This is a genomic window from Aestuariirhabdus litorea, from assembly GCF_003864255.1.
Lineage (GTDB): Bacteria > Pseudomonadota > Gammaproteobacteria > Pseudomonadales > Aestuariirhabdaceae > Aestuariirhabdus > Aestuariirhabdus litorea.
Window position 1 is genome coordinate 959,855 of sequence record NZ_QWEZ01000001.1, and the last position, 922,746, is coordinate 1,882,600.

General features: G+C 58.2%; 808 protein-coding genes, 25 tRNA genes, 1 other RNA gene, 2 pseudogenes and 2 riboswitches (2 of these 838 only partly in view). Of the genes and pseudogenes, 363 read left to right on the forward strand and 473 right to left on the reverse strand.

Features of this window, described 5'->3' with window-relative positions:
- Together D0544_RS04560 and D0544_RS04565 are read right to left on the reverse strand one after the other, a co-directional pair.
- A protein-coding gene (locus tag D0544_RS04560) for a M14 family metallopeptidase (RefSeq protein ID WP_125014815.1) crosses the window boundary here: on the reverse strand, nt 1-650 show its 5' portion. The gene continues 475 nt to the left of window position 1, outside the view; 650 of the gene's 1,125 nt are visible here — the first part of the coding sequence; its start codon is at nt 648-650; its stop codon lies off the left edge, out of view.
- A 46-nt stretch (nt 651-696) separates the two neighbouring features.
- Nucleotides 697-1,641, reverse strand: a complete 945-nt coding sequence (locus tag D0544_RS04565) for a DMT family transporter (protein ID WP_125014816.1) — start codon at nt 1,639-1,641, stop codon at nt 697-699.
- A gap of 151 nt (nt 1,642-1,792) precedes the next feature.
- On the opposite strand from D0544_RS04565, the gene D0544_RS04570 reads away from it, so the two are divergent.
- The 3 genes from D0544_RS04570 to D0544_RS04580 all read left to right on the forward strand — a co-directional run bounded on the left by D0544_RS04570 (nt 1,793) and on the right by D0544_RS04580 (nt 3,688).
- Nucleotides 1,793-2,389 (forward strand): DUF938 domain-containing protein, encoded by a 597-nt coding sequence (locus D0544_RS04570; protein ID WP_125014817.1) that lies wholly within the window; start codon nt 1,793-1,795, stop codon nt 2,387-2,389.
- 83 nt (nt 2,390-2,472) lie between these two features.
- Nucleotides 2,473-2,961 carry an FKBP-type peptidyl-prolyl cis-trans isomerase gene (locus D0544_RS04575; protein WP_125014818.1) on the forward strand — a complete coding sequence of 163 codons (489 nt, stop codon included), beginning with the start codon at nt 2,473-2,475 and terminating at the stop codon, nt 2,959-2,961.
- A gap of 274 nt (nt 2,962-3,235) precedes the next feature.
- On the forward strand, nt 3,236-3,688 hold the full coding sequence (locus D0544_RS04580; RefSeq protein WP_125014819.1) for a hypothetical protein: 453 nt from the start codon (nt 3,236-3,238) through the stop codon (nt 3,686-3,688).
- 21 nt (nt 3,689-3,709) lie between these two features.
- On the opposite strand, the gene D0544_RS04585 is transcribed toward D0544_RS04580, so the two are convergent.
- The 7 genes from D0544_RS04585 to D0544_RS04615 form a co-directional block, all read right to left on the reverse strand.
- On the reverse strand, nt 3,710-4,885 hold the full coding sequence (locus tag D0544_RS04585) for a type III PLP-dependent enzyme (protein ID WP_125014820.1): 1,176 nt from the start codon (nt 4,883-4,885) through the stop codon (nt 3,710-3,712).
- Nucleotides 4,886-5,475: 590 nt separating this feature from the next.
- On the reverse strand, nt 5,476-6,918 hold the full coding sequence (locus D0544_RS04590) for a DEAD/DEAH box helicase (RefSeq protein ID WP_125014821.1): 1,443 nt from the start codon (nt 6,916-6,918) through the stop codon (nt 5,476-5,478).
- Nucleotides 6,919-6,990: 72 nt separating this feature from the next.
- A complete protein-coding gene (locus D0544_RS04595) occupies nt 6,991-7,395 on the reverse strand; it encodes a hypothetical protein (RefSeq protein ID WP_125014822.1) in 405 nt (134 codons plus the stop codon).
- 110 nt (nt 7,396-7,505) lie between these two features.
- Nucleotides 7,506-8,297, reverse strand: a complete 792-nt coding sequence (locus D0544_RS04600; protein ID WP_125014823.1) for a 2-keto-4-pentenoate hydratase — start codon at nt 8,295-8,297, stop codon at nt 7,506-7,508.
- A gap of 78 nt (nt 8,298-8,375) precedes the next feature.
- Nucleotides 8,376-9,914: a GMC family oxidoreductase N-terminal domain-containing protein gene (locus D0544_RS04605; protein ID WP_125014824.1), complete on the reverse strand. Its 1,539-nt coding sequence runs from the start codon at nt 9,912-9,914 to the stop codon at nt 8,376-8,378.
- Between the two features lies 1 nt (nt 9,915).
- Nucleotides 9,916-10,476 (reverse strand): gluconate 2-dehydrogenase subunit 3 family protein, encoded by a 561-nt coding sequence (locus tag D0544_RS04610; protein WP_125014825.1) that lies wholly within the window; start codon nt 10,474-10,476, stop codon nt 9,916-9,918.
- A 221-nt stretch (nt 10,477-10,697) separates the two neighbouring features.
- Nucleotides 10,698-11,723 (reverse strand): AraC family transcriptional regulator, encoded by a 1,026-nt coding sequence (locus D0544_RS04615; protein ID WP_125014826.1) that lies wholly within the window; start codon nt 11,721-11,723, stop codon nt 10,698-10,700.
- 218 nt (nt 11,724-11,941) lie between these two features.
- Between D0544_RS04615 and D0544_RS04620 the strand changes: the two genes are divergently transcribed.
- Both D0544_RS04620 and D0544_RS04625 read left to right on the forward strand, forming a co-directional pair.
- Nucleotides 11,942-13,378 (forward strand): coniferyl aldehyde dehydrogenase, encoded by a 1,437-nt coding sequence (locus D0544_RS04620; protein WP_125014827.1) that lies wholly within the window; start codon nt 11,942-11,944, stop codon nt 13,376-13,378.
- A gap of 72 nt (nt 13,379-13,450) precedes the next feature.
- Nucleotides 13,451-14,650, forward strand: a complete 1,200-nt coding sequence (locus tag D0544_RS04625) for a glycerol dehydrogenase (protein ID WP_125014828.1) — start codon at nt 13,451-13,453, stop codon at nt 14,648-14,650.
- Nucleotides 14,651-14,954: 304 nt separating this feature from the next.
- On the opposite strand, the gene D0544_RS04630 is transcribed toward D0544_RS04625, so the two are convergent.
- The 6 genes from D0544_RS04630 to D0544_RS04655 form a co-directional block, all read right to left on the reverse strand.
- A complete protein-coding gene (locus D0544_RS04630) occupies nt 14,955-15,923 on the reverse strand; it encodes a HupE/UreJ family protein (protein WP_125014829.1) in 969 nt (322 codons plus the stop codon).
- Nucleotides 15,904-16,776 carry a peptidyl-prolyl cis-trans isomerase gene (locus D0544_RS04635; RefSeq protein ID WP_125014830.1) on the reverse strand — a complete coding sequence of 291 codons (873 nt, stop codon included), beginning with the start codon at nt 16,774-16,776 and terminating at the stop codon, nt 15,904-15,906. The genes D0544_RS04630 and D0544_RS04635 overlap by 20 nt, the downstream gene beginning before the upstream one ends.
- A 15-nt stretch (nt 16,777-16,791) precedes the next feature.
- Nucleotides 16,792-18,594, reverse strand: a complete 1,803-nt coding sequence (locus tag D0544_RS04640) for a DUF3604 domain-containing protein (RefSeq protein WP_125014831.1) — start codon at nt 18,592-18,594, stop codon at nt 16,792-16,794.
- Between the two features lie 149 nt (nt 18,595-18,743).
- A complete protein-coding gene (locus D0544_RS04645; protein ID WP_125014832.1) occupies nt 18,744-19,928 on the reverse strand; it encodes a BaiN/RdsA family NAD(P)/FAD-dependent oxidoreductase in 1,185 nt (394 codons plus the stop codon).
- A 97-nt stretch (nt 19,929-20,025) separates the two neighbouring features.
- Complete coding sequence (locus D0544_RS04650; protein WP_125014833.1) at nt 20,026-20,382, reverse strand: FHA domain-containing protein; 357 nt, start codon at nt 20,380-20,382, stop codon at nt 20,026-20,028.
- Nucleotides 20,383-20,396: 14 nt separating this feature from the next.
- Entirely contained in the window at nt 20,397-22,724 is a 2,328-nt protein-coding gene (locus tag D0544_RS04655) for a serine/threonine-protein kinase (RefSeq protein ID WP_125014834.1), read from the reverse strand.
- Nucleotides 22,725-22,986: 262 nt separating this feature from the next.
- On the opposite strand from D0544_RS04655, the gene D0544_RS04660 reads away from it, so the two are divergent.
- Nucleotides 22,987-23,433, forward strand: coding sequence for a rhodanese-like domain-containing protein (locus D0544_RS04660; protein WP_125014835.1), 447 nt, complete (start codon nt 22,987-22,989; stop codon nt 23,431-23,433).
- Between the two features lie 44 nt (nt 23,434-23,477).
- Here D0544_RS04660 and D0544_RS04665 read toward each other — a convergent pair whose 3' ends face one another.
- Entirely contained in the window at nt 23,478-23,777 is a 300-nt protein-coding gene (locus tag D0544_RS04665; RefSeq protein ID WP_125014836.1) for an EscU/YscU/HrcU family type III secretion system export apparatus switch protein, read from the reverse strand.
- Between the two features lie 142 nt (nt 23,778-23,919).
- Between D0544_RS04665 and D0544_RS04670 the strand changes: the two genes are divergently transcribed.
- Nucleotides 23,920-25,023 carry a c-type cytochrome gene (locus D0544_RS04670; protein ID WP_164880835.1) on the forward strand — a complete coding sequence of 368 codons (1,104 nt, stop codon included), beginning with the start codon at nt 23,920-23,922 and terminating at the stop codon, nt 25,021-25,023.
- A 20-nt stretch (nt 25,024-25,043) separates the two neighbouring features.
- Here the strand turns inward: D0544_RS04670 and fliK are convergent, their stop codons facing one another.
- Nucleotides 25,044-26,423, reverse strand: coding sequence for a flagellar hook-length control protein FliK (gene fliK / locus D0544_RS04675; protein WP_164880836.1), 1,380 nt, complete (start codon nt 26,421-26,423; stop codon nt 25,044-25,046).
- 256 nt (nt 26,424-26,679) lie between these two features.
- Between fliK and ccmA the strand changes: the two genes are divergently transcribed.
- The 13 genes from ccmA (at nt 26,680) to D0544_RS04740 (ending at nt 40,903) form a co-directional block, all read left to right on the forward strand.
- Nucleotides 26,680-27,312: a cytochrome c biogenesis heme-transporting ATPase CcmA gene (ccmA, locus tag D0544_RS04680; protein ID WP_125014839.1), complete on the forward strand. Its 633-nt coding sequence runs from the start codon at nt 26,680-26,682 to the stop codon at nt 27,310-27,312.
- Between the two features lie 4 nt (nt 27,313-27,316).
- Nucleotides 27,317-28,012, forward strand: coding sequence for a heme exporter protein CcmB (gene ccmB / locus D0544_RS04685; RefSeq protein WP_125014840.1), 696 nt, complete (start codon nt 27,317-27,319; stop codon nt 28,010-28,012).
- Between the two features lie 97 nt (nt 28,013-28,109).
- The gene (locus tag D0544_RS04690) at nt 28,110-28,853 is read left to right on the forward strand and encodes a heme ABC transporter permease (RefSeq protein WP_125014841.1); all 744 of its coding nucleotides are present in this window, start codon (nt 28,110-28,112) and stop codon (nt 28,851-28,853) included.
- A gap of 12 nt (nt 28,854-28,865) precedes the next feature.
- Nucleotides 28,866-29,045: a heme exporter protein CcmD gene (gene ccmD, locus D0544_RS04695; protein WP_125014842.1), complete on the forward strand. Its 180-nt coding sequence runs from the start codon at nt 28,866-28,868 to the stop codon at nt 29,043-29,045.
- Nucleotides 29,042-29,491, forward strand: coding sequence for a cytochrome c maturation protein CcmE (gene ccmE, locus D0544_RS04700; protein ID WP_125014843.1), 450 nt, complete (start codon nt 29,042-29,044; stop codon nt 29,489-29,491). Before ccmD ends, ccmE begins: the two co-directional genes overlap by 4 nt.
- A gap of 69 nt (nt 29,492-29,560) precedes the next feature.
- Nucleotides 29,561-31,552, forward strand: coding sequence for a heme lyase CcmF/NrfE family subunit (locus tag D0544_RS04705; RefSeq protein ID WP_125015869.1), 1,992 nt, complete (start codon nt 29,561-29,563; stop codon nt 31,550-31,552).
- A gap of 13 nt (nt 31,553-31,565) precedes the next feature.
- Entirely contained in the window at nt 31,566-32,105 is a 540-nt protein-coding gene (locus tag D0544_RS04710) for a DsbE family thiol:disulfide interchange protein (RefSeq protein ID WP_125014844.1), read from the forward strand.
- Entirely contained in the window at nt 32,105-32,593 is a 489-nt protein-coding gene (locus D0544_RS04715) for a cytochrome c-type biogenesis protein (protein ID WP_125014845.1), read from the forward strand. Before D0544_RS04710 ends, D0544_RS04715 begins: the two co-directional genes overlap by 1 nt.
- 170 nt (nt 32,594-32,763) lie before the next feature.
- Nucleotides 32,764-36,267, forward strand: coding sequence for a chromosome segregation protein SMC (gene smc, locus D0544_RS04720; RefSeq protein WP_125014846.1), 3,504 nt, complete (start codon nt 32,764-32,766; stop codon nt 36,265-36,267).
- Between the two features lie 228 nt (nt 36,268-36,495).
- Nucleotides 36,496-37,677, forward strand: coding sequence for a cell division protein ZipA (gene zipA / locus D0544_RS04725; RefSeq protein ID WP_125014847.1), 1,182 nt, complete (start codon nt 36,496-36,498; stop codon nt 37,675-37,677).
- Between the two features lie 36 nt (nt 37,678-37,713).
- On the forward strand, nt 37,714-39,744 hold the full coding sequence (gene ligA / locus D0544_RS04730) for an NAD-dependent DNA ligase LigA (protein ID WP_125014848.1): 2,031 nt from the start codon (nt 37,714-37,716) through the stop codon (nt 39,742-39,744).
- Entirely contained in the window at nt 39,741-40,349 is a 609-nt protein-coding gene (locus D0544_RS04735) for a transglycosylase SLT domain-containing protein (RefSeq protein WP_125014849.1), read from the forward strand. The genes ligA and D0544_RS04735 overlap by 4 nt, the downstream gene beginning before the upstream one ends.
- 110 nt (nt 40,350-40,459) lie before the next feature.
- On the forward strand, nt 40,460-40,903 hold the full coding sequence (locus D0544_RS04740) for a hypothetical protein (protein ID WP_125014850.1): 444 nt from the start codon (nt 40,460-40,462) through the stop codon (nt 40,901-40,903).
- Here D0544_RS04740 and D0544_RS04745 read toward each other — a convergent pair.
- Entirely contained in the window at nt 40,900-41,121 is a 222-nt protein-coding gene (locus tag D0544_RS04745) for a YheU family protein (protein WP_125014851.1), read from the reverse strand. The genes D0544_RS04740 and D0544_RS04745 overlap by 4 nt on opposite strands.
- A 181-nt stretch (nt 41,122-41,302) precedes the next feature.
- Here D0544_RS04745 and D0544_RS04750 point away from each other — a divergent pair, with 181 nt between their 5' ends.
- Nucleotides 41,303-42,307, forward strand: coding sequence for an aminoglycoside phosphotransferase family protein (locus D0544_RS04750; protein ID WP_125014852.1), 1,005 nt, complete (start codon nt 41,303-41,305; stop codon nt 42,305-42,307).
- The gene (locus D0544_RS04755) at nt 42,304-43,080 is read left to right on the forward strand and encodes a sulfite exporter TauE/SafE family protein (RefSeq protein WP_125014853.1); all 777 of its coding nucleotides are present in this window, start codon (nt 42,304-42,306) and stop codon (nt 43,078-43,080) included. Before D0544_RS04750 ends, D0544_RS04755 begins: the two co-directional genes overlap by 4 nt.
- Nucleotides 43,081-43,098: 18 nt before the next feature.
- Here D0544_RS04755 and D0544_RS04760 read toward each other — a convergent pair whose 3' ends face one another.
- Complete coding sequence (locus tag D0544_RS04760) at nt 43,099-44,391, reverse strand: NAD(P)/FAD-dependent oxidoreductase (RefSeq protein ID WP_125014854.1); 1,293 nt, start codon at nt 44,389-44,391, stop codon at nt 43,099-43,101.
- 103 nt (nt 44,392-44,494) lie between these two features.
- Complete coding sequence (gene mnmC, locus D0544_RS04765) at nt 44,495-46,498, reverse strand: bifunctional tRNA (5-methylaminomethyl-2-thiouridine)(34)-methyltransferase MnmC2/FAD-dependent 5-carboxymethylaminomethyl-2-thiouridine(34) oxidoreductase MnmC1 (protein ID WP_207905757.1); 2,004 nt, start codon at nt 46,496-46,498, stop codon at nt 44,495-44,497.
- Between the two features lie 129 nt (nt 46,499-46,627).
- Here mnmC and D0544_RS04770 point away from each other — a divergent pair, with 129 nt between their 5' ends.
- Both D0544_RS04770 and D0544_RS04775 read left to right on the forward strand, forming a co-directional pair.
- The gene (locus tag D0544_RS04770) at nt 46,628-49,819 is read left to right on the forward strand and encodes a sensor domain-containing protein (RefSeq protein WP_164880837.1); all 3,192 of its coding nucleotides are present in this window, start codon (nt 46,628-46,630) and stop codon (nt 49,817-49,819) included.
- 244 nt (nt 49,820-50,063) lie between these two features.
- A complete protein-coding gene (locus D0544_RS04775) occupies nt 50,064-50,729 on the forward strand; it encodes a class I SAM-dependent methyltransferase (protein ID WP_125014857.1) in 666 nt (221 codons plus the stop codon).
- Here the strand turns inward: D0544_RS04775 and D0544_RS17215 are convergent, their stop codons facing one another.
- Nucleotides 50,730-51,041, reverse strand: a complete 312-nt coding sequence (locus D0544_RS17215) for a DUF1223 domain-containing protein (protein ID WP_207905758.1) — start codon at nt 51,039-51,041, stop codon at nt 50,730-50,732.
- A gap of 113 nt (nt 51,042-51,154) precedes the next feature.
- On the opposite strand from D0544_RS17215, the gene D0544_RS04785 reads away from it, so the two are divergent.
- Nucleotides 51,155-51,754, forward strand: a complete 600-nt coding sequence (locus D0544_RS04785) for a DUF924 family protein (RefSeq protein ID WP_125014858.1) — start codon at nt 51,155-51,157, stop codon at nt 51,752-51,754.
- Here the strand turns inward: D0544_RS04785 and D0544_RS04790 are convergent.
- The 3 genes from D0544_RS04790 to rarD form a co-directional block, all read right to left on the reverse strand.
- The gene (locus tag D0544_RS04790) at nt 51,751-52,068 is read right to left on the reverse strand and encodes an AzlD domain-containing protein (RefSeq protein WP_125014859.1); all 318 of its coding nucleotides are present in this window, start codon (nt 52,066-52,068) and stop codon (nt 51,751-51,753) included. The two genes, D0544_RS04785 and D0544_RS04790, sit on opposite strands and share 4 nt — an antisense overlap.
- Nucleotides 52,065-52,814, reverse strand: coding sequence for an AzlC family ABC transporter permease (locus D0544_RS04795; protein ID WP_243647245.1), 750 nt, complete (start codon nt 52,812-52,814; stop codon nt 52,065-52,067). The genes D0544_RS04790 and D0544_RS04795 overlap by 4 nt, the downstream gene beginning before the upstream one ends.
- An 89-nt stretch (nt 52,815-52,903) precedes the next feature.
- Nucleotides 52,904-53,797: an EamA family transporter RarD gene (gene rarD, locus D0544_RS04800; RefSeq protein ID WP_207905759.1), complete on the reverse strand. Its 894-nt coding sequence runs from the start codon at nt 53,795-53,797 to the stop codon at nt 52,904-52,906.
- Between the two features lie 239 nt (nt 53,798-54,036).
- Here rarD and D0544_RS04805 point away from each other — a divergent pair, with 239 nt between their 5' ends.
- Entirely contained in the window at nt 54,037-54,690 is a 654-nt protein-coding gene (locus D0544_RS04805) for a MarC family protein (protein WP_207905760.1), read from the forward strand.
- 42 nt (nt 54,691-54,732) lie between these two features.
- On the opposite strand, the gene D0544_RS04810 is transcribed toward D0544_RS04805, so the two are convergent.
- Entirely contained in the window at nt 54,733-55,083 is a 351-nt protein-coding gene (locus D0544_RS04810; RefSeq protein ID WP_125014861.1) for a hypothetical protein, read from the reverse strand.
- Nucleotides 55,084-55,124: 41 nt separating this feature from the next.
- Nucleotides 55,125-55,227: riboswitch (SAM-I-IV-variant riboswitch) on the reverse strand.
- Between the two features lie 240 nt (nt 55,228-55,467).
- Here D0544_RS04810 and D0544_RS04815 point away from each other — a divergent pair.
- Nucleotides 55,468-56,676, forward strand: a complete 1,209-nt coding sequence (locus tag D0544_RS04815; protein WP_125014862.1) for an acetyl-CoA C-acetyltransferase — start codon at nt 55,468-55,470, stop codon at nt 56,674-56,676.
- Between the two features lie 11 nt (nt 56,677-56,687).
- On the forward strand, nt 56,688-58,826 hold the full coding sequence (locus D0544_RS04820; protein ID WP_125014863.1) for a 3-hydroxyacyl-CoA dehydrogenase NAD-binding domain-containing protein: 2,139 nt from the start codon (nt 56,688-56,690) through the stop codon (nt 58,824-58,826).
- A gap of 3 nt (nt 58,827-58,829) precedes the next feature.
- On the opposite strand, the gene D0544_RS04825 is transcribed toward D0544_RS04820, so the two are convergent.
- Nucleotides 58,830-61,040, reverse strand: a complete 2,211-nt coding sequence (locus D0544_RS04825; RefSeq protein WP_125014864.1) for a cation:dicarboxylate symporter family transporter — start codon at nt 61,038-61,040, stop codon at nt 58,830-58,832.
- Nucleotides 61,041-61,459: 419 nt separating this feature from the next.
- Between D0544_RS04825 and D0544_RS04830 the strand changes: the two genes are divergently transcribed.
- From D0544_RS04830 to D0544_RS04845, 4 genes are all read left to right on the forward strand, one after another.
- The gene (locus D0544_RS04830; protein ID WP_125014865.1) at nt 61,460-62,137 is read left to right on the forward strand and encodes a transglutaminase-like domain-containing protein; all 678 of its coding nucleotides are present in this window, start codon (nt 61,460-61,462) and stop codon (nt 62,135-62,137) included.
- 15 nt (nt 62,138-62,152) lie between these two features.
- A complete protein-coding gene (locus D0544_RS04835; RefSeq protein ID WP_207905761.1) occupies nt 62,153-63,373 on the forward strand; it encodes an MFS transporter in 1,221 nt (406 codons plus the stop codon).
- A 75-nt stretch (nt 63,374-63,448) separates the two neighbouring features.
- The gene (locus D0544_RS04840) at nt 63,449-63,676 is read left to right on the forward strand and encodes a MerR family transcriptional regulator (RefSeq protein ID WP_243647246.1); all 228 of its coding nucleotides are present in this window, start codon (nt 63,449-63,451) and stop codon (nt 63,674-63,676) included.
- Nucleotides 63,677-63,678: 2 nt separating this feature from the next.
- Entirely contained in the window at nt 63,679-64,224 is a 546-nt protein-coding gene (locus tag D0544_RS04845) for a MerR family DNA-binding transcriptional regulator (RefSeq protein ID WP_125014866.1), read from the forward strand.
- 5 nt (nt 64,225-64,229) lie between these two features.
- On the opposite strand, the gene D0544_RS04850 is transcribed toward D0544_RS04845, so the two are convergent.
- Entirely contained in the window at nt 64,230-64,799 is a 570-nt protein-coding gene (locus D0544_RS04850) for a peptidylprolyl isomerase (protein WP_125014867.1), read from the reverse strand.
- Between the two features lie 63 nt (nt 64,800-64,862).
- Nucleotides 64,863-65,870 carry an AraC family transcriptional regulator gene (locus D0544_RS04855; RefSeq protein WP_125014868.1) on the reverse strand — a complete coding sequence of 336 codons (1,008 nt, stop codon included), beginning with the start codon at nt 65,868-65,870 and terminating at the stop codon, nt 64,863-64,865.
- A gap of 224 nt (nt 65,871-66,094) precedes the next feature.
- Between D0544_RS04855 and D0544_RS04860 the strand changes: the two genes are divergently transcribed.
- From D0544_RS04860 to D0544_RS04870, 3 genes are all read left to right on the forward strand, one after another.
- Entirely contained in the window at nt 66,095-67,939 is a 1,845-nt protein-coding gene (locus D0544_RS04860) for an asparagine synthase-related protein (protein ID WP_125014869.1), read from the forward strand.
- Nucleotides 67,940-68,029: 90 nt separating this feature from the next.
- On the forward strand, nt 68,030-69,724 hold the full coding sequence (locus tag D0544_RS04865; protein ID WP_125014870.1) for an AMP-binding protein: 1,695 nt from the start codon (nt 68,030-68,032) through the stop codon (nt 69,722-69,724).
- A gap of 3 nt (nt 69,725-69,727) precedes the next feature.
- Nucleotides 69,728-70,909, forward strand: a complete 1,182-nt coding sequence (locus D0544_RS04870; RefSeq protein WP_125014871.1) for a CaiB/BaiF CoA transferase family protein — start codon at nt 69,728-69,730, stop codon at nt 70,907-70,909.
- 55 nt (nt 70,910-70,964) lie between these two features.
- On the opposite strand, the gene D0544_RS04875 is transcribed toward D0544_RS04870, so the two are convergent.
- Both D0544_RS04875 and D0544_RS04880 read right to left on the reverse strand, forming a co-directional pair.
- Nucleotides 70,965-71,564, reverse strand: coding sequence for a hypothetical protein (locus tag D0544_RS04875; RefSeq protein WP_125014872.1), 600 nt, complete (start codon nt 71,562-71,564; stop codon nt 70,965-70,967).
- A 251-nt stretch (nt 71,565-71,815) separates the two neighbouring features.
- On the reverse strand, nt 71,816-72,460 hold the full coding sequence (locus tag D0544_RS04880) for a YecA/YgfB family protein (RefSeq protein WP_164880838.1): 645 nt from the start codon (nt 72,458-72,460) through the stop codon (nt 71,816-71,818).
- A 138-nt stretch (nt 72,461-72,598) separates the two neighbouring features.
- On the opposite strand from D0544_RS04880, the gene D0544_RS04885 reads away from it, so the two are divergent.
- On the forward strand, nt 72,599-73,441 hold the full coding sequence (locus D0544_RS04885) for a glucosaminidase domain-containing protein (protein WP_125014874.1): 843 nt from the start codon (nt 72,599-72,601) through the stop codon (nt 73,439-73,441).
- Nucleotides 73,442-73,501: 60 nt separating this feature from the next.
- Here D0544_RS04885 and ttcA read toward each other — a convergent pair whose 3' ends face one another.
- A complete protein-coding gene (ttcA, locus tag D0544_RS04890) occupies nt 73,502-74,449 on the reverse strand; it encodes a tRNA 2-thiocytidine(32) synthetase TtcA (protein ID WP_125014875.1) in 948 nt (315 codons plus the stop codon).
- 104 nt (nt 74,450-74,553) lie between these two features.
- On the opposite strand from ttcA, the gene D0544_RS04895 reads away from it, so the two are divergent.
- From D0544_RS04895 to D0544_RS04905, 3 genes are all read left to right on the forward strand, one after another.
- Nucleotides 74,554-75,228: a DNA-3-methyladenine glycosylase I gene (locus D0544_RS04895; protein WP_125014876.1), complete on the forward strand. Its 675-nt coding sequence runs from the start codon at nt 74,554-74,556 to the stop codon at nt 75,226-75,228.
- A gap of 135 nt (nt 75,229-75,363) precedes the next feature.
- On the forward strand, nt 75,364-75,690 hold the full coding sequence (locus D0544_RS04900) for a TraR/DksA family transcriptional regulator (RefSeq protein ID WP_125014877.1): 327 nt from the start codon (nt 75,364-75,366) through the stop codon (nt 75,688-75,690).
- A 17-nt stretch (nt 75,691-75,707) separates the two neighbouring features.
- Entirely contained in the window at nt 75,708-76,202 is a 495-nt protein-coding gene (locus tag D0544_RS04905; protein WP_125014878.1) for a hypothetical protein, read from the forward strand.
- A 7-nt stretch (nt 76,203-76,209) separates the two neighbouring features.
- Here D0544_RS04905 and D0544_RS04910 read toward each other — a convergent pair whose 3' ends face one another.
- The 16 genes from D0544_RS04910 to D0544_RS04985 all read right to left on the reverse strand — a co-directional run bounded on the left by D0544_RS04910 (nt 76,210) and on the right by D0544_RS04985 (nt 91,411).
- Nucleotides 76,210-77,361, reverse strand: a complete 1,152-nt coding sequence (locus tag D0544_RS04910) for a glycerate kinase (RefSeq protein WP_125014879.1) — start codon at nt 77,359-77,361, stop codon at nt 76,210-76,212.
- 69 nt (nt 77,362-77,430) lie between these two features.
- Nucleotides 77,431-77,907 (reverse strand): hypothetical protein, encoded by a 477-nt coding sequence (locus tag D0544_RS04915; RefSeq protein WP_125014880.1) that lies wholly within the window; start codon nt 77,905-77,907, stop codon nt 77,431-77,433.
- Nucleotides 77,908-78,137: 230 nt separating this feature from the next.
- Nucleotides 78,138-78,671 carry an adenine phosphoribosyltransferase gene (locus tag D0544_RS04920; protein WP_125014881.1) on the reverse strand — a complete coding sequence of 178 codons (534 nt, stop codon included), beginning with the start codon at nt 78,669-78,671 and terminating at the stop codon, nt 78,138-78,140.
- A 19-nt stretch (nt 78,672-78,690) separates the two neighbouring features.
- Complete coding sequence (fnr, locus tag D0544_RS04925) at nt 78,691-79,452, reverse strand: fumarate/nitrate reduction transcriptional regulator Fnr (protein WP_125014882.1); 762 nt, start codon at nt 79,450-79,452, stop codon at nt 78,691-78,693.
- Between the two features lie 161 nt (nt 79,453-79,613).
- Complete coding sequence (hemN, locus tag D0544_RS04930) at nt 79,614-80,999, reverse strand: oxygen-independent coproporphyrinogen III oxidase (protein ID WP_125014883.1); 1,386 nt, start codon at nt 80,997-80,999, stop codon at nt 79,614-79,616.
- A 111-nt stretch (nt 81,000-81,110) separates the two neighbouring features.
- A complete protein-coding gene (locus tag D0544_RS04935) occupies nt 81,111-81,818 on the reverse strand; it encodes a sulfite exporter TauE/SafE family protein (protein ID WP_125014884.1) in 708 nt (235 codons plus the stop codon).
- The gene (ccoS, locus tag D0544_RS04940) at nt 81,811-82,044 is read right to left on the reverse strand and encodes a cbb3-type cytochrome oxidase assembly protein CcoS (protein ID WP_125014885.1); all 234 of its coding nucleotides are present in this window, start codon (nt 82,042-82,044) and stop codon (nt 81,811-81,813) included. The genes D0544_RS04935 and ccoS overlap by 8 nt, the downstream gene beginning before the upstream one ends.
- A 12-nt stretch (nt 82,045-82,056) precedes the next feature.
- The gene (locus tag D0544_RS04945) at nt 82,057-84,468 is read right to left on the reverse strand and encodes a heavy metal translocating P-type ATPase (RefSeq protein WP_125014886.1); all 2,412 of its coding nucleotides are present in this window, start codon (nt 84,466-84,468) and stop codon (nt 82,057-82,059) included.
- A 74-nt stretch (nt 84,469-84,542) separates the two neighbouring features.
- Nucleotides 84,543-85,097, reverse strand: a complete 555-nt coding sequence (locus D0544_RS04950) for a FixH family protein (protein ID WP_125014887.1) — start codon at nt 85,095-85,097, stop codon at nt 84,543-84,545.
- A gap of 67 nt (nt 85,098-85,164) precedes the next feature.
- On the reverse strand, nt 85,165-86,583 hold the full coding sequence (gene ccoG / locus D0544_RS04955) for a cytochrome c oxidase accessory protein CcoG (protein WP_125014888.1): 1,419 nt from the start codon (nt 86,581-86,583) through the stop codon (nt 85,165-85,167).
- A 173-nt stretch (nt 86,584-86,756) separates the two neighbouring features.
- Nucleotides 86,757-87,641, reverse strand: coding sequence for a cytochrome-c oxidase, cbb3-type subunit III (ccoP, locus tag D0544_RS04960; protein WP_125014889.1), 885 nt, complete (start codon nt 87,639-87,641; stop codon nt 86,757-86,759).
- The gene (locus tag D0544_RS04965) at nt 87,638-87,814 is read right to left on the reverse strand and encodes a cbb3-type cytochrome oxidase subunit 3 (RefSeq protein ID WP_125014890.1); all 177 of its coding nucleotides are present in this window, start codon (nt 87,812-87,814) and stop codon (nt 87,638-87,640) included. Before D0544_RS04965 ends, ccoP begins: the two co-directional genes overlap by 4 nt.
- Before the next feature lie 5 nt (nt 87,815-87,819).
- Complete coding sequence (gene ccoO, locus D0544_RS04970) at nt 87,820-88,428, reverse strand: cytochrome-c oxidase, cbb3-type subunit II (RefSeq protein ID WP_125014891.1); 609 nt, start codon at nt 88,426-88,428, stop codon at nt 87,820-87,822.
- A gap of 13 nt (nt 88,429-88,441) precedes the next feature.
- The gene (gene ccoN / locus D0544_RS04975) at nt 88,442-89,866 is read right to left on the reverse strand and encodes a cytochrome-c oxidase, cbb3-type subunit I (RefSeq protein WP_125014892.1); all 1,425 of its coding nucleotides are present in this window, start codon (nt 89,864-89,866) and stop codon (nt 88,442-88,444) included.
- A gap of 329 nt (nt 89,867-90,195) precedes the next feature.
- Complete coding sequence (locus D0544_RS04980; protein ID WP_125014893.1) at nt 90,196-90,984, reverse strand: helix-turn-helix domain-containing protein; 789 nt, start codon at nt 90,982-90,984, stop codon at nt 90,196-90,198.
- Between the two features lie 145 nt (nt 90,985-91,129).
- Complete coding sequence (locus D0544_RS04985; RefSeq protein WP_125014894.1) at nt 91,130-91,411, reverse strand: antibiotic biosynthesis monooxygenase family protein; 282 nt, start codon at nt 91,409-91,411, stop codon at nt 91,130-91,132.
- A 224-nt stretch (nt 91,412-91,635) separates the two neighbouring features.
- On the opposite strand from D0544_RS04985, the gene tusA reads away from it, so the two are divergent.
- Nucleotides 91,636-91,869, forward strand: a complete 234-nt coding sequence (gene tusA / locus D0544_RS04990) for a sulfurtransferase TusA (protein ID WP_125014895.1) — start codon at nt 91,636-91,638, stop codon at nt 91,867-91,869.
- Here tusA and D0544_RS04995 read toward each other — a convergent pair.
- The gene (locus tag D0544_RS04995) at nt 91,851-93,227 is read right to left on the reverse strand and encodes an MATE family efflux transporter (RefSeq protein ID WP_125014896.1); all 1,377 of its coding nucleotides are present in this window, start codon (nt 93,225-93,227) and stop codon (nt 91,851-91,853) included. The two genes, tusA and D0544_RS04995, sit on opposite strands and share 19 nt — an antisense overlap.
- Nucleotides 93,228-93,378: 151 nt before the next feature.
- On the opposite strand from D0544_RS04995, the gene pdxB reads away from it, so the two are divergent.
- Nucleotides 93,379-94,542, forward strand: coding sequence for a 4-phosphoerythronate dehydrogenase PdxB (pdxB, locus tag D0544_RS05000; protein ID WP_125014897.1), 1,164 nt, complete (start codon nt 93,379-93,381; stop codon nt 94,540-94,542).
- Entirely contained in the window at nt 94,539-95,681 is a 1,143-nt protein-coding gene (locus D0544_RS05005) for an ATP-NAD kinase family protein (protein ID WP_125014898.1), read from the forward strand. The genes pdxB and D0544_RS05005 overlap by 4 nt, the downstream gene beginning before the upstream one ends.
- A 164-nt stretch (nt 95,682-95,845) precedes the next feature.
- Here D0544_RS05005 and htpX read toward each other — a convergent pair whose 3' ends face one another.
- The 3 genes from htpX to D0544_RS05020 all read right to left on the reverse strand — a co-directional run bounded on the left by htpX (nt 95,846) and on the right by D0544_RS05020 (nt 98,635).
- Nucleotides 95,846-96,709: a protease HtpX gene (gene htpX, locus D0544_RS05010; protein WP_125014899.1), complete on the reverse strand. Its 864-nt coding sequence runs from the start codon at nt 96,707-96,709 to the stop codon at nt 95,846-95,848.
- Nucleotides 96,710-96,935: 226 nt separating this feature from the next.
- Nucleotides 96,936-97,379 (reverse strand): hypothetical protein, encoded by a 444-nt coding sequence (locus tag D0544_RS05015; protein WP_125014900.1) that lies wholly within the window; start codon nt 97,377-97,379, stop codon nt 96,936-96,938.
- A gap of 41 nt (nt 97,380-97,420) precedes the next feature.
- Complete coding sequence (locus D0544_RS05020; protein WP_125014901.1) at nt 97,421-98,635, reverse strand: pyridoxal phosphate-dependent aminotransferase; 1,215 nt, start codon at nt 98,633-98,635, stop codon at nt 97,421-97,423.
- A 219-nt stretch (nt 98,636-98,854) separates the two neighbouring features.
- Between D0544_RS05020 and D0544_RS05025 the strand changes: the two genes are divergently transcribed.
- Together D0544_RS05025 and D0544_RS05030 are read left to right on the forward strand one after the other, a co-directional pair.
- On the forward strand, nt 98,855-99,343 hold the full coding sequence (locus D0544_RS05025) for a glutathione peroxidase (protein ID WP_125014902.1): 489 nt from the start codon (nt 98,855-98,857) through the stop codon (nt 99,341-99,343).
- Nucleotides 99,344-99,375: 32 nt separating this feature from the next.
- A complete protein-coding gene (locus D0544_RS05030) occupies nt 99,376-99,822 on the forward strand; it encodes a MarR family winged helix-turn-helix transcriptional regulator (protein WP_125014903.1) in 447 nt (148 codons plus the stop codon).
- Between the two features lie 4 nt (nt 99,823-99,826).
- Here D0544_RS05030 and D0544_RS05035 read toward each other — a convergent pair whose 3' ends face one another.
- The 5 genes from D0544_RS05035 to arcA all read right to left on the reverse strand — a co-directional run bounded on the left by D0544_RS05035 (nt 99,827) and on the right by arcA (nt 106,649).
- Nucleotides 99,827-102,214, reverse strand: coding sequence for a response regulator (locus D0544_RS05035; RefSeq protein WP_125014904.1), 2,388 nt, complete (start codon nt 102,212-102,214; stop codon nt 99,827-99,829).
- Nucleotides 102,215-102,235: 21 nt separating this feature from the next.
- Nucleotides 102,236-103,024 carry a hypothetical protein gene (locus tag D0544_RS05040; protein ID WP_125014905.1) on the reverse strand — a complete coding sequence of 263 codons (789 nt, stop codon included), beginning with the start codon at nt 103,022-103,024 and terminating at the stop codon, nt 102,236-102,238.
- Nucleotides 103,025-103,287: 263 nt separating this feature from the next.
- Entirely contained in the window at nt 103,288-104,217 is a 930-nt protein-coding gene (gene arcC, locus D0544_RS05045; RefSeq protein WP_125014906.1) for a carbamate kinase, read from the reverse strand.
- A gap of 94 nt (nt 104,218-104,311) precedes the next feature.
- Nucleotides 104,312-105,313 carry an ornithine carbamoyltransferase gene (gene argF, locus D0544_RS05050; RefSeq protein WP_125014907.1) on the reverse strand — a complete coding sequence of 334 codons (1,002 nt, stop codon included), beginning with the start codon at nt 105,311-105,313 and terminating at the stop codon, nt 104,312-104,314.
- 109 nt (nt 105,314-105,422) lie between these two features.
- Entirely contained in the window at nt 105,423-106,649 is a 1,227-nt protein-coding gene (gene arcA, locus D0544_RS05055) for an arginine deiminase (RefSeq protein ID WP_125014908.1), read from the reverse strand.
- A 1,162-nt stretch (nt 106,650-107,811) separates the two neighbouring features.
- Between arcA and D0544_RS05060 the strand changes: the two genes are divergently transcribed.
- The 32 genes from D0544_RS05060 to D0544_RS17290 all read left to right on the forward strand — a co-directional run bounded on the left by D0544_RS05060 (nt 107,812) and on the right by D0544_RS17290 (nt 150,825).
- Nucleotides 107,812-109,218 carry a YfcC family protein gene (locus D0544_RS05060; protein WP_125014909.1) on the forward strand — a complete coding sequence of 469 codons (1,407 nt, stop codon included), beginning with the start codon at nt 107,812-107,814 and terminating at the stop codon, nt 109,216-109,218.
- Between the two features lie 497 nt (nt 109,219-109,715).
- Nucleotides 109,716-111,107, forward strand: a complete 1,392-nt coding sequence (locus D0544_RS05065) for an MBL fold metallo-hydrolase (RefSeq protein WP_243647299.1) — start codon at nt 109,716-109,718, stop codon at nt 111,105-111,107.
- Nucleotides 111,108-111,495: 388 nt separating this feature from the next.
- Nucleotides 111,496-111,981: a transcription termination/antitermination protein NusG gene (gene nusG / locus D0544_RS05070; RefSeq protein ID WP_164880839.1), complete on the forward strand. Its 486-nt coding sequence runs from the start codon at nt 111,496-111,498 to the stop codon at nt 111,979-111,981.
- Nucleotides 111,982-112,135: 154 nt separating this feature from the next.
- Nucleotides 112,136-112,486: a four helix bundle protein gene (locus tag D0544_RS05075; protein ID WP_125014911.1), complete on the forward strand. Its 351-nt coding sequence runs from the start codon at nt 112,136-112,138 to the stop codon at nt 112,484-112,486.
- Between the two features lie 69 nt (nt 112,487-112,555).
- Nucleotides 112,556-113,902, forward strand: a complete 1,347-nt coding sequence (locus D0544_RS05080) for a phosphohexomutase domain-containing protein (protein ID WP_125014912.1) — start codon at nt 112,556-112,558, stop codon at nt 113,900-113,902.
- An 8-nt stretch (nt 113,903-113,910) separates the two neighbouring features.
- Nucleotides 113,911-115,497, forward strand: a complete 1,587-nt coding sequence (gene pgi, locus D0544_RS05085; RefSeq protein WP_125014913.1) for a glucose-6-phosphate isomerase — start codon at nt 113,911-113,913, stop codon at nt 115,495-115,497.
- A gap of 149 nt (nt 115,498-115,646) precedes the next feature.
- A complete protein-coding gene (locus tag D0544_RS05090) occupies nt 115,647-116,723 on the forward strand; it encodes an LPS O-antigen chain length determinant protein WzzB (RefSeq protein WP_164880840.1) in 1,077 nt (358 codons plus the stop codon).
- Nucleotides 116,724-116,912: 189 nt separating this feature from the next.
- On the forward strand, nt 116,913-118,907 hold the full coding sequence (locus D0544_RS05095; protein WP_125014915.1) for a nucleoside-diphosphate sugar epimerase/dehydratase: 1,995 nt from the start codon (nt 116,913-116,915) through the stop codon (nt 118,905-118,907).
- Between the two features lie 56 nt (nt 118,908-118,963).
- Nucleotides 118,964-120,034, forward strand: a complete 1,071-nt coding sequence (rfbB, locus tag D0544_RS05100) for a dTDP-glucose 4,6-dehydratase (protein WP_125014916.1) — start codon at nt 118,964-118,966, stop codon at nt 120,032-120,034.
- Nucleotides 120,035-120,052: 18 nt separating this feature from the next.
- A complete protein-coding gene (rfbA, locus tag D0544_RS05105; protein WP_207905764.1) occupies nt 120,053-120,925 on the forward strand; it encodes a glucose-1-phosphate thymidylyltransferase RfbA in 873 nt (290 codons plus the stop codon).
- Nucleotides 120,922-121,314 carry a sugar 3,4-ketoisomerase gene (locus D0544_RS05110; protein ID WP_125014918.1) on the forward strand — a complete coding sequence of 131 codons (393 nt, stop codon included), beginning with the start codon at nt 120,922-120,924 and terminating at the stop codon, nt 121,312-121,314. Before rfbA ends, D0544_RS05110 begins: the two co-directional genes overlap by 4 nt.
- Entirely contained in the window at nt 121,311-121,775 is a 465-nt protein-coding gene (locus D0544_RS05115) for an acyltransferase (RefSeq protein WP_125014919.1), read from the forward strand. Before D0544_RS05110 ends, D0544_RS05115 begins: the two co-directional genes overlap by 4 nt.
- Nucleotides 121,772-122,893 (forward strand): DegT/DnrJ/EryC1/StrS family aminotransferase, encoded by a 1,122-nt coding sequence (locus D0544_RS05120; RefSeq protein WP_125014920.1) that lies wholly within the window; start codon nt 121,772-121,774, stop codon nt 122,891-122,893. The genes D0544_RS05115 and D0544_RS05120 overlap by 4 nt, the downstream gene beginning before the upstream one ends.
- 3 nt (nt 122,894-122,896) lie before the next feature.
- Complete coding sequence (locus tag D0544_RS05125; protein ID WP_125014921.1) at nt 122,897-124,147, forward strand: O-antigen translocase; 1,251 nt, start codon at nt 122,897-122,899, stop codon at nt 124,145-124,147.
- A 612-nt stretch (nt 124,148-124,759) separates the two neighbouring features.
- Nucleotides 124,760-125,269 (forward strand): hypothetical protein, encoded by a 510-nt coding sequence (locus tag D0544_RS05130; RefSeq protein ID WP_125014922.1) that lies wholly within the window; start codon nt 124,760-124,762, stop codon nt 125,267-125,269.
- A gap of 92 nt (nt 125,270-125,361) precedes the next feature.
- Nucleotides 125,362-126,276, forward strand: a complete 915-nt coding sequence (locus tag D0544_RS05135; protein WP_125014923.1) for a glycosyltransferase — start codon at nt 125,362-125,364, stop codon at nt 126,274-126,276.
- 5 nt (nt 126,277-126,281) lie between these two features.
- Nucleotides 126,282-127,472 (forward strand): hypothetical protein, encoded by a 1,191-nt coding sequence (locus D0544_RS05140; RefSeq protein ID WP_125014924.1) that lies wholly within the window; start codon nt 126,282-126,284, stop codon nt 127,470-127,472.
- A gap of 42 nt (nt 127,473-127,514) precedes the next feature.
- Nucleotides 127,515-128,585 carry a glycosyltransferase family 4 protein gene (locus D0544_RS05145; RefSeq protein WP_125014925.1) on the forward strand — a complete coding sequence of 357 codons (1,071 nt, stop codon included), beginning with the start codon at nt 127,515-127,517 and terminating at the stop codon, nt 128,583-128,585.
- Between the two features lie 21 nt (nt 128,586-128,606).
- Nucleotides 128,607-129,899: a Vi polysaccharide biosynthesis UDP-N-acetylglucosamine C-6 dehydrogenase TviB gene (gene tviB, locus D0544_RS05150; protein WP_125014926.1), complete on the forward strand. Its 1,293-nt coding sequence runs from the start codon at nt 128,607-128,609 to the stop codon at nt 129,897-129,899.
- Nucleotides 129,900-129,959: 60 nt separating this feature from the next.
- On the forward strand, nt 129,960-130,985 hold the full coding sequence (locus D0544_RS05155) for an NAD-dependent epimerase/dehydratase family protein (protein ID WP_279387262.1): 1,026 nt from the start codon (nt 129,960-129,962) through the stop codon (nt 130,983-130,985).
- A 7-nt stretch (nt 130,986-130,992) separates the two neighbouring features.
- The gene (locus D0544_RS05160; RefSeq protein WP_207905765.1) at nt 130,993-132,129 is read left to right on the forward strand and encodes a glycosyltransferase family 4 protein; all 1,137 of its coding nucleotides are present in this window, start codon (nt 130,993-130,995) and stop codon (nt 132,127-132,129) included.
- On the forward strand, nt 132,126-133,100 hold the full coding sequence (locus D0544_RS05165; RefSeq protein ID WP_125014928.1) for a UDP-glucose 4-epimerase family protein: 975 nt from the start codon (nt 132,126-132,128) through the stop codon (nt 133,098-133,100). Before D0544_RS05160 ends, D0544_RS05165 begins: the two co-directional genes overlap by 4 nt.
- Nucleotides 133,100-133,651, forward strand: coding sequence for a sugar transferase (locus D0544_RS05170; RefSeq protein WP_125014929.1), 552 nt, complete (start codon nt 133,100-133,102; stop codon nt 133,649-133,651). The genes D0544_RS05165 and D0544_RS05170 overlap by 1 nt, the downstream gene beginning before the upstream one ends.
- Before the next feature lie 26 nt (nt 133,652-133,677).
- The gene (gene glmM, locus D0544_RS05175) at nt 133,678-135,033 is read left to right on the forward strand and encodes a phosphoglucosamine mutase (protein WP_125014930.1); all 1,356 of its coding nucleotides are present in this window, start codon (nt 133,678-133,680) and stop codon (nt 135,031-135,033) included.
- Nucleotides 135,034-135,212: 179 nt separating this feature from the next.
- Nucleotides 135,213-135,620 carry an H-NS histone family protein gene (locus D0544_RS05180; RefSeq protein ID WP_125014931.1) on the forward strand — a complete coding sequence of 136 codons (408 nt, stop codon included), beginning with the start codon at nt 135,213-135,215 and terminating at the stop codon, nt 135,618-135,620.
- A gap of 148 nt (nt 135,621-135,768) precedes the next feature.
- Nucleotides 135,769-136,359 carry an adenylyl-sulfate kinase gene (gene cysC / locus D0544_RS05185; protein WP_125014932.1) on the forward strand — a complete coding sequence of 197 codons (591 nt, stop codon included), beginning with the start codon at nt 135,769-135,771 and terminating at the stop codon, nt 136,357-136,359.
- A 96-nt stretch (nt 136,360-136,455) separates the two neighbouring features.
- Nucleotides 136,456-138,192 (forward strand): SLC13 family permease, encoded by a 1,737-nt coding sequence (locus D0544_RS05190; protein ID WP_125014933.1) that lies wholly within the window; start codon nt 136,456-136,458, stop codon nt 138,190-138,192.
- A 161-nt stretch (nt 138,193-138,353) separates the two neighbouring features.
- Nucleotides 138,354-140,486 (forward strand): type I secretion system permease/ATPase, encoded by a 2,133-nt coding sequence (locus D0544_RS05195; protein ID WP_125014934.1) that lies wholly within the window; start codon nt 138,354-138,356, stop codon nt 140,484-140,486.
- A complete protein-coding gene (locus tag D0544_RS05200) occupies nt 140,483-141,859 on the forward strand; it encodes an HlyD family type I secretion periplasmic adaptor subunit (RefSeq protein WP_125014935.1) in 1,377 nt (458 codons plus the stop codon). The genes D0544_RS05195 and D0544_RS05200 overlap by 4 nt, the downstream gene beginning before the upstream one ends.
- A gap of 35 nt (nt 141,860-141,894) precedes the next feature.
- A complete protein-coding gene (locus D0544_RS05205) occupies nt 141,895-142,107 on the forward strand; it encodes a hypothetical protein (RefSeq protein WP_125014936.1) in 213 nt (70 codons plus the stop codon).
- Between the two features lie 73 nt (nt 142,108-142,180).
- Nucleotides 142,181-143,581, forward strand: coding sequence for a hypothetical protein (locus D0544_RS05210; protein WP_125014937.1), 1,401 nt, complete (start codon nt 142,181-142,183; stop codon nt 143,579-143,581).
- Nucleotides 143,582-143,622: 41 nt separating this feature from the next.
- Nucleotides 143,623-150,825 (forward strand): Tle-like phospholipase domain-containing protein, encoded by a 7,203-nt coding sequence (locus D0544_RS17290; protein WP_125014938.1) that lies wholly within the window; start codon nt 143,623-143,625, stop codon nt 150,823-150,825.
- Here the strand turns inward: D0544_RS17290 and D0544_RS05220 are convergent.
- Nucleotides 150,822-151,712 carry a DMT family transporter gene (locus D0544_RS05220; RefSeq protein ID WP_125014939.1) on the reverse strand — a complete coding sequence of 297 codons (891 nt, stop codon included), beginning with the start codon at nt 151,710-151,712 and terminating at the stop codon, nt 150,822-150,824. The genes D0544_RS17290 and D0544_RS05220 overlap by 4 nt on opposite strands.
- Nucleotides 151,713-151,959: 247 nt before the next feature.
- Nucleotides 151,960-152,667, reverse strand: coding sequence for an OmpA family protein (locus D0544_RS05225; RefSeq protein ID WP_125014940.1), 708 nt, complete (start codon nt 152,665-152,667; stop codon nt 151,960-151,962).
- Nucleotides 152,668-152,854: 187 nt separating this feature from the next.
- Between D0544_RS05225 and D0544_RS05230 the strand changes: the two genes are divergently transcribed.
- Nucleotides 152,855-153,355: a DUF2244 domain-containing protein gene (locus D0544_RS05230; protein ID WP_125014941.1), complete on the forward strand. Its 501-nt coding sequence runs from the start codon at nt 152,855-152,857 to the stop codon at nt 153,353-153,355.
- 4 nt (nt 153,356-153,359) lie between these two features.
- Here D0544_RS05230 and cobN read toward each other — a convergent pair whose 3' ends face one another.
- The 11 genes from cobN to D0544_RS05285 form a co-directional block, all read right to left on the reverse strand.
- Entirely contained in the window at nt 153,360-157,223 is a 3,864-nt protein-coding gene (cobN, locus tag D0544_RS05235; protein ID WP_125014942.1) for a cobaltochelatase subunit CobN, read from the reverse strand.
- 1 nt (nt 157,224) lies between these two features.
- On the reverse strand, nt 157,225-158,316 hold the full coding sequence (gene cobW / locus D0544_RS05240; RefSeq protein ID WP_125014943.1) for a cobalamin biosynthesis protein CobW: 1,092 nt from the start codon (nt 158,314-158,316) through the stop codon (nt 157,225-157,227).
- 6 nt (nt 158,317-158,322) lie between these two features.
- Entirely contained in the window at nt 158,323-159,147 is an 825-nt protein-coding gene (gene cobM, locus D0544_RS05245) for a precorrin-4 C(11)-methyltransferase (RefSeq protein WP_125014944.1), read from the reverse strand.
- Nucleotides 159,144-160,007 (reverse strand): precorrin-3B C(17)-methyltransferase, encoded by an 864-nt coding sequence (cobJ, locus tag D0544_RS05250; protein ID WP_125014945.1) that lies wholly within the window; start codon nt 160,005-160,007, stop codon nt 159,144-159,146. Before cobJ ends, cobM begins: the two co-directional genes overlap by 4 nt.
- Nucleotides 160,008-160,082: 75 nt before the next feature.
- Entirely contained in the window at nt 160,083-160,853 is a 771-nt protein-coding gene (locus tag D0544_RS05255; RefSeq protein WP_125014946.1) for a cobalamin biosynthesis protein, read from the reverse strand.
- On the reverse strand, nt 160,850-161,581 hold the full coding sequence (cobI, locus tag D0544_RS05260; RefSeq protein ID WP_125014947.1) for a precorrin-2 C(20)-methyltransferase: 732 nt from the start codon (nt 161,579-161,581) through the stop codon (nt 160,850-160,852). Before cobI ends, D0544_RS05255 begins: the two co-directional genes overlap by 4 nt.
- The gene (gene cbiE / locus D0544_RS05265) at nt 161,568-162,896 is read right to left on the reverse strand and encodes a precorrin-6y C5,15-methyltransferase (decarboxylating) subunit CbiE (RefSeq protein WP_125014948.1); all 1,329 of its coding nucleotides are present in this window, start codon (nt 162,894-162,896) and stop codon (nt 161,568-161,570) included. The genes cobI and cbiE overlap by 14 nt, the downstream gene beginning before the upstream one ends.
- Nucleotides 162,896-163,534: a precorrin-8X methylmutase gene (locus D0544_RS05270; RefSeq protein ID WP_125014949.1), complete on the reverse strand. Its 639-nt coding sequence runs from the start codon at nt 163,532-163,534 to the stop codon at nt 162,896-162,898. The genes cbiE and D0544_RS05270 overlap by 1 nt, the downstream gene beginning before the upstream one ends.
- Nucleotides 163,535-163,594: 60 nt before the next feature.
- Complete coding sequence (locus D0544_RS05275) at nt 163,595-164,623, reverse strand: sirohydrochlorin chelatase (RefSeq protein ID WP_125014950.1); 1,029 nt, start codon at nt 164,621-164,623, stop codon at nt 163,595-163,597.
- Between the two features lie 216 nt (nt 164,624-164,839).
- Nucleotides 164,840-165,601: a precorrin-6A/cobalt-precorrin-6A reductase gene (locus D0544_RS05280; RefSeq protein WP_125014951.1), complete on the reverse strand. Its 762-nt coding sequence runs from the start codon at nt 165,599-165,601 to the stop codon at nt 164,840-164,842.
- Nucleotides 165,602-166,693, reverse strand: coding sequence for a cobalt-precorrin-5B (C(1))-methyltransferase (locus tag D0544_RS05285; protein WP_125014952.1), 1,092 nt, complete (start codon nt 166,691-166,693; stop codon nt 165,602-165,604). It abuts the gene before it with no gap.
- Between the two features lie 228 nt (nt 166,694-166,921).
- Between D0544_RS05285 and D0544_RS05290 the strand changes: the two genes are divergently transcribed.
- The gene (locus D0544_RS05290; protein WP_125014953.1) at nt 166,922-168,214 is read left to right on the forward strand and encodes a cobyrinic acid a,c-diamide synthase CobB; all 1,293 of its coding nucleotides are present in this window, start codon (nt 166,922-166,924) and stop codon (nt 168,212-168,214) included.
- Nucleotides 168,215-168,248: 34 nt separating this feature from the next.
- Here the strand turns inward: D0544_RS05290 and cobO are convergent, their stop codons facing one another.
- The 6 genes from cobO to D0544_RS05320 form a co-directional block, all read right to left on the reverse strand.
- Nucleotides 168,249-168,851: a cob(I)yrinic acid a,c-diamide adenosyltransferase gene (gene cobO, locus D0544_RS05295; RefSeq protein WP_125014954.1), complete on the reverse strand. Its 603-nt coding sequence runs from the start codon at nt 168,849-168,851 to the stop codon at nt 168,249-168,251.
- Nucleotides 168,848-169,504: a vWA domain-containing protein gene (locus tag D0544_RS05300; protein ID WP_164880841.1), complete on the reverse strand. Its 657-nt coding sequence runs from the start codon at nt 169,502-169,504 to the stop codon at nt 168,848-168,850. Before D0544_RS05300 ends, cobO begins: the two co-directional genes overlap by 4 nt.
- A 35-nt stretch (nt 169,505-169,539) precedes the next feature.
- Nucleotides 169,540-170,580 carry a magnesium chelatase ATPase subunit I gene (locus D0544_RS05305; RefSeq protein ID WP_125014956.1) on the reverse strand — a complete coding sequence of 347 codons (1,041 nt, stop codon included), beginning with the start codon at nt 170,578-170,580 and terminating at the stop codon, nt 169,540-169,542.
- On the reverse strand, nt 170,577-171,341 hold the full coding sequence (locus D0544_RS05310) for a CbtA family protein (RefSeq protein ID WP_125014957.1): 765 nt from the start codon (nt 171,339-171,341) through the stop codon (nt 170,577-170,579). The genes D0544_RS05305 and D0544_RS05310 overlap by 4 nt, the downstream gene beginning before the upstream one ends.
- Before the next feature lie 11 nt (nt 171,342-171,352).
- A complete protein-coding gene (locus tag D0544_RS05315) occupies nt 171,353-171,544 on the reverse strand; it encodes a CbtB domain-containing protein (protein WP_125014958.1) in 192 nt (63 codons plus the stop codon).
- Between the two features lie 43 nt (nt 171,545-171,587).
- Nucleotides 171,588-171,802: riboswitch (cobalamin riboswitch) on the reverse strand.
- An 84-nt stretch (nt 171,803-171,886) separates the two neighbouring features.
- The gene (locus tag D0544_RS05320; protein WP_125014959.1) at nt 171,887-172,870 is read right to left on the reverse strand and encodes a GlxA family transcriptional regulator; all 984 of its coding nucleotides are present in this window, start codon (nt 172,868-172,870) and stop codon (nt 171,887-171,889) included.
- Between the two features lie 158 nt (nt 172,871-173,028).
- On the opposite strand from D0544_RS05320, the gene D0544_RS05325 reads away from it, so the two are divergent.
- On the forward strand, nt 173,029-174,861 hold the full coding sequence (locus D0544_RS05325) for a beta-ketoacyl synthase (protein ID WP_125014960.1): 1,833 nt from the start codon (nt 173,029-173,031) through the stop codon (nt 174,859-174,861).
- A gap of 79 nt (nt 174,862-174,940) precedes the next feature.
- Here the strand turns inward: D0544_RS05325 and D0544_RS05330 are convergent, their stop codons facing one another.
- From D0544_RS05330 to D0544_RS05340, 3 genes are all read right to left on the reverse strand, one after another.
- Entirely contained in the window at nt 174,941-175,360 is a 420-nt protein-coding gene (locus tag D0544_RS05330) for a CBS domain-containing protein (RefSeq protein ID WP_125014961.1), read from the reverse strand.
- A 120-nt stretch (nt 175,361-175,480) separates the two neighbouring features.
- Nucleotides 175,481-176,929: a dihydrolipoyl dehydrogenase gene (locus D0544_RS05335; RefSeq protein WP_125014962.1), complete on the reverse strand. Its 1,449-nt coding sequence runs from the start codon at nt 176,927-176,929 to the stop codon at nt 175,481-175,483.
- Nucleotides 176,930-176,980: 51 nt separating this feature from the next.
- Entirely contained in the window at nt 176,981-177,709 is a 729-nt protein-coding gene (locus D0544_RS05340; protein ID WP_125014963.1) for a glutathione peroxidase, read from the reverse strand.
- A gap of 202 nt (nt 177,710-177,911) precedes the next feature.
- On the opposite strand from D0544_RS05340, the gene D0544_RS05345 reads away from it, so the two are divergent.
- From D0544_RS05345 to D0544_RS05375, 7 genes and pseudogenes are all read left to right on the forward strand, one after another.
- Entirely contained in the window at nt 177,912-179,189 is a 1,278-nt protein-coding gene (locus tag D0544_RS05345) for an efflux RND transporter periplasmic adaptor subunit (RefSeq protein ID WP_125014964.1), read from the forward strand.
- The gene (locus D0544_RS05350) at nt 179,186-182,353 is read left to right on the forward strand and encodes an efflux RND transporter permease subunit (RefSeq protein WP_125014965.1); all 3,168 of its coding nucleotides are present in this window, start codon (nt 179,186-179,188) and stop codon (nt 182,351-182,353) included. The genes D0544_RS05345 and D0544_RS05350 overlap by 4 nt, the downstream gene beginning before the upstream one ends.
- Entirely contained in the window at nt 182,340-183,044 is a 705-nt protein-coding gene (cobB, locus tag D0544_RS05355; RefSeq protein ID WP_125014966.1) for a Sir2 family NAD+-dependent deacetylase, read from the forward strand. The genes D0544_RS05350 and cobB overlap by 14 nt, the downstream gene beginning before the upstream one ends.
- A gap of 146 nt (nt 183,045-183,190) precedes the next feature.
- Nucleotides 183,191-183,278 (forward strand) — tRNA-Ser (locus tag D0544_RS05360).
- Nucleotides 183,279-183,855: 577 nt separating this feature from the next.
- The gene (locus D0544_RS05365) at nt 183,856-184,119 is read left to right on the forward strand and encodes a hypothetical protein (protein ID WP_125014967.1); all 264 of its coding nucleotides are present in this window, start codon (nt 183,856-183,858) and stop codon (nt 184,117-184,119) included.
- Nucleotides 184,062-184,406 (forward strand): annotated as a pseudogene (locus D0544_RS05370) (transposase); the annotation flags it as partial. The gene D0544_RS05365 and the pseudogene D0544_RS05370, both read left to right, overlap by 58 nt.
- A 480-nt stretch (nt 184,407-184,886) precedes the next feature.
- Nucleotides 184,887-185,852 carry a sulfotransferase family protein gene (locus D0544_RS05375; RefSeq protein ID WP_125014968.1) on the forward strand — a complete coding sequence of 322 codons (966 nt, stop codon included), beginning with the start codon at nt 184,887-184,889 and terminating at the stop codon, nt 185,850-185,852.
- A 178-nt stretch (nt 185,853-186,030) separates the two neighbouring features.
- Here D0544_RS05375 and D0544_RS05380 read toward each other — a convergent pair.
- Nucleotides 186,031-186,985, reverse strand: a pseudogene (locus D0544_RS05380) (IS5 family transposase).
- Nucleotides 186,986-187,203: 218 nt separating this feature from the next.
- On the opposite strand from D0544_RS05380, the gene D0544_RS05385 reads away from it, so the two are divergent.
- The 5 genes from D0544_RS05385 (at nt 187,204) to ydiJ (ending at nt 196,137) form a co-directional block, all read left to right on the forward strand.
- The gene (locus tag D0544_RS05385) at nt 187,204-188,388 is read left to right on the forward strand and encodes a thiamine pyrophosphate-dependent dehydrogenase E1 component subunit alpha (protein WP_125014969.1); all 1,185 of its coding nucleotides are present in this window, start codon (nt 187,204-187,206) and stop codon (nt 188,386-188,388) included.
- Nucleotides 188,381-189,358, forward strand: coding sequence for an alpha-ketoacid dehydrogenase subunit beta (locus tag D0544_RS05390; RefSeq protein WP_125014970.1), 978 nt, complete (start codon nt 188,381-188,383; stop codon nt 189,356-189,358). Before D0544_RS05385 ends, D0544_RS05390 begins: the two co-directional genes overlap by 8 nt.
- 12 nt (nt 189,359-189,370) lie before the next feature.
- Nucleotides 189,371-190,969, forward strand: coding sequence for a dihydrolipoyllysine-residue acetyltransferase (locus D0544_RS05395; protein ID WP_125014971.1), 1,599 nt, complete (start codon nt 189,371-189,373; stop codon nt 190,967-190,969).
- 31 nt (nt 190,970-191,000) lie between these two features.
- Nucleotides 191,001-192,836, forward strand: a complete 1,836-nt coding sequence (locus tag D0544_RS05400) for a protein kinase domain-containing protein (RefSeq protein WP_125014972.1) — start codon at nt 191,001-191,003, stop codon at nt 192,834-192,836.
- 253 nt (nt 192,837-193,089) lie between these two features.
- The gene (ydiJ, locus tag D0544_RS05405) at nt 193,090-196,137 is read left to right on the forward strand and encodes a D-2-hydroxyglutarate dehydrogenase YdiJ (protein ID WP_125014973.1); all 3,048 of its coding nucleotides are present in this window, start codon (nt 193,090-193,092) and stop codon (nt 196,135-196,137) included.
- A gap of 3 nt (nt 196,138-196,140) precedes the next feature.
- Here the strand turns inward: ydiJ and D0544_RS05410 are convergent, their stop codons facing one another.
- From D0544_RS05410 to D0544_RS05420, 3 genes are all read right to left on the reverse strand, one after another.
- On the reverse strand, nt 196,141-197,004 hold the full coding sequence (locus tag D0544_RS05410; RefSeq protein ID WP_125014974.1) for a patatin-like phospholipase family protein: 864 nt from the start codon (nt 197,002-197,004) through the stop codon (nt 196,141-196,143).
- Nucleotides 197,005-197,087: 83 nt separating this feature from the next.
- The gene (locus tag D0544_RS05415) at nt 197,088-199,310 is read right to left on the reverse strand and encodes a GGDEF/EAL domain-containing response regulator (RefSeq protein ID WP_125014975.1); all 2,223 of its coding nucleotides are present in this window, start codon (nt 199,308-199,310) and stop codon (nt 197,088-197,090) included.
- Complete coding sequence (locus tag D0544_RS05420; RefSeq protein ID WP_125014976.1) at nt 199,307-201,589, reverse strand: PAS domain-containing sensor histidine kinase; 2,283 nt, start codon at nt 201,587-201,589, stop codon at nt 199,307-199,309. Before D0544_RS05420 ends, D0544_RS05415 begins: the two co-directional genes overlap by 4 nt.
- A gap of 150 nt (nt 201,590-201,739) precedes the next feature.
- On the opposite strand from D0544_RS05420, the gene ffs reads away from it, so the two are divergent.
- The 5 genes from ffs to D0544_RS05445 all read left to right on the forward strand — a co-directional run bounded on the left by ffs (nt 201,740) and on the right by D0544_RS05445 (nt 206,247).
- Nucleotides 201,740-201,836: signal recognition particle sRNA small type (gene ffs, locus D0544_RS05425), an RNA gene on the forward strand.
- Between the two features lie 133 nt (nt 201,837-201,969).
- Nucleotides 201,970-203,991 (forward strand): DNA polymerase III subunit gamma/tau, encoded by a 2,022-nt coding sequence (gene dnaX / locus D0544_RS05430; RefSeq protein WP_125014977.1) that lies wholly within the window; start codon nt 201,970-201,972, stop codon nt 203,989-203,991.
- A gap of 26 nt (nt 203,992-204,017) precedes the next feature.
- Nucleotides 204,018-204,344: a YbaB/EbfC family nucleoid-associated protein gene (locus tag D0544_RS05435; RefSeq protein ID WP_125014978.1), complete on the forward strand. Its 327-nt coding sequence runs from the start codon at nt 204,018-204,020 to the stop codon at nt 204,342-204,344.
- An 18-nt stretch (nt 204,345-204,362) separates the two neighbouring features.
- Complete coding sequence (gene recR / locus D0544_RS05440) at nt 204,363-204,965, forward strand: recombination mediator RecR (RefSeq protein ID WP_125014979.1); 603 nt, start codon at nt 204,363-204,365, stop codon at nt 204,963-204,965.
- Nucleotides 204,966-205,101: 136 nt separating this feature from the next.
- On the forward strand, nt 205,102-206,247 hold the full coding sequence (locus D0544_RS05445) for an acyl-CoA dehydrogenase family protein (protein ID WP_125014980.1): 1,146 nt from the start codon (nt 205,102-205,104) through the stop codon (nt 206,245-206,247).
- Nucleotides 206,248-206,271: 24 nt separating this feature from the next.
- Here the strand turns inward: D0544_RS05445 and D0544_RS05450 are convergent, their stop codons facing one another.
- A complete protein-coding gene (locus D0544_RS05450; protein WP_125014981.1) occupies nt 206,272-207,342 on the reverse strand; it encodes an SMP-30/gluconolactonase/LRE family protein in 1,071 nt (356 codons plus the stop codon).
- A 146-nt stretch (nt 207,343-207,488) separates the two neighbouring features.
- On the opposite strand from D0544_RS05450, the gene rnd reads away from it, so the two are divergent.
- From rnd to D0544_RS05465, 3 genes are read left to right on the forward strand one after another with little or no spacing between them, the layout of a single operon-like run.
- A complete protein-coding gene (gene rnd / locus D0544_RS05455) occupies nt 207,489-208,619 on the forward strand; it encodes a ribonuclease D (protein ID WP_164880842.1) in 1,131 nt (376 codons plus the stop codon).
- Nucleotides 208,620-208,916 (forward strand): YcgL domain-containing protein, encoded by a 297-nt coding sequence (locus D0544_RS05460; RefSeq protein ID WP_243647247.1) that lies wholly within the window; start codon nt 208,620-208,622, stop codon nt 208,914-208,916.
- A gap of 8 nt (nt 208,917-208,924) precedes the next feature.
- Nucleotides 208,925-209,374 carry a YcgN family cysteine cluster protein gene (locus D0544_RS05465; protein WP_125014983.1) on the forward strand — a complete coding sequence of 150 codons (450 nt, stop codon included), beginning with the start codon at nt 208,925-208,927 and terminating at the stop codon, nt 209,372-209,374.
- Here D0544_RS05465 and D0544_RS05470 read toward each other — a convergent pair.
- Nucleotides 209,366-209,926, reverse strand: coding sequence for a hypothetical protein (locus D0544_RS05470; RefSeq protein ID WP_125014984.1), 561 nt, complete (start codon nt 209,924-209,926; stop codon nt 209,366-209,368). The two genes, D0544_RS05465 and D0544_RS05470, sit on opposite strands and share 9 nt — an antisense overlap.
- Nucleotides 209,927-210,032: 106 nt before the next feature.
- Nucleotides 210,033-212,078, reverse strand: a complete 2,046-nt coding sequence (locus tag D0544_RS05475; RefSeq protein ID WP_125014985.1) for a S9 family peptidase — start codon at nt 212,076-212,078, stop codon at nt 210,033-210,035.
- A 66-nt stretch (nt 212,079-212,144) separates the two neighbouring features.
- Here D0544_RS05475 and D0544_RS05480 point away from each other — a divergent pair, with 66 nt between their 5' ends.
- The 4 genes from D0544_RS05480 (at nt 212,145) to D0544_RS05495 (ending at nt 216,236) form a co-directional block, all read left to right on the forward strand.
- Nucleotides 212,145-212,498 (forward strand): hypothetical protein, encoded by a 354-nt coding sequence (locus D0544_RS05480; protein ID WP_125014986.1) that lies wholly within the window; start codon nt 212,145-212,147, stop codon nt 212,496-212,498.
- 191 nt (nt 212,499-212,689) lie between these two features.
- On the forward strand, nt 212,690-213,361 hold the full coding sequence (locus D0544_RS05485) for a YEATS-associated helix-containing protein (RefSeq protein ID WP_125014987.1): 672 nt from the start codon (nt 212,690-212,692) through the stop codon (nt 213,359-213,361).
- A gap of 90 nt (nt 213,362-213,451) precedes the next feature.
- Nucleotides 213,452-215,440 carry a VWA domain-containing protein gene (locus D0544_RS05490; protein ID WP_164880843.1) on the forward strand — a complete coding sequence of 663 codons (1,989 nt, stop codon included), beginning with the start codon at nt 213,452-213,454 and terminating at the stop codon, nt 215,438-215,440.
- A gap of 28 nt (nt 215,441-215,468) precedes the next feature.
- Nucleotides 215,469-216,236: a class II glutamine amidotransferase gene (locus tag D0544_RS05495; protein WP_125014989.1), complete on the forward strand. Its 768-nt coding sequence runs from the start codon at nt 215,469-215,471 to the stop codon at nt 216,234-216,236.
- A 56-nt stretch (nt 216,237-216,292) separates the two neighbouring features.
- Here the strand turns inward: D0544_RS05495 and cysK are convergent, their stop codons facing one another.
- Nucleotides 216,293-217,264 carry a cysteine synthase A gene (cysK, locus tag D0544_RS05500; RefSeq protein WP_125014990.1) on the reverse strand — a complete coding sequence of 324 codons (972 nt, stop codon included), beginning with the start codon at nt 217,262-217,264 and terminating at the stop codon, nt 216,293-216,295.
- 225 nt (nt 217,265-217,489) lie between these two features.
- Here cysK and D0544_RS05505 point away from each other — a divergent pair, with 225 nt between their 5' ends.
- Together D0544_RS05505 and D0544_RS05510 are read left to right on the forward strand one after the other, a co-directional pair.
- Entirely contained in the window at nt 217,490-218,341 is an 852-nt protein-coding gene (locus D0544_RS05505; protein WP_125014991.1) for an AAA family ATPase, read from the forward strand.
- A 3-nt stretch (nt 218,342-218,344) separates the two neighbouring features.
- A complete protein-coding gene (locus D0544_RS05510) occupies nt 218,345-219,523 on the forward strand; it encodes a vWA domain-containing protein (protein ID WP_125014992.1) in 1,179 nt (392 codons plus the stop codon).
- A 7-nt stretch (nt 219,524-219,530) separates the two neighbouring features.
- Here the strand turns inward: D0544_RS05510 and D0544_RS05515 are convergent, their stop codons facing one another.
- Entirely contained in the window at nt 219,531-222,434 is a 2,904-nt protein-coding gene (locus D0544_RS05515) for an HD domain-containing phosphohydrolase (protein WP_125014993.1), read from the reverse strand.
- A 148-nt stretch (nt 222,435-222,582) separates the two neighbouring features.
- Here D0544_RS05515 and D0544_RS05520 point away from each other — a divergent pair, with 148 nt between their 5' ends.
- From D0544_RS05520 to D0544_RS05530, 3 genes are all read left to right on the forward strand, one after another.
- Nucleotides 222,583-223,482, forward strand: coding sequence for a TIGR01777 family oxidoreductase (locus D0544_RS05520; protein ID WP_125014994.1), 900 nt, complete (start codon nt 222,583-222,585; stop codon nt 223,480-223,482).
- A 150-nt stretch (nt 223,483-223,632) separates the two neighbouring features.
- Nucleotides 223,633-224,676, forward strand: a complete 1,044-nt coding sequence (locus tag D0544_RS05525; protein WP_207905767.1) for an efflux RND transporter periplasmic adaptor subunit — start codon at nt 223,633-223,635, stop codon at nt 224,674-224,676.
- Between the two features lie 5 nt (nt 224,677-224,681).
- A complete protein-coding gene (locus tag D0544_RS05530; RefSeq protein ID WP_125014996.1) occupies nt 224,682-227,807 on the forward strand; it encodes an efflux RND transporter permease subunit in 3,126 nt (1,041 codons plus the stop codon).
- Here D0544_RS05530 and D0544_RS05535 read toward each other — a convergent pair.
- A complete protein-coding gene (locus D0544_RS05535; protein ID WP_125014997.1) occupies nt 227,804-228,253 on the reverse strand; it encodes a PA2817 family protein in 450 nt (149 codons plus the stop codon). The two genes, D0544_RS05530 and D0544_RS05535, sit on opposite strands and share 4 nt — an antisense overlap.
- Before the next feature lie 158 nt (nt 228,254-228,411).
- Between D0544_RS05535 and D0544_RS05540 the strand changes: the two genes are divergently transcribed.
- The 3 genes from D0544_RS05540 to queF are packed head-to-tail and all read left to right on the forward strand — an operon-like array spanning nt 228,412 to nt 230,948.
- On the forward strand, nt 228,412-229,341 hold the full coding sequence (locus tag D0544_RS05540) for an ABC transporter ATP-binding protein (protein WP_125014998.1): 930 nt from the start codon (nt 228,412-228,414) through the stop codon (nt 229,339-229,341).
- Nucleotides 229,338-230,114: an ABC transporter permease gene (locus tag D0544_RS05545; RefSeq protein WP_125014999.1), complete on the forward strand. Its 777-nt coding sequence runs from the start codon at nt 229,338-229,340 to the stop codon at nt 230,112-230,114. The genes D0544_RS05540 and D0544_RS05545 overlap by 4 nt, the downstream gene beginning before the upstream one ends.
- Before the next feature lie 12 nt (nt 230,115-230,126).
- Nucleotides 230,127-230,948: an NADPH-dependent 7-cyano-7-deazaguanine reductase QueF gene (queF, locus tag D0544_RS05550; RefSeq protein WP_125015000.1), complete on the forward strand. Its 822-nt coding sequence runs from the start codon at nt 230,127-230,129 to the stop codon at nt 230,946-230,948.
- A 38-nt stretch (nt 230,949-230,986) separates the two neighbouring features.
- On the opposite strand, the gene D0544_RS05555 is transcribed toward queF, so the two are convergent.
- Both D0544_RS05555 and D0544_RS05560 read right to left on the reverse strand, forming a co-directional pair.
- On the reverse strand, nt 230,987-232,360 hold the full coding sequence (locus tag D0544_RS05555) for an adenylate/guanylate cyclase domain-containing protein (protein WP_125015001.1): 1,374 nt from the start codon (nt 232,358-232,360) through the stop codon (nt 230,987-230,989).
- Between the two features lie 86 nt (nt 232,361-232,446).
- Nucleotides 232,447-233,148 (reverse strand): endonuclease V, encoded by a 702-nt coding sequence (locus D0544_RS05560; protein WP_125015002.1) that lies wholly within the window; start codon nt 233,146-233,148, stop codon nt 232,447-232,449.
- A gap of 337 nt (nt 233,149-233,485) precedes the next feature.
- Here D0544_RS05560 and prsK point away from each other — a divergent pair, with 337 nt between their 5' ends.
- The 5 genes from prsK (at nt 233,486) to D0544_RS05585 (ending at nt 242,729) form a co-directional block, all read left to right on the forward strand.
- Nucleotides 233,486-235,558, forward strand: a complete 2,073-nt coding sequence (gene prsK, locus D0544_RS05565; protein WP_125015003.1) for an XrtA/PEP-CTERM system histidine kinase PrsK — start codon at nt 233,486-233,488, stop codon at nt 235,556-235,558.
- The gene (gene prsR / locus D0544_RS05570; protein WP_125015004.1) at nt 235,555-236,931 is read left to right on the forward strand and encodes a PEP-CTERM-box response regulator transcription factor; all 1,377 of its coding nucleotides are present in this window, start codon (nt 235,555-235,557) and stop codon (nt 236,929-236,931) included. Before prsK ends, prsR begins: the two co-directional genes overlap by 4 nt.
- On the forward strand, nt 236,931-239,597 hold the full coding sequence (gene prsT, locus D0544_RS05575; protein ID WP_125015005.1) for an XrtA/PEP-CTERM system TPR-repeat protein PrsT: 2,667 nt from the start codon (nt 236,931-236,933) through the stop codon (nt 239,595-239,597). The genes prsR and prsT overlap by 1 nt, the downstream gene beginning before the upstream one ends.
- 26 nt (nt 239,598-239,623) lie before the next feature.
- Nucleotides 239,624-240,577, forward strand: coding sequence for a sulfotransferase family protein (locus D0544_RS05580; protein ID WP_125015006.1), 954 nt, complete (start codon nt 239,624-239,626; stop codon nt 240,575-240,577).
- Between the two features lie 1,141 nt (nt 240,578-241,718).
- Nucleotides 241,719-242,729 (forward strand): glycosyltransferase family 2 protein, encoded by a 1,011-nt coding sequence (locus D0544_RS05585; protein WP_125015007.1) that lies wholly within the window; start codon nt 241,719-241,721, stop codon nt 242,727-242,729.
- A 140-nt stretch (nt 242,730-242,869) separates the two neighbouring features.
- Here the strand turns inward: D0544_RS05585 and D0544_RS05590 are convergent, their stop codons facing one another.
- Nucleotides 242,870-243,766 carry a THxN family PEP-CTERM protein gene (locus D0544_RS05590; RefSeq protein WP_207905768.1) on the reverse strand — a complete coding sequence of 299 codons (897 nt, stop codon included), beginning with the start codon at nt 243,764-243,766 and terminating at the stop codon, nt 242,870-242,872.
- Nucleotides 243,767-244,832: 1,066 nt separating this feature from the next.
- Here D0544_RS05590 and D0544_RS05595 point away from each other — a divergent pair.
- Nucleotides 244,833-245,087: a hypothetical protein gene (locus tag D0544_RS05595; RefSeq protein ID WP_164880845.1), complete on the forward strand. Its 255-nt coding sequence runs from the start codon at nt 244,833-244,835 to the stop codon at nt 245,085-245,087.
- 25 nt (nt 245,088-245,112) lie between these two features.
- On the opposite strand, the gene D0544_RS05600 is transcribed toward D0544_RS05595, so the two are convergent.
- Nucleotides 245,113-245,973, reverse strand: a complete 861-nt coding sequence (locus D0544_RS05600) for a ThiF family adenylyltransferase (RefSeq protein ID WP_125015010.1) — start codon at nt 245,971-245,973, stop codon at nt 245,113-245,115.
- A gap of 14 nt (nt 245,974-245,987) precedes the next feature.
- Nucleotides 245,988-246,767 (reverse strand): PEP-CTERM/exosortase system-associated acyltransferase, encoded by a 780-nt coding sequence (locus D0544_RS05605; protein WP_125015011.1) that lies wholly within the window; start codon nt 246,765-246,767, stop codon nt 245,988-245,990.
- Between the two features lie 188 nt (nt 246,768-246,955).
- Between D0544_RS05605 and D0544_RS05610 the strand changes: the two genes are divergently transcribed.
- From D0544_RS05610 to D0544_RS05690, 17 genes are all read left to right on the forward strand, one after another.
- On the forward strand, nt 246,956-247,609 hold the full coding sequence (locus tag D0544_RS05610; protein ID WP_125015012.1) for a GNAT family N-acyltransferase: 654 nt from the start codon (nt 246,956-246,958) through the stop codon (nt 247,607-247,609).
- Between the two features lie 167 nt (nt 247,610-247,776).
- Complete coding sequence (locus tag D0544_RS05615; protein WP_125015013.1) at nt 247,777-248,409, forward strand: XrtA/PEP-CTERM system exopolysaccharide export protein; 633 nt, start codon at nt 247,777-247,779, stop codon at nt 248,407-248,409.
- A gap of 21 nt (nt 248,410-248,430) precedes the next feature.
- A complete protein-coding gene (locus tag D0544_RS05620) occupies nt 248,431-249,978 on the forward strand; it encodes an XrtA system polysaccharide chain length determinant (protein ID WP_125015014.1) in 1,548 nt (515 codons plus the stop codon).
- A 20-nt stretch (nt 249,979-249,998) separates the two neighbouring features.
- Complete coding sequence (locus D0544_RS05625; protein ID WP_125015015.1) at nt 249,999-250,967, forward strand: XrtA-associated tyrosine autokinase; 969 nt, start codon at nt 249,999-250,001, stop codon at nt 250,965-250,967.
- Complete coding sequence (locus D0544_RS05630) at nt 250,954-252,504, forward strand: TIGR03016 family PEP-CTERM system-associated outer membrane protein (RefSeq protein WP_125015016.1); 1,551 nt, start codon at nt 250,954-250,956, stop codon at nt 252,502-252,504. Before D0544_RS05625 ends, D0544_RS05630 begins: the two co-directional genes overlap by 14 nt.
- A gap of 11 nt (nt 252,505-252,515) precedes the next feature.
- Complete coding sequence (locus D0544_RS05635) at nt 252,516-253,523, forward strand: XrtA/PEP-CTERM system-associated ATPase (protein ID WP_125015017.1); 1,008 nt, start codon at nt 252,516-252,518, stop codon at nt 253,521-253,523.
- Nucleotide 253,524: 1 nt separating this feature from the next.
- On the forward strand, nt 253,525-254,631 hold the full coding sequence (gene wecB / locus D0544_RS05640) for a non-hydrolyzing UDP-N-acetylglucosamine 2-epimerase (protein ID WP_125015018.1): 1,107 nt from the start codon (nt 253,525-253,527) through the stop codon (nt 254,629-254,631).
- Nucleotides 254,624-255,442: an XrtA system polysaccharide deacetylase gene (locus D0544_RS05645; protein WP_207905769.1), complete on the forward strand. Its 819-nt coding sequence runs from the start codon at nt 254,624-254,626 to the stop codon at nt 255,440-255,442. Before wecB ends, D0544_RS05645 begins: the two co-directional genes overlap by 8 nt.
- A gap of 12 nt (nt 255,443-255,454) precedes the next feature.
- Nucleotides 255,455-256,486 carry a FemAB family XrtA/PEP-CTERM system-associated protein gene (locus tag D0544_RS05650; protein ID WP_125015020.1) on the forward strand — a complete coding sequence of 344 codons (1,032 nt, stop codon included), beginning with the start codon at nt 255,455-255,457 and terminating at the stop codon, nt 256,484-256,486.
- A 3-nt stretch (nt 256,487-256,489) separates the two neighbouring features.
- On the forward strand, nt 256,490-257,701 hold the full coding sequence (locus D0544_RS05655; RefSeq protein WP_125015021.1) for a TIGR03087 family PEP-CTERM/XrtA system glycosyltransferase: 1,212 nt from the start codon (nt 256,490-256,492) through the stop codon (nt 257,699-257,701).
- A 5-nt stretch (nt 257,702-257,706) separates the two neighbouring features.
- Entirely contained in the window at nt 257,707-259,170 is a 1,464-nt protein-coding gene (gene xrtA, locus D0544_RS05660) for an exosortase A (protein WP_164880846.1), read from the forward strand.
- Nucleotides 259,160-260,287, forward strand: a complete 1,128-nt coding sequence (locus D0544_RS05665; protein WP_164880847.1) for a glycosyltransferase — start codon at nt 259,160-259,162, stop codon at nt 260,285-260,287. Before xrtA ends, D0544_RS05665 begins: the two co-directional genes overlap by 11 nt.
- A complete protein-coding gene (locus D0544_RS05670; protein ID WP_125015024.1) occupies nt 260,287-262,191 on the forward strand; it encodes an XrtA/PEP-CTERM system amidotransferase in 1,905 nt (634 codons plus the stop codon). The genes D0544_RS05665 and D0544_RS05670 overlap by 1 nt, the downstream gene beginning before the upstream one ends.
- Nucleotides 262,188-263,411 carry a TIGR04063 family PEP-CTERM/XrtA system glycosyltransferase gene (locus D0544_RS05675; protein ID WP_125015025.1) on the forward strand — a complete coding sequence of 408 codons (1,224 nt, stop codon included), beginning with the start codon at nt 262,188-262,190 and terminating at the stop codon, nt 263,409-263,411. The genes D0544_RS05670 and D0544_RS05675 overlap by 4 nt, the downstream gene beginning before the upstream one ends.
- 187 nt (nt 263,412-263,598) lie before the next feature.
- Complete coding sequence (locus tag D0544_RS05680; RefSeq protein ID WP_243647300.1) at nt 263,599-264,633, forward strand: glycosyltransferase; 1,035 nt, start codon at nt 263,599-263,601, stop codon at nt 264,631-264,633.
- Nucleotides 264,626-265,882, forward strand: a complete 1,257-nt coding sequence (locus D0544_RS05685) for a putative O-glycosylation ligase, exosortase A system-associated (RefSeq protein WP_125015027.1) — start codon at nt 264,626-264,628, stop codon at nt 265,880-265,882. The genes D0544_RS05680 and D0544_RS05685 overlap by 8 nt, the downstream gene beginning before the upstream one ends.
- Nucleotides 265,879-266,694: a sulfotransferase family protein gene (locus tag D0544_RS05690; protein WP_125015028.1), complete on the forward strand. Its 816-nt coding sequence runs from the start codon at nt 265,879-265,881 to the stop codon at nt 266,692-266,694. The genes D0544_RS05685 and D0544_RS05690 overlap by 4 nt, the downstream gene beginning before the upstream one ends.
- On the opposite strand, the gene D0544_RS05695 is transcribed toward D0544_RS05690, so the two are convergent.
- The 6 genes from D0544_RS05695 to D0544_RS05720 all read right to left on the reverse strand — a co-directional run bounded on the left by D0544_RS05695 (nt 266,673) and on the right by D0544_RS05720 (nt 274,213).
- Complete coding sequence (locus D0544_RS05695; RefSeq protein WP_207905770.1) at nt 266,673-268,223, reverse strand: sulfatase family protein; 1,551 nt, start codon at nt 268,221-268,223, stop codon at nt 266,673-266,675. The two genes, D0544_RS05690 and D0544_RS05695, sit on opposite strands and share 22 nt — an antisense overlap.
- Nucleotides 268,224-268,707: 484 nt before the next feature.
- Nucleotides 268,708-269,646 carry a glycosyltransferase family 2 protein gene (locus D0544_RS05700; RefSeq protein ID WP_125015030.1) on the reverse strand — a complete coding sequence of 313 codons (939 nt, stop codon included), beginning with the start codon at nt 269,644-269,646 and terminating at the stop codon, nt 268,708-268,710.
- On the reverse strand, nt 269,637-270,584 hold the full coding sequence (locus D0544_RS05705; protein ID WP_125015031.1) for a glycosyltransferase family 2 protein: 948 nt from the start codon (nt 270,582-270,584) through the stop codon (nt 269,637-269,639). The genes D0544_RS05700 and D0544_RS05705 overlap by 10 nt, the downstream gene beginning before the upstream one ends.
- Entirely contained in the window at nt 270,581-271,381 is an 801-nt protein-coding gene (locus D0544_RS05710; RefSeq protein WP_125015032.1) for a polysaccharide deacetylase family protein, read from the reverse strand. Before D0544_RS05710 ends, D0544_RS05705 begins: the two co-directional genes overlap by 4 nt.
- A gap of 40 nt (nt 271,382-271,421) precedes the next feature.
- Entirely contained in the window at nt 271,422-272,624 is a 1,203-nt protein-coding gene (locus tag D0544_RS05715) for a glycosyltransferase family 4 protein (protein ID WP_125015033.1), read from the reverse strand.
- A complete protein-coding gene (locus D0544_RS05720; protein WP_164880850.1) occupies nt 272,621-274,213 on the reverse strand; it encodes an asparagine synthetase B family protein in 1,593 nt (530 codons plus the stop codon). The genes D0544_RS05715 and D0544_RS05720 overlap by 4 nt, the downstream gene beginning before the upstream one ends.
- A 587-nt stretch (nt 274,214-274,800) precedes the next feature.
- Between D0544_RS05720 and D0544_RS05725 the strand changes: the two genes are divergently transcribed.
- A complete protein-coding gene (locus D0544_RS05725; protein WP_125015035.1) occupies nt 274,801-275,247 on the forward strand; it encodes a tetratricopeptide repeat protein in 447 nt (148 codons plus the stop codon).
- Here D0544_RS05725 and D0544_RS05730 read toward each other — a convergent pair.
- From D0544_RS05730 to D0544_RS05750, 5 genes are all read right to left on the reverse strand, one after another.
- Complete coding sequence (locus D0544_RS05730) at nt 275,244-276,149, reverse strand: glycosyltransferase (protein ID WP_125015036.1); 906 nt, start codon at nt 276,147-276,149, stop codon at nt 275,244-275,246. The two genes, D0544_RS05725 and D0544_RS05730, sit on opposite strands and share 4 nt — an antisense overlap.
- A gap of 68 nt (nt 276,150-276,217) precedes the next feature.
- Nucleotides 276,218-279,472, reverse strand: coding sequence for a hypothetical protein (locus tag D0544_RS05735; RefSeq protein WP_125015037.1), 3,255 nt, complete (start codon nt 279,470-279,472; stop codon nt 276,218-276,220).
- Between the two features lie 4 nt (nt 279,473-279,476).
- Nucleotides 279,477-280,778 carry a hypothetical protein gene (locus D0544_RS05740; protein ID WP_125015038.1) on the reverse strand — a complete coding sequence of 434 codons (1,302 nt, stop codon included), beginning with the start codon at nt 280,776-280,778 and terminating at the stop codon, nt 279,477-279,479.
- Complete coding sequence (locus D0544_RS05745; RefSeq protein ID WP_125015039.1) at nt 280,775-281,977, reverse strand: NHL repeat-containing protein; 1,203 nt, start codon at nt 281,975-281,977, stop codon at nt 280,775-280,777. The genes D0544_RS05740 and D0544_RS05745 overlap by 4 nt, the downstream gene beginning before the upstream one ends.
- The gene (locus tag D0544_RS05750) at nt 281,974-283,146 is read right to left on the reverse strand and encodes a Kelch repeat-containing protein (RefSeq protein ID WP_125015040.1); all 1,173 of its coding nucleotides are present in this window, start codon (nt 283,144-283,146) and stop codon (nt 281,974-281,976) included. The genes D0544_RS05745 and D0544_RS05750 overlap by 4 nt, the downstream gene beginning before the upstream one ends.
- A 175-nt stretch (nt 283,147-283,321) precedes the next feature.
- On the opposite strand from D0544_RS05750, the gene D0544_RS05755 reads away from it, so the two are divergent.
- Nucleotides 283,322-284,062 carry a S1 family peptidase gene (locus D0544_RS05755; protein ID WP_207905771.1) on the forward strand — a complete coding sequence of 247 codons (741 nt, stop codon included), beginning with the start codon at nt 283,322-283,324 and terminating at the stop codon, nt 284,060-284,062.
- A 7-nt stretch (nt 284,063-284,069) separates the two neighbouring features.
- Here D0544_RS05755 and D0544_RS05760 read toward each other — a convergent pair whose 3' ends face one another.
- Nucleotides 284,070-284,339 carry a hypothetical protein gene (locus tag D0544_RS05760; RefSeq protein WP_125015041.1) on the reverse strand — a complete coding sequence of 90 codons (270 nt, stop codon included), beginning with the start codon at nt 284,337-284,339 and terminating at the stop codon, nt 284,070-284,072.
- A gap of 210 nt (nt 284,340-284,549) precedes the next feature.
- Between D0544_RS05760 and D0544_RS05765 the strand changes: the two genes are divergently transcribed.
- Nucleotides 284,550-284,888 carry a hypothetical protein gene (locus D0544_RS05765; protein ID WP_125015042.1) on the forward strand — a complete coding sequence of 113 codons (339 nt, stop codon included), beginning with the start codon at nt 284,550-284,552 and terminating at the stop codon, nt 284,886-284,888.
- A gap of 2 nt (nt 284,889-284,890) precedes the next feature.
- On the opposite strand, the gene D0544_RS05770 is transcribed toward D0544_RS05765, so the two are convergent.
- Both D0544_RS05770 and D0544_RS05775 read right to left on the reverse strand, forming a co-directional pair.
- Entirely contained in the window at nt 284,891-286,366 is a 1,476-nt protein-coding gene (locus tag D0544_RS05770) for a lipopolysaccharide biosynthesis protein (RefSeq protein WP_125015043.1), read from the reverse strand.
- Nucleotides 286,367-286,405: 39 nt separating this feature from the next.
- Nucleotides 286,406-287,812 (reverse strand): TIGR03013 family XrtA/PEP-CTERM system glycosyltransferase, encoded by a 1,407-nt coding sequence (locus D0544_RS05775; RefSeq protein WP_164880851.1) that lies wholly within the window; start codon nt 287,810-287,812, stop codon nt 286,406-286,408.
- Between the two features lie 254 nt (nt 287,813-288,066).
- Here D0544_RS05775 and D0544_RS05780 point away from each other — a divergent pair, with 254 nt between their 5' ends.
- Complete coding sequence (locus tag D0544_RS05780) at nt 288,067-289,722, forward strand: hypothetical protein (protein ID WP_125015045.1); 1,656 nt, start codon at nt 288,067-288,069, stop codon at nt 289,720-289,722.
- Here D0544_RS05780 and D0544_RS05785 read toward each other — a convergent pair.
- The 8 genes from D0544_RS05785 to D0544_RS05820 form a co-directional block, all read right to left on the reverse strand.
- Nucleotides 289,648-290,535: a DMT family transporter gene (locus D0544_RS05785; protein WP_125015046.1), complete on the reverse strand. Its 888-nt coding sequence runs from the start codon at nt 290,533-290,535 to the stop codon at nt 289,648-289,650. The two genes, D0544_RS05780 and D0544_RS05785, sit on opposite strands and share 75 nt — an antisense overlap.
- A gap of 80 nt (nt 290,536-290,615) precedes the next feature.
- Nucleotides 290,616-291,440 (reverse strand): SDR family oxidoreductase, encoded by an 825-nt coding sequence (locus tag D0544_RS05790; RefSeq protein WP_125015047.1) that lies wholly within the window; start codon nt 291,438-291,440, stop codon nt 290,616-290,618.
- Nucleotides 291,441-291,468: 28 nt separating this feature from the next.
- Entirely contained in the window at nt 291,469-293,466 is a 1,998-nt protein-coding gene (locus tag D0544_RS05795; protein WP_125015048.1) for an acetyl/propionyl/methylcrotonyl-CoA carboxylase subunit alpha, read from the reverse strand.
- Between the two features lie 33 nt (nt 293,467-293,499).
- On the reverse strand, nt 293,500-294,312 hold the full coding sequence (locus tag D0544_RS05800; protein WP_125015049.1) for an enoyl-CoA hydratase/isomerase family protein: 813 nt from the start codon (nt 294,310-294,312) through the stop codon (nt 293,500-293,502).
- A 2-nt stretch (nt 294,313-294,314) separates the two neighbouring features.
- Nucleotides 294,315-295,475, reverse strand: coding sequence for an acyl-CoA dehydrogenase family protein (locus D0544_RS05805; protein WP_125015050.1), 1,161 nt, complete (start codon nt 295,473-295,475; stop codon nt 294,315-294,317).
- 32 nt (nt 295,476-295,507) lie between these two features.
- Entirely contained in the window at nt 295,508-297,124 is a 1,617-nt protein-coding gene (locus D0544_RS05810) for an acyl-CoA carboxylase subunit beta (RefSeq protein WP_125015051.1), read from the reverse strand.
- 19 nt (nt 297,125-297,143) lie between these two features.
- On the reverse strand, nt 297,144-298,010 hold the full coding sequence (locus tag D0544_RS05815) for an SDR family oxidoreductase (protein ID WP_125015052.1): 867 nt from the start codon (nt 298,008-298,010) through the stop codon (nt 297,144-297,146).
- Entirely contained in the window at nt 298,007-299,827 is a 1,821-nt protein-coding gene (locus tag D0544_RS05820) for an acyclic terpene utilization AtuA family protein (protein ID WP_125015053.1), read from the reverse strand. Before D0544_RS05820 ends, D0544_RS05815 begins: the two co-directional genes overlap by 4 nt.
- 110 nt (nt 299,828-299,937) lie before the next feature.
- Here D0544_RS05820 and D0544_RS05825 point away from each other — a divergent pair, with 110 nt between their 5' ends.
- The 3 genes from D0544_RS05825 (at nt 299,938) to D0544_RS05835 (ending at nt 300,816) form a co-directional block, all read left to right on the forward strand.
- A complete protein-coding gene (locus tag D0544_RS05825; RefSeq protein WP_279387263.1) occupies nt 299,938-300,585 on the forward strand; it encodes a TetR/AcrR family transcriptional regulator in 648 nt (215 codons plus the stop codon).
- A gap of 74 nt (nt 300,586-300,659) precedes the next feature.
- Nucleotides 300,660-300,735: transfer RNA gene (locus tag D0544_RS05830), tRNA-Val, on the forward strand.
- A gap of 4 nt (nt 300,736-300,739) precedes the next feature.
- Nucleotides 300,740-300,816 (forward strand) — tRNA-Asp (locus D0544_RS05835).
- Nucleotides 300,817-301,069: 253 nt separating this feature from the next.
- On the opposite strand, the gene D0544_RS05840 is transcribed toward D0544_RS05835, so the two are convergent.
- Nucleotides 301,070-302,083 (reverse strand): AraC family transcriptional regulator, encoded by a 1,014-nt coding sequence (locus tag D0544_RS05840; RefSeq protein WP_125015054.1) that lies wholly within the window; start codon nt 302,081-302,083, stop codon nt 301,070-301,072.
- Nucleotides 302,084-302,232: 149 nt separating this feature from the next.
- Here D0544_RS05840 and D0544_RS05845 point away from each other — a divergent pair, with 149 nt between their 5' ends.
- From D0544_RS05845 to pepN, 8 genes are all read left to right on the forward strand, one after another.
- Nucleotides 302,233-304,272 carry an NADPH-dependent 2,4-dienoyl-CoA reductase gene (locus tag D0544_RS05845; protein ID WP_125015055.1) on the forward strand — a complete coding sequence of 680 codons (2,040 nt, stop codon included), beginning with the start codon at nt 302,233-302,235 and terminating at the stop codon, nt 304,270-304,272.
- Between the two features lie 305 nt (nt 304,273-304,577).
- Nucleotides 304,578-306,014: a chromosome partitioning protein ParA gene (locus D0544_RS05850; RefSeq protein ID WP_125015056.1), complete on the forward strand. Its 1,437-nt coding sequence runs from the start codon at nt 304,578-304,580 to the stop codon at nt 306,012-306,014.
- Between the two features lie 75 nt (nt 306,015-306,089).
- Entirely contained in the window at nt 306,090-306,971 is an 882-nt protein-coding gene (locus D0544_RS05855) for an NAD(+) kinase (RefSeq protein ID WP_125015057.1), read from the forward strand.
- Nucleotides 306,972-306,974: 3 nt separating this feature from the next.
- Nucleotides 306,975-307,985 carry a metallophosphoesterase gene (locus D0544_RS05860; RefSeq protein WP_125015058.1) on the forward strand — a complete coding sequence of 337 codons (1,011 nt, stop codon included), beginning with the start codon at nt 306,975-306,977 and terminating at the stop codon, nt 307,983-307,985.
- A complete protein-coding gene (locus D0544_RS05865) occupies nt 307,978-308,859 on the forward strand; it encodes a rhomboid family intramembrane serine protease (protein ID WP_164880852.1) in 882 nt (293 codons plus the stop codon). Before D0544_RS05860 ends, D0544_RS05865 begins: the two co-directional genes overlap by 8 nt.
- Nucleotides 308,856-309,131 carry a YeaC family protein gene (locus D0544_RS05870; RefSeq protein WP_125015060.1) on the forward strand — a complete coding sequence of 92 codons (276 nt, stop codon included), beginning with the start codon at nt 308,856-308,858 and terminating at the stop codon, nt 309,129-309,131. The genes D0544_RS05865 and D0544_RS05870 overlap by 4 nt, the downstream gene beginning before the upstream one ends.
- Nucleotides 309,131-309,964, forward strand: coding sequence for a DUF2797 domain-containing protein (locus D0544_RS05875; protein ID WP_207905772.1), 834 nt, complete (start codon nt 309,131-309,133; stop codon nt 309,962-309,964). The genes D0544_RS05870 and D0544_RS05875 overlap by 1 nt, the downstream gene beginning before the upstream one ends.
- 12 nt (nt 309,965-309,976) lie before the next feature.
- The gene (gene pepN, locus D0544_RS05880) at nt 309,977-312,610 is read left to right on the forward strand and encodes an aminopeptidase N (RefSeq protein WP_125015061.1); all 2,634 of its coding nucleotides are present in this window, start codon (nt 309,977-309,979) and stop codon (nt 312,608-312,610) included.
- 3 nt (nt 312,611-312,613) lie between these two features.
- Here the strand turns inward: pepN and D0544_RS05885 are convergent, their stop codons facing one another.
- Nucleotides 312,614-314,158, reverse strand: a complete 1,545-nt coding sequence (locus D0544_RS05885) for a J domain-containing protein (RefSeq protein WP_125015062.1) — start codon at nt 314,156-314,158, stop codon at nt 312,614-312,616.
- Between the two features lie 136 nt (nt 314,159-314,294).
- Between D0544_RS05885 and D0544_RS05890 the strand changes: the two genes are divergently transcribed.
- From D0544_RS05890 to D0544_RS05915, 6 genes are all read left to right on the forward strand, one after another.
- The gene (locus tag D0544_RS05890; RefSeq protein ID WP_125015063.1) at nt 314,295-315,443 is read left to right on the forward strand and encodes a DUF5610 domain-containing protein; all 1,149 of its coding nucleotides are present in this window, start codon (nt 314,295-314,297) and stop codon (nt 315,441-315,443) included.
- 91 nt (nt 315,444-315,534) lie between these two features.
- On the forward strand, nt 315,535-315,798 hold the full coding sequence (locus tag D0544_RS05895) for a glutaredoxin family protein (RefSeq protein ID WP_125015064.1): 264 nt from the start codon (nt 315,535-315,537) through the stop codon (nt 315,796-315,798).
- Nucleotides 315,791-316,306, forward strand: coding sequence for a bifunctional adenosylcobinamide kinase/adenosylcobinamide-phosphate guanylyltransferase (gene cobU / locus D0544_RS05900; RefSeq protein ID WP_125015065.1), 516 nt, complete (start codon nt 315,791-315,793; stop codon nt 316,304-316,306). Before D0544_RS05895 ends, cobU begins: the two co-directional genes overlap by 8 nt.
- A 19-nt stretch (nt 316,307-316,325) precedes the next feature.
- Nucleotides 316,326-317,387, forward strand: coding sequence for a nicotinate-nucleotide--dimethylbenzimidazole phosphoribosyltransferase (gene cobT, locus D0544_RS05905; protein WP_125015066.1), 1,062 nt, complete (start codon nt 316,326-316,328; stop codon nt 317,385-317,387).
- Nucleotides 317,380-318,000 carry a histidine phosphatase family protein gene (locus D0544_RS05910; protein WP_164880853.1) on the forward strand — a complete coding sequence of 207 codons (621 nt, stop codon included), beginning with the start codon at nt 317,380-317,382 and terminating at the stop codon, nt 317,998-318,000. Before cobT ends, D0544_RS05910 begins: the two co-directional genes overlap by 8 nt.
- Before the next feature lie 2 nt (nt 318,001-318,002).
- Nucleotides 318,003-318,770 (forward strand): adenosylcobinamide-GDP ribazoletransferase, encoded by a 768-nt coding sequence (locus tag D0544_RS05915; RefSeq protein WP_125015068.1) that lies wholly within the window; start codon nt 318,003-318,005, stop codon nt 318,768-318,770.
- Here D0544_RS05915 and D0544_RS05920 read toward each other — a convergent pair.
- Complete coding sequence (locus D0544_RS05920) at nt 318,751-320,220, reverse strand: cobyric acid synthase (protein WP_207905773.1); 1,470 nt, start codon at nt 320,218-320,220, stop codon at nt 318,751-318,753. The two genes, D0544_RS05915 and D0544_RS05920, sit on opposite strands and share 20 nt — an antisense overlap.
- Nucleotides 320,221-320,434: 214 nt before the next feature.
- Here D0544_RS05920 and D0544_RS05925 point away from each other — a divergent pair, with 214 nt between their 5' ends.
- Entirely contained in the window at nt 320,435-321,274 is an 840-nt protein-coding gene (locus D0544_RS05925; protein ID WP_243647249.1) for a cation diffusion facilitator family transporter, read from the forward strand.
- On the opposite strand, the gene D0544_RS05930 is transcribed toward D0544_RS05925, so the two are convergent.
- Nucleotides 321,222-322,286, reverse strand: a complete 1,065-nt coding sequence (locus tag D0544_RS05930) for an AraC family transcriptional regulator (RefSeq protein ID WP_125015070.1) — start codon at nt 322,284-322,286, stop codon at nt 321,222-321,224. The two genes, D0544_RS05925 and D0544_RS05930, sit on opposite strands and share 53 nt — an antisense overlap.
- 125 nt (nt 322,287-322,411) lie before the next feature.
- Here D0544_RS05930 and D0544_RS05935 point away from each other — a divergent pair, with 125 nt between their 5' ends.
- From D0544_RS05935 to D0544_RS05945, 3 genes are read left to right on the forward strand one after another with little or no spacing between them, the layout of a single operon-like run.
- Nucleotides 322,412-324,034: an FAD-binding oxidoreductase gene (locus D0544_RS05935; protein WP_125015071.1), complete on the forward strand. Its 1,623-nt coding sequence runs from the start codon at nt 322,412-322,414 to the stop codon at nt 324,032-324,034.
- A gap of 26 nt (nt 324,035-324,060) precedes the next feature.
- Nucleotides 324,061-325,662, forward strand: a complete 1,602-nt coding sequence (locus D0544_RS05940) for a glycerol-3-phosphate dehydrogenase/oxidase (RefSeq protein ID WP_125015072.1) — start codon at nt 324,061-324,063, stop codon at nt 325,660-325,662.
- On the forward strand, nt 325,655-327,208 hold the full coding sequence (locus tag D0544_RS05945) for an FGGY-family carbohydrate kinase (RefSeq protein ID WP_125015073.1): 1,554 nt from the start codon (nt 325,655-325,657) through the stop codon (nt 327,206-327,208). Before D0544_RS05940 ends, D0544_RS05945 begins: the two co-directional genes overlap by 8 nt.
- Before the next feature lies 1 nt (nt 327,209).
- On the opposite strand, the gene D0544_RS05950 is transcribed toward D0544_RS05945, so the two are convergent.
- The 3 genes from D0544_RS05950 to D0544_RS05960 form a co-directional block, all read right to left on the reverse strand.
- A complete protein-coding gene (locus tag D0544_RS05950; protein ID WP_125015074.1) occupies nt 327,210-328,436 on the reverse strand; it encodes an EAL and HDOD domain-containing protein in 1,227 nt (408 codons plus the stop codon).
- A gap of 109 nt (nt 328,437-328,545) precedes the next feature.
- The gene (locus tag D0544_RS05955) at nt 328,546-331,581 is read right to left on the reverse strand and encodes a MexW/MexI family multidrug efflux RND transporter permease subunit (protein WP_125015075.1); all 3,036 of its coding nucleotides are present in this window, start codon (nt 331,579-331,581) and stop codon (nt 328,546-328,548) included.
- A gap of 3 nt (nt 331,582-331,584) precedes the next feature.
- Nucleotides 331,585-332,673, reverse strand: coding sequence for an efflux RND transporter periplasmic adaptor subunit (locus D0544_RS05960; RefSeq protein WP_125015076.1), 1,089 nt, complete (start codon nt 332,671-332,673; stop codon nt 331,585-331,587).
- Between the two features lie 210 nt (nt 332,674-332,883).
- Between D0544_RS05960 and D0544_RS05965 the strand changes: the two genes are divergently transcribed.
- Nucleotides 332,884-333,675, forward strand: coding sequence for an MOSC domain-containing protein (locus D0544_RS05965; RefSeq protein ID WP_125015077.1), 792 nt, complete (start codon nt 332,884-332,886; stop codon nt 333,673-333,675).
- Here D0544_RS05965 and D0544_RS05970 read toward each other — a convergent pair.
- The gene (locus D0544_RS05970; RefSeq protein WP_125015078.1) at nt 333,668-335,620 is read right to left on the reverse strand and encodes a transglycosylase SLT domain-containing protein; all 1,953 of its coding nucleotides are present in this window, start codon (nt 335,618-335,620) and stop codon (nt 333,668-333,670) included. The two genes, D0544_RS05965 and D0544_RS05970, sit on opposite strands and share 8 nt — an antisense overlap.
- A 260-nt stretch (nt 335,621-335,880) precedes the next feature.
- Between D0544_RS05970 and D0544_RS05975 the strand changes: the two genes are divergently transcribed.
- Both D0544_RS05975 and D0544_RS05980 read left to right on the forward strand, forming a co-directional pair.
- Nucleotides 335,881-337,827 (forward strand): ATP-binding cassette domain-containing protein, encoded by a 1,947-nt coding sequence (locus D0544_RS05975; RefSeq protein WP_125015079.1) that lies wholly within the window; start codon nt 335,881-335,883, stop codon nt 337,825-337,827.
- A complete protein-coding gene (locus D0544_RS05980) occupies nt 337,820-338,509 on the forward strand; it encodes a DUF6901 family protein (RefSeq protein WP_243647250.1) in 690 nt (229 codons plus the stop codon). The genes D0544_RS05975 and D0544_RS05980 overlap by 8 nt, the downstream gene beginning before the upstream one ends.
- 118 nt (nt 338,510-338,627) lie before the next feature.
- On the opposite strand, the gene D0544_RS05985 is transcribed toward D0544_RS05980, so the two are convergent.
- Complete coding sequence (locus D0544_RS05985; RefSeq protein WP_125015080.1) at nt 338,628-339,062, reverse strand: universal stress protein; 435 nt, start codon at nt 339,060-339,062, stop codon at nt 338,628-338,630.
- A gap of 57 nt (nt 339,063-339,119) precedes the next feature.
- Here D0544_RS05985 and D0544_RS05990 point away from each other — a divergent pair, with 57 nt between their 5' ends.
- From D0544_RS05990 to D0544_RS06020, 7 genes are all read left to right on the forward strand, one after another.
- Complete coding sequence (locus tag D0544_RS05990) at nt 339,120-339,611, forward strand: hypothetical protein (RefSeq protein WP_125015081.1); 492 nt, start codon at nt 339,120-339,122, stop codon at nt 339,609-339,611.
- 356 nt (nt 339,612-339,967) lie between these two features.
- Nucleotides 339,968-342,118: a fatty acid oxidation complex subunit alpha FadB gene (fadB, locus tag D0544_RS05995; protein ID WP_125015082.1), complete on the forward strand. Its 2,151-nt coding sequence runs from the start codon at nt 339,968-339,970 to the stop codon at nt 342,116-342,118.
- Nucleotides 342,119-342,149: 31 nt separating this feature from the next.
- Nucleotides 342,150-343,325 (forward strand): acetyl-CoA C-acyltransferase FadA, encoded by a 1,176-nt coding sequence (fadA, locus tag D0544_RS06000; protein WP_125015083.1) that lies wholly within the window; start codon nt 342,150-342,152, stop codon nt 343,323-343,325.
- 58 nt (nt 343,326-343,383) lie between these two features.
- Nucleotides 343,384-343,605, forward strand: coding sequence for a DUF1653 domain-containing protein (locus D0544_RS06005; protein WP_125015084.1), 222 nt, complete (start codon nt 343,384-343,386; stop codon nt 343,603-343,605).
- Between the two features lie 143 nt (nt 343,606-343,748).
- Nucleotides 343,749-346,391, forward strand: coding sequence for a type I DNA topoisomerase (topA, locus tag D0544_RS06010; protein WP_125015085.1), 2,643 nt, complete (start codon nt 343,749-343,751; stop codon nt 346,389-346,391).
- A complete protein-coding gene (locus tag D0544_RS06015; RefSeq protein ID WP_125015086.1) occupies nt 346,388-346,846 on the forward strand; it encodes a DUF6586 family protein in 459 nt (152 codons plus the stop codon). The genes topA and D0544_RS06015 overlap by 4 nt, the downstream gene beginning before the upstream one ends.
- A 66-nt stretch (nt 346,847-346,912) precedes the next feature.
- A complete protein-coding gene (locus tag D0544_RS06020; protein WP_125015087.1) occupies nt 346,913-347,143 on the forward strand; it encodes a hypothetical protein in 231 nt (76 codons plus the stop codon).
- Between the two features lie 77 nt (nt 347,144-347,220).
- Here the strand turns inward: D0544_RS06020 and lexA are convergent, their stop codons facing one another.
- Nucleotides 347,221-347,820 carry a transcriptional repressor LexA gene (lexA, locus tag D0544_RS06025; protein ID WP_125015088.1) on the reverse strand — a complete coding sequence of 200 codons (600 nt, stop codon included), beginning with the start codon at nt 347,818-347,820 and terminating at the stop codon, nt 347,221-347,223.
- A 184-nt stretch (nt 347,821-348,004) separates the two neighbouring features.
- Here lexA and D0544_RS06030 point away from each other — a divergent pair, with 184 nt between their 5' ends.
- From D0544_RS06030 to D0544_RS06050, 5 genes are all read left to right on the forward strand, one after another.
- Nucleotides 348,005-348,634, forward strand: a complete 630-nt coding sequence (locus tag D0544_RS06030) for a TetR/AcrR family transcriptional regulator (RefSeq protein WP_125015089.1) — start codon at nt 348,005-348,007, stop codon at nt 348,632-348,634.
- A gap of 63 nt (nt 348,635-348,697) precedes the next feature.
- Nucleotides 348,698-349,177 (forward strand): L,D-transpeptidase, encoded by a 480-nt coding sequence (locus D0544_RS06035; RefSeq protein WP_125015090.1) that lies wholly within the window; start codon nt 348,698-348,700, stop codon nt 349,175-349,177.
- A 42-nt stretch (nt 349,178-349,219) separates the two neighbouring features.
- Nucleotides 349,220-350,218, forward strand: a complete 999-nt coding sequence (gene nagZ, locus D0544_RS06040) for a beta-N-acetylhexosaminidase (RefSeq protein ID WP_125015091.1) — start codon at nt 349,220-349,222, stop codon at nt 350,216-350,218.
- Nucleotides 350,211-351,320 carry a mechanosensitive ion channel family protein gene (locus D0544_RS06045; RefSeq protein WP_125015092.1) on the forward strand — a complete coding sequence of 370 codons (1,110 nt, stop codon included), beginning with the start codon at nt 350,211-350,213 and terminating at the stop codon, nt 351,318-351,320. Before nagZ ends, D0544_RS06045 begins: the two co-directional genes overlap by 8 nt.
- Nucleotides 351,321-351,322: 2 nt before the next feature.
- Nucleotides 351,323-352,066: an S-methyl-5'-thioinosine phosphorylase gene (locus D0544_RS06050; RefSeq protein WP_125015093.1), complete on the forward strand. Its 744-nt coding sequence runs from the start codon at nt 351,323-351,325 to the stop codon at nt 352,064-352,066.
- A gap of 17 nt (nt 352,067-352,083) precedes the next feature.
- Here D0544_RS06050 and D0544_RS06055 read toward each other — a convergent pair whose 3' ends face one another.
- Nucleotides 352,084-353,019: a CsiV family protein gene (locus D0544_RS06055; protein ID WP_125015094.1), complete on the reverse strand. Its 936-nt coding sequence runs from the start codon at nt 353,017-353,019 to the stop codon at nt 352,084-352,086.
- Entirely contained in the window at nt 353,016-356,474 is a 3,459-nt protein-coding gene (gene mfd, locus D0544_RS06060; RefSeq protein WP_125015095.1) for a transcription-repair coupling factor, read from the reverse strand. The genes D0544_RS06055 and mfd overlap by 4 nt, the downstream gene beginning before the upstream one ends.
- A gap of 227 nt (nt 356,475-356,701) precedes the next feature.
- Here mfd and D0544_RS06065 point away from each other — a divergent pair, with 227 nt between their 5' ends.
- The 10 genes from D0544_RS06065 (at nt 356,702) to sthA (ending at nt 367,318) form a co-directional block, all read left to right on the forward strand.
- Nucleotides 356,702-358,156, forward strand: a complete 1,455-nt coding sequence (locus D0544_RS06065) for a glyceraldehyde-3-phosphate dehydrogenase (protein WP_243647251.1) — start codon at nt 356,702-356,704, stop codon at nt 358,154-358,156.
- Nucleotides 358,157-358,652: 496 nt separating this feature from the next.
- Nucleotides 358,653-359,984, forward strand: coding sequence for a Na(+)-translocating NADH-quinone reductase subunit A (locus D0544_RS06070; RefSeq protein ID WP_125015097.1), 1,332 nt, complete (start codon nt 358,653-358,655; stop codon nt 359,982-359,984).
- Nucleotides 359,985-359,987: 3 nt separating this feature from the next.
- Nucleotides 359,988-361,199, forward strand: a complete 1,212-nt coding sequence (locus D0544_RS06075; protein WP_125015098.1) for an NADH:ubiquinone reductase (Na(+)-transporting) subunit B — start codon at nt 359,988-359,990, stop codon at nt 361,197-361,199.
- On the forward strand, nt 361,189-361,965 hold the full coding sequence (locus D0544_RS06080) for a Na(+)-translocating NADH-quinone reductase subunit C (protein WP_125015099.1): 777 nt from the start codon (nt 361,189-361,191) through the stop codon (nt 361,963-361,965). The genes D0544_RS06075 and D0544_RS06080 overlap by 11 nt, the downstream gene beginning before the upstream one ends.
- Nucleotide 361,966: 1 nt before the next feature.
- Nucleotides 361,967-362,635 (forward strand): NADH:ubiquinone reductase (Na(+)-transporting) subunit D, encoded by a 669-nt coding sequence (locus D0544_RS06085; protein ID WP_125015100.1) that lies wholly within the window; start codon nt 361,967-361,969, stop codon nt 362,633-362,635.
- Nucleotides 362,636-362,637: 2 nt separating this feature from the next.
- Nucleotides 362,638-363,249, forward strand: a complete 612-nt coding sequence (gene nqrE, locus D0544_RS06090) for an NADH:ubiquinone reductase (Na(+)-transporting) subunit E (RefSeq protein WP_207905775.1) — start codon at nt 362,638-362,640, stop codon at nt 363,247-363,249.
- 15 nt (nt 363,250-363,264) lie between these two features.
- Nucleotides 363,265-364,497, forward strand: a complete 1,233-nt coding sequence (gene nqrF / locus D0544_RS06095) for an NADH:ubiquinone reductase (Na(+)-transporting) subunit F (protein WP_207905776.1) — start codon at nt 363,265-363,267, stop codon at nt 364,495-364,497.
- Between the two features lie 91 nt (nt 364,498-364,588).
- A complete protein-coding gene (locus D0544_RS06100) occupies nt 364,589-365,590 on the forward strand; it encodes an FAD:protein FMN transferase (protein WP_207905777.1) in 1,002 nt (333 codons plus the stop codon).
- 11 nt (nt 365,591-365,601) lie between these two features.
- A complete protein-coding gene (gene nqrM, locus D0544_RS06105; RefSeq protein ID WP_125015102.1) occupies nt 365,602-365,838 on the forward strand; it encodes a (Na+)-NQR maturation NqrM in 237 nt (78 codons plus the stop codon).
- An 85-nt stretch (nt 365,839-365,923) separates the two neighbouring features.
- A complete protein-coding gene (gene sthA / locus D0544_RS06110; protein ID WP_125015103.1) occupies nt 365,924-367,318 on the forward strand; it encodes a Si-specific NAD(P)(+) transhydrogenase in 1,395 nt (464 codons plus the stop codon).
- Between the two features lie 55 nt (nt 367,319-367,373).
- Here sthA and D0544_RS06115 read toward each other — a convergent pair whose 3' ends face one another.
- Both D0544_RS06115 and D0544_RS06120 read right to left on the reverse strand, forming a co-directional pair.
- Nucleotides 367,374-367,661 (reverse strand): hypothetical protein, encoded by a 288-nt coding sequence (locus tag D0544_RS06115; protein WP_125015104.1) that lies wholly within the window; start codon nt 367,659-367,661, stop codon nt 367,374-367,376.
- The gene (locus D0544_RS06120; RefSeq protein WP_125015105.1) at nt 367,658-368,242 is read right to left on the reverse strand and encodes a PilZ domain-containing protein; all 585 of its coding nucleotides are present in this window, start codon (nt 368,240-368,242) and stop codon (nt 367,658-367,660) included. The genes D0544_RS06115 and D0544_RS06120 overlap by 4 nt, the downstream gene beginning before the upstream one ends.
- A gap of 92 nt (nt 368,243-368,334) precedes the next feature.
- Between D0544_RS06120 and D0544_RS06125 the strand changes: the two genes are divergently transcribed.
- Together D0544_RS06125 and lolD are read left to right on the forward strand one after the other, a co-directional pair.
- A complete protein-coding gene (locus D0544_RS06125) occupies nt 368,335-369,579 on the forward strand; it encodes a lipoprotein-releasing ABC transporter permease subunit (RefSeq protein ID WP_125015106.1) in 1,245 nt (414 codons plus the stop codon).
- On the forward strand, nt 369,572-370,261 hold the full coding sequence (gene lolD / locus D0544_RS06130; protein WP_125015107.1) for a lipoprotein-releasing ABC transporter ATP-binding protein LolD: 690 nt from the start codon (nt 369,572-369,574) through the stop codon (nt 370,259-370,261). The genes D0544_RS06125 and lolD overlap by 8 nt, the downstream gene beginning before the upstream one ends.
- Before the next feature lie 52 nt (nt 370,262-370,313).
- Here the strand turns inward: lolD and D0544_RS06135 are convergent, their stop codons facing one another.
- Both D0544_RS06135 and D0544_RS06140 read right to left on the reverse strand, forming a co-directional pair.
- Nucleotides 370,314-370,601 carry a hypothetical protein gene (locus tag D0544_RS06135; protein ID WP_125015108.1) on the reverse strand — a complete coding sequence of 96 codons (288 nt, stop codon included), beginning with the start codon at nt 370,599-370,601 and terminating at the stop codon, nt 370,314-370,316.
- An 8-nt stretch (nt 370,602-370,609) separates the two neighbouring features.
- A complete protein-coding gene (locus D0544_RS06140; RefSeq protein WP_125015109.1) occupies nt 370,610-371,146 on the reverse strand; it encodes a DUF2062 domain-containing protein in 537 nt (178 codons plus the stop codon).
- Nucleotides 371,147-371,239: 93 nt separating this feature from the next.
- Between D0544_RS06140 and D0544_RS06145 the strand changes: the two genes are divergently transcribed.
- From D0544_RS06145 to D0544_RS06185, 9 genes are all read left to right on the forward strand, one after another.
- A complete protein-coding gene (locus D0544_RS06145) occupies nt 371,240-373,522 on the forward strand; it encodes a DNA internalization-related competence protein ComEC/Rec2 (protein ID WP_164880854.1) in 2,283 nt (760 codons plus the stop codon).
- Nucleotides 373,523-373,585: 63 nt separating this feature from the next.
- Nucleotides 373,586-374,221, forward strand: coding sequence for a MotA/TolQ/ExbB proton channel family protein (locus D0544_RS06150; RefSeq protein ID WP_125015111.1), 636 nt, complete (start codon nt 373,586-373,588; stop codon nt 374,219-374,221).
- Nucleotides 374,218-374,637: an ExbD/TolR family protein gene (locus D0544_RS06155; RefSeq protein ID WP_125015112.1), complete on the forward strand. Its 420-nt coding sequence runs from the start codon at nt 374,218-374,220 to the stop codon at nt 374,635-374,637. Before D0544_RS06150 ends, D0544_RS06155 begins: the two co-directional genes overlap by 4 nt.
- Complete coding sequence (gene lpxK / locus D0544_RS06160) at nt 374,634-375,647, forward strand: tetraacyldisaccharide 4'-kinase (RefSeq protein WP_125015113.1); 1,014 nt, start codon at nt 374,634-374,636, stop codon at nt 375,645-375,647. Before D0544_RS06155 ends, lpxK begins: the two co-directional genes overlap by 4 nt.
- Nucleotides 375,640-375,822, forward strand: coding sequence for a Trm112 family protein (locus D0544_RS06165; protein ID WP_125015114.1), 183 nt, complete (start codon nt 375,640-375,642; stop codon nt 375,820-375,822). Before lpxK ends, D0544_RS06165 begins: the two co-directional genes overlap by 8 nt.
- Entirely contained in the window at nt 375,819-376,580 is a 762-nt protein-coding gene (gene kdsB / locus D0544_RS06170) for a 3-deoxy-manno-octulosonate cytidylyltransferase (RefSeq protein ID WP_125015115.1), read from the forward strand. Before D0544_RS06165 ends, kdsB begins: the two co-directional genes overlap by 4 nt.
- 2 nt (nt 376,581-376,582) lie before the next feature.
- Nucleotides 376,583-377,050 carry a low molecular weight protein-tyrosine-phosphatase gene (locus tag D0544_RS06175; protein WP_125015116.1) on the forward strand — a complete coding sequence of 156 codons (468 nt, stop codon included), beginning with the start codon at nt 376,583-376,585 and terminating at the stop codon, nt 377,048-377,050.
- Nucleotides 377,047-378,075, forward strand: coding sequence for a UDP-N-acetylmuramate dehydrogenase (gene murB, locus D0544_RS06180; protein WP_125015117.1), 1,029 nt, complete (start codon nt 377,047-377,049; stop codon nt 378,073-378,075). The genes D0544_RS06175 and murB overlap by 4 nt, the downstream gene beginning before the upstream one ends.
- A 58-nt stretch (nt 378,076-378,133) precedes the next feature.
- On the forward strand, nt 378,134-378,802 hold the full coding sequence (locus D0544_RS06185) for a haloacid dehalogenase type II (RefSeq protein ID WP_125015118.1): 669 nt from the start codon (nt 378,134-378,136) through the stop codon (nt 378,800-378,802).
- A gap of 15 nt (nt 378,803-378,817) precedes the next feature.
- Here the strand turns inward: D0544_RS06185 and D0544_RS06190 are convergent, their stop codons facing one another.
- The 6 genes from D0544_RS06190 to rne form a co-directional block, all read right to left on the reverse strand.
- Nucleotides 378,818-379,675 (reverse strand): ABC transporter permease, encoded by an 858-nt coding sequence (locus tag D0544_RS06190; protein WP_125015119.1) that lies wholly within the window; start codon nt 379,673-379,675, stop codon nt 378,818-378,820.
- A 7-nt stretch (nt 379,676-379,682) separates the two neighbouring features.
- On the reverse strand, nt 379,683-380,543 hold the full coding sequence (locus tag D0544_RS06195; RefSeq protein ID WP_207905778.1) for an ABC transporter permease: 861 nt from the start codon (nt 380,541-380,543) through the stop codon (nt 379,683-379,685).
- Nucleotides 380,530-381,636, reverse strand: coding sequence for an ABC transporter ATP-binding protein (locus tag D0544_RS06200; RefSeq protein ID WP_125015121.1), 1,107 nt, complete (start codon nt 381,634-381,636; stop codon nt 380,530-380,532). Before D0544_RS06200 ends, D0544_RS06195 begins: the two co-directional genes overlap by 14 nt.
- 63 nt (nt 381,637-381,699) lie before the next feature.
- Nucleotides 381,700-382,773, reverse strand: a complete 1,074-nt coding sequence (locus D0544_RS06205) for an extracellular solute-binding protein (RefSeq protein ID WP_125015122.1) — start codon at nt 382,771-382,773, stop codon at nt 381,700-381,702.
- A gap of 148 nt (nt 382,774-382,921) precedes the next feature.
- Nucleotides 382,922-383,776 (reverse strand): glycerophosphodiester phosphodiesterase family protein, encoded by an 855-nt coding sequence (locus D0544_RS06210; RefSeq protein ID WP_125015123.1) that lies wholly within the window; start codon nt 383,774-383,776, stop codon nt 382,922-382,924.
- Nucleotides 383,777-383,805: 29 nt separating this feature from the next.
- Nucleotides 383,806-386,907 carry a ribonuclease E gene (gene rne / locus D0544_RS06215; protein ID WP_125015124.1) on the reverse strand — a complete coding sequence of 1,034 codons (3,102 nt, stop codon included), beginning with the start codon at nt 386,905-386,907 and terminating at the stop codon, nt 383,806-383,808.
- A 518-nt stretch (nt 386,908-387,425) separates the two neighbouring features.
- Between rne and rluC the strand changes: the two genes are divergently transcribed.
- The 3 genes from rluC to sppA all read left to right on the forward strand — a co-directional run bounded on the left by rluC (nt 387,426) and on the right by sppA (nt 390,133).
- Nucleotides 387,426-388,400 carry a 23S rRNA pseudouridine(955/2504/2580) synthase RluC gene (gene rluC / locus D0544_RS06220; RefSeq protein ID WP_125015125.1) on the forward strand — a complete coding sequence of 325 codons (975 nt, stop codon included), beginning with the start codon at nt 387,426-387,428 and terminating at the stop codon, nt 388,398-388,400.
- Entirely contained in the window at nt 388,393-389,061 is a 669-nt protein-coding gene (locus D0544_RS06225) for an HAD family hydrolase (protein WP_125015126.1), read from the forward strand. The genes rluC and D0544_RS06225 overlap by 8 nt, the downstream gene beginning before the upstream one ends.
- Before the next feature lie 67 nt (nt 389,062-389,128).
- Entirely contained in the window at nt 389,129-390,133 is a 1,005-nt protein-coding gene (sppA, locus tag D0544_RS06230; RefSeq protein ID WP_125015127.1) for a signal peptide peptidase SppA, read from the forward strand.
- A gap of 12 nt (nt 390,134-390,145) precedes the next feature.
- Here sppA and D0544_RS06235 read toward each other — a convergent pair whose 3' ends face one another.
- Nucleotides 390,146-390,751 (reverse strand): Maf family protein, encoded by a 606-nt coding sequence (locus D0544_RS06235; RefSeq protein WP_125015128.1) that lies wholly within the window; start codon nt 390,749-390,751, stop codon nt 390,146-390,148.
- A 189-nt stretch (nt 390,752-390,940) separates the two neighbouring features.
- Between D0544_RS06235 and D0544_RS06240 the strand changes: the two genes are divergently transcribed.
- The 12 genes from D0544_RS06240 to D0544_RS06295 all read left to right on the forward strand — a co-directional run bounded on the left by D0544_RS06240 (nt 390,941) and on the right by D0544_RS06295 (nt 400,157).
- Entirely contained in the window at nt 390,941-391,405 is a 465-nt protein-coding gene (locus D0544_RS06240) for a YceD family protein (protein ID WP_164880855.1), read from the forward strand.
- 20 nt (nt 391,406-391,425) lie between these two features.
- Complete coding sequence (gene rpmF / locus D0544_RS06245) at nt 391,426-391,608, forward strand: 50S ribosomal protein L32 (protein WP_125015130.1); 183 nt, start codon at nt 391,426-391,428, stop codon at nt 391,606-391,608.
- A 7-nt stretch (nt 391,609-391,615) separates the two neighbouring features.
- On the forward strand, nt 391,616-392,626 hold the full coding sequence (gene plsX / locus D0544_RS06250; RefSeq protein ID WP_125015131.1) for a phosphate acyltransferase PlsX: 1,011 nt from the start codon (nt 391,616-391,618) through the stop codon (nt 392,624-392,626).
- Nucleotides 392,627-392,780: 154 nt separating this feature from the next.
- Nucleotides 392,781-393,722 (forward strand): ACP S-malonyltransferase, encoded by a 942-nt coding sequence (gene fabD, locus D0544_RS06255; protein WP_125015132.1) that lies wholly within the window; start codon nt 392,781-392,783, stop codon nt 393,720-393,722.
- Nucleotides 393,723-393,745: 23 nt separating this feature from the next.
- Entirely contained in the window at nt 393,746-394,489 is a 744-nt protein-coding gene (gene fabG / locus D0544_RS06260; protein WP_125015133.1) for a 3-oxoacyl-ACP reductase FabG, read from the forward strand.
- A 164-nt stretch (nt 394,490-394,653) separates the two neighbouring features.
- The gene (gene acpP / locus D0544_RS06265; protein ID WP_125015134.1) at nt 394,654-394,887 is read left to right on the forward strand and encodes an acyl carrier protein; all 234 of its coding nucleotides are present in this window, start codon (nt 394,654-394,656) and stop codon (nt 394,885-394,887) included.
- A gap of 106 nt (nt 394,888-394,993) precedes the next feature.
- Complete coding sequence (fabF, locus tag D0544_RS06270; protein WP_125015135.1) at nt 394,994-396,238, forward strand: beta-ketoacyl-ACP synthase II; 1,245 nt, start codon at nt 394,994-394,996, stop codon at nt 396,236-396,238.
- Complete coding sequence (pabC, locus tag D0544_RS06275; RefSeq protein WP_125015136.1) at nt 396,238-397,062, forward strand: aminodeoxychorismate lyase; 825 nt, start codon at nt 396,238-396,240, stop codon at nt 397,060-397,062. Before fabF ends, pabC begins: the two co-directional genes overlap by 1 nt.
- The gene (gene mltG / locus D0544_RS06280) at nt 397,059-398,108 is read left to right on the forward strand and encodes an endolytic transglycosylase MltG (protein ID WP_125015137.1); all 1,050 of its coding nucleotides are present in this window, start codon (nt 397,059-397,061) and stop codon (nt 398,106-398,108) included. Before pabC ends, mltG begins: the two co-directional genes overlap by 4 nt.
- Nucleotides 398,101-398,733 (forward strand): dTMP kinase, encoded by a 633-nt coding sequence (tmk, locus tag D0544_RS06285; protein ID WP_125015138.1) that lies wholly within the window; start codon nt 398,101-398,103, stop codon nt 398,731-398,733. The genes mltG and tmk overlap by 8 nt, the downstream gene beginning before the upstream one ends.
- 1 nt (nt 398,734) lies before the next feature.
- On the forward strand, nt 398,735-399,748 hold the full coding sequence (locus tag D0544_RS06290) for a DNA polymerase III subunit delta' (protein WP_125015139.1): 1,014 nt from the start codon (nt 398,735-398,737) through the stop codon (nt 399,746-399,748).
- Between the two features lie 55 nt (nt 399,749-399,803).
- Nucleotides 399,804-400,157, forward strand: a complete 354-nt coding sequence (locus D0544_RS06295; protein ID WP_125015140.1) for a PilZ domain-containing protein — start codon at nt 399,804-399,806, stop codon at nt 400,155-400,157.
- Between the two features lie 54 nt (nt 400,158-400,211).
- Here the strand turns inward: D0544_RS06295 and D0544_RS06300 are convergent, their stop codons facing one another.
- From D0544_RS06300 to xthA, 3 genes are all read right to left on the reverse strand, one after another.
- Nucleotides 400,212-402,185 carry an acetoacetate--CoA ligase gene (locus D0544_RS06300; RefSeq protein ID WP_125015141.1) on the reverse strand — a complete coding sequence of 658 codons (1,974 nt, stop codon included), beginning with the start codon at nt 402,183-402,185 and terminating at the stop codon, nt 400,212-400,214.
- 122 nt (nt 402,186-402,307) lie between these two features.
- Nucleotides 402,308-403,231 carry a LysR family transcriptional regulator gene (locus D0544_RS06305; protein WP_125015142.1) on the reverse strand — a complete coding sequence of 308 codons (924 nt, stop codon included), beginning with the start codon at nt 403,229-403,231 and terminating at the stop codon, nt 402,308-402,310.
- 14 nt (nt 403,232-403,245) lie between these two features.
- Nucleotides 403,246-404,061, reverse strand: coding sequence for an exodeoxyribonuclease III (xthA, locus tag D0544_RS06310; protein WP_125015143.1), 816 nt, complete (start codon nt 404,059-404,061; stop codon nt 403,246-403,248).
- A gap of 182 nt (nt 404,062-404,243) precedes the next feature.
- Between xthA and D0544_RS06315 the strand changes: the two genes are divergently transcribed.
- The gene (locus D0544_RS06315) at nt 404,244-404,894 is read left to right on the forward strand and encodes a hypothetical protein (RefSeq protein ID WP_125015144.1); all 651 of its coding nucleotides are present in this window, start codon (nt 404,244-404,246) and stop codon (nt 404,892-404,894) included.
- 248 nt (nt 404,895-405,142) lie between these two features.
- Here D0544_RS06315 and D0544_RS06320 read toward each other — a convergent pair whose 3' ends face one another.
- From D0544_RS06320 to D0544_RS06330, 3 genes are read right to left on the reverse strand one after another with little or no spacing between them, the layout of a single operon-like run.
- Complete coding sequence (locus D0544_RS06320; protein ID WP_125015145.1) at nt 405,143-406,213, reverse strand: efflux RND transporter periplasmic adaptor subunit; 1,071 nt, start codon at nt 406,211-406,213, stop codon at nt 405,143-405,145.
- A gap of 4 nt (nt 406,214-406,217) precedes the next feature.
- Nucleotides 406,218-409,589, reverse strand: a complete 3,372-nt coding sequence (locus D0544_RS06325) for an efflux RND transporter permease subunit (RefSeq protein WP_125015146.1) — start codon at nt 409,587-409,589, stop codon at nt 406,218-406,220.
- A gap of 5 nt (nt 409,590-409,594) precedes the next feature.
- Entirely contained in the window at nt 409,595-409,897 is a 303-nt protein-coding gene (locus D0544_RS06330) for an ArsR/SmtB family transcription factor (RefSeq protein ID WP_207905779.1), read from the reverse strand.
- 95 nt (nt 409,898-409,992) lie between these two features.
- On the opposite strand from D0544_RS06330, the gene D0544_RS06335 reads away from it, so the two are divergent.
- The gene (locus tag D0544_RS06335) at nt 409,993-410,181 is read left to right on the forward strand and encodes a YgaP family membrane protein (RefSeq protein WP_125015147.1); all 189 of its coding nucleotides are present in this window, start codon (nt 409,993-409,995) and stop codon (nt 410,179-410,181) included.
- 463 nt (nt 410,182-410,644) lie between these two features.
- Here the strand turns inward: D0544_RS06335 and D0544_RS06340 are convergent, their stop codons facing one another.
- Nucleotides 410,645-410,851: a hypothetical protein gene (locus tag D0544_RS06340; RefSeq protein WP_125015148.1), complete on the reverse strand. Its 207-nt coding sequence runs from the start codon at nt 410,849-410,851 to the stop codon at nt 410,645-410,647.
- A gap of 91 nt (nt 410,852-410,942) precedes the next feature.
- Nucleotides 410,943-411,053, reverse strand: coding sequence for a hypothetical protein (locus D0544_RS17295; RefSeq protein WP_243647253.1), 111 nt, complete (start codon nt 411,051-411,053; stop codon nt 410,943-410,945).
- 19 nt (nt 411,054-411,072) lie between these two features.
- Between D0544_RS17295 and D0544_RS17145 the strand changes: the two genes are divergently transcribed.
- A complete protein-coding gene (locus D0544_RS17145; RefSeq protein WP_164880769.1) occupies nt 411,073-411,282 on the forward strand; it encodes a c-type cytochrome in 210 nt (69 codons plus the stop codon).
- Between the two features lie 235 nt (nt 411,283-411,517).
- Here the strand turns inward: D0544_RS17145 and D0544_RS06350 are convergent, their stop codons facing one another.
- Nucleotides 411,518-412,453, reverse strand: coding sequence for a LysR family transcriptional regulator (locus tag D0544_RS06350; RefSeq protein WP_125015150.1), 936 nt, complete (start codon nt 412,451-412,453; stop codon nt 411,518-411,520).
- 120 nt (nt 412,454-412,573) lie between these two features.
- On the opposite strand from D0544_RS06350, the gene D0544_RS06355 reads away from it, so the two are divergent.
- Genes D0544_RS06355 through D0544_RS06370 form a run of 4 tightly spaced genes read left to right on the forward strand, consistent with a single transcriptional unit; the run spans nt 412,574 to nt 415,336 of the window.
- Nucleotides 412,574-412,759 (forward strand): hypothetical protein, encoded by a 186-nt coding sequence (locus D0544_RS06355; protein WP_125015151.1) that lies wholly within the window; start codon nt 412,574-412,576, stop codon nt 412,757-412,759.
- 9 nt (nt 412,760-412,768) lie between these two features.
- On the forward strand, nt 412,769-413,701 hold the full coding sequence (locus tag D0544_RS06360) for a sodium-dependent bicarbonate transport family permease (RefSeq protein WP_125015152.1): 933 nt from the start codon (nt 412,769-412,771) through the stop codon (nt 413,699-413,701).
- Nucleotides 413,702-413,726: 25 nt separating this feature from the next.
- Entirely contained in the window at nt 413,727-414,209 is a 483-nt protein-coding gene (gene purE, locus D0544_RS06365) for a 5-(carboxyamino)imidazole ribonucleotide mutase (RefSeq protein WP_125015153.1), read from the forward strand.
- Nucleotides 414,206-415,336 (forward strand): 5-(carboxyamino)imidazole ribonucleotide synthase, encoded by a 1,131-nt coding sequence (locus D0544_RS06370; RefSeq protein WP_125015154.1) that lies wholly within the window; start codon nt 414,206-414,208, stop codon nt 415,334-415,336. The genes purE and D0544_RS06370 overlap by 4 nt, the downstream gene beginning before the upstream one ends.
- Nucleotides 415,337-415,409: 73 nt before the next feature.
- Here the strand turns inward: D0544_RS06370 and D0544_RS06375 are convergent, their stop codons facing one another.
- Entirely contained in the window at nt 415,410-416,594 is a 1,185-nt protein-coding gene (locus D0544_RS06375; protein ID WP_125015155.1) for an acetyl-CoA C-acyltransferase, read from the reverse strand.
- A gap of 20 nt (nt 416,595-416,614) precedes the next feature.
- A complete protein-coding gene (locus D0544_RS06380) occupies nt 416,615-417,541 on the reverse strand; it encodes an SDR family NAD(P)-dependent oxidoreductase (RefSeq protein WP_125015156.1) in 927 nt (308 codons plus the stop codon).
- A 608-nt stretch (nt 417,542-418,149) separates the two neighbouring features.
- Between D0544_RS06380 and D0544_RS06385 the strand changes: the two genes are divergently transcribed.
- On the forward strand, nt 418,150-418,578 hold the full coding sequence (locus D0544_RS06385) for a MerR family transcriptional regulator (protein WP_125015157.1): 429 nt from the start codon (nt 418,150-418,152) through the stop codon (nt 418,576-418,578).
- Nucleotides 418,575-421,424 carry a heavy metal translocating P-type ATPase gene (locus tag D0544_RS06390; protein WP_125015158.1) on the forward strand — a complete coding sequence of 950 codons (2,850 nt, stop codon included), beginning with the start codon at nt 418,575-418,577 and terminating at the stop codon, nt 421,422-421,424. The genes D0544_RS06385 and D0544_RS06390 overlap by 4 nt, the downstream gene beginning before the upstream one ends.
- Before the next feature lie 123 nt (nt 421,425-421,547).
- Here D0544_RS06390 and arsJ read toward each other — a convergent pair whose 3' ends face one another.
- The 15 genes from arsJ to D0544_RS06465 form a co-directional block, all read right to left on the reverse strand.
- A complete protein-coding gene (gene arsJ, locus D0544_RS06395; RefSeq protein WP_243647254.1) occupies nt 421,548-422,813 on the reverse strand; it encodes an organoarsenical effux MFS transporter ArsJ in 1,266 nt (421 codons plus the stop codon).
- A gap of 8 nt (nt 422,814-422,821) precedes the next feature.
- On the reverse strand, nt 422,822-423,829 hold the full coding sequence (locus D0544_RS06400; RefSeq protein WP_125015159.1) for an ArsJ-associated glyceraldehyde-3-phosphate dehydrogenase: 1,008 nt from the start codon (nt 423,827-423,829) through the stop codon (nt 422,822-422,824).
- A 29-nt stretch (nt 423,830-423,858) separates the two neighbouring features.
- Nucleotides 423,859-424,092 carry a thioredoxin family protein gene (locus D0544_RS06405; protein WP_341538846.1) on the reverse strand — a complete coding sequence of 78 codons (234 nt, stop codon included), beginning with the start codon at nt 424,090-424,092 and terminating at the stop codon, nt 423,859-423,861.
- Nucleotides 424,093-424,128: 36 nt separating this feature from the next.
- Nucleotides 424,129-425,112 (reverse strand): permease, encoded by a 984-nt coding sequence (locus D0544_RS06410; RefSeq protein ID WP_125015161.1) that lies wholly within the window; start codon nt 425,110-425,112, stop codon nt 424,129-424,131.
- 151 nt (nt 425,113-425,263) lie between these two features.
- Nucleotides 425,264-426,484 (reverse strand): adenylate/guanylate cyclase domain-containing protein, encoded by a 1,221-nt coding sequence (locus tag D0544_RS06415; protein ID WP_125015162.1) that lies wholly within the window; start codon nt 426,482-426,484, stop codon nt 425,264-425,266.
- Nucleotides 426,485-426,761: 277 nt separating this feature from the next.
- On the reverse strand, nt 426,762-427,589 hold the full coding sequence (galU, locus tag D0544_RS06420) for a UTP--glucose-1-phosphate uridylyltransferase GalU (RefSeq protein WP_125015163.1): 828 nt from the start codon (nt 427,587-427,589) through the stop codon (nt 426,762-426,764).
- Entirely contained in the window at nt 427,586-429,031 is a 1,446-nt protein-coding gene (locus tag D0544_RS06425; RefSeq protein ID WP_125015164.1) for a mannose-1-phosphate guanylyltransferase/mannose-6-phosphate isomerase, read from the reverse strand. Before D0544_RS06425 ends, galU begins: the two co-directional genes overlap by 4 nt.
- A gap of 89 nt (nt 429,032-429,120) precedes the next feature.
- Nucleotides 429,121-429,207 (reverse strand) — tRNA-Leu (locus D0544_RS06430).
- 176 nt (nt 429,208-429,383) lie between these two features.
- A tRNA-Cys gene (locus D0544_RS06435) sits at nt 429,384-429,457 on the reverse strand.
- A gap of 50 nt (nt 429,458-429,507) precedes the next feature.
- Nucleotides 429,508-429,583, reverse strand: a tRNA-Gly gene (locus D0544_RS06440).
- Nucleotides 429,584-429,700: 117 nt separating this feature from the next.
- Nucleotides 429,701-430,264 carry a CDP-diacylglycerol--glycerol-3-phosphate 3-phosphatidyltransferase gene (gene pgsA / locus D0544_RS06445; RefSeq protein ID WP_125015165.1) on the reverse strand — a complete coding sequence of 188 codons (564 nt, stop codon included), beginning with the start codon at nt 430,262-430,264 and terminating at the stop codon, nt 429,701-429,703.
- Between the two features lie 47 nt (nt 430,265-430,311).
- Entirely contained in the window at nt 430,312-432,144 is a 1,833-nt protein-coding gene (gene uvrC, locus D0544_RS06450; protein ID WP_125015166.1) for an excinuclease ABC subunit UvrC, read from the reverse strand.
- Nucleotides 432,145-432,185: 41 nt separating this feature from the next.
- Nucleotides 432,186-432,839, reverse strand: a complete 654-nt coding sequence (uvrY, locus tag D0544_RS06455; RefSeq protein ID WP_207905780.1) for a UvrY/SirA/GacA family response regulator transcription factor — start codon at nt 432,837-432,839, stop codon at nt 432,186-432,188.
- A 178-nt stretch (nt 432,840-433,017) separates the two neighbouring features.
- Nucleotides 433,018-433,947: an electron transfer flavoprotein subunit alpha/FixB family protein gene (locus D0544_RS06460; protein ID WP_125015168.1), complete on the reverse strand. Its 930-nt coding sequence runs from the start codon at nt 433,945-433,947 to the stop codon at nt 433,018-433,020.
- Nucleotides 433,947-434,696 carry an electron transfer flavoprotein subunit beta/FixA family protein gene (locus D0544_RS06465; RefSeq protein WP_125015169.1) on the reverse strand — a complete coding sequence of 250 codons (750 nt, stop codon included), beginning with the start codon at nt 434,694-434,696 and terminating at the stop codon, nt 433,947-433,949. Before D0544_RS06465 ends, D0544_RS06460 begins: the two co-directional genes overlap by 1 nt.
- A 371-nt stretch (nt 434,697-435,067) precedes the next feature.
- On the opposite strand from D0544_RS06465, the gene D0544_RS06470 reads away from it, so the two are divergent.
- The 3 genes from D0544_RS06470 to D0544_RS06480 all read left to right on the forward strand — a co-directional run bounded on the left by D0544_RS06470 (nt 435,068) and on the right by D0544_RS06480 (nt 437,944).
- On the forward strand, nt 435,068-436,720 hold the full coding sequence (locus D0544_RS06470) for an electron transfer flavoprotein-ubiquinone oxidoreductase (RefSeq protein ID WP_125015170.1): 1,653 nt from the start codon (nt 435,068-435,070) through the stop codon (nt 436,718-436,720).
- A 132-nt stretch (nt 436,721-436,852) separates the two neighbouring features.
- Nucleotides 436,853-437,317 carry a cyclic nucleotide-binding domain-containing protein gene (locus D0544_RS06475; protein ID WP_125015171.1) on the forward strand — a complete coding sequence of 155 codons (465 nt, stop codon included), beginning with the start codon at nt 436,853-436,855 and terminating at the stop codon, nt 437,315-437,317.
- Nucleotides 437,318-437,323: 6 nt separating this feature from the next.
- The gene (locus D0544_RS06480; protein WP_125015172.1) at nt 437,324-437,944 is read left to right on the forward strand and encodes an HD domain-containing protein; all 621 of its coding nucleotides are present in this window, start codon (nt 437,324-437,326) and stop codon (nt 437,942-437,944) included.
- Here the strand turns inward: D0544_RS06480 and D0544_RS06485 are convergent.
- Nucleotides 437,941-439,251: an adenylate/guanylate cyclase domain-containing protein gene (locus D0544_RS06485; RefSeq protein ID WP_125015173.1), complete on the reverse strand. Its 1,311-nt coding sequence runs from the start codon at nt 439,249-439,251 to the stop codon at nt 437,941-437,943. The two genes, D0544_RS06480 and D0544_RS06485, sit on opposite strands and share 4 nt — an antisense overlap.
- A gap of 252 nt (nt 439,252-439,503) precedes the next feature.
- Here D0544_RS06485 and D0544_RS06490 point away from each other — a divergent pair, with 252 nt between their 5' ends.
- The 3 genes from D0544_RS06490 (at nt 439,504) to D0544_RS06500 (ending at nt 442,639) form a co-directional block, all read left to right on the forward strand.
- Nucleotides 439,504-440,724 (forward strand): glycosyltransferase family protein, encoded by a 1,221-nt coding sequence (locus D0544_RS06490; RefSeq protein WP_125015174.1) that lies wholly within the window; start codon nt 439,504-439,506, stop codon nt 440,722-440,724.
- 101 nt (nt 440,725-440,825) lie between these two features.
- A complete protein-coding gene (locus tag D0544_RS06495) occupies nt 440,826-441,878 on the forward strand; it encodes a glycosyltransferase family protein (RefSeq protein WP_164880856.1) in 1,053 nt (350 codons plus the stop codon).
- Complete coding sequence (locus tag D0544_RS06500) at nt 441,875-442,639, forward strand: polysaccharide deacetylase family protein (RefSeq protein ID WP_125015176.1); 765 nt, start codon at nt 441,875-441,877, stop codon at nt 442,637-442,639. The genes D0544_RS06495 and D0544_RS06500 overlap by 4 nt, the downstream gene beginning before the upstream one ends.
- Here the strand turns inward: D0544_RS06500 and D0544_RS06505 are convergent.
- The 3 genes from D0544_RS06505 to D0544_RS06515 are packed head-to-tail and all read right to left on the reverse strand — an operon-like array spanning nt 442,636 to nt 445,581.
- A complete protein-coding gene (locus D0544_RS06505) occupies nt 442,636-443,220 on the reverse strand; it encodes a histidine phosphatase family protein (protein WP_125015177.1) in 585 nt (194 codons plus the stop codon). The two genes, D0544_RS06500 and D0544_RS06505, sit on opposite strands and share 4 nt — an antisense overlap.
- On the reverse strand, nt 443,213-444,337 hold the full coding sequence (locus D0544_RS06510) for a glycosyltransferase family 4 protein (protein WP_125015178.1): 1,125 nt from the start codon (nt 444,335-444,337) through the stop codon (nt 443,213-443,215). Before D0544_RS06510 ends, D0544_RS06505 begins: the two co-directional genes overlap by 8 nt.
- On the reverse strand, nt 444,334-445,581 hold the full coding sequence (locus tag D0544_RS06515) for a glycosyltransferase (protein WP_125015179.1): 1,248 nt from the start codon (nt 445,579-445,581) through the stop codon (nt 444,334-444,336). Before D0544_RS06515 ends, D0544_RS06510 begins: the two co-directional genes overlap by 4 nt.
- 117 nt (nt 445,582-445,698) lie before the next feature.
- On the opposite strand from D0544_RS06515, the gene D0544_RS06520 reads away from it, so the two are divergent.
- On the forward strand, nt 445,699-448,236 hold the full coding sequence (locus D0544_RS06520) for an ABC transporter ATP-binding protein/permease (RefSeq protein ID WP_125015180.1): 2,538 nt from the start codon (nt 445,699-445,701) through the stop codon (nt 448,234-448,236).
- 9 nt (nt 448,237-448,245) lie between these two features.
- Here the strand turns inward: D0544_RS06520 and D0544_RS06525 are convergent, their stop codons facing one another.
- The 15 genes from D0544_RS06525 to D0544_RS06595 all read right to left on the reverse strand — a co-directional run bounded on the left by D0544_RS06525 (nt 448,246) and on the right by D0544_RS06595 (nt 463,345).
- Complete coding sequence (locus D0544_RS06525; RefSeq protein ID WP_125015181.1) at nt 448,246-449,406, reverse strand: ABC transporter permease; 1,161 nt, start codon at nt 449,404-449,406, stop codon at nt 448,246-448,248.
- On the reverse strand, nt 449,403-450,401 hold the full coding sequence (locus D0544_RS06530) for an ABC transporter permease (RefSeq protein WP_125015182.1): 999 nt from the start codon (nt 450,399-450,401) through the stop codon (nt 449,403-449,405). Before D0544_RS06530 ends, D0544_RS06525 begins: the two co-directional genes overlap by 4 nt.
- Nucleotides 450,402-452,255, reverse strand: coding sequence for an ABC transporter substrate-binding protein (locus D0544_RS06535; protein ID WP_125015183.1), 1,854 nt, complete (start codon nt 452,253-452,255; stop codon nt 450,402-450,404). It lies immediately after the preceding gene.
- The gene (locus tag D0544_RS06540) at nt 452,245-454,104 is read right to left on the reverse strand and encodes an ABC transporter ATP-binding protein (RefSeq protein WP_243647255.1); all 1,860 of its coding nucleotides are present in this window, start codon (nt 454,102-454,104) and stop codon (nt 452,245-452,247) included. The genes D0544_RS06535 and D0544_RS06540 overlap by 11 nt, the downstream gene beginning before the upstream one ends.
- 66 nt (nt 454,105-454,170) lie before the next feature.
- Nucleotides 454,171-454,737, reverse strand: a complete 567-nt coding sequence (locus D0544_RS06545) for a DUF1285 domain-containing protein (RefSeq protein ID WP_125015184.1) — start codon at nt 454,735-454,737, stop codon at nt 454,171-454,173.
- 21 nt (nt 454,738-454,758) lie between these two features.
- Nucleotides 454,759-455,364, reverse strand: a complete 606-nt coding sequence (locus D0544_RS06550; protein WP_164880857.1) for a DUF4823 domain-containing protein — start codon at nt 455,362-455,364, stop codon at nt 454,759-454,761.
- 8 nt (nt 455,365-455,372) lie between these two features.
- Nucleotides 455,373-456,266, reverse strand: a complete 894-nt coding sequence (locus tag D0544_RS06555) for a radical SAM protein (protein WP_125015186.1) — start codon at nt 456,264-456,266, stop codon at nt 455,373-455,375.
- Complete coding sequence (locus D0544_RS06560; protein WP_243647256.1) at nt 456,263-456,952, reverse strand: TetR/AcrR family transcriptional regulator; 690 nt, start codon at nt 456,950-456,952, stop codon at nt 456,263-456,265. The genes D0544_RS06555 and D0544_RS06560 overlap by 4 nt, the downstream gene beginning before the upstream one ends.
- Nucleotides 456,953-457,488: 536 nt before the next feature.
- The gene (locus D0544_RS06565) at nt 457,489-457,836 is read right to left on the reverse strand and encodes a hypothetical protein (protein WP_125015187.1); all 348 of its coding nucleotides are present in this window, start codon (nt 457,834-457,836) and stop codon (nt 457,489-457,491) included.
- Nucleotides 457,833-458,546 (reverse strand): DnaJ domain-containing protein, encoded by a 714-nt coding sequence (locus D0544_RS06570; RefSeq protein ID WP_125015188.1) that lies wholly within the window; start codon nt 458,544-458,546, stop codon nt 457,833-457,835. The genes D0544_RS06565 and D0544_RS06570 overlap by 4 nt, the downstream gene beginning before the upstream one ends.
- Nucleotides 458,547-458,549: 3 nt before the next feature.
- Complete coding sequence (locus D0544_RS06575; protein ID WP_125015189.1) at nt 458,550-459,257, reverse strand: vWA domain-containing protein; 708 nt, start codon at nt 459,255-459,257, stop codon at nt 458,550-458,552.
- Nucleotides 459,258-459,335: 78 nt separating this feature from the next.
- Entirely contained in the window at nt 459,336-459,767 is a 432-nt protein-coding gene (locus D0544_RS06580; protein WP_125015190.1) for a hypothetical protein, read from the reverse strand.
- Between the two features lie 78 nt (nt 459,768-459,845).
- Nucleotides 459,846-460,223 (reverse strand): hypothetical protein, encoded by a 378-nt coding sequence (locus D0544_RS06585; RefSeq protein WP_125015191.1) that lies wholly within the window; start codon nt 460,221-460,223, stop codon nt 459,846-459,848.
- Nucleotides 460,224-460,451: 228 nt separating this feature from the next.
- Nucleotides 460,452-461,825, reverse strand: coding sequence for an L-serine ammonia-lyase (locus D0544_RS06590; protein ID WP_125015192.1), 1,374 nt, complete (start codon nt 461,823-461,825; stop codon nt 460,452-460,454).
- A gap of 65 nt (nt 461,826-461,890) precedes the next feature.
- Complete coding sequence (locus D0544_RS06595) at nt 461,891-463,345, reverse strand: aminoacyl-histidine dipeptidase (RefSeq protein ID WP_125015193.1); 1,455 nt, start codon at nt 463,343-463,345, stop codon at nt 461,891-461,893.
- 287 nt (nt 463,346-463,632) lie between these two features.
- Here D0544_RS06595 and D0544_RS06600 point away from each other — a divergent pair, with 287 nt between their 5' ends.
- Together D0544_RS06600 and D0544_RS06605 are read left to right on the forward strand one after the other, a co-directional pair.
- On the forward strand, nt 463,633-464,076 hold the full coding sequence (locus tag D0544_RS06600; RefSeq protein WP_125015194.1) for a hypothetical protein: 444 nt from the start codon (nt 463,633-463,635) through the stop codon (nt 464,074-464,076).
- A 190-nt stretch (nt 464,077-464,266) separates the two neighbouring features.
- Nucleotides 464,267-464,578 (forward strand): DUF167 family protein, encoded by a 312-nt coding sequence (locus tag D0544_RS06605; protein ID WP_125015195.1) that lies wholly within the window; start codon nt 464,267-464,269, stop codon nt 464,576-464,578.
- A 69-nt stretch (nt 464,579-464,647) separates the two neighbouring features.
- Here the strand turns inward: D0544_RS06605 and asnS are convergent, their stop codons facing one another.
- A complete protein-coding gene (gene asnS / locus D0544_RS06610) occupies nt 464,648-466,045 on the reverse strand; it encodes an asparagine--tRNA ligase (RefSeq protein WP_125015196.1) in 1,398 nt (465 codons plus the stop codon).
- Between the two features lie 203 nt (nt 466,046-466,248).
- Here asnS and D0544_RS06615 point away from each other — a divergent pair, with 203 nt between their 5' ends.
- Nucleotides 466,249-467,934, forward strand: a complete 1,686-nt coding sequence (locus D0544_RS06615) for a SufS family cysteine desulfurase (protein ID WP_125015197.1) — start codon at nt 466,249-466,251, stop codon at nt 467,932-467,934.
- Here D0544_RS06615 and tcdA read toward each other — a convergent pair.
- Nucleotides 467,897-468,721, reverse strand: coding sequence for a tRNA cyclic N6-threonylcarbamoyladenosine(37) synthase TcdA (tcdA, locus tag D0544_RS06620; protein WP_125015198.1), 825 nt, complete (start codon nt 468,719-468,721; stop codon nt 467,897-467,899). The two genes, D0544_RS06615 and tcdA, sit on opposite strands and share 38 nt — an antisense overlap.
- Nucleotides 468,722-468,867: 146 nt before the next feature.
- Here tcdA and D0544_RS06625 point away from each other — a divergent pair, with 146 nt between their 5' ends.
- Both D0544_RS06625 and D0544_RS06630 read left to right on the forward strand, forming a co-directional pair.
- Nucleotides 468,868-469,893: a response regulator gene (locus D0544_RS06625; protein WP_125015199.1), complete on the forward strand. Its 1,026-nt coding sequence runs from the start codon at nt 468,868-468,870 to the stop codon at nt 469,891-469,893.
- A gap of 2 nt (nt 469,894-469,895) precedes the next feature.
- Nucleotides 469,896-470,354, forward strand: a complete 459-nt coding sequence (locus tag D0544_RS06630) for a PAS domain-containing protein (protein WP_125015200.1) — start codon at nt 469,896-469,898, stop codon at nt 470,352-470,354.
- On the opposite strand, the gene D0544_RS06635 is transcribed toward D0544_RS06630, so the two are convergent.
- Complete coding sequence (locus D0544_RS06635) at nt 470,348-470,998, reverse strand: MBL fold metallo-hydrolase (RefSeq protein WP_125015201.1); 651 nt, start codon at nt 470,996-470,998, stop codon at nt 470,348-470,350. The genes D0544_RS06630 and D0544_RS06635 overlap by 7 nt on opposite strands.
- 247 nt (nt 470,999-471,245) lie before the next feature.
- On the opposite strand from D0544_RS06635, the gene ald reads away from it, so the two are divergent.
- Nucleotides 471,246-472,361, forward strand: coding sequence for an alanine dehydrogenase (ald, locus tag D0544_RS06640; RefSeq protein WP_125015202.1), 1,116 nt, complete (start codon nt 471,246-471,248; stop codon nt 472,359-472,361).
- Nucleotides 472,362-472,715: 354 nt separating this feature from the next.
- Here ald and D0544_RS06645 read toward each other — a convergent pair whose 3' ends face one another.
- From D0544_RS06645 to D0544_RS06670, 6 genes are all read right to left on the reverse strand, one after another.
- The gene (locus D0544_RS06645; protein WP_125015203.1) at nt 472,716-473,024 is read right to left on the reverse strand and encodes a hypothetical protein; all 309 of its coding nucleotides are present in this window, start codon (nt 473,022-473,024) and stop codon (nt 472,716-472,718) included.
- On the reverse strand, nt 473,024-473,275 hold the full coding sequence (gene thiS, locus D0544_RS06650; RefSeq protein ID WP_125015204.1) for a sulfur carrier protein ThiS: 252 nt from the start codon (nt 473,273-473,275) through the stop codon (nt 473,024-473,026). The genes D0544_RS06645 and thiS overlap by 1 nt, the downstream gene beginning before the upstream one ends.
- Before the next feature lie 6 nt (nt 473,276-473,281).
- Nucleotides 473,282-474,544: an NAD(P)/FAD-dependent oxidoreductase gene (locus D0544_RS06655; RefSeq protein WP_125015205.1), complete on the reverse strand. Its 1,263-nt coding sequence runs from the start codon at nt 474,542-474,544 to the stop codon at nt 473,282-473,284.
- Nucleotides 474,545-474,629: 85 nt separating this feature from the next.
- Entirely contained in the window at nt 474,630-476,480 is a 1,851-nt protein-coding gene (locus D0544_RS06660; protein WP_125015206.1) for an aldehyde ferredoxin oxidoreductase family protein, read from the reverse strand.
- Nucleotides 476,481-476,496: 16 nt separating this feature from the next.
- Nucleotides 476,497-476,976, reverse strand: a complete 480-nt coding sequence (locus tag D0544_RS06665) for a 4Fe-4S dicluster domain-containing protein (protein WP_125015207.1) — start codon at nt 476,974-476,976, stop codon at nt 476,497-476,499.
- Between the two features lie 264 nt (nt 476,977-477,240).
- Nucleotides 477,241-477,331: transfer RNA gene (locus tag D0544_RS06670), tRNA-Ser, on the reverse strand.
- 249 nt (nt 477,332-477,580) lie between these two features.
- Here D0544_RS06670 and D0544_RS06675 point away from each other — a divergent pair.
- The 6 genes from D0544_RS06675 to D0544_RS06700 all read left to right on the forward strand — a co-directional run bounded on the left by D0544_RS06675 (nt 477,581) and on the right by D0544_RS06700 (nt 480,751).
- Entirely contained in the window at nt 477,581-478,249 is a 669-nt protein-coding gene (locus tag D0544_RS06675) for a Bax inhibitor-1/YccA family protein (protein ID WP_125015208.1), read from the forward strand.
- An 88-nt stretch (nt 478,250-478,337) separates the two neighbouring features.
- Nucleotides 478,338-478,730: a sulfurtransferase complex subunit TusD gene (gene tusD, locus D0544_RS06680; RefSeq protein WP_125015209.1), complete on the forward strand. Its 393-nt coding sequence runs from the start codon at nt 478,338-478,340 to the stop codon at nt 478,728-478,730.
- A gap of 3 nt (nt 478,731-478,733) precedes the next feature.
- Nucleotides 478,734-479,093 (forward strand): sulfurtransferase complex subunit TusC, encoded by a 360-nt coding sequence (gene tusC / locus D0544_RS06685; protein WP_125015210.1) that lies wholly within the window; start codon nt 478,734-478,736, stop codon nt 479,091-479,093.
- Between the two features lie 7 nt (nt 479,094-479,100).
- Nucleotides 479,101-479,400: a sulfurtransferase complex subunit TusB gene (gene tusB, locus D0544_RS06690; RefSeq protein ID WP_125015211.1), complete on the forward strand. Its 300-nt coding sequence runs from the start codon at nt 479,101-479,103 to the stop codon at nt 479,398-479,400.
- A 1-nt stretch (nt 479,401) separates the two neighbouring features.
- Nucleotides 479,402-479,737 (forward strand): TusE/DsrC/DsvC family sulfur relay protein, encoded by a 336-nt coding sequence (locus D0544_RS06695; RefSeq protein ID WP_125015212.1) that lies wholly within the window; start codon nt 479,402-479,404, stop codon nt 479,735-479,737.
- Between the two features lie 3 nt (nt 479,738-479,740).
- Nucleotides 479,741-480,751 carry a glycosyl transferase family protein gene (locus tag D0544_RS06700; protein WP_125015213.1) on the forward strand — a complete coding sequence of 337 codons (1,011 nt, stop codon included), beginning with the start codon at nt 479,741-479,743 and terminating at the stop codon, nt 480,749-480,751.
- Here D0544_RS06700 and cysG read toward each other — a convergent pair.
- From cysG to D0544_RS06730, 6 genes are all read right to left on the reverse strand, one after another.
- Nucleotides 480,748-482,160 (reverse strand): siroheme synthase CysG, encoded by a 1,413-nt coding sequence (gene cysG / locus D0544_RS06705; RefSeq protein ID WP_125015214.1) that lies wholly within the window; start codon nt 482,158-482,160, stop codon nt 480,748-480,750. The genes D0544_RS06700 and cysG overlap by 4 nt on opposite strands.
- A gap of 71 nt (nt 482,161-482,231) precedes the next feature.
- Entirely contained in the window at nt 482,232-483,509 is a 1,278-nt protein-coding gene (gene serS, locus D0544_RS06710) for a serine--tRNA ligase (RefSeq protein WP_125015215.1), read from the reverse strand.
- 18 nt (nt 483,510-483,527) lie between these two features.
- Nucleotides 483,528-483,947: a fluoride efflux transporter FluC gene (locus D0544_RS06715; protein WP_243647257.1), complete on the reverse strand. Its 420-nt coding sequence runs from the start codon at nt 483,945-483,947 to the stop codon at nt 483,528-483,530.
- Entirely contained in the window at nt 483,913-485,244 is a 1,332-nt protein-coding gene (locus tag D0544_RS06720) for a replication-associated recombination protein A (RefSeq protein ID WP_125015216.1), read from the reverse strand. The genes D0544_RS06715 and D0544_RS06720 overlap by 35 nt, the downstream gene beginning before the upstream one ends.
- Nucleotides 485,244-485,861: an outer membrane lipoprotein periplasmic chaperone LolA gene (gene lolA, locus D0544_RS06725; protein ID WP_243647303.1), complete on the reverse strand. Its 618-nt coding sequence runs from the start codon at nt 485,859-485,861 to the stop codon at nt 485,244-485,246. The genes D0544_RS06720 and lolA overlap by 1 nt, the downstream gene beginning before the upstream one ends.
- A gap of 18 nt (nt 485,862-485,879) precedes the next feature.
- Nucleotides 485,880-488,201, reverse strand: coding sequence for a DNA translocase FtsK (locus tag D0544_RS06730; RefSeq protein WP_125015218.1), 2,322 nt, complete (start codon nt 488,199-488,201; stop codon nt 485,880-485,882).
- 230 nt (nt 488,202-488,431) lie between these two features.
- Here D0544_RS06730 and trxB point away from each other — a divergent pair, with 230 nt between their 5' ends.
- The 4 genes from trxB to infA all read left to right on the forward strand — a co-directional run bounded on the left by trxB (nt 488,432) and on the right by infA (nt 491,175).
- Complete coding sequence (gene trxB, locus D0544_RS06735) at nt 488,432-489,382, forward strand: thioredoxin-disulfide reductase (RefSeq protein ID WP_125015219.1); 951 nt, start codon at nt 488,432-488,434, stop codon at nt 489,380-489,382.
- 11 nt (nt 489,383-489,393) lie between these two features.
- A complete protein-coding gene (gene aat, locus D0544_RS06740) occupies nt 489,394-490,119 on the forward strand; it encodes a leucyl/phenylalanyl-tRNA--protein transferase (protein WP_125015220.1) in 726 nt (241 codons plus the stop codon).
- 4 nt (nt 490,120-490,123) lie between these two features.
- Nucleotides 490,124-490,831 carry an arginyltransferase gene (locus tag D0544_RS06745; RefSeq protein WP_125015221.1) on the forward strand — a complete coding sequence of 236 codons (708 nt, stop codon included), beginning with the start codon at nt 490,124-490,126 and terminating at the stop codon, nt 490,829-490,831.
- 125 nt (nt 490,832-490,956) lie between these two features.
- A complete protein-coding gene (gene infA, locus D0544_RS06750; RefSeq protein ID WP_125015222.1) occupies nt 490,957-491,175 on the forward strand; it encodes a translation initiation factor IF-1 in 219 nt (72 codons plus the stop codon).
- A gap of 18 nt (nt 491,176-491,193) precedes the next feature.
- On the opposite strand, the gene clpA is transcribed toward infA, so the two are convergent.
- Both clpA and clpS read right to left on the reverse strand, forming a co-directional pair.
- Nucleotides 491,194-493,455 (reverse strand): ATP-dependent Clp protease ATP-binding subunit ClpA, encoded by a 2,262-nt coding sequence (clpA, locus tag D0544_RS06755; protein ID WP_125015223.1) that lies wholly within the window; start codon nt 493,453-493,455, stop codon nt 491,194-491,196.
- 20 nt (nt 493,456-493,475) lie between these two features.
- Complete coding sequence (clpS, locus tag D0544_RS06760) at nt 493,476-493,826, reverse strand: ATP-dependent Clp protease adapter ClpS (protein ID WP_125015224.1); 351 nt, start codon at nt 493,824-493,826, stop codon at nt 493,476-493,478.
- A gap of 230 nt (nt 493,827-494,056) precedes the next feature.
- Between clpS and cspD the strand changes: the two genes are divergently transcribed.
- Nucleotides 494,057-494,335: a cold shock domain-containing protein CspD gene (gene cspD / locus D0544_RS06765; RefSeq protein WP_125015225.1), complete on the forward strand. Its 279-nt coding sequence runs from the start codon at nt 494,057-494,059 to the stop codon at nt 494,333-494,335.
- Between the two features lie 52 nt (nt 494,336-494,387).
- Here cspD and moaE read toward each other — a convergent pair whose 3' ends face one another.
- Together moaE and moaC are read right to left on the reverse strand one after the other, a co-directional pair.
- A complete protein-coding gene (gene moaE, locus D0544_RS06770) occupies nt 494,388-494,855 on the reverse strand; it encodes a molybdopterin synthase catalytic subunit MoaE (protein ID WP_125015226.1) in 468 nt (155 codons plus the stop codon).
- On the reverse strand, nt 494,852-495,346 hold the full coding sequence (gene moaC, locus D0544_RS06775) for a cyclic pyranopterin monophosphate synthase MoaC (RefSeq protein WP_125015227.1): 495 nt from the start codon (nt 495,344-495,346) through the stop codon (nt 494,852-494,854). Before moaC ends, moaE begins: the two co-directional genes overlap by 4 nt.
- Nucleotides 495,347-495,489: 143 nt before the next feature.
- Between moaC and D0544_RS06780 the strand changes: the two genes are divergently transcribed.
- From D0544_RS06780 to D0544_RS06805, 6 genes are all read left to right on the forward strand, one after another.
- Entirely contained in the window at nt 495,490-495,936 is a 447-nt protein-coding gene (locus tag D0544_RS06780) for an NUDIX hydrolase (RefSeq protein ID WP_125015228.1), read from the forward strand.
- Nucleotides 495,937-495,975: 39 nt separating this feature from the next.
- Complete coding sequence (gene mnmA / locus D0544_RS06785) at nt 495,976-497,100, forward strand: tRNA 2-thiouridine(34) synthase MnmA (protein WP_125015229.1); 1,125 nt, start codon at nt 495,976-495,978, stop codon at nt 497,098-497,100.
- A gap of 15 nt (nt 497,101-497,115) precedes the next feature.
- Nucleotides 497,116-497,736, forward strand: a complete 621-nt coding sequence (gene hflD / locus D0544_RS06790; RefSeq protein WP_125015230.1) for a high frequency lysogenization protein HflD — start codon at nt 497,116-497,118, stop codon at nt 497,734-497,736.
- Between the two features lie 59 nt (nt 497,737-497,795).
- Entirely contained in the window at nt 497,796-499,163 is a 1,368-nt protein-coding gene (purB, locus tag D0544_RS06795) for an adenylosuccinate lyase (protein ID WP_125015231.1), read from the forward strand.
- A gap of 193 nt (nt 499,164-499,356) precedes the next feature.
- Nucleotides 499,357-500,352, forward strand: coding sequence for a GNAT family N-acetyltransferase (locus D0544_RS06800; protein ID WP_164880858.1), 996 nt, complete (start codon nt 499,357-499,359; stop codon nt 500,350-500,352).
- On the forward strand, nt 500,349-501,158 hold the full coding sequence (locus D0544_RS06805; RefSeq protein ID WP_164880859.1) for a secretin N-terminal domain-containing protein: 810 nt from the start codon (nt 500,349-500,351) through the stop codon (nt 501,156-501,158). Before D0544_RS06800 ends, D0544_RS06805 begins: the two co-directional genes overlap by 4 nt.
- Before the next feature lie 8 nt (nt 501,159-501,166).
- Here D0544_RS06805 and D0544_RS06810 read toward each other — a convergent pair whose 3' ends face one another.
- Complete coding sequence (locus D0544_RS06810; RefSeq protein WP_125015234.1) at nt 501,167-502,129, reverse strand: LysR family transcriptional regulator; 963 nt, start codon at nt 502,127-502,129, stop codon at nt 501,167-501,169.
- Nucleotides 502,130-502,271: 142 nt separating this feature from the next.
- Here D0544_RS06810 and mqo point away from each other — a divergent pair, with 142 nt between their 5' ends.
- Nucleotides 502,272-503,897: a malate dehydrogenase (quinone) gene (mqo, locus tag D0544_RS06815; protein ID WP_125015235.1), complete on the forward strand. Its 1,626-nt coding sequence runs from the start codon at nt 502,272-502,274 to the stop codon at nt 503,895-503,897.
- Nucleotides 503,898-503,966: 69 nt separating this feature from the next.
- Here mqo and D0544_RS06820 read toward each other — a convergent pair whose 3' ends face one another.
- Nucleotides 503,967-506,147: a malate synthase G gene (locus tag D0544_RS06820; protein ID WP_125015236.1), complete on the reverse strand. Its 2,181-nt coding sequence runs from the start codon at nt 506,145-506,147 to the stop codon at nt 503,967-503,969.
- A 578-nt stretch (nt 506,148-506,725) separates the two neighbouring features.
- On the opposite strand from D0544_RS06820, the gene D0544_RS06825 reads away from it, so the two are divergent.
- Nucleotides 506,726-508,321 carry an isocitrate lyase gene (locus D0544_RS06825; protein WP_125015237.1) on the forward strand — a complete coding sequence of 532 codons (1,596 nt, stop codon included), beginning with the start codon at nt 506,726-506,728 and terminating at the stop codon, nt 508,319-508,321.
- Between the two features lie 320 nt (nt 508,322-508,641).
- Here the strand turns inward: D0544_RS06825 and D0544_RS06830 are convergent, their stop codons facing one another.
- From D0544_RS06830 to D0544_RS06905, 16 genes are all read right to left on the reverse strand, one after another.
- On the reverse strand, nt 508,642-509,589 hold the full coding sequence (locus tag D0544_RS06830; RefSeq protein ID WP_125015238.1) for a LysR family transcriptional regulator: 948 nt from the start codon (nt 509,587-509,589) through the stop codon (nt 508,642-508,644).
- A gap of 85 nt (nt 509,590-509,674) precedes the next feature.
- Entirely contained in the window at nt 509,675-511,141 is a 1,467-nt protein-coding gene (locus D0544_RS06835) for a M20 family peptidase (RefSeq protein WP_125015239.1), read from the reverse strand.
- A gap of 127 nt (nt 511,142-511,268) precedes the next feature.
- Nucleotides 511,269-511,344 (reverse strand) — tRNA-Glu (locus D0544_RS06840).
- A 22-nt stretch (nt 511,345-511,366) separates the two neighbouring features.
- Nucleotides 511,367-511,442 (reverse strand) — tRNA-Ala (locus tag D0544_RS06845).
- A 5-nt stretch (nt 511,443-511,447) separates the two neighbouring features.
- Nucleotides 511,448-511,523 (reverse strand) — tRNA-Gly (locus D0544_RS06850).
- A 50-nt stretch (nt 511,524-511,573) separates the two neighbouring features.
- A tRNA-Glu gene (locus D0544_RS06855) sits at nt 511,574-511,649 on the reverse strand.
- A gap of 36 nt (nt 511,650-511,685) precedes the next feature.
- A tRNA-Gly gene (locus D0544_RS06860) sits at nt 511,686-511,761 on the reverse strand.
- Nucleotides 511,762-511,788: 27 nt separating this feature from the next.
- Nucleotides 511,789-511,869 (reverse strand) — tRNA-Gly (locus D0544_RS06865).
- A gap of 50 nt (nt 511,870-511,919) precedes the next feature.
- Nucleotides 511,920-511,995: transfer RNA gene (locus tag D0544_RS06870), tRNA-Glu, on the reverse strand.
- A gap of 28 nt (nt 511,996-512,023) precedes the next feature.
- A tRNA-Ala gene (locus D0544_RS06875) sits at nt 512,024-512,099 on the reverse strand.
- 159 nt (nt 512,100-512,258) lie between these two features.
- Nucleotides 512,259-513,743, reverse strand: a complete 1,485-nt coding sequence (gene gltX, locus D0544_RS06880) for a glutamate--tRNA ligase (protein WP_207905782.1) — start codon at nt 513,741-513,743, stop codon at nt 512,259-512,261.
- A gap of 115 nt (nt 513,744-513,858) precedes the next feature.
- The gene (locus D0544_RS06885; RefSeq protein WP_125015241.1) at nt 513,859-514,641 is read right to left on the reverse strand and encodes a sulfite exporter TauE/SafE family protein; all 783 of its coding nucleotides are present in this window, start codon (nt 514,639-514,641) and stop codon (nt 513,859-513,861) included.
- A 6-nt stretch (nt 514,642-514,647) separates the two neighbouring features.
- On the reverse strand, nt 514,648-516,339 hold the full coding sequence (locus D0544_RS06890) for an aminotransferase class V-fold PLP-dependent enzyme (protein ID WP_125015242.1): 1,692 nt from the start codon (nt 516,337-516,339) through the stop codon (nt 514,648-514,650).
- A gap of 43 nt (nt 516,340-516,382) precedes the next feature.
- Nucleotides 516,383-516,823 (reverse strand): Lrp/AsnC family transcriptional regulator, encoded by a 441-nt coding sequence (locus D0544_RS06895; RefSeq protein WP_424220780.1) that lies wholly within the window; start codon nt 516,821-516,823, stop codon nt 516,383-516,385.
- A 248-nt stretch (nt 516,824-517,071) separates the two neighbouring features.
- Complete coding sequence (locus D0544_RS06900) at nt 517,072-518,970, reverse strand: propionyl-CoA synthetase (RefSeq protein WP_125015244.1); 1,899 nt, start codon at nt 518,968-518,970, stop codon at nt 517,072-517,074.
- 154 nt (nt 518,971-519,124) lie between these two features.
- Nucleotides 519,125-520,447, reverse strand: coding sequence for a DUF3422 family protein (locus tag D0544_RS06905; protein ID WP_125015245.1), 1,323 nt, complete (start codon nt 520,445-520,447; stop codon nt 519,125-519,127).
- Nucleotides 520,448-520,662: 215 nt separating this feature from the next.
- On the opposite strand from D0544_RS06905, the gene fusA reads away from it, so the two are divergent.
- From fusA to ggt, 4 genes are all read left to right on the forward strand, one after another.
- Nucleotides 520,663-522,711 (forward strand): elongation factor G, encoded by a 2,049-nt coding sequence (fusA, locus tag D0544_RS06910; protein ID WP_125015246.1) that lies wholly within the window; start codon nt 520,663-520,665, stop codon nt 522,709-522,711.
- A gap of 100 nt (nt 522,712-522,811) precedes the next feature.
- A complete protein-coding gene (locus D0544_RS06915) occupies nt 522,812-523,627 on the forward strand; it encodes a substrate-binding periplasmic protein (RefSeq protein ID WP_125015247.1) in 816 nt (271 codons plus the stop codon).
- Between the two features lie 104 nt (nt 523,628-523,731).
- A complete protein-coding gene (locus D0544_RS06920; RefSeq protein WP_125015248.1) occupies nt 523,732-523,971 on the forward strand; it encodes a GrxA family glutaredoxin in 240 nt (79 codons plus the stop codon).
- Between the two features lie 67 nt (nt 523,972-524,038).
- The gene (gene ggt / locus D0544_RS06925; RefSeq protein ID WP_125015249.1) at nt 524,039-525,796 is read left to right on the forward strand and encodes a gamma-glutamyltransferase; all 1,758 of its coding nucleotides are present in this window, start codon (nt 524,039-524,041) and stop codon (nt 525,794-525,796) included.
- A 10-nt stretch (nt 525,797-525,806) separates the two neighbouring features.
- On the opposite strand, the gene D0544_RS06930 is transcribed toward ggt, so the two are convergent.
- On the reverse strand, nt 525,807-526,409 hold the full coding sequence (locus D0544_RS06930) for a nucleoside deaminase (protein WP_125015250.1): 603 nt from the start codon (nt 526,407-526,409) through the stop codon (nt 525,807-525,809).
- Nucleotides 526,410-526,479: 70 nt separating this feature from the next.
- On the opposite strand from D0544_RS06930, the gene D0544_RS06935 reads away from it, so the two are divergent.
- Nucleotides 526,480-526,857 (forward strand): SirB2 family protein, encoded by a 378-nt coding sequence (locus D0544_RS06935; RefSeq protein WP_125015251.1) that lies wholly within the window; start codon nt 526,480-526,482, stop codon nt 526,855-526,857.
- 65 nt (nt 526,858-526,922) lie between these two features.
- Here the strand turns inward: D0544_RS06935 and D0544_RS06940 are convergent, their stop codons facing one another.
- Nucleotides 526,923-527,117 carry a hypothetical protein gene (locus D0544_RS06940; protein ID WP_125015252.1) on the reverse strand — a complete coding sequence of 65 codons (195 nt, stop codon included), beginning with the start codon at nt 527,115-527,117 and terminating at the stop codon, nt 526,923-526,925.
- 291 nt (nt 527,118-527,408) lie between these two features.
- Here D0544_RS06940 and D0544_RS06945 point away from each other — a divergent pair, with 291 nt between their 5' ends.
- Complete coding sequence (locus tag D0544_RS06945) at nt 527,409-529,409, forward strand: LTA synthase family protein (protein ID WP_243647258.1); 2,001 nt, start codon at nt 527,409-527,411, stop codon at nt 529,407-529,409.
- A gap of 53 nt (nt 529,410-529,462) precedes the next feature.
- Here the strand turns inward: D0544_RS06945 and D0544_RS06950 are convergent, their stop codons facing one another.
- A complete protein-coding gene (locus tag D0544_RS06950; protein ID WP_125015254.1) occupies nt 529,463-530,059 on the reverse strand; it encodes a hypothetical protein in 597 nt (198 codons plus the stop codon).
- Nucleotides 530,059-531,336 (reverse strand): exo-alpha-sialidase, encoded by a 1,278-nt coding sequence (locus tag D0544_RS06955; RefSeq protein WP_125015255.1) that lies wholly within the window; start codon nt 531,334-531,336, stop codon nt 530,059-530,061. Before D0544_RS06955 ends, D0544_RS06950 begins: the two co-directional genes overlap by 1 nt.
- A gap of 118 nt (nt 531,337-531,454) precedes the next feature.
- Here D0544_RS06955 and D0544_RS06960 point away from each other — a divergent pair, with 118 nt between their 5' ends.
- The gene (locus tag D0544_RS06960; RefSeq protein WP_125015256.1) at nt 531,455-531,748 is read left to right on the forward strand and encodes a hypothetical protein; all 294 of its coding nucleotides are present in this window, start codon (nt 531,455-531,457) and stop codon (nt 531,746-531,748) included.
- Here D0544_RS06960 and D0544_RS06965 read toward each other — a convergent pair.
- The 3 genes from D0544_RS06965 to D0544_RS06975 all read right to left on the reverse strand — a co-directional run bounded on the left by D0544_RS06965 (nt 531,745) and on the right by D0544_RS06975 (nt 534,429).
- The gene (locus D0544_RS06965) at nt 531,745-532,116 is read right to left on the reverse strand and encodes a hypothetical protein (protein ID WP_125015257.1); all 372 of its coding nucleotides are present in this window, start codon (nt 532,114-532,116) and stop codon (nt 531,745-531,747) included. The two genes, D0544_RS06960 and D0544_RS06965, sit on opposite strands and share 4 nt — an antisense overlap.
- A gap of 67 nt (nt 532,117-532,183) precedes the next feature.
- On the reverse strand, nt 532,184-532,810 hold the full coding sequence (locus D0544_RS06970) for a dUTP diphosphatase (protein WP_125015258.1): 627 nt from the start codon (nt 532,808-532,810) through the stop codon (nt 532,184-532,186).
- Between the two features lie 38 nt (nt 532,811-532,848).
- Entirely contained in the window at nt 532,849-534,429 is a 1,581-nt protein-coding gene (locus D0544_RS06975; protein ID WP_243647259.1) for a DNA recombination protein RmuC, read from the reverse strand.
- A 156-nt stretch (nt 534,430-534,585) separates the two neighbouring features.
- Between D0544_RS06975 and D0544_RS06980 the strand changes: the two genes are divergently transcribed.
- Nucleotides 534,586-534,987 carry a globin gene (locus D0544_RS06980; protein WP_125015259.1) on the forward strand — a complete coding sequence of 134 codons (402 nt, stop codon included), beginning with the start codon at nt 534,586-534,588 and terminating at the stop codon, nt 534,985-534,987.
- A 42-nt stretch (nt 534,988-535,029) separates the two neighbouring features.
- Here the strand turns inward: D0544_RS06980 and D0544_RS06985 are convergent, their stop codons facing one another.
- Nucleotides 535,030-536,097, reverse strand: coding sequence for a zinc-dependent alcohol dehydrogenase family protein (locus D0544_RS06985; protein ID WP_125015260.1), 1,068 nt, complete (start codon nt 536,095-536,097; stop codon nt 535,030-535,032).
- A gap of 108 nt (nt 536,098-536,205) precedes the next feature.
- Here D0544_RS06985 and D0544_RS06990 point away from each other — a divergent pair, with 108 nt between their 5' ends.
- On the forward strand, nt 536,206-536,580 hold the full coding sequence (locus D0544_RS06990) for a hypothetical protein (protein WP_125015261.1): 375 nt from the start codon (nt 536,206-536,208) through the stop codon (nt 536,578-536,580).
- Here D0544_RS06990 and D0544_RS06995 read toward each other — a convergent pair.
- Complete coding sequence (locus tag D0544_RS06995) at nt 536,542-537,069, reverse strand: Lrp/AsnC family transcriptional regulator (protein WP_125015262.1); 528 nt, start codon at nt 537,067-537,069, stop codon at nt 536,542-536,544. The two genes, D0544_RS06990 and D0544_RS06995, sit on opposite strands and share 39 nt — an antisense overlap.
- A gap of 158 nt (nt 537,070-537,227) precedes the next feature.
- On the opposite strand from D0544_RS06995, the gene ipdC reads away from it, so the two are divergent.
- The 4 genes from ipdC to D0544_RS07015 all read left to right on the forward strand — a co-directional run bounded on the left by ipdC (nt 537,228) and on the right by D0544_RS07015 (nt 541,417).
- Entirely contained in the window at nt 537,228-538,856 is a 1,629-nt protein-coding gene (gene ipdC / locus D0544_RS07000; protein ID WP_125015263.1) for an indolepyruvate/phenylpyruvate decarboxylase, read from the forward strand.
- A gap of 95 nt (nt 538,857-538,951) precedes the next feature.
- Nucleotides 538,952-539,932, forward strand: coding sequence for a tRNA dihydrouridine(20/20a) synthase DusA (gene dusA / locus D0544_RS07005; RefSeq protein WP_279387264.1), 981 nt, complete (start codon nt 538,952-538,954; stop codon nt 539,930-539,932).
- Between the two features lie 63 nt (nt 539,933-539,995).
- Nucleotides 539,996-540,958, forward strand: a complete 963-nt coding sequence (gene tal, locus D0544_RS07010; RefSeq protein ID WP_125015264.1) for a transaldolase — start codon at nt 539,996-539,998, stop codon at nt 540,956-540,958.
- Between the two features lie 6 nt (nt 540,959-540,964).
- Entirely contained in the window at nt 540,965-541,417 is a 453-nt protein-coding gene (locus D0544_RS07015; protein ID WP_125015265.1) for a tellurite resistance TerB family protein, read from the forward strand.
- A gap of 18 nt (nt 541,418-541,435) precedes the next feature.
- Here the strand turns inward: D0544_RS07015 and D0544_RS07020 are convergent, their stop codons facing one another.
- A complete protein-coding gene (locus D0544_RS07020) occupies nt 541,436-541,918 on the reverse strand; it encodes an STAS domain-containing protein (protein ID WP_125015266.1) in 483 nt (160 codons plus the stop codon).
- Nucleotides 541,918-543,096 carry a SpoIIE family protein phosphatase gene (locus D0544_RS07025; RefSeq protein ID WP_125015267.1) on the reverse strand — a complete coding sequence of 393 codons (1,179 nt, stop codon included), beginning with the start codon at nt 543,094-543,096 and terminating at the stop codon, nt 541,918-541,920. The genes D0544_RS07020 and D0544_RS07025 overlap by 1 nt, the downstream gene beginning before the upstream one ends.
- Nucleotides 543,097-543,403: 307 nt before the next feature.
- Here D0544_RS07025 and D0544_RS07030 point away from each other — a divergent pair, with 307 nt between their 5' ends.
- A complete protein-coding gene (locus D0544_RS07030; RefSeq protein ID WP_125015268.1) occupies nt 543,404-543,706 on the forward strand; it encodes a PilZ domain-containing protein in 303 nt (100 codons plus the stop codon).
- 65 nt (nt 543,707-543,771) lie between these two features.
- On the opposite strand, the gene D0544_RS07035 is transcribed toward D0544_RS07030, so the two are convergent.
- From D0544_RS07035 to D0544_RS07050, 4 genes are all read right to left on the reverse strand, one after another.
- Complete coding sequence (locus D0544_RS07035; protein ID WP_125015269.1) at nt 543,772-544,431, reverse strand: MlaA family lipoprotein; 660 nt, start codon at nt 544,429-544,431, stop codon at nt 543,772-543,774.
- A gap of 131 nt (nt 544,432-544,562) precedes the next feature.
- Nucleotides 544,563-545,684 (reverse strand): beta-ketoacyl-ACP synthase III, encoded by a 1,122-nt coding sequence (locus tag D0544_RS07040; protein ID WP_125015270.1) that lies wholly within the window; start codon nt 545,682-545,684, stop codon nt 544,563-544,565.
- A 162-nt stretch (nt 545,685-545,846) separates the two neighbouring features.
- Nucleotides 545,847-549,728 carry an ATP-dependent RNA helicase HrpA gene (gene hrpA / locus D0544_RS07045; protein ID WP_341538847.1) on the reverse strand — a complete coding sequence of 1,294 codons (3,882 nt, stop codon included), beginning with the start codon at nt 549,726-549,728 and terminating at the stop codon, nt 545,847-545,849.
- An 85-nt stretch (nt 549,729-549,813) separates the two neighbouring features.
- Nucleotides 549,814-551,499, reverse strand: coding sequence for an AMP-binding protein (locus tag D0544_RS07050; RefSeq protein WP_125015272.1), 1,686 nt, complete (start codon nt 551,497-551,499; stop codon nt 549,814-549,816).
- 280 nt (nt 551,500-551,779) lie between these two features.
- Here D0544_RS07050 and D0544_RS07055 point away from each other — a divergent pair, with 280 nt between their 5' ends.
- Nucleotides 551,780-552,706 carry an alpha/beta hydrolase gene (locus D0544_RS07055; RefSeq protein ID WP_125015273.1) on the forward strand — a complete coding sequence of 309 codons (927 nt, stop codon included), beginning with the start codon at nt 551,780-551,782 and terminating at the stop codon, nt 552,704-552,706.
- A 22-nt stretch (nt 552,707-552,728) separates the two neighbouring features.
- Nucleotides 552,729-553,202 (forward strand): MaoC/PaaZ C-terminal domain-containing protein, encoded by a 474-nt coding sequence (locus tag D0544_RS07060; protein ID WP_164880862.1) that lies wholly within the window; start codon nt 552,729-552,731, stop codon nt 553,200-553,202.
- A gap of 34 nt (nt 553,203-553,236) precedes the next feature.
- On the opposite strand, the gene rraA is transcribed toward D0544_RS07060, so the two are convergent.
- Together rraA and ppsA are read right to left on the reverse strand one after the other, a co-directional pair.
- The gene (gene rraA, locus D0544_RS07065) at nt 553,237-553,728 is read right to left on the reverse strand and encodes a ribonuclease E activity regulator RraA (protein WP_125015275.1); all 492 of its coding nucleotides are present in this window, start codon (nt 553,726-553,728) and stop codon (nt 553,237-553,239) included.
- Between the two features lie 94 nt (nt 553,729-553,822).
- A complete protein-coding gene (gene ppsA / locus D0544_RS07070; protein WP_125015276.1) occupies nt 553,823-556,195 on the reverse strand; it encodes a phosphoenolpyruvate synthase in 2,373 nt (790 codons plus the stop codon).
- 209 nt (nt 556,196-556,404) lie between these two features.
- Between ppsA and ppsR the strand changes: the two genes are divergently transcribed.
- On the forward strand, nt 556,405-557,223 hold the full coding sequence (gene ppsR, locus D0544_RS07075; RefSeq protein ID WP_125015277.1) for a posphoenolpyruvate synthetase regulatory kinase/phosphorylase PpsR: 819 nt from the start codon (nt 556,405-556,407) through the stop codon (nt 557,221-557,223).
- Nucleotides 557,224-557,247: 24 nt separating this feature from the next.
- Here the strand turns inward: ppsR and rlmKL are convergent, their stop codons facing one another.
- Complete coding sequence (gene rlmKL / locus D0544_RS07080; RefSeq protein WP_125015278.1) at nt 557,248-559,455, reverse strand: bifunctional 23S rRNA (guanine(2069)-N(7))-methyltransferase RlmK/23S rRNA (guanine(2445)-N(2))-methyltransferase RlmL; 2,208 nt, start codon at nt 559,453-559,455, stop codon at nt 557,248-557,250.
- A 230-nt stretch (nt 559,456-559,685) separates the two neighbouring features.
- On the opposite strand from rlmKL, the gene D0544_RS07085 reads away from it, so the two are divergent.
- Together D0544_RS07085 and rmf are read left to right on the forward strand one after the other, a co-directional pair.
- Nucleotides 559,686-559,973, forward strand: a complete 288-nt coding sequence (locus D0544_RS07085) for a hypothetical protein (RefSeq protein ID WP_125015279.1) — start codon at nt 559,686-559,688, stop codon at nt 559,971-559,973.
- A gap of 328 nt (nt 559,974-560,301) precedes the next feature.
- On the forward strand, nt 560,302-560,508 hold the full coding sequence (gene rmf, locus D0544_RS07090) for a ribosome modulation factor (protein ID WP_125015891.1): 207 nt from the start codon (nt 560,302-560,304) through the stop codon (nt 560,506-560,508).
- A 93-nt stretch (nt 560,509-560,601) separates the two neighbouring features.
- Here the strand turns inward: rmf and D0544_RS07095 are convergent, their stop codons facing one another.
- The 3 genes from D0544_RS07095 to D0544_RS07105 form a co-directional block, all read right to left on the reverse strand.
- A complete protein-coding gene (locus D0544_RS07095) occupies nt 560,602-561,624 on the reverse strand; it encodes a quinone-dependent dihydroorotate dehydrogenase (protein ID WP_125015280.1) in 1,023 nt (340 codons plus the stop codon).
- Between the two features lie 65 nt (nt 561,625-561,689).
- Nucleotides 561,690-561,908 carry a DUF2835 domain-containing protein gene (locus D0544_RS07100; protein ID WP_125015281.1) on the reverse strand — a complete coding sequence of 73 codons (219 nt, stop codon included), beginning with the start codon at nt 561,906-561,908 and terminating at the stop codon, nt 561,690-561,692.
- 109 nt (nt 561,909-562,017) lie between these two features.
- Nucleotides 562,018-566,832 carry an NAD-glutamate dehydrogenase gene (locus D0544_RS07105; RefSeq protein WP_125015282.1) on the reverse strand — a complete coding sequence of 1,605 codons (4,815 nt, stop codon included), beginning with the start codon at nt 566,830-566,832 and terminating at the stop codon, nt 562,018-562,020.
- A gap of 202 nt (nt 566,833-567,034) precedes the next feature.
- Here D0544_RS07105 and D0544_RS07110 point away from each other — a divergent pair, with 202 nt between their 5' ends.
- From D0544_RS07110 to D0544_RS07135, 6 genes are read left to right on the forward strand one after another with little or no spacing between them, the layout of a single operon-like run.
- Nucleotides 567,035-567,997 (forward strand): AAA family ATPase, encoded by a 963-nt coding sequence (locus tag D0544_RS07110; RefSeq protein WP_125015283.1) that lies wholly within the window; start codon nt 567,035-567,037, stop codon nt 567,995-567,997.
- A gap of 7 nt (nt 567,998-568,004) precedes the next feature.
- Nucleotides 568,005-568,934, forward strand: a complete 930-nt coding sequence (locus D0544_RS07115) for a DUF58 domain-containing protein (RefSeq protein ID WP_125015284.1) — start codon at nt 568,005-568,007, stop codon at nt 568,932-568,934.
- On the forward strand, nt 568,927-569,409 hold the full coding sequence (locus D0544_RS07120) for a DUF4381 domain-containing protein (protein ID WP_164880863.1): 483 nt from the start codon (nt 568,927-568,929) through the stop codon (nt 569,407-569,409). Before D0544_RS07115 ends, D0544_RS07120 begins: the two co-directional genes overlap by 8 nt.
- Nucleotides 569,399-570,427: a vWA domain-containing protein gene (locus D0544_RS07125; protein ID WP_125015286.1), complete on the forward strand. Its 1,029-nt coding sequence runs from the start codon at nt 569,399-569,401 to the stop codon at nt 570,425-570,427. Before D0544_RS07120 ends, D0544_RS07125 begins: the two co-directional genes overlap by 11 nt.
- Nucleotides 570,424-572,346, forward strand: a complete 1,923-nt coding sequence (locus D0544_RS07130; RefSeq protein ID WP_125015287.1) for a VWA domain-containing protein — start codon at nt 570,424-570,426, stop codon at nt 572,344-572,346. The genes D0544_RS07125 and D0544_RS07130 overlap by 4 nt, the downstream gene beginning before the upstream one ends.
- On the forward strand, nt 572,340-574,091 hold the full coding sequence (locus D0544_RS07135; RefSeq protein ID WP_125015288.1) for a BatD family protein: 1,752 nt from the start codon (nt 572,340-572,342) through the stop codon (nt 574,089-574,091). The genes D0544_RS07130 and D0544_RS07135 overlap by 7 nt, the downstream gene beginning before the upstream one ends.
- A 443-nt stretch (nt 574,092-574,534) precedes the next feature.
- Here the strand turns inward: D0544_RS07135 and D0544_RS07140 are convergent, their stop codons facing one another.
- The 11 genes from D0544_RS07140 to D0544_RS07195 all read right to left on the reverse strand — a co-directional run bounded on the left by D0544_RS07140 (nt 574,535) and on the right by D0544_RS07195 (nt 591,835).
- Nucleotides 574,535-575,176: a hypothetical protein gene (locus D0544_RS07140; RefSeq protein WP_207905784.1), complete on the reverse strand. Its 642-nt coding sequence runs from the start codon at nt 575,174-575,176 to the stop codon at nt 574,535-574,537.
- 774 nt (nt 575,177-575,950) lie between these two features.
- Nucleotides 575,951-578,293, reverse strand: a complete 2,343-nt coding sequence (locus D0544_RS07150) for an efflux RND transporter permease subunit (protein WP_125015289.1) — start codon at nt 578,291-578,293, stop codon at nt 575,951-575,953.
- 14 nt (nt 578,294-578,307) lie between these two features.
- The gene (locus D0544_RS07155) at nt 578,308-579,213 is read right to left on the reverse strand and encodes a WD40/YVTN/BNR-like repeat-containing protein (protein ID WP_207905785.1); all 906 of its coding nucleotides are present in this window, start codon (nt 579,211-579,213) and stop codon (nt 578,308-578,310) included.
- Nucleotides 579,214-579,587: 374 nt separating this feature from the next.
- Nucleotides 579,588-580,919 carry a DUF1329 domain-containing protein gene (locus D0544_RS07160; protein ID WP_243647260.1) on the reverse strand — a complete coding sequence of 444 codons (1,332 nt, stop codon included), beginning with the start codon at nt 580,917-580,919 and terminating at the stop codon, nt 579,588-579,590.
- Nucleotides 580,920-581,045: 126 nt separating this feature from the next.
- Nucleotides 581,046-583,025, reverse strand: a complete 1,980-nt coding sequence (locus D0544_RS07165) for a DUF1302 domain-containing protein (RefSeq protein WP_125015291.1) — start codon at nt 583,023-583,025, stop codon at nt 581,046-581,048.
- A gap of 584 nt (nt 583,026-583,609) precedes the next feature.
- A complete protein-coding gene (locus D0544_RS07170; protein ID WP_125015292.1) occupies nt 583,610-584,809 on the reverse strand; it encodes an MFS transporter in 1,200 nt (399 codons plus the stop codon).
- A gap of 145 nt (nt 584,810-584,954) precedes the next feature.
- On the reverse strand, nt 584,955-586,133 hold the full coding sequence (prpF, locus tag D0544_RS07175; protein WP_125015293.1) for a 2-methylaconitate cis-trans isomerase PrpF: 1,179 nt from the start codon (nt 586,131-586,133) through the stop codon (nt 584,955-584,957).
- Between the two features lie 168 nt (nt 586,134-586,301).
- The gene (acnD, locus tag D0544_RS07180; protein WP_125015294.1) at nt 586,302-588,911 is read right to left on the reverse strand and encodes a Fe/S-dependent 2-methylisocitrate dehydratase AcnD; all 2,610 of its coding nucleotides are present in this window, start codon (nt 588,909-588,911) and stop codon (nt 586,302-586,304) included.
- A 96-nt stretch (nt 588,912-589,007) separates the two neighbouring features.
- On the reverse strand, nt 589,008-590,135 hold the full coding sequence (gene prpC / locus D0544_RS07185) for a bifunctional 2-methylcitrate synthase/citrate synthase (protein ID WP_207905786.1): 1,128 nt from the start codon (nt 590,133-590,135) through the stop codon (nt 589,008-589,010).
- A 67-nt stretch (nt 590,136-590,202) separates the two neighbouring features.
- The gene (gene prpB, locus D0544_RS07190; protein ID WP_125015296.1) at nt 590,203-591,093 is read right to left on the reverse strand and encodes a methylisocitrate lyase; all 891 of its coding nucleotides are present in this window, start codon (nt 591,091-591,093) and stop codon (nt 590,203-590,205) included.
- A gap of 46 nt (nt 591,094-591,139) precedes the next feature.
- A complete protein-coding gene (locus D0544_RS07195; RefSeq protein WP_125015297.1) occupies nt 591,140-591,835 on the reverse strand; it encodes a GntR family transcriptional regulator in 696 nt (231 codons plus the stop codon).
- A 201-nt stretch (nt 591,836-592,036) separates the two neighbouring features.
- Between D0544_RS07195 and pabB the strand changes: the two genes are divergently transcribed.
- Entirely contained in the window at nt 592,037-593,455 is a 1,419-nt protein-coding gene (gene pabB, locus D0544_RS07200; protein ID WP_125015298.1) for an aminodeoxychorismate synthase component I, read from the forward strand.
- Between the two features lie 33 nt (nt 593,456-593,488).
- On the opposite strand, the gene thrH is transcribed toward pabB, so the two are convergent.
- Nucleotides 593,489-594,106 (reverse strand): bifunctional phosphoserine phosphatase/homoserine phosphotransferase ThrH, encoded by a 618-nt coding sequence (gene thrH / locus D0544_RS07205; RefSeq protein ID WP_164880864.1) that lies wholly within the window; start codon nt 594,104-594,106, stop codon nt 593,489-593,491.
- A 227-nt stretch (nt 594,107-594,333) separates the two neighbouring features.
- Between thrH and D0544_RS07210 the strand changes: the two genes are divergently transcribed.
- On the forward strand, nt 594,334-595,062 hold the full coding sequence (locus tag D0544_RS07210) for a phosphoadenylyl-sulfate reductase (RefSeq protein WP_125015300.1): 729 nt from the start codon (nt 594,334-594,336) through the stop codon (nt 595,060-595,062).
- A gap of 90 nt (nt 595,063-595,152) precedes the next feature.
- Here the strand turns inward: D0544_RS07210 and cysB are convergent, their stop codons facing one another.
- A complete protein-coding gene (gene cysB, locus D0544_RS07215; RefSeq protein WP_125015301.1) occupies nt 595,153-596,127 on the reverse strand; it encodes an HTH-type transcriptional regulator CysB in 975 nt (324 codons plus the stop codon).
- A gap of 157 nt (nt 596,128-596,284) precedes the next feature.
- On the opposite strand from cysB, the gene D0544_RS07220 reads away from it, so the two are divergent.
- Nucleotides 596,285-597,064, forward strand: coding sequence for a sulfite exporter TauE/SafE family protein (locus D0544_RS07220; RefSeq protein ID WP_125015302.1), 780 nt, complete (start codon nt 596,285-596,287; stop codon nt 597,062-597,064).
- Here the strand turns inward: D0544_RS07220 and D0544_RS07225 are convergent.
- Nucleotides 597,061-597,975 carry a 5'-nucleotidase gene (locus tag D0544_RS07225; protein ID WP_125015303.1) on the reverse strand — a complete coding sequence of 305 codons (915 nt, stop codon included), beginning with the start codon at nt 597,973-597,975 and terminating at the stop codon, nt 597,061-597,063. The two genes, D0544_RS07220 and D0544_RS07225, sit on opposite strands and share 4 nt — an antisense overlap.
- Before the next feature lie 162 nt (nt 597,976-598,137).
- Between D0544_RS07225 and D0544_RS07230 the strand changes: the two genes are divergently transcribed.
- On the forward strand, nt 598,138-599,205 hold the full coding sequence (locus D0544_RS07230) for a 3-deoxy-7-phosphoheptulonate synthase (RefSeq protein ID WP_125015304.1): 1,068 nt from the start codon (nt 598,138-598,140) through the stop codon (nt 599,203-599,205).
- A gap of 491 nt (nt 599,206-599,696) precedes the next feature.
- Nucleotides 599,697-600,218 carry a transcription elongation factor GreB gene (gene greB, locus D0544_RS07235; RefSeq protein ID WP_125015305.1) on the forward strand — a complete coding sequence of 174 codons (522 nt, stop codon included), beginning with the start codon at nt 599,697-599,699 and terminating at the stop codon, nt 600,216-600,218.
- A gap of 38 nt (nt 600,219-600,256) precedes the next feature.
- Here greB and nfuA read toward each other — a convergent pair whose 3' ends face one another.
- Nucleotides 600,257-600,838, reverse strand: a complete 582-nt coding sequence (gene nfuA, locus D0544_RS07240) for a Fe-S biogenesis protein NfuA (protein WP_125015306.1) — start codon at nt 600,836-600,838, stop codon at nt 600,257-600,259.
- A 202-nt stretch (nt 600,839-601,040) separates the two neighbouring features.
- Here nfuA and metH point away from each other — a divergent pair, with 202 nt between their 5' ends.
- From metH to D0544_RS07270, 6 genes are all read left to right on the forward strand, one after another.
- Nucleotides 601,041-604,748, forward strand: coding sequence for a methionine synthase (gene metH, locus D0544_RS07245; protein ID WP_125015307.1), 3,708 nt, complete (start codon nt 601,041-601,043; stop codon nt 604,746-604,748).
- Nucleotides 604,749-604,763: 15 nt separating this feature from the next.
- Complete coding sequence (locus tag D0544_RS07250) at nt 604,764-606,086, forward strand: MATE family efflux transporter (protein ID WP_125015308.1); 1,323 nt, start codon at nt 604,764-604,766, stop codon at nt 606,084-606,086.
- Nucleotides 606,087-606,100: 14 nt separating this feature from the next.
- The gene (locus D0544_RS07255; protein ID WP_164880865.1) at nt 606,101-607,141 is read left to right on the forward strand and encodes an aminopeptidase; all 1,041 of its coding nucleotides are present in this window, start codon (nt 606,101-606,103) and stop codon (nt 607,139-607,141) included.
- A 127-nt stretch (nt 607,142-607,268) separates the two neighbouring features.
- The gene (locus tag D0544_RS07260) at nt 607,269-608,924 is read left to right on the forward strand and encodes a nitrite/sulfite reductase (RefSeq protein ID WP_125015310.1); all 1,656 of its coding nucleotides are present in this window, start codon (nt 607,269-607,271) and stop codon (nt 608,922-608,924) included.
- Nucleotides 608,908-609,393 (forward strand): DUF934 domain-containing protein, encoded by a 486-nt coding sequence (locus D0544_RS07265; protein WP_125015311.1) that lies wholly within the window; start codon nt 608,908-608,910, stop codon nt 609,391-609,393. The genes D0544_RS07260 and D0544_RS07265 overlap by 17 nt, the downstream gene beginning before the upstream one ends.
- Nucleotides 609,394-609,518: 125 nt before the next feature.
- The gene (locus D0544_RS07270; protein WP_125015312.1) at nt 609,519-610,685 is read left to right on the forward strand and encodes a cation:proton antiporter; all 1,167 of its coding nucleotides are present in this window, start codon (nt 609,519-609,521) and stop codon (nt 610,683-610,685) included.
- A gap of 53 nt (nt 610,686-610,738) precedes the next feature.
- Here the strand turns inward: D0544_RS07270 and D0544_RS07275 are convergent, their stop codons facing one another.
- Both D0544_RS07275 and sohB read right to left on the reverse strand, forming a co-directional pair.
- Nucleotides 610,739-611,734 (reverse strand): YhdH/YhfP family quinone oxidoreductase, encoded by a 996-nt coding sequence (locus D0544_RS07275; RefSeq protein ID WP_125015313.1) that lies wholly within the window; start codon nt 611,732-611,734, stop codon nt 610,739-610,741.
- Between the two features lie 22 nt (nt 611,735-611,756).
- Complete coding sequence (gene sohB, locus D0544_RS07280; protein WP_125015314.1) at nt 611,757-612,845, reverse strand: protease SohB; 1,089 nt, start codon at nt 612,843-612,845, stop codon at nt 611,757-611,759.
- Nucleotides 612,846-613,174: 329 nt separating this feature from the next.
- Here sohB and D0544_RS07285 point away from each other — a divergent pair, with 329 nt between their 5' ends.
- Nucleotides 613,175-613,492, forward strand: a complete 318-nt coding sequence (locus D0544_RS07285; RefSeq protein ID WP_125015315.1) for an SCP2 sterol-binding domain-containing protein — start codon at nt 613,175-613,177, stop codon at nt 613,490-613,492.
- 91 nt (nt 613,493-613,583) lie between these two features.
- Here the strand turns inward: D0544_RS07285 and D0544_RS07290 are convergent, their stop codons facing one another.
- A complete protein-coding gene (locus D0544_RS07290) occupies nt 613,584-614,231 on the reverse strand; it encodes a hypothetical protein (RefSeq protein WP_125015316.1) in 648 nt (215 codons plus the stop codon).
- 103 nt (nt 614,232-614,334) lie between these two features.
- Here D0544_RS07290 and D0544_RS07295 point away from each other — a divergent pair, with 103 nt between their 5' ends.
- Nucleotides 614,335-615,117: a TSUP family transporter gene (locus D0544_RS07295; RefSeq protein ID WP_125015317.1), complete on the forward strand. Its 783-nt coding sequence runs from the start codon at nt 614,335-614,337 to the stop codon at nt 615,115-615,117.
- Here D0544_RS07295 and D0544_RS07300 read toward each other — a convergent pair whose 3' ends face one another.
- Entirely contained in the window at nt 615,118-616,770 is a 1,653-nt protein-coding gene (locus D0544_RS07300; RefSeq protein ID WP_125015318.1) for a FimL-related protein, read from the reverse strand. It abuts the gene before it with no gap.
- A gap of 57 nt (nt 616,771-616,827) precedes the next feature.
- Nucleotides 616,828-617,640, reverse strand: coding sequence for a crotonase/enoyl-CoA hydratase family protein (locus D0544_RS07305; RefSeq protein ID WP_125015319.1), 813 nt, complete (start codon nt 617,638-617,640; stop codon nt 616,828-616,830).
- 332 nt (nt 617,641-617,972) lie between these two features.
- Between D0544_RS07305 and nhaB the strand changes: the two genes are divergently transcribed.
- Entirely contained in the window at nt 617,973-619,478 is a 1,506-nt protein-coding gene (gene nhaB, locus D0544_RS07310; RefSeq protein WP_125015320.1) for a sodium/proton antiporter NhaB, read from the forward strand.
- Between the two features lie 113 nt (nt 619,479-619,591).
- Here the strand turns inward: nhaB and acuI are convergent, their stop codons facing one another.
- The 5 genes from acuI to D0544_RS07335 form a co-directional block, all read right to left on the reverse strand.
- Nucleotides 619,592-620,575 carry an acrylyl-CoA reductase (NADPH) gene (gene acuI, locus D0544_RS07315; RefSeq protein ID WP_125015321.1) on the reverse strand — a complete coding sequence of 328 codons (984 nt, stop codon included), beginning with the start codon at nt 620,573-620,575 and terminating at the stop codon, nt 619,592-619,594.
- 20 nt (nt 620,576-620,595) lie between these two features.
- Complete coding sequence (gene acuR, locus D0544_RS07320; RefSeq protein ID WP_243647261.1) at nt 620,596-621,282, reverse strand: acrylate utilization transcriptional regulator AcuR; 687 nt, start codon at nt 621,280-621,282, stop codon at nt 620,596-620,598.
- 587 nt (nt 621,283-621,869) lie between these two features.
- Nucleotides 621,870-622,574 (reverse strand): DNA polymerase III subunit epsilon, encoded by a 705-nt coding sequence (gene dnaQ / locus D0544_RS07325; protein ID WP_125015322.1) that lies wholly within the window; start codon nt 622,572-622,574, stop codon nt 621,870-621,872.
- A gap of 2 nt (nt 622,575-622,576) precedes the next feature.
- Nucleotides 622,577-623,023, reverse strand: coding sequence for a ribonuclease HI (gene rnhA, locus D0544_RS07330; protein ID WP_125015323.1), 447 nt, complete (start codon nt 623,021-623,023; stop codon nt 622,577-622,579).
- Entirely contained in the window at nt 623,024-623,800 is a 777-nt protein-coding gene (locus tag D0544_RS07335; RefSeq protein WP_125015324.1) for a methyltransferase domain-containing protein, read from the reverse strand.
- Nucleotides 623,801-623,893: 93 nt separating this feature from the next.
- On the opposite strand from D0544_RS07335, the gene gloB reads away from it, so the two are divergent.
- Nucleotides 623,894-624,670 (forward strand): hydroxyacylglutathione hydrolase, encoded by a 777-nt coding sequence (gloB, locus tag D0544_RS07340; RefSeq protein WP_207905787.1) that lies wholly within the window; start codon nt 623,894-623,896, stop codon nt 624,668-624,670.
- A gap of 66 nt (nt 624,671-624,736) precedes the next feature.
- A complete protein-coding gene (locus D0544_RS07345) occupies nt 624,737-626,392 on the forward strand; it encodes a lytic transglycosylase (RefSeq protein WP_125015325.1) in 1,656 nt (551 codons plus the stop codon).
- A 58-nt stretch (nt 626,393-626,450) separates the two neighbouring features.
- Here the strand turns inward: D0544_RS07345 and D0544_RS07350 are convergent, their stop codons facing one another.
- Entirely contained in the window at nt 626,451-627,869 is a 1,419-nt protein-coding gene (locus tag D0544_RS07350) for an HDOD domain-containing protein (protein ID WP_125015326.1), read from the reverse strand.
- A gap of 178 nt (nt 627,870-628,047) precedes the next feature.
- Here D0544_RS07350 and D0544_RS07355 point away from each other — a divergent pair, with 178 nt between their 5' ends.
- The 6 genes from D0544_RS07355 (at nt 628,048) to fabI (ending at nt 636,428) form a co-directional block, all read left to right on the forward strand.
- Nucleotides 628,048-629,889 carry an extracellular solute-binding protein gene (locus tag D0544_RS07355; RefSeq protein WP_207905788.1) on the forward strand — a complete coding sequence of 614 codons (1,842 nt, stop codon included), beginning with the start codon at nt 628,048-628,050 and terminating at the stop codon, nt 629,887-629,889.
- Nucleotides 629,890-629,916: 27 nt separating this feature from the next.
- Nucleotides 629,917-631,788, forward strand: a complete 1,872-nt coding sequence (locus D0544_RS07360) for an extracellular solute-binding protein (RefSeq protein WP_125015327.1) — start codon at nt 629,917-629,919, stop codon at nt 631,786-631,788.
- 8 nt (nt 631,789-631,796) lie between these two features.
- A complete protein-coding gene (locus tag D0544_RS07365; protein ID WP_125015328.1) occupies nt 631,797-632,873 on the forward strand; it encodes a microcin C ABC transporter permease YejB in 1,077 nt (358 codons plus the stop codon).
- A gap of 8 nt (nt 632,874-632,881) precedes the next feature.
- The gene (locus tag D0544_RS07370) at nt 632,882-633,907 is read left to right on the forward strand and encodes an ABC transporter permease (protein WP_125015897.1); all 1,026 of its coding nucleotides are present in this window, start codon (nt 632,882-632,884) and stop codon (nt 633,905-633,907) included.
- Nucleotides 633,904-635,493, forward strand: a complete 1,590-nt coding sequence (locus D0544_RS07375; RefSeq protein ID WP_125015329.1) for an ABC transporter ATP-binding protein — start codon at nt 633,904-633,906, stop codon at nt 635,491-635,493. Before D0544_RS07370 ends, D0544_RS07375 begins: the two co-directional genes overlap by 4 nt.
- Before the next feature lie 128 nt (nt 635,494-635,621).
- Nucleotides 635,622-636,428, forward strand: coding sequence for an enoyl-ACP reductase FabI (fabI, locus tag D0544_RS07380; protein ID WP_125015330.1), 807 nt, complete (start codon nt 635,622-635,624; stop codon nt 636,426-636,428).
- 69 nt (nt 636,429-636,497) lie between these two features.
- Here fabI and D0544_RS07385 read toward each other — a convergent pair whose 3' ends face one another.
- The 10 genes from D0544_RS07385 to D0544_RS07430 all read right to left on the reverse strand — a co-directional run bounded on the left by D0544_RS07385 (nt 636,498) and on the right by D0544_RS07430 (nt 645,644).
- Complete coding sequence (locus D0544_RS07385; RefSeq protein ID WP_125015331.1) at nt 636,498-638,387, reverse strand: SurA N-terminal domain-containing protein; 1,890 nt, start codon at nt 638,385-638,387, stop codon at nt 636,498-636,500.
- A 93-nt stretch (nt 638,388-638,480) separates the two neighbouring features.
- Nucleotides 638,481-638,557 (reverse strand) — tRNA-Asp (locus D0544_RS07390).
- A gap of 54 nt (nt 638,558-638,611) precedes the next feature.
- Entirely contained in the window at nt 638,612-638,884 is a 273-nt protein-coding gene (gene hupB, locus D0544_RS07395; protein WP_125015332.1) for a nucleoid-associated protein HU-beta, read from the reverse strand.
- A 207-nt stretch (nt 638,885-639,091) separates the two neighbouring features.
- Nucleotides 639,092-641,509, reverse strand: coding sequence for an endopeptidase La (lon, locus tag D0544_RS07400; protein WP_125015333.1), 2,418 nt, complete (start codon nt 641,507-641,509; stop codon nt 639,092-639,094).
- 158 nt (nt 641,510-641,667) lie between these two features.
- Nucleotides 641,668-642,951, reverse strand: coding sequence for an ATP-dependent Clp protease ATP-binding subunit ClpX (clpX, locus tag D0544_RS07405; protein ID WP_125015334.1), 1,284 nt, complete (start codon nt 642,949-642,951; stop codon nt 641,668-641,670).
- Between the two features lie 132 nt (nt 642,952-643,083).
- Nucleotides 643,084-643,725 carry an ATP-dependent Clp endopeptidase proteolytic subunit ClpP gene (gene clpP / locus D0544_RS07410; protein WP_125015335.1) on the reverse strand — a complete coding sequence of 214 codons (642 nt, stop codon included), beginning with the start codon at nt 643,723-643,725 and terminating at the stop codon, nt 643,084-643,086.
- Nucleotides 643,726-643,805: 80 nt separating this feature from the next.
- Nucleotides 643,806-645,143, reverse strand: coding sequence for a trigger factor (gene tig, locus D0544_RS07415; RefSeq protein ID WP_125015336.1), 1,338 nt, complete (start codon nt 645,141-645,143; stop codon nt 643,806-643,808).
- Nucleotides 645,144-645,278: 135 nt separating this feature from the next.
- Nucleotides 645,279-645,363 (reverse strand) — tRNA-Leu (locus D0544_RS07420).
- 98 nt (nt 645,364-645,461) lie between these two features.
- Nucleotides 645,462-645,537: transfer RNA gene (locus D0544_RS07425), tRNA-His, on the reverse strand.
- Nucleotides 645,538-645,567: 30 nt separating this feature from the next.
- Nucleotides 645,568-645,644, reverse strand: a tRNA-Arg gene (locus D0544_RS07430).
- A gap of 236 nt (nt 645,645-645,880) precedes the next feature.
- Between D0544_RS07430 and folD the strand changes: the two genes are divergently transcribed.
- Entirely contained in the window at nt 645,881-646,735 is an 855-nt protein-coding gene (folD, locus tag D0544_RS07435; protein ID WP_125015337.1) for a bifunctional methylenetetrahydrofolate dehydrogenase/methenyltetrahydrofolate cyclohydrolase FolD, read from the forward strand.
- An 81-nt stretch (nt 646,736-646,816) separates the two neighbouring features.
- Here folD and cysS read toward each other — a convergent pair whose 3' ends face one another.
- Nucleotides 646,817-648,229 (reverse strand): cysteine--tRNA ligase, encoded by a 1,413-nt coding sequence (cysS, locus tag D0544_RS07440; RefSeq protein ID WP_125015338.1) that lies wholly within the window; start codon nt 648,227-648,229, stop codon nt 646,817-646,819.
- Nucleotides 648,229-649,920, reverse strand: coding sequence for a glutamine--tRNA ligase/YqeY domain fusion protein (locus D0544_RS07445; RefSeq protein WP_125015339.1), 1,692 nt, complete (start codon nt 649,918-649,920; stop codon nt 648,229-648,231). The genes cysS and D0544_RS07445 overlap by 1 nt, the downstream gene beginning before the upstream one ends.
- Nucleotides 649,921-650,160: 240 nt before the next feature.
- Between D0544_RS07445 and D0544_RS07450 the strand changes: the two genes are divergently transcribed.
- From D0544_RS07450 to acnB, 4 genes are all read left to right on the forward strand, one after another.
- Nucleotides 650,161-650,658, forward strand: a complete 498-nt coding sequence (locus D0544_RS07450) for a peptidylprolyl isomerase (RefSeq protein WP_125015340.1) — start codon at nt 650,161-650,163, stop codon at nt 650,656-650,658.
- Nucleotides 650,659-650,660: 2 nt separating this feature from the next.
- The gene (locus tag D0544_RS07455) at nt 650,661-651,392 is read left to right on the forward strand and encodes a UDP-2,3-diacylglucosamine diphosphatase (protein WP_125015341.1); all 732 of its coding nucleotides are present in this window, start codon (nt 650,661-650,663) and stop codon (nt 651,390-651,392) included.
- A gap of 304 nt (nt 651,393-651,696) precedes the next feature.
- Nucleotides 651,697-652,566, forward strand: a complete 870-nt coding sequence (locus D0544_RS07460; RefSeq protein WP_125015342.1) for a universal stress protein — start codon at nt 651,697-651,699, stop codon at nt 652,564-652,566.
- Between the two features lie 218 nt (nt 652,567-652,784).
- Entirely contained in the window at nt 652,785-655,388 is a 2,604-nt protein-coding gene (gene acnB / locus D0544_RS07465) for a bifunctional aconitate hydratase 2/2-methylisocitrate dehydratase (RefSeq protein WP_125015343.1), read from the forward strand.
- A 68-nt stretch (nt 655,389-655,456) separates the two neighbouring features.
- On the opposite strand, the gene D0544_RS07470 is transcribed toward acnB, so the two are convergent.
- The 18 genes from D0544_RS07470 to leuC form a co-directional block, all read right to left on the reverse strand.
- Nucleotides 655,457-657,475 carry a transglutaminase TgpA family protein gene (locus D0544_RS07470; protein WP_125015344.1) on the reverse strand — a complete coding sequence of 673 codons (2,019 nt, stop codon included), beginning with the start codon at nt 657,473-657,475 and terminating at the stop codon, nt 655,457-655,459.
- Nucleotides 657,463-658,416: a DUF58 domain-containing protein gene (locus D0544_RS07475; protein ID WP_125015345.1), complete on the reverse strand. Its 954-nt coding sequence runs from the start codon at nt 658,414-658,416 to the stop codon at nt 657,463-657,465. The genes D0544_RS07470 and D0544_RS07475 overlap by 13 nt, the downstream gene beginning before the upstream one ends.
- 2 nt (nt 658,417-658,418) lie before the next feature.
- A complete protein-coding gene (locus D0544_RS07480) occupies nt 658,419-659,339 on the reverse strand; it encodes an AAA family ATPase (protein WP_125015898.1) in 921 nt (306 codons plus the stop codon).
- Nucleotides 659,340-659,438: 99 nt separating this feature from the next.
- Nucleotides 659,439-660,647, reverse strand: coding sequence for an O-succinylhomoserine sulfhydrylase (locus tag D0544_RS07485; RefSeq protein WP_125015346.1), 1,209 nt, complete (start codon nt 660,645-660,647; stop codon nt 659,439-659,441).
- A gap of 16 nt (nt 660,648-660,663) precedes the next feature.
- A complete protein-coding gene (gene purF / locus D0544_RS07490; protein ID WP_125015347.1) occupies nt 660,664-662,181 on the reverse strand; it encodes an amidophosphoribosyltransferase in 1,518 nt (505 codons plus the stop codon).
- A gap of 49 nt (nt 662,182-662,230) precedes the next feature.
- Nucleotides 662,231-662,731 carry a CvpA family protein gene (locus D0544_RS07495; protein ID WP_125015348.1) on the reverse strand — a complete coding sequence of 167 codons (501 nt, stop codon included), beginning with the start codon at nt 662,729-662,731 and terminating at the stop codon, nt 662,231-662,233.
- Nucleotides 662,732-662,820: 89 nt separating this feature from the next.
- Nucleotides 662,821-663,345, reverse strand: coding sequence for an SPOR domain-containing protein (locus D0544_RS07500; protein WP_125015349.1), 525 nt, complete (start codon nt 663,343-663,345; stop codon nt 662,821-662,823).
- Between the two features lie 23 nt (nt 663,346-663,368).
- Entirely contained in the window at nt 663,369-664,664 is a 1,296-nt protein-coding gene (folC, locus tag D0544_RS07505) for a bifunctional tetrahydrofolate synthase/dihydrofolate synthase (protein ID WP_125015350.1), read from the reverse strand.
- Nucleotides 664,654-665,589: an acetyl-CoA carboxylase, carboxyltransferase subunit beta gene (gene accD, locus D0544_RS07510; protein ID WP_125015351.1), complete on the reverse strand. Its 936-nt coding sequence runs from the start codon at nt 665,587-665,589 to the stop codon at nt 664,654-664,656. The genes folC and accD overlap by 11 nt, the downstream gene beginning before the upstream one ends.
- Before the next feature lie 20 nt (nt 665,590-665,609).
- Entirely contained in the window at nt 665,610-666,422 is an 813-nt protein-coding gene (gene trpA / locus D0544_RS07515; RefSeq protein WP_125015352.1) for a tryptophan synthase subunit alpha, read from the reverse strand.
- Nucleotides 666,423-666,439: 17 nt separating this feature from the next.
- On the reverse strand, nt 666,440-667,654 hold the full coding sequence (gene trpB / locus D0544_RS07520) for a tryptophan synthase subunit beta (protein ID WP_125015353.1): 1,215 nt from the start codon (nt 667,652-667,654) through the stop codon (nt 666,440-666,442).
- A 1-nt stretch (nt 667,655) separates the two neighbouring features.
- Complete coding sequence (locus D0544_RS07525; protein ID WP_125015354.1) at nt 667,656-668,279, reverse strand: phosphoribosylanthranilate isomerase; 624 nt, start codon at nt 668,277-668,279, stop codon at nt 667,656-667,658.
- 56 nt (nt 668,280-668,335) lie between these two features.
- Entirely contained in the window at nt 668,336-669,184 is an 849-nt protein-coding gene (gene truA, locus D0544_RS07530) for a tRNA pseudouridine(38-40) synthase TruA (protein ID WP_125015355.1), read from the reverse strand.
- A gap of 2 nt (nt 669,185-669,186) precedes the next feature.
- A complete protein-coding gene (locus tag D0544_RS07535) occupies nt 669,187-672,483 on the reverse strand; it encodes a FimV/HubP family polar landmark protein (protein WP_125015356.1) in 3,297 nt (1,098 codons plus the stop codon).
- Nucleotides 672,484-672,889: 406 nt separating this feature from the next.
- Nucleotides 672,890-674,002 (reverse strand): aspartate-semialdehyde dehydrogenase, encoded by a 1,113-nt coding sequence (gene asd / locus D0544_RS07540; protein ID WP_125015357.1) that lies wholly within the window; start codon nt 674,000-674,002, stop codon nt 672,890-672,892.
- Nucleotides 674,003-674,030: 28 nt separating this feature from the next.
- The gene (gene leuB, locus D0544_RS07545; protein ID WP_125015358.1) at nt 674,031-675,107 is read right to left on the reverse strand and encodes a 3-isopropylmalate dehydrogenase; all 1,077 of its coding nucleotides are present in this window, start codon (nt 675,105-675,107) and stop codon (nt 674,031-674,033) included.
- 24 nt (nt 675,108-675,131) lie between these two features.
- Complete coding sequence (gene leuD, locus D0544_RS07550; RefSeq protein WP_125015359.1) at nt 675,132-675,779, reverse strand: 3-isopropylmalate dehydratase small subunit; 648 nt, start codon at nt 675,777-675,779, stop codon at nt 675,132-675,134.
- A gap of 30 nt (nt 675,780-675,809) precedes the next feature.
- Complete coding sequence (gene leuC, locus D0544_RS07555; RefSeq protein WP_125015360.1) at nt 675,810-677,231, reverse strand: 3-isopropylmalate dehydratase large subunit; 1,422 nt, start codon at nt 677,229-677,231, stop codon at nt 675,810-675,812.
- A gap of 184 nt (nt 677,232-677,415) precedes the next feature.
- Between leuC and D0544_RS07560 the strand changes: the two genes are divergently transcribed.
- Together D0544_RS07560 and D0544_RS07565 are read left to right on the forward strand one after the other, a co-directional pair.
- Nucleotides 677,416-678,300, forward strand: coding sequence for a LysR family transcriptional regulator (locus D0544_RS07560; RefSeq protein WP_125015361.1), 885 nt, complete (start codon nt 677,416-677,418; stop codon nt 678,298-678,300).
- Nucleotides 678,301-678,816, forward strand: coding sequence for a SixA phosphatase family protein (locus D0544_RS07565; protein WP_125015362.1), 516 nt, complete (start codon nt 678,301-678,303; stop codon nt 678,814-678,816). It begins immediately after the preceding gene.
- On the opposite strand, the gene D0544_RS07570 is transcribed toward D0544_RS07565, so the two are convergent.
- The 3 genes from D0544_RS07570 to prmB form a co-directional block, all read right to left on the reverse strand.
- A complete protein-coding gene (locus D0544_RS07570; protein WP_125015363.1) occupies nt 678,783-679,964 on the reverse strand; it encodes an MFS transporter in 1,182 nt (393 codons plus the stop codon). The two genes, D0544_RS07565 and D0544_RS07570, sit on opposite strands and share 34 nt — an antisense overlap.
- Nucleotides 679,965-679,967: 3 nt before the next feature.
- Nucleotides 679,968-681,071, reverse strand: a complete 1,104-nt coding sequence (gene aroC, locus D0544_RS07575; RefSeq protein ID WP_125015364.1) for a chorismate synthase — start codon at nt 681,069-681,071, stop codon at nt 679,968-679,970.
- 104 nt (nt 681,072-681,175) lie between these two features.
- Complete coding sequence (gene prmB, locus D0544_RS07580) at nt 681,176-682,123, reverse strand: 50S ribosomal protein L3 N(5)-glutamine methyltransferase (protein WP_243647262.1); 948 nt, start codon at nt 682,121-682,123, stop codon at nt 681,176-681,178.
- Nucleotides 682,124-682,289: 166 nt separating this feature from the next.
- Here prmB and folE point away from each other — a divergent pair, with 166 nt between their 5' ends.
- Nucleotides 682,290-682,832 carry a GTP cyclohydrolase I FolE gene (gene folE, locus D0544_RS07585; RefSeq protein ID WP_125015365.1) on the forward strand — a complete coding sequence of 181 codons (543 nt, stop codon included), beginning with the start codon at nt 682,290-682,292 and terminating at the stop codon, nt 682,830-682,832.
- 5 nt (nt 682,833-682,837) lie between these two features.
- Here the strand turns inward: folE and D0544_RS07590 are convergent, their stop codons facing one another.
- Nucleotides 682,838-683,791 (reverse strand): patatin-like phospholipase family protein, encoded by a 954-nt coding sequence (locus tag D0544_RS07590; protein ID WP_125015366.1) that lies wholly within the window; start codon nt 683,789-683,791, stop codon nt 682,838-682,840.
- A 21-nt stretch (nt 683,792-683,812) separates the two neighbouring features.
- Nucleotides 683,813-684,676 (reverse strand): DUF4892 domain-containing protein, encoded by an 864-nt coding sequence (locus D0544_RS07595; RefSeq protein WP_125015367.1) that lies wholly within the window; start codon nt 684,674-684,676, stop codon nt 683,813-683,815.
- A 123-nt stretch (nt 684,677-684,799) separates the two neighbouring features.
- Here D0544_RS07595 and D0544_RS07600 point away from each other — a divergent pair, with 123 nt between their 5' ends.
- On the forward strand, nt 684,800-687,055 hold the full coding sequence (locus D0544_RS07600; protein ID WP_125015368.1) for a putative bifunctional diguanylate cyclase/phosphodiesterase: 2,256 nt from the start codon (nt 684,800-684,802) through the stop codon (nt 687,053-687,055).
- Here the strand turns inward: D0544_RS07600 and D0544_RS07605 are convergent.
- Genes D0544_RS07605 through D0544_RS07615 form a run of 3 tightly spaced genes read right to left on the reverse strand, consistent with a single transcriptional unit; the run spans nt 687,031 to nt 689,112 of the window.
- The gene (locus D0544_RS07605; protein ID WP_125015369.1) at nt 687,031-687,438 is read right to left on the reverse strand and encodes a DUF7793 family protein; all 408 of its coding nucleotides are present in this window, start codon (nt 687,436-687,438) and stop codon (nt 687,031-687,033) included. The two genes, D0544_RS07600 and D0544_RS07605, sit on opposite strands and share 25 nt — an antisense overlap.
- Nucleotides 687,439-688,305 carry an alpha/beta fold hydrolase gene (locus D0544_RS07610; RefSeq protein ID WP_125015370.1) on the reverse strand — a complete coding sequence of 289 codons (867 nt, stop codon included), beginning with the start codon at nt 688,303-688,305 and terminating at the stop codon, nt 687,439-687,441.
- 3 nt (nt 688,306-688,308) lie between these two features.
- Nucleotides 688,309-689,112, reverse strand: a complete 804-nt coding sequence (locus D0544_RS07615) for an alpha/beta fold hydrolase (RefSeq protein WP_125015371.1) — start codon at nt 689,110-689,112, stop codon at nt 688,309-688,311.
- A 160-nt stretch (nt 689,113-689,272) separates the two neighbouring features.
- Here D0544_RS07615 and D0544_RS07620 point away from each other — a divergent pair, with 160 nt between their 5' ends.
- Nucleotides 689,273-689,995, forward strand: a complete 723-nt coding sequence (locus D0544_RS07620) for a patatin-like phospholipase family protein (RefSeq protein WP_279387269.1) — start codon at nt 689,273-689,275, stop codon at nt 689,993-689,995.
- Nucleotides 689,996-690,029: 34 nt separating this feature from the next.
- Here D0544_RS07620 and D0544_RS07625 read toward each other — a convergent pair whose 3' ends face one another.
- From D0544_RS07625 to D0544_RS07635, 3 genes are read right to left on the reverse strand one after another with little or no spacing between them, the layout of a single operon-like run.
- Nucleotides 690,030-690,494, reverse strand: a complete 465-nt coding sequence (locus D0544_RS07625; protein ID WP_125015373.1) for a SixA phosphatase family protein — start codon at nt 690,492-690,494, stop codon at nt 690,030-690,032.
- Nucleotides 690,495-690,497: 3 nt separating this feature from the next.
- The gene (locus D0544_RS07630; protein ID WP_207905790.1) at nt 690,498-690,773 is read right to left on the reverse strand and encodes a DUF4389 domain-containing protein; all 276 of its coding nucleotides are present in this window, start codon (nt 690,771-690,773) and stop codon (nt 690,498-690,500) included.
- Nucleotides 690,774-690,776: 3 nt separating this feature from the next.
- A complete protein-coding gene (locus tag D0544_RS07635; RefSeq protein WP_125015374.1) occupies nt 690,777-691,808 on the reverse strand; it encodes an NAD(P)H-dependent glycerol-3-phosphate dehydrogenase in 1,032 nt (343 codons plus the stop codon).
- Between the two features lie 274 nt (nt 691,809-692,082).
- Between D0544_RS07635 and fabA the strand changes: the two genes are divergently transcribed.
- Both fabA and fabB read left to right on the forward strand, forming a co-directional pair.
- Nucleotides 692,083-692,598, forward strand: coding sequence for a 3-hydroxyacyl-[acyl-carrier-protein] dehydratase FabA (gene fabA, locus D0544_RS07640; RefSeq protein WP_125015375.1), 516 nt, complete (start codon nt 692,083-692,085; stop codon nt 692,596-692,598).
- A 24-nt stretch (nt 692,599-692,622) separates the two neighbouring features.
- A complete protein-coding gene (gene fabB, locus D0544_RS07645; protein ID WP_125015376.1) occupies nt 692,623-693,840 on the forward strand; it encodes a beta-ketoacyl-ACP synthase I in 1,218 nt (405 codons plus the stop codon).
- A gap of 137 nt (nt 693,841-693,977) precedes the next feature.
- On the opposite strand, the gene htpG is transcribed toward fabB, so the two are convergent.
- The 12 genes from htpG to sdhC all read right to left on the reverse strand — a co-directional run bounded on the left by htpG (nt 693,978) and on the right by sdhC (nt 708,967).
- Nucleotides 693,978-695,879 carry a molecular chaperone HtpG gene (gene htpG / locus D0544_RS07650; protein WP_125015377.1) on the reverse strand — a complete coding sequence of 634 codons (1,902 nt, stop codon included), beginning with the start codon at nt 695,877-695,879 and terminating at the stop codon, nt 693,978-693,980.
- Between the two features lie 124 nt (nt 695,880-696,003).
- Entirely contained in the window at nt 696,004-696,699 is a 696-nt protein-coding gene (locus D0544_RS07655; protein ID WP_125015378.1) for a DUF599 domain-containing protein, read from the reverse strand.
- Between the two features lie 27 nt (nt 696,700-696,726).
- Nucleotides 696,727-697,608, reverse strand: a complete 882-nt coding sequence (locus D0544_RS07660; protein WP_125015379.1) for a prenyltransferase — start codon at nt 697,606-697,608, stop codon at nt 696,727-696,729.
- 95 nt (nt 697,609-697,703) lie between these two features.
- Nucleotides 697,704-698,585 carry a succinate--CoA ligase subunit alpha gene (gene sucD, locus D0544_RS07665; RefSeq protein WP_125015380.1) on the reverse strand — a complete coding sequence of 294 codons (882 nt, stop codon included), beginning with the start codon at nt 698,583-698,585 and terminating at the stop codon, nt 697,704-697,706.
- Nucleotides 698,585-699,751, reverse strand: a complete 1,167-nt coding sequence (sucC, locus tag D0544_RS07670; RefSeq protein WP_125015381.1) for an ADP-forming succinate--CoA ligase subunit beta — start codon at nt 699,749-699,751, stop codon at nt 698,585-698,587. Before sucC ends, sucD begins: the two co-directional genes overlap by 1 nt.
- A 171-nt stretch (nt 699,752-699,922) precedes the next feature.
- Nucleotides 699,923-701,365: a dihydrolipoyl dehydrogenase gene (gene lpdA, locus D0544_RS07675; protein ID WP_125015382.1), complete on the reverse strand. Its 1,443-nt coding sequence runs from the start codon at nt 701,363-701,365 to the stop codon at nt 699,923-699,925.
- 57 nt (nt 701,366-701,422) lie between these two features.
- Nucleotides 701,423-702,634 carry a 2-oxoglutarate dehydrogenase complex dihydrolipoyllysine-residue succinyltransferase gene (gene odhB / locus D0544_RS07680; protein ID WP_125015383.1) on the reverse strand — a complete coding sequence of 404 codons (1,212 nt, stop codon included), beginning with the start codon at nt 702,632-702,634 and terminating at the stop codon, nt 701,423-701,425.
- Between the two features lie 45 nt (nt 702,635-702,679).
- The gene (locus D0544_RS07685; RefSeq protein ID WP_125015901.1) at nt 702,680-705,520 is read right to left on the reverse strand and encodes a 2-oxoglutarate dehydrogenase E1 component; all 2,841 of its coding nucleotides are present in this window, start codon (nt 705,518-705,520) and stop codon (nt 702,680-702,682) included.
- 217 nt (nt 705,521-705,737) lie between these two features.
- Nucleotides 705,738-706,442: a succinate dehydrogenase iron-sulfur subunit gene (locus D0544_RS07690; RefSeq protein ID WP_125015384.1), complete on the reverse strand. Its 705-nt coding sequence runs from the start codon at nt 706,440-706,442 to the stop codon at nt 705,738-705,740.
- A gap of 15 nt (nt 706,443-706,457) precedes the next feature.
- On the reverse strand, nt 706,458-708,227 hold the full coding sequence (gene sdhA, locus D0544_RS07695) for a succinate dehydrogenase flavoprotein subunit (RefSeq protein WP_125015385.1): 1,770 nt from the start codon (nt 708,225-708,227) through the stop codon (nt 706,458-706,460).
- 3 nt (nt 708,228-708,230) lie between these two features.
- A complete protein-coding gene (gene sdhD / locus D0544_RS07700) occupies nt 708,231-708,599 on the reverse strand; it encodes a succinate dehydrogenase, hydrophobic membrane anchor protein (protein ID WP_125015386.1) in 369 nt (122 codons plus the stop codon).
- Complete coding sequence (sdhC, locus tag D0544_RS07705) at nt 708,593-708,967, reverse strand: succinate dehydrogenase, cytochrome b556 subunit (protein WP_125015387.1); 375 nt, start codon at nt 708,965-708,967, stop codon at nt 708,593-708,595. Before sdhC ends, sdhD begins: the two co-directional genes overlap by 7 nt.
- A gap of 441 nt (nt 708,968-709,408) precedes the next feature.
- Between sdhC and gltA the strand changes: the two genes are divergently transcribed.
- Nucleotides 709,409-710,692, forward strand: coding sequence for a citrate synthase (gltA, locus tag D0544_RS07710; protein ID WP_125015388.1), 1,284 nt, complete (start codon nt 709,409-709,411; stop codon nt 710,690-710,692).
- Between the two features lie 58 nt (nt 710,693-710,750).
- Here gltA and D0544_RS07715 read toward each other — a convergent pair whose 3' ends face one another.
- Nucleotides 710,751-711,023, reverse strand: coding sequence for a YkgJ family cysteine cluster protein (locus D0544_RS07715; RefSeq protein WP_424220782.1), 273 nt, complete (start codon nt 711,021-711,023; stop codon nt 710,751-710,753).
- Between the two features lie 109 nt (nt 711,024-711,132).
- Between D0544_RS07715 and D0544_RS07720 the strand changes: the two genes are divergently transcribed.
- Nucleotides 711,133-711,537, forward strand: a complete 405-nt coding sequence (locus tag D0544_RS07720; RefSeq protein WP_125015389.1) for a 3-phosphoglycerate kinase — start codon at nt 711,133-711,135, stop codon at nt 711,535-711,537.
- Here D0544_RS07720 and D0544_RS07725 read toward each other — a convergent pair.
- Nucleotides 711,534-711,989, reverse strand: coding sequence for an acyl-CoA thioesterase (locus D0544_RS07725; protein WP_125015390.1), 456 nt, complete (start codon nt 711,987-711,989; stop codon nt 711,534-711,536). The genes D0544_RS07720 and D0544_RS07725 overlap by 4 nt on opposite strands.
- 172 nt (nt 711,990-712,161) lie before the next feature.
- Between D0544_RS07725 and D0544_RS07730 the strand changes: the two genes are divergently transcribed.
- Nucleotides 712,162-713,508 carry an MATE family efflux transporter gene (locus D0544_RS07730; protein WP_125015391.1) on the forward strand — a complete coding sequence of 449 codons (1,347 nt, stop codon included), beginning with the start codon at nt 712,162-712,164 and terminating at the stop codon, nt 713,506-713,508.
- A gap of 213 nt (nt 713,509-713,721) precedes the next feature.
- On the forward strand, nt 713,722-714,984 hold the full coding sequence (locus D0544_RS07735) for a valine--pyruvate transaminase (RefSeq protein WP_125015392.1): 1,263 nt from the start codon (nt 713,722-713,724) through the stop codon (nt 714,982-714,984).
- A gap of 3 nt (nt 714,985-714,987) precedes the next feature.
- Here D0544_RS07735 and D0544_RS07740 read toward each other — a convergent pair whose 3' ends face one another.
- Entirely contained in the window at nt 714,988-715,986 is a 999-nt protein-coding gene (locus D0544_RS07740; RefSeq protein ID WP_125015393.1) for a GlxA family transcriptional regulator, read from the reverse strand.
- A gap of 258 nt (nt 715,987-716,244) precedes the next feature.
- Between D0544_RS07740 and D0544_RS07745 the strand changes: the two genes are divergently transcribed.
- The 6 genes from D0544_RS07745 to D0544_RS07770 all read left to right on the forward strand — a co-directional run bounded on the left by D0544_RS07745 (nt 716,245) and on the right by D0544_RS07770 (nt 729,157).
- Nucleotides 716,245-721,059, forward strand: coding sequence for an NAD-glutamate dehydrogenase (locus D0544_RS07745; protein WP_125015394.1), 4,815 nt, complete (start codon nt 716,245-716,247; stop codon nt 721,057-721,059).
- A gap of 38 nt (nt 721,060-721,097) precedes the next feature.
- Complete coding sequence (locus D0544_RS07750; protein ID WP_125015395.1) at nt 721,098-722,324, forward strand: aspartate aminotransferase family protein; 1,227 nt, start codon at nt 721,098-721,100, stop codon at nt 722,322-722,324.
- Between the two features lie 271 nt (nt 722,325-722,595).
- Nucleotides 722,596-723,633 carry an arginine N-succinyltransferase gene (locus D0544_RS07755; protein WP_125015396.1) on the forward strand — a complete coding sequence of 346 codons (1,038 nt, stop codon included), beginning with the start codon at nt 722,596-722,598 and terminating at the stop codon, nt 723,631-723,633.
- Between the two features lie 127 nt (nt 723,634-723,760).
- A complete protein-coding gene (gene astA / locus D0544_RS07760; RefSeq protein ID WP_125015397.1) occupies nt 723,761-724,792 on the forward strand; it encodes an arginine N-succinyltransferase in 1,032 nt (343 codons plus the stop codon).
- A gap of 2 nt (nt 724,793-724,794) precedes the next feature.
- On the forward strand, nt 724,795-726,261 hold the full coding sequence (gene astD / locus D0544_RS07765; RefSeq protein ID WP_125015398.1) for a succinylglutamate-semialdehyde dehydrogenase: 1,467 nt from the start codon (nt 724,795-724,797) through the stop codon (nt 726,259-726,261).
- 106 nt (nt 726,262-726,367) lie between these two features.
- On the forward strand, nt 726,368-729,157 hold the full coding sequence (locus D0544_RS07770; RefSeq protein WP_125015399.1) for a diguanylate cyclase domain-containing protein: 2,790 nt from the start codon (nt 726,368-726,370) through the stop codon (nt 729,155-729,157).
- Here the strand turns inward: D0544_RS07770 and D0544_RS07775 are convergent, their stop codons facing one another.
- From D0544_RS07775 to D0544_RS08030, 52 genes are all read right to left on the reverse strand, one after another.
- Nucleotides 729,158-729,559 carry a DUF2802 domain-containing protein gene (locus D0544_RS07775; RefSeq protein ID WP_164880866.1) on the reverse strand — a complete coding sequence of 134 codons (402 nt, stop codon included), beginning with the start codon at nt 729,557-729,559 and terminating at the stop codon, nt 729,158-729,160. It lies immediately after the preceding gene.
- 245 nt (nt 729,560-729,804) lie between these two features.
- A complete protein-coding gene (locus D0544_RS07780; protein ID WP_125015401.1) occupies nt 729,805-730,287 on the reverse strand; it encodes a chemotaxis protein CheW in 483 nt (160 codons plus the stop codon).
- Nucleotides 730,288-730,374: 87 nt separating this feature from the next.
- The gene (locus tag D0544_RS07785) at nt 730,375-731,085 is read right to left on the reverse strand and encodes a CheW domain-containing protein (RefSeq protein WP_125015402.1); all 711 of its coding nucleotides are present in this window, start codon (nt 731,083-731,085) and stop codon (nt 730,375-730,377) included.
- A gap of 133 nt (nt 731,086-731,218) precedes the next feature.
- Nucleotides 731,219-732,016 (reverse strand): ParA family protein, encoded by a 798-nt coding sequence (locus D0544_RS07790; protein ID WP_125015403.1) that lies wholly within the window; start codon nt 732,014-732,016, stop codon nt 731,219-731,221.
- A 179-nt stretch (nt 732,017-732,195) separates the two neighbouring features.
- Nucleotides 732,196-733,071: a flagellar motor protein MotD gene (gene motD, locus D0544_RS07795; RefSeq protein WP_125015404.1), complete on the reverse strand. Its 876-nt coding sequence runs from the start codon at nt 733,069-733,071 to the stop codon at nt 732,196-732,198.
- A gap of 8 nt (nt 733,072-733,079) precedes the next feature.
- On the reverse strand, nt 733,080-733,820 hold the full coding sequence (locus D0544_RS07800) for a flagellar motor protein (RefSeq protein ID WP_125015405.1): 741 nt from the start codon (nt 733,818-733,820) through the stop codon (nt 733,080-733,082).
- 2 nt (nt 733,821-733,822) lie between these two features.
- Entirely contained in the window at nt 733,823-734,914 is a 1,092-nt protein-coding gene (locus tag D0544_RS07805; protein WP_125015406.1) for a protein-glutamate methylesterase/protein-glutamine glutaminase, read from the reverse strand.
- 61 nt (nt 734,915-734,975) lie between these two features.
- Nucleotides 734,976-737,210, reverse strand: coding sequence for a chemotaxis protein CheA (locus D0544_RS07810; protein WP_125015407.1), 2,235 nt, complete (start codon nt 737,208-737,210; stop codon nt 734,976-734,978).
- Between the two features lie 10 nt (nt 737,211-737,220).
- Nucleotides 737,221-737,940 carry a protein phosphatase CheZ gene (locus D0544_RS07815; RefSeq protein ID WP_243647265.1) on the reverse strand — a complete coding sequence of 240 codons (720 nt, stop codon included), beginning with the start codon at nt 737,938-737,940 and terminating at the stop codon, nt 737,221-737,223.
- Between the two features lie 81 nt (nt 737,941-738,021).
- A complete protein-coding gene (locus tag D0544_RS07820; protein ID WP_207905791.1) occupies nt 738,022-738,402 on the reverse strand; it encodes a chemotaxis response regulator CheY in 381 nt (126 codons plus the stop codon).
- Nucleotides 738,403-738,491: 89 nt separating this feature from the next.
- Nucleotides 738,492-739,217, reverse strand: a complete 726-nt coding sequence (locus D0544_RS07825) for an RNA polymerase sigma factor FliA (protein WP_125015410.1) — start codon at nt 739,215-739,217, stop codon at nt 738,492-738,494.
- 29 nt (nt 739,218-739,246) lie between these two features.
- Nucleotides 739,247-740,071: a MinD/ParA family protein gene (locus tag D0544_RS07830; protein ID WP_125015411.1), complete on the reverse strand. Its 825-nt coding sequence runs from the start codon at nt 740,069-740,071 to the stop codon at nt 739,247-739,249.
- Between the two features lie 97 nt (nt 740,072-740,168).
- Complete coding sequence (gene flhF / locus D0544_RS07835; RefSeq protein ID WP_125015412.1) at nt 740,169-741,521, reverse strand: flagellar biosynthesis GTPase FlhF; 1,353 nt, start codon at nt 741,519-741,521, stop codon at nt 740,169-740,171.
- Between the two features lie 56 nt (nt 741,522-741,577).
- Complete coding sequence (gene flhA, locus D0544_RS07840; protein ID WP_207905792.1) at nt 741,578-743,680, reverse strand: flagellar biosynthesis protein FlhA; 2,103 nt, start codon at nt 743,678-743,680, stop codon at nt 741,578-741,580.
- Between the two features lie 157 nt (nt 743,681-743,837).
- On the reverse strand, nt 743,838-745,007 hold the full coding sequence (gene flhB, locus D0544_RS07845) for a flagellar biosynthesis protein FlhB (RefSeq protein ID WP_125015414.1): 1,170 nt from the start codon (nt 745,005-745,007) through the stop codon (nt 743,838-743,840).
- A 30-nt stretch (nt 745,008-745,037) separates the two neighbouring features.
- Nucleotides 745,038-745,814, reverse strand: a complete 777-nt coding sequence (gene fliR, locus D0544_RS07850) for a flagellar biosynthetic protein FliR (RefSeq protein ID WP_125015415.1) — start codon at nt 745,812-745,814, stop codon at nt 745,038-745,040.
- 4 nt (nt 745,815-745,818) lie between these two features.
- Complete coding sequence (fliQ, locus tag D0544_RS07855) at nt 745,819-746,088, reverse strand: flagellar biosynthesis protein FliQ (RefSeq protein ID WP_125015416.1); 270 nt, start codon at nt 746,086-746,088, stop codon at nt 745,819-745,821.
- A 2-nt stretch (nt 746,089-746,090) separates the two neighbouring features.
- Nucleotides 746,091-746,831, reverse strand: coding sequence for a flagellar type III secretion system pore protein FliP (gene fliP / locus D0544_RS07860; protein ID WP_424220783.1), 741 nt, complete (start codon nt 746,829-746,831; stop codon nt 746,091-746,093).
- A 5-nt stretch (nt 746,832-746,836) separates the two neighbouring features.
- Nucleotides 746,837-747,259: a flagellar biosynthetic protein FliO gene (gene fliO, locus D0544_RS07865; protein WP_125015904.1), complete on the reverse strand. Its 423-nt coding sequence runs from the start codon at nt 747,257-747,259 to the stop codon at nt 746,837-746,839.
- Nucleotides 747,259-747,726: a flagellar motor switch protein FliN gene (gene fliN / locus D0544_RS07870; RefSeq protein WP_125015417.1), complete on the reverse strand. Its 468-nt coding sequence runs from the start codon at nt 747,724-747,726 to the stop codon at nt 747,259-747,261. Before fliN ends, fliO begins: the two co-directional genes overlap by 1 nt.
- A 78-nt stretch (nt 747,727-747,804) precedes the next feature.
- A complete protein-coding gene (gene fliM, locus D0544_RS07875) occupies nt 747,805-748,770 on the reverse strand; it encodes a flagellar motor switch protein FliM (RefSeq protein WP_125015418.1) in 966 nt (321 codons plus the stop codon).
- Between the two features lie 32 nt (nt 748,771-748,802).
- Entirely contained in the window at nt 748,803-749,327 is a 525-nt protein-coding gene (locus D0544_RS07880) for a flagellar basal body-associated FliL family protein (protein ID WP_164880867.1), read from the reverse strand.
- A gap of 313 nt (nt 749,328-749,640) precedes the next feature.
- The gene (locus D0544_RS07885; protein WP_207905794.1) at nt 749,641-750,681 is read right to left on the reverse strand and encodes a flagellar hook-length control protein FliK; all 1,041 of its coding nucleotides are present in this window, start codon (nt 750,679-750,681) and stop codon (nt 749,641-749,643) included.
- 295 nt (nt 750,682-750,976) lie between these two features.
- On the reverse strand, nt 750,977-751,420 hold the full coding sequence (gene fliJ, locus D0544_RS07890) for a flagellar export protein FliJ (protein ID WP_125015421.1): 444 nt from the start codon (nt 751,418-751,420) through the stop codon (nt 750,977-750,979).
- Between the two features lie 67 nt (nt 751,421-751,487).
- Nucleotides 751,488-752,819: a flagellar protein export ATPase FliI gene (gene fliI, locus D0544_RS07895; RefSeq protein WP_125015422.1), complete on the reverse strand. Its 1,332-nt coding sequence runs from the start codon at nt 752,817-752,819 to the stop codon at nt 751,488-751,490.
- On the reverse strand, nt 752,816-753,766 hold the full coding sequence (locus D0544_RS07900; RefSeq protein WP_125015423.1) for a flagellar assembly protein FliH: 951 nt from the start codon (nt 753,764-753,766) through the stop codon (nt 752,816-752,818). The genes fliI and D0544_RS07900 overlap by 4 nt, the downstream gene beginning before the upstream one ends.
- A gap of 85 nt (nt 753,767-753,851) precedes the next feature.
- Nucleotides 753,852-754,841 (reverse strand): flagellar motor switch protein FliG, encoded by a 990-nt coding sequence (gene fliG, locus D0544_RS07905; RefSeq protein WP_243647306.1) that lies wholly within the window; start codon nt 754,839-754,841, stop codon nt 753,852-753,854.
- 61 nt (nt 754,842-754,902) lie between these two features.
- Entirely contained in the window at nt 754,903-756,609 is a 1,707-nt protein-coding gene (gene fliF, locus D0544_RS07910) for a flagellar basal-body MS-ring/collar protein FliF (RefSeq protein ID WP_125015424.1), read from the reverse strand.
- A 23-nt stretch (nt 756,610-756,632) separates the two neighbouring features.
- Nucleotides 756,633-756,986, reverse strand: a complete 354-nt coding sequence (fliE, locus tag D0544_RS07915; RefSeq protein ID WP_125015425.1) for a flagellar hook-basal body complex protein FliE — start codon at nt 756,984-756,986, stop codon at nt 756,633-756,635.
- Nucleotides 756,987-757,297: 311 nt separating this feature from the next.
- Nucleotides 757,298-758,740, reverse strand: a complete 1,443-nt coding sequence (locus tag D0544_RS07920) for a sigma-54-dependent transcriptional regulator (protein ID WP_125015426.1) — start codon at nt 758,738-758,740, stop codon at nt 757,298-757,300.
- Entirely contained in the window at nt 758,737-760,017 is a 1,281-nt protein-coding gene (locus D0544_RS07925) for a sensor histidine kinase (protein ID WP_165870553.1), read from the reverse strand. Before D0544_RS07925 ends, D0544_RS07920 begins: the two co-directional genes overlap by 4 nt.
- A 366-nt stretch (nt 760,018-760,383) precedes the next feature.
- On the reverse strand, nt 760,384-761,838 hold the full coding sequence (locus D0544_RS07930) for a sigma-54-dependent transcriptional regulator (RefSeq protein ID WP_125015427.1): 1,455 nt from the start codon (nt 761,836-761,838) through the stop codon (nt 760,384-760,386).
- Nucleotides 761,839-762,072: 234 nt separating this feature from the next.
- Nucleotides 762,073-762,381, reverse strand: a complete 309-nt coding sequence (locus D0544_RS07935; RefSeq protein ID WP_125015428.1) for a flagellar protein FliT — start codon at nt 762,379-762,381, stop codon at nt 762,073-762,075.
- Between the two features lie 93 nt (nt 762,382-762,474).
- Nucleotides 762,475-762,864: a flagellar export chaperone FliS gene (gene fliS, locus D0544_RS07940; protein ID WP_125015429.1), complete on the reverse strand. Its 390-nt coding sequence runs from the start codon at nt 762,862-762,864 to the stop codon at nt 762,475-762,477.
- 258 nt (nt 762,865-763,122) lie between these two features.
- Nucleotides 763,123-763,506, reverse strand: coding sequence for a flagellar export chaperone FliS (fliS, locus tag D0544_RS07945; RefSeq protein ID WP_125015430.1), 384 nt, complete (start codon nt 763,504-763,506; stop codon nt 763,123-763,125).
- 74 nt (nt 763,507-763,580) lie between these two features.
- Nucleotides 763,581-765,035, reverse strand: a complete 1,455-nt coding sequence (gene fliD / locus D0544_RS07950; protein ID WP_125015431.1) for a flagellar filament capping protein FliD — start codon at nt 765,033-765,035, stop codon at nt 763,581-763,583.
- 176 nt (nt 765,036-765,211) lie between these two features.
- Nucleotides 765,212-765,601 (reverse strand): flagellar protein FlaG, encoded by a 390-nt coding sequence (locus tag D0544_RS07955; protein WP_207905795.1) that lies wholly within the window; start codon nt 765,599-765,601, stop codon nt 765,212-765,214.
- 80 nt (nt 765,602-765,681) lie between these two features.
- Nucleotides 765,682-767,169 carry a flagellin gene (locus tag D0544_RS17390; protein WP_125015432.1) on the reverse strand — a complete coding sequence of 496 codons (1,488 nt, stop codon included), beginning with the start codon at nt 767,167-767,169 and terminating at the stop codon, nt 765,682-765,684.
- Nucleotides 767,170-767,754: 585 nt separating this feature from the next.
- Nucleotides 767,755-769,245, reverse strand: coding sequence for a flagellin (locus D0544_RS17395; protein ID WP_125015433.1), 1,491 nt, complete (start codon nt 769,243-769,245; stop codon nt 767,755-767,757).
- Nucleotides 769,246-769,475: 230 nt separating this feature from the next.
- Nucleotides 769,476-770,747 (reverse strand): flagellar hook-associated protein FlgL, encoded by a 1,272-nt coding sequence (gene flgL / locus D0544_RS07970; RefSeq protein ID WP_125015434.1) that lies wholly within the window; start codon nt 770,745-770,747, stop codon nt 769,476-769,478.
- 32 nt (nt 770,748-770,779) lie between these two features.
- Nucleotides 770,780-772,762, reverse strand: a complete 1,983-nt coding sequence (gene flgK, locus D0544_RS07975; protein WP_125015435.1) for a flagellar hook-associated protein FlgK — start codon at nt 772,760-772,762, stop codon at nt 770,780-770,782.
- Nucleotides 772,763-772,875: 113 nt separating this feature from the next.
- Nucleotides 772,876-773,883: a flagellar assembly peptidoglycan hydrolase FlgJ gene (flgJ, locus tag D0544_RS07980; protein WP_125015436.1), complete on the reverse strand. Its 1,008-nt coding sequence runs from the start codon at nt 773,881-773,883 to the stop codon at nt 772,876-772,878.
- Between the two features lies 1 nt (nt 773,884).
- On the reverse strand, nt 773,885-774,991 hold the full coding sequence (locus tag D0544_RS07985; RefSeq protein ID WP_125015437.1) for a flagellar basal body P-ring protein FlgI: 1,107 nt from the start codon (nt 774,989-774,991) through the stop codon (nt 773,885-773,887).
- A gap of 15 nt (nt 774,992-775,006) precedes the next feature.
- Entirely contained in the window at nt 775,007-775,681 is a 675-nt protein-coding gene (flgH, locus tag D0544_RS07990; RefSeq protein ID WP_243647266.1) for a flagellar basal body L-ring protein FlgH, read from the reverse strand.
- A 25-nt stretch (nt 775,682-775,706) separates the two neighbouring features.
- Nucleotides 775,707-776,492, reverse strand: a complete 786-nt coding sequence (gene flgG / locus D0544_RS07995; protein ID WP_125015439.1) for a flagellar basal-body rod protein FlgG — start codon at nt 776,490-776,492, stop codon at nt 775,707-775,709.
- A gap of 102 nt (nt 776,493-776,594) precedes the next feature.
- A complete protein-coding gene (locus tag D0544_RS08000; protein WP_125015440.1) occupies nt 776,595-777,332 on the reverse strand; it encodes a flagellar basal body rod protein FlgF in 738 nt (245 codons plus the stop codon).
- A 316-nt stretch (nt 777,333-777,648) separates the two neighbouring features.
- Complete coding sequence (gene flgE, locus D0544_RS08005; RefSeq protein ID WP_125015441.1) at nt 777,649-778,944, reverse strand: flagellar hook protein FlgE; 1,296 nt, start codon at nt 778,942-778,944, stop codon at nt 777,649-777,651.
- Nucleotides 778,945-778,975: 31 nt separating this feature from the next.
- Nucleotides 778,976-779,662, reverse strand: a complete 687-nt coding sequence (locus D0544_RS08010; RefSeq protein WP_125015442.1) for a flagellar hook assembly protein FlgD — start codon at nt 779,660-779,662, stop codon at nt 778,976-778,978.
- A gap of 10 nt (nt 779,663-779,672) precedes the next feature.
- On the reverse strand, nt 779,673-780,113 hold the full coding sequence (flgC, locus tag D0544_RS08015) for a flagellar basal body rod protein FlgC (protein WP_125015443.1): 441 nt from the start codon (nt 780,111-780,113) through the stop codon (nt 779,673-779,675).
- Between the two features lie 2 nt (nt 780,114-780,115).
- Nucleotides 780,116-780,526 (reverse strand): flagellar basal body rod protein FlgB, encoded by a 411-nt coding sequence (gene flgB, locus D0544_RS08020; RefSeq protein WP_125015444.1) that lies wholly within the window; start codon nt 780,524-780,526, stop codon nt 780,116-780,118.
- A gap of 343 nt (nt 780,527-780,869) precedes the next feature.
- Nucleotides 780,870-781,730 carry a CheR family methyltransferase gene (locus D0544_RS08025; protein ID WP_341538848.1) on the reverse strand — a complete coding sequence of 287 codons (861 nt, stop codon included), beginning with the start codon at nt 781,728-781,730 and terminating at the stop codon, nt 780,870-780,872.
- Between the two features lie 30 nt (nt 781,731-781,760).
- Nucleotides 781,761-782,690 carry a chemotaxis protein CheV gene (locus D0544_RS08030; RefSeq protein WP_125015445.1) on the reverse strand — a complete coding sequence of 310 codons (930 nt, stop codon included), beginning with the start codon at nt 782,688-782,690 and terminating at the stop codon, nt 781,761-781,763.
- A gap of 280 nt (nt 782,691-782,970) precedes the next feature.
- On the opposite strand from D0544_RS08030, the gene flgA reads away from it, so the two are divergent.
- The 4 genes from flgA to D0544_RS08050 all read left to right on the forward strand — a co-directional run bounded on the left by flgA (nt 782,971) and on the right by D0544_RS08050 (nt 785,470).
- Nucleotides 782,971-783,702: a flagellar basal body P-ring formation chaperone FlgA gene (gene flgA, locus D0544_RS08035; protein ID WP_125015446.1), complete on the forward strand. Its 732-nt coding sequence runs from the start codon at nt 782,971-782,973 to the stop codon at nt 783,700-783,702.
- Between the two features lie 166 nt (nt 783,703-783,868).
- Nucleotides 783,869-784,201 (forward strand): flagellar biosynthesis anti-sigma factor FlgM, encoded by a 333-nt coding sequence (gene flgM / locus D0544_RS08040; RefSeq protein ID WP_125015447.1) that lies wholly within the window; start codon nt 783,869-783,871, stop codon nt 784,199-784,201.
- Nucleotides 784,202-784,211: 10 nt separating this feature from the next.
- Nucleotides 784,212-784,691, forward strand: coding sequence for a flagella synthesis protein FlgN (locus D0544_RS08045; RefSeq protein ID WP_164880868.1), 480 nt, complete (start codon nt 784,212-784,214; stop codon nt 784,689-784,691).
- 50 nt (nt 784,692-784,741) lie between these two features.
- A complete protein-coding gene (locus D0544_RS08050; protein WP_125015449.1) occupies nt 784,742-785,470 on the forward strand; it encodes a flagellar brake protein in 729 nt (242 codons plus the stop codon).
- Nucleotides 785,471-785,504: 34 nt separating this feature from the next.
- Here the strand turns inward: D0544_RS08050 and D0544_RS08055 are convergent, their stop codons facing one another.
- From D0544_RS08055 to D0544_RS08065, 3 genes are all read right to left on the reverse strand, one after another.
- Complete coding sequence (locus tag D0544_RS08055) at nt 785,505-786,107, reverse strand: TIGR04282 family arsenosugar biosynthesis glycosyltransferase (RefSeq protein ID WP_125015450.1); 603 nt, start codon at nt 786,105-786,107, stop codon at nt 785,505-785,507.
- A gap of 6 nt (nt 786,108-786,113) precedes the next feature.
- On the reverse strand, nt 786,114-786,791 hold the full coding sequence (locus D0544_RS08060; protein ID WP_125015451.1) for a TIGR04283 family arsenosugar biosynthesis glycosyltransferase: 678 nt from the start codon (nt 786,789-786,791) through the stop codon (nt 786,114-786,116).
- 78 nt (nt 786,792-786,869) lie between these two features.
- Nucleotides 786,870-786,945: transfer RNA gene (locus tag D0544_RS08065), tRNA-Arg, on the reverse strand.
- A 111-nt stretch (nt 786,946-787,056) separates the two neighbouring features.
- Here D0544_RS08065 and D0544_RS08070 point away from each other — a divergent pair.
- Nucleotides 787,057-787,947: a DMT family transporter gene (locus D0544_RS08070; protein ID WP_125015452.1), complete on the forward strand. Its 891-nt coding sequence runs from the start codon at nt 787,057-787,059 to the stop codon at nt 787,945-787,947.
- Here D0544_RS08070 and D0544_RS08075 read toward each other — a convergent pair.
- Nucleotides 787,926-788,762 (reverse strand): M23 family metallopeptidase, encoded by an 837-nt coding sequence (locus D0544_RS08075; protein ID WP_125015453.1) that lies wholly within the window; start codon nt 788,760-788,762, stop codon nt 787,926-787,928. The two genes, D0544_RS08070 and D0544_RS08075, sit on opposite strands and share 22 nt — an antisense overlap.
- 122 nt (nt 788,763-788,884) lie before the next feature.
- Between D0544_RS08075 and D0544_RS08080 the strand changes: the two genes are divergently transcribed.
- Genes D0544_RS08080 through D0544_RS08090 form a run of 3 tightly spaced genes read left to right on the forward strand, consistent with a single transcriptional unit; the run spans nt 788,885 to nt 793,202 of the window.
- Nucleotides 788,885-789,538, forward strand: a complete 654-nt coding sequence (locus D0544_RS08080) for an ABC transporter ATP-binding protein (protein ID WP_125015454.1) — start codon at nt 788,885-788,887, stop codon at nt 789,536-789,538.
- The gene (locus D0544_RS08085) at nt 789,535-792,042 is read left to right on the forward strand and encodes an ABC transporter permease (protein ID WP_125015455.1); all 2,508 of its coding nucleotides are present in this window, start codon (nt 789,535-789,537) and stop codon (nt 792,040-792,042) included. Before D0544_RS08080 ends, D0544_RS08085 begins: the two co-directional genes overlap by 4 nt.
- Nucleotides 792,039-793,202: a lipocalin-like domain-containing protein gene (locus D0544_RS08090; protein WP_125015456.1), complete on the forward strand. Its 1,164-nt coding sequence runs from the start codon at nt 792,039-792,041 to the stop codon at nt 793,200-793,202. Before D0544_RS08085 ends, D0544_RS08090 begins: the two co-directional genes overlap by 4 nt.
- 13 nt (nt 793,203-793,215) lie before the next feature.
- Here the strand turns inward: D0544_RS08090 and D0544_RS08095 are convergent, their stop codons facing one another.
- From D0544_RS08095 to D0544_RS08105, 3 genes are read right to left on the reverse strand one after another with little or no spacing between them, the layout of a single operon-like run.
- Nucleotides 793,216-794,001, reverse strand: coding sequence for a substrate-binding periplasmic protein (locus tag D0544_RS08095; RefSeq protein WP_164880869.1), 786 nt, complete (start codon nt 793,999-794,001; stop codon nt 793,216-793,218).
- A gap of 11 nt (nt 794,002-794,012) precedes the next feature.
- Entirely contained in the window at nt 794,013-794,282 is a 270-nt protein-coding gene (yidD, locus tag D0544_RS08100; protein ID WP_481147840.1) for a membrane protein insertion efficiency factor YidD, read from the reverse strand.
- A 38-nt stretch (nt 794,283-794,320) separates the two neighbouring features.
- Nucleotides 794,321-795,064: an OmpA family protein gene (locus D0544_RS08105; protein ID WP_164880870.1), complete on the reverse strand. Its 744-nt coding sequence runs from the start codon at nt 795,062-795,064 to the stop codon at nt 794,321-794,323.
- Between the two features lie 236 nt (nt 795,065-795,300).
- Between D0544_RS08105 and D0544_RS08110 the strand changes: the two genes are divergently transcribed.
- A complete protein-coding gene (locus tag D0544_RS08110) occupies nt 795,301-795,618 on the forward strand; it encodes a hypothetical protein (RefSeq protein ID WP_125015460.1) in 318 nt (105 codons plus the stop codon).
- A gap of 12 nt (nt 795,619-795,630) precedes the next feature.
- Here the strand turns inward: D0544_RS08110 and D0544_RS08115 are convergent, their stop codons facing one another.
- The 9 genes from D0544_RS08115 to D0544_RS17150 all read right to left on the reverse strand — a co-directional run bounded on the left by D0544_RS08115 (nt 795,631) and on the right by D0544_RS17150 (nt 808,179).
- Nucleotides 795,631-797,466 carry a hypothetical protein gene (locus D0544_RS08115; RefSeq protein ID WP_125015461.1) on the reverse strand — a complete coding sequence of 612 codons (1,836 nt, stop codon included), beginning with the start codon at nt 797,464-797,466 and terminating at the stop codon, nt 795,631-795,633.
- A gap of 65 nt (nt 797,467-797,531) precedes the next feature.
- Complete coding sequence (locus D0544_RS08120; RefSeq protein WP_125015462.1) at nt 797,532-800,228, reverse strand: molybdopterin-dependent oxidoreductase; 2,697 nt, start codon at nt 800,226-800,228, stop codon at nt 797,532-797,534.
- Nucleotides 800,229-800,236: 8 nt separating this feature from the next.
- The gene (locus D0544_RS08125) at nt 800,237-800,800 is read right to left on the reverse strand and encodes an arsenate reductase (azurin) small subunit (RefSeq protein WP_125015463.1); all 564 of its coding nucleotides are present in this window, start codon (nt 800,798-800,800) and stop codon (nt 800,237-800,239) included.
- Nucleotides 800,800-801,978, reverse strand: coding sequence for a cytochrome-c peroxidase (locus D0544_RS08130; protein ID WP_125015464.1), 1,179 nt, complete (start codon nt 801,976-801,978; stop codon nt 800,800-800,802). Before D0544_RS08130 ends, D0544_RS08125 begins: the two co-directional genes overlap by 1 nt.
- A gap of 12 nt (nt 801,979-801,990) precedes the next feature.
- Nucleotides 801,991-803,103, reverse strand: coding sequence for a cytochrome-c peroxidase (locus D0544_RS08135; protein WP_243647267.1), 1,113 nt, complete (start codon nt 803,101-803,103; stop codon nt 801,991-801,993).
- A gap of 133 nt (nt 803,104-803,236) precedes the next feature.
- On the reverse strand, nt 803,237-805,627 hold the full coding sequence (locus tag D0544_RS08140; RefSeq protein ID WP_164880871.1) for a c-type cytochrome: 2,391 nt from the start codon (nt 805,625-805,627) through the stop codon (nt 803,237-803,239).
- A gap of 16 nt (nt 805,628-805,643) precedes the next feature.
- A complete protein-coding gene (locus tag D0544_RS08145) occupies nt 805,644-806,177 on the reverse strand; it encodes a hypothetical protein (protein ID WP_125015466.1) in 534 nt (177 codons plus the stop codon).
- Nucleotides 806,178-806,180: 3 nt separating this feature from the next.
- Nucleotides 806,181-808,028, reverse strand: a complete 1,848-nt coding sequence (locus D0544_RS08150) for a cytochrome ubiquinol oxidase subunit I (protein ID WP_125015467.1) — start codon at nt 808,026-808,028, stop codon at nt 806,181-806,183.
- 10 nt (nt 808,029-808,038) lie between these two features.
- Nucleotides 808,039-808,179, reverse strand: a complete 141-nt coding sequence (locus D0544_RS17150) for a hypothetical protein (protein ID WP_164880872.1) — start codon at nt 808,177-808,179, stop codon at nt 808,039-808,041.
- 417 nt (nt 808,180-808,596) lie between these two features.
- Here D0544_RS17150 and D0544_RS08155 point away from each other — a divergent pair, with 417 nt between their 5' ends.
- The 5 genes from D0544_RS08155 (at nt 808,597) to D0544_RS08175 (ending at nt 814,540) form a co-directional block, all read left to right on the forward strand.
- Nucleotides 808,597-809,334, forward strand: coding sequence for a hypothetical protein (locus tag D0544_RS08155; protein WP_125015468.1), 738 nt, complete (start codon nt 808,597-808,599; stop codon nt 809,332-809,334).
- Between the two features lie 217 nt (nt 809,335-809,551).
- Nucleotides 809,552-811,513, forward strand: a complete 1,962-nt coding sequence (locus D0544_RS08160; protein ID WP_164880873.1) for a universal stress protein — start codon at nt 809,552-809,554, stop codon at nt 811,511-811,513.
- 8 nt (nt 811,514-811,521) lie between these two features.
- The gene (locus D0544_RS08165) at nt 811,522-812,772 is read left to right on the forward strand and encodes a radical SAM/SPASM domain-containing protein (RefSeq protein ID WP_125015470.1); all 1,251 of its coding nucleotides are present in this window, start codon (nt 811,522-811,524) and stop codon (nt 812,770-812,772) included.
- A complete protein-coding gene (hemG, locus tag D0544_RS08170; protein WP_125015471.1) occupies nt 812,772-814,190 on the forward strand; it encodes a protoporphyrinogen oxidase in 1,419 nt (472 codons plus the stop codon). Before D0544_RS08165 ends, hemG begins: the two co-directional genes overlap by 1 nt.
- A 2-nt stretch (nt 814,191-814,192) precedes the next feature.
- A complete protein-coding gene (locus tag D0544_RS08175) occupies nt 814,193-814,540 on the forward strand; it encodes a hypothetical protein (RefSeq protein WP_125015472.1) in 348 nt (115 codons plus the stop codon).
- A gap of 1 nt (nt 814,541) precedes the next feature.
- On the opposite strand, the gene D0544_RS08180 is transcribed toward D0544_RS08175, so the two are convergent.
- Nucleotides 814,542-815,105, reverse strand: coding sequence for a DNA-3-methyladenine glycosylase I (locus D0544_RS08180; protein ID WP_125015473.1), 564 nt, complete (start codon nt 815,103-815,105; stop codon nt 814,542-814,544).
- A 144-nt stretch (nt 815,106-815,249) separates the two neighbouring features.
- Between D0544_RS08180 and D0544_RS08185 the strand changes: the two genes are divergently transcribed.
- From D0544_RS08185 to D0544_RS08195, 3 genes are all read left to right on the forward strand, one after another.
- Nucleotides 815,250-816,215, forward strand: coding sequence for an NADPH:quinone reductase (locus D0544_RS08185; protein WP_125015474.1), 966 nt, complete (start codon nt 815,250-815,252; stop codon nt 816,213-816,215).
- Between the two features lie 87 nt (nt 816,216-816,302).
- Nucleotides 816,303-816,671 (forward strand): hypothetical protein, encoded by a 369-nt coding sequence (locus D0544_RS08190; protein ID WP_125015475.1) that lies wholly within the window; start codon nt 816,303-816,305, stop codon nt 816,669-816,671.
- Between the two features lie 75 nt (nt 816,672-816,746).
- The gene (locus D0544_RS08195; RefSeq protein ID WP_125015476.1) at nt 816,747-817,199 is read left to right on the forward strand and encodes a hypothetical protein; all 453 of its coding nucleotides are present in this window, start codon (nt 816,747-816,749) and stop codon (nt 817,197-817,199) included.
- A gap of 32 nt (nt 817,200-817,231) precedes the next feature.
- On the opposite strand, the gene D0544_RS08200 is transcribed toward D0544_RS08195, so the two are convergent.
- Both D0544_RS08200 and D0544_RS08205 read right to left on the reverse strand, forming a co-directional pair.
- On the reverse strand, nt 817,232-818,281 hold the full coding sequence (locus tag D0544_RS08200; RefSeq protein WP_125015477.1) for an MBL fold metallo-hydrolase: 1,050 nt from the start codon (nt 818,279-818,281) through the stop codon (nt 817,232-817,234).
- A gap of 100 nt (nt 818,282-818,381) precedes the next feature.
- The gene (locus D0544_RS08205) at nt 818,382-818,567 is read right to left on the reverse strand and encodes a hypothetical protein (RefSeq protein ID WP_125015478.1); all 186 of its coding nucleotides are present in this window, start codon (nt 818,565-818,567) and stop codon (nt 818,382-818,384) included.
- A gap of 311 nt (nt 818,568-818,878) precedes the next feature.
- On the opposite strand from D0544_RS08205, the gene D0544_RS08210 reads away from it, so the two are divergent.
- Nucleotides 818,879-819,214: a hypothetical protein gene (locus D0544_RS08210; RefSeq protein ID WP_125015479.1), complete on the forward strand. Its 336-nt coding sequence runs from the start codon at nt 818,879-818,881 to the stop codon at nt 819,212-819,214.
- A 27-nt stretch (nt 819,215-819,241) separates the two neighbouring features.
- Here the strand turns inward: D0544_RS08210 and D0544_RS08215 are convergent, their stop codons facing one another.
- The 6 genes from D0544_RS08215 to D0544_RS08240 all read right to left on the reverse strand — a co-directional run bounded on the left by D0544_RS08215 (nt 819,242) and on the right by D0544_RS08240 (nt 825,390).
- Nucleotides 819,242-819,886 (reverse strand): hypothetical protein, encoded by a 645-nt coding sequence (locus D0544_RS08215; RefSeq protein ID WP_125015480.1) that lies wholly within the window; start codon nt 819,884-819,886, stop codon nt 819,242-819,244.
- Nucleotides 819,883-820,617 (reverse strand): OmpA/MotB family protein, encoded by a 735-nt coding sequence (locus D0544_RS08220; protein ID WP_243647268.1) that lies wholly within the window; start codon nt 820,615-820,617, stop codon nt 819,883-819,885. The genes D0544_RS08215 and D0544_RS08220 overlap by 4 nt, the downstream gene beginning before the upstream one ends.
- Nucleotides 820,614-821,831 carry a hypothetical protein gene (locus D0544_RS08225; protein ID WP_125015481.1) on the reverse strand — a complete coding sequence of 406 codons (1,218 nt, stop codon included), beginning with the start codon at nt 821,829-821,831 and terminating at the stop codon, nt 820,614-820,616. The genes D0544_RS08220 and D0544_RS08225 overlap by 4 nt, the downstream gene beginning before the upstream one ends.
- A 139-nt stretch (nt 821,832-821,970) precedes the next feature.
- The gene (locus D0544_RS08230) at nt 821,971-823,275 is read right to left on the reverse strand and encodes a sodium ion-translocating decarboxylase subunit beta (protein ID WP_125015482.1); all 1,305 of its coding nucleotides are present in this window, start codon (nt 823,273-823,275) and stop codon (nt 821,971-821,973) included.
- 12 nt (nt 823,276-823,287) lie between these two features.
- Nucleotides 823,288-825,072: a sodium-extruding oxaloacetate decarboxylase subunit alpha gene (oadA, locus tag D0544_RS08235; RefSeq protein ID WP_125015483.1), complete on the reverse strand. Its 1,785-nt coding sequence runs from the start codon at nt 825,070-825,072 to the stop codon at nt 823,288-823,290.
- Nucleotides 825,073-825,138: 66 nt separating this feature from the next.
- The gene (locus D0544_RS08240) at nt 825,139-825,390 is read right to left on the reverse strand and encodes an OadG family protein (protein WP_125015484.1); all 252 of its coding nucleotides are present in this window, start codon (nt 825,388-825,390) and stop codon (nt 825,139-825,141) included.
- 359 nt (nt 825,391-825,749) lie between these two features.
- Here D0544_RS08240 and D0544_RS08245 point away from each other — a divergent pair, with 359 nt between their 5' ends.
- The gene (locus tag D0544_RS08245; protein WP_243647269.1) at nt 825,750-826,688 is read left to right on the forward strand and encodes a tRNA dihydrouridine synthase; all 939 of its coding nucleotides are present in this window, start codon (nt 825,750-825,752) and stop codon (nt 826,686-826,688) included.
- 16 nt (nt 826,689-826,704) lie between these two features.
- Here the strand turns inward: D0544_RS08245 and D0544_RS08250 are convergent, their stop codons facing one another.
- From D0544_RS08250 to D0544_RS08265, 4 genes are all read right to left on the reverse strand, one after another.
- Complete coding sequence (locus D0544_RS08250) at nt 826,705-827,454, reverse strand: substrate-binding periplasmic protein (protein WP_125015485.1); 750 nt, start codon at nt 827,452-827,454, stop codon at nt 826,705-826,707.
- Between the two features lie 33 nt (nt 827,455-827,487).
- Nucleotides 827,488-828,102: a riboflavin synthase subunit alpha gene (locus D0544_RS08255; RefSeq protein WP_125015486.1), complete on the reverse strand. Its 615-nt coding sequence runs from the start codon at nt 828,100-828,102 to the stop codon at nt 827,488-827,490.
- A gap of 25 nt (nt 828,103-828,127) precedes the next feature.
- Nucleotides 828,128-828,646: an NUDIX hydrolase YfcD gene (yfcD, locus tag D0544_RS08260; protein ID WP_125015487.1), complete on the reverse strand. Its 519-nt coding sequence runs from the start codon at nt 828,644-828,646 to the stop codon at nt 828,128-828,130.
- A 151-nt stretch (nt 828,647-828,797) separates the two neighbouring features.
- Nucleotides 828,798-829,250 carry a cyclic nucleotide-binding domain-containing protein gene (locus tag D0544_RS08265; RefSeq protein WP_125015488.1) on the reverse strand — a complete coding sequence of 151 codons (453 nt, stop codon included), beginning with the start codon at nt 829,248-829,250 and terminating at the stop codon, nt 828,798-828,800.
- A 396-nt stretch (nt 829,251-829,646) separates the two neighbouring features.
- On the opposite strand from D0544_RS08265, the gene D0544_RS08270 reads away from it, so the two are divergent.
- A complete protein-coding gene (locus D0544_RS08270; protein WP_125015489.1) occupies nt 829,647-829,955 on the forward strand; it encodes a hypothetical protein in 309 nt (102 codons plus the stop codon).
- 200 nt (nt 829,956-830,155) lie between these two features.
- On the opposite strand, the gene D0544_RS08275 is transcribed toward D0544_RS08270, so the two are convergent.
- The 11 genes from D0544_RS08275 to D0544_RS08325 form a co-directional block, all read right to left on the reverse strand.
- Nucleotides 830,156-830,641, reverse strand: coding sequence for a hypothetical protein (locus D0544_RS08275; RefSeq protein WP_125015490.1), 486 nt, complete (start codon nt 830,639-830,641; stop codon nt 830,156-830,158).
- Nucleotides 830,642-830,818: 177 nt separating this feature from the next.
- The gene (locus tag D0544_RS08280) at nt 830,819-831,073 is read right to left on the reverse strand and encodes a DUF4124 domain-containing protein (protein WP_164880874.1); all 255 of its coding nucleotides are present in this window, start codon (nt 831,071-831,073) and stop codon (nt 830,819-830,821) included.
- Nucleotide 831,074: 1 nt separating this feature from the next.
- The gene (locus tag D0544_RS08285; RefSeq protein ID WP_125015912.1) at nt 831,075-831,875 is read right to left on the reverse strand and encodes a mechanosensitive ion channel family protein; all 801 of its coding nucleotides are present in this window, start codon (nt 831,873-831,875) and stop codon (nt 831,075-831,077) included.
- 130 nt (nt 831,876-832,005) lie between these two features.
- Entirely contained in the window at nt 832,006-832,959 is a 954-nt protein-coding gene (gene corA / locus D0544_RS08290; protein ID WP_125015492.1) for a magnesium/cobalt transporter CorA, read from the reverse strand.
- Between the two features lie 153 nt (nt 832,960-833,112).
- Nucleotides 833,113-833,688, reverse strand: a complete 576-nt coding sequence (gene smrA / locus D0544_RS08295; RefSeq protein ID WP_125015493.1) for a DNA endonuclease SmrA — start codon at nt 833,686-833,688, stop codon at nt 833,113-833,115.
- A 40-nt stretch (nt 833,689-833,728) separates the two neighbouring features.
- Nucleotides 833,729-834,448, reverse strand: a complete 720-nt coding sequence (locus D0544_RS08300) for a sulfite exporter TauE/SafE family protein (RefSeq protein ID WP_125015494.1) — start codon at nt 834,446-834,448, stop codon at nt 833,729-833,731.
- A 92-nt stretch (nt 834,449-834,540) separates the two neighbouring features.
- Nucleotides 834,541-835,605, reverse strand: a complete 1,065-nt coding sequence (locus D0544_RS08305; RefSeq protein WP_125015495.1) for a M48 family metallopeptidase — start codon at nt 835,603-835,605, stop codon at nt 834,541-834,543.
- Entirely contained in the window at nt 835,602-837,149 is a 1,548-nt protein-coding gene (locus tag D0544_RS08310; RefSeq protein ID WP_125015496.1) for a YjgN family protein, read from the reverse strand. The genes D0544_RS08305 and D0544_RS08310 overlap by 4 nt, the downstream gene beginning before the upstream one ends.
- Nucleotides 837,150-837,263: 114 nt before the next feature.
- Nucleotides 837,264-838,118 (reverse strand): hypothetical protein, encoded by an 855-nt coding sequence (locus tag D0544_RS08315; protein WP_125015497.1) that lies wholly within the window; start codon nt 838,116-838,118, stop codon nt 837,264-837,266.
- Between the two features lie 344 nt (nt 838,119-838,462).
- Nucleotides 838,463-838,539: transfer RNA gene (locus tag D0544_RS08320), tRNA-Arg, on the reverse strand.
- A gap of 26 nt (nt 838,540-838,565) precedes the next feature.
- Nucleotides 838,566-840,479, reverse strand: coding sequence for a glutathionylspermidine synthase family protein (locus tag D0544_RS08325; RefSeq protein WP_125015498.1), 1,914 nt, complete (start codon nt 840,477-840,479; stop codon nt 838,566-838,568).
- Nucleotides 840,480-840,684: 205 nt separating this feature from the next.
- Here D0544_RS08325 and D0544_RS08330 point away from each other — a divergent pair, with 205 nt between their 5' ends.
- Nucleotides 840,685-841,842, forward strand: a complete 1,158-nt coding sequence (locus D0544_RS08330; protein WP_125015499.1) for an acyl-CoA dehydrogenase family protein — start codon at nt 840,685-840,687, stop codon at nt 841,840-841,842.
- 195 nt (nt 841,843-842,037) lie between these two features.
- Here D0544_RS08330 and D0544_RS08335 read toward each other — a convergent pair.
- A tRNA-Arg gene (locus D0544_RS08335) sits at nt 842,038-842,114 on the reverse strand.
- A 197-nt stretch (nt 842,115-842,311) separates the two neighbouring features.
- Here D0544_RS08335 and D0544_RS08340 point away from each other — a divergent pair.
- Nucleotides 842,312-842,893, forward strand: coding sequence for a sulfotransferase (locus tag D0544_RS08340; protein WP_125015500.1), 582 nt, complete (start codon nt 842,312-842,314; stop codon nt 842,891-842,893).
- A gap of 470 nt (nt 842,894-843,363) precedes the next feature.
- Here the strand turns inward: D0544_RS08340 and D0544_RS08345 are convergent.
- The 14 genes from D0544_RS08345 to D0544_RS08410 form a co-directional block, all read right to left on the reverse strand.
- Nucleotides 843,364-843,440, reverse strand: a tRNA-Arg gene (locus tag D0544_RS08345).
- Between the two features lie 23 nt (nt 843,441-843,463).
- Nucleotides 843,464-843,540 (reverse strand) — tRNA-Arg (locus tag D0544_RS08350).
- A 221-nt stretch (nt 843,541-843,761) separates the two neighbouring features.
- A tRNA-Ser gene (locus D0544_RS08355) sits at nt 843,762-843,851 on the reverse strand.
- 70 nt (nt 843,852-843,921) lie between these two features.
- On the reverse strand, nt 843,922-844,098 hold the full coding sequence (csrA, locus tag D0544_RS08360; protein ID WP_125015501.1) for a carbon storage regulator CsrA: 177 nt from the start codon (nt 844,096-844,098) through the stop codon (nt 843,922-843,924).
- 216 nt (nt 844,099-844,314) lie between these two features.
- Nucleotides 844,315-845,550 (reverse strand): aspartate kinase, encoded by a 1,236-nt coding sequence (locus D0544_RS08365; protein ID WP_125015502.1) that lies wholly within the window; start codon nt 845,548-845,550, stop codon nt 844,315-844,317.
- Nucleotides 845,551-845,666: 116 nt separating this feature from the next.
- A complete protein-coding gene (gene alaS / locus D0544_RS08370; protein ID WP_125015503.1) occupies nt 845,667-848,297 on the reverse strand; it encodes an alanine--tRNA ligase in 2,631 nt (876 codons plus the stop codon).
- Nucleotides 848,298-848,450: 153 nt separating this feature from the next.
- Nucleotides 848,451-849,368: an NAD(P)-dependent oxidoreductase gene (locus D0544_RS08375; RefSeq protein WP_279387265.1), complete on the reverse strand. Its 918-nt coding sequence runs from the start codon at nt 849,366-849,368 to the stop codon at nt 848,451-848,453.
- Nucleotides 849,369-849,550: 182 nt separating this feature from the next.
- Nucleotides 849,551-849,925 (reverse strand): PilZ domain-containing protein, encoded by a 375-nt coding sequence (locus tag D0544_RS08380; protein ID WP_125015505.1) that lies wholly within the window; start codon nt 849,923-849,925, stop codon nt 849,551-849,553.
- A 65-nt stretch (nt 849,926-849,990) separates the two neighbouring features.
- On the reverse strand, nt 849,991-850,668 hold the full coding sequence (locus D0544_RS08385) for a tRNA-uridine aminocarboxypropyltransferase (protein ID WP_125015506.1): 678 nt from the start codon (nt 850,666-850,668) through the stop codon (nt 849,991-849,993).
- A 62-nt stretch (nt 850,669-850,730) separates the two neighbouring features.
- Nucleotides 850,731-852,101: a glutamine synthetase family protein gene (locus tag D0544_RS08390; RefSeq protein ID WP_207905796.1), complete on the reverse strand. Its 1,371-nt coding sequence runs from the start codon at nt 852,099-852,101 to the stop codon at nt 850,731-850,733.
- Nucleotides 852,102-852,159: 58 nt separating this feature from the next.
- Entirely contained in the window at nt 852,160-853,551 is a 1,392-nt protein-coding gene (locus tag D0544_RS08395; protein ID WP_125015507.1) for an aspartate aminotransferase family protein, read from the reverse strand.
- A 97-nt stretch (nt 853,552-853,648) separates the two neighbouring features.
- Nucleotides 853,649-854,524 (reverse strand): fumarylacetoacetate hydrolase family protein, encoded by an 876-nt coding sequence (locus D0544_RS08400; protein WP_125015508.1) that lies wholly within the window; start codon nt 854,522-854,524, stop codon nt 853,649-853,651.
- Nucleotides 854,525-854,611: 87 nt separating this feature from the next.
- Entirely contained in the window at nt 854,612-855,547 is a 936-nt protein-coding gene (locus D0544_RS08405) for a 2-hydroxyacid dehydrogenase (protein ID WP_125015509.1), read from the reverse strand.
- A 52-nt stretch (nt 855,548-855,599) separates the two neighbouring features.
- Nucleotides 855,600-856,466, reverse strand: coding sequence for an alpha/beta fold hydrolase (locus tag D0544_RS08410; protein ID WP_125015510.1), 867 nt, complete (start codon nt 856,464-856,466; stop codon nt 855,600-855,602).
- A gap of 306 nt (nt 856,467-856,772) precedes the next feature.
- On the opposite strand from D0544_RS08410, the gene D0544_RS17400 reads away from it, so the two are divergent.
- The gene (locus D0544_RS17400) at nt 856,773-857,558 is read left to right on the forward strand and encodes a DUF5602 domain-containing protein (RefSeq protein WP_125015914.1); all 786 of its coding nucleotides are present in this window, start codon (nt 856,773-856,775) and stop codon (nt 857,556-857,558) included.
- A 40-nt stretch (nt 857,559-857,598) separates the two neighbouring features.
- Here the strand turns inward: D0544_RS17400 and D0544_RS08420 are convergent, their stop codons facing one another.
- The 3 genes from D0544_RS08420 to D0544_RS08430 all read right to left on the reverse strand — a co-directional run bounded on the left by D0544_RS08420 (nt 857,599) and on the right by D0544_RS08430 (nt 859,735).
- A complete protein-coding gene (locus D0544_RS08420) occupies nt 857,599-858,033 on the reverse strand; it encodes a regulatory protein RecX (RefSeq protein ID WP_125015511.1) in 435 nt (144 codons plus the stop codon).
- A 7-nt stretch (nt 858,034-858,040) separates the two neighbouring features.
- Nucleotides 858,041-859,072, reverse strand: a complete 1,032-nt coding sequence (gene recA / locus D0544_RS08425) for a recombinase RecA (protein ID WP_125015512.1) — start codon at nt 859,070-859,072, stop codon at nt 858,041-858,043.
- Between the two features lie 165 nt (nt 859,073-859,237).
- Entirely contained in the window at nt 859,238-859,735 is a 498-nt protein-coding gene (locus D0544_RS08430; protein WP_125015513.1) for a CinA family protein, read from the reverse strand.
- Nucleotides 859,736-859,848: 113 nt separating this feature from the next.
- Between D0544_RS08430 and mutS the strand changes: the two genes are divergently transcribed.
- Together mutS and fdxA are read left to right on the forward strand one after the other, a co-directional pair.
- Nucleotides 859,849-862,428 carry a DNA mismatch repair protein MutS gene (gene mutS / locus D0544_RS08435; protein WP_207905798.1) on the forward strand — a complete coding sequence of 860 codons (2,580 nt, stop codon included), beginning with the start codon at nt 859,849-859,851 and terminating at the stop codon, nt 862,426-862,428.
- 125 nt (nt 862,429-862,553) lie between these two features.
- Nucleotides 862,554-862,877: a ferredoxin FdxA gene (gene fdxA, locus D0544_RS08440; protein WP_125015514.1), complete on the forward strand. Its 324-nt coding sequence runs from the start codon at nt 862,554-862,556 to the stop codon at nt 862,875-862,877.
- 74 nt (nt 862,878-862,951) lie between these two features.
- On the opposite strand, the gene rpoS is transcribed toward fdxA, so the two are convergent.
- From rpoS to dnaE, 15 genes are all read right to left on the reverse strand, one after another.
- A complete protein-coding gene (rpoS, locus tag D0544_RS08445) occupies nt 862,952-863,959 on the reverse strand; it encodes an RNA polymerase sigma factor RpoS (RefSeq protein ID WP_125015515.1) in 1,008 nt (335 codons plus the stop codon).
- A 74-nt stretch (nt 863,960-864,033) separates the two neighbouring features.
- Nucleotides 864,034-864,864 carry a peptidoglycan DD-metalloendopeptidase family protein gene (locus D0544_RS08450; protein WP_243647271.1) on the reverse strand — a complete coding sequence of 277 codons (831 nt, stop codon included), beginning with the start codon at nt 864,862-864,864 and terminating at the stop codon, nt 864,034-864,036.
- 173 nt (nt 864,865-865,037) lie between these two features.
- A complete protein-coding gene (locus D0544_RS08455) occupies nt 865,038-865,979 on the reverse strand; it encodes a polyprenyl-phosphate transporter (RefSeq protein WP_243647272.1) in 942 nt (313 codons plus the stop codon).
- Between the two features lie 17 nt (nt 865,980-865,996).
- Nucleotides 865,997-866,659, reverse strand: coding sequence for a protein-L-isoaspartate(D-aspartate) O-methyltransferase (locus tag D0544_RS08460; protein ID WP_125015516.1), 663 nt, complete (start codon nt 866,657-866,659; stop codon nt 865,997-865,999).
- Entirely contained in the window at nt 866,656-867,405 is a 750-nt protein-coding gene (surE, locus tag D0544_RS08465) for a 5'/3'-nucleotidase SurE (RefSeq protein WP_125015517.1), read from the reverse strand. Before surE ends, D0544_RS08460 begins: the two co-directional genes overlap by 4 nt.
- 9 nt (nt 867,406-867,414) lie before the next feature.
- On the reverse strand, nt 867,415-868,467 hold the full coding sequence (gene truD / locus D0544_RS08470; protein ID WP_125015518.1) for a tRNA pseudouridine(13) synthase TruD: 1,053 nt from the start codon (nt 868,465-868,467) through the stop codon (nt 867,415-867,417).
- The gene (ispF, locus tag D0544_RS08475) at nt 868,464-868,946 is read right to left on the reverse strand and encodes a 2-C-methyl-D-erythritol 2,4-cyclodiphosphate synthase (RefSeq protein WP_125015519.1); all 483 of its coding nucleotides are present in this window, start codon (nt 868,944-868,946) and stop codon (nt 868,464-868,466) included. The genes truD and ispF overlap by 4 nt, the downstream gene beginning before the upstream one ends.
- Before the next feature lie 6 nt (nt 868,947-868,952).
- The gene (ispD, locus tag D0544_RS08480; RefSeq protein WP_207905799.1) at nt 868,953-869,696 is read right to left on the reverse strand and encodes a 2-C-methyl-D-erythritol 4-phosphate cytidylyltransferase; all 744 of its coding nucleotides are present in this window, start codon (nt 869,694-869,696) and stop codon (nt 868,953-868,955) included.
- Nucleotides 869,697-869,713: 17 nt separating this feature from the next.
- On the reverse strand, nt 869,714-869,998 hold the full coding sequence (gene ftsB / locus D0544_RS08485; RefSeq protein ID WP_341538849.1) for a cell division protein FtsB: 285 nt from the start codon (nt 869,996-869,998) through the stop codon (nt 869,714-869,716).
- Between the two features lie 147 nt (nt 869,999-870,145).
- Nucleotides 870,146-871,435, reverse strand: a complete 1,290-nt coding sequence (gene eno / locus D0544_RS08490; protein ID WP_125015521.1) for a phosphopyruvate hydratase — start codon at nt 871,433-871,435, stop codon at nt 870,146-870,148.
- 33 nt (nt 871,436-871,468) lie between these two features.
- Nucleotides 871,469-872,314, reverse strand: coding sequence for a 3-deoxy-8-phosphooctulonate synthase (gene kdsA / locus D0544_RS08495; RefSeq protein WP_125015919.1), 846 nt, complete (start codon nt 872,312-872,314; stop codon nt 871,469-871,471).
- An 8-nt stretch (nt 872,315-872,322) separates the two neighbouring features.
- On the reverse strand, nt 872,323-873,957 hold the full coding sequence (locus tag D0544_RS08500) for a CTP synthase (protein WP_125015522.1): 1,635 nt from the start codon (nt 873,955-873,957) through the stop codon (nt 872,323-872,325).
- A 107-nt stretch (nt 873,958-874,064) separates the two neighbouring features.
- The gene (gene tilS / locus D0544_RS08505) at nt 874,065-875,453 is read right to left on the reverse strand and encodes a tRNA lysidine(34) synthetase TilS (protein ID WP_125015523.1); all 1,389 of its coding nucleotides are present in this window, start codon (nt 875,451-875,453) and stop codon (nt 874,065-874,067) included.
- 144 nt (nt 875,454-875,597) lie between these two features.
- A complete protein-coding gene (locus D0544_RS08510) occupies nt 875,598-876,548 on the reverse strand; it encodes an acetyl-CoA carboxylase carboxyltransferase subunit alpha (protein WP_125015524.1) in 951 nt (316 codons plus the stop codon).
- Between the two features lie 151 nt (nt 876,549-876,699).
- Complete coding sequence (gene dnaE, locus D0544_RS08515) at nt 876,700-880,203, reverse strand: DNA polymerase III subunit alpha (RefSeq protein ID WP_125015525.1); 3,504 nt, start codon at nt 880,201-880,203, stop codon at nt 876,700-876,702.
- Between the two features lie 139 nt (nt 880,204-880,342).
- Here dnaE and D0544_RS08520 point away from each other — a divergent pair, with 139 nt between their 5' ends.
- Nucleotides 880,343-881,200 carry a substrate-binding periplasmic protein gene (locus D0544_RS08520; protein WP_125015526.1) on the forward strand — a complete coding sequence of 286 codons (858 nt, stop codon included), beginning with the start codon at nt 880,343-880,345 and terminating at the stop codon, nt 881,198-881,200.
- On the opposite strand, the gene rnhB is transcribed toward D0544_RS08520, so the two are convergent.
- The 15 genes from rnhB to rpsB form a co-directional block, all read right to left on the reverse strand.
- Nucleotides 881,201-881,815 (reverse strand): ribonuclease HII, encoded by a 615-nt coding sequence (gene rnhB / locus D0544_RS08525; protein WP_125015527.1) that lies wholly within the window; start codon nt 881,813-881,815, stop codon nt 881,201-881,203. It lies immediately after the preceding gene.
- Between the two features lie 2 nt (nt 881,816-881,817).
- A complete protein-coding gene (lpxB, locus tag D0544_RS08530) occupies nt 881,818-882,990 on the reverse strand; it encodes a lipid-A-disaccharide synthase (protein ID WP_125015528.1) in 1,173 nt (390 codons plus the stop codon).
- A 58-nt stretch (nt 882,991-883,048) separates the two neighbouring features.
- On the reverse strand, nt 883,049-883,855 hold the full coding sequence (lpxA, locus tag D0544_RS08535) for an acyl-ACP--UDP-N-acetylglucosamine O-acyltransferase (RefSeq protein WP_243647273.1): 807 nt from the start codon (nt 883,853-883,855) through the stop codon (nt 883,049-883,051).
- Nucleotides 883,852-884,298: a 3-hydroxyacyl-ACP dehydratase FabZ gene (gene fabZ / locus D0544_RS08540; protein WP_125015529.1), complete on the reverse strand. Its 447-nt coding sequence runs from the start codon at nt 884,296-884,298 to the stop codon at nt 883,852-883,854. Before fabZ ends, lpxA begins: the two co-directional genes overlap by 4 nt.
- A 52-nt stretch (nt 884,299-884,350) precedes the next feature.
- Nucleotides 884,351-885,379, reverse strand: coding sequence for a UDP-3-O-(3-hydroxymyristoyl)glucosamine N-acyltransferase (lpxD, locus tag D0544_RS08545; protein WP_125015530.1), 1,029 nt, complete (start codon nt 885,377-885,379; stop codon nt 884,351-884,353).
- Between the two features lie 114 nt (nt 885,380-885,493).
- Complete coding sequence (locus tag D0544_RS08550) at nt 885,494-886,000, reverse strand: OmpH/Skp family outer membrane protein (RefSeq protein ID WP_125015531.1); 507 nt, start codon at nt 885,998-886,000, stop codon at nt 885,494-885,496.
- 61 nt (nt 886,001-886,061) lie between these two features.
- Nucleotides 886,062-888,383, reverse strand: coding sequence for an outer membrane protein assembly factor BamA (gene bamA / locus D0544_RS08555; RefSeq protein WP_125015532.1), 2,322 nt, complete (start codon nt 888,381-888,383; stop codon nt 886,062-886,064).
- Between the two features lie 68 nt (nt 888,384-888,451).
- Entirely contained in the window at nt 888,452-889,819 is a 1,368-nt protein-coding gene (rseP, locus tag D0544_RS08560) for a sigma E protease regulator RseP (protein WP_125015533.1), read from the reverse strand.
- Nucleotides 889,819-891,009, reverse strand: coding sequence for a 1-deoxy-D-xylulose-5-phosphate reductoisomerase (gene ispC, locus D0544_RS08565; RefSeq protein ID WP_243647308.1), 1,191 nt, complete (start codon nt 891,007-891,009; stop codon nt 889,819-889,821). Before ispC ends, rseP begins: the two co-directional genes overlap by 1 nt.
- A 62-nt stretch (nt 891,010-891,071) precedes the next feature.
- Complete coding sequence (locus tag D0544_RS08570; protein WP_125015535.1) at nt 891,072-891,866, reverse strand: phosphatidate cytidylyltransferase; 795 nt, start codon at nt 891,864-891,866, stop codon at nt 891,072-891,074.
- Nucleotides 891,867-891,869: 3 nt separating this feature from the next.
- A complete protein-coding gene (uppS, locus tag D0544_RS08575; protein WP_243647274.1) occupies nt 891,870-892,622 on the reverse strand; it encodes a polyprenyl diphosphate synthase in 753 nt (250 codons plus the stop codon).
- A gap of 137 nt (nt 892,623-892,759) precedes the next feature.
- Nucleotides 892,760-893,317, reverse strand: coding sequence for a ribosome recycling factor (gene frr, locus D0544_RS08580; protein WP_125015536.1), 558 nt, complete (start codon nt 893,315-893,317; stop codon nt 892,760-892,762).
- Entirely contained in the window at nt 893,317-894,051 is a 735-nt protein-coding gene (pyrH, locus tag D0544_RS08585) for a UMP kinase (protein WP_125015537.1), read from the reverse strand. The genes frr and pyrH overlap by 1 nt, the downstream gene beginning before the upstream one ends.
- Nucleotides 894,052-894,159: 108 nt before the next feature.
- Nucleotides 894,160-895,020, reverse strand: coding sequence for a translation elongation factor Ts (gene tsf / locus D0544_RS08590; protein ID WP_125015538.1), 861 nt, complete (start codon nt 895,018-895,020; stop codon nt 894,160-894,162).
- A 141-nt stretch (nt 895,021-895,161) separates the two neighbouring features.
- A complete protein-coding gene (gene rpsB, locus D0544_RS08595) occupies nt 895,162-895,926 on the reverse strand; it encodes a 30S ribosomal protein S2 (RefSeq protein WP_125015539.1) in 765 nt (254 codons plus the stop codon).
- Nucleotides 895,927-896,266: 340 nt separating this feature from the next.
- Between rpsB and map the strand changes: the two genes are divergently transcribed.
- The 5 genes from map to dapD all read left to right on the forward strand — a co-directional run bounded on the left by map (nt 896,267) and on the right by dapD (nt 902,522).
- Nucleotides 896,267-897,052, forward strand: a complete 786-nt coding sequence (gene map, locus D0544_RS08600) for a type I methionyl aminopeptidase (protein WP_125015540.1) — start codon at nt 896,267-896,269, stop codon at nt 897,050-897,052.
- Between the two features lie 78 nt (nt 897,053-897,130).
- Nucleotides 897,131-899,857, forward strand: coding sequence for a [protein-PII] uridylyltransferase (locus tag D0544_RS08605; protein ID WP_125015541.1), 2,727 nt, complete (start codon nt 897,131-897,133; stop codon nt 899,855-899,857).
- A 10-nt stretch (nt 899,858-899,867) separates the two neighbouring features.
- Nucleotides 899,868-901,073 carry a succinyldiaminopimelate transaminase gene (gene dapC / locus D0544_RS08610; RefSeq protein WP_125015542.1) on the forward strand — a complete coding sequence of 402 codons (1,206 nt, stop codon included), beginning with the start codon at nt 899,868-899,870 and terminating at the stop codon, nt 901,071-901,073.
- 2 nt (nt 901,074-901,075) lie between these two features.
- Nucleotides 901,076-901,429 carry an ArsC family reductase gene (locus D0544_RS08615; protein WP_125015543.1) on the forward strand — a complete coding sequence of 118 codons (354 nt, stop codon included), beginning with the start codon at nt 901,076-901,078 and terminating at the stop codon, nt 901,427-901,429.
- A 52-nt stretch (nt 901,430-901,481) separates the two neighbouring features.
- Complete coding sequence (gene dapD / locus D0544_RS08620) at nt 901,482-902,522, forward strand: 2,3,4,5-tetrahydropyridine-2,6-dicarboxylate N-succinyltransferase (RefSeq protein WP_125015544.1); 1,041 nt, start codon at nt 901,482-901,484, stop codon at nt 902,520-902,522.
- Nucleotides 902,523-902,611: 89 nt separating this feature from the next.
- Here the strand turns inward: dapD and D0544_RS08625 are convergent, their stop codons facing one another.
- The 9 genes from D0544_RS08625 to D0544_RS08665 all read right to left on the reverse strand — a co-directional run bounded on the left by D0544_RS08625 (nt 902,612) and on the right by D0544_RS08665 (nt 910,289).
- Nucleotides 902,612-903,280, reverse strand: coding sequence for an anaerobic ribonucleoside-triphosphate reductase activating protein (locus tag D0544_RS08625; protein WP_279387270.1), 669 nt, complete (start codon nt 903,278-903,280; stop codon nt 902,612-902,614).
- 53 nt (nt 903,281-903,333) lie between these two features.
- Nucleotides 903,334-903,492: an anaerobic ribonucleoside-triphosphate reductase gene (nrdD, locus tag D0544_RS17500; protein ID WP_125015546.1), complete on the reverse strand. Its 159-nt coding sequence runs from the start codon at nt 903,490-903,492 to the stop codon at nt 903,334-903,336.
- 18 nt (nt 903,493-903,510) lie between these two features.
- Nucleotides 903,511-905,559 carry a ribonucleoside triphosphate reductase gene (locus D0544_RS08635; protein ID WP_125015547.1) on the reverse strand — a complete coding sequence of 683 codons (2,049 nt, stop codon included), beginning with the start codon at nt 905,557-905,559 and terminating at the stop codon, nt 903,511-903,513.
- A gap of 754 nt (nt 905,560-906,313) precedes the next feature.
- Nucleotides 906,314-906,811, reverse strand: a complete 498-nt coding sequence (locus D0544_RS08640; protein WP_164880876.1) for a CBS domain-containing protein — start codon at nt 906,809-906,811, stop codon at nt 906,314-906,316.
- Between the two features lie 175 nt (nt 906,812-906,986).
- Entirely contained in the window at nt 906,987-907,436 is a 450-nt protein-coding gene (locus D0544_RS08645) for a YqaA family protein (protein WP_243647275.1), read from the reverse strand.
- 8 nt (nt 907,437-907,444) lie between these two features.
- A complete protein-coding gene (dcd, locus tag D0544_RS08650; RefSeq protein ID WP_125015549.1) occupies nt 907,445-908,032 on the reverse strand; it encodes a dCTP deaminase in 588 nt (195 codons plus the stop codon).
- A 10-nt stretch (nt 908,033-908,042) separates the two neighbouring features.
- Nucleotides 908,043-909,137 carry an iron-sulfur cluster carrier protein ApbC gene (gene apbC, locus D0544_RS08655; protein WP_125015550.1) on the reverse strand — a complete coding sequence of 365 codons (1,095 nt, stop codon included), beginning with the start codon at nt 909,135-909,137 and terminating at the stop codon, nt 908,043-908,045.
- Between the two features lie 44 nt (nt 909,138-909,181).
- Nucleotides 909,182-909,784: a replication protein P gene (locus D0544_RS08660; RefSeq protein WP_125015551.1), complete on the reverse strand. Its 603-nt coding sequence runs from the start codon at nt 909,782-909,784 to the stop codon at nt 909,182-909,184.
- Between the two features lie 76 nt (nt 909,785-909,860).
- Nucleotides 909,861-910,289, reverse strand: coding sequence for a DnaT-like ssDNA-binding domain-containing protein (locus D0544_RS08665; RefSeq protein WP_125015552.1), 429 nt, complete (start codon nt 910,287-910,289; stop codon nt 909,861-909,863).
- A 353-nt stretch (nt 910,290-910,642) separates the two neighbouring features.
- Between D0544_RS08665 and metG the strand changes: the two genes are divergently transcribed.
- The 8 genes from metG to nth all read left to right on the forward strand — a co-directional run bounded on the left by metG (nt 910,643) and on the right by nth (nt 919,499).
- The gene (metG, locus tag D0544_RS08670) at nt 910,643-912,679 is read left to right on the forward strand and encodes a methionine--tRNA ligase (protein WP_125015553.1); all 2,037 of its coding nucleotides are present in this window, start codon (nt 910,643-910,645) and stop codon (nt 912,677-912,679) included.
- Nucleotides 912,680-912,873: 194 nt separating this feature from the next.
- The gene (gene rsxA / locus D0544_RS08675; protein WP_125015554.1) at nt 912,874-913,470 is read left to right on the forward strand and encodes an electron transport complex subunit RsxA; all 597 of its coding nucleotides are present in this window, start codon (nt 912,874-912,876) and stop codon (nt 913,468-913,470) included.
- A 22-nt stretch (nt 913,471-913,492) separates the two neighbouring features.
- Nucleotides 913,493-914,077, forward strand: coding sequence for an electron transport complex subunit RsxB (rsxB, locus tag D0544_RS08680; protein WP_125015555.1), 585 nt, complete (start codon nt 913,493-913,495; stop codon nt 914,075-914,077).
- Nucleotides 914,074-916,428, forward strand: coding sequence for an electron transport complex subunit RsxC (gene rsxC / locus D0544_RS08685; protein WP_125015556.1), 2,355 nt, complete (start codon nt 914,074-914,076; stop codon nt 916,426-916,428). The genes rsxB and rsxC overlap by 4 nt, the downstream gene beginning before the upstream one ends.
- 6 nt (nt 916,429-916,434) lie before the next feature.
- Nucleotides 916,435-917,496, forward strand: a complete 1,062-nt coding sequence (gene rsxD / locus D0544_RS08690; protein ID WP_125015557.1) for an electron transport complex subunit RsxD — start codon at nt 916,435-916,437, stop codon at nt 917,494-917,496.
- 4 nt (nt 917,497-917,500) lie between these two features.
- Complete coding sequence (gene rsxG, locus D0544_RS08695; RefSeq protein ID WP_125015558.1) at nt 917,501-918,163, forward strand: electron transport complex subunit RsxG; 663 nt, start codon at nt 917,501-917,503, stop codon at nt 918,161-918,163.
- Complete coding sequence (locus tag D0544_RS08700) at nt 918,163-918,864, forward strand: electron transport complex subunit E (RefSeq protein WP_125015923.1); 702 nt, start codon at nt 918,163-918,165, stop codon at nt 918,862-918,864. The genes rsxG and D0544_RS08700 overlap by 1 nt, the downstream gene beginning before the upstream one ends.
- Nucleotides 918,861-919,499 (forward strand): endonuclease III, encoded by a 639-nt coding sequence (gene nth, locus D0544_RS08705; RefSeq protein WP_125015559.1) that lies wholly within the window; start codon nt 918,861-918,863, stop codon nt 919,497-919,499. Before D0544_RS08700 ends, nth begins: the two co-directional genes overlap by 4 nt.
- 69 nt (nt 919,500-919,568) lie before the next feature.
- Here nth and D0544_RS08710 read toward each other — a convergent pair whose 3' ends face one another.
- Nucleotides 919,569-919,976: a PilZ domain-containing protein gene (locus D0544_RS08710; protein ID WP_125015560.1), complete on the reverse strand. Its 408-nt coding sequence runs from the start codon at nt 919,974-919,976 to the stop codon at nt 919,569-919,571.
- Nucleotides 919,977-920,108: 132 nt separating this feature from the next.
- On the opposite strand from D0544_RS08710, the gene dapE reads away from it, so the two are divergent.
- The 4 genes in view from dapE to D0544_RS08730 are tightly spaced (at most 14 nt apart) and all read left to right on the forward strand, a layout consistent with a single transcriptional unit that may run on beyond the window.
- Nucleotides 920,109-921,254, forward strand: a complete 1,146-nt coding sequence (gene dapE / locus D0544_RS08715; RefSeq protein WP_125015561.1) for a succinyl-diaminopimelate desuccinylase — start codon at nt 920,109-920,111, stop codon at nt 921,252-921,254.
- Nucleotides 921,254-922,123, forward strand: a complete 870-nt coding sequence (locus D0544_RS08720) for a putative RNA methyltransferase (RefSeq protein ID WP_125015562.1) — start codon at nt 921,254-921,256, stop codon at nt 922,121-922,123. The genes dapE and D0544_RS08720 overlap by 1 nt, the downstream gene beginning before the upstream one ends.
- A gap of 14 nt (nt 922,124-922,137) precedes the next feature.
- Nucleotides 922,138-922,404: a hypothetical protein gene (locus tag D0544_RS08725; RefSeq protein WP_125015563.1), complete on the forward strand. Its 267-nt coding sequence runs from the start codon at nt 922,138-922,140 to the stop codon at nt 922,402-922,404.
- A 2-nt stretch (nt 922,405-922,406) separates the two neighbouring features.
- Nucleotides 922,407-922,746, forward strand: the 5' portion of a protein-coding gene (locus tag D0544_RS08730; RefSeq protein ID WP_125015564.1) for a hypothetical protein. It continues 47 nt past the right edge of the window; only the first 340 of its 387 coding nucleotides appear in the window; it begins with the start codon at nt 922,407-922,409; the stop codon falls past the right edge of the window.

Consider the following 922,746-nt stretch of genomic DNA (forward strand, 5'->3'; position numbering starts at 1 on the left):
CGTAGATGGCCGCGGCGGCTGCCGTCGGGGTTCATGTTGGGCATCACGTAAAACACCGCCTTGTCGAGCAGGGCGCGGGCGATGGCATCGTTACCGTCGATCAGGCGGGGCAGGAAGCCCTCCATCCACCAGGAGGCCATGGTCTCGCCGGGGTGCTGGCGGGCCTGGATCCAGATCTTTTTCTTGCCGCTGTCCGCCTGGCCGATCACCAGCTGGTCCAGGGGCTGGCCATCGAGGGTCTGGCCCAGCATGCGATGCTCCACTTTGGGGTGGGCCTGCAGTTTGGCAATAAAGTCGGCCAGGCGCTCCATGGAGTAGGGGGCGAAGTAGGCGTAGTAGACCAGGTCGTGGACCGGCTCGTGCTTGATGTGAAGCACCCCGTCGCGGTAGCTGGTGGGGACCCGGAACCAGCTTTGGCGGTCGTAGGAGGCGACCGCCTGGTAGTTCTGCCAGCCGCCGGGGTAAGCGGCGCCCTCGGCGTTGAGGATCTTCATGTGGCAGGCCTGGCTGCGTACACCGCTGAGGCGGTAGTAGAACCATTGGTAGAAGGAGCTGTTGTGATCAGCGCGGATCCTCAGTTGGATGTCGTCGGCCGCCTCGGCGCTGACCACTTCAATGTTGCCGCCGTCAAAGGCTGCTGTTATCTGCATGGGATCCCTCCACCGGTGATCGCTTGTTGACCTCGATAGGCTGCGATTATTGCAGGTTCGTGGGAGGGCGCAAGGGCGCGCCCTCATTATTCACCGCCACTGGGGGCGACCCGCTCCGCAGGGGGCGCCCGGGCCAGCGCAGCCCCAGCATCAGGGCGTTGCCCGCCAGCACCAGCACCAGGCCGGCGATGCTGGCCAGGCGCCAGTGGTAATCCTCGAACCAGGTGGAGAGGGTCAGCGCCACCACAGGGAACAGCACCGTGGCGTAGGCGGCCTTGTTGGCACCGATGCGCGCCACCAGCGAGAGGTAGGCGGTAAAGCCAACGATGGTGCCTATAATCGCCAGATAGAGCAGGCTGCCGAGGTAGAGGGGGCGTTCATCCCAGCGCAGCGGGGTGCCGCTCAGCGCCATCAGGGCGGCGAGGAATAGGGCGCCGTAGAGCATGGCGTAGGCGTTACTGGTCAGCGGCCGCAGGCCTCTCTTGCTGTGGCGCAGGGAGATCATATTACCCAGCGAGAACAGGTAGGTGCCGAGAGCCGCCATCAGCACCCCTCTGAGGTCGGCGCTGCCGTGGTTCAGTTCCGGCCAGAACATCAGGCAGAGGCCACCGATGCCGAGCAGGCTTGCCACATACACCACCGGTGCCGGCCGCTCACCCCAGAAAAGGCGGCTGTTGAGGGCATTGAACAGGCTGGCAGCGGAAAAGATCACCGCCAGCAGGCCGCTGGTGATGGTCTGGGCGGCGCTGTACATGGTGACAAAGTTCATGGAGAAGAGGCTGATGCCCTGCAGTACCATAAAGGCGTGGTCGCGGCCGTTGGTGGGTTGCATGCGTCCGCTGAGCAGCAGCAACGGCAGCAGCAGTCCGCCGGCGATGGCGAAGCGATAGAACACCGAGGCCAGCACCGGGACCTCCCCCAGCTGCCAGTGGATGGCGATCCAGGTGGTGCCCCAGATGAGGACGGTGGACAGGTAGAGGGTGGCGTTCATGGTGTCTCCTTAAGGCGGCCAGTGTGCCGCGAAACGGGCGCCAACGGTACCGATTTTTTCGGTATGGTGCCGTCTCCGGGTTATTGCCGAGGGCGCGACACCGGTGGCAGCCTCGGTGATACACTGATGTGCACAACCCCTGGGAGTCGCTATGGAAAAACCGGTCAACGAAGCCTGCCTGCGTAACCAGCAGGCGATCTACGAAGCGCTGCGGCTGCACTTTGCCGGCTCCCGCTCGGTGCTGGAGATCGGCAGCGGCACCGGCCAGCATGCGGTCTATATGGCCGAGCACATGCCCTGGCTCGAGTGGCAGCCGAGTGAGCTGGCGCCGGCGCTTCCCGGCATCGAACTCTGGCGCCGGGAGGCGGGGCTCGACAATCTGCGTTCGCCGCTGGAGCTGGATGTGCGCTGCCACCCCTGGCCCCTCGACAGCCTGTTTGATGCCGCCTTTAGCGCCAATACGGTGCACTATGTCGGCTGGCCGCTGGTGGAAGCGATGGTGGAGGGGCTGGCACAGGCGCTCGAACAGGGCGCTTGCTTCTGCCTCTACGGGCCCTTTAACCGCGAGGGGCGCTTCACCAGCGAGGGCAACCGTGCGCTGGATAGCTGGCTGCGTGAGCGCGATCCGGACAGCGGCATCAAGGACCTGGCCCAGATGGTAGAGCGGCTGGAGGAGGCCGGTTTTGATTATAGGGGTGAGCAGGCGATGCCCGCCAACAACCTGCTGCTGCGCTTTACTCGCCGCTGACTCAAAGCGGCCCTGCAATGGTTGCCAAGGGCTCGGGGTCGCCGGATAATGTGCGCCCGAATTTCTCTTTGGAGTATCAGCAGATGAAGGTTGAAGCCGATAAGGTGGTGCAGTTCCATTACCGTTTGAACGACAGCGAAGGCAATGAGCTGGAGACCTCCTACGACGGCGAGCCCATGGCCTACCTGCATGGCCACGACAACATGATCCCCGGGCTGGAGATGGCCATGAACGGCCGCGCGGTGGGTGACACGTTCAGCACCGTCGTGGTGGCCAAAGATGGCTACGGTGAGCGGGTTGAGGATAGCCAGCAGCGCATCCCCATCAAGCACCTGCTGGTCAAGAAGAAGGCCCTGCTGCTGCCGGGCTCGGTGGTGAGCGTCAATACCGAGCAGGGCCCGCGCCACGTCACCATCATCAAGGCGGGTCGCTTCAATGTGGACGTGGATACCAACCACCCGCTGGCGGGGATGGACCTGCACTACGAGGTAGAGGTGGTGGACGTACGTGACGCCAGCGACGAGGAGATTGCCCACGGGCACGCCCACGGCGTGGGTGGCCATCACCACTGATTCCTGCCCCAGGCTGCACCAGGGCGCGGCTCCCGGCGGGCGGCGCCCTTTTTTGTGGCTGTGTTTTTTTCAGTGCCTGCCCAGTGCGAGTACCCCCCGCAGCTTGGGTGCAGATCACCTACAACCTGCTCCTCCATCCCCCACAATCTGGCGCCACCATTCCCTACAACGGGGAGCGGGTTGGGCGGCTTCTGCTGGCCCGGCCAGGACACTATGATCGAGTGCAGAATCATCAGGATGATGATTCTTCATATTGCTCAGGGAGGAGCCAGGGATGAATCAAGTAGGAAAGGGGTGGGCGCTGGCGCTTGGGATCAGTGCACTGATTTGGGGAGCGGGGGCCGATGCCAACAATGGAGAGGATCGGGCGCTTGAGGGCGCACCACCGAGTCAACTGGAGCGGTTGGCCCTGGAGCTGGGTCTGCAATGGGTGCAGCGGGATCTGGGACTATGGAGTGCCCGTGTGGAGGGGTTTGCCGAGGCGGACGGCTCGGTGGATGAGCGGGTGCGTGCGGCCCTGCTGCTGTCGGTGGCCTGTCATGCGGACAACAAGGCGCTGGCGGAGGGGGCCGATGGCTGGTACCTGGGGTTGCTGGACCCACCCGGCAAGGGGGTGGATCCAGCGAGTTTCCTGCTGCTGTTGGTGGACCGGGCGGAGCCGCCGCCGGCCACCGGGCGCTGGGGAATGCGCCACCTCAGCGGAGCGTTGCAGGGCGATTGCGGTTAGCGCACGCCCTGGCCTGATCCCCTAGGCGGTGATGGAGGTGACCGTGTCGATCGCCCACTGATCGTCATCCATCACCACAACATGAGCACGATCGAAGAGGTTGAAGTCACTGGCCGAGGCCATGGTGTAGGCCCCCATCATATGGCCGACGACAATATCACCGATCTGCAGCGGCGGGATCACGATCGATTCGGCGATCATGTCGATGCTGTCGCAGGTGGGGCCGGTGAGGGCCGCCGTTTCACGCTCCTCCAGATCGGAAAATACCTCCAGCGGGTAGTGGGTGTGGTCGTAGATCTGGCCACTGAAGCTACCGTAGACGCCATCGTTCAGGTAGTACCAGGTGGTGTCGCCACGGCGCGCCTTGCCCATCACCTGGGTGATGGCGGTGCCGGCAGGCGCCGAGAGGAAACGGCCCGGCTCGGCCAGTACGCGGAAGTGGGCGGGCAGCTCGGCCAGGGCCTCGCGGATGGGGGCGCAGAACGCCTCAATGCCGAGGGTGTTGTCGCCATAGTTCACCGGGAAGCCACCGCCGATATCGATGGTCTCCACGTTCTCGTCGAACTCGGCATTGTGCTCCTGCATGATGCGAGAGGCGGCACGGATGGCGGCGGCGTGGATCTCACCGTTTTTGGACTGGGAGCCGACGTGGAAGCTCAGCCCCTTGACGCGGATACCCAGCTGCTCGGCGCGCTGCAGCAGGAAGGGAGCCTCCTCGACGGTGCAGCCGAACTTGCGGGAGAGGTCGACGCGGGCCTCGGGGTTGCGGTAGCTGATGCGCAGCAGCAGCTCCACCCGGCCGGCGAAGGGGATAAACTTCTCCAGTTCCCAGATGTTGTCCACCACGAAGGTGGTGACCCCGAAGTTCAGTGCCGCACGGATATCCTGGGGCCGCTTGATGGGGTGGGTATGGATGGTCTTGTTGGTATCCACGGGCAGGTCGCGGATCATCTCGATCTCGCCGGCGGTGGCGATATCGAGGCCGCAGCCGAGGCTCAGCAGGTGTTCAACCACCGCCGGGTGGGGCAGCGACTTGATGGCGTAATAGGGCTCGACGCCGGGCAGTGCGTTGCACAGGGCACGGTACTGCTCGGTTACTTTGCTGAGGTTCAATAACAGCACGGCAGACCCTTCTGCGTGCAGCAGCGAACGGTAACGGTCACCCAGGTGGGCGGGAGAGATACGGCAAATGCTCATGTAATTAGTTCTCGAATGGACGAACAGAGGGTAGGGTCTGCGCAAAGCTTCCCCGGTGGGCTGTCGGATGGATACAAAGGGTTGTCAGCTCGCGGTAGCCAGGGCATAGCGCGAGGAGGGCGTGGACGCGGGGATCGCGCACAGCGCCGCGGCTGTTGGCCACAGGGACAACAGACGGGGTTACGCCGGTGGGCGTAATTCGGGGTTCACCCAGGCGCAGGGCCGGGTGGCAAATCGGTTGGGAGGGGGCGGCCACCGGTCCAATACCCTTAAGGGGGGGACGGTGGCCTTTGGCCTCGGTGATATCGGGCTCGGGTGCGAGCTCCCTGGTTGCGTTATTCATCCACAGGTTGTCCTTAAGCTAGTGTTGCGCCAGCCCTCGGAGTCTCTGCTCGCTGTTGGCTAACGCTGATTGGGAATCGACATAAAATCCATTGGGTAACTTAAAACGCGTTGAGTGTATGAGAATTTAGGCGGCTCGCAAGAAAAAATGTTGGCGAGCCCTAAAAATGTTTCGAACGTTGGTGCCAATTGAGAAAATGGCAGGTACTGGAATGATAAGGGGCGGGTGGCTACCCGCCCCTGAAGGGCTATTTGCGGCGCTTGGGGGGCTCGAAACCGCTATCCGAGCCCCAGGGGCTGGCGGCGGCCGGTTTGCCAGTGGCGCGGGGTTTAGCTGCGCCGCCGGGCTTGCGCCGCAGCGGTGCATCACCATCGACCGGGGTAGCGGGACGGTTCTCGCGTTGCTCGCTCGCGGTTTTTTTGCCGGCGCCTGCCACCGGGCTGGCGGGTCGCTTGCCGCTGGCTTTGGCGCCCGTCTTCAGCTTGGCTTTGGTGGCGGGCTTGCGTTTTTTGGTGCTCGCGGCCTTACCGGAGCTCTTCAGTTTTTTGGGCCCCTTGTAGCTGGCGATCAGCCCCTCGACCTGTCGCTTGCGCAGGCCGGTGTTGATATAGCGTTCGATACCGGCCTTGAGGTTCCAGTCGTAGGCGCAGACCAGGCTGATCGCGACACCGCTGGCATCGGCCCGGCCGGTCCGGCCGATACGGTGGATGTAATCGTCTCCGTTACGGGGCATGTCGAAGTTGATCACCAGGTCGACCCCCTTGACGTCGAGGCCGCGGGCGGCGAGGTCGGTGGCGACCAGTACCTTGAAGTGGCCGTCACGGAACAGCTGCATCCCCTGGTTGCGTTCGGGCTGGGTCATCTCGCCGTGCAGTACCCCCACCGGTAACCCCTGGCCCCGCAGCTGGCCGCACAGGCGGTCGGCCAGTTCCCGGGTGTTGGTGAACACCAGCGCCTTGTCGAAGGGGTCATGCTCCAGCAGGTGGGCCAGCAGTTTCACCTTGTGCCCGGTGTCGTCGGCCAGGATCATCTGCTGGTCGATGTCGCCGCTTTGCTTACGCGGGGTGTCCAGGATCAGGGATTCGGGGTTATCGAGGGCACTGGCGATGATCTCACTGAGCCCGCGACGCTTGAGGGTGGCGGAGTAGAGCAGGGTCTGGCGCTTATCGGCGCAGGCGTTGCAGATCTTCTCCAGGTCCTCGCTGAAGCCCATCTCCAGCATGCGGTCCGCTTCGTCGAGTACCAGCGTCTCGATATCGTTGAGGTGCAGCGATTCGGCCTCCAGGTGTTCCACCAGTCGACCCGGGGTGGCGATCAGGATCTCGGGATTTTTGCGCAACATGGCGCGCTGCTCCTTGAAGCCCTCACCGCCGATGATCATGTCGGCCTTGATAAAGGTGAAGCGTCCCAGCTGCTCGCAGGCTTTCATCACCTGGCGCGCCAGCTCGCGGGTGGGCACCAGGATGAGTGCCCTGGCCTGGGCGTCGGGGCGCTCACTCAGTTGCAGGCGATGCAGGATCGGCAACACGAAGGCGGCGGTCTTGCCACTGCCGGTGCGGGCGCAGACCAACAGGTCCCTGCCCTCCAGCGCGGGGGGGATCGACCGCTTCTGCACCTCGGTGGGTTCGGTAAAACCGAGGTTGTCGAGGGCTTTCAGCAGGCGCTCATTCAGGGCGAGTTGGTTGAACACGTTGGCGGCCTCATGGGCTGGGAAAAGGGGGGCATTGTAAACCGCAGGCGGTAGCGAACAAAGCCCAAGTGGTTAAAGATCCGATCCCAGAGTATAACCGTGCAGGGTCAGGAAGGTCTCCGCCTCCCGGGGACTGGACACCACCCGGGAGCGATTGTCGCCTTCGTAGATGAGTAACTGCTCCATTAACTGCTGGTTGAGCAGCCCCTCGCCGGGATAGATCAGGGTGTATTGCACGCCGTTGGCGACCGCCCAGGCCACCGACTCGCGCAGATAGGGGATGGCTTCCGGGTTGGCCAGTTGCCACTGGGAGACATCCACGTAGTGGGACCAGCGCGTGAGGCCAGCCTGCTCGACACAGTGGCGCAGGTCCTGCAGCCACTGGCGGGCGGTGACCTCATTCCAGCCACCATAGCCACGGCAGATCACCAACTGGTGATCTACCTTGATGCGGTAGCTGCCGTGGGCTCGTTTCATGGTGACTCTATCGAAAATAGGGGCGCGTACTATACATCTTAGTATCAACAGGGATAGGCGTGGGCGCACCGGGGGCGGCGCCGGTGATCGGCGCCGGGGGGAGGGAGGGGTCAGTCGAACTGCAGGCTGACGTCACCGAGTCCGCTGTCGAAGCGGGCAATGACGCTGTCCCCGGCCTGCACAGGGATCGCGCGCACGAAAGAGCCGGAAAAGGCCACATCACCAGCCTCAAAGGCGATGCCAAACTCGGAAAGCTTGTTGGCCAACCAGGCTACCGCGGTGAGGGGGTTACCCAGCACCGCGGCCGCCGCGCCACTCTCCTGCACGGAACCGTTGATGATCAGGTCGCCGCGGATGGCGCCCAGCTCCACCTCATCGAGGCGTTTGGGCTGGCTGCCCAGAGAGACGCAGCCCACCGCAGCCAGGTCGGCAATGGTATCGCGCACATCCATACCGGGGGCGCGGGCGACGCGGAAGTCGACGAGTTCAATGGAGGGCAGGATATAGTCGGTGGCCGCCGCCACGTCAGCCTCGGTGATGCCGGGGCCCTTGAGGGTCTGCTTCATGACGAAGGCGATCTCGATCTCGATCAGGGGGTCGGAAAAGTCGTCGCACTTGAGGCACGAGCCCGACTCCACAAACATGTGGTCCAGTACCGAGCTGTAATCGGGTTCGGTGGTCCCTGCCATCTGCTGCATTACCTCGGAGGTGAGGCCGATCTTGTACCCCTTTACCTGTCGCCCATCGGCCTGGAACCGGCTAATCACCTGCTCCTGGATGCGGTAGGCGTCCTCCACCTCGATCTCGGGGTGGCTCTGGGTCAACAGCGGAATCTGGCGCCTGTGGGTGAAGCAATCGAAAATCTGCTGCGCAATGGTGCTGCGGGTTTCTTGGTTAAGCATAGGAAATCCTTGGGGGCAGGGGAGGGAGCGCGAACCCACGGGGGGCTCGCGGCCGTTATGGGCGGTTACGGCCCTCCCTTAGGGGTTAAGCATTTTGTGCATGGCGCGATCGCTCATCACCATAATCGGGATCATGGTGTGGGTTGAGCTGGTGGTGGGCATCACCGAACCGTCGACCACGTAGATGTTATCCAGGTTATGCAGTTTGAGGTCCTGGTTGACAACGCCGGTGCTGGCGTCCAGGCCGATGCGGCAACTGCCCTGTACGTGGGCGGAGGTCAACTGCACCATTCCCGGCTCCACCGGCAGTTCATCGATCCGCGAGAGCTGGTCTGGGCTGGTGAGCGAGGGATAGACCGCGCTGTTGTAGTTGACCTGTCTGGCGCCCGCCTCGAAGAGAAACTCGGTGGCGGTTTTCATGCCGGTCTTGAGGCGCTGAACCCATTCGGCCGTTGGGCGGTAGTGGATTTTGGGTTTGACTTTACCGTCCGCCCCCCACTCCCAGTCCATGGTGCCGGTGGGCTGGTCGGGCACCAGCAGCGCCGAATAGTGGGTATGGGGATAGGCCTGCATCATCCGCTTATGCTCCTGGCCGATGGCGGAGGAGAAGGCTCCCAGTACACCGGGCAGTCCACCCACCCCCTCCATGCGGAAACCGCCCAGGCCGTGGTCGGCGCGGTTGTCATCGAACTCGCTCATGTAGACCGACTGGGGGGCGCCGCGCCAGGAGATCATTTTGTCGGAGGCGTCGAACTGCGCGGAGATGCCGAGCTGCGGCTGCAGGGAGATGTTGCGCCCCAGCTGGGGGAGCCCCTTGTCCAGGCCCGAACGCTTGAGAATGGCGGGGGTGTGGACGGTACCGGCCGCGAGGATGATGCGCTCGGCGTCGATGGTGATCGGCAGCCGGAGGGCGCGGGTGCCTCGCTCCAGCACACTGGCGTGAATGCGATAGGTGCCACCGAACAGCGGCTCGATGCGGTCAACCCGCACATCGGTGTAGATCGAGGCCCCCAACGCCGAGGCACGGGGCAGGTAGGTGAGGTTGGTGCCCTGCTTGGCGTCGTAGGAGCAGCCGGAGAAGCAGTACCCGCTGCCGATGCAGCCCTTGCGGTTGGAGTTAAACACGCCCGCCTTGTAGCCGAGGCGATCGGCGGTCTCCAGTAACACGTTGTTGTTGCGGTTGAGGATTCGATCCTCCAGCCGGTGGACGTTGAGATCCTTGTAGACCCGCTCGTAGGAGGCGGTCAGGCTCTCCTCGGTCAGCTCGGTGAGGCCGAATTTCTGCTGCCAGTGGTGCAGCACCTCGGCTTCGATGGGGGTGGCGTCGGCGGTGTTAATGACGGTGGAGCCGCCGAAGCAGGAGCCCTGCCAGACGTAGATCATGCCATCGGTGGTGGTCTGTTGCCCCCCGGAACGATACAGGGCCGGCATCATATCCTCTTCGCGCTGGTTGAAATCCCGGGCCTGGAAGTACCCCCCCTCTTCGAGGACGAGGGTGTCGACCCCGGCAGCGGCGAGGTGATAGGCGGCCACGCCGCCACCCGCGCCTGAGCCGATCACCACAGAGTGGGTTTTGAGTTTGAGGTGAGAGTGAATCTCATGACCTTGAATAATCATATCAACCACCGTTTTTGGGGTTAGGGGCGCTTTGCGCAATCAGGGGACCGTCGTAGCCGATATGGGGCCAGCTGTGCTCATCGGTATAGAAGTAGAAGAGGCACAGACCCCGCAGGGCGGCAAACACGCTGACCGCAACCGGTCCTGCCTCCTTGAGGGCCAGCAGGCAGCGCTCCCGCTCGCTGGCGGACAGCGCCGAGAAGGGGGATGGGGCACCGATCAACTCGGGGGACTTGTGTTCGACAAACAGCAGGGCGCCGCGCAGGCCGGTCAGCAGGTCGTTGTCGGTGGGGTCCAGGTAGTGGTCGATACGCAGGGCCAGGTCAATATCCCGGGCCCCGGTATCGAAGGCGCCGCCTTGGGGGATGAGGGTGTCGGCGACCACCGCCAGGATTCGGTCCTCATCCGCTGAGAGTACCCGCAGCCTGCGGGGGCCCAGGTTCACGGCGGCGTTCTCCATGGCCAGCAGTTGTGACGGTGCCACCAGAGCGGCCAGTGCCAGCATCGACTGTTGCAGGAACAGGCGGCGGGTCGCGGAGGGCAGAGATCGATGATTACCCATTGTTATTCACCTTACTTGGGGCCAACGGTTTTATTATTGGAGGCGTCCTCACAGGTGCTGAGGGTGGGGAGTTCAGCGGTGGTGGGATGCCTGCACTCCACTTCATGCTAGATCCCGCTAGCGGTCGTCGCTTGACAGATAGCGCCGACAAGTTGACCAAACACGACAACTGCTCTCCGCTGTCCCGCAAGGGCGGGCCCCCGACCTGTGGATGCGGGACCCTAGGGGTTACCCGTTTGCTGGGCGCGTTGGCGCCACTGCAAAGGGGATAGACCGGACCAGCGTTTGAAGGCCCGCGAGAAGGCGCTCAACTCCGAGTAGCCCAGGTTGAGGGCGATGTCGGTGATCGGGGTGTCCGCCGCCAGGGACTCGCGGGCGATCTCAAAACGCACCTGGTCCAGCAGGGTGCGGAACTCCGTGCCGATCAGCTTCAGCTCGCGTTGCAGGGTGCGGATATTGAGCCCCAGCATGGGAGCGATGGTGGTGAGGGTGGCCTCACCGGTCGGGATCAGTTCGTAGATCAGCCGCGACACCTTATGGGGCAGCGGCTGCTCGCGCCCCTGGGATTCCTGCTCCAGAAACGATTCCAGGTAGCGTTTGAGGGCATCTGAGGCGGGGCGTGGGGGCTGCCGGAGCAGGCGGGGAGGGAAGACGATGGCGTCTTTGCTCTGGCCAAAGCGTATCTCGGCATCGATGTACTGGCGATACGCCTCGGGGGGCACCAGTGGTGAATGCCGGAAGTGGATGCGTGCACCCCGCATGGTGTCGGGGGCCATCTCCCGGAGGACGTTGTAACCGAGACCGAGGCTGACCTCGACCACCTGCTCCAGGCCGATCGAGGGGTCGAGATCAAACTCGATCGCCAGTTGCGCCTCCCTCTCCAGCAGGGTGGTGGTCAAGCTGACCCCCAGCGCGTGAAAGTGGAAAAACTTCTTGATCACTTCAAGGCTGTCGGCCACCGTCGCCGCCTGGGAGGCAAGCAGCCCCAGGGGGCCAAAGGTTTTTAGCCCCTGGTAGGTGGAGAGCGCGAGCCCAAAAAGAGGGAAATCGGCACTGTCGGCCCCCCGGTTTAACAGGTGGGCAAAGCTGTTGTAGTCGATCATCAGGTCGTTGGAGCGTAACACGGTGCTCGACAGCCCCTCGGCGGCCAACAGGCTGACGGGGTTGATCTGCAGGCGTCGGCAGAGGGGGTTAAACCCCATCAAGGCGCTGCTTTTCACCTTGAGCCTATTGCTGGCCTGGGACACGGGTGCTCCTTTTATTGTTATGGGCGGCAATCGCGGTGCTGTCGTTAATGATCAATAGGCTGGCGCCAACTGTCAATCATTCGGGCAAGATGTCGCCTTATGTCAATGTTGGGGCGCTAATTGTCAAGCTGGTGCGGGAGGGGGGTGGGTAGTCTGGTCGCTGTGAGTCCCCTGATTGAATCGCCGAACGATTGGCACAAGCCTGATAAGAGGTCGTGATGAGTAACACCGCATTGAAAGTCGCTAATGAACCGAGTCGCATCGATTTCCTGTTTGACAAGCAACGGCAGGCATCTCGCTCCCAGGCGGGCGCCTACCCCAGTCTGCAGGAGCGCCTTGCGCACCTGGACACCCTGGAGCAGTTGCTGGAGAGCAACCAGGATGCGATCTGCGAGGCGATCAACCGGGATTTTGGCAATCGCTGTGCCCAGGAGACCAAGCTCGCTGAGATCTCGATGCTACTGGGCAACATCGCCTACGTTAAAAAGCATCTCAAGGGCTGGGTGAAACCGCAGAAGCGCCACGTGGGGCTGGGATTTTTGGGGGCCAAAAACCAGGTTATTCCCCAGCCCAAAGGGGTGATCGGGGTGGTTGCTCCCTGGAACTATCCCCTGCAGCTGACCGTGGGCCCGGCCATCTTTGCCCTGGCGGCGGGTAACCGGGTGATCATCAAGATGGCGGCTAACTCACAGAACCTGTGCCGCCTGATGGATGAACTTACCGCCAAGGTGTTCGACGAATCGGTGCTGGCCTTCGTGCCCGGCGTTTCTGCCGGCGAGTTTACCGCCCGCCCTTGGGACCACCTGGTGTTTACCGGCTCGCCGGAGACCGGCAAGACAGTGATGGAGACCGCCGCCCGCTACCTGACCCCCGTGACCCTGGAACTGGGGGGCAAGTCCCCCACCATCGTGGCGCCCGATTTTGACCTGCGCACAGCCGCCGAGCGCATGCTGTTCGGTAAGTTGCTGAACGCCGGCCAGACCTGCACCGCCCCTGACTACCTGTTCCTGCCAAGGGGTTCGGTGGATGAGTTTATTGGTCATGCCAAGGCGATCGTGGCCGAACGCTACGGCCGTGCCGACTCCGGCGACTACACCTCCATCATTGACGGTAAGGCGTTCAGCCGTCTCTGCTCAACCCTGGAGGATGCCACCGCCAAGGGGGCCAAGACGGTGCCTCTGACCCAGGGTGACACCCCCAACCCCGAGACCCGCAAGTTGCCGCCCCAGATCGTTCTCGATGTGACTGCGGAGATGGTGATCATGCAGGACGAGATCTTCGGCCCCCTGCTGCCCATCAAGCCTTACGACAGCATCGACGAGGTGATCGACTACATCAACGCCAACGAACGTCCGCTGGCCCTCTACCTGTTCAGCAACAACAAGGCGCTGCAGGAGAAGGTGGTCTACAACACTGTGTCCGGCGGTGTCTCTGTAAACGATACCCTGCTGCACGTGGCGCAGCACGACATGCCCTTTGGAGGTATCGGCAACAGCGGCATGGGCCACTACCACGGCAAGGAGGGCTTTATCGAGTTCTCCAAGCTGCGCCCGGTGTTCAAGCAGGCACGCAACTCCGGCATTCTGATGCTGGCTCCCCCCTACGGCCCGCGCTTCGAGAAGCTGATGAAGCTGATGATCCGCTTCCGTCTGTAATTCGCCGAGATCCTTCTGGCCAGCTGTGCTGGCCGGGTGGATACCCGAGACCCTAATTGAGTGAGAGAGCCCATGTCTGAAGCCAACCCGTCCAGCACTGAAATCCGGCAGCCAGCCCCCCAGGGCGCCACCCGTATCTTTGGGTCGCCGGGTCGCTACGTGCAGGCCGCCGGTTTAATCGACCGCGCCGCCGAGGTGATCAGCACCCTCAAGGTGGCGCGCTGCGCCATCCTCTGCAGCGCACGCAGCCAGCGCAACGAAGCGCTGCGTTTGCAGGCCAGCCTGCATGGCGCGGGAATCGAGACCCGCATCGCCACCTTCGGCGGCGAGTGTTCCCTGCGGGAGATTGAACAGCAGGTGGCCTTCCTGCGCGACGACACCCAGCCAGTGGATGCCTTGATCGCCCTGGGGGGCGGCAAGACCATCGACGCCGGCAAGTCGATCGCCTATCGGTTGCAGGTGCCGAGTATTGTGATGCCAACCCTGGCCTCCAACGACGCCCCCTGCTCGGCGATCTCGGTGATCTACACCCCGGAAGGGGTGACCGAAAGCTTCGAGGTATTTGAGCAGAGCCCGGCGTTGGTATTGGTGGATACCGCCATCATCGCCGAGGCGCCGGCCCGTTTCCTGGTGGCCGGTATCGGTGATGCCATGGCCACCTGGTATGAGGCGCGCGCCTGCCAGCGCAATCCCGCCGGCATTACCCCCTTCGGTGTCCGCCCCACCCTGGCCGGTACCGCACTGGCCGAGGTGAGTGCGAGGGCGCTGTTCGATTACAGCACCCTCGCGGTGCAGGCGGTCGAGTCCCGCCGGGTAAACGAGGCCCTGGAACATATCGTGGAAGCCAACACCCTGCTCAGCGGACTGGGCTTCGAGAGTGGCGGTATTGCCGCTGCCCACGCGGTCGCCCAGGCCTTTACCCTGCTGGAAGAGGTCGATCACAACTACCTGCACGGTGAGATGGTGGCCTACGGTGTACTGACCCAGCTGTTGCTGGAGGGTGACCAGACTGAGGCCGAGCGGGTAGGGCGCCTGTTTGCCGCAGTGGGGCTGCCGGTCAATCTGGCCCAGCTGGGTCTGGAGGCCACGGACAGCCAGTCGCTTGCCACGGTGGTTGAAGCCACCCTGGGCTTCCCCTTTATCGGCAATATGCCGCTGGAGATCACGGCCGAGCAGGTGCAGCAGTCCCTGCTGGCAGTAGACCAGCTGGGCACCCGCCTGATGACAGAACTGGGGGATCTCCCCTACGCACGATTGCATGGAGCCGAGTAACGGCGCGGCTCTCCTTTCCCCGTAAGGGGATTTGCCCCCTGTCCCTACCGGGCAGGGGGTTTTTTTATGCCCAGGGAAGGGCGGTAGATCGCGAGAGGCAGGATGCCGGTAGCGATCAAAAGGGATGTACGGTATGCCGCGGGGCCATGGATGGCCAGGAGCGGCTTATGTCAGGATGTACGGGCCGGCAGCTCTGCTCCTGCAGCTCCTTATCGTCATCCAGGCACTCCTCACTACCCTGTGGGTCGTGATCAAAGGGAAGGGCGGAGTGCCTGCTCAATCGGCAGCGCCTTCGACGGTGGGCCTAGAAACCGGCGATCCGCTGCAGGGTCCAGAAGGCGGCCAGGCTGCCGACGCCGTAGATCAGCAATTGCTGCGCCCGTGCCAAAGGGAAGGCGCGCCAGCGGCGAAGGCCGGCAAAAAGCGCCATTACCAGGGCGACAAAGAGCAGCTGTCCCAGCTCGACCCCGAGGTTAAAAAAGAGCAGGGCGGTACCGATCTCCCGTTGGGGTAACCCCACTTCGCCCAGTACGGAGGCGAAACCGAAGCCGTGGATCAGGCCGAACAACAGCGATACCACCACCGGGTGGCGCCAGGCGAGTGTATCGCGGCGGTCGCGGCTGATTTCGGCGGCCAGGAAGAGAATACTGAGGGCAATGACCGCCTCAACCGGCGGGATCGGGATACGCAGCAGCCCCAGGGTGGTCAGCGCCAGCGTGAGCGAGTGGGCCAGGGTAAACCCGGAGACGGTGACCAGGGTGCGTTTGAGGGTGCCGGCGATCAACAGCAGGCAGAGCAGAAACAGCAGGTGGTCCCACCCCTCCAGAATATGGACAACCCCGAGATAGGCGTACTTCCCCATAAGGTCGCCGGAGGTACGCTGGGCCGGTAGCTGCCAGTGGGTTTCGCCCGGTGCCAGCAGCGTCTGGTGGCGCTCCCCCGAAGCCAGGCTGACCCGGATCAGGGTGGCGATGGAGGGGTTGAAGCGGGGGTAGTCGACGATCAGGGTCTGCCCCGTCAGGGGCTGGCTGCAGAGGGCGAGGGCCTGCGCCCCGGGACCGTCGCGCCGACAGTGCTCGGGCAGGCGCAGAAACGGGGTATTGGCTGCCTCTACCGAAGGGGGAATCTTCAGTTGAAGGTGGTAACGGTAGCTACCCGTCGCCGCGGGCAGTTCCTCAACCTGCAGGTAGAGGGGGCGGCTCTCGTGGGCCAGTAGGGGGGTGGCCCCCAACAGCAACAGGGCGAGCAGGAGCCTAAAGCTGGTTTTCAACATGGTACTGATCCACGATCTTCTGGATGGCCAGGGCCTGCTGTGTTTGCTGTTGCCATTGGCGGTAATCCTGCTCGACACGGGGTCGGATCTCCTCCAGCGCTGGTAGGCGGCCGGCTTGATGCTCGCGGATCAGCACCAGGTGTTCCCCCTGGTCGGAGGCGATGGGTCCCTGCCAGCGGGGGCCGGGGGAGAGGGTGTCCAGTCGCTGCCCGAACCCTGCGCCAAAATGGCTGGCGATAAAGTCGGGGGTGCGCTCTACGTAGTTGCGGTGGTAGAGGTAGCGGTCGCCGTAGCGGGGAGCATCGGCGAAGGCCACCCCCTCGCGGTTGAGCTCGGCGAGCAGGGCCACGGCCGCCGTCCGCGCGGCTTCGCGCCCACGCTTGTCGGCGTTGAAGTAGACGTGGGTGAAGGTCAGGGAGGGGGCTTCGTAGTAGTCCTGGTGGCGACTCTCGAAGAAGTCGGCCAGCGCCCGGGGCTCCACCTCGACCGCGTTGGCCGCCAGCCCCTGGGCGATAAACTCCAGCTTTTGCACCGAACGGCGGCGCACGATGTAGTCGTTGTCGATCATGCCCAGTGCCCGGGCTTCGCGGTAAAGTGCCTCCTCCTTGATGAAGTCCCGCACCAGGGCCTCCCGGTCGCCGGGTGTCAGGGCGTCCAGCCGGCGCTCGGCCAGCTGGGGCTCAAACGCTTTGGAACGGTACTGGATAAAGGTCAGCAGGGCGTTACGATCCACCACGATGGTGTTGGCATCCAGCCGGCTGTTTGCCGGCTTTATCCACTGGTAGCCGGCGAACACCAGAGCGCCCAGGAGCAGGAAATGCAGCAGAGGGTCACGCATTAAACGCACAATCATGGCCGCGCTCCGGTATCAGGGGGTGTACCAGATCGGAGAGGAGTACCCCCGCTCCTGGATCACCGCCGGGTAGTTCAGCTCCTCCTGGGAGCGACCCAGTGCCACCGCGTCCAGCATGGTGTGGCGGGGCGTTGGGATCTGCAGCACGCGCAGGTAGTAGAAGGCGCGTTGGTCCGGATCGAAGGAGGGGTCCTGCCAGACAGTGACCAGCTCGGTGGCGCCGATGCTGTTGCTGTAATAACCGGTTTTGAGGTCGACGGTATTGCCCACCGGCTGGGTATCGGCACCGCGATCTTCCCGCTCGTCGGAGAGGGCCACGTTAAAGACCTGCTCCTGGCTATTACCCTCCTTGTCCAGCCAGCCCTTGACCACCTGTACCCGGTCCAGGTTGGCTCCTTGCGGGTCCTTGACCGCTTGAATCAGGAAGGAGGGGGCTTTGCCTTTCGGCGCCCTGACCAAGTCGCCGCCCATGGGAACCCCCTTGCGATAACCGATTTCGGCCAGGTCATTGGCGGTGGCATCGCTGGCTGTGAAATCAAAGCCGCCAAACAGGCGTACCTGCATGCGCGGCCCGGTGGTGGCGTACACCTCCTTGCGCTTGAAGGCGGCGAACAGGGATTCACGGGTGTTCTGTTCGGCCCACACTGCGACCATCCCCGCGGCGGACATGCTCCAGCCATCGGCGTGGGGGGTGGTCTCCTTGTCCTTGTTTTCGGGGATGGAATCCAGCCCGAATTTGCCCCAGAAGTTGGGCTCGCTGGCGGTGCTGAGGCCAGTATGGGAGTCGGTGGAACCGATCATGCCGAACTTGAAGGGGTTGGCCCCGGTTTTGGCTTCGATCTCCAGTCCCCGCTTAAGGCCGCTTCGGGCGAAGTTGCTCACCTGGTCCACTTCGGTCTGTTGGTCGGCACCGAAGGTCATCACGTGATCAAAGGTTTCGAAGTCGGCGAAGGGGTCCTTGGGTGATACGCTGGGATGGGTTTCGGAGTCGCCCTTGACCTGGGTGATTTCGGCCACCGGTTCCCAGCGCATGCGGGTTCGCGCGTAGCTGGCGCTGATGGGGTGACCGTCGCTATCGAGGTCATTAAACATCAGCCCGTTGCTGATGTTGGAGTTATGGGTGATGGCGACAAAGTCTGCGCCTGTGGCGGTGGAGGTCTTGTCGAGCCAGCTCCAGAAGTCCTCCGGTCGATTACTGTCCATAGAGGAATAGGGCAGAAACTGCCTGGCTGCCTCGCCCCCCTTGTTGGTAAAGACGATACGGTGCAGGTTGGCACCGCCGGGCATGGAGGACCACTCCCAGCCGATAAAGGAGGTAAATTTGCCCGGTTCGTTGTTGCTTTCGGCGGCCTCGATAATGCGGTTCCAGATCGGCTCTCGCACCTGGGAAGTCAACAGTTCGGGGTAGGGCTTGCCTTTGACGACGGTCCCGGCCAGGTCGTAATAGACGCCCTTGCCACCTTTGTCGGCCATTAACTGCAGCAATCTCTGGCCGGTTTCAGTGTCGGTGAGCAGTGCGCTGTTCTCCTCGATCAGCTGCATCACCCCCATGTACTCAGCGTGGTCAGCGACCACCAGGAAATCCAGTGGGCGCTTGAGCTGTACCCGTACCCGGTTAAAAGGGTGGATCACCGGCTGCCCCTTGGCAAAGCGGTAGGCGGTGTCGGGGTCGGCACTCTCATTACCCATCCCGTACGCATCACCAGAGTAGGAGGTGTGCAGGTGGGTGTCACCCCAGAAGAGTTGGGTGGGGGCAGCGAGTGAGGGGTGGGCGCTGAGTCCGGCCAGGGTGACCAGGCCAAGGGCTATTTTTTTCATGAGGGGGCTCCTGACGGGCGCTTGGTTACGCCGCGAATTGTTATTGCCGCCATCATAGAAAAAGCGCCCCAGGATGTGTTGACACTATGCGCAACCGGCTTGATCTTTTGCGACACTGGTCCTGCTTGCTAGCCGCGAGGGGAGCCGGGTTACACCACCTCACCCGCCGCGTGACCCGAGGCCCAGGCCCACTGGAAGTTGTAGCCGCCCAGCCAGCCGGTTACATCCACCACCTCGCCAATGAAGTAGAGGCCGGGCTGGCGCTGGCTCTCCATGGTTTTGGAGGAGAGCTCGTTGCTGTTGACCCCCCCCAGGGTCACCTCGGCGGTGCGGTAGCCCTCGGTGCCAGAGGGCTTCAGTGACCAGCCGTTGAGTTGCTCGCCAATCTGCTGCAGGCGGCGGTCGGGAATCTGGGCCATGGGAGTTTCCCCCAACTCGCTCCACCAGAGCCCTTCCAGCTCGGCGACCAGCGCCTTGGGGAGGTGACGGGCGAGCAGGGTGCGCAGCAGGCTCTTGGGGTGCTCCTGCTTCAGCCCCCGCAGCAATGCGGGGGCCTCCTCCGATGGCAGCAGGTCCAGGGTGACCCTTTGCCCCGGTTGCCAGTAGTTGGAGATCTGCAATACGGCGGGTCCACTCATGCCGCGGTGGGTAAAAAGCAGGGCCTCGGTGAAGCGTGCCTGGCCGCAGGTGAGGGTCGCTGGAATGGCAGTGCCGGAGAGGCGCTCGCACAGCCCCTTGAGCTGGTCGCTGAAGGTAAAGGGGACCAGCCCCGCACGGGTGTCCGTGACCTGGTGGCCAAACTGGCGGGCGATCTCGTAGCCGAAACCGCTCGCCCCCATGGTGGGGAAGGAGAGGCCGCCGGTGGCGACCACCAGTGAGGAGGCGCTGAATGAACCCTGGCTGGTGGTGAGCTGGAACGGCTGCTGATGGCTTATCTGTTCTATAGAGCAGCCAGTGCGGATCTCCACCCCCGCGCTGCGGCACTCCTCCAGCAGCATGGCCAGAATCGCCTTGGCGCTGTCGTCGCAAAACAGCTGGCCGTGGTCTCGTTCGTGCCAGGGGATGCCGTGGCTTGCGACCATGGAGATAAAGTCCCACTGGGTAAAGCGGCTGAGGGCGGACTTGCAGAAGTGCGGGTTGTCACCCAGGTAGTTGTTGGCGCTGACATCCAGGTTGGTGAAGTTGCAGCGCCCGCCGCCGGAGAGCAGGATCTTCTTGCCCGCCTTGTTGCTCTTGTCGAGCACCAGCACGCGCCGACCACGGGCGCCGGCAACCCGGGCACACATCAGGCCGGAGGCACCGGCTCCGATGATAATGACGTCGTATGGCTTCACGCTGGGGTCCTGCAGGCTGGGGGCGGGGGCTGCGTATTGTAGCGGCGTGCCCCCGACCTGTCAGCCTGTCGATGCCAATGGCCAGGCCGGTCATGATTTACTCGGTGTCGATGCTGAAGACCGTCTGCTCGAGGGTGCTTTCGGCATCGTCGATAAACTTGAAGTGGTTCCAGGCAATACGGATCAGGTCGTTGTTGTGCAGCTTGCAACGGCCATCGACCCGCTGGTTATTGACGAAGGTGCCGTTGGTGCTGCCCAGATCCTCGATATAGACATCCATCACCGTGTTGATGGCGGCGTTGGGCTCGCGCAGCAGCCTCGCGTGGCGGCTGCTGACGGTTGCTTCGCTGATCTCGATATCGTTGTCCGGGTGGCGCCCGAGGGTGGTCAGGGGTTGGTCGATCTCGACGCGGTTAACGACAACGTCATCGATCAGCTGGGCCAGTGTTGCCATGGTAATCTCCAGTGTCAGGCGGGTTCGCGGACGAACTCTTTGGTGAGGGATTTGCGCAGGGCCTCGGCCATCTCGGCCGCGTCCTGGTAACGCTTGCCGGCCTCTTTCTGCAGCGCCTTATTGACGATGCGGGTCGCACTCGCCGGTAGGTCGCTGCGGTGGCTGCGCACGCTTTTGTACTTGCTGTTGATGATCTGGTGGGTGAGGTTGACGAGGTTGTCGCCGTTGAAGGGCACCTCACCGGTCAGCAGTTGGTAGAAGGTGACCCCCAGGCTGTAGATGTCGGCAGTGCCGCTGACCTTGGCCCCCTTGATCTGTTCGGGGGACATGTAGAGCGGGCTGCCGAGGATGCTGCCGGTTTTGGTCTGGGAGTCGTCGCTGATGCGGGCGATTCCGAAGTCGGTCACTTTCACCTCGCCGCTGTCGGCGTCGAACATGATGTTGCCGGGCTTGATGTCGCGATGCACGATCTGGTGCCGGTGGGCATAGCTGAGGGCGTCGGCCACCTCGGCCACGATGCGGTAGACCGTGCGCACCGGCAGCAGGCTACCCCCCTTGCAGTGGCGGTTAAGGGGTTCCCCCTTGGCGTAGTCCATGGCGATGAAGGCGAGGTTCTGCTCCTCCCCCATGTCAAAGATGGTGACGATGCTGGGGTGGTTAAGACGCCCGGCGGCCTCCGCCTCACGGAAAAAGCGGGACTTCATCTCCTTGATGCGCGAGCTTTCAAACTGGTCGTAGGTGAGGGTCTTGATCGCCACCGTACGGGCGATACGGGGGTCCCGCCCCAGGTAGACCACCCCCATGGCACCGCGGCCGATCTCGCGGATCACCTCATAGCGCCCCAGGTGCGGGGTGCGACCGCTCTGCTCGGGCAGCATCAGGGTCTGGGTGGTGGCCAGGGGGATCTCAACCTGGGTCTCCCCCAGCTTGCCGCTCAGCTGGTCGATGCGCTGGCCGACATCCTTGAACTGGCGCCTGTGCTGCTGGATGCGGCGGTAGTTGCCGAGGGCACCCAACAGGTCGCGGGTTTTCTCCTGCTGCAGGGCGATGTCGTAGGTGAGTCCCAGCAGTTCGTCGTTGGTACGGCAGCCCGCGATCGCGGTGGCGGCCTCCTCCAGCTTTCCCTGGTGGTAGAGGGTGCTGCCGAGCTGCAGGCTGTTGTGTTCATGGCGCGCCTGCAACCGCTGGTAATCCTGCTGGTAGCGCAGCTGAATCATCATCAATGCCGACCCGCCCAGCAGCAGCAGCAGGGGCTCGGCGATGGGAATCCAGAATCCGTAGAGTGGTTGCAGTGCCAGTTGGCTGCCAGCCAGCAGTGTGCCCAGCAGCAGGCTGGCCAGGGCGCCTTTCGCCGGGGACAGCAGGGGCATCAGCAGTAGCAGGTAGGCGAGAATTAACACTAACACCCCGGCCGATACTCCCGCTCCCCAGGGGGCGCTGCGCAGGTAGTGCTGCTGCTGGAGTGAGAGTAGCGCGCGGGCCAGCGCCTCCCCCTCAGCGGATTCGGTGGCATCAATGATCAGCAGTGTGCGGGGGGTGGCCGCAAGCGCGGCCTGCTCCAGGTCGGTACCCGTAAAGGGGAGGGCCTGACGTGGAAAGATACGTCCATCGCCCGCGCCAGGGGGGAACAGGCTGGTAGCGGAAAGCCCCTGCAAGGGGTCCAGGTTAAGTCCCCTGGCCAGCACCAGCAGCACACTGGGGTAGTCGTGTCCCTGGTTCTGGTAGAGCAGTGGGTAGCCGTAATCCCCTGGCGCTGCCGTAGGCCAGATCCTCAGGTGCGAGGGCCGACTGTTGTCGAGTCTGAGCGGGGGCAGGGGTGTGGACAGGAGGCGGCTAAGCCGCGCCATAAGCGGTTCATCCGGGGATGGGGTGGGGGCGACGGCTGTTGCCTGAGGCGGAGCGGCGGGGAGGCCTTCGGGGGGGGTGCCGATGATCAGCTGCGAGGCTTTTTGCCAGCTCTGGATCTGCTGTAGGCGCGCCATCAGTGGCGCCCCGGCTCCCAGCGACTGCAGAAGATCGGGAGCGAACAGGGGGGGGGCGGGAAGCAGCAAAGCGGCTCGCCCTCCGCGCTCTATATGCTGTTGCAACAGGGCGAAGCTGTCGCTGGCCAGAAGCGGATGCGCCTGCAGACGATCGCGCTCGGCCTTGTGCGGGGTTACCCACAACAAGGGGTGGCGGGTTGGGGTCTCGGCGGCCGGGAACAGGGCGCTGCTCCATTCGAGCCATTGCTGGTTCATCCGCTCCAGCGGGAGCAGGGAGCTGGCCACGGCGCCGGCCAGCAGGCAGACCAGAAAACGGGTGCTAAAAAGGGCCAGCAGCCAATGGGTTATCAGCGTTTTCACGAAGGGTGATCGGGCCTTGTGTTGAAGAGAGAGTGGGCCTGGGGGCTTCGGCCATGGTCAGGCATTATCACAGCTTACCGGAGAGTCTATCCAAAAGCGTGGTTTGCAATTGTGTACCAGGTCTCAGCTTGGTTTTGGCAGACGGGGTTTGGCCGGTATAGATAGCAACCGAGTAAAAAGCTCAGTTTTAGTGACCATTGGTTCCGTTAGCGAGGGGAGTGGCTCGCTAAACTGGGGGAAAGCAGTCATGGAGGAGTAGGGCATGAGCAGATTGATCCACCTGATGGCGCTGCTGGCCAGCGTGCTTGCCTTCAATGCGGTAGCGCTGGAGTCCCCCTTCAAGGTGATCGGGGCAACCACCATCAACGTCCACCAGGCCAGGCAGTTGTTCGATGCGGGGGCGGTTTTCGTTGATGTGCGCAGCGATCGCCAGTGGCGCTGGGGGCATATCAAAGGGGCCCGCCATCTGGAGCTGCGGCGAGATTTCGGTAAATTGTTTTATCCCGGCTACCTGAACCGGGACACCCCTTTAGTGATCTACTGTAATGATCTCGACTGCAAACGCAGTGCCTTTGCCAGTTATCTGGCGGCCCGCTGGGGGTACACCCAGGTGTACTATTTCCGCGACGGCTATTACTCATGGCTGGCTTGGGATATGCCGATCCAGACCCAGCGCAGCGATGAGCGTTTCGACTGGGCCGAGCGATAGTTGCACACCCTTGGTCCCTGCTTAGGGGGCAGGAGTGTGTGGGGTCAGGATGCTGCGGGCTCTGTCCAACCGGGGGGGACCTTACCTTGAACGCGATAGGCAAACGCAATCAGCTGGGCGATGCACAGGTAGAGGTTGTGTGGAATCTCCTCCCCCAGGTCCAGCTGGGCCAGCAACCTTACCAGCTCGGGGTTTTCGTAGAGAGGTATCTTGTGTTCACGCGCAATGGCGATGATCTGCTCGGCCAGGTCGCCCTCACCTTTGGCCGACAGGTGGGGGGCATGCTCGCCGTCGTACTGGAGGGCGACGGCACGGGCGGGGGGCTGTTCGGGAGGTTGCTTCATACGCCCATGCTACGCCAATTTCGGAGCACTGTAATCTCTCGCTTTATTGCGCTGGCTCATTGTGATGGAAGTTGCTTTCAGGTCAGATGGCGGGCTATGTCCAGTGTGCGCTTACAGGGATTGTGGCGGTGAAGGGGAAAGTATGGGGTTACGCACAGTAATCGGAGTGAAGGGTTGGTTGATCTTGCTGGCCTGTCTGTTGCCGCTGGCCACCTCCGTAGAAGGAGCAACGGAGGCGGCGGTCGAAACCACCTACCTTAAACTCATGCGCATGGCTGAGCTGGGCGATGCCCAGGCGCAAAACCTGGTGGGGGTGATGCTCCTTTATGGTGAGGGGGTTGATCGTGACTACGAACGCAGCCATGCCTGGTTTCACGAGTCCGCCGAGCAGGGTCACTTCGTGGCAGCACGAAACCTGGGTATTTTCCACAGTGGCATTTTACCGGGGCTCCCGGAAATTTTCGTTGACACCCAGGAGAGCAATCTCTGGTTCAGCCTGGCGGCGGCCAGTCTTGCCAACCCGGAGCGAGCCGAGTTAACCGGTGACGTCTATGAGCTTATTCTTCAGGAAAAGATGACGCCCCAGGCCCAGGATGAAACCGACTATCAATTTGGTGAGCGTATCTATCTGGGGCTTTGCGCGGGCTGTCATGGGTTTAATGGGTGGGGGGTCCATGAAGGGGTGCCCTCCTTTGCCCAGCACGATCGCCTTAATAAAGACGACTCCGAGTTGGTGCGTTCGGTCCTCTATGGGTTGGGCAATATGCCGGCCTGGGAGGATAGCTTTTCCGTCTGGGAAAGCTATAAGGTAGTGGCCTATATCCGTGAACGCTTCATTCTCCGCGGCGATACCATTCCACCCCGTCCGGGAGTGGCCACTGTGGATAACCCTGGCGAGCTCCAGAAGGGGGAGCGCGCCTATTTCACCTTCTGTGCCGGTTGCCACGGATTTAGCGGTATCGCCTACTACCGTAACTCACCCTCGTTTGCGCTGGGTGACCGAATGGATAAACCCGACTGGGAGTTAATCCGGAGTATCTCCAATGGTAAAGGACAGATGCCGGGTTGGGAGGGGAAACTTGAGGATTCCACCCTGGAATCGTTGATGAAGTATATCCGTACCCTGAAACCCAAATTTGACTCCGGTCTGGTGAACCACCTGCGGGAGTCTCCTGCCTACTATTTTCGCTTTCGTCCGCGGGGCGAAGAGGGGAGCGGGGAGGACTGGGGTTGGATGAGGCGCTAGGCGGCTGAGTTCGGTTGTGGCTAGGTATGAATATCCACCAGGGATCGCTCCAGGCGGGTCTCCCTGGGAGGAGGCAACCCCCGCTTGCAGCGTAGCTCCTCCACCTCCAGTCCAGCGCTGGTTAACGCGCTTCTTAACTCGCCCAGGTGGGCCCCCAGGAGCTGTAGGGTTTGCGGTGCATCTGCCCATAGGGTGATGGCGGCACGGTTGTCGACCAGGCTTAGCAGGGCCTGAAAGGGCGCCAGTGGGGCGACTTCAAAGGCCAGGTTGATCTGCCAGCGGAGCTCCTTGTCGGCGCGCTCTTTTTTCTTGTCACGCTGGGCATACTGCTCAATCAGCAGCTGAATACTGTCCAGCTGCTGCCCGTTACGGATGGGCAGCTCGTAGAACCAGGTGTTGATGGGTGCGTTAGGATCCGCCGAGGGTGCCTGTTGCTGGATCAGGCTCTGGATCTGCTGGGTCTGGATGCGGGCCGCGGCCGAAGCCAGCTGCAGGGCGAGGCTCGTGACCGAGAGTTCAGCGCTGGTGGCCGGTGCATCGGAACGGATACCCGAGATCGATGCGAACTGGGGAAAGGGCGGAAGCGTGCTGGCCCGGGGAGCACTGTCGTAGGGGGTGGCGGTGCCGGCCCTGGCGGCCGGCGATAGTTGTTGTAGCCACTGCAACAGGGTGCGCCCCCCCTCGCTGGTGCCGGCCGCTGAGCTGCCCAGTGCCTGTAAGGCATTGAGCAGAAGTCCTTTGAGGTCGCCACTGATGTTGGTGGTGGTATTGGAGGGAGGCGCAGCCGGGGTGGTGGCGGTATTGGCTATACTGAGCAGCGCCATGCGCGACTCCAGTTGCAGGCCACTGTTGGCCAGCTGGCTGCGCACCGCTTCGGGTGAGCTTAGGCGGGCAGGGGTGGGTAGCTGGTTGAGCAGTCGTTCCACCGCCTGCTGCGCCGTTTGGCTCAGGGGGGAGGATTGCCGGGCCTGGAGTTGTGGGTACTGTTCAAGCAGTTGCCCGATAGAGCTGAGTAAAGGCCGCTGGATAAAGGGCGCCAGTTGCTGAAGCTGCTGGTGCAGCGGGCTCTGGCGGATGGCGGCGGGCGGGTTGGGCTGCAGCTCCAGGCTCAGCTTGCCGTCGCGAATCACCAGTACCAGCGGCTGGTTGGGGGGCGGCAGCTGACGGGTAGCCAGCAGCAGCTCCTTGCCCGCCACCAGGGCGCGAATCAGCAGGCTCGGATCCCGGGTCAGTTCGATCACCGGCTCTTTGCCGGGCAGGTAGCTTTGGATCGATTTGACGATCACGGCCAGTTGCGGTGGCGAGCGCTCCCGGATCGCCTCCAGCAGGCGTGCAACCGGGTCATTAGAGGGGCGTGGCGGGGTGTCGGTTTTGTGGTGGTTGGCGGGAGGGGTAGGCAAACCTGGGCTTGCTGCGGGCGGCAGGCGGGGTATTGAAGGTTTTGGGGGATCAACCGACATGAGCAGAAGAGGTGCCGATGGTGTCTCAATGTGGCACTATTATTGACTAGGCTCATCGGTTTTGGAAACTTTTTGTATATAATGCCAGACGCTTAAGGGACGCGCCCGCGGTTGTCCTAAGATGAAAACGGCTCGATTTCAACCCCGCGTTTTTGCCGTTAGCCGTGGTTAACCTGACAGATAGACGGAGTAACGTTTGAACCCCTTTCTACAAGTGCGCCAGCTGGGATGTGAGCGAGACGAGCGGGTATTGTTCAGCGCTCTGGATTTCGACCTCAGCGCGGGCGATATCCTGCAGATCGAAGGCCCCAATGGCAGCGGGAAAACCACCATGCTGCGAGCGCTCTGTGGCCTGTCCGCCGATTTCGAGGGTGAGATCAGCTGGCGTGGAACCTCCATTAAGGATGACCGTGAAAGCTATTTCAGCGAGCTGCTTTACGCCGGCCACAGTGTTGGGGTGAAGGCCCAGCTGACCCCGCAGGAGAACCTTGCCTGGTACTGCGGTCTGCATGTGAGTGTGACCGACGAGGAGGTCAATGAGGCCCTCGAAAAGGTGGGGCTCTTCGGGTTTGAAGATGTGCCCTGTCACAGTCTCTCGGCCGGCCAGCAGCGACGGGTCGCCCTGGCGCGCCTGCATCTGGCCAGACAGCCCCTGTGGATTCTCGATGAGCCCTTTACCGCCATTGATAAAGCGGGGGTGGCGGCCCTGGAGCAGTTGCTGGTCCGGCACGCCGAAAAGGGCGGTGCCATCATCCTCACCACCCACCACGACCTGGCCATGGTCTACCCAGATCTCAGGCGCATCAGCCTTGCCACTCGGGAGCAGTAGTTAGATGGAAATAAACTCCAAGCCCAGTTTATGGCAGTCCTGTGTCATGGTGCTCAAGCGTGATCTGCGCCTGGCGTTACGCAACCAGAGCGACCTGGTTAACCCGCTGATCTTTTTTGTGATGGTCGCGACCCTGTTTCCCCTGGGGGTGACGCCGGATAAAGAGTTCCTGTCCCAGATCGCGACCGGAATTATCTGGGTGGCGGCCCTGCTGGCTACCCTATTATCGCTGGATGCGATGTTTCGTTCCGATTATGATGACGGCTCGCTGGAACAGCTGTTGCTGAGTCCCTATCCGTTGTACCTGCTGGTACTGGCCAAGGTGACCAGCCACTGGATTGTCAGCGGGCTACTGTTGACGTTGTTGTTCCCCCTGCTCGCCATCGTGCTGTTTCTGCCCTGGGAGGGGTATCCTGCCATGTTGGCGAGCCTGTTGCTGGGTACGCCGCTGTTGAGCCTGATTGGGGCGATCGGGGCGGCCCTGACCGTGGGGCTGAAGAAAGGAGGGGTGTTGCTCTCCCTGCTGATTTTGCCGCTCTATATCCCGGTGCTTATTTTTGGCACCGGTGCCGTAGGGGCGGCGATCAATGGTACCCCCTATATTGGGCACCTGTTGTGGTTGGGGGTGTTTCTGGTGATGGCGATAACACTGGCCCCCTTTGCAATAGCGGCGGCGCTGCGGGTGAGCATCGCCGGATAGGGCCCTCGCATGCCCCCTCGGGGGCTAGCCCTGATTTGGTCATTGCGGAGGATCGACCGCAGTGGCATAGGTTTTAGATAAACGGGACGCGGAAACGATGAACTGGACTTGGTTTCACAAAATGGGCTCGCCCAAGTGGTTTTACGACATCACCGACAAGTGGATGTTCTGGCTGGGGCTGGCCAGTGCGGTGCTGCTGGCGGTAGCGATGGTGTGGGGGCTGGCCTTTGCCCCCGCCGACTACCAGCAGGGAAATAGCTACCGGATCATCTTTGTCCATGTCCCCTCCGCCTTCCTGGCTCAGGCCTGCTACATCATGATGGCGGTCGCCGGTGCCATTGGCCTGATCTGGAAGATGAAACTGGCCGATATGGCCGCCAAGGTGAGCGCCCCCATCGGTGCCTCCTTTACCATTCTGGCGCTGCTGACCGGTGCCATCTGGGGCAAGCCCACCTGGGGTACCTGGTGGGTGTGGGATGCACGCCTGACCTCCATGTTGCTGCTGCTGTTTCTCTACTTCGGTTATATGGCGCTGCAGTCGGCTTTCGATAACGAGGCGACTGCCTCCAAGGCCAGCTCTATCCTGGCGTTGGTGGGGCTGGTCAATATCCCCATCATCAAGTACTCGGTGGAGTGGTGGAACACCCTGCACCAGCCAGCGACCCTGACCCTGACCGAACGGCCCGCGATGGCAACGGAGATGCTGATCCCCCTGTTGTTGTCGATTGCCGCCTTTTACTGCTTTTTTACCCTGGTATTCCTCATGCGACTGCGTACCGAGGTGCTGATTCGTGAAAATCGCACCAACTGGGTGAAGAAAATTGTTCAACCTGATGTCTGATTGAGGTAGCCGATGTATTTTGACAGCTTCGCGAGCTTTATCGAGATGGGTGGACATGGCCCCTATGTGTGGGTCTGCTATGCCATCACGGCGCTGGTGGTGATCTTCAACGTCTGGAGTCCGCTGCGCATTCGCAAGAGTTTTATCGCTGATATGAAGCGCCGTATGCGCAGAGAGGCCAAACAATCATGAATCCTATCCGTAAAAAACGCCTGATAATCGTTCTGTTCCTGGTTTTTGGGGTGGCAGCCGCCGTGGGGCTGGCTCTGGTGGCGCTGCAACAGAACATTAATCTGTTTTTTTCTCCAACGCAGATCGCCGAGGGCGAGGCCCCGGTCGGTCAGCGCATTCGTGGTGGCGGCCTGGTGGTAGCCGGTAGCGTTAACCGTGACACCCAGAGCCTGAAGGTGCATTTCGAGATTACCGACGGTGCCAAGAGTGTGCCGGTCGAGTATGTAGGTATCCTCCCCGACCTGTTTCGTGAGGGACAGGGCATCGTTGCCCAGGGCGCGATGCGTGAAGACGGAGTCTTCGAGGCGGTAGAGGTGCTGGCCAAGCACGATGAAAACTATATGCCGCCCGAGGTGCAGGAAGCCATCGATAAGGCAGGTCACCCGACCAAATCCACCGAAAGCTAGGGGCTTGAAAAAGCAGAGCGAACAACCTGAAACGCCGGAGGCGTGTGGAATATGAATGAAATTGGAACTCTGATTCCAGAGTTTGGGCAATTGGCCCTGATTCTGGCGCTGATGTTTGCGGTGCTGCTGGCCTCGGTGCCTCTGGCCGGAAGTTACACCGGTAATCGTCAATGGATGGCGCTGGCTCGCCCCCTCAGCTGGGGAATGTTCAGCTTCTTGATGTTTGCCCTGGTGTGCCTGGGGATCTCCTTCGCCCGCGACGATTTCTCGGTTCGCTACGTGGCGCAGAACTCCAACAGTATGCTCCCCATGCAGTACAAGATCAGCGCTGTCTGGGGCGGGCACGAGGGCTCGCTGCTGTTGTGGATTGTGATTTTAGGGGGCTGGTCCTACGCGGTGTCGATCTTCAGCAAGGGTCTGTCCCGCGAGATGATGGCCCGTGTGCTCTCTGTGATGGGAATGATTGCCATTGGCTTCCTCCTGTTTATGATCATCACCTCCAACCCCTTTGATCGCCTGCTGCCCAACCATCCCGTCGATGGTAACGACCTCAACCCGTTGTTGCAGGATGTGGGGCTGATCGTTCACCCGCCGCTGCTGTATATGGGGTATGTGGGCTTTTCGGTCGCCTTCGCCTTTGCGATTGCCGCCCTGTTGGGCGGTCACCTGGATGCCGCCTGGGCCCGTTGGTCCCGCCCCTGGACCAATGTGGCCTGGGCGTTTCTGACCCTGGGTATCGCACTGGGTAGCTGGTGGGCCTACTACGAGCTGGGTTGGGGCGGCTGGTGGTTCTGGGACCCGGTTGAAAACGCCTCCTTTATGCCCTGGCTGGTGGGAACGGCGCTGATGCACTCCCTGGCCGTGACTGAGAAACGGGGAGTCTTCAAGAGCTGGACCGTACTGCTGGCGATCTTTGCGTTCTCCCTCAGCCTGCTGGGCACCTTCCTGGTGCGTTCGGGTGTGCTGACTTCGGTTCACGCTTTTGCCACTGACCCGGCCCGGGGTGTGTTCATTTTGCTGTTCCTGCTGTTTGTGGTGGGTGGCTCCCTGACCCTTTATGCCTTCAAGGCACCCGAGGTGCGGAGCAAGATCACCTTTGCCTGGAGCTCCCGTGAGGCGTTCCTGCTGATCAACAATATCCTGCTGACGGTGGCCGCTTCCATGGTGCTGCTGGGTACACTGTTCCCGCTGCTGCTGGATGCGGTGGGTGGAGGTAAGATCTCGGTCGGCCCTCCCTATTTCAACGCTCTCTTTACTCCGCTGGTGGCGCTGATGGCGGCCACGCTGGGGGTAGGGATGATCTCCCGCTGGAAAGAGACGCCGCTGAGCTATATCTGGAACCAGCTCAAGCGCGCCCTGCTGCTGACCGTGGTGCTCGGCGTGCTGTTCAGCCTTTTCTACGGTGATGATTTCTACTTCTCCGTGCTGCTGGGTATGACCCTGGTGTTCTGGGTGGTGTTGGCAACCCTGCAGGATATTTTGAATCGGACCCGTAACAAGCGCGGTATCCTGGCACGTCTTGGCTCTCTCAAGCCGGTCTACTGGGGCATGGTAATGGGTCATCTGGGGTTGGCGTTCGCCATTGTGGGTGCCGTCCTCACCAGTCATTACACGGAAGAGCGTGACCTACGCATGGTGCCCGGCGACACCCATGAACTGGGGGGCTATACCTTCAAGTTTATGGGCGCCCGCCACCTGATCGGCCCCAACTACGAGGGGGATGAGGGTGTGTTTGAGGTCTACCGTGGAGACAAGCTCTATCGCACCATGACGCCGGAGAAACGGATCTATAACGTTTCCCAGATGCCGATGACCGAAGCGGCCATCGACCCGGGCCTGAGTCGCGATCTCTACCTGGCGATGGGGGAACCCCTGGGCGAAGGGGCCTGGGCGGTCCGTATCCAGTACAAGGCGTTTGTGCGCTGGCTGTGGCTGGGTGGCCTGATGATGGCCATCGGTGGCCTGCTGGCAGCATCGGATCGTCGTTATCGCCTGCGGGAGCGGGTGGCGCAATCGGATGCGGCCGGCGCTGCATCAACATCTACCCTGGTGGCCAGATAGTTAAGGAAGTCGGATGAAACGTTTAAAGCTGTTTATCCCCCTGATCATCTTCGTGGTGATCTCGGGGTTCCTTTACAAGGGACTGTTTCTGGAGAAGGAGATTCTGCCTTCTGCGCTGATCGATAAGCCGTTTCCGGAGTTTTCGCTGCCGACGGTGAAGGATCCGTCCCGCAGGATTACCCGCAACGACCTGCTTGGCGAGGTGTCGTTGGTCAATGTATGGGCGACCTGGTGTCCCTCGTGTCGCGTAGAGCATCCCTACCTGGTGAAGCTGGCCCGTGAAGAGGGCATTCGCATTGTCGGTATCGATTACAAGGACGAGCGCGACCAGGCTCTGCGTTGGTTGAAGGAGCTGCATGACCCTTACGTGTTCAGTATTGAAGATGCGGATGGACGCCTCGGGATCGACCTGGGTGTCTACGGTGCCCCCGAGACCTACCTTGTGGACGCTAAGGGCATCATCCGCTATAAGCACGTGGGGGTGGTGGACGAGGTGCTGTGGAACAACACCCTCAAACCCCTGGTTGAGCAGTTTCGCAGGGAGGAGGGGTGATGGTTAGAGCCTTGATGCTGATGATCGCGCTATTGGTGCCCCAGGCACAGGCGGCGATCGATACCTACGAGTTCAGTACCCCTGATCGTCAGGACCGTTTTGCAGTGCTGACCGAAGTGCTGCGCTGCCCCAAGTGTCAAAACCAGAATATCGCCGACTCCAACTCACCCATTGCCAACGACCTGCGGCATGAAATCTATCGCATGCTCGAAGAGGGCAAGAACGATGATGAGATTGTCAACTTCTTGGTGGAACGCTACGGAGAGTTCGTGCTTTATGACCCGCCTTTTAGCACCAAGACCCTGGTACTCTGGGGTGGGCCGGTATTGCTGCTGCTGATTGGCCTGTTCGTTCTTGTCGGCCTGTTGCGTAAAAACAGCCGTCAGCAGCGGGATTTTGCTCCCAGCGAGGCAGGAGGCGAGGAGGCTTCCGAGGCCCTCTCCGAGGAAGAGGCGCAACGTCTCAACCGTCTCCTGCAGGGTAAATAGCCGCCGCTTTTTGTGCCCGGGCCGGTGTCAAACCGGCCCCTTTCTCCCGCCAATTGCTCGTTTCCCTTGGCCCGGGTGGCGTGTAAACTGATCCCTCAATAAGAACCCCTGCGGCACCGCCCTGTGGTCGCTGTAAACGGGGCTTTCCAGATTCAGGACCATTAGAAAGCATGCGACTCAAGTGTATTAAACTCGCCGGATTCAAATCCTTTGTGGATCCGACTACGGTACAGTTTCCCAGCAATATGTGTGCGGTGGTGGGCCCTAACGGTTGCGGCAAGTCCAACATCATCGACGCAGTGCGTTGGGTGATGGGGGAGAGCTCAGCGAAAAACCTGCGGGGAGAGTCGATGACCGACGTCATCTTTAACGGCTCCAACGCCCGCAAGCCGGTGGGACAGGCCTCGGTGGAGCTGGTGTTCGACAACAGCGATGGCACCATTCGGGGCGAGTATGCCGCTTTTGCAGAGATCTCCGTGCGTCGCAAGGTAACCCGTGACGCCAAGAACAACTACTACCTCAATGGCACCAAGTGCCGCCGCCGAGACATCACGGATATCTTTCTGGGTACGGGTCTCGGCCCTCGCAGCTACTCCATTATCAGCCAGGGGATCATCTCCAACCTGATCGAATCGAAGCCGGAAGAGCTGCGTGTCTTTATCGAAGAGGCCGCGGGCATCTCCAAATACAAGGAGCGCCGCCGTGACACCGAAAACCGTATCCGCCGCACCAATGAAAACCTTGAGCGACTCACCGACCTGAGGGATGAGCTTGAGCGCCAGCTGCATCACCTGCACAGTCAGGCCCAGGCGACCGAGAAGTACAAAGAGTACAAGGCCGATGAGCGCCTGAAGAAAGCGCAACTGAGTGCCCTGCGCTGGCGCGGAATCGACTCTGAAGTCAGTGACAAGGAGGCGATCATCCGCGACCTCGAGGTGCGCATGGAATCCTTCGTGGCGGACCAGCGCTCAATGGATGCGGCCATCGAGAAGAAGCGCGATCATCATACCCAGCTGACCGACCGCTTCAACGAGGTGCAGGGGCGCTTCTACAGTGTGGGCGGCGAGATCGCCCGCATCGAACAGACCATCCAGCACACCCGAGAGCGTTCGCGCCAACTGCTCGAGGACCTGCAGCAGGTCGAGCACAACTGGGATGAGAGCAACCGGCACCTTGAGGCCGACCGGGAGCTGGTTGAGCGCTTGCAGCTTGAACTGGAGGAGCTGGAGCCGGAGCTTGAGCTGGTGCGCGAGACCGAAGAGGAGGCCACCCTGACCCTGGAAAGCGCCGAGGAGGCGATGCAGGAGTGGCAACAACAGTGGGACAGTTTCAACCAGAAGGCCTCGGAGCCGCGCCAGCGGGCTGAGGTCGAGCAGTCTCGCATCCAGCATATAGAGCAGGTGGTTGCGCGCCTCGGTGAACGCATCCGCAAGCTACAGGATGAACGCGCCGAGTTGAGCGTTGGCGAGGCCGAAGAGGAGTTGGAGCTGCTCTCGGAGCAACTGTCCGAGCTGGAGATGGCGGGTGATGACCAGCAGATGAGCCATGAGGGTTTGCAGGAAACCATCGAACAGCGGCGCGAAGCGATTCAGCAGACCAGTGCCCAGCTGGACGCGCTTCGCACCCGCTTACAGAGTCAGCAGGGTCGGCGTGCCTCGCTGGAGGCATTGCAGCAGGCCGCCCTCGGTCAACAGGGCAGCCTTGGCCAGTGGCTGGAGCAGCAGGCGCTGGCGGACCGCCCCCGGTTGGCGGAAAACCTGCAGGTGGAAGAGGGATGGGAGCAGGCACTGGAGACCGTGCTCGGTGACACCCTGCAGGCGGTCTGCGTGGAGGGGCTGGACCCGGTGGTTGAGCTGCTGGAGGGGTTGGATGCGGGCACCCTGACCCTGTTTGAGTCGAACTCCCCTGGGGGAGCGTCTGGCACCGCGCCCAATACCCTGCTGTCGAAGATACGCTCGGATAGCGATCTTAGCGGTTTGCTCGAGGGGGTGCTGGTCGCGGATGAACTCAGCGATGCCCTCGCACAACGGGGAGCATTGAAGGGGCAGCAGTCGATCATTACCCGTGATGGCGTCTGGGTAGGGCGCAACTGGTTGCGGGTCGCCCGCGACGAGGACCAGCAAGCCGGCGTGCTGCAGCGCCAACAAGAGTTGGAGGAGCTGGTCGCTGCCATCGGCAACGACCAGATGCAGGTTGAGTCAATGGCGGAGCAGCTGGAGAAGGAGCGTGAGGCGCTGAAAACCGCCGAAGCCGAGCGCGAGTCCCTGCAGAAGGCGATCGCCGAGCAGGGGCGTCGCCAGAGCGAGGTGCGGGCTGAACTGAGTGGTCGGCGTGTTCGCATTGAACAGGTGGCCGCTCGTCGTGACAGCATCGACACGGAGCTCGAGGAGCTTCGGGAGCAGCAGGGACTCGAGCAGGAGAAGCTGGGGGAGGCCCGCCTGGTACTGCAGGAGTCCCTCGACCGCATGGAGAACGATGCGGGGCAGCGTGAGCAGCTGCTGCGCCAGCGCGACGACAACCGGGCACGTTTGGATACGGCCCGCCAGCGCTCCAGGCACGATAAGGACCGCAGTCACCAGCTGCAGTTGCGCTACCAGTCGATACGGACACAGCTGGACGCCACCCTCGGGGGGCAGCAGCGTCTCAAGGCTCAGATCGAGCAGCTGGCCGAACGCAAGCAACAGTTACAGCTGGGGCTTAGCCAGACCGATGAACCGGCCTTGGAGCACAAGCTGGTGCTTGAAGAGCTACTGGAGCAGCGGGTATTGGTTGAGGAGGAGCTGGCGGAATCCCGGCGCCAGGTGGAGGCACTCGACCACCAGATGCGAGAGCATGAGAAGCAGCGTTCCGAGGCGGAGCAGCAGGCCAATACCCTGCGTGGCCAGCTGGAGCATATTCGTATGGCCTGGCAGGCGCTGCAGGTGCACCGTGAGAAGTTGCAGGAGCAGCTGCTGGAGGAGCAGTTTGACCTGCCCACCGTGCTGGATAACCTGCCCCCTGACGCCACCGAGAGTGAATGGGAGGATCAGCTGCGCCGTCTCGATAACCGCATCCAGCGCCTCGGGGCGATCAACCTTGCGGCAATTGATGAGTACAAGGCCCAGGCCGAACGCAAGGAGTACCTGGACGCGCAGAATAATGACCTGGTGGAGGCCCTCACCACCCTGGAGAACGCGATTCGCCGTATCGACCGGGAGACCCGCAGCCGCTTCAAGGAGACCTTCGAGAAGGTCAACAGCGGGCTGCAGCTGCTGTTCCCCAAGGTGTTTGGTGGCGGGCACGCCTACCTGGAGCTGACTGGCGATGATCTGCTGGATACCGGTGTGACCATTATGGCGCGCCCCCCCGGCAAGAAGAACAGCACCATCCACCTGTTGTCGGGCGGCGAGAAAGCGCTGACGGCCATCGCCCTGGTGTTCTCGATCTTCCAGCTCAATCCGGCTCCCTTTTGTATGCTGGATGAGGTGGACGCGCCCCTGGATGATGCCAACGTGGGACGCTACGCCCGCATGGTGGAGGAGATGTCGTCATCGGTGCAGTTTATCTACATCACCCACAACAAGATCGCCATGGAAGCAGGCAACCAGCTGATGGGGGTCACCATGCATGAGCCCGGTGTCTCCCGCATGGTGTCGGTGGATATCGAGGAGGCCGCCGCCCTGGCTGCCGTCTAGCCATTGGTGGCCCTGTTTGTGGTTGGCATGGCGCGGTGACCTTTTGAGTTTTGGGCGGCGCTGTCCGATAATAGGCACCATATACAAGGGTGCGAGGGCAGCCGATCGCGCAGGGCATCAGGCCGGATATCGGTAGGCGGTGAAGGGTGTTTTGTGGCGCAATCGGAGTGTTAGTCTGTGCAGGTAGATGTCATCCGGTGATGACGGAACAGGGGTAACAAAAGCAAGATGGATATGGGTGTGCGTGAGTGGCTGGTCGTCGTGGCCGTGCTGTTGATAGTGGGTATTTTGGCGGACGGATACCGGCGTATGCGGGCGGCCCGCCAACGTTCCCAGGAGCTCGACTTCTCCTTCAAGGGACGCTCGGAGGAGTTTAACGACGAGCTGCCCAACGGTGGTGCGCGGGTTATTCTGCGTTCTCAAGCCGCGGATGCCGATGCCGGCCAGCCCGAAGAGGATGATGAGCAGGACCCGCTCTTTATGCCTCCCCCCCGTAACACCTCGCGCCCAGTCATTCCGCCAGCGGAGGATCAGGATCTGGAGTCAGGTGAAGCCTTTGGCTCAGCCCTTGATGAGGCCCTCGCCTTCGACGCTGACCCCGAGCCCTTTAGCGCGGATGTCGGGTCGGACACCCCCGCGCAGGAGGAGCCCCTCTTCGATCCGGCGCCCGAGCCGATCAGTGCCACGCCCCGTGAAGCGGCTTCCCGGCCAGCGCAACCTCCCAAGACCAAGGACGCCCAGGCCGAGAAACCCGCTGCACCCGCTCGCCCGGTCAAAGCGGCGCCCGAAGAGGCGGAGATGCCCTTCGCCCAGGTGCCACTGAACCTGGATGAGCCGGTGCCGGTGCTGATGGAGGTGGATGGTAAATCCCCCGACGCGGTATCGCCCCGCGCCAGCGAACGCAAACGTAAGCCGCGGGTTGAGCCCAGGCCCTCGCAGGATGAGAGTCCCCGGGAGAGCGAAAAGCGCCCGGCCGCCGAGGAGATCATTGTCATCAATGTGGTCTCCCGTCCGGGCCAGGTATTCTCTGGCGAGGCCCTGCTGCAGCAGTTGCTGGCGCAGGGTCTGAAGTATGGGGAGATGAGCATTTTTCATCGTCACGAGCAGTTTAATGGCCAGGGACCAGTCCAGTTCAGCCTTGCCAATGGGGTCGAGCCTGGCAGCTTTGATCTCGACCACATGGATCAGTTACAGACCCCGTTGGTGACCCTCTTTATGGGGCTGCCGGGCCCGCGAGAGCCCCTCAAGGCCTTCGAGATGATGGCGACCGCGGCCCAGACCCTGGCGCGGGAACTGGGAGGCGAGCTCAAGGATGAGAGTCGCAGTGTGATGACCCAACAGACCCTGGCCCACTGCAAGCAGCGGATTACCGACTTCGAGCGGCGCCAACTCACCCGTAGCCGACACTAAGAGCCCCGGGTTGTTGTTGATTTCAAGAGATAACCGATGAACCAGACCCTGTCGGCCGCGCAGGAGATTGCGCAGCTGCGTGAGCAGCTTAACGAATACAACTACCGCTACTACGTGCTCGACGACCCCACGGTGCCCGATGCCGAGTACGATCGCCTGATGCGTCGCCTGCAGGGGCTGGAGGCTTCGCACCCCGAGCTGATGAGTGCGGACTCCCCGACCCAACGGGTTGGCGGCGAAGCGCTGGCGGCCTTTGACCAGGTCACCCACGAAGTGCCGATGCTGTCGCTGGACAACGCGTTCAGTGTGGACGAGCTGAAGGCCTTCGAGAAACGCTTGCAGGACCGCCTCGGGCGTCTGGACCAGCTTGAGTTCGCCTGCGAGCCGAAGCTTGACGGTATTGCCGTCAGCCTGCTCTACGTCGAGGGGACGCTGGTGCGTGGTGCCACCCGTGGCGACGGCACGACCGGTGAGGATATCACCGCCAATGTGCGTACCATCGACTCGATCCCGCTGCGGCTGCGGGGACCCTCGGTGCCGCCCTTGCTGGAGGTGCGTGGCGAGATCTATATGCCCAAGGCGGGCTTCGAGTCTCTTAATGCGGCGGCCCGTGAGCGGGGTGACAAGCCCTTTGTGAACCCCCGTAACGCCGCCGCCGGCAGCCTGCGCCAGCTGGACCCCCGTATCACCGCCACCCGCCCTCTGCAGATGTGCTGCTACAGCCTGGGGCGGGTAGAGGGGATGGAGCTGCCCCTCAACCACAGCGAAGTGTTGCAACAGTTAAACGCCTGGGGCTTACGCATCAACCGTGAAATGCAGGTGGTTGAGGGAGCCGAGGCCTGCCAGTCCTACTACGAGCAGATGGCGCTGAAGCGGGTTCAGCTCCCCTACGAGATCGATGGCATCGTCTTCAAGGTGAACTCCCTTGAGCTGCAGCGACGGCTCGGATTTGTCTCCCGCGCACCGCGCTGGGCGATCGCCTACAAGTTTCCGGCGCAGGAGGAGATGACCCGCTTGCTGGATGTGGAGTTCCAGGTGGGACGCACCGGCGCGGTCACGCCGGTGGCGCGGCTGGAGCCGGTGTTTGTGGGCGGAGTGACGGTTAGCAACGCCACCCTGCACAACATGGATGAGGTGACGCGGCTCGATATTCGGATCGGGGATACGGTCATTATCCGCCGTGCCGGCGATGTGATTCCCCAGGTGGTGAAGGTGGTGCTGGAGCGACGGCCGGCGGATACGCGCCCCGTCCTGCTGCCTGCACGCTGTCCTGTGTGCGATTCCGAGGTGGAGCGCGAAGAGGGGGAGGCGGCCGCGCGTTGCAGCGGGGGGCTCTACTGCCGAGCCCAGCGCAAGCAGGCGATCAAACACTTTGCTTCACGCAAGGCGCTGGATATCGACGGGCTGGGTGACAAACTGGTGGAGCAGCTGGTCGATGAGCAGCTGATACAAACCCCCGCCGACCTCTTTACCCTCGCACTTGAGCCGCTGGCGGCACTGGAGAGGATGGGGGAGAAATCGGCCCGTAACCTGCTGGCGGCGCTGGAGAAAAGCCGCACCACCACTTTGCCCCGTTTCCTTTACGCGCTGGGGATTCGCGAAGTGGGGGAGGCCACCGCGCTCAACTTGGCGCGACATTTTAAAACCCTGGACGCTTTGCTCACCGCGGACGAAGCGGCCCTGCTGGAGGTGGAGGATGTGGGGCCTGTGGTGGCCCACCACATCCAGCTTTTTTTCCGTCAGCCCCACAACCTTGAGGTGCTGGAAGCATTGCAGGAGCGTGGTGTTCACTGGCCCGATATGGTGGTGGATGCTGGCGCCCGCCCCCTTGAGGGGCAGACCTGGGTGCTGACCGGAACCCTAACCAGCATGGGGCGTAGCGAGGGCAAAAGTCGTTTGCAGGCCCTCGGGGCCAAGGTCGCCGGCTCGGTATCGGCCAACACCAGTGTGCTGGTCGCCGGTGACAAGGCGGGCTCCAAGCTGGCCAAGGCGGAGCAGCTGCAGGTGCCGGTGCTGGACGAGGTCGCCTTCGTCGCCCGCCTGGCGGAGCTGGAGGGGCGTGCATGAGCCGCTGGCGTGGCCTTCTGGTGCCGGTGATGGCATTGCTGCTGACCGGCTGTGTCACCTCGCCGCCGCGCAACCCCGACAACCTGTGCTCCATCTTTCGCGAGCAGGACGACTGGTACGAGGCGGCCAGCGACGCCAATGAGCGCTGGGGTACGCCGATCCAGGTGATGATGGCGATCATGCACCAGGAGTCGCGCTTTGTCGCCGATGCCCAGCCACCCCGTACCTGGTACCTCGGGTTTATTCCGGGGCCGCGTCCCTCATCGGCCTATGGCTATGCCCAGGCGCAGACCCCCGCCTGGGACGACTACCTCAAGGAGGCGGGCAGCTGGGGAGCGGACCGTGATGATTTTGCCGATGCGGTGGACTTTATCGGCTGGTTTACCTGGAAAACCCATCAGGTCAACGGCGTCTCCAAATGGCACGCCGACAAGCAATACCTGAACTACCACGAAGGCTGGGGGGGCTATCGCCGCGGCACCTACAAGAGCAAGCCCTGGCTTGTGAAAGTGGCGGCCAAGGTGAAGAGGCGGGCCAGCGATTACGGCGCCCAGCTGCGCAGCTGCCAGTCGAGCCTGGAGGGCGGTTTTTTTAACTGGTTCTGAGTTTTTCCTTCCCGGCCCGATTCCCCTCGGCGGGGGATTTGGGTATCGTTGATCGGAGTGGTGCCCGCGGGTGCCGGTCAACAGGGTTAGCTTTTCAAGGAGAGGATTGGGTGGATCACGAGTCGATCGTCTATGGCTGTATCAAGGACCTGCCGTTCGGTGATGACCGCGAAATGATGGTGCGCCGCAAGCACAACCTGAGGGCGATCAAGTCGCTGCCGGGTATGGATGACTGGCCCTTCCTCTCGCGGGAGATGTTTGCCGCCACGGCAGGGCTGCCTACCGAAGTCAGTACCTACCAGACCCAGGTGATCCACTTTGGCGCCTCCTACCGGGCGATCGAATATGAGTGGGAGCAGTGGATTGCCAAGTTCGAGCAGTTGCTGCAGTCGATGTACTGGGTGTCGGTGGCGGTTCACCTGGAGACCGAACTCTCCGGTACCCACACCTTCACCTGGGATTCCGATACCAGCTTCCACCAGCCCGGCTCCGGTGATATCCGGGTACGCTGCGAGTGGCAGCACGAGGGGAGCCTGGGGGGCTCGCGCTTCTAGCTCTCCTCCGGCAGGTCACGGCGCAGGACGATATTCACGCTCTCGGTCAGCTGAGTATAGAGAATCACCGCCTCACCCCGATCGAGCAGGCGGCGAACCGCGCTGACCCGCTGCTCCAGGCTGTCATCGTAGCCGTTGTCGGTCCCCTCCCGGGAGACAAACTCTTCTATCAGGTTGGTCAGGGTTGCCGCTTCCAGGTCGCGGTGGGGGATAATCATGGATCGGGCTCGTCATCTGCGGGCTAAGGGGTGCCTATGGTAGCCGACAATCCCCGTTCGCGGATAGCCTCGGCGCCAGGTTGGCGTGGCTGGAAATGTGTGCCTGGCGTGGTAGAGTACGCCCCATTATCGCAACAGATCCATGGCTGAGAACGCCCCGGCATTGAGGACGAAACGGAGTATGGTCGAAGATAACCGCCAACAGGCGCGGCAGGAGTTCATGACCCGGGAGGGCTGGGGGGCGGCTGAGGTGGAGCCGCTGGCGGCCGATGCCTCCTTCCGCCGTTATTTCCGTCTCCGGCGCGCCGGCGAGAGCTGCCTGCTGATGGACGCGCCACCGCCCCAGGAGCAGATACTTCCCTTTATCTCCATCGCCCAGCACCTGGTCAGCTTAGGCCTTCGGGCGCCCCGGGTGCTTGCCAGCGAGCTCGATGCGGGCTTCGCGCTATTGGAGGATTTCGGTGACGACACCTTCACTCGCCTGCTGGCCCGGGGCGAAGCGGAGGCTTCCCTTTACCGGATGGCGGTTGATGTGTTGATCCAGCTGCACCGCCACCCGGCGGCTACGGAGCTGGAGCTGCCCCCCTACGACGAGCAGGCACTGCTGCGCGAGGCGCTGCTGCTGGTTGACTGGTACTACCCGGCGTTGAACGGCGTTGACTGTCCCGCTGAGGCGGTGGAAAGTTACCGGGCTGCCTGGGTCACTGCCCTGGCGCCGCTCAGGGCAGAGCCGGCCACCCTGGTGCTGCGGGATTTCCATGTCGATAACCTGATGCGGGTGGGGGACGGCTCCAGCGTTGCCCACTGCGGTCTGCTGGACTTCCAGGACGCCCTGATCGGCAGTCCCGCCTACGACCTGATGTCGCTGCTCGAGGATGCCCGCCGCGATGTCACACCGGCCCTGCAGCAGGCGCTGATCGACCATTACCTGACGACCCGAACTGAGCTGGATGCCGGTCAGTTTATGAGAGCCTATCGTATTTTGGCGGCCCAGCGTCATGCCAAGGTAGCCGGAATCTTCGTGCGCCTGATGGTGCGTGACGGCAAGCCGATCTACCTGCAGCACCTTCCCCGTGTAGTGGCGCTGCTGACCCGTAACCTTGAGGCACCGGAGCTGGCACCGGTTCGGGAGTGGGTGGCGCGCTGGATGCCCAACCTGGGAGTCCCCCTGGTGCTGGCGCCGTGATCACCGATCCTTTTTTTTACCTCTGCGCCATTCCGGCGGTGTTGCTGTTTGGCATGGCCAAGGGGGGATTTGGCGGTACCGTAGCGGTGGTCAGTGTACCGCTGATGGCGCTGGCGGTTCCCCCGTTGCAGGCGGCGGCCATACTGCTGCCGATCCTGGTGGTGATGGATGCGGTCGCGCTCTGGAGTTTTCGCGGCCAGTATGATCGGGTCAATCTTAGAATCCTGCTCCCTGCGGCGGTGGCCGGGGTGGTGGTGGGGGCCTTTTTCTTCCGTTACCTCTCCGACGATGCGATCCGCATCCTGATAGGCCTGATCGCGGTGGTCTTCTGCCTCAACTACTGGCTCAGTCCGGGCTATCGGAGCAAAACCGAACCCAACTGGGTCAAGGGCTCCTTCTGGGGGATGATGGCCGGCTTCACCAGCTTTGGTATTCACGCCGGCGCGCCACCGGTCAGCGTCTACATGTTGCCGCAGCAGCTGGAGAAGAAGTTATTGATGGGGACTTTTGCGGTCTTTTTCGCGGCGGTCAACTTTGTGAAGCTGTTTCCCTACGCATGGCTGGGCAGCTTCGACAGCGCCAACCTCCTGACCTCGCTGGTGCTGATTCCCCTGGCGCCCATCGGGGTGCGGCTGGGCTTTTACCTGCTGCACAAGGTGAAGGAGCAGACCATCTATCGACTGGCCTATTTCTTCCTCTGTGTGATGGGGGTGAAGTTGCTCCACGAGGGTGTTCTGGGCCTGATCGCCGCCCAGCCGCTGGGGGCGATCTAGTGGCCTGCACGTGCAGACCTAGAACAGGTCCATAAAGCGGTAGTAGAGCATGCCGGCGGCCAGCAACGGGCTACGCAGGTGCTTGCCGCCGGGGAAGGTCATGTGCTTGATGCGGGCAAACACATCGAAGCGCTCGGCCTGGCCGCTGATCATATCCGCAATCAGGCGCCCCATCATATGGGTGGCGTTCACGCCGTGGCCGGAATAGGCCTGGGCATAGATCACGTTGTCACTGAGGCGACCCAGCTGTGGCATGCGGTTGGCGCCGATACCGATGTTGCCACCCCACTCGTAGTCGATGCGGACGTCGGCCAGCTCAGGGAACACCTTCAGCATCTTGGGCTGCATCGCGGCCTTGATGCTCGCGGGTTCACGGCCGGAGTAGTTGCACATCCCCCCAAACAGCAGGCGTTTGTCGGCGCTGAGGCGGTAGTAGTCGAGGGCGACCCGCTGGTCGCAGATCGCCATGTTCTGTGGGATCAGGCGGCGGTGGACCGCTTCGGGAAGGGGCTCGGTGGCGATCACGTAGCTGCCGGCCGGCAGCACTTTACCGGCAATTCTGGGTTCCAGGTCGCCAATGTAGGCGTTACCGCCCAGTACCACAAAGTCGGCACTGACGCTGCCGTGCTCGGTATGCACCACCGGCTTGCTGCCATGCTCGATACGGATCGCCGGTGAGTACTCGAAAAACTGTGCCCCCATCTGCTCGGCAGCTGCCGCTTCCCCCAGGCAGAGGTTGAGGGGATGAACATGGCCACTGCCCATATCGATCATGCCGCCGATGTACATGTCGGAGCCCACCACCGAGGGGATCTCGCTCCGGTCCAGCATGCGAATCTCGTGGGCGTACTGGTAACGGCTGAGCTCGTCGAAGCTCTCCTGCAGCTCTTTCATATGACGGGGACGGGTAGCCGCGTCAAAGTAACCCCAGGTGAGGTCACAGTCGATATCGTATTTGGCCACGGTGTGACGCACGATCTCGACCGCCTCCAGCCCCATGCGAAAGATCGCCTCGACCCCCTCGCTGCCAATCTCGTTACGGAACTGCTCGGCGCCATGGCCGATGCCCCGAATCAACTGTCCACCGTTGCGACCGGTTGCTCCCCAGCTCAGCTTGCGGGCCTCCAGCAGGATCACGCGATAGCCCCGTTCCGCCAGGTTAAGGGCGGTGCTGACGCCGGTGAAGCCGCCCCCCACCACACAGACATCGGCGCTGAGGCTACCCTCCAGGCGCGGATACTCGGTGTGCCGATTGGCGCTGGCCAGGTAGTAGGAGGGGGCGTGCTGGTCGGTGTGTACGGGTGCGTTCATCTGTTTAATATTCTAATTGACTTTGTAAATTAAAATTTACATGAGCATACCCCGCGCCTTTGCCCTATGGCAAGGAGAGATTCCCGCCAGTGGCAGTGCCGGCTTAGAGGCGGTTGCGGATCAGCTGCCTGACCAGGAAGCGGCTGGGGTTGATGGCACGCCATATACGTTGGCTGACCGGCAGGGGGTCATTGCAGATCATACTGGCCAGGATCTCCCCGCCCAGCGGGCAGGTGACCAGCCCCCGGGAGCCATGGGCCGTGCTCAGGTAGAGGCCTGGCAGGTAGGGGCAGTGTCCCTCGAACGGGGTGTTGGCATCCTTGCGCAGGCGTCCATAGCGCTGGATAAACTCTGTTGCATCCACCAGCGGGCCGATCAGCGGCAGGTAGTCGGGACTGGTGGTACGAAAATGGGCGCGCCCCCCCTGCACTCGCGAGAGGGAGGCGTCGAGGGCCTGGTGCAGCAGGGGGCTGATCTGGTGAAGCAGCTGCAGATTGTGCAGGTGATCCTCGTCGCGGCACTCGGTTGAGTCGCTGTCAAAGTTGAAGGTCGCCCCCAGGGTGAGCTGACCCTCACGGGGAGGGGCGATATAGCCCTCTGCGCACACTACCGCGCGAGGTGAGACTTTATCACTCGATGGCAGGTAGCTGATCTGGCCGCGGATCCGTTTGAGGGGCAGGTATTGGCTCTGGGGGAGTTGGTTACAATCCTGTCCAGTGGTAAGGATCAGCTGGCTGGTGTCGATTGTCTCACCTTGCTGATTGGTTAGCCGCCAGCCTGCACCGGCGACCAGCGGCTCTAGGCGGGTTAACTCCCAACGGTTGATCAGCTCGATATTGGGGTGCTCCAGCAGCGCCCGGCACAGGCCCGGAGGGTTTACCCAACCGCTGTCGGGAAACAGCAGGCCATCGCAGTTAAGCGCAAGACCACTGGTTTCGCTGAGCTCGGCGGCACTGGCCCGGGTCATGAAAGTGGGGTGGAAAAGGCCGCACTCAATCAGTTGCTGCTGACGTTGCTGCTCACGCGGGTTATGGGCCAACTGGATGACCCCGCAGGGTGACCAGACAGAGGGATGCTGATCGGGGGGCAGCAGTTCATGCAACAGCGCCAGGCTGAACTGGGTGCCCTGGTGCACCAGCTCCGACAGCTCGGTTCCCTGGGCTGAGAGTTTGCTGTAGAGCACCCCCTGGGGGTTGCCCGAGGCTCCGAGGGCGGGGGATTCCTTGCGTTCGAGTACCCTTACTTTCCAGCCCCGGCGGGCCATAGCGAAGGCTGCGCTGCAGCCCGCCAACCCGGCGCCCACGACGACAATCTCCCGTGAGGCTGTGCTGCTGGGGTAGCGCTGCCAGGGGGGGGCGGGTGTGCGATCAGGGGCGGAAGTGGTATGCGCGAAGGTGCCTCGAAGCATATCCCGCTTGGTGCCAAATCCCGCTACCTTTTCCACCCTGAAACCCACCGCCTGCAGGCCCCGGCGAACCAGGCCGGCGGCGGTGAAGGTTGAAAAAGTGGCGCTCGGGCTGCTGAGTTGCGCCATCCGCTGGAACAGCGCTTCCTGCCACATCTGTGGATTCTTGGCGGGGGCAAAGCCATCAAGGAACCAGCAGTCGATCTCGGCTTCAAGTGCCTGCAGTGACTCGGTAGCATCACCCAGGCAGAATGTGAGGCTGACTCTCCCTTCGTCAAACAGCAGGCGGTGCATGCCACTCAGGGCTTTGGGTAAACGTTGCAATAACCGGGCAGAAAAGGGTTCAAGCTCGGGCCACAGCGCCAGGGCGCGCGCCTGCTCCTCGATAGCGAGCGGGTATTTTTCGGTGGTAATAAAGTGGAGTCGGGCACTGGCCGGGGCCTTCTCCCGCCACAGTTTCCAGCAGCAGAGAAAATTGAGGCCGGTACCAAAACCGGTTTCAGCGATGGAAAAACAGCCCCCTGGCGACAGCGCCTGGAAACGCTCGCTAAGTCTGTTGCTGCGCAGAAACACATGGTCTGATTCAAGCAGGCCGTTATGGACGGAAAAATAGATGTCGTTAAAGCGTGGGCAGAGTGGCTGTCCCTGCTCATCCCAACTCAGGCCGTTGGAGTGATGATCGTTGGAAGTGGGAGGGGACAAGTGCGCCACCATAAGGTAAATTGGAAATAACTCGAACTATTCTACTAATAAGATGATCGTGACCCAATCCCTTGCGGAGCTAAGGCACCGCTATGCCCGACATCACCTTCGCCGATGGAGGGACTTGCCTTGAGCTTGACGGCACTGCAGCTCGTAGCGGCAGTTATTCTCGGTGGCATGGCTTGCCTCTTTGTGGGGCTGCGCAACTACATCGGGTTGGTGCCCTGTTATGTGTTGCTGGGCGGTATCAACCTGATCCACTTCTCCCCCGCGGTGTCGCTGGAAAGCTTCAGGGCCTGGGAGGCGATTACCCCGCCGATATCGCTGCTGGCCCTGCTGCTGATTGCGCTTTACCGTGGCGCTTCTGCGGCGCGCATCGCGGTCGCCATTGTCGCCTGCACCTCCGTTGGCCTGCCACTGCTTGAGATTGTAGCCGGCTCCTTTATGGGCGGGTCCCTGTTTTTCGATTCGGTGGTGGCGATTCCCTTCGAGCAGGCGCTGTTCAAAATGGCGACCCTGGTGGTGCTTATGATCTTCACCCTGGCGGCTTACGAGCAGGTGCGGGGGCGGATAGGCGGTATCCGGTTTTGGGCGCTGTCGACGGTGCTGTTCGGCAGTGTCTTCATGGATGCGCTGTTGACCATGCTGGTGATGGGCGGCAGTCAGTGGTTTGTGCAAAAGCTGGTGGTGGCCGCGATTGTGCTGGTTCCTGCAGGAGCGCTGTTGCTGTTTGCCGCCAGTCCCCGAACGGCTGAGCTGCATGGGCTTGGGTTCTGGTTCGGTGGCCGCAGCGCCCTCGGGGACAAGCCGGGCCGTTCGGGTACCCAGCGCCATTACCACAGTGACCAGCAGGCCCACGGGCAGTTGGATAATATATTGGAGACTCAACTGGTCTACGCCTATGCCGTGGACCTGGACCTGCGCTACACCCTGTTTAACAAAGCCCACGCCGACCTTGTGCGGCGGGTAAACGGTACCGAGTTGCGTCTGGGCATGGAGCTTTTCTCCGGTGTCTCTCACAAGGATTGGGTGGAGGAGATCCGCATTGCCATCAACCAGGCGCTGCGAGGAGAGAATTACCGGCTCGAACGCCAGATCGAGACCCGTGATGGTGAACATCTGGTGCTGGATACCCGTTACGGTCCGGTGCTGGATGAGCTGGGCCACATCGCCGGTGTCGGGGTCTGTGCAATCGATGTCTCCGATGTACGTCGAACCGGCGATGCCCTGAAGGCCTCCGAACAGCGCTGGCAACTGGCTCTGGAGGGGAGCCAGGAGGGGTTGTGGGACTGGAATATTGAGGAGGAAACCCTGTTTCTCTCCAAACGCTGGTATGAGATCACCGGCTACGATATCGATGAAGGGATCGATGTGAGTTGCTGGAAAGGGCTGCTGCACCCGGATGATCGTCTCAAGGTGGGGCGAGAGGCCGTGGCTCACCTCAGGGGCTCGGACCCCTACTATCACAGCGAACACCGAATCCGGGTGGCGGGCGGCCAATACCGTTGGGTATCCGAGCGGGGGATTGCCACCTTCGATGCCCAGGGTAAGCCCCTGCGTATGATCGGTACCATGACCGATATTGACGATGCCAAGTGTGCCGACGAACGCATTCGCCAGAGTGAGGAGCTGCTCAGCTACGCCTTTGAAGTGGCTGACGAGGGGATTTGGGATGCCCATATCCCTTCAGGCCGGGTGTTTTACAGTCCCCGCTTCCTGGCGATGCTGGGGTACAGTCTGGAGGAGTTCGGCGACAACCTGGCCTTTTGGCCCCGCTTTATCCACCCGGATGACCGGGCGCGGGTGGCGGCCATGTTGCAGCTGCCTCAGAGTGGCGGCGGGCGTTTCGAGGAGCGCTTTCGGATGTACCGCCAGGACGGCGAGATTATTCATATCCTCTCCCGCGGGCGTGTTGTCAGCTGGCGTGATGACGGCCAGCCCCTGAGGGTGGTGGGCATCCACAAGGATATTACCCAGGATGTGGAACGCCTCGAACAGATCGAGAGCCTGGCGTTTTATGACTCCCTCACCAACTTGCCCAACCGACGCCTGCTGACGGAGCGTGCCGAGCAGAGTCTGGCGTTGGCGCGGCGGAACAAGGGTTCACTGGCGGTGCTGGTGATTGACCTCGACAAGTTCAAGGATGTGAATGACACCCTGGGCCACGATGTGGGGGATCTCCTGCTGGTTGAGGTGAGCCAGGCGATCAGGGGGTGCCTGAGGGATGTGGACACCCTGTGCCGGCAGGGGGGGGATGAGTTCACCATCATTCTTCCCGACTGTTCGGGGATCTCGGCGCTGGAGGTGGCCGAGCGCATTGCCGACGCGGTGGAGAAACCACTGCAGCTAAAAACCCACCGCGTCCAGGTAGAAGCGAGTATCGGGGTTGCCTGTTACCCGGAGGACGGTGAAGACCTGACCAGCCTGCTGAAGCATGCAGATATCGCCATGTACCAGGCCAAGCAGCGAGGGATTGCGGTCTCCCTGTTCCACCTGGACCAGGCGAAGGTTCTGGAACGGCGGGTGATGATAGAAAAGGAGCTGCATGAGGGGATGGAGACCGAGCAGGTGTACCTTGAGTACCAGCCCAAGATCGACCTGCTCAGCGGGCAGATCGAGGGGGTAGAGGCGCTGGCCCGATGGAACCATCCAGAGCTGGGGATGGTTAGCCCGGCCGAGTTTGTTACCATCGCTGAGCAGTCGGCCCAGATTCACCGGCTGGGTAGGCGTGTTCTCGACCTGGCCTGCCGGCAGCTGATGCAATGGCGGGGGGAGGGGATTAATCTCAGCATGGCGGTGAACCTGTCGGCTCAGGAGCTGCAAAACGAGCAGCTCCCCGATTACATCGCCAGCCTGCTTAGCCGCTATCAGATCGGCCCCCGGCAGCTGGAGATCGAGCTGACAGAAACGGCCATCATGGGCAATGTCGACCGCTCGATCGCTTTGCTGGAGCGGATACGTGCATTGGGTATACGGGTGGCGGTTGATGACTTCGGCACCGGCTACTCCTCCTTCAGCTATCTTAACCAGCTGCCCATTGCCAGTATCAAAATCGACCGTACCTTCGTCAGCCAGCTGGGTCGCACCACCTCGCAGAGGGGGGATGCGGAAACCATTATCCGGGCCATCGTGGGGTTGGCGCACAACCTGGACCTGCAGGTAGTGGCCGAGGGGGTGGAGACCCCGCTGCAACAATCCTATCTCCAGCGCCTGCGGTGCGATCAAGGGCAGGGCTACCTGTTCTGCAGGCCTACCTCGGCCGGCGAGGTCACCCGCCTTATCCGGGAGCAGGGCAGTCTGCTGGCCCAGGAGGCAGGTTGACCTGATGGCAGCAGGTTAACCCTGTCCTGGCGGCGGGAAGAAGAGAGGCCGTTGTTAGTGCAAACTGTTCTCAAGGCTGTCTGGACTTGCCCTGGCACGGAGGTTATAACTGTAATGGCTCACCAAGAGTGTCCAGGGAGGTATAACCACCTCCCACCGCGTGACTACTGGGGCCGGCCAATCCAAAGAGAGTGGCCGGCCCTGTACGTATCTGGAAACGGCCTTTCTGCCCCCTGACCCTGAAATGACCTGCGAGCTCGACCGTTTTTTGCAGCAGCGGATCCCCGGTGCTGCTGTCTGCCCCCAGCGCTTACCCGGTTGTGGAGCGCTTCAGCTCTACCTGATCGACCCCCGGAGTGTTCAACGGCATTACAGCACCGAGCAGATGCTGGCCATTATGCAGCAGCCCGCCTACTGGAGCCTCTGTTGGGGTAGTGGACTGGCGCTGGCGCGTTATCTGTTGAACCAGCCCCAGCGGGTGGCGGGTAAGCGGGTGCTGGACTTTGGGGCCGGTTCAGGCGTGGTGGCGGTTGCCGCCGCCCTGGCGGGAGCCCGTCAGGTGATCGCCTGCGACATCGATCCCCAGGCCCTTGCCGCCACCTCCGCCAACGCCCGCCTGAACGGGGTGGAGGTGGAGCTGCTCGACGACTTCGCAGGGCTTGAGGCTCCGGTGGACCTGCTGGTTGCCGCCGATGTGCTCTATGATCGTGCTAACCTGCCGCTGCTGGAGCAGTTTTGTCGGTGCGCCGACTCGGTGTTGGTCGGGGATTCTCGTATTCGCAATTTCCAGGTCGCCCCCTACCGGCGTATTGCCCGGATGTCCTGTGGTACCTTTCCTGATCTGGATGAGTTTGAGGAGTTTTCCCAGGTCAGTCTCTATGAGACCCAGCCTGAGGCTGGCTCCCCCTGATCAGGGGGTCCACCAGCCTCCCACCGCCTGCAGCGGTTGCAGGCGGTCGCCGCGACCGACCCAGGCCGATATCGCCAGGGGAACCCCCTGGGGGGCGATGGGGTCCGGTAGCGGCAGCCGCCACTGTAGCCCCTGCCAGAGTTGGGGGTGATGCTTAAGGGAGCTGAACCTCCGGTCCGCCGGCGGGCAGCTACTGCAGCCTTGTGAGGTGTAAAGCTCCAGCAGGGGCGTGTGACGGCTACCACTGTTGATTTGCCAACCCCAGCTGGGCAGCGATAGCATGAGCAGTAGCAGAATCGAGCTTCGGGCCATCTTCGTCTCCGTGATCCGCCTTATAGGTGCCAGGGGCCATTCCCAATAGACCCGCCAGCGCCGGGAATGATTTCACCGGATTCTGCAAACCCATCCACCGGGACGGAGTATTCATGAATGAGACACCTGAGATAACCGCCGTTCTCGACTTTTGGTTCGCTGATCGAGCCGGCTTTCCTCCGGGTGGAAAAGCACTCTGGTGGGGGAAAAGTGAAGCGGTCGACCGCTATGTCCGCGACCAGTTTGGCGAGTTGCTGGGGCGTCTATCCCGCAAGAGGCCACCCCTGTTGGAGGACAGCCCAAGGGGGCGCCTGGCCAGCATTCTTTGCCTGGATCAGTTTCCCCGCCACCTCTACCGGGGGCGGGAGCGGGCCTTTGCCTGGGACCGACGTGCCCGAGCCCTGGTGCGGGGTGGATTGGCGCAGGGGCAGGATCAATCCCTGGCGCCGATGGAGCGGGTGTTTTTCTACCTGCCATTGGTGCACAGCGAAGCGCTGGAGGACCAGGATCAAGCGATTCTGCTGCTGGAAGCGCTGCGCCAAGAGGTCACTGAAGCGGACGGTAAGGATGTCGATGGCAGTCTGCAATCGGCTCGCCGACATCGGCAGATTATTGCCCGTTTCGGCCGATTCCCCCACCGCAACCGGGCGCTTGGGCGGCAGAGTAGCGAGGAGGAGCGGGTGTTTCTTACCCAACCCGGTTCCTCCTTCTAGAGGATCAGGTGTTTGAGCAGCAGGAAGACGCACATGCCGACGACGATGGTCAGCAGCAGGTGGCGGCTGAACCAGGCCACCGCCACGGCGATCAGGGCGCCCAGCAGGTAGGGGTTATCCAGTGTCAGCCAGGTCTCTCCCGAGGGCATCAGCACCGCCGGTACGATAATGGCGGTTAGCACCGCCGGCGGAACGTAGCGCAGTGCGTCGGCCACAGCGGGCGGAAACTGGAAACGGCCGGCGAGGGCGAAGAGGGTATAACGCACCGGAAAGGTAGCGGCCACCATACCGAGAATCAACAGCAGGTCTTTCATTTTTTGTGCTCCCGAGAACCCTTTAGCCGCTCGCAGATAACGCCGGCCAGTACGCCGCTCAGGGCCGCCAGGATCAGCCCGAGGTTGTGTGGCAGGGGGTGGGCAGCCCAGGCCATGGCGCCGGAGGTGAGCACCGCAGCCAGCATCGGCCAGTTGCGCACATAGGGGACCACCAGCCCAATAAAGGTGACCGACATGGCAAAGTCCAGCCCCCAGCTGCTCATGTCGGGAATCAGGGTGCCAAGGGTGATACCGATCAGGGTACAGAGCTGCCAGTTACCCCACATGGCCAGGTTCGAACCCAAAAAGAACCAGTGGTTGTTGGGGCGAGGTGCTTCGTTGAGGTAGCGTGAGGCCACCACCGCATAACTCTCATCCGTCAGGCCGAACGCCAGTAGTACCCGCCAGCGTTGAGGCAGGTGGCGGACATAGGGGACCAGGGATGCGGCGTAGAGAAGGTGACGAAGGTTCACCACGAAGGTGGTGAGGACAATGATTGCCGGACTGCTCCCGAGTGCAAGCAGCCCGACCGCAATAAACTGGGAGGAGCCGGCAAACACAAACAGCGACATCGCCATTGCGGTCCAGGCCGAGAGGCCATTGGTGACCGCCAGGGTGCCAAAGATAATGCCAAAGGGGATGGCGCCGACAATCAGGGGGATGGTATTGCGAGCCCCCGACAGCAACTCCTCCCCAATAGAGGGAAGCGGAGAGGTTAAATGGGTGTAATCGGAGGTTGTTGGCACGGTTACTCCCTGTCCCTGTGCGCGAAAAGAAAAATTGCCGGACTCTGAAATAGCCCGGCCTCTGCTGAATATGGGGGGTGGCTGCTGTTTTACAAGCGGCGTTTTCGCTGTTGATGCCAGGCGTCGAGGCTGAACACCAACAGCGCCGTCCAGATAATACCGAACACCACCAGTTTGTCATGGCTGAAGGGCTCATGGTAGACGGTGATCGCTATGGTAAAGGCGATGGAGGGGGCCAGGTACTGGATAAAGCCGACGGTGGCCAGCGAGAGGCGGGTAGCGGCGGCGTTAAACCAGACCAGGGGGACGGTGGTAATCACTCCGGCCAGAATCAACAGTGCAGCGGTGTCGGGCAGTTGCAGGCTGAAGCTGGAGCGCTGCTGAACCACCAGGTAACCGAGGTAGGCCAGGCAGAGAGGGAGCAGGAGCAGGGTCTCAATGGCCAGCCCGGGAACCGCCGCTACTGCCACCTTTTTGCGTACCAGTCCGTAGAAGCCGAAGCTGAAGGCCAGGATCAGTGCCACCATCGGGATGCTCCCCAGCACCAGCAGCTGGTAGCCCACGGCGCTGAGCGCCAGCAGCACGGCGATGGTCTGCCCCCGGTTGAGACGCTCGCCCAGAAACAGCATGCCCAGCAATACATTGACCAGGGGGTTGATGAAATACCCCAGGCTGGTTTCCAGAATGCGCTCGTTGGCCACGGCCCAGATAAAGGTCAACCAGTTGGCCGCTACCAGCAGCGCCGAGAGGAGAAGGAGCTTTAGTTTGCGGGGATCGCGCAGAAGATCCCGGGTCAGGGTCCATTGGCGGGCGATGGTGATCAGCCCCATCAGCAGTAGCACTGACCACAGGATGCGGTGTGCCAGCACCTCCAACGGCGGGACATCAGCGACCGCCTTGAAGTAGATCGGGGCGATACCCCAGAAGGTGAAGGCGGCGAGGGCAAAGAGTATGCCCTTGGTCGATTCGGATCGCTGTTGCACGAAGGGGTTCCCGAACAGGTGAGTTATCCTCAGGGTACTGGTTATCCTGAAGGCAAAGTGGTCCGGTGCGCTTGGGGCCGGCGCGACCGGGGCCGGCTATTATGGCGGGATTTGCCGCGCTTGCCACTCCCTTGCTGATGAAAAGATCGCTGCAGGGGGTGGGTGGGCGTCTATAGTGAACGAAGCGGGTAGGCAAAACGGTGCCCGTTCGCAACCACTAGAGGGATGGGGACGCGGGTATGATGCACAATATGGTGGAGTTTTTTTTGCTCTGCGTAACCTCCCTGTTTACGGTCGTGAACCCCCTGAGCGTCACCCCCATATTCACCTCCATGACCTCGCAGCTGGATCGCAAGATCACACGGCGGGTGGCGGGCAAAGCGACCCTCACAGCGGCCATCATTCTTGTGCTCTTCGCCATTACCGGTGAGTTTGTGTTTCGTGTCTTCTCCATCACCGTTGACAGCCTGCGCATCGTCGGTGGGGTGATCTTCTTCATTATGGGGTACGAGATGATCCAGGCGCGGCTCAGCAGGATCCGCTTCGACAAGGACAACCTTCACGAGATGGAGTCCTATACCCAGGATATCGCCATCACCCCGATTGCCATTCCTCTGATTGCCGGGCCCGGAGCCATCGCATCGGTCATCATCCTGATGAGCACCCACGGGGGGGTGGAGTACCACCTGGTGCTTTTTGTCTCGATTGCGCTGGTGTCCCTGGTGACCTACCTGTTCCTGCTGTTTGCCACGCCGATCATGGATCGGCTGGGGGAGAGCGGTAACAAGGTCCTGTTGCGGATCATGGGGCTGATCGTGATGGTGATCGGGGTCGAGTTTTTTATAAGCGGCCTGACCCCCATCCTGCGGCGCATCCTGATGATTGAAGCCTAGCGCCATCGACTGCGGCACGGCCAGGGCCAGCGACTGGAAGTGTCAGGCGGCGGTTGCGGCCGGGTCCGGGGCAGGGCCCGTAATGGGTTGCTGGCGGGTGCGCAGACCGCTGATCTGTGGCAGAACCACCGTTGAAGCCTGTTGCCCGAGAAACTGTTGTGCCTGCTCAATGGAGGCAAAGCGCCACTGGCGATAACGGCTGGCGCGGGTAGCATCGCGGTATTCGATGTAGAGAAACACCACCGCCTCGCCCTCGCGATAGCGCGCGCTGGAGAGCCAGCAGTAGAGCGGGCAGTGATAGTGGAGGTGCTCAATCACCTGGGCGGGCGCCTCCCTTGACGGTTGCCGGGGCTGGCAAGCGGGGAGCTCTGCCACAATGGGTCTGATAGACATACTGTTCTCCAATAAACAGAGAACTGACGTTAAGGTACGGGGAAATCCTAGATGGTTGCCGCGGGGGCCACATCTCCGTTACCGGAATCCACCTTGCCTAGGGGCAGGTTGGAGAGGACGTCAGTCCTTCTCTTGATGCATGAATGAATCAGCAGCCATTGTACCGTCCGGCTTGACGCGCTGGCAAGCGGGGACCCTGGCTGTCCTATTCGGTCACTGGGATTGACCATTGCGGCCATCGTCAATGCCAATGGCGATCCAGTAGGGTGTGAGACAGAGCTGAAACCGGGCTTGCTTGCGGGCCGGTCCCGGTAACGGCAGCGCCTCCCAACACACATAACAACGAGCCGTTCCACGCGAGTGGTCAGGGCCAATGAGGAACCTATGAGCACAGAAGCCTTTATCTTTGATGCCATCCGAACCCCCAGGGGTAAGGGGAAGAAGGATGGATCCCTTCATACCGTCAAGCCGGTGGATCTGGTGGCGGGGTTGTTAACCGAGTTGCAGCAGCGCCATGACCTGGATACCTCCCAGGTGGATGATATTGTACTGGGCTGCGTGACCCCGGTGGGTGACCAGGGGGCGGATATCGCCAAGACCGCGGCCAGCGTGGCTGATTGGGATATATCGGTGGCGGGTGTCCAGATCAACCGTTTTTGTGCCTCGGCGCTGGAGGCCCTGAATATGGGGGCCATGAAGGTGGCCTCTGGTTGGGAAGACCTGGTGGTTTGTGGCGGCGTCGAATCGATGTCGCGGGTGCCCATGGGCTCCGACGGCGGAGCCTGGGTCGCGGATCCGGCCACCAATATTCACACCGATTTTGTACCCCAGGGGATCGGCGCCGACCTGATCGCCACTATCGAGGGGTTCAGCCGTGAGGAGGTTGACCGCTTTGCACTGGGGTCCCAGCAAAAAGCCGCTGCCGCCCGTGACAGCGGGCGCTTTGATCGCTCGGTGGTGCCGGTCACTGACCAGAATGGCATTGTGCTGCTGGCCAGGGATGAGTTCATCAAACCCCAGAGCACCATGGAGGGGTTGGCCCAGCTGCGACCCTCCTTCGAGGCGATGGGGGCCATGGGTTTCGACGACACCGCCCTGCGGGTCTACTCCCACATCGAGCGTATCAACCATGTTCATACCCCCGGCAACTCTTCCGGCATTGTCGACGGCGCCACCACGGTGCTGATCGGCAGCGAGCGCAAGGGGCGTGAGCTGGGTCTGACCCCGCGGGCACGCATTGTGGCCACCGCCGTCACCAGTACCGACCCCACCATCATGCTGACCGGTCCTGCACCCGCCGCGCGCAAGGCCCTGGCCCGGGCGGGCATGAGTGTGGATGAGATCGACCTGTTTGAGGTCAATGAGGCCTTTGCCTCGGTGGTGTTGAAGTTCATCAAGGATATGGGGGTCGATCCGGCCAGTGTGAATGTCAACGGAGGCTCCATCGCCATGGGCCACCCCCTGGGCGCTACGGGAGCGATGATTGTGGGCACCCTCATCGACGAGCTGGAGGCACGTGGACAGCGCTATGGCCTGGCTACCCTCTGTGTCGGTGGTGGTATGGGTATCGCAACAATCGTGGAACGGGTATAGGGGATAGAAACATGAGTGCAATTCGATTTGAAAAAGATGCCGACAACATCGTCACCCTGGTGCTCGACAACCCGGGCCAGTCGGCCAATACCATGAACGCCGATTTCCGCGCCGCCTTCGAGGAGGTCGTGGTGCGGATTGAGGCCGAGCAGGCGGATATCAGCGGCATTGTGCTGACCAGCGCCAAGAGTACTTTTTTTGCCGGCGGTGACCTCAATGAGTTGATCTCGGTGGCGGAGGCGGCCCCTTTCTATGAGATGGTAAACCGCCTCAAGGCGGGTATGCGTCGGCTTGAAACCCTCGGTAAGCCGATGGTGGCGGCGATTAATGGCGCTGCACTGGGTGGCGGCTGGGAGCTGGCCCTGGCCTGTCACCACCGCATCTGTCTTGACAGCCCCAAGGTGAGCATCGGACTGCCGGAGGTCACCCTGGGACTGCTGCCCGGTGGCGGGGGGGTGGTGCGGATGGTCCGTCTATTGGGATTGGAGAAGGCGCTGCCCTACCTGATGGAGGGCAAGCAGGTTAAACCCGAGGCAGCACTTAAGGCGGGCCTGGTGCACGAGCTGGTTGCTTCCCCGGAGGAGCTGGTCAGCCGCGCGAAGGAGTGGGTCAAGGCCAACCCTAAGGCGCAGCAGCCCTGGGATGAGAAGGGCTATCGCCTGCCGGGGGGCACTCCCTCTTCCCCCCATGTGTTCCAGATGCTCTCCATCGCACCCTCCATGCTGCGGCAGAAAACCAAGGGTTGTTTCCCTGCTCCGGAGAAGATCCTGGCGGCGGCGGTTGAGGGGGCCCAGGTCGATTTCGATAACGCCTGCCTCATCGAGAGCCGCTACTTCACCGAGCTGGTGATGTCGCCGGTGGCCAAGAACATGATCAATACCTTCTGGTTCCAGCTTAATCATATCAAGGCCGGTGGTTCCCGCCCGGACGGCTTTGCGCCCAGCCAGACCCACAAGGTGGGGGTGATCGGAGCTGGCATGATGGGAGCCGGCATCGCCTACCAATGCGCCATCAGCGGTATCGATGTGGTCCTCAAGGATGTCGCCCTTGAGAGCGCCACCAAGGGCAAGAGCTATAGCGAAGGGTTGCTGGCCAAGCGGGTTGCCCGCGGCAGCATGACCCAGCAGAAGATGGATGAGGTGCTGGCGCGTATCCAGGCCACCGACAACAGTGGTGACTTTGCCGGTTGCGACCTTATTATCGAAGCGGTGTTCGAGGATCGAGCACTCAAGGCACAAGTGACCCGTGAGGCAGAGTCGATCTGTAACCCCGATGCCCTGATCGCTTCCAACACCTCGACCCTGCCGATCACCGGCCTCGCCGAGGCGGTGCCGGACCCCAGCCGCTTTATCGGTCTGCACTTCTTCTCGCCGGTGGACAAGATGCCGCTGGTGGAGATCATCTGTGGAGAAAAGACCTCCGACGAAGTGCTGGCCAAGGCCTTCGACTTTGTACTGCAGATTCGCAAAACCCCTATCGTGGTGAATGATAGCCGAGGATTTTTCACTTCTCGCGTATTCGGTACCTTCACTAACGAAGGGATTGCCATGCTGGGGGAGGGGGTCGAACCCGCCCTGATCGAGAAGGAAGCGGTCAAGGCGGGTATGCCGGTTGGGCCGTTGGCGATCTCCGACGAGGTCAGCATGAGCCTGATGAAGCATATCCGTGCACAGACTGAGTCCGACCTGGCCGCCGAGGGCAAAGTTATGCCCGCTCACCCTGCTATCGCAGTGATCGACACCATGGTCGATCAGCTCAAACGTCCCGGTCGGGCGGCGGGCGCAGGCTTTTATGACTACCCCGAGGGCGGTAAAAAACGGCTGTGGAGTGGTTTAAAGGAGCAGTTCGTCCGTAGTGAGCAGCAGATCAGTCGGCAGGATGTGCGTGATCGCCTGCTCTTTATCCAGGCGATCGAAACGGTTCGTTGCCTGGAGGAGAAGGTGCTGCGTTCGGTGCCCGATGCCAACATCGGCAGCATCTTCGGCATCGGCTTTGCGGCCTGGAGCGGTGGTGCACTGCAGTTCATCAACCAGTATGGGCTGGCCTCCTTTGTCGATCGGGCGCGCTACCTGAGCGAGCAGTACGGGGAGCGCTTTGAACCGCCGGCACTCCTCCAGGAGATGGCAGCCAGCGGCCATCGATTCGAGTAGGGCTTACTCCCCCCGGGAGTTTCCCGGGGGGAGCATGCGCCCACTCTCCGGTTGCTGGGAGGGGGTGTCGCCCAACAGCGATTGCCACAGGGACCATCGGGGCGGCCGGGTTGCCCCGGTTTCCCCCTTGATCCAGTAGTTGAAAAACCGGTCGAGTGTGCCATCCACGGTACGCAGTTCCAGCCAGCTACGTACATAGAGCTCAAATGCCATATCGTTCCGTGCCAGGGGGAAGGCGAGGGGGACGAACAGCCGCTCCGGCTGCGGCAGGCTGATGCTGTAGTCCGGGTTGATCATGCCCCAGCCCGCAGCGGCCGTTACCCCAAACAGCAGGGCATCGTACTTGGCCATCTCCTCGCTGTCACGAAAGAACATGCGGGGGGTGGATATCTCCCAGAGCGTGGCTGTGGGCAGGATTTTTTCGAGATCAACGGCATCGGTGAAACCATCGGGTATACCGATCACCAGGCTCTCCTTTTCTCGTAGCTCACCCCAACTGCGGAATTCCCGACGCCTCTCGTAGGGTACCATAAGGGACATCAGCTCCAGGGTATAGGCCGGGGACAGGGTAAAGCGCTTGAGGTGGTTGGGGCTGGAGGCGACCCCGGAGGCGATATCCAGGTAGCCATTATTCAATAAGTGCTCGACCTCATTGCGATAGATATTCACAAACTCAATCTCTACCCCGAGATCGCGGGCCATCTGTTGGAAAATTTCGATGTCGTAGCCGACCAGATCGCCGTTCACATTATGGAAGGCATAGGGTAGCCAGTCCCGGTAGTAACCCACCCGCAGAAATCCACGCTCGCGGATTCGCTTGAGGACGGGCTGGGTGGAGATGCGAGGGGCGTTCAGCACGGTGTCGGGCACTGAGCGGACCACCTGGTGGGGGACGGGGGGGGCCATCAGCTTACGTTCGATAAACAGCTGGTAGCCGTTGTATTGGTAGTCGATAGAGGAGAAGGTGGCGTAGAGCAGGCCGATCAGGGCTGCCATTAAGGCGGCGGTAAACAGAAAGGCGTAGCTCACCCGGCGCCAGCTGACCCGCAGCATACGGGTAGCGCCGGCACCTACAATCAGGGCCATTCCAACGATAAACATCACCCCCACCAGCGCCGCGAAACGGTTGAAGAGAATCTGGTCGGTCAGCAGATAGAGTTTGAAGGTGTCCGGGTTGATATGGAATTGCTGCAGTAGCTCGGGGATGGAGAGGATCATGGGGCTGAAGAAGCTGCTGATCCCCAGCAGAGCCAGCGTCGGGTAGTCGGCCAGAGCCAGGTCCTTGCCGCTGAACCAGCCGGCAAAGATCACGAAGATATAGCCCAGCATCTTGCCGGCCGTGGGCAGACTGTAGCTGATGGGGACGATCACATCGATGATCGACAGTCGTCGCTTGCGTGCGGTGGCATGCTGCCTGGCCAGCTGCTGGGTGCGGTAGCTGATCATCGGCAGCACCACAAACAGGTTACCGGTCGCAAAGGCAGTGACCAGGGCATCCCGGCTGCAGGCCATGACCTCGGTGTAGCGGAAGGGGGTCAGGTTTTTGATCAGGTGGGGAAAGGCCCAGAACACCAGGAACAGCGACATTACCGACAGCAAAGTGACAAACACATAGATGCCCTTGAGCTCCTCCAGGTTGAGACTGCCTGCGGCGGCGGCGGTGATGGCAAACACCCCGTAGGGGGTGAACCGAACCACCAGCACCGACAGGCTACTGATCAGGTCACGGGCCAGTTCGAGACCCTCGAGGATGCGTTTCTTGTTATCCATGCCGATGATGGCGATCCCCATAGCGACACTGAACAGCACCACCGCCGGCACCGACTGCTGGGTAAGGGACTGGAAGGGGTTGGCGGGGATGAAACTATCCAGCGCCAGGGTTGTGGTGTCGGGCTCCAGCCAGGAGAGGCTGAAGAAGCTGGCACTGACCCGGGTGGGCAGGGCGAAGCCCGCCTGCAGCAGCAGTACGATGGTGGTAGCCCACATCAGCAGCAATGCAAGGCCACCGTATTTGGCGATGGGCAGTATCTCATGGCGTTTAAGGGAGCCGACCCCGAACATCACCGAAGTGAGGATGTAGGGCAATACCGTCATCTGCAGCAGCATCAGGAAGATCTTGCCGACCCACTCCAACGGAGCGGTCAGCTCACCCAGTAACAGGCCGCAGGCGATACCCGCAAGCAGCCCCAGCAATACTTTGGTTGCCAGACTCATGATGTGTAGTGGCCTCACCCGGTGAGCACCGCGAAGGGGCGCCCGTTGTGTAGGAAGTTTGAGTATAGAGAGCGGCCAGAGGCGCAATCAGCGACTGTCAGTGTCTTTAACAGTAGCGCAGTCTGATCCCCATGGCTTCCTCTAATCGATTGATCAATAAAGAATAATTATAAAAGGCATTGGGTTTGCAGTGGTGCGGCACAGGTCTTGTTCTGCCGGTTTTTCTATAGGGGCGGCCCGTTTTATGAAGGCTTAGTGAAGGGATTCTCATTGGCCGACCCCTTTTTTCCTGTACAGCCTTGATGCTTTTTGCCAATTCAGGGGCCGCTCTCGGCCATTGCATCGTCCCGCCGGCTGGCGGACACTCAGGTGAACCATCGCGCCATGCGCCCTTTTCCTGACCTCCTGGTGAGCCCCTTATGACTCTGGATACCTACCTGACCCCCACCCCGGCCATCGACAGCGACCACCCTCAAGTGCGCCGTTTCACCCAGGTTTCTGTGGAGGGCATAGAGGGTGTTCGGGAACAGGCGGTAGCGATCTACTACGCGGTTCGTGATGGCATCCGTTACGACCCCTATCGAATCGCTACCCGTCTGGAAAGTGCGCGTGCCAGCGCCACCCTGGCCAACGGCTATGGTTACTGCGTCTCCAAAGCGGTGCTGATGGCCGCCATGGGGCGGGTGCTGAACATCCCCACCCGGCTGGGATTCGCCGATGTACGCAATCACCTGACCTCCGATAAGCTACGGGAAGTGATGGGAAGTGACCTGTTTGCCTGGCACGGTTATGTGGAGCTTTGGATCGAGGGGCGTTGGGTGAAAGCCACCCCGGCCTTTAACCTTTCCCTCTGTGAAAAGACCGGGGTCAAGCCGTTGGAGTTTGATGGCCGTACCGATTCGATTTTTCACCCCTTCGATGCCAGTGGCCAGCGCCATATGGAGTACGTCACCGATCATGGCCAGTACGCCGATCTGCCGCTGGCACTGTTGTTGAAGGAGTACGAGCGCCACTATCCGGGTATTATGCCGGAATTGGAGCGCACAGGAGGCATCGAGGGTGATTTTGAAGCGGAGGCAAGGGCGGATATCAGCTGAGAGGAGCCGGTAGCGGTGAGCGAAACGTCCCCGCCCTCGACGGCACCGCCATCGACCCGCCAGACCCTGCTGCTGGCGGTGGCAGCCGGTTTTGCCATTCTGGCAATCAATATGGGGGTGCGGCAGTCGATGGGGCTGCTGTTGCCGGATATGGCCCAGCAGTTGCGCTGGCCCCTCGGCGATCTATCCCTCGCCTTTGGCGTACAGAACCTGGTGTGGGGCGCGGTGGCCCCCTTTGCGGGGCTGGCGGCCGAGCGTTACGGCACTCAACGGGTGTTGCTGGTCGGCGGCCTGATTTACGTATTCGGCCTGGTGTTGTTGGCGCTGAGCGAGAGCTACTGGCTCTACCAGCTCAGTAACGGCCTGCTGGTGGGGGTAGGGGTGGGGGCGACCACCTTCCCGGTGGTGCTGGCGGCGGTGGGTCGGCTGGTCGATGAACACCGGCGCTCCTTCGCTCTCGGTATTGTCAGTGCCGGCGGCTCCAGTGGCCAGTTCCTTTTCGCACTGCTCACCCAATGGGCCACCGAACACTACGGTTGGTCGTTGGCGCTGCTGTTGCTGGCGGCTTGTACCCTTATTATCCTCCTGTTCTCACCCTGGTTGAGGTCGCCCCGGGAGGCGGGGGCCGTCGCCAGTCCCCCTCTCAGTCTGCCGGCCAGCTATCGCGATGCGCGGTTGTGGCTGCTGGCTACCGGTTTTTTTGTGTGCGGGTTTCATGTGGCCTTTATCTCGGTGCACCTGCCGAACCTGGTGGCGATCTGCGGTCTGCAGCCCGAGGTGGCGGGTAACGCCCTGGCGTTGATCGGCCTGGTGAATGTGGGGGGGGTGATCCTCGCCGGCTGGCTGGGGGGGCGCCACCACAAACCCTATCTGCTTTCGCTCATCTACCTGATGCGGGCGCTGCTGGTGGTCGTTTTTATGCTGGCCCCCAAAACCGCCCTCAGCTTCTATCTGTTCGCCGCGGTAATGGGCATGCTCTGGCTCTCCACTGTCCCCCTGACCAGTGGCAGCCTGGCGCAGTATTTTGGCATCCAGAGACTGGCCAGCCTGTTCGGCTGGGTGATGTTCAGCCACCAGGTGGGGGCCTTTGTGGGGGCCTGGTTGGCCGGCTGGGTCTTCGATACCACGGGCAACTATGACCTGATCTGGATCCTCAGCGCCGCACTGGGCGTGGTGGCGGCCCTGGTGCACCTGCCGATTCGCCCCCCCCTCCGGTTGGCCTCCAGCGAAGCCTGAACCGGCGGGATTTGACCTGTCTACGGCTTCATGGTTGAGACTGCCCTCAAACCCATCAACAACAGGAGAACACCCATGAATCAGCCCATGAACCCACCCCAGGGGGGGATCAGCAAGGAGCAGTGGGTAGAGCTGTTTGAGGCCACGGGCCTGAACGAGGCGACTATGCAACGCTGGCACCAGCTGTTTGAAGCGCGCTACCCCGAGGGGCATGCCAGCTTTTTAACCTGGCTGGGGGAGAGTGCGCAGGAGGTGGAACGGATTCGCCGCTGGTCCCGTGAGTCGGCAACGGGTCAGGAGTAGGGATGCCGGACTCCGCTATTACCATCGGTGAGATGAGCCGCCGGTTTGGACTTTCGCGCAGCGCATTGCTCTATTACGACCGTATCGGCCTGCTTTCCCCCTCGCTTCGCTCTGCCGCCAACTACCGTCTATATGGGTCTGGGGATCAGCGCCGTATGGCGTCGATCCAGCGCTACCGGGAGGCGGGGATCGCTTTGGACCGGATTGCCGCGCTGCTCGATGGCGACGGGGGAGAGATGCAGGCGCTGCTCGAGCAGCGCCTGCAGACCATTAATCGGGAGATCCAGGCGCTACGGGACCAGCAACGGCTGTTGGTGAGCCTGTTGCAGGATCGCTCTAGGTTGCAGGAGTGCCGCACCCTCGACAAACAGGGCTGGGTCAGGCTACTGGCCGCGGCGGGGATGAGTGAGGCCGATATGCGCCGCTGGCACGTTGAGTTCGAGCGCCAGGCGACGGAGGCCCACGAGGATTTTCTGCAGGGGTTGGGCATCGAGACGCAGGAGATCGGGCAGATTCGCCGGTGGTCCCGCGAGGCCACCGACGAATAAAGGGCTTATTCGATGCGGCTGGTGCCAATGATCAGGATATCTTCGCGGGGAACATTCTGGAACGGACCGCGGTTACCTGTAGGGCTCATGACGATACGATCCACCACCTCCATCCCTTCGACCACCCGGCCGAATACCGCGTAGCCCCACCCGCTCTGGCTTTCGCTACTGAAATTTAGGTAAGGGTTGTCGGCCACGTTAATGAAAAACTGGGACGTGGCGGAGTGGGGGTCCCCGGTGCGCGCCATCGCCAGGGTGCCGCGGGTGTTTTTGAGCCCGTTATTGGCTTCGTTCTTTATCGTCTCTCGGGTTTGGCGACGCAGCATGCCCGGCTCGAACCCTCCCCCCTGGGCCATAAAGTTGGGAATCACCCGGTGAAAAATCAGGCCGTTGTAAAAACCTGCGTCCACATACTGTAAAAAGTTGGCGCTGCTCAGGGGGGCTTCATCGGCAAACAGCTCAATCGTAAAGCTTCCCGCGCTGGTCTCCATTTTGACTCTGGGGTTATCCGCCTGGGTGATGGATGAAAACCCCAGTAACAGGGTCATTAACAGGGTACTAAGGCGACGGTTCATGGGGGTACTCCTTGGGTAGTAATCAATACGAGGGTTAAGGGGTTAAAGCCGGTAGTTGCAATATTATGAGTTCTCATCACTATCGCGGTAGGCGCCCGGCGTTACACCGGTCCACTTTTTGAATGCACGGTGAAAGGTGCTGGGTTCTGAAAAACCCACTTCATGGGCGATCTGGTTGATCGACAACTGGTTGCGCTCAAGGTGGTAGATGGCCGCATCACGACGGAGGTTGTCCTTGATCTCCTGGTAGGAGGTCCCCTCATCCCGCAGGCGACGCCTGAGGGTTTGTGGGGTCAGGTATAGACTCTGTGAAATCTGTTCAAAGTCGGGGAAAGGGCGGCTGAAATCCTTGCCCAGGCGGCTGCGGATAATACCGGTAATACTGTTGCCATAATCGGGCTTTGCCAGCAGTTGGGCGGGCGAGGTTTGGAGAAACTGTTTGAGGGTGCGCTCATCCTGCAGGATGGGAAGCTGCAGAAAAGAGGCCGGAAAAATCAATCGCGTAGCCTTGCGGCCAAAGTAGTGTGGGCAGGAGAACAGCTGCCGGTAGTCGGCGGCGTGGGCAGGCGCCTCATAGCCGAGCTCCACCGCCTCCAGCGGTATGCGTCGCCCGATCAGCCAGCTACTGAAACGGGACCAGATCACCAGCAGCGACTCGGACAAATAATGCAGGGGATCGGTCCGGGACTCTATATCCAGCTCAAGAACCGCTTGCTCCCCTTCGCGACCAAGCTGGAAGGTCGGGGCGCCGGGGAACAGCCCGTAGAAGCGACTGGCCCGACGCAGTGCTTGCTCAAGGGTGGTACAGTGGATGATCGCCAGGCTCATCATGGCAAAGGTGCCCTGCCGGCTGGGATGGGGGCCGAAGCCGCCAAATTCGTCATCCAGCTCCTGCCACAGGGTACGGACCAGGCGAGCATACTGGCTAGCGGTCACCCGTATCCCCCTCTCTGCCAGTAGTTCGGTAGGGAGCTGCGCCTTCTGCACAATACTCGCTGCCGATCGTCCTCGCCGCTCAGCCCCCGCCAGTAAAGCCATTACGAAATGGTGGGGGATGGTGTGATTTTGCATGCCCGATAAAGCCGTTGGTTGTTCTTGTCGATGGGCAGTGTGTACGCTTTCTGGAAGCTTGGCAACCGCGCCACCGGCCAGCGGTCGGGTTGAACTGCTCTGGCGTTTCCTGCTGAAGCGGGGAGCCCTTCGGCTGCTCGGCTATACTGAGCGCAAAACCTCAGTCAGGAAGATGGAATGTTGGTACAGGGGAAAGGGGTGGCAGGAGCGCTTGAGGTGCCCTGGTGAGCTGGCAGATAGCGGCGGCGGTGGCGCCAGGGCTGCCGCTGGGTGCGGGCGTACGCACTGAGCTGGAGGCGGCAGTCAATGCCTCGGGTACGAACTTGTGTGCGGTCCTGGAAGGATTTTTTGGATGCATAGCCTTGAGTTGGAGTCGCTGGAGAGCGGAGCCATTTGCCCGCCGCGATCGCCTGACCCTGGTGCTGATCGGGGATTGCTATGGCGAACAGGCGCTGACCGCCGACCAGCTATTGGAGCGTTATCTTATACAGGGCTCCGGGGCGTTGGAGGGATTGAATGGCCGTTATATGGTGTGGGTACTGGATGAACAGCACCAGCGGCTCGAGTTGATCGGTGACCCGCTTGGGTTGCGTAAACTCTATGTCACCGATCTAAAGGATTGCCGGCTGTTTTGCAGCCATCTGAGCGCCCTGCGCCATGTGAGGGCTTTTCATCCCCGGCTCGATCCCTACGGGGCGGCCCAGCTATTGATCACCAGCCATTTGTGTGACGAACACAGCCTGCTGGAGGGCGTACGCCTTATTGCCCCGGCAGCCCATCTGAGTTGGGGGCCCGAGGGCTATACCCAGCGCTGCTACTGGGCACCCTCCATCGACCCCACCCGTGGTGACCTGGAGGGGGGGGCTGAGGCATTACAGCCACTGCTGGAACACGCGCTACAGCGTCAGGTCGGGGAGAGTGACGAGCTGACACTGCCCCTTTCCGGTGGGTTGGATTCCCGTCTGCTGGCCGGGCTGTTGCCGGCGGCGCTGCGACCCATGACCCATAGTTTCAGTTACGGCCACGCCCACAGTTACGATCGGCGCATCGGCCGACGGGTGGCGAAAACGCTGGGGATTCGACACCAGCGGCTGGACCTGCCCGCGCGGCTTTACCAGCGTTATCAGGCGCAGGCATTAACCCTCGCTGATGGCGAAATCTCTATTGAGGCTTTCCCCCTGTTCCGCCTGCTGGAGGCGGGGGTTGAAGGAAGTACCCTGGTCAGTGGTTATGCGGGTGACTGGATCTCCTCCAAGAAACGACTTCACCCGCAGGAGGGCCGTGACCGCTCCCTGCAGTACCTGTGGCAAAAGCTTTACGTCAGAAAGGGGTTCAGCGCCCGGGATCTCGAGGCGGTGGTGGTTCACCCGCAGGTGCGAGAGGGTTATGAGCGCTTGCAACAGACCATGCTGGAGGCCTTTGACAGTGCCTGTGCCGACACCTTTGCCGACAAGGCGCAGCTGCTCGAGTTCTGGCACCGACAGCGGCGCTACGTCAGTTACCAGTTAAATGTGTTGGAAACTCGTTTTCGTGTCTGTGCTCCCCTGTGTGATTATGAGCTGGTGCGCAACTGGCTCAATATGCCCGCCCATTGGAAGGAGCAGCAACGGGCGTACCGCTCCCTGATCGAGCGTATCTCCCCAACCCTCGCGGCCCTGCCAGTGGCGGGGAGTAGCCGGCTGCAACCACTGCAGGCCGGCTCGGGTGGGGCACGGCTGGACCTGATCGGTGGCCTGCGCCAGCGGGTGCTCCAAAGCAATCTCTCCGAGGGGGCACGTTGGCGCCTGAACCTTCTGCTCAGGGGGGGGGGGCGCGGGCTGGTGGCGGCCAGCGGAGGCTGGCTGGGACCGCACAACCGGGGTCTGCTGGTGCACCATGACGAGGACATTCGCCAGGACACCGAGTGGTTTTTCAAGCGCCTGATGGACCCGCAAATGGCTGAGGGGATCTACAATCTGGATGCCCTGCGGCGTATGTGGGAGGAGCACCTGAGCGGCCGGCAGGACCACTCGGTCCGTTTCAACAACCTTATTGTACTCTCCGCTTTTCGTCGGTTTTGGTCGCTGTAACCCGCAACAGAAGGCTCTCTTCTTGCCAACCAAGCACTTGCTTGGTAAGTTGGCCTTCGCTGTTACACAAAAAAAATAAACGGAGGCAGCATGAGTCAGGCCGTTGTGGAGACCGGTGAGGGGCAGTCGGAGCCGTTACAGAGTTACAAGACCCCACTGGAGATGTTCTATCACTGGGAGCGCAGTTGTCCCGACCGGGTTTACCTGCGCCAGTCCACGGGTGAGGGCTTCCGTGAGCTGAGTTGGAAGGAGGTGGGCCAGCAGGCCCGAACCATGGCCAGTGCCCTTAAGGATAAAGGGTTTGAGCCGGGCGCCCGGATCGCGCTGCTGTCGAAAAACTGCGCCGAATGGCTGATTGCCGACCTCGCGATCATGCTGGCTGGTTACGTCAGTGTACCGCTTTACCCCTCCCAGCATGCCGATACCATCGCCTATACCCTGCACCATTGCGATGCCCGGGCGATCTTTGTCGGTCGCCTCGATGACTGGGATTCCATGGAGGCGGGGATACCCGGTACCCTGATTCGAATTGCCCTGCCTTACGAGACGATGCCGGCAGACCATCAATGGGACGACCTGCTGCGGCTCTATGAGCCGATGGAGGCATCCCCCTTACCCGACAGTGATGAGCTGATGACTATCGTCTACACCTCGGGTACCACCGGCAACCCCAAAGGGGTGATGCACAGTTTCGGTAACTTTGGCTTCGCCTGTACCCACGCGGTCAGCTTTTTACCCCTCAAGCAGAGCGATCACTTCTTCTCCTTCCTGCCGCTGTCTCACATTGCGGAGCGCTTTTTTGTGGAGGGCAATAGCCTCTACGCCGGTGCCCAGGTCTCCTTTCCCGCCTCACTGGAGAGCTTTGCCCAGGACCTGGTAGCGGTGCAGCCAACCATCTTCTTTGCGGTGCCCAGGTTATGGACCAAATTCCAGTTGGGCGTACTACAAAAGCTGCCACAGGCGCGCTTGAACCGCTTGCTGAGGATACCGATTCTGGGGTCTCTGGTTGCGCGTAAAATACGTACCCAGCTGGGGTTGTCGCGGGCACGGGTGGTGGTTTCAGGGGCTGCGCCCATCGCCATGGCATTGCTCGACTGGTACCAGCGCATCGGCATTCGCATCAGCGAGGGCTATGGCATGACCGAGAACATGGCCTACGGGGTGATCAACCTGCCTAAGCGTTACCGTCGTGGTACCCTCGGGCATATTCAGGTCATGCCCCACAACGAGGTGAAGATATCCGCTCAGGGGGAGATCCTGTTTCGCAGTCGCGCGTTGATGCTGGGCTACTACCTTGACCGGGAGAAAACCGATGAGGTGTTGCAGGGTGGGTTTTACCATACTGGCGACCAGGGTGAGATTGATGCCGATGGATTTTTGCGCATCACCGGCCGTATCAAGGACAGCTTTAAAACCTCGAAAGGGAAGTTTGTCTCGCCGGCGCCTATCGAGAGCCTGATCAGTGAAAACGAGTTGGTGGAACAGGTCTGCCTGGTCGGGCGCAGCCTGGCGCAGCCGGTGGCGGTGGTTGAGCTGTCGGAGATGGGTAATCAACAGCCCCGGGCGACGGTCGAGGCGCAGCTGGAAAAAACCCGCCAGGCGGTAAATCGACGGGTGGAGCATCATGAGCAGACCGATGCCCTGCTGATTGCCGCCGACCCCTGGACCATCGAAAATGGGATGATGACACCGACCCTGAAGATCAAACGTAACCGGGTGGAGGAGGTCTACCAGAGCTGGATCGAATCACCCCGTACCGGAACCGTAGAATGGGAGTCGCCGTAAACAATGAATGGAGCGTTAAAGGGCCTCAAGGTCCTCGATTTTTCAACCCTGTTACCCGGACCCTATGCCACCATGATGTTGGCCGACATGGGGGCCGATGTCTTGCGCATCGAGTCGCCGACCCGTCCCGACCTGGTGAAGCTGTTACCGCCGATGGATGCCGGAACCTCCACCGCTCATGCCTACCTTAACCGGGGTAAAGCCTCCCTGGCGCTGGACCTGAAACAGCCCGAGGCCGTTGAGGTCGTGAAGCGACTGGTGCTGGAGTACGATATTTTGGTGGAACAGTTCCGTCCCGGCGTTATGGCTCGCCTGGGGCTCGACTACGAAACCCTGCGCGCGATCAATCCGCGCCTCATCTACTGCTCGGTGACCGGCTACGGCCAGACCGGGCCCTATCGTGACCGTGCCGGTCATGACATCAATTACCTGGCTACCGCCGGGGTCAGCAGCTATACCGGCCGACGCGACACCGGACCTTGCCCGATCGGGGTCCAGGTAGCGGATGTCGGTGGCGGTAGTTTCCACGCGGTGATGGGGATTCTGGCGGCGGTGATCGAGCGTCAGGGCAGTGGTGAGGGGCAGTCCATCGATATCAGTATGACCGATGCCAGCTTTGCCATGAACGCCATGGCGGGGGCCGCTTGGCTGGGTGGCGGCGTCGAGGCGGAGCTGGAGAGCACCGCCCTCAATGGCGGTAGTTTCTACGACTACTACCGCACCCGCGATGGGCGCTATTTTGCGGTGGGTAGCCTGGAGCCGCAGTTTATGGCCCAGCTCTGCCAGGCGCTGGGATGCGAGGAGTTCGCCAGCCAGGGACTCTCACCCGACCCAAGGGTGCAGCAGCAGATCAAACAGCGCCTCTCGGAGGCCTTTGCCGACCAGGATTTCGCCTACTGGTGCGAGCGCTTTGCCGCCCTGGATGCCTGTGTAGAGCCGGTGTTGTCACTGGCGGAGGCGAGTCAGCATCCACAGCTGGTTGCCCGGGAGATGGTGGTGGAGGTCCCCCGGGAGGATGGTAGCCTGCAACCCCAGCCCGCCAGCCCACTGCGTTTTTCCCGCAGCCATTCCCGTCCCACGCGGGTAGGGGGGGCATTGGGAAGTGACGGTGGCCGGGTGCTGCGCTCGCTGGGCTATAGCGAGGCGGAGGTAGATGCGATGAAGGCGGCCCGTATCACCCTTTAACCGCCGGCTGGTGGTGCGGCAAAAAAAACGGCGCTGGCGCCGTTTTTTTTGGGGTTTATTCCTCCAGTCGGAGGTGACTGGTATCCGGGGGAGGGGGATCGTTGCGGGGTTCCGGGTCGACCAGGTTACCCTTCATCGGACGCAGTGAGAGGTGGCTGGTGTCGGGGGCTTCCGGGTCGTTGTGCTCGTAACTGTCCTGCATGTCAGCCCCGGTCGGAGCGATATCCCAACCAGGGGTCGCCACCTCCACCTGGGCGCTGGCCGTCCCCACCAAAGCCTGTGCCGGACGTGCTGCGGCTGATTCGGCGCGGGTGCCAAAGTCGGCGCGAGCAGGGGTAGGCTGTGGTCGTGTTTCGTTTGCAGAGACTGGGGGTTCGTCCACCGGCGCAGCGGCCAGGGGGTCTATCCACTCGCGACCGGTTGCCATATCAAACAGGTGACCCTTAACGCCCGCCTTGTTAAAGGCCTGCAGGTATTTTCGTCCCGCAGGGAGCTCCAGGTTGTTCTTGATGATCACCCGCTGGCCGGAAAAGAGACGATCCAACTGGGCCGCATTGGCCTTGAAGAGTTTTCCGAGATTCTCCCTTGCCTGGGCCGGATCGGCGCCGGCCACCAGTTCGCCACTAAAAGAGAGTTCGTACAGCATGGTTGACATGGTGGTGCGGAGTCCTTGGCTACCTGATCTCCTAAATTTACCCTATGTGGTTTCTCCCTGCCATTTCAATTTCCCCGCTTTCGCCTCTGCCGGTAAGGGGGTGTGACTGTCATCAAAACCTTGCCAATCGGAGATGGTTTCTTGGCAGGGTACCGGGATCGGGGTTGTAAGGTGTCGAGGATGATTCAATGGGGAGCGGGACGCTGTCTCCTGCAGCAGGGCAGGGGCGACCCCCGCCCCGGCCCTCATCACTAGCCGTTGCGGCGTTTGCCAGCGCTCTTTTTCCCGTTACGGGGGCTTCCTTTACTGGCTCCCCGAGCGGACTTGTCGAAACCTGGCTTCTCCTCCGGGGCCTGGTAAAGCAGATAAAGTTCGGTCAGCACCTGGGGCAGTTGTTGTGCCATATCTTCCACCAGCCCACGGTCGGCGGCCATCTCTGCAAACTCCTCGCTCTCCTCTTCGAGCAGTCCGGAGAGCACCAGCAAGGGCAGCAGCAGCTCACTGGCCAGTTGCTCATCGCGTTCATACCAGCGCTCCTCGTCCAGCAGGTGAGCCGCTACAAAGCCAATGCACCAGCTACGGAGGTCGGAGTCGTCAAGCGCCTCGTCGGCCTCCAGTGTGCAGGGCAGTAGCAGGTCGCTATCGGAGTATAGCGTGCGGTGAATGGCGGCTTTCAGGTTGACCAGCTCGTTACAGGCCTCGGAGCCCTCTGCAGAGTCCGGGATAGCGCCTCCAAACAGCTCGGCGAGCCATTGGGGGGGCTCCATCGCCTGGGGTCCGATGTTGAGAGCGGTGAGGAAGCCATGGGCTTCCATCAGGTCCAGCGCGTCTTCGGGAAGTTGCTCGGAGCCAAAAAAGGTTTCCAGCGCGGGGCTGAAGGGGCTGTCCTGGGTCATGCTCGGGTCCATTGCAGAAAAGCTGCATTGTAGTCGCTGGACCGCTGATGGGAAAGCGCTGCCCCTCACCAGCAAGACTTGATTAAGCTGTGCCGCGGTACCATATTGGGCTCTGTAAGGGAACGCACAGGGTGCTTGATGCAACAAGGTCTACGGGTATGTGTGATTGCGGTGGGTTGCTGGTGGGCGGCGACCACCTACTACGGTGCGCCGGAGGGGGTCTCTGGTGAGGGGGCGGTGTCCTCTTCGGCGTTGCTGGGGAAGCCGTTACCGGACTTCAACCAGATTGCCGATGTTGGTGAGAAGAAACGCCGATTTTTCGATTTTCTGTACCCCTTTATTGTCGAGCAGAACCGCCAGATAGCAGAGACACGCTCCAGGCTGTTGGCGTTGCGAGAGAAAGAGCCCAACGATCGGGAGCTGAGGTGGCTGAGCGACCTGGCCCGGAAGTACAGGGTGAACTGGGAGGTGGAAGAGGCGTCTGCTGTTCCGCCGCAGGTGATGGATGAGCTCTTGATGCGAGTCGACCAGATTCCACCCTCACTGGTGATGGCTCAGGCCGCCAACGAATCCGCCTGGGGAACCTCCCGTTTCGCACGTCAGGGTAACAATCTTTTTGGCCAGTGGTGCTTCAAGCCGGGGTGCGGAATCGTTCCTGCCTCCCGGCCCGAGGGTAAGTCCTACGAGGTGAGGCGTTTTAAATCGGTAGCGGGATCGGTGGCGGGCTACTTCCACAATATCAATAGCCAACCCAGTTATCATGAGCTGCGCGAGCTGCGGCGCGGTTTTCGGCGGGTGGGGCGAGGTCACGAAGCGAGCGAGTGGTTGGCGGAGGGGCTGCTCGCCTACTCCTCACGCGGGGAGGATTACGTGCGAGAGATCCAGGCGATGATCCGCACTAATCAGCTGGCCGAGTATGACTACGGTGTTCTGGGGAGCACCGGGGTGGCCCGCAAAGACGCCGACAGCAAAGAGGGGTAGAGCCTACCCCCGCTTTGGGGCGCCTGCCTGCTGCCGTTGGGGAGACTGCCCCATGGGCCCCTATACGTTAACGATTTTGACCATGGCTGCCGGATCCCGCTGCTCGGAGGACTCTGCGCTGCCCATGAACTGAGCGGGGAGCTCTGGCGCGTCGAAAGCGGTGTCGCCGTCGGCGAAGGCACCCTCCTGGGTCTGCAGGCTCGCAAAATCAAACAGCCCGGTATCGGCCATATGGGAGGGCACAATGTTCTGCATGGCCGTAAACATGCTTTCAATGCGCCCGGGGAAACGTCGGTCCCAGTCGTTGAGCATCTGCTTGATTGCCTGGCGCTGCAGGTTCTCCTGGGAGCCGCAGAGATTGCAGGGAATGATAGGGAAGTTCTTGAGCTGCGCGTAGCGAATCAGGTCCTTCTCCGGGCAATAGGCCAGGGGTCGAATCACCATCTGCTGGCCATCGTCGCTCACCAGTTTGGGAGGCATGCCTTTCATCTTGCCGCCGTAGAACATGTTGAGTAGCAGGGTTTCCAGAATATCGTCGCGGTGGTGACCGAGGGCAATCTTGGTCGCTCCCAGCTCGGTGGCCGTGCGGTAGAGAATGCCGCGGCGTAAGCGTGAGCAGAGGGCACAGGTGGTTTTCCCCTCCGGTACCTTCTCCTTGACGATGCTGTAGGTGTCCTCTTCGACAATCCGGTACTCAACGCCCAGCGACTCGAGGTAGTTGGGTAGCACCTCGGCGGGAAATCCCGGTTGCTTCTGGTCCAGGTTGACCGCCACAATGTCGAAGTTGACCGGCGCGTATTGCTGCAGGTTACGCAGGATGTCGAGCATCACGAAGCTGTCCTTGCCTCCCGACAGGCAGCACATAACGCGGTCGCCGTCGGCGATCATATTAAAGTCTGCGATGGCACGGCCGACGTAACGGCGAAGGCGCTTGTGCAGCTTGTTCTGGTTGACGCTCTTGGCGCTCTCTTCGCTGGGAACAGGGGAACTGGAGGGGGCGATGGACATAGTGAAGTTAGGGGCCTGCAGGCCGGTCTGCTCAAAAGGGCGGCTATTATAGCGGAAGCCCCCTGTACTGGTAAGGGCGCGTAGCGGCGTTTGGAGGGAAGTGTATGGAGCGGTTTGAGCGAATTCGAGAGCGGGCCCTTGAGCGCTGGGGGGAGGGAGAGCTGGTGCAGCGACTTCCTCGGGTGTCGACCGATGACGAGCTGGTCTCGCTCAGCGACAGCGATTACCTCTCGGCCATCACCCGGCGCATCTTCCGCGCCGGGCTGAAGCACTCATTGGTTGACAGCAAATGGCCGGCCTTTGAGGAGGCATTATGGGGCTTCAAGCCGGAAGCGCTGGCGCTGCTGAGTGAGGAGCAGATTGACCAGTTGATGCAGAACCGCGACCTTATTCGCCATAGGGGCAAGCTGCGGACTGTTCCCGTTAATGCCCAGATGGTGCTGGATATTGCCGCGGAGCACGGCAGCGTAGGACGATTTCTGGCCCAGTGGCCCTGCAACGATATTACCGGGCTGTGGCGCTGGCTGGCCAAGCGGGGGGCTCACCTGGGGGGCAGCTCGGGCGCGGCTTTTCTGCGCATGGTGGGCAAGGATACCTTTATGCTCTCGAATGATGTGGTGACGGCCCTTAAAGCCCAGGGTGTGGTCGACAAGGCGCCCACTAGCCAGCGTGACCTGGCGCTGGTGCAGCAGGCATTTAATGGCTGGCAGGCCCAGTGTGGGCGCCCCCTGAGCGAGATCAGTATGACACTCGCCTGCAGTGTGGCGTCGCCCCGTTGATCTGTATCAAGCGTTGCGGGTGACAGGGAAACTACACTGGTGGACTGTGGTCCAATGTTATATCTATGCTGCTCAGCTGGTATAAAAGTCTCTGGGTGACCGCAGCAAAAACCCCTTTAATGATCAGGAGAGTCCATGAAGTACTCACAGGTGCGTGAAGATCTGCTCAAAAAACAGCGGGAGCTGGAGGATCGCCTCGGGCGCATTGACCAGCACCTGACCAAACCTGGCAACCAGGATTGGTCAGAGCAGGCACAGGAACGGGAAAATGATGAGGTGTTGGAGGCGATTGGCCAGGAGGCGGCCCTCGAGTTGCGCAGCATCAAGCTGGCGTTGCGTCGTATGGATGAGGATGAATATGAGCTGTGCGACAGCTGCGGTGAAACCATCCCTGAAGCACGATTGAAGGCGATGCCCTTTACGCGCCATTGCATCCGCTGTGCGGAGCGCCTACAGGGCTAACGGCCGGGAGGTACCCCATGAATGCCCGTTTTCTCCTGCTGCTGGTGACCCTGTGCTGGAGTGGGTGGAGCCTGGCTGCGGACAGCTATGTGATCGACTTCGTCCTCAGTTACGATGGCAAGCAGGAGACCTATCAGTACCGTAACCGCTTCAATCAGCCCTACAGAGCCTTTTCGGGACGCGAGGTCAGTTACGTCAAGAGTGCTGAAAGCGGGGTCAGTAATGGCACCCTGATCACCAATTTGACCTCCGACAGCCTGGATGACGGGTTCCGGGTCAGTTTTACGCTGAGTAACCCTGCCTTTGATATGCGCCAGTTGGCCAACCTGGAGTACCAGGTGGCCCGCTCGCAGCTCATTGCCCTCGATACCCAGCCGAGCGGTATCCAGGTACCTGAAACCCGGGTGATGGCGGCGCAGGGCATCATCAATATCAAGCCCGGGGAGATGACCCTGATCCATGAGGACCTGAATGCCGGGTTCCGGATCGAGGCCCGCTTTACACCCCAGTAAGCCGGGATTAGCTCTCCTTAGCCAGGCGCCAGAGGCGGATCAGCTGCCCGACACAGCGTTCCAGCAGCTGCGGTGCCTGTGACATGGCCGCTTCCAGAGAGCAGGCTCCGGGGACGATGCTGTGGATGCTACCGATCCCTTCGCTGTGGGTGCGCTCGGCCCCTTCGCCTATGTTTCCCACCACGGCAATCACCGGTATTTCGCGCACCGCGGCCAGGCGGGCAACGCCCACGGGCAGCTTTCCCTCCAGGGTTTGGCTGTTGATCTCTCCTTCACCGGTGATGATCAGGTCATACCGCTCCCGCTCAAGACGCTCCTCCAGCCCCAGTGCATCGGCGATGATCGGGAAGCCCGGCTTTAGCGTCGCGCCCAGGGCCGCGGTGAGTCCTGCGCCCAGGCCTCCGGCTGCCCCGCAGCCGGGCTGATCAAAGAGGGCCGCAGGAAGGTGGCAGTCACGGCAGGCCACGGTGACAAAGCGCTCGAGCGCCGATTCCAGTTCCGCCATCTGCTCCGGGCCGGCCCCTTTCTGGGGGGCATAGACCGCAGTGGCGCCATTGCGACCGAGCAGGGGGTTGGCCACATCGCAGGCGATCTCAAGGCGAGCCCCCTGCAGGCGAGGGTCCAGCCCTTTGAGGTCGATCTGGTTAAGGGTCAGCAGGCCTTTGGCCCCCGCGCCGATGGGCTTGCCTTCGGCATCGAGCAGGAGCGCCCCCAGGGCACTGAGGGCGCCGGCACCGGCATCGTGGGTAGCACTGCCGCCGATTCCCAGAATCAGGTGGGTGCAGCCCCTCGACAGGGCATCTCGCATCAGTTCGCCGGTGCCAAAAGTGGTCGTGAGCATGGGGTCGCGCCGTTTGGGTGGCACCAGCGGAAGCCCCGAGGCGCTGGCCATCTCGATAACTGCGGTGGTGCCATCCCCGAGGATGCCGTAGCTGGCCTCAACCGGGTCACCCAGGGGGCCGGTTACCTCGAGCCTGATGCGCTCTCCCTGGGTGTTGGCAATCAGGGCATCGACGGTGCCCTCGCCCCCATCGGCCAGGGGGCAGCTGTGAACGATCGCCGAGGGTAATTGAGCCAGTATCGCCCGTCGGGCGATGGTACAAAACTCAGCGGCGCTAAGGGAGCCTTTGAAGGAGTCGGGGGCAAGCAGGATTTTCATAAAACGGGGCCTTGGGAGTCAGACCCCTTTTTATCAGTATCCGGCGCCTAAGGCTACGGTGCTGACCCGTTACGCGGCTCGTGTTAAGGGGTAGTGCTTTACAAAGCGAGCCCCGTCGGGGTCGGTTGGGTGGTAGTAGTGCCACCAGATATCGGCCAGGGCCTGGGTGTTGGATGCCTCAACCCCCGTCAGGTCGGCACCGCAACGCAGGTAGTTAAACCAGGCGATCGCCGTGGCGTAGGTGAGGTTAAAAACCAGCTCCTGGTGGGGCTGTTGCAAAAAGTGACGCTGGCTTGCGAGCCCCCGGGTGCGGCTGGCGAGGTCTGGATAGTGCACCAGGTAATCGTCCCATACCTGTTGGTGCACCTGCGGTGAAATGCGGTAGAGACCCAGTCCGCCCTCTTTGCCGTAGAGCTGCTCCCCCAGGTTGCTCTCGGCGGCGGCAGTGCCCAGTAACAGCCGCTGGGCCGCAGCGGTGTAATAACCACACTCGGTCAAAGTGGGTTGAATAATATGCAGGCCGAGCTGCTCGGCATCAATTCCCATCGGTTCACCCCCCAGTGTCCCTATGAAGCCTGCCGTCGATGATTGATTGCCAAAGTTAGCAGGTAAATTTGATTCTAGACACAAAACATCCGCCTAACAGCCTGTTTTTGATTGTTTTTTCTTTTTTTTTGGAATCTTTGGCTATGGGTGTTGCAGGGGCTTAGCTGATTTGACTATTTACAGGCTAAAGGGGGAAAGGGTGCCCCGCTGCAGAGGGGCGCCCTCAGGAATTAGAATGCGCAGAGGGTGTAGGTGGGTATGCCAAGGTCCTGCAGGCGCTGGCTACCGCCGAGATCGGGCAGATCGATAATCGCGGCCGCTTCGTAGATGGTCGCTTGCAGCGCCTTCACCAGGGAGGCGGCGGCGCACAGAGTGCCGCCGGTGGCGATCAGGTCATCCAGCAACAGTACGCTGGCGCCTGCCGGGATGGCGTCCTTATGAACTTCCAGTACCGCCTGTCCATACTCGATATCGTATGCCTGCTGCAGGGTATCGGAGGGGAGTTTGCCCTGTTTGCGAAACAGTACCAGGGGCTTGTTCAACTCGTAGGCCAGCACTGAGCCCAGCAGGAAGCCCCGCGCATCGAGGGCGCCGATGTGGGTGATCTCGGTTTCGACGTAGCGCTGGATCAGGCTATCGGCCACCATACGCTGGGCCTTGGGGGAGAGGTAAACAGGGGTGATGTCGCGAAAGGTGACCCCCGGTTTAGGCCAGTCCTGAATGGGGCGAACCAGGGATTTAATATAGTATTCATCAAAGATCATTGCGGGTCCTTGAGGGCTATCAGTGCGACTGAGCGGTGTCCTTGGGCTTATCGACCAGGCGACCGCCGGCCAGGGCGCACAAGCGCTCCGAGTCGAGGATGTTGATATCCTTGCCGTTGGCTTCGATCAGGCCGCTGCGCTGAAAACGGGTAAAGACGCGGCTAACGGTTTCTACCGCAAGCCCCAGGTAGTTACCCATCTCGTTGCGGGACATCGACAGCCGGAACGCATGGGAGGAGTAACCGCGGCGACGGAAGCGTGCCGACAGGTTGACCAGGAAGGTGGCGATGCGTTCGTCCGCGTTTTTCTTGCTGAGCAGCAGCATCATCTGCTGGTCGTCACGGATGCGACGGCTCATCAGTAGCATCAGTTGCTTCTGCAACTGGGGCAGCTTGTCCGACAGCTCGTCAAGCTTCTCGAACGGGATCTCGCACACCATGGTGGTTTCCATGGCCTGGGAGGAGACAGGGTATGTGTCTCCGTCCATACCGCTCAGGCCCAAAATTTCACTGGGCAACTGGAAACCGGTGATCTGCTCCTCTCCCTCATTGGTTGAGGTATAGGTTTTGAGGGCGCCGGACCGAACGGCGTAGATGGAGGTAAAAGGGTCTCCCTCAAGAAACAGGTGTTCCCCTTTCTTCAGGGGGCGTCCCCGCTTGATGATGTCATCCAACTGGTCGATTTCGTCGATGGCCAGGGCAATGGGCAGGCAGAGCGAGCTCAGGCTGCATTCCTTGCAGGCCACGGAATTTACGTGCTTAACGGTGAGTTTTGAGCTCATGGATGGCAACAAGCCCCTTCATTGTGTCAGGTTGGCAGTCATTGTAGGGGAAATCAGGCATAAAACAAAACCCTACTGCAGAGACAGGCTGCAGAAGAGCGGGAGTGGGCGGGAAGGGGGAGTGTTCGTACCTCCGCCACAGAGGTACGAACATGAAGGGGTTAGATCACCTTGGAGAAGCGCCCCTTATTGCTCTCCTGTCCCAGATAGTGATCGAACTGCATACAGATATTGCGGATCAGAAGGCGGCCGCGGCCGGTCACTTCGATGCCGTTCTGGTCCAGTGCGACCAGCCCATCCTCCGCCATCGGCTGCAACTGCTGAAGCTCCTTGGCAAAGTAGTCGGCAAAGTTGATGTTCCAGCGCGCTTCGATGCTTGAGAAGTCGAGCTCAAAGTGGCAGATCAGCTGTGAGATGACGGCCTGGCGAATAAAATCGTCCTGATTCATCTCTAGGCCACGCTTGATGGCGAACTCACCGTTTTCGATGCGGTTCATGTACATCTTGATGTCGGCGTGGTTCTGGCTGTAGGCGCCATTGACCTGGCTGATAGAGGAAACCCCCATGCCGACGAGGTCGCAATGGGCGTGGGTGGTGTAGCCCTGGAAGTTACGGTGCAGGGTGCCCGACTCCTGGGCAATCGCCAGCTCGTCATCGGGACGGGCGAAATGATCCATGCCGATGTAGACATAGCCCGCCTCGAGCAGCCGCTCGGTGGTGTTTTGCATGATCGCCAGCTTCTCAGCGGACGAGGGCAGGTCTTCGGCATTGATCCGCCGCTGGGGCATAAAGCGCTCGGGAAGGTGGGCATAGTTAAACACCGACAGCCGGTCGGGAGCGATCTCGATGACCCGCTCCAGTGTCTTCATGAAGCTGGCTTCGGTCTGGAAGGGCAGGCCGTAGATGAGGTCGATATTGATCGACTGGAACTGCAGGGTACGGGCTGCGTCGATGATCGCCATGGTGGCCTCTTCGGACTGCTCCCGATTGACTGCTTTCTGCACTTTGCGGTCAAGGTCCTGCACCCCGAGGCTGCAGCGGTTAAAGCCCATCTCGCGCAGGGCATTCATGGTGGACCAGTCAGCCTCACGGGGGTCGATCTCGATGGAGAAATCCCCCTCGCTCTCATCCACCAGGTTGAAGTGCTGGCGGGTTTTGGCCATCAAAGCCTGCATCTGCTCGATGCTGAGGAAGGTGGGGGTGCCGCCGCCCCAATGCAGCTGTTCGACGATCTGCTGGTTGCTGAACAGCTCCGCCTGCATCTCGATTTCGCGGTGCAGCAACTCCAGGTAGGGGATCGCCTTGGTGCGATCCTTGGTGATCACTTTGTTGCAACCGCAGTAGTAGCAAACGTGGGTGCAGAAGGGCAGGTGAAAGTAGAGTGACAGGGGGGTGTTTTTCTCGACACTCTTGGCCGCCGCGGCACGGTATTCGTTAATGCTGAACAGTTCGTGGAACTGGACGGCCGTGGGGTATGAGGTGTAACGGGGACCGGCGCCTTCGTAGCGCTTGATCAGGTCAAGGTCCCAAACCAGCTTGTTGCTCATTGAATATCCACTTTCAGTCGTTAGTGTCACAGGGTCTACGACGAGCCATATCGCCGCTTTGGATCAGACGTAAAGTCTAATCAGGGGTTCCGTCGAATGCGTTGACTCTCATCAAGTGCCGGCGGCCAGAGGCTGAAACAGCTGCATCAACCACTGTTGATGGCCCCCCGGAAGGGTCCATAACCCGAATAGTATCACCAGCATACCAGCCAGTCCCCGCGTTGTCCGGTTCCGCATCACATCGCCGAGGCGCGAGGAGAGGATTCCCGCGCCCAGCATCAGGGGCAGGGTTCCGCTGCCAAAGGCCAGCATCAACTGGGCGGCATCGAGGGCACTGCCCTGGGTCGCGGCCCAGATCAGGGTACTGTAGACCAGGCCGCAGGGTAACCACCCCCACAGCAGGCCGAGCAGCAGGGCGGGCCCTGCGCTCTGCACCGGCAGCAGGCGGCTGGCATAGGGTTGCAGGGGTTTCCACAGCAGGGCTCCTGCGCGCTCAACCATCACCAGTCCCCGCCACCAGTTGGCGAGGTAGAGCCCCATGGCAATCAACATCACCCCGGCCAGGGTACGCATGCCGGTCACCACCAGGCTGCCCTGTTGCTGCAGTGCCCAGCCGAGGCTTCCCATCAGGGCGCCGGCCAGGCTGTAACTGAGGATACGGCCGAGGTTGTAGCTGAGCAGGAGGGGCAGCAGTCGGCCCTTGCCCGGTGCCATTCCCGAGCTGAGGGCGGCCATGATCCCGCCACACATCCCAACGCAGTGGGCGCCGCCAAACAGTCCCAGGGTAAAAGCCGTTAACAGCAGGTAGAGGTCAGTCACCGTGCTTGGGGCTCTCTGTGGTGGGATTCTCTGACGTAGGGTTCTTTTGCTCCTGGGACTGGTCGCCGCTGGATGGCTTTTGCGGGAGTTCCTCGTCGAAGAGGATGCTGTGGGCGGGCCCTTCAAGGTCGTCGAACTGCCCGTTGTCTACGGCCCAGAAAAAGATCCATACGCCGAGGGCAACAAACAGCAGGGCGATCGGGATCAGCAGGTAGATCGATTCCACGGGGGGACTCCCTTAACGATTGGATGGGATGGCTCGCCCCAGGCGCAGGGCGTTACCCACCACCACCAGTGAGCTGGTCGCCATGCCGATGGCTGCCATCCAGGGGGCAAGCAGGCCGCTGGCCGCCAGCGGCAGGGCTAACAGATTATACCCCAGTGCCCAGGCGATGTTCTGGCGAATGATGGCGCGGGTTTTCGCTGCAATATGCAGGGCATCGGTAAGCTGGTTGAGGTCGCCGGACATCAGCACCATGTCGGCATTGGTCTTGGCCAGGTCGGAGGCTCCCCCCATGGCAATTGAGATATCGGCGGCCGCCAGCACCGGTACGTCATTGATACCGTCGCCTACCATCAATACACGGGCACCCGCTTTTTGCAGTGCCTGTAGGTGGTCGAGCTTGATATCCGGGGTTGCAGCCGCCAGGGAAAGGTCGGTGTTAAGCTGGCTGGCCATCGCATCCACCACCGGCGCGGCGTCTCCGCTGACCAGCTCTACCCGGTAGCCCTGCTGTTGCAGGCGGGCGACGGTGTCAGCCGCTTCGGGGCGCAGCTGGTCGTTGAGACGAAACCAGCACAGGGGAGCTTCGTTATGGGCCAGTAGCAGCCACTGTCCCTCCGCCTTTGGGGTTGCAAGGGGGGCGCCGGGCAGGGCAAAGCCGGGTTTGCCCAGGCGGTAGCGCTGGCCGTTGATGACGCCCTCGACCCCCTCTCCGGTAAGATGCCGCAGCTGCTCCGCTGCCGGGAGCTCGGGACGCTGAAACACCCGCGCGATGGGATGTTCCGACTGTGCCTCCAGGCGCGCGGCCAGGGCCAGGCACTGTTCGGGATCCCGCTCTCCCAGCAGGACGACCTCCTCCAGAGTCAGTTTGCCCCGGGTCAGGGTGCCGGTTTTGTCGAACAGGATGTGGGTAATGCTGTTCAGGGACTCCAGCACATGGCCACGGGTGACCAGCAGCCCACGGCCGTGGAGAAACCCGGTAGCGGCTGTCAGGGCGGTGGGGGTTGCCAGCGAGAGGGCACAGGGACAGGTCACCACCAGAACCGACAGGGTGATCCAGAATGCATCGCTGGGGGCGTGTTGGTACCAGAAGCCAAACACCAGGGCGGCCGTCACCAGTACTGCCGCCACAAACCAGCTGGCGACCCGGTCGGCGATACGGGCGGCCCTGGGTTTCTCCTGCTGAGCCCGGTCGAGCAGGCGCACAATGGCGGACAGGCGGGTCTCGGTACCAATGTTGCTGACCTCGATCAGCAGGCTGTTCTCGGCATTGGCGCTACCGGCGATGACCCGGTCTCCAGCCTCCTTGCGGATCGGCATATACTCGCCGGTTAGCGCCGACTCATCGACACTGCTGCACCCCTCCAGCACAAGACCATCGGCGGGAATGTTCTGGCCCGGTCCCACCCGAACCCGATCACCCACCTCCAGTTCGCCGATGGCAATGCGTTCCTCGCTACCGTCGCTCACCCGCACCGCGCTGGCCGGAAGCAGGCTGAGCAGGGCGTTGCCGCTGCGGTTGGTGCGGTGGCGCGCGCGCATCTCCAGGAAACGACCCAGCAGCAGCAGGAAGGTAAACATACAGACCGAGTCGAAGTAGACCTCCCCGCCGCCGAACAGCATGGCCCAGCTGCTGGCCAGGTAAGCGCCGCCAATGGCGATCGAGACCGGCACATCCATGCTCAGGTGGCGGGTCTTCATGTCGCGCCAGGTGGCCTCAAAAAAGGGGCGGGCAGCGTAGAGCACCACCGGGGTGGCAACGACGAAACTGACCCAGCGCAAAAAGTCTCGGTGCACCGTCTCCATCCCCTGCATAGCGCCGGCATAGAGGGCAATGGCGTACATCATCACCTGCATCATGCCGATGCCGCTGACCGCGAGGCGACGAATGGCAAGCCGGTTTTCGCGACGTACGATGGTGTCCTGCTGGTTCGGCAGGTAGGGGTGGGGGCGGTAACCAATGCTGGCGATCCGCTCCAGGAGCTGGCTCAGTTTTAGTTGGTCGGGATGCCAGCGTATGTTGGCCTGGTGGGTACTGAGATTGACCGATGCCGACTCCACCGCATCGAACTGTTTCAGCTGCTGTTCCAGCAGCCACACACAGGCCGCGCAGGTAATCCCCTCAATGATGAGTGTCGCCTGCAGGGTGCCATCGGCGTGGTGGTGCACAAAGCCCCTTTGCAATGAGGGTTGATCGTAGAGTTGCAGCTCTTCGCGGTAGCTGTCGGCGACCGGCTCGGGGGTGACTGCCAGCTTGGAGCGGTAGCGGTAGTAGTTGCCCAGCCCCCCCTGGTCAATCGCCTCAGCCACGACTTTGCAGCCGATGCAGCACATCGGCTTGATCTCGCCCGCCAGAGTGGCCTCGAAGCGGGGGCCACTGCGGATAGCCTCGCCGCAGTGGTAACAGTGAGTTGTGCCCTCGGCCATGGTCAAAAGGCACCTTTATGCATAAGGGTTAAACATGATCGAGCCACCTGCGATCGACGCTGGCGCCACCTGCCTCAGGAGCCCGCGTGGCCCATGATAAAGCGGCTGCCCGCTTCGATCTGCTGTTGGGACTCGATCAGCCACCCCTCTTCGGAGGGCTTAAAGGAGTCCTGCGCCTCAATGGTCTCAAGGTGGAGGTAACGACGCCCGCTGATCTGGCTCTCAAGCTGGCCGATATAGCGGCCGGGCGCGATCTGCTTCATATCCAGGATCTGGTCCTGACTGGCCAGGGTGGGGGAGAGGAAGCTCAGGCGCAGGGTCTCAGGCATCTGCTGCTCCCGGCTGCTCAGTTGCAGTGCCACCTCGCCGGTGAGCTCGTCGATGCTGATCGCGGCGGCGACCTCCAGCTCCTCGGCGCGCAGGTTGCGGGCCAGTACTTCGTTGATCGCTTTGCCATCGCGATAGTACTCATCCTTCACCAGGCTGTCCTGGTGGGTGAATGCCACGATGACCATGGTGGTGCCCAGGCAGATGGAGGCCAGCGGGATACCAAATACGAACCAGAACCAGCCCTGGCGATACCAGGGGGCAACGGTTTCATCGGTGGGGTGTGGGATCGTCTTGCTCATTGGGTACGGCTCGTTAGGGGTAGCCCTGGGGAAGGGCTACCGGTTTGTAGTGGGGTGGGCTGGAGGCTCACAGCTGGGTAGGGCCGATAAAGCGGCTCTCCTGAATGCCTCCGACCCTTTCATCATCGACGGAGCGCACCTCAAACTGGATATTGGTGGTGCGGGTTTTGATCTGCCGGGGATCGGCCTGCAGGCGAACGGGAACCGAGGCGACATCACCGGAATGGACCAGCACGACCTCCTCACCCTCATAACTGAGCCCCTCAAGGCCGCTGGCGGTGATCTGGAAGTGGTGATCCCGGCCATCCATGTTGGCGATCTTCAGGGTGTAGACGTTCTCGATCATACCCTGGTTGGTTTCGCTGAAGAGGCTGTTGCGGTCACGCAGCACCTCCATCGACAGCGGAATCCGGGTATTGAGGGTGTAGACCACCATGCCGATCATGATCAGCAGCACCGCCAGGTAGCCGAGCAGGCGGGGGCGAAGGATCTTGGTTTTGCCCCCCTCGAGATTGTGCTCAGTGGTGTAGCTGATCAGGCCCCGGGGGTAACCCATCTTATCCATAATCTCGTCGCAGCCATCGATACAGGCGGCGCAGCCGATGCACTCGTATTGCAGTCCGTCACGAATGTCGATACCCACCGGGCATACGTGGACACAGACCTTACAGTCGATACAGTCGCCCAGCCCTTCGGCCTTGTAATCGGCCTCTTTGCGGCGGGGGCCTCGGGTTTCACCCCGGGCGGGATCGTAGGAGACGATCAGGGTGTCCTGGTCAAACATCACCGACTGGAAGCGGGCGTAGGGGCACATGTAGATGCACACCTGCTCGCGCAGGAAGCCGGCATTGACGTAGGTACAAACCGTGAAGAACAGAATCCAGAAGGTCGCCCAGGCGCCGACCTCAAGGCTCAGCAGGTTGGGCACCAGTTCGCGAATCGGGGTGAAATAACCGACAAAGGTGACCCCGGTGGCGAAAGCGATGAACAACCAGATGGCGTGCTTGGCACTTTTGCGTAGCAGTTTGCCGGCGCTCACCGGCTCCTGGTCGAGCTTGATGCGGCGGTTGCGCTCGCCTTCAGTGACCCGCTCGGCCCACATGTAGATCCAGGTGTAGACGCTTTGGGGGCAGGTGTAGCCACACCAGATACGGCCGGCCAGCACCGTGATAAAGAAGAGGCCAAAGGCGCAAATAATCAGCAGCCAGGAGAGCAGCATAAAGTCCTGGGGCCAGAAGGTAGTGCCGAACAGGTGAAACTTGCGGGCGGGCAGGTCCCACAGAATAATCTGCTGTCCCTCCCAGTTGACCCAGGCGAAGCCAAAATAGAGCAGAAACAGGAACCAGCCACCGGCAAGGCGCAGGTTACGGTAAATCCCTTTGAATGAGCGTGTGTAGATCTGCTCCCTTTTTTGGTAAAGATCCACTACCTCAATGGTTTCGACGGGATTATTACCAGGTTCCTTGGGGTCTACAGGTGTGTTCATCAGAACTCCAGACGATAAGGATCAATCGGTCAACGCCCGAAGGGGCCTTCGAGCGAGGAGAGTGTACGGTTTTCCATAGCGTTGTGCATGCTCATTACGCCATTATCGATCCCGGGGTGACGGATAACAACGCTATGGAAAACCGGCTGCCCGTGAAGGGCAGCCGAAAGGGTTTACTTATTCGACAGGCTGTAGACGTAGGCCGTTACCAGGTGGACCTTGTCCTCGCCCAGAATATCGTTCCAGGCAGGCATTACACCGTTACGGCCGTTACGGATGGTGTAGGCAACACGGGCCGCTGAAGAGCCATAAAGCCAGTTGTTATCCGCCAGGTTGGGGGCGCCCAGGGCCTGGTTGCCCTCGCCGTTCGCACCGTGGCAAGCCGCACAGGTGGCGTCGAAGATCTTCTTGCCAGAGGCCAGCTGGGTCGCATCCGCTGTCTGCTCAATGCCGCTCAGGGCGCGCACATAGGCGGTGACATCGGTAACCCCTTTGTCGCCAATGACAGCACCCCAGGCGGGCATCTGCCCTTTACGACCGTTGGCGACAGAGGCCTTGATCGCAGCGGCAGTACCGCCGTAGAGCCAGGTGCCGTCGGTCAGGTTGGGGAAGCCGAAGGCGCCGCGGGCATCGGAGCCGTGGCACAGGGCACAGTTATTGGCGAAGATACGCTGTCCCATCTGTACCGCCTGCTCATCCTTGGCGACCTCTTCGATCGGCATGGCGCTGAACTTGGCGTAGATAGGGCCGTACAGTTGCTCCGCCTCTTGCATCTCCTCCTCATACTGACCGACCTGGGTCCAGCCGCCAATACCGGGGAAGCTGCCCATGCCGGGGTAGTAGATCAAGTAGCCAGCGCCGAACAGCAGGGTGGCAACAAACATCTGGAACCACCAGCCGGGCAGGGGGTTGTCATACTCTTCGATGCCATCGTAGCTGTGACCGGTAGTCTTTCCACTACCCAGAGTCGAGGTACGGTTGGCAAACAGGACCCAGGTGACCAACGCGATGCACGCGGTGGTCAGCAGGATGATCCACCAACTCCAGAAACTAGTCATGATTTCTTCTCCTGATCAGAGTTATCCAGTGCGTCTGGATCGTCTTCGAAGGGCAGGTTAGCCGCCTCATCAAAGTCCTTTTTCTTGCCGGAACTGTAGGCCCAGAGGACAACGCCAATGAACGCAACCAGCGCGAAAACAGTAGCCAGACCACGTAATGTATTGATATCCACAATGTTTACCGCTTCTGAGTGATCACAGTGCCCAGGTTCTGCAGGTAGGCAACCAGTGCGTCAAGCTCGGTCTTGCCACGAACGGCATCGGCGGCACCGGCGATATCTTCATCGCTGTAGGGCACACCGACGGTACGTAGCGCTTCCATCTTCGCAGCCGTGTACTTTCCGCTGAGCTTGCTCTCGGCAAGGAACGCGTACGACGGCATGATGGAGGCCGGAACCACATCGCGGGGGTTGATCAGGTGAGCGCGGTGCCAGTCATCGGAGTAACGTTGGCCGACACGGGCAAGGTCCGGACCGGTTCGCTTGGAGCCCCACAGGAAGGGGTGCTCGTACACGCTTTCTCCGGCTACGGAGTAGTGACCATAGCGCTCGGTTTCAGCACGGAAGGGGCGGATCATCTGTGAATGGCAGCCAAGGCAGCCTTCACGGATATAGATGTCGCGACCTTCCAGTTGCAGCGCGTTGTGGGGTTTCAGTCCCGCAACGGGCTTGGTGGTTTCTTCCTGGAAGAACAGAGGTACGATCTCTACCAGGGCACCAAAGCTGATGGCGACAATCAGGCCGACCATCATCAAGCCGATATTTTTTTCGACGATTTCGTGATTCATAGTTCTGTTCCCCCTACGCCATCTGAGCCGCGGCGTTCGCTTTAGCCGGATCGGCGTTGCGAACGGTGACCCAGGTGTTGTAAGCCATCAGGAGCATGCCCAGCAGGAAGAAGGCCCCGCCGATGGCACGCACAACGTATCCAAACTCACTGGCCTGCACCGATTCGATAAAGCTGTAGGTGAGGGTGCCGTCGTTGTTGACTGCACGCCACATCAGACCCTGGGTAATGCCGTTCACCCACATGGAAGCGATGTAGAGCACGGTGCCGATGGTGGCCAGCCAGAAGTGAGTGTTGATGAGGGAGATGCTGGCCATCTGATCCTTGCCCCAGAGGCGTGGGATCAGGTGGTAAAGACAGCCGATCGATACCATGGCAACCCAGCCCAGGGCACCGGCGTGTACGTGACCAATGGTCCAGTCGGTGTAGTGGGAGAGTGCGTTAACGGTCTTGATCGCCATCATCGGACCTTCGAAGGTCGACATGCCGTAGAAGGAGAGCGATACCACCAGGAAGCGCAGTACCGGGTCGGTACGCAGTTTGTGCCAGGCGCCGCTCAGGGTCATCATGCCGTTGATCATACCGCCCCAGGAGGGAGCGAGCAGAATCAGGGACATCACCATACCCAGGCTCTGGGCCCAGTCGGGCAGGGCGGTGTAGTGCAAGTGGTGTGGGCCGGCCCAGATATAGATCGCAACCAGGGCCCAGAAGTGGACGATGGAGAGGCGATAGGAGTAGACCGGGCGGCCTGCCTGCTTGGGTACGAAGTAGTACATCATGCCAAGGAAACCGGCAGTCAGGAAGAAGCCAACGGCGTTGTGGCCATACCACCACTGGATCATGGCATCCTGCGCGCCTGCGTAGACGGAGTAGGATTTCCACAGGTTAACCGGAATCACAATGTTGTTAACGATATGAAGTATGGCAACCGTGAGGATAAAACCGCCGAAGAACCAGTTGGCGACATAGATATGCTTGCTTTTGCGCTTCATGATGGTGCCGAAGAACACGATTGCATAGCACACCCAGACCACTGCGATCAAAATGGCGATAGGCCACTCCAGCTCAGCGTACTCCTTGGCCTGGGTGATGCCCAGGGGCAGGGTAATAGCGGCCAATACGATGACCAGTTGCCAACCCCAGAAGGTAAATGCCGCCAGGCTATCGGAGATCAGGCGCGCCTGACAGGTGCGCTGAACCACGTAGTAGGAGGTGGCGAACAGGGCGCTACCACCAAAGGCGAAGATCACTGCGTTGGTGTGAAGCGGACGCAGGCGGCCAAAGGTCAGGTAAGGCTCGAGGTTTAAATCGGGGAAAACCAGCTGGGTCGCGATTAAGACTCCAACTGCCATTCCAACGATCCCCCAAACGACCGTCATAATGGCAAACTGGCGTACGACCTTATAATTGTAGGACGAAGTATTGGTTACCGTACTCATCTTTCAGGTTCCATCAGTTGCACGTGCTGTTTTGTCATAGCCCCTGGCCGAACGCACTGCAGGCGTTGCTGCGTGCCCATTATTGATTTTGGTGTGCGGGTATTGTTCGTTGAGGCTGTGACTGTTTGATAAGCAGTCAAGATCGAAAAGCATCCCGGCTACTTGGCTCCCTTAATAAGCCAACATCGATCACTATAGGCTACCGATGTCGGCTGCGGAGAATAAATGTTGCGCATGATATATGTCAACAAACCCCGCAGGGCCTTTGTATCAAACCGCCTCTGTGGGCTAGTTGATCTGGATCAAAGTTTGATGGCCTGAGGCGGGGTTCAGGGGAAAAGGGTTGACGCCTGCTCAGAATCGCGACCGGGCAGCCCGGCGGTGTTGAGAAGTTGCTGGTAATCGACTAGCACCAGCTTGCGACCGTCGAGTTCGATCAGCCCCTGCTGCTGGAACTTGCTGAGCGCGCGGCTGAGGGTCTCTTTGGGAAGCCCGAGGAAATTGGCGATATCGTCGCGGCGCATGCTCAGGGTCAGGGTAGGGTTGTTGAAACCTCGACGACGGGTCCGCTGCTCGAGGTTAACCAGGAAGGAGGAGACCCGCTGGTCGACATTTTTGCGCCCCATCATCATGGTAAAGCTCAGGTGGCTGTGGAAGCTCTCCATGCTGAGCATGGTAAAGAGGTTGTTGCGGATCTCCGGTACCTTCTCGGCATAATCCATGAGCCGCTGATAGGGGATTTCGCACACATAGCTTTGCTCCATGGCCGTCGCTGTATAAGGGTAGCGTCCCACTGCCATGCCACTGTAGCCGACCAGCTCGCCGCTGAAGCTGAAGCCGCAGACCTTTTCGTTGCCCTGCTCATCGGGAAGCGTCAACTTGAAGGCGCCGGCACTGATGGCGTAAATCGCCCCGAAGCTGTCCCCTTCGCTGAATAGCGGCTCTCCGGGGGCGATGGGGACGCGTCGTTGAAGCAGGCCTTCGATCAGGTTGAACTGTCCATCGCTCACATCGACCGGGTCACAGAGCGGGAACAGGGCGCAACGTTCGCACTGAACGTACTTCTCTTCATCCTGAGGGCGGGAGTGGTTAGCGCAGGGGGGCTGAGGTTGGCTCATGGGTTGTCAATGTATCAGCGGAAATCGTGAATGGTATGACAATCAGTATGCAGGGGTTTTGATAAATATCAAAGGGAGGCGACTCAGCGGTTTCGGGTACCGCCGTTCTTGTTGTGATTATGCAGTCGCCATCGCGCCAGGGGCGCTAGTGTGACAGGACGGTGATTTTTTCCTCGCCCTCCAGCATGGGCTGGATCGCTTCGAGCAGCTGTCGGCGCTGAGCCGAGCCTTCCCACATTTGCCAGGACTGGACGTTCGCCCAGTTGATGATCACGAGGCGGTGGTTGGCGTTGGCGATATCTTTCAGTGACTCACTGGAGATGAAGCCGGGAGCCTGTACCACACCGGAGATCGTTTTTTTGATGGCATCTTCGTAATGGGGGCCTAGTCCTTCTGCAATATTTCTTTCGATTACTACTTTAATCATTGGGTTACCCTTACCGGTGTTTGCAGTTAAAAAACTCTCTACAGATACTGATCTTTATAACCCAACTGCCGTCCAACGCAAGTCTTAACCTTGGGTTTGAGGGCCAATACTCGACCAATGGCGGATAGCCTGGCCCGGTCGTGGTGCAGGCGCCCGTGCCTATTTTTTTGCCTCGGGTGGGCGCTCTGGTAAAGTAGCCTCAGATTTTATGCGGGGACCCTTCCATGTCGTTCAACCCAACCCATGTTCTGGATGCCAGCGGACTCTTTTGTCCTGAGCCGGTTATGCTTTTGCACAATAAAGTGCGGGAGATGGAGGCGGGGGAGGTGCTGGAGGTGATCGCGACAGACCCCTCCACCACCCGTGATATTCCCAAATTCTGTGCGTTTCTCGATCATGAGCTGCTGGCGCAGGAGCAGCGGGACCAGAAATTCTTCTATTACATCCGTAAGGGGTGACCCCGGTAGCGGCGAAATACCCGCTGCAGGCGCCAGCCCAGCAGCAGAGCTGCTGTACTCAACCCGGTTAGCAGGCCAATCCAGAACCCGGCTGGCCCCATGGCCTCCGTAATGCGGTCGGTGAGACCCAGTGTGTAGCCGAGGGGCAGGGCGATCACCCAGTAGGAGATCAGTACGATCAGCATGGGTACGCGGGTATCCTTGTACCCCCGCAGGCTGCTGGCGGCCGCCACTTGCAGGGCGTCGGGAAGCTGGTAGGCAGCGGCGAACAGCAGCAGGTAGGCGGCCACCTCAAGTACGGCGCTATTGTCGCTGTAGAGGGAGACAATCTGCAGCGAGAACAGCATCAGCAGCACGGCGGACAGGCTCGATAGCAGGGTGTTCAGCCCGATACCGGTGAGGGCCGCCCGCCGAGCCTGCTGGAAATCACCGCTGCCCGCCGCCTGGCCCACCCGAACCGTCATGGCCAGCCCGATACTCAGGGGAACCATGTAGGTGATGGCGGAGACGTTGAGGGCAATCTGGTGACCGGCGATCAGCTCGGTGGGCAGGCGCCCGATCAGCAGGGCAATGACCGAGAAGATACTCGCCTCGACAAAAATAGAGATACCGATCGGAATACCCAGCCGTACCAGCGGTGCGATTAACGCCAGCTGGGGGCGGCTGAGTCGTGCCAGAATGCCGAGGCTCCGGTGTCCGTTGTCCAGCGCTATATAGAGCCCCATACAGACCAGCATCAACCAGGCCGAGAGGGCGGTGGCGTAGCCGCAGCCCGCCGCGCCCAGCTCGGGGAAACCCCAGCCGCCATAGATGAGGGCGTAGTTGGCCGGGATATTAAGGAGGAAGCCCGCAAAGGCGAACACCATGCCGGGCTTGGTTTGGGAGCGACCCTCGCAATAGCAGCTGAGCGCCAGGTACAACGCCATGGCGGGAAAACTCCAGCTGAAGGCGTCCAGGTAGCGGCTGGCCTCCAGGGCGACCGCCGGAGTCACTTCAAGCCAAAGGAAGGCGATCTCGGCATGGCGAACCAGGATCAGGGCCCCGAAGCCGGCGACCACGGCAATCCAGAGGGATTGCTGTACTGTGGACGCCAGTAGCCCCGTTTTGCCTGCCCCCACCAGATGTGCAACGGAGGGCACAATAGCCATCATCAGCCCGCGCATAAAGAGGAAGATGGGCAGCCAGATACTGTTGCCTACGGCGACAGCCGCGAGGGTGGTGGCGTTGTAGTTGCCGGCCATCAGCGTGTCGACAAGCCCCATGCCACTGGTGGCTATCTGCGCAGCGATAATCGGGGTGGCAAGAGCGCTCAGTTGCTTGAGTTCGGCCAGGACTCGGTGGCGCCGGATGGGCTGCATAGATCAATCCGCAAGAGGGTGGGGCGCTATAGTAACGTGACATCCTTTGCGGTGATATGGTTAAGGTGCTCATAGGCGCAGTTGCGACCCGGGGCGCGCTGGCATAAGCTGCTGCGCCTCACACCCGTTAAACCTCCCAGGAATGCCTTCGATGAAGATAGTTGCCGATGAAAACATGCCGCTGGTCAGGGAGTTTTTCTCCGCCTGGGGCGAGGTGGTACCGGTGGCAGGGCGGGAGATTACAGCGGACCAGGTAGCCGATGCTGACCTGTTGCTGGTGCGCTCCATCACCCGGGTTGATAAGGCGTTGCTGGGGCAGAGTGCGGTGCGCTTTGTGGGGTCGGCCACCATCGGTACCGACCATGTCGACCGCCAGTGGCTGCAGCAGCAGGGCATTGGCTTTAGCGCTGCCCCCGGCTGCAATGCCGCGGCGGTGGTGCAGTATGTGCTTTCGGTATTGGCCACGTTGTGCGACTGGCGTCAATGCACCCTCGCGAGTTTGAGCGTTGGCATCGTGGGGGCGGGTAATGTCGGTGGGCGTCTTTATCGCCAGCTCTCCGCACTGGGGGTTGAATGCCGCATCAATGACCCCTTTCTGGAGGATCCGAACCTGCCCTTGTGTTCGCTCGACGAGGTGCTTGAGCGGTCGGATGTGGTCAGTTTGCATACCCCCCTGACCCGCAGCGGCCCCTTCCCGACCTGGCACCTCATCGGCGAGAGCCAGCTTGAGCGCCTGTCGACGGGGGCCTTGCTGATCAACAGCGGGAGGGGTGCGGTTGTCGAGCAGGCGGCGCTGCTCAAGGTGCTCAACCGGCGTCCTGATCTGCGGGTGGCGCTGGATGTGTGGGAAACCGAGCCCGATGTGGACCTGACGCTGCTTGAGCGGGTCGATCTAGCTACCCCCCATATTGCCGGCTATAGCCTGGAGGGGCGCCTGAGGGGAACCGAGATGGTCTATCAGGCCGCCTGTGCCTTCTTTGACCGGCCCCAGTCCTGCACGCTGCAGCAGCTGATGCCCCGGCCCCTTTTACAGGCGCTGCAGCTGTCTTGTGACACCTCTCCGCCCGAGAGTGATGATGCCCTGGGGCGTCGACTGGGACGCTTGCTCTACGATGTCAGGGAGGATGACCTGAGGATGCGGCAACAGCTGGGGGCCAGCGACCAGGTAGCGCTCACCTTTGACCGGCTGCGTAAAAACTACCCCATGCGTCGTGAAAACAGCAGCCTGAGCCTGAGTGGCGCCGGGAGCGCACTGTCAGCCGGGTTGCAGGCACTGGGGTTCACCATCAATCCGGATAAGGAGGAGAGCCTGTGACGGGATCGACACGAGTATTTCGACTGGGGCTGATCATCAACCCGCTGGCGGGCATTGGCGGTGCCGTTGGCCTCAAGGGCAGTGATGGAGAGGCGATTGTCGATAAGGCGCTGGCCATGGGGGCGGTCCCCCACGCCGCCGATCGTACCCGTCACGCGTTGTCGGCGATTCTGCCCCTCAAGGCACAGGTTAAGCTCCTCACTTATCCTCGTGAGATGGGCGAGTCGCTGGCGCGGGAGATGGGCTTCGAGGTTGAGGTGCTGGGGCAGATTGAGTCGGGGCACACCACCGCGGCCGATACCGAACGTGCTGCGCGTGAGCTCCAGCAGGTCGGGGTAGATCTGATCCTGTTTGCCGGCGGGGACGGGACGGCCCGTAACATCTGCCACTCAGTGGGGGAGATGCAACCGGTGTTGGGGGTGCCCGCAGGGGTCAAGATCCATTCGGGTGTCTATGCCGTGACCCCGCTGGCCGCCGGGGAGGTGGTGCGCCAGCTGATCGCCGGGGATCTGGTGACCATCGCCGAGGCGGAGGTCCGGGATATCGACGAAGAGGCGTTTCGCGAAGGACGCGTGCGCGCCCGCTACTATGGCGACCTTCTGGTTCCCCGTGCCCACCAGTACCTGCAGCGGGTCAAGCAGGGGGGGCGCGAGGTGGAGGAGCTGGTGCTGCAGGATATTGCCGCCGGCCTGATCGAGGAGATGGAGCCGGATGCCTTTTATGTGGTTGGTCCGGGCACCACCACCCGCGGTCTTATGGAGGAGATGGGGCTTGATAACACACTGCTGGGCGTCGACCTGGTCAGGGATCAGCTGCTGCTGGCGGCCGATGCCACTGCCGAACAGCTTCTCGAGCTAACCGAGGGGGGAGAACTCTATATCGTTGTGACCGCCATCGGCGGGCAGGGGCATATCTTCGGGCGCGGCAACCACCAGATCTCACCGGAGCTGATTCGTCGGGCCGGTATCGATCACATTCGGGTCATTGCCACCAAATCCAAGCTGGCCGAACTAGGGGGGGCTCCCCTGCAGGTGGACACCGGTGAGCCGGATCTGGATGCCGCGTTATCGGGGCATATCCGGGTCATTACCGGTTACAAGGATGCCGTGCTCTACCCGGTAGGGTTGGGAAAAGGGTAGCTCGGTCTTCAGTCCGACATATCTATCCCGGCACAGGCATGTCGGGCGAAAGCCCGACTCACAGGGTGCAGCATAGGAGGCGGGCGTAGGTTGGCCTTTAGGCCAGCAAGTTGGCCTTTAGGCCAGCAAGTTGGCCGGTACGGGAAGTACCGGCCAGGGGAGGGTTACTGAACGCTACGCAGGGCCGCGATGCGCTTTTCCAGCGGCGGGTGGCTCATAAAGAACTCCGCCATGCTTTTCTTGCCGTTGATGCCGAAGGCGACCAGTGACCCCTCCAGGTGGGGCTCGCTGTTGTTGCGCAGGCGCTCGAGGGCGGCGATCATCTTTTCACGTCCGGCCAGCTGGGCGCCGCCGATGTCGGCGCGGAATTCGCGCTGGCGAGAGAAGAAGGCCACCACGATGCTGGCGAGGATGCCAAACAGCATCTCCAGCACGAAGACCACGCCCATATAGGCAAACATGCCCAGTCCTTCACCCTCTTCATTATTCTGGCTGACAACGCTGCTGATGATGTTGGCGATGATGCGGGCGATAAAGATCACGAAGGTGTTCACCACCCCCTGGATCAGGGCCAGGGTCACCATGTCGCCATTGGCGATGTGGCTTACCTCGTGTCCCAGCACCGCTTCCGCCTCGTCCTGGCTCATGTTGTTCAGCAGGCCGGTACTGACGGCGACCAGCGCATCGTCACGCTTCATACCGGTGGCAAAAGCATTGATATCCTCAGCGGGGTAGATCGCCACCTGCGGCATGCCGATGCCGGCGGCTTTTGCCTGACGGCTAACGGTCTCCAACAACCAGCGCTCAGTGCTGTTTGCGGGGGTTTCAATCACCTTGGCGCCGGTGGAGCGCAGGGCCATGGTTTTGGAGAGTGCCAGTGAGATCAGGGATCCACCAAAACCAAAGGCGGCGGCGATCATCAGCAGGCCCGTGGTACTGCGACCATCGACACCGAACAGGCTCATGACGATGCTCAGAACGAGCAGCACGGCGAGGTTGGTTATCAGAAAAAGTCCAATACGCATCATGGGTAGGGTTTCCTTGTGAGGATGAAAATTCAGTTAGCTAAAATATGCGGACAGGTGGACCTATTTCAATCCCCGCAATGTAAAGAGAATGAAAAGGCCAGTGCGCCCGCAGCTCGGCGCTAAAGCGCCCCCCAGGTCCCGCTCCACAGCCGGGGTGGGGCTGGGTAGGTCGGGCTTTATTTAACCCGGCATTTAACCCGGCAGGGTGGGGCAGCAGGGCGGAGGACTAACTTCCGGGGCGTTTGCGGTGAAACAGCTCCAGCAACAGGCGCCTGACCAGTAACGCATCCTGTTGGTTAAGGGCGGTGCGTAGCTGGTGGGCGAGGGTGCCCTGCTGGGTGGCCACGGTGGCGGGCAGGTCGTCCAGGGGCTCCAGGGGGAGGTCAACCGGGGAGGTCAGCGCCAAAAAGGCGCGCTCGGCCAGTACCGCTTGCCCCAGGCCATCCTGGCGGGACTGGTCGTGGTAACGAAGGTATTGCTCATCGGCGAGCCAGAGCATGCTACTGAAGCAGGCCAGGTGGCGGGCGCTGGGGATGCCGAACTCGTCGAGCTCAAACTCGCCGATGATCTCGTCGACGTAGATATCCCCCTTGCGGGGGAAGTAGCTGTAAAGTTTTAGCAGGATGCGAGCACAATCCTGGTAAAAATCATCAATGTGGATATCGGCCATTGCAGCTCCTCTGCGGTTGTCCAGAGTCCATCTCGCCTCGACTACTGGCGGTAGGTCTTAAGGAAGTGTCCCAGGCGTTCGATCGCCATTTCCAGTACATCGACCCGGGGCAGGGTAACGATGCGGAAATGGTCTGTCGCCGGCCAGTTGAAGGCACTGCCTTGTACCAGCAGGATCTTCTCCTGTCGCAGCAGATCGAGCACCATCCGCTGATCGTCGATAATGGGATAGCGCTTGGGGTCCAGGCGTGGGAACAGGTAGAGCGCCCCTTTGGGTTTGACGCAGCTGACCCCCGGAATCTCATTAAGCATCTCCCAGGCGCGATCTCGCTGCTCGAGCAGGCGGCCGCCGGGAAGCACCAGGTCGTTGATGCTCTGGTAGCCCCCCAAAGCGGTCTGGATGGCAAACTGGGTGGGCACATTGGCACAGAGTCGCATATTGGCGAGAATGTCGAGCCCTTCGATATAGCTGGCCGCGGGCAGGCGGTGGCCGCTGATCACCATCCAGCCGGAGCGGAAGCCTGCGGCGCGGTAGGATTTTGAGAGGCCGTTGAAGGTGATGATCAGCAGGTCGTCGGCCAATGCCGCCAGCGAGGTATGCTGGGTGCCGTCGTAGAGAATCCGGTCGTAGATCTCATCGGCATAGATGATCAGCGAGTGCTCGCGGGCAATCTGCAGCAGCTCCTGCAGCAGCTCCGGCGGGTAAACGGCCCCGGTGGGGTTGTTGGGGTTGATGATCACTATGCCGCGGGTCTTGTCGGTGATTTTGCGGCGAATATCCTCAGGGTCGGGATACCAGTCTGCCTGTTCGTCGCACAGGTAATGGATCGGTTTGCCGCCCGCCAGGCTGACAGCAGCGGTCCATAAGGGGTAGTCGGGGGCGGGGATCAACATTTCGTCGCCGTTGTTGAGCAGTGCCTGCATCGCCATCACGATCAGCTCACTGACACCGTTGCCGATGTAGATATCCTCAATGCCGACATCCATTACCCCCTTTTTCTGGAAGTCCTGCATGACCGCTTTGCGGGCGCTGAACAGCCCTTTTGAGTCACAGTAGCCCTGTGACTGGGGCAGGTTGTGGATCACATCCTGGATGATCTCTTCCGGGGCGTCGAAACCAAAAGGGGCGGGATTGCCGATGTTCAGCTTCAGGACCCGGTGACCCTCCTCTTCGAGCCGCTTGGCCTCCTGCAGCACAGGACCACGGATGTCGTAACAGACGTTAGCCAACTTCCCAGACTTTCTGATCTCCTTCATACCCTTCCCGCTTGGCTCCAACTTGGTTTTTGTCGTGTATCGGTGTGTGCCTGTGGCTGATAAGACCCGCTACCGAGGCAGGTTATCATACGGTTTGCCGGAGCAGGTTGCATCACCCAAATTCCCGAAGCCCCTGTCGTCATCGACATTCGCCAGGTCTGCGCTTGCTTATATAGATTGCTCACAATATAATTTTGCAAACAGTAAAAGGAGAGCGTAATGAGCACTGACCTGTACAGCCTGAAGTGTCGAACCATCAATGGCGAGGAGACGAGCCTGGAAGCCTTCAAAGACAAGGTGATGCTGATCGTCAATACGGCCAGCCGTTGTGGCTTTACCCCGCAGTACAAGGGTCTTGAGGCGTTGCACCAAAAATACAAGGATGAGGGGTTGGTGGTTCTGGGGTTTCCCTGTAACCAGTTTCGTGATCAGGAGCCGGGGGACGAGGGCGAGATCGCCAGTTTTTGTGAAATGAATTTTGGCGTCAGCTTTCCCCTGTTTGCCAAAATTGACGTCAATGGAGACAATGCCCATCCCCTGTTCAAGCAGCTCAAGCAAGCCGCGCCCGGCCTGCTGGGCTCGCAAGGGGTTAAATGGAACTTCACCAAGTTCCTGGTTGCACCCGGTGGACAACGGGTCAAACGTTTTGCCCCGCTGACCAAACCGGCCAGGCTGGAGCAGGAGGTCGAGGCGATGCTGAGAAGCTGACCCTCACGCCCGGCCAGCAGGAAAGGAGACCCATGAGCGCTGCGGACCAATTAAAGCTCGATAACCAGCTCTGCTTTGCCCTCTACGCAGGCTCCAGAGCCATCACCCGCCTTTACCGGCCCTTGCTGGAGCCTCTGGGCTTGACCTACCCGCAGTACCTCGTGTTACTGGTGCTGTGGGAAAGGCGCCCCCAGGCGATCAATGTCAAGGAGCTGGGGGAGAAGCTTTCCCTGGACAGTGGCACCCTGACCCCCCTGCTTAAGCGGATGGAGCAGTCGACATTGATTGTTCGCAAGCGCAGCAAACAGGATGAGCGGGCCCGCGAGATATCCTTAACCGCGAAGGGGACCGCTTTGCGGGTTCAGGCGAGCTGCATCCCGGCCAGGTTGATGCAAAGTGCAGGGGTCTCGGCAGAGCAGGTTGCTGAGGTGCGAGGGGTGTTGCGAGCGTTGCTGGCCCAAGTGGAGGCTGGCGAATAATCGCCTAGGCCGGGCTACTCGCGGTTGCAGTCTCGCTGGGCTGCCTGGCCCACTTGTCGATGGTCCGGGCCAGCTCCTCTTTCCTGAAGGGTTTGGAGATATAGTCGCTCATCCCGGCATCCAGGCACTTTTGCCGGTCTTCACTGAGTGCGTTGGCGGTCAGGGCGATGATCGGCAGGTTGCGGACGCCGTTGATCTGTCGCATGCGCCGGGTGGTTTCATAGCCATCCATGATAGGCATATTACAATCCATCAGAATCAGGTCGAAGGCGCGAACGCGACTCAGCTCAAGGGCTCGCTTGCCGTTTCCGCAGAGGGTCACCCGATGTCCCAGATGCTCAAGCATTGCCTCGGCCACCCGCTGGTTGGTTTCGTTATCCTCAACCAAAAGCACCTCCAGGGACTGGGTGTTCCTTTCAATTCCAACGGACTCGATAGGGGCTTCACTGATGCGGTACCCCATCAGGTCAGCGAGCAGCTGAAACAGCTCGTTACGTTGCAGGGGGAGCGTAAGCTGGGCATCGTAGCCCAGGGGCTTGAGCTCGGATTCAGCCACCAGGTCCCTTTGCAAGGCGGCCCGCACGATGCGGATACCGGGCTCTTGCGCGCGGATCAGTGCCGCACTTTCATCGGACTCGACAATGGCCAGCGGATAGCGCTGTTTGCCCATGACCGTGGATCGAGTAGCGCCTTCTCCACCTAGGGAGAGGTGGGGGATATTCCAGTGGCTGAGGTGTTTTTCCAGCGAGTCCATCAGCCCGTGATGGCACAGGCAGAGGATGGGCTCAACCGCAATATCATCCGGAAACGCGGGCGGGGCGACCACCGGCTGGCTCAGTTTGAGGGGCAGCACGACTCGGAAGGTGCTGCCCTGGCCCGGGGTGGAATCAATCTCCAGCGTGCCCTCCATGGCATCGGTCAGACGTTGGCAGAGTGAGAGCCCGAGTCCGGTTCCGCCGTATTTTCGGGTCGTTGCGGTATCGGCCTGGGTGAAGGGTTTAAGAATATCGCTGAGAACGCTGTGATCGATACCGATACCCGTGTCATTGACCTCAAGGGTTACTCGTATCCTGTCCGCTGCCGCGTAGGTAAAGCCTGCGCAAACCTGGACCTCCCCCTGTTCGGTAAATTTGATCGCATTGGAAAGCAGGTTGCTGGCCAGCTGATGGACCCGCACGGGGTCTCCCACCAGCCTTTCCGGCAGTGCGGGGTCAATATCAATCGACAGGTAGAGCGACTTTTGGGCGGCGTTTTCACTCAGCAGTCGCGTGCTTTGCTCCAAACAGGCGCGCAGGTCAAAGTCGATCTCCTCCAGTACCATGTTTCCAGAGTCAAACTTGGTGAGGTCGAGAATATCATTGAGCAGCTGGGTGAGGATGGTGGCGGAGCTGTAGGCGGTTTCCAGTTGCAGGCGCTGCTTGTCAGGAAGGTCTCCCTCAAGCGCAAGGCTGATCATGCCCAGCACCCCGTTGATCGGAGTGCGGATTTCGTGGCTCATATTGGCCAGGAAGACGGAGCGGGCATGGGCCATCGACTCGGCTTCACTGCGGGCCTTGTCGAGCTGGGCGTTACTCGAGACCAGCTGGCGGTTGGCGCGGCTGAGGTCGGCGGTGCGCTGCTCCACCACGGTTTCCAGCTTGCTAAGGTGCTCCTGCAGCTGTTCCTCGGCGGCCAGACGCCGTTTAAGATTGGCCCTGATGCTGCTGACGTGCTCGTTAGTCGCGGCCACCAGCACCCCTATTTCGTCCGCTTCGTGGCCAGTGGGGCAGGGTATAGGGCTGGGGCCGTCCCGTTCCGGGTTGCGGCGGCTGATGGACTCGATCAGTTTCACCAGCGGCTTTGTGAGCATAAAGTAGAACAGCACCAGCAGGATGATGGAGAGCACCAGGGTGCGTACAAAACCACTGAACAGGGTGAAGCCCGCGCGACGCAAAAAGGCGGAGCCGATTGCAAAGGTGTCGACCTCAAGGTGCAGGTAACCGAGCTCTTCCTCAGGATCATGGAGCACCTGTAAATGCTCGCGATACTCCCGGCTGCGCCCGAACAGCAGGTCACTGATTTCACGATAACTTGAATCGGTCTTCTCTCGCTGGGCAAAAGCGAGGGTAGTTCGGGTATTGTCAACGATCTCGGCGCTGATGATGATGGGGGACTCAAGAAGCCCTGTAACCAGTTCCTGGGCCAGCTCCGAGTCTATGTTGTAGGCGATACGTGAGGCAGGGTTGTGGGTTATGTCGATAATCGCCTTGACCTGGCTATCGATCGATTGCTTTTCGTTGAGGTAATCGATCGATATCTGGGCAATACTGAGGGTCATACCCAGAAGGAATGCAAGTATGACCGTGTTTCGGGCCTGCTTGTAGGAGAGGCGATCGCTAAAACGTATGTTCATGGCTGCAGCGATCGGTGGTGATTAGTCATACACGTTCTTTTTCTTCCACTCATCCTCGGGCGATGTGATTTCATCGAGTTTTTGGCTCAGCTGGTTGTCCGTCTCCGCTGCTGGTTGGGCCTTGCCTTTATTGCGTGATCGCTCCTCTTCCTCCTGCAGGTGTTTTATGAGCGTACGCAGCTTCTGGATCTGCTCCGTATACTGATTGTTGTCGTTGTTCTTGGTGAGGTCGGCAGAGGCGCGCATGTAGTGGTGAAGCGCGAGTTTGATTTTGCCTTCCCGGCGGGCCTGGGTCGCCATGTTGCGAAATGCGTCGTAACTGGTGACAACCAGCAGGTGCTTAAGCAGGGCGTTGTATTTTTTGGCGTCGGCTTTGCTGACTCTTCCCGCTTTGGCCCCGGTTACCAGAACGCGATGGGCATCCTGCAGCAGGCTTTGAATCTCGGCCGCCTGGCTTTCGCTGCTGATCTGAAGGGGAGTGGTTGCAGGTGCTGGCGGGGCCTCCATCTCCTCCTGGGTGAGCTCTATCCGTTTTTGTACGTTGATCTGTTGATCTTTGGGCGCATAGGGAAGCATCTGCTTTAACGTAAACAGCTTTTCCGAAAGCAGGAAAGTGAGCAGTCCTTTTTGCAGGTAATGGGTGGGCAGGTCGGCCAGCATATAGTCGATACGGCGAACACGGTCGTTGCCTTCAGCCACTTTACGGGCACGCTCAAGCTTGGCGTTTTCCAGCGCATGATTGATATAGGCGACGCCGATCAAGCCCAGCACCGCAAATACGATAATGCCGCTGATAAATAGGGGATCCACTCCGTTACTCCCGTAGACGCGTCTGTTGTTTTTTAATGTCGTCGGTAAATTCAACTATAACCGATGAATTTCAACAATTATAGCTTCTGGGAACATCCGCAAGGGGGTGTAGGAACGGCGGCCGCAGTAGTCTATGAAAACCGGGTTGGCGTACTCTGTAAAAAGGGGGGGGGAGAAGGTGGTGGGCAGCCCGGGGAGGGGGCTCTAATAAGGTCACGGCGGCCACCCTGTGAGGGCCGTGCCGCCGCGAGCAGTTGCCTGGCTTAGTGGTAGTCCACCTCGCCGTTATGATCGGCACGAATAACCGTGCCGGCCTGGCCATTTACGATCTCAAGGGCTTGCGCCAGGGAGCCGATGCCACCGATCTTTCCACCAGAGCGAACAAAGGCGTTGGCGGCTTCAACCTTGGGCCCCATGGAGCCGGCGGCGAAGCCATGCTCTTCCATCTGCTCTGGAGTCGCGGTTTTGATGGTCTTCTGGTCTGGCTTGCCCCAGTTGATGGCCACACCCTCAACATCGGTCAGTACCAGCAGGGCATCGGCTTTGAGGTCAATGGCCAATACCGTGGAGGCGCGATCTTTATCGACCACGGCCTCAACGCCTTGCCACTTCCCGCTCTCATCCCGGGCGACCGGAACACCTCCACCTCCGGTGCAGATCACCATGGTGCCATTATCAACCAGCTGCTTGATGGAGTTAAGCTCCACAATCGACTTCGGCATGGGGGAGGGAACGACCCGGCGGAAAAACTCGCCATCGGCCTTCATGAAATAGCCTTTGGTACGGGCAAGCTCTGTCGCCTGCTCCTGGCTATAGATGGGCCCCACAAACTTGTCGGGGCTGCTAAAGGCGGGGTCCTGGGTGTCGACCACCGTCTGGGTGAAGAGGCCGGCGATATGGGCATCGGGTAGTTCGTTGCGAAGCGCTTTCTCGAACTCGTACCCGATCATGCCCTGCGTCTCGGCCCCCAGCACGTCAAGGGGGTAGTTGCTGACATCCGGGTAGGCTTCGTTCTGCAGAGCCAGCAGGCCAACCTGGGGACCGTTTCCATGGGTGAGCACAACGGTATGCTCGCGGGCCACTTTGGCAATCGCTTTGGCGGCGGTTTCGATGTTGCGCTTTTGATTTTCAGCTTCCAGAGGTTCGCCCCTTTGCAGGATAGCGTTGCCTCCGAGTGCAATGACGACTAACATTTTGAACTCCTCTCAGGAGGGGCGCTGGCTGCCCGTGACCCTTTCAACTTTCGCGGGTAGCCAGCATTTATCTGCCGTAGATAAGGGGTATCCCTTACTGTCCGAGGGTGGCCACCATCACAGCCTTGATGGTGTGCATGCGGTTTTCAGCCTGGTCGAACACGATGGAGGCGGCAGACTCGAATACCTCGTCGGTAACCTCAAGGCCATCCAGTCCGTACTTCTGGAAGATCTCCTCGCCAATAATGGTTTCACGGTTGTGGAACGCGGGCAGGCAGTGCATGAACTTCACATTGGGGTTGCCGGTTGCTTCCATGACCTGCTTGTTGACCTGGTAAGGGGTCAAATCCTTGATGCGCTCTGCCCATACGGAATCGGGCTCACCCATGGATACCCACACATCGGTATAAAGGAAGTCAGACCCTTTAACGGCCTCTTTCACATCGCTGGTAATGGTGATCTTGGCACCGGTGGTTTTGGCGATCTCCTTGGCGACCTGAATCAGCTCAGGAATCGGGCGGCAGTGCTCCGGAGCGGCCATGCGGAAGTCCATCCCCATCTTGGCGGCACCGATCATCAGTGAGTCGCCCATGTTATTACCGCCATCGCCCAGGAAGGTAAAGGTGATTTCGTTGAGCTCTTTGCCGCTGTGCTCTTGCATGGTCAGGAAGTCGGCCAGGATCTGGGTGGGGTGGAACTCGTTGGTAAGGCCGTTCCACACCGGAACGCCGGCGTGCTTGGCCAGGTCTTCTACCACATCCTGCCCGAAACCGCGGTACTCAATGCCGTCGTACATGCGGCCCAGAACGCGGGCGGTATCCTTCATCGACTCCTTCTTGCCGATCTGGGAGCCGGTGGGGCCCAGATAGGTAACGTGGGCACCCTGATCGTAAGCCGCCACTTCAAAGGCGCAGCGGGTACGGGTAGAGGTCTTCTCAAAAATCAGGGCGATGTTTTTACCCTTCAGGCGCTGGATCTCGTTGCCGGTGTATTTGGCCACCTTGAGGTCATCGGCGAGGCGGATCAAAAACTTGATTTCACGGGGAGTGAGGTCTTCCAGCTTCAGGAAGTGACGGTTACGAAGATTAAAAGCCATGATCAAATTCCTTCTTTTTAACGGGGGTTATTACTCGCTCCGGCTCCACTGAGCCCAGAGCAGTTTTACAGGAGAGGTGGCCGGGTTAGCGGCCACCGGAACTCATCAATCAGATACCATCACGCTCAAGCGGGCAGCTCATGCAGCGTGCGCCACCTCGGCCGCGGCCCAGGTCCTCACCGGGGATGGGAAGGACAGTGATACCGGCCGCTTGCATCTTCTCGATGGTAAACACGTTACGCTCGTAGCCGATTACAACACCGGGGCGCACGGTCAGTACGTTGTTGGCATCATTCCACTGCTCACGCTCGGCTTCGAACACATCGCCGCCGGTGGTGACCAGGCGCAGCTCAGGCACACCCAGGGCGCGGGCAATGGCATCGGTAAAGCGGTCTTTTACGCGGGTAAATACAATCTCACCCGCCGCGTTACCGGGCGTCAGCTCCCAGGCGGCGATATCGTCACGCATGATGTCGGGATAGACGGTGAAGCAGTCGAGGTCCATGTGGGTCATCACGGTGTCCAGGTGCATGCAGCTACGAGCCTTGGGCAGTTGAAGTGCAATCACCTTGGTCGCCTGGCCGGTCCGGAACAGGTTTTGAGCCAACAGCTCAACCCCCTGGGGAGTGGTACGCTCGGACATACCAATGAGAACCGCACCCTTACCGATAACCAGTACATCGCCCCCCTCAATGTGGGAAAGCTCGAAATTGCGGTCTTCGTCACCGAAGTAGATCTCGAAGTCGGCATCCTTGAACATCGGGTGGAACTTGTAGATGGCGCGCAGGTGAACGGTTTCACGCTTACGGGCTGGCTTCGTCATCGGGTTGACTGACACGCCACCATACACCCAGCAGGAGGTGTCACGGGTAAACAGGTGGTTGGGGATCGGGTCCATGATGAAGTCGGTCTGGCTCATCACCTGCAGCGTGGGGCTGCCCAGGTCGGAGTTGAGCTCGGCAACGGTCAACCCACCTATCAGGTGAGAGGCCAGCTTGGTGGCGGGAAGGTTATCGTAATATTCCCTGACAACCTTGGCCAGGGCGGGGCCGTAACGGAATTGGGAGATCTGGCGGTCAAGTACAAACTGCTTGGCTTCTTCAATTTCCAGGGTTTCAGCGAGGACCTCGCGAAGGTGGAAAACCTCAACCCCTTCGTTGCGCAGGGTTTGGGCAAAGACATCGTGCTCTTTACCGGCTTGCTCAACCCTGAGCACATCATCAAACAGCAGGTCTTCGCAGTTGGTTGGGGTTAAACGGCGAAGTGAAAGCTCCGGCCGGTGGATGAGAACTTTGCGCAGTTGACCAATTTCAGATCCTACATAAAAGCGAGACATCGTAATTCTCCTTGCTATCCAAAAAATTGCAGTCCTTTATCAGCTCCAGTTTGTTTGGAGCCGTTAGTACAAAAGGACAGCTACAAAACTGATGAGTTCAGACTAGACCTGAAAAGGGCTACTGGCATTACGTAGAAATACCGAACTTTCTGGGTACACTTACACTCCTTGTACGTACAGTTGGCAGTATTGGACCACCAGGGTAGGGAAAGGGGGAAAACGGGATAGAAAAGGACCGCTTTGACCCCTCAAATCTTAAGTCATTATGAGTTGATTTTTTTTGTTGTCTAGCATGGTTACATAATGAAACCGAAACGCGTCTGCTGCCGGTATTGGAGTGCTGGTATTACTGTTTTCTTGAACCTTGGTGCTGGAAAGTGGCAAACAAACGCTTGTTTTAGGTTGTGTTTTGGTTGCGGACCAGGACGGGAACGGGTGCCTGTCGACTCTGTTTTGTGCAGGCCGGTTATAGAGTTATTTGATTAACGCTACATCGGTTAGATCGACGGGCAGGGCACCATCGTTTTTGCCCGCACGCTGGGTGGTTCCGCTTATTGGCGAGTTGTCGAACTTCTCTTAAAGACTCAGGAAACCACCCTAAAGAACATAGGCGGCGATGCCGGCGCCAATCCGCAGGGCGACGACACCGGCCGCCTTCACGGAGGTGAATGCCGCCTGGTCGATCGTATCGCGGCTACCGGTGGGTTGATAAACCAACTGAGGATGCTGGCGTGGTCAGAAGTGGCGAAGCTTTTGGGGAGCGTCTAGGATAAGCAATCATTCATCATGTTATTTACATGGACAAAAAATAGGTACGTATGTGCCATTTTTTAAAAACGGTTTAGGGGTTAAGTTTTTATCAAACTCATCTTTATCGGACGCTGAGGGAGTAGCGAAATGTGGTCGCAAAAAATTGACTTGTATCAGGCTTATAACCGGTTAGCGCTAAAATGCGCTTTTGTAGTTCGTAATTCTTCGGTAAACCCTTATCGACATTCCTCAACTACGGATGGTCCCATCGACCGCTGAGAGCAATACTGGAGATGTGATTTTTAATTGGTCATGTCTGTCCACTGCCTCATACAGGTATTTATTACCAGATGTGCAGGAAGCAGCATGAGGACTAAGCAACACACCTGACCTGGGTGTAAGGATGCAAGCCATGAGTAAATTTAAATTCCCTACCGCCTACACGGTGCTCTTTATGTTGATTGCAGCGGTCGCTGCATTGACATGGGTAGTACCGGCCGGCCAATACGATCGTGTCATGAACGAAGACCTGGGTAAGGAGGTTCCGGTATCGGGAACCTACAAGCAGGTCGACGCCAACCCACAGGGCCCTGTGGACATGATTCTGGCCCCGATTGATGGCCTCTATGACCACAACACCTATGAAGCCAACGCCATTGACGTGGCCCTGTTCGTGCTGATCATTGGTGGCTTCCTGGGTGTGGTTACCAAAACCGGCGCCATTGATGCCGGTATCGAGCGGGTAACCCATAAGCTGCAGGGGCGCGAAACCCTTATGATCCCCATCCTGATGGCGCTCTTTGCCGCCGGGGGGACCGTGTATGGGATGGCGGAGGAGACGATTCCGTTTTACGCCCTGTTGATCCCGGTGATGATTGCCGCCCGTTTCGATTCCGTCACCGCGGTAGCGACCATTCTGCTGGGAGCGGGTATCGGAACCCTGGGCTCTACCATCAACCCCTTCGCGACCGTTATCGCGGCGAATGCGGCCGGCATCCCCTTCACCGATGGCATGGGGCTGCGCCTGGCCATTCTGGTGATCGGTTGGGCGATCTGCGTTGGCTTTGTGATGCGTTACGCCAAAAAGGTACAGGCCGACCCCTCTGCCTCTATCGTTGCCGATATGAAGGAGTCCAACGAGGAGCACTTCCTGGCTAACCGCGAGGGAGCTGCCGCTACCGAGCTGAACGGAGTTCGCAAACTGATCCTGGTGCTGTTTGCGGCCACCTTCGGCGTCATGATCTACGGTGTTGCCGTGGCCGGCTGGTGGATGGCCGAGATCTCCGGCCTGTTCCTGGCTTCAGCCATCGTCACCGGCTTGCTCTACCGCCTCAGCGAGGAAGACCTGACCTCCAGCTTTGTGGACGGCGCACGTGACCTGCTGGGTGTTGCCCTGATCATCGGTATTGCCCGTGGTATCGTTGTGGTGATGGACGCCGGTAACATGACCGACACCGTGCTCTATCATGCCGAGCAAGCGGTCAGCGGCCTCTCCTCTGTGGTGTTCATCAACGTGATGTACTGGCTGGAAGTGGTTCTGAGCTTCCTGGTGCCTTCATCCTCTGGTCTGGCTGTACTGACCATGCCGATCATGGCGCCTTTGGCCGACTTCTCCGGTGTGGGTCGTGACCTGGTGGTCACCGCTTACCAGAGCGCCAGCGGTATCGTTAACCTGATCACCCCCACCTCTGCTGTGGTAATGGGTGGCCTGGCCATCGGCCGCGTCCCCTACGATCGCTGGTTGAAGTTCGTAGCACCGCTGCTGCTGATCCTCACCCTGCTGATCACCGTGGTGCTGAGCGTGGGTGCCATGATCTAATCGTTCACCCTCGCTAACCACGACCCAAACAGACCCGGCCCCGCGCCGGGTCTTTTTTATGTACAGGATGTACGGGCCGGTAGTTGTGCTCCTGCACTACCGGCACTCCCTACGTCCCTGTAGGTCGTCTGGCGCGAGGCCAAGGACGGCCTGGAGCGGCTTATGGTACAGGATGTACGGGCCGGTAGTTGTGCTCCTGCACTACCGGCACTCCCTACGTCCCTGTCCCTACGTCCCTGTAGGTCGTCTGGCGCGAGGCCAAGGACGGCCAGGAGCGGCCGCCGAGCCGCTCCGTGCGGGCAGGAGGGTGGCACATTGCTGCAATCGACTGCCCCCTTACTTTCATCAAAGGGTTCAACATCCGCTTCCATGTAGGTCGGGCTTTAGCCCGACAGACAGGTGTTGCGGAAGGGTTGTCGGCCTGAAGGCCGACTCACAGCTATACTCATCCGGCGGAGCAAGGATGGCTCTGCTTGTTTCAGTACTCAACAGGGATTGTGATGCAGATACTTCACCACGGCGCCGTGGAGGGCGTCACCGGCTCCTGCCACCAACTGCGCCTCGATAGCGGCGTCTCGATTCTGGTCGACTGCGGCCTGTTCCAGGGCGATGAGGCACGCGGCGGAGCCGCCTCCGACTCACTGACGATCGACTTTCCTCTTAACGGGGTAGCTGCACTGGTGGTTACCCATGTGCACATCGATCATGTGGGGAGGCTGCCCTGGCTGATCGCCACCGGCTTTCGCGGGCCGATTCTCTGCTCGGAGCCCTCGGCGCTGCTGCTGCCGTTGGTGTTGGAGGATGCCTTTCGCATAGGCGTCAGCCGCGACCTGGGGCTGTTGGATCGCTACCTGGCCCTGATCAAGGCGCGTATTGTGCCGATCCCCTACGGTCGCTGGCACGAGCTACCCACCGGCGGCGACGATCGCCTGCGTATCCGCCTGCAACCGGCGGGGCACATACTCGGCTCCGCCTACGTCGAATGTGACCTCAAGGAAAGCAGCCGTAAAACCCGGGTGCTATTCTCAGGAGACCTGGGCGCTCCCCATGCGCCGCTCCTGCCGGCACCGAGGCCCCCCTATGGAGCCGATATCGTAGTGCTCGAAAGCACCTATGGTGACCGCCAGCACGAGGATCGACGCACCCGCAGCCAGCGCCTGCAGCAGGCCCTTGAGCGCGCGCTGCGGGACAAGGGGGTGGTGCTGATCCCGGCGTTCAGTATCGGTCGTACCCAGGAGATCCTCTACGAGATGGAGGGCATTATCCATAAAGCCTCCGGGCGTGGGCGCGGGGCCGGTGAGCTGGACTGGCAGCGGCTCAATATCGTTGTGGACTCTCCGCTGGCGGCCCGTTTCACCCAAAGCTACCGTCAGCTGAAACCCTTTTGGGACAGGGAGGCCCATCGGCGCCTGCGCCAGGGGCGGCATCCCCTGACCTTTGAGCAGCTCACCACCATTGACAGCCACCAGGCACACCAGCGGCTGGTAGCCGGGCTCGCCAGGGAACCCGAGCCCCTGGTGGTGATCGCCGCCAGCGGCATGTGCGCCGGAGGTCGTATCGTCAATTACCTGAAAGCCTTGCTGGATAATCCCACCACCGACCTGTTGCTGATCGGCTACCAGGCCCGGGGCACGCCGGGGGCTGACATTCAGCGCTACGGCCCCAAAGGGGGCTATGTGGTGCTCGATGGCCAGCGCATCGATATCCGTGCCCGTATCACCACCCTTGGCGGCTACTCCGCCCACGCCGATCAGGCCAACCTGCTGGGCTTTATCCGCCGCATGTGCAAACGCCCTAGCGAAGTGCGGCTGGTACATGGGGATAGCAGGGCCAAGACGGTCCTGAAACAGGAGCTGGAGCCCATGGTGGAGCGGGTAACCATTCCTTAAGCAAGTAAAGGGGGGGGAGTTTTGTTGTTTGACCCCTGTCATAGAAGTTACCGGTATACCCGTTGAGGCCAATGTCAATAGTGACTTGTAAGCCCTTTTTTGGATAATGAGCACGCTGGTGCACGTTCTGGCCTCCAAATGGCGCTTTCCTTTGCTGAATTTATCCTGTGGGTGGCAGAGCCGTCTTGCGTGTAGCTGCAGGGTTGATTTGGTACGAATGTGCTTTTTTTCGTCCCTGGGGTCAGGGCGCGCTATAGGTGCCCGTGTTGAGGTTGTTCGGTAGTTGGTCTCTGGAGAACCCCCTCGAAACCGAGTTGGGTGGATACCGCTTATCGATGAGCAGATTGTTGAGTGGCCACTGTGAGTGGTTAAGGAAAAGGGTGATCGAGTGACCGCTGAAAACGAGTGGTTTGTGGTACGCACCCGTTCCCGTGAAGAGTCGCGGGCGGAGCAGCAGTTGCTGAATCAGGGCTATCGGGTCTACCTGCCCTGGTTGCCCCGGCCACCCAGTGCCAGTCGCCCTGGTCGTCAGCCCCTGTTTCCCGGTTATCTCTTTGTGGCCGTGGAGGAGGGGGATCGCTCCTATGCCAGCGTTCGCTCCACCCGTGGAGTACTCGGTTTTGTGCGCTTAACGGGCAAACCGGCCCGGGTATCCAACACCCTGATCCAGCAACTCCAGGCCCAGGAGCAGGCCCTGGCCGAGGAGCCGCGCTGGCAACCGCAACAACCGGTACGGATTACCCAAGGCCCCTTTGCGGACCTGGAAGCGATCTACCTTTGCGACCGCGGTGAAGATCGCTGTCTGCTGCTGCTCAGCCTCCTTGGCGGCCAGCAGCAGATGGAATTTCCCCTGGTAGGGCTACAAGCCAGATAGAGAGGCCCCCACGCCGAGGCCACAAGCAGAGTGGGGGCTCTGCTTTTTTACTGAATTGAGTTTCAGGGGCGGTAGCGTGCTTAAAGAAAGGAACAAGTTTCAAGTCTTAAGAGGCAAGTTTTAAGGTTATTAGCGTTTGAAGGAGGAGCTTGAAATGGATTTCGAAAAGCTCGAAGTATGGAAGCGTTCGGCACGCTTGAGTGTGGAAATCTATAAGGCATTGGAGGCCTGTAGGGATTATGGCTTCAAGGATCAGATAACGCGCTCGGGCCTGTCGGTACCCAGTAATATTGCCGAGGGCATGGAGCGCAGCTCGGAAAGAGAGAAACTAAGGTTTCTGGATATAGCCAAAAGCTCTTGCGCAGAGCTGCGGACACAAATTTATATAGGACTTGAGGTGGGCTACATCAATCGTGAAAGGTGCGGCCACTGGAAAGCAGAAACACTCGAACTATCCAGAATGATAAGCGGACTGATGAAAGCGATTAACTCAACTGGAAACTAAACCACAGCTTATAGCTTACAGCTTACAGCTTAGTGCTTAGAGCTTAGAGCTTAGTTTAACAGGAACCCCATGCCCCACTGTTTCAAAGCCTACGATATCCGCGGCCAGCTCGGCACGGAGCTGAACGAGGAGATCGCCTACCGTATAGGGCGCGCTTATGCGCGTTTCCTGCTGCCCGCCGAGGTGGTGGTGGGCAGTGATATCCGTCACTCCAGCGAGCCGCTTAAGCAGGCCCTGGCCAACGGCCTGCGCGATGAGGGGGTGGACGTGGTCGATATCGGCCACTGCGGCACCGAGGAGGTCTACTTCGCCACCCGCCACCTGGGCGTGGATGGGGGAATTATGGTCACTGCCAGCCACAACCCCATCGACTACAACGGCATGAAGCTGGTACGTCGTGAGGCCCGTCCCATCAGTGGTGATACCGGCCTTAACGAGATCCGGGATCGGGTCTACAGCGGCGAGCTCGAAGCGGCTCCTGCGCTGAGCCCGCGGGGCGGTTACCGCCTGCAGGATACCCGGGCCGATTACGTCGCCTTTTTGCAGGGTTTTGTTGAACCTTCACTGTTGAAGCCCCTGAAACTGGTAGTTAATGCCGGAAATGGCTCGGCCGCCCCCCTCGTGGATGAGCTGGAGAAGGTGTTGCCCTTTGAGTTGGTCAAGGTACACCACCACCCGGACGGGGATTTCCCCAACGGCATTCCCAACCCGATCCTGCCGGAAAACCAGCCCGCAACTGCCAAAGCCGTTATCGAGCACGGAGCCGATATGGGGATCGCCTGGGACGGCGATTTCGACCGCTGCTTCCTGTTTGATGAAAACGGCCGCTTTATCGAGGGCTATTACATTGTGGGTCTGCTGGCCGAAGCCTTTTTGCAGAAGCAGCCCGGAGCCCGCATTATTCACGACCCGCGCCTCACCTGGAACACCCGTGAGATCTGCGAAGAGAGCGGCGGTGAGGCGATCCAGAGCAAAACCGGCCACGCCTTCATCAAGGAGCGAATGCGGCTGGAGGATGCGGTCTACGGCGGCGAGATGAGCGCTCACCACTATTTCCGAGACTTCGGCTACTGCGACAGCGGAATGATCCCCTGGCTGCTGGTGGCCGAGCTGATCTCAACCCGCGGCAAACCCCTGTCGACCATGCTGGATGAGCGCATGGCAAAGTTTCCTGCTTCCGGCGAGATAAACCGCCGCCTGGATAACCCGGCCCGGTCGATTGAGCGGGTACGTACCCGTTACGCTACCGAGGCTATCAATGTAGACACCACCGATGGCATCAGCATGGAGTTCGAAAACTGGCGCTTCAACCTGCGCAGCTCCAACACCGAACCGGTGGTGCGTCTCAATGTCGAGAGCCGTGGCGATCAGGGGCTGATGCAGCAGAAAACCGACGATATTCTGGCCCTTTTGTAGGCGGCGAAATGACAACCCGACCGATAACCCTCAACAATAAAACGGACCAGGCGACCTTGCCCCGTCAGCAGATGGGGAGGGGGTTGCCCCGCTACCCGGCCAACGGAGCCTTGCTGGAGCAGGCAGAGCGTCTCCTTGCCCTCTCGCCCAACCGGTTGTGTGGAGACCAAGCTGAGCGCCAGTCATTGAGCTTTTCCTTCGAGGATGTCGAGCTGGATATGCGGGGTCAGCGCTGGGACGAGCAGACTCTCAATGCACTGCATAAACTGGCCAAGAGCACCCGCTGGCGCGATGAGCTCGACCGAATGATCGGTGGCGAGCGGATCAACCACAGCGAAAATCGGGCCGTGCTCCATATGGCGCTGCGCCATCGCGAGAGTGGCCTGCCCTTTCCCGAGTGGGCCACCGAGGCCGTGGATAGCAGCCTGGTGCGGATGCGCCACTTCGCCGGGGCCATCCAGTCGGGGACCTACGGCAACGCCGATGGCCAACCCTATACCGATCTGGTGCTGGTGGGGATCGGCGGCTCGATGTTAGGCCCCCGCCTGGTGTATGAAGCCCTGCGTCCCTATTGGCAGCCGCAGCTGAGGCTCCATTTTCTGGAAAATCTGGATCCGGCCGAGTTCAGCGACCGGGTAGAGGTGCTCAACCCCCACACTACCCTGGTGATGGTCGCCTCCAAAACCTTCACTACCCTGGAAACCCTGAAAAACGCCGAAGCGCTGAAGCGCTGGATGGCGGCCGCTGGACTTGATCAGGAGCAGCTGAACAGGCAGTTCATCGCCCTCACCGCCGCCACCGGGCGTGCCATCGAGTGGGGCGTCGCCGAGGAGCAGGTCTTTCCCATGTGGAGCTGGGTCGGGGGGCGGTTCTCCCTCTGGTCCACCATTGGCCTGCCGCTGATGGTCGCCCTTCAGCCCGGTACCTTTGAGCAGCTGCTTGAGGGGGCGGGCCTGATGGACCGGCACCTGCTGGATGCCGATGACCAGCACAACCTGCCGCTGCACCTGGCCCTGGCCGATCTGTGGAATCATAACTATCTGGGAGCCGCAGGCCGGGCGGTGGTCCCCTACAGCCATCGCCTGTCGCTGCTGAAAAGCTACCTTCAGCAGCTGGAGATGGAGAGCAATGGCAAGGGGGTGGATGAGCAGGGCAGGTCGCTACCCCACCATAGCGCCCCCTTGGTATTGGGGGGGGTGGGAACCCCCTCCCAACACGCTTTTTTTCAGTTGCTGCACCAAGGCACTCACCGGATTGCGGTGGAGATCCTGACCATCGGAGCCCCCGAATCGGAACTGGGGGACCATCACGCCTGGCTCAACGCCAACGCCCAGGGGCAGATTGAGGCGCTGATGCACGGCTCCGCGCCCAGTAAAGAGGATGCCCAAAGTAGGGTAGAGGGGGGGCAGCCGGTCACCCATATTCGACTCAACGCCCTGACCCCCTCGGCCCTCGGCCAGCTACTGGCTCTTTATGAACACAAGGTGTTTATACTCGCCTGCCTGTGGGGTATAAACGCCTTCGATCAACCCGGCGTCGAGCTAGGTAAACAGCTGGCGAAAGCCCGAATTCAGCCCATAAGCTTCAAGCCGTAAGCTTTTAGCGGCAAGATAAATGATTATTAGCTTCAAGCTCTAAGTATTAAGTGTTTTGCTATACGGCTTATAGCTTATAGCTTATAGCTTATAGCTTATAGCTTATAGCTTATAGCTTATAGCTCCTACAAACCCTTATGAGTAAATCCATGTCACAAACCACCCCGCACCCTCCTATTACGCAATATCCTCAAGCCGCCTATCCGCCCATGATGGGGGATGAGATCGACCTGATCGAGCTGTTCAACAAAATCTGGCAGCGCAAGTTCTGGGTGGTCGGCATTACGGCGTTGATCAGTTCGCTGGCACTGGTGTATCTGATGGTTGCCAAGCCGGTTTATGAGGCGGAGGTTTACCTTATGCCTCCAGCAGCCGCTGATATTGAAGGGCTGAATATAGAAACCAGTGCGTTTAAAAATCAGGCCAAGATCGAGGATGTATACGACCAGTTCCTGAAAAATGCCCAGTCCCGTTCCCTGCAGTTGGAGTATTTTCGCGAGAATGGATATGCAGAGTTCTATGGAGGCGCAGACACGAGCGAGCAGAAAGCGTTTGAACAATTCAAGAAGTCTTTGGCGGTTAATGTGCCTAAAAAGGGCGAAGTGGTATTCACAAGTATTGCCCTCCAGGGCCCCACCCCCGAGCAGGTGCAGGCTGGTATAAACGGCTATCTGGATCAGGTGGTACGGGTCACCCAAAACGCATTGGTAGAAGATCTCAACGGGGCCATCGCACAAAAAGTCCGGCTGCTGGAGGACAGCATATCAAGCAAACGAAAGCTGGCTGAAACCTTAAGGCAGGATCGAATTGTACAATTGAGAGAGGTGCTACCTGTTGCAAAAGCCAGTGGAATCGTGCGGCCGGGGGTGGGCAATGCAGAAGGCGTTTCCAACCAAAATATCAGCATATTGAATAATGACCTTCTCTTTATGCGAGGCACAGAAGCGTTGGAAGCGGAAATCAAGGTGCTCACCGAGCGGGTAAGCGATGACCCTTTTATAAGCGGCCTAAGATCGCTTCAAGAGGCGAAGGAAAACCTGCTGGCCGTGAAACTGGATGCCAGCATGATCTTCCCCGTGAGTATCGACCAGCCCGCCACTCTGCCGGAAAAACCGATCAAACCCAAAAAGCTGTTGATACTGGCGGCTTCCATTGTGTTGGGCGGAATGCTGGGGTTGTTTGTGGCCTTGGTGGTACCGGCTCGTAAGGAAGAGGTCGCAGGTTAACGGCGGTAAGGCTTTAATGCTGGACGGCTAAAAACTGGAAGATTCAAGGGGTGAATGCTGGACGTAACCGGGTCGATTCAATATGTCTCCTCTCCAGCCCTCCAGCCCTCCAGCCCTCCAGCCCTCCAGCCCTCCAGCCCTCCAGCCCTGCAGCCCTCCAGCCCTCCAGCGCTATTTAAGAGCTAAACGATGAATAAACTAAGATCCAGATTAATTAACCTGAGCCGCCGGCAGAAGCGGGTGATTCAGGTGTCAATAGATATTCCGCTGGTATGGATTGCGCTTTACCTTGGTTTACTCATGCGCCTGGGATGGGAAGATATGCCCGCAATACAGGGTGCGATGCTGAATCTTTTTATAGGTGCAGCGGTTATTGTGGTGTTTTTCCTGGTCAATTTAGGCTTATATCGCTCCGTAACCCGATTTTTAGGTTTGGAGGGGTTGTGGAGCCTGTTTAAAGCCGTGACCCTGTCTGTGCTGGCCTTGTCTTTCATTGTATTTTGGTTTCGTGAATACCTGAGTGTCCCGCGTTCTTCCATATTTAATTTTTGGTGGCTATCGATGATGCTGATAGGTGGAGTGCGGCTAGCAATGCGCCACTACTTGCTCGCTGCCGGCTCTTTTTTGCAAAGCGGCTTAACCCGTCAATACGACAATCTGCCGAAGGTTGCGATCTATGGTGCAGGAGCTGCCGGTAACCAGCTGCTGGCGGCGTTGCGTAATGGTTTGATGGTTAAACCCGTGGCTTTTATTGATGATGACAACTCGATCGCGACCCGCACCATCGCTGGATTGAAAGTGTATAAACCCAAGCATCTACAAGAGGTGATCGACGAGCACGGAATCAGCGAAGTGTTATTGGCAATTCCCTCCGTGAGTCGCACTCGTAAGCGTGAAATCATAGAGAGCCTACAGCCTTACCCCCTACATGTGCGAACAGTTCCTGGGATTGAAGATATTGCCGCTGGCCGGGTGGAGGTGTCGGATCTTCGCGAGGTGGATATTGCCGATCTGTTAGGACGCGAAGAGGTGCCGCCTGTTGCTTCTTTGCTGGAGCGTTGTATCAGTGGTCAGGTGGTGTTGGTGACCGGGGCTGGCGGGTCAATAGGATCAGAGCTCTGCCGTCAAATTGTTCGACACGCGCCTAAATCCCTGTTGCTGTATGATCACTGTGAGTTCAGCCTGTACAGCATACACTCGGAGCTGGAGCAGGTTATAAATAGAGATTCTATGCCCATCGAGCTGGTAGCGGTGTTGGGTTCGGTGCGCGACACCCGCCAGATCAACAAAGTGATGAAGGGGTGGCAGGTAGATACTGTCTATCATGCGGCGGCTTATAAGCATGTGCCTATGGTGGAGCACAATGTGGCAGAAGGAGTTTACAATAATCTCTTTGGTACCCTTAATACGGCACTTGCGGCACTGGAGTCCGGGGTAACTAATTTTGTACTGATCAGCACCGATAAGGCGGTGCGCCCTACCAATGTGATGGGCGCTACCAAGCGCTTGTCGGAAATGGTTCTGCAGGCCCTGGCTGCCGAAGCCTACATAGAGCTACCCAAGGTTACAGGGTTGGAAGATACAGCGTCAGTGGAAAACCGTACTCGCTTTACCATGGTGCGCTTTGGTAATGTGCTGGGATCATCGGGCTCGGTGATTCCCCGCTTTAGAAGCCAGCTAAAGCATGGTGGCCCGATTACGGTTACCCACCCCAAAATTACCCGCTATTTTATGACCATTCCCGAAGCGGCGCAGCTGGTGATACAGGCTGGCTCCATGGGCAAGGGAGGGGATGTGTTTGTACTGGATATGGGGGAGCCTGTAGAGATACTGGATCTGGCCCGACGCATGATTCTGCTTTCAGGCCTAAGCGTCAAAGATGACGATAATCCTCAAGGAGATATCAGTATCGAGTTTACTGGCCTGCGCCCTGGCGAAAAGCTCTATGAAGAACTGTTGATCGGTGAAGGTGTGCAGGCTACCGAGCACCCGAAAATAATGACGGCTAACGAGAAGATGCTGTCATGGTGTGAGCTGCAAGAAATGATGAAAGCGTTGGAAGTGCAGTTGGCAAAAAACGAAATTACAGAAATAAGAAAAACCTTCTCATCGGTCGTTGATGGATATCGAAGTGAGGGTGGGGTGGTGGATGGTCTGTTTTTGCGGAGTAAAATCGGTTGTTGATGATGAATCCGTTGGCTGATACTTGTTATGAACCATAAAAAATAGGTAGATCGGACTTGAAATTTTTAGTTACTGGTGGTGCAGGCTTCATTGGCTCGGCTGTTATCCGTCATATTATCAAGAGCACCCAGGATAGTGTTTTGAATGTTGACAAGCTTACCTATGCAGGAAATCTTGAAAATCTAAAAGAGGTCGATGCCTCAAGCCGCTATCGCTTTGAGCAGGTGGATATCTGCGATCGTATGAGGCTAGAGCGTGTTTTTTCCGAATATCAGCCCGATCTCATCATGCATCTGGCTGCAGAAAGCCATGTGGACCGCTCTATTGATGGTCCGGCTGCCTTTATCGAAACCAACATTGTCGGCACTTACACAATTTTGGAAGTTGCTCGGGGCTACTGGCAAGGGATGGATCAAGCGCGAAAGCAGGCATTCCGCTTCCACCATATCTCAACTGATGAGGTATACGGTGATCTGCCGCACCCGGCAGAAGAGGGAAATGCGGCTCAGCATCTATTTACCGAAACCTCGCCTTACTCCCCCAGCAGTCCCTATTCTGCCAGCAAGGCCAGCTCTGATCATCTGGTGCGTGCCTGGATGCGCACCTACGATTTCCCCGTTCTGGTGTCTAATTGTTCCAATAACTATGGCCCCTATCATTTTCCGGAGAAGTTGGTTCCATTAATGATTCTCAATGCATTGGATGGTAAACCTCTGCCGGTGTATGGCAATGGCGACCAGATCCGTGACTGGCTCTACGTAGAGGATCATGCACGGGCACTATACAAGATTGCTGCCGAAGGAGAGGTCGGCGAAACCTATAATATCGGCGGTCATAACGAAAAACAGAATATTGAGGTGGTCCACACTATCTGCGACATTTTGCAGGAACTGAAACCCTCTGAAACGAATTATCGAGATCTGATCACTTATGTGCAGGATCGCCCCGGCCACGATCGGCGCTATGCCATTGATGCCAGCAAGATTCAGCAAGATCTTGGCTGGCGGCCTGTTGAAACCTTCGAAACCGGCATCCGTAAGACAGTTCAGTGGTATCTGGCCAACCTGGAGTGGTGCCGCAGAGTTCAGGACGGAACGTACCAGCGTGAGCGCCTCGGACAAGTTTGATTACGGCAAGGAATGACAATGAAAGGCATTATCCTCGCGGGTGGCTCTGGCACGCGCTTATATCCGATCACTAAAGGGGTGTCTAAGCAGCTTTTGCCTGTGTATGACAAACCGATGATCTACTACCCCCTTTCGGTATTGATGCTGGCGGGTATTCATGAAATTTTAATCATCTCCACCCCTGATGATCTACCTAATTTTAGAAAAATGCTGGGTGATGGGAGTAACTTCGGCATCCAGCTCAGCTACTCGGAACAACCAAGCCCGGACGGGCTCGCGCAGGCCTTTCTTATCGGTGAAGAGTTTATCGGTGATGAAAGCGTTTGCCTGGTGCTGGGTGATAACATCTTCTACGGTCAGGGTTTCTCGCCCAAACTGAAGCAGGCGGCTGCCCGCACCTCCGGCGCTACTGTATTCGGCTATCAGGTAAAGGATCCGGAACGCTTTGGCGTGGTTGCTTTCGATGAAAACAATAAAGCGATCTCCATCGAAGAAAAACCGGAAAATCCCAAATCCAACTACGCGGTAACTGGCCTGTACTTCTACGACAACGATGTGGTAGAGATCGCCAAACAGGTGAAGCCATCGCAACGAGGTGAGCTTGAAATCACCTGTATAAATAAGGCTTATCTTGAACGGGGTGATCTGAATGTGGAACTCTTGGGGCGCGGCTTTGCCTGGCTGGACACTGGCACCCACGAAAGCCTGCTTGAAGCTGCCCAGTTTGTGCAAACGATAGAGCACCGGCAGGGGTATAAGATTGCCTGCTTGGAAGAAATAGCGTTCAACAATGGCTGGATGACAAAAGAGCAACTGATAGAGCAGGGTCAGGCGTTGAGTAAGAATGGATATGGACAGTATCTGCTCAGGCTGGCAGGAGAACAAGCATGAGCATTACCGAACATCGTATACGGGGTGATCACCGCGGGCAGTTGGTTGCAATTGAAGGCCTGCAAGATATTCCTTTTGAGGTGAAACGCGTTTTTTACATCTACGGTACGCAGCCAGATGTACCACGTGGCCAGCATTCACACCATCAAACTAGACAGTATCTGATCGCGGTGAATGGCTCCTGTAAAGTTACGTTGGATGATGGCAAACAGAAAGTCACCTACGACCTAAATAAGCCTAATATTGGTTTACTTCAAGATGCTTTGATATGGGGGGCAATGCATGACTTTACCGTCGATTGCGTGTTGCTGGTAATGGCCAGCGAGCACTATGACGAAGCCGACTATATTCGCGATTATGACGACTTCCTTAAGGTGGTGGGTGCATGAGCTTTATTCATCCACTAGCAGATGTAGCCACTCCATCCATTGGCGAAGGCACGCGAGTTTGGCAGTTTGTTGTGATCCTAAAAGGAGCGAAGATCGGCAAAGAGTGTAATATCTGCGCCCAAACATTGATCGAAGGTGATGTCGTTATCGGCGACAGAGTGACATTGAAATCGGGTGTGCAACTGTGGGATGGTACACGCATTGAGGATGATGTTTTTATCGGCCCCAATGCCACCTTCGCCAATGACCCTTACCCCCGTTCCAAGGAATACCCAGAACAGTTTTCCAGCATAACTATAAAGCGCAACGCCAGCATAGGCGCCAACGCAACATTGCTGCCCGGCATTACTATCGGTGAATACGCAATGATAGGCGCAGGCGCTGTAGTTACCAAGGATGTACCCGCAAACGCTGTCTTGGTGGGAAACCCTGCAAAAATCATCAGGTATGTAACTAAATGATCCCATTTCTTGACCTTAAAACCATCAATGCCCAATACCGACAAAACCTGATTGATGCCGCCACTCGTGTAATCGACTCCGGCTGGTACATTCAAGGAACACAACTGAAAGATTTTGAGTCCGAGTTTGCAGCATACTGCGGCGCCAAGCATTGTATCGGTGTAGCAAATGGCCTAGACGCATTGACACTAACACTCCGTTCTTGGAAAGAGCTTGGCAAACTTAAGGATGGGGATGAAGTTATCGTCCCTGCCAATACCTACATTGCCAGCATGCTTGCGATCACTGAAAACCGACTGAAACCGGTATTGGTTGAGCCAGATGAGCACACCTATAACCTATGCCCGACTAAAACAGCCACTGCCATTACTGCCAACACAAAAGCCGTCCTTGCGGTTCACTTGTACGGTCAGTTGGCCCCCATGCCTGCGCTCATGGCATTGGCAGATGAGCATGGTCTATTGGTACTGGAAGATTCTGCCCAGGCGCATGGCGCGGCGATTAACGGTAAAAAAGCGGGCAGCTGGGGACATGCATCAGGTTTCAGTTTTTATCCTGGTAAAAACCTGGGGGCATTGGGGGATGCGGGTGCAGTTACAACGGATGATGACGAGCTAGCAACAACGATACGCGCTCTGGGTAATTACGGCAGCCACAAAAAATATGAAAACCTCTACCAAGGTGTCAATAGTCGCTTGGATGAGATGCAAGCGGCCATGCTGCGGGTGAAGCTACAGCACCTTGATACAGAAACCCAGCAGCGCAAAGAGATTGCACTGGCCTATGCCAAGGGCATCACGCATCCCGCACTGTCACAGCCAATACCGGCGAACAGCACACTGACATCATTGGAAAATCACGTCTTCCATCTATATGTGACCCGCACAGCAGAGCGTGAAGCTTTGCAGACGCACTTGGCTAACACAGGCGTCCAAACACTGATTCACTACCCGATCTCGCCGCATCAGCAACAAGCCTATGCACAGTGGAACGAGCAGTCGTACCCGCTGACAGAAGCCATGCATCAGCAAGTGCTGAGCCTGCCAATCAGCCCGGTGATGACTGATCATCAGGTAGACGCTGTTATTGCCGCCTGTAACAGCTTCGAGATGCCGTAACGCATGACACTGATTAAAACCAGCCTGCTCAATGGCATAGCGGTCGTCATTAAAATGCTAACTCTGCTGGGCCTTAACAAGATACTGGCTATCTATGTTGGCCCATCCGGTTACGCTGCGTTGGGGCAGTTTCAAAATGCAGTACAGATGATCACAACGCTGGCCAGCGGCGCAATCAACACCGGCGTTACCAAATATACGGCTGAATACCACGAAGACGAAGCCAAACAGCATGCCGTATGGCGAACAGCGGGCACCATCTCACTGGTTGGCTCGGTGTTGGTTGCAATGGCTGTAATTGCGTTCAACAAACCTTTAGCGGGCTGGTTCCTTAAGGATGAAAGTCTTGGTAGTGTATTTATCTGGTTTGCTGCAACACTGGTGCTGTTTGTGTTTAATACCCTCTTGCTTGCCATCCTCAATGGTAAACAAGAGATACAGCGCTATGTAACTGCCAATATCGCTGGTAGCCTCTTCGCACTGGCGGTAACGACCGTCATGGCGATTCAGCTGGGCTTGTATGGCGCACTGGTTGCATTAGCAATCTACCAGTCACTGACATTCTTCGTCACCCTGGCGCTCACCTACAAAGCCAGTTGGTTCAAACTGGCTTACCTGCTTGGCGGCATCGATAAGCAATCCGCTAAAAATCTGGCTAAATTCACAGCAATGGCGCTCACCAGTGCCGCCTGCATACCCCTCAGTCATATCCTGATTCGTAACCACTTAGGTGAAACCCTAGGTTGGGAAGTTGCAGGTTACTGGGAAGCAATGTGGAGGCTAAGCTCGGCGTATTTAATGTTGGTTACAACAACATTAAGTGTTTATTATTTGCCTAAATTATCAGGGTTGAAAAACCGTACTGATATTAAAAATGAAATAATACGAGGCTATAGAATTATATTGCCAGTATCAGTCGCTTGTGGGCTGCTTGTCTATGTTTTACGCGATTATATTATCCGGCTTCTCTTTACTGTCGATTTTTTGCCGATGGAGATCCTGTTTGGATGGCAGGTGATCGGGGATGCGTTGAAGATTGGAAGTTGGATTTTGTCTTACTTGATGTTGAGTAAGGCCATGGTAAAGCTTTTTATTTTATCGGAGCTGTTTTTTTCAGTTTTTTTTGTTTTGTTGTCAATTGTGTGTACTGGTTTTTTTGGTTTAGAGGGCGTGGCCATTGCTCATATGATTAATTATGCGGTTTATTGGTTCTTTGTTTTTTTTGCTACAAAAAAGGCTCTTTATGGGGCTTAGATTTCGAACTATTAGAAAAGATGTTTATGTTTTATGTCTTTCTGTTTTTATGCTTGTTTGTTTGAATACTTTTTATGTATGGGGGAGCTACCAGCTGGTCTACGGTTTTGTTTTTTTTTCTGCTTTTGGGCTTTCTTTGTTGAATGTGGGGCTTTTTTCTAGGAAGCAGGTTTGTTTGTCTTTGTTTGTATGCCTTTGTGTATTTATGTATAGCTTTTTAAATGGGGCTAGCCTTGTTGGTGGGGTGGTTTTTTTGTTAGCTTCTAGCCTGGTTGTGCTAATGAAGCCGCATATGTTGTTACAGGTTTTTTCCTGGTTTAAGTTTTTTCTGTCGTTAGTTTTATTTCCCGGAGTTTTGTTGTGGGGGGGCGCATCAGGTTATAGGTACTGATTTTTTATATTTTGGTCATATAGATAGTGAAGTTATACCCAACCGTTTGAAAGTAGATGAAGGACAAGGATATGCCCTATATCCTTTTAGTATTATTTTGGACTATATGTTAGATAGGTCAATGTACAGGTTTATGGGCCCATTCGAAGAGCCTGGGGTGGTGGGTACTATTTGTGCGCTTGTTTTAGTGGCTGATTGCTTAAAATTTAATAGTGTATCTGATGTTGTTTTGTTGGTTTCTGGAATTATTAGTTTTTCTCTTGCTTTTTACTTGTTGGTTGTGTTTTTTTGTCAATATTAATAGCCAGTTTTTTGAGTATACTGTCGATAGGGTTAATTTTGTAGATGGTTCTTTTAGTGGTAATAATCGTATTAATGGTGAGTTTCAAAATAAATTTGATGAGTGGGTGAGTGGTGATTTGGTTGGTGTTTTTTTTGGTTTGAGGGATTACACAAATTCCGGAGAGTCAACGTGGAAGTCTATTTTTGTTAAAACTGGAGTAGTTGGTTTTGTGGAGATGGCTTCTTGCTATCTGGCGCTGCTCGGTTTCTTTTCTAGAGTGTGGAGTGATAGGCTGCTATTATTTATTTTGGTTTTTGCTGCATCAATTTATCAGCGCCCAGATGTAATGGGGCCTCTGTTTATTTTCATCTTTATTATCGGTGTTTTAAATTCTCTACACACTCATCGCTTTGACCGTTATATGCCAAGTCACGTTTGCCGCTTATAACCGTAAAACGGTCGTTAAAACGGTGTCAGGCTGGGGGCCATGAAATTGGAACTTGTTCGCAGGTTCCCTAACTCGGACATAAGATTGAACAAATGATTGAATTTTCGCCAAAGCCGCTCGTAAGTATTGTAATTCCTTGTTATAACCATGAAAAATACGTTCAGAAATGTATTGTAAGTGTTATGGAGCAAGATTATGAAAATATAGAGCTTATCATAATCGATGATGGCTCAAAGGATGGATCTGTAAGTAAAATTGAAGAACTGGTGGAAGAGTGTGAGGGGCGATTTGTAAGGTTTGAGTTTAGGGCAAGACCGAATAAAGGTTTGTGTGCGACTCTAAATGAAGCTATAGAATGGTGTAAAGGTGAATTTTATTCGGCAATTGCATCAGATGATATGATGTTGCCGGGAAAGACCAGCTTACAAGTGCAGTATTTCCAAAAACATCCAGAGTGTGATGCAGTTTTTGGTGGTATGTATATTATTGATGACAATGGAAAGGTCGTGAAGACGAGAAAAGGATTTAACGGTTTTGTTAGCTTCAAAGATCTTTTTTTGATGAAAAGATCTTTGGCCACGCCAACGCAAATGATCAGGCTTAAGAAATTAACTTCCGCAGGATTATATCCTCAAGGCCTTTATATCGAAGATTGGTATATGTGGCTTAGAATTAGTCATGCCGGTTCAATTATTTCATCATTAGACACCCCTTTAATTTATTATAGAAGGCATGAAAGTAACATGAGCGGAAAGGTGGATGTAATGAGTGCTGCAAGAAAGATTATTATCGCAGACTATAAAGACCATTCGCTGTATCGTAAGGCTCAAGCTGCTTGTCAATTATCTGAAGCTATTGATTTGCAGAGTTCATCGCAGAAAAAAAGTTTATATGCGTTTATGCGTGTTTTGCGTTTAAATCCCTTTGCGCTATTCGAAAAGCGTTCGTTTAACTACATTATAAAAATTTTATATTTACCAATCAAAAGTAAACTTTTTGTAAGGTAGTTTAAATGATTTATCCATATTTATTCTTGTTCCTATCTGCCTTTGATCCGCAGTTACCATTTTTTCCTAATGGCATAGGTTTTTCCCTGGTTGTTTCATTGTTATTGGCACCATTTTCTCTACTCAAGCTAAAAAATTCTGGAAAGAGTAATTGCAAATTTTTCATCAATAAGTCTTTGCCCTTATTTTCTATTTTTTTTGTAGCAGGTGCGTTTATTATTATAAGAATAATCATAAATGGTGGTGAGAATGTAGAGTTCATACTATCCTGGTTAAAGGCATTTTTTGTTTTTGTATCTTGTTTTTCTACGTACCTGATTTTTTACTCAGAAAAAAAACCTCCTGAATTCATAAAAGCATTGGTAATTGTGTACGTATTCAATGCGGTAGTGAATTTTTCGGCTGGTACCTATCCTGAATACTTCCAGTTCCTGAGTGTTTTTAAATCAAATGTAATCAGTGATAGTTTAGGTGCAAACCCTTATCGAAACTCTTTTATATCAGGTTCGGGCTATTTCAGTATAGGTACAGCCTATGGCTTGATTGTTTTTCTGTTTGCTTTTTATCTTGTGCATTCAAAATCTAAAAGTGCAATGCTGGCTATTTCAATCGCATTTACTGCAATAAGCGGTTTTTTTGCAGCAAGAACCGCCTTTTTTGCAATAGCACCTGCATTGTTCTATGTATTCAAGTCACGAATAATTTATTTCATTTTCTTTATGCTTACAGGTACAGCTCTTATATATCTTTTGCTGGACCTTCCTGCATTGCGGTCTTATAAAAATTGGATGATAAGTTTCTTTCTATTTTCTAGTGATCGGTCAGCGGAGTATCTGATTCAGCAGATGTATTTCTGGCCGGGTGAGGCTGTTGTTATTTTCGGGCTGGGCGCAGTTAATGATGGTACTTTTGTATACACTGATGCTGGTTATATGCAGGATATTCTATTTGGAGGTGTCCTATTCCTGCTAATAAAGCTGTGCTTTGTTCTTTATTTTGTGTATTTATTCTTATTCAAATATCCCCTATATGTTATGCTGGTTGTTTTTTCCATCCTCGCGTTTCATTTCAAAGGTCTTTTTTTGTATAATAATGCACAGGGTATGGCTGCTTTCTATTTCATATTCTTCTATTTGTGGTCGTTAAGTGAAAGGGGCGATACTAACTCGGGAGAAAGGTCAGTAGGTAGGCGCTGAGAGAGATGCGATTTTGAATTACTTTATTTTTAAATTATAATTATGTTGGTTAATGTTATTTCATCCTTGAAGGGTGGTGGTGCAGAGCTTCTTGTTAGGGAAATTAACAAAATATACAAAAAGCTTGGTGAGGATTCGTGTGCAATATATTTTTGTGGCGACCAGTCGGAGCTGCAAGAAGGTGAAGTTGTTTTTGGTTTAAATCCACGTAATCCTGTTAATATTTTTCGTGTGAGGAGGGTGTTAAAAAATATTATTTCGTTGTCTGATGAGGTTGTAGTTGTAAATGTTAACCTTACCTGGCCATTCTTTTATGTGGTGTTTGCATGTATAGGGTTGCGTAACTTGAAGCTTGTATATACTGAGCATAGCACTAATAATAAAAGAAGGGTGTTTCCAATAGTTAGGTTTTTAGACCGTTTTTTTTATTCTCGTTACTCTCGTGTTATTTGTATTAGTAATGGTGTTCGACAGTCTCTTGCTAAATGGGTAGGGCCTGAGATTGCCAAGCGTTTGGTGACTATTCCCAATGGTTCGCGGATCTACTCCCTGCCCGAAAGGCCTTTGCTAGATAGGCGGTTACCACATTTAATATCTGTAGGCTCACTCTCTTCTAGGAAGAACTTTGCTACATCAATCAGTGCCATTGCTCAGCTTAAGGATGAAATTGAAACTTACACTATCATTGGTGAAGGCCCAGACCGTACACGTCTTCAAAAGATCATTCAAAGCGAGCAATTGGAATATAAAGTACAGTTGCTGGGGTGGTCTGATGTCATAGAGTCACATCTGCATGCCGCTGATATCCAGCTTATCCCGTCCCTCTGGGAAGGCTTCGGTCTGGTGGCTGTGGAGGGTATGTCCACAGGTCTGCCCGTTGTTGCTTCCAACGTGGATGGCCTGCGAGAGGTATTGGGTGATTCAACCCCATCCGTTACTCTTGTGAATCAGCCAACGTCTGTTAATGAGTGGGTTTCTGCTATTCGTAAGGCGATAGTCGATATACATTCTATGGGGGCTCATAGCCTTGCTCAATCATCCAGGCAGCAGGCGCAAAAATTCACGTTGGATAAAATGGCTCAGAGTTATCTTGAAGTTTTCCGCCAATTATAACTTTATCAATTAGCAGCCAATATGGAGTATCTCAATTTGAGTATCGATTTCAATTATAATATTGCCATCATTGGCCTCGGCTACGTCGGCTTGCCCCTCGCGGTCGAATTTGGCAAACAATACCCAACTTTGGGTTTTGATATTAATACTGCACGTCTGGCTGAGCTTCAGCGAGGTCATGACAGTACGCTGGAAGTAGGCGATGATGAGCTGGCAGAAGCTCAGTACCTCTCCTACACCAGCACGCTTGAAGATCTCAAAGCCTGCAATGTGTTTATCGTAACCGTACCAACCCCCATTAATGAGCATAAGCAACCGGACCTTACACCGCTGATCAAGGCTAGCGAGATTATTGCCAAAGTGCTCAAGCAGGGTGATATCGTTATTTACGAATCCACCGTCTACCCCGGTGCAACCGAGGAGGATTGTGTGCCGGTGCTGGAGAGGGTATCGGGTCTCACCTTCAATAAGGACTTTTTCTGTGGTTACAGCCCTGAGCGTATTAATCCAGGCGACAAGGAGCATCGCGTTACGACCATCCTTAAGGTAACTTCCGGTTCAACACCCGAAGTGGCGGAAACCGTTGATCAGCTTTACCGTTCCATTATTACCGCCGGTACCCACAAGGCCAGCTCCATTAAGGTGGCAGAGGCCGCCAAGGTGATCGAGAACACCCAGCGTGATGTGAATATTGGTCTTATCAATGAATTGGCCTTGATTTTTAACAAACTCGGTATCGATACCGAAGAGGTGTTGAAAGCCGCCGGTACCAAGTGGAATTTCCTGCCGTTTCGCCCTGGTCTGGTGGGCGGTCATTGCATAGGTGTTGATCCCTATTACCTTACCCATAAGGCTCAGGCCGTCGGCTACCATCCTGATATCATCTTGGCTGGTCGCCGTTTGAATGATGGCATGGGCGCCTATGTGGCCAGCCAGTTGGTCAAGGGAATGTTGAGAAAACGCATTCAGGTTGAGGACTCCCGTGTATTGCTCATGGGTCTTACCTTCAAGGAAAATTGCCCGGACCTTCGCAATACAAAAGTGGTTGATATCGTCAGCGAGTTGCGGGACTACGGTGTTCAGGTAGATTGCTACGATCCCTGGATTAATCCACAGGAAGCCCAGCATGAGTACGCCATCACTCCTATTCATGAACCAAAATCGGGTGATTACGATGCAGTGGTGATTGCTGTGGCGCATAAGCAGTTTGCCGATATGGGGGCTAGTGAGATCCGTGCCCTTGGTAAGCCAGTACATGTACTCTATGACCTGAAATACATTCTTCCGGCTGATGCCAGCGACCTGCGCTTGTAACTCCCTTTCTGTACCATTTTATTAAGGATGCTTAGCCCTCAATAAAGGCTGAGCATATGGATGATGACTGCCTATTCTCAATTACTTGAAACTCTACCAGACGACCCCAAAGTCTGGCTGATCACCGGTGTGGCCGGTTTTATCGGATCAAATCTGCTGGAACACTTGCTGAAGCTCAACCAGCGAGTGGTAGGTCTGGATAATTTTGCCACCGGTCACCGGCACAACCTTGATGAAGTTGAGCGAATGGTAAGCCCACAGCAATGGCCCGGGTTTACTTTTTTAGAAGGTGATATCCGTAATCTGGAAGATTGTCAGCGAGCCTGTAGTGGGGTGGATTATGTGCTGCATCAGGCCGCGCTCGGATCGGTTCCGCGCTCCATTAATGATCCGATCACGAGTAATGCCACCAATATCTGTGGCTTTTTGAATATGCTGGTGGCTGCTCGTGATGCCGGTGTGAAGAGCTTTACTTACGCGGCCAGCAGTTCAACCTACGGCGATCATCCGGCACTGCCCAAGGTTGAAGAAAATATTGGCAAGCCACTCTCACCCTACGCGGTGACAAAATATGTCAACGAGCTTTATGCCGATGTGTTTGCCAAAACCTATAGCTTCAATACTATTGGTCTTCGCTATTTTAATGTGTTCGGTAAACGCCAGGATCCCAATGGGGCCTATGCCGCCGTTATCCCGAAATGGACCGCTGCAATGATTCAGGGGGATGATGTTTTTATCAACGGGGATGGTGAAACCAGCCGCGACTTCTGTTTTATCGAAAATGCAGTCCAAGCCAATCTATTGGCAGCTACAGCAGATTCTAAGGCGAAAAATGAGGTTTACAACGTGGCAGTGGGTGATCGTACTACCCTGAACGATCTTTTTAATGCTCTTCAAGCCGCGTTGAAGGAAAATGGTAAGCCCTATAAGAACTCTCCGGTGTATCGTGATTTTCGTGTCGGTGATGTGCGTCACTCCCAAGCCGATATTAGTAAGGCTGCCAGCATGCTGGGTTATGCGCCTGTGTACCCCATTATGGATGGCATAGCCAAGGCGATGCCTTGGTATATTGAGAATGCGGGATAAGTGTAACTTGGCTATCCGACCTAAAGTTGTTCTGTTCGTGGTGAATGCGCCGGAATTTTTTCTGTCTCACCGTTTTCCGTTGGCCGTTGCTGCACAGAGTGCGGGTTATGAAGTGCATGTGGCAACCGCTGACGGCGCTGATGTAGCTCACATTCAAGCTAGCGGATTTACCCACCATGTAGTGCCTTTTGCACGAAGTGGCCAGAATCCTTTGAATGAATTGACTACTCTTTGGTGCTTGCTTAGTCTCTCTCGACGACTAAAGCCGGACTTGATGCACCTTATCACGATCAAGCCTGTGCTCTATGGCGGTATTGCCGCGAGAGTAGCAGGTATAAAAGCTGTCGTTAGCGCTGTTTCTGGGTTGGGGACGGTTTTTATGGCTGAATCGAAATCTGCAAGGGTACGTCGATGGTTGGTAACCGGCTTGTATCGCTCTGCATTTAAGCAGAGGCGCTTGGCGGTTATTTTTCAAAACCCGGATGATCGTGATACTTTGCTTTCTCTTGGAGCCCTAACGCAAAATCAGGTGCGCATGATTCGAGGTTCAGGGGTTGTCCTCGAGGACTATCCGTGTGTGCCGGAACCTGAGGGTGTCCCCGTAGTAGTGATGGCGGCGCGCTTGCTCAAGGATAAAGGTGTATTTGAGTTTGTTGAGGCAGCAAGGCTGATTAAGCAGCGTGGTGTGCAAATAGTCGTGCGATTGATCGGTTCCCCCGACCCTGGTAATCCTACCAGTGTGACTCAGCAGGAGCTGGATCAGTGGGCTGATGAAAGTGGTATTGAGTTATTAGGTTATCGCAATGATATAGCTAGGCAGTATGCGGGTGCTAGCATTGTTTGCCTTCCATCATATCGAGAAGGTTTACCAAAGAGTTTGGTTGAGGCTGCTGCCTGCGGGCGTGCGGTTGTGACTACGGATGTGCCAGGGTGCAGGGATGCCATTACTCCTGGTGAAACTGGGATCTTGGTGCCGGTTAAAGATCCAGTTGCACTGGCTGATGCCATTCAAACTTTGGCAGAGAATCGAACGTTGCGCCTGAAAATGGGGCTTGCTGGCAGGAATTTGGCTGAAACTGAATTTGCGATTGAGAAGATTGTAGAGCAACACATGGGGATTTATCAGGAGCTTATCAACCCATGAGGGAGCTATCAAATATACTGCTGACCGGCGCGACAGGGTTTGTTGGCTATTATCTGTTGGGGCAGTTAGCTGATCGTGAAAGGATTAAAGTTGAAGTCGCGCTGCGTTCAGATAGAGACTTTGATCACTGTCTCTCACACGCTGTTGGCGATTTCGCTGATAAGACTTGTTGGTCAAACGCCTTAACCGATAAACAAGTCGTCATCCACGCTGCCGCCCGTGCCCACATCATGAAAGACGAAGCGGCAGATCCCTTGGCTGAATATCGCAGGGTCAATGTCGCTGGCACTCTTAACCTTGCCCGCCAGGCCGCTGCGGCCGGTGTGAAACGTTTTATCTTTATCAGCTCCATCAAGGTAAACGGTGAACGGACCTTGGGTAATGCACGTTTTACCCATTTGGATATCCCCGCACCGGAAGATGCCTACGGTGTATCCAAGGCCGAGGCAGAGTCGGGCTTGCTTGCATTGGCTGAAGAGACGGGTCTGGAGGTGGTTATCATCAGGCCTCCATTGGTCTATGGCCCAGGGGTGAAAGCAAATTTTGCGTCTCTGTTGAATCTGGTGAACAAAGGTACTCCTTTGCCTTTTGGTGCTATTACCTCGAACCGGCGCAGCCTGGTTTCAGTTCACAATCTGGTTGATTTAATTATCACCTGTATTGATCACCCCAAGGCGGCTAATAAAATCTTCCTGGTCTCCGATGATCATGATCTTTCTACCGCCCAAATGATCGATGAAATGTCACGTGCTTTGGGTGTATCCAAGCGTAATTTCCCGCTACCACTCTGGATTTTCGACCTGGCAGGTAAAGTGTTGCGCAAGGAAGCAGTGGTTGCACGTTTGACCGGTTCGCTCTCTCTCGATATTTCGTACACCAAAGAGACCTTGGGGTGGACTCCTCCACAAAGCGTTGCCAGTGGTTTTAAAGAGACCGCCATTTCTTTCAATGAAATTATGGGTTCACAATAATGATTCGAGTCATAGATTTTTTCGCTTCGCTATTAGGGCTTCTATTTCTTTGGCCTATTCTTTTGCTGGTTGTGATAGTTGGCTTGTTTGATACAGGGTCTCCTGTGTTTATTCAGACGCGTGTGGGTAGACATCAGAAGCCATTCAAACTGATTAAGTTTCGTACCATGAGTGTCGATACGGCTTCGGTGGCAAGCCATTTGGCCAGCAGTTCCTCAATCACCAAGCTCGGCGCGTTTTTGAGAAAAACCAAGCTCGATGAACTTCCACAGCTGATCAATGTTCTCAAGGGTGATATGAGCCTGGTTGGCCCTCGTCCCAACCTCTTTAATCAAGAGGAACTCATTAAAGAGCGCGAAACTCTGGGTGTTTATGACGTTCTGCCGGGTATCACCGGATTGGCGCAAATCAATAATATTGATATGTCGACCCCTGCACTGTTAGCTAAAACAGACCGGGAGATGATTGACTCCCTCACCTTGAAGGGCTATTTCCGCTATATCCTGATGACGGCAACCGGAAGCGGTGCCGGTGATGCGGTTAAGAAATAAACCGGCTTAAATTTAAGAGTATATTTATGACACGACACTATTTCGGCACCGACGGGGTGCGTGGGCGTGTGGGTGAGTTTCCCATGACCCCTGATTTCGCCATGCGCTTGGGATGGGCCGCCGGCAAGGTTTTGGCAGCTTCCGGTACCAAAGAGGTGCTGATCGGCAAGGACACTCGGGCCAGTGGTTATATGCTCGAATCGGCGCTGGAGGCGGGGTTCTCCGCCGCGGGTATCAATATTGCGCTGGCTGGCCCCTTGCCAACCCCGGCCGTGGCTTATCTCACCTCTACTTTTCGTGCCGATGCCGGGGTCGTGATTAGCGCCTCCCATAACCCCTACTATGACAATGGGATCAAGTTCTTTTCCGGCGAGGGTACCAAGCTTTCGGACCAGCAGGAGCATGATATTGAAGCGTTGCTTGCCTTGGCCCTGGAACAGGGCATTGAGTGTGTCGAAAGCGCCGCGTTGGGTAAGGCTCGCCGGGTGGATGATGCGTCAGGTCGTTATATCGAGTTTTGTAAGGGTACCTTTCCCGCCCAGCTTAATTTACGGGGGCTCAAGATTGTGGTTGATAGCGCAAACGGTGCTGCCTACAAGATCGCCCCTGCCGTTTACAGGGAACTGGGAGCCGATGTGATCAGCATTAATGATCAACCCAACGGTGTGAACATTAATGCTGAGTGCGGAGCGACCCATCTCGATAGCCTGGTAGCCGCTGTTAAGGAGCATGGCGCGGATCTCGGCATCGCCCTCGATGGGGACGCCGATCGCTTAATGCTGGTCGATGATCAGGGAGAGGTGGTCGATGGCGACCAGATTCTGTTTATATTGGCTCGTTCGGCCTTGGATAAGGGAACTCTTAAAGGGGGAGTGGTCGGCACCCAGATGAGTAATCTGGGGTTGGAGCTTGCCCTTGCCGATCACAACATCCCTTTCGTCCGTGCCAAGGTCGGTGATCGTTATGTCATGGAACAACTTCATCAGCGGGGATGGTGCCTGGGGGGCGAAAACTCGGGCCATATTCTGGTGCTGGATGAGGTGACCACCGGTGATGCTATCGTTGCCTCCCTGCAGGTGTTGGCGGCAGCGCTGGAGAACAATACTTCATTAGCGCAGCTCAAGGCCGGTATGGTTAAGTTTCCACAGCAGCTGATTAATGTTCGCTTTGGCAAGGATGTGCAGGATCCTTTGACCGACAATCGTGTGGTCCAGGCGGTTAATGACGCCGAGCATTCGCTCGATAATCGGGGCCGTGTATTGCTGCGTAAATCGGGTACCGAGCCCCTGATCCGGGTTATGGTGGAAGCCGACGATGAGCGGCTTTGTACCCGGCATGCGGAGCATCTGGCAGAGGTGATACGCAATATAACGGCAGCCTGATATAAGATCCCGCTTCGGCGGGATTTTTTGATCCATTTTATGCGGGCACCTTAAACATAAACTTAATCCACGACAAAATATAAATACATCGATGTTTTCTTTTGCCAGTTGTTTTTATCTAAAGGTCGTATAATAATTAACCCATCTTTAAACTATTCATTCAAAGAAGGATATTAAGAATGTCTGACCTTGGTAAATCTCTGTTAAAGAAAACCACTCTGAATAAGACCATCAAGTCTCTTACTAACCAGGAGCTTGAAAAGCTTGCTGCTAACCTTGGCGATGTCATTAAAAAGCGCAAGGCCGACGAGAAAAAGCAGATTGAATCCAAAAAGCAGAAAAAGCTTGAGGAGATCAAAAAGCTGATGAACGAGGCGGGGTTGAGCCCGAAAGACCTTGGCGTTGAAAAGGCAAAACGTGGCCGCAAGGCTAAAGCGCCTAAAAAGGCTGGCACCAAGGTGGCTGCCAAATATCAGATCACCGATGCCGAGGGTAAGGTTCACCAGTGGACTGGACGTGGTCGCACTCCCAAGGTGTTTCAGGCCTACTTTGACCAAGGGCATACCAAAGAGGAGTGCCTCATCTAGGAGCGCTCGCCTCTGTCGTATTCAAGGCCCCTAAGCAGGGGCTTTTTTCGTTGAGCCTTACATACTATGGATAGGATGGGTTGGCGTTATAGTGGCCCCCTACCTAGAATGGACTGCAAAGGATTTTATCAATCAGGGTGGGTGCATAATGAGCAATATCGTATGGCATGATCAGGCGGTTACCAAGGCCGATAGAGCCCGGCTGGCTAAGCAGAAGCCTTGTCTGGTCTGGTTTACCGGACTCAGTGGTTCTGGAAAGTCAACCATCGCCAATGCCCTGGAGCAGGAACTCCACCGCCGAGGGTTTCATACCTATCTGCTCGACGGTGACAATGTTCGCCACGGTTTGAATAAAGATCTGGGTTTTACCGATGAAGATCGGGTGGAGAATATCCGCCGTATCGGGGAGATGGCCAAGCTCTTTGTCGATGCCGGAGTCATTGTTATGAGCGCTTTTATCTCTCCCTTTGCGGCCGAGCGCGATATGGTGCGGGGTCTGCTGGATACCGAAGAGTTTATTGAAGTCTATATGAACGCCCCCCTGGATGTCTGTGAGGAGCGTGACCCCAAAGGCCTCTACCAAAAAGCACGTAGGGGAGAGATCCAGAACTTTACCGGTATCGACTCCGCGTATGAAATTCCCCGCAAGCCCGATGTGACTATCGATACCGGAACCTTACCGGTAGAGGCCTGTGTAGGGCGTCTCATCGACTATATGGAGGCGAACGGGTATATCTAGCAGCAACTGAATAATGCCCTGCGTACCTGTACGCGGAGGTCGGGCTTCAGCCCGACAAACCGAACCAGCGTTAGGGCGTGATACAAGGATCTTATCATGGCGAGCGCTGAATGGATCGTATTGCTGGCGTTGGTGGCGCTGCTGGCAGCGCTGGTGACGACCCGTGTCCGCCCGGCATTTCTGTTCGGCGGTTGCTTGCTCGGCCTCTACCTTCTGGGACTGATAGAACGCTCCCAGATGCTTTCCAACTTTATCAACGGTTCCCTGCTGACCCTGCTGCTGCTTCTGCTGGTGTCGGTAGGGCTGGAAAAAAGTCGGCTGCTGGATTGGGCAACGCGAACGCTTCTGAATCGCGGCGAGCGCCGCTCGCTGTTGCGCCTGGGTTCCCTGGCTGCGCTCCTGTCGGCCTTTCTCAACAACACCGCGGTGGTCGCTGCACTTATGGGACGCATCGCTTCCCAGGAGCGTATTGCCCCCTCCCGTTTGTTGATCCCGCTCTCCTACGGCGCTGTGTTGGGGGGCACCACAACCCTTATCGGTACCTCCACCAACCTGATCGTAAACAGTTTTGTAGAGGCGGCGGGGGGGACTCCGCTGGGATTGAGTGACTTCATGTGGGTAGGTATACCGCTTGCAGTCGCCGGCATATTGGCCTGCGTTCTCCTGGGGCCCAGGTTACTGCCCAGCTACCCATCAGTGAAGCGGCAGCAGCGCCGTTATTTCGCTGAAGCCCGGGTCGAGGAGGGGGCGCCGCTTGTAGGCCGGACGGTGCGGGAAAACAAACTGCGCCAACTCGATAAACTTTTCCTGGTGGAGTTGGTGCGGGGCGAGCGTGTTATTGCGCCGGTAAGTCCCGACCTGCTCCTCGAGGCGGGCGATCGTTTGCTGTTTAATGGCGAAACGGGGAACTTGCAGCAACTGGATGCCATCGAGGGGTTGGCACTGCCCCACGAAGCCGAAGGGGGCGAAGCAATACAGGGGGGCATGGCAGAGGCGGTGGTTTCCAACACTTCCAGCCTGGTGGGTAAGTCGCTTAAGCATACGGGATTTCGCAGCCGCTACGACGCAGCTGTGGTTGCGGTCAATAGAGGACATGAGCAACTCTCGGGTAAGCTCGGGAGCATAGAGCTGCAGGTGGGAGACTGTTTGCTGCTCTCTGCCGGAGAGGATTTTGAACAGCGGGCTCGCGATAGCGGCGATCTGCACCTGATCAGTAGCGAACAGGGAGGAGGGCGCTTGAGCCCCAGGGGTAGCCTGGTTTCATTACTTGCCTTCATCACCGTTATCGCCCTGGCCGCCAGTGGCCTGCTGCCACTGTTCGATGGTTTGATCCTTTTGCTGAGCCTCTATCTGCTGTCGGGCTGGGTCAGTGTTCCCGAGCTGGTACAACGCTTCCCCTACCAGCTATTGCTGGTGATCGGCAGCGCCCTGGGTATTGCCCAGGTCGTACAGGATGTAGGGCTGGTAGACCGGGCGGTGGCGCTCGTGGTTCCGGATGCGAGCAGCGCCTCTCCCTGGGTGGCGCTACTCAGCATCTACCTGCTCACCATGGTACTGACGGAGCTGGTGACCAATAACGTGGCCGCGGCCCTGGCATTCCCGGTAGCCTGGGGGCTGGCCGAAAGTTTGGGTGTCTCCACCATGCCCTTCGTCATGGTGGTCGCCTATGGCGCCAGCGCCAGCTTTCTTACCCCCTACGGTTACCAGACCAACCTTATGGTATACGGCGCCGGTAACTATCGCTTCGTCGACTACCTGCGGATGGGGTTCCCCATCAGCCTCATCTACGGCCTGTTGGTGATGTGGCTGGTGCCACTGTTTTTCCCTTTCTAGTTTCGCCAGTCCCTCCTGCCCACCACCTACGCAGAAAAACTGTGATCTCCTACACGCAAATGGGGATCGTCCTGTTTCTTGTATGGAGTCTATTTTTTTACTATCGCAGCTCAAGCTTTGTACAGATGTATGCCTCATAACCAACAAAGGATTGTTGGCACATGGATAAGGACACCTTTACTCAGTCGGGCTTGCCGGCCCTGGTAATCGGTGCACGCCTGTTGGGCGTAGCCGCTTCTGTACCGCAGTTACAGCACCGTTTTCCCCCCGCGCCGGAGTCCGATGAACTCAAGCAGCTGGTCCGGATCGCCAAGTCGGTGGGGTTGAGGGCCCGCTTACACAGTACCTCCACCCTCCAGCTACTGAAGCTTCCTATGCCGCTACTGGCCCGCTATAAAGATGGGCGGTTTATAGTGGTGGTTCGCCGTGAGAAAGGAGAGGTACTGGTACAGGATCCAGCCAAGACGGCACCCGAGCGCCTATCCGTGGATGTACTGGACAACCTGGTGAGTGGCGACTGTATTTTGCTGCAAACGGCTGGCGGAAGGGGGGCTGGCAGTCGTCGCTTTGATATCCGTTGGTTCATACCCGCGCTAAAAAAACACCGAAAGCTGCTTACCGAAGTTCTTCTCGCCTCGGTGTTTATCCAGCTCTTCTCGCTGGTCACGCCGCTCTTTTTCCAGGTCATTATTGATAAGGTGCTTGCTCACAAGGGCTATACGACCCTCGATGTGCTGGCTTTTGGGCTACTGGTGATTGCGTTGTTTGAGGTGGCACTGGGCACCTTGCGAAACTACCTGTTTGCCCATACCAGCAACCGTATCGACCTGATCCTGGGTGCCCGTCTGTTCGACCACCTGATCCACCTTCCCATCGCCTACCACCAGCGCCGGCGTACGGGAGAGACGGTGGCACGGGTTCGGGAGCTCGATAGCCTGAGGCAGTTTTTGACCGGCTCTGCACTGACGCTGTGCGTAGATCTTCTCTTCAGCCTGTTGTTTTTTCTGGTGCTCTACCTGTATAGCCCGCTGCTGTGCTCTATCGTCGCCGTTTCGATTCCTTGTTATGTGGCGCTGTCGGCTTTGGTGACGCCCCTGTTGAAAGCGCGCCTGGAGGAGAAGTTTCAACTCGGAGCCGCCAATCAATCTTTTTTGGTGGAATCGGTCAGCGGTATTGAGACTCTTAAATCAATGGCCGTTGAACCCCGCATGCAGCGCCAGTGGGAGGATCAGCTGGCCGCCTATGTGCGCGCCGATTTCCGCGCTTCGCAACTGGGAAACCTGGCGAGCCAGCTGGCGTTCGGCATCAGCAAACTGGTCACCGTTGCGATACTCTGGGTGGGGGCTCAGCAGGTGATCGCCGGTGCTATGAGTGTCGGTATGCTGGTTGCGTTTAATATGATCGCGGCTCGTATCAACGCCCCCATACTGCGCCTTGTCCAGCTGTGGCAGGATTTCCAGCAGGCGGGACTTTCCATCGAGCGCCTGGGTGAAATTCTCAATATTCCGACCGAAAATAGAAACTCTACCCGCACCAGCAGTGCAGGGGTGATCCAGGGTCGTATCCGCTTTGAGCAGGTCGGTTTCCGCTATGACCCCCAACGCCCTGCTGCCCTGAGGCAGCTCTCTTTTGAGATAAAGGCGGGTGAAATAGTTGGCATAATCGGGCGGTCGGGCTCGGGGAAAAGCACCATCGCCCGTTTACTGCAGCGCTTATACCTGCTTGAAAGTGGCCGGATAATGGTCGATGAGATGGATCTGGCGGTGGCCGATCCCGACTGGTTGCGTCAGCAGGTGGGGGTGGTATTGCAGGATAACTTCCTCTTTAACCGCTCGATTCGCGATAACATCGCGCTCGCCGACCCGGGGGCTTCACTGGAACGGGTGATGCAGGTTGCGCAACTGTCCGGTGCCCATGAGTTTATCCTGCAGCTTCCCGAGGGCTATGACACCGAGGTGGGCGAGCAGGGCTGTGGACTTTCAGGAGGGCAGAAGCAGCGCATCGCCATCGCGCGGGCACTGCTAAAGGATCCGCGTATCCTGATTTTTGATGAGGCCACCAGTGCCCTCGATTATGAATCGGAGCGGGTGATCCAGCAGCAACTGCGCAGAATAGCCCGGAACCGAACGCTGATCATCATCGCTCACCGGCTGTCGACGGTGGCCGAAGCGAATAAGATTCTGGTCATGGAGCAGGGGCACCTGGTCGAGCAGGGTGCCCCTGCGGAGTTACTTAAGCTCAAGGGGCACTATGCACGGATGCTTGCGCTGCAGGCTGGTGGAGCGGGCCCATGATAGCGGCAGGCCGCCTTCAGAGGTGGAGAAGCGCCTGGCAAGCTCGACGGCAGGAGCGCCTGCGTTGTGCCTTCCTTCCCGATGCACTCGCAGTCGAACAGTCAGCGCCTAACCCATTGGGTCGACTGTTCAGCCTGATGATCATGGGACTATTTGTTGTTGCACTTGGGTGGGGATGGTTTGGCCAGATCGATATAGTGGCGGTTGCCCGAGGCAAGCTGGTACCGGTTGTGGGGGTCGCCTCGATTCAGTCTGAGTTGATGGGGCGAATAATGACGCCGCCTGTAAAGGAGGGAGCACTGGTAAAAGCCGGAGATCTCCTTGTGACGCTCGACGACACCATGATCCGCGCCGATATAGAGAGCCTGGGCGAGCAGATAAGCGTGGTTCTGGAGCGGCTCGAAAGGCAACGAGCGCGTCGAGGTCTGGTCGATCATATGGGCACCATCCCCCTGGGACAGCTGCTGCTCGATGCTGAGCCTCCACGCACAACGAGTACCCCTCTCTTAGAGCGTCAGTGGCAACAGCTACTCGCTGTTCGGTTTGGGAACAGGGCGCGTGTTAACGCCCTGGAGGCTCAACGGCATGACGTAGAGGCCGAACAGAAAAAGCTTACCCGAATCTTACCGATGCAGCGTGAACGGCGTGATGCCTTACACGCACTCTATCTGCAAAAGTTGGCTCCGAGGCTGCAGTACCTTGATGCAGAGCAACGCTATATCGAAGTGGAGTCGTCGCTGGATAGCCTTCAAGCCCGGTGGGCTCGGGTTCAGGCCGACATCCAAAGAACCCTGACGGAGGACCAACAGCTTCTGGCCACCCAGGCTGCGGAGGCACTTTCTCTGGAGGAGTCACTGGCGCTGGAGCTACAGAAGCTGGGGCAGCTGATGGTAAAGGTTCAACGGGAGCTGGCCAGTACCCTTATCACTTCCCCCATCGATGGAGTGGTTCGTCATGTAATACCTTTAACGCAGGGCACGGTCATTCCGGCAGCCCAGCTACTGATGGAGGTTGTACCTGCCACCGGTGATCTACAGGCAGAGGTTTGGGTGCAGAACCGGGATGTGGGTTTCGTCTCCGTAGGCCAGAGCACTCAAGTGAAAGTGGACAGTTTCAACTACACGCGTTACGGCGATATCCCGGGCCAGATTGATCTGGTGTCGGCCGATGCCAGCGATGAGAGCGGGAAGGGACCTGTCTATAAAGCCCTGGTTTCACTCTCTTCCAACACTCTAGCCGTTGACGGGGTGGAGCAGCGTCTGCTGGCCGGTATGGATGTATCGGTAGAGATTAAAACGGGAACACGAAGGATACTCGATTTTTTCATTTCGCCACTTTTGCGATATGGGAGTGAGAGTATCCGTGAGCGCTAATATCTCTACAGGAAAAACATAGAGGGAGGGGTAGGATGCTACTCGATTACTTTGATCCTGAATATACGATGTTATGCATAGGCTTGTTGGTGGCGATCATTATGCTGGGGCTATGTCTTCAGGAGTATGACTCCATTAAAGCCTTTGAACGAGAGATTGAAGAGGACCTGAAAAATCCCCCTAAACCTATCTACCAGCATGATTTGAAGGCCTTTTCACAAGATGACAACTCGCAGGACAAGAGGTGATCGATGCACATTCATTGCAGCTTAACCGTTTTTTCAGCGCAACCTAGCACTTCATCAAAGGGTGGAGGTTGAGATGAAAGGGCTACGAAACCGGGTTCAGGCAGGGTTTCTGCTATTAGCCCTGATGGGTTCCTTGCCAGCGGCAGCGGGCTATCTGGTGAAGGGCAACAACTACACCGAGCGCTTCGGCGGCACGGTGATGGAGGGTAAGGGCAAGTTTGATATCAACGCCTGGGGGTATACTCCTGCCTTTGCGAAGCGGTTTGCAATGCCGAATCGTTGGCTGGAACCTGAGCTGTCGGGGGTAGAGGGGATCGCCTTTCGCACCGAGGTTTACGCTTACGAGCCCTGGCGCCCCGCCGAGTGCCTGTTCGATCTCTACCTGAATCAGGAGGCGGAGATCCCCTGGCTGGTGGGCATTAACGAGTCGGGCCGGCGCTATATCTATCCCCATTCACCGGAGCCCATCGCCCAGCTGAAGCTGCTTCGCGAGGCGGACCGGCAATGGGCCCGGCGCGCGGTGGGTATCGCTGAAACCGACTCCGCCGGTCGCCATCAGCTGAACTGGGTGGCCGGTGATCGGGTGGTTCCGCTGCGGGTACGCAACTACCAGCGCTCCATCGGCAAGGGGCTGGATCGCCTGCTGCTGGTGTTTGACTGCCAGCAGATGCCGGGGAGTGCCGGCGAGTTGGTGTTGGGGAGTTACCGTATCGGCCTGACCGACAGCTATCTGGAGCGGGTTCGTTTTTACCATCAGGCAAGACGCGATGAGCCCTTTTACCTTACCGAGGACCGGGTAATCGATATCCCCCCAACGGTCTACCAGTGGGTCTATACCCGCGACTTTGCCGAGCGTTTTGGCCTCCCGGAGCAGTGGATTGACGAGGATCTGCAGGGGGTTGAGGCGGTGGTCTATTACTGGAAAAAGGATGGAGGTGTCACCTTTTTGAGAAAGCCAGGGCACTTGGTTGCAGGTGGCCCCTATATCGATTTTATCTTTAGCAATGAGCAGGTGGCTAAGGCTTTCCCTGAACCTCGCAGTGCCGGTGGTCCCAGCCGTCATCTGGGCTCCTTCCGCTATCTCTTTGAAGCCGATAAGGCGGTGAGGGTAAACCGGGATTGGTTTGCTGGGGGGACAAATATCAGTTACCAGGCTGTCCGTCTTAAGGGTGACGTCCCTGTTCATGGCGGAGGGGTTCCGGTCTTCTGGTTTGACCGCGAGATATTAAATGACTTTGTGCTTATGCATGGTAGTACCCATATGACTTTCAAAGCAGAGGACTATCAAATGCTGCTCTTTACCGTCGGGCGAGGCGATTTAGTGGCACGGGATGGGAGGCCCTACAGCATCGACCATCGGTTTTATATCCCCGGTCAGTTTTTAGACCGAACAAGGAGCTATCTGGATCTTCGAGAGGTTCCAGATATCCCTCGAGTCTATGGTGCTTCATTGGAGTCCTTAACAAAGCAATAGAACACTATCGCCCAGTAACTATTTCCAGGGAAGGAGAGGTTATGACCAGTTTAATCAGTGATCTGATGCTTTTAAGCGTCGATGTGTACAACCCCAAAGAGGTAACCGACCTTTCTGGGTTGGCTCCTGCGGGCTGGAATTTTGTGGAGTCTGTGGGTGTCAACGGATCTGGAAGGCAATATGATCCTGAAAGTGGTTTCTACGCCTATGCGGTCACCCGCGAAGGGTCCAATGGCGCGGAGGTGGTTATTGCCTTTCGTGGCACCGATGGCCTGAACGGAGATTTCGGAGCCGACTGGGCACTGTCGTTGGGTTCTACCTACCACCCGCAGTTTGAGGATGCGCTTCAGTTTACATTGGATGTGATGCAAACGGTTGGACTCGATAGTGAGGCACAGGTCTATCTAGCCGGCCACTCCCTGGGGGGCGCCCTGGCCCAGATCAGCAGCAGTGTGTTTGGTTTGCCGGGCTATACCTTTGATGCTCCGGGTATGCTGGCGCTATCACAAAATCAGGATTTTCAAAGCAGCTTGGAGCCTTGGTTTACTGATAATACCGATCGGCTAGGGTTGCTTTCAGCCTATAACCCTCAACTTAACAACCCCGGCGATCTGGTTAATATCTCCATCGTCGGTAGTGTGGTTTCATCCGTCTCGGGAGAGATGATTGGCAGCGAGTATGATCTGGTCACCGACCAGGGCTCATCGCTGGTGGGGGCAGTGGTGGAGGGGCTCTCAGGGCTGGGTGTAAGTGGTGGCGAGGCCAGCCTGCTGTTGCTCTCGACCATGGCGGTGGCGCTGTCTCCTGCGGCGGCCCTCGCAGCAGCGGGGGTGATTGGCGGGGATAGCTATCTGAAACACCAGTCGGAAGCGATTCGCAGCCTGGTGGTGGGGCTCGACCAGCAGGGGCAGTTGATTCCGAAGCTGATCGAGAGCACCCACTTTCCTTCGGGGATTGAGGGCTATGATCCCTCTGCCGAGTCGGGCCTGCTTGGAACTCTGGGTTCGATGCTGGGGTCCCTAGCCGACCTGTTTCGGGATCAGTTGTCACAAGCCGATGCGGTTGATCTGCTCGAGCGCCTCAGCGCTGAGAATGAACGTCGTAGCGGCCCCCTGGCGGAGCAATTTGAAGCGGCGATCGATCATCTGAAGATCGCTACCCAGACCCTGACAGAAAGCCAATGGAGTGAAAGCAAAACCACATACGGAGGCTATCGCGGGGAGCTTGAGCTTTCGATCGCCCGGGCCCCTCAAACCCGGTCGCAACTGCTGACCCTGGACCTGCCCGGAGTCAATTCGATGGGTGAGTTTTCGCAGCTCGCGGTAGTGGGCGCGACTCATCTCGATTGGTCCTCTGAAGGTTACCGCCTGCGCACGGAACCCGGCAGCGACAAACTCAATGTTCAATTCCAGGAGCTGTCCCCCTATGTTCCCTCGCTATCGCCACTGGGTTCGGTCCCCCTGGTTTACCAGCTCTATGGCCGTGAGGGGACGGACACCGAGGCAGAGGTGCTGGCGCTACTCGATAACCCCTCGTCGCGTTGGTTTAGCGCTCCCTCCATTGATTCGAGCTCTGTGCTCGATGAGGAAAACCCCTGGGACCTGATGGGGGATGACTTTAACAACCGCCTCACCGGTGATCTCGGCGAAAACACACTGCTGGGGCTGGGGGGAGACGATGAGCTGCTGGGCGAAGGTGGATGGGACACCCTGATCGGCGGTTACGGCAATGACCTGCTTCAAGGGGGAGAAGGGCGGGACCTGCTGATCGGTGGCGATGGCGATGATCGCCTCTTCGCCCAGGATACCGAAACGCCAATCGACCGAGAGGAGCAGGTCGGTCCTGACGCCTTGCAGGTGTTAGGGGACAACCTCTCAGGTCAGGAGGGGGATGACCTGCTGATCGGTGGACTCGAGTCGGACCTGATGGGTGGCGGCTCGGGAGATGACCTGATCTACGGCGGTGGAGGGTCCGATTATCTCTTCGGAGATCGGGACTGGGCGATGGCCAACCCCGAATGGTCGATAGAGTATCGTGGGAGAGATGTCACCATTATCGGCGACCACCAGGGGGACACTAGCAGGATAGTCCCGGGCAATGACCAGATCTGGGGCGGTGGTGGAAGCGACTATATCTGGGGCGGCGAGGGGAATGATCTGCTGCTGGGACAAGCTGGTAATGACTACCTGGGGGGCGAGGCTGGGGACGACTCGCTGCTTGGGGGAGCTGGAGACGATACTCTCCATGGGGGAGCCGGAAACGACCTGCTGGTGGGTGGGAGCGGGCTCAATCGGCTCAATGGCGATGGCATTGATACCCCGCTGGAGGAGCAGGGCGACGACCTGATCATCGGTGGCGATGAGCGTGACCTGATCTGGGGCGATGGGGGAGATGATCGCCTCTACGGTAACGGCGGCAACGACCAGATCCAGGGGGACAATACCTTGGGGGCCAGCGGCGATGATTACCTCTCCGGAGGTAAGGGGGGCGATTACTTGCTGGGGCAGCTGGGCAATGACGAATTGCACGGTGACGAGGGTGACGATGCGCTGGTCGGCGGGGCAGGTAACGATCGCCTCTACGGTGGCGAGGATAACGACCGCCTTCAGGGCGATGCGGGGGATGATTACTTGCACGGCGGCAGTGGCCACGACTGGTTGATTGGCGGAGAGGGCTATGACGTTCTGGTGGCGGGCAGCGGCCAGGATGAACTCACCGATACTTTGGGGGGTGGCCTCCTGATCGGTGAGGAGGGGTACGATACCTACGACATTCGGGTGGGGCAGGATGCGGTAAGTATCATGGATCGCGAGGAGAATCGCCTCAAATTCGGCGACCTGAGCTACGCACAGGGAATGAACCGGATTTCGCTGTCCCAGGGCTCGCTGTTGATCTCCATCGATGGCCAGCCGATCGCTCATCTGATCAATTTCGACCCCAACGACGTCTACGCCGGTAGCGGGATTAGCGATTTTCAGTTCAGCGATGGCGTTTCTATCAACTACCTGCAGTTGCTACAGCTGGGGATCGATAATCAAGGCTCCGATGCGAATGACAGCCTCTGGGGCACCAACGCCTTTGACCGGCTGATGGGCTATGGCGGCGACGATAGCCTCTACGGACTGGCCGGTGACGATATCCTTGACGGTGGCAGCGGAGCCGATCGCATGCTGGGGATGGAGGGGGATGACCAATACCAAGTGGATAACCCATTGGACCGGGTGGAAGAGCGAGCGGGTGAGGGAGTCGATCGGGTCGATAGCCTGATCGATTACCAGCTGCCCGAACACGTTGAACACCTCAGCCTCCAGGGTGAAGCTCGCACCGGGGTTGGCAACGCGCAGGACAACCTTCTGCAAGGTAATGAGCTCGACAACCATCTGATCGGTGGAGCAGGCAATGATAGCCTGGTGGGCGGGCAGGGTAACGACCACCTGGATGGGGGTGACGGTGCCGACACATTGGCCGGTGGCCTTGGCGATGATCTCTATCGGGTCGATGATCCTGGCGACCAGATCCATGAGCTACCCGAAAGCGGAGATGACCATGTATTGGCAACCACCGATCACAGGATGTCCCTCCATGTGGAACGGCTGACGATGTTGGGGGAGAGCAATCTCACCGCCTGGGGCAGCAACACGGACAACCTGATTGAGGGCAACGGGGCTGATAATCAGCTCTTTGGAGAGGGTGGCAACGACAGCCTCTATGGAGGGGCGGGAAGCGACCTCATCGATGGCGGCACAGGCTCCGACCTGTTGGTGGGAGGAGAGGGCAACGACCGCTTCCGCATTAGCGATCTTCATGACCGTATTATCGAGCAGGCGGAGGGCGGCATTGATCGTGTCGAGCTGTTTGTCGAGGGCTACCGCCTCGAGAACCAGGTTGAGGAGCTGGTGCTTCGAGATGGAGTCTTTAGTGCCTTGGGTAATGAGCTGGATAATCTCCTTATTGGAAACGACTTATCGAACCATCTTGATGGTGGAAGCGGTGCTGATCGTATGCAGGGAGGCATCGGCAACGATCACTACATCATCGACAATACCGGTGACCGGGTGGTGGAGTATGAAAATGAGGGGGATTCGGATTGGCTCGAGACCTTCGTCGACTACAGCCTGCCGGACTACGTGGAAAACCTGAAGGTCGCCTCGCCACAGGGGCTGGTGGTCTATGGCAATGGGCTCTCCAATCGCATGGAAGGAAATCGTGGTGGCGAGAGCCTGTTCGGTGGTGACGGTGATGACCGCCTCTATGGCTATGCGGGTGATGATCGGCTCGATGGAGGCAGTGGAAATGACCTGCTCGATGGCGGCCAGGGCGCGGACTGGATGCGCGGTGGTCAGGGGGATGATCAGTACCGTGTGGATAATGCACTCGACCGGGTTGAGGAGTTAGCCGGCGAGGGACTGGATCGCGTGGTCGCCTCTATCAGCTACCAACTAACCTCCGGGGTTGAGGAGCTGGAGCTGGTGGGTTGGTCGCCCATTGATGGTGTCGGTAATGAGTTGGGTAACCTGCTGATCGGTAACGACCACAGCAACCATCTGCAGGGTTTGGAAGGAGACGACCTCTTGGTGGGTAGAGGTGGAGCGGATCTTCTGGAGGGGGGCGTGGGAGACGATACCTACGAAATCTGGGGAGCGCAGGAGCAGGTGGTCGAGCAGGCTGACGGCGGTTATGACCGCGTCTTGAGCCTGGGCAGCTATACCCTGGCAGGGCATCTGGAGTCGCTGGAGCTGGTGGGCAGCGGAATTGCCAATGGCCACGGTAACGCGGAGGACAATCGCATAATCGGTAACCGCGACAGGAACCTGCTGGAGGGGATGGCCGGGTCCGATTGGCTTGATGGCGGCAGTGGCGATGATCATCTGGTGGGTGGTAGCGGAGATGACTGGCTGCTGGGCGGTGAGGATCCGGACCGCGTCGACACCGATGAGGGCTGGGATAGTGATCCCCACTCCTGGCTCGGGCCAATGGCCTGGTCCAATAGCGACCGCCTGGAAGGGGGCGAGGGGGACGATTACCTGGACGGTGGCTCGGGAGACGACCTCCTCTTTGGCGGAGCTGGCGATGACCGGCTGTTGGGGGGCGCCGATGGTGGAACCCTGCTGGTCAGTGGCGATCCCGGTGCCGCATGGAACCCTGAATGGGACAACTGGGGTAACGAGGCGCCGGATTGGCAGCCCTATCGTGAGCGGGAGGCCCTGCTCAGCAACAACGACCAGCTCTGGGGCGGCTTGGGCGACGATTGGCTGGAGGGGGGCAGTGGTAACGATTTCCTTGATGGAGGTGAGGGACGTGACATTTTGCTGGGCGGTGAGGGCGACGACCACCTGGACGGTGGCCTTGGCATTGACCGGTTGGCCGGTGGTGCCGGCGACGATCTTTATATCGTCGACGGCTATCGGCAGGAACGTATCGAGTGGGTCTTGCTGGAGACGCCGGTGGAGCGCGACCTGACTCTCGACTGCCGTTTTCCCCATGATTACGAAGAGTCCCCAGCAGGAAAGGAAAAGGGCAATGAGGGGTTGGGCAACGGCTGGGATGCCCCGCCTCCAGGCCATGAGGTGAATCTAAACGATGGAGTACCCTATGGACCAGGAAACCCCGGGGCACGGGCGGCCGCTCCGGGACATGTTGTTAAGGTCAATGATGGTTCTGATCCTTTTTCATCCGCGGGTAATTCCCCAGCATCGGAGAGCGCAGTGTCAGCTGACCTGATGAGCGAGGATTTATCACTTAACGTCGAGAGCCGGGAGGGTGCAGACGTTCTGGTCCCCGCACTTGTGGTCGAGTGGATAACCGATCAGGTGGAGGAGGCCTATGGAGCCGGTTACGATCAGGTGCTGGCCTCGGTGAGTTTTACCCTGCCCGATCAGGTTGAAGCCTTAACGCTGACCGGAACCCTATCCATCGATGCAACGGGCAATAGCCTGTCGAACCGCCTTCAGGGTAACAGCGGCGATAATCGTCTGGACGGTGCCCAGGGGGCCGATTGGATGGCTGGCGGTCAGGGGAGTGATCGTTACCGGGTTGACCACAGCGGCGATCAGGTTATCGAGTGGGCGGCGGAGGGGGAGGACTGGGTCGACGCCGGGATCGATTATCAGCTGACGAGTGAGGTGGAGAACCTGCAGCTGTTGGGTAGTGAGAAACTGACCGGCATAGGCAATGAACTTGATAACTGGCTGGCCGGAAATGACGGTGATAACCGGCTGCTGGGTGGCGAGGGCAATGATCGCCTGCAGGGTGGGCGGGGGGATGACCTGTTGCAGGGGGGAGGCGGAGATGACCGCTACCACTACCGACTGGGAGATGGCTTGGACCGGATAGAGGACAGCCAGGGGGGCAACCGGCTGGTGTTTGGTGAGGGGGTTGATGCCGATGAGGTGACGGCACGCTATGACGAGCAGGGCGAAGCGTTGCTGTTCCAGATCACCAACGAAGCGGGGATCGATTACCTTGGTCAGGGGCTGTGGCTGGAGGCTGGCAGCTTAGCTGCCCTGTCTACCGTTGAGTTTGCCGATGGCGCTTCAATGAGCTGGCAGTCGTTGCAACCTATAGGGGTTAGTCTGATCGGGGGCAATGGCCGGGACGAGCTGGTTGGTACCCGTGATGATGACCTTCTTGAAGGGGGGCGAGGTCGGGACCGCTTGTTGGGCGGCGCCGGTTACGACCAACTCCGGGGCGGAAGCGATAATGACCTGCTGGCGGGAGGCGAAGGGGCCGACCAGCTTTGGGGCGAGGCGGGGGATGACCTGCTGCTGGGGGGCTGTGGCAGCGATCTCCTGGTGGGTGGTGAGGGTATGGACCGTCTGGTCGGTGGTGCCGGTGATGATCGCTATCTCTTTTCCGCGGGCTTTGGCCAGGATCAACTGGAGGAATCCACTGGCGCAGAGGGGGGGCAGGATCGGGTGATCTTCGGGGATGGCATTAGCAAGGACAGGCTGTTCTTTGCGCGACAGGAGACGGACCTTCTGGTCTCTGTACTGGACAGCAATGACCGGTTGCTGGTCAAGGGCTGGTATGCACAGAGCAGTGAAGGTGAACCTGTTGGACATTCCGTGGAGCGGTTTGAAACCGATTCGGGCTGGAGCCTGCAACAGGCGCAGGTGGATCAGCTCGTGCAGGCCATGGCGATGATCGTGGGCGCTGAGGGCAGTGTCGCGCTCGGCACCACGCATTCGGGAGGGGAGCTGGCTGCGGAGATCGCGGCGGCGTGGCAGCCCCCTTCGGCTGCTTAACCGGCTTTAGCGCCCCCCAGCCGGGATTGCAGGACAACGCCGGCCAGAATCAGTAGCAGGCCTGCGTAGGTGGCCGGGTGAATGCTTTCGCCGACGAAGGTGGCGATCAGGTAGAGCGACAGGAAAGGGGAGAGAAAGATCAGGTTGCTGACCTTGGCGGTGTTGGTGGCGCGCTTCATGGCGCTGAGCCAGAGCACGAAGGCAAACCCCATCTCGAAGACACCCACATAGAAGGCGCCGGCCAGCCCACGCCAGTCGCTCACTACCACGCTGGAAAAGATCAGGGTGGTGGCCAGGATAAAAGGCAGGCTGAAACAGAAGCAGAGCAGCAGGCTGACGACGGGGTCGTGTTGATTTTTGGTGTTCAGGATCCAGTAGAGCGCCCAGATCACCGTGCTGACCAGTGCCAGCGCCACCCCCAACGGACTGTCGAACTGCAGTGCCAGCAGGTCACCCCGGGTCGCGATCACCACCACGCCCAGATAGCTGATCAGGCAGGCAATGATCTCCCAGCGGCTGATGCGTTGTCCCAGCAGAGGGATCGACAGCAGCGCCAGGGTAATACCCCAGGTGTAATTGAGGGGCTGAGCCTGCTGCGCGGGGAGCAGGTCGTAGGCCTGAAACAGGATCAGGTAGTAACCGAAGGGGTTGAGGAGTCCTAGCAGCAGCCAGCGTCGGTAATCCGTTTTCAGCAGCGGCCAGATCGCCGACAGCTTTCCCTGTACCGCCAGGATACCCAGCATTACCAGAATTGAACTCAGGCAGGAGTAGAGCAGTAGCTGCAGGGTGTCGAGGTAGCGAAGGCTCAGCTTGAAGGCGGTGGCGACGGTGGACCAGAGCAGCACGGCTCCGATACCGTAGAGATAGGCCTGGCGTTGGGGGGCCATAAAGATCCTTAAAAGGCGACAGTTGCTGGCCCGCTATCCTATCGCAATCGTCGCGCTGGGGGCGAGCTGTACGTATTGGGCAGAGGGGAGTGCCGATTTTGCAGGAGCAGGGCATCGGCCCGCGGCATACGACCCACAGGGAAGTGGGGAGTGCCGTTTTTGCAGGAGCAAAAAACGGCCCGCCCGTCCCTGGGCATAAAAAGGGGCGCCGGGGCGCCCAAGGACAGGAGAGACGGGGGCGCGGGTGCTAGCGCCGGCTGGCGACGGCCTCGCCCTGGGGAGGAAGGCTCAGGCTGATGCTGACCCGGCGGTCGAGGGCCTGGAGGTCGGGGTTACCCTGCGCCGTTGTGGACAGTTCTTTGCCGTGGGCCAGGCTCTGGATGCGTGCCGGGTTGATTCCCTGCTCGATCAGGTAGTCCTCGACGCTGTTGGTGCGCAGCAGCGAGAGGGAGTGGTTGTAGGCTTCCGCGCCGCGCTCGTCGGTATAGCCGTCCAGGCGGATACTGACCTCGGGGTTGGCGTCGAGAAAACGCGCCAGCTCGTTGAGCCGTACCCGGGTTGCTTCGGGGATTTCGGCCCTGGCGGTCTGGAACAGGACCTCCAGCTGCAACCCTTCAAACTGCAGGCGCTGCGCGAAGTTTTGGTTGGCCCGCTCGAGGGATTGACGCTGTCGCTCAGTGGTGGCCAGTTGGCGCTGCAGGAAGGCGATACGCTGGTTGGCTTCTCCCAGCAGCGTCTGCTGTTGCTCCAGCTGCGCTGCCTCGCTGACCTTTTCCCCCAGGCTGTGACCCAACCCGGCACCGATTACCGCGCCGAAGGGCCCTCCGACCAGGGCACCCACCACAATCCCGCTGCCGATACCCATCACCCCTTCGGGGGTGCTGCTATCGGCCATCAGGGTGGTGGGCAGGCTGAGGGTGGTGAGTAGGCTGCCGAGTGCGATTGTTTTTTTCATGGTCTTTCCCCTTCTGTGGTATGGCCCTTGTGGGCGCTGGCCCGTGGGCCGCTGTTGATTTGATACAGGCTCATTACAACAGGGCAAAAAGGCGCACCGATGGCACAAATCGGGCAGTTTGGGGAAAGATTGTGATCAAAAATGGCAACTATACTGGAGAGGTTAACCTGACTGCGGGAGCCTGATCATGGTTGCCACCCGTATTACACCGTCCAATGAGGTACAGATACTGTTGCGCGCCAACCAGTCGGCGAGTTGGCGCCTGAATCTGTGGGTCTGGGCTCTGCTCAGTGCACTCGGCAGCCTGATCGCGCTGGGGTTCAGCCTGCTGGGCGCGCCACTGGTGTTTCCCTTCGTCGGGGTCGAGGTGCTGGTGCTGATGGGCGCCTTCTACTGCGCCTGCCGCGATTGCGCTCGCCAGCAGCTGATTCGTCTTGGACCCTCACGTCTGGTGGTGGAAAAGGGCCATGCCCTGCGCGAAGAGGTTACCGGCCTTCCGCGGCAGTGGGCGCGGCTGCGCGTGGAGCCGGGTGCACACCCGCTGGGCACCGATCGCCTCTTTCTCTGCGCCTTTGACCAGCGCACCCCTGTGGGGGAGTTCCTCTGCCAGCAGGAGCTGGAACAACTGCGCGAGCGCTTGCGTCAGCAGGGGGTACGGGTAGAAGTGCTGCCGCTGCGCCCGGGATGAGGCACTAGGGGTGCCCCGATAGCTCCCGACTCTGGTCCAGCTCCAGCAGCAGGTGGGTGATCGCCTCCCGGTGCTCACCGGCATCACGCCACAGCCCGCGTTGGATCGCTTCCAGCAGCCGCTCCCCCATCTCCTGCAGGGCATTGGGGTTGTACTGCTCGAGGAAGGCGCGGTTATCGGCGTCCAGCAGCAGGGTGTCGGTGACCGCTGCGTACTGGTAGTCATCGACAAGGTCGGTGGTGGCATCGTAGGCAAACAGGTAATCGACGGTAGCGGCCATCTCGAACCCGCCCTTGTAACCGTGCTGGCGCATCGCCTCGATCCATTTGGGGTTGAGCACCCGCGAGCGGATCACCCGGTTCAGCTCCTCGTTGAGGGTGCGGGTAAGCGGGGCGGCGGGGTTGGAGTGGTCGTTGTGGTAGATCGCCGGTTGACTGCCCGACAGCACCCGTACGGCGTTGCCCATCCCCCCCTGGAACTGGTAGTAATCGTCGGAGTCGAGCAGGTCGTGCTCGCGGTTGTCCTGGTTGTGGACCACCGCCTGCAGGGTCGACAGGCGCTGCTCGAAGGCTCCGAAGGCCGGGGTACCCCCATCGCTCAGCCCATAGGCGTAACCGCCCCAGTTAAGGTAGGCGCGGGCCAGGTCGTCGGCGCTTTCCCAGCAGCGCTCATCGATCAGCCCCTGCAGCCCCGCACCGTAGGCACCGGGTTTGGAGCCGAAGATGCGCCAGCGGCTCTGCTGGCGGGCGACCTCAGGGGGCAGGCCCTGTTCCCGCAGCATCGCCTCCTCGGCCAGGCTTTGCTGGCGGATCGGGTTCTGGTCGCCCGACTCCTCGTGGATCGCCAGCGCCTGCACGGCGGCATCGAACAGCTCGATCACATTGGGGAAGGCATCGCGAAAGAAGCCGGAGACCCGCAGGGTAACATCCACTCGCGGCCGCCCCAGCAGGAAGGCGGGGATAATCTCGAAGCCGGCCAGTCGGTTGGAGCCCGCCGCCCAGCGGGGGCGAATTCCCATCAGGGCCATCGCCTGGGCAATGTCGTCGCCGCCGGTGCGCATGGTGGCGGTTCCCCACACCGACAGGCCGATGCGGCTGGGGTATTCCCCGTGCTCCTGCAGGTGGCGCATCAGCAGCTGGTCGGCGCTGCGCTGGGCCAGCTCCCAGGCGGCCGGGGTGGGGATGGCGCGGCTGTCCACCGAGTAGAAGTTGCGCCCCGTGGGCAGTACATCGAGGCGTCCACGGCTCGGTGCTCCACTGGGTCCGGCCGGGACAAAGTGACCGTCCAGGGCGCGGAGAAAGTTGGCCAGCTCGTTGGCGGGACTGCCGTCGAAAGCGGGCAGGATCTCGGCGGCGATGTGCTCGAACAGCTGCCGGGTACGGGGCAGTCCCTCGCTGTCGAGTCGGCTCAGGGGGGCTTTTTCATCGCCCAGGTGACGCTCCACCAGCTGCAGGGCCAGCAGCTCCAGGCGTTCGCGGGTATCGGCTTCGGTGCGCCAGGGAGCGGAACTCAGCTCGACCAGTCTCACCGGCCGGGGGCCTTGCCAGGCGCGTTCCCCGCGAGGGCTGAGGGGGGCAAAGTCGGTCTGTCCTCCCGCCGCGCCGCTTAGCCCGAGGTCGTCGCTCAGGCTGGTGAGGATGCTTTGGTCGCAGGGCTGGTCTCCGCGCGGCAGGCGCGTCAGGGCCACCAGGGTTTCGCTGCGCTGCAGGCCGTCGGTGGTGCCCCCGAAAAGGTGCAGACCGTTGCGAATCTGGGCCTCCTTGAGGTCGCAGAGGTAGGCGTCCAGCTCGCTGAGAATCTGCTCTTCGCTGGCCGGGGTCGCAGAAGGGGCCCCTCCGTTAACCGGGCGGCTACAGGGCAGCTCCTCCAGCAGATGGCTGCTGCGCAAGCGCTCAAGGATTGCACTGCGCAGGTGTTTTTCGCGCCGGGCATCTACCCCCATGGCCTGATACAGCTCATCGACCAGCAGCTCCAGCTCGGCCATCTCGCCGTAACTGTCGGCCCGCGCCAGCGGCGGCATCAGGTGGTCAATGATCACCGCCTGCGCGCGCCGTTTGGCCTGGGCGCCTTCGCCGGGATCGTTGACGATAAAGGGGTAGAGGTGGGGCAGGGGGCCCAGTGCGATATCGGGCCAGCAGGCTGCCGATAGGGCCGTGCCTTTGCCGGGCAGCCACTCCAGGTTACCGTGCTTGCCAATGTGGGCGATGGCGTCGATGCCGTAACAGTGGCGCAGCCAGAAGTAGAAGGCCAGGTAGGCGTGGGGGGGCACCAGGTCGGGATCGTGGTAGTTGGCGGCGATATCGATCTGGTAGCCGCGGGCGGGCTGGATCCCGACGAAGGTGTCACCGAGGCGGATGCCCGCCACCATGATCCGCCCCTGGCGGTATTTGGGGTCCTGCTCGGGGTCTCCCCAGCGCTCCAGCACTGCGCGCTGGCTGTCGGCGGGCAGCTGCAAGAAGTGGCGCTGGTAGTCCGCCAGCGAGAGGCTTTGCTGGCATCCACGGGTGGCCAGCCGGTCGCCGTCGTTGGTGACCCACTGCAGCAGGCGTTCGACCAGCGCAGTACCGTCGGCGGGCAGGTTGTCCACCGGGTACCCTGCCGCCTGCATGGCGTGGAGAATATTGAGGGTCGAGTTGGGGGTGTCGAGGCCTACCCCGTTGCCGATGCGCCCCTCTTTTGTGGGGTAGTTGGCCAGTACCAGGGCGATGCGCTTGTCGGCGTTGGCTTTACGGGACAGCTCTGCCCAGCGCCGTGCCAGCTCAACCACAAAGCGTGCCCGCTCCCTATGCAGCCGGTAGCGCACCGGGTCGATCTGGCAGCGCTGGTTACGCTCATCGACCTCCTTGAAACTGATGGCGCGGGTCACGATGCGTCCATCCATCTCCGGCAGGGAGATGTTCATGGCGATATCGGTCGGCCGCAGCCCCTGGCTGTGTTGTGTCCAGTCCTCGCAGCTGTTGCCGGCCATGATCGCCTGCAGCACCGGCGCCCGGCTGGTCAGGGCACTGCCCATAGGGCTGGGGGCAGAGCTGAGGGAAGCGTTGCCCTGGCTGTGGATGGAGAAGCCGGTCGTGTTGAGGATCACCGCCACGGAGGCCTGATCGCACAGGCGATTCACCACCTCCAGGCAGGCGGGCTCCTTGAGGGAGCTGATCGCCAGGGGGAGCGGGTTGAGCCCCTCGTCACAGAGGCAGTCGATAAGGGCATCGAAGGCGGCGGTATTGCCGCTTTGAATATGGGCGCGGTAGAAGAGCAACAGCGCCACCGGCGCCTGCGGCTGCCACTGTTGCTGCCACTGGGCCAGGCTGGCGTTATCGCAGCCGGGTTTGTAAATCAGGCTGCGGGGGAGAATACGCGGCGGATTCCAGCCAGGGTGAAGGCCAAAAAACTCGGCCCCCAACAGGGTGTAGAGCTGGTCGATGTTGGCCCGCCCCCCTTCGCGCAGGAAGCGCCAGAGGGCGTGGTAGAGGGATGGGGGGACGTTGGAAATCTGCTCCAGCTCGGGGTCGGGCTGGTCATCACCGGGCACCGCCACCAGCCGCAACTGGCCTGCACGGGCGCGCAGCTCCAGCTGCTCCAGCGGGTAGTCCCAGTAGCTTCGCCCCCCCAGCACCGAGACAACCACCAGCTGCGCGTGCTCGATCACCCGGTGGGCGTAGAGATCGTAGGCAGCCGGTTTGGCGAGGTGGCTGAGGTTGGCCAGCCGTAATTCGGGGTAGTTGGCGGGCAGCGCGAGGGCGGCGTCGGCCAGCAACGCGAGGGAGCTGTCCTGGGCGGAGAGAATCACCAGCTCGGCCGGATCCTGCCCCAGGTCGATGATCCCTTCGTCGTCGGTAAAGCCCCCCGGTTTGGCCGCCAACAGGTGCATATCAGGCTCCGGTGGCCTGCAAGCGGGCTTCGATCTGCTGCGGGTCGAGCCCCTTGCCGATCACTACAATCCGGCTGCTGCGGGGTTCGCCCGGCGCCCAGGGGCGATCAAAATAGCGCTCAAACCGCTCGCCTACCCCCTGCACCACCTGGCGCATCGGCTTACCGGCCAGGGCCACAAAGCCCTTCACCCGGTAGATCGCCTGTTCGGCCACCAGGACCTTGAGGGCCGCCAGCAGGGCATCGCTGTCCAGCTCGCCCAGGTCCAGGCTGATGGAGTCGAAATGGTCGTGGGCGTGGTGGTGCTCGGCGCCTTCGGCGTGGTGGTGATCATGGTGGGTATGGCGGTGGTCGATATGCTCCTCGGAGGCGGATTCGAGACCGAGGATCAGCGCCTGCTCGACTTCGCCGTTACGGATGGGGTGGATGCGGACAGCATCGCCGATCCGGCCAGCAAGCTGCTCCTGCAGGCGGATTAGCTGGGCCTCATCCATCAGGTCCTGTTTGCTGATCAGTACCAGGTCGGCGGAGCTCAACTGGTCATCGAGCAGCTCCTGCAGGCTGGGATCGTGGTCGAGGCTGGTATCGGCCTGGCGTTGCGCCTGTACCTGCTCGGGGTCGTGGGCGATGCGGCCGTCGACCAGGGCGGGACCATCCACCACCGTTATGACCGCATCCACCGTGCAGTGCAGTTTGATCTGGGGCCAGTTGAACGCCTGCACCAGCGGCTTGGGCAGGGCCAGTCCGCTGGTCTCGATCAGGATATGGTCGATCTGGTCGCGGCGTTCCACCAGAGCCTCCATTACTGGCAGGAACTCCTCCTCCACGGTGCAGCAGATGCAACCGTTGGCCAGTTCGTAGATGCCGTTATCGGCGATCGGGGACCCCTGTGCGGCGCTATCCGGCGTCTGTTCATCACACTCGAGGGGGCAGCTGCGCAGCAGCTCGGCGTCGATGTCGAGGGCGCCGAATTCATTGACGATCACGGCGATCCGCTTGCCGTTGGCCTGGCGCAGGATGTTGGACAACAGGGTGGTTTTGCCGCTGCCGAGAAATCCGGTGACGATGGTAGCGGGTATCTTGTTCAGGTTCATAGGGGGTTAGCTCTCGGTATTGAAAGGGGGCGGTATGGCGGTCGCATCGCGCTTGACCTGGCGGGGCGACTCGGGCTTGACCTTGGGACGGTAGAGGTGAGCCTGCTCCTCACGGTAGAGCCAGGAGTCATCGAACTGGGCCGGGTCCAGCACCTCACCCACCAGAATCAGTGCGGTGCGATTGATTTTTGCGCGTCGTACCTGCTCGACGATATCGTTCAGGGTGCCGCGGATCAGCTGTTGCTCGGGCCAGCCGGTGCGATAGCAGACCGCCACCGGGCAGTCGGCACCATAGTGGGGAATCAGCTCCTCGACGATCTTGTGAATGCGGGTGATTCCCAGGTGAATCGCCAGGGTCGCCCGGTGCCGGGCCAGGGAGGCCAGGGATTCCGCCTCCGGCATCGGCGTTTTGCCTGCGTAGCGAGTGAGAATCACCGTCTGGGCGACGCCGGAGAGGGTCAGCTCGTTACCCAGGGCCGCTGCCGAGGCGCTGGTCGAGGTGACACCGGGCACCACTTCGTAGTCGATCCCGAGGGCTTTCAGGCGGCGGATCTGCTCGCCGATGGCGCCGTAGAGAGAAGGGTCGCCGGAGTGGACCCGCGCGACCGACTCACCCCGCTCATGCGCCTGCACTATTTGGGCGATGATCTCGTCAAGGTGGAGGGAGGCGGTATCGATCACTCGCGCCCCGGGCATCGCCTCGGACAGGAGCTCCACCGGCACCAGCGAGCCCGCGTAGAGGATCACCGGACAACTGCGGATCAGGCGTTGGGCCTTGAGGGTGACCAGCTCAGGGTCACCAGGGCCGGCGCCGATAAAATAGACCTTCATGGCGTCTCCTCCGCGGCGTCATGCGGATTGGCCAATGGCCGGTTGGCTGACAATTTCTTGCGATAGCCGCGGGGTGTGTAGACCCAGCGTCCGTTCTCCAGAGTGCGACTTTCGCTGTTCCCCACCAGCACCAGGGTCAGCATATCCACCTCGGCGGGAACCAGCTCGGCGAGAGTAGTGATTCTTACCTGCTCGTCGCTGCGCCCAAGGTTGCGTGCCACCACCACGGGGGTAGTGGCGGGGCGATAGCCCAGCAATATCTGTTGCGCCCGCGCCAGTTGCCAGTCCCGCTGGCGCGATACGGGGTTGTAAAAGGCGGTGACAAAATCCCCCTGGCCGGCGGCATGCAAGCGCGCTTCGATGGTCTCCCAGGGGGTGAGCAGATCGGACAGGGAGATGGTGCAGAAATCGTGACCCAGTGGGGCGCCAGTGCGGGCGGCGGCCATCTGCACGGCGGAGATACCGGGCACCACTTCCACCGCCAATTGTGACGCCTGCGCGCTGAACTCGCCGTCGAGGAGCTCAAACACCAGCGTGGCCATGGCGTAGATGCCAATGTCGCCACTGGAGATCAGGGCGGTTGATTTGCCTTCGATCGCGAGTCGGAGGGCGAGGCGGGCCCGCTCGATCTCTTCCCCCAGGGGCCGGTCGTGGTGCTGTTTACCCTCGCCCAGCTCCCCCAGCAGATCCAGGTAGAGTCCGTAGGCGACCCAATCGCTGGCGTCGGACAACGCCTTCTTTGCAGCGGGGGCAAGGTAAGCGTGGTCGCCGGGCCCGATACCCACCAGATAGAGGGTGCCGGGCAGTGAGCCGCCGTTGGTATGGGTGGCGTCAGTGACAGTGTTTACAGCATCGGTCATGTTAGGATTCTTTTTGCGGTGAGTGTAAAGCGGCTATTGAGAGGTCGGTAAAGCGATAGAAAATCATTTTCAAGCTCATTCCCGGTAGCTGCGAGCCAGTGCACAGGTGGCGCGCCGGTTTTTATGTTTGCTGATCACCAGCTCCGCGGGGTTGCCCGTGCTGGCTGATGCTTGCAGTAGCGCGGCGGCTTCGGCCACCCCATAGCAGCCAACCTCCCGGAAGACGATCTCGGAGCGTTCGCTCAGTTTCGACTCAACGCTGCGAAGCTCCAGTGCGCCGAAGTGGTTGAGGGGTAGCCGGCGGCTTTCACAAAAGGCCAGCAGGCCCACTTCGTCGGCTTTCAGGTCGATGCTAGCGATGCCGTCGATGCTGTCGAGGTCGATGTTGTGGCGGGCGAGCGTATCGCTTACCAGGGACTCGATCAGCTCGGCGGGACAGCCCCGGTCACAGCCAATACCCAGGCTGTAGTAGGGGCGCTGGTAACCCTGGGCGGTGGTGTAAACCAGCTGCGCTCCCAGTCGATTGGCCAGTTCATTGCCCCAGGCGTTGGCACCCCCTTCGTGGCCCGAGAGCAGGGGGATAATCCAGCGTCCGTTCTCGTCGGCGACCAGAACCGGTGGATCCTCATGTTTGTTGCGCAGTACAGGGGCCAGGGTACGCACCGCGATACCGGTGGCGCAGATCAGGAACAGACGATCGCCTCGAACGAAGCGCTGTTGCAGGGTGGTGCTGAAATCCTGCGGCCGGTGCAGGTGCTCGGCAGTGGGCATCAATGCCAGCAGACGCCTGGCCAGGCGTGCCCCCTCGTCCGTCAGGCTGATAATGCAGGTGGTTGTGCCCCTCATCGTAGTGGGCGCTCCCGGCGGGTGATCAGCAGCAGTGAAAAGTAGGGGCCGGTGGTACCGCTAAGGCTGCCCAGGTCATGAACGATTCGCTGGTCGTCGTGCCCGATGCGCTCCAGGTAAACGCCATCGCCAAGGCGCCCGCTGGCTTCCAGCAGGGACAGCAGCCGCGGTAGCTGGGGTCCCGCCTTCAGCAGGGCAACGCTGTGGAAGCGGGTGAGGGCATCACCGATGGCTTGATCCGTTGTGCGCGCGCTGAGCACGGCCAGGTTTTCATCGATCAGGGTGAGGGGAATGCCGACGGCGGCGCTGGCGGCGCTGACTGAGGTGACGCCGGGAATGATGCTGCAGGGGAAACGCTCCTGCAGGCGGCTTTGCATGTAAATGAAAGAGCCAAAGAAGAGCGGGTCCCCCTCGCACAAAAACACCGCGTTCCCCCCCTGGCCAAGGTGCTCGCTGATCTGCTCTGCGGCGCGGTCGTACTGAAGGTTGATCTGTTTGCGATCTTTGCTCATGTTGAGCGGGATCGGCAGTTCGCATTGCTGTGGATTGCGCTCGGGCATTGCCAGCGCCTCGCGGGCGATATGGCGACCGAGGGAGAAACCTTCGGGGTTTTGGATGTACACCAAAAGGTCCGCAGCGGCGATGGCGCGGACGGCTCTCAGGGTCAGCAAGTCGGGTGCGCCGGGGCCAACGCCCACACCGGTGAAGGTGCCACTAGCAAGGCTCATTAGAGGGCTCCGGGTTTGGGGTGTAGGGTTTGTGGACAGACAGTAGCAGGACCGGGGCTTTGGGACGCAACACCAGATGGCTGCCCAGGGTCTCTCCGCGCGACACCTGCACCTGCACCCATTCGCACTCGATGGTACTCAGGGTGTCGCTGGCGCAGAAATTCATGAGGTCGACACGGCTCTGCTCGGTGACCGCACTGGCCACCAACCGCCCACCGGGCAGGAGTTGCTGCCAACAGTACTCGAGCAGGCTGTAGAGGGCTCCCTCACTGCCACCGATAAAAACGGCATTGGGACGGGGGAGACTGTGCAGGGCGTTGGGGGCGGTACCCTCTACTACCCGCAAGTTGGCGTCGACCCCGAACTGGTCACGGTTGTGACGCAGGTAATCGATGCGGCGGTTGTGGTGCTCGACCGCGTAGACCTGCCCCAAAGGGTTCCAGCGAGCCCACTCCACGGCGAGGCCACCACAACCGGCGCCCACATCCCAACCCACATCCCCGGCCCGGGGTTGCAGCAGACTGAGGGCATTGAGACGGACCTCGCGCTTGCTGATCATGCCGCGACCGGGGAGATCTCCGGTGGAGAACAGGTGGTCGGGAATGCCGGGAAACTCCGGCTGCACTCCGCCCTCACCACGGGTGTGGACGATGGTGACATGCAGGGGATCGACCTCCAGGTTGCCCTTGAGCGCCAGCAGCTCGGCGACGGAGAACGTCCGTATTCGCTCCGTCGGCGTTTCCAGTGCCTCGCATATCCAGATTTGGGACTCTTCAAGGCGTGCCGTATGCAGCTCTCGGGCGATCGCCTGGGGCTGGCTGCGGTGGTCGGTGAGCAATGCGAGCAGGCGCCCGCTGCCGAGCCTGGACCGCAACCGTTGTAGTGGGCGGCCGTGAAGGCTCACCACTCGAGCATCCTGCCAGCAGAGGCCAAGGCGGCTGAACGCGAGTTGTATGCTGGACAGAGCTGGTAGAAACCTCAGGTCAGCTTGCGCCAAAGTACGGCCCAGGTAACCGCCAATGCCGTAGTAGAGAGGATCGCCCGAGGCAAGCAGTACCACCCGCTTGCCGTTGTGGTGTTCCAACAGCGTACGCAGCTCTCCGAGTGGACTGGGATAGGGGCGGGTTTTCGCCTTGGGGTTGTGCCCCAGAACCGCCTCCAGGTGACGCTCGGAACCGATGATCAACTCTGCCTGCTGCAGCGCCTCAAGGGCGGCCGGCTCAAGTGGAGCGGGGATCTTGCCGCTGAGGCCGATCACCGTTAGCGGCGGGCCTGTCCAGTCGATCCGTGGGGTGGTGGGGGGAGAACCGGCCATCAGTAGCGCTCCCCGATACGAATACGGGCCAGGGCATTGAGGGCTGAAACCGCCAGCGCGCTGCCTCCGCGTCGACCCAGCAGGGTAATGCAGTTTACGCCGAGCCTCTGCTGCGCCTTCCACAGGGCTGCTTTGGACTCCTCGGCGCCGACGAAACCGACCGGCATGCCGATCACCAGGGCGGGTTTGGCCTCGCCGGCGGCCAGCATCTCCAGCAGGCGAAAGAGGGCAGTCGGGGCGTTGCCGATCACCACGATGGCCCCCTCCAGCAGGGGCGGCCAGTGCTCCAGCGCCGCCATGGTGCGGGTCTCTCCCAGGGCTTTGGCGCGCTCACCGATGCCCTCTGCGTTGAGGAAACAGTGGGTCGGGTTGTGGATGTAGCGCCGGGTCAGGCCGTGACGCACCATCTCCACATCGCAGAGGATGGGCACCTCCCGCCCAAGGGCCTGCAGCCCCGCCTCGACGGCCCCCGCCGACAGGCGCAGCCCATCGACAACCGCCGGTTCGCCGCAGGTGTGCACCAGTCGCATGGCAATCTGGGCCTCATCCGCGGAGAAGGCGCTGAGGTCGGTCAGCGCACGAATCTGGCGGAAGGATTCGTGCTCGATGGCGACGGGGTCTTTCTGGTAGTCGTACATGGGCAATGGCGGCTCAGGACTTGGGTGGGCGACGGGTGTGGGCGTCCGCAGGCTGACGGGTTAACCCCCCTGAACCTTTGGGTCCGGAGTGGGCTGATGGTCATGCTCGCTATGGCTATGGCTATGGCTATGGCTATGGCTATGGCTATGGCTATGGCTATGGCCGTGGTGGTGATGGTGGCCATGATCGTGGTCGTGATCATGATCGGTACCGGCGCCGCGCACATGGTGGTGGTGGCCCTCCTGGGGCTGGCCCACCTTGTGCTCGGAACCGATGATCTGTACCCGGTACTGGCACATCTGGCAGTTCATGTTGCCAGTGCCCTGTTCCGTCTCCTCCATACGCTCGATAAAGGTCTCGAGCACCAGGGGGTGATCATTGAGGTAGGGGGCTTTGACCACCTGTACTTCGGGGTGCTGCTGCTGGTATTCATCGGCCACCCGGTAGATCATCTTGACCAGGCGCCCGGTGAAGAGGAAGTAGGGGAATACGATCACCCTTTTGAAACCGAGGCGGTGGCTGCGGGCCAGAGCTTCATCCACCAGTGGGGCGGTGACACCGCTGTAACCGGTCACGGCCCAGCCGAAACCCATCCCCTCCTCGAGGATTCGGGTGATCTTGGAGATATTGGAGTTGGCATCCGCATCGGAGGCGCCACGACCGATCACCACCAGCAGGGTCTCCTTGCGATCGTAATCGTTGCCAAACGCCTTTTCCGCCTCTTCGATGCGCTCGCGGGCGGCCTGGATCATCTTCGGGTGGACCCCCAGGTCGGTGCCGTAGGTGATCTCAAGGTCGTCGAACTGGGCTTGCAGGGTGTTGAGTTCGCTGGGGATGTCGTTCTTTGCGTGGCCGGCGGCCATCAGCATGCCGGGGATCGCGGTAATGCGGGTGGCACCCTGTTGGCGTAGGGTTTCAACGCCATCGCTGATCAGGGGACGGGCAAACTCCAGAAAGCCGGTGGCGCACAGGCGCTCGGGATAGCGTGCCTGCAGGTGACGGGTCAGTTGCTGGAACTCTTCGATCGCTTCCAGGTCACGGGATCCGTGGCCAACAACAAGCAGGGCGGGTTTTGGGTTTTGGGTCATGGGGTTCACTGAATAGGTGTCGGTGGGGGCGGCTGCTTAATGCACAACCGCTCACCCCTCGAAGGTGACTGGGTATTAAGGTTAGATGCTCTATTTTAACACTTCTTGGCGGTGCAGGCAGCGGGATAAATCGCCTGCGGATGGTTGATTTTCATAAACCCATGAGGGGCATTGCACAATGGTGGCGCGGGCCTGGGGGGAAGTGCACCAGTCAACCTATTGCGGAGGACGCTCAAGGGCATTGAGCAGTGCCTCGGGCGAGGAGTACTCACGATCGGCAGCCACCAGTGGCGGCCGCTGGAGCAGGATGATGGGTATCCCCAGTTGGTGGGCCGCCTTGAGCTTATTGTCCATCAGGCTGCCACCACTGTTCTTGGCCACCAGCAGGTCCGCCCGGTGGAGGCGAAACATCTGCTCTTCGTGGGCGAGGGAGAAAGGGCCGATCGCCTGGACCTGGTCGATGCGATCCTGATCGGTGTTGATGCCGATGGCACTGCGTACCAGCCAACGCTGATGGGGTAGGGGCTTGAGGCGTGCGGCGGGGATCTGGCCGAGGGTGAAGACGGGTTTCTTGAAGTGGGGAAGCAGGCGGGCGAGGGCATCCCAGTTCTCCAGCTGTTGGAAGGGGAGCTCAGGGGTACTCTGCCAGGCGGGCCTCAGGTAGCGCCAGCAGGGGATCGCCAGTGCGCGACAGGCACTGACCGCGTGACGACTGATCTGCTCGGCATAGGGGTGGGTGGCGTCGATCACCAGCTCGGTATGCTGTTGCCTAAGCCAGTGGGTCAGCCCGCTCACCCCCGGGTGGGCCGAGGTCAGGTCGGTGCAGTATTGTGAGAAGCCGCCGCTGATCTGCTCGCACACCAGCTCGGCCTGACGCACCCGGCCTGCGATGGAGTAGACCGGTAGATGGCCAGCGTCCTGCAGGCCCTGGACGAGTCCTTTGGCTTCATTAATTCCTCCGAGCAGCAGTATCCTCATCTATCCGGAGCTCCCCAGTAGCTGGCCTTCACGGTCAAAGGCCCAGACATCGATGGCGACCTCGCTGCGGCTGATACGCTGGGCCTGGTGGCGAGCATCGGCACAGATGCGGTCGGCGATGGGAAGTGACGCCTGTTGGCAGAGTTGCAGGGCATGCAGGCTGCTGTTGGCAGCAAGGATCTGCTGGAAGAGACTGTCGGAGCCGCCAATGGCACGGGCGCGGCCGGCAATGCTGGCCAGGTCGATGCTGCTGTGGCGGCTGTGCAGGTCGAGGTGCCCCTCGGCCAGTTTACTGAGCTTGCCAAAGCCGCCGGCGATGCTGAGGCGCCGGATCCCGGTTTTGTGCAGGTGTTTGAGGGCCGCACCCACGAAATCGCCGATCTCCACCAGCGCGATCTCCTCCAGCCCCAGCAGGGTTTTGATGCCGCGCTCGCTGTTGCTGCCGGTGCACAGGGCGATATGGTGATAACCGTTGCTGGCGGCTACATCCATTCCCTGATGGATACTGGCGATGTAGGCGGAGCAGGAGAAGGGGCGGACGATACCGGTGGTGCCCAGGATCGACAGGCCGCCGACAATTCCGAGCCGCGGGTTCATGGTGCGGGTCGCGAGCTGGGCGCCGTTTTCGACACCAATCTCGACCACAAAGCCGCCGCTGTAACTCTTTTCCCGGGCCAGCCGCTCCAGGTGCTCGCTGATCATGCGGCGGGGGACCGGGTTGATGGCGGGTTCGCCGGGGGGAATGGGGAGCCCCGGCAGGGTGACCCTGCCGACCCCTTCGCCCGCCACAAACCGAACGCCGGGGGTGGCGACCAGGGCGACCCGGGAGAAGAGGGTGGCACCGTGGGTAACATCGGGGTCGTCGCCGGCGTCCTTGATGGTGGCCACTTCGATTCGTCCATCGTCCAGCAGGCGCTGGCGCGTGAGGGGCAAGGCAACCCGCTGGCCGCGGGGGAGGGTGATCTCAAGTTTGGCTTCGAGGGATTCGCCGAGCAGCAGGCTGGCCGCTGCCAGCGCCGTGACGGTCGCACAGGCACCGGTGGTATAGCCGTGGCGAAGCGGTCGTGCCTGTTCGGGGCTCTCTTCCCTCATGATCTCCTGATCGACGGCCAGTGGAGGCTGGGACCGTCACACGCTGAATTTTAACAGGCAGTTTACAGGCTTTTGGCGCCGGGGAGTTAGCGCTGAAAGTCACCTGTGCCGCCGGGTGGTTGCCGTTACCCCGGGTGACTGTTAAGGTCGTTTCGTTTTTGCGCCCTGGCATTGAACCCCCGTGTCCCCGGTGCCCACTTCGCCTGCTGTCGCTGACCTGGAACCCTTATGTCGCACTCCTGTCCCGCCATCCTTATTGCCGCCCCTGCCTCCAACCAGGGCAAGACCACGGTGACCGCTGCCCTGGCCCGACTGCACTCCAACCTGGGGCGGCGGGTGCGGGTCTTTAAAGCCGGCCCCGACTACCTTGACCCCATGATTCATGAGCAGGCCTCGCGAAATCCGGTGGATAGCCTGGACCTGTGGATGGTGGGTCCCGATCGCTGCCGGGAGTTGCTCTATGAAGCAGCGAAAGTGAGTGACCTTATTATTATCGAGTGCGGCATGGGGCTCTACGACGGGACCCCTTCCAGTGCTGACCTGGCTCGTGAGTTCGGGGTGCCGGTACTGGCGGTGATCGATGCCCGCTCGATGGCACAAACCTTTGGGGCGCTGGCCTACGGCCTGGCCCATTACCAGCCTAACCTCCCCTTTGCGGGGGTGTTGGCCAATCGTGTAGGCAGTGCCAACCATAACCAGATGCTGGAGACGAGCCTGCCCGAGGGTATTCGCTATTTTGGCGGTATCCCTCGCGATGAGCGCATGCAGTTGCCTTCGCGCCACCTGGGGTTGGTGCAGGCCTCGGAGGTGGCCGAGCTGGAGCAGATGCTTGAGCAGGGGGCTGCGGTACTGGCGGAGGCAGGCATCACCGAGCTCCCCGACCCGGTCTCCTTTGCCCCGCCTAGGGTGACGCTAGAGTTGCCACACACACTAAACGGGGTACGGATCGGCCTGGCCTGCGATGCCGCCTTTAGTTTTATCTACCCCCGCAACCGGGGTTGCTTGCAAGCGATGGGGGCCGAGCTGGTTGAGTTCTCTCCCCTGGCCGATACGACCTTGCCGGAAGTCGATGCACTCTGGCTGCCGGGCGGCTATCCGGAATTGCACCTCGACGCGTTAGCCGCTAACCGGACCATGCTGAACGCAGTTGCAGATTTTTGCCGGTCGGGTAAGCCGGTGCTGGCGGAGTGTGGTGGGATGCTCTATCTGACCCGCACCCTCAGCTGCGGTGAGACCACTGCCGCCCTCTGCTCCGTATTGGAGACCGATGCGCGGTTGGAGAGCCGACTGCAGGGGCTCGGGTTACAGTTCATCGAATGGCCCGAGGGGAGCGTGCGGGGGCATACCTTCCACCACTCATCGATGGACGACGCCCCGTTGGCCCGATGGAAGCAGGCGGTGCGCCAGAAAAATGGCCAGCCGGGGGAGTGGTTCTATCAACAGGGGGGGGTAAGGGCCTCCTACCTGCACCTCTATTTCGAGTCGGCCCCCGCAGCGATCGCCAGCTTTTTCCGCGGCTAGCGGGGACTCTTGCCTGCCCCTGAGCCCTTAGGGGTTACCATTCAATTCCGGGCTGCGCTTTGACCCCGGCGCGAAACGCATGCTTTTCATCCTGAACCACGCTGATGGTGTCAGCGATCTCGGCAATCTCCCGCGCCAGGGTACGACCGGTGATGATCACGTTCATGTGGGGCGGGCGCTTCTGGAGAGAGGCCACCACGCGATTGACGTCGAGGTATTTGTACTTGAAGAGATAGGTGATCTCGTCGAACACCAGTAGCTGGTAGCTGGGGTCCTGCAACATACGGTCGGCGATCGCCCAGGCCTTCTCCGCCGCTTCTATATCCTGCGCCCGGTTCTGGGTCTCCCAGGTAAATCCGGTTCCCATAACATGAAAATCAACACCGGGGTGCTGGCCAAAGAAGAGCTGCTCACCGGTTTCGATGCGACCCTTGATGAACTGCACCACCCCGCATTTCTGGCGGTGACCCAGGGCGCGGGCCATGGTGCCGAAGGCGGAGCTGCTTTTGCCTTTACCGTTGCCCTTGAGGGCGATCAGTACCCCGCGCTCCTCCTGGGCCTGATCGATACGGGCGTCGACCACCTCTTTGAGACGGGCCATTTTTCGCTGGTGTTTCTGTTCAATCTCGTCGCTCATCGGTCGCTCCAATAGGTGAGTTGTTCAAGGGGCAGGTGGCGAGCCCCCAGTTGTTGTGCGAGCAGGGGGCCACGGTTCAGTCGTACCGGACCCATCTCGGTGTCGATCAGGGTGGCGCTCACCCCGGAGGGGAGGCCGGCGAGGCTGTCCTGGCTGCGGCAATCCGAGACCAGGAACAGCTGCTGGATCTCCCGCGGATGACGGCGGGCTTCGCGCTCCAGCAGCTCAACGCCCTGCTGCAGGGCCTCGCGCAGCGGCGTGCCTCCCCCGGCCTGGAGTCGCTGCAGCAGCGAGTGGATCCGTTTGGGGGCGCGTCCCGGTGGTAGCAGCAGCTGAACCTGTTGGTTGCCGAACTGGATCAGGGCCACGCGCTGGCGCTGTTGGTAGCTGGCGTCGATCAACCCCTGCACGACCCCGAGGGCCTGCTGCAGGTTTTGCTGTTGCAGGGTAGAGCCCGAACTGTCCAAAAGGATCAGGTTAAGGGTGGAGCGGCGTTCACGCTTTGCCCTTCGCACCAGTTGCTGCAGGGGACGTCGGGCGCGGTTGTCGGGATGGGTAAGGGAGGCCGGCCAGTGGATGCTGCTTCCCTGAAAAGTTGTCCCTCTGGCCTGGCCGAGCCCGTTGAGCGCTGCCCTTGAGTGAGGCTGGGTCATGCCCCGAGACTCAGCGGTTACAGGGCTCTTTGGCGTCAGGGCTTTTTTTTTTCGGCCACCGGGTCGAGGCGGCGGCGGTAACCCGGGTGCACGGAGCTGGGCGGCATCTGCCCCCATTGGCCGCCGCTGGCGTCTTGTTCCACCGGCAGTCCACTACCCCGGGAGGGGGCGTCCACTGAGTCGGGCTCGTCACCCTGCGGAGGCGGGGTGGTGGGCGCGTGCTGAGGTTGCGGATCACTCCGGTGAGCCAGCACCAGCGGCTGAACCCGATCCAGGTGCTCGTTAGTTACCCGGGGCTCGCCTTGCCAGGCAGCGCAGGCGCGAGCGGCACGGTAAAAGGTGATGTCGGCCCGCAGTCCATCCACCGCCGCCTCGGCGCAGCGGCGAGCGATGTCGGCCTGCATCGCATCGGGAACCTCGATGCTGGCAAGCGCCGCCCGACCGCGCGCAATCTCTGCGGTGAGGGCCTGTTGCTGTTGATGGTAGCGGGCGCAGAAGCCGGCAGGGTCGTCATCGAAGGCGATCCGCTGGCGTACGATGGCGACCCGGGTATCGGCATCGTAGCGGGCGTTGAGCTGGACACAGAGCCCAAAGCGGTCAAGCAGCTGTGGGCGCAATTCGCCTTCGTCGGGGTTCATGGTGCCGATCAGGGTAAAGCGGGCGCTGTGCTGGTGGGAGATACCGTCTCGTTCCACATGGTTTATACCGGAGGCAGCGGCATCCAGCAGCAGGTCGACCAGGGGGTCCGGCAGCAGGTTGACCTCGTCTACATAGAGCACTCCGCCATCGGCCTTGCCCAGCAGCCCCGGCTGGAAGCTGACCCGGTTCTCATTGAGGACCTGCTCGAGATTAAGGCTTCCCACCAACTGCTCCTCGGTGGCGCCCAAAGGCAGGTTGACGAAGTGCTCGTCATTGCCAAGCAGGTCAGCCAGCCCCCTTGCCAGGGTGCTTTTGGCGCTCCCGCGGGGGCCCGAAATCAACACCCCGCCGATGCGGGGGTCGAGGGCACAGAGCAGAAGCGCCTGTTTGAGGGGCTCCTGGCCAACAATAGCGCTGAAGGGGAAACGGTACGTCATGCCGGCGCTGGTCCTTCCGCCGACAGGGGGGCGCGTGCTACCAGCCAGCAGCAGGCGGCACCCAGGGCCAGCCAGTAAAGAGCATTGGTGATGCCGGTGGCCCAGATGAACTGGGTATGCAAGCTGTGAAGCGCCGCCAGGGCGGTGGGGTCGGGGTGCGTAAAATGGGGTCCCATTACCTGAGGAGCTCCCACCAGGTGCGGCAGGAACAGGGGGATGAGCGCGAGGAATTTCCACTTCAGGGGGCCCAGAACGATCTGGACCAGGGCCACGGCGGTTGAGCTGGTGCAGAGCAACCACCACAGCTGGCGAGCCTCCAGGTCGGCGGCCACCATGCCCGGTAGTTCGGGGGGCAGGCCAAGGGAGGGAGCGGCAAAAAAGATCAGAAATCCGGCGGTTCCCCAGGCCAGGCCACCAGGCAAACCGGGCTGCGGCCAGCGCCCCGCCAGTTGACCGGCGCGGATCGCAGCGATCAGGATCAGGGCAAAGCCAAAGGCGGCAAGGCTGTTTGAAAGCAAGGTGAAAAAGTGTCGTTCCAGCCCATCCTGCGGAGCCCACTCATCAACCTGGTGATGCCCGGGGGCGGCTTCACTGTGGCTGTGGTCGCTGGTCGCTGCGTGGCTAGTGGTCCCGGCAAGCTCATACTGCTCCGCCTGCAGGATCAGAGGCGTTACCCCCAACTGCTGGAGCAGGGTCAACAACAGCCCGGCAAACAGGGCCGCGGCCAGTGCCTGATAAACAGTCTGGCGAAAAAGTTTCATGGGTTAGCCCCTTAGTGGCAGGGGAAAACGTGGGAGTGTCGGCTATCGTGGGCAGCGTTGTGGGCAACGGCCGTCGGCAGGAACCCGGCCGCATAGATCACCACCGAACCGAGCAGCAGGGCCGCCAACAGGGGGCGAAGAGCCTGGCTTTTCGCGCGCGCACGGGAGGATTCGATGGGGGAGGATTCGGTGGTTGTATGCATAGTGGACTCCGTGCTTGCACCCGAGCAGTTCAGTAGGAATAAGAGTAGCGTACTTTCGCAGGCCGGTATCCGGGCTTGCGAGCGCCTCGTACAGCGATCTGCGCTGTAGGTCGGGCAGTTTCCGCCTTCCCGCACAAGGCAGTGGCGTTTTGGAAACCGTTGCGCTCGATTACCGTTGCGGGGACAGCCCAGGCCTCGTTCTGCGAACGCCCTGGTTCCCGTTTAACCTGTGACGGCACCTGCAAGGCGCTACGGTACTCCAGTCGGGCCCTTTTTTGAAGGGGCGGGCCGCCTGATATTGAGAATTATTCATGGCCTGGTGAACGCTACGGAGCGTGAGTTTCAGAGCGAGAACAGCTTACTGCGGACGCTGCGCCGGAAATCACTGGGGGTGACCCGCTCCTGGCGCTTAAAGCTGCGGGCAAAGTAGGCATCGTCGTTGAAGCCGCAGGCCGCAGCGATCGCGTTGATATCCAGGTCTGAGTGGCGCAACAGCTCTTTGGCGGCCTCGATCCGCAGGCGCAGTAGGTACTGGCGGGGGCTGAGCCCGGTGGCCGCACGAAAGCGGCGGTTGAAGGTGCGCAGGCTCATGTCAGCCTGGGCGGCCATCTGCTCGCTGTTGATTTCACGGGCATGGTTATCCTGAAGCCACTGCTGCACTCGAATGATGGCTTCGTCGGGATGATTGCGGGCATCGCTGAGGGAGTAGTAGATCTGGTCGTAGGACTTGCGGATCTCACGGGAAAACTGCTGTTCAACCCGGGAGGCGATGTCGCGATCGTAGAACTGCTCGATGATGTGCACCATCAGGTCCGCCACAGAGTTGACGCTGCCGGCGCAATAGAGCCCCTCGGCCTCGGTGATGAAATGGTCTCGCTGCAGGTGGACCCTGGGGTAGCGTTCGCTGAAACGGTCAAAGTAGTACCAGTGGGTGGTGGCAGGGCGACCGTCGAGCAGGCCGCTTTCCGCCAGCAGGCAGACCCCGGTACCGGCGGCGCAGAGCACCGCTCCCCCACGATGTTGGCGCGCCAGCCACTTCACCAGCGGGGAGCAGTGACGGAGTACTGGGACCGGGTTGCGCCACAGGGCGGGCACCAGCACCAGGTCACTGGTTTGCACCTGGTCGATGGTTGTGTCGGGCAGGATACGCAGGCCCCCGGCCATCAGGATGCTCTCTGGTCCCATCGCGGCCACCTGGATCTGCAGGGGGGAGTGGGGTGTGTGGCTGAGGTGGCGATAGCTGTCGGCGGCGTGCAGCATCTCCATCGGCAGGGAAACGCTGGTGCCCAGCATCTGGGGTACGGCAATGACGGTCACCTGTGGCATGGGTCTCAGTCGCGCACTTATTCGGAAGGAGTTGGCCTACTAATACTATAAAATGGCCGAATGGTCCAATCGTTGTGGGTGGCGCAGAATTAAACTAGATAGCCTATAGACACGCATCCAGCGCCGCCCCCGAGTGGCGACACACGAAGGAGAGTCCCTTGGTTAAACTGCCCGTTATCATTGGAATGGGAGGCATTGGTCCGGCCGGCCGGACCTCCTGCCACCATGCCTATCGTCGCATGGTGATTGAGAAGCTGTCGGCTTCTGACGCCGAGTCGACCCTTCAATCACTGGCCCAACTGATGGGGCAGCGCGAAACCCCCTCCGATGCCCAGCAGCTTCTGGCCGGGACCCTGGTTCGCAAGCTGGAAAACAACCTGTTCGATCCCGAGGCGATCCCCCTGCACAAGGCCTTCGGTGCCGATAAAGGCTCTTCGCTGCTGGTCAACAAGAAGCGGGTCGGCACCCCGGTCCCCGACCATTGGGACGTGAGTGAACACGACAAGTTGCGGGTGCGCATCGACCTCAATGACAGCCAGCCGCTGCTGGTTCCCATTACCCGTCGTTCCACCATCAACTCGGCGGGTCAGCTCCCCAGCGGTTTCGACCCCTCGGTGCTGTACCAGTCCCGCAACCACCCCCGTGGGTTGCAGATGAGCGTCTATGGTGCTTCCGATGCGATCTCCTCGCTGGGGTTTGACTGGGAGCGGGTCAAGCAAAGTGTTGCCCCCGACCAGATTGCGGTCTACGCCGGTAGCGGCATGGCCCAGCTCGATTACAACGGCGTGGGGGGGATGTTGCAGGCGCGCCTGTTGGGTAAGCGGGTCACCTCCAAGCAGTGCCCGCTGGGGTTGGCGGAGATGCCTGCCGATTTTATCAACGCCTATGTGCTGGGTAGTGTCGGTGCCACCGGCACCAATATGGGCGCCTGCGCCACCTTTCTCTACAACCTCAGCCAGGCCATGGAGGATATTCGCAGCGGACGTCGTCGTATTGTGCTGGTGGGTAATGCGGAAGCGCCGCTGGTGCCTGAGGTGTTCGAAGGCTACGGCAACATGGGGGCGCTTGCGACCGACGACGAGTTGCGGGAGCTCGATGGCTTGTCCGCCTCCGATGCGGTGAACCATCGTCGTGCCTGCCGTCCCTTCTCGGGTAACTGTGGTTTCACACTGGCGGAGTCAGCGCAGTTTTTCGTGCTCTGCGACGATGAGCTGGCGCTGGAGCTGGGTGCCAATATCTATGGCTCGGTCGCGGATGTATTCGTCAATGCCGACGGCTTCAAAAAGTCGATCTCGGGTCCCGGTCTCGGCAACTACATCACCGTAGCCAAGGCGATGGCTGTGGCGCGGGCGATTCTCGGCGAGAAGGGGTTGCAGCGCTGCATGGTACAGGCCCATGGCACGGGCACACCGCAAAACCGGATCACCGAATCCCACATCCTCAACGAGGCCGCCAAGGCGTTTGGTATCCAGCAATTACCGGTGACGGCGATTAAGTCTTATGTGGGGCACTCGCTGTCGGCCGCGGCGGGGGATCAGCTGGCCGCTACTCTGGGCAGCTGGCAGTACGGGCTGATTCCCGGCATCACCACCATCGACCACCTGGCTGAGGATGTTTACCAGGATCAGTTGCGCTTTTTGATGCAGCACGAAGAGATCAACGCTGAAGAGCTGGATGTTGCTTTCCTCAACTCCAAGGGGTTTGGTGGCAATAACGCCACCGGGGCCATCCTGGCTCCCCACGTGACCCGCGACATTTTGCTCAAACGCCATGGCAAGGCGGCCCTGGAGAAGCACCGGGCGCTTAATGAGTCGACCCTTGAACGCCAGGCGCAATACGATGCCGCTTGCTCGCGGGGCGAGGTGAGCCCGATCTACCAGTTTGGCGAAGGGGTACTGGGTGGTGAGGATATCGACTTTGCCGGCGACGAGCTACGGATCCCGGGGTACAGCAAGCCGGTCAACCTGAAGCTGAATAACCCTTACGAATAGTTGTACGGGGTCTCCTCCATAGCAAAGGGCCGGCAATTGCCGGCCCTTTGCGTTAGGGTCCGAACGGGGCGGCACGCCTTTAAGAGGTGTGCCAGCAGCCTTTACCGTTCTCGTTGAGGGCGCGCAGGATATCGGAGCGGGTGATCAGCCCCATCAGCTCACCGTTATGAACCACCGGGTACAGCTTGGGTTTGTCCTCCAACATCTGGGTAGCCAGAAAGATAATGTCATCGTCGGGGGAGACGGTCAGCACATCGGAGCGCATGACCTCATTAACCCGCGCCTTTTGGTCGCAGTAGTAGGATTCGTTGAGGACCGCTCGGATGCAGTCTTGCTCGGAAACCCATCCAACCACCCTGTGTTGCTCGTCGACCACCGGCAAACCGGGAACGTGCTCCTTGGTTAATCGCTCAACCACCAACCCAAGATCGGTTCCGCAGGCGATCGGCGGATGGTTTCGGGTCATGTAGTCAGCGACTCGTATGGCAGGCCTAGTCATAGTTGCTTTTCCTTACTGTTATCGGCTTCCGTGAAGGCTCGGGCACTGTTATGCCCCTTCGTATTAAGTTTAGACCATTGCGCTAAAGCAGCAGGTCTCTCTCCCGGAGGTTGGCTCGAATCAGGCCCCCGGTCCGCAGTCGAGGCAGTGGGCCAGCATGGCCGGATCAATGTGCAGCTGGTGGTTCAGGTCGCGCAGGGCCGTGCGCACCCCCTCCTCAATTACAGGGTGGTAGAAGGGCATCTTGAGAATTTCGCTCACCGTCAAACGTTGTTGGATGCTCCAGGCCAGCAGGTGGGCAAGGTGCTCGGCCTGGGGGCCAATCATCTCCGCGCCCAGCAGAATGCCGCTGCCTTGCTCACCGTAGACCCTGAGCAGGCCGCGGTTTTTTAGCATCACCCGGCTTCGCCCCTGGCCCTCAAAGCTGACTTCGCCAATGGCGAAGCAGTTGCAGCTGCCGTAGCGTGCCTGCAGTTGGGCATAGCTTTGTCCCACCATCGCGATCTGCGGGTCACTGAAGACCACCGCAATGGGGGCGCGGCGCTCGCCTGCGCGTACATCCGGCCAGCGACCGGCGTTATCGCCGGCAATATTGCCCTCGTCGATTGCTTCGTGGAGCAGGGGGCGCTGGCTGTTGCTGTCGCCGGCGATAAAGATGGGCTGGTTTTCGCACTGCAGGCTGTAGGGGTCAACCTGGGGCAGGCCGCGGGCATCGAGGGCCAGGCCGGTGTTATGCAGGTCGAGGCTCTGCAGGTTGGGTACCCGTCCGGTGGCGACCAGCAGATAGTCAAAGTGTTCGGTGACCGTCTTCTGCTCTTTACGATAGCGCACAGAGACCCGTTCCCCATCACGATCAATCGACTCCACCTCTGAATCCACCTGCAGGGGGAACTCCGAGGCGAACTGGTTGATGGCGTAGGCTTTGACCTTGGGGTCGGTGAGGGCGGTGAGGGCACCGTCGCGGCCAAACATGTGCACGCGCACCCCGAGGCGGTGGAGCGCCTGGCCCAGCTCCAGACCGATCACGCCCGGGCCCAGCACGGCCACCGACTCGGGCAGGTCCTCCCATTCAAAAAGATCATCATTGACCAGCAGGCGGTCACCCAGTCCCTCAAGGCCTGGAGGGATGGCCGGGGTCGAGCCGCTGGCTATGACGACTCGGCTGGCCACAATACGGGTATGGTCATCGACCATCAGGGTGGTGTTGTCAATAAAGCGCGCGTAGCCCCGTATACGGTCTTCGCTGGGGATCTCCTCAACGGACTCGATGACGAAACCGACAAAGCGGTCGCGCTCGCGGCGCACCCGCTCCATCACCCGTTTGCCATCAATGGTCGGGGGCGAGACCGGGTCGATGCCAAAGGCGGCACTGGTCTGGTAGTGGTGGGCTGCCTCAGCAGCAGCAATCAACAATTTACTGGGCATGCAGCCTACCCGGGCACAGGTAGTGCCCCAGGGGCCCCCTTCGATCAGTAACACCCGGTCGGTATGTTTTTTGGCTGCTCTGTAGGCGTTTAGCCCCGCAGAGCCGCCGCCGATGACGGCAACGTCGGTAATGATCTCTCGCATTAGGTACTCCAGTTTGGCCCCCGCCGACGGCGGGGGCGGGCTAGTGAGGGCTTAGGCGAAGTGAGCTTCCAGCGCATCGGCACTACCGATCAGCTTGCCGCCGATAAAGACCTGGGGCACGGTGCCGGCTCCGGTTGCAGCACGCAGTGAGCGGGTGGTGATCTGGGCACCCAGCTCGATCACCTCAAAGGGGTAGCCCTTATCCTCCAGCAGCGCTTTAGCTCGCGCGCAGTGCGGGCAGCCCGGCTTCGTGAAAAGGGTGGCAAACTCCGGAGTGTTGGCATTGGGGTTGATGTAGTTGAGCATGGTGTCGGCATCGGAGACCTTGAAGGGGTCGCCGGGCTGGTTGGGCTCAATAAACATCTTTTCGATGATCCCGTCGCGGACCAGCATGGAATAGCGCCAGCTGCGTTTGCCAAAGCCCAGCTCGGCCTTGTTGACCAGCATGCCCATGCCTTCGCTGAAGTCGCCGTTGCCATCGGGAATAAAACGAATCTTTTCAGCGTGCTGAGCGGCCTTCCACTCGTTCATCACAAAGGTGTCGTTCACCGACAGGCAGATGATCTCGTCGATGCCGTTGGCGGCGAAGGTATCGGCCAGCTCATTGTAGCGGGGCAGGTGGGTTGAGCTGCAGGTTGGGGTAAAGGCGCCCGGCAGGGCGAACAGAATTACGCTCTTTCCCTTAAACAGCTGGTCGCTGGTGACCTCCCGCCACTCATTGTTTTCCCGCAGGGTAAAGTTGACCTGGGGGACGGGCTGGCCTTGGCGATCTTCAAACATGTTGTACTCCTCGGTGGGTTTTCGTTTAGGTGGAGTCATTATCACTAGTGAGGTTTGATTGTTGAAATTAAATAAACTACTTATCTTGATAGTTAAAAACTAATAAAGGGGCGGCTAACTCGGCGGCCCCTTTTCAGCAGGGGATCTTTGGGTATGATGGGTTGCTATAAGGACAGTCGTATCTATTACTGGATGAGATGCTATGAATGACACATCCGGGAGCCCTGTCTCCCCTTTGGCTCGTTGGGGCTGGCCCCTGGTGGTGGTGTTGGTGGCCGCGGCAGTGGTGGCGGCCCTCAAACTGGGGGAGAGTCGTAGCGAGCGTCAGCTGGCCACGGCCCCGCTGCCCCGTGTTGCCGTACAGGTGGCCGCCCCGGCCAGCTATCGTCCACAGATAGAGCTTTATGGCCGGGTCGAATCCCCCAGCCAGGTGGTGCTGAGCGCATCAATCGCCGCTTTTGTCGCCCAGGTGCCCGCTCGCGAGGGGGAGAGCGTCGAGCGCGGTGACCTGCTGGTTGCCCTCGACCCAAGGGATGCGGAGTTGGCGTTACAACAGGCGCAGGCGCAGTTGGCCGATGTACAGGCGCGTATCGATGCGGAAGCGACCCGCCACAAAACCGACCAGCAGCTTTTGCAGCGCGAGCGCCAGCTGTTGGAGATCGCTGAGCGCGGGGTTGAGCGGCAACGCTCGCTGCAAAGCCGTAACCTGAGCTCAAAAACCCAGCTGGATGAAGCGCTGCGTGCCGAGGCGCAGCAGGCGCTGGCGGTGACGCGTATCGAACTCAGCCTGGCCGATCACGACAATCGGCTGGCGCAGCTCAACGCCCAGCGTGACCGCTCAGCTGCCGCTGTTGGCCAGGCCCGGCTGGACCTGGCCCGCACCCAGGTCACGGCTCCCTTCGATGCGCGTATCCTGGCGGTGCCCGCCGCCGAGGGGGCGCGGGTCAAGTCCGGCGACCCTCTGGTTTCCCTGTTTGATGTGAGCCAGTTGGAGGTGCGCGCCCAGATTCCAGAACGCTACCTGCCTGAACTCCGCCGCAGCCTGCGCGCCGGCCAGCCGATCGGCGGCTATCTGGTACTGGATGACACACGTGTGGCGGTGCAGCTGGATCGCCTGGCCGCTTCAGTGTCGAGCGGTCGTGGGGGCGTTGATGCACTCTTTTCCCTCGATTCGGGGGACGCCCGCTTTATCGAGGTCGGTCGCACGGTGGTGATCGATATTGAGCTGCCGGCTCAGCCGGGGCTGGTCGCGGTGCCGGCTCAGGCGATCTACGATGACCGTCGCCTTTACCTGGTGGTACAGGACACACTCAAAGCGGTAGAGATTGATAAGGTGGGGGAGTGGCAGGATGCACGCGGAGAGTGGGTGCTGGTTCGAAGCCCTCAGCTGGCTGCAGGGCAGGCGATCATGACCACCCAGCTACCCGGGGCGCTCACTGGCCTTAAGGTCAGTCCCCAATCCAGCGAGCCGAGCCCATGAGCAGCGGTCAGAAAGCGCCGGCTCCGCGCGGCTTCATTGCCCTCTTTGCCAGCCACCGGGTGGCCTCCAACCTGCTGATGGGGTTGATGATACTGGCGGGGCTCTGGGCACTCGATCGCCTGAATACCCAGTTTTTCCCCGAGTTTGAAGTGGACCTGATCACCGTTAATGTGGTCTGGAGCGGAGCCAGCGCTGAGGATGTCGAACGGGCCATTACGGTTCCCATTGAGCGCGAACTCAAGGGGATTAACGGTATTGAGAAAAACTTTGCGACCTCCAGCTCGGGGATGAGCAGTTTTCGTCTTGAGGTGGATCCCGACACCGAGATCGGCCTGGTGCTCGATGATGTCAAGCAGGCGATCGATTCGGTCACCAACCTTCCGGAGGATGCGGAAGAACCGGTGGTGCAGAAATTGGCCCGCTACGAATCGGTAGCCAAGGTGCTGGTGACCGGAACCGATACCCTCGCCGAACTGGTACCGCTGGTTTATCGCATGGAGCGTGAGCTGCTGTCGCTGGGGATCCGCAAAGTGAACTTCACCGGTATGCCCGACGAGGAGATCGCGATTCAGATCGCTCCCGAGCAGCTGCACGATCTGGGGCTCACCCTGGAAGAGGTGGCTGCGCTGGTGCGGCAGCGTAGCCGCGACCTGCCCGCAGGTACGGCGGGTCGCAAGGAGGGCTCGCGCATGGTTCGCAGCCTCGGCCAGGAGCGCAGTGTCGGGGGCTTCGAATCGCTGCCCCTGCTGGCGCAGGAGAACGGTGTTCTCCTGCGCCTGGGGGACGTGGCCAGGATCGAACGCCGTCCCCAGGATGGCGAAAGCTACATCACCTACAAGGGAAAGCCCGCGATCCAGATGTCGCTGATGCGGGCGAAAAAGGATGACACCCTCAACTCCGCTCGGCTCATGAACCAGTGGCTGGAGCAGAAGCGGGCTGAACTGCCCTCATCCATTTCGCTGATCGTCTACGATGAGAGCTGGACCTACCTCAGGGATCGTATCAACCTGCTGCTGAAAAACGGCTTGGGTGGCCTGGTGCTGGTGATTGCGATCCTCTTCCTGTTTCTCAATGTACGGGTCGCCTGGTGGGTCACGGTGGGAATACCGGTCTCCTTCCTGGCGGCACTGGCGGTGCTTTACCTGACCGGGGGGAGCATCAACCTGATTAGCCTGTTCGGCATGATCATGACTCTGGGAATCATTGTCGACGATGCCATTGTGGTGGGGGAGAATACCCTGGCGCGATTGCAATCCGGTGACAATCCGCTGCACGCCTCCGTGAGCGGGGCACGGCGGATGCTGGCGCCCGTGGTCGCTTCCTCCATGACCACCATCGCGGCCTTTTTACCGCTGCTGATGATTGGTGGCAACATCGGTAATGTGCTGATCGATATACCGACGGTTGTGATCTGCGTGATCATCGCCTCCCTGGTGGAGTGCCTGTTGATTTTGCCAGGCCACCTGCGCCATAGCCTCAAACACCAGGGGGAACCGGGGCCCTGGCGGCAGGGTTTTGATGCGGCTTTTGACCGTTTTCGTGAACAGCGCTTCAGGCGTTGGGTTCGGCTTTTTATTGCCTACCGTACCACCACCATCACCGCGGCTCTGGCCCTCTTTGTTGTCAGCTTGTCGTTGGTGGCCACGGGCTGGATCAAATTTACCTTCTTTCCCACCATCGACAGCACCGTAGTGAACGCCAGTGTGCAGTTCAGTGTGGGTACCTCCGATACCGAGGTGAACCGCTTCCTTTCGTACCTTGAGGAGACGCTTTTTGAGACCGATGCGGAGCTGGGCGGGGGGCTGGTGGTCCACGCCATCTCGCTGCACAAACAGGGGCTGATTAACGATTTCAGTGGCCTTTTCGACAGTGGCGACGAATACGGCGCCCTCAAGGTGGAGATCGTTTCTGCGGATCAGCGGACACTGACCAACCAACAGATCATTGATGCCTGGCGCTCCCGGATTCAGCTACCGCCGGGGATCGAGAAGTTTTCCATCGCCCAGCAGCAGGCAGGACCTCCCGGCAAGCCGGTCGAGATCAAGCTGGTGGGCGGTCATGTCGACACCCTCAAGGAGGCCTCCCTGATTCTGCAGAGGGCGCTGCTGGAGTACCGCGGAGTGAGCAACGTCGACGACGACCTGCCCTACGGGCGGGAGCAGATCATCTACCGCCTCAAGCCCGCTGCGCAGGCGCTGGGGTTAACCCTCCAGGGGGTAGGGCGTCAGCTTCGCTCTGCGCTAGATGGCCAGCTGGTGCAGGTGTTTCACGATGCCAATGCCGAGGTCGAGGTGCGGGTGGTACTGCCGGACGTTGATCGTGATTACCTGAACCGCCTGCGCCAGATGCCCTTTATCATGCCCAACGGGCAGACCGAGTTGCTCGATAACGTGGTGGAGTTCGTCAGCCGCCAGGGGATCGATAGCCTAAACCGCGTGGATGGCGAGCTGGCGGTACTGGTGACCGCCGATGTGGATGAGACGTCGGGCAACGCCGATGAGATCATCAGCCAGTTGCAGGAGACCACCTTTGTGGAGCTGCAGGACCATTTCGGGGTCCGTATCGAGTTTGAGGGGCGCAGTGCTGAGCAGCGCGAAACCATTGCCGACATGCTCCGGGGGCTGGTGTTGGCGTTATTGCTGATCTATATCATCCTGGCCTGGGTCTTCTCCTCCTATTCCTGGCCCTTTGCCGTTATGCTGGCGATCCCCTTCGGCGTAACCGGGGCGATACTGGGGCATCTGGTGATGGGACTGGATATGACCATTCTCTCCCTGTTCGGGGTGTTTGGCCTGACCGGTATTGTGATCAACGACTCCATTGTACTGATCAGTTTTTACCATGAGTTGCGCGAGCAGGGGTGGACCATTTCTGAGGCGATCGTTGAGGCTGCCTGCAAGCGCTTGCGCGCGGTCCTGCTGACTTCATTGACCACTATTGCGGGGTTGACCCCCATTCTGTTCGAGACCTCGTTGCAGGCACAGTTCCTGATCCCGATGGCGACCTCGATTGTGTTTGGCCTGGCCTTCGGCACCCTGCTGGTGCTGTTGGTGATACCCGCGCAGCTGATAGTGATCGAAAGCCTGACGGCAAAGTTGCGCACCCACCGCCATTTGCGACATAGCCCGATGTTGGCTCAGGAGGGATCCCATGAAACCCTTTAGATCGATCGTGGTGCTGACCGGGGCGGGCATCTCCGCCGAGTCAGGGATACGGACCTTTCGCGCAACCGACGGACTGTGGGAAGACCACCGCATTGAGGAGGTGGCGACCCCTGAGGGATTTGCTGCCAACCCGCACCGGGTACAGAACTTTTACAACCAACGCCGCCAACAGCTGCTGAGCGGGGAGGTGCATCCGAATGCCGCTCATCGGGCGCTGGCCGACTTCGAGGCCCGCTTCGAGGGGGAGTTCCTGCTGGTTACCCAGAACGTAGACAACCTCCACGAGCGGGCAGGGAGCCGGTCGCTTTTGCATATGCATGGCGAGCTGCTTAAGGCCCGCTGCCAGCGTAGCGGTTGGGTGCGCGAGCAAACCACGGCACTCGACGTGGATGAGTGTTGTGAGTGCTGTGGTGAACCGGGCAACCTTCGCCCCCATATTGTCTGGTTCAACGAGATGCCGCTTCATATGGAACAGATCTATGGGGCGTTAGCGCGCTGCGACCTCTTTGTGGCGATCGGAACCTCCGGCCATGTCTATCCGGCCGCCGGCTTTTTTGATGAGGCGAGGCTCCACGGGGCGCACACGGTCGAACTCAACCTGGAGCCCTCCAAGCAGGCCAGTCGTTTTGCCGAGCAGCGGACAGGGCTTGCCAGTCAGCTGGTGCCCGATTTTTTTGCTTCGCTACGGTAGGATCCAGCGTCCCTCTAAACGCCTTAGATTAAAAAATAACCGTTCGCGCAGCTTGTATCGCTTACGGTTTGCCTTTGGGTGGGAGTTGGTATAGAGTAGCGCCCGCTGTTGCAGGAGAGGCTTGTTCAATTCTGCAACCGCCTGTTGGTGAGGTGTCCGAGTGGTCGAAGGAGCACGCCTGGAAAGTGTGTATACGGCAACGTATCGAGGGTTCAAATCCCTCCCTCACCGCCATCTATAAAATGCCCGGCTTTTAGCCGGGCATTTTTGTTTGTGGCGCTGCGCCGCGATACCCCCCACCCTCGTTAAACGATTCCGCTGGGAGCTGTCACTCATCTGCGGCTCACCGCCACCAGCGCGATCACTCCCTTGCCGTTCATCTATCCATTGTCGCCCTCCCTGGGCGTAAACAGAATCGCTTTGATGTGGGCTAATCCCCCTTAAGAGGGCCGGAGCAGGGTGTTGACTGCCTATTTTTCTGGAAGGGTAGAGCCGCTTTAGGCCGGGCGCTTGGTCTCATGCCGCTTCTGGTCGATGATCGCAGCCAGATAGCATGGCTCTGTTCGCCTTAGTCAATCGACGGGTTGAAATCCCGGTCACCCTTTGCCTTTTCTTCCCCCTCAGCCAGGTTGCCGCGCGGCCAGTCTCAAGTTCCCCAGGGGGCTTAGAGCGTGTTCCGGACTCAGGTTTACGTTTACGTAAAAGTAGAGTACAAAGAACTCAGGTCCCTACCGGTACCGACTATTCTTACGAAAGCGCAGCCCCCAAAAGGGGCTGGGTCGCAACTGTCTAAAACAATAATGAGGCAGCTATGAGTACTTTCAACCCCGAACAGGTCGTACACCGACCTGAGTTCATCCGTGGTGATGAACTGAGCATTCCCACCCTATGCCTGGTTCAACAGGATGGCACCCCCTATGACGGGGCTGAGCTGCCTGTGCTGGAGCAGGCCAAAGCCCTTCGAATCTATCAGGCCATGGTACGCACACGCGTGCTGGATGAGCGTATGTTGGCAGCACAGCGCCAGGGATGGGTGTGGGTAATGCCCAGGCGTTTAGTGGCGGTCGAGAGATGACGGCTTGGATGGGGCTTGTACCGAGACAGTACAGTACCGGCGGCAAGCCCCGATTGTTGGGCATCAGCAAGCGCGGTAACAAACGACTGCGCTGCCTGTTTGTCTACGGTGCGCGGGCGGTTTTATCGCGCCTGCACAGGGGCGAAGGGCCTTTTCATGCATGGTTGCGAAAGCTTCGAGCCAGCAAGCCGTTTAATGTGGCGGTGGTAGCGCTGGCCAACAAGCTGGCGCGCATCGCCTGGGCGATATTGACCAGTATGCAGCCATTTGATGCGAAACGAGTTTAACGAGGTTTGCAGTAGGTGTTGTTGATGATGAAAGCGGGTCAACCGCCCGGATAGAAAACCTGGCACAAAAAACAGCCATAACAGGCTTTCGGCTTTTTGAGGACTATCCGGCGCGGATACTCATCGTGGAGCGGCAGGCGAGCCTGCCAACGAGACTCCGAATACATTAGCGCAGACCACCCTCGTCATCGCACATAGCTATTGCAATAACGAGGGGAACCATACATTTTTGTTTGAGGTGACCCGTCCTGAAATAGTGTCAACCTATATCAGGACAAGACATGGGTGAGACAAACGAGGCAGTCTGAGCCCGACCCTTGTGTCAGACTTGTTTTACCCCTCTTTGTATGACCTTCTGGTGCTAGACTATACTGCGAAGCCTCAGGATTCATTGAGCGGTTTTTGAGCCCTGTGCTTTCTGCTTGATTGATGACCCTGTCTAGCCTGCCCTTTTAGCGAGGGCTGCTTTTGGAGTACAGCATGAAGAACGACTCCCGGCCTGTCTTTATCGTTGGTGCTCCGCGATCTGGGACCACGCTGCTTCAGTATATGTTGAGGTCGCATCCTAACCTTTCTCTGCCTACCGGCGAGTCCCACTTTTTCATACCTCTGTTCACGCATGCTGAGCGTTGGGGCGATCTTGCCCAGGCCGGTCAGGTGAAGGCGTTATTAGCCGAGATGTACCGGCGCAGTGCAGAATTTCTGGACACCGATCTTCACGGCCTCAGGTTCGATATCGACTCCCTGAGCGATGAGATCGTTACTCAGGGATTGGTCACCGTTCCCGATATCATCGACTTTATCTATACCAAGAATGCCAAGGGGGAGGGCAAGCAGCGCTGGGGTGATAAGACACCTTACTATGTGTTTCACATGCCGACGATTTTGCAGATGTTTCCCGGGGCGCAATTTGTTCACCTAATCCGTGATGGACGTGATTGCGCTCTGTCGTTGATCGATCGCAAAGACGATTTTGGGGTTTACAACCTGCATTTCGCCGGCCGTTATTGGAAAGAGTATGTTGATCGCGGGCGAGAGTCGGGGGCTCAGTTGCCTGATGGTAGCTATCTTGAGGTCAAGTATGAAGAACTCATCAGCCAACCGAAGTTGTCAGTTGCTAAGATTCTGGCCTTTTTGGGGGAGCAGTATCATACCGATGTGATTGAGTTTCGAAAGTCGTCACTTGCCCCTGAGGAAAGTAAAACCCCTCTTCTGTCACGCTCCATTGATGCCGCCAACAAGGAAAAGTGGAGACTGAAGATGAGCCCTTGGGGTATTCGTTTATTTGAAAGTGCTGCGGGCAGAACTCTGACCGCCAGCGGTTACGCCCTTGAGACCAGCGAGCATGAGTTGCCGCTGCCGATTCGAGCCTGCTACCGCCTGCATAATCAGGCGGTGCGCCGGTTACGGCGTTACTGGCGTGCCTGGCAAACGAGAGCATTATAACCTTGGCAGATTATTTTCATGTAGCAAAAGAGCTAGGAAACCTGCGAACAAGTTCCAATTTCATGACCGCCCAACCTGACAACGGTTTAACGACCGTTTTCCGGTTATAACCGGCCCAGTTGAGCTCTTTTCCCTCTGTCTGGGAGACCGTTTTCCAGTCTCCAGACGGAGTTACCCCTTAAAAGCGCACTCGACTACATACCCTGACTACGTTTGCCAAGGCAAACAGGATCGAGAGCTTGTTATCGCTTTTCTTCAAGCCACGATAGCGGGTTTTCCTGACACCAAACTGACATTTGATCACCTGAAAAGCGTGCTCGACCGGTGCTCGCAGGCTGGATTTTTAGTATTCCATCTCCAGCTCATGTTTGTTGATTCTAGGATGCTTGCGCAGTGCCTTTACTTTCGACGGTATCTGCGCGATCTGCCATTCGAAATCTTTTCCCCTTGACCCTATACGGCCATCAACCCCTCGATAGCTAGAGTCAGCGTACACATATTTTTTTGTGCTATGAAGAAGGAGCTGTGCTTGGGTCACGTCATTGACGTTGGCCGCTGTGGTTTTAACGCTGTGTTCCAGTTCAGAGATCAAATCAGCACCAATGTTGGCCTTCATGCCAAAATACCACTGGTTGCCTTTACGAGTCTGGTGCATCTCCGGGTCGCGCTCACCTGTACGATTTTTAACGGAGCTGGAAGCGTCAATGATAGTGGCGTCCATCAGTGTGCCTTCGCGCAACAACACGCCGGCCTTCTCAAGCCATTGATTGATTTCTTCGAGAATTTTTCGACCCAGCTGGTGACGTTCAAGCAGGTGCCGGAACTTCATGATGGTGGTGTGGTTCGGGATCGGCTTGTTAAGTGACATGCGAGCAAAGAGTCGCATGCTGGCGATATCATAGAGAGCGTCTTCAGCGGCCGTTATACCACTGTTGGAGAAAATGAATCCTCAGTATGGTCTCCAACGGGTAGGGGCGGCGACCGTTACCCGCTTTAGGGTAATAGGGCTCAATCACGGCCTCCAAGCGCTCCCAGGGGATGATCAGCTGCATACGCTCAAGGAAAATCTCTTTGCGTGTTTTGCGGTGCTTCTTTTGAAACTCACTGTCGCCGAAGGTCAGTTGATGGGCCATGCAGCTGAATCCAATGCCGAGGAAAGGTATGAGCTATTGTCTCATGGTTAGGGACTTGTTCGAAGGATCCCTAGTATGCGCGTTAAGTGCTACGTTTACGTTTACGTAAAAGTAGAGTACAAAGAACTCAGGTCCCTACCGGTACCGACTATTCTTACGAAAGCGCAGCCCCCAAAAGGGGCTGGGTCGCAACTGTCTAAAACAATAATGAGGCAGCTATGAGTACTTTCAACCCCGAACAGGTCGTACACCGACCTGAGTTCATCCGTGGTGATGAACTGAGCATTCCCACCCTATGCCTGGTTCAACAGGATGGCACCCCCTATGACGGGGCCGAGCTGCCTGTGCTGGAGCAGGCCAAAGCCCTTCGAATTTATCAGGCCATGGTACGCACACGCGTGCTGGATGAGCGTATGTTGGCAGCACAGCGCCAGGGTCGCCTCAGCTTTTATATGCAGTCCACCGGCGAAGAGGCAACCACGGTGGGATTCGCCGCAGCGCTCGAAGATGATGACATGATCATGGCCCAGTACCGCGAGCAGGGGGCTTTGGTTTACCGCGGTTTCAGCCTCGATGAGTTCATGAACCAGCTGTTCAGTAATGAACTCGATTACGGCAAGGGGCGGCAGATGCCGATTCACTATGGCTCTGCCAAGCTGCACTACATGACCATCTCTTCTCCGCTGGCGACTCAGATCCCGCAGGCAACCGGCTATGCCTATGGGCAAAAGCTGGCCGGTTACAAGCGCTGCACGGTGGCGGTTTTTGGTGAAGGGGCCGCTTCCGAGGGGGACTTCCATGCCGCACTGAACATGGCGGCCGTTTTAAAAGTACCGGTCATTTTCCTGTGCCGAAATAATGGCTATGCCATCTCCACCCCATCGAGCGAGCAGTTTGCCGCTGATGGCATTGCGCCGCGGGCCCTGGGTTATCGAATGCATGCCATCCGTGTCGATGGCAATGACTTACTGGCGGTCTACGGGGCGATGATGGAGGCCCGCAAGCTGGCGGTGGAGCGCAATGAGCCGGTACTGGTAGAGACCATGAGCTACCGTCTGGCGGCTCACTCCTCTTCTGACGATCCCTCGGGCTATCGTTCCAAAAAGGAGGAGGCCAAGTGGCGGGAAAAGGACCCCTTATCCCGTTTCCGTAACTGGCTGGTTGCGCAGCAGTGGTGGAGCCTGGAACAGGATGAAAAGTTGTTTGCCGATGAGCGTGAGCAGGTCCTGCGCACCCTGAAGGAGGCGGAGCACCGCCCCGTGTGTCGACTGGATGAGTTGATCACCGATGTTTATGATGAACCGACCCCTCAGTTGAAGCAGCAGCTGGAAGCGCTCAAGGCCCATATCCGCAAGTACCCTGATGCCTATCCGAAAACGGCGGGGAGGCTGGACCATGGTTAAGATGAACCTGTTGCAGGCGATCAACAACGCACTGGATATCGCCATGGCCGAGAACGATCGGGTGATCTGCTTTGGCGAGGATGTGGGTAGTTTTGGCGGTGTGTTCCGCGCTACCAGTCACCTGCAAGAACGCTACGGTCGGGAGCGTTGCTTTAATACTCCTCTGGTGGAGCAGGGGATCATCGGCTTCGCTAACGGTCTGGCGGCCCAGGGCTCAGTACCCGTAGCCGAGATCCAGTTTGCCGATTACATTTTTCCCGCCTTTGACCAGATCGTGAATGAGTCGGCCAAGTTTCGTTATCGCTCCGGTAACCTGTTCAATGTGGGCGGCTTGACCATCCGCACCCCCTACGGCGGTGGTATTGCCGGTGGCCTGTACCATTCCCAGTCACCGGAGGCTTACTTTGCCCATACACCGGGCCTCAAAATTGTGGTCCCCCGCAATCCCCATCAAGCCAAAGGGTTGCTGTTGGCGGCCATTCGCGACCCCAATCCCGTGATCTTTTTTGAGCCCAAGCGGATCTACCGGGCCTCGGTTGGCCTGGTGCCCGAGGAGGACTACCAGCTACCGCTGGGAGTGGCCGAAGTGGTGCGCGAGGGAAGTGATATCACCCTCCTGGCCTGGGGCGCGCAGATGGAGATGGTTGAGAAGGCGGCCGAGATGGCCGAGCACCAGGGAGTATCCTGCGAGCTGATCGACCTGCGCACCATCGCCCCCTGGGACGTTGAAACCGTGGCCGCATCGGTCAAGAAAACAGGGCGCCTGCTGATTACCCATGAGGCACCGCTGACCGGCGGCTTCGCCGGCGAGATCGCGGCCACCATCCAGCAACACTGTTTCCTGCACCTGGAGTCGCCCATCGCCCGGGTAACAGGGCTTGATACACCCTATCCACTGGCGCATGAAAAAGAGTACCTGCCGGATCACCTGAAGGTGTTCGAGGCGCTGATGGCCAGTGTTCACTTTTAGGGGGGAGTTCCGATGAAACAGGATTTTATATTGCCCGATATTGGCGAGGGCATCGTTGAATGTGAGCTGGTCGAGTGGCTGGTTGCCGAGGGTGATCGCATCGAGGAGGACCAGCCTGTGGCCGATGTGATGACCGATAAGGCGCTGGTGCAGATACCGGCCCCCTTTGCCGGCCGTATCACCAAACTCTATTACCGACAGGGGGAGACCGCCAAGGTCCATGCACCGCTGTTTGAAGTGGAGATCGATGGCAAGGCGGTAGCAGCGGAACCCGAGGCGGCTCCCGCCTCCTTAGCACCCACCGGGTGTCCTGCGGTAGAGGGCTCCGGGGACGCCGACGATAGCGCCGAAGAGGCGTTTATTCTGCCTGATATCGGTGAAGGGATTGTCGAGTGCGAGGTGGTTGAGTGGCTGGTGACCGAGGGGGAACGGGTTGAGGAGGACCAGCCCGTGGTTGACCTGATGACCGACAAGGCCCTAGTACAGATTCCCGCCCACAAGGCCGGTGTGATTACCCGCCTGCACTACCAGCAGGGCGAGGTGGCTCGGGTTCATTCGCCGCTCTTTTCGTTGCGGGTAGAAAACAAGCCTGCAACCGCTAAGCCGCCGGCCGCCGCCGGCACCGTCTCGACTCAGGCTGCAACCCCGGCGGCGTCCCCATCGCCGCCATCTCAGAGCCCTAGAGTTGGAGGCGGGAAAGCCCTGGCCAGCCCCGCGGTACGCCGTATTGCCCGCGAACATCAGTTGGATCTCTCCCGAATCGAGGGCAGTGGCCGTGACGGCCGGGTGTTGAAGGAGGACCTGCTGCGCCACCTGGGTGAACTCCCCCCTTCAGTGCCCGAGCGGGTGGTGGCAGCCCAGGCGGATTCGGCGATGGCCAAAGTGAAAGCCGAAGCCGGGGAGGCGCAGGTACGGGTTGAGCCGATCCGGGGTGTGCGAGCCGCCATGGCTCGGCAGATGACCCTGGCGGCCTCGACCATCCCCCATTTCACCTACGGTGATGAGTTTGATGTTACCGAGCTGCTGGCGGTACGGGAGCAGCTTAAACCGCGGGCCGAAGCACAGGGGGTGCGATTGACCCTGATGCCTTTCATCATGAAGGCGCTGGCCATGGCGGTGGCTCAGTACCCGATTCTTAACAGTCGGGTTAACGCCGACTGCACCGAAATCAGTTATCTGCCCCACTGCAATATCGGCATGGCGGTGGACTCGAAAGTGGGGCTGCTGGTGCCCAACATCAAACGGGTCGAAAGTCTCAACCTGCTGCAGATCGCCGCCGAAGTTCAGCGCATTACCGAGGCGGCCCGGGAGGGCAGGGTGTCGCAAAAGGATCTGCAGGGGGGGACGATCAGTATCTCCAATATCGGAGCCCTGGGGGGAACCTACGCGGTACCGGTGATCAATGCACCCGAGGTGGCGATTGTTGCGCTGGGTAAAACGCGCCGCCTGCCACGCTTCAATGAGGCCGGTGAGGTGGTGGCCCGATCGCTGATGAACGTGAGTTGGTCAGGCGATCACCGTGTGATCGACGGCGGTACCATTGCTCGCTTCAGTGCGCTTTGGCAGTCCTACCTGGAGCACCCCTCCAGTATGCTCCTGGAGCTCAGTTGATGGCGTTCTGTGTTGACGCTCGCGAGGCCCGATGAGCAAGCCGGACCTGCAGCGCTTTTACATTCCGGAAGAGCAGTCGATCTACCTGCTCAGCCAGAATGATGTCCGCAAGCTGAAAAACTGGGTCAGCCTGTGCCAGGCCCAGCTGGAACAGCTGGGCTACCGGCAGATCGAGCTGATCGGTAAAGGCGCGTTTGGGTTTGTGTTTGGCGGTGTCGACCCGGACCGGCGCCCACTGGTCTTCAAATTCTCACGCATCACACTGCCCCAGCACGTTCAGGACCGCCTCGAGGAGGAGTCCTACATGCTGGGGCAGGTATCACACCCCAACGTGCCCCGCCTGATCGCATTCCAGCGAATTCGCCGGCAGGCGATTTTGGTGATGGAACGAGCGCCCGGCATCGATCTTGAGCAACTGTCGTTGCAGGAGGGGCGGCTCTCGCCTCGACGCATCCTGGATTTTGCACGCCAGCTGCACGCAATCCTGGCGGGGTTGCGCGGAGAGGCGGTCAGTAGTGGCCGCCTGGTCGTGCACGGAGACATCAAGCCCTCCAATATCATGTTTGACCCCCAAAGCGAACGCCTGGCGCTCATCGACTGGGGCTCCTCGGTGTTTGCCCAGCTCGACGAGAAGCAGCAGTACGTCTCCCATAATGTGATGGAGCTGATGTCGGGAGACCTGCACAACAGCAATGCACGGCTGGGGGATGTCTACTTTATCGGCCCGGAGCAGTTGACGGGAGCACTGTCGAGCCCACGCTTCGATGAGCAGGGGCTAGCCGCGACCCTCTATGCGCTGGCTTCGGGTCAGTCGTGCCGTTTTGGTTACCGCGCCATTCCGCCCACGGCGCTGGGGCTGCCGGTCGAATTTGCCCGTGTGCTGACGGCGATGCTCGATGGTGACAGCGCTCAACGCGCCAAGGCGGGTGATTACTTCATGCGTAATATGCCGGCGATGGCGCGTACCCTGGTGGTTGACCTGCCGGCCGACAGTGAACCTCACCTGATTCCGATCTGGGTGCACCACCGCGAGCATGAGATCGATACCGTCGTCTACAGCTCCCGCAAGGCGTTTTTGAAGGAGGAGGGGGCTGAGGCGGTGGTCAGGGATATCGACGATGTGCAGTTTGACCGGTACTACAAAAACTTCCTGCAGGGGATGGGGGAGACGGAGAAAGCGTTTCTGGCGGCTGTAGGCCGATTGGGAAAATATCCGGTGGTAGGCGGGCTTGCGGTGCGCTGGGAGGCGGATGGGGTTTATATCGACTCCTCCCTCAACCTGCATGACGAGCGTTTCAGGGAGTCCTTCAGTGTCTCGGTCAATAACATGGTGACCCTGGCGCGTTCGATCTACCGACGCGGGGTGTTCAAGAGCTGCCTGTTCGATGCTCGCCGGACCCTGCACATCGACCGGGATTCGATCCATGATCCCTTTGTGCCCGATGCCGGTATGTCCATCCCCTACGAGGTGGTCGCTGCACCGACACCGGAGCTTGAGGATGGGAGCCGGGAACACTCCTACTTTGAGGACGGTAAGGACCCGGAAGAAAACCTGGTGTTGCCGCGGGAGATTGTAATGCGGATCGCACGCCTTAACCGCATTTACCATACCGGGCTGATCATCTTTGAAAGCCTGGAAACCCACCTTAAGGTGCACAGCTATTTCAAGCTGTTGGATCCGTCGCAGGAGGAACTGTTCAGGCGGTACCTGCACGAGATTCTGCAAGCGGTTCCCCGCATCTCAGGACTGGGGATCTCCGGCTTTATGAAAATGCCCTACAAGGATACCCGCCAGTTTACCCACATCGACCGCCTGCCTGAGCGTTTTTACCCCCGGGACCCCCGTGCAGAGGCGGCGCGCCACTAGGCGCGCTCAAGAGTCTGCCGTCAGGCGCTGAGGCGAAAACGTTTCACCAGCGCCTGCAATTTCGAGGAAAGGGCTGCCAGATTGGCGCTGGACTCGTGCCGGCTGCTGGTAAGACCGTTGGTGTGACCGTAATCCCCCCTCACAGCCATCCTTCGATGTGTGCAAACTGATGAGAGCAAGATTTGAGTTATCCCTTAGTTTGCCGCATTATTGCCGGTCCCATTATGGTGGATACCAAGCCGGCAGGACCCCGATGATCCCACGTATTGCAGAGATCAACGATACACAGCAGCACTACCTCGATTTTATTAACACCCTTAAATCCCGTGGGTTTGAAGGCGACCTTAGTGCCGATTATGCCAACCGGGTAGTGCTCTCTACCGACAACAGTATCTACCAGATTCTTCCCCAGGGTGTGCTCTACCCAAGGGGCATTGAGGATCTGGTGCGGATCGCCAGCCTCAGTAATGAACCCGCCTTCCGGGATATAGTGCTGAGTCCCCGTGGGGGTGGCACAGGTACCAATGGTCAGTCTCTCAGTGATGGCTTACTGGTGGATATCTCCCGCCATATGAACCAGATTCTAGAGATCAATGCCGAGGAACGGTGGGCCAGGGTGCAAACCGGCGTCGTTAAGGATCAGCTCAACGCGGCCCTCAAGCCCTACGGCCTCTTTTTCGCCCCCGAACTCTCCACCAGCAACCGCGCCACCATTGGCGGCATGATCAACACCGACGCCAGCGGCCAGGGCTCCTGCCTTTACGGGAAGACCCGGGACCATGTGCTGGCGCTGAAATCGGTATTGCTGGACGGTTCGGTATTGGAGTCGACGCCGCTCTCTGCAGGGGAGTATGAGGCTCAGGTTGCCGGCAATAGCCTGGCGAGCACGCTGTGCCAGCAGGTCAACGACCTCCACCAGGATAACCTCGAGCTGATTGCCGAGCGCTTCCCCGCGCTGAACCGTTGCCTGACCGGCTACGATCTGGCTCATGTGCGTACTGAGGCGGGGCTATTCGACCTCAACTCCATTCTTTGTGGCTCCGAGGGGACCCTGGCCCTGATTGCCGAAGCCAAGCTGAACCTGTTGTCGATCCCCAAGTGCGCTGCATTGGTCAACCTCTGCTATGAGAGCTTTAACGATGCCCTGAGGGATGCCCAGCAGCTGATGGGAGCCCAACCCACCTCGATCGAAACCGTGGACTCCAGGGTGCTGGGGTTGGCCATGGAGGACATAGTGTGGGAGTCGGTGAGCGAGTTTTTCCCCAGCCAGCCCGGCCGCACCGTTCAGGGTATCAACCTGGTGGAGTACACGGCCGACTCCGAACAGGAGCTGCAACAAAAGGTGAAGGTGCTGGAGGAGCGGCTGGCCGAGGTCATGGGGCAGCCCGGGAAAGCGTTCTCCTATACCCTGGCCTGGGGGCAGGAGGCGACCAAACGGATCTGGGCCATGCGTAAAAAATCGGTGGGCCTTTTAGGCAATACCGAGGGGGAAAAGCGTCCCATACCCTTCGTGGAGGATACCGCGGTTCCGCCGGAAAACCTGGCGGATTTCATCATTGAGTTTCGTGAGCTACTGGACCAGCGTAACCTGCAATACGGCATGTTCGGTCACGTTGATGCCGGCGTGCTGCATGTGCGCCCGGCGATCGATATGAAAGATCCCCAGCAGGAGCGATTGATCCGTGAGGTGACCGATGGTGTGGTGGCGCTGACGCGCAAATACAAAGGGTTGCTGTGGGGCGAACACGGTAAGGGACTGCGTTCCGAGTATGCGCCTGAGCTGTTTGGCCCTGAGCTCTACCGGGTCATGCGGAAGATTAAGGGCGCTTTTGATCCGCGCAACCAGCTCAATCCCGGCAAGATCTGCACCCCGATCGGGGTGGATGCAGAGTTGATCCGTATCGACGAGGCTCCCACCCGTGGTCAGTACGACCGCCAGATCGACTCACCGGCCCGTGAGCAGTTTTCGGCGGCCATGTACTGCAATGGCAATGGCGCCTGCTATAACTATGACCCCAACGATGCCATGTGTCCCTCCTGGAAGGGGACCCGGGATCGGACCCAGTCCCCCAAGGGGCGGGCCTCCCTTATTCGGGAGTGGGTGCGTTTGATGCAACAGCGCAAGGTAGACCTGCCTGTGCAGGCGCGGCAGCAGCGTAGCGGCGGCTTTATGCGCAGCTTGCCCGCTCGCACCCTCAACACCCTTGCCAAGCGACGCGGCGAATACGATTTTTCCCACGAGGTGCATGACACCATGATGGGCTGCCTGGCCTGCAAGAGTTGCGTGGGGCAGTGCCCGATAAAAGTAAATGTTCCTCAGTTCCGCTCCAGGTTTCTGGAGCTTTATTACGGTCGTTACCTGAGGCCTCTCAAGGATTACTTTGTGGGTGCGCTGGAGTTTATGATTCCGGCGCTGAGCCGTTTTCCTGCGCCCTACAACTGGGCGATGAGTAATTCGCTGATGCAGGGACTGATGAAAAAAACCACCGGCATGGTGGACAGTCCTGCCATCTGTACCCATAGCCTGCGCCTGGGCCTCAAGGATCGGGGTAAATCCTTTGCGACCCTCGAACGGCTTGCAGGGCTGGATGAACAAACCCGCCAGCGGACGGTGGTGCTGGTGCAGGATGCCTTCACCAGCTATTTTGAAACACCGCTGGTGCTTGATCTGCTTGACCTGCTGTCTGAACTCGGATTTAACGTGGAGGTGGCTCCCTTTTTCCCCAACGGTAAGCCGCTGCACGTCCATGGCTTTCTCGGCACCTTTGAAAAAGTGGCGCGTGATAGCGCCCGCACACTCAATGGAATCGAGGGGCTGGGGTTACCCCTGGTGGGCGTTGACCCCTCCATGACCCTGACCTACCGCCAGGAGTATGCTGAAATCATGGATCGCTGGCCACACGTCCAGCTGCTGCAGGAGTGGCTTGCGGATCAACATGAGCAGCTGGCCGCGCAGCAGCCTGTGCACCGAGGGCGTTTCAAATTAATGGCCCACTGCAGTGAACGCACCTCAGCGGCGCCGTCGATTAAAGCCTGGCAAACGGTGTTTACTGCCCTGGGACAGGAGCTGGATATCCTTGCGTTGGGCTGCTGTGGCATGGCCGGTACCTACGGTCATGAAGCGAACAATGTAGCGACCTCAAAGGCAATCTACGCTCAAAGCTGGAAGCAGGCGGTCGAAGCTCATCCAGCTGAGCAGTTGCTTGTGACGGGCTACTCCTGCCGCAGCCAGGTGAAGCGTACCGATCAGGTGCAGCTACTCCACCCCGCTCAGGCACTACTGGCGCTTCTGCGTCACTAGCCCTTAGGGGCGAACGGCAGATTGCCCCCGTGCGCCCTGGGTTTCCAGACTCAGGGTTTTTTGGGGTACCACATCCAGGGTGGTTTTGTAGCCCATCTCATACAGCCTAAGCTTGTCCTCCCGACTGAGGCGAAACTCCACGGGGGAGTAATGCTCTGTATCGACAATGATGGTGGAGTGCCAGAAGGCGTCGTTGATGTACTCGCGAGAGAGGGTGGTCATGAAGGTACGGATCAGCATCGACATGTATTCTTTGATTGGGATCAGGCTGTGTTTCTGCGTCTTTGGCGCGGCTGAGCTGCGCATACGAAAGCAGAGAACCGGCGTGCCATCATCGGCCCAGTCCCGATGCAAGGCGTCTTCTGAAAGGATGCTGCCATCGACCAGAACATGCTCCTGAAAATGTTGGAAGCTGAAGATCAATGGGATTGAGATCGAGAAGCGTACGGCTCTCGATACCGCAAGATCGGGGCTGGTGATGCGGTTAAAAATCACCGGCTTGCTGGAGGCAACATCGGTGGCGACTATGTGCAGGTCGAGGGGCAGGTCACGGAACCGTATGCCCTTTAACTCATCATCGAGCCAGTGTTCAAACGCTTTGCCGGAAGAGAGTCCGCCCGCCTTGACCAGGCTTACCAGCGACTGGCCGCGAAAGCGCTGGAAGTCGATGTCCAGGGCCAGTTGTTTGATCTCCTGTAGAGGGCGTCCACTGGCGTAGAGCGAGGAGACAATGCTGCCGCCGGAAACCCCAACCAGGTGTGAAAAACCAACGCCCAGCTCTTGCAGTCCCTGCAGTATGCCGACATGGGCAGGCAGACGGGTACCACCGCCGGCCAGAATAGGGACTATAGGTCTGTAGGCACTCATCTTCACCCCCGCTATTGATTTCAGTGTAAGTGCAGGGGGAGGGGGCATTATACCAATCGGCGATTAATGGCCGGGGCCCTGTCTCAGCCAGGTACCTTAAAGCTCAGGATCTCCTTGGCAGGTAGTGGTTTGGCGTAGTAGTAGCCCTGCGCTTCATCGCAACCGAGCTTTTTTAGTACCGCTTCGTGAGCCGGGGTCTCCACCCCTTCGGCCAATACACTCAGTTTTAGCTCATGGCCCATGGCCACAATCATCGCCGCGATACTGGCGTCTTCTGCCCGTGAGTCGATATTTTCGATAAAGGCACGGTCAATCTTCAGGCGATCCAGCGGCAGGCTCTGCAGATAGCTGAGGGAGGAGTAGCCGGTACCGAAATCGTCGATAGCGATCTGGATACCGGCCTCGCGTAGCTGATTGAGCTTGTGGCTGAGCACACGGGAGTCTGACATGATGATGGACTCGGTGAGTTCAAGCTCGAGGTCGGAAGGGGTGATCCCGGTTTGCTGCACGGTGGTGATCACCGATTCGACAAAGTTGGGCTCCTGAAACTGGCGCATGGAAACGTTGACTGCCATGCGAATGGGGCCGGTGGCTGTCTGTTTCCAGGCCACCTGCTGAAGGCAGGCGTGGTTCAGTACCCAGAGGCCGATCTGAACAATCAGGCCGGAGTCCTCGGCGGCGGGTATAAAGTCAGTGGGATACACCTGGGTACCATCGGGTTTGCACCAGCGGATCAGGGCTTCCACTCCCTCCAGGCGACCGCTGGAGAGGTTGACCTGAGGTTGGAAAAGGAGGTAAAGCTCATCGTTATCGATGGCCGAGCGTAGCTCGTTGATGGTCTCCAGGCGGGTGCGCAGTTTGAGTGTCATCTCTTCGCTAAAAAGCGTATAACCGCCGCGGTGTTTACGTTTGCTGTGTTTCAGTGCAATGCCGGCTTCGCGAAACAGCAGTTCGGCACTCACTCCATCTCTGGGAGCGCGACTGACCCCGAGAGAAAGGCTGATGGGGATATGATTTTTCTCGATGGTAACCGGCTCGATAAACTTGCCCAGGATCGATTCCAGCACCTGTTCCACCTGTTGTTCTGAGCGGTAGGGGACAATCAGGCCGAACAGGTCTCCCCCAAGGCGAGCGAGGATCTCGTTGGTAGGACAGCAGCTGTTGAGCATGCGCCCGATCGTTCTCAGGGTTTCGTTACCAATGTCCCCCCCCAGGCCGTCGTTGACCGCCTGAAAGTTATCGATGTCCGCGATGATGATCATGAATTGCTGGCTTGAGTGCAGCAGTTTGTCCTCGATTCGCTTGAGAAAGGAGACGCGGTTGGGCAGGTTGGTGAGCTGATCCTTGAAGGCCAGAGACTCGATCCGCTCAAACATTTGTGCATTATCAAAACCGATGGTGATGTTGATGCAGAACACCTCCAGCAGCTGGCGGTCGATATCCTGCAGAGGGGTGCGGGTCGAGATATGAACCGCAATTTCGTCCCGGGAGGGGAGCTGGAGATAAAGAACGGTTCGGTCGTCTAGGTAGAGGGACTGCTTCTGTTGCAGAACCAGCTCGATATCCTTGCTCAATTGAGAGTTGCCAACTGTGCCCAGGGGCTGGCCTACCAGCTCTGAGTATTGGCCTGCGGCGGCCAAAATATTCATCCGGCTCAGGTGGAGCAGCGTGTTGGTATGGGCACAGATGACGCCCTCGGCCTGGATATGCAGCAGGCTGCAGATCTGTGTCAGTACCCCTGAGGCAAACTGTTTGACGGCACGATAGGCAAAGAGGTCGGAGGATGACTGAACGATCATCTCCAACCCTTCACGACCCGCCTCAATGGTGCGAATCTGTTGGTAGCAACGTAGGGCCGAGGTGAGCGCGGTAAAGAGACGGGTTTGAGTCAGCTCGGATTTAGCCTTGTAGTCGTTGATATCGTAACGCTGGATGACCTCCACTTCTGGCGCGTATCCGGGCTGCCCGGTGCGGAGGATGATACGCACCGCATGGTTGTGCATCTCTTCACGAATCACCGGAATCAACTTCAGTCCGGCGTCTTCCGACTCCATCACTACATCAAGGAAAATACAGGCGAGGTCCGGCTCGCTTTCGATGATGCTGCGGGCTTCCCGGGCCGTATAGGCACTTATGATCTTGAGGGGCCGATCGCTAAAGCTGAAATCGGCAAGCGCAAATCGGGTAGCCTGGTGCATCTGCTGCTCGTCATCCACTACCAGAATCTTCCAGGGGGGATTGCCGTTACCGGTCGGGGCGGGTTCGCCCTCGTCCATAAAAACAAGCAGATCGTCGTTGGCTGTCATAGATGGTCCCGGCTATTGGTAACAGGGGCTGTTAACGGAAGCCTGAGCTCGAACAGGGTCCCCCCGCCGAGCTTGCTGGTAACGTTAATGGTGCCCCCTAGGATATTGTTCGTAATATTGTAGACGATGTTCATGCCTAAACCGGTACCCCCATCGCCCATACGCGTGGTGTAAAAAGGGTCAAAAATCCGCGTCAATTGCTCTTCGCTCATGCCGCAGCCACTGTCCTTAAACAGGATTCGGGCTGCTTGATGTTCGTCATCCCGGTAAGCCGTGACCTGAATCGTACCCTGCTTAATACCTTCAAAGGCGTGTATCAGCGCATTGTTGACCAGGTTGGTAATGATCTGCCCGAGGGGGCCGGGGTAGCTATCCATGACAATGTCCGGATCGATCTGTTCGATCACTTTATGCCGGGTGTGTTTGAGCTTGGGGCTCAGGGTCGACATCACTTCGCTGACTACAGTGAGGAGGTTGAACCTGCGGCGTTGAGAGCTGGTCTGGTCCGCCGCCACCTGCTTGAAATCCTGGATCAGGTGGGCGGCATTACTCAGGGAGCTGTTAAGAAGAACCGTGGCCTCGTCCACTTCACGGATAAATTGCTCAAAGTCGGATTTTCGCAGTGCCCCTGATTCGGTGGCCTCCTTGATTCGCTTCAGGCGGTCACCGAGGGAGGAGGCGACGGTGACGCCAATGCCAACCGGGGTGTTTATTTCGTGGGCGATGCCCGCTACCAGACTACCCAGGGAGGCGAGTTTCTCAGACTGGATCAGGCTGCTCTGTGTGATGCGAAGCTCGTTTAGCATTTGCTCTGCATGGTCGCGGGCCTGGCGGAGCTGAATTTGCGCCTTGACGCGCTCGGTGATATCCGTCATCGCCCAGATGTTACGGTCGGTCAGCTGCAGTAGGCGTGCTTCGACGGGAATATAATAGCCGCTTTTGTCGCCTACCTGGGCTTCGATAGGGCCGACCACCTGGCCTGAAGTGGATGCCAGGCTGGCCAGGTCCTGCAACGCACCGGGTAACACCTGGCTACCTGGCAGGGGGCGGCTTTGCGCCAGCCAGTCGGAGTAGCTGTCAATATCGGACAACTCATAGCCAAACAGCCGGGTAAACTCGGTGTTCACCATCTCCAGTTCCTGATCGCTATTGGTGACTGCCAGAGCGAAGGGAAGGTTTTTGATGGTGGTTTCGAATCGCTCGGCTGACTTGGCAATTTCCCGCTCTGCGTGTTTATGGCTGGTGATGTCAGTAAGGGTGAAAACTCCTCGTGTTTCTAGTGAGAAGTAGCGAATCTCGGTAGTACGGGTACGGCCTAGAGTGTCCTTTATCTCCCTGACAAGGGGGTCTGTCTGGCGACCTGTTTTATTGGCATGGGCAATGTGAATGCCCATCAGGGCTATGCTCTCTTCCCGGTAGACCTCGTCAGGAAAGGCCTGCAGGCACCAGGTGTCGATCGTTTCTTGATCCCAGTCGCTATAGCTGAACTGTTGCTCGAATGCATCATTAGTGGCGATGACCTCGTGACTGCTGTTCACCAGAATGAGGGCGAAGGGCAGGCTCTGGATGGTGGTTTCAAACTCGCGGGAGGCTTGCAGTATTGCGCGCTCAGACTCCTGCTGGCTGACCAGGCCAGAGTTGTATTCCCGAATTAGCTGTCCGAGCTCATCATCGCTGCTGCAGTCGACGACTTGTCTGACGCCGGTCCGGCGAAAAGCCTTGATCGATTCTGATACTTCGCTGATCGGGCGCAAGATGGTGGCCCTGAACCCCCAGAAAATACCGATACTGAGGGCTGTCAGCATAAGGAGAATCTGGCCACCGAGGATGATGGCGCTCTGAAACAGGGTGTGGGTGTCTGCGCTAATATCGAGAGCGAGGCGCAGCTCACCTAACCGGTGCTGACCCTGGAGATCGTTGAAAATGATTGGCTGCAGCAGCGTGACCGTGTTGGGTTGCGGTGAGCAGTTACCATAGGTCGGGTAATCCTCAAAGCCAAGCACATTGACCAGCTCGAGGCAGGTTAGCCGTTGCTCGGCTTTGATGGTTTCCAGAATGGCCAGTACCGAGGACTCCTCGAGGTTCCAGAGTGGGCGGGAGAGAAGTTCGGCATCTCTGACAGCGAGGCTCTGGGCATAGCCGCGGTTGTTCTCTTCCAGCAGGCGTGCCTGATTAAGAAGGACAAAGCCTAAAAAAAACAGGCCGACGAGGATGGAGGGGGGGAGCGCTAGCAACAAGAACTTAACAGACAGCGGGCGGCTGTTGTACCAGCGCATCATGGATGGGTTCCCTTTCTATCGATCACAGCAGACGATGGTGTGACTATGGCAATGATCAACCCCCCTGTAAATATCAGTGTTGCATTGCACCGGGAAATTAGCGACAATTCGCGGCGCTTGGGCGTTCGCCCGGCTTTTTGTGGTAGCCCCTGTTGGTCCCCCCGCAATGAATCGCTGTAAACCCCGCCAGGCCCGGAAGGGAGCAACGGTAGCAGTACATTCATGTGCCGGGGTGTGGCTGGCAGGGGTTGCCTCCACAGCACTCCCCTCAGTATTTATACCCTATGCCCGCCATTGCCGCACAGGCGCTGCTAAGTGGTGCATTCCCCCAGCTTCTTCGTTAGCATACCTGCTTTGCATAGGCAGGTAATTGTTACAGCATGAGCTACCAGGTTCTGGCCCGTAAATGGCGCCCTCGAGTATTCCGTGAAATGGTGGGGCAGACCCATGTCCTGCAGGCGTTGATCAACGCCCTGGACCACGATCGGCTGCACCACGCTTACCTCTTTACCGGAACCCGAGGGGTGGGAAAAACCACCATTGCGCGCATCTTGGCCAAGTGCCTGAACTGTGAGTCGGGGGTCAGCTCGGAGCCCTGCGGTCAATGCGGCTCCTGCCGGGAGATCGAAGAGGGACGCTTTGTTGACCTTATTGAGGTGGATGCGGCCTCCCGCACCAAGGTAGAGGATACCCGCGAGCTGCTGGATAACGTCCAGTATGCCCCGACCCGGGGGCGCTACAAGGTGTATCTCATTGACGAGGTGCACATGCTCTCGGCCCACAGCTTTAACGCCCTGCTAAAAACGCTTGAGGAGCCGCCCCCCCATGTGAAGTTTCTGCTGGCGACCACCGATCCCCAGAAGCTGCCCATCACCATTCTCTCCCGCTGCCTGCAGTTCAATCTCAAGAATATGTCGCCCGAGCGGGTAGTGGGGCATCTGCGCCACGTACTGGAGCAGGAGGTGATCCCCTTTGAGGAGCCTGCCCTGTGGCAACTTGGCCGCGCTGCGGATGGCAGTATGCGTGACGCCCTTAGCTTGACTGATCAGGCGATCGCCTATGGCGCCGGCCGGGTCACCGAGCAGGAGGTCAGTGCCATGTTGGGCACCATTGACCAGTCGCAGGTTTACCAGATCATAGAAGCCCTGGTGGACGGTAGTGTGGCGAATACACTGTCGTCGGTGAACCGGCTTGCGGAATTCTCCCCCGACTTCTCCAGGTTGTTGGCTGACATGCTGTCGGTGATGCACCGGATGGCGCTGGCGCAGGCGTTACCCGACGCCGTGGACAACAGTCAGGGGGATCGCGAGCGGGTGATGGAGCTGGCCAGTCGGGTGACGGCAGAGGACCTTCATCTTTTTTATCAGGTTGCCTTGATCGGCCGCAAAGACCTGCCCCTTGCCCCGGATCCGAAGGCCGGTTTTGAGATGGTGTTGCTGCGCATGCTGGCGTTCAAGCCCGATGGTACACCGGAGCCTGCGACAGAGCCGCTGCTGGATGCTGGTGAAGGGCAGGGCGCAGGGTCAGGAAGTGCGGGGGGAGACATTGGCACCCTTGAGCCACAGCCTGCAGCGGGCGCGGACGGGGAAGCGGCCCGGGGGGCGGTGGCAGCCCCGCCGCCTGAAGCCGGTGCAGGGGGGGCAATGCCGAGCGGTGCCGGGGAGGCGCCTGCTCCTGTAAAAAAGCCCCTGGCGACCGCTGAGGTTAGCTTGACGCCGGCCGCTCATCCGGTGCCGTCTGCTCCCATAGCGGACTCGGTGGATGAGAGTGATGCCGATCAGCTGGAGGATGCGTACGCGACTGAGCAAGCTTACCAGCAGTATATGGCGGCTACTGAGCAAAACGCCTCTCCCGGGGAGAGCGCCTCGGCGGTTGCGGGAGGAGGAGAGGCCATGGCTCCTCCCTGGGATGACCTCCCCGATACGGAACCCGCGACTGAGCCAACGCCTGAGGCCGCTGTGGTGTTGCCGGTTGAGGCGTCGGTGCAACCACAAACCGTTGTTAAGGTACCGGCAGAGCGCTTCACAGCAGCCGACTGGGCCGAGGGTTTCAAAGCGTTCGGATTGTCGGGGGTTACCCTGAGTATTGCTACGCACCTGGAGTTTGTTGGGATAGATGGAAAACGGGTGACGATGCGCATCGCGCCGGGCCATGCGACCTTGCTCAATTCCACCCACGAAGGCCGGATTCAGCAAGCGCTGCAGGACTACTTTGCCCTTGAGCTTGAGTTGACCATAGATCAGAGCCCAACCCAGGCTGAAACCCCGGCTCAGTATATACAGAGACACGCCGAAGAGCGGTTGGCCAGGGCCCAAAACCTGATCGCCCAGGACCCCAACGTGAAGGCAATTCTGGAGCAGTTTTCTGCTACAATCCTCGACGATTCCATTCAGCCGGTTTAGCGTCGGCACAGCTTTTTGAGGTAGCTATGATGAAAGGTGGTATGGGCAACTTGATGAAGCAAGCCCAGAAGATGCAAGAGCAGATGCAAAAGGCCCAGGAGGAGCTGGCTCGGGCCGAGGTGACTGGCGAGGCGGGAGCCGGACTGGTCAAGGTGACCATGACCGGACGCCACGATGTGAAGCGGGTGGAGCTGGATGAGAGCCTTCTGCAGGAAGAAAAAGAGATACTCGAAGATCTGCTGGCCGCAGCGGTCAATGATGCGGTGCGCAAGGTTGAAAAAAACACCCAGGAAAAGATGGCTGGTGTTACCGGAGGGTTAAATCTCCCCGGTGGCTTCAAGATGCCGTTCTGATCGGGATTCAGACTGACGATGTCATTCAGTCCGCTGATCAACGAGTTGATTGACGCTTTGCGCTGTTTGCCTGGCGTGGGCCCCAAGTCTGCCCAGCGCATGGCCATGCATTTGCTCGAGCGTGACCGTAAAGGTGCCTCGCGACTGTCGGTGGTGCTGCAGGATGCGGTTGAGGGGGTGGGGCGCTGCGAGCAGTGCCGCACCCTGTGCGAAACCCCGACCTGTTCCATCTGCAGCAACTCTGCACGCTTGCGTAACCAGATTTGTGTGGTCGAGACCCCTTCCGATGTGATGGCCATTGAACAGGCCGGTGGCTATCGTGGGCTCTACTTCGTGTTAATGGGCCACCTGTCCCCGATCGACGGCATTGGCCCGGCGGAGATCGGGCTGGATCAGTTAACCCGTCGCCTGGACGAAGAGTCCTTCGAAGAGGTGATTCTGGCGACCAACCCGACGGTAGAGGGCGAGGCCACAGCCCATTACATTGCCAACCAGGTGCAGCGTCGGGGTATACAGGTTTCTCGCATTGCCCATGGCGTCCCGTTGGGCGGGGAGCTCGAATTCGTTGATGGCGGTACCCTGGCCCACGCTTTCCGGGGACGTACGCTGGTGGGGAACTAGCCCCCTTCCGATCCCGTTCTCTCCTTATTCAACGTCATACTCTCAGGTTGTTACCCGTACGGTCAGGCTACCTTTTTGTTGTTTGCCTAACCAAGCAAGCGCTTGGTAGTATGTGGGTTCAACATCAGGAGTGACTATGAGCGAGCTGCAACAGTATTTTGGGGAATCACAACAGTTGATCCGCTCGACCGTGCGCAAGTTTGTTGAGCGTGAGGTCAAGCCCTTCATCGATCAATGGGAAGAGGAGGAGGAGTTTCCCCTTGAGCTCTATCGCAAGGCGGGAGCGCTGGGGATCCTGGGGATCGGTTATCCCGAGGAGCTCGGTGGCTGTGGCGGTGACCTGTTCGATAAGGTGGCGGCCAGTGAGGAGTTGATGCGATCCGGCTCCGGTGGTTTTGCCGCAGGACTGGGCTCGCTCGATATTGGGCTGCCTCCGGTCATCAAGTGGGGCAGTGAGGCGTTGAAACAGCGTATTGCCCCCCCCGTCCTGGCCGGGGAGAAGGTGATGGCGCTGGCGATCACCGAGCCCAGTGGTGGCTCGGACGTTGCGAACCTCAAAACCCGGGCAGTGAGGGAGGGCGATTATTATCGTTTGAATGGTTCCAAAACCTTTATCACCAGTGGGGTAAGGGCCGATTACTACAGCGTGGCGGTGCGCACGGGCGATGAGGGGTATGGTGGAATCAGCCTGCTATTGGTGGAGAAGGGGATGCCCGGCTTTAGCGTTGGGCGTAAGTTGAAGAAAAGCTGTTGGTGGGCCTCCGACACCGCGGAGCTCTTTTTTGATGATTGCCGGGTACCGGTCGCCAACCTTATTGGTGCTGAAAATACGGGGTTTTACGCCATCATGTCCAACTTTCAGTCGGAGCGACTGCAGTTGGCGATCATGGCCAACATGACCTCGGAGCTGGCCCTGGACGCTTGTCTCGAGTACGTTCGCGAGCGTGAGGCTTTTGGTCGTCCCATCGGCCGTTTTCAGGTGATCAAGCACAAGCTTGCGGAGATGGCGACCCAGTTGGAGGCGAGCCGCGAATTTACCTATCGCCAGGCGGCTCGAATGAATGCGGGCCAGTCGGTGATCAAGGAGATCTCGATGGCGAAAAACTTCGCCACCGATGTTAGCGACAAGGTCACCTACGAAGCGGTGCAGATCTTTGGTGGCTACGGGCTGATGCGCGAGTCCCTTGTGGAGCGCCTCTATCGCGATAACCGAATCCTCTCCATCGGCGGGGGGACTCGGGAGATCATGAACGAGATCATCAGCAAGCAGATGGGGCTTTAGCCGCCCCATCAACAGCCCCTCGGTTTACAGCTTTAATCGTCCGATGCGGTCGTTGTGGAGGCTGCCCAGATACAGGTAGCCGTTATGCTCTTCGGCGGAGGTCACCATCTCAAGGTGCTCGCCACTGGGATCGTGCAGACTGCTGGTGATCTCCCCCTGCTCGTCGAGGGCCAGAACGTAGCCGTAGCGTACGGGTTTGGGCCACATAAAGCGGGGTAGCTTGGCAATCAGGTTCTTGATGCGGGGGTGCATATGCATTCGGTCGATGCTGGCTTTGCGAGGGGTGGCCAACGCTACCCAGAAAGTGCCTTTGCGGTTGCCGGAGACACCGTCGGGTAGTCCCGGCAGGTTATCGATAAAGAGATCGTGGGTGCCTGCCTTCGGCCCCTTCAGCCAGTAGCGCTGGATTCGGTAGCGGTAGGTCTCGTTGACCAGCACAAAATCCTCGTTGGCGGAGAGGGCGACCCCATTGGCGAAATAGAGATCTCGCATCAACACCCGGATGGTGCCCGTCGCTGGATTGTAGGCCAGCAGGCGCCCCCAGGGGCGAGCCTCCAGCAGGTCCAATGCGTAGTCCGGTTGGTGAAAGCGGCTGCTGGCATCGCTGAAGTAAATGATGCCATCGCGGGCGATATCCAGGTCGTCGGCAAAGGCAAAGGGGACACCCTCCGCCTCGGTCGCCAATACGGTAACCCGGCCTTCAGGGCTGATACTCAACAGGCCTTGCCAGGCATCGCAAACAATCAGGTTATCCTGCTGGTCAAAGTGCAGCCCCAGGGGGCGGGCTCGCTTGCCCTGTGCGCCAAGGTCCACAAAGAGTTCGAGTTGACCCTCATGGAGACGCATGATCTTTCCATCCTGGGTGCCACCGTAGATACGGCCCAGGGTATCCACCGCCACATCTTCGGGTCCGAAGATCGCCCCTTTTGCCAATAACGTTGCCTCGGTCAGCCGCTGGTTGGGCGTGAGTATCCCGGTGGCGGGTGGCGGTTCGGGTGCCCTGTAGGCGACGGCGTCGATGGGGGAGGGGAATGCAAGCAGCAGTAAAACCGATGCAATCAGCATCAGCATAACGAGAGTAATGGCTTTTTTCATGGTGGGTAGGGTCCGCTTCGTCCGGGTTATGATTATTGTTATGGAGCAATGACCTGCCTGATTATGCCTAATATGACTAAATATCCCCACCCAAATGCGTATAATAGCCCGCTCTTTTCTCAGCCGATCCCACTATGACCGCACCCATGCCTGATCCTGTCTGGATCGATACCGACGACCAACTCGCGCAGGCTGCCGACCGCTGGCTGCAAGCGGACGCCGTTGCAGTGGATACCGAGTTTGTCCGCACCCAGACCTTCTATGCCGACCCCGGCCTGATTCAGGTAAGTGATGGCCAGCAGGTGTGGCTGCTGGACCCGATTGCAATCTCTGACTTTTCTCCGTTGGCGCAGTTGTTTTCCGCTTCCGGCGTGGTCAAGGTGTTTCACTCCTGCAGTGAAGACCTGGAACTGTTGATGCGTCTGGTCGGCGTGGTGCCGCGTCCCCTTTTCGATAGCCAGTTGGCGGCCGCTTTTGCCGGTCTGGGTTTCTCCATGGGGTATCAGCGGCTGGTGTCGGAGTTGCTTGGGCTGGAGCTGCCGAAGGATGAAACCCGCTCTAATTGGTGTCATCGGCCACTTACCGGCTCACAGTTGCACTATGCTGCGCTTGATGTGTATTACCTGATGCAGGTTTACCGGTTGCTGAACGAGCGCCTGCAGCAGGCACAGAAGTTGACCTGGGTGCTGGAGGAGGGGGAGACCCTGGCCAGTGCTGCCGAGGCACCGGTGGCCATCGAGGAGTATTACCGTCAGGTCAAAGTGGCATGGAAGCTGTTCCCCGACCAGCTGGCGGTGCTCAGATCCCTTTGCACCTGGCGCGAGGAGCGGGCGCGCGCCCGCAATCTTCCCCGCAGTCGGGTGGTGCGTGATTCTGTGCTCTGGGACATGGCCAAGTACCTGCCCACCACCCTTAACCAGCTTAAGCGCATCCCCGATATACCCCAATCGATCCTTCAGAGAGAGGGGGAGCAGCTGTTGCAGCGTATCGAGGCGGCGCTGGCGGACAAGGACGCCTATCCTTCCCGCTTGCCTTTTCCCTTGCCAGCGTCCACCAAGCCGATCGTCAAGCGGATCCGCGAGTTCGCCCGGGAGCGGGCCACTCAACTGAATGTGGAACCTGAGCTGCTGGTCAAGAAAAAACAGATCGATGCGCTCATACAGGGGGCGCTCAAGCCCAGCCAGCGCTTTTCCCTGCCCCCGATACTGGCGGGCTGGCGTGCTGAGGCCTTTGCCAACGAGCTGGTCGAAACCCTTAATAATGAGTTCAAGAGTTAGATGATGAAACTGATTGCCTCTATCTACAAAAGCCCCAAAAAGGATGAGATGTACCTGTATGTCGAGAAGGCCAAGGGGCTCACCCAGGTACCTGAAAAGCTACTGGAGCTGTTCGGAACGCCCCGTCATGTGATGGACCTGATGTTGCGTGAAGAGCGCCCTCTGGCCCGTGCGGATGTCGTGCAGGTGATGGAAGGTATCCAGGCTAAAGGCTTCCATCTGCAGATGCCGCCGCAAAAGGATGATTACCTGATCGAGTTGCCGGATGAGCTGCTCACCATGAACGATCCCCTGTAGGTGACCCTATGGCACAGAAGGTCGAGCCGTTCTGGAAGCGAAAGTCGCTGGGTGAAATGTCCCGGGAGGAGTGGGAGTCACTCTGTGATGGCTGTGGTCGTTGCTGCTTGCAGAAACTTCAGGATGAAGAGGATGAGCAGGTTTACTATACACGGGTAGCCTGTCGATACATGACCGATAACTGCCGCTGTTCGGTGTACGCTTCACGTAACGAGAAGGTGCCCACCTGTGTCTGGCTTAAGCCGGAGGATGTTGAGCAGTTCTACTGGTTGCCGACCACCTGTGCCTACCGCCTGATCTGGGAGGGAAAGGAACTCGATTGGTGGCATCCGCTGGTGTCCGGCGATACGGAAACGGTTCATACAGCCGGTATTTCGGTGCGGGGAAAGACCCTTTCTGATGCGGATATTCCTGAGGATCAATGGGAAGAGCAGATCATCAACTGGTGCTCAGAATGACCATTTAAGGCCCACTTCCAGACTGTTGAACTGATAATTGGACTCCAGGGTTACGGCAGCCTTGTTATCCAGGCAGCTCTCCAGTTGGAATTTTTGCCGCAGGGTTGCCTGGGAGCAGGTTCCAAAACGGTACCGGGTTGCCTGCTTAAAAAGCTTGATAGAGTCCCCCAGTAGATCGTACATCCCAACGGCCTCAAGGCCAGCGGATACCGCGCCAAAGGTTGCGCTACGCATAACTCTTGCCGGATCTGTTGCCAACTTGTAGAGGCCTTTGCCAACGGCATCAACCGTGGTCTCTTCCTGCTCGTTACGGAACCTGAAATCGGGGTGCACAACCAGCCCGCTGTTATGAAGCAAAGGCTGGGACTGAAGTCCGGGTGTATCCTCGCCGGGTAGGGGACCGGGTTCGGCCGGGAGAGAAAAATCAAACGTCTGCGCAAAGCCCTGAACAGGGTAAAAAATCAGGAGATTAAGGCTGAAAACACTCCATGAGGCCAGTCGTAACAAGCCCGAGAAGCCGCTGCTGTAGTCTGTGTTACGGGTCGATTCCATAGTAACCCCTCCACTACATTGAGCATAAGCCAATGCTCTGCTCTTGATTTAAGGTAAGCAGCTGTTTAGTAATCTGTCCAGTTTGGCAGGTTATTTTTTGTTTTTTCTAACTATTTGATAATAAAAGGCTTTTTAGGATGAATGCCTGCTCGAAAGCGGACTCTCGATAGGCCTGGTAGCGCCCCGAAACCCCGCCGTGGCCAGCGTTCATGCTGGTCTTGAGCTGGATGGAGTGGGGGGGCAGGGCTCTATCGCGGAGCGTGGCCACCCATTTGGCAGCTTCCCAGTAGGCCACCCGCGTATCCTCAAGGGCGGTGGTCACCAGAAGGTCTGGATACGGCTGGGGCTTGACCTGGGAAATGGGGTCGTAGCTGGCAATATAGCGGTAACTGGCAGGGTCGTTGGGATCCCCCCACTCGTCATACTCCGTCTGGGTTAGGGGGAGTTCGGGGTCACACATGGTGTTGAGAATATCGACAAAGGGAACATCGGCGATGGCCGCCTTAAAGAGCCCCGGCGCCATGTTCAGAACGGAACCGACCAACAGGCCGCCGGCACTGCCGCCACTGATGACAAGGTGTTGCGGGTCAGTTAACCCCTGCTCGATCAGGTAATGGGAACAGTCGATAAAATCCTCAAAGCTGTGCATTTTCTGCTGCCGCCGCCCCTGATGGTACCAACGCTCTCCGAGGCAGCCACCGCCGCGAACATGGGCGATGGCAAACAAAAAACCTCGTTCAAGCAGGTTGAGTCGCGCATGGGAAAACCAGGGGTCCAGGGGCTCGCCATAGGCGCCATAGGCGTACAGAAGCAGGGGAGCAGGGGACTGGAAGCTCTCCTTCTGCCCCACCAGGCTGATAGGGATGCGTGTGCCATCACGCGCCGTGCACTCAATACGCTTACTGAGCAGTCGTTCGGGTTGATAGTTGCCCAGTACGGGGACCGATTTGAGCAAGTAGCGCTCCCCGGTGACCAGATCAATATCCCATAGGCTCGGTGGTGTAATGAGCGACTCGTAGCGTACACGTAACCTCGAGGACTCCGCCTCAACGTTGTCAACGCAGTCTAGAGAGCGGCAGGCATCGGGAAACTCCAGCCAGAAGGGGGCGCTCTCTTCTGCCAGTACTCGCAGTCGTGGTTGACCCTGGCAGCGTTCGCTGATCACGATAAAGCCAGCCAGTGGCTCGATACCCTCCAGGGTGGTCTCCTCGTCGTGTGGCACCAGCAATTGCCAGTCCGCTTCGCTGGGGCCGTTGGGAGGGCTTTGGTAGAGGGCGAAGTTATCACCGTCGCGGTTGCTGCGGATCAGGAAACGGTCGCGGTGGTGCTCAACATCGTACTCATGGTTTTCACGGCGGGGGCAGAAGCTATGGAGCGGTCCTGGGTCCGGGGTGTCCACTCGACCGCACCAGACTTCACTCGTGGTTTTGCTGTGGGCCTCAATGATCAGGTATTTATCCGATTTGGTGCGATAGGCGTGGAGGAAAAAGCGCTCATCGGTTTCTTCAAAGATCAGTGTATCTAAGGTTTGGGATTGGCCCAGCCTGTGGCTCAGTAGCCGCCAGGGGCGATGCTTTTGATTGAGTGTGCTATAAAAGATCCCCTGGCTGTCCATGCTCCAGACCAGGTTGCCGGAGCATTGAGTGAGACTGGATTCAAGACACTGCCCGCTTTCAATGTCGAAAACGCTTATCTCATAGGATTCATCGCCTCGAGTATCGGTAGCAATCGCCAGCAGGCGCTGGTCCGGGCTGACTTCAAAATCCGCGAGCTCAAAAAAATCGTGATCGGCGGCGAGCCTGTTTTCATCGAGAAGTAACTGCTCTAACCCGGTGGTGCAGTGCCTGCGCCAATGTTGGGGATAATCCTGCCCTTCGAGCGTGCGGCTGAAGTAGTCGTAATCCTGCCAGCGCCAGGGTACGGTGAGGTCGGTTTCCTGGATGCGTTCCAGGGTTTGCTCGTAGAGCTGTTGCTGCAGCGCTTCGGTGCCGGCCATCTGGGCCTGGGTGTAGCGGTTTTCAGCCTCAAGATGTGCGATCACCTCGGGGGAGTCGCGATCCTCCAGCCACTGATAAGGGTCGATTACGGTGGCGCAGGGGTGATGGCGTTCGCTAGGGGTGCGGCGGGCCCTGGGGGTGAGTTCGGTGGGCATGCGGATGACTTGTCCGGTTAATTTCAATATTATACGGCCGCAATTAATCAATAGAGAGCGGGTTTAATGGGTGCACAATATTACCTCTGGGCATGGGGTGTCTACTGGCTGGCTGCTATGGGGTGTCTGCTTGTCTGGTACCGTATGACCCGCTCCATCCGTGCGCGGTCCCTTAAGATACTGTTGAGGGCCGGCGCCTGGATTGTGCTCTGCACCCCCTGGCCGCAGGGTAATGAAAGCGGGCCGCTTTCCCCCGCCTTTCTCACCATGCTGTTTGATGGACTGACCCTGGGGCCGGAGTCGATGTTAAGAACGTTGCCCGTTCTGTTAGGCCTGCTGGCGTTGTTGCTGTTTCTCCTTTTGGTGGATGCTGTCTGGGGGGCGGGTAAGAGGGAGCAGCGTCCGCCTCAGTCGTCATGATCACAGCTGTGTTGCCACCGAAAGTCGACCCTCATATTGAGTGTTTGCTGTAGAGTTGTGTTATAACTCATTGTTTGAATAGATAAATTAACCCTCGGTTGCTTGGCAGGTTGTGGGTGCAAGCGCGAGATTGTGATAGTTAGGGTGCTCAGGAGCACGTTTACCGAAAGCCTGGGCTGAATGAGGTTGCAATGGATAATCATTTCTTTGTATTGGCGATTGTGATGCTCATCGCCGGAGCCTTTGGCGGTATTGTCAATTTCTATCTGCTGGGACGCACCGATGAGCGCCCCAACGCCTGGATGCGTCCTGTCGTGCTGGGCATCGGGGCCTCCTTTTTGGTGCCGGTGGTGTTGGATGTCCTCTCCATCAAACTGGTCATTGAAAGCGCAGAGGACCCGTCAAAACTGCTGATATTTACCAGTATCTGCCTGATTGCTGCGATTCTGTCACGTTACCTGAGTGGCTCAGTGGGGGATCGAGTCGCGGAGGAGGCCAGTCGAGCCTCGATGCGAGTCGATGAGCTGTTGGTGGAGCTGAGGAATTTGCAGGAGGAGATTGCTCCCCTGATCGAAACCGAGACAGAGACGGAGTTGGCTGGCCAGGTAGCCGCAGGAGAGGAAGTCAATCCTTCCGACCTGGATGTGACCTGCAATAAGGTGCTGAAAACCCTCGCCAGCGGGCGCTTTATTTTCCGCTCACTGTCGGGCCTCTGTGAAGACAGTAGTGCGGACGAAGCCACGGTTCGCCAGACCCTGGCGGTGTTGATCACCAAAGGCCTTGCTGGCCGTAGTCGAGGCCCCAAGGGTGAGCGCTGGTTTGTTACCGAGCGTGGCCGGCGGGTGCTGGAAACGCTGCAGTAGTCGTTTCATCTGCGGCGCAGGGGATTTTGGCGCGGCGGAAGCCATTGCGTGCCGGCGCGATTTGTTCATAGGGAAATGGGAGGCTTTGCGTTGATTGGAACCGTACTGGGTAGTATCCGCTGGGTCGTTGTGATGGCCCTGCTGGCCCTGTCTGGCTATACCGCGGGAGCGATGGGCAATGATGTGCGGATGCTGATCGATATCTCCGGTAGCATGAAGGCCAATGACCCGGATAATCTCAGGGTTCCGGCCGTTGAGCTGATGACCGATCTCCTCCCCGATGGCGCCAAAGCAGGTGTCTGGACCTTTGGCCAGGAGGTCAATATGTTGGTCCCCTACGGCACCGTCAACGAGCTGTGGCGTAAACGTGCCCGTGAGCGCATCAAGCAGATCAACTCCGTTGGGCTCTACACCAACATAGGGGCGGTACTCGATAAGGCGAGCTTCGACCGAAATGATCCGGCAACCGACAGCGAGCGCAACCTGATCCTGCTGACCGATGGAATGGTCGATGTCTCCAAGGAGAAAGCCGCTGACGCGGAGGCCCGGGAGCGTATCCTGAGCCAGCAGCTGCCCGAACTGGCCGGGCGTGGTTATCGTATTCACACCATTGCACTTTCTGAGAACTCGGATCGCGAACTCATGGATACCCTGGCCATCGACAGCGGTGGCCTCTCATCCCGTGCCAGTAGTGCCCAGGATCTGACAACACTTTTTCTTAAAGCCCTTGAGCAGGCCGAGCCGGTAGAAGAGGTTCCCTTAAAGGATAACCGCTTCTTGATTGACTCATCGGTGGATGAGTTTACCCTTCTGGCTTTCAAGAGCAGTCCCGATGACCGGGTGCAGCTCAGGTCCCCCTCCGAAGCGGTGATTGACCGCAACCAGCCCGGGGAGGGGGTGCGATGGTACGCCGCGCCCGGCTATGAGTTGATCACCATACCCCAGCCCTATGAGGGGGAGTGGCTATTGCAGTCGCAGGAGCGACCCGATAACAGGGTTACGGTTGTCAGTGACTTCAAGATGGAGGTCTCCCGTTTATCCCCTAATGCGTATGTGGGCGAGCAGTTATCGCTGGAGGTGGGCTTCACCGAATCCGGCCAACCGCTGAAGGACCCGGCACTGCTGGAGCTGATTGCGCTTGGGATTGAGCTCCGCGATGGCGAGGGCGAGATCGTTTCTCAGGCCAGGGCCGCAGGAAGCGAGTTTGTAAACGGCATTTTCAAACACAGGCTGCCACCCTTGCCGGATCCGGGTGACTATGAGCTTATCGTGCTCGCAGATGGGCAGACCTTCAAGCGCGAGCAACGGCAGCCGCTTTCTGTGCGTGAGCCCTTCCTGTTCAGGGCCAACCTGGTTACAGGCCAGGGGCCGGACCGGTTTGATGTGGAGGTGGTTCCGCGCACCCAGTCGATCGACCGGGGCGCTACCGAGGTGTTTGCGCGGGTGATCAAGCCCGATGGCACCAAGCAGCTTAGGGGGGTTATTACCCTCGATGCGGAGGCTCGTCGCTGGAGCTTTCCGATTGAAGCCCTGGTCCGGGGGGAGTACCAGATTAACCTGAAGGTGTCAGCGGTTACCCAGGAGGGCAAACCGTTCGAGGTCACCAGCCCGCTCACCCTTAGTTACCCTGAGGCGACACTGTTGACGGCACCGGTAGCCGAGCCGGGGGTAGAAATAGCGTCGCCAGAGCAGCCCACTGATCCCGAGCCGGCTCAGGTGGAGGAGCTTCAGGCGGAGCCGGGGTTGCTTGACGAGGCGGAAAAGACGGCTGAGTCTGATACGGATCTGCCTCCCGAGGCCGATACTGACATTCCCGCGACCGATAGCGATACCCAGACCGCTGAGCCAGCAGAGCCGTCTAGCCCAGAAGGGCAGGCTGAGGCAGAAGAAGCGGGTCAAGCCGAAGAGCCCGGTGAGCCAGAGGAGGAGTCGCGGCTTTGGCTGTATATCGCCTTAGCACTTGCTAATCTGCTGGTCGTTGTAGGCCTGGTGTTTGTTTACCTCAAATTTATTCGTGAACCCAAGCCGGCCCCTGCCCCTGCGGACGAAGAGGGTGAGGATGATAGGGACTCACGATAGGGTAACTTGTTACGTGTCGGGGTAGTGCATGTGTGAACTGTTGGGCATGAGTGCCAATGTCCCTACCGATATTTGCTTCAGCTTTACAGGCTTGATGGAGCGGGGTGGTAAAACAGGCCCCCATGCCGATGGCTGGGGGATTGTCTTTTACGAAGGCGCTGCGGTTCGCGAGTTTCGTGACTCAACGCCCAGCTGTCATTCGGAAATCGCGCAGCTGGTAAGCCATTACCCTATTAAAAGCTGTAATGTGATCAGCCATATTCGACAGGCAAATTCTGGGGCTATCTGCCTTGAGAACACCCACCCGTTCGTTCGCGAGTTGTGGGGGCGGCAGTGGACCTTCGCCCACAATGGCCAGCTCAAAGGGGTTAAGCGGCTCCCGCTTGGATGTTACCGACCGGTTGGGACCACTGACAGTGAGCACGCCTTTTGCTGGCTACTGGGCCAGTTACGGGAGCGCTTTCCAAAGCCTCCCCGGAGGCCGCAGACACTGTGGCGAGAGATCAGGCGCCTCTGCGAGCAGTTGGGGGCGATGGGGGTGTTCAATATGCTGTTTTGCGATGCCCGCCAGTTGTATTGCTACTGCAGCACGCGGCTGTGCTGGTTGACCCGCAAGGCTCCCTTTTCGATGGCGGAACTCAAGGATGCGGAGCTGAGTGTGGATTTTCGCAATGAGACCACCCCCGGGGATGTGGTGACCGTAATCGCCACAAGTCCGCTGACCGAGAACGAGCAATGGAATCCAATGAAAGCGGGTGAGTTCAGGGTGTTCAGGGACGGGGTGCTCTTGCTGTAGTTCAGCGGCAGGGGACTGCGTGGTTAACGTAGCCCCTGCTGTTGGACAAGGCGCGGTTACTGAACCGATTCGTTCTCGCTGAACATTCCGTCGAAGAGAACCGTGGAGAGGTAGCGCTCTCCCGAGTCGGGTAGAATAACCACAATCAGCTTGTCTTTATTTTCCTCTCGCTCGGACGCTTTGATGGCCGCGGCGGCGGCGGCGCCTGAAGAGATACCGGCCAGGATTCCCTCCTCCTGCATCAAGCGACGAGCCGTAGCGATCGCCTCCTCGTTGCTGATCTGCTCTACCTCATCGACGATTTCAAGGTCCAGGTTAGCGGGCACAAAGCCGGCCCCGATTCCCTGAATTTTGTGGGGAGAAGGGGTGAGCTCTTCGTTGGCTATGGTTTGCCCGATCACCGGTGAGTCAATGGGCTCGACGGCAATACTGGTGATCGCCTTTCCCTGGGTGTTCTTCAGGTAGCGGGAAACGCCGGTAATGGTACCGCCGGTGCCGACCCCTGCGACGAGAATATCGATCTCTCCATCGGTATCGTCCCAGATCTCGGGACCGGTCGTCTTCTCGTGAATCGCCGGGTTCGCGGGGTTGGTGAACTGGCCCGGCATAAAATAGTGCCCGGGTTTTGAGGCGACCAGCTCCTCGGCTCTGGCGATCGCACCTTTCATCCCCTTGGCGGGTTCTGTGAGTTCGATATTGGCACCCAGGGCTTTCATCACTTTACGGCGCTCAAGGCTCATGGAGGAGGGCATGGTCAGGGTGATTTTGTAGCCCCGTGACGCGGCGACAAAGCAGAGTGCGATACCGGTGTTACCACTTGTTGGCTCGACAATCTCCATGCCTGGCTTAAGTTGACCTGACTGCTCGGCTTCCCAGATCATGTTGGCGCCGATTCGGCACTTTACGCTGCCGGCAGGGTTGCGGCTTTCCAGTTTCCCGTAAACCCTGGCGTTCGGGGCAAGCTTTGCCAGCCGTACCAAAGGGGTTTTACCGATCGTTAGGGAGTTGTCCTCGAAAAGTTTGCTCATTGCTCGATCCTGGTTGGGTAGGGTGGTTTAAGGATAGTGGTGTAACACTATAATTGAGCTCAATAAAATCACATATCCGAATATTTTGTTTATAAATAACTGATAGTTATAAGCTGGCTCTGTGGTTGATGTGTCAACTGGTCTCCGATAGAGTGCTGTGGCCGAAATAGTTATCATCTACGATAGCAGAGAACACAACGAGGCTCGTTAAACGAGGTAAGCGCGATGAAATTTGATAGTACCCAGCAGTACGTGGCCACCGATGACCTGAAAATGGCGGTTAATGCGGCGATTACCCTGCAGCGGCCATTGCTGGTTAAAGGAGAGCCCGGGACGGGTAAAACCATGCTGGCCGAACAGGTGGCAGAGTCGCTGGGTTATCCCTTGATTCAATGGAACATCAAATCCACTACCAAGGCCCAGCAGGGACTCTACGAGTACGATGCAGTATCTCGCTTGCGGGACTCCCAGTTGGGTGACGACCGCGTTCACGATATCTCCAACTACATCGTCAAAGGCAAGCTCTGGGAAGCCTTCGAGGCCGGCGAGCAGGTGGTGCTGTTGATCGATGAGATCGATAAGGCTGATATCGAGTTCCCCAACGACCTCCTGCAGGAGCTCGATCGTATGGAGTTTTTTGTCTACGAACTCCAGAAAACCGTTAAGGCGGTGCATCGCCCCATTATCATCATCACCAGTAATAATGAAAAAGAGCTGCCCGACGCCTTCCTGCGCCGCTGCTTCTTCCACTACATCTCATTTCCCGATCGCGACACCATGGCTCGCATCGTTGATGTCCATTACCCCGGCCTGGCTGAGCAGCTGGTGAAGGAGGCTCTGGAGGTGTTTTTCGACGTGAGGCAGGTTCCGGGTCTCAAGAAAAAGCCCTCAACCTCAGAATTAATCGACTGGTTGAAGCTGCTCATGGCCGATGATGTGGGCGCGAGACTATTGCAGGAGCGTGATGCCACCAAGGCGATTCCTCCTCTGTGCGGTGCTCTCGTTAAGAATGAACAGGACGTGCAGCTGCTGGAGCGGTTGGCCTTTATGACTCGCCGCCAGGGGCGTCAGGGCTAGGCCATGTTGCTCGATTTTTTCACTGAGGTCAGGGCGGCCCGGGTTCCCGCCACCCTGAAGGAACTCTTAGACCTGATGGAGGCTCTCCAACAAGGGGTGGTCTTTGCCAATGTCGACCAGTTTTACTTTCTGGCTCGCACCTGCCTGGTGAAGGATGAGAAATACTTCGACCGCTTTGACCGCGCCTTCAGTGCCTATTTTGAAGGGCTTGAGAATATTGATGAGCTTCTACAGGCGATGATCCCTGAGGAGTGGTTGCGCAAGGAGTTTGAAAAATTTCTCACGGAGGAGGAGAAGGCCAAAATTGAATCCCTCGGTAGCCTGGATAAACTGCTGGAGGAGTTCAAGAAACGTCTCGAGGAGCAGAAAAAGCGACATCAGGGCGGCAACCGCTGGATAGGAACCGGTGGCACCTCGCCTTTCGGCGCCTATGGTTACAATCCGGAGGGCATCCGCATAGGCCAGGAAGGAGGGCGCAATCAAAGCGCGGCGAAAGTATGGGATCAGCGCAGTTTTCGCAACCTGGATGAGGATGTGGAGCTGGGAACCCGTAATATCAAGATGGCGCTTCGACGCCTTCGTAAGTTTGCTCGCCAAGGGGCTGCAGAGCAGCTGGATATCGATGACACCATCTCATCGACTGCTCGTAACGGCGGCTGGCTCGACCTAAAGCTGGTTCCTGAACGGCATAATGCGGTCAAAGTGCTTCTGTTTATCGACATCGGCGGCACCATGGACCCACATGTCCGGGTGTGTGAAGAACTTTTTTCTGCCTGCAAAACCGAGTTCAAGCACCTGGAGTTTTACTATTTTCACAATTGCCTTTATGAAAGCGTATGGCGAGATAACCTCCGCCGTATGAGTGAGCGAACCTCCACCTGGGATCTTCTTCATACCTTTGGCAGTGATTACAAGGTAATCTTCATCGGTGACGCATCGATGTCTCCCTACGAGGTCAGTCACATAGGGGGAAGTGTAGAACACTGGAATGAAGAGCCTGGTGCTCTCTGGTTGCAACGGGTATGCGAAAAGTTCAATAAGGTGATCTGGCTTAACCCCCACGCACCGGACACCTGGCGCTACACCCAGTCTACCCAAATGATCAAGCAGCTGATCGAGGATAAAATGTATCCCCTGACAGTCAAGGGCCTGGAGGAGGGTATGCGTTATCTCAGCAAATGACAGGCTTTCATCCGCTTGGGTACAGGTCGCGCTGCTCCGCTTCTAGAAACAGTTCAGCGTAGCGCTCAGGAATTCGGTTGGCGACAAACAGCCTGAAAAGTTCTCCGTCAATGTGCTCATCCTTAACCATTCGCTCCATGATTTCCAAGGCTTCACTCAGGGTTTTGGGAGCCTTATAGGGACGATCATAAGCCGTCAGGGCCTCAAAGATATCTGCGATCGCCATGGCTCTGGCACTGATGGAAAGCTGGTCTCTCCCAAGTTTTTTGGGGTAACCGGTGCCATCCATTTTTTCATGATGCCCTCCAGCAATCGCGGGTACATCGCGCAGATGCCTTGGGTAGGGCAGCTTTTCAAGCATAATGATGGTTTGCACAATATGATCATTGATCATATAGCGTTCCTCTTCGCTGAGTGTGCCTTTGGCGACGCAAAGGTTGTACAGCTCCCCCCTGTTGTATTTGTGCTCCGGTGTGTCAATTTTGAATCCGTAACGGTTGTCGGGAGATATCCGGTCCTGCTCTCTCCTTGGAATAAGGTGTTCCGGCTTGTCGTCCAGGGCGCGTTCAAGCACAGGCAGGGTCTCAGGGGGACGGGCCGCCTTGCGCTGTAGCTCCTCCCAGGAAACCCCCATGCGGTCATCCAGCGTACGAAGCCAGGTTCGCCGGGCGATACGCGTAAGCCTTTGTTGATCCTCCTCCGACATAAACTCGCTGCCCTGGTTACACCGGGCGATGAAACTGAACTCCTCATCCAGGTTAGCCAGCTCGCGGTCGCGCTCCGCTGCCAGCTCCGCAGGGTTGCCCCCTTCACTGATCGCTATCCAGTAATCGAGCTGGACATCCCGCTTCATCACCTCAAATCGCATCCTTACCTCATGGATACGATCGTAGAGGGTTTCCAGTTTGGTGGCTTTGTCCACCACATATTCCGGGGTCGTCACCTTTCCGCAGTCGTGTAGCCAGGATGCGATATCCAGCGCCTCCCAGTCCTCATCGCTCAGGTGGTAGTTGCTAAAGGCGGGGGTATCGGAGTGGTGGGCTGCCTCGCAGATCATGCGAGTCAGTTCGGGCACCCGTTGGCAGTGGCCTCCGGTATAGGGCGATTTGGCGTCTATGGCACCGGCGATCAGCTTTATAAAGGAGTCCAGCAGCCGCTTTTGCATCAGCTGCAACTGCTTGCTCTCGAGGGAGACCGCTGCGAAACCGGACAGGGCATCAACGAAGTTGAGTTGGTGTCGACTCGCAGAGTCGTCTTCTCCCTCAATGGGGATAAACAACAGGCAGAGCAGCCCGAATCCCTGTTGCTGCCGGTCGTGCAGCGGCAGGGCGATCATGTTCAGTCGGGAGGCTTGCATCGCAGTGGCGAGCTCGGGCAGGCTGCCCTCGTTGGCATCGATAGTGATCGTGCTGGGGCGCTTGTTTGTCAGTGCGCGCGTCAGTGGGCTCCGCTCTTTGTGTACCTCAATGTCAGGCAGGTTGTGCTGCTGAAAAAGGCCATGACTGTACAGTGTAGAGGGTGACATGGCCGCATCATCGGCATCGAGCAGGTAGAGCAGGGCTCCATCGGCATGGGCGACCTCGCAGGTTTCTTTGAGGATTCTCTCCTGCAGCGCTTCAAGGTTTTTCTCCCGGGCCAGGGAGTCGATCAACGATAAAAACCGGGATATGGTGTCGCTCATCATGTGGGTGGCGTCCGACAGCTCATCCACCTCCTTGATCATGGAGTAGACTCGGGTCTTGGGGTCAAAGTCCATGTTGCTGATGGCCCTGGCGTGCTCGGCCAGGCGGTTAAGCGGGGTAGCAATTCGCTTTGCCAGTATCCAGGCAACCGGCATTGCCAATAGAATCAAGAGGATGGTGATCTGCATCAGCTCCCAGCGGATGGTGTAGGCTTCGGAGAACAACTCATGATTGGGTGCTACCACGATCATTCGCAGGTCAAGGCCGCTGCTGCTCGGCAGGGTGCGCACGCTACCGGTCCATTGCAATTTCCCCTGCTCAAATTCGATTTGTCCCGGAGCCAGTTTGGATACGCTGTCAAACCAGGTAAGAGCTGAACTTCCCAGTTGCGTAATGTGTGAGAGGCTAACCTGGTCGTCGCTGCTTTGCAGTATGATGCGTTTGCTGTCTGGGTAGGCAAGGACCTGCCCCTGTGGATCAACCACCACCACTTCTGATGAGGGGGTAAATTGAGCGCCGGCGATGGTCGCTGACAGCTGTTGTAAAGTGACATCGGCAGCAATCACTGCCGTGTTGCCGGGCAGGGCGCGGGCAATGTTGATTCCCACTTGTCGCATAAAAAAGAACAGGTAGGGTTCAGTGCGCACGGTGTCCTGTTGGCTGATCGCCTGCTGATACCAGATACGAGTGCGTGGATCATACCCGGTATAGGGTTCGATGGTTTGAGAGAGGAGGTGGTAATCCTCGTCAAAATAGAGACGGCTGAAAACCGATTGCTCGCCTGCATAATCTATGTTGTCCACCATCAAAAAGGCATTATCGGGTGGCGAAAAGCGAGTTCTCAGGTAGGCGGTAACCGGGCGCAGGATGAAGTAGTCACCATCCTCATAGCCGATCTGCAGGCCCGACATTGCGGGCAGGTCAATGAGCGCACGGTGAAGTGTGCCTATATGGGTCAGCCGCTGTTCGAGGTTGAGTGCCCGCTCAAGCCCGATCAGGCTGAGAATGGAGAGGTTGTTGCCAACGGGGCCATAGGTGAGGTTGACCTGCTGAATAACCCGTTCGGCAATCTGGCTGGAAAGCTGGTTGGTGGCGCCGTAGATGATCTCGCTGGTGCGACTGTAGTTGTACCAGGCCAGGGTGACGCCAAGAATCAGGATCAGAGCGACAATGAGGGTCGCTATCTGCACCTGTATGGTAAAACGAAAGCGTTTTGGTTCCCGCTTCATGGCAAGCACCTCGCCAGCCGTCCTTCTCCCTCCATTGGGTGGCCCTCCTCAGCATACTGGGCATAACAATCGGGTGGGACTCTATACCTTGCTATAGTCTATCAGAGGAATTTAAGTGCGCCGGCGGACAGTCGCCGTAGGAGAGGTTATGGACAGGTCATTGTTAGTCACTGGCGGAACCGGCTTTATCGGTTATCAGCTTTTACCCACCCTCGTGGAGGCAGGCTATCGCCTTTGGGTATTAACACGCCGAGAGCCCGCATCCCTCAACACGCTCGGGGGTAAGATTTGCTACATCAGCAGCTTTGACCAGGTGGCTGAGGTCGATGGTGTGATTAACCTGGCGGGAGAGGGAATCGTAGACAGCCGCTGGAGCGAACGCCGCAAGCAACAACTGCTGGAGAGTCGAGAGAACCTAACCCTGCGCCTGGTGGATTGGCTGGGTGGTTTGTCACGACCACCCGAGGCGATGATCAGTGGTTCTGCGGTGGGCTATTACGGCTATCATGACCCGACCGAGTTGCTCGATGAAAGCCAGGGAGGACAACAGGATTTTGCCTCTACCCTTTGCCAGCGATGGGAAGCTGCGGCCATCAAGGCTGAGGCCCTAGGGGTGAGGGTGTGCCGGCTTCGTATCGGTGTAGTACTGGCCGCAAATGGGGGAGCGCTTGGCAGAATGCTGCCCCCCTTTAAACTTGGGCTGGGTGGTCCTATTGCCACTGGCAAGCAGATGATCTCCTGGATTCAGCGTGAGGACCTGATAGCCGCCATCCTTTTTTTGCTACATAGCAATGATCTGTCGGGGGCCTTTAATGCCACTTCCCCCCATCCTGTCAGCAACAGGGTATTCAGCGAGGCTCTGGCCAAGGTTCTGGGGCGGCCCTGCTGGCTGCCGGTCCCTGCCTATGCCATGCGGCTGTTGCTTGGGGAGGCATCGGACCTGCTCGTGAAAGGGCAAGCGGTCGTCCCTGAGCGCTTATTGAAGGCGGGTTTTACTTTTCGGCACCCGCTGATTTCGGATGCGATTGAGTACTCCCTGAAGGGGTGAGCGGTCGCCTGGATTGGTGTATACTGGGTCTTTTAGTTGATATGCCAACTAAGTGTTGCTCAGCGATTGAGCGCGACTCTATAAAACCAATCAAGGTAGATTCCTGTGGGTGTACAAACTCGAAATTTGCTGAGTGTGGCCTGGCTATCCATGGCTGTGCTGCTGAGTGGTTGCAAAGATGAACAGGCAACCACTGTGGAGCCGATTCGGCCTGTAAAGATTCTGACTATCAAGGACCCGGCCCGTGGAGTGCTGCGTTCGTTACCGGGCAAGGTGGATGCGGGCGAGCAGGTGGTGCTGGCCTTCAAGATCGCCGGAGACCTGGTTGAGCTGCCGGTCAAGGAGTCTCAACAGGTTACCCAGGGGCAGCTGGTAGCGCGGCTTGACCCCCACGACTTGCAGCTAAAGCTGGACGATGCCGAGGCCCGGCATCACAAATCCGAGGCGGATTTCCGGCGCTACCAACAGCTGTATAAAAAGGGGCATGTTTCCGAGGCCCAGTTAGAGGCAGCAGAAGCGGATTTCAAAATTAAACAGGCGGCGTTGGCAACGGCCCGTAGCGACCTGGAACACACCCGCCTGCGCGCGCCCTTTTCAGGGCAGGTATCGCGCCGCTATGTGGAGAACTTCCAGCGGCTACAGGCGAAAGAGCCGGTAATCAAGATTCAGGACCTGTCGAAAATCGAGATTCGCATCAATGTCCCTGAGAACATTGTGGCCATGGCACAGCAGATTCGGCAGATGCCCGAGTATCAGCCCATGGCCAGTTTTGCGGCGCTGCCGGGCCGCTCTTTTGAGGTAACCCTCAAGGAGCTGTCGACGGTGGCGGACCCGGCCACCCAAACCTACGAGGCCGTTTACGAGATGCCGGCGCCCCAGGGGATTACCATTCTGCCCGGGATGACTGCACAGATCAGCGCCCGGATACCCACTCTGCTGGATCTGGAGAAGCGCGATAGCTATCTGATACCGGCGGGTTCTGTTTATAGCGATGAGCAGCAGCAAAGCGCGGTATTTAAGGTGGGGGAGGGGCACCGGTTAAGCAAGCAACTAGTCGAAGTAGCTGGGCTCGAGGGTGACAGTATCCGCATCGCCGCCGGGCTCGCGCCGGGGGATCGAATTGTGGCCGCAGGGGTACATTTTTTGCGGGAGGGGCAGCAGGTGCGCCTGCTTACCCGTGAAGGGGGACTCTGACGCTGATGAACATCGCGGAGTTTAGCATTACCCGTCGCATATCGACCTGGCTCTTTGTGGTGATACTCGGCCTCGGTGGCGTGATCAGTTTTGAAAAGCTGGGCCGCCTCGAGGATCCGGTTTATGTGATCAAGGAAGCCAAAATTATCACCCACTACCCGGGCGCATCACCGACCCAGGTGGAGGAGGAAGTGACCTTCCATATCGAAAACGCAGTTCAACTGCTGCCCCAACTCAAGCGGGTTGAGTCTATTTCACAGCAGGGGTATTCGGAGGTCAGGGTCACCATTCAGGACCACTTCAATGAGAAAACCCTTCCGCAGGTGTGGGACGAACTGAGACGCAAGGTGCGCGATATCACGCAGCTGCCGCCGGGGGCATCAGAGCCTTTGGTGTGGGACGCCTATGGCGATGTGTTTGGCATGTTTTACGCCATCACCGGCAGCGGCTATTCCAACCGTGAGCTCAAGGATTTTGCCAAGGTCTTGCAGCGGGACCTGCTGATGGTCCCCGGAGTTGCCAAGGTGCAGTATGGTGGCGTGCTGGGTCAGCGCATTTTTGTCGATATGTCGCGTGACAAGCTCTCACAGTTGGGGATCACCCCCAACCAAATCGCTAAAACACTCTCAGAACAGAACCTGTTGACTGATTCGGGGCGGGTACGGGTCGACAATGAGTTCCTGGTGATCAACCCCTCAGGTGAGTTCAACTCGCCCGAGGAGATCGGCGCTCTGCTCATCAAGCAGTTGGGGGCGGGTCCAGCCTACAGCCAGACCATCGAAGGGCTGGCGGACCAGCAGGCAGATTATCGCCATGGGGCCCCCAAACTGATTCACCTCGATGACGTGGCGACGGTATCCCTCGATTACGATGAGACGCCTACCCAGATCATCCGTCATAACGCTGAGCCCGCCTTGACCCTCTCCGTGGCGGTGCAAAACGGGGTCAATGTAATCGACGTCGGCAGGGCGATTCAGGAGAGAATTCGTGCCCTGCGGGCCAGCACACCTGCGGGTATCGAGATTCACCCGGTCTACGAGCAGTCTGTTTATGTGGAACGGTCGGTTGAGGGGTTCCTGGTCAGCCTCTCCCAGGCTCTGGGGATTGTAATCCTGGTGCTGCTGATTTTTATGGGGCCGCGCAGTGGGTTGCTGATCGGTGCCATTTTGCTGCTGACGGTGTCGGGAACCCTGTTGGTGATGTACATCACCGGGATAGACCTGCAGCGCATCTCCCTGGGGGGATTGATTATCGCACTGGGGATGCTGGTAGATAACGCCATAGTGGTGACCGAAGGCATTATGGTCAGGATGCAGCGCGGCCAGAGCGCCCTGAAAGCTGCTAAAACCGTTGTCGATCAAACCCTGTGGCCGCTTTTTGGCGCCACCCTGGTGGGGATTTTTGCCTTTGCCCCCATTGGCCTGTCGCCGGATAAAACGGGGGCCTATTGCAACACCCTGTTCTGGGTCATCTTTATCTCCTTGATGTTGAGCTGGTACACCGCGGTTGCAGTGGCCCCGCTCTTTTGTCACCTGATTCTCAAGCGCGGCGGCGCTGCCAGTGAGGCGGCGATCTACGATCACCCCCTGTACCGGGGCTATCGCGCGATGCTGGTGTCGGCGATCCGTTTTCGCTGGTTGACCCTGTTGCTGGTGGTCTGTCTGCTGGCAGCCGCGATCGTTGGGTTTCGCTACCTCAAACAGGGTTTTTTCCCTGACTCCAACACGCCGATCTTTTACATCGATTATTGGCGAGCGGAGGGTACCGATATTCGCGCAACCAGCGATGACCTCAAGGCGATCGAGCGGTACCTGCTGGCGCAACCGGAAGTGGTGTCGGTCACTACCTCTGTGGGTCGAGGGGTGTCCCGCTTTCTCCTGGTCTATGCCCCCAAGGGGGTTAACAGCAGTTATGGACAGTTGATCGTCAAGCTTGAGGATAACACCCAGATCGGTTCACTGATTGACCGGGCCCGACTGCATATTGCAGAGACTTTCCCCGACAGCGAACCCAAGTTCCAGCGGGTACGGCTCGGACCAGGGCGAGATTCCAAGATTGAAGTACGTTTCAGCGGCCCCGATCCAAGAGTGCTCCGAGAGCTTTCAAGCCAGGCTAAGGAGATTATGTGGGCCGACAGCAATGCCGATAACGTCCGCGATGACTGGCGCCAGCAAACCAAGGTGCTGGTTCCCCTGTTCAATGAGGTTCGCGCGCGACAGGCGGGGGTGAGCCGACCTGACCTGACCAGTGCCATCAAGGCGGGCTTTGAGGGACGAACCGTCGGTACCTATAGGGATGGAACCACTTTGCTGCCGATTGTGATCCGCGCGGTTGAAGCAGAGCGAAACGACATCAGTAATATCGCCGGCTTGCAGGTGTGGAGTCCTACCCTGAACCGCCCCGTACCGATCCAGCAGGTGGTGGATGGGTTTGAAACCCACTGGCAGGATCCCATCATTAAACGCCGCGACCGCGTTCGCACCCTGACTGCCTCCTGCGACCCGAGGGAGGGGCAGGCCAGCACCCTCCTCAATCGACTGCGTCCACAGATCGAGGCGATCGATCTGCCGCCGGGTTATCGAATGGAGTGGGGCGGGGAGTTTGAGGACTCTTCCGATGCACGCAAATCAGTGTTCAAGTTTATCCCCCTGGGAATACTGGCGATGCTGGTGACAGTGATCCTGCTGTTCAATGCCATCAAACAGCCCTTGATTATCTGGCTTTGTGTACCGCTCTCAGTGACCGGGGTGAGCGCTGCCCTGCTGCTCAGTGGTCAGCCTTTTGGCTTTATGGCGCTGCTCGGGTTTCTCAGCCTCTCGGGGATGCTGATCAAAAACGCCATCGTCTTGTTGGAGCAAATTGACCTGGAGATCAAGGAGGGCAAGGAGCCCTACCGGGCTGTGGTGGACTCCTCGGTAAGCCGCGTGCGACCGGTGATGATGGCCGCCCTGACCACGGTACTGGGGATGATCCCTCTGGTGTACGATGTCTTTTTCAGCTCAATGGCCGTCACCATTATGGGGGGCTTGAGCTTCGCAACCCTGCTCACCCTGATCGTGGTGCCGGTCCTTTATACGCTCTTTTTCGGGATTCCCGCCTCGCCCAGGCGAGTGACTGAAACGGCGGCCTAATGAAGCCCCTGAGGCTGGGTGGTTAACTGCTGGCGGGTAGCCACCCAGTCAAAATCGTTCCCCTTCTCAAGCGCCTGGTGATAGAGCTCCTCCAGTTGCTGGTAGAGCTCTACCTCTGCCTCGGGCATCCAGTGAAGGCAGTCACCACCAAGCAGCCACAGCAGGTCCCGGCTGACGAGGGGGGTCAGCTGGGGGAAATTGGCGATCAGCAGGCTGATCGACTGCTGTGCATCAAACAGCGCCGACTCCTCTCCCTGCTCCAGTTCTGGCAGCAGTTGCTCCAGCTTGGCGAGCAATGGGTTATCGCTGAACTCCGGCATGGTGCCACTCTCAACCAGCTGCCTGAGCTGTTGTTGGAGTTGCTGGAGGAGTTCGAAGCGTAAGCGGGGGAGAGAAAAAGCAGCCATGGCGATCGATACACTGTCGGTAGTGGTAGGGGAGGCCATTATAGGGTGCCGTCACGGGGATGTCAGTGAGGTGGTGCCGGAATGATTCCGCTTTAGGTATAATCGGCGGCCCTCGCTTACCCCCTGCCTTCCGCTGAAGGGGGGAGGCTGTGCCAGCCGAAGCACTATCTGCAGGGACTAAAAGAGACAGCAACGATATGAATGATGCATTGGTAATTTCGGGTCTGACGAAGCGTTATGCGAACGGCTTCGAAGCGCTCAAGGGGATCGACTTTCGTGTTCAGCAGGGCGACTTCTTTGCTTTGTTGGGCCCCAATGGGGCGGGCAAATCCACCACCATCGGCATCATCTCCTCACTGGTCACCAAAAGTGCAGGGACAGTGACGGTGTTTGGCCACGACCTGGATACCGATCTGAGTCAGGCTAAACAGCACCTGGGGGTGGTGCCCCAGGAGTTTAATTTTAACCAGTTTGAAAAGCCGATCGATATCCTGGTCACCCAGGCCGGCTATTACGGCATCCCCCGTGCCCTGGCTCGCGAGCGTGCAGAGTACTACCTCAAGAAGTTGGGTATCTGGGATAAGCGAGCGGTGCAGTCCCGGCTGTTATCGGGAGGGATGAAGCGACGGCTGATGATCGCCCGTGCTTTGATCCATAAACCCAAGCTGTTGATTCTTGATGAGCCGACTGCCGGTGTCGATATCGAGTTGCGGCGCAGCATGTGGCAGTTCCTGCGGGAGATCAATGCCAACGAAGGTGTCACCATCATACTGACCACCCATTATCTCGAGGAGGCTGAGCAGCTCTGTCGTCACATTGCGATTATCGACAAGGGACGCCTGGTTCAGAATACTTCTATGAAACAGCTCCTCGGCCAGCTGAATGTGGAGACCTTTATACTGGATGCACGCCAGAGTCTGCCCCCATCGCTGGATGTAGAAGGCTACCGTGTCAGGCGGATGGATGACTTTACCCTCGAGGTGGAGATGGACAAGAGCCAAAATATGAATGATCTGTTTGCAGAGCTCCAGGCCCAGGGGGTTGAAGTATCCAGTATGCGTAATCGTTCTAACCGGCTGGAGGAGTTGTTTGTGTCCCTGGTTGAAAAGCAGGAGGGCTTGCTATGAGAGCGGCTGACGCCTGGATCGCCTTTATGACGATCGCCATCAAGGAGGTACGCCGTTTCCTGCGAATCTGGCCGCAAACGTTGTTGCCCCCGGCGATCACCATGCTGCTCTACTTTGTTATCTTTGGCAGCGTGATCGGCTCCCGTATCGGTGAAATGGGCGGCTTCAGTTATATGGAGTACGTGGTGCCTGGGCTGATCATGATGTCGGTCATTACCAACTCCTACGGCAATGTTGCCTCCTCCTTTTACAGCAATAAATTCCAGCGCAGCGTCGAGGAGATTCTGGTCTCACCGGTGCCTGACTACCTGATGCTGGCTGGTTTTGTCTGTGGCGGTGTGATCCGGGGCCTCCTGGTGGGTAGCATCGTGACCCTGCTGTCGCTGACCTTTACCAGCCTGCCGATGCACAGCGTCGGGGTGACTATACTGGCGGTTGTGATGACGGCGGTGCTGTTCTCGCTGGGGGGCTTTATTAATGCGCTCTACGCCAACAGTTTTGATGATATTTCGATTATCCCGACCTTTGTCCTGACCCCGCTCACCTATCTCGGGGGGGTATTCTATTCGATCAATGTATTACCGGATTTTTGGGCGGGGCTGTCTCACCTGAACCCGATTCTCTACATGGTTAATACCTTCCGTTACGGTATTTTGGGGTACTCCGATGGGGTGCCTGTGGTTGAGGCGTTGGCCCTGCTGGCCCTGCTGACAGTGATCGTTTTTTGCTTTACGTTGTTCCTGTTGCGTCGTGGAACCGGTCTACGTCACTAGGAGGAGTTCTCGATGAGCCAAGACCTGCACCTTTCCCCCCTGGGGAAGCAGTCCGAATATGTCTGTGAGTACAGCCCGCAGCTGTTGCACCCCATCGCGCGCAGCGAGAACCGCGCCGCCCTGGGGATTGGTGAGCTACTGCCGTTCAGGGGTGTCGATATCTGGAACGCCTATGAGCTCTCCTGGCTCAACCTCAACGGTAAGCCGCAGGTGGCGGTGGGGCGTTTTTCCATCCCCTGCGATTCGACCCATATCATTGAGTCCAAATCGTTCAAGCTCTACCTCAACTCCTTCAACCAGAGCCGTATTGGTGATCAGGGGACACTACAGGGGGTGCTGGAGCGGGATCTTTCGGCGGCGGCGGGGGCGCCGGTCGGGGTTGCTATCCAGACCCATCAGCAGGTCTCGGAAGCGGGGTTGGAACTCCCCCTCGGCGATGGCATTGATGACCTGGATGTTTCGATCGACCATTACGATACCGATGCAGGCCTGCTGCAGGTAGCCGATATGGTGGTCAATGAGCGTCTCTACAGCCGGCTGCTGAAGTCCAACTGTCCAGTCACGGGGCAGCCTGACTGGGGCACATTGATGATCGCCTACCGGGGAAAGCGCCTTTGCCGTGAATCGCTCCTGAAGTACATCGTATCCTTCCGGCAGCACAGCGACTTCCATGAGCACTGCGTGGAGCGTATTTTTATGGATATCAAGGCGATCACCAAGGCCGAGTCCCTGGAGGTGGTGGCGCGCTATGTGAGAAGAGGAGGATTGGATATCAACCCCTGTCGTTCGCTGGGGGAGTGCAGCTTTGGCAATGGACGTCTGGCCAACCAGTAACGCTGTGCCTGCCGGCCTTAGGGCAGCGCCCTGAGGGGTTAGAGGATCACCCGCTCCTTAAGCTGGCGTGCCGCTGACTGCAGAGCCTGCACGACGCGCTCCTTGTCGTAGCTTTTTACCTTCTCGGTATCCAGGTACATGGAAAATCCATCGATCTGGTGCTCGATGAAGCTCTGGTCGGCTCCCAGGTCCTTGCGGAAATCGACCACCTGGAAGGTGGGAACCGGACGACTGAACCCTTTCACCTCCAGCGCGCCCTTGTCGCGGCACATAATCACATCCTTGATCATGGAGTAGGTCTCATAGGAGATCAGAATCTGGCCCGGCTCGGCGTTGCTTTCGAGGCGACTGGCGAGATTAACCTCTTTACCGATAATGGTGTAATCCATACGGCTGGCGGCCCCGAAATTTCCGACCGTGCAGAAGCCCGTGTTGATTCCCATACGAATCTGCAGTGGCCGCTGGATGCCCTGGCTAAGCCAGCGCTGGCGCAATACCTTCATGTGTTTGCGCATGGCGATCGCCATGGAAACCGCCGCCAGTGCGTCCCGTTTGGCACCCCCGCTTTTGCTGTCCCCGAAAAACACCATGATGGCATCGCCCACAAACTTGTCGATGGTGCCACCGTATTTGAGAGCGATGTTCGACATTTCGGTGAGGTAGTTGTTCAGCAGCTCGGTGAGTTCTTCGGATTCCATCTCCTCCGACAGTTCGGTAAATCCCTTGATATCGCTGAAGAACACCGTCAGGCGCTTGCGCTGGGTTTCCAGGCTACCGTCCTGGTCGCCGGAAAAAAGAGACTCCCACACCGGCGGCGAAAGGTAACGGCTGAGCTTGCTCATAAGCCGAATATGACGCTCTTTCTCCTCCCTAAGCTGTCGATCCCGGGCCTGCAGTTTATGCTTGCGAGCATGGATTTCTTTTCCTGTTACAGCCAGGTAGAGACTTGTGGTGATCGCCACGGCAAAGAGACAAACCGGCGGGGCGGCGGGGACAAACTCGGGCTGCAGCAGGAAAAACAGGCTGGCGCTACTGGCGATCAGGAAAAGGAACAGGTAGGGGAGGTTGCGGGCTCCCGAATAGCACTGGCTGTTCAACACAATGAGCAACAACAATACCAGACTGGGTGCGGGCATGAATCCCCAGGCGGCAATCAGCGAGCCTATGTGTAGGCCGTCCAGACTCGCGGCGGTTGGGCTATCGCGAAATCGATCAAGACGGTGATGCTTGAACAGGAGCGGGTAAAGCAGCAGGTAGGGAAGCGCCCAGACCAGGTAATCGGGTACCACTTTGGCCGAGTAAGCCGCGGCCAGCGTTGTAGTGGCGGTAAGATAAATCAGGAATCGCGAATAAAAATTCGTAGCTTCGCCGCGGGCGGCTCGGGTGGATATGAGGGTCTTATGTCCAGACATAGGGGCACTGGCCAGCTTTCAATCGCGTAGCCCGTCATAGTAATTCGCTTCCGGCTCCAGTACCAGTCCAAGTGTTGATCGGCGGGTTATCCCAACTCCGGTGAGGGGTTCAGCTGACTCAACTGTGAGATGGGCTGTGGGGTAAGCAGCTCCAGCATATCGGCGTTCTCAAGGGTGGGCGGAACGGCCTGGAGTGACCAACGCAGGGCTTGCTTCAAACTGATGCGGTGGGCGTTGGAAACGTAGATGGGAGGGAGGTCGGGGTGCACTCTCAGCAGGGCGCCATGGGTACCCTGGGCCGTTTTGTGGGGGATCCAGTTACCGCGTTTAAGCTTCATGCGTTGTGTTATGGGGCCCTGGGGTGCGGAACGCCAGCCGATCGTGGGGATGTTGCACATCAGGCCAATGTGGCTGGCTAACCCAAAACGCTGGGTATCGGTAACCCCTCGGCCATCGCAGATTATAAGGTCAGGCGTTTCTTTCAGGGCCGAAAGGGCCTTAAGTAATACCGGTGCCTTGCGAAATGACATCAACCCCGGCAGCGCAGGGAAATCCAGGCGCAAGGTCGCGCTGTGACGCTCAACCACTTCAAACCCGGGCACACGGAACAGGGTAACGTTTGCGGTGCTGTATTCGTCATCCAGGTTGTACAGCAGCTGCGCCCGTGCAATCAGCTCCACCCCCTCCAAAGCCTCTTCATCCTGGATGATCCAGGCGCTCAAGCTCTTCTGTATAGCGGCCGCTTGGGTTTCTGTGATGTTCCAGGGATGTAGGGCGTTGATTTTCATAAATGATCTACGTGCATGGTGGCCATAATATAGCCACTCTTCCTGCAGCAGGGAAGGCTGGGGGCAGCGCGGTGAGAGCCCGTGCCGGTTTCGTCGTGTAGGCTTGTAAACGGACTCGCCCTCTGAAGGCTGGGCCAGGGTGATTCAGATTGTTTAAATCTATCCACGATTACTTCTACCACCTATCAGTTGAATTTGGCATAAGGCTTTCAGTGACCGTTAAAAAAATCGACAGTTGTTGAAACGCTGCATACACTCAATTGTGTCGTTTTCTCGGCACTTAAGGCGTTCAACCCTCAAAACTGCTGCCGCAGAGAATAACAAGGGCCGGAGTTAAATGGACTTTATCATCCAGGTCAGCTACGGATCGCTGGCTGCTGTCTATTCAGTGCTGCTGCTTCTGACCTTTTATCGGGTCAGTGGGGAGCTGGTATGGCATTTCCGGTGGTTGTGCCTGGCGCTAATCCTGTGGGCGGCTGCTGTCTGTTTTGCGGCATCAAGCCCCGAGTGGCTGTACGCTGATACCTGGGTGCTGGAAAGCCTGCGTAATGTTCTCATCGGTCTGCTGCTGCTGCGTCTATGGCCCTTGCCGACTCGTTGGCCTCGCTGGCTGATCATAGCCGCCTTGATTTTTCCTCTCCTTATCGATGCACTTGATGTTTTTCGTATCTCTGTGCAGCAGCAAATCTCCCTGGACCCTCGCTTAGTGGGGCATCTGGCGGTATCGATTATTTTGCTCTCCCTGCTTGAACAGGTCTATGCGGCGGTGGACCTGGAGCGGCGTTGGGCTGTAAAACACTTTTTTCTGGGGTTGCTGGCCCTGATACTGTTTGACCTTTTCCTCTATGCAGAGGCGGTGCTTTATCAACACCTTAATGATGCCTTGTTGGCGGCCAGGGGAATAGCCAGCCTGTTGGTGGTCCCACTGTTCTTGCTCGCCGGTGTAAGAAACCCCCATTGGGACGCCAAATTCATGGTTTCACGGCACGCCGCCTTTCGCACGGCCTCATTACTGTTGATTGGCGGCTATCTGCTGGCGGTTGCCATCGCTGGTTTCTATGTTCGGGATTTTGGCGGCCGCTGGGGTGACCTGCTGTTGCTGCTGGTTATCTTTTTTGCGGCCACGGTTCTGTTTTTGCTGGTGAGCTCCGGCCAGGTGCGTTCGGTCTTGTCGGTGCTGATTGCCAAGCATTTTTTTCGTCTCAAGTACGATTACCGTGAGCAGTGGCTACTGGTCACCCACGCCCTTGATGAGGAGACTGAAGGCGATACGCTCCAGGACCGGTGTCTGAGAGTGATGTGCAACGCGCTGGATAGCCGGGGAGCTTTGATCTGGAAACGGGATGACCAGCGCAAACTGGTTGCCTGCGGCTTTTGGAATATGCTGCGCTCACGCTATGAAAGGGAGCAGATCACCGCCAGTACGCTCGGCTTTTTACGGCAAGAAGGTTGGGTAATAGACCTTAACGAATACCGCACCTTTCCTGAACGCTATCCCGCGGGCCTGGATCTTGGTTTTTTGGCCGAGGACCAGGACCTGTGGCTGGTGATACCTTTGATAAATGCGTCTGAAGTATTCGCTGTGGTGGTGTTGGCCACACCCCGCTCAATGCGGGAGATCGGGTGGGAGGATCACGATTTTATCAAGCTCGTTGCGCAGCAGGTGTCCAGCTACCTATCGCTGGCCGACGCCCATGATGCACTGGCGAAGGCCAAGCAATTTGAAGCCTACAACCGGGTCTCGGCTTTTGTCGTTCACGACCTGAAAAATATCAGCGCCCAGTTAAAGCTATTGCTGAGTAATATGGCCCGTCATCGATCTAACCCTGAGTTTATCGATGATTGTGTCGAGACCATTGAGCACTCGGTGGCCAAAATGGACCGTATGCTTGCCCAGTTGAGCGGCGATAAAATCAGTGAACATGGGGTGTCTCACATCGATTTGGGTGCGCAGGTAAAGGCGATTGCGCTTCGTTTCGCCGGAGCATGCAAACAGGTTTCCATCCCCGATGATCAGCAGGGAATCAAACTCCTGCTTGACGAACAGCGCTTCTCATCTGCGTTAGAAAACCTGATAAAGAATGCCGTCGAGTCGGCGGGCCCCAAAGGGGAAGTAGAGGTCTCCTTTGGCGTTAGGGAGGAGGATTCAAGACCCTTTGTAGATGTGGCTGACAACGGCCCCGGAATGAGCGAAGCCTTTATCCAGGATTCCCTTTTTCGCCCTTTCCAGACCACCAAGGGCAATGCGGGGATGGGGATAGGGCTATTCGATGCCAGAGAGTATATGCGAATGATCGGCGGGGATATCCAGGTCGAGAACCGAAACGGTGGGTGGACACGCTTCACGCTTTTATTTCCACCGCTGGAAACCGAAACAGGGAACCTGGTCGCAGGGGGGGCAATGCAATGACGGGAAAACGCGTTTTGCTGGTCATAGAGGATGACATCGGGCTGCAAAAACAGATGAAGTGGTCGCTGGGGGACCACGATATCAGGGTAGCCACTGACATGGACTCGGCGCTTGTGCAGTTACGGAAAGAGGAACCCGCAGTAGTGACGCTCGATCTGGGGCTGCCCCCAGACCCCGCCAATGCGTCCCAAGGGCTGGCATTACTTGAACGTGTGATTGCCGAGCGTCCTTCTACCAAAGTAATTGTGGTGACGGGAAATAATGATCGGGAAAATGCGGTAAAGGCGGTATCGATGGGCGCCTATGACTTCTACCAGAAGCCCATCGATATTGATGAGCTCAAATTGATCATTGATAGGGCCTATCGCTTATACGATCTGGAGGAGGAGAACCGAAAACTGCAACAGGGGATCGGCTTTGAACCGCTGCGAGGGGTCATCGCCTGCTCTGAAATAATGCAGAGTGTTACGCGAACGGTCGAAAAGGTGGCGCCATCGGAGATCAGTGTCCTGCTGCTGGGGGAGAGCGGAACCGGCAAAGAGGTGTTGGCCAAGGCCCTGCATTCATTAAGTGGCCGAAAAGGGCGCTTTGTTGCGGTTAATTGTGCGGCCATTCCTGAAACCCTGCTGGAAAGTGAACTGTTTGGCCACGAGCGAGGGGCATTCACCGGGGCGGTGAAGCAAACGGTTGGAAAGATCGAGTATGCCAATGAGGGTACGTTCTTTCTGGATGAAATTGGTGACCTTCCCATCGCCCTGCAAACAAAGCTGCTAAGGTTTCTTCAGGAAAGGACAATCGAGCGAATTGGCGGGCGAGGTGAGATACCCGTGGATGTTCGTGTCATCTGCGCAACCCACCAAAACCTGGAGAAGCTTATTGAGGAGGGGCTGTTTCGAAGCGACCTTTATTACCGCATCAGCGAGATGAGTATTGAGATACCCCCTCTGCGCATGAGGGAGGGGGACTCGGTAGTTATCGCCAGTGCTTTGATCGAGCGCCTTTCCAATGGCGACAAGCGGCCACCCGTGCTGACCGATGAATCGATCATGGCGATAGAGGCGTACGCCTGGCCTGGCAACATTCGCGAGCTTGAAAACCGCATCAAACGCGCCCTGATTATGGCTGAGCATGGACGGATTCTTCCCGCTGACCTTCAGCTGGAGGAGCCCGGTGAAGATGCTGTATTGCCCTTTAACCTGAAGTCCATACGCGAAAAAACGGAGCGCGAAGTGATCAGCCGGGCGATCGGGTACACGGATAACAACATCTCCAGGGCGGCTGAACTGCTCGGAGTCACGCGGCCAACCCTGTACTCGTTAATGCATAAGTACGGAATCATGGAAACCAAAAAAGTGGGAGAGGATAGCCCGTGATGAAACCAAAATACGGTGGGATTCTGGTAGCCATGACGTTGATGGTGGCGTTGCCGGTTTTTGCAAAGGATTACCTGCAAAGCGCCAGGGATTACATCAGTGAGGGGAATAACCCGGCAGCGATTATTGAGTTAAAAAACTACCTGGCAGAGACCCCTGGCTCGGTAGAGGCGCGGGAGTTGCTGGCAACGACCGAGCTGGAAACAGGGGATGTGGATGCGGCCATAGCAGCCTATGAATACCTCGACCAATCTGACCAGCTGGGGCCACACAAGGTGGTCGAACTGGCCAACCTGTATCTGGTCAAACGATCACCAGAAAAGGCGCTGGCGCTCTTATCCTCACGGCAGCCGAGCCCCGATACCGCAGCGTTAGCGCTTCTATCCAAGGGCAATGCGTTGCTGGCACAGGCGATGCTGGTCGATGCCAGGGAAGCGTTCAATGCCTCAATGGCAAAGGAACCCTCGCCTGGTGCCACTATTGGCCTTGCCAAAATTCTGGTGGCGGAAAATAAATCTAATGACGCGCGGCAACTGCTCGATCCGCTGCTCGAACAGGATCCCAATAATCTGGAGGCCCTGCTGTTAAGTGCCCAGATCGCCTCTCTTGAAAAGCGCTATGAGGATGCCATCGGCACGCTTGAAGTGCTGGAAAAAGATAACTTTGGCGGCTCCTATGTTAGCCTCCGAAAGGCGGGAGCCATGCTGGCGTCAGGCGATTCACAAGGTGCTGAGCAGGTACTGCTCAGCGTGATCAAGTCTGAGCCCAACAATATGCAGGCCAGTTTTGATCTCGGACGCCTGTATCTCGCTCGTAATGAGTACGCTAAATCAAGGTCTTATTTCGAGAAAGTACTCTCCCGTGTACCGAATCACTTGCCAACCATGTACCTTGCATCCATTGCTCACTATCAGCTCGGTGCCAAAAACCAGGCCAGGGATCTACTCAATCGTTACCTCAAACACTATCCGGATAACAGGACAGCCCGCACCCTGCTGGCTACCATCATGCTGGAGCAAAATGACTACCAAACGGTAATCGCCCTGCTTGAGAATCCTCAGGGCGATGACCCCTTGATGCCGATGGAGCTGCTGTTAATCGGTAAGGCTTATATGGGCATCAACAGGACAGAAGAGGGTATTCGTTATCTCGAGCAGTCCAGGATGGGTGCCGCCGATAAGCTCCAGGTAGAGGAGTATCTCGCGAACGCCTATCTTCAGGCCGGGAATCTGAAGGAGGCGGCAGACTCGCTGGACCGCCTTGCCGCAGAAGATAGACCCACCTTTCAGTCCGATAAGCGCCTTGTTAGCTATTACTTGCAGCAAGGGGAGGTGGCGCTCGCCCAAAGCCTGGTTGAGAGCCGCCTTAAGCAGTTTCCCGAGGTCAGTGATTATTACTACCTCAAGGCAGAAATACTGGAAGTCAGTAAAGAGTACAGCCGGGCCAGAAGTGAGTACAAGAAGGTAGAGTCCGGGGCCAGGGAACGAATACCGGCACAGATTGGTGTAGCCCGCACACTGGTAAAAGAGGGAAAGATCGAGACAGCGGTTGAGGTGTTGGAGCCCCTCCTCGATGTTCCAGAGCCTGATATCCGGCTTTCAGTCTATTATGCCAGCTTGCAGGCCAACCGAGGGGAGCGGGAAAAAGCGGAACAACAGCTGATCAAGGCACAGCCGAGGGAAGGGAAACGGTCGCAGGTCAGTCTCGCCCTTGCCGCTCTCTATTTGAGTAGTGGGGACCTTGATAAGTCCGCCCTTAATGCTGGCAGGGCGCTTAACAAGCAGCCGGATAGTCTTTTAGCGAACCAGTTGATGTTGCAGCTAGCCGTTAAGCGTGCCGAAGGTCATAACATCGACCACTACTTTTCAAGGTTGCTGACTATCGATCCCAACCCGATTCCTGTGCTGCAAAGCTATTTAGGGTGGCTGGTTAGCGGTAAGGATTACATCAGGGCTAATGAGGTGTTGACGCGCTTTGAGGCGAGAGCGGATCAGGCTAACCAGCCATCGATTAGGCTGTTGCGGGTGATGTTGGATACCGAAACGGGCGACCTGAGCCGTGCGGAAAATACACTGGCCACTCTTGAAAAAGAGTACCCCAGTGAGCCGGAAGTGATAGGCGCTCGTGTACGCCTTTGGTTACAAACGGGAAGGGATGACAGGGCTTTTGATCACCTGGAGGCCAGCTATAAGCGAACCGGCGATAGCCGTTATGTCTCCCAGACTACGGCGTTGGCCAGTAACCCGACTTTGTCTAAAAAAATCATCGATCTCCACCGGGCTGCGTTATCCAAAGAGCCGGAAAACATCTCACTCAACAACAACATCGCCTGGTTGCTCATGCTAAAGGGAGACCAGAGCGCAGAGCGCTATGCAAGAAAAGCGTATGCAGCATCTGGGAAGAGCCCAGAAGTTATGGATACCCTGGGATGGATTCTGGTTCGCTTTGGCAAACCGGCTGAGGGGCTTTTGCTGTTGCGGTCTGCACACGAGGCTCTGCCAGGCAATCGGGAGATAGCCTATCACTATGCCGCAGCCCTGCCACCCGACAAGGCCGCTGAGGCTTTGGCACTGCTTGAGCAGATTTTGGACGGTGATAAGGCTTTTTCTGAACGCGAAGCGGCGCTTAAGTTGATGGATAAAATCAAGCGAGAAAGTTCTAACTAAATCATTTTATACCTCAGGATCCCAGAATGTCTGCGACTGAACTTAGGGAAAAAGTAATAAAAACCGTAAGACATTATCAGCAGCAAACCCTTTTTGGCTTAAGGGGAGTGATGAACTTTGCTTTACCGGTGAAGGCATCCCGCCCTGTTTTCGTGGTTGGCTGCTCCCGGGCAGGGACGACTCTGGTGTACAAGACACTGTCTCAATCACTTGAGATAGGGACACTGAATCGAGAGACCCACGACCTTTGGGCGTCCTTGCACGACCTGCAATCACGTGGCTGGGATAGTCATCGTTTGAGTAAACAGGATGCCTTAAGCGGTGATGAAAAATTTATTACCGGTTACTTCTACTCCCGGACCGGGATGAGTCGCTTTGTTGATAAAAACAACCAGAATGGATTATGCGTCAGTTACCTTAATGCGTTATATCCTGATGCCCTGTTTGTCTATGTTAAGCGTAACCCCGGCGACAACATTCACTCCTTGATTGAAGGGTGGAAACGTGATGATGAGTATGGAACCTGGTCCGAACAGCTTCCGGCAGAGGTGTCGATTGATCAGGGTCACTACCGCCGCTGGTGCTTTTTTCTCTTTCCTGGATGGAGAGACTACCTCAATGGGTCGATAGAAAGGGTCTGTGCAGAGCAGTATCGCTCAATGAACCAAGCGATCATTGATGACGCTCAAGGGCTTTCTGCGGGGAGGTTTATGGAGGTTAAATATGAACAGATTCTTGAAGATCCCATCGCCAGTTTTGACAGACTCTACCGCTTCTGTGGGTTGAACTTTACTGCAGCGGTCAGGGAGCACGCCGAAACCGTATTAAGGCGGCCCTACAATGCCTTTTCAGAGATAAAGAAAAACAAATGGGTCGACTCTGGTAACGCGGCGCGAATCAAGCCTGTGCTTGGGCACACAGAGTCGGTTGCGCAGCAGATGGGCTATGAACGTTCTGATTATATGGACGCCCCTGAGTGATCGTTCTGGTGTTGCTGATAGTCGTTGTGCTGCTCGTCAGCTGGGTTCTGTTGTGGGTCAGGTTTGGTCCTGTGCTAAGGGCGGTCTTCAGGGAGCCTGTGCTCGCTACCCCTGTTTTTATACTGGAATGTGACGATTGGGGCGCCGGCGACCATGGTCAAGCGGACAGCCTGAGAGATATACGCGAGATACTGGAGTCCTGCAAGCTTTCAGGTGGAGGGCACCCGGTGATGACGCTGGGAGTGAACCTGGCAGCACCCAGGGTCGTCGATACGGAGCAGGGTTATGGGTTCGACACCGTTACCCTGTCGGCGGCGGAGAGCAGGGAGACCCTGCTAGCCATGCTCGAAGGGCACCATTGTGGGTTGATGCCGCTCCAGCTTCATGGCTTTACACACTTTAGCCCGAGCCAGTTTCAGTCTTATCTCGACACGCTGAAGCAGGGGGGAGAGGCTGGGCCATTTGCGCTAGGAGCCCCCTTGTTGACCGAGCAGTTACCCTCAAGCGTGCAGTCGCGATGGTTACCCGCGCAAACCGATAGCGAGAGCCAGGCTCAGTGGGAAGCGCAAGAACATCAACGGTTATTGGGGATTCCCCCCTGCGTTGCCGTTCCCCCCACCTTTGTGTGGCGTGCAGATATCGAATCAGGGTGGGCAGCGGCTGGCGTAAAAACGGTGGTCACCCCAGGGAGCCGTGCCGTCAATCGAACTTCTAAGGGGTTTGAGTACGACAAAACCAATATAGCTAATGGTGACCTGAGTGAGTCTGGTCTGCTTTGCCTGGTCAGGAGTGTTTACTTTGAGCCCTGTAAAGGGGTCGGCAGTGCTGAGTGTAGACAGGGAATCGAAAGATCCGTCGCCTGTGGGCGACCCGCCATAATAGAGACCCATCGCTGGAACTATATACACCCAGACCCCTCTACCCGAGCGCAATCTTTTGCTGAGCTGAGAGCGCTGATCGCCTGGGTCAACCAGCAGCATCCAGAGTGGCGGTCGTTGAGTACCGCTGCGATAGCGCAGGAGTACCGGCGTACCGCATCGGGGGGGGAGTCAAAAAGCGGGGTTCGTTTTGAACGCGATATGGGTGCCCGGGCCCTGGCCTGGCGGCGGCGGTTAACCTGTAGCCCAATCCCTGGTGTTTTGTGCTGGGCAAGCGGTTTGATGGCGGCACTCTGGTTTGGACAACGCTTGTGGTGGACCCGCAAGCGGGCGTTTTCTGCATGAGTGCCTCGCCTCGTATCTCAGTCATCGTCCCGGTATATAACGGTGCGCGTACTCTTGCCAGAGCGTTGGAGTCCATATTTGAGCAAAGCTTTCCAGCCTGTGAAGTGATTGTAGTGGACGATGGATCCACTGATGACAGCGTTGCTGTTGCCCGCTCCTGCTCGGGGAACATCCAGCTGATACAGCAGGAGAATCAAGGGGTTTCGGCTGCCAGAAACCGTGGCGTTGAGCAGGCACGGGGGGAATGGGTTGCGTTTTTGGATGCGGATGACTGGTTCTATCCCGATCGTTTGAAAGCCCATGCGTCATTGATCGAGCGATACCCTGCGGTGGAGTTGCTCAGTGGTAATTTCGAATACTGGCACACCGACGGCAGCCGGGTACAAAACCTGGATACGCTGTCATGGAAGCATGAGTTGGTGGCCTCTGAAGAGGAAGGTGTGGTTCATGTCACCCCTGAGCTGCGCCGGCTCTATGCGGGGCAGCATGTGGGCGATACGCATACACTCACGATACGTAAAGACCTGTTCACCCGGGTAGGCGGTTATCCAGAAGGGGTCGCAATAGCCGAAGATATGTGTCTACTGCTAAAAGCGCTCGACAACTCCAAGCATCAGGCCGTCGTCCTACAACCGCTGGCCGCCTACTTTGTTCACCCTGAGAGTGTGATACGCAGTGACCCTCTTGCATCACAAAGGGCCGCATTGGAGACCTACCGTCGCTTTATAGAGGGGTACGACTTTCACAAGGAAGAGGTTGCACAAGGAGCTAATGATGCACTGCGAAGGGCGAGACTTGACCTCTCCTACAGCTTGATCAGGCATCGGCATTACCTGGCGGCGCTCACCAATCAGCTAGGGGGCGTGCTCCGAGATCGAGGGCCGGTCGTGGAACGATTGCGCGATCTTTTGTCAGTTGTTCGAGGGTGATGATGTGGATCGATCCTTGGTGGTCGATCAATAGGCTTAACCTAGAGCCGGGATGACACTAAGCTGAAATAAAAAAAGGGAGCCGGTAGGCTCCCTTTTTCGTGACATCCCTGTCACGCGGGATTGGATACTCTCAACTCTTATGCGGAGCGCTTACGCTGCAAGCCACCCATGGCCAGCAGGCCTAAAGCCATGAGCGCCAGCACACCGGGCTCTGGGATAGTGCGCAGATGGGTGATGCTGAAGGCTGCCTGGAACTGATTCACCAAACCCTCTGCGGTCACCATACCAACGCAGCCACTCTCTGCTCCGGCGCGCGCACAGGCGGCATCGGAAAGAACCTGCAAACCAGGACCCGTTCCGGTGTCATGCAGGAAGATGGATGCTGCATAAAGTTCGCCCGCGAAGGGGAAGAGCTGAATGAAGGACAGGGTTTCACTATCAAAGCCAGCGCCTTCAACGTTGAGGACAAAGATGTCACCACAACCAAAGGTCTCTGACCAGGGCACCCCTTCAGGGCACAGGATAGCGGTGTCGGTTGGATGCCAGAAGTTAGGGGTTTCAATGAACTCAATCTCAAAGGTGAGCGGTGGTGCACTGAAACTATCGCCAGGCCCGGGAACCGCAGGCGGATCCGGCAGTTCGGGGTCCAGTGTCAACACATCAAACAGTGTGGCGGCGGTCAGTGCTGTACCGGTAATAACAAAGTTATTGTGGGTGTAGATGGAGGTATCGACAGGCCCTTGGTTGGTTTGTACTGATCCGGTATTTAAGCCAGCGTTATCGACCGATAGCGAACTGCGCTGCTGTGTTGGGTTTAAGTCTGTATTGTTGACGGGATCACCCCACTCCAGGCGGGTAAACCCTCCCAGTGAGGCATTGGGTATCGATGCATCAACACCGGCTGGTTCATAGGCCGTAAAGGCGCTGTTCAACTCATAATTCCAGTCGGTCACGATGATCGCGTTAGCGGAGGCCGACACCAGCAAAGGGGCTGTCAGGCACGCGGCGGTCAGTAGGCGTTTTGCAGTAAACATGATCATTCCCTCGTTAAAAGATCCAAATCCCGGTCGTTTAGGGTTTCAGGCCGGTTCGTCCTTGAAGCTGAGCCGCTAGGCCTGAATGCTCTTATTACGACTGCCTTAAACTATGCAAGGCAGTGGCCATGTTTTTTCTGGTTGTGGTAATTGATTGTTTTTAAATGATAAAAAATGCTTTGCTATACTTCGTTCGCGGTCGTCAGGGGTTACACGCACTGAGGTTGTAAATACTACTGACACTTGTAACCACAACGCCTGAATCCAGGGGAAAGGAGAGTTTTAAATGGTCGATGAGAGCAGCCCGTTGCGAGCGATGGTTGATGTTGCCCGCCGATATCCTTCCGCAGATAACTCACAACCCCTACAGTTTTATTTGGGGGGGCAGACGATCAGCCTCGAGTGCTCTCCCAGTCGCTGCAATGAAGGCCATTATTTCTCCCCGGGATCCCATGCCGTTCAATTCAGTCTTGGGTGTGCCCTGGAGAGCCTGCTGATAACTGCAAAAAATATTGACACACCCGTACAGGTCCTGGAGGGAGAGGGGCGAGTGAGCTGTCGCTTTCCAGATATCGCCAGCGCTAAGGTTACGCCGGCGGCTACCGGCGCCCTGTTAGGACGCCACACAAACCGCGGGCCCTACCGGCGAGAGCCGTTGCCGAAGGCGATACAACAAAGCCTGGCAGGACTATCCGAGGGGCCGGTGTGTGCGCAATGGTTTGAAACCACTCAGGCGAATCCGCTGATTCAGTTGTTGAAAGAAGCCTCATCGTTGCGTTTTCGCTCTCCCGACCTGGTGCAGTTCCTGGCGTCATCATTAAGGTCCAGGTCGGAGGAGGTGGCCCGCGGTGACGGTCTTGATATAGATACGCTTTGTTTGCCGCCAGGGGGCGGTGGGCTACTTGCCCTTAGCACCTCTGAACGGTGGCTCCCCAGGCTGAACCGCTTAGGTTTTCACCGTTTGCTGGCCCTGTTTGAAGGAATGATGCTTAGCCAGTCAGGGGCTTTGATGGTTATCTATGGCGGGAGCCTAGGGGCCGATGCCCGGTCCGCAGGGCAGCTCGCGATGCGGATTTGGGTCGAACTGAATGCCGCAGGACTGGCGGTCCACCCCTACTACGTTGTAACGGATCAACTGATTAGGAAGCAGCGCGGGGCCGTCAGTCTTGCCCTGGCGCATGAGGTGGACAGGCTAGAGCAGTCCGTCATCGATCTATTGGGCGGCAACGCGCTGCACATGGTCTTGCGGGTAGGGTATGCGAGACAGGAGGTGGTTCGCTCCAGGCGTTTGCCGATCGGCGATGTGTGCGAACTGGAGTGATGGGGAGGACGCTTTTGGGGGCGGGTCAGTTGGCCAGGAATGCTTGTCGCACCCGGTTCATAACAAACCGTGTCAGTGGGTTTCTGTAGCCGCCGGGGCGCCATGTGTGCTTAACCGTATTGATGAAAGGATCATACTGGAGACCGTGAGGGGCCGGTAGAATACGCCCCCGTCCGGTTAGTATTTTCAATACCTGGGTAGCCGCAACGCCTGCGCATACCTCGCACCCCATAATGGTTGAGGGGCCCTTTTGTTCGGACAGGTCCACTCGCGACGGGTCAACCAGATAAGAGGCGTGTGCCATGGAGGGCGCCAGCCCAACAAAAAAACGCAGCGCTTTTTCGAGCTCTGTCTGCCCCTTGAAGCCGAAGTACTGTTCGAAGCTCATCCGCTTTGGCATAAAGGCCAAGGTCGCTGCACCGGTGCCCAGTGGTGCGGCCGTTATTGCTGGAATGCTATGAAGGTGGCAGTGGTGAAAAACCAGCTCACGTGCGTCAAACGCAAAGAAGTCCAGTCCATCGACGTAGATATCCACTTTTGAAAAAAACTGCTCAACATTCTGGCGGTTGACCCCCTCTCCGAAGACTTTGATATCGAGTTCGGGATTAATATCCAATGCCATTTGCTGCAGTGTGTCGGCTTTTTTCTTTCCATATGTGGATACACGGGCGCCTGCCTGGCGGTTCGTATTTTCAACACCAAAGCTGTCAAAGTCGGCTATATGGAAATGCCCAACACCCAGCCGGGTGAGGGTCAGCAGGTGTGCCCCGCCTACGCCGCCCATGCCGGCAATGGCAACCCGGGATTCCCGCAGGGATTGTTGCTCCTCTTCGGTTGTCCAGCCCAGATTTCGAGAGAATGCTGCCTCATAGTTGAATTGGGTCATAGAAGGCCGTGACATTAACCAATGTGTGTTTTCAAGTGGATGTTCTCCTTGGCGGCCGGTGAAACCAGTTGCTGGAGTACGCTACTGCGTATTGACTCGTACAGCTCTTTCATCCCGCCGGTAAGGTGGCGCGTCAAATCCTCTTTGGGGATATAGTAAAGCGCCCGTAGGCCATGGTAGTCCATGACATCGCTGCCTTGTTGGAAGAGCACCCCGAACCGATGGAGATGACGTGCAAGGCGGGGCTCCATCATCGCAAAGACATAGTCGATGCTGGCTAGGTCCACAATGGCCATGCCTGCAAGGTACAGCCCCATTGCGATATGGGGGAAGTGGCGTTTGTCGCCATGCTCTTCGCCAGTGTTTTCGGGGGGGAAAGGGACTGCACTACGGGACTCATCCTTCCGGCGCCGAAAGCTGGAAGGTACGGCGAGTCGGGAAGCTTCGCCATAGGAAACACGGTCCAGGATGGCCAGGTCAAACTGCTCTTTGGCTATATGGGCGGCACAGTACTTTTCGAAAGGTGCCATCTGGGAAGCATCTATGGGATCTGGAATAACCAGTCGAACACAACCTGCGGGGGTGTTTGTGCGGTTGTGGTAGATAAGGCAGTGTATTGAGTAGCGGTCAAAGTCATCGCGTTCCATCTCCTCCGCAGAGAGCTCTTCCCAGCCAAACTCCTTGGCGAATACGTTGTAACGAATGCAAAATACCTCTTTCTGCAGTTCGGGAGTCAGGGCGAGGACAACCCTAAAATAGCTGTTGAACTCATCGCAAAGCGTTTCGCTAGACATCTTGGTGTCTCCGCTATCAAATATAAAAACCCTTATAATTGAATGTTCTAAATGGGTGCGTACCAGATCACGCTGCGCCAACGTTAAGCGTGTTAGCCTACTCGTGGTTATTTACAAAATGGAGAATAGCACAGGGATTTTCAGGTGCAGGGGATCATTAGGCCAATTTCAGGCTGCTTGGGGGAGGTATGACCGAGAGGTTGTATGAGGTATTCGTTGCGGATACCGAGTTTGCACGAACAATAAATTACCACGTTCGATACCAGGTTTACTGTGAACAGAAGCAATATGAAGCACCCAATGCCGAGTTTATAGATCTTGAGCGGGATGAGTGGGATGACCGCTCTGTTCACTTCATTGCACGCGAACGAAGTACGGGGGAGTGGTGCGCTGCCCTGCGATTGGTTAAACCCTCTTTCGATGAGGTGCTGCCGTTGGAGCAGGTGAGCCAGATTGATCATGATCGTATTCAGGGTAAGCGGCACCAGGCGGTCGAGCTGTCAAGGCTCTGCAAGCCGAAGACGGGTGACACTGAGGCCTGTTCCCAGGGCAGTGGCGGGGCAGAGGTTGTGCAAACCCTGATCTCCTCTGCTGCGCGCTATTGTAGGGATCATGGCTATCTTGAGCTTTTTTGCCTGACATCACCCTCTATTGTCCGCCTTATGCCCCGCTCATGGGGGTTTACGCCAGTTGGTCCGGCCACCCTGCATCGAGGCCTCAGGCGGCCCTATTGGTTGGATATCGATAGTATCCTGAGCTTTTACGATGACAGGGCTCCCCAGGCCGACTACCGCAGCTTTTCGCATGCGTTTGGTGGAAGCGTCCTTGCGGCAGCCTCTTAATGTCAATTTGAAATAAAAAAAAAGCGATTACTTCTATTTGTTTTTTTGGTCCTACAAAAAGCACTATTTCGAGCTCTGTGATTAAAAAGGCAGTAGAAAAATTGAACACTTGGAAATTGGGTATATAATTTTTTCTTAGCATCCAGCATCTAACGGAGTAGATAAAGATGATAAGAAAAAATTGCCAAATTTTTGGCGCGATGCTTTGCTTTACACTTGCAGCTTGCTCCTCTAACCCCTATCCCTTACTGGAATCTGCAACACTCTACCAGCCAGTTACCACTACGCCTGAAAACTACCGCTACCTTATCGGGCCGGGGGATAGTTTAAGTATCTTCGTGTGGAGAAACCCCGAGGTGACGACCACGGTAACCGTGCGTCCGGATGGGTTTATTACGACCCCGTTAGTCGAGGATGTTCCCGTCAGCGGTAAAACCCCCACGGAGGTCGCTCGGCTTTTGGAGAAGCGACTTTCCTCTTTTATCAGGGATCCCCTGGTGACGGTCATGACCCAGGATCATCTCGGTCCCTTCAAGGAGCAGGTCAGGATAATTGGCGAGGCTGAAAAGCCTGAGTTTCTACCGTATGTTGAGGATATGACGCTGCTCGATGTGATGATCTCCGTTGATGGCCTAACCGACTTCGCTGATGGGAACCGGGCCAGTATTGTACGGGTGATTGATGGAGAACAGCGCCAGTACGGTGTCCGCCTGGATGACCTGATAAAGGATGGCGATATTTCTGCAAACGTGGATATTTTGCCCGGCGACATCCTCATCATTCCAGAAACCTTTTTTTAAGCTGGTTGCCAGGAGCACGTAATGCAGGAAACACTCGACCTGCTGGTTAACTATGCTCGTGAACTCAAGCAGCGCCAGTGGTTCATACTTATCGTGAGTGGAGCGTTGTGTCTGGGCGGGTGGTACTTTGTGTCAAAAGTACCGGACAAATATGAGGCCAATGCAAAAGTTTATATAGATACGCAAACGATTTTACGGCCACTTCTTAGTGGTCTTACGGTACAAACCAATACTGCCCAACAGGTATCGCTTTTAGTTAAAACGTTGCTAAGCAAGCCAAATATTGAACGCCTGCTCCAGATGGCAGATCTGGATGCTGTTGTAAGGGAGGAGGTCAGAAACAGGGATTTAATTAACCGCCTGCAGAGGGAGATAAAGCTTACAAAAGAAAAGCGAGAGAATATTTTTTCTATTAGTTATATGAGTTCTGACAAACAAGCTGCCAAGCGGATTGTTGACTCGGTACTCACGCTGTTTATGGAAAGCTCCATTGGAGAAAACCGGGAAGATACAATCAGTGCAAAGCGTTTTATCGACCAACAAATCCAGGAGTACGAAAATCGTTTAAAAGCCAGTGAGGTAGAGCTTAAAGATTTCAAGAAAAAGCACCTGGGCATGATGCCCTCAGATGGCAATGATTACTACCAGCGGCTGCAGTCCGCGAGCAGGAAGCTTGATGAAGCCAAGCTGACCATGCAGGAATTGTTAAGTGAGCGGGATGCCGTCGAAGACCAGCTTGCGGGTATCGAGGAGACGACAATCACTGTTACCCAGCCAGCCTATGTACCTCACACCATAACGACCCGATACGATGAGCGAGTAGCGCGGCTGGAGACACAGCTTGATGAAATGCTGCTGAAGTATACAAAGCAGCACCCGGACGTTAAAAACCTGACAGAACAGCTTAACGCCCTGAAATTAGAGCAGAGCAAAGAGCGAAAGGCTGCAATGCGTTACCAAACCGGATCTGCTCCGGTTCAGGTGGGAGTGGTAGGAGGGGTTGATCTTTATAACCATTTAAAACTGACCCTGTCCGACCTTAATACGAAAATAGCCTCCATGGAAATTCGCCTTAGAGCCTTCGAAAAAGAGGAGCAGGAACTCAAGGTATTAGTGGATACTATTCCCGATATTGAAGTTCAGCTGGGTGAGCTGAACCGGGATTACGGTATCACTAAAAAGCGCTACAACGAGCTACTGTCTCGTCGAGAATCTATAGAGATATCCAGGAAGGCATCTCAGGATACAGATGAGATTCAGTTCAAGGTGATTGAGCCCCCAACGGTCTCGGACCGCCCTACCTGGCCAAATAGGGCTATGCTGTTTTCAATGGTGCTACCGGCCTCTCTTGGGTTTTCGTCAGGGCTGGCACTGCTGCTTATTATTGCCAACCCAAGGGTAATGTCTGCCAAGTATGCTGCGGAGGTAAGCGGGCTTTCCGTGATTGGAAGTGTATCCAGGGTGAGCAGTGCGGCTGATGTCCGAAGGGGTAGGTTGCTGCAGCTGATCTTTGTGCTTTTGCTTTCTACGTTAGTTTTGGTAAGTGCGATTTTTGCGCTTTATCAGTAGGACTCTAAACCGGTGAATATATGGATACCATAGAAAAGGCCCTGAGGAAGGAAGCGGAAGCGAGGGGAGAATCCCCCCCTACAAAAAGCAAAGCTACCAATCAACCTCAGCAAAGCGCGAAAGTAATCACAAAGGATACCCTCGTCAGAGCCAATAAGGCGGTGGAGAAGCCAACTGCACCGGTTGAGAAGAGTCCGCCAGTAAACGCTCAAAGTAGGCGTGTCACTTCAAAATCTGTGGAACCAGAAAGTAAGAATCGGCTGCCAGCCGGGTCGCCCATAACCCTTAATGAATCTGTTTTACGGTCACGAAATATCATTGTACCGAATGAAGAGAGATCTCTGGCCAAGGAGCAATACCGTCATATCAAGCGGTCAATACTGGGTAAAGCGTTCACCCAAAACAACACCGCCAAAGGTAAATTTAGTAATCTGGTTATGGTTACCAGCACAGAGCCAAAGGAGGGTAAAACATTCACCGCCATCAACTTGGCTATGAGTATTGCCTTGGAACCAGATCGCAAAATTTTGCTGGTTGACGCTGATGTTGTTCAACCGTCATTTTATTCGGTTCTTGATATTGAACCGTCGTTGGGGATCGTTGATTACCTAAGCCGCGATGATGTCCCGTTTGAAAGTATTTTGCACAAGACCAATGTCAAAAACCTATCCATGGTCCTGTCGGGTAGTCGCCATCATCTGACAAACGAGTTGTTAGCCAGTGACAGCATGAAGCGACTCATGAATGAGTTGGCGACTCGCTATCACGATCGGATTGTTTTGCTCGATACACCTCCACTGTGTCATACAACAGAGGCAGCCATTCTGGCCTCTTTGGTAGGTCAAGTGATCGTCGTTGTAGAGGAGGGTAAAACAACACAAAAACACTTGAAGGAGGCTTTGTCATTAGTTGGATCACATCCAGACGTTTCTCTTTTAATGAACAAGTGCAGTTCTGCCAAGGAAGGTAGTTACTATGGCTATTACTAGGGTGAGCCGCCAAAGTTATTCAGGTCAAAAGCCGAGTAGAAATGCCTCGATTCACTCGCTGGCATTAACAGGCAAAGTTTTTGTATTCGCCTGTTTTACTGTTGGTTATATACCGGACAGTGTGTCTTCGGTTTGGAGTTTCGCACCCAGTGTGGCTGCTGATCTAACGTACTCTGATAATGTGGACCTGAGTGACTCCGACAAGGATGACGACTGGATTTTGCAAGTAAGGCCCGCCGTTGATTTTTCTAAAAGAGATGGGCGGGTCAATGTCGGGGGACGCTACTCTCTGCAGAGGGCTCAGTATCTTAATGAAACCGATAATAATGATACTTACCATCAGCTTCGGAGTGGCCTGGATGCTGAACTGATAAGGAATAATCTTTTTTTTAACGCAGCGGCCAATGTGCGACAGACCTTGATTGACCTGGCAAATCCGGGGAGCTCTGACAATGTGAGTGGATCCGATAACATTGCAACAGTTGTCGATTATAAGCTCGAGCCGGTGTTTCAGGCCAACGTCCTGGGTTTTTCAAATCTCTATGCCTCCTACCAGTATGGCTCCGTGCTATACAACGATAACAAAAACACCGGTTCTGATAGTGATCAATATGGGTATAGCATTGGTTTAAGTAGCGATACCGACAATCAGAAGTACTACTGGGAGCTCTTTACGCAACAGATCACAACGAATTATGACTCCACTAATGATACTGAAATCACCGATTATAGGGCCAGGGTTGGGTATTACCTGACACAAAAACTGGATGTGAGCGCCACCTATGGTTATGAAAAGCAGGATAACGATCAAGATAATTTGAGAGACGACCCTGACGGCAGTTACTGGCTACTGGGATTTCGCTGGGAACCTAGCGAACGAACCTCAATAAGTGGCTCAATGGGAAGGCGTTACTATGGTGATAGCTACAGTATCGATATTTCTCAACGCCACCGAAGGAATACCTTTACCTTTGGGTATAGCGATCTCCAAACCAGTACACGCGACCAATTTATCTCTTCACCCAACGGGTTTATTTGCCCCGAAGCCGGGCCGGTCTCCGACTGCCGTAGCGTGGACTCAGCCTTGCCGTTGGGGATTCAGATCGGCGAGGGTGAGGTCCTGTTTGGCGATGTATCCATCGTGACGGGTATCAATGACCAGATTTTTGTATCCAGGACGTGGCGCACAGGGTATCTCTATACCTTCCGTAAAAGCCGGATTAACTTCACCGGTTTTTACCAGAAACGCGAGTTTCAAACGTTCATAGCGGAGGAAAAAAGCCGAGGAGGAACGGTCTCCTACTCGCTGGACCATAACGCCAGGACTTCATCCAATGTCCGCTTCGGCTACACTAAAGACGAGCTTATCGACGGTGTGGAAAATAAGACCAATCGACTTAGCTATGGTTTAAGCAGAAGGCTCGATTCTGAAACAACCGCTAATCTACGAGTTTCCTACAATCGCCGTACTAGCGATCTCACTACTTCAGAGTACAAGGAGCACCGAGTTGTAGTGGGGGTGTTACGCTATTTTTAAAGGACAGGGATATGTACGAGAAGTACTATGGGTTTACGAGCAAGCCGTTTCAGCTTAGCCCAGATCCACGGTTTTATTTTAGCAGTCGCGGGCATAGCCGGGCTATGTCCTATCTGCGCTATGGGCTTGGTCAATGTGACGGGTTCATAATTATCACCGGTGGTGTAGGTACAGGAAAGACCACCCTGATCAAAATGCTTTTTTCTGATCTGGATCAGGAACAGATTGTTGCAGCTAATATAGTTACCACGAATATCGAATCAGATGACTTGATGAGGATGGTTTCATCCGCCTTCAGCCTGCCCACCGAAGGGCTTACTAAAGCCGATCTTTTACGCCAGTTTGAAGCCTTTCTATTAGCTTGCGACTCGCATGGCCGAAGAGTCCTCCTGGTTATAGATGAAGCCCAGAATTTACCAAAGTCGTCATTGGAAGAGTTGCGCATGCTGTCAAACTTCCAGGTCAATAATCGTCCGCTCTTGCAAAGTTTTTTATTGGGGCAGGAGGAGTTCAGGGAGACACTGCAGTCCGATGGGTTGGAGCAACTCAGGCAAAGAGTGATTGCATCCTGCCACCTGGCAGCCCTGGATAGGGATGAGACAAAAAAGTACATCGATCATCGATTAACCTTTGTTGGTTGGAGCGACAACCCGCTCATCGGGCAAACAGCCTATGATGCTATTTACGAGTTTACTGAGGGCGTTCCACGTCGAATTAATGTTTTTTGTGACCGCCTACTTTTATACGCTTACCTCGAAGAGTTGACTGATATCAATAAGGATGTCGTCAAGGCCGTAGCGGATGAGATGAGCGCAGAGATCACACACACGCGTAGCGATAAAGGCCGTTCCGATGAGGTAAGTGCGGCGGCAACAAAAAAACTGGCTGAAATTGAAGAGGCTGTTGAGAACGTTAAGTTTACGACCGAATCTCTTGAAGCGGCTTTTGCCTCACGTATGGGAACGTTAAAAAAACTGATTTTGAGCATTGAAAATCTAGCTAAACAAAAGGTGGAGTAATATGCGGTTGATCCACGTAGTGGGTGCTCGACCCAACTTTGTCAAGATGGCACCACTCTACCAGGAGCTAGAGAAACGATCCGCGTTCAAACAAACCATTCTTCATACGGGGCAGCACTTTGATCCTGAGATGTACCAGGTTTTCTTTGACCAGTTTGGGTTGCCTAAACCTGAAATTGAACTTGGGATTACTGGCGGTAGTGTCAATGATCAGCTAGCCCGCATGTTAAGTGCCATCGATAAAATACTCAGCAATCTGGAGCCTTCCATGATTGTGGTCTACGGCGATGTAACCTCAACTCTGGCTGCGGCTTTGGTAGCCGTCCGCTATTCACACCTCTTGGTCCATGTCGAAGCGGGATTAAGAAGCTTCGACAATAGCATGCCCGAAGAGATAAACCGTATTGTGGTCGACCGCTTGGCGCATCGCTTATATGTAACAGAGCAGTCTGGAATCGATCACCTGTCGACAGAGGGCGTTGACCCGGGAAAAGTCGTTTTTGCCGGGAATATTATGATTGACTCTCTCTACCGTTATCTTTCTAAAACCTCACCAGTGACTGATATAGAGCCAAGGCTCAGTGATATCAATGGCTATGGCGTCCTGACACTGCATAGGCCCGGTAATGTTGATAACGAGTTACGCCTAAGGGCCATTATGGATGGCATAGCCAGGGTTGCTCAGCAATTCCCTATAGTCATGCCAATACATCCACGAACCCGGGGGCGGTGCAATGAGTTTGGCATAGCGTTGGAGTCCATAGAGGGTCTTATCCTGCGCGACCCCTTGAGCTATATCGATATGCTATCGCTTGTGAAAAATGCATCGGTAGTATTGACCGATTCCGGAGGGGTACAGGAGGAGACCGCGGCGCTCTCAATTCCTTGTGTCACCATTCGTGATAACACAGAGCGGCCCGCAACCATCACTTGCGGAGCTAACCGCCTGGTAGCTCCCCATGCCGAGGCTATTGCAGGAGCAGTAGCTGAGGCCCTTAAGCCTGGCTCTGATATGAGCGTGCCCCCGCTGTGGGACGGTAATACAGCCAGTCGTATAGCTGATGACCTTTTACAGCAAGTCTGGGCGATGGAGCATGCCTGTGCTTAACGCAATGACCGTCGATGTTGAGGAGTACTTTCAGGTATCTGCGTTTGCAAATGTGGTTAGCCGTGCTGACTGGTCCTGTTATGAAAGTCGAGTGCAAGCTTCCATGGAAAGAATACTCGCCCTGTTCGATCGCCATGGGATCAAAGCAACTTTTTTTGTTTTAGGCTGGATTGCCCGAGAACACCCAACGCTTGTGCAGCGGTTGATATCAGAGGGTCATGAAGTTGGGAGTCATGGTATGTACCATGACCGTGTTACCGATCTCTCCCCTGACGAGTTGGCATCGGATCTAGCTGACTCAAGAAAACTGCTAGAGGATATCTGCGGGTGCGAAGTTAAGGGGTACAGGGCTCCCTCCTTTTCGCTTCCGCTGAATCCACTCTCATACGAGGTGCTTGCCCAGGCAGGCTATCGCTATAGCTCCAGTATTTATCCCATCAAGCATGACCATTATGGGGCACCCGAGTCGGAACGTTTCTCGTTCGAAGGCGGGAGTGGAGTACTGGAAATCCCCATCAGTACTCTGCGGTTTTTTGGGAAGAACCTGCCTGTAGGAGGTGGAGGCTTCTTCAGGCTTCTCCCTTACCCCTACCACCGGTATGGCTTTTCCAGATTGAATAACCTGGAGGGTAGGCCTGGTGTGTTTTATATGCATCCCTGGGAGATCGATCCTTACCAACCAAGGCCTTCAGGGCTGTCATTAAAAAGCCGCTTCAGGCACTACCTGAATCTGCACAAGACATACACTCGCTTGGGGCGCCTGCTGGGTGATCACCAATGGTCAAGCATAGAAAGGATATACGAACTTTAATGGGAGGCTAGGATGAGTCTCGTGATAGAAGAGGTCCGTGGAGCACTGGCCAGAAAGGAGTGGAATGGGTACCTTGATCAACATGAACATTCCACGGTTTTTCACCGCTACGAGTGGGGCGAGGCGGTAGTTGCCACCTATGGTGGCGAGTATATCTACATTGTTGCCAAGGAGGAGGGGAGCATCCGCGGAGTCTTGCCTTTAGGGCGCAGCAAAAGCTTTCTCTTTGGTGACTACCTCTGTTCAGTACCCTTTGGTGTATACGGTGGCATAGTCGCAGACACGGAAGATATTGCCCAACAGCTGGATAGCTACGCCTGTCGCCTTGCAGAAAACATGAACGTCGATTACTTGGAAGTCAGGAATCAGCAGGGGACGGGTCGAGGCACTCCCGGACGCGATATTTATGTCACCTTCAGAAAGCCGATTCTGGAGGGGGCCGAAAATAACCTCAAAGCTATACCAAGAAAACAGCGGGCAGTGGTAAGGAAGGGGATTAATCTAGGGCTATCTTTCTCAATAACGAAGGATGTAGACACTTTCTACAAGCTTTACTCAGAAAGTGTACGAAACTTGGGAACTCCGGTTTTTTCCAAAGATTTGTTCAGGAACATACTTAGGTTTTTTCCAGATCAAAGCTTTATTCTCACGATCTTTGATAAAGATAACCCCGTCTGCTCTGTGCTGACCTTAAGCTATAAGAAAGAGATTATTCCATACTATGGAGGAGGAGGGCATTTAGCCCGAGCTCTTCACGGCAATGACTTTATGTACTGGAAGCTAATGGAGTGGGCCGCTAATTCAGGGTTCACCTCGTTTGATTTTGGTCGTAGCAAGGTGGGTACAGGGTCATTTTCTTTCAAGAAGAACTGGGGGTTTGAGTCCACTCCACTTGCCTACGAATACTTCCTGGTCCGCAAACAGTCTGTGCCGGATAAATCGCCGCTCAACCCGAAAATCAAGCCTTTAATTGAGGTGTGGAAGCGGATGCCGCTCTCGCTTACCAATACCATAGGTCCATTCGTATCCAAGTCGCTGGGGTAGTCGATGGAATCAGTGATTTTTGCGGTTCACCGTATTCCTTATCCACCTAACAAGGGTGACAAAATCCGCTCATTTCAGATGCTGAAAGCACTTTCCCAGGACTATAAGGTCATTCTTTACTGTTTCGTTGACGACCCCAGGGACCTCCAGTTTGTTGGCAAACTGAAGGAGCTCGCATCTGAGGTTTATTATGAAGAGTTGACGCGCTGGCAGGTTATAGCCAGAGCGGTAAAAGCGCTGCTCACGGGTCGATCCATTACCGAAGCCGTTTATTGCTCCAGACGTATGCGAGCCGCCCTTAAACAGCGTCTGTCGAATGGGGAGGTCCGTTCCATGGTCGCATTTTCCTCTTCCATGGGGCAGTACCTGCCCGACAGTACCAGCGTGACGAACAGTCCAACTACCCTGATAGATTTTGTGGACGTCGATTCTTTGAAGTGGAGAGACTACTCACAGCAGAAGAGAGTGCCAATGCGATGGATATACGGTCGCGAAGCCAAACTGTTGAGTCGTCTCGAAAAGGAACTTACCGCCCGCGCCGGAGTGTCCACCTTTGTAACCCGCGCGGAAAAAGAGCTTTTCTGCCGCCAACTCGATGCACACTCAGCCACGGTCAAGGTATTTGGTAATGGCGTTGATCTTGAGTTTTTTGACCCGTCGATAGAACACCCTTCACCCTATAATGCGCTGGGGATGATGGACCTTATGCCTATCTGTTTTGTCGGGGCGATGGACTACTATGCCAATGAGGACGCCGCCGTCTGGTTTATGGAACAGGTCATGCCGTTGGTCCTGAAAGCCAGGCCCGACAGTGGTTTTTTTGTGGTGGGCCGGGATCCCAGCCACCGCCTTAAGCGTATCGCCCGATCGACACCTGGCGCCTTGGTTGTTGGTGGGGTCGCTGACGTTCGACCTTATCTCCAGCACTGCGCCCTTGTGGTGGCCCCCTTGCGCATCGCTCGAGGGATGCAAAACAAGGTATTGGAGGCACTGGCGATGAATAAATTCGTCGTTGCCTCCTCGGCCGCTGCTGAGGGGGTCGATATCGACATGGGTAACCGCTGTATGGCGGCCTGTCGCTCTGCCGAGGAAATGGCTGCCGGGGTGCTTGCCGCCTTTGACCTGGAGCATGAGCATTGCGATGGCCGCCAGCAGGTGATGGCGCACTATGGCTGGCAGCCTCAAATGGAAAAATTCATGGGGCTGCTTAAGTGAGTTCTGTGGGTATCAACCCCTGGCCCAGGGCCCTACTAACATACCTGGTAGGAGCCGCTATTGTTCTGGTGGGGTATCGCGATACCCTGACCGATATGGTTCTTATCTGGAGCCGGTCAGGAACATTCAGCCACTGCTTTATTATTGCCCCCATCTGTTTCTATCTGGTTTATCGAAAACGTGCAGAGCTTCGAGGCTTATCGCCCTCACCGTCCTGGATCGGTTGTTTACTCGTTGCCCTTCTCATCTTTATCTGGACCCTGGCTGAAATTGTAGAGGTCCAGGTGGTTCAGCAGTTCTCACTGGTCCTGATCTTGTGTTCGTTGGTACTCGCCACTATGGGGTGGCGTGTAACTCTCACGTTACTGTTCCCTCTTAGTTACTCGCTCTTTATGGTTCCTTTTGGTGAGTTCCTTATTCAGCCCATGATGGAGATGACCGCATCCTTTACGGTCAAGACCATTGCTGCTCTGGGCATTCCTATTTATGTTGAGGGGCTTTTCTTTGAGCTTCCTACCGGGAACTGGTCTGTGGTCGAGGGTTGTTCAGGTGTACGTTACCTGATTGCGTCGACGGCTCTAGGAACGCTTTATGCTTATATCAACTACAACTCAATGCACAAGCGAGTGATTTTTATACTCGCGTCTATTGCTTTACCCATCGTAGGTAATTGGCTGAGGGCAACCGGCATAGTATTGCTGGGGCATTACAGCGGTATGCAGCTGGCTGTGGGTGTCGATCATCTCCTATATGGGTGGGTGTTCTTCGGGGTGCTGATGCTAATTCTGTTTATGGTGGGTAGCCGGTGGAGCGATCCACTTTCACAGTCAGCCATCTACAAAACCGCTCCACGCCACTATCGGCAAGGAGTGGCCGTGGCAATTCTGCTTGTGGTGCTTCCAGCAATCATCTGGTCAGTCATTGCGACCAAGCGTGAACCCCGTGCTGCCGATTTTAGCCTCGCTGTGAGTTACCAGGGCGCAGCCTTGGATCCAGACAATGGCCCCTTACCCTTTGAACCCCGCTTTCAGGCCGCCGACGCAAGCGGTCGTTTCCGTATCGATACCCCGTTGGCTCAGGGACGATTACTGGCCTATTGGTATGGCTATGGCCCTGAATCCAACAAGCTTGTTACTTCCACCAACCGGATTGTGCCGCAAAAAGACCCCTTATGGAGGGCTATAGCGTTGTCTGGCGAAGACGCTTCATGCCCCAGGAGTAATCTGTTAAGGGTCGAGTCAGCCACTGAGACCTATGAGGTTATCTCCTGGTACCTGATTGATGGCGCGGCTATATGTGACCCGGTTAAGGCAAAGCTCGCCCAGCTGCTGTTGCGGCTTAAGGGGGGGGAAGAGCAGGGCGTCCATATGGCGTTGATCCTGGAGCCTGGTTCGCGTTCCGATGCACCCGCTGCACTGGAGCAGCTGATTGCTGGGATACGTTATGAGGGGGTGGCTCATGCTCCATGAGACAACCTCCCCAATCTGTGTGATGCATGTTATCTACCGGCTAGCGGCCGGAGGCCTTGAAAATGGGCTGGTCAATATCATTAACCGTACACAGGGCCCGGAGATGCGCCATGTGGTGGTGGTGCTTTCAAGTGCCAGCGACTTCAGGCAACGCTTGCCCAACGAGGTTCCTGTCCATCTGTTAGAAAAGCGTGCCGGTAATGATTTTTCTCTTTACGGGAAAATCTATAGCCTGATTAAACGATTTCGCCCGGATGTCTTTCATACTCGTAATCTGGCCTGTATAGAATACCAGTCGATTGCCTGTTACCTCAGGGTCCCCCGACGTATTCACAGTGACCACGGATGGGATATCGAAGACCCCAATGGAGAAGCGCTGAAGCCTGCACTTATTCGCAGGTTATTTGCCCTGTTTACCACCCATTACGTTGTGCTTTCTCAACAGGCCGAAGCCTATGCTCTGGAGCGGGTCAGGGTGCCACAGAGGAAGCTATATCGTATATGTAACGGGGTGGATACAGCACACTTTAGCGTCGATGAGAGCCCCCTCTCAGGGACAGGCCAAGGGGTGCGTGTTGGCATCATCGCCCGGCTTGAACCGATAAAAGGCGTCCTGGCGGTTGTGGATGTAGCCAGACTTACCCAGGAGCTGCGTACAGAGGGGGATACCCCTGTCTGCTTTTCCATTGTGGGAGAGGGGGCGTTACGAGATGCTCTTGAAGCACGCATTAAGGCGTTATCCCTGCAAGGGGTGGTCTCTCTGGAGGGGGCGTCAAGCTGCCCCCTTGATTGGTACCGTCAATTTGATCTTTTCCTGCTAACCTCAAAAGCAGAGGGGATCTCCAATACGATTCTGGAAGCCATGGCTTGCCATCTTCCTGTCATTGCCACACGCGTGGGTGGAAACGCCGAATTGGTTGAGGAGGGGCGTAACGGTTATCTGTTTGAGGTCGATGACCTGGAAGGTATGGCACTTTGTATAAAGGGCTATGCCGAGGATGTCGATAAGCGTATTGCCCACGGCCATCACGGTAGGCAGCGGGCCGTTCAGCAATTTTCCATTGACGGTATGGTCAGTCGTTATAGCAAGCTCTACAGGGATGGGGGAAGTGTGTAATGTGCGGTATTGCCGGTGTGGTTGAAGTGGTTGTTCCCGCGATCATCGATATCGAGCGTGTTACGCGCATGACCAACAGCATGCAACACAGAGGGCCCGATGGAGCCGGTATCTTTCACAATGATCGTGTGGTGTTTGGCCATCGACGACTCTCTATCCTGGACCTGGACAACGGTGCACAACCGCTGGTGAGTGAAGACGATAACTTCGTATTGACCTATAACGGTGAACTATACAACTACCGAGAGCTACGCGAAGAGCTGAGGCTTTGTGGCCACTCCTTTCATACAGACTGTGATACCGAAGTGTTGCTGCATGCCTGGCAGCAGTGGGGAGAAGGAGCGGTTGACCGCTTCAGGGGCATGTTTGCGTTTGCGATTTGGGATCGTCAAAAACGTAGCTGCTTTCTGGTAAGGGATCGTCTGGGCATTAAGCCACTTTATTATACGATAGGTGAGGCCGGAGAGTTGATCTTCGGCTCCGAGCTCAAGGCCCTGTTAAGTTACGGGTTGCCGGAAAAAAAGCTGGATCCTACCGCGATCGATGACTACTTTGCGCTGGGCTATGTGCCGGATCCAAAGTGCATCTATAAAGGTGTTTATAAACTTAAAGCAGGACACCTCATCGAGTTTAATGCGGATACCCGCTCGCTTGAGGAGCGGCATTACTGGAAGCTGCGCCGCCAGGCGTTGACGAGCAAGGGGGATTCCACCGGAGAGGTCCTCAAGGCGCGACTTAAGGAAGCCGTTGAGCTGCGCCTGGTATCGGATGTCCCGGTAGGTGCTTTTCTCTCAGGCGGTGTGGACTCAAGCAGTGTGGCTACGCTGATGTCCCAACTCAATGAGGACCCGATCAACACCTGCTCCATCGGTTTTACCGAGGCGGACTTTGACGAAAGTGAATACGCCAGGTCCGTGGCAGATAAAATCGGGTCCAACCATATAACCCGCCAGGTGACACTGCTTGACGCGGATCTGATTGACCAACTTGCTCGAGCCTACGATGAACCCTTTGCCGACAGCTCCGCGTTACCGACATACCGCCTTTGCGCGCTGGCCAGGGAGAAAGTAACGGTCGCCCTCTCGGGCGATGGGGGAGATGAGCTGTTTGGCGGATACACCCGCTATCGATGGCACCTGAATGAGGAGCGGTTCAGGCGCCTCATTCCAGATGCTATTCGCTGTCCGCTGTTTACATTGGCGGCTAAGCTTTATCCGCGGATCAGTTTTGCGCCTCGCTGGCTCCGCCTCAAGTCGACGCTATCGGCGTTGGGTCAGGACTCGATTGGTGCCTATTTTAATAATATTGCGGTTATTCCTGATACGCAGAGACGGGCCCTTTATAACACCCCTATGTGCGATGCCCTGGCCGCCTATAAGCCCAGCGACCTGTTTCGACACTACGCCAAAGAGGCTGACTCCAGTGATCCGCTGTGGACGATTCAGTACATCGACATAAAAACCTATCTGCCGGGCGATATCCTCACCAAGGTCGACCGTGCGAGTATGGCCCATGCTTTGGAAGTGCGTGTTCCGATACTGGACCATCACCTGGTGGAATGGGGAGCCACACTGCCTCAGGATCAGCGTATCCGCGAGGGGGAGGGTAAATGGATTCTCAAACACGCAATGCAGGGAGAGGTGGACGACGAGGTTCTCTATAGAAAAAAAATGGGGTTTGGTGTTCCGGTGTCCCAGTGGTTCACGGATGAGCTCCGGCCACAGGTGGAGGCATTAGGTAACAGCCCCTATTTATCCCGCCTTGAGCTGTTTGATATGAAGCAGATAGCTGATTTGGTGAGCTACCATGTGCGCGGCTTGCAGGATAATGGGGCAGCCCTCTGGACCTTATTGATGTTCGAGGCTTTTTTGCGCGTTGTTCATTTTGCAGGAGAGGATGCGTGAAAATCCTGCATGTTTTTGACCACTCATTGCCACTGCACAGCGGATATACTTTTCGGAGCCGCTCCCTGATTCGCTATCAGCATGAAATGGGATATGAAACCTGCCACTTGACGGGCTCCAAGCAGGCCATTCATGCCGGACCCTCCAAGGGGCTCAATGAAACGGCCGATGGACTCGAGTTCTATCGCTGCCCAGCCCCTCCCCGGTGGGTTGCCCATAACAGAGTCTTACAACAGTTGCACGTGATCACCTGGCTTCTGATCCGCACCTATCAGGTCTGCGGTATTGAAAAGCCGGATCTTCTGCATGCCCACTCGCCAGCGCTGAATGGCTTTTGTGCCCTCATTATTGGCCGTATCCGCCGCATTCCTGTGGTCTATGAGATCAGGGCCTTTTGGGAGGATGCCGCGGTGGACCATGGAAGTACCCTTGAAGGTAGCTTCCGCTATCGACTGAGCCAGTGGTTCGAGGAGTGGGTAGTCAACAGGGTCGGTGGGGTGGTGACCATCTGTAATGGGCTTATGTCCGATCTGGCTGGAAGAGCAAAACTTCCCCGCTGCACGGCCATCGTGCCCAATGCAGTTGATGTGGAAAAATACCCCGATCGAACCGACACCTTAAAGCTGCGGTGGCATAACAGGGACAATATTCCGGTCGTGGGTTTTATCGGTTCTTTTTACCGTTATGAGGGGCTTGACCTCCTGGTCGAGGCTGTCTCGCTTCTCCACAAAAGAGGCGTAGCGCTCAAACTGCTTCTAGTGGGAGGAGGGCCGGAGGAGGAGAGGCTAAAGCACCTGGTGTCCGAACATGGGTTGCAAAACATTGTTGATATGCCGGGCAGGGTACCCCATGAAGAGGTGGATACCTATTACGAGCGGGTTGATGTCCTTGCCTACCCCAGACGCTCTATGCGGCTGACCGAAACAGTCACCCCCTTAAAACCATTGGAGGCCATGTCGATGGGGAGGGCCCTGGTGATGTCTGATGTGGGTGGCCATCTGGAGCTTATCCCGGACGGTACCGGCGTTGCCCTTTTCCCCAGCGGGGATGCCAGCGCGCTTGCGACTGCCCTTGAAAGCGTCTTTCATCGACTGCGACAAGATCGGGAGCTGGGTTTTTTGCACAAAGCCCGTCAATATGTAGCAGAACAGCGTAGCTGGGCCGCATCGGTCGCCAATTATGCTCCTTTGTATCAAGCGCTGGGGCGCTCCGATGGATAGCCACCCGCACCCCCGCCTGGTCGTTTTTAGCACACTGTTTCCCAGTGTGCTCGAGCCCTTGAAGGGATGTTTTGTTTACCAGCGTGTTCACCGTTTGTTCAATTCTGAGGGGGTCGTAGTGGTATCGCCACAGCCCTGGTTCCCACTTCAGGGGCTTCTTGGGAAACTCTATGGCCATTCCAGGACGATGAACCCCTATGAAGACCGGTTTGGTGTGTTGACGGTTTACAGGCCCAGGTTTTTCTCTTTTCCGGTGGTTGGTAAGTGGTTGGACCCCCTGTTTATCGCGTTAGCTTCCTATCGCACAGTAAAGGAACTGGCCGAGGGAAATAGCAAAGTTGTGTTGGATGCTCACTTTGCCTTCCCGGACGGCGTAGCGGCCGCGTACCTACAACGCTGGTTGCATCTTCACATGGTGGTCACCCTGCGGGGGACAGAAATCAAGCATGCTCGCTATCTCTCAAGACGTCGACTAATGCGTAAAGCGCTGGAGGAGGCTGATGCGGTGGTTGGCGTTTCCAATGCATTGCTAACGGCAATGGAGAAGCTTGGGTTCAGGTTGAAACGGGCAGAGCGTGTGGGTAACGGGGTCGATATTCAGCAGTTTTTTCCGCAAATCGATGCAGACTACAGAAGCACTCTGGGTTTCAATGAGCGGGATCGACTAATGATTACGGTGGGGGGGCTGGTCCCAAGGAAGGGGCAACACATAGTGATCCGCTTGCTTCCCGAGCTGTTGGAAGAGTTTCCCACACTGCACTACCTGTTGGTGGGGGGCGCCTCAGGTGAGGGGGATTACCGGCAACAGCTGGAGCAGCTGGCCACTGAGCTGGGGGTGGCAGATCATGTTCACTTTCTGGGTACCTATACCCCTGATGAGTTGCGCCCCTGTTTAAGCAGCGCGGACCTCTTTGTGTTGCCGACCAGCAATGAGGGGTGGGCGAATGTGATTCTTGAGTCGATGGCTTGCGGGACCCCGGTTGTCGCTACCAATGTAGGGGGTAACGCGGAAGTGATCAGCGATCCCGTGGCTGGCATGGTCGTAGACTACTCGCCCGAGGCGATTGCTAAGGGCATTCGAGAGGGGCTCAGATCCGATTGGGATAGGCCGGCAATCGTTGCCTACGCGCAGCATAACAGTTGGGATACACGGGTGGCCCGTCTGGAGTCACTCTACGATGAAATTTTTTCTACTGACCCAGAGGTAGGTCGCTGTGCGTGATCTGTTTGTCACCTCGGTTGTAGCGCTCTCGCTGCTATTTATCATTCGCCAGCCCTACGTGGGCGTACTGGTCTGGAGTTGGTTGGGTTACATGAATCCCCACAAGCTGACCTGGGGCTTTGCAACCACACTGCCGTTTGCGCAGGTCGTGGCGGTGACCACTTTGCTGGGGATGTTGTTTTGCCGTGAAAAATATCGCATGCCCCGTAATGGGTTGGTTTTTCTTCTGGTGGTTTACAGCCTGTGGTTACTGGTGACCACCCTGGACGCTCGCTACAGTGCCTACGCCTGGCCACAGCTGGAAAAGGTCTACAAGATATTGTTCATGACCTTCGTGACGCTTTATCTTATTAACAGTCGTCAACGGATTGAGCTGCTGGTCGCGGTGATGGCTCTCTCGATCGGTTTTTATGGCATTAAAGGCGGTATCTTTACCCTGATGACCGGTGGTGGATTCAGGATTATGGGGCCCCCAGGTACCTTTATTGGTGGCAATAATGAGATAGGACTGGCCTTAATCATGGTGGTCCCCCTGTTCAGGTACTTCCAGCTCTCATCGCCATTGGCTGTGGTGCGCTGGGGGGCAGGCATCGCCATTGCTCTGTGCCTGGTCTCTATCCTGGGAACCCAGTCTCGCGGCGCTCTTCTGGGGCTGTTGGCGATGGCTTTTATGCTCATCCTTATGAGCCGAAAGCGCTTTGTATTACTCGTCTCTATGGCCGTCCTGCTTCCCGCTTTAGTGATGTTTATGCCTGACAGCTGGCATAGCCGGATGGAAAGCATTGCCAATTACGAGCAGGACAAGTCTGCACAGGGGCGTTTTGATGCCTGGCGCTTTGCCTATGAGGTTGCCAAGGCAGACCCATTAACGGGTGGAGGGTTTGAGGTGTTCGCTGGCAGGACCGATGCCCACAGTATCTACTTCGAAGTGTTGGGTGAGCATGGCTTCGTGGGCTTGGCGCTGTTCTTGTCGCTGTTGCTGGGGGGCTGGTTAGTTTCCGGGAAAATGGTGAAGGAGCGATCGATGAAGTGGCGCTCGGACCTGATGACCATGGTTCGTGTAAGCCTGGTGGGCTATGCCGTTTCAGGCGCCTTTTTAGGGTTGGCGTACTTCGATCTTTTTTACCACATGCTGGCGTTGATCATCGTGGCTCGTACCCTCGATCAAGCCGCCGACCGGACCTTGTCTGCGGTATCAGGCCCTGAGGACCCTCATGCCGATAGCCCAAAGCATAGGGGAGCGCAGTGAGTAGACGCATTAAAGACTACCTGGAGGAGCGTTTGATTGCCCTGGCAAAGGGGGGGTATCGGCAGCTCAGGGGGAGCCCCGTCAGGCAGTGCATACTGGTGGCCGGAGTACAACGATCAGGCACCAATATGGTGATGGATGTGCTCGACCGCTCCCTGGATACGGACGTTTATCATGAAACCGATGACAGGGCCTTCGACAATTACCAGATGGTGGCCATTGACAGGGTTCTGGCGTTAAAAAAACGGAGCAGATCACGCTGCTTCGTGATCAAGAGTTTGTGCGAGCTGCAGCGTATTGATGCGTTAGCCCGTGCTTTGGATGACGCTAAAGTGATCTGGGTTGTGCGGCACTACCATGATGTCGTGAACTCAATGCTGGTCTCTTTTAAAAACCAGGCCAATCAAGTCAGGCGTATTGTTCGTTACCGCACTTCCGATGGCTGGCTTTCCGAGGGGATGTCCGACCAGACTTACGCTCTGTTATGTGAACTGGTCGATCCCGATACCCTTGATGATGCCTCGGCCGCGGCGTTGCAGTGGTATTTCAGGAATATCTTCTTTTACGAAAAAGGGTTGGACACAAGCGACAACCTGTTGCTGGTGCGTTATGAAGACCTGGTGCAGCAGCCCAGAGAGCAAACCGATAGACTCTACCGGTTTTGTGACCTGGACCAGGCTTATTATTTTCCTAAGGCGATCTACTCTACCTCTATCGGCAAACGTAAACCGGTGGCTATTGATCCCACCATCGAGGCGCTTTGCGCCGGGCTCTACCAGCGCTTTGTGGATTACACAGAACCGAAGAAGTGATCATTAAGCTCATTTTTCAGGGACTCAAGCAGCTCTGGTTGCTCTTGCGAACACTCCTCTTCCATTAAAGGGTCCAACAGCAGGTGGTATAGAGACCATCTGGGGCCACCGTGGCAAGGCTTGCGAACCAAAATCCAGGGTGGGTGTATGATCGCCCGGTCTTTGGCCTGGTCAATCATTTCCAGAGCGGCCTGGTCCAGAACAATGGTACCCGTTTCGTGGTCCGTTACATCCAGGATCTGGTCTATGTCCGGATAGTACAGGTGGTCATCGGTAGCCGAGGGGGGACGTGTGATCCAAACGCCGGTTTCCAAAAACTGTGTCTCAACGGCGGTACCCTCGCCAGAGGCGTAGTCTTGGGCATTACCCTTGTCCAGCTTGGGTGGGACAAGGTTTAGGCGGGCGAGCAGCGTGGGGAAAATATCCCTATTGGAGCAGAAGCTGTCGTTTACCTCGGGTGCCTGATTGGGCACTTTAATAATACAGGGGACGCGGTTACTGAAGAGACCATCCAGATTATTACCCTGTCCCCAGGAATTTTTTTCAAAGAAGTCGATGCCATGGTCAGAATAGATGACCAAGGCGCAGTCATCGTAGAGCCCGGATCGCTTTAGATGCTCGATAATGTCGCCAACTCGCTGGTCAAAGTTGCTGATGCAACCCTCGTACAGAGAGATCACCTGATCGAGCTCAAAAGCCACTTTAGGGTCTCTTTGGCTTTTGATGATCTCTTCGGGTTCGGTTAATTTGACCATGCAAAAAGGTGAGGAGGTATCCCGCTGTTCACTATAAAGGTTGTAGTAAGGGGCCTCAGAACCAAAGGGTGGATGTGCCGTTGAGATGAAGAGATTCAAAAGGAAGGGAGCATCCTCCTTGCTGTAGCGATTGATCGCTTCGCAAAAACGGTAGGTGGATTGCCGGTTCTGCGGGATACCGGCAGCGTAATGTATCTCGGGTAGCATTTTCTTTCCGATACGGCCAGCGCTGAACAGGGACAGAAACAAACGATACTGTTTGGCCCCCTGGCCTAACAGGTAGCGGATATTCCATTGATCCGCGGGTGTTTCCCGGTCCTGGAATCCGAAATCGTAGCGTGCAAAATCACTTCCGGCCCAATCACTGCATGTGGCGGTGCGGTAGCCCATAGCGGCGAGGGTATGAAGGTGGGATTTCAGGTTAACCGATTTGGGGTCGGTGAAGTTATCCCACAGGCGAGTCTGGCTGGGCCACTCGGAGCAAAACAGGGACGCCAGCGACGGAGCGGTGCGGGCGATCGGGGTAATCATGTTGGTATAGCGGGTGGCGTGGCTGCAGAGGCTGTCAAGATTGGGGGTGAGGGAAAGGCCCTTTGATGAAACCTTGCCCAGATAGTCCGCACGGAAAGTATCGCAGCCAATCATGATTATATTGGGTCTGCTGCGTCCTGGTTGTGAGGTATTGAACTTAACGGCTTTCGGCTTACCCCGGTAACTCACCATCAGGTCATACTGGAGTACAACCATGGCTAACGCAGGGAAGGCAGGAAGCATCCAAGTGGGCTCCCACAAAAGGTGAGCAATGCCTGCTATGGCTGCTACCCAAAGAAGCCACTCCATGGCTGTGACCAGTCCCTCCGGGACCAGACTGCGTAGTCGGAGCCAGTGTCGACTCCTTATGCTACTGTTGACTGCGATGGTCGCTGGGTTTTCATAGAGCATAGCCAGGACGCGTAGTAACAGGATTCCCAAAGCGACTGCAACTGATAAAGCCAGCAAGGCCTCTGGGGGAAATTGCAAGTGGAGTGGTGCTCCTATGCCGAGAAGGATGAAACTACTGTAGCTGATCAGAGCGGAGAGTATCAGGGTTGAGATCAGCCATTGGCGAGCGATTGATAGAGCGGCAAGTGAGCGAAAGCGAAGCACTACGGATTTAGAGATACCGGGGCCCGTCCGCTTATAGGCACTGAGAGAAAGCAGCAGTATAAGGCTGGAGAGGCTGGCCCCCATGAGCAGTATCATAATGAGGGGCATGAGGTTACCCATGTTTGCGCTCACTTTTAGCATCCCTATATCGGCCAGTGTAGGCCGTAATTTCGCCTGCGGTGCTGGCGCTTCGCATCAGGTAAAACCTGAGTCTCGCAAGGGGCAGTGGAAGCAGTAGCTGGCATAGGTTCAGTGCCAGCTTGGTGAACAGAAAACGGGGAGGTAACCGGGGCTGTTGAATCTGGATATAGGCAGCAGAGCGGCTGCGCGAATAGGCTTTGCGTAACAGATAGCCAAGGGTTAAGCGCTCCGTATCGGCCCAGTGGTACTGTATGGGGGCCGGATGATAGAGAATCTTATAGCCTTTGGAGAGGGCGCGTCTGACGTAGTCTCCGTCTTCGCCCCCTCCGAGATTATGGCCGGAAGGGCCCAGGTTCTCATTGAATTGGCCAACCTGCTGCGTCACCTCCTTTGCCATCACCAAGTTACCCCCTCCGGGAAGCCGGTCGTCCAACGCGATTTCGCAGGGACCTTGGCCAAGATCGTAGTGAGGGATGGGTAGCGGGTAAACGGGATATTTCTCGCTATGTATCCACTGGGGCTCCTCTCCATCCCAATCGGGTATGATCCTTCCGCAAAAGATTTTGTAGGAGGGGTGCTTCTGTATTAGCTCTTCTATTGCACAGAGAAACCGGGTATCGACCCGGTGGTCATCGTCGATATAGATCTGGAAGTCACCCTTAAGCTGCGTGAGGGCATGGTTAAGCGCATAGGATTTTCCGGCACGTGGCTCGCGCAGGAGTCGGAGAGGAAAGGGGTACTCAGGTTTGAGGCTGGCGATCATCGCTTCGGTGTCATCGGTGCAATGATTAGCCACAACGGTAACTTGGAGGTGCGACCCTGAGGGAGCATTCGCCCTCGCAACAGATCGGAGCGTTCGCTCAAGCAGCCAGGAACGGTTGTGAGTGCAGATAACAATCTCTAGGCGCATTGACCTTTTTCCTTGTCATGGCGTCGGTCACGATATCCACGGATCATGCCCATCGTGTGGGATACCGTCATCCACTCCCGTATTGCCGGTGAGAACTGGCGCAAGGAGTGAAGCGTGGCGGTGGCTGTTTGGGTGGCTAGATTGCGATACAAGAATTTAGGCGCGCCAAACAGTCGCCTCTCGTACATCGGTTCGCGAAAGCGCCCCCGGCGGTAGCCCGCACGGTGATGAAGGTTGAGAAAGTAGAGACGTCGCAGGCGCCACTCCTCAACATAGTGGTCGACAGCCATCCCGGGAATGTAACCTAGCTTGATCGATTCGTTCTCCAGAAATTGGCGAAACATTATGCCATCCTCTCCACCACCCACCACATTACCTACGCGGTTGAAGTTTTTGTTGAATCTAAGCTCCGGGTAGCGGCGGAATATTTCCATTCGGTAGGCGATGTTAGCGGTCCATAACGGATGTTGGTCGTTACGGATCTCAAAGTCTTGATCACCGTAATCAATGGCTGCCAAGAAGGGGAGTAGCTCATCGCTGAGCCAGGCGGGGCGTTTGTTATCGAACGCGATCAATACCTTACCGCCGACAACATGGTACCCCTCTTTGAGGGCTAGGTAGGCTGACTGGATCAACCCTGGAAGAGGAATTTCGTCATCATCGATAAAAATCATGAACTCGTCGTTCAGACACTCCTCCAGCGCTCGGTTTCTGGCGGGGACTATGCCCTGTTCCTGTTCCGTCACAAAATCCAGTGGATGCCCCGGGAGTTGCTGTAGCGCCTGCAGGGTGGCTAGGGTGTGATCGCGGCTGTTGTTGTTGATGGCAAGAATACGAATGGGGATCTCACACTGCTGTTCCCGAATCGATGCAACCAGACTGGGAAGATTTTCCGCACGGTTGTAGGTGCAAAAGCAGAGCGTGATGCGTGTGCTCATAGAGGGTTCCTGTGCGATTTTAGATTGGCCGGTTTCCTGGCTATCATACTTTTAACCATATAGCTCAACAGCGCGCCTTTATCGGCATTATTGCCACCCAAAATTAATTTTCGCTGAAAGCTTGTCAGCGAGTCGCCGTTCTCGATGGTGATGCGTTTAAGCTGGTACTCCGACTCGCTGGCCGAAAGGCGACCGGCTTCAGTGCAGCAGGCGTACTCAAATCCACAGCTTTTAACGGTTTCGATCACGCCAGGGTTATAGCGACCGTAGGGGTAGGCTAGGCCTGTGACCCGCTGGCCCGTCAGCTCCTCCAGAAACCCCTTGGCCTCGGTAAGCTGCCTGCTCAACTGTTGCTGCGGTAGTTGGGTCATATCCTCGTGGGTCGCGCCGTGAACCGCGATCTCGATACCGAGCCCAGCCAGCCGTTTGATATCGGTCAGTGACAGCAGCGGGAGACTACGATCACTACCCGGCCAGTTACTCTGGCCACCAATATGGTTGGTCACGACAAAGAGCGTTGCAGAGAACCCCCTGGCCAGAATCAGCTCCAGAGCCTCCAGCGTATTTGCATAGCCGTCATCAAAGGTTAAAAGAAGGTTGGCACCGGAGCGCCTGCCCAGGGCGTCGGTGATCGATCCGGCGTTAAGGCCGGCAGCTTTGACCGCGTTGAGTTGACGCTCAAAATCAGCCAGGGCCAGTGACCATCGCCAGTTTTCTCCGCCTTTATGGGTGGAGTGGTACATCAGGGCCGTTTGAGGTAACCCCGCGAGTAGTTGGTTTTGCAGTCGGGTAATCATCGGCCGGGGGCTGCGCTGCTGAAAATCGAGGAACTGATCACTATGATCGCTCGGTATTTGGGGACTGACTAAAGGCCGGGTCTGTACCTCCAAAGATAGCAGCGGTTTTGCTTGCAACGGCTTCCCAGGAGAACTCTGTATGAGCCCGTTGCTGTGCGCTGTCTGCTAGCTGGCTGCGAAAGCGCTCGTCCATCAGTAACCGATAGACACCATCGTAGACCGCGTCGACGGAGTCGCCATCACAGTTAAGGCCGGTTTGTTCGTGGAGCACTGCCGAGACGACTCCGCCACTGGTTCCGGACACTGAGGTTTTTCCACAAGCGGCCGCTTCCAGGTAGACCATGCCGAAGCCTTCGACATCGCCATTCACCTCACGGTTGGGCATAACGAAGAGGTCGCAGGCTTGATAAAGGAGGGGCAGCTGTTCGGCCTCAACGGCACCCAACAGTGATACGGCCGGGCAAAGCTGCTGATCGTCGACCAACTTCTGCAGGTAGTCCTGATCTTCGCCGATTCCGGCAATGGCATAGTGTACGTTGATCCCCTGCTTTCGCAGGCGTCCAGTGACCTTAATCATGGTATCGAACCCCTTGCGGCGCGATAACCTGCCCACCGAGAGCATTAGAAGGGTCTCGCCCTGTTGCAGTAGCTGATCCCTCAGGGTGCTGACCTGGGCGTCACCGCGGGGGGTGAAATCCTCAATCATGACGCCCGGATGGATAAGGCGAATTCTTTGCGGGTCTACCCCAAGTTCCACGAGCCGTTCGGCTGTAAAACGGCTGTTGGCGATGACCATATCGCAATGGCGATAGGTCCACCTCATGAGCCAGCTTTTAATGGGGGTGCGCCAGGTCGTAATCTCCTCCCCGTGGGCGTAGATCAGGCAGGGCTGGCCGAACAGGCGCGCCAGCACTAGTGCGATCAACCCTTCGGGTAATACCCGGCCGGCATGGTACTGCCGTGGACGGTGACGCCAAGCGATTTTAAATCCGGACCATAGCAGACGCAGGTAGATCGCCAGCGACTCGGGACGCAACCAGGCCACTCGTTGCAGGTTAACCCGGTGGATACTGTTGGGGTGCTCCGCATCGACCGCTGCATCGCCGGCTGTGGCGGCGGTCAGAATATGCACCGATCTTCCCCCGAGGTGGCGGTAGACCTGATCAAACCAGACGGCGGTTCCACCCTTGGTGGGCGCAAAGAGCTCGGTGATCACCAGTGCGGAGTAGTGGGTATGGCTCATTGAGCTCCTCCCGGGCTGGAGGCCTGAATGGCCAGCGAGGCCCCCCGCATTGGCGGAGCCTCTCCGGCGCTGGCGGAGTGCTGTACCCTATCCATCCAGACTCCTAGGGCCATCAGTATCCAAGCGAGTTCACCAAAGTAGTGGGCATGCTCCCCGGCATTGAGCCTCATCACCTTGTCGGCCAGGTTAGGCCTGAAGTGGTCGAGCCCTGAGAGTGAGCTGATGGCATCGAAGGTCAGCTGTTGCAGCGCTTTGTCCTCCTGCAGCCAGTACCCATAGGGAAGGCCAAATCCATGTTTGGATTTTTTGATGATGGTCTCGGGCAAGAAAGTGCCCATGCTGCGTTTGAAGAGGTAGCGCAGCTCCTGGCGATGGACTTTCAGGTGGGAGGGGATCGATGTCGATAGATCCACCAGCGCATCATCCAGCATTGGGTAGCGGACCTCTATGCCCGCCAATGAGCACATACTGTTGACCTTGACCAGGTCGTTATCGCAGAGCGTAAATTTCCAGTCGAGGTAGAGCATGCGGTTGAGGCAATCCCCTTCGACTTCGGTGTAGCGGTGACGCTGCAGCTGCTCGCATGACTCGCTGTTGTATGCGGCTAAATAGTCCTGCGAGAGGAACTGGGTGAGATCAACGCGCTTGAGCAGGTTATAACTTTGCAGGCGATCGGGAAGCGGCGTACTGGCCTGCTCGATGTAACTGTTGGCTTTTGCCAACAGTCTCGGGCCTTTGGAGGCCATTGAGAGGAGGGCGCGCACCCCTTTTTGCAATGGAGGGGGAAGTCGGCTGTAGTGCTCAAAGAGAAGTTGTTTTCGGTAGCGCTCGTTACCGCCGAACAGCTCATCACCACCGTCGCCGGCCAGCAGGATTTTTTTTCCATCCCGTTGTGCCAAGGCAGCGCAAAAGTAGGTCGGGACGACGCTGGAGTTGCCGAACGGCTGCTCCAGTGCCCCGATGATCAGGGGGAGCTGGGCAACCAGCTCATCGGGCTGGATCGAATGACGGGTGAGGCGGGCGCCAAAATGGTCGGCGGCGCAGCGGGCGTATGGGCTTTCGTCGTACCGCTCGACCGGGAAACCGATGGAGTAGGCGTCCCGACCCTGGGTATAGCGGCACATCATTCCGGTGATCGATGAGCTATCAAGACCGCCGCTCAGGAAGCTTCCCGCTCCTGGCTCGTAGCGATCCACGACGGCTTGTTGAAGTTGGTGGAATAACTGCTCTTCAAGGTCGACCGCCAAGGCGGTTGACGGGACAAAGTCCGGTCTCCAGTGGGTATGGGTTACCAGCTCTCCTGATTGCAGATTGAGCCTAATCGATTGGGCAGCATCGAGGCGACTGATATTCCGGTAGAGGGTGATGGGTGCCGGTATGCAGTGGAAGTAAAGATAGTGAAACAGAGCTGCAGGGTCGAGCTCGGGGGTGGCTTCGGCCAATGCGACCACCCACTGGAGGCTGGTTGAAAAAACCTGGACCCCCTGTTGGCGGCTATAAAAAAGAGGGATCTGACCGAAGCGGTCGGCACTCAGTAGCAGGGTCGAGTTCGCAGGGTCCATCGTCAGGCTTAGTGCCGGGGCGGCCATAGGGGCAGACCCGGACCAGGTGAAACGATTCGCGGTCGAACGTCGGATATGTGCCTGTGGGGGTAGCGCATCTGCCATTCCGGGTTCACATCCGGGCAAGACCATCCCGATGGCGTTGCCTTTGGCCAACTCTCGGTAGTGGGTCCAGGCACAAGCAGGCAGAGAGGCTACCTGGCCTGCGCAGACAAGTAGTTGCTGTGATGGCATTCCTTTGCGAACTCGCTATTTTTTGTTGATTATCTAAGGCTTAAGTCTAGGACATGGGGGGATAGCGGGGGGAGAAAGCTGAGACTCTTATATAGTATTTGGCGATAAATAATTATTATTCATCGCTTTTGTTTTTATTGTGGGGCGAGGTTTAGCGGCGATCTGCACTACACTGAAATGGGTTTGATCCATTGTGGAGGGAGGCTGTGTCTAGTTCGAGTACGAGTGGTGGAGGATCTCGGCATATCGGTGGTTGGGGAGCGCTTTTGCTCGGCTTGGTGCTGTCGAACCATGCTCTAGCAAATCGGGTAGAAGATGATGAGATGGCTTTCCTGCCTCCCTACTGTTGGGCCCGGATGCGACCGAGCAACGAGCAGGAGGTGAGTCAGTGGGAAAAGGTCCTTGGGCCGGACTTTATGCACGTCCATCACTTTTGCACGGCCCAGGCCTTTATGCGCCGTTCCCTGGATCCCCGAAAAAATGCGATGGACAAACGGTATGATGTTCAGGTCGCCAAGAACAACCTGGAGTACGTTTTTAGTCACCTAGAAAATCCAGGCTATGTGCTGCTTCCCGAAATCAACATGCTCATGGGAAAGGTGTATGAGCGCTTGGATGAGCCGCTTTTAGCGGTACGCTATTACGGCCGTGCCATCGAGCTGAAGCCGGACTTTACACAGGGCTATGCGGTGTTCTCCGATTATTACAAGCACCAGGGTAATATGGTCAAGGCTAGGGAGCTACTTGAACAGGGGATCGCGAAAAACCCGGACTCGATCATTCTTAAGCGGCGTATCGAACGCCTTGAGACCCAAGAGTCCCCCTAGGAGGGGAGAGAGGGCCCCAGCGGTATCCGCCGCTGGACTTGAGGCGGAAGCAGCGAGAAGAGGATGTGACGCAGATCGGATAGACGCCACTTGCCCCTTCTCAGCAGATAGCGAAACAGCTGGCTGCTGGTGTCTAGGTTGGCATGCCAGAAGTTTCCATAGGCCTTGCGTCGTACCCGGTCCCAGGTCCAGTACTCTATCTGTTCCGGGGTAAAGCGGGCGGCAATCTCGCTGTGCTGTTTAAGGAAATCGAGTTGTACCTCCAGGTGAACGATCACCAGTCGGGCTTTCTGGCTGGTGATCTGCCCTGTACCATGGAAGCGGTAATAGGCCAGAACTTCGGGTACCAGGGTCACTTTTATATCCGGCGAGGCGCGTAGCCAGAGGTCAAAGTCCATACAGCAGGGTAGGGTTTCATCGAACCCGCCCAGTCGCTTGATGAGCTCGGCACGGGTGAGGGCAGCATGGATAGGCCAGATATTTTCCCGCATCAGCGCCTCAACAAGCCCCTCCTTGCTGTAGTCGGGGGGGACGTATCGAGGACAAAGCTTCTCCGGCAAGCCGGTTCTTTGCCACCCGCAATAGCTTATGTCGGCGTCGCTTGAGCGGGAGGCAGTCAGCATGGCTTTAAGGAACTCTGGTTCCCACCAGTCGTCGGCATCAAGAAAGGCGATAAACGCTCCTTTTGCAACTGAGAGTGCATGGTTTCTTGCCTTTGCTGCACCCAGGTGATCCTGTTGGATTAACTTGATACGAGGGTCACTCAGGAACGATTCTACCAGATCGCTACTGCCATCATCAGAGCCATCGTCGACGATGATTAACTCCCAGTATCTGAAGGATTGCTCCTTTACGGAGGTGATGCTCTGGGCAATGAAGGCTGCCGCGTTGTAGCTGGGCATTATGATCGAAATCTCGATTTTATCGGTGGATAGCCTCACGCTCGGGTCCTTTGGGGATGAATGCCCCCTTAGTTAAGATCAATTTTCACCACATTGGAAATGGCGCTCAGATTTTGGTCGCTATCCCAGCTTTTGATGGCCAGGTAATAGGTTCCGGAAGGCAGCTGGTCGATGGGTAGCCCCTTATCGAGTCCAAACCAGGCGTAGGGTAAAAGCTCCCTTAGGGTAAATCGTTCGGGTGTTCCGGCAGCAGATGGCAGCGGCTCTCCGGCAACGTGCTCGGCCATCCAAAATGCGTCTACCCGCTGCCAGTTCGGGTCCTCGAGAGGGAACTTATCCAGTTCACGCTCAATGGCATCCTTGTCGACGCGAAGATTGAGTTTTTTCTTGCCCTTGGACTGATTGCTTATCAGCTGCTCCACATCCGCAAGCGCTTTGTTTAATGCGGGCAGCCGCTGGGGATGGTTGCTGGCGGCGTACTCCACTATCGGGCGATTACTGAGCTTCACGAAATAGCGATCTGCGTGGCCGCTGGGCCCATCGTCCGTGGGGCTGCTCCATTGCAGCTGTATGCCACCGGCTCTTGATGCCTTTACCACTGTAAGGTCGAGGATGGCATCCGGTGCCTGGGTGGAGCGCTTGGCGATGCCGGCGGACTGCTCCCAGTTCACCACCTGGGTAAACCAGGGGCGGATCCAGCGGTTTTTTGCGCTCTCTTTCACCTGCTCATAACGCGTCCTCAGCCTAGGGTCGCCCGAGTAGTAGTAGAGCAGTGGAAAGGCTTGCAGGTAGCGGTCATGCCAGATCGGCTTGATGGGCGGGGAGGAAGCACCGTAACGGGTATGGGGCATAGCGGTTACTTCGTTAAACAGGCCCAACTGTGGGTAAAACAGCGCGTGGTTGGCAAAGTAGTCGGCCTGCCCCCAGAGGGCATCCAGAATACGTTCGTCCCGGTAGGTCTTGTAGGCCTCATGCAGGGCCAGGGGCGCCTGGGCCTCCATCCAGGTTTTGGCGTTCGATCCGTAGAGCTTGTTGCTGAGGGGGCTGAAGAGCTCGGGATGATCCCTGTCGATGACGAGGTTTTCCGGGCTATCCAGTGAGCCCAACACCTCATCTTTCCAGTTGCTGAACTGGCCGTGCCGTAGACGCAGCAGGGTCAGCGCCCGACGGATCTGCCAGCGGGCAAAATAATCCATCACCGGATTACCGGTGGCATGGAGTCCGGCCAGGTTGGTGTAGAGCATCCAGTTATAGATACGCGAGTAATGGGCGCGTCTGAGGGCGTTGCGGTCGCGTTCAAATAATTGGGTATCCTCCAGTGGGGGAGGGTTGCCCTGGAACATCCGCAACGACTGGAAGTTGAGCCCCCAACTGACAAACCCGTTGATGGTTTCGAGCGCCCAGGGGGAGCCGGTCAGGTAGTACCATTCGAACATCCGAAACAGGGCGTAGTGCTCGATATCGGGCAGCCATTTGTAAAAGTTGAGGTAGCTCTGCCCCTCACTCTTCTCTTCGCCGTCCTGGCTGCTGGCCCACAGGTAGATCTCCTTGCCACCGAAGCCCGCCGTTTGGTTCCATTGGTCGAGTTGCTGCTTGATGCCTCGATAGGGGGCCTCGGAGTTCCAGCTCAGTGGCCCCAGCCGATAGTTAAGTCCCGGATTATGGGTAATACTCCAGCGGCTTCGCGCCTCTTCCCGCTCCAGGCTTTCCCCACTGCGCTCCTGCAAGGGCGCCAGCCAGCTCGAATTCAGGCTGCTGTGGTGCCCACCCGAGTTGTAGCTGCGCTCCTCGCCGTAGCGACGGTATCCTCCCCGCTCCGCTACCCAATGACGTTTGCTTGATCTTACAGGAGGGTAGCCGCTAGCGGCGATCTCCTGATACCAGACTTCGGTATCCTGATACCAGCGCACGGGGGCCATGGCGCGCAGTGGGTATTGTGCACTTTGGGCGATCGATGCCAGCTCCTGCGGGCGGGCGGGGTAGGGAAAGGCCGCCAGCGTCAGGTCGTGGTAGGTACGCTCTCCGATATCGAGCTGGTACCAGGGCTTCTTATGCTTTGGTGAGGTGTTTGGGGGGAAGTCCTCTGGCCTAGCGTTAAACTCCACTTCAATGCGTTTTTCTTGCACTCCCAGCCTCTGTGGGGCCAGTTGCCAGAGGTCGGCCAGAGTTAGCATCAGGCTGGCCTGCTTGCCACTAACGGCGAGATAGCGGGCGATGGCATCCTCTTTCTTAGAAGAGGGATCCGAGGCCAGCAGCGGCCCTGGACGGGTCAGATAGCGCCCCCCCTTCTTGATGTTCTCGGGCGCACCCTGACCCAACCAGAAAGGTTCAGATGAGGAGTTGCTCGAACTATGGATCTGATCTTGATCCGTGCCTGACAGTCCGTAATAGAGTTTAGTTGGCGGTAGTGCAAGACTGATATGCCAGCCGCTCATGTGATAAGGCAACACCCAAAAAGGCTGGGAGGGACCGCTGTTGCCGATACTGTGTTCGATGCGCAGCCGGTTGCTGTCGCGATAAAGGTGGATACGGGTCTGGGTATGGTAAAAGGGTGGCTGGAAGGTACTCCCGTCTGCAGGCTGGAATCTCCCCCTGATCAACACAACGGCCCTTTGGCTGCCGTTTATCTCCAGCGTGACCTGGTCGGTTTGGTACTGACTGACGAAGCGTTGGGCTGGAATATTGACTGCTACCCGCTTACGTTCTTTATTCCAGCCGTGGGTATTCCAGGCGCTTCCCTGCATATGTTCGGCGTAGGGGGCCGGGTAGGACTCCATCACCAGTCCGTCCCCGGACTTGGCCGCCAGCAGGGGGATCCCGTCGATCGCCAGGGCACTGAGCAATCGGTTTGATTTGAGGTCGATCTCCAGGGACAGGCGACCGTTGCCCAGAGTCCAGCGATCGTCACTCCGCTGCAACTGGAGGAAAGGGGGGGCCGGTGTTGAGGGCCGGTTGGTGAGCCAAAAGCGTCGCTTCTGGTCCGCATCGAGGCTGGTTTGAAAATCGAGCAGTACCCACCGAATGGAGTTGTCCCGTGCCCAGTAGCGGCTAAGGACGGATATTTGGCAGGGTACCTCATTGCCCTCATCATCCTCCAGGCGCAGCTCCCCCGGCTCGTTTACCAGCCCATAGGGTAGAGGGACTCCACTACTGACGGGGGTGTTATGGTGAGGGGTTGATCCACGATCCCAGAGCTCCAGGGGAACGCGAAAGTGGGTGCCATCCCACTCATAGTCCTGCTGATTGTTGATCAGCCTTGCACCCGCCTGGGGGGCTAGCAGCATTGAGAGCAGGAAGCTGTAAAAAAAGATGCGGGGCTGCAAAGGGTTACCTCACTTGCCAGGAGCATAGTCGTATCCGGACACCTCCGGTAGGGAGCGCGGATTCAATGGCTACCAGATGGGTTGTTCCCAGAAAGGCCAGGCTAGGGTTGCGCATAGGCTCGGGGGACTCGAGCAGAACCCTTGATACCACTGCCGGCCCTTGCTCCCGGAGTTTGCCGACAAGTAAATGGTAGCCGCTTTCCCCGCGTGTCGCGGTACGGGCCACGCCGGCGACATAAAGATCTGGCTGCAGGGAAGAGGGCGTCGCGATCAGGTCAACAGGCCCATACAAGCTGTACGCCTCATCCATCAAGGGGAACAGTGTCTCGCTATCCCATCCGGAGTGGGAGCGTGGCTTTGCGTTACTGACGCTAATATGGGTAAGCGTTTGCGGATTGAATGCCATTGCCGGGGCCATTGCCTGGCCTCGGCCGACCACGCTGGCACCTCCAAAGAGGCATCTCTGGCGGTTGTAACAGAGAAGGAGGCCGTTGGTGCGTGCAAGTAGGGGGCTCGTCGGACGCAACAGTTGCTCGATTTCCCACCCCCCATCGGTGGCGGTGAGGCGGGCAAAAAACCAGTTGATGGCCCCGTTCTTGCCAGGAGACCATTGGCTTTGGTCCTGCCATGCGATCCACAGCTGGCCGTCGACCGACTGCAGTTCAAGTTGATAACCGGACAAATCGGGAGCCTCACCCCTAGCTTCGGGGGTGAACCCCCACCCCGGGTTGTAGCCATCAAAACCCTTTGCCGGCCGATGCAGGGGGCCGCTATGAACCCGGTGTCCGTCAGGGTCAAGCGTTGTGATGAAGGGTCGGTAGAATCCGTCGCGATACCCGCTCCAGCCGACAGCAAAGCCATCGTCATGGGGGATGACCCTTGGCCGGCTCTGATTGTTTGTGCTGCCATCAAGGGTCCACTGTCGCTCCACACTGATCACTTCACCTACTGATATCAGGGCCGCTTCGATATCCCAACCGGTGGTGCTCCTGAAGGCTTGCCAAACAACGAGATAGCGCTCATTAAAGGCAACATCAACCTCTCCGGCAATGGTTCGGTCGCCCGTTCGCAGATGGGTCACCTCCTCCTGCGGAGCGCCGATTGCCGAGAGTGTTGTCAAACCGATTTCGGGAGGCGGCTGTTGCGGATAGGGAAAGCCGCTGACCCAGGCCAGCAGGAATTGCTCCCGTCCCGATGCGAGGGCGGGGAGCAGTTGGTGAGATGTGTCATTATCCGAAGGCTCTGTGAGCCCTGAGCAGGAGGAGACCAGCAACGTAAGGGAGATCAGCTCAGTCGCTAGGCTCATGGTGCAAACCGGTAAAGCGTGAAACTGTGGGTCGGTAGTACCCCCTTACCGGCAACGAACTGGCTCATTCCTCGCCAGGGAACCAGCCCTGCGTAGAGATTGCCAGCCCAATCGCGGCCATAAAGGGGGGAGACCATCATTACGCTCAACGTCCCTTGGGGCATGAGCGTTCCCGTCTCCTGTGGACTGAAGACGGCGGGGCCGCGGGCCTTATTGGGGTGTAGACTGGCGTGGCCCCAGCGGCCGTTGCGCATCAGGGTCTGGGTAGGCTCGCCGGGGGCCGTCGGTACTCTGCGAATATCGTACTCATCGCCACCACAGACATAAACGGCGCTGCCGTCGGGGGCCACCACCAGGGAGTTTGGAGTGTCAAAATACGCCTCCCTTGGAGCTCCGTCTCCAATATGATGGGGCTTCGGGTGACGGGCGACGATACCGGCAAAGTGCTCCAATTTGCCCTCAGCAGATACCCTGACCACTACGTCCGGCGTACGTGATACGAAATAACTGTTACCCAGGCGATCTGCATCCCCCATCATCAGGTTTAGTTTGGCAGACCCTCTCCATGTTGATGTGCTCTCGGGCCAGGCACCGAGCCAGCTGGCCTGGTCGCTAGGCAGGTGGAGTGACCAGGCACCGTACCGTGTCGCGATGATAAGTTGGGTCTGATCCTGCAGGGCAATACTGAAGGTGTTCCCAAGATCAAGACTACCCCCCTTGAGGTAAGTACCCGGTAGCGCTTTTTTTTCACCCCCCCCGCCAGCGACGGTATCGACCACCCAGTTCTTTCCCTGGAGTTGCAGCCTTCTTACCCGCTTATTACCTGTGTCACCAATAAACACCAACCCTGGGTGTGCACAGGCCAGGTTGTGGCTGCGGTAATAAGCTCCCACGCCCATTCTGAAACGGGTAAGGGCAGCCGGGCCGTCGATCAGTCCCTCAAAACCATCGCCGGCAATAGGCCAGCGCTGCCCATCGGGATCTATACGATCAATCCGCTGCCCGCTCGCCAGGAAAAGCGAGCCATCCTCGGTGCCGCACAGGTGGTGCAGACCACTGCCAGTTTGTAACATCTGGCCGAACGCAGGACCACCGGAAAGGGACCCCACAAAGGGCCGGACCTGCCACTGCTCATCAGCGCTAAGGGGGGGGGAAAGCAGGAGTTGCAGGAGACAGAGCAGGGCGGTGGTGCGGATCATGGCTGGCTCCCGTCAGCCCATTGTGGCAGTGCCTCAAGGTCGAGCTTGAGGCGCCAAACGCTCAGCCGGTCATTACCTGTCAATAGGAAAAAAGCGTTTCTCGGCGCGCTGTAGATCATGGCGTAGTTCATACCCAGGGGCGGAAGCTCTGCGTCGGGTAGTTTCAGGTAGCGGTTGCGCTCCACATCATAGAGAAATGTGAACGCTCGTTTGGGCTTGATCGGCTTGCGATAACCAGACGGCTGTTTGACGAAGACGGTATCGTCCGGTGCCAGCAGGAAGACGCCATCCCGGGTACTAAAGGCCACCGGGAAGTGCTGATCTTCGGGGGCAAGGTCACCAGTCGGCTCGCGCACCTCCCAACGCCCGGCTTCCCCTGTCTTGCCGGGAAAATAAAGGTGGACGCGGCTGCTGTTCTTATGGTCACCGAACACCCCCAACAGCCGATGGCGGCTGTCATACTCGACGGCATAGTGGATCGCGTGTTTGCTGCCGGGCCCCTCCTGTAGCCATTGTTTACCACTGGAGGAGAGGGTCCACATCTTCCACTTGTAGAGGAATGCGCGCTTGCCATCGGGGTCATAGGCGGAACCGGCGGCGAATGCCTTCGGCTGGTTGGGGGGGGTAGCCAACGGCTCCCAGCTGCGTGAGTCCACATAGTAAAGCCAGGTTCCCCAGGCGCCTTTTCGTCCCATCTTTTTGCCCTGTGGGTTGTGCTCAGGGAACGCAGTAATGACCAGCGCCCGACGATTTGGGTCGAAGAGGATGTTGTCGTAGGTGTGCATGGCCCAGGGGCGAACCTGACCCTGGTGGTTTGCGGTATTGAGCCCATCATCGCTCACCTGGTAGCTGGACAGTGGGGACGGCGAATAGTGCTGTGTCCAGGTTTTGCCGGCGATATCGAACTGGTAAACACTGTTGTCGTGGTCCAGGCCGTGTGTGTCGGAGCCAAACATGTAGATCGCGTCCCGGGCCTCATCGTAGGCGATGCCGGCATGGTTATGGCGCCGCCACCCATTGGGGGTGAATTCGTGGTAGAGCTCCCAGCGGTTACGGCTATCCTTAACCTCTGCAGTCGCTGTTGCTCCCTGCGTCACTAACAGGGTGATGACCAGTAACGAGGCTGGGTGGATGGCGGGAAATAAACGTGCTGTGGGGGTGACCTTCATTGGGCAGGGGCCGCTTGTCGATTCATTATCAGCTTAGCAGCGTGATGAGATCACGCTTAGAACGTACAGAAATTAGAGAGGCGCAATGTTGAACTCCCGAGTGGCTTCGAACCCATGGGGCATAGCACCATCGAAACCCCCTATCCGGCGGCTCCTTCGTAGAGCCTGTTATCTGGTGGTGCTGTTGCTGGCGATGCAGGCCGGTTTCTGCCTTGGGGACGGTGATTTTGAGGCGGTGGTGGCCAGGGTTACTGAATCGGTGGTGGGGGTGGGCAGTTATCAGCGTACCCGAACACCCGCACCGCTACTGGTCGGCACCGGTTTTGTTGTCGATGATGGATACCATGTAGTGACCAACCATCACGTGGTCAGCCAGACTCTGGCGGACGATGCCGGCGAGGAGCTGATGATTTTCGTTGGCCGGGGAGCGCAGGCACAGAGGCGCCAGGCCCGGGTCATTCGTCGTGACACAGAACATGACCTGGCGCTGCTAAGAATCAGCGGAACCCCTTTGCCGGCGTTGAATTTGGGGCGTGCAGGTCGGGAGGTGAGGGAGGGCCGCGAAATCGCCTTCACCGGATACCCCCTCGGTGTGGTATTGGGTCTCTATCCGGTTACCCACCGCGGTTACATCTCCAGTATCACACCGGTTGCGATTCCTGCCGTGAACAGCCGACAGCTTGATGCGGCCTCGATCCGCCGGTTGCGAGACCCTTTCCTGGTCTACCAGCTGGATGCAACGGCCTACCCGGGCAATAGCGGAAGTCCGCTGTATGATCCGGAGACGGGAGCTCTGTTGGGGGTGGTCAACAAGGTCTTTATTCAGGCCTCGAAAGAGGCTTTGCTGGAGCGGCCGAGCGGCATCACATACGCCATTCCTGCCCGTTACGTGAGGGCACTACTGGCGCCGGAGTAGCTGGCGGTTATGAGTGGCGTCGATCATAGCAGTGCCTGCGGTCGTGGGTGACGGGTACCCCATCGGCATCGACAAAGGGGTAGTAGACGACGCCTGTATAGCGTCTGCGAATAAAGCTGGAGCGCCTGCGCGCATCCAGAGAGCTCTCAAGAGCCTGGCTTATACTGATCCCGTGGCCTCGCTGGGGGTGACGCATGCGGGCTGAAAATAACAGTATGGTTGCCAGTATCGCACCCAGTAGTAGCATGGCACTGACTAAATACAGCTCCTCAGACATGTTGAATATCCCTGGTGGCTGTGCCACCCAATCAGCTGGGCATCCGATGCGTTGGCTGGTACCGAAAGTAAGGAGGATCGTTGATTATTCTTGTAAGAGTGTTCAGCAATTTGTATACCTGTATGGGGTAAGCTCTTTTTTTTCATGGGGTTAGAGTAGTTTTTCTGGAAGGGCTTATTGGGGTTGTTAAGTTTTTTGACAGGGGGATGTATGGAGGGATGGATTGGAGTCGACCTGGATGGGACCCTAGCCCATTATGACCGTTGGCGGGGGCCGGACCATATCGGGAAACCGGTAGAGCCGATGATGGCGCGTGTGCGTGAGTGGTTGCGCCAGGGGGAGGACGTGAGGATATTTACCGCTCGTGCGTCGGTACCCGAGTATATTCCACCCGTGAAGCAGTGGTTGCTGGAGCAGGGCCTCGGCGACCTGATCGTGACCAACCAGAAAGACTTTGGCATGGTGCAGTTGTGGGATGATCGCTGTGTGCAGGTAAAGCGAAACCGGGGAGAGCCCATGGTGAAGCGGGGGCTGTTGGGGCTGCGCTAGACTCAGGGTTTGGGGGGATCTCTCCGCCAATTCAGCGCCCCTAGCAACACCTGGATGGCACGGCGGCTCTCGCTACGGAGTTCGGGAACCGGTATCAGGCAGACAAGCAGCAGATAGACCAGCGCACCCCATAGCGCCGTTGCAAACAGGTACAACCAACTGTGGTGGTTGACCAACAGCTGATCACTGAGTAGAAGGGCCGCAATCATCAGCAGGTTCAGCAAAACAGCAGGCCCCATGGACTTAATTACCATGGAGAAGGGGGCGCCCAAGGAACGGCAGGCGAGGAAGGCCATGCGCAGTGTCAGGTAGCTGAAACTGGGCAACATCGCCAACGCCACCCCCAGAATTCCCCACTGTACACCAATCAGGACCGCCACCAGTTTGATCAGGGTAGCCTCAAGCTGGATCGAGACCTCTTTACCCAGCTGGTTCTGGGCTGCTACAACCGCCCCCGAGTACATGCTGGTCGTGCTGAGCAGGGCGCACAGGCAGAACACCTGCAGGGCGGGCACGCAGAAGAGCCACTTTTCACCATAGACCAGAAGCACAAAAGGCTCCGCCAGCCAGGCCAGCCCAAGATAACAGGGCCAGCTGATTACCTGGATCAGGATCAGCGACTTGCGGAACAGGTAGATCGATTGCCCCTTGTCGTCCTGCATGGAGGAGAGGGCGCGGAACAGGGTTTGATAAGCTGAGGAGACCACGATTTTGGTCGGCATCTCCGAAAGGCTGCTGCCCTTGTTCAACAGGCCCACCTGTTGTGCACCCAGTTGGTAACTGGTAATCAGGTTTTCCAACTGCTTGCGGGCGTAGATGACGGTAGCGATGGTGGCGAATTTGACGCCAAACCAACCCAGCTGGCGGGCCACCTTGCGTTCGTAGCCGTAGCGCGGACTCCAGCGGCTGAGGTGGATCAGAAGGAGGCTTTGAAATAGCCCCCCGGCCAGGCCGCCAAGTATCAGGCTCCAGGTTTGGAGCCCCTGGGTTGCCATATAGATACTGCAACTGGCGCTGACCACCAGGGTCAGCACTCGGACCACGGCAATCTCTCGCATCCGTTGATCACGGCTCAGCAGCGCGGTGGGTATGTTGGATAACGGACGAATCAGGAAGGTCAGTGCAGAAACCCGCAGCATGTCCCGGTAAGCCGGGTCGTTAAACCAGTCGGCGAAATAGGGCGCGATGCCGTAGAAGGCGGTAAAGATCAGCAGGCAGATGGCGCTTTGTACCGTAAACACCACATCGGCATCACGGGCATTGAGCTCCTTGGCCTGAATCAACGCTACACCCATGCCGCCGGCGGCAACCAGCCCGGCCGCACCGGTAAAGATCTGGATGGTGACCAGCATTCCAAAATCTTCAGGCGCCAGCAGCCGGGCCAGTACGATGCCCGAGGCAAAGGCGAGCAGGTTCTGGCCTATGTTGCCGCCAAACATCCATAGCGTATTCTGGCGGATGCGCTGGCTAAGTGACATAAGGGGAGGGCAGCCGGGCCTTGGACAAAAAGCACATCACTATCGGGCTCCCTTGCCAAAGAGAATGACTTCGGCGGTTTGGATCAGGATCAGTATGTCGAGGAACAGGCTGTGGTTTTTCAGGTAGTAGAGGTCGTATTTAAACTTCTGCAAAGAGTCGTTGACCGTAGCGCCATAGGGATAGCAGAGCTGAGCCCAGCCAACCAGACCTGGCTTGATACGATGACGCTCGTCGTAGTAAGGGATCTCCTGCTTGAGCTTCTCAACGAACTCAGGGCGCTCGGGGCGGGGGCCGACAAAGCTCATCTCACCCCTCAGCACATTGACCAGCTGAGGTAGTTCATCGATACGGTAGGTGCGAAGGAACTGGCCTATGCGGGTGGTGCGGGGATCATCCTTGCTGGCCCAGACAGCCCCGTTTGTTTCAGCATCGACCACCATGCTCCTAAACTTGAACAGCTCAAAAGGCATCCCCCCAAGGCCGGTCCGGGTCTGGCGATAGATGACCGGCGCGCCCCAACCCTCGTCCAGTTTTATGGCGATCAGCGTGGCAAGCAGAATGGGTGCTGTTAAAACCAGCAGCAACAGGGCAGCGAGAATATCGAAGACCCGGCGTGTTTCCAGTTGGTAGAGACGTGTGTGAAATCCATCGGAAAAGATGATCCAGCCAGGGCTCAGCAGTTCAATCTCTATCTTGCCGGTTTCCCGTTCAAAGAAGCTGACATCATCGATTACTTCAATCCCCAGCATCTTACACTCGAGCAGATCGGCGACGGGCAGCCCCTGTCGCCGGTCATCGACGGCAACCACTACCTCGTCGATCTGGTGTGCCAGACAGAGGTGACACAATGACAGGTCAGTCTCAATGGCGCGGCTGCTACAAAGTAGATCCTCGCTTCCCCCCGAGGGTAGATAGCCTACAATTTTGAAGCCTCTGCGGTCAGACTCGCGCCTGAAGCGAGACGCAATCCGGCTAGCCCGTTGTCCGGCTCCGAGCACCAGTATTCGGGTGCGTAGTACCTTTTCATCCACCAGTTTGCCAAAAAACAGCCGGGTAGCAGCAAGGAATAGCAGGTTGATGGCGGCGGTAATAAAGAAAACCCCGCGCCCGATGATCAGCTCGGGTATCAGGAAATAGAAGAGCGCCAGTGTGATGTTCGCAATGATAAAGCTGATCAGGGTTCTGAGGACGAGACCGCTGGAGCCCTCCCGCAAGCGGGACTGGTACATCCCCAAAGCATACATACAGACAATAAAGGTGGAGCTGACCAATGCGGCCCTGTAAGTCAGGGGAAACAGGTCGGGGTTGTCCCATTCGGGGGCGAGTGATCCGTAGCGTATCCAGATGGCGCAGAAGGGGCCGATAAAAAACAACAGGAACTCCACCAACCCCAAAATGAAGTAGGGCGTTTTGACATGGTGGTTGAATATTCGAATACTGCTCACGATAAGTCCCTTTAAGCAATCACGCTCCATTTGTGATGACTGAAATCAGTATAGAAAAGCCCTGCACTGATGGCATAAGGTCTATGGCCTTTTGAAAGGCTCTGCGTTTTCCATAGTGGCGCGAGGGTATTTACATGCCGGCTTACAGCCACTCGATATCGGGCTAATATTAGTTGACTAACGGGCAGTCCACATGGGAATTGTGGGCCGCCCTTCTAAGCAGCTGAAGATCACTAGCGCGGCAGGGAGACGGTGTGGAGCTAAACAGGGTTCTTGACGAGCGCATGCCCCCGTTGGGCTGGTTGCTGGCCACCGACTTCAAGCAGTTGACCGTTGTCCATGGAACAGCGGTCGAATGGATTAAGGACAGGCTGGTTGAGGGAGTGTGGTCGGAACCGTTTGAACGTTCGCATCCCGAACTCAGCATGAACCTGTTCGGCAGCTGCGTACATTTTGAGGCTACTGAACTTTTGATCAGCGCCTCGGTCGCCCCTTCGGAGCCCCTTTTTTTTTACCATCAGGACGGCTGCTGCCTGGCATCCAACTCCCAGGTTCTGTTGCTGGCGGCGATGGGGGATCGACTTAAAGCGGGTTATGGCGGTTATGAAGCTTTGAACTGGTTGCGTACCCGCGGGCTGGAGTCGGTGATCACCCCCATTCCCCTGCAGTCGGGAGTTATCCATCGCTTTATCCACCATAGTCTGAGGTTGAGTGCGCAGGGCTACGAGATCGTTAAGCGGCCCACACCACCACCCTTCAATAATTATGGGAGTTACCAGCACTACCTGCAGAGAAGTCTCAATGGCTGCCTGGAAAATGGTTGTTCCAGCCATAGGCAACACCCCCTTGAATTGTTGACTACCCAGTCGCAGGGTTATGACTCCACCGCCATCAATGCCCTGGTCGATCGGAAGTTCAGGATAAAGGCCTATACCTGCAGAGATTCGAAACCCATCGGTGAGGTTTACCGACCGGGGAGCAAGAGCGCGGGGCCCAGTGACGACGGTTCCGCAATAGCGGCGCAACTGGGGATTGAGTGTGAAGGGATTGAACGGGATGAGTTTACCCAGCACCTGCGTCTGGAGCCCTACCTGAATGCGGCCGTGCACAATAATGAGGATCGTAACCTGCTCCCGATCTTTGCCCGCGTCCGCTCCCACTCTCTGCTACTCACCGGGATGATGGGGGAGCTTTGGTACACGCACCAGGGGCTCCTCGCCAGCCACTTCGCGGAGGATGCCGACAATCAGTTAAAACGAGGGGATCTGGGGGGCTTTGGTGTCAACGAGCTGAGGCTCTGGTGCACTGTTACCCACCTGCCCGTTCCCCATATCGGAGCTGTGCAACGCGAGAGTATTCATCGCATTGCCGAGACTGAGGAGATGGCACCCTGGCGCCTGAACACCGATTACGACCGGCCCATCGCCAGGAGGATAGCGGAGGAGGCGGGGGTTGGCCGTGAAAGCTTCGGGCAGAAAAAAATGGGGGCGGTGGTGATAATGCCGACGCCGGAGCTGCCCCTCGATGCTGACCGGCGACGGCTCTACCTAAGGGACCTGGCACGCAGGGGACTGTTGCACCCGCTACAGCGGCCACTGATCGGCCTGGCGCAACGTTACAATAACTGGCTGCAGTGGAAAAACCCGAACCGATACTTCAGTAATCGCCAGCGCTACCCGCTGGCGTATTACCTGTCCAGAGCGCTGGAGAAACTGAGCGGACATAAATTTCGCTTTCGGCCGCTTTTCACGCGGTTAAACTCGGAGCTCTACCGATTCTCCTGTAACGAGCTGGCCGACCGTTACGACTGGTTAGCCGAAAGAATCGACCTGAAGTCAGCTTCGACTGCGGTGGCCCAGACGCCCAACGAACACTCCCACCAGCACCAGCCCTGCAGCGAGCACCTGTAGCAGGCTGAAGCGCTCATCGAGAATCAGCATGGCCATCAAGGCAGTGCAAAGGGGCATCAGATTGATGAAGCTGGAGGCCAGTGAAGCCGGCATCTTGCCCACCGCATAATTAAAGAGCCCGTAGGCCCCCAATGTGACGATCACTCCCAGATAGAGGATCGCCAGCAGTGCATCGGGTTTGACCTCCGTTGGCATCCCTTCCATTAGTGCCAGGGGGAAGAAAAACAGGGCGCCGATCAAGGCCTGCACCGCCGTCAGGAAAAGGGGACGGTAGCGTGTCGAGAGGTGCTTAAGTATCAGGGTATAACCCGCTGCGCAGGCCATCGCCATAAACTCAAGAAAATTACCCAGCATCGGGTTTGGCGCCTGTTCGTTACTGGGGCTACTGAGGCTAAGCCAGACGCTACCGGAGACCGCTATTACAAAGCCCGTCAGTGATAGGGGGGTAATCTTTTCCTTAAGGAACAGGTAAGCCCCCAATGCTACCAGCAGGGGAAGAGTGGCGGATATCATACCTGCCTGTGCGGCGCTGGTATTAGCGAGTGCGTAGGCCTCGAAAATAAAGTAGAGGCAGGGTTCAAAAGCGGCCATCCCGACCAGCAAACGCCAGTCACCCTTTCGGTACTTGGGGCGTCCCAGCTTCGGCAGGAGCAGAATAAAACAACAGGTGGCGACCACCATGCGCGCAAAAATCACCACCATGGGCGTGTAGCTTTCAAAGGCGAACTTTAGCGCGATAAAGGAGCTACTCCACAGCAAAACGGCGCACAGCAGGGCCAGGGTGGGTAAACGCAGGGAGGAAGATGAGGTCACGGTGGCTCCGCCAGGTAGGTGGTGCGGCGGAGTATAACGGCAGTCTCTGGTCACCACCAGCGGCTGCCGTTGCTGAGGCGCTAAACAAAGAGGTCTGGCGTCAACTCGCCCCCTTCGGGGTTAAACCGGTAGTGGTCGAAGTTGGTGACCCCCCGTTCACGGAGAATCTCCTCATCGATCAGGGTACGACCGCTGAGCGCCAGGTTTTCACTACGCAAAATCTCCCAGGCTGCGTCGGCCATGATCGCCGGCGTGCGGGCACGGTCGAAAGCGCGGCGGCCTCCCAGCTCGAACTCGATGGCGGCGGTGGCGATGATGGTCTGCGGCCAAAGCGTATTAACCGCAATACCCTTGCTGCGAAACTCCTCCGCCATACCGATGCTGAGCATCGACATGCCGTATTTGGTGATGGTGTAGGGAGCGTGGTTACGAAACCAGCGGGGGTCCATATTGAGAGGTGGTGATAGGCTGAGAATATGAGGATTACTCGATTCTTTTAAATAGGGCAGAACAGCCTGGGTGCAGATCATGACGGCCCGGCTGTTGACCTGGGTCATGAGGTCAAAGCGTTTGATATCGGTGTGCTCGACATTGGTCAGTCGTATGGCACCGGCATTATTAATCAGTGCATCGATCCCGCCAAATCGCCTGGCGGCCTCGGCGGCCATCACCTCCACCTGTTCGGGATAGCGGACATCCACCTGCATTGGCAGTGCCTGACCACCCGCGGCCTCGACCTCCTCGGCGACGCTAAAGATGGTACCTTCGAGGTGTGGGTGGGGGCTGGCGGACTTGGCGGCGATCACTATATTGGCTCCATCGCGAGCACAGCGCAGGGCTATTTCGCGGCCGATACCGCGGCTGCCGCCGGTGATGACGATGGTTTTTCCAGTCAAGGATTCCATGGGTAGCTCCAGGTTGATGGGGTTAGGGTCAAGGGGAGTCGGCAAGCTCGATCAGGACCTGGCGTGTTTTAACCTGGTCACCGGCTTCACCCCGAATCGATGTCACCACCCCCTCCATACTCGCCTTGAGGGGATGCTCCATTTTCATGGCTTCAACGATGGCGAGGGTTTGCCCACGCTGGACCAGGTCCCCAACGGCCACCATAAGGGCGGTGAGGCTTCCCTCCATGGGTGCCCGCACACAGGTATCACCGCCTTCATGCTGGGTACCTGTACTGAGTTGGGTGCGGTTCTCGTAGCGGTAGTGAACAGCATCCACCTCCAGCTCGAGGATGTTACCCCGGCGAAAATAGGGCACCCTCTGCAGGTGACCCTGCATCACAAACTCCAAAACACCGGGCTCGGCAAGGCTGAACTCGTCGAATTCAATCGGCGGTTGTACTGCGACTTCACTATCGCAGAGCTGTTGGTTGTGGACCACCCTGCGGTTGCTCGTCGGTGATGTGCTGCATTGCAGGCTGTACTCCTGGCCCGAGCAGTAGAGGCGCAGCTGCCAGCTGGCCTCGGCGGCGGAGTGCCAGCAATCGTAGTGGGCCGGCTGCTGGCCATCGGCCATGAAGAGAAGCGCCGCCAGCCCGTTGACCCGAGCTGGGGGGGGGGGCTGCGTCAGGGAGGGATCAGAGGCGAAATCGGTCTCGATGAAGGCGGTGGTTGCCTCGCCGGCGGCAAAACGGGGATGACACAGGATATTACGCAGATAGCCCTTGTTGGTTGTAAGACCGAACAGCTGGGTCTCTTCAAGCGCCCTGACCAGTTTACGACGGGCGATCTCCCGGGTTTCACCCCAGCAGATCACCTTGGCCTGCATAGAGTCATAGAAAGAGGGGATCAGGCTGCCATTTTTCAGGTTATGGTCGATACGCACCCCCTCAAAGCAGGCGGGAATCCAGCGTTCCACTGTGCCCGTTTGGGGTAGGTAGTTCTGGGCCGGATCCTCCGCGTAGAGGCGCACCTCGATGGCGTGCCCCTGAATACGGACATCCGACTGGAGCAGTGGCAGGGAATGGCCTTCGGCGACTCTCAACTGCCACTCAACAAGGTCGGTACCGGTCACCAGCTCGGTAACCGGGTGCTCCACCTGCAGGCGGGTGTTCATCTCGAGGAAATAGAAGTTGCGATCGGCGTCCACCAGGAACTCGACGGTTCCCGCCCCTACGTAGTTGCAGGCCTTGGCGGCCAACACCGCCGCTTCGCCCATCTGTTGGCGGAGGGACTCATCAACGAAGGGGGAGGGGGCCTCTTCAACCACTTTCTGGTGGCGGCGTTGAACCGAACAGTCCCGCTCGCCGAGATAAATCACATTTCCCTGTTGGTCACCAAACACCTGGATTTCGATATGGCGGGGGGCGATCACCGCTTTTTCCAGAATCAGCTCGCCACTGCCGAAGGCGGATTGCGCCTCGGAGGCAGCCCGTTCAAGTTCGACCGCAAGTTGGCTCGGCTCAAGCACCAGGCGCATACCGCGCCCACCGCCGCCGGCCGATGCCTTGATCATCAGGGGATAACCGATACCGCTGGCTGCTTCCAGTAGTGCCTCTGGCGACTGGTCCTCACCTTCGTAGCCCGGTATACAGGGGACACCAGCGGCGATCATGGCGATTTTAGAGCGGCGCTTGGAGCCCATCAGTTCGATGGCAGCGCTGCTGGGGCCGATAAAGATAAGACCCGCATCCTGGCAGCGCTGGGCAAAGTCGCTGTTTTCAGAAAGGAAACCATAACCGGGATGGATGGCGTTCGCACCGCAGTGTTCAGCCGCACGGAGGATGGCGTCTGCGTTCAGGTAGGACTCCTGAACAGGGCCAGCCCCGATGCAGAAGGCCTCGTCGGCGAGGTTGACGTGCAGGGAGTGGCGGTCGGCCTCGCTATAGACGGCAACGGTGCGATAACCCAGCTCGCGGGCGGTTCGCAGTACGCGGACCGCGATCTCTCCCCGGTTGGCGACCAACAGTTTCTCTATGGTGGGCATGGCAAGCTCCTTGGTGATCGGGTCGCGTTTAGGTTACTGGGCCCAGCTGGGTGGGCGCTTCTGAATAAAAGCCAGGGTACCCTCGCCACCCTCATCGCTGCGTACCGCTGCAGCAAATTGCTGGGCCGCATAATCAAGCAGGGCTTCGTGTTCCATGGTTTCGGTTGCCAGCAAAAGTGACTTGGTGGTGGCATTGGCCTCGGGGGCACAGCGTTTGACCTGCGCCAGCACGGCAGCAAGCTGCTCGTCGAGGGCGTCGGCTGAGCTGTGGTAGTGCACCAGTCCCAGGTGTAAGGCCTCCTCGGCACCAAAGCGGGATCCCAATAGCATCAGGCGCCTCGCTTCGGTCAGGCCGATGCGCTTGACTACGAAGGGGGCGATCTGTGCGGGAGGAATACCGAGACCGGTCTCGGGCAGTCCAAACTGCACCCCCTCAACCGCAATCGCTACATCGGAGACACAGGCCAGGCCGAAGCCGCCGCCAAGCACGGCCCCCTCGAGCACGGCGACCACCACCTGGGGCAAGCGGTTGGCGCGGGTGATCATGCGCCCAAAGGCCCGGTTCAGCTCGAAGAAAGGGTCAGTATCGGCACCGGCGGGGGTAGCCCGGGCGCTGGCCATATCCTTGATGTCGCCGCCGGCGCAGAAGTTGCCATCGCTGCCGCGGATCACCAGTGCCCGCACATCCCTGCGGGGTTCGATCCGCTCAAACAGGGCGAGCAGCTCCTCGACCATCTTGAGACTCATGGCGTTGCGGGCGGAGGGGCGTTGCAGCCAAAGGTGAAGGTTGCCGGCCTCCAGCTCGCAGCGCAGGGTGTCGAAAGTGGGTAGCTCCAGGGGTTGCATACTCAGGATCTCTTCTTGCCGGGAAGGATGTTCATGTATTTGCAAATGATGCCAAGCATGATCTCATCGGCCCCACCACCGATGGAGGCCAGGCGGGAGTCGCGGTAGGAGCGGGAAGCGACGTTGTCCCACATAAAGCCCATGCCGCCCCAATACTGCAGGCAGGAGTCCGATACCTCGCGAGCCAGCCGCCCCCCCTTCAGCTTGGCCATAGAGGCCAGGTTGGTTACATCCTGCCCCCCCATGTAGGTTTCGCAGGCCTGATAGACAAGGGCACGCAGAGCTTCTATCTCGGTTTGCAGTTCCGCCATGCGGAAGTGGATCACCTGATTATCGATCAGCGGCTGGCCGAAGGTGTGGCGCTCGCGGCAATAGGCGATGGTCTCGTTGATCACTCGCTCCATCGATTTGAGGGAGTTGGCTGCTCCCCATAGCCGCTCCTCCTGGAACTGGATCATCTGCATCATAAAGCCGGCCCCCTCGGCGCCGATTCGGTAGCGTTGGGGGACGCGCACGTTGTCAAAGAAGACCTGTGCAGTATCGGAAGAGCGCATTCCCAGCTTCTTGAGGGGCTCGGAGAAACTGATCCCTGGCGTATTGGCCGGAACCACGATCAGGGACTTGTTGACGTGGGGCTTATCATCACTGGTGTTGGCCAGCAGACAGAAGAAGTCGGCCTGGGTGGAGCTGGTGATCCACATTTTTGATCCGTTAATGAGGTAGTCATCCCCATCCTTGCGGGCTCTGGTTTTCATGCCGGCTACGTCGGAACCGGCACCGGTTTCGGAGACTGCGATACTGGCGACCAGGTCACCGGCAATGGCCGGCGCGAGAAACTCCTGTTGCAGGGCTTTGTCGGCAAAGCGGGCCAGTGCCGGTGTGGCCATATTGGTCTGTACGCCAATCGCCAGCGGCACCCCTCCACAGTGGGCAACCCCCAGCTCCTCGGCCGCCACCAGCTCGTAGGAGTAATCCAGGCCCATACCGCCGGCACTCTCAGGCTTGGATATCCCCAGCAGGCCCAGGTTACCCATCTTTTTGAACAGCTCGTGGGCTGGAAAAATACCCGCTTCCTCCCACTCATCGACGTAGGGGTTGACCTCGGTCTCTATAAAGTTGCGAGTGGTACGGCGGATCTCTGCGTGTTCCTGGGTAAATTTCATGACGGTCTCTCTTTATAAAATGGATAGGTAAGCTAGAAGCGGGCAACGCCAAAGCTGTTGGGGTGCAGTGTCCTGCGGTGGGACTCGTCGCAGGTTTCGAGCAGAAAGCCTAGCAGTCGCCGTGTATCCCGTGGATCGATCAGTCCGTCGTCCCATAAACGTGCCGTCCCGAACAGGGCGGTGGAGCTGGCGTCCAATTTCTGGGCCGTTACCTGCTCAATCATATCGAGCATCTCGGGGGCCGCCTCCTTGCCCAGCTTGGCGTGTTTCTGTTCGGTCACAATACGCAGTACCTTGCCGGCCTGTGCACCACCCATGACGGCGGTGCGGCTATTGGGCCAGGCAAAAATAAAGCGCGGATCGAGCCCGCGTCCACACATGGCGTAGTTGCCGGCACCGTAGGATCCCCCAACCACGATGGTAATCTTGGGGGTACGCGCGTTGGCCACGGCCTGGATCATTTTCGAACCGTGCTTGATGATACCGTTGCGCTCCGATTCGGTTCCCACCATAAAACCGGTGGTGTTGTGAAAAAACAGGATCGGCGTCTGGCTCTGGTCGCAGAGCTGGATAAACTGTGCCGCCTTGTTGGCACCCTGAGCGGTAATGGGCGCGTTATTACCAATGATGCCGCAGGAAAACCCATGGATCTTGAGGTGACCACAGACCGTCTGGTTGTCGAACAACGGCTTGAAGTCGACAAATTCCGAGCCATCAGCGATGCGGGCAATGATCTCACGCACGTCATAGGGCTGTTTGGCCTCGGCGGGCACCACTCCCAGTAGTTCAGATGTGGGGTAGAGGGGTTCCGGGTAGTGGGCCTGTGGGCGAGGGCGCAGCTGCTCATTCCAGGGCAGCTGCTGCAGCAGCTCGCGGGCGATACGCAGGGCGTCGGCATCATCCTCGCCCAGGTACTCTGCGGTGCCGGCAATTTCGGCATGCAACTCGGCCCCGCCGAGCTCCTCATCGGTAGCGATTTCACCGGTGGCCGCCTTGAGCAGGGGAGGACCGGCCAGGAACATCTTGGCCCGGTTGCGCACCACCACCACGTAATCGGAGAGGCCGGGCTGGTAGGCTCCGCCGGCGGTCGAGCTGCCGTGAACGATGGTGATTTGGGGAATACCTGCTGCCGAGAGCCTTGCCTGGTTGGCAAAGCCTCGCGCCCCTTCGACAAAGATCTCTGCTGCGTAGTTCAGGTTGGCACCACCGCTTTCTGCCATGGTGACCACGGGCAGTTTGTTCTCCCTGGCAATCTCTTGCAGGCGCAAGGTTTTTTGCAGGCCGGAGGGGGAGATGGTCCCCCCTTTGATGGCGCTGTTATTTGCGATCAGGAGGCTACGAATGCCGGCGATGAACCCGATGCCAGCGATGATCCCGCCACCGGCCAGGGAGCCATCCTTGTCGTCGTGCATATGGTAGCCCGCCAGGGTAGACAGCTCGAGAAAAGGAGAACCGGGGTCCAGCAGCCGTTGGATACGGTCGCGGGGCAGCAGCTGGCCTCGCAGCCGGAACTTCTCCCGCGCGGCTTCGGCGGTGTCGATCACTGTCTGTTCGGCGGCACGGAAGCCGTCGATAGCCGCCTGCATGACCCGACAGTTCTCAGCGAACTGCGTGGAGGCGGTATCTATATCGGACTGCAAAATGGCCATGGCGTTGTCCTGGCGAGGGTTAGTCTTCTTGCAACACCTTGGGTGTTACCGCTCGATGAAATCCGTTGTAACTATTGGAGTTTTTTGCCTTGGGCAGAGGCCAAACCCCTGAGCCCTGGGAAGCCGCCCCATCGACACGAATGGTATCGCCGCTGATGAAGCTGGCCCCTTCGCTCAGCAAAAAGCAGATCAGGGAGCTGACCTCGGCTTCGGTGGCCATCCGCTGCAGGGGAACCTGTTTAATCAGGGTGGGGATGACCGCCCGGAAGGGGCCCTCGTAGGTGTCCATGCCGCTGGAGGCGACCCAGCCAGGAGCTACCGCGTTGACCCGCACCCCCGAACACCCCCATTCGTACGCCGCCGTTTTTGTGAGGTTGTCCATACCGGCGCGGGCTGCGCCGGAGTGAGCCATGCCGGGCATGCCCCCCCAGTTGTCGGCGGTGATGTTGACAATGGCGCCGCCCGATTTAGACATTGACTGGTTGTAGACTTCGCGGGCAAAGAGAAAACCGCCGGTGAGGTTGGTGCGAACCACAGTCTCAAACCCTTTCTGGGTGATGGCCGCAAGGGGGGAGGGATATTGCCCCCCCGCATTATTGACCAGCCCATGGATCTGGCCGCACTCATCGATGATCGATTTGACGGTGGCGACTACCCCATCCTCAATACGGATGTCACATACCCGGTAGGCGGCTATGCCTCCATCCTCAGCAATCTCCTGTTGAACCTTTTGCAGCTTCTCTTCGTTTCGGCCGATCAGGTAGACCCTGGCGCCGAGCGCGGTGAGCTCATGGGCGGTGCAGCGGCCGATTCCACTTCCACCACCGGTTACGATGATGTTTTTACCGGAGAACAGCTGATCTTTGAAAACGGATTGGTAACTCAAGGTCTGTCTCCCCTTGTCAGTGTTAGTTCATTAGCCAGTGAGGCTGGTACGGGTATCTCAAGGTCCAGCAGTTGCTGCGCAAAAGCCTTGCCCTGGGGGTCGATACGCAAACTCGCGATACCGCCACCTCCCAGGCTGTTTTCCAGTAAAAAGTTGAGTGCATTGAGGCCAGGCCATTCCCAGCGCAGCACCCGGCTCGTGTCACTATCGAGTAGGTGTGCCATCAGTGTGTGGATACGCGACTCCGTTAAGGCCTCACGGATATAGGGCAGGTAAGCCGGGTCCCGCGCAATCACGCCGATGTTGCTGTGGTTGCCCTTGTCGCCACTGCGGGCCCAGGCCAGTGCGATCAAGGGTACGGACGCATCGCAGTTTGAGGAGGGGGGAGGGGGTGGCGATTCGCAAGAGGGCTCCGGGGGCTGGTAAGCAGTGCCACTGGTCTCGATATCAACCATCACTACCTCATCGGCTATCTGGTAGCTGACCGGCACCCGCGACTTATCGATCAGGAAGGAGAACAGTTTGATCACCGGCTGAACATTGGGGCGCCCCCCCACCAGCCCGGTGAGCCCCGGCGCCATGCCGGTGGCCGCTTGGGCGATTTCACGGGAGAAGAGGATCAGGGCCTCCTTCTGGGGGTGGGCCACCGCTATTTTAAGTACCACTTCGCGGGTGTCCGTGCGCTTTGCGCGGGCACCGTAGGTCGCTTCGGTGCCCAGTAGCTCCACCGACCGGGCTGTAAACCCGCCCCGTTCGCCGGCTTCCAGTAGGGCCGTCACCTTGTTGAGAATGGCATCTGCGACCCGCGAGGCTTTTGCGGGGGCGTCGATGCCGCCAATCAGGCAGGTTGCGGTGCAGCGGTAGCCATCCATATAAGTGGCCGAAACCTTGTAGCTGTTGGTTGGCTGCCGCCCACGGGCGCCCTCGACAGCGACTCGGTCTGGTGCGGTCTGTTGCAACGAAATATGGCGGAAATCACATACCACATCGGGCAGGTAATAGCTGCCAGGGTCTCCGATTTCGTACACCACCTGCTCGGCCACGGTGGCGCAGTTAACCAGCCCCCCGGTGCCCTCGGGCTTGGTGACCACGAAGCTGGCGTCGGAACTCACCTCGACCACTGGGAATCCGATATTTTCGTAATTGGGTACAGTTTCCCAGTCGGTGAAGTTACCGCCGGTGCACTGGGCTCCGCACTCAATGATGTGTCCAGCCAGGCTGGCCTGTGCCAGCTTGTCGAAGTCCTGGTAGGACCAGCCAAACTCATGCACCAGGGCGCCCGTTACAACGGCACTGTCGACACCGCGACCACTGATCACTATATCTGCCCCCGCCGCGAGAGCCGAGCTGATGGCCGGCGCTCCCAGATAGGCATTGATGCTGACCAGTCCCCGGGGTAGCGGTGCGCCGGTGTACATCTCCTTTACCTCTTCGCTGGCCAGTTGAGTGGCTTGAGCGATCAGGTTGTCGCCGTTGATAACCGCCACTTTCAGCGCCAGGCCCTGCTTGGCAATCTCTGCCCGCAGCGCCTCTGCACAACTGTGGGGATTGATTCCGCCGCTGTTGCTGATGACTCTAATCCCCTTGCGGCTTATCTCGCCCAGCAAGGGGGCGAGGGTGGAGATGAAGTCAGGAGCATACCCCATTTGCGGGTTTTTCAGGCGCGCGCCCGCCATGATCGACAGGGTGACCTCGGCCAGGTAGTCAAACACCAGGTAGTCGAGTTGAGCACCCTGGACGAGTTGGGCGGCCGCCGTAGAGGTATCGCCCCAGAATGCGGAGGCGCATCCGATGGTGATCTGTTTATTGTTTTGCATCGCGCTTCACCCTTAGTAAGGTTCTTGGATGCTACCAAGCAAGCGCTTGGTTTGTAAAGTGGCGGATTCAGGATATGATAGGCAACGATGGCCCATTAATGGAGAGCCCCATGAGCAGTAAAGTGATCGAACTCCCCAGTCTTGAAGCACTGGGCACCCGTTTAGCGGCTATGGACACGGTTGACCCGGCATCGGCTAAGGGCCGTCTGCTGCAAACAGCGGCACACCTGTTCCACGTAAGGGGGTTTGACCGCACCACTGTGCGGGACCTGGCGAGTGCGGTCGGCATCCAGTCGGGGAGCATTTTTCACCACTTCAAGAACAAGGATGAGATTCTCGAAGCGGTAATGCACGATACCATCGTCTTTAATACGCGTCTGGTTATCGATGCGCTACGGGCATCCGCGTCCTTGCAAGATCAGTTGCTTGCGCTGATCCGTTGCGAGCTGGAGTCGATTAATGGGGTCACCGGTGAGGCGATGAATGTGCTGGTATTCGAGTGGCGTAACCTGCCCGAGGATAAGCAATCCCGTATCCTTAAGCTGCGTGATATCTATGAGTCCCTGTGGTTGGGGGTTATCTCTGAGGCGTGTAGGGAGGGGTTACTCAGGGGGGAGCCCTTTGTGATTCGGCGTTTGTTGACCGGGGCGCTTTCCTGGACCTCTACCTGGTACCGAAAGGACGGAGGGTTGTCCGTCGCTCAGCTGGCCGAGCAGGTGCTGCAGATGGTGATCTGCCAGCCCGTCCCCAGAGCCTGAAAGGATCGAGTGGATAAATTCCCAGAAAATCATTGACTAGCGCGCCCGGGTCAGTAAAATGCGCTTCACTTTCCGGGTGGTTAGCTCAGCTGGGAGAGCGTCTGCCTTACAAGCAGAGGGTCGGCGGTTCGATCCCGTCACCACCCACCAAATTGGAGCGGTAGTTCAGTTGGTTAGAATACCGGCCTGTCACGCCGGGGGTCGCGGGTTCGAGTCCCGTCCGCTCCGCCACTCTTAAAAAGCCCCTATCAATTGATAGGGGCTTTTTTTGTGGGCGTTATTTCCCGCTTTCCTTCTCTTTTTAAGCCGTGTCGCTGTCATTTGCCTGTCATCGATGAGTGCTAGGGTTGCACCCATGGCCGGTGCATCGGGTGCTGGCAGGGGGGGGGGGATGCAATGGATGAGTATCTGGATGAGTTGCTGGAACGTAATGGCTGGGACTGCCCCGATGAGGGGATGGATGATGGCGAGGAGCTTTGAGTTGTCAACCGGTGGGCTGGCGGCGGTAGTCCCCTGGTGTTCTGTCTGTCCAGCGCTTAAAGGCGCGCTGGAAGGCTTCGGGGGATGAAAAGCCGAGCAGGTAGGCGATCTCGCCGAGGCTGAGGGCAGTGTCTTCGACGTAGATAAGCGCCAGGTCACGCTTGGTCTCCCCCAGAATTTGCTGGAAGGTGACGCCTTCATCCTGAAGCTTTCGCCTCAGGGTCCAGCTGGGCATGGCCAGCTTGGCAGCCACCTCACCGATACAGGGAGTGTTGCCGTGGAGAGCGCTGGCCAGGATCTCCGCTACACGGGCCTGTAGGCTACGCCCCCTGCGCATCTGGGCCAGCTTCTGCTCGCAGAGCTCGCTGAGGTAACTGAAATTGGCTGCATTGCTGAAACGCAGGGGGCTGTCCAGCAGCTGGGGGCTGATGGCCAACTGGTTATAGGGCTGTCCGAAGAGCGGCTCGCAATTAAAGTAGTCTCGATAGCGGGCCTGGTAGTGAGGGGCTTCGAACTCGATATCGACCCGCTTGACCAGGTCTCGCTTGCCGCTGAGCCAAACCAGCAGCTGGCTCCACATGGAGAGCACTGAATCAACCACAAAACGGTTGTAGTCGTTGTAGGGAGCGATGGAGTAAAAGCGCAGCAAGGCTTCATCCTGCTCGAGATAGCTTGATTGTCCACGAATATTGACGCTGCTCAGCGGTTCGTAGCGGGTGATGGCCTCCATGGCGGTGCGCAGGTCAGGTGCCGCCATTGCGGTCAGTCCCGGCAGTCCCAGGTTTTGGATGTTGGCGCAGCGCCCCATCTCCAGCCCCAGTTCGGGATGCCCTGTCAGCTGGATGGCCGAGTGCCCCATGTGCATCAGGCGAGGGATGCTGATGCGCGCATCAGGGTTCGCCATCAGTTCGTCGTCAATCTGGTACTGTAGAAGCAGCGGTGTGGGGTCTTTGCCCAAAGCGCGGATGGCCGCAGCCAGTGCGTCGATGTGGTGGGTGGAGATGTCGCCTAGCTTCATGGGGCGCTCTGCAAAGTTGGGTCAGTATTCTGTTTACTTCGGTCATTGAGTGCCGACAGCCCCCATTCTAAGGTGTTCGCCAATGGAGTGCGACCTGTTGTGCGTTACAACGTGCAGAGCTCCGGCCCGATGATGATAAGGAGAAATTGATGTCTGACAACCAATACCCCCATATGCTGGAACCGCTTGATCTTGGATTCACTACCCTGCGTAACCGTGTCCTGATGGGCTCCATGCACACCGGTCTCGAAGAGGCGCCCGATGGCTTTAACCGCCTGGCGGCCTTTTATGCGGAGCGTGCCCGCGGTGGTGTCGGCCTGATTGTCACTGGCGGTATCGGACCCAACGCCGAGGGTGCCGTGTTGCAGGGCGCTGCCAAGATGACCACCGAAGAGGAGTCGGACAAGCACCGGGTGATCACCGAGGCGGTTCACCGCGAAGGTGGCACGATCTGCATGCAGATCCTGCACGCCGGCCGCTACGCCTATAACCCGAAGAATATCGCCCCCTCCGCTGTCCAGGCGCCGATCAACCCCTTCAAGCCCCATGAACTGAGCGATGAAGAGATCGAACAGCAGATCGACGACTTCGCCCGCTGCTCGCAGCTGGCCCAGCGTGCCGGATACGATGGCGTAGAGGTGATGGGGTCCGAGGGTTACTTTATTAATCAGTTTATCGCGCAGCAGGTGAATCAGCGTACCGATCGTTGGGGGGGCAGCTACGAAAACCGTATCCGCCTGCCGCTGGAGATTGTGCGTCGCGTACGCGCTGCCGTTGGTGATGAGTTTATTATCATCTACCGCCTTTCCATGCTGGATCTGGTCGAGGGGGGGAGCACCTGGGATGAGATTGTGCTGCTGGCCAAGGAGCTCGAAAAGGCGGGCGTGACCATCATCAATACCGGCATCGGTTGGCATGAGGCGCGGATCCCGACGATTGCAACTTCGGTTCCGCGAGCGGCCTTCACCGGCGTGACGGCCAAGCTCAAGGGTGAAGTCTCCGTCCCCCTGGTGACCACCAACCGTATCAACATGCCGTCGGTGGCCGAAGCAGTTCTCGCTTCCGGTGAGGCCGATATGGTCTCCATGGCGCGTCCCTTCCTGGCGGATGCCGAGTTGGTGATCAAAGCGGAGCAGGGGCGTGAGGATGAGATCAACACCTGTATCGGCTGTAACCAGGCCTGCCTCGATCACACCTTCTCCGGCAAGCTAACCTCCTGTCTGGTAAACCCGCGAGCCTGCAACGAAACCCTGCTTAACTACCCCAAAGTGGAAGCGGGCAAGGAGAAGCGTATTGCGGTGATCGGTGCCGGTCCCGCCGGCCTGGCTGCCTCCACCATTGCCGCCGAGCGCGGACATCAGGTAACCCTGTTTGATTCGGCGGCTGAAATCGGCGGTCAGTTTAATGTTGCCAAGCGTATCCCGGGCAAGGAGGAGTTCTACGAAACCCTGCGCTACTTCAAGCGCCAGATTGAGATTCACGGGGTCGAGTTGCACCTTAACACTCGCGTCACTCCCGAGATGCTGCGTGAAGGGGGGTATGATGAAGTGGTTGTGGCCACCGGTATCCAGCCGCGTACACCGGCCATCGAGGGGGTTGATCACCCCAAGGTAATGAGTTACCTCGATGCCATCCTGGGTAAAAAGGAGGTCGGTGAAAAAGTGGCGGTCGTGGGTGCCGGCGGCATTGGCTTTGATGTCAGCGAATTGTTGGTGCACAAGGGAGAGTCCAGCAGCCTCGACAAGGCGGCCTTCCTGAAAGAGTGGGGGATCGATCCCGACTTTATCCGCCGCGGTGGAATCGAAGGAGTGAATCCCGAGTTTGAGGGGGCTGCGCGTGAGGTCTACCTGCTGCAACGTAAAACCAGCAAAGTGGGGGCTAACCTGGGTAAGACGACCGGCTGGATTCATCGCACCAACCTTAAAAAACGCGGTGTGAAAATGATCAGCAGCGTCAGCTATGACAAGGTGGATGATCAGGGGTTGCATATCCGTGTAGGAGATGAGCCCCAGCTGCTGCCGGTTGATACGGTGGTTATCTGTGCGGGCCAGGATTCGCTGCGCGAGCTTTATGATGGCCTTGAGGGCAGTGGTCTGTCCCTGCACCTGATCGGAGGAGCGGAAGTGGCGGCGGAGCTGGATGCCAAGCGGGCCATCGATCGGGGTGCGCGTCTGGCAGCAAGCCTCTAAGCCGTGCGGGTGCGGCGCTCCAGGGCCAGCCGCACCCGTGCTATAGCGCTCTCTCTTTTTAAATCCTCTTTTGGGTGGTGTGATAACCGCGTCACGCCCTTTTTATGTACCTGAATTACACTGCTATCCGGTAAACGGCCAGACCCGTCTTGGCGTTAGCCCCGGGGTTGCAGCTGGGGTCACCCGGGTCTTTGCACTTATAGCTGGTTTCCAATGCCTGATGTATAGTTATTCGTTGTGCGCCGCTCATTGGCTGTAGTGAGCTGCACGCGGTGGTTTTATATCGGGGTAAAAGGAGTCACCCAATGGGGCAGGGCAACATCACAGAGGCGGTAATATTTTTTGACCAGGATCGTGTGGTCAAGGAGATGATGTACCCCGAGTTTGAAGCGGTACTTGATGGCGTTGTCGCCATCAACGATTTTCGAAATCAATTGGTTAATGCGGCTTTCGTCGCCATCGACGGGGGGCTGATGATCCGCTCCGTCGTACTCTTTACCATTGATTTCGATGAGCAGGGCAACGCGGACAAAGACTGGAATATTCCCCTACAGCATCTGGCAAGCTCGGCTGGGCTTGGCCCCGACCTGGGTGCGGGCCCCATTCGGCTTGCCTGTAGAAGTCAGTGTCCGGTGAGCTGGCACCAGTCACAGATGTGGGACCCGGACATGAGTCCCGAGGTCAATCATCTTGTTAACCTGAAACGCGCCGCTGAGCGCAACAGCCTTGGGATACTGGTCGATCGTAACTACGTGGCCCCGGTCTCCTCGGTTGTCGCTCCAACGCTTTCGGATGCTCCGCTACTCGATGACGTGCCGACCCTCGATGAGGCCTTTGAATTCGACCTTCCATCGGTGGCGGCGGCTCCCGCGGAGGACACCAAGGCGATTGAGCATCGCCTTTCCAAGAAGTACCAGGCGGCACATCGTAACAAGGTAGCCAACCTGATCAAGCAGCAGCGACTGCAGATTACGACCCTTAAAAACCGGTTTAAGGAGGAGATGGTCCAGCGTAATCGCCATTTCCAGGAGCAGAAGGGCCAGCTTGAGGCCAAACTCGAAGCGCAGAGCAAGGAGATGGAGGTTCAGCAGCGGCAGAACCAGACGCTCAAACAGACCATGCGCCAGCAGCTGGATGAGTTTCGCCGCAGCAGGGAGGAGCTGACCCGTCAGCTGAAGAGCATTGAAGATGACGAGGGGCGCGACCTCGAGCGAATCAAGGCCCAGTATGAAGCCGAGATGGCCCAGCGCCTGCAGGCGGCTACCGCCGAGCTGCAGGAGCAGATCGAGGTGCGAGATGTTGAAATGGCCTACCGCAACGAGCTTGACGGCCAGCTCCAGGAAGAGCTGGAGGAGCTGAGGGCCAAGGTCGAAGAGTTAAGCGTACGTCAGTCCGAGGATGTGTTGGGTGATCTCTCCCAGAAAGGGGTGGTCTTTGTCGCCTACCATCCCGGGGTGGGGCATATCACCATCCCCCTGCAGGATATTCCCCGTTACATGAGTCACACCATGGCCTACGTTGCCAACAAATGCTTCGTATCGGAGGAGCAGTACAATCTGTGGCTGCGCCATTATGAGGCACCCAGCTGCGACGCCCGCACCACCGATGGCAGTCGCTGCGGGGCTCGCCTGGACCGTGTGGACTCTCCCGGCATGTACGTGGATGGACACTCGAATCACTGCGAGAAACATCGTGGCCTTAGCGCTGTCGAGGCGGTGCGCGCCGGCCGTAGCGCCCGTTAGGCGCTTTTTTCTCTAACCGCTCCAACCCGCAGCCCAATTCGTTATAATGATGTTTTTCATCAGGCGCGCGGTGCTATGGAACAGTTCAGAAATGTAGGGGTTATCGGTCGCTTAGGGGGCGCCGAGGTAGTGGATACCCTCATTCGCCTGCTCGAATACCTCGACAAGCGCGACCTCAATATCATCCTTGAGCAGAGCCTGGTCGCGGTACTGCCCGAACGCAACCTTCAAAGCGGCAGTTATAAAATGCTGGGGGAGGTGTGTGATCTGGTGATTGTGGTTGGTGGCGATGGCAGTCTGTTGGGGGCTGCCCGCGAACTGGCCCGCAGTAATGTGCCGGTGCTGGGAGTAAACAGAGGTAGGCTCGGCTTCCTGACCGATATCTCACCCGATGAAATCGACAGCCTGATCGGCGAGGTGCTCGATGGACGCTATATCCTCGAGAGCCGCTTCCTGCTCGATGTGCAGGTCAAGCGCAATGGCGAGCCGACCGGGCAGGGGTCAGCCTTGAACGATGTGGTACTCAACCCCGGTAAGTCGGCTCGCATGATCGAGTTTGAGCTCTACATCGAGGGCCAGTTTGTCTACAGTCAGCGCTCCGATGGAATGATCGTCGCCAGCCCCACCGGCTCTACCGCATATGCGCTCTCCGCCGGTGGCCCCATTATGCACCCCAAGCTGGATGCCATGGTGCTGGTGCCCATGTTCCCCCACACCCTCAGTAGCCGCCCCATCGTGGTCGACGGCAACAGCGAAATCAAGATCGTTATCGGTGCCGATAACGAGGTTTTCCCACAGGTGAACTGCGACGGCCAGGAGATCATCACCACCCGCCCGGGTGACACGGTCACCATTCACAAGAAACCCCACAAGCTCAAGCTGATCCACCCCCTCAACCATAACTTTTACGAGATTTGCCGATCCAAGCTGGGCTGGAGTAGCAGGCCCGGGAGCTGATCAATGGCAACACGTGATGGGGCCCAGGGCTTTGACCTTGTCGGTGATATCCATGGCTGTGCGCTGACCCTGCGTCTTCTGCTGCAGAAGTTGGGCTACTGCGAGTCAGGGGGAGCCTACCGTCACCCCACCCGGCACGCTATTTTTGTCGGCGATGTCATTGATCGTGGCCCTCGCATCCGTGAGGCGCTCAGGCTGGTCAAGGCGATGGTGGATGCGGGCGAGGGGACGCTGATCATGGGCAACCACGAGTATAATGCCCTCTGCTATTGTACCCCGGCCGCAACCAGTACCCCGCAGACCCCGGTCTTCCTCAGGGAGCACAGCCCACGCCACCTGCGCCTGATCGGGGATACCCTGGAACAGTATCGGGACTATCCCGGCGAGTGGGAGGAGATGCTGCAGTGGTTTCTGACCCTGCCGCTGTTCCTCGAGCTGGAGGCGTTTCGGGTGGTACACGCCTGCTGGGACCCGGAGCTCATCGCACAGTACCTGCAGCAGTACGGCTGCAATCACCTCGACGAGCAGCGCCTGCGGGAGTCGGTCGACAAAACCACACTGCCTGGACGGCTAATGGATCGTTTGACGCGTGGGCTGGATATTCGCCTCCCCGATGGGCTGTCGGTCACCAGTCGTGACGGCTTTGTTCGCCACTTCTTTCGGGCGCATTTCTGGAGCCAGGACCCGCAAACCTACAACGATGTGGTGTTTCAGCCCGACCCCTTGCCGGAGGCGATAGCGCACAGGCGTATGAACGACGATGAGAAGGCGCGCCTGTTTCATTACGCAGAGGAGCAAAAGCCGCTCTTTATCGGCCACTACTGGCGCTGCGGGCAGCCGCGGACCCTGACGGCGAACATCGCCTGCCTGGACTACAGCGCGGTCAAATACGGCAAGCTGGTAGCCTATCGTATGGATGGGGAGGCCCGGTTGTGCAACAGCAAGTTTGTCTGGGTCGACGTTGATCTCCAGGAACCCGGCTTGCCTGAACGGGAGAGCGATGCTGATGATTAGGGTATTGAGTGTTGAAGCGGGCCGCGACCTGACCGTCTATTCCCGCTGGTTATGGCGCTCCGGAGTGGCCCATCGCATCGCAGAGGAGTCGGGTCAGCAGGTGCTCTGGGTAGCCGATCAGCGGGCGGTGGAGTTTGCACGCCGGGCGCTGGAGGCCTTCGAAAACGGTGAACTGGAGGGGCTCGAGGAGCCCCCGGAAACATCGCTGGCGATTGAGAGCCAGGGGCTGTTTGAGCTATTGATCAAACACCCCCTTACCCTCGCCCTGATCGCCCTTATGAGCGCCCTGGCGCTGCTCAGCCGCTTTGGAGAGGACCCGGCCTGGGTCCACTGGTTCAGTTTCAGCGATTTTGAGGTAGTGGCCGGTTATCCCTACTTTGTCCCCCTGCAGCAAAGCCTTGAAGCGGGACAGTGGTGGCGACTGCTGACGCCTATCCTGCTGCATTTCTCGGCACTGCACCTGGTGTTCAATATGCTCTGGCTGTTGATATTGGGTGGGCGCATCGAGCAGGCACGGGGCGGGTGGTTACTGCTGTTTCTGGTGGTGGTGGTCGGCCTTGTGTCCAACGTCGCCCAGTACCTCTTCTCCATGGATCACCCCCTGTTTGGAGGATTCTCCGGGGTGGTTTACGGTTTGCTGGGGTTCTGCTGGTTCTACAGCCACTTCTGTCCGCAGGCTGGGCTCGCCCAGCCACGAGCCGTGATCGGCTTTATGGTGGGTTGGTTACTGCTCTGTTTCACCGGCTTTGTGGAAATGGTAGGCTTCGGCGCTATCGCCAATGCGGCCCATACAGCGGGTCTGGTCAGCGGCTGTGGGCTGGGCGCTGTGCTCGGCTACCTGCACCGCCAACGCATCAACGAGGAGTCCCGATGAGTTTCGAAGGTATGAGTTTCAAAGAGCTGCTGGCTAATATTACCCCGGAGATCTACCGCAACCTGCGCAGTGCGGTAGAGCTTGGAAAGTGGCCCGATGGGCGGCGCCTGACGCCAGAGCAACGCCAGCACTGTATGCAGGCGATGATCGCCTGGGAGCAGCTGAACCTGCCCGAAGAGGAGCGCTCCGGCTATATGGAGCAGCAGTGCAAGTCCCAGAGCGGCCAAAACGATGCGGCCGAGATCCAGGCGCTGAACCTGACCCGGCACTGATGATGGAATCCAGCCTGGAGGGCCCGCTGGCGAAACTGGAGAGCCAGCACAGTGCACCGGTGAGTTACTGGTTGCGCCTCGGTGAGCATCGCCTGGCCCTTAACCCCTTGATCGGTAGACGTATTCATCTGCACTATCGCCAGCAGGTGGTCTGCCAGGGCTGCGGGCGAATCAGTAAAAAGAGCTTTGGCCAGGGCTATTGCTATCCCTGTTTCCGCTCATTGCCCCAGTGCGATAGCTGCATGATGAAGCCGGAAACCTGCCATTTTGATGCCGGTACCTGCCGTGATGAGAGCTGGGCCCAGCAAGTGTGCATGCACGACCATATTGTTTACCTGGCCAACTCCTCATCCCTGAAGGTGGGGATTACCCGCATATCCCAGGTGCCGGTGCGCTGGATCGACCAGGGCGCCAGTCAGGCGCTACCGATCTATCGCGTCGCTAACCGACGTCTTTCCGGCCTGGTTGAGGTGATCTTCAAGCAGCACGTCAGCGACCGTACCAGCTGGCAGGCAATGCTCAAGGGAGATCCCGCCCCCCTTGACCTGCAGGCTGAGGCGCGACGCCTGATTGCCCTCTGCGCCGAGCCCCTGGCGGAACTCGAGCGGGAGCAGGGGATCCAACGCCTGGTGCGTCTCGATGACGCAGAAAGCTTTGGCTTTGAGTACCCTGTCAGCCATCATCCCTCCAAGGTTAAGGCCTTTAATCTCGACAAGGAAGCGCAGGTCAGCGGTATTCTCGAAGGGGTCAAAGGCCAGTACCTGCTGTTCGATAACGGGGTGCTCAATGTTCGAAAATTCTCCGGCTACCAGGTCGGCCTTAGTGTGGAATAGGATAAGATCGCAATGAAAGATGCCCAGCCCAGAACCATCTACCTGAAGGATTACCGAGCGCCCGATTACTGGATCGACCGCACTGACCTTAAGGTTGACCTCCATGAGGGCCAAAGCCGCGTGGAGGCCACCCTCAGCCTGCGTGTAAACGAGGCGCACTGGACACCGGGCCAGCCACTGCCGCCCCTTGAACTGCAGGGAAGCGAGCTGGTGCTGGAGGGGGCGTGGGTAGACGGTGTGGCCCTGGGCGCCGATGAATACCAGCTGACTGAGCAGGGGCTCGTGATACAGGCCCCGTCCGCACGCTTTGAGCTGCGCACCCGCTGCCGCATCGAGCCGCAGAACAACACCTCACTTGAGGGGCTCTATAAATCCAACGGCATGTTCTGCACCCAGTGCGAGGCCGAGGGGTTTCGCAAAATCACCTACTACCTGGACCGTCCTGATGTGATGTCGGTGTTCAGCTGCCGTATCAGTGCTGACCAGATCCGCTATCCCGTTCTGCTCAGCAACGGTAACGAGATCGACAGGGGGGTGCTGGAGGAGGGGCGCCATTGGGTCCAGTGGCATGACCCCTTCCCCAAACCGGCTTACCTGTTCGCTCTGGTAGCCGGCGACCTGCAACACGTCAGTGATCAGTTTGTCACCCGCAGTGGTCGCACCGTGACCCTGCAGCTCTATACCGAACCGCGCAACATCGGCAAGTGCGATCACGCGATCGACTCTCTCAAGCGCGCCATGCGTTGGGACGAAGAGGTCTACGGCCGCGAATACGACCTGGATATCTTTATGATCGTAGCGGTGGACCACTTCAATATGGGGGCGATGGAGAACAAGGGGCTCAATATTTTCAACTCCTCCTGTGTGCTGGCCAGTGCCGATACCGCCACCGATGCCAGCTTTCAGCGTATTGAGGCGATCGTTGCCCACGAATACTTCCACAACTGGTCTGGAAACCGTGTCACTTGTCGCGACTGGTTCCAGCTCAGCCTTAAGGAGGGGTTTACGGTGTTCCGGGACGCCGAGTTTTCAGCGGACATGAACTCCCGCGCGGTTAAGCGTATCGAGGATGTAAGCCTGTTGCGTACCGCCCAGTTCGCCGAAGATGCTGGTCCCATGGCCCACCCGGTGCGTCCCGACTCCTATATGGAGATCTCCAACTTCTACACCCTTACCGTCTACGAGAAGGGGGCCGAGGTGGTGCGAATGATCCATCGTTTGCTGGGTGCCGAGGCCTTTCGCAGGGGAAGCGATCTCTACTTTGAACGCCACGACGGCCAGGCGGTGACCGTTGAGGACTTTGTGCGGGCGATGGAGGAGGCCAGCGGTATCGACCTGACCCAGTTCCGCCGCTGGTATGAGCAGGCGGGCACTCCGCGGGTTACCGTCAGCGACAGCTACGACTCGGCCAGTGGCCGCTACAGCCTGCACTTCAGCCAGAGCTGTCCAGCGACCCCGGGACAGGTCAGCAAGCTGCCCTTTCATATTCCCATTGCGGTGGGGTTGCTGGATGCCGAGGGCCACGACTTGCTGCCCGACAGTACCCGACTGGTGGAGCTAACCGAGGCGCAGCAGACGGTCCATTTCGAGGCCATCAGCGAGCGCCCGGTACCCTCGTTGCTGCGGGGCTTTTCAGCGCCGGTTAAACTAAGTTACGACTATAGCGATGCGCAACTGGCGTTTCTAATGGCTAACGACAGTGATGCCTTTAACCGCTGGGATGCCTCCCAGCAACTGTGTGTTCGGGTGTTGCAGCGCATGGTCCCCCAATACCTCGAGGGCACGCCTCTCAAGGTCGATGGGGTGTTGACCGAGGCCTTCTCGGCCCTGCTGCGTGCCCCGGTGAGCGATCCGGCGGCGCTCGAAACCATGCTGGTGCTCCCGGCTGAGGCCTATTTGGCGGAGATCTCTGAGCCGGTGGAGGTCGAGGCGATCCACGCCGCCCGCGAAGCACTGGCCAACCACCTGGCGGAGCGCTTTGCTCCCGAGTTTGAGCATCTCTATCGCGACAGCCAGCTGGAGGGTGCCTACCAGCCCACGGCCGAACACATGGCGCTGCGCAGCCTGAAAAATGCCGCCCTGGGTTACCTGGCACGCGGCTCCGATGCCGGGGTCGAGCTGGCCCACCAGCAGTATCGGGCTGCCAATAATATGACCGACCGCTTCCGCGCGCTCGCGACACTGGTTCACTGCGAGCGAGGCTCGGCTAGGGCGTTGGCCAAGAGTTGCCTGCAGGACTTCTATGATAACTTTAAAAATGATCCGCAAGTTATTGAATTATGGTTGTCTGTACAGGCCTCATGCCAGCGTGATGGGGCACTCGAACGGGTGCAGGCGTTGATGGCCCACGAGGCATTCGATGCGGGCAACCCCAACAAATTGCGGTCGTTGATCGGTGTGTTCTGCTCCCAGAACAGCATCGGTTTCCATAGCGGCGAGGGAGCAGGATACCGCTTTCTTGCCGATCAGGTGATCGAACTGGATCAACGTAACCCGCAGATCGCCTCACGCCTGGTGACACCCCTGACACGACTGCGTAAATACCCCGCTGCGCGTCAACAGCAGATGCGCGAGCAACTGCAGCGGATCTTTACCCACTCGCTCTCACCCGATCTCTACGAGGTGGTGAGCAAGAGCCTCCAGTAACGACTACAGGCGGATCGCCTGGTTCTGCCCAAGCAGGGTCAGGCGGTAGCGTTGTTGGTCGAAGCGCTCGGTGAAGCGGGCGCAGCCTGCATTGTAGAAGCGCCCATGGGTCACCTGTAGCTCCGTCGCCTGCGCCGGCAGGCGGTTGAACTGCAGCTGGCTATTGCTGTGCAGGTAAAGGCTAAGCAAGAGCTCCGTGCCGTTGTAGAAGCGCAGTACAGCATCCCTGTCGCTGCTGTTGGTAATATTCAGGTTATGGTCACCGACGCGGCCGGACAGGATCTCACCGTCAAAGGGGCGTGGGCGTGGGTACTCCTTGCAGGCTCCTGCCCGGGCCAGGGCAGGGTCGCCGAAGCCGATCTCCGCCTCCCTGACAAAGCCATGGTGGGTGCCACTGGATACCCTCAGCCAGCCATCCTCCGCCAGCGCCTCGACGCTGACCGGGCTGTAGATGGGGAGACGTACCAATACACGGCTCTGGTCATCGGCCTCCTGATGCAGATTCACCAGTCCGAGGCTGTAATGGCTGCCGAAGCGCAGCTCTCTATAGAGTGGCCGGTGGCCGGGGGCGACCACCACCGGCTCCCCAGCCTCCTGCGGCGTGGGGGGTGAGGGCAGGCGGGGCCACCATTGAGGGTTGAGCAGAGCCAGGCCGCACAGTACAGGCAATACCAGCAGCAGACCGTGGTAAAACAGGTACCCGGTTCGGCTGGAGGGGATGGCAGCATTGCTGGTGCTGGGGTTGCCGAGCCGTTTCAACAGCCGCTCAATTCGCTCCCTGAGGGCCGGGTCACGGGTCATGCCATTGGCGCGCCCCAGCAGGTTCAGGGCGGCGGTGTTGCGATTGGTCTGTAGCTCGTGGCTGGCCAGTCGGTAGAGGAGGATGGCGCTCTCCTCATTATGCACCTCTCCGCCGCGGGCGTTGGCCCAAAGCGCTGCGGGTGTTTGTACCACGCCGCCGGGGGACCACCACCCCAACGCCAGGTTGTGCGCATTGGCAGCCAAAGTGGCTCGCAGGCCGCAGCCGCCACAGAGTGTGAGATGTGGAGTGCTTTTCAGGGTGGTGAACAGGAGTCCTGTGATGCGGGCAACCCCACGACAGCGCAGGCTGCTGTCGGTGACGCCGCAACGCTGGCAGCGGGGTGGGCTGGGGGTGCGCAAGGGGGCGGAGCCGCTTGTTTCCGGGGCCGGGGTGGTGCGGGAGGTCGAGGCGCTCAGCGGCTGCTGATAGGCACGGTGCAGGCGGCTGCGGTTAAGGTCCGCCGACGCAGGGTCGGGTTCGGCGGGGTGAGACGAGGGTGGCCTGCCGGTTTGGTGGGTGGGGACCGGCGGGTCGAAAAGGGGCGCTGCCTGGGTGCGTTGCAGGTGCTCGTTGATTTGCCGATAAGCCGCCTGCAGTCGTTTGAACTGCTCGGTCGTATCCTTATCCGGGTTTCGGTCCGGGTGGAGCAGGCGGGCCCTGCGCCTGTAAGCCAGGCGTAACTCCTCGGCGGTGGCGCCAGGCGCCAGGCCAAACAACCGGTAGAGCCCTTCGGTGTATCGCTCCATGAGCGGTATCTGTCTCGTTTGGGGTAATTGGAATTAGCAGTTTTTTCTTACTCTAAATCAGTATACCTTGATGCTAATGTTGGGTCAGCGGCTGCCGATACACTGGGTTAGTGTAACCCCTCGACTGGTAATTCCCATGAATCTTTCCCAAATCACCAAAGCCATGCTGTTTAACAGCCCCTCGCTGCGTGAACGTCAATCCGGCCTCCTGAATATACCGGGGCAGGGGAGCGCGCTGGCGGGCAAAGAGGGGGGGCATGAGGGAATGGATACCCTCAACGGTGCTCTCAGGAAACACCTGCAACGGGTGCCGACTACCGAGCCGGTGGTGTTCGATAACCCCTACTCTCCTGATAAGGTCGCCGATACGTTAACCCAACACATACGGGGTTACATGGAGCGGGAAAAGGCCGCCGGGGCCAGCGATGAGCGCCTGCAGGAGCTCTATGATATCGGGGTTCAGGCCGTGGCCGACGGCTTTGCCGAGGCGCAGGAGATCCTTGACCAGATGGGGGTGCTGCAGGGTCAGATTGCCGCCGATATTGACACCACCTTCGATCTCTTTAGTCAGCAGGCATCTGCCATGCGCGATGAACTGATGTCACCTGCGGAAACCACTCGGATCAGCCCCGCTGCGATCCAGAGCTATTTTGCCGCTGAGTCCCTGCAGGTGTCTCGCAGCTTCGAGTTTGAGCTGACCACCGCCGAAGGGGATCGGGTGCGGATCAATGCCACTGGTGCCGCAGGTATCGCCCAGGGCCAATATCAGGGTACTGAGACAAGCGAGTCGGGGAGCAGTGCTGTCTCGGCGTTTTCCAGTGCCGCATACCAGCGTGGCTCCTTTGCCTTCGAGGTGCAAGGAGACCTCAACCCCGCCGAGCTCGAGGCAATTGATGCGCTGCTGGCCAAGGTCAACGACCTCAGCGAGAGCTTCTTTGCCGGAAATCTGGAAGAGGCCTTTGATAAGGCCTTGTCACTGGGGTTTGACGGCTCCCAGATCAGCCGCTTCGAGCTGGACCTTAACCAGAGCAGCCGCTACACCGCGGTAGAGCAATACCAGTCGCTGCAAGGGGAGCCCAAGGGGGTGGCCGGTATTCGTGAGCTGGCCCAGTACGCCAAGGATCTGCAACAGGCCCTGGAAGAGGCGAGCCGCTTCGAGGCACCCGGGGAGCTGCTCGACAAACTGTTCGAGCTGGAGGATGCCCTTCGAGCCCAGCCCGATGCACTTGAGCAGCAATTGGCTCGTCACCGTGAACTGAACCACTGGTTGCTTGAGTCGATTTAATGTCCGGGTGAGCACTTTTCACTGCAGGCGTAGCGTCGCTCCGCTTGAAATCGGGTAAACTTGGCACCATTGTTACTGCCGATGTGGACCCATGCTTACCCTTATTCTCTATACCACCAGCGGCTGTCACCTGTGTGACCAGGCGCTGGCGCTGCTGACCCCCATCATTGAGCTTAACCAGTTGCAGCTGCGCCTGGTGGATATTGCTGATAGCGATGCGATGATCGAGCGCTACGGTGTGCGTATCCCGGTCATCCAGCTTGAGGGGACACAAGGGGAGCTGGGCTGGCCCTTCGATGAACCCCAGGCACTGGCGTTCCTTAACCACTCGCTGCAGGAGCTTGAGGATGCTTGAACTGGTGCTGGGCGGGGTACGCAGCGGCAAGAGCCAGTTTGCCGAAAAGCGGTTGCTGCAAGCCCCCGCTCCCCACGCCTATCTGGCCACTGCCGATCGCGCCTTCAATGCCAAGGATTCCGATTTTGCCGCCCGGGTCGAGGCCCATCGCCAGCGGCGCCCAAGCGATTGGCTACTGATCGAAGAACCTCTCCATCTGGCGGCCGCCATTCAATCCTCCTCCGCTGCCTCGCTGCTCATCGATTGCATGGGGGTCTGGCTCACCAACCTCCTGCTGCACACCGACGGTGAAATGCTGGAGGCGGAGCTCAATGCTTTGCTCGCACTGCTCGAGCGTTGCGAACAGCGCATCATCATCGTCTCCAGCGAGGTTGGCTTCGGCGTGGTTCCGGCCGGGGAGTTGAGCCGGCGTTTTGTCGACCAGTTGGGATTATTGAACCAAAAACTGGCCGAGCGGGCCGAACGGGTGTGGCTAAGCGTGGCCGGCATCGCCCAGCAAATCAAATAGAAAAGCTAAGGATGACCACATGCAGAACAGCTGGTTACAACAGCCACTTAAAGCCATTGATGACGGTTGCTACGCCGAATCGTTGGCTCACCAGGCGCAACTGACTAAGCCCGCAGGTTCCCTGGGGCAGCTGGAGAGTATCGCCTGTCGACTGGCGGCGATGCAGCAACGTAGAGATCCGGATGCTAGCCGGGTTCGCATCTGCCTGTTTGCCGCCGATCACGGGATTGCCCGCGCGGGTGTCTCGGCCTTCCCCCAGGAGGTTACCGTGCAGATGGTCGCCAACTTCAGCCAGGGCGGGGCGGCCATCAGTGTTCTGGCTCGTTCCCTGGGGGCCGAGCTTGAAGTGGTGGACATGGGCACCTGCAGCTCGCCGCTTTCGATCGAGCGGGTGGTCGATCGGGCAATCGGCCCGGGTACCCGCAGCTTCGAGCAGGAACCGGCCATGAATCGACAACAGCTTGAGCAGGCGCTGGCCGCCGGTGCAGAACGCGTCGAGGAGGCCTTCGACCGGGGCTGTGATCTCTTTATCGCCGGTGAAATGGGTATCGGCAACACCAGCTCGGCCACCGCTATCGCCGCGGCCCTGCTTGACCGTGCACCCAGCGAGTTGGTGGGGCCGGGCACCGGCATCGACCGCGAACACGTCACCCGGAAGGCGGAGCTGATTGCCGCCGCGCTGCAATTGCACCGTGAGGGTGGGGTGGACCTCAGTGAGCCACTGGCCGTACTGGAGTGTGTCGGCGGGTTCGAGATCGCCGCCATGACCGGTGCTTACCTGCGCTGTGCCCAGTTGGGGATCCCGATGCTGGTCGATGGCTTTATCAGCAGCGCCGCTTTTCTCTGCGCTGAGCGGTTGGCTCCGGGCTGTCGTGAGTGGGCGTTTGTTGGTCACTGCTCGGCCGAGCCCGGACACCGGATTTTACTGGAATCGATGGTGATGGACCCGCTCCTACAGCTGCAAATGCGCCTGGGTGAGGGCAGTGGGGCAGCGGTTGCTGTGCCCCTGCTGCGCAGCGCCTGTGCCCTGCATAACCAGATGGCCACCTTTGCCCAGGCGGGAGTGAGCGCTGGTGACTGAACCGTTGGTCACCACCATCGACCTACTGCGCCATGGCCACTGTCTGTGGCCGGCGGGTTTTTACGGCCGTAGCGACAATCCCCTGAGCCCAACCGGCCGTGAGCAGATGGAGTCCTCCTTGAGCGCAGCCGGTGCCGACTATCAGCGGGTCCTTACCTCCCCGCTGTCGCGTTGTGCCGGGTTTGCCCACCCCTGGGCGCAACAGCAGGGGGTGCCCAGTATCGAGCTGGAGCTGCTGGTTGAGGGCAGTCTGGGGCGCTGGGAGGGGAAAACCCTCGAGCAACTTGAGCTCAGCGATGGCCAGGCCCTGCAGGATTTTTGGCGTGATCCGCTGGCGTTTCCGCCTCCCGGAGCGGAGAGCCTGGACCAGTTACAGGCCCGCATGGCGCAGGTGATGGCGCTGATCCTTGATCAGCATCGGGGGGAGAGCTTGCTGGTCGTCACCCACAGTGGTGTGATTCGCGCGGCTATTATGGATCTATTGGGGTGCGGCCCCCAGGCCTGGCGAACCCTGGCGGTGCCCCATGGCAGCCTGAGCCGGGTCCGCGTCTACCATCAGCAGGGCTCTGCGGACTGGTTTCAGCTGGAGTGCTTTGGTGTGACAGGGTATTAGCGATGTTGGATTCCTTAAAACTGGCGATTCAGTTCCTGACCCGTATTCCGGTTCATCTCGCCCAGCCCCCCAGTGAGCGGGCCATCGGCCGGGCGCTGCTCTGGTATCCCCTGGTGGGGCTGCTTTATGGAGTGGTGCTGGTGAGCGTAGCCATTTTACTCGATCACCTCACCCCCATGGGGTTGTCGGTCACCGAAAGCTTTGTGGTCAGCGCCCTGGTGTTGCTGCTGTGGGTGATGCTCAGCGGAGCCCTGCACCTCGATGGCCTTGGTGATAGTGCCGATGCCTGGCTCGGCGGTGGCGACCGCGAGCGTACCCTGGCCATTATGAAGGATACCCATGCCGGTACCGGTGCCCTGGTATCGGTGGCGCTGGTACTTTTGTTGAAGTGGAGCGCCCTGCAACACCTGCTGTTGAATCAGCAATATTTGGCGCTCCTGCTGGCCCCCCTGTGGGCAAGGACGTCGGTGCTGGTGTTGTTCGCGACCACCCCATACGTCCGTCCGAATGGACTGGGGGCCAGCTTTAGCCGTTACTGCGAAACCCGCGAGCTATGGGCTATCACGGTGATTACTCTGGCCTCGATAGTGACGCTGTTTGGGGGGCAGGGCGCGGCCCTGGTGCTGGTTGCGGGGGGGCTGTTCTGGTGTTGCAGGCGGCTGATGGTGCGGCGTATCGGCGGTACCACCGGCGACACCGCCGGGGCGCTGATCGAGGTCACCGAAATGGCGATACTGGTGGCGGCGGTCTTTATTGTGCGAATGAGTTGAGCTTGGCCATCAGGGCGTCGATATCCAGGCTCTGCTCCAGCAGGTCGGCCAGCCTCTCCAGCTGCTGCTCCCGAATGCGCTCTATATCCACCCCCAGACAGCCTTCGCCGTTAACCCAACGGCTGATCTGCTTGATCGCTTCGGGCTGGTCGAACAGACCGTGCAGGTAGCAGCCGGCCACCTGGCGATCGATCGAGATCGCGCCGCTATCGCGCCCGGGGGCGTCCAGCAGGGGGGCTAGGCTTTGGGTCAGGCGTGTCACCCCTGAATGGATCTCATAGCCCTTAACGGCCACCGGCTGCTCATCGAGCAACAAACGGGCCTCGACGCGACTCAGCTCCTTTTTTCGCTCCAGCCGAGTGCTCAGGGGTAAGAGGCCGAGCCCCGGGCTTGCACCCGCAGCGCTCTCGATCCCGTACGGGTCGTCGATGGTTTCTCCCAGCATCTGGTAGCCGCCACAGATACCCAGCAATTTTCCGCCGTAGCGGAGGTGGCGCTGGATCGCCTCCGGCCAGCCGTTCTGCCGCAGAAACTCAAGGTCGCTGCGTACGCTTTTGCTGCCGGGTAGCAGGATCAGGTCGGCGGCCGGGATGGGCTGTCCCTGGTGAACAAACTGCAGGTCGATGGCCGGGTGCAAGCGCAGGGGGTCGAAGTCTGTGTGGTTGCTGATACGCGGAAGGCGCGGCACGACCACCCTTAGTAAGGTGTCGTTGCCCAGCTCCTGAGCGCCGTTAACAGCATCTTCGGCATCGAGATGCAACCCCTGGAGATAGGGTAGGGTAGCGAACACCCGCTTGCCGGTACGCTCCTCCAGCCAGTCCACGCCGGGCTTGAGGAGACCGTAGTCGCCGCGAAAGCGGTTGATGATGTACCCCAGTGTGCGGGCACGCTCCGTTTCGCTGAGCAGCGTCTGGGTCCCCACTATATGAGCGAATACACCGCCCGGGTCGATATCGGCAACGATGATGACCGGGCAGTTTACCGCTTCTGCAAAGCCCATGTTTGCGATATCGCCCTCACGCAGGTTGATCTCGGCAGGGCTTCCGGCGCCCTCGATCAAAATCACTTCATACTGCTGCGCCAGGCGGTGATAGGAGTCCAGAACCGCCTCCATGGCAATCGGTTTATAGGCGTGGTACTCGCTGGCATTGAGTTCCCTGGCCACTTTCCCCTGTACGATAATTTGTGAGCCACAGTCGCTATTAGGCTTGATCAGGATGGGATTCATGTCGGTGTGGGGCTGCAGGCCACAGGCCTGGGCCTGCAGTGCCTGGGCTCGCCCGATCTCGCCACCGTCAGCCGTAACGGCGCTGTTGAGGGCCATATTCTGGGGCTTGAAGGGGGCCACTCGATAGCCACGGCGAGCCAGCGCCCGGCACAGGCCTGCCACCAACGTGCTTTTGCCCGCATTGGAGGTAGTCCCCTGTATCATCAAGCTGATTGCCGCCATGTTGCGTCGATCCCCGCCATGAAAAATGTGCATTATGCCCGCGCCAACGGTTTGATAACACCACCGCCTCTCAGGCACACTATGCCCTGGTCGGGTCGCGCGCCAGCGGTATTGACGCGACACCTCCTCTGAATCCCTCAGTCCTACTTATATCGGAAGCCAGTTGACCTTGGAATCAAAGCCTACAATTGATCGAATGCAACGGGAGCGCCTGATGCGGTGGGCCTCGCTTGCCTCCGTAGCGACTGCGTTCAGCCTTATCCTTGCCAAGCTGGTCGCCTGGCTTTTCACCGGCAGTGTCAGTGTGCTGGCTTCCCTGGTGGACTCCATGCTCGATGCCATGGCCTCCCTGGTTAACCTGCTGGCGGTCCGCTACTCCCTTAAACCGGCCGATGAGGATCATCAATTTGGCCATGGCAAGGCCGAGTCGCTGGCGGCATTGGTTCAAACAGCTTTTATCTGCGGCTCTGCGATCTTCCTCATCTTCCACGCCATCGACGACCTGCGGAGCCGCAGCGAGATCGGCAATGAACAGGTTGGGGTCTGGGTTATCCTCTTCTCCATTGCCCTGACCGCTGCGCTGGTGCTTTTTCAAGGCTACGTTGTACGCCACACCGGCTCGGTCACCATCAAGGCCGATGCGCTCCACTACCGCATGGACCTGCTCACCAACGCTTCGGTTCTGGCTGCTCTGGTGCTGTCCTGGCTCGGCTACAAATCGATGGACGCCTGGGTGGCGATCGGTATTGCCCTTTATATGCTCTATGGCGTGCGCGAGATCGTCATGGAGAGCTTTGACCTGTTAATGGATCGGCAGTTGCCACCGGAACAGCTGGAGGAGATAGAAACTCTGGTGATGAGCGTCGGTGGGGTGCAGGGGTTTCATGAGTTGAGGACCCGTCGCAGTGGCACCATGCCGATCATTCAACTTGACCTGGAGATGGATGGATCAATGACGCTGGAGGAGGCTCACGATATTGCCGAGCGTGTGATGATCCTGATCAAGAAGCGCTTTCCGGGTGCCGATGTGACGATCCATCAGGACCCGGTATAGCGTTGCGGGCCCGGTACTCCCCTGGGGTGATGCCGAACCACTGCTTGAAGCTGCGGTGAAAGGAACGGGGCTCACTGAATCCCAGCCTGAGGGCGATACCGGTGATCGGCATTGCCGTCTCCAGCAGGAAGTGTTCGGCGCTTTCCTGTCGTAACCGATCGAGGATCTGCTGATAGCTGGTGTTCTCCTGGCGTAACTTCCGCTGCATGGTCCTTGGCGTCATGGCCAGCTTGTCGGCGACCAGATCCTTGCGAGGAACCCCGTCGCGAATCTTCTGCTTGAGCGCGTAACGTACCCTAAGTGCCAGTGACTGTTCCGTATTCTGCTCGGTGATCAGCGCACGGGCATGCTCCTCCAGTGTCTGAAGCAGTTGCCGGTTCGATTGCCTGAGGGGCAACTTCAGGTAGTCGTTTTTAAGGAACAGGGCATTCATGGACTGGCCAAAGTAGACCGGACAGCCGAAGGCGGAGCGGTATTCATCCTTTACGGCGGGCTCGGGTTGCGGGCGCATCAGGCTGACCTTCAAGGGAGAACCTTCACCGTCGGTAATCCAGCGGCCGTAAGCCAGCCACGAAGCGAGATGGTTGTCCACCATATGACTCACCACTTCGGGGTCATCGTAGTGGCAGCTCCAGTGCAGCACCGTGTGATCGTTATAGTATTCAATGCTTGAGGTGCCCATATCGCCAATCAGTTTTTCATAGGGCACGATGCGCTTCAGTGCGCTCCCCAGGGTGTCACAGTTCATGCTAATGTATCCCAGCACGCTGTAGGAACCTGGTTGCACGTGGCGGGCGCAGTGCAATCCAAACAGCGGATCCCGGGAGCGGGTAATCAGGGATTTAAGTAGTTGCTGAAACGCCTGGCCATCAATCTGCTGGCTGCTGTCACCGAGCAATTGGGGGCTGATACCGAGGTTGGAGAGCAGGCTACTGGTGTCGATACGACGGAGCTCGGCCTCGCGCAAATACTGGTGAAGTGCGGCGATTGATGCCCTGCCAAGCCTGTCCATTCAACCTCCGTTGTGTTGGCCAATTTGGAGAGATCGATGTCCCGATTCGCCACTGACCCTTAAAATTTCAGCAGACTAGTATAGGGCTGCACTGACAATAGTAAACCAACCCCGGGGAGACTGGAGTGGATAGCGCACGTCGATGGAATGGTTGGGGTCACCCCGATACCGATTACCCCCTGCCTGCCGAGGCACTGCTCTTTTTACACCAAAAGCTGGGGGCGGCAACACCCCTGCCCGAGGTGGGTCTGGACGCGGTGGTGGAAACCGTTCCACCGAGCCGTGTTGAGGCTCACCCGCTGCTGGATACAGGCGCCGAGCCGCGTATTCGTCATGCCCGAGGGCAAAGCCTGCCCGACTGGTTGGCAATGAAGTCTGGCCTCTATGGCTGCTTTCCCGACGCCGTCGCCTTTCCCGAAAACCGGGACCAGTTGGTTGAGCTTCTGACCCTGGCCCGTGAAAAACGATACTGCCTCATCCCCTATGGGGGCGGCACCAGCGTTGCCGGGCATATCAATCCTCGCCAGCAGCCTATGCCGGTAATTACGGTGGATATGGGGCGCATGAACCGCCTTATAGCTATCGATAAAGAGAGCCAGATCGCCACCTTCGGCGCCGGGGTGGCCGGCCCCGCCCTGGAAGCGCAGCTGCGGGGGCAGGGCTACACCCTGGGTCATTACCCGCAGTCCTTCGAGCTTTCAACCCTGGGGGGGTGGGTCGCCAGCCGCTCCAGTGGCCAGCAGTCACTCCACTACGGGCGTATCGAGCAGCTGTTTGCAGGTGGCAAGCTGGAGACCTTTGACGGCTGCCTGGAGATCGCCCCCATTCCGGCCTCGGCCGCCGGCATCGATCTGCGGGAGCTGGTGATGGGGTCCGAGGGTCGCATCGGTATTCTGTCCGAAGTCGACCTGCGAATCAGTCCGCTGCCTGAAAAGGAGGCCTTTTACGTCGCCTTTCTGCCCAGCTGGGATCAGGGGGTCGCAGTGGTCCGGCGCGCCGCCCAGCAGCGCATCGGGCTGTCGATGTTGCGGCTCAGCAACCCGCTGGAGACCTATACCCAACTGAGGTTGGCCGGTCATGCCAGCGCGATCGCTTTACTGGAGCGGTACCTTCGACTGCGGGGCAATCGGGTCGGCACGGGCGGAGCTGAGGGAGCCACCCTGCTTACCTTCGGGATCACCGGTAGCCGCTCACAACATGGGGCCACCCTGCGCCAGCTGAAAAAGCTGATCCGCCAGGGGAGGGGGGCCTATGTGGGCACCCTGTTGGGCAAACGCTGGCAGCACGGCCGTTTTCGCTTTCCTTACCTTCGCGAGTCCCTCTGGCAACAGGGCTATATGGTCGACACGCTGGAGACCTGTACCCCCTGGAGCAACGTCACCCCGCTGATGCACGCCATAGAGACGTCTCTGCGGGAGGAGCTGGCGGATGAGCAGGAGGAGGTCCACGTCTTTTCCCACCTATCCCATGTCTACCCCCAGGGGTCGAGCATCTACACGACCTATCTGTTCCGGGCGGCGCAGACTCCGGCAGCTACCCTCGAGCGCTGGCAGCGGCTGAAGCAGAAAGCGTCTAGAGTCGTGGTGGAGCAGGGCGGTACCATTAGCCACCAACACGGTGTGGGTAAGGATCATGCCCCCTACCTGCGCACCGAAAAAGGGGAGTATGGGGTACAGCGCATGGCACAGATCTGCGGACTGTTTGATGGCCAGCAGCAATTGAACCCCGGTACACTGCTCAATGACTAACAACAACCGGCACCAAAGGAGCGAGCATGGACGCCGCCGCACAGCGTAAACAACTGATTGAACAGCTGCAGGGGACCGAGGAGTGGGACCTGGTGATTATCGGGGGGGGGATCACCGGCGCGGGCATTTTGCTGCGAGCGGCCCAGCGGGGGCTGAAGGCGTTGCTGGTCGAGCAGCAGGATTTTGCCTGGGGTACCTCCAGTCGCTCGTCGAAAATGGTCCACGGCGGGTTGCGCTACCTGGTTAACGGTGACTTTGCACTGACCCGTGAGTCGGTTCGGGAAAGGGAGCTGCTGATCAAACAGCTACCTGGTCTGGTGGAGCCCATGAGCTACCTCTATGCCCACTACCGCTGGCGCTGGATCGAACGCCTTGGCCTGCACCTTATCCTCAAACTTTACGATCTCTTTGCCGGGCGCGTTACCCATAGCGGGCTCACGGCTGACCAGACCCGCACCCTGATGCCGGGGATTCGTGACACTGACCTGGTGGCCGGTACCCGCTTCGAAGACGCGGTTACCGACGATGCTCGCCTGGTATTGCGTACCCTGGATGAAGCATGCCGGCTGGGGGCGGTGGCCATCAACTATGTGCAGGTCACCCAGCTGCTCCACCGGGATGGTAAGGTATGCGGGGTGGAGATGACGGACCGACTCGAGGACCGCACCCTGGTGGTCGACGCCCGTTGTACCGTGAACGCTTGCGGGACCTGGGTGGATCGTCTGTGGGGAGAGTCCGGCGGCAAGGAGAACGGCAAACAGCACCGTATCCGCCCGCTACGGGGCAGCCACATTGTCATCCCGGGTGATCGCCTCCCCATTGGCACGGCCCTGGCTTTGCCGCACCCGGAGGATGGCCGCAATGTGTTTATCTTCCCCTGGGAGCAGACCACGGTTATCGGCACGACCGACCTCGATCATGACCAGCCGATGGAGCAGGAGCCGGTGATAACCCGGGCAGAGCTCGATTACCTGCTGGCGGCACTGCGCCACCAGTTCCCGGATCTAGCGCTCGAAGAAACGGAGATTCTATCCACCTGGTCGGGCGTGCGCCCGGTCATTAGTGAGAAGCCCGGATTATCCCCCTCTGATGAAAAGCGTGAGCATGAGATCTGGAGCGAGCCCGGGCTGGTCTCCGTGGGGGGCGGCAAGCTCACCACCTTCAGGGTGATCGCAGACCAGGTGCTGGAACGGATCGCGGCTCAAGGGCTGCTTCCTGCGCTCAAAAGCGACAGTGTTGCCATGTTCAAGCGAGAGCCAACCCCTCCGCTACCGACCGGGGTGGACAGCGGGTCCTGGTGCCGACTGCTCGGCCGTTATGGTGCCCGGCTGAGGGAGTGGTGGTCTCCCGACTGCGACCCTGGCCGCGTTGGTAACACGCCGACGCTGTGGTGTGAACTCGGCTGGGCGGCCAGGGCCCAGTCGGTGGTGCACCTGGATGACCTGTTGCTGAGGCGAACCCGCATCGGGGTTCAGCTGCCGCGTGGGGGCGAAGCATGGCTGCCACGCATCAAACAACTCTGCCAACCGGCGCTGGGGTGGAGTGATGAACAGTGGTCGGCGGAAGAGGCCCGCTACCTGGAGATTATCGACCGCTACTATTCGCTGCCCGAGGTTAAGGGTGGCTGAATCGGGACTGATACTGGCCCTCGATAACGGCACCCAGAGCCTGCGTGCGCTGTTGTTTGACCTGCGTGGAGAGCTGGTCGCTAAAGCCAAGGTGGAGCTCGAGGCCTATTACTCCCATTCACCGGGCTGGGCCGAGCAGGACCCCGACTACTTTTGGAAACAGCTTGGGGAGGCTTGTCGACAGCTTTGGCAGTGCTCGGGGGTTAACCCCTCGCGAGTGGTGGCGGTCAGCCTCACCACCCAGCGGGGCACTGTGATCAACCTGGATAAACAGGGCGACCCGCTGCGGCCGGCAATCCTCTGGCTCGATCAACGCCGGGCCCGGGTATCGGCCCCCCTGCCGCAGCCCTGGCGCACCCTGTTCTGGTTGGCGGGCCAGCGTGAAAAAGCCAACTATTTTCGCTCTAAGGCGCAGGCCAACTGGATCGCCCAGCAGCAACCGGAGATCTACGCACATACCCACAAGGTGTTGTTGCTGTCCGGTTACCTGACCTATCGCCTGTGCGGCGAATACCGGGACTCGGTGGGGGCGATTGTGGGATACCTGCCGTTCGATTACCGCAAGCAGCAGTGGGCGGCGCCGAGTCACTGGGGATGGCCCTGTAGCGGAGTAAAACCGGGGCAGTTACCGGAGCTGGTCAAACCGGGTGAGCTGCTGGGCAAGATCACTTTGGAGGCCAGCGCGACAACCGGTATACCCGCCGGGTTACCGCTGATTGCCGCGGCCTCCGACAAAGCCTGTGAGGTATTGGGATCAGGTGGGCTCTCATCCGATGTGGGCTGCCTGAGCTTTGGCACCACCGCCACTATCAATATCAATAGCCAGCGTTACATTGAGCCACAACGCTTTATTCCGCCTTACGCGGCCGCCGTCCCCGATGCCTACAATACGGAAGTGATGATCTATCGCGGTTTCTGGATGGTCAGCTGGTTCAAACAGCAATTTGGTCTGCGTGAATCCCAGCGTGCCCAAGATCTTGGGCTGAGCCCCGAAGCGCTGTTTGACGAGCTGGTCCGTGAAGTGCCCGCGGGCTCCATGGGTTTGATGTTGCAGCCCTATTGGTCACCGGGCCTCAACGATCGGGATATGAAGGGGGCTGTCATTGGCTTTGGTGATCTCCATACCCGCTCCCATCTCTATAGGGCCATTCTGGAAGGGCTGGTCTACGGGCTGCGGGAGGGTAAGGAGCAGATCGAAGCGCGCAGTGGGCAAAAGATCCAGCGCCTCTGTGTCTCGGGGGGGGGATCCCAAAGTGACGCTGCGCTGCAGATTACCGCGGATATTTTTGGCCTGCCGGTGACACGCCCTCACACCTATGAAACCTCGGGGCTGGGGGCAGCCATTGATGCGGCTGTAGGGGTCGGGTTGTTTCAGGATTTCCCTGATGCGGTGGCCGCTATGACCCGCTCCAGTCGAGTGTTTACCCCGAACCCGGAGGCGCACCGGCTCTATGACCAGCTGTATCGACGGGTGTACCGGAAAATGTACCGGCGTCTTAAACCTCTCTACCGGGAAATTCGGTCGATCACCGGCTACCCGGAATAGGCTAGGTTTGGTGGAGTTGGTCGGCGACCTGCCGTGCCACCCGGATTCCACCCAGATAAGCACTTCGTAGGCTCTCTGGCTGAACCCCCAGGGCGTCGAGCCGCTCCCAGTTGATCTTCTGCCAGTGAGCTTGCTCGAACAGGATACAGGCCTTGAGCAGCTCCCCTATATCCCCCTTAAACTCCAGTAGCGCGGTTTTTATTTCAGCGGAAACCGATAGTCCCTCGATCAACTCGGGGAGGAGGCGGTCCATAAAGGCATCCATCAAGGAGAGGATACCGGCCAGGAAAAGGGGACCGGGATCGAGATTTGCCGACTTCCCCAGTTGCTCCATCATATTGGCCCGGGCCAGAGCGGTTACCACCAGTGCATCGGGCTTGTCGCTGAGGTTGGCCAGCGACAGCATGGTGGCAAGCGTTTTGATTTCGCCTAGCCCCAACATGGTAACGGCTTGCTGGATGGACTCTATGGAACGATTGCGGCGGTAAAAGGCGGAATTGACCAGCTTGATCAGTTTGATCGAAAGGTTGGGGTCTTTATCGATGACGGCGCTCAACTGGCTGAAGTGGACATCCGGGTCCTGTATCAGCTCAAGGAGCTTGAAGACTATCAACCGGTTGGAGTCGAGTCGTTTACCCTTGATGTTCTCTGGTTTACAGAGGAAGTAGCCCTGAAACAGCTTGAATCCCAGGCGACGGCAAAACTCAAAGGCTTGATAATTTTCCACCTTCTCTGCCAGAAGCGTGACCGAATAGGATGATAATAAACTGACGACCTGACCGATTTGATCACGGGTCTGCGCCAACACATCGACCTTTACGTAATCAGCAAAAGGGAGCAACTGCTCGGTATCCGGCGTGAGAACAAAATCGTCGAGGGCGATCTTCACTCCCATTTTTTGGTAGTGGACAAGCGCTTCCAGCAGCTCATGGTCCACTTCTGTCCCTTCAAGAATTTCGATGACGTAGCGGTCGGGATCGAGATTGATCCTTTGCAATAAAAGCGTACGGGTAAAGTTGATAAAGGCGGGAGCATCCCCCACCATCTCCTCCAACCCTACACCGGCAAAGAGGTTTGAGAAGAGTGTTGAGGTGGCACTGTCCCCATCTTCCGGTCCCAGGCTTGCGCTGTTACTGTCACTGTCCCTAAACAGGAGCTCGTAGGCATGAACCTGCCGCTGGGTATCGAAGATAGGCTGGCGAGCCAGCAAAGTGGGGGAGGAATCCAAAGGTTATTTGCCCTGAAAAAACTAAGGTTATTCCATTGTAACGCTCGCTACGGGCTTGGCAACTTATGGGTTACCGGGGCAGGCCGTTCAGTCTGACCCCGGTATTACCTTAGGCCCTGGCGTGACGAGCCGCCAGCAGGGTGTAAATGGTAGGCACCACGTAAAGAGTGAAGCAGGTGCCGATCGTCATACCGGTGGCCAGTACCAGGCCGATATCGAAGCGACTGACAGCACCGGCACCGGTCGCCAGTAGCAAGGGGACGACACCCAGCACCATGGCGAAAGTGGTCATCAATACGGCCCGCAGACGAATGGAGGCAGCCTCTTCGACCGCCTCACGGGGTGAAAGCCCCCGTTGTTGCTGCAGCTTGTTGGCAAACTCCACAATCAGTATTCCGTGCTTACTAATCAGCCCGATCAGGGTTACCAGCCCCACCTGGGTGTAGATATTGAAGGTCGCGAAATCCAGTGCCAGGGGAATCATCGCTCCGCAGATTGAGAGGGGGACGGTGATTAGAATAACGAGCGGGTCACGGAAGCTTTCAAATTGTGCTGCGAGCACCAGAAAGATCACCATCAACGATAGCAGGAAGGTGTAGAACAGCTTGTTACCCTCCTCAACGTACTGCCGCGATAGGCCGGAGTAATCGCTTGAAAAGCCCTCCGGGAACAGCTCTTTTGACTTCTCGTTGAGAAACTCGAGCGCATCACCGATGGTGACGCCCGGTGCCATAACCCCCTGAACCAGAGAGGAGTTCAGTTGCTGAAACTGGTTCAGTTGTCCGGGGCGGGTCGTGGACTCGACACGGATCAGGGTGGAGAGGGGAATCTTCTGCCCGCTCTCGGTATTGACGTAATAGTGTTCAAGCCAGTCACGGCTGTTACGCATATCCCGTTCTGCCTGCGGAATCACTTTGTAACTGCGACCCTCCAGAAAGAAACGGTTGACCCGAGCCTCACCCAACAGGAGAGAAAAAGCTTCGCCAATATCCTGCATATTGATACCGAGTTGGGCCGCTTTGTCCCGATCGATGAGAACCTGGGTTTCCGGCTTGTCAAAACGCAACTCGTTAGAGACAAACATAAAGAGGCCGCTTTTACGGGCTTCCTGGGTAAGGCGCTCGGAGACCTGGTAGAGGGTTTGGTAGTCTGCCGTAGTGTTTACAACGAACTGGATCGGCATACCACCGCCGGCGCCGGGGAGGGAGGGCATGTTGAATGAGAAGATCTGTAGCCCCGGAATTTTACTCAGCTCTTTCTGAACCAGGGGCTGTAGTTCCATCTGGGTGCGCTGGCGCTGGTCCCAGGGTTTTAGGGCCATACCCGCAATCGACTGCTGCACCGAGCCAGAACCGTTGATCAGGAAGCTGTGTGAGAATTCCGGAAACTTCTCAAAAATGGCCTGGTAGTCCTCGGTGTATCGGTTGAGGTAGTCCAGATTGGCGTATTTGGGTGCCTTGGCCGAAATAAAAATAATGCTCTGGTCCTCGGTAGGAGCCAGCTCGCTCTTGGTAAAGAGGTAGAGAAAGGGGATGCTGAGCAGCACGGCAAGGGTCATCAGCAGTGTCACGGGGCGGTAGTTCAATACCGAGTGAAGCTGGCGGTGGTAGCCCTGGCGGAGTTTCTCAAACAGTACATCCAGACGGTGTGCCAATCCGCTGCTGTTGCTGTCGTGGCGGAGGAGCTTGGCACACATCATCGGCGACAGGGTGAGGGCAATGACCCCTGAGATGAGAACGGCGCCCGCCAGCGTAAAGGCGAACTCGGAAAAGAGTTTGCCTGTCAGTCCTCCCATAAAACCGATCGGCGCATAGACCGCCGCCAGGGTGATGGTCATGGAAATAACGGGCAAGGCGATCTCGCGGGCGCCTTTTATCGAGGCATCGAAGGGTGATAGCCCCTCTTCAAGGTGACGATGAATGTTTTCTACCACCACAATGGCGTCATCAACCACCAGGCCAACCGCCAGCACCATCGCCAGCAGGGTCAAAAGGTTGATGCTATAGCCCATGGCCAGCATAAAAAAGAGCACCCCGACAATGGAGAGCGGAATGGTGATGACGGGAATAATCACCGAGCGGATCGAGCCCAGGAAGAAAAAGACAACAAAGATCACGATGAGGCTGGCCTCGGCCAGGGTTTTGACCACTTCATCAATTGATGCCTGGATGAACTCGGTGGCGTCGTAGACGATTCTACCTTGCAGTCCGCTGGGCAGCTGGGCCGTGATAGCGGGGAAGCGATCTCGAACTCGATCAATTACCTCTAGTGGGTTGGCACTGGGGGTGCTGGTGATACCGAAATAGACGGAGCTGATTCCGTTAAATGCAACGTAGCTGTCAAAGTTCTCCGCATTCAGCTCCACTCGAGCGATATCCCGCATTCGAATCAGGGTGTCGCCCTGATTCTTGATCACAATGTTGGAGAAACTCTCGCTGTCCTTGAGGTCGGTAAGGGCGTTGACCGCCGTTGCTACATAAGCGCCTTTGGTTTCACCCGCGGCTGTCAGGAAGTTATTTTGACGAATGGCATCCCGAACCTCTTTAGCGGTTACGTTATAGGCCGCCATTCGGGTCGGGTTCAGCCAGATACGCATAGCGAAGATCTTCTCGCCCAGCAGTTCCGCTTCTGCCACGCCGTCAATGGTGGAGAGCTTGGGTTGGACAACCCGTGCCAGGTAATCGGTGACCTGCTCGTTACTCATCTCCTCGCTAAAAAAGCTGATGTACATCAGCGCAGAACCTCGGGCGGAGGATTTGGAGATGACCGGCTTTTCCGCCTCGCTGGGCAACTCATTCTGGACCTCAGCCACCTTGGCCTGGATTTCACTAAGGGCGTCGTTGGCACTGTAGCCCAGCTTGATGTAGGCGCTGACCGTTGAGCGGCTCTGCTGGCTACTGGAGGTAACGTAGTCAATCCCCTCAGCGCTGGCTATAGCCTGCTGAACAGGTGTTGTGATGAAGCCCTGGATGATGTCGGCGTTGGCACCGGGATAGGCTGTTGTTATGGTGATCAGCGAGTTTTCTATCTCGGGGTACTGGCGAATACTGAGGTTTTGAAAGGCCTGTACACCCAACAAGAGGATGAGCAGACTGATCACGGAGGCCAATACAGGCCGCTTGATATAAAGATCGGTAAATGTCATCAGTTAGAGGTCCTGCGCCGGGGCATCGACAATCATGACCTCTGTGCCGCTATTGAGCTTGATCTGTCCCGAGGTCACTACCTGATCGCCAGCTTTGACTCCCTCGAGGATCTCTACACGGTTGTTGCGGATTCTGCCGGTCGTGACCGGTTGGCGTTGTACGACCTGTTTACCCTGCTCGTTGTGACTGACCTTGAATACCGTATCGCCATAGAGGGAGTAACTGATGGCGGTTTCGGGCAGTGTGACAACGGCTTGTGGCTGGCCGGTCTGTACGCTGATATCGGCAAACATACCGGGGGTAAGACGGTTATCGGGGTTATCCACGATGGCTCGAACCAGTATGTTGCGCGTCCTGCTGTCGATACGGGCATCCAGGGCCTGGATCTGGCCAATAAAGACAGTGTCGGGATAGGCCTCCACTTGAAACTCAAGCGGTTGCCCCTGCCTCAGCAGGGGGACGTGCTGCTCGGGCAGGTTGAAGTCGATATAAAGCTTCTGGGCCGCCTGTAAGGTAACGATTTCAGTTCCACTGGAGAGGAATTGACCCAGTTCAACATTGCGAATACCAAGGGTGCCTGAAAAGGGAGCTCGAATGCTTTTTTGTTGGATGATCGCCTGAGTCTGCTGGACCTGTGCCTGCGCCTGGTCAAGCTCTGCCTTGCTTTGGTCGAAGCGGGTCTGGGAGATCGCTTTGCGGGCCAGCAGGGTCTTATCGCGCTCAAACACCAGCTCGGCCAGGTTAAGTTGCGCCCTGAAACTCTTCAGGTTGGCCTGCTCAACACTGTCGTCGAGCTGCAAAAGTAGCTCACCCTTGCTGACGGTTTGTCCCGAGCGAAAGAGGATGCGTGAGACAATGCCGCTTTGCTCACTGGAGATCTCAACCCCTTGCAGCGAAAGCAGGCTGCCCACCGCCCCGAGGGTCGGCGTCCACCGTTCCTCCGTTGCCTGCTCTGCAGACACAGAGGCGGGGGGTGGGGTAAAGGACTTGAGGTACTCAGCGGTTTTCTTCTGCTTGAAAAGCTCAAAGCCAAATATTCCGCCAAATACAAGTGTAAGACAGAGCGCCATAATGGCGAGTCGAGGTAGCATGTTCAGTCCTTAGGTGGGGCTATCATCGGGGTGACCGCGACAGTGTAACGGAAATGAAGACGCTAGATAACCATGGAAAGTCTCAGGTATTTGCGCTGTGAATAGGGCGGGAACAATGACTTTTATTGACCTCTTAGGACTGCTGTGGCGAACTGGCAGGATTTGGATCAATGCGGGCTGGGCAGTGATGAACCGGCCGAGGAGTACACAATGGAACTGACCCAGATTAACCTTTTTCCCCTTAAATCGGCGAGAAAACTCTCCCTGCAACAGGCCTTGTTAGACCCTTTTGGACTCTCCGGGGATCGACGATGGATGGTGGTAGACCCCCAGGGTCGCTTCATCACCGCTCGCAAGTTTCCGCTGCTGGCCACCGTCGAGGTTGAGCTCCTTGCCGGCGGTCTCACACTCCAGAGTGATGGGCATGGGCCGTTGGTGGTCTCTGTACCTGCCCGAGGAATGGACCGGAAGCCCGTCGTGGTCTGGGGGGATGAGGTTTCGGCACTGGATGCGGGTGACGATGCAGCTGGCTGGCTGGAGACACTTTTGGAAACTCCATGTCGACTGGTCTATATGGAGGGGGACTGCCGTCGGCAGGTTGACCGCCACTATGCCGAAGAGGGGGTCCTGACCTCCTTTGCCGACGGCTTTCCCCTGCTGTTGATCGGTGAGGCGTCCCTCAGGGATCTTAATGGCCGGTTGGAGCGACCTGTTAGCATGGACCGTTTCCGTCCCAACCTTGTGGTCTCAACCCAAGTGCCTTTTGAAGAGGACCGCTGGCGGGAGATCGAGATCGGAAGTATCCGCTGTTCAGTTGTGAAGCCCTGCAGTCGCTGCATTATGACGACCGTTAATCCCCTTGACGGGAGCGGGGGGCGTGAGCCCCTGCGCACGCTGAGTCAATACCGGCGCCAGAGTGGGGGGGTTATGTTTGGCCAGAACCTGATCCACCGAAATCAAGGCAGGTTAAGCCTGGGGGATTCCGTGCGGGTGATCAGTTAAGGCTGTAATCGTGGCTGATCTCCTCCATGGTCAATAGTTGCGGGTTGGCCCCCAGCTTGTCGCGGTAGATCAGGCTGAAGCTCAGTACATTTTGCACATACTGGCGGGTCTCCTCGAAAGGAATGGTTTCAATCCAGATGTCGAAAGGCAGGGTGCCCGTGTTGGCGAGCCACTGCCGTACCCGGCTGGGGCCGGCATTATAGGCGGCGGTTGCCAGTACACGGTTGCCACCGAACTGCTCAAGCAGTTGGGCCAGGTAGCGGCTTCCCAGCTGGATATTGGTCTCTGGATTCAACAGGTCCCGTTTGCCGTGGTAGGTAAATTTAGCCTGGCGGGCCACTTGGCGTGCAGTGCTTGGCATCAGCTGCAATAGCCCCAGGGCACCGGCACTTGAGCGTGCGTCTTCCATAAAGGCACTTTCCTGTCGCGCCACTGCAAAGACCCAGCTGCTATCGAGATTGTTGCGCTCGCTTTGCCTGAGGATATTTTCCTTGAATGCCAGCGGGAATCGCAGCTCCAGATCGTCCCACTGCTGAGCGCTGATGGCGCTTCGTATGGCCTGGTTAAACCATTGCCAGTCGTTGGCTATACGGGCTGCTGCAATCAGCTCCGTCTGGCTGAGTTGCTCCGACAGGTATCGCCACTCCCGGCGCGCAGCGGGAAGGTCGCGCAACAGATACAGCTCATAGGCGCGCTGGATGGCCGGCAGGGCGGATACGGCACTTAGCAGAGGTGTTTCGGTGGTGGCGGGCAGGTCCGTGATGGAATAGTTATCACCGATCCGGGTGGCAGCCAAAAAGCCATAATAGCCTCGTTTTTTAGCCTGTTGCTGGTACTCCTGCATGAAATACCCGGGAGCGGGGAGGGGCTCCAGCATTTCCTGTGCACGTATCTTCCAGTATTGCCAGCGAGGATGTTGAGCGGCTTCGATGGGTAGCAGTCCAATCCAGTCGAGCACGCCTCCCCAGTCCTGCTCGCGCAGTGCAAGACGAATCCGCCACTCCACCAGGCTGGGGTGCTCGCCCGAATGGGTCACTTGCTCGACCCAGGGTAACTGTTGACCATTAAACTGCTTGAGCAGATAGAGTGAGATGCGACCGTCAAGGGTGCGCTGGCGGTCAGGGTCAAATCGGCGCTGCTGTTGATATTGATTCCAAAGCTCGAGGGCTTGCAGTGGCTCCCGATAAGCAAGCCGGTGCAGGCCTATATAAATGATATCCCCAAAGCGTTCCCCGGAGGGTGAAAAACGGCGGGTGTCCGAAAGCTGTTCAGGCCGACGATAGACGCTCCTGAAGAGTTGCCCCAGGGCTTGCTCATCCTCAGGCAAGTAGCGAATCAGGTAACGCCCGAGCCTGGCGTTGCGCTGCTCGTAAGCCAGCGTGATACGGTCCCAGACAAGCTCGGTTGTCATTTCACCGCTCTGGTGCCAGGCCATAAACAGGGGGTCGCAGCTGTCAGGGCGGGATTGCCCGGTCACCCAGAGTGCTTTGGCTCCCGCCCAGGCCCTGGCCGTATCCCCACGGGAGAGTGCCGCACGATAAAGGAAGCACTTAATACTGGCATTGCTGACGGTGGCCTCATAGTTGGCTTCAAAAGTGGCCCAGTGGCGCCCCTCGGCTAACTTTTCAAGCCAGCGCTGGTGCAGCTTTCTGGTGATTGGCAGTTCAGGATAACGCCGAATAAAGGCGGCTATCTCCTCGTTGGGGAGGGTGTAAAGTCGCCGCATCAGGTCGCGATGCAGCAAGTAGGGATAGAGAGGGTATTGTGTGAGCTGCTTACGCAATCGGTGGTAGTGCCCGATCTCTCCTTTGGCCAGGGCGTTAAGGGCTTGCGCATAGAGTTTTCGCTCCTGGTCGTACTGGCCGACATCGATATTGATGTTGGCCAGTGCAGTGCCACTCAATAGCGTGATTGCGAACAGGAGTAGTAAGTGGATTTTTACCATAAATACAGCGCGCCCTTAGTGGTGAATATCCTAGCGTTAAGATTAATGGTATTTACGCCGAAAAGCTGTCTATTAAAGCGGGTGTTTAGATTTTTACATACTAAACAGCATACAGGGGATACCGCCATGCTGATAAGTAGCTATGGGCTCAGCTCTGTGTCCGGGCATCAGCCTTTGCCGGTATGAATCTGCCGGACTTCGTTTTACCCCTTGCCAGGGTGTAGAATTTCGCCCCCGATGAATCAATGCTGAGTTTACCCATGCCCCTCCTTCGTTTTGACGGCGTCAGTGCCGCTTATGGTGATACCCCTTTACTCGATGGGGTTGATTTTTCCATCTATCGAGGCGAGCGCGTTTGTCTGATTGGCCGTAACGGTGCTGGAAAATCCACCTTCCTGCGCCTCGTTGAAGGGTCCATTGCTCCCGATAGCGGAAGTATCTGGCGTCGCCCGGGGCTTAAGATCTCCCAGTTGCCCCAGGAGTTGCCGGATGCCGATGAGCAGCTGGTGTTTGATGTCATCGCTGCGGGGCTCCCGGAAGTGGGTAGCCTGCTGGCGCGCTACCATCACCTTGTAATGGATGTGGCCGATAACCCCTCAAAGATGGCAGAGCTCGAGGCGGTGCAACATGAGCTTGAGTCTCGTGATGGCTGGGAGTTTAACCAGCGGATTGAACGGATCATCCAGCGCCTCTCCCTGCCGGCGGACAAGCCAATGGGCGAGCTGTCAGGGGGGTGGCGGAGGCGGGTGATTCTTGCCCAGGCCCTGGTTTCCGGTCCCGACCTGCTGTTGCTGGACGAGCCCACCAACCATCTGGATATACTCATGATCAAGTGGCTGGAGGAGCAGTTGCTCGAGTTTACCGGGGCGATTCTCTTTATCACCCACGATAGGGCGTTCCTCCAAAGTCTGGCGACCCGTATTGTCGAACTGGATCGTGGGCTGACCACAGAATGGAAGGGCGATTACGCCAGCTTTCAGGAGCACAAGACCCACCTGCTGGAGGTCGAGGAGCGTCACAACGAGGAGTTTGATAAAAAACTTGCCCAGGAGGAGGTGTGGATTCGACAGGGAATAAAAGCTCGCAGAACCCGAAATGAGGGCAGGGTGCGAGCACTGGAGGCGATGCGGCGAGAGCGGGCGCAGCGCCGGGAGCGGCAGGGGCAGGCGAATTTCACCCTGGATCGCGCAGAGCGATCAGGCAAGCTGGTTGCGGAGCTTAAACATGTGAGCCTGGGCTTCGGTGACCGCCGGGTGATTGCCGACCTTAGCCTCACTGTAATGCGGGGTGACAAGGTAGGGCTGATTGGCGCCAATGGCTGTGGTAAAAGCACCCTGTTGAAGCTTTTGCTTGGCCAGCTGGAGCCGGATCAGGGGAGTGTTGAGCTGGGAACCAAGCTGGAGGTTGCCTACTTTGACCAGCTCAGATCCCAGCTTGATCCTGAAAAAAGCGTTATAGACAACGTTGCCGGGGGGCGCGACTCGATTAGCATTAACGGGCGAGATCGGCACGTGATCAGCTATCTGGGGGATTTCCTCTTTTCAGCCCGGCGGGCCCGTACTCCGGTCAAGGCGCTGTCGGGCGGGGAGCGAAACCGACTACTGCTGGCCAAACTCTTCAGTAAGCCCGCTAACCTGCTGGTGCTTGACGAGCCGACCAACGATCTTGATGTGGAGTCTCTGGAGCTGCTGGAATCACTGTTGGTGGAGTTTTCTGGCACGGTGCTACTGGTCAGTCATGACCGCTCTTTCCTTGATAGTGTTGTCAGCAGCTCGGTGGTCTTTGAAGGCGATGGGCGAATCCGCGAGTATGTGGGCGGCTTTTCCGATTGGCTCAACCAGGGGGGGGCACTGAACAAACTATTACCGGAAAGCCCGCCTGAGCTGACCGCCGACAATGAAAAAAACGGCAATCATGCCAATATCGCTGCTGAAACCGAGGCCGGCAAGACTCGGTCGAAGCCTCGCGCCAAGCTGAGCTACAAGCTGCAGCGAGAGCTTGACCTGTTACCCCAGGAGATAGAGGGGTTGGAGGCGGAGCTCGAATCACTTCAGAACCGGAGTGCCGACAACAGTTTTTATCAGCAGGAGCGGGCCGTGGTGGAGGAGACGCTTGCCCGCCTGACGGCGGTTGAGGCGCTACTGGAAGAGAAGATTGATCGCTGGGCGGAGCTAGAAGCCATGGTTTCCGGCGAAGCTGATGAATAAGGAAGAGGCAGGTATGCACATAGAGTACACGTTCAAGCTCGAACATAACCTCGAGTTGCACTATGACATCGAAGTGGATCGTACCGAGGACCCTGACCGGGATCTCACCTTTGAGCCGGAATGGACCCAGTTAAGCCACTGTCGCTGTGTCAACTGCCCGCTAAACCCGGCTGAGCACAGCCACTGTCCGACAGCACTCGACCTGAGGCAGGTGATAGACGACTTCAAGGATCTTCCTGCCATGAAAAAGGCCTCAGTAACCGTTGTCAGTGCTGAGCGTGAGTATATGAAACTGGTCGGCCTGGAGGAGGGCCTCCGGGCGCTGATGGGGCTGATCATGGCCTCAAGCAACTGTCCTATATTGAAAAAGCTTAAACCCATGGCACGGCATCACCTGCCATTTACCACCATGGATGAGTTTATCCTTCGTTCGGTTTCTATCTATCTGACCCAGCAGTACTTCATCTACCGGGAGGGGGGGCAGCCCGATTGGGAGCTAAAGGGACTGGTGGAGAACAATAAGTCGCTGCAGCTGGTGAACCAGGCGTTCTGGCAACGAATTCACTCCGCCTGTGGTGAAGACTCCAACCTGAAAGCGCTGCTGAGTTTCTTTACCCTCTCGTCAAGCGTTTCCTACTCCCTGGAAACCCAACTGCAAAAGCTCAAACGGGAGTTTGGGTAGTACTGATCGTTGGCAGCCGCACAACGGAACAGGGCCCGGCATTGCCGAGCCCTGTTCGTTTACTCCCGCTGAGTATGCAGGATAAGCTTGCCCCTCATGAGGTGTGGGGGCCTGAGGTCTAGTCTCCGACGCGAACCGCCAATACGTCACAGCTGGCACCGTGCAGTATGCTGGTAGAGGTGGAGCCCAGGATCAAGGCCAGACCGTGCCGGCCGTGGCTGCCGACCACAATCAAGTCGACATCAAACTCCTCGGCCATGCGGTGGATCTCCTTCTCCGGGCGACCATAGACTACATGCTGCTCGCCTCGCTTGACGTCAATGGACTCGGCCAGGCTATCTATCTTTTGGCGTGCCTGCTCGGTGATCTCCTCCTGAAGGGAGGAGAGGTCCAGCGGGATATCGCTACCATAGGCAACGCTAAGGGGCTCTACAACATGAACCAGCGTAAGCTTGGCCTCGTTATTGCGGGCAATCTCCTGAGCTTTCTCCAGCACCAGATCCGCATCCTCCGTCAGGTCGACCGCTACCAGAATATGTTTATACTGACTCATCCTTTTCTCCTTAACTGTCCTGTAAGCCCAGTGTAATCCATAAGGTGCGACATTATCATGACTTATCTCATCATAGCAGTAGTGGTGCTTTATCTGGTGGGTACCATTACCTGGGTTATGCCCTCACGCAGGGATAAAAAACAGGCAGCCATGCGCGCGCGGGCAAAACAGCTGGGCCTGCAGCTGCAATACAAGACGAAGGAGCTACCGCGGGGACTGGACCGGGGCTATGGTGCTGTTGCCTATATGCAATACATTCAGCCCAGGCCGCAGCCCCTTGAGGGGGCGACCGTGCTGAAGCTACTGAGAATTCCGGAAGAGGAGGGACAGATTCCCGGCTGGACGGTGTCGGGGGCTTTTATGGATGAGTTCTTAGCCCCCTTTGAAGCGGTGTTGGCTGGGTTTCCTGCTGATGTTTTTGGTGTGCTGGTAGGTCCCGGTGCAGTGGCTATTGAGTGGCAGGAGAAAGGTGACCTGGATGATATTGAGCGGATCTATAATGGTCTATCGCGGTTGTTGACTTTACCCTTGGTGGAGCTGGAGCGGTAACCTGACGTCGAGGATCGCATCGTTATATTCTTCTCGCAAAAGCTTTGTATCTCTCTGATATCTATATAAAAGAATATTGGTAATTTGCCCTTGGTTAGGAATTGTCCTGTCATGGATGGCAGGGTGCCCCTAAAATGCGCTATTGACAAAATGGCTCAATTCAAAGAAGGTGGCCCTCTCAATTCAAACGCTTGTATGAAAAGTGTGTTGTATTGGCGAACAATAAGGGCTTGTCATTAGCCTCGATCGCTGTCAGCCCTGAGAGGGTAAAGAGATGTCCCGGGTTGGGTGGCCGGCAAGCAACCCAACAGACAGCACAAAATAACTTGCCTTAACTCTAGTGTGGAGATCAGTTGATGATTTACGAAGGTAAAGCCATCACGGTGAAGCCGGTTGAAAATGGCGTAGCAGAGCTCAATTTTGACCTGCAGGGCGAATCCGTTAATAAATTTAATGAGTTGACTCTGAGCGAGCTGAAAGATGCCGTTGCAGCGCTCAAAGCCGACAACTCGGTCAAAGGTTTGATTGTCACCAGCGCCAAGGACGTTTTTATCGTTGGTGCGGATATCACCGAGTTTCTATCGAATTTCAGCAAGCCCGAAGAGGAGCTGGTACAGGGCAACCTGGCCGCCAATGAGATCTTCAGCGCGTTCGAAGACCTGGAGTTCCCCACCGTTGCAGCGATCAATGGCATTGCCCTCGGTGGCGGCTTTGAGATGTGCCTGGCGGCTGATTATCGGGTGATCTCCTCCTCTGCTACCGTAGGTCTGCCTGAAGTTAAGCTGGGTATTTATCCCGGCTTCGGCGGTACCGTGCGCCTGCCTCGCCTGATCGGTACGGACAACGCTATCGAGTGGATCGCCAGCGGCAAAGAGCAGCGTCCGGATGCGGCCCTCAAGGTCGGTGCGGTTGATGCGGTTGTAGCGCCGGAGCAACTGCGTGATTCAGCCCTTGCTCTGATTCAGCGCTGCCTGAACGGAGAGCTGGACTACAAGGCCAAGCGCCTGCCCAAACTTGAGAAGCTCAAACTGAACCCGATCGAAAGCATGATGGCCTTTGAAAGTGCCAAGGGCTTTATCGCGGGTCAGGCGGGTCCTCATTATCCCGCACCGGTTGAAGCGGTTAAGACCATCCAGAAAGCGGCCGGTATGGGTCGTGACAAAGCGCTGGAAGTTGAGGCCAAGGGGTTTGCCAAGCTGGCGAAAACCGATGTCGCCTCAAGCCTGATCGGCCTGTTCCTGAACGACCAGGTGTTGAAGAAGAAGGCCAAGCAATACGAGAAGCAGTCCGCCAAGGTCGAGCGTGCAGCCGTACTGGGAGCGGGCATTATGGGGGGCGGTATTGCCTACCAGAGCGCTCTCAAAGGCACCCCCATCCTTATGAAGGATATTGCCCAGGCCGGTATAGATCTGGGTTTGAGCGAAGCCTCAAAGCTGCTCGTTAAGCAGCTGGGTCGCAAGCGCATCACCCCCGAAAAAATGGCCACCGTGCTCAACAACATCGTGCCGACCATGAACTACGGCGACTTCAACACCGTTGACGTTGTGGTTGAGGCGGTTGTTGAAAATGTAAATGTTAAAAAAGCGGTGCTGGCCGAGTGTGAGGAGCATATCGGGGAAGATAAGTTCCTGACCTCCAACACCTCCACCATCTCTATCAACGAACTGGCCAAGGCTCTCAAGCGCCCTGAGAATTTCTGCGGCATGCACTTCTTTAACCCGGTGCACATGATGCCCCTGGTTGAGGTTATTCGCGGCGAAAAGACCAGCGACGAGACCATCGCCACTGTAGTGAACTACGCCAAGAAGATGGGTAAAACTCCGGTAGTGGTTAACGACTGCCCCGGCTTTATGGTGAATCGGGTTCTGTTCCCCTACTTTGGCGGCTTTGGCGGCCTGATGCGCGATGGCGCTGACTTCCAGCAGGTTGACAAGGTAATGGAGCGTTTTGGATGGCCGATGGGTCCAGCCTACCTGATGGACGTGGTCGGTATCGATACCGGGCAACACGCCGAGTCTGTGATGGCGGAAGGCTTCCCCGAGCGCATGGCTCGCGACTTCAAGAGTGTGGGTGACGTGCTGTTCGAGAACAAGCGTTACGGACAGAAAACCAGCGCAGGCTTCTACAAGTACGAAGCGGACAAGTCTGGCAAGCCGAAGAAAGTAGTCGATGAAGCGACCTACGAGCTTCTGAAGCCCGTCTGTGCAGAGCGTGTTGAGTTCAGCGAGGAGGAGATTATCGCGCGGATGATGATTCCACTGTGTCTCGAGACGGTTCGCTGCCTTGAGGACAATATCGTGGAGTCAGCTGCTGATGCGGATATGGCCCTGATCATGGGGATTGGCTTCCCTCCCTTCCGTGGCGGCGCGCTTAAGTACATCGACTCCATGGGTGTAGCCGAGTTCTGTGCGCTGGCGGACAAGTACGCTCACCTGGGCGCGCTTTACCACCCCACCGAGGGACTTCGCGAGATGGCGGCAGCCGGCAAAACCTTCTTTGGCAACTAATCAGCACCGAATCTAAAGCGAGAAACAAGCTATGAGTTTAAATCCTAGAGACGTTGTAATCGTCGATTACGGACGCACCCCGATGGGGCGCTCCAAGGGCGGCATGTATCGCAATGTGCGTGCTGAAAACCTTTCCGCAGACCTGATTACCGGCCTGCTGGCCCGTAACCCTGCCGTTAATCCGGCCGAGGTAGAGGATGTGATCTGGGGGTGCGTGAACCAGACCCTGGAGCAGGGTTGGAACATCGCCCGTATGGCATCGTTGATGACCCCAATCCCCCATACCTCCTGTGGCCAAACGGTCAGCCGCCTGTGTGGATCCTCCATGTCTGCCCTGCACACTGCTGCCCAGGCGATCATGACCGGCAACGGTGATGTATTTGTCATCGGCGGTGTGGAGCACATGGGACATGTTTCCATGATGCACGGTGTTGACCCCAACCCACAGCTGAGCGTCCATGCGGCCAAGGCTTCGGGCATGATGGGCCTGACCGCTGAGATGCTGGGCAAGATGCACGGAATTACCCGTGAGGCCCAGGACCAGTTCGCCGCACGCTCCCACCAGCGCGCCCACCAGGCCACCGTTGAGGGTCGCTTCCGCGACGAGATCATCCCCATGCAGGGACATGATGCGGCGGGTAATCTCTGCCTCTTCACCGAGGATGAAACCATTCGTCCCGAAACCACCGTTGAGTCGCTGTCTCAGTTGCGGCCGGTTTTCAACCCCAAAGGGGGTACGGTGACTGCCGGTAGCTCCTCCCAGATTACCGATGGTGCATCCTGCATGATCGTTATGTCTGCTCAGCGTGCTAAGGACCTTGGTCTTGAGCCGATGGCGGTTATCCGTTCTATGGCGGTTGCTGGTGTGGATCCGGCGATCATGGGTTATGGTCCTGTGCCGGCGACCCAGAAAGCGCTCAAGCGAGCCGGTCTTGAGATCTCCGACGTCGATCACATCGAGCTCAATGAAGCCTTTGCTGCTCAGGCCCTGCCTGTACTCAAGGACCTCAAAGTGCTCGACAAGATGGAGGAGAAGGTAAACCTGAACGGCGGCGCTATCGCACTGGGTCACCCCTTTGGTTGCTCCGGAGCCCGTATTTCGGGTACGCTCCTGAACGTCATGAAGCAAAATGGTGGTCGCATCGGCGTCTCCACCATGTGCATCGGTCTTGGGCAAGGGATTACGACTGTTTTCGAACGCGTCTAAACCGTCACCCAGTAAAAAGCCGGAGCTTGTCTCCGGCTTTTTATTTGCAGGCTAAAAAATGAAAGATTTAAAGCTCGGCGTCTATCGCCATTACAAAGGTAATGAATACCTGGTTCACGGCGTTGCCCGCCACTCTGAAACCGAGGAGTATCTGGTGCTCTACCAGCCACTCTATGGGGACCGGGAGCTCTGGGTTCGGCCTCTGGATATGTTTACTTCCGAGGTGGTGAGTGAGGGGCATTCTTGCCTTCGCTTCACCTGGATCAGGGAAAAACCCTAACATTTTCATTGTCATGTGAAGGGGCTTTCTTCTTGACCCCTGCAAAGTCTGCCCTTATATATGTCGCAACTTTGCTAAAAAAGCAGTATTTAGGTGCTATCGGATAGGGTGGCACATTCCATTAGCCATGAAGTCAGGATTCTATGGGTAAATCATTAGTTATCGTCGAGTCTCCCGCGAAAGCCAAAACCATCAATAAATACCTTGGTCGGAATTTTATTGTGAAGTCCAGCGTGGGCCATATTCGAGATCTCCCCACCAGTGGTGGCGCGCGCAAACCGGTGGATGCCAAGGCGCGTGCCAAGTCGGCCGCGATAACACGTAAACTCAGCCCGGAGGCAAAGGCTGAGCACAAGCAGAAAAAGGCGCGTGAGCAGCTGATTGCCCGAATGGGGGTGGATCCTGAGCATGGCTGGACCGCCAACTACCAGGTCCTGCCCGGCAAGGAGAAGGTTGTCGACGAGCTGCGTCGACTGGCCAAAGATGCTGACCAGATCTATCTCGCGACCGATTTGGATCGCGAGGGGGAGGCGATTGCCTGGCACCTGCGTGAAGCGATTGGTGGGGATGAAAGCAAGTATCGCCGCGTTGTCTTCAACGAAATTACCAAAAAGGCCATACAGGAGGCCTTCGAAGAGCCCTCCACGCTCGACATGAATCGCGTCAATGCCCAGCAGGCTCGCCGCTTTCTGGACCGGGTAGTGGGTTATATGGTTTCTCCACTGCTGTGGGCAAAAATTGCCCGTGGCTTGTCAGCAGGGCGAGTGCAGTCGGTAGCCGTCAAACTGGTGGTTGAACGTGAGCGTGAAATTCGTGCTTTTGTACCGGAGGAGTTTTGGGAGGTAGATGCTGACTGTACCACTCAGGCTGGCGCAGCGCTCAAGCTTGACGTTAGCAAGCACCAGGGTTCAGGGTTCAGGCCGACCAGTAAAGAGCAAACCGATCAGGCGCTGGCAATCCTCAAAGATGCCCACTACGAGGTTTCACGGGTGGAAGAAAAGCCCACCTCAACCAAACCCAATCCGCCCTTCATTACCTCCACTTTGCAGCAGGCGGCCAGTACGCGCCTGGGCTTTAGCGTGAAAAAAACCATGATGCTGGCCCAGCGTCTCTATGAGGCGGGTCACATCACCTATATGCGTACCGACTCGACCAACCTCAGTGAAGAGGCTGTGTCGGCCTGTCGTGACTTTATAGCGAGTGAATATGGGGCCGAGTACTTACCTGATCAACCGGTGCGCTATAGCAGCAAAGAGGGGGCACAGGAGGCGCATGAGGCGATCCGTCCCTCATCCGTCACCACGCAAGCCTCTATGCTAAAGGAGGTGGAGCCCGATGCGGCACGGCTTTACGATCTGATCTGGCGACAGTTCGTCGCCTGCCAGACCAACCCTGCGCGATACCTGAGTACCAGTGTTGTCGTGGCAGCCGGTGACTACGAGTTGCGGACCAAGGGGCGCGTGCTCCTGTTTGATGGCTACACCCGTATTCTGCCTACGGCCGGTAAAAAGGGGGAGGATGTGATCCTTCCAAAGCTTAGCCAGGGAGAGGGCCTTAGCCTTCGGCAGCTCAATCCCGCACAACACTATACCAAACCACCGGCCCGCTTCAGCGAGGCCGCATTGGTTCGCGAATTGGAAAAACGGGGGATCGGACGCCCCTCCACCTATGCCTCCATTATTTCCACTATTCAGGATCGGGGTTATGCCTCCATCAAGCAGAAGCGCTTTTACGCTGAAAAGATGGGAGACATTGTTACTGACCGCCTTACCGAATCCTTCACGGACCTGCTCGACTATGGCTTTACCGCGCGCATGGAGGAGGGCCTTGATGAGGTAGCTGAAGGGCAGTTTGACTGGAAAGCCCTACTTGACGATTTTTATCGGAATTTCAGTGAACGCCTGGTCGAAGCAGAGAATAGCGACCAGGGAATGCGCTCAAACCAGCCCACGCCGACCGATATTCCCTGCAGTGACTGCGGCCGTCCCATGCAGATCAGGACCGCGAGCACGGGGGTCTTTTTGGGCTGTTCGGGATACGCATTGCCTCCCAAGGAGCGCTGCAAAAATACGGTTAACCTGATCCCCGGAGAAGAGGTCATCGCCCTTGACGACGACGAGGCTGAGGTTAAAGCGTTGCGTGCAAAGCACCGCTGTACCCTGTGCGGTACCGCAATGGAAAGCTACCTGATTGATGAGAGCCGGAAGCTTCACGTCTGTGGAAATAACCCTGACTGTGCGGGTTATGAGGTCGAGCAGGGGCAGTACAAGATAAAGGGATACGAAGGGCCAGTCCTTGAGTGCGATAAGTGCGGCGCCCAAATGGAATTGAAGACCGGGCGTTTCGGCAAGTATTTTGGCTGCACCGGACCGGAGTGCAAGAACACCCGCAAGCTATTGCGCAGCGGTGAAGCGGCTCCGCCCAAAATGGACCCGATACCCATGCCTGAGCTGGCCTGCGAAAAGGTCGAGGATACCTATGTATTGCGTGATGGGGCCGCGGGCCTGTTTCTGGCAGCCAGCCAGTTCCCTAAAAACCGGGAAACTCGCGCCCCCCTGGTGGCTGAGCTGCTCCCGCACCAGGCTGAACTTGATCCGAAATACCATTTCCTGCTCGATGCTCCGCGGCAAGACCCCGATGGCAACCCGGCCATTATCCGTTACAGCCGAAAAACCAAGGAGCAATATGTCATGAGCGAGGTCAAGGGCAGGGCATCCGGCTGGCGTGCGACCTTTAAAGGCGGGGTGTGGGTCGAAGAGGGCGCTCCGCGGAAAAGTAAATCGTGAGTGATTCCACCAAGGTGACCAACCGCTCGCTGCATCAGGTGTGGCTGATGCTGGAGCAGTGGTCATCGCTTGATTTGAAGTCGGGGTCCCCGCTCGGTAATGCCTTTGCTGAAGCGCTTTTGTGTCTGCTAAACAGGGCCTTTAACGCCCTCTGCGCAGAACTGGCAGCGGGCTGCGGGTATCGGGGGGAGTGCGCACAACTTGAACAGGTATGCGCTGAGCTGGCCGCGCAAGGTCAAACCAGTCCAGAGCTGATGGAGCTGCTGTCTCTGGCACAAGCCCCCCGGGGTTGGCTATCCCAGATGCTTCATGCCCGTGTCCGCTACGAGGATACGGCCAGTGGTGCTCTCACTATCGCGGTCGGTGGAGGTCTGGATGCGGAACAGTGCCGTGACTGGCATCGCCACCTCAGCCAGCTGGCAGCTCGCTTGAGGGAATCCTCGGCACACTGGTAGTGGCGCTGTAGTGGTGAGGGGCGGAAAGTGATAGACTAGTCGTCCACTCAAGCGAGAGTCGTGATCATGCCCGCATCTTATTTGGAAATTGTTGAACTCCCCACCGGTGAGATCGTACTTCAGCGCTCCGACGATGAAGAGCCGCTGGTGACGATTGACTTCTCCGAGGAGGCCAAGCTGTTCCTGCAAGAGGGGCATGTCGAAGTGGCCAAGGCGATGATCAATGCTGGCATTGCGGTAGTCGGAAGCATGGCAGAAAATCCCTCTGCAATGGAAGCCCCCCGTACCGTCCATTGATGGCCTATTGAGCCCCTTGACCCTGGTGGCGCTAAACCATCAGGGACCTTATCTCTTTTCTCTATGACGATCTGCGGCTAACGCCGGATCACACCAACACTTAACCCCTCAATCTCGAAGTGATCCTGGGACAGGTCGATCTCGATCGGTGCAAACTCTTCGTTTTCCGGGAACAGGGTGACCCGGTTCCGGGTTTTGTGGAACCGCTTTACCGTCACCTCATCCTCTACCCGGGCAACCACAATCTGCCCGTTTCGAACGTTCTGGGTTTTGTGAACGGCGAGCAGGTCGCCATCCATGATGCCAATATCTCGCATGCTTTCACCCCGCACCCGCAGCAGGTAATCCGCGCTGGGGCTGAAGAAGTCGGGCTTAACCGGGCAGTGCTCCTCGATATGTTCGATGGCCAGAATAGGGCTTCCGGCGGCCACCTGGCCCACAATAGGTAACCCCTCCTGCTCACGGGTGTCCGGGATTCGAATACCGCGGGAGGCTCCCGGTATAATTTCAATGGCCTGTTTGCGCGCCAGGGCTTTGAGGTGCTCTTCGGCGGCATTGGGTGACTTGAAACCCAGCTCTTTCGCGATCTCTGCTCGGGTAGGGGGGAAACCGCTATCCTCCAGGTAGGACTTGATGAATGCCAGAATCTCAGCCTGTCGTGCCGTCAGTTTTTGCATGGACCTACCTTTCTGTGAATTTATACAGTAACTGTCATTATATACAGTTTATCCCCTGTCGCAAACGCACACACTGCACGCTTCTGGTTTTGGGGCGCTAAGGTCCTGTAATGATTGACATTGCGGGAATGCAAACGTATGTTTGAAACGACCGTACACAAACATAGATGCAAGAATAACAACGATGGCTCAATCCAAAACCGTAGTTCGAATCTTGGATGCAGCAGAGCAGCTGTTCGCAGAAAAAGGTTTTTCCGAAACATCCCTTCGAACCATAACCGGTCAGGCAGGAGTCAACCTGGCTGCAGTCAATTACCATTTCGGCTCTAAAAAGGCGCTCATTCAAGCGGTCTTCGCCCGTTTTCTGGACCCCTTCTGTGCTTTGCTGGATGCCGAGCTTGAGCGGGTTGAGCAGCAGGGCAGCCTGGATTCCGCTAATGTTGAGGAGCACCTGAAGCTACTGGTCGATACCCTGCTGCGGGTAGAGTCTCGTTCCGAAAACGATCTGTCCGTCTTTATGCGGCTACTGGGCTTGGCTTTCTCCCAGTCACAAGGGCATCTGCGCCGTTATATGCGTGAAACCTATTCGGGCGTGTTCAATCGCTACATGAGGCTGCTAACCGCCTCCACCCCGAACCTTACCCCTGCCGAGCTCTACTGGCGCGTTAACTTTATGCTGGGAAGCCTTGCGTTTACCATGTCTGGCTTCAGTGCCATGCAGGCGATCTCCGAGCGTGACTATAATGAGAAACCCTCGGTGGCTACCATTCTTTATCGAATGGTTCCCTTTCTCGCATCAGGGCTTCGACACTAGCTCAAAGCCCGGTTTTACTGGCGCAGCTTTTTCAGTACCCTAGCACTCACACAAGGGGGTACTTTGACCGTATATATCTCGATTGCACAACAGCAACTTCGCCATGAGCGAAATGGCTACCCACCCTTTGTCGCTGCGATATCCACCGCAAGCAAAGGAGCAGGCCAATGCAAAGGGAGCGAGCAGACCCCACTTGGGGTGCATCGTATACGCGCACTGATTGGGGAGGGGGCACCAGAAAACGCAGTGTTTGTGGGCCGCCGACCTACGGGCGAAATCTACACGCCGGCGCTGGCCCTAAGGTATCCCCGGCGAGACTGGATACTGACCCGCATTCTCTGGCTTTGTGGCGAAGAGCCCGGCTTTAATCGACTCGGATCGGTAGATTCCATGGCACGTTATATCTATATTCACGGCACACCGGACACCGAGCCCATGGGCATCCCCGCATCCCACGGCTGTATTCGCATGCATAACCCGGATCTACTGACCCTCTTTGGGCGTGTGCATACCGGGGAAAAAGTAATTATTTCAGACCGCTGATCATTAGGAGGTAGTGGGTTGAGACAGGATCCTGGACCCCTCATGCTGGACCTTGCTGGCTGCGAACTCAGCCCGCAGGAGCGAGCCTTGTTGGCCCATCCACAGTGTGGAGGGGTCATTCTCTTCACGCGCAATTTCGCGAGCCGAGAGCAGTTAACCCAACTGACCGGCCAGATCCGACAAGCTAATCCTGCGTTGCTGATCGCCGTCGACCACGAAGGTGGCCGGGTACAGCGCTTTCGCGAGGGTTTTACCCGGCTTCCGCCCATGGCGAGCTTTGAAGCGCTTTATAACGTGGCTCCCGAGGAGACCCTCGACCTGCTTAAAGACACCGGGTGGCTACTGGCGACTGAGCTGCTTGCTTGCGGCGTGGATTTCAGCTTTACGCCGGTTCTGGATCTGGATTTCAAGCGCAGCGATGTGATTGGCGATCGCGCCTTTTCCGCAGATCCGGTGCGGGTGGCGGTGCTGGCCGGAGCACTCATTGAGGGGATGCACGAAGCGGGGATGCCCGCCACAGGCAAGCATTTCCCGGGGCATGGTTGGGTCACGGCCGACTCCCATATCGCCATACCGACCGATACGAGAGCGCTCGACAGTATTCGCCGCCAGGACCTTGTCCCCTTCGCCCAGCTTGCCCGCCAGGGTCTGGACGCGGTGATGCCGGCCCATGTCATCTATGAACAAGTGGATCCATTGCCGGCCGGTTTTTCCCCCTATTGGCTGCAGCAGGTACTGAGGGGTGAGCTTGGCTTTGAGGGGGTGATCTTCAGTGACGACCTTTCCATGGAGGGGGCCAGTGTTGCCGGTGGCTTCAGTGAGCGCGCCCAGTCGGCCCTCAGTGCCGGCTGCGATATGGTATTGGTCTGCAATAATCCCGAGGGGGCCCGGGAAGTGCTTGGCTACCTCGAACAAGCAGACCTGACCTTGAGCCCGCGCCTGTCACGGCTAAAGGGGCGCATTGGCCCCCTTCAGGACCGGTCTCGCCAGCAGCGCACCGCCCAGCGCCTGGCCGAGCTGGAGGAGTGTGCCCATGAGTGAGCAGCTGTCCGATCTGCACGCGCTGTTGGGGCAACTCGACTCCTGGACCTACGAAGTGTTTGCGGTAGTCTCCCTGACGTTGGTGGTGGCCTACCTTGCTTCATTACTGCTGCGCCAACTTCACAAGCAGGCTGAACGCTCAAGTAACCGCTGGGACGATGCGCTGGTCGCCGCTGCCCAGCGTCCCCTGGTACTGCTGATCTGGGTGGTGGGGTTCAGTTGGGCCATCGAGATTGCTCACCAGAGCTCTGATGTACACCTGTTCGATGCCGTTGGGCCTGTGCGCGATGTGATGGTGATCTGGCTTTTGGCCTGGTTTTTGGTACGCCTGGTGCGTGCAGGTGAATCGATCATGGGGGGGGAGGTCGAAGCGAGCAAAACCTCGCTGGATGAAACCACCCTTCAGGCTATCAGCAAGCTGCTACGGGCCTCGATTATCATCACCGCCAGCCTGGTCGCCTTACAGACCCTTGGCTACAGTGTTTCGGGGGTTCTTGCCTTTGGCGGGATCGGCGGAATCGCCGTTGGCTTTGCCGCTAAGGATCTCTTGGCCAATTTCTTTGGCGGGCTGACCGTTTATCTGGATCGCCCTTTTAAGGTTGGGGACTGGATCCGTTCACCCGATAAGGAGATTGAGGGAACCGTCGAGGTGATTGGTTGGCGTCAGACAAGAATCCGAACCTTCGATAAGCGCCCGCTTTACGTCCCCAATTCAACCTTTTCCAATATCGCCGTGGAAAACCCCTCGCGCATGAGCCATCGGCGTATCTATGAGACCATTGGTCTTCGCTACGATGATGCCAAACAGGTGGAACCTATCGTAGGCGCGGTCAAAAGCTATCTCCAGCAGCATCCGGAGATCGACGCCGACCAGACCCTGATCGTCAACTTCAATAGTTTTGGCCCATCCTCCCTTGATTTTTTTGTCTACGCCTTTACCCGCACCACCAACTGGGTACGGTTTCACGAGGTCAAGCAGGAGGTGTTGCTGGGGATCCTGGCGATCATCGATCAGCATGGGGCCGAGATAGCGTTTCCGACCAGCACGCTGCATCTTCCGGCAGTACAGTCGTTTCTTGAGAAGCAAGAGGGGGAGAGCTAAAGATGGGAGTAGCCGTTATTGGTGGTTCCGGGTTTTACCAGCTTGAGGGGCTGGAGCAACGCGAGGAGCGGGTGGTTACCACCCGCTGGGGAACCCCCTCCGCCCCCCTGGTGAAAGGAGTGCTCAATGGCGTTGAGGTGATCTTTCTCGCGCGCCACGGCATCCCCCATCGCATCCCCCCGCACAGGGTCAATTACCGAGCCAACCTGCAGGCCCTTAAGGACGAGGGTGCTGACTCAATTATTGCGATTAATGCGGTGGGGGGGATTCACCCCCGGATGGGGCCAGAGGCCCTGGTACTCCCCGACCAGATCATTGATTACACCTGGGGGCGAGAGCATACCTTCTTTGCCGATCAGCTGGAGGAGGTGGTGCATGTGGACTTCAGTTACCCCTACAGTGAGCGCTTGAGGCAGCAACTGGTTGCCGCAGCCGACGCCTGCTCCGTCGAGCTACAGGTGGGGGGAGTCTACGGCTGCACCCAGGGGCCGCGCCTTGAGAGCGCGGCCGAAGTGAATCGGCTTGAGCGTGACGGGGTGGATATCATTGGCATGACTGCCATGCCGGAGGCGGCACTGGCAAGGGAGCTGGATCTGGAGTACGCCACCCTGGCCCTGGTGGTTAATTGGGCGGCGGGGCGCAGCGAGGCGTTGATCACGATGGAGGAGATCCATCGGGTGATCAATACCGGGATGATAAACGTACTCTCCCTGGTGCGTGAGGCCCTGGCCAGAGGCGAAGCCTGATCCACAGAGGGGGTGCCTTACTGTACTGGCAGGTCATTCCCGGGGGGTGCCAGGGTGCTTATCTCACTGGCGGGCGCACTCGCTTCGATAGAAGGCTGCTCAAAGGGGATAAGCCTCACCAGCACGCCCATCACCGGTGAGTCCAGATAGTGCAGTTCTGAACTACGCATCCGGCGGCTTTGGGTCAGGTCGAAACGCCGCAGTGGCTCATACCCACGCGCTTGAGAGGTCGACGCAGAATCAGGCATGGCCAGTATCTGCTCTTCCGCATTGCTGACGTAGTCATCGGGTATCTCGGTGGTGAGGCTCTGGAAGGGTTCAAACTCCGTCAGGCTCAAGCGTGTGCGGATATGCAGGTAGCGTTTCAGTGAAAAGCTGACTGAACCGGCCAGGGTCGGGCTAGCGCCGTAATAATCTCCACCCTCGATACGGATCCAGGGGGCACTGGAGGACTCAACCAGGGGTTGACGCCAGGCTTGGTGAAACAGCACCCGGTAGGCCTCACTCTTGTCGAGTCTTTCACGCTGGGTCGTCAGGGTAAATTGATCCGAAGGCAGAAGCATCAATGGTTTGTCCGGCGCCTGGTTTTTTTTCCCAGTTTCTTCCTCGCGGTTGAGCGGGGGCAGCAGGGGGCTGCCATCAGCCAGCAGGAGTTCGACCAGGGGGGCAGCTTCTTCCCCGGCAGCCACAGGGGGGGATAGCTCCATTGGTTGCTCCCGGTGCGGGTAGAGATCCTCCTCAAACGGGGACTCCGCTGCGAGACTGTTCTCCTCGCCTGCTTGGTACTCTTCACTCCAGATTTCATCGCTGTTGGGGTCGATGTGTTCAAAAACGATCATCTCCACCTGAAACCAGCGTTCCTCAGGCGCCTCATTGGCGGAAACACCGTTAGGGCTGAAATAAAACAGCGCGGCCGCCAAAAGGGCGGGCTTGAGAGTAAAGCGAGTCATCATGCGGTCAGCAGGCCCAGTAGTTGTTCGGTTTGTTGAAAGCGTTGTTCATAGCCATCCATATCCAGGTTGTATTTCAGCACAGTCGCCCCTTCAAGGCGATATTTCTGGGGCTGTGACTGGACCAGTTTCACAATGGTCAAGGGATCCACCCGGGGTTGGCTGGTGAACTCGATTCGTCCAGCGGAGGCTGAGGCTTCGATTTTACGGATCCCCCAGACACCCGCCTTGAGTTTCAGCTCGGTCAGGCGGAACAGGTACTTGGCCGGGTCAGGCAGTAACCCGAAGCGGTCGATCATCTCTACCTGCAACTCCCGGAGGGCGTCACTATCGGTCGCACTGGCGATGCGTTTATAGAGAATCAGGCGGCTATGAATATCCGTCACGTAATCGTCAGGAATCAGGGCCGGGACACGCAGGTTGATCTCGGGGCCCTGCTCGGGTTCGAGGTTGGTGTCCGGCGTCTCCCCGTTGCGTATTGAGGTGATCGCCCGATCGAGCATCTCCATATAGAGGGTGAAGCCGACGGTCTCAATCTGGCCGCTCTGGTCGTCACCCAGCAGCTCTCCGGCGCCCCGGATCTCGAGGTCGTGGGTGGCCAGGGTAAAGCCAGCACCCAGGTCCGATGCCAGTGAGATCGCCTCGAGGCGTTTCTGGGCGTCCTTGGTCAGGGCCTTGGGGGAGGGGGTCAGCAGATAAGCGTAAGCCTGGTGATGTGAACGTCCCACGCGACCCCGCAGCTGGTGCAGCTGGGCCAGCCCAAACTTGTCGGCCCGGTCGATGATGATGGTGTTGGCACTGGGAACGTCGATACCGGTCTCGATGATGGTGGTGCACACCAGCACATTGAAGCGCTTGTGATAGAAGTCCGACATCACCTGTTCGAGTTCGCGCTCGCGCATCTGTCCGTGGCCAATACCGATCCGCGCCTCGGGAACCAGTTCGGAGAGCTCACGGGTGACCCGCTCGATGCTCTTGACCTCATTATGCAGGTAATAGACCTGCCCGCCACGCAACAGCTCCCGCAGGATCGCCTCTTTGACCAATGAGGAATCCTGCTGACGGACAAAGGTATTGACCGACAGGCGGCGGGCAGGGGGGGTAGCGATGATCGATAGGTCCCGCAGGCTGGCCATGGCCATGTTCAGGGTGCGAGGAATCGGGGTGGCGGTCAGGGTCAGGATGTCAATCTCGGCTCGCAGCGCCTTGAGACGCTCCTTCTGGCGCACTCCGAAGCGGTGCTCCTCGTCGATGATCAGCAGGCCCAACTGCTTGAAGTGGACGTCGCCCTGCAGCAGCTTATGGGTGCCGATCAGGATATCCACCTTACCTTCACTGATCTTCTGCTGAATCTCCGCTACCTGCTTGGCGCTCTTGAAGCGGGACATCACCTCCACATTGACTGGCCAGTCGGCAAAACGGTCGCGGAAGCTCTCATAGTGCTGCTGGGCAAGGAGGGTGGTGGGTACCAGAATGGCGACCTGGCGGTTGCTCTGTACAGCCAGGAAAGCGGCCCGCATGGCCACCTCGGTTTTACCGAAGCCCACATCGCCGCACACCAGGCGATCCATCGGTTTTTTGCTCGCCATGTCCTCGATCACCGCGGCGATGGCAGATTGCTGGTCGGGGGTCTCCTCGAAGGGAAAGTCGGCGGCGAACATGCGGTAGCTGGTATCCGGCGGTGCAAAACGGAACCCTTCCCGGGCCGCGCGGCGTGCATAGATATCCAGCAGCTCAGCAGCAGCATCGCGGGCCTTTTCGGCAGCTTTGCGCTTTGCTTTTCCCCAGTGGTCGCTGCCCAGCTTATGCAGGGGGGCCAGGCCCTCTTCAGCGCCGCTGTAGCGGCTGATCAGGTGCAGTGAGGAAACCGGCACATAGAGCTTGGCCTCATTGGCGTAGAGCAGGGTCAGGAACTCGGCGGCCTGGCCATCAATTTCGATGGTCTGCAAGCCCTGGTAGCGGCCGACACCGTGATCGAGGTGCACTACGGGTGCGCCGATCTGCAACTCGGTGAGGTTACGTACCATGAGGTCGGACTGGTCCTGCTGCTGCTTGTCACGGCGCCTGCGCTGCATTACCCGCTGCCCAAACAGCTCACCCTCGGTCAGCAGTAAGATACCCGTCTGGGCGTGGAAGAACCCACCTTCGATGGGGGCTACTGTCATACCAAAGCGTTGATCGCTGGCACAGAAGGCTTGAAAACTGTCACTGGGTGCCGGCTTGATGGCGGCCCGGTTGAGCAGCTCAAGAAGTTGCTCCCTGCGCCCCGCTGACTCGCTGCAAAACAGGACCCGGGCGGGGGTTTCCTGCAAGAAAGCCTGCAAGCGTTGCAGAGGCGCCTCCTGATGAGGGTCAGCGGTCAGGTCTGGAGGTGGAAAAAAGCCGAAATCATGTGCACCTGCGCGGGACTCACTCGGCCCCTGTGTCGACATTATTCGCAGGTACTGCTTGGTGTGACGGTGGTACTCCTCCTCGGTCAGAAACACCTTATGGGGGGGCAGTAGTGGACGCTGCCGATCATAGCGGCGGCTCTCGTAGCGCTCGGCGACTTCACTCAGGAACTGATGGAGTTGCGCATCCACCCCCTCCAAACCGACGAATAGGGTCTCTTTGGGCAGGTAGTCAAAGAGGGTGGCGCACTGCTCGAAAAAGAGCGGCAGGTAGTACTCCACTCCCGCCGGGCTGATGCCCTGGTTGACGTCCATAAAGAGCGAGCAGTCCCGGTGATCCACATCGAAGTGTTCATGCCAGGCGTCCTTGAACTGCCGGATAGCGGACCGGGAGAGAGGAAACTCCTTGGCGGGGAGGAGCTTGATGCTGTCTACGCGGTCGATCGAACGCTGGGTTTCGGGATCAAAGGTGCGCAGGCTGTCGATCTCATCATCAAACAGGTCAATTCGGTAGGGGCACTGGCTACCCATGGGAAAGATGTCGAGGATAGAGCCACGAATTGCAAACTCACCGTGTTCATAAACCGTATCGACACAGCGGTAACCGGCATACTCCAACTCACGGCGACGCGCTTCAAGGTCGAGCCGCTCCCCCTCGCTGAGTACCAGACTGTTGCCCACCAGGTAATCCACTGGAGGAAGGCGGTGCATCAGGGTAGTCACCGAAACGATCATCACTCCGGTGGTCACCCTTGGCAACTGGTAGAGTGTCAGCAGGCGCTGGGAGATGATGTCCTGGTGGGGGGAGAAATGGTCGTAGGGCAGGGTTTCCCAGTCGGGAAAGGGCAAAATTTCCGCCTCCTGGCTGCCCTTCAGGAAAAACCCCAGCTGTTGCTCCAGTCGCTCAACGCTCGATGAGTCCGGAGTGACCACCAGTACCAGGCCTGGCTTTTGTGCGATGGCGGTAGCGATCGTCAGCCCCAGGGCGGCACCGTGCAACTCTCCCCAGTAGCGCTTTTCCGGGGCTTTGGCGGGGGTGGGCAGAGGGGAGGGTAATAGGCTGGCCATATTCAGGAATACCGGGTTACGGAGGGCGTTAAAAACGGGGAACGCATAGTACCAGTTAATAGACGCGAAATCAGTGCACAGGCAACCGCTTGCACAGCCCTAGGTATTGGTCGCGAAAATCCTAGAAATTACCCTTATATAGGCCTAAATGACGGTTGCGTTGATGGACGCTTGGCTAGATAATGGGCGCCCTTTTTTACCGTCATCAGCTAGCAAGGGGTGTACCCGTGACTCAGGAAACAATCAGCGGAAGTTTTGATAAGTGGAAAGCCCGTGAAGCCATCGCCGAGGCGATGATTCCCCTCATCGGCAAACTGTACCGCGATTACAACGTAGTGACCTCTATCTACGCTCGCGCGATTATCAACCGTTCGGTAATCGATATCATCAAGGCACACCGTTTTGTGCGCCAGATCGAGAGTCGTGGCCTTACCGTTGAGGATAGCTACCCCATCCTCAAGGCGCTCAGCGAAATGAACCTGGGGCCTGCCCGTATTGACCTCGGCAAGCTGGCGATCAAATACAAGACCCAGGGTGAAGGGCGCTCCGTCGAGGAGTTCCTGCGTACCGAGCTGGCCGATATCATCGACCAGAAGGGCAACGGCGTGAATGCCGGTGGCCAGGATGTGATTCTCTACGGTTTTGGCCGAATCGGGCGCCTGATGGCCCGCATCATGATCGAGCGCGCCGGCGGCGGTGACGGGATCAACCTGCGCGCCATTGTTGTGCGCAGGGGTAATGCCGCGGACGACCTGGCCAAGCGTGCCAGCCTGCTTCGCCGCGACTCCATCCACGGCTCCTTCCAGGGCACCCTGACCATTGATCACGAGAACGAATACATCATCGCCAACGGTAACCCGATCAAGGTGATCTACGCCAACTCCCCTGACTCCATCGATTACACCCAGTACGGTATCAAGGATGCGATCGTGGTGGATAACACCGGCGTGTGGCGTGATGAGGCGGGCCTCGGCCAGCACCTGAAGTCCAAAGGGGTGGCCAAGGTGATCCTGACCGCACCGGGCAAAGGTGATATTAAAAACATCGTCTATGGCGTCAATGACAGCCTGATCAGCGAAGACGACACCATCCTCTCAGCCGCTTCTTGCACCACCAATGCCATCACGCCGGTACTCAAGGCGATCAATGACGAGTATGGGGTTGAGTCTGGCCACGTTGAGACGGTTCATGCCTACACCAACGACCAGAACCTGATCGATAACTACCACAAGGGTGATCGTCGTGGTCGTGGCGCCGCTCTCAACATGGTCATCACCGAGACCGGTGCGGCCAAGGCGGTTGCCAAGGCGCTCCCCGAGCTGGCGGGCAAGTTGACCGGTAATGCGATCCGCGTACCCACCCCCAACGTCTCCATGGCGATCCTGAATCTTAACCTGGGCAAGAGCACTGATGTGGAGTCGCTCAACGACTTCCTGCGCCACACCTCACTCTACTCCGACCTGCAGAAGCAGATCGACTACGTGAAATCTCCCGAGGTGGTGTCCAGTGACTTTGTAGGCTCCCGCTACGCGGGCATCGTTGATGCCGAGGCTACCATCGTAAACGGCAATCGCTGTGTACTCTACGTCTGGTACGACAATGAGTTTGGCTACAGCTGCCAGGTAAACCGTATTCTTCAGCACCTGGCTGGGGTCAACTATCCGGCCTTTCCCAAGGCCTGATTTTTGAGCCACCCCAAAAAACCCGCTTCGGCGGGTTTTTTTATGCCCAGCCCCTGGACCAAAAAAATGTGAGAAGCGAAGCTGTCGTAGTTTTTTTTCTGCATCTACAGTACTTCGCAGGCATAGTTCCTGAGCGATTGCCATGCTGCAGAGCAATATCCGCCTAGTAGACTGCCGGGCGGGCAAAGAGGGGGGTAAATGCGGGTTTTTGCACGTGTTTCGGTCTTACACAAAGGTCTAAAAAACGCATAAATTCAGCAAGGTATGTAGCAAAAAAGGCCGTCGATCATTATAATTCTCGCGTTTTTAGTGCGGGGTTTGTGCTCGCTGGTTGCAATAACAACGATGCAACGCTAAAGAGTTCTGGCTTTTTCCTTAATTGCCGTCCTCCTCTATTTCGGGTCCTTCCTATACAGGAGAGGCCTGTATTGGCGTTCTGTATACGCATACCGGTCGAGCTGGCCTTTCGAATTTTAACCAGAAATAGGCGAGACGTATGATCAATATCAAACGGGGCCTGGATCTACCGATAGCGGGTGCTCCCAAGCAGAGTATCGAGCAGGGTAACGCGGTCAGTCGTGTTGCAGTGCTGGGTCCTGACTATGTGGGTATGAAGCCAAGCATGGCCGTTGCAGTCGGTGATCGTGTCAAACTAGGTCAAGTACTTTTCTCAGACAAGAAAACTCCCGGTGTTCACTACACTGCGCCGGCGGCCGGAGTGGTATCGGCGGTCAATCGTGGTGAGAAGCGAGTGCTGCTGTCGGTTGTCATTGACGTTGAGGGTGAAGAGGCAGAAACCTTCGCCAGCTACAGCGCTGATGAACTGGCTGGACTGAGCAGCGAGCAGGTCGAGCAGAACCTGATTGATTCAGGTCTCTGGAGCGCCCTGCGCACCCGTCCCTATTCCCGGACTCCGGAGCCGGGCAGCCGTCCCAACTCCATCTTTGTCACGGCTATGGACACACACCCCCTGGCCGCTGACCCCCAGGTGGTGATCGCCGAGCACGCCGAAGCGTTCTCCCAGGGATTGACCCTGCTGTCTCGTCTCGCACCAACGGTTTACCTGTGTAAAGCCCCCGGTGCCAACATCCCGGCTGGTCCCGCACAGGTCGAAGAGTTTTCAGGCCCCCATCCTGCCGGTCTGGCAGGCACCCACATCCACCACCTGGATCCGGTAGGGACCTCCAAGATGGTCTGGACCATCGGCTACCAGGATGTGATCGCCATCGCCAAGCTCTTTACCAGCGGTACACTGTTTACCGACCGAGTGGTGGCGCTGGCGGGTCCCCAGGCCAGTAACCCCCGTCTGGTTCGTACCCGCATCGGTGCTTCCCTTGAGCAGCTGACTGAAGGCGAGCAGTTGACGGGAAAAAATCGCGTTATTTCCGGCTCTGTTTTCGGTGGCCGCACCGCACGTGGCGGTCTGGCGTTCCTTGGCCGTTACCACAACCAGGTATCGGTTCTCCTCGAGGGCAACCACCGCGAACTGTTCGGCTGGCTCTCTCCCGGTGCCAAGAAGCACTCGGTGATGGGGATCTACCTCTCCAAGTTCGCCAGTTCCCTGAACCTGCCGTTCAACACCAATACCAATGGTAGCGAACGTGCCATGGTACCGATTGGGAACTACGAGAAAGTGATGCCCCTCGACATCCTGCCTACCCAGCTGCTCCGCGCGTTGATTGTCGGTGATACCGAAATTGCGCAGAAGCTGGGTTGCCTGGAGTTGGATGAAGAGGACCTGGCATTGTGCACATACGTGTGTGTGGGTAAGTACGAGTACGGCCCCATTCTGCGTGACAACCTTAACCGCATATTTATCGAGGGCTGATCAATGGGCTTACGAGCGTTTCTCGATAAGATCGAGCCGAATTTTGAAAAAGGTGGTAAGTATGAGAAGTGGTACGCCCTCTATGAGGCTGCGGACACCATCTTTTACTCTCCCTCCGCTGTCACCAAAAACAGTGCGCATGTGCGCGACGGGATTGACCTCAAGCGGGTCATGATCACCGTCTGGTTCTGCGTATTCCCTGCGATGTTTTACGGCATGTACAACGTTGGCCTGCAAGCCAACGGGGCCATGCAGGCACTGGGTGTTGCCGAAGCAGAAGGGTGGCGCGGTGCGCTGATCTCCCTGTTCGCTACCTACGACCCGACCAGCATCTGGGATAACCTGATTCACGGTGCGGCTTACTTCCTACCTATCTATATGACCGTCTTTATCATCGGTGGTATCTGGGAGGTACTGTTTGCCATGGTACGCGGTCACGAAGTGAACGAAGGTTTCTTTGTTACCTCCATCCTGTTTGCGCTGATCGTTCCACCGACTTTGCCTCTGTGGCAGGCGGCTCTGGGCATCACCTTTGGCGTGGTTATCGCCAAAGAGGTGTTTGGCGGTACCGGTAAGAACTTCATGAACCCTGCGTTGGCGGGTCGTGCCTTCCTGTTCTTTGCCTATCCTGCCGAAATCTCCGGTGATGCCGTCTGGACCGCCGTGGATGGCTTTAGTGGCGCGACCGCCCTGAGCCTGGCTGCCAGTGGCGGGGTTGAGCAGATCCTTGCCAACGGTATTACCTGGTGGGATGCCGCTGTCGGTAGCATCCAGGGATCCATTGGTGAAACCTCCTTCATTGCACTGACCCTGGGTGGTGTGGTGTTGATGGTGATGGGGATCGCCTCCTGGCGGATCGTTGCGGGTGTGATGATCGGCATGATCGCCACCTCCCTGCTGTTTAATCTCATCGGTTCCGAGAGCAACCCGCTGTTCGCCCTGCCGTGGCATTGGCACCTGGTGTTGGGTGGTTTTGCCTTTGGTATGTACTTCATGGCAACCGATCCCGTATCGGCGTCAATGACCAATACCGGAAAGCTCTACTTTGGTGCGCTTATCGGGGTCATGGTGGTGTTGATTCGTGTTGTGAACCCTGCCTTCCCTGAAGGCATGATGCTGGCGATTCTGTTCGCGAACCTGTTTGCACCGCTGATCGACCACTTCGTGGTTCAGGCTAACATCAAACGTCGGGAGGCTCGTACGAATGTCAGCTAATAACGACACAATTCAGAAAACGATTACGGTTACCGTGCTGCTGTGCCTGGTGTGCGCAGTGGTGGTAGCCGGGGCGGCGGTATTCCTGAAGCCGCTTCAGGAGAAGAACAAGCTGTTGGCCAAGCAGGAGTCGATTCTCAAGATCGCCGCCATCCCGTTTGAGCCCAAAGCGGTCAGCGAAACCTTCCAGACCGTTACCCAAAAGGTAGTGGACCTGCGTAGCGGCAAGTTTACCGATGAGGTTTCTGCAGCGAACTACGACCAGCGCTCTGCCGCCAAGAACCCCAGTATGTCACAGCCGCTTTCCGGGGCTGAGGATATTGCCAGCATCAAGCGTCGTGCCGATTTCGCCACTGTTTACCTGGTGGAGAAGGATGGTCAGGTTGAGAAGGTGATTCTGCCCGTCCACGGCTATGGACTCTGGTCCACCATGTACGGCTTCCTGGCGCTGGAAGGGGACACCAAGACCGTGGTGGGCTTCGGCTTCTACGATCAGGGGGAAACTCCCGGTCTGGGTGGTGAAGTCGATAACCCCCGCTGGACGGGTATCTGGCCTGGCAAGAAGGTTTTTGATGAAAACTTCAGTGTAAAGCTTGAGTTTCCGAAAACCGGTGCCGACCGCAACAGCCCGAACTACGATCATCAGATCGATGGTCTGGCCGGGGCTACCCTTACAACCCGCGGTGTTGAGAATCTGGTTAAATTCTGGCTGGGAGAGAGTGGCTTCGGTCCCTTCCTCGCCAACCTAAGAGCAGGGGAGGCTTGATATGTCCACTCCATCAGTAAAAGAGGTTCTGCTGAACCCGGTATTTGCCAACAATCCGATCGGTCTCCAGATTTTGGGTATCTGTTCGGCACTGGCGGTTACCAGTAGTCTGCAGGTTACTATTGTTATGTGTCTGGCGGTGATCGCTGTAACCGGTTTTTCAAACCTGTTCGTATCGATCATCCGCTCGCAGATGCCCAACAGCATCCGCATTATCTGCCAGATGACCATCATTGCTTCGCTGGTAATCGTGGTTGACCAGACCCTTAAGGCGTTTGCTTACGAAATCAGTAAGCAGCTGTCGGTATTTGTCGGCCTGATCATCACCAACTGCATCGTTATGGGTCGTGCGGAAGCCTTCGCCATGAAGAACCCGCCGTTCATCAGTTTCATCGATGGTATCGGTAACGGTCTTGGCTACAGTATCGTCCTGCTGGCAATGGCCTTCATTCGTGAGCTGTTCGGCGCCGGCAAGCTGTTCGGTGTTGCGATCCTGCCGACCGTCAACGACGGCGGCTGGTACGTACCCAACGGCATGCTGCTGCTGCCGCCCAGTGCGTTCTTCATCATTGCACTGCTGATCTGGGCACTGCGCACCTGGAAAACCGACCAGGTTGAGAGCCCGGACTTCACGATTGCACCCAATAGTAAAGCGACGGAGGCTGCGTAATCATGCTGGAGTATTACTTAAGCCTGTTCGTTAAGGCGATCTTTATCGAAAACATGGCTCTGGCCTTCTTCCTGGGGATGTGTACCTTCCTGGCGATCTCCAAGAAGATCCAGACCGCTATCGGCCTGGGTGTGGCGGTGGTTGTGGTCCTGACCATCACCGTTCCAGTCAACAACCTGATCTACACCTACCTGCTCAAAGATGGTGCTTTGGCCTGGGCGGGGCTGCCCGATGTTGACCTGAGCTTCCTGGGATTGCTCAGTTACATCGGCGTTATCGCCGCCCTGGTACAGATCCTCGAGATGGTGCTGGATAAATACGTACCTGCGCTTTACAACGCACTGGGTGTGTTCCTGCCCCTGATCACCGTGAACTGCGCCATCATGGCCGGTTCCCTGTTCATGGTGGAGCGTGATTACAACCTGGCTGAAAGCACCGTGTATGGCATGGGTGCAGGTATCGGCTGGGCACTTGCAATCGCTTCACTGGCGGGTATTCGCGAGAAGTTGAAGTACAGTGACATTCCTCACGGTATGCGCGGTCTGGGAATTACCTTCCTGACCGTTGGCCTTATGTCACTTGGCTTCATGTCCTTCTCTGGCATCCAACTCTAATGCGGGTAACGAACTATGTCTGAAATGGGTGTAATCATACTTGGCGTGGTCATGTTTACCGTCGTGGTGTTATCACTGGTGGCGGTGATTCTGGTAGCCCGCTCCAAGCTGGTCTCTGCTGGAGACGTGACCATCGAAATTAACGATGATCCGGAAAAAACGATCAAAACTGCCGGTGGCGGCAAGCTGCTACAGAGTCTTGCCGGTGAAGGCATCTTCCTCTCTTCCGCCTGTGGTGGCGGCGGAACCTGTGCTCAGTGCAAGTGCAAGGTCTTCGAAGGGGGTGGCTCCATGCTACCCACCGAGGAGTCCCACTTCACCAAGCGTGAAGCGGCCGAAGGCTGGCGACTCTCCTGCCAGGTTCCGGTCAAGCAGGATATGAAGATCGAGGTCGAAGAGGACGTATTTGGCGTCAAGAAGTGGGAGTGCACCGTGCGCTCCAACCACAACGTGGCGACCTTTATCAAGGAGCTGGTTCTGGAGCTTCCCGAGGGCGAGAACGTTGACTTCCGCGCCGGAGGTTACGTGCAGCTCGAATGTCCCCCCCATGAGGTGGATTACAAGGACTTCGATATCGAGAAGGAGTACCACCCCGACTGGGATAAGTTCAATATCTGGCAGTACAAGTCCAAGGTGACGGAAGACACCATCCGCGCGTACTCCATGGCGAACTATCCGGAGGAGAAGGGTATCGTCAAGTTCAATATCCGGATCGCTTCACCGCCTCCCGGTACGGACTTCCCTGCCGGAAAGATGTCCTCTTACGTCTTTAGCCTCAAGCCGGGTGACAAGATCACCGTGTACGGACCTTTTGGTGAGTTCTTCGCCAAGGAAACCGACAACGAGATGGTGTTTGTAGGTGGTGGTGCCGGTATGGCTCCCATGCGTTCACACATCTTCGATCAGCTCAAGCGGATCAAGACCGACCGTAAGATGTCCTTCTGGTACGGTGCCCGTAGCCTGCGTGAGATGTTCTACTCGGATGAGTTCGAGGGGCTGGCCAAAGAGAACCCGAACTTCTCCTTCAACGTGGCTCTGTCTGACCCGCAGCCGGAAGATAACTGGGAAGGTTATACCGGCTTCATCCACAACGTGCTGCTCGAGAACTATCTGAAGGACCACCCGGCTCCCGAAGATTGTGAGTTCTACATGTGTGGACCGCCCATGATGAACGCTGCCGTTATCAAGATGCTTGAAGATCTGGGTGTTGAGCCCGAAAACATTCTGCTTGATGACTTTGGTGGCTAGTTCCGCTCAGGGTAATGGATCAGCGGCTAAGCCGCTGATCAAGGCCCCCCGACATCTCATCGGGGGGCTTTTTCGGCCCGCTGTAGCGGTTGTGCTCTTCGCACAGCTGGCTATCGCGGGCTGCTCATTTGAGGAGGCCCCTGAGGTACGTGCCTTCGATGGCCATACCATGGGGACCACCTACCAGGTTAAATACGTTGCCGATCAGCCTGTCCAGGCGAGCGAGCTGCAGGCGGCGGCTGAACAAGCGCTGGACGATGTCAACCGGCGTATGTCGACCTACCGAGAGGACTCCGATCTGATGCGGTTTAACCGCCTGCCTGCTGGCGGCCAGGCCGTCGTCTCTGCGGACCTCGTCGAGCTGGTCCAGATCAGCCATTACCTGTCACGCATCAGCTCGGGTGCTTACGACGTCACCGTCGGGCCCCTGGTGAACCTCTGGGGGTTTGGCCCCGATAAGCGACCAACCAAAGAGCCCAGCGAGAGCGAGATCGAGCAGGCTAGGGCACGCATAGGCTACCAGTACCTGGAAGTGGGCAGTGACGGTGTTACCCTGACCAAACAGCGCGAGCTGTTCGTTGATCTCTCCTCCATAGCCAAAGGGTATGGGGTTGATCGGGTAGCGGCCGAGATCGAGGCCCTGGGTATCCAGAACTACCTGGTCGAGGTAGGAGGGGAGGTGCGCATGAAAGGGACCAAGCCCGGTAAGGTCAGCTGGCGCATCGGCGTGGAAAAGCCCTCGATGGGCGAGCGTGAGGCGACCCTTGTGATCAGCGCCGATAACAAGGGGATAGCGACCTCAGGGGACTACCGCAACTACTTCGAAGTGGACGGTAAGCGCTATTCGCATACCATCGACCCCCGCAGTGGCTACCCCATCGACCACAAGCTGGTCTCCGTCACCGTCGTGGATGACTCAACAGCGCTGGCCGACGGTTTGGCAACTATGTTCATGGCGCTGGGTCCAATAGAGGGTATGGAGGTCGCACTCAGGGAAAAGATCTCTGCACTCTTTATCGAGAAAGCGGGCGACGAGTTTCGCTATACCAGCACACCGGGCTTTCAGCCGTATGTGCTGAGTAAACCCGAATGAGGTAACTGATTATGATGATTTTTGTACTTACGTTTGTCGCCTTACTGGTCATAGTAACGGCCATGGCGCTGGGAGTAATCTTCGCCAACAAACCGATCAAAGGCTCTTGTGGAGGCCTGGGGGCGGTCGGAATCGAATCCACCTGCGAGATCTGTGGTGGTGACCCCAATAAATGTGAAGAGGAGCAGGTGAGCTCCGAATCTGCTGGCAGCGAAGATAAAGGCAAATTCTACGACGCAGCAAAATAAGCAACACTGTACGAAAAATAACAGGGTCGGTGCTCACGCAGCGCTGACACGAACAGGTTCGACTAGGTGATCAGGGAGTTCCCGGATGGGTGTTAAGAATTACGACGTAGTGGTATTGGGGTCAGGGCCAGCGGGTGAGGGGGCTGCAATCAATGCAGTCAAGCTTGGCAAGCGGGTGGCAGTAATAGAGATGGCTCCTATGTTGGGGGGCAACTGTACCCATCTGGGCACTATCCCCTCGAAGGCCTTGCGTAACTCGGTCAAGCAGATCATCACCTTCAACACCAACCCCATGTTCCGGGAGATTGGTGAACCCCGTTGGTTCAGCTTCCCCAACGTCTTGCGCAGCGCCGAGAAGGTGATCGGAAAGCAGGTCAAATCACGCACCAGCTACTATGCCCGTAATCGGGTTGACATCTATTTCGGGCGCGGCAGTTTCGTCGATGCCAATACCATCGAAGTGATCGAGCGCAACGGCAGTGTCGAGCGGCTGCACACCGAAAAAGTGGTGATTGCTACCGGGTCTCATCCTTACCGACCCGCTGATATCGACTTTAACCACAGCCGTATCTACGACAGCGATACTATTCTTAAGCTCAAGCACACTCCCCGCCGACTGATAATCTATGGGGCCGGGGTCATTGGCTGTGAGTACGCCTCTATTTTCAGCGGCCTCGGGGTCAAGGTTGACCTCATCGACACCCGCGATAAGCTGCTCTCATTCCTCGATACAGAGATCTCCGATGCACTGAGCTACCACCTTCGTAATATTGGTGTAATGGTGCGCCACGACGAAGAGTACAGCAAAGTGGAGGCCTTTGATGACGGCGTGGTGATGCACCTGCGTTCGGGCAAGAAGGTCAAAGGGGATGCCTTGCTATGGGCCAATGGCCGCTCCGGTAATACCCAGGGGCTGGGGCTTGAAAACATCGGCCTTGAAGCCAACTCTCGCGGCCAGCTTGAGGTGGACCAGAACTACAGAACCAAGGTCGAGTCGGTCTATGCGGCCGGTGATGTCATCGGCTGGCCAAGCCTGGCAAGCGCTGCCTTTGACCAGGGTCGCTCTGCGTCGGGCAACGCCAGCAGCGAAGATGAGTGGCGGTTTGTTGATGATGTGCCCACCGGTATCTATACGATTCCTGAAATCAGCTCTTTGGGTAAAACCGAAAAGGAGCTCACCGATGCCAAGATTCCCTATGAGGTAGGGCGGGCTTACTTCAGCGCCATGGCAAGGGCACAAATCTCCAACGAGCCGGTGGGCATGTTGAAAATCCTTTTCCACGTTGAGACGCTGGAGATCCTCGGCATTCACTGCTTTGGGGATCAGGCCTCAGAGATTATCCATATCGGGCAAGCCATCATGAACCAGCCGGGGGAGGGCAACACCCTGCGCTATTTCGTGAATACCACTTTCAACTACCCGACGATGGCAGAGACCTATCGGGTAGCCGCCCTGGATGGACTCAACCGCCTTTTCTAGAGGGTAAACATGTGTGAAAAAAAGGCCGCGGAAGCGGCCTTTTTTATAGCACCAGTTAGTTCGAACGAGCCTTTTTGTGCAAAACGCTGTGCAACACTCGATCACCTTCAAAGTAGACGCTGAAGTTTTCGTAACGCCAGGTGGTAATGGGGGGCGAGCCGACTGTGCTTTGGCTTTGGGGAGCGCCATAGGCCTGTTCAACGGCCTGCATGGTTTCACCCGCCTGGGGGCGAGCCATATCAGCGAGTTCCGGGCTTTGTTGGCCAATATCCACCCGAATCTGCTCGGCAAGCACCATGGGGGTTGATGCCAAAAGGGCGGTCAATAATAGAGTTTTTTTCATTTTTGATCCTGTTCGGCTTGAGTGACATGGTGGCGCCTCAAGAGTGCCTGGTACTGAATGATGTGCCTGGCCAGTAACTGCCGGTCAGGCTCGGTTATCTCTTCGAATATAATACTGTGTCGATAGCCTCCATCCTGCGCGATACTTTCGAGAACGCGGCCCGTGGCCATAATGCCCGCGTAGGAGGGGAAAAGGGTAAGCTTCATGGCCAGGTATTGGCTAGGAGCGAAGGAGGTGTCCGTGATGATGGAGATTCCCCCCTCGCTGAGGTCGGCCTCTACCAACTCCGGATTGGTACTGTTAAAACTGATAGCTGAGACCATACGGCTTAACAGCTGAATCCGCTTATCAATGCTTTTCAGGTACTGCGATACCAGTCGGTTGTCCTCGTGGATGGCACGAAGAATATGCTGGGACTCGGTTTCAATTGACTGGATTTCGCTGGCGAGCGAGAAGGCTTCGCCGGTGTGCTGATAGGGGAACCCACTCTCCTTCGGGTGAAGCGGGAGATCAATCAGCTGATACTCCAATGCCACCTTATCGGTAATGCGGAAAAAATTGCGCCTCTCATCCTGATCCACTCTCTGTTTCCTCCGCCTAACCTAGGCAAACATACCAACTTACTTTAATATTTTAGCCTTTCAAATGAAAGGCGAAAGCCGGACCCCATCGGATGTTCAAACCCCTACCGCTGTTCGTTGGCCTGCGTTACACGCGCGCCAAGCGACGCAATCATTTTATCTCCTTTATTTCACTCACCTCCATGACCGGGTTAACACTGGGGGTGATGGTGCTGATTGTCGTCCTTTCTGTAATGAACGGTTTCGATCGCGAGCTCAAGCAGCGAATTCTGGGCATGGTGCCCCACGCCACGATCAGTGCCGCCTACGGTAGCATCCCGGATTGGCAAACGCTGGTAAACCAGGTTGAGCAACATGAAGGGGTCCTCAAGGCAGCCCCCTTTATCAACAATCAGGGCATGCTCAGCGCCGGAGGACGGGTGAAAGGGGCATTGATCTACGGGGTTGAGCCGGCCTACGAGAAGCAGGTATCCATCGTTGAAAAGCATATTAAAAGCGGCTCACTGGATCAGCTCAAGGGAGGCGAGTTCGGGATCATCCTTGGCGATATCCTTGCACGCCAGCTGGGACTAAGCACGGGTGACAAGGTAACGCTGGTACTGCCTGAGGCCACCACCAGCCCTGCAGGCGTTTTTCCTCGCCTGAAGCGGTTTACCCTGCTGTCCACCTTTGCCGTCGGCGCCGAGCTGGACAGCAACCTGGCCATGATCCACATAGAAGATGCGGCACGCCTGAAGCGCCTTGATGGCGGTGTCGAGGGCATCCGACTGTTGACCGATAACCTGTTCGAGGCTCCGCGCCTGGCCTGGGAGGTGGCTAACAGCCTACCGGGCCGTTATTACGTTCGGGACTGGACCCGCACCCACGGTAGCCTCTTTCAGGCGATCAAAATGGAAAAAACCATGGTGGGCTTGCTGCTGACCCTGATCATTGCCGTGGCGGCATTCAACATAGTGGCCACTCTGGTGATGGTGGTGACCGACAAACAGGCCGATATTGCTATTTTGCGTACCTTTGGCGCTACGGCCAGTACCATCATGGGGGTCTTCATGGTTCAGGGGGCGGTGATCGGTGTCTTCGGCACCCTGTTGGGCGTGCTGCTGGGGGTGCTGATTGCCCCTAATGTGCCCGAACTGGTCGGTGCGCTGGAGAGCCTGTTGGGAACCCAGTTTCTCAGTTCCGACGTCTATTTCATTAGCTACCTCCCTTCGCAGCTGGAGTGGTCCGATGTCGGCATGGTGGCCTCGGCTGGCCTGGTGATGAGCTTCCTGGCCACCCTCTATCCCGCTTACCGGGCCTCCAAAACTGAACCGGCCGAGGCGTTGCGCTATGAGTGATCAGGTTGTGGTACTTGAGTGTTCCGAACTCGAGAAAGTATACCAGGAGGGCCCCCAGGCTGTACGCGTCCTCAAAGGGATCAACCTGACTCTTTATGCAGGTGAGCGTATCTCAATTATAGGGTCCTCAGGTTCTGGCAAGAGTACCCTGCTCAACCTGCTGGCCGGGCTGGACAGCCCAACCAGGGGGCAGGTGTCGATTCAGCGCCAAAGCCTTAACCAGCTCAGTGATAACGCCAAGTCTGAACTGAGAAATCGCTGCATGGGCTTCGTCTACCAGTTCCACCACCTGCTACCGGAGTTCAGCGCACTGGAAAACGTGGCCATGCCCCTGTTGCTGCGCAAGGGTTGCACCGTTGCCGAGGCCCGCGAGCGCGCACAGTCATTGTTGGAGCGGGTCGGGTTGGCGCAGAGGGTCGCCCACAAGCCAGCAGAGCTTTCCGGTGGCGAGCGGCAGCGGGTAGCCATCGCGCGGGCGTTGGTTACCGAACCCGCAGTCGTGCTTCTGGATGAGCCGACAGGCAATCTTGATCAACACACGGCACAACAGATCCATAGCCTGATTCAGGAGCTGAGCCAGCAGCTCAAGACCGCCTTTATCATGGTGACTCACGACCTGGAACTGGCGCGCAGCATGGATAAAACCTACCAGCTCAATGATGGGGCGCTTGAGGTGATTTAGCGGGTCTGTAAGGGGGACTCCGAGTACTGCGGGCCTTCAGCTGAAGATGGGCTCAGCTGTTGTAGGTGGCGGGATCAATCCACAAACCCAGTGAGCGCTTATCGATCCGTTTGCTGGTCCCTACTATCTGGTAGCGGAAGACAACCGTATCTCCAATCTTCACATCCAGTACCTCGTCGGCACTCAGGTAACTGTACTCCTCCCCATCAACGGTCAGGGTGTGAATGAAGTAGTCAGGCATACCCAGCCATTCACGGTGAGGGCCATCAGTTTCGATGCTGGTCAGCTCTCCTCGAGCTTGCTGCTTCTGAGGGCGGCGAGAAAAATTTCTACGATTCATGAGCTCGTTTACTCCTTGGTGTCGGTGTTGCGGCTACGACGCATTTGGCGTGCTCGCCAGCTTCTCCCGACAGACCAACGCCAGTAGAAACGAATGACAAAATAGCAAAAGGCGCCCAGCAGAAGCCCCGTAAGCATAGATCCCGCGAGCAGAGGCTCCCAGATCGCACTGAGCTCTCCCTCAACCCACTGGGGAGTCATCTCAAACGGGACCTCGCGTATGGGCGTATCAAGCAGGTAGCAGCCGACTTTGTAAGTGAAATAAAAGATAGCGGGCATGGTCAGTGGATTGGTGATCCAGACCAGGGCCACGGAAAGGGGGAGGTTGCAGCGAACGATCACGGCGAGCGTTGCAGCAGCCACCATCTGGAAAGGAATCGGCAAGAAGGCGCAGAAAATGCCTACAAAAAATGCAGCCGCGGCTGATCGTCGGTTCAGGTGCCAGAGGTTAGGATCGTGGATCCTGTGCCCAAGAAAACTAAGGTAACGGTTCCCCTTTATGGAGTGCGGGTGAGGAAGATACCGTTTGATTAGTTTACGTGGCATACAAAAATGCTGGCAGAGTCCACAGAAGGCCCACATTATGCCTGTATTTAGTTAGGTTCTCTAGCGATGCAAACAGGGATCGTTGCTTTCGCTATGGGGGTTGTTATCCCGCTGTTGTGCAGCACACTTGCACAAGCGGGCGCCCTCGGTTTACTGCTTTTTTTCGGGGTGCTACTGCTGTTGCTCGCTTCAGGCGGACGCTCTTTGTTATTGCTTCCGCTCAGCTGCCTGCTTCTCGGTAACCTCTACGGTACGGCCTGGGGCCACTGGGCCCTTGGCCACCGGCCGCCGCCCGCGCTGATGGACGGTCTTGTTAATGTTGAGGCACGCATCGACTCTGTCCGCCGTCATGAAACGGGCACTCTGGCTCTGGAGTTGAGTGAGATTGAGTCGCTCGACCGCCCTCCACTGATGGCCGTTGAGAGGGTGAGGCGGCTGCGACTGAGTTGGTTTTCGCCGCTGACCAGTCCGGCTGTAGGCGAACGCTGGCGCTTCGCGGTCAGGCTCAAACCCATACGGGGGTTTGCCAGTCCCGGGAGCTTCGATTACTCGGGGCAGCTTTTGCGCAACGGAATCGACGCACGTGGTTATATTCCAAGCGGCTATCCCCCCGCCAGGGTGGCCGCGGCCAGCGGTTTATCCATGGCCGGGTTTAGAGAGCGCCTGGGGGAAGGTATAGAGAGGGCCGTTCCTGTCGCCTATCAGGCAACCGCCCATGCCCTTATGCTGGGGGATAGTCGTGGTTTCAGCCAGGCCCAATGGGAGGCTCTCAGGCGCAGTGGCACCCTTCATCTTATGGTGGTTTCAGGGCTCCACATTACCCTGTTCGCCGGGGCTGGGTTTCTGCTGGCCCGGCTTCTGATCCGGTTGGCCGGTGCCGGCGAACGGATACCCTTTTATCCTTTCGCAACACTGGTCGCCCTGCTGTTTGCCACACTCTATGCGTTCATCACAGGGTTTGCGCTGCCCGCTCAACGGGCCCTTACCATGCTGACAGTCCCCCTGGTCTGTGCCCTGATGGGCATACGCCCAGCCCCCGGCTCGGTATTGGCCTGCGCACTGTTGCTGGTACTGTTGGTTGATCCACTGGCGCCGATCAGTGCCGGATTCTGGTTCTCCTTTATCACCGTAGCGGCCTTGATGCTGATGGTGCTTAACCGGCCCCAGCCCCAACGGCGGTGGAGCCGGGCGCTTTACAGCCAGCTGACGGTATTTCTTGTTGTGATTCTCGTGGCCAGCGAATGGGGCGGGAACTGGAGCCCGGTGGCACCACTGGTCAATCTGCTTGCTATTCCTCTGGTGGGGCTGCTGCTTGTGCCCCTGATGGCGCTAATGTTGCTCATCACGCTCCTGGTACCGGCGCTCTCACCTATGGCCAGCAGCCTGATTGAGTGGCCTCTGTGGGGCCTCTGGTGGCTGATTGACAGCGGAGCCCAATTCTCAGCCAACGCACTTTTGCCCGTCCTTCCCCTTTCCCTGCTTGGGCTGGGCACCATCGCGGTGATCCTGGTCTTGCTACCGGCCACGTTACAATTAAGGCCTCTGGTCGCCACAATGACCTGCCTCGCCCTTGTGGGGTTTGAATATACAAGGCCCTCCCTCCAGATAGATGTGTTGGATGTGGGGCAGGGGCTATCGGTTGCAGTTCATACACCGAACCACCTGCTCCTGTTCGACACCGGCATGGCTTTTTCCCCCACGTTCAGCGCCGGTAACGCTGTGGTCTTGCCCTACCTTAGGGAGATGGCCCGAGCCCGCATTGATCGTATGGTCATCAGCCACGATAACCTCGACCACCAGGGAGGCGCGCGCCACATTATTGAGGGCGTTCCGGTGGGGCAGGTGCTGGCCGGTGGAAACCATACCAGCATACCCTTGGCGTCCATCCACCCCTGCCTGCCTGGGGAGCAGTGGATATGGGATCGGGTTAAATTTTCACTCCTCTGGGGCGGGGGGGCAGGAGACAACAGCAATGACCAATCCTGTGTACTGCTGATTGAGAGTGAGCAGTCACGGATTCTGCTTACCGGCGACATAGGAGAGCGGGTAGAACGGGTATTACTTGACACCCTGAAGGCGAAGGAGGGGGTGCCCCAACCTTCCCTGAGCTTGTTGGTCGTCCCCCATCACGGCAGCGCAAACTCCTCCTCCTGGCCATTTGTAAAGGCTTTACGCCCCAGCTATGCCGCCATCTCTGCGGGCTACCAAAACCGGTTTGGCCACCCACACCCCGCTGTCGTAGAGCGCTACCAGCAGGTAGGGGCGCGCCTGCTCAATACGGCCATAAGCGGCACCCTGAGCTTTATCCAAACCCCTTCAGGGGGGCTCGAGTTACAAACCGAGCACCGTCTCTCAAACCGTCACTATTGGTGGTGAGAGGGTATTCGGCGAGGCTGTTTGTTGTGATAGAGTGTGGCCACTACATTGGGGGAGTTTGCTGTGTTCGAGCTGGTTAAATCCGGCGGCTGGTTGATGCTGCCGATCATGATGTGTTCAATTTTTGCGGTGGCGGTCTGTGCAGAGCGTTTCTGGACCCTGCGTGAGTCTCGCATTGCACCCAAATACACCCTGGCCCTGGTTTGGAAGTGGATCAAAAGCAACCAGCTCGATGCCAAAAAACTGCGCGAGCTAAAGGCCAGCTCTCCCCTTGGAGAGATCCTGGCAGCGGGCTTGAGCAACTCCAAGCACGGTCGAGAAGTGATGAAAGAGAGCATCCAGGAGAGTGCCTCCCGGGTGATTCATGAGATGGAGCGCTACCTGACGGCACTGGGGACGGTTGCTGCGGTTGCACCGCTGCTGGGCCTGTTGGGCACGGTTATCGGCATGATCAAGGTATTCTCGGCCATCATGCTGGAAGGAACCGGCAACACCGGGGTGCTGGCCGGAGGTATTTCTGAAGCCCTGATCACCACCGCGGCCGGGTTAACCGTTGCCATTCCGGCCGTGATCTTTCACCGCTATTTTGTACGCCGTGTCGAGGAACTGGTCGTAACCATGGAGCAGGAGGCCACCAAACTGGTTGAAGTGCTGCATGGAGAGCGCGAAGTCGAGACCAAGGGAGCCGCAAAGCGATGATGTTTCGCCGTCAAAAGACGGAGGATGTCAGCGTTAACCTGACCCCTCTGATTGACGTTGTCTTTCTGTTGCTGATCTTTTTTATGGTCTCTACCACCTTTACCAAGGAGACTCACCTGAGCATCGACCTGCCCGAGGCGACCGGCAAGCCAGCCGTCGAAAACAAGCAGCAGGTCGAGATCGTGATCGGCAAGCAGGGTGGCTACGCGGTAAATGGCAAGCCCCTGGTTAACAGTGAAGCCAAAACACTGATGACCGCCCTGGCCAAGGAGTCCAAGGGCGACAGCTCGTTGCCGCTGGTGATCACCTCCGACGCCAAAACGCCTTACCAGGCAGTGGTCACGGCGATGGATGCGGCCGGTCAGCTCGGCTTTGTTCACCTGACCATCACCACCATGGAGGCGACGAGGGAGTGAGTTTTGGCGAGCGCTTGAGCCGCGCCTGGTACAGCGGTCAGCGTTGGCCTCTACTCTTCACCCCCTTGAGCTGGGTGGTGTCTGCGGTAGCCCAACATCGCCGTTCCCGCTTCCTGGAGCAAGGGCCCCGGTGGCAGCCCCCGGTACCTCTACTGGTGGTGGGCAATATCACCGTTGGCGGTACCGGTAAAACCCCTCTGGTACAGACCCTGGTTCGTGAGCTGCGCGACTGGGGGTATCGCCCCGGAATCATCAGTCGGGGCTATGGCGGCCAAGGTGGCCACTACCCGCTTCAGGTGACCCCCGAGTCCGATCCAGCGCTCTGTGGCGATGAGCCGCTCCTGCTGGCACAAACCACCGGCTGTCCGGTATTTGTTGACCCGGACCGCTGTGCAGCGGCCCAGGCCCTGCTGGCCCATTCCGACATCGACCTGATCATCTCCGATGACGGGCTGCAGCACTACCGCCTCGGCCGGACGATCGAGTGGGCGGTGTTGGATAGTACTCGTGGACTCGGTAATGGTCGCCTGCTTCCCGCCGGCCCCCTGCGTGAGCCTGCCACCCGCCTTGAGAGCGTGGACCAGGTCATCATCAATGGCGGCGAAGGGGAGAGCCCGTACCCAAACGGTTACCGTATGCAGCTGGCACCCCAGGCCCTGGTGAACCTGCTTACCGGCCAGCGCTGGTCTCCCGAGGAGATCACCATGGTGCTTGGGCAGGCTCCTGTCCTGCTGCTGGCGGGGATCGGCAACCCCCAACGCTTTTTTGAAACCATGGCTGGGCTGGGTGTTACTGGGGAGACCCGTGAGTTTCCCGATCACCATGCTTATAGGGCCGCCGATATCGCGTATAATGGCCCGGTTATTATGACGGAGAAGGATGCGGTCAAGTGCCGCCACCTTGCTGCCCCCAACCACTGGTACCTGCAGGTGGGAGCTTCGCTCCCACAGGAGCTTCTCGATCAGCTCAGGCAGCGTCTGTCGACTTTACGAGGAAAAACACATGGATAAGAAGTTGCTCGAAATTCTGGCTTGCCCGCTCTGTAAAAGCGACCTCAAATACGACAAGCAGAAGCAGGAGCTGATCTGTAAGAACGATGCACTGGCGTTCCCGGTACGCGATGGCATTCCCGTGATGCTTGAAAACGAAGCCCGTACCCTGAGCAGTGAAGAGCGCCTGGGATGAGTTTCAGCGTTATTATCCCGGCCCGTTACGCCTCCAACCGTCTGCCCGGAAAGCCACTGGCGGATATCGCCGGCCAGACGATGATCGAGCGGGTGTACCGACAGGCGATCCAGAGCTCCGCAGACCGTGTCATTATCGCCACGGACCACCCCGACATTGAAGCGGCAGCCCATGGGTTTGGCGCCGAGGTAGTGATGACCTCGAGTGATCACCCCTCGGGAACGGACCGCCTGCAGCAGGTGGCGGCAACCCTGGGGTTCGGTGATGACCAGATCGTGGTCAACGTGCAGGGGGATGAGCCCCTGATCCCCCCCTCTCTGATTGACCAGGTGGCCGACAACCTGGCCAATGACCCTGAGGCCTCGGTGGCCACCCTCTGTGAGCCGATCCGCGAAGCCAGCGAACTGTTCAACCCCAATGCTGTCAAGGTGGTGATGGATGCGCGCTCTCACGCGATCTACTTCAGTCGTGCGGCGCTCCCCTGGGCCCGTGATGCATTTGCTCTTTGTACCCAGACTCTGCCCGAAACAGTGCCCTTTAATCGCCATATTGGTATCTACGCGTACCGGGTAGGTCTGCTGAATCGCTTTGTACACTGGGGACCCAGCCCGCTGGAATCCATCGAGTGTCTTGAGCAGCTCAGGGTTCTCTACCATGGGGATCGAATCCATGTTGAGCAGGCGTGTGAAACGCCGCCAGCCGGTATCGACACGCCGGAAGACCTGGAGCGTGTTCGAAGACTCTTGAGCGGACACTAGCCATGGTCCGCATCCTTTTCGTCTGCCTGGGGAATATCTGTCGCTCGCCGACCGCCCATGGGGTGTTCCAGGGCCTGGTAGATAAACATGGTCTGGGTGACCGTTTTGAGGTCGAGTCGGCCGGTACCAGCGCCTACCACGTTGGGAACTCACCCGATCATCGCTCCACCGCGGCAGCGGCCGCTCGCGGCTACGACCTGAGTGAGCTCCGGGCACAGCAGGTCGTGGAAGCGGACTTTTCCCATTACGACCTGGTACTGGCGATGGATGGAGAAAATTTACGCAACCTCACTCGACTGTGCCCCCCCCAACATCTTCACAAGGTGCAGTTGTTTCTCGATTACGGCTCAAAGGGCGTTAAAGAGGTTCCAGATCCCTACTATGGCGGAACCAATGGCTTCAACGAGGTGCTTGACCTGGTTGAGGATGCAGCCCGGGGCCTGTTTGAGCAACTACGAAGCACGCAATGATTGAGCATCAGGTAGACCTCACCACCTTCAACAGCCTTCGCCTCACCTCGACTGCCAGCCACTACTGCAGGGCCGGTAGCAATGATGCACTGCGCGAAGCCGCCCGTTTTGCTCGCGGACGTGGGCTGCCGCTGATACTGCTGGGCCAGGGCAGCAATATGGTTCTCCCCACCCAGCTCGACGCCCTGGTGGTACAGGTGGCCCTCGAGGGGGTCCAGGTCACCCCTACCAGCCGAGGGGCTGAGATAACCGCGGCGGCGGGGGAGGGGTGGGATCGGCTGGTAGCGCGTACCGTGGATCTCAACCTGTGGGGGCTGGAAAACCTTTCTCTCATTCCAGGTACCGTGGGGGCGGCACCGATCCAGAATATTGGCGCCTACGGGGTGGAGATCAAAGACAGGCTGAAGCAGCTAAGGGTGCTCGATCTGGCCAGCGGGGAGATCGAGACGCTAGGGGTTGATGACTGCCTCTTCGGCTACCGCGACAGTATCTTTAAACAGGCTTACCGGGGTCGCTTTGCGGTTATTGATTGCACCTTCAGCCTCACCTCTCAAGCGTCTCCGCAACTTGAGTACGGCGCGCTGTCCAGCCTGCAAACGGTAGCGGATCTCAGCCCGCTGCAGGTGCGGGAGTCGGTGTGCCAACTGCGCCGGGAAAAGCTGCCCGACCCTGCAGTTGTGCCCAATGCCGGCAGTTTTTTCAAGAACCCGGTACTGCCTGAACCCAAAGCCCTTGAGTTGGAGGCAAAGTTTCCCGACCTGGTAAGCTTTCGCCTGGACGGCGCGCGTAAGCTGGCCGCCGGCTGGATGATCGAGAAAGCTGGCTTCAAGGGCTGCCAGCGAGGCGCGGTCGGAGTGTATCCCAAGCAGGCCCTGGTTCTGACCAGCGACGGCACCGCCGATGCGGACCAGCTTTCCCTGTTGGTGAACGAGATCCAACAGAAGGTCGACCAGCTGTTTGGAGTCCGCCTGGAGGTTGAACCCCAGTGGTACAACGAAGATGGCTCGCTGAGGCAGGGGTTTTGACAGCCTGCCACGCTCGTCGCACAATCAACCCTCAACCTAGAAGGATCCCCTTGTTGCGATGACCACGTTTGCGTTCGATGTTTACGGTACCCTGATCGACACCTCCGGAGTGACCCGGCAACTGGCCCTCTACCTGGATGAGGAGGCGGTCGCCTTTTCAACCCTGTGGCGGGAAAAGCAGCTGGAGTACTCCTTCCGTCGAGGGCTGATGGAGGATTACAACACCTTTAGCGGTTGTACTGAGGACGCCTTCGATTACTGCTGTGAGCGCTTCGCCCTCGAGCTCAGCGAAGAGCAACGCCATGAGCTGCTTGCCGGCTACCAGACCCTGCCTGCCTTTGAGGACGCGGCCCCCTCGTTGCAGTTGCTACGCACAATGGAGCTGCCGCTGTGGGCCTTTTCCAACGGCACGGAAGAGGCTGTGACACGGGTTCTGGACAACGCTGGTCTGGGTGCCTTCTTCAAGGGAGTGGTCAGCGTCGATGATGTTAAAACCTTCAAACCCTCCCCCAAAGTCTACCGTCACTTTTGCCAGCGCAGTGGTAGCAGGGCAGCCGACTGCTGGCTGGTCTCCGCCAACCCGTTTGACATCATTGGAGCCATCCGCCAGGGCATGAAAGGAGCCTGGATCCAGCGCGATCCCGACACAGTGTTTGACCACTTCGGGGTGGAGCCCACGCTCAGGCTTTCAAGCCTCTCCCAACTGCCCCAAACCCTCGAGCTCTGACGCTGGCCCTTCTTGTTAGCCTCTGGCGGGGCGTTGGACAAAAACCGAGGCCATGGCCAGGGCACCCGAAAACAGCATCAGCAGCGTTGATACTGCATTGATCACCGGTGTGGAGCCCTCTCGCAAACGGTCAAACATGGCGATCGTCAACGGGGCATCAGAACCGACCAGCATCAGGGTGGTATTGAAGTTCTCAAAGGACATCAGGAAGCTGACGATGGCGGCACCCACCAGCGCTGGCCGCAGGTAGGGAAGGGTGATGGTACGGATCGCCGTCCATCGACTGGCCCCCAGGTTGAGCGCTGCCTCCTCCAGGCTTTGGTCAAATTTGCGCAAGCGTGCAGAGATAACCAGCGTGCAGATGGTGGTAATAAAGGCAAACTGTCCCAAAACGACCAGCGGCAGGCCGGGCCGCAGCCCTTCTATATCAAACCCCCACCAGGCTTCAATGTGGTTGGCCAGGCTACTGCCAAAAATAAGAATGGACACGCCCAGAATAACCCCGGGGATCACCAGTGGAACCAGCATCATCAGGTAGAGCAGGTTTTTACCAGCAAACTCTTCACGCTCAAACAGGAACGCGTTGCAGAGTGAGACCACCACACTGAGGACAGTGGTGGCTGCGGCCACTACAACACTGGTCCATACGGATTCCAATAGTTCACTATCGTGGAAGATCCCCAGGCGAGGCTCCCGCGTACCCAGGTACCAATCGAGGGTAAAGCCTTTCCACGGCAGGGAAGGGAACAGGCTGTCGTTGAAGGAGAAAAGAATAACAATGGTCAGCGGCAGTAACAGGTAGATGAAAAAGGCTACCACATAGAAGCGATAGGTGAGCTGAAACAGGCGGCTGCTGGGAATCGATGGAATCATAGCGCGATCAGCTCATGACTTTGCGGAAGGACTGACCGCTGAGTAAGAGTCCGGCCCAGACGATGAGCGAGGAAAGCAGCAACAAGAGTATGCCCAGCGCCGCTCCCTGCTCCCAGTTAAAGCGGGTAATAAATTGAGTGTAGATCTGCTCGGTAAACCATAGGCTACTCTTGCCACCCAACAGCACCGGGGTCAGGTAATTACCCAGAGACAACATAAATACCACTATGCAGCCGCTGGTAATGCCGGGGGCGGCATGAGGGATAATCACCTCTCGTAACACGTTCCAATGGTTTCCTCCCAGATCGTAACCCGCCTCGACCAGGCTGTCATCCAGACTGCCGAGGGTAGTCACCAATGGCACCACCATAAACAGCATCGACCCATAGACAAGACCGATCATGATCGCTACATCGTTGTAAAGCATCTCCAGGGGCTGCGAGGTGATTCCTATCCACAGTAACCCCTGGCTGATGATCCCTGACTCGCGCAGCAGGATCATCCAACCATAGGTTCTCACCAACTCACTGACCCAGAAAGGGATCAGGCACAGGAGAAACAGAAGGTGCTGGCTCCGCCCCCTCGCCATTTTCGCTATGTAGTAGGCCACGGGAAAGGCGATCAACAGTGTAATCCCTGTGGCCAGGAGGCTCATGAGAGCAGTTCGTATGAAGGTGTTGATGTACAAGGGTTCCGTAAAAAACTCCAGATAATGACTCATGCTTAGCTGATATTGGCGAGCCGCGACCCGTTCCTGTAGCGAAATGAGCAACATGTCGAGGTGCGGAATAAGGATCAACAGCACCAGCCACAGCAACAGTGGCGTCATCAGCAGGAATAACCCCAGCGAGCGCTCAGGTCTGGCCATGGGTAGCTCCATCTAATGGAAAGATGAGCATGTCTTTCTTCATCCAGCCGATACGGATTGCCTGGCCTATTGCCAGCGAACGCTCTCCGCCCTGAAGATAGGCTAGGCTGATAGTCTCTTTTAAGGCCGGATGGGTAACCAGCAGCTGGCTTCGGGCGCCATCAAAGATCAGGCTTTCAACACGCACCTCCAGCTGGTTGTCACAGGAGGTACCAGGCTCCAGCACCGAGATAAACTCGGGGCGTATAAAGAGGCTTACGGTCTCGCCCGAAACAAGCTCACGGGGGACACCACAGAGTTGGCCAACCGGCGTTTCAATCGAGGTGTGGCTGGCTGCAGAGGCGGAAACGACGCCCTCCAGCCGGTTTGTATCACCAACAAAGGAGGCTACAAAAGGGGTTTGAGGCCGGTGATAGAGCTCTTCCGGTGGCGCAATCTGTTCGAACTCGCCAGCATTCATCACCGCAACCCGGTCCGACATTACCAGTGCCTCAGACTGGTCGTGGGTGATATAGACAAAGGTGGTGCCGAACTGAGCCTGCACCCGTTTCAGCTCAAGCTTCATCTGCTCCCTTAACTTGAGGTCCAGCGCACCCAGGGGCTCATCCAGCAACAGCAGATCGGGCTCCAGTACCAGGCAACGCGCTATGGCAACCCGCTGCTTTTGCCCACCCGACAGCTGGGAGATGGTTTTCTCACCGGAACCGGCCAGCTCAATACGCTCCAACACCTGAGCAACTTTCGCACGAATGGTCGATGCCGATTCATTGCGCCGGCGCAGCCCGTAGCCGATGTTATCTGCGACGTTCATGTTGGGGAAAAGCGCCAGGTGTTGAAACACCATATTCACCGGCCTGTGGTTGGGGGGGGCCTGGGTTACCGAGCGTCCGCGGATGAGGATATCGCCATTGTCCGGGCTCTCAAAACCCGCCAACATTCGAAGCAATGTGGTCTTGCCACAGCCAGAGGGCCCCAGGATTGAAAAAAAGGAGCCTTTTTCGATGGTAAAGGAGAGGTTCTTAACCGCTTCAAAGTCGCCAAAGCGCTTGCTCAGGGATCGACACTCAAGATCGGGGATATCGGATTGATGCAAGGTTGCCGCCTTGTCTAAAGGGCCAGGGGTAGGCAGGAGGCGCACCTCCTGCCGCTAAGGTCACTATTGGGCTGCCTTGATGCGGTCCAGGGTTTTACCCTCCATCTCTTCAAGGCCGGGGGGGACGGGCGGGTACCATTTAATGTTGTCGATATCCGCCTTGGAGAAACTCTCCTGGAACTGGGCTTTGAGCTTGGCAGTGACAAACTCATCTCCGCCATTGGAGGCAGTAAAGTTACCCGCCGATTCAGTAATCTTGGCTGCGATCTCTGGCCGCATAACGAAGTTTATCCACTTGTAGGCGGCATCCTCGGCTTTGCTCTTGCGGGGGATGGCGAAGGTATCGATCCACCCCAGCGCACCGGACTTGGGGGCCACGAAGGTGACATCAGCGATCTCGTTATTGAGTTTCCAGCCACCAGCGTCCCACGCCATCGCCGCTACCACTTCGTTGGAACGCACCAGGTTCATCAACGCATCACCGCCGCTCCAGTAGGCTTTCACATTGCCTTTACAGGCAACCAGCTGTTTCTCAACCTTATCCAGGATCTGCTGGTAGGCCGCTTTATCGTTGTAGGCCGCAAAGGGATCCTCTCCCATGGCGTAGGCAAAGCCGATCAGGGTAGGGCGCTTCAGTCGATAGGATACCCGGCCAGCAATGGCAGGGTCACAAAGGTCCGTGTAATCTTCGACCATTGTGGCCTGCTTGCGGTTCACGACAAGGCCGCTGGTTCCCCAAACATGAGGGATACCATATACCTGACCGTCATAGGTTGTGCTCTTCTTGGTGGCATCAAGCATGGAGGGAATAATTTGTGCCGCATCGATCCGGTTCAGGTCGATGGGCTTGTAGATATTGAAGTCTGCCTGGGCGCTGCTGATACGGTCCTGGCTGGGTTGTGCCAGATCAAAACCCGAACCGCCGGTAGCACGCAGCTTGGAGATCATATCCTCGTTGTTGGATTTGGTGACTTCGACCTCGATACCCGTCTCCTTGGTAAAGGCCTCAATCACCTCCTGAGGGGCATATCCACCCCAGGTCAGCAGACGCAAGGTTTCGGCCTGCGCCATGGTTGCCGATACCAGCAGTGTCGTGGCCAGTGCGCCTATAAATCCCTTTTTAACACGCTTGTTCATTGTTTCTACCCCAATTATGTTGCGTTGCGAATTCCTATGTATAGGTGAGAGGAGAATATCTGGCAACTATGACAGGACAATGACGCACAACCCGGGTTATAGAAAAAGAGGAGGCGCTGTATTAATCCATGAGGTGGGATCTATGGCCTTAATGTTCTCGTCCAAGAAAACGGTCAGGGTAGTCGGTAAATACGCCATCCACTCCCGCAGTGATCCAGCGGTCAAACTGTCTGCGCTGATTGAGGGTGTAAAGAAACAATGGGTATCCCTGCGTTTTAACCCTCGCCACATCAGCTTCCGTTATACGGCTGGCGTCGGCGTGAATGGTGGCCGCACCAACGGACTCCGCCAACGATTGCCAATCGGAGGGGATCCCTTCAAAGAGATAGCCAATGGCATGCCGTGGCTGAAGTCGGTGGTAGGCTTCCAGGGCCGCGTGAGAAAAACTCGATACCACAAGACCGTTATCGTTTTTTTCGTCACGCTTTTCCATGCGTTCGGCCACGGCTGAAGCGAGCGCCTCGGCTTCTGTATCGTGTACTTTGAGTTCAAGGTTAAGCATCAGGCCAAGCTCAGTCGTCAACGCCAACAACTGATCAAGCTGAAGGATTCTACTGCCTGCAAAGCGGCGGTCAAACCAGCTCCCATTATCCAGTGCAGCAAGGTAGTTCCAATCAGCATCACGAATACTGCCGCGGCCATTGGTGCAGCGGGAGAGCGAGTTGTCATGAAAAATCGGTAGCATCCCTTCACGGGTCAAGGCAACGTCAACCTCAACGGCCTTCACCCCCAGCGATGCCGCCAGGCGCAACGCTGCTTCGCTATTTTCGGGCGCAAGCCCGGCACAGCCGCGATGGCCTATTACCCTGTCCAGATACATGCTGTTGTCCTTGCGTAGTCTACCGAGGCTACAGTGTAGACCGGATGCATCCATCGGGTGATATTCGATCCAGCTTTGCTGCCACGGAAGCAGTTGGCCATAAAAAAAGGCGACGTTGATCACTCAACGTCGCCCTGGCTTAGCCAGCCGCTTTAGCTATCGCTGCCCTGATCGGCTGCTTCACCCTTGGGTGCGGTCTCCTCATTTGAGGCAGAGCCACTACGCGGGTCGTTCGGTGCCCGGCCGCGGGGACGGCGAGTGCGCCGTGGCTGACGAGGCTTGGCCGCTTCGGCTTTCGCTTCAGGACTCTTCTCAGCCGCAGCCTCAGTGGGCTGGGCATCGCTTGCCTCCGGAGACTTGGCCTCAGGTTTGGGCGCTGCCGGCTTCTTGCGGGGCGCACTTCGGCGGGCCTCACGGCGAGAGGGCTTTTTTCCGCCCTCTTCAGCGGATGTCTGCTCCTGAGCAGAAGTCGGCTCGGAAGCCGAAGCCTCACTAGCGGGAGCAGGGGGTACAGAAGCTTTTTCCTCGCGCTCCTGGGCCGGTTTGGCGTTCTCCTCTGCCTTTGCAGCCGATGCAGGAGCCTCCGGTTTCACAGGCTTTTGCGGCTCTTCTGTGGGCGCGGGCTCTTCTACCGGCGCCGTTACCGGAGCCGCTTTGGTTTCAGCCTCGACCGGCTTGGGTGACTCTTGTTGTGCCACTTCAGCGTTAGGCTCAGCCTTATCAGCTTGCCCTGGGGCGGGAGACTCCGTAGCTGACGCCGACTTTTCGATGGCGCGCTCTACCGGAGCTGATTCCGCCGACTTCGACGGCTCAGAGCTATTATCAGCAGACTCAACCTGGGCACCTTCGGTACCTGCTTCAGTCGCTGCATTTTCAGCAGAAGGCTCACGATTCTCGTTACGGCGACCACGACGTGCGCTGCGGCGCCGGGATGGCTTGGCAGAAGCCTCAGCCTCACTCGGGGCAGCAGCATCCTCAGCCTTGGCCGCGGGTTGATCACTCACCACCACGCTGGGAAGGTTATCCTGCCCTTCAACCTCATCACCCTTGGGCAGGTCGCGTTGCGATACACGGTTGCTGCGACGCCCCTGAGCTGAGCGTGGACGACGCTGGCGCTGGCCTTCATTGCCATCAGAGTCCGTGGAGCCGGCCTCTGGATTGGCGGCTAGCTGGCTGCTGTTCTCTGAAGCATCGGTCGCCTCCTGGTCACGACGACGCTTGCGACCGCGTCCCTCATCGCCACGAGATTGACGGTTACCATCTCGAGAACCGCTGTTTGCAGACTGACGATCATCATCCCGGTTCCGCTCCTGGCGAGGCTTGCGATCATCATCCCGGCTACGCTCCTGACGAGGTTTGCGATCGCCGTCCTTGCGGGACTTGTTACCACCCGAGCTACGCTCACCTTTGTCTCGACGTGAGCCTTTTTCACCACGACCTTCACCGCGGCTATCACCACGCTCATTGCGACGGCCACCACGGTTGCGACGGTCATCACTATTGCCGGAGCGGCTTTTCTGTGACGGTTCTTCCTGCTTGCCGGTTTCCGCCTCTTCGGCAGAGAAAATACCCGCCAACGACTTTACCAGCGACTTGAACAGTCCCGGCTTAGTGGGAACCGGAACAGGAACCGGGGTAGGGGCGGGCTGGGTAGGTGCAATATTCTTTACCGCCGCCTCAGCGCGTTGTTGAGGAGCACGGGTGGGAGCAACAGGCTCGACAAGCGATTCGAGCTCTGTATCGATCTCATAGCTGGACTCACCCGCCATAACCGCTTCGTGATCATCACGCAGGCGCTGGATTTCAAAATGGGGGGTATCGAGGTTCGGGTTCGGGATAATGACCACGCGAACCTTGTTACGCGCCTCAACCTGCTCAATCACTCGACGTTTTTCGTTCAACAGGAAAGTGGCCACGGAAACAGGCACCTGACCACGCACTTCAGAGGTGCGCTCCTTAAGAGCCTCCTCTTCAATAATCCGCAGAACCGAAAGTGCCAGCGACTCGATATCACGAATACTACCCTGGCCGTTACAGCGGGGGCAGACAACGCCACTGGTTTCACCCAGGGAGGGCCGCAGACGCTGGCGCGACATCTCCATCAGGCCAAAGCGGGAGATACGGCCCACCTGGACACGAGCACGATCCATCTGCAGCGCATCACGCATACGATTCTCAACTTCTTTCTGGTTGCGAACCGGTCCCATGTCGATAAAGTCGATCACCACCAGGCCACCGATATCACGCAGGCGAAGTTGACGGGCAATCTCATCGGCCGCTTCCAGGTTGGTATTGAGAGCGGTTTCTTCGATGTCGCTTCCACGGGTTGCGCGGGCCGAGTTGATATCAATAGAGACCAGGGCCTCGGTTGGATCAATCACAATGGAGCCGCCGGAGGGAAGCTTAACCTCCCGTTGGAAAGCGGTTTCAATCTGGCGCTCGATCTGGAACTTGTTGAACAGCGGAATGCTGTCCTCGTAGAGTTTGATTTTGTTCTGGTACTGGGGCATCACCTGGGAGATGAAGTCCATGGCACGTTGGTAAGCCGCCGGCTTATCGATGAGAACCTCGCCAATGTCCTGGCGCAGGTAATCCCGAACAGCGCGGATCACCACATCGCTTTCCTGATAGATGAGGAAAGGGGCCTTCTTGTTGGCGGCTTCAGACTCAATCGCAGTCCACAGCTGAATCAGGTAATCGAGGTCCCATTGCAGCTCTTCAGCGCTTCGTCCCAAGCCGGCGGTACGCACGATTACGCCCATCTCTTCGGGAATATTGAGTTTGCTGAGCGCTTCACGCAGCTCAGTACGCTCATCGCCTTCGATACGTCGGGAGATGCCACCGGCACGGGGATTGTTTGGCATCAGTACCAGGTAGCGACCGGCCAGGCTCACCATACTGGTCAGGGCAGCCCCTTTGTTACCACGCTCCTCCTTGTCCACCTGAACGATAATCTCCTGACCCTCTTTGATCGCCTCTTTGATATTGGGGCGACCCTTGCTGCTGGCAGCGGAGGGCTGGAAATATTCGCGGGAGATCTCTTTCAGTGGGAGAAAGCCGTGGCGCTCAGCACCGAAGTCGACGAAGGCGGCCTCCAGGCTGGGCTCAACGCGGGTAATCTTACCCTTGTAGATATTGGCTTTCTTTTGTTCACGAGCACTGGATTCAATATCCAGGTCATAGAGGCGTTGGCCATCAACCAACGCTACACGCAACTCCTCAGGCTGGGTTGCGTTTATCAGCATTCTTTTCATGTAGTACCAATAAGATCAGAGCGTTCCGATCAAGGCACCCTACATCAGTCTCGCAGTGTCAGGCACTGACCCGGCCGAGCAACAACTAAAGGCTGTGCACGGGTTGTGTTGGCTATCAGACTCACATCGTTTTTCTGTGTAACGATATAGCTCTTTTTCATGGGGATTTTTGGTCACCCCAATACGGAGGAATAGGCCATAAGTACCGGATCAGGTTCTGTTTTAACCACGCGCTCAGTTATACTCTGTCCGTGGTAGTCCGGTCGGCTTTACATCTCCACCTTACACGTCAAATCTGGTATGGGGCCGTTGACGAAAAGCGGCTGTAAATCGGTTGCCGGGCTAAGCCCTGGCACCGTCCCATTTAATCCCGGGTCAAGGACCCAGGTTTCGTAATTTTTACCGCGTTCATGGGTGCAATAGTCATCTTGCGCGCACCCACTACAATCCGCAGCAGCGCGAATATAACAGGAAAAGCTAAGTGCTTCAAATACCTAGAAAACTGGTAAAATGCCTGAATGAATAACCAGATACAGCAAAACCGGCCAGAGGGGACGACCTCTCCCCGCGTGCAGCAGCACGAAATCGACGAGGAGCGTGCCGGCCAGCGGCTCGACAACTACCTGTTAACCCAGCTCAAGGGCGTGCCCAAGACGCTGGTCTATCGCATTATTCGCAAAGGTGAGGTCCGTGTTAACAAGGGCCGGGTCAAGGCCGACTACCGCCTGAAAGGGGGTGATGTGGTCCGCATCCCCCCCGTACGCATCAGCGAAAAGAGCACACCCAAGGCCGGCCAGCGCCTGATCGATAGCGTAGAGTCGAGCATCATTTATGAGGATGAGCGCATTCTGGTGGTAAACAAACCCTCCGGTCTTGCGGTCCATGGCGGCAGCGGCATCAGCCTCGGGCTAATCGAAACCCTGCGAGAAGCACGCCCCCAGCAGAAGTTTCTCGAACTGGTGCACCGGCTCGACAGAGACACATCGGGCTGCCTGATGGTTGCCAAAAAACGCAGCGCCCTGCGCGATCTGCATGAACAAATTCGCACGGATCGGGTCAATAAGACCTACTGGGCCCTCGTGGAGGGTCGCTGGGCAAGCCGTACCAGTCAGGTGAATGCCCCTCTGCGCAAGAACACCTTGCAGTCAGGGGAGCGGGTTGTTCGCGTAGACCCTGAGGGAAAACCCTCGCTGACCCGATTTCGGGTACTCGAACGCTTGCGCGATTGCACGCTGATAGAGGCCACCCCGGTCACCGGGCGCACGCACCAGATTAGGGTTCATACACTGCACGCGGGTCATCCGATCATTGGTGATGACAAATACACCGCCAAAGAGGTGAATCAGCACTTCAGGGAGCAGGGAGTTCGGCGCCTTTTTTTGCATGCTGCCGCATTGGAGTTTGATCTTCCCGGCAGTGGAAAGAGACAACGCTTTACGGCCCCGCTGCCGGACGAGCTTGAACAGAGTTTGGTGACCTTACGCCATGAGTAAACGCTATCAACTGGTCATTTTCGATTGGGATGGGACCCTGGTGGATTCCGCCGCCCGCATCTGCCACTGTCTGTCGCTAGCCGCCGAGGAGTCCGGACTGGAGATCCTTGCAACAGACCAATACCGCGACATTATCGGCCTCGGGTTGCCCGAGGCCTTTCGTAAGCTTTATCCCGAGGTCCAGGATAGCGACACCCTGGAGCGGATGCGCGAACGGTACTCGCACCACTTCCTAAGCCTGGAAGCCTCACCCTCCGCTTTTTATGAGCGGGTAGAGGAGGGTCTGGAAAGCCTGTGGCGCTCCCCTGTAAAAACAGCCGTAGCCACCGGCAAGAGTCGCCGGGGCCTGGATCGGGTGCTCGACAAACAGGGATGGCACACCTCCTTTGATGTCACGCGCTGCGCCGACGAAACCCAGTCCAAGCCCCACCCACAAATGCTGCTCGAGATACTGGAGCAAACCGGGGTTTCACCCTGCGAAGCGGTCATGGTGGGCGATACGGAATACGATATGGAGATGGCGCTACGGGCAGGCGTGGATGCCATAGCCATGGGCTACGGCGCTCATAGCATAGACCGGCTGACCGGTTACAACCCGGTCCTGACTGCTCACCACTTTGATGAAGTGATGACCTTTCTTACCCCTTCAGTGACGACCTGAGCGGCCATTAGCGGAGCGCCTTGGTCCCGATCACCGACGTATAATCCTCAGCAGGAATCAGTAACGAATGACACAGGATAACTGGAAAGAAGAGAGTCCCCGGCACGACGCAGCGGCGAGTGAGGGGCAGCTGGCCGATACCCAGCACAGAGTCCTCGACAATCTCGTTAACTCGGTAGTTGCGGAGCAGCGCCGCAGTCGACGCTGGGGGATCTTCTTCAAACTCCTCACCTTCGCCTACCTGTTTTTCCTGGGCTACCTCTTTCTGGCTTCCGACCGCCTGCAGATCAGCGGCAGCGCTGACTCCCTCAGTCACACCGCCCTGATCGATGTGCAGGGGGTGATCGCCGACAACGAACCCGCCAGTGCCGACAACATCGTATCGGCGTTGCGAGAGGCGTTCGAGGACAACGGCACTAAGGGCGTCATACTGCGAATCAATAGCCCTGGGGGAAGCCCGGTTCAGTCCGGCTACATCTACGACGAGATCAATCGCCTGCGTAGCCTTCATAAGGAGATCCCGGTGTATGCGGTGATCAGCGATATAGGGGCTTCCGGTGCTTATTACATAGCTGCCGCCGCTGACCAGATCTATGCCGATAAGGCGAGCCTGGTCGGCTCCATCGGCGTAGTCTCAGCCGGGTTCGGTTTTGTCGATCTGCTTGAAAAACTCGGGGTAGATCGGCGCATCTATACCTCTGGAGAACACAAAGGCTTTCTCGACCCCTTCCAGCCACAGAACCAGGACGAGGTAGCATTCTGGCAAAGTGTTCTCGACACCACCCACCGACAGTTTATCGATAGCGTTAAAAAGGGCAGGGGGGATCGCCTCAAGCAAGACCCCGCCCTCTTCTCCGGATTGGTGTGGTCCGGTGAACAAGCTCTCGATATGGGGCTGATCGATGGGCTGGGAAGTAGCAGCTTTGTGGCACGGGAACTGATCGGCGAAGAGGAGATCCTGGACTTCACTCGAGAAGAGTCGCCTCTTGAGCGCTTCGCCAAACGTATTGGAGCCGGCGCCGTTGAAGCGCTGGCCCTGCGCCTGGGAACAGAGGGCTCACCGCTTCGATAATTGCCAGCCTTCTTAGCTCGACTGCCCAAGCAGCGGGTCTACCCCTTCGGCATAGAGTGCATCACAAAGGGCAATCAGGGGAAGACCGATCAAGCTGGAGGGATCCTCCCCATACTGGGCACTGAACAGGGCGGCGCCCAGCCCTTCAACCTTGAAGCTGCCTGCGCAGTCGAACGGCTGCTCACGGTCGATGTAGCGCTCAATCTGGGTCGGGCTCAACACCCTGAACTGAACGGCATAGCGGCTAACAGAAAGCCTCTCCACTCCGCTCGTGCTGTTGAACACACAAAGGCTGGTCAAAAAATCGACCCTGCGACCACTGCAAATCCTCAGCTGCTCAACCGCCCGCTCCCGCGACCCCGGCTTACCAAGCAGCTGATCACCCAGCACCGCCACCTGGTCTGAGGCAATTAACAGGTGGTTCGGGTAGCGGTCGCGCAGACAAAGCGCCTTCTCCCGGGCCAACCGCAACGCCAGCGTCTCCGGGTGCTCGCCCAGGGCCGGGGTTTCATCGATGCCCGGTGCCTCCCAGTCATATACAAGACCCAACTGGTCAAGCAGCATCCGCCGATAGCGAGAGCTGGAAGCAAGCAATAATCTGGGGGGGGAGCTGTTCATGGGGAGGCGTTCGATCGTCAAAAGGGGCAACCCACATAATAACAGAGGCAAAACCTTTATTTTTAGTGGGTTGCAGCGCTTTTTCCCTTTGACAGCGGGGCGCCATATCCCTATGATTGCGCGCTTATGTTGACCGAGACCCTTCCCAAGCGAATAGATCCGCGAAAACTGGCCCGTAAAGGGGTTAAGATGAGCGGCACCATTAAGCTTGGCGAGCTTCAGCGATTGCAGGACTATCTTGCAGAATCCGAGGGCGCCATCACGGCCTCTCTGGACTTTTATCGTGATGATCAGGGTTTCTTTGTCATAGACGCAAAGATGAGCGCGCCGGTTGTGATGATCTGCCAACGCTGTCTCGAAGCGGTCAATCTAAACGTCGAGGGTGAGTGTCAACTGGCGGTCGTCTGGAGTGAAGAGGACGCCAAAGCACTGCCCAAGCATTACGAGCCCGTTGTGGTGGGCGAAGAGGAGTTGGAAACAGCCTCCCTTCTAGAGGAGGAGTTGATTCTGGCTCTGCCTCTGGTTCCCTACCACCGGGAGGATGAATGCAAGTCGCGTAAAGGGTATTCCACCGGTGAATTTGCCGATGAGGCAGAGGAGTCGGGAAAGCCCAACCCCTTTAGCGTGCTTGCCAACCTTAAATCTGACAATTGATTTGATCAGGAGCTACTAGCATGGCTGTTCAGCAGAACAAAAAAACCCGTTCACGTCGCGACATGCGTCGTTCACACGACGGACTGGATGCACCAACCCTGTCCGTTGATGCGACCACCGGCGAAACCCACCGTCGTCACCACGTAACCGCTGACGGTTTCTACCGTGGCAAAAAAGTGGTTGCCACTAAAGACGACGAGTAATTCGCCCATGGCAACGACGGTTGCCCTTGATGCGATGAGCGGGGACCTAGGTCCCCGCGAAGCCGTTCTGGCAGCAGTTTCCAGCCTGCAGGAACACCCCGAGCTCTCCCTGATCCTGGTTGGGGACACCCCTATCCTGAGGCAACACCTCAGCGACTGCCCTCCCTACGATCGTTCACGACTTTCCATTGCCCACGCTGCCGATGTCATCAATATGGATGACAAACCTTCGGTTGCGCTGCGCTCAAAGCGTGCATCCTCTATGCGCATTGCCCTCGAGCAGGTGTCTCTTGGCGCGGCCCAGGCCTGCATAAGTTGCGGCAATACCGGGGCTCTGATGGCCCTCGGGCGCTTTCTGCTAAAAACCTTCCCCGGCATTGATCGCCCGGCCATCATTACCCGCTTGCCCACCGAAAGCGGCTTTACCTATATGCTCGACCTGGGTGCCAACGTAGACTGCACCGGCGACCACCTCTATCAGTTTGCCGCCATGGGTGCCGCCATGGTGGAAGCACTGCACCAACTTCCCAGCCCACGCATCCGCCTGCTCAACGTCGGCTCCGAAGAGATGAAGGGCAACGAGCAGGTTCGCCTTGCCGCACGCCTGATCAAGCACAACGAGGCCCTCAACTATCAGGGGTTTATCGAGGGCTCAGAGCTTTTTTCCGGTGTTTGCGAGCTAATTGTCTGCGACGGGTTCGTTGGCAATATCGCCCTCAAAACCAGCGAAGGGGTAGGGCGAATGCTGCAGCACAACCTCCAGCAGATCGCCACCAGCTCCTGGTATACCCGCCTGGCGTCATTACTGCTCAAACCCTACATCGAGAAACTGCTCCACAGCGGGGACCCCGATCGCTACAACGGGGCTAGCCTGCTGGGGCTGCAGGGCATCGTTATCAAGAGCCATGGACAGTCCGATAGCAAGCGGATCCAGCAGGCGATCCGCCAGGCGATGGCCGAAGCCAAAAACAATGTTCCCACGCTACTTAACGAGCATCTCGAACAGTTACTGATTTAAGTAAAGTCGTTAAACGGAAACATATCGTTACCCCCAGGGCGACAGGGTTCCCCTATACTATGTCCCCTTGATCCTGGCGACCCCGGCCCCCGTATAGACCCGGTCCAGCCTAAGGGATCGAACGAACTAACCTACTGTGAGATACCCGATACCCATGAGCAGTCATATAGCCTTTGTATTTCCGGGGCAGGGCTCCCAACAAGTTGGCATGCTTGCCGACCTCCACGATCAGGAGCCCGTTGTCCGCGATACCTTCTCCGAAGCCTCCGATGCACTCGGGATCGACCTATCCGGCCTTATCCTGCAAGGACCTGCAGAGCAGCTGAACTCCACCGAAATCACCCAGCCCGCACTGCTCACCTGCAGTGTTGCGCTGTGGCGCCTGTGGCAACAGCGCAGCGAACTGCGCCCTGGCTACATGGCCGGTCATAGCCTGGGCGAATATTCAGCCCTGGTCTGCGCCGGCAGCATGGGTTTTGCCGATGCGATTCGCGTGGTTAACCTGCGCGGTCAATTGATGCAAAAAGCGGTACCGGCGGGAGAGGGGGCCATGGCCGCTATTCTCGGACTGACCGACGACGATGTTCGCGCCGCCTGCGAGCAAGCAGCCAATGGCGACATCGTCAGTGCCGTTAACTACAACTCGCCGGGCCAGGTTGTGATCGCCGGCAGCAGTGCGGCGGTCGAGCGCGCCATCAGTAACTGCAAGGAGGCGGGTGCCAAGCGTGCATTGCCGCTGCCCGTTAGCGTCCCGTCCCACTGCGCCCTGATGAAGCCGGCAGCCGAGCAGCTGGCTGAGACCCTCAACCAGATCCCTCTGGTCTCACCGCAAATTCCCGTTGTGCAGAACGTTGCTGCACGGGTCGCCAGCAGCCCTGAGCAGGTAAGGGAAAGCCTTTTGCAGCAGCTCTATAGCCCGGTACTCTGGGTGGACAGCATGCAGATGCTGGCCAACAACGGTGTGACGCTGTTGCTGGAGTGCGGCCCCGGAAAAGTGCTTTCCGGCCTCGCCAAGCGCATTGATCGTAACTTGAATGCTGTCTCAATGGAGAGTGCAGACGCCTTCAAAAAGGCGCTGGAAACTGCTTCGTTATAACTTTAACTCTAGGTAGCAACCTTATGAATCTGAATGGAAAAATAGCCCTGGTCACTGGCGCTAGTCGTGGCATTGGCCAGGCGATCGCCCTGCAGCTGGGCAAGCTTGGCGCCACCGTAGTGGGTACCGCAACCAGTGATGCAGGCGCAGAAAAAATCGCCGCCACACTCGCTGAAAACGGCGTCACCGGAACCGGAATGACTCTGGACGTCTGCGATGACCAGTCCATCGATACCCTGATCAAGGCGATTACCGAACAGTTTGGTGCCCCGCTGATTCTGGTGAACAATGCCGGCATCACCCAGGACAACATCCTGATGCGCATGAAAGACGCCCAGTGGGATGACGTGATCAGTACCAATCTCAGCTCCATCTATAAGCTGAGCAAGGCCTGCCTGCGAGGAATGACCAAGGCGCGTTGGGGTCGCATCATCAATATCAGCTCGGTTGTGGGCTCCATGGGTAACCTGGGACAAACCAACTATGCGGCAGCCAAGGCCGGGGTAGAGGGCTTTAGTCGCTCTCTGGCACGTGAAATCGGTTCCCGCGGCATCACCGTAAACTCGGTGGCGCCCGGCTTCATCGATACCGATATGACCAAGGATCTTCCCGAGGATCATAAAACCCACCTGCTGGCACAGATTCCCGCTGCGCGACTCGGCAAGCCCGAAGAGATTGCCGCCGCCGTTGCTTTTTTAGCCAGCGAAGGGGGCGGTTATGTCACCGGTGAAACCCTGCACGTGAATGGCGGCATGTACATGAGCTAACCGTTCCCGGGCGGTTTGATTCTTTTTTAACCAAAATCACTACCGATTCGATGGATATTTGGTTAGATTACGTAACACCCGCTTGAAATGGCAGTTATCGTTTATATAAAATTAGCCCGCGACCTTAGAAGTCGACCGAATTCTCAATAGGAGTTAAACAAGGTATGAGTACCATCGAAGAACGCGTCAAAAAGATTGTTTGCGAACAACTTGGCGTAAAAGAAGAAGAAGTTAACAACAGCTCGTCGTTCGTAGAAGACCTTGGCGCTGACTCTCTGGACACAGTAGAGCTGGTAATGGCTTTGGAAGAGGAGTTCGAGACCGAAATCCCTGATGAAGAAGCTGAAAAGATTACCACTGTCCAGGAAGCCATCGATTACGTTATTGCTCACCAGTAATCAACGTTTTGCTTCTGTGGAAAGCCGCCCTACGCTGTAGTGCGGCTTTTCTTTTGTTTACAGGGTAAAAAACACCCTGCGTGGTTGGAGTAAGGAGACGGACGCAGTGACACGTCGGCGCGTAGTTGTTACCGGGCTGGGTATGCTCAGCCCACTGGGATCATCGGTAAAATCGAGCTGGGACGCCGTACTGGCCGGTCGCAGCGGAATCGGGATGATTGAGCATTTTGATGCTTCCGCCTACAGCACCCGGATCTGCGGGCTCGTAGAGGGATTCGATGTAACCGATTACATGGCGGCCAAGGATGCGCGCAAGATAGACGTCTTTATGCAGTATGGCATTGCCGCTGCTGCCCAGGCGATCGAAGACTCCGGTATCCAGATCACTGAGACCAATGCCCGCCGGGCTGGCGTGGCGATGGGCTCAGGCATCGGCGGTTTAAGCATGATTGAAGATAACGTCAAGCTTCTTGCCAGTAGTGGCGCTCGACGCATCTCTCCCTTTTTTGTCCCCGGCGCGATCATCAACATGATCAGTGGCCGCCTATCGATCATGTATGGTCTCAAGGGACCTAACTACGCCATCACCACTGCCTGCACCACCGGCACCCACTGCATCGGAATGGCGGCCCGCAACATCGCTTACGGCGAGGCGGACATCATGGTTGCCGGCGGTGCCGAGAAAGCCTCCTGCGAGCTCGGTATGGCCGGTTTCGCAGCCGCCAGGGCACTCTCTACCCGCAACGATGACCCGGCCGCAGCCAGTCGTCCCTGGGATCAGGATCGTGATGGCTTTGTGCTGGGTGATGGCGCCGGAGCCCTGGTGCTTGAAGAGTATGAGCACGCCCTCAAGCGAGGAGCAAAGATCTACGCCGAGCTCAAAGGCTTCGGCATGAGTGGTGATGCCTTCCATATGACGGCCCCGCCAGAGAGCGGTGAAGGTGCGGCAGCCTCCATGCTCAACGCTATAGAGGATGCGGCACTGGAGCCCGCTCAAATCGATTACATCAACGCCCACGGCACTTCGACCCCCGCCGGAGACATTGCCGAAAGCAGGGCCGTCGAGTCGATTATGGGCGACCACGCACAACGTGTGGCCGTCAGCTCCACAAAATCGATGATTGGTCATCTTTTAGGGGCCGCGGGCGCTGTTGAAGCCATTTTCAGCATTCTCTCCATCCGTGACCAGGTTGCGCCCCCCACCATTAACCTGGATAACCCGGGGGAGGGCTGTGTGCTGGACTACGTGCCCCATAAGGCACGGGAGATGAAAATCGACCACGCACTCTCCAACTCCTTCGGCTTTGGCGGAACCAACGGCTCCCTGCTGTTTTCTCGTATTCAAAGCTGATGTCCCTGACCTGGTTAAACGGAGAGCCCCGTACCGAGATTGGCATACTGGATCGCGGACTTGCCTACGGTGACGGGCTCTTCGAAACCATCCGTGTGGAAGCCGGAGAACCCCGTCTGCTTGAGCTTCATATCCAGCGCCTGAGCTCCGATGCCCGGCGTCTTGGAATCAAGCTCGAACCTCAGCGCCTTCGTTCTGAAATCAGGCAGTGCCTGAAGGCCAGTGAACTGACCCGCTGTATCCTCAAAGTGGTGGTCACACGGGGGGTAGGAGGTCGTGGATACAGTCCCGCAGACTGCATCAGCCCGTCGCGTATCATCGCCTGCTTTGACCCGCCCGAATACCCCGGCCAGCCCTCCGTTAACGGGGTTCGGCTGTTCGAATGCCAAACCCCGCTGGGACTGTCCCCAGCTCTCGCCGGCATGAAGCACCTCAACCGGCTTGAACAGGTTCTTGCCCGTGCCGAGTGGAGCAGCCCTGAGTATGCCGAAGGCTTAATGCTCGACCTCAACGGCTTTCCGGTCGAGGGTACCATGAGCAACCTGTTCCTGGCCTCCGGGGGAAGGCTGCTGACGCCGGACTTACGCCTTTGCGGTGTCGCTGGCGTCTGTCGCCAGTACATAATCAATCAGGCTCAGGCGTGGCAGCTGCCGCTGGAGATAGCTTCTTTTTCCTGCGCGGATATGGTGGCTGCGGATGAGGTATTTGTCTGTAATTCAGTCTTTGGGGTTTGGCCTGTGGTGGCCTGGGGCAACCACCAGTGGTCAATCGGCCCGCTCACACGAGCGGTTCAAAAGCGGGTAGGGGAGGCACTCAGCGAATGATTCGCCGTTTAGGTATTACCGCTATCTCATTGTTATTTATAGGGGTTGTTGCGTTTTACTCCTTTCAGCAGCTGCTCAACCATTACGGGGATAGCCTGTTGCAAAACAGCGAACCTAGCGTACTCGAGGTTCCCCGTGGCAGCTCCATCAAATCGATCGCCCGGGACCTTAAGGCGCAGGGACTGATTAACGATGCCCGCTGGTTTGAGTGGTATAGCCGACTGCAGGCTGATACCACCCGTATTCAATCCGGCTTTTACGAGCTCCCTCCGGGAACCCGCGTCTCTGCGCTGCTGGATATGATGGTCAGTGGCAAGGTTCAACAGCTCAGCATCACCCTGGTGGAGGGTACAACCGTTGCCGATGCCCTTGCGCTCATCCTGTCCCAGCCCGGGCTCGTGCACAATGGGGAGCCCCTGAACCCATCCAGTGTCGCAACGGCCATTGGTGCAGAAGGTAATCCAGAGGGGCTTCTGTTCCCGGATACCTACTTTTTCACCGCCGGAACCCCCGCCCTGGAGCTGGTAAAACGGGCCCACGAGCGCCTGCAGTCGGTACTGGCCGAAGAGTGGGAGCAGCGTGCCCCGGAGCTACCCTACAAGACCGCCTATGAGGCGCTGATTATGGCCTCTATTGTTGAACGCGAAACCGGCGTGGCCTCAGAGCGGGGCGAAATTGCCGGGGTATTTGTGCGCCGACTCCGCAAGGGGATGCGCCTGCAAACTGACCCGACGGTCATTTACGGTCTCGGGGAGCGCTACAAGGGTAATATCACGCGCAAACACCTCACCGAGGAGACCCCCTACAACACCTATCGAATTTCGGGGTTACCGCCAACCCCCATTGCACTGGCGGGTCGCGAGGCGATTCACGCCGCACTGCATCCAACACCCGGTAATACCCTCTATTTTGTGGCTCGGGGTGATGGCAGCCATCAGTTTTCAGCTACGCTGGAAGCGCATAACCTGGCCGTAAGACAATACCAACTCAAACGCCGCAAGGACTATCGCTCCTCCCCGGCGAGCGAAGGAGAGAGCAGTGACTGAGCAGCAACCGAAATTTATCACGGTTGAGGGCGGCGAAGGTGCCGGCAAGAGCACCAACGTTGGCATCATCAAGGCCTGTCTGGATGATGCCGGTATTGCCTATCTGCATACCCGGGAGCCCGGCGGTACCCCGCTGGCCGAGGAGATCAGGGCCCTGCTCCTGACCAAGCGGGAGGAGCCGGTAGCCGCCGATACCGAGTTGCTGATGGCCTTTGCCGCCCGCGCCCAGCACATCGCCCAGGTGATTCGGCCGGCACTCGCCCGTGGCCAGTGGGTCCTCTGCGATCGCTTTACCGACGCCACCTTCGCCTATCAGGGGTCCGGCCGAGGCATCCCCAATGACAAAATTGCCCAGCTTGAAACCATGGTGCAACAGGGGTTGCAGCCGGACCTGACCCTGCTCTTCGACCTGCCGGTTGAGATCGGTATGGAGCGGGCCCGTCAGCGCGGCGCCCTTGACCGCTTCGAGAGCGAGCAGATCGCCTTTTTCGAGCGAGTGCGACGCGGCTACCTTGAGCGGGCACGACAGCATCCACAGCGTTTTCATATCCTCGACGCCTCACAGGGGCTGGAATCGGTGGCGCAGCAGGTGCGCCAGCTGATGACGCAGCTATTGGGCTGCTGATATGAACCCCCTGCACGGTGAGCCCAGACTTCACCCCTATCCCTGGCAAGCAGACCAGTGGCAGCGCCTCTGCGCGCAGCACCAGGAGGGGCGGCTTTCCCACGCCTACCTGCTGAAGGGGGCACCCGGGGTCGGTAAATTTGCCTTTGCCAGCGCCTTTGCGGGCTATGTCCTGTGCGAACAACCTGAAGGCGATGCCGCCTGTGGTGGTTGCAAAAGCTGCCACCTGTTTCGCTCAGGCGGGCATCCCGATCTACGGATTCTTCAACCCGAAGAGGGCGGCCGTGTAATCAAGGTCGATCAGGTGCGAGCGTTGATCGAATTTGCCTCAAAAACCGCCCAGCAGGGTGGCTATCGGGTGATTATCATCAATCCGGCCGAGGCGATGAATAGCAATTCCGCCAATGCCCTGCTTAAGTCGCTGGAGGAGCCCGGGGCCCAAACCCTGATCCTGCTGGTGACGGCCCGTCAGGGCGCCATGCTGGCGACCATCAACAGCCGCTGCCAGCAACTTCCTTTTACCCTGCCGCAGCGCCAGCAGAGCCTCGACTGGCTGGCAGGTCTCTCCAACGAGGAGAGCGACCAGCTCGAACTGCTGTTGGTGCTGGCTGACGGGCAGCCACTCACCGCTTTACAGTTTGCTAATGAGCAGATGCTGAAGGAACGTGCACGCCTGATTGAGGAAATAGGCTCCATCACCAAAGGCAAACACTCCCCCATCGAGATTGCCCAGCGCTGGAAAGACCAGGACCTCCCTCGCTTGCTGGGGTGGGTTTCAGGCTGGGTTGCCGATATCCTGCGCCTGCAGCAGGGAGGGGAGGAGACGCCCCTCAATAACCCGGACCTCAGGGCCATGGCCACCTATATCGCAAAAAAGGCCAACACCCGGTCACTCTTTGAACTGCAGCAGTGGATCAATGAGCAGCGGGCCCTCTGCCAGGGAGCAGGAAACCTCAACCGGCAGCTGCTGCTGGAGGATCTCCTGATACGCTGGCTGCATTTAACTCTCGGCTAAAATAGTGAATAATGGCTGTGACCAATCACCTTTCTGATCGTGCTGCTGGATAATCATGAACCAAGCCAAACCATCGCCCCGCAACGGAATACTGTCGCTGACCATCAAGGACAAAGCGGTACTTTACGCTGCCTACATGCCCTTTGTGAGTAATGGCGGCCTCTTTATACCGACCAACAAAAACTATGGGCTCGGTGATGAGGTGTTTATGCTGCTCAACCTGATGGACGAGCCCGAAAAGATCCCCGTAGCGGGCAAAGTGGTCTGGGTTACTCCGCGGGGAGCCCAGGGCAACCGTGCTGCCGGCATAGGTGTGCAGTTCAATGAAAAGGATGAGATTGCCCGCAACAAGATTGAAACCTACCTCGCCGGCGCCCTCGAGTCGGACCGACCGACACATACCATGTAATGGATATAAAGAACCCCGCCACTGGCGGGGTTTTATTTTAGGCCTTGCGCACGCCTAATCCTTCAGCTCGGGGAGGTCACGGTAGAGTTCAAGTGCCTCTGGATTAGCCAGGGCATCGGTGTTCTTGACGACCTCCCCGTGAATCACATTGCGAACCGCCAGCTCCACAATTTTGCCGCTAATGGTACGCGGAATATCAGCCACAGCGATCACTTTGGCGGGAACATGACGTGGCGTCGTATTACTGCGAATCATCTGGCGTATACGAGCCACCAACTCATCGCTGAGGCGCTCCCCATCCTGCAGGCGCACAAAGAGAATGACCCGAACATCATCCAGCCACTGCTGTCCAACGCAGATCGCCTCCTGCACTTCAGGAATCTGCTCCACCTGGCGGTAGATCTCCGCGGTGCCAATGCGTACGCCACCCGGATTTAGCACTGCATCAGCCCGGCCATGGATAATGACTCCCCCCTGTTCAGTACGTTCACCATAATCGCCGTGGCACCACCACCCCTTGAAGGCCTCAAAATAAGCACTGTGGTAGCGCGCTCCTTCAGGGTCATTCCAGAAGCCGATGGGCATGGAGGGGAAGCTGTTTCGACACACCAACTCCCCCTTTTCACCGATATGGCTATGTCCCTGCTCATCCACAAAGTGAACATCCATCGCCAACCCGGTGCACTGGAGCTGTCCCCGATAGACCGGCAGGGCCGGGCACCCGAGGGCAAAACAGGAGATGATGTCGGTACCACCGGAGATTGAGCTCAGACAGAGGTCCGTTTTAATTTCCCGGTAGACGTAATCAAAACTTTCATGGGAGAGGGGAGAGCCGGTCGAGAGTATCGTCCGCAGCGCCGGCAGCGAATGAGTTTGGGCAGGGCGCACACCGGCTTTTTCCAGGGCGGCAATGTATTTGGCGCTGGTGCCGAAAACAGTGATTTTCTCCTCCTGCGCCATATCGATCAGGGAGCCGGGTTCGGGATAGAAGGGGGACCCGTCGAACAGCACCAGGGTCGCCCCGCTGGCCAGCCCGCTGACCAGCCAGTTCCACATCATCCAGCCGCAGGTGGTGTAATAGAAGAGCACATCGTCGGCCTTGAGGTCGGTATGCAGGCGATGCTCTTTGCGATGCTGCAACAGAGTCCCCCCCACCCCGTGAACGATGCACTTGGGCACCCCGGTGGTACCGGATGAGTACATAATGTAGAGCGGATCATCAAAGGCCATGGGCTCAAAGGGGATCTCGCTGGCGTCGTTGGCGAGCAGGCTTTCCCAAAGAAGGCCGCTGGCAAGGGGGAGAGGTTGAGCGGCGAACGCGCCGGGCTCGAGGAAGGGCACCACCACCACCGCTTCCAGGGAGTCGATCATCTCCTCGATACGGGCTACTTTCTCCAGGTTATCCAGGTTTTTTCCGTTGTAGTGGTAACCATCGGTGGTGAAGAGGAGTTTGGGAGCGATCTGGCCGAAGCGGTCGATCACCCCATTGATGCCAAAATCAGGGGAACAGGAGGACCAGACCGCCCCCAGACTGGTGGTCGCCAGCATGGCAACCACCGTCTCCAGGCAGTTGGGCATAAAGCCGGCGACGCGGTCCCCTTTACCGACTCCCCGCTTCTTGAGACTGTGGGCCAGGCGAGCCACCTGCTGGTAAAGTGCCCCATAGCTCAGGCTCTTGCGCGCTCCATTTTCACCGCGAAACACCAGGGCGCAGTGATCATCACGCCGACGAAGCAGGTTTTGGGCAAAGTTGAGGCGGGCGCCGGGAAACCATTGAGCCCCCGGAAGCTGGTCCGCATCGCGCACGGCCTCCTGCGCCGGGGTTGTGAACTGAATTCCATCGTAGCGGACCAGGGTATCCCAAAACTGGGGGGCGTTTTCGACACTCCACTGGTGCAGCTGCCAGTAATCTTCAAGCTTCAAGCCAGGGGTTGTACCAAAGCGGTTATCGTTTAGCGCAGCACGAAAGTCGGTAATGTTTGCCTTCGCAACCTGTTCAGCGGAGGGGCTCCAGAGCGGTGTATCCATGCATGTGTCCTTGAAATGGGGGGAGGGCTATGCCACCGGTTAGGCGGCTCCCGGCAGGGAGAAGACCACTCTATCACAGCTTACGCTTACGTAAAGGTAAGCCGCACCGGGAGCACCGAGGGTTAAATCTGTACCCCTCCGCGACCAAACTCCTTGAGTGCCATGGCGGTGAGGAATGAGCGCATCCAGATGCTGGAGGCATCATGCTCAGAGTTATCGTGCCAGTAAAGATGACACTGCAAAGGATCCACTCCCTTGAAGGGGAGTTCAAGAACCCGAAGGTCAGGGTCATTGGCGACCAGGCTGTAGGGAATGGTCAACGCCATATCGGTTTTCTTCACCACCCGGGAGGCCATCAGGTTGTAGTTGGCTCGCAGGGCGATGCGCCGCTGCAACCCCAGTTTTCCGAGGGCAAGGTCGACGTAGCCCAGCCCGCTGCGGCGGCTGGAGACCTGGATATGGTCGAGGGCGAGGTACTGTTCAGGGGTGATGCTCTCCACCGACAACGGATGATCCTTGCGCAGCACGCAAACGTAGCGCTCTTCGTAGAGCTGGACATGGTGCAGCTGTTCGTCAAGCGGCAGGTTGGCGTCGATAACAAAGTCGAGGCGGCCACTGGCCAGCTCCTTGGAAGCCTCCCGCCGACGCACCTGAAAGCTTTCGATGCGGACCCTCGGCGCCACCTTGGCAAGGCCGGAAAACATTGCTGGCAGAAAGAGCGCCTCAGTCAGGTCGCCCATGCTGAAGCGGAACAGCTTATCCGCCTTGGCGGGCACAAACTCGTTGCCATGCTGCACGCTGTTGCGCATCAGCTGCAGCGACTGGCGGATGGCGCCGATGATATTTTGCGCCAGGGGGGTAGGCACCATCCCCTGGGAGGAGCGGATAAAAAGCTGGTCATCAAAGGTATCGCGCAGGCGGGAGAGGGCATTACTGACCGCCGGCTGGGTAATTCCGACCACCTGCCCGGCCCGGGTCAGGTTACCTTCGTTGTAGATCGCTTCAAACACCACAAAGAGGTTGAGATCGATATCGCTGAGGTTCATAGCAGTGCTCCGCACTAAGAGGCAAAATGGACAATGACGGGGCAGTGGTCGGAGGGTTTCTCCATCGCCCGGATTTCATAATCGATCAGAGCCTCGGTGCACTGCGCACTCAGGGCCGGGGTGGCGAGCAGGGTATCGATCCTGAGTCCACGCCGCGGCGTATCATCAAAGCCGCGGCTACGGTAATCAAACCAGCTGTAATGGTCGGTAGCATCAGGGTGAAGCGCCCGGTAGCAGTCCTCCAGCCCCCACCCCATCAAGCGCTGATACCACTCGCGCTCCTCGGGCAAAAAACTGCACTTGCCAGTGCGCAGCCAGCGTTTGGCGTTGTCGGGGCCGATACCGATATCGGCGTCCGTCGGGGAGATGTTGAAATCCCCCATCACCAACAGTCGCTCCTGGGGCTGATGATACGTTTCCAGATAATGCTGGAGGTCGGCGTAGAAGCGCTCTTTAGCCGGAAACTTGATCGCGTGGGAGCGGTTATCCCCCTGGGGAAAATAGCCGTTGAGCACCATTAAGGGCTGGTGCCCCTCAATCCGGTATTCGGCCATGATCATTCGGCGCTGGGCATTGGGCTCATCCCCGGGAAACCCCTTAATCACCTTAAGCGGAGCGGTCCGGCTCAACAGGGCGACTCCGTAATGCCCCTTCTGGCCATGGATTTCGGCGTGATAGCCCATCTCTGCGATCGCCTCGATGGGGAACTCGTTATCGACCACCTTGCTTTCCTGAATACCGATCACGTCGGGCTGGTGACGATCCACCAAAGCCTGCAGTTGATGAAGGCGTGCGCGTATACCATTGACGTTAAATGAGACCAATTTCATATTTTTTCCGAGTGTAATCCAGGATGCAAAACAGACATGAAATCAGAAGCTTACCACACAACTCCAAGCCAATACCGTACCTTTGGCAGAAAACAGGGCAGGGGGGATTGGTCAACCGGGGATCCTTTTGCTAGGTTAAATATCACACAATCGCTCAACAACCTGACCCCGGAGCGGAGGTAATGCCCATGCAAGGCACCCAGTCCCATGGTACCCCCCAGAATGTACAGATCATCCAGCTCAACCTGAGCTGGAAACGCGAGGCGCGCGCCGTCCTGTTCAATGCCTATCGGGAGTGCCCCCTTTACCAGCGGCTCTTCTCCTCCGAAGTGGAAGGCTTTGTACAGCGATTACGCAGTGGTATCCGGGAGATGTGCAGTATCTACTTCGACTCCGACGACCTTATTCTGGGGTTACTGGTGAATGATCGACTGAGCGGTGTCGCGGTACTTTGCCCCCCCAATCGCAAACGGCTGGCCGACATCTTCAGCTGGCGTTGGAAGATGTTTCTCACCGCCGGGTTTGGCTGTACCGAGCGAATCAACGAGTACCAGGCGCGGGTCGCCAACCACTTGCACAACTGTTACCAGGTCCCCCTGATCGGCATCAACGCCGAACAGCGCCACCTGGGGCTGGGTAAGCAGCTGTTCGACGAGATTCATCGCCAGGTTGAAAGCGACCGGAGTGCCCGTGGCGTGGTTATAGATACTGCCAACCCCTATTACCTCGACTACTTCGCCGCCCAGGGCTACCAGGTGATCGAAACACTGTCGATTGACGGGCTGGAGGAGAAGATCCTGTTGCGGCCCAACCCGGTTCGCCTGGTGCAGTAACCTCACCCCCGGGGAGGTTCGCATAGGGGCCTAAGGGTTGGCCGCAAGCGGATGGGTAGTTCTGCGAATGGTTGCCAGCCGGCTTTGCTGGCAACCTAGGCAATAACTACCGGAGGATACCCACCATGTTGGTTTTCAGCCTTATCTTTATTGCCCTGACTGCGGCGCTGATGAGCATCGGCACACCGGCCTTTCTGCAAGTTGAAAAGCAGTAGGGGGCTTTAACGCCCCCCGCCAGCAGCACCGGTTCATTGGAGCAGGCGGGCGGCCTGTGCCGGTAAGATGAGCGATTCTCCTTCGCTTAAGCCTGCAATCACCTCCAGCCGACCGTCTGCTAATACCCGCCCCAGGCGCACCACCCGTTTCTCCACGCCGCCCGCGCGGGGCACCCATACCAGATTAAGCTGGCCAACTTCGGTCAGGTATTGACGGGGAATCACCACCCGCTCAACGGCCTCGGTGGGGACCCGTATACGCGCGTACATGCCGGGTAACAGCGGCTGGCCAGACACCTGAACCTTGACCAGAAAACTGCGGGTGCTGGCATTAGCGGCTGGCACGATCTCTTCAATACGCCCGCTCAGCTCTGCCCCCAGTGCCGGCACCTCCACCTCCAGGCTATCCCCCGGTTGCAGGCTGAGTGCCAGGGATTCCCGCACAGAGGCTTCTACCTGCATCGCAACCGGGTTGTATAGATCCAGCAACGGAATACCGGGTTGTGCCGTATCGCCAGGCTCGGCGTAACGGTCAACCACCCGGCCGGCGATCGGGGAACGAATCACAGTGTAGGAGAGGGCCGTGCGCGCCTCACTGAGCGCCTGGGCAGCCGCCCTCAGCTCCGCTTGCAGCTCACTGAAACTGGCGCGCGCCCGGTCAAGTTCAGCCTGGGATACCGCGCCCTGGGTAAAGAGGGTTTCCATGCGACTCAACGAACTGCCCACCTCCTTTTGACGCGCCTCCAGCAGATCAATACGGGCACTGGCCTGCTGCACACGGGCCGCCAGATCGGCTTGCTCTAGGGTAACCAGGACCTGGTTCGGCTCCACCGTATCACCGGCGCGGACCTCAAGCCGCTCTATACGCGCCAGCAAGCGGGACGAGATCTGGGTCGATTGCCGTGCCCGCACGGTAGCGGGGACCGGCTCGCTACGCTCAACCTGCTCCAGCGCAACCCGGTATCCGGCCTCAGGCGTTACGCCGGAAGCACTCAGTGCCGGGGGAAGCTTGCGGTCGAACAGCCCGGCCATGTAGCCGAGCCCGGCCAGAAGCACAAGCAGGACCAGTAGCGGCAACAGGGTCTGTGATAGACGAGATCTCATTGGTTCAATCCTCAGGGGAAGGGCGGGACAGAGGCGGGGCCGCAGGAGAGCGCCCCTGTGCTTCGTGACGGGTGGGGTGGTCAAACGCCAGCTGGTAGACCACCGGCACCACCAACAGGGTAAAGAGTGTGGAAGCGATGATTCCAAAGATAATGGCGAGTGCGAGCCCGTTAAAAACCGGGTCCAGGGTAATGGCCAGATTACCCAGCAGGGTGGTGCCAGCGGTCAGCAACACCGGTCGCATACGTACCGAGCCAGCCTCCAGCAATGCCTCCCTGATCGCCATTCCCTGCGCCCTGGCCTGGGTTATAAACTCAATCAGAATCAGTGAGTTACGAACCACAATTCCAGCCAGGGCTATCATTCCGATCATCGCTGTGGCGGTGAACAAGACCGGGTCAGGTGCACCGGCTACCGTGCGCTCACCCAGCTGATTCAACAACCAAAAGCCCGGCATGATGCCGATAACAGTCAGGGGGATAGCGGACATAATGATCAATGCCAGCGCTACGGAACCGGTCTGTATGCGCAGGACAATGAAGATCGCTACAAGGGCAAAGGCAAAGGCAATCCCCATATCGCGAAAGACCCGTACGGTAATGCGCCACTCCCCTTCACCGCTCCAGCTCAGCTCGGTCCCCTCAGTCAGGCGCCAGGGGAGACCCGCGCCCGGCTCCACAAAGGAACGCTGCTGCCAGTTCCGGGCGGTCGCCGAGCCATTCAGATCCACTCGATCACCCGAACCCGAAGGGAGTTGATCAGCGTTCAGGTCTGCGATCACCTCTGCCGGGGTCCGCCCAGAAAGTTCAGCAGTAACATAAACAACGGGCCTCAAGTCTTTGTGGTGTATAGTTTTCTCAACTTCTGAGAGTTGCCACTCACCCAACTCGCCGAGAGCGACCAACGGTTGTGGCAGACGGTCGAGCCCGCCATCCCGACTCTGCTGGGTAACACCCGGCTCCCCCTTCACCAACAGCCGGTCGTAGTCGGCAGGGTCCGCCCGGGACGCCTGCGGAATCCGTAACAGGGCAGGCAGGGGGGCCGCTTCCCGGGGCTGCAGGATATAGCCGGCAACGACCCCCTGGTTGGCGATCGCCAGGGTATCGTTGAGCGTCTGTGTGGAGATGCCGGCCAGTGCCGCTTTCTGCTTATCGGCCACAAAACGCAACAGGGGCTGGCTGGCCTCGAGGGTAGAGTCCACCTCCACCACGTGGGGCTCCAGGGCGAGCCGCTCCATCAGCGTCCGGGCGCTGGCTTCAAGGTGGCGCGCCGGCGCCAGTGGATCACCGTAGATCTCTGCCACCAGGGTGCTCATAACCGGCGGCCCCGGAGGCACCTCTACCACCTTGATCGATACACCGTCGCGTGCCATGGGGGCCAGCAACTCCCTCAGGCGCAACACCAGGGCATGGGATTGCTGCTCACGCAATGCCTTGTCAACAAGCACCAGGCGCAGCTCGGCCTGGTGGGGCTGTTGGCGCAGATAGTATCGACGCACCATGCCATTAAAGTCGAAGGGGGAGGGCAGCCCTACAAAGCCCGCCGCTGACTCGACTTCGGCCAGCCTCAACACCTGGGCCGCGATAGCGCTGGTGGTGGCCGCCGTGGACTCCAGACTCGCGTCCTCGGGCAGGTCGATCAACACCTGCACCTCGTTCTTGTTGTCATAGGGCAGTAGCTTTAGAGGAACGGCCCTCAACAGCGGCAGCGAAGCGGCGACCAAAAATAGCAGCAACATCACCCACAGCAGTGCCTTGGCACGGCGTGGACTGTCCAGCACACGGACCAGAAGCCCTTTGTAGGCAGAGACTAACCGCCCTTCACCGGTCGGAGCGGATGCTGGGGTCGGATGCAGGAGGTGTCCTGCCATCCAGGGGGTGATCATAAACGCCACCAGGGTACTCATGATTACACTAAGAGGCACATTAAACGCCATAGGGGCCATGTAAGGACCCATCATTCCGGTGATAAAACCGAGCGGAAGAAACGCCAGCACGATGGTCAGGGTAGACATCAGCAGCGGAACCCGAATCTCGGCCATAGCCGCAACAATACGGTCTGAGCGGGAGCCCTTTGAGCGACGCAGGTGGCGCTCTATGTTATCGGCACCGGTGATGGGGTCATCGACCAGCAGGCCGAGCGCCAGGATCAGGGCAAAGAGGGTGACTCGGTTGATGGTATAACCAAACGCCAGGTCAAGGCCCAGGGTAACCCCATAGCAGACCGGTACCGCTAGCCCCACGACCAACGCAGGTCGCCAGCCCAGAAACAGACCGATAAAGACGATCACGATGAGCACGGCCATCGCCAGGTTGGAGGTCAGGCTGTTGACCTTTTCGTCAGCGGTTGCCCCGTAATCACGTAATACCTGGACCTGTACACCCGGCGGAAACCAGTTCCGTTTTAAAACCTCCAGCCGCTCCTGGACCGCACGCGACACCGCCACCGCATTGCTACCCGGCTGCTTGGCAATGCTGAGTACCACCATCGGCTGGCTGGGGCTCAGGCCGCCAGCTTCACGCTTGTGCATAAACCAGCTGTAATGGGTTGCCTCGCTTGGCCCATCCTCAATATGAGCGACATCTCCGAGCAGGATCGGCGTGCCATCAATAACGTTCACCACCAGGCTGCGGAGCTGTGCAACTTCCCGCAGGGCATCGCCGCTCTCCAGTCGAAAGGAGCGGTTGTCGAGGGTCCAGACACCCTGATCCGCCAACCGGTTGGAGCGACCTATGGCGCTGAGCACCTCAGTCGCGCTGGTTCTATGGGCCGCCAGGCGCTCCGGGTTGAGGTAGATAGTGGCGGTACGGGATCGACCCCCTACCACCTCCACCGAGCTGGTTTGGTGGATCGCCTGCAGCTCAGTGGACAACTCCTGGGCCAGCCGGCGAAGACCGAAGTCATCCAGCGTTGTGGCCGAGTCACTCCAGATCCCAAGCACAAGGATAGCCACGTCGTCGACCTCGACTGGACGCACCTGCCAGCGTTCAACCACCGGAGGAATTAGGTGAGTATTGGAATATAACTTGTTGTATGTATTGAGGATTGAGTCTTCCCGATCTTCACCAACAAAAAAACGAAGGGTCACCATGCCCTGGCCACGGGACGAACTGGAGTACACATGCTCGACCCCTGGAATTTGGGAAAGTAGCTTCTCCAGCGGTATGGTGACCTGGCGCTCCACCTGCTTGGCCGTAAGCCCGGGCGCATCAACCTGCACATCCAGCATGGGCACAACGATCTGCGGCTCCTCTTCGCGAGGGGTCAGCTCGAGCCCTATCAGCCCGCTCGCAAGCGCCAAAATAAAAAGGAGAAGGGGAGCCTTGCTGTTCAGTGAGGCCCTGACCCAGCGACTGAATAGATCATGGTGGCTCATAGCATTTACTGGCAAAAAATGGAGTAGAGGGCATCCAGAATTTTGCCCACCCGCGGGTCATCCACACGATAATAAACAGTCTGGGCCTCCTTACGGGTAGCAACCAGGCCGGCATCACGCAATACCGACAGATGCTGGGAAAGGGCCGACTGTGAGAGCGGAACTCGCTGATTCAACTCGCCGACGGAGAGCTCCTGATCCATCAGGGTGCAAAGCACCATCAGCCGGTTACGGTTAGCCATGCGCTTGAGCAGTTGCTCAGCGCTGTGAGCATTGTTCAGCAGCATCATTTCGTTGGAGTTGGTCATGGTAAAGCCCTGATGATTAGGGTTGCTATATTAGCATTAACTAATTAAGATGCAAAAACATTAGTTTTTTCTAATATTAATAGCAGGGTAACAACATGAACATTAATGAATATCTCCGCCTCATCGCAGGCACAGTGGTGATTGCCAGCACGCTAGCGGCTGTGTATGTAGACCCCATGTGGCTCTGGTTAACCGGCTTTGTTGGCCTTAACCTGTTTCAGTCTGCTTTCACAAAGTGGTGCCCAATGATCACCCTGTTACGCCGCTTGGGCGTCAACGAGTAAACCCTAAGCAGCGGGGACCCTGGGTTCCCGCTGAGCTTCTCTAGATTGCCGCCACACAACCAGGGTCCTGCCATTTCAAAATGACAGGGCGCTCAGAGTGCCAGAACACGCAGAAGCACAGCGTGATCCATTGGTAACAGCCGCAACCCTAAAACACCTTATACCGCGCAGGTCGCATCAAAGCCCAAACACCCTAAACCTTTGAGCGCCTGTTAAGGCCAGACTCGGAACAACTACTTATTGCCGCACACTGAGCTGGTGCTTAATTTTGTGGCGGGGTAAGCCTGCAATACGATCAATACACCAGCAGGGGATAGAGGCTGTTGTGAAGACACAGACCACCACAGTAGAGCCCTCAGGCTATTTTAATCTATTTAACATAATATACATTATGCGATATGTCGTATGGAGGGATGGGTAGGCGTTCGCTCGTTAAACTCGCTCCCGTCCCCCATCAATCGGGTTATTCAGGCTCTACCGCACTGAGCGGATTGCCTGAACCGGCGGCGTTGAGTTTATGGAATCGGTACTCGTGACTCACGAATAAACTGGCCTCGATGGCGGCCATCTGGCCGCGCAGGTTTGACCAGACCTCTTTCATGCCTGCCTGTATCTGCGCCGCACTCAGGTAGACCTCGTAATTCTGCTTACCGGCTGCCGGCTCAATCACGATGATCGCTTGCGCGATCAGCTTGTTGTTCGTTTGCTGCGGTAACTTTCGTCAATCACCTTACGGACTTCTCCGCTGACCAACATCATGGTCAGTGCCTCGCCGATGGGTGCACCAGTTGCTGGTCAAACGCCCAACTCGGTACCGAGACCGGCTGCGCCTCCAGAATGCGAATCAGCGGCACCACATTGGAACGATCCACGGACTCCTGGCGCAGAGCGATGTCGAAGCCATGCTCCAGCCACGAGCGGCGGGGACAAGCGCTGTTCGCCCAGCACAGCCAAAGCTGCCATGGCACCGAGGCTGTCGGTGAAACCTACACCATCGAAGGCCTGAGCAACGGCGATTACCTGTTTGCCCGAACCTTGAACGGCACTATGCACGGCTGGCATCACACCGACGAGCAACTGACGCAAACCATTCTCAGCTGAGGCGATCATCGCTTACCTGAAAAAACTTTGGGGAGAGACGCAGCGCCGCTGCCAAGGCCCGGGACATATGGACAAAGCCTGTCTGAATTCAAAATAAGCCGGTAGCGAAGCGTAATGGTAGCCGCGGGGATACGCGGAATGCACTGCGCCGGAGCATCCTGCGGAGCATGCTCCGAGAACTCAAAACACTCAATCGAGCGATAACGTATATAGAGCGAAAGTAAGCATATACCGCTCAACGGTCGATCTCTGTATCAGCCATCAACTTGGCGCGTCCCTCCTGCTCGACATAGTCAAGGAAGGTGCGTGCCACCACCGACAGCTGCTTACCGGGCAGACACGCCAGAAACCACTGGGTATTGATCGGGAGCCCGCTTACCGACAAGGTGGCCAGCCCCTGGCTGCCTCCAAAGGCCAGTGTGTGCTGCGAGAGGATGGAGACCCCCAACCCCGCCATCACGGAGTGTTTGATCGCCTCGTTACTCTCAACGGTCATGCGTACATTAAGGTCAACGCCCGCCCGCTCCAGATGGCGTTCGATGGCGTGCCGGGTACCGGAGCCCAGCTCTCGCATCAAGAACGGCTGGCGCGCGAACGCTTCCAGCGTCAACTCCCCCTCCCCCGCTAATGGATGATCCTGGGGGGCGATTGCGACCAAGGGGTTGGGAACAAATTGGTGCAAAGCCAGCTCCTGCTCTTGTGGCGGGTGGCTAAACACGTAGAAGTCATCCTCCCCTGCCCCCAGGCGATCGATAATCTGCTGTCGGTTGCCCACCTTGAAGTCGACGTCGATCATCGGGTAGTGGCGTAGAAAATCCCCCAGCAGGTGGGGAATAAAGTACTTGGCAGTAGTCACCACCGCCAGGCGCAGGGTACCGGCCTTCATCCCCTGAAGGTCGGCGAGGGTCATAGCTAGACGATCGATACGGGCGAGCACCTCCCGCGCCCCCTCCACCACGGCCAGCCCCGCCTCGGTAAACACCAGGTTACGACCGACACTGTCGTAGAGCGGCGCCCCCACCCCGTCGGCCAGTTTTTTGAGCTGCATCGATACCGTTGGCTGGGTCAGGTGCAGCGCGTTGGAAGCCGCGGTAATCGAGCGGTGCTGATAGACCGCGAGCAGGATTTCCAGCTGACGCAGGGTACCGATGCGAGCCGTGGTGCGGGACATAGCGCCTCCTACATAGATGTTTATCTATCAAGAATATAAAAATAATCGATTTTTATCTATTCAATTTTCAGGGCATTATCCGCGCACCAACCGTTTCACTCAAGTATTAAGGAGCCTGCGATGGACAAGACCCTTGCGTTCGAAATCACCTGCATCTTCCTGCTACTCGCCCTTGGCACCGGCCTGTTGACACAGGGTCTGCCTGGCTGGGGGCTGGTCAGCGTGTCGGCACTACTTGCCCTTGGCAGCAGTGGGCTGCGACTGCTAAATGGTCGCCAGAACAGCCTGCACCCCAGCGCATCCTAAGGAGCAACCATGCAGATCGACGTGGTTGCAGCGTTTTTTCTCTTTGGGGCGGTTGCCCAGCTGTTGCGAGCACCCATCAAAATGCCCGCTGGGCTCTATCAAACCCTGACCCTATTTTTGTTGGTGGCGATCGGGCTGAAAGGGGGTATCTCCCTGGCCAGCCACGCCAGCATCGCCCTGCTCTGGCAATCGCTCGCGGTCATCGCCTTTGGTGCCCTGCTGCCTTTCGTGGCTTTTCCACTGCTCTACTATTTTGGCGGCCTGTCGCGGGTAGACTCTGCCTCGATGGCAGCCCACTATGGCTCGGTTAGCATTGCCACCTTCGCTGTGGCCCTTGCCCTGTTAGACTCCAGCCAAGTCGCCTACGAGCCCTACTTCGCCCTTTTTGTCGCCCTGCTCGAAATTCCTGCCATAGCGGTTGGCTTATGGCTCGCCCGCAGTGACAACAGCGCCCATAACCCCAATGAAGTGGTTCGTGAGATCTTTCTTAACCAGGGTGTTTTGCTACTGGTGGGCTCCTTGCTGATCGGTTTCTGGGCCGGCTCAAGCGCAGACAAGCTGCTACCCTTCTTTGGCACCCTGTTCCACGGCGTACTAGCGCTGTTCCTGTTGGAGATGGGGCGTGTAGCCGCCTCCCGTATTGGCTCCCTGCGCCAGTACGGCTCCTTTATTACCTGTTTTGGCGTAGTCATGCCGCTGATCGGTGCCACCCTGGGCGCTCTATTGGGGCTCTGGTTGGAGCTCTCCATCGGAGGCACCATCCTGATGGCCACCCTGGGTGGTAGTGCCTCTTACATTGCGGTACCGGCGGCCATGGCGGTTGCCCTGCCCCAGGCAAACCAGAGCCTGTCGATCACAGCCTCACTGTCGGTCACCTTCCCCTTTAACGTGCTGGTGGGTATCCCCCTCTACAGCGCCCTTATCAGCCACTTTATGGCCTAACCCGATTCCAATACGGAGCAATAGAATGAATCAACCCCGTGTCAGCATCATCATGGGTTCCCAGTCCGACTGGGCAACCATGCAAGCCGCTACCCAAGTCCTCAACGAGCTGGAGATCGCCTACGAAACCCGTGTGGTCTCTGCACACCGCACCCCGGAGCGACTCTATCAGTTTGCCTCCAACGCCCATCATCAGGGGATTGAGGTGATCATTGCCGGCGCTGGCGGCTCGGCTCACCTGGCCGGTATGGCGGCGGCCATGACCCACCTGCCGGTAATCGCGGTGCCGGTGGCCAGCAAGCATTTCAACGGTATGGACAGCCTCATGTCGATGGTCCAGATGCCCCGCGGCGTTGCCGTCGCCTGCCAGGCGGTGGGCGAGGCCGGTGCCTACAACGCCGGCCTGATGGCGGTGCAGATGCTGGCACTGGCAGACCGGGGGCTGAGCGAGCGGCTGCAGGCCTGGCGTGCCCGCCAGACCGATGGCGTACCCAACGAGGTGGAATGATGAGGATCGCGATTGTTGGCTGCGGGCAGTTGGCCCGCATGATGGCTTTGGCCGGCTGGCCGATGGGGGTGCACTTTACCTTCCTGGCCAACCCCGAAGAAAACATCGACTGTGTTGCCGGACTGGGTGAAGTCGTCCGCCTGACTGAGGGCCTCTCGGGTGAGTCACTTTATCAGGCACTGGGCCGCCCCGAGGTGGTGACAGTGGAGCGTGAGCAGGTGGATACCGCCCTGCTGGCAAGCCTTCGCCCCTTCTGCCCCCTTTACCCGGACCCGGATGCGATCAGCATTTGCCAACATCGCGGCCGGGAAAAGGCGTTTCTGCAGTCTCTGGGGATACCCCTGGCTCCTTATCGCCTGGCGAATAGCGCCGAGAGCCTAACCGCTGCCGTTACCGAACTGGGCTATCCAGTATTCGTCAAGTCCTGCGAGCAGGGTTACGACGGCCAGAACCAGTGGCGCCTGCGCACACCCGACGAACTGAATGACCTGATTGCCTGCATCCATAGCTGGCCACCACTGGTGGTTGAGGCAAACGTGGAGTTTAACCGAGAGCTGTCGATCATCGCTGTCCGCTCCGCCAGTGGCGACGTGGCCTGCTACCCCCTAACCGAGAACCATCACCGTGAAGGCATCCTTATCACCTCCCAGGCTCCGGCACCGGAACTGACCCCGGCCCTGCAGGAGCAGGCCAGCGAGTTGGCGCACCGGCTGCTAACGCATTGGAAGTACGTGGGGGTACTGGCCATCGAGTGCTTCCAGGTCGACGACCAATTATTGGTCAACGAACTGGCGCCACGGGTGCACAACAGCGGCCACTGGACTCAAGGGGCGGGCATCTGCTCGCAGTTTGAAAACCACCTACGCGCCATCTGCGACCAAGGCCTGGGGGCAACAACCCCCCTTGTCCATGCGGCAATGGTTAACCTTCTAGGTCAGCCCGTCCCTAAGCAGATTACTCGCTGTGGTGACTACCAGGTTCACACCTACAACAAACAAATTAAGCCACGCCGTAAGGTTGGACACTTCAATTTCCAGGACATCGATCCGCACAGGTTGCGGCTAAGGCTGTTAGCCCTGGAAACCGAGCTGTATCCCCAGGATCAACGCTTACTGAATCTGGGGTAATGGCGACCACTTTACAAAAAAAAAGCTCCGCGCGGATCTAACCGCGCGGAGCCTTAACCTGGAGAGCCGCCTGTTAGGCTATCTCAAACAGACCCGCTGCTCCCATGCCTCCACCTACACACATAGAGACAACAACATAGCGAACACCACGACGCTTGCCCTCTATCAGGGCATGGCCCACCATCCGCGCACCACTCATACCGTAAGGGTGGCCGATAGAGATAGCGCCGCCATTAACGTTGTAGATAGAAGGATCAATACCGAGCTGGTCACGACAATAAAGCACCTGACAAGCAAACGCTTCGTTCAATTCCCACAGACCGATGTCGTTGATACTCAGGCCGTGCTGTTTAAGTAGCTTGGGGATAGCGTAAATCGGGCCGATTCCCATCTCCTGTGGTGCACAACCAGCAACGGCCATACCCCGATAGATACCCAGCGGCTCGAGACCGTTGCGCTCAGCGAAGGCTGAATCGGTCAGGACACAGGCAGAAGCGCCATCAGAGAGTTGGCTTGCATTACCGCCGGTGATAACCCCTCCTTCAACGACTGGCGCCAGCTGCGACAAGCCTTCAAGAGTGGTGTCCGCGCGATTGCCTTCGTCCTTCGAGATCGTCTGCTCAAAGTAGGAGATTTCTCCAGTTTCACGATCCTGCTTTTTAGTGCGCACGTTCATTGGGACGATCTCAGCATCGAACAGCCCCAACTCCTGCGCACGCGCCGTACGCTGTTGTGACTCCAATGCGTAGCGATCCTGATCTTCCCTCGAAATCCCGTATTTGGAGGCTACAAACTCAGCGGTTTGCAACATCGGCATATAGGCATTGGGCTCGTTTTTAAGGACACGCTTGTCAACTTCAGCGCCTACCCATTTGAAATACTCATTTTGCACTGCCGAGATGTTCTCCTGGCCACCTGCCAGAGTCACATCCATACCGTCAACGATAATCTGCTTGGCTGCAGTGGCGATCGCCATCAACCCCGATGAACACTGGCGGTCAATCGTTTGGGCAGAAACACTGGCGGGCAGTCCTGCAGCAAAGACAGCCTGCCGGGCGAGGTTTCCTCCAGCAGTACCTGCTGCGAGAACGGTCCCCATGATGGCATCATCAAAAACATCCCCAGCCAGCCCGGAGCGCGCTACAGCATGCTCAATAGCATGCGCCATCAGGGTTGGAGATTTAGTGTCATTAAAAGCCCCGCGGAAGGCTCTGCCGATTGCGGTCCTGGCGGTAGAGACAATTACTGCTTCTCGCATGATATTTTTCCTCTTTATTTTTAACTTTTTGGAAGTGCTACGCCTAAGGCAGTAGCGGCTTTTTGGACAAAGCGCATGGTTTGCTGTGACGCTTCTTTAAGCTCGTGCTGGCCGGTCGAATCACTTATTTCGGCAAAGCGCTCAGCAATCACTTCTGGAGTCCGCTCCTGTTCAGGAAGGAACAAACCCTCCGACTCGTACATTCTGCTCACCGCAAAAACACCAGCCCCGGCGCCCATAATCACACGCGAGGGAGCCTCTTCGCTCACCATGTACAAAACTCCCGGGGTGATCGCCTCGGGAGCCAATAATGGAAGCACCGGCTCGGGGATCAGTCCTTCGGTCATCCGTGTTGCCGCCGTAGGGGCCAGAATATTCACACGAATATTGTTACGGGCCCCTTCCAGATGGAGCACATTCATTAGTCCGATCATGGCGGCTTTGGCTGTACCGTAGTTGGACTGCCCAAAATTACCGTACAAGCCTGACGCCGATGCGGTCAGGATAATACGGCCGTAACCCTGCTCACGCATCACATCCCACACCGCCTTGGTGCAGTTGACAGTACCCTTCAGATGCACATCAACCACCTTCCAGAAATCATCCAGGCTACCCTTTGAAAAGGTGCTATCGCGCAAGATACCGGCATTGTTGATCAAAATATCAACACGCCCCCAGGCATCAAGTGCCTGTTGAACCATGGCTTCCACTTCGTTGTTGTCAGCCACATTGGCGCCATTGACCAGCGCTTCACCGCCTGCGGCACGTATCTCTTCAACCACCTGTTCAGCGGAAGAGAGGCTTCCACCGCTCCCGTCCGTGGCTCCTCCAAGATCATTGACGAGCACGCGTGCACCTCGAGCAGCGAGGGCCAAAGCATGGGAGCGACCCAGCCCATTACCTGCACCGGTGACAATCGCCACCTGACCATCAAAACGAATTGTCATATCCAACTCCTTGCTAAATCTGTTTTCACAAGTATCCATCGTGACAGCAGCGGGTTTAGCGCTGTCATGACGGTCTGCCACCCTATACGGTCGTATAGTCAGCTCGCCTTCTACCTAAATAGTGAACTCTATAAGGCCGCGAATGTATGTGCGTACATACCGAGTCAAATGGAGTGGAATCCGAAATCAGCCAGGCTAGTGTTCAGTGGTGTTTGAGCTCAAGAAGCGCGCACATAATGAATACCGAATGTTTCTATCGCTCAACACAATGCCAAAGGGCTAGCGGCTATCTATGCATCCCTGCCCCCGCCTATTCGACCGCCCTGGTTCGAAGCCTGATTAAAGACGTTATAGGGACAACCGCCTACATTTCTCCGACCTATAGCGTTCAGGCCCAATCCCCGCAGCTGAAAAAAACTGACCAGCGCACCCGGCTCTTATCGCATGCAGTATTAGTAGCGTCAACCTGCTGGAGCCTGAATCATCCATAGGGGTGATTGGTTCTGACAGGCTTGATCATGAAACAATAAAAAAGTTGACCTGTGTGTAACACATAGGATTTACACTAGGGTTCTACTTCAAACTAACCAGGGAGGCTGGTGGTTACCATGAGAGTCAGCGCACTCGCCAAAAAAGCCGGGGTTACGGCCGATACCGTTCGTCACTACACACGCCTGGGGCTGCTTAAGCCGGAGCGGGACCCGAGCAACGGCTACCAGATCTACGATACTGAAGCGCTCAAATACCTGCGATTTTTCCAAAAGGCCCGCCTGCTGGGGTTCAGCCTCAGCGAGATCGAAACCATCGTGCACCACGAACACGAGGGCACCTCACCCTGCCCAATGGTGCGCCAGTTGATGGGGCGGCACCTGACCCGGGTGCGGGAGCAGATTAACGAGCTGCAGCAACAATTAACCCGAATGGAGCAGGCGATGCAGGCCTGGGAACAGATGCCTGACGGCGAACCCAGCCAGGGATCGATCTGCCCCTTGATCGAACACTGGAGCAACCAGGAACCTTCAGGAGCAGAGAAATGAACACTGAACACACAACTGCCGTCCCCGAGACCGAGCTGTCGCTGGAGGGGGTCAAGTGCAACGGCTGCGTCAACAAGATCCGCCGCGCCCTCGTCGAGTCCGACCCTGACGCCTCCATTGAGGTGGATCTCGAACAGCGTTTGGCGCGTGTCCACTCGGTGTTAAGTGCCGATCAGCTGATTAACCTGGTCGAAGAGCTGGGTTACGGGGCCTCGCTCAGCGAACCGGTTGCTCCCCCCCACCACCGCTTCCGGGTAGAGGGGGTCAAGTGCAACGGTTGCCTCAACAAAATCCGCTCCGCCCTCCTCGATCGCGATGAGGGCGCCGAGGCCAGCGCCGATTTCGATGCCAAAGTGCTGGAGATCCAGAGCCAGCTGCCTCCTACCGAGGTGATTGAGCTGGTATCCGGGCTGGGCTACGGCATCCAGCCGCTGGAGACAGCAGAACCGACGGAAACGCTCGCCGAAACCGATGCCGCCCAGCAAACCGCTGAGCCCGAAACGAGGGAACCGGTTAATGCTGCGGAGCCCGAGCCAGAGCCCGAGCCAGAGCCCGAGCCCGAGCCAGAGCCAGAGCCAGAGACGGTGGGTCAGGGGCTACAGCTTGCCCTCGAGGGGATGACCTGCGCCGGTTGCGTCAAGAGCATCGAGACGGCGATCCAAGGGGTCTCCGGCGTGGACCGGGTAGAGGTCAACTTTGGCAGCCGCAGCGCACTGGTCAGCGGGAGTGCGTCGGCAGAGGACTTAATCCATGCGGTCGAGCAGGCCGGTTATGGTGCCAGCCTGGTCGAGGACCCGGAACAGGCGGAACAGCAGAAGGAGGCCTTTGAAGCCGCAGAGTACCGGCGTAAGCTCATCAATACAGGGATCGGCCTCGGGTTGGGTGTCCCCTTGATGATCGCCGGCTTTACGCATGGAATGGAGCTCTCATCCCCCGCCGAGCGTGGCTTCTGGGGACTGATTGGCCTCCTGACCCTGGCGGTACTGCTCAGCGCCGGCCGTCACTTCTATGTGGGTGCCTGGAAAGCCTTTACCCACCACAACGCCAATATGGACACCCTGATCGCCACCGGAACCGGGGCGGCCTGGCTCTATTCGATGGTGGTGGTGGTGGCGCCCGGAATCGTACCCGAAGCGGCCCGCGGTCTCTATTTTGAGGCAGCGGCCATGATCATTGGCCTGATCAATCTTGGCCAGGCCCTGGAGCTTAAAGCTCGGGGCCGCACCAGCCAGGCGATCAAGCGCCTGCTGAACCTGCGCACCAAGAGTGCCCGTGTATGGCGGGAGGGGCGTTACCAGGAGCTGCCCATTGAACAGGTGCAACAGGATGACCTGCTGCAGGTGCGGCCCGGTGAGCAGATCCCCGTCGATGGTGTGGTTACCGAGGGTAGCAGCAACCTTGATGAGTCGATGCTGACCGGCGAGCCCATGCCGGTTAAGAAAACCCTTGGCGATGAGCTCTCAGCGGGCACCCTGAACCGTACCGGTGCTCTTTGTTTCCGAGCCACCCGGGTGGGTAAAGCCACCCGCTTGGCCCAGATCATCGAAATGGTACGCCGCGCCCAGAACAGCAAGCCCCCCATCAGCCGACTGGCCGACCAGGTATCGTCGATTTTTGTGCCCGCGGTAATGCTGATTGCCGTGGCGACCGCCCTCGCCTGGTACAACCTCGGTCCTGACCCCCGGGTCGTGCACATGCTGGTAGCCGCCACCACGGTGCTGATCATCGCCTGCCCCTGTGCCCTTGGGCTCGCTACCCCCATCTCCACCATGATCGGGGTCGGCAAGGCAGCCGAGTTCGGCATCCTTATCCGCAACGGCGAGGCGCTGCAAAAGGCCAGCACACTGAGCTATGTGGTGGTGGACAAAACCGGCACACTGACCCTCGGCCAGCCCCGAGTCACCAACTTCGAGCTTTACGGGGACGGAGCCAAGGAGCCCACCCTGGCGCTCGTCCATGCCCTCGAAAGCCGCTCTGAGCACCCCTTGGGGGAGGCTCTGGTCAGCTACTGCCAGGACCAGTCGGGTGAGCAGGAGGTTGAGGCGTTCGAGGCCCTCTCCGGCAAAGGGCTGCAGGCCCGGGTGGCTGGCCAGCAAGTGCTGATCGGTAACCCTCGCCTGATGGCTGACCACCGGATCGACCTGAGCATTGCCCAGAGTCATGTCGAATCCTGGGAAGCAGAGGCGCGCACCCTGGTCTATGTGGCCATCGACGGTCACCTCAGCGCCCTGTTTGGTATCGCCGACCCGATCAAGCCGGATGCCGCCGAGGCGATCCAGCGCCTCAAGCAGGATGGCGTCAGGGTGCTGATGCTGACCGGGGACAATCCAGCCACCGCCGCTGCGGTGGCGCGACAAACCGGCATCGATGAGTACCAGGCGGAGCTGATGCCCGACGACAAGCTGGCGGAGATCCGCCGCCTGCAGTCCCTCGGCGAGCGGGTCGGTATGGCCGGTGACGGGATCAATGATGCCCCCGCCCTGTCGCAGGCCGATGTCGGCTTTGCCATCGGCTCGGGCACCGACGTAGCGATCGAAAGTGCCGATATCACCCTGATGCGTGGTTCACTGCACGGCATTGCTGACGCAGTTGAGCTGAGCCGGGCAACGCTACGTAACATCAAGCAGAACCTCTGGGGTGCCTTTACCTATAACGCCCTGGGAATCCCTGTGGCAGCCGGTGTGCTTTACCCCTTTACCGGACTGCTGCTGAGCCCTGTCATTGCTGGTGTGGCGATGTCTCTCTCGTCGGTCACCGTGGTCAGCAATGCCAACCGGCTGCGTTTTTTTGCCCCCAGCCACCTCCCCCACACGGATAATGGCCCTGTTGCCAAGGAGTCAGTATGAGCGCGTTTATCGTCAATCTACTCGGCCTCGCCTTGATGGCGGCCATCGTCTGGTGGTTCTGGCTCTACCGGGGCTAAGTCAGCAGGCCCGGTGATACCTGACCGGGCCTGATCTCTTTTCATCTTAAACTGTGCGATGGCGGGGTAGCCCGAGGGAAAGCAAGGCTGCCAGCGCCAGAAACAGGGTGGAGACCAGCAGGCAGCTTTGCAGGTCGTAGAGCTGGAACAGCCAGCCGGAGAGCAGGGTTCCCACCAGTCGCCCCATGGCGTTGGCCATGTAGTAAAACCCCACATCGAGGGATACCCCCTCCTCCCGGGCATAGCTGAGGATGAGGTAACTGTGGAGCGACGAGTTCACAGCAAATACGGCTCCGAACAGCAGCAAGCCTCCCACCAGCAGCGGCTCGGTGCCTGGCAGGTAAGCGCGCAGAGAATAGTCCAGGACCTCACCATCGAGCCCCAGGGCGATCAACAGGGGGATCACCGACAGCAGTCCGGCCCAGCAAAAGGCACTGCCCCCATCGGGTAGCCGGCCGCTGCGCTTGCCGGTGATCAGCGGAGCCATCGACTGGACGGCGCCATACCCGATGATCCAGAGCGCAAGAAAGCTCCCCACCTCGGCATGGCTCCAGCCCAGGTTGGCACTTAAAAAAACCGGCAGGGCCACCACAAACCAGACATCCCGGGCACCGAACAGAAACAGCCGGGCGGCCGAGAGCAGGTTAACGGCACGACTCTTGGAAAACAGCTCCCTGAACCTGGCTTTGCTGTTTGCCTTGCCAAGGTCCTGCCTCAGCCTTCTCAGGCTGGAAAGCCACAGCAGCGCCAGCGCCAACGCCATCCAAACCAGCGCCCCGCGAAAGCCGACCCCCGCCAACAGCGCACCACCGAGGAAAAAGCCCACCCCTTTGAGAGCATTCTTTGAGCCGGTCAGTAGCGCTACCCAACGATAGAGTCGTCCCTGCTGATCGTCGGCGGCCAGTAGCTTGATGCTGCTCTTGGCGCTCATCTTGTTCAGGTCCTTGGCGATGCCGGAGAGCGCCTGAGCAAACATCACGTAGGGAACACTGAGCAGCTCCACCGGCACCGTCAGTAGCAACAGCGCCACCACCTGTAGCCCCAGGCCGATATTCATGGTGCGGTTAAGCCCCAGGCGGGCTCCCAGCCAACCGCCGACCAGGTTGGTCACCACCCCGAACAGCTCATAAAAGAGAAACAGTAGTGCAATACCGAGAGGGGAATAGCCAAGCTGGTGGAAATGGAGTACCACCAGCATTCGCAGGGCACCGTCGGTGAGGGTAAAGCCCCAGTAGTTGGCCGTTACCAGAAGGTATTGGCGGCGACCGCTACGCAGTTGCGCCGTCCCGGAAGGGGAATCCTGAACTGACACCTTGCGCCCTACACCCCTTCCCGCGCGACCTTACGGGCCAGCTCGACGGTCCGGTTCGCGTAGCCCATTTCGTTGTCGTACCAGGCATAGAGCTTGACCAGGGTGCCATTAACGACGCGGGTAAAGGAACCATCAAGAACGCCGGATCGACGATCACTGCGATAATCGATCGAGACCAGGGGGCGCTCCTCATAGCCAAATATGCCCCGCAGGCTTCCCTCGGAGGCCTCTTTAAACAAGCGGTTGACCTCCTCGATACTGGTCTCGCGATTGAGCTCGAACTGGGCGTCGGTGATGGAGGCATTGGCCAGGGGAACCCGAACGGCATGGCCATCCAGACGCCCTTTCAGCTCCGGATAGATCTCCATGATGGCGGTGGCCGAGCCGGTGGTGGTGGGAATCAGGGACATGCCACAGGCCCGGGCACGGCGCAGGTCCTTGTGGGGTTGGTCGAGAATACTTTGGGTGTTGGTGATGTCGTGAATAGTGGTAAAGGCTCCATGGCGTATGCCGATGCTTTCGTGAAGTACCTTCACCATGGGCGCAAGGCAGTTGGTCGTACAGGAGGCGGCGGTCAGGATCCTGTGCTGCTCCCGGTCGTAGAGATGGTCATTGACCCCCATCACGAGGTTCAACGCCCCCGCCTCTTTAACCGGCGCGGTGACAACCACCCGCTTGACCCCCTGCCGTAGATAGTCGTTGAGCTGTTCGACCCGGCGAAACTGGCCACTGGCCTCGATCACCAGGTCGCATCCGGACCAGTCGGTCTCATCGATGGTGGCGTTGGCGCTCAGCCGGAGGCTTCGGCCCTCGATAAGCAACGCCTGATCACGGTGCCCTACTTCGTGCTCCCAGCGCCCGTGGACGGAATCAAAGTTCATCAGGTGAGCCAGGCTGTGTGCATCACCGGCCGGCTCATTCACCTGCACAAACTCCAGATCGGGCCATCCCCAGGCAGAGCGCAGTGCCAGGCGCCCCATACGTCCAAACCCATTGATTCCTACTCGCACGCTCATTCTCGCTCCTCGCCCTGTGCCATCCCAGATTAACCGCTCAACCAGCGCTCGATCTCATCGCGGTGGGGAATCGAGCCGCTGTGCACCAGCGTGCCGTCAACCACCACCCCCGGTGTACTCATTACTCCCAGCGCCACGATCTGCTGCAGGTCGGTCACCTTGACCACACTGGCATCGACCCCAAGCTCGCGGGCAATGCGGGATATGGATTCCACCGTTTTTTCGCACTTCGCGCAACCGCTTCCCAGTACTTTTATCTCCATCAGGGCTCCCTCCTTAGTGGATTTTCATCGAGGGTCTCAGATCACCCAACCCGCAAATGCATTTAACAACCAGCCGGCCAGGGTAAAGGAGACCAGTAACATCACAAAAAGTATCGCCAATAGGCGCCACTGCATCACCTGCTTCAGCAAAATAAACTCGGGGAAGCTGGCCGCCACCGTGCTCATACAAAAAGCTAGGGTCGTCCCCACAGGCAGGCCGTTGAGGATCAGGCTCTCCATCACCGGAATAACACCGGTGGCATTTGAGTACAGGGGGATACCCACCAGTACCGCAGTGGGTACGGTCCACCACTGGCCGGCGCCCAGGTTCTGCTCAATCCACCCTTCAGGCACAAAGCCATGCAGGGCCGCTCCCAGGCCGACGCCGATAAACACCCATTTCCAGACACGACGCAGAATCTCCTCTAGCTCGGCAGCGGCAAAGCGGTGCCGATCGGCCAACGTCAGCCGTCTTTGCCCCGTGGCGCTGGCCGGAGACGCCCCCTGCCCGCTCAGCTGCTGAACCAGTGGCTGCAGCATGCGCTCCGCCCCAATACTGTCCAGGAACAGACCTCCCAATATCCCCACGCCCATACCAATAAGGATATAAACCGTTGCAAACTTCCAGCCCAGCAGTCCACCTAAAAGCACAATGGCCACCTCATTGATCAAGGGAGAGGTCAGCAGGAAAGCCATGGTTGCCCCCACCGGTATGCCGGCCGAGGTAAAGCCTAAAAAGAGCGGAATACTTGAACAGGAACAAAAGGGGGTAACGGCGCCAAACATGGAACCCAGGCCATAGCCTAACAGGCGATGCTGGCCCGCCAGATAGTCACGTACCCGTTCGATCCTTAAAGAGGCCCGGGCCAGGGCGATCAGGTAGATCATGATCATCAGGAGGACAAAGATCTTGCTGGTGTCTTCGATAAAAAAGTGCAGGGCCTCCCCCAAAGGCTCCGACTTATCCACACCAACCCTGATCAGAACCCAGTCGGCCAGGAGACTAAACCAGTGCAGCATAGAAACCACCTTATGGTATTCACGCCTTTATCGAGCCACCAACAAGCCAGCAGCAAGTGGCCATAACTCCTCTCTGAGAATAGTTCATCTTTATGACCAGCAGAGATCCGGGCCCGGGTTACCGGTAACCATCGCTGGCTGCGTTACTGCACTACCCTGGAGTTGAAGAGGGCTCATAAAGCAGGTTTTGCGGCGCAAAGATGAAACGCTCGCCGGCGACACCACGGAGCGGGAAGCTGCCGAGGTTCTGCCACTTCTCCATTGAGCTGATCTCAACAAACTGGCGGGAAGCAAGCAGAGGCCTGCCCAGGGTTTTGGTGAGGTCCTGTATGCGCGCCGCCTCATTGGCGGCTGCTCCAATGGCAGTAAACTCGAGACGACCCGGAGCGCCTATATTGCCGTACATGACCGTTCCGAAGTGAAGTCCGATGCCAAACTCAAGGGAGCCGCATTGCGACTCAGCGGACATGCGGCCGATGGCAGCATAGGCAGCGCTCAGTGCGTTTTGCGCCACTTCCCCTGGCAGCGACGCACAACCGTGAGCACCGATTGGAAAGATCGCCAGCATCGCATCACCGATATATCGCAACACCTCGCCGCCCTGGTCGAGCACCGAGTCGGCCATGATCTCAAAAAAGCGGTTAAGCAGCTCGATAAAAGGTTCCAACCCCATTTGCTCGGCCAGCTGAGTAGAGCCCCTGAGATCACAAAACCAGATAACCGCTTCAATTTGCTCACCGTCGCCACGCTTGACGCGCCCCTGCAATACCTGGGTACCGGTCCGCTGGCCAAGATAGGTCTCCAACAGGATGCGCGAGGTAGCACGAAGGGCATGGATCTCCAGCAGCCTCGAAAGTACAGGCAATAGCTCGTAAATCATGGCCAGGTGATGAACTGAAAAGCCCTCAGCTACATTAGTAGCCAGCGTCATGGCGTGGATAGTGCCATCCATAAAGGAAATCGGCAGGGCCACGTAGTCGGTAGCTCCGGCCTCGGCCAACTCGACCAGCAGCGGATAGTCAAGCTGAGCATCAGGCCCGGCCAGGCGCCGACGTATGGCACCCGCCCCCTCTTCGAATATGGCCCAGTAGGGGCTATCCCTGTAGGTTTCCGAACGCAGCATCTCATGGGGGGGGCGGTAAACTTCAATCCCCTCTTTATCCGCCACCCAGGTATAGCTGAAGCCGGTTACCTGGGGGTGCAGCAGGCGCAACGTAATGCGAATGCGATACAGGGGGACGCCAAGCGCCAAGAGTCGATCCACCAGAGCCTGGGTCAGGTCGCCGGCGTCAGTAATCTTCCACCCCTCGTGCAACATCCATTGTGAGAGGGGCTCGGGAGTAAGCGGGCTTCCGGACGCTGACAGACTCAAGAAATTTTACTCCTTGCCGCTACCCATAGGCGGATTGCGCAGGGGCATAGGTATTACTACCCCTCGCACTGTGGCATCTGCCAATGGTGAGAAAAAAAGCCAGTCGCTACCCTAATCCTACCCCTACAGAGCCTGAGCAACGCAATGATTACCGTAGCAACCCCAACCCTCAACGAATGCCTGAAACGTTTGATACAGCTCGGTGCAAGCCACTTCACCTTGAAACGAACCCGGGGCCGCTGGGTAGCCACCCTGGCACTGCAGCCCCTTTCTTAGGTCAGTCGCCGCGGTAAACATTCTCGTAGCAGTAGTTGGTGGCTTCAATGTATCCGTCGACGCTGCCGCAATCAAACCGCTTGCCCTTGAATTTATAGGCCAGTACGCACCCATCCTTGGCCTGCTGCAACAGGGCATCAGTGAGCTGGATCTCTCCCCCCTTTCCGGGCTTGGTGTTGCGAATAATGTCAAAAATATCAGGCGTTAAAATATAGCGACCGATAATCGCCATATTGCTGGGGGCATCTTCGGGGGCCGGTTTTTCAACCATATTGTTGATGCGAAAAATATCTTCCTTGATCATCTCGCCATCGATCACGCCATATTTATAGGTTTCATCGGCCGGGACTTCCTGAATCGCGACGATACTGCAGCGAAATTGACGAAACAGCTTCACCATCTGTGACAAAACGCCATCGCCGGGGTTAACACAGAGATCGTCCGCCAGAACCACCGCAAAGGGTTCGTCGCCAATCAACGTCTCACCGGTGAGGATCGCATGGCCCAGCCCCTTCATCTCCCGTTGGCGGGTATAGGAGAAGGTGCAGGCATCGATCAGGTGGCGAATATCGTTCAGCATGGCCTCTTTCGAGCTGCCGGCGATCTGGTGTTCAAGCTCGTAATTGGTGTCGAAGTGGTCGGCCAGTGCCCTTTTACCGCGACCGGTCACAATACTGATCTGGTCAAGACCTGCTTCCAGAGCTTCTTCAACACCGTACTCGATAAGCGGTTTGTTGACTATCGGCATCATCTCCTTGGGCATCGACTTGGTAGCCGGAAGGAAGCGGGTTCCATACCCTGCAGCGGGGAAAAGGCATTTTCGAATCATTTATTCTGTGTCCCTGGTAATCTTTCGCTTTCGGCACGCCCATAGATATCATCAAAGCGGATGATGTCATCCTCGCCAAGATAACTACCTGACTGAACCTCTATAAGATCAAGGGGTATCTTACCCGGATTTTCCAGGCAGTGCTTCTCGCCCAGTGGAATGTAGGTGGATTCATTCTCACTCACCAGAAACTGTCGCTCACCGCAGGTGACCTTTGCGGTTCCCTGCACCACCACCCAGTGCTCGGCTCGATGATGGTGCATCTGTAGCGATAGCCGGGCGCCCGGGTTGACCCGGATATGCTTTACCTGGAAACGGTCAGAGGTATCGATCTCCTCATATTTACCCCATGGGCGATAGACCGTACGGTGCTGCAAGGCTTCGGTCCGCCCCTCTTTTTTCAGCAGGGCTACCACCTCTTTTACCTGCTGCGCCCTGGAGCGGTCTGCAACCAGTACGGCATCATCGGTCTCGACGACAATCACCCCCTCCAACCCAACGGCGGCAACCAGGCGGCTATCTGCATGCACGTAGCTGTTTTTGCAGTCAACGAGCAGCCGGTCACCCACCCCGCCATTGCCCTTCTCGTCCACCGGTTGAAGGTCCGCAAGGGAATCCCAGGCCCCCACATCACTCCAGCCAATATCCGAGGGCACGACTGCGCCCTTCCCGGTGTGTTCCATAACGGCGTAATCGATGGAGATATTGGGCGATGCAGCGAACTCCGTTTCGGCTAAACGGATAAAGTCCAGATCCTCGGTAGCCCCTTCCACCGCGCGGGTGACCGCCGCCAAAAGATCCGGCTGATGAGACGCCAACTCCTCTAAAAAGCTGGCAGCCCTAAACATAAACATGCCACTGTTCCAGAAGTAATCCCCGCTGGACACCAGCGCTTTCGCGCGTTCCGGAGAGGGTTTTTCAACAAAGTGATCCAGAACAAGGCCTCCACCCAACAACTCAGCGCCGCCCTTTATATAGCCATAACCGGTTTCTGGACGGTTTGCGACGATGCCGAAGGTGACCAACAACCCCTGGTCAGCCAGGTGGCTGGCCACCTTTATCTGTTGGTGCAGCTCACCCACTCGCTCGACCATATGGTCTGCCGGCAAAACCAGGAGGGTCGGGTTGTCTCCATTTCGATGAGCGATCAGGGCCGCCGCCGCTATAGCGGGCGCGGTATTTCGACCGCAGGGCTCCAATACGATCGATGCCCCTTCGGCTCCGCACTGCTGCATCTGCTCGGCAACGATAAAACGATGCTGCTGGTTGCAAATAATCAGGGGGGGATCAACGGCTTCCAGGTTGCTCAATCGCTTCCAGGTCTGCTGAATCATGCTGTCACAGTCAGACAGCATACGAATGAGCTGTTTGGGGTAAGACTCCCTGGACAGAGGCCAGAGCCTGGATCCGCTACCCCCGGATAAAATTACCGGAACAATCATGAACTATCCCTGTTGTAAGGCCAGTCGAATGTACTTACAGATAGTAGCGGATATTTGCGGAGGAGGCCTGAGATGGCCGGGGAAAGGGGTGGTGCCCGGAGCCGGAATCGAACCGGCACGACCTAACGGTCGAGGGATTTTAAATCCCTTGCGTCTACCAATTTCGCCATCCGGGCCAGGAATGGCAGCGGCCTTTGAGCCGGCAGCGTGGCTAGTTTACAACGGATAACTTTAACGTAACAAGCTGTTTTAACAGAGATTTATCCAAAAACAGGTAAAACTTTTAGCGGGGTAAAAATGTACTTTGGGGATATTGGTGTTGCCGAAAACGTCCCTGTTTTCAAGCGAGAGATGGAGGCTGAGGTCGGAATCGAACCGGCGTACACGGAGTTGCAGTCCGCTGCATGACCACTCTGCCACCCAGCCTTATCAGGGTTGGATAGCGCCCATTGGCGATACCCAAAATGCAGAAAATTTGGAGCGGGAAACGAGACTCGAACTCGCGACCCCAACCTTGGCAAGGTTGTGCTCTACCAACTGAGCTATTCCCGCCCTGTAAGTTTACCCAGCTACCGCTGCACCTGTGGTCAGGTGGTGCGTATTGTATTCGCTCGAGAATTCCTGTCAACCCATTGATTCAAAAAAGAGTTTTGGTCAGATTTTAAACACTCAGTCGTGGTCATCCGAAGGCATCAGGTCACCCCAGGCAGCCGCAAGATATTGCCACATGGACCAGATCGTCAAGACTGCTGCCAGGTAGAGAAACCCGTAACCGACCAGCCCCATCAGGGTCTTGAGCTCAGCAGGAGTAGCCAGCAGGAAGAAGATGGCCCCCATCTGGGCCGCGGTTTTGATTTTACCGATGTAAGAGACCGCCACACTGGTTCGCTTGCCCAGCTCGGCCATCCACTCCCTGAGGGCTGAAATCACAATCTCTCGGCCAATGATGATCATTGCGGGGACGGTTACCCAAAAGCTGGCGTACTCATGAACCAGAAGGGTCAGGGATACAGCGACCATCAGTTTATCGGCCACCGGGTCCAGAAAAGCACCAAAGGGGGTACTTTGATTCCAGCGACGGGCCAGGTAACCATCCAGCATATCGGTGCAGCCGGCAATAAAAAACACCCCGGCAGCCGCCATATAGCTCCAACCCACCGGGAGGTAATAGACGACCACAATCACGGGGATCAGCACCACCCGCAGCAACGTTAGGATATTGGGGATATTCATTGAGCCCTTAAAGCGATACGTACGCAGAAGCGTAGATATTAGAGTGATTAATCTGGATGTAAAGCGTCATGAATCTGATGGGCCAAATGAGCGCTGATCCCCTGCACCTTTTGAAGCTCGGAAACCGGCGCCTCAACGACTCCCTGCAGACCCCCGAAATATTTCAATAGCTGCTGGCGGCGCTTGGCCCCAATTCCCGGTACATCCTCAAGCCGTGACCTGTTTCTCGCCTTGGCCCTGCGTTGGCGATGGCCCGTAATCGCAAAGCGGTGCGCCTCATCACGAATGGACTGCACCAGTAGCAAGGCTCCCGACCCCCTGGGTAGCTGAATCTCCTCGAAACTGCCATTGACGATCAGGGTTTCCAGACCAGGCTTACGAGTCTCGCCCTTGGCAACCCCCACCAGTAACATGCCACTTAAGCCCAGCTCCTCAACCACCTGATTGGCCATGGATAGCTGGCCTTTACCGCCATCAATAAATAGCAGGTCGGGGAGCGCTGCTCCCTCCTTCAACACACGACTGTAGCGGCGCTGCAGTGCCTGTCGCATGGCTGCATAATCATCACCAGGGGTTACCCCACGGATGTTGAAGCGCCGATAGGAGGACTTAAGGGGGCCCTCCTCATTAAAAACCACGCAGGAAGCAACGGTCGCTTCGCCCGAGCTATGGCTAATATCGAAACATTCCATCCGGGCTGGCACCCTGTCCAGCTCCAGCAGCTGCTGCAGTTCAAGGTAACGCTGGCGAATACTGCTTTTACTGCTGAGCCGGGCACTGAGGCTTTGCTGGGCATTTTTAAGCGCCAACCGTACCCAGTTTGCCCTGTCCCCCCGCACGCGGTGACGTATTTTGAGAGGTTGCCCCAGCCCCTTGGCGAACGCTTGTTCCAGCAGGGTCGCATCTTCTACCGCTTCTGCGGTAACCACCTCCTCCGGTAGCTCAGTGGACGAACGTTGCCCCAGGTACAGCTGTGCCAAAAAGTCTGCGTAGATCTCTCCAGTGCCGTCATCCGTTTTGCGCTGATGGAAACTACTGTGACTTGCAATCACCCGTCCACCACGAATCCCGAGCCTTGAAAAACACAGATGATCACCCTGCTCAGCCATCGCCACAACATCTACATTGCCACCATTGCGGTCAATTACCTGCTGTTCCTGGGCCGAACGTAGCTGAGTAACCTGGTCCCTGAGCTCGGCAGCTTTCTCGAACTCAAGGGCAGCGGCTGCAGCTTCCATCTCCTCCAGCAGCTTGTAGATCAGCTCCTGGCTTTTGCCTTGCAGAAAGAGGCGCGAGCGCTCTACATCAACGGCATACTCCTGCTCGCTGACAAGCCCTGTACAGGGCGCTTTGCACCGTTTGATCTGGTATTGCAGGCAAGGGCGGGTTCGATTGCGAAAGTAGCTGTCCTCGCACTGGCGAACGCGAAACACCCGCTGCAATATGTTCATACTTTCACGGATGGCTCCTGCACTCGGATAGGGGCCAAAATACTCAACGCCGGGCCTCTTTCGTCCCCGGTAAAAACCCAGTCTCGGGTAAGCTCGGTCAGTGGATATAAACACGTAGGGGTAGGATTTATCGTCGCGCAACAGAATGTTATAGGGGGGGCGCAGCTGTTTAATCAGGTTCTGTTCAAGGATCAGCGCCTCAGCCTCGGTATTGGTGACGATGGTTTCAATATGGGCTATACGGGCTACCAGCGCCGCGGTCTTGGGGGCAAGGCCTGAACTACGAAAATAGCTGGAAAGCCGACTCTTCAGGCTTTTGGCTTTACCCACGTAGAGAATGGCGGCCTCAGCATCGTACATCTGGTAGATGCCCGGCTGGTGCTGCTGAGAAGAGAGAAATGCCTTATGGTCAAAAACAGCGGAGGTCACCGCCTACCCCCCTGATGGCGGATCCACAGTAGGCGCAAAGATTAACCGGCTATGCTTTCACTATCAACCATGCCGTGGCGCACAGCCAGTAGCGTTAACTCAACGTCACTGCTGATCTCCAGCTTATCGAAAATCCGGTAGCGGTAACTGTTGACGGTCTTTGGGCTAAGGCACAACTTATCCGAGATCACCTGAACCTTATGGCAGTTAACAATCATCATGGCGATCTGGATCTCACGTTCAGAGAGCTGATCGAAGGGGGACGACGCCTCCTCGTCCTGAAAAGGTTTTAACGCCATCTGCTGGGCGATATCGGCGCTAACGTAACGCTTCCCGCTCGCCGCCATACGAATCGCGTTGACCATATCGTCCAGACCAGCCCCTTTTGTTACATAGCCGGAAGCTCCTGCCTTCAATAAACGGGATGGAAAGGGCTCATCCTCACACACTGTAACGGCAATCACTTTTACATCCGGGTTTGAACGGACGATCTTACGGGTCGCTTCAAGCCCACCGATCCCCGGCATCTTGACATCCATCAGCACAACATCAACATCCACACGGCGGACAAGATCAACGGCGGCTTCGCCATTATTGACCTCGCCGACCACGAGGATACCCTCGACATCGGCCAACATACGTGTAATCCCGGTACGAACCAGATCGTGGTCGTCTGCCACCAATACTTTAATCAAGCGCCAACCCTCCGCCATTTTTCTTTTTTTTCAATACGTTATAGAGCCTTTCTAACAGAGCACCTATAAGTAAAACGCCTGCCCGAGCATTAAAATAGCAGACTGGTGGTTTTATAGACACAAAAAAAGGCCTACACCAAAGCGGTGCAGGCCTTCTGTGAAGCTCATCACAACGAACTTATAGAAGCTTTTCCAGAGCAGGAACCGCCTCAAAGAGGTCAGCAACCAGGCCATAATCGGCAACCTGGAAAATAGGTGCCTCTTCGTCCTTATTGATGGCCACAATGACCTTGCTGTCCTTCATTCCCGCCAGGTGCTGAATAGCCCCGGAGATACCGACCGCAACGTAGAGGTTAGGCGCTACCACCTTACCCGTTTGTCCAACTTGCATGTCGTTGGGTACAAAGCCCGCATCCACAGCGGCTCGTGAAGCACCAACAGCGGCACCCAGCTTGTCAGCAAGGGTGTAAAGCAACTCAAAGTTTTCACCGTTACCCATGCCACGACCACCGGAAACAACAATATCGGCAGCGGTCAGGTCAGGACGATCAGACTTAGCCAGCTCCTCCCCAACAAAGCTGGAGACTCCGCTGTCTTGGGCCGCTGCAAGCGTCTCAATCGAGGCGCTTCCACCCTCGGCAGGGGCGGCATCGAAACCTGTGGCCCGGACCGTGATAACCTTGATAGCGGCACTGGATTGCACTGTGGCGATCGCATTACCGGCATAGATAGGACGAGCGAAGGTATCAGCGCTGTCGACTCGGATCACCTCAGAGATCTGATCCACATCCAGCAGGGCTGCTACGCGAGGCATATAGTTCTTGCCGTTGGTGGTCGCAGGAGCCAGGACATGGCTGTAGGACTTGCCAACTTCAGCAGCCAGGGATGCAATATTCTCGGCCAGCTGGTGACCGTAGGCAGCATGATCGGCAACCAAAACCTTGTTGACCCCTGCAATTTTTGAAGCCGCTTCAGCCGCTGCCCCACAGCCGCTCCCGGCAATCAGGAGGTCGATGTCACCACCAATCGCCTGTGCTGCGCTGATCGTATTTAGGGTAGCGCCGGCAACAGCATCGTTGGAGTGTTCTGCAATTACTAGAATAGCCATTAGATCACCTTCGCTTCGTTCTTCAGTTTCTCAACCAGCTCCTCGACACTGGCCACCTTGATGCCGGCTTGACGCTCCGCAGGCGCCTCAACCTTTAGCGTGGTCACTGTAGACTCGACCGTCACACCAAGATCCGCAGGGGTCTTGGTGTCCAGCGGCTTGCGCTTGGCCTTCATAATGTTCGGCAGGGAGGCATAGCGTGGCTCGTTTAGACGAAGGTCAACGGTAAGGACAGCAGGCAGGGAGAGGGAAATCGTCTGCAGTCCACCATCCACCTCACGAGTGACCGCCACCTTGCCGTCAGCCACACTGACTTCAGAGGCGAAGGTACCCTGAGGCAGGCCCGCCAACGCAGCCAGCATCTGGCCAGTCTGGTTATTATCGCTGTCGATCGCCTGCTTACCCAGAATCACCAGGTCAGGCTTCTCCTCGTCTACGAGCGCTTTTAGCAGCTTGGCCACACTCAAAGAGCCGAGTTTTTCATCGGTTTCGACCAGAATGCCGCGGTCAGCACCGAGCGCAAGAGCGGTACGAATCTGCTCCTGGCACTCCTTACCACCCATGGAGACCGCAACCACCTCCGTTGCTACCCCGCTCTCCTTCAAACGCACAGCTTCTTCAACTGCGATCTCGTCGAAAGGGTTCATGGCCATTTTGACGTTGGTCAGATCAACATCAGTGTTATCCGCTTTTACACGGACCTTTACGTTGTAATCTATGACTCGCTTTACAGCTACAAGAACCTTCATGGAATCCTCGTATAATGTCCGTTTTTTAGAAATAGCCACCGACCGATACAGCGCCAGTGGAGCCGATGCAATACCCCGAAGCAGACCGCAACAAGGCGTTACTGATAATTTAAGTGGCCGGTATCTTGAACCCATCCCTATAGCAGGTCAAGGCGCCCACCCAGCTCCCAGGCCATCTTCACTCCAACGAGTGAGTGTATTCGACAGCCAATAAATCCAGATTCCGATCTACGCAAAACCGAAAACTGAATCCTTTCGAAACAACCAGTTAGACAATATTAAAACAGTTGTTTAAAATCGGGCAAGCATCTTTTGGGAGCTGTGCCCTAGCTGGCTCCAAATAACAACAGAAAACCTTGAGGAGATACAGCGTGGAACGTGAATCGATGGAGTTTGACGTCGTCATCGTAGGTGCCGGACCGGCTGGTTTGTCAGCTGCCTGCCGACTTATGCAGCAAGCCCAGGAGGCCGGCAGCGAGCTTAGCGTGTGTGTAGTTGAAAAAGGTTCCGAAGTCGGCGCCCACATCCTTTCAGGGGCTGTTATTGAGACCACCGCGATCGACGAGCTCTTTCCCAACTGGAAAGAGCTGGGAGCACCGCTTAACACACCGGTCACCGATGACCAGATCTTTGTCCTCAAGAGCCAGGAAAAGGCGCAAAAGGTTCCCAACCTCTTCGTGCCAAAGACCATGCACAACCATGGCAACTACATCGTCAGCCTCGGCAACCTGTCCCGCTGGCTGGCTGAGCAGGCAGAATCCCTTGGAGTAGAGGTATTCCCCGGTTTTGCGGCTTCCGAAGTCCTGTTTAACGATGATGGCAGCGTTAAGGGTGTGGCCACAGGCGACATGGGTATTGCCGCTGATGGCAGCCAGAAAGACAGCTACATGCCCGGTATGGAGCTACACGCCAAGTACACTCTCTTCGCCGAGGGGTGTCGGGGACACCTTGGAAAGCAGCTCATTAGCCGCTTCGAGCTCGATAAGGATGCCGGCCCCCAGCATTATGGTATCGGCATCAAGGAGCTTTGGGATATCAACCCCGAGCAGCACAAAGAGGGGCTCGTGATGCATACCGCCGGCTGGCCGCTGAGCGAAAGCGACAGCAAAGGCGGCGGCTTTCTGTACCATGCTGAAAACAACCAGGTGGTACTTGGCCTGATCACTGACCTTTGCTATAGCAATCCACACGTCAGCCCCTTCGACGAAATGCAACGCTTCAAGCAGAACCCTGTCGTCAAACAATATCTGGAAGGAGGCAAGCGCGTTTCTTACGGCGCCCGTGCCATTGCCAAGGGTGGCCCACAGGCCCTGCCCAAGATGAACTTCCCCGGTGGCCTGCTGATCGGTTGCGAAGCAGGCACACTCAACTTCGCCAAAATCAAGGGCACTCATACGGCGATGAAATCCGGAATGGTTGCCGCTGAAGTGGTCTTCAAAGTGATACAAAACGGTAGCCAGGGCGGTGACAACCTGGAAGGGTTCAAAACTGAATTTGAAGCTTGCTGGGCGTATAAAGAGCTTCACCAACAGCGCAACTTCGGCCCAGCCATGCATAAGTTTGGCAACATCATCGGTGGTGCCTTTGCGTTTGTGGATCTCAACATTTTCAACGGCAAGCTGCCATTCACCCTGCAGGACAGCACCCCTGACCACGCTACACTCAAGCCCGCCAGCGAGTGCAAGGTGATTAACTATCCAAAACCCGATGGGGTCATCAGCTTTGACAAGTTGAGCTCGGTTTTCCTCTCCAACACAAACCATGAAGAGGACCAGCCATGCCACCTCAAGCTGGCGGATGACAGTATTCCTCTGGGGGACAACCTTGCAAAGTTTGATGAACCGGCACAGCGCTACTGCCCCGCAGGCGTCTATGAGATTATCGAGGATGAAGCCGGCAAACGCTTCCAGATCAACTCCCAGAACTGCGTTCACTGCAAAACCTGTGACATCAAGGATCCGGCGCAGAACATTACCTGGGTAACCCCGGAAGGAGCCGGCGGCCCTAACTACCCTAACATGTAGGGGGTAGTCGGCGCGGTTATCCATGCATTTAAAGGGGCCTAAGGCCCCTTTTTTATCCTATCCGGGCTCTACGCTTGCCCGCTGCGGCTTTCTTGCGCAAAATGAACCAGAAAAGGGTCAGGAGTTTTTAGATTGGATATTGAAGAGGAGGTCTGCCAGCTGGCGAAGGTGCCGATGTTTTCCAAACTGGAAACATCAAAACTTCGCTTGATCGCCTTTACCAGCGAAGCACTGACCTATCAGGCGGGAGAGACTCTGTTTGAGAAGGACCAGCCCGCCGACAGCGCCTTTGTAATTATGTCCGGTGCCGTTGAAGTCCTTGCCAATGGCGCCGGTACCGAGTTGGTGGTTGCTGTACGTGGGGCCAACTCTCTGATCGGCGAGATGGCCGTCATTACCAAGCAGCCACGCTCTGCTACCATTCGCGCCCGCTCGGAAGTGGAAGTGCTCCGCATCGGCGAGGATATTTTCATCAAACTCCTGACCGAAAACCCGGAAGTATCGCTGGATGTCATGCGCCAACTCAGCCATAAACTGGCGGAGGCACAAACCGCCTATGAAGCGTTGCAGGAGAAGCTGCGCTTAGCCGGCGGATAGAAGATCATGGACAGAACACGATTTCTCCGGCTATGGACAACCCTTTTCGATAACCAGGCTGCATTCGATGCACAAACGGTATGGGTGCATATTGCTACCCATTACGCTGGAGAAGGACGCTTCTACCACAATCAGGACCATATCGGCTTTTGCCTGCAGCAGCTGGATAAGATCTCCAGCAGGCTGGGCTCCCCGGCAGAGGTAGAGATGGCGCTCTGGTTTCATGACGTAATCTACCGTATCAACAGCGACAGTAACGAGGCCGACAGCGCCAATTTTTTCTGCCAACTGGTAGGCACCTCTTCCGACTGCCTGCAGAGACGGGATCGCATTGCCGAGCTGATCATGGACACGACTCACCAGAACCCGCCCGCCAGCCAGGACGGTTGCTATTTAGCGGACATTGACCTTTCCTCGCTGGGAAGGCCCTGGGAAGCGTTTCTTCAAGACAGCCGCAATGTGCGTAGGGAAAGCCCACACCTCAGTGACGAAGACTACAACGCGGCGCAGCGTAAATTCTTTCAGATGCTGCTCAGCAGGCCCCACCTGTTTCACACTCAACACTTTCGCGACCACCTGGAGCAGCAGGCACGCTACAACCTGACCCGGGTTCTCTCCGCGAGCTAAGGCTCCATCTCGCCAGCAAGGGTATAGAGCTTCGTCAAACCTCGGCGGCCACGCACCATCACCTCGGCAACCTCAACAAAGTCGAACACCCCCTCCGCCTGGCGACGGGTTGCTTCGGACAGCAAGATGCAGGTTCCATACTCCTTATTGAGTTGCTCCAGTCGCGCGGCCAGATTAACCGTGTCACCGTGGACGGTGTAACTCAAGCGTTCGGGTGTTCCCACCAGCCCCCCCACTACACTGCCGGTGTTGATCCCGATCCGGGTGACCAGTGCAGCGTCTTCGGTGCGCAATCGTGCTTGAATCTCCAGCGCCGCACGGATCGCATTAACCGCATGATTCCTATCCTCTATAGGCATATTAAACGATGCCAGTACCGCATCCCCCTGGAACTGGTTAATCGCCCCGCCCCTGCTCTCAATCGGACCCGAAAGAACGCTGAAATAGCGATTCAGGCGTCTAATCAGGTCCACGGGGGGGGTCTGCTCACTGAGCGAGGTAAACCCCTCGATATCGCTAAAGAGTATGGTCGCCTCCCCCACTTTGCCACCACCGAACTCCAGGTCGGGGTCGTCCCTGGATACCTGACGCGCCACCTCAGCCGGAACAAAGCGGGCTAAATCGGTGGCAATCTTGGTCTCCACAACGGCCTCAAACAGTAGCGCGCGCGCCCGCGTAATCGCCAGTGCCAGAATCGAGGTCACAATCACCATAGAGATCATCTTGTCGAACTCAGCCCCCAGAAGCACCGAGTTCGAGGTCAGGTAATGGACATAATCCCGGGTCAGGGGCATCTCTCCGCCACTGGCATAGAGAACGTAGTAAACAAGCAGCATCCAACCAACGACCGCACAGCCCCCTGCAAAGAGTACGTAACGGGCCTCGAAGCGGAGCGCCCTGATAGCAATAAATATGAAAACATAGAGCAGTGTAGGTGCTTTCAGGTAAAACGCCGGGGGTTGCTGGTACTGCACATGGAAGCTCCAGATCAAACCATAGAGCAACGCAAAATTAAGTACGATGGCACTGTAGGAGCGCCAGCTCAGCAGACGCTCAGAGTAGGCCTGCAGCAAACCACCAAGCGTCACCACCAGATAGAGCCCAAGGGCCCAGGGCACGGGTTCCCTGCTAATCGCCTCCAGCAGTTGCGGCCACAGGCTCGCGTCGAATGAAACGTTCAGCTCCGGTGCCACAAAGGTCTTGGGGGTCAACAGGTAAAGCAATAGAAAGGTCAAAACAACCGCCAACTCTACCCAGGCAATCAGGCGCTCACTGCCCTGCTGCTGCCGATAGATAGCGGCACTCACCCGGGAGCTCTTGAGAATCGGGCCAGCCTCATGGTTCAAATCACCATGAGCCCGATCTGAGATTAGCCCATATCCCCACTGCAGTAGTTTGTTCACACGGATAGCTATCCTGGCGCCGTTGCCTGTTTAGAGATAAGAACCGACCCTCTGCTTATTTCTTTCCTCAGGGAAGGTACAAATTGACTTGTCAGTCACTTATAGTATGACTCCAGCAACGGATGCCTGCCGCTTGCCCATGACGTTGAAGGAACCATGAAGCAGTCTATTAAGCCCGACGCGCGAGTGCTCATCTACAGCCATGACAGCTATGGGCTGGGTCACCTGAGGCGCTGTCATACCATTGCCCACGCCCTGGTCAGGCATTACAAATCGATCTCCGTACTGATCCTTACCGGCTCCCCCATCATTGGGCGATTTGATTTTCGCGCACGGGTAGACTTCGTACGCATTCCTGGCGTTATCAAGCTCTACGATGGCGACTACACCAGCCTGGGCTTGCACATTGACCTTGCACAGACCCTGGCGATTCGCGAATCGATCATTTACAGCACTGCGCTCAGCTTCTCGCCGGACATATTTCTCGTTGATAAGGAGCCCCTTGGTCTCAAGGGCGAAGTAAAACATACCCTGAAGATGCTAAAGGCTCTGGGAACCACCAACGTGCTGGGGCTAAGGGATGTCATGGACGAGGCCGAAGCCCTGGATCGGGAGTGGCAGTCCAAGGGCATCCCTGAGCACCTTGACGCCCTGTTTGACCAGGTTTGGGTATACGGCCCCAAGTCAATGGGCAACCCGTTACAAGGGGTCAGCCTCCCACGCCCGATCGATGACAAGATGCGCTATACCGGCTACCTCAACCGGAGGCTGCCCAAGGCCGCTTTAAACCAGCCATTACCCCTCGAACAACCCTACCTGCTGGTGACCACAGGAGGGGGAGGTGACGGGATCGAGCTGGTTGACTGGGTGTTACGCGCTTATGAACAGGCCGAAACAGAGCTTCCACTGCCGGCCCTGATTGTCCTCGGTCCCTTTATGCCCAGCGAGGAACGAGAGCGGTTTGCCGCCCGTGCGGCCTGCCTGCAACGGGTCAAGGTGATTACCTTTAACAATCACCTTGAAGGGCTGATCGCCAAGGCGGAAGCCGTTGTATCCATGGGGGGCTACAACACCTTCTGCGAAATTCTCTCCTTCAGCAAGCGGGCCATTATAGTGCCCCGTAAAACGCCCCGCCTCGAGCAGTACATCCGTGCGAGTAAGGCCGCGGAATGCGGATTAGTGCAGATGGTGGACCCCGACGATCTCGACAATACCGACACCATGATCAGTGCCCTCAAAGCCCTGAGCACGACCCCGCCACCTACACGGGAGATGTGCAAAGGGATGCTCAACGGTATTGATAACGTCGTCTCGACGGTTTATCGGATCATGTGTGAGCGAGGCCATAACCTGCAACCCAATCAGCCTGAAGAATGAGTCCCTCCGCCCCTCGAATACTTTTTTATGTGCAACACCTGCTTGGTATAGGGCATCTCAAGCGGGCCGCGCTGATTGCTGAGGCATTAACGCAGGCAGGTATGGAGGTCCACCTTGTCCAAGGTGGCTTGCCGTCCCCGGTCCGGTTCAATGTCAAAGCCTGTTACCAGCTGCCACCGGTCACCTGCTGCAATGCCGACTTTTCCAACCTGGTTGACCCTCAGGGCGTTCCCATTGACGCCTCCTATCGTCAACAGCGTGCCGAGCAGCTTTTGCAGATCACCGCTGCCATCCAGCCCGACCTGCTGCTCATCGAGCTGTTCCCCTTTGGCCGGCGCCAATTTCGCTTTGAGCTGCTTCCGCTACTGGAGCAGGCCCGGTCGCAAGGCATACCCACTGCCTGCTCGCTGAGGGATATTCTGGTTCAAAAGAGCACTCCCCACCCGAAGCGTGAAGAGGAGACCGTGGCTTATGTGGAGCAGTATTTCAACCGGGTGCTGGTACATAGCGACCCCTCCCTGGTTACCCTTGAACAAAGCTGCCCCTTTACCCACCGCATCAGGCATAAGCTCAGCTATACAGGGTACGTTGCGGATAGCGGCTCTTCCCCATCGACTCCCCGGCCCCGCGAGGGGGTCGTGGTGTCCGCGGGTGGCGGTGCCGTGGGTTATCCCCTACTGGAGGCGATCGTCCAGTGCAAAGGAGAGACCTCGCTGGCCAACCAGCCCTGGACGCTGATTACCGGCCCAGGGCTCGATGATGTACGGTTTTCCCGCCTGCAGCAAGTGGCCCTGAAGGCCGGCATCGTGGTTGAGCGCTTCCGCGATGACTTTGTCTCGCTGTTAGCCAAAAGCTCCCTCTCTATCTCCCAGGCGGGTTACAACACCACCATGGAGGTGTTGGCTACCGCAACCCCGGCCCTGGTGATTCCCTACGGGGAGGGTGGCGAAACCGAACAGCGCCAACGGAGTGAAATTTTGCAACGTAAAGGGTTGATTCAATGGTTGCCTGCCGACTCGCTTAGACCCGAAATTCTCGCTCCGGCTATCGACCGGGCCGCTCAACAGTCACCCCCGCCCTTGAGCATTGATTTGAGCGGTGCCCATACGACCGCGCGGCTGCTGCAGGATATGCTTCAGGAGGTCGGACCATGAGCAGGGCTACCCCCTGGGAGGAGCTGGCGGCCGAGCTTGAGCTCTGGGTCGCGGCGGACAAGCCCCTTAGCCTATGGTGGCGGGACGATGACGCCACCGGCGACTCAGCCCCCCTCAGGCAGCTGCTGGCGTTTGCCGACCGCCACCGTATTCCACTGGCAGCGGCCGTCATTCCCGCGCAGCTTAGCCCCTCACTGGCGCTGCGACTACGACAGCACCCGTCAGTCAGCTGCCTGCTGCATGGCTACGACCACATCAGCTATGCCCCCCCGCAAGAGCGCAAACAGGAGTTGGGCGCGCATCGTCCCCCGGCCCTGGTGTTAAGCCGACTGCAGCAGGGTGACCTGCGCTTGCGTCAGGAGCTGGGTGATCAATACCAGTCGATCCTGGTACCCCCCTGGAACCGTATCAGCCCGGAGCTCATCGCCGGGCTAGGGGAGATTGGCCTTAAAGGCCTTTCGACCCTGGGACCCCGACCAGCCAACCCACCGCTGCCCATCAACAATGTCCACGTTGACCTTATCGACTGGAAGCTGCGGCGCTTTGCCGGTATCAAGCGGGTCATAAGCCAATTGCTCCAGCACCTTCGCCAACGGCGCCTGGGTGAAGTGGATAGCCTCGAAGCCAGCGGCATCATGAGCCACCACCTGGTGCATGACACTGAGTGCTGGGAGTTTATGGAGCAGCTGCTGGAGCAGTTAAGCGCCTGCCCCCAGGTCCGCTGGCCAAAGATTGCCCACCTATTCGAAAGGTCTCCCTAGTCACCTTCCAGGGGCAGGTTACACTGCACAAAACAAAGCCCCTGCTCCGCTGACCATGAGAACTCCAGCAACCGTCCCCAATCCGGCTTCACCGGGCAGCGCTCCACCATATCCCAGCGGCACGCCTCAGCAAGGGCCGCCCGGATAACCCCCTTGTGGGTCACCACCCCAATGTCCGTTTTTGGCTGCAGGGTAGCCAGCCAGCTCAGTAGCCGGTCGATTACCTGTTGAGGGCACTCCCCTCCCTCAGGGGTCATAAAGCGGCCTCGAGCCTCTTCACGGGCCATCTGCTGCGGGGCGGCCCGACGCAGTCCCTCAATGGTTTTCCCCTCCCAGCTTCCCCACGCCATCTCGATCAGTGCAGGCTCCGGAGTGGCCACAAGGCCGATCGCCTGGGCGGTTTGCCGGGTTCGGGTAAGGGGGCTGCAATACCAGGCGAGATCCCGGTAGCGGGAGGCCAGCCTGAGCTGAGACAGCTCCTGCCGGGTGTCAGGCAGAAGCGGTATATCGGTGTGCCCTTGTACCCTTTTTTCCAGGTTCCAGGCGGTTGTTCCATGGCGCAGCATAAAAAGGCTAATCATAGTGCGCCCCTATTATTTCCTGTAGGGTGGCGACCGCCTTTTCCAGGCTACAGTGACGCCGCATCAACTCTGGGCACTTGTCAGCAGCCCGCGGGATCAGAAGCGGATCGCTCAACAGCCGCCTCAGTTCATGCTCAAAACGCTCACAACTGTTATCGGTGGTCATGATCAGCGCTCCCCCCGTTCCTGCCAGGGGAAACAGGGTGGGGCTGTAGCCGGATAGAACCGGCACCCCTGCGTTCATCGCTTCCAGCATTGCCATACCAATCGCCTCATTAACCGCCGGCCAGACAAAGAGATCGCAGCACCCAACCCATTGCGCCATCGTTTCCACAGGCTGCTCACCCACGAACACTACCCTCTCGCGCACAGGGCTGAACAGCGCCTCAACCGCAGCCCTCTCGCGACCATCCCCGATGACCAACAAGCGCCACGGGTAATCACTGACGCCCTGGAGGCTGGTCGCCAGCCGCTGATAGCTGCTGAGCTTATCACCCGGCCGCATCATTGCGCAGGTGACCAGCCAGGTATCGTGCGGATCAAGCCCAAGGGCGGCGGCCAGCGCGTTACGGTTGGGTTTTGGTAAAGGGTCAGGGGCGAGAAAAGGCAACATGGAATGGATGCGCTCGGCAGGTAGATAGTCGCGCAGGGCCACCTCATCCCTGGGGTTAAGCGCCAGCACCGCCGCCGCCTGTCGAAGGGCAACCATCGACTGCTCCCAGCCTTGATGCCAGGGGCCTCCCCGTTGCTTGTTGGCGATCGAGGCCTCGGCCACCACGTAAGGGATGCCCATCACCCGGGAGACCTCGGGTCCTATCCAATCGGGAGCCTTGTGGTAAAGGTGGTAGGTAAACCAGCAGCGGGGTCTCTCTTTCTCCGGTAATGTCTGGTATCGGGTGATCAGTCGCCGGCACTCCGCTTCGGCACTCGCACGAATCTGCTGCTGGCTTAGGGGGTCCCCTTTCCCCTCCCAGCTTCTCAGGGTACTGGCAATCTCAACCCGATAGTCCGCCTGTTGCAGGGCCTCAAAAAACAACCGTGCGATGCGCTGATCCCCCGAGGGTATCGGATGATTCAGCGGCTTCATCGGCGCATAAAAAGCGATGGTTCGGCTCACCCCTGCGCCTCGAACTGGCTATAGATGCGGTCAATTCCCTCTGCCAGGGAGAAGTGTTCACGCACCCGCTGGTAGCCCGCTTGCGCCAACCGTTGCCGAAGCGCAGGATCGCTGATCAGAAGCACCAAAGCGTCTCGCAAGGCCCGCTCATTCTCCGGCGGCACCAGAAGCCCGCTCTCGCCATCGATGATCAGCTCAGGGATTCCCGATATATCCGTTGACAGGCAGGCAACCCCCTGACTTTGTGCCTCCATCAATACGTTCGGCAGCCCGTCCCGGTCACCATCAGCATTCACCCTTGACGCCAATACAAAGATATCGGCCTGCTGGTAAGCCTGCAAAACCTGTTGCTGCGAACAAGCGCCCTGCCAGGCGATACGTTCTTCAATACCCAGGTCGGCCGCCTGGCTCTTGAGCGCGGCTAACCCCTCCCCACCTCCAATGTGGGTAAAGCGCCAGTTAAGCTCTGCAGGCAGCAGCGCCAGCGCATTGAGCAAAAAATCATAGCCTTTTTTGGGCACCGCACGCCCAACCGAGAGTATCTCTACCGGAGCCTGGTGGTTCACGGCCAGCTCAAGCTGAGGGATAGTTGTCGCCAGCTGGCCACTCGCAGGTTCGGGAAAGCGGTCGAAGTCGAGACCGTGGTAGCTCAGGAAAACAGTGTCCGGTCGATCGCTGAGCCCTTTGAGGTAATCGGTGTTGGCCTGGGTGCAGGTGGTCAACCAGCTCAGGCTGGCCAGTTTTTCCTTGAGCTCCCAGCGCGGGCTGGTCCAGATATCCTTGGCATGGGCGGAGGCGCACCATTCAAGCCCGGTCAGCTCGCTGGTATAACGGGTGACGGAAGCGGGGGTATGGATGAAATGGGCATAGAGGACCTCGGTATCGGGCGGCAGCTCGCGAGCAAGCACCAATGCCTGGCCAAAGCGGCGTACACGGTTGGCGCTCGGATCCCGCAGCAGGTCGTTCCACCAGGTTCCCACCGTGCCCCAAAAACGACGCGTCAGGCAGCCAGACAACAGCGCTCTCGCAACTCGCCAGGGCTCCTGATAGAGGTATTCAGGCAGATAGAGCACCGAAGCCTTTATTTCGTCATGAATGGGGTGTCGCTTTTTGTCCGTTGGGTGGCGCAGGGAAACCAGTGCAATCTCCACCCCCCGCCTTTCCAGCTCACGAATCTCTTGCGCAATAAAGGTTTCCGATAAGCGTGGGTAACCTTTTAATACCAATGCGATTTTTTTCGCCAAGACAGAGTCTCCAACCTTCTTATTGTTTCAGCCTTGTGGCTCGCGCCGATTTTCAACGATAATGCTATCGGGACCTTCCTGCGAGGTTCCCCCTCTCGCTGGAAGTGATTGGAGCAGATGGATAGATCTATCTACAGATACATCATTAAAAACACGCTGAGGGATCAGGTTCTTATCCTTCTGCTCACGCTCGTCGCTTTTCCGCTGGTCTATGCCTCTCTCGATGTCCCGAAGCAGATCATCAACCGGGCATTAGCGGGCACCGACATCCCGGAAACTGTTCTGGGGTATGAGCTGAACCAGATATCCTATCTCTTTTTCCTCTGCTCCCTGTTTCTCCTCCTGGTCATCCTCAACGGAGCGTTGAAGTATGTCCTCAACGTTTACCGGGGAGTAGTAGGCGAGCGGATGTTACGAAATTTGCGCCTGGAGCTCTATAGCCGGATTCTGCGCTTCCCGCTCCCCCACTTCAAACGCATCTCCCAAGGAGAGATCATACCGATAATTACGGCTGAAACAGAGCCCCTTGGCGGCTTTATCGGCGACGCTTTTGCCCTCCCCGCCTTTCAAGGGGGTCTTTTATTGACCTACCTGTTCTTCATATTCAATCAAGACCCCCTGCTGGGGCTGGCGGCCATCTCTCTCTATCCCCTGCAGATGTACGTGATCCCCAAGCTGCAACGCAAGGTCAACGCCCTCTCTAAGCAGCGGGTGCTGGCGGCCAGAAGGCTCGGCGACAAGGTGGGAGACAGTATGGCGGGTATTCAGGATGTGCATACCCTGGGCACTTCTGAGTTTGAACGGGTCAAAATAGCAGCCCGCTTACAGGACATCTTCCTGATCCGCTTTGATATCTACAAGCGCAAGTTTTTTATCAAGTTTTTGAACAATTTTTTATCCAAAGTCACCCCCTTCTTCTTCTATTCGATCGGTGGTTACTACGTCATTCAGGGGGAGTTGACCATTGGCGCACTGGTGGCGGTCCTGGCCGCCTACCAGGATCTGGATGCCCCCTGGAAGGAGCTTCTTAAGTACTACCAGACCAAAGAGGATGTGCGCGTCAAATATGAGCAGATCGTCGAGCAGTTCACACCGGTGCCGATGTTTCCCCCCAGTCGCCTCAACGAGGGCGATACAAGGCTTGAGCTGGTCAACGAGGAGATCCGTTTTGACCGGGTTTTCTTCTCCGACCCGGATGCCAGTGTGAAACTCGACAGCATCACCATGACACTGGCCATGAAGCAGTCGGTTGGATTGATGGGTGACAACGAGAGCGGGGCCTCCGAGCTGGCCCAGCTGATCTGTAAACTTCAAACCCCGGACCGGGGAGCCATACAGATTTTTGGTCACGACCTGAAGCGTATCAACGAGCCCGCCCTGAGCCGGACACTCTGCTTTGTCGGCCCCCGCTCGCACCTTTTCGCAGGCACCATCCGCGAAAACCTCCTCTACGGACTGACTCAGCCCGAGGGCTTCTCCCCAAGCGACCTTACAATCTACGAGCAACCCATCGGGCACGACTGGCTGGACCTTGAACAGACCCCTTACGACTCCCTACAGGCGCTACAGGCGGAGATCTTGTCGCTCTGCACCCTGTTTGAGCTCGATGCCGACCTCTACCGCTTCGGCCTGCAACAGTCGATGGCCAACGCCCCTGACGAGCAGCTGGCCCACAAGCTGGTGACACTGAGGCAAGAGCTGCGTGATCGCTTGTCGGAGGCGGGGATGGATGACCTGATTGAGACCTTCGACAGCGAACGCTATAACACCAATATCAGCGTGGCTGAAAATATCCTTTTTGGCAGCTGCTCGGACCCCTCCCTGAGCGCCGACACCTTGCACCTCGACGGCTCATTACAACGCTCTCTGCTGAATAACCAACTCATGCCGACCGCTCTGAGCATCGGTTACAAGGTTGCCGAAACCATGATCGAACTCTTCGCCGACCTGGAGCCCGGCAACGATATCTACGAACGGTTCAGCTTTATCAGTGCAGAGGACCTTCCTGAATACAAGGAGCTGCTGGCCAAACACCCGATCGAAAAGGTGGAATCACTGCAGGCTGAACAGCGGGAAAAACTGCTTGCCCTCTTTATGAAACTCACCCCGGCCAGGCACCGACTGGGGCTGATCGACGAGTCGATACAGGCGACCCTGGTCAAGGTTCGCCAGGAGTTCGCACAGCTCCAGCAAGGACGCCGTGAGCTTGTCCATTACCGGTTTGATCAGTTCAACGGCCTGCTCAGCATTCAGGAGAACATTCTCTTCGGCAAGCTGGTGTACGGCAAAGCCAATGCGCAACAGAAGGTTGCTGACGTCATCGACCAGCTGATCGACGAGCATCACCTGAGGGCGGATATCCAGCATTACGGCCTGGAGTATGAGGTCGGGACCGCGGGTTCAAAACTGCAGACCGCCACCCGGCAAAAGCTGGCACTGATCAGGGCCATGATTAAGCAGCCCCGCGTTATGGTCGTTGACCAGGCGACCAGTGCCCTTGACGAGCAGTCCGAACAGCGGCTGATCGAACGTTTGCTGACGTCGGGCCGCTGTGCGTTTGTCTGGGTCGTCAACCGACAACACCTGATGCCCCTGTTTGAGCACCGGGTCGAGCTCGCTGGAGGGCGCATCATCGACTCCACCCCCTCTAACTGAGCGACCCCCTCAGTGCTTATAGGGGTCCGCCGCATCCCTTAGGCCATCCCCCAGGAAGTTAAACGCGAGAATAACGCAAATGACCGGCACCACCGGCAGCATCAGCCAGGGGTAAATGGCCACCACATTAACATTCTGGGCTTCCGCCAGCAGTACTCCCCAGCTGGTGATCGGGGGGCGCAAACCCAGCCCCAGAAAGCTGAGTGCAGTCTCACCGAGGATCATGGCTGGTATCGACAGGGTCGCTGAGGCGATCAGGTGGCTGAAAAACCCGGGAAGCAGGTGTTTGCGAATGATACGTGGGGGGGAGGCGCCCATCAGGGCCGCCGCACTGGCATAATCCTCCTCGCGTAGCGCCAGCAGCTTGGAACGGACGGCTCGCGCCAACCCGGTCCAGTCCATCAGTGCCAGAATCAGGGTGATGCCGAAAAACACCCATAGTGGACTCCAGGTGACCGGAATAATCGCCGACAGCGCCATCCACAACGGCAGTTCAGGGAAGGAGCGAATCACCTCGATCACCCGCTGCACCAGATTATCCACCCAGCCGCCGTAATAGCCGGCGAGGCTGCCAATAACTACCCCCATGATCATGCTCAGGCAGATACCCACCAGCCCGATGGTAATGGAGATGCGAGTACCGTAGATGATTCTCGACAGCATATCCCGCCCCAACCGGTCGGTGCCCAGCAAGAACAGCGTTCCGCCCTCCTCAACACAGAGCAGATGCAGGTCGGAGTTCAGGACACCCCAAAAACGGTACTCCTCGCCGGGACAAAAAAACCCTATGCGGTAGATTTTACTCCTGTCCTCTGAGTAGACCCGTAGCAGGCGATCCATATCCAGGGTTTGCTGCCAGCCGTATACGAAGGGTCCCACCCACTCCCCCTCATGAAACAGGTGCACCGGTTGCGGTGGTGAGTAGATGGAGTCGACATGGCGACTGTGTAGCGTATAGGGCGCAAGGAACTCGCAGATCAGTATGGAGAAATAGAGCAGGAGAATGAACAGCCCGCTGTACAGGGCCAGCTTGTGCTGTTTGAATTTCCACCACATCAGCTGCCACTGGGACGCCAGGAAAAAAGCCTGCTGCGCGGCCTGGGCCTTTTCCGTGGACATCGGGTCAAACTCGTCCTTGCAAACAAAGTGAGGATTAGCCGGTTGTTTCATCGGCGAGCCCCTCCCTCAAGACGAATGCGAGGGTCGAGCACCGCCAGCAGCAGATCCGAGATCAGCACCCCAATCACCGTTAACGTAGCCAGGAACATCAGGAAAGAGCCCGCCAGGTACATATCCTGGCTCTGAAGCGCACCCAGTAACATAGGACCTGTAGTGGGGAGCGAGAGGACCAGCGCAACGATTTCAGCCCCCGAGATAATACTGGGCAGCATATTGCCAATATCCGCGACAAAAAAATTGAGCGATACCCTGAACGGGTACTTCAGCAGCAGGCGGGTTTCGGGCAACCCTTTCGCCCTGCCGGTCACGACATAGGGTTTATGGAGCTCGTCAAGCAGGTTCGCCCTGAGGCGCCTGATCATACCCGCTGTGCCTGAGGTGCCGATGACGATTACAGGGATCCACAGGTGTTCAAGAATGGAGCTTACCTTCGCCCAACTCCAGGGCTGGTTGATGTACTGCTCATCCATCAAGCCTCCGATGGAGGTGCCGAAATAGACGTTGGCAAAATAGAGCATCACCAGCGCCAACAGGAAGTTGGGGGTCGCCAGGCCGATAAAGCCAAGCAGGGTCAGTCCATAGTCCCCCCAGCTGTACTGGTGCGTGGCAGAGTAAAGACCGATAGGGAACGCAATCAGCCAGGTAAAAATAATGGTAAGCATAGACACCAGGATGGTGAGATACATCCTGTCTCCAACCACCTCCGACACCGGTAGGTCATACTCAAAGGAGTAGCCGAAATCGCCCTGTACGAAGCCTGTCACCCACGACAGGTACTGCTCCATAAAACTCTTGTCGAGACCGTATTCAGCACGCAGGTAGGCGACTTTTTCCATATCCACACTTTCACCCTGTGCCTGCAGTTCAGCAATATAGCTTTCCAGGTAGTCACCGGGCGGAAGCTGAATGATGACAAACACAACCAGGCTGATCAGCAGCAGGGTTGGAACCATCAGCAATACCCGTTTAAGGATATAAGTGCCCATCTATCGAGCCCCCTCTGCATCCCTGAGCCAAAAGGTGTCGGGATTGTAGATACCGAAGTAGGATCCCGGCTCCCAGCTATACCACCCCTGTACCGGAACATTCCTAAGCCGGTTGCTGACCACAATCGGCTGCATGATCCCCGTCACCGTTCCAATACTGAATACCTGGTTGGAATAGATCCTTAACATCTCCTGCCAGATATCCCAACGCTGCTGACGGTTACGGGAGCTCTCCCAGGTCTCGACCAGTGTTCGTAAACGCTTGGCAGGGAGTAGGTCCGGGGGATCGCCTTTACCGGTTTCGTAGTAGTTCCCCCACATCGGCCATTGCAACTGCTGCTGTGAGTAGGGGGCAAGCTCCCATGGACTCATGTCGCTGGTCGCCAAGGCGTTATCAAGCCCCTTCCACACTGACATGATTGCTTCACCGGAGAACACCCGGTTACGAAATACCTCTCGTTGGGAGGGCCTTATGTGAAGCTTGATGCCAACCTCCATCCAGTGATCGTGCACCAGTTGAAGCACATCGGTCTCTTCGGTTTCCTCACCCGCTGTGTGGACCACCACCTCCATCGGGCGTCCATCGGGTAGCAGGCGGATTCCCCTGGCATCCCGCTCAAGCAGCCCCAACTCATCCAGCAGGTCGTTCGCTTGCCGGGGGTCGTACTGGTTCCAGGCTTTCATAAAGTCCTCCTGGAACAGAGTGCTCTCCGGCAGCAATGTATTCCCCCCCTCCTCCGCCAGGCCGTAATAAACCACCTGGTTGATCTCATGCCGGTTAATGGCCAGCGACAGAGCGCGACGGAAGCGGACATCCCGATTCAGTGTTCTCCACTGATCATCCTTGGCATTGAGGTTGGGGTAAATAGCAAATTGAGATCCCCGAGCGGCTTTCCAAAAGCGCACCTGATACCCCCCGGACTGCTCACCCTGTTTAAGAAAGGTATAGTTATCCAGGCGAATATAGCGGCCCTGTAGATCACTTTCTCCAGCGCGTGCCTTGGCCGCGATCAGGCTGCTGCCCACAATATTGATAACCACCTCGTCAATGTAGGGTAGCTGGGTGCCGCGGGCATCCACGCGGTGAAAGAAGGGGTTACGCAGAAACACAAAGCGGTCGGCTGGAGCAGGCGTTGAGTTGTACCAGGGTTGCAGGGTGGGCAACTCCGGGTTATCCATCTGGTAAAGATGTGCACGGGACTTAAGCAGCGCAACCCAGTTGCGCTTGGAGGCCTTCTCTTGCCGGTCCTGCAATCGCTCCGGCTCCGCGTAGCGCGCATGAAACTGCCTCATGTAGTGGGCAGGCAGGTAAAGGTCCAAAGCCCTGGGACCTGCCAACTGCGGTAAAAAGTTGGGGTTAGGCGAGCTCCAGCTATAACGCAGGGTCAGCTCATCGATCACCTCTAACACAGGGGGCTCACCGTCGACCATCATCGATTGGGGCGGCCCAAAGGGGGACAGCTCCTCATTGAGGGCAACATCCTCCCAGTAGAAACGAAAGTCCTCACTCGTGAAAGGAACCCCGTCTGACCAGCGATGCCCGGGACGAAGATGGAAGGTAAAAATCCGGTCATCCTCGTTTTCATAGGCCAGCAAGATATCGGGTATTAACTCAAAGTTTCGGTCGTAACCCACCAGGCGCGCGTAACCATAGACATTCATCATCCTGATGTCCTTGGACTTCGCCATCAGCATATGGATGGAACCGCCGCTTTTGCCGAGGGTTTGAGGCGGTAATAACTCCATAACCCGGGGACTGTCGGGAGGCTGGGGCTGTATCGCCTTTAGCGGAGCGCTCAACAGACCCAGGAGCGAGTAGAGAAGTAGTCCTGTTAACGCCCACCTAGCTTTCATCGGTATGCATCCTTACCCAGTGATTGGGCTCCAGCTCCACCAGGTGGCTGCTGATGTGCGGCGATAGCGTAAAAGGCGCTGGCCAGAATTCCGGTTGCGCCAACCCGGCCTCCTGCAGTTCAAAATCAAGCAGCTGATTCATATCCGGAGCCGGAACCGCATCAATCAAGGCCTGGGTATAGGGGTGAAGCGGCCGCGCAAACAGCTCTCCAGATGGGGCGATCTCTACGATTTGACCATGGCACATCACCACCACCCGCTCTGCAATGTAATCAACAACGGCGAGGTTATGGCTGATAAATAGATAGGTGAGCCCCAGTTCTGCTTGCAGGTCCTTCAGGAGGTTGAGTATTTGCGCCTGGACCGACACATCCAAAGCTGAAACCGGCTCATCCAGAATCAGCAGATCCGGGGACAGGGCCAGGGCTCGAGCAATACTGATGCGCTGGCGCTGGCCGCCAGAAAAGCTGTGGGGATAACGATTGAGAAGCTCGGGCCTGAGTCCCACCAGCTCCATTAAATCCTGCGCGCGCCTTTGACGGAAAGCCTTATCACCCACCTGGTGAATAACCAGGGGCTCGGTAATAATATCATTCACCGTCATCCGCGGGCTTAACGCACTATAGGGGTCCTGGAACACCAGCTGCATTCTGGGACGAAACTGTTCAAGCGCCCTCCCCTCCAGCTCCAGCAGCGACCGCCTGATTCCCCTGTCGTTGTAAAAGATCGATCCTGAGCTCGGCTCAAGGCCGCGCATCAACATTTTCGAGAGCGTGGTTTTTCCGCAGCCGCTTTCACCCACCAGACCAAGGGACTCGCCAACGGCAATATCCAGGCTGAAATCCCGTACCGCATGGATCACCTCCTCATCGCCGACTCCAAACCAGCCACTGGAACGCTGAAGGTACTGCTTGGAAAGGTTCTGAATACTCAGGTGAGGTGCCTGCTGCCGTTCGGATTCAGCCCAGGGAGTGTATAGCTCCTGAATATGAGCGAGCCCAGTCTCGCAGGAGCGTATCGGGCTGAGCCGCTCCTCAGGCCCCAGATTGAAACGGGGTACCGCCCGGAACAGCGACTGCAGGTAGCTATGCTGCGGATTACCAAAAATCGTCTCTACCGGCCCCTTTTCAACCACCCGCCCGTGGTACATAACAACCACCTCATCGGCCATGTTGGCGACGACCCCAAGGTCATGGGTGATTAACAAGACCGCCATATTGAGCTCTGCCTGCAACCGGCGAATCAGTTTGAGAATCTGCTTCTGGACCGTCACATCAAGGGCGGTGGTGGGCTCATCGGCGATCAGTAAAACAGGGTGACAAATAAGCGCCATCGCTATCATCGCTCGCTGCCGCAGGCCACCGGAGAGCTCGAAAGGGTAAAGGTTCATCGCCTGCTGCGGGTTACGAAAGCCCACCAGAGCCAGCATCTCCTGCGTTAACTCGAGGCCTTCGGCGCGTTTCATTTTACGGTGCAGAAACAGGGCTTCGCTGATCTGGTTACCGATGGTGTGCATGGCCGACATCGAAACCATCGGCTCCTGGAAAATGATCGATATTTGCCCTCCCCGAATCTGGCGAATTTCCGGCCCTCTCGGATCAATGGCTGCAATGTCCACGCAACTACCCGCCTGCGCTGGATCCCTGAAGAGAATACTGCCTGATCGAATACGTGCGTTGCCTGGCAATATCCCCAATATGGATTGAGAGCAAACGGACTTACCGGACCCTGACTCACCGACCAGGGCCAGCGTCTTTCCCTCGCGAACGTTGAAAGAGACCCGGTCGAGGGCTCGAATGCTTCCACCCGGCATCTCGAAATCGACCACCAGATCCCGGATTTCGAGCATTTCAGGCTGATCAGGGTTAGACGAGATTGATAGCAAGTCGCATCCTTAACGTGAGGTATGAGGCGGTTAGGAGTCTGCAAGCTCTCCAAGGGAATGGTATTCGCCCTCGCTGAGAACTCCCAAGTGGGGCCGACCGTCAATTGTGCGCTCAACCCCGTGGTGTTCTACTAGATGGTAGAACAGATTCCTGTGGATGCGCGCCTTCAACGCTCCCCGAACTCGAATGGAGGGAGGTATTTCGCTACGGCCGATACCCTCAACCTCAAGGGGATGAGACCGATCCAGCGGAATCCGGTCCCCCAGGTTGGTGATAAACAGAAGACGCTCCGGAGCCACGGGGTCCGAGCCGACATCGACGACGACAAAGGGAAGATCATCGACCTGAATCGACAGCTTCTCGACAGGGGTAACCAGAAAGTAATCCTCCCCATCCCTGCGCAGGATGGTCGAAAACAGGCGTACCATTCCTGCTCGCTCAATGGGGGTACTCTGGTAAAACCAGTCACCATTCCGATCAATACGCATCTGGCTATCGCCTTCCACCTCAGGGTGCCAACTATCGACAGGTGGCACTCCCTGCTTGGGAAGTACATCCGCAAGGGCTCGGGCAAGCGTACCCGGTGTTGAAGCCATTATTCGACCCTAGCCTCCTGCTCAGTGGTTGCCGTACAGCTGTTTGGCATATTGTTGAATGGCAGGGGCAAGGAGGTCGGCCGGATCACTGTTAATAAAGGTGAGCCAGCCACTTCGCCCCTCAATATAGGCATTTTCCATCAGCTGTCCGGTGCCGACAGTGTAAAGCGCGAGGGAAATTTTGATCTTGTCCCGCCCTACCTTGGATAGTTCCTGGGATTCCTGCCACTGGGCCCAGTCGCCGATGGCATCGTCATAAACCAGTAGCTGGGGTACCAAAAGGTAATCAGCCCGCTCTTGACGGGCCCGTGTCAGCGCCCGATTGAAGCTGGTCGCCTGTTGCGCCTGATGCATGTGGGGAAAGTAGCTACGAAGGTTGGCCACTACAGTAGCGTACAGGCGGCGGTTGTACTGCTCAGCCTCGGGGTTAAGGCTCTTGATCCCGATGACCGATATGGCCGGATCTTTGGGCAATCCCCAGTTGCCGGTGCGGTAGAGATCAAAGGAATCCAGCAGGCGAGCATCACGCGCATAACGCTCGGTTTCCGAGTAGATATCGGAAGGCATACAGCCCGTCAACAGCAAAAGCATGGCGGCCAGGCCGGCTAATCTTACAACTCCCTTCATAACTCCCCCTATAACCCCCGCTGCCATTCCTGTCTCAGCCCCGCCTGGGCGGGGTTTGCCATCGCCTGGCGAACCTCTTGCAGGAGGCGCTGCTTATCACGACCGAGGCGGCCCTTCAGTACCAAGTAGTTGGAAGCATGATCACTCCTGAACACCGTATTCTGAAGCTCAAGCTGACCAATCAACAGCTCCATTTCCTCAAAAAGTTCTCCCTGCTGCAAGGGAATATAGTCAGGAAACCCCTTTCTGAATCGGGTTTCTCCAAGCGGAAAACTGACCACCAGAGTAGAGAGGTATTCCGGCTGCGTGGCGTTGGCAAGCAGCGCAGACTGGATGGCATGCTGCCGGCTCAGTTGTGAGCCACCCAGGCCATTGAGGATCATTACCGAACGTTTGATACCCGCTTCTCCGGCGAGCAGGAGTGCGTCGCGTGTACTGCCATGAGTCTCCCCTTTATTGACGCGCTCCAGCACCTCGTCATCCCCCGACTCGGCCCCCACATAGAGCAGGCTTAGCCCCATCGAGCGCAGCAACTCCAGCTCCTGCAGGCTTTTTCCCTTGAGGTTTCGGGGCAGGCAGTAGGCCGAGACTCGCTCAACACCCGGAAGATGACGCTGAATCATCTCAAGGATCGACACCAGACGCCTGACCGAAAGTGCCATCGCGTCACCATCCGCCAGGAAAACACGTCGTATTCTGCCTGCATAGGCTGCGGCGGCCTGCAGGTCCTGCTCAACCTCAGCGTCTGGGCGCACCCCAAACTTCTTCTGCGGCGCTGTGTACATCTCGCAAAAGGTGCAACGATTCCAGGAGCAGCCGTTGGTCACCTGAAGGATCAGGGATGAGGCCTCGCTGGGAGGACGGTAGAGGGGCTCAATATAGGAAAAGGGTTGCCGGCTCATGGGTAGTCACCTGAGGAAACAAACTCCGACTCCCCTTTTCCCGTTAACGGGCGACTACGGCCCCGGTTACCCATACGCACACCAATGTCCATCATATAACGGAAAAAGCCCTCCTTGTCCTTGATCACCTCTCGCCAAAAGGGCGAGTGATACATGGCAACCCCTCCTGATATCAGCGCCCAGGCCGCACAATAGTGATAATACTCCGGTACATCCTCAAGGCTACCATCAGCGATGCGCGCCCTGATAAGATCGGCCAGGCGATCAAAGTTTGAAGCCCTGATTTGATGAAGCTGGTCCAGCATACCGGGAAGTGGATTCCTTTGTGCCAATTTTTCCTCAAGGCGCTCAAACAGATAGTATTTTTCCGGGTCTTTCAGGCGATACTCAAAATAGCTGCGCGCCAACGAATCCTTATCCCGTGTCACCTCTTGCGATTGAAAAAGGTCGGCCAGCTCACGCTCATAGTCGATCATCATCCTGAGATAAATTTCTGCTTTGGAGCGAAAGTGTTTGTAGATTGTACCTTTGCCGATACCCACTTCTTCAGCAATCAGCTCGACGGTGACATTTTCCTCCCCTTTGCGAAGGAAAAGGTCCAGGGCAACATCCAGAATCTCCTGCTCCCGGCGAACAAACTCTCTCTCTTTGCGTGATTTTTTCATCGGACGAGTGTGGCCTTCCATCAGTATCAACCCCATTGCAGCAAATTAACCCGGGTTGTAAGGGCTTAGCGTGAGGCCGGTCGAGGCCAGGCCATCTATCTTAACATCACCCCGCCGCAGAGGGAGAAAATGGCACCATCGTATAATGATCCGCCCGATCCCTGCGAGATAGAGGGCTCGGCTATCAACGCGGAGACTGTCCGCTTTAAATTACTATAATAAAAGTGCGCACCCTAAAATAAGCATATGCAAAAAAAGTGTAAAAACAGCCCCTCTGCCATTGGACGTTTTCTAATCAAAGAACAATACTTGGTTAACCGAGGCGGCTCCTATCCCCCATTTCGCCGTCTTCGGGCCTGGTCAGCAATGACCGAGTAACGTAGGAATGTGTACCTTTGTTTCACTCCTAATGGTCTTGCCCCGGTATCCACCCCCCAGGATTACCGGGGTTTTTTTTGCCCTACGACCTCAGCCAGCGAGAGACGAGCTACCGGCAACCGGGCCCCCCCATAAAGTTAGATATCCTCAGGTTTAACCCACACTTCACGCGCGGGCTTTTAGCAGGTCATCTCAAAGTGGTGTTTGAGGCTTTTCATTATTTCGCGATATCTCTCGCACGCCTCACGAGAGGGCTTGCGAGACCCCTCGCCGGCCAACTCTTCATCACGCTCCACCTTAAGGCAGTCCATTCTCACCGCTTCCAGAAAGGGGTCATAGTGGATCGGCAGGGAGAGAAAGGAGACCCAGCGAATCTCTTCATCGGTACCATCAATTCTCGACTGAATCAGCGCCAGTATGGTTTCTCGGTTTAAAGGCCTACGGGGTTTCTGGGCAAAATGTATAACGGCGTAAAACACCATCATAAAGAGTGTCACTAAAATGACCGTTGCCACCAGAGTGCTCATCGTGTTTCCTCCAGTAGTCTCTCTTTCGCTTCGTTCAATTGCGCTGCAAGGAAGGCACTTCCCCCTTTATCCGGGTGCAATCGAGAGATAAGTCGCCGGTGTGCTTCCAGGATCTCAGATCGAGTCGCCCCTTCCGTTAAACCCAGAATCCGATAGGCATCACGCCTGCTCAAATCGCCAGAGGGCGGAGGCGACGACTGTGCCTTAAGGTGATCTTCCCACTGGCGAGGGTACATCCTCTCAAGGTAGGCTTTCAGAAGCTGGCGGGTATCCTGTTGGTGCTCAGGACAGTAATCAAACAGCTTAACCACCTTCTCAAAGCCCAGCTCACTGAGCTTGCTTCCTTGATAGCGCCCCTGCAGTACCTCACCGTCCATCTCCCCGGTGACTTGATTGAGCGTCATCCTCACACCATCAGAAACCACTTCGGAGACCGAGTCGGCGGGTTTTCCAGCCCGCCTGCGGCGCCATAGCCGGCTAAGCAGTGGAAACCACCTCATCAGTGCGAGCAGGCGCCGGCCAAAGGGAAGCAGCGCGGCAAACAGGGCAAAAAGAACAGCCCCCTTCCCCGTCACCAAGAGATAGACCCCTCCGCAAGCCAGCAGCGCTACCGCTAGCAGCAGTGCAATTCGGCGTTTATGTTGAGGGGAACGGGAGCCAACCCAGATCAGGGCCGCTACAACAATGAGCACCAGTAGCAGGTATTGCATCGACTAGGGTTCCAGCTGCCGGGTTAGCTGTGCAAGGTGTACAGCCTGGTCTGAGGGTAAACGACGTACCCCATCGACCCCACCGACACTGAAGGCCGCTGCCGCACTCAGCAACGCCTCCAGCGCCTTGGAGCCGTTGTGGGTAAAGGGCATGTACACCCCTCCGCTCACGCGAGCAATCTGTTTGAGCGCACGAGCAGCAGCGGGTTCTCCGCCTTCGTGAAAGACAAACAGTGGGGTGCCGCATAGCTTTAACTGGCCAGCTAAATCACAGAGCTGATCCACAGGCTCTTCAACCGCATCACCTATAAACACCACGCCCTGAACCGGCTGCTGGCGGCACTCATCAATGGCATGGGAGAGCACCCGGGCAATCTGCGTTTGCCCTCCCAGACAGCGGACAGGCTCCATCATCCTCATTAGCTGATCTGGGCCCTCTACCCAGGGGCTGGCCACAAACTGCCGATACCCACGGTAATAGCAAAGCTGGACACTAAGGTCCCCCAGAGCCTTTGTATTGGCAAACATGCTGGATTGAAGGTGGGATGCCTGGTCCCAGGTTGGCTCTCGACTGGCGGTCGCATCAAGGGCAAAAATCAAACGGCCTCGATGCGACCCCTTAACGAGGGGCATTGCTTCGGCCCGCTGTAAAAACAGCGCTATCTCCGCCGAACTGGAGCGTGACTTTAACTGCTTCGATCGATCACCCATCTCAGGACTCCGCCTCAAAAGGCCCGTGAGTCCAGTATAACGCTTGCCTCTCTGAGGGAAAATGGCCAGCGTAAAGCCTTAGGCAACCTGTTGCGCAGGCTCCTGATCCGCAGCCTGACTGGCCTGCTCTAGCTCGATCTTCAGCTTTTTGACCTGCTCATTGAGCTGTTTGTTTTTCCCCTTCTGGGCATTCAAATCTGCAGTCAGGGCACGATTTTGTTCCTGCAGACGCTTATTTTGCTTCTTCATGCGCTCGGGGTTGAGTGCACGCAGTGACTTCAACTCATCCTCCAAAGCACGCAGGCGCTGGGCAGCACCACGCTTTTCACCCTGCAAAGCCTCGCTCGCTCGCTCAGCCTGTTGTTGAGCGTCTTCCAACTGGGCCGTCAATTCCGCAACCTGGGTGTTGTGCTTCTCGGTAATCTCAAGCAGGGCAGCAAGACGCTGCTGCTCCATGGCCTCCAGCTCCTCCTGTTTAATAAACCTTCCACCCATGCTCAGTTTGGACATAAATTGACCTCCGCCGTAAAAAAATGAGGGCGCATTATACAGAAATTAGCAGCCAGATTAAACCAAAACCGTGCCCGGTTAATGCCCGACAATCATCGGGTAGCGAGGATCGGGTCGACAATAGGTCGCCTGAATATGCTCATTAAACCGGTGCAGGCTGATGCGCTCCCACTCACCGGCTGTCAGTTGGGTCATGGTCATTGCCAACACATCGGGCTCAGCCTCCCGCACCAACTGAACACTCAAGTCACAAATATGTTTAAAGATCTCCGCCCTTGCGGCGCTCCCCAGCACACACGCCCTGACCAGCTCCACATAGCCCTGTATGACCAGCTTCCTGCCTCTGGCAACCACATAGTTATCTTTGTAATCAGGAAGATAGGGCTGCTTTTTAATAATACTTTTCAGTTGCCTTTGCCAATAAAAGCAGCCCTCTCCCAGCGGCTCGCCACTCAAAACCGGCTCCGCAGACACCACTGTTGGTGATACCGCCCTAGCGGTAGCCCCACTCACTGAAAGGGCGGGAGCGGGGTAGCCGAGAAGTAGCGCCCAACCCAGTATCAAAGTCCCCAGAGGTACCCGTTTCATCGTTTCCATATCCCGATATAGACCGATGGACTATGCCTTAAGCGGCCCCTACCACGACCAAAGAGCGGCCCGGCAAAGCTAGCCCGGGACGAGCGTTTAACACTCCACCACATTCACAGCCAGGCCGCCCTGCGAGGTTTCTTTATATTTTGACTGCATATCAATACCCGTCTGGTGCATGGTCTCGATCACAGAGTCGAGGCTGACGCGATGCTTCCCATCGCCACGAAGGGCCAACCGCGCCGCATTGATCGCTTTGATCGCCCCCATGGTATTGCGCTCGATGCAGGGGACCTGTACCAAGCCACCAATCGGATCACAGGTCATTCCAAGGTTATGCTCCATGCCGATCTCAGCTGCATTCTCTATCTGCTCACAACTCCCCCCCATAACGGCGGTCAGGGCGCCTGCCGCCATAGAGCATGCAACGCCGATTTCACCCTGACAGCCAACTTCCGCCGCCGATATGGAAGCGTTGTGCTTGTAAAGCATGCCGATAGCGGCGGCCGTCGCCAGGAAGGATCGAGCCCCCTCCTGATTGGCGCCATGCATAAACCGCATGTAGTAGGCCAGGACGGCGGGTATAACACCTGCGGCACCGTTGGTGGGCGCTGTCACCACCCGCCCACCGGCAGCATTCTCCTCATTCACCGCCAACGCATAAAGGCTTACCCAGTCCATGACCGTCAGCGGGTCCCGCAGGGCGGCCTCTGGCTTCGACTTGAGGTCCTCACAGAGTCGCCTGGCCCGCCGCCTGATACCCAGCCCACCGGGCAACACACCCTCACTGCGGCAGCCTTGCTCAATACTCTGCTCCATGACCTGCCAGATATGATCCAGCATCTGGAACACAAGCTGAGCGTCACCTTGAATACTCACTTCGTTTGCCAGCATCAACTCACTGATGGAGATTGAGTGCTGCTGGCACAATTCCAACAACTGCGCGGCTGTCGTAAAGGGGTATGGGGGCGATGCCCCGCTTGCGTCCAGAGCCACGGCCTGCTCTTCACCCTCTTCCACTACAAAACCGCCCCCCACCGAAAAATACTCACGATGCACCACAAGCGAGCCACAGGAGTAGGCCTCAACGCGCAGGCCGTTGGGGTGGCGCGCCAGACTTTCAGAGTGAAAATGGATGTCCTGTTCGGGATCGAAGCTGACCAGGCGGCCGTCCAGCACCAGCTCCCTCCGTAGCGCTACCTGCTGGCAGATCGCTTCGGCCTCCTCGGGTAATAGCCGGTCAGGTCGACAGCCAGACAAGCCCAGGATCACAGCCCGATCGGTAGCGTGCCCCTTCCCGGTCAGGGAAAGTGATCCATAGAGGTGAACCTGGAGGCCATCAACCTTACCCTGGAGAGGGTGGAGAGCCAACCGCTGCAAAAAGCGACACATGGCCCACATAGGGCCAACCGTATGGGAGCTGGATGGCCCTATTCCTACCTTGAAGAGATCAAAGATACTGAGTTGCATACCGCCCCCGGAAGCAAAGGCCGAACCGCGTTCAACACAACCCTGAGTGTAGCTCCCTCTTCTCCCTATGCCTCAGGAACGCTCGCTAAAGCGGCAGTCAGCAATTGCCAGAAACGCCCTACTGACTTGATATCAACCCGCTCATCCGGTGAGTGCGGGTAACGTATCGTGGGGCCGAATGAGATCATGTCCCAATGGGGATAGGTTGCCCCCAGCAGCCCGCACTCAAGTCCCGCATGAATCACCTTGATTTTGGGCTCGGCTCCAAACAGGCGCGCATAGGTCGTGGACAGGACCTTCAGAATGGGTGAACCCAGGTTCGGCCTCCACCCGGGTGATGGCGCTTCCAGCCGGGTGCTACCACCGGCCAGATAGAATGCACTCTGCACCGCATCCGCCAGGTCGACAAGGGCGCTATCAACGGCACTGCGGGCCATGCATGCCACATCAACCCTACCGCCGCCGATAGCCACCGTGGCCAAATTATTGGAACTTTCGACCACGCCGGGGACGCTATCACTCATACGCTGGACACCGTTCGGGCAGCAAGACAGGGCCGCCAGCCACTGCTGCTGAACCAGCGCTGGTAGCTGCTCTTGCAGCGGGGATATCGCTTTGATCTGTATAGCAACCCCCGGATCTACTGCCGCCAACTCCACCTTTACCTGCTCCGCAAGTTCTGCAAGCCTTGCCCGCAGCTTTTCAACCTGGGCCGCCGGCACAACAACCTGAGCTACCGACTCCCTGGGGATCGCGTTGCGCATGCTTCCACCCTTTATGGATGAGACCCTGAGATCCAGATCCTGCACAGCCTTCAACAGCCGGTTCATGATCTTGTTCGCATTACCTCGGCCAAGGTGGATATCGCAGCCGGAGTGTCCTCCTTTAAGACCGCTCACGAAAATTTCAAAACTCTTGCTATTGGCTGTGATTGGCTCGGGCTGGTAACTACCTCCGGCAAGAATATCAACCCCGCCAGCACAGCCAACAAAGAGCTCGCCCTCATCCTCAGAGTCAAGATTAAACAGGATATCGCCTTTGAGCACACCAGGCTCAAGCCCTTCGGCACCACTCATGCCACTCTCTTCATCGACCGTAAACAGGGCCTCAATAGGGCCGTGAGTGAGATCATCAGCCGACAGCACCGCCATCATGGACGCCACCCCAATCCCGTTGTCTGCACCCAGCGTAGTGCCATCGGCCCGTACCCACCCCTCCTCTACCAGAGGCCTTATCGGGTCAGTAAGAAAGTCGTGCCTGGTATCGCTGTTTTTTTGCGGAACCATATCGAGGTGACTCTGCAAGATAACCCCGTGGTAGCCCTCACACCCTGATGTTGCCGGTTTTCTCACAATCAGGTTGCCTACCTGGTCCACCTCGTATTCGAGCCCCTTTTCAGAGGCGAAGTCGACAATCAGCTGACGAACCGCCGCCTCTTCTCGAGAGACACGTGGCACTTGGCACAGCTGGGCGAAGTAGTTCCATAAAGGCTGAGGTTTCAGGTCTTTGAGATCACTCATTCACGATTCCTTTTCTTTAAAAGCCTGGCCTGCCATTTGGCGACCGCTATCCAAAGGATTTATAGCAGTTAACGGGAGCCCGCGAACTAGGTAATGATACCTATCGCCATGGGACATGGCATTGGTGATCAAGTGACACAAGGCTATGCATTAATCATCTAACACCGTGCGGTGCAGTTCTCTATAATCGACTCGAGGCACGAAACAGAAAAAAACGCCTCAACCCGCAGCCTCATGGAAAAGCCGCCCCCGTTTTGGCTGCAGGGACCTTACGCAGGAGGCTTGTTATGCTGCTTGTTAAATCTCTCGACTGGAACAACCAGCTCGCGAGCTACGGAGTCAGTGTTCTCCACTACCAGAACGGAAGAGTTGTCGTCCTGACGGAGCTGGATGGTAACCCCGGCATGCCGATCCCCCAAGCGGCTGAGCGCTACCTGCAAAACCTTCAGGAAAAGGGCCTGTGGCACCCCGACGAGCTGGATTCGCTCTGCTTTGTGGAGCACTTGCCCGCCATGCGCTACACCCCGGAGCATTTTCAGCGCATTGTTCCGCGACTTGACCGGGATAACCGAGTGTATGCGATTGACTGGACCCCTCTCGATACTGAGCTCAAAGCGATGATCGCTGATACACTGCGGTGCCACACCCCTATCCCCCTGCGGGATGCCTACCCAAGCCCCCTTCGCGAGGAGAGCGAGGATACTGCCAGCCTCACCGCAGCGGTAGGCTAACCGCCTGCAGCAGGAGCTGCATAGGTAATTGTCACTACAGGATGCGCACATCTACCAATGGTTATCCTCTCCCCAGGGAGTAGAATTAACCCCAGATACTCCTCCTGTTGATATCTTGTTGTTGTGCTTTATAGTTTCAATCCCGGCCTTGCCGGGATTTTTTTTATCCGCTTCCGGTGAAACCTTGCACATGGACCAGCCCCTACCCTTTGCCTGGCAGGACAACCGGCTCATCCTGAGCCTGCTACTGCAACCCAAGGCGTCCGCCAACCGCTTCTGCGATCTGAAGGAGGGACGAATAAAGGTCCAGATCAAGGCCCCACCCGTAGACGGAAAGGCCAACAGCGAGCTCATCACCTTCCTGGCCAAGCAGTTCCGTACCCCCAAAGGGGCCGTTTTCCTCATCAGTGGCGAGAGCTCACGCCGTAAGCGCGTTGCCATCGAGTCACCCAAATGCCTTCCTGAACCACTACTACGGCTAGGGCTGGCGGCACCTGAGTAACCCTCTTCAGAACAAAAAAAACGGGCCCACAAACCAGCGAGCCCGTCTTTTTAATGAAGGCGGCTTACCTCAGAAAGGGGCGCTTTTAGGGGTGCGGGGGAAGGGTATCGCGTCGCGAATATTTTCCATGCCGGTGACGTAGTTGATCAACCGCTCAAAGCCAAGCCCGAACCCGCCATGTGGCACTGTGCCATAACGGCGCAGATCCCGGTACCAGCCGAGCTCCTGCCCAAGCCCCACCTCGGCCATACGACGGTCCAGCACATCCAGGCGCTCTTCACGCTGGCTACCACCGATAATCTCACCGATGCCGGGAGCCAACACATCCATGGCGGCCACGGTTCGCTGGTCATCATTGAGACGCATATAGAAGGCCTTGATCTCTTTGGGGTAATTCATCAGCACCACCGGCCGTCCCACGTACTCTTCCGCAAGGAAGCGCTCATGCTCGGACTGCAAGTCCAGCCCCCACTTAACAGGGTACTCGAACGACTTGCCGCACTTCTCCAAAATGGAGATCGCCTCGGAGTAATCCATGCGCTCGAAAGCCGAGTTGGCAACATGCTCGAGGCGCGAGATCGCCTCTTTATCGATACGCTGGGCAAAAAACGCCATATCCTCGGCGCGCTCATCCAGTACCGTTTTAAAGAGGTGCTTAAGCATCTCCTCCGCAAGGTCCGCGCAATCATCCAGGGTGGCGAAGGCGATCTCCGGCTCGATCATCCAGAACTCGGCCAGGTGACGGCTGGTGTTGGAGTTTTCCGCACGGAAAGTGGGACCAAACGTGTAGACATTCGACATCGCCAGGCAGTAAGCCTCTACGTTGAGCTGACCGGAGACCGTCAGAAAGCTCTCACGACCGAAGAAATCCTCAGTGTAATCGATCGCTCCCTGTTCGTTGCGAGGCAGATTCGCCATATCCAGCGTACTCACCCGGAACAGCTCGCCGGCCCCTTCACAATCACTGGCGGTGATCAGCGGGGTGTTAATCCACTGAAAGCCCTTTTGGTAAAAGAAGTTATGGACGGCATTGGCCAGCGTTGTTCTTACCCGCGTGATGGCGCCAAAGGCGTTGGTTCGCGGGCGCAGATGCGCCACGGTGCGCAGATACTCGAAGCTGTGATGCTTTTTGGCGATCGGGTAGGTTTCAGGGTCATCAACCCAACCCACCACCTCAACCCGGCTGGCCTGGATCTCAAAACGCTGCCCCTGCCCCTGGGACTCAACCAGCTCCCCTTCAATAATCACGGAGCAGCCAGCCCCCAGCTTGAGCACCTCGGTTTCGTAATTCTCGAGACTGGAGGGCACCACCGCCTGCAGGGAGTCAAAGCTGGAACCATCATTAACACTGATAAAGGAGATACCGGCTTTTGAGTCCCGGCGAGTTCGCACCCAGCCTTTAATCTGGACGGGGCTGCCAGCGGCTATTTCGCCAGCAAGCAAAGACTTGGTCGTGTAGCTGTTCATTGTGGGAAGTACTCAATCAAATAAAGAGGGGCTAGCTTGAATAAGCTGATTTCAAGGCGGGAATTCTAGCACGGAGATATCTCCTGTCATCCCAAATCGCCCCAGAGGCCCGCTGGCGCCTTGATCTATGGCTATCATTAACGCACTATGGCGCCCCACCATTTAGGGCCTCCTCCAGCCCCCTGAACAGCCCCTACCCCAACATGCCTGCTCTTGATATCCAACAGCTAAGAAAAGAGTTCCCCCTGATTGACGAGGGTGCGCGCCGGGATAAGCTTATCTACCTGGATAACGCCGCCACCACCCAAAAGCCCCTCTGTGTGCTACAGGCAATCGATCGCTATTACAGAGAGTACAACGCCAACGTGCACCGGGCGGCTCACCGGCTCGGGGATCGTGCCACCCTTGCTTATGAAAACGCACGAGATACAGCACAGCGCTTTCTTAATGCAGCCCACCGTTCTGAGGTCATCTGGACCCGCGGTGCCACCGAAGGCATCAACCTGCTGGCCAACACCCTTCCACTGACAGCCGGTGACGAAATCCTGATCAGCGCGCTGGAGCACCACGCCAATATCGTGCCCTGGCAGTTGGCTTGCGCACGCGCCCAGGCTCACCTTAAGGTGATCCCCTTGACCCCCGAAGGCGATATCGACAGCGAGGCCTATGGCAAGCTGCTGAGCCCCCGAACCCGCCTGGTGGCAATGACCCAGTGTTCCAACGCAATAGGTACAGAGCCGCCGCTTGCGCCCCTGATTGCTATGGCCAGGGCGGTGGGAGCCCTGTTCCTGGTGGACGGCGCCCAGTCGATCGCCCACCGCCCCATCGACCTGCAACAACTCGGCTGCGATTTTTTTGTCTGCTCAGGCCATAAGGCGTTTGCACCAACCGGTATTGGACTGCTGTACGGAAAAAAAGCCTTACTGGAGAGGCTCCCGCCCTGGCAGGGTGGAGGCGAAATGATCTCGAAGGTCAGCTTTACCCACAGCAGCTTTCAGCCCCCTCCCCTGCGCTTTGAAGCCGGCACCCCAAACATCAGTGGCGCTATAGGCTTTGCCGCGGCCTTGGAGATGCTGGGAAGCCTTGATCGCAACGCGCTGATCGAGCATGAGCAGGCCCTGCTGCACAGGGCCATTGAGCGGTGCCAGCAGATACCGGGCGTTAGGCGCATTGGGAACCCTCGCCAACAGGGCCCCGTGCTATCACTCGAGGTTGCAGCCATGGACCACAAGGACATTGCCGCCCAGCTCGATATGGCGGGTATTGCGGTGCGCACCGGTCACCACTGTGCCATGCCGTTGATGGAGCTATTGGGTGTTAAGGGCACGCTGCGCGCCTCCTTCTCGCTCTACAACACGCTGGAGGAGGTGGATCAATTTGCCGATCGACTGGAACAGATCGTAACGGGGGAGCCGCCAGCGCCTGCTCAACCAAGACCTTCCCCGCCAGCAGGCAAGGATCAGGACTACCGGCGCCTGGGGCGCGAGATCAGTTTTGGTGGACTGTGCAAGCCGCTGCTCGAGAAACGGGACTGGCAGCAGCGTTATCGCCAAATCATCCGTCTCGGGGAACAACTCCCCACACTGCCTCCCGCCATGCGGACAGAGGAAGCACTGGTCAGTGGCTGCGAAAGCCCGGTCTGGCTCCACGCCCAGCGAACGGACAAGGGAACGCTTTGGTTTATGGCGGACAGTGAGTCACGCCTTTTGCGCGGCCTGCTGACGCTGCTGCTGTCGCTGGCCAATCACCAGAGCGGCGAGGCACTAAAGGCATTCGACCCCAGGGAGCGTTTTGCTCCGCTCGGGCTGGAGCGTCACCTCAGCCCATCGCGAAGCAATGGCTTACATCGAATTATTGAGCAGATTCGCCAGCAAGCTGAGGCGCTTTAGCTTCGGATCGTTTGAGTAAACGTTCAACCCCCTTGGCCACGGCCACCAGGCCGAAGTTCGCCGTCACCATAGTGGCGGCTCCAAACCCACCACTGCAGTCGAGCCTGACCTCACCGTCACTAAGGCTTTTCTGGTTACAGACCGAGCCATCGGGCTGCGGATAGATCAACTGCTGGGTCGAAAACACACAGGGAATACCATAGTTGCGCCGGGTGTTACGTGAAAAACCATAGCGCCGCCTCAAGAGTGAGCGCACCTTGGCCAGCAGGGGGTCATTATAGGTTTTGTTGAGATCCGTGAAGCTGACCGCCAATGGATCAGTTTGCCCCCCGGCGGCCCCGGTACAGACCAGGTTCAGTTTGTTGCGCTTGCAATAGGCGATCACCGCCGCCTTTGCAGGCACGTTATCAATCGCATCGACCACCAGGTCAAAGGGGGCGTCCAGCAACTGCTGGACATTGTCGCTGTCGATAAAATCTTCAACTACCGACACCCGGCACTCGGGATTAATCTGCAGCAGACGCTCACGCATCACCTGCACTTTCGGCTGCCCGATCGTAGAGGCCAGCGCCTGGACCTGGCGATTGCTGTTGGTAACGCAGACCTCGTCCAGGTCGATCAGGGTAATGGTACCCACTCCGGTTCTCGCCAACGCTTCAGCTGCCCAGGATCCTACCCCGCCAATGCCGATGACGCACGCATGGGCCGCCAGCAAATGCTCAAGCCCCCGCGAACCATAGAGTCGCGCTATCCCGCCAAACCTACTGGCTGCACTTTCAGACAGCATTGAGCACCTCACATCAGGTCACTGGTAAAGGGGCGCCATTTTACAGGGTCGGCGGAAGGGAGTGTAGCCATCGAAGCGTCCCTGAAGACGATCAGTTAATACCGGCTATGATTAGTCACAGGATAAGCTAACGGAAACCGTCCCCTATGGGCTGTAACATTCTGATCTGCGATGACTCGGCGATGGCCAGAAACCAGCTGGCCCGCTCCCTACCGACCGATATCGGAGCCCAGGTCAGTTTTGCAACCAACGGCAAGGAGGCGTTAACCGCCCTCGAGCATGGCAATATCGAGATTCTGTTTCTCGATCTGACCATGCCGGTGATGGATGGTTACGACACGCTTGAGGCCATACAGCGAAAGGGTCTTTCCTGCCAGGTAATCGTGGTGTCGGGCGACATCCAGCCCCAGGCACAAAAACGGGTCAGCCAGCTGGGGGCCAAGGGTTTCGTCCAGAAGCCGGCCAGCGCTCAAACGCTGGCGACGATACTTGGCACACTGGGAGTTGCCCGCGCGCCCTCTCGCCCCCCCCATCAGGAAGGCCAGCAGGCACGGAATCTAGCGCAGCAGTTCGTTGAAAAGACTGACTACATTGACGCCTACCGCGAGATCACCAACGTGGCCATCGGCCGGGCCGCCGACCTGCTGGCTCGGCTGCTGGGTGTGTTTGTGCGCATGCCCCTGCCCAAAGTCAATCTCATGGAGGTGAGTGAGCTGCAGATGGCCCTGGGCTACAGCAGCCGACATCAGGCCTGCTCTGCCATTTGTCAGGGGTTTATCGGGGCCGGGATTGCCGGGGAAGCACTGCTGATCTTTCATGATGACGGCTACCGGGACCTCGCCCGGCAGATGGGCTATGAGGAAACGACCGGTGACGACACCCGAATCGAGGTACTGATGGATGTGGCCAATATCCTCATCGGTGCTTGCCTTAAGGGGCTCGAAACACAGCTCGACTTAACCTTTAGCCAAAGCCATCCCCGTGTACTTGGACTGCACTTGAATGTGGATGAACTATTGCGCATAAACCCTCGTTCTCGCTGGAAAAAAACCCTTGCCATTGAGGTTACATTAAGTACCGAGGGGATGGATATAGAGTGCGACCTGCTGCTGCTTTACAGCGAACAGTCGGTCGCCTTCCTCAATGAGCGTATCGCTTACCTGGTGGAGTAAACATGCAGCACTCTTCGCTTGAGATCAATGACATCCACTGGCTCATGGCAATGATCCAGACCATTGATGTGGGCCTGGTGGTAGTCGACGCCCAGTACCAGGTACTGGCCTGGAATACCTTCATGGAAAACCACAGCGGGAAAAGCCCCGTTCAGGTGAGAGAGCAGTCGCTGTTTACCGTTTTCCCGGAACTCGATGAGCACTGGTTCCGGCAAAAAACCCGATCAGTTTTTTTACTGGGCAATCGGGCTTTCACCACCTGGCAACAGCGCCCCTACCTGTTCAAATTCAACAATTACCACCCGATCACCGGCACAGTGGACTTTATGTACCAAAACACCACAATCACCCCACTGGCCTCAGCTGACGGCAGGGTCGAGCAGATCTGCCTGATGATTTATGACGTTACTGAACAGGTTTGCCTGACCCAGGCCGATACTGAGCCGCCGACCGCTTACTGAAACGCCTGATCGGCAACGAAGGGGTTGCTCCTGCGCTCCTGCCCAAAGGTGGAGTTGGGCCCATGGCCGGGCACAAAGGTTACCCCCTCGCCAAGCGGCCAGAGGCGCTCCCTGATGCTACTGATCAGGGTGTCATAGTCCCCCTGGGGAAAATCGGTACGCCCTATTGAGCCCTGAAACAACACGTCGCCGACCCAGGCAAGGGACTGTCCCGGGTGGAAAAAGATGACATGACCAGGGGTGTGGCCGGGGGTATGAATCACCTCCAGGGTTTCATTGCCAAGCGCGACGCTGTCACCATCGTTCAACCACTGATCGGGTGCGAAGCTTAATGCGGGCGGGAATCCATATTGCTTGCAGATGTCCGGCAACATTTGAATCCAAAACAGGTCCGCCTGATGGGGGCCAATCACCGGCACACCGCTCTTGCGCTTTAACTCATCGGTCCCGGCGACATGATCCACATGGCCATGGGTCAAGAGAATTTTCTCCAGTGTAAGCCCCTCCTTTTCAAGAACGGCCATGACACGATCCAGGTCGCCACCCGGGTCCACAACAGCAGCCTTAAGGGTTTGGTCACACCAGATAACCGAGCAGTTCTGCTGAAACGGGGTTACGGGGACAACACGATAAGCAAGTGCCATGGTCAGGGTTCCTGAGGTCATAAAGAGGAAGCCATATTATAGGGATAGCGCCCGAACACACCAGTGGCAGGCTCTACTTACCCTGGCTCCCAACGCCGCTTTCTTTAAACACCAGAAAAGTTCTAAACAGACATCGTCATACAGAGCTTTTATCTGCAATTTTGCCAACAACGCAATTTTATACTCTGCAAAATCATCTAGAATAGAGGTTTACAAACAACAAAATCTTCGTTTAAAGGAGAAAAACATGCTAGTTGGTGTCCCAAAAGAGATTAAAAACCACGAGTATCGCATCGGTATGACTCCCGCCGGGGTCCGCGAACTCACCAGTCAAGGGCATCAGGTGATCGTGCAAAAAAATGGAGGTACTGCCATCGGTCTGGCCGATGAGCAATACCTGTCAGCCGGTGCCGAGATGGCTGACACCGCCGAAGAGATTTTCGCCCGTGCCGAGATGATCGTTAAGGTAAAAGAGCCTCAACCCAACGAGTGCCGCATGCTGCGCCCCGGCCAGATTCTTTTCACTTACCTGCATCTGGCACCCGATCCGGAACAGACCCGCCTGCTGATCGACTCAGGCGCCATCTGCATCGCCTATGAGACCGTAACCGACCGCAACGGAGGGCTTCCACTGCTCGCTCCGATGAGTGAAGTCGCCGGCAGGATGTCCATCCAGGCCGGTGCCCATGCGCTGGAAAAGGCCCAGGGCGGTAATGGCACCCTGCTCGGAGGGGTTCCAGGGGTCGCCCCCGCCAAGGTAACCGTCATTGGCGGCGGCGTTGTGGGTGTGAACGCTGCACGCATGGCGCTGGGCATGGGGGCCGATGTCACCATCCTTGATCGTTCACTCCCCCGTCTCAAACAACTGGACGAGCTGTATGGCCCCGGCCTGAAGACCCTTTATTCTAATACCGAAAATATCGCCAGCCTGGTCGCAGAGTCTGACCTGGTTGTGGGAGCAGTACTGATTCCCGGTGCAGCCGCCCCCCACCTGGTCACCCGCGAGATGTTAAAAACCATGAAGCCGGGTGCGGTTCTGGTGGACGTTGCGATTGATCAGGGAGGCTGCTTTGAGACCAGCCATGCCACCACACACCAGGACCCCACCTACGAAGTAGATGGCATCGTGCACTACTGTGTCGCCAACATGCCTGGCGGTGTGGCCCGAACCTCCACCTTTGCCCTGACCAATGCCACCCTTCCCTTTGCCGTCGCTCTGGCTAACAAGGGGGTAGTGGCAGCATTGAATGATGACCCACACCTGCGTGCAGGCCTAAATGTGTGCAAGGGCAAGGTGACCTATGAAGCGGTAGCCCGTGACCTTGGTTACGATTACGTTGCCGCTGAGCAGGCCCTGTCCTGAGGGATTCTGGCCACTCAGCCCTTGCGGCGAGTGGCCAGGCGGCCGTCGCACGCCATCGCTTACACCTTTGTGCGAGATATCCTACAAAGGGTCTGGGGAAAGTAGCGATGTATTACTTCGGTAAACCCTTATACTGAACACAAGCAATCGATAAGTTGACATGGATTAGGGATTAAGTCATCTGCCAGTGAAGGCACTTCTCGGTTGCTAGCCAGGATGGCGTCAGGAATGGAAAACGCTGAGTATAGGGAGATCAAAGCACAGCAACAGGATGTTGCAAAGGCAGGAAGCCAAATATCGACCTAAACACTAAATCCGCTTAATTGCGGATTTTTTGTTTCTGAAACACCTGCGCTAGCCTCCCCCTTTACGAAAATACAGATCAAACAGCCGGGTAAAATGCTCAACCTCGCCCGCAGTGGCCTCAACGAAATCGATCTCTACCTGCATAACCGGCAAGCGGATAGACGCGATCTGCCTGGGGGGGAGCTGGAGCAACCCCATACGAACACAAAAGCTGCCCGGTCCCCTAAGCTGATAGCCCTCCCCGGACGTTTGCACACTGAGTGACAACCGATCCGCAAGGCGAGTCAACTGGCGATCAAACTCGCTCCTGACTAACGACATCTCCTTACGGACAATCATGACCTCACCGACTCCCATCACCCCCCCGCAACCGCTGGCCAAACCGCCAAGGTATCCCCTTCCTTGAGTAGGTAGGCGTCCCGCTCGCTGGCGCAGATAAAAACGCCGTTAACCACGACAAGGTGAGCCTCTTGCAGGGGGACGGAAAAGCGCTCTAGCGCTTGATGAACCGTTGTGCCGGAAGCGAGGTCCACCTCAACCCGGTTATTGCGTGCGCCGGGGGGAAGAAAGCAACCAAAAGAGGCGTAAAGCTTGATTGAGACCTTCATGCAACGCTACCGTACCAGGGTGGCATCGGACTGGGCAACCGCCAGATAAGCTTCCATGATCCGGGTCGGATCCTTCATCAGCACCTCCTTGAATCGCCCAAGGGGGTACTCCCCCTCGATCAAACCCCTTAACGCACCCTGATGGTCACGATGGCCAACGACGGTTGCCCCGACGATCCGATCCCCTGAAAACTGCAGACACAGATAGCGAAAGCGCCCCGCATCAAACCGCTCCATCGAGTCGCCCCCGGCGACTCCCTGCCAAATACCGATGGAGCAGGAGAGCAGCCCGAGGGTATCCAGAACATTCATAATTAATGAGCCTCGGTGCTCAACCGACCCAGGCTTGAGCATATTGATAGCTGCCAGACGACCATGCTCAACCGCCGTCGGCTGAATGGCCTGCACCACCGGTTTGCCCGTAGAGCGATCGAGGGCCTGGGCCACATCACCGGCTGCGTAAAGATCCGGCGCACTGGTGCGCATATGGCGATCCACCAGGATTCCATGCTGGATCTCCACCTGTCCGGGTTGCAGGAAGGTGATATTGGGCTTAACACCCGCGGCTGCAATCAGGAGTCCAGCCTCCAAAGTGGCTCCCGAGCTGAGGCTGATACTGAGTCGCTCGTCACTGATCATCTTTAGCGACTGGATGTCAGTTGAAGTTAATACCCCAACCCCTTTAGCCTCACACCACGACTTGAGCAAACCGCCCGCCTTCTCCCCCATCATCCGGGGTACCATGCGATCCTGGTGCTCAACCACCGTCAGCTTAACGCCTCGCAGAGCCAGCGCTTCCAAAATAATGGATCCGATAAAACCTGCCCCCATCAGTACAACCGGCGTATCTTTCTGGGCAAGATCGGCAACCGCACGGGCGTCCTCCAACGTCCAGCAGCTCTTCACCAACGGAAGGTCAATCCCCTCGATGGAGGGCCTGACCGGAACCGATCCGGTGGCGATAAGGCAGCGGTCGTAATTGATCGGCTCGCCTTCGGCCAGCATTACCCTTCGAGCAGCCGGATCGATAGCGGTGACCTGATCATGGACAACGTCGATTCGCTGCTGACGATAATAGCCGTCCCGTTGTCGCAGGTAGGTTCCCTGTTCACTGATTTTATTGGTCAGCAGGTAGGGAATAGCCATCCGGGAGTAGGGTTCTGCATGCTCGCCACTGATCAGCGTGATGCGATCATCCGGGGAGTGTTGGCGCAGGGTTTCAGCAGCCGATACCCCCGCAGGCCCGGCGCCGATAATCAGGTGGTGCATCTTTATTTACTCCAGATCATTACCAAAAAGCCAAACCTCCGGCCCGGTGTCAACCACAGGACCGGAGGAGAACAAGGGGAACAGCTTAGATCCCTAACCGTTGGCAGGTCTCCTGGGTGGGCACCCCATCGTCGCCCCAACCACGAATCTCGTAGTAACGAGGCAACATCTTTCCTAGCTGTGCAACCATCCCCTTCGCCGGACCGGTCTTGGCTTTCTCTGTCAGTAACCGCTTGGGTAAGGAGTCATCAGCGGCCGTAAGGCCTGCTGCCAGATTGAAGCGCCGCTCCATGTTCCAGATGCGCTCTCCGGTTTCCGCTAACCGCTCTACCGACCAGTCGCCCTCACAGGCGGCATCGATCTGTGGTGCTATATTGTCGAGGGTCCAGGCAAAGGTCGCGAAGACACAAAGACCGGAGGAGTCAACAGCGGCGGTCGCATCCTGAAAGGCTTTAACCAGCTCCGCCTTGCCCTCCGTAACCAGGGGATCTGTTTTCTCAGGCACACCCAGCACCTCTGATGAGACGGTATAACCACGCAGGTGGCAGGCTCCACGATTGGAGGTGGCGTAAGCAAGCCCCATACCCTGAATACCCCGCGGATCATAGGCAGGGAACTCCTGCCCCTTTACGGTCATGGAAAGCTCCGGACGACCGTACTTTTCGCACAGCCGCTTCGACCCCATTGCCAGTTCCTTGCCAAACCCCTCTCCGGTTGCAGTCATTTCCACCGCCTTTACTAGCGCTTCGGCAGAGCCGAAACGAAGCTCCAGACCGCCCGTATCTTCAAGGGTCAGGTCACCGGCCTCGAACATCTCCATGGCAGCAGCCAGTGTGGCTCCAAAGGAGATCGGATCAATACCGTCCTCGTTACAGATGGCGTTGGCATAGGTCACCGCGTCGAGGTCATCAATACCGGTATCGGACCCCATTGACCAGGCGTTCTCATACTCAAGCCCGCCGGTATTGCCCCAGTATTGCGGCTTATTCTTAATCGAAAAGTGTGACTGGTCGATGGTTGAGATGCGCCCGCAAGCGATCGTGCATCCAAAGCAGCCTGCGTTGCGGGTCAGGTTGGGCTTGCCGTCGCTCTCCCTCGGCTCGTGCATCGCCTCACCCGAGATATTGTGAGCGCCGTCAAACTGCACCTCGGAAGCATTGCGCGTTGGCATGGCCCCCACCTCATTAATGACGTTCATCAGCACCTGGGTACCATAGGTAGGAAGACCCTCACCGGTGACAGGGTTTTCTGCCAACACCTGCTTCTGGATGGCGATCTCCTTCATGAAGCGCTGAGGGTCCTTGAGGCCGGATACCCCCAAAGAACCCCTGACAGCAACCGCTTTCAGGTTCTTGGAAGCCATTACCGTCCCCACTCCGGAACGGCCCGCTGCACGGTGAAGGTCATTGACGACCGCCGAATAGAGGCAACCATTTTCAGCAGAGCGCCCCACCGCAGCAATTCGAAGGCGGGGATCCTGGTGCCGTTGCCGGATCCTGGCATCGGTCTCCCACACCGAGGTTCCCCACAGATCAGCCGCATCGATCAGCTCCGCTTTCTGGTTCTCTATATAGAGATAGACCGGCTTCTCCGCCCTCCCCTCAAAGATCACCATATCCCAGCCCGCATTTCTGAGCTCAGCACCGATAAAACCACCCGAGTTTGAACAGGCAACAGCACCGGTCAAGGGGCTTTTGGTCACCACCGCATATCGCCCGCCAGTCGCCGCCATGGTTCCCGTCAGGGGGCCATTGACCATGATCAGCTTGTTGTCTGGAGAGAGAGCATCAACCTTGGGGTCAACCTCCTCACACAGGTAGCGGGTACCCAGCCCTCGCTGCCCCAAATATTGTTGAGCCCACTCCATATTCAACGGCTCGCTGGATGTGGTTCCCTGGCTCAGGTTCACACGCAGAACTTTTCTTGCCCATGACATAATCGTCTCTCCTGCGTTATGCGCCGTGACCGGCAGATGGGTTATTGGTCGCCGCGTACTTCCTCATCCGTTCCATACCGGTCAGGGAAGCATCGATGAAAGTAATGGCGTCGGTCGGACAGGCTTCAGCACACTTGGGCGCACCGTCGCAAAGATCGCACTTTGCGACCTTGCCTGTATCCGGAACGTAGTTGATGGTTCCAAAGGGGCAGGCGATCGTACAGACCTTACAGCCTACACAGATATCGTCGTACACCAGCTTTGCACCCAGCTCGAGATCGGTTCGAATCGCATCCACCGGGCAGGCTTTCATACACCACGCCTCACTGCACTGGGTACAGGTATAGGGAACGAACCGCCCCTCATGGTGGAACTCAAACACCTGAATCCGGGAGCGAGACGGGTTAAACACCCCCTCTTTTTCGTAAGAACAGGCCATTTCACACTGACGACACCCGGTGCATTTGCCAGGGTCGATACTGAGAGATTTCAGCATTGCGCACTCCTTATGCTTATTATCTGCACAACTCCAGCCACTGCGAAACATCGAAAGAAGTTGCTTATCGGTCGATTAAACAGTGATTCAGTATAGCAATAGCGCCACTATTGACGAGGGTATTTGGAAGCGAGTGTGAATTTGTGAGAACCCGACCGGCAGCCTTGCTCGGCAGAGACGGCAACCCGGGCATTAACGAGGGAAGGGCCGACCAGGACCCGGAAACAGAAAAGCCCCGACATGCGGGGCTTTTCTGTTTTAATGTGGCGGTGAGCCAGGGATTCGAACCCCGGGTAGGCTACTAACCTACGGCGGTTTTCAAGACCGCTGCATTCAACCACTCTGCCAGCTCACCTGAAGCACTCAAAGACGGGTGCGCCGGCTCCGAGATGGCGCAAATCTTACCCGAATTATGCACTGTGTCAACGACCAATTACCCGGATCCATAGATAAACCCCCTGCCCAATTTGAACTATCCAATTCAAAACCACTCAAATCGGGTAAGCTTGGGCTTGTCGGAGGTATCTACTTGATTTAGAAGGGACTACCGGTATGATGAGAGTCAGGCTTAATAACCAACCAGATTAGATGGAGAGACTGGCGAATGAATGATCAAGTAACGGCAATTGCCCGCTCGCAAGAGCAGGTTTTGCAAACCAATAAGGTGATTCGTAACACATACATGCTGCTGTCGATGACCCTGGTTTTCAGCGCACTGACCAGCGGCATCGCCGTTCTGACAGCCGCTCCCGCCGTTCACTGGCTGCTATCCCTTGCGATCATGATCGGCCTTTTGTTTGCGGTCAGTAAGGCGCGCAACAGTGTATGGGCCCTGCCATTGGTGTTTCTCTTTACTGGCTACATGGGCTATCAGCTGGGCCCGATCATCTCCTACTACCTCACCCTCCCTAACGGTGGTAGCGTAGTAACCACGGCGCTGGGCATGACCGGCCTGATTTTCTTTGCCCTTTCCGGTTATGCGCTGACCACTCGCAAAGACTTCAGCTTCATGCGCGGTTTCCTCTTTGTGGGGCTGCTGGTGCTGATCGCTGCGATGCTGGTCGGGATCTTTTTTGAGATCAGCGGCATGCAACTGGCGATTTCGGTCATGGCTGTACTGCTGTTTTCCGGCTTTATCCTTTACGATACCAGCAACATCATTCATGGCGGAGAGACCAACTATGTCATGGCCACTGTTGCCCTCTACCTGAACATCTACAACCTCTTTATCCACCTGCTACACCTGGTGGGCGCCTTCAGCGGCGACGACTGAGTCTGGCTAGTGCGCCTTTAAGGCCCCGATCTTATCGGGGCCTTTTAGTATCTGCTACAATCGCCCTTTCTTTGCTCCGGAGTGATGGATGAACTACTGCATTGCCATCTATGGTGCCCCCTATACCAGCCAGGCCTGCCAGAGCGCACTTCACTTTTGTCGCGCCCTACTGAAAAGAGGGCACAGCATCCAGCGCCTCTTCTTTTACCAGGATGGAGTACACACGGCCTCTACGCTGGCTGTCCCCCCTCAGGATGAGAGCAACCTTCCCGCCGAATGGCAGGGGTTTATTGAGTCCAACCAGCTCGATGCCGTCGTTTGTGTGGCCGCAGCCTTGAGGCGCGGGCTGCTCAACAGTGAAGAGCAGCAGCGCTACGAGAAGCCTGCAGCCAACCTCTCAGCAGCAACCGAACTGTCGGGCCTGGGGCAACTGATCGACGGGGCGGTCCACTGCGACCGCCTGGTCAGCTTTGGGGCTTAAGCCATGGCCAGGTCACTCTGCATTCTCACCAGCAAGGCACCCTATGGCGGCCTGGCCGCGAAAGAGGCGCTGGATGCAGCCCTGATCGGTGCTGCATTCGACCTGCAGGTTTCTATCCTGTTCGACGGCGATGGCGTCTACCAGTTGCTGGGGCAGCAAAACCCGGCGGCCCTGGGCCAGAAAACCTTCTCCGCCCCCCTACCCGCCCTGGAGCTTTATGGTATAGAGCGGCTGCTGGCCTCCAGGGATGCCCTGGAGTCCCGAGGCATCACCCGCGAGCAGCTCTGCATTGAGGTCGAACTGCTTTCCAGCGAAGCCCTGGCGCAACACCTTAACGATACCGACATTGTTCTGGGATTCTGACCCTGCCATGCTGCATATCATTAACAAATCGCTCACCTCCTCCGATGCACTGAAGCGCTGCCTGGCGCTCACACAGCCCGGAGCTGCACTGCTGTTGATCGAAGACGCCGTTTACAACTGCATTCCCAACAGTCCCGGCTACGAACTTCTGCTTCAGCACAGCGAGGCGGTCTCCCTCTATGCACTCACGGAAGACCTCGAAGCCAGGGGGCTGGAGAGGCTGGTCGCCGACCCATTCCAGCGCGTCGACTACCCCGGGTTTGTCACCCTGACTGAGCAACACAGCAAATCATTGAGCTGGGGCTAATATGCGCTTTATCGAGGTCGAAGGACGGGCTATTGAGGTCGACAACGAGGGCTACCTGATACACCTCCAGGATTGGACTCCCTCGGTTGCTGACGAGCTCGCCAAGCTGGACAATATCACACTGGGGCCCTCCCACTGGGAGGTACTCTCCAGCCTCAGGTCCTTCTACGACGAGTTCCAGCTGTCACCCGCCATGCGGCCGCTGGTCAAACACATCGCCAAAACCCTGGGTCAGGAGAAAGGTAACAGCATCTACCTGATGCAACTGTTTCCCGGCAGCCCGGCTAAACTGGCCTCCCGCATCGCTGGCCTGCCCAAACCCACCAATTGCCTCTAACCCATGACCCAGATCCTTACCCCCCAGTTGACCGAACACCCCTTTGCCCAGTACGTACGCATTCTGGGTAAAGGCCCGAAAGGCTCTCGCTCCTTTACCGAAGAGGAGGCATTTGCAGCCATGGGGATGGTGCTCCGGGGCGAGTTGGAGCCTGTCCAGCTAGGGGCTTTCCTGCTGCTGCTGAGGGTTAAAAGCGAAACCCCGGAGGAGCTGGCCGGCTTTGCCCGCGCGGTACGCAGCCATATCAGACTCCCCGAGCAGCCGATGTCGGTGGATCTCGACTGGTCCTCCTACGCCGGCAAGCGCCGCAACCTGCCCTGGTTTGTGCTGAGCATTTTGCTACTCAACAGCTATGGCATCCGCATCTTCATGCATGGCACCGAGGGACACACATCCGGACGTATCTACACCCGCAACGTACTGCAAGCTTTGGGGCTGCCGGTGTGCAACAACTGGGAGCAGGTCAGTAACGCCATTGAACAGGGGGGCTTCGCCTATATGCCGCTGGAAACCCTGTGCCCCGAACTGCAGCAGGTCATCGACCTCAGGAACACCCTCGGTGTGCGCTCGCCGGTGCACTCACTGGTAAGGCTGATGAACCCACTCAACGCCCCCCATGTGATCCAAAGCATCTTCCATCCCGCCTACCAGCCGGTCCATCAGTTAGCGGGCAAGTTGCTGGGCTACACCAACGTTTCAGTGATCAAAGGCGATGGTGGTGAGATTGAGCGCAACCCCGACAACCCCCTGCAGGTTAGAGCGGTGCTGGGCGATGAGCTGGTTGAGGAAGAGTGGCCCCCGCTGTTTGAGCGGCGCCACCTGAAGCCGGCCAGTCTGGAGCTGGATGGCCTGATCGGCCTCTGGCGCGGCACCCAGAGCGATGAGTACGGAGAGCGCGCGGCCACCAGTACCGCGGCCATTGTGCTCAAGCAGATGGGCAAGGCAAACACCCAGCAGGAGGCGCTGGATCTGGCCTCGCAGCTATGGCGCCAGCGGGACAAAAACCGCCTTTAGGGGGCAGCGGCGCTCAGGGTGCGAGAGTCATCCCTCCAGCCCAGCTTCTCACGCAACGACACCACTTCGCCCACGATAATCAGGGTTGGCGCCTTGACCTCCTCGGCGGCGATGATACCAACAATCGTCTTCAGGGTTCCGGTATAAACCCGCTGGTTACGCGTGGTGCCTTGCTGAATCAAGGCGACCGGTGTGTCGGCGCTACGACCATGGGCGACCAGCTGCTCACAGATAATGGGCAGCCCGATGAGCCCCATATAAAAGACCACCGTCTGCCCGCTCTGAACCAGCTCTGCCCAGGGCAGCTTACAACTGCCATCCTTCAGATGACCGGTAATAAATCGGACCGACTGCGCATAGTCCCGGTGGGTCAAGGGGATACCCGCGTAACAGGAGCACCCTGTGGCAGCAGTAATCCCCGGCACCACCTGAAAGGGGATTCCATTCTCTGCCAGCTTGTCGATCTCCTCCCCACCGCGACCAAAGACAAAGGGGTCGCCCCCTTTCAAACGCAACACGCGATGCCCCTCACGGGCCAGCCGCACCAAGAGATCGTTGATCTCCTCCTGCGGCAGGGTGTGAAGCGAGCGGGCCTTGCCCACATTGATGCGCTCGGCATCACGCCGGGTCATATCGAGCACGGCCTCAGAAACCAGGCGGTCATAGAGCACTACATCAGCCTGTTGCATCAAACGTAACGCCCGGAACGTCAGCAGGTCAGGATCGCCAGGGCCACCCCCCACCAGATACACCTCTCCAACGGCGGGCGCCTCTTTGGGGCTGGATTCGATCAGCGCCTGGAGCTGGCGAGCCGCTTCAACCTCCTTGCCGGCAAACACCAACTCAGCCACCCGTCCCTGCAGCACCGACTCCCAAAAATTACGACGCTGGTTAATACTGGAAAAGCGTTGTTTAACGGCCTCGCGAAAGCCCCCCACCAACTCCGCCAGGCGACCGTAGGCCGCCGGAATGGTCGACTCGAGACGAGACCGCAGCAAGCGCGCCAGTACCGGGGATTTACCTCCACTGGAGACCGCGACCACAATGGGAGAGCGATCGATGATCGCCGGCAAAATAAAACTGCACAAAGGGGGGTTGTCCACCACATTAACCGGCATGTTTCGAGCCTTGGCATGCTCCGATACGGAAAGGTTCACGCTGTGGTCGTTAGTGGCGGCAATCACCAACACCTTGCCCTCCAGGTGATCAGGACTATAGGCGGCGCGTTCAATGCTGACGCAGGGATTATCCTCCAGGCCAGTAACACCCGCACCGATCTCGGGTGCAACGATAAAAATCCTGGCCCCGGCCTTGAGCAGCAAAGAGGCCTTGCGAAAGGCAACCTCACCACCGCCAACCACCAGGCAGTCCTTATTCTTCAGATCAAAATAAAGCGGCAAAAATTCCATAAAAATCCGTGGGCGCAATGGCGACAGGAAGAGCGCGGTAAAAAGAAAACCGGGGCCTAAGCCCCGGAATTTCAGATTTCAGTAATACCGCCCATATAGGGAACCAGCACTTCAGGCACACGGATCCGGCCCCGCTCATCCTGGTAGTTTTCCATAATGGCAACCATGGTCCTTCCCACAGCCAGCCCGGAGCCATTGAGGGTATGCACCAGCTCCGGTTTCCCGCTCTCGGGGTTGCGCCAGCGCGCCATCATACGGCGTGCCTGAAAGTCGGTCATATTGCTGCAGGAGGAGATTTCACGATACTTCTGCTGGCCAGGAAGCCACACCTCGATATCATAGGTTTTGGCGGCAGAAAAGCCCAGATCCCCTCCACAGAGGGTGACCACCCGATAGGGAAGCTCGAGCTTCTGCAAAATTGCTTCAGCGTGAGCCGTCAATTTCTCCAGCGTCTCCCAGGACTCATCCGGCCGCACCACATGAACCATCTCCACCTTGTCGAACTGGTGCTGGCGGATCATCCCACGAACATCGCGGCCATAGCTGCCCGCTTCACTGCGAAAGCAGGGAGAGTGACAGACATAACTCAGGGGCATCTCGGCATCCTCAACGATGCTGTCACGCACCACGTTGGTCACCGGCACCTCCGCCGTTGGAATCAGGTAGAGATCGCTTTGATCCTCCCGCTCGATCTTGAACAGGTCCTTTTCAAACTTGGGCAGCTGCCCCGTACCCCGCAGGGAGTCGGCATTAACCAGGTAGGGAACGTAGATCTCTTCGTAGCCATGCTCGTTAACATGGGTATCAATCATAAACTGGGTGATGGCTCGGTGGAGGCGAGCAATCTTGCCCTTCATCACCGAAAAGCGTGCGCCGGCCAGCTTGGCACCGGTTTCGAAATCAAGCTCGCCGTTGAGTTCGCCCAGGGTCACGTGGTCACGGGGCTCAAAGCCAAACTCCACCGGGGTTCCCCAGCGGCGCACCTCAACGTTATCATCTTCACTCTCGCCCGCAGGCACCGACCCATCGGGGACGTTGGGAACCTGCATCAGGATCTCGTTGAGTTCATTCTGAACCTGCCCCAGCAGTTCTTCGGAAACCTTCAGCTCCTCTCCGAGGCGATCCATCTCCGCTTTCAGGGGGGCAATGTCCTCACCCGCCGCCTTCAGCTGGCCAAACCGTTTGGAGCCAACCTTGCGCTCATTCTGCAGCTGCTGGGTCTTGACCTGAATCTCTTTGCGGCGCCCTTCCAGCGCCTGGATCCGGGTTACATCGAGTTTAAACTGCTTCACCAGCAGTTTTTCAGCGATCTCATCTGTGCTGCCTCGCACAAGCTTTGCGTCTAGCATTGGTTACCTTACAAACGTTTAGCCAATTAATTTTTCAACAACCAAAAAGCCAGCCAGTGTGGCCATCAGGCAAAACACTACGCTGGCAATCATATATCCCATTGCAATACCCACCTCACCGTTCTGGATCATCCGCAAAGCATCCAGCGAGAAGGTGGAAAATGTTGTAAATGCGCCCAGAAAGCCTCCGATCAGGCCGTTCTTCCACATGGGAGGCAATTGTAGCCTTTCTACCAGCGTAAAATAAGCGATTCCGATCAAAAAGGAGCCGACCACGTTGACGATCAGGGTGGGCATGGGAAACAGCCGGGAGCCGGTCATCCCGTAGAGGTGATACACCAGAAAACGAGCGCAGGCGCCTGCAGCGCCCCCCGCCCCGACAAACAACAATTGCTGCCACATTTTACTCCTCCCCCCGCTTGCGATCACTGCGCTCATCCAGCTCCCGCAAAAACTGTAACTTCTCGCTGATTTTACGCTCCAGCCCTCGCTCCGTCGGTTCGTAAAAGCGCTGGCCAGACAGGGATCGCGGCAGGTAACGCTCGCCCGCGGCATAGGCATGCTCCTCATCGTGCGCGTAACGGTACTCTGCACCGTAACCCAGCCCCTTCATCAACGCAGTGGGTGCGTTGCGAAGATGGTGCGGAACCTCCTCACTGAGACCGCTACTGACCTGCGAACAGGCAGCCTTAAAGGCGGTATAAAGGGCATTACTCTTGGGAGCACAGGCGCAATAAACCGCCGCCTGGGCAATGGCCCGGTTGCCCTCGGCAGGTCCCAGTCGTTCAAAAGCGTCCCAGGCGTTGAGGGCCACCTGCATCGCCCTGGGGTCTGCATTACCGATATCTTCGGAGGCGATGGCCAGCAACCTGCGCGCCACATACAGCGGATCGCAGCCCCCATCAAGCATCCGCGCAAACCAGTAGAGGGCGCCATCGGGAGAGGACCCCCGCACCGACTTGTGGAAGGCTGATATCTGGTCGTAAAACTGGTCACCCCCCTTATCAAAACGGCGGGTTGATTCTCCCAGCACCTCGACAACCGCCTCCCTGGTGATCTCGGCATTATCATCGACCAGGTCGGAGGCGATCTCCAGCAGGTTGAGAAGACGCCGGGCATCACCATCGGAAGCCCGGCACAGCAGCTCCAGAACGCCATCATCGGTCAGCTTCAAACCCCGTTCACCCAGCCCTCGTTCCCTGTCGACCAGGGCCGCCAGGGCGACGGCCCCCAAACTCTCCTGCGACAAGGGTTTCAACAAGTAGACCCGCGCCCTTGAAAGCAGCGCATTGTTCAGTTCAAAGGAGGGGTTTTCGGTGGTCGCACCGATAAAAACAAGCGTGCCATCCTCCACATAGGGTAGAAAGGCATCCTGCTGGGCCTTGTTAAAACGGTGCACCTCGTCGACGAAGAGAATGGTTTTGCGCTGACCACGGAACTGTTGGGCGCGCTCCACCACTGCGCGTATCTCCTTGACGCCGGAAAGCACGGCCGATACCACCTCGAAGCGAGCATCCACATAGGAGGAGATCAGCCGTGCAAGGGTGGTTTTACCCACACCAGGAGGGCCCCACAACACCATCGAGTGAATCGCACCCCGCTCCAGCACCTTTCGCAAGGGGCGCCCTTGCGCCAGCAGGTGATCCTGCCCGAGGTAGTCATCAAGACTGCGCGGGCGCATCCGATCCGCCAGCGGCCGATAGCCCTGCTCGGAAAACAGTCCCTCTTCATTCATCAGCGCAGGTCTTCGATGATGTCAGTTCCTTCAGGAACCTGCATTTCAAACAGCTCAGCAGGAACGGGAAGATTGATCTCCACGGAGGAGAAGTCGATACGGGTACTCGAACCGAGGGAATCCACCAGTTTCATGGCACTAATCCGCTCATTAACGAACTCCAGTTCAAGGCTCTCAAACAGAGAGTCCGGGGTGCGTGGCACCAGGCTGAAGCGCTGAACCTCCCCCTGCTGCTGCGCCGCCTTGACCTCGAAGTCACGCTCAATCGCAGCCCGGTCACCGCTAAGAATCAGGGCCGGCGTGGTCCCGGCCCTCGGATCCAGAGACTGCACCGTCAACTGTTCAAGGTCCGGGTCGTAAATGGAGACCCGCTGGCCATCGGAGATAACCAACTGTGGAAAGGGGGCCGCCACCTGCCAGCGAAAACGATCCGGTCGCTCAACCACTAACTGGCCATTGGACTCCTGAACCCGGGCACCGCTGGCATCCATGGTCAGCTGCTGAAACTGAGCGTGAATGCTTTGTGCCTTTGCGAGTATACGGGTCAGCTCACCCACCTCACTGGCGTGCAAGACCCCCGAAAACAACATCGCCAGCACGATCATCAAAAAGCGCATCACAGTGGTATCCCCTGGTTAATCCCGTGGTGGTGGCGGAGCCAAAACATCTCGACCACCATTACTGCCCATAGAGCTGACTACCCCGGCCATCTCCATACTTTCGATCAGGCGGGCCGCCCGGTTGTAGCCAATTTTAAATTTACGCTGCACAGAGGAGATGGAGGCCCGCCGGGTTTCGGTGACAAAGGCCACCGCCTGGTCATAGAGGGCGTCACTCTCCTCCCCCTCATCGCCACCTCCTCCCAGGCTGGGATCGCCATCGCCGGAGAAGCCGTTGAGGATCTCCTCGACAAAGTCCGGCTCGCCACGCTTCTTCCAGTCGTCAACGACCCTGTGGACCTCCTCATCGGAGACAAAAGCGCCATGCACACGGATCGGAACCCCCGTTCCCGGGGGCAAATAGAGCATATCCCCGTGGCCAAGCAGCTGCTCCGCCCCGCCCTGATCCAAAATTGTTCGAGAGTCGATCCTGGAGGAAACCTGGAACGCGATCCGGGTAGGGACGTTCGCCTTGATCAACCCGGTAATCACATCGACCGAGGGGCGTTGGGTCGCCAATATCAGGTGGATGCCGGCGGCGCGAGCCTTCTGTGCAATACGCGCGATCAACTCCTCCACCTTTTTACCGACAATCATGATCATATCGGCAAACTCGTCAATCACCACCACGATAAAGGGGAGAGTCTCCAGGGTCGGGGCGACATCACTCTCGCCAAGGGGGTCGTAAAGCGGGTCCAGCAACGGCTCTCCGGCTTTCTCGGCGTCCTTGACCTTGCGGTTATAACCGGCAATGTTACGTACCCCCATGGCCGCCATCAGCTTATACCGACGCTCCATCTCGGCCACGCACCAGCGCAGGGCGTTGGCGGCGTCCTTCATATCGGTTACTACAGGGGTCAACAGGTGGGGAATGCCATCGTAGATCGACAACTCGAGCATCTTGGGGTCCACCATGATCAGGCGCACCTCCTCCGGCGTCGCCTTGAGCAACATACTCAACAGCATGGCGTTAACCCCTACCGACTTACCGGAGCCAGTGGTACCGGCAACCAGCAGGTGAGGCATCTTGGCCAGGTTCACCACCACGGGGACGCCACCGATGTCGTGCCCCAGGGCAAGGCTCAGGGGTGATGCAGCCTCATCGTAAACGGTCGACCCCACAACCTCGGAGAAATACACCGTATTTCTATCCTCGTTAGGAATCTCGATCCCCACCACCGCCTTGCCCGGTATCACCTCCACCACGCGGACACTGATCACTGCCAGGGAGCGCACCAGGTCTTTAGCCAAATTACTGATCTTGCTGACCTTGACCCCGGCGGCGGGCTGTATCTCGAAGCGGGTAATGACAGGGCCAGGGTGCACAGCCACCACTTCGGCCACCACACCGAAATCCTTCAATTTGAGTTCAAGGAGTTTGGACATCCCCTCCAGCGACTCGGCCGAATAACCGTGTACCGCCCCTTTTGCCTGATCCAGTAGCGCCAGGGGGGGTAGATCTCCGACCACCGGCTCGTCAAACAAGCTAACCTGACGCTCTTTCACCACCCGTTTGCTGATTTCCTGCTTCTTCACCGGCGCCGCGATCTTGACCGGTTCACGCTCCTTCTGCCGCTTAACCTCCTGAGCGATAATCACTTTCCGTTCTTGTTTAACTTTCTGTATCTGGCGGCTTTCGCGACGCTCAACAACGGACTTCTTCCAGCGCCGAAGCCTGCCGGACAAGGCATCGAGCAGGCTCAGCGTCAGGCGACCCGTGCGATCCATCAGCCGGAACCATGAGAGGTCGGTAAAAACGGTTACCCCAACCAAAAAACTGCTGACCAGGACCAGGGTGAGCCCAGGTCGTCCCAAACTATCCAGCGACCCATTAGCGACCACATCACCCAATATGCCACCAGGGCCTTCGGGAAAGAGGGTCTCAGCGGGCGAAATATGCAGTGTCGCTATGGCTGCCCCGGACACCAGGGTGACCAGCAGTCCGATCGTCCTCAACGCCAGTAGCGAGGCTTTCCAGCGAAAGGGGTGGTGGCGCCCCCGAAACAGCTGCCAGGATACCCCACCCAGCATCAACGGAAAGAGGTAGGCGAAGCAGCCAAACAGCGATAGCAACAGGTCTGAAAACCAGGCGCCACTGCGGCCGGCCGCATTTTGAATCGAGCCATGACTAACCGCACTCGACCAACCGGGATCGGTTCCATGGTAGGTGGTCAGCGCCATCAGCATATAGACGCACAGCGCTAACAGGAGAATCAGTCCCCCCTCCCGCAGGCGGAGATGGAGCTGCTGTCCCAGCGTGGTGGTTGATGCGGGCTTTGCCGCCTTAGAGTCTTTCAAATCCACATCCCTAAAACATTCTCATGCACATACGGCCGCCAACAGAGCCCACGACCTCTCGCCCATTGTACTCATTTGCCAGAGCATCGACCATAACCAACGGTATTTAAACAACTTTTTCAGAGAACACAGCAACCCCCCGAGAAGCGATTGAACCCCTCCTAGAGCTTCCGTATTATTACTGGCCCCCGCAGCCTAAATCTGCCCCGTTTTCAATACAGGATACCCCCATGAGCGACACCAAACACGCCCGTCTGATCATCCTCGGCGCCGGCCCGGCCGGCTACACGGCCGCCGTCTATGCCGCACGCGCCAACCTGAACCCGGTACTGATTACAGGCATTCAACCCGGCGGGCAGCTCACCACCACCACCGAGATCGATAACTGGCCCTCCGGCGCCGAAGGTCTTCAGGGGCCAGAGCTGATGGAGCGTATGCGCGAACACGCCGAACGCTTTGACACCGAGATAGTCTACGACCACATTAACCAGGCGGACCTCAGCGAGCGCCCCTTTAAGCTTAAGGGTGACAGCGGCGAGTACAGCTGCGACGCCCTGATTATCGCCACCGGCGCCACCGCCCTCTACCTTGGGCTGCCCTCCGAAGAGGCGTTTATGGGCAAAGGGGTTAGCGCCTGCGCCACCTGCGATGGTTTCTTTTACAAAAACCAGAAAGTCGCCGTGGTCGGTGGCGGCAATACCGCAGTTGAGGAGGCTCTCTACCTCGCCAACATAGCCTCCGAGGTGACCCTGATCCATCGCCGCGACAAATTGCGCTGCGAGAAAATCCTGCAGGACAAGCTGTTCGAAAAGGCCGAGAACGGCAACGTTCGCCTTCAGTGGAACCACACGCTGGAGGAGGTTCTGGGTGATGCCAGTGGCGTCACTGGTGCTCGCATCAAGCACACCGAGAGCGGCGAAACCAAAGACCTGGATGTTGCCGGCATTTTTATTGCCATCGGCCACAAACCCAACACCGACCTTTTTGCTGGCCAGCTGGAGATGAAAGACGGTTTCCTTAAGGTCATCAGCGGAACCGAGGGCAACGCCACCCAGACCAACATCCCCGGGATTTTCGCAGCCGGCGACGTAGCGGATCACATCTATCGGCAGGCGATCACCTCAGCCGGCACAGGCTGCATGGCCGCACTGGACGCTGAGCGTTTCCTGGACGAAGAGTAACCCCCCATACGATGCCTCGCCTGCCATGGCTCGATGAAAACCTGGTCCAGTTTCCCCCACCTCAGCAAGCCCTGGACGATCCCAACGGCTTGCTTGCGGCGGGGGGAAACCTCTCACCCACAACCTTACTCAACGCCTACAGCCAGGGCATATTCCCCTGGTTTAGCGAAGGTGAACCCATTCTTTGGTGGTCTCCCGCCCCGCGCTGCGTTCTCTTTCCCGGTGACCTCCACATCTCGAGATCCCTGCACAAAACCTTAAGGCGACACCCCTACCAACTGTCGATGGATCGCGCCTTCCCCACCGTCATGCAAGAGTGCGCCGGCCCTCGCAACTACACCGATCAAACCTGGATTAACTCGCAGATGCAGGACGCGTACTCCGAGCTTCACCGCCAGGGTTATGCGCACTCGGTTGAGTGCTGGCAACAGGGGGAACTGGTCGGGGGACTGTATGGGGTCGCTATCGACAGGGTGTTTTTTGGCGAGTCCATGTTCAGCCGCGCGCCCAACGCCTCCAAAATTGCACTGGTACACCTGTGCGGACAGCTACAGAAGCAGGGTTACCAGCTCATCGACTGCCAGGTGGAAAGCCCCCACCTGCGCTCACTGGGATCAACCACCATGGATCGGCATTCGTTCTGTGACCTGCTCGATAAATTTGCCAAACTCCCACCCGCTGGCGCAGAATTAAGTCGGCCTTTGCCATGGAAACTTGACTGGAATTACGACGGATAGCGGCATGTCTAACCTGAAAGAGCTGCGCTTTTACACCACCCCGCCCCACAACTGCAGCTACCTCGATGCACAGCAGGCCACCACTCTGTTTCTCGACCCTGAGGTCGAGCTGGATAACGCACTCTATAGCCAACTCTCAAACTTCGGTTTTCGTCGCAGTGGCAAACACCTCTACCGTCCCCATTGCGGGGAATGCAACGCCTGCATCCCCATCCGGATCCCGGCCAGTCGCGCCGTGCCCAGCTCAAGCCAGAGAAGGATTCTTAACCGCAATCGCCACCTCACCTGCATCCAGAAACCGGCACGCTACGAGGAGGAACACTTCCAACTCTATGAGCGTTACATCAATAGTCGCCACGGTGATGGCGACATGGCCCCCCCCACCCCATCCCAATACGAATCCTTCCTGACCAGCAGTTGGGAGTTTTGCCATCTCTACGAGTTCCATGACGGGGACGACCTGGTGGCGGTATCAGTGACGGACCGGCTGGAGGATGGACTCTCGGCCATCTATACCTTTTTTTGCCCGGACCGGACCAAAGACAGCCTCGGCAGCTACTGCATCCTCAAACAGCTGGAATTTTGTCGTCAGCTTAACCTGCCCTACCTCTATCTGGGGTACTGGATAAAGCAGTGCAAAAAAATGAGTTACAAGAGCAAATATCGCCCCCTTGAGCTGCTGATTGACAACCAGTGGATGGAGCTGAGATAAGCAATCCAGAGTCCTCTCTGCAATCCTTTGATTTCAGGTGACAATTCAGGCATCATACGCGCCTGATTTTAATGCGGACTGTTCAAAAGCTCAGTTCTGAAATAACAGTTTGAGGAAGATGCCGAATGGCAAAAGAAGATTCGATTGAAATGGAAGGGACCGTTATTGATACCCTTCCCAACACCATGTTTCGCGTCGAGCTGGATAACGGCCACGTTGTAACGGCTCACATTTCAGGCAAGATGCGAAAAAACTACATCCGCATCCTGACCGGCGATAAGGTGCGTGTAGAACTCACCCCTTACGACCTCTCCAAGGGCCGCATTACCTACCGCGCCCGTTAAGTCGAGAGAAAGCCGCTGCTAGGCAGCGGCTTCGGCGTTGATCGCCAACTCTCCATCCCTGATCGTCACAAAAGCCGTACCGCCGGCGATCGATAAATCCCCGAAGAGTATCTCCTCCGCCAAGGGGCGCTTGATGCTGTCCTGAATCAGACGAGCCATGGGCCTGGCGCCCATCAGCTTGTCGTACCCGCGTACCGCAAGCCATTCACGCGCCTCATCATCGACCTCCAACTGAACTTTCTTGTCATCCAGCTGCGCCTGCAGTTCGGTGAGGAACTTGTCCACCACGCGTTTGATGCTTTCAGTAGAGAGCGTACCGAACTGGATAATCCCGTCAAGGCGGTTACGGAACTCCGGTGTGAACAGTTTCTTGATCGCCTCCATACCGTCGGTACTGTGATCCTGCTCGGTAAAGCCGATCGAGGTACGGGCAATGGTTTCAGCCCCGGCATTGGTGGTCATAATGATAATCACGTTGCGGAAGTCCGCCTTACGACCGTTGTTATCGGTCAAAGTGCCGTGATCCATTACCTGCAGCAGCAGATTGAAGACTTCAGGGTGCGCCTTCTCGATCTCATCCAGCAGCAGCACACAATGGGGATTCTTATTGATCGCCTCGGTCAGGAGACCGCCCTGGTCAAAGCCGACATAACCGGGAGGCGCACCAATCAACCGTGACACGGTATGACGCTCCATATACTCCGACATGTCAAAGCGAACCAACTCTATGCCTAACCCCTCTGACAGCTGACGACTGACCTCCGTCTTACCGACACCGGTGGGGCCTGAGAAAAGGAAAGAGCCCACCGGCTTCTCGGGAGACTTGAGGCCCGCCCTCGACAGCTTGATCGCGGTAGCCAGGGAGCGAATCGCCTCGTCCTGCCCGAACACCACCAGCTTGAGATTACGTTCAAGGGTTTCGAGAATCTCCTTGTCGGAGGAGGAGACACTTTTTGGCGGAATACGGGCGATCTTGGCCACGATAGCTTCCACCTCTGCAACACCGATTGACTTACGACGGCGCGCTTCAGGCTGCAGGCGCTGATAGGCCCCCGCCTCATCAATCACATCAATCGCCTTGTCGGGCATGTGACGATCGTTGATATAGCGGTCCGCCAGTTCAGCGGCGGCTTTTAAGGCCGCATTTTTGTACTTGATCTGGTGGTGCTGCTCAAAGCGGCTTTTCAGCCCTTTCAGGATCTCAAAGGTGTCGGCCACCGAAGGTTCGTTGACATCCACCTTCTGGAACCGCCGCGCCAGCGCCCGGTCCTTTTCAAAGATGCCACGGAACTCCTGGAAGGTGGTGGACCCTATACAACGGATCGTGCCCGAGGTCAGTAATGGCTTAAGCAGGTTGGAGGCATCCATGACCCCGCCGGAGGCAGCTCCCGCACCGATAATGGTATGGATCTCGTCAATAAAGAGGATAGCGTGCTCGCGCTTGCTCAGTTCACCCAAGAGCTGCTTGAAGCGCTTCTCAAAGTCACCCCGGTATTTGGTCCCCGCCAGCAAGGCTCCCAGGTCCAGGGAGTAGACTGTGGCCTCCGACAGGATCTCGGGGACCTCCCCGTCGACAATGCGTTTAGCCAACCCCTCCGCCACTGCGGTCTTGCCGACACCCGCCTCCCCCACCAGCAGGGGGTTATTCTTGCGCCGGCGGATCAGGATTTGAGAGACCCGCTCAAGTTCAAGGTCACGCCCGACCAGGGGGTCAATCTTCCCTTTTTGTGCCAGCTCATTAAGATTGGTGGCAAAGCTCTCCAGCGGGTTAGCTCCTCCCTCCTGGCCAGACTCCTCCTCAACACTTTCGTGCTGGTCTGCGTCGCCATGGCTGTGAGAGCCCTGCACCCGGGATATACCGTGCGCAATATAATTGACCACATCGATGCGGGCGATGCTTTGCTGCTTCAAAAAATAGACCGCCTGGCTCTCCTGCTCACTGAAGATGGCCACCAGAACGTTGGCTCCCGTGACTTCACGTTTGCCGGAGCTCTGCACATGAAAGACGGCACGCTGTAGAACACGCTGAAACCCGAGGGTGGGCTGCGTTTCCCGCTCTTCATCGCTGCTGGGTATCAGGGGAGTGGTGGAGTCCACAAACTCGGTCAGGTCCCGTCGAAGGCGCTCCATATCGGCTCCGCAGGCGTTCAGCACACTCAGAGCCGCCTGATTGTCCAGCAAGGCCAACAGAAGATGCTCGACGGTCATAAACTCGTGGCGTTTCATCCGTGCGTCTTTGAACGCCAAGTTGAGCGTCACTTCCAACTCTTTATTCAGCATTTGTCAGGCTTCCTGAGTAGTTATTCCCGTTCGATCTTACATTGCAGAGGGTGTTCGCACTCCCTAGAGTATTGATTCACTTGCTCCGCTTTAGTTTCCGCGATATCACGCGTAAAGATTCCACAGACTCCCTTACCCTGAGTATGAACCGTGAGCATCACCTGAGTGGCTTTTTCACGGTTCATGTTAAAAAAGAGTTCCAACACCTCAACGACAAAATCCATCGGCGTATAGTCGTCATTCATTAGCACCACTTTATACATCGGAGGCGGCTTCAACTTTGGCTTGGCGGGTGCCAACGCCAGGTTGCCATCCTGCTCCTCCCCCTCCTTTCCACCTAATGTTAGACGAACATCAAAAACTTTACCCATTGCGCGCAATCCCGCAAAAAACAATTAAAAATAACCCAATCGGCAATAATACAGCGACTGAGTTGGCATTGGCAGCCCCTCGCCTTGACAGAATCGATCACTTGTTAAACACTTTAAGCTGTTCCCGCGTATGTTGGAGCGATGGGTTTGCTTTCTTTAACAACAATTTAAAAAGCAAACAAAATAGGGATGTATGGCCTCATAAGCCAATCAGCAGAGGGATGTAGAGGATGCCTATTGGTAAAGTAAAGTGGTTTAACAATGCCAAAGGGTATGGTTTTATTCTGCCGGAGGGCAGCGACGAAGATCTTTTCGCTCACTACTCATCCATCCAGATGGATGGCTACAAGACACTCAAGGCCGGTCAGGATGTCAGCTTCGATATCTTGCAGGGCCCCAAAGGTCTTCACGCCATCAACATTACCGCCACGGAGCCGGCAGTCAGCAAACCAACAGCAGACACAGAGAACACAAGTCAGGAGGTAGAAACCCTATACAGCGAGACTTGATACAGGCAGCTCGCTAACAACCTGACGCAAAAAGAGGCCTTGGCCTCTTTTTTTATTCCTCCCGCCCCGAAGAATCCCAGCGATGACGCGCCTGCTGATCGCAGCTACGCGCGTCCAACCATCGAGCCCCCTGGACAGAATGCTCTTTCTTCCAGAAAGGGGCGTCGGTCTTCAAAAAATCCATTATGAACTCACAAGCCGCAAAGGCATCGCCACGGTGCAGGCTGGTCACCCCCACAAAGACGATTTGCGCCTCCACCTCCAACCGGCCGATGCGGTGAATTACGGTGGCATCCATCACCTGCCAGCGCTGCATGGCCTCAGCCACTATGTTGGACAGCGTCTTTTCCACCATCGCGGGGTAACACTCCAACTCCAAAGCGGAGACGCCTGTGTCCAGGTTGAGATCCCGAACTACCCCCGTGAAGGTAACAACAGCACCGACCGAGGGCTGACCAGCCCGCAGGGCGGCCACCTCCTCCTCAATACTGAAGTCCTCCTGCTGGATCTGGATCTTCATGCCCGCCCATCCTCTCGCTGCCAGTGACCGGACTTGCCGCCAGATTTCTCCAGCAGCCGAGTGCTTTCGATCAGGATGCCTTTATCCACCGCCTTGCACATATCGTAGATAGTAAGGGCGGCCACCGAGGCGGCCGTGAGCGCTTCCATCTCAACACCGGTGCGACCAGCCAGCTTGCACAGCGACTCTATTCGTATGCGATGGCTCCGGGGGTGTAGCTCAAACTCTACCTTCACCTTGGTCAGGGCCAGTGGATGGCAGAGTGGTATCAGATCTGAGCAGCGCTTGGCCGCCATGATGCCTGCAATGCGCGCAGTCGCCAGCACATCCCCCTTCTTGATGCCGCCGGCCGCAATCAATTCAAAGGTTTCCTGGTTCAGGGATACCCAGGACTCAGCGATCGCCACTCGCTCGGAGACCTCTTTGTCGGTCACATCCACCATGTGGGCGTGCCCCTGCTCATCCAGGTGAGTAAAACGCTGCTGGCTCATTATTTCGTCCCGATAGAGTAAAACGCGAAGGCAATTGCGTTATGGAAGTGCTAGTTTTAACACCTTTGTCCCCCCTCTTTCAAACCGGGACCCTAGCGTCAAAACCCGCCTGACCGATGGCATGATGATACAGGAATAAAACTGTGAAATGGCCCCCCCATATTACCGTGGCAACTATTGTTGAGAACCAGGGGAGCTTCCTCTTTGTCGAGGAGCTCGCGGGCCACGAAAGGGTCCTGAACCAGCCCGCCGGGCACCTTGAACCCGGCGAAACACTGGTACAGGCCGCCGCCCGGGAAACCCTTGAGGAGAGCTGTTGGGAAGTGCGAGTTGAGAGCCTGATTGGCATCTACATCTACCACTCTCCCCACAACCAAACCATCTACCACCGTTACTGTTTTGCCGGCCGGCCACTTCGAGAGCGAAACGACCTGCACCCTGATGAGGCGATCAAGGCGGTTCACTGGCTAACACCTGAAGCGCTGGATCAGCACCCCGCAGCACTTCGCAGCCCACTTGTGAAAAGGTGCCTTGAGGACTACCTCATGGGCACTCGCTATCCATTGGATCTTATTCAGGAGCACGGGTAAAATAGCCGCCCTACTATAGCTCCCAACCACGCAGGTGCCATGAGCAGCAACCCCCACACCAAGGTTATCGTCGGCATGTCCGGCGGTGTCGACTCCTCCGTTTCAGCCCTGCTGCTTCAGCAACAGGGCTACCAGGTCGAAGGCCTGTTCATGAAAAACTGGGACGAGGACGACGGCACCGAATACTGTACGGCGAAAGAGGACCTCAAAGACGCGCAACTGGTGTGCGACAAGCTGGGCATCAAACTGCACACAGCCAACTTCGCCGCCGAATACTGGGATAATGTCTTCGAGCACTTCCTCGAGGAGTACCGCGCAGGACGCACCCCCAACCCCGACATTCTCTGTAACCGGGAGATCAAGTTTAAAGCCTTTCTCGATTACGCCCTGCTGCTGGGGGCCGACGCCATTGCCACCGGTCACTATGTCCGTCGCCGCGAGCGCAATGGCCACTACGAGCTGATCAAGGGACTCGACAGCAACAAAGACCAGTCCTATTTCCTGCATGCGGTGGGAGCCGAGCAGATCGCCAAAACCCTGTTCCCGGTTGGGGAGCTGGAAAAACCACGTGTCAGGGAGATTGCTGAAGCCCACGATCTGGTTACCCACAACAAGAAGGACAGCACCGGCATCTGCTTTATCGGGGAGCGACGCTTCAAAGATTTCCTTAAGCAGTACATTCCAGCCCAGCCCGGCAATATTGAAACCCCGGAAGGCAAGGTAATCGGGCAGCACAGCGGCCTGATGTACCATACCCTGGGCCAGCGGCAGGGGCTGGGCATTGGTGGCCTGAAAGAGGCGGGGGAAGCCCCCTGGTACGTGGTCGACAAAGACCTTGAGCGTAACGTTCTGGTTGCCGCTCAAGGCAGCCAGCATCCGCTGCTTTTTTCCGATGCCCTGCTCCTCAGCCACATCCATTGGGTGAGCGGGGAGCCCCCGCAGCTTCCGGCCAGCCTCAACGCGAAAGTGCGCTATCGTCAAAGCGATCAAGCTTGCCAGCTAACGGGCGATAGCGAAGGCGGCTTCCGGGTCGAGTTTGACGTACCTCAGCGCGCGGTCACTCCAGGGCAGTCGGTTGTCTTTTACGACGGTGACTGCTGCCTGGGCGGAGGGGTAATTGAAAAGCGCATACAGTCCACCCGCGTCACTGATGAAGGCCTTTAAGGAGCAGATATCCCCATGAGCCACAATTTTCAGGACCAGGTTCTCTCCCTTGCCGGCATTTTCCAATCCGCTGTACTGGTGGAGAAGATCGCCCGCAGTGGTAACGCTCCCACCGACAGTTTCGAGTGCACCCTGGGCAGCATTCTGGTGACCAACCCCGACTCGGTCGAAGCGGTTTATGAGGGGCGACACGGACTCTATCTGGGGCTAACCCACCTCAAACACGTACTGGAAAGAGACCGTAAGGCGATGTCGGGCGACGCGATACGTTACGTCCTAACCCTGATCCAACTGGAGAAAAAGCTCTCTAAAAACAAAGAGATGATGGATGTTATTAGCAACCGACTTGAACAAATAAGTCAGCAGCGCCTGCACTTTGAAATCGGCCACGAAAACATAATCGGTGCCCTCGCCGCACTCTATCAGGATACCTTGAGCACCTTTTCCACCCGTATCCATGTCACCGGTGACGTCCGCCACCTGCAAAGTAGCGACAACGCCCAGCGCATCCGCGCCTGTCTGCTGGGCGGCATTCGCTCCGCCATCCTTTGGCGTCAGGTGGGCGGGTATCGCTGGCAACTTATTTTAGGCCGCAAAAAAATGCTGGCCTGTGTCGAGCACCTTCTGCGCCCCTGAAAACAGACCCGCTTTTGTGTATTATGCGCCCCGCCAATTAACTTAACCGGAATATCAGCATGCAACTCTCTCCTATTACAGCCGTCTCCCCTATTGATGGTCGCTATGGCAGCAAAACCCAAAGCCTGCGCCCGGTATTCAGTGAGTTCGGCCTGATCCGTTTTCGCGTTATCGTTGAGATTCGCTGGCTACAGTGTCTGGCAAACCACCCCCAGGTTGCCGAAGTTCCGCCATTGAGCCCGGAGGCAAACCAGCAACTTAACCGTATCGCCGAGGTGTTCAGCGAGGCCGATGCTGAGCGGATTAAGGAGATCGAGCGCACCACCAACCATGACGTCAAGGCGGTGGAGTACTTCATCAAGGAGCGTCTGGCCGACAATCCGGAGCTGAACGCCATCTCCGAATTTGTGCACTTTGCCTGCACCTCCGAGGACATCAACAACCTCTCCCACGCCCTGATGCTGTCCGAAGGGCGCGACCAGTGCATGCTGCCGGTAATGGAGGAGATCATCACCGCCATCAAGGCGCTCGCCCACGACTTTGCCGAGCAGCCCATGCTGTCGCGCACCCACGGGCAGACCGCCTCCCCGACCACCCTGGGCAAGGAGATGGCGAACGTCGCCGCCCGCCTGCAGCGACAGCTGCAGCAGATCGCCGCGATCAAGCCATTGGGTAAAATTAATGGGGCGGTGGGCAACTACAACGCTCACCTGTCAGCCTACCCGGAGGTGGACTGGCAAGCCAACGCCCAAACCTTTGTCGGGAGCCTCGGTCTCGAGTGGAACCCCTACACCACGCAGATTGAGCCCCACGACTATATCGCCGAGCTCTACGACGCCATCGCTCGTTTTAACACCATCCTTATCGACTTCGATCGCGATGTCTGGGGCTATATCTCCCAGGGCTACTTCAAGCAGAAGACCATCGCCGGTGAGGTGGGCTCCTCCACCATGCCCCACAAGGTCAACCCGATCGATTTCGAGAACTCCGAGGGCAACCTGGGGATCGCCAACGCCATCATGCAGCATCTGGCCAGCAAACTGCCAATCTCCCGCTGGCAGCGGGACCTCACCGACTCCACCGTACTGCGCAACCTCGGCGTCGGCCTGGGTCACAGCCTGATCGCCTACCATGCCACCCTCAAAGGCATCAGCAAGCTTGAGGTCAACGCCGCACGCCTCGATAGCGACCTGGATAACGCCTGGGAGGTACTCGCCGAGCCCATCCAGACCGTCATGCGCCGCTATGGCATCGAGCAGCCCTATGAAAAACTCAAGGCGCTGACCCGTGGCCAGACCATCAACCAGCAGACCCTGGAGCAGTTTATCGACAGCCTGGAGCTGCCCGAGCACGCCAAACAGCAGCTGAAGGCTCTGACCCCTGCTAACTACATCGGCAACGCGGCCGACCAGGCCCGCGCCATCTAGTCAGACCGCCGGGCGGGCACTCCCGCCCGGCGCCCTTCCCTTTTTGTCTTGCCCCCTCCCCAAGCCACCCAACTGCTGACAAAACAGCGGGCTCTGGTTACTATCAAAAAAACGGGCCAGACGATCAACCATGCACAGCCGCCTCCACTTTCACATCCTCCAACTTCCCTGGCACCAGGCCAAGGAGGAGGCGATGGCTCTGCGCACTGAGATATTCCACAGGGAGCAAGGCATCGCCCTCGAGCTGATGTCGGACGAACAGGATCCCGATGCCCTGCACTTTCTCCTCTACCTGGAGGGGGATAAACTTCCCTCCGGCACCGCCCGCATGCTGGCGAACGGCCGCATCGGACGGGTGGCGGTCAGCCAGCCATTACGCGGCCAGGGCCTTGGCGAGGCGCTGATGCGCTACCTGCACGACATTGCCCTGCAGCTCGACCTTGAGGCCACCCATTTGCATGCCCAGCAGGGCAGCCTTCCTTTCTATGAAAGGCTGGGCTACCGGCCCCAGGGGGAGCCTTTCGTTGAGGCCGGTATCCCCCACCAGGCGATGCAGCGCCCAGTGGCCCCGGCAAACGCCCCCATCGAGTTTACCGCGGTCCAAGAAGGGCCTCGCCCCATCATCAAGGCGCCCTCCCCCGAGGATTACCAGCCCCGGGCAACCCGCCCCGCCGATGACCCTGTCCAGACAGACGCCAGCCTGGGCTCAACCGGTGCCATCGCACCGCTGAAGGAACTCGATCAGGTAATCGACCACATTGCAGCCCTCATTGCTCAGGCGGACGAGCAGGTGTTTATCTACGCCCCGACCCTGAACCCGCAGCTGTTTGCCCACCCCAAGGTGCTGGACGCGATCTCCGCCGCTGCCCGCCGCAACCCCTTCAGCCGGGTGCAGATACTGGTGAGTGAGATCAGCGCCATGGTCAAGCAACACCATCCCCTGCTCCAGCTTCAACAGCGAATCAACAGCCTTATCAGCCTGCGCTGCACCATCCCCGCCTACCCGCTCGATAGCCACGCCCTGGTACTGGCCGATGACTGTGGCTGGCTGGAGCTGGTGGACGATAACCCGCTGTGCCTGTGCGGAAACTTTAACGATGGCCCGAGGGTCAAACAGTGGCGCGAGCGGATCAAATACCCATGGAACCATTCCGTGATCCCCCAGGATATTCGGCAGATGTCATTATGAATGCTAAAGCTTACTGGCTGGGACTCCTGCTCCTGCTGACCTCGTTTCCCCTGCTGGCGCAGATGAACACCTATACCCTGGATACCCGTCACCAGCTGGCCAGCGACCTGGTGCCCACCCTGAAGGAGCTGCTCCCGCCCGGCGGAAGTGTCACCTCTTTCAACAACGTCCTGATCATCAAAACCACCGCCGATAACTTTACCCAGCTGCAGAACATTATCGAACAGCTCGACACCCCCATCCGTCAGCTGATGGTCAGTGTGACCCAGGATGAACGGATTGCCCGTAACCGCCGGTCCCTCCAGGTGGATGGCTCCCTGCGCGCAGGGGATGGCGAAATTTCACTTGGTGATCCGGAGAAGGATAGGCTGAGCATCGATTACGGCACCCGCTCCCGTAACAACCAGGGGACCCAGCGCGTCCGCACTCTGGAGGGGCAACCCGCTTTTGTACAGATAGGTCAACAGGTACCGGTAACGAGCACGAACGGCTGGAACAGCAGCACCCAATACCAGTCCGTGGTGCGAGGGTTCTACGTCACCGTACGAGTGCGGGATAAGGTGGCCGATGTGACCATCGAAACCCGCAACGACCGCCTGCAGACGGGTGGCGGTCAGACTCCGCAGGGGGCCCGGCCTATCGACACCCAGGGTGCTACCACTCGCGTACAGGTAAGGCTGGGCGAATGGATCGCCATCGGGCAGCTGGACGAAGATTCACGGCAGAGCGACCGCCAGCTCAACCGCCGCAGCGACGGTACCCTTAGCCGTCGGGGCAGTTTCTACCTGAAGGTGGATGAGATCTGACCGTTTCTCTAGGGTAGCTGGCCGACGCGCCGGCTTCGCTCGACGTAGTGGGTCTTCAGGAAGCGGTCACAAAGCGCTTCGATGTCGTGTGTTGGCGACAGCACAAAATCGATAAAGGCCTGTGCAATGGGTGTCAGTTGCTTATTCTGGTGATGTACCAGGTGCCAGCTGCGGTAGAGTGGGAAGTCGGCCACGTCCAGCTCCACCAGGCAGGCGGTTGCCAGCTCAAGGGTTACGCTGTGTCGTGACACTGCCGAAATGCCCAGCTCAGCCATTACCGCCTGTTTAATGGTCTCACTACTTCCCAGCAACATGGAGGGCTGAACCTCCACTCCCTTCTCCGCCAGAAAGTCCTCAACCGCTTTACGGGTACCCGACCCCACCTCTCGATAGATCACATCGTGCTCCTCCAGGGTTTTGAGCGGAATCGCCTGCTGCCCGGCGAGAGGGTGGTCGGGGTGGGCGATAAATACGATGGGATTATCCACGAAGGGGTAGCGGTTGAGCGGAATCATATCCGGCACCAGCCCCATAATCACCATGTCATCCCGGTTCTCCTTGATACGCCGTATAATCTGCTCGCGGTTCACCACATCCAGTCGCAGTTTTACCTTGGGATAAAGCTTGTGGAACGCTCCCAGCAGGTGGGGGGTAAAGTACATGGCACTGGTCACTGCGGCCAGGCGGAACTCCCCCTCCAGCCCCCCCTTCATGGCGCTGAGCGTCATATCAATATTGTCGAAACGCGCAAACAGGTCCTCACAAAAGCGGTAAAGCTCCTCACCCGGTGAGGTCAATGAAACCTGCTTGCCCACCTTATCCAGCAGAGGCAAGCCGATATTGTCCTCCAGCTGTTTCAACTGGATGCTGACGGCCGGCTGCGTCATCCCCATTTCGTTACCCGCCGCCGTATAACTCATCAATGAAGCGACCTTGTGAAATACCCGCAGCTGGTGAAGTGTGGCTCGCACAATAATTAACCTTTGTTAATGTGTTATATAATTTATATTAATTTTTACTAATGATTAATTCAAGTTAGATTAGCGCTTGCAGAGTACCCATTCTGCGGGGAGATCCCCCACAACCTGACGAGATACATAAGAGGTACAGTCTATGAAGCACGACATCTATGACGCCCTGTTGGTCGGCTCAGGCACCATGAGCACCACACTCGCCACCCTGCTCAAGCAGCTCGATCCCGCTTTGCGCATCGCTATGGTTGAGGCGCTTGACGACGTAGCCCTCGAGAGTACCGCAGGATGGAACAACGCTGGTACCGGCCATGCCGCCTACTGCGAGCTGAACTATACCCCCCAGAATAACGACGGTAACGTCGAGATCAGCAAGGCCCTCGGTATCAACGCAGCCTTCGAGCTCTCACTGCAGTTCTGGAGCTACCTGGTAGAAAACGGCGACCTGCCGACCCCTTCCCAATTCATCAACCCGACCCCCCACTGCAGTTTTGTGTGGGGAGAGAAAAATGTCGCTTTCCTGCGCAAGCGCTACGAACTGATGAGTGCACACCACCTCTTCAAGGGCATGGAGTACAGCGAAGATCCACAGCAAATCGAACAGTGGATGCCTCTGGTCATGGAGGGGCGTGACACTGCCGAACCGGTGGCCGCAACACGCATGAAGATCGGTTCCGATGTCGATTTTGGCGCCCTGACCCGGGCGATGATCAACAACCTCAACCAGACAGAGGGGTTCGAGCTGATGCTGGGAACCCGCGTCACTCACCTGCAGCAGGAGCAAGATGGGCACTGGCAGGTGCGCGTCCGTAACAACGTGACTGGCGAAAATGAGCAGCTCACCACTCGCTTCATTTTCCTCGGAGCCGGTGGTGCTACCCTGCCTCTACTACAAAAGTCAGGCATCAAGGAGTCCAGGGGCTACGGCGGTTTCCCCGTGAGCGGACAGTGGCTGGTCTGCAAGGACCCCGCCGTCGTCGAAGCACATAGCACCAAGGTGTACGGAAAGGCAGCCCTGGGAGCGCCCCCCATGTCTGTCCCCCACCTGGACACCCGCTTGATTGACGGCAAGAAGGCACTGCTGTTCGGCCCCTTTGCCGGCTTTACCACCAAGTTCCTGAAGCAGGGTTCTATCTTCGATATGCCTGCTTCAGTAAGGTCAGACAACCTTCGCCCACTGCTGTCGGTCGGCGCCCATAACATGGACCTGACTCGCTACCTGATCAAGGAAGCCCTGCAGTCCCACCACTCCCGCATGGAATCTCTGCGCCAGTACCTGCCTAACGCCAAAGATGAGGACTGGGAGCTGGCCACTGCCGGACAGCGGGTTCAGGTCATTAAACGTGCTTCCGACGGCAATGGCTCGCTGGAGTTTGGCACCGAGATGGTCGCCTCCGAAGATGGCAGCCTGGCCGCCCTGCTGGGCGCCTCACCGGGCGCTTCCATTGCAGTTCAGGCAATGTTGAACGTGCTCACCCGCTGCTTCTCGAGCAGGATGCAGAGTGAAAGCTGGCAGCAGAAGTTGAGCCAGATGATTCCCTCTTATGGCGTTTCACTGACCGATAACCCGGAGCATCTTCAGCAGCTGCGCCCGCGCACCCTCAGAACCCTGGGCCTGCTGGAAGCCGGCACAGCAACGACCCAGCCCGCTGAGCACTCGGTGAGCGACATCGCCGAGCGTCTGCGAGGGGGCAGAAAATACGACTCCCTGGAGTCCATCAAGGCGAGTCTGGGCTCAGTGAGCAAGAACTCACGCCGGGCCTCCTGACCTCACCACTGGCTAGACCAACAAAAAAGCCGACTGTTTCCAGTCGGCTTTTTCGTTTACTGCAACCTGTTAACCGGCCTGCTGCGCCTTGGCCTCACGGCGGTAGGCGTGCAACAACGGTTCAGTGTAGCCGTTGGGCTGCTCGGTGCCCTTGAGCACCAGATCGCAGGCTGCGCGGAACGCCACCCCATCGAAGGCGGGGGCCATATTGCGATAACCGGTATCGCCGGCGTTCTGGCCATCCACCACCATCGCCATACGCTTCATGGTCTCCATCACCTGCTCCTCGGTGCAGACCCCATGATAGAGCCAGTTAGCAATGTGCTGGCTGGAGATACGCAGGGTAGCGCGATCCTCCATCAGCCCCACGTTGTTGATATCGGGAACTTTGGAGCAGCCAACACCACTGTCGATCCAGCGCACCACATAACCCAGAATACCCTGGGCGTTGTTATCCAGTTCCTGCTGGATCTGCTCGGCGGTCAAGCTGGAGGGGTCCTCCATCAACGGGATAGTCAGGATATCGTCCAGGCTCGCGCGGGGACGGCTGGCCAGCTCATTCTGGCGCGCCACCACATTTACTCGATGGTAATGAGTGCTGTGCAGCGTGGCTCCATTGGGTGAAGGTACCCAGGCGGTATTCGCACCCGACAGCGGGTGACCAATCTTCTGCTCCAGCATGGCCGCCATCTCGTCGGGCATCGCCCACATCCCCTTACCGATCTGGGCTTTGCCCTGCAGACCACAGGCCAGGCCATTGTCGACGTTCCAGTTCTCATAAGCGGTGATCCAGGGCTGGGATTTCATCGCCGCCTTGGGGATCATGGTTCCGGCCAGCATGCTGGTGTGAATCTCATCGCCGGTGCGATCAAGGAAGCCGGTATTGATAAAGACCACCCGCTCCCTGGCAACACGGATACACTCCTTAAGGTTCACGGTAGTGCGCCGCTCCTCATCCATAATGCCCACTTTGATGGTGTTACGAGCCAGGCCCAGGGCGTCTTCGATGCGACCGAAGAGCTCACAGGTAAAAGCGACCTCCTCGGGACCATGCATCTTGGGCTTAACAATATAGACCGAGCCGGTGCGGCTATTGCTGAGGCTGCCCTGCCCCTTGAGGTCGTGGATCGCCGCCAGCACGGTCACCATGCCGTCAAGAATCCCCTCGGGGATCTCATTACCCTCATTGTCGAGCACCGCATCGGTGGTCATCAGGTGGCCCACGTTACGAACAAACAGGAGGCTACGACCGTGCAGAACCAGCTCACCACCATCGGCGGCCGTGTAGCGGCGATCCTCATTGAGGCTGCGGGTCATCATATGGCCACCCTTTTCAAAGGTATCGGACAGTGTGCCCTTCATCAGCCCCAACCAGTTGCCGTATACCTCGGCTTTGTCTTCCGCATCAACGGCCGCTACCGAATCCTCGCAATCCATGATGGTGGTGATGGCCGCCTCAACCAGCAGGTCTTTAACACCAGCAGGGTCATCCTTGCCGACCGGGGTGCTGGCATCGATCTGAATTTCAATGTGCAGGCCGTTGTTCTTGAGCAGAATGGCTGTCGGAGCGGCAGCCTCCCCGCGGTAACCAACAAACTTCTCTGGCTGCTCTAACCGTGCAACGCCTCCATCGGCAAGACCGACAACCAAGGCTCCGTCTTCAACCCGATATACGGTAGAACCTTTGTGACTGGCACCGCTTGCCAGGGGGGCCGCCTGGTCAAGGTGGTCACGGGCAAAGGCTATTACCTTGGCGCCGCGCACGGGATTGTATCCACGCCCCTTCTCGGCTCCCCCCTCTTCGGAGATGGCATCGGTGCCGTAAAGCGCGTCGTAAAGGCTACCCCAGCGCGCATTGGCCGCGTTCAAGGCAAAGCGAGCATTTTTAACCGGCACCACCAACTGGGGGCCAGCCTGGGTTGCAATTTCGGAGTCAACGTTAGCGGTCTCGACCTGGAAATCACCCCCCTCCTCCAGAAGGTAACCAATGCGGATCAGGAAGGCCTTATAAGCCGCAGCATCGTGGGCTTGACCGGCGTGCTCCCGGTGCCACTGATCCAGCTGCGCCTGAAACTCGTCACGCTTGGCCAACAACGCCCGATTCCCAGGGGCCAGATCACTGACGATCGCTTCGAGCTCACTCCAGAACCTGTCCGCCTCGACGCCTGTACCGGGCAGGATCTCATCGTTGATCAGGTTATAAAGGATATCGGCGATCTGCAGTCCGCCTTTTTGGATTCGGTTGGTCATAATCTGAAAGCCTCTGTAATGTTGCCAAACGCAGCCATAGACTGCGGCGAGTCGCGAGATTGTAAGGAGCAGACATAAATTTCACTAATTTATAGACATTATTCTCGGTATTCACACTAAAAATAACGGAAAACATTCTGATAAATAGCCTGTCTCGACTCACTTTTACACCAAACGTGCATTCTGCCATCGTGCCAGTTCTGTGCCTACCCCGGAGTCCAACCAAGCAAGCGCTACGACGCCGTTAAACCCATCAGAAAAAACCCATTAATCAATTATTTATCAATAGCTTATGGATATTTCTCAGGCATATAAAAGGCTAAACCCAAAACCCGCTTGCTGCAGTACTGACCGGGCTACACCAGCCCTGGCAATCACTCAACCCGGAACAGGGTGAAAGTGTGGCTGATGTTAACGGCTAGACATTTACAGAGCCGAGTTCAAATATTCTTTTGTTGAATAACAGAAATAAGCGACATTTATTTCAATTATGGAATCCCTTTCCCTAATATTGCCGCCGTACCCACAACACACCAGCCAACGCTGGCTCGTTGAACACTGACCTTTAAGGATCGACCATGTCTCAATACGCTCAAGATATCGATACCGCAGCCACCCTGATCACCGCTCAGGGCAGCGCCTGGAACGCTATTAACCCCGAATACGTAGCCCGTATGCGTGCCCAGAACAAGTTCAAGACTGGCCTGGATATCGCCCGCTACACCGCCAACATCATGCGTGCCGACATGGCCGCCTACGATGCCGACAGCTCCAAGTACACCCAGTCACTGGGTTGCTGGCACGGTTTCATCGGTCAGCAGAAGCTGATCTCCATCAAGAAGCACTTCGGCACCACCGATCGTAAGTACCTCTACCTGTCTGGCTGGATGGTTGCGGCTCTGCGCTCTGACTTCGGCCCCCTGCCCGACCAGTCCATGCACGAGAAGACCTCGGTATCCGGCCTGATCGAAGAGCTCTACACCTTCCTGCGCCAGGCAGATGCCCGCGAACTGGGCGGTCTGTTCCGTGAGCTGGATGCTGCCCGCGAAGCTGGCGATGCGGCCAAAGAGAAAGAGGTCCAGGCCAAGATCGATGGTCACCAGACCCACATTGTTCCCATTATTGCTGACATCGACGCTGGTTTCGGTAACGCTGAAGCGACCTACCTGCTGGCCAAGCGCATGATCGAAGCCGGTGCCTGCTGCATCCAGCTGGAGAACCAGGTTTCCGACGAGAAGCAGTGTGGTCACCAGGATGGTAAGGTAACCGTCCCCCATGAGGACTTCCTCGCCAAGATCCGCGCAGTTCGCTACGCCTTCCTCGAGCTGGGTGTCGACAACGGTGTCATCGTGGCGCGTACCGACTCCCTCGGTGCTGGCCTGACCAAGCAGATCGCTGTAACCAAGGAGCCGGGCGACCTGGGCGACCAGTACAACGCTTTCCTGGACTGCGAGGAGATCACCCCCGCCGAGATGAAGAACGGCGACGTAGTACTGAACCGTGAAGGCAAGCTGCTGCGTCCCAAGCGCCTGCCCAGCAACCTGTTCCAGTTCCGTAAGGGCACCGGCGAAGATCGCTGCGTACTGGACTGCATCACCTCCCTGCAAAACGGTGCTGACCTGCTGTGGATCGAGACCGAGAAGCCACACGTGGGCCAGATCGGCGGCATGGTTAACCGCATCCGCGAAGTGATCCCCAATGCCAAGCTGGTGTACAACAATTCACCCTCTTTCAACTGGACACTGAACTTCCGCCAGCAGGTGTTCGATGCCATGGTTGAAGCCGGCAAGGATGTTTCTGCCTACGATCGCAACAACCTGATGAGCGTTGAGTACGACGAGACCGAACTGGCGATCGAAGCCGACAACCGCATCCGCACCTTCCAGGCTGACGCGGCCCGTGAAGCCGGTATTTTCCACCACCTGATCACCCTGCCCACCTACCACACCGCGGCCCTGTCTACCGACAACCTGGCCAAGGAATACTTCGGTGCAGCGGGCATGCTGGGCTACGTAGCCGGTGTTCAGCGCAAGGAGATCCGTCAGGGTATCGCTTGCGTCAAGCACCAGAACATGGCCGGCTCCGACATGGGCGACGATCATAAAGAGTACTTTGCCGGTGAAGCTGCCCTCAAAGCGGCCGGTAAAGACAACACCATGAACCAGTTCGGCTAAGTCGAACCTGGCGGGAGAGCAAACCCGGTTTGCTCTCCATGGTCACCCCAACCGCTTGGCGATTACAGGCCTACTCCGGCACCCCAGAATACGCCAATCGGGACCACTTCTTGCTCAGACCGCTTCGGCGGTCTTTTTTTTTTATGTACAGGACGTACGATATATCGCAGGGTCAGGGGCGAGCAGAAACGGCCGAATACAGGACGTTCAAGCCTGCTCTGTTGCGCTTCTCACTACTAACGTCCTTGTCAGTCAAGGCGCGAGCAGCATGCTTGGCGCTCGCACCCGTCATCACCCCAATTTGCTGTGCACCCCCCACCTTACTTCGGAGCCCGAACCTCCTTGGCAACATCGATAATCAGGCGCCGCAACCATTGGTGCCCCGGGTTGTGTTGCAATAGCGGGCTCCATGCCATTTTGAGCTCGATCGGAGGAATCTCGAAGGGGGGCGCTTTTACCACCAGCTCAGGGTTGTTTCGCTGCAGCGCCGCTGCCCGACTGGGCAGGGTGGCAATCAGGTCGCGCTGCTGGGCGAGCAGCATCGCCACCTGGTAGTGGCGGGTAAAGACCGCAATATTGCGCTTCTTGTCGAGCCGGGCCAACGCCTCGTCGACCCAACCCAGGCGCTGCACATCCTTGGGATTGACCCCCACCCCCACACCCATACCGGTTTTACTGACCCAGATATGCTGGGAACTTAGGTAGGCATCCAGGTCAAAGCGATCAACCAGCGGGTTATCCACGCTCATCAGGCAGGAGAAGCCATCCATCCACACCATGGTCTGGTGAAAGGATTGCGGCATCTGGTCGAAACGGTTGATCGCCATATCGACCCGCCCCTGCTCCACATCTAGAAAGCTGACATCACTGGGGGTCAGCATATCCAGCGTAATACCCGGAGCCTCCGTCCTCAGGCGCGTTAAGACCCGCGGAATCAGCGTCGCTTCGGCGTAATCGCTCGCCATAATCCGAAACACGCGCTGAGTGGTGAGTGCCTCAAAGTCTTTCTGGGGCTGGACCGCCTTGTCGATGGTGGCCAGGACATTGCGAACCACCGGCTGCAGCTCCAGCGCCCGCTCCGTGGCGGTCATACCCTCGCTGGTACGAATCAGCAAGGGGTCATCAAAGAGATCACGCAGACGCCTTAGCCCATTGCTCATGGCGGGCTGAGTGATACCGAGCTGGTTGGCGGCTCGCGTGACGTTGCGCTCACGGAGCAGCACATCGAGGTACACCAGCAGGTTCAGGTCGACGCGATTTATATTCATGATTTTAATACCGCCCAAAGAAAGCATAAACGGTAGAAATTATGACAAAAACTGCCACCCCAACTCAACTAGCAGGTATTAGTTTCTAGCTGGCGGCATTACGGATCAGTCGGTAGTAGATCTTGATAGCCTCCAGATAACCCTCAACGCTCACCCGCTCGTTGGTTCCATGAAACCCCTTGAGTTCTTCAGGCCCCAGAGTAACCCCCAAAAAGCGGAAGCTGGCGTCGGCAATGCGAGCAAAGTGTCGCGCATCGGTGGCTCCAATCACCAGCCTGGGGGCAATGACAAGCGCCGGATCGCCGACCACCTGCCGAATCGAGCGCTCCAACATTCGGTAGCCGAAGCTGTCAGTTGAGGCGACCGGCGACGGCTCTGACACAAACCCGTAGGGCTCAACCCCTATCCGCTCATCATCGACAAGGGCTTCAACCCGCGCCGTAACCGAGGCGACCGATTCCCCCGGGATGATACGGAAGTTCACTACCGCTCGCGCCTCCATCGGCAACACATTGTCTTTGACGCTACCCGCCAGCATGGTGGGGGCTACCGTCGTCCGCATACCGGCAATCAGGGCCGGATTATCCGGCAGCAGCTGTTCGATAAAGGGGCCAAACAGCCAGGCGTTGGCAAACACCATACGTTGGACAAAGGAGACCTCTTCCCCGAGATGTGCAATGAATGTTGCCGTATGTTCCATAGTGAGCGGAAAGGGGTTCGACTGAATACGGTCAACCGCCCTCGCCACCCGTCCCGCCGCAGTGACAGGGGGCGGCTGTGACGAGTGCCCACCGGCGTCCTCCGCGCTCAACTCAAGGCTCAGGTAGCCCTTTTCTGCAGGGCCGATCAGCGCTACCGGGCCACTGACCCCGGGCACAATTCCCCGCGTAATGGCCCCGCCCTCATCCAGCACAAACTCCAGCCTTACTCCCCGACTCTCGAGCAGGGAAGCGATCTGTAGCGCGCCCTGCTGCCCACCGACCTCCTCATCCTCGCCAAAGGCCAGATAGATGTCACGGGAGGGAAAAAAGTCCTCATGCAGCAAAACCTCCACAGCCTCCAGGATACCCAGCACCCCGGACTTATCATCCAGAGCTCCACGCCCCCAGATGTAGCCGTCGCTAACCACCCCGTCGTAGGGTGGGTGACGCCAGCGCTTCTCGGTGCCCGGAATCACAGGGACCACATCCATATGGGACATCAGTAGAATGGGTTTGAGGCCCGGCTGGCTACCGGGCCAGCGGATCAGGAGACTGTAGCCACCGACCGTCTCCACTTCGAGGCGCGAAAAGACAGTAGGATAGGCGCTTTTCAGGTACTCAACAAAAGGCCCAAAGGTGGCCGGGTTTTGCGGCTCTGGGTAAGGACGCGAAACGGTCCGGTAGGTCAGCGCCCGAGCCAGGCGCCCGGTGGCGGCTTCACCGTCGACCGTTACCGTGGACAGCCTCTCCGGCGGTTCGACAGATGACTCGGTAGTAAGCAGCGTACGCCCAACCAGCACCGACGCAAGCAAAACCATGCCCAGTGAAAACAGCAGGAAGATTTTTTTCATTATTATTGATCTCTTTGGGTCAGCCTGCCCATGCTAGCGGAGCCAAAGCACTAAAACCATACGTACCGGTGATTCTGTCTCACAAACGCCGGGCAATAAAAAGCCCGGCATAAAGCCGGGCTTAAAGTGGCGTCCCCTAGGGGGTTCGAACCCCTGTTACCGCCGTGAAAGGGCGGTGTCCTAGGCCACTAGACGAAGGGGACAAAACCTTCATACTACTAAAAATGGTGGAGCTAAGCGGGATCGAACCGCTGACCTCAACACTGCCAGTGTTGCGCTCTCCCAGCTGAGCTATAGCCCCAAATCTGGAGCGGGAAACGAGACTCGAACTCGCGACCCCAACCTTGGCAAGGTTGTGCTCTACCAACTGAGCTATTCCCGCAGGTGTATTTTTTACCAGCTACCGCTGGGCGGGAATCCCGCAAAAGAAAGTGGCGTCCCCTAGGGGGTTCGAACCCCTGTTACCGCCGTGAAAGGGCGGTGTCCTAGGCCACTAGACGAAGGGGACAATTCTTCCTTCGAAACTCCTTACGGAGCTGAAATCTGGAGCGGGAAACGAGACTCGAACTCGCGACCCCAACCTTGGCAAGGTTGTGCTCTACCAACTGAGCTATTCCCGCAAACGTAGTTTTTACCAGCTACCGCTGGGCGGGAAACGAGACTCGCATCTCCCACTCTGGCGACCCAACCTTGGCAAGGTTGTGCTCTACCAACTGAGCTATTCCCGCAAACGTAGTTTTTACCAGCTACCGCTGGGCGGGAATCCCGCAAATGAAAGTGGCGTCCCCTAGGGGGTTCGAACCCCTGTTACCGCCGTGAAAGGGCGGTGTCCTAGGCCACTAGACGAAGGGGACAAAACCTTCATGGCATTGCTGCCAAATATGGTGGAGCTAAGCGGGATCGAACCGCTGACCTCAACACTGCCAGTGTTGCGCTCTCCCAGCTGAGCTATAGCCCCGATATTCGGTCGTCAGGGGGCGAGTGACTGCCCTCGAACGTGGAGCGCATTTTACTGGCTTATGACACCCTGTCAACCCTGACAAAACAATTTTATAAAAGTAAAACAAGGTACTTAGGGGCGGCCGCTTAACCACCGCCCTGCACTGGCGTCCTGAACCTAGCATTCCAGAGCGCGGTACTCCTTTTCCCAGGCTTTGGCCTCTTTTTTAGAAGCGCTTCCCAGCAGGCTCAATGCGTGGCGAACGCGCGCCCGGCTCAGATCCGGCCCCAGCAACTGCATGGCATCAACCACCGAGAAAGTAGAGGTGGTGCCGGCAATGGAGAGAAAGATGGGCGCCATAAAGTCTCCCATCTTTACCTCCATCGCTTTGGCCAACGCCTTTAAGCCAGCGAAAATGGCGTCCTTTTCCCAATGCCGCAGATCGTCAAGGAACCAGGAGACAAACTGCAAAACCTTGCGCACCTGATTAGGCTCCAGGCGCAGCGCCTCGAACTGGGTTGCAGACAGGTCGGTCATGCCGGAGAACATGAAGCCTGCCAGTGGAGCAACCTGGGAAAAGCGCTCGACCCGACCCTTGATATGGGGAATCAGGGGGCGAATGTAGTCATCATTGAAGGCCCAGCGCTTGAGGTGCTCAACGAACTGCTCATCACTCAGCTCTTCACGGATCCACTGTCCATTGAGCCAATCCAGTTTTTCCGGGTCGAAGATCGGTCCCCCCAGAGAGACCCGCTTCATGTCGAAGTTGGCGATCATCTCCTCCAGGGAAAACTTCTCACGCTCATCCGGCATCGACCAGCCCATACGCGCAAGGTAGTTCAACAAGGCTTCCGGCAGGTAGCCCATACGCTGGTAGTAGAGGATACTGGTGGGGTTTTTACGTTTCGAGAGCTTGCTCTTGTCGGGGTTACGCAACAGCGGCATATGCCCCAGCACCGGCGCCTCCCAGCCAAAGTACTCATACAGCTTGATCAGCTTGGGGGCAGAGGGTAACCACTCCTCACCCCGGAAAACGTGGGTGATCCCCATCAGGTGATCGTCCACCACGTTGGCCAGGAAGTAAGTGGGCAGGCCATCCTGCTTCATCAGTACCTGCATATCGATCTGCTGCCAGGGAATCTCCACCTCACCGCGCAGGTAATCCTGGAAGCGGAAACTGCCCTCCTCCGGGATCTTCATACGGATCACATAGGGCTCCCCCGCCTCCAGGCGCCGAGTCACCTCCTCCGGGCTCAGGCGCAGTCCACGACCGTCGTACTGGGGTCGCTCGCCCCGAGCCTGCTGCTCCTGACGCATCTGATCCAGCTCCTCAGGAGTGGCAAAACAGTAGAAGGCGTGACCCTCATCGATCAGCTGCTGGGCGTAACGCTGGTAGATCTCGGCACGCTCGCTCTGCCGGTAGGGGCCTCGATCGCCGCCACAATCGGGGCCCTCGTCCCAATCGAGCCCCAACCAGCGCAAGGAATCCAAAATCATCCGCTCTGACTCGGGGGTGCTGCGTTGCTGGTCGGTATCCTCGATACGGAGGATAAACTCTCCACCATGCTGACGAGCAAAAGCTAAGTTGAACAGCGCGATGTACGCTGTACCAACGTGGGGGTCGCCCGTGGGCGAAGGCGCGATGCGAGTGCGAACGGTCATGATCCATCCAGTGAACGACTAAAAAGGAAGGGCAATTATACGGATTTTGGGCAAGGGGGCGAATGGGGATTTTTACCCGGCCACTGATACCCCGACAAGCCCTGAGTCCAGGCGCTCAGAGCGCGTTTTTCAGTAGGCTCAGCAGCGACAACACACCAATGGTTACCGCAAAGGCGCGTTGTAACCCCTGCCCATTGAGGTGAGCAGCCGTTCGGCTGCCCAGCCACATCCCCATAGCCCCACCGGCCGCCAGCCAGGTCAACAACAATCCGTTCAGCTGCGGTGCGCGGAGCAGGTAACTCATAAACCCGGTCAGGCTCAACCCCAGGATCACCAGCAGGGAGGTCCCCACAGCGACCGGCATCGCCATACGGGTCAGGAACACCAGCATCGGCACGATGAAAAAGCCGCCGCCTACGCCGAAAATGCCCGCCAGCATGCCCGCAACCCCGCCGGCAATCACCAGCGGAGGCCACTCCCACCCGTTGCTATCCCCTGCACCGCCATTAGGGGGCAGGTTCGCGCGCGGGTGTCTCACCTCGCTGCCCTGGTCGGGCGCCTGCCGCCACATCCTGAGGGCAATCACCAGCGCCAGCACCAGAAACAGAAGCGACAGCCAGAGCTCGGGGATCACCAAGGCCAGCTGCTGGCCGACCACAACCGTGATTGATCCGCTGAGGGTCAGTAGCAACGCCGGGCGCAGGGCCAGTACCCCACTGCCTGCGCGTAGCAACACCCCAACCGCGGCACTGGAGGCCACCACCCCCAGCGCAATGCCTGTGGCATCCTGCATCGCAAGCCCGGCGCCCAGTACCAGCATCGGGACCGCAAACACAGACCCGCCGGCTCCGGTCAACCCGAGAACGGCACCGATGAGCACCCCCGTCAGCAGCCACATTGCTTCCTAGCCCGCCTTGAGACAGGGTTCAGGATCGGCAGCATCCGTGGGCAAGCTGAACCAGCGCAGTGATTGGGCCGTTGCATCCAGCTCCACCGAGCAGTTATTGATCTGTACAGCCGCATCACGCATCAACGACTCCGCTTCCACCAGATAGCTGGACAGTGACTCCAGCGGCGACTGGGGAACCGGTTCGTAGTGCATATCGCCCCCCCGGTAACTGATCCCATCCAGCCGAACCGGGGCCTCCATCGCCTGCCCCTTATAGCTCCAGACCCCGCGCTGACCATCAAACTGATAGTGCCCCAGCAGTCGCCAGCCGTAGTCGGCCACCAGCTCCACCGCGCGCACCAGGTAGTCAAAGGTCTCTTCACCAATAAAGTAGTTAAAGTTGAGACGCACCCAACCCGGCTTCAGCACCTTATCGCCGCGAAGAATGGACTCCTCCAGCGCCCCACTGGTCTGCAGGTCCATGCCCAGCAACTCGTGCCCATAGGGACCGGCGCAAGAGCAGCCTCCGCGCACCTGAATACCAAAGAGATCATTCAGGAGGGCCGTCACAAAGCCGTGATGCAGCACCCGCTCCCCATGGCGTATCTGGAAAGAGAGGATACTGGTACGTGGTTTATGGAGATCCCCCAACACCTCAATAGCGGGATGCTGCGTCCAGCGCCCCAGCGCCCTGCTGACCCACTGATGCTCCAGTGCCTCGATAGTGTCGGCACCCACCGCATCCTTTAGTTGGAACACCAGCCCCGCACGAATAGACTCGACAATGGCAGGGGTGCCCCCCTCCTCCCGCCGCTCTCCCGCCGGCAGGTAGCTGTGGGATACCGGTGAAACCCAGGAGACGGTTCCGCCACCGGGCACACTGGGTACAGGGTTAGTGAGCAACGCACGATTCACCACCAGTACCCCCGGGGTACCCGGGCCACCGACAAACTTGTGTGGAGAGATAAAAAGCGCATCCTGGTGAGCGCCGGGCTCATCCCCCTGCATATTGATTCCAACATAGGGAGCCGCGGCCGCGTAATCCCAGCACGAAAGCGCGCCGTAGCGGTGCAGCAACTGGCTGATCGAACGGGTGTCCGTCAGCAGGCCAGTGACGTTGGAGCCGGCCGAAAAGCTCCCGAGCTTGAGGGGACGGGATTGGTAGCGTTCGAGGGCCTGCTGCAGCTGGATCAGGTCAATATCGCCGGCCTCATCGAGTCCGATCGTCACCAGATCCGCAATCGATTCCCGCCAGGGTAACTCATTGGAGTGGTGCTCGTAGGGGCCGATAAAGACCACCGGGCGCTGCGCCGGAGGTATCTGCTCGAGCAGGCGGTATCGATCCTCCAGGTTGGCCGGAAGGCGCAGATTCAAAATATCCACCAGTTTATGGATGGCCGCCGTTGCCCCGGAGCCACAGAAAATGACCAGGTCCTCCTCGGCCGCCTTCACCGAAGCCTTGATCAGCTTGCGCGCATCTTCCCGCAGGCGGGTGGTCTGCAAGCCGGTGGCGGAGGTTTCCGTGTGGGTATTGGCGTACCAGGGCAACACCTGGCTACGGATATAGTCTTCGATAAAACCCAGCGAACGACCCGAAGCTGTGTAATCGGCGTACACCAATGGGCGGACCCCAAAAGGGGTAGCCAGCGCCGCACCCTCACCAATAACCCCATCGCGAATACGTTTGATCAACTGCTCTTGTGACATCCTAAACCCCGTCGGTTTCTCAAGGCGGCAGGGCTCAACACGATCAGGTTGGTAACGGAAGCTCCGTACTGTACTTGATCTGTTCCATCGCAAAGTTGGAGGTCACATTAGTGAGACTGGTGGCTTCGATAAAGCGTTTGTAAAACCGGTCGTAGGCTGCAATATCCCCGACCACAACCCGCAACAGGTAATCGTACTCACCACTCATCCGGTAAAACTCCACCACCTCCGGGAAGGAGGCCACCACAGACGAAAACGACTGCAGCCATTTGGCGTTGTGCTCGCTGGTTTTCACCTGCACAAAAACCGAGACCCCAAGGTCCAGCTGGTGGGCATCGAGCAGCGCCACTTTGCGAAGCACCACCCCACTCTTTTCCAGCTTCTGTATGCGCCGCCAGCAGGGTGTTTTGGTGAGCCCTACACGCTCAGCCATCTCTTCAACAGAAAGACTAACATCGCTTTGCAAAATAGCAAGCAATCTCATATCTATCTCATCAAACATCATTTTATTCCCTTTAAATAATATATATTAGTATATTATACTCGACCCCAAAGCCCGGCAACGGCTTTTTAAAACCCGGTTTCACATCTCCGCTTTTACGGGAATCCTGTACCCATCACCCCCCCTGTGAGCGCCCTGCTTTTTCCAAAAAAAATCGGAAATTGCTTAAAACCCGACCCCGCGAACACAAAAAAAGGGGCCGAAGCCCCTTTTTTAGCCTGTGACCCGTATCAGGCCGGAACCGAGATCACCCCCGCTTCGGCCATCAGCGCCTCAATCTCTGGCAAGCTGGCCGGGTCATCAATGGTTGATGGGATCGCGTACTCCTCACCCGCCGCAATCTGCCGCAGGCTGCGACGCAGGATCTTGCCGGACCGCGTTTTCGGCAAGCGGCTAACCACCAGCGCCCGCTGGAAGCAGGCCAGGGGCCCGATCTCCTTGCGCACCATCTGCACCAGCTCTTTTTCCAGCTCGGCCGGATCCTGGTCAACGCCGTTTTTCAAGAGGATCAACCCCAGCGGCAGCTGCCCCTTCAGTGAGTCATTGATACCGATGACTGCACATTCGGCCACGGCAGGATGACCGGCAACCACCTCCTCCATCTCACCGGTAGAGAGACGGTGGCCGGCAACGTTGATCACGTCGTCCACCCGCCCCATGATGAACAGGTAGCCATCCTCATCCAGGTATCCGCCATCACCGGAGACGTAATAGCCCGGAAACTGCTCCAGATAACCGCTACGGAAGCGATCGATATCGCCCCACACCGTCGGCAGGCAGCTCGGGGGCAGGGGTTGCTTGATGGCCACAAAGCCCTGCTCGTTGGCACCCGCCGGCTCACCACTCTCATTGAGAATCTGGACGTTAAATCCAGGCACGGGAACGGTCGCCGACCCTGGTTTGACCGGCAGCAACTCTACCCCCGCCAGGTTACCCGCGATCGCCCAGCCGGTTTCCGTCTGCCACCAATGATCGATCACCGGCTTGCCGGTTTTCTCTACGGTCCATTCGTAGGTGGGCGGATCCAGGCGCTCACCCGCCATAAAGATGGTATCGAGTGCACTGAGGTCATACTGCTGAACCAGGGCACCCTCAGGATCCTCCTTCTTGATCGCACGGAAGGCCGTGGGCGCCGCAAACAGGGCGCGCACCTTGTACTCGCTGGCGACCCGCCAGAAGGCACCGGCGTCAGGGGTAAAGACAGGCTTACCCTCATAAAAGACGGTCGTGCAACCGCGAATCAGGGGAGCGTAGACAATATAGGAGTGCCCTACCACCCAGCCCACGTCGGAGGCCGCCCAGAAAACATCCCCGGCCTCCATGTTGTAGATCGCCTTCATGCTGTAGTGCATCGCGACTGCGTGGCCGCCGTTATCACGCACTACCCCCTTGGGCTTTCCGGTAGTGCCCGAGGTATAGAGAACATAGAGGGGATCAGTGGCCAGCACCGGAGTACAGCCTACCGCCTCGGCGGAGGCCAGCAGAGTCATCCAGTCGTGGTCGATACTGCCATCCAGCGCGGCTGGTGACTGCTCACGCTGGAACACTATGCTGGCGACGGGCTTGTGTTTGGCGATTGAGAGCGCCTCATCCAGCATCGGCTTGTAGTCAATGATGCGATTCACCTCAATTCCGCAAGAGGCACTGAGCACCACCTTGGGCTGGGCATCGTCGATCCTTACCGCCAGCTCATTGGGGGCAAAGCCGCCGAACACGACAGAGTGAATGGCACCGAGACGTGCACAGGCCAGCATCGCCATCGCCGCCTGGGGAATCATGGGCATATAGATGACGACCCGATCCCCGCGCCCAACCCCCTGCGAAGCCAGCATACCCGCAGTGCGGGACACCTCGTCAAGGAGCTCGTTGTAGCTGTATTTGCGCTTGCTACCGGTTACCGGAGAGTCATAGATAAGGGCTGTTTGCTCGCCGCGGCCGCTTTCGACATGATAATCAAGCGCCAGGTAAGCGGTGTTGAGCTCGCCATCGGCAAACCAGCGGTCGATCCCATTTTCATCCTTGGAGAGGATGGTTTGCGGTGCCTTGAACCAGCTGATCGCGTCCGCTTTCTCTTTCCAGAACCCCTGGGGATCTTCGATAGATCGGGCGTACTCCTGTTGGTAACTCATAGTGCTCCCTCGTCAGTATCTGCATCGTTGTTGTTATGATGGACGACCTTGAAACGGTGACCGTCGTTACATTGTCGACAATTATGCAGCCAAAGGGGCCATTTAGGGATACAACCTTAGTTGTACCCCCCTTATTTGTTAACAATCAGGGCATCTATTCCGTTTTGTCAGTGAGCCGCTTGCGAATCTTGCGCATTAACCACCAGACCCCGAGCACCACCGGCACCACACTGGCGGCGAGCAAAAGAGGGGTGTTAACCTCAAGCCCCAATGGTTTGGCCGCATCAAAGAGGTATTTAAGCAGCCCCACAAGATGGTAGCTGATTACTACTACCGAGAGACCCTCTACGGTCTCCTGCAGCCTTAGCTGCAGCTTTCCGCGCCGATTCATGGAGGCCAGCAGACGCTGATTCTGCTGCTCGATCGCCAGGTCGACCTGAGTACCCAGCAACTCACCGGCTCTAGCCAGGCGCTGGGACAGCTCTTCCAAGCGACTGGCTACCGCTTCGCAGGTATCCATCGCCGGAGTGAAACGGCGCGCAAAGAAGTGGCTGATCATCTGCAGGTGCTCGATCGGCTCCTCCTCGACATAATCCAGCCGCTGGTGCACCAGGGAAGAGTAGGCCTTGGAGGCCGCAAAGCGATAGCTGGTGTCAGAGCGGTACTGCTCTACCTCTGCGGCCAGAGCCGAGATCGATGCCAGCAGTTGACGGTCCCCGGCAGAGTCTGCCCCCTTGTCTGCCAGTCGCGCCGTAATCTTGGCCACCTCGGCGTCCAACACCGCCAGTCGGGGGCTGATTTTGCGCGCCAGGGGCAACGACAGCAGCGCCATCACCCGATAGCTCTCGATCTCAAGCATGCGCTGCAAGAGGCGCCCTGCTCGCTGGGGAGAGAGGCTGTAGTTGGCAATATAAAAGCGACCAAACCCACCGCGGTGCAACCTGAAGCTGGTGCACAGCATGGCGCGCCGACCAATGGCATAGGAGCCGATGGCCCGTTCGCCATCAAAGAGTTCCTCGGCCAAGGCGTCACCGTCAATCATCTCCTGCTCTTGCACTGCCTCAATAACGCCGTGCAAAGCGGTGACGACCTCACCCGCTATCGACTCCAGCCACTCCCTGGGCGCCACATCAATGGCCTTCTCATCCATCGCCTTGCCCCCTTTGAAGGGACGAATAAAGGTGTAGGCGGAAAACTCGGTGTGGCGCTCCCAGCGCAGGTGAAAATCGCCAAAATCGAGATAAAGTGCAGAGGCCTGCAGGTCGGGTTGGGGGAGCGCGTAGCGCAGGCAAAGGCGGGCGATATGCTCAACCTCCCGGCGCCCCCCTCCCTCGCCGGAGAGAATGGCCATATGACTGACCAGAGCCGGAGACTCCACCACCGGAAAGGGGCGTGCATGCAGCTCATTATACAGCTGCTCGCGCAGGGGGTGGACAGGAAGGCGAAATTCACCGAGGAAATGGGGGTCTACTGTCATGATCTCCACTCAGGTTACCAGGCTAGCGCGAGTGTACGCCCTGAGTCCTGCGACAGCAAACTCTGCCCCGGCCAATAAGTCGTGCCAGTCATGGAGAAGGTGAAAAGCACTCAATACTTTTAGCTGGATCAAGTTTACAGGCGGACAGATACCATATACTGGTCAAAACGGCGCGGGATGCGCCTACACCTGAAAGCGAGTGAAGAGGAACCAGCATGGCCATCTATAGCACGGAGCAGATTCGCAACGTCGTACTTACCGGGCACTCAGGCGCGGGCAAAACCAGCCTCACCGAGCAGCTTCTCTCCCACAGTGGCACCCTTGAGGTCGCAGGGGCGGTTGCCCGGGGGAACACGGTCAGCGATTTCAGCCCACAGGAGCGAGAATTCGGCCACTCCCTCGACCCCTCATTGTGCCACTTCCAGCACCAGGGTCATCAAATACACCTGCTTGACACCCCTGGCTTACCCGATTTCTCGGGTCGAAGCATCAGCGTTCTCAGTGCCGCCGATACCGCACTACTGGTGATCAACGCCACCACCGGCGTTGAAACCATGAGCGAAACCATGATGAGTGCGGCCAAAGAGCGCAACCTGTGTCGAGCCATTATCATCAACAAGATCGATGCCCCCGGGGTCAATTTCCCCGCTCTCCTGCAACAGGTCCGCGCCCACTTTGGCGATGAGTGTATGCCCCTGAACCTGCCTACCGAGGGGGGCGCCGAAGTGGTCGACTGCTTCTTCACTCCACAGTCGGGAAACACTGCGCTGGGGGAGGTGGAAGCGGCCCACGACGCACTGGTCGACCAGGTGGTGGAGGTTGATGAGCAACTCATGGAGCTCTACCTCGAGCAGGGTCAATCCCTCAGCCCGGAGCAACTGCACACCCCCTTTGAGAAAGCGTTGCGGGAAGGTCACCTGATCCCCATCTGTTTTGTCTCTGCCGAGAGCGGGGCCGGCATCGAGCAGCTGTTATCGGTCCTCACCGACCTGATGCCCAGCCCACTGGAGGGTAACCCTCCACTGTTCCTAAAGGGGGAAGGAAAGGAGGCGAAGCCGGTAACGGTGGCGCCGGACCCACAGCTGCACACCATCGCCCACGTTTTCAAGGTGCAGGTAGACCCCTACATGGGCAGAGTGGCTATGCTCCGGGTACACCAGGGGCAGCTAACGCCCAGTTCCCAACTTTTTATCGGGGACGCCCGCAAACCCTTCAAGGTGACTCACCTCTACCGAATCCAGGGAGGAAAGCACAGCGAGATCAACCGGGCCATACCCGGTGACCTCTGCGCCATCGCCAAGGTGGAGGATATCCACTTTGATGCCGTTCTCCATGACTCCCACGACGAGGATCACCACCACCTGCAGTCGGTCAATTTTGTTTCCCCCATGTACGGACTGGCCGTCACCCCGGTTCATCGGGGCGATGAGCAGAAGCTTTCTGAGGCGTTGCATAAACTCGAGGCTGAAGACCCCTCCCTCCGGGTTGAACACCGGGCCAGCCTCAATGAAACCGTGATCCTGGGTCAGGGCGAGCTGCACCTGAGTACGGTCATTCAGCGCATGTTGCAACAGTTCAATGTGGCCGTTCAGACCAGTCCACCCAGCATCGCTTACCGAGAAACCATCACCCAAGCCGCCCAGGGCCACTGCCGTCACAAGAAACAGAGCGGCGGGGCCGGCCAGTTCGGGGAGGTCTACCTGCGCGTAGAACCCCTCCCCCAGGGGAGTGGCTTTGAGTTTCACAGCGAGGTGGTGGGAGGTGCCATACCGGGCCAGTTTATCCCCGCCGTTGAAAAGGGGGTTCGGGAGGTGATCTCCCAGGGGGCCATCGCCGGCTTTCCCATGCAGGATATCAAGGTCGTGGTGTACGACGGAAAGCACCACTCCGTAGACTCCAAGGAGATCGCCTTTGTCGCCGCCGGGCGTAAAGCCTTCCTTGACGCTGTTGAAAAAGCGGGGGGCGTCATTCTTGAGCCGGTGGTAAGCCTCAAGATCCGGGTCCCTGAACACTGCATCGGTGACGTCACCGGCGACATTGCCGCCAAGCACGGGATGGTGATGGGCAGCACCAATCTGCCCGGTCACAAGGCGGAGATCAGTGCCCAGGCACCCATGCGCACCCTCTCCGACTACCCCTCCCGGGTCAAGTCGATGAGTGGGGGCGAAGGCAGTTTCAGCATGCATTTCAGCCACTACGACAGAGCCGAGAGCGAGCTGCAACGCTCTCTGGTCAAGGCGCACCAGAGCCGCTCAAACCCATGAGCCACGAGGATCTGCCGACAGCACCTGCCGGAATTTTGTCTGTGCAGATTCGCGCCAATATCGTTAGAATCACCCCTCATTCAAGCCCGCTTTAGACTTCATGCCTTCATATCGACCCCTGCTACTGTCACTGTTTTTGCTGCTGGGACCCCTGGTTTCCGGTGGCTTGCACGCTGATAGCATCGCCGTCGCCACCACCACGGTTAAGCCCTGGGGTTACCTTGACAATGAGGGCGCTCCGCAGGGGCTGTTAAGCCAGTTTATACGCGAGCTTGAGGATCACAGCGGGCTACCCATGAACAACACTCTTGAGCCCTACCCCAGGGTAATCCAGGAGATCAAAAGCGGTAAAGCGGACATTGCCGTGCTGCTCAAAAGTCCAGAGTCGGACAAGTTTGCCATTGACCTGGGCGAGGTCGTTAAAACCTCCACCATTTTTATTGCATTGGCCGGCACCCCCCCTATTGATACTCTCGATGCCTTGATCGGAAGCCGGGTTGGACACATTCGAGGATCGAAATACGGAACAGAATTTGATGATCACCCATCGATTCACCGGGTACCTGTCAGCGATGTCGCCCAGGGGTTGAGGATGTTACGCCAGGGACGTATCGAGGCCCTGGCCTCGACCGATTACTCTCTGTTTTACACGCTCAGGGAGCTCCATATCGATCCAGGGCTTTTAACACAACTGATATCGCTGAAATCGAATTCTGGCCACCTCTATCTCTCCCGCCGCTCTCCTAAGCAGGAACTCCGGGAACCGCTGCAGCAAGCACTCGAGCAGATGAGAAGCAACGGCGTTTTGCAGCGCCTGTTTGCCAAACCTTACCTCTCCGACAGTCTCTCCCCTGCCGAAGAAGACACGAGCAGTTTAACCAACACCGATAACCCCAAGGTGTCGGTGGCTCGATAGAGTCTCCCTATCTCCTCGATTGGAAGTTGCAATTAGTCCCGCAGGCTCTGGTCGCCCACAATAGCGACCATTGACCACCGACACACACCCATCGGAGAGAGACTATGCAAACCGTTACTATTTTTGGTCGTGAAGGCTGCGGATTCTGCCAACGAGCCAAGCAGCTGGCGGAAGACCGCCAACTTAACTTCAAGTACATCGATATTCATCAGGAGGGGATCAGCAAAGCGGACCTTGAGAAGACCATTGGCAAGCCGGTCGAGACCGTACCGCAGATCTTCATCGGCCGAGAGCACATTGGGGGATTTACCGAATTCAATGAGCTGATGCGCACCCAGGCTTAACCCGACCGCTTGCCGGTCTCGGGCCTGGAGAGGGTATACTGGATCCATCCCCCGCTGGAACCGGACCATGACCTCTCTGCCTCCCCCCCTGACGACTGCTCTCAAACAGACCGCCCCTCTTCTGCTGGCGCTGCTTATGGTAGCGCCCGCCGGTGGTGACGCGATTCTGGAGGGGGACCGGGCCATTCCCCAGCAAGCCAATGCGGGCATGGTGGTGACCAGCCACACCCTCGCCACACAAGCCGCACTTGAAGTGCTGGCTGATGATGGGAATGCCATCGACGCCGCTGTAACGGCAGGTTTTGTGCTGGCAGTGGTACAGCCCCGTTCAGGCAATATCGGCGGGGGTGGCTTTATGCTGATTGCCAACGACCCAACTCAACAGGTGGTCGCCATTGACTACCGTGAGACCGCCCCGGCCGCCGCCACCCGCACCATGTTTATTGATGCGCAGGGCGAGGTCGACACCGGCCTTAGCCGCTTTTCCCACCTTTCCGCCGGCGTTCCAGGCACCGTAGATGGCTTGCTACTGGCACTGGAGCGTTATGGATCAATAGACCGAAAGCGCGCGCTGGCCCCGGCAATCAAACTGGCCAGGGAGGGGTTTATCGTACCCCCCCGTTTTACCCAGGGGTTTGAACAATCGAGCAAACGGTTACTGAGTGATGACACCACAGCATCGCTATTTTATAAGAAGGATGGCACCGCCCATCAGCCCGGAGAACGTTTTACCCAGCCCCAGCTGGCCGCCACACTGACGCGCATTGCCGAACAGGGACGAGAGGGATTCTACGCCGGTGAAACCGCGCGCCTGATCAGCCAACAGATGAAACGCCAGGGCGGCTTGATCAGCGCCCAGGACCTGGCCAACTATCGCGCCAAGGTGAGGAAGCCGTTAAAGGGTCGATATCGCGGCTATGAGATCTACTCCATGCCCCCGCCCAGCTCCGGGGGGGTGCACATCATCCAGATGCTCGAACTGCTGGAGCCATACCCGATTGCCGAATTGGGGCACAACTCGGCGCGTACCATCCACCTGATGGCCGAGGCCATGAAGCTCGCCTACGCCGACCGCGCCACCCACCTTGGCGACAGCGACTTCGTTGCCGTGCCGGTCGAGGGGCTCCTCTCGAACACCTATATCGACCGGCGCCGCCAGCTGATCAATAGCGAGCGTGCCACCCCGTCCAGCACCATTCAGGAGGGTAACCCAGCCGCCTACGAAAGCGAGGAGACGACCCATTTCTCGGTGGCTGATCGATTTGGGAACCTGGTATCCAATACCTACACCCTCAATTTCAGCTACGGCTCGGGCATCTCCGTAGCGGGCGCCGGCTTTTTACTCAACAACCAGATGGATGACTTCAGTGCCAAGCCCGGCTCAGCCAATGCTTACGGCCTGACAGGGGCAGACAAAAACAGTATCGCTGCCAACAAGCGCATGCTGAGTTCCATGTCACCCACGATCGTGCGCCACAATAACCGCAACCTGATGGCCACCGGGACCCCCGGAGGGCCTCGCATTATCACCACTACCCTGCAAGTGATCATGAATGTGCTGGACCATGGAATGAACATCCAGGAAGCCGTCAACGCCCCCCGGGTTCACCACCAGTGGCTACCCGACAGTCTGCGGATCGAGTCTGGCATCAGTCCCGACACCCGAGCGCTGCTGACAAGCATGGGTTATCAACTCAGAACCGGCCCTGCCATGGGGGCCAGCCAAAGCATCTACATCGATGAGGCGGGTATCATGCAGGGGGCGGCGGATCCGAGGCGAGATACCTCATCGGCCATGGGACTTTGGCAACCACCCCGGCGGTAATAAGTCCGGCTTACAAGGCCTGCCCCCCCTGCCCCTGGGCAACCAGCCGTTCCCGCAACTGTGCCAGCCCGTGGCGAGCCAGTTGCCTTGCCAGCTTGCTATAGCCGGAATCAACCCTCAACGGGCCATGATCGGTACATTGCATCAGGTTTCTGAACGCCGGGGGAAGGTGACGTGCACGGGTTACCATCCCCCCTTGTGGATCTTCGGCCAGGTAATAGATGTGGCGGACCCCGCTCATCAGGATGCGAGACAAGCACATGGGACAAGGCTCAAGACTGCTCACCAGGCTCAGAGCACCCAGCTCCCGAGCCTTGAAGCGCCCCTCAACCACCGAACGCTCCCAGCAGTTTAGGAGCTGCATCTCGGCATGGGCAGCACTGTCCCAGTGGGGCTGAAACACCGCATTGGTAGCTTCCAGCAAAACCTCATCACCGCGGCACAGCAAGGCCGACACGCCATAATTGCCCTCCCGGCGCGCCTGGAGGGCCAGTTCGCACAGGCGCCGTGCCCAGCCATTTCGGTAGCCTGACTGCGACAAGCGAGCCAGCCGTGCATCAACGTCGGAGAGCTCCAGCTGGGCCTCAGGTTTAAAGAGGGAAAAACTAAACATTGGCACCCTGTGTAGATCAGAGCCAGAGGTGTTGGTATAACTGAGCCTCACTCACAGCACTGGATTATCCATGTATCTTCTGATTAAGCATAGCCATGTAACCCTGGCAGTACTGAGTATCACGTTTTTTGTGATCCGTGCATTTTGGTCGGTCCGGGGATCTCACCTACTTAACCAGCGTTGGGTCAAAGTAACCCCCCACCTGGTGGACAGCTTGCTGCTGGCCTGTGCTATCTACCTGATGATCTCCATCCACCAATACCCCTTTACCAACTCCTGGTTAACAGCCAAACTTCTCGCACTGCTGCTCTACATCGGCCTGGGAACCCTGGCGATAAAACGGGGCAGGACGGCAACTGTGCGCCTTCTCAGCGCGATCATGGCCGTACTGGTGTTTGGCTATATCCTGGGGGTTGCGATCAACCGGAGTCCCAGCGCCTGGTGGTAATCAGCGAATCACGTAAAGGAGGACCAGGGGAGCACAGCCCCCTGGTCGTTAGCACCGCCCGCGATTTAATACAGTGCGCCCGGGACAATGGCTCGAAAAACCAGGAAGACGACCAACAGCGACAGGAAGGACACCACCCACTTGTAAACCGTCGGATCCATGCCCGTGCGCTCCTCGATCCAGTTGCCTGTCGCGGCACTGAAGCGAGCAGCCATTACTACGGAAAGGGCGAAAAGCACCACCAATATCATCAGGTTCATTCTTAGAACTCCATCTCTACAACTGTGTAAAAGTGTACCCCGGCTCCACCGGGATACTATGACCTGCATCAACCCAACTCTCAACTGCCCTCAACCTGACTCGACGTCATTGTTCAGGAGCTAGCGCGACTGCCCCCACAGGCTGGCACTACAGCAGGCGGATTGGGATTATCGGCAATATTGAGTAGAATACGCCTCCGTTAAACCGCCCATCATCGACTATTCGAAGGCCCCTCTATGTTAACCTGGCTCCAATCCCGCCGAGTACGCTACCTTGCCGGCGTCTGTTTTATGTTTTGGCTACTCATGGCCACACTGCGTGTTACTTTCCTGCTGGGTTTTTCCGAAGTGGGTGACACGGTACAGGCGTCCATCGCGGACCTGGCCAAGGTGCTTTATATCGGTTTCAAGTTTGACCTGCGGCTGGCGCTTATTCTCACCTTGCCCCTGATTCTGCTGGCCTACCTCCCCTGGGTTAACCTCGCCCGTCTATCCCTTGTACGTAAACTCGCCTTCGGTTACCTGCTACTGGCAGTGTCCGGCCTGGTGGTCTTCTATGTGTTTGATTTTGGCCACTATGCCTATCTTGGGGTTCGCATCAACAGCACGGCCCTGCGCTTTCTCGAGGACTTTGCGATCTCCCGGGATATGGTGTGGGAAAGCTATCCGGTGGTGTGGATCACAGTCGCCGTATTAGCCACCATCGCAGCCTTTATGTATGGCTATTCACGACTGGTCCACTCAACCCTGCTGCAAGACCCGCCATCCATTCGCATCCCCGCCCGCATTGGCGGAGGGGTAGTGATCTTTTTCGCGGTGCTTCTGGGCCTGCTCGGCCGCTGGCCCGGTAACATCGAGAACCCGGTCCCGCTGCGCTGGAGCGACGCCTTTTTCAGCGGCAGCACCCCCATCTCCTCTCTTGGACTGAACCCCGTACTCTACTTCTTTGTCTCCTCGGAGTACTCAGAGTCCCCTTACGAGCTTGAGGAGGTTAAACGCTACTACCCCGCCATCAGTCAGTACCTGGGGGTTGAGCAACCCGATAGCGAGCGCCTGAATTATGTCCGCCAGTTTCCGGCATCGGAGCACAGTGTCAGTGACAAAGGCCGTAAACCCAATGTGGTGCTGATCATGCTGGAGTCGCTGGGAGCGAGCCGGCTGGGCGTCTACAACAACCCACTGACCCCCTCCCCTAACCTGGATCACATTGCGCGTAACGGCTGGTTTATGCCCAATTTCTACGTGCCTGTTTCCGGTACGGCGCGCACGGTCTTTGCCAGCCTCACCGGCCTGCCCGACGTCACCCGAGTCAATACCGCCAGCCGCAATACGCTGATTACCGAACAGCTGATGATCATCAATGAGTTCAAGGACTACCAAAAGCACTATCTGATTGGTGGCAGCCTGGGCTGGGCCAACATGAGTGCCGTCATCAACCACAACATACCCGACATCCATATCTCCGAGGAGGGCTCCTTCAGCTCGCCCAACGTGGATGTCTGGGGTATCTCCGATCTGGACCTGTTCAAGGAGTCCGATAAGGTCTTCCGCCAACTGCCGGATGAACAGCCCTTCCTGGCCATTATCCAGACCGCCGGTAACCACCGCCCCTTCACTATTCCCGATAACAACGATGACTTTGTCGTCGACAACAGCCACAGCGATGAGGCCCTTAGCAAGGCCGGCTTCCGCAGCGCTGCCCAGTACAATGCGGTTCGCCTGCTGGATTACAACATCGGTCGCTTTATGGAAATGGCCAAAGAGAGTGGCTACTTCGATAACACCATCTTCGTCTTCTACGGTGATCACAACAACCGAATCACCGAAACCCCACACATGAAGCCCTTTTACGAGGCGCTGGATCTGGACGGCCTCCACGTGCCCCACATGATTTACGCCCCCAAGCTGCTCCAGCCCCGGGTCATTGAGGGGGCGGTCAGCCTGGTGGATGTGTTCCCCACACTGGCGGGACTGGTCGGTATCCCCTACCGCAACACCACCCTCGGACGTGACATCAATCGGCCGGCACCCGAGGGGGAGCGGGTGGTTTACACCCAGACCTCCCACAAGACAACACCGGTGATTGGCGCCATCACCAAGGACTATATGCTACGCATCGATTACAACAACGATGTCATCAAGTTGCACGACCTCAACTCCGACACACCGGCGGAGGATGTGAGTGGGCAGCACCCGGAAAAGGCAGAGAAACTGACCCAGCTGGCCAAGGGATTCTATGAAACCACCCGCTACCTGCTGCACCACAACAATGAACGCAGCCTGGCCCAGTAAAACAGCCACCTATCCAGCCTAAACGACCAGCAAGGGCGCAGGGAGTGCGCCCGCTAGGGGGTGTCCGCCGCTTTACGGCCCAGCGATTTAACGGCGTCTCGCAACACCTGTGCGGCTGCATAGAAGACCAGCATAGGGTCGAGGAGATAGTCCCACAGGTTTCTCGACTCAAGCCCCCACTCCAGAATCCAGAGCAGCAAGGCCAGACAGAAGAGAGCAACAGCCCACCAACAGCGGAGGTAAACCATCGCCAGCGTCAAGGCACCCAAAGGCAACACCAGGGCTGAGCTAAACCCCCAGCGGTAAGGGTCCGTCAAACCGACCCCCAGGGAAAAGGTATAAAAGGGAATCGCAACCAGTAGCGTCAAAAGCGAGAGCATCCGCCACTGGGCCTCGTTGACCGGGCTCTTGATCAGCGCCGCCCGTTCCAGAGCACTCATCGTCAGCAGCCCCAGCGTAAGAATGGAGAAGTCCCCCAACCCGCCCCTCAGCAGATCAATGAGCGCGACACCCTCCATCAGAGGAAGGGGAAGCAGGAGAATCAGTACGATGCCCACCACCGAAAGCAGGCGGTGGGAAGAGAGGGAGCGCGGTAGCAGGCAGAAGAGCAGCAGCCCGTACCCGCTCAACGACAGGGTCCATGGAATCATTACAACAGGCTCCTTAACCAGCCTTCACTGAACTCCAGATGCTTGATGGCGCTGCGGTTCCAGGTAAAAACCACCTGTATATTGCCCGACCGGGTTCTGATGGCGTAGGGGTAGTCGTATTGGAAGTAGCAGCTATCGGCCCGACACATCTCTCCGCTCGCTCTCCCTTTCAGTTCGGCCAGCTCGCCATGTCGATGGGGGTAGGGTTTTAGCAGCTCTGAAAGCTCCGCTTCCATCATCTGCTCAAACTCCCTTCGTTGCGGGCGGTTGGCGTACAAGTGGGAGGCATCCTCAAAGTAATGCGCCACCCGCCACTCCCCCTCAGGGGACGCCACCAGGAGCGCCAGACGATCGCGTTCATCCTCGGTGTCGTTACCGATAAGCCACTCCATGCCCAAGGCACTGAAACCGGCCAGGGCGGAATTCGGGTTGGCGACCCCGATTTTTTCCGGAGTATCAGCAGCTTCCTCATGAACAAGCCTTGTCTTGAGGACACGATAGGGTCCCTCCTCGCCGGCAAAGCGCAGATACACATGGGCATGCTCGGGCGAACGGGGCAGGACCACCGGCTGCAAGGACTCTTTGCCATCGCTCAGGCGCACCTTATCGATCAGGCGGCCATCCTGGTCAAGACGCAAAACCTCGCCGAACTTACCAGCAAACTCGTGATACGCCGGCACCCCCAAGGTGCCATCTTCGTATCGAAAGGGAACCCCTTTGACCAGGGTGCTGAGATTAAAAAAAGGTGAGGTCACCAGCCGTTCCGGGATTCCCCAACTGAGCCCTGCATCGGTCGATTTGATCAGGTTCAGTTGACTGGTCGCCCACCCCCCAACCGAGACACTGACGTAAATCATCCATAACTGGCCATCAGGGCCATTAACCAGAACCGGGTTGCCCAGCTTCTTGATAAATCGACGGGTACCCTCCTGGGTCATCCTGGGAGAAACCAGGGTAAAACTCGGGGTCCAATTGCTGGTTTTGGGATCATAGTAGGCGCCATCAATGGTGACATCACGGGCTCCCTCTCGACTCCCCCCGAACCAGGCGGCCAGCAGGCGCCCATCCTCGAGCTCCACGATACTGGGGGCATGCACCATTATCGTTTTACCATCGGAAGCGATGCGTTCACGCAGGATCACCTCATCACCGGTGTCAGCGTACCGGGCAAGCTGGAAGCGTTGCTCCGGCTCTCCGGGAGCCACAAGCCATACCCCTACAAACAGCAAACTTACAGCGAGCGCTATCGCCCACTGCAGTCCGAACTTAGGATCCAACAAGCCTATTCATCTCCCAACATCATGAACCGCCCTGGGCCTGGCGGCCACTGCGGCAACTACTGATCCGGTCCCGTGTATCTACCAATTACCGGGCTCCTCAAAAGCGGATAGCCTAATGAGTCTGCGAACATCAGACAAGCTGTGGTCAGCCCACAAAGGAGGGAACGTGATCGCCGGCACCATTATTTCCAACCTGAACCTGCGCGAGCAGGTTGCAGCCGCCCTCCTGACCCTGCAGGGCAGGCAGATCTCCCTCGACCAGTACCTGCTGGCCAAAGGCTATCGATTCACCTCTGCGGAGGTCAGGCAGCGCTTCATCCAAACCCTCAGCTATGTCAGCGAGCGCATGCGCCAGACCGTTGACGAGCTGGAGGAGAAACGCCCCCACCTTCGATTGGTTAAGGGTTAGCCTGCGGCTCCCTCATTGGTCGCACTGCGGCGGTTGATCGGCATCATCGGATAGCCACTTACCTCTTCGAGGCGCACCTTGAGGCTGCGGATCTGCCTCAGGTTGCCGTTCCAGTCGTAGCGATAGATACCGCTTTTACGCGCCGTAACGTGCAACACCCCGGCTTCCGCAACATTGACCAGCAGATGGGTGTGACCGGCACTTGAGGTATCGAAAACCAGCGTCAGGGGCGTTGATAGAGGGTGGTCGGGCTGGAAGCTCCAGCCCAGCAGGCTCGCCACCTCCATCAGGTGACCATAGAGCACTGCACTATCCTTGCAGGAGTGCATATAGGATCGTGAGACGACCCCTACCACTGCGCCCTTCATTCGCGGACCGCCCCTTATATGACAAACCAATGACGCTGATAATACCCAATACCGACAAATTAAACAGCTATTTGGGGTACCGACTGGCAAGACCTTGATAAAGGTCATGGGAAAAGCTGTCCCGGCTTGCGTCCAGCTCAAGCAATAGCTCGGTCAGGTGCTCGTTATCCTCTCGCCCCTGCCACTGTTTCTGATACTCGCCGGTTTTGTAACCGTGATCCTGGCGAAAACGGTTGAGGATATTTTTCCCCACGTAGGAGCGGTAGAGCTCGTCAAAGCTCATGCCAACCGCCAGCATCACCCGCGCAAACGCCTCCAACTCTGCGGAGCGGGAACCCAGGGTCGCATGGGCCAGGGCTTCAAAGGCTTCAATGATACCCATCGGTTGCTCCGAATCGAGCACCCCCTGCATTTGCCGGGCAAACCCTATAACCGCTTCATCTTGCGGAATCTCGCCACAGTCCTGGATCAGCTGCGCCCACAGGAAGTGCGCAATATCGACCACCTCCAACACAATCTGCTCACGGTTATCACTGCCATGCTTCCACCATTTCCAGTCACAATGGTCATTCACCGCCTCGGCCGCCTCCAGCCAGACGGCCCTAAACCAGGGACGATCCAACTCGATCCAGTTATGGTTGATCTTGCGATTGATCTCATCCTGCAACTGCAGCATCGTTTTCAGTTGATTCATGGTAACTCTCTTTTAAACCTGACCCGACCCGGACCCAATTACTCTTCTGGCGCCGCCACTTTAGGGGGAGCCTCTATCTGCGAAACCTGATCACCCGCATCCCCATCGGCGGACTCCAACAATGATTTGGGGAGTTCCTTCTTGACCCGAACCCCCAGCTCAAGAAAGCGTTGACTCTGGCGCACCAGGTTTCCTCGCCCTTCGCGCAGGCTATTCCAGGCCTCATGCCAGGTTTTCTGGCTGGTATCGATCTGCTTTCCAAGCTTTTCCATCGCTTCGACGACAACCCTGAGCTTGTCGTAAACCTTGGCACCCAGATCCGCCAGTTCTCGAGCGCTGTTGTTCTGGCGTTCCAGGCTCCAGAGGTTGGAAACCGTTCTCAGGGTAGCCAGAAGCGTGGTGGGAGTAACAACGACGATCCGCTTCTCAAACGCTTCCATAAAGAGGCGCTCATCGCGCTCGAACGCGACCATAAAGGCGGGTTCCACCGGCATAAAGAGGAACACGAAATCGGGCGAATTGATGCCCGGCAGTTTCTGGTAAGCCTTGTCGGACAGCCCCCTGATGTGCTGACGAACACTTTCGATATGGGCCCGCAAGGCCACATCTCGCTGGACCTCATCCTCCGCATTCACGTAGCTGGTGTAGGCATTCAGGCTCACTTTGGCATCGACAATGACATGTTTGCCTTCAGGAAGGTCGATGATTACATCGGGGCGATAGATCTTACCCTGGTCATCCCGCACCACCTGTTCACGACGATACTCCAGCCCCTTGCGCAAGCCGCTGCGCTCCAACACGGTTTCCAGCATCAACTCGCCCCAGTTGCCCTGGGTTTTGTTCTCCCCTCGCAGCGCCTTGGTGAGATTACCCGCCTCCTCAGTCATCTTCCGGTTGAGCTTGTGCAGCTCCTCGATCTGGGTACGCAGGCTGGTTCGCTCCTGGCTTTCGCTGGCATAGACATGGTCTACCCGTTTCCGGAAGTTTTCCAGTTGATCCTTAAAGGGCGACAGCAGGGTATCCAGCCCCTTACGGCTCTGCTCCTCAAAACTCTGCTGCTTGCTCTCGAAAATCTGGTTCGCCAGGTGCTCAAACTCCAGTTTAAGCTGCTTGCGATTGTTCTCCAGCAGCGCAAGCTTTTCCTGGGCATGTTGCCGCTCCTGGTCGAGGCTCTCCTTCAGCGCTGAGTGCTGTCGCTCGAGGGCCCCGAGGGATTCCCGCAGCTGAATCAGCTCCTTTTCGGCCGCTGATTCGCGCCGCTCCTGGGACTCAAGCCGATCGCGCAACCCCTGCTCGGTAGCTTGCTGGTGACTTAAGCGCTCACGGGTCTGGGCCAGCTCCGCCAGCACTTTCTCGCGCGCATCCGACAGTTTCACCTGCTGCTCAGCCAGCTCGGAGGAGCGCTCCGACTCGTGTATCAATTGCTGCTTGGCCAGGGCCAGCTCCTGCTCAAGCAGGCTTGCCCGGCTGGCCTCCTGGTCGCAGGAGTCCTGCAAAAGGCGGTTGCAAGCCTGCGAATGGGTTAACTGCCGATACAGCAGCCCAAGGCTCACCATCAACAGCAGCAGCCCCCCGCCCGCTCCCGCCAATACCCACAGCATCAGTTGAGCCTGATCCACTTTCCCCCCTTAGACCGATCGGCTGCCCATGCAGACCGAACATTGTTTTTTCAAGCATGCCAGCCTATCCTATCGCCCCGGCAAACCCAAGAGCGGGTAATACATCTTCCCCAGCTAACACTGACGACGGCTGCGGTTTAAGCGCACGAGAGCACAATGAGCAAAAAAGACGACCTGATCAACCAAAGCCTTGAACGCTGCATGAAAGATGGCACCTTTATGGACCACTTTTACCAGCATTTTATCGATAGCGACCCACGCATTGCTGAAAAATTCACCAATACCGACATGGATAAACAGAAGCGGATGATGGACGCTTCCCTCCATATGCTGATGTTACTCAGCGCCGATTCCTCGGCGGGCATGGGGCACCTGCGCCATATTGGCAAAACCCACAGCCGTGAGCACCACAACATCAACCCTGACCTCTACGATTGCTGGTTTAACAGCCTTATGCAGACGGTCCGCGAATACGACAGCGAACTTACCCCTGAGATAGAGACCGCCTGGGCCGACGTCCTTAAGCCGGGCATGGAGAACATGCGCTCCATGTACTAGCCCTCGCCACCGGGGCCGGCAAACCAGGCCCCGGCGACAGGCTCAGCGCTGACCGATATTGAGTAACACTTTCCCCTGGCGCCCTTTGGTGCTGGCCATTTCCAGCGCAGCGACCACCTCCTCCAGCGCAAACAGGCGCTCCACCGGCGCCTCGAATATCCCCTCCAGCTGCAGCCGCTTAAGTTCACGCAGAATCATCAACATCTGCAGCGGGTGTTGCTGCCCCAGCCAGTTGAGAGCAAAAAAACCGGTCAGGCGAGCAACCGGCATCATCAGGTCTCGCGAGGGAAGCGTGATGGGGTGGTTCGCCAGCGTGCCGAAGAGCACCATATGGCCACCAAGGCCGAGACATTGCACCATCGCCCCAGCCAGCCCCCCCCCCACCGCATCCATGGCATAATCGGCGCCTTTGCCGCCGGTGATCTCCGCCACCTGGTCACTCAGCCCTTCACCCTCACCCACCAGCACATGCCGGGCCCCCATCGCCAACAGCTGGTCGGCGCTCTCCTTGCTGCGCACCAGATTAATGGTATTGACCCCCAACTGCTCCGCCAGCCGGATCACTATCTTCCCGAGGGAGGAAGCAGCGGCGCTCTGCAGCAACCAGCCTCCCCGCTTTACCCGCAGCACACGAGTCAACATCACATAAGCGGACAAGGGGTTTACGATAAACATGGCCGCCTGCTCATCACTGAGCTGATCGGGAACCGGCAAGGCTTTCCTGGCATCCACCACACAGTAGTCCTGCCAGGTTCCATGGGGCGGGCCACCGGCCACTGCCACCCGCCTCCCCTTAAGGCGACGAGCCAGCCAGCCACTGCCACAGGCCTCTACCACACCCACCCCCTCACCGCCGAGGGCATAGGGCAGCTCCGGGTAGGGAAGGCGCCCCTCAGGATCAAAAACCGGGTGCGGGCGCCCACGGTTCCAGACCAGGTGCTCCAGCGCCTGTCGGTAGTCACCGCGGATAAAGTTGAGATCAGAGGGGTTAACCGGGCTCAGCAACATCTTCACCCGGACCTGCCCCGGGCCTGGGGTGGGTGGCTCTACATCGACCAGTTGTACTCGATCAAAACCTTCCGATAAGTGGGTAATCTGTACCGATCTCATTCATCCCCCATAGCCCCTGCGGGCGTCCAATTAACACTTCACCCCGGCACCGGGGCTATGAAATAATGATGATGAGAGAGCCTGCATCACCCAGTTCCGAGGGGCGCTATGATCAACCACATTCAACGCGTGTTTGAACTCATTAGCCAAGGCCATTTTGCCACCATCGTTTATCAGGGGCAGCGCCTGAGTGATGCCGAACTCAATGCCCTTGCCTATATGGTTGAGCACCGCGATCCACCCTCCTTCGCCATCCCCGAACTCAACCGGGCCCTTGGGCTCAAAAGCTTCGATGCCGAACCGGTCTCCCACCTGCTGGCGCAGCTCAGTAGCAGCTGCATCGAAATCACCCTACCGGAAAAAAGGCAGCACATCGAGTTGATCAGCCGCTACAGCATCCGCCCCCCAAAGGTAATCTGCGAATTCCCCGCCGCCTTCATCGAGCTAGTGACGACCGGAGACCTCAACCGTCGTCCGAACTGATCCCCGAGGGTCAAGTACCTCAAGCGGAAGCAGTGGCGAGGACTTGATCTGGCACAGCTGTATATTCGAGCGGATGGAGGCCACCCCGGGCATTTTCATCAACTGATCAGTAATAAAACTGGAAAACGCCTGCAGGTTACGGGCAACCACCCTGAGCTCATAATCCCCCTCCCCGGTTACCAGCAGGCACTCGGTGATCTCTGGCCTCTGCCTGACCGCCTCCTCGAAGGCCGCAGTGATGTTGTCACGATGCTTCTCGAGATTGATATTGATGAGCGCGACTACATCCAGCCCCAGAAGGGGCGCATTCACCTGTGCATGGTAGCCGGTGATTACCCCCTCCTCCTCCAACCGCTGCAAGCGCCTGGCACATTGTGACGGAGAGAGGCTTACCCGCTCCGAGAGGGTGACATGGGAGAGCCTCGCATCGCGCTGCAGCTCGTGAATAATTCGAAGATCGTAGCGATCCAGCACCCTCTGCTCTGCCATAGAATCTACCTTAAACGCTCATATATGCATGATTCACGCATATTAATGGAGATGAATACAACTTTAATGCACAGGATAGAGAATTACCCCTGCAGAACGCAAGGATACCGCAACCCCGTTTGGCTACCATGGGAGGATTCCCGATTAAGGAGATAGCGATGACGACAATGGCAGAATCCCTTCTCAGAGGGTTAAAAGCAAACGGGGCCCGCCAGCTGTTTGGTATTCCAGGTGATTTCGCCCTTCCCTTTTTCAAGGTGATTGAGCAATCCGGGATCCTCCCCCTTTTCACCCTGAGCCACGAGCCGGGAGTGGGCTTTGCCGCCGATGCCGCCGCTCGCAGTGGCGATGGCATCGGCGTGGCCGTGGTGACCTATGGGGCCGGTGCCTTTAACATGGTGAACCCCGTGGCCTGCGCCTACGCCGAGAAATCGCCGCTGGTGGTTATCTCCGGTGCGCCGGGGGTAGCCGAAGGCCAGGACGGTTTGCTCCTGCACCACCAGGCTAAAACCCTCAGTTCCCAGCAGGAAATGTTCAAGGAGATCACCTGCGACCAGGCGATTCTGACCGACCCCCGAACGGCACACGCCGACATTGCACGGGTTCTGCAAAGCTGCCGGGAGCAATCGCGCCCCGTTTACATCGAGTTCCCGCGAGACCTTGTCGACGCGCCCTGCGAAGAGGTCCCCCTCCTGCAGCAAACCCCCGGCAACCCTGAGGCGGTAACCGCCTGTGCCCAGGAGGTGTTGCAGCGTATCGCCGCCGCTAACGCCCCCCTGATCCTGGCCGGGGTTGAGGTTCGCCGCTACGGGCTGGAGGCCAAAGTGGCCGAACTGTCGAGGCGGTTGCGGCTTCCGGTCGCCACCACCTTTATGGGGCGTGGCCTGTTCTCCAATACACCCTGTGAGCTGATTGGCTCCTACATTGGCATAGCTGGTGACCCTGAGGTAAGCCGGTCAGTCGAAGAGTCCGACCAGTTATTGATGCTGGGAGTCATTCTGTGCGACACCAACTTCGGAGTCTCAAGCAAACGCCTTGATATCCGTAACACCGTCAACGCCTCCGATCGGCAGGTTAAGGTGGGCTATCACCAATATCCGCAGATTCCCCTGAGCGAACTGGTTGACCAGCTACTGGTCGAAACCGCCAGTGTGGCTGAACACCGCCCGGCGACCCCTCCGGACTACCCCCGTGACCTTTGCGCCGATAACGCGCCCATCCAGCCAACCGACATCGCCCGTGCCGTTAATGACCTCTTCGCGCAACGGGGCCCGATGCCGATCGCCTCAGACATGGGCGACTGCCTCTTCACCGCGATGGATATGGAGAACACCCACCTCGTGGCTCCCGGTTATTACGCTACCATGGGCTTCGGGGTGCCGGCAGGAATCGGCCTGCAAGCCGAGCTCGGACAGCGCCCCATCATCCTCGTGGGGGACGGAGCATTCCAGATGACCGGCTGGGAGCTGGGCAACTGCCGACGCTACGGCCTGGACCCCATTGTCCTGCTCTTCAACAACTGCTGTTGGGGGATGCTCGCCACCTTCCAGCCCGAGACCCACTTCAACACCCTGGACGACTGGCAGTTTGCGAGTATGGCGAGCGCTATGGGCGGGGATGGCACCCGGGTTAGCACACGGGCAGAGCTGGAGCATGCGCTAAAGAAAGCGGTGGAGACGACCGACCGCTTCCAGCTGATTGAGATCATGATGACGCCCGAAGCTCGCTCCTCGACCCTGCAACATTTCGTCGACGCCCACAAAAAACGCTCAGGCATGGGTCAATAAACAAAGGAAGACTGAGGGGTAAGGCAAGCGGTTACCCTGAACCGCTTTGCCACGTATAATGGCGCGCCCTACCCCAGTGACAAGGCCCCTGTACCGTGACCGCTCTCGATCGCACCTTCTCAGTCGCCCCCATGATGGACTGGACCGACCGGCACCAGCGTTACTTCCTGCGACTGATCAGCCAACACTGCCTGCTGTACACCGAGATGGTCACCACCGGCGCCTTGATCCACGGCGACCGTGAGCGTTTCCTGCGCTTCAATGCAGAGGAGCATCCTGTGGCGATCCAGCTGGGGGGAAGCGATCCCGCCGACCTGGCCCTCTGTGCCCGCTACGCGGAAGAGCACGGCTACGATGAGGTGAACCTCAATGTGGGTTGCCCCAGTGACCGGGTCCAGAACGGCCGTATCGGCGCCTGCCTGATGGCCGAACCCAAGACCGTAGCGGACTGCATCAAAGCGATGCAGGATCGAGTATCCATTCCGGTGACGGTCAAGCACCGAATCGGTATCAATGGGCGGGAGTCTTTTGAGGAGCTGACTGATTTTGTTGGCACCCTTGCCGACACTGGCTGCTCCACCTTCATTGTGCATGCTCGCATCGCCATTCTGGAGGGGCTCAGCCCCAAGCAGAACCGTGAGATCCCCCCCCTTAAATACGACTGGGTGTATCGCCTGAAAACACTGTTTCCCCAGCTTGAGATCATCATCAATGGAGGCATTACCAGCCTCGAGCAGTGCCAGCAACACCTTGAAGCAGTTGATGGAGTCATGGTCGGTCGGGAAGCCTACCACCACCCCTACCTGCTGGCCGGGGTGGATCGTCTTTTTTATGGCAGCTCAACCACCGCCCCCTCTCGCCACCAGGTCATAGAGCTGATGACCCCCTACATCGAGCAGCAGTTGGCAAATGGCGTGGCCCTGCAACACATCACCCGCCATATTCTGGGGCTCTTCCACCTGCAGCCGGGCGCCAAGCGATTCCGCCGCCATCTCAGTGAAAATGCCTGGAAGGCCGGAGCCGGATTAGAGACCCTGATGGAGGCCGTATCCCTCTGCCCCGAAGGCTCCGGGTAAGGGCACCAGGCGTTCTCCCCCCCGCTCAGGGGTGGTACACTCAATGGCCACATTGGAGGAACCATGCCGCAACTCAGCCAACTCGACCAGCTTAGGGAACTGACCACCGTCGTCGCCGACACCGGCGATATCGAAGCCATTAAGCGCTACCAGCCGGTGGATGCGACCACCAACCCCTCGTTACTGCTTAAAGCCGCACAGATGGAGCAGTATGGCCCCCTACTGCGCAGTGCCAAGCAGTGGGCCGCCAGCCAGGAGGGCAGTGACGCTGAGATTCTCGGTTACTGCGTGGACAAGTTCGCGGTTGAGATTGGACGCGAAATCCTGCAGGTCATCCCCGGTCGCATCTCCACCGAGGTGGATGCACGACTCTCCTTCAATACCCGGGCCACCGTCGAGCGTGCCCAGCGGCTGATCGACCTCTACCAACAGGCCGACATACCCGCCGAACGGGTTTTGATTAAAATTGCATCGACCTGGGAAGGGGTGCGGGCCGCCGAACAGCTGGAGCGTTCGGGGATCAATTGCAACCTCACCCTGCTGTTCGGCTTCGGACAGGCCCAGGCCTGCGCCGATGCCGGCGTACACCTCATATCTCCCTTCGTCGGCCGCATTCTCGACTGGCACAAGGCCAATAGCGGGCGGGACAGCTACCCCGCCCATGAGGACCCCGGCGTACTGTCGGTCGCTCGAATTTTTAATTACTACAAGGCTCAGGGTTACAAGACCGTAGTCATGGGGGCCAGCTTCCGCAATATCGACGAAATCCGCCACCTCGCCGGTTGTGATCGTCTCACCATCAGCCCTGCCCTGCTCGACGAGCTGGGCGCCTCCAGCGACCCCCTTCCCCGCAAGCTCTTTGCCGACAACCCGGTCAACGATGATCCAAGGCAGAGCCCAACGGAGCAGGATTTCCGCTGGACCCTCAACGAGGATGCGATGGCGACTGAGAAACTGGCGGAGGGAATCCGTAACTTTGCCGCCGACCAGAACAAGCTCGAAGCCATGCTGAAGGCGATGGGGTAATTAGTCGTGCTGCAATCGCTGAAACAGTTTTTTGAGCAGCTGCAGGAGGCCCCACAGGCAGCTGAGTACAAACATAACCTGGAGCTGGCCTGTGCCGTACTCCTGATGGAGATCAGCAAGGCCGATGCCGAGACCAGCAGCGAAGAGCTTGAGCAGATACGCTCCATCGTAAATCGGCTGGGGGTGACGACCGAGGAGATAGACAGCCTGCTGGCGATGGCGCAAGCTCAATCCGCCGAGGTCACCTCCCTCCACCCCTTCGTCAAGCTGGTAAACGACCAGCTCGAGTATTCGCAGAAGGTGGCCCTGGTCAGGTCGATGTGGCAGGTAGCCTATACCGACGACCAGCTGGATAAATACGAGGAGTACCAGATCCGTAAACTGGCGGACCTACTCTATGTCGCCCACAGTGATTTTATTCGGACCAAAATTGAGGTGCTTGAGGCGCGACAGCCCTAGGGCGCTTGCCGCCCTAACCTATTTGCTTTCCAGGTTTTTTACCAACTCACTAAAGGCTTCACGGTTACGCTCGTTAAGATCCATCAGGGTACGATGGGCGTTCAGCACATGCCCCTTAACCACCTGCTCGGAGCAGGTCTCGCACACAATCTCCTTCAGGGGTACCGCTTCAAATTCAGCCGTTTCCAGCAGGTTGAAGACCCTGTCAAACCCCATACTCAAAAGAATACGGGTAATATCGGGATTCGTGGAGACAATGGTGGGCACATACTCAAAGCGCTTTTTGGCCTGTACCGCCAGCTTGGCCAGCATACCCAGCGACGTGCTATCGATACCCTCGGTCTGGGTAAGGTCAATAAGCACCGAGTGAAAACCCGGATCCTTAAACATTTTATCAAGAAACTGATCAAGCGAATTACAGAGTGTGAGGCGCACATCACCGGTAAATTTTAACCGGTAGTCACCATGCTCACCCGCTGCTTGAATTTTGCCTGCATTCATTAGTGGTTCCTGCTTAACACCAATACCGCAATATCATCGGGCGATTCCGTCAACGTATCCAACCCGAAGGCCGCCTTAATAGACTCTACATCCTTACTCTTTTGGATCACAGAGAGCAGCTGCGATTCCTTATCTGAGAGTCTTTTTTGGGGCAAAAGATCCAAAATACCATCGGAAAAAGCGACCAGGCTGAAGGTGTCGGGAAGACTGATCTGATGATCATCATACTCGGCATGGTCAAAAATTCCGACCGGAAATCCACCACCCTCGAGAAACTCCGCCTTGTCACCACTGACCATGACCGGCAGCGGAAAGTGCCCACCAACCGAATAAGTGAGGGTATTGCGCCGGGTATCGATAACCCCGCCAAACATGGTGACGTGCTTGCCCAGATCCGTGTTGAGCAACCCGCGGTTCAGGTAAGCAAGAATCTCCGACGGATAGACCGGCTGGCTGGCACCCCGATCGCGATATTCCCGCCGCAACCGGAAAGTCATGTGCTTGAGCAGAATGGTGACAAAGGCCGAAGAGGCGCCATGCCCTGACACATCGGCGAGATAAAACCCGAAACTGTGGTCATTAAGGGGGATGAGATCGACGAAATCCCCACTGAGGTAGAGCGAGGGGCAGATGTGGTATTCGAAACGAAAGTCTGCAACGGTCTGGGGAGACTCCGGCAACAGCTTCTGCTGCACCTGCCGACCGGCACGCTGGTCTTCCTGCAGCTCTGCCAGGCTGGCCTGCAGGCTCTTGATCGCTGTTTCAAGGTTTTCCCGGTAAGACTGGTTATCCCGCTCCAGCTGGAGCTGCTGCAAGGCCCTCATCACCGAATGCTCAAGCACTTCGAGATCGACAATAGGCTTGATCAGGTAGTCACTGGCACCCAGGCGTAAGGCCTCAACAACATCGCTCATCACCCCCGCCCCGGAAACCACAATCACCGGGGTGTGGGGGGCAATATCCCGGATTGAGCGAAGAACAGAGAGGCCGTCCATGCGCGGCATCCTGAGATCGCAGATCACCACATCCGGCTGCTCTTTCTTGATCAGCTCCAGACCGGAAAATCCATTTTCCGCCTGAAAGATAGTGAAACCGCTGTCTTCGAGATAGGCCGCCACACTTTCTCGTACGGGGGCCTCATCATCAATTACCAGCAGACTTTTACCTGCAGGAGCCATAGCCTTTAAAAGCCACCTCTAGTTTCGTCCAATGAGCGGGATACGTTGGATATCTGTTAGGTATAGACCAAAGCAGCTGCCTGACGACAGCCTGCCTGGCCTGCCCGCAGGTATGGAAAATCCGAAGACCACCCTCAAGGTGGCACTATGGGGTTAAACCTTACTCCCTTATAGATTGTCTAGCAAGGGGGGCTGTAGTTTGAGAACAATTGCGCATAACCCCATATTTTGTCCCCTTTCTCATTGAAATTACTATATGTGGGGGGTATAAAACCTATGACCATTATGACAAGTTAAGGGGGGAGCCATGGCTATGTCGGATAGGCAGTACAGTGAAAAAAGGGATTTTATGCGCATGCAGATCGATTCCACCGCCCAGGTCATTCGATCGAGCGGCGAGAGCCTGTCGGTGCGTTGCAGTAACTTGAGCAGCTCCGGGGTTCTGCTGGAGTCCCCACAGGCATTACCAGCCGGTGAACAGCTGATTATAACCATTCCATCCGAGAGACCCGAGTTTCCTGACTTCTGCGCAGAGGCCCGGGTAGTCCGTAGCAGCGAGGTGGTTGATGATCTTTGCCGTATCGCGCTGTCGATCGAACGCATTAAGTAGCTGAGCATCAAGCCAAAAAAAACCGATAGCGATATCGGTTTTTTTTGGCTGAAGCGAACACAAACCTAAAAGTCGTCCTCCACCCTTTCGCCGGTTATGTCGAAGCGCCGGCTCTGCAGGTAGGCGTCCCGGATAAAGCTGTACTTATCGCCGATAATCAGCTCCTCCGCCTTGAGGAGCGATGCTCTTTTTTCGACCGCAAGACCCGTCTGAAGCACAGCCCGTCGCTCCCACCCCTCGACGTAGGTGACGGGCCACATCCGGTTTGACGGATAGATGGCCGCCGCATCCCGTAAGGTATGTGGCCCCAACAGGGGCACCATCAGGTAGGGCCCATCGCCTACCCCCCACTTACCCAGGGTAGTTCCCAGGCTGGTGGAGTCAGCTTCGATCCCAAAGGAGTCTGCCACATCCACCAGGCACACCATCCCTAAAGTGCAGTTGATGAGGAAACGGGCCAGTTGCTTCAGGCCACGGGACGGTTCTCCCTGGAGCATCAGGTTGACACCATCGGCGGGGGCAAAACTGGTGCCATAGAAGCTGGAAACCAGCCCCCTAAGCGGCTCAGGTACCGTAGACACATAACCTTCGGCTACGGGTTTAAGCAGATAGCGGTCCATCCCTTCATTGAACTGGAAAATCTTCCGGTTCATAGGCTCCCAGGGGTCGGGATCAGTGAGCTCGTTGGCATAGACTCCGCTCCACCCGGTGAACAGGTAGCTCATTATCAGGAGGCAGCCAGCCCACCACCGCCGTTGGATTCCACGCACACCCCTTGCTATCACACCCACAAAACTGCCTGCCCTAGCCTCAGTCCACTTGTTGCCCCGCCAAAAGTCGGGGGCTCCCTCTCTGCCTAGATTTTTCGTACCACCACACTGCCAATCGAGTAGCCTGCACCAAAGGAGCAGATCACCCCGGTAGCACCCGACTCGATATCATCCTGGTATTTGTGGAATGCGATGATCGATCCCGCCGAGCTGGTGTTGGCGTATTCATCCAAAATAATGGGCGCCTCTTCGGGAGCAGGGTCACGACCAAGCACTTTGCGCGCGACCAGGCTATTCATATTGATATTGGCCTGATGCAACCAGAGGCGCTTAAGCTCCTCTACTGAAACGCCCAACTCATCAATATGGTCAGTGATCTGCTGCGCCACCATCGGGCACACATCCTTGAAAACCTTGCGCCCATTCTGCACAAACAGCTTGTCCCGTGCACCGACACCGCGCTCATCGGCGCGGTTTAGAAAACCGAAGTTGTTACGAATATTGTTGGAGAACTGGGTTTGGAGCTTACACCCCAACACCTCAAACTGGTGATCCGAAACCGCCGTATCCTTGCGCTCAACCACCACGGCGGTTGCCACATCCCCGAAGATGAAATGGCTGTCTCGATCCGCAAAGTTGAGATGACCCGAGCAGATCTCAGGGTTGACCATCAGCACCACGTTAGCAGAGCCACCTCGTAGTGCATCCACCGCAGCCTGCAGGCCAAAGGTGGCTGAAGAGCAGGCGACATTCATGTCATAGGCATACCCGCCAGCACCCAGTGCATTCTGGATTTCGATCGCCATCGCAGGATAGGCGCGCTGCATATTGGAGGCGGCACAAATCACCGCATCAACCTCAGCGGCGGTGCGGCCCGCTCGCCGGAGGGCCTCGTGGGCTGCAGCAACCGCCATTTCGGCCTGTACCGAAAGCTCCTCGTTGGAACGCTCAGGGAGGAAAGGAGTCATGCGATCAATATCCAGTATGCCGGATTTATCCATCACATAGCGGCTGCGAATTCCCGAGGCTTTCTCAATGAAAGGCGCACTGGACTCGGCCATAGGCTCCCGCTCGCCCGCTTCGATTTCGAGGCGATGCTGCTCGTTAAAGCGTTTGACGTATGCGTTGAAGGATTCAACCAGCTCTTCGTTGCTGATCGACGCTGACGGCGTATACAAGCCGGTACCGCTGATTACTACCTCTGTCAAAACAATCCCCTTACATTCGCTTGCAACCTGTTTCGGGTCGACCTGGATCCCGCGTACCGCGTTGGCACAGTCGGCCATCGGGCGTACTAAAGTTTGGCTGATAATACCACAGCGCTAACAGCCCCCGGCAGAGTTTTTGTAGCGCTTTGTGATGCAGTGTATTCAGGGCTGCGGCAACTCCAGCCAGAGTTTGCGGAGCCGTTTGGCCGACACCGGATGGAGTGTTTTGAGGGGCTGGGCAAAAAGTGACACCCGATATTCCTCCAACATCCAGCGATAGTCGACCAGCTCCGGCACCAGTAGATGCCGGGCCTCGTACTGCTCCCTACGCTGTTCAAACTGGTCCCATAGGCTCGCCAGCTCTTCGGTACTGGCGCGATCCCGATTGAGCGACGCCCCCATTTTGTCGAGCCGGTAGAGCATCGCATCCAGATAGCGGGGGTACTGCTGGACCCACTCCCAAGGAGTCTGGCACAAAAAGCCAGGGTAAATGAGGCGCTGCAACTGCTGCTTGATATCCGCCAGGGAGAGCGCGAGGTCCAGTGAAATCTTCCCCTTCAGCTGCTTTTGCACCTGATGGCTGCGCTTAAAAGCCTCAGCCAGCAGTTGATCGTACTGCTGGGCCACCTCCAGCAGCTCCCCACGCTTTTGCAGCAGGTGGTTAAAGTCATGCTCATTTCGGGGAGGCGGGGTATCAGTGAGAAAACAGTGACCGATGGCTGCCAGCCAGAGATCCTCCTGCAGCTCCTTCTTGGATACCAGGGTGACCCCTTGCAGGGCGCTCTGGTCGAAGCAGGCGAGGTAACGCTGACCCTCCTTGACCTGCCTCGCCAGTGCCAGCATCAAAAGCCGGCGCACCCCTTGCCAGGACTGCGACTGCGCCAGCGCCTCATTGGGGGCAACCCGGATAGCGACACTGTCACCCTCATCGACCAGCGCGGGCCAGGCCTTAAGGGTGACGCCTGCCTGCTGGCGGGCGATCTCCCTTGGCAGGTCGCCAAAGTCCCAGCGTTTGAGGCCATCGCGCTCGATCCCCCCCTCCTCGCTTTGGCTGATGCTTTCCTGGGCCCGCTGCCCAAAACGTTGCTGCAGATCGAGCAGGTCACGCCCCTGCCCCAACACAGTCTCCTCATCGTGAACCCGAATATTAAACCGGTGGTGTCGATCGAGCGCCACCCCGTCCCAGTCCTCAGGCGATAGCCGAACCCCGCTCATTTTGGCCAGCCGTTCTGCCATCGCCTCGGTCAAGGGTTTATCGTCGACCACAAGCGAAGCCATCAGTGCATCCACGTAGTCGGGTACCGGCACAAAATTCTTCCGCAGCTGCTTGGGCAGCGCTCGAATCAGGGCGGTAATCTTCTCCCGCAGCATCCCCGGAACCAACCATTCCAGGCGGAAACGGGGCAGCCTCGGCAACAGTCCCACCGGCACCTCAAGGGTAACACCATCATCTTCCTCGCCCGGCGCAAAGTGGTAGGCGAGCGGCAGCTTCATCCCATCCAGCTCAATAAAGTCGGGGTACTGGGCTTCGGTCACCTGAGCCGCATCGTGCTGCATCAGGTACTCCCGGGTAAGGTAGAGCGCCTGTGGGTGGTCGCGCTCCAGCGCCTTGCGCCAGCGCTCAAAACTCACCGCATCGCAGATTTCGGCGGGGATGCGCTCCTCATAGAAGGCGAACAGCGTTTCCTCGTCCACCAGAATGTCCCGGCGGCGCGACTTGGCCTCCAGCTGGTCGATCTCCTGCAGCAAGCCCCGATTATGGTCAAAAAAACCGGCGCGGGTACTGAACAACCCCTCCACCAGGGCGCTTCGTATAAAGATCTCACGCGCCACCACCGGATCCACCTTGCTGTAATCGATTCGGCGGCGAGGAACAATCACAAGGCCATAGAGCAACACCTGCTCAAAGCCCATCACCTGCCCACGTTTTTTCTGCCAATGGGGCTCAAAGTAGTTGCGTTTAAGCAGGTGACCGGCCAAAGGCTCCAGCCACTCCGGCTCCAAGGCGGCATTGGTACGCCCATAGAGGCGAGAGGTTTCAACCAGCTCCGCGCAGAGCACCCACTTGGGGCGTTTTTTAAACAGCGCAGAGCCCGGAAACAGATGAAACCTTCGGTTGCGAGCCCCCAAATAATCGGATTCTTCGGTGCGCATCCCCACATGGCTGAGAAGCCCCGCCAACAGGGCCATATGAACCGCTCGGTAGCTGGCCGGCTCATCCCCGGCCCTGAGCCTAAAGCCCAGCTCCCGAACAGAGAGCAGCAGCTGACGGTGAAGATCCCGCCACTCCCGCATACGCTGGTAGTTCAATAGCCGACGGCTGCAGTATTTGCGCAACTGCCCCTGGCTCAGGGTCTGGCGCTGCTCCTCATAATGGCTCCACAAATTAAGGAAACCGAGGAAGTCCGACTCCTCGTGCCGATATTCGCGGTGCAGCTGATCGGCTAGCTGCTGCTTATCAGCGGGGCGCTCGCGGGGATCCTGCACACTGAGGGCCGCGGCGATCACCAACACCTCGTTCAACGATTGCTGACGCGCTGCCTCCACAATCATGCGTGCAATGCGCGGATCCACAGGCAATTGGCTCAGCTGTCTGCCCAGCTCGGTGATGCGCCGTTGAGGCGTCACCGCTCCCAACTCCAGCAGGAGGTTAAAACCATCCTTGATAAAGCGGCTATCGGGTGGATCGACGAAGGGGAAAGCCTCAATATCCCCCAGCCCCAGTTTCAACATCTGCAGGATCACCGACGCCAGGTTGGTCCTGAGAATCTCCGGATCAGTGAACTCCGGGCGGGCCAGAAAATCCTCCTCGTCGTAGAGGCGATAACAGACCCCCGAACGGACACGCCCGCAACGCCCTTTGCGCTGGTTGGCGCTGGCCTGGGAGATCGCCTCGATCGGCAGGCGCTGCACCTTGGAGCGATAACTGTAGCGACTGATACGGGCGTAGCCCGAATCGATCACATAGACGATACCCGGCACCGTCAGCGAGGTTTCCGCCACGTTGGTGGCGAGAATGACTCGCCTCCCCTTGTGAGGCTGAAAAATCCGCGCCTGCTCGGCCACACTCAGGCGCGCGTAAAGAGGGACCACCTCGGTATGACGTAGCTCAAGGTGACGCAGTGACTTTGCCGTGTCGCGGATCTCGCGTTCACCACTGAGAAACACCAGCACATCACCGGGAGCGGAACCCTGGCTTCGCTCCTCGCGCTCAATCTCTTCCAATACCGCGCTGATGCCCTGCTGCAGGTCCAGATCCTGGTCCCCCTCTCCGCCATCGATGAGGGGACGGTAACGGGTTTCAACCGGGAAGGTCCGGCCCGAAACCTCAATGATCGGTGCCCGGTTGAAGTGGCGGGAGAAACGCTCGACGTCGATGGTGGCCGAGGTAATAATCAACTTCAGGTCCGGACGCTTGGGCAGCAGCGTGCTCAGGTAGCCCAACAAAAAGTCGATATTGAGGCTGCGTTCATGGGCCTCATCGATAATCAGCGTATCGTAGCGGTTGAGGTAGCGGTCGTTCTGGATCTCCGCCAACAGGATCCCGTCCGTCATCAGCTTGATGTGGCTACCGTCGCTGACCTGGTCGTTAAACCGCACCTGATAGCCCACCGCCCCTCCCAACTCCGAACCCAGCTCCTCAGCGATTCGACCGGCCACCGAGCGCGCGGCGATGCGGCGGGGCTGGGTATGCCCGATGAGGCCATGTACCCCGCGCCCCAACGCCAGGCAGATTTTGGGTAACTGGGTGGTTTTGCCCGACCCGGTTTCTCCGGCCACCACCACGACCTGATGGTCACGAATAGCCTCGGCGATCTCCTCCCAGCGCTGGCTAACCGGTAACGAGAGGTCAAAACGGGGGGTTGGCAGGCTCGTCTGGCGCGCACCCGCCAACGCCAGCGAACGTTCGAGGCGCCGATGCCAGCTATCGGGCAGCGCCCGCTTCTCACGCCGGCACTGGTGCAATTGGCGTCGCAAGGGGTGGCGATCCGCCAGCATCGCCCCATCGACCATCCGTTGCAGCTCTGCCGCTGTTCTATTCACACTCTGTCCCATAAAAAAACGCCCCGCTCAATGGCGGGGCATTCTATCAAAAGCCGGACCGGCGGGTTAACCGAAGTCGCGGGATTTAGCTTGCGGACTTCATTTTGCCCAACTCCTCGTCCCGCAACTCACGGCGCAGGATCTTGCCCACGTTGGTGGTGGGCAGCTCGTTGCGAAACTCCACCATCCGGGGCACCTTATAGCCGGTCACGTTTTCGCGGAAGTAGGCAATCACCTCCTCCTTGCTCAGATTCGGGTTGCTCGATACCGCGAAGACCTTGATCGCCTCACCGGTCTTGTCATCGGGCACTCCAATCGCTGCACACTGGACAACATCCGGGTGTTTGGCCAGCACATCCTCAAGCTCGTTGGGGTAGACGTTGAAACCAGACACCACAATCATATCCTTCTTGCGGTCGACGATCTTGACGTAACCATCCTCCTGGATGGTGGCGATGTCTCCGGTCTTTAGCCAGCCGTCGGAGGTGATGGTTTCAGCAGTGGCTTCGGGACGCTGCCAGTAGCCCTTCATCACCTGAGGGCCACGAACGCACAACTCGCCGACACCGCCAATGGCGACATCATTACCCTCGTCGTCGATCAACTTGAGATCAGTGGAGGGAACCGGAATACCGATGGTGCCCACCTGATTGGCCCCCTGGGGGTTGATGGTGGCGATCGGAGAGGTTTCGGTCATGCCGAAGCCTTCGAAAATCTCACACCCGGTCACCTTGTGCCAGGTGTCGGCGGTTGCCAGCTGCAGCGCCATGCCGCCCGAAAAAGTCGCCTTGAGGCCAGAAAAGTCGAGCTGGCGGAAGTTGGGGTTGTTGCACAGACCAACAAACAGCGTGTTAAGGCCGACAAAGATGTTAAAGCGATAACGCCCCAACTCCTTGATAAAACCGGGCAGGTCACGGGGGTTGGTGATTAGGAGGTTATGCCCCCCGATAATCATCATCACCATGCAGTGGAAGGTGAAGGCGTAGATGTGATAGAGCGGCAACGGCGCCACTGCCAGTTCGCCTTCGCCCAGGTTGGCTCCCATCAGGGCCTTGGCCTGCATCATATTGGATACGATATTGCGGTGAGTCAGCATCGCCCCCTTGGCGACCCCGGTGGTACCACCGGTGTACTGCAGTACGGCCACATCATCAAAACCGACCGACACAGGGCTGAAATGGGCCTCACTACCCAACTTCATCACTTTGGTAAAGGGGACCGACTGGGGCAGCGAATAGGGGGGCACCATCTTCTTGACCCGCTTCACCACCGTATTAACCAACAGGCGCTTGAGGGGGGACTGCATATCACCCACCTCAGTGACGATCACATGCTTGATGCTGGTCTTGGGAATCACCTCTTCTGCCAGGGCGGCCATATTGGCCAGCACCACCAGCGCCTTGGCGCCAGAGTCATTGAACTGGTGCTCCATTTCACGGGCAGTGTAGAGAGGGTTGGTGTTGACCACCACCATGCCCGCCCGCATCGCACCAAACACCGCAATCGGGAACTGGATCAGGTTGGGCATCTGTACCGCGATGCGGTCGCCCGGCTTGAGATCAGTGTGGTTTTGCAGGTAAGCGGCAAAATGCCCGCTCAATGTGTAGAGCTCCTCGTAGCTGATGGTTTTACCCATATTACTGAAAGCAGGCTGGCTGGCGAACTTGCGGCAAGATTCGTCCAACACATCCAGAATGGAACCATAGGGATCCGTACTGATCTCAGGGGACACCCCGGCGGGGTACTTATCCGCCCAGAAGTTTTCACTCATATCTGCTCTCCTCACCAACTCGATCATTATTGTTGTCGCGCTCTGTTGCAGGGCCGCCCTGCGCTGCTTTCCGCTAATAGCAGTCGCGTTTGCGAGCGTACGTCCGACATCGGCACTGAATATTCCGGCACGGAGATTACCAGCTTTCCCCACCGGCTAATAGTCCAAACTCCCATAAAAAACAGGCAAACTTCCTGAAAATCGCCCATTACAGGCAACGACTTGAGTGCGCTGGCATAACGCGCAATTATACCCCTTCAAGCCGTTAACAGGAGCCTCTATGAGCTGGCACCCCCTACAACTGGAGAGCGAATCCTCCCATCCTATCCCGCTTTACCGCTGGGATAGACCCAGCTCCGCCCGGGCGGTGGTCCACATTACCCACGGCATGGCGGAGCACAGCCAGCGCTACGGGGCGCTGGCAAAGCAGCTACAGGCGGAGGGCTATCAAGTGGTGGCCCATGATCACCGCGGTCATGGCACCTGCGCCTCCCCTCACCAGGGCCATTTTGCAGATGACCAGGGATGGTCCCTGGTGTGCGAAGACCTGCGCCGGGTTCATCGCTGGGTAGCGCAGGAGTTCTGCGGTTTGCCCCTGTACCTGCTGGGCCACAGCATGGGCTCCTACATCAGCCTCGGTTACCTGATGCGCGACCCCGAACCTCTGGCGGGGGTCATACTGTCCGGCTCCAACTATGGATCGCCCACCCTCTATCGCATCGCTCGCGGGGTCGCACGGATCGAGCGCTGGCGCCTGGGGGCTCGCACTCCCAGCCTGCTGATGGACCGGCTCGGTTTCGGTAGTTTTAACCGCGCTTTCAAGCCCAACCGAACACCCTTCGACTGGTTATCTCGCGACCCCGAGCAGGTGGACCGCTACCTCGCCGACCCGCTCTGTGGTTTCCCCTGCAGCAGCCAGCTGTGGATCGACCTGCTGGGGGGGCTACTGGAGATCTCAAGCCCCATGCGGTTAACGCAGGTACCCAACCTGCCGCTGCACATCATCGGCGGCGAAGAGGACCCGGTCAGCGCCCCGCGAGGTCTGCACGATCTCTACCGGGCCCTCAAACAACCACCCCGTGAGCAGGTATCCATCAAGCTTTACCCGGGAGCGCGTCACGAACTCTTCAATGAAATCAACCGCGACGAAGTGGTCAGCGAGCTGCTTGATTGGCTATCATCCACTCCCACTCTCTCTGCTAGCTAAGCCTTTCCAAGGAGCCCCCATTGTGAGCAAACTGACCAACTACACCTTCGACGAACTCGCGATCGGAGACACCGCCACCTTCACCCGCACTCTCGAAGAGAAAGACCTGATTCTGTTCGCAGCAGTATCGGGGGATATCAACCCGTTACACCTGGATCCGGAGTTCGCCAGCACCACCCCGTTCAAGGAGCGAATTGCCCACGGAGCCTGGTCCGGCTCACTGATCTCGGCAGCCCTGGCCAACGTCATGCCAGGCCCGGGAACCGTCTACCTTGGGCAAAGCCTCAAGTTTCAACGCCCGGTCAAGTTGGGTGATACCCTTACCGTCCAACTGGAGGTCAAGGAGAAGCAAGAGAGGCGCAACCAGGTGACGTTTATCACCCAGGTGGTCAATCAGGAGGGGAAAACCGTGGTCAGCGGCGAGGCCGAGGTGATGGCCCCCAAGGAGAAGATGACCCTGGAAGCCCCCGCCTTGCCGCCAATCAGGATCGGCTGAGCGCGCCCGCCACGCAGGCGCACTGAATGCCCGGTCAGGCGCCGGGCATCTCCAGCGGCTCCGGGGAGATCACAATACCGTTGTTGTCCGAGTAGAGGTAATCCCCCGGGCAGAAGGTCAGTCCCGCAAAGGTCACGGGAATATCCAGATCCCCAATATCCCGCTTATCGGTTTTCATCGGGTGGACCCCCAGGGCCTTGACCCCGATATCGGTCTGCGCGATCACATCCACATCGCGAATACAGCCGTACATTACAATACCCTGCCAGCCGTTGCTGGCGGCCTTTTCGGCCAGCATATCGCCGAGGCAGGCGCGACGCATCGAACCACCGGCATCCACGACCATCACCTTGCCGTGTCCGTCCTGCTCGACCAGCTGCTTGACCTTGGAGTTATCCTCGAAGCACTTGACGGTGACGATTTGTCCGCCAAAGGAGCGCTTGCCGCCATAGTTGTTAAAAATCGGGTCAGCCACTTCGACCAGCTCCGGGTATTCATCACACAAATCGGGGGTTACGTACTCCACCTTAGTCTCCAAAGGGTATTTAAAAGCGGGGGTAAAGCCCCCCGGGTGAATGTATCGAAGCGGGGCCCGCCAACGGCAGGCCCCACCACCAGCATCAGGAGAGTTCCTTATCCGCCAGGTAGAACCAGGTTTCCATAACCGAATCCGGGTTCAGGGAAACGGTATCGATCCCCTGCTCCATCAACCACTTTGCCAGGTCGGGGTGATCAGAGGGACCCTGGCCGCAGATACCGATGTATTTCCCGGCTTTCCTGCACGCCGCAATGGCGTTGGCCAGCAGCACCTTAACCGCTTCGTTACGCTCGTCGAAGAGATGGGCAATGATGCCCGAGTCGCGATCAAGCCCGAGGGTCAGCTGGGTCATATCGTTGGACCCTATGGAAAAACCGTCGAAGTACTCCAGGAACTGCTCCGCCAGCAAGGCGTTGGCCGGCAGCTCACACATCATAATCAGCCGCAGCCCATTTTCTCCCCGCTTGAGCCCTTGCGTCTCCAACAACTCAACTACCCGCTTCGCCTCACCCACGGTGCGCACAAAGGGCACCATCAGCTCGACGTTGGTCAGCCCCATCTCATCCCGGACCCGTTTCATCGCTTTGCACTCAAGGGCAAAGCAGTCCCGGAAGCTGTCCGAGATATAACGGGACGCCCCCCTGAAACCCAGCATGGGGTTCTCCTCCTCGGGCTCATACAGGCGCCCCCCGATGAGGTTGGCATACTCGTTGGATTTGAAATCAGACAGGCGAACAATCACTTTCTTGGGTGCGAAAGCCGCCGCGATGGTGGAGACCCCTTCAACCAGCTTCTCAATATAGAACTCCACGGGACCGGGATAGCCGGCAATGCGGTCGTCGACATTGGCCTTGATGTCCGCCGGTAGTGAGTCATAGTTCAGCAGTGCCTTCGGGTGAACGCCGATCATGCGGTTAATAATAAACTCCAGGCGGGCCAGGCCGACCCCTTCGTTAGGAATGGCCTGGAAGTCGAACGCCCGGTCGGGATTACCCACATTCATCATAATCTTGAAGGGCAGCTCGGGCATGGAATCGACGCTGTTTTTGCGCAGCTCAAACTCCAGGGCACCCTCATAGATCAAGCCGGTATCCCCCTCGGCACAGGAGACGGTCACCTGCTGATCATTCTGCAGTCGGGAGGTGGCGTCGCCACAACCCACCACCGCGGGAATCCCCAGTTCACGGGCAATAATGGCGGCGTGACAGGTGCGCCCACCACGGTCGGTAACGATAGCGGAGGCGCGCTTCATGATCGGCTCCCAGTCGGGATCCGTCATATCGGTCACCAGGACATCACCCGGCTGGACCCGGTCCATCTCACTGAGGTCATAGATCACCTTGACCGGCCCACTGCCGATACGCTGGCCTATACTGCGCCCTTCAACCAGCACCGTGCCCCGCTCCCGCAGCAGGTAGCGCTCCATGGTCGCTGCATGGGCGCGACTCTTAACCGTTTCAGGACGGGCCTGCACGATGTAGAGTTTTCCGTCGTCACCATCACGGGCCCACTCCACATCCATGGGGCGTCCATAGTGGCGCTCTATGATCAACGCCTGGCGGGCCAGCTCCTCCACCTCCGCATCGCTGATACAAAAGCGCATACGGTCACTCTCGGGAACATCGACGGTATCGACCGAGCGGCCTACGCTGGCCTGCTCGCCGTAGACCATTTTGATCGCCTTGCTGCCCAGATTACGGCGCAGGATGGCCGGTCGGTTGGCCTCCAGCGTCGGTTTATGGACATAGAACTCATCGGGATTCACCGCTCCCTGCACCACAGTCTCACCCAACCCGTAGGCCGCTGTAATAAAGACCACATCGCGGAAACCCGACTCAGTGTCGAGGGTAAAGAGCACGCCAGAGGCGCCGGTTTCACTGCGCACCATACGCTGGATGCCGGCGGAGAGGGCAACCAGTCGATGATCGAACCCCTGGTGTACCCGATAGGCTATAGCGCGATCATTGAAGAGGGAGGCAAACACCTCCTTCACCGCATGGATTACATTCTCCAGCCCGCGGATATTGAGAAAGGTTTCCTGCTGGCCCGCAAAGGAGGCATCCGGCAGGTCTTCAGCCGTCGCTGAGGAGCGCACGGCCACGGCGAGGTTACTATTACCCTGTTGCAGGGCTGCAAAGGCCTCCTCGATCGCTTGTTCCAGCTCGGGCTGGAAGGGCTGATCCATGATCCAAGCGCGAATGGTCGAACCGGCCACAGCCAGCGCATTCACATCGTCTACGTCCAGCTCATCCAGCAGCTCGTGGATACGCTGGTTAAGACCGCTTTCTTCAAGGAACTCCCGATAAGCGTCCGCCGTGGTGGCAAATCCCCCGGGGACACTAACCCCGGCGCCCGACAGATTGCTGATCATCTCACCAAGGGATGCGTTTTTCCCACCGACGACTTCAACGTCGCCCGCACCCAGTTCTTGTAGCGGTAATACATAATCGATCAAGGTGGAACCTCCGGTGATGCGCAGAAAATGTGGCCCACACCGATACTGCGGGTTGCTGGCCACTGCAGGCGCCTGAGTATACCTCAAGGGGAGGTAATTTCACCCTGCGGTTGATACCTACGTACAACTAGCGACCCCGGAATCCGGTCTTTGTACCGCAGGCGCTTTTTGCCTAAGATGGCGCTTTCGCTATAGGAGCCGGACCCTGTATGAAGCGGTACGTATTTTTTATCTCCGACGGAACCGGCATCACCGCCGAGTCCTTCGGCCAGAGTTTGCTGGCTCAGTTCGACCATGTAGAGTTTGATCGCCAGACCCTGCCCTACATCGATACGCCCGCCAAGGCAGAACAGGTAGTGGCCAGAATCAACAGCTGCGCCGCCCAACAGGGAATCCCGCCGCTGGTATTCAGCACTATCGTTGATGAAGCCATCGCGGCCATTGTCTCCAAGGCCAACGCACGCCAACAGGATATCTTCGCGACGTTTCTAGCCCCTCTGGAGCAAGAGCTGCAGCTGCACTCCTCCCACGCCATTGGCAAAAAGCGTAAAATTGACGAGAACACCCACTACTCTGAGCGCATCGACGCCGTTCATTTCGCACTGGACAATGACGACGGCGCCCGCACCCGTCATTACGACAAGGCGGATATCATCCTGATTGGGGTCTCACGCTGCGGCAAAACCCCTACCTGCCTCTATCTGGCCCTGCAGTTCGGCATTCGCGCCGCCAACTACCCGATCACCGAAGAGGATATGGAGGACTTTCGCCTCCCAGCCCCGCTGCACCCCTATCGCCACAAGCTGTTTGGGCTCACCATCGAGCCCCAGCGGCTGGTGGCCATTCGCAGCGAACGACGCCCCAACAGCCGTTACGCCTCCCCTCGGCAGTGCCAGATGGAGATTGCCGAGGTCGCCCGCCTGCTGGAAAAGGAGCGCATCCCCTGCATCGACACCACCCATTTTTCAGTCGAGGAGATCGCCACCCGCATCATTGCCGATGCAGGCATTGCCCGCCGCCTGAAATAGCTCGCCGGGGGCTACTGGCAAGGGCTACTGCCCCCAAATGGCCTTTTTTCCCTGGGCAGATGGGGCGCGATGAGTGAGTCGCCAGCAACGATGGATTTTGGGGTTACGGGCGAAATCCGGGTCCAGGGTCTGGGGACTGATCTCCTCCACCTGATAACGCTGGCTTACCCCCTCATCGAGCTGGAAACGACGGAAGTTGTTGGAAAAATAGAGTACCCCATCCTGGGCCAGCGACTTCATCGCCGCGTCAATCAATACCACCTGATCCCGCTGGACATCGAACACCCCCTCCATACGCTTGGAGTTGGAGAAGGTGGGAGGATCGATAAAGATCAGGTCAAAGGTCTCCCTGTTATCACGAATCCACTCCATGCAGTCGGCCCGTACCAGCTGATGGCGTTCGCTGAAGCCGTTGAGCGAGAGATTTTTACGGGCCCACTCCAGGTAGGTGGCCGACAGGTCGACACTCACCGATGATCGCGCCCCTCCGTGCGCCGCGTGGACTGTTGCAGCGCCGGTATAGCAGAACAGGTTAAGGAAACGCTTCCCCTTAGCCTCCTGGCCGATCCGGCGCCGCATCGGCCGGTGATCCAGAAACAGGCCCGTGTCCAGGTAGTCGGTCAGGTTGACCAGCAGGCGACACCCGTGTTCGACCACCTCCAGCTGCGCCCCCTGTCGGTCCTGGCGCTGGTACTGCTCCTTGCCGCTCTGGCGCTTGCGCTCCTTGAGCACTATGCGGGTGGGATCCACCTCCAGCGCCTCCGGGATAGCAGAGAGCAGCTCCCTGAGGCGCCCCGTCGCCTTGTCCGGATCAATGGACTTGGGTGCCTGGTACTCCTGCACGCAAACCCAATCCCCGTAAAGGTCCACCGCCGCCGAATACTCCGGCATATCGGCATCGTAAACCCGGTAACACTGCAGCTCCTCACGCCGCACCCACTTGGCGAGTTGGCGACGATTCTTGCGCAGGCGGTTCGCCACCATCTGGGCACCTGCGCTCAGGGGCGCTGCTCCGCTCACCCCCTGGGCTCCCGCTTCAGCACCCTCTCGCCCGCGGACAAACCACTCGGGGTCGATCTCGAACATCAACAGGCGTGTGGGCAGGGCCCCATTGAAATAGCTGTATTGGCGCCTCGCCCGAATCCCCATCCGCTTGCCCAGCTCGGGGTTACCGGTCAACACCGCCCCCCGCCAACCGAGAAACTGCTCCCGCATGGCACTCCCCAGATAGCGGTAAAGATAGAGCAGGCTCGCCTCCTCCCCCAACCGTTCACCATAGGGGGGATTAGTCACCAGGAGACCAGGAGTTGCCGCCAACTCCGGACGTTTAAGGGTCGCCAGCTCAGCCACCTGGAGCTGGATACAGTGCCCCATACCGGCGCGTTGGATGTTGTTCTGTGCACGCTGTACCACCTTGCCGTCACCCTCGAAGCCAGTGATTGAAGCGCGATAGCCCTCAATACCGCGAGCCTGGCGCTCAAGGGCCTCCTCGCGCACCCGTTGCCAAACCGCCGGCACATGACCTTGCCAGCCGTGAAAGCCAAAACGCTCCCTGGCCAGGCCAGGAGCCGTATCGGTGGCCATCAGGGCCGCCTCAATCAACAAGGTCGCAGAGCCGCACATGGGGTCAACCAAACTCCCCCCGGCAGTGGCCAACTCGGGCCAGCCGCAGCGGTAAAGTACCGCGGCCGCCAGGTTTTCCTTTAAGGGTGCCGCCCCCGCCTCTTTGCGATAGCCGCGCTGGTGCAGGCTTTGCCCAGAGAGATCAATCGATACGATGGCATGCCCCTTGGCCAGCACCAGGCTGACCCTCAGGTCGGGATTCTGCCGATCCACAGAGGGGCGCTGGCCGCTTCTCTCACGCATCTGGTCCACAATCGCGTCCTTGGCTTTGAGTGCGCCAAAGTGGCTGTTGTTGATCCCCTTGACCTCACCCCGACAGTCCACCCGCAATGATCCGGACGGGGCCAGGTGCTCGGACCAGTCCACAGCGGCGACTCCGCGGTAGAGATCATCCCCGGACTCGACGGCAAAGCGGGTAAGGCGCAGCAGAATACGGTTGGCCAGTCGGGACCAGAGACAGCACCGGTAAGCCACCTCCACCGGCCCCTTAAAGGAGACACCGGCCACGGTCTCGCGGGCCTCCTCAGCCCCCAGCGACAGCAGTTCCTGCAACAGCTGGCCTTCCAGACCCTTGGGACAGGAGGCAAAGAGATCTAGGGGATGGGTCATGGAGGGTACCTGTGAAAAAGGGGCGCATGATAAACCAGAGTAGGCGCCGGTGCGAACAAAGAAAAAGGTCACTCACTCAATGGAATTGCGTCACAAAACAGATACAAATCATAACACAGTGGCTGCATCGACCGGGCTCTGTGAAGCCCCACTCATAATTTGCGGGCCACTCCCGGTAGTATCACCTCAGGTTAATCGCAATGCATAGATAAGCCCGCAGGTGCAGCACCATGAAAACCCAAGCCCTCAGCATCCTCATCGCCACTTTCCTGATGGCCTCTGCTGCCGTCAAGGCGGAGACTCTCGGTAACAGCCTGCACCCGATGCTTAACCTGTCCAATCTTGAGAGCGCGCCAGCAGCCAACGACCTGAGCGATGTAGCACCCAACAGCATCCGCCTTAATCCCAATACCGGCCTGAGCCTCGAATACACCAGCATCGACAGTGACTACGAGATTCAGGACGAACTTCTTGGCACCATTATGCAACTGCGTATAAAACTGGTTTCAACCTTTTAATTCAATAATTTACATAAAACACTTAACTTTCAGTCGAGATTTATCTCCCCACTTTGAATAAGCTTGTGCGAATTTATTCGCAATCAATTCTCGACAAGCCTGCGCCCTTTGGGATAGAAATAATTTACAGGCTACCGAGAAAAGGAGGCGGTAGCAGCATCTGGGTTCCCTCTATTTTCATCGTTATCCCTTCCCCTGACCCAGGTCCCTGTTTTCTGTGTTGTACAAGCCCTCCCCTGGAGGCACCGGGGTTTTGTTCATCGTCATGCTTTTCCAAACCCCCGACGGTAAAGCGGTAATAACATTAATAGCTGAGGCCAAAACAACCATGAAAAGACAGAAAAGAGACAAAATGGAACGTGCATTCGCAAAAGGATATAACACTGGCGTGTCCGGGAAATCACGCGATCAGTGCCCACATGGAACCCTTGAAACGAGACAAGCTTGGTTGACGGGCTGGCGGGAAGGCCGCTCCGACAACTGGGACGGACTCACCGGCGTATCCGGTGTTCATCGTGTGGCAGATATGCACTAACTCCAGACTCTTGACGTCCAGAGTAATTCGTACACCAACAACACAACAAAAAAGGGGCCTTCGGGCCCCTTTGCTATGGCGCTTAGACTGAAGTCAGCCGCGCAGTGCCGCCACTGCTTCAGATGCCGCCGAAATAAGGGCAGGGCCTTTGTAAATGAAGCCGGTATAAACCTGCACCAGGCTTGCACCCGCCTGAATCTTCTCGGCCGCAGAGGCCGCATCACTCACCCCACCGACACCAATGATCGGCAGCCGCCCTGCCAGCTCGTCCGCCAGCATGCGAATAGTGGCCGTAGAGCGGGTGCGGACCGGATCACCGCTGAGCCCGCCAGTTTCAGCCGCGTGCTCAAGACCGGCAACGGGCTCTCGATCGAGGGTAGTATTGGTGGCAATAACCCCATCCATCTCCTGCTCGAGCAATACCTGCGCCAGAGCTCGGAGCTCCTCCTCCTCCATATCAGGAGCGATCTTGATGGCAATCGGCACATAGCGCCTGGTCTGTTGGTTTAGACGGTGCTGTGCCTCTTTGAGCGCTTCCAGTAACGCCCTGAACACATCACCGTGCTGGAGGCTTCTCAGACCCGGGGTGTTCGGCGAGGAGATATTAACGGCGATGTAGTCGGCGTGGGGGTAGACCTTCTCAAAGCAGGTCAGGTAGTCACTCCGGGCTTCCTCAACAGGAGTATCAAAGTTTTTCCCGATATTGATGCCGATAACCCCCTTGTATTGCGCACGCTGCACATTCGCAACCAGGTGGTCAACCCCCTTGTTGTTAAACCCCATGCGATTGATGATCGCCTGGCGCTCAGGGATCCGGAACAGGCGGGGCTTGGGGTTACCCGGCTGAGGCCTTGGGGTGACCGTGCCCAGTTCCAGGAACCCAAACCCAAGAGCACCAAGGCCATCAATGCAATCACCGTTCTTATCAAGGCCGGCAGCCAGCCCGACCGGGTTTTGAAAATCGATCCCCATCACTGAACAGGGCCGGGGAGCCACCCTGGCAGCCATCAGGGAACCCAGCCCCAGGCGCCCGGCCGCCCCCAGCAGGTCCAGGCTCAGGTCATGGGCGACTTCGGGGTCGAGGGTAAAGAGAAAACGGCGTGCCAGTGAATACATATCAGTTCCCAGGTTGGTCGACGGCGCAATTATACGCAGCTACACAAAAAAGGGCAGCCACACCGTTACAGCCGCTCAATCTGCTGAAAACGGCCCTGCTCGTCAAAATCGATACGAAACCGCCCGGCAACACCGTCATGGGTCACAAAGGGCCTGAGGATCTCGCTGGGAAACCTTACGCTTCGCCCATCCGCTGTGCGGGCATGTATTTGCCGAATAACACCGGCATAGTGTGCCTGGTATTGCTGCGCTGGAATCTGAATATCGACTATCACGCTCTGCATTAATGACCCACCCGCTACCGATACAGGCTATTTTTATCAAACGGAGGCACAGGGCTCAAGAGGGCAACAGGGGCGCCAAGCGCCCCTGCCAACACCCCGCGTGAAGCGATTAAGAATGGCTGCTTTGCACCAGGTCCACCAGTTCGCGGTTGGCCACCGTAAACATCGCCAGCTCACAACTCCCCTGGCTGCGAAGGTCAGTCAGCATGGCATCCCAGCGACGAACCAGCGCCGCATTCTGGCTTAACCAGCCTTCCAGCTGCTGCTCCACCTCCAGCTTGGCGTTAGCCCCCTTGAGAATCGCTACGGTCAATGCCCGAAGCTGCCAGTTGAGCTCGTCCCGAATACTCTCTCGAGCCATTGATTGCCACTGGTTGGATGCATCCAGGTTGCCCAACTCCTGAGCAAACCAGTTGATATCCAGCCGATCCCCCAGGGCAAAGAAAAGCCGTGCGACACTGTCCAGGGGCTGCCCGGTCTGGTCGGCCGCCTGAGTAATGGAAAGACTAGCGGAGAGAAAACGCTTGCCCGCTACCACACCGGCCAGGGATTTGGGAACACCTACCGCTACCAACGCCTCTAACCCCTGTTCCCACAGCGTTCTCTGTTTATCATTAAGCAACTTGGAAAACAGCGCGATGAACTCGCTGACCTTGGGGCCGTAATGGGCAACTGCCTCCTGCACAACCAGGTCGTTCCGTTTTATACGAATAAACCAGCGGGTAGCCCGTTGGGTCAGCTGGATCAGCTCTCCCATCATCTCGTGCTGAACCTGGCTACTGACCTTATGGTCCAGCTGCTCAATCTGCTCAAAGTAACCCGCCATCCCAAACACATCCCGGGCAACGACATAGGCGCGAGCGATCTCGGCGGGCGAGGCCCCCGTGGACTGACTCAGTTTATGGGCAAAGGTGATACCCATCATGTTAATCATATGGTTGGCGATCTGGGTCGAGACGATCTCCCTGCGCAAGCGATGGCTCTCAATCAGGGAGCCATACTTTTTCACCAGTGTGCGGGGAAAAGCGGTGTTTGCCTCCTTCGCCAGATAGGGGTCATCGGGCACCCCGGAGGCCAGCAGCTGCTCCTTCAGGTCCGCTTTGCTGTAGGAGATCAGAAGGGATAGCTCAGGCCGTGTGAGCCCTTGCCCGGCGGCCAGGCGTTCGCTAAGCCCCTCATCGTCCGGCAAATACTCGATGGCCCGATTGAGCTTCCCCTCCGCTTCCAGGTGTGCAATAAAGCGCCGATACTCATCCATCCGAACTCGAGCCTGGGACTGGGCCAGCGAAATCGCCTGTACCTGGCGGTAATTGTTCTCCAGCACCAGTTCGGCCACCTCACCGGTCATTTTTCCCAGCATCACATTGCGCTGCTTGGGCGTCATGTCGCCGTTGCTGACCACCCCATTGAGCAGAATCTTGATATTGACCTCATGGTCGGAGCAGTCGACCCCTCCGGCATTGTCGATGAAGTCGGTGTTGGAGGCGCCTCCATGGAGACAGTACTCCACACGCCCCAGCTGGGTGGCCCCCAGGTTACCCCCCTCTCCGATCACCCTGCAGGCCAGCTCATCTCCGTTCACACGAAGCGCATCGTTGGCTTTGTCACCAACATCGGCATGGCTTTCACGGCTGGATTTGACATAGGTGCCTATTCCCCCGTTCCACACCAGGTCGACCGGCGACTTGAGCAACGCTGTGATTAACTCGGTGGGTGTCATGCGCATTTCAGTAATACCAAAGCGGGACTGCATCTGCGGGCTGATGGGGATCGACTTTGCGGCCCTGGAAAAGACCCCGCCCCCCTTCGAGATGAGCGCTCTGTTGTAGTCCTCCCAGCTTGAGCGCGGGAGATCGAACAAGCGTTTGCGCTCCTTCCAGCTGGCTTCTACATCTGGCTCCGGGTCAATGAAGATATGCAGGTGGTTGAAGGCCGCCACCATGGCCAATTTTTGGGAGAGCAGCATGCCGTTACCAAACACATCGCCGGCCATATCACCAATACCGACCACCGAGATCGACTCCTTCTGGACATCGATACCCCGCTCCCGGAAATGGCGCTGGACCGACACCCAGGCTCCGCGGGCTGTAATGCCCATTTTTTTATGGTCGTAACCCGCGCTGCCCCCAGAGGCAAAGGCATCGCCTAACCAGAAGCCGTATTCAGCCGCCAACTCATTGGCAATATCGGAAAAGGTCGCGGTCCCCTTATCGGCCGCAACCACCAGATAGGGATCGTCCTCGTCGTAGCGAGTTACCCGCGGGGGATGAACAACGCTGCCATCAACCAGATTGTCGGTAATATCCAACAGCGCCCGGATAAAGGTTCGGTAGGAGGCGATACCCTCGGCCAGAAATGCCTCCCGATCACTGCTATCCGGCAGGCACTTGGCGAAGAATCCCCCCTTGGCACCGACCGGCACAATCACCGCGTTCTTGACCTGTTGTGCTTTTACCAACCCCAGCACCTCGGTGCGGAAATCCTCCTGGCGATCGGACCAACGCAACCCCCCGCGCGCCACCTTGCCGCCTCGCAGGTGCACCCCCTCGACCCGGGGTGAATAGACAAAGATCTCAAACAGCGGGGCGGGCAGCGGTATCTGAGGTATCTGCCGGGGAGCAAACTTGAAGCTGATATAACTCTTGGGGTCACCGGACTCCCCCTGCTGGTAAAAGTTGGTCCGCAGGGTGGCCTTGATCAGGTCGAGGTAGCGCCGCAGTATTCGGTCCTCGTTGAGCACACTCACCTCATCGAGCGCCTTAACTACCCGCTCTTCGAGCAGGCGCTGCTGCTCCTGCCGCTGTTCCTGAGAGCGTTCCAGGTCGGGATCAAAGCGAACACTGAACAACTCGACAATGGTTCGCGTGATCTCAACATGACTGGCCAGTGTATCGGCAATATAACTTTGTCCGAGCCCGAACCGAATCTGCTTCAGGTAGCGTGCATATCCCCTTAGCATGGCCACTTCCCGCCAACTCAGCTGGGCTGCCAACACCAGGCGGTTAAATCGGTCATTTTCGGCATTGCCCAGCCAGGTCTGGAGAAAGGCATCCTGGAAGATACGGTTAACCTTCATCAGGTCCACCGCCCGGGCCCCGTAGTCGAGCACAAAATCATGGATCCAGATACGTTCGGAGGCCAGCCGCTTGATCACATAGGGGAACTCGCCAATCACCTTGAGTCCCAGGTTTTCAAGCATCGGAATGAGGTCGGATAGCGGCAGAGTGTAACCGTAGTGGTATACCTTGAAATGAAGGTGACCCTCCTGCTCGTCAAGGGACTGGTAAAAGCTCATGGTCAGGGGGTTATCCTCACCCAAGCTATCCAGGTGATCGATATCAACCACCGCCGTCCGGGGTACGAATCGCTCCTTGTAGCTGGCGGGGAACCCCGTTCCATAGCGCGCGAGTATCCTGTTCCCGCTGACCTCCCCCTTGACCTCCAGTACAGCACTACTTAGTTCATCCTCCCAGCTGCGGGATACCTGTACGATTTCACTCAGCAGCAGCTCCCGGTTGAAGCTGGTTTCCACCTCCGGATCCAGACGCAGGTTAAACTGCACCCGGCAGAGGACCGACTCGGAAAAGTAAGTGGTAAATTCGGAGTCCTGGGCATTCAGTCCCCGCTCCAGGATCTCCTGGCTGGCCTCTCGAAAGCTGGTACTGTACACATCCCGAGGTACGTAGATTAAGCAGCTGGCAAACTGCCGCGTACGATCGATGCGGATAAAGAGTTTGATCTGGCGCCGCTCCTGAATCTGCAGAATTTCCGACACCGTTTCAAAAAGCGCCCGGGTTGGAGTCTGGAACAGTTCATCACGGGGAAAGGTGTCCAGAATCTGCTTCAGCTCCTTGCCGTGGTGACTGGCACGATCCAGCCCGCTTTGAGCCTCTACGCAGTGCACCTTCTCCCGCAAATAGGGAATATGGTCGGGACTCTCTGTGTAGACCGGTGAGGTATAAAGGCCCAGTATCCTTGCCTCCTGCCTCAGCTGGCCCTCGCGATCACACAACCGCACCAAAATGCAGTCGGGATAGGCCGGACGATGCACACTCGAGCGCACCGGCGACTTGGAAAAAGAGAGAATTTCGCGATTGTCCGCATCGTAGCAGTGCTTGCTGAGGCGCTTGCTGTAGTCGCTGTAGGCGCTACTGGTGAAGAGCCCTAAGCGCTTTGCCGGTTGCAGGGTAAGGCAGTCAGGGTCCGCCTCGGCATCGATATCCAGCACTTCAAACCCCAAAAAGGTGAAATTGTTATCGAGCAGCCAGCGCAAAAATGCCTGGGTTTCAGCCGAATCCTCCCGGGTCTCTTTCTCAAGCCGCTGAATCAACGCCTCGACCTCCTGGGAGACCGCGGCAAAGCTCGACACCACCAGGGAAACATCCTGCAGGACCAGCATCAATGACTGCTTCAGGCTATCCAACTCGTCATCCGAGGCTAAGCGGTCGATCTCCAGGTAGATCAGGGCCTCCCGGCTCCCCCCCTGCCCGGAGGCCATCACCTCTCGCAGCCCTCCCGCCGCCGAGCGCTGAACGCCCATCACCTTGTTCTGCAGGAAGTGGATGGTGGAGCCCAGCTCATTGAGCCGCATCCTCACCGAGTCGACAATAAAGGGGCTATCCGAGAGAAATATTTGCACCACCGTGTGGGTGGAATGCCAGCCATGGTGCTCGTACACCGGGTTAAACACCTCAATTCTGGGCTGGTCCGCCGGCTTGCTCTGGTATAGCTTCCAAAAGCTGAGCGTACTGCCAACAATATCCGACTTGCTGAAACTCAGCAGGTCTTCAAACCCAACCACGGAGAAAAATTGCCGGACAAAGTGTTCAACCATCTCCGCCTGCTTGTCAGGTACATGTTTTCTGACCTCCGCCACCAGCTTGTCCATGTACTCCTGTTTGTTTTCAGCGGAAAACTGACCCATAAAATACTCCCTATTTGCAACCTGAACGCTGTATGGCAGAGAGAGAAACCCACGCCGTAGTTTAGAATCCGTTAAGCGTAGACCATCCCTTGGGGCGAGGCTCGAAATGCCAACAAACCACGAGATGTTTCCCTTACAAACCATTGAAATATTGGCAGAAAGCCCAATAATAGCAGTAACCCTTCCCTATCGGTAAGCCACCATGTCCCATCGTGAAGCGATCCACAACCTGGAGCTGTTCCTCTCCGAAATCATTCTGGGCCAGCAGCACCTGGTCAATCGCCTGCTCATTGCCCTCCTCGCCGATGGTCACCTGCTGGTCGAGGGGGCGCCAGGACTCGCCAAAACCCGAGCGATTAAGGGCCTTGCGCAGGGGGTTGATGCCCAGTTCCATCGCATCCAGTTCACCCCGGACCTACTGCCTGCTGACATCACCGGCACCGATATTTTCCGCCCGGAAACCGCCAGTTTTGAGTTCCAGAGGGGGCCTATTTTCCACAACCTGGTGTTAGCCGATGAGATCAACCGGGCTCCGGCCAAGGTACAGTCAGCCCTACTGGAGGCGATGGCCGAGCGCCAGGTAAGCGTCGGCAGCACCACTTACCCCCTCCCCCCACTGTTTTTGGTGATGGCCACCCAGAACCCCATCGAACAGGAGGGAACCTACCCCCTCCCCGAAGCGCAGCTGGACCGCTTCCTGATGCATGTAAAAATAGGCTACCCCGATGCCGAAACCGAGCAGCGCATCCTGGCGATAGCGCGCCGCGATGCCCAGGCCGGTACCGATCCGCTGCCACCCGAGCGGGTGTCGCAAGAGCAGATCCTGCAGGCTCGGCAAGAGGTACTCGCGATCCATATGGCACCCGCGGTTGAGCAGTACCTGGTGAATCTGGTACTGGCGACCCGTTCGCCCTCCCACTATGACGAAGAGCTCGCCAGCTGGATCGAGTACGGTGCCAGTCCCCGGGGAACCATCGCCCTGGACCGCTGTGCCCGAGCCCGCGCGTGGCTAAGCGGCCGTGATTTCGTTACCCCCGATGACGTGCAGGCGGTCGCCTATGACACCCTGCGTCACCGCATCATTCTTAGCTACAGCGCCCAGGCACAGCAGATCGATAATGACCGCTTTATCGAGCGGCTGATCGCCTGTGTTCCTGTCGCCTGAGGCTAAGATGTCCGGGGCCTACACCGATCTCCATCAACTGGTTGAGCTGGGTCGCGATGCGCGCACCCTCGGCATCTATAGCGCACAGCATGTTCGCAGTGCCCTCTCAGGCCAGCACCGAAGTCGATTACGCGGCCGCGGCATTGACTTCGACGAGGTCCGTCGCTACCAGGCCGGAGACGATATCCGCAGCATCGACTGGCGGGTGACGGCGCGCAGCGGCATCGCCCACACCAAACTCTACCATGAGGAGCGAGAGCGGCCGGTGGTGGTGTTACTCGACCAGAGCCCGGCAATGTTTTTCGGCTCCCACCTCAATTTCAAATCGGTAACCGCCGCCGAGTGCGCTGCCGCGCTCGCCTGGGCCGCTCTGGAGCATGGCGACCGTATTGGCGGCCTACTCGCTACGGGAGCGCCGGAGCGCCTGTTTCGCCCCTATCGTAGTCGGCAGACCCTGCTTCACTGGTTGCAGGCCATCGTCGACGCCAACCAGCGCCTGACCAGCTCCACCCCCCCTGCGCCCGCCAACTACCTCGCCGACACCCTGGCAAGCCTATATCCCGCCATCGACTCGGGGGCAGCGCTGTTCATCATTAGCGATGGCCTATCCCTCAATGAAGCCTGCGAGCCCCACTTGCACCGACTGGGTAAGCATCACGACCTGCTGTTTCTTCGGGTAACCGACCCACTGGAACATAACCCTCCCGAGGCTGGTCTCTACCCGCTTAAACAGTCACAGGGGCAAGCGATACTGCTGAACACCCGCTCCGCGCGCGTCCGCCAGCACTACCAGCAAGGCTGCACCGAGCAACTGCAACGGGTGGAGCAGCGCCTGGGACGTTTCGGTATCCCCCTGCAGGAGATCGACGCCGGACAGGCTACGCTTCCCCAACTACAAGCCCTTTTCCCGGGACAGCGGGGAGCTGGCCGTGGATAAGAGCCAACTGCTTGAGCAGCTGGCTCCGCTGGCCGAGCCTCCCACCGTCAGCCTCTTGTGGCCACTGGCGCCTGGCTGGTATCTGCTGGGGCTACTCGGTTTGGTTGTCCTCACGGCCGTCTATTGGCTTTACCGGCGCCGCCGGAGCGTTAAGGCACGGAACGCCTACCGCCTGATCGCTTTGAAAGAGCTCGAGACCTGCTGGCTGGAGTTCGAGGAAAAGGGCGTCATCAGCGATTTTGTCGAACAGGCAAACCAGCTACTCAAGCGGGTAGCTCTCACCGCCTACCCGGATGCAGGGGTTGCACCACTCCACGGCGAAGACTGGTGGCACTTCCTTGAGGCCCACTATCCCGGTGGAGAGAGCAGGGAGGCCCGCCAAATCGAGACGGGACGCTACCGCGGCCCTCTGACGGATAACCCGGCGCCCCTCTATCAATACACAAAAAGCTGGATCGAACGCCATGAGCCTTGAACTGGAGTGGCCCTGGATCTGGGTGTTGCTACCACTACCGCTGTTGGTCTACTGGCTCGCGCCGGCTGTGCAGCGCCCCCTCCAGTCTGGCATACAGTTACCCCATCAGCAGCAGGTAGTGGCCTCCGCCCCCATTCGCCTCAGGCCTCGTTGGGGACGGCTGGCCCCCCTCCTGCTGGTGTGGCTGCTGCTCCTGCTGGCCAGTTCGCGACCCGTTGGGGTCGGTGAGGCGATACCGATGCCCACCCTTGCCCGCGACCTGATGCTGGCCATCGACCTCTCCGGCAGTATGCAGACCCGCGACATGCAGGTTGCCGGACAGCCGGTGGACCGACTGAGTGCGGTGAAGCGGGTGATGCAGCCGTTCATCGCCCGCCGTGAAGGGGATCGGCTGGGTTTGATCCTGTTTGGTTCCCAAGCCTACCTGCAATCTCCCCTTAGTTTTGACCGCAAGAGCATCAGCATACTGCTGGATGAGACCCAGATCGCCATGGCCGGGCGCGAAACCTCCATCGGCGATGCCATCGGCCTGGCAGTCAAACGCCTGCGTGACCGCCCCGCCAGCAGCCGGGTGCTGATTCTGGTCACCGATGGTGCCAATACCGCGGGGGAGATCTCCCCCTTGCAAGCGGCTCAGCTGGCGCAGCGGGAAAAGGTACGCATCTATACCATAGGGGTGGGAGCCGATGAGATGATCCAGCCTGGTATTTTCGGCTCATCGTTTGGGGCACGGCGTGTCAACCCCTCCTCTGACCTGGACGAAAAGGGATTGACGGAGATCGCCGAGCTCACCGGGGGGCACTATTTCAGGGCGCGCAACCCCGAACAGCTGGAGCAAATCTACCGCCAACTTGACACCCTTGAACCGGTGGCACAGGAGGCACAAAGGGTTCGCCCCCATCGCAGCCTGTTTCACCTGCCCTTGGGGGCCGCGATGGGGCTGGTGCTCCTGCTCTGGCTGGGCCGGCTCATTGGGCAGCTCGGTCAACGCCTGCCGCAACAGGAGAGGATGCCATGATTCTGCAGGACTGGCTGTCCGACCTTCACCTGCTGCGCCCCCATGCACTGTGGTTGCTCCCGCTGGGTTGGGGGGTTCTTTGGGCGCTCGCCCGTTTCCGCCGGGCCCACTCGGCCTGGAGCCGGGTAATACCGGAACACCTGCTTAAACACCTGCAGGATGGCCGGCAGTCAGCCCAGTCTTCCTCGCGCCTGGGTTGGATGGTGACGGCCTGGACCCTGGCTTGCCTGGCCCTGTCGGGCCCCAGCTGGCAACGCTTACCGGAGGCCGTATACAAAAACGAAGCCCCTCTGGTGGTCATTCTCGACCTTTCCTGGTCGCTTTACGCAACCGACCTTTCCCCCAACCGGCTAACCCGTGCTCGTCACAAAATTCGGGACATCATCGATAGTCGGGACGAGGGCACCACCGCCTTGATCGCTTACGCTGGCGACGCCTATCGGGTGGCCCCCCTGACCGACGACCGGGCCACCATCACCAACCTGCTCTCGGTTCTGGAGCCGTCACTGATGCCCGTCGCAGGCAGCCGTGCCAGCCAAGGTGTGCGCCTGGCCCTTGAGATGCTGGGCAATCAGCCAGCAAAAGGGGCTCATATCCTGATCCTCACCGACGAGATCAGCCCCTCTGAGGCGGAGTTGATTCGCCAGCTGATGGCGAAAAATTCCGTAACGCTCTCCATTATCGGGGTAGGTACCCCGCAAGGGGGCCCCATTCAAGTGGAAGGGGGGGGCTATCTACGCGACGGCAACGGAGCCATTGTGATCCCCCGCCTTGACGCGCCGACTCTCCAGGCCCTGGCGCGATCGCTGGGTGGCCGTTATGCCACCATCAGCGTCAAGGACAGCGACTGGCTCTGGATTCAGGCAGATGCGCCCGCCGCGAGTCAGGAGAGCCAGCTGGAACGCACCTTTGACCAGTGGGCGGATGCGGGTTACTGGTTGCTGCTGCCACTGCTGTGCCTGACCCTGGCCAGCTTTCGGCGCGGCTGGCTACTGACCCTGCTGCTGCCTCTGCTGGTTCTGCCCGCCAAACCCAGCTACGCACTGGACTGGGACGCTCTCTGGAAAACACCCGACCAGCAGGGCGCGGACCTGCTGCAACAGAACCAGCCCGCTGAGGCAGCCCGCCACTTCCACGACCCCCAGTGGCGAGGCTACGCCCAGTTCAGGGCCGGTGACTATGCCGAGGCCGCCAACAGCTTCGCCCAGGGGGAAAGCCTGGATGACCGCTACAACCAGGCCAATGCCGAGGCGATGGCCGGCAACCTGCAAGAAGCCCTCAGCCTGTATGAGCAGGTGCTCGAGCAGCAGCCGAACCACCCGCACGCCCTCAAAAACAGAGACCTGATTGAGCAACTGCTGCAGAAGAGTGAGGAGGCCTCAGCCTCGGAAGAGTCCCAACCGAGCTCGGAGCAGCAGAGCGGATCGCAAACCGATGCCGGCAACAGCGAGACAGGCCAGGAGGGGCAAGCCCAGGGCGCCGGGGAGGCTACCCGGTCCACCGACTCGGCCGAGATGGGTGACCCTGAGGAGACGTCCCGGGGCGCGCCGGGATCGTCCGGCAACACCACAGGACAACCGCCCTCGGAGCAGGTCGACCAACCGGCGAACCCCGCCGCTAGCTCTGCTGAAGGGGGCCGTCTGGAGCCCCCTAAAAGCGATCAACAAGGCGTCGAACAGGCGTCCAGCGTCCCCTCCCCGTCGCAAGAAGCGAGCGCCGATGATTCGGCAGCACAGGATAGCCGTAGCCTGGCCGACACAGCAACCGATGAAGCGACACTCCCCCTGTCGGAAGACCGGCAGGCCACCGAAGGCTGGCTCAGGCGTATAAAGGACGACCCATCGGGTCTGCTCAGAAGAAAGTTTGAGTTGCAACAGCGCCAGCGCGCCCCCCAGCAGGCTGGAGAAAAAATATGGTAACCCCTAACCCCATGATTAGCCGAAAACACCCCGCCCTGCTCAGGGTTGTGTTTGCCCTGTGCGCTCTCCTGTGGATCTCCCCGCTCATGGCGGAGAGCTTTGTCGCCTCGGTAGACCGCACCCAAATCAGCCTCGGCGAAACCGTCGAGCTGACGCTGCGCAGCGACAAACAGCAGTTTTTCACAACCCCCGACCTCTCTCCCCTGATGGAGCATTTTGAGATACTCGGACAACGCCAGAGCAGCCAGTTCACCATCACCAACGGCAAGAGTGTCTCCTGGACCGACTGGATCATCGAGCTGCGCCCGAAACGCAGTGGCTTTGTGGTGATCCCCCCGATCGTACTCGAAGGGCTGGCGACCGACCCCATTACCCTGGAGGTTGGCGCCGCGGGCGCCCAGACACAAACGCCCAGGACAGACAGTGCTGCTCCGGTCTTTATTGAAGGCGAACTCGACCGTGAGGAGGCCTACGTCCAGCAGGAGATCATCTATAACCTGCGCATCTACCACTCGGTACCGCTGTTTGATGACAGCCAGCTCAGCGAACTGAAAATCGAAGATGCCATTGTGCAACAGCTGGGGGAACCCAACGCACGCTCTGAAGTGATCAACGGCACCCGCCACGGCGTATTCGAGCTACGATACGCGATCTACCCCCAGCGCAGCGGTGAGCTGGTTATCCCTTCGCAGATATTCACCGCGACAGCGGCCAACAACCAGGGTCGGTTTGACCCGTTCCTGGGGGGGCGGCCTGGTAAGCGACTCGCCATCCGCTCCGCGGAGATCCGCATAGAGATTAAGGCGGCCCCGGCTGGAAGTGAGGGTAAGCCCTGGTTACCAGCCAGGGAGTTAACCCTGGAACAGCAGTGGAGCGGCGATCCCAAGGCCATGAAAGTGGGTGATGCCATTACCCGTACCCTGGTGATGCGGGCAGACGGGCTGACCTTTGCCCAGCTTCCTCCGCTACAGGCGGATGAGGTAGCGGGGCTCAAAGCCTATCCCGACCAGTCACAAACTGAAAATCACCGCTCCGAGCAGGGGGTTCTTGGCGAGGTCCGCTTCGCCAGCGCCTACGTCGCCACGGAGCCGGGTACCTATCGACTGCCGGCACGCAGCATCCAGTGGTTCGATACCGAACGTGGTCAGTTTAGCCAGGCGACTCTTCCCGAGGAGACCCTGACCGTGCTGCCCACGGCCAGGCTGTCACCAACGCCTCCCACCCCCCAGCCCCAGCCTCTGCTGCCGCCCCCCACCACGGAAGCTACCACTGGCCCGCTCGCCCCATCGAACGAAGCCGACCGTACAGATCTACCCTGGCCATGGATCAGTGCCCTGCTGGCAATGCTTTGGATAGCAACTCTTATATGGGGCCTACAGCGCCGCAAGCCGCTCCCCGTCAGTGCGGCTTCCCGCCCCCCGCTTACGTCGGGGGAGGAGTCTGCTTTCCAATCGCTGGTTGCCGCCATCGAGCAGGAGGTGGATGGCCCAACCCTTCTTCAACACCTGCGCCAGTGGCTGGGACAACTGCTGCAGCAACCGGCGGACCGATCGCTGGCCAGCCTCAACCAAGAGTTGAGTGATACCGAGTTGAATGCCTTTATTCAGCAGCAGGAGCGGTCGCTATACAGCCCCCAGCAGCAACCCTCCCCTACCCCGGCTACGCTGCTGGGGATCATTCATCGACTCAGGCGGCAGCACCTCGACACCGGGAGTGCTCCCCAGCTTAAAGCGCTGTATGGTTGATTAGCGTTGGTATAAACGGGGGTATAGACACCCTGCTCTGCAGCAAGGACTGCCTTTAAGGGGGCGGTAAAGTTCGCGATCCCCAGTGATGTCCACTGCCCTGTTGGACACTGGCTGTCAGGTGCTGCGTTGCGTTGCTGCTCATGACCTGCAATAACCGCTTTTTAACCCATAGCGGACATTGAGAGAACGGTGCGGCGGGCATCTTCCAGCTCCCAGCAAGCGTTCGGCAGGTCTGCCTGATGCCGCTTGCGGCGACTTAAGAGACATCATACCAGTGCCCCGCAGACCTTAACTTTTGACTCAGTAGCGACCATTTGTGCGGGACTAAGCCATGACTCTCTACCAGAGATAGGATACGGCTAACATCAAGCGAAATACCTGGTTTTCCCCAGTCGGAGCCCGGCTGTGCGCTGTTATCGGAAGGAGCCATGCAAGGCAGCCTATTGAGGCTTGGCGAACGTTTTCAACACCTCATTCAGCTCCTCGAGCGCTTTATTGTCGTCTTCAGTCAGCGGTGCTGAAGCGCTACAGCGCGGGTCGGTCTTTTGCAGGGCAGCCAGCATGCGTCGGGTAATGGGTATTGGGTCGCAGCCATGACCCATTTCGCAGATCATATCGAATTCGGGGCGCGCTTTAACGTGGCAGGCAAAGCAATTACCACCGAATTTATTAACCACATCGACAAAACCGCGTTTACCAATGCGGGTTCCTTCTTTCGAGACATCCAGTTCAAAGAATTCCCAGTCTTTAGTCGCGGTGTTGAAGCCTTTGGGGTGCTTTACCATCACCTCACCCGGAATAAGTTGCACCACGGACCCCGGCGGATAAACGCCCTCACCCTTCTCCGCAACCTCCGTGGTGGCTTGGAGATTACCCAGCAGGTTATCAACAAAGAAATGACGAACCTTAACCATATCGGTCAAACACTTAAATGAGTCATCGCTGACTTCTATCGGCTCAGGGGGGGCGGCTACCGCAAGCCCATGAGAAATGGCCAATAATGCAGTGATGGATAAAATCCACTGACGAAGCGAGAGACATCGGGATGAATGGACAGACCGGTATAGAGAGAGAATATTCATATCGGCACCCTCAATTGTTGCACGGCAAGGAGAAAAGTAGTTGACCTACAGCAGGTCTGCTACTTTTTATTCGCTACCCTTGAGGCTCTCAGTTGGCTAGCTTCATAAGCGGCCCGCTCAGTGTTGGTTAATCTCTGCTTTGGAGCAAAAACCACCCGCGGGCTTTCGATGGTTCAGGGGATGCCTGGCAACACTGGACAAAAGCTTCCCGCGCTTTAACGCACATTACTCAAAGGGCACAGTATCGATTTTGTATTCTTCGAGAACCTTCTGCGCTTGAAGCCGCTTATGGCCAGCGGCTACAGCCATAGCTTTGGCTAAAACTTCAGACAGTTCGCCCTTCGTTACCCCTTATTTCTTAGCTTGATGGGGATAGTAGCGGGGGCAAGGTTGGCAATTCATCGCCATTGCAGCGGCCAGGCCAACCAAGACTCCAGTTTTTTCATTCTGGTGAGTAGACTCAAAGAACGCATCGTAAAGCTCTTTTTGGTGATCGTTTAGCACTAAAATTTCCTTGTGCACTTTAATACTTCATAGCGAGACCCTGTAATTTGGTCTAACTCTAAAACTTGGTGAATACTTGGTATGAAAAGGGTTTTTTTGGAGCGAACCCGACCGTTCAGAGAGGGGCTCAAACCACCTTAAAATTTTGCAAGACACCCTGAAAAGGGGGTGGAATCTGGCATGCAGCCAGAGCGTTCCCCACACCAATACGCACCGTATGGACAAAAAAAACCGCGCCGGGGCGCGGTTTTTTTTGGGCGAGGGTAGGAATTACCCCTTAGCCGCCAACTTCTCAGGCCGTACAAAGAAGCGGGCCAATGCAGGCAGCAGCCAGAGGGCGCCCACCATGTTCCAGAGGAACATAAAGGTCAGCAGGATACCCATGTCCGCCTGGAACTTGATCGGTGACCAGATCCAGGTGCCCACACCGATCGCCAGGGTCACACCGGTGAAGCTCACGGCCTTGCCGGTGGTCCGCAGGGTAGCGTAGTAGGCCGACTGCAGGTCCATGCCCTGGCGCAGGAAGCTTTCCAGTCGACTGTAGATATAGATACCGTAGTCCACACCGATACCCACACCCAGCGCGATAACCGGCAGGGTCGCCACCTTCACACCGATGCCCAGGTAGGCCATCAGGGCCTGGCACAGCACCGAGGTCAAGCCAAGCGGGATGATGATGCAGATTACCGCACGGATGGAGCGGAAGGTGATCAGGCACAACAAGCTGACCACTCCGTATACCCACACCAGCATCTGGTCCTGGGCCGCTTCGATCACTTCGTTGGTGGCCGCTTCGATGCCCGCGTTTCCGGCAGCCAGCTTAAACTGGATGCTGTCGGAGTTGTTGGCTTCGGCAAACTCGAGGCTGGCCTTAACCACCGCTTGCAGCGTCTCCGCCTTGTGGTCCTCAAGGAACAGCAGAACCGGTGCCAGGCTGCAATTGTTATTGAACAGGCCCTGTGCACGGCTTATGGAGTTGTTCAACACATACTGGTTACGCGAAAGCGTTTGCCACTTGAGGTTACCCTCATTCAACCCCTTGATCACCAGCTTGGAAACAGTGACCAATGAAGCTGCCGACTGGACGCCCTTTACGTTCTCCATCGTCCACATGTAGCGGTCGATCGCCTCCAGAGTGGCGTAGGTGGCACACTGCTCGGGGGCCGTTTCCACCATGATCACCATCACATCAGCACTGGTTGAGTAGTTCTGGGTGATGAAAGCGTTGTCCTTGTTGTAGCGCGAATCCGGGCGCAGTTCAGGCGCACCCGGGTCAAGGTCACCGATTTTCAGCCCCTGGCTGGCGTAAAGCCCCACGAACAGCAGTACAAAAGCGATCCCGACCGACACCGGGGCTACTTTTGGGCTGGCAAAGCTGGACATCAGCTTCCATCCCTTAGGCTCTTCCTTAGCGTGGCGCTGCGCACGTTCGATGGAGCTCTTGCTGACACCGATGTAGGACATCAGCACCGGCAACAGCACCAGGTTGGTCAGGATAATCACCGCGACCCCGATACTGGCGGCAATGGCCAGGTCGCGGATTACGTCGATTTCGATCACCAACAGAGTCAGGAAGCCGATGGCGTCAGATACCAGAGCCAGCATCCCTGGAATGTAAAGCGAACGGAAGGTTCGACGCGCCGCCGTCAGGCTATCTGCCCCCGCCGCGGACTCGATACCCATGGCGTTGATAATCTGCACACCGTGACTCACACCGATGGCAAACACCAGGAAGGGAACCAACACCGAATAGGGGTCAAGGCCATAGCCCAGAGTAGCCAACAGGCCCAGCTGCCAGACCACCGCTACCACCGAGCACATGAGCGGTATTACGGTACTCTTGGGGCAACGGGAGTAGAGGTAAAGCAGAATCAGGGTGATGCCAATGGCCATCGCGAAGAAGTAGGCGATAGAACCAATACCATCGATCAGGTCGCCAACCTTTTTGGCGAATCCGATAATGTGAATCTTCACGCCATGATCGGAGAACTTCTCCCGAACTTTCTCCTCCAGCTGGTGCGATAACTCCTGGTAGTTGAGTCGCTCACCGGTCTGGGGGTTGATCTCAAACAGAGGAACAAAAATGATCGTGGATTTGAAATCATTGGCGACCAGGCGTCCAACCTGACCCGAGCGCAGCACATTGGTGCGCAGCTCTTCCAGATTGGCCGGGTTGGTAAAATCGTCATCCTCGGGGATTACGGGGCCGCCTTCGAATCCCTCTTCAGTGACCGCCAACCAACGAACATTAGCGGTCCACAGAGACTTGAGTCCACCCCGGTCCACGCCAGGCAGGTAGAACACCTCGTCATTGATTTTTTGCAACGCTTCCATGTATTCGGGCGTAAAGATGTCGCCCTCTTCGGCTTCGACCGAAATGCGGATCGAGTTACCCAGGTTTTCCAGGTCGTCGCGCTTTTCCAGCATGTTTTTAATGAAGGGGTGCTCCAGAGGGATCAGCTTCATAAAGCTGGCATCGGGACGCACATCCAGCATTTTGTACCCGAGGAAAAGGGTAGCCAGCAGGAAGAAGGCAAGAACAATAACGCGGTTGTTGAAAAAGAGACGCTCGAGAAGAGGAGCTGCCTCACCGTGATGCATACGTGTTGACATGAGTATCCCCTGAATCAGTTATCGAGTGGCTTACGATCAGAGCCACCAGCAAGCACTCGATGAGCACCGCCCTGCCCTACCAAAATCCAACCACCATCCGGTGCCTGCTCAATACCATTGATGAGCAGGCGGTTAGCCCGGGATGTCAGGGATACGCTATTACCGTCATCGCGGCTGATCAGGATATTACCCGAGTCGCCGACGATCACCTGGGACCCATCGCCCAGCAGACGACCGGCAAACAGGCCCTGCTCAGTGCCGCTGTCAACCTGCTGCCAGCTGTCACCAGTATCGTCGGTCCTGAAAAGGTGTCCGCGCAGGCCAAAAACCAGTGCGGATTCGGGCTTCTGGCTGGGAACAGCCCCGAAGAAGGAGCCATCATAGGGGCTTTCCAAGGCTTCAAAATAGGCGCCCTCATCAGTGGAGCGGTACAGAGTACCCTGCTCACCGGCAATCAACAGAGTGCCATCACCCAGCGCGATCATGGCATTCAGGTGCAGCTCCTCCACATTATCAATATTCTCTTTCCACTCATCCCAGGTAGTGCCACCATCTTCGGTGCGCAGGAAGTAGCCGTACGCACCGATGGCAAACCCGTTCAGGTCATCCTTGAACCAGACATCCAGGAAAGGGACTTCGGCATCCGGGTCATCGTACTGCTTAACCCAGGTCTCACCCCCATCGACTGTTTTCAGGATCACGGCATCGTGGCCCACTGCCCAGCCGACCTTTGGGGTTGGGAAGCTGGTTGCGGTCAGCATCTGCTGGGTAGGCACCTTGGCCTGGGTCCAGTTAGCACCGCTATCATCCGAATAGAGGATATGGCCACGATCACCGACCGCGACCATCCGGTCGCCAGCTCGGGCAACATCCAGCAAAATAGAGTGAATAGCCTTCTCAGCTATTACGGAATAACGCACAGCTTCCTCAGCTGAGGCGCTCGAAGCGGCCACCCCTAACAGCAGCAAGGCAAGATACCTAAGGCTCAGCACCAGATTATCGTAAGTCGTTTGCAGCAGAGTCATAGCGGGGACAGAGTGAGATGATTGCCAGCGGGCATCTCGCATACAGAAACTCCCTTATTGTTATCGTTGTTCATCATTTTAAACAAACGTTTAAATTGCGGGGGCATTATATCGAGTTAGATTAGAAGTTTCTTGCCCTTTCTGCGGAAAAGCGGCGGGATAGATAAAAATCATCCCTTAGAGTGAAGCCGCTCAACACTGACTCTAACCCCATGAAAAACATAAAAAAGCCGCCCAATGAGGGCGGCTTTTTTCAACCTGCAGGAGACTCAGCGAGTTCCGCGACGACGCAGGGATGATGAGGTGAAATAGTTCTCTTTGGGGATAGGCTGAGAGAAGTCCACAAAGGCGGGTTCCTCGTTCGCCAACCCCTGAATGTGGTAGCGACGAGCCTGCAGATCGTGGAACACATCCAGGCCTGTCCAGGTGGTGGGCAGGTCATAGTAGTTGATCAGGTACGCCATGCTAACCCGCCACAGCTGGCCGCGACCGTCGTACTGATCAACCACTGCCGCACCCCAGCTATCCTCATCAAGATAAAGAGTACGCTTGGAGTAGACATGGCGAGCCCCCTCTTTCAGCACACCCTCAACGACCCATACCCGATGCAGTTCATAGCGAGTCAAATCGGGGTTGACGTGACCGGGCTGCAACAACTGCTCGTAGCTCACCTCGGAAGAGATCAGGCGGTAGTTGTTGTAGGGAATATAGATCTCCTTCTTGCCCACCAGCTTCCACTCGTAGCGATCGGGAGCCCCGTTATACATATCGGTATCGTCAGCTGTACGCAGACCATCCGCATCGGTAATGGGGGTATCGTAGGAGATGCTGGGAGCGCGACGCACCCGTCGCTGTCCGGCATTGTAGGCCCATGCCTGGCGAGGCTCTTTTACCTGATCCAGCGTCTCGTGAACCAGTACCGCACCACCGGCCAGACGCGCTGGAGCCTTGGTAAAGGAGAGATAGTAGAAGAGGATATTCTCCAGCTCCGCCTCGGTCATGCCCGGATAGTAGTACTTGAACCCCGCCTCCTGCTGCGAGGAGACCAGCGTATAGACACCGGTACGATGCACGGCCACTTCCGATGCACTGCGCACCACATACTCACCGCGGTATCGAACCATGTGGTTCCACAACGCCTCAAGACCATTCTTCGGAATCGGGAAAGGAATCGCACCGATAGAGCCAGTCACACCATTCCCCCCCTCAACCAGCTTTGCCTTGGTGGCCGCGGCGATGGTGGCATCGTACACGCGCTGTGGAGAGGAGTGGCTGCGATGGGTCTTATAGATCGGCATCTTGAAGCTTTCCGGATAGGCTTCAAACATCGCCAGCTGGCCCGGTGTCAGCTTATCCGCATACTGCTGGACATTGGCCGCGGTGATCACAAACTCGGGCTTCTCCCCCGCGTAGGGATCGGGATAATGCTGACCCGGCTGCTTATAGGCGGCGGGGATCTTGTCCTTGGTAATACCGCCCGTCCAGGCTGGAATTGTACCCGCAGCGTTACCCGCCTTTTCAGCCCCGAAGGGGGTCAACTCATTGCCCAGTTTTGCGGCTTCCTCGGCGCTGATGGCCGCCATGGCGGAACCAGCTGTCATGGAAAGCGCCGCAACGGCACTAATTATCAGTTTCTTTTTGAACATAATGCTTGCTCTGTATCTTAAGTAATCGGGATAACTGAGGATCGAGCCGTCGCACGGACGACGGGCTCGATCACAGTGCCATTAGAACGAGTACTTGATGTTGAACGCGACGTGGTCGCGATCGGTGTTGTTGTTGGAGCTACCGGCACCCTCATACTGGGTATAGGAGATCCCTCCGGAGAGTGTACTCAGGTAGTCAGCATTCAGCCCCAGACTATAGGCAGAGCGCCCCTCCATGAAGTTCCCCGCGCGGTGCGAGTTACCGTCAATGTCGCTCTTGACCACCAAAACCGGGCTCAGGTTAACGCCGGCAATCACATCGTTCCAGCGCCCCTGAAGCACGGCAGTGGCTCCATAGGCGGTTCGGGTCAAACGCTTTGACTTGACGCTGTTATCGCCAGAGTTCTGGGCGGTGGAGTTCATCACCTTCATCTCATTACTGGTGAGTTCAGGCAGCCACTCACCCGACACCTCCACAACACCGATCAGGCGATCGAAGCTGAGAACCGGCCCAAAATTATGGATCGCATTGAGGTTCCAGTTAACGGTCTGGGTTTCAACCCAGTTATGGACGGTTTCACCTACACACACGGAGTCCAGAAGGTTCTGCTTCTGACCGGTGGCGCCATGGGGAACGTTCAGATCCGCACAGTCGGCATTGGTACCACCAAAGAATGAAGGCGCGTTCCTTACTACGGAGCCCAGCAAGTCATCCTCATGGTAGGCAAAGATCGGATTGTTGGGACGATAGGCGATATCGCCCGACACCGAGGTATCCCCGACGAGAGTGGTAAAACTGGCCCCCCAAAGGTCGATATTCTCCTCATAGGAACGGAAAGCACGAACGCTCTGCATAACGTCAAGAGTACCGAAACCCACAGCTCCCTGAAATGCCGGGTTTGCAAGGTTCACTACACAGGCGCCCCCCTGAAGCGCAGAGCAAATACCAATAAAATTAGTACCTGAATAGTCACCCAGATTGGCAGAAATCAATGGAGTTTTGTGGTGGTAGTTGAGGTAATAGAAACCAAACTCGGTCTCGTTCAACTCTTCGGCAATGTAGCGCAGTGCTACACCGAACTGCCCACTGTCCTTGGCCTCATCGTCGTTGACGATCTGGCCAAAATTGGCCCAAGCACCATTGTTGAGGGTATTTGCGTCGATATTAAGGGAACCACTGCTGACAAACGGGTCAACAGCTGCGCTTGCTCCGCCCAGATAGGCACCAAACAATCCCTCCAGTGGTGTCCCGGCAACATCCTGCCAGATCAGGTTCCCTTCTCCACCCGGGGAGAAAAGGTCGGTGGTGCTGAAGTAGGTGCCCACCGGGTTCAAGCGGGTCTCATTCCACTCCCACTGGACAAAGGCCTCGGCACTGAGGTTATCGGTAATCCCCAGGTTGGCATAGAGCATACCGGCCGGTAGCAGCGCATCCTTCACCTCGGAGCCCGGCAGGTTGAACGCTGCCGCATCCAGGGCGTTGATGGAATTGACCCCTTCACGGTAGAAAATCCCCTCGCCCCAGCTGATTACCTGCTTACCAAGACGCAGGCTCAGGGGCATCTCGTTTTCGCCCAGATAAAAGTTGCCATACACGAAGGCGTCCATGAACTCGGCACGGGAACCCGCGTAATCCTTGGCCTTGTCGCTGTACTTACGGCCATAGCCGCTGGGCTGGTAAGGCAGGTCACCGCTGTCATTCTTCTTGTCCATGATCTCGGCATCGTAATAACCGCGAGCGCGTACAAAGGCACCGTAGTCCAGGTAGTTCATCTCCACTTCGGTATTGATTTTGTAGACTGAGGAGACGAGCCCGGTATCAAAGTTACGGTTTCCGTCGTTATCGTTAACGCCGCCATTATCGATATTGGTCTTACGCGACTCTACCCGCCACAGCGCACCATAGGCGACAGTGGTATCGACGGAACCGGTCACTTCACCGTCCGCAAAATCAAACTCTATGGCCTGTACCGGCAGTGCTGCCATCAGGCCAGCGAGAGCGAAGCCCGCTTTAGCTGGGGCTATACGCAGAGACAGTGGATGGCTGTTCTTGGTGTTCATTGACTACTCCGTGAATAGTTCATTTTTAGTGTTGTTTTGTTGTGCGACCTCCCAAGCCCAGCAGAATAACGGATAGAGGCCATATGCCCCCTCTGTCCCACAGCCAGGGTGATTGAGACGCCAACACTTTCTAACGAAGGTTTTGTGTTCTATCCGAATTAAAGGCAATTAAAGCGCCAACCCTTATAAAAACAGAGCCAAAAGTGGAACAAATGTACTATAAAACGCTGCTCATCTATGCCGTAACGCTGGCGCAAATCATCGAACTGAACACAAGCCAAGGCATCATACCGAGGTTTTACGGTTTTAAACAGACGTTTAAGCGGCAAAAATGAAAAATGCGCCCCGCCAAACTTCAGCGAAAAACAGGGTAAACTGGATGAAAATTAGAGGTATTTAACAAAAAAAGAAGACCGAAAGCAGAAAATTAAGGCAACCCACCAACTCCTTGGCGCAAAATAAAATCCCAGCTCACCGTTGACGGCTCAGAAGGTAACAAAATATCAGAATTGGCGTAACAAAGAGCACCCATGCGGTAACACCCGCAAAAAGTTACAAACACTAACGTTCAGGTAACGGACGGCTTATAGTGGCGCTGTAACAGGGTTTCCCATCAGGGCCACCCGCGATGGTGTTGGCTGGGAAGGCACATTGCAGGCCAGGAGCAGCGAGCCCAGAGCCATCACGGCGCCGATCAGGAACACCGCTGACGGTGAACTGAGCCAAATCACACCAAAAAGCGCGGGAATCACTACCGCCGCGATATGGTTGATGGTAAAAGCCACCCCTGCCGTCGAGGCGATATCAGCAGGATCGGCTATCTTCTGGAAGTAGGTCTTGATGGCAATCGCCAGGGCAAAAAACAGGTGATCGACGACATAGAGGGCTCCCGCTACCCAGGCCTGCTCGACGAAAGCGTACCCGGTAAACACCAGTATCAACCCAATATATTCAATCACCAGCGCCCTGCGCTCCCCGATCCGCCCGATCAGCGCCCCGATGCGGGCGGCAAAGAACAGGTTGAACAGGTGGTTAATAATGAATAGCAGAGCGATCTCACCCACCCCATAACCAAATTTTTCCACCATCATAAAGCCGGCAAAGACTATAAAGATCTGCCGCCGGGCACCGCTCATGAAGGTCAGGGCGTAATAAAGCCAGTAGCGCTGGCGCAACACCAGGTGTTTATTCTGGATGTGGGGCTGGGGAAACAGGGGATAAGCCAGAGCGCAGAAGGCCACGATCAGGAGCGCCAGCCCTCCCCCGACCAGGTACATGACCACATAGCTTAGTCCCAGCAATTCACTCATCAGCCAGACCAGAGAGTAGACAAAGAGTGAGCTGAAGGATCCTACCGCAATCAAGCGGCCCAATACCCGAGGGGCTTCCCTCTGGTCGAGCCACTGCAGTGAGAGTGAGGTTTTCAGGGTCTCAAAATAGTGAAAGCCAACCGACATCAGTACCGTTGTGCAGTAGAGCCCAATCACCGATGGGAACCAGCCGGTGATGGCCACCCCGGCCCCCAGCAGCGCCAGGGAGAGAATGGCAAAGCGTTGTTCGCGGATCACCAGTAGCACAAACACGGCGGTAAAGGCGAGAAAACCGGGCACCTCCCTGAGGCTCTGCAGCAATCCGATCTCGGCGCCATTAAAACCCGCCTGGTCGATCACAAAGTTATTGAGCAGGGTCTGCCAGGTTGCAAAGGCCAGCGGGGTTGCCATCGACATCAATACCAGCAATCCAGAGGGGGTTTGCCAAACTTCGCGTTTCAGCCAGCGGCGCATCGGTGGTCCTTATCAGGTCAGGTTAGCGCCCATTATAAGCCGTGTGGCCCGGGGAGAACCATCCTCGGCCCGCAACAAAAAAGCCACGACAGAATCGTGGCTTTTTTGTGACCGGTGGGAAGGCCCCTACCCTCAGCGAGGCTGACTAAAAGGTATCGCCCGGAATGCGGACTGCCCCCTCCATAATCACCCGCGCGCTGCGGCTCATCACCGCCTTGGTCGCAGTCCACTCCCCATTAACCTCTGCGGCGGCAGCCCCTACCCTCAGGGTGCCAGAGGGGTGGCCGAAGGTGACCGCATCACGCGCTCCCCCACCGGCGGCCAGGTTGACCAGGGTGCCCGGCACCGCGGCCGCCGTCGCAATCGCTACTGAAGCCGTCCCCATCATGGCGTGGTGCAGCTTGCCCATGGAGAGCGCCCGTACGCAAACATCGATATCGCTGGCGGCGATCTGCTTGCCGCTGGACGCTTGGTAGTCGGTTGCCGGCGCGACAAAGGCAATCTTCGGCGTGTGCTGGCGGGCCACCGCTTCACTGATATCGGCGATCAACCCCATCTTCACTGCACCGTAGGCACGCATGGTTTCAAAGCGTTCCAGTGCGGCGGCATCCGAATTGATGTCTTTCTGCAGCTCGGTACCGGTGTACCCGATATCCGCCGCGTTAACGAAGATGGTCGGAATGCCGGCGTTGATCATGGTGGCCTTGAAGGTGCCAATACCCGGCACTTCCAGATCATCGACCAGATTGCCGGTGGGGAACATGGAGCCCTCGCCGTCAGCCGGGTCCATGAACTCGATCACCACCTCTGCCGCCGGGAAGGTAACGCCATCCAGCTCGAAATCACCGGTTTCCTGCACTTCACCGTTGGTAATAGGCACGTGGGCGATAATGGTCTTCTGGATATTCTTCTGCCAGATGCGAACAGTGCAGATGCCGTTCTCAGGAATCCGCGCCGGATCCACCAGGCCGCCGCTGATGGCGCAAGCACCTACGGCTGCGGTCAGGTTACCGCAGTTGCCGGACCAGTCGACGAACGCCTTGTTGATAGCTACCTGACCAAACAGGTAATCGACGTCATGGTCGGGCTGGCTGCTCTTGTCGAGAATCACGGTTTTGGAGGTACTGGACGTGGCACCGCCCATGCCGTCGATCTGCTGACCGTAGGGATCGGGTGAACCGATAACGCGCAGCAAAATCTTGTCGCGCGCCTCGCCCGGCTCCTGTGCCGCGGCAGGCAGGTCCTGTCGGCGGAAGAAAACACCTTTGCTGGTGCCACCTCGATAGTAGGTGGCAGGAATCTTGATCTGCGGTACGTGTGCCATAGTGAGTCAATCCTGTGTGGAATCTGTTGCTATGAAACGGGTCGTTATAGGGCTGCCACCGAACCGGGTCGGCACCATGCCTATAAGGGCCTGATGATTTCTCTGATAACCAAAAGTCCGGTTAAAAATAGAAGCGTGGACGGACGGCTCCGTCCACGCTTTTTCGGTTTAGGCGTTACCTTCCAGGAAGTCCTGAGCGAAGCGCTGCAGAACGCCGCCAGCGGCGTGAACCACCACCTCTTCGGCGGTATCCAGACGACAGCGAACTGGTATCTCGACCTTTTCACCGTTGGTGCGGGTCATGACCACGGTCATGTCGCAACGCGGGCTGATCTCGCCGACCACATCGAAGGTTTCGGTACCGTCGATGGCGTAAGTCTTGCGGGTCTCACCGTCCTTGAACTGCAGCGGCAGCACACCCATGCCCACCAGATTGGTGCGGTGAATTCGCTCGAAGCCTTCGGCAACGATGGTTTCAACACCCGCCAGGCGAACGCCCTTGGCCGCCCAGTCACGGGAAGACCCCTGACCGTAGTCGGCGCCGGCGATGATGATCAGCGGCTGCTTACGTTCCATATAGGTTTCGATCGCTTCCCACATGCGGCTCTCTTTGCCTTCCGGCTCGATTCGCGCCAGCGAACCCTGCTTCACCTCTCCGTTTTCGTCACGGCACATTTCATTCAGCAGTTTCGGATTGGCGAAGGTCGCCCGCTGGGCCGTCAGGTGATCACCCCGATGGGTGGCGTAGGAGTTGTAGTCCTCCGGCGCCAGCCCCATTTTGCCGCAGTACTCACCCGCTGCGCTGTCGGGCAGGATCGCGTTGGAGGGAGACAGATGGTCGGTGGTGATGTTGTCGCCCAGTACCGCCAGCGGACGCATGCCCTTCATGGTACGCTCACCGGCCAACGCCCCTTCCCAGTAGGGAGGACGACGAATATAGGTGGTCTGCGGGCGCCAGTCGTAGAGCGGACTCGGCGATTTTTCGATCGCACCCAGGTCAAACATCGGGATGTAGATCTGGTTGAACTGCTCCGGCTTCACGCTCCTGGCGACCAGCGCGTCGATCTCCTCATCGCTCGGCCACAGGTCTTTCAGGGTGATCGGGTTACCGTTCGGGTCGGTGCCCAGCACGTCCTGCTCGATATCGAAACGGACGGTACCGGCCAGGGCGTAGGCCACCACCAGCGGCGGTGATGCCAGGAACGCCTGCTTGGCATAGGGGTGAATCCGACCATCGAAGTTACGGTTACCGGACAACACCGCAGTGGCGTACAGGTCACGGTCGATGATCTCTTGCTGGATCTTGGGATCCAGCGCACCGGACATACCGTTACAGGTGGTACAGGCATAACCGACGATACCGAAGCCCAGCTTTTCCAGCTCGGGCAGCAGGCCCGCTTCTTCCAGGTACAGTTTGGCGACCTTGGAACCCGGTGCGAAGGAGGTCTTCACCCAGGGCTTGCGAACAAGACCCAGCTCATTGGCCTTCTTGGCCAGAAGGCCTGCCGCCACGACGTTGCGCGGGTTGGAGGTGTTGGTACAGCTGGTGATGGCAGCGATGATCACCGCGCCATCCGGCATCAGCCCTTCAGCCTCTTCTGCCTTGGCGGCGGCCAGTTTGGCTTCGTCAGCGATACCGCGCTCTTTCAGCGCAGAAGTCGGCAGACGGCGGTGCGGGTTGGACGGGCCGGCCATGTTGCGGCACACGGAGGAGAGATCGAACTCCAACACCCGCGGATACTGTGCCTCAACCAGATCGTCCGCCCACAGGCCGGTTTCCTTGGCGTACTGTTCCACCAGTGCAACCTGCTCCGGCTCACGACCGGTGAGCTTGAGGTAGTCGATGGTCTGCTCATCGATGTAGAACATCCCCGCAGAAGCACCGTATTCGGGCGTCATGTTGGAGATGGTGGCGCGGTCGCCGATCGACAGGGACGCGACACCCGGGCCGAAGAATTCCAGGTAAGCGGAAACCACCTTCTCGTTACGCAGGAACTCGGTCATCGCCAGGGCGACATCGGTCGCGGTGATACCCGGCTTACGCTCACCGACGATCTTAACGCCGATGATCTCGGGCAAACGCATCATGGAGGGACGACCCAGCATGACGGTTTCCGCTTCCAGGCCACCGACACCGATAGCAATAACGCCCAGGCAGTCAACGTGCGGGGTATGACTGTCGGTACCCACGCAGGTATCCGGGAAGGCCACGCCGTCACGGGCCTGGATCACCGGAGACATCTTCTCCAGGTTGATCTGGTGCATGATGCCGTTACCGGCCGGGATCACGTCAACGTTGTCGAACGCGGTCTTACACCAGTTAATGAAGTGGAAGCGGTCGTCATTACGACGATCTTCGATGTCTCGGTTCTTTTGGAAGGCATCAGGATCGAAACCGGGGGCTTCAACCGCCAGCGAGTGATCGACGATCAGCTGGGTCGGCACCACCGGATTAACCTTGGCCGGGTCACCGCCCTGATCGGCGATGGCGTCACGCAGACCGGCAAGGTCAACCAGCGCAGTCTGGCCGAGAATGTCATGACAAACAACGCGCGCCGGATACCAGGGAAAATCCAGTTCCTGCTTGCACTCGATGAGCTGCTTGAGGGAATCGGTCAGCGCTTCCGGCTCGCAGCGGCGTACCAGCTGTTCCGCCAGGACGCGGGAGGTGTAGTTCAGTTTTGCATAAGCACCGGGCTGGATCGCCTCGACCGCCGCACGGGTATCGAAGTAGTCCAGCGTAGAGCCCGGTAGCGGCTTACGGTATTCAGTGTTCATGGGTTACTCCACCGACAAGATTAACGGGGATGAGCAGCCTTAGCGGCTGCTCTTTAATGAATAGGAGCCGAATGGGCTCAGGTTGTGCATCGCGCCTCAGGCACGGTCTTCGATTGCCACCCATTCACTGCTATCAGGCCCAACGTAATCCGCACTGGGGCGGATGATGCGGTTGTTGGCGCGCTGTTCCATCACGTGGGCGGTCCAGCCTGAGGCTCGCGAGCAGACAAAGATCGGCGTAAACAACTTGGTGGGAATGCCCATAAAGTGGTAAGCAGATGCATGGAAGAAGTCAGCGTTGCAGAACAGCTTCTTCTCGCGCCACATCACCGCTTCACAACGCTCGGAAACCGGATAGAGCACGGTGTCTCCTACATCAGCCGCCAGCTTCTGGGACCAGCCCTTAATCACCGCATTACGGGGATCGGACTCGCGGTAGATGGCGTGGCCGAAGCCCATGATCTTCTCCTTGCGCTCAAGCATGCCCATGATTTCAGTCTCGGCTTCATCGGCGCTCCCCCATTTTTCGATCATCTCCATCGCTGCCTCATTGGCTCCGCCGTGGAGTGGCCCGCGCAGGGAGCCGATTGCAGCGGTAACGCAGGAGTGGATATCGGAAAGGGTGGAGGCGCACACGCGAGCGGTAAAGGTGGAGGCGTTAAACTCATGCTCCGCATAGAGAATAAGGGAAACGTTCATCACCCGGGCGTGCAGATCATTGGGCTTTTCGCCCCGAAGCATGTGCAGGAAGTGGGCACCAATGGAGTCATCATCGGTTTCCGTATCGATGCGCACGCCATCGTGGGAGAAGCGGTACCAGTAGCAGATGATGCTGGGGAAGAGCGCCATCATACGGTCGATGTGGTCGATCTGCTCGGAGAAATCCTGCTCAGTTTCCAGGTTACCCAGCACCGAGCATCCGGTACGCATCACATCCATGGGATGAGCCGATGCAGGAATCAGCTCCAGCGCCGATTTCAGCGCCTGGGGCAGTCCCCGGAGGCTCTTGAGCTTGGCCAGGTAGGCATCCAGCTCCGCCTGGTTGGGCAGTTTGCCCCGTGAAAGCAGATAGGAGACCTCTTCGAAACGCGCCTTCTCCGCCAGCTCGACCATGTCGTAGCCTCGGTAAGTTAACCCTGCGCCCGTTTTACCCACGGTACACAGCGCGGTTTCACCCGCTGATTGACCGCGCAGACCCGCGCCGCTCAGTTTCTTCTCAGTCATCATCTCTCTCCTCTGTAATGCTTCGCTGTCACTCCGCTAGGCGACAACAGTGATCAGGTTTGAATCGTTATTTGTTCTTGCCGCTGGCAAACAGGGCGTCCAGCTTCTGCTCGTAGTCGTGGTAACCCAGGAAATCGTAAAGCTCCATCCGGGTTTGCATCAGGTCCACCACATCCTTCTGGTCACCCTTCTCCAGGATATTGCGGTACACCGCCAAAGCGGCCTTGTTCATGGCACGGAAAGCGCTGAGGGGGTAGAGCACCATGGCGCAACCCACCTCGGCCAGCTCCTGCTTATTGAACAGGGGCGTGGCACCGAATTCGGTGATATTGGCCAGCAGCGGCGCATCGATCGCCGCGCTGAAGGCCTTGTAATCCTCCAGAGTGTGCACCGCCTCGGCAAAGATGCCGTCGGCACCCGCTTCGATGCAGGCTCGCGCACGCTCTACTGCGGCCTCAAGCCCCTCCATCTGGAAGGCATCGGTACGGGCAATGATAAAGAAGTCATCATCGGTCTTGCCGTCGGCCGCCGCCTTGACCCGATCCACCATCTCATCCTGGGAGACGATCTCCTTGTTGGGGCGGTGACCGCACCGCTTCTGCGCCACCTGATCCTCAATATGGACCGCAGCGGCACCCGCCTTGATCATCTCCTTGACGGTACGCTGAATATTGAAGGCCCCGCCCCAGCCGGTATCGATATCCACCAGCAGCGGGGTCTCTACCGCGCTGCTGATGCGACGCACATCCTCCAGCACATCATTGCAGGAGGTCATTCCCAGGTCAGGCAGACCGTAGGAGGCGTTGGCAACACCACCGCCCGAGAGATAGATCGCCTGGTGCCCCACCTGCTCGGCCATCATAGCGGAGTAGGCGTTGATGGTACCGACGATCTGCAGCGGAGAATTCTCCCGCAACGCTTTGCGGAAACGTCCGCCTGCACTCAGTTTGTTACTCATGCTTCTCTCCTTTTGCTTGTTCGTTCGCGTGTTAGTTGGGACAGCGTCAGGCAATTCGATTCTGTGGTGCCAGCGCCTGCTCGCGCGCCAGACGCTGCTCCAGGTGATTTCTGGAGGCGGCGATATGACGCCGCATCAGCAGCTCGGCCAGCTCGCCATCGCGGTCGCTGATGGCGTTGATGATCTGCTGATGCTCAGAAAAGGCGCGCTGGGGACGGTTACCCGAGGCGCTGAACTGGTAGCGGTACATCCGCACCAGGTGATACAGCTCACCGCCCAGAATCTGGATCAGGGTAGCGTTCTTGGAGCCCTGGATAATGCGGTAGTGGAAGTCGAGGTCACCCTCCTTCTGGTAATAGGCTTTCCCCTCCTCCTCCTCAATCTGGCGTTCGTGCTGGGTCAGCAGCGCCTGCAGGCCGTCGATATCCTGCTGGGTCATGTTGTTGGCGGCCTGGCGGCAAGCGAGCCCCTCCAGGGACTCCCTGACGTGGTAGATCTCGATCAACTCCTGCGCACTCAGGGACACCACCCGCGCGCCCACATGGGGAATGCGCACCAGCAGCTTTCGCCCCTCCAGGCGTCGGATCGCCTCACGCAAGGGGCCCCGGCTGATGCCATAGGTGCGAGCCAGTTCGGGTTCGCTGATTTTACTGCCGGGTGCAATGTCACCTTTTACAATCGCAGTTTGAATCGACTCGAACACGCGGTCCGCGATGGTTACTACATCTGCATCCTGAGTCATAATTGAACGGCTCCCTGAAATTGTCGACAATCCTAGCACGCCGATCCGAAGATTCCCAAGCGCGAACCTCATATCTCATACTATTGTCTACAATCCACCAGAACCTTAACCTCCCCCTGCCAAGGGCCGCCAGCACAGGGGACAGGAGTTGGACTTGGCTACCATCCCCAGTACAATGCAGCGCTTGCAGAGCGAGTACCCATGTCCGCGCCATTCCTGACCGCTATCCCTTACCACTGCGACAGCAGCCTCTACTTCGAGCGTCTTCGCCATCTCCCCTATCCGGTTTGGCTGGACTCCTGTGCCCACCAGCCTGGGCTGGAGGGGGGGCGCTACGACATCCTCAGTGCAAAGCCAGAGGAGTTGATCGAATACCGTCAGGGCCAGTGCCGGCATACGGTAGACGATGGCAGCACGCGGCTGGAATCGCTACCACCGATGCTGCTGCTGGCCCAAAGGCTGGCCCGCTATCAACAGGTCGCCTGCGAACTTCCCTTCTGTGGTGGCGCCCTTGGGCTGTTTGGCTATGAGCTCAAGGCCCAGTTTGAGCCCACCCGCTGCCCCAACACCCGCCACCACGACGAAGCCGAGATGCGGGTAGGCATCTACCTCTGGGGGCTGGTACAGGATCACCAGCGCCGTCAAAGCCAGCTGGTATTCCATCCAGAGGCGCCTCCCCGCTTTCGCGAACAGATTCAGGCCCTGGTTCTTGAGGGAGGGGCAGCTACAGCTTCCCCGCCAGGCCGGTTTCAGCTGCTTACCCCTTTTCAGTGCGACACCTCCGCCGAGGGTTACCGAGTCAGTTTTGAGCGAATCCAGCACTACATTCGCGCCGGTGATTGTTACCAGATCAACTACACCCAGCGCTTCAGTAGTCGCTACCAGGGTGACCCCCTGACGGCCTATCTGAAGTTGCGCCAGACCAGCCCCGCCCCTTTTTCCGCCTATCTGGAGACCCCGGAGGGGGCAGTCCTTAGCCACTCACCGGAGCGCTTCATTGAGTGTCGCGGACGCCGGGTCGAGAGCAAACCGATCAAGGGGACCGCCGTGCGCGGTGCCACACCGGAGGAGGACAGGCAGAACGCCCGGCAGCTGCTGGAGAGCGATAAGGACCGGGCCGAGAACCTGATGATCGTCGATCTGCTGCGCAATGACCTGGGAAGAGACTGTCGCCCGGGGAGTATCAAGGTCCCCCGTCTCTTTGCCCTCGAGAGCTACGCCAACGTCCACCACCTGGTGAGCACGGTGACGGGGACACTGGGCTATGATCGTACGGCGCTGGACCTCTTTACTCACGCCTTTCCCGGTGGTTCCATCACCGGCGCCCCCAAGATACGCGCCATGGAGATTATTGACGAACTGGAGGACCAGAGTCGCAGTATCTACTGCGGATCCATCGCCTATCTCAGTTTCAACCGACGTATGGACAGCAGTATCTGCATCCGCACCCTGCTCGCCCACCGCGGAGAACTTCACTGCTGGGGGGGGGGCGGCATCGTCGCGGACTCTGAATACGAGGCCGAGCGGGAGGAGTCATTTGCCAAGGTACGCAACCTGGTGCGGGCACTGGAAGGCTACCTGCCCGACGGCACTGTGGCTCCCGAGGAGAGGGATCTTTAAAGGGGGAGAGGGCTCTCCCCCGGCAGCAACGTGTTAGAGGCTCAGCTCACGCTCGCTGGCTTTGATGAACTCGCGCTTGAGCTCCTCGTAGGAGTGAACCGCTGGAAACTGCGGAAACTCGGCGATCACGTTATCGGGAGCTTTAAAGAGGATGCCCGCCTCAGCTTCCGCCAGCATACTGGTGTCGTTGTAGGAGTCTCCCGTCGCGATCACCCGATAATAGAGTGAATGCAGGGCGATCACCGACTGTCGTTTGGGGTCTCGCTGGCGCAGTTGGTAGTCGGTAATTTTCCCCTGCTCATCCACCACCAGCTTGTGGCACAACAGGGTCGGAAAACCCAGCTTGCGCATCAGCGGCTGGGCAAACTCGTAAAATGTATCGGAGAGGATCACCACCTGGAAGCGCTCTCGCAACCAGGCAACAAATTCAACCGCTCCAGGCAGAGGCTCCAGGGTATCGATCACTGCCTGGATATCCGGCAGTCCATACCCCTCCCGCTCCAGAATCGCCAGCCGCTGCTTCATCAGCACATCGTAATCGGGGATATCGCGAGTGGTCGCTTTCAGCGCTTCGATCCCAGTTTTTTCGGCGAAATTAATCCAGATTTCCGGTATCAAAACGCCTTCGAGGTCCAGACATGCGATCTCCACTAACGACTCCTGAAGTTGATCAAAGATAATAGAAGGCGCCAATCTACCCCGTTGCGGATAACCATGCAAGAATCCCATCTACCCCCGCTAGCGAAGGGCCAGCGGCCAACATATAGCAGGCGCGCCTAACCATAGAAAAACATATTATTACTTTTCATATTCATAAAAAGCTAAAATCCAAAGCCAACTTATAACCCTTAATTTTAAAAGCCGTAACGAGGTGGCAGGTGAGCGCTGAATTCAATACCAAGCAACTCAACGAGACCTATCAGGATCAAACACCCCAGCAGATCCTTGAGTTGGCCTTCAAGCAGTTTGATAACATCGCCCTCTCCTTTAGTGGTGCCGAAGACGTTGCCCTGATCGAGATGGCCAGCAAACTGACCGACCGCCTGCAGGTCTTCTGCCTCGACACCGGTCGACTGCATCCGCAGACCTACCGTTTTATCGAAAAGGTCCGCAACCACTACCAGATCGAGATCGAGCTGATCTACCCTGAGGCCGCCGCAGTCGAAGAGCTGGTCAAGTCAAAAGGGCTGTTCAGTTTCTACGCGGACGGCCATAGCGAGTGTTGCTCCATCCGCAAGATCGCCCCGCTCCGCAAAAAACTGTCCGGTGTTGATGCCTGGATTACCGGCCAGCGAAAAGACCAGAGCCCCGGCACTCGAAGCGATATCCCGGTGATCGAAACCGACCCTACTTTCTCCGGCGCCCGCAGAGAGCTCGTCAAATTCAACCCCCTTGCCAACTGGAGCTCCAGGGAGGTATGGGACTTTATCTGGATGTTCGACGTCCCCTACAACGAACTGCACGACCAGGGTTTTATCAGCATCGGTTGCGAGCCCTGCACCCGTGCCGTACGACCCAACCAGCACGAGCGCGAGGGACGCTGGTGGTGGGAAGAGTCGACCGCCAAGGAGTGCGGGCTGCACGTGGGCAATATCCAGAAATCCTGACCCCCACACCGGCGTGGGGCAAGTGTTGCACCCACCGCCGCCACAAAAACAACAACGGGGCCGATGGCCCCGTTGTTGTTTCCCCTGCGATTAATGAGTGGGTATATCGATGGTGCTGAACAACTCGTCCAACTCCGCCTTGTTATGACGACGATAGGCTTCATCCACCACCTCCCGGGTGAGGTGAGGGGCAAACTTCTGGATGAAGTGATACATAAAGCCCCGGATAAAGGTGCCCCGTCGGAACCCTATTTTGGTCACGCTGGCCTCAAACAAACGACTGGCATCCAGAGCCACCAGGTCCGAGTCGGATTGCGGGTTATAGGCCATACCGGCAATGATGCCGACTCCCAACCCCAAACGAACATAGGTTTTGATCACATCGGCATCGGCGGCGGTAAAAACAACCCGAGGGGTTAACCCCTCATTCATAAAGGCCTCATCCAGCTTGGAGCGACCAGTAAACCCAAACACATAGGTCACAATGGGGTACTGGGCGACATCCCTCAGGCTGAGCTCCTGGATATTGGCCAACGCATGGCCGCGGGGAACCAGAATACAGCGGTTCCAGCGGTAACAGGGCATCATCACCAGATCGCTAAAGAGCTCAAGCGCCTCAGTAGCGATGGCGAAATCGACGGTCCCGTCAGCGGCCATTTCGGAGATCTGCATAGGGGTCCCCTGATGCATATGCAGAGATACCTCGGGGTAGTCCCCGATAAACTCCTTGATCACCTGGGGTAAGGCATAACGCGCCTGGGTATGGGTGGTGGCGATGGACAGGCTACCGCGTTTCTCGTCGCTGAACTCCTGCGCTACCTGTTTGATACTTTCGACCTTGCGCAGGATCTCGCCGGCCTTTTCGATAATGGCCTCTCCGGCAGGGGTGATGCGGGTCAAGTGCTTACCGCTGCGAGCAAAGACCTCAACGCCCAGCTCATCCTCCAGCAGGCGAATCTGCTTGCTGATACCCGGCTGCGAGGTGTAGAGACTCTGTGCGGTGGCCGACACATTCAGGTCGTGGTGTGCGACTTCCCAGATATACCGCAGTTGTTGCAGCTTCATACAGCCCTCCGTTATTGGCTTATATGCTACAGACGTCTAAAAATATAAGGAAATATTCTTTTATAGAATAGATGCTAGTCGCTACATTAGCATCCAGAAGCACTCCATTCCTTTACGTGCCCTCTCTTGGGCTAGTTATAACTTTAGACCATATTTAATGGATATATTAGCTTATATTTTAGCCGGCGCCGGTGTTGGCCTTGCCGTGGGTATCACCGGGGTGGGCGGCGGGTCGCTGATGACCCCCTTGCTGCTGCTGTTTGGGTTTCCTCCCCATATCGCCATCGGCACCGACCTTATGTACGCCTCGTTAACCAAGGCCAGTGGTGTCGCCATGCACCATCGCCGTGGGACCATCGACTGGCGCCTGGTGCTGTTGCTGGGCCTGGGGAGTATGCCGGCCGCGCTGATCACCGTATTGATCCTCTACCTTTACTTCCCCGACAGCAGTAGTTATGGGCACATACTGACCAGCAGCCTGGGTGTGATGCTGATTCTCACTGCACTGGTATTGTTGTTCAAAAATAAGTTGGTGAAGTTCCACAAGAGCGCTGGCGACAAGCCCGGATTTTTACACCATCACAGCACCACCCTGACCTGGGTGATGGGGGTATTCCTCGGTACCTTTGTCACTCTGTCATCGGTAGGAGCTGGCGCCTTCGGTACCGCCGTGCTCATGGTGCTCTACCCGGCCCTGCTCTCGATTCGTGTGGTCGGAACCGATCTGGCCCACGCAGTCCCCCTTACACTGGTGGCGGGCCTTGGCCACCTGCTGCTTGGCAACGTTGATTTTTATCTGCTGGGCTGCCTGTTGATGGGCTCCCTGCCCGCGATCTACCTGGGGACCCGGCTGGGGTCACGTCTGCCCGACCGGGTATTGCACCCGATTCTGGCCAGCACTCTGCTGGCCCTGGGCCTCAAGTACGCCTTCTTCTAAGGCTGCTCCTTGACCTGGTTGGCAATACCGTGGGGGACATGACCAGTGGCCACGTGCTCACTGGCCGACTCGCAGTGGACCATGTGATCGTCAAAGAAGACATCCGCCCCAAACGCCTTGAGGAAAGTTCCCTTTTTCATCCCCCCTAAAAACAGGGATTCATCGAGACGAATATCCCAGGCGCGCAAGGTACGCACCACCCGCTCATGGGCAGGGGCCGAGCGGGCCGTCACCAGGGCGGTGCGCACCGGGCAATCATGAGGGTCAAGCGCCGCCTGCAAACGATGCAGTGCGGCCAAAAAGGGTTTGAAGGGCCCGCCGCTCAAGGGCAGGTTAGCGGCCTCCTTCTCGCTGCGGGTAAAGGCTTCCAACCCTTCTGATTTATAGATCCGCTCAGCCTCATCGGAAAACAGCACCGCATCCCCATCAAACGCAATTCGCAGCTGTTCACTTTCGACCGCACCCGCTGGCGCCGCCAGGATGGTGGCTGCCGCTACGCCAGACTCCAGGGCATGACGCACATCGTCGGCATGGGTAGAGAGAAACAGCTGGCAGCCGAACGAGGTCACGTACCTGTAGGGGCTGGCCCCACCGCAAAACGCGGCCCGTGAGATATCGAGCCCATAGTGCTCAATGGAGTTAAATACCCGCAGCCCCGTGTCCGCGCTATTGCGGGACAGCAGGATCACTTCAACCTTGGGTCCATCCTCGAAGAAGCGGTTCAAGCCCAGCAGTTTACTGACCAGGGAAAACGCATCCCCGGGTGCCAGTACCTGGTTTTCATGCTCAATCTGGTAGCGAGCAAATGCCTCGAGCCCCTGCGTCTCATAGACCGCATGGCTATCGCTCATATCAAATAGCGCTCGCGAGGAGATCGCCACCACCAGCTTATCCTGTGTTAGCACACCCATCCTTTTCCCTTTATTCATCCGCGTTAGCCGATTATCTCCCTATGCCCTCTTAAACTCTACTCTCGGCAGGTCAACGCTTACCAAGGCGGACAGGAAGCAGTATCATACCCCGACCAGAATAACGAACGCACCGCGCGCAGATGTACTGATACAGGAAACGGAATGACAAACCTACCCATTGAGAACCTCAACATAGAATCCCAGGAGATTCTGATTACCCCCGGCGAGCTTAAGGCTGAAATCCCCCTCAGCGAGTCGGCGTACACCACTGTCGACCAGGGCCGCCAGGTCATCCGGGATATTCTGGATGGCAAGGATCACCGCCTCTTTGTGGTGGTAGGACCCTGTTCCATTCACGATACCAAAGCGGCCATGGACTACGCCCATAAGCTCAAGGTTCTCGCCGAAGAGGTCTCCGACACCCTCTACCTGGTGATGCGAGTCTACTTCGAAAAACCCCGTACCACCGTAGGCTGGAAAGGGCTGATCAACGACCCCTACCTCAACGACTCCTTCAAGATCCAGGACGGGCTGCACATTGGACGCCGCCTGCTAATGGATGTCGCTGAATTGGGACTGCCCACCGCCACCGAGGCGCTGGACCCGATCTCTCCCCAGTACCTGCAGGACCTGATCTCCTGGTCTGCGGTGGGGGCGCGCACCACCGAGAGCCAGACCCACCGTGAGATGGCCAGCGGTCTCTCCTGTGCGGTGGGCTTCAAAAACGGCACCGATGGAGGCCTAAGCGTTGCCATTAACGCCCTCCAGTCCGTATCCAGCCCACACCGCTTTCTCGGAATCGATCACGCCGGTAAGGTCGCGATCACCCACACCAAAGGCAACCCCTACGGGCACGTGGTGTTGCGTGGAGGGGACGGCAAACCCAACTACGACTCGGTTAATGTCGCACTCTGTGAACAGGCCCTGGAAAAGGCCGGCATTGCTACCAACATCATGGTTGACTGCAGCCACGCCAACTCCAACAAGGATCCGGCCCTGCAACCGCTGGTGCTGGACAACGTCAGCAACCAGATTCTCGAGGGCAACCGCTCCATCGTCGGTTTGATGATAGAGAGCAACCTTGGCTGGGGCGCGCAAAAGATGAGTGACAATCTCGAATACGGCGTATCCATCACCGATGCCTGCATCGATTGGGCCGCCACCGAGAAAGCGCTTCGGGAGATGCGCGACAAGCTCAAGACAGTACTTCCCGGCAGGCGCGAGGATTAAACCAGGCCCACCCTCGTTGCATAAAAAAACCGGGAAGCCCCGGTTTTTTTTATGCAACGAAGCCGACCAGTGATGCTAGCCAAAATCAAACCCCATTTGTTGAGCGGGTATCACCTCATCACCAGCGGGTAGATGATGAACCCTTCGCCGTTTGGGCACAGCCGGCTCTGACTGACGGACAAAAACCGACCGGCACACAGAGCAGGTAAGGGCAAGGTGCTCCCGGGTCAGCAAGGTACCGGGCTCCGGCACTGGCTGGCCGCAGAGCGCCCGGTCATGCTCCAACTCAATGTCATAGTTCGCGGTTACCAGATGGAGAGGTTTCCCACCAGGCGCCCCAACAACCCTGTAGTTGGATAAGAGTTTTTGTGGATAGCGCTTCACGTTAGCTTCTCTGGCACAACCGTCTTTGCCCGGCGAAAAAAGGCCGCTAAGATAGCCGATTAATCGGGCGACGCCCACCTTTTACTGCCTCAGGATTTTTAATCAGCATGGCTCGATACCGCGCGCCCCTCCCCCCCTCATCTGCCTACATAACCCCCCAGGGGGCAGAAACCTTGAAGCAGGAGCTGGACTACCTGTGGCGCAAGAAGCGTCCGGAGGTTACCCAGGCGGTATCGGAGGCTGCCGCCTTGGGAGACCGGTCTGAAAACGCGGAATATATCTATGGCAAAAAGCAGCTGCGCGAGATTGATCGGCGGGTGCGTTTTTTACGCAAACGGTTGGAAAAACTGGTCATCGTCGATCACCCACCGGAGAACCAGGGGCGCATCTACTTCGGCGCCTGGATCGAACTGGAAAAAGAGGATGGTGCCCGGGTCAACTACCGGATCGTCGGCCCCGACGAATTCGATCTAAAACGGGGGTGGATCAGCATGGATTCACCGCTGGCCAAGGCGTTGATCGGCAAGGCGACCGGTGACGAGGTATGGGTGACGCTACCCTCGGGCGAGGAGTGTTTTTACATCGAAGCGGTACAGTACAGCGACCCAGCACAGACTGAGAGCCCCTGACACAGCAGGTCAGTAAGGCTCTCTGTGCGAGCTGAAGGTTACTTGTAGTAGGCGTTGGCCCGCTCGCTGTGGTCGGTCACATCGCGGACACCCTTGAGCTCGGGAATACGCTCGAGGAGGGTCTTCTCGATTCCCTCTTTGAGGGTGACGTCGGCCATACCACAGCCCTGGCAACCCCCACCAAACTGCAACACGGCGTAGTCGTCCGCCACCTCAACCAGGTTCACCTGGCCTCCGTGGGAGGCGAGTCCGGGGTTGATCTCGGTCACCAGGTAGTAATTGATGCGCTCGGTGATGGAGCTGTCGTCGCTGATGCGCGGCACCTTGGCGTTGGGTGCCTTGATGGTCAGCTGCCCCCCCATACGATCGGCGGCATAATCCACCAGCGCCTCTTCGAGATAGGTCTCGCTCTCCGCTTCGATATAGGCGTTGAAGCTTTTCAACTCCATCACTTTATCCTCAGGCTTGCTCTCACCGGGCTTGCAGTAGGCAATACAGGTTTCGGCGTAGGGGGTACCGGGCTGGGTAACAAAAACTCGAATACCGATCCCCTCTACCTCCTGCTTGGCAAGCAGTTCGGCAAGGTAGTCCTGGGCTGACTCGGTAATAGTGATCAACATCGGGTATATCCATCCACAACAATAGTTTGGTTACTCTACCCCAGGCAGATTGCCATGGGTATCCTTAACCTATCATGTTACTAGGTTATTGAGTAACTTCCCAGACCTTGTGAATCCCCTTCATTACTGTCCCCTTCCATTCTCTGATAAAATCCCGCCCTACCTGAATCGGAACCACCCACGAGCGAACCGGAACCCCTCAATGACCATTCATAGCACGCGTTACGCCGCCCTCCTTACAGCGCTGGAATCCCGCATCCTTATACTGGACGGGGCCATGGGCACCATGATCCAGCGCCACAAGCTGGAGGAGGAGGATTACCGGGGCGAACGCTTTGCAGAGTACCCGATGGACATCAAGGGCAATAACGACCTGCTGTCGCTCACCCAGCCCCAGATCATCAAGGAAATCCATCGCCAGTACCTGGAGGCCGGGGCCGATATCATCGAAACCAACACCTTCAATGCCACCCGGGTCTCCCAGGCTGACTACCAGATGCAGTCCCTGGTGGACGAGATCAACCGTGAATCTGCTCGCCTGGCGCGGGAGGCCGCCGACGAGATGAGCGCCTTGACACCGGACAAGCCCCGCTTCGTCGCCGGCGTGCTCGGCCCCACCAGCCAGACCTGCTCCCTCTCCCCCGACGTTAACGACCCAGGCGCACGCCACATCACCTTTGATGAACTGGTGGAAGATTACCTGCAGTCAACCCGTTCCCTGGTCGAGGGGGGAGTGGATATCCTGCTGATTGAAACCATCTTCGACACCCTCAACGCCAAGGCCGCTGTCTACGCCGTACAGGAGTATTTTGAGCGCAGCGGCACCCGTTTGCCGATCATGATTTCCGGCACCATCACCGATGCTTCGGGTCGCACCCTCTCGGGACAAACCACTGAGGCCTTCTGGAACTCCCTCGCCCACGCGGCACCGCTATCAATCGGCCTTAACTGCGCCCTCGGTGCCAAGGAGCTGCGTCCCTACGTACAGGAGCTGTCCCGGGTAGCCAGTACCTATGTCTCCGCACACCCCAACGCCGGCCTGCCCAACGAATTCGGTGAGTACGACGAAACGCCGCAGCAGATGATCGCCGTAGTGGAGGAGTTCGCCGCCAGCGGCTTCCTCAACATCATCGGCGGCTGCTGTGGCACCACCCCCGAGCACATTCGCGCGATCAGCGAGGCGATGCAAAACCATGCTCCCCGCCCGATTCCGGAGATCAAGCCGGCCCTGCGCCTGGCGGGTCTTGAGCCTTTTAACGTCGATGCTGATTCGCTCTTCGTCAATGTGGGTGAACGCTGCAACGTCACCGGCTCGGCCCGCTTCAAGCGCCTGATCCTGGAGGAGGATTACGACACCGCCCTGGAGGTGGCTGCCGAGCAGGTGGAAAACGGTGCCCAGGTGATCGACGTCAACATGGACGAGGGGATGCTCGACGCCGTGGCCGCCATGCGCAAATTCCTCAACCTGATCGCCTCCGAGCCTGATATTGCGCGTTTGCCGATCATGGTGGACTCCTCCAAGTGGGAGGTGATTGAGGCCGGCCTGAAGTGCATCCAGGGCAAGGCGATTGTCAACTCCATCAGCCTCAAGGAGGGTGAGGAGGAGTTTATTGCCCGTGCACGCACCTGCCAGCGTTACGGAGCCGCCGTGGTGGTGATGGCCTTCGATGAGGAGGGTCAGGCCGACACCTTCGCCCGCAAGACCGAGATCTGCAAGCGCTCCTACGACCTTCTGGTCAACAAAGTTGGCTTCGCCCCCCAGGACATTATCTTCGACCCCAACATCTTCGCCATCGCCACCGGTATCGAGGAGCACAACAACTACGCGGTGGATTTCATCGAGGCCTGCGCCTGGATTCGTAAGAATCTGCCCTACGCCAGCATCTCCGGCGGGGTCAGTAACGTCTCGTTCTCTTTCCGCGGCAACAACCCGGTGCGGGAAGCGATCCACTCGGTATTCCTGCTGCACGCCATCCGCGCCGGTCTCAACATGGGTATCGTCAACGCCGGCCAGCTGGCTCTCTACGATGACCTTCCCGCCGAGCTGCGTGATGCGGTCGAGGATGTGGTCAACAACACCAGCCCCGAGGCCACAGAAGCCCTGCTGGCGATCGCCGACAAATTCCGCGGTGATGGCAGCGCCAGCAGCGCGCGCAGCGAAGACAAGGAGTGGCGGCAGCTGCCGGTCAACGAACGCCTTCAACACGCACTGGTAAAGGGGATCTCCAACTTCATCAACGAGGACACCGAAGCTGCCCGCCAGATCGCAGTGCGCCCCATCGATGTCATCGAGGGCCCGCTGATGGACGGCATGAACGTAGTGGGCGACCTGTTTGGCGCCGGCAAGATGTTCCTGCCCCAGGTGGTGAAATCCGCGCGCGTGATGAAACAGGCCGTGGCCTACCTGCAACCCTATATTGAGGCGGAGAAGAGCGAGGGGCAGCAGAGCAACGGTCGCATCCTGATGGCCACCGTTAAGGGGGATGTGCACGATATCGGCAAGAACATTGTCGGCGTGGTCCTGCAGTGCAACAACTTCGAGGTGGTCGATCTCGGGGTGATGGTGCCCTGTGAGAAGATCCTGCAAACGGCCATCGAACAGAAGTGCGACATCATCGGCCTCTCCGGACTGATCACCCCCTCACTGGACGAGATGGTGACCGTTGCCAAAGAGATGGAGCGCCAGCAGATCACACTCCCCCTGATGATCGGAGGTGCCACCACCTCCAAGGCCCACACCGCGGTTAAAATCGATCCCCAGCTCCACTGCAGCCAGGTGGTCTATGTCCCCGACGCCTCCCGCGCCGTGGGGGTCGCCAGCGCCCTCATCTCACCACAACAGCGCCCCGAGCTGGAAGCCCGGCTGGCGCTGGAGTATGAGGAGGTGCGTGAACGAGCGTCCAAACGTACGGTCCGCGGCACCGTTCACAGCTACTCTGAAGCGATCGCCAAGGGCCCCCGCCTCGACTGGGACAACTACAACCCGCCCGCCCCCCTGCAGCCGGGCCTGCACCATTTTGACGACTACCCCCTGGCGGAGCTGGTGGACTATATCGACTGGACCCCCTTCTTCATCAGTTGGGACCTGGCGGGCAAATTCCCCGCCATACTTGAAGATAAAGTCGTGGGTGAGGCGGCCCGTGAGCTGTATGAAAATGCCCGCAAAATGCTCACCCGCATCATCAACGAGAAGCTGATCCGTGCCAGTGCGGTGGTCGGCCTGTGGCCCGCCAACAGCATCAACCACGATGATATCGAGCTCTACGCCGATGAGTCACGGGGGCAGGTGATAGGAACCCTTTGCCACCTGCGCCAACAGCACCAGAAACCCGGCAACACCAAGCCCCTGACCTCGCTGGCCGACTTTGTGGCCCCCAGGGAGAGTGGCCTGAGCGACTACGTCGGCGGCTTTGCGGTCACCGCGGGCATCGGGGCCGACGAGCTGGCCGCAGAGTTTGAAAAGGCCCACGACGACTACAACGCTATTCTGGTCAAATCCCTCGCCGATCGGCTGGCCGAGGCGCTGGCCGAGCGCATGCACGAGCGGGTGCGCAAGGAGCTGTGGGGTTACCAGCCCGCCGAAACACTGGATAACCATGCGCTGATCCGCGAGCAGTATCAGGGCATTCGCCCGGCTCCCGGCTACCCGGCCTGCCCGGACCATACCGAAAAGAGCAAGCTGTTTGAGTTGCTGGACGCCGAGCGCCTTTGCGGCATGAAACTGACCTCCAGCTACGCCATGCACCCGGCGGCTTCGGTATCGGGCTGGTACTTCTCCCACCCCGAGTCCCGCTACTTCCCCGTTGGCAAGATCAATCGTGACCAGGTGGAGAGCTACGCCGCCCGCAAAGGGATGAGTATCGACGAAGTGGAGCGCTGGCTGCGCCCCGTACTGGCCTACGATGCCTGATCCGCGGGACGCTCCATGCAACCAGAGCGTATAAGGCGCGTAAGCTCGCTGGCACTGCCCATCATGGGCGGCATGCTCTCCCAGAGTCTGCTTAACCTGGTCGATGCGGCCATGGTGGGCAGTCTGGGGGAGGTGGCGCTGGCGGGGGTCGGCGTCGGGGCCTACATCAATTTCCTGGCGGTCTCCATGATCATGGGCCTCTCCTCCGGGGTGCAGGCGATCGTTGCCCGTCGCGTCGGCCAGGGGCGCAGTGACTTGTGCGCGCAGCCCCTCAATGTGGGGCTGCTCTGCGCCCTGCTGATCGCCCTGCCTATCAGCCTGCTCTTCTACGCGTTCTCCCCCTGGCTGGTGGCGCTGATCAGCAGCGAACCCGCCGTTACCGAGGTGGGTGTTGCCTACTTTGATGCCCGCATTATGGCGCTGAGTGCGGTGGCGATGAACTTCTCCTTCCGGGGCTACTGGAACGGTACCCACCGTTCCTCTACCTACCTGAAGGTGATTCTGGTGATGCACGCGGCCAATATCCTGATCAGCTACGCCCTGATCTTTGGCGCCTTTGGCCTGCCACGACTGGACGCGGCCGGGGCCGGCTGGGGCACCAGCATCGCTATGGTGCTGGGCTCCCTGCTCTACTTCAGCATCACCACCCGCAAGGCCCGCGAGCACGGTTTCCTGCGTACCCTTCCCGACCGCACAACCCTGCGCTCGGTACTTCGTCTGGCGATCCCCAACTCCCTGCAGCAGATGCTGTTTGCCCTCGGTATCACCCTGCTGTTCTGGATCATCGCCCGCATCGGCACTGAAGAGCTGGCGGTCGCCCACGTCCTGATCAACCTGGCCCTGTTCCTCATCCTGCCGGGGGTTGGCCTGGGCATGGCGGCCACGACTCTGGTGAGCAAATCCCTGGGAGCCAATGAACCCGATGAGGCCTATCGCTGGGGCTGGGACGTCGTCAGGCTGGCGGTAGTGGTCCTGCTGGTACTGGGCATCCCCTTCTGGCTCTTCCCGGACGCTGTCCTCAGCCTCTTCCTCCACAATGAAGCGGCGCGCGCTATCGGCCACCTGCCCCTGCAGCTGACCGCCGCCGGCATGGTGCTGGACGCCACCGCCATCGTGCTCACCCAGGCCCTGCTGGGCGCTGGTGCCAATCGGACGGTGATGCGCATCAGTGCCTCTGTTCAGTGGCTGCTGTTCCTGCCCCTGGCCTGGCTTCTGGGCCCCGTACTGGGCTACGGACTAAGCGCTATCTGGGCGCTGCAGCTGGGCCAAAGGGCCCTATCCTCACTTCTCTTTGCCTCCATCTGGCGCCAACGGCAGTGGATCAGCATCCGTATCTAGGGTGGTGTCGGCGCTTGGTCGTCCCGCTGCTCTCGCTGCTGCTGGGGGGCTGTGAAAGCCTCGGCTACTACTGGCAGGCCGGTGAAGGACAATGGCGGATCTATCGGGCGCAAGCGCCGGTCGGCGAGCTGGTCGACTCCCCCCAGACCGCCCCTGAGCTACGCGAGCGCCTGATCCGTAGCCAGGCGATCCTGGAATTCGCCCACCAAAGCCTGCTCCTGCCGGATAATGGCAGCTACCGCCACTACGCCGACCTCAAGCGTCCCTACGTGGTCTGGAACCTGTTTGCCAGTGACGAATTCTCCATCCAACCCCATCACTGGTGCTACCCCCTGGTGGGATGCCTGAGCTACCGGGGCTATTTTGACCCCGACTCGGCCATCCGCGCCGCCTCCCGCCTGCAAGCACAGGGGATGGATACCTGGGTAGCCGGTGTCCGTGCTTACTCCACCCTCGGCTGGTTGGATGACCCACTGCTCAACACCTTTATCGAGGAGCCGGAGCAGCAGCTTGCCGAACTGATATTCCATGAGCTGGCCCACCAACGGGTGTTTGCAGCGGGGGATACCGAATTCAACGAAAGCCTGGCTACCGTGATCGCCGACGAAGGGGTACGCCGCTGGGCCGCCCTGCACCACCTACCCCACAACAGCGAGCAAGCCGCCCTCGAGCGGCGCGCACGCGAGCAGGTGGTGGCACTGGTCAAGCAAACCCGAGAGCGGCTGGACAGGCTTTACCGGGAGGATCTCCCCACTGCCTCCATGCGGGATCAAAAACAGCGGTTGCTTGATCAGCTGAGAACCGAGTATCAGCAGTTGCGTCTTGGCCCATTACAGCGGCATGCACGTTATGACCGCTGGATGGCCGGAACGCTGAATAATGCCAAGCTGGCAACGATCGCCAGCTACCACCGCTGGGTACCCCAAATCGAGGCGCTGCTGAAACAGCAGGGAGGCGACCTTGATGCCCTCTACCGGGCACTCGAGGAGCTGGCTGCCCTGTCCGCTGACAAACGAAAGCGGGTCCTGTCCACCCACCCCAAATATAACCAATAAGTTATAACATATAGAAAAACATTCATTTATCGAATAAGTAAAAACTGCTACTCTCGCCCCATTCAATTTGGAATACCGCTAACAACCTGACTGGTGCCCCGGGCACCTTCGAGACCGGAAACCCTCGATGTATAAATACGACGCTATTGACCAGCAGATCGTCAATGACCGCGCCCGCCAGTATCGCGGGCAAACAGAACGCTACCTCAACGGAGAACTCAGCGACCCCGAGTTCCTGCCCCTGAGACTCCAGAATGGCCTCTACGTCCAGCGTTTTGCCCCGATGCTGCGTATTGCCGTTCCCTACGGCATGCTTTCCAGCCAACAGCTGCGCAAACTGTCAGATATCTCGCGACGCTTTGACAAGGGCTATGCACACGTCAGTACCCGCCAGAATATCCAGCTGAACTGGCCCGCGTTGGAGTCGGTACCCGATATCCTTGAAGAGCTGGCCAGTGTGCAGATGCACGCCATCCAGACCAGTGGTAGCTGCATTCGCAGTGTCACCTCCGACCACTTTGCCGGCGTCGCCGCCGACGAGCTGGAGGACCCTCGCCCCTGGTGTGAAATCATCCGCCAATGGTCGACCCTGCACCCGGAGTTCGCCTACCTGCCCCGCAAGTTCAAAATCGCTGTCAATGGCGCTGCCGAGGACCGGGCTGCGGTCGGCGTCCATGACATCGGCCTCACCCTGGTAAAAAACAGTGCGGGTGAGACCGGATTCCAGGTCCAGGTGGGTGGCGGTTTGGGTCGTACCCCGATCATCGGCAGCCCGATCCGCGACTACCTCCCCTGGCAGCACCTGCTGACCTATCTGGAGGCTATCCTGCGGGTCTACAACCGTTATGGTCGTCGCGACAACAAATACAAGGCTCGCATCAAGATCCTGGTGAAGGCGCTCTCGCCTGAAACCTTTGCCGAAAAGGTGGAGCAGGAGTGGGAACACCTCAAAGAGGGACCCGCCACCCTCACCGAGGCCGAAGTGGAGCGGGTCAGCGCTTTCTTTACGCCCCCCGCTTACGAGCGCAATCTCGCGGACAACAGTCTGCAGGAGCAGCTGGCACAAGCGCCCGAGTTTGCCCGCTGGCACGAACGCAATGTCATGGAGCATAAAATCGCGGGCTACGCAGCCGTCACTGTCTCCCTGAAGGCAACCGCCCAGGCCCCCGGCGATATCAGCGCCGAGCAGATGGACAGCCTCGCCGACCTGGCCGACCGCTACAGCTTCGGCGAACTGCGTACCACCCACATGCAAAATATGGTGCTGGCGGATGTTCGTCAGGACCAGTTGTTTGAACTCTGGCAGGCGCTGGCGGAGGTCGAGCTGGCCTCCCCCAACATTGGAACCCTCAACGATATCATCTGCTGCCCCGGCGGTGATTTCTGCTCATTGGCCAACGCCAAGTCGATACCGGTAGCAGAAGCGATACAGCGTCGCTTTTCGAGCATGGAACGGCTTTATGACATTGGTGATGTCAGTTTGAACTTCTCAGGCTGCATGAATGCCTGTGGCCACCACCATGTCGGCAATATCGGTCTGTTGGGTGTCGACAAGAAAGGGGAGGAGTTCTACCAGATCCAGCTTGGCGGCAGTGCCAACCAGGATACGGCACTAGCCAAGATTATCGGCCGCGCCTTCAGCCGTGAAGAGATTCCGGATGTCATTGAAAAGCTGATCGATCTCTACCTGGAACAACGCGAACCCAATGAGCGCTTCATTGACACCTTTAACCGTATCGGAATTGAACCCTTTAAGGAGCGGGCCTATGCCAAAGCTGATTAAGAACCGCCGCCTCGTCGAGGACGAGTTCTCGATCAAGTGGAGTGCGGAGGAGAGTGACCCGAGCGGCAAACTACTGGTATCGCTGGAGGAGTGGCAAGCACGCCGCGACGAGCTACTGGCCTCAACGGGCACCCATGGTGTCTGGCTCAAGCCCGACGATGAACCCGAATTGCTGGTAGAGGACCTGAGCCAGCTCCCCGTCATTGCCGTTCAGTTTCCCGCCTTCACCGACGGTCGAGGCTATTCACTGGCCCGCCTGCTGCGCGAGCGATATGGCTATGAGGGTGAGCTACGAGCAGTCGGCGATGTCCTGCGCGACCAGTTGTTTTATATGCACCGCTGCGGTTTTGACAGTTTCGCAATTAGGGAAGACCGGGATGCCGAAGATGCCCTGGCCGCCCTGGATGAGTTTTCCGACGTCTACCAAAGCGCCGTCCAGCAACCGCTGCCCCTGTTTCGCCGGCGCTGAAACCCCGCACCACAAGGCAGCCGGCCAGCCGGTCGACTGCCTTGTTCAACGCCGAGCCTCGCCCCCACCTGTGGCTCGTGATAATCTGGAACCACCATCTTTGCTGAAGGGATCGGCCAGGTACTATGGATAGCGGTTCGATAGTTTTTTCTTTCTTCCTGATCTTTGCCGGTGCAGCCGTGCTGGCATCGGTTGCGCTTTATACCCGTCAACCTCTGCTGATTGCCTACATCGTGTTGGGAGCCCTGATTGGCCCTTCCGGTCTGGCGATGATTAACGACACCCAGTTGCTAAGCGATATTGCCCACGTCGGCATCATCTTTTTGCTGTTTCTTCTGGGACTGGACATGCAACCTGCCCACCTGGCCCATATGTTGCGCAAAACCTCCTGGATCGGTGTCGCCAGCTCCGTTGCCTTTGCCCTGATCGGTTACGCCACCGGCCTGCTGTTCGGTTTCAGTACCCAGGAAGCGATTATCATGGGCGCGGCCATGATGTTTTCCAGCACCATCATCGGTATCAAGCTGCTGCCCACCACCGTGCTGCATCACAAGCACACCGGTGAGTTGGTGGTCAGCATCCTGCTTCTGCAGGACTTGATAGCGATCATGGTGCTACTGTTCCTTTACTCCAACGAGGGAGACAGCCCAACCCTGGCCATGTTCACCGCCCTGCTGGCACTGCCCCTGCTGCTGCTGTTCGCTTTCGGCTTTGTGAAATACCTGCTGCTGCCACTGATGGGAAAGTTCGACCGTTTTCACGAATACCTGTTTCTGGTCGCCATCGGCTGGTGTTTGGGGCTGGCCGAACTGGCACACGCTATCGGCCTGTCCGCGGAAATCGGCGCTTTTATTGCCGGCGTTTCGGTCGCTACCAGCCCCATCTCCCAGTACATTGCCGTCAGCCTCAAACCCTTGCGGGATTTCTTCCTCATCCTCTTCTTCTTTTCAGTGGGCGCGAGCTTCAACCTGGCGCTGCTGGACGACGTCTTTATCCCGGCACTGGTACTGACTATTCTGACCCTGGGGGCTAAACCCCTGGTGTTTAAATACTGCCTGAGCAAAAGCGGCGAGGACGCGTCGACCAGCTGGGAGGTGGGCTTCCGCCTGGGCCAAACCAGCGAGTTTTCGATCCTGATCGCCTATATTGCGGCGTCAGCGGCGCTGATCGGTACCGAAGCCTCCCATGTTATCCAGGCCACCGCTATCATGAGCTTCCTGATCTCCTCCTACATAGTGGTCTTTAACTTCAAGTCGCCGATCGCGGTCTCTGACCGGCTTAGGAGAGACTAGCCGCCACTAAAAAGCCCGGCATTGGCCGGGCTTTTTAGTGGCGGGCTGAACGGTTAATCCACTCTGACCAGAATGCGACCCACCGCCCGTCCGCGAAAGATCTGTTCAATGGCATCGGGCAACTCTTCCAGGGCGATTTCGGTGACCACCGACTCCAGGCACTCCAGCTGCCACTCACCGGCCAGGCGCTGCCACATCGCCTGCTTAACCTCGATCGGCTGCTCAACCGAATCCACTCCCAGCAGGTTGACCCCACGCAGGATAAAGGGGAACACATTGGCCTGGAAGTTGGGTGACGCCACCATACCGCAACAGGCCACACTCCCCCCGTACTTGAGGGACTTGACGATATTGAAGAGGATATCCCCCCCCACGGTATCGACTGCTCCGGCCCAGGTCTCCTTCAGCATCGGGCGATCGGTGCCCTCACTGATGGTGTCACGATCCACAACCTTTTTGGCGCCCAGGTGGATCAGGCGATCAACCATCTCCAGCTTACCCGTGCTGGCAGCCACATCGAACCCCAGCTTGGAGAGCAGCGCCACACTGATGCTGCCTACCCCGCCGGTAGCACCACTGACAAACACCTCGCCCAGGTCCGGTTTTACCCCGGCGGCCAGCAGTTTATCGACGCAGAGCGCGGCAGTAAGGCCGGCCGTACCCAACACCATCGCCTGGCGCAGGCTCAAGCCGCGCGGCAGGGGTACCGCCCATTCAGCGGGAATACGAATGTATTGGGAAAATCCACCGGCGGTGTTCATACCGAGGTCGTAACCCGTCACGATCACCTCATCACCCGCCGAAAACAGATCACTTCCGGAAAACTCCACCACACCGCCCGCATCGATGCCCGGCGTATGGGGGTAGCTCTTGGTTACCCCCTTGTTACCCTTGGCCGATAGCGCATCCTTAAAGTTCAGGGAGGAATACTTTACCCGAATCAGCAGATCCCCGGGGGGCAGATCATCAAACTCCCGCTCAACCACCTGTTGACTGTAGAGGCTCTCTCCCTCCCTGCGTTCCACGAGTAGCGCTTTAAATCGGCTCACAATCAATCTCCTTGGACCTTTATCAAGAGAGCAGCCGTATCTGCTGCACTCGACTCCACCATTTTACCAGCAAGCGGTCCGCTGACTGCTCGGCTGCCAGCCCTAACTTTTCAGGCAAGGATCGCTTGTAGACATAGCTCACCTGAAAAATATCACGCTCGTCCTTGAGATCAAACAGATACTCATCACTGGTTTTCAATTCATCGACCAACTGTTGCTCCAGCGCACGTTTACCGAACCAGACCTCACCGGTGGCGATCTTCTCCATATCCAGCTGTGGTCGGTGCTCAGAGACAAACTCCTTAAACAGCCCGTGGGTATCCTCGAGCTCCTCCATGAATTTCTGCCGCCCCTTGTCGGTGTTCTCACCAAACATCGTCAGGGTACGCTTGTGTTCACCGGCCGTCAGCAGCTCCACATCCACGTGGTTTTTCTTCAGCAATCGGTGGAAATTGGGCAATTGGGCCACCACACCGATGGAGCCGAGAATGGCAAAGGGGGCCGCAAGAATGCGGTCGGCGATACAGGCCATCATGTAGCCTCCACTGGCCGCCACCTTGTCCACAGCCACCGTCAGGGGAATGCCCTTATTGCGGATACGCTGTAGTTGGGAGGCTGCCAGGCCGTAGCTATGCACCATCCCCCCGCCGCTTTCGAGGCGGACCAGCACCTCATCCCTGGACCGCGCCAGCCCCAATACCGCCGAAATCTCCTCTCGCAGGGTCTCCACATCGGAAGCCCGGATATCACCATCGAAGTCTAGGACGTAGAGTCGGGGCTTACCCTCATCCCCTTCGTCCTCTGCCCCTTCGTCTGCGGGTTTGCTATGCTGCTTGGCCTGCTGCTTGGCCTGCTTACGCTCCTGCTTCTCCTTACGCTTCTGCTCCTTCTGCTCGGCCTTTATCTGCTCCTCATCCAGCACCTCGGCTTTGAGCTGATCCAGCATGTCACGATACTCATCGTTCAGTCGGGTAACCTCAAGCTGTCCTGAATGGGCTCCACGCTTGTGACGGCCGGCAATGGCAACCACCCCCATCAGCAGAATCAGGATACCCAAAATCAGGGTGAAGGTTTTAGCGAAAAAGAGGCCGTATTCGGCAAGGAATTCCAAGATAGTGATCTCCAAACAGAGTTGATGCGGGTAACGGATAGCGCAGTTTATGTGAAACGGCCATCTCCTGACAAACCCTGTCGAACCATAACCTTCAGCTGTCTCAAGCCTTGAAAACCGGACGAGCCATCGCCAAACAAAATTCAAACAAGCGTATGATTATTGTGTTGACAGCGCAGTCCAATCCCCCTAACCTGCTGGTGTTTGCTTCTGTTACATATTGAAACAAACCATAATTGAGAGCGCAGAATTCATCTGATAAACGCCAACCCAGCCGACCCAAAGAGATTAAGCCCTTCGGTCGGCCTAACCGTTAAGGAATTAGAAGAATGCCAACAGTAGCTGAAATCATCGATCAAATGAAAGCCAAGTTTAACCCCGACGCGGCCGCCGGACTGGACGTCGTCTTTCAGTTTGATATCGAAGACGGAGAAACCTACAACCTGACGGTGAAAGATGGCACCTGTGAAATCGCCAACGGAGCACACGACGCTCCATCCGTTACCCTGATCATGAGCTCCGATACCCTGGCTGGCATCATGTCTGGCGAAACCGATGGCATGCAGGCCTTTATGGGCGGCAAGCTACGTGCCGAGGGCAACATCATGCTGGCGACCAAGCTGGCCGACCTGTTCCCGGTCAACTGATCCCAGGCGGGTAGGGGAGCCACTCCCCTACCCTCTACTCGTCCCCTCTTTATTCTCTCAACCGCTCCAGACCCGACCCGCCCAAAATGGCTCAGCGCCACTGGGCAAGCGCAGCCCGGGCAGAATCATTGACCGCCTCAACCCGCACCTCGCCTGCCACTATATCAACACGATAGAGCCCACCATCGACCATGGGGAGGTAGTCGGATTGCGCCAGCCCCGCCTGCAACAGCGAAGAGGTGCCCACCAGCTGAATCAACTGCCATCCATCGACACCATACTGACTGACAGCCAAGGGTTCCGCCTTGCGATCCGCCTGCTGCTCCTGCTCGATGGATAGGTAACGTGCCGTAATGTCCGCCAGCCGGTAACCAGGACTCAACCCCAGCCGGGACAGCACAGGGCTCCAGCTTACACGGCGCACCCCAAGGCGCCAGAGCTCCCCCTGCAGTTCAACCAGGCTTTCCGCTCCCTTTCGATCAGCGACCACCGCGCGAAACTGCTGCTCCCCCTGCTGGGAAAAGCTGATGGTCGCCAGGGTTTCCGTACCGGAGACCGGGGTATAACTGTAGGTATCCCAGCCGAGTAAAGCGGTCACACCGGCGGCAGCCAACACCAGCAAGCCGGCGCTGCCTCGCAGCCAGGCCAGTAACCAGTTGCCCCCCAACAATTTGAATGCGACGTATAACAGCAGCAGAGCTACCAGGCCGACGCCGACGGCGATTCCCCCATAGATCATGAACACCTATCCCTATTGGTTTTGCTAGCTCGATTATGCGTTGTCATCAACCAATTGGCCAGTTATGCTCAGCGCTTTTCAGCGATCCTGTGACCCAACCAAGATGATCGAAGCACTATTCGGACTGGCACCGTCACTCCTCCTGTTCCTTGTGCTGATCGCCTTTCTCGCAGGCTTTATTGACGCTATTGCTGGTGGCGGCGGACTGCTAACCATCCCCGCCCTGCTGACCGCCGGCCTCCCCCCTCACCTCGCGCTGGGTACCAACAAGCTCTGCGCCACTTTCGGCTCACTGACCGCCTCCATCACCTTTTACCGTCGCGGTATTTTCAACCCCCGACTGTGGATTGCCGCCGCCTGCGCAACTGCCCTGGGGGCCGCTTCGGGAGCTCTCGTAGCCGATCAGGTGAGCGCCGACTGGCTCAACAAACTGTTGCCCCTGATCATCATACTGACCGCGATCTACGCCCTGCTGGTGAAACCTCTCACCGACGACAACCAGGGCACAGAGCCACAAACCCACGGGAAAGCCACCCAATGGCTTCAGGGGCTCGGGATCGGCTTTTATGATGGTGTGGCGGGACCAGGAACCGGTTCCTTCTGGACGCTGAGCAGCCTCTCACTCTATCGCATGAACCTGCTGTTCAGCTCCGGGCTGGCACGGGTGATGAACTTCATTAGCAATGCCGTGAGCCTGGTGACTTTTGCCCTACTCGGCCACGTCAACCTGCTGCTCGGCGTCAGCCTGGGACTCGCGCTGATGGTGGGCGCCTATGTAGGGGCTCGCTCGGCTATCCGCTTTGGCGGCCGGTTTATTCGACCGGTATTTACCCTGGTGGTACTGGCCATCGCCTGCCGCCTGGTGTGGCAGCACTGGCTTCAGTGATCAGACAGGAAAACCCAGTTCCTTCACCGCCGACTCCGCCAGCTTCAGCACATCATCCCCCTCATACTTGCCGCCGTTAAGGCCCTGTAAGTAAAAGTCCAGACCGGTCAGTGCATCGGCCAGGGTTTCCAGATCACCCTGGGAGGGGGCTCCGGGCTTACCCAACACCTTCTCCTTCAGGTAGCGCTGGCAGGCAGCCACCGCATTGGAAGCGCGCTCTTCATCAATAAAGAAGAGACCGCCGCGCAGCCCGTCCAGGGTGACATCGACATTGGCCAGATGCATCTGGTCCCAATCCGATTCCGTAAAGGCGGTGATCGCCCGCTTCAACATCGCCAGGCCGGCCTGGGTCTCATCGATGACCACTATACGGGCTTCAAACAGCTGGTTGTTGGCCATAATAGTGGCCTGATCGGTCTCCACCGCTTTCAGGTCCTTGCCCGCTCGCGGTTGCTCAAGGCTGGCCACCATGGACTCCACGTACAAAATAGCGTCGGCAAGCGCCATCAACTGCTGGCGGTCTTCCACCTTACCTGCGGCGCCCCAGGAGGCCACCGCCTCCTGATTGGCTTGCAGCGCCTTGGAGGCCGACACCAGTCCCACCATACCCAGCGTCTTGGGCAGCCGGCCCACCAGGGCCGACATCTCCTCGAAGTCGACGTTGCTGCCACGTTCCACCAGGTCAAGCATATCCTTGAGGCTGGAGAGCTCCTCCTTCAGTGCCGCCGACAACGAGCGGAATACCTCGTTACCGGGCCCCGCCATGATCGAACGCTCCTCAGCCAGGGTGTGGTCATTAAAGGGCAGCGGCAACAGGTTGAACTCTTTCTTGACCTCACGGGCAAGTTCACCCTGGGTGTCACCCAGCACCACCAGATAGAGCAGTTCCTTGACCAGGGTCTTGTCAAAGCTGGCCGCAGTGTCGCCCATAACCAGCATCCGAATCAGTCGGTCGACCTTGCCGAACAGCAACTTGCGCTCGGTATAGGTGCCCATTTCGGCATCCACCATCACTTCAAGCGCCGCAGAGGCCACCTGTAAAAGCCGAGCCCCCTTGCCCGGCTCCATCAGACTGTAAAGGCGCTGCAGCGCACGCTCCATCAGTTTGAGGCTGGACTGGGTATTCTCCTCCTTGAACAGGCCCAGGAGGCCAACCTGATACATCAGGCGCAAACGACGGCCGGTCTCCTCGCTGGCAACCAGATCACCGATCTCCCCCCCCTCGGGGAGAGGTGCGCGAATGGAGTAGAAAAAGCTTTCCGGCAACAACGGTGCCCGGCGTGTCCGCCGGAGTTCATTGACTGTGGGCAGCAACAGCTCAGGAATCTCCTCCCGGCTCTGTTGGAGGTACTCGAGGTAGCGACTCAGCACAAAGAGGGAGTTGCTCAACACGCCCAGCGCATCATCCCGGTCGTTACCGGCCCCCTCGGGGATATCGGTCGCCAACTCAAACATCTCTTCAGCCAGGAGTTCGCCAGCACTCATCTCGATCAGGCTTAAGGTCCCACGGACTTGCTTGATGCAATCGACACAAGCCTGCAGGTGCGCGCCCTGATCCCGCTCCTCGATAAACTGCTCCAGGCTGTTTTCAGCCTGCTGGATGGTAGACTCCAGCTCTTCCCGAACCAGATTTAATGAACTAGCACCGGCCATTGGGCCCCCTCTTCTTGGTTAGGATCGCGCCCCTCCGGGGCCGCGCCATTGGGGTAATCAGTCTTCAAACTCTGGCTGGGACTTGCTCATCCCCGCCATTACCGCCACCTTAAGATCGGTCGCCTGCAACATAGCAGCGTTCCAGGTTGCAACGTAATTAAGGCCATCCTCAATGGAGTGATCTCGGCTGTAACGCAACATCTCTTTGGTTCCCTGAACCGCAATGGGGGATTTGGTGGCGACCGACTGGGCCACCTCCATCACTTTCTCCATCATCAGCTCGCGACTGCTGAAACACTCGTTCACCAAACCGATGCGCAGGGCCTCTTCCCCCTCAACCACCCGCCCGGTGTAGGCCATTTCACGTACAATACCTGCGTTAACAATATGGGGAAGACGCTGAAGGGTTCCCCAGTCGGCCGCCAGCCCCATATCCACCTCCTTGATGGAAAAGCGGCTGTCACTTACGCAGTAACGTATATCACAGGCAGAGACCAGGTCGATCCCGCCGCCATAACAGCAACCATGGATCGCGGCCAGCACCGGCTTGGGGCACTCATCGATGCAGTTCATCAACTGCTGGGTGTGTTTCACCACCCGCTTGAGCTTGAGTGCATTACGAGCCACCTCTTTACCCAGCTGGCTACCGATCTCCATCAGCATTCCCAGGTCAATACCGGAGCAGAAATGGGCACCGCTACCACTGATCACAACAGCGCGAACACTGGCTTCTGAAGCCACCCAGTCAAAGGCGGCCTGTAACTCCTCCCACATCTGCTGGTTAATGGCATTAGCCTTGTCGCCCCGATTCATTTCGATATGGGCTACCTTGCCCTTCTGGACCACGGCTACGGTCTTCAACTCCAACATTACAGACTCCAATAAGGGAACAACCAAAGTAATCGATTCACTATATCAATCCTAAAGCAAAATGCTAAGTAGTTCGTGCAACACGCTGTCCTCAAAACAGGAGCCCGGTCACGCTTCGCCGCACACAACAGCGTGGCGCGGGGTTCGCTATCCCCCCTCCCAAATAGCGCAGCCTAACCCGCTGTTTTGCAACCTTCGATATAACAATTCTCTCCCGACTGGGTATAATGTCCGCCTTTTTTTGGGGCGGGGCCTACTCCCGTCATAAATAACAAAACAGCAGGGACGCCCATGGCGATTCTGAGCTTCGGTTTTCAAGGGGATATCACCGCATGAGTGGATCACTACGGGGTGCGTTTGCAAGCAACTTCCTGGGCAACACCTCAGGCTGGTACAAGTACACCATCATTGCGTTTCTACTACTGAACCCGGTCCTGCTTTATGTAGCCGGACCTACAGTGGCCGGCTGGGTGCTGGTGCTGGAGTTCATCTTCACCCTGGCGATGGCCCTTAAATGCTACCCGCTACAACCCGGAGGGCTACTGGTGGCCGAGGCCCTTGTGATAGGCCTCACCAGCCCCGAATCCCTGAAGCACGAAGTGTTTCAGAACTTCCCAGTGATCCTGCTGTTGATGTTCATGGTAGCCGGTATCTACTTCATGCAGAACCTGCTGCTGTTTGCCTTCACCAAGATCCTGCTTGGGGTTCGCTCAAAAGTGATGTTGTCGCTGCTGTTCTCCATTGTCGCCGCTGTTCTCTCCGCTTTCCTCGATGCCCTGACGGTGACCGCGGTGGTGATCAGCGTCGGGGTCGGCTTCTATTCGGTCTACCACAAGGTGGCATCCGGCAAAAAGCTTCAGCAAGCCGACCACAACCACCTGCAGGACGACCTGGTAGTGGAGTTTCACCGTAGCGACCTGGAGCAGTTCCGAGCCTTCCTGCGCAGCCTGCTGATGCACGCGGCTGTGGGTACCGCACTCGGGGGCGTCTGCACCTTGGTGGGCGAGCCGCAGAACCTGCTGATCGCGGAGAAGATGGGATGGAACTTCCTCGAGTTCTTTGTGCGTATGGCGCCGGTCACCATGCCGGTCCTGGTGTGCGGCCTGCTGACCGTTATCCTGCTCGAGCTGACCGGCTGGTTCGGCTACGGCGCCACGCTACCGGAAAAGGTCCGCTCGGTGCTGGAGGAGTTCAATGAGATCGAATCAAAAAAACGCACCGCCAAGGATCAGGCTGCTCTGCTGGTGCAGGCTCTGGTGGGTCTCATCCTGGTGTTCGGGCTGGCCTTTCACCTGGCGGAGGTAGGCCTGATCGGTCTGCTGGTGATCGTACTGATCACCTCCTTCAACGGTGTCATTGACGAGCACCAGATCGGCAAGGCATTTCAGGAGGCGCTCCCCTTCACCTCCCTGTTGGTTGTGTTCTTCGGGGTGGTCGCGGTGATCCACGACCAGCACCTCTTTTCCCCGATCATCAACGCCGTGCTGGCCATGGATACCGAGATACAGCCCAGTATGTTCTTCCTTGCCAACGGCGTGTTATCGATGATCAGCGATAACGTGTTTGTCGCCACCGTCTACATCAACGAGGTAAAAGCCGCGTTCGATAGCGGCGCCATCAGCCGCGAGCAATTCGACACGCTGGCGATTGCCATCAATACCGGCACCAACCTGCCCAGTGTGGCAACCCCCAACGGCCAGGCCGCCTTCCTGTTCCTGCTGACCTCGGCGCTGGCCCCACTGATCCGTCTCTCCTACGGACGCATGGTGGTTATGGCCTTACCCTACACCCTGGTAATGGGCAGCGTCGGCCTGTTGGCAGTGCGTTTTTTGATCTAAAAGAAAGCGTTTAGCCATAAAAAAGCGAGCCCCATGGCTCGCTTTTTTATGGGGTGATAGATCGGCTAAACTGTAAAGCGGAAACAGCACTGGTAACATCCCAGCCCCTATAGCTACGAAGCGACAGCAACCACAACACGGCCACGGACTTTACCGGCCAGCAGCTCTTCGGCTACCTTGACGCTCTCTTCGAGGCTGATTTCGCGAGAAATTTTTTCCAGTCTCGACAGATCCAGTAACCCGGCCAGGCGCGCCCATGCCAGCTCCCGGTCTTTGATGGGTCGCATGACACTGTCAATGCCCAGAAGGGACACGCCCCTTAATATGAATGGAGCCACCGTTGCCGGAAAATCCATGCCCTGTGCAAGGCCGCAAGCCGCAACTGAGCCACCGTATTTGGTTCCGGCACAGACATTGACCAGGGTGTGACTGCCTACCGAATCAATAGCTGCAGCCCATCGCTCTTTGCCAAGTGGACGCCCGGGCTCGGACAGCTCGGCCCGGTCGATTATCTCGCTGGCACCCAGTGACTTAAGGTATTCAGCCTCTTCAGTCCGCCCAGTGGAAGCAATCACCTGATACCCCAGTGCAGACAAGAGCGTCACGGCAAAACTGCCAACACCGCCATTTGCACCGGTTACCAATACCGGCCCCTGTTCTGGTGTCAGGCCATTTTGTTCCAGCGCATTAATACAGAGCATCGCCGTGTAGCCTGCCGTCCCCACAGCCATGGCCTGCTTGCCATTCAGACCTTCAGGCAGTCGAATAAGCCACTGGCTTTTGAGTGACGCCACTTCTGCCAGCCCACCACAGTGGACTTCACCCACACCCCAGCCATTCAGCAATACGCGGTCACCCGGCTTAAAGTCTGGGGAATTGGACTGTTCTACCGTACCCACCAGATCAATACCGGGGATCATCGGAAACTGACGCACGACCGGACTCTTTCCGGTAATAGCCAGAGCATCCTTGTAATTTAGTGTGCTGTACTCAACCCGGATTTTGACATCACCGTCCGGCAATACGGATTCGTCTATATCGGCCAGTTCGCATCGATACCCCTGATCGTCTTTCTTAATGATGAGCCCTTTGAACATGTCGATTTACCTCCGCTTGATTAGGTTGTCCGGTTTCCCATTGGTTGATTAAGGCAATGCAGAAACTGTTGAAGAAAATGGGTTAATGGCTGAGGGCTTTGCTGCAAGCGGGCACGCATCACTGCGCCTTCCCAGCCAATCCAGAAAAATTCGGCCATTGCCGAGCAATTGGTATCCTTGGGTATTTCGCCCTGCTGAACGGACAAGATCAGGCAGTTTTCAATCTTTTGTTGCCAGATACCGAAAATCTCCAATAATTTGGGGCGAAAACTTTCGGGGAGAAGTTCCACTTCCTGACCCAGGTTGCCTACCAGACAGCCGCGCTGCCAGTCGTGTCGCTGCATGCCCTGATTGGCATCGGTGCAAAATTCTCTAATACGAGCCAAAGGCGTCAATTCTTGATTTAACAGGTGCTTGTCGAGCTTGTGGACGAAAAACCGGTGGTAACTTTGCAGCACCTCCTGACCAAAAGCCTCTTTGCTTGGGAAAAAGTAATAAAAGGAACCTTTTGGAATCCCCACTCGTTTCAGAATCAAATCGAGACCGGCACTACTAAAGCCCTGGGCTGTAAGTACTTCAACGCCACTTCGAATTAACAAGGCGCGCGTGTCGATATCAGGCCTTGAAGCTTTTGGTGGTCTGCCCCGTCTTTTTTTTGCGGGCTCAGCAGAAGCCTGCGTTGACATTTTAATCTGTTCTGTTGGCATGCCCTAAAATATAGACCGGTCGTCTATTAAATACAAGTGAAGATCACAGAGGTAAACCTGGCGGTCAAAAACTGAACGCACCCTTTGCTATAGGCCCTCGCGGTTGCGGGGACGACCCTGAAACCGCCAGTAACTGATCGGGTTGGCACGACTCCAGGAGGGGGGGGGGATGGGCTGGTTAACTTTTATCCTGAGAGGCTTGCCGGGGGTGGCTTGGGGGGGGGAGAAGGCTCATAGACAGCAACAGCTTTAGCAACACCACCCTACCCTCACTGGCAACGGCGGCCTCCATTGCTGCGAGCGTCTATCTGCCTGGCCGAGCGGCATGCAGGCTCCAACAGGGGATTGCCTATGCCATCTGGATGGATGGCAGGTATGGTGGAGGAGGCGGTGGTGAGGGTTGGGCTCTTTCAGGAACCCGTGTCGATCGGCGAAACGGGGCAGCCTGTACCTGCCGATTGCTGGCACCCTCAGCCTTTAATGGTCCACCGCTGCCAAACCCAACGGGCGCCCAGACAATAAAGGGGCGCGTTTAAACGGGCCCCTGGTATTTTGTTGGCAATGCGGAAGCGGCGCTCGGTCGGCGCCTAGAGCCCGCGCCAGAGGCACTCCCCCTTGGCGGCAATCTCGTCCAGCTTGGCTTCGTGAGCGCTGAGCTCATCCACCGACGCCGGGATCACCGGCAGAGGCAAACGACCCGACGCCAGGCGACGGATAACGGCCGCCTCTTCGGCGGCCGACTCCTGATCGCCTCCCCCCAGGGAGAGCGAGGTCTGGCCGCCGGTCATCACCAGGTAAAGGTCGGCAAGGATCTCGGCGTCCAGCAGCGCGCCATGGAGTTCGCGCGAGGAGTTGTCGACGCCGTAGCGCTTGCACAGGGCGTCGAGGTTGTTCTTCTGGCCGGGGTGACGCCCACGCGCCATCACCAGGGTATCCACCACCCCACAGATCGAACCCACCGCAGGCAGGCTGGCATCCAGCATGCCGAACTCGTGATCTATAAAGCCGATATCGAAGGGGGCGTTGTGAATCACCAGCTCTGCGCCACGAATAAACTCGATAAAGTCGCTGCAGATCTCGGCAAAGCGAGGCTTGTCGGCGAGAAACTCATTGGTGATCCCGTGTACTGCAATCGCGCCCTGGTCGACCTCACGTTCGGGGTTGATATAAACATGGTAGTGGCGGCCAGTGTGCTTACGTCCCACCAGCTCCACGCAACCGATCTCGATGATCCGATGCCCCTGCTTCGGCTCAAGGCCGGTTGTTTCTGTATCCAGTACCACCTGACGCATGATTAAGCCCTCAACACCTGTTCTACCCCGGCATTGGCCAACTCATCGGCCAACTCGTTTTCGGGGTGCCCGCTATGCCCCTTGACCCACAGCCACTGGATACTATGAGGCTGCACAGCCTCGTCCAGCAAACGCCACAGATCTGCATTCTTGACCGGTTGCCGAGCGGCGGTTTTCCAGCCGCGTTTTTTCCAGTTCTGCATCCACTCGGTAATCCCCTTGCGCAGGTACTCCGAATCGGTGGTCAGCCGAACCTGGCAGGGACGGTTGAGCGCCTCAAGGGCCTTGATGGCGGCCATCAACTCCATGCGGTTATTGGTCGTATTGAGTTCGCCGCCATACAGGGACTTTTGCTTCCCCCCGTAACGCAGCACCGCCCCCCAGCCCCCGGGGCCAGGGTTGCCCTTACAGGCTCCATCCGTATAGATCTCTACCACCTGCTCGCTCAACTAGTTTCTCCTGCTGTTTTGTTCTACCACCACTCCGGTCACCAGCCGCTTGCGGGGTACCCGCCAGCGGGGCCGAATCGCTGTCAGCACCCGCTCTTCACGGGTTGCCTGCACCAGATAAAAGCCACCCAGGGGCAATTTCCAGCGGCTCCCCAGCTGGGTCACACGCTGCTCGACCCGCTGCCAGGCGGGATTTCCGGTTAACGGAAAAAAGGCGCCGTAGGATACCGCATCAACCGAGTACCCCAACAGTTGTAACCAGTCCTGCACCCTATAACTGGACAGGTAACGCCCCGAAGAGAGGGGTAAACGACGGTTAGGAAAGCAACGGTTAAGCAGGTTGATACCACTAAGGGGGTTAAACCCGATGATGATCACCTTCCCTCCGGGGATCACACAGCGGGCTGCCTCACGCAGCAATTTCTGGGGGCGCTTGCAAAAATCCAGCGCATGGTGAATCACCACCGCATCCAGCGACCGGTCCGCAACGGCCCAGTCATCGTAGTGGCAACGTATCTGGTGGGTGCCGCAGCGGGCCCTGCCCGTGGTACAGATGGTAAACCGATGACCAATACGGCAGTTGGCGAGCAGCTGACTGGCGTCGGCGATCCCAATGTGGGCACAGTGGTAACCAAACAGGCACGACAGGCTCTCATCGAGCATCGCTTTCTGCTGTTCAAGCAGCTCCCTGCCCTGATCACTGTCAAACCAGTGTTGCAGCGAGGGCAGTAGCTGATCAAAATCCGACCGCTCCCGCTTAGCCAACCAAAGCCCCATGTTATGAGCACCTCAAATACGATAGTCTGTATCATAACACCCGAACCCTGTGACCTGAACGACTAGCCACCGGATCGCCCAAAGGAGCCTGACATGCTGACTCTCACCCCCGTGCCCGCCTTTAATGACAACTACATCTGGTGCCTGAGCAGGGGAGATCGCGCCTGGGTCGTGGATCCGGGAGACGCCACCCCGGTCATGGAACACCTCAAGCGGGAAGGGCTTGCGCTCGAGGGCGTGCTGATTACCCACCACCACCCCGACCATACCGGCGGAATCTCCACCCTCAGCGCAGAACACCCGGACCTGGTGGTGGTGGGACCGGACAACCCCCGCATTAACGGCCTGACTCGCCGCATCAACGAGGGGGAATCCGTTGAGCTACTGGGCTGCCACTTTGACGTATTGGCTACCCCCGGCCATACCCTCGACCACCTATGCTACTTTAGCGACACCGAGCAACAGCGACCCATCCTGTTTTGCGGTGACACCCTCTTTGCGGGCGGCTGTGGACGCCTGTTTGAGGGAACGGCTACACAGATGCTGAACTCGCTGCAGAAGCTGGCGGCACTCCCTCCCCGGACGCAGGTCTGTGCGGCCCATGAATACACCCTCTCAAACCTGGCCTTTGCCCTGGCCGTTGAACCCGACAACCCGGAGCTGCAGCAGCGCCTGGCCCACTGCCAGCAGTTACGTGAGCAGAATACCCCGACCCTGCCCTCTAGCCTGCAGGAGGAGCTCAACAGCAACCCCTTTATGCGTACCCGCGAGCCCTCTGTGGTGGAAGCCGCTCAACGCCAGGGGGCAGAAACAACCGAGGATGAAAGTGCAATCTTTGCGGCGATTCGCAGCTGGAAGGATCGTTTCTAGGGCCCCACGACCATTGGTGATACACTTCCCCGCTTTCGTAACGACAAAAGAGCCGCCCTTCGCCCTATGACGAACCGCCCCTTCTTGCTGCCGCTGCTGATCGCGTTAAGCTCCTCCCTGCTGGTCGCCTGCCAGCCCATCGCCCTATCGCCGACGGCTACCCCCCTCGATACCAGCCGCGACCTCGCCACCGAGGTCGCGGGTGACAGTGGGGAGTCAGCCCACCCCTCCCTGCGGGAGGAGGAGCCCGCCTCAGAACGCTGGGCCACCATCATAAGCCGCACCCAGAACAGCAGCGAGCAGGCGGTTGATCCAGCGCCGATTACGGATCTCTGGCAACGCACACGGGAGGGTTTCCAGCTGGATCTGGAGCAGGACAACCCGCGCATCAACGCTGAACTCCGCTGGTATTCGACTCACCAGGCTTATCTGGACCGGGTTTCCGATCGGGCCAGCCGTTACATGTTCTATATCGTCGAAGAGATTGAAAAGCGTGGTATGCCCACCGAGCTTGCCCTGCTGCCCGTCGTCGAAAGCGCTTACGACCCCTTCGCCTACTCCCACGGGCGGGCCTCCGGTATGTGGCAGTTTATTCCCTCCACCGGTCGCCACTTTGGCCTCAAGCAAAACTGGTGGTACGACGGACGTCGCGATGTTATCGCCTCTACCCAGGCCGCTCTCGACTACATGCAGCAGCTCCATCAGCGCTTCGGTGACTGGGAGCTGGCCCTGGCCGCCTATAACTCCGGCGGTGGAACCGTTGCCCGCGCCCTGCGCCGCAACCGTGCAGCCGGCAAGCCCGATGACTTCTGGTCCCTTAACCTGCCCCGAGAGACTCGGGCTTACGTTCCCAAGCTGATCGCCCTTAGCAAACTGGTCAAGGCGCCCGACAGCTACCAGGTTAAGCTGCCCCAGATCCCCAACCAGCCCCACTTCGAAATCGTTGAAATCGAGGGGCAGATTGACCTCGCCCAGGCCGCGCGCATGGCTGAGCTGGAGATGACCGATCTGTACCAACTCAACCCCGCTTTTAACCAGTGGGCCACCGACCCGGACGGCCCCCACCGCTTGTTGATCCCCATCGACAAGGCCGCCGCATTCGACGAGCAGCTGGCGCAGCTTTCTCCCCAGCACCGAGTGCAATGGCAGCGTTACAAGGTGGCCGATGGCGACTCCCTGATTCGCATCGCCAAGAACCACAACACCTCCGTTGCCCTGATTAAGGAGATCAACCAGCTGCGTGGCTCCATGATCCGGGCCGGTCAAACCCTGCTGATTCCCCGCCCTTCAGCTAATATGGCAACCTACAGCCTGAGTGCCCATCAGCGCACCCTCAGCCGCCAGCAGAGAAACGTCAGCGGCAAGCAGAAACTCACCTACACCGTGCGTTCAGGAGACAGCTTCTGGACCATCTCCCGCCAGCATAAGGTAACGGTACGCGAGCTGGCACGCTGGAACAATATGGCCCCGGGAGACCCCTTGAAAGTGGGCAAAAAGTTGGTGATCTGGGGCTCGCCCTCGGTGGCGACTCAAAACCGTGCACCGGGTGTCATTCGCAAGGTCTCCTATCGGGTTCGCAGCGGCGACTCTCTCTCCCGCATTGCCGACCGCTTTAACGTGGGTGTCAGCCAGATCAAGCGCTGGAACACGCTGGATGCCAAGTACCTTCAGCCGGGACAGCTGCTGACCCTCTACGTGGATGTCACCAAAGGCGTCAACTAAGACTGAAGAGCGCCCATGGATGAGCGCGCTCGCTTAAGAAAAAGAAGGGAGTCGGGCGCTAGATAGCCAGCGCCCGATTGGCCCGCCGCAGTACCTCCTGCAGACTCTGGAACTGGACCGGCTCCAGCCCAACCCCGCTGACCCGATTATCGGCATAGACCACACCAATTACCCGCCGAGAGGTGAAAAGGGCTCCGCAAAAGCACTGCTGCCCCCCCGTCACCGCCTTGGCCTGTGCCGAGTCGTACAGGTCCCGCAAGCCAACGCTGCCCGGAATACCCAACCACAGGGTTTCTCGATAGCGCATCACGTAACCAAAGAGGTCATCGGTTCGCTTGAGGCTTTTCGGCAGATCCTCCGCCCGATCCGCTACCCGACTGTAGTGCAACATCAGGGGCTGCTGCTCACGCGGCTGCAGAAAGATACCAACCCGCTCGACGCCTGCCCCCTCGTGAAGGGCCGTCAGAACTGCGGCCGCCAACCGGTTCAGGTCTACCGATTCCTCCTGCATGGCGGTGATCAGGTCCAGTTGCTCTTTCAAGGTTTCCCGGTCCGCCTTCAGCAACGGCGTACAGCGATCCTGTAGCTTCTCCCGGATCGTCTGGGTATCAGGAGCAGGAATCAGCTCAACCAGCTTGTCCACCCCAAAGCTACCCACCACTTGCATCGACTCTTCGGCGTTCTTGAGGACCAAAGCCTCAACCTCTTCAGGCTCCGCCTTGGTGAGGCGAGCGATCTCCTCGAACAGTTTCGGAATTTTGGGGTTATCCCAGCCCTCCATGGCGGCACGACTGACCTCGTTACCCAATACCACGCAACGCCCAAGGCCACCCAGCCGGGCTGCGGGAGCAAAGCTCTGGTTAAGCAGCTCGCTCAAACCCCAGTTTTTTGCCAGCCCCTCGGTTAACTCACGGAAGCTGACTCCCAACTCCTCGGCAACAACCTCATCCGCCCCTTCGGGCTGGTGAATAAGCTGGCTGTACAGCTGCAGGCTGACACGGTCCTTCAGCGCCCAAAAGCAGAGCTCTCCCAGGTTGTAGAGCAAGGCGGCGATAAACACCTCCTCCTGCTTTCGACGATCCACATAACCTGAAATATTTTTGGCCTGAACTGCGGCATGGAAGGAGAGTGCCAGGCAGTAATAAAGGCGATCGGGTGGATCTTCGCCCATCAGCTGCTCAATCACCATGACGGAGACGCAGAGCATCTTGACCGCCTTGAGCCCCAGCAACACGATGGCGCGGCTAACGGTATTAATGGGGGTTTTACTGGGGTTGTAATAGACCGTGTTGGCGGCTTTGAGGAGACTGGCGGTCAGCGAGGCATCCTTCATGATGACATCCGCCATCTGTTGGATGGTGGCCATATCCTGATGGTCGGTCAACGCCTCAAACTCATGCAATACAGAGGAGATAGCGGGCATCTTCAGCTCTTCAAACCGCTGCAACCAGTAGCTCCGCCCTTTTCCCTTTTCCATCAATCTGATATCCACCTTAATCTAAACCAGCGCCTCGCCGGATGCGCAGTCTGGTGCAGAACACGAAAGTCAGGCCATTCCTAACCCTAACAAACTGAAATGATTATAAATACTTTATCGCTTTACCGCTTCCTGTTACGGTAATTCTTTGATCTTACCCTATGGAAAAACGCCCGCCTTGCACCTGCACAGAGCTTATCTACTTCTGCGCCCCCTGCTGCTGATCGCCTGCCTTTTTCCCGCTATCGGGTCTGCAGAGCAGTCAATCCAAAGCCACGGGCTATCCCTCTATGGAGAGCCCAAGTACCCGGTGGATTTCCACCACCTCGACTACGTCAACCCGGATGCCCCCAAGGGGGGATCGGTGCGTTTTATGGCGACTGGAACCTTCGACACCCTTAACCCTTATACACTGAAGGGGCTGAGCCCGGTCAACACCCCGGGATTTTTCCTGTACGGAGTATCCGAAAGCAACGAAACACTGATGGCGGGCACTGACAGCATGACCCGCTCCGGCGATGAACCCCTCACCGCCTACGGGCTCATAGCAGAGCGTATTGAGTACCCCGCCGACTTCAGCTGGATCAGCTTCCACCTGCGCCCCGAAGCGCGATTTCATGACGGCAGCCTGATATTGGCGACCGATGTTGGTTTTTCCTTCAACACCCTGATCGCCGAAGGCCACCCCCGCTACCGCGCCCTTTACCGAAATGTGACCTCGGCAGAGGTTATCGCCGAGCGCAGCATACGATTTAACCTGCAGGGAAACAACCGGCGCCGCCTGGCCATCAGTCTGGGTGAACTGCCGGTGTTCTCCGAGCGTTACTGGCGCGAGCGAACGTTCGCTGCCACCACACTGGAGCCCCCGCTGGGGAGCGGACCCTACCGCATCAGTGCCGTCGACCCCGGACGCTCAATCACCTTCGAACGGGTCGAGGACTATTGGGGAAGCGATCTGGCGATCAACCGGGGGCGCAACAACTTCGACCGGATACGGTTTGACTTTTACCGGGACCTTACGGTGGCCTTTGAGGCGTTCAAAGCGGGGCAATATGACATCCACCTCGAGTACATCTCTAAAAACTGGGCCACCGGATACGACTTTATCGACAAGCACCCCGGTGAAGTGATCAAACGCGAGATCCCGGATGCCAACCCCGCCAACGCCCAGGGGTTTGTTTTCAACACCCGCCTGCCCCTCTTTTCTGACCGACGGGTACGCGAAGCACTGACCCTGATGTTCGACTTCGAGTGGGTCAACCAGAGCCTCTTTTACGGAGCCTACCGGCGCAGCAACTCCTACTTTGCCAACAGCATTCTGGCCAGCAGGGAACTCCCACCGCCCGAGGAGCGGGCACTATTGGAGGGCCTGGACAGCCTTGACCCACGCCTCTTCAACCAGCCTTTCCAGTTACCGGTTACCCGAGGCGACGGTAACCAGCGAGTACAGATGCGCCAGGCACTGGCACTGCTGAAGGAGGCGGGCTGGAGTCTCAGACAGGGGCAGTTGGTCCACCAACGGACCGGCCACCCCTTTCGCTTCGAGTTCCTGATCCGCCAACAATCCCTCGGCCGGGTTTTGGTGCCCTACCAGCAGAGCCTGAAAAAGATCGGCATTGATATGGAGATCCGGTTGATCGACAGCGCCCAGTACAAGAACCGGATGGACAGCTTCGACTTCGAGATGACCACCATCGTGCTAGGTCAATCCCTCACTCCCGGCAATGAGCTACGCCAATATTTTCACTCCGCCAACGCCAATATCCAGGGCAGCCAGAACTACGCCGGCATCGACAATCCGGCGGTCGACAGTCTGGTCGAACGCATTCTGTCGGCCGCAAGCCTCGAAGAGTTGGGCGTGGCAACCAGGGCACTTGATCGAGTCCTTTTATGGCAGTATTACATGGTCCCCAACTGGTATATTGCCAGCCATCGTGTAGCCTACTGGAACCGCTTCGGGTTTCCGCAGTCTACCCCCCCATACGACCTGAGCCTGAGTACCTGGTGGGTAACACCCTGAGCATCGTTATTAAGGAATACTGCTGTAATGAGATTAACTGTCATCATTCAAGCGCTGCTGGGTGCGGTGCTATCGATCAACGCTCTTCTGCTGAGCGCAAGTGAACTCCCCAAGGTGCACAACAGTCATGGCATCGCCATGCACGGCTCGCCCAAATATGCGCAAGGCTTCACCCACTTTGAGTACGCCAATCCCGAGGCCCCTAAGGGTGGGCTGTTGCGTCTTGCGGTGATCAGCAGTGGCGGCTTTGATAGCCTTAACCCCTTTATCGTCAAAGGGATATCAGCTGCCGGTATCGGCTACCTGGGATCCAGCTATCTCTATGAGTCGCTGACCTCCCGCTCCAATGACGAGGCGTTCACCGAGTATGGCCGTATTGCCGAGCGCATCGAGTGGCCGGATGATCGCTCCTGGGTGACCTTTCACCTGAACCCAAAGGCCCGTTTTCACGACGGTGAACCGATCACCGCTGAGGATGTCTCCTACACCTTCGAGCTGCTCACCACCCAGGGACACCCGCTCTACCGCACCTATTACAAAAATGTGAAGCAGGTGTCGGTGATCGACACGCGGACCATACGTTTTGATTTCGAGGCGGGGGACAATCGCGAACTGGTCCTGATCGTTGGCCAGATGCCGATTCTGCCCAAGCACTACTGGCAAGAACGCGATTTCAATAGCACCGGACTGGAGCCGCCACTGGGAAGCGGCCCCTACCGCATTAAAAGCGTCGATGCCGGGCGTTCCATTAGCTACGAGCGGGTAAAGGATTATTGGGGCGCAGACCTTCCTATCAACCGCGGCCATTACAATTTCGATGAGATTCGCTTCGACTATTACCGTGATGACACCGTCGCCATAGAGGCTCTGCGGGCCGGAGAGTACGACTACCGGGAGGAGAACAGTGCGCGCAACTGGGCCACGCTTTACGAAGGGAAACCCTTCGAGCAGCAGCTAATGGTCAAGGAGGCGCTACCCAACAGCAACCCTACCGGCATGCAGGGGTTCGTATACAACACACGCCGGGAGCTGTTCAGCGACCCCCGTGTTCGCGAGGCTCTGGCCTACGCCTTTGATTTCGAGTGGACCAACAGGAACCTCTTCTACAGCGCCTACACCCGAACTGAAAGCTATTTTTCAAACTCAGAGCTGGCCGCCCGTGGACTGCCTTCGGAAGAGGAGCTTGAACTGCTCAACCCCTACCGCGACCAGCTGCCTGAAAGGGTTTTCAGCGAAGCCTACCACCCACCAAAAACTGCCGGCGATGGCAACATCCGGCGTAACCTGGGTATCGCCATGCGCCTGCTCAAGGAGGCAGGTTGGGAGATCAGGAACAAACAGTTGACCCACTCGGCAACAGGAAAAACCTTCACCTTTGAGATGTTGCTGACCAGCCAGGCTTTCGAGCGGGTCGTTTTACCCTTCAAGAAGAATCTGGAGCGGCTAGGAATCACCATGGAAGTGCGGATGGTGGACACCCAGCAATACATCCAGCGGGTACGCAGCTTCGATTTTGATATGATCGTAGGCGGCTTTGGGCAGTCCAGCTCCCCCGGTAATGAGCAGCGCGATTTCTGGCACTCCAGCCAGGCCGACCACCAGGGTAGCCGCAACCAGATCGGCATCCAGAACCCGGTCATTGATGGGCTGATCGACACCCTGATCGCCGCCGGCAGTCGCGAGGAGCTGATCACGGCAACCCGCGCACTGGACCGGGTCCTGCTGTGGAATTTTTATGTGATTCCCAACTGGCACATCACCAGCGACCGTATCATCTACTGGAACAAGTTCGGTCGTCCGCAGCAACTGCCGGAGTACGGCGTGTCCCTAGACACATGGTGGTACGACGCCAGCAAGGCGGCTCGTATCAATAACCCACAAACCAACTCAACGAACTAAGCACACCGATGCTCGCCTACATTATTCGACGTCTGCTGCTGATCATCCCAACCCTGTTTGGGATCATGCTGATCAACTTCGTTATCATCCAGGCGGCCCCCGGCGGCCCAGTCGAACAGATGCTGGCCAAGCTGCAGGGGATGGAAACCGGCATCGCCACCCGCATGGGCGGTGGCAGCGAGGTCAGTAGCAGCTCGGAGGGGGGGTACCGGGGCGCCCAGGGGCTGGACCCACAGCTGGTTGAGGATATCAAAAAGCTGTACGGGTTCGATAAACCGGCCCACGAACGCTTCTGGCTGATGCTCAAGAGTTATCTGGTGTTCGACTTCGGCGACAGCTTCTACCGGGACGAATCGGTCATCGGCCTGATCGTCGAAAAGCTGCCCGTCTCCATCTCGCTGGGGTTGTGGACTACCTTGCTGGTTTACCTGATCTCGATTCCACTGGGGATCAAAAAGGCGGTGCGCCATGGCACCCCCTTCGATGTGGCAACCAGCACCCTGATCATCATCGGTTATGCGATTCCGGGCTTTCTCTTTGCCATACTCCTGATCGTCTATTTCGCCGGGGGCAGTTATCTTGACTGGTTCCCCCTACGAGGGCTCACCTCGCCGGATTTTGACCAGATGGGCACCCTGGAGAAGCTGCTAGACTACCTCTGGCACATGGTACTGCCGGTCACAGCCATGGTGATCGGCGGTTTCGCCACCCTCACCATGTTGACGAAAAACTCCTTCCTGGACGAGATTCACAAGCAATATGTACTCACCGCCCGTGCCAAAGGGCTGGCCGAGCGTCAGGTGCTCTACGGCCACGTATTCCGCAACGCCATGCTGCTGATCATTGCCGGTCTGCCGGCCGCCCTGGTGGGGATCTTTTTTACCAGCTCACTGCTCATCGAGGTCATCTTCTCGCTGGACGGACTCGGCCTGCTCGGCTTCGAATCCGCACTCAACCGCGACTATCCGGTGGTGTTTGGCACCCTCTTCATCTTCACCCTGATCGGTCTGCTGCTCAAGTTGGTGGGGGACATTACCTACACCCTGGTTGATCCGCGGATCGACTTCGACAGCCGGGAGGGTTAATCGTGAGAGTGCGACTTAGCCCCATCAACCACCGTCGCTGGCAAATATTTGTCGCCAACAAACGCGGGTATTACTCGCTTTGGGTGTTTGGTCTGCTGTTTTTTATCACACTGGGCGCCGAGTTCATCGCCAACGACAAGCCCCTGCTGGTCCAGTACAACAACGAGTGGTTCTTCCCCGTGCTCAAAGCCTACCCTGAAACCCGCTTTGGGGGCGAATTCGAGACCGAGGCGGACTACCGTGACGAGTACGTTGCCGGCTTGATCAATGAACAGGGGTGGATGCTGTGGCCGCCGATTCCCTACAGCTATGACACCATCATCTACAACCTGCCAACGCCGGCCCCCTCCCCCCCCAGTACCGATAACTGGCTGGGAAGCGATGACCAGGCGCGGGATGTGCTGGCGCGGGTGATCTACGGCTTTCGTATCTCGGTCCTCTTTGCCCTGGCCCTTACCCTCACCAGCTCGGTGATCGGGGTTGCGGTGGGAGCGATCCAGGGCTATTACGGTGGCAAGATCGACCTCATCGGGCAACGGTTGATCGAGGTTTTTTCGGGCCTCCCGGTTCTCTACTTGCTGATCATCCTTTCCAGCTTTGTCACCCCCAACTTCTGGTGGCTGCTGGGGATCATGCTGCTCTTTAGCTGGATGCAGCTGGTTGACCTGGTGCGGGCGGAATTTTTCCGCGCCCGCAATTTTGAGTACGTTCGCGCCGCCAGGGCCCTGGGGCTTGGTAACGCGGGCATCATATTCCGCCATATACTGCCCAACGCCATGGTGGCCACCATCACCTTTATGCCGTTCATACTAACGGCCGCTATCACCACCCTCACCTCCCTAGACTTTCTCGGCTTTGGCCTTCCTGTGGGCTCACCCTCGCTGGGGGAGCTGGTCGCGCAGGGTAAAAACAACCTCGGGGCCCCCTGGCTGGGCATCTCCGCTTTTATCACCCTCTCGCTCATGCTTACCCTGCTGGTCTTTATCGGCGAGGCTGCTCGGGATGCCTTTGATCCCAGGAGGCAGATTCAATGAGTACCCCTCTTCTTCAGGTAGAGAAACTGGCCGTCACTTTCCGTAGCGGAGAGGAGTCGGTGACGGCCGTAGAGGAGATCAGCTTCTCCCTCGAGCGGGGGGAAACCCTGGCGCTGGTGGGAGAAAGCGGCTCCGGAAAATCGGTGACGGCCCACTCGATCCTGCAACTGCTCCCCTACCCGACCGCCCAGCATCCTCGGGGCAGCATTTTGCTCGAGGGTAAAGAACTGGTTGGGGCCGATGAGCCCACCCTGCGTGCGATACGCGGTGACCGCATCAGCATTATTTTCCAGGAGCCGATGACGTCGCTCAATCCGCTGCACAACATCTCCCGCCAGATCGGCGAAGTGATCAGCCTCCATCGCGGCGGCGACAAGACCTCCATTCGCAACCGTACCCTCGAGCTGTTGGAGCTGGTTGGCATCCGCGAACCGGAAAAACGGCTTCAGGCTTATCCCCACGAACTCTCCGGCGGACAACGCCAACGGGTAATGATCGCTATGGCGCTGGCTAACGAGCCCGACCTGCTGATCGCCGACGAGCCCACTACGGCACTGGATGTGACGGTACAGAAACAGATACTCGACCTCCTGCAGGAGCTACAGGCCAAGCTGGGTATGGCCATACTGCTGATCACCCACGACCTGCCGATCGTACGCCGGGTAGCCGACCGGGTCTGCGTGATGCACCGGGGGCGTTGTATTGAGCAGGCGGATACCGAAACTATTTTCCAGGCTCCCAAAGAGGACTACACCCGCCAGCTGATCGGCTCGATCCCCTCCGGCCAGCCCCAGCCGCTGGGCGCTGATCCCTCCCCCTTGCTGAGCGCCCACGACCTCCGGGTGTGGTTCCCCATTCGCAAAGGGGTTTTGCGACGCACCCGCGATTACGTGAAAGCCGTCGACGGCATCTCCTTCGAGCTTGCCGCCGGCGAAACCCTGGGCATTGTGGGCGAGAGCGGGTCGGGTAAGTCGACCCTGGGCTTTGCCATCCTTAAGCTGATCGAGAGCCGTGGAGAGATCCTGTTCGACCAGCAACCCATTCATCCCCTCAACCAGAAGGCCTTTAGGCCGCTGAGAAAAGCGATCCAGATCGTCTTCCAGGACCCCTTTGGCAGCCTCAACCCGCGTATGTCGATTGGCCAGGTGATCAGTGAGGGGTTGAGCATCCACGGCATCTCCGCGGACGAACAGAAACAGCGGGTGGATGAATCACTGCGCGAGGTAGGGCTCGACCCGAATGCAGCCCACCGCTACCCCCACGAGTTTTCCGGTGGCCAACGCCAGCGGGTTGCTATCGCCCGCGCACTGGTGCTCAGGCCACGGCTGATCATCCTTGATGAACCCACCTCGGCACTGGATCGCACCGTGCAGATCCAGGTGCTTGAGCTGCTGAAAAACCTTCAGCAAAAGTACGGCATCGCCTATATCTTTATAAGCCACGACCTGGCGGTGGTGAAATCGATCAGCCATCGGGTACTGGTAATGCAGAACGGCAAGATGGTCGAACAGGGAAGCGCCGAAGCGCTCTTCAACGCCCCCACCGAACCCTATACCCGGGAGCTTCTGGCTGCGGCCCTGGTCTAGGAGCGCCTGGCGGGGCGCTTACACAAATACAAACAACCCCCTATCGAACTATACAGGCCCTTTCTCTATACTCAGACGGTTCGTTTATAACATTCGTACAGCTTTCGTTTACTACAAAGGAATACGTTATGGGATTTCTCGCCGGAAAGCGCGTCCTGATTGTCGGGGTCGCCAGTAAGTTATCTATCGCCTCAGGCATCGCGGCCGCCATGCACCGTGAGGGCGCAGAGCTGGCCTTCACCTACCAGAATGACAAACTCAAGGGCCGTGTGATCGGCTTTGCTGAAGGCTGGGGATCCTCTGAAGAGCTCTGCTTCCCCTGTGACGTGGCCAACGACGAGGATATCGTCAACGTCTTTGCCGAGCTTGGCAAAAAGTGGGACAGCCTGGACTGCATCGTCCACTCTGTTGGCTTTGCCCCCGGCGACCAGCTGGCGGGCGACTTCGTCGATGTCACCACCCGTGAGGGCTTTCGCATCGCCCACGACATCAGTGCCTATAGCTTTGTCGCCCTGGCCCGCGAAGGCCGTGCCCTGATGCAGGGTCGAAATGGCTCCCTGCTGACCCTGAGCTACCTGGGTGCCGAGCGCACCATGCCCAACTACAACGTGATGGGGCTGGCCAAGGCCAGCCTCGAGTCCAGCGTGCGCTACATGGCCCGCAGCCTCGGCCCAGAAGGCACCCGAGTCAACGCCATCAGTGCCGGCCCTATCCGTACCCTGGCTGCCTCCGGTATCGCCAGCTTCCGCAAGATGCTCTCTTACAATGCCGCACAGACTCCACTCAAGCGTAACGTCACCATCGAAGAGGTGGGTAACGTTGCAGCTTTCCTCTGCTCGGACCTGGCCAGCGGCGTAAGCGGAGAGATCACCTACGTCGACGGTGGTTTCAACACCACGGCCATGGGCTCACTGGAAGAGGCTACCGAGGAGTAAGCTTCGCCCTCAGCCCAATAAGCACGCAATAAAAAAGGCCGCTAAGCGGCCTTTTTTATTGGCAAGGGGTTACTGGATATTGATATCTGCCGACTCGCGAAGCGCCTGGCGGTACTCATCGAAAATCACCTGGCCTTTCTGCTGTGCCAGCATTCGTGACAGAAGCTGGTTACGCATTGCCTCCTCTTCGGAGTTACCTTCAGGTGTGCGTACAGCGGTCACCGCCAGCACTACCTTATCGCCGTTGGGCAGTCCGCTGATCATGAGCCCCGGCTTACCCTCATCCGGCTGAGGCGCCTTGAAGGTATCCAGCAGCAGCTGCTGGGGAAGATCCGAGGCTACCTGGCGGCTGACACCGGCCTGGCTCACCCAGCTGCTGTCCGCAACCGCATCCAGCCCTTCGCTTTGCACCCGGGATTTAAGCTCCAACGCCCTTTGCTGCAGCAACTCTTCCGCTTTTACTGCCAGTAAACGCTGGCGGATCTGGGATTCAACCTGATCAAAGGGAAGCGGTTCAGGCTTGATGTGTTCTGCCGCCCGAAGAACGGCGACGCGATCCGTGTCCAGTTCAATCAACAGGCTGTTGGCCCCGTCATTGAGCACTTCGGGATTAAAGGCGGCGGCAAGGAAAGAGCGGTTCGAGGTCAGCTCATCGTCACCACCGTTTCGGCCAAACAGTCCGGTTTTTTGAATACTAAGCCCCATCTCTTCAGCGGGCTGCTTAAGATCGGCAGACTCGAAACTGATGTCGGCCAAAAGCTGCGACTGCTCAACAAAAATGGGTTCTACCCGATCCAGCTTCAGCTCACGGGCCAGCTGCTCGCGAACCTCCTCCATCACAGGTACTTGCAGCTCTTCTGCTGAGACCAGCTTCACCAGCTGGTAGCCGAAATCGGTTTGAATCGGGGCAGATACCTGGCCCGGCTCGAGTGAATCCAGCGCCTCATCGAAAGCGTCACCAAGGAAACCGGGCTCTACCACACCCAGGTCACCGCCCTGCTCGGCCGAAAATGTGTCGTCCGAATATTCCCGCGCCAGATCAGCGAACTCTTCACCCGCATCCAGGCGCTGTTTCAGCTCTGACGCCAGGGCAGCAACCTCCTGCTCAGGCTTTTGCTCATTCACCTCAAGCAGGATATGAGCTGCACGACGCTGGCCACCGGCATTGCCGCGAAGCTGCTCGACAAACGCCTGATAGGCGTTCTGCAGGTCATCCTCGGTCACGCTCAGGGTGTCAATCAGGTCATTTTTATCCAGCATCAGATAGTTAACGCTGACCTGCTCTTCAGCCAGAAACTCACCCGGGTTGGAATCGTAGTAGTCACGCACTTCCTGGTCATCAACAGAAACCTTTTCACGCTCAGACGCTGCGGACAGGACAGTGTATCGAATATCCCGCTGCTGGCGCTCCAAAGATGAGATCGACTCCATTTCAGCCGGGGTAACAAAGTCGCTGGCAGCAAAACCGGCGTTAAGCTGACTGATCAGCATTTCACCCTGGATCATTTTGCGGAACTGGATGGGCGTCAGGCCCACGCTGCGCAAAGCGAGCTGAAACTGATCGGCATTGAACTTCCCATCCACCTGAAAGCTTTCCGTTTCAAGGATCATCTGGTCAATGGCCGCCTCAGGAAAATAGAGCCCCAGATCAGCTGCCTGTTGGAGCAGCAGCTGCTGGTTGATCAGTCCATCCAGGCTGGCCTGCTGGATACGCTGTTCATCCAGTAGTGCCGGATCAAAGTTGTCACCCATTTCACGAGAGAGCTGCTGACGACGCATCTGCATCGCCTGGTAGAGGTCCTGCTGTGAAATAGCATCACCATTGACGCTGGCGACATTATTGCCAGAACTGCCCCCACTTATGCTCTCCAAGCCAAAAATCGCAAACGTAAAGATGATAAATGCGATGATGATCTTAGCGACCATACCCTGAGCATTTTCGCGAATATTCTGCAGCATAGACTAACCTTTGCGGATGCTGTGCGGTGCTTCGCACAGGCGGTATTTCAAACAGTAAAAAGGCGCATCTTTTTGGGATGCGCCTTTTAATTTTGGCGGAGCGGACGGGGTTCGAACCCGCGACCCCCGGCGTGACAGGCCGGTATTCTAACCAACTGAACTACCGCTCCTGATTCTGCCGTCGAAGGAAGGCAGCATCCGCCTCCCTTCTCAGTGACGCAGTTTTAGTTAACCGCGTCCTTCAGTGCCTTACCGGCTTTGAAGCTCGGGATCTTGGCAGCAGCAATTTCAATGGGCTGGCCAGTCTGTGGATTACGGCCAGTACGCGCGGCGCGATCCTTCACAGAGAAAGTACCGAAACCAACCAGTACTACCTGATCACCACTTTTCAGTGCATTAGTAACGGAATCCACCATGGCATCCAGCGCGCGGCCAGCAGCAGCTTTTGGAATGTCGGCAGACGCGGCAATCGCATCGATCAGCTCAGACTTGTTCACTATCTATCCCCTTATACTCGTAAAAAAAACACTTCGTCCCTTGGCCAACAATGGGTCAACACAAAAAAGAGCGAAGTCTTGTACATTTATTAGGCAGAAAATCCCATAGACACTGTGACTCTGCGAAATCTTTTGCCGTGGCCCAACGTGCCAAAGCGAACCGGTTTTATACCAACTCGCTTCGATCACTGTCAAGAAGATCACACACTAATGCGTGTTAATTCTCTCGTTATTCTCCTCGCGTATCTCCTCAGCGGTCAAGGCCTCCTCCTCGCTCAGAGGTGTAGGCATGTACTGAAGTGCGACCTGCAACACATCGTCAATCCACTTCACCGGCACAATATTCAATGCCGCCTTGATATTCTCAGGAATCTCTTTCAGGTCGCGCGTATTTTCATCAGGAATCAGCACCGTTTTAATTCCCCCCCGGTGCGCCGCCAGCAGCTTTTCTTTCAAGCCACCAATCGGTAATACCTGACCGCGGAGGGTGATCTCTCCGGTCATGGCAACATCTGCTTTGACCGGGATTCCGGTCAGCACAGACACCAGCGCGGTGCACATACCAATGCCGGCGCTGGGCCCGTCTTTGGGGGTTGCCCCCTCGGGCACATGGATATGAATATCATTTTTCTCATGGAAGTTGGGCGCAATACCCAATACGGCCGCACGGCTTCGCACAACGGTGAGCGCGGCCTGGATGGACTCCTGCATCACATCACCCAAAGAGCCCGTTTTGCTGTGCCGCCCCTTACCTGGAACCGCTACAGCTTCTATGGTCAGCAATTCTCCACCCACCTGGGTCCAGGCCAGGCCGGTCACCTGACCTACCTGATCCTCCTCCTCGGCGAGCCCATACTTGAACTTGCGCACACCGCTGTACTGCTCCAGCAATTCCGGGGTAATGAGTACCGGCTCATTACTCTTATCAACGGCATGGGCCTTCACCACCTTACGGCAGATTTTGGCGATCTCCCGCTCCAGGCCCCGCACTCCCGCCTCGCGGGTGTAGTAACGTATGAGATCCCTGAGGGTACGCTCCTCCAGAACCACCTCATTCTCCTTGAGGCCATTGTTTTTAAGCTGCTTGGGTACAAGGTAGCGCCACGCAATATTGACCTTCTCATCCTCGGTGTAGCCTGGTATGCGAATCACCTCCATCCGATCCAGCAGCGGGCCGGGGATGTTCATCGAGTTGGAGGTACAAACAAACATCACATCGGAGAGATCGTAATCAACCTCCAGATAGTGATCGTTAAAGGTGTTGTTCTGCTCCGGATCCAGCACCTCCAACAGCGCTGAGGAGGGATCTCCCCGCATGTCGGAGCCCAGCTTGTCGATCTCATCGAGCAAAAACAGCGGATTTTTGACACCCACCTTTGACATTTTTTGCACCAGTTTACCGGGCATAGAGCCGATATAGGTGCGGCGATGGCCGCGGATCTCAGCCTCATCCCGGACGCCACCGAGCGCCATACGCACGAACTTGCGGTTAGTGGAGCGAGCAATGGACTCACCGAGCGAGGTTTTACCCACCCCGGGAGGACCCACCAGGCAGAGCACCGGCCCCTTGAGCTTACGTACCCGCTGCTGCACGGCCAGATACTCCAGGATTCGCTCTTTCACCTCTTCCAGACCGTAGTGGTCCTCGTTGAGGATCTCCTCCGCACGGGCGATATCGTTACGAATTTTGCTGCGCTTTTTCCAGGGCAGGCCCACCATCCAGTCAATATAGCCACGCACTACCGTTGCCTCGGCTGACATGGGAGACATCATCTTGAGTTTGCCCAACTCAGCGAGGGTTTTCTCCTGCGCCTCCTTGGGCATACCAGACTCGTCTATCTTGCGCTGCAGATCCTCGATCTCGTTGGGTACATCTTCCATATCCCCCAACTCTTTCTGGATCGCCTTCATCTGCTCATTGAGGTAATACTCGCGCTGGCTCTTCTCCATCTGCTTTTTGACGCGGCCCCGAATACGCTTCTCGACCTGCATCAGGTCGATCTCCGACTCCATAATGCCCATCAGGTGCTCAATCCGCTCCTGGACATTGGCGATTTCGAGAATAGCCTGCTTCTCATCAATCTTGAGGGTCATATGGGCGGCCATGGTATCGGCCAAACGGCTCGGGTCTTCGATCGCGCCCATGGAAGAGAGCACATCCGCTGGCACCTTCTTACTGAGCTGGACGTACTGTTCGAACTGGTTCATGGCAGAGCGCAGTAGCACTTCACCTTCGCGCTCCCCGGGCTGCTCCTCCGCAAACTCCTGGGTCTCAACCAGCAACACACCCTCTTCTTCATAGACTCCCTGCAGGGCAATACGCTCAACCCCTTCGACCAGAACCTTGACGGTACCATCCGGCAGTTTCAGCAGCTGCAGTATATTGGCCAGGGTGGCGACATCGAACAGATCATCACGGTCAGGATCATCTTCCGCGGCGTGCTTTTGAGCAACCAGCACTATCTGCTTGTCGGACTCCATCGCCGCCTCAAGCGAGCGGATCGATTTGTCACGCCCTACAAAAAGAGGGATAACCATATGGGGGTAAACGACAACATCCCGCAACGGCAGCAGGGGAATTGACGCTCCGGAGGTCAGGTCTCCAGAGATGCGATCATTCTCCATTAAAAACTCCTAATAGCCGCCACGGTGGCAGCAGATAAACAAAAGGACCACTGCCCCTAAGATGGGGACGCGAGACCGAAAATACAAGCGCCGCCTGAAATTATGTTTTGGGTAATAAAAAAGGCCCCTAAGGGCCTTTTTTATTACCAGGAGGCTGCTTACTCCTCCGGAAGTGCGCGCTGCTGCTCATTGCTCTCGTAGATCACCAAGGGTTCGGAGTCACCACGAATCACCGAGCCATCAATGACCACCTTGCACACACCCTCCTGCGAGGGGATTTCGTACATGGTATCGAGCAGTACAGATTCCAGAATGGATCGCAACCCACGCGCACCGGTCTTGCGCTCCATCGCTTTGTTGGCAACGGCTTTGAGGGCATCCTCACGGAAATCGACCTCAACCCCCTCCATTTCAAACAGCTTGGCATACTGCTTGGTCAGCGCATTCTTGGGCTCGGTCAAAATCTGGATCAACGCCTGCTCATCCAACTCCTCGAGAGTCGCAATCACCGGCAGACGTCCCACAAATTCGGGAATCAAGCCGAAGCGCACCAGATCTTCCGGTTCCACATCCTTGAGGGTTTCCCCTACATTCTTGCTGGAGTCCTTGCTCTTCACCTCGGCAGAAAAACCGATTCCACCCTTTTCAGAGCGGTCACGAATCACCTTTTCGAGACCCGAGAAAGCACCGCCACAGATAAAGAGAATGTTGGAGGTATCAACCTGCAGAAACTCCTGCTGCGGGTGCTTACGCCCCCCCTGCGGAGGAACCGAGGCCACTGTACCCTCAATCAGCTTAAGCAGTGCCTGCTGAACACCCTCACCGGAGACATCCCGGGTAATCGACGGGTTGTCCGATTTGCGGGAGATCTTGTCGATCTCGTCGATATAGACGATACCACGCTGGGCCTTATCGACGTCGTAGTCACACTTTTGCAGCAGTTTCTGGATGATATTCTCGACGTCCTCACCCACGTAACCCGCTTCGGTCAATGTGGTGGCATCGGCGATGGTAAAGGGAACATCCAGCAGACGGGCAAGGGTTTCCGCCAACAGGGTCTTACCGCTACCGGTCGGACCTACCAGCAGGATGTTGCTTTTGCCCAGCTCAACATCATCCTTCTTGTCATCCTTCTGCAGGCGTTTGTAGTGGTTGTAGACCGCTACCGACAGTACCTTCTTGGCACGCTGCTGACCGATGACGTAATCATCCAGAATAAGGTTAATCTCGCGGGGAGAAGGCAGAGTATCACTACTGCTCTCAGCGGGTGCGTCCTGAACCTCTTCACGAATAATATCGTTACACAGGTCAACACACTCATCGCAGATAAACACTGAAGGGCCGGCAATCAGCTTGCGTACTTCGTGCTGGCTCTTACCACAGAAGGAGCAGTACAGCAGCTTTCCGCCGTCCCCCCCCTTCCCATTACTTTCATCGGTCATTCGAATCCTACCCTTACCGGACAATTCACTTCTTTAAATACCCCAGGTCACAAGATGCAGTTATTTGCCGTGATTTTCAAGAGGCTCTTTAGACAGATGCGCGGCCTGGCGCCCGCTTTATAACAGCTTAGGTTATTCCGCGCTGCCTCGCTGCGCCAACACAGCATCGATCAGGCCGTACTGAACCGCTTCCTGACCGCTCATAAAATTATCCCGATCCGTATCCCTGGCAATCACATCAAGCGCCTGTCCGGTATGGTCTGCCAACACCTTATTGAGCTTGTCCTTGATGGAGATGATCTCACGAGCGTGAATCTCGATATCGGAGGCCTGCCCCTGGAACCCGCCCAGCGGCTGGTGAATCATCACCCGAGAATGGGGCAGGCAATAGCGCTTACCCGCCGCACCACCCGCCAGCAACAGCGCCCCCATGCTGGCCGCCTGGCCAATACACATAGTGCTGACGTCAGGCTTGATAAACTGCATGGTGTCGTAGATGGACATACCCGCCGTCACGGAGCCGCCCGGGGAGTTGATGTACAGGTGGATATCCTTATCAGGGTTCTCCGACTCCAGAAAGAGGAGCTGGGCAACTACCAGATTGGCCATATAGTCCTCAACCTGACCGACCAGGAAGATGACGCGCTCCTTGAGCAGGCGAGAGTAGATATCATAGGAGCGTTCACCACGCGCCGTCTGCTCCACCACCATGGGAACCAGCCCACTGCTGGTGATGATATCGCCGCTACTGCCGTTATCAATAAGTCTGGACATATCCTTTCTAAACTCCTGATCAATTACAGCCGAGATAAAAAAGCCGGCAACTTTGCCGGCCTTTTTCTGGATTCGCTTGATTACTGGTCGGAATCAGCGCCTTCCTCTGAAGCGGGTGCCTCTGGGGCAATTGCTTCCTTGTAGGAGCAGGCTTTCTCCGACACCTTGGCGTCAGCGAGAACAGTATCTACAACTTGCTCCTCCAACACAACCGAACGAACCTCCTGCAACTGCTGCTCGTTCTTCATGTACCAATCAATCACCTGCTGGGGCTCCTGGTAAGCAGCCGCCATCTCTTCGACCATGGCGCGAACACGGGCATCATCAGCCTTCAGCTCTTTGCTCTTGACGATCTCGGCGACCACCAGACCCAGGCTTACACGCTTCTGGGCCTGCTCTTCGAACAGCTCCGCGGGCAGCATGGAAAGATCAATATTCTGGCCGCCGCCAAACTGCTGAACCGCCTGCTTACGCAGGGTATCCACCTCATTGGCCACCAGCGCCTTGGGGATCTCTACCTGGTGAAGGGTACGCAGACCGTCCATTACCTGGTTCTTAACGCTATTCTTGATGGCAGAGTCCAGCTCGCGCTGCATGTTCTTGCGCACCTCATCACGGAAAGCGTCGATGCCTCCCTCGGCGACACCGAACTTGGCGAAGAATTCATCGTTCAGCTCAGGCAGGACGGGAGCGATCACCTTGCTGACGGTGCAGGTGAACTGGGCTAATTTACCCGCCAGCTCCTCGGCCTGGTAGTTTTCGGGGAAGGTTACATCGATGGTGCGCTCTTCACCGGCCTTGACACCCTCCAGCCCCTCTTCGAAGCCGGGAATCATGCGCCCGGAGCCCAGAATCAGGTCGGTACTCTCGGCGCTACCACCCTCAAATACTTCACCGTCGATCTTGCCGACGAAACCAAGCTTCAGCTGGTCACCCTCCTGGGCGCCCCGCTCCACCTCTTCGGTGAAGCTCTTGTTCTGGCCTCGCAGGGTTTCCAGCATCTCATCCACGTCCGCCTCGGTCACCTCGGCGACGGGCTTCTCGATACTGATGGCACTGAAGTCACCGAGAGCGATCTCAGGGTAAACCTCAAAGGTTGCCACGTACTCAAAATCTTCTCCGTCTTTGACAGCCTTGGGCTCAACAGACGGCATACCGGCAGGATTCAGGGACTCTTTTTGAACGGCCTCAAAGAAAGTGGACTGGATCACCTCACCCACCACCTCCTGACGCGCAGAGGGGCCGAAGCGGCGCTTGATCACACTCATGGGGACCTTGCCGGGGCGGAACCCGTCGATGCGCGCCTTACGTGCAGTTTCCTGCAAACGCTTGTTCACTTCGCTGTCGATACGCTCTGCAGGGACGGTAATTGTAAGCCGACGCTCCAGACCAGAAGTCGCTTCTACTGAGACTTGCATGCTTTTTCCTCGCTAAACCCAACTAAATACAGGCTTATTCAATGTCCAGGGTCAACAACTAGCGTCGCTACCCAACCTTTGTACGCGCTCAACGCAAAAATGGGGATAAGTTGCCTTATCCCCATTTTAAAAATATGGTGCGGAAGGAGAGACTCGAACTCTCACACCTTACGGCACCAGAACCTAAATCTGGCGTGTCTACCAATTTCACCACTTCCGCATCGATATCCGGAAGTAACTGGCTCAAACCAGATCCACGACCGGTAATCCTACGCCATCCCGGCTCATCGAATCGGCATATTATCGAGAGAGGGGGAATGGGGTGGACGAAGGGGATCGAACCCTCGACAACAGGAGTCACAATCCTGTGCTCTACCAACTGAGCTACGCCCACCACAACATCGTTGATACACCTACCGGAGTATGGCGCGCCCGGCAGGATTCGAACCTGCGACCCACGGCTTAGAAGGCCGTTGCTCTATCCAACTGAGCTACGGGCGCTCTAAATAGTCGGCACAGGTTGCACCCCAACACTGACGAATCAGACATGCGGCACCGCTCAACGAGTGGTGCGCATAATACTCACAGGACCCTACCCCGTCAACGCTTCCTGACGCTTTTTTTAACCCTTGCCTGCTATTGATCTGGCGCACCCAATTCGCAAGGCACTCTTTGCGCGCAGCCCTATCCATGCGAAAATCGCCGCACCTAGAACCGCCCCCCCCCCAGCAGAGACCATGACCGCACAACTAATTGATGGAAAACAGATCGCCAGCACCCTCATCGACAGTGTCGCCGAGGGCGTCAAAGCGCGTATTGCAAAAGGCTTGCGGGCCCCCGGGCTGGCGGTTGTACTGATCGGTGAGGACCCTGCCTCCTCGGTGTATGTGGCCAACAAGCGACGGGCCTGCGAGCGCGCCGGCTTTGTCTCCAAATCCTTCGACTGGCCCGCAGACACCAGCGAAACCAAGCTGATCGAACTGATCGATGAGCTCAACAACGATCCCGAGGTGGATGGCATCCTGGTCCAGCTGCCGCTGCCGGAGCAGATCGACTCCTCCAGGATCCTGGAGCGCATTCGCCCCGATAAGGATGTTGACGGCTTTCACCCCTACAATGTTGGTCGCCTCTGCCAACGCATTCCGCTGCTGCGCCCCTGCACTCCCAAAGGGGTCATGACCCTGCTGCGCTCGACCGGCGTTGAGCTGCGTGGCCTCAACGCCACCATCGTTGGCGCTTCCAACATCGTTGGCCGCCCCATGACCATGGAACTGTTGATGGCAGGCTGCACCACCACGACCACCCACCGCTTTACCGCCGACCTCGAAGCCGAGGTGCGCAAGGCAGACCTGGTTGTCGTGGGTGTGGGCAAGCCCGGGCTGGTCAAGGGCGAGTGGATCAAGCCGGGGGCGATCGTGATCGATGTGGGCATCAACCGCCTCGACAATGGCAGTCTGGTGGGTGACGTCGAATTCGATGGCGCCGCCGAGCGCGCTGCCTGGATCACCCCGGTACCCGGGGGTGTCGGCCCCATGACCGTGGCCACCCTGATCGAAAATACCCTCTACGCCGCCAACGAGCTGCACGACTAGCTCGCGCCCGCCGCTAACCCATGAAAAAGGCTGCCCTCAGGCAGCCTTTTTTTCGGCACTGCGGGGGTTCCCCCAACCGCATCAAGCCTCGCGTCGCCAGCTGGTGCCTTCGCGACTGTCATCGAGGATCACCCCCTGCGCCTTCAGCTCATCGCGGATGCGGTCGGCGGTGGCAAAATCCCTGGCCCGCTTGGCCGCAGCGCGTTCCTGAATGCAGCGCTCAATCTCCTCGGCACTGGGCCCCTGTGCGCTTGCCCCGCCCTGCAGGTACTGCTCGGGGTCACGCTGAAACAGCCCCAACACATTACCCAGGCGCCGTAGTTGAGCGCCGAGGCGAGCCGCTTGCCCGATATCGGCCTCCTTCACCCGGTTGATCTCGCGCACCAGCTCATGCAGTACCGACAACGCCAGGGCGGTATTGAAGTCATCACTCATCGCCTCGAAGAAACGCGCCTCCACATCATTTTCCAGCTCGCCCTCTTCCCCCGCCGGCAACCCCCGCAGCGCATGGTAGAAGCTATCAACGATGCCTCGCACCTCCTTGAGACTGGCTTCGGAGTAGTCGATCTGGCTACGGTAATGCCCCTGGGTAAGGAAGTAGCGCACCACCTCGGGATCGTAGGTATCGAGGATCTCGCGAATCGTGAAAAAATTGCCCAACGACTTGGACATCTTCTCTTTATTCACGCGGATCGCACCGGCATGCATCCAGGTATTCACAAAAGGAACCCCATTAGCCGCTTCCGACTGGGCGATCTCATTCTCGTGGTGGGGGAACTTAAGGTCCGGACCTCCACCATGGATATCGAAGGTATCCCCCAGACAGCACTTGGACATCGCCGAGCACTCGATATGCCAACCGGGGCGACCGGCTCCCCAGGGCGAATTCCAACTCACCTCGCCCGCCTTGGCCGACTTCCAGAGCACGAAGTCATAGGGATTCTCCTTGACATCACTAACCTCGATTCGTGAGCCGGCCTGCATCTCTTCCAGATTGCGGTTATTGAGCTTGCCGTACCCCTCGAAGCGCTCTACCCGATAGTAGACATCACCGTTATCGGCGGCGTAGGCATAGCCCTTTTCAATCAGGGTCTCGATCATGGCGATAATCTGCCCCATATGGGCCGTCGCCCGCGGCTCCTCGGTGGGCGAGAGCACCCCCAGGCGCGCCTCATCCTCATGCATCGCCTCGATAAATCGCTCGGTCAACTGATCACAACTCTCACCGTTTTCGGCGGCGCGATTGATGATCTTGTCATCCACATCGGTAATGTTACGCACGTAGTGAACATCGTATCCCAGCGCCCGCAGGTAGCGGGTAATCACATCGAAGGCGACCAATACCCGGGCATGCCCCAGGTGGCAATAGTCGTAAACCGTCATCCCGCAGACGTACATGCGGATTTTGCCGGGTTCAATGGGTGTAAAGAGTGCTTTCTGCCGCGTCAGAGTGTTGTAGATGCGCAACTCCGCGCTACCAGTATTGAACGCCATTACGCCCCCTCCTTGCGATCCCAGGTGTCTTTCAAACCAATCGTCCTATTGATCACCAGCGCGTCTGGGCTGGACTCGTAACGGTCGATACAGAAGTAGCCTTCGCGCTCGAACTGGAAGCGCGTCTCGGGTGCAGCACTGGCCACCGAGGGCTCAACCCAGCAGTTTTCAATCACCTCAAGGGAGTGGGGGTTAAGATGCTCCATAAAGTCCTGATCGCCACGATCAGGGGCTTCATGGTTAAAGAGTCGATCGTACAGCCGCACCCGGGCTGGCTTTCCTTCGGTGGCCGATACCCAATGGATCACACCGCGAGGACGAATCTCTTCGGGCGGGTTCTCACCCACAGTGCCGGGCACCAGGCTGGCACGCACCTCCAGAATCACCCCGGTCTCATCCCGCACCACCTCATCGGCACGGATCACATAGGCGCTGCGCAGGCGAACATAGTCCCCCAGCACCAGGCGCTTGAACTTCTTGCGCGAGAGGGAGGTATCCTCGGTGAAGTCCTCCTCATCGATATAGAGCTCAGCAGTAAAGGGGATAGAGCGCGCGCCCATCTCCCCATTATTGGGGTGCACCGGGGCACTCACCATCTCGACGGCATCCACCCCCATATTGGTGATCACCACCTTGAGGGGACGCAACACACACATGGCACGCGCCGCCGTATCGTTAAGGTCCTCCCGCAGCGCAAACTCCAGCATCCCCATATCCACCACCCCGTCGGAGCGGTTGGTGCCAATCATGTCGCAAAACTTACGCAGCGCCGCCGGCGTGTAGCCCCGGCGACGCATGCCGGAGATGGTGGGCATACGCGGATCATCCCAGCCAGCCACCACACCTTCGTCAACCAGGCGCTTGAGCTTGCGCTTACTGGTAACGGTGTAGTTAAGGTTCAGGCGCGCAAACTCGTATTGGCGGGGACGGTTAGGCACCGGCAGGTGCTCGAGAAACCAGTCGTACAGCGGGCGGTGATCCTGGAACTCCAGGGTACAGATGGAGTGGGTCACCCCCTCGATCGCATCCTCCTGGCCGTGGGCAAAATCATAGCTCGGATAGATACACCAGGCATCGCCGGTCTGGTGATGGGACTCCTTGCGTATACGGTAGAGGATTGGGTCACGCAGGTTCATGTTGGGGGAGGCCATGTCGATTTTAGCCCGCAACACACAAGCTCCCTCGGCAAACTCACCGGCGCGCATCTTCTCGAACAGCGCCAGGTTCTCCTCTACGCTGCGCTGGCGATAGGGGCTCTCCTTGCCGGGCTTGGTGGCCCAGCCACGATATTCGCTGGCCTGCTCCGGGGAGAGGTCGCACACATAGGCGTCTCCCTCACGGATCAGGTGAAGCGCCCACTGGTAGAACTGCTCGAAATAGGAGGAGGCGTAACGCACCTCACCCGACCACTGGAAGCCGAGCCAGCGCACATCCTCCTGAATGGCGTCTATATACTCCTGCTCCTCCTTCTCGGGATTGGTATCATCGAAGCGCAGGTTGCACTGGCCACCAAACTGCTCGGCCAGGCCAAAATTCACACAGATCGACTTGGCATGACCAATATGCAGATAACCATTGGGCTCGGGGGGAAAGCGGGTTTGCACCCGGCCCTCGTTGCGGCCGGCGGCCAGGTCATCACTAATAATCTGCTGCAGGAAATTGGACGCAGAACTCTGTTCGCTATTGCTCATCTCAACCCTTAAGTGTTGGAAAAACAGGGGCCCACCCACCTAAGGGCAGGCCGACACTGTGATCGTATTGGTGGAGAACTCCAGCCTGCGGGGGACAGATCCGACACCCCCCCCGAAGCGGCTTTCTCAGTGCGCGCAAAAACCGTATTATACCTGCCAAACTCGCTGAAGCGTAAGCATCTGCATTGATGCATCCCTAAATTCCCCGCTGAGGGGTCACGCCACAACAAGGAACCTCACATGATCGTTTTGCACACCAACCACGGCGACATCAAAATTGAGCTGGACCACGAAAAAGCGCCTAAAACAGCCGCCAACTTTGAGAGCTATGTCCGCTCCGGCCACTACGACGGCACCATCTTCCACCGCGTGATCAACAACTTCATGATCCAGGGTGGGGGCTTCGAAGCCGGCATGAAGGAAAAGAGCACCCGCGCGCCCATCGAAAACGAAGCCGACAACGGGCTCAGCAACGACATCGGCACCATCGCCATGGCCCGCACCAACGACCCCCATTCCGCCAGCGCCCAGTTCTTTATCAATGTGGCCAACAATAGTTTCCTCAACCACACCGCCAAGAACCCGCAGGGTTGGGGCTACGCCGTGTTCGGCAAAGTCGTTGAGGGCATGGACGTTGTGGACGCCATCAAAGCGGTTCGCACCGGCAGCTCCGGCTTCCACCAGGACGTGCCCAGCGAGGACGTGGTGATCGAAAGCGCCGAGGTAGTCGAGGGCTGATTTTGACCACCCTGTTCATATCAGACCTGCACCTGCAGGAAGAGTGCCCGGCCATCAGCCGGGCTTTTTTCGACCTGCTGGACAGCCCTGGCGAGGGGATAGAAGCGCTCTATATCCTGGGAGATTTTTTTGAGTACTGGGTCGGCGATGATGGCATGACCCCCTTCCAGAAGGAGGTGGCAGAGGCGGTCAAGCGCTTCTCCGAGCAGGTAGCCCCGGTCTATTTCATGCATGGGAACCGCGATCTCCTGATCGGAAAGCGCTTTGCCCGGGAGGCTGGCTGCACCCTGCTGCCGGACCCCTGCGTGATCAATCTTTATGGCCAGCCGACCCTGCTGATGCACGGCGATAGCCTGTGCACACTGGATCTGGCCTACCAGCGTTTCAGGCGCGTTACTCGCAACCCCGTTGCGCGCTGGCTGATCCTCCACCTGCCCCTGAGTTATCGCATCGAGTCGATCCGCAAGCTGCGCAACCGCAGCCGGGAGCAGGGCCCCACCAAATCCCGGGAGATCATGGATGTGACGCCCGCCGAGGTGGAGCGCGTTATGACGCTGTTCGGTTGCCGCCTGCTGATCCACGGCCACACCCACCGCCCCGCTCGCCACCCTCTCAGGGTGCGGGGAGAGAAGGCTGAGCGCATCGTACTGGGAGACTGGGGTAACCATGGCTGGCTGCTGAGGGCCTCAGAGCAATCGCTGGAGCTGGAAAAGTTTCCCATCGCCGCTCCATAAAGCGCCCCCAACAGACCGTTCAGCTGAGTCAGGACAACGCCCGAAACAGCCCCTTTTACTTCGCAAAAAACGCATTTTAACCACTTTGGCTGATTGAGCATGACCTAGCGCAGCAATTATAAATATGCGCGGGTAAAACCCTTGATAAGATTCAAACAAGTGTTATAAAAGAGCGTGACGAAACCACAATATCAGGCCCGCCAGCCCTTCGAGATCGAGCCAGGGGGCATCGCAAAAGCGCGGGAAAAGGACCGGTTTCGCACTCAAACAAAGGGCGCTGGCGCCCATAAGGGGATGAGGCTGAATGCATAATATAAAAAACATTCTGGTGGTGGTAGACACCAGGAAAGCAACCCACACCGCTCTCAAGCGAGGCAAGTTGATCGCCAAGGTAACCGGGGCGACACTCCACCTGCTCGCCTGCAATAAAAAACCTGACGCCAACTCCCAAGCCGCACTCGACACTTTGGTGGAGCAGGTGCGCGAACGCGGGATCAACGCCGAAGGTTACGAACAGTGGCACGATAACGTTGCCAACACCGTGCTTCATCTTCAGCAGTCCCAAGGGTGCGCCCTGGTGATCAAGGACGCCCGCGAAGAGAACGAGCTAAGCCGTGCGGTTTTTGCTCCCACCGACTGGCAACTGCTGCGTCGCTGCCCCTGCCCGGTACTGCTGGTCAAGAACGATCGCGCCTGGGAGAACGGCGTTATCCTGGCTGCCATCGATGCCGACGCCAGCGACCAGGATCACCAGATTCTCAACGAAGTCATCATGAGCCACTCGCACGATATTGCGGGCCTTGCCAACGCTGAGTGCCACATTGGCGCGGCACACCCAGCCCCGATGCTCTCCTCGCCCGATCCTGTTTTCCAGAATATAGAGAGCCTGGCAAAGCTCTACCGAGACGCCTGCACCCCCTACATCACCCAATACAAGATGGCGGAGAAGAATCTCCATATCGGCGAAGGACCGGCGCAAAGCTTTATCCCTGAGCTGGCCGAGCGGATCAGTGCCTCTCTTGTAGTGATGGGGACCGTGGCGCGCACCGGCATCAGCGGAGCCATCATCGGCAACACCGCAGAGCTGATTCTTGATAGCATCTGCTGTGATGTCCTGACCCTTAAGCCGGTCGACATCATGGAGCAGCTGGAAGAGGTCGTTACCCAGCGCTAATCGCCTTCGAGCCCCTTCCCAAGGGGCTCAGTATTTATTTTGTGAATGCCCGATATACCCCCCCTAAACCAACGTCTTACTTAACTTACCCACCCCCCTTACGTTATAATTTCGCCGCCAAATTAGGGGGTTACAAGCCCGTGACGCATACCTGTTGAAGGCCGCATCAGACCAGATCCGACCTTGGGCGACAGGACAACCGATGAGGGTATTTCAAAGTGCTAGAAGCTTACCGTAAACACGTAGAAGAGCGCGCAGTCGAGGGAATTCCACCCAAACCGCTGGACGCAGAACAGGTTGCAGCCTTAGTTGAACTGCTTAAGAATCCGCCCGCCGGCGAGGAGCAAACCCTGCTCGACCTGATTACCAATCGCGTTCCCCCGGGAGTTGACGAGGCCGCCTACGTGAAAGCAGGCTTCCTGGCGGCGGTGGCAACGGGAGAGGCCAGCTCTCCGCTGATCGACAAGCCTGCTGCCGTCAAACTGCTCGGCGGCATGCTGGGCGGTTACAACATCGAAACCCTGGTTTCCCTGCTCGATGACGCCGAACTGTCCGCGATCGCGGCCGACCAGCTGAAGAGCACCCTACTGGTATTCGACGCCTTCCACGATGTCGAGGAGAAGGCCAAGGCGGGCAATGCTGCCGCAAAGTCAGTGCTCGAGTCCTGGGCCGCCGCCGAATGGTTCACCAGCCGCGACAAGGTGGCCGAGAGCATCAAGGTTGCGGTCTTCAAGGTAACCGGCGAAACCAACACCGATGACCTATCCCCCGCACCAGACGCCTGGTCCCGCCCTGATATTCCGCTGCACGCCAACGCGATGTACAAGATGGAGCGCGAGGGCCTGACTCCGGAAGAGCCCGGCGTTAAGGGTCCTATCTCCCAGATCAATGCCATCAAGGCCAAGGGCCTTCCCGTTGCCTTCGTGGGTGACGTGGTCGGTACCGGTTCTTCCCGTAAGTCGGGAACCAACTCGGTGCTCTGGTTCTTCGGTGAAGACGTTCCCGGAGTACCCAACAAGCGCGCCGGCGGTATCTGCATCGGCTCCAAGGTTGCCCCGATTTTCTTCAACACCATGGAAGATGCCGGCGCCCTGGTTTTCGAAGCGCCTGTCGACAAACTCAACATGGGCGATATCATTGAGATCCGCCCCTACGACGGCAAGATCCTCTCCGAGAGCGGTGAAGTACTCTCCGAGTTCAGTTTCAAATCCGACGTCATCCTTGACGAAGTTCAGGCAGGCGGCCGTATTCCCCTGATCATTGGTCGTGGCCTCACCGACAAGGCGCGCGCTGCCCTCGACCTCGAGCCCACCGACCTGTTCCGAGTTCCAACCCAGCCCGCCGACAGCGGCAAGGGCTTCTCCCTGGCACAGAAGATGGTGGGTAAGGCCTGCGGCATCGAGGGCGTACGTCCCGGCACCTATTGCGAGCCCAAGATGACCACCGTCGGCTCCCAGGACACCACCGGTCCCATGACCCGTGACGAGCTCAAGGACCTGGCCTGCCTAGGCTTCTCCGCCGACCTGACCATGCAGTCCTTCTGTCACACTGCGGCTTACCCCAAGCCCGTTGACGTGCAGATGCAGCACACCCTGCCCGACTTCATCATGAACCGTGGCGGTGTCTCCCTGCGTCCAGGTGACGGTGTTATCCACAGCTGGCTGAACCGCATGCTGCTGCCCGATACCGTAGGTACCGGTGGTGATTCCCACACCCGCTTTCCGATCGGTATCTCCTTCCCGGCCGGCTCCGGCCTGGTGGCCTTCGCCGCTGCCACCGGCGTCATGCCGCTGGATATGCCCGAATCCGTACTGGTGCGTTTCAAGGGCAAGCTGCAGCCCGGCATCACCCTGCGTGACCTGGTCAACGCGATCCCCTACTACGCCATCCAGCAGGGCCTGCTGACCGTTGAGAAAAAGGGCAAGATCAACATCTTCTCCGGCCGTATTCTCGAGATCGAGGGACTGCCCGAGCTGAAGGTGGAGCAGGCGTTCGAGCTCTCCGACTCCGCCGCCGAGCGTTCCGCCGCTGCCTGCAGCATCAAGCTGGACGAAGCACCCATCCGCGAGTACCTGACCTCCAACATCACCATGCTACGCTGGATGATCGAGCAGGGTTACGGCGATGTTCGTACCATCGAGCGTCGTGCCCAGAACATGGAGAAGTGGCTGCAGAACCCTGAACTGATGGAAGCCGACGCCGACGCCGAGTACGCGGCGGTGATCGATATCGACCTGGCGGATGTCAAGGAGCCGATCGTGGCTTGCCCGAACGACCCCGATGATGTGAAGCTGCTCTCCGAAGTGGCTGGCACCAAGATCGACGAGGTTTTTATCGGTTCCTGCATGACCAATATCGGTCACTTCCGTGCGGCCGGTAAACTGCTCAGCGCCACCAAGGATACCCTCTCCACCCGCTTCTGGATGACTCCACCGACCAAGATGGACGAAGCCCAGTTGATGGAAGAGGGTTACTACAACATCTACGGTACCAAAGGTGTGCGCACCGAGATGCCCGGATGCTCGCTGTGCATGGGTAACCAGGCTCGTGTGGCCCCCGGTGCAACGGTGATCTCCACCTCGACCCGTAACTTCCCCAACCGTCTGGGTAATGGCGCCAACGTCTTCCTGGGCTCCGCCGAGCTGACCGCAGTCGCCGCTATCATGGGCAAGCTGCCAACGCCGGCTGAGTACATGGACTACGCCAAGGACCTCGACAGCATGTCTGCCGACATCTACCGCTACCTGAACTTCAACGAGATGGAGTCCTACCAGAAAGCGGCCGATGAAGGTCAGCGTATTGCCGCCGTTCAGCTTCAGTAACCGAGCCCGGCCCATAAAAAAACCCGCTCCGGCGGGTTTTTTTATGGCTGCCCGTCACCGGCAGTGGGTCAGATCCCGCGGATGAGTCGCCGAATCGCCTTCGCATGATGACTCGCAACCGCCTCAGAACCCTCTTCGTAACAGGCTTGAACGTAGAGGCGGGTCACCTGCTCGGCTACCGCCCCCAGTGCCGGTGACTGCCGCTGAATCCGATGCATAAAGTCCAGCGGCCCTTCCCCCACAGCACGCTCGATGCCCCGCTCGCGCAAGCGCTGGCAGAATCGCAGGTAAGCCGCACTGAGGGGGTCCAGCCGCGGTTGACGCTGCTGCCACCAGCCCCAGCCACCCAGCAGCGAGAGCGCAATGGCCGCGGCAACCAGCAGGGCAACAGTGACCCGGCCCAGATCAGCGCCACCCAACCAGTCTCTCAACAACCCCTGCTGGCGGGTCTGGTCAAAATCCAGCACGTTAAGGTGCCAGTAGTATTCCAGCATATCGAGCTGCAAGCGCAGGCGGTTAAGGATCGGGATATCCCGATAGCGCAGCGCCGACAGGGGAGAGCCCTCGAGAAAACTCCCCTCACCGGCAACAGCCCGCTGTAGGTTCTGTTCGATACGATCGGGGGCTACCGCTGCCGTTGGGTCGACACGCACCCAGCCTGACTCCGGTAGCCAGAGTTCAGCCCAGGCGTGAGCATCGAACTGCCTGACCTGTACCACTCCGGCCTCGGCATTCAGCTCCCCGCCCTGATAGCCCGCCACCACCCGCGCCGGTATGCCGGCCGCCCTCGCCATAAACACCAGGGCGCCGGCGTAATGGGCACAGAACCCCCGGCGGCTTTCAAACAGGAACTGGTCAATGGTGTCTCCCTGAAGCACCGGCGGCCTCAGGGTGTAGAAATACTGCTGCTGCCTGAAGCGCTGGAGAATACGACTGATAAAGGCTGCCCCCTCTCCCCCCTCCTCCCGAGAGAGTCGCTGGGCCAAAGCACGGGCTTGATCATTGCCACTGTCTGGAAGCTGCAGATAAAAAGTGCGCATCCAGTCGGGCAGCTCAGTATCGAGCCGATACGACAGCGCTGACCGAAGCCGATAGCTGTAGCGCTGCTTAATGGGGTCAGGTGACAGCAGGCGGGAATCGCGGGTCAATACAGCGCCACGTACCGGGGCCGACACCATATCGAGAGCAAACAGCCAGGGTTGCCCCGTCGGCTCCTGAATAATGCGGTAACTGACCTCATCCCCGAGCGCCTGGCGTTCAGGGGAGAGCACTGCGCTGGGGGGAGCGTTAAGCTGGAAGCGCCTGCGATCGCGCTGATCGGGCAGCTGCGACCAGCGACGTCCATCGAAGTAAGCCAGGTTCAGGGCCCGCCAGTAGAGCTGCGGTTGCTGGGGTATCCGCCCCTCGAAGGTAGCCCTGAACACCAACTCATCGGACTGGGTCAGCTGGGCGATATCTCCCGGCGCCATGCTGTCGCTGAGGCCGGTACGCGCCTGGTTACCCGGCGGTTCCACCGACCAGAGCGGCGGCACCCGGGGCACCAGCACAAACAGAACCGCCGCGAGGGGTATCGCCTGCAGCAACATGACAGCCGCCTTACGAACCGCCGCCAGCGGCCGCTCCTGCAAACCACCCTGGTTAAGCCCCACCGCGGCCGCCACAATCACCAGCAGGCTCAGCAGGGCCAACAGCGAGCTGACCAGGGTCTGGTCATACAGCAGCGCAATCACCACCACAAAGCAGCTGAGGAAGATCACCAGATAGGCATCGCGCAGCGACTTCATCTCCAGCAGTTTGAGCACAAAGGCCACAATCAGCAGGCAGCCTCCGGCATCCAGCCCCACCAGGGATCGGTAACGCCACTGGATGGCCGCCACCGCGCTCAACAGCAACACTGCCTTCAGCCAGCGCGCAGGGTATCCCCAGCGGCCCGTAAAAATCATCAGCCGCCAGGAGACACAACTCACCACCAAAACCGTCACCCAGACAGGCAATCGCGACAGGTGGGGAAGCACTACCAGCAGTTGACAGGCAAGCAACCAGAATAGCGCCGTGCGGGGAATCTGATGGGGACTCAGTGCGGACATAGGGCCAGCGCCTGAAGGCAGCGTTCAAGATGGGGGCGCCCATGGGCTGGGGCAATCTCGAGTCCAGGCAGGCGGAGTCCATAATCCTCCTGCTGCTGTTCGGCCTGCAAACACCAGAAACAGAGATGGGACAGGCGCGACTCCTGCGGACCCGTGGCCTGCGCCCAGTCGAGCCACAGCGAGCGCTCCCGGGAGCTGACAAACTCCTTGGTGTAGAGTTTCTGGTGACGCGAGCTTTGTTTCCAGGCCAGGTGGTTAAGAGGGTCACCCTGGCGGTATTCACGTACGGATGAGAAATCGTCCACCCCCGCCACTCGATCCAGCAGCTCCCCCTCTCCCCCGCCAAGGGCTGCTGCAGGCATGGGTGCCGGCAGGGGGCGCGGGTAAACCAAGGCCTCCAGGTTGAGGTCCACCCAACTCCAGGCGACCAGCAGTCCTAGGGGATAACGGGTCTGGATCCGCAATCGACCCGGACGAAAGCGCCCACGACGGGTGGCGGGCAGGTACAGCGTCAGAGGTAACGGCTCCCCACCCTGCACCCTCACTGACTGGGGCACCCCCTTGGGCCAGCCCAGCTCTATCCCGTAGCGGAGCTGAGTGCCACTAGAAGAAAGCTCAATTACGAAAGGCAGGTCGTCACCGAGGTAGCCTTTGCCGCTCTGGACCCCATGGAGGCTGAGCCCCGCAAGGTTGTTGTAGGTGTGGTGAATCGAAAGGATAAACAGAGCCGTTAACAGAAAGGCGACCGCAAAGCTCATACTGTTCTGGTAGTTCACCCCCGCCAGAAACACCGCCGCAACCAGCACCAGAAACAGATAACCGGTGGCGGTGGGTACGATAAAAATTCGGCGGTGGTTAAGGGTGACCCGTGACTGGGGCGGCGTGCGACGGTTGACCCACTCGCGAAACCGGCGCCCAATACTTTCACGCAGGAACCCCATGGCTAGCGAACCACATCGACCTCGGCCAGCAACCGCTGGCCAAGTGCCTGGCCGGAATAGCCACGATGGTCGGAGTGCTCCCGCAAACGGTGCTCGACCACCGCCGGCAGGACCGCCTGCAGATCCTCGGGGACCAGATGGCTCCGACCATCCATTGCGGCCCAGGTACGGGCACACTGCAGCAACGCTTGCGAAGCTCTGGGTGACAGCCCCCAGGCAAAATGGTCACTGGAGCGAGTATGGGCAACCAGGCGCTGGAGGTAGTCGATCAGGGCCGCACTTGGCCGCACTGCGCTCGCCTGCTGCTGCAGTTGTACGAGGAGCGCCAGGTCCAGGCAGGGGTTAATCTGCTCCATGCGCACACGCCCCCCCTCACCCATCAGGATGCGGCGCTCGGCATCGGCGTCGGGGTACCCTAACTGCAGGCGCATCAAAAAGCGATCCAGCTGCGACTCTGGCAACGGGAAGGTACCGGCCTGAGACTGAGGGTTCTGGGTCGCGATTACAAAGAAGGGCTCCGGCAAAGGCCGGGTCTCCCCCTCGATCGTCACCTGCCGCTCCTCCATCGCCTCCAGCAGGGCGCTTTGGCTCTTGGGGGTAGCGCGGTTGATCTCATCGGCCAATACCAGCTGGGAGAAAACCGGCCCCGGGTGGAAATCAAAGCGGGCTCCCTCACGATCGTAGACCGAAACACCGAGAATATCGGCGGGGAGCAGGTCGCTGGTGAACTGAATGCGGCTGTAGCTCAACCCCATCACCCTGGCCAGCCCCTGTGCGAGGGTGGTTTTACCCATCCCCGGCAGGTCCTCGATCAACAGGTGTCCACGACTGATCAGGCAGCACAGCGCTAGCCGTAACTGTTGGGGCTTACCTACTACCACCTTGCTCAGTTCAGCCAGGCACTGCTTGACCAGCGACTCCATTGACACATCAATCCCCTTGTTTGACGGCTTTTAACTACCCCAGCATACCAGATGCCGGGGCCTTAGGTTCACAGGCAAAGCGCGCCGGGCGGATGGTGTCTAAACGGCGGCCAGCCCCCTCGCCAGGTCGGCCTTGAGGTCCTCCAGCGATTCCAGCCCCGCCGCCACCCGGATCAGGCTGTCACGGATGCCGGCCCGGTCACGCTCCTCCTGGCTCAGGCGGCCGTGGGTGGTGGTCGCCGGGTGGGTAATGGTGGTTTTGGTGTCCCCCAGGTTGGCGGTAATGGAGATCATGCGGGTAGCATCGATAAAGCGCCACGCCTCCTCCTTCCCCCCCTTGACCTCAAAGGAAACCACACCACCGAAGCCGCTTTGCTGCTCGCTCGCCAGGGCGTGCTGGGGATGCTCCGACAATCCGCTGTAATAGACCCGCGCCACCTTGGGTTGATCCTGCAACCAGAGCGCTAACTGATAGGCCGTATCGCAATGGGCCAACATTCTGAGGCGCAGGGTTTCCAACCCCTTCAGGATCACCCAGGCGTTGAAGGGACTGAGGGTGGGTCCCGCTGCCCGCAGGTAAGCCACCATCTCCTTCATCTGCTCGCTACGCCCCAGCACCAGGCCGCCCATGCAGCGCCCCTGGCCATCAAGGTACTTGGTGGCCGAGTAGACGACGATGTCAGCGCCCAGCTCCAGCGGCCGCTGCAAAATGGGGGTGCAGAAGGTGTTGTCCACTACCAGTAGTGCGCCCTTTGCCTGAGCCAACGACGCCAGCTGCTTAAGGTCCGCTACCTCGCTCAGGGGGTTGGACGGTGTCTCAACAAACAGCATTGCGGTACCTTCGGTCACCGCGGCTTGCCAACCCGCCATATCGGTCAGGTCGACGAAGGTAGTCTCTACCCCGAACCGCTTCAGGTAACGGGAAAAGATGGTGGTGGTGGTACCAAACACGCTGCGCGACACCACCACATGATCACCCGCCTCGAGAAACGCCATGCAAACCCCGAGAATCGCTGCCATACCACTGGCCATCGCCACCGCCTGCTCGGCGCCCTCCAGAGCAGCCATCCGCTCCTCCAGAGTGCGTACCGTGGGGTTGGTGTAACGGGAGTAGACATTACCCGGCTCCTCGCCAGAAAAGCGAGCAGCGGCGTCGGCGGCGGAGCGAAACACGTAGCTTGAGGTGGTGAAGATCGGCTCACCGTGCTCGGTCTCCATGGTACGGTACTGGCCAGCGCGTACCGCCAGGGTATCCAGTCGGGCTCCGGTGAGGTCGGAATCGAGCCTGTCGTTGTTATCAGCCGCCATAATATCTCTCGTGTCGCTAAGACTCATCGTTGTGCAGATCGATAATGGCGTTGCCACCCTGCTCTGTCTGGTTCTTGGCACCGTCGTTACGCGCCGCCTGAACCCGCTCCAGATAACTTTCGTCGATATCCCCGGTTACGTACTGCTTGTTGAACACCGAGCACTCGAAGCCGTCAAAGTGGGTATCTACCCCCTCCCGCACCGAGTCGATCAGGTCGTCCAGCTCCTGGAACACCATCCAGTCGGCGCCAATCAGCTCGCAGATCTCATCACAGCTGCGACCATTAGCAATCAACTCGTCGGCTGCCGGCATATCGATCCCATAAACATTGGGGTAGCGAACCTCGGGGGCGGCGGAACAGAAGTAAACCTTCTTTGCCCCGGCCTCCCTGGCCATCTCGATGATCTGGCTACAGGTGGTCCCACGCACAATGGAGTCGTCCACCAGAAGTACGTTCTTGTCCTTGAACTCGAGGTCGATGGCATTGAGCTTCTGCTTCACCGATTTCTTACGCAGCCCCTGCCCTGGCATGATGAAGGTACGGCCAATGTAGCGGTTTTTGATAAAGCCCTCGCGGAACTTTACCCCCAGTCGATTGGCAAGCTGCAACGCAGAGGTTCGGCTGGTATCCGGGATGGGGATCACCACATCGATATCGTGTTCGGGGCGTTCACGAAGAATCTTCTCCGCCAGTTTTTCCCCCATCTTCAGCCGTGAACGGTAAACAGAGCTACCATCCATTCTGGAGTCGGGACGGGCAAAATAGACATACTCGAAGATGCAGGGGGTCAACTTGGGGTTGGCCGCACACTGATAGGTAAAGAGCTGTCCTTCGGCATCGATATAAACCGCCTCGCCCGGGGCCACATCGCGAATCAGGGTATAGCCCTGGGAGTCAAGGGCAACGCTCTCGGAGGCGATCATGTACTCATCGCCCAGCTCGGACTCCCGCTTGCCGAACACCATTGGGCGAATGCCGTTAGGATCCCGAAAGCCCACAATACCGTGACCCAAAATCATCGAGATCACGGCATAACCGCCACGGCAGCGCTGGTGCACCCGCTCAACGGCACGAAAGATATCTTCGGCCGCAGGCTTCAGTTTCTGCTGTTTGTAGAGCTCATGGGCGAAGACGTTCAGCAACACCTCGGAGTCGGAGTTGGTGTTGATATGGCGCAGGTCGCTTTTGAACAGCTCCTCCTTGATCTCCTCGACATTGGTCAGGTTGCCGTTGTGAGCCAGGGTGATGCCGTAGGGGGAGTTGACGTAAAAGGGCTGAGCCTCCGCGGAGCTGGAGGAACCCGCTGTGGGGTAACGCACATGGCCGATGCCCATGTTGCCCGCCAGGCGCTGCATGTGCCGTGTACGGAACACATCCCGCACCAGGCCATTCTCCTTGCGCAGGAAGAAGCGAGTTCCCTCACAGGTCACGATACCCGCGGCATCCTGCCCCCGGTGTTGAAGAACCGTCAGAGCGTCGTAAAGCTCCTGATTGACCCGGGATTTTGCTGCAATACCTACAATGCCACACACAATCGTCTACCTCGGTTTCTCTGCTGAGGACCCGCCAACGGCCAGAGGGCTAGCTGGAGGAGTTTAAAAAAGGACCCACCACCTGCATCACCGAGCGTTTGGACCACTCGGCCAGGATCTGGAAATGGGGAATCAGTCGAGACTGCTGCCACCAGGAATCGTTTTGTACCGGTGAAAAGCCGACCAACCCCACCAGTACCACCACGATCAATATGCCACGGCAAGCGCCAAATGCCATGCCCAGGGCACGATCAGTACCTGAGAGCCCCGTCATTTTAACCAGCTCCGCGATCAGGTGGTTGATCATGGCGCCTACCATCAGGGTGGCGATAAAAAGAAGAACACAGGCCGCAATAATGCGAACCGAAGGAATTTCAATATAGTGTGTAAACATCAGGGAGAGGCTGCCACCGAAGGTCCAGGCAATGATCACTGCAGCAATCCAGGTGGCCAGAGAGAGCGCTTCGCGGAAAAAGCCCCGGCTGATGCTGATAAGCGCGGATATGGCGATGATCGCCAAAATGGCCCAGTCTACCCAGGTGAATGACACAATCGGTTCCGATTTTCTCTACAAACCTCAAGAGCCGCGAATTGTAGCAGAGCGCTTCCTGCTTGCCCATATACCCGGAGCTGTCCAGGCTAGGGGTGGTAACGCACGATTACCCCATCCAGCTTAACCTGGCCCTTGAGTTTCTTTTTCAACGGCAACAGGTCAGCGCGATCCACCATGGGGCCCACGTATACCCCCTCGACCGCCTGGCCACCCTCACGCTCCCAGCGTCGGCTATAAGCCTTGTAACCCAGCCCCTGCAGTTTGGCCACTAACGCCCTGGCGTTGTCGCGGTTGGCAAAGACCCCCATCTGCAACGCCCAGGTGCGAGGAACACCCTCGCCGTCCAGCTGGGGGCTGGGGTCAACTGCGACGCCGGAGTCTGCTTCCGGCATCTGATACTGATTGACCTCATGGGCCTCAGCATCAACCTGCTCAAGGTAGTTTTTCTCCTCAGCAATAAAGGCCGGCACAACCGGCATAGCCGGAGCCTCAGGAATCGGCTTGGCAACCCCTTCAGTCTCGGCAGGCTCATACAGCCAGCTGAGGAAAATGACACCCAGTGCCAGCAACACGCAGGCTCCGACCATACGTTGCCGAATATTTTGCTCCATTAAAGATTCCGCTCTGTCACACCCTAAGCCGGGTCGGCGTACCACTGTTCGATCGTTTTAAGCGCATCGGCAACGGTAAAAAAAGAGCCCGCCACCAGTACCCGGTCATTCCGGGAGGAGGCCTCAACCGCTGCGATCAATGCGTCACCGACCCTACTATACAAGGTGTAACGGTCACAAGCGATCTTGCCGAGGGCGGTTCCCAATCGAGAGGCCGGAGAGGCCCTCGGGGTCGAGACCTCCGCAAGAAACCAATCCCCACAATACTCTGCCAGCGCCTCCAGCACCCCCTCCACATCCTTGTCATCCAGCATCGCCAGTACGCAGCGGGTCTGCCCTGCTGCAGGGTCAGCGCCCAAACGCTCGGCCAAGGCAACGGCCGCCTGTGGATTGTGAGCCACATCCAGAACCACCTTCACCGGCTCACCGGCGCGGTTGCTCACAGTAATCGACTGATAGCGACCCGCAAGGGTTGCGCTGGCAATCCCCTCACGAATGGAAGACTCGCTCACTGGCAGGGGACTATGCAACAACGCACAGATGGCGGTGGCGGCATTATCGAAGGGCAGCTCCGGCAGAGGAAGCTGCTCGAGAGTAACCAAAAGGCCTTTGGCATCCACCCCCTGGTAGCGCCACCCGCTGTCACTTAGGGTCTGCAGAAACGCTTCGCCCCGGGGCAACCAGCGTGCGCCAATACGCTCGGCTTCACTCGAAACCCCCGCATTGGGTTCGCGCCCCCCATAAATGGCAGGACGACCCGCGCGGAAAACGCCTGCTTTTTCGCGACCAATCCCCTCCAGAGAGGAACCAAGCCACTGCTCATGATCAATTGCAATGGAGGTGACCAGAGAGACATCGGCGTCGATGATATTGACTGCATCCAGCCGCCCGCCCAGCCCCACCTCAAGGATCCATACATCCAGGGCGGCCCGCTCAAAAAGGTCCAGGGCCGCGAGGGTGGCAAATTCAAAGTAGCTGAGGGAGGTGTCGCCCCGCGCCTGATCGATGCGCTTAAAAGTATCGACGATCTGCTGGTCGCCTGCCTGCTCACCCTCGATAAGGATGCGCTCGTTGTAACGCAGCAGATGCGGAGAGCTATAGACACCGACCCGATACCCCTCTCGTTGCAAGATGGAAGCGAGAAAAGCGCAGGTGCTGCCCTTACCGTTAGTTCCAGCTACGGTAAAGACCGTAGCGGACGGCTTCAGCAGATTCAGTGTTTGGGCAACGGAAGCAACCCGCTCCAGCCCCAGATCGATCTCGACGGGGTGGAGCTGCTCAAGAAACTCAAGCCAGGCCGAAAGGGTATCAGGCCTCATCTACCCCAACGCCGGCAGACTCAGCCTTGACGGGTGTCGCTGTCTCAACAGCCGCGGTCTGAGGGGCTTGGGTCCCCTGCATTTTCGACAGCATACCCGAGAGGGTGTCACGCATCTGACTGCGGCTGACGATCATATCGACCGCGCCGTGCTCCAGCAGGAATTCACTGCGCTGGAAACCCTCGGGCAGCTTTTCACGAACCGTCTGCTCAATCACCCGCGGCCCCGCGAAACCGATCAAGGCGTTGGGTTCAGCCACATTGATATCACCCAGCATCGCCAGGCTGGCAGAGACCCCTCCATAAACCGGGTCGGTCAGCACTGAGATGTAGGGAAGGCCAAGCTGCTTCATCTTCTCAAGGGCAGCGGACGTTTTTGCCATCTGCATCAGGGAAAAGAGCGCCTCCTGCATCCGCGCACCACCACTGGCCGCGAAGCAGATCAGGGGCAAGCCATTGGCCAGACACTCATCGACGGCGCGCACAAAACGAGCCCCGACAACCGAGCCCATGGAGCCCCCCATAAAGGAAAATTCAAAGGCCACCACCACGACCGGTACGCCATTAACGGTACCTCGGGTAACCACCAGCGCATCCTTTTCACCGGTCGACTTCTGGGCAGCTACCAGGCGGTCCTTGTATTTTTTGCTGTCTTTGAAACGCAACCGGTCCTGGGGCTCAAGCTCCGCCCCCAACTCCACTCGATTCTCATCATCAAGGAAGTAGTCGATTCGGGTACGGGCGGTAATCCGCATGTGGTGCTCGCACTTGGGGCACACATCCAGGTTTTTCTCAAGCTCGGGGCGATAGAGCACCGAATTACATTGGACGCATTTCTTCCATAAACCCTCGGGCACATTGCTGCGCTTATCCGCTTCGCGGCCGCTGAGGGAAGATTTCAGTTTATCGACAAGCCAGTTGCTCATTTCAAGTTCCAGTCGTTTCGCTAGCGGTTCAGCTGGTCCATCGCAGCTCGCATCTCCCTGAGGATCGACGATACGCCCGCGATGGCGTTATCCGGGTTCTGCTGATGGCTGGCGATCTGGTCAACCAGCACACTACCCACCACTACGCCATCGGCGCACTGGCTCACACGGGCAGCACTGTCCCCATCGCGGATACCAAAACCAACCCCCAGGGGCAGGTCTGTGATCGATCGCATCAGGCTGATACGCTCTGCGACGGCATCGGTATCCAGCGTGGCGGATCCGGTAACCCCCTTGAGGGAGACATAGTAGATATAGCCGCTGGCCTTGCTGCAAACACTGCGAATACGTTCTGCAGTGGTGGTAGGCGCCACCAGAAAAATCGTATCAATCCGATTCTTTTCAAGATACCCACCCAGCGTATCGGCCTCCTCCGGAGGCAGGTCGACGGTCAATACACCATCCACACCTGCGGCGGCGGCACGCTCGGCAAAAGGCTCGTATCCCATCATCTCGATAGGGTTGAGATAGCCCATCAGCACAACTGGGGTCTGATTATCGCGTTTGCGGAACTCGGAGACCATTGATAAAACGTCAGCTAATGTAACACCGTGTGAGAGTGCCCGCTCACAGGCGAGCTGGATCACCGGACCATCAGCCATCGGGTCTGAAAAGGGAATGCCCAGCTCAATGATGTCGGCCCCCGCCTCTACCATGGCGTGCATCATGGGCACGGTTAAGGCCGGCGTACTGTCGCCCGCTGTGATGTAAGGGATCAGCGCCTTGCGGCCAAGCCCATTGAGACGATCAAAACACTCTTTAATTCTGCTCATTTGAGTCCACTTGCCCCTTAATCCATCACCTGGATGCCATCGATAGTTGCCACCGTATGGATATCCTTGTCACCACGTCCCGACAGGTTAACGATAATGATCTGATCCGCCGACATGGTCGGTGCCAGCTTTTCTGCATAGGCCAGCGCATGACTGCTCTCGAGCGCCGGCATAATGCCCTCCAGCTGAGTCAGGTTGCGGAAGGCGGCTAGCGCTTCGTCGTCGGTGACGGCCACATACTCAGCCCGACCGGCATCCTTGAGCAGCGAATGCTCGGGGCCTACCCCCGGGTAATCGAGACCCGCTGATACCGAGTGGGTTTCTATGATCTGCCCGCCCGCATCCGCCATCAAGTAGGTGCGGTTGCCGTGCAATACTCCGGGCCGTCCTGCACACAAGGGAGCCGCGTGCTGCCCCGTCTCGATGCCATGACCGGCTGCTTCGACCCCGTACATCTTGACGGAAGTGTCAGCGATAAAAGGATGGAACAGTCCGATCGCATTGGATCCGCCGCCCACGCAAGCAACCAACGCATCGGGCAGGCGTCCCTCCTGCTCCAGACACTGCGCACGAGCCTCACGCCCAATGACGGACTGGAAGTCACGCACCAGTTTAGGGTAAGGATGGGGACCCGCGACCGTGCCGATGATGTAGAAGGTGTCATCCACGTTGGTCACCCAGTGGCGCATCGCTTCGTTCATGGCGTCCTTGAGGGTCTTTGACCCGGACTCGACCGATACCACCTGTGCGCCCAATAGCTTCATCCGGTAAACGTTGAGCGCCTGACGACGGATATCCTCCGCCCCCATAAAAACCGTACACTCCATACCCAGGCGGGCGGCCACCGTCGCACTGGCCACCCCGTGCTGCCCTGCCCCGGTTTCGGCGATGATGCGCTTCTTACCCATGTACTTGGCCAGTAACGCCTGCCCGATGGTGTTGTTTACCTTATGGGCTCCTGTGTGGTTCAAGTCTTCACGCTTGAGCAGGATCCTAGCGCCGCCGAGTTTCTGCGACCAGCGCTCGGCATAATAGAGTGGAGAGGGGCGCCCTACATAGAAAGCCAAATCGCGGTCAAACTCCGCCTGGAAATCTGCATCCTTCGACAGCTGTTCATAGGTTTTGGTCAGCTCATCCAGAGCAGCCATCAGCGTTTCAGACACAAAACGCCCGCCGTAGGGACCAAAATGGCCTCCCGCATCGGGCATGCTCAACAACTCTTCAGTACTCATCTTAATCTCTGACACTGGCTACCTCGCTCATAAACGCCAGAATTTTACTGTGATCCTTGATGCCGGGTGCAGCCTCAACACCACCACTGACATCGACGGCATAGGGCATCACTGCGGTAATTGCCTGTCCCACATTATTAGCATTCAAACCACCGGCCAGGATGACACAGCGGGTGCTGGCAGGCACCCATTCCCAGTTAAATGTTTCCCCGGTGCCACCGGGTACCCCTTTTTTGTAGGTATCCAGTAACAGCCCTCGGGCATCGGGATAAAGCGCCATATCGCGTACGATCTGTTCTGGGCCCTTCACCCGCAACGCCTTGATATAGGGGCGAGAGAATCCCCCGCAGTAGTCTGCAGGCTCATTTCCGTGAAATTGCAGCAGATCCAGCTGTGTCAAAGCGATGGCAGACTCCACCTCCTCGACAGACGCATCAACAAACAAACCCACAGTTGTTACGAAGGGGGGCAGCTGCTGGATGATACCCGCAGCGTCGACGGGAGAAATATAACGCGGGCTGGGGGGATAAAACACAAACCCAAGGGCCTGCACACCCGCCGAAATCGCTACAAGAGCGTCCTCAAGGCGGGTTATGCCACACACCTTGACTCGCGCTGCCGACATCAAAAACCCTCAAATGAAGCGATAGTAACAGATTGATTTAACGTTGAATATTCCCATCAATCCAGAAGCGCGCCGAGAAACATGGGGCCCATCGGTTGTGGCCGCGGCAGAGCAAAGCGCTCCGGGTAGCCAACATCGACAAAGTAGAGCCCATAGGGGGGAGCCGTGACCCCTCCCCGCGCACGATCCCGATGCTCCAGAACCTGCCGCGCCCAGCTTACCGGCTCTTTCCCGCAACCGATCGCCATCAGCACGCCAGCTATATTGCGAACCATATGGTGCAGAAAAGCGTTAGCCTGCACATCAATAACGATCAGCGGGCCGAAGCGCTCCACCCGCAGGTGGCTAATGGTACGGACCGGGCTTTTTGCCTGGCATCCCACTGCCCGGTACGAGGAGAAATCATGCTCGCCGACCAGCGCTTTGGCCGCCTCTGCCATACGAGCCACATCCAATGGCCGGTAGTTCCAGGTCACACCCCGGGGCAGGATGGCAGGACGGGTTGGCTGATTCAGGATCACATAGCGATAGCGACGATAGATAGCACTGAAGCGGGCATGGAATTCGGGGTCGATCTCGACTACCCAGTTGATGGCGATATCATCGGGCAGATTAGCGTTGGCGCCAAAGGTCCAGCCACGCTCAGTCCGCTCGGCAGGGGAGTCAAAATGTATCACCTGGTGACTGGCATGCACCCCACTATCGGTACGACCAGCACAGATGACGGTAACCTCATGGTCGGCAACCCGACCCAAAGCGGCCTCAACGTGCCGCTGAACCGAAGCAACCCCTGAGCGCTGCGCCTGCCAACCATGATAGGCATGACCGTCATACTGTACGCTCGCGGCAAAACGACGCGAGGCAGAATCCAAAGATTCTGCCTCGCCAACTGCATCATTACTCATGATCAGATTTTATCTAACAGTTCCTGCGCTTCCTTCAGCTGCGCCTCATCACCCTCCTTGAGTACCTCCTCAAGGATGTCACGAGCCCCTTCAACGTCACCCATATCCACGTAGGCGCGCGCCAGGTCCAGCTTGGTTGCGGTTTCATTCGTACCCGAGAGGAAATCAAACTCATCGTCCATGGAGTCATCCTCTACATCAAACTCAGACGCTAAACTTTCAGTAGCGGCATCCAGCGCAGCCATATCTGGATCGGCAGACAGGTCCTGCGCCAGGCGATCGAACTCGTCGACTTCAGGCTCCGGCTCTGAATCCGTCGCTTCCGAGTCGGCCAGCAGATCGTCCGCTTCGACACTCTCAGAAACCTCAGCCTCTGGATTCACCTCATCCTCCGCCAGGTCGTCAAGCTCAAATTCATTAACTACTTCGGGCTCTTCCAGCTCCTCGGGTAGCTCTTCGGCGAGATCAAAACCCTCGAGATCGGCATCCAGCTCAGCCATCGCGGAGTCATCAAGATCCGCGGCCGTTTCTGCCGACTCACTCGCCTGCTCCTCCGCAGCCTCCTCCAGAGACACTTCACCCAGGTCGAACTCGATATCATCAAGTTCGGCCTCGGCCTCTACCTCATCCAGATCCAGTTCATTGCTCGCCAGCTCAATGCTTTCACTCTCATCAAGCTCCGACTCCAGATCGTCGCTACCCAGATCAAACTCAATATCCGGCAGCCCCTCTTCATCGGAGGACTCCAGCGACACCTCAGCCTCTCCCGAGACCTCCTGGTCGGCTTCATCATCCAGAGAGAGGTCAAACTCATCATCAAGCTCCAGTTCAGAGCCTTCAGTGGAGTCTTCCTCCATATCAAACCCAAAATCTTCCAGCTCGACATCATCCAGCTCGGCGTCAAGCTCCAGCTCGCCTGCAGGCTCTGCAGCGGAGTCCATAGCGGCTTGCTGCAGCTCATCCTCCAGCTCGCTATCAAGACTCAGGTCGTCATCCAGCTCGAATTCGGTATCGTCCACCTCATCCAGCTCATCGAGCTCGACATCAAGGTCTGATCCCAGTGCCTGATCCAGATCGGCGTCGAGATCATCGCCGGAATCCACCAGATCCTCAGCCAGCTCAAGGCTGCCCTCGTCGAGATCAAACTCCAGCGCCTCGCTGGCATCGGCATCACCAGCCAGATTCATGAAGTCATCGTCGTCAGAACGATTCTCGACTTCGGCATCCTCCACACCTGAGCTATCGGTGTCAGCGGGAGCATCCAGTTCGAGGTCATCCAGAGAAAACTCAACCGCTTCATCCGCCGAGCCCAGTTCGTCCATCGACAGCGCTTCATCCAGGTCATCGACATCCAGCTCGCTCATTGCCGATGCGGCCACCGCACCCACCGCAGCCAGCGCCCCTGCAGGGAACTTGGCCTTAAGGGACTCGGCCTCCTGCATAGCGATTGAATCACCCAGGGCACTGAGTTCATTCTCCTGCTTTACAAAGGACTCTGCGTCCTTCATCTCGGCATAGGCTTCGAGCAGTTTCACGCGCAAGTCCGCACGCCCGGGCTCCTGCTCAATGGCATTAGTGAGCAGGTCAACCGCCTGGTTGTAACGGCCATAAGCAATATAGATATCCGCCTCACCGATGGCATCACTGGTTTGGGCGGTGGTGCGCTCGGCAACCTCTTCACCCTCTCCCTCCAGGGACAACTCATCATCCTGCTCGGCAGGGCCCACTTCATCCTGAGGCAGGTCAGCTTCAAAAGCTGCCTTCGGCTCCTCATCTACCAGCTCATCCCCAGGCTCGAAGTCCGATTCAGGTTCGGTCGCGCCTGAGCGGCGACGTGAGAGCAATAGCAGGGCCAGCAGCAGAACCAGCACGCCACCACCGGCAGCCATGTAGATGGGGTTTTGCAGAATCTCATCCAGCAGCGAAGGTTCTTCAACCACGGGAGCCGGTGCCGGTTTAACCGGTGCGGGTTTGGCGGCTTCAGGCTTGGGCTCAGGTTTTGGCTGAGCGGCAGGTTCAGGCTTCGCAGGCATCACTGCAGGTGCCTCTGCACTCTCCTCCGCCACGACCTGACCGCCGTCAGCCTCGGGGGCCGGCTTCTCTTCTGCGTAGTTGTAGTCCACCTCCGCAGGAGCCTCGCCCTTGGCGGCCAGCTGGGCCTGAAGCGCAGCCAGCTGCTCATCCTTCAACGAAAGTAAACGCTGCAGGGTTTCAACCTGACCCTCCAGCTCTGCAAGCTGGCTACTGACCTCTCCACTTTCTCGAACCGCTTTCTCCAGCTTCTCCTGGTTGATGGCCAGTTCATTCTGAAGCGCTTCAAGGTCTGCAGCAGAGGTGCTGGAGCCGTTATCACTACCACTGGTCGTGGTTCCGGTCTCGCTGGCGCTGGCCAGTCTCAGGGTCCCCTCGCTCGAGGTTGGGCCCGCCGGCTCCTCAACTGCGTCACGCCGCGCCGCATCCAGGGGAGCAGCCCCCAGATTACGCTGGTCGCGCCACTGCTGATTCTGCAGACTCACCTCAGCAATCGCCTGGCGCTGGGTAAGCTGAAGGGTTTCTTCACGGGTGGGCAGGCGCAATACCTGCCCCTTCTTCAGTAGATTGATATTCTGGTTAATGAACGCATCCGGGTTGACCTGCTGGATCGCCATCATCGTCTGCTGCACGCTTACATCGCTCGAAGGGCGGTGGCGCGTTGCGATCTCCCACAGGGTGTCGTTGCTGCTGGTGGTGTAGGTACCTCCCCCCACTTCGGCCCGCTCGACCCGTGGCTGGGGAGCAGGTGTCGGGGCCGGGGCTTCAGCCCGAGGCTTGGCAGGAGCTACTGGAGCCACCGGTCGGCTGGATGCCACAGGCTCGACTTTCTCGGCAGCAGGTGGCGCTACCGGGGCAGGCACCTCTTCTGTAAAGGTGGGCGGATCGAGCAACAGGGTGTATTCGCGCAGCAGGCGCCCATTTGGCCAGTGGAGCTCGACCAAAAAGTTCAGGTAAGGCTCCCTGACGGGCTTGCGGCTCGTCACCTGGACATAAGCGGTACCATTGGGCCGCACCACAGTGGCGAACTTCAGGTCGGTGAGAAAGAAGTCACGCTCCACCCCAGCCAGGGTAAAGTCTTCCCGTGACGCCAGGCTCGGCAATACCTCATTTTGCCCCAACCCCTTGAGCTCGATCAGTTCGATCTCTGCATTCAATGGCTGGTTTAACGCAGAGCGTAAGTTGATCTCCCCCAACCCCAGCGCCTGTGCCGTCGTTGAGCTAAGTGCCCCCGCTGCTGCCATAGCCAATACTAGCTTGCGAACCATAAGTCTTAGTCCTTCGTTTCTGTCTTCGCCCAATCCACTCGACCCTGGGGGCATACTATCCTTCACCGCCCCTGAACAAGCGATAACCGGCTAAATGCAGCGCCGACCCCCGCCAGCCTCTGACCACCAGTTAATACCACATACTAGCCAATTATCAAAAAAGCTAGAAAAGTTATTCACAAGTTTCAGTAAGTATCAATTATAAATGGTTTTTTATCAATATCTGGGGAAAGGGTACGGAAATTGCGCACGGGATTATCGACCCATTCTTCGACGTACAGCACAGTTTTGAGCCTATTACCCCCCACCTCGGTCATCAGTGCGGTGGCGATACAAGCAACAACGCCCCCAGCGGTGAACCACCGGAGGCGCCAGGCAGGGAAAGACCGAGGGTCAATCCAGCCAGTTACAACTCACGAAGAATCGACAGCATACGCCGCAATGGCTCCGCCGCTCCCCAAAGCAGCTGGTCACCCACCGTGAAAGCAGACAGGTACTGCGGCCCCATACTCAGCTTGCGCAGCCTTCCCACCGGCACACTCAAGGTCCCGGTAGTGACGGTAGGTGTGAGCCCTGCGATGGTCTCCTCCCGGTGGTTTGGAATCACCTTGACCCAGGCATTGTGCGCTGCGAGCATCGCCTCAATATCGGCCAGCGGCAGATCCCGTTTTAGCTTGATGGTAAACGCCTGGCTGTGGCAGCGCATCGAACCGATCCGCACACAGTTGCCATCGACCGCCACCGGGTTGGCATCGCGACCCAAAATCTTGTTGGTCTCCACCTGCCCCTTCCACTCCTCCCGGCTCTGGCCATTATCCAGCTCGCTATCGATCCAGGGGATCAAGCTGCCCGCCAGGGGAACACCAAAGTTGGCCGCCGGAAATTCAGCCGAGCGCATGGCCTCAGTTACCTTGCGATCAATCTCCAAAATAGCGCTTGAGGGGGTTGCCAATTCAGCGCACACCGCCCCATTCAGAGCCCCCATCTGGTTCAGGAGCTCCCGCATGTTCTGGGCGCCAGCCCCCGATGCGGCCTGATAGGTTTGCGAGGTAAGCCACTCAACCGCATCCGCTTCGAACAGCCCGCCTAGCGCCATCAGCATCAAACTGACCGTACAGTTGCCGCCCACAAAGGTCTTGCCGCCCGCGTCCAGTGCGCGATCAATCAGCGCCCGGTTGACCGGATCAAGCACAATAACGCTCTGTGCATCCATCCGCAGAGACGAGGCCGCATCGATCCAGTACCCCTTCCAGCCACTATCCCTAAGGGGTCCGTAAACCGACTTGGTGTAATCTCCCCCCTGGCAGGTCAAGACCACATCCATCTCAGCCAGCTCGTTAATATCGCTAGCATCCTTAAGCGCCGGAATCGGCTGGCCAATATCGGGACCCTGCTGACCCACTTGCGAGGTGGTGAAAAATACCGGCTCGATTCCGGTAAAATCACCCTCTTGCGCCATGCGCTCCATCAATACCGACCCGACCATGCCGCGCCAGCCGACAAACCCTACTTTCAACATACCCATACTCCTCGGGCTAAGCCCTACCTCAGGCCAATGCGGCCACTACCGCATCGCCCATCTCTCGGGTTGATACCCGCTGACACCCCTCTGACTGGATATCCGCAGTACGCAGCCCCTGATCCAACACCCGGCTTACCGCCGCTTCAATGGCATCTGCCGCCTCATTCTCGGCCAATGAGTAGCGCAGCATCATGGCAGCCGACAAAATGGTCGCCAGCGGATTGGCAATCCCCTGCCCGGCAATATCGGGAGCCGATCCATGGCAGGGCTCGTACATGCCCTTGCCGTTTTCATCGAGCGAGGCCGATGGCAGCATACCGATCGAACCGGTCAGCATGGCCGCAGCATCCGAGAGAATGTCGCCAAACATGTTGCCCGTGACCATCACATCGAACTGCTTGGGCGCCCGCACCAGCTGCATGGCCGCATTATCGACGTACATATGGCTCAACTCGACATCGGGGTAATCCTTCGCCATCTCCTGCATGATTTCACGCCAGAGCACGGTCACCTCAAGCACATTGGCCTTGTCGACCGAGCACAGTTTGCCGCCACGCTTACGAGCCGCCTCGAAGGCCACCTTGCCGATGCGCCGAATCTCCGACTCCGAGTAGACATAGGTGTTGTAGCCCTGGCGTTCGCCATTCTCGAGGGTGCGCACACCACGGGGCTGGCCAAAGTAGATCCCCCCGGTCAGCTCACGCACAATCAGGATATCCAGCCCGGACACCACTTCCGGCTTCAGGGTCGAGGCGGCCGCCAGCTGCGGATACAGAATGGCAGGACGCAGGTTGCCAAACAGCTGCAGGCCGGAGCGCAGCCCCAGCAGCCCCTTTTCAGGGCGTATCGCCATATCCAGGCTATCCCACTTGGGCCCCCCAACCGCACCCAGCAAAATGGCATCCGCTCCGCGGGCCTTGTCCAGGGTTTCATCGGGCAATGGCACACCGTGGGCGTCGATGGCACTACCACCCACCAGCGCCTGGTCAAACTCAACGGCCAGCCCAAACCTCGCCTTCACACACTCCAGCACCTTGAGGGCTTCGGCGGTAATCTCGGGCCCGATACCATCACCGGGCAAAATCAGAATATGCTTTGTCATTGATCACTACTCAAGTCGTTGAATCTATTGAATCGCCCCAAACAGCCAGGGATTCTTTTTCTGGTGTTTCTTTTCAAAACGGCGAATCGCATCGGCATCCTGCAAGGTCAAACCGATCTCATCAAGGCCATTCAGCAAACAGTGGCGACGGAAGGCGTCGACCGCGAAGGAGATCTCCTCGCCACTGGGCTTGATAATCAGCTCACGCTCGAGGTCGATCTGCAGCTGGTAGCCCTCGTTGGCTTCGGTCTCAACAAACAGCTGATCCACCACCTCATCAAGCAAAGTGATCGGCAAAATACCGTTCTTGAAGCAGTTGTTGTAGAAGATGTCCGCAAAGCTCGGGGCGATAACACACCGGAAACCGTAATCATCGAGCGCCCAGGGGGCGTGCTCACGACTGGACCCACACCCGAAGTTTTGCCGCGCCAGCAGCACCGAGGCCCCCTGGTAGCGCGGCTGATTCAGTACGAAATCCGGGTTTAGCGGGCGCCCCGCGCAGTCCTGGTCAGGCTGCCCCTCATCCAGGTAACGCAGCTCATCGAACAGGTTGGGACCAAAGCCACTGCGCTTGATCGATTTCAGGAACTGCTTGGGGATAATCATATCGGTATCCACATTGGCACGATCCAGCGGCGCCACGGTACCGGTTAACTGGGTAAACTTTCTCATCTCTCTGTCACCTGTTCCTTATTCGCTCGATCAAGCCAGCTCGCGGACATCCACGAAATGCCCCATGATGGCAGCCGCTGCGGCCATGGACGGACTCACCAGGTGGGTGCGCCCGCCGAAGCCTTGCCGCCCCTCGAAGTTACGGTTGGAGGTGGAGGCACAGTGCTCTCCGGCCCCCAGCTTGTCAGCGTTCATGGCCAGGCACATGGAGCAACCCGGCTCACGCCACTCCATGCCCGCGTCGGTAAAGATCTTGTCCAACCCCTCCAGCTCCGCCTGCTCCTTCACCAGGCCAGAACCGGGCACCACCAGCACCTGCTTCAGGGTGGACGCGACCTTACGCCCCTTCACCACCTTCGCAGCCGCCCGCAAGTCTTCAATACGTGAGTTGGTGCAGGAACCGATAAACACCCGGTCGAGCTTGATCTCGGTGATCTTCTGCCCCGCCTTCAGCCCCATGTACTCGAGCGCCCGGGTAATACCCAAGCGGCGCGTCTCATCTTTCTCTTTGGCGGGGTCCGGTACCGCACCATCAACGGCGACCACCATCTCAGGCGAGGTTCCCCAGGTCACCTGAGGCTTGATCTCCTCCCCCTTGAGGACCACCACCCGATCAAACTCCGCGTCCTCATCGGACACCAACTGCTCCCAAGACTTTACCGCCTTGCTCCAGTCATCATCCTTAGGGGCGTAGGGACGACCCTTCACGTAGTCAATGGTGGTTTGGTCAACCGCCACCATGCCCGCACGGGCACCGGCTTCAATCGCCATATTGCAGACCGTCATGCGCCCCTCCATGCTCAGGGAGCGGATCGCATCACCGCCGAACTCCACCGCGTAGCCGGTTCCCCCTGCGGTACCAATCGCACCGATAATGGCCAGCACAACGTCCTTTGCGGTAACCCCTGCACCCAGCTCACCATCGACCCGCACCAGCATGTTTTGCATCTTTTTGGCGACCAGGCACTGGGTGGCCAGCACATGCTCCACCTCTGAAGTGCCTATGCCGTGGGCCAGGGCACCAAAGGCACCGTGGGTGGAGGTGTGGGAGTCGCCGCAGACAACGGTCATTCCCGGCAAGGTGGCCCCCTGCTCAGGACCCACCACGTGCACGATCCCCTGACGACGATCGTTCATGCGAAACTCCTGCACCCCAAAGTGCTGGCAGTTGTCATCCAGGGTCTGAACCTGGATACGGGAGACACTGTCGAGGATCCCTTCGATTCCGACCTTACGCTCCTCCTGGGTGGTGGGAACGTTATGGTCCGGCGTCGCCAGGTTGGCGTCTAGCCGCCACGGCGCCCGTCCAGCCAGGCGTAGCCCCTCAAATGCCTGGGGCGAGGTCACCTCATGCAGTAACTGTCGGTCGATATAGATCAGCGCCGATCCGTCATCGCGCTGTTTAACCAGATGCGCATCCCACAACTTATCGTAAAGGGTTTTTCCAGCCATTGCCCTTGCCTCATTCTCTGTTGGTGGCGACTCGCATGGAGCCGCCATCGCTTACGGGACGATCACCCACCCTTCAGGCAGGCGAACAATGAGCGCTATGCTAATAAACAGAAAGAGATAAAACAAATTCATATTTGTTATACTTCAAATTCCATATAGGAATCCAAAGCGGTAACAGCATTTTATGGAAACCAGCGCCCTGCACGCCTTCGTAGCCGTGGCCGAATGCGGCTCCTTCTCCCTGGCCGGAGAGCGGCTGCACCTGACCCAACCGGCCATTAGCAAGCGTATTGCCTCCCTCGAGTCGCAGCTCAACACGCGGCTCTTTGATCGTATTGGTCGCCAGGTTGGCCTGACCGAGTCCGGCAGCACCCTGCTTCCCAAAGCCTACGCGATCCTGGCCGAACTGGCGGACGCCAAACGCCAGATCAACAACCTCAAGGGTGATGTCAGCGGCTCCCTGTCGATCTCCACCAGCCACCATATAGGCCTGCACCGTCTCCCCCCCGTGCTGCGCCAATTCAGCCGCCAACACCCCCAGGTCGCGCTCGACATCCACTTCGTCGACTCGGAGGTGGCCTACGACGAGGTGATCCATGGCCAGATTGAGCTGGGCATCATCACCCTGGCCCCCGAACAGCGGCAGAGGGAGTTTATCCATTCGGCGCGGGTATGGCGTGACCCTCTCTGCTTCGTGGTCTCCCGTGAGCACCCCCTGGCCCAGGCCAGCCCCCTGAGCCTGGCCGAGCTCAGCCGCTACAGTGCCATCTTTCCGGGTCCGAACACCTTTACCCATCACATCGTGAAGGGGCTGTTCACTGCCCATAAGCTTGAGCTTCGGGTCTCCATGGCCACCAACTATCTTGAGACCATCAAGATGATGGTCTCCATTGGCCTGGCCTGGAGCGTGCTCCCCCGCTCCATGCTTGATCACGAACTGGCGGAACTGGAGGTACGGGGAGCAGCGCTGGAGCGGGATCTGGGCTATATCCACCATACCGGGCGCACACTCTCCAACGCCGCCCAGGCCTTTATCGACACCCTCCACGCTCACCAGGAGAACGGATAAATGAAGCAGCTACTGATCCTGCGGCACGCCAAGTCCAGCTGGAGTCACCCGGAACTGAGCGATTTCGATCGCCCCCTCAACGCTCGCGGCCAACGCACCGCGCCGAAGATGGCGGCACTGGTCCACGAGCACTTCCCGGACCTCAGCCTGATCCTCAGCAGCCCTGCGCGCCGCGCGAAGGAGACCGCGCAAGCGGTAGCGAGGCGCTTCGGTGGCCAGCCCCACCTGGAGCTGGAGCCGGACCTCTACCACGCAGATGCTCTGCAGATACGCCATTGCCTGGCGGGCTGTGACGAGCGCCACCCGTGCGTGATGCTGGTGGGTCATAATCCGGGGCTGGAGGAGTGTATCAGCGAGCTGGATGGGGATTTCTGCGACCCCCTACCCACCGCCGGATTGGTGGTGCTCGAGTGCGCCATTGAGCAGTGGCGTGAGCTGGGCGATGAGGACTCGGGGCGAGGCTCGGTTCATGTAACGGCGCTCTATTTGCCCCGACAGCAGTTTCCCGATTTGTAGTGGCATAACCCCACGCAGCGCCACACCAGTAGCGCTGCCAGCAGGCTGACTACAGAGGCTCCGATAAAGGTCCAGCCCCCGCCATACCACTCCCACCCATACCCCGAAAGCAACGCCCCCAGCGCCGCGCCACCGCCAAAGCTGATGCCACTATAAAATGCCTGTCCCTGGCCGGCGTGGGCGTGACCAAAGCTCTGGCGGACATACTCGATTGACGCCGAGTGAAAACTGCCAAAGGTAGCGGCGTGCAGCAGCTGGGTAAGCACCACCAGGGTGAAGTTATCGGGATAGAGACCCAGCAACGCCCAGCGCAGCGCCGCCAGCAACAGAGCCGACAACAGCAGCCACTTGACCCCGACCCGGGGCATCAAGCGGTGCATAAACCAAAACAGTACGATCTCGGCAACCACCCCCAGCGCCCAGAGCATACCGATAATGGCGCTGCTATGACCCTGATCCGCCATATAGATGCTGAAAAAGGTGTAGTAGGGGCCATGTCCCACCTGCATCAGGGCCGAGGCGATAAAAAAGCTGAGTACGTCGGGACGCAGCAGCAGCGCCCTGAAGCCCCGGGTTTCCTCCTGGGCAACCGCTACCGGCCGCTCCTCCACCCACAGCGATACCAGCAGCATCCCCAACATCGCCAGGGCCATGAACCAGGGAACCGAGGCGATTCCCCACTCCCCCACCAGCACGCCGACCACCAGTACCATCAGGGTAAAACCAATGGAGCCCCACAGGCGAATACGACTGTAATAGTGGGGCTGATCCCCCAGACGGGAGAGGGTAATCACCTCAAACTGGGGCAGGACGGCATTCCAGAAAAAGCTGTAGGCGGCGATGGTCAGTGCCAGTGGCCAGAAATCGCGCAAGAAGGGAACCACCGCGAAGATCAGCAGGGTCGCCAGCGAACCGAGGCGCACCAGGCGCATGCGCCCCCCATAATGGTCCCCTATCCAGCCCCATATACTGGGGGCGAACACCTTGGTGACCATCAGCACCGCCATCAACTGGCCGATTTCAGCGGCCCCGAAGGAGAGGCTCTTAAGGTAGGGAGCCCAGTAGGGGGCCTGGACTCCGATGATGGCAAAATAGAAAAAATAGAACAGCGAAAGGCTGACGCCCTGGGTGTCAGCGCTTCGTTGCATGTTTTAGTGTCCGGGCGCCTTGGCGGCAATCACCGGGGTATCGCAATGCACCTCTCCATTCTGGGCCCGATGCCGCAGCCAGTGATCCATCAGTACTATCGCCAGCATTGCTTCAGCGATCGGGGTTGCCCGTATGCCGACACAGGGGTCGTGACGCCCCTTGGTGATCACCTCAATGGGGTTACCCTCCAGGTCGATACTGCGCCCGGGCAGGTGCAGGCTGGAGGTGGGCTTAAGGGCGATATGGGCAACGATCTCCTGACCCGTCGAGATCCCCCCCAGTACGCCGCCGGCGTGGTTGGAAAGAAAGCCCTCCGGAGTCATCTCATCACGATGCTCGGTGCCCTTTTGCCCGACGCAATCAAACCCGGCCCCGATCTCCACCCCCTTGACGGCGTTGATACTCATCAGCGCATGGGCAACGTCGGCATCGAGCCGATCAAAGATCGGCTCACCGAGCCCGGGCGGCAAGCCGGTGGCGGTGACCGTCAAGCGGGCACCGATGGAGTTGCCCTCTTTGCGCAGGCGGTCCATGTACTGCTCCATCTCAGGCACCTTGTCGGGGTCGGGACAGAAGAAGGGGTTACGGTTGACCTCATCCCACTCCACCCGCTCGATGCTAATCGGGCCCAGCTGTGACAGGTAGCCCCGCACCTCAACCCCCTTGCTGGCGAGAAAACGTTTGGCAATCCCCCCCGCCGCTACCCGCATGGCGGTCTCACGGGCCGATGAGCGCCCGCCGCCGCGGTAGTCGCGGAAGCCATATTTCTGGGTATAGGCATAGTCGGCATGGCCCGGACGGAACTGTTGGGCGATATTGCTGTAGTCCTTGGAGCGCTGGTCGGTATTTTCGATCAGAAGCCCGATGGGGGTGCCCGTGGTCTTGCCCTCGAACACACCGGACATGATCTTTACCTGATCGGCTTCACGTCGCTGCGTGGTATGACGGGAGGTTCCCGGTTTACGCCGATCCAGGTCGATCTGCAGCATTTCCTCGTTGAGCTCGATCCCCGGAGGGCAGCCATCGACGATACAACCCAATCCGGGACCGTGGGATTCACCAAAGGTAGTGATGGTGAACAACTTTCCAAAACTGTTTCCAGACATCCGGGAACTCTTTTAGTCTCTAGGTGATGATGGATCGCTCTCAGGGAGCGGTCCTTGTCCTTATCGGGGGCCGATTATACCCCTTTTGTCGGCACGGTGAGCGGCTAATGTGAATCCCCCTGGCGCGTGCTGGCAAACTCGGCAAACCGTTGCTGGTGGGTACGACACTGCTCTGCGCTGAGCACCAGCACCCCATCGCCACCATGGGCGAACTCAATCCAGGTAAAGTCCACTTCGGGTACCGCCTCCTGCAACGCCACCCAGCTGTTGCCCACCTCCATCACCAGCAGCCCCTGCTCCGCCAGATGGTCGGCAGCCTCGGCCAGGATACGCCAGGCCAGGTCCAACCCATCCATACCCGCCGCCAGCCCCAGCTCGGGCTCGTGGTGAAACTCGTCGGGCATATCGCCCATGTCCTCCGCGTCCACATAGGGCGGATTGCTGACGATCAGCTCATAGCGCCGCCCTTCGAGGTGCTCAAACAGATCGCTCTGCACACAGTCGACACGACCCACCAGTGCGTGATTATCCACATTGATCATGGCCACCTGCAGCGCCTCTTCGGAGAGGTCCGCCAGATCCACTTCGGCGTCGGGAAACGCATAGGCCGCGGCAATACCGATGCAGCCACTGCCCGTGCACAAATCGAGGATACGGGTTACCTCCACCTCTCCCAACCAGGGCTGGAAACCCTGGGCGATCATCTCGGCGATGGGGGATCTCGGTACCAGCACCCGCTCGTCTACGTAGAACGGCAGAGCACAAAACCAGGCCTTGTTGAGCAGATAGGGCAGCGGGATTCGCTCATCAACCCGGCGCTCAATCTGGTGCTGCAGAAGCTCCTGCTCCTCCCGGGTCAGGTGGCAACCCCACTGGGCGCGATCAAAGTCCCAGGGCAGGTGTAAACTCTGCAATACCAACTGCATCGCCTCATCCCAACCGTTGTCGGTACCGTGACCATAAAACAGCTCCGCCTGGTTGAAGCGGCTGTAAGCCCAACGGATATAATCGGCGATGGTGGTCAGCCCATGGGGGGTAGAGGGATGGTTCAAGATCGGCTCCTGAGGATAAATAACGCAATGGTAGCCAATGCCACCTGCAATTCCCACCACCAAGGCACAGAGCAGGGTTTGCCACACCGCAGCGAACACGTACAATAGCGCCCCTTGATTCACTAGTCCGCCCGCCCGCGGCCTACCAAACCCGAGTGATCACATCATGGAAAAGTCGTTCGCCAACATCATCAGCTCCATCGGTGAGGACCTGAGTCGCCCAGGCCTGGTTGACACCCCTGCCCGTGCCGCCAAGGCGTTTGCGTTCCTCAACCGGGGATACCAGCAAAGCCTTGATGAGGTGGTCAACGATGCCCTCTTCCCTTCAGACAATGACGAGATGGTGATCGTAAAGGATATCGAGCTCTACTCACTCTGCGAGCACCACCTGCTGCCCTTTATTGGCCGCTGCCATGTCGCTTACCTGCCCTCGGGAAAGGTGCTGGGACTCTCCAAGGTTGCCCGCATTGTGGATATGTTTGCACGCCGCCTGCAGATTCAGGAGAACCTGACCAAACAGATCGCCGACACCATTCAGCAGGTCACCGGCGCCTCCGGGGTTGGCGTTATCATCGAAGCCCAGCATATGTGCATGATGATGCGAGGCGTGGAGAAACAGAACTCCTCCATGAAAACGTCAGTGATGCTGGGACATTTCCGCAGCAAGGCCCATACCCGCGCCGAGTTTCTCTCGCTGATTCGGGACTGATCCTCTCAGCCTGCGCGGCCGTCATCCAACTCGTGGGTGGGCAGCGAATTACCCGCCGTCTCATAGCGGTCCAGGGCATCGCTGGCGATCATCTGCCCCATCCGTATCAATTCGGGCCCCAGGTGAAACTCATAGAAGCGGCAGATATCCTTGGGAATGGAGATCAGCAGATCCGGTGGATAACCCGCCATCTTGAACTGGGTCAGAGAGCTCTGCATCGTTTCAAACGACTGGTTGATGATATCCATCATACTGCTGCGAGCCCGGCCCGTGACTGTGCGCTCGGCGCCGGCCTCCATCTGCCCCGCCTCAACCAATGAGCGGCGGGTAATACGCTCTAACCACCTTGAAAACAGTTGGGTACGCCGGGCATCGGTGCGCGTGCGCTCAACCTTGGGCAACCGGTATCGCCCCGGTTCTCCCGCAAGGTTGACGGCAATAATAAGGTCCGAGTGAGCAGAAACCACCGGGGCGATCGGCAGCGGATTGAGCAGACCACCGTCCACCAGTAACCGATTGCCATCCACTACCGGGGTGAAGAGGGTCGGTATAGCAATGGATGCCCGAATCGCCTTACGCAGAGATCCTCGCTGAAACCACAGCTCCTGCTGGGCAATCAGGTCGGTGGCAACCGCGGTGTAGGGGAGGCTAAGGTCTTCAATATTCAACTCACCGATCATCTCATCGAGGATATCGAAGATGCGCTCTCCACGCAGAGCCCCCTGGGCGCTAAAGCTCACATCGGCAAGGCGCAGAATGTCGAGGTAACCCAGGTTGTTGATCCAGCCCCTGAACTGATTGAGTTTACCGGCCGCATAAACACCGCCCACAAGGGCACCCATTGAGCATCCCGCTATGCAATTGATGCGATACCCCCGGGCCAGCAGCTCATCGATCACACCAATGTGGGCATAGCCGCGAGCGCCGCCACTGCCCAACACCAAGGATACGGTTTTCATCCCCCTCCCCAGATCCTGCCGCTACAGCATGATCGCACGTACCAGAATACGCCCAGGCCTGGCGCCGGGAAGCAGGGTTGGCCCCACCCCCAGAACACTGAAACTGTTAACGTCCAGCCCCTCCTCCACCAGCCGCTGCGCAAGGGCCGCGGCGTACTCCCTGGAGCCGGAAACCAGACTGTCGAGGGCCTCCTGGGAAGCCCCCGCACCCGATGCGGAGACCGCAAGAATGACCGGCTGCCGACGCTCGCGAATCAGTGTGACCAACTCACGAAACGCATTGGACTGGGCCAGCCGCTCCCTATCGGAAGGCCAATCGACCACATCGACGTAGTGCTGCTGCTGGGCCCTTACACTGAGGGCCGTATCGGTCACAAAGTGCTCCACCAGGCTGAAGACACGTCCATTGCCGCGGCGAATGGCGTAGGTCAGCAGGTACTCCCCGGGAAGCGCTGCGTTTTCTGCAATCAGGTAATCCTGGGCGTTATCCGGGCCATAAAGACGCTTGATGCCAAAGACATCATTCGCCCAGAAGTTACTACCGCCACAGCGGCGCCCCTCACAGCGAAACAGGGGGGTAAAACCCTGTACCCTGATCGCACCCTCCACATGCTCAAAGGCATCCTTGCTGGAGTGACCCTCGGGGATCTGGTAGAGAACACGAATCAGCTCGCCGTTTACACGAAACTCGCTGTCGGCGCGAACCACCCCGTTCACTTTCTTGAGCGATCCGGTAACCAGCTGGTGGTTAGTGACGTGCCCTTGAAACTGCTCGACGACCTCTGCATTAGGGTAAGGCTCAACCCCTGTACTCAGGGCAAACAGCCCCGGAGAGATAAGCAGCGCCCCACCAGCCAACAGACCCACCAAACGACTTCTCGACACACCGCCCCCTTATTCGAACCCAATACCGAAGCGGCCACACGCGCTTGAATCTGTATTAGACAAAGCACTCCCGCCAACTTCTCCTACACTCTGTTATAGCATTGCCGCTAATGGGATGAAAGCGTGCGCGTAGCCTTGCCCCATCACCTTTACAGAATCAACCCCACAGCCCTTCGCCGACTGCTGGCAATCTGTGCAATCGTGACCGTCGGCGCCAGCTCATGGATGCTGTTAACCCATGACACCCAGAGCGCTCTCAGGGTCTTGCTGCTGGGCGTGCTGATCACCTGTTTTCCACTGACACTGACCCTCCTGCGTGAGCTCGAACTGCTGCACCTTTTCGCCAGCGAAGACAGCCACCCACGACTGCTGGTCAACCGCGAAGGCGCTCTACTGGAGCACAATCAGGCTGCCACCGGCTTCCCCCTTTATTCCGACACGCCACCCCATTCCTCCTTCGAGCGACTCTTTGAGCCCAAGGAGAGACCCCAGTTTAAGCCCCTACTGGGTGAGGCGAGGCGCCTGGGTTCGGCCCATCATCTGGTTTCCCTCCACCTCAATGGATCCCTTCACCACTTCAGCCTGATCTGTACCCCCACCAATGCTGGCCATCGGGATGGCGACTGGCTCCTGAGCTTTTACGACATCACCGAACTGCAGATGCTGGGCCATGCACTTGAACAAACCGGGCAACATTACCAGCAGGTCGTCGACCTGACCGCCGAAGGCCTTCTGCTGCTCGATGGCCGCAGGATCACCTTTGCCAACCAGTCCGCTGCCCGCCTACTGGGCATGGAACATCAAGATGCACTGCTGCACCGCGACATCAGGGATTTTTTTAGCAAACCCCAATGGAAAAAAGCATCCGGACCATTAAAGCCCCTGTTTAAAAAGCAGCGCTTTGAGCTGGAACCAGTGGAGCTGGAGCTCACAACTGAGAAGCGGTTTCCCATCGTGGTGGAGGCCACGGCCAAGCCGTTCCTGTTTCAGGAGTCGCAATCGACCCTTCTGTCACTGCGAGATATAGGCCACCAGAAAGCCGAACAACAGCAGCTTGAGCGGGCCGCCCATTACGACGAGGTCACCAACCTTCCCAACCGCCACTACTTTCTGGAGCAGCTATCGCGCGTTATTTCCCGCTCTCATCGCTCACCGACCGAACACGCGGTACTGTTCATTGATCTCGATAACTTCAAGGAGATTAACGACTCCCTTGGCCATCAAACCGGTGACCTTGTTTTGCAGGAGGTTGCGAGGCGGCTCAACAACCACTCTCGCCGCGAAAATACCCTGGCCCGGTTAGGAGGCGACGAGTTTTCACTTTTACTCGAAAACATATCTTCCCCTTACGAAGCGTCCTCCGTGGCGGGCAATATTGTTGAGCTACTCGGCGCCCCTATACGCCTACAAGGACATACCCGCTGGGTGACTCCCAGTATTGGTATCGCTCTCTATCCGCAAAATGGAACGACCACAAAGGAGCTTTTAAAAAACGCCGACACGGCGATGTACCACGCCAAGCGCGCGGGTAAAAACGCTTACCGCTTCTTCAGCGCCGATATGAACCGCATTCTTAATCGCCGACTGCAAATGGAACAGGAGCTTGACGAGGTACTGGCTCAACGCAAACTCCAGGTCTACTTTCAACCACGGGTTAGGCCCCATGACCGAAAAGTGGTAGGGCTGGAGGCGCTGGCACGTTGGAAAAATAACCAGGGAGAGTTGGTCACTCCTGGGGAGCACCTGCACGTAGCGCAGCAGAGCCAGCTGGTGTTCCGGTTTGAGCAAGAGATAATGACGCAACTGAACGAGCAGCTGAAGCGCTGGCGCCTGCTCGGAGTCAACTTCGGCACACTCTCTCTCAATCTCTCAACCGCTCTGCTGGAGGATAGTGACCAGTTGCTGGAGCGCCTGGCTCAGTTGAAACCTGACAAAACCACTCAAAACCAGCTGGAGGTTGAGTTAGACGCCTCGGTATTGCTCGACGCCAACCCCAGGGTATCGACGCTACTCGAACGTATTTCCCGCATGGGTTTTAAGCTGGCCATCGACCATTTTGGCAGCAACCCGGCCTCCTTTACACTGCTTGGTTCGCTACCTATTCACAGTCTGAAGATCGATCAGGCACTGATTAAAGAGATCGATCACAGCCCGGAGGCCCAGCGTATTCTGAAGACGATTGCCCTTGTTGCCCACAGCCTCGACATAAAGGTGTCAACCACCGGAGTAGAAACAGGTCCACAGGCCCAGTGGCTACAACAACTGGGCTGCGATCTGATGCAAGGCTTCCTCTTCTACCCTCCCCAGGACGCCAAGACCACAACCCATCTGCTCCTCAGCAGCGACAGCGCCCATCACTCCTCCTGCAAGGAGCCATGACCGCGGAGCCAGCGCAAAGCCTCTTCTTCATCGGTAAAGCCACGAACCGGATAAGTCGGCGGGTGAAGCGTTGAATACATACGCATCAAAAATTTTTCCAGCGGGGTGCGCGTCATCACCGCCACGGCCACTGAGATACGTTGGTACTCTTCGCCTTGCAAAAATCGCAACGCATCTGTGTCCACCTTGGCGACTCTCTGCCCCATGACCAGCGCCAGATGGGGACGGGGGCAGAGTTGATAGGCGCGTTGCGCGACTTCGCGAACGGCCTCCAGTGTGATGTGGGCATGAAGGCCATAATCCACCCGCATAATGCCATCCTCCCCCATCCATAGCCGGGGCTCAATAGTGACAGTACGCTCTGACCCTGTAGGCACCAACACCTAGGCTCCTGCCGAGAACTGGTTAAAACGCTCAGCAACGGAAGTGACCTCTGCCTCCATATGCAGGTGATGCCCTCCCGCCAACTGAAAAATGGAAAAGCGTTGCAGTAACTCCTGACTGCGCACAAACTCTTCCCGCTTCAGGTAGATGCCCTGCTCGGCGAGAATTAAACAGGTCGGTGCAGTAATGGAGGCCACGAACGCACGAGCATGGTTCCAGGTCAGGCGCATCATGGAGGGAAGCCTGAGGCGCAGATCACTGCGCCATTGATAGCCACCTGACACCGCCTCAAGCCCCCTGATCGTTATAACACTGGCCGCCTCCCTCGAGAGGGGGTTAAGCCCGTTCATACGCGCCCCAATCGCCTCTTCGATGGTGGGGTAGAGGGTTTTTCGTTTTTGCCCAACCTCTTCCATGCCTCGGACCGCCTTGGCCAGCTGAGCCGGCGCATCACTGCTCGCCGTCACCATCGGCCAGATCCCATCGATCAGCATTAAGCGCTCAATCCGATCTGGAAAACTGCCCGCCAACAGGGTACAGATAATACCCCCCATGGAGTGACCCAACAGGGAGAAGCGCTCCAACCCCAAAACGTTGGCAATGGCAACCAGGTCGGCGACGTTATCCCAAATATTGTAGGCTACCCCCTCTGCCCGGTGTCCGCTGCGGCCATGGCCAGCCAGGTCCACCGCGAGCACCCGGTACCCCTCAAGCAGGGGAGCCAAAAAATGAAAGCTGGCCGCATTATCCAGCCACCCATGGAGGGCAAACAAGGGTGGTTTTCCCTCATCGCCCCAGGCGCAGATCGCAAAGCGGATACCATTGGCCTCTACTTCAAACTCGTCAACGGTGGGCATCATCCTCATCGATCACGATTCCTTTGCTAACAGCTGCTCGATCATCGAGTGGATATGATGGGCGGTTTCCAGCGGGTGCTCAAGGGGAAACATATGGGTACCCGTCACGCGCTTTTGCACCAGGTTGGGTAAGCGCTCTCCGCGGCGAATCCGTGAAGCCTTGACCACATCACTTCGATCCCCGTAGAGCAGGGCCGTGGGTATCTCAAAGCGATTGTATTTGGGCGGTGAGCGGTGCGGCACATTGCGATAGATATTGACCTCCACGTCGGGATGATAGACCAGTTCCACCTGCTGCCCGCGATGGCGAAGGCCGGCCCTCAGGTAATCCTCCAGACAGTCGCTATCAAAGTGGGCAAACAATCCTTTGTTACGAAAATAACGGCGGGCTTCGTCATGATTTCTCCACTGCGCCTTTCGGTTGCGGGTTCTCCCGGCGGGTGTAATACGGTCGATCCAGCCAGTGGACTTGGCCAGCGAGATCACCAGCTTTTCCGCACCGCCAATGATGAAGGAGTCGAGCATCACCACCGCGCTGAACAGGTCCGGCCGCCGTGCCGCCGCAAACGAGCACAAAACGCCGCCCAACGAGTGACCCACCCCAACCACCGGCCCGCTGTAGCGCTGCTCCAGGTCCTCGATCAGCTCATCCACCAGGTGCCCCCAACTGTGGGTAACCGGGAACCGCGGGTTGTGGCCGTGTTGCTCCAGATACCCGACCTCATAACCATGACTTTCAAGGCCAAGAAACAACTTTCGATAGCTTCCTGAGGGAAACCCGTTGGCGTGTGCGAAGTGTATCTGTCTGGCTTTCATGGGAGTATTGGGCTCTCAACAGGATGCAGGGGTGATGCCCTGCAGGTAAGGTCTTTTTAGTTGATATATAATCTATATGAGTAACCCCACCGCCGTAAAGCCTCCGACAGGCACCGTCACTCTCGCTCACTGGCTCGCAGAAGCCCCCTTCACCCTGACAATGTCGTCGGGCTTTTTTAGCTTCTTTGCTCATTGCGGCATGGCATGGGCATTAGAGGAACACGCACTAAAGCCAGCTAAAATCACCGGCTCGAGTGCCGGCGCTTTGATCGGCTGCTGCCTGGCCAGCGGCCGCTCTGCCATGGAGATTCGCGACCTGCTACTTACACTCAAGCCCCACCAGTTCTGGGACCCGGGCTGGGGATGGGGGCTGCTCAAGGGCGAGCGCTTTCGGGCCCTGGTGAGAGAGTTCATCGCCATCGAACAGTTTTCCGAATGCAGAATCCCGCTCGCGCTTTCCGCCTACCATGCCCGCAGCCGCACCACCCGGGTATTCCTGGAAGGCCCGCTGGTCGACGCAGTCCATGCCTCCTGCGCAGTCCCCCTGCTTCTTCAGCCGGCTCGCATCGACAACCGGCTTTATTGGGATGGCGGCATCGCAGACCGCCACGGATTAGCGGCCACCCGGCTGGGGGAGCGCGTCTTTTATCACCACATAGCCTCCCGCTCCCCCTGGCGGCGGCGCAGCAGCAAAGCCCTCCAGGTACCGGAGCGCCCCAACCTGCAAGCCTTAGTGATCAGTAACCTGCCCCGCAGCTCCCCACGCGACCTGGGCAACGGCCCTATCGCCCTGGAGCTCGCGTACGAGGCCACCTTGCAGGCACTGGATACCGTCCTTGAGGGAGGCCCTGTGGAGGTCACGACGGGCGAAAGGGGGCGGTGACAGAAGACTGACCTCCACTGGCGTACGTTGCGGGTTAGAGGTGGCCCCGGGGACCAAGCATGGCCCGCATCACGCCCAGGCCCGGACCGACCCATTCGGCCTCGATCACCGCTACATCGGCGGTACCGAACCCAGGCCCCCAGGCCCCCTCCCCTTCCACCAACCACCCGGCCATTCGGCTGACCAGCGGCATATGACAGACCAGCAGCAGAACCTCATCCTCCAGAGGCAGGGTTTGCAGGGCGCTAGCAGGGTCCGCTTCCGGCACCAGCAGTTCACTGGTAGTGAAGGGAGTTCCGAGCGTCTTGCCCACCAGGGCCGCGGTTTGCTGGGCTCGTTTATAGGGGCTGGCAAGGATCCGCTGGACACCGTAGGCTGCCAGTACGCCAGCGCTGGCGATCACCTGCTGCTCACCCAACGCGGTGAGCGCACGATCCTCGTCCTTACCCACCATCGCCTCGGCCTCACCGTGGCGCATCAACAGCAGTCGCGTAGACATGGCTCAGGCTTGCGGCCAGTCACTGAACGGAAAGGGTTTCTGCTCGCTATGATAGGTCAGAAACTGCAGTATCTGGAAAATATAGCGATTAAGGCTACGGGAGAAGTCGAGCAGATTGTCATTAGGGCTCCCCGTCATCAGCACAAACACAACCTGGGAGAGAACCACTACCCCGACCACCAGCCGGGTCAACTGCATCACAAGCCAGAACAGCAGCATAAACAGCACGCGCAACCACTGTGATTCGGATTTCAGGTGTTGTTTGACAGACTCATCCACGATTCAGACCCCATCCTTACTATCGGATTGCAAGATAAACTCAACGTCCGTTTTCTGTTCACCCAGCATCAGTTCCCGGGTGACCTCACGGATACTGCGTTTGTTGAAAACGATCTCATACAGGCCATCAACCAGCGGCATATAAACCTCCAGCTCCCGTGCCTTATCGCGCACCAGGCGTAGGGTGTTGATCCCCTCGGCCACCTGGCCAAGTTCCGCCTCAGCTTCCTCCAGGGACTTACCCTTTCCCAGCGCAAAGCCCACACGAAAGTTTCGGCTCAGGGGGCTGGTGCAGGTGACAATCAGGTCCCCTACCCCGGACAGTCCAAGGAACGTCAGCGGGTTCGCCCCCATCCTTACCGCAAAGCGGCTCATCTCCGCCAACGAGCGGGTAATCAGCATGCTCTTGGTGTTCTCCCCCATCCCCAGCGACTCCGCCAACCCCGCCACGATGGCGTAGATATTCTTGAGGGCACCGCCAAGCTCAACCCCATAGATGTCATGGTTGGAGTAGACACGAAAGTAGTCGGAGTGCAGCAGCTGCTGGACCTCCTGGCAGAGCGCCTCATCGTCACTCGCAACCACGGTTGCCGTAATCGCCTTGGCCACCACCTCCTTGGCCAGGTTGGGTCCGCTGAGCACGCCGATACGGGCAGTGGGTACCTCTTCAGCCAGGATCTGGCTCATGAGGTCGAAACTGCCTGCCTCTACCCCCTTGGTGGTGCTGATCAGGATCTTTCCACCCACCACCGCTTTCATGGAGGCGACCACCGTGCGAAATGAGCTGCTGGGTATAGAGACAAACACCACATCGGCTTCAGCCGCTGCCCAGAGAATATCCGTCGATGCGCGCACCCCGGGGTGGAGGCGGTAGTCCGGCAGATAGGTGGTATTGATATGGTCGCGATTGATGGTTTCGGCCAGGGTCTCATCACGCATCCACTGGCGCACCTCATGGCCGTTGCTGGCAATAATATCGGCGATGGCCGTACCAAAGCTCCCACCACCAATAACGGCGATAATCTTGCCCGTCATAGACTCTCTCTTGAAATTCCTGATTCCGGCAGGGGCTGCTGGCCCCCCTCGTTGGCCCCGAGTGTATCACAGGCAGCCCCCTTTCATTCCCCCCGGAGGATGTAATCCACATGATGGGGAATGTTTGAATTTTGTTACCAGCGCCGGGAGCGCGTTATCCCGCACGGTATTTGGTGATATAGTGGCCGGCGTTTAAACTGGCCAAAGGGTGGTACTACAGGCGGTTAGCCATATCCGCAACACCGGCCTCCACTTTGTTAACTCAGGACTATCTATGACACCCCAAAACGCCTATAGCCGCGAAGAGCTACTCGAGTGCGGTGCCGGCAACCTGTTCGGCCCTGGTAACGCCCAGCTCCCTACCCCCAACATGCTGATGATCGACCGCATCGTCAAGATCGCCTCGGACGGGGGAGAATTTAATAAAGGTGAGATCGTCGCCGAGCTGGATATTACCCCGGACCTCTGGTTCTTCGAGTGCCATTTCCCTGGCGACCCTGTCATGCCGGGCTGCCTGGGACTGGACGCCATGTGGCAGCTGGTTGGATTCTTCCTTGGTTGGCAAGGTAACCCTGGGCGCGGGCGTGCCCTCGGCTGCGGCGAGGTGAAGTTCACCGGCCAGATCTTGCCTACCGCCAAAAAAGTCACCTATCGCATTAATATCAAGCGGGTTATCAACCGCAAGCTGGTACTGGGGATCGCCGACGGCTCTGTCAGCGTCGATGGACGCGAGATCTACACAGCTGAAAACCTGCGGGTGGGTCTGTTCACCTCTACAGACAACTTCTGATAAAGACGAAGAAGGTACAGTACTATGAGACGCGTAGTAGTCACCGGAATGGGCATTACCTCTTGCCTGGGAATCGACAAAGCCAGCGTGCTGGAGTCACTCCAACAGTGCAAGTCAGGGATCAGCCTGAATGAAACCTATCGGGATATGGGGTTTCGCAGCCATGTCTCCGGTTCTGTAAAAATCGACCTCGCCGACCACATCGATCGCAAGCAGTTACGCTTCATGGGTCAGGCAGCAGGGTTCGCCTACCTCGCAATGGAGCAGGCCATCGCTGATGCGGGTCTAAGCGAGTCCGACGTTTCCAACGTACGCACCGGCCTGATTGCAGGCTCCGGTGGTGCCTCCTCGGAAAATATCGTCGAGTCCGCCGATATTATTCGCGAGAAAGGGATCAAGCGGGTCGGGCCCTACCGGGTACCCCGTACCATGGGCAGCACGGTATCTGCCTGTCTTGCCACCCCCTTCCAGATCAAGGGGATCAACTACTCCATCACCTCTGCCTGTGCCACCAGCGCTCATTGCATTGGTAATGGTGTTGAGCAAATCCAGATGGGCAAGCAGGACATCGTCTTTGCCGGTGGTGGTGAAGAGGAGCACTGGAGTCAAACCGGCCTTTTCGATGCCATGGGAGCCCTGTCCACCAAGTACAACGACACCCCCGAGAAAGCCTCACGGGCTTATGATGCCAACCGCGACGGCTTTGTCATCGCCGGGGGTGGCGGCATGGTGGTGCTTGAGGAGCTCGAGCACGCCCTCGCCCGCGGCGCCAAGATCTACGCCGAAGTGGTGGGCTATGGCGCTACCTCCGATGGCTACGACATGGTTGCCCCTTCCGGCGAAGGCGCCCAGCGCTGCATGCAGATCGCTACCGCCACCGTCGATACCCCGATCGATTACATCAACGTGCACGGCACCAGCACCCCGGTAGGAGACCTGGCCGAGCTGAAAGCGATTCGCGCCACCTTTGGCGACAAGATCCCCGCCCTCAGCTCCACCAAGTCACTCTCCGGGCACTCCCTGGGAGCCGCCGGTGTGCAGGAAGCGATCTACTCGCTGCTGATGCTGGAGCACGACTTCATCTGCGCCTCCGCCAACATCGAGACCCTCGATGAGCAGGCCCAGGGCATGCCGATCGTGCTGGAGAACCGCAGCAACGCCGGGCTGACCACCGTAATGTCCAACAGCTTCGGCTTTGGCGGCACCAACGCCTCGCTGGTACTGCGTCGCTACAATGGTTAAGCGCGCTTAACCGACCCGCATCAGCGGGCACAAAAAAAGGGAGCTTCGGCTCCCTTTTTTTGTGCCCCTAACCCGACTCACACAGGTGGTCGCGCCAAGGGCTGGAGAGGGCGAGCCCTCCCCTCCCTAACGACACCTTAATGGCTCAGCTCGAGCAGCAACTTGTTGAGGCGCTGAACGTAACCGGCGGGATCCTTCAGGTTGCCCCCCTCGGCCAGGTTGGCCTGATCAAACAGCACCGCCGTCAGGTCGCCGAAGCGGTCCATGTCGCTCTCATTGGCCAGTTTCTGCACCAGCGGATGCTCAGGGTTCAGCTCAAAGCTGGGCTTGGAATCGGGAACCTTCTGTCCGGCAGACTCGAGGATGCGACGCATCTGCGCCCCCATGTCCATCTCACCCACCACCAGACAGGCAGGTGAATCGGTCAGGCGGTGGGTAATACGCACCTCGTCCACCTGCTCCTTGAGCACTTCGGTAACCCGCTCTACCAGATCCTTATACTCTTCGGCCACCTTCTCCTGCTTGGCTTTCTCCTCTTCGGAATCCAGCGCCCCAAGATCCAGGGCACCCTTGGCGACACTGACCAGCGACTTGCCATCGAACTCCATCAGGTGCTGCATCAGCCACTCGTCGATGCGATCGTACAGTACCAGTACCTCGATCCCCTTCTTGCGGAAGATCTCCAGGTGCGGACTGCTCTTGGCGGCTGTGTAGCTGTCACCGGCGATAAAGTAGATCTTCTCCTGCCCCTCGGCCATACGGGCGACATAGTCGGTCAGTGAAACGTTCTGCTCGTCGGAATCGCTGTGGGTAGAAGCAAAGCGAAGTAGCTTGGCGATCTTCTCCTTGTTCGCGTAGTCCTCGGCCGGCCCCTCTTTCAGCACCTGGCCAAACTCCTTCCAGAAGGAGGCGTATTTCTCGGGTTCCTTGCTGGCCAGCTTGCCCAGCATGTCGAGGACGCGCTTGGTAAGAGCTCCCCGCATGGTGTCAATCGCCGGATCCTTCTGCAGGATTTCACGGGAGACGTTGAGGGAGAGGTCATTGGAGTCCACTACCCCCTTAATAAATCGCAGGTAGAGGGGCAGGAACTGTTCGGCCTCATCCATAATGAAGACCCGCTGCACATAAAGCTTGAGGCCACGGGGAACTTCACGGTTCCACAGGTCATAGGGGGCACGTGCCGGCACATAAAGCAGACTGGTGTAGTCCAGCTTGCCTTCAACCTTGTTATGACTCCAGCTCAGGGGATCTTCAAAGTCGTGGCTGACATGCTTGTAGAACTCCTGGTACTCCTCATCCTTGAGTTCGGCACGGGGACGGGTCCAGAGCGCCGTGGCAGAGTTGACGGTCTCCTCTTCGGGCGCCTTGACCTCGGTTTCATCCTCGCTGGCTAACTGCTCCTTAACCATAATCACCGGTACGGCGATATGGTCGGAGTATTTACGGATGATGTTACGCAGGCGGTACCCGTCGGCGTATTCGGTGCAGTCGGGCTTGAGGTGCAGGGTAATTTCGGTTCCCCGACGGTCGCGATCCGCACTCTCAATGGTGAAATCGCCCTCACCGCTGGACTCCCAGCGCACCCCTTCGGACTCGCCCGCACGGCGGGTAACCACGGTTACCCGGTCCGCCACGATAAAGGCGGAGTAGAAGCCCACACCAAACTGGCCAATCAGGTGCGCGTCTTTTTTCTGGTCACCGGTGAGCGACTGCAGGAACTGGGCGGTTCCCGACTTGGCGATGGTGCCCAGGTTGTCAATCACCTCCTGGCGGCTCATACCGATACCGTTATCGGTAATGGTCAGCGTATTGGCTTCGGCATCATGAGTGATTCGAATGGCGAGGTCGGCGTCGGACTCCAACAGTTCACTGTTGGAAAGCGCCTCAAAGCGCAGTTTGTCCACCGCATCGGAGGCGTTGGAGATCAGCTCCCGGAGAAAGATCTCCTTATTGGAGTAAAGTGAGTGAATCATCAGGTGAAGCATCTGCTTCACTTCGGTTTGAAAGCCTAGCGTCTCTTTTTGATTCTCTGTCATCATCTTTTTGCCTGAAGATCAGTTACTGAATAGGGGTGTGGTGAAAATCTGATTCCACCACATGCAGGCAATAGAGATGGGGATGGGGTAAGTCTATTTCAAGAGAGCAAAGAGGATTTTGGCCGAATCACTGGCCCGGTTCGCTGAGCATCATCTCCTTCAGCACCCGTGAGTGGAACTCCCGATAGTAGAGGATAAAGACAACCAGCGCGGTAGCACCAATCAGGAGCCAGGGGGAGACCACCCAGGACAGGGTAGCGAGACCAAAATAGTAGGCGCGCAAGCCATAGTTGAAGTGGGCAGCTGCGATCGACAACACATTCGCGAGCCGCTGCGCGTAGGCACCACGCTCCGCCTCGGCCAGCTCCTCATCGTGCAATGGTGCACTGCCCATCAGCACCGAAGCAAAGTTGTAGACCCTCAGGCTCCAAGTGAAGGTAAAAAAGGCGTACACGAAGATCACGATCATCACCAGAATCTTCACCTCCCACAGTTGGCGCGAGGTGAGCTCAGCGAAAGGCAGGTCAGACAACAGCAGCATACCACTGGCCGGGGTACTCAGCAGGGTCAGCAAACCCGCCAGCACAAGGATGGAGGTTGAGGCAAAAAACGATACGTTGCGCTCCAGGTTGGCGATGATCGCAGTGTCCGCGATCCGGTTTTCCCGCTTCAGCAGGCTGCGCATCCAGTCACCCCGGTAGAGGTGTAACACACTGGCGAGACAGGGATTACCCTTGGCAAGGTAGTTCGCTATCAGGGTGTAACCCACCCAGACCGTAAACAGCCAGGCTACCGCTATGCCATCCAAAAGATACGCTTGCACATCGTTCCCCTTTTTAACTTACAGCGCTCAACCGGTGGCGCCCGCTGCATACACCGAATAAAGATAGCCTACGCCAAACAGCATAAAATATCGCCCCGTCAGAGGAGGAAGCGTTACCCCTCCCCCATCAGGAAGCGCCAATATCCGTAACAACCAGAGGGCAAATAAAAGCGACGGCAAGAGAGCAAGCGGCTCCCCCAAAAAGCCTTGTCGCCAGAGGATGACACACACCAGATAGCAGCTGACGAGCAGCCCCCAATAGAGCAGGCGCGCCGCCCCGAAACCGATGCGGACACTGAGGGTTTTCAGGCCATACTGGCGGTCGGCATCAAGGTCGCGCAGCTCATTACTAAGCAGTAACAAGGAGGACAGAATAGCGATTGGTAGCGATAGCAACACCGAGTTGAGGCTGATGCCGGCCGCCATCGAATAATAGGCACCCACCACCAACAGTACACCGGTAAACCAGAACACCAGGATCACCCCGAGCCCGCGCCGTTTGTAGTTGACCGGCTCGGCAGTGTAGTAGTACCCCCCGAGAAATCCTGCGATGCAGAGCAGCAGCAACCCCAGATTGGTTTGCCAGGTGAGCCAGAGCCCGATCACCGCTGCCGCCATGCCACACAGGATCCCAATGCGGGTGTTGCGGGAGATCAGCGCCAGCACCCGCTGCCGTTGCGACTCCGAAATTTCCGTGCTTGCCCGCCACAGGGATTTGTCACTGTGATCATTAATCAGGTTCACCGTCGCCTGGGCCAGCACACCGGCCAGGATGACCCAGAAGGCGCGCAGGGAGTTGCCATAGCCCTCCTGGCTGGCGACCAGCACCCCGAGGCCACAGGCGATCAACGCTACGCTGTAGGAGAACGGTCGTAACGCCCTTACCAAACTGTATTTACGAGGATCCATCACTAAAAAAACACTCCATCAAGGCAGCATTATGATACGCATCAAGCACAAAAAAAGGCAGCCTAAGCTGCCTTTTTTATCAACCGTCAGGACGCTTACTTGATGGTCCAGCCGGTTACTTCCGCCAGGGCATTACCGATCTCAGCCAGGCTGCGTACGGTTTTCACACCCGCATCTTCGAGGGCTGCGAACTTCTCGTCCGCTGTACCCTTACCGCCAGAGATGATCGCACCGGCGTGACCCATGCGCTTACCCTTGGGCGCAGTAACACCCGCGATGTAGGAAACCACAGGCTTGGTTACGTTGGCCTTGATGTAGGCGGCCGCTTCCTCTTCCGCGGTTCCGCCGATCTCACCGATCATCACGATCGCTTCAGTGGCGGGGTCCTTCTGGAACATCTCGAGGATGTCGATAAAGTTGGAACCGGGGATGGGGTCACCACCGATACCTACACAGGTAGACTGACCAAAACCCGCGTCGGTGGTCTGCTTGACCGCTTCATAGGTCAGGGTACCGGAACGGGACACGATACCGACCTTACCGGGCAGGTGGATGTGGCCCGGCATGATACCGATCTTGCACTCACCGGGAGTGATCACGCCCGGGCAGTTAGGACCAATCAGGCGTACGCCCAGCTCGTCACACTTGACCTTGCACTCGAGCATATCCAGGGTAGGAATACCTTCGGTGATGCAGACGATCAGCTTGATACCGCCGTTGGCCGCTTCCAGGATAGAATCCTTGCAGAAAGGGGCAGGGACATAGATCACAGAGGCATCGGCACCAGTGGCCTCTACCGCTTCTGAAACGGTGTTGAACACGGGCAGGCCGAGGTGAGTCTGGCCACCCTTACCGGGGGTTACACCACCCACCATCTGGGTGCCGTATTCAATCGCCTGCTCAGAGTGGAAGGTACCCTGGGCACCGGTGAAACCCTGGCAGATCACCTTGGTGTCTTTATTAATCAATACGCTCATTACTTGCCCTCCGCAGCTTTTACTACTTGCTGAGCCGCATCGGTCAGGCTGGTAGCCGCGATAATGTCCAGACCGCTTTCCGCCAGGACCTTGGATCCCAGCTCGGCGTTGTTACCCTCAAGGCGAACCACCACAGGCACCTCAACGCCAACCTCTTTAACCGCGCCGATAATACCTTCGGCAATTAGGTCGCAACGTACGATACCGCCAAAGATGTTCACCAGAACCGCTTTCACATTGTCGTCGGAGAGGATGATCTTGAACGCCTCGGTAACACGCTCCTTGGTAGCGCCGCCGCCCACGTCAAGGAAGTTGGCAGGGAAGCCGCCGTGCAGCGCTACAATATCCATGGTACCCATGGCCAGGCCAGCGCCGTTAACCATGCAACCGATGGTGCCGTCGAGGGCCACGTAGTTGAGCTCCCACTGAGCCGCATGGGCCTCACGCTCATCTTCCTGGCTCGGGTCGTTCATTTCACGAACCTGAGGCTGGCGGTAAAGAGCGTTGCCATCGACACCCAGCTTGGCGTCCAGGCAGTGCAGGTTACCTTCGTCGGTGATCACCAGGGGGTTGATCTCGATCAGCGCCAGATCCTTGTCCTGGAACAGTTTGGCCAGGCCCAGGAAGATCTTGGTGAACTGCTTGACCTGATCGTTGTTCAGGCCCAGTTTGAAACCAAGCTCACGCCCCTGGTAAGGCTGCGCGCCGACCAGCGGATCGATTTCGGTTTTCAGGATCTTTTCAGGAGTCTCTTCGGCAACCTTCTCGATCTCGACGCCACCCTCGGTGGACGCCATGAACACGATGCGACGAGTCGCACGGTCCACCACGGCGCCCAGGTAGAGCTCCTCGGCGATATCGGTGCAGGACTCAACCAGGATCTTGCTGACTGGCTGGCCGTTTTCATCGGTCTGGTAGGTCACCAGGTTCTTACCCAACCAATTTTGGGCAAACTCACGGATCGCATCCTTGGAATCGACCAGCTTTACGCCGCCCGCCTTACCACGGCCACCGGCGTGCACCTGTGCTTTAACTACCCACTTGTTACCGCCGATGCGATCAGCCGCCTGTGCAGCCTCCTCGGGGGTATCGCAGGCGTAGCCCTTGGATACCGGTAACCCATACTCGGCAAATAACTGTTTGCCCTGATACTCATGAAGGTTCATGCTCGTTTTACCGTTACTGTGTGCGCCAGGCGCACCATTCCACCTCAATAACATCCTGACCGGGGTCAATCTGCTATCCCTAGTGCGGAGAAAGCTCCGCTAATACGTCACCGCAGCCAGACTGCAATGCGGCGGGGAGCAGCATAGCCCTCCCCGACTTTCTACCTGCTGTTACTTACGCTTCTTACGGTTGGCGATATGAATCGCATGCCCGTCTACCGCCAATGCTGCCTCGTGGAAGGCTTCGGAAACGGTCGGGTGGGCAAATACGGTCAGTGCAATATCCTCGGCACTGGAGCCGAACTCCATCGCGATCGCCGCCTGCTGAACCAACTCAGCGGCGCTGGGGCCCAGCACGTGTACACCCAGAATGCGGTCGGTTGCCTCATCGGCGATCACCTTCACCAGGCCGGCGGTATCATCGGCCGCCATTGCACGTCCGCTGGCCGCGAAGGGGAAAGTCCCCACTTTATAGGCTTCACCACTGGCCTTGACCTCCTCCTCGGTCTTGCCAACCCAAGCCAACTCGGGGTGGGTGTAGATCACGGAGGGGATAAGGTCGTAGTTCATCTGCATGGTTTGACCCGCGATCAAATCGGCCACCATCACCCCCTCTTCGGAGGCTTTGTGCGCCAGCATCGGGCCGCGCACCACATCACCGATGGCGTAAACGCCGGGCACGCCGGTGCGGCACTGGTCGTCGACAAAGATGAAACCGCGCTCATCCATGTTGACGCCACTATCAGCTGCCAGGGCATTTTCGGTGTAGGGGCGACGACCCACGGCAACGATCAGCTTGTCAAAGGTAACCTTCTGCTCTTCACCCTTCTGGTCCAGATAGGTAACCGTCACCTCTTCACCCTTGATCTCGGATCCGGTCACTCGGGCGCCGAGACGAATATCCAGCCCCTGCTTCTGAAATACCTTCAGGGACTCCTTGGCCACCTGCTGGTCGGCCATGGCCAGGAACGACTCCTGGGCCTCCAGCACCACGACTTCAGCACCCAGGCGCGCCCAGACGCTGCCCAGTTCGAGGCCGATCACGCCGGCGCCGATGACACCCAGGCGCTTGGGGACAGACTGGAATTTAAGGGCACCGGTGGAGTCGACGATGATATCGCCGGTCTTGGGAGCCGGGGGAATATCGATCGGGCTGGAGCCGGTAGCGATGATGATGTTGTCGCATTCGATCACCTCGGCCTTGCCATCGGCGTCAGTCACTTCAACCTGATGCGCACCCAGCACCTTACCAGTACCGACAATGGAGGTGACGCCGTTGGCTTTGAACAGGCCCGCCACTCCGTTGGTGAGGTTTTCAACGATGCCATCCTTACGCTTGATCATGGTAGGGACGTCGATCTCAACCTTACCCAGGCTAATACCGTGCTGCGCCATCTTGTTGCTGTTCTCGTAGAACTTCCAGGAGCTGTCGAGCAGCGCCTTGGAAGGAATACAGCCCACGTTGAGGCAGGTTCCACCCAGGGCAGGCTTGCCATCTTTTTTGGTCCAACGCTCGATACAAGCGGTCTTCAGACCCAGTTGCGCAGCCCGAATCGCGGCAACATAACCGCCGGGGCCCGCACCAATTACTACTACATCAAACTGTTTTGCCATCGTTTTTTCCTGCTAAATCGGTAGTGGAAAGTTCTGCTGAGATCCGCGTAGCGCGGATTAAACCTCCAGCAGGAATCGAGCGGGATCCTCGAGCAGATCCTTGATCGTCACCAGGAAGGTTACCGCTTCCTTGCCATCCAGCAGACGGTGATCGTAGGAGAGCGCGAGGTACATCATCGGCAGAATCTCTACTTTGCCGTTAACCGCCATGGGACGCTCCTGGATCTTGTGCATACCCAGAATCGCAGACTGGGGCATATTCAGGATGGGGGTGGAGAGCAGCGAGCCGAACACACCGCCGTTGGAGATGGTGAAGGTGCCGCCGGTCATATCCTCAATGCCCAGCTTACCATCGCGAGCCTTGAGACCGTACTCGCGGATACCGTTTTCGATATCAGCCAGCCCCATGGTGTCAGTGTCACGTAGAACCGGAACCACCAGACCGCGATCGGAAGAGACCGCAACACCGATATCCTGGTAGCCATGGTACACCACGTCATCCCCATCAATAGAGGCGTTCACCACGGGCTGGCGCTTGAGGGCCTCGACACAGGCTTTGACAAAGAAGCCCATGAAGCCCATACGCACGCCGTGCTTCTTCTCGAACAGGTCCTGGTACTGCTTGCGCAGATCCATGATCGGCTTCATGTTGACCTCGTTGAAGGTGGTCAGCATGGCAGTCATCTGCTGGGCTTCCACCAGACGCTCGGCCACGCGCTTGCGCAGTCGGGTCATGGGAACCCGCTTCTCGACACGCTCGCCGGTGAAGACAGGCGCGCTGGCATCCACCTTGGGAGCCGCGGCCGCGGGTGCAGGAGCAGCCGCCTTGGGCGCTGAGGCTGCCTTAAGGGCGTCCTCCTTGGTAACCCGGCCGCCTTTGCCGGTACCGGTGATCTGGCTGGCATCCAGCCCCTTTTCGTCGGCAATCTTGCGAGCCGCCGGGCTCAGGATTGCCTCTTTGGTCGCGGCAGGAGCCGCCTCAGGGGCCGCTGCGGCCGGTGCTTCTGCCGCTGCCGGAGCAGATGCAACCGCACCCGCCTCAAAAATAGCGATCACCTCTTCGCTCAGGACCGTGTCGCCCTCCCCTTTGACGATCTCTTTCAATACGCCATCGTTAGGGGCCAGAACCTCAAGGACAACCTTGTCGGTTTCGATATCCGCCAGCAGGTCATCACGTGAAACTGCCTCACCTGGCTGCTTGTGCCAGGTAGCGATGGTGCCATCGGCAACCGACTCTGGAAAACTGGGGGCTTTGATTTCAGTGCTCATGTATTGGGTTCCTATAACCGCTTCGTTCAGGGTTCGCTGTTTGGCTTACAGGGTGAAGGCGTCGTTCACAAGCTTCTCCTGCTGCTCGACGTGGGTGGACATATAGCCACACGCCGGCGCAGCAGAGGCTTCACGCCCTGCGTATTTAAGGTGATGCTGCAGGTCTGAGCCAGGCACGTGCTCGGCGATAGCGCGTCGCATATGATGCTGGCTGGAGTACCAGGCGCCCTGGTTCATCGGCTCTTCCTGACACCAGACCACCGTTTTCAGATTCTTGTAGGGGCTCAGGGCCGCCAGCAGGTCCTCGTGGGGGAACGGATAGAGCTGCTCGATACGAAGAATCGCTGTGTTATCGATCTCATCGTTACGGCGCTTCTCCAACAGGTCGTAATAGACCTTGCCGCTACACATCACCACACGGGTGACCTTGGCGGGCTCCAGCGCATCCACTTCAGGAATGACGGTCTGGAAACTGCCTTCGGCCAGCTCCTCCAGGGTCGAGATGGCCAGCTTGTGGCGCAGCAGACTCTTGGGGGTCATTACAATCAATGGCTTACGCAGCGGACGGATCTGCTGGCGGCGCAGCATGTGGTACACCTGAGCCGGAGTGGTGGGCACGCAGACCTGGATGTTGTGCTCGGCACACAGCTGAAGGTAGCGCTCAAGGCGCGCAGAGGAGTGCTCGGGGCCCTGCCCTTCGTAGCCGTGGGGCAACAGCATGGTGAGGCCACAGAGGCGCCCCCACTTATGCTCACCGCTGGTGATAAACTGGTCGATCACCACCTGGGCACCGTTGGCGAAGTCACCAAACTGGGCTTCCCAAATAACCAATGCACCGGGGGTGGTGGTGGCGTAACCGTATTCAAACGCGAGCACCGCTTCCTCCGAGAGGAAGGAGTCGTAGATGTCGATCTGCGGCTGGTCTTTGGCCAGATGGGCCAACGGCATGTAGGCCACACCGTCTTTCTGGTTATGCAGTACCGCGTGACGGTGGGAGAAGGTACCACGCCCCACATCCTGGCCGGTCATACGCACCTGATGCCCCTCATCGAGCAGGGTGGCGTAGGCCATGGTCTCTGCAAAGCCCCAGTTGATCGGCAGCGCGCCGGCAGCCATCTTGCGACGGTCCTCGACGATCTTGCCGACCTGACGCTGCAGCACTACCCCTTCGGGGATTTCGTTGAGCTGGTGAGCCAGCTCCTGTAAGCGGCGCAGGTCGAAGCGGGTATCGCACTCGGCGGTCCACTCGTGTCCCAGATAAGGAGCCCAGTCAACGAACAGCTCGCTGTTGGGCTCTTTAACCAGGCTCTTCACCACATGCTGACCGTTGTCGAGGGCGTTGCGATACTCGTTTGCCATCGCCTTGTCTTCCTCCTCGGTCACAACCCCTTCAGCGATCAGCTGATCTACGTAGAGTGTGCGAGTGGTTTTCTGGCGAGCGATCTGCTGGTACATCAGCGGCTGGGTACCGGAAGGTTCGTCGGCCTCGTTGTGACCGCGACGGCGGTAGCAAACGAGGTCAATCACCACATCCTTCTTAAACTCCATGCGGTAGTCGACGGCCAGCTTGGCGGCAAAAAAGACCGCTTCGGTATCATCACCATTCACGTGCAGGATCGGCGCATCGACGATTTTGGCCACGTCGGTACAGTACTCAGTGGAGCGAGTATCCTCAGGCTTGCTGGTGGTAAAGCCGACCTGGTTGTTGATGATCACATGGATAGTACCACCGGTCTTGTAGGCGCGCGTCTGCGACATCTGCAAGGTTTCCATCACCACGCCCTGACCGGAAAAAGCGGAATCACCGTGGATGGCGATGGGTACTACCTGCAAGCGATCGTTGTCTTTACGGCGGTCCTGGCGAGCCCGAACGGAACCCTCCACCACCGGTGAAACGATCTCAAGGTGGGACGGGTTGAACGAGAGCGCCAGGTGCAGCTCACCGCCGGGCGTCATCACGTTGGAGGAGAAGCCCTGGTGGTACTTAACGTCACCGGAGCCCATCTCGTGCAGTTTCTTGCCCTCAAACTCGTCAAACAGGTCTGCCGGGTTTTTACCCAGGGTGTTGACCAGTACGTTGAGGCGACCACGGTGGGCCATGCCGATGCAGATCTCTTTGGTGCCGTAGGATCCACAGCGCTGGATCACCTCATCCAGCATCGGAATCAGGCTCTCGCCCCCCTCAAGGCCGAAGCGCTTGGTGCCCGGGAACTTGGTACCCAGGTATTTCTCCAGGCCTTCGGAGGCGGTCAAACGCTCAAGCAGGTGGATTTTGGATTCTGCATTGATCTCGGGGCGCCCCCGGACCGACTCCATGCGATTCTGGAACCAGCGCCGCTCATCGGTGTTAACGATGTGCATGAACTCGGCACCGATGCTTCCGCAGTAGGTGTTTTTGAGCAGATCAAGGATCTCACCGAGGGTCGATTCGCTCTTGCCGATAAAAAGAGAACCGGTCTGGAATGGGGTGTCCAGGTCCGCCACAGAAAGGCCGTGAAAGGCCAGCTCAAGATCCGGAACCGGTGCACGCTGCTGCAGCTTTAGCGGATCAAGAAGGGCATTCTGGTGACCACGAACCCGGTAACCGTTGATGAGCCGCAACACCAGCACCTGCTTTTTCTCATGGTCGGAAGAGACCACCGCAGGACTGACGTGCTGGGTACGGTTGCGGGCGAGATAGAGGAAGTGTTCCTGAATCGTTGAATGCGGCACATCTCTGGAGGTCACCCCGTTAATCTGGGGGAGCTTGTCAAAGTAGTCACGCCACTCTTCAGGAACCTCGTTCGGGTCCCGAATATAAAGCTCGTAGAGGTCCTCTACGTATGCAGCATTACCGCCGGATATGTGGGAGGAATCCCACATCCGCTGCATCACACCTTCTTGCATCACAATGTTACCCCATACTCTAGGGACGCTCTGCGTATGGGGCCATACGTTGGACTACAGGTGGCAAGATCGCCACCCTCCACAGAACGGACGGTCAAACCGAGCATCCCCTGTTGGTTGTTGTATGTTATAGCCGTACCTTTTGGGTACCGGCAGTGCTAACTACCGGGCGTATAGCCCGGCAGCGATTCCAACGAGCAGTGTAGTCCTCGGGGTATTATGTACCGCTTTTCAGCAACATCTGCCGGATATGACCAATCGCCCGAGTTGGGTTAAGGCCCTTGGGACAGACGTTGACGCAGTTCATGATGCCTCGGCAACGGAATACACTAAATGGATCATCCAGATCCGCCAGTCGCTCTTCCGTATAGGTGTCGCGGCTGTCTATCAGGAACCGGTAGGCTTGCAGCAGCCCGGATGGGCCAACAAACTTGTCCGGATTCCACCAGAAAGATGGGCAGGCTGTTGAGCAGCATGCACACAAAATACACTCATAGAGACCATCCAGCTTCTCCCGGTCCTCCGGGCTCTGCAGGCGCTCGATCGCCGGCGGTGGCATATCGTTCTGCAGATAGGGCTTGATCTTCTCGTACTGGGCATAAAACTGCCCCATATCCACGACCAGGTCACGGATCACCGGCAGGCCAGGCAGCGGGCGCAGCACCAGTTTGCCATTGGTGACGACCGCTGACAGCGGGGTGATGCAGGCCAGGCCGTTGGTGCCATTCATGTTGAGACCATCGGAGCCGCAAACCCCCTCACGGCAGGAACGACGGTAGGCCAGGGTGGGATCCTGCTCTTTGATCAAGCCCAGCACGTCAAGCACCATCAGGTCCTTGCCTTCGGGGATCTCAATCTGCAGGTCCTGCATGTAGGGGACCTGATCCACATCGGGGTTATAACGATAGATACTGACTAACATGTTGATCTCCCTGAATTAGTAGGTCCGAATCTTCGGAGGAAACGCTTCGACCGTTTTGGGCGTGAAGTTCACATCACGCTTGCCAACTCGTTTCTCGATTGGGAAATACAGAGAATGCTTCAGCCAGTTCTCATCATCACGCTCGGTAAAGTCATTACGGGCGTGGGCGCCACGACTCTCCTTGCGCTCCTCGGCAGAAACCGCTGTGGCATAGGCCACTTCGAAGAGGTTTTGCAGTTCGAGGGCTTCAATACGAGCGGTATTGAAGGCGTTGCTCTTGTCTTCAAGGTGCAGATTCTCGATCTTGCCGGCCAGCTCATCCAGCAGTCTCAGACCCTTCTGCATGCTTTCACCTTCGCGGAACACCCCGAAGTAGAGCTGCATGGTCTTCTGTAGCTCAGCGCGCACCTCGGAGACCTTCTCACCGCTGTTGCTGGAATTCAGTTTGGCAAGACGACCCATCGCCTGCTCGACGTCGGTGTCGCTGGCATCGAGGGTATCGATTCCCTCTTTCATCTGGCGCTCGATCTCGATACCGGCCGCACGACCGAATACCACCAGATCCAGTAGCGAGTTACCACCCAGGCGGTTGGCACCGTGCACCGATACGCAAGCGGCTTCACCACAGGCGAACAGACCCTGTACCGGGGTATCCACGCCGTTTTCGGGCATCAGCACCTGGCCACCGATATTGGTAGGCAGGCCACCCATCATGTAGTGGCAGGTTGGCACTACAGGTACCGGGGCCTTTGCGGGATCGACGTGGGCGAAGGTTTTGGAGAGTTCGCAGATGCCAGGCAGCTTACGATTCAGTTCCTCTTCACCGAGGTGATCCAGTTTCAGCAGTACGTGATCCTTGTTGGGACCGCAACCACGGCCTTCAAGAATCTCAATAACCATGGAGCGCGCAACTACGTCACGACCGGCCAGATCCTTCGCGTTAGGCGCGTAACGCTCCATGAAGCGCTCACCTTCGCTGTTAATCAGGAAGCCACCTTCACCCCGGCAGCCTTCGGTCACCAGCACACCCGCACCGGCGATACCGGTGGGATGGAACTGCCACATCTCCATATCCTGCACCGCAAACCCGGCGCGCAGTGCCATACCCACACCGTCACCGGTATTGATCAGGGCGTTGGTGGTGGACTGGTAGATACGACCAGCACCGCCGGTGGCCAGAACTGTCGCCTTGGCTTTGATGTAGACGGTTTCGCCGGTTTCGATGCAGATCGCAATCACCCCAACGACCGCGCCCTTCTGGTTTTTCACCAGATCCGCCGCATACCACTCATTGAAGAAGCTGGTGCCGCCCTTGAGATTGGCCTGGTAGAGGGTGTGCAGCAGCGCATGTCCGGTACGGTCTGCGGCAGCACAGGTACGAGCGGCCTGACCGCCCTTACCGAAATCCTTGGATTGTCCGCCGAAGGGGCGCTGATAGATACGGCCCTGTTCGGTACGGGAGAAGGGAAGCCCCATGTGCTCAAGTTCGAAGACGGCCTGGGGGCCAACGCTACACATGTACTCGATCGCGTCCTGGTCACCGATGTAATCGGAGCCCTTGACGGTATCGTACATATGCCAGCGCCAATCATCATTGGGGTCATCACTGGCAATCGCACAGGTAATGCCACCCTGGGCGGATACGGTGTGCGAACGAGTGGGAAATACTTTGGTGATACAGGCTGTTTTCAGGCCCGACTCGGTGAGCTGAAGCGCTGCACGCATACCGGCACCGCCACCACCAATCACTATGGCATCAAAGGAGATAGTACGAATCTTTGACATAACTTATAGACCCCACAAGATCTGAACGCCCCATGCCACATAGGTGAACATGGCGATGCCGCAGATCATTTGAAACAGAACACGGACGACCAAAGCGCGGCTACCCAGCGCCATTTCCGTCAAGTAATCGGTGGAGATGGTCCACATACCAACCCAGGCATGGGCACCCAGAGAGACCAGGGCCAGCAGACTGAACACCCGCATCCAGGTCTGTGAATAGAGTTCATTCCACTGGGCGTAGGTGATATCGGAGCCAAAGGTCAGATACCCTAATAAAAAGATGAAGTAAGCCGCGAGAATGATCGCGCTGACGCGCTGAACCATCCAGTCATAGAGACCACTGCGCGAGAGATTCGTTACATTGGTTACCATATTACTACCCCCGCAAGGACGATCAGAACGGCAGAGACAACCAGGGTGATCTTGGCACCAAAGATGCCACTTTCCTTGGTGTCACCAATATCCACATCCATAAGTAGATGCTTGATACCGGCTACCAGGTGATACAGCAGCGCTGAAACAATACCCCAGGCAATCAACTTCGCGAAGAAACCCTGCATCAGCATCTTGAGGTCGTTAAAACCCTCTTCGGAGGCCAGCGACAGGTCGAGGGCATACAGAAGGAAAGCAATAGCAACAAAAAGGATGACACCGGAAATACGATGAAGAATGGATGTATAAGCGGGTAGCGGGAGTTTTATCGTTGTTAAGTCAAGGTTGACAGGTCTTTTACTATTCACGGCTCTTTACACTCTCTGGCTCCTCATGGGGAGCATGTTCATAAGGACGTGCACTCAAAGTTCAGGTATCTGCTAGCAGATGTTACCGACTCAAAAGAGCCAGGTCCCCCCCCAAAACTTCGGGCTGGAAGTATAAAGACATCAGGTAACAAATACAAACTGTAGGGTGATTCCAAATCGCCTGACGCCCCGCTGCCACAAGGCTTTGAGGCCCCTATTCTGTTGAGCTGGAGCACAATCGCAAGTAGCTATTGGTCGAATGCCTGAGTGTTACGAAAAGTGATATCTAGTGTCTGGCTGTAATTGACAAACGAATTAATCACTTTATATTTGTCGGTCACTTTCAGGGCCTCGGCCCAGATCGCAAAAACAACAAAAAACAGAAAGCGACCATACGATAACAACACGCATTCCAATTTAGCACCACAGGAGGCCTATATAATGGCTGAGAAGACAGCGCAACTCACCGTCGAGGGTATTGGCACCATAGACCTGCCGATTTACTCAGGCTCAACCGGGCCGGACGTTATCGACGTACGCGGACTCACCCCCAAAGGCCTGTTTACCTTTGACCCTGGCTTTGTGTCCACCGCCGCCTGTGAATCCAAAATCACCTATATCGATGGTGACAAGGGGATTCTCCTGCACCGCGGATACCCGATCGACCAGCTCGCCGAGCAGTCCGATTACCTGGAAACCTGCTTCCTCCTGCTCTACGGAGAGCTGCCCAGCGCTGAAGAGAAAGAGAAGTTCGCCAGCACCATCACTCGCCACACCATGCTGCACGAGCAGCTGAATCACTTCTTTAATGGATTCCGACGCGACGCTCACCCGATGGCCGTTATGTGCGGCGTCGTAGGCGCCCTTTCCGCCTTCTACCACGACTCGCTGGACATCGGTAACGAGTATCACCGAGAGGTCGCCGCCTATCGCCTGATCGCCAAGATGCCCACCATTGCAGCGATGGTCTACAAGTACTCCATTGGCCAGCCCTTCATGTTCCCCCGCAACGACCTCTCCTATGCCGGCAACTTCCTGCATATGATGTTTGCTACCCCCTGCGAAGAGTACGTGGTCAACCCGGTACTGGAGCGGGCCATGGATCGCATCTTCCTGCTCCATGCCGACCATGAGCAGAACGCCTCCACCTCGACCGTGCGCCTGGCAGGCTCCTCCGGCGCCAACCCCTTCGCCTGTATCGCTGCCGGTATCGCCGCACTTTGGGGTCCCGCCCACGGCGGCGCCAACGAAGCGGTACTGAATATGCTGGAAGAGATTGGTGACGAGAGCCAGATCGACGAGTTTGTGGCGCGCGCCAAAGACAAGGATGACCCCTTCCGCCTGATGGGCTTCGGTCACCGGGTCTATAAGAATTTCGATCCGCGAGCCAAGGTAATGAAGCAGACTTGCGACGAGGTACTGTCGGAACTCGGCATCGACGACCCCCTACTCAAGATCGCCAAGCGCCTAGAGCAGATCGCCATCGAAGATCCCTACTTCGCCGAGCGCAAACTCTACCCGAACGTGGATTTTTACTCTGGCATCATTCTCAAGGCGATCGGCATTCCAACCGAGATGTTCACCGTGATCTTCGCGACCGGGCGCACTCCTGGCTGGATCGCCCACTGGCACGAGATGATCAGCGGCCCCTACCGTATCGGCCGTCCTCGCCAGCTGTACACCGGTAACACTCAGCGCGATTACACCCCCATCGAGAAGCGCTGATTTTACCGCCCATAAAAAAACCCGGACCTGTCCGGGTTTTTTTATGGGGTGTCACAGGCTAGCGTGTCTGCTCCTCCAGCACACGAATCACCTCCAGGGCCTCCTCCCGAGAGGAGCCGCACATGGAGGCCTCGGCCTTAAACTGGCCGCATACCAAAGGGCGCTCCGGCTGGCCAAACAAGCGGCACCGATAGTGCTCATCCAGTTGAACACAGGCAACCCCGGCCGGTTTACCCGCCGGCATCCCGGGTATGGGGGACCCTATAGAGGGTGCTATACAGCACGCCCCGCACCCCACCCGACATTGAAACCCAGCATCACCCACAAGCACCTCACCCCGCAATCCGCCGCCGTTAACGCTCAAACCATGCAACTATTTGCTGCCGCCGCTGCCTAACAGGGCACAGCTTCCACGATACCCTCGCTCTGGAGGCGGTCCCATGCGACAACACAGCCATCGCGGTAGCGGCCGTTTTTTCCGCCACACAATACAGATAGCCCCGCTTGCCCTGATTCTGTCCAGCAGCCCTGCGGGCGCCTTTTTCCCCATTGATGTCACCCCAACCCTGAACCAGCTGAAGGTGGAATACCAGACCGGTGACAACCTCAACAGCGCTCTGCTATCACTCTCCAGCCAGGAAACTCAAACAGTGCACTGCCGAGCCCGATTTATTAACGGACCCGAGCTCCCCAGGGTACGCCAGGGGGTTTTGAAACCCGGCGGTCAACTGCTGCTGGCAACCAGCTTTACCCGAGCCATCATTCGCGTCCGTATCCAGCTTGAGTGCATTGCCGAGGGCAGCTCATTCTCCCATTTAGGCTCGCCCCACCCGAAGCCTGACTAGAACACGGACTCCAGAGCCACAGCCCCATAGCCTGATGCATACTCCGCAGGCATCCGCTTGGCCTTGCCGGTGCTGAGCTGGACACAGATAAAGCGGGTATGGGCACGCATCAGGGTGACCCCATCCGTCACACGTTGCAGCTGAAAGCGACGCTCCAGCGTGAGCTTGCCATCACAACGCTCTATCCAGGTGGCGATCTGCAATCGCTCTCCCAGGTAGGCCGGTGCCAGGTAGTCCACCTCATGACGGTGTACCACCATCCCACGGTCCAGCTCCCGGTAGCGCTCCAGCGTCAGCCCCAGGGCATCCGAGTGCGCCCAGGCTACCACCTCCAGCCAACGAATATACTCACAGTTGTTCACATGGCCGTAGTGATCGATATGCTCGGCGGTTACCTCAATATCACTAATAAAGGGGGTGGGATGGTCCCACTGGAGATTTTGCTCCGACACGATCAACTCCCTGGCTGGCAACGAACCTATTGGCGCCCTATTGAACGGAGATGTACCCCAGGTGTCAATCGCACTTAAGTGGCCCTCACCACAAATTCAACAACGACGTCTACGTCTGGGTTACACTGCCCGGGTCGCCCACCCCTAACTGGTATCTGGAACCCGACCGGCAATGGTAGCCACCAACCCTTTCCTGACTGCACCGGTCGCACCCCTTCTTCGCAAGCTGACGCTCCCCATGATGGGCGGCATCATTTCCCTTATGCTTTTTTACCTGCTCGATGCCTACTTTATCGCCCAGCTGGGGATTGACGAGCTTGCCGTGGTGGGGTTCAGCCTTCCCTTCGCGACCACACTGGTTAACCTCGCGGTCGGCCTGGGAATCGGCATTTCAGCCACGGTTGCCCGCGCCCAGGGGGCCAACAGCAGCCTCCCCATCGCCGATACCGGCCGCAATGCACTGCTCATGGCTACCCTGATACTGATCAGCATCAGCACTCTGAGCCTACTGTTCCTGGATACGTTTTTTTCACTGCTGGGCGCCCCCGACGCCCTGCTCCCCCTGATCCATGACTACATCAGCCTTTGGCTTGTCGGCTGCACCTGCCAACTGATCCTGATGAACGCTAACGCCATTTTTCGGGCAACCGGCAATACCCGAACCCCCGCCAAGCTGATGGCCCTGGGCGCACTGCTCAACGCCTTGCTTGATCCGTGCCTGATCTTTGGCCTGGGCCCCCTGCCGGCACTGGGGCTCCAGGGCGCAGCGATCGCCTCGATCCTGGCCTGGTCCATCACCCTGCTACTGGGTATCCGCCTACTGGTTGTCGACCACCGTCTCGTCAACTGGTCACTGCCGAAGCCTGGGGAGCTGGCCCGCTGCTGGCCGGGCATTATGCGCATCGCCTTGCCGGCTGCACTCTCGAACATGATGACCCCTCTGGCTATCGCCATCATCACCTCAGTGGTGGCCGGCTTCGGGCCTGAGGCGGTCGCCGCCTTCGGTGTGGGTGAGCGCATCAGCGGTCTCGCCCTGTTGGCCATACTGGCCCTCTCCATGACACTCCCTCCACTGGTCAGCCAAAACCTTGGCGCCGGCAACCACCAACGCATCCATCAGGCGATTCGCGGCAGCCACCGCTTTGCCCTTGTCTGGCAAACCGGCATTTACCTGATCCTCGCGCTGGCCGCCCCCTGGATTGCCCCCCTGTTTGGCGACAGCCCGGTGACCCACCACTACATCCAGCTCTATCTCTGGTGTGTTCTGATCAGCCTCGGCCCCCTGGGGGTAACCATACTCACCGTCTCCTCCCTCAACGCACTGCACCAACCCGGCCGGGCCATTGCCGTCAGTGCTTGCCGCCTGTTCCTGCTTTTCATTCCCCTGACCTGGGCGGGCGCCCTGGCAGGTGGTATGCCGGGCCTGTTTGTGGGGGCCGCTCTTGCCAATCTGCTCTCTGCCGTGGTGGCACGGGCTATCTTGCAACTGGACCGACTCGCCGCTCCTGCTGAAGATTGATATACCATCTATCCACACAATCTGTGGATAAGCTTTGGGATATCCCTGTATGGCCGCTCGAGAGGCCAGCTTTAACAGCCATCGACTCAGTTTGCCGCTTTTTTGGCCGCCGCTCCAAGGGGCGGCCTCGCTCCCCTCGCCCCCCAATTCTGATACAATCGCCGGCAGCAAATAACCCTTCTCCATAACCACTCCAGGCAAGGTAGCCCAGCCATGAAACTATCCGCATTCGGTGAAAAGTTCACCAGCAACTCCGGCATCCTCTCGCTGATGGACGACCTGGGTAATGCGCTGGCCAGTGGTGAGGAGATGATCATGATGGGGGGTGGAAACCCGGCCCATATCCCGGAGGTGGAGAGCGCCTTCAAGCGGCGCCTGCAGCGTATACTGGACAACCACGACGAGTTCGTGCGCCTGATCGGCACCTACGACGCCCCCCAGGGGGAGAAGCACTTTATCGAGGCGCTGGTCAAACTGCTGAACAACCGCTTTGGCTGGGGCCTGACAACCGACAACATCGCCCTCACCAACGGCAGCCAGAACGCCTTTTTCATACTCTTTAACCTGTTTGCCGGTACCTACAGCGACGGCACAACCCGCCAGATCCAGCTACCGCTGGCCCCTGAGTACATCGGCTATGCCGATGCAGGCCTGAGCCAGAATTTCTTCAGCGCCACCCGCCCCGATATCGAGCTGCTTGAGGGCAACCTGTTCAAATACCGGGTCGACTTTTCCCAGCTGGAGTTGGGCGAGCATACCGGCGCGGTCTGTGTCTCACGCCCCACCAACCCAACCGGCAATGTCATTACCGACGACGAGGTCGCCCGTCTCGACGCCATGGCACAGGCACAGAAGGTGCCCCTGATCATCGACGGCGCTTACGGGCAACCCTTCCCTAACCTGCTGTTCACGCCGGCTACCCCGATGTGGAACCCCAACACTATCCTTTGCCTGAGCCTCTCCAAGCTGGGGCTGCCCGCCCTGCGTACCGGCATCGTCATTGCCCGGGAGGAGGTCATCAAGGCGTTATCCGGGGTCAATGCCATCCTCAGCCTCTCCCCCAATAGCGCGGGCAGCATGCTGGCGCTGGAGATGATCCGCGATGGCTCGATCCTGAGCCTCAGTGACAACGTGATCCGCCCTTTCTACCAGCAGCGCGCGCAGGTCGCAGTCGACCACCTGCGCCAGCGCCTGGCGGGCTATAACTTCCACATCCACAAGCCCGAGGGGGCGATGTTTCTATGGCTCTGGTTCGAGGGGTTACCGATCAGCAGCCTGGAGCTATACAGCCGCCTCAAGGCACGCGGTGTGCTGGTGGTATCGGGTCACTACTTTTTCCCGGGCATGGAGGAGGAGTGGCAGCATAGCCACGAGTGCATCCGGGTGACCTACACCCGCTCACCGGCTGAGGTACAACGGGGACTGGATATCATCGCCGAAGAGGTGATTCGAGCTTTTAACGAAGGGGGCGCCTGAGTCTTACCCCTTACCCAATTTGGCGGAGCGCTCCTGACGGGGGGTCAGGCCGTAGTGGTTACGATAGGTAGTACTGAAGTGGGATGCAGTCGCAAAACCGCAAATACGCGCCACCTCCGCCACCGGCACTTCGGTCTGTTGCAGCTGTTGACGCGCCTTTTCCAGCCGTAATTGCAGGTAGTACTTCGAGGGAACGCTCTGCAGGTGCTTCTTGAACAAGCGCTCCAGGTGCCTGCGCGATACCCCCACATGGAAAGCCAGGTCGTCGGTGGTCAGCGGCTCGTCTATGTTGGCTTCCATCAGGCTGACCGCTTCAATCAGCTTGTTGTGACTGGTACCGATCCGGGCCTGCAGGGGGATGCGTTGGGGGTGCTCGGGGGGGCGAATACGCTCGCAGACAAACTGTTCGGAGATCGCTGAAGCGATCTCCAGGCCATGCTGTTGCCCGATCAGGAACAGCATCATATCCATGGCCGCCGAGCCACCGCCGCAGGTAATGCGATCCCGGTCAATCTCGAACAGGTTGGAGGAGACGCTGATATTGGGAAACTCATCACGCAGGCTACCCAGGTCCCACCAGTGGATGGTCGCCCGATAGCCATCGAGCAACCCCGCACAGGCCAGCAGATAGCTGCCGGTACCGATACCGCCCACCTCCATCCCGCGCCGGTTAAGGTGGCGTAGCCAGCGAATCACGCTTTCATTACCGGTGCGAGCCACAGGACTCGCGCCACAGACAATCAGGGAGTCAAATTCCGGCATCTGCTCGAGGGATCCATCCGCACGGGTCTCCACGCCACAGCTGCTGGTGACCGCCGCTCCATACGGACTGATCATGGTACACTCGTAGAGATCCTGACCACTGACCCAGTTCGCCATCCGCAACGCTTCGATGGCCGAAGCAAAGGCAATCAGTGAGTAACCGGGCAGCAGCAAAAAGCCGTAGCGACGCGGTATTACCCCCTCTTTGCGCGGGTGTTGTGTGGGTTCATTGATGCTCATCTATACATCCACATGGGCGATTCCTATCGATATCGCCAGTCAGGGCGGGCCAGCCAGCGCGAAAGTGAACCACAAGCCTGCCCACAAAAACAACCCAGGATCAAATGTCATCTGCCAACAACTCAAGGTCGCTTTCCTAAAACTTCCTTGCTACCACTAGGGTAGCGTTTAACTGATAATCTGGCTCAGCATGATCTTTTCGTGCGCCAGGCCTACAGGACGGCGTATTTTTCATTGTTTCCATCGACCGGGAAAACCATGAGCAATCTAAAGCAACAAAAGCTCGATACCATCGACCAGCTAAAACAGCGTATTCACGACAAACTCCCCTTTGAACATCGAAAGCCTGTCTCTGCGCTGGCGGATCTCTACTTTCGCGAAAGCATCTCCCGCGACCTGATCAGCACCCCCCTGGACGAGCTTGAAGGCGCCCTCCTCTGCCTGTGGGACTGCATTCACCAGCGCGTACCCGGCGAGCCCCAGATCCGTATCTACAACCCGAGCTTTGAGGAGCACGGCTGGCACTGCCCCCACACTGTGATCGAGGTGATCACCGACGATATGCCCTTCCTGGTCAGTTCCATCACCATGGAGCTGATGCGCCGCGAGCTCTCCCTGCACCGCATCACCCACCCGGTGGTGGCCTGCAAACGTGACGATCATGGCCAACTGCTGGATGTCTTCCCCCATGACACCAACGAAAAAGGGGTGATCCGTGAGGCCGTTACCCGCATCGAGGTTGACCAGCAGGGGTTACGCAAGAAACAGCAGGAGCTGAAGATCGCCCTTACAGAGGTTCTTCGCGATGTGCGCGAAGCGGTGAACGATTGGGAGCCGATGCGCGCAAAACTGCAAGAGGTGATCAAAATTACCCAATCCAGCAAGCTGCCGGTTAGCAAGGAGGAAAAAGCGGAAACGCTCGCCTTCCTGAAGTGGGTACTGGACGATCACTTTACCCTTCTTGGCTCCCGTTACTACACACTGCACCGCGACAATGACGGTGAAGTGTTCATGGAGATCGACGAGAAGAGTAGCCTGGGCACTTTTCGCTCCATGGGGAAAAACACCCAGCTTAAAAATAAGTTAGCGCCTCACATTCGTGAGCAGATGCTTAAGCCCACCCTCTTATCCATCACCAAGTCCACCACCCGCTCAACGATCCATCGACCTTCGCACCTGGACTACCTGGGCATCAAGCACTTTGACAAGCAGGGGAACATGGTGGGTGAGTGGCGATTTTTTGGCCTTTACGCCTCTGCCGCCTATATCTCCCCCATCCAGGAGATCCCCCTGGTAAGACAGAAAGCCAGCTACATCATGCAGCAGGCCCGCTGCACCCCCAATAGTCACAAGGGAAAAACCCTGCAACATATCCTCTCCCAATACCCGCGGGACGAGCTGCTGCAGGCCAGTGCTGAAAAACTGGAAGAGACCCTGACCGGAATTCTCGAGAACCAGTCACGTCGCCAGCTACGGCTGTTCCTGCGCAAGGATATCTTCAGCCGCTTCGTGACCGCTCTGGTGCTGGTACCCAGGGACCGATTCCACACCGAACTGCGCCAGCAACTGCAGTCGATCCTTATGGATGAATTCAAGGGCTACAACAGCGAGTTCAATGTCCAGTTCTCTGAACAGCTGACCGCCCACGTCCATATCACGGTTCACTGCGAAAACTGCAGCGATTCGGAGGTCAGCATTGAGGAGCTGGAGATGCGCATGCGCGAAGCGATGCTCTCCTGGCAGGATCACCTGCACCTTGCCCTGATCGCCACCGATGGTGAAAGTGATGGTAACCACCTGAATCACGTCTACGGAAACGCTTTCCCGGCCGCCTACCGGGATGATCACAGCCCGAACCGCGCGGTCTCGGATATCCACCGCATCGAATCCATCACACCCGAGCGCCCGATCTCCACCCACCTCAGCCGCCCCCTGGGCAGTTTTAACGAACTCCACTTCAAGGTTGTCGGGCAGGGTGACACCATGGCCCTGTCGGATGTACTGCCGATCCTTGAGCATATGGGAGTGCGGGTTCTCAGCGCTCGCCCCTACAAGATCCGCAGCGCCGGCGACAAACAGTTCTGGATCCTCGACTTCCAGATTTCGGTATCCAGCGAGCGTGACCTTGATGACCCCGAGCTCAAGGAGCAGTTCCAGCAGTGCTTTGCCCGCACCTACCGCGGCGAGCTGGAAAACGATGGTTTCAACAGCCTGATCATCAGCGCCGGACTGAGCTGGCGCCAGTGTGTGATCGTACGGGCCCTCAGCAAGTACCTGACCCAGGCGCAGGTCTCCTTCAGCCAGACCTACATGGAAGAGACCCTGGGCCGCAACCACACAATCACCGCGTTGCTGGTGGAACTTTTCGAGACCCGGTTTGCCCCGCATCAGGAGTCCACGGAGGAGACCGCTGCCGAGCTTCGCAAACAGATCACTGACGCCCTCAACGAGGTGGCGAACCTGGATGAGGATCGCATCCTGCGTCACTTCCTCAGCGTTATCAACGCCATGCTGCGCACCAACTACTACCAACTCGATGAGCAGCGCCAGCCCAAGAGCTACCTATCGTTCAAGCTCGACCCGGAACAGGTACCCGCGCTTCCCCTGCCGCGGCCGAAATATGAGATTTTTGTCTATTCGCCCTGGGTAGAGGGTGTTCATATGCGAGGCGGAAAAGTGGCCCGGGGTGGACTGCGCTGGTCCGACCGTCGCGAGGATTTCCGCACCGAGATACTGGGGCTGGTCAAGGCCCAGATGGTGAAGAATGCGGTCATCGTTCCCACCGGCGCCAAGGGCGGATTTGTTGCAAAGCAGCTGCCCGCCAACGGTTCCCGCGAAGAGGTGCAGGCCGAAGTCATTCACTGCTATCGCACCTTTATCCGCGGGCTATTGGATATCACCGACAACCTGCAGAACAACAGCGTGGTTCCCCCGCAGCTGACCCAGCGCTACGACGAGGATGACCCCTACCTGGTGGTGGCTGCCGACAAGGGTACCGCCACCTTCTCGGACATCGCCAACGAGATCGCCCAGCAGTACAGCTTCTGGCTCGACGACGCTTTCGCCTCCGGCGGCTCCTTCGGTTACGACCACAAGAAGATGGGCATCACCGCCCGCGGTGCCTGGGAGTCGGTCAAGCGACTGTTCAAAGAGCAGGGTCGTGACTGCCAGGCCGAGCCCTTTACCTGCGTTGGTATTGGCGATATGAGCGGCGACGTGTTTGGCAACGGGATGTTGCTATCACGCCAGACCAAACTGCTGGCAGCCTTCAACCACATGCATATCTTTATCGACCCCGATCCTCAGCCGGAGACATCCTGGGAGGAGCGCAAGCGCCTGTTCGACCTGCCCCGTTCCAGCTGGAGTGACTATAACACCAAGCTGATCTCCAAAGGCGGCGGCATCTACGAGCGTTCTGCGAAGTCGATCACCCTCAGTAAAGCGGCCCGTGAAGCACTCAATATCGATCGCCAGAAGCTAACCCCCAGCGAACTGGTGCAGCTGCTGCTGCAGGCACCGGTCGACCTGCTCTGGAACGGCGGTATCGGCACCTACGTTAAGGCCTCCCACGAAACCCATGCCGACGCCGGCGATCGTGCCAACGATGCAGTGCGGGTCGACGGCAGCCAGTTGCGCTGCCAGGTCGTTGGTGAAGGGGGCAATCTGGGCTTTACCCAGGCTGGTCGGGTCGAGTTTGCCCGCCGCGGCGGCATGGTTACCACCGACGCCATCGATAACTCCGGCGGCGTCGACTGCTCTGACCATGAGGTCAACATCAAGATTATGCTTGGGCAGGTGCTGGCCAACGGCGATATGACCCTCAAGCAGCGCAACGAGCTGCTTGCCAGTATGACCGAGGATGTGGCCAGGCTGGTACTGAGGCACAACTACCAGCAGGCTCGCATCCTGAGCCTGGCTAACCAGTTCGCTTCCAGCCAGCTTGGTGATCACATGCGGCTGATCAACCAACTCGAACGTGAGGGACGCCTCAAGCGGAAGCTGGAGTTCCTGCCCAGCGATGAGCAGCTGCACGAACGCGAAGCCCAGTCCGAAGGATTGAGTCGCCCAGAGCTTTCGGTACTGCTGGCTTACAGCAAAATGAAGCTCTACGAAGAACTGCTCGCCTGCGATGTGTGCAACGATGCGGCCCTAGGACACCGACTGGTCGCGTACTTCCCGAAAGCGCTCAGCGAACGTTACCAGGCGCTGCTCGAAACCCATCCGCTGCGGGCCGAGATTATTGCCACCCACCTGACCAACGAAATTGGTAACTCCATGGGCCCCACTTTCTGGTCCCAGATTGGCGAAGAGAGCAACCGCGACACCGCCGATATTGTGCGCGCCTATAGCGCTGCACGGGCGATCTTCTCCATCGACACCCTCTGGAGCCAACTGGAAGCTATCAGCAGTGGGCTGAGCCACAGCTTGCAGACCGGCCTCTTCTTCCGCCTACAGCAGCTAACCGAGCGAGCCACCCTGTGGATTCTGCGCAACAACAGCACCATCAGCGACCTGGAATCGCTGCAGGGTGAATACCACCCCGCGGTCGAGATGCTGAACGCACGTCTGGGGGACTACCTTCAGGGTGAGGACCTGCAGAAGATCGAATCCCAGGTCGGCGAGCTCACGGAGGCGGGCCTGGATCCTGACCTCGCCCGCCGCTATGCGATACTCGATCATCTTTACTACAGCCTAGATATTGCTGCTGTCGGTGCCAGCAAACCGGGGCAGCTTGAGCGCGCAGCAGAGATCTTCTTTGACCTCAACAACCGCTTGCAGCTGCACTGGCTGAGAGCCGGAGTCCAGGAGCTGCCGGTGGCTAACCAGTGGCAGCGTAAGGCACGCGCTACCCTGGCCGACGAACTTGACCGCCTGCTTCGCACCACCAGCACCGCGGTCCTGAGCAGTGCTGATAGCAGCATGAGCACGTCAGCCGTGCTGGACCAGTGGCTGGCGTCAAATGCAGCACAGTTCCAACGCAGCCAGTCTATTCTGGCCGACATTCAGTCCAGTCCTAATCGCGACCTCGCCATGTTGTCCGTTGCGATCAGGGAACTGAGACAGTTTTCCTGACCCACGAAGTCACCCAATAACAGGAGGAAGAACAGATAATGACTCAGTCAACCTATACACGCGAAACCTTTGATCAGGTAATGGTCCCCAACTATGCCCCACAGGCGATCATTCCGGTCAAGGGCGAAGGCTCTCGCGTCTGGGATCAGGAGGGCCGGGAGTATATCGATTTTGCCGGCGGTATCGCGGTTAACGCCCTGGGCCACTGCCACCCCGAGCTGGTAAGCGCCCTCAAGGAGCAGGCTGACAAGCTCTGGCACCTGAGCAATGTTTACACCAACGAACCGGCTCTCAAGCTGGCCAGCCAGCTGACCGAAGCCACCTTTGCCGAGCGTGTTTTCTTCGCCAACTCCGGTGCCGAAGCCAATGAGGCGGCGTTCAAACTGGCTCGTCGTCACGCCTTCACCCACTACGGCGCACAAAAGCACGAGATCATCGCGTTCCACCAGGCGTTTCACGGTCGCACCCTGTTCACCGTTTCCGTCGGTGGCCAGCAGAAGTACCGTGAAGGCTTCGAGCCCGCCCCCGGAGGGATCACCCACCTTCCCTTTAACGACCTGGCAGCGCTGGAAGCGGCCATCTCCGACAACACCTGCGCCGTGGTGATGGAGCCCATCCAGGGCGAAGGCGGCATCATTACCGGCGACCCGGAGTTCATTAAAGGCGCCCGTGCCCTGTGCGATAAGTACAACGCGCTGCTGGTATTTGATGAGGTTCAAACCGGCGTTGGCCGCATCGGCGAGCTCTACGCCTATATGGACACCGGCGTCACCCCTGACATCCTGACCACCGCCAAGGCGTTGGGCGGTGGCTTCCCGGTCGGTGCCATGCTGACCACCGAGGCAATCGCGGCGAGTTTCGTGGTGGGCACGCATGGCAGCACCTACGGCGGCAACCCACTTGCCTGCGCGGTGGCCAGCAAGGTGCTGGAGATCGTCAACGACCGCCAACTGCTGGACGGAGTTAAAGCCAAACGTGAGCGCTTTGTTGCGGCCCTCAACGCCATCAACGCCGAGCACAATGTGTTCAGCGAAATTCGTGGCAAGGGGTTACTGATCGGTGCGGCACTCAACAGCACCTGGGAGGGCAAGGCCGCCAAGTTCCTAGCGGCCGCGCGCGAGCAGGGCACCATGGTTCTGGTAGCCGGCCCGAACGTGCTGCGCATGGCCCCCTCGCTGGTCATCCCCGATGAGGATATCGACGCAGGAATGGCCGGCCTGGCAAAAGCCGTCGCTGAAGTAGTAGCGGCGGGTCCCGACGCCTGATAAGGCGGATGCAGGGCTGCCTTCAGGATTGGCAGCCCTGCCGATCCCGCGCATGTCAGAAAGGGAATAGTAGAGGTCGCAAAGACAACAGTTGTGACCTATGACGCCCCCTCCTTTTAGGAAATAATGTCTGCTGGCCCTTGGCATGGCAGTCGCCTGCTCGCGCGATCACACTGCGTCCATCCAACCGGCCTCCAATTCATCGCCAACCCGATCCGAACGCAACCTGGAGGGCTTTAGGCGACCAGAACTTTAAAGACGCGGAGACTCTATGCTCGTTATTCGGCCCATCGACTACCATGACCTGCCGGCGCTTGAGCGCCTGGCGGTGGTATCGGGTGGCAGCCTGACGACCCTGCCCGCGCACCGTGAGCACCTGAATGACCTGATCGGCGCTACACGCCAATCCCTGCGAGCAGAGGACGAAGCCCACCCGCGAAGCTTCCACTTTGTGCTGGAAAACACGGAAAGCCGAGAGCTGCTGGGAATCAGCGGTATCGAGACCCGAATTGGGGTCACCTCCCCCTTCTACAGCTACCGCATGGCGGAGTTTACCCATACGTCGAAGCAGCTGCAGATCCGCAATACGGTCGGCACACTGAGCATCTGCCAGGACCTGGCCGGTAGCAGTCGCCTCTGTACCCTCTTTTTGGCGCCAGAGCATCGCAACGCCCTTAACCACCAGCTCCTCTCCCGCGCCCGTCTGCTCTTTATGGCGCTACACCGCTCCCTTTTGGCCAAGCGCTGTATCGCTGAGCTTCAGGGTGTCCTCGATGAAGAGGGGAAATCCCCGTTCTGGGAAAGCCTGGGGCGCCACTTTTTTAGCATGGAGCTGTCCCGGGCCACCTTTCTGGCCGGCATTAACTTCAAAGGCTTTATCGCCTCCCTGATGCCCCAGCAACCCATCTATATCCCACTGCTGGGCAAGACCGCACAGGACTCCCTGGGTAAACCGCGTAGCGACATCGCCAGCAACAAGCAGCTGCTGGAGATGGAGGGGTTCAGCTTCTCGGACCATATCGATATTTTCGACGGCGGTCCCACACTCGAGATCGACACCGACCAGATCGCCACCTTCCAGCAGATCCGGCGAACAACCGCCAGCGTCGGCAGGCACGGTAGCGATGAGAGGGTTCCCAGCCTGGTCAGTAACTGCGGATTTAGTGACTACCGCTGCCTGATTGCAACCCTGTCGCCCCTCGCCCCTCAACTGACCACTGAGCAGATGGCGGCGCTTAATATCGGCCCTGATGACCCGATCCAGATAACTCCCTGCCACTCATTAGCGGCAGCAACAAAAACAAACTGATACCCGGGCGGATAGCTCTTCCGCCTGAGAACGCAACTTAAAGCAACAAGAAACGACTGCTCGCACCACAGCTGGTAGCCAGCGTTTCCTTCAACGAGGAGGCACCTCTTAGAGGTGAAGATGAATTATGATGGTAATCCGACCCATTCATTCCGATGATTACGATGAGCTATACGCGCTGGCAGAAAAAACCGGCGCCGGATTTACCTCCCTCCAACCCAATGAGGGTCAGGTTCGGGGAAAAATATACAGCTCTCTGGAGGCCTTCGAAAAGGTGGTAACCACCCCCGGAGAGGAGACCTACCTGTTCGTCCTTGAGGACACAGAAAATGGTCGAGTGGCCGGTATTTGTGGTATCGAGGCCGCGGTAGGCCTGAGCCAGCCCTGGTATAACTACCGGGTGGGCACCCTGGTCCACTCATCGCGGCAGCTGGGGGTTCATAACGCCGTGCGCACCCTCACCCTGAGCAACGACCATACCGGGTACTCCGAAGTCTGCACCCTGTTTCTGGATCCCGACTACCGCCACAGCAAGAACGGCAGCCTGCTCTCCAAGAGCCGCTTTATGTTCCTGGCCGAATTCCCCAAGCGTTTTTCAACCCACATCATTGCCGAAATGCGCGGCTACTCAGACGAAAACGGCCACTCTCCCTTCTGGGAGGGGCTGGGACGCCACTTTTTCTCCATGGACTTTGCGGATGCAGTTTACATGGCAGGCCTGGGTGACAAGACCTTTATTGCCGAGTTGATGCCCCGCCACCCGATCTACACCAATATGCTTCCCAAGGAGTCTCAGGAGGTGATCGGTAAGGTCCACGACAACACCCTGCCCGCCCGCATGATGCTGGAGAGCGAGGGTTTCCGTAATGAGGGTTATGTGGACATTTTCGACGCGGGCCCCACCATCGAAACCCGGGTTATGGACATCCGTGCCGTACGCGAGAGCCATTATGCCAAGGTCAATATTTCCGACGCCCCTGAGGGCGGAGAAACCTACCTGATGTCCAATACCGACCTGAAAAACTTCCGCTGCACGCTGGTAGAGCTGTCCGGTGATCATAATGTGGTAGACATCAACCCAGAAACGGCCGCCGCCCTCCAGGTTGAAGAGGGCGATGCTGTGCGAGTGGTACGTTTGTCATCCAAGCTTAGGAGGTAAACATGAGCAATTCTTTATTTGTTAACGGCGAGTGGATTGACGGACAGGGGCCCTCCTTTACCTCTTATAACCCTGCCAAAGGAGTTTCGCTCTGGCAAGGACACGGGGCTACTGAACAGCAGGTTAATGACGCGGTTAACGCCGCTCGTGAAGCTTTTTACGACTGGTCTTCACGTCCATTTGAAGAGCGTGAAGCGGTGGTTAAAGACTTCGGCGAGCAGCTCGATGCCCATCGTGAGGAGCTGGCTCTGGCCATCTCCGAGGAGACGGGGAAGCCGTTGTGGGAAACCCGCACCGAGGTTGCCGCAATGATCGGCAAGATCGCTATTTCCATTAAGGCTTACCATGAGCGTACGGGAGAAGAGCAGTCCGAGGTCCCGGCTGGGCGTTCCGTGCTGCGCCACAAGCCCCATGGGGTGGTTGCAGTGTTCGGCCCCTACAACTTCCCCGGTCACCTGCCCAATGGTCACATTGTTCCGGCCATTCTGGCGGGCAATACTGTCGTTTTTAAGCCCAGCGAGCTGACCCCAAGGGTCGCGGAGAAAACCCTGAAACTTTGGCAAAAAGCCGGGCTTCCAGCGGGCGTGATCAACATGGTTCAGGGAGAGAAGGAGACCGGCATCGCATTGGCGGGAAACCCCGGCATCGACGGCCTCTTTTTCACCGGTAGCTCGGCCACCGGCCACCTGCTGCACAAACAGTTTGCGGGCCAGCCCGGAAAGATCCTCGCACTCGAGATGGGGGGCAACAACCCACTGATTCTTGACGAGGTGGCTGATATCGATGCGGCCGTGCATGAGACCCTGCAGTCAGCCTATATCTCCGCTGGCCAACGCTGTACCTGTGCCCGACGCCTTTATGTACCGCGCACTGGGCAAGGTGACCGCTTTGTCAGCCAGCTGGTTAACGCCATCAAAAAGATTCGGGTGGGCGTGTACGATGCCGAAGAACAGCCCTTTATGGGTTCGCTGATTTCGGTGGCCGCCGCCGAGGGAATCCTGGCAGCCCAGAGCCGCTTGCTCTCGATGGGCGCTGAGGCGCTCGTTGAGGGCAAGCGACTTGATGATCACAGCGCGATGATCTCTCCTGCACTGATAGACGTAACCACCATAGAAGCACTGCCCGACGAGGAGTATTTTGGTCCCCTCCTCCAGCTGATCCGCTATGACGACTTCGATCAGGCGATCGATATGGCGAACCGGACCAGCTACGGGCTCTCCGCGGGACTGCTGAGTGACAGCCGCGAGCGCTATGATCACTTCTTCAAGCGCAGCCGGGCCGGCATCGTCAACTGGAACAAGCAGTTGACAGGAGCCAGCAGCGCAGCGCCATTTGGTGGAATCGGTGCCAGTGGCAACCATCGTGCCAGCGCCTATTACGCGGCGGACTACTGCGCTTATCCGGTGGCCTCACTGGAAGCGGACAGGCTCGCCATGCCGGCTCAGTTGGCGCCAGGCCTCTCCCTGTAAGCGTCACTGTTATCCGTTGCTTAAAGGCCTCCCAGGTGGAGGCCTTTTTATTGCTGACAGCTCGGTCACACTGTGCACAATGGATTAAAATGCATAAACTTAGCCAATGAGCCTGCGCCACCTGTTTTCCAATTACCCTGCCCTGCTTCTCGGATTGAGCTTGCAACTGTTGTTATCCCTTGCCAGCGGATCAGCACATGCAGACGCCCCGCTACGGGTCAGCATTGTAGACCTCGACCCTCCCTACTCCTTTATCCAGCCGGACGGGACACCCGCAGGCTTGATGGTGGAACTGTGGCGCTATTGGGGGAGGGTCAACCAGCGCGAGATTGAATTTGTTGTCAGCGCCAGCTACCCCCAGGCTATCGGGCAGGTTCTGGCCGGCGATACCGATGTGCTGGCGGGCATGGATCCGCAGTACGGCTACGGCCAGTCGCTGATCGAAACCCGGTTCGCCGTTGATGATCCTGTCTACCTGTTTACCCACGCAACGCTGGGTAAAATTCAGGGCTGGGAGGAGATCCGCCCCTACCGAATCGCTGTTAGCAAGACGCTCAACCTGCCCACGCTAGCGATTCCAGAGGGCTATACCTACGACGGGCTTGAGGGCACAGAGCGGATCGTAGAGGCGGCTCGGCGGGGCGACTACCGGGTAGCGATCGGGCGACAGATCGCCACCAATTTCCTCCTGCGCACCGAGAAGCTTTCGTTTCATCTCAACAGTGGAATGAAAATCGCCAATAACCGACGCAGCGCAAGGATACGGGCGGGGAACGACGTCCTCCTAGGCGAAATCAACCGGGGGTTCAAGCGCCTTGAGCCTAAGCGCCTACGCTCCATTGTTGCCGTATGGGGGGGGGTGTCGCCCAACGATGAAGACCTGATCATTACCCTGCCTCAGTGGGCACCACCCTACGCCACAACCACAACCGAGGGTGAAAGCCTGGGGCTCCTTCCTGACCTGTGGAGGCTCTGGGGGCAAAAGACAGGGGTTTCGGTTCGCTTTCTGCCCATGGAGCCGACCCACAGCGAGGAGATGGTTATCCGGGGGTTAGCCGATATTGTAGGGGTTACCTTCTCACCGCTGCCCGAACGGATGAGCCTGCTCAACTATCCCACGGTGTTATTACCGATCAAGCTGGGTGTATACGTACCTGAATCCTCCGGCGCGACCCGCCTCGCGGACCTGATTGGCACCCCCATTGCGATGTATAACGCCCCTCACCTTCGCGCCCTCTTGTTGCAGCACGAGCCGGGTTTAAGCTTTACAACCCAGGAGCCGTTTACTGCCTACATGCAATCCGGGCTAGAGGCCTTTGTCAGCAGCACAGCCGTCATCAACGACCCGACCGGCCACCGGGCCAACAGCGGGCAGCACTACCGACTACTCAGCGACTCCCTGCTGGATGATCTCCTTCTTGCGGCGGTTCCCAGACACCGAACAGAGCTGGCGACCAGGGTTCGCGAAGGAATGGAAAAGATCACGCCCAAGGAGCTGGGGCAACTGGAGCAGAAGTGGCTCCCCAACCCACAGGATCACTTTTACAATACAGGCTCCTATCGCTTTTCCGTGAGCCCGGAAGGTGTGGCCTGGATCAGCAATAACCCGGTGATCAGGGTGGGGCTACCCGAAGGGGATTCAACCACCGCCCAGAACAGTAATTTCAACAAGGAGCTGATTCAGCTGCTTGGTGACTATCTACCGGTCCGTTTTGAAACCCGTTTTTACGAAGATTCGGCGAGTAGCCTGGAGGCGATCACTAACGGTGAGGTGGATATGGTCGCCGATGTCGGTGGAAGCGAACACAGCCAGGCACCCGTCAACTACTCCTTCACCTACAAACGGACCCCCTGGGTGATCGCAACACCCGATCAGCAGGTTGCTCTTCGCAGTGTCGAGGAAATGGAGGGACAGAGCCTGGCTGTTATTCCCGGCACCGCCATCACCGAGCAGCTCCTGGACTATCCAGGGGTTAGCATTACCAATGTCAGCTCAATCAAAGCCGGTTTGGACAAGGTCATCAACCGCGAGGTTCAGGGTTATGCAGGAAGCCTCTCTGCACTCTCCCAGTACATACAGGAGAATGGCATAGATGGAATCAACCTGCACCGCATACCCGAGCTAAAAGACGACCAGGTAAAATTTGCCATCCGTAGTGACTGGCCCGAACTCACGCACATGATCAATCGCGTTATTACCATCAGCGATGACGGCAAGCTGAGGCAGCTTCGCAAAAAATGGCTTGCTCTCAGGATTCAACAGGGAATTGATGAGGGCGACCTCTGGATTGAACGGTTAAAAGTAGGCGCCATTGCTGCCTTGATTCTGGCTGTAGTTCTGTTCTGGAACCGTCGACTACGCAAAGAGATAATAAAACGCAAGCTGGCCGAGGAGGAGGTTCGCCACTTGGCTACTCATGATACCCTTACCGGCTTGCCCAACCGGCGCCTGCTCTGGGACCGTATTTCCAAGTCGCTGGCAATTGCCAAGCGTAACCAGCAAAAGGTGGCCCTTTTATTCATCGACCTCGACGGCTTTAAAGCGGTTAACGACACACTGGGGCACGATGCAGGCGACGAGCTCCTCAAGGAGGTCGCCGAGCGAATAAAGAAAAGTTTGCGTGAATCCGACACCGTAGCTCGTATCGGTGGGGACGAGTTCGTGGTGTTACTGCCAGCGATTCAGCAGGCGGATGGGGCAGCACAGGTGGCGCAAAGCTTACTGGATAAGCTCAGCCAACCCTTCCAACTCCAGAGTGAAGCTCATATTGGCGCCAGTATAGGCATCGCGTTATATCCTGACTCTGCAGGCGATGCGGAAGAGCTGATGAGTCTCGCAGATAACCTTATGTACAAAGTGAAAAAGTCGGGCAAGAACAGCTACGCCTTTGCCTGATCAGCTACCGCTGCTGTTTTTACGGTGCATCAACTCTATCAAACGAGCTTCCGCTACCGAGATATGACAACTCTCCATCACGTCTTCGGTCGACGCCCCCATCTCAAACAGCTTTCCCGCCTCTGTGTAAGAAACCTTTGACGGGTCCCGCTGCTCCAGGGCTTCCTGCTTGTCGATGGTGACGCTCAACCGTTGCTCAACCTTGATAAGGCGCTGCCCTACACCAATGGCGCCGGCTCCCACTGCCCTCAGGTCAGACTCAAGCATATCGATACGCTTGTTGAGGCGCTCAACCTGCTCTCGCTGGGCTCCTATGGCTCGGCGGTAATAATAGACGCCCACGGTTCCAAACAAGAGGACCGCGAGAAGGGGTATCAGGAGGCTAAGGTTCAGGCTAGACATACTCATCTATATGCAAACGACCAAGAGGATCTCGCTCGCGAGAGGACTTCTCCTGAGCAGACTTCTCTTCAGCAGAATTCTCCTCAGCAGAGTTATGCTCCTCATCCTGGTGCTCTTGCTCTTGCTCAGGAGTGGGACGCTCTCTGGGTGGGCGTCCCTTCTCTGTGGGGCGGATACGACGGGAAGGGTCTACGATAATTGGTGTAACATCATCCATCGCGCACCTCCCAGCGCCGGGGCTTTGTTTATATGTCGGAGAGTTCAGCCCACTCCTCATCGCTCATCATCTTGTCCAGCTCGACAAGGATAAGCAGCTCGCCATTTTTGTTGCAAACACCCTGTATAAACTTGGCGCTTTCGTCGTTACCCACATTGGGTGCCGTTTCAATCTCGGATTGACGCAGATAAACCACTTCGGCAACGGCATCCACAAGAATACCTACAACCTGTTTTTCAGCCTCAATAATGACGATACGGGTGTTCTCCGTTACTTCGGCATAAGGAAGGCCAAACCGCTGGCGGGTGTCGATCACGGTGACTACATTACCGCGCAGGTTAATAATTCCCAATACGTATTGGGGAGCTCCGGGTACAGGTGCGATCTCGGTGTAACGCAAAACTTCCTGTACCTGCATTACGTTAATTCCGTAAGTTTCGTCGTCTAGGCGAAAGGTTACCCACTGCAGGATGGGATCATCTGTTCCTTGTGAAGCGGTATGTGTCGACATAGCGTGGTCTCTATCCTGATTTTAATTGACGGGAATGCCCTAATTCCGTGCATACCCCTAACTATAAACTAAAGTTTTTTTAAATGCTTAATTTGCTCGCATTGCATTACCATTTGATTCCGCCTCGCAAATAAGGCTACTGAGGCGCTCGACATCAAGCAGGGCGCACATCTCGCCAATAACCGTACCGGCCAGCCAGGGGCGTTTTCCCCTCTCGGTTCTCCAGCGAACCGCATCCGGATCCAGCTGGATCGCCTCTGCAACGTCATGTACGGCTAAAGCCCAATCACAGCCCTTAAGCGAAATAATGTACTTAAGCCCCTCATTCAGCTCTGGGCTGTAACGCTCCGGCATAACCCACTTAGCGGCATCCATAACCCGAATGCTTTTGCCGGTGTGCTTGTACAAACCTAAAAACCAGTCCGGCTGCCCAAAGAGCGGTGTTAACGGCTCATCAAGCGGATAAATGGTGCCCAACTCAATCAGTGGCACCGCCAGCTTAAGACCCGCAACCTTGAACAGAAGACACTCAAACCGCTGCCGAGACCACTCCGGTCGCCCTATTGCTGTGGGAGCAGATTCCACTACTGCTACCGGCTCCTCTTTAACCTGAGGAGTGATTTCAAGGGAGGGGGTGGGGAGCTCGACCTCCTTTACTACCTCAACCACCTCCTGCGGGGCAACCGCCTCGTCGAGCATCAGCGCACGGGCAGTCGCATCCTGAAGCAACCCATCCAGATACTCCTGAATCGCTTCCTGAGGTTTAGTGACCGCTACTTTTAACTGCTGCTGACTCATATTCCGCCTAAAGACTCAATGCCCCTCATCCAGGGCTCCTTCAATTCATCGGCCAAGGTAACGGGAAGTTTAGAAAATACGCCTTACAACCGCAGGCGTCCATCCCTTACCGGCTTCCGCCTATTGTATCCTGCTAACCGGTTGCAGTACGAGGCTCTGCAATGGCCGCCATCAAAAGATCCTTCAGCAGGTGCTGGTACGCCCTTACTGCACGGGATTCCGGGTCAAACGCAGAGGGTGTCACCCCCTGCCTACTGGCATCCCTAAGCCGGGTATCTACCGGTATATAAGCCTGCCATACATGCTTCGCGTGTTGACTGCGTATGGTTTTCATCGCCATTAAGGCCGCCTGGGTCCGCCGATCAAACATGGTGGGCACTATCAGGTAAGGTAGCTCGCGCTTTCGGGACCGATTGACCATCGTCAGGGTATGGACCATACGCTCCAGCCCCTTGAGGGCCAAAAACTCGGTCTGCACGGGAATCAACAGCTTCTCACTGGCTGCCATCGCATTCACCATCAGCACGCCCAACAGAGGGGGGGTATCAATGAGAGCGTAGTCATAGCGATCCCACAACAAGGCCAGGGATTTAGCCAGTACCAGCCCATACCCCCCCTGCCCGGTCATCTGCCGCTCCAGGGTCGCCAACGCCGTGCTGGCAGGCATCAGGTCGAGATTTTGAGAGCTGGTTTGTTTGATTACACTGGCAGGAAGGCCTTCGGGTATCTCGCCTTTATGCATAAAGAGGTCGTAACTACTGCTCTCAATCGAGTCAGGGTCATAGCGAAAATAACTGGTCATCGAGCCGTGTGGATCAAGGTCGACGATTAAGACGCGCTGCCCACGGTCAGCCAGCAGGCCGCCCAACGCAACGGCCGTTGTGGTCTTACCCACCCCCCCTTTTTGATTCGATACGGACCAAATTCTCACAGCGCCACCCTAGTTCCCCGTAACAGCCAAAAATTGACGATAACCCACCAACTTCATCAACCTGCCGTTTTTTTGTCGTTTGAAAGCACTCCTATTGCTATCCAGCAAAATCCATGCCCAAAAATGGATCTAGGGGGGCTCTCTCAACTATGTCACAGAGCTCCTGCTGAAGGACCGTTTTATTGAGCGGGTGCCGCCGGAGGAGCGAAGCGTTCTCGAAGCACCCCTTCGTACTGCGTGGCACGCTCGACGCCAATGGGGTTGATGGCGCGTCGAATATCGAGGTTTTTGGAGATCACCAGAACGACCCGCCTATTGCGCTCCCGCCCCTCTGGGGCCGCATTGGATGCAACGGGCTGAAACTCTCCATAGCCAACAGCCGCCAACTGGCCTGGGTCGACACCATAATTGGCCAGCATCCGCACCACTGCCGCCGAACGTGCAGCGGACAACTCCCAGTTGGTTGGAAAGCGGTCGGTATTGATCGGCCGGTTATCGGTAAACCCCTCAATATGAACCGGGTTATGAAAGGGCTTAATGATATCGGCTACCCGCCGAAGAATATCGAACGCCTGGTTCTTGGGGATCGAATCTCCGCTGTCAAACAGCAAACTGGCTGGCATCTCTATCTCGACCCACATCTCATTGCCGGTGACGCTGATCTTTTCTTCTGCGATCAGCTCGCTAAACGCTATTTTAAGGTTATCACCGATCACTTCGAGGTTTTCCGTGGCCTCCTCCTCGGTAAAGGTTTTGTCTCCCCCCTCTATGGGGTTAATGGCCACGTCCTGACCGTGGGGAATAGCGATCATATCGTCGTTGCTTTTTTGATCACGGACCCGTGACTCACCTACCTGGATGGGATCGACGCTGCGGGGGGGCTGGTTGAATACCCCCACCAGTGTTTCCGACAGAATCTTATACTTCCCCTCATTGACCGAGGAAATAGAGTACATGACCACAAAGAAGGCGAATAAAAGCGTTATGAAGTCAGCGTAGGAGACCAGCCAACGCTCCAGGTTCTCATGCTCCTGCTGCTGCCGTCTTCTCGCCATAGATCACACTAACCCTGGAAGCCTTGCAGCTTCAGTTCGATGGCCCTGGGGTTCTCCCCCTCAGCAATCGCTAAAATCCCCTCAATCATCATCTCCCGGTACTGGGAGCCCTGATGGACGATGTATTTCAGCTTGTTCGCGATAGGAAGCAGCAACAGGTTGGCAAAGGCCACCCCATAGATGGTTGCCACAAAAGCAACCGCGATCCCCTCTCCCAACTGGGAAGGATCGGCCAGGTTTCCCATAACATGTATCAGCCCCATGACCGCCCCGATGATGCCGATGGTGGGAGAGTAACCGCCCATACACTCGTACACCTTAGCGGCATGCATATCCTTGTTTTCGGCGGAATAGAGGTCAACCTCCAGAACACTGCGCAGCGCCTCAGGCTCACTGCCATCGACCAGCAGCTGCAACCCCTTACGCGCAAAAGGGTCCGGTTCTGCGTCAGCGATGGTCTCCAGCCCCAGCAGCCCCTCTTTTCGTGCCGTCATACTCCAGTTCACAACCTTGGAGATCCCTTGCGCGATATCCACCCGAGGCGGGAAAAAAACCCAGTTCAGGATCACCAGCGCACGACGGAAGGTGGCACCTGAGGTCTGGATAAAGGCGGCACCAATAGTGCCACCAAACACAATCACCGCCGCCGGCCCGTTGAGCAGGGCCTCAATGTGACCACCTTCAAGATAGTTACCACCGAGAACGGCAAACAGCGCCAGAAGTAGCCCTACGACGCTTAACAGGTCCATGTTTAAATCGCCTCCACCAACCGGGACGGGATATCATCCAGCGACAGCACCGCATCGGCCAGATTCGCATTGACTATCGCCATTGGCATCCCATAAATAACGCAGCTTGCCTGGTCCTGGGCCCAGACCGTTGCACCTTTTGACTTCAGCAGGCGGGCTCCATCGCGCCCATCCGCCCCCATACCGGTTAAAACCACGGCCAGGACTTTTCCACCAAACGCGTTGGCTGCCGAGCCGAAAGTGATGTCCACACAGGGCTTGTAGTTCAGGCGCTCATCGCCGGGAAGAATCCTTACCACCCCCCCACGGGAGTCGATCATCATCTGCTTTCCACCTGGCGCCAACAGCGCGACACCGGGCTGCAGACGATCACCGTCCTGGGCTTCCTTGACAGTGATTTTGCAAAGGCGATTCAGCCGCTCAGCAAAAGCATGGGTAAAGGTAGCCGGCATATGTTGAATCAGCACAATAGGGGTTGGAAAGTTAGCCGGCAGCTCCGTGAGCACCTTCTGCAGTGCCACCGGCCCACCGGTAGAGGTACCGATCGCCAGTAGCTTGTGCTTGGCTGCCCCACGGTTGTAGACCACCGGCCTGGCAGGTGCACCAGCCTGTTGCGAAGCCGCTGGGGCGGCCGCTCCCAGGCGGCTTGCCGTCGGCCTTGGCCCCGCCTGGGTCGCCGGTGCGGCACTGCGTCTCATGCTGCGTGCAACGGTTTTAACCCGATCACACAGGACCCGTTTGATCTTGTCGGTGTTTCTCGAGATATCCTCGAAGTTTTTTGGCAGGAAGTCGACGGCACCCGCTTCCAGGGCGTCCAGTGTCACTCGCGCCCCTTCGTGGGTAAGGGAAGAGAACATCAAAACAGGGGTTGGGGAGCGGGCCATAATTTTACGAACCGCGGTAATGCCGTCCATAACGGGCATTTCGTAGTCCATAGTGACCACATCTGGCTTCAGGGCTGACACTTTCTCGACCGCTTCCGCACCGTTACTGGCCGTTCCCACGACCTCTATCGTCGGATCCGATTTCAAAATTTCGGTGACCCTGCGGCGAAAAAAACCAGAGTCGTCCACCACCAATACCTTTACTGCCACTCGATCTCTCCAATGCTCTCAACGAGATACCGGCACCCGAAGGTGCCGGTCAATGCGGGATTTAAATCCGGCGTGCGTAGCGTTTCAACATGCTGGGTACATCAAGGATCAGGGCAATTCGCCCATCCCCGGTAATGGTGGCACCCGCCATGCCCGGTGTGCCGTGCAACATCGACCCAAGGGGCTTGATGACGACCTCCTCCTGACCGACCAGCTGGTCCACTACAAAGCCAACCCGTTGAGTGCCCACGGAGACGATCACCACATGGGCCTCCTCTCCTTCCCCCTCCGTTACGTCGACACTTCCCCCCATACGGTTATCAACCAGCCAGCGCTTGAGGTAAAACAGTGGTAATGCCTTGTCCCGCACGATCACCACTTCCTGTCCATCCACCACATTGGTTTTTGACAGATCGAGGTGGAATATTTCATTCACGCTCACCAACGGCAACGCAAAAGCCTGCTGGCCAAGCATCACCATCAGGGTTGGCATGATAGCCAGCGTCAAGGGCACCTTGATTAAAATAGTGGTGCCTTTACCGGCTTCGGACTGAATATCGATAATGCCGTTGAGCTGGGATATTTTGGTCTTAACCACATCCATACCCACGCCTCGACCAGAGACATCTGAGATCTCCTTTTTGGTCGAAAACCCGGGGGCAAAAATAAGGTTAAAGCATTCGGCATCCGACAGGCGATCGGCCGCATCCTGGTCAAACAGACCGCGCTCCACTGCAAGGGCTCTCAGTTTGTTGGGGTCCATACCCGCACCATCGTCGGAGATGGAAAGCAGTATGTGATCCCCCTCCTGTTCAGCGGCCAGGATAACGTTGCCCTTACGATCCTTACCTGCAGCCTCCCTGACCTCAGGAGCCTCGATGCCATGGTCCACGGAGTTACGAACGAGGTGAACCAGGGGGTCGGCAAGCGCCTCTACCAGGTTTTTATCCAGGTCCGTATCCTCACCCTCCAGCTGGAGGTTAATCTCCTTCTTGAGGTTCCTGGCCAAATCCCTCACAACGCGGGGAAAGCGACCAAACACCTTCTTAATCGGCTGCATCCGGGTTTTCATTACCGATAACTGCAGGTCACCCGTCACCACATCCAGGTTTGCGACCGCCTTCGATAGCGCTTCATCGCCATTACTGGCGCCTATACGGACCAGCCGGTTTCTTACCAGCACCAGCTCGCCCACCATATTCATGATGTCATCCAGCCGTGAGGTATCAACCCGTACCGTGGTTTCAGTAGCTGGCGGCGGTTCTTTGGCTTTTACCGGTGCGGCGGGCTTGGCCACCGACGGTTTCGCAGCGGCGGCCGGTTTGGGCTGGGCTGGGGCTGGCGTCACCGGCTGAGAGGTGGCTGCAGCGGCAGCAGGCCCCTTACCCTTACCGTGGAGTTGATCCAAAAGATCCTCAAACTCCTTGTCCGAGATATTGTCACCTTCAGCCGCGCCCCCTGCAGGTGGCGTAGGTGCCTGGGCCGATGAGGCAGCTTGCGCTGATGCTCTTTCTACCACGCCGCTTGGGGCCCCGCCACCGTGCAACTGGTCCAGAAGCGCTTCAAACTCATCATCGGTGATCTCATCGCTATTGCCAGGCGCAGCCCCTGCTGCTGGCGTTGCAGCAGGTGCCGCACTGGCACCAATCTTTTTATCCCCGTGGAGTTTATTCAGCAGCTCCTCAAACTCATCATCGGTAATCTCATCACTGGATGAAGCGGAAGGCTCAGGCGCTGGAGCCGTATCCTTAGGGGCTTCGTGGAGTGCGTCCAGAAGCTGCTCAAATTCATCATCACTGATATCGCCTCCGGCACCGGACTCGTTGGTGGTTGCCGAAGTATCGGGCTGTGCTGGCACCTGAGGCTCAGGCGCTGCTGCGCTCGGCGCCGGCTCGGAAGTGCCTGTGTCAGGGGTGGCCATCAGCGCAAGTTGCCGCAAAAGCTCGGGGTCAGCGGGTGTTGGCTCCTCGCGTTCACGCACCTCACCGAACATGAGATTTACCGCATCCAGTGCCTGCAGCACAACATCCATCAGTTCAGGGGAGACCTGCCGTTGCCCGTTGCGCAGTATATCGAAAACATTCTCGGCTATATGGCAACACTCTACCAGGGGCGTGAGGGAAAGAAATCCGGCGCCCCCTTTTACCGTATGGAAACCGCGGAAGATTGCATTCAACAGCTCCTTGTCGTCAGGCTGGTTTTCAAGGTCTACCAGCTGCTCAGATAGCAGTTCAAGAATCTCTCCTGCCTCAACAAGAAAGTCTTGCAAGATCTCTTCGTCAACCTCAAAACTCATACCTAGCTCCTTAGAACCCTAGACTGGAAAGAAGGTCATCGACCTCATCCTGCCCAGAGACCACATCATCCCGATGCTTTTTATTAATCTGTGGGCCTTCCGCTTCGGTACTCGATGCGGCTGGCTTGGCAGATAGTGCCTCGTGCTCTATGCCCGTAATTTCATCAACCTTGCCAGCCATCCGCACCAGGTGAACCAGGCTGTCTTCGATTTCAGACACCAGGCTGACCACGCGCTTGATGACCTGCCCGGTCAGGTCCTGATAGTCCTGGGCCATAAGAATTTCATTCAGGCTGTTGCCAAACTCAGTGGAGCGTTTTTCAGTCTCCTCCAGGAAAGGGGCAATGCGCTTGGACAGCTCCCTGAACTCCTCCGGTGACATTTGACGGCTGGTAAAACGCTTCCACTCCTGACTTAACTCCCTAGCCTCGATCCCCAGCTGGGATGCCATGGGGGCGCACGCCTCGACAATATCCATTGTCCGGTTGGCCGCGCTCTCAGTCATTTTAGTGACGTAATCAAGACGATCCGAAGCATCCGCCATATGGGATATCTGCTCCTGATCCTCGCCGGTAATGCCAGAGTCAATATGGAAGTTCATCAGCGACTCGTGCAACGCCCGTGTCAGCCTGCCAACCTCGAGGTAGAGGCTCTGGTCACGCATCTCGTTGAGGTCTTGAATCACATTGATCGCACCAGAGACATTCCCTGACTCGAGCAACTCAACCAACTTTTGCGCCTGTACTTTTAGGTCAGATTCCAATTCGGCATTGTCTCTGTTGTAATTAAAAAGCGTCATATCAAGCCCTTATCAACCACCAGCATCGACGCGTTCAAAGATTTTTTCGATCTTCTCTTTGAGCGCCTGGGCGGTAAAGGGCTTGACCACGTAACCATTAACGCCAGCCTGCGCCGCCTCTATGATCTGGTCCCTTTTGGCCTCCGCTGTCACCATCAGCACCGGCAGCGTACTGAGCTTTGGATCAGCCCTAACCGCTCGCAGTAGATCGATCCCTGTCATTCCCGGCATATTCCAGTCCGTGACAAGAAAGTCGAAACCACCCGTCTGCAGCATCGGTAGTGCCGTCTGACCGTCGTCAGCCTCTGCCGTATTGGTAAAACCCAGATCCCGCAGCAGATTCTTGATGATGCGCCTCATAGTAGAAAAGTCATCTACGATGAGGATCTTCATGTTTTTGTCCAAACCGGCCTCCGTGAAACCTCTAATTTTGGTATTGTCAAAACACAGTATTCTACAAGTCTAGTTGGTGAATGAAAGGATTACTCCGAATCCGAACTCCACCCCTTAAGTCGCGACCTAAGCCTTAGCGCCGACTGGCTATGGAGTTGGCTAACCCTTGATTCACTGACACCAAGAACAGCTCCAATCTCTTTCAGGTTCAGCTCCTCATCGTAATAGAGAGAGAGCAAAAGTTGCTCACGGTCCGGCAGGGTGCTAATGGCCTCAGCCAGGGACTCCCGGAACCTGTCCGCCATAACGCCCTCATGGGGTAGCGAGACATCCAGGGAGGCTAAAGCCGCCTCCTGCTGCGTGTCGTCACTATCGATCAGGTCGTCAAAGCTGAATAGGTGCCCCCCCATTGAGTCATGCAACATGGCATGATATTCACCCACACTAACCTGTAATTCGGCCGCAATCTCATTATCTTTAGCGTCACGCCCTAAGCGGGCCTCGACCGCTTTGACAGCCTCGGAGACTCGACGGCTATTGCGATGCACGGAACGGGGTACCCAATCCCCTTTTCGAATCTCATCCAGCATGGCACCGCGAATGCGAATACCGGCATAGGTTTCAAACGCAGCCCCTTTGCTGCCGTCATATTTACGGGCGGACTCCAGCAATCCGATCATGCCAGACTGAATCAGGTCATCCACCTGAACACTTGACGGCAGTCGAGCGGCCAGGTGATGCGCAATACGTTTTACCAGGGGAGCATGGCGCTCAACCAGAACATTCAACGACTCCGCCTGATTGTTGGTATACATACCAAATCCTTCTGGAACGGCTACCATCGTTACACTCCATGCTCCCCCACCACCAAGCTCTCAACAAAGAACTCGAGGTGCCCCCGAGAGGTTGAGGGCATGGGGAGCGCATCGATTTTTTGAGCCAAAGCCTTTAACGCCAGCGCCGCTTTACTGCGAGGGTAGGCCTCAAGCACCGCTTTCTGCCGCTGTACGGACTTACGCACCGACTCATCAAAGGGCACTGCGCCCATATACTGTAGCGCCACATCGAGGAAACGGTCCGTCACATTAACCAGTTTATTGTAGAGGTTTCTACCCTCCTGAGGAGTACGAACCATATTGGCCACGATGCGGAAGCGCATCATATTATAATCCCGGTTCAACAGTTTGATCAGCGCATAGGCATCGGTGATGGAGGTCGGCTCATCGGTCACCACCAGTACCACCTCCTGGGCCGCACGGACAAAGCTCACGACGTTATCGGAGATCCCCGCCGCGGTGTCGACGATCAATACATCGAGCTGACCACTGAGGTCACTGAAAGCGCTGATCATTCCGGCATGCTGCTGAGGGCTCAGCTCAGTCATCGACTGGGTGCCGGATGAGGCGGGGATGATTTTTATGCCGCCGGGGCCATTGAGCAATATATCTCTGAGATCACAACGACCCGCCATCACATCAGCCAGGTTCTTGCTGGCAGACAATCCCAGCAATACGTCTACGTTGGCTAACCCCAGGTCGGCGTCCAGCAGCATTACCCGGCGCCCCATCTCGGCCAGGGCGATACTCACATTGACCGATACATTGGTCTTGCCGACGCCCCCTTTGCCGCCAGTTATCGCAATCACCTGCACGGGTTGTCGACTAGCCATAGATTGATTTCACCCTCATGTACACGCTCGCGGCTGCTAACACCCGCTGGATTCCATTTATATCAGCCACTTGCTGCCCCATTCTATCCTCAATAGATCAACTTACATAGCGCGCCGAGTAGTGGTTTGCACCGCCTCGGCTAAGGGCGAAAGAACCGATCATTTTTTCATCATCTGCAGGCAGCTGATCCGAAATGGCAACCGCCCGGCTGATCAGGCCATGGGCCCTCGCCTGACTGATATCCTCAGGAATACGCTGCCCATCGGCAACATAGGAAACCGGCAGCCCATGCTCGCACACCAGGCTGATCGCCTCCCCCAAACTGGTAGCCTCATCCACCTTGGTAAAGACGGTTCCGACCAGCCTTGCACCACCGTAGGTATGGTAAGCCGCTCGCATGACCTGTTGCTGGCTGGTGCAGGCCAGTACCAGAAGACTTCGAACCATCGGGCGCACCTCATTGAGCATGCCTAATTGTAGTGCCAGATTGGGGTCCTGATGATGCAAACCAGCGGTATCGATCAAAACCAGTGCTTTGCGGCTCAGCCCGTCCAGGGTCGGCTGCAGCTGGCGGGGGTTGTCAACAACCCGCACCGTTACATTCAGGATGCGCCCAAGGGCCTTGATCTGTTCCGCTGCCCCTACCCGGTAGCAGTCAGTGGTTACCAGTGCCACCTGCTCCGGACCATGCTCCAGCACATACTGGGTGGCCAGCTTACCGATGGTTGTCGTCTTGCCAGAGCCGGTAGGACCGATAAAGGCGAAGATCCCCCCCTCCATCACCAGGTTCTTTTGGGTGGTGGATAGCTGCCGGGAGAGTGCGGCAAGTACCTGCCGCCAGTTGTGGGCTGCCGGCATACCGGGCTCAACCACGGCTAACAGCTGTTTACACAGGTCGGCTGACAGGCCCATGCCGGAAAGCCGGCGCCAGAACATCGCCTGCTGGGGAGAGCGCTCCACAAACTGCCCCCAAGCGACACTGCCCAGCTGCTGCTGGAGCAACTCCTTCATGTTATTGAGTTCATCGCGCATCGACTCGAGCGCCTGCTGCTGCGCCCCGCCCTGTGAACGGGAGTCAGGTTGCGCTTCGGCTTGAACGGGGGCGCTGTGACGGCCCTGCTGCAGCGACTTAAGCGTCTGACGCATGGCATCGGTTGTCGCCACACTGGCTTCACCAATTCGAGGAAGCTCCGCCTCTGCGTCACCCAGGCCATGCTCGGCGGCCACCACCTTTCTGCGGGCATCAGCCAGGGCCTTATCCAGCCCCCTGCTCCCGCCAGCACTGCCAAAGGCCTCGCTACGCGGCAAACTGGCGTCGACCGCTGCCGACACCTCAACCCCACCAGCAACCCGGCGCTGGGAGAGGATGGCGGCATCATCGCCAAGATCATCCTTAACCAGCTTCATGGCCTGTCTCATATCGGAAGCAAAGTAGCGTTTAATGTTCATCTCGTTTTACCTGCATAAAGCATCGGTTATTGTCTGGGCCCATGCCCGGCACCTGATTACTGCCCAACCGTTCCTTCGATAGTGATCTGCTTGTTATCCGGGATCTCCTGGTAGGAGAGCACATGCATCGAAGTCACACTGTAACGTGCAAAGCGTGCCAACAGAGGCCTGATGGGAGCGGCTACCAGCAACACAACCGGTTTACCCGCCAACTCCTGCTTTTGCGCTACCGACACCAGAGATTGTTGCAATCGTTCCGCCATTCCCGGCTCCAGCACCACACCTTCATCAGCCGCCGCGCCACTTTGCCGCGCTTGCTGTACAGACTGTAGCAATATCTGTTCCAAACTTGGATCCAGGGTAATTACCGGGATCTGGGGCTCCAGACCCACGATGCCCTGTACGATTGAGCGTGCCAGGGCCACCCTCACCACCGCGGTCAAAGCGACAGGATCTTGACTCTTACCGGCCTGATCCGCCAGCGCTTCGGCGATCGTACGAATATCGCGCACGGAGACCCGCTCCAGCAGCAGGTTTTGCAGCACTTTCAGCAAGGTGCTCACCGTTACCTTGTTCGGTACCAGATCCTCGGCCAGTTTCGGTGACTGACGGCCCAGCAGGTCCAGTAGCTGCTGAACCTCTTCGTGACCCAGCAGTTCGTGGGCATGTTTACTCATGACCTGGTTGAGGTGGGTGGCCACCACAGTGGAAGCATCCACCACGGTATAACCCAGGGTTTGCGCGCGCTCACGCTGACTGCGCTCAACCCACACCGCATCCAGACCAAAAGCGGGATCCTTACCCTCAATGCCCTGCAGGGTGCCAAACACCTGGCCCGGGTTAATTGCCAGGTCCCGATCGGGATGGACCTCTGCCTCGCTGATGGTGACCCCCATCAAGGTAATGCGATAGACGTTTGGCAACAGGTCCAGGTTGTCACGGATATGCACCGAGGGCACCAGAAAGCCCAGCTCCTGTGAAAGCTTTTTGCGTACCCCCTTGATCCGTCCGAGCAGCTCCCCGCCCTGGGTCTTATCGACCAGGGGGATGAGGCGATAGCCCACCTCAAGTCCCACCATATCGACGGGGGTCACATCATCCCAGCCCAGCTCTCGGGTCTCGGTTGAGCGCTTCTCCTCCAGCTGCTGCTGCTCGAGCATCACTTTCTGCTGCTCGGCATTGGCCGCGCTCTCATCCCCTTTCTGCTTCTTGCGGTAGATCAACCAGGCCCCGCCGGCTGCCAGCAAACCCAAACCCAAAAAAGCGACATGGGGCATACCGGGGACGGAGCCCATGATCAACAGGATCGCCGCAGCAACCGCCAGCGCCTTGGGGGTGGCGAACATCTGCTGGGTAATCTGGTGGCCCATATCCTTGGAGTCGGAAACCCGGGTGACCATAATGGCCGACGCGGTAGAGAGCAGCAGCGAGGGAATCTGGGCAACCAGGCCGTCACCGATGGTGAGCAGGGAGTAGTTCTGGAGCGCCGTATCAAAACTCAGCCCATGCTGGGCCATCCCGATCCCCAACCCCCCGATGATGTTGATAAACAGGATCAGCAATCCGGCAACCGCATCACCGCGAACAAATTTGCTGGCACCATCCATGGAACCATAGAAATCCGCTTCCTGCCCCACCTCCTGGCGACGGGCCCGGGCCTCATCCTGCTGGATCAAGCCGGCATTCAGATCCGCATCAATCGCCATCTGCTTACCGGGCATAGCATCCAGAGTGAACCGCGCACTCACCTCGGAGATACGGCCGGCACCCTTGGTGACCACCACAAAGTTGATGATCATCAAGATCGCAAACACCACCAGACCGACGACGTAATTACCCCCGATCACCACCTCACCAAAGGCCTCAATTACCTTACCGGCGGCATCCCCACCGGAATGGCCGTGCAAGAGCACCACCCGGGTTGAAGCCACATTGAGGGCCAGACGCAAGAGGGTCGCTACCAGAAGAATGGTCGGGAAAACGGCAAAATCGAGAGGGCGCAGCGCATAGACACTGACCAGAAGAACGACAAGGGCCAGGGCGATATTAAAGGTGAAGAGTACATCCAGCAGAAAGGGCGGCACCGGCAGAGTCATCATCGCCAGCACTACCAGTAACAGCAGGGGAACCCCGAGGCTGCCCTGACCGATGCTTCTCATGTTGCCTAATACTGCTGCTCTATCCACTGGGCTCCCCACCTATCGTTCGTCAATACCCTGACGTATTTATGGCACTGGAGAGCCTTATGCAAAAAGTTTACCTGTTTTGCCTATGCAGCAGCACACAGCAAAAAAATAGCCCTGGGATGGGTGGAATCTAGTCCTGCTCGCGATCGACAGGGTTACCCTCTGTATCGCGCTGCAGCTCCCCGGGAACCGGGAACTCCGGACGCATCTGCGGCTTGTCACCGACCCCGTCGCGGTAGCGACGGAGCTGGAAGACGTAAGCCAGGACCTGGGCAACGGCCACATAGAGGCCAGCTGGAATCTGCTGGCTGATGCGCGTAGTAAAGTAGATGGCCCGCGCCAGCGTCGGCGCTTCGATGACGGTGACATCGTGGGCCTCGGCAATCTCACGAATCTTGAAGGCGACCTCCTCCACCCCTTTGGCCAGAACATAGGGGGCCTCCGCCTTGCTGGCATCATACTTGACCGCCACTGCAAAGTGGGTGGGGTTCGTAATCACCACATCCGCCTTGGGCACATCAGCCATCATGCGCCGCTCAGCCATCTCGCGCTGCAACTGGCGGATACGCCCTTTCACCTCGGGCTTACCCTCGGTGTTTTTATACTCGTCCTTGACCTCCTGTTTGGTCATCATCAACTGCTTGCGGTGGTCCCAAATCTGGAAGGGAATATCGATGATTGCAATCAGTACCAGGCTGGCGCTCATCCCCATCACCGACCAACCCAGCACCGACAAACCATGGGCGATCGCCTGGGGTATCGCCTCCTTGCCCATCCCCAGAAAGTCCTCCTGATAGGAGAGCAGTACGAAAATCGACACCGTAGCCACCACCGCCACTTTGGCGATCGACTTCACCAGCTCAACCAGGGATTTGGCAGAAAACATCCGCTTCAGCCCCTTGATGGGATCCATGCGGCTGAACTTTGGCATCAGGGCCTTGGCGCTGAGTAGCCAGCCCCCCAGCGCCAACGGACTCAACAGGGAGACCAGCATCATGGCGATAAAGAAGGGGATCAGGGAGGTGGTCGCCTCCACCAGCGAGACGCCCAGGTGCTGTAGCATCAGCGAGGGGTCGAACATCGCTTCGCGCTCGAGGGTGAAATTGAAACGCATCACCGACCCCATATTGCCACCAATCAGGGACGCCGAGGCAAACAGGCTACCGCTTCCGACCAGCAGCAGGAGCATGGTGGTCAGCTCCTTGGATCGCGGAACCTGCCCCTCCTCACGGGCATCACGGAGCCGTTTCTCCGTGGGCTCTTCCGATCGATCCTGACTGCTGTCCTGCTCTTCTGCCATGGTGTTCTCTTTCCCTTAATCGACCGTCAACTATTGGACGCCGACCAGGTTTCTAAGCACAAAGAGTGCCGATTCGGCCATTTGCGAGTACTGAGCCAAAAAGCCCGACACTGCGACCCAAAGGATAAACAAGCCAAACACCAGGGTCATGGGGAAGCCAAGAGCGAAGACGTTGAGCTGCGGCGCCGACTTGGTCATCACCCCGAAGGTGAGGTTAACAATCAGCAGTGCGCTCATGGCGGGGATGGCGATCAGCAAGGCACTACCAAACACCCAGCTGAACCAGAGGGTGATCTCATACAGGCTGTCTATCGGGAAAAACTGCCCTACCGGCAGGGTCGTGAAGCTGTCCACCACCACCTGAATGACCACCAGGTGGCCGTTCATGGCAAGAAACAGCAGCGTCACCAACATCAGGTACAACTGACCGACGGCGGCGACGTTAACGCCATTGGCCGGGTCATTCAATGACGCAAAACCCAATCCCATCTGCATCGCGATCATTTGTCCGGCCAGGGCGAAGGTGTGGAAAAAGAGCTGCAACACAAACCCCATCAGGCTACCGATAAGAACCTGTTGGGCGGTAATCACCCAGGAGCGTGCCGATAGCACATCCACCTCGGGCATAGCGGGCAGTAAAGGAGCGACCAATGCGGTAATGGAAATCGCCAGTAGCAGGCGAACCCGCATGGGCACCAGCTGGGTACCAATGATGGGCATCACCATCAGCAGACTGGCAATACGAAACAGCGGCCACATAAGGTGACTGATCCAGCCGCTGATCGCCTCTGTGGAAAGCTCGATCACCGGGCTACCCGATCATCAATGGAATGGCGGCCATCAGGTTGTTGAAAAAGTCCATTAGCTTGGCCAACAACCAGGGGCCTGCAAGCATAATGGTGATCAGGGTCACCAACAGACGCGGCAGGAAACTTAGGGTTTGTTCATTGATCTGGGTTGCCGCCTGAAACACACTCACCATCAAACCAACGATCAGACTGGGAACCACGATGATCGCCACCATCTGCACAATAATAAAGAGTGCATCACGGAACAGGTCGACCGCCATTTCTGGAGTCATGGCTACACTCCAAAACTGGCGGCCATGGTGCCGATCACCATCGCCCAACCGTCGACCAGGACAAACAGCATAATCTTGAAAGGCAGGGATACGATCAAGGGCGACAGCATCATCATACCCATCGCCATCAATACGCTGGCAACCACCAGGTCGATAATCAAAAAGGGAATAAACAGCATAAAGCCGATCTGGAACGCTGTTTTCAGTTCACTGGTCACAAAAGCCGGCACCAGAATATTGAATGGCACCTCCTGGGCCGAGGGAATATCGGTTTTACCCGAGATTTTAACAAACAGATCCAGGTCGGACTCCCGGGTCTGGGCCAACATAAAATCACGGAAAGGGGCCGAGGCTCTTTGCAGGGCTTCCAGCGAGCCGATCTCCTCCTTCAGGTAAGGCTGCAATGCCTGCTCGTTGGCCACATCCAATACCGGCGTCATGATGAAAAAGGAGAGGAACAGCGATAACCCGAGAAGAACCTGGTTTGAAGGGGTCTGCTGCAAGCCCAGTGCCTGCCGAAGAATCGAGAAAACGATGATAATACGGGTAAATGAGGTCATCATCATGACGATGGCTGGCAGCAGGGTCAGCACCGTCATGATCACCAGGATCTGGATGGTTACACTGTACTCCTGTTCTCCATTGGCCCCCGTGGTGACGGTCAGAGCAGGAATGCCCAGCGGCGTCTCGGCCAGGGCACTGGATGGCATGACCAATGCGATAAGCGGCAACAGCGCCAGCAACCACCTCACGACAGGTTCCCCCGGTGCACCATCTCCTGCAGCTTGCGGGCAAACTCTCCGGTAGCAGGCTCGCCCGGTTCAATAACCGGGTCGTCGAACACATGCAGGCAGTTGATCCGCCCGGGGGAGGCACCCAGCAAGATCTGTTTGTCCCCCACCTGCACCAACACCAGTCGATCCCTGGGACCCAGGGCAATACCGGCCAGTACCTTCATCTTTCCACCATGGCCGGCATTGATACCATTCACCCTGCGTAACAGCCAGGAGATCAGGAAGATCAACCCCACCACCAACAGCAGTCCACCTGCCACCTGCATCAGCGAAGCGGCCGACATCACCTCCGGCGGTGCCGCCCGCTTGACCTCCTCGACCCCCAGGGCCGAACCGGCCAGGGCGGTCCCTATTACCAGGCCAACGACCTTTATCATCACTTCAGCTTCTTGATGCGTTCGGATGGACTCACCACATCGGTGAGTCGAATACCAAACTTCTCATTCACCACCACCACCTCGCCGTGGGCAATCAGGGTACCGTTCACCAGCACATCGAGAGGCTCACCGGCCAAACGATCGAGTTCGATCACAGACCCCTGGTTAAGCTGCAACAGGTTGCGGATAGTGATATCCGTTCCCCCGACCTCCATGGAGATCGTGACCGGGATATCCAGAATCACATCCAGGTTTGGGCCATCCTCACTGCCAGCAAAGGCGCGAGGCGCATCACTGGGTTCGGACAGCTGCTCCATCACGGCTGGTGCCGGTTTTTCAGCCTCATTGAGGAGGGCGTCGATATCCTCCTGACTACCGGCATCCCCGGACTCCTCCAACGCTGCCGCCCACTCATCAGCCAGCGCCTGATCATCGATACTGCCTTCACTCATGTTTTCGTCACTCATGGATTCCTGACCCTCTGTTTGCCCAGAGGACTCCAATTCTTTGTTGTCGTCACTGTCCGCCATACTCCCCTCCTCTCCCTATTTGGGACGCTCTATCGCGCTGAGTATCTGCAAGGCCAGGTTATCCCGGGATATACCCAACTTGGTTTTAAAGGTTGGTATCCCGTTGGCTTGAAGCACGATGTATTCGGGCATCTCTACCGGAATAATATCCCCCGGTTTCATTTTCATGACCTCTCGCAGCGTCAGTTCCCTATCGACAACCGTCGCAGACAGGTCTACTCGTGCCGACATGATCTCTTCGCGCAGGGAGCGAATCCAGCGCTCATCCCGATCATCCACATCACTCTGAACTCCGGCATCGAGCACCTCTCGAATTGGCTCGATCATGGAGTAAGGCAGGGTAACGTGCATATCGCCACCGCCCCCATCCAGCTCAATATGAAAGGTACTCACCACAACCACTTCACTGGGACTGACAATATTGGCCAGGGCCGGGTTTACTTCGGAGTTAACATACTCGAAGTCGACTTTGAGGACAGGCCCCCAAGCCTCCTTGAGATCAATAAACACCTGATCCAGAACCAACTGTACAACCCGGTTCTCTGTGGGAGTAAATTCACGCCCCTCAATTTTTGCATGGAGCCCCTCTCCGCCAAAAAAATTATCCACCAGCTTAAACACCAGTTTTGCGTCAAGGATGAAGAGGGAGGTGCCCCGCAAGGGTTTTACCTTCACAAGGTTAAGGCTGGTCGGTACATAAAGGCTGTGCACATACTCGCCAAACTTCATCACCTGTACACCACCGACCGCCACATCGGCACTGCGCCTTAGCATGTTGAACATGCTAATACGGGTATAACGGGCAAAGCGCTCATTGATCATCTCGAGCGTCGGCATGCGCCCACGCACAATACGATCCTGACTGGTCAGGTCATAGGATTTTATGCCATCGGGGGATGAATCCGTTTCAGTATCGACGTCTCCATCATCCACCCCATGTAACAGGGCATCAATTTCGTCTTGTGATAATAGGTCTTGCACAGTGAGTCCTTCCCAGCGAACGCTTTTACCAGCTACTGGATGACAAAATTGGTGAACAGTATCGCCTCGACGGCATCATCGCCAGTTTCAGCTTTTACTAGCTCCTGCACCGAGGTGAGCGCCTCGTCCTTGAGCTTCTGTTTTCCCTCACTGGTGGACAGCCCTTCAAACTCCTGGCGCCCAATCAGCAAATTAAGGTTGTTACGTACGAGCGGCATATGGGTTTCCAGCACATCAAGTACCTCTGTATCCCGTGCCATCACAGTAATATAAAGCTGTAAGAATCGCTGCTTGCCCTCGACATTAAAATCGACAATAAACGGCTCCGTCAGCTCAAGGTAGTGGGCTTCCGCCAGGGTTGACCCAGCCGAACTCTCTTCCCCCCCTTCCAGCTGCTCGCTGTCATCGCTATCCACCAGCAGAAAATAGGTTGTACCTCCACCGACACCAGCTAACAGCACGATCGATAGCACCAAAAAGAGAATAAGCTTCTTTTTACTGCCAGCCGCCTGCTCTTCGGCTACATCCTGTGTTTCTTCCTGATCGTCTTTCGCCATGTCAATTATCCGTCGTACGGTCTCAACACCGTCCATATCTGCAAGAGTTGAGCCAATCTAATTATTTGAGTATAAGCTTTGCGCTTGGATGAGGCCCTCAGCCAGAGCGTCGGGCATTGCGAACGGTCAAATTCTAAAGTGAAGACAGCGGAGTTACCAGCGCAGCCGCTGCAGGCAAGACACAACCCCAGACAGAGGGGCCGATGAAGGTGCGCACGAAGCTGGAGGGTTGTCCGGGTAACGCGCCCCGAGCCCATAAAAAAAGGGGGGTGAGAATCCCCTCACCCCCGACTCGCGACCTGGCAGAGCCTGCTCAGGCGTAGTAGTCCACCAGCCCCAGCCCTTTTACAGCCGTTACCTGAAGCTCCCCTTCAGCTTGCTCCTCGCCATCGCTCCCCATGCCGGATGAGGACTCTGCCGCCAGCGCATCGGGATCCTGGGCCTCTCTCTGGTTCTGCTGCGCAAGGTTCTGATCCGATACATCCACATTCACCAGCTGCATACCCTGTTGATCAAACATCTCTCGTAGCCGCGCCAGCTGCTGCTCCAGCGCATCCCTCACCTGAACATGGTTGCTGGTGAACACCACACTGGCCTGGTCGCTGTTAATATTGATCTTCACCTCCAGCGGACCCAAATCGGGCGGGTCAAGGCGAATCTGGGCAGACTGAACATTCTGGCTGCTCAACCACATCACCTTGTCCATCACCGCCTCGCCCCAGCGAGCGGTGCCCACGGTCTGTGTGATCTCAGTGACCAACTGCTGTTGCCCCCCGGGCTGGACCTCCCGGGTTTGGACTGCGTAGCCATTGGCAATGGGGACAACATTGGTCTCCACCGGCGCGGCTGTAGAGAGCCCCTCCGTCGGTTTAAAGTCAGCGTCCAGCGCCAGCTTGTCTCCCTTCAAGGTGCGTTGCAGAAGTGCTGACAGCTCTCCGGAGGGTGGGGGTGATGATTCCTGGGAGCTATCCAGTGCCGCCATGCTTAGCGCCCCTCGGGGATCAGCGACCGCACCTGCTGCGACCTCCTGCCGCCCCTGTAATGGGCGCAGTACTTGAAGCCAGGCAGGTGCGTCATTATCCGTCTCCAGCTCCAGTGAAGCGCTCACAGAACTGACGCTGGCGGCAGGGCCCGCATAGGCATCGGGGTTTGCCAGATCCACCACCCGCTCGGGCTCTTCATCGCTGGTGGCGGCCTCCTCATCCGGCAATCCCGGCAGGGGCAGCGGCAAAGCGTTGCCGCCCTGCAGCGCATACAGAGCCTGCTGCACGAAGGGAGGAAGCTGCTCCAGCAGTTCTGCGAACTGACTGTCGGTCAAGCCCTCCACCCCCTCGGGAAAATACTGCTGGAACATCTCAGGCGCCAGCATATCTTTAATATTTTGTTTTAAATCAGACAGTTGGGTCGGACTGAAAGTGACCGACTCCAAGCTTCCGGGCAAGCCAGCCACCACATTTGCCGCTGACGAATCAGTCGCTGGCAAGGTGCTGTTGAAGGATATAAGTGCGGTTCCGTTTTGCATAACATGATACTCACTTTCGGGTTACACCCTGAGATAGCAATATGCAGGCCAAAACCTCAAACGTGGGATAGAAGGTAAAAAAAGAGACCCGAAGGGAAATAACAGCACACTGGTCGGCGGCAGGAAATCAGGCGTTATTGATGGACCGGGCGCTGCGGTTATTCACCAGCTCATCGATCTCCTTCTGTTCGCGCATATCTTCCCAACGCCGCTCCTCAGCCAGGTAGTTCTCTCGTAACTGAGTGATGCTCAAGGTTCTCCCCCGAGCCGATATCCACTGCTGGCGCAGATGCAGCATATGCTGGGACACCCGCTCAACCTGAGCCCTCTGCTCTTTCACCGCCTCAGCGAGCTTGCAGATAAAAAGTGACATCTGCTGCAGTTGATGGACACTGACAGCGCGCCCCTCACGGGCCTGCTGCTGATACTCAAGCTGATAGGATTCCAGTTGCTCAAGCTTTCGCTGCTCGGCCTGCAGGCGCGCATGGATCTGTTGGAACAGCTTGGCCGCCTTCTCCTCGTCAGCGCTGGTGACCCGTAGAACGGTATCCATTCGCGCGGATCGTTTCATGCCACTCTCCTATTCCAGCCCCAAACGAGCCTGCCCCGCTCAGGGCAGCGAAAAGATCGGTCCGATCTCAGTTCCCCATCACCGTGTGCAAACCGCCCAGGCTGTCTTCAAAGGTCAAACTTTCGCGCAAGCCCTGTTGCAGAAAACTCCGCATAACCGGATTACGGCTGATCGCATCGTCGATAACAGGGTCGCTTCCTGAAGTGTAAGCGCCAATGGAGATCAAGTCGCGGTTCTTCTCGTAGACCGAGTAGATCTGCTTGAATTTTTGCGCCAGCGCCAGATGTTCATCGGAGACGATCTGGGGCATGGCCCGACTGATGGAGGCTTCTATATCAATCGCAGGGTAGTGACCCGCTTCAGCCAGGCGCCTCGACAACACAACATGGCCATCCAGAATCGCCCTCGAGGCGTCTGCAATCGGGTCCTGCTGGTCATCCCCCTCGGCAAGAACCGTGTAAAACGCCGTAATTGAACCGCTGCCGCTAGCACCATTACCGGCCCGCTCAACCAGTTGCGGGAGCTTGGCAAACACCGACGGTGGATAACCCTTGGTAGCCGGCGGCTCTCCCACGGCCAGTGCAATCTCACGCTGGGCCTGGGCATAGCGGGTCAGGGAGTCCATCAACAGCAGCACACTCTTACCCTGGTCCCGATAGTATTCTGCAATGCGGGTGCAAAGCATGGCCCCCCGCAAACGCATCACCGGTGAATCATCGGCGGGTGAGGCTACCACCACCGAGCGTGCCAGCCCCTCCTCACCCAGCGTTTCCTCAATGAACTCCTTGACCTCTCGACCCCGCTCTCCGATCAGGCCCACTACCGTCACATCCGCCTGGGTAAAGCGGGTCATCATCCCCAGCAGCACACTCTTGCCCACCCCACTACCGGCAAACAGGCCGAGGCGCTGGCCGCGCCCTACCGAGAGCAACGAATTGATGGAACGAATGCCCACATCAAGCGGCTCGTGGATCGGTTGACGTCCCAGGGGGTTAATGGTTTCACCCGCCAGGGGGACATAATCCTCTGCGTCCAGTGCGCCCTTTCCATCCAGGGGTTTGCCAAGACCATTAACCACCCGGCCCAGCAACCCCATGCCGACGGGCACAAGACTTTCACTCTCCAGCGGAATCACCCGCGCCCCCGGCTGTATCCCGGGAGCAGCTTCGAGGGGCATCAAGAAGATTCGTGTACCGTCAAACCCCATCACTTCGGCTTCGATACAGCCTCCGTCGTGGGTCTCTATCAGGCAGCGTTTGCCGGTCGATACCCGACAGCCCACCGCCTCCAGTGTGAGCCCGACCATACGCGTCAAACGACCGGCAACCTGGGGAACAGAGACCGCTTTCAGCCCACGCCGGTAATTTTCCAGACGTTCGGCAAACCCGGGTCGGCTCACGGCTCTGAGCCCTCTGCGTCGTCATTATCAGCCTGCTCGACGCCACTCTCCGGCGCACCAGCAGTTGCAACAGGTTGTGCCGTCTGCTCCAGTGTCTGTTCTACCTGGTCGAGGGCCTCCTGCTCCTGCTGGTTGGTCTGGGCATGGGTGTGAAGGTGCTGCTCAGCCACCTGTTGCGCGATAAGGCGAAGCTTGTTCTCCACCGATACGTCGACAAGGCTGTTTTGGGTCTCGATACGACAGCCCCCCGGCAGCATCTGCGAATCCGGAATAATCTGCCAGCTCCCCTCCAGCTCTTCACTCAGTTTTTTCGCAATCGGCTGATCCTGGGGGTGGATATAGAGGCGTACCGTGCCGCTTTCCAGTGGCAGGAGCAGTATCGCCTCGCGACAGATCGCCTCCATCTGCGAGGAATCGGTGGCCAGCTCGCGCTGAATCACTTCGCGGGCAATCGACAGGGACATCTCGGCAAGGGCACGGGTGATCGCTTCATCCTGCTCGGCAACGGGACTCACCAGCTGGCGGCTCAGCTCACGCAACAAGCTTCCCTGGCGAGCCAGCTGCGCCTCAAAGCGCTGGCGAGCCTCCTCCTCGGCCCGGGCCAGCCCCTCGGAGGCGCCCTCACGCTCTCCATCGGCCCGACCCAGTAAAAAGCCCTCATCGTAGCCCGCCTTCTTACCCTCCGCGAACCCCTCCACGTAGGCTTGCTCCTTCGCCTGCTGGAGCTGCTGCTCAAGGGTCAGGGAAGCGGCTTCGGCGGCCGGCTCGGTAATGGGCTGTTGGGGTGTTGACCGAGTGCGCCGAAAACCTGACGGGCTCTCCTCGGCGTCCCCCTGGCGTTCGACGACATGGGGAGGCCTGGTGAAAGCAGGAAAAGCCACCGCCTTTACAGCTCCGCACTTCTCTGCCGGAATCAGGGACTCCTGACTAAAGTTCTTAATGGTCATAACACGTTACTCACTCTAACCCGGCCTGTGCTGCTGCCGTCACCTGCAGCGCTAATCTCAACAACTCAGCCTCAACAACTCAACCCTAGACCATCTCCTCGCCACCCTTACCGCCCAGCACGATCTCACCCGACTCCGCCATACGGCGGGCGATAGTAAGAATCTCCTTCTGCGCCGTCTCAACCTCGCTGATGCGGACCGGACCTTTGGCTTCCAGGTCATCCATAAGCAGCTCGGAGGCACGCTTGGACATATTTTTGAAGATTTTGTCCTTAACCTTTTCGTCGGCCCCTTTCAGAGCCAGGATCAGCACATCGGAAGAGACCTCACGCAGCAGCGCCTGGACACCGCGGTCATCGACATCGGCCAGGTTATCGAACACGAACATCAGGTCTTCAATCTGGGTACAGAGATCTTCATCCACCTCTTTGATGGCATCCATCAGCTGGCCTTCGATGGAGCTATCCACAAAGTTCATAATGTCTGCTGCCACTTTCACCCCACCCATGGTGGTGGTTTGGGATCCGCTGCGACCGGAGAACTGGCGCTCCAAAATATTATTCAGCTCCTGCAGAGCCGCAGGCTGGACAGTCGTCAAACCGGCCACACGAAGCAGGATATCCAGGCGCACCTTGGGGTCAAAATAACCGAGAATTTCAGCCGCCTGGTCAGAGTCGAGATAGGCCACCACAATCGCCTGGATTTGGGGGTGCTCATAACGAATGACGTCGGCTACGGCTCGGGGCTCCATCCACTTGAGGGTGTCCAGCCCGGTGGTGTTGCCGCCCAGCAAAATACGGTCAATCAGGCCACTGGCCTTGTCCTCTCCCAACGCCTGGGTGAGCATGTTGCGGATATAGCCATCGACACCCACCCCCAGGCCGGTTTCGTTACGTGCGGTTTCGATAAAAAAGCGCAGTACGGAGTCCACCTGGGAGCGGTTGATATTTTCCATCTGCGCCATGGCAGCACCGACCCGTTGAACCTCTTTGGGCCCCATGTGCTTGAGCACTTCCGCCGCATCGGCTTCACCCAGGCTCATCAGGAAGATGGCAGAGCGCTGGACACCTCCCATTTTGGTGGCAACCTCCAGAGGGTTGCTGACAACCGGATCGGTTGCTGCTGCTGGAACTGGATTACTCATCATCCGCTACCCATTGTTTGATTACCTGCGCCACGCGGCCCGGATCCTCGGCCACCAGCCCCTTGACGGCATTAAGCTGCTGCTCATACCCTTCGTGCGGACCCGGTAATAGTATACCGCCGGCGCCGCTCAGGGTAACGCGATCATCACCCAACCCCGACTCGCCACCACTGGCCGCATCCAGGGCATCCAGGTCCTCGGCACTGACAGAGTCACCGCGGCTACCACCACCGGAGTTCATGATATTTTTGATCATAGGCCGCACGAAACCAAACAGCAGAATCAACAGGAACAACCCACCTGCCACCTGTTTCGCGACCTCCCAGAACCAGGGCTCGGTGTAAAAAGGGATCTCTGGCAGCTGCTCTTCGGGCTCGGCGCGGAAGGCCGAGTTGATCACATTCACACTGTCGCCACGGGACACATCAAAGCCTACGGCATCCTTGACCAGCAGGGTAAAGCGATCGAGGTCACTCTGACTCCAGGGAATTCGGGTCACTTCGCCGGTTTCCGGGTTCACCTCGGTCAAATCATTGATCACCACGGCCACTGACAGGCGGCGGATGCTTCCCTGCTGGAAGCGGGTATGACTGATGGTCTTGTCGAGTTCAAAATTTCGCGCGGCACGTGAGCGGGAGTCCTGGCGAGCCGCCGCCTGTCCGGCTGCGTCGCCCCCCTCTACCTGCTCGGGCACTGAAACCTCACCGGGAGGCTGGTTGGAGAGCGCACCGGGAATCCCCCCCTGCGCCTTTGAACCGGTGCGCAGCTCATCGAGAACCTGCTCGCTTCGCAGCGCCGGCGCATCGGGATTGTACTGCTCAGAGGTCTGTTCCACCGCCGTAAAGTCGACGCTGGCAGACACCTCGGTCTGATAGTTACCGGTTCCCAGAACGGGGGTCAGGATATTGTGGACCCGGCGCGCCAGGGTATCTTCCAGTTTCTTGGTGTACTCAAGCTGGCGATTGGCCTGCTTCAGCTGTGCTTCCTTCTCGTTATCCACCACCGACAGCAAGGTGCCATTCTGGTCGACCACCGTCACCTCTTCGCTCGACATCTCCGGCACACTGGAGGCGACCAGGTTCATGATCGCGGTAACCTGCTGTGGCGCCAGCCCCCGGGTTCCGTAGAGCTCAACAAAAACAGAGGCGCTCGGCTTACGCGGGTCGCGCACAAATACCGAGCGTTTGGGAATGGCCAGGTGCACTCGCGCATTGCGAATGTTGTAAAGACTGGCGATGGTCCGTGCCAACTCGCCTTCGAGTCCCCGGCGATAGCGCACGTTCTCCATAAACTGGCTGGTTCCCAGCCCCTGCTCCTTATCCAGCAGCTCCATACCGATGGTTCGATCCCCGGTAATACCCGCCGCCGCCAGGGTCATGCGCGCCTTGGCGATCTCTTCAGCGGCGACCAGAATCGCTCCGGTATTGGGCTCAATCCGGTAGTGGATATTGCTCTCCTGAAGCGACTGCACCACCTGGGCCGAGTCAAAGTCCTGCAGATTGCCGTAAAGGGGCTGGTAATCGGGCTGCTGGGTCCAAAGCACAACGGCAAAACCAACCGCCACGCTGGCGGCCAGGCCTATCATCAGCCCCACCTGCCGTATGACGCTCAGATCTCCCAGAGAGGAGAACAGGTCACTGCTCCCTGCTCCGCCTTTGGCCATTACATCCTGTCCTGTTTCAGTCGCTGCGGTTGCCATATTGATACCTTGTCACCAATGCCTTAGACCGGCATTTTCATAATTTCTTCGTAGGCGTTTACAAGCTTATTGCGCACTTCCGACATCGCCTGGAAGGAGATGCTGGCCTTTTGCGCCGCGATCATCACATCGGGAAGATCGACGCCCGCATCACCGCGCTCAAACGCTGTGCGCATCTGGTTGGCGGTCTGCTGCTGGCCGTTGACGGAGTCGATCGCTGTTTTAAAGAGCTCAGCGAAATCGGGTACCTTGTTGACCTCCCTGGCACTGCCCAGCTCACTCAGTGAGGGCATTGCGGGTTGGATCCGAGATTGCGCCTCCGCCTGCATGGAGCGCATTTCCAGCATCATTCGGCTCATTTCAATAGGTTGCGACATCCCACCTCTCCTTAACCTTGACCTTGTGAAGCCCTGTCCGGCTTGACTGCCATTTTTCTGGCTAGCCACCCACCTCAAGTGGAGGCCACCCCCCCTGAAGCGACGGTATGTTGTCGATTCAGGGGCGTTACACACTAAAATGCATAAAGCAGGCCAAAACCTGCAGCAAGGTCAAAAACAGGATTCAGGCAGGTAGAAAGCGGCCGCCGGGAGGAGTCGGGAGCGGTCGGCTGCCGAAGGCAACAGCACAATGCTGTTACGCCGGGCCCGCAGGGGCCCGGTCTGGCAGGAGTGGTGATATAGGGGGTTAACTAGCAGGCGATGGCTGAGTCGGGGTCGAAACCCGCCTCCCGCATCTTGGCCAGTTTGTATCGCAGGGTACGAGCGCTGATACCAAGGATTTCGGCCGCTTCCTTACGCCGCCCCCTTTGATCGCGCAGGACATTGAGGATGACCTGGAATTCGTGGCTTTTCATATCCTCCCCCAGGCCGACGCCCTGATGGTCGCCCACAGGCACTGCCGGCTCAGGCGCCGCCGTTGGCATTGAGGGAAACGCAGCGGCACTGGTGTTAACGGGGTTCATGTCCGCCACCGGCACCCTGGGCGATGGAAATACCAGCCCGCCCTGGCCCGGCAGGCAAAGGTCCGCCGCCGTGATTGAGCTGCCCTGCTGGAGTATCAGCGCGCGCTGAACCGCATTATCCAGCTCCCGCACATTACCGGGCCACTGATGAACCAGCAAAGCGGTGCAAGCAGAGTCGTCGAGCTGGGGAGCGGGTTTGCGCATCTTGTCGCTGTGCACCTGAATCAAGCGACGCGCCAGGGGGACAATATCCGCGGTGCGCTCGCGCAGAGGCAACCACTGGACAGGGAACACACAGAGGCGATAGTACAGATCCTCCCGGAACCGTCCGCGTGCGACTTCACCGGCCATATCGCGGTTGGTGGTGGCGATCACCCGCACGTCCAATGACAGGGTTTTACGCCCCCCCACCCGCTCAACCTCACGCTCCTGAAGCACCCGCAGCAGCTTGGCCTGCAATCCCAGGTCCATCTCCGAGATCTCGTCCAGCAAAATGGTGCCACCATCCGCAAGCTCAAACTTGCCCGGCGCGCTGTTATAGGCACCGGTAAAGGCTCCCTTTTCATGACCAAACAGGGTCGCTTCCAGCATATTCTCAGGAATAGCCGCACAGTTGATGGCCACAAAGGCCTTTCCGGCGCGGCCTGAGTTCTGATGAATGTAACGCGCCAGCACCTCTTTACCGGTCCCGCTTTCGCCGGAGATCAGCACCGTCGCATCAGACGCTGCCACGCGCCGGGCCAGGGCCAGTACCTGTTGGCTGCTCTCTTCAACGGCCACCGGCTGGTCCGCATCGGAACCCGCCTCACCCACCAGTACCCGCTTGAGCAGGGCCAACAGGGCTTTGGGCTCAAAGGGCTTGAGGAGATAATCGACCGCACCCTCTTTCATCGCATCAACAGCTCGGTTGACGCTGCCATAGGCGGTCATCAACAGCACCGGAATCTGGGGGTGCTCCCGCTTGATATGGGCCAGCAGGTCATGGCCATCCATGCCCGGCATGTTGACGTCACTGATGACCATATCAAAGTGGGACAGCATCAGCCGTTTGATCGCCTCTTCAGCACAGTCGGCGGCGCTGGCATCGTAATCGGCCAGCTCCAGGGTATCGAGCAGGGCTTCGCGCAGGTCGCGATCGTCCTCAACTACCAAAATACGGGCTGCGGTCATAGTACATTCTCCTTCGAGGAGGTCTCCTGGGGTAGGTCACCGGCCTCCTGTTTAATCGGTAGGCTCACCCTGGCGCAGGTCCCCTCCCCCGGCTTCGAGTTGATACTGAAACTGCCCTGGTGGGCTCTGGCAATGGAGCGCACTACGGCAATCCCAAGCCCGGTTCCTTTGGGCTTGGTTGAGTAAAAGGGTTCTTCCAAAAGCTGTTGGGTTTGCTGATCAAATCCGGGGCCCTTATCACGGACCTCAATGTGCAGCTGGTCAGCTTGCTGCATCAGCGCGACCCGGATATCAGCCCCCTCGGCGGAGGCTTCCACAGCGTTGTTGATCAGGTTCTGTATCGCGCCGACCAACGCATCGCGATTGCAGTAGATCTGAACCGTTGGGCGACACCCTAATGACCATTGAAGCGTTGACGACGACACCTCGATCACCGTTTCGGCACTTTGACGAATCTCCTGGACCAGTTGCCGTACATCGATCAGGTCGGAAAGCGGCAGCTCACCACGGGCAAAGATCAGCATATCCCGCACCTGCTGCTCCAGGTTGCGTAAACGGGACATCAATTTACCGGCGAAGCGCTGCTGCTTTTCGATGCCGAGATCAGCTTCGGCCAGGTGCCCCGCATAGAGCATGGCCGAGGAGAGGGGCGTACGAATCTGGTGGGCCAGTGATGCCACCATTTTACCCATGGCAGAAAGACGCTCATGACGACTCAACTGCTGCTGTAAGCGCCGGGTTTCCGTCAGGTCGGTAATCAGGATCAGTTGACCGGGTTCCTGCTCAAGGGAGCGCAAAGCCACGCTCACCAGGCGCCCATCCTTGAGGGAGACCTCGTGGCCGTCACCTCGCCGGGGAGCAAAGCAGCGCTGAATAATATCCCGCCACAGTTCGCCCTCAAGGGGCTCGCCCAACAGATCCGCCGCGGCCGGGTTACTGCGGCGCACCCGGCCCTTGCCATCCAGTACCACCACGCCGGCTGGCAAGAGGTCGAGAAGACTCTCCAGCTGACCAGCCAGCTGCTGCTTTTCCGTTAACTCCTGAACCCGTTGCTCGCTCTCCGAAGCCAGCTGCTGCTGCAGGGACTGTACGCGCCCCTCCAGCATTCGGTAGGAGTCCTCCAGCTGTTCCGACATCTGGTTGAACTGACGGAACGCCGACTCGAGCTCCTCCCGGGACTGAATGGGCTGCATCAAACGACCGATAGACTGGGCAAAATCGGTCCCAGCGCCCTGCTCCACCGTGACTCCGCCACGGGGGGAGGACGCCTTGATCATGGACGACACGCCCCTGGCCGGGGAGAGAGGTCGTTCTGTCTGTTTGAGTGGTGCGGGCATTACTGACTCCAGAGGATGCTCAAAAGGTCAGCGACAAAAAATCGCTCCCTAGCCCACTAAAGCAAAATGCATACCCAAGAATAGATATTCATATATATCAACAACTTAACAAAACAACCACTCTCAAAAAAAGAGCGTTCGACAAGAATTTGACTGACTGGTACCGGGGAAGCAAAGCGCCTCTACAGAAGATAGAGGGTAAATAATCCCTCGGCGCGCCGAGCGCCGCACCGGAGTCCCGAGCCGGGACCATAGGGAAAGAACCCGCTTACAGGGAGCGGGGTTAGATCGAGAACAACCGCCGAGCTAGTCGGCCGTCCCCTCTTTTCGCTGCAGACCGTACTTTCTCATTTTTTCGACCAGCGTCGTACGGCGAATATGCAAGCGCTCCGCCGCCCGGGCAACCACATGATTGCTATCATCCAACGCCTGCTGGATAAGGCTGCACTCGAGGTCAGTCAGGTACTGTTTGAGGTCCAGGCCATTAACCGGTAGCAACGCCGGACCATCGGGCAGCGGGGGTCTTCCACTCTCGTTACCGGCAAACATCTCGATAAGGTCGGCATTAGTCTCATCCCCCTCATCGATATGGCGAAATTTTTTCGGCAGCTCCATTGCCCCTATGACCCCATAGGGGTGCATGATGGCCAGGCGCTCTACCAGGTTGGCCAATTCCCGCACATTCCCGGGCCAATCGTGGCGGCAGAGAGACATAATGGCTGCGGAGTTGAAGCGAATGGAGCCCCGCTTTTCATTTTCCATGCGGGAGATCAGCTCATTGAGCAGCAGCGGTATATCCTCGACTCGCTCACGCAGCGCGGGCATCTCGATGGGGAATACATTGAGCCGGTAGTAGAGATCCTCCCGGAAGGTGCCCTCTTCGATCATCTTCTCGAGATCCCGGTGGGTCGCGGTGATTATTCGAACATCACTGGGTATCGACTTACTTCCACCTACCCGTTCAAAGCTCTTCTCCTGAAGGACTCGAAGAATCTTCACCTGCATGTGAAGCGGCATATCACCAATTTCATCAAGGAACAGAGTCCCACCCTGAGCCAACTCAAAACGACCCACACGGGTGGAGATCGCCCCGGTAAAGGCACCCTTCTCATGACCAAAAAGCTCCGACTCCAACAGCTCGGCCGGAATTGCTCCACAGTTAACCGGGACGAAGGGACCATTACGTCGATGGGAGCTGAAGTGCAGGTTGCGGGCGACGACCTCCTTACCGGTACCGGATTCACCGGTAATCAGCACGGTGACATCCTTATCGGCTACCTGGGTCATCATCTCCCGCACTGTCTGCACCTGACGGCTGGTTCCCACCAGCGACCGGAACAGCTGCACCTCGCGCTGAACCCCGCGTCCCCGGCTCATATCATACTGTTCGCGATAGACCTGGGCCCGATGCAAACTGTCCAGCAGCTTGTTGTAGCTGGGGGGCACCTCGATGAAGGCGATCACCTGTGAGCGAAGCTCTTCATCGATCTCATCCAGCCGGGAGCGATCCCCCAACATGAGCACGGGAACGCCTTCATTCCATTGACCAAGCTCCGTCAATAATGGGTTTAAGCCATCGGCGACCTCCCCCATCACTACCGCTGTCACGTCGGGAGCTTCCTCTGTCGCCTGCAACCGGGATTGCCAGTCGGAGCCACTACACCCCAGCGCCTCCTCCCCCAAAAAGTCAAAAATCACCTTCAGGTGCTGACGACGCACGTCATCGTCATCGATCAACAGCAGCTTGATATCTCGCCACATAACGCCGGCGCACTCCCTTGATGGCTCAACAGGCTTGTCTGCTTTCCCAACCGACTCCCAATGCCCACCGGGTAGAGGCGATCAAAAAAAACAACAATTCCTTTCCAGATTAGTCAGTTAGCACATCATTGTCACTAAACGAGGGCAAAACTTCAAATTTTTGACAGTGACCTGCATCAATACAGTATCAGCTTGCTGAGCAATGGGGAAAGCCAGGCGGGGTGAAGGTTCGAGTCAACGCTGGGTATAGGCTCTGGAGGCCTGCCCCCCGAGACGAGCCTGAGAGAGTTCAGAGCGCAGCTGGTCGCGCTCCTGCTGGCAGCGCTCAAGCAGCGTTTGATAACTGCTCTGCAAATCAAGCAACGCTTGTCCAAGGTCGGGATCATCACGTAAACGCTGCGCCAGAAGCCCACCCTCCCCCACCGCCTGCAGAGCCGTTCTGCATTGGGAATCCAGCTGGGACAGTACCTCCCAGTCCCCCTCTTGCAGGGCACGCTGGATCTGCTGAGACAGGCTGAGGAAAAAGGTATGAGAAGTAGACATAAAGGCTCCAGCGATCAAAACAAGCTGGCTCTGCGCATGCAGAGCCCTGACCGCAGTATAACGAAGTAGCTGGCCAACGGCCTAACTGTCGACTCAATCGACCTGGTCGGCAATACCATCCCAGCCCTCTTTGATGTTAATCATCAGGCGGGCTACCTCATTAATGATCTCGGGATCCGATTCTTGATTCGCTTCGAAAAGCCGCTTGGTCATGTAGTGGTAGAGCGCGTTCAGGTTTTCAGCGATCTCACCACCCTTCTCAAAATCCAAAACGATCTGCAAACCACCTACAATAGCGATCGCCTTGCTCAACATCTCGCTACGCAGGGCGTCATCATTGCGCGCGATTGCACCTTTGGCCTTGGCCAGGCTTTCGAGGCACCCTTCCATCAACATCTGGATCAAACGGTGAGGAGAGGCATCGGTCACTCCGGTCTGGGTACGCACGTTCTTGTAACTCTGGATAGCTGCTGCGCTGTTCATAGTAGATTCCGTCGGTTCCATAAGCTGAGTTACCCAGTGTATCGGCGAATAGACCCCAGACTTTACCCCTTTAGCCAAAAAAAGAAAGGGGCTCCGCGCATACTCTATGCCATCGCGCCCGATGCTCTATCTGGGTAAGGAGCCCACCCCAAACGCCTTTGGCACAATCAGGCTCCGTGCGCACAGCGGCCCCCATACAAAGCCATATAAAAAAAAAGAGGCTTACGCCTCTTTTAACATGCCTGCAAAAGCGGCGGACTACTGATCCTTCATCTGCTCCGCCACGCCATCCCAGGCCTCACGCATATCCTCCAGCAACTTACCCACCTCCACCAGTGAGTCGAGGCTCTGGTCAAGATAAAAGGCTCCCAGTCGGCGCGTCATGTAGTCGTAGAGGGCATCCAGATTATCAGCAATCTCGCCCCCCTGATCCTTGTCCAGCGCCGCCTGCAAAAAGCCGATGATGGTGACCACATCGCCCATCAGCTCGCCCCGTCCAACGACATCTCCCTCCTTATGAGCCTGCTGGGCTCGCTCCAGCTTGGTAATGGCGGTATTCAGCAGCATGCGAACCCGCTCATGGGGCGGGATCTCATTATCCTGTTCAACGGACTTGTAAAGATCGGTCGGTGTAGTAGACATCAACAATGTTCCTTATTGGTTAAATAGAATCCACACGCGGCCCTCATACCAGGCCGCGAATATTAAAAATATGGTTATTTATCGTTGCTTTGGCGCACGACACCCGGCAGGTTCTTGAGCGCGCCGGTGATGTACTCGAGGGTGCCATTAAACTGCCCAACCAGCTGATCCATGGTATTGAACTGGTTATTGAGTCGCTGTTCGAGTTTAACGAGACGGAGGTTCAACGCCTCCCGGTCATTGTCGACATCACTGAGCCGCTCGTTAAGGTTATCTACCCGGGTCTGGAAGAGACCGTCAGGGCCCAGATAGGGGTCCACTGTCTCGCTTAAACGCCCCATCAAACCATTTTCACCGGCCAGGAAACCGGCAACCCCAGCGATATCCTCATCAAGCGCGGTATCCAGCGCACTGCTATCGACCTCGAGCTTGCCTTCCTTGGTGGTGGTGATACCGAGATCCGCCAGGAACCTGAAAGCATCCCCCTCATCCCCTGCAGGTTTGACCAACTGGGAGCGTAACTGACTCACCAGGTTTCGAACCGAGGAGTCACCGACCAGCGGACCGGCAACAGGAGCTTTATCATCCCCCCCGACGCCCACCACAGCGGTCAGCTCTTTAGTGACATCAATCAGGCTGTTATAGGCTTTTACAAACTCATCGATCTTTGAACGCGCGGCCCCCTTGTCCACAGAGATATTAGCGCCCACCGTTTTGCCAGCGGCAATATCCTCAGCGCTTTGAGCCGCTTTCAGGGTAAAAGTAACCCCCTCGATCGCATCGCTGATGGTATTAGACTGACGGGTTACCGAAAGCCCATCGATTTTCAATAGCGCATTCTGCGCTGCATTCAGCTCCTTCGAGCCATTGCCCGTCACAGGGTCCGGGTTATAAATCAGATCAAAAATCCCGGCATTCGGGTCAACAGCGCTCCCCTGCTCATTACCGTCGTCGTCTTTAACGGTAATGGAGAGCTGATTATCGGTACCCGTCTCACCACTGGAGAGGACCAGCCGGGCGCCATCGTCATCGGTGACGATAGTCGCGGAGATACCTGGATTGTCTTCGGCGTTATTGATCGCATCACGCAGCCCTTCAAGGGTATTGTTCTCTGCGGTCAAGGTGATATCGAAGCTGTCGGCACCCTGCCCCAGAGTGAGCGTGCCGGTACCAATCGCCGTTGTAGTATCGGCAAAGGCCTGGGTCGCAATCTTATGGCTCTCGGCCAGGCGCTCAACGGCGATATCGTAGCTCCCCGCACCGGCGGAGCTATCCGCACTCAAAGTGAAGAGTGATTTATCACCACTGCTTGCCGCTCGACGATTAAACAGCTCGGGATCATTAAGGTCATCCAGAGCGGACTGGAAGGTTGAGGTGGCTCCCTGGAGCTTGCCCAGTGCCGAAATGGAGGTTACTGCTCGGTTTTCTACCCGATCCAGCTGTGCAGACTTGGGAGCGCCATCAGCATTCACCAATGCATTCACAATAGCAGGAATATCGAGACCGGAATTGATACCTTGAATTGACACGAATCGAACCTCGCTGGATGACAGCCCAACTTAGCTGCCAATCTTCTGACGTTTCTACAGCATATGGACGTTTCTTTCGCCCCAATATGCCCTTAACCCCAAACAAGGCAATTCCTATGCCACTCCGAACCTTTTGATTATTTTAGTAGAACGGAAAAACCAAGGCCTGAGGCAAATCAGGCCTTGGCCTCAAACAACAAACTGCGGGCTTCGGAGAGCCTTTCGGCTAACTCCAGAGCCTCTTCCGAGGGGATCTGACGAATCATTTCACCTGTTTGATAATCGGTTACCTGGACAATAACCTCACCAGCCTCCTCGTCTACCTGAAAACTCAGGTCGCGACGAATATTCTGGACAAAGTCATTGAGGTTGGAGACGGCATCATCCACCTGCTGCCGGCTGACTTCCTGCTGCTCTGCAGCCTTTTGAGCCTGCGCCTGCTGGGCTTGTTGCCTGGCCTCAATCACCTCCGCAGAAGAACGGTTCTCCGCTGCCGGTTTGGCAACGCTTACCACTCTCGCTTCGGTAGCGATTCGGGCCATGCTCAGTGTGTTATCAATATCCATAACTCACCCCTTTGCACCCTTTTATGCGAACAGGGAGGAGGATAATCCTCCTCCCGTCCAGTCTAGCGCAAAGCGCCCTATTAACCCAGCAGTGACAGTACCGCCTGAGGCAGCTGATTCGCCTGCGCCAGGATTGAGGTACCGGCTTGCTGCAGCACCTGGTTCTTGGCCAGCTCAGAGGTCTCGGCAGCGTAGTCAGTATCCTTGATACGGCTACGGGCAGCAGCAGAGTTCTCAGAGATGTTCTGCAGGTTAGAGATGGTGAACTCGAAGCGGTTCTGAACCGCACCCAGGTCAGCCCGGTTGGCATCGATACCGGCAATTGCCGCATCCAGCACACCGATCGCATCCTGCGCACCCTGCTGAGTACTGATGTCAATGGTGTCGACAGAGGTCAGGGCAGAGGTAGCAGCGGTGTTGGCACCATCCAGCAGGGTATTCACATTACCGGTCAACTGGAAGGAAGCGCTGGATTCAAAGCGCACGTTACCAATAGCCCGAGTATTTCCGGTGGCGGTTTCGGTTAGCGTAACGGCCCCTTGAAGAGTATCTTCACCAGAATAGTCCAGCCCCTGAACGGCGATGGTAGCCCCGTTGTTGGTGGCTTCAACAAAATCGTCGATCACGATATCGTCGCCCGCCTCACTGACCAGCTCGATAGACGCATTGTTGTTTACCAGAGTCGCAGAGACACCGGTAGAGCCGGACTGGGCGTTGATGGCAGTAGCAATATCGCGCAGGTCAGTGGCATCAGAGATGATGGCGGCAATGGAAGCACCGTTCAGGGTAAAGGTGTAGCTACCGGCTGCACTCAGGCTCTCAAGGCGAACCGCGGTACGGGCGTCGGCAGAGACACCGGTGGAGCCGGTCTCGGCATTCACAGCAGCGGCATAATCGGCGGCAGAGCCAAGGGCCGCAATGGTGGCGTTGGCAGAACCGTTAGTACCGGTAATGGTCAGGGTACCACCGGTGGTGGCGTTAGCCACATTAGCAGCATTTGCTGCGGCGACAACACCGTATTGACTGGTGGCCGCATAGCCTACGTCCAGGCGGTTGGCACCGATATCGGTCGCACGGGCAGAGTTGATGGCCACACCGATGGTCTCGTTGGCGTTGGCACCCACCTGGAACTGCTTGGTACCGAAAGAGCCGTCAAGCAGCTTCAAGCCACCAAAGCTGGTGGTGTCGGAGATACGGTTCAACTCGGACTGCAGCTGAGATACTTCAGAGTTCAGTGCCTGACGCTCGGTTGCACCGTTACTGCCGTTGGCAGATTGCAGGGCCAGGTCACGCATACGCTGCAGGATGTCGGTAGACTGTGACAGCGCACCTTCAGCGGTCTGTGACAGAGAAATACCGTCGTTGGCGTTACGCACGGCCACGTTCAGACCGTTGATCTGAGAGGTCAAGCGGTTAGAGATCTGCAGACCGGCGGCATCGTCTTTTGCGCTATTGATACGGAAACCCGTAGACAACCGCTGCATAGAGGTGTCCAGGGCACTGGAAGAGTTGTTGAGGTTCCGCTGGGTGTTCAGCGAGGCCACATTGGTTTGTACTGTTAAAGCCATGATGATATCTCCTGTTTATCCCGTGCCTGGACGGCCCGGTTAACAACTTGCCTGATGGCAAAGGTTCTTACTTCTTACACTTCCTGTATCGGCGCCTACCCGGGCGACTTTAATAAAAATTGCAATTTTTTTGAGCAATTTATTTTTCATTACTTTTCATAGGGTTAAGAGGGGGTAGAGGTCGCCTTTACACTACAGGCAGCTGAAAATGGCTACCCATAATCACTCAGCCAACCAAACTGGGCTGCCCTGCCGCCCCACCCCCTTAACTAAAAAACAGGGTGATTTTGGCGCTGCCGGCAAACCAGGGAGAGCGCCACAGTCGCAACAGGGTCAGGGTGCAGCGAGGGAAGCCACGGCATAGCAGATCGCGATAAGCAGCGGGGATATTGCCAAAGAGAGGAAAGGCGCCAGAGCCTAATAAAGGCGCGTCGAGCCAGCGGCCAACGCTTGGGGGAGGGAGGCTAACCCACTACTCGGATTACGCTTTAAGGCAGGACGCTAAACGGGGTAAAAGAAGCCCTCCCCCCCCTTGCGGAGGGGGTAAGGGTCATACTTCTATAGAGGCGCCGGAGCGCTTATGGGTTACTGCCCAAGGAGCGACAGCACCGACTGCGGTAGCTGGTTCGCCTGGGCGAGGATGGAGGTACCGGCCTGCTGCAGCACCTGGTTTTTGGCCAGTTCGGAGGTCTCTGCAGCGTAGTCGGTATCCTTGATGCGGCTGCGGGCTGCCGATGAGTTTTCCGCGATGTTCTGCAGGTTGGAGATGGTAAATTCGAAGCGGTTCTGGACTGCACCCAGCTCCGCCCGGTTCGAATCAATGCCCGCGATCGCGGCATCCAGCACACCGATAGCATCCTGTGCCCCTTGTTGCGTACTGATATCGATGGTATCAACGGAGGTCAGGGTTGAGGTCGCTGCAGTGGCAGCGCCATCGAGCAGCGTGTTTACACTGCCGGTGAGCTGAAATGAGTCACTGGATTCAAATCGAACATTACCGATGGCACGGGTGTTACCCGCAGTGGTTTCGGTAAGGGTTACCACAGCTTGCCCGGTATCCGTCCCGGAATAATCCAACCCCTGCACATCGATGGTAGCCCCGTTATTGGTAGACTCAACAAAGTCACCGATGACGATATCATCACCCGCCTCATTAACCAGCTCGATGCTAGCGTTGTTGTCGGTTAGTGTTGCCGCTACACCGGTGGTACCCGACTGTGCGTTGATAGCTGTAGCCAGGCCCCGCAAGTCGTTCGGTGAAGAGATAATGGCGGCAACTGCTTGCCCATTAATGGTCATGGTAAACCCGCCCGCTGCGGATAGGTTTTCCAGGCGCAAGGCGGTTCGTGCATCTGCGGACACACCCGTAGTACCGGTCTCTGAATTAACAGCGGCGGCATAATCGGCTGCCGAAGTGGCTGCGCCGATGGTGACAATCGCGGACCCATTCCCCCCTGTCAGGGTAAGGTCACCACCGGTGGTCGCATTCGGCACCGCTGCACCGGCGGCCGGCAGCACCACGCCATACTGGCCGGTTGCTGAATAGGTTACGTCATGGCGGTTCGCACCGATATCCGTTGCCCGAGCCGAGTTGATGGCGACACCGATGGTTTCGTTGGCGTTGGCACCCACCTGGAACTGCTTGGTACCGTAGGAGCCATCCAGTAACTTCAGCCCTCCAAAGGTGGTGGTATCCGCTACCCGGTTCAACTCCTGCTGCAGCTGCGACACTTCTGAGTTCAGTGCCTGGCGCTCGGTTGCGCCATTGCTTCCATTTGCGGACTGCAGTGAAAGGTCTCGCATTCTTTGCAGAATATCAGTTGACTGCTGTAAGGCCCCTTCCGCCGTCTGCGAAAGCGATATTCCGTCATTTGCGTTACGCACCGCAACGTGAAGGCCGTTTATTTGGGATGTCAGGCGATTGGATATCTGCAAGCCAGCTGCATCATCTTTCGCGCTATTGATGCGATAACCTGTAGACAGCCGCTGCATGGAGGTATCCAGCGCCTGGGATGAATTATTGAGGTTTCGCTGCGTATTGAGCGATGCCACATTGGTTTGAACGGTTAAGGCCATGATTGGTTCTCCTGTTAATACGGCACCCTGAAGGCTCCGCTTGCAGCGTGCTCGGTGGCAATCGACTGCACTCTTACTCATCGATTTATTGGCGGTTCATTGCCGTCATATGTAACAGAGCATATTTTGTGCCAACTAAAAATTGCCGCTTTTTGCCGCTTTCCAGGCAAAAAAAATGGCCCGACACCTTTTCAGGTATCGGGCCAACTCACCCGTTAACAGAGGGTCTGTTAAAGCCGATTAAACAGGGAGAGTCCGCTGATCTTGACGAAGCTCTGTTGGGCAGCTTCGAGAATGACGCTTTGAAACGAAAGGCGTGAAAGGGCCTCAGCATAGTCCAGGTCCTCAAGGTCAGACTGAAGGGACTGGTTGATCAGCTTTACATCTTCATGGTTTGTGCGGGTTGACTCGACAACATTAAGACGTGAGCCTATCTCCGACCGGGTTTCCAGTAATATCGTGTGTCCATTGTTGATATTGGAGATGTTGGTACCGACACGAAAAATTGTTTCCCACCCACCCGTTGGGGTGCTGTTCGCTGTCCGCAAGGTTTGCGCCAATCCGGCCACACTATCGAGCAGCCCTATCTTCTCCTGGCGATTGATATCGAACTGGTCACCAGCGGCCGGTGTACCGGCAACGGTAAACTTTTGCCCCATGGCGGCAACGGAGACCTCCAGGTTGCCGTCCCCATTGACCGTCACATCTGCGGCCGGGATCGCTACCCCTGGCGCAGGGTTGTTGGCATCAATCAAAAACACATCGTAACCGGAGGCCACCCCGGCATTGGGGGTAAAACTCAATGAGGCCTGCTGCGGCTGACCGACCAGGGTATCGAAATAGGCATCGAACTGGGCGTTATCGAGCAGCTCACCATTATTGATGACCGCACTGCCCGAGTTGGGGGTTCCGGCCGCCGTCAACACGCGGGTTTCGTTGGGGATATCCATGAAGATCCGCTTGCCATTGTCATTGATCGGCAAAAAAGAGGAGCCGGCAATCTGCACCTCACGCTGACCCTCATCCCCGTTGTAAACAAAGGTGCTATTGGCCGCATCGAAACTGAAGGGTGGCTGCTTGCCCTGATTGCCTCCGAAAATATACTCACCACGGGAGTTGCGGGAGTTCATCAGGTCGAGCATCTCATCAAGCCGCTGCTCCACTTCAGTCGCTAACGCCTGTTTGTCGGCGCTATCCTGGGCTCCGTCACCGGCCTGAATGGCAATCTCCTGCAGCCGGTAGATGACATTTTCAATACCCGTGAGGATCGACTCCTCCGTCTGCAAGCTTCCCTCGGCCGCATCCAGGTTGGCGAGATACTCATCCAGCCGCCCCCGCTCCTGAGCCAGCTGCACCAGGCGCGTGGAGGCCACCGGATCATCGGCAGCGGTCAACAGCCGCTTGCCGCTGGATACCTGCTCCTGGGTCCGGGTCACGTTGTTGTAATTGTCCTGAATCCCTTTGACCCCATTGCTGAAAGCCTGAACGGTCGAGATACGCATCACTGTCACCTGCCTGCTGGGTTACTCATCCTCTACCTGAAGGTATTGATGAGGGTATCAAAAATAGATCGAGCCACTGAGATTACTTGCGCAGAAGCATTGTAGGCGTTCTCAAAGCGAATCAGGTTCGCCGCCTCTTCATCCAGGTTTACCCCGGAAAGGCTATCGCGCGCATTCTGCGACTGGGTCAAAATGGTGGCCGCGGCCTGGCTGTCAACCCGCGACTGGGCCGTACGGGTTCCCACTTTCTCCACCAGCTCGCCATAAGCATCGGCGTAGTTGACACCCGCTCCGGCCAACGTAGTGGGCTTATTTTCGAGGTCCACCAACTTGAGGGCATTGCGGTTGTCGGAGGTACCGTTCTGGTTGAACTCAATGGTAAAGCGGTCCCCGGCCAACGGCCTGCCGTTGATATCCAGTGTCACCTGGTAGGTATTGCCGCCGCCATCGGTCACATCGATGGTCAGCGCATTGGGCTGTCCGGGGGTGATCGGGTTGGGGGTCGCGGTAATGGTCAACCCATTGCCGCTATTGTCCACGAAGCTGAAGTTCTGGGTATCGGTAAAGACAATATCAAACGGCTGATTGGCGATCACATCGGGCGAGTTGAAAGGCGACACCACTTCCGGCTGGCTGATCACTCCGCTGCCCCGGTTGGCGAGGTCGGCATCTCCCCGCAGGGGAGCAGCAAACGCCAGTTCTTCCGGGTCCTGCAGTACCCGTTCGATATGCTCGGCCCCCTCACGAGTGGGTGAAACATAGAAGCGCTCACCGGCGGTAAAGCCGTTGTTGGTCAGGTTGATCTGGAAGCCATCGGGGGATACCACCGATGCCGTCGAGGGAGCCGCAGGGATAACGCCTGCACTTTGTACGCCGTCAGAAAGACGGGTCAATGTGTAGTTGGTGGCGGAGCTGAACTCCAGGCGGTAATCGCTCAGGGTCAGCTGGCCCGCATTGGTAATCTCCACCTCCAGCGCACTACCGGCCCCGTTACTGCTGGGGAATACCCGCTGCTGCATCAGGATGGGGTCATTAATGTCCCGAAACAGGTTCGCGCCAAAATTGCCGGTCAGGTCTAACCCCTCCGACAGCTGCTGGTTGATGGTCTCGGAAAAGACCAGCGCCAGCCGCCCAATCTCGTTGAAAGCGGGATCCAGCACCTCTTCACGGTAACGCAGCAGTCCACCGAGCTCGCCGCCGGTGAGCAGATTGGTCACCACCTGATTGGAGGTGCCATCGGAAACGGCAACCTCCTGACGCTCGGGATCATCAGTGCTGGGCACCACCCCCAGTGCATTGACCTTGGCACCCACGATCAGCGGCTGGCCGGTTCCGACAAAGACGTTGATGGTGTTGTCATCCTGCGGGGTGACGGTAATACCGATCAGCTCAGCCAGCTCTCTTAGGGTTTCCTCCCGCGCATCGTGGAGGTCATTGGCCGGAGTGTTGTTCACCTCCGCTTTGGCGATGGCGTCGTTGTAATCCCCCACGGCTTTGGCCAAACGGTTGATCTGGTCGGTCACCGTGCGGGTCTGCTGATTCACCAGGCTGGTTTGCTGGTTAAGACGATCACTGATGGTATTAAAGCGACTGGCGATCCCTTCCGATTCGGTCAGGATCAACTGCCGAGAAGGGATGCTGGAGGGGTCTTCCGCCCCGGTCTGCATCGCTTTAAAAAAGTTGGTGATCGCCGGCGTGAGGCCGGTGGTGGTGTTGGCGAGCAGGGAGTCGAGTTGCTCAATCTGCTCCCGGAACGCCTCCTGCTCCGCACTGACAAAGGTGTTCTCCCGCAGCTGGCTGACCAGAATATCGCTGGTAATACGACGGATGCTGTCGGTTTCCACACCGGAACCCAAAAAGCCCACCCCCACATAAAGTGGAGCGCGCGTCACCTGGGTCGCCTCCTGACGGGAGTAACCGGGGGTATTGAGGTTCGCCACGTTATGACCGGTTACGGTCAACGAGGTCTGGCTTACCCGTAAGCCACTCAATCCTATGTTCAGTAGATCAGCCATCTCACCACTCTCGTCATCTACTCTGTATCGGCACCATAAGCACCGAGTTGAGTCATCATTTAGATCGATTGGTAATTATCGATCCGCCACCACAACCCGGGGTGCAGTGCACCCTACTTCCATTCGTCAAACAGCTCGTTATTGGCAATGGTCAAAATCTTGTCGGCATATGCCGGATCCGTTGCATAGCCGGCCCGCTGTAAACCCTGCAAAAACTGGCCCGCATCGCCACCGTGCTCCAGCGCCTGCTGGTAACGCGCGTTCTGCTGCAGAAAGGCCAGGTAATCCTCGAAGCTCTGCTGGAAAGAGTCGTAGGCACGGAAATCAGCCTGTTCCTTAAGTGCGACCCCTTGCCGGTATTCCGTCGTGGTCACCCGGGCGCTATCGCCCGACCAGCGGCTATCCGCCTTGATGCCAAAGAGGTTAAAGCTGTTGCCCTTATCGCCCTGGATCATCTTCTGCCCCCAACCGGTCTCCAGTGCCGACTGGGCGACCAGAATTTTCGGGGAGATGCCCAACTTATCAGCGACCTCACGGGCGTAGGGCATCATCTTGCGAATAAAGTCCAGCGGAGAAGCGATCGGTTCATCCCTCTCCATGGCGGCAACCTTTTGCCCCTGGGGCACTGATTGCGGAGCCTTGGCCGAGCGATCGACATCGGCCGTCTCAGCCGGCGCCCGAATCCCCACCTTCTCCATTACCTTTCGCACCTGCACCTCATCGAGCTGAGGCTCGCTGGGGCCAAAACGGTCACGGCCGCCATCCACGCGCGCGGCCGGGCTTTTATCGAGCTGGCGCATCAGGACCTCGGCCAGTCCCATGCCGCCGCTTTCCGCCAGGCTGACGGCCATCTGGCTATCCAGCATGTCGCGGTACATCTTGCTTTCGCTGCTATTGAAGGGGTTACCCTCCTCAAACACGGCATTGGCATCGCGCATGCTTTTCAGCATCATGCTGATAAAGAGCGACTCAAATTGCTGGGCGACCTTTCTCAGCGCCTCCGGGGAATCCCCCTCCCCTCCCTGCTTGAGATTTTGCAAGCTGTTGAGGTCGGTATAGACCTGCCCACCCGCCGAGGCGCGGTAGGTAGGGTGGGACAGTGAAAGATCGGTGCGATTCATATCAGATCACCACCAGCTCGGCACGCAGGGCGCCGGCCTCTTTAAGGGCCTCCAGGATGGCCATCAAATCACCGGGTGCAGCCCCCACCTGGTTAACCGCCTGCACGATTTCCGCCAGGGTCACCCCGGGCTGGAACAGGAACATCTTGTTGTTCTCCTGCTGCACGTCAATATTGCTCTGGGGAGTCACCACCGTCTCCCCCGCGCCGAACGCATTGGGCTGGCTCACCTGGGCCTCCTCGGTAATGGAGACCACCATGCTGCCGTGGGTGACGGCGGCGGGCGATACCCGGACATTCTGGCCGATCACAATGGTGCCGGTGCGTGAGTTGATGATCACTTTGGCGGGTGCTTCACCCGGCAGGATCTCAATGTTCTCCAACACAGACATGTAGGTCACCCGCTGCGCGGTGTCGCGAGGTGCCGCTACTTCAACCGAACCACCATCCAGCGCCTTTGCAACCCCCGGCCCCATCAGCTGGTTAATCGCTTCGCTCACCCGCTTGGCGGTGGTGAAGTCATAGCGCTTGAGGTTAAACACCAGCGAATTCCCCCGCGCAAAGGAGGAGGGAACGCTGCGCTCCACCAGCGCACCGTTGGGTATGCGCCCGGCGGTGGGCACATTAATCGTTACTTTGGAACCGTCGGCTCCCGCCACCCCCAGCCCCCCCACGACCAGATTGCCCTGGGCAATGGCGTAGACCTGGCCATCGATACCTTTCAGCTCGGTCATCAGCAGCGAACCTCCGCGCAGGCTTTTTGCGTTACCCAGCGCAGAGACGGTGACGTCGATTTTTTGACCCGGTTTGGCAAAGGGAGGCAGCTCAGCGTGCACCGATACCGCGGCCACGTTCTTTAGCTTGGGGTTACTGCCCGGCGGCATCTTGATACCAAACTGGGCCAGCATATTTTTGAAGGTCTGGACTGTGAAAGGTGTCTGGCTGGTCTTGTCACCACTACCGTCCAGGCCCATCACCAGGCCGTAGCCCACCAGCTGGTTGCTCCGCACCCCCGCCACCGAAGCGATATCCTTGATCCGCTCGGCGCTGGCGAGGCCGCTGGTTAGCGCCAGAAAAACCAACATAAGGATGCGCGTTAGCTGTTTCATCGTTATCACTCCGCCCTAGAAGGGGAACATCGGGCTGTTGAACAGTTTGGATAACCAACCCGCTTCGTTGGAGTCCGCAAGGCTGCCGGTTCCGGCGTAGCTGATACGGGCGTCCGCAACCTTCTGCGAGGAGACCATGTTGTCGGTGTCGATATCATCGGGCCGAACCAGCCCCGTCACACGGATGTACTCATCCCCCTGATTGAGAGTTAACCACTTTTCACCGCGAATCTTCAGCAAGCCATTGGGCAGTACCTCGGATACCGTCACCGTAATGTTACCGGCCAGGCTGTTGCTCTGGCTGCTGGAGGCTTCACCCTCATGGGCTCGGCTGGCGTCCAGGGTCGCCGCCACATCAAAACCAAACACATCCTTGAAGGTTTTGCCAAACGCGGTGGGCTCGCTGATCGATGCGGTACTGTCCTTACTGAAATCGGTATCGGCATCTTTCTTGGCCTGGGTTGACTCCTGCAGCTGAACGGTAATGATGTCACCCACCCGGTAGGCCTTGCGATCATCGTATAAGGAGACGCCGAAGCCGCTTTGGTAGAGGGAGCCGCCATTAAATTCGGCGGCCACCGGGCGGGCGGGATAGGTCGGCGCGAACGCAGGATCATTCGGCTTGGGGGGGGGAGTCATACAGCCCCCCAGCAATAACAGCCCCATCGCGGCAAGGATCCTGATTTTCATTGCTGACATTTCCTCACTCAAACTATTACAGGTTCTGGGTCACAAACTGCAGCATGCTGTCTGCCGTTGAAATGACCTTCGAATTCATCTCGTAGGCGCGCTGGGTAGTGATCATATTGACCAGCTCCTCCACCACGTTCACATTGGAGTTTTCCAGCGTGTTCTGCTGCAAGCGCCCCAAACCATCTTCTCCGGGAACGCCTTCACGGGGCGCACCGCTGGAACCTGTCTCCAGAAACAGGTTATTGCCGATCGCCTGCAAGCCACCGGGGTTGATAAAGTCCACCACCTGAATCTGCCCCAGGTCCTGGGGAGCGGGGTTACCCGGGGTGGTGACCGTCACCGTGCCATCCTCACCTACGGTGAACGTCAGGGCATCCTCCGGAACCGTGATACCGGGCTCCAGCGGGTGGCCGTTCACATTCACCACATCGCCATCCTCATTCAGGTGGAACTGGCCATTACGGGTATAGGCAATAGTGCCGTCGGGGGTCAGTATCTGGAAAAACCCTCGACCATTAATCGCCAAGTCCAGCGGCTGGTCCGTTGTCTGCAGGCTACCGGCGGTAAAGATCTTCTGGGTACCGGCAACCCGTACCCCTGTACCCAGCTGCAGGCCGGATGGCAGGGTGGTGTCCTGCGAGGACTGCCCGCCGGGCTGGCGCTGAACCTGGTAAAGCAGATCCTCAAATTCGGCGCGATCTTTTTTGAAGCCGACCGTGCTGACGTTGGCCAGGTTGTTGGAAATGGTGGTCAGCTGCATATCTTGCGCGCTTAACCCTGTTTTACTTACCCAAAGTGCCGGTTGCATTTTCTCTTCTCCCCGCGAGAACTCCGTTCCCGCATCACATCTTGTCTGCAAACGAGAGCGTTTGCGTTTATGTCAAAAGTCCGTCAGTTATGCAGACACTGGCTAGTTCTGCAAAAGCCGTTCCACCGATTTCTGATTCTCTTCCGCGGTACTCATCATCTTGACCTGGACCTGGAACTGCTTGGAGAGACTCAGCATGGAGATCATCTCGGAGACGGCGTTCACATTGCTGCCCTCCAGAAATCCCGGCTCAAGGGTAACGGCGGCATCGGGAGCTACCCCCTCCTCACCCTTGACCCGGAAAAAGCCGTCACTACCTTTTTCCAACCGGCTCTTATCCGGGTTAACCAACAGAATACGGTCCACCTCCGCCAGCGCATTGGGGTTCTCCCCCACCCCACGAATGGTGATGGTTCCATCGGGAGCGATGTCCAGCTTGTCAAATTCCGGCAGTACGATGGGGCCACCATTGCCCATGATCGCCAAACCTTCTGAATTCCTGAGCGCCCCATCAGAGTCGACACGCAGGTTGCCGGTTCGGGTATAGACGGTTTCGCCCGCCCCGTTCTGGGCGGCGATCCAGCCATCGCCCCGCACCGCCACATCCAGATCCTGTCCGGTCTGAATCAGGGTACCGGAAGCCTGGTTGGTGCCCGGATTTTCCGTCATGGCATAGGCGCGCGTAGGATAGGTTTCCCCCCACACAGGCATCGAGCGGGCCTGTTCAAAGTCGCCCTTGAAGCCTGTGGTGGTGGCATTGGCCAGGTTATTGGCGTGGATGGTCTGGCCCAGCATGTTCTGCTTGGCGCCGCTCATCGATATGAATAGTGCTCTGTCCATTAGGCTTTATCCCCTTGGGAGCGGCAATTGCTTGCTGCTCGGTTCTCTTACAGACTATCAAAGCAAGGGGTGTGCCCACTTTTTATACCAACAGAAAAAAACACCTATCTTATTGATATACAGTTATTTTTATTTTTAGACGGAAAGCAATGAGGGGCCTGAAAAGGCCGTTAGAACGGTGGGTGCGGCAAGGATTTACCGCCATAAAAGCATTACTAGAGGCAGGGTAAAGGCTTTGGTCCCTCTACCGACGAACCGGTAAAGGGCACCGATCAGGACTCTACTTCTGTAAAGCCCTGATCGGCGCGGCCAAGCCTTAGATATTCAAAATGGTCTGGGTGACCGCATCGGAGGTCTCGATGGTCTTGGCGTTCGCCTGATAGTTACGCTGGGCAATAATCAGGTTAACCAGCTCATCGGAGAGCTCCACGTTGGATGACTCCAGGGCCCCCGCCTGAAGCGCTCCCAGGGTTCCTGAGCGGGGGGTGCCGACAACCGGGTTGCCGGAGTCAAACGACTCCGCCCACTCGGTCTTGCCCAGGGGGCTCAGCCCCTCGGTGTTGGCGAAGTTGGCAAACACCACCTGTCCCTGAACCCGGCTCTGGCCGTTGGTGTAACGGGCAAACAGGACACCCTCATCGGAGACCTCAAGCCCTGCCAGCTGACCGGTACTGAAACCATCCTGGTTAACACTGGTGACCGCAAAGGAGCTGGAGAACTGGGTACTGCCTGTCATATCGAGGTTATAACCACTCGGAGAAGCCGCACCGTTCTGGCTGCCGGAGCTGTCACGGGGCTCCCAGCCAGCCAGTACCACAGGGGTACCCGGGGCCGGAGCAGTTAACTGACCGGCAGAATCAAAGGTTAATGCCTGGGTGAAAGGGGTGAATACGTTAGCAGCCGGGTTATCGGGTGGCGGGGTGCCATCGGGAAGGGTGCCGTCAAAATCCCTTCCGTCGATCAGGACGTGCATATCCCAGGTATTGGCTCCGGTTTTGACGAAATACTGGGTTTGAATGTGAGAGTTACCCAAAGAGTCATAAACATTGACCGAGGTGGCGGAGTTATAGGTGTCCGGATCGGTAGGGTCGAACGGGGCGATCAGTGGCACCAGGTCACTGGAATTGAGGTTGACGGTCTGGTTCACGGTCCCGGTTGCCTGAGGCGACTGGTTAGTAGTATCAACCTGAAGATCCGTCAGTACCCCGGTCAGTATCTGGCCGGTAGCGTCAGCGCCATAACCTTGCAGGTTTTTGCCGAAGTTATTGACAATAAACCCCTCTTTATCGGTGCCGAAGTAGCCCGCCCGACTGTAGGTTGTCTCACCGTTGTTATCCAGCACAAAGAAGCCGTCACCGTTGATGGCCATATCCAGGCTGTTGCTGGTGAAGTTGATACTGCCCTGGGTAAATTGCTGGCCGATATTGGACAACAGCACACCGCTGCCGGTGGCATTAGCGGAAGTACCCAGTGTAGAAGCCGCGTAGACATCGGCAAACTCCGCCCTTGAGGACTTAAAGCCGATGGTGCTGGCGTTGGCGATATTGTTACCGGTCACCTCCAGCTCATTGCCAGCGGCACGAATTCCACTCAAACCGATATTAAAAGCCATGATTCTTTCTCCTGATCGCTCGCTGAGCGAATTACTCTTTGATCATCTGTACGTCGGACAGCAGGACCGAGCCCAGACCATCCAGATTCAAGATCACATCGCCGGTTCCCTGGGCCCCCAGGGTGATGCTGTTAACATGGGCTGGCAACACCGTTGGAACCTGCTGTGACTGGCCATCAATCAAAGCCATCGCTTCAAAGCGGTACTCTCCGGACGGCAAAGTATTGCCGCTACTGTCTTTGCCATCCCACTCAAATTCGATATTGCCCTTGGCCTGCGAGCCCATGGGGAGCTGGCGGACCAGGTCTCCGTTCGCACTGTAGACATTCACCGTGAGGTCCTGGGTTGAGGCGGGCAGCACCACCAGGCCATCGCTACCGCGCCCCGTATCAACCCGGGTCTGTTCCATCCCCAGCATCACAGTTCGACCCACCAGCGAGGAAGCCTGCAATGCCTGACTGGACTGCATACCCGCCACAAAGTCCTGCATTGAGCTGTTAAGGCTTTCCACCCCTTCCACAGTACTGAACTGGGCAAGCTGGGCGATAAACTCTCCATTCTCCTGGGGCTCCAGAGGGTTCTGGTTGTTCATCTGAGCAACCAGCAGCTCCAGAAACTCGTTCTTGCCCAGCTCATCATTCTTCTTCTGGTTCTCCTGCGCGTTGGCAATGGAGTACTGATCCATAACCGATGTGCTGGTAACACTATTCAGGCTCATCACGCTCTCCTTACTGCCCCAGTGTGAGGACTTTTTGCATCATGGTTTTAGCGGTGTTCAGCACATCCACATTGGTCTGGAAGGAACGCGATGCCGAGATCATGTCGGCCATCTGTTCAACCACATTGACGTTGGGGTAGTAGACATAACCCTCATCATTCGCCATCGGGTGGTTAGGGTCGTAACGCGCCTCCAGCTCCTGCTGGCTCTCTACAACACCCATCACACGTACCCCCGCACCGACTTCAGAAGGTTGCTCATCAAACAGGGAGCCCTCCTGCCCTGCTTCGTCCAGTGCATGGGCGAAAACCGGGTAGCGGGCGCGGTAGGTCTCATCGATACTGCTGCTGACCGTCTCCGCATTGGCAATATTGCTGGAGGTCGCATTGAGGCGGATTGACTGGGCACTCATACCGGAACCCGCAATGGTAAAGACGTTAGCCAAAGACATGTTTATTGACCTCTAATGGCAGTGCTCAGACCTTTGAACTTCGCATTCAGGAATGTGAAGCTGGAGTCAAAGGCGATCTTGTTCTGGGTAAATTCAGCAATCTCCCGCTGGGTATCGACGGTGTTTCCATCAACGGAGGGTTGAGTGGCGATCCGATACAGCAACTCCCCCCCCTCCACTTCATCGATAAACCCTGAAACATGGCCGGGGTGTGTTTTCTCCAGGGCCACTGCGCTCTCGTTACCCTGAGTGGAAAGTTGCTGCTTCATCACTGAAGCAAAGTCGATGTCCCGAGCCTTGAAGCCGGGGGTGTCAGCATTGGCGAGATTATTGGCCAGCACCTCGGCCCGTTGTGCACGAAACTGCAGCGCCGCCGGGTGGATACCTAATGCCTTGTCAAAACTGATTGCCATGCTGAACCTCGTACTGGATTGATTGCCTACACAGAATCAATAGCAACGAGCATGCCAACTAAATTTATTGTTTTTATTCAATGGGTTACAAAAAAACATCATCTCTAAAACCGCGGCAGCGGCAAACCACTTCCGACCGGGCGGCAAACATAGAGAGCCCCTTTGCCGCCTAAGGTTAAAAATGCGAATACAACGCGGTGAAAGCAGAAGAATAAGCAGAAGCAGAAGCAGAAGCAGAAGCAGAAGCAGAAGCAGAAGCAGAAGCTAAAAGATTAAGTCTTGGGATTAAGGCCAGGTACAAACGGGGGAAAGAGATCTGAGCGCGCAAGGCGCGCTCAAAGCGCTATTTAGCGATATACATGATACCGGGACGGCACTGCACCATCTCATAAAGGTGGGAAAGTCCATTGAGCGCCTCCGACGCGCCCAGGAACAGATAGCCTCCCGGCTTGAGGGTAGCGTGAATACGGGTAAGTATGTCGCGTTTGAAATCCGCCGAAAAATAGATCAGGACATTCCGGCAAAAAACAACGTCGAACTTACCCAGGGTGACATAGCTGTCCTGCAGGTTGATCGCCCTGAAGTCGATACGCTGCTTGATCGCTGGTTTGACCTGCCACCGCCGGCCATCAAGAGGGGTAAAGTATTTTTCCAGGCGCTCATCCGACAGCCCACGCCCCAGCGCAAGGGAGTCGTACTCGCCCAGCTTGGCCTCCCCCAGCACTTTGCTCGACAGGTCCGTCGCAACAATCTGCACGCCACCACGAAGCTGGCCGAGGCTGGTCCGCTCGAACTCATCGATAATAATGCTTTGGGAGTAGGGTTCCTGCCCTGATGAGCATGCGGCGGACCAGATCCTCAGGCGCTGGCCGGGATAGCGCTTTGCAAGGTCGGGTAAGATACGTGTTTTAAGCACCTCGAAGGGGTAGCTATCACGAAACCAGAGGGTCTCGTTGGTGGTCATGGCATCGACCACCTCACTCCTCAACCCGCCCCGAGGCTGGGCATTGATGCGCTTTACCAATTCACTGAGCGAACCAATTTGATGGTTGGCAAGGATTTTACGTAGCCGACTCTTGACCAGATACTCCTTGTTTTTACCCAGCACAATACCGCAGGCCTTCTCGAGGAACTCGCTGAACACCTCGAAATCACCTGTCGCCGAAGCACTGGCGCGGCCTTGAGTTAGTCCGATATCGGCCAACCTACTACTCCTTTAAATAACCCGCAGGCGCTACTGGGTTTCGATCTGAAAACGCTTGATCACACTACCTGCGAGATCATCCGGGTTAAATTTGGCAATAAAATCGTTCGCCCCCACCTTCTCCACCATGGCCTTGTTGAAAACGCCACTTAACGAGGTATGAAGTACGATATAAAGACCTGCCAGGCACGGGTCCGCCCTGACTTCGGTGGTGAGAGTGTACCCATCCATTTCGGGCATCTCAATATCAGAAATCATCATCAGCAGATGGCTATTGATATCACTTCCATCGGCCACCAGCTCCTTGAGATACTCCAGCGCCTGGCGGCCATCATTTTTAACCACCACTTCGACGCCGATATTCTCCAGGCAGCGCTGAACCTGCTTACGCGCCACGGCAGAGTCATCAGCTACCAGAACCTTCTGGGACAACGCATGGGTCGTCACCTCATCGGTAATCAGGTCAGGGCTTACCTCGTCGCTCTGGGGAGCCACTTCAGCAAGGATTTTTTCCACATCGATGATCTCGACCAGCTGGTCATCCACCCGAGTTACCGCCGTCAGGTAATGGTCCATCCCGGTGCCACGGGGGGGCGGATGTATATCAGCCCAATTCATGTTAACGATGCGGTCAACCATCTGCACCAGGAAGCCCTGCACCTTCATATTGTATTCGGTGATAATCACAAAAGCATTGCTCAGGTCCTCAAGAGGCCCCTTGCCTGTCGCCATGTTCATATCGAGAATAGGGATGGTTCCCCCCCGGATATTGGCAACCCCCCTGACCACCGGACTGCTTTTCGGCAACATGGTCAGCTGGGGGCACTGAAGTACCTCCTTGACCTTAAAGACGTTGATGCCATACAACTGCTTGCCATTTAGGCGAAACAGCAGCAATTCGAGTCTATTCTCACCAACCAGCTGCGTCCGCTGGTTGACACTATCCAACACTCCTGCCATGGAGATCTCCACTATCTAAACTGTAATCCCGTGCGAATCAGTCCACCCGGATCGGTCACTAAGCTGTACGTGTTAATAGACTATAGCCGCTCGCCGAGCCAGATAACAACAACCATCACTCCGAGTTTGCTCCCCCAACCCAAAGCGGCCGGGGGCCCTCCCCCAAAGTATCGGCATAACTTTTGCTGCCTTTAACCATAAGTTGGCAATATGCCAGAATTTTGTCGGTCACGATCCCGGCAGCCCGATACCCGATGAGAGAACAGCCATAGGCCCTTTAATGAGACCCAGACTTCGTTCCTACTTGACTCTTTTCGCCGCCGCCCTCTTTGCACCTTTATCCGGCGCACAGGAGCTGGCACCGAATAGCGCCGATCTCAAGCAGATTCAAGTGCGCGTGAAGAGTTATCTATTGGAACAGGCAACCCAGCGCCAGAGGGGGGACTCCCTTAGCCGCATAGAGGTCGAGATCAATCCGCTGGATCCTCGCCTGCAGCTCCCAAGATGCTCTGAGCCCACCACACTGATCGAAGACTCCCGCCACCACCGAGCAGGACGCCAAACGGTTCGTGTCGAGTGTCGCGGGGAGCAGCCCTGGGGGATCTATCTAAGCGCAACCGTCAAAGTATTCCGGCAGGTGATCACCGCTAACCGCTTGATCAACAAGCGGGAATCCGTTAACCCGGAAGACCTGCTGCTTGAAGAGCACGACGTAACAGAACTCCGCTCTGGCTACTTTACTGCCCTTGATAGCCTTACCCACATGCAGGCGAAACGGACCATCAGGCCGGGACAACCCCTTTCACCCTCGCTGTTACAGGCACAACAGCTCATTGAGAAAGGGGATACCGTCACCATCGAAGCCAGGGGTAACGGCCTTACCGTAAGAATGATGGGGACAGCACTGTCGGACGGTGAAGCCAACGAACAGATCAGGGTAAAAAACAACAGTTCTGAAAAAATCATCCGGGCAACGGTAACTGGCCCCAAACGGGTTGAGATAGTAATTTAATGACACAGCCCGAAAACTACTGCTAACATACTGTTTATTAAGGACTCTTACCAAAAAGGGGCCACCCGGCAGGGTCGAGACAAATAAATTAAAAAAGTGCTAAAGTTTTTGCCACGGATGCCGCTAACTGGTGTGACGGTAATTAAAAGGTTCTGAGGATGCCACCATGGCCATCAACATAAACAACAATCTGCTCAATCCAGCAGGCGCCCGCAGCAGCGAAAGTCGTGATCGCCAGGGCGACGCTATAGGCACCGACAGCAAAGAGGGGCAAAATAGTGTTGCAAAGCCCGTCACGGCTCGAACAGACTCAGTCAATCTGAGCTCTGAAGGCAAGAACCTGCGCCAGATTGAGGACAAGCTCTCCAGCCAGCCCGAGATCGACCAGGACAAGGTGGCTCGCATCAAAAAAGCAATTGCCGAGGGCTCCTACCAGGTAGATGCCCGTAAACTTGCTGACAACCTCTTTGCCATGGAGGCTCAGCTCAACAAACTCTGACGGAGAAGTTATGCCGCAGCGCACCATCCTCGACCTTTGTCTGCACGATAGTAAAACCGTCACCGCCCTTCACAACCTGCTAACCCAAGAGCGAAAAGCGCTGGAAGAGCGTGATGCTGAGTCCCTCGAGTCTCTTCTCGGTAGTAAAAACAGCCTTATCAACCTACTTAATGAGAGCGCCTCAAAGCGCACTCAGCTGCTCGCTGAGCAGGGCTTTGAGCACAACCGTGAGGGAATGAAGCGCTACATAGCAACGCTGTCCCCCGAACAAAGCGAGGAGCTGTCCGAACTCTGGTCGGAGCTGGAGGAAGGACTGGAAAGCTGCAAAGAGCTCAATCTGGTCAATGCCAAGGTATTGCAACACACTCGCACAGCGGTTGACAGACTGCTCACAATCTATAGAGGTTCTGCCGCAAAATCTGTTAGCCTCTATGGAGAGGACGGGTCAGCGACCCGGGCGAACGAACACCGCAGTATTACCAAAGCTTGATAAGCCCTCCTGCGGAGCAGGTCAGGGAACCCATAAGGTTAGCGCTCAACATGGACTCCAAAGACGATTATCGCCTGCTCACCAACCCCAGAGAGATTGCCAGCTACCTGAAGGCATCGAGTGACCATCAAGAGGCGGTAACGGTCTACTTCCCTGCCAAAGAGCAAGGTTACCGATCCCTGTTTGTGGAGATTGACCTGGATCGGGGTGAAATTGAGCTTGACTCCCTGGCCCCTACTCCAGGGGACAGCTTGATGAGAAATCACGAGAAATTCCACGTCATCGGCAGTGTTTCCGGTGTACAGCTCAGATTTGATGACAACGTGTTGGAGCGGCTAAGTCAGGACAAGGACGGCCGCCAAGGCTATCGTATAAAGCTTCCCCAGAAGGTGCGCTATATGCAGCGCCGCGATGCGTTTCGAGCGCGCATCCCCTACAGCACCCACATCAAGGCAGTCCTGCAGGATGAGGAGCTACCAAACCCGTTAAGGGCGCGGCTGGTCGATATATCCGCAACCGGCTGTCGTTTAGTCATCAACAAAGCCGAACTGGAATCTCTCCCACTGCGCAACGGATCCGGCTTTAGTTCGCTCAAATTCCAGATACCTGGCAGTGCAGAGATCGACACCATGGCCACCGTTCGTAACGTATTGATCCGGGAGGAGGTCGACGAGGTGCAGGTGGGTATAGAGTATTGCAACCTGAGCGGCCTCAACGAGCGTTATATAGACCGCTTCGTTAACCAGCTTCAGCGGGACTCTCGTCACGGCGCCGCATAGCGGCAGCCTCTTCTTGCACCAGGGGATTCATCCGCTAGCGGCCGCGCCAGCGCCTGAAATCCTCCGGGCGATCTACATCCCATAGAGTCTCAAGCTCAACCCAGCCTACCCCTTCTTTCCTTAACCGCTCCCGGCTCTGCTGCAAAACCCTGTCACTGCCCCAATCAATACCCTGAAACAGCTCAGGAACCCGCTCACGAGTGCCGACCAGAACATAACCACCATCCTCAGCGGGCCCGAGCACCACGGGATGATGCTCAAGGGCCTCGAAGGCAGCTTCAATATAGGCCGGAGTCATCGCCGGGCAATCGCTGCCGACCACCACAGCCCGTTGAGCGTGGGACAACGCCACAGCGGTTGCCGCAGCCATGCGATCCCCCAGATCCCCATCAACCTGCAGATATCGTTTCCAACCCTTAAACACCGGTTCCTGAAAGGCCGGGTTCTGCGGGTCGAAACCCGCCCACAACTGTCGCTCAACCCCAGGGCACTGCGCCAGGGTGCTGGCACAGTGAAGCAGCAGCTCGGCATGCACCTGGGTCGCCACCTCCACACCAAGGCTCGGGATCAAGCGGGTTTTTACCCTCCCGCTGACCGGTGGTTTGGCAAACAGCAGTATCGCTTTAGAAAGGCTCATGGCAACCTACTCCTGACGACGATATTGGTCAGCAAGGATCTCGGGAGAAACACCCAGAAAATACAAAAACCTCAACTTCCACATGAGTGCTACCGTCCTGAAAACGCCCCTGGACTCCCAGCGGCGGCTCGATGTCACCAATGGTGTATTGATACAGACCGGAGCACCTCGCTTTTTTAGTCGACGGCTAATCTCAATATCTTCCATCAAGGGAATATCGGCGAAACCGCCCGCGGACCAGAACAGCGAAGGGCGCACGAAAATGGCCTGGTCCCCGGTCGCTATACCGGTCAAACGAGATCGCTTGTTGATAAACCAGGCAATAATCGGAAACAACCAGTGCCCCCCGCTCAGGCGCAGGTCGAATCGCCCCCAATCCCCTTTTTCACAGGCTTCGCCCAGCAGCCGGTCTGCCGCGTCCGGAAGCCGGGTATCGGCGTGAAGGAACAGCAGCAGATCCCCCTCTGCGGCAGCCGCGCCAGCCATCATCTGCTTAGCCCTGCCAGACTCTGCGTATAGAAGTCGATCCACCAGATCCTCCGCCAATGAGGGAGTTTCATCATGGCTGCCGCCATCCACCAGAATAACCTCATGCCCCCTGGCCCGAAGTGGCTGCAGGGCATTCAGGCTGGCAGCAATGGAGAGGGCCTCATTAAGGGCTGGGATAATGACCGAGATTCTCATGGAGAAAGCGAACACTCCAATATCGACAAGCACTGCAAACAGAGTGTCATTATGGATCCGCTGGAGTAAAGGTAAACATGGCGCTCCCACAGGGACTCGAACCCCGATCGATCGCTTAGGAGGCGACTGTTCTATCCTGTTGAACTATAGGAGCGAAGTTGGCAATCTTACAGATTCAGCGGGCATTTGCAATGCCGCCCCAAGCATTCAAAGGCGATCGACAGCGTTGCCATTAATACCGTATTTACGGTTCTGAGAGAATAGAATGGACTCACCGCAGCGCTTACGCCTGGTCGCTTATACGGGCCTCATTATCGCAACCCTGTCCTGGGCCGGTAATGCCCTGGTGGGAAAATATACCGCCGGATCCATTCCTCCGATGACCCTCTCCATGGGACGCTGGAGCCTGGCCCTGATCATTCTGCTGCCAATCGCCGGCCTACAGCTGTGGCAACACCGCGCCGTCGTACGCCAGTACTTTTGGAAACTGCTGCTGCTCTCGATACTGAGCATCACCTGCTACAACAGTTTTCTCTACATCGCTGTTCAAAAATCAACTGCCATCAACATCACCCTGATCACCACCGCCATGCCGATCGCCGCGATCGCATTTGCTTACTGGATACTGGGGGAGCGCCCGCGTCTCAAACAGGTGTCGGGAGTACTGCTGTCCCTGGTGGGTTTGTTGATCCTGATCAGCGAAGCCCGGTGGCAACGGCTGGCAGGCCTGGAATTCCAGGCAGGCGACCTGGTGATGACTCTGGCAACGGTCTGCTGGGCGCTCTACTCCATCTTGCTGAAAAAGTTTTCCCCTCCCCTTCCCCCCGCGACCCTGCTGCTGACGCTCATCCTCATGGGAACGCCCGTTATTGCCCCCTTCTACTATTGGGAGAGCCTAACCAGCAACTACACCGCCAGCCTCGATGAGCTATGGGTCTTTGCTTACGTGGCCGTCCTGCCCTCCATCGTTGCCTACCTGTGCTGGAACAATGGAGTGAAAACCCTCGGCTCTACGGTGCCCACCCTGTTCAGTTACCTGATCCCGATCTTCACCATTTTGCTCGCGATACCGCTGCTCGGGGAGCAGCTGTTCCTCTACCACGCGGTGGGAGGTGCTCTAACCTTTGCCGGACTCTATCTCTCAACCCGTTCCTGAGCGATCACTTCAGACATGGGTGGCACCAGCAGGGTTGGGTCAATGCGCTGTTCGAACCAGTTCATTCGCCAATCCAGGTGGGGGCCGGTAACCCGCCCCGTTGCACCCACCTCGGCCACCACCTGGCCCTGTTTCACCCGCTCCCCTGCCTTGACGAGAAGTCGGCTCAGGTGAAGAAAACTGGAGGAAACACCGTGGCCGTGGTCCATGATGAGCGTCCCTCCGGAAAAAAACAGGTCCGGCTCGGCAAAAGTGATGACCGCGTCAGCCGGTGCCACCACCCGAGTTCCGGTTGGCGCTGCTACATCAACCCCGTAATGGGGACGACGCGGCTCACCATTATAGAAGCGCTGGCTACCATAGACGCCCGATATGGGTCCGGTCAGGGGCCAAATGAAGGGTTTGGCGAAAAACTGGTGGGCCAGGTCCTGTTTGCGCGCAGAGCGCACCCGCGCATTTTCTGCACGAATTCGCACCAAATCCTCCGAGTTCGGTTGCATAATCCGTTTCGCTATCCCTTCGATCCGCTGAATCCGATACTCCCGAGGTGCCAGCTCCAGGGTTTTCAGCTCTTCTCGACCATCGGGAAACACCAGCCGGTAATGCTGCTGAAGCGGCGCATCCCGGTCGAACCCCATCACAAAGGTGCCGTTGTCGGAGACCCGTATACGCCGCTTTCCAACCCACACTTGGTTGGCACTGTCGGTACGGCCAATATAGAGACTGCCCTGGGTAAGCGAGGTTGCCTCCGCCACAGCGGCCCCCGCCACAAACGCCAACAACAGAGCACCAACCGACAACCACTTCACACCCATAGACGACCCACCTGATCTCGCTTCACTTAAGCCTCCCATTTCTACACTATATTAAGGCGAGCAGCAAAAACGCAACGGAGCCCCATGAAAGAGAGCCCTGCCCCCATTAATGAGTTCCGCCAGTGATCCTGACAACCCACCAGCTCTGTAAAGGCTTCGAGCACCCCCTGTTGCAGGATATCAACCTCCAGGTGGCACAAGGCGAAGTGGTGCTCCTACTGGGGGAGAGTGGCTCGGGAAAATCCACCCTGCTCAACCTGTTGGCCGGCATGCTGACACCGGACAGTGGTCAGATAGAGATTGCCGGCCACCCACTTCACAGCATGAACGACGCCGAGCGAACCCGGATGCGAAGGCGCCATATCGGTTTCATTTACCAGCATTACAATTTGATCCCAACCCTGACCGTTGAGGAAAACCTGCGCCTACCGCTGCAGCTTAACAACATACAGGGGGTGGAAGAGCGCCCCTTCCAGCTGCTCGAACGGGTTGGGCTCCTTGAAGCGGCACAGCGCATGCCCGCCTCCCTGTCCGGCGGCGAGCAACAACGCGTCGCGATCTGCAGGGCGCTGGTACACTCCCCCTCCTTGATATTGGCTGATGAGCCGACCGGAAGCCTGGACAACGTAACCGCCCGCAAGGTGGTTGACCTGATGTTTGAACAGGTCCGGGCTCTTGGACAAACACTGATGGTGGTCAGCCATAACGAGGCCCTCCAGACGCAAGTAGACGCGAGCTATCGGCTGCACGACGGGCACCTGGTCCCGCTGCCATGAAACTCCCCCTGCCCCTTAAAGCCATGATCGGGCACTACCGCAACCACCCCTGGCAGCTGTTATTGATGTGGGTCGGCATCGCGGTCGGTGTTGCCACCATCATTGCTGTCGAATTGCTCAACGACAGCGCCAGGCGCAGCATTATTCAAACCCAGCAAGCGCTTTACCCGGGCGCCACCCATCTTCTGGAGGGCGACCCGGTCACCCTTGAGGGTTTTTATCGCCGCCTGCTCAGGGAGGTACCCGGGGTCAGGGCAATGCCTATTTTGAGCGTCCCCCTGAGCGATCCCGCCACCGGCCAACGGATCGAGCTGTGGGGCATAGACCCCTTCAGCCTGTCGGGCTTCTCACTGCCGGTTGGACAACCCTCAGGGGAGGGTATCCGTAGCCAGGAGCTGATCCGCTACCCTAACGGTCTCTACCTGAGTGCGAATGCCGCTCGCGCTCTTCAGTGGTCTTCCTCCCAAGAGCGCGTACTATTGGGCCCGCGGGGCGAACACAGGTTACGCTTACTGGGCACCCTCCCCCCCTCGCAAGGTGGCGATGCCAGCTCCGCACCGCTGGCGATCATGGATATTGGCCCGGCCATGGAGATTTTCAAAGAAACACCCGAGCTCAGCCAGGTATGGTTAAAATTGGGCCCTAAGGAGCAGCAGGCCCTTAGAGCCCTGCTTCCTGCCGACCTCAACCTGGCCAGCCTCGCGGACCAAACCCAACAGCTGCTGCAGATGAGAAACGCCTTTGAGTTGAGCCTCAATGCACTCAGCGCTATGGCGCTGCTGATGGGGCTTTTCCTCGTTTACAACAGCAGCCACTTTGGTTTTCTGCAACGCCAGCCCCTGCTCGCGCAGCTGCGAGCGCTGGGGGTTAGCAACCGCGAAATCAGCCACTACCTAGTCGTAGAATACGCGCTGCTCTCTGCCACTGCCTCCGTCTTTGCCGTACCCCTGGGCTGGTTGTTAGCCCTGCAGTTGGGCGCCCTGATGGACAGCGGCCTGATGGCCAGCGATACCAGCATTTCACTGGTGGGGGGCAACCTTCCCCTTGCCCTGGGAATTGGATGCGGCGCCAGCTTTGGCGCCTGCCTTATCCCGTTCCTCAGCAGTCCCGGGGCCAGCCCTCGCCCCTTTGGGGGGGCTGTTGCTGCCCACCCAGACGATAACAAGCTTCCACACTGGCAGTTGCCGGCCGCACTGTGCCTATTGCTGGTGGCGCTACTTCTGTTAATGCTCCCGGGGACCCCGATGCTGGTCAGCTATGGAGCGATCACCTCCTTATTGCTGGGATCCGCACTACTGGCGCCCCTTCTAGTGCGCGGTCTGCTAATTGGCGCAGAAGCTTTATGGGCGGGGCGCGTTCAAACCTGGGGCTGGCAGGGGCTGCTTATTCTGCGTGAAACCTTAGGCAACCTGAGCAGAACCCGGGTTGCCCTCAGCGCCCTTATGGTCGCTGTGGCCACCAGTTTTGGCATGCAGTTAATGATCCACAGCTTTAGGGATTCCGTCGAACAGTGGCTGGAGCAGCGCTTAAACGCTCCCCTCTACCTGCGCATGAGCGCCGGACCCGAAAGGCTACGCCCCTCCATCCCCCCCGCCCTGCTCAGCGAACTAAAGGCGATGCCAGACATGGATGAGATCTCCGAAGTGGCTTTTGAGAGCGCCTGGGTGAGGGACCGTAAAGTGGAGCTTATCGTAGGCAACTTCCCGCCACCGGCCCAGACGGGTTATCGACTGCTGGAAGACAATGGGCTCTCCCCCTGGCCCCAACTGGAGACCCGGGCAACCACCCTGATCAGCGAGCCCCTGGCCTACCACCTGCAACTCGGTGTGGGTGAGCGCCTCAAGGTCAGGCTGCACGGGCACCCCATGGAGCTGGAAGTGATCGCCATCTTTCAGGACTACGGCAGCGAACAGGGACGCCTTCTGGTCAGCAACCGCCTCTATGAGCGCTACTACTCCAAGACCCCCGCCAGCGCACTGGGTCTATACACGACCCTGGACAGTCAATCGCTTTACCAGAAAATCCCCAAGCGCTGGAAAAATGACGTGGACATCATCAACCAAAGCGCTCTCAGGTCCCGCTCCCTCGCGGTATTTGACCAGACCTTTGCCATCACTTCTGCGCTTCAGCTATTGGCCGTGGTGGTGGCTTTTATGGGGCTTTTCGCCTCACTACTGGCCATTTTGCTGGAGCGACGGCACCATCTGCGGGCGTTTCACCAGCTGGGACTGAGTGCCGGCGAACGGGCAGGTCTGTTACTCAGCGAAGGGGCGATTATCGGCTTTTGTGCCGGACTGCTTGCCATTCCCTGTGGTGAGGCCCTGGCCTGGATGCTACTCAAGGCAATCAACCTCAAAGCCTTTGGCTGGAATCTATACCTGACCCAGCACAGTGCGCTCTGGCTCCAACCGATAGCACTTGCCGGCACTGCCGCACTGCTGGCCAGCCTCTATCCGGCCTGGCGTGTTACCCGCCCCCTCGGCGCTACCCAGGAGGACGAATGAAGGGCCCCGTATCTCCTCCCCTGTTGTGGGCGCTCATCCTGATAATCGCCACACTGGTTGGGGCAGGACTTTCGATCCAGCACAACGCCACGAAACCTGCTGGTGAGGCGGAGCGGAAACAGTCGGAGACTACCCTTCGTGCCCTTCTGGGTGACTCGGGCAGAGAGGCCGGGTTTCCCCAGGTTAAGGCGCCACGCCCCTTTGAGTTTCCTCTCGACCATTTGGGACACCCCGAATACCGGAGTGAATGGTGGTACGTCACCGGCCACCTGCGCCCCCAGGGGGCAACGGAGTTTCGTTATGGTTTTCAACTGACGCTCTTCAGGCACGCGTTGAGGCCCACCACGACTGCAATAAGCGGCTGGTCCTCCCCCCAGGTTTATATGGGGCATCTGGCGTTAAGCGACTTTCAACAGGAGAAGCACTTCAGCGAGGAGATCATCAGCCGCAGCGGTCCCGATCTGGCCGGATACGCTATGGACCCGCCCAGGGTATGGGTCAAAAGCTGGCGAATGGAGTCCGTTGACCCACCGGACTGGCTCCCTTTGCGCCTGGTCGCACAGGCCCCTCAGCAGTCGCTGGGGCTGGATCTCGAGCTAAGGGCCACGACCCCTCCCCTGTTGCAGGGGGACCGAGGTTTCAGCCCCAAAGGTCCCAACACCGCCTCCCATTACTATTCCTACCCCAACCTGCAGGTGCACGGTCTTCTTAGCACGGCAGAAGCAATGGAGATAGCCGTAGAGGGACAGGCCTGGTTCGACCACGAATGGGGCAGCAGCTATCTGGAGCCCGGGCAGCAGGGGTGGGACTGGTTCTCGCTTCAACTCGACAATGGGGTGACGTTGATGTGGTTTCAGATCCGCAGCCAAACGACCGAGCTGAATACCCGTGCAGTGACCCTCGCCGATGTTCAGGGAAACCGCCTTCCCCTCGACCCGGCCGAGGTCGAAGTCACCCCCCTGGATGTCTGGAGCAGTCCCAGCGGGCGACGCTATCCCAGTGGCTGGCAGCTCAGTATCCCCCGCTACCAAATTTCGCTCAGGATTGAGCCAAGAATAAAGGACCAGGAGATGAGGCTAGCGGTGGTTTACTGGGAGGGGGCGGTTACCCTCAGCGGTTCCCACAGCGGAGTGGGCTACGTTGAACTTAGCGGCTACTGACCCCTGCGCGGGGTTAATGAGCTTGAACCTTTACTCGCTCCAACAGCGCCTGATAACTCCCATCGGCCCGCATGCTGGCCAGCTCCTGGTCGAAGCGCTGGATAAGTGAGTGGTCAACGTTCGTCTGGTTAGAAAGCATCAACACAAAGCCCACCCGGTCGAAAATACGCTCATGACGCTGGACGATCCAAGCAAGATTCAGTCCCTGGATCTTGTCATCGGTCACCGCCTGCGAGTGTATAAAGAGGTCGGTTCGTCCCATGGAAAGCATCTTCAGGCAATTATCAGCCACGGCGGTGGTCTCAAACGCAATTTCCAACTCCCCGTAAAAACGATCGGCCCAACCGTTGCCCAACACATCGCAAAACTGGAAGTGAGACAACGACTGCAGGGGGGTTCCCGCCTCCAACGCTTTACCCGCCTCGGACTCTTTACGGGAGTATGCCTTGAATACCAGCTCATAAAGGCTCTCTTCAGAGCGTTGACTGTATCTCAGGCGGGCCGGCGTTGGCGTGGTAATAAAACCATCCACAGCCCCTGAACGGACCATGCTCTGGGCGCGCCCCCAGGGTACCCCTCGGTGCACGACCACTCTTCCCATCCGCTTACCAATAATCTCTTCAACCAGCGCCGGAAGAATCCCTCGCACCTGAGTATCGTCCCCATAGGAGAGCGGAGCCCACTGGTTTGCATACACAATCCGCAGTGGTCGTTGATCATGCGGAACCACTTCACCGGCCTGCACAGACTGCAGACCCAGACACCAGCACACAACAAGCCCGATCCATCGGCCAGACATACTTAAACTCCCTATGAGCGGCTCCCGTGCCGACATTGCTGATGATCCAGATCCGAGCCCGGTACAGGATCAATTCCACTGCGGCCACTGAAAGGGTGGCAGCGAGCGAGCCGTTTCAGGGTGAGCCACCCCCCCTTTAGCGGGCCATGCAACTCAATCGCCTCAACGCCGTACTCGGAACAACTCGGGTAAAAGCGACAACGCGGCCCCAGCAGGGGGCTGATAGCCACCTGATAGAGCCGAAGCAATTTTGTAAGCAAGAATTTCACGTCGCGCGACACCCCGTGTCCGGCCCGCTGGGCCAAAAGAGAAACCAGGGTTATCTTAGCAGCTTGATCACGACACGGCGATTAAGGGCACGGGTATCCTCTCCCCCCTCAGTGCTAAGGGGGCTGCGGTTACCATGAAACTTAACCGATATATCACCATCCAGAATCCGCTCTCCCAGCAGGTATTCACGTACGGTCTCGGCCCGCTTTTTGGAGAGTAACAGGTTCATGGCCGCCGAACCCTCATCATCACTATAACCGTGGAGGGCAACGGCGTAGTCGCCGGTGGTCGTTATAAACTTGGCGTAAGCCCTGAGCTTGGCTTGATCCCGAGGACGCAATTCTGCCGAGTTGAGGTCAAAATAGATGGTGCCCAAAATCGGCCCTTCCGAGGCCTGGTCGAGGGAGTCTGATACGGTTTTAACGGGCGCCACGGTGGTAACCGCCGGTGTCACCATCACCACCTGTGAAGCGTCCTCGTCAGCAGGACTGCCCGAGTCGGCAATAGCGGTCTCCGGACAGTCGCCGAATGGACAGTTACCCGGCCGCTCGATGGGCACACCCATCCCCTTGTCGGCCATCAGGTAACAGCCCAGGCTACTGTTCACTCCCGCAATAATCAACGCCCCTGCGGGCCCAGCCACAGCGGCACCGGCCAGACTGCCAACCAACGCCCCGCTGCCGGAGCAGATCTCCCAAAAGGTGTCTGTCTGCTCTGGCCCCTGTGAAGCACACCCCCCCAGCAACGCCATCGAGGACGATAGCAGCACAGAGAGCCAGGTTTTCAATCGCATAAAATCCATTTCCTACTGAGGGGACAGGTCGGTAAGCATGCAATAACCCTGCCCATGGCGCGCTTATTGCTAGTCAATTTTCAACCTGAGACAAAGACTTGGGGATTATACCAGCTCTCAGACACTGACATAGAGCAAAGCCCTTGTAATTGCTCGATTTATTACGGCTTTTACGTATTTACTAAATGGGCAGTCAAGGCTAGCTTGAAAGTAGAAAACGATTAGGGATAAATAACATGTTCGGTTATTTGAAGCACCTTCTTCTCAGAAATGAGATTCAACGCCAGTTTGGATTCTTTTCAGATTATCGCGTTTGTGTCATGGACCTGCTTAACAGTTCCCTGCGGGACCTGAACCGGGACGATACCACGCTTATCAGCCCAAAAGGGTTCACGGAAAAAGATCAAAAAAACCCACTCAGCGGCCGCATTGCTCACCTGATTCACGAAGACTGGGACAAGGGCGTTAATGCCTATCAGTGCCGTGATGACCTGCTACATGAACTGCAGGTGGAGCAACCCAAGCCCAGTCCGTCTCCGAAAATAGCCGCCTGACTTGAACGGGCGCTATTTGAGTATCCCTTTTAGCGCCCCACCGACCTCTCCGCCAAGACGGGATTCCGCCTCCTGCTGAGCCTTTTGACGCGCCTTTTCGGTTTGCTTGTCGACCTCTTCCCTGGCCCGTTGCTTGACAAGGTTACCGGCCAGCTGCTGCAGTGAGCTCTTGATCCCCTGCTCATCGACCTTCACATCCGGAGACGCCACCGGACCGCTAATGCCCACTTTAACCTCCAGCTTTTTGATGGGCGCCTCCCCACGATCCCTGACACTCAGGGTCGCGTTGGCAAGAGAGACCAGAATCGGTAGCTCAATGGTGGGCTCACCCCTTAATCCAAGGGTCCCCTCAGCCTCCAACCCCAGAACACCTCCGAGCACTTGCGTATCCCCTTGCAGCGCCAGTTGATCCAGCAGCGGCTGGGCGGGCCAGCGCTGCAGGCGAAGATGGATGCGATTCTCGCCCCCCTGCTTGCCAAGAGCGCCCAGCGCCATCTTAAACATCAACCGCTGATCGCTGGACTCTGTCTCTAAAGCGGGAACCGCCGCCGATAGCCAGGGCTGGGAGGAAAACTCCCACGCCCTGATATTCAGGGTGGCTTCCGGCCAGTCGGGGACACTTACCTGCTCAGCCTGTAACTCGCCAATCGATAACAGGGGGCTCTGCTGGACCAGATGATCAGCTCGTATAAGGGCATAGCCGAAACCTTCAATCTGACGACGCAGCCGCTGTTCCAGTGTCTCACCCACCGGCGACTGGTCAGCGGCAGGAGGGGTAGGCAAGCGCTGAAGCCAGCGAGCAAACTGTTGAAAGCGCTGACGCCAGAGGCTGGCCGTGGACAGATAACGATCCAGGTCCCCACCCGAGACCTGCAATGTCCCAGGGGCACTCTGGGAAGGAGTTTGAGACTCCTCCTGGGGTTCCTCAGCCGAAGCCAGGCGTACCCCCGGCTCATCACGATCCAGGCCATAGGCTCCGCCGGTAATCGAAACCCGCTCCAGCCGCAGCCGCTTACGCAACAGGTCGGCACTACTCAGGTCCGCCTCCAGTCGCTGCGCGCTAAAGAGGTTGCGGTCCAGCTGCTCGGGGTCAGCGATGGCAATGCCCTCCAGCACAAGGCGGCCCTCAGCGAGGTCCAGCTCTCCTCCTGCCAACTCAACCGTAGCCCCGTTGGCTTGCTCAGCTCCGCGGCGAATCTGCTCGATCACCCAACTGCTGGCAATGGCTTCCTGTAATGCCCAAAGCAGGCCGCAAACCAGCAGCGCCACAAGAATACCGGGCCAGCGAATCAGTTTCCCCTTCGCCGATACCAGCTCCTGGTAACGTTGGTCACTGGCCGCCCCCAGAAACACCCAGGTGAAAACCCTTCCCACCGGGTTACTGGCGATCAGGGCGAAGCGCTCACTGTTTTGCTCAAGCCCGGCCATGGTTCGGCGGAACCGCCCCACCAGTATCACCATCGCGATGGCCCCCACCAAGCCGATCGCCATTCCCAGGGCAAGGGCACCGGTGGTGAGGTAATACTCAAATCCAAACAGCGCCCATACCGGGGCGTTTACCAGAAAGGCGAAGAAGGGCTCCGTGCCCCCCTCCAGCAGCTGGCGCCCCAGCGCAAAGCTGAGGGGTTGTAATAGCAGCGAGAGCAGTTTGGAGGCGGCAAACAGGATCCCGATCAGGGTCAGATTGGCGTTAAACACCAACAGCAGCAGCAGTACCGAAAGCGTCAGCCCGGGCGAGGTGAAGAAGCCGGGTAAAAATCCCAGTACCACCGCCAGAAACGTTCCAACAGCCAATTGCGCGGGGGTGGCGTTCCCCCTTAATACCTTACCCAGTTTGCGGGTGATCATACTCAAATCCCTCTACTGTTCGCTGCGTATCCCTACCAAGCCGCTCCTCAAACAACGCGCGCCCATTAAACGATATTTCTGGGGGCAAAGGACATGGTTCGAAACTCTCTCTTATAGGCCGACTCGCCAATTTTTTTGATATGGGCAACGCCCATTTTGTAGTTGTAGTTGCCACTGATCTGGTCAACCACTCGTGCTGTCAAGGCGTTTGAGGGCTGGCGAGGATCCAGCATATTAGCGTAGAGCACCCCCTGCTTGACGGCAGGAGTCACTATCGCCACCGCGGTGACCGCTGCCTTACTCAGCTCTATATGGCCTCGCTTCATCAACTCGGAAAACTGGAAATTATTGCTTTCAATTCCCAATATAGTGTCCTTGAAGGCCGCCACCCGATCGGAAAACAGCATCACCTGGTCGCCGGACTCAATACCTCGCCGCCGGGCATCCTCGGGGTGAATCTCTACCCAGTTTTCCGGCCAGCGCTGGCTGATGTAGGGTCGCCGTTCGACATCATCAAACCCGGATTGCCAGATCTCATTGATTCGTCCATTGCTGAACCAGAGTTCGTCTCCCTTGGGTGACAACCACTCATAAAAATCTGAAAACAGACTCCAGGGGTGCTTCTGGATATTGACCTTTCCGGTCTGGCTGTTGAAATGGTTGAGGGTTTTACCATAACGGTTGGCCCCCTCCATCCCGTTGCCCACCCCGATACGCCGGAAGTCCGCTTCGGTCAGGGTGGTATCGTGCAAACGCTTGGTACCGTGCAACTGGCCGGTCTGGTAGTTATAAAACACCGGCCCCTGGATGCCATCGGTTCCGAATTCGGCCATTTTCTGGTGCAGGGTTTTTCCTTCCAGGTGCGCCGCCACTGTCACCATATGGAACGCCTTTCGATTGTTGCGGCTGAAACGCGACGCCTCCTCCGCTACCTCGTTGGAGCTTTTCCAGTCAAAACCGTCAAACCCCATGCGCCGGGCCAGCCCGGCAATAATCCACCAGTCGGGTTTGGACTGGCCGGGTGCATCATAAAATTTTTGGTACAGCCGTAACCGTCGCTCGCCGTTGGCACGAATGAAGTCCTCCTCCCCCCAGGTGGCGGCGGGGAACACGATATCGGCGAACTTGGCACCGATGGGATCCCTGAGATAGATATCCTGATTGATAACTACCATGCCACCGGAGTCGGCACGGGACTTGAGGCTGTCGATAATCTCCTGCTTGTCGTAGCTGCGCACCTGGTGGGGATTGGCGGTCACCAGCTCCTCGAAGCGCTGCTGTAGCCCCTGTGAACCGCACATCGATTGCAGCCAGGTGGTTCCAATCACATGGGCCATACGCGTGTGGCCAGAGTAGGTCCAGCGGTCGGTATCCAACGCTCGGCGGCGACGCCCGGGCAGTTTCTCCGGCGACTTGTTGCGGGGATAACTGCCGCCAGACAGCCCTCCCCGTTGGTGTCCCCCGAATCGTCCAACCACCTGTCCCGGCCGGCCACCGGCACCGCAGAGGGTCGCGAGCGAGCTAATGGCGTTGGTGTTGCCGGTGTTGTTACTCCAGTAGAGCCCCTTTTCGATACCAAAGGAGGCCTTGGGTCGACGGCCCGCCACCGGCTTTGCCAACCACTCAGCGGCCTGATAGATCTTTTTGACATCGATGGCCGCGATCCTGGCCGCGTACTCCGGATCATACTCCGGCTGGGCCAGGTTCCAGGCTTTATAGTCTTCAAAGCCCTTGGTCTGGAACAGACCCCAGGTGGTTCGCCACTGCCAGGGGGTGTTGCGAGTACCCTGCCCAAAACCAGAGCTGGACTCCCACTGGTTATTCACCCACTGGGAAATCCACTCAGTATCCTCCCATCCCTTCTGCATAATGACCCGGGCAATCGCCCCCAGCACCAGGTTGTCGCTACCCGGTAGCAGGTCGATGTGCAGCCCTCCCATTTTTTTAACGTAGGCGACCCCGGCGGTTTCGCGGGGGTTTAGCATGATCACCTTCATGCCCCGCTGAATCGCGGGCATGATGTACTGGGTGAAGATCACGGTTTTGGTTTCATAGGGGTCGGTACCACACACCATCAAGGTGTCTGCGCCCCCCCAGTCCTCATAGCTGGGCCCGAAATTATCAAAGCCGGCATCACGAAACCCCGGTGTTGAGGTGACGTCCGAGGGGGTGTCGTGGAAGGTGAAGTTGGCGGTATTGACGTGGCGTCGTGCGTACTTGGTGATCGCATAGGTGTTTTCGATGTACTGGTAGGAGTAGGTTTTGACCCCATAGGCATTGGCACCGTGGGTGGCAATCACATGCTTGGCGACCGCCGCCGCGATATCCAGTGCAAACTCCCAGGGCACTGGCTGGAGCTGCCCATAGATCCTCACCAACGGCGTCATCAGGCGATCCCTGGTGGGGGTCGCGGGGTTATAGCATTTCTGCGCGATCAGCCCGCCGCGAACACTGGAGTCGCCGTTGATATTAACCGCCCGGGTCTCCCTGTCCGGTACCACCACCACATTGTGGGGTACGCCCTTATGCATCACGACATTGTGTTGACCTGGTGCGACCCATTGCTGCAGGGGACCGGTTGGAAAATCAACGCCAAAGGCATTGTCCGCCGCGGCAGGGCCGCCATTGCGGGCCACCAGCGGCCAACGGTAAACCTTGTAGCCACAGGCCACCACGCAGTAGTCACAGGCGGTCGTCAACACCTCGGCACTGGTGGGCGGCAGGGGCGCATGATCAGGGGAGATATGGTAGTTACTGGCCATAGGGTCTTCTAAGCCTCCCTCAGGTTACGGTCGTGACCAAACAGCAGCCCCATCATGCCCACGGCGAAGATGTCGGGCCCCTCCACTTCCAGCAATACCTGGGGCAAGCTTTGGTAGGCCTGCCCGGAGATCACTATACCGTGGCGCCTGAGGTCAAAGGTGGACAGATGGAAAGGGCACTGGCCCAGCACCCGGTGCTCCCCTACGGCCTTATAGGCGCTTTCCAGTGGCCCGCCCTGGTGGGTACAACTCGAGCTAAAGGCCACGATGTCACGCTGAGGCCCGATGCCTCCCCCCGCCTCTACACCACCGAGCTGCACAAGAATGCAGTTGTTAAGGATACCCTCTTCGGGGTAGGAGAAGGCGATCGGCTGGTTCGCTTTCAACTCCTTGAGAGTGGCAATTTTTTTGCGCGGGTAGCCCACCACATGGGCCTTCATGGGGGACGCCTGGGAGCTGCCTGGAAACAGGGTGACGCTGATGGTGGTGGCCGCCACCGTACTGCCCAGCAGAAAGTTGCGGCGCGATAACAGGCAGGCACCGGCCCCACTTTTGGAATTCTCTTTACTCATCACTTCCCCTCCTGGGCCGACTTCAACTCATCCAGGGTAAATCGCGGCGCATACTCCGGCAGCACGGGCTTCTCCATACCGATCTCCTCTCCCGAAAAAGCCTCCAGAAAGGCCAGCAGATCCGCCTTCTCCGACTCACTTAACCCCAGCGGCCGGATCAGGCTGGATCGTGTCTCCATAAACTCATTGCTTCGCCCTTGTTCGTCATAGCCCCCACGGTCATAAAAATCGATCACCTCTTCCAGGGTGTAGAAGGCGCCGTTGTGCATATAGGGCGCGGTGTAAGCGGTATAGCGCAGGGAAGGGGTACGGAACTTACCCATATCCCAGCTGTTTTTACCCCTGAAGTAAGCTCCGGGATCATCTTTCAAGCGCCGGTAGAGTGTCTCCGGCATCCCTTTGGCGTACAGCTCGTAGCGAAAGGTCACCTGGGCAATCCCGCTCTCCTCCCAAACGTCGGAAGGCGGAACACCGATATTGTGGTATTTGAAGTCGCTGGCCATGGGCCCGTTATGGCACTGGATACAACCGGCTTTACCCTCAAACAGCCGCTTGCCCTTAAGCTGCTGGTCAGTGAGTGCGGCGGTTTCTCCACGCAGGTAACGATCCAGGGGAGTGTCGGTCTGCACCAGGGTGCGCTCGAAGGCGGCAATCGCTTTCCAGGCATTGGAGATCAATGGCCACTCATCGCCGAACACCTCCCGGAAACGCTTGCGATACTCGGGTATCACCGCCAGCCGCGCCTCCATCAGGTCATCTTCGCCATTGCCCGCGACCGCTCCCTTGGCGGCTGAAGGGGCCTGCTTTTCCAACGAAGGCGACGAGCCGGCCCAAAACAGGTCGGGGTAATAGGCGGAATTGACGATCGTTTGGCTGTTGCGCCAGTGCACAGTGCCCGCATAACCCCGCGACAACTGATCCGACCAGGCCCAACCGGAGTCGGGCTCGTGACACCCCGCACAGGCGATGGAAGCATCGCCTCCCAGGCGAGGATCAAAAAACAGCAGTTTACCCAGCTCGACCTTGGCCTCGGTTTGGGGATTGTCGGCGGGAATGGGCACCGCGCCGAGCGGCTGCAGGCTTGGCCCGTCGGCGGCAAAGACGGCTGGCAGGCCGTATAGCCCGGACAACAGCAGGCCCGATAGGAAAAAGCAGTGGCGATGGCAGTTCAGGTTCATTCTGCTCTCCTCCTAATTGCTCTGCTGACGCCAGTCAACGATGGCATCGTACTCTTCCGGGTAGGGTTGATCCCACACCCACTGGGCACCCGAGAGCGGCTCCCCCGATAGCGCCAGCAGGAATTCGACCAGATCCTGCTGCTCGGACGCGCTGAGTCCCAATGGTTTAAGCAGTCGCGACTTGTTACGATCCTGCCCTCCCCCGCGGTTGTAGAAGGCGACCACCTCCTCCAGGGTCGGCAGCATGCCGTTATGCATATAGGGCGCTGTGTATTTGAGTTCGCGCAGGGTAGGAGTCATAAAGGAGCCGACATCGCTTTTGTCGGCCTTGTGCAGGCGCACATGGGCCCCTACATCGCGCTTGAGGTTCATGTAGTTCTCAACCCCCATGAAGTTGTTGAACGCAATAAAAGCCTGGTCGCGCTGGGGGTCAAGAAAGATATCCAGGTTTTCCGGCACACCGGTGTTGTGTGCCCGGTTGTCCAGAAAAAGGGGGCCGGTGTGACACTGGTGGCAACCCGCCTTGCCATTGAACAGCTGCTCTCCCCGCCGGGCCGCCTCTCCCATGGAGCCGCTGTCATAGGGGGCACCCCGGGAGGTCAGGGTTTTCAGGTATTCCGGAATCGCATTGCGCACCCCGCCATTGGAGGGCTCCCCCATTCCGGCTTCCGCAAACATACGCACGTAGACCGGGTCCTGTTTGATGCGTTCCTGCATCAGGCGCATATCCATGTTCATCAGGTAGGTCTCGGTAATCATCTCCCGGGTAACGTCGTTGAGGTTGGTTCCCAGGCGCCCATCGTGCATCCAGCTCTGCTTGAGCGCGCTGTTGATCAGGGTCGGCGCGTTGCGAAAATGCTTGTTGCCCGGATAGCCCGGCGCCAGGGGGGCAGGGTGGGCATAACCGTGCTCCGGGAGATGACAGCTCGCGCAGGAGATGGCGGCATCGCCCGACAGGCGGGGGTCAAAGAAGAGTCGCTTGCCCAGCTCCGCACGCGCCTTGTCTACCTCAATGGGTGAAATGGACTGGGCATGGGTCGGTATCACTACCGAGCCCGCCAGAGCCCAAAAGAGCAGCATTCCTCCCCCCAGAGCCCGGATTCCCTGAGCTACCTTAGTGCGCATTGCAACGTCTCCTACTATCCCGGTAAGCCAGCCCTGACCCTGTACGGGTGGAACAAGGGTCAGTTCAAGGTAGCGCCCAAAGGGCGCCAAGCGTGACCCTAAGCGTAGCGCAAATAGCGGGAAAAGAGGGGGGTCAGGGGCGATTCGGGCGCGCGAAAAGTATCCATCCCAACAGCAGCAGCCCCAGCGCGACCGCGCCGGAAGCCACCAAGCGGTAGGCGGCCGAGACCGGCTCGGGCAACCAGAGCCGGTGCCACCCGGTCAGGCTGTGGCGGGAGCCTATCTCACCGTTGCTGCCGTCCCAGGTGGCCAGGGCAAACGGCAGATAGCGTTCGCTCTCGAAGCTCACCGCTCCGGGTTGCAACGACTCCCGGCTGCGACGCACCACCCACTGCCAGCGACCCGCTTCCCATCGCCCCTGGGCGGACAGCGTAGGGTCCTCCCCCGCCGCAGGTTTGGGCTTCTGCCCGCCACGCCCATTGAGGGGGGTCAACCGCGACGGCATGGGGGGATCAAGCTGTCCGGCATTCCAGTACCAGATACGGCTTCTGCGGCCAGGATCGCCGTGCTGCAACAGTGGCAGGTCGACCCGGGACAGGGCTGAAGCAGGGGAGTTCTGGGGAAACTGCAGCGCTACGGCATCCGCATAGAGGGTCAACGAAGCGTCCTGTAACCGCTCCGCCACCTCGCTGCCCGGACGACTCTCGGTACGATCATGCCACTCCACCAGGAACGCGACCTCCGCCTCGTTAAAGAGGGCCCGTACCACCAGCGAGCGGTTTAACGGGGTGTACAAGCGCTCTCCCTGCATCAGGTTGGGTATCAGGGGAAGCGCCAGGGGCCGGGCCTGCTGCCAACGCGGATCATCCCCGCTGAGGGGGAGACTCTCCTCCACCCGGGCCCCCACCAATAGCCCATCGGGTTCCAGCCGGGCGTCCGCATGCCGCAGAGAGTAGACATAGTTGACTACATGCCAGCGGTCCTCCAGAGAGAGGGGGTCCCGGTTCCCCTCTTCAACCTCCCGATGGGCCGGCATAGGGGTTCCGCTGATGCCAATCGAGACGCGCTGGTAGAGTCGCTCCAGGGTGTTGTCCCGGGGGTTCGAGCCCGTCCCCTCGCTGGCGCGCCAGCTCCCCGGCTGGGTCAGGTCGCGGGGCCAGACCCGATAGCCCCAGTCGTCCTCCAGTGGTTTGTCGGAGGTGATATTGCCTCGCCCCTGCTCACCATGGCACTCGATGCAGGCCGACTCATAGACCGCCCTCCCGCTGGCAACGGAGGCTTCGCTGTAGGGCACGCGCCCCTCCACAGGCTCGCGCTCAGTAATCGAGAGCCAGCGATCGCCCCGGTAACGCCCCTGCTCGTCAAACGCCTCATCGGGGGCATCGGCAGGCGCCCAGGTGCCCACGAAATCGAAGCCCTTGAGCACCGGCACCAGGGAGGCGATCTGTTGCTCGCTGAGCAGTGAGCGCCAGGCCGGCATGCCGGTACCCGGCAACCCCTCGGCGATCACCTCGAGCAGGTCCTCATCCCGCGGCGGCAGGGCACCGGGTGAGCTCTTGTATTTGTATAATCCCAACCCAAAGTCCCGCGGCCGTGGATAGAGGTAATCCGCCGCCACACCATCGCCCAGCCCCTCCTCCCCGTGGCAGGCGGCACAATACAGCTGGTAGAGGGGCTCCCCTGTGAGCCCCCGCCGCTCGGTCTCCACGCGCTGGCGAATCGCACTGGCCACGGCGGAGCGCGCTGGATCCCAAATACGAGGCTCCTGCCCCACGGCATCATATAGGTAGAGAATGGTCTGCCACAGTTGCGGCTCCTCCAGCGATTCGTGCCAGGCGGGCATCTGTGAGCGTGCCGGAGCCCCCTCCCGAGGCAGCCCCGGTCCACCGGTGGCAATGCGCCAGAACAGGTAGCTCTCCTCCAGTTGGGCAATGGTGCCCAGATCGCGGAAATTGGCGGGAGGCGGATTCAACCCCAGTCCCAGATGCCCCCTCCCATCCAGTAGCGCCCCATGGCAAAAAACGCAGTTGGAGAAATAGATCTCACGCCCCGCCGCCACCGCTTCCGAATAGATCTCCATCGCCCCCTCTGGGTCGGTGGGCCACAGGTCGCTGAAGCGCGCACGAATGGGGTTATCCAGCGCTTCGAACTCAATGCGGCGTCCCCAGGCAGAGAAGCTGGCGGGGGGCGCGGGGTGAGCCTGGCGCAATTCGGTTGGAGCCTGGGGGACCGGGTCAAGCAGCAGGAAGCTGGCCACACCACCGGCGAGGGGGACCACCACCAGCAGCAGACGCCGTAGCCCCAGCAAACGGGGTGAGTGCAAGAGTGTTCGCAGCGGCGACAAAAAGGCTTGCCAGCGCGCCTCATCGGCCGAATAGTAGAGCAGCATGCCCACCGCCAGAATCACCAGGTACTGGATCATCAGTGAGCGCGGCATGAGTGGGTAGACCGCAAGCTCCAGCGCAAGGGCGCATCCTGCCAACAGCATAAGCGCCTGCCAAAAGGGGGGTAATTTCCTCAACACCCTCGGCTCTCCACCCTCAATGCACCTCGACGGCAGTGCGACCAAGGAAGTTGTCCGCAAGCGACTCCGTGCTAACCGGATAACCATCCTTGGCTTGCAAAAAAGCGATCACGGCGCTGATCTCCTCCAAGCTCAGGGAGATCGGAGGCTCACTGACATCGGGCATGGGGGAGAGCTGCGGCTCGCTCCCCTTGACCCCGTACCCGGCAACGACAAAGGCGCTTGGCCGAACCATGGACTCAAACAGGTACTCCTCGGCGCTGGTTGCCATGCCGCCATAACCGGGCTCCCGCAGCCGCTCAAGAGACAGTTGGATGACATCCACTGCCATCAGGTCCGGGGCGCGATCCATCGCGTTATGACAGAGGGCACAACTTCCCTTGCCATTGAACAACTGCTCGCCCGCGGCGATGCGCGCCGCCTCATCGTTGTCGATCATCGCCAGGGGCGCCTCCGCCTCCCCCTCGATCTGTGGCAAAAGGTTGGTAAAGGCCGTAAACAGCAGGGTCAAGCAGAGACTGAAGATCACCACCCGCAGCAGGATCGGCATTCGCTAGCCCTCCCCCGCCACAGTGGCACCCGGCGGCAGCTGCCGCTTTTCGCTCAGGGAAGCGATGAAGAAGATGAACAGGATGCAGCCGAGAAACAGCAGGGTCACCAGGGTCATCATATTCCCGGCGTGACCGATGGCGGGGATGAAGTTATCGGCGGAATTATCCTTCATCACACTGTACACATGCCAGTTGCCCCGCATCGATGAGCGCACATAGCCCATCAGGGCCATCAGCCAGGTAAAGGCCACCGGCAGCGCGAAGAGCGCGTACTGGGAGCGGGTCGATACCTGTCCCCAGACAGCAGGCACCACTCGAGCACCCCGGAACAGCAGGCTGTCGATCACTACCCCGCCCAGAATCACGCTGAGGGTAGCGACCACCTGCACCACGCTCGACCCCACCTTGTAGACTGTATTGGTGAAGTAGCCGTAATAAACGCCACTGAAGATGATCGCCACCACCGCCCAGAAGTAGATCGCCACCATCACTGCGTTCAGCCAGCCGGCATAGGCGACGGTGGGCTCTTTGCCCGAACGGCGGTAGAGCTGGAAGGAGAGGAAGGTGGCCACCAGCATCAGGTTAACGGCCACGTTTTTAGCGGGCATCAGCCCCAGGGGCCCCAGCCAGCGGTGACTACTGCTCCCCATCTGCGCCGCCTCGGCGGGGGTCAAGACCAGGCTGTGAGGGGTCACCCAGACCAGAAAGCTGAGCACCAGCACGGCGGCGATGTACTTAATCATCCAGCCGTAGGCGCCGGCGCCCCCGGTGCGCGACATGCCAGACCAGAGGTAGTAGTTGGCGGCCAGCAAAATGGTGCCAATCAGCACCGCCTGTACAATAAACAGCCAGGCCAGGATCCCCCCCATCGCGGTGATCCCCATCTGCTGGGAGTAGGCATAGATCTCCGCCATAAGCCAGTAGCCGGCAAAGGGCAGCGGCAAAAAGGCGAGGATGGCGATAAAGTTGGAGGTATAGCCCATCCAGTCGTAGTGGGCGCGCTCCGCCGGCGTCCGTGCCGCCAGGAATTTATAGGCCGCGTAGGCGCCGACAATGGCGCCGCCAAAGGCCACATTGGCGATAAAGCGATGCAGGTTCATCGGGTTCCACAGCGGCCCCCGTATGACCTCCCAGATATTGCCCGAGGTCAGGGCACCACTGATATCCACCCCCGAGGGGGCCATCATAAAGGTGGACCAGGCGTTGGCCATCACCAGGATGCTGGTGCCCGCCACATTGAGCCCGACCCCGATGCACAGGTGCACCCACTTGGCGTTGCCGTAACGCAGTGCGTACCAGCTGTAGTAGTAGAGATAGAGCAGCACACTCTCAATGAAAAACAGCAGCGCATAGACCAGGAACTGGCTGTCGAACACCCGCACCATGTACTGCATGAACTGGGGGTAGAGCACAAAGAGCGCCAGCATCAGGGCGCCGCCAAACAGCGCCGTGATGGAGTAGGCGGTCATGCTGATCTTCATGAACTCGTGGGCCATGTCGTCGTAACGGGGATCACCCGACTTAACCCCCAACCACTCGATAAAGACCACAAACAGCGGTACCGCCAGCACAAAAGCGGCAAAGAAGAGGTGCATCTGCGCCAATACCCAGACCACCGAGCGGCTGCTGTAGCGGCTACGGGGATAATCCTCCCGCTTGAGGTCGGGGGCGACAAAACGCTCAGCCTCCTGGCCAGGACCCACCATGGCTGGGGCCTCGGACAGTGCGCTACCGCTTGCCAGGCCTGCTGCTTCCGCTCCTGGGGGAAACACCCAGGCCATCACCATCAGCAACAGTGCCAGCCACAGCCAGCCGCGACCTGCCACCCTCCCCTCGTTGACCAAACGCATCCAGTGCCCCCTACTTAGCCGGTGTCAGATCGAGCCGCAGCGGCAACCCCTGGCTGTCCATCACCAGATGGGTCATCAGGTAAAAGAGCAGACCTACGACCACGAACACCGTCACCCAACCCGCAATCCCCAACCGACCACCAGCTTTCATCTGCGCCTCTCCGCTCAATGGGTTGAACCTACACCGTGGTCGTAAATCACCAGCCACCAGAAATAGACAGCGGTCACCACCATTACGCCACGAAAGAGCCAGGGCCCCCAGGTCGCATTTGCCACCGGCGACCTGGGCGACCTCTTCTCATCATCGGATGCCATTAACCCTCCCCGGCCAGCCCCGGCCTCTTGAACGCGGCCTATTATAGGTGGCGCGCTTCGCTGCCGATAGCTTACCAGATTCGGGCGCTCGACCCAGCCTCCTGGCCCCCCAGACGTGAGTGAACTGACCTGGATCACAAAGCGGCTTTTGCGCTTACAGAGCTCCCCCAAAGTGCGCCTTCAACGTGGCAGTCGATCGGCGTCCGTGGTAAAAACAGCAGCTGAAAGTTGAGCCACTGCATCAGGAGTCCCCATGACGATCAACAAACGCCTTTGCACCACCCTTATCAGCCTGAGCCTCAGTACACTGGCACTGGCGGCGCCTTATCAGGAGGTGGCGGTGAGTGAGGGTGGCAAGGTGACCGGCAAGGTGACCTTCAGCGGTACCGACACTCCCCCCCAGCCCTACAGCATCACCAAGGACAACTCCGCCTGTGGCACTGGTGTCCGCGAGATCGACTTCATCAAGGTAAAGGAGGGAGGGTTGAGCGATGTGGTGGTGTTTCTCGAAAAAGTCGGGAAGGGCAAACCCTTTCCTCCCCAGCCCGTGGTGGTGGACCAGGAGGAGTGTTACTTCCTCCCCTACCTGAGCGTAATGCACAATGGCGACACCCTGACCTCGGTCAACAAGGACAGCGTGCTGCACAACATCCACACCTATGAACAGATTCAGGCGGGGAAAAAACTGGCCAAAAAAACCGTCTTTAACCTGTCCCAGCCAGAGCCGGGAACCCTGACCAAAACCATCCAGCTCAAGCGCGGCAATGCCATGAAACTGGAGTGCGACGCCCACGACTTTATGCACGCCTTCGTGTTCGTTGCCAAAAACCCCTACTACGCCCTTGTCAATGAGGATGGCACCTTTACCATCGCGGATATCCCCCCCGGCAAGTACAAGCTGAAGAGCTGGCACGGAACCCTGGGTGAGCAGAGCGCCGCCGTTGAGGTCACCGCCAATGCAACCACCACTCAGGGTTTCAACTACAAGTGATAGACTGTGCCGCCCCCTCCCGTTAGGATGGGGTGGCGCAGCCGAAAGGCACTATGAATCAACCTGACAGATCGAACAGATCGCGCCTGGACCGCTTCGACCGCTTCGTGCTCTGTGGCGCCCTCGTTAATGCCGCTGTGGTGCTGGCGATCCTCGGATATTGGCTTCTCCACTGAAGAGCCCCGCCCGCGCGCCCCGTTCGATCATGGAACTACCCATGACCCCCACCGAACCCCATCGCCAGATCGACACCGCCCCATCCCCGGTCGATTCCGCCCTGAGTGACTACACGCGCATCCTGATCGCTGCAGACGCCTCCGACCACTCCAACCACGGAGTTGCAGCCGCCCTCTCCATCGGATCCCTGGCGGGGGCCCAGATCACCGGCGCCCACGTCTACGCGGCCAGACTCCACGACCAGCGCTTTCGCCAGATGGAGGGTGGGCTGCCCGAGCAATACCAGGAGGAGGAGGAGCTGGAACGCCAGCGCGACATCCACGACGAGCTCATTACCAAAGGGCTCTCGGTCATCACCGACTCCTATCTGGACCAGCTGCAAAGCAGCTGTGAGTCGGCCCAATTGCCCTACCTACGCTGTGCCCTGGAGGGCAAAAACTACCGCGAACTGGTGCGCGAGGCCAACAGCGGACGCCACGACCTGCTGGTGCTCGGTGCCCAGGGGCTGGGAGCGGTCGCAGGCGGCAGCCTGGGCACCGTCTGCGAGCGCAGCGTCCGCCGCAGCGACATCGACTGCCTGGTGATCAAGGACACCCAGCGGGCGATCGACCAGGGGCCATTACTGGTCGCCCTCGATGGTTCAAGCCGCGCCTACGGTGCCCTGCAGACCGCCATTCGCCTGGCCAAAGCCTGGAGCCAGCCCCTCCACATCGTCTCCGCCTACGACCCCTACTACCACTACGTGGCGTTCAACCGCATCGCCGGAGTGCTGTCCGACGAGGCGGGCAAGGTGTTCCGTTTCAAGGAGCAGGAGAAGCTACACGAAGATATCATCGATGCGGGCCTGGCCAAGATCTACCAGGGCCACCTGGATGTGGCGCTGGATATCTGCCAGGAACAGCAGGTCGAAGCGACCACCGAGTTGCTGGCCGGTAAGCCCTGGGAGGTGATCCTTCGCCACGCCGCCAGCCTACAACCGGCGTTACTGCTGATCGGCAAGCTGGGAATCCATGCCGACGAGGAGCTGGATATCGGCGGTAATGCCGAAAACCTGCTGCGCAACGCTTCCTGCTCCCTGCTGCTGAGCCAGCGCGAATACCGCCCGCGGGTAGAGTGGATCGCCGAGGCTACCACCAGCTGGAGCGTGCAGGCGGAAGAGCGGCTATTGGCCGTCCCCTCCTTTGCCCGCTCCATGGCGCGACTGGCGATCCTGCGTTTTGCCCAGGAGCAGGGCCACACGGTCATTACCGAAAGCATCGTCGCCGAAGCCACGGCCAAACTCTGCCCGGTAATGCACGAAAGCACCGCCGACACCCCTTCTGATGACGGCAGCACCGCCAGGGCAGCCGCCGATGAGATCCCCTTTAACCCGCCCTGGAGCCCCGAGGCGCTGGAGCGGCTGCAGCAGGTGCCCTCCGACAGTCTGCGTGACACCTTGCGCCTGCGGGCTGAAAAGCATTGTCGCCAGGCGGGTGCCCGCGAGGTGCGCCTGGAGGATGTGGCCGCCTTCGTCCAGCTCGCCGAGCTGGCCGAGATCAATGCCGTCAACAGTCCCGCTGAAACGGCCTCTCGCTGCCCCTTTGGCATCAAGGGTTCGACAGAGCCCGAGAAACCGCCACTGAGCTGGAGTGAGGAGGCAGAGCAACGGCTGCAGCGCGTCCCGGCAGGCTTTATGCGCCAGATGACCCGCCAGCGAGTGGAGACCTTTGCCCGCAAACAGGGACAGAGCGAGGTAACCCTCGAGCTCATGACCGCCAAGTACGACGAGTGGGACCAGGGTTCGAAGGTGCAACAGATGGAGCTGTCCTGGGATGAGGAATCCCGACGCCGGGTGTCGCGGATACCCGAGTTTGTGCGGGGCATGGTAATCAAGGAGGTGGAACGCTGCGCCCGCGAACAGGGACTTGAGCAGGTGGATCTCAAGGTAATGAAGCATGCCAACAGCGGCTGGCTCGACAGTGGCGGCTTCCACTCGGAGCACAACCCGGACCAGTACCGGTAGGCGCCGCCATGTCCCGCCTCTCGATGATTGCCATCAACCTCACTGACCGCTGTAACCTGGCGTGCGAACACTGCTACCTGGACGCCCGCACCCTGCGCGATGGCTCCCCCCATGAACTCTCCACCGCGGAGGTGAAACAGCTGCTGAGCGAGATCGCCAGCCGTGGCACCGAGACCATGGTAGTGCTGACCGGCGGGGAGCCGCTGCTGCGCCGCGACATCGAGGAGCTGGTTGCCCACGGACATGAGCGCAAACTCTTTATGGTGCTGGGCAGTAACGGGACCCTGCTCAGCGAACAGCGTATACGCTCCCTCAAGGCCGCCGGCCTGATGGGGGTGGGCATCAGCCTCGACTCCATCGACCCCGATTGGCACGACCGCTTCCGCGGCAAGCCCGGCGCCTGGCTGCAGACTGTCACCGCCATGGAGCAGTGCCGCCAGCAGGGGCTCAGTTTCCAGGTCCACTTCTCCGTCCACGCCGGTAATGCCCACGAGCTGGAGGCGATGGTGGAGGCGGCACACGCCCAGGGCGCGCGGGTATTTAACCTCTTTTTCCTGGTCTGTACTGGGCGTGGCGAGCGGGTGACCGATATCTCCCCCCAGCAGTATGAGCGAGTGCTGCAGCAGGCCCTGGCGCTGCAGGAACACTACCCGGATATGCTGATTCGCCCCCGCTGCGCGCCCCATTACAAGCGCGTGGCCCACCAGCTCCACCCAGAAGCCCCCATCAACCGCATCAGCGGCAACGAGGGGGACGGCTGTATCGCTGGCAGCGGTTACTGCCGGATCACCCCCCAGGGCGGAGTCACCCCCTGCCCCTACATCGCCGACGAAGTGGGCAACATTCGAGAGCAGGGGTTTCTCGAGCTGTGGGACCAGGCGCCAGTGTTTGAGGCCCTGCGCCACCCCCGACTGGAGGGCAAGTGCGGGCAGTGCGAGTACCAGCAGCTCTGCGGGGGATGCCGGGCACGCCCGCTGGCCGCCGGCGATGGGCTGATGGGGGAGGACCCCCTGTGCGCCTACCAGCCCCAGGGGGGGGAGTTGATCTTCCCCCTGCAGGAGCAGCCGCTCCTTTGGCACCCGCTGGCGGAGCAGCGCCTCTCCCGGGTACCCGGATTTATCCGTGCCATGGTGCGCAAGCGCGCCGAGGCCTATGCCCGCGAGCAGGGTGACAGCGAGGTGACCACGACGCACCTCGAGGAGCTCACCGCCCGCCGCTTCGGCGCCAACCCCCCCTTCAAACCGGACCCCGGGCGCTGATGCAACGGGTCGACCTCCTGATCGTTGGCGGCGGCATCAGCGGCCTCTCCTGCGCAGCCTGGATGCAGCCAGCGGAACTCGCCATGGAGCTGTGGGAGAGCAGCCACCGGGTGGGGGGGAAAATTGGCAGCCACCGGCAACAGGGCTACCTGTGCGAGCAGTCGGCCTCCATGGTCGTCAACCACCTTGCACCAGTAGAGCAGCTGATTCACGCCTGCGGCGCAGCACAGCAGCGGATGGAGCGACCGGCCTCACGCGCGCGGGTACGCTACCTGTTGGAGCAGGAGCGCCTCCACCCCCTGCCGCCTTCCCTGCCCGGGATGGCGCGCAGCTCACTGATCTCCTGGCGGGGCAAGCTACGAATGCTGGCCGAGCCCCTGATCCCACGCAGCACGCTGACCGAAGAAAGCGCCGCGGCCTTTATCCGCCGGCGCCTGGGGAGCGAGCTGCTGGAGCGTGCCCTCGACCCCTATATCAGTGGCACCCTGGCCTGCGATCCGGAGCAGGCCTGTGCCCGCTCGGTGCTGCCGAGGCTCAACGCCCTCGAACAGGAGTACCGCAGCATCCTGCTGGGAGCCCTCTGGCAGCGGCTCAGGGGCCAGCGAACCCCCATGGGTAGCACCCCTTTTTCCTTTGCCGAGGGGATGCAGCACCTGCCCCGACAACTGGCCAGGCTGGTGCAGCAGCAACCCGGCCAGTTGCAGCTGCAACATCGGGTCGAGTCCATTGAACCCTGCCGCCTGGGTTGGCGCGTCCATGCAACCACTGGCCGGGGGGAGCGCACCCTGGAGTGTCGCCAGCTGGTGCTCTGCTGCCCCGCCCCCGAGGCCGCCCGCCTGTTGGCGGCCAGCGACCCTGAGCTGGGCCAGCTACTGGCGACCATCGAATACGCACCCATCACCCTGGTTCACACCGGCTTCAGGACCGACCAGGTTCAGCATCCCCTCGACAGCCAGGGGTTTCTAACCCCCAGCCGCAGCCCCCTCACCATCAATGGCTCGCTCTGGCCCAGCTCAGTCTTCGACAACCGGGCCCCCGCCGGCCACCACCTGCTCACCACCTACCTGGGTGGATCACGTCGCCCCGAAGCGCGTGACTGGAACGATGCCGATGCGCTGCAGCGGGTGCTGGAAGATCTGGACCGGGTGTTGGGGCTTAGGGGCGAGCCTGGGTTTGTCGAGCTGGTCCGGCACCCGCAGGCGCTGCCTCTCTATCAGATCGGCCATTACCAGCGGGGCCAGCGCATCGAGCAGCTGTGCCGCCGCCTGCCCGGACTCCACCTGAACGGGAACTATCTGGGGGGGGTCTCGATCAGAGACCGGATCGCTGCCAGCCATCGTCTCGCCAGGCGCTTGGGTCTGGCTCTGGGGGAGCCGCTGCAGGCGCGTTCGACCGCGGTCTCCCTGGGAGCGGCCTAGCCATGAGCCCTCGCCCCTCTCCGTCGGCCGAAGACGACAGTCTCTCCCAGCCAGCCCCCTTCAAACCCTGGAAAATTATTGTAGGGGTTCTGCTCGCGCTACTGGCGGTCAACCTCTGGTTTCGCCTCTATACCGAGGAGGTCTCACTTCCTCGCTACTGCGACACACGCGAGCAAACGTTGATGTATCTGGAAAAGGTGATTACAGACCCCCGACCGGCCGGCGAGGAGAGTCGCCGCCCCTACCTGATCGCCGCCAAACTGCTGTACCTTTACCCGCGCGGTGGTGACGAGGTGCTGGAGGATTACCTTGCCCGGGTAGACGAACTGATCGAGACCCACTGCCGATAGGTCAGTGGCCGCCCAGTTCGCGGTGGCGAAAACAGCTGCACAGGTGATCATTCACCATACCGGTGGCCTGCATATAGGCATAACAGATGGTACTTCCTACAAAGTTAAAACCTCGCTTTTTCAAGTCCTTGCTCATAGCATCCGAGGCCGCCGTGGTGGCGGGCACCTCGGCCATGCTCTGCCAACGATTCTGCACAACCCGGTGTTCAGTAAACTGCCATATAAAGTGATTAAAGCTCCCCTCCTTGTCGACCAGGTCCAGATAGGCACGCGAATTGCGGCGGAAAGACTCAATCTTAAGGCGGTTACGGATGATCGCGGGATTGGCCTGAAGTTCAACCAGCCTGGCATCGCTGTAGCGGGCGATGGCGGCGGGGTCAAAGCCATCGAACAGTTGTCGGTAGGCTTCGCGCTTGTTAAGCACGGTAATCCAGGAGAGCCCGGCCTGGGCCCCCTCCAGCAGCAAAAACTCAAAAAGCCTCGCATCATCGTGCAGGGGAACCCCCCACTCGGTGTCGTGATAATGCAGGTAGAGTTCGGTAGTGGGCCAGGGGCAACGCGTCATCGAAACCATTCCACGAGAAAGAGTATCCCGCCAGAATCAACTGAACAGCAACAAGCGTCAAGCCACTACCCCCAGTTGAGCACTATTGTTTTGCCGGGGATCTGGCTATTCTATGGCAACCATAGCATTCGACAGGAGAATAAGATGAAAGCAATTCAGGCCCACGAGCACGGTGGTATCGATGTCCTCAAGCTGGAGGAGGTCGCGGACCTGCAACCCGCAGAAGGACAAGTCCTGGTGTCGGTCAAGGCTGCCGGGGTCAACCCTGTCGACACCTATATCCGCGCCGGCACCAACAACTACACCGCCCAGTTCCCCCACTGCCCGGGCAAGGATGCAGCCGGGGTAGTAGCCGCCCTCGGCAAAGGGGTGACCCGCTTCAAGGTGGGTGATCGCGTCTACTGCGCAGGCAACCTCACCGGTTCCAGTGCCGAACAGGCTCTCTGCCTTGAGGGCCAGGTTCAGCCCCTGCCGGACAACATCAGCTTCGAGCAGGGCGCCTGTATCGGCACCCCCTACACCACCGCCTGGAGAGCTCTTTTCATCCGGGCCCACGCTCTGGCCGGTGAGACCGTTCTGGTTCACGGTGCCAGTGGCGGGGTTGGCCTGGCGGCGGTCCAGCTCGCGCGCGCCGCCGGCTTGCGTGTCATCGGCACCGCCAGTACGGATGTTGGCCGTGACCTGGTATTGGCCAATGGCGCACACCACGCCCTCGACCATAGCGACCCTGACCACCTGCAGGAGGTGATTGCGCTGACCGGCGGCACCGGCGTCAACCTGATTCTGGAGATGCTGGCCAACGTAAACCTCGGCCACGATCTGCCCGCGCTGGCCAAGGGTGGTCGCGTCGTCATCATCGGCAGCCGTGGTCCCGTCGAGATCAACCCCCGTGACACCATGGCACGGGATGCGAGCATTCTGGGAATGGCGATGTTCAACGCAACCCCGGATGAGATGAAGCAGATCCATGCCGCGCTGGTCGCCGGACTGGAAAACGATACCCTCTCCCCGGTAGTGAACAAGTGCTTCCCGTTGGCACAAATGGGACTGGCCCACGAGGCGGTCCTTGAGCCCGGGGCCTGCGGTAATATCGTGGTCAAGCTCGACTGATAAGCTCACCCCTGGCCGCGGCCAGGGGAACCTTCCCCCTTATCTGGCGGTCTTACCACAAGTACTCCCTAGCCGTTGGAGGCGACCATGTTTCGACCCCTGTTGCTGGCCCTGCTGTTGGTGATGCCGCTGGTTGGCTGTGCCCAGATAGAGCAGCAGAACCGGGAGTTTCCTCTTTCCGTCAACACTCAACTGGTGGGTAATCGAATCACGGTTACCGTCTACTCGCCAACCAAGGGGGTTGTCCGCGAGGCTCAGATACAGATCACCGATGATATTCGACGCCTGGTGCTCGACAAACCCCTGGGCAAAGGCGGCCAACTGACCTTTCGTGTCCCCTCGCAGGCCACCGAGCTGGAGATCATTGTGACCGACGCCGATGGCGACAAGGGCAGGGCTAGACTGTTCGGTGATGACCTGCGTGAAAACGAGGGCTGCAACCGAATACTCTGCTAGCCTCGCGACAAGTCACGGCGATCTACGTACAATGTCTGCTCTATAAACCGTCACTGAAACCGGACCGGTCTGCCCGTGCGACTTTTCCCTACCTGCCTCACTGCCCTTGCTCTGCTCTTGCTCGGCGTACCCATCTTTGCCAGCGACCGGGTAGCAATCAAGTGCAACGACCTCCAGTACCAACTTGAGCAGCAACTTCTTAAGAAACAGCAGCTCGACAGCCAGATCGCCTCGGCACTGGAGCAGGGAGTCAGCGGTGAAAGCCTGTTGCTGATGCAGGATCAGGCCAAGCAACTGGCTCAGCCAGAGTCGGTCGATATGCGCTCAGTGGTCCTGCTGTCGGCCCCCATCGGCCAGGGTGAGGACCACTACAGCGCCTACTTCAACCTCTGCAAGATCACCCGTAGCGAGCGGGGCTACGACGCCAGCATGCGCTGCGACACAGTCTTCGATAACGAGTGCCGTTACTTTTATGGTGATCCGTTTCGCATCAGCCACGACACCCCCCTGCGGGTGAACGAGGAGTAGTATCGGCGCACCACCCGCCTCCCTCAGCACAGCTACCTGCTGCTATACCAGTTAACCCCCTCCGGGTCAGTTTCACAACGAAGCAGCCCGCGCGCCAGCAGGCAGTTCAGATGCGCCAGGCTCTCCCCGGTGGCCATGATCAGGTTACTGCGGGTGATCGAGACCCTGAACAGCCGTTCAAAGCAGTCAACGGCCCGACGTGGCGTCCGGCAATACTCAACCAGGGCGCGAAGGTCGCCCTCGTGCTCGTCGATCAGCTCATGCAGGCGGCCAGGTGCGCCGGTAAAGGGTTTGCCATGGGAAGGCAGTACCAGGGTATCCTCGTTAAGCTCAGACGCCAACCGCTGGCAGCTGTTGAGCCATAGCTCCAGGGGGTTGGCGTGGGGCTCGGAGGGCCAGACGCTGACGTTTGAGGAGATCGTCGGCAACAACTGGTCTCCCGAGATAAAGAGGTTGTCGGCTTCACAATAGAAGCAGGCATGCTCTGGCGAGTGCCCCTCCCCCATCATCACACGCCACTGGCGAGCACCGATCTCTATCAGGTCCCCCTCCTCGAGCCGGGTGAAGCTATGGGGAAGGCCATGCATCAGACGCCCGAAACCACCAAACTGGGAACGGTAATAGTTCAACTGTTCGGTATCAAAACCCGCGCCCCGATAAAAGGCGATCGCATCCTGCGGCGCCTGTTCGTGGGAGTATTGCAACAGGCTTCGGCAGGAAAGATATTCGGTGCGGCTGATCAGCAAAGGGGCACCGGAGCGCTCATTGAGCCAGCCAGCCAGCCCCAGGTGGTCGGGGTGCATGTGGGTAACCAGTATGCGCTCAAGCCCACGCCCCTTGAGCACACCACCAAACAGGTTCTGCCATAGGTCGATGGTGGTATCACTGGCAAGCCCGGTATCGACCAGGCTAAAGCCCTCTCCGTCTTCCAGCACCCAAAGGTTGATGTGGTTCAGCGAAAAGGGAAGCGGCATTCTCAGCCAATGAAGACCTGGGGCCACCTCCATCAGCTCACCGTCACCGGGGCGTGTCTCAAAGGGGTAGGACAGTTCGGCTCGTTGGAATGCAGGAACTGAGGGCATACCGGATAAACTCCATCGGGCGGGAAATACCCATAGTACCAGACCGACGGGGGTTACCTAAGGTTGGAACGCCACTTTATCCAGCGCCCCCCTACAATGGCTACTCAACGCGCCACTCGCTCCATAGCCCCGGCCCCTGATAGCCGGAGCGTTTTTTCTCAACGCCCTGAATACTCTGTTTCTCCTGCACCTGGCTCTGCTTGATCTCCTCGGCTCGCGCCTTGAGATCTTCCGGTGCTTCATGCAATCGGTCGCAAATCTCGCGGGTCAAAGTTACGTCTGGCATGCTGGCCTCCTGTAAGCCTTTCATTACTCGCTGGGGACAGACTACCCCGGCCCTGCAGGCCTGCCTATTCGTATATGTCACTACAGGATAGCGCCGATTCTGGAACAGTTTTTGATGCCCTGGCCCGCTCGGGGTGATGAGTAGCATCGGCCCGGGTTCACCGTCCCCTCTCTCGCAGAGTGGGGCAGGTGCGGCCGATTGGCCACAGCTTTTTAGGTAGAGATACCTATTTTTAGCCCCCTCACCAGCCCCTAGAATACCCCCAGAAAAAAAGATCACTCACCGGAGATGAAGCTCCTGAGGTGCTGAAGATGAGCAAATACCTGTATACCACCGTCTACGAACAGTTTACTGGCGAGAAGCCACCCGAGCCCAAGGCTGACCCCGAGCGCAAGGCTCGCCGTACCCACGGCCACCCCTACCGAATGCGACACAATATGCGTTTGCAGGAGCAGGAGGCGAAGGCAAGTCACAAAGCTTCTCGAATTGAACGCCACCCGGCCAACGACAACGGCCCCAGCATCGGCGAGATTGCGGATATGGAGGCTCGTCGCAAGCCTAAAAACCAGGCCAAGATCACCTACAAAAAGAACCGCTCCTTACACAACCACAGGAGCTATTCCGGCGAGATCGCTGCCCAGGCCTAGCCCGGTAGCCACTCACGTCAGGCGCGCTCAGGGGGGCGACAAATGCGCCCACCAGCCACCGGAACCCTGTGCATCGTCCCCTTCGCTGCCCGCCCCCTCTGCGTCGACACGCTGGGCAAATTCCTCAGGCTTGACGGGATACTGGCGGTAACGGGCAAAAAATCGCGCGGGTGTAAACGCATCGAGTAGCTGTAAACTCCAGCCCCTGCGCCGATTGCGCTGAGCATCGAAGCCTTCGAACCCAAGCTTTTGCAGGCACTGCTCACACACCTTAAATGGCCGCACCCCTTGCTGATTGCCCACCCGGGTGGGCAGCGCACCAGAGGGCGCCGTGCTGACCATCAGCGGACGCTCCTGCCCATCCACCGATGCTAATGCCTGCAGCAGCAGGGAACAGTCGGTCAGGTGGTAATGATCCCCTCCTGCGGCCGCCGTCCCCTGATTGGCCAGGTAACACACCACCCGGCTGTTCTTGAAAGCAAAGGTGCCATCCACCAGACGCTGAACCTGCCAGGGAGACACCCCTATCCCCTCCTGCTCCAGCCGGATACGTTCAGCACCGGTCAGGTGGTAGCGGGGGTCGAACAGCTCAAAATAGCCCAGGCGCCGGGTCCCCATCGCTGCGCGCAACCGGTTAAAGGGCTCAAACTCCAGAAAATCGACCAGCTTCACTCTGATTCGCTTCCTTCACGAAGAATGGCTTCGATGCGGGATTCCGCATCGGTGCGCAGGCGAAACTCCACCCGCCGCGAACGGTCGCTATCCTCCTTGCCATTGGCCAGCAGGACCGGTTTGGACGAGGAGAGGCCATTGGCCGTGAGGTGTGACTTGAGCCAGGGTTTGCGATACCCGACCGCCTCCAGGCCCAGCACGTAAGCCAGGGTAGTCCGGGTTCGCGCCTGGGAAAGCTCCATATTTCGAACGTAAGCATCATCCTCACTGCTGGCGTCTGACCAGCCACGGTCGGTGTGCCCCTCGATACGTACCTCGTTGATGTCATTGCGGTAGCTATCAGAGGTAATAATGCGCACGTAGCGGGGAAAAAAATCAGCCAGGATCGCGGAGAAATCCTCTTTTAGCTCCGCCTTGCCCCGGTCGAACAACAGCTCGGTACGCAGAAAACGGATACTGAGATCGGGGCTAAGCTCCGCTCCCCAGCGTGGTAGATCCGCCTCGAATTCGCGTTTAAGGTCCTCGTAAAGCTGGGTCCTTAGGCGCTCGTAAACAACCGCCACGTCGTGGATTTTGCGTCGCTCCAGCTCGACCATCACCATGAAGACCAGCGCAATCAACAGGAACACCATCATCAAGCCACCCATCAGGTCGCTCACCGCTATCCAGTGCTCCTCGTGCTCCAGCTCCTCGACCCGCTGGTTGTCGAGCCCCCTGCCCTGCTGACTCACCGGGCTTCAGTCTCCTGGGCCAGGGCCACCAGTTCACGCAGACGCTCGGTCAGGGGGGCATAGTCACTGACAAACTTTTCCGACAGGGCCGTGAGCTGGTAACCAAAACCCTGTAGGGCACGGTTAAGCTCCTGCTCCATGGATTGGTCGAGCCGCTCCAGCTGGGCCTCGTTGCGGGACAGGATCCGCTCCACCTGTGTATTCAAGGCTTCCTGGGCGCGGGAAAACTGTTCGCTACTGCTCTCCAGCAGGCCCTGAACCTGCTCGTGACCGGTGGTGATTGAGCTGTGCAGCTGGCGGGTCAGGACATCGAAGCGACCCTCCAGTTGCGGAAGCCCCTCACCGGCGCTGCTGACCAGCGACGAGAGGGCCGAGAGGTAGCCTTCGAGCCCCTTGCTTTGGGTCTCGAGCCCCGCCAACATCCCCTCCAGCGCTTCAGAAACGGTGCTAAAGACACGGGTTTGCTCCACCACCCGTTCATGGCTGCGAGTGGCTTCTTCCATGATCGCGCCGGTAATCTGCTGCTGCTGGATCAGGGTGTCGAGCTGCTGCTGATAGGCTTGCTGCCAACGCAGCATCTCGCCCACCGCCTCATTGAGATGACGGAAGTTCTCACCGTACTGCTCATTGATGCGGGTGTTGAAATCGCGCATCACGGTTTCCAAAGCCCCGACCAGGGCCCGGGTGTTGGCTTCGACCATCTGCTGCTGGTAATGACCCATCTGTTGGTTGAGGTGGGCCAGCTGCTGCTGACTCTCCTGCCGCAACGCCTTCATCTCGCCCAGTAGCTCCGCCTCATGGCGCTCGGCATTGGCGTCTTCGAGGCGGTCCCTGATCTGGGCCAGCAGCTGGGCCAGGTCATCCACCGTCGCCATACGAATCTGCTCCCGGCTGGCACGGTCACGGCGCAGCTCGATCAGGTAGCGGAGCTTGATACTCAGGGCACCCGCGAGGCCAGCGATCGATGACCAAAACGCGGTTTTGAGGCCGTCAATCAAGTCCGGGACACTGGCCTGGATGTCGGTGGTATTAAAATCCAGCAGCCCCAGGGCCACCCCCAGGAAGGTACCGAAGATCCCCAGGCTGGTGAGGATAGTGGGGGCATTACTGGCGGTCTGGGCGTTGAAACCCCGCAGATGAAAAAGCAGCGTCAACGCCATGACCAGAGAGATCATGACCAGGCTCAAGGTGGAAAAGGATGCGGTTATCGCCATCTGCAAACAGGCCTTCTGGGGGAAACTCGGAACACGGAGTGAACTGAGCATAGTAGAGCATAGAGCCGGCCCCGTGAAGCCGCCCCTGAACGCAAAACAGGCCCCGAAGGGCCTGTTTCTAAGCACAGAGCGGGATACATCAGCCGCCAGAGACGTACTTGATCATCACACCCGCGGCCACCGCCGAACCGATAACACCGGCTACGTTGGGGCCCATGGCGTGCATCAGCAGGAAGTTCTGCGGGTTGGCCTGCAGACCCAGCTTGTTGGACACGCGCGCCGCCATCGGCACCGCGGAGACCCCGGCAGAACCGATCAACGGGTTGATCGGAGTACTGCTCAACTTGTTCATCAGCTTCGCCATCAGTACACCCGAGGCGGTACCGATACCGAAGGCAACGATACCGAGCGCGAGGATGCCGAGAGTTTCAGCCTGCAGGAACTTGTCCGCCACCAGCTTGGAGCCCACGGAGAGACCCAGGAAGATGGTGACAATGTTGATGAGGGCGTTCTGGGCGGTATCGCTCAGGCGGTCCACTACACCACACTCCTTCATCAGGTTACCGAAGCAGAACATCCCCAGCAGCGGTGCAGCGTCGGGCAACAGGATCGCCACCAGCACCAGCAATAACAGCGGGAAGACAATCTTCTCGGTCTTGCCCACGTGACGCAGCTGGCTCATCTTCAGCTGACGCTCAGCCTGGGTGGTCAGTGCCTTCATAATGGGCGGCTGGATCAGCGGCACCAGCGCCATATAGGAGTAGGAGGCCACGGCGATCGCACCCAACAACTCCGGAGCCAGTACACTGGCCACGTAGATGGAGGTCGGACCATCAGCACCACCGATGATGCCGATTGCAGCCGCCTGGGCGATGGAGAAGTCCATCACTCCCAGAGAGGTAAGGCCGACGGCACCCAGGACCGTTGCAAAGATACCGAACTGCGCCGCGGCCCCCAGGAACAGCGTTCTTGGGTTGGCCAGCAACGGACCGAAGTCGGTCATCGCACCCACCCCCATAAAGATAATGAGGGGGCCAGCACCACTGGCGATGACCGCCAGGTAGAAGCTGTAGAGTACGCCATTGCTGTAGCCCATATCCTGAGCGACATTCGCAGCCGCCTGGTGGGCGACGGCACCGGCACTGTGGTAAGCCTCCAGCACAGCGTGAGGATCGCTGGAAGCCACACCCAATACCTGCGCCAGCGCGCTGAGCACCTCGGGCTTAGCCATATGAACCGCCTGCTCAACCGAGGAGTAGGCCAGACCGGCTTCCGGTATATTGGCGAGAATACCGCCAAAACCGATCGGAATCAGTAGCAGAGGCTCAAAGTTCTTCTTGATAGCGAGGTACAGCAGGCCCAAGCCAACCAGGATCATCACAAACTGTGGAAAATCCATGTTGTAGATGCCGGAGCCGTACCACAGCGTTAGCAGCTTATCCATTGATCAATCCCCTCAGGCAATGGTCAACAGGGTAGCGCCGACAACCACGGCATCCCCTTCTTTGACGTTGACGGAGCCGATAACACCCGACTTGGGAGCCCGAATCTCGGTTTCCATCTTCATCGCCTCGAGAATGATCATCAGATCACCCTCCTGAACCTGCTGGCCTGGAGCGACATGCACCTTCCAGATATTGCCTGCCAGCGGAGAGGGCATCGGCTCGCCACCGCCTGAGGCTGCAGCCGCCGCACTGGCCGCCGAGGGAGCAGAGGCCCCACCGACCTGGACGATACCGCTCACATCGCCACCGTTGGCTACGGTCACGGTGTACTCGGCCCCGTCCACCTTAACGGTGTAGATCTCTTCACCGTCACCGGTGGTCACCACGGAGCCTTCCTTACCGGTTGGCGCCGGTTCAAAGGCATCGGGGTTGCCGCGATTTTCGAGGAACTTGGGAGCGATCTGGGGGAACAGGGCAAAGGTCAGGGCGTCATCGATGGCGTTATCCGCCAGGGCAAAGCCCTTCTCCTTGGACAGTGCCTCGACATCGGCCACGATCTTGTCGAGTTCATTGTCCAGCAGGTCACCGGGACGGCAGGTGATCGGCTCGGCACCCGCCAGAACACGCGCCTGAAGTTCTTCGTTGTAAGGCGCCGGAGCGGCTCCGTATTCACCTTTGAGGATCCCCTGAGTCTCCTTGGAGATCGACTTGTAACGCTCACCGGTGAGAATGTTCAGCACCGCCTGGGTTCCCACAATCTGGGAGGTAGGAGTAACCAGCGGGATATAGCCCAGGTCCTTGCGCACCCGAGGAATCTCCTCGAGTACCGCATCGAACTTGTCGGACGCGCCCTGGTCCTTGAGCTGGCTCTCCATATTGGTCAGCATGCCACCGGGCACCTGAGCAACCAGAATACGGGAGTCCACCCCCTTGAGGGCGCCTTCAAACTTGGCGTACTTCTTCCGCACTTCACGGAAGTAGGCGGCGATCTCTTCGATCTTCAACACATCCAGGCCGGTATCACGCTCGGTACCCTGCAGCGCCGCAACCACCGCTTCAGTCGCGGAGTGGCCATAGGTCTCGCTCATGGAGGAGATGGCGGTGTCGACGTTATCAATACCCGCCTCGACCGCCTTCAGGATGGTCATGGAGGAGAGGCCGGAAGTAGCATGGGAGTGCAGGTGGATGCGCACATTGGTTTCAGCCTTGAGGCGGCTGACCAGTTCGTAGGCATCGTAAGGGGTGAGGATACCGGACATATCCTTGATGGCGATGGAGTCAACGCCCATATCTTCGATGCGCTTGGCCAGATCCACCCAGGCATCCAGGTTATGAACCGGGCTGGTGGTGTAAGAGATGGTCCCCTGGGCATGCTGGCCCTGCTTCTTGACCGCCTCCAGGGCGCGCTTCAGGTTACGCGGATCGTTCATGGCATCGAATACGCGGAACACAGAGACCCCGTTCTCTGCGGCACGCTCGACAAATTTGTCTACCACATCATCGGCATAGTGGCGATAACCCAGCAAATTCTGTCCTCGCAGCAACATCTGCTGCGGAGTCTTTGGCATCGCTTTCTTGAGCTCGCGAATGCGATCCCATGGGTCTTCGCCCAGGTAGCGGATGCAGGAGTCAAAGGTCGCCCCTCCCCAGGATTCCAGGGACCAATAGCCGATATTATCAAGCTTCTCGGCGATGGGGAGCATATCGTCAATACGCAGACGAGTAGCAAACAGGGACTGATGGGCGTCGCGCAGGACGACGTCGGTTATACCTAATGGCTTCTTGGTGTCGGTCATGGATTATGGCCTTTATTTGCAGAATATTGCGTTGGTTTCACGTACCAGTCGATCAGTGCTCATCACTTACTTGCGTTCGCGGTGCTGGCGAATCGCTTCGTTAATAATGGACAGCAGCTTCTGGTCCTGAGCCGGCCCACCCTGGGGGGCGGCTGCAGGTCGGCTGGCGACAGGCTCGGGCTCATTGGAGTCGAACCGGCCAACGATCTTTGACATTGCGGTGGTCGAGACGACCAGCAGCGCCAAAAACACGAACACGAAACCCATCCCGAACAGCATCAAGTTGATACCTTCGCTCATGAGATCCGGCTGGGTCATGATATTCATCCTTCGTTGTAGTGTTTGTTATCACTTTGTCCATCGACAGCCCCCCTTTGCGGGGACCTTTCAAAGCAGCCTTGAAAGTGTCGGCAGTCAAAGTCGGCGTTAATTTACCCTGTATCCGATTAGCTGGCAAACCATAAGCGCCCCTGTTCGGGTTGAATTTTCCCGAAATCAGACACTTACAGCTATAGGCGAAAGGTCGTACCCGGCAAGAATCAAACGCCCGTTTCATTCTATCAGCAACCCCGGCAAAGACCAAGATTGTCGACAATCCTGCCGGTTTAGGTCGCCTATTGATTTAGGGGAACCAGCCCACTAGAGTGAGCGCCTCTTTTGACGAGGTAGATAGAAACATGTTGCTGCTTGCCCCGATGGAGGGGGTCGCCGACCACAGTATGCGGGCCCTGCTGACCGAACACGGTCACTTCGATCTCTGCATCAGCGAATTCGTCCGCGTCAGTAATACCCTGCTCCCCGAGCGGGTGTTCAAACGCTACCTCCCTGAACTCGATCACGGCTGCCAAACCCCCTCGGGGTGCCCGGTCCATGTGCAGCTACTTGGCAGCGACCCCCAGCTGATGGGAGAGAATGCCCAGCGGGTGGTTGAGATGGGTGCACCGGGCATTGATATCAACTTTGGCTGTCCCGCCAAGATGGTGAATCGCCACGGTGGCGGTGCCCAGCTGCTGCAGGAGCCCGAGCTAGTAGCCCGTATTGTCAGCGCCGTTCGCCGAGCCGTCCCCGACCCTATCCCGGTGAGTGCCAAAATGCGACTGGGGTACGAAGACACCTGCCTGGCCCTGGACAATGCCTGTGCCATCGAGTCTGCTGGCGCCAGCGCCCTGACCGTCCACGCCCGCACCAAGGTGCAAGGCTACCGCCCCCCCGCCCACTGGGAGTGGCTTGCCCGGATTAAAGAGGTGGTATCGCTACCGCTGGTCGCCAACGGTGATATCTGGAGTTACGACGACTACCTGCGTTGCGCCCAGGTGAGCGGCTGCGAGCACTTTATGCTCGGGCGCGGCGCCCTGCGCAACCCACTGCTTTCGCGCCAGATCCAGCAGCGCAACCCGGGCCTGGGGAGAGAACAAGAGTGGCAGCAGATCAGGCCACTGCTGCTCGATTTTTATAAGGTCACCTGTGCAAGCTATCCCGAACGCTACCTGTGCCAGCGGATTAAGCAGTGGCTTAGTTTTCTGGCGCCGGGGTACGAGCCAGCGCAAGAGCTATTCAACCAAATCAAGCCGCTGCACAGCTCACAACAGATTCTGCCCCTGCTGGAAGCCGCTTGAGCGGCCCGCACCAGGGCTAGCAACAGACAGATGAGATCTCGTATTCATCGATAATCCGTTGCAGTGAACCATCCTCCCGCATCGAATCGATTGCGTCATCGAAGCGCTGCAAAATGTGCTCATACCCGGGGGTGGCGCGACTCACCGCGATATGCAAACCGTTGCTCGAGATAGAGGTCGGCAACAGCTCCAGGCTGGAGGTCTGGTCCGCCATAAAGGTGCGAATCGTGTAGCGAATCTCCTGCTCATCGGCCAGCACCATATCGATCTGCCCCAATACCAACCGGCGCAGATTCTGAATGACGTGGTTGGCGGGCACCCGAATCGCCAGACGGGCGCTATCGAAGGGCTCCCCATACGCATAGTCGCGAATGGTGCCGATCATTTTCCCCTCCAGGTCTTGCGTGCTTTCGTATTTAAGGCCCCGCCCCTTCAGGACGACAAATTTAAGGTGGTTTTTCAGGAAGGGGCGGCTGAAAGCCAGCTCCTTATTGCGCGCCTCGGAGTACCAGGCCGCCGCAATCACGTCGTACACACCGCTGCGGGTCCCCTCCAGCGAGCGGGGCCAGATATCCACCACCATATTCACGTCAAAACCGGCTCGCTTCAGCGCCTGCTCAACAATCACCACCGCAGCACCCCGCCGGGCTGCGCTTTCATCAACGTAGGGCGGCCAGGTGCTCGCCGCAACCTGCAGAGGCGCCGCCTGCAGGTTCAAGCTCAAACAACCGAACATCAGCAGGCTAATCAAGGACAATGGGCGCATTATGGCTCCTTTTCTCGCTGGCGTTAGCGGCCGTTACCCCAAGCTACCGGCTGCCGCCAATCGTTTAACAGTATCCACGATCACCTGGGTTTGGCTATCAATCTCCAGATTCACACGACTCCCGGGCCTGAGCTGGTCGAAGGTGGTAATTTTGAGGGTTTCGGGGATCAGGTAAACATTGAAACGCCCCTCCCCCACCTCTCCCACCGTCAAGCTGGCACCATTTAGGCCCACATAGCCCTTGGAAAAGAGATAGGGCTGCCACTGGGGAGAGAATGCAAACGTGATGACGCAATTATTTTCGGGGCGCTCAACAGAGACCACCTCAACGGTGTCATGTACATGCCCCGACAGCAGGTGCCCCCCGATCTCATCACTAAAACGGGCCGCGCGCTCGATGTTGGCAGGGTCCCCCACCTCCAGCAACGACAGGTTGGTCACCCTCAATGTTTCCATCATCACATCAAACCCGACCCGGCCTCCATCCAGCTCAGCCACCGTCAAGCAGGTACCGTTAACCGCCACACTGGCGCCCGACACCAGCCCGTCGAGCAAGCGGGGGGGCATTTCAAACCAGAGTCGAGAGAGATTGGTTTTGCGCTCGAGGCCGGCCAGCGGCAAGCTACACTGAACTATTCCGGTAAACATGGTGACTCCAACAGACAGGCGGAGATCACCGAACGGCAACCTCCTGATCGGCGTCAGTGTGCAACATTCTCTTCAGAGCGACAAGGGAGTCCGGGGTATAGCGCCCCGGATGAGTGGCGGTAAGAATGCTTTGCGGATCCATCAGTTCGACCGCAGCCACCTCCTCTGCCTGAAGGCGCAGGTCGCTATCCCAGCAGCAGCTATAAACCTTTCCCCAGACACGATTCCTCTCCCCCTGGTAGAAGAAATGGAAGCGGGGCGTCAAGGTCACACCAGCAATCCCCAGCTCCTCCTCCAGCTCGCGGTACGCCGCCTCGTCATAGCTTTCTCCCGCCCCGACCACGCCACCAGCGGCTAGGTCGAGATACCCCGGGTAGAGATCCTTTGACAGGGTTCGGCGCTGAACGTAGAGCTGGCCATCCCCATTGAAGACAAAGATATAGACGGCACGATGGCACAGGTTATGAAGCCGCATCTCTCGACGGGTAACCCGGCCCAACGGCTGGTTTTGCTGATCGACCTCTAACACCCACTCTTCATCCACGGCTCTCACCCTGACCTGATTTGAATCAGGAGGCAGTCTAGGGCAGAGGATCAATAGGAGCTATAACACCTTTGTTGTAGTGCCCGAAGCCGACCGGATGAAGCGGAGAAATAAGCCTGTGTACTCGCAGGGAGCAGACGCAAAGAGATGCTCAGGCAAAAAGCAGGTTGGAGAGCTCCCCTGAGGTTTTGCGCAAATGGATACTCAGCATCTTGGCGATCGCCTTGAGTATCTTGGCGGCAATCTCGGGGTGCTTGGACAAAAGGGTGTTGAAGTCATCACGCTTGAGCAGCAGCAGGGAAGCAGCCGTTACCGAGCGAACGGTCGCGGAACGGGGAAGACCGTCAATGATCGCCATCTCACCGACCGATTGCCCCTCTCCGAGAGTGGCAATCACCGACTCCTGGCCGTTCGGCTTTACCTTCAGCACCTGTAGCTTCCCTTCCAGTACAAAGCAGACATAGTTACCGTGCGCCCCTTCCTTGAAAACCGTGGTGTTGGCAGGCAGGTCATGGGGGCGCATCATGTCAGCGACCCGGTCCAGCTCATCCGCCGTCAGGTGTTCAAAGAGAGAGTTGTTGAGTAACAACTGCTTAATGTTCATCCCTAGTGCTCCTATGGCTCAAGATCCGGCGACCCGGCTTCTGCAACGATTATAGAGCATCCGGTTCGGGGATTTGGTGATCGTTCACAAATTTGCGTTTTTATTCTAAACGACCTGCGTGCGCACTCCCCCTTCCGTTCCATCGAGTCGAGGTCATTGCCTGCGCCTGTAAATATCAGTAGAAACGGAACAACGCATCGCCATAGCCTAGTCCAGAAAAGCGAGCGAGATTCCACAGATTCATGAATAAGCTCGCTAAAAAACACAAACATCACTCGTAATCTGAGCTAAGATATAGCCAAAACTGGTAAGCGCACTTAGTATAAAAGCGGTTGCCCCACCCAAACCCATAATGATGTAGTGCCTTATCGGCCAGGATTACCAAGGAGCCAAAAGATGAAACGCATTTTTCTACTCTGCCTGACCTCTCTGCTACTTGCTGCGTGCAGCAGCCAGCAGACCGACAGTAGCAGCACCATGGCGGCAGAGCCTGCAACCACACCGCAAACTGAAGCCCCGGTTGAGATGGCCCCCAAGGCGGAACCCGCTCCCATGCCCGCTCCCGAGCCCATGAACCAGATGAGCGACCTGGAAAAGCTGTGGGAGCGTTACTGCAACCACGAGTCACTGACTACCATGGAGCGTCAGGAGATTGCCGACTCCGAGATGCCAGATCGATTCAAGGGTAGCTGCACCCAGAAATAAGCCGCGCACCCAACGCATAAAAAAACAGCCTACGGGCTGTTTTTTTATGTACAGGATGTACGGTATACCGCGAGAGCCATGGAAGGCGGAAGCGGTGAAGCGACAGGATGTGCGGTAGGCCTCGAAAGCCATATGAGGCGGAAGCGGTGAAATCCTGCTGGTGGGTGTCCTGCCGATGGGTGCAGCCAGATCCCCATCGACTAACGATAGAAGTCGACCCAGTTGATCCTAAGGTCACCTTCGCCCACAGGCTGCAGTGAGAGCTTGACCTTCACCCACCCACCCTTGCTTTCAAGCCAGGGAGAGAGTGGATGCTGGCGAGAGAGGGAGCGCCACTCTGACCAGGCGCCGTCCTGCAGCCGTTCGCGCACCTCCCAGGGGGTGGGATAATCACTTCGGCGCGGGAGTGAAAGACGCACTTCATAATCGCGAGTGGCCACGCGTAGATACTCAAGAGCGACCAAGTCAAGGCTCAGCTCCAGCCGTGACCAGCGGTCAGATTGTGGTCTCCGAATGCTTAGCCCGCCAATCCCCTTCGCGGAGTATATACTCAGCTGCAGCAGCCCCTTCTCTTCGGCGAGCAACACAGAGTCATCGCTGCGCTCAAGCAAAACCAGTGAGTCAAGGGGCTCAATACCGACGAGCTCGGGATGGGTAGTAACTCCCCAGGAGCAGGCGGACAGCAAAACAATAAGAGCCGCTCCAGGCAGGCGCCTGAGCCCTTTAAGCAAGGGCCGTTTTGCACAGCGCAGCCAACCCTGTGACCGAAGCCAGGAAGACAAGACTGCAACAGAAGCGGTTCGGGTCAAGAGGATCATATACCCCCTTCGAAATAGGGCCGACAAGAAGCCCGATAAAGAAACTCACTGCTGGTTGAGCTTCTCCTTTGGGCGATCGCTGTAATGGGTTACCCCCTGCTGATCCGTCCAGCGATACACCTTGAGGGTGGTTGAGCTGGCAGGCAGTGCACTCCCCCCCTCCAGACGCTCGCCGATTCCGAGATCAAGCAGCCAGGCGGGGGTAAACTCAACCAACGCAACACGACCGGGCGGCGTCACCAGTAGAGCTACCCCCCCGGCCAGCGCCAGCAGGATAACAACACGAAACAGCAATACCACCCTAGGCTGTCCCGCCGACCACCTGTTTAAGGTGAACATCCCGTTGCGGGAAAGGTATGGTGATCCCCTCGCGATCAAACTCCAGCTTGATGCGCTCGATCAGGTCGGAGCGAACGGCCCAGTAATCTGCCGTATTGACCCAGGGGCGAACGTTGAAATTGACGCTGCTATCCGCCAATTCAGTCACCGCCACAACGGCCGCAGGCTCTTTGAGCACCCGCTCATCGGACTCCAGCACACGAACCATGATCTCCTTGGCTTTAAGCAGGTCATCCTCGTAGGAGATACCAAAAACCATATCGACTCGCCGGGTGGGCTTGGCGGAATAGTTGGTAATGGTGCCGGCAAAAATGCTGCCATTGGGTACTATGACCTGCCGGTTGTCGGGAGTTTTCATAAAGGTAGAGAAGATGGTAACCCGCTCAACCACCCCGGACACGCCTCCCGCTTCGATAAAATCACCTGCAACAAAGGGGCGAAAAATCACCAGCATCACCCCTGATGCAAAGTTCTGCAGCGAGTCTTTTAGCGCCAAACCGACCGCCAGGCCGGCGGCACCCACCAGCGCCACCAACGATGTGGTATCAACCCCCAACTGGTCAAGCGCAGCCACCACCACCAGCAGGGTCAGCAGTACGCTTAGGATCGATAACACAAAGTGGATCAGGGTATCGTCCATCTGGGTTTTCGACAGTCCTTTGCTGATCAGCGATATCACCAACCGGGCCAGCAGACGACCACCAACAAAGACCAGCAACGCCATGCCGATGTTGATTCCCCAGGGAATCAGGTAACCATCCATCAATTGTTGCAAATCGAGACTTTCCACGCGGCGACCTCCTGTTTGTCGTCACCAATAAAAGAAACGGATTATCACTCTGGCCGGGCAGCCATTAGCATCAGCATAGCTGCCGGCTAAAAAAGCTTCGAACCTAAAGCCAACCTTTCACCTTGAAAAACAGATAGGTACTGGCCGCGCTCATGAACATCATGGCAAGCGCCATCGGATAGCCGAAGGCCCAGTCGAGTTCCGGCATCACCCGAAAATTCATGCCGTAGGCACTGGCAATCACCGTAGGCGGCAGGAAAACCACCGCCGCGATGGAGAAGATCTTGATGATCCGGCTCTGCTCCAGATTGCTGAAGCCCATGGTGGCATCCATAAGAAAGTTGATCTTGTCGAACAGGAAAGAGGTATGGGGCAACAGGGAGTCGATATCCCGCAGCATCTCCTTTACCTCAATCAGTTGGGAATCATCCATCAGGGCACGACTGTTACGGGCCAAAAATCGCATGGAACGCTGACTGTCCATCAGGTTCAAACGAATCTGGCCATTGAAGTCCTCCTGCACCGTGATGTTTTTAAGCACCTCGTCCCGCTCACTGCTCTGGTCACGCAGCGCCATCTGGCTGGCCTCTTCGAGGGATTCGTAGACCTCCTCCAACAGGTCGGCGAGATAGTCCACCTTCGCCGTGAAAAGGCGAATCATAATCTCCAGTGGTGCCTGCACATCGATCTGTTGCCGCTTGAGGTAGTTCCTCACCAGGCGGAACAGTCCCACCTCATCATCACGCAGGGTAATAAGAATATTCTTGCGCAGGTTGAACGAGACGTTGATGTTACGGATATCCTTGCCCGCCCGGTGGGGAAACAGCGACAGGATATGGAGACCATCCTTGTCGGTAAAGAAGCGTGACGTTGCCTCGATTTCGTCCAGGTCCTCGGTATCCGGAACCTCCTCAACGAAATATTGATCGAGCCACTCGCGTTCATTCTCCTCGGGTTCGACAACATCCAGCCAGATACAACCCGGAGGCAGGCGATCCTCAATACCAAGCGTATCGATTTGCACACCGGACTCATTCAGGCTGTAGGCTGTAATCATACGTCGACCCTTAACTTCGATAACAAGGGCAAGAGGAACCGCAGGCCCCCTGCCCTAACATCAGGCGATAATTTTCAGAGCTAAGTGTAAACCATTCCCCTGCCGCTGACAGCCCACAGGGATCCCATCGGTTAAAGATGAACAAGGCTTCCGTTAGCGGGAGCGGAATCGTTCACGGTTTTTCTGCTTCTGGGCATCAGCTTTTCGAATCAGCACATAGAGCACGCCACTTCCACCATGGTGCTGCTGGGCGCTGTGGTAAGCCAGCACCGCATCCATCTGCGGCAACCAGTGAGCTACATGACTCTTCATGCGAGCCGGGTTGTCGGGATCGCGATCACCGCGACCGTGGTTGACGGTAACCGTGCGCAAGCCCAACTGGAAACAGTCACGAATGAAACGCACCAGCTCTCGCTGCCCCTCCTGAAGTGTCATCCGATGCAGGTCAATGGTCGCCTCAATGGGGTATTTACCCAAGCGAAATTTTCGATAAACCCCATCTTGCAAACCCACACGTTTGAACTCCAGCACATCAAAGGGGTGCACCATCACCGCCCCCTCGGTGGAGACTCCCTCCTGCTCCTCGGGGGTGCTCTGGGCACTGATTTTTCGAGCCTGCTGTGCCAGGCTGGGGGTGCGGTTGGGCTTGTCGAAATGTACTCGCCGCTTCTTTAGCGGTACCACATCCGAAACCTCCCGGGAAAACAGCTCCGATTCACTTTCCTGCATAACGACCCCCTGAATCCTAAGCCTCTCCCTATCTTGACCATCAAATCGCGGAAAAGATCACAAACAGCGCCGACAGGGTACAGAGCAGCAACAATACCGGTCGAAACAGGTGTTGTTCAAGGGTCGCGATACGCGTTGAGAGGACAAATCCCAGGGCTGCAGGAGCCAGCAGTCCCAGGGTAAGGTGCCACTCCCGGGCGCCAAAGAGCCCGGCCCACCCCAGCAACCCCAGCGACATCAGGCAACTAATGACAAAAAAACCCGACAGGTTGGCGCGGATCGAGGACGCCTCTTCGTTCTGCAGCACCAGTGCCATCGGTGGCCCGCCGATGGAGGAGGAGGTCCCCATAAAACCGGAAGCAAGCCCCGCCCAAAAGAGGTTTCGCGGGCTGGCCTGCAAACTAGACTTGACCAGGCTGGCCACCACCGCCAGCAGCACCGCACCGCCCAGTAACAGGGAAAGCAGGTCAGGTGAGATGAGTGTCAGTATCCAGATTCCCAATACACAACCCGGCACCCGACCCAGCACGGCCCACCCCAACCGTCCGAGAGCCAGCTGGCTGCGAAAGCGCAGGCTGTTGAGTAGCGATATCATGAGCGCGGTGGCGATAATCGGTCCCGGCACATAGGCGGGATCCAACAGATAGAGAATCGGGGCCGCCACCACGGCCAGCCCAAAGCCGATGGTGCACTGCACAAAGGCGCCGGCGAACATCACGAGCGCCGCCAGGGACCAGATCATCGGGGCCGACTCAACCATCGGGTCATTCACTCTCAGAAAAAGAGCCACACTCTAAGCCGACCCCGCCGATCAAGGCAAGGGGGAGTTGAACGCCGGAGCGGGCTCGTCGCTCAGTCGGCAATCAGCTCGAGGCGCTCGCCCCCCCGCGGATGGGTAGAGAGGTAATCCCGCCAACTCGCCCTATCAGAGCTTGAAGGGGCTTCCAGCGGGCCATCGCCTTCTGCCCCACCATCGCTCTGCTCCAGGCGAGAGATCATATCAGCCAGGTGCGATGGCGATACCCCCAGTGCTTTCAGCTCCACCACCGCAAACTGGTCGGCCTCATGCTCAAACTCACGGGAGTAGGAGAGCTCGAGCAGCAGGGTCGGAGCCGCCACCAATACCGATGAGGCGGCGCTGACATCGCCCGTAATGGCGACCAGCGCAAGCGACATCATGGAGCTTTGCACCACCGAACGCAGCGTGTGACGCCGGGCGATATGGCCAATCTCGTGGGCCATCACCCCCAACAACTGTTCATCCCTGTCCGACAGGGCTACCAGCTCGTCGGTGAACACAATGACCCCGGAGGGGAGGGCTAACGCATTGGCCCCCAAGCCATTCCCGCGCCTGAACTCCAACTGAAGAGGCAACTCGGGATAACGTGCGACCAGGGGAGCAAAGTAACCCCGAAGCTGGCGCTGACGGTCAGCTGACAGTTCGCTGGGGGAGAATACCCGACTATCCAATAGCTCCAGCGTCCCGCTGCCAATCTTGTGCGACACCTCCGCCGGTAACGCCTGGGCTACCCACTGCGCTACCAGGGGTACACCGTCGCGTACCCCCCACCAGGAGACCAGCACGACCAGCGCCGTGCTGAGGAGCACATACCGCCAGCTGCGCTCCATGGTCGAGACCCAGCCAAGGGAGCTGCCCTGCCGCTGCATCACCAGCATGCGATCAACACTGTCGTTATCGCCGGTTTCGAATTTTTCACCACCGGAAAAGTAGAGATAGCGGGGAGTGTCGCCCAGGCGGCTGCTAACTCTGATGTCACCCAACCCCTCCGACGAGATAGCCAGCCCTTCTCCGCTCGCCCCCAGGAGTCTCAGCTCCCCCTCGGCATTGCACTCGAGCGTCGCCGGGACCGCTCGGGAGCTGCGTCCATCGTAGACCAGCCCCTCGATACGGATCATATGACGGAGAACTCCATATCAAACATCTCTCCCATCTCGGCGCCGAGGGCAGTGACTCGCTCAGCCTCCCTGGCAACAAACTGGTCCAGATCCTCCGCCATCTCAAGCTGGAGGCTCTCGGCGCGATAGCGCGCCATCCGCACCCTGGCCCAGGGGATGAAGAGACCCAGGGTCAGGATGATCCCCAGGGTGTTGGTCAGGTAGATCCAGGCCACCGGTTTCAGTTCCAGACGGCTCTGGAAACGCACCGTGCCCAGCTGGCTCATATTGAAGACCAGGTTACCCTCAAACACCTTGTAGGCCGCGTAGAGCCCGAGATAGAGCGCAGGGAAAATAATCACCCCGAGCGCGGGAAACACCCCGGCCAACACCCCCGCGACCAGGACAACACCGATCAGGCGCAGGAAGAATCGATACCAGATCCCTGCAAGCCCGGAGAAAGCAAAGGGGGTAGCGCCAAAGCTACTGTGGTTGATCAGGAAGTGTTTCTGCCTGTTGAGCACATAGGGCATCAGGATACCCAGGGTCAGCGTCCCCGCCAGCGGCCAGAGGATAAAGGCCTTGAGCGCCTCGAACCAGGAGGCATTAAAGTTGAAGCGGATGTTGCGCCAGGCGCTGTTACGGGCATTGAATGCCAGCGAGCGAATCACCACCCAAGGCACAAGGGGTAGCAGAAGCAGCGGCAACAGCCCCCCCAGTAACGGACTCCACTGTTGCAGGGCGAAATACAGCACGAACACTGCGAACGCAACCAAACGCCCCTTGAGAATGGTGATCGGACTGGCCAGGTACTCGAAGCTACTGCCTTCGACCAGGGTGTGGCCATAAAAATATTGATTATTCCTCACTTTAGCCCAGGCGGAATAGATCCCTAGCGTAACAATGGAGAGCAGAACATTGACGATCCAGATGCGAAAGTACTCGGAGCCATTGCCCTTAAACTCAAAATCGACAAAACGAGGTGCAGCGGACACCTCGTGCCCTCGCTGACTGGCATCACCCGAAATCCCAGGTCCGGACTGGCGCGCTTCGATCCCCGCCGCCTCTCCAGCGGCTGGCTTGGGAGAGGCTTTCACCCGCGGCTGCGCTTTTCCCCACATCTGCCCCCCATGAGCGTCAGTGGACTCCTCTGTCGCAGCCTCGGACGGGGTCGCCTTATCGTCGACCACCTCCAGCGAAGACTCCTGCGTTGCTGCCTCGGGCTGCGACTCGGCTACCGGATCTGGCGAATGGATGGGCTCCAGGGACCAGTGGCCGTTGCCCGTTGCCATACTGACCTCGGGCTCCGCCGTTAGCGGCTGTGAGGCCTCCACCTTGCGAAAGGCGACCTGCCAACCCGCCCGGGCCATTTTTGTCTTCAACTGCTTGGCCTGGGCATGATCAAGCCCTTTTTTGATCACAACCGGTGCCCGCTCAAAGAGCGATTCAAGCGCATCAGGGTCAAGTTTGAAGAGGGTGGCCAGCTTATCGCGAGCCTGATCGGGGTCTACGCCATCCAGCAGTTTGCCGTGAAATACGGCATGGTATTTAACAGTATCCTGCATCAGAGAGGTTCCTTCCTTGAGTTAGTCGCAGGCTAGCAAGGCGGTTGCCATCGAGGCAAGCACCGCCCGATAAACTGTTTTAATAATGAGACCGTTGCAACAACGGGAAGAGGTTCAACGCAGATCGCGACTATACACCCAGTTTGTTCGTTGGTTGTCACAGACGATCAAACGCCGATCTAGGGCCATGCAGTACTCCAGGGATTCAAAAGCCGGTGCCTCGCTCCCCCCTACCGCGAGCTGCCGTTTATCCCGCTTGAGGTAGTCGTACATGGTTTCAAAACGGTCGACAAAATCGTGCCCCGCCTGGTGCAGGTCGAGGTAGCTGTAATAGAAGCGGGAGTAGGTCATGGTGACGCCCCCCAGGCCAATCTCCAGCATCTTGTGGATGTAGTGCCTGTAGGCCTCCGACAGGTAATGGCCCAGGGCTTCGGAATCCTCTTTATCACCGGAAAAACGGGGCAACCCCAGACGGTTACCCTCCTCCAGCACCCCCCTTTTGAGGGCCCGGTTGGGTAGATTGGGTTGCAGCCGGTACCAGGCTCCGGCGCAATCGATTCCCTGTAAGCGCTGAAGGCACTCCTGCGCCAGACGAGAAGGCGCTACGGTCGCCGTGACCAGCGCCGGACGACCCACCACGGACTCATGCTGGCGCTGAGGCTCTGCCTCGAGAGGTTCAGGGATGGCGTTCCCAGCTTTATTACCGGTACCCCGACTATCGTCGGGTAGGCGGATCCCCAGCTTTTGCGCGGGCCGGCGTAACAGCAGCCGCTGGGTTGCCGGTGGATTACTCTGGAACTGGGCAAAATCCGGCAGACTGGCCCCTCTTCCCTGACTGCGGATCTGGCAGTAGATACGCTCGTAGTCCGTGGCCGCCATCGGGGTGCAATCAGCCCTCAGGGGAGAGGCAAACAGCAACCCGCCCAGCAGGCTGAGCAAGATTGAGGCAAAGATCGATAAGGGGCTCATGGCCCATAGCATACTCTACCCGTCACCGGGACCAAAGTGGCCACCAGCCCCCCTCCGGGCCCAACGCTCTTCGCAAGAGCGTTGTCGAACCACGTTCTCATCAACCGACCACTGGACCAACGAAAAAGAGCCCAACCTTTCGGTTGGGCTCTTTTCCTAATGTGGCGCGCCCGGCACGATTGACCCATAGCGGCCTCCGGGGCCGCTATGTCCAAAGGCTGCGTCGCTGGCGCTCCTGAGTCCAACGCTCTTCGCAAGAGCGTTGTCGAACCACGTTCTCATCGGCGGGCTCGCTGTCCCAACGAAAAAGAGCCCAACCTTTCGGTTGGGCTCTTTTCCTAATGTGGCGCGCCCGGCACGATTCGAACGTGCGACCGCCTGGTTCGTAGCCAGGTACTCTATCCAGCTGAGCTACGGGCGCTGTACAGGGGCGTGACTATAGTCAGTTCACTCGACAGAGTCAACTTCACCGGCTGGATTTACCTCATCCTGTAACGCAGCCCCCCAGGTTTCATCCGCTAATACCCGCAGAGGAAAGAGGTCGCTGTCCGTCGTGATCAGGGGTGACCGGTCCGCCCGGATACAGGCCGCCGAAAACTTTCCATCCACAGTGAAGGTACCTACCTGCACAAAGTAGTCCTCCAGTTTCGGCAAGGGATATAGCTGCTGGTAAACCTGATCCTGTTCTGAAAACTGACCCGAGCTTGCCTCCAACAGCTGGTGGCCCGGTCCCACCATGCTGATATTAAAACCGCAGCGCCCTGCTATTGGTTTGGCAACATAGCCTTTCTGGCTCAGGGTGCTGTCCAGCTCATAGGCCGAATGCAACAGGCAGGGGTGGTTCGGAAACAGCTCCCAGAGGACAGGGAGAATCGCCTTGTTACTCGGGACTAACGTCCACAAGGGCTCGTACACCATAACGCCGGGGCGCAGCAAAAGATCCACCAGGCGGGGGACCCCCGCCCGCGCTCGGGTTTGACCAATCGCCGCCAGTGCGGCCTCCTCGTCACACTCCTCACGCAGCTGGTCCAGCGCCGTTTCCCAGGCCCAGGTTTTCCACACCCAGTTGATGCGCTCTCCGTCAGCGTCGACCACATGGCCCTCGGGGTCCCACCCCAGCCCGCGCATACCCACAACGGGTTTGCAGCGGATTCCAGCCGCCTCAGCCGCCGCCTGGATATAGAGGGCATGGTACTGCTCCTCTGCATCCTCGTCCTGCAGGATATGCAGTGGCCCTTCCGTCTCACTGCTGTGCCAAGCGTGGACCAGGTCCGCAAATAGTCGCCCTCCCGGACAACGCCCCTGCTCCACCCCCGCTGCCTCGAACCATTGCTGTTGGAGTTTGCCCGCCTCCAGATAGCACGAGGCAGAGTCGGCATTATACTCATACACCTTGATCCCCTCTTTTGACACCGCAAAGTCAAAGCGCCCAGTGATCATCTCATTGCGGCGATTATTCCAGGACGCCCTTAAGCGCGGCCAGATCGAGCGAGGCAGGTTGAAACGCTGCAACAGGCCATCATCCATCAGCACCCGATGGGTGGCATGCATAAACATGGCGTGCAGATCGTTAGTGGCGTGTTTGAGCGCCTTCATCGTACTCTCAGAAATAGACAACCAGGCACAGCGGTCCGCCTCAAACCGCGCGAGGTAAGCGCCCCCCATCGCGTGACCATAGGCCTGCTCGTCGGGAAGACTCTCGTTTAGCCAACTGCGGGGGGGAGATTCCGAAAGATGATTGATTTTCAGGTCATGAACAACGGGGGATTTTTTTTCAGGTTCTGCACCCGCCTGGTCAGCACTTTGAAGCATCCAGCCAAGCACCTCTGCCTTATCACAATGGATAAAGCAGGCGCCATCGGCATCGACCTGCATCGGAATTTCACGGGCATAGTCGAAACCCTCTTCCCAGAGGTTATGCCCGACATTCTGCTCGGCGATGCGTACCCGGTCCTCTAACACTTCAGTAATCACCGCCACGTGCCCGGTATCGACGAAAGCGCCCCCCTCGCCCCAGATCAACAGAGCACCGGGCTCAGGACGACGGAAAGAGCCATTACGGATCGCCTGCAGGGGCAGCATGGTGCGATCCTCTACTCGCTTGACCGTTCGCAGGTCAAAAATATCGTAGGCCATGGGAACCCCTTCGAACACGTAACCGTGGTTGAGGTAGAGCCAACGGCGAGCAAACTCGACACACTGCCATTTGTACCCCATAAAGTGGCCGTCGAGATAGCTGCGGTAGGATTCCCGGTCCGGATACTCCTGAGGGTCGGCACTGGGGTAGTGGGAGGAGTAGACAGGCACCCCTCCGGGGGCGACACCCAATTGAGTGCCAAAGCGAGCGGGTTGACTGTCCATCGTGGGTGATACACCTGTAAGGAGGGTAAATAATCACCACCGTATAGCCAATTTTTCGGGTTTCGGATAGAGGGGTTGATAAATATTTTTGCCCCCCTATCCCGGCCGCTTCGCGCCGGGCAACCCGCCATTGATCTCAACGCGTCAACAGGCTAGTTTTGCTTTTAATATCCCACCCTCCGTGCCACCCACATCGAGCCCCCTAATGGACCTTTCCCTTAACGAAGACCAGACCATGATCCAGGAGATCGCCCGTAAATTCGCCCAGGCTGAATTGGAGCCCCTGGCCGAACAAATTGACCAGCAGGGTAACCGGGTGGCATTCCTGAATAACCTGAAACAGCTGGCCGAACTCGGCTTTATGGGGCTCAACATCCAGGGTGAATACGGCGGTGCCGAAGCGGGCACCCTGGTATTCAGCCTGGCGATCACTGAAATAGCCAAAGCCTGCGCCTCGACTGCGGTAACCATGTCGGTCACCAACATGGTGGCCGAAGTGATACAGGCGGTCGCCTCGGAAGAACAAAAACGGCGCTATCTGCCCAAGCTGTGCAGCGGCGAATACGCGGCCGGCGGGTTCTGCCTGACGGAAACGACCGCCGGCTCAGACCCCTCCAACATGAAAACCAGTGCCGTGCTCGAGGATGACCAATGGGTACTCAACGGCGCCAAACAGTTTATTACCAGTGCAGAATTCGCCGGGATCTTTGTCGTCTGGGCGGTCACGGACAAGAGCGCCACGAAGGGCAAAGGAATCTCCTGCTTTCTGGTAGAGAACGGCACCCCCGGCCTGATCATCTCCAAAGCGGAGAAAAAGATGGGGCAACATGGTTCAATCACCAACGAGGTGGTATTCGACAACTGCCGGATTCCCAAAGCAGCCCTGATGGGAGAGCTCAACCAGGGGTTCAAGGTTGCCGTCGGTGAGCTGGCAGGCGGACGCATCGGCATCGGATCCCTGGCACTGGGTGTAGGCTTGGCGGCGATGGATTTCGCCCGCCAATACCTGAAAGAGCGCCAACAGTTTGGGCAGCCACTGGCTAACTTCCAGGGGCTACAGTGGATGATGGCTGACGCTTACACTGACCTCGAGGCAGCACGGCTTCTTCTGATGAGTGCTGCCGACAAAAAGGAGAAGGGCCAACCCTTTGCCAAGGAGGCCTCCATGGCCAAGCTGTTCGCCAGTGAAAAAGCCAACGCGGCCTGTTACACCGCCCTGCAACTGATGGGCGGCTACGGCTACATCAGGGAGTATCCACTGGAGCGATACGTCCGCGATGTGCGCATCACCACCATCTACGAAGGCACCAGCGAGATCCAGCGAATCATCATCGCCCGCGAGTTGCTGCGCGAAATCGCCTGACCCATACCCTGCGGTCAACCCATAGCCTGACGCAGACAGCCTTAGCTATCCAGCGAAGGGACACCAAAGGCTGCGTCGCTGGCGCTCCTCGGTCCAAATTTCTCCGGGAGTAATTTGTCGAACCACGTTCTCATCGACGGCTCGCTGTCCCAACGAAAAAGAGCCCAACCTCTCGGTTGAGCTCTTTTCCTAATGTGGCGCGCCCGGCACGATTCGAACGTGCGACCGCCTGGTTCGTAGCCAGGTACTCTATCCAGCTGAGCTACGGGCGCCGTACAGCGCCGCGTACTATAGTGATTTCGACCCCCGGAGTCAAATGCTGACCAACTCCGCTCCAGATAATGGAGACTTCGGTAGGTGGCCGATGCAGATGCTGGTCTATAGTTCGTATCAATATCCGCTACAGGTCATCGAAAGGCGAATGGCCACCGACCTTGTCGCCCCGCCCCATTGACGGACCCCAGTCGCCATGAGCTACTACCAGAAGCTACGCCCCTCCGCCCGCCAGCTACTCGTCGGCAGCCTCCCTGCGCCACTCAACCCCAAACAGCGAGTGGTGGTGTCCGGGGTTCCTCGCAGCGGTAGCTCCTGGCTTGGCAAAACCCTCTCCCTCTGCAAAGGGGTGGACTACTATTTCGAACCCGATGAGGCGTTGGGGCCCGGCTACTACGACAAATACCTCGCCGCCGGGGACCACGACGAGCGGCTGCTGAGCCATATCCGGCGCTCCCTCAAGGGTCAGGTTGTGAATGAGTATGCCATTGCAGAAAAGGGGCTAAGGGAGATTATGTACCGCTCCCTTGCCGACGTGGTACTGCTTAAATGGGTACGCATGTCGCTGGCGCTCGACTTTTTCGCGGCCCATTACCCTGATATACAGGTGGTTCAGCTGGTTCGACACCCCGCCCCCCAGTTTCTCAGCTGGCGCGAGCGGGGGTGGGACCCAGCACATGTCCTGCGAGGGCTCTGCCGGCAACAGCCGCTCATTAATGGCCCGCTACGGCAGGCAACATGCCGAGCAGATGAAAAATACTCAGGAGTTCTGGGCTAGCGCCGGCACCCTCTGGGGAGCAATGACCAGCATGCAGCTGACGGTTCACCGTCCGCACTGGATATTAAAAGAACATGAGTGGTACTGCGCCGATCCGGCGCCTCGAATACGCTGGCTGGCCGAAACACTAGGGCTTGACTGGACAGATCGTGCTGAAGAGTTCCTCTCTCCCGCCCGCAGCAAAGCCTCAGGGCCAGGTTATGGGGGCGACGCGACTCGACTCGGGAACTGTCCAAGTGGCGCTCCCAGGTAAGCTCACAGGAACTGGCCACCATCGCCTCGGCTATTGAGCCCTTTGAGTTGCCATTCTATCCCGGCCTTGACGCTGAGAGACATTGGAGCGGATAAAGTAGGCCACCACTACCCGGCTCCAACCTTCTGCGCGACGCGGTGACTATTGACCTGATATCAACCGACCACTGGCCCAACGAAAAAGAGCCCAACCTTACGGTTGAGCTCTTTTCCTAATGTGGCGCGCCCGGCACGATTCGAACGTGCGACCGCCTGGTTCGTAGCCAGGTACTCTATCCAGCTGAGCTACGGGCGCTAATCTATTTCGCGTTGCTAAAGTGGCGCGCCCGGCACGATTCGAACGTGCGACCGCCTGGTTCGTAGCCAGGTACTCTATCCAGCTGAGCTACGGGCGCCTTTAGCAAGCGCGCGTACTATAGTGATTTCCTACCCAGGAGTCAAACCCAAACCACAGTACACTTAAAAAACCACAGGGCTGAGGCTTCGCCACTGGGTGGCTCGTTTCCCATGCTACGCATTGTGCGAACCGCGAGGCTTCTCAACCTCTTTCTCCGGATATTAAAAGACACAAACAAAAATGCCCGGCTAAAAAGCCGGGCATTTTTGTTTGTGTATATGGCGGAGAGGGAGGGATTCGAACCCTCGATACAGTTTCCCGTATATACCCTTAGCAGGGGCACGCCTTCAGCCACTCGGCCACCTCTCCAACGCGCGCAATAATACCAGATTCAGAATAAAAACAAAGGGCATCGGAGAAAAAACTAAAGCGCGGCGGCTTATTCCTCGTCCTTCTCCTTTTGAATGCGCTGGTAGATCTCTTCACGGTGAACAGCAACCTCTTTAGGCGCATTCACACCGATGCGGACCTGATTACCTTTCACTCCCAAAACGGTGACAGTAACCTCGTCACCGACCATCAGGGTTTCTCCTACCCGGCGAGTCAAAATCAGCATAATTATCTCCTTGTTTCCGTTAGCACCCCCCTGCAGTCACCGCAAGAAACGGCTCAGGCCCGGACGCTCAACTTATTCATGCCAGCTCACCCTGGGGTCAGTCTTGGCCTCAATGCCAACTACCAAGCAAGTTGGTAGCCCACGTTTTAAACACTCCCAGTTTAGCCTGTGATTGCACAGGCTAAATGCGTATTTCTACTGCTCTTTACCGGAGTTCTACTCAGGCTCACCCGTAATCTTATCCAGTTCAAAGGCTGAGTGTAGTGCCCTGACCGCAAGCTCGAGGTATTTCTCTGCAATCACTACCGACACTTTAATCTCAGAGGTGGAGATCACCTGGATATTGATACCCTCTCGCGCCAGGGCATCAAACATGGCCGAGGCCACACCCGCATGGGAGCGCATACCCACACCGACGATCGACACCTTGGCAATCTTGTTATCACCCACCACCTGTGTGGCACCCAGCTCCTTCGCGGTTGCCTCCAGCACCTCAAGGGAGTGGTCGAAGTCGTTGCGGTGCACGGTAAAGGTAAAGTCGGTTGTCTTATCTTCGGATACGTTCTGGATAATCATATCCACTTCGATATTGGCACGACTGATCGGACCCAGGATTTTGGAGGCAACCCCCGGAATATCCGGTACACCCTTGACGGTCAGCTTGGCTTCATCGCGGTTAAAGGCGATACCTGAAATCAGTGGATCTTCCATCTCGTTATCTTCCTCGAAAGTGATCAGGGTACCGGGCCCCTCTTGAAAACTGTGGAGCACCCGCAGGGGTACATTGTATTTACCAGCGAACTCTACGGATCGAATCTGCAACACCTTGGATCCGAGGCTGGCCATCTCCAGCATCTCCTCAAAGGTAATGCGGGGCAGTCGACGTGCGTTATCGACAACACGGGGGTCGGTAGTATAGACACCGTCCACATCGGTGTAGATCTGACATTCATCCGCCTTAAGCGCTGCCGCCAGCGCCACCGCGGTGGTATCGGAGCCTCCGCGACCGAGGGTGGTGATGTTGCCTGCCTCATCCATACCCTGGAACCCGGCAACCACAACGACACGCCCTTCCGCGAGATCCGAGCGCATATGCTCCTCGTCGATCTTTTTGATACGTGCCTTGGTGTGGGTACTGTCGGTACGGATGCGGACCTGACCACCGGTGTAGGATCGAGCCGGGCATCCGCGTTCATTCAACGCCATCGAGAGCAGCGCAATGGTGACCTGCTCGCCGGTGGAGACCAGCACATCCATCTCCCTGGGCGTTGGACGCGCCTGTATCTCATTCGCCAGCCCAATGAGGCGATTGGTCTCCCCGCTCATGGCAGATACCACCACCACGATATCATGCCCCTGCTCTCGGAACCCCTTAACCTTGTCGGCCACCGCCTGGATACGCTCTACGGTACCCACCGACGTGCCCCCGAACTTCTGTACGATCAATGCCATCGTGGAATCTGCAACCCTCTATGCTATGGGGAAAGCTCCCCTATTTATCTCTGTCCCTATCATCCTGGCCAGCCAGGGCTGGCCGGCCATCTCTCCATTAAACGAGCCAACCGGTTTTAGCCTAGCTGCTCCTTTACCCATCCCTCGACCGAGGCAACGGCAGCGGGAAGCGCAGCCACATCGGTTCCGCCGCCCTGGGCGAAGTCGGGACGACCGCCCCCCTTTCCACCCACCTGGGTGGCCACCATCTTGAGGAGGTCCCCTGCCTTAATCTGCCCCGTCAGCTCTTTGCTGACACCGGCGGCCAGGCTCACCTTGTCGTCGGCGACTGTGGCCAGCAGCACTACACCATTGCCGAGCTTATTCTTGAGCTGGTCGACCATATCGCGCAACGACTTGGGATCCACTCCGTCAAGCTTCGCCGCCAGCAGCTTGATGCCCGCCGCCACCTCGATCGCCTCCGCGGCCAGGTCACTGCCTTTGGCGCTGGCCAGCTTCTGCTTCAGGGTTTCCAGTTCACGCTCGAGCTGACGACTGCGATCCTGCAACTGCTGCACCTTCTCGGGCAGCGCCTCACGCCCCCCCTTGAGCTGACTGCACAGCTGGGCGATCAGGGTCTCACTGGACTCGCTCCAACGCCGTGCCGCCTCGGCAGTAACCGCCTCGATGCGACGTACTCCCGCCGCAATACCGGCCTCAGTGGTAATCACCAGCGAGCCAATATCACCCGTGCGTTCCACATGGGTGCCTCCACAAAGCTCAACCGAGAAGCGATCCTCACCCATCGTGAGAACCCGCACGCTGTCGCCGTACTTCTCGCCAAACAGCGCCATCGCACCCAGCTCCTGGGCATGATCCATGTCGGTTACCTCGGTCTGAACCGGGGTATTGGCACGAATCTGTGCGTTAACGATACGCTCGATCTCCCGCAGCTGCTCAGGCTTGACCGCCTCGAAATGGGAGAAGTCAAAGCGCAGCTTTTCATCATCCACCAACGAGCCCTTCTGGCTGACATGCTCCCCCAGCACCTGGCGCAGCGCCGCGTGCAGAAGGTGGGTCGCCGAGTGGTTGCAGCGGGTAGCGGCGCGCTTGTCGGCCTCGACCCTGGCGGTCAGGGTGTCGCCGGCCTTCAGCTCTCCCTCGACCAGCTCACCGAGGTGGACGTGGTTATCCCCCTCTTTCTGGGTGTCGCGCACGATCATGCGTCCCCCCTGCCACACCAGCTCACCCTGGTCGCCTACCTGGCCACCGGATTCGCCGTAGAAGGGGGTATGGTCCAGCACCACCGCCACCGGCTGACCTGCAGCCACCGCAGCGCAGGGCTCATTGTTCACAAACAGGGCCCGCACGGTCGACTGATCCTCCAGGGTCTGGTAGCCGGTGAACTCAGTCACCCCTTCGATGGCAAGACCGGCGTTGTAGTCGACTCCAAACTTGCTGGCGGCACGGGCACGCTCGCGCTGCTGTTCCATTGCGGTCTCGTAGCCGGCCATATCGAGGCTCAGCTCGCGCTCGCGGGCAATATCGTTGGTCAGGTCAACGGGGAAACCGTAGGTGTCGTAGAGGGTAAAGATGATCGAGCCCGGGATCTCGCTGCCCTCCATCCCGGCAATCGCCTCCTCGAGGACCTTCATCCCCTTGTCGAGGGTTTTGGCGAACTGCTCCTCTTCCTGCAGCAGCACCCGCTCAACCAGCGCCTGCTGCTCCTTGAGCTCGGGATAGGCTTCCCCCATCTCGGCCACCAACGCCGCCACCAGCTTGTGGAAGAAGGGCTGCTTCTGCCCCAGCTGGTTACCGTGGCGAATGGCCCGACGAATGATGCGGCGCAGCACATAACCCCGACCCTCGTTGGAGGGGATTACCCCATCAACCACCAGGAAGGAGCAGGAGCGGATATGATCCGCGATCACCCGCAGGGATTTGTTTTCCAGATCGTCGGTGGCGGTTTCCCGGGCAGCCTCCTTCAGCAGGTTCTGGAACAGGTCGATCTCGTAGTTGCTGTGAACCGACTGCATCACCGCGGCAATGCGCTCCAGCCCCATACCGGTATCCACCGAAGGCTTGGGCAGCGGTGCCATGGTGCCATCGGCACTGCGATTGAACTGCATGAAGACGACGTTCCAGATCTCGATGTAGCGATCGCCATCCTCTTCGGGAGAACCGGGAGGCCCACCCCAGATCTCCTCTCCGTGGTCGTAGAAGATCTCGGTACAGGGACCACAGGGGCCTGTATCCCCCATCGCCCAGAAGTTATCGGAGTTGTACCGCCCACCCTTGTCGCCGATACGGATGATACGGTCGACCGGCACACCAATCACCTGGCTCCAGACATCAAAGGCTTCGTCATCCTCCTGGTAAACCGTCACCCACAGTTTTTCGGTGGAGATATTGAGCCACTCGCTGGAGGTCAGGAACTCCCAGGCGAACTGAATGGCATCACGCTTGAAATAGTCACCGAAGCTGAAGTTACCCAGCATCTCGAAGAAAGTGTGGTGGCGCGCGGTGTAGCCTACATTTTCAAGGTCATTGTGTTTGCCACCGGCCCGTACGCAGCGTTGGGAAGTGGTGGCCCGGCTGTAGGGACGCTTGTCATCGCCGAGAAAAACATCCTTGAACTGCACCATGCCCGCATTGGTGAACAACAGGGTGGGATCATTTCCTGGAACCAGAGAGCTGCTGGCCACAATCTGGTGCTGTTTACTGGCAAAGTAGTTCAGAAATGCACTGCGAATCTCTGTTGTCTTCATAGACCTGACCTGGAATCCCTCGAGCGTGTAAGGTACCGGCACCAAGGCGCCTGCATAGAAAAAAGTAGCGCATTATATAACGAGGCCCAGCCATCGCAAAATGGCCGGGCCTCCTGATCGGCTTGAATTCAGGGGAAAACTCCCCTCTGCAGGCTATTTTTTCGCTTTCATTGACTCAAGGCGGGCAAACAGACTGGAGGTGTCCCAGCGATTGCCCCCCATCGCCTGCACCTCGGAGTAGAACTGGTCCACCACCGCGGTGACCGGCAGATGGCTCCCATTCTTGCGTGCTTCGCTCAACACAATATCCAGGTCCTTACGCATCCAGTCCACCGCAAAGCCATGCTCAAACTCACCCGCGAGCATGGTTTTATAGCGATTTTCCATCTGCCATGACTGCGCCGCTCCCTTGGAGATCACCTCCACCACCGCCTCGGCATCGAGACCGGCATTGCGGGCAAAATGCAGCCCTTCGGAAAGCCCCTGCACAACACCGGCAATACAGATCTGGTTCACCATCTTGGTCAACTGGCCGGCTCCGGCCGGTCCCATCAGGCGCACCGAGCGAGCGAAGGCCTGGATCAGTGGCTCTGCCTGTGCGAACACCCCGGCGTCCCCCCCCACCATGACCGTCAGCACTCCGTTCTCGGCTCCCGCCTGCCCACCGGAGACCGGGGCGTCAAGGAACCCGACCCCCTGGCTGGCCGCCGCCGCAGCCAATTCACGGGCCACCTCCGCCGAAGCCGTGGTGTGGTCAATAAAGATCGCCCCTTCTCGCATCCCTGCAAAAGCGCCCTCGTTACCGAGGGTCACCGCCCGCAGGTCATCATCGTTACCCACACAAGCAAAGACGAAGTCCGCCCCCTCGGCCGCCTCGGCCGGGGTCATCGCCGACTCGCCACCGTAAGTGTCGACCCAGGCTGCTGCCTTGGCCGCCGTACGGTTGTAGACCCTGACCTCATTCCCCTGTTTGGCCAGATACCCCGCCATGGGGTACCCCATCACCCCCAACCCGATAAACGCTACCCGTGCCGACATCCGATCGCCCCCCTCAGTAAGTGCAAGATTCAATGCTTCCCAGTGTACAACAATGCCTGTTGCCGGCAACCGGCACAGAGGGGTCAGGGGTCAGGGGTCAGGGGTCAGGGGTCAGGGGTCAGGGGTCAGGGGTCAGGGGTCAATATGAAGCCACCTCGCCCCGGCAAGTAAAACGACCAAAGGTCGCGCACAGCCGCTAAGGGCAGATGAGAACGCTAATGGGAACGGCGCGCCCGCCCCTGATCGATACCACTGAAGGCGTTCATCCACCCCTCATAGTCGGAGTCTTCACTGGGAAGAATACGAAACCCGGCGCAGGTGGAGCCGCCATCAGAGGGAGAACACCAGCACACCTCGGCACTCAACAGGTAGCGACGCTGGTGATCGGTGACGGAGATACAGATTTGCAGCACAGTCCCAACCGCCACCTCCTGGTCGAGAATGGCCCTGAACCCCTGCTGCGAGATATCCCGTGTGCGGGCCGACACCGTTTCCCCGCTTAACAGATGATCGTAGGAGGAAGCGGCCATTTGCACCAATACCCGCTCAACCCGGGGTACCCGGTTCCCTCGACGCTGCTCGTTCGCCACGCTCTAATCCCCATAAGCTGTCTTTGAGAATGACATTAAGCATAGACCAGTTTACGAAACCCGCGTCAGTCGGGGCGCTCAGCGCGATACGCCAGTAGCGCATCCATCTCGGGCAGGCATCCGGGCTCTCGGTGGTTACGCGCCTCCAGATAGGCGTGACAAAACACCCTGAAGTAGTTCTGCAGCTGGGTCGCCGACTCCAGCTCCCCCTCCCCTCGCAACAGCTCAACCGCCACTTCCGCCGTGCAGAGCTGGCGATCGCTGCGGGATCGGCGAAGCCCATAGCTCGAGGGCGACTCCGGTTCCAGTGACAACAGCGGCAGTCCGTGCAGGTAGGGGCTTTTGCGGTAGATCTTCAGCGCCTGCTGCCAGGTACCGTCCAGCAGCAGAAAAGCCCTGCGCCCCGCTCCCTTCTCGGAAAAAGCAGCCGATCGCGGGTTAAGTGGTGCCATCTCACGGGGAAACACCAGCACCGGTCGATAGCGAGCATCCTCCAGCAACGCCAACAGCTCGGCATCGGGTTCGGTCCGCTGCCAGCGAAAGAAGCGCACATCGGGGAGGCAGGCGCCGATCAGGCGAGCGCTGTTGCTGGGTTTAAAAAACTCCTTGCGATGGGTGAGGATCCAGAAGCTGCAACCGGAGGGAAGCCGCGGACGGTAGCCACAGATGCAGGCCCCCACGGGCAACTGGCACTCTGTACAGCGCTTAACCCCGGCCCCGCGCCCCTCATAGTTCAACCCCACAGCTCGCCTCCGCTACTTGAAGATGGTTGCCGGCGGTTCGGCAGAAACGCCTCGGGGAGAGCTTAAGCCGGCGCCAGGTACCAGCGCCAGTCCTGTTCCCCCACCTCCCCCATAAAACTTTGGTACTCCCGCCGCTTCACCGCCAGGTAAACCCGCAGAAATTCGGCCCCAAAAGCCTCGGCGGCCCAGCTCGACCCGGCCAACAAATTGAGGCTGCTGAGCCAGTCGGTAGGAATCGCCTGCTGCTCCTGCAGGTAACCGTTGCCCTCGGTAATGGGACCCGGAGGTATACGGTTGCGGACTCCGTGCTCAATGGCCGCCAGTACCGCCGCCGCTGCCAGGTAGGGATTGGCATCGGCGCCACAGATCCGGTGTTCGATATGACGACTGGCGGCGGCGCCACCCGGAATACGGAACGAGACGGTACGATTGTTCACCCCCCAGTTGCGCCCCAGCGGCGCATAGCTATTGGACTGGAAGCGCCGATAGGAGTTGGCATTGGGGCAAAACAGGGCCAGCGACTCCGACAGGCGATCCATCATGCCACCGATCGAATGGTGCAGCAGGGGGGTCCCGGTTGGGTCCTCGCTGGCGTACAGGTTATTACCCTCGGCATCAGCAAGACTCACGTGAAGGTGCATACCGGAACCCGCCAGCTCGCCGAAGGGTTTGGCCATAAAGCACGCCTGATACCCGTGCCGGGCCGCAACGCCCTTCACGACCCGCTTGTAACGAACCCCTTCATCCACGGCCTGCAGGGCGTCACTGCGATGCTCCAGGGTAAGCTCGAGCTGGCCCGGCGCATACTCGGAGATGGCGGTGCGTAATGGCAGCCCCTGGGCGGCGCAGGCCTCATAGAGGTCATCGAGAAAGGGGTGCAACTGCTCCAGCTCGGCGACCCCATACACCTGGGGCGATGCGGGTCGCTGCCCATCGGCCTGTAGGGCCGGCTGCGGAGAACCGCAGGCATCGGGACGCTGATCCAATAGATAGAACTCCAGTTCAACCGCCATCACCGGGTGATACCCTCCCTGCCGCAGGCGCTCGATGGTCCTGGTCAGCACCTGTCGCGGGTCCGCTACCGCGGCGGGCAACCCGCTCTGCGGATGCATTGCAACCTGTACCTGTGCCGTTGGCCGGCTGCGCCAGGTCTGGCGCGCCAGGCTGCCGGCGATCGGGTAGGTCCAGCAGTCGGCGTCGGCCACATCCCACACCAGCCCACTCTCCTCCACATCCTCCCCCTGAATGGTGAGAGCCATGATAGAGCTGGGCAAAGGTCGACCACTGCGATAGATCGGCAACAGTTCCGAGCGGTGGAGCAGCTTGCCCCGGGGCACACCGTTGGGGTCGATCAAAAACAGCTCAACGGCTTCAATATCGGGGTTTTCATCGAGGAAGCGGCGAGCCTCCTCCTCATTAGCGAAATTCATCATGGATTACCTCTATCGGCTGGGGCAGCGCCATCTCGGGTCGTAGCCCCTCTAAAAAGACCTAACTGCGGGCACCGGGTATGGCCAACAGTTCCCCTATGCCCTGGTCCAGGGTCTCAATCAGGCGAGCCACATCCTCCCGGCTGGTGTCGGGGCAACAGAGGGTCATGTTGTGAAAGGGGGTAATCAGGATACCTCGGTTGATCAGGTAGAGATGGAGGGCCATCTGCAATTCATCGTGGAATGCCGCCTCCGCCTGCGCCCCTGTTTTGGGAGGAGTGGGGCAAAACTGGAACTCGCATCGAGCCCCTAGCTGGGTCACAGACCACTGCAGGCGGTGGTCACGAATCACCCGACGAAAGCCCTCCGCAAGCTCAGCGGCCAGCGGCAGCATATGGTCGTAGGCCTGCTGGGTCATCACCTGCTCCAGGTTAGCCCGCATGCAATGCATGGCCAGCGCATTGGCCGACAGGGTGGTGCCCATGCCACTGTGCCCGTGCCCCGCTGTCTCTTCGCTGGATCCCTTGCCCACAGACGCCATCGCCTCGGCCATCTCCGCGCTACAACCATAGACACCGCAAGGCACGCCGCCGGCAATTGGTTTGCCGACCACAAAGAAGTCAGGGTCCAGCTCCCACTGGCGGGTGCACCCCCCCATCCCGGTCGAGATGGTATGGGTCTCGTCGATCACCAACAGGCTACCGTACCGGCGGGTCAACTCCCGGCACTTGGCCATGAAGCCAGGGTCAGGCAGCACCATGCCAATATTGGTCATCGCCGGTTCACACAACAGGGCTGCCACATCCCCCTGTGCGAGGGCCGCTTCGAGCGCCTCCAGGTCATTAAAAGGGATTGAACGGCTGTATTGGGTCAGGTCATAGGCTTGCCCCACCAACCCCGAACGGTGCACTGTCTGCCCCTCGCGACAGCGCACCATGACATCGTCAACGGTGCCGTGGTAGCAGCCATCAAACACCAGCAACACCTTGCGCTGGGTAATGGCACGCGCCCAGCGCACCACAAACCGGTTGGCATCGGTGGCAGTGGTAGTGACCTGCCAGTAGGGCAAACCGAAGCGCTGGCTGAGCAGCTCCCCGCAGTGGATCGCGTCCTCCCCCGGCAGCATGGTAGTTAATCCACGGGCACCCTGCTCGGCTATCGCATGGGCGATGGGATCCGGTGAGTGGCCAAACATAGTGCCCGTGTCCCCCAGGCAAAAGTCGACATACTCATGGCCATCCACATCGTAAAAACGCGCCCCCTTGGCGTGACTGACAAACAGCGGAACCGGAGTTGACCAGTCAGACATCCAGTGCATGGGTACCCCCTTGTAGAGGGAAGCACGTGCCCGCTCGGCCATCGCAACGGACTGGGGGTTATTAGATAGAAAACGCTCGCTTTCACGAGCTGAAAAAAGCGCCACCGCGCTGGAATCGATACCACTGGAAGTCATTATATTGAACGCCGTGTTTTATTTTATTTACAGTCGGTCAAGAATGACGGGATATTCCAGTGGCGTCAAGCAGCAGAACAACGGCCGCTACAAGAATTTAACGGGCCTCGTCGACCACCCCGTTTTCCAGCGTTCCCAGCCCCTCCACCTGCAGACTGACAACATCCCCGTGTTTCATCCATTTGGGCGGACGGAAGGAAAAACCAACCCCGGCCGGTGTGCCGGTGGCGATCACATCTCCGGGTTTAAGGGTCATGCATTCACTGAGGATAATGACCAGCCGCTCCATATCGAAGCACAGGTGATCGATGTTGCTGTCCTGCACCAGCTCACCATTGAGTCGGGTCTGCAGTCGTGCCCCCTTCAATCCCCGCGGAAGCTCATCGGCGGTGACCAGATAGGGACCCAGCGCCCCTGTACTGTCAAAATTCTTGCCGATACACCACTGTGGGGTTTTCATCTGATAATCACGAATGGAGGCATCATTGAAGATGCAGTAGCCGGCTATCGCATCCAGCGCATTATCAGGAGTAGCATGACGGATTTTTTTGCCGATGATGATAGCGACCTCGACTTCGTAATCGAGCTTATCCGAGCAGGCAGGACGAACAATATCCTCACCATGTGCAATCAATGAACCGGCGGTACGCAGGAAGATCTCGGGGTACTCAAGCACCTCACCACCGGACTCCTTGGCATGGTCGGCGTAGTTGCGGCCGATGCAGATCACCTTCTCGGGGTTATCCACCACCGGTAGCAGCCTGATCTGGTCATAGCTGATCAGGTGCTCTTGATGGTCACCTGCAGCCAATGCCTCAAGTTGAGGCCTCCACTGTTCGAGCTGTTCCAGCAAACCACGCATGTTCCGAGGCAGCGAGGGTAAAGCGCTCGCAAGATCGAGAATGCGTTCACCCACCACAAGCCCAACACCCTGCTGCTGGCTCGACCGGTTAATAAAGTTGATCAATTTCATAAGGACTCTTTCTCAAGTAATGAGGATCTCTCATCAGTATCTCCAAGCTGAACTTCTTAGCTCGATGAACTGTGAACAGATAGGCTATTAATTAATTTTTGTGAGCAAATCTCGCTCTTCAAAAAACGCAAGGATATTCTTTATAGCACAACCGACCATGGCGCCGCGACACTGTGCCGTTGCGCTGCCGATGTGAGGAGCCAGGGTCACGTTAGGTAACGTCAAAAGACCGGGGTTTACCTTCGGCTCATCTTCATAGACATCGAGCCCTGCTGCGGCGAGGTGCCCTCCTTTCATGGCATCCACCAGGGCTTGCTCATCGACCAAGGGACCACGACCGGTATTGATTAATACCGCATCGGGCTTCATCGCCGAAATTCGCTCGGCATTCATAATGTGCCGGGTTGACTCATTTAAGGGACAGTTGATTGACACGATATCGGCCTCTCCCAGCATAGCGTCCAGGTCGGCATAGAAGGTTGCCTCCAGTGCAGCAGCGGCCTCTGGCTTTGGGTTAGGACCGTGGTAGAGGATCTCCATATTGAACGCCCTGGCGCGGCGCGCAACCGCCTGCCCAATCTCGCCAAAGCCGATGATGCCCAACCGGGTTCCGTGTACCGTTTTACCCAGAGCGCCCACCGGCTGCGTGTCACTCCACTGCCCTTCACGTAAAAAACGCTCGTTGGCTGTGAGCTGACGACTGGCGGCGAGGATCAACAGGAACGCCAGGTCGGCCGTGTCCTCCGTAACCACTGGCGTTGTAGTCACACTGATCCCGCGAGCCGAAGCTGCCTCAAGGTCAATATGATCGTAACCGACCCCGATACTGGCGATCAGTTTGATGGAGTCGGGAAGTTGAGCAATCAAGGTGGCATCAATGGGGTCGAGTACAGTAGTCAAGATCGCCTGTGCCCCCTCGAAGACCGAGGGGTCCCCCTCATAGAGTTTGGTTTGCAGCGTTTCACCATTGGCGGTCAGCGGGGGCAAGGGTAGCGGGCGGATCAAAACAAAGGTAGAGGTCATAACTGCTTCTCTATAGGGTTGCGTATGGAAAGGGCTGCGTTGGGCGTCCCGGTTACAGAAAATCGTTCAACAGGGCCAGCAACTCATCGGGCTTTTCCTGCGCCGGGTAGTGCCCGCACTCGAGACCGGCACCGCGGACATCGATCGCCTTATCCTGCCAGGTTGCAAGAACATCAAAGAGCTGTCCCATGGGACCCAGCGTACCCCACACCACCAACAGGGGGCAGCTGATCTTTTTGTGCTGATCAGCCCGGTCGTGCTCCAGATCAATGGTCGCTCCGGCGCGATAGTCCTCACAGGTGGCATGAATCACTGCAGGATCCGTCATATTGGCTTCGAAGGCAGCCAACACCTCCGGCTCAATCGCCTCAACACCGCCAAGCCGTGACCCCAGCCCCCGATGCAGGTAGATCAAGGGGTCTCCGCCGATCAGCCGTTCTGGCAGCGGGTGTGGCTGGGTAAGAAAAAACCAGTGAAAGTAGGCCTGGGCACTGGCGTGAGTAACCTGCTCGTAGAAAGTACGGGTTGGAATAATATCGATCAGGGTTGCATTGAGTACCCGGTCCGGGTGGTCCAGACAGAGTCGGTGGGTCACCCTTGCCCCCCGGTCATGCCCGACAACCCGGAAGCGCTCGTGCCCCAGCGCATCCATAATCGCAATCATATCGCTCGCCATGGCGCGCTTGCTGTAGTTGGCATGATCGGCTGTACCGACCGGCTTATCGCTGGCGCCGTAGCCCCGCAGGTCGGGGCAGATCACCTGATAGCCTTCAGCTACCAGCTTCGGTGCCAAATCCCACCAACACAGATGGGTTTCCGGGTAACCGTGTATCAGCAGCAGGGGTTCTCCCTCTCCGGCGATATAAACGCAGATAGAGAGATCACCACTGCGTACAAAACGCTGTTCAAATTGCTGCATGCCAAACCTCTGCTCATTATTATTGGTGGTTAGCGCGGGCGGAAACCCCTATCACTCAGGCTCAAGGAGCATTATAGAAAGCAAAACCGGGGGGCGATCACCCCCCATTTGGGGGTATAAAATACTACAAAGCCCCTTCTTTTCGCCCTCCCCAACCACTCCTGATGCCACCAGAACGCCTCTCACTCCTATTCAGAATGCAGACTGACAATGGATATGGAACTCCGGCGGTCATCGACTAAACTCGATAGTCAGCCTTACCTTCTTCAGGGTGCGCCCTGCGCCCCTTCGCCTGAGGAGACCATCATGCTCCCGACTCCATGCAACAACTGGTGTGCCCTGCCTCACTTTCTCACGGCAGCCCTACTGACATCAGCGGGAGTGGCTTCGGCCCAAAGCGGAGCTGGCATCTATGAGGGAAAACCCGTACCCATAGGCAATGGCACCGCCCGAACGGTGGTTAAAAGTAACGGGCAGGGAGAGGTGATTTCAATCGGGGTCGTGTTTACACCCGAGATGCTCGAAGGTCTGCCCAGTGCGTATCAGGGTGAGTCCCCGAACTTTCCCTACCCGCTATCGATGCCGACAACCGGGCCAGCAACAATGGTTGATCACGTCCTAATCAACTGGGAGTCAGAGGGGCATCCACCACAAAAGGTTTACGACGTACCGCATTTTGACTTCCATTTTTACCTGGTCAGTCCATCGGAGCGGATGAAGGTTTCTTTTGGCAGCCCCGAGGAGTCCGCGGCCCCTGAACAGCAGCCATCGACCGACCTCCTGCCCGAAGGCTACCTTCTGCCACCAGGCACCGCCGTACCCCAAATGGGCGCGCATGCGATCGACCCGACTGCGGCCGAATTCAATCAGCAGCCTTTTACCACCACCTTTATTTACGGCTACTACAACCGGCAACAGACTTTCCTCGAGCCGATGATCTCTCTGGCGTTCCTTCAGTCCAGGCCCGACTTCACGAGCGCGGTACCTCGGCCCCAAGCCTACAGCAAGCCGGGACCCTACCCCTCCAGCTACAGCGTCAAATATCACCCGGCCACCAACCTGTACGAGGTTTCCCTAGGGGAAATACGCTAGTCGGGAGATACAACAGAGGACAAATGGCTCTGGGTGAGAGTTAATCCATCAGGGAACTGATCTGGTCAAAACTGAATCCACGATACTGGAAAAAGCGGATACGGCGCGCCTTTTCAGCCGCGTTAGCGGCGGGCGCTCCAGCAAACTTGCGCTGATTCAGCTCCGCCAATAGCGCAAACCAGTCAACCGGGATGCCGGACAGCACCCGCTCGTAAAGCGCTTCCTGTACCCCCCGTTGGCGGAGTTCACCCCTTATGCGCGCAGGGCCCTGATACCGGGCCAGTCGGCTACGGATAAAACTCTCTGTAAAGCGCTCATCGCTCTGCAGGTTTTCATCGGCCAATCGATCGAGTTCAGGGTCAACCAGCTCCTGCGAAAAGCGCCGTTGCAGCTTTTCAAACAGTTCCTGGCGGGAGTGCTCACGGCGCGCCAGCAGGTTCATGGCGGCGCGCCGGATATCGGCGGATTCAGACATCGAGTGCCTAGGCCTCGGTGGGTTCTTCCTTGCTCACCACAGCGCCACTGGCGGGAATATCGAAGTGCAGGCGAATCTTGTCCTCAATCTCCTTCGCCATGACCGGGTTATCCTCAAGGAACTGGGCGGCGTTGGCCTTGCCCTGGCCGATCTTGTCCCCATTATAGGAGTACCAGGCGCCGGCCTTGTCGATCAGTCCCAACTTGACACCCAGGTCGATCACCTCACCCATATGGTAGATGCCCTGGCCATAAAGAATCTGGAACTCGGCCTGTTTGAAGGGGGGAGAGACCTTGTTCTTGACCACCTTGACCCGGGTCTCGTTACCGATCACCTCTTCCCCCTGCTTGACCGAGCCGGTACGGCGAATATCAAGACGCACGGAGGCATAGAATTTCAGCGCATTACCGCCAGTGGTGGTTTCCGGGTTACCGAACATCACCCCGATCTTCATACGGATCTGGTTGATGAAGATCACCAGGCAGTTGGCCTGCTTGATGGAGCCGGTCAGCTTACGCAGCGCCTGCGACATCAGGCGCGCCTGCAGGCCCACGTGGTGATCTCCCATCTCGCCTTCGATCTCGGCCTTTGGGGTCAGGGCCGCCACCGAGTCGACGATCACCACATCAACGGCGTTGGAGCGCACCAGCATATCGGTAATCTCCAACGCCTGTTCGCCGGTATCGGGCTGGGAGACGTAGAGGTCATCGACATTAACTCCCAGTTTGCCGGCATAATCGGGGTCGAGGGCATGCTCCGCATCGACAAAGGCGCAGGTCGCGCCTGCCTTCTGCGCCTCGGCAATCACCTGCAGTGTCAGCGTCGTCTTACCGGAGGATTCTGGCCCGTAGATCTCGACAATCCGGCCCTTAGGCAAGCCGCCGATACCCAGCGCAATATCCAGGGCCAAAGAGCCGGTAGAGATGGCGGGGATCGCTTCGCGCTCATGGTCACCCATGCGCATCACCGCGCCCTTGCCAAACTGGCGCTCAATCTGGCTGAGTGCGGCACTTAACGCTTTTTGCTTGTTCTGATCCATTACTGGCACCTCTAAATGTGTTCCGGAGTCTGTTCAGGTTGGGAGCTGACCATTGATCGGCCCCTGGTGAAAAGATTACTTTAAAATCATTTTACTGTATAGATGAACAGTATTAAAGCACAGTCTGTTTACCTTGCCTAGCCCCCACATTTTCACCTGTCGCTTTTAGCGACATATCAGGGCTAGTATCCCCTCAAGGGCAGCGACTACCGTCTGCTCACGGACCGAGCGGCGCCCCCCCGAAAATTGAAAGCGACGGGCCAGGGCAGGGTGCCCTCGCTGCTGCCAGGCCACCCACACCGTTCCCACCGGTTTCTCCGCACTGCCCCCTCCGGGGCCAGCCACCCCGCTGACAGCGACAGCGACCGTGGCGCCAGAACGCTCAAGCGCACCGGCGGTCATCTCCATCACCACCGCCTCGCTGACTGCCCCTGCATGGGCAAGGGTCTGCTCGCTCACCCCCAGCATCCGCTGTTTGGCGGCATTGGAGTAGGTCACAAAGCCGGCGTCAAACCAGTTGGAGCTACCAGCCACCTCGGTAATCGCGGTCGCGACTCCGCCACCCGTGCAGGATTCGGCCGTCGCTAAGATAGCGCCGGAAGCCTCCAGAGCCTGCCCCACCCGATGTGCCAGGGTATCCATCTGTTGCGACCACGAATCCATACTCTCCTCCCGCGATGGGTATCGCCCCTTTCTCAGTCCTGCCATTATCACGTAGAATCAAGCTCCCGTTAATTCCCTAATTCCAGATTCCAGCCGGGAGAGATTCACCCCCCATGGCAGCGGTCAAAGACGCACAGACAACCCACACCCCTATGATGCAGCAGTACCTTCGCATCAAGCAGCAGCACCGTAACGAGCTGGTGTTCTACCGCATGGGGGACTTTTACGAGCTGTTCTACGACGACGCACGCCGTGCCGCCGCCCTGCTCGACATTACCCTGACCGCCCGTGGGCAGTCCGCCGGGGAGCCGATTCCGATGGCAGGAATCCCTTTTCACGCTGCCGACGGCTACCTGGCCAGGCTGGTGAAACTGGGTGAGTCGGTGGCGATCTGCGAACAGATTGGCGACCCCGCTACCAGCAAAGGACCGGTGGAGCGTCAGGTGGTTCGGGTCATTACGCCGGGGACCGTCACCGACGAGGCCCTGATGGAGGAGCGCAAGGATACTCTGCTGGGCGCCCTGCAGCAGCGGGATAACCGCTTCGGGTTGGCGGTGCTTGATATCAGCAGCGGCCGCTTTCAGGTGACCGAGCTGCACAGCGAAGAGGCGGTCCAGGCCGAACTCCAGCGACTGGACCCGGCCGAGCTACTGGTATGCGACGAGCTGATTCAGCCCCACTGGCTGCACAACCGCAAGGGGTTGCGCAAACGGGCTCCCTGGGATTTTGAGTATGACTCGGCTCACCAGGCCCTCTGCCAGCAGTTCAAGGTAAAGGATCTGCAGGGATTCGGCTGCGAGCAGCTGGTGCTGGCAGTGGAAGCCGCCGGCTGTTTGCTCCACTACGCCAGGGAGACACAGCGTACCGCACTGCCCCACTTGCGCAGCCTGACCCACATTAACCACGACGACAGTGTCATTCTGGATGCAGCCAGCCGTCGCAACCTGGAGATCGATACCAACCTCAGCGGCGGCCATGACAATACCCTGGCGTCGGTCATGGACCGAACCGCAACCGCCATGGGCAGCCGTATGCTCGGCCGCTGGCTGAATCGTCCTCTGCGCGACAACGCGCAGCTGCACCGACGCCAGGAGGCGATAGCCGCCCTGCTCGATAACTATCGCTATGAGCCGTTGCAACTGCTGCTCAAACAGATCGGCGACATCGAGCGCATCCTGGCCCGGGTCGGCCTGCGCTCCGCGCGCCCCCGCGACCTGGCCCGGTTGCGGGATGCCCTCGCCACGCTCCCAGCACTGCAACAGCAGCTAGCGGAGATCGACTGCCCCGCTGTCTCCATGCTGGCCGCCCAGGCTTCCGAATATCCCGCACTGGTTGAACTACTGCAAAGCGCCGTCATCGAGAACCCACCAGTGGTGATCCGCGACGGCGGGGTGATCGCAGCGGGCTACGATGCCGAACTCGACGAACTACGTGGCATCAGCGAAAACGCCGGCCAGTACCTGCTCGATATGGAGACCCGGGAGCGGGAACGCAGCGGCCTCTCCTCCCTCAAGGTGGGCTACAACCGGGTGCACGGTTACTACATCGAAATCAGCCGTGCCCAGTCCGACCAGGCGCCAGCTGACTACATTCGACGCCAGACACTGAAAAACGCTGAACGCTTTATCACCCCGGAGCTCAAAACCTTTGAAGACAAGGCGCTGAGCAGCAAGAGCCGCGCCCTGGCTCGGGAGAAGGTGCTCTATGAGTCCCTGCTCGACCAGCTCCTGGAGCAACTGGCCCCGTTGCAGGAAAGCGCTCAGGCGGTGGCCGAACTCGATGTGCTCAGCAACCTCGCCGAACGCGCCGACAACCTCAACCTCACCCGCCCCGAGTTCAGCACGGCTCCGGGCATCCTGATTGAGGAGGGGCGCCACCCGGTGGTGGAGCAGGTCCTCGACGAGCCCTTCGTAGCCAACGGTGTCAACCTCAATAGCCAGCGTCGCATGCTGATGATTACCGGCCCCAATATGGGTGGTAAATCGACCTATATGCGCCAAACGGCGCTGATCGTACTGCTTGCCTGCATCGGCAGCTACGTGCCCGCGAACCGCCTCAAGCTGGGGCCCATTGACCGCATCTTTACCCGAATCGGCTCCTCCGACGACCTGGCGGGTGGACGCTCAACCTTTATGGTGGAGATGACCGAGACCGCCAACATCCTCAACAACGCCACTGACCAAAGCCTGGTACTGATGGATGAGGTGGGTCGCGGCACCAGTACCTTCGACGGTCTTTCCCTGGCCTGGGCAGCGGCTTCCCACCTTGCCAGCGAGGTGAAGGCGTTTACCCTTTTCGCCACCCACTATTTTGAGCTGACGGCCATGCCGGAGCTGATTCCCGGGGTAGCCAACGTGCACCTCAACGCCACCGAGCACGAAGATCGCATCGTATTCCTGCACTCGGTCAATGAGGGCCCCGCGAGCCAAAGCTATGGCCTGCAGGTAGCGCAGCTGGCGGGGGTACCCCGGCCGGTAATCCAGAGTGCGCGCCAGAAGCTGAATCAACTGGAGCGGGAACAGCAAGTGGAGGCAGCGCCTCCGGCCGAGGCCCCTGCCCTTCCCCGTCAGGATGACCTGTTTGCCAGCCCCTTGCCCCACCCGGTGATCGATGAACTGCAACAGCTCGACCCGGACAACCTGACACCACGGCAAGCGCTGGAGCTGCTTTATGAGCTGCGCTCACGCCTCTAATGGATTGCTTAAAAGCGCACCCAACACCTGCTACACTAGTCGGCAGCTTGGCCTGTACCCGGCAGGTATAGGCCTTAACAACCGCCCATAACAACAGCTCACAGCCTGACTGGAGAATTGATCCCATGACTTTTGTGGTTACCGACAACTGCATCAAGTGCAAATACACCGACTGTGTCGAAGTCTGTCCTGTCGACTGCTTCTACGAAGGACCCAACTTTCTGGTAATCCACCCCGATGAGTGTATCGACTGTGCTCTGTGCGAGCCCGAGTGCCCCGCCAACGCGATCTTCTCTGAGGATGAGGTACCGGAAAACCAGCAGGAGTTTATTGAGCTTAACGCCGAGCTGGCTGAAGTATGGGACAACATTACCGAAAAGAAGGAAGCCTTGGCCGATGCCGAGGAGTGGGACGGTGTCGAAGGCAAGCTCCAATACCTGGAGCGCTAGCCTTTTACCAAAAAAAAGGGCAGCTTTCGCTGCCCTTTTTTATTGATCATCCTTAGATGACTCAGCCCTGCCGCCTAGTCTTCAAACAATGACTCACTGCTGAGCCCCTGCTTCTCCATGATGACACGGAGCCGCTTGAGGGCCTCCACCTGGATCTGGCGCACGCGTTCCCGTGTCAGGCCAATTTCCCGCCCCACCTCTTCGAGGGTGCAGGTCTCGTGGCCACGCAGGCCGAAGCGTCGTGCCACCACCTCTCGCTGCTTCTCCGACAACTCCTCCAGCCAACGATCGATGCTCTCGTTCAGGTCGCTGTCCTGCAACAACTGGGCGGGGTTGGCTTCACGTTCATCGGAGATGGTATCAAGAATGGACTTATCAGAATCGGGCCCCAGCGGAGTATCGACCGAGGTCACGCGCTCATTGAGACCAAGCATTCGCTTGACGTCCTCGACCGGCTTATCCAGCAGGTTGGCGATCTCCTCGGGACTGGGCTCATGATCCAGTTTTTGGGTCAGCTCGCGGGCAGCCCGAAGGTAGACGTTGAGTTCCTTCACCACGTGAATCGGAAGGCGAATGGTTCGGGTCTGATTCATGATTGCCCGTTCGATGGTTTGCCGAATCCACCAGGTGGCATAGGTGGAAAAACGGAACCCCCTCTCGGGGTCAAACTTTTCCACCGCGCGGATCAACCCCAGGTTACCCTCCTCGATCAGGTCGAGCAGACTGAGGCCCCGGTTCGCGTAGCGCCGTGAAATTTTAACCACCAGGCGCAGGTTACTTTCGATCATCCGGCGTCGGCCCGCCTCCTCACCCTTGATCGCGAGGCGTGCATAGTACACCTCCTCCTCAGGGGTCAGGAGAGGGGAAAATCCGATCTCATTCAGATAGATCTGGGTAGCGTCCAGACTGCGGTGGAACTTGTCATCGTCGCTCACGCGGCGGCGGGTGCGCGGCTGCGGTCGGGCAACGGCTTTCACGGTTTTACTGGTAGCGTTAGTCGTGGTTGCCTTGGACGACTCGGCCTCTCGCCGGGCTTTACCCTCCACTTCAGCCACCTCACCATCTTCCCTTTTTACTGACATCCTCATAGCCCTATACCTTATCGACGTTAATCGTGTGTAGTGTGGCCAGCAATCCCGCTAGCCCAGGGTTGTCACTATTTCTTAGGCAGATATTGCAGTGGATTGACCGGTTTGCCATTTTTTCTTATTTCAAAATGCAGCTTTTCCCGGTTAGTCCCAGACGATCCTATCTCCGCAATTTTCTGTCCCGCTTTAACGCTGTCCCCCTCTTTAACCAGCATCTTACTGTTGTGCGCGTAGGCACTTAAATAGGTACTGTTGTGCTTAACGATGACGAGTCGGCCATAGCCCAGCAAACCATTGCCGGCATACACCACCTGACCCGACGCCGCTGAGTTTACAGGCTCGCCTAATTTGCCGCTGATATCAATACCCTTATTGACCTGACCAGTGGTACTGTAGTACTGAATTACCTTCCCACGGCTTGGCCACTGCCAGGCGATGGGTCCGCTTGTTTTCTGCACACCGCTTTTGCTAACGACCGCGGGGCCAGAGACTTGAGACGAAGGCGACGGGGATTTAATCCGGCTGGCTGTGCTGCGCTTTGATGTCGAAGACTTGGGGCGAGGCTCGGCGGTTGGGGCCGGCGCCTTAGCGGCTGGAGTGTAGAGGGAGAGTTTCTGGTTCGGATAGATGGTATAGGGGGGCCGAATCTTGTTGGCGTTTGCTAACTCCTGAAAGTCCCTTCCATAGCGCCAAGCGATGGAATAAAGCGTTTCGCCGGGGCGCACCAGATGATATCCCCAGGTCACGGTGGGAGGGCGCGTACGGTCACTGACCGGGGCGTAGGGAGCATTGCTGGCACAGCCGGTCAGCACAACACCGAGCAGGAACACCAGCGATTTAAAGATCGCTAGCGCCGGCAGAAGTCGCGCGCCATTGGCCTGTGTGTGGATCCCGATCACCGCGTTTTCCCGCTTATGCTCGTAGGACAGCTGCCCGCTTTTTTATTCGTTTTTGATATATAAGAAAAAAAAAGGTGCAAAATAAATCTAAAAAAACCCTGTTCATCCAATCACGAAATGAAAATCTTTCGCTTTATTAAGTTACCTACCAAGAGACCCCGGGTCAAAAGCTCTCAGGACTCCGTGTCCGAACCACCCGCCATCCGGGTGATCAGCCACACCAGCACCATTCCCAGCAGCATTAAGCCAAGCGACTCCCCTAGCTGTGCCCCCTGCCCGAGCAGCGTTTCGTATTGGTCCGGCAACAGATTCCGCTGCAGCAGCGGCACCAGCTCCCCGGCACTGTTCTCACGCACACTCAGGGTCTCCTTCCAGGGCCACACTTTGTTCAGGGACCCCAACATCAGACCACAGAGAAATGCCAAGGTTGCCCGGTGGTGGTGGTGCAACAACCAGTTCAGCACCCGCGAGAAACTCAACAACCCGACCACGCAGCCGGCAGCCACCGTGGCCAGCACAGCCAGGTCAAAGCTGTTGATGGCGGTCAGCACCGGCGCGTAGAGCCCCATGAGCAAAAGGATAAAGCTGCCGGAGATACCAGGCAGAATCATGGCGCAGACCGCAATGGCGCCGGCGATAAAAAGGGTGGGGGTGTCAGGCTGCAACTGCAGCGGATGGGCGGCGGTAATCATCCAGGCAAAGGCAGCACCCAGCAGCAACATGCCACCGGCGGTGGGAGTCCAGCGGTCAAGGCTTCTCCCCACATAGAGGGCGGAGATCAGGATCAAGCCGAAAAAGAACGACCACACCAGCACCGGATAGGCTTGCAAAAGATGGGTGATGAGGCGGGCGAGGGACAGGATGCTCAGTAAAACCCCGCCGAACAGGGTAACGAGAAAGGTACCATCGACATGGCGCCACAGATCAACGACCCGCCCTTTCAACAGCAAGCCGACGGCGTGGCCATCAATGCGGCTCAGGCTCTCGAGCAGACGATCATAAACGCCCGTGATCAGCGCCATGGTGCCACCGGACACCCCGGGCACAACGTCCGCCGCCCCCATGGTCATCCCCTTGGCAAAGAGAAGCGCACCCTGCCGCCAACGATTCATCATTTCCCCCACCGACTCATCTAACGGATCGCTCCCGCCAACAGGGGCACAAAGCGCACTGGCTCGACCCGCTCGACGTTCACCCCCTCTTCATCCTTGCTGATCAGCATCAGCTCCTGCTTTTCGCCCCCCACGGGAATCACCAGACGCCCGCCGGGAGCCAACTGCTCGATCAGCTCCGGCGGAACCGACTCCGGTGCCGCGGTCACCAGGATGCCGTCAAAGGGGCCCTGCTCCGGCCATCCCATACCGCCATCGGCGTGTTTGAGTTGGACATTCTGCAGTTTGAGGGTGCGCAGTCGCTGGCGCGCCTTCTCCTGCAGGGGGCGAATGCGTTCGACACTGAACACCTGCTCCACCAGCTGCGCCAACACCGTCGTTTGGTAACCGGAACCGGTACCGATCTCCAGTACCCGGTGGCGAGGACCATCCGCCAGCAGAAGTTCGGTCATGCGTGCCACTATATAAGGCTGAGAGAGGGTCTGGCCGTGGCCAATGGGCAGTGCCGTGTCCTCATAAGCGCGATGCGACAGCGCCTCGTCGACGAAGATATGGCGGGGCACATTGCGGATCACATCGAGCACAGCCGCACTTGTAATTCCCTCTTCCCGTAACCGCTGAATCAGGCGGTCCCGTGTGCGCTGAGAGGTCATACCGATCCCCCGCAGGTCCACGTCATTCATTGCATATCCCCCAGCCAGCGCTCCACCCCGGAGAAGGCCTCATAATGTGTTTTATCAATCTGCAAGGGTGTCAGTGACACGTACCCTGCCTGCACCGCATGAAAATCGGTCCCTTCGCCAGCATCCTCCCCCTTGCCGACGGCCGAGATCCAGTACCCCTCTTTTCCCCGTGGATCGGTCACCCGTACCGGCTGTGGCGGTCGGGCTCGATGCCCCAGGCGAGTCAACTGAAAGCCCTTGAGCTGATCCAGCGGCAGGTCGGGAATATTAACATTAAGTATGCTTCTGGGCGGCATTGCCAATTGGTCGAGTCGAGCGAGCAGCTGGCGAACCACCTGTTGCGCCGTCACAAGGTGGACAGAGGAGCGCGAGCAAAGGGAGAGCGCCAGCGCTGGCCGCGCCAGGAAGCGCCCCTCGAGGGCCGCTGCCACGGTACCCGAATAGAGCACATCGTCCCCCAGATTAGCCCCCAGGTTAATGCCGGAGACCACCATCTCGGGGGAGGTCTCCAGCAGCCCGTTGAGCGCCAGGTGGACGCAATCGGTCGGGGTCCCATTAATGCTGGTAAATCCGTTTTCCTGCCGGGTCCAGCGCAGGGGACGATCCAGAGTGAGGGAGCTGCTGGCACCGCTGCGATCACGGTCGGGGGCTACCACTACGCAGGGGTACATCTGCGCCACCACAGCGTGCAGCGCCTCAAGCCCGGGAGCAAACACCCCGTCATCATTGGACAGTAATACCAGCACCCTGACCCCCTATTCCGTATCCACCAGTTCGCGCAACAGCGCAGTGGCATAGCCGCCACTCTCCAATTCAAAGCTGAGCAGCAGCTCATCCCCCTCAAAGTTCCAGCTCAGCCCGGCGGCCCTCGCTACCAGTCGACGCCGCTCCTGCTTCATGCCCGCCGCCTCGAGGCCACTGCAAAGATCAGGGTGCCGTGCTGCCAGCTGACGCTCCTGCTCCGCCACCCCATCACCGGTGGAGAGTTCGCCCCGACCCCACAGGGGACCCGTTGGACAGAGCTCCCGCTGCTCGAATTTGGCCAGAATATCCTCATCGACCCGATCCGCCCGCACCAGGCTCTGGTTACCAAAAAAGCCCGGCAGATCCCCCTCCCGATAGCGGTTCCAGCAGCCCGCCTCAACCCGCTCGGCCAGTAGCTGGTTGAACAGCCAGGAGCGTGCGGCCGACAGGTAGATGGAGCGACGAGCCCGGTCACGGACCCGGATCTCGCCCCGGAACAGGCGCAGTGCCTCTCCCAGGTTACCGCCCGCAAAACCGAACCGCTGCTCGCCAAAATAGTTGGGGTAACCCTCTTCAGCGATGCGCTGCAACTGCGCTACCAGCGCATCTGCGTCCCCCTCAAAGCGACGCAGCCGAATACGGAAGCGATTGCCTCGGTGCACACCTCGGCGCAACTTGCGCGGGTGACGACGCGCTTGCAGGATTCGCAGCCCCGGTTCCTCAAAGGCGGACAGGTCAGGGTCGGGCCGCCCCGGCAACTGCACACCAAACCATTGGGTGGTGATCGCCTGCCGGTCCTTGAGCCCCGAAAAGGAGACATCCCGGGGATGAACCTCGCACCACTTGGCCAGCTGGCGCGCCAGCCATTCGGTATTGTGCCCCTGTTTCTCGATCTGCAAAAAGAGGTGCTCGCCCTCCCCCTCGGGCTCAAACCCCAGCTGCTCCTCCACCACAAAATCGGCAGGCTCTCGTTTGAACTCGGCCCGACCGGCACAACCACCGTAGGCGCGGGGCCACTCGAGGCTAAAGGTCGGCGTCGAAGCGTCCGCAGTGCGATTGCTCATGGGCGTACCTTCTGCAGGAGGACAACCGCGTGGGCGGCTATCCCCTCTTCGCGGCCCGTGAAGCCGAGCTTTTCGGTGGTCGTGGCCTTGATGTTCACCTCCTCCACCGATACCCCCAGATCCTCGGCCAAGTGATGGCGCATCGCACCTGTGTGGGGGGCCATTTTTGGGGCCTGGGCCACCAGGGTCATATCGGCATTGCCCAGCCTGTATCCCTTTTCAGCCAACAGCACCATCACCTGACGCAGCAGATCTCGACTGTCGGCTCCGGCCCAGGCGCTGTCGGTATCGGGAAAGTGTTGTCCAATATCCCCCAATGCGGCAGCGCCCAGCAGGGCATCACAGAGGGCGTGTACCAGCACATCACCATCGGAGTGGGCGATCAGCCCACGGCGGTGGGGGATACGAACCCCACCGATCACTACATGGTCGCCCTCGCCGAAGCGGTGCACATCAAAACCATGACCAATTCTCACCATACTCTCCTAGGACTCGCCGGCCGCTTGCCGGGCGATATAAAACTCAGCCAGCGCCAGATCCTCGGGGCGCGTCACCTTAATATTGTCTGCCGCCCCTTCCACCATCAGCGGCTGCAACCCGGCCGCCTCGATGGCGGCCGCCTCATCGGTAACCAGCTCTCCACGTGCCAGAGTCGCAGACAAAGCGTCACGCAACAGGCCGTAGCGAAACATCTGCGGCGTATAGGCATGCCACAGCTGGCTGCGCTCAACCGTTGCCACCACCTGGCCATTCGCTGCGGTCCGCTTCATGGTGTCGCGTACCGGCACCCCCAGCAAACCGCCGACCGGATGACCCTGCAACTGGTCCAACAGGCGCTGCAGGTCCTCGGCGCGCACGCAGGGCCGGGCCAGGTCGTGCACCAGCACCCAGTCGTGCTCGGCGGCGACCCCTGTCAGCGCCTCAAGGGCACGACTGACGGAGTGGCAGCGCTCAGCGCCACCTGCACAGCGCATCACCCTGGGGTGGTTCAACGCCTTGACCCCTGCCTGGTAGGGGTCCTCGGGGGCCAGGGCCACCACCACCTTGTCGATGGGCGAAAAGGCACACAGCCGCTCCAGGGTGTGCTCGATCAACGCACGCCCCAACAACGGGAGATATTGCTTAGGCCGGTCCGCCGCCATCCGCTTGCCAACACCGGCGGCCGGTACCACGGCAAAATAGCGGGGCGTAATCGGCGTGGCCGGGGAGGTCTCGTTCAGGGTTGTCATGGTGCCGGGTTCATCTGCTACTCGGTGGGGGTCAGGTAAAACTGTTCGCCCTCTTTGACCATTCCCAGGTCCGTTCGGGCGCGCTCTTCGAGGGTATCCAACCCCTGCTGCAACTCCACCACCTCCGCCTCCAATACCCGGTTGCGTTGCTCAAGGCGCTGATTCTCCAGCCGCTGCTGCGCAATTTGCGCTTCGGTGTCGCGCAGCTGGCTCAGGCTGCCCTCACCAAACCAGAGCCGATACTGAAGCAGCAGCAACATCAGGGTGAGGAGCGCTATAACAATGTTTAATGGAAATCTCACAGACTCAGCCACGGAGTTATACCAGCAGACAGCCATTTCGCTGCTCAGGTTGAGTGGTGAGCATACCACCGGGCCGGGGGCTGGGGTACTCACCGGGGTACAAAAAAGGGATCTCCATGATCCCTTTTTTGGTAGCGTCGCTGGCGATCAGGCCTTGAATTCAGCCCGCCCTCGATAGGGAGCCATGCCATCGAGTTCCTCCTCGATGCGCAGCAGCTGGTTGTACTTGGCGACACGATCGGAACGGCACAGGGAGCCGGTCTTGATCTGGCCCGCCGCAGTCCCCACTGCCAGATCGGCGATGGTGGCGTCCTCGGTCTCACCACTGCGGTGGGAGATAACGGCGGTGTAGCCCCCCTGCTTGGCCATGGCGATGGCGTCGAGGGTTTCGGAAAGGGAACCGATCTGGTTGAACTTGATCAGGATGGAATTTCCAATCCCCTTCTCGATACCCTCCTTGAGAATGCGAGTATTGGTGACAAACAGGTCGTCGCCCACCAGCTGCACCTTGTTACCGATCTTGTCGGTGAGGATCTTCCAGCCATCCCAATCGGACTCATCCATACCATCTTCAATGGAGATGATCGGGAAGCGCTCGGTCAGGCCGGCCAGATAGTCGGCGAAACCGGCGGCGTCAAACACCTTGCCCTCTCCCGCCAGATCGTAGTTGCCGTTCTTGTAGAACTCGGAGGAAGCGCAGTCGAGGGCCAGGGTCACATCCTCACCCAGGCTGTAACCGGCGGCGCTGACCGCTTCGGAGATCACCTCCAGCGCGGCTTCGTTGGAGGGCAGATTGGGGGCGAAGCCACCCTCATCGCCCACCGCGGTGTTCAATCCACGCTGCTGCAATACTTTCTTAAGGCTGTGGAAGATCTCGGCCCCCATGCGCAGGGCATCGGCAAAGCTGGACGCCTTCACCGGCTGGACCATGAACTCCTGGATATCGACGTTATTGTCGGCGTGCTCGCCGCCGTTGATGATGTTCATCATCGGTACCGGCATGCTGTACTGACCGGGGGTACCGTTCAGGTCAGCGATGTGCTGGTAAAGAGGCACCCCTTTGTGCTGGGCGGCGGCCTTGGCGGCGGCCAGGGAGACAGCGAGAATCGCGTTGGCGCCCAGCACCTCCTTGTTCTCGGTACCATCCAGTTCGATCATGGCATTGTCGAGGTCACGCTGGGCGCTGGCGTCCATCCCCAGCAGGCGCTCACGGATGCGGGTGTTGATCCCCTCAACCGCCTTGCGTACCCCTTTACCCAGGTAGCGGGACTTGTCGCCATCGCGCAGTTCCAGGGCTTCACGGGAGCCAGTCGAGGCACCGGAGGGTGCACACGCACGGCCGACGATGCCCGAGGCCAGCACAACGTCCGCTTCTACCGTGGGGTTACCCCGTGAATCGAGGATCTCCCGCGCCTTGATATCGACAATTTCTGCCATCTTTTGGTCTCTCCAGTAAAAAGGGGTGGTTCGTTATTCGTTCACAATCGGATCGAGGCTCTTGGTCACCTCGTCGATCGCTTTCATCTGTTTGAGAAAAGGTTCCAGCTGGTTGAGCCGCAGTGCGCAGGGGCCATCGCACTTGGCCTGGTCCGGGTCGGGATGCGCTTCCAGGAACAGCCCTGCCAACCCCTGGCTCATGCCGGCACGACCCAGCTCGGCCACCTGGGCACGACGTCCGCCGGCACTGTCACTGCGCCCACCGGGCATCTGCAACGAATGGGTGACATCGAATACCACCGGATAGCCGAAGGCTTTCATCACCCCAAAACCCAGCATATCCACCACCAGGTTGTTGTAACCAAAGCTGCTGCCACGCTCGCACAACATCAGGCGGTCGTTGCCCGCCTCCTCACACTTGGTAAGGATGTGCTTCATCTCGCGGGGGGCCAGGAACTGCGCCTTCTTGATATTGATCACGGCATCGGTGTTCGCCATCGCCACCACCAGGTCGGTCTGACGCGACAAAAAGGCCGGCAACTGGATGATATCGGCGACCTCTGCGGCGGGCTGGCACTGAGCCGGCTCGTGTACATCGGTGATCACCGGTACCGAAAACTGCTGCTTGATCTCCTGCAGGATCTTCAGCCCCTCCTCCAGTCCGGGCCCCCGGAAAGAGGTGATGGAGGAGCGGTTGGCCTTGTCAAAGGAGGCCTTGAAGACATAGGGAATACCCAGCTTCCGGGTTACCTCGACGTAGGCTTCGGCCACCTGCATCGCCAGATCCCGGGACTCCAGTACGTTCATGCCGCCGAGCAGCACAAAGGGGCGCTCGTTGGAGATCTCGATATCGCCGACGCGAATCACCTTCTGTGGAATCGCTGGGCTCATGCCTCGCTCTCCTGCTGGTGCTTGAGGGCCGCGCTGACAAAACCGGTAAACAGCGGATGCCCATCACGGGGGGTAGAGGTGAATTCGGGGTGGAACTGACAGGCCACATACCAGGGGTGGTCCGCCACCTCGACAATCTCCACCAGAGAGTTATCCGCCGAGCGTCCGGCGATCACCAGGCCGGCCGCCTCCAGCTGCTTGACGTAGTTGTTGTTGACCTCGTAGCGGTGGCGGTGACGCTCGGCAATCACATTGTTGCCATAAGCCTCGAACGAGCGGGAGCCGCTGGCCAGGTTGCACTGCTGGCTACCCAGGCGCATGGTGCCACCCAGGTCGGAATCGTCGGCACGCTGCTCGACATCACCCTCGGCGGTGATCCACTCGGTGATCAGGCCAATAACGGGGTGCTTGAGGTCCTGCACAAACTCGGTGCTGTTGGCCCCCTCCAGACCCGCCATGTGGCGTGCGTACTCGATGACCGCCACCTGCATACCCAGGCAGATTCCCAGATAGGGTACGCGGTTTTCACGGGCGTAACGTGCCGCCATGATCTTGCCCTCGACCCCACGGTGGCCAAAGCCTCCCGGCACCAGCACGGCGTCAACCCCTTCCAGCAGGCCAACACCATCCTGCTCGATCTGCTCGGAATCGATGTACTTGAGTTTAACCTTGGTGCGGGTTTTGAGGCCGGCGTGCTTCATCGCCTCAATCAGCGACTTGTAGGCATCGAGCAGCTCCATGTATTTGCCCACCATGGCCACAGTCACTTCGTGCTCGGGATTCTTCTCGGCATCGAGCACCGCTTCCCACTCGCTCAGGTCGGCCTCGTTGCACTCCAGGTGGAAGCGCTTGACCACCAGGGAGTCGACCCCCTGCTTGTGCAGCATGGAGGGGATACGGTAGATGGTGTCGGCGTCCTCGAGGGAGATAACCGCCTGCTCTTCCACGTTGGTAAACAGGGAAATCTTGCGGCGAGAGGCGCGGTCGATATGGTGATCACTGCGACACACCAGGATATCGGGCTGCAAACCGATGGAGCGCAGCTCCTTGACCGAGTGTTGGGTGGGCTTGGTTTTGGTTTCACCGGCGGTGGCGATATAGGGCACCAGGGTCAGGTGCATCAGCATGGCGCGATTGTAACCCAACTCTACCTTGAGCTGGCGCACCGCCTCCAGGAAGGGCTGGGACTCGATATCACCCACAGTACCGCCGATCTCCACCAGCGCCACATCGGCGTCACCGGCACCGGCGATCACCCGACGCTTGATCTCGTCGGTGATATGGGGAATCACCTGCACAGTGCCCCCCAGATAGTCACCACGACGCTCTTTGCGCAGCACGTGCTCGTACACCCGGCCGGTGGTGAAGTTATTCCCCTGGCGCATGGTGGTGCGAATAAAACGCTCGTAATGCCCCAGGTCAAGATCAGTCTCGGCGCCATCTTCGGTCACAAAGACCTCGCCGTGCTGGAAGGGGCTCATGGTACCGGGATCCACATTGATGTAGGGATCCAGCTTCAGCATGGTAACCTTGAGGCCACGAGCTTCGAGAATTGCAGCAAGGGAGGCGGCGGCGATGCCCTTCCCCAACGAAGAAACAACACCACCGGTGACGAAGATATAGTGCGTCATGTAAGGCCCGTAAAATAGCAAATTGGCGGCAAGGCGCCGCGACAGCGAAGGGAGACTTCAAGTCATCTCGAGATGGGGTTGCAGGATACCAGAAGGTGCCAGCCAGCTCAATCCACGCCATCCCATTTTGGCGGCACCCACTCCAGCTCAACCCCCTCCTCACCAGAGGCCGCCGTATAGCCTTCCACCACCCCGATCGAGGGCAGGGCGACCAGCGCATCGCCTTTCATCAGAAGCGGCCAGCGCTCCCTTAACCAGGGGGGAACCCCTTGCTCCTGCATCAGCTTTTTAAAGGGCTTACTGCCTTTTCGACCCGCCAGACGGATAGACCCCGCTTCCTCACCCTCCAGGCGGTAGGCGACCCGCAGGGATCCCAGGCAAGCAGAGAGCGGGTTACCCGATGCGCTACTGCGTCGCACCCTCAACACCCCGTTATTGGCAAGGGGCCACTCCCCCGCCTGCAGCGAGAGATCCCCCCCTTCACCAGGCCTCTCCCGCGTACGCAGAACCACCAGCGTTCCCCGGTAGCGGCGCACCTCCCACCCCAGCCACCGCACGCAGGGGTTGGCATCCACGCGGCTGCTGGCCAGGCGCAGCAGCTGCTCGGTGATCGTCTCCCCCGGTACTGGCACCCCCAGGCGACGCAGCCAGAAGCGCAGCAGGTTGCGCTGGCGCAACCTGCTGCGGCTCGCTACCGGCGGCCAGTACAGCCGATTGTCGGCCGATAACCCCGGCCCCGTGGGTGTGTCCACCGCAGCGCAGCTCTCCAGATCTTCCAGCGCCAATTCATCCAGTAGCGCGCTGTCATCGGCCATGCGTTGGGCCTGCCTCGACAGGCGCAACCCCAGGTCGGGCCAACGCTCGCGCAGGGGGGGCAACACCCGGTGGCGCAGGTAATTGCGATCGAAGCGGAGCGATTCATTACTCTCATCCTCTACCCACTGCAAGCCGCGGGCCCGCCCATAGTCCAGCAGCTGGGCACGGGGGTAGTCGAGCAAAGGGCGCAACAACAGCCCCGCCCCCAGGGGCCGAGAGCGGGGAATGGCCGCCAACCCACGTACGCCGCCGCCGCGCAGCAAACGGTAGAGCAGGGTCTCCTCCTGGTCCTGCTGGTGATGTGCAAACAGGAAGCCGTCACCCGCCCCGCAACGCTCGGCCATCACCCGATAGCGGGCCTCTCGAGCCTGCTCCTCCAGATTGGCCCCCTCCCGGTCGAGGCTTACCGCCACCGACTGCAGGGGGATCCGCCAGCGCTCGCACAGGGTTTGGCAGTGTTGCTGCCACTGGTCGGCATGGGGGCTCAGGCCGTGATTGATATGGAGTGCTTCGAGCCGGGCCACAAAGCCCTGGTCGTGCAGCCGGCGCACCAGGTCCAGCAACACCACGGAGTCCAGTCCCCCACTGAGCGCCACCACCCAACGTCGGTCACGCAGCGGCGCCAGCTGCGGCTTCAGAGAATCGGGACCAAAATCCCGTTGCAGGTCAGTGGTGGTCATAGGGAACAGCGAACAGTCATCGGCCTTCCAGCATAACAGATCCGCCAAGGGCTATGGCTAGCCCGGCGCCGGTTCTGCCGGCAAAAGCAGCATAAAAAAGGCCCGGCGACCAAGGTCAACCGGGCCTTTACCTGGCAGCGGCAGTTAGTTGGTGCCGTAGGAGAGCAGGCGCTGGTAGCGGCGCTCCAGCAGCTCATCCGCCGAGAAAGAGGAGAGCGAATCGAGCTGTGCCAGCAGAGACTGCTTCAGGCTGCTTGCCATCCGGGCCATGTTGCGGTGAGCACCACCGAGCGGCTCGGGCACCACCTGGTCTACCAGCCCCAGTTCGTGAAGGCGCTCAGCGGTGATCCCCATCGCTTCGGCGGCATCAGAAGCGCGCTCGGCGCTACGCCATAGAATCGAGGCACAACCCTCGGGAGAGATCACCGAGTAGGTGGAGTACTGCAGCATCATCAGGTGATCACACACACCAATCGCCAACGCTCCACCGGAGCCTCCCTCTCCCACTACAGTGGAGATGATGGGGGTTTTCAGGCGCGACATCACCGCCAGGTTATAGGCGATCGCCTCACTCTGGCCACGCTCCTCGGCATCGATACCAGGATAGGCCCCGGGGGTGTCGATAAAAGTGAGGATCGGCATTTTGAAACGCTCGGCCATCTCCATCAGGCGGCAGGCCTTGCGGTAACCTTCAGGGCGGGGCATGCCGAAGTTGCGGCGCACCTTCTCGCGCACATCGCGCCCCTTCTGGTGACCGATGATCATCACCGGCCGACCTTCCAGGCGACCGATACCCCCGATGATCGCCTTGTCATCAGCGAAGTGGCGGTCACCATGAAGTTCATCGAAATCGGTGAAGATCAGGTTAATGTAATCCTGGGTGTAGGGACGCTTGGGGTGACGCGCAATCTGCGCAATCTGCCAGGAGCTGAGATCCTTGAAGATCGACTCGGTGAGCGAGAGGCTCTTGTCCTGCAGCCGCTGGATCTCGTCGTTGATATTCAGCTCATTGTCACTGCCAACCAGGCGTAGCTCCTCGATTTTGGCTTCCAGGTCGGCAATGGGTTGTTCGAAATCAAGATAGTTGGGATTCATGGCGTTCCGTCTACCGGCCAGCGGAGGTCGCGACCGGATGCAAGGGTTCACTGGATTTAGCCGCCAACCTTACGTGATTCACCCGGTGGAGTCGAGTTACAAAAAGTAAGCGAGCTTACCTTCCCGTAATCCTGCCACCGGCTGGACGCGGCTACTGGTAGCTGAGCGTGACCCGCTCCTTGCCGAACCGGTCCCGCAACTCCTGCACCAGCTCATCACTGGGCTCAACGCGCCAGGGTTCCCCCAACCGCAGGGTGGCCCGGGCCTCGCTTGCGAGATACTGGATATGCACCGGTGTTGACCCCGGGTGTTCGCCAAACAGCTGTGCCAGTGAGTGCACAAATCCGTTACCACAACGGCTCTCGGGCAGCTCCAGCTGCAGGAAGCGGGCGTACTGCTGGCGCGCCTCCACCAGGCTCATGAGCCGCTTGGCACGCACTTTCAAGGCCCCGGAGTAATCGTCGAAGCTTACCTCCCCTTCGACAAACACGAGACTGTCTTTGGTGACCAGGTGCTGGTACTCCTCGTAACAGTCGGCAAACAGGGAGACCTCAATACGTCCGCTGCGGTCATCGAGGGTGATGAAGGCCATCTTGTCGCCCCGCTTGTTTTTCATCACCCGCGAGGCCACGATCAGCCCCGTCAGGTTCTGGCTTTCCCGGGCCGGCTTAAGGTCGTTGATGCGGTTACGGACGAAGTTGCGTAGCTCCCTCTCATATTCATCAATAGGGTGCCCGGTGAGGTAGATCCCCAGCGTATCCTTTTCCCCCTTGAGCCGCTCCTTGTCGGTCCATTCCCTCACCCCCATGAATTTGTCGTAAACATCGCTTTCGCCCACCGGCACCAGCTCGCCAAACAGGTCGCTGTGGCCGCTGTCGAGGCTCTTGCTGGACTGATCCGCTGCCTTGATCGCCTCCTCCATGGAAGCAAGCAGGATCGCCCGTAGCTGGCCCAGGCTCAGCTCGCCCCTGGGCGCCAGCTTGTCCATGGCACCGGAGCGGATCAACGCCTCCAGCACCCGCTTGTTGAGTTTCTTGCCCCCCAGGCGTGCGCAGAAATCGAACAGGTCGACAAAGGTGCCCCCCTGCCGGCGGGCCTCCTGGATCGCCTCGATGGGACCTTCGCCCACCCCCTTGATGGCCCCCAGGCCGTAGACGATCTCCTGCTGCTCATTGACCGTGAAGCGGAACTCACTACCGTTCACATCTGGCGGCACGATCACCAGCTTCATTTCCCGACACTCTTCGATCAGTGTCACGATCTTGTCGGTGTTCTGCATATCCGCCGTCAACACCGCCGCCATAAAGGGAGCCGGGTAGTGGGCCTTCAGCCACAGGGTCTGGAAAGAGACCAGGGCGTAGGCAGCGGAGTGAGATTTGTTGAAGCCGTAACCGGCGAATTTCTCCATCAGGTCGAAGATAGGACCCGATAACCCCTCGTCGATGCCGCGTTTGCTGGCCCCCTCCATAAAGAGCACCCGTTGCTTGGCCATCTCCTCCGGTTTTTTCTTGCCCATCGCCCGCCGCAGCAGGTCGGCACCGCCCAGGGTAAAGCCTGCCATCACCTGGGCGATCTGCATTACCTGCTCCTGGTAGAGGATGATACCGTAGGTCGGCTGCAGCACCGGGATCAGGTCGTCGTGCTGGTAGTCGGGGTGGGGAAAGGAGAGCTTTTCGCGCCCGTGCTTACGGTTGATAAAGTCGTCCACCATGCCCGACCCCAGTGGGCCGGGTCGGAACAGCGCCACCAGTGCAATGATGTCCTCGAAGTTACTCGGCTGCAGGCGCTTGATGAGGTCCTTCATACCGCGCGACTCCAGCTGGAAGACGGCGGTGGTTTCGGCACGCTTGAGCAGTTCGAAGGAGGCCTTGTCTTCCAGATCGATCTGCATGATATCCAGTGGCGGCTCGTTGCTGAGGGCGCGCACCTTGTTGACCGTGTCCAGCGCCCAGTTGACGATGGTGAGGGTCCTGAGACCAAGGAAGTCAAACTTCACCAGCCCCGCCGACTCCACGTCGTTCTTGTCGTACTGGGTGACCAGGCCGTGGCCCTGCTCGTCGCAGTAGAGGGGGGCAAAGTCGGTCAGCTTGGAGGGGGCGATCACCACCCCGCCGGCGTGCTTACCGACGTTACGGGTGACCCCCTCCAGCTTGAGGGCCATCTCCCAGATCTCCCCCGCCTGCTCGTCGGTCTCGATGAACTCCTTGAGGGTCTCCTCCTGCTCGATCGCCTTGCTGAGGGTCATGCCCACCTCGAAGGGGATCATCTTGGACAGCTTGTCGGCCAGACCGTAGGACTTGCCCTGCACCCGCGCCACGTCACGCACCACCGCCTTGGCCGCCATGGTACCGAAAGTGATGATCTGGGAAACCGCATCGCGACCGTAGGTCTGGGCCACGTAGTCGATCACCCGGTCACGACCATCCATGCAGAAGTCGACGTCGAAGTCGGGCATCGATACCCGCTCCGGGTTAAGGAAGCGCTCAAACAGCAGGTCGTAGGGTATCGGGTCCAGGTCGGTGATCTCGAGGGCGTAGGCCACCAGGGAGCCGGCACCGGAGCCCCGCCCCGGCCCCACCGGGATATCGTTGGCCTTGGACCAGCGGATAAAGTCCATCACGATCAGGAAGTAACCGGGGAACCCCATCTGGATGATGATATCGAGTTCAAACTTCAGGCGGTCGTAGTAGAGTTTGCGCTTGGCTTCGACCTCGGCCGCATCCAGCCCTTCCAGCACCGGCTTGAGACGCATCTCCAGCCCGTCCGCACTGGCCTTGCGGAAGAAGTCGTCCATGGTCATGCCGTCGGGTACGGGATAGTCCGGCAGGAAGTAGGTTCCCAACTGCACCTCCACGGTACAGCGGCGGGCGATCTCGACACTGTTCTCCAGCGCCTCGGGCAGATCCGAGAAGAGCTCGGCCATCTCTTCGGGGGATTTAAGGTACTGCTCTTCGCTGTAGAGCCGGGGCCGGCGAGGGTCATCCAGCGCCCGCCCCTCACCGATGCAAACCCGGGTTTCATGGGCCTCGTAATCCTCCTTGTCGAGGAACATCACATCGTTGGTCGCCACCACCGGGCAGCCCGCGCGCTCAGCCAGGGCCACCGCCTGGTGCAGGTGATTTTCATCCCCGCTGCGCGAGGTGCGCTGCACCTCCAGATAGAAGCGATCGCCAAACACAGAGCGCCACTCCTCCAGCAGCTGACGTGCCTGTTCCGGGTGGCCCGCCAGAAGGGTCTGGCCAATCTCTCCCTGACGCGCACCGCACAGGGCAATCAACCCCTCGGCTGCCTGCTTGACCCACTCCCGCTGCACGATCGCCACCCCCTGTTTTTGGCCATGCTGGAAGCCCCGAGAGATCAGCTCAGTGAGGTTGCGATAGCCGGTAGCGTTGACGATCAACAGCAGCATCCGGGTAGGGGGCAGGCTGGGATCCAGGTTTTCCACCCACAGGTCTGCCCCGCAGATCGGCTTGAGGCCTGCGCCCATGGCTGCGGTGTAGAACTTGACCAGCGCGAAGAGGTTGGACTGGTCGGTCACCGCTACCGCCGGCATCCCTTTGGCGGCAACCGCTCCCAGCAAGGGCTTGAGACGAACCAGGCCATCGACCAGTGAGTACTCGGTGTGCAGGCGAAGATGAACAAACTGTGCGGACATAGGGATAGACTACCGATTTGGGGAGGCTCATCTTAGCAGTACACAAGGCAATGGTTAACCGCTAGAATGGCCCCTCATTTGATATCTTACCCCATGGCAGGATGCTGTATTTCCGGGAGCCCCATCAGGACCGCCGATATTGCATCCTTTTACTTTACCCATGCCCTACCCCTACCCCCTTTTCCGTCTCCTGCTGCTGCTTGGCATCGCCGCCCTGGGCAACCGCGCCCTGGCCTCCGACGACGCCTGCCACACCCTCCACTTCAGCGGTAACGCCGAGTACCCCCCGATTCTCTGGCAGGACCCCAATAACCCGGGGAAGCTGATGGGGGTCGCCGTCGAGGTGTTGCGCAGGGCTCTTGAGCCGCTTCAGGTGAAACTCGACGCCCGTTACGAAGGCCCCTGGTCCAGAGCCCAGAAGAAGGCCCGGGAGGGAGAGATCGACGGTTTGGCGGGCGCCTTCTACACCGACCCCCGCACCCATTACCTCGATTACATCGAGCCCGCACTGCTGAAGATCCCCAGTGTCATCTTTATCCCCTGGGACAGCCCGATGCTTGAAAAAACCGGCGGCTCCCTGACCCACTGGGACCAGCTCAAAAGCTGGCGCGGCGTCACCCTGATCAACAACAGCTTTGGCCAGGAGTTTGACCAGTATGCGGCGCGGGAGCTGGATATCCAGACCGTGCGTTCCGTTACCCTGGCTTTTAAGACCCTGCTGGCCGGACGCTCCGACTACCTGATCTACGAACTGCAGCCCGGCCTCTCCTACAGCGATGCGATGGGCATCGGCTCTCAGGTTCGATTCCTCGCCCCCGAGATCAACTCCGAGCCACTCTATTACACGCTGGCCAAGGGCTCAGCATGCAACAGCGCCGAGGTGAAACAGCAGATCAGCCAGTTCCTGCGCAGTGGAATCAGCGCGCAGGAGATTGAGGAGATTACCAGCCGCTACCGGCAGCAGTGGCGACAGCAGGTCAAGCGTCAAAGCTACTGACTAAGCCAACCCCTGGGCCTCAAGGCAGCGCCGAACCGGCGCAAAGGAGCGCCGATGGCTATCGGTCACCCCGAGCCGCTGCAGCGCCTCCAGGTGGACCGCCGTGGGATATCCCTTGTGGCGGGCTATGCCGTAACCGGGGTAACGACGATCCAGCTCCAGCATCTCCCGGTCCCGGGTCACCTTGGCCAGAATTGACGCGGCGGAGATCTCCGCGACCCGACCATCCCCCTGCACCACCGCCTGCGCCTCACAGGGCAGTTTAGGGCAACGATTACCGTCAATCAGCGCCAGCTGGGGGGCGATGCCAAGACCTGCCACGGCGCGCTGCATCGCCAGCAGGGTAGCCTGCAGTATATTCAGGCGATCAATCTCCTCCACCGAGGCCCTGGCGATACTCCAGGCCAGGGCGCGCTCCTGAATCAACTCAAACAGCACTTCACGTCGCTTCTCGGTCAGTTTCTTGGAGTCGTTCAACCCCTCAATGGGGCACTCAGGGTCCAGAATAACAGCCGCGGTCACCACATCCCCACATAGGGGACCCCGCCCCACTTCATCAACACCGGCCACCAGGCGGTGTTGATCGGAGCTGCTTTCAAACAGTGAAAACTGCATCCCTAGCCCTTTACCAAACCCAGTACTGCCTCGGCGGCCAGGTTACTGGCGTCGCGGGAGAGCAGCTCATGGATACGGCGATATTCCGGTAACAGTTCATCGGCCCGCTGCAAGCTCACCAGCAATGCATCCGCCAGAGCTTCGGGGGTCGCCGCGTCCTGGATCAGCTCGGGCACCAGCTCCCGCCCAGCCAGCAGGTTGGGTAGGGAAAGGTAGGGGATTTTCACCAGCCAGGAGGCGATCCGATAGGTGATGGGTGATACCCGATAGGCCACCACCATCGGTTTTTTGAGTAGAGTGGCCTCCAGGGTCGCGGTACCCGAAGCGATCAGAATACTGTCGGCAGCGGCCATCACCTCCCGCGAGTGCCCTTGTACCAGGGTGATATCCAGGTCCGGTGCCCAGTGCTGGCGCAGCGCCTCGATCTGTTGGAAGCGGGCCTCATTGACACAGGGGATCACAAAGCGAAAACGGCCTGCCGCGGCACATCGCTGCGCAGCCTGGAAAAACAGGGGGGCCAGCAGGGCCACCTCACCCTGACGACTGCCCGGCAGCAGGGCGAGCAACGACTCCCCCTCCGCCACTTCAACCCCCAACTGCTGGCGGGCCTGCTGCGGGTCAGTCTCCATCGCGATGCTGTCCGCCAAAGGGTGGCCTACGAAGGTGACGGGGACATCATGCTCCCGGTAGAACTGCGCCTCAAAGGGCAACAGGCAGAGCATATGATCCACGGAGCGGGCGATCTTGTGAATCCGCTTCTGGCGCCAGGCCCAGACCGAGGGGCTGACATAGTGGGCGGTTGGGATACCCGCCTGCTTGAGCTTGAGCTCAACCGGCAGGGTAAAATCGGGGGCGTCGATACCAATAAAAAGATCCGGCGGATTATCCAGCATCGCCTGCACCAGGCGCTTGCGGATACCCAGCAATTCCCGTATCCGACCGAGGACCTCCACCAACCCCATCACCGACAGGCGCTCCATGGGAACCATCGAGCTGGCCCCCTCTGCCAGCATCAGGGGGCCGGCGATGCCCTCGAAACGGGCATTAGGGTAGCGGGTACGAATCGCCCGGATCAGCCCAGCCCCCAGAATATCACCGGAGGCTTCTCCCGCCGCGATACCCACCCGCAGGGGGCGGTCGGAGCTATGGGAAATCGAGGGGGAGGATGCGACCATGGCACGCCAATCCTTAACTGGACAGATAGCGGGAGGCCGGGTGCCCCCCGCTCGTGGGCTAGCGGACGATGCCGCGGGTGGAGTTCTGCAGGGACTCAATAAAGAGCTGCAGCTCAGGCTCGTGGTGATCCTGTGACCGCAGGCGCTCAAGGGCCTCTTCCAGGGTCAGCCCCTCCCGGTAAACGGTTTTGTAAGCCTTGCGAAGACTCTGCATCACCGGCTTGCTGTAACCGCGGCGCTTCATCCCCTCAAAGTTCATGCCGTTGGCCTTTGCCGGACTGCCGGCCGCCATCACGAAGGCGGGCACATCCTTGAAGATGGTGGAGCCACCGGCGCACATACTGTAGGCCCCGATGTGGCAAAACTGGTGCACACCGGTCATGCCCGAGAGGATCGCGCCATCCCCGACCTTGACGTGACCCGCTACCGAGGCGTTGTTGGCAAAGATGCAGCCGTTGCCGATGACGCAGTCGTGACCCACATGGGTGTAAGCCATAAAGAGGTTGTCGCTGCCAATGCGGGTAACGCCCTCATCCTGCACCGTACCCCGATGGATAGTGCAGCACTCACGGAAAATATTGTTGTCACCCACCACCAGGCGCGTCGGCTCACCGGCGTACTTCTTATCCTGGCAATCCTCACCAATGGAGGCGAACTGGAAAACCTGGTTGTTGCGACCCAGGGTAGTAGGTCCCTTGATGACTGCGTGGGAGCGGATAACCGTCCCTTCGCCAATCTCAACGTCGGCACCGATCAGGCTCCATGGCCCGATTTCAACATTGGCACCGATGCTGGCGCCGGGATCAACAATGGCCGAATCATGAATTCGCGCGCTGGGGTGAATACCCGCAGTGGTGTGGCTCAAGACCAGAGCTCCTTCTTTGCACAGATAATTTCAGCTGAGCTGACGACTTTACCATCAACCAGCGCCTTGCAGGAAAACTTCCAGATATCACGCTTCTGGACGACAAACTCCGCCTCCAGGTCGAGGCGGTCCCCGGGTACAACAGGCTGCTTGAAGCGCACCTTGTCGGCTCCGGCAAAATAGTAGACCGTACTATCCTCTTTCTTCTTGTTGCTCATCCTGAAGCCAAGAATACCCGCAGCCTGGGCCATCGCCTCGATAATGAGCACCCCCGGCATGATCGGATGATCGGGAAAATGGCCATTGAAGAACTCCTCGTTACCGCTGACGTTCTTGTAACAGCGGATTCGATTCGCTTCCAAATCCACATCGATTACCCGGTCAACCAGCAGGAAGGGGTAACGCTGGGGAAGGTATTCCTTAATCTTCTCAAGATTCATCATCTCTGATAGTCGCCTGCCTTAAGTGTTTTAAACGCCGATCCGATAACGGCGGTTAGTTGTCGCCACTATCGAGTCGCCTGAGTTGCCTGGCCATGTCGTCGAGCTGGCGGAAACGAACCGCCTGCTTGCGCCATTCCCGGGCCGGCATCACCGAACCGGCACCGGACGCGTAAACCCCCGGCTCTGAAATCGATCGGCTCACCATACCCTGCCCCAGAATCTGCACATTGTCGGCAATAGTGAGGTGACCGGCAAATCCCGCCTGACCCGCTATGATACAACCCTTACCAATTTTTGTACTACCCGATATTCCAACGCAGGAGGCGATCGCTGTCCCTTCACCGATCACCACGTTATGGGCGATCTGGATCAGGTTATCCAGCTTGGCGCCGGCACAAATGACGGTATTGTCGAGGGCGCCACGGTCAATGGTGGTGTTAGAGCCAATCTCCACGTCGTCGCCGATCACCACCCCACCAATCTGGGCAATCTTGTGCCAGCCACCGGGGCCCGGTGCCAGGCCAAAGCCATCCCCGCCGATCACTGCCCCACCCTGAATGATACAGCGCTTGCCGATGCTCACGCCGTGATAGACCACTACATTGGGGAACAGGTGACTGTTTTCCCCCACCGTGGAGTCAGCGCCGACCACTACACCGGCGTCCAGCCGCACGCCGGCCTCGATACGGGCATTGGCCTCCACCACTACCCGGGCACCGATGGCCGCGCTGGAATCAACCTCAGCCGAGGGGTGCACCACGGCACTGGGGTGCACCCCAGCTTCGGCCTTCGGGCAGGGGTCGAACAGGTGGGAGAGCATGGCGTAGCCGAGGTAGGGGTTAGCCATGATCAGGGCATTACCGGAAAACTGCTCCGCCCCCTTAGGGTTAAGGAGCACGGCTCCCGCCTCGGTGGTCGCCAGGTAACGGGCATAAGCGGGATTGGCCAGAAAGCTGAGTTGGTCCGACTGCGCGGACTGCAGGGTGGCAATGCCACTGATACGATATTGAGTGTCGCCCTTGACCTCGGCACCAATGTGGGATGCCAACTCCTCCAGACTGTAACTGTTGTGCGCGTTCATCTTACCCTCGTCTACCCCACCCTCTTTTCCCGGTTCTGCGCCCTACGGCAGCAGAAAAGGGGACCGAAGCCCCCCGCTATATCACTCTCACTGGCCTGGCGCCGGAGAGTGAGGTTAACTGCCTTTATTCAGCTTCTGAATCACCTGGGTGGTGATGTCGATGGCCGGGCTCACAAAGACTACGCCATTGCGCTCCAATACCAGGTCGTAGCCTCCCTCTTTCACCACCGCTTGAATCGCCTGATCCAACTTGGGGCGCAGTGCCTCGATCTCTGAACGGTCGGATTGCGCCTTTTCGCTTTGCAGCTGCTTGGACTTGTACTCAAAGTCCTGGGCCTTACGCTGCAGTTCCATCTCCAGCTCCTTCTTCTCGCTCTCGCTCATGGCCGCCGCATCACGTTCATACTTGGCCTGCAGGCGCTTGCCCTCCTCTTCAAGCTTTTTCAGCTCGTTGACCTGGGCACCAAAGCGATCTTCGGCACGCTTGGCGTAGGCCTTGGCTGCATCGGACTCAATCAGGGCCATCTGATAGTTCACGACCGCAATCTTGGTGTCGGCCTGCGCGGCAAGACCGGTTGCCAGGCCCAGCGCCAGTACTACCAGCTGTACACATCTGTTCATAGAGACTCCTGCTGTATTGTATTCACTTGTTAAGAGATTTGGTGCCGATCCTCAGACCCGCTTAAAAACTTTGACCCAGCGCGAACTGGAACACTTCGGTGTCGTCACCCGACTCATCCTTGATCGGCGTAGCCAGGGTAAAGCTCAAGGGACCCATCGCTGTGATCCAGGTCAGCCCCAGGCCGGCTGCCATACGCAGCTCGGAAAACTTCACGTTGGAGCAGTTTGAAATCACTGAGCTGCGTTCGCAGTCGTCCGAGAAGGCGTTACCGGCATCCACAAAGAAGACGGTCCGCAGCGAACGCTGGTCTTTGATAAATGGCAGCGGGAACAATACCTGTGCCGTGGTTTCCACCAGAATATTACCACCGATTGAGTCCTGGCTACCATCGGTGGAGAGCGCTTTGGGACCAAGGCTATTATCGGAGAAACCACGTACCGAACCAAAGCCGCCCGCATAATAGTTCTCGAAGAAGGGCATCACATTGGTGTCCCCGTAGGCGTCGGCATAGCCCAGGTTCGCCTTAAGGTTGAGGGTCAGCTTCCGGGTCAGGGGGAAGAAGATCTGACCGCTGTAGTTGAGCTTGTAGTAGCTGGTGTCACTGCCCGGCACCGCCACCTGGGCCGACAAGGAGTTGAAGTTACCGCGGGTTGGCAGCAGGCCATGGTTCAGGGTCGAGCGGGTCCAGGAGATCCCGGCCTTCCAGTTCAGGTAGTTGGAACCTTCGGAATCGACAAACTCATCCACCACGAAAGCGGGACTGCTGCCGGTTTTAATGTGCAGCTTTTCAGGGCCGAAACTGAACCCCAGTCGAGTAATCTCGTTGATGGGGTAACCAAATCGTACCGAGCCCCCTATCGAGTCGGTGGAGTAGTTGGAGATATCCGTACTGTCATAGTCGGTGGTTCGGTAAAAGACATTGAAGCCGCGACTGACCCCATCGACGGTATAGTAGGGGTTGAGGTAGCCGAAGCTGTAGACTTTCTGGAACTCGCTGGTGTTGAGGCCCAAATTGACCTGATTACCGGAACCCAGGAAGTTGTTCTGCTGCACGTTGGCTCCCAGAATGAGGCCACTGCCGGTGGAAAAGCCGACACTGGCAGAGACGCTACCGGAGGCCTGTTCCTCAACACTGTAGTCGACATCAATCTGGTCACTGCTACCGGGGACAGTAGGCGTCTCCACGTTGACCTCTTTGAAGAAGCCGAGACGGTCGAGCCGCATCTTGGACTGTTCGATGTTGAACGTGGAAGCCCAGGCGCCCTCCATCTGGCGCATCTCACGGCGCAATACTTCATCCTGGGTCTTGGTGTTGCCGATAAAGGAGATACGGCGTACGTAAGCGCGCTTACCCGGATCGACAAAGAAGGTGACCTCTACGGTATTTTCCTCCTCGTTTGGCTGGGGAATGCCCTGCACGTTGGCAAAGGTATAACCCTCATTACCCAGGCGGCGAGTAATCAACTCTTCGGTGGAGGTCATCACCTGATGGGAAAAAGTCTGTCCCGCCTTGACCTGAAGCAGGCTTCGCATCTGCTCTTCGGGAATGATCAGGTCGCCCGCCAGCTTTACATCGGAGATCCGGTACAGCTCTCCCTCATTGACGTTAACGGTGATAAAAACGCGTTCCTTATCGGGCGCAATCGACACCTGTGTCGAGCTGATATTGAAGTTGAGGTAGCCGCGGTCCAGGTAATAGGAGCGCAAGCGTTCAAGGTCACCGGAGAGTTTCTCACGGGAATACTTATCGTCGCTGCTGTAAAACGAGAGCCAGTTGGTTTCCTTCAGCTCGAACAGGTCCAGCAGTTCCTCTTTATCGAAGACGCTGTTGCCCACAATATTGACGTGGCTGATGGCTGCAACCGAGCCCTCCCCGACATTGATGGAGATGGCCACCCGGTTACGGGGCTGAGGCCTGACATCGGTGGTGATCTTGGCATCGTAACGGCCCTGGGCAACGTACTGGCGCTGCAGTTCCATCTTGATCCCCTCCAGGGTAGCGCGCTGGAAGATCTCGCCTTCGGCTAACCCGGACTGCTTGAGTCCATCAAGCAGGGCCTGGGTCTCTATCGCCTTGTTACCGCTGATGGAGATACCGCTGATGGAGGGGCGCTCGACCACCGTCACCACCAGCACATCACCGTCGCGGTCCATGCGGATATCCTTGAAATATCCGGTCCGAAACAGCTGCCGTGTCGCCGCCGCTACGGTCACCCCATCGACTTCGTCGCCGACACTGATCGGTAGCGCATTAAAGGCATTACCGGCCGAAATTCGTTGCAATCCGTTAATACGGATATCGGAAACCAAAAAGGCTTGAGCCAGCCCGGCAAATGGCAGCAGCAGGGTGGCCAACAACAGCGTCAGCAAACTTCGTTTCATGAAATCCGTTACTATCCTGGAATCGTTATCTTGTTATTGAACCGGTTACACCGGCCCCCCAAGGAGCACTAGAGGCGCGAAAAATCGTTATAAAGCGCCAACATCATCAACATGCCGATCAGCCCCACACCGATCTGGTATCCAAAGGCCTGCACCCGATCAGACACCGGGCTCCCCTTGATCCACTCCGCGATGTAGAACAAAAGGTGGCCACCATCCAGAATCGGCACTGGAAGCAGGTTCAATACCCCGAGGCTAATACTGAGAATGGCAAGGAAGTTGAGAAAGCTCTCCGCCCCCGACTTCGCTGATTCGCCAGCCACTTTAGCAATGGTTATTGGACCACTCAAGTTTTTTACCGACACCAGCCCTACGATCATTTTACGGATCGAATCGAGAGTGAGCACGGTAACCGACCAGGTTTTTTCTACCGCCGGCACGATCGCACCCACTACCCCATAGCTGATGTTACGCTTGAGGGACTCGGGCCACTCCACCGGCTTTACCCCGGCACCGATGTAGCCGATCACCGAGCCGTCCTCTTGGACCTTACGGGCCGGGATCAGTTCCAGCGTCAATCGCGAGCCAGCCCGTTCCAGCTCAACCCGCATCGACTGTTCAGGCTTGAGGCGCACCCGCTCAACCCAGGCGAACCAGTCCGCCACGGCTTCACCGTCCGCCGCCAGTACACGGTCGCCCACTTCGATACCCGCCTGCCGGGCTCGCCCCTCCTCCAGCAATACGCCGATCACCGGTTCAACCGGTGGCCGGTAGGGCACAATACCCAGGGCCCCTAATGGGTCGGGCTGATCAACCCCCGCCAGCCAGTTCTCCACCTGCAGGTGGCGGCGGGCTTCAGTGTAGCCAGCGCCCTCGAGGGTATTGGGCTTAACCCCAAGTTCGATCTCACCGCTATCGCCGATATAGCCCAGCAGCTTCAGCAGCACTTCATCCCAACTGCGCACCGCCTGACCGTCGACACGAACCAGCTCGTCGCCGGCGTGAATACCGGCCACCGCGGCGGGCGAGCCCGCTTCAACCTCCCCCACGACCGGCACGACCGTGCGCACACCGATCACGAACATCAACCAGAAGGCGATCACCGCCAGCAGGAAGTTGGCCAGCGGCCCCGCCGCGACGATGGCAATACGCTGCTTTACACTTTTGCTGTTAAAAGAGAGATGTCGCTCGCTCTCGGGAACATTGCCCTCACGTTCATCGAGCATTTTCACATAGCCGCCGAGGGGAATGGCCGCCACGACAAACTCGGTACCCTGGCGATCATAACGGCGCCACAGCGGCTTGCCGAAACCGACCGAGAAACGCAGCACCTTGACCCCGCAGCGACGGGCCACCCAGAAATGGCCAAACTCATGGAAGGTGACCAGAATCCCCAGGGTGACCACGGTAGCGAGTAAGGTTTGCAGTAGTTCCATCAGCAGATCCCCCAGCCAAAACGGTCCGAGCGCAACAGCTGCCCTGCCCGATCACGAGCCAGGCGGTCAGCCTCCAGCACCTGCTCCAGGCTGTCGGCAGGCTGGACCACCAGCTGCTCCAGCACCTCCCGGTTCAGCTCCGCAATCTGGCAGAAACCAAGCTGGCGGTTAAGGAAGGCATCCACCGCCACCTCGTTGGCGGCATTCAGGGTTACCATCGAGGTGCCGCCGGTGGCGACGGCGTCAAATGCCAGCTGTAAACAGGGGAAACGCACCCGATCCGGCGCTTCGAAATCGAGCCGTCCCACCTTAACCAGATCCAGGGGTTCTACCCCGGAGTCGATCCGTTCGGGCCAGGCCATGCCGTAGGCGATCGGCGTACGCATGTCGGGATTACCCATCTGCGCCAGTACCGAACCATCGAGATAGTCCACCAGGGAGTGGATCACACTCTGGGGATGGATCACCACCTCAACCTGGCTCACGGGGAGATCAAACAGCCAGCAGGCTTCGATCGCCTCCAACCCCTTGTTCATCATGGTGGCTGAATCGACCGATATTTTGCGCCCCATGGGCCAGTTAGGGTGCGCACAGGCCTGCTCTGGGGTGACCCGACGCAGGCTCTCCAGGTCGGTGGTTCTGAAAGGACCACCGGACGCGGTCAAGAGGATGCGTCGAACACCGGCCCGCCCTTCGGGCTCTGCATAGTTGTGGGGCAAGCACTGGTAGATCGCGTTGTGTTCGCTATCGATCGGCAACAGGCAGGCGTTGTGTCGGCTGACCGATTCCATAAAAAGCGCGCCGGCCATCACCAGCGACTCCTTGTTGGCCAGCAGGACCCGCTTTCCCGCTTCCACCGCTGCCAGGGTGGGCAGCAAGCCCGCCGCCCCCACGATAGCTGCCATCACCAGCTCCACCTCTGCATCCGCGGCCACCTGGCGCAGCCCCTCCGTGCCGGTCAGGACCTCGGTCGCACAGCCGCTCTCGCGCAGCCGCTGGCGCAGGCAGCCGGCAGCGACGGGATCAGCCATAACGGCAAAGCGGGGACTAAACTCCAGGCACTGTTGATGCAGCCGGTCAACCTGGGCATTGGCCGTCAATGCAAACACCCGATAGCGGTCGCTGTTGCGCCGCACAACATCCAGGGTACTTTGACCAATGGAACCGGTCGCACCCAACACTGTAATCATCTGCACCGGCAAGGGTTCACTCTTCATAGGGTCATAAACGGGCGTAACGGTAACGGGGCAAGCTACCCGGCCATTACCATCAGCGCGAGGGCAAACAGGGGAATGGCGGCCGTCAGGCTATCGATGCGGTCGAGTATACCACCATGCCCTGGCAGAAGCTGGCTGCTGTCCTTAATTCCACGCTCGCGTTTGAACATACTCTCGGCCAGATCTCCCAGCACAGAGACCAACGCCACAAACACCGTCACCCCCAACAGGGGCCCGAGTTCCTTGAAGGGCAGGTAGGGCTGCGCCACCAGCGCCACCAGAACCACCGTGACGATGCCGCCCAGCACCCCCTCCCAGGTCTTCTTGGGGCTGACTTTCGGTGCCAGCTTATGACGACCCAGATACTTACCGGCGAAATAGGCGCCCACATCGGCCCCCCACACCAGGAACAGCAGGAACATGATCAGTATCCAGCTATCGGGGTGCGACTTCAGCAAGACCAGCCCCACCCAGGCCGGCACCAACACCAGGTAACCGATCAGCAGGCGCACCAGGGAGGAGCGCCAAAGCCCGGCCGAGGCCGGATAACTGACCACCAATCCGAGCGCCAACAACCACCACCCGAGGGCCGACCAGAGGATCGACTGGGCCGAAATCTGGGTCGCGCCGAACAGCGCCAGCGCCACGCTCAGGCTGTAGCCGATACGAGCAGGCTGAGCAGAAAAGCCCGCCAGGTTGGCCCACTCCCAGGCACCAATCAGGATCACCCCGGCGATAAACAGGGAAAAGGGGTGCAAAGGCAGGAAAAACACGCCACAGAGCGCAATGGGGGCCAGAATCAGGGCCGTAATTACTCGTTGCTTTAACACGTACTAGCCCTCAACCTGTTCGCTGGTTTTACCGAATCGCCGCTGGCGCCCGCTGAAGTCGACCAGGGCTTCGCGCAGCTGGGCAGCGTCAAAGTCCGGCCACAGCGTGGAGGTAAAATAGAGTTCCGCGTAGGCAAACTGCCATAGCATGAAGTTACTGATTCGGTGGTCCCCACCGGTGCGAATGCAGAGGTCGGGAAGTGGGAGGCCTGCCGTATAGAGGTGATCCTGGATCAGCTCCGGGGTAATCTGGCCGGGTTCCAGCTCACCCGCCTTAACCTTCACCGCCAGCTGCTGGGCGGCCTGAGCGATATCCCACTGCCCGCCATAATTGGCGGCGATCGCCAGGGTCACCCGTGAGTTTTCGGCGGTCAGTGCCTCGGCCTCACGAATATGCTGCTGGATCTCCTCACTGAAGGCGCTGAGGTCACCCAACACCTTCAGCCGGATACGGTTTTTGTGCAGGCGCCGGGTCTCCTTCTTCAGCATCTGCAGGAACAACCCCATCAACCCCCGCACCTCCTCCTCGGGGCGCTGCCAGTTCTCACTGCTGAAGGCAAACAGGGTGAGCACCTCAATGCCATGCTCATCACAGGCTTCGACCACTCGACGAACCGCTTCGACCCCGGCACGATGCCCGGCAATACCCGGCAACAGACGCTTTTTCGCCCATCGGTTATTGCCATCCATGATGATGGCGACATGGCGCGGAGGGTTAAGAATCTCGGTAGAGTTCATGGAGTCAGGTTGTGACATCGCGCAACTATTTAGCCTATGGAGTGGCCCTGGCCACACCACCGGCCAAACCCGATAAACATCGGAGCGCCGGCAGAAAGAGACAGGGCAGGAGATAAAACGCCCGCATCGGCGGGCGCATCCACGGGAAAAACTGCCTAGATCTCCAGCAGGTCTTCCTCTTTGCCCTGCAGCAGCTTATCAATTTCGGCGACGTACTTATCGGTCAGCTTCTGGATATCGTCCTGCGCACGGTGATCATCGTCTTCACTGATCTCCTTCTCCTTGAGCAGATCCTTCACATCCCCAAGAGCGTCCCGGCGGATATTCCGTACCGCCACTCGCGCGTGCTCGGCTTCCTGACGGGCATGACGAATGAACCCCTTACGGGTCTCCTCGGTCAGCGGCGGCAGGGGCAGGCGAATCACTGCACCGGCGGTGGAGGGATTCAGCCCCAAGTCAGACTTCATGATCGCCTTTTCGATGTCGGTGACCAGATTTTTCTCCCAGGGGGTGATCGAGAGGGTCCGGCCATCCTCAACGGAGATATTGGCCACCTGGCTCAATGGAGTATCGCTGCCGTAGTAGGAGACGGTAAGACCGTCGAGCAGGCTGGGGTGTGCGCGGCCGGTACGAATCTTGGCAAAAGCAACCACCAGCGATTCCACACTCTTTTTCATTCGACTTTCAGCGTCGGCCTTGATCTCGTTAATCATTATTCACTCCCACGAACCAGAGTTCCTTCATTGCCTCCCAAAACAAGGTTCAGCAATGCGCCTGGTTTATTCATATTAAAGACTCGCAGCGGCATCTGGTGATCACGAACCAGGCAGATTGCGGTCAGATCCATTACGCCCAACTTACGATCAAGCACTTCATCGTAGCTGAGACTATCATATTTGACGGCGCTCGGGTTCTTCACGGGATCAGAATCGTAGACACCGTCAACCTTCGTTGCCTTGATGACCAGGTCTGCATCCACCTCGATACCACGCAGGCAGGCCGCGGAGTCGGTAGTGAAGAAGGGATTGCCGGTACCGGCGGAGAAGATAACCACATCCCCACTGGTCAAAAATCGTAGTGCTGCCCTGCGGTCGTAATGATCAACTACCCCACTCATGGGGATCGCCGACATCACGCGGGTAGCTATATTGGAGCGCTCCAGGGCATCACGCATCGCCAGGGCATTCATCACCGTGGCCAGCATACCCATGTGGTCGCCGGTTACCCGGTCCATGCCGGCCGCACTCAGGGCCGCACCGCGGAACAGGTTGCCCCCGCCAATCACCATGCCGACCTGCACACCGATACCGATAAGCTGGCCGATCTCCAGGGCCATCCGATCCAGCACCCGCGGGTCGATACCAAACTCCTCCCCCCCCATCAGGGCTTCACCACTGAGTTTGAGAAGAATGCGCTTGTACTTGGGTTGGCGGTCGGTAGCGGGCATAGGGCTGGTTCCTTGGAGAGGAGCGAGAGGCAAAAAATAGTGTCAGCAGTATAGACTGCCGAAGCGGGAGGGGCACCCGGGTGCCACCTCCCGTCAGTCAGAGGGGGATTAGCCTTTCAGCTGAGCAGCCACTTCAGCTGCGAAGTCCACCTCTTCCTTCTCGATACCGTCGCCCACTTCGAAGCGTACGAAATCGATCACCTCAGCACCCGCATCCTTGACCAGTTTGCCAACGGTCACTTCAGGGTTCTTCACGAACGCCTGCTCGACCAGGCTGTTCTCGGCCAGGAACTTGTTGATACGACCAATCATCATCTTCTCAACGATCTCGGCAGGCTTGCCTTCCATATCGGGCTGCGCCTTGATGATCTCCTTCTCCTTCTCAACGACTTCAGAAGGCATCTGGTCCTTGTTGACAACCCGTGGGTTGACCGCAGCAACGTGCATGGCGATATCCTTGGCCAGCTCCTGGTCGCCACCCTTGAGGGCAACCAGTACGGCGATACGGTTGTTGCCGTGAACATAACCACCCACCACTTCGCCGGCGATGGTGCCGATGCGACGGGGAGAGATGTTTTCACCGATCTTCTGAACCAGTGCCAGGCGAGCGCTTTCGATATCACCTTCAACCAGTTTGGCCATATCGGTTTCACCGGTCGCTACAGCGGCGTCGGCTACCTGACCCGCAAAGCTCAGGAAACCTTCGTCACGCGCGGCGAAGTCGGTTTCGCTGTTGACCTCAACCACTACGCCGGAGGCGCCATCCCCAGCCAGACGCACCAGTACCACACCCTCAGCAGCGGTACGACCCGCTTTTTTGGCGGCCTTGGCCTGACCGGACTTGCGCATCTCTTCGATCGCTTTTTCGATGTCTCCACCGGCTTCGGTCAGTGCGCGCTTGCACTCCATCATGCCCAGACCGGTGCGGTCACGCAGTTCCTTCACCTGCGCTGCAGAAATAGCTGCCATATCAATACCCTCAACTTATTCATGTAAACTGATTACCCACGCCACCTATCACTGCAACCGGCAACGCAGGCGGAATCTCAATCAGAAAAAGGGGGCCATGCCCCCTTTTCCAAGCATGCCCTGGGGCACGCACTGCTCGACTTAGCCTTCGGCAGAGGGCTCTTCATCGGCAGCCGCTTCGGTCGCAGCGACTTCAACGAACTCCTCTTCGCCACCTACGTTGGCAGCGGAGCGGCCTTCAGCAACGGCGTCAGCAACAGACTTGACGTACAGCTGAATAGCGCGAATCGCATCGTCGTTGCCGGGGATAACGTAGTCAACACCATCGGGGTTGCTGTTGGTATCCACGATGCCGATAACGGGAATACCCAGCTTGTTGGCTTCGCTGATGGCGATACGCTCGTGATCCACGTCGATAACAAAGATAGCGTCGGGCAGGCCGCCCATATCCTTGATACCACCTATGCCACGATCCAGCTTCTCAAGAGCACGGCTGCGCATCAGCGCTTCCTTCTTGGTCAGCTTCTCGAAGGTACCGTCCTGAGACTGGGTCTCCAGCTCACGCAGGCGACGAATGGACTGACGGATCGTCTTGTAGTTGGTCAGCATACCGCCCAACCAGCGATGATCAACGTAAGGCATACCTACGCGGGAGGCCTCCTCCTGCACAGCCTTGCTGGCGGCACGCTTGGTACCAACAAACAGGATCTTGTTTTTGCCCTGGGCCAGACGCTCAACAAACTTCAGCGCCTCGTTGAAGGCAGGCAGAGTGTGCTCGAGGTTGATGATATGAATCTTGTTACGGGCACCGAAGATGAACTTGTTCATCTTGGGGTTCCAGTAACGGGTTTGGTGACCGAAGTGAACGCCCGCTTTGAGCATTTCACGCATTGTAACTTGAGCCATTATGTTCTCCTGAACTCGGGTTAGGCCTCCATACACCCCATAATCCAACCCCGCAGGGCACCCAGAATCATGTGTCGGTGTATGTGTGTTTAAGTAAGTAGTTGCCCTCAATACAAGCCCTTTTGAAAAAGGGTTTTGCCGAAGGCGCGCGCTTTATACCACAATTCGCTCGACACGAAAACCGATTAAGCAAATAAAGCTACCTGGCGCGCCCCTGACAACCGGTTAGGGAATAAAGACGCCTGCCCCTTATACAGACAAACCGGCTTTGCTAGAATAGCCCGCTATTCGCCGCCCCACGGGGCAACCTTATTGAGTTGGAGCCGACCGCAGCAGCCCTATGACCGTCACCATCAAGACCCCCGCTGAAATCGAGAAGATGCGCACCGCAGGCCGCCTGGCGGCAGACGTGCTGGACATGATCGCCCCCTCCGTAGAGGCCGGCATCACCACCGGCGAGCTGGACCGCATCTGCCACGACTACATCGTCAATGTACAGCGGGCCGTACCGGCCCCCCTGAACTATCATGGCTTTCCGAAATCGATCTGCACCTCCATCAACCACGTTATCTGCCATGGCATCCCCAGCGATGACAAGGTGCTGAAAAATGGCGATATCGTTAACGTCGACATTACCGTCATCAAAGATGGCTACCACGGCGACACCAGCATGATGTTCTGCATCGGTGACACGCCTGAACACGCCCAACGCCTGTGCCGGGTCAGCCGCGAGTGCATGTTCCTCGGCATAGAACAGGTCAGGCCTGGTGCCCGACTCGGAGATATCGGCGCCGTCATCGCCCACCACGCCCACGCCCACAACTACTCTGTGGTCGAGGAGTACTGTGGCCACGGCATCGGCAAGCTGTTTCACGAAGAGCCGCAGGTGCTCCACTATGGTAAAGCAGGGACCGGCATGGAGCTGCGCGAAGGGATGACCTTCACCATCGAGCCCATGATCAACGCCGGCAAGAAGTTCACCAAGCTCAACGCCAAAGACGGCTGGACGGTGACCACCCGCGACAAACGCCTCTCTGCCCAGTGGGAACACACCATTCTGGTGACGGCAGACGGCTACGAGATCCTTACCCTGCGCGCGGGTGAAAGCGCACCAGACCTCGGCTGAGGCCACCACCAACCATCCCCCTCAGGGATCGAGGGGGTCCGCCGGCTATGCGGGCTTTTGATCAGGCTGGGGATACCAATGCAGACAATAATCGATGAACAGCAGCTCACCGATGAGCTGTTCAACAAGGGACAATTCCGGGCGGAACTTACCCTCTCCTCCAGCCCCATTCCCGCCTATAAACGCTGTATCCGACAGGCCCAGGAAACCTTAGACCGCTGGTACCGGGAAGGCCGCGACATCCGCATGCTGGTCAATGCCCGCGCCTGGATGATCGACCAGGTGCTGTCGCTGGCCTGGAACCATCTCGACTGGGGAAAGCCCGGTGATGTTGCCCTGCTCGCCGTGGGTGGCTACGGCCGGGGTGAGCTGCACCCGAGCTCCGATATCGACCTGCTGATCCTGCTGCGCACCGAGAACCACGGCCGCTACCGCGACAACATCGAGCGTTTCCTTACCCTGCTGTGGGACATCAACCTGGAAGTGGGCCAGAGTGTACGCTCGGTCAAGGAGTGCGCGGTGGAGGCCAGCAAGGACCTGACCGTGATCACCAACCTGCTGGAGTCGCGCACCCTGGCGGGCCCGGAGACCCTCCGCGAGGCGATGCTCAAGCGCATCGACCCCCGCCATATGTGGCCCAGCAAGATCTTTCTGCGGGAGAAGTACGAGGAGCAAAGGGCTCGCCACCGCAAGTTTAATGAGACCGAATACAACCTGGAGCCCAACGTCAAAAACTCCCCCGGAGGCCTGCGGGATACCCAGATGATCCTGTGGGTGACCCGTCGCCACTTCGGCGCAGAGAGCGCACACGACCTGGTGCGACTGGAGTTCCTGACCGAGTCGGAATATCAGATTCTGCAGGAGGGGCAGGCCTTTCTCTGGCGGGTACGCTGGGGGCTGCATATGCTCACCGGCCGAGAGGAAGATCGCCTGCTGTTCGATCACCAGAAACACCTGGCGGAGCTGTTCGGTTACAGCGACAGCAATAAAAGCCTGGCGGTTGAGCAGTTTATGCAACGCTATTACCAGGTAGTGCTCGGGCTTGCCGAGTTGAACGACATGCTGCTTCAGCACCTGGATGAAGTGATTCTGTCGGTGGACGATGACGACAACGTGATCCCCCTCAACAGCCGCTTCCAGGTACGCAAGAACTACATTGAGGTCATGGACCCCAACGTCTTCGTGCAAAGCCCCTTCGCCCTCCTCGAGCTGTTCGTACTGATGACCCAGAACCCCTTTATCCTGGGAGTCAGGGCCTCGACTATCCGCCTGATCCGCGAGCACCGCTACCTGATCGACGACGAGTTCCGCCACGACATACGCAACACCACCCTGTTTATCGAGTTGATGCGCGCCCCCTACGGGCTGACTGTGAACCTCAGGCGCATGCTGCGCTGGGGGGTACTGGGGCTGTACCTGCCGGAGTTCGGAAAAATCACCGGCCAGATGCAACACGACCTGTTCCACGCCTACACTGTGGACGCCCACACCCTGCTGCTGATCAAATTCCTGCGCTCTTTCACCTATGAGGAAAACGCTGAACGTTTCCCCGTGGCCTCCAAGGTGATCCGCAAACTGCCCAAGCCTGAGCTGATCTACATCGCCGGCCTCTACCACGACATTGCCAAGGGGCGCGGGGGCGATCACTCGGAGTTGGGCGCCGTGGACGCCGAGGCGTTCTGCGAGCGCCACCACCTCAGCAAGTGGGATAGTGCCCTGGTGGCCTGGCTGGTGAAAACACACCTGCTGATGTCCACCACAGCCCAGCGCCAGGACCTCTCCGACCCCGACGTGATCAACGACTTTGCCAAGCTGGTGGGTGATCAGGTGCGCCTCGATTACCTCTACCTGCTGACGGTCGCCGACATCAACGCCACCAACGCGAGCCTCTGGAACAGCTGGCGTGCGGCTCTGTTGCGACGCCTTTACAGCGAAACCAAGCGCGCCCTGAGGCGCGGCCTCGAAAACCCGCTTGAGGCACAACAGGCGATCGCCGAAACCCAGTCGAATGCCCGCTCGGAGCTGGAGGGGGTGCTGGACAGCGCCACCATCGATGGCATCTGGAGCACCCTCAGCGAGGAGTACTTCCTGCGCCACTCGGTAAGGGATGTTGTCTGGCACACCCTTAACATCGCCCGCCACCATTCCAACGACCCGCTGGTGCTGGTGCGAGAGACCACCGATCGCGCCTTCGAGGGGGGAACCAAGATCTTTATCTATACCTGCGACCTGGATGAACTGTTCGCCGCCAGCACCGCGGTAATCGACCAGCTCAACCTGGATATCCAGGACGCCCGCATCATCACCTCCAACGCCGGCTACAGCTTCGACACCTTTATCGTACTGGAGCTCGATGGTTCCCCCATCGGCAACAACCCCCAGCGGATCAAGGAGATCAAGCGGGTCCTGACCGAAGCCCTCAAGAACCCTGAGGACTACCCCCTCGTGATCCGCCGGCGCACGCCTCGCCAGCTTAAGCACTTCAGCTACCCAGCCGAGGTCACCATCAGCAACGACCCACTGATTCACCGCACTGTGCTGGAGGTAGTGGCACCGGACCGTCCCGGCCTGCTGGCCCTCATGGGACAGGTGTTCATGGACCTCGACATCTCGATTCACAACGCCAAGATTGCCACCCTGGGCGAGCGGGTCGAGGATGTCTTTATCATCACCGATGCCCAGCAACGGCCGATAGAAGACCCCAAGCAGTGCCAGCAGATCTGCGACACCCTGCGCGAGGCACTGGATGCCCATACCCAGGAAAACGCCTCCCGTAACCGTACCACCACCAGCACCCCCCACTAGGTTGATGGCCATGAACCCCGATCTCTCTACCCTGCACCCCTATCCGTTCGAGAAGCTGGCGAAGCTGAAAGCGGGGGTCACCCCCCCGGCGGACCGACCCCACATTGCCCTCTCCATCGGCGAACCCAAACACCAGGCTCCCCCCTTTGTCACCGACTACCTGGCCGCAAACCTGACCGGGCTCAGCCACTACCCCACCACCCTCGGCACCCCTGAACTGCGCGAAACCATCGGCCACTGGCTGCAGCAGCGATTTAAGCTGAACCGCGCACCGGACGCCGCCAGCGAGGTGATTCCGGTCAACGGCACCCGCGAAGCCCTGTTCTCCTTTACCCAGGCGCTGGTCAACCGCCATTTACCCGCACCTCGGGTACTGATGCCGGCCCCCTTTTACCAGATTTACGAAGGGGCCAGCCTGCTGGCGGGTGCCGAGTGCCAATACCTGCCCTGCCTCGAGGAAAACGGCTTCCTGCCCGACTACGAGGCGGTCAGTGAAACGCAGTGGCAGCAGTGCCAGCTGCTGTTTCTCTGCTCCCCGGGCAACCCCACCGGTGCGGTTACCCCGCTGGCCACCTTGCACAAACTGATCGAACTGGCGGATCGCTACGACTTCGTGATCGCCTCCGACGAGTGCTACTCCGAGATCTACCCCGACGAGGCTCAGCCGCCGGTGGGGCTACTGGAAGCCTGCGCTCGGCTGGGACGAGATGACTACCGCCGTTGCGTGGTGTTCCATAGCCTGTCGAAGCGTTCCAATCTGCCCGGCCTGCGCTCCGGCTTTGTGGCGGGCGATGCCAGCCTGCTCAAGCCCTACCTGCTCTATCGCACCTACCACGGCTGCGCCATGCCCCTGCAGCACCAGCAGGCCAGCATCCTGGCCTGGCGGGATGAGGAGCACGTGCTGGGCAACCGCCGCCTCTACCGGCAGAAGTTTGCCGAGTTCAAGGCGATCCTTGGCGACCTCTGCCGGGTCGAGTTGCCCGATGCCGGCTTTTACCTGTGGCTGCAAACCCCCGCCGGATACAGTGACGAAACCTTTGCCCGCGAGCTGTTCGCACGGCAAAATATCACCGTGCTGCCCGGCAGCTACCTCGCACGGGAGGTTAGTGGCGCCAACCCCGGCGCCAACCGGGTACGGATGGCACTGGTCGCCTCGCTGGAGGAGTGCCGGGAAGCGGCCCTGCGCATTCAATCCTTTCTACAGAGCAACGACTGACGATGGTTACCCTTTACGGCATCAAAAACTGCGACACCATGAAAAAGGCCCGCACCTGGCTTGACCAACAGGGGATCGAGTATCGCTTCCACGATTACAAAACCGAGGGGGTTCCGGCCGAGGAGTTTGCCGGACACCTCCAGCAGCTGGGCTGGGAGGCGCTGGTCAACCGGCGCGGCACCACCTGGCGCAAACTCCCCGAGGCGGTCCGTGAGGGTACCAGCGCAGCGACCGCACTGGCCCTGATCTGCGAGCACAGCTCCCTTATCAAACGGCCACTGCTGGTCGCCGGCGAGCACCGCCTGCTGGGCTTCAACGCGGATCAGTACGCCGCCTTTTTTGACGCCCAGCCCTAACCCGACTTCCACCCTTGGCAATCACCCTTCCGATTCAACAACAGGACTTCCCATGAGCAACCCATTTTTCAGCTTCGCCCTCGGCATAGGTACCAAAAACAGCAAGGGCGAATGGCTTGAGGTCTACTATCCCAACCCACTGTTCGACCCTTGCCAGGAGCTGGTCAGCCGACTCGGTGAAGCGGTCGGCTACCAGGGGGGCAACCAGACCATCGAGTTGAACCAGGAGCAACTCAACGACCTTCGAGACCTGGTGGCCGACACCACCGATTTCCACGAGCAGTCCGCCATCCTCGATGAGCTGGTCCAGAGTCAACAGCCTGCGGTGGCCACCTTCCTGGAGACCGACAGCGCCCCCACCACCACACCGGAGGCCTACCTCAAGCTGCACCTGATCTCCCACCGCTACGTCAAACCCCACGGCACCAACCTCACCGGCATCTTCCCGCTGCTGCCCAACGTAGCCTGGACCAACCAGGGCGCCATTGACCTCAGTGAGCTGCCCCGGCGCCAGCTGCAGGCCCGTGCCCGCGGCGAGCTGCTGGAGGTCGCCTCCGTCGACAAGTTCCCCAAGATGACCAACTACGTGGTGCCCGCCGGTGTGCGCATCGCCCACACCGCCCGCGTGCGCCTGGGTGCCTACATTGGCGAAGGCACCACCATCATGCACGAGGGCTTTGTGAACTTTAACGCCGGCACCGAAGGCACCAGCATGGTGGAGGGACGCATCTCCGCCGGTGTGGTGGTGGGCAAGGGATCGGACCTGGGGGGCGGCTGCTCCACCATGGGCACCCTGTCGGGGGGCAACGATGTGGTGATCTCCGTGGGCGAAGGCTGCCTGCTGGGTGCCAATGCGGGCCTCGGCATCCCCCTCGGGGATCGCTGCACCGTGGAAGCTGGTCTCTACGTCACCGGGGGGTCCAAGGTCAATCTGCTGGACGACCAGGGACAGGTGGTGGAGACGGTCAAGGCCGCCTCCCTGGCGGGCAAATCGGACCTGCTGTTCCGCCGCAACTCCCTCAGCGGGGCGCTGGAGTGCAAGACCAACCGCTCCGCGATCGAGCTCAACGAAGAACTGCACGCCCACAACTGATCGTGGCTGGGCGCCTGCTGCCATTATTCCGGCAGCAGGCGGCCGGGGGACCATTGGCACCCCGCCCCAAGACAGGTAATCATTGAACGTTAACGGAAGCTGAACTGCTTAAACATAGCGCCCAGCTCGGCCAGTAGTGGCTGCAGCTCGGCGGGATCGATCCAGGACTCCCCCAGATCCGGGTTCAGGCAGTGGTCATCACGGCAATCCTGCAACACAAAGCGCTCAACCCCTTCGCATTTCAGGCGCGCTGCCAGCGCCACTACCTGCTGCGGGCTCATCAACCCCCAGTGCACCGTGGTACGCACCTCGTGCTCCACCCCGCTCTCCAACAGCAGGCGCAGGCTTTGCCAACTCTTGTCGCCACTGCTGGCGATGGTGGTGATGGCGGCGCAATCGGCGGGCAGCGCCTTGATGTCGAGGCCGACCCAGTCGAGCTTCGGCAGCAACTGCGCCAGGCGCTCGGGAATACTCCCAGAACTGTGCAGCGCCACCCGAAACCCCATTTCCCGGACAGTATCAATGGCGGGCTCCAGGCTGTGCTGCAGGAGAGGTTCTCCACCACTGAACACTACCGCATCCAGAAGCTGACGGCGCTGATCAAGGAAATCGAGTATCGATTCCCAGCTCACCAGCTCCTCGGCGTCCACCGCCATCAAGTGAGGGTTATGGCAGTAGTGACAGCGCCAGCTGCAGCCCTGGCAAAAAAGCACGGCGCTGAGCTGCCCGGGAAAATCCAGGCTGCTCATCGGCACCATCCCCCCGACCCTTAGGGGAACCGGAGGAAGGTTGCTGTTGACGCCAACGTCGATCACTGCATGCGTTCTACAAACTGCTTGCGCTCGGCGTACTCGGACTGCTTGCCCGGGTTGAAGGCAGATACCGGACGGTGGTAACCCATCACACGGGTCCATACCTCGCAGCGCTGACGTTCGTGCTCTTCCAGTTTGATCTGTACATCATTGCTCATGGTTGTGCTCCTTCGGTGTTAAACAGCCTGCTTCTGCTGGCTTTGGCTCTTGCGGATCTTCTCGGCCAGTCGCTCCTGGTCGCAGGTCGGGCAGAACTCGTGCTCGCCCTTCAGGTAACCGTGGGTTGGACAGATGGAGAAAGTCGGTGTGATGGTGATGTAGGGCAGGCGGAAGTTAGTCAGCGAGCGCTGAACCAGCTTCTTGCAGGCCTCGGTGGAGGAGATGCGCTCGTTCATGTAGAGGTGGAGCACGGTACCCCCGGTGTACTTGCACTGCAGCTCGTCCTGCATCGCCAGCGCCTGGAAGGGATCATCGGTGTGACCCACCGGCAGCTGGGAGGAGTTGGTGTAGTAGGGTTTGTTATCGGTACCGGCCTGGATGATGCCCGCAAAGCGCTTGCGATCCTCCTTGGCCAGGCGGTAGGTGGTGCCCTCAGCCGGGGTCGCTTCCAGATTGTAGAGGTGCCCGGTCTCCTCCTGGAACTCCTGCATGCGTTCGCGGATATGGTCCAGCAGGTCCACTGCCAGCTGGTGACCCGCCACACTGGTGATATCCAGCTGGTCGGAGGTGAAGTTACGGATCATCTCATTGATACCGTTCACCCCGATGGTGGAGAAGTGGTTACGCAGGGTGCCCAGATAACGCTTGGTGTAGGGGAACAGGCCCGCGTCGATGTAGCTCTGGATCACCTTGCGTTTAATCTCCAGGCTGTTGCGCGCCAGGTTCAGCAACTCGTCCAGGCGAGCAAACAGTCCCTCGCGGTTGCCCTTGAAGAGATAGCCCAGGCGAGCACAGTTAATGGTCACCACCCCCAGGGAGCCGGTCTGCTCGGCGGAGCCAAACAGGCCGTTACCGCGCTTGAGCAATTCGCGCAGGTCGAGCTGCAGGCGGCAGCACATGGAGCGAACCATATTGGGAGTCAGGTCGGAATTGAGGAAGTTCTGGAAATAGGGCAGGCCGTACTTGGCCGCCATATCGAACAGCAGATCCGCGTTCTCACTTTCCCAGTCGAAATCGGGGGTCACGTTGTAGGTGGGAATCGGGAAGGTAAAGACACGACCCATGGCATCACCCGCCATCATCACCTCGATGTAGGCGCGGTTGATCATCGCCATCTCATCGGACAGATCGCCGTAAGCGAAGGGCATCTCCTCACCGGCGATCACCGGAATCTGCTCGCGCAGATCCTCAGGGCACACCCAGTCGAGGGTGATGTTGGTGAAGGGGGTCTGGGTGCCCCAGCGTGAGGGTACGTTAAGGTTATAGATGAACTCCTGAACGCACTGCTTCACCTCGGCGTAGCTCATTGCGTCCTTGCGTACAAAGGGCGCCAGGTAGGTATCAAAGGAGCTGAACGCCTGGGCACCGGCCCACTCGTTTTGCAGGGTTCCCAGAAAGTTGACCATCTGGCCAATGGCACTGGAGAGGTGCTTGGGTGGTGCGGCTTCGATCTTGCCGGGAACGCCATTAAAGCCTTCGTGCAGCAGGGTACGCAGTGACCAGCCGGCGCAATAGCCCGCCAGCATATCCAGGTCGTGAACATGCATATCGGCGTTGCGGTGGGCCTGTCCGATCTCTGGCGGATAGACGTGGTTCAACCAGTAGTTGGCCACCACTTTACCGGAGACATTAAGGATCATCCCCCCCAGCGAGTAGCCCTGGTTGGCGTTGGCTTTCACCCGCCAGTCGAGCTGTTCCAGGTACTCATCCATTGAGGCTTCGACATCCAACAGGGTCTTGCGGTCGCTACGGATCTGCTTGTGGGTTTCCCGGTAGAGAATGTAGGCCTTGGCGGTCTGGAAGTATTCCGACATCGCCAACACCTGCTCGACCACGTCCTGCACCTGCTCCACCGTCGGGACTTCGCGGGTATAGCGGAAGCTGATAACTTTCAACACCTTCCTGGTGAGTTCAACGGCCTGCTCGGAGCCATACTCCTGGCTCGCCTGACCGGCCATCTCTACCGCTTTGAAGATCTTCACGGCATCGAATACACACTCCTTTCCGTCACGCTTTTTGATGGTAAGGGGCAGCGGCTCGTTGATCTGGATCTGGTCCTTAATCATTAATCTGTACCTGTGTTCTGGCGAATTCCGGCGATAAAACGATCAAAATCGACTGTTTGGATATCGCATATTTAGTGTTGTTGATATATATCAACCACTATATATTGTGGTTCTGGGTAATTTACTGAATAGAGCGGCCAGCTTTATTGACACAGATCAACAAATCAAAAACAGCAAAATCCCACGCCTCCAAATAGTGATAGAAACTCATAATAACCCCCAGATAAGACAAGGCCTTACCACTCGTCAACCCCCTCGCAGGGGGTCACCCTTTTTTTTTGCCCGTGCACTAACGGGAAGCCGCTCCCCCGCCCAAACAGGGCTGCAGCAGCGGGAGTCGGTTGATTTTTACGACAGATTAAAAAAGCGCCACTCGGGGATCCATCGACATAAGGCCTACAGGGGGATAGCAAGCACCCGTTGCGCCGGCGCAGAGCTGCCTCCAGACTCCGCGCCGTAGGACCCAAATGGACGCAGGGAGCGCCGGCTGCGCAGGAGCACCGCTGCCGGCCCGTACATCCCTTGTGATCGCTCCCGTCATCCATGACTCCCGCGATCTACGACCTACAGGACGCAGAGAGCGCCGGCTGCGCAGAAGCACCGCTGCCGGCCCGTACATCCCTTGTGATCGTTCCCGTCATCCATGACTCCCGCGATCTACCGCCCGCCCCTGGGCATAAAAAAACCGCACCGGGGGGTGCGGTTCGCCGTGGGCACAGGGGTTCACGCCGGAAGCCCCCCCTGCACCAAAAACCTAGCTGACCTCCTGCCGCAACATATCCAGCGAGGAGATGATCCCCACCACCTTCTTGTCATGGGTCACCAGCACGCGGTGAATATTGGCCTTCACCATAATGGCCGCCACCTTGTGCAGGGGAGTGTTCATGGTGACGTCATAGACATCGGTGGACATGATGTCCGCCACCCGTAGCGAATGATTGCGCTGCTCACCGGCATCGCGCCGCTGCTCCCGGGAGCTAAACTGCTCGGGGGGGCGGTAAAAGTCATCGTCCAGGCGCTGGCGCACCACATCGGTGAGGGAAACCACCCCCGCCAGGCGACCACTGCCATCGATAACCGGCGCCCCCGAGATGCGGTGCTCCTTGAAAAAAACCGCCAGCGCCTCCACCGGCCAGTCGCTGCTCACGGTCAGGACACGGCTGGTCATGATCTCCGCGGCAACACGGTCATCCAACACGCTGCCACGGTGGGAGTTTCGACGGGGATCCAGGCTAAAGATCTTTTCGTTCATGGGGGGCGTTCCACCTTGGGGCCCCGGCTCGGTAATAATACGCGGGGCGACTGTGGAGCAAAGTCTGACCAGTGGTCGCTTTTTTCTCATTGATATGTGTCAAGCGGGGCCCCCGCACCGGTTGATGCATATCAAGAAAGCTCGCAACAGGGTCCCACGAAGCCTGAGGTCCCGCCTAAAGGGAGGCCATCACCCCACCGGTAATGCCTATCACCAGGGCGTAGCGCCCCCCCTTGGCCAGCAGCACCAGCAGCAGGAAGGTGGCGAAGCGCACCCTCATCACTCCGGCCGCGAAGGTAATGGGGTCACCGATCACCGGCACCCAGCTCAGCAGCAGTGACCAGAGCCCCCAACGGTTAAAACGGCTCTGGGCGCGCTCCAGCTGCTCGCCACTAAAGGGAAACCAGCGACGTTCCTGAAAGTGCAGCAGGTATCGGCCCAGCTGCCAGTTCACACAGCTTCCCAGGGTATTACCGAGGGTGGCCGCGCCCCACAAGGCATAGGGGTCCAGCCCCCTGAGCTGCATGGTCGCCAATAGCGCTTCCGAGGAGAAAGGCACCAGGGTCGCGGCCAAAAAGGCGGTACCCGCCAGCAGCAACAGCTCCCCTACAAAGACGTCAAGCACCTGGGGAACTAACCCTCATCGCGGTTGATACGACTGGCAACCGCGCCGCTCTGGTTATGGTACTTGGCGTTGGTCCGGCGGTTGTAAGGCTTCTCGGCGGGACCGCTGAGGGCTTCAAAGTTGATGGCGCCGATGGTCATGCCGGGCTTCAACGCCAGCGGCAACTTACCCCCATTGAAAAACTCCAGCACAATCTGCCCGCTCCAGCCCGGATCGATGCGATGGGCCGTCACATGCACCATCAGCCCGAGGCGGGCAAGGGAGGAGCGGCCATCGAGCCAGCCGACAATGTCGTCCGGCAGGGTGACCGATTCAAAGGTAACCGCCAGCGCCAACTCGCCGGGATGGAGAAAGAAGGACTCTTCTTGCGTCAGCAGGATCTCCCGACTCATGATGGAGTCGAGCACCCGCTCGATCTCCTCCCGCGGCCCGCTCAGATCAACAAAGGGAGCGGTATGATCGGTAAAGACGCGAAAGCTGTTGCCGAGGCGCAGGTCCACACTCACCCCGCTGATCGCCTCCTCCGGTGGAGGGGGTTCGATCTGGATGCGACCCTGTTGCAGTAACTGCTTGATGTCCCGGTCACAAAATCGCATCGCACGCCTCCTAGTCTTCGTTGATCGATATGGTGGGTGCCGCTACCGCCTGTTCGGCCCTCAGGGCCAGGGTAGCCCCCACCTGGCGTGCTACCTCACGGTAGAGGGTGGCGAGCTGGCCATCGGGCTCGGCCGCCACCGTCGGTTGCCCCTTGTCCACCTGCTCACGGATGCTCATCGACAGGGGCATCGAAGCCAACAGGTCGGTGTCGTAAAGGTCGGCGATACGGGTGCCGCCCCCCTCACCAAACAGATGCTCGGCGTGGCCGCACTGGCTGCAGATATGGACCGCCATATTCTCAACAATACCCAGCACGGGCACGTTGACCTTGTTGAACATCTCCACCCCCTTTTTCGCATCCAGCAGCGCCAGATCCTGAGGGGTGGTGACAATCACCGCGCCGGCCAGCGGCACCTGCTGGGAGAGGGTGAGCTGGATATCGCCGGTGCCGGGGGGCATATCCACCACCAGGTAATCGAGCTCGCCCCACTCGGTCTGGGTCATCAGCTGCTGCAGCGCCCCGCTCGCCATGGGGCCACGCCACACCACCGGGGTGCGATCATCGGTCAGGAAGGCCATCGACATCAGTTTCAATCCCTGCGCCTCGACCGGAACAAACCACTTCTGGTCTCGCACCTGGGGACGGGTTCCCTCGGCAATACCCAACATCAGCCCAAGACTGGGTCCGTAGATATCGGCATCCAGGATTCCCACCCGTGCTCCCTCGGCACTGAGCGCCAACGCCAGGTTAACGGCGGTAGTGGATTTACCCACCCCCCCCTTACCGGAGGCCACTGCCACCACATTCTTGACCGACTGCAGGGCTTCCAGGTTGTGCTGGCCCGGGTGGGCAGCTACTTCAAAGCGGACATTAACCTGGGTGTCGGTGACTCCGTCCAGGTTGCTAATAGCACTGCTCACCAGCTGCCCGATGGCGTTGCACAAACCACCGGCCGGATAGCTGAGGCAGATGGCAACCCTGACCTTGCCCCCCTCAATCTCAATCGACTCCACCGCGCCGGCAGCGATCAGGTCCCGCTTCAGGTAAGGGTCCTGGTAATTGCGGATCGCTTGCTCTACAAGCGGACGACTCAGTTCGGACATAGGGTCACTCCATCTTCAGGTTGGGTATCAGGTAAGGTTGGCGCCTAGGGGCGCTCCATCTTTTTCTTTAAATCCAGAAAGGCCTGGCGGCCAGCGGCGGGGTCGATTCCCTGCTGCTGCATACGCTGCTGCATCTGCTCTGAAGCAGTGCGTTCAAGCTCTGCGGCCAAGGCCGCCTGGCGTGGGTTCTCGAGGGCACTGGCCACCATCGCCTCCAGGTCCTCCCCTTCGAGCACGCGGTTGCACCAGAGTTCATAATTCTGTTCGTAAAGAGGAAACGCCAGTCGCTGCTCCTCCCCGCGGAGGGTTTGCCAGCCGGTGTCCCGAGCCGCCAGATAGACCGCAATGTGGCTCCAGGGGTAATCCAGCGACGGGTGGGGGGCATTACAAGCTTCGTAGTAAGCCTGCAACGGCTCCTTCAGGCCGTGGCGCGTATAGGCAGCGCGACACAGACGGTAGATCTCCGCCAGGTCCGGGAAGTACTTGCTGGTTTTGATCGCTTCCCGTGCCACCGACACAATCAGCGGGGGCGGGAAAACCTTGAGGGAAGACATCCACACCCGTTGCGCGCGCTCGCGATCTTCGGCACTGCGAAAAGCGTGTTTGAATTTGGTGGGAAAAGCGTCTTCGAGCAGAGTAAAAAGCACATTGACCGCCTGCGAAAGCTCCTGCTTCTGCTGCGGGGTCAGTTTACGCTCCGAATCCTGGATATCGGCGCGGTGGTCAGATATCGAGGGAGTCTGCCCAGCTGGTGTCTGTAAGCTTTTCAGCTGTTGTCCGATGAGGGTTTTGCTCTCTTTCACTCTGCTGCCGCTTCCACTGATAGATCACATGGTTTTTGAACTTGTTTTGCCACGCCTTTCGAGCCTCACCGGTTTCGAGCCAGTAGAGCTTAAAATCGGGCAGCTGTTCCAGGGTAAAGCTCGGGGGGATACCGTAGTGCTGTTGCAGCCACTCGATATAGGCCACCTCCGGCATAAAGTCTTCGGGCAGCGGCTCTATCGCAGCGCTGGAAAAGGCGGTCGTGTGAGAAGTGGTTTGCAGGGTACGGGCAAACACCGGCGGCACCGGTGCGGTGGCCGCATCGAGTTCCCACATGGATCCCCCAGCATTGAGCATTCGATGATAAGCCTTGTGATCGTCGTTACTCATCACAGCTCCCCCACTGACAACACCCCAAAACAGACTCCCGTTACCTTAGGTCGACTACAGTCAGCCGCGGATCACCCCCGACCCGTCGACGACATTGACTATGCAATCAGACATTCTACGGCCTTGCCGCCAACCTTCGCCAATAGTTTTTTATTAATCTCGGGAGCGCTCCAATTAGCGAGCCGCCGCCGCCAACGGCTCGTGAGGCTGCAGGCCACGGCTCGCGGGATAGAAATGGAGATGGCGATCGGTAGCAACGGATGATCTACCCCTCAAAAGGGGCTATAATCGCGCTCCTTTGCAAACCACCGAACCAATCCGTCCACCAATCCTGACTTCTGTCGATGGCCCCTATGACGCAAAAATCCCGTAATATCCTTGTGACCAGCGCCCTACCCTATGCCAACGGCCCCCTCCATATGGGACACCTGGTCGAATACATCCAGACCGACATCTGGGTACGCTTCCAGAAGCTGCGCGGTCACCGCTGCACCTACGTCTGTGCCGATGACGCCCACGGTACCGCCATCAGCCTGCACGCCGAAAAGATGGGAATTTCCCCTGAGCAGTCGGTCGCCCTGATCAATGCCGAGCGCAAGCGGGATTTCGGCGAGTTCCTGGTGGAGTTCGACAACTACTACTCCACCCACTCCGAAGAGAACCGCCAGCTGTCGGAGTCGATCTACATAGCGCTCCGGGACAAGGGGCACATTGCCCGCCGCACCATCCGCCAGGCCTTCGACCCCGAGAAGCAGATGTTTCTCGCCGACCGCTACATCAAGGGCGACTGCCCCCGCTGCGGTGCCAGCGGCCAGTACGGTGACAACTGCGAGGCCTGCGGCGCCACCTACTCGCCCACCGAGCTGAAAAATGCCGTCTCCGCCCTCTCGGGCGCGACCCCGGTCGAGAAGGATTCCGAACACTTCTTTTTCAAACTCACCGACTTCCAGTCGTTCCTCCAGCAGTGGACCCGCAGCGGTGCCGTGCAGGAGGAGATCGCCAACAAACTGGCCGAGTGGCTCGACGGTGAGCTGCAAGACTGGGATATCTCCCGCGACGCCCCCTACTTCGGCTTCGAGATCCCCGGCGAGCCCGGCAAATACTTTTACGTCTGGCTGGACGCGCCGATCGGCTACATGGCCAGCTTCAAAAACCTGTGCGAGCGCCGCGACGACCTCAACTTCGACGACTACTGGAAAGCCGGCAGCGAAGCCGAGGTCTACCACTTCATCGGCAAGGATATCGTCAACTTCCACTGTCTGTTCTGGCCCGCCATGCTTCAGGGTGCCGGTTACCGTACCCCGACCCAGGTCTGCGCCCACGGCTTCCTGACCGTCAACAACGAGAAGATGTCCAAGTCCCGCGGTACCTTCATTACCGCGCGCACCTACCTGGACCACCTCAACCCCGAGTACCTGCGCTACTACTTCGCCAGCAAGCTCAACAACCGTATCGACGACCTCGACCTCAACCTCGAGGACTTTTCACAGAAGGTGAACTCGGACCTGGTGGGCAAGGTGGTCAACATCGCCAGCCGCTGCGCCGGTTTCATCAAAAAGGCGGGAGGCCAGCTCGCCAGCAGCGATAGCGAAGCCGAACTCTGCGCCGAGTTTATGGCCGCCGCCGATCGCATCGCCGACCATTATGAGCAGCGCGAATACGCCCGCGCCATCCGCGAGATCATGGCACTGGCCGACAAGGCCAACGCCTACATCGCCGACAAGGAGCCCTGGGCCCTGGCCAAGCAGGAGGGGACCGAACAGCAGGTGGCCGACATCTGTTCCGTAGGGATCAACCTGTTCCGCCTGTTAATGATTTACCTCAAGCCGGTGCTGCCCGCGCTGGTGGCCAACGCCGAGCAGTTCCTCAACGTTGAGCCCCTGCGCTGGAGCGATGCCACTGAGCTGCTGACGGCGGGCCACAGCATCAACAAGTTCAAGCCCCTGCTGACCCGGGTCGAGAGCGACAAGGTAGCCGCCATGGTCGAAGCTTCCAAAGAGCTTCTGGCCGAGCAGAGCACCCCCAAGGTCGCGGATACCGAACTCTCCCGCGACCCTATCACCGAGGAGATCGAATACCCCGACTTCGCCAGGGTCGACCTGCGGGTGGCGCGCATCGCCAAGGCCCAGCATGTGGAGGGGGCCGACAAGTTGCTGCAACTGACCCTGGATCTGGGGGGTGAAACCCGTAACGTCTTTGCCGGCATCAAAAGCGCCTACAGCCCCGAGCAGCTCGAAGGCAAGCTCACTGTGATGGTGGCCAACCTCAAGCCCCGCAAGATGAAGTTCGGCCTTTCCGAGGGGATGGTGCTGGCGGCCGGCCCCGGAGGTAAGGAGCTGTGGATTCTGGAACCCCACGAGGGAGCACAGCCGGGGATGCGTATCTGCTAGCCTAAGGATAGGGGTGAGTCAACTGCGGCTCCCCCACCCTGCTTTGCTTAAGCTTATAGTTATTTTGACTTATAAGTGCCAGCCATATGCCTTGTGCGGAATATTGTGCTACCTGATAATAGACAGGATGTGAGCCACGGCGCCTGCGCCGGTCAGCGCTCCCGACCAACCCGACGAAAACCCGGAACTTCGTAATGCCAGAGATCGCCACTGAACTGACCCTGATTCTGGTCAGCGCCGTTTTGGTGAACAACTTTGTGCTAGTCCAGTTTCTCGGCCTCTGCCCCTTTATGGGCGTGTCCAACAAACTGGAAACTGCCATGGGCATGTCGCTGGCAACCACCTTTGTGCTGACCCTGGCCTCGGTCTGCAGCTACATCAGCTTCGAGTACATTCTCAAGCCACTGCAGCTGGAGTTCCTCAAAACCATCACCTTCATCGTGGTCATCGCCGTGGTGGTCCAGTTCACCGAGATGGTGGTCAAGAAGGTGAGTCCCCTGCTGCACCGGGTACTGGGGGTATTCCTGCCGCTGATCACCACCAACTGCGCGGTATTGGGGGTCGCCCTGCTCAACAGCAACCGCATGAACAGCAGCTTTGTGGACTCGGCCACCTACGGTTTCGGTGCGGCCCTCGGCTTCTCCCTGGTGCTGGTGCTCTTCTCCGCCATGCGCGAGCGGTTGGCCGCCGCCGACGTTCCCCTGCCCTTTCGCGGTGCCGCCATCGGCATGATCACCGCCGGCCTGATGTCGCTCGCGTTCATGGGCTTCACCGGCCTGATCAAACTCTAGCGGAGGCGGTGGTCGACTTTCTATGGATATCCTGCTTTACGCCATCCTCGCCATGCTTGCCCTGTCGCTGATTTTTGGCGCCGTGCTGGGCTTTGCCGCTGTGCGTTTCAAAGTGGAGGGGGATCCGCTGGCCGACCGCATCAACGAGCTGCTGCCCCAGACCCAATGTGGCCAGTGCGGCTACGCAGGCTGCCGCCCCTACGCCGAAGCGATCGCCAGCGGCGACCTCATCAACAAGTGCCCCCCCGGCGGGGAGGCCACCATCGCCGCGCTGGCAGACCTGCTGGATGTAGAACCTATGCCGCTGGACAGCGAGCATGGCGAGGAGAAACCCCGCTCCCTGGCGGTAATCCGTGAGGAGGAGTGCATCGGCTGCACCAAATGCATCCAGGCCTGCCCGGTGGACGCCATTCTCGGGGCTGCCAAGCAGATGCACACCGTCATCGCCTCCGAATGCACCGGCTGCGAACTCTGCGTTGAGCCCTGCCCGGTCGACTGCATCGACATGGTTCCCGTCGAAACCAACATCAAGAACTGGAGCTGGGATCTGCCCGTGCCCGCCGAACAGCTGATCATCACCGACGCCGGTCGGGGGAGTGCCGCATGAGCCGTCGCCTGTGGGAGATCCCGGGCGGGGTTCACCCCCCCCTGCGCAAAGAGCAATCAAGGCAGGCGCCCATTCAGCCGGTGGCCCTGCCACCACGGCTGGTACTGTCCCTGCAACAGCACATCGGGGCCGCCGCTACGCCGCTGGTGAAGGTGGGCGACCCGGTTCTGAAGGGACAGAAGATCGCCGAGGCCAAGGGTTTTGTCAGCGCCCCCCTGCACGCTCCCAGCTCGGGCACCGTGGTGTCCATCGAGCCCCATCCGGTTCCCCACCCTTCGGGGATGGAGGAGCTGTCGATCATTATCGACACCGACGGCGAGGAGCGTTGGTGCGACCTCGCCCCCTGCCCCGATTACCACCAACTCGACGCCAGCGAGCTACTGGCCCGCATTCGCGAGGCGGGCATCGCCGGCCTTGGGGGGGCGGGATTCCCCTCGGCGGTCAAGCTCAGCGCGCGCCCCGAGCAGGAGGTGCGGACGCTGATCATCAACGGTACCGAATGCGAGCCCTACATCAGTGCCGATGACCGCCTCATGCGCGAGCGCAGCGAGGCGCTGGTGACCGGCATCGACATACTCAACCAGATCCTCAAACCCGAGGAGGTTCTGATCGCCATTGAGGATGACAAGCCGGAGGCGATCCAGGCCCTGCGTCGCCAGATCAGCGACCAGCAGCGCCCCTTCGAAGTGGTGGTGTTGCCGACCAAATACCCCTCCGGGGGCGAAAAACAGCTGATCCAGATTCTCACCGGCTGCGAAGTGCCAAGTGGCGAGCTGCCCGCTGACCTCGGCATCCTTTGCCAGAATGTAGGCACCACCGCGGCGATCCGTGATGCCGTCATTGAGGGTCGCCCCCTGATCTCCCGTATCACCACCCTGACCGGCGAGGCAATTGCAGAGCCGGGCAACCGCGAAGTATTGATAGGCACCCCCGTGAACCACCTGCTGGCCTTGGCCGGTGTCGATGAGCAACGCCTCAAACGGCTGGTCATCGGCGGACCGATGATGGGCTTTAGCCTCGAACAGGCCCAGGCCCCCATTACCAAGACGGTCAACTGCGTGATCGCTGCCACCGCCAGTGAGCTGCCTCCGCCGCCACCGGCACAGGCCTGTATCCGTTGCGGCGCCTGCGCCGAGGTGTGCCCGGTGAACCTGCTGCCCCAGCAGCTCTACTGGCACGCTCGAGCAAAGGATTACAGCCAGCTGCGCCACCACAACCTGTTCGACTGCATCGAGTGCGGTGCCTGTTCCTACAGCTGTCCCAGCCACATTCCCCTGGTGCAGTACTATCGCGCTTCCAAGGCAGACATCCGCGCCCATGAGGCGATGCAGCAGAAGGCAGAATACTCCCGCATCCGCTTTGAGGCCCGTGAGGCGCGCCTGCAACGGATGGAGGAGGAGAAGGCCGCCAAGCGCAAGGCCAACGCCGAAAGGGCCGCCAAGCTCAAGGCTGCCAAGCAGGCGTCGGCCAGTCAGCCGGCTGCCCCCGCCGACAGCGAAGACAAGGCGCTCAAGATCCAGCGCGCCAAGGTCGCGGCCGAGATCAAGAAGCTCAACCGCCAGCTTGAGGCCGCCGCCTCTGAAGAGCAGTCTGCGCTAAAGGCCAGCATCGCTGCGCTGGAGTCGCAGCTTGAGCTGCTGCAGCCGTCCCCCAGCGCGCCACCCCCGCCCTCCAGTGATGACAGTGCCAGCGACGATAAAGCGGCCAGAATCAAACTGGCGATGGCCAAGGCCGCCGTCAAGAAGGCGGAGCGTGCATTAGCCAGCGCCGAGCAAGCCGGCGCTCCCCTTGAGGCCTTAGAGGCCGAGCTGGCGCAGCAGCGTGCGGCCCTGCAGACGTTGGAGCCTGCTTCTGGCGAGGCCACAGTCCCCACAGGGAGCCGTCCCCCCCCTTCCCGCGCGCCCCTGAGCGAGGCGCAAAAGAAGCTGAAGATCGAGGCCGCTATGGCCCGTGCTGCCCTCAAAAAAGCGGAGCGTGCCTATGCCGATGCGGCCCAGAGCCAGTCGGCCGGGCAGCAGGGGTTGGAGGAGGAGGTGGCGCGCCTGCGTGAGGACCTCGACAGCGCACTCGCCAAACTCGAAGCCTCTGCCGATGCCGCCCCGCAGGAGGCAACGCCTGCGGTGTCGACACCCGCCCCCCAGCCGGCGGAGGATGGGGAGGCCGAGCTCAAGCGCCTGAAGATACGCCAGGCGATGGCGCGGGCGGCGCTCAAAAAAGCACAGCGTGCCCTCGACAAGGCCCCGGACAACAGCGACCCCGGCTTGACCGAAGCCCTCAAGGCGGCGGAGCGGGAGCTGGCGCAGGCCACCCTTGCGCTCGACGGCGCAACCACAGAAACCAGCGGAGGCTAATCGGCAATGGCGCTGTTGCGAGTCAGTTCACCCCACGCCCACGGCCCCGGATCCACCGCCCGCTTGATGCGGTTGGTGATCCTGGCTACCCTGCCCGCCTTCCTCACCCTGAGCTTCTTTTTTGGCTGGGGTACCCTCATCAACCTGGTGTGGGCGAGCCTCATTGCACTGGGCTGTGAAGCCGCCGTGCTCAAACTGCGCAAGCGCCCCCTCGCTTTTTACCTGAGCGACAACAGTGCCCTGCTGACCGCCGTACTGCTGGCGCTTGCACTGCCGCCGCTGGCCCCTTGGTGGCTGACCCTGATCGGCGTCGCCTTCGCCATCCTGGTTGGCAAGCACCTCTACGGTGGCATGGGCTACAACCCCTTCAATCCTGCCATGCTGGGGTATGTACTGCTGCTGATCTCCTTCCCGGTGCAGATGAGCGCCTGGGCGGCACCGGCTGGTGTGGAGGGGGCCATTGGCGTGGAGGGCTTTAGCGCCGCCTTCAAAACCATCTTTCCCCTGTTCGGCGACCCCCTGCCGGTGGACGCCTACACCCTGGCAACCCCGCTGGAGCTGATGCGCGAGAACAAGAGCCTCACCCTTGACGAGCTCTGGGCGCTCCACCCCGTGCTCTGGGGCCTTGGCGGCCAGGGCTGGATCTGGGTCAACCTCGCGTTCCTGGCGGGCGGACTGTTCCTGCTTAACCAGCGGGTGTTCACCTGGCACGCCCCCCTCTCCATGCTGATCGCCCTGTCGCTGATGAGCCTGTTCTTCTATGGCGGCGATGATTCCTCCAGCAAAGGCTCGACCGCCTTCCACCTGCTGAGCGGCGCAACCATGATGGGTGCGTTTTTTATTGCCACTGACCCGGTCACCAGCGCCGTCAGCAGCCGAGGGCGAATCCTCTACGGGGCGGGAATCGGCATACTGGTGTATGTGATCCGCAGCTGGGGCGGCTACCCGGACGGGGTCGCCTTTGCGGTACTGCTGATGAACATGGCGGCCCCCACCATCGACTACTACACACAGCCGCGTACCTACGGCCACAAGAAGCCCAATAAAGGGCTTGCCAAACCGGACTGACCCGATGACGACGCTCACCCAATCGATCACCCGAAACAGCGTTTCCCTCGGCCTCTTCTCGATCTTCACCGTGGGGCTGATTGCCCTCACCTACGTGATGACTCAGGAGCGTATCGTCGAGCAGGTTCGCGCCTTCGAGATCAAGGCCCTAAACGAGATCGTACCGCCCGATGCCTACGACAATGATCTCCTGCAGACCCTGGTCACCGTCGATGACGCTCCCCTGCTGGGGCTGGACGGCTCCCACAAAGCCTATTTCGCGTTCCACCAGCAGCAGCCGGTGGCGGCCATCCTGCCGGTCTGGGCACCCGATGGCTATAACGGCCGCATCAGTTTGCTGGTGGGGATTCACTACAACGGTGAGCTGGCAGCAGTGCGGGTCATTACTCATCGAGAAACCCCGGGCCTTGGCGACGCCATCGATACCAAGGTATCAGACTGGATCCACCAGTTTCAGGGTCTGTCACTGCTCAACACCGCTCCACGGCAGTGGGGCGTGCAGAAGGACGGTGGCCAGTTCGACCAGTTCACCGGCGCCACCATCACCCCCCGTGCAATCGTGGGTGCAGTGCATCGCAGCCTGAAGTATTTTGATGAGCACCGCGATGCACTCTTTGCCGAAGCTCGCCTTCAGTTTGAGCAGGCTACCCCCCAGGAGGTCCAATGATGTCCAAGCGCGCCGACTACCGCACCATCAGTCTTAACGGCCTCTGGAACAACAACCCCGCCCTGGTGCAGTTGCTGGGGCTCTGCCCGCTGCTGGGGGTATCCAACTCGGTAGTGAATGCACTGGGCCTGGGGATCGCCACCATCTTCGTACTCACTGGCTCTAACATCGCGGTCTCACTGATCCGTACCCAGGCCAGCGAAGCGATTCGGCTGCCGGCCTTTGTCATGATCATCGCCTCGCTGACCACCTGCGTCGAGCTGCTGATGCAGGCCTTCACCTACGAGCTGTACCAGATCCTGGGCATCTTTATCCCCCTGATCGTCACCAACTGCGCGATTCTGGGGCGCGCCGAGGCCTACGCCGCCAAAAACCCGGTGCTGCCCTCGGCGGTGGACGGTTTTATGATGGGCACAGGCTTCGCCCTGGTGCTCTTGCTACTGGGGGGCCTGCGAGAGCTGATCGGCAAGGGTACCCTCTTCTCCGGAATGGAGCTGCTGCTGGGTCCGGGTGCCGCACACTGGGAGCTGGTGGTGTTTGCGGACTACCAGAAGTTCCTGTTCGCCATCCTGCCCCCCGGCGCTTTTGTTATTATGGGGTTCATCATTGCCGGCAAAAACCTGGTGGATGCTCACCTTAAAGCACGCCAGGCCGCAACCCCCAAACCGACCCCTGCCCTCGAAGATGCCGAAGCCCCATGAATCGAGCCAAGCGAGAGGCGATTTTCAGCCGCTGGCGGACGCTGAATCCCGAGCCCAGGACCGAGCTCAACTACAGCTCCCCCTTCGAGCTACTGGTGGCGGTACTGCTGTCGGCCCAGGCCACCGATGTGGGGGTCAATAAAGCCACCGCAAAGTTGTTTCCGGTGGCGAACACCCCCGAGGCGATCCTGGCCCTCGGAGTGGAGGGGCTCAAGCACTACATCAAGACCATCGGCCTGTTCAACAGCAAGGCGGAAAACCTGATCAAGACCTGTCGTATTCTGGTCGAACAGCACAACAGCCAGGTCCCCGACAATCGAGAGGCTCTGGAGGCCCTGCCGGGGGTGGGGCGAAAGACTGCCAACGTCGTCCTCAATACCGCCTTTCGTCAACTGGCGATGGCGGTCGACACCCATATTTTCCGGGTCTCGAACCGCACCGGTATCGCGCCGGGTAAAAACGTGCTGGAGGTGGAAAAGCGCCTGCTGCGGTTAGTACCCGCGGAGTTCCTGCTCGACGCCCATCACTGGCTGATCCTGCACGGACGTTACATCTGCAAGGCGCGCACGCCCCAATGCACCGCCTGCCCGATCGAAGACCTGTGCGAGTACCGCAAGAAAACCTCTGAAAAATAGCGCCCCGAGCGTTAGCCCGGCGCCGCGTCGGGATGCCCTCTGAACAGGGCTGCAATCAAGGGGGCAGTCTCAGGCGCTGGCCTTGCTGTAGTACTGGTCGTGGTAGATCCGCTCAATCCGCGAGAGGCTATTATCAAAACTGACGTCGTACTGCTCCTCCTCCTGCCAGTAGAGGAATACTGCGCCCACCCGGAAACCCTCACCGCTGCGCTCACAACTCACCACCTGAGCAGCGACATTATCCAGCGAGATGTAGGGACCACGAAAAGAGAGATAGAGGCGATTGCCCTTCTTGTAGGGCATATTGCACTGCAGGGCGAGACCATAGCGATTAAAATCGACCCCGGCGGCAGCCCGCCAGTCTGACGCCAGAGAGAAGATTGAACGCTGCCGCACCCGAATACTCAGATCCGGAATCGGAAGACGCTCCTTCATGCGGCGATTGGGGTTAACACCCTGATCTTTCTTAGCTCCCATAATCCCTGCCAACAGCTATCCATTTCTTGAACGCTAACTGTACCACATTGGCAATGATCCTGGGCAATCCCACTGCATATTGTGACTCACTTTGCTAGAATGCCCTCCCCCTCTCACAATACAGATGCCCCCATGTCCGAGCTATCCCCCACACTGCAATTTGCCATGGACCTGATCCGCCGCCCTTCGGTTACACCGGACGATGCTGACTGCCAGCAGATGATGATCTCGCGCCTGCAGCCCCTGGGCTTCGAGGTGGAGCAGATGCGGTTTGGGGAAGTCGATAACCTCTGGTTGCGGCGAGGTAGCGAAGGCCCTCTGTTTGCCTTTGCTGGCCACACCGACGTGGTTCCCACCGGTTCCCTGGAGCAGTGGCACAGCAACCCCTTCCAGCCGGAAATCCACGACGGCATGCTCTTCGGCCGCGGTGCCGCGGATATGAAGGGCAGCCTCGCCGCCTTCGTCACCGCCTGCGAACGCTTTGTCCAACGGCATCCCGACCATAAGGGCTCCATCGCCCTGCTGATCACGGCCGACGAAGAGGGGCCGGCGATCAACGGCACCCGTAAGGTGGTAGAAGCCCTGCAGCAGCGCGGCGAGACCATCGACTGGTGTCTGGTGGGGGAACCTTCCAGCACCGCCAGCCTGGGTGATGTGGTGAAAAATGGCCGCCGAGGCTCCCTCGGGGCTGACCTCTGGATCAAGGGGATTCAGGGACACGTGGCCTATCCACACCTGGCGCAGAATCCGATCCACCAGGCGCTGCCTTTCCTGGCCGAACTGGCGGCCACCGAGTGGGACCAGGGCAATGCGTTCTTCCCACCCACCAGTTTTCAGATCTCCAACATCCAGAGTGGTACCGGCGCCACCAACGTGATCCCGGGGGAAGCCCACGTCATGTTCAATTTCCGCTTCTCCACCGAAACCTCGGCCCCTGAGCTGCAGGCCCGGGTGGAGGCGATGCTGGAACGGCACGGCGTCGACCATGAGATCGAGTGGCGCCTGTTTGGCGAACCATTCCTCACCTCCCGGGGCGAGCTGGTCGATGCCACGGTGGCCGCGATCCGTGATGTAACCGGCACCGACACCGAACTCTCCACCTCCGGAGGTACCTCCGACGGACGCTTTATCGCCCCCACCGGCGCCCAGGTGGTTGAGCTAGGCCCTTGCAATGCCACTATCCATAAGGTGAACGAGTGCGTTAAAGCCAGCGATCTCGACCTGCTGAGCCAGGTCTACCAGAACATTCTCCAGCGCCTGCTGACGGATACCCCCTGATGCCCGGCCTCAGTCACTGGTGCTGTCCCCACTGCCGTTGTCCCCTGCAGGCGGAGGGAAACAGCTGGCGCTGTGCCAATAACCACAGCTTCGATCGAGCCCGCCAGGGCTACGTCAACCTGCTCCCCAGCAACCGCAAACAGAGCAAGCAACCCGGTGACAGCCCGGAGATGGTTAACGCCCGCAGTCGCTTTCTGGACACCGGTCACTACCACCCACTGCGCGAGGCGGTTCTCTCCCTGCTCCAGGGTCGATTCGATGACACAGCGGGCAGCTGGCTTGATGCCGGTTGCGGCGAAGGCTGGTACACCGCGGCCCTGGCATCGGCCTTACCCGCCATGCAGGGATTTGCGTTCGACATTTCAAAGTGCGCAGTCAGTGCCTGCTGTCGACGCAGCAAAGCCATCGAGTGGGCGGTCGCCTCAGTCGCCGACATCCCCCTGGCCGATGCCAGTATGCGATTTATCCTCAGTATTTTTTCTCGCATCGACTGGGTCCAGTTCGAGCGCATCCTGGTCAACGAGGGGCTGCTGCTGGCGGTCACCCCCGGTAGCCACCACCTGCTCGAGCTACGCCAGGCGATCTATCGCGAGGTGCGCCTGCACGAGGAGGAGAAGCCCCTCAAAGAGATGCCAACCACCTTCGAGTGCATCGCCACCGAGTCATGCCAGTTCAATGTTCACCTCGAGAACCAGCAGCAGATTCAGGACCTGCTGGCCATGACCCCCCACTACTGGCACATCAAGGCCGACCAGCGCGAACGATTAGCACAACTACCGAACCTCACTACCCGAGCCGATTTCAGGTTAACCCTGTTCCAGAAAAAATCCGCCCAAGCTCCGGCGCTAAACCCCTGGGCTAAACCCTGACAACTGATCCCACCATGAACAAACAGCAGCTGCGTCTTCATCTTTTGCGGATGGCCCAAAACCCCCAGCACAGTTTCCAGATCTTCGTTGCAGGAGTATTTCTGTTTTCTGTGGGTGTCGGCGCTATACTGTACGCCGAGCACCGCCTGGCTCCATCGGTGTCGCGGGAGTTGCTGGCCAGCCTGGGGATGCTGATCGCCGGCGCCGGTGTGGTGGTGACTCTTAGCGGTTATTTGCGTCTGTGCGCGGGACGCGTTCTCAAACTCTTCTTCGGCGACTGACCATGCTGCAACCCGATATAGAAATCTACATCAAAAACACCAGTATCAATGCCATCCGCGACTGGTTGAGCGCAACCTTTGAGGCGGTTGAAGAGGGGCAGCACCGTGGCCACAGCTACCGATTCCAGGTGTTTCATGAGGGTCAGGGAATCCCTGTGATGGTGGTAGAAAAAGCGGCGGGGAAATCCTTTACCAGTGTCTGGTTTGACTCCAGCGCGACCCCCTGGAACGACGACCTCAGCTGCGCCCGTGACGCCCATCGACAGCTGGAGCGCCCGGTTCGATGCAACGGCGGTTTCTGGGAGGATGGCAGCGAAGCAATGGACACCTGGGTGGAGGTAT

What these genes read in the sequence shown, in the direction of transcription:
- D0544_RS04565 (WP_125014816.1), bottom strand. Translation starts at nt 1,641, where the DNA reads ATGAACGCCACCCTCTACCTGTCCACCGTCCTCATCTGGGGCACCACC.
- D0544_RS04570 (WP_125014817.1), top strand. Translation starts at nt 1,793, where the DNA reads ATGGAAAAACCGGTCAACGAAGCCTGCCTGCGTAACCAGCAGGCGATC.
- D0544_RS04575 (WP_125014818.1), top strand. Translation starts at nt 2,473, where the DNA reads ATGAAGGTTGAAGCCGATAAGGTGGTGCAGTTCCATTACCGTTTGAAC.
- D0544_RS04580 (WP_125014819.1), top strand. Translation starts at nt 3,236, where the DNA reads ATGAATCAAGTAGGAAAGGGGTGGGCGCTGGCGCTTGGGATCAGTGCA.
- D0544_RS04585 (WP_125014820.1), bottom strand. Translation starts at nt 4,885, where the DNA reads ATGAGCATTTGCCGTATCTCTCCCGCCCACCTGGGTGACCGTTACCGT.
- D0544_RS04595 (WP_125014822.1), bottom strand. Translation starts at nt 7,395, where the DNA reads ATGAAACGAGCCCACGGCAGCTACCGCATCAAGGTAGATCACCAGTTG.
- D0544_RS04600 (WP_125014823.1), bottom strand. Translation starts at nt 8,297, where the DNA reads ATGCTTAACCAAGAAACCCGCAGCACCATTGCGCAGCAGATTTTCGAT.
- D0544_RS04605 (WP_125014824.1), bottom strand. Translation starts at nt 9,914, where the DNA reads ATGATTATTCAAGGTCATGAGATTCACTCTCACCTCAAACTCAAAACC.
- D0544_RS04610 (WP_125014825.1), bottom strand. Translation starts at nt 10,476, where the DNA reads ATGGGTAATCATCGATCTCTGCCCTCCGCGACCCGCCGCCTGTTCCTG.
- D0544_RS04620 (WP_125014827.1), top strand. Translation starts at nt 11,942, where the DNA reads ATGAGTAACACCGCATTGAAAGTCGCTAATGAACCGAGTCGCATCGAT.
- D0544_RS04625 (WP_125014828.1), top strand. Translation starts at nt 13,451, where the DNA reads ATGTCTGAAGCCAACCCGTCCAGCACTGAAATCCGGCAGCCAGCCCCC.
- D0544_RS04630 (WP_125014829.1), bottom strand. Translation starts at nt 15,923, where the DNA reads ATGTTGAAAACCAGCTTTAGGCTCCTGCTCGCCCTGTTGCTGTTGGGG.
- D0544_RS04635 (WP_125014830.1), bottom strand. Translation starts at nt 16,776, where the DNA reads ATGATTGTGCGTTTAATGCGTGACCCTCTGCTGCATTTCCTGCTCCTG.
- D0544_RS04640 (WP_125014831.1), bottom strand. Translation starts at nt 18,594, where the DNA reads ATGAAAAAAATAGCCCTTGGCCTGGTCACCCTGGCCGGACTCAGCGCC.
- D0544_RS04650 (WP_125014833.1), bottom strand. Translation starts at nt 20,382, where the DNA reads ATGGCAACACTGGCCCAGCTGATCGATGACGTTGTCGTTAACCGCGTC.
- D0544_RS04660 (WP_125014835.1), top strand. Translation starts at nt 22,987, where the DNA reads ATGAGCAGATTGATCCACCTGATGGCGCTGCTGGCCAGCGTGCTTGCC.
- D0544_RS04665 (WP_125014836.1), bottom strand. Translation starts at nt 23,777, where the DNA reads ATGAAGCAACCTCCCGAACAGCCCCCCGCCCGTGCCGTCGCCCTCCAG.
- D0544_RS04670 (WP_164880835.1), top strand. Translation starts at nt 23,920, where the DNA reads ATGGGGTTACGCACAGTAATCGGAGTGAAGGGTTGGTTGATCTTGCTG.
- ccmB (WP_125014840.1), top strand. Translation starts at nt 27,317, where the DNA reads ATGGAAATAAACTCCAAGCCCAGTTTATGGCAGTCCTGTGTCATGGTG.
- D0544_RS04690 (WP_125014841.1), top strand. Translation starts at nt 28,110, where the DNA reads ATGAACTGGACTTGGTTTCACAAAATGGGCTCGCCCAAGTGGTTTTAC.
- ccmD (WP_125014842.1), top strand. Translation starts at nt 28,866, where the DNA reads ATGTATTTTGACAGCTTCGCGAGCTTTATCGAGATGGGTGGACATGGC.
- ccmE (WP_125014843.1), top strand. Translation starts at nt 29,042, where the DNA reads ATGAATCCTATCCGTAAAAAACGCCTGATAATCGTTCTGTTCCTGGTT.
- D0544_RS04710 (WP_125014844.1), top strand. Translation starts at nt 31,566, where the DNA reads ATGAAACGTTTAAAGCTGTTTATCCCCCTGATCATCTTCGTGGTGATC.
- D0544_RS04715 (WP_125014845.1), top strand. Translation starts at nt 32,105, where the DNA reads ATGGTTAGAGCCTTGATGCTGATGATCGCGCTATTGGTGCCCCAGGCA.
- smc (WP_125014846.1), top strand. Translation starts at nt 32,764, where the DNA reads ATGCGACTCAAGTGTATTAAACTCGCCGGATTCAAATCCTTTGTGGAT.
- zipA (WP_125014847.1), top strand. Translation starts at nt 36,496, where the DNA reads ATGGATATGGGTGTGCGTGAGTGGCTGGTCGTCGTGGCCGTGCTGTTG.
- ligA (WP_125014848.1), top strand. Translation starts at nt 37,714, where the DNA reads ATGAACCAGACCCTGTCGGCCGCGCAGGAGATTGCGCAGCTGCGTGAG.
- D0544_RS04735 (WP_125014849.1), top strand. Translation starts at nt 39,741, where the DNA reads ATGAGCCGCTGGCGTGGCCTTCTGGTGCCGGTGATGGCATTGCTGCTG.
- D0544_RS04745 (WP_125014851.1), bottom strand. Translation starts at nt 41,121, where the DNA reads ATGATTATCCCCCACCGCGACCTGGAAGCGGCAACCCTGACCAACCTG.
- D0544_RS04750 (WP_125014852.1), top strand. Translation starts at nt 41,303, where the DNA reads ATGGTCGAAGATAACCGCCAACAGGCGCGGCAGGAGTTCATGACCCGG.
- D0544_RS04760 (WP_125014854.1), bottom strand. Translation starts at nt 44,391, where the DNA reads ATGAACGCACCCGTACACACCGACCAGCACGCCCCCTCCTACTACCTG.
- D0544_RS04775 (WP_125014857.1), top strand. Translation starts at nt 50,064, where the DNA reads ATGACCTGCGAGCTCGACCGTTTTTTGCAGCAGCGGATCCCCGGTGCT.
- D0544_RS17215 (WP_207905758.1), bottom strand. Translation starts at nt 51,041, where the DNA reads ATGGCCCGAAGCTCGATTCTGCTACTGCTCATGCTATCGCTGCCCAGC.
- D0544_RS04785 (WP_125014858.1), top strand. Translation starts at nt 51,155, where the DNA reads ATGAATGAGACACCTGAGATAACCGCCGTTCTCGACTTTTGGTTCGCT.
- D0544_RS04790 (WP_125014859.1), bottom strand. Translation starts at nt 52,068, where the DNA reads ATGAAAGACCTGCTGTTGATTCTCGGTATGGTGGCCGCTACCTTTCCG.
- D0544_RS04805 (WP_207905760.1), top strand. Translation starts at nt 54,037, where the DNA reads ATGATGCACAATATGGTGGAGTTTTTTTTGCTCTGCGTAACCTCCCTG.
- D0544_RS04810 (WP_125014861.1), bottom strand. Translation starts at nt 55,083, where the DNA reads ATGTCTATCAGACCCATTGTGGCAGAGCTCCCCGCTTGCCAGCCCCGG.
- D0544_RS04815 (WP_125014862.1), top strand. Translation starts at nt 55,468, where the DNA reads ATGAGCACAGAAGCCTTTATCTTTGATGCCATCCGAACCCCCAGGGGT.
- D0544_RS04820 (WP_125014863.1), top strand. Translation starts at nt 56,688, where the DNA reads ATGAGTGCAATTCGATTTGAAAAAGATGCCGACAACATCGTCACCCTG.
- D0544_RS04825 (WP_125014864.1), bottom strand. Translation starts at nt 61,040, where the DNA reads ATGAGTCTGGCAACCAAAGTATTGCTGGGGCTGCTTGCGGGTATCGCC.
- D0544_RS04830 (WP_125014865.1), top strand. Translation starts at nt 61,460, where the DNA reads ATGACTCTGGATACCTACCTGACCCCCACCCCGGCCATCGACAGCGAC.
- D0544_RS04840 (WP_243647246.1), top strand. Translation starts at nt 63,449, where the DNA reads ATGAATCAGCCCATGAACCCACCCCAGGGGGGGATCAGCAAGGAGCAG.
- D0544_RS04845 (WP_125014866.1), top strand. Translation starts at nt 63,679, where the DNA reads ATGCCGGACTCCGCTATTACCATCGGTGAGATGAGCCGCCGGTTTGGA.
- D0544_RS04850 (WP_125014867.1), bottom strand. Translation starts at nt 64,799, where the DNA reads ATGAACCGTCGCCTTAGTACCCTGTTAATGACCCTGTTACTGGGGTTT.
- D0544_RS04855 (WP_125014868.1), bottom strand. Translation starts at nt 65,870, where the DNA reads ATGCAAAATCACACCATCCCCCACCATTTCGTAATGGCTTTACTGGCG.
- D0544_RS04865 (WP_125014870.1), top strand. Translation starts at nt 68,030, where the DNA reads ATGAGTCAGGCCGTTGTGGAGACCGGTGAGGGGCAGTCGGAGCCGTTA.
- D0544_RS04870 (WP_125014871.1), top strand. Translation starts at nt 69,728, where the DNA reads ATGAATGGAGCGTTAAAGGGCCTCAAGGTCCTCGATTTTTCAACCCTG.
- D0544_RS04875 (WP_125014872.1), bottom strand. Translation starts at nt 71,564, where the DNA reads ATGTCAACCATGCTGTACGAACTCTCTTTTAGTGGCGAACTGGTGGCC.
- D0544_RS04880 (WP_164880838.1), bottom strand. Translation starts at nt 72,460, where the DNA reads ATGACCCAGGACAGCCCCTTCAGCCCCGCGCTGGAAACCTTTTTTGGC.
- D0544_RS04885 (WP_125014874.1), top strand. Translation starts at nt 72,599, where the DNA reads ATGCAACAAGGTCTACGGGTATGTGTGATTGCGGTGGGTTGCTGGTGG.
- ttcA (WP_125014875.1), bottom strand. Translation starts at nt 74,449, where the DNA reads ATGTCCATCGCCCCCTCCAGTTCCCCTGTTCCCAGCGAAGAGAGCGCC.
- D0544_RS04895 (WP_125014876.1), top strand. Translation starts at nt 74,554, where the DNA reads ATGGAGCGGTTTGAGCGAATTCGAGAGCGGGCCCTTGAGCGCTGGGGG.
- D0544_RS04900 (WP_125014877.1), top strand. Translation starts at nt 75,364, where the DNA reads ATGAAGTACTCACAGGTGCGTGAAGATCTGCTCAAAAAACAGCGGGAG.
- D0544_RS04905 (WP_125014878.1), top strand. Translation starts at nt 75,708, where the DNA reads ATGAATGCCCGTTTTCTCCTGCTGCTGGTGACCCTGTGCTGGAGTGGG.
- D0544_RS04910 (WP_125014879.1), bottom strand. Translation starts at nt 77,361, where the DNA reads ATGAAAATCCTGCTTGCCCCCGACTCCTTCAAAGGCTCCCTTAGCGCC.
- D0544_RS04915 (WP_125014880.1), bottom strand. Translation starts at nt 77,907, where the DNA reads ATGGGAATTGATGCCGAGCAGCTCGGCCTGCATATTATTCAACCCACT.
- D0544_RS04920 (WP_125014881.1), bottom strand. Translation starts at nt 78,671, where the DNA reads ATGATCTTTGATGAATACTATATTAAATCCCTGGTTCGCCCCATTCAG.
- fnr (WP_125014882.1), bottom strand. Translation starts at nt 79,452, where the DNA reads ATGAGCTCAAAACTCACCGTTAAGCACGTAAATTCCGTGGCCTGCAAG.
- hemN (WP_125014883.1), bottom strand. Translation starts at nt 80,999, where the DNA reads ATGAGCAACAAGCTGGTTTGGGACCTTGACCTGATCAAGCGCTACGAA.
- D0544_RS04945 (WP_125014886.1), bottom strand. Translation starts at nt 84,468, where the DNA reads ATGGCCGAGGGCACAACTCACTGTTACCACTGCGGCGAGGCTATCCGC.
- D0544_RS04950 (WP_125014887.1), bottom strand. Translation starts at nt 85,097, where the DNA reads ATGAGCAAGACGATCCCACACCCCACCGATGAAACCGTTGCCCCCTGG.
- ccoG (WP_125014888.1), bottom strand. Translation starts at nt 86,583, where the DNA reads ATGAACACACCTGTAGACCCCAAGGAACCTGGTAATAATCCCGTCGAA.
- ccoP (WP_125014889.1), bottom strand. Translation starts at nt 87,641, where the DNA reads ATGACTAGTTTCTGGAGTTGGTGGATCATCCTGCTGACCACCGCGTGC.
- ccoO (WP_125014891.1), bottom strand. Translation starts at nt 88,428, where the DNA reads ATGAATCACGAAATCGTCGAAAAAAATATCGGCTTGATGATGGTCGGC.
- ccoN (WP_125014892.1), bottom strand. Translation starts at nt 89,866, where the DNA reads ATGAGTACGGTAACCAATACTTCGTCCTACAATTATAAGGTCGTACGC.
- D0544_RS04980 (WP_125014893.1), bottom strand. Translation starts at nt 90,984, where the DNA reads ATGAGCCAACCTCAGCCCCCCTGCGCTAACCACTCCCGCCCTCAGGAT.
- D0544_RS04985 (WP_125014894.1), bottom strand. Translation starts at nt 91,411, where the DNA reads ATGATTAAAGTAGTAATCGAAAGAAATATTGCAGAAGGACTAGGCCCC.
- tusA (WP_125014895.1), top strand. Translation starts at nt 91,636, where the DNA reads ATGTCGTTCAACCCAACCCATGTTCTGGATGCCAGCGGACTCTTTTGT.
- D0544_RS04995 (WP_125014896.1), bottom strand. Translation starts at nt 93,227, where the DNA reads ATGCAGCCCATCCGGCGCCACCGAGTCCTGGCCGAACTCAAGCAACTG.
- pdxB (WP_125014897.1), top strand. Translation starts at nt 93,379, where the DNA reads ATGAAGATAGTTGCCGATGAAAACATGCCGCTGGTCAGGGAGTTTTTC.
- htpX (WP_125014899.1), bottom strand. Translation starts at nt 96,709, where the DNA reads ATGATGCGTATTGGACTTTTTCTGATAACCAACCTCGCCGTGCTGCTC.
- D0544_RS05015 (WP_125014900.1), bottom strand. Translation starts at nt 97,379, where the DNA reads ATGGCCGATATCCACATTGATGATTTTTACCAGGATTGTGCTCGCATC.
- D0544_RS05020 (WP_125014901.1), bottom strand. Translation starts at nt 98,635, where the DNA reads ATGAAGGAGATCAGAAAGTCTGGGAAGTTGGCTAACGTCTGTTACGAC.
- D0544_RS05025 (WP_125014902.1), top strand. Translation starts at nt 98,855, where the DNA reads ATGAGCACTGACCTGTACAGCCTGAAGTGTCGAACCATCAATGGCGAG.
- D0544_RS05030 (WP_125014903.1), top strand. Translation starts at nt 99,376, where the DNA reads ATGAGCGCTGCGGACCAATTAAAGCTCGATAACCAGCTCTGCTTTGCC.
- D0544_RS05035 (WP_125014904.1), bottom strand. Translation starts at nt 102,214, where the DNA reads ATGAACATACGTTTTAGCGATCGCCTCTCCTACAAGCAGGCCCGAAAC.
- arcC (WP_125014906.1), bottom strand. Translation starts at nt 104,217, where the DNA reads ATGTTAGTCGTCATTGCACTCGGAGGCAACGCTATCCTGCAAAGGGGC.
- argF (WP_125014907.1), bottom strand. Translation starts at nt 105,313, where the DNA reads ATGGCTTTTAATCTTCGTAACCGTCACTTCCTGAAGCTGGAAGACCTC.
- arcA (WP_125014908.1), bottom strand. Translation starts at nt 106,649, where the DNA reads ATGTCTCGCTTTTATGTAGGATCTGAAATTGGTCAACTGCGCAAAGTT.
- D0544_RS05060 (WP_125014909.1), top strand. Translation starts at nt 107,812, where the DNA reads ATGAGTAAATTTAAATTCCCTACCGCCTACACGGTGCTCTTTATGTTG.
- D0544_RS05075 (WP_125014911.1), top strand. Translation starts at nt 112,136, where the DNA reads ATGGATTTCGAAAAGCTCGAAGTATGGAAGCGTTCGGCACGCTTGAGT.
- D0544_RS05080 (WP_125014912.1), top strand. Translation starts at nt 112,556, where the DNA reads ATGCCCCACTGTTTCAAAGCCTACGATATCCGCGGCCAGCTCGGCACG.
- pgi (WP_125014913.1), top strand. Translation starts at nt 113,911, where the DNA reads ATGACAACCCGACCGATAACCCTCAACAATAAAACGGACCAGGCGACC.
- D0544_RS05090 (WP_164880840.1), top strand. Translation starts at nt 115,647, where the DNA reads ATGTCACAAACCACCCCGCACCCTCCTATTACGCAATATCCTCAAGCC.
- D0544_RS05095 (WP_125014915.1), top strand. Translation starts at nt 116,913, where the DNA reads ATGAATAAACTAAGATCCAGATTAATTAACCTGAGCCGCCGGCAGAAG.
- rfbA (WP_207905764.1), top strand. Translation starts at nt 120,053, where the DNA reads ATGAAAGGCATTATCCTCGCGGGTGGCTCTGGCACGCGCTTATATCCG.
- D0544_RS05110 (WP_125014918.1), top strand. Translation starts at nt 120,922, where the DNA reads ATGAGCATTACCGAACATCGTATACGGGGTGATCACCGCGGGCAGTTG.
- D0544_RS05115 (WP_125014919.1), top strand. Translation starts at nt 121,311, where the DNA reads ATGAGCTTTATTCATCCACTAGCAGATGTAGCCACTCCATCCATTGGC.
- D0544_RS05120 (WP_125014920.1), top strand. Translation starts at nt 121,772, where the DNA reads ATGATCCCATTTCTTGACCTTAAAACCATCAATGCCCAATACCGACAA.
- D0544_RS05125 (WP_125014921.1), top strand. Translation starts at nt 122,897, where the DNA reads ATGACACTGATTAAAACCAGCCTGCTCAATGGCATAGCGGTCGTCATT.
- D0544_RS05130 (WP_125014922.1), top strand. Translation starts at nt 124,760, where the DNA reads ATGTTGTTTTGTTGGTTTCTGGAATTATTAGTTTTTCTCTTGCTTTTT.
- D0544_RS05135 (WP_125014923.1), top strand. Translation starts at nt 125,362, where the DNA reads ATGATTGAATTTTCGCCAAAGCCGCTCGTAAGTATTGTAATTCCTTGT.
- D0544_RS05140 (WP_125014924.1), top strand. Translation starts at nt 126,282, where the DNA reads ATGATTTATCCATATTTATTCTTGTTCCTATCTGCCTTTGATCCGCAG.
- D0544_RS05145 (WP_125014925.1), top strand. Translation starts at nt 127,515, where the DNA reads ATGTTGGTTAATGTTATTTCATCCTTGAAGGGTGGTGGTGCAGAGCTT.
- tviB (WP_125014926.1), top strand. Translation starts at nt 128,607, where the DNA reads ATGGAGTATCTCAATTTGAGTATCGATTTCAATTATAATATTGCCATC.
- D0544_RS05155 (WP_279387262.1), top strand. Translation starts at nt 129,960, where the DNA reads ATGATGACTGCCTATTCTCAATTACTTGAAACTCTACCAGACGACCCC.
- D0544_RS05165 (WP_125014928.1), top strand. Translation starts at nt 132,126, where the DNA reads ATGAGGGAGCTATCAAATATACTGCTGACCGGCGCGACAGGGTTTGTT.
- D0544_RS05170 (WP_125014929.1), top strand. Translation starts at nt 133,100, where the DNA reads ATGATTCGAGTCATAGATTTTTTCGCTTCGCTATTAGGGCTTCTATTT.
- glmM (WP_125014930.1), top strand. Translation starts at nt 133,678, where the DNA reads ATGACACGACACTATTTCGGCACCGACGGGGTGCGTGGGCGTGTGGGT.
- D0544_RS05180 (WP_125014931.1), top strand. Translation starts at nt 135,213, where the DNA reads ATGTCTGACCTTGGTAAATCTCTGTTAAAGAAAACCACTCTGAATAAG.
- cysC (WP_125014932.1), top strand. Translation starts at nt 135,769, where the DNA reads ATGAGCAATATCGTATGGCATGATCAGGCGGTTACCAAGGCCGATAGA.
- D0544_RS05190 (WP_125014933.1), top strand. Translation starts at nt 136,456, where the DNA reads ATGGCGAGCGCTGAATGGATCGTATTGCTGGCGTTGGTGGCGCTGCTG.
- D0544_RS05195 (WP_125014934.1), top strand. Translation starts at nt 138,354, where the DNA reads ATGGATAAGGACACCTTTACTCAGTCGGGCTTGCCGGCCCTGGTAATC.
- D0544_RS05200 (WP_125014935.1), top strand. Translation starts at nt 140,483, where the DNA reads ATGATAGCGGCAGGCCGCCTTCAGAGGTGGAGAAGCGCCTGGCAAGCT.
- D0544_RS05205 (WP_125014936.1), top strand. Translation starts at nt 141,895, where the DNA reads ATGCTACTCGATTACTTTGATCCTGAATATACGATGTTATGCATAGGC.
- D0544_RS05210 (WP_125014937.1), top strand. Translation starts at nt 142,181, where the DNA reads ATGAAAGGGCTACGAAACCGGGTTCAGGCAGGGTTTCTGCTATTAGCC.
- D0544_RS17290 (WP_125014938.1), top strand. Translation starts at nt 143,623, where the DNA reads ATGACCAGTTTAATCAGTGATCTGATGCTTTTAAGCGTCGATGTGTAC.
- D0544_RS05220 (WP_125014939.1), bottom strand. Translation starts at nt 151,712, where the DNA reads ATGGCCCCCCAACGCCAGGCCTATCTCTACGGTATCGGAGCCGTGCTG.
- D0544_RS05225 (WP_125014940.1), bottom strand. Translation starts at nt 152,667, where the DNA reads ATGAAAAAAACAATCGCACTCGGCAGCCTACTCACCACCCTCAGCCTG.
- D0544_RS05230 (WP_125014941.1), top strand. Translation starts at nt 152,855, where the DNA reads ATGGTTGCCACCCGTATTACACCGTCCAATGAGGTACAGATACTGTTG.
- cobN (WP_125014942.1), bottom strand. Translation starts at nt 157,223, where the DNA reads ATGCACCTGTTGGCGGCCAAACCGGGGGGCTTTACCGACGACGAAGGG.
- cobW (WP_125014943.1), bottom strand. Translation starts at nt 158,316, where the DNA reads ATGAACCTGAACAAGATACCCGCTACCATCGTCACCGGATTTCTCGGC.
- cobM (WP_125014944.1), bottom strand. Translation starts at nt 159,147, where the DNA reads ATGAAGGTCTATTTTATCGGCGCCGGCCCTGGTGACCCTGAGCTGGTC.
- cobJ (WP_125014945.1), bottom strand. Translation starts at nt 160,007, where the DNA reads ATGACCGATGCTGTAAACACTGTCACTGACGCCACCCATACCAACGGC.
- D0544_RS05255 (WP_125014946.1), bottom strand. Translation starts at nt 160,853, where the DNA reads ATGAGGGGCACAACCACCTGCATTATCAGCCTGACGGACGAGGGGGCA.
- cobI (WP_125014947.1), bottom strand. Translation starts at nt 161,581, where the DNA reads ATGAGCCTTGCTAGTGGCACCTTCACCGGTGTGGGCGTTGGCCCCGGC.
- cbiE (WP_125014948.1), bottom strand. Translation starts at nt 162,896, where the DNA reads ATGGCCGGTTCTCCCCCCACCACCCCACGGATCGACTGGACAGGCCCG.
- D0544_RS05270 (WP_125014949.1), bottom strand. Translation starts at nt 163,534, where the DNA reads ATGTACGACTACCAGAAAGACCCCGTCGCCATCGAGCACGAATCCTTC.
- D0544_RS05275 (WP_125014950.1), bottom strand. Translation starts at nt 164,623, where the DNA reads ATGACCCAAAACCCAAAACCCGCCCTGCTTGTTGTTGGCCACGGATCC.
- D0544_RS05280 (WP_125014951.1), bottom strand. Translation starts at nt 165,601, where the DNA reads ATGAGGATACTGCTGCTCGGAGGAATTAATGAAGCCAAAGGACTCGTC.
- D0544_RS05285 (WP_125014952.1), bottom strand. Translation starts at nt 166,693, where the DNA reads ATGAGGGAAGAGAGCCCCGAACAGGCACGACCGCTTCGCCACGGCTAT.
- D0544_RS05290 (WP_125014953.1), top strand. Translation starts at nt 166,922, where the DNA reads ATGTCGCACTCCTGTCCCGCCATCCTTATTGCCGCCCCTGCCTCCAAC.
- cobO (WP_125014954.1), bottom strand. Translation starts at nt 168,851, where the DNA reads ATGAGCGACGAGATTGAACAGAAACACCAGCGAAAAATGGCCCGTCTC.
- D0544_RS05300 (WP_164880841.1), bottom strand. Translation starts at nt 169,504, where the DNA reads ATGACCCAGCCTCACTCAAGGGCAGCGCTCAACGGGCTCGGCCAGGCC.
- D0544_RS05305 (WP_125014956.1), bottom strand. Translation starts at nt 170,580, where the DNA reads ATGACGTACCGTTTCCCCTTCAGCGCTATTGTTGGCCAGGAGCCCCTC.
- D0544_RS05310 (WP_125014957.1), bottom strand. Translation starts at nt 171,341, where the DNA reads ATGAAACTTTTTCGCCAGACTGTTTATCAGGCACTGGCCGCGGCCCTG.
- D0544_RS05315 (WP_125014958.1), bottom strand. Translation starts at nt 171,544, where the DNA reads ATGCATACAACCACCGAATCCTCCCCCATCGAATCCTCCCGTGCGCGC.
- D0544_RS05320 (WP_125014959.1), bottom strand. Translation starts at nt 172,870, where the DNA reads ATGCCACAGGTGACCGTCATTGCCGTACCCCAGATGCTGGGCACCAGC.
- D0544_RS05330 (WP_125014961.1), bottom strand. Translation starts at nt 175,360, where the DNA reads ATGACTAGGCCTGCCATACGAGTCGCTGACTACATGACCCGAAACCAT.
- D0544_RS05335 (WP_125014962.1), bottom strand. Translation starts at nt 176,929, where the DNA reads ATGCGAGAGATCATTACCGACGTTGCCGTCATCGGCGGCGGCTCTGCG.
- D0544_RS05340 (WP_125014963.1), bottom strand. Translation starts at nt 177,709, where the DNA reads ATGTTTGAAGATCGCCAAGGCCAGCCCGTCCCCCAGGTCAACTTTACC.
- D0544_RS05345 (WP_125014964.1), top strand. Translation starts at nt 177,912, where the DNA reads ATGAATGACACATCCGGGAGCCCTGTCTCCCCTTTGGCTCGTTGGGGC.
- D0544_RS05350 (WP_125014965.1), top strand. Translation starts at nt 179,186, where the DNA reads ATGAGCAGCGGTCAGAAAGCGCCGGCTCCGCGCGGCTTCATTGCCCTC.
- cobB (WP_125014966.1), top strand. Translation starts at nt 182,340, where the DNA reads ATGAAACCCTTTAGATCGATCGTGGTGCTGACCGGGGCGGGCATCTCC.
- D0544_RS05365 (WP_125014967.1), top strand. Translation starts at nt 183,856, where the DNA reads ATGAGTACTTTCAACCCCGAACAGGTCGTACACCGACCTGAGTTCATC.
- D0544_RS05375 (WP_125014968.1), top strand. Translation starts at nt 184,887, where the DNA reads ATGAAGAACGACTCCCGGCCTGTCTTTATCGTTGGTGCTCCGCGATCT.
- D0544_RS05385 (WP_125014969.1), top strand. Translation starts at nt 187,204, where the DNA reads ATGAGTACTTTCAACCCCGAACAGGTCGTACACCGACCTGAGTTCATC.
- D0544_RS05390 (WP_125014970.1), top strand. Translation starts at nt 188,381, where the DNA reads ATGGTTAAGATGAACCTGTTGCAGGCGATCAACAACGCACTGGATATC.
- D0544_RS05395 (WP_125014971.1), top strand. Translation starts at nt 189,371, where the DNA reads ATGAAACAGGATTTTATATTGCCCGATATTGGCGAGGGCATCGTTGAA.
- D0544_RS05400 (WP_125014972.1), top strand. Translation starts at nt 191,001, where the DNA reads ATGAGCAAGCCGGACCTGCAGCGCTTTTACATTCCGGAAGAGCAGTCG.
- ydiJ (WP_125014973.1), top strand. Translation starts at nt 193,090, where the DNA reads ATGATCCCACGTATTGCAGAGATCAACGATACACAGCAGCACTACCTC.
- D0544_RS05410 (WP_125014974.1), bottom strand. Translation starts at nt 197,004, where the DNA reads ATGAGTGCCTACAGACCTATAGTCCCTATTCTGGCCGGCGGTGGTACC.
- D0544_RS05415 (WP_125014975.1), bottom strand. Translation starts at nt 199,310, where the DNA reads ATGACAGCCAACGACGATCTGCTTGTTTTTATGGACGAGGGCGAACCC.
- D0544_RS05420 (WP_125014976.1), bottom strand. Translation starts at nt 201,589, where the DNA reads ATGATGCGCTGGTACAACAGCCGCCCGCTGTCTGTTAAGTTCTTGTTG.
- dnaX (WP_125014977.1), top strand. Translation starts at nt 201,970, where the DNA reads ATGAGCTACCAGGTTCTGGCCCGTAAATGGCGCCCTCGAGTATTCCGT.
- D0544_RS05435 (WP_125014978.1), top strand. Translation starts at nt 204,018, where the DNA reads ATGATGAAAGGTGGTATGGGCAACTTGATGAAGCAAGCCCAGAAGATG.
- recR (WP_125014979.1), top strand. Translation starts at nt 204,363, where the DNA reads ATGTCATTCAGTCCGCTGATCAACGAGTTGATTGACGCTTTGCGCTGT.
- D0544_RS05445 (WP_125014980.1), top strand. Translation starts at nt 205,102, where the DNA reads ATGAGCGAGCTGCAACAGTATTTTGGGGAATCACAACAGTTGATCCGC.
- D0544_RS05450 (WP_125014981.1), bottom strand. Translation starts at nt 207,342, where the DNA reads ATGAAAAAAGCCATTACTCTCGTTATGCTGATGCTGATTGCATCGGTT.
- rnd (WP_164880842.1), top strand. Translation starts at nt 207,489, where the DNA reads ATGCCTGATCCTGTCTGGATCGATACCGACGACCAACTCGCGCAGGCT.
- D0544_RS05460 (WP_243647247.1), top strand. Translation starts at nt 208,620, where the DNA reads ATGATGAAACTGATTGCCTCTATCTACAAAAGCCCCAAAAAGGATGAG.
- D0544_RS05465 (WP_125014983.1), top strand. Translation starts at nt 208,925, where the DNA reads ATGGCACAGAAGGTCGAGCCGTTCTGGAAGCGAAAGTCGCTGGGTGAA.
- D0544_RS05470 (WP_125014984.1), bottom strand. Translation starts at nt 209,926, where the DNA reads ATGGAATCGACCCGTAACACAGACTACAGCAGCGGCTTCTCGGGCTTG.
- D0544_RS05475 (WP_125014985.1), bottom strand. Translation starts at nt 212,078, where the DNA reads ATGCCCACCGAACTCACCCCCAGGGCCCGCCGCACCCCTAGCGAACGC.
- D0544_RS05480 (WP_125014986.1), top strand. Translation starts at nt 212,145, where the DNA reads ATGGGTGCACAATATTACCTCTGGGCATGGGGTGTCTACTGGCTGGCT.
- D0544_RS05485 (WP_125014987.1), top strand. Translation starts at nt 212,690, where the DNA reads ATGGATAATCATTTCTTTGTATTGGCGATTGTGATGCTCATCGCCGGA.
- D0544_RS05495 (WP_125014989.1), top strand. Translation starts at nt 215,469, where the DNA reads ATGTGTGAACTGTTGGGCATGAGTGCCAATGTCCCTACCGATATTTGC.
- cysK (WP_125014990.1), bottom strand. Translation starts at nt 217,264, where the DNA reads ATGAGCAAACTTTTCGAGGACAACTCCCTAACGATCGGTAAAACCCCT.
- D0544_RS05505 (WP_125014991.1), top strand. Translation starts at nt 217,490, where the DNA reads ATGAAATTTGATAGTACCCAGCAGTACGTGGCCACCGATGACCTGAAA.
- D0544_RS05510 (WP_125014992.1), top strand. Translation starts at nt 218,345, where the DNA reads ATGTTGCTCGATTTTTTCACTGAGGTCAGGGCGGCCCGGGTTCCCGCC.
- D0544_RS05515 (WP_125014993.1), bottom strand. Translation starts at nt 222,434, where the DNA reads ATGAAGCGGGAACCAAAACGCTTTCGTTTTACCATACAGGTGCAGATA.
- D0544_RS05520 (WP_125014994.1), top strand. Translation starts at nt 222,583, where the DNA reads ATGGACAGGTCATTGTTAGTCACTGGCGGAACCGGCTTTATCGGTTAT.
- D0544_RS05525 (WP_207905767.1), top strand. Translation starts at nt 223,633, where the DNA reads ATGGCTGTGCTGCTGAGTGGTTGCAAAGATGAACAGGCAACCACTGTG.
- D0544_RS05530 (WP_125014996.1), top strand. Translation starts at nt 224,682, where the DNA reads ATGAACATCGCGGAGTTTAGCATTACCCGTCGCATATCGACCTGGCTC.
- D0544_RS05535 (WP_125014997.1), bottom strand. Translation starts at nt 228,253, where the DNA reads ATGGCCTCCCCTACCACTACCGACAGTGTATCGATCGCCATGGCTGCT.
- D0544_RS05540 (WP_125014998.1), top strand. Translation starts at nt 228,412, where the DNA reads ATGAATGATGCATTGGTAATTTCGGGTCTGACGAAGCGTTATGCGAAC.
- D0544_RS05545 (WP_125014999.1), top strand. Translation starts at nt 229,338, where the DNA reads ATGAGAGCGGCTGACGCCTGGATCGCCTTTATGACGATCGCCATCAAG.
- queF (WP_125015000.1), top strand. Translation starts at nt 230,127, where the DNA reads ATGAGCCAAGACCTGCACCTTTCCCCCCTGGGGAAGCAGTCCGAATAT.
- D0544_RS05555 (WP_125015001.1), bottom strand. Translation starts at nt 232,360, where the DNA reads ATGTCTGGACATAAGACCCTCATATCCACCCGAGCCGCCCGCGGCGAA.
- D0544_RS05560 (WP_125015002.1), bottom strand. Translation starts at nt 233,148, where the DNA reads ATGAAAATCAACGCCCTACATCCCTGGAACATCACAGAAACCCAAGCG.
- prsK (WP_125015003.1), top strand. Translation starts at nt 233,486, where the DNA reads ATGGACTTTATCATCCAGGTCAGCTACGGATCGCTGGCTGCTGTCTAT.
- prsR (WP_125015004.1), top strand. Translation starts at nt 235,555, where the DNA reads ATGACGGGAAAACGCGTTTTGCTGGTCATAGAGGATGACATCGGGCTG.
- prsT (WP_125015005.1), top strand. Translation starts at nt 236,931, where the DNA reads ATGAAACCAAAATACGGTGGGATTCTGGTAGCCATGACGTTGATGGTG.
- D0544_RS05580 (WP_125015006.1), top strand. Translation starts at nt 239,624, where the DNA reads ATGTCTGCGACTGAACTTAGGGAAAAAGTAATAAAAACCGTAAGACAT.
- D0544_RS05590 (WP_207905768.1), bottom strand. Translation starts at nt 243,766, where the DNA reads ATGTTTACTGCAAAACGCCTACTGACCGCCGCGTGCCTGACAGCCCCT.
- D0544_RS05595 (WP_164880845.1), top strand. Translation starts at nt 244,833, where the DNA reads ATGCGGATTTGGGTCGAACTGAATGCCGCAGGACTGGCGGTCCACCCC.
- D0544_RS05600 (WP_125015010.1), bottom strand. Translation starts at nt 245,973, where the DNA reads ATGACCCAATTCAACTATGAGGCAGCATTCTCTCGAAATCTGGGCTGG.
- D0544_RS05605 (WP_125015011.1), bottom strand. Translation starts at nt 246,767, where the DNA reads ATGTCTAGCGAAACGCTTTGCGATGAGTTCAACAGCTATTTTAGGGTT.
- D0544_RS05610 (WP_125015012.1), top strand. Translation starts at nt 246,956, where the DNA reads ATGACCGAGAGGTTGTATGAGGTATTCGTTGCGGATACCGAGTTTGCA.
- D0544_RS05615 (WP_125015013.1), top strand. Translation starts at nt 247,777, where the DNA reads ATGATAAGAAAAAATTGCCAAATTTTTGGCGCGATGCTTTGCTTTACA.
- D0544_RS05620 (WP_125015014.1), top strand. Translation starts at nt 248,431, where the DNA reads ATGCAGGAAACACTCGACCTGCTGGTTAACTATGCTCGTGAACTCAAG.
- D0544_RS05625 (WP_125015015.1), top strand. Translation starts at nt 249,999, where the DNA reads ATGGATACCATAGAAAAGGCCCTGAGGAAGGAAGCGGAAGCGAGGGGA.
- D0544_RS05630 (WP_125015016.1), top strand. Translation starts at nt 250,954, where the DNA reads ATGGCTATTACTAGGGTGAGCCGCCAAAGTTATTCAGGTCAAAAGCCG.
- D0544_RS05635 (WP_125015017.1), top strand. Translation starts at nt 252,516, where the DNA reads ATGTACGAGAAGTACTATGGGTTTACGAGCAAGCCGTTTCAGCTTAGC.
- wecB (WP_125015018.1), top strand. Translation starts at nt 253,525, where the DNA reads ATGCGGTTGATCCACGTAGTGGGTGCTCGACCCAACTTTGTCAAGATG.
- D0544_RS05650 (WP_125015020.1), top strand. Translation starts at nt 255,455, where the DNA reads ATGAGTCTCGTGATAGAAGAGGTCCGTGGAGCACTGGCCAGAAAGGAG.
- D0544_RS05655 (WP_125015021.1), top strand. Translation starts at nt 256,490, where the DNA reads ATGGAATCAGTGATTTTTGCGGTTCACCGTATTCCTTATCCACCTAAC.
- D0544_RS05665 (WP_164880847.1), top strand. Translation starts at nt 259,160, where the DNA reads ATGCTCCATGAGACAACCTCCCCAATCTGTGTGATGCATGTTATCTAC.
- D0544_RS05670 (WP_125015024.1), top strand. Translation starts at nt 260,287, where the DNA reads ATGTGCGGTATTGCCGGTGTGGTTGAAGTGGTTGTTCCCGCGATCATC.
- D0544_RS05680 (WP_243647300.1), top strand. Translation starts at nt 263,599, where the DNA reads ATGAACCCCTATGAAGACCGGTTTGGTGTGTTGACGGTTTACAGGCCC.
- D0544_RS05695 (WP_207905770.1), bottom strand. Translation starts at nt 268,223, where the DNA reads ATGCTTCCTGCCTTCCCTGCGTTAGCCATGGTTGTACTCCAGTATGAC.
- D0544_RS05700 (WP_125015030.1), bottom strand. Translation starts at nt 269,646, where the DNA reads ATGCGCCTAGAGATTGTTATCTGCACTCACAACCGTTCCTGGCTGCTT.
- D0544_RS05705 (WP_125015031.1), bottom strand. Translation starts at nt 270,584, where the DNA reads ATGAGCACACGCATCACGCTCTGCTTTTGCACCTACAACCGTGCGGAA.
- D0544_RS05710 (WP_125015032.1), bottom strand. Translation starts at nt 271,381, where the DNA reads ATGATTACCCGACTGCAAAACCAACTACTCGCGGGGTTACCTCAAACG.
- D0544_RS05715 (WP_125015033.1), bottom strand. Translation starts at nt 272,624, where the DNA reads ATGAGCCATACCCACTACTCCGCACTGGTGATCACCGAGCTCTTTGCG.
- D0544_RS05720 (WP_164880850.1), bottom strand. Translation starts at nt 274,213, where the DNA reads ATGGCCGCCCCGGCACTAAGCCTGACGATGGACCCTGCGAACTCGACC.
- D0544_RS05730 (WP_125015036.1), bottom strand. Translation starts at nt 276,149, where the DNA reads ATGCCCAGCTACAACGCGGCAGCCTTCATTGCCCAGAGCATCACCTCC.
- D0544_RS05740 (WP_125015038.1), bottom strand. Translation starts at nt 280,778, where the DNA reads ATGAGCCTAGCGACTGAGCTGATCTCCCTTACGTTGCTGGTCTCCTCC.
- D0544_RS05745 (WP_125015039.1), bottom strand. Translation starts at nt 281,977, where the DNA reads ATGATCCGCACCACCGCCCTGCTCTGTCTCCTGCAACTCCTGCTTTCC.
- D0544_RS05750 (WP_125015040.1), bottom strand. Translation starts at nt 283,146, where the DNA reads ATGAAGGTCACCCCCACAGCACGTTTATTTCCCGCCATCCACCCAGCC.
- D0544_RS05760 (WP_125015041.1), bottom strand. Translation starts at nt 284,339, where the DNA reads ATGTCTGAGGAGCTGTATTTAGTCAGTGCCATGCTACTACTGGGTGCG.
- D0544_RS05765 (WP_125015042.1), top strand. Translation starts at nt 284,550, where the DNA reads ATGGAGGGATGGATTGGAGTCGACCTGGATGGGACCCTAGCCCATTAT.
- D0544_RS05770 (WP_125015043.1), bottom strand. Translation starts at nt 286,366, where the DNA reads ATGTCACTTAGCCAGCGCATCCGCCAGAATACGCTATGGATGTTTGGC.
- D0544_RS05790 (WP_125015047.1), bottom strand. Translation starts at nt 291,440, where the DNA reads ATGGAATCCTTGACTGGAAAAACCATCGTCATCACCGGCGGCAGCCGC.
- D0544_RS05795 (WP_125015048.1), bottom strand. Translation starts at nt 293,466, where the DNA reads ATGCCCACCATAGAGAAACTGTTGGTCGCCAACCGGGGAGAGATCGCG.
- D0544_RS05800 (WP_125015049.1), bottom strand. Translation starts at nt 294,312, where the DNA reads ATGCAACCCCTGGAGCTACCCACTTTCGACACCCTGCGCTGCGAGCTG.
- D0544_RS05805 (WP_125015050.1), bottom strand. Translation starts at nt 295,475, where the DNA reads ATGAAATTTACCCAGGAACACGCAGAGATCCGCCGTACCACTCGCAAC.
- D0544_RS05810 (WP_125015051.1), bottom strand. Translation starts at nt 297,124, where the DNA reads ATGGCCATTTTGCAGTCCGATATAGATACCGCCTCCACGCAGTTCGCT.
- D0544_RS05820 (WP_125015053.1), bottom strand. Translation starts at nt 299,827, where the DNA reads ATGCAAAACAATAAACAGATCACCATCGGATGCGCCTCCGCATTCTGG.
- D0544_RS05825 (WP_279387263.1), top strand. Translation starts at nt 299,938, where the DNA reads ATGAGCAGTAAAGTGATCGAACTCCCCAGTCTTGAAGCACTGGGCACC.
- D0544_RS05840 (WP_125015054.1), bottom strand. Translation starts at nt 302,083, where the DNA reads ATGAAGCTAGGCGACATCTCCACCCACCACATCGACGCACTGGCTGCG.
- D0544_RS05845 (WP_125015055.1), top strand. Translation starts at nt 302,233, where the DNA reads ATGTCTGACAACCAATACCCCCATATGCTGGAACCGCTTGATCTTGGA.
- D0544_RS05850 (WP_125015056.1), top strand. Translation starts at nt 304,578, where the DNA reads ATGGGGCAGGGCAACATCACAGAGGCGGTAATATTTTTTGACCAGGAT.
- D0544_RS05855 (WP_125015057.1), top strand. Translation starts at nt 306,090, where the DNA reads ATGGAACAGTTCAGAAATGTAGGGGTTATCGGTCGCTTAGGGGGCGCC.
- D0544_RS05860 (WP_125015058.1), top strand. Translation starts at nt 306,975, where the DNA reads ATGGCAACACGTGATGGGGCCCAGGGCTTTGACCTTGTCGGTGATATC.
- D0544_RS05865 (WP_164880852.1), top strand. Translation starts at nt 307,978, where the DNA reads ATGATTAGGGTATTGAGTGTTGAAGCGGGCCGCGACCTGACCGTCTAT.
- D0544_RS05870 (WP_125015060.1), top strand. Translation starts at nt 308,856, where the DNA reads ATGAGTTTCGAAGGTATGAGTTTCAAAGAGCTGCTGGCTAATATTACC.
- D0544_RS05875 (WP_207905772.1), top strand. Translation starts at nt 309,131, where the DNA reads ATGATGGAATCCAGCCTGGAGGGCCCGCTGGCGAAACTGGAGAGCCAG.
- pepN (WP_125015061.1), top strand. Translation starts at nt 309,977, where the DNA reads ATGAAAGATGCCCAGCCCAGAACCATCTACCTGAAGGATTACCGAGCG.
- D0544_RS05885 (WP_125015062.1), bottom strand. Translation starts at nt 314,158, where the DNA reads ATGGAGCGATACACCGAAGGGCTCTACCGGTTGTTTGGCCTGGCGCCT.
- D0544_RS05890 (WP_125015063.1), top strand. Translation starts at nt 314,295, where the DNA reads ATGAATCTTTCCCAAATCACCAAAGCCATGCTGTTTAACAGCCCCTCG.
- D0544_RS05895 (WP_125015064.1), top strand. Translation starts at nt 315,535, where the DNA reads ATGCTTACCCTTATTCTCTATACCACCAGCGGCTGTCACCTGTGTGAC.
- cobU (WP_125015065.1), top strand. Translation starts at nt 315,791, where the DNA reads ATGCTTGAACTGGTGCTGGGCGGGGTACGCAGCGGCAAGAGCCAGTTT.
- cobT (WP_125015066.1), top strand. Translation starts at nt 316,326, where the DNA reads ATGCAGAACAGCTGGTTACAACAGCCACTTAAAGCCATTGATGACGGT.
- D0544_RS05915 (WP_125015068.1), top strand. Translation starts at nt 318,003, where the DNA reads ATGTTGGATTCCTTAAAACTGGCGATTCAGTTCCTGACCCGTATTCCG.
- D0544_RS05920 (WP_207905773.1), bottom strand. Translation starts at nt 320,220, where the DNA reads ATGGCGGCAATCAGCTTGATGATACAGGGGACTACCTCCAATGCGGGC.
- D0544_RS05925 (WP_243647249.1), top strand. Translation starts at nt 320,435, where the DNA reads ATGCGGTGGGCCTCGCTTGCCTCCGTAGCGACTGCGTTCAGCCTTATC.
- D0544_RS05930 (WP_125015070.1), bottom strand. Translation starts at nt 322,286, where the DNA reads ATGGACAGGCTTGGCAGGGCATCAATCGCCGCACTTCACCAGTATTTG.
- D0544_RS05940 (WP_125015072.1), top strand. Translation starts at nt 324,061, where the DNA reads ATGGACGCCGCCGCACAGCGTAAACAACTGATTGAACAGCTGCAGGGG.
- D0544_RS05955 (WP_125015075.1), bottom strand. Translation starts at nt 331,581, where the DNA reads ATGACATTTACCGATCTTTATATCAAGCGGCCTGTATTGGCCTCCGTG.
- D0544_RS05960 (WP_125015076.1), bottom strand. Translation starts at nt 332,673, where the DNA reads ATGCTACCTCGACTCGCCATTATGGCGCTCTGTCTTACACTTGTATTT.
- D0544_RS05965 (WP_125015077.1), top strand. Translation starts at nt 332,884, where the DNA reads ATGGAACTGACCCAGATTAACCTTTTTCCCCTTAAATCGGCGAGAAAA.
- D0544_RS05970 (WP_125015078.1), bottom strand. Translation starts at nt 335,620, where the DNA reads ATGGTAAAAATCCACTTACTACTCCTGTTCGCAATCACGCTATTGAGT.
- D0544_RS05975 (WP_125015079.1), top strand. Translation starts at nt 335,881, where the DNA reads ATGCCCCTCCTTCGTTTTGACGGCGTCAGTGCCGCTTATGGTGATACC.
- D0544_RS05980 (WP_243647250.1), top strand. Translation starts at nt 337,820, where the DNA reads ATGAATAAGGAAGAGGCAGGTATGCACATAGAGTACACGTTCAAGCTC.
- D0544_RS05985 (WP_125015080.1), bottom strand. Translation starts at nt 339,062, where the DNA reads ATGAGTCAGTATAAACATATTCTGGTAGCGGTCGACCTGACGGAGGAT.
- D0544_RS05990 (WP_125015081.1), top strand. Translation starts at nt 339,120, where the DNA reads ATGACTTATCTCATCATAGCAGTAGTGGTGCTTTATCTGGTGGGTACC.
- fadB (WP_125015082.1), top strand. Translation starts at nt 339,968, where the DNA reads ATGATTTACGAAGGTAAAGCCATCACGGTGAAGCCGGTTGAAAATGGC.
- fadA (WP_125015083.1), top strand. Translation starts at nt 342,150, where the DNA reads ATGAGTTTAAATCCTAGAGACGTTGTAATCGTCGATTACGGACGCACC.
- D0544_RS06005 (WP_125015084.1), top strand. Translation starts at nt 343,384, where the DNA reads ATGAAAGATTTAAAGCTCGGCGTCTATCGCCATTACAAAGGTAATGAA.
- topA (WP_125015085.1), top strand. Translation starts at nt 343,749, where the DNA reads ATGGGTAAATCATTAGTTATCGTCGAGTCTCCCGCGAAAGCCAAAACC.
- D0544_RS06020 (WP_125015087.1), top strand. Translation starts at nt 346,913, where the DNA reads ATGCCCGCATCTTATTTGGAAATTGTTGAACTCCCCACCGGTGAGATC.
- lexA (WP_125015088.1), bottom strand. Translation starts at nt 347,820, where the DNA reads ATGCAAAAACTGACGGCACGACAGGCTGAGATTCTGGCATTCATCAAG.
- D0544_RS06030 (WP_125015089.1), top strand. Translation starts at nt 348,005, where the DNA reads ATGGCTCAATCCAAAACCGTAGTTCGAATCTTGGATGCAGCAGAGCAG.
- nagZ (WP_125015091.1), top strand. Translation starts at nt 349,220, where the DNA reads ATGCTGGACCTTGCTGGCTGCGAACTCAGCCCGCAGGAGCGAGCCTTG.
- D0544_RS06045 (WP_125015092.1), top strand. Translation starts at nt 350,211, where the DNA reads ATGAGTGAGCAGCTGTCCGATCTGCACGCGCTGTTGGGGCAACTCGAC.
- D0544_RS06050 (WP_125015093.1), top strand. Translation starts at nt 351,323, where the DNA reads ATGGGAGTAGCCGTTATTGGTGGTTCCGGGTTTTACCAGCTTGAGGGG.
- D0544_RS06055 (WP_125015094.1), bottom strand. Translation starts at nt 353,019, where the DNA reads ATGATGACTCGCTTTACTCTCAAGCCCGCCCTTTTGGCGGCCGCGCTG.
- mfd (WP_125015095.1), bottom strand. Translation starts at nt 356,474, where the DNA reads ATGGCCAGCCTATTACCCTCCCCTCTGCCCACCCCCGCCAAAGCCCCG.
- D0544_RS06070 (WP_125015097.1), top strand. Translation starts at nt 358,653, where the DNA reads ATGATCAATATCAAACGGGGCCTGGATCTACCGATAGCGGGTGCTCCC.
- D0544_RS06075 (WP_125015098.1), top strand. Translation starts at nt 359,988, where the DNA reads ATGGGCTTACGAGCGTTTCTCGATAAGATCGAGCCGAATTTTGAAAAA.
- D0544_RS06080 (WP_125015099.1), top strand. Translation starts at nt 361,189, where the DNA reads ATGTCAGCTAATAACGACACAATTCAGAAAACGATTACGGTTACCGTG.
- D0544_RS06085 (WP_125015100.1), top strand. Translation starts at nt 361,967, where the DNA reads ATGTCCACTCCATCAGTAAAAGAGGTTCTGCTGAACCCGGTATTTGCC.
- nqrE (WP_207905775.1), top strand. Translation starts at nt 362,638, where the DNA reads ATGCTGGAGTATTACTTAAGCCTGTTCGTTAAGGCGATCTTTATCGAA.
- nqrF (WP_207905776.1), top strand. Translation starts at nt 363,265, where the DNA reads ATGTCTGAAATGGGTGTAATCATACTTGGCGTGGTCATGTTTACCGTC.
- nqrM (WP_125015102.1), top strand. Translation starts at nt 365,602, where the DNA reads ATGATGATTTTTGTACTTACGTTTGTCGCCTTACTGGTCATAGTAACG.
- sthA (WP_125015103.1), top strand. Translation starts at nt 365,924, where the DNA reads ATGGGTGTTAAGAATTACGACGTAGTGGTATTGGGGTCAGGGCCAGCG.
- D0544_RS06115 (WP_125015104.1), bottom strand. Translation starts at nt 367,661, where the DNA reads ATGAAAAAAACTCTATTATTGACCGCCCTTTTGGCATCAACCCCCATG.
- D0544_RS06125 (WP_125015106.1), top strand. Translation starts at nt 368,335, where the DNA reads ATGTTCAAACCCCTACCGCTGTTCGTTGGCCTGCGTTACACGCGCGCC.
- lolD (WP_125015107.1), top strand. Translation starts at nt 369,572, where the DNA reads ATGAGTGATCAGGTTGTGGTACTTGAGTGTTCCGAACTCGAGAAAGTA.
- D0544_RS06135 (WP_125015108.1), bottom strand. Translation starts at nt 370,601, where the DNA reads ATGAATCGTAGAAATTTTTCTCGCCGCCCTCAGAAGCAGCAAGCTCGA.
- D0544_RS06140 (WP_125015109.1), bottom strand. Translation starts at nt 371,146, where the DNA reads ATGCCACGTAAACTAATCAAACGGTATCTTCCTCACCCGCACTCCATA.
- D0544_RS06145 (WP_164880854.1), top strand. Translation starts at nt 371,240, where the DNA reads ATGGGGGTTGTTATCCCGCTGTTGTGCAGCACACTTGCACAAGCGGGC.
- D0544_RS06155 (WP_125015112.1), top strand. Translation starts at nt 374,218, where the DNA reads ATGATGTTTCGCCGTCAAAAGACGGAGGATGTCAGCGTTAACCTGACC.
- D0544_RS06165 (WP_125015114.1), top strand. Translation starts at nt 375,640, where the DNA reads ATGGATAAGAAGTTGCTCGAAATTCTGGCTTGCCCGCTCTGTAAAAGC.
- kdsB (WP_125015115.1), top strand. Translation starts at nt 375,819, where the DNA reads ATGAGTTTCAGCGTTATTATCCCGGCCCGTTACGCCTCCAACCGTCTG.
- D0544_RS06175 (WP_125015116.1), top strand. Translation starts at nt 376,583, where the DNA reads ATGGTCCGCATCCTTTTCGTCTGCCTGGGGAATATCTGTCGCTCGCCG.
- murB (WP_125015117.1), top strand. Translation starts at nt 377,047, where the DNA reads ATGATTGAGCATCAGGTAGACCTCACCACCTTCAACAGCCTTCGCCTC.
- D0544_RS06185 (WP_125015118.1), top strand. Translation starts at nt 378,134, where the DNA reads ATGACCACGTTTGCGTTCGATGTTTACGGTACCCTGATCGACACCTCC.
- D0544_RS06190 (WP_125015119.1), bottom strand. Translation starts at nt 379,675, where the DNA reads ATGATTCCATCGATTCCCAGCAGCCGCCTGTTTCAGCTCACCTATCGC.
- D0544_RS06195 (WP_207905778.1), bottom strand. Translation starts at nt 380,543, where the DNA reads ATGGCCAGACCTGAGCGCTCGCTGGGGTTATTCCTGCTGATGACGCCA.
- D0544_RS06205 (WP_125015122.1), bottom strand. Translation starts at nt 382,773, where the DNA reads ATGAACAAGCGTGTTAAAAAGGGATTTATAGGCGCACTGGCCACGACA.
- rne (WP_125015124.1), bottom strand. Translation starts at nt 386,907, where the DNA reads ATGAAAAGAATGCTGATAAACGCAACCCAGCCTGAGGAGTTGCGTGTA.
- rluC (WP_125015125.1), top strand. Translation starts at nt 387,426, where the DNA reads ATGAATAACCAGATACAGCAAAACCGGCCAGAGGGGACGACCTCTCCC.
- D0544_RS06225 (WP_125015126.1), top strand. Translation starts at nt 388,393, where the DNA reads ATGAGTAAACGCTATCAACTGGTCATTTTCGATTGGGATGGGACCCTG.
- sppA (WP_125015127.1), top strand. Translation starts at nt 389,129, where the DNA reads ATGACACAGGATAACTGGAAAGAAGAGAGTCCCCGGCACGACGCAGCG.
- D0544_RS06235 (WP_125015128.1), bottom strand. Translation starts at nt 390,751, where the DNA reads ATGAACAGCTCCCCCCCCAGATTATTGCTTGCTTCCAGCTCTCGCTAT.
- D0544_RS06240 (WP_164880855.1), top strand. Translation starts at nt 390,941, where the DNA reads ATGAGCGGCACCATTAAGCTTGGCGAGCTTCAGCGATTGCAGGACTAT.
- rpmF (WP_125015130.1), top strand. Translation starts at nt 391,426, where the DNA reads ATGGCTGTTCAGCAGAACAAAAAAACCCGTTCACGTCGCGACATGCGT.
- plsX (WP_125015131.1), top strand. Translation starts at nt 391,616, where the DNA reads ATGGCAACGACGGTTGCCCTTGATGCGATGAGCGGGGACCTAGGTCCC.
- fabD (WP_125015132.1), top strand. Translation starts at nt 392,781, where the DNA reads ATGAGCAGTCATATAGCCTTTGTATTTCCGGGGCAGGGCTCCCAACAA.
- fabG (WP_125015133.1), top strand. Translation starts at nt 393,746, where the DNA reads ATGAATCTGAATGGAAAAATAGCCCTGGTCACTGGCGCTAGTCGTGGC.
- acpP (WP_125015134.1), top strand. Translation starts at nt 394,654, where the DNA reads ATGAGTACCATCGAAGAACGCGTCAAAAAGATTGTTTGCGAACAACTT.
- pabC (WP_125015136.1), top strand. Translation starts at nt 396,238, where the DNA reads ATGTCCCTGACCTGGTTAAACGGAGAGCCCCGTACCGAGATTGGCATA.
- mltG (WP_125015137.1), top strand. Translation starts at nt 397,059, where the DNA reads ATGATTCGCCGTTTAGGTATTACCGCTATCTCATTGTTATTTATAGGG.
- D0544_RS06290 (WP_125015139.1), top strand. Translation starts at nt 398,735, where the DNA reads ATGAACCCCCTGCACGGTGAGCCCAGACTTCACCCCTATCCCTGGCAA.
- D0544_RS06295 (WP_125015140.1), top strand. Translation starts at nt 399,804, where the DNA reads ATGAACCAAGCCAAACCATCGCCCCGCAACGGAATACTGTCGCTGACC.
- D0544_RS06300 (WP_125015141.1), bottom strand. Translation starts at nt 402,185, where the DNA reads ATGGATACACCGCTCTGGAGCCCCTCCGCTGAACAGGTTGCGAAGGCA.
- D0544_RS06305 (WP_125015142.1), bottom strand. Translation starts at nt 403,231, where the DNA reads ATGAACCTCAGCGATATCGATCTCAACCTCTTTGTGGTGTTTGAAGCG.
- xthA (WP_125015143.1), bottom strand. Translation starts at nt 404,061, where the DNA reads ATGAAATTGGTCTCATTTAACGTCAATGGTATACGCGCACGCCTTCAT.
- D0544_RS06315 (WP_125015144.1), top strand. Translation starts at nt 404,244, where the DNA reads ATGCCCATGCAAGGCACCCAGTCCCATGGTACCCCCCAGAATGTACAG.
- D0544_RS06320 (WP_125015145.1), bottom strand. Translation starts at nt 406,213, where the DNA reads ATGAGATCTCGTCTATCACAGACCCTGTTGCCGCTACTGGTCCTGCTT.
- D0544_RS06325 (WP_125015146.1), bottom strand. Translation starts at nt 409,589, where the DNA reads ATGAGCCACCATGATCTATTCAGTCGCTGGGTCAGGGCCTCACTGAAC.
- D0544_RS06330 (WP_207905779.1), bottom strand. Translation starts at nt 409,897, where the DNA reads ATGACCAACTCCAACGAAATGATGCTGCTGAACAATGCTCACAGCGCT.
- D0544_RS06335 (WP_125015147.1), top strand. Translation starts at nt 409,993, where the DNA reads ATGAACATTAATGAATATCTCCGCCTCATCGCAGGCACAGTGGTGATT.
- D0544_RS17145 (WP_164880769.1), top strand. Translation starts at nt 411,073, where the DNA reads ATGTCGAAGCCATGCTCCAGCCACGAGCGGCGGGGACAAGCGCTGTTC.
- D0544_RS06350 (WP_125015150.1), bottom strand. Translation starts at nt 412,453, where the DNA reads ATGTCCCGCACCACGGCTCGCATCGGTACCCTGCGTCAGCTGGAAATC.
- D0544_RS06355 (WP_125015151.1), top strand. Translation starts at nt 412,574, where the DNA reads ATGGACAAGACCCTTGCGTTCGAAATCACCTGCATCTTCCTGCTACTC.
- D0544_RS06360 (WP_125015152.1), top strand. Translation starts at nt 412,769, where the DNA reads ATGCAGATCGACGTGGTTGCAGCGTTTTTTCTCTTTGGGGCGGTTGCC.
- purE (WP_125015153.1), top strand. Translation starts at nt 413,727, where the DNA reads ATGAATCAACCCCGTGTCAGCATCATCATGGGTTCCCAGTCCGACTGG.
- D0544_RS06370 (WP_125015154.1), top strand. Translation starts at nt 414,206, where the DNA reads ATGATGAGGATCGCGATTGTTGGCTGCGGGCAGTTGGCCCGCATGATG.
- D0544_RS06375 (WP_125015155.1), bottom strand. Translation starts at nt 416,594, where the DNA reads ATGCGAGAAGCAGTAATTGTCTCTACCGCCAGGACCGCAATCGGCAGA.
- D0544_RS06380 (WP_125015156.1), bottom strand. Translation starts at nt 417,541, where the DNA reads ATGACAATTCGTTTTGATGGTCAGGTGGCGATTGTCACCGGTGCAGGT.
- D0544_RS06385 (WP_125015157.1), top strand. Translation starts at nt 418,150, where the DNA reads ATGAGAGTCAGCGCACTCGCCAAAAAAGCCGGGGTTACGGCCGATACC.
- D0544_RS06390 (WP_125015158.1), top strand. Translation starts at nt 418,575, where the DNA reads ATGAACACTGAACACACAACTGCCGTCCCCGAGACCGAGCTGTCGCTG.
- D0544_RS06400 (WP_125015159.1), bottom strand. Translation starts at nt 423,829, where the DNA reads ATGAGCGTGCGAGTAGGAATCAATGGGTTTGGACGTATGGGGCGCCTG.
- D0544_RS06405 (WP_341538846.1), bottom strand. Translation starts at nt 424,092, where the DNA reads ATGGAGATAAAAGTACTGGGAAGCGGTTGCGCGAAGTGCGAAAAAACG.
- D0544_RS06410 (WP_125015161.1), bottom strand. Translation starts at nt 425,112, where the DNA reads ATGCTGCACTGGTTTAGTCTCCTGGCCGACTGGGTTCTGATCAGGGTT.
- galU (WP_125015163.1), bottom strand. Translation starts at nt 427,589, where the DNA reads ATGATTCGAAAATGCCTTTTCCCCGCTGCAGGGTATGGAACCCGCTTC.
- D0544_RS06425 (WP_125015164.1), bottom strand. Translation starts at nt 429,031, where the DNA reads ATGATTGTTCCGGTAATTTTATCCGGGGGTAGCGGATCCAGGCTCTGG.
- pgsA (WP_125015165.1), bottom strand. Translation starts at nt 430,264, where the DNA reads ATGAATATCCCCAATATCCTAACGTTGCTGCGGGTGGTGCTGATCCCC.
- D0544_RS06460 (WP_125015168.1), bottom strand. Translation starts at nt 433,947, where the DNA reads ATGGCTATTCTAGTAATTGCAGAACACTCCAACGATGCTGTTGCCGGC.
- D0544_RS06465 (WP_125015169.1), bottom strand. Translation starts at nt 434,696, where the DNA reads ATGAAGGTTCTTGTAGCTGTAAAGCGAGTCATAGATTACAACGTAAAG.
- D0544_RS06480 (WP_125015172.1), top strand. Translation starts at nt 437,324, where the DNA reads ATGGACAGAACACGATTTCTCCGGCTATGGACAACCCTTTTCGATAAC.
- D0544_RS06490 (WP_125015174.1), top strand. Translation starts at nt 439,504, where the DNA reads ATGAAGCAGTCTATTAAGCCCGACGCGCGAGTGCTCATCTACAGCCAT.
- D0544_RS06495 (WP_164880856.1), top strand. Translation starts at nt 440,826, where the DNA reads ATGGAGGTCCACCTTGTCCAAGGTGGCTTGCCGTCCCCGGTCCGGTTC.
- D0544_RS06500 (WP_125015176.1), top strand. Translation starts at nt 441,875, where the DNA reads ATGAGCAGGGCTACCCCCTGGGAGGAGCTGGCGGCCGAGCTTGAGCTC.
- D0544_RS06505 (WP_125015177.1), bottom strand. Translation starts at nt 443,220, where the DNA reads ATGATTAGCCTTTTTATGCTGCGCCATGGAACAACCGCCTGGAACCTG.
- D0544_RS06520 (WP_125015180.1), top strand. Translation starts at nt 445,699, where the DNA reads ATGGATAGATCTATCTACAGATACATCATTAAAAACACGCTGAGGGAT.
- D0544_RS06525 (WP_125015181.1), bottom strand. Translation starts at nt 449,406, where the DNA reads ATGAAACAACCGGCTAATCCTCACTTTGTTTGCAAGGACGAGTTTGAC.
- D0544_RS06530 (WP_125015182.1), bottom strand. Translation starts at nt 450,401, where the DNA reads ATGGGCACTTATATCCTTAAACGGGTATTGCTGATGGTTCCAACCCTG.
- D0544_RS06535 (WP_125015183.1), bottom strand. Translation starts at nt 452,255, where the DNA reads ATGAAAGCTAGGTGGGCGTTAACAGGACTACTTCTCTACTCGCTCCTG.
- D0544_RS06540 (WP_243647255.1), bottom strand. Translation starts at nt 454,104, where the DNA reads ATGCTCGAAATCCGGGATCTGGTGGTCGATTTCGAGATGCCGGGTGGA.
- D0544_RS06545 (WP_125015184.1), bottom strand. Translation starts at nt 454,737, where the DNA reads ATGGCTTCAACACCGGGTACGCTTGCCCGAGCCCTTGCGGATGTACTT.
- D0544_RS06550 (WP_164880857.1), bottom strand. Translation starts at nt 455,364, where the DNA reads ATGAAGGGAGTTGTAAGATTAGCCGGCCTGGCCGCCATGCTTTTGCTG.
- D0544_RS06555 (WP_125015186.1), bottom strand. Translation starts at nt 456,266, where the DNA reads ATGAGCCGGCAACCCTTTTCCTATATTGAGCCCCTCTACCGTCCTCCC.
- D0544_RS06560 (WP_243647256.1), bottom strand. Translation starts at nt 456,952, where the DNA reads ATGGAAGGCCACACTCGTCCGATGAAAAAATCACGCAAAGAGAGAGAG.
- D0544_RS06565 (WP_125015187.1), bottom strand. Translation starts at nt 457,836, where the DNA reads ATGAGCACTCTGGTGGCAACGGTCATTTTAGTGACACTCTTTATGATG.
- D0544_RS06570 (WP_125015188.1), bottom strand. Translation starts at nt 458,546, where the DNA reads ATGCAATACCTGCTACTGGTGCTCATTGTTGTAGCGGCCCTGATCTGG.
- D0544_RS06575 (WP_125015189.1), bottom strand. Translation starts at nt 459,257, where the DNA reads ATGGGTGATCGATCGAAGCAGTTAAAGTCACGCTCCAGTTCGGCGGAG.
- D0544_RS06580 (WP_125015190.1), bottom strand. Translation starts at nt 459,767, where the DNA reads ATGTCCAAACTGAGCATGGGTGGAAGGTTTATTAAACAGGAGGAGCTG.
- D0544_RS06590 (WP_125015192.1), bottom strand. Translation starts at nt 461,825, where the DNA reads ATGCAACTCAGTATCTTTGATCTCTTCAAGGTAGGAATAGGGCCATCC.
- D0544_RS06595 (WP_125015193.1), bottom strand. Translation starts at nt 463,345, where the DNA reads ATGAGTGATCTCAAAGACCTGAAACCTCAGCCTTTATGGAACTACTTC.
- D0544_RS06600 (WP_125015194.1), top strand. Translation starts at nt 463,633, where the DNA reads ATGCTGCTTGTTAAATCTCTCGACTGGAACAACCAGCTCGCGAGCTAC.
- D0544_RS06605 (WP_125015195.1), top strand. Translation starts at nt 464,267, where the DNA reads ATGGACCAGCCCCTACCCTTTGCCTGGCAGGACAACCGGCTCATCCTG.
- asnS (WP_125015196.1), bottom strand. Translation starts at nt 466,045, where the DNA reads ATGAACAGCTACACGACCAAGTCTTTGCTTGCTGGCGAAATAGCCGCT.
- D0544_RS06615 (WP_125015197.1), top strand. Translation starts at nt 466,249, where the DNA reads ATGCCTGCTCTTGATATCCAACAGCTAAGAAAAGAGTTCCCCCTGATT.
- tcdA (WP_125015198.1), bottom strand. Translation starts at nt 468,721, where the DNA reads ATGCTGTCTGAAAGTGCAGCCAGTAGGTTTGGCGGGATAGCGCGACTC.
- D0544_RS06625 (WP_125015199.1), top strand. Translation starts at nt 468,868, where the DNA reads ATGGGCTGTAACATTCTGATCTGCGATGACTCGGCGATGGCCAGAAAC.
- D0544_RS06630 (WP_125015200.1), top strand. Translation starts at nt 469,896, where the DNA reads ATGCAGCACTCTTCGCTTGAGATCAATGACATCCACTGGCTCATGGCA.
- D0544_RS06635 (WP_125015201.1), bottom strand. Translation starts at nt 470,998, where the DNA reads ATGGCACTTGCTTATCGTGTTGTCCCCGTAACCCCGTTTCAGCAGAAC.
- ald (WP_125015202.1), top strand. Translation starts at nt 471,246, where the DNA reads ATGCTAGTTGGTGTCCCAAAAGAGATTAAAAACCACGAGTATCGCATC.
- D0544_RS06645 (WP_125015203.1), bottom strand. Translation starts at nt 473,024, where the DNA reads ATGGGAGTCGGTGAGGTCATGATTGTCCGTAAGGAGATGTCGTTAGTC.
- thiS (WP_125015204.1), bottom strand. Translation starts at nt 473,275, where the DNA reads ATGAAGGTCTCAATCAAGCTTTACGCCTCTTTTGGTTGCTTTCTTCCC.
- D0544_RS06655 (WP_125015205.1), bottom strand. Translation starts at nt 474,544, where the DNA reads ATGCACCACCTGATTATCGGCGCCGGGCCTGCGGGGGTATCGGCTGCT.
- D0544_RS06660 (WP_125015206.1), bottom strand. Translation starts at nt 476,480, where the DNA reads ATGTCATGGGCAAGAAAAGTTCTGCGTGTGAACCTGAGCCAGGGAACC.
- D0544_RS06665 (WP_125015207.1), bottom strand. Translation starts at nt 476,976, where the DNA reads ATGCTGAAATCTCTCAGTATCGACCCTGGCAAATGCACCGGGTGTCGT.
- D0544_RS06675 (WP_125015208.1), top strand. Translation starts at nt 477,581, where the DNA reads ATGAATGATCAAGTAACGGCAATTGCCCGCTCGCAAGAGCAGGTTTTG.
- tusD (WP_125015209.1), top strand. Translation starts at nt 478,338, where the DNA reads ATGAACTACTGCATTGCCATCTATGGTGCCCCCTATACCAGCCAGGCC.
- tusC (WP_125015210.1), top strand. Translation starts at nt 478,734, where the DNA reads ATGGCCAGGTCACTCTGCATTCTCACCAGCAAGGCACCCTATGGCGGC.
- tusB (WP_125015211.1), top strand. Translation starts at nt 479,101, where the DNA reads ATGCTGCATATCATTAACAAATCGCTCACCTCCTCCGATGCACTGAAG.
- D0544_RS06695 (WP_125015212.1), top strand. Translation starts at nt 479,402, where the DNA reads ATGCGCTTTATCGAGGTCGAAGGACGGGCTATTGAGGTCGACAACGAG.
- D0544_RS06700 (WP_125015213.1), top strand. Translation starts at nt 479,741, where the DNA reads ATGACCCAGATCCTTACCCCCCAGTTGACCGAACACCCCTTTGCCCAG.
- cysG (WP_125015214.1), bottom strand. Translation starts at nt 482,160, where the DNA reads ATGGAATTTTTGCCGCTTTATTTTGATCTGAAGAATAAGGACTGCCTG.
- serS (WP_125015215.1), bottom strand. Translation starts at nt 483,509, where the DNA reads ATGCTAGACGCAAAGCTTGTGCGAGGCAGCACAGATGAGATCGCTGAA.
- D0544_RS06715 (WP_243647257.1), bottom strand. Translation starts at nt 483,947, where the DNA reads ATGAGCGCAGTGATCGCAAGCGGGGGGAGGAGTAAAATGTGGCAGCAA.
- D0544_RS06720 (WP_125015216.1), bottom strand. Translation starts at nt 485,244, where the DNA reads ATGAATGAAGAGGGACTGTTTTCCGAGCAGGGCTATCGGCCGCTGGCG.
- lolA (WP_243647303.1), bottom strand. Translation starts at nt 485,861, where the DNA reads ATGCGCTTTTTGATGATCGTGCTGGCGATGTTGTTTTCGGGGGTCTTG.
- trxB (WP_125015219.1), top strand. Translation starts at nt 488,432, where the DNA reads ATGAGCGACACCAAACACGCCCGTCTGATCATCCTCGGCGCCGGCCCG.
- aat (WP_125015220.1), top strand. Translation starts at nt 489,394, where the DNA reads ATGCCTCGCCTGCCATGGCTCGATGAAAACCTGGTCCAGTTTCCCCCA.
- D0544_RS06745 (WP_125015221.1), top strand. Translation starts at nt 490,124, where the DNA reads ATGTCTAACCTGAAAGAGCTGCGCTTTTACACCACCCCGCCCCACAAC.
- infA (WP_125015222.1), top strand. Translation starts at nt 490,957, where the DNA reads ATGGCAAAAGAAGATTCGATTGAAATGGAAGGGACCGTTATTGATACC.
- clpA (WP_125015223.1), bottom strand. Translation starts at nt 493,455, where the DNA reads ATGCTGAATAAAGAGTTGGAAGTGACGCTCAACTTGGCGTTCAAAGAC.
- clpS (WP_125015224.1), bottom strand. Translation starts at nt 493,826, where the DNA reads ATGGGTAAAGTTTTTGATGTTCGTCTAACATTAGGTGGAAAGGAGGGG.
- cspD (WP_125015225.1), top strand. Translation starts at nt 494,057, where the DNA reads ATGCCTATTGGTAAAGTAAAGTGGTTTAACAATGCCAAAGGGTATGGT.
- moaE (WP_125015226.1), bottom strand. Translation starts at nt 494,855, where the DNA reads ATGAAGATCCAGATCCAGCAGGAGGACTTCAGTATTGAGGAGGAGGTG.
- moaC (WP_125015227.1), bottom strand. Translation starts at nt 495,346, where the DNA reads ATGAGCCAGCAGCGTTTTACTCACCTGGATGAGCAGGGGCACGCCCAC.
- mnmA (WP_125015229.1), top strand. Translation starts at nt 495,976, where the DNA reads ATGAGCAGCAACCCCCACACCAAGGTTATCGTCGGCATGTCCGGCGGT.
- hflD (WP_125015230.1), top strand. Translation starts at nt 497,116, where the DNA reads ATGAGCCACAATTTTCAGGACCAGGTTCTCTCCCTTGCCGGCATTTTC.
- purB (WP_125015231.1), top strand. Translation starts at nt 497,796, where the DNA reads ATGCAACTCTCTCCTATTACAGCCGTCTCCCCTATTGATGGTCGCTAT.
- D0544_RS06800 (WP_164880858.1), top strand. Translation starts at nt 499,357, where the DNA reads ATGGCTCTGCGCACTGAGATATTCCACAGGGAGCAAGGCATCGCCCTC.
- D0544_RS06805 (WP_164880859.1), top strand. Translation starts at nt 500,349, where the DNA reads ATGAATGCTAAAGCTTACTGGCTGGGACTCCTGCTCCTGCTGACCTCG.
- mqo (WP_125015235.1), top strand. Translation starts at nt 502,272, where the DNA reads ATGAAGCACGACATCTATGACGCCCTGTTGGTCGGCTCAGGCACCATG.
- D0544_RS06820 (WP_125015236.1), bottom strand. Translation starts at nt 506,147, where the DNA reads ATGACCAACCGAATCCAAAAAGGCGGACTGCAGATCGCCGATATCCTT.
- D0544_RS06825 (WP_125015237.1), top strand. Translation starts at nt 506,726, where the DNA reads ATGTCTCAATACGCTCAAGATATCGATACCGCAGCCACCCTGATCACC.
- D0544_RS06830 (WP_125015238.1), bottom strand. Translation starts at nt 509,589, where the DNA reads ATGAATATAAATCGCGTCGACCTGAACCTGCTGGTGTACCTCGATGTG.
- D0544_RS06835 (WP_125015239.1), bottom strand. Translation starts at nt 511,141, where the DNA reads ATGAAAAAAATCTTCCTGCTGTTTTCACTGGGCATGGTTTTGCTTGCG.
- gltX (WP_207905782.1), bottom strand. Translation starts at nt 513,743, where the DNA reads ATGACCGTTCGCACTCGCATCGCGCCTTCGCCCACGGGCGACCCCCAC.
- D0544_RS06885 (WP_125015241.1), bottom strand. Translation starts at nt 514,641, where the DNA reads ATGTGGCTGCTGACGGGGGTGCTCATCGGTGCCGTTCTCGGGTTGACC.
- D0544_RS06890 (WP_125015242.1), bottom strand. Translation starts at nt 516,339, where the DNA reads ATGTCACAAGAGCAGTTGATCAAACGTATTCGCGATGGGGTTATTGGT.
- D0544_RS06895 (WP_424220780.1), bottom strand. Translation starts at nt 516,823, where the DNA reads ATGAGATTGCTTGCTATTTTGCAAAGCGATGTTAGTCTTTCTGTTGAA.
- D0544_RS06900 (WP_125015244.1), bottom strand. Translation starts at nt 518,970, where the DNA reads ATGAGTTACCAACAGGAGTACGCCCGATCTATCGAAGATCCCCAGGGG.
- D0544_RS06905 (WP_125015245.1), bottom strand. Translation starts at nt 520,447, where the DNA reads ATGACAGTAGACCCCCATTTCCTCGGTGAATTTCGCCTTCCTGTCCAC.
- fusA (WP_125015246.1), top strand. Translation starts at nt 520,663, where the DNA reads ATGGCCATCTATAGCACGGAGCAGATTCGCAACGTCGTACTTACCGGG.
- D0544_RS06915 (WP_125015247.1), top strand. Translation starts at nt 522,812, where the DNA reads ATGCCTTCATATCGACCCCTGCTACTGTCACTGTTTTTGCTGCTGGGA.
- D0544_RS06920 (WP_125015248.1), top strand. Translation starts at nt 523,732, where the DNA reads ATGCAAACCGTTACTATTTTTGGTCGTGAAGGCTGCGGATTCTGCCAA.
- ggt (WP_125015249.1), top strand. Translation starts at nt 524,039, where the DNA reads ATGACCTCTCTGCCTCCCCCCCTGACGACTGCTCTCAAACAGACCGCC.
- D0544_RS06930 (WP_125015250.1), bottom strand. Translation starts at nt 526,409, where the DNA reads ATGTTTAGTTTTTCCCTCTTTAAACCTGAGGCCCAGCTGGAGCTCTCC.
- D0544_RS06935 (WP_125015251.1), top strand. Translation starts at nt 526,480, where the DNA reads ATGTATCTTCTGATTAAGCATAGCCATGTAACCCTGGCAGTACTGAGT.
- D0544_RS06940 (WP_125015252.1), bottom strand. Translation starts at nt 527,117, where the DNA reads ATGAACCTGATGATATTGGTGGTGCTTTTCGCCCTTTCCGTAGTAATG.
- D0544_RS06945 (WP_243647258.1), top strand. Translation starts at nt 527,409, where the DNA reads ATGTTTTGGCTACTCATGGCCACACTGCGTGTTACTTTCCTGCTGGGT.
- D0544_RS06950 (WP_125015254.1), bottom strand. Translation starts at nt 530,059, where the DNA reads ATGATTCCATGGACCCTGTCGTTGAGCGGGTACGGGCTGCTGCTCTTC.
- D0544_RS06960 (WP_125015256.1), top strand. Translation starts at nt 531,455, where the DNA reads ATGAGTCTGCGAACATCAGACAAGCTGTGGTCAGCCCACAAAGGAGGG.
- D0544_RS06965 (WP_125015257.1), bottom strand. Translation starts at nt 532,116, where the DNA reads ATGAAGGGCGCAGTGGTAGGGGTCGTCTCACGATCCTATATGCACTCC.
- D0544_RS06970 (WP_125015258.1), bottom strand. Translation starts at nt 532,810, where the DNA reads ATGAATCAACTGAAAACGATGCTGCAGTTGCAGGATGAGATCAATCGC.
- D0544_RS06980 (WP_125015259.1), top strand. Translation starts at nt 534,586, where the DNA reads ATGAGCAAAAAAGACGACCTGATCAACCAAAGCCTTGAACGCTGCATG.
- D0544_RS06985 (WP_125015260.1), bottom strand. Translation starts at nt 536,097, where the DNA reads ATGAGATCGGTACAGATTACCCACTTATCGGAAGGTTTTGATCGAGTA.
- D0544_RS06990 (WP_125015261.1), top strand. Translation starts at nt 536,206, where the DNA reads ATGATCAACCACATTCAACGCGTGTTTGAACTCATTAGCCAAGGCCAT.
- D0544_RS06995 (WP_125015262.1), bottom strand. Translation starts at nt 537,069, where the DNA reads ATGGCAGAGCAGAGGGTGCTGGATCGCTACGATCTTCGAATTATTCAC.
- ipdC (WP_125015263.1), top strand. Translation starts at nt 537,228, where the DNA reads ATGACGACAATGGCAGAATCCCTTCTCAGAGGGTTAAAAGCAAACGGG.
- tal (WP_125015264.1), top strand. Translation starts at nt 539,996, where the DNA reads ATGCCGCAACTCAGCCAACTCGACCAGCTTAGGGAACTGACCACCGTC.
- D0544_RS07020 (WP_125015266.1), bottom strand. Translation starts at nt 541,918, where the DNA reads ATGAATGCAGGCAAAATTCAAGCAGCGGGTGAGCATGGTGACTACCGG.
- D0544_RS07025 (WP_125015267.1), bottom strand. Translation starts at nt 543,096, where the DNA reads ATGGCTCCTGCAGGTAAAAGTCTGCTGGTAATTGATGATGAGGCCCCC.
- D0544_RS07030 (WP_125015268.1), top strand. Translation starts at nt 543,404, where the DNA reads ATGGCTATGTCGGATAGGCAGTACAGTGAAAAAAGGGATTTTATGCGC.
- D0544_RS07035 (WP_125015269.1), bottom strand. Translation starts at nt 544,431, where the DNA reads ATGAGCTACCTGTTCACCGGGTGGAGCGGAGTCTATGCCAACGAGCTC.
- D0544_RS07050 (WP_125015272.1), bottom strand. Translation starts at nt 551,499, where the DNA reads ATGAGTGAAAACTTCTGGGCGGATAAGTACCCCGCCGGGGTGTCCCCT.
- D0544_RS07055 (WP_125015273.1), top strand. Translation starts at nt 551,780, where the DNA reads ATGAGCTGGCACCCCCTACAACTGGAGAGCGAATCCTCCCATCCTATC.
- ppsR (WP_125015277.1), top strand. Translation starts at nt 556,405, where the DNA reads ATGAAGCGGTACGTATTTTTTATCTCCGACGGAACCGGCATCACCGCC.
- rlmKL (WP_125015278.1), bottom strand. Translation starts at nt 559,455, where the DNA reads ATGACCCATCCCCTAGATCTCTTTGCCTCCTGTCCCAAGGGTCTGGAA.
- D0544_RS07085 (WP_125015279.1), top strand. Translation starts at nt 559,686, where the DNA reads ATGAAAACCCAAGCCCTCAGCATCCTCATCGCCACTTTCCTGATGGCC.
- rmf (WP_125015891.1), top strand. Translation starts at nt 560,302, where the DNA reads ATGAAAAGACAGAAAAGAGACAAAATGGAACGTGCATTCGCAAAAGGA.
- D0544_RS07095 (WP_125015280.1), bottom strand. Translation starts at nt 561,624, where the DNA reads ATGTATTCACTGGCACGCCGTTTTCTCTTTACCCTCGACCCCGAAGTC.
- D0544_RS07100 (WP_125015281.1), bottom strand. Translation starts at nt 561,908, where the DNA reads ATGCAGAGCGTGATAGTCGATATTCAGATTCCAGCGCAGCAATACCAG.
- D0544_RS07105 (WP_125015282.1), bottom strand. Translation starts at nt 566,832, where the DNA reads ATGGGTCAGTTTTCCGCTGAAAACAAACAGGAGTACATGGACAAGCTG.
- D0544_RS07110 (WP_125015283.1), top strand. Translation starts at nt 567,035, where the DNA reads ATGTCCCATCGTGAAGCGATCCACAACCTGGAGCTGTTCCTCTCCGAA.
- D0544_RS07115 (WP_125015284.1), top strand. Translation starts at nt 568,005, where the DNA reads ATGTCCGGGGCCTACACCGATCTCCATCAACTGGTTGAGCTGGGTCGC.
- D0544_RS07125 (WP_125015286.1), top strand. Translation starts at nt 569,399, where the DNA reads ATGAGCCTTGAACTGGAGTGGCCCTGGATCTGGGTGTTGCTACCACTA.
- D0544_RS07130 (WP_125015287.1), top strand. Translation starts at nt 570,424, where the DNA reads ATGATTCTGCAGGACTGGCTGTCCGACCTTCACCTGCTGCGCCCCCAT.
- D0544_RS07135 (WP_125015288.1), top strand. Translation starts at nt 572,340, where the DNA reads ATGGTAACCCCTAACCCCATGATTAGCCGAAAACACCCCGCCCTGCTC.
- D0544_RS07140 (WP_207905784.1), bottom strand. Translation starts at nt 575,176, where the DNA reads ATGAATATTCTCTCTCTATACCGGTCTGTCCATTCATCCCGATGTCTC.
- D0544_RS07150 (WP_125015289.1), bottom strand. Translation starts at nt 578,293, where the DNA reads ATGTCAACACGTATGCATCACGGTGAGGCAGCTCCTCTTCTCGAGCGT.
- D0544_RS07160 (WP_243647260.1), bottom strand. Translation starts at nt 580,919, where the DNA reads ATGACAGCTGGTTCCGCCATGGCGGCCATCAGCGCCGAGGAAGCCGCA.
- D0544_RS07165 (WP_125015291.1), bottom strand. Translation starts at nt 583,025, where the DNA reads ATGAACACCAAGAACAGCCATCCACTGTCTCTGCGTATAGCCCCAGCT.
- D0544_RS07170 (WP_125015292.1), bottom strand. Translation starts at nt 584,809, where the DNA reads ATGCGCCGCTGGCTGAAACGCGAAGTTTGGCAAACCCCCTCTGGATTG.
- prpF (WP_125015293.1), bottom strand. Translation starts at nt 586,133, where the DNA reads ATGGCACACGTACCGCAGATCAAGATTCCTGCCACCTACTATCGAGGT.
- acnD (WP_125015294.1), bottom strand. Translation starts at nt 588,911, where the DNA reads ATGAACACTGAATACCGTAAGCCGCTACCGGGCTCTACGCTGGACTAC.
- prpC (WP_207905786.1), bottom strand. Translation starts at nt 590,135, where the DNA reads ATGACTGAGAAGAAACTGAGCGGCGCGGGTCTGCGCGGTCAATCAGCG.
- prpB (WP_125015296.1), bottom strand. Translation starts at nt 591,093, where the DNA reads ATGAGTAACAAACTGAGTGCAGGCGGACGTTTCCGCAAAGCGTTGCGG.
- D0544_RS07195 (WP_125015297.1), bottom strand. Translation starts at nt 591,835, where the DNA reads ATGACTCAGGATGCAGATGTAGTAACCATCGCGGACCGCGTGTTCGAG.
- pabB (WP_125015298.1), top strand. Translation starts at nt 592,037, where the DNA reads ATGTCCGCGCCATTCCTGACCGCTATCCCTTACCACTGCGACAGCAGC.
- cysB (WP_125015301.1), bottom strand. Translation starts at nt 596,127, where the DNA reads ATGAAGCTGCAACAACTGCGGTATATCTGGGAAGTCGCACACCACGAC.
- D0544_RS07220 (WP_125015302.1), top strand. Translation starts at nt 596,285, where the DNA reads ATGGATATATTAGCTTATATTTTAGCCGGCGCCGGTGTTGGCCTTGCC.
- D0544_RS07225 (WP_125015303.1), bottom strand. Translation starts at nt 597,975, where the DNA reads ATGGGTGTGCTAACACAGGATAAGCTGGTGGTGGCGATCTCCTCGCGA.
- D0544_RS07230 (WP_125015304.1), top strand. Translation starts at nt 598,138, where the DNA reads ATGACAAACCTACCCATTGAGAACCTCAACATAGAATCCCAGGAGATT.
- greB (WP_125015305.1), top strand. Translation starts at nt 599,697, where the DNA reads ATGGCTCGATACCGCGCGCCCCTCCCCCCCTCATCTGCCTACATAACC.
- nfuA (WP_125015306.1), bottom strand. Translation starts at nt 600,838, where the DNA reads ATGTTGATCACTATTACCGAGTCAGCCCAGGACTACCTTGCCGAACTG.
- metH (WP_125015307.1), top strand. Translation starts at nt 601,041, where the DNA reads ATGACCATTCATAGCACGCGTTACGCCGCCCTCCTTACAGCGCTGGAA.
- D0544_RS07250 (WP_125015308.1), top strand. Translation starts at nt 604,764, where the DNA reads ATGCAACCAGAGCGTATAAGGCGCGTAAGCTCGCTGGCACTGCCCATC.
- D0544_RS07260 (WP_125015310.1), top strand. Translation starts at nt 607,269, where the DNA reads ATGTATAAATACGACGCTATTGACCAGCAGATCGTCAATGACCGCGCC.
- D0544_RS07265 (WP_125015311.1), top strand. Translation starts at nt 608,908, where the DNA reads ATGCCAAAGCTGATTAAGAACCGCCGCCTCGTCGAGGACGAGTTCTCG.
- D0544_RS07270 (WP_125015312.1), top strand. Translation starts at nt 609,519, where the DNA reads ATGGATAGCGGTTCGATAGTTTTTTCTTTCTTCCTGATCTTTGCCGGT.
- D0544_RS07285 (WP_125015315.1), top strand. Translation starts at nt 613,175, where the DNA reads ATGCCAACAGTAGCTGAAATCATCGATCAAATGAAAGCCAAGTTTAAC.
- D0544_RS07290 (WP_125015316.1), bottom strand. Translation starts at nt 614,231, where the DNA reads ATGATCTATGGGGGAATCGCCGTCGGCGTCGGCCTGGTAGCTCTGCTG.
- D0544_RS07295 (WP_125015317.1), top strand. Translation starts at nt 614,335, where the DNA reads ATGATCGAAGCACTATTCGGACTGGCACCGTCACTCCTCCTGTTCCTT.
- D0544_RS07300 (WP_125015318.1), bottom strand. Translation starts at nt 616,770, where the DNA reads ATGGCCGGTGCTAGTTCATTAAATCTGGTTCGGGAAGAGCTGGAGTCT.
- D0544_RS07305 (WP_125015319.1), bottom strand. Translation starts at nt 617,640, where the DNA reads ATGTTGGAGTTGAAGACCGTAGCCGTGGTCCAGAAGGGCAAGGTAGCC.
- nhaB (WP_125015320.1), top strand. Translation starts at nt 617,973, where the DNA reads ATGAGTGGATCACTACGGGGTGCGTTTGCAAGCAACTTCCTGGGCAAC.
- acuI (WP_125015321.1), bottom strand. Translation starts at nt 620,575, where the DNA reads ATGTTCAAAGGGCTCATCATTAAGAAAGACGATCAGGGGTATCGATGC.
- acuR (WP_243647261.1), bottom strand. Translation starts at nt 621,282, where the DNA reads ATGCCAACAGAACAGATTAAAATGTCAACGCAGGCTTCTGCTGAGCCC.
- dnaQ (WP_125015322.1), bottom strand. Translation starts at nt 622,574, where the DNA reads ATGCGTCAGGTGGTACTGGATACAGAAACAACCGGCCTTGAGCCGAAG.
- D0544_RS07335 (WP_125015324.1), bottom strand. Translation starts at nt 623,800, where the DNA reads ATGGGGCTTTGGTTGGCTAAGCGGGAGCGGTCGGATTTTGATCAGCTA.
- gloB (WP_207905787.1), top strand. Translation starts at nt 623,894, where the DNA reads ATGCTGACTCTCACCCCCGTGCCCGCCTTTAATGACAACTACATCTGG.
- D0544_RS07345 (WP_125015325.1), top strand. Translation starts at nt 624,737, where the DNA reads ATGACGAACCGCCCCTTCTTGCTGCCGCTGCTGATCGCGTTAAGCTCC.
- D0544_RS07350 (WP_125015326.1), bottom strand. Translation starts at nt 627,869, where the DNA reads ATGGAAAAGGGAAAAGGGCGGAGCTACTGGTTGCAGCGGTTTGAAGAG.
- D0544_RS07360 (WP_125015327.1), top strand. Translation starts at nt 629,917, where the DNA reads ATGAGATTAACTGTCATCATTCAAGCGCTGCTGGGTGCGGTGCTATCG.
- D0544_RS07365 (WP_125015328.1), top strand. Translation starts at nt 631,797, where the DNA reads ATGCTCGCCTACATTATTCGACGTCTGCTGCTGATCATCCCAACCCTG.
- D0544_RS07375 (WP_125015329.1), top strand. Translation starts at nt 633,904, where the DNA reads ATGAGTACCCCTCTTCTTCAGGTAGAGAAACTGGCCGTCACTTTCCGT.
- fabI (WP_125015330.1), top strand. Translation starts at nt 635,622, where the DNA reads ATGGGATTTCTCGCCGGAAAGCGCGTCCTGATTGTCGGGGTCGCCAGT.
- D0544_RS07385 (WP_125015331.1), bottom strand. Translation starts at nt 638,387, where the DNA reads ATGCTGCAGAATATTCGCGAAAATGCTCAGGGTATGGTCGCTAAGATC.
- lon (WP_125015333.1), bottom strand. Translation starts at nt 641,509, where the DNA reads ATGGAGAATGATCGCATCTCTGGAGACCTGACCTCCGGAGCGTCAATT.
- clpX (WP_125015334.1), bottom strand. Translation starts at nt 642,951, where the DNA reads ATGACCGATGAAAGTAATGGGAAGGGGGGGGACGGCGGAAAGCTGCTG.
- clpP (WP_125015335.1), bottom strand. Translation starts at nt 643,725, where the DNA reads ATGTCCAGACTTATTGATAACGGCAGTAGCGGCGATATCATCACCAGC.
- tig (WP_125015336.1), bottom strand. Translation starts at nt 645,143, where the DNA reads ATGCAAGTCTCAGTAGAAGCGACTTCTGGTCTGGAGCGTCGGCTTACA.
- folD (WP_125015337.1), top strand. Translation starts at nt 645,881, where the DNA reads ATGACCGCACAACTAATTGATGGAAAACAGATCGCCAGCACCCTCATC.
- cysS (WP_125015338.1), bottom strand. Translation starts at nt 648,229, where the DNA reads ATGGCGTTCAATACTGGTAGCGCGGAGTTGCGCATCTACAACACTCTG.
- D0544_RS07445 (WP_125015339.1), bottom strand. Translation starts at nt 649,920, where the DNA reads ATGAGCAATAGCGAACAGAGTTCTGCGTCCAATTTCCTGCAGCAGATT.
- D0544_RS07450 (WP_125015340.1), top strand. Translation starts at nt 650,161, where the DNA reads ATGATCGTTTTGCACACCAACCACGGCGACATCAAAATTGAGCTGGAC.
- D0544_RS07460 (WP_125015342.1), top strand. Translation starts at nt 651,697, where the DNA reads ATGCATAATATAAAAAACATTCTGGTGGTGGTAGACACCAGGAAAGCA.
- D0544_RS07470 (WP_125015344.1), bottom strand. Translation starts at nt 657,475, where the DNA reads ATGTCCGCACTGAGTCCCCATCAGATTCCCCGCACGGCGCTATTCTGG.
- D0544_RS07475 (WP_125015345.1), bottom strand. Translation starts at nt 658,416, where the DNA reads ATGGGGTTCCTGCGTGAAAGTATTGGGCGCCGGTTTCGCGAGTGGGTC.
- D0544_RS07480 (WP_125015898.1), bottom strand. Translation starts at nt 659,339, where the DNA reads ATGGAGTCGCTGGTCAAGCAGTGCCTGGCTGAACTGAGCAAGGTGGTA.
- D0544_RS07485 (WP_125015346.1), bottom strand. Translation starts at nt 660,647, where the DNA reads ATGGCGGCTGATAACAACGACAGGCTCGATTCCGACCTCACCGGAGCC.
- D0544_RS07500 (WP_125015349.1), bottom strand. Translation starts at nt 663,345, where the DNA reads ATGGAGCAAAATATTCGGCAACGTATGGTCGGAGCCTGCGTGTTGCTG.
- folC (WP_125015350.1), bottom strand. Translation starts at nt 664,664, where the DNA reads ATGAGGCCTGATACCCTTTCGGCCTGGCTTGAGTTTCTTGAGCAGCTC.
- accD (WP_125015351.1), bottom strand. Translation starts at nt 665,589, where the DNA reads ATGAGCAACTGGCTTGTCGATAAACTGAAATCTTCCCTCAGCGGCCGC.
- trpA (WP_125015352.1), bottom strand. Translation starts at nt 666,422, where the DNA reads ATGAGCAGAATTAAAGAGTGTTTTGATCGTCTCAATGGGCTTGGCCGC.
- trpB (WP_125015353.1), bottom strand. Translation starts at nt 667,654, where the DNA reads ATGAGTACTGAAGAGTTGTTGAGCATGCCCGATGCGGGAGGCCATTTT.
- D0544_RS07525 (WP_125015354.1), bottom strand. Translation starts at nt 668,279, where the DNA reads ATGTCGGCAGCGCGAGTCAAGGTGTGTGGCATAACCCGCCTTGAGGAC.
- truA (WP_125015355.1), bottom strand. Translation starts at nt 669,184, where the DNA reads ATGAGTAATGATGCAGTTGGCGAGGCAGAATCTTTGGATTCTGCCTCG.
- D0544_RS07535 (WP_125015356.1), bottom strand. Translation starts at nt 672,483, where the DNA reads ATGGTTCGCAAGCTAGTATTGGCTATGGCAGCAGCGGGGGCACTTAGC.
- asd (WP_125015357.1), bottom strand. Translation starts at nt 674,002, where the DNA reads ATGTTGAAAGTAGGGTTTGTCGGCTGGCGCGGCATGGTCGGGTCGGTA.
- leuB (WP_125015358.1), bottom strand. Translation starts at nt 675,107, where the DNA reads ATGACAAAGCATATTCTGATTTTGCCCGGTGATGGTATCGGGCCCGAG.
- leuD (WP_125015359.1), bottom strand. Translation starts at nt 675,779, where the DNA reads ATGAGAAAGTTTACCCAGTTAACCGGTACCGTGGCGCCGCTGGATCGT.
- leuC (WP_125015360.1), bottom strand. Translation starts at nt 677,231, where the DNA reads ATGGCTGGAAAAACCCTTTACGATAAGTTGTGGGATGCGCATCTGGTT.
- D0544_RS07560 (WP_125015361.1), top strand. Translation starts at nt 677,416, where the DNA reads ATGGAAACCAGCGCCCTGCACGCCTTCGTAGCCGTGGCCGAATGCGGC.
- D0544_RS07565 (WP_125015362.1), top strand. Translation starts at nt 678,301, where the DNA reads ATGAAGCAGCTACTGATCCTGCGGCACGCCAAGTCCAGCTGGAGTCAC.
- D0544_RS07570 (WP_125015363.1), bottom strand. Translation starts at nt 679,964, where the DNA reads ATGCAACGAAGCGCTGACACCCAGGGCGTCAGCCTTTCGCTGTTCTAT.
- aroC (WP_125015364.1), bottom strand. Translation starts at nt 681,071, where the DNA reads ATGTCTGGAAACAGTTTTGGAAAGTTGTTCACCATCACTACCTTTGGT.
- folE (WP_125015365.1), top strand. Translation starts at nt 682,290, where the DNA reads ATGGAAAAGTCGTTCGCCAACATCATCAGCTCCATCGGTGAGGACCTG.
- D0544_RS07590 (WP_125015366.1), bottom strand. Translation starts at nt 683,791, where the DNA reads ATGAAAACCGTATCCTTGGTGTTGGGCAGTGGCGGCGCTCGCGGCTAT.
- D0544_RS07610 (WP_125015370.1), bottom strand. Translation starts at nt 688,305, where the DNA reads ATGAGGATGATGCCCACCGTTGACGAGTTTGAAGTAGAGGCCAATGGT.
- D0544_RS07615 (WP_125015371.1), bottom strand. Translation starts at nt 689,112, where the DNA reads ATGAAAGCCAGACAGATACACTTCGCACACGCCAACGGGTTTCCCTCA.
- D0544_RS07620 (WP_279387269.1), top strand. Translation starts at nt 689,273, where the DNA reads ATGTCGTCGGGCTTTTTTAGCTTCTTTGCTCATTGCGGCATGGCATGG.
- D0544_RS07625 (WP_125015373.1), bottom strand. Translation starts at nt 690,494, where the DNA reads ATGTCTACGCGACTGCTGTTGATGCGCCACGGTGAGGCCGAGGCGATG.
- D0544_RS07635 (WP_125015374.1), bottom strand. Translation starts at nt 691,808, where the DNA reads ATGACGGGCAAGATTATCGCCGTTATTGGTGGTGGGAGCTTTGGTACG.
- fabA (WP_125015375.1), top strand. Translation starts at nt 692,083, where the DNA reads ATGACACCCCAAAACGCCTATAGCCGCGAAGAGCTACTCGAGTGCGGT.
- fabB (WP_125015376.1), top strand. Translation starts at nt 692,623, where the DNA reads ATGAGACGCGTAGTAGTCACCGGAATGGGCATTACCTCTTGCCTGGGA.
- htpG (WP_125015377.1), bottom strand. Translation starts at nt 695,879, where the DNA reads ATGATGACAGAGAATCAAAAAGAGACGCTAGGCTTTCAAACCGAAGTG.
- D0544_RS07660 (WP_125015379.1), bottom strand. Translation starts at nt 697,608, where the DNA reads ATGGATCCTCGTAAATACAGTTTGGTAAGGGCGTTACGACCGTTCTCC.
- sucD (WP_125015380.1), bottom strand. Translation starts at nt 698,585, where the DNA reads ATGAGCGTATTGATTAATAAAGACACCAAGGTGATCTGCCAGGGTTTC.
- sucC (WP_125015381.1), bottom strand. Translation starts at nt 699,751, where the DNA reads ATGAACCTTCATGAGTATCAGGGCAAACAGTTATTTGCCGAGTATGGG.
- lpdA (WP_125015382.1), bottom strand. Translation starts at nt 701,365, where the DNA reads ATGGCAAAACAGTTTGATGTAGTAGTAATTGGTGCGGGCCCCGGCGGT.
- odhB (WP_125015383.1), bottom strand. Translation starts at nt 702,634, where the DNA reads ATGAGCACTGAAATCAAAGCCCCCAGTTTTCCAGAGTCGGTTGCCGAT.
- D0544_RS07685 (WP_125015901.1), bottom strand. Translation starts at nt 705,520, where the DNA reads ATGCAAGAAGGTGTGATGCAGCGGATGTGGGATTCCTCCCACATATCC.
- D0544_RS07690 (WP_125015384.1), bottom strand. Translation starts at nt 706,442, where the DNA reads ATGTTAGTCAGTATCTATCGTTATAACCCCGATGTGGATCAGGTCCCC.
- sdhA (WP_125015385.1), bottom strand. Translation starts at nt 708,227, where the DNA reads ATGTCAAAGATTCGTACTATCTCCTTTGATGCCATAGTGATTGGTGGT.
- sdhD (WP_125015386.1), bottom strand. Translation starts at nt 708,599, where the DNA reads ATGGTAACCAATGTAACGAATCTCTCGCGCAGTGGTCTCTATGACTGG.
- gltA (WP_125015388.1), top strand. Translation starts at nt 709,409, where the DNA reads ATGGCTGAGAAGACAGCGCAACTCACCGTCGAGGGTATTGGCACCATA.
- D0544_RS07720 (WP_125015389.1), top strand. Translation starts at nt 711,133, where the DNA reads ATGCGACAACACAGCCATCGCGGTAGCGGCCGTTTTTTCCGCCACACA.
- D0544_RS07730 (WP_125015391.1), top strand. Translation starts at nt 712,162, where the DNA reads ATGGTAGCCACCAACCCTTTCCTGACTGCACCGGTCGCACCCCTTCTT.
- D0544_RS07735 (WP_125015392.1), top strand. Translation starts at nt 713,722, where the DNA reads ATGAAACTATCCGCATTCGGTGAAAAGTTCACCAGCAACTCCGGCATC.
- D0544_RS07740 (WP_125015393.1), bottom strand. Translation starts at nt 715,986, where the DNA reads ATGAGCATCAATGAACCCACACAACACCCGCGCAAAGAGGGGGTAATA.
- D0544_RS07745 (WP_125015394.1), top strand. Translation starts at nt 716,245, where the DNA reads ATGAGCAATCTAAAGCAACAAAAGCTCGATACCATCGACCAGCTAAAA.
- D0544_RS07750 (WP_125015395.1), top strand. Translation starts at nt 721,098, where the DNA reads ATGACTCAGTCAACCTATACACGCGAAACCTTTGATCAGGTAATGGTC.
- D0544_RS07755 (WP_125015396.1), top strand. Translation starts at nt 722,596, where the DNA reads ATGCTCGTTATTCGGCCCATCGACTACCATGACCTGCCGGCGCTTGAG.
- astA (WP_125015397.1), top strand. Translation starts at nt 723,761, where the DNA reads ATGATGGTAATCCGACCCATTCATTCCGATGATTACGATGAGCTATAC.
- astD (WP_125015398.1), top strand. Translation starts at nt 724,795, where the DNA reads ATGAGCAATTCTTTATTTGTTAACGGCGAGTGGATTGACGGACAGGGG.
- D0544_RS07770 (WP_125015399.1), top strand. Translation starts at nt 726,368, where the DNA reads ATGAGCCTGCGCCACCTGTTTTCCAATTACCCTGCCCTGCTTCTCGGA.
- D0544_RS07775 (WP_164880866.1), bottom strand. Translation starts at nt 729,559, where the DNA reads ATGTCTAGCCTGAACCTTAGCCTCCTGATACCCCTTCTCGCGGTCCTC.
- D0544_RS07780 (WP_125015401.1), bottom strand. Translation starts at nt 730,287, where the DNA reads ATGTCGACACATACCGCTTCACAAGGAACAGATGATCCCATCCTGCAG.
- D0544_RS07785 (WP_125015402.1), bottom strand. Translation starts at nt 731,085, where the DNA reads ATGAGTCAGCAGCAGTTAAAAGTAGCGGTCACTAAACCTCAGGAAGCG.
- motD (WP_125015404.1), bottom strand. Translation starts at nt 733,071, where the DNA reads ATGGCGAGAAGACGGCAGCAGCAGGAGCATGAGAACCTGGAGCGTTGG.
- D0544_RS07800 (WP_125015405.1), bottom strand. Translation starts at nt 733,820, where the DNA reads ATGGACCTGTTAAGCGTCGTAGGGCTACTTCTGGCGCTGTTTGCCGTT.
- D0544_RS07810 (WP_125015407.1), bottom strand. Translation starts at nt 737,210, where the DNA reads ATGAGTTTTGAGGTTGACGAAGAGATCTTGCAAGACTTTCTTGTTGAG.
- D0544_RS07820 (WP_207905791.1), bottom strand. Translation starts at nt 738,402, where the DNA reads ATGAAGATCCTCATCGTAGATGACTTTTCTACTATGAGGCGCATCATC.
- D0544_RS07825 (WP_125015410.1), bottom strand. Translation starts at nt 739,217, where the DNA reads ATGTATACCAACAATCAGGCGGAGTCGTTGAATGTTCTGGTTGAGCGC.
- D0544_RS07830 (WP_125015411.1), bottom strand. Translation starts at nt 740,071, where the DNA reads ATGGCTAGTCGACAACCCGTGCAGGTGATTGCGATAACTGGCGGCAAA.
- flhF (WP_125015412.1), bottom strand. Translation starts at nt 741,521, where the DNA reads ATGAACATTAAACGCTACTTTGCTTCCGATATGAGACAGGCCATGAAG.
- flhA (WP_207905792.1), bottom strand. Translation starts at nt 743,680, where the DNA reads ATGAGAAGCATCGGTCAGGGCAGCCTCGGGGTTCCCCTGCTGTTACTG.
- flhB (WP_125015414.1), bottom strand. Translation starts at nt 745,007, where the DNA reads ATGGCAGAAGAGCAGGACAGCAGTCAGGATCGATCGGAAGAGCCCACG.
- fliQ (WP_125015416.1), bottom strand. Translation starts at nt 746,088, where the DNA reads ATGACTCCAGAAATGGCGGTCGACCTGTTCCGTGATGCACTCTTTATT.
- fliO (WP_125015904.1), bottom strand. Translation starts at nt 747,259, where the DNA reads ATGATAAAGGTCGTTGGCCTGGTAATAGGGACCGCCCTGGCCGGTTCG.
- fliN (WP_125015417.1), bottom strand. Translation starts at nt 747,726, where the DNA reads ATGAGTGACGAAAACATGAGTGAAGGCAGTATCGATGATCAGGCGCTG.
- D0544_RS07880 (WP_164880867.1), bottom strand. Translation starts at nt 749,327, where the DNA reads ATGGCGAAAGACGATCAGGAAGAAACACAGGATGTAGCCGAAGAGCAG.
- D0544_RS07885 (WP_207905794.1), bottom strand. Translation starts at nt 750,681, where the DNA reads ATGTTCCAGCAGTATTTTCCCGAGGGGGTGGAGGGCTTGACCGACAGT.
- fliJ (WP_125015421.1), bottom strand. Translation starts at nt 751,420, where the DNA reads ATGAAACGATCCGCGCGAATGGATACCGTTCTACGGGTCACCAGCGCT.
- D0544_RS07900 (WP_125015423.1), bottom strand. Translation starts at nt 753,766, where the DNA reads ATGACCATTAAGAACTTTAGTCAGGAGTCCCTGATTCCGGCAGAGAAG.
- fliG (WP_243647306.1), bottom strand. Translation starts at nt 754,841, where the DNA reads ATGGGAGGTGTCCAGCGCTCTGCCATCTTCCTGATGAGCCTGGGTGAA.
- fliF (WP_125015424.1), bottom strand. Translation starts at nt 756,609, where the DNA reads ATGGCAACCGCAGCGACTGAAACAGGACAGGATGTAATGGCCAAAGGC.
- fliE (WP_125015425.1), bottom strand. Translation starts at nt 756,986, where the DNA reads ATGTCGCAACCTATTGAAATGAGCCGAATGATGCTGGAAATGCGCTCC.
- D0544_RS07920 (WP_125015426.1), bottom strand. Translation starts at nt 758,740, where the DNA reads ATGACCGCAGCCCGTATTTTGGTAGTTGAGGACGATCGCGACCTGCGC.
- D0544_RS07925 (WP_165870553.1), bottom strand. Translation starts at nt 760,017, where the DNA reads ATGATCAAGGCGTCCTCCCCCCGTGGCGGAGTCACGGTGGAGCAGGGC.
- D0544_RS07930 (WP_125015427.1), bottom strand. Translation starts at nt 761,838, where the DNA reads ATGTGGCGAGATATCAAGCTGCTGTTGATCGATGACGATGACGTGCGT.
- D0544_RS07935 (WP_125015428.1), bottom strand. Translation starts at nt 762,381, where the DNA reads ATGTCTACTTCTCATACCTTTTTCCTCAGCCTGTCTCAGCAGATCCAG.
- fliS (WP_125015429.1), bottom strand. Translation starts at nt 762,864, where the DNA reads ATGAACAGCGCAGCAGCTATCCAGAGTTACAAGAACGTGCGTACCCAG.
- fliS (WP_125015430.1), bottom strand. Translation starts at nt 763,506, where the DNA reads ATGTCTACTACACCGACCGATCTTTACAAGTCCGTTGAACAGGATAAT.
- D0544_RS07955 (WP_207905795.1), bottom strand. Translation starts at nt 765,601, where the DNA reads ATGGATATTGATAACACACTGAGCATGGCCCGAATCGCTACCGAAGCG.
- D0544_RS17390 (WP_125015432.1), bottom strand. Translation starts at nt 767,169, where the DNA reads ATGGCTTTAACAGTACAAACCAATGTGGCCTCGCTGAACACCCAGCGG.
- D0544_RS17395 (WP_125015433.1), bottom strand. Translation starts at nt 769,245, where the DNA reads ATGGCCTTAACCGTTCAAACCAATGTGGCATCGCTCAATACGCAGCGA.
- flgL (WP_125015434.1), bottom strand. Translation starts at nt 770,747, where the DNA reads ATGCGTATCTCGACCGTTCAGGCTTTCAGCAATGGGGTCAAAGGGATT.
- flgK (WP_125015435.1), bottom strand. Translation starts at nt 772,762, where the DNA reads ATGGCTGATCTACTGAACATAGGATTGAGTGGCTTACGGGTAAGCCAG.
- flgJ (WP_125015436.1), bottom strand. Translation starts at nt 773,883, where the DNA reads ATGAATCGCACCGATCTTTCACTGTCCCACCCTACCTACCGCGCCTCG.
- D0544_RS07985 (WP_125015437.1), bottom strand. Translation starts at nt 774,991, where the DNA reads ATGAAACAGCTAACGCGCATCCTTATGTTGGTTTTTCTGGCGCTAACC.
- flgH (WP_243647266.1), bottom strand. Translation starts at nt 775,681, where the DNA reads ATGAAAATCAGGATCCTTGCCGCGATGGGGCTGTTATTGCTGGGGGGC.
- flgG (WP_125015439.1), bottom strand. Translation starts at nt 776,492, where the DNA reads ATGCAACCGGCACTTTGGGTAAGTAAAACAGGGTTAAGCGCGCAAGAT.
- D0544_RS08000 (WP_125015440.1), bottom strand. Translation starts at nt 777,332, where the DNA reads ATGGACAGAGCACTATTCATATCGATGAGCGGCGCCAAGCAGAACATG.
- flgE (WP_125015441.1), bottom strand. Translation starts at nt 778,944, where the DNA reads ATGGCTTTTAATATCGGTTTGAGTGGAATTCGTGCCGCTGGCAATGAG.
- D0544_RS08010 (WP_125015442.1), bottom strand. Translation starts at nt 779,662, where the DNA reads ATGAGCCTGAATAGTGTTACCAGCACATCGGTTATGGATCAGTACTCC.
- flgC (WP_125015443.1), bottom strand. Translation starts at nt 780,113, where the DNA reads ATGTCTTTGGCTAACGTCTTTACCATTGCGGGTTCCGGTATGAGTGCC.
- flgB (WP_125015444.1), bottom strand. Translation starts at nt 780,526, where the DNA reads ATGGCAATCAGTTTTGACAAGGCATTAGGTATCCACCCGGCGGCGCTG.
- D0544_RS08030 (WP_125015445.1), bottom strand. Translation starts at nt 782,690, where the DNA reads ATGGCAGGAGTGTTGGATAGTGTCAACCAGCGGACGCAGCTGGTTGGT.
- flgA (WP_125015446.1), top strand. Translation starts at nt 782,971, where the DNA reads ATGAGACCCAGACTTCGTTCCTACTTGACTCTTTTCGCCGCCGCCCTC.
- flgM (WP_125015447.1), top strand. Translation starts at nt 783,869, where the DNA reads ATGGCCATCAACATAAACAACAATCTGCTCAATCCAGCAGGCGCCCGC.
- D0544_RS08045 (WP_164880868.1), top strand. Translation starts at nt 784,212, where the DNA reads ATGCCGCAGCGCACCATCCTCGACCTTTGTCTGCACGATAGTAAAACC.
- D0544_RS08050 (WP_125015449.1), top strand. Translation starts at nt 784,742, where the DNA reads ATGGACTCCAAAGACGATTATCGCCTGCTCACCAACCCCAGAGAGATT.
- D0544_RS08055 (WP_125015450.1), bottom strand. Translation starts at nt 786,107, where the DNA reads ATGAGCCTTTCTAAAGCGATACTGCTGTTTGCCAAACCACCGGTCAGC.
- D0544_RS08060 (WP_125015451.1), bottom strand. Translation starts at nt 786,791, where the DNA reads ATGAGAATCTCGGTCATTATCCCAGCCCTTAATGAGGCCCTCTCCATT.
- D0544_RS08070 (WP_125015452.1), top strand. Translation starts at nt 787,057, where the DNA reads ATGGACTCACCGCAGCGCTTACGCCTGGTCGCTTATACGGGCCTCATT.
- D0544_RS08075 (WP_125015453.1), bottom strand. Translation starts at nt 788,762, where the DNA reads ATGGGTGTGAAGTGGTTGTCGGTTGGTGCTCTGTTGTTGGCGTTTGTG.
- D0544_RS08085 (WP_125015455.1), top strand. Translation starts at nt 789,535, where the DNA reads ATGAAACTCCCCCTGCCCCTTAAAGCCATGATCGGGCACTACCGCAAC.
- D0544_RS08090 (WP_125015456.1), top strand. Translation starts at nt 792,039, where the DNA reads ATGAAGGGCCCCGTATCTCCTCCCCTGTTGTGGGCGCTCATCCTGATA.
- D0544_RS08095 (WP_164880869.1), bottom strand. Translation starts at nt 794,001, where the DNA reads ATGTCTGGCCGATGGATCGGGCTTGTTGTGTGCTGGTGTCTGGGTCTG.
- D0544_RS08105 (WP_164880870.1), bottom strand. Translation starts at nt 795,064, where the DNA reads ATGCGATTGAAAACCTGGCTCTCTGTGCTGCTATCGTCCTCGATGGCG.
- D0544_RS08110 (WP_125015460.1), top strand. Translation starts at nt 795,301, where the DNA reads ATGTTCGGTTATTTGAAGCACCTTCTTCTCAGAAATGAGATTCAACGC.
- D0544_RS08115 (WP_125015461.1), bottom strand. Translation starts at nt 797,466, where the DNA reads ATGATCACCCGCAAACTGGGTAAGGTATTAAGGGGGAACGCCACCCCC.
- D0544_RS08120 (WP_125015462.1), bottom strand. Translation starts at nt 800,228, where the DNA reads ATGGCCAGTAACTACCATATCTCCCCTGATCATGCGCCCCTGCCGCCC.
- D0544_RS08125 (WP_125015463.1), bottom strand. Translation starts at nt 800,800, where the DNA reads ATGAGTAAAGAGAATTCCAAAAGTGGGGCCGGTGCCTGCCTGTTATCG.
- D0544_RS08130 (WP_125015464.1), bottom strand. Translation starts at nt 801,978, where the DNA reads ATGAACCTGAACTGCCATCGCCACTGCTTTTTCCTATCGGGCCTGCTG.
- D0544_RS08135 (WP_243647267.1), bottom strand. Translation starts at nt 803,103, where the DNA reads ATGCGCACTAAGGTAGCTCAGGGAATCCGGGCTCTGGGGGGAGGAATG.
- D0544_RS08145 (WP_125015466.1), bottom strand. Translation starts at nt 806,177, where the DNA reads ATGCCGATCCTGCTGCGGGTGGTGATCTTCAGTCTCTGCTTGACCCTG.
- D0544_RS08150 (WP_125015467.1), bottom strand. Translation starts at nt 808,028, where the DNA reads ATGCGTTTGGTCAACGAGGGGAGGGTGGCAGGTCGCGGCTGGCTGTGG.
- D0544_RS17150 (WP_164880872.1), bottom strand. Translation starts at nt 808,179, where the DNA reads ATGAAAGCTGGTGGTCGGTTGGGGATTGCGGGTTGGGTGACGGTGTTC.
- D0544_RS08155 (WP_125015468.1), top strand. Translation starts at nt 808,597, where the DNA reads ATGACGATCAACAAACGCCTTTGCACCACCCTTATCAGCCTGAGCCTC.
- D0544_RS08160 (WP_164880873.1), top strand. Translation starts at nt 809,552, where the DNA reads ATGACCCCCACCGAACCCCATCGCCAGATCGACACCGCCCCATCCCCG.
- D0544_RS08165 (WP_125015470.1), top strand. Translation starts at nt 811,522, where the DNA reads ATGTCCCGCCTCTCGATGATTGCCATCAACCTCACTGACCGCTGTAAC.
- hemG (WP_125015471.1), top strand. Translation starts at nt 812,772, where the DNA reads ATGCAACGGGTCGACCTCCTGATCGTTGGCGGCGGCATCAGCGGCCTC.
- D0544_RS08175 (WP_125015472.1), top strand. Translation starts at nt 814,193, where the DNA reads ATGAGCCCTCGCCCCTCTCCGTCGGCCGAAGACGACAGTCTCTCCCAG.
- D0544_RS08180 (WP_125015473.1), bottom strand. Translation starts at nt 815,105, where the DNA reads ATGACGCGTTGCCCCTGGCCCACTACCGAACTCTACCTGCATTATCAC.
- D0544_RS08185 (WP_125015474.1), top strand. Translation starts at nt 815,250, where the DNA reads ATGAAAGCAATTCAGGCCCACGAGCACGGTGGTATCGATGTCCTCAAG.
- D0544_RS08190 (WP_125015475.1), top strand. Translation starts at nt 816,303, where the DNA reads ATGTTTCGACCCCTGTTGCTGGCCCTGCTGTTGGTGATGCCGCTGGTT.
- D0544_RS08200 (WP_125015477.1), bottom strand. Translation starts at nt 818,281, where the DNA reads ATGCCCTCAGTTCCTGCATTCCAACGAGCCGAACTGTCCTACCCCTTT.
- D0544_RS08205 (WP_125015478.1), bottom strand. Translation starts at nt 818,567, where the DNA reads ATGCCAGACGTAACTTTGACCCGCGAGATTTGCGACCGATTGCATGAA.
- D0544_RS08210 (WP_125015479.1), top strand. Translation starts at nt 818,879, where the DNA reads ATGAGCAAATACCTGTATACCACCGTCTACGAACAGTTTACTGGCGAG.
- D0544_RS08225 (WP_125015481.1), bottom strand. Translation starts at nt 821,831, where the DNA reads ATGGCGATAACCGCATCCTTTTCCACCTTGAGCCTGGTCATGATCTCT.
- D0544_RS08230 (WP_125015482.1), bottom strand. Translation starts at nt 823,275, where the DNA reads ATGGATAAGCTGCTAACGCTGTGGTACGGCTCCGGCATCTACAACATG.
- oadA (WP_125015483.1), bottom strand. Translation starts at nt 825,072, where the DNA reads ATGACCGACACCAAGAAGCCATTAGGTATAACCGACGTCGTCCTGCGC.
- D0544_RS08240 (WP_125015484.1), bottom strand. Translation starts at nt 825,390, where the DNA reads ATGACCCAGCCGGATCTCATGAGCGAAGGTATCAACTTGATGCTGTTC.
- D0544_RS08245 (WP_243647269.1), top strand. Translation starts at nt 825,750, where the DNA reads ATGTTGCTGCTTGCCCCGATGGAGGGGGTCGCCGACCACAGTATGCGG.
- D0544_RS08250 (WP_125015485.1), bottom strand. Translation starts at nt 827,454, where the DNA reads ATGCGCCCATTGTCCTTGATTAGCCTGCTGATGTTCGGTTGTTTGAGC.
- D0544_RS08255 (WP_125015486.1), bottom strand. Translation starts at nt 828,102, where the DNA reads ATGTTTACCGGAATAGTTCAGTGTAGCTTGCCGCTGGCCGGCCTCGAG.
- D0544_RS08265 (WP_125015488.1), bottom strand. Translation starts at nt 829,250, where the DNA reads ATGAACATTAAGCAGTTGTTACTCAACAACTCTCTCTTTGAACACCTG.
- D0544_RS08270 (WP_125015489.1), top strand. Translation starts at nt 829,647, where the DNA reads ATGAAACGCATTTTTCTACTCTGCCTGACCTCTCTGCTACTTGCTGCG.
- D0544_RS08285 (WP_125015912.1), bottom strand. Translation starts at nt 831,875, where the DNA reads ATGGATGGTTACCTGATTCCCTGGGGAATCAACATCGGCATGGCGTTG.
- corA (WP_125015492.1), bottom strand. Translation starts at nt 832,959, where the DNA reads ATGATTACAGCCTACAGCCTGAATGAGTCCGGTGTGCAAATCGATACG.
- smrA (WP_125015493.1), bottom strand. Translation starts at nt 833,688, where the DNA reads ATGCAGGAAAGTGAATCGGAGCTGTTTTCCCGGGAGGTTTCGGATGTG.
- D0544_RS08300 (WP_125015494.1), bottom strand. Translation starts at nt 834,448, where the DNA reads ATGGTTGAGTCGGCCCCGATGATCTGGTCCCTGGCGGCGCTCGTGATG.
- D0544_RS08305 (WP_125015495.1), bottom strand. Translation starts at nt 835,605, where the DNA reads ATGATCCGTATCGAGGGGCTGGTCTACGATGGACGCAGCTCCCGAGCG.
- D0544_RS08310 (WP_125015496.1), bottom strand. Translation starts at nt 837,149, where the DNA reads ATGCAGGATACTGTTAAATACCATGCCGTATTTCACGGCAAACTGCTG.
- D0544_RS08315 (WP_125015497.1), bottom strand. Translation starts at nt 838,118, where the DNA reads ATGAGCCCCTTATCGATCTTTGCCTCAATCTTGCTCAGCCTGCTGGGC.
- D0544_RS08325 (WP_125015498.1), bottom strand. Translation starts at nt 840,479, where the DNA reads ATGGACAGTCAACCCGCTCGCTTTGGCACTCAATTGGGTGTCGCCCCC.
- D0544_RS08330 (WP_125015499.1), top strand. Translation starts at nt 840,685, where the DNA reads ATGGACCTTTCCCTTAACGAAGACCAGACCATGATCCAGGAGATCGCC.
- D0544_RS08340 (WP_125015500.1), top strand. Translation starts at nt 842,312, where the DNA reads ATGAGCTACTACCAGAAGCTACGCCCCTCCGCCCGCCAGCTACTCGTC.
- csrA (WP_125015501.1), bottom strand. Translation starts at nt 844,098, where the DNA reads ATGCTGATTTTGACTCGCCGGGTAGGAGAAACCCTGATGGTCGGTGAC.
- D0544_RS08365 (WP_125015502.1), bottom strand. Translation starts at nt 845,550, where the DNA reads ATGGCATTGATCGTACAGAAGTTCGGGGGCACGTCGGTGGGTACCGTA.
- alaS (WP_125015503.1), bottom strand. Translation starts at nt 848,297, where the DNA reads ATGAAGACAACAGAGATTCGCAGTGCATTTCTGAACTACTTTGCCAGT.
- D0544_RS08390 (WP_207905796.1), bottom strand. Translation starts at nt 852,101, where the DNA reads ATGATGAATTTCGCTAATGAGGAGGAGGCTCGCCGCTTCCTCGATGAA.
- D0544_RS08395 (WP_125015507.1), bottom strand. Translation starts at nt 853,551, where the DNA reads ATGACTTCCAGTGGTATCGATTCCAGCGCGGTGGCGCTTTTTTCAGCT.
- D0544_RS08400 (WP_125015508.1), bottom strand. Translation starts at nt 854,524, where the DNA reads ATGAAATTGATCAACTTTATTAACCGGTCGAGCCAGCAGCAGGGTGTT.
- D0544_RS08405 (WP_125015509.1), bottom strand. Translation starts at nt 855,547, where the DNA reads ATGACCTCTACCTTTGTTTTGATCCGCCCGCTACCCTTGCCCCCGCTG.
- D0544_RS08410 (WP_125015510.1), bottom strand. Translation starts at nt 856,466, where the DNA reads ATGCAGCAATTTGAACAGCGTTTTGTACGCAGTGGTGATCTCTCTATC.
- D0544_RS17400 (WP_125015914.1), top strand. Translation starts at nt 856,773, where the DNA reads ATGCTCCCGACTCCATGCAACAACTGGTGTGCCCTGCCTCACTTTCTC.
- D0544_RS08420 (WP_125015511.1), bottom strand. Translation starts at nt 858,033, where the DNA reads ATGTCTGAATCCGCCGATATCCGGCGCGCCGCCATGAACCTGCTGGCG.
- recA (WP_125015512.1), bottom strand. Translation starts at nt 859,072, where the DNA reads ATGGATCAGAACAAGCAAAAAGCGTTAAGTGCCGCACTCAGCCAGATT.
- D0544_RS08430 (WP_125015513.1), bottom strand. Translation starts at nt 859,735, where the DNA reads ATGGATTCGTGGTCGCAACAGATGGATACCCTGGCACATCGGGTGGGG.
- mutS (WP_207905798.1), top strand. Translation starts at nt 859,849, where the DNA reads ATGGCAGCGGTCAAAGACGCACAGACAACCCACACCCCTATGATGCAG.
- fdxA (WP_125015514.1), top strand. Translation starts at nt 862,554, where the DNA reads ATGACTTTTGTGGTTACCGACAACTGCATCAAGTGCAAATACACCGAC.
- rpoS (WP_125015515.1), bottom strand. Translation starts at nt 863,959, where the DNA reads ATGTCAGTAAAAAGGGAAGATGGTGAGGTGGCTGAAGTGGAGGGTAAA.
- D0544_RS08455 (WP_243647272.1), bottom strand. Translation starts at nt 865,979, where the DNA reads ATGATGAATCGTTGGCGGCAGGGTGCGCTTCTCTTTGCCAAGGGGATG.
- D0544_RS08460 (WP_125015516.1), bottom strand. Translation starts at nt 866,659, where the DNA reads ATGAATGACGTGGACCTGCGGGGGATCGGTATGACCTCTCAGCGCACA.
- truD (WP_125015518.1), bottom strand. Translation starts at nt 868,467, where the DNA reads ATGAGCAATCGCACTGCGGACGCTTCGACGCCGACCTTTAGCCTCGAG.
- ispF (WP_125015519.1), bottom strand. Translation starts at nt 868,946, where the DNA reads ATGGTGAGAATTGGTCATGGTTTTGATGTGCACCGCTTCGGCGAGGGC.
- ispD (WP_207905799.1), bottom strand. Translation starts at nt 869,696, where the DNA reads ATGACAACCCTGAACGAGACCTCCCCGGCCACGCCGATTACGCCCCGC.
- eno (WP_125015521.1), bottom strand. Translation starts at nt 871,435, where the DNA reads ATGGCAGAAATTGTCGATATCAAGGCGCGGGAGATCCTCGATTCACGG.
- D0544_RS08500 (WP_125015522.1), bottom strand. Translation starts at nt 873,957, where the DNA reads ATGACGCACTATATCTTCGTCACCGGTGGTGTTGTTTCTTCGTTGGGG.
- tilS (WP_125015523.1), bottom strand. Translation starts at nt 875,453, where the DNA reads ATGACCACCACTGACCTGCAACGGGATTTTGGTCCCGATTCTCTGAAG.
- D0544_RS08510 (WP_125015524.1), bottom strand. Translation starts at nt 876,548, where the DNA reads ATGAATCCCAACTATCTTGATTTCGAACAACCCATTGCCGACCTGGAA.
- dnaE (WP_125015525.1), bottom strand. Translation starts at nt 880,203, where the DNA reads ATGTCCGCACAGTTTGTTCATCTTCGCCTGCACACCGAGTACTCACTG.
- rnhB (WP_125015527.1), bottom strand. Translation starts at nt 881,815, where the DNA reads ATGCAGTTTTCACTGTTTGAAAGCAGCTCCGATCAACACCGCCTGGTG.
- lpxB (WP_125015528.1), bottom strand. Translation starts at nt 882,990, where the DNA reads ATGGTCGCATCCTCCCCCTCGATTTCCCATAGCTCCGACCGCCCCCTG.
- fabZ (WP_125015529.1), bottom strand. Translation starts at nt 884,298, where the DNA reads ATGATGAATCTTGAGAAGATTAAGGAATACCTTCCCCAGCGTTACCCC.
- lpxD (WP_125015530.1), bottom strand. Translation starts at nt 885,379, where the DNA reads ATGAACGCGCACAACAGTTACAGTCTGGAGGAGTTGGCATCCCACATT.
- D0544_RS08550 (WP_125015531.1), bottom strand. Translation starts at nt 886,000, where the DNA reads ATGAACAGATGTGTACAGCTGGTAGTACTGGCGCTGGGCCTGGCAACC.
- bamA (WP_125015532.1), bottom strand. Translation starts at nt 888,383, where the DNA reads ATGAAACGAAGTTTGCTGACGCTGTTGTTGGCCACCCTGCTGCTGCCA.
- rseP (WP_125015533.1), bottom strand. Translation starts at nt 889,819, where the DNA reads ATGGAACTACTGCAAACCTTACTCGCTACCGTGGTCACCCTGGGGATT.
- ispC (WP_243647308.1), bottom strand. Translation starts at nt 891,009, where the DNA reads ATGATTACAGTGTTGGGTGCGACCGGTTCCATTGGTCAAAGTACCCTG.
- uppS (WP_243647274.1), bottom strand. Translation starts at nt 892,622, where the DNA reads ATGTCACAACCTGACTCCATGAACTCTACCGAGATTCTTAACCCTCCG.
- frr (WP_125015536.1), bottom strand. Translation starts at nt 893,317, where the DNA reads ATGATTAACGAGATCAAGGCCGACGCTGAAAGTCGAATGAAAAAGAGT.
- pyrH (WP_125015537.1), bottom strand. Translation starts at nt 894,051, where the DNA reads ATGCCCGCTACCGACCGCCAACCCAAGTACAAGCGCATTCTTCTCAAA.
- tsf (WP_125015538.1), bottom strand. Translation starts at nt 895,020, where the DNA reads ATGGCAGCTATTTCTGCAGCGCAGGTGAAGGAACTGCGTGACCGCACC.
- rpsB (WP_125015539.1), bottom strand. Translation starts at nt 895,926, where the DNA reads ATGGCTCAAGTTACAATGCGTGAAATGCTCAAAGCGGGCGTTCACTTC.
- map (WP_125015540.1), top strand. Translation starts at nt 896,267, where the DNA reads ATGACCGTCACCATCAAGACCCCCGCTGAAATCGAGAAGATGCGCACC.
- D0544_RS08605 (WP_125015541.1), top strand. Translation starts at nt 897,131, where the DNA reads ATGCAGACAATAATCGATGAACAGCAGCTCACCGATGAGCTGTTCAAC.
- dapC (WP_125015542.1), top strand. Translation starts at nt 899,868, where the DNA reads ATGAACCCCGATCTCTCTACCCTGCACCCCTATCCGTTCGAGAAGCTG.
- D0544_RS08615 (WP_125015543.1), top strand. Translation starts at nt 901,076, where the DNA reads ATGGTTACCCTTTACGGCATCAAAAACTGCGACACCATGAAAAAGGCC.
- dapD (WP_125015544.1), top strand. Translation starts at nt 901,482, where the DNA reads ATGAGCAACCCATTTTTCAGCTTCGCCCTCGGCATAGGTACCAAAAAC.
- D0544_RS08625 (WP_279387270.1), bottom strand. Translation starts at nt 903,280, where the DNA reads ATGGTGCCGATGAGCAGCCTGGATTTTCCCGGGCAGCTCAGCGCCGTG.
- nrdD (WP_125015546.1), bottom strand. Translation starts at nt 903,492, where the DNA reads ATGAGCAATGATGTACAGATCAAACTGGAAGAGCACGAACGTCAGCGC.
- D0544_RS08635 (WP_125015547.1), bottom strand. Translation starts at nt 905,559, where the DNA reads ATGATTAAGGACCAGATCCAGATCAACGAGCCGCTGCCCCTTACCATC.
- D0544_RS08640 (WP_164880876.1), bottom strand. Translation starts at nt 906,811, where the DNA reads ATGAACGAAAAGATCTTTAGCCTGGATCCCCGTCGAAACTCCCACCGT.
- dcd (WP_125015549.1), bottom strand. Translation starts at nt 908,032, where the DNA reads ATGCGATTTTGTGACCGGGACATCAAGCAGTTACTGCAACAGGGTCGC.
- apbC (WP_125015550.1), bottom strand. Translation starts at nt 909,137, where the DNA reads ATGTCCGAACTGAGTCGTCCGCTTGTAGAGCAAGCGATCCGCAATTAC.
- D0544_RS08665 (WP_125015552.1), bottom strand. Translation starts at nt 910,289, where the DNA reads ATGAGTAACGACGATCACAAGGCTTATCATCGAATGCTCAATGCTGGG.
- metG (WP_125015553.1), top strand. Translation starts at nt 910,643, where the DNA reads ATGACGCAAAAATCCCGTAATATCCTTGTGACCAGCGCCCTACCCTAT.
- rsxA (WP_125015554.1), top strand. Translation starts at nt 912,874, where the DNA reads ATGCCAGAGATCGCCACTGAACTGACCCTGATTCTGGTCAGCGCCGTT.
- rsxB (WP_125015555.1), top strand. Translation starts at nt 913,493, where the DNA reads ATGGATATCCTGCTTTACGCCATCCTCGCCATGCTTGCCCTGTCGCTG.
- rsxC (WP_125015556.1), top strand. Translation starts at nt 914,074, where the DNA reads ATGAGCCGTCGCCTGTGGGAGATCCCGGGCGGGGTTCACCCCCCCCTG.
- rsxD (WP_125015557.1), top strand. Translation starts at nt 916,435, where the DNA reads ATGGCGCTGTTGCGAGTCAGTTCACCCCACGCCCACGGCCCCGGATCC.
- rsxG (WP_125015558.1), top strand. Translation starts at nt 917,501, where the DNA reads ATGACGACGCTCACCCAATCGATCACCCGAAACAGCGTTTCCCTCGGC.
- D0544_RS08700 (WP_125015923.1), top strand. Translation starts at nt 918,163, where the DNA reads ATGTCCAAGCGCGCCGACTACCGCACCATCAGTCTTAACGGCCTCTGG.
- nth (WP_125015559.1), top strand. Translation starts at nt 918,861, where the DNA reads ATGAATCGAGCCAAGCGAGAGGCGATTTTCAGCCGCTGGCGGACGCTG.
- D0544_RS08710 (WP_125015560.1), bottom strand. Translation starts at nt 919,976, where the DNA reads ATGGGAGCTAAGAAAGATCAGGGTGTTAACCCCAATCGCCGCATGAAG.
- dapE (WP_125015561.1), top strand. Translation starts at nt 920,109, where the DNA reads ATGTCCGAGCTATCCCCCACACTGCAATTTGCCATGGACCTGATCCGC.
- D0544_RS08720 (WP_125015562.1), top strand. Translation starts at nt 921,254, where the DNA reads ATGCCCGGCCTCAGTCACTGGTGCTGTCCCCACTGCCGTTGTCCCCTG.
- D0544_RS08725 (WP_125015563.1), top strand. Translation starts at nt 922,138, where the DNA reads ATGAACAAACAGCAGCTGCGTCTTCATCTTTTGCGGATGGCCCAAAAC.